816 protein-coding genes, 16 tRNA genes, 6 rRNA genes, 1 other RNA gene, 5 pseudogenes and 5 riboswitches (2 of these 849 cut by a window edge) are annotated in these 911,828 nt (G+C 66.2%); of the genes and pseudogenes, 525 read left to right on the forward strand and 319 right to left on the reverse strand.

All coding sequences use genetic code 11. The features are described 5' to 3' along the window. The 3 genes in view from gspI to gspG are tightly spaced (at most 43 nt apart) and all read right to left on the reverse strand, a layout consistent with a single transcriptional unit that may run on beyond the window. A protein-coding gene (gene gspI / locus LMA02_RS00275; RefSeq protein ID WP_228906351.1) for a type II secretion system minor pseudopilin GspI crosses the window boundary here: on the reverse strand, positions 1 to 340 show its 5' portion. Its footprint begins 68 nt before the window's first position; only the first 340 of its 408 coding nucleotides appear in the window; the start codon lies at positions 338 to 340; its stop codon lies beyond the left edge, outside the window. After that, entirely contained in the window at positions 337 to 885 is a 549-nt protein-coding gene (locus LMA02_RS00280) for a GspH/FimT family pseudopilin (RefSeq protein WP_228906354.1), read from the reverse strand. Before LMA02_RS00280 ends, gspI begins: the two co-directional genes overlap by 4 nt. A gap of 43 nt (positions 886 to 928) precedes the next feature. After that, positions 929 to 1,381, reverse strand: a complete 453-nt coding sequence (gene gspG, locus LMA02_RS00285; RefSeq protein WP_228906356.1) for a type II secretion system major pseudopilin GspG — start codon at positions 1,379 to 1,381, stop codon at positions 929 to 931. Between the two features lie 177 nt (positions 1,382 to 1,558). Between gspG and LMA02_RS00290 the strand changes: the two genes are divergently transcribed. Beyond that, the gene (locus tag LMA02_RS00290) at positions 1,559 to 1,969 is read left to right on the forward strand and encodes a general secretion pathway protein GspC (protein ID WP_166725869.1); all 411 of its coding nucleotides are present in this window, start codon (positions 1,559 to 1,561) and stop codon (positions 1,967 to 1,969) included. Positions 1,970 to 1,999: 30 nt separating this feature from the next. Here the strand turns inward: LMA02_RS00290 and gspF are convergent, their stop codons facing one another. The 3 genes from gspF to gspD are packed head-to-tail and all read right to left on the reverse strand — an operon-like array spanning position 2,000 to position 7,048. Then, the gene (gene gspF, locus LMA02_RS00295; RefSeq protein WP_006751352.1) at positions 2,000 to 3,217 is read right to left on the reverse strand and encodes a type II secretion system inner membrane protein GspF; all 1,218 of its coding nucleotides are present in this window, start codon (positions 3,215 to 3,217) and stop codon (positions 2,000 to 2,002) included. A gap of 4 nt (positions 3,218 to 3,221) precedes the next feature. Beyond that, complete coding sequence (gene gspE, locus LMA02_RS00300; RefSeq protein ID WP_228907589.1) at positions 3,222 to 4,712, reverse strand: type II secretion system ATPase GspE; 1,491 nt, start codon at positions 4,710 to 4,712, stop codon at positions 3,222 to 3,224. A gap of 5 nt (positions 4,713 to 4,717) precedes the next feature. After that, a complete protein-coding gene (gspD, locus tag LMA02_RS00305) occupies positions 4,718 to 7,048 on the reverse strand; it encodes a type II secretion system secretin GspD (RefSeq protein ID WP_228906358.1) in 2,331 nt (776 codons plus the stop codon). Positions 7,049 to 7,415: 367 nt separating this feature from the next. Here gspD and LMA02_RS00310 point away from each other — a divergent pair, with 367 nt between their 5' ends. Beyond that, the gene (locus LMA02_RS00310) at positions 7,416 to 7,865 is read left to right on the forward strand and encodes a lytic transglycosylase domain-containing protein (RefSeq protein ID WP_166725866.1); all 450 of its coding nucleotides are present in this window, start codon (positions 7,416 to 7,418) and stop codon (positions 7,863 to 7,865) included. Positions 7,866 to 8,037: 172 nt separating this feature from the next. Next, positions 8,038 to 9,348: a GTP-binding protein gene (locus LMA02_RS00315; RefSeq protein WP_228906360.1), complete on the forward strand. Its 1,311-nt coding sequence runs from the start codon at positions 8,038 to 8,040 to the stop codon at positions 9,346 to 9,348. A gap of 135 nt (positions 9,349 to 9,483) precedes the next feature. On the opposite strand, the gene LMA02_RS00320 is transcribed toward LMA02_RS00315, so the two are convergent. Then, complete coding sequence (locus LMA02_RS00320; protein ID WP_006401505.1) at positions 9,484 to 9,762, reverse strand: HU family DNA-binding protein; 279 nt, start codon at positions 9,760 to 9,762, stop codon at positions 9,484 to 9,486. A 390-nt stretch (positions 9,763 to 10,152) separates the two neighbouring features. Between LMA02_RS00320 and mnmC the strand changes: the two genes are divergently transcribed. The 7 genes from mnmC to LMA02_RS00355 all read left to right on the forward strand — a co-directional run bounded on the left by mnmC (position 10,153) and on the right by LMA02_RS00355 (position 19,045). After that, entirely contained in the window at positions 10,153 to 12,111 is a 1,959-nt protein-coding gene (gene mnmC, locus LMA02_RS00325) for a bifunctional tRNA (5-methylaminomethyl-2-thiouridine)(34)-methyltransferase MnmD/FAD-dependent 5-carboxymethylaminomethyl-2-thiouridine(34) oxidoreductase MnmC (RefSeq protein WP_228906362.1), read from the forward strand. 674 nt (positions 12,112 to 12,785) lie between these two features. After that, positions 12,786 to 14,000, forward strand: a complete 1,215-nt coding sequence (locus LMA02_RS00330) for a cation:proton antiporter (protein WP_166725863.1) — start codon at positions 12,786 to 12,788, stop codon at positions 13,998 to 14,000. Positions 14,001 to 14,014: 14 nt separating this feature from the next. After that, positions 14,015 to 15,130: a YbdK family carboxylate-amine ligase gene (locus tag LMA02_RS00335; protein ID WP_006751345.1), complete on the forward strand. Its 1,116-nt coding sequence runs from the start codon at positions 14,015 to 14,017 to the stop codon at positions 15,128 to 15,130. 505 nt (positions 15,131 to 15,635) lie between these two features. Beyond that, the gene (locus tag LMA02_RS00340; protein ID WP_043173297.1) at positions 15,636 to 16,274 is read left to right on the forward strand and encodes a MarR family winged helix-turn-helix transcriptional regulator; all 639 of its coding nucleotides are present in this window, start codon (positions 15,636 to 15,638) and stop codon (positions 16,272 to 16,274) included. A gap of 28 nt (positions 16,275 to 16,302) precedes the next feature. Then, positions 16,303 to 17,013, forward strand: a complete 711-nt coding sequence (locus LMA02_RS00345) for a glutamine amidotransferase (RefSeq protein WP_006759203.1) — start codon at positions 16,303 to 16,305, stop codon at positions 17,011 to 17,013. Between the two features lie 208 nt (positions 17,014 to 17,221). Further along, positions 17,222 to 18,334: an NADH:flavin oxidoreductase/NADH oxidase gene (locus LMA02_RS00350; protein ID WP_228906364.1), complete on the forward strand. Its 1,113-nt coding sequence runs from the start codon at positions 17,222 to 17,224 to the stop codon at positions 18,332 to 18,334. 180 nt (positions 18,335 to 18,514) lie between these two features. Beyond that, a complete protein-coding gene (locus LMA02_RS00355; protein WP_166725861.1) occupies positions 18,515 to 19,045 on the forward strand; it encodes an SET domain-containing protein in 531 nt (176 codons plus the stop codon). A 112-nt stretch (positions 19,046 to 19,157) separates the two neighbouring features. Here LMA02_RS00355 and LMA02_RS00360 read toward each other — a convergent pair whose 3' ends face one another. Further along, positions 19,158 to 20,642, reverse strand: a complete 1,485-nt coding sequence (locus LMA02_RS00360; protein ID WP_228906366.1) for a sensor histidine kinase — start codon at positions 20,640 to 20,642, stop codon at positions 19,158 to 19,160. Positions 20,643 to 20,758: 116 nt separating this feature from the next. Further along, on the reverse strand, positions 20,759 to 21,451 hold the full coding sequence (locus tag LMA02_RS00365) for a response regulator transcription factor (RefSeq protein ID WP_006401494.1): 693 nt from the start codon (positions 21,449 to 21,451) through the stop codon (positions 20,759 to 20,761). Positions 21,452 to 21,573: 122 nt separating this feature from the next. Between LMA02_RS00365 and LMA02_RS00370 the strand changes: the two genes are divergently transcribed. Continuing rightward, positions 21,574 to 21,804 carry a DUF3717 domain-containing protein gene (locus LMA02_RS00370; RefSeq protein ID WP_006756491.1) on the forward strand — a complete coding sequence of 77 codons (231 nt, stop codon included), beginning with the start codon at positions 21,574 to 21,576 and terminating at the stop codon, positions 21,802 to 21,804. Between the two features lie 90 nt (positions 21,805 to 21,894). Here LMA02_RS00370 and LMA02_RS00375 read toward each other — a convergent pair whose 3' ends face one another. Together LMA02_RS00375 and phhA are read right to left on the reverse strand one after the other, a co-directional pair. Beyond that, positions 21,895 to 22,203, reverse strand: a complete 309-nt coding sequence (locus tag LMA02_RS00375) for a 4a-hydroxytetrahydrobiopterin dehydratase (RefSeq protein ID WP_166725859.1) — start codon at positions 22,201 to 22,203, stop codon at positions 21,895 to 21,897. A 174-nt stretch (positions 22,204 to 22,377) separates the two neighbouring features. Further along, the gene (gene phhA / locus LMA02_RS00380; RefSeq protein WP_228906368.1) at positions 22,378 to 23,304 is read right to left on the reverse strand and encodes a phenylalanine 4-monooxygenase; all 927 of its coding nucleotides are present in this window, start codon (positions 23,302 to 23,304) and stop codon (positions 22,378 to 22,380) included. 106 nt (positions 23,305 to 23,410) lie between these two features. Between phhA and LMA02_RS00385 the strand changes: the two genes are divergently transcribed. Then, on the forward strand, positions 23,411 to 23,896 hold the full coding sequence (locus LMA02_RS00385; RefSeq protein WP_006408082.1) for an Lrp/AsnC family transcriptional regulator: 486 nt from the start codon (positions 23,411 to 23,413) through the stop codon (positions 23,894 to 23,896). A 54-nt stretch (positions 23,897 to 23,950) separates the two neighbouring features. On the opposite strand, the gene LMA02_RS00390 is transcribed toward LMA02_RS00385, so the two are convergent. Together LMA02_RS00390 and LMA02_RS00395 are read right to left on the reverse strand one after the other, a co-directional pair. Beyond that, a complete protein-coding gene (locus LMA02_RS00390; RefSeq protein ID WP_006751335.1) occupies positions 23,951 to 24,484 on the reverse strand; it encodes a class IV adenylate cyclase in 534 nt (177 codons plus the stop codon). Between the two features lie 194 nt (positions 24,485 to 24,678). Beyond that, on the reverse strand, positions 24,679 to 25,578 hold the full coding sequence (locus tag LMA02_RS00395) for a LysR family transcriptional regulator (RefSeq protein WP_228906369.1): 900 nt from the start codon (positions 25,576 to 25,578) through the stop codon (positions 24,679 to 24,681). Between the two features lie 174 nt (positions 25,579 to 25,752). On the opposite strand from LMA02_RS00395, the gene LMA02_RS00400 reads away from it, so the two are divergent. From LMA02_RS00400 to LMA02_RS00520, 25 genes are all read left to right on the forward strand, one after another. Then, positions 25,753 to 27,438: a GMC family oxidoreductase gene (locus tag LMA02_RS00400; protein WP_228906370.1), complete on the forward strand. Its 1,686-nt coding sequence runs from the start codon at positions 25,753 to 25,755 to the stop codon at positions 27,436 to 27,438. Between the two features lie 422 nt (positions 27,439 to 27,860). Then, positions 27,861 to 28,640: an ABC transporter ATP-binding protein gene (locus tag LMA02_RS00405; RefSeq protein ID WP_006751332.1), complete on the forward strand. Its 780-nt coding sequence runs from the start codon at positions 27,861 to 27,863 to the stop codon at positions 28,638 to 28,640. Next, positions 28,637 to 29,392 (forward strand): ABC transporter ATP-binding protein, encoded by a 756-nt coding sequence (locus LMA02_RS00410; RefSeq protein ID WP_006751331.1) that lies wholly within the window; start codon positions 28,637 to 28,639, stop codon positions 29,390 to 29,392. Before LMA02_RS00405 ends, LMA02_RS00410 begins: the two co-directional genes overlap by 4 nt. Before the next feature lie 78 nt (positions 29,393 to 29,470). Further along, on the forward strand, positions 29,471 to 30,670 hold the full coding sequence (locus LMA02_RS00415) for an ABC transporter substrate-binding protein (RefSeq protein ID WP_228906371.1): 1,200 nt from the start codon (positions 29,471 to 29,473) through the stop codon (positions 30,668 to 30,670). A 122-nt stretch (positions 30,671 to 30,792) separates the two neighbouring features. Next, complete coding sequence (locus LMA02_RS00420) at positions 30,793 to 31,677, forward strand: branched-chain amino acid ABC transporter permease (protein WP_006751329.1); 885 nt, start codon at positions 30,793 to 30,795, stop codon at positions 31,675 to 31,677. Further along, entirely contained in the window at positions 31,677 to 32,651 is a 975-nt protein-coding gene (locus LMA02_RS00425) for a branched-chain amino acid ABC transporter permease (protein ID WP_228906372.1), read from the forward strand. Before LMA02_RS00420 ends, LMA02_RS00425 begins: the two co-directional genes overlap by 1 nt. A gap of 1,082 nt (positions 32,652 to 33,733) precedes the next feature. Continuing rightward, positions 33,734 to 34,891: an ABC transporter substrate-binding protein gene (locus LMA02_RS00430; RefSeq protein ID WP_175676243.1), complete on the forward strand. Its 1,158-nt coding sequence runs from the start codon at positions 33,734 to 33,736 to the stop codon at positions 34,889 to 34,891. 201 nt (positions 34,892 to 35,092) lie between these two features. Then, a complete protein-coding gene (locus LMA02_RS00435) occupies positions 35,093 to 36,148 on the forward strand; it encodes a branched-chain amino acid ABC transporter permease (protein ID WP_105830751.1) in 1,056 nt (351 codons plus the stop codon). A gap of 4 nt (positions 36,149 to 36,152) precedes the next feature. Beyond that, positions 36,153 to 37,937, forward strand: coding sequence for an ABC transporter permease subunit (locus LMA02_RS00440; RefSeq protein ID WP_228906373.1), 1,785 nt, complete (start codon positions 36,153 to 36,155; stop codon positions 37,935 to 37,937). Then, entirely contained in the window at positions 37,937 to 38,695 is a 759-nt protein-coding gene (locus tag LMA02_RS00445) for an ABC transporter ATP-binding protein (RefSeq protein ID WP_228906374.1), read from the forward strand. Before LMA02_RS00440 ends, LMA02_RS00445 begins: the two co-directional genes overlap by 1 nt. Before the next feature lie 495 nt (positions 38,696 to 39,190). Then, on the forward strand, positions 39,191 to 41,161 hold the full coding sequence (mnmG, locus tag LMA02_RS00450) for a tRNA uridine-5-carboxymethylaminomethyl(34) synthesis enzyme MnmG (RefSeq protein WP_228906375.1): 1,971 nt from the start codon (positions 39,191 to 39,193) through the stop codon (positions 41,159 to 41,161). Next, positions 41,158 to 41,844, forward strand: coding sequence for a 16S rRNA (guanine(527)-N(7))-methyltransferase RsmG (gene rsmG, locus LMA02_RS00455; RefSeq protein WP_175665555.1), 687 nt, complete (start codon positions 41,158 to 41,160; stop codon positions 41,842 to 41,844). Before mnmG ends, rsmG begins: the two co-directional genes overlap by 4 nt. A gap of 51 nt (positions 41,845 to 41,895) precedes the next feature. Next, positions 41,896 to 42,675: a ParA family protein gene (locus tag LMA02_RS00460; protein ID WP_228906376.1), complete on the forward strand. Its 780-nt coding sequence runs from the start codon at positions 41,896 to 41,898 to the stop codon at positions 42,673 to 42,675. Positions 42,676 to 42,706: 31 nt separating this feature from the next. Beyond that, positions 42,707 to 43,600, forward strand: coding sequence for a ParB/RepB/Spo0J family partition protein (locus tag LMA02_RS00465; RefSeq protein ID WP_105830793.1), 894 nt, complete (start codon positions 42,707 to 42,709; stop codon positions 43,598 to 43,600). 13 nt (positions 43,601 to 43,613) lie between these two features. Beyond that, positions 43,614 to 44,744 carry an SLC13 family permease gene (locus LMA02_RS00470; RefSeq protein ID WP_228907590.1) on the forward strand — a complete coding sequence of 377 codons (1,131 nt, stop codon included), beginning with the start codon at positions 43,614 to 43,616 and terminating at the stop codon, positions 44,742 to 44,744. A gap of 572 nt (positions 44,745 to 45,316) precedes the next feature. Beyond that, on the forward strand, positions 45,317 to 45,844 hold the full coding sequence (locus LMA02_RS00475) for an ATP synthase subunit I (protein WP_228906377.1): 528 nt from the start codon (positions 45,317 to 45,319) through the stop codon (positions 45,842 to 45,844). Between the two features lie 110 nt (positions 45,845 to 45,954). After that, positions 45,955 to 46,803 carry a F0F1 ATP synthase subunit A gene (atpB, locus tag LMA02_RS00480; protein ID WP_228906379.1) on the forward strand — a complete coding sequence of 283 codons (849 nt, stop codon included), beginning with the start codon at positions 45,955 to 45,957 and terminating at the stop codon, positions 46,801 to 46,803. 75 nt (positions 46,804 to 46,878) lie between these two features. Then, complete coding sequence (atpE, locus tag LMA02_RS00485; protein ID WP_006482730.1) at positions 46,879 to 47,148, forward strand: F0F1 ATP synthase subunit C; 270 nt, start codon at positions 46,879 to 46,881, stop codon at positions 47,146 to 47,148. Positions 47,149 to 47,276: 128 nt separating this feature from the next. Then, a complete protein-coding gene (locus LMA02_RS00490) occupies positions 47,277 to 47,747 on the forward strand; it encodes a F0F1 ATP synthase subunit B (protein ID WP_006751767.1) in 471 nt (156 codons plus the stop codon). 2 nt (positions 47,748 to 47,749) lie between these two features. Continuing rightward, complete coding sequence (locus LMA02_RS00495) at positions 47,750 to 48,289, forward strand: F0F1 ATP synthase subunit delta (protein ID WP_006756468.1); 540 nt, start codon at positions 47,750 to 47,752, stop codon at positions 48,287 to 48,289. Between the two features lie 44 nt (positions 48,290 to 48,333). Beyond that, positions 48,334 to 49,875 carry a F0F1 ATP synthase subunit alpha gene (gene atpA / locus LMA02_RS00500; RefSeq protein WP_011655619.1) on the forward strand — a complete coding sequence of 514 codons (1,542 nt, stop codon included), beginning with the start codon at positions 48,334 to 48,336 and terminating at the stop codon, positions 49,873 to 49,875. Between the two features lie 69 nt (positions 49,876 to 49,944). Continuing rightward, complete coding sequence (atpG, locus tag LMA02_RS00505) at positions 49,945 to 50,820, forward strand: F0F1 ATP synthase subunit gamma (protein WP_228906380.1); 876 nt, start codon at positions 49,945 to 49,947, stop codon at positions 50,818 to 50,820. A 66-nt stretch (positions 50,821 to 50,886) separates the two neighbouring features. Continuing rightward, positions 50,887 to 52,281 carry a F0F1 ATP synthase subunit beta gene (atpD, locus tag LMA02_RS00510; RefSeq protein ID WP_043184897.1) on the forward strand — a complete coding sequence of 465 codons (1,395 nt, stop codon included), beginning with the start codon at positions 50,887 to 50,889 and terminating at the stop codon, positions 52,279 to 52,281. Positions 52,282 to 52,525: 244 nt separating this feature from the next. Next, a complete protein-coding gene (locus LMA02_RS00515) occupies positions 52,526 to 52,951 on the forward strand; it encodes a F0F1 ATP synthase subunit epsilon (protein ID WP_006477288.1) in 426 nt (141 codons plus the stop codon). A 253-nt stretch (positions 52,952 to 53,204) separates the two neighbouring features. Further along, positions 53,205 to 54,932 (forward strand): AMP-binding protein, encoded by a 1,728-nt coding sequence (locus LMA02_RS00520; RefSeq protein ID WP_228906382.1) that lies wholly within the window; start codon positions 53,205 to 53,207, stop codon positions 54,930 to 54,932. 716 nt (positions 54,933 to 55,648) lie between these two features. Here LMA02_RS00520 and LMA02_RS00525 read toward each other — a convergent pair. Continuing rightward, positions 55,649 to 56,449 (reverse strand): transporter substrate-binding domain-containing protein, encoded by an 801-nt coding sequence (locus LMA02_RS00525; RefSeq protein WP_228906384.1) that lies wholly within the window; start codon positions 56,447 to 56,449, stop codon positions 55,649 to 55,651. A gap of 149 nt (positions 56,450 to 56,598) precedes the next feature. Between LMA02_RS00525 and hemE the strand changes: the two genes are divergently transcribed. From hemE to LMA02_RS00545, 4 genes are all read left to right on the forward strand, one after another. Then, positions 56,599 to 57,693 (forward strand): uroporphyrinogen decarboxylase, encoded by a 1,095-nt coding sequence (gene hemE, locus LMA02_RS00530; RefSeq protein ID WP_279607256.1) that lies wholly within the window; start codon positions 56,599 to 56,601, stop codon positions 57,691 to 57,693. Between the two features lie 448 nt (positions 57,694 to 58,141). Beyond that, positions 58,142 to 60,403 (forward strand): primosomal protein N', encoded by a 2,262-nt coding sequence (locus tag LMA02_RS00535; RefSeq protein ID WP_228906386.1) that lies wholly within the window; start codon positions 58,142 to 58,144, stop codon positions 60,401 to 60,403. 374 nt (positions 60,404 to 60,777) lie between these two features. Beyond that, positions 60,778 to 64,710, forward strand: a complete 3,933-nt coding sequence (gene putA / locus LMA02_RS00540; RefSeq protein WP_228906388.1) for a trifunctional transcriptional regulator/proline dehydrogenase/L-glutamate gamma-semialdehyde dehydrogenase — start codon at positions 60,778 to 60,780, stop codon at positions 64,708 to 64,710. Between the two features lie 84 nt (positions 64,711 to 64,794). Further along, positions 64,795 to 65,934, forward strand: coding sequence for a branched-chain amino acid ABC transporter substrate-binding protein (locus LMA02_RS00545; protein WP_175665549.1), 1,140 nt, complete (start codon positions 64,795 to 64,797; stop codon positions 65,932 to 65,934). 180 nt (positions 65,935 to 66,114) lie between these two features. Here the strand turns inward: LMA02_RS00545 and LMA02_RS00550 are convergent, their stop codons facing one another. Further along, positions 66,115 to 66,783, reverse strand: a complete 669-nt coding sequence (locus LMA02_RS00550; protein WP_228906391.1) for an FMN-dependent NADH-azoreductase — start codon at positions 66,781 to 66,783, stop codon at positions 66,115 to 66,117. 113 nt (positions 66,784 to 66,896) lie between these two features. Here LMA02_RS00550 and LMA02_RS00555 point away from each other — a divergent pair, with 113 nt between their 5' ends. Next, entirely contained in the window at positions 66,897 to 67,748 is an 852-nt protein-coding gene (locus LMA02_RS00555; RefSeq protein ID WP_175665547.1) for a LysR substrate-binding domain-containing protein, read from the forward strand. Between the two features lie 34 nt (positions 67,749 to 67,782). Here LMA02_RS00555 and LMA02_RS00560 read toward each other — a convergent pair whose 3' ends face one another. Then, complete coding sequence (locus LMA02_RS00560; protein WP_228906392.1) at positions 67,783 to 69,435, reverse strand: acyl-CoA dehydrogenase family protein; 1,653 nt, start codon at positions 69,433 to 69,435, stop codon at positions 67,783 to 67,785. Positions 69,436 to 69,554: 119 nt separating this feature from the next. Between LMA02_RS00560 and LMA02_RS00565 the strand changes: the two genes are divergently transcribed. The 4 genes from LMA02_RS00565 (at position 69,555) to LMA02_RS00580 (ending at position 74,241) form a co-directional block, all read left to right on the forward strand. Beyond that, positions 69,555 to 70,223, forward strand: a complete 669-nt coding sequence (locus LMA02_RS00565; RefSeq protein ID WP_228906393.1) for a TetR/AcrR family transcriptional regulator — start codon at positions 69,555 to 69,557, stop codon at positions 70,221 to 70,223. A 516-nt stretch (positions 70,224 to 70,739) separates the two neighbouring features. Further along, positions 70,740 to 71,894 carry a pyridoxal phosphate-dependent aminotransferase gene (locus LMA02_RS00570; protein ID WP_228906394.1) on the forward strand — a complete coding sequence of 385 codons (1,155 nt, stop codon included), beginning with the start codon at positions 70,740 to 70,742 and terminating at the stop codon, positions 71,892 to 71,894. A gap of 114 nt (positions 71,895 to 72,008) precedes the next feature. Next, complete coding sequence (locus LMA02_RS00575; protein WP_105830738.1) at positions 72,009 to 72,797, forward strand: ABC transporter substrate-binding protein; 789 nt, start codon at positions 72,009 to 72,011, stop codon at positions 72,795 to 72,797. A gap of 13 nt (positions 72,798 to 72,810) precedes the next feature. Continuing rightward, complete coding sequence (locus tag LMA02_RS00580; protein ID WP_228906395.1) at positions 72,811 to 74,241, forward strand: FAD-binding oxidoreductase; 1,431 nt, start codon at positions 72,811 to 72,813, stop codon at positions 74,239 to 74,241. A 26-nt stretch (positions 74,242 to 74,267) separates the two neighbouring features. On the opposite strand, the gene LMA02_RS00585 is transcribed toward LMA02_RS00580, so the two are convergent. The 3 genes from LMA02_RS00585 to LMA02_RS00595 all read right to left on the reverse strand — a co-directional run bounded on the left by LMA02_RS00585 (position 74,268) and on the right by LMA02_RS00595 (position 75,979). Next, positions 74,268 to 74,840, reverse strand: a complete 573-nt coding sequence (locus LMA02_RS00585) for a PadR family transcriptional regulator (protein ID WP_228906396.1) — start codon at positions 74,838 to 74,840, stop codon at positions 74,268 to 74,270. Between the two features lie 68 nt (positions 74,841 to 74,908). Then, positions 74,909 to 75,340 carry a Cd(II)/Pb(II)-responsive transcriptional regulator gene (gene cadR / locus LMA02_RS00590; protein WP_228906397.1) on the reverse strand — a complete coding sequence of 144 codons (432 nt, stop codon included), beginning with the start codon at positions 75,338 to 75,340 and terminating at the stop codon, positions 74,909 to 74,911. A 51-nt stretch (positions 75,341 to 75,391) separates the two neighbouring features. Then, on the reverse strand, positions 75,392 to 75,979 hold the full coding sequence (locus tag LMA02_RS00595; protein ID WP_228906399.1) for a hypothetical protein: 588 nt from the start codon (positions 75,977 to 75,979) through the stop codon (positions 75,392 to 75,394). On the opposite strand from LMA02_RS00595, the gene LMA02_RS00600 reads away from it, so the two are divergent. Then, positions 75,923 to 78,031: a heavy metal translocating P-type ATPase gene (locus LMA02_RS00600; protein WP_228906401.1), complete on the forward strand. Its 2,109-nt coding sequence runs from the start codon at positions 75,923 to 75,925 to the stop codon at positions 78,029 to 78,031. The genes LMA02_RS00595 and LMA02_RS00600 overlap by 57 nt on opposite strands. 10 nt (positions 78,032 to 78,041) lie before the next feature. Continuing rightward, a complete protein-coding gene (locus LMA02_RS00605) occupies positions 78,042 to 78,410 on the forward strand; it encodes a zinc ribbon domain-containing protein (RefSeq protein ID WP_228907591.1) in 369 nt (122 codons plus the stop codon). 362 nt (positions 78,411 to 78,772) lie between these two features. Here LMA02_RS00605 and LMA02_RS00610 read toward each other — a convergent pair. Next, a pseudogene (locus LMA02_RS00610) lies at positions 78,773 to 79,297 on the reverse strand (AraC family transcriptional regulator); the annotation flags it as partial. 350 nt (positions 79,298 to 79,647) lie between these two features. On the opposite strand from LMA02_RS00610, the gene LMA02_RS00615 reads away from it, so the two are divergent. The 4 genes from LMA02_RS00615 (at position 79,648) to eutC (ending at position 85,035) form a co-directional block, all read left to right on the forward strand. Beyond that, positions 79,648 to 81,111, forward strand: coding sequence for a mechanosensitive ion channel (locus tag LMA02_RS00615; RefSeq protein WP_228906405.1), 1,464 nt, complete (start codon positions 79,648 to 79,650; stop codon positions 81,109 to 81,111). A gap of 211 nt (positions 81,112 to 81,322) precedes the next feature. Next, positions 81,323 to 82,735: an ethanolamine permease gene (eat, locus tag LMA02_RS00620; protein ID WP_166726160.1), complete on the forward strand. Its 1,413-nt coding sequence runs from the start codon at positions 81,323 to 81,325 to the stop codon at positions 82,733 to 82,735. Between the two features lie 111 nt (positions 82,736 to 82,846). Continuing rightward, a complete protein-coding gene (locus LMA02_RS00625; protein WP_228906406.1) occupies positions 82,847 to 84,244 on the forward strand; it encodes an ethanolamine ammonia-lyase subunit EutB in 1,398 nt (465 codons plus the stop codon). Continuing rightward, positions 84,241 to 85,035 carry an ethanolamine ammonia-lyase subunit EutC gene (eutC, locus tag LMA02_RS00630; protein WP_228906407.1) on the forward strand — a complete coding sequence of 265 codons (795 nt, stop codon included), beginning with the start codon at positions 84,241 to 84,243 and terminating at the stop codon, positions 85,033 to 85,035. Before LMA02_RS00625 ends, eutC begins: the two co-directional genes overlap by 4 nt. Positions 85,036 to 85,073: 38 nt before the next feature. Here the strand turns inward: eutC and LMA02_RS00635 are convergent, their stop codons facing one another. Beyond that, on the reverse strand, positions 85,074 to 85,958 hold the full coding sequence (locus tag LMA02_RS00635; protein WP_228906408.1) for a LysR family transcriptional regulator: 885 nt from the start codon (positions 85,956 to 85,958) through the stop codon (positions 85,074 to 85,076). A 154-nt stretch (positions 85,959 to 86,112) separates the two neighbouring features. Here LMA02_RS00635 and LMA02_RS00640 point away from each other — a divergent pair, with 154 nt between their 5' ends. Then, on the forward strand, positions 86,113 to 87,720 hold the full coding sequence (locus LMA02_RS00640) for an MFS transporter (RefSeq protein WP_228906409.1): 1,608 nt from the start codon (positions 86,113 to 86,115) through the stop codon (positions 87,718 to 87,720). Positions 87,721 to 87,823: 103 nt separating this feature from the next. Here LMA02_RS00640 and LMA02_RS00645 read toward each other — a convergent pair whose 3' ends face one another. After that, positions 87,824 to 88,252 carry a pyridoxamine 5'-phosphate oxidase family protein gene (locus LMA02_RS00645; RefSeq protein ID WP_228906411.1) on the reverse strand — a complete coding sequence of 143 codons (429 nt, stop codon included), beginning with the start codon at positions 88,250 to 88,252 and terminating at the stop codon, positions 87,824 to 87,826. A gap of 317 nt (positions 88,253 to 88,569) precedes the next feature. On the opposite strand from LMA02_RS00645, the gene LMA02_RS00650 reads away from it, so the two are divergent. The 3 genes from LMA02_RS00650 to LMA02_RS00660 all read left to right on the forward strand — a co-directional run bounded on the left by LMA02_RS00650 (position 88,570) and on the right by LMA02_RS00660 (position 92,144). Beyond that, positions 88,570 to 90,096: an aldehyde dehydrogenase family protein gene (locus LMA02_RS00650; RefSeq protein WP_228906413.1), complete on the forward strand. Its 1,527-nt coding sequence runs from the start codon at positions 88,570 to 88,572 to the stop codon at positions 90,094 to 90,096. 285 nt (positions 90,097 to 90,381) lie between these two features. Further along, positions 90,382 to 90,924 (forward strand): hypothetical protein, encoded by a 543-nt coding sequence (locus LMA02_RS00655; RefSeq protein ID WP_228906415.1) that lies wholly within the window; start codon positions 90,382 to 90,384, stop codon positions 90,922 to 90,924. A 185-nt stretch (positions 90,925 to 91,109) separates the two neighbouring features. Continuing rightward, positions 91,110 to 92,144, forward strand: a complete 1,035-nt coding sequence (locus tag LMA02_RS00660) for a helix-turn-helix domain-containing protein (RefSeq protein WP_228906416.1) — start codon at positions 91,110 to 91,112, stop codon at positions 92,142 to 92,144. Between the two features lie 69 nt (positions 92,145 to 92,213). Here the strand turns inward: LMA02_RS00660 and LMA02_RS00665 are convergent, their stop codons facing one another. The 10 genes from LMA02_RS00665 to LMA02_RS00710 all read right to left on the reverse strand — a co-directional run bounded on the left by LMA02_RS00665 (position 92,214) and on the right by LMA02_RS00710 (position 105,536). Then, the gene (locus tag LMA02_RS00665; RefSeq protein ID WP_228906418.1) at positions 92,214 to 93,317 is read right to left on the reverse strand and encodes an ADP-heptose--LPS heptosyltransferase; all 1,104 of its coding nucleotides are present in this window, start codon (positions 93,315 to 93,317) and stop codon (positions 92,214 to 92,216) included. Further along, complete coding sequence (locus LMA02_RS00670) at positions 93,314 to 95,017, reverse strand: thiamine pyrophosphate-binding protein (RefSeq protein WP_228906420.1); 1,704 nt, start codon at positions 95,015 to 95,017, stop codon at positions 93,314 to 93,316. Before LMA02_RS00670 ends, LMA02_RS00665 begins: the two co-directional genes overlap by 4 nt. A 149-nt stretch (positions 95,018 to 95,166) precedes the next feature. After that, positions 95,167 to 96,555, reverse strand: coding sequence for an L-serine ammonia-lyase (locus LMA02_RS00675; RefSeq protein ID WP_228906421.1), 1,389 nt, complete (start codon positions 96,553 to 96,555; stop codon positions 95,167 to 95,169). 30 nt (positions 96,556 to 96,585) lie between these two features. Then, the gene (locus LMA02_RS00680) at positions 96,586 to 97,722 is read right to left on the reverse strand and encodes an alginate lyase family protein (protein WP_228906423.1); all 1,137 of its coding nucleotides are present in this window, start codon (positions 97,720 to 97,722) and stop codon (positions 96,586 to 96,588) included. A 152-nt stretch (positions 97,723 to 97,874) separates the two neighbouring features. Next, a complete protein-coding gene (gene gcvP, locus LMA02_RS00685) occupies positions 97,875 to 100,802 on the reverse strand; it encodes an aminomethyl-transferring glycine dehydrogenase (protein WP_228906425.1) in 2,928 nt (975 codons plus the stop codon). A 61-nt stretch (positions 100,803 to 100,863) separates the two neighbouring features. Next, positions 100,864 to 101,244: a glycine cleavage system protein GcvH gene (gene gcvH / locus LMA02_RS00690; RefSeq protein WP_212053129.1), complete on the reverse strand. Its 381-nt coding sequence runs from the start codon at positions 101,242 to 101,244 to the stop codon at positions 100,864 to 100,866. Between the two features lie 114 nt (positions 101,245 to 101,358). Further along, positions 101,359 to 102,477 carry a glycine cleavage system aminomethyltransferase GcvT gene (gcvT, locus tag LMA02_RS00695; protein ID WP_166725854.1) on the reverse strand — a complete coding sequence of 373 codons (1,119 nt, stop codon included), beginning with the start codon at positions 102,475 to 102,477 and terminating at the stop codon, positions 101,359 to 101,361. Positions 102,478 to 102,561: 84 nt separating this feature from the next. Continuing rightward, a riboswitch (glycine riboswitch) is annotated at positions 102,562 to 102,695 on the reverse strand. Between the two features lie 31 nt (positions 102,696 to 102,726). Beyond that, positions 102,727 to 102,831, reverse strand: a riboswitch (glycine riboswitch). A 112-nt stretch (positions 102,832 to 102,943) separates the two neighbouring features. Beyond that, complete coding sequence (locus LMA02_RS00700) at positions 102,944 to 103,312, reverse strand: hypothetical protein (RefSeq protein ID WP_228906427.1); 369 nt, start codon at positions 103,310 to 103,312, stop codon at positions 102,944 to 102,946. A 223-nt stretch (positions 103,313 to 103,535) separates the two neighbouring features. Further along, positions 103,536 to 104,588: an oxidoreductase gene (locus LMA02_RS00705; protein ID WP_228906429.1), complete on the reverse strand. Its 1,053-nt coding sequence runs from the start codon at positions 104,586 to 104,588 to the stop codon at positions 103,536 to 103,538. Between the two features lie 225 nt (positions 104,589 to 104,813). Continuing rightward, positions 104,814 to 105,536: an SGNH/GDSL hydrolase family protein gene (locus tag LMA02_RS00710; protein WP_228906431.1), complete on the reverse strand. Its 723-nt coding sequence runs from the start codon at positions 105,534 to 105,536 to the stop codon at positions 104,814 to 104,816. Between the two features lie 277 nt (positions 105,537 to 105,813). On the opposite strand from LMA02_RS00710, the gene LMA02_RS00715 reads away from it, so the two are divergent. Next, the gene (locus tag LMA02_RS00715; RefSeq protein ID WP_175661365.1) at positions 105,814 to 107,901 is read left to right on the forward strand and encodes a UvrD-helicase domain-containing protein; all 2,088 of its coding nucleotides are present in this window, start codon (positions 105,814 to 105,816) and stop codon (positions 107,899 to 107,901) included. An 88-nt stretch (positions 107,902 to 107,989) separates the two neighbouring features. On the opposite strand, the gene LMA02_RS00720 is transcribed toward LMA02_RS00715, so the two are convergent. Next, the gene (locus LMA02_RS00720) at positions 107,990 to 108,889 is read right to left on the reverse strand and encodes a c-type cytochrome (RefSeq protein WP_228906433.1); all 900 of its coding nucleotides are present in this window, start codon (positions 108,887 to 108,889) and stop codon (positions 107,990 to 107,992) included. A gap of 252 nt (positions 108,890 to 109,141) precedes the next feature. Between LMA02_RS00720 and LMA02_RS00725 the strand changes: the two genes are divergently transcribed. Continuing rightward, a tRNA-Arg gene (locus tag LMA02_RS00725) sits at positions 109,142 to 109,217 on the forward strand. Between the two features lie 249 nt (positions 109,218 to 109,466). Next, positions 109,467 to 111,014 carry a TIGR04222 domain-containing membrane protein gene (locus LMA02_RS00730; protein WP_228906434.1) on the forward strand — a complete coding sequence of 516 codons (1,548 nt, stop codon included), beginning with the start codon at positions 109,467 to 109,469 and terminating at the stop codon, positions 111,012 to 111,014. Positions 111,015 to 111,084: 70 nt separating this feature from the next. Here LMA02_RS00730 and LMA02_RS00735 read toward each other — a convergent pair whose 3' ends face one another. Genes LMA02_RS00735 through LMA02_RS00760 form a run of 6 tightly spaced genes read right to left on the reverse strand, consistent with a single transcriptional unit; the run spans position 111,085 to position 119,217 of the window. After that, positions 111,085 to 114,453: a glycosyltransferase gene (locus LMA02_RS00735; protein WP_228906436.1), complete on the reverse strand. Its 3,369-nt coding sequence runs from the start codon at positions 114,451 to 114,453 to the stop codon at positions 111,085 to 111,087. 2 nt (positions 114,454 to 114,455) lie between these two features. Then, positions 114,456 to 115,613, reverse strand: a complete 1,158-nt coding sequence (rffA, locus tag LMA02_RS00740) for a dTDP-4-amino-4,6-dideoxygalactose transaminase (protein WP_175665521.1) — start codon at positions 115,611 to 115,613, stop codon at positions 114,456 to 114,458. 59 nt (positions 115,614 to 115,672) lie between these two features. Then, positions 115,673 to 116,320, reverse strand: a complete 648-nt coding sequence (locus LMA02_RS00745) for a class I SAM-dependent methyltransferase (protein ID WP_175665520.1) — start codon at positions 116,318 to 116,320, stop codon at positions 115,673 to 115,675. Between the two features lie 10 nt (positions 116,321 to 116,330). Next, positions 116,331 to 117,053: a WbqC family protein gene (locus tag LMA02_RS00750; protein ID WP_155624608.1), complete on the reverse strand. Its 723-nt coding sequence runs from the start codon at positions 117,051 to 117,053 to the stop codon at positions 116,331 to 116,333. After that, entirely contained in the window at positions 117,050 to 118,435 is a 1,386-nt protein-coding gene (locus tag LMA02_RS00755; RefSeq protein ID WP_228906438.1) for an NAD(P)/FAD-dependent oxidoreductase, read from the reverse strand. Before LMA02_RS00755 ends, LMA02_RS00750 begins: the two co-directional genes overlap by 4 nt. Then, entirely contained in the window at positions 118,432 to 119,217 is a 786-nt protein-coding gene (locus LMA02_RS00760) for a class I SAM-dependent methyltransferase (RefSeq protein ID WP_174947690.1), read from the reverse strand. Before LMA02_RS00760 ends, LMA02_RS00755 begins: the two co-directional genes overlap by 4 nt. 405 nt (positions 119,218 to 119,622) lie before the next feature. On the opposite strand from LMA02_RS00760, the gene LMA02_RS00765 reads away from it, so the two are divergent. The 3 genes from LMA02_RS00765 (at position 119,623) to LMA02_RS00775 (ending at position 126,312) form a co-directional block, all read left to right on the forward strand. Continuing rightward, positions 119,623 to 121,410, forward strand: a complete 1,788-nt coding sequence (locus tag LMA02_RS00765; RefSeq protein WP_228906440.1) for a tetratricopeptide repeat protein — start codon at positions 119,623 to 119,625, stop codon at positions 121,408 to 121,410. Positions 121,411 to 121,630: 220 nt separating this feature from the next. Beyond that, entirely contained in the window at positions 121,631 to 123,829 is a 2,199-nt protein-coding gene (locus LMA02_RS00770; RefSeq protein WP_228907592.1) for a tetratricopeptide repeat protein, read from the forward strand. Further along, positions 123,826 to 126,312, forward strand: coding sequence for a tetratricopeptide repeat protein (locus LMA02_RS00775; protein WP_228906443.1), 2,487 nt, complete (start codon positions 123,826 to 123,828; stop codon positions 126,310 to 126,312). Before LMA02_RS00770 ends, LMA02_RS00775 begins: the two co-directional genes overlap by 4 nt. A gap of 241 nt (positions 126,313 to 126,553) precedes the next feature. Here the strand turns inward: LMA02_RS00775 and LMA02_RS00780 are convergent, their stop codons facing one another. The 3 genes from LMA02_RS00780 to LMA02_RS00790 all read right to left on the reverse strand — a co-directional run bounded on the left by LMA02_RS00780 (position 126,554) and on the right by LMA02_RS00790 (position 129,314). After that, on the reverse strand, positions 126,554 to 126,850 hold the full coding sequence (locus LMA02_RS00780) for a flagellar protein FliT (RefSeq protein WP_069246849.1): 297 nt from the start codon (positions 126,848 to 126,850) through the stop codon (positions 126,554 to 126,556). A 33-nt stretch (positions 126,851 to 126,883) separates the two neighbouring features. Continuing rightward, positions 126,884 to 128,302, reverse strand: a complete 1,419-nt coding sequence (gene fliD, locus LMA02_RS00785; protein ID WP_228906445.1) for a flagellar filament capping protein FliD — start codon at positions 128,300 to 128,302, stop codon at positions 126,884 to 126,886. A 193-nt stretch (positions 128,303 to 128,495) separates the two neighbouring features. Beyond that, a complete protein-coding gene (locus tag LMA02_RS00790; protein ID WP_175665516.1) occupies positions 128,496 to 129,314 on the reverse strand; it encodes a flagellin domain-containing protein in 819 nt (272 codons plus the stop codon). A gap of 544 nt (positions 129,315 to 129,858) precedes the next feature. Between LMA02_RS00790 and rpsU (LMA02_RS00795) the strand changes: the two genes are divergently transcribed. After that, the gene (gene rpsU, locus LMA02_RS00795; RefSeq protein WP_006401410.1) at positions 129,859 to 130,071 is read left to right on the forward strand and encodes a 30S ribosomal protein S21; all 213 of its coding nucleotides are present in this window, start codon (positions 129,859 to 129,861) and stop codon (positions 130,069 to 130,071) included. Positions 130,072 to 130,296: 225 nt separating this feature from the next. On the opposite strand, the gene LMA02_RS00800 is transcribed toward rpsU (LMA02_RS00795), so the two are convergent. Beyond that, positions 130,297 to 130,899, reverse strand: a complete 603-nt coding sequence (locus LMA02_RS00800; protein WP_175665515.1) for a DNA-3-methyladenine glycosylase I — start codon at positions 130,897 to 130,899, stop codon at positions 130,297 to 130,299. A gap of 142 nt (positions 130,900 to 131,041) precedes the next feature. On the opposite strand from LMA02_RS00800, the gene LMA02_RS00805 reads away from it, so the two are divergent. Both LMA02_RS00805 and LMA02_RS00810 read left to right on the forward strand, forming a co-directional pair. After that, the gene (locus tag LMA02_RS00805) at positions 131,042 to 131,923 is read left to right on the forward strand and encodes a BadF/BadG/BcrA/BcrD ATPase family protein (protein ID WP_228906447.1); all 882 of its coding nucleotides are present in this window, start codon (positions 131,042 to 131,044) and stop codon (positions 131,921 to 131,923) included. 136 nt (positions 131,924 to 132,059) lie between these two features. After that, a complete protein-coding gene (locus tag LMA02_RS00810; protein ID WP_228906449.1) occupies positions 132,060 to 132,893 on the forward strand; it encodes a Cof-type HAD-IIB family hydrolase in 834 nt (277 codons plus the stop codon). 105 nt (positions 132,894 to 132,998) lie between these two features. On the opposite strand, the gene aqpZ is transcribed toward LMA02_RS00810, so the two are convergent. After that, positions 132,999 to 133,739, reverse strand: a complete 741-nt coding sequence (gene aqpZ, locus LMA02_RS00815; protein ID WP_228906451.1) for an aquaporin Z — start codon at positions 133,737 to 133,739, stop codon at positions 132,999 to 133,001. A gap of 299 nt (positions 133,740 to 134,038) precedes the next feature. On the opposite strand from aqpZ, the gene LMA02_RS00820 reads away from it, so the two are divergent. Beyond that, positions 134,039 to 134,335 (forward strand): H-NS histone family protein, encoded by a 297-nt coding sequence (locus LMA02_RS00820; protein WP_006751072.1) that lies wholly within the window; start codon positions 134,039 to 134,041, stop codon positions 134,333 to 134,335. A gap of 101 nt (positions 134,336 to 134,436) precedes the next feature. On the opposite strand, the gene LMA02_RS00825 is transcribed toward LMA02_RS00820, so the two are convergent. Further along, positions 134,437 to 135,501 carry a glycosyltransferase family 4 protein gene (locus LMA02_RS00825; protein ID WP_228906453.1) on the reverse strand — a complete coding sequence of 355 codons (1,065 nt, stop codon included), beginning with the start codon at positions 135,499 to 135,501 and terminating at the stop codon, positions 134,437 to 134,439. Positions 135,502 to 136,166: 665 nt separating this feature from the next. Here LMA02_RS00825 and flhD point away from each other — a divergent pair. The 22 genes from flhD to LMA02_RS00935 all read left to right on the forward strand — a co-directional run bounded on the left by flhD (position 136,167) and on the right by LMA02_RS00935 (position 159,088). Further along, positions 136,167 to 136,487, forward strand: coding sequence for a flagellar transcriptional regulator FlhD (flhD, locus tag LMA02_RS00830; protein WP_006751074.1), 321 nt, complete (start codon positions 136,167 to 136,169; stop codon positions 136,485 to 136,487). A gap of 95 nt (positions 136,488 to 136,582) precedes the next feature. Beyond that, positions 136,583 to 137,137, forward strand: a complete 555-nt coding sequence (gene flhC / locus LMA02_RS00835; RefSeq protein WP_011655680.1) for a flagellar transcriptional regulator FlhC — start codon at positions 136,583 to 136,585, stop codon at positions 137,135 to 137,137. Between the two features lie 179 nt (positions 137,138 to 137,316). Beyond that, complete coding sequence (gene motA, locus LMA02_RS00840; protein WP_006755770.1) at positions 137,317 to 138,177, forward strand: flagellar motor stator protein MotA; 861 nt, start codon at positions 137,317 to 137,319, stop codon at positions 138,175 to 138,177. A 13-nt stretch (positions 138,178 to 138,190) separates the two neighbouring features. After that, positions 138,191 to 139,210, forward strand: a complete 1,020-nt coding sequence (gene motB / locus LMA02_RS00845) for a flagellar motor protein MotB (protein WP_228906455.1) — start codon at positions 138,191 to 138,193, stop codon at positions 139,208 to 139,210. A gap of 179 nt (positions 139,211 to 139,389) precedes the next feature. After that, positions 139,390 to 139,767 carry a response regulator gene (locus LMA02_RS00850; RefSeq protein WP_166726274.1) on the forward strand — a complete coding sequence of 126 codons (378 nt, stop codon included), beginning with the start codon at positions 139,390 to 139,392 and terminating at the stop codon, positions 139,765 to 139,767. 33 nt (positions 139,768 to 139,800) lie between these two features. Beyond that, a complete protein-coding gene (cheA, locus tag LMA02_RS00855; RefSeq protein ID WP_228906456.1) occupies positions 139,801 to 142,023 on the forward strand; it encodes a chemotaxis protein CheA in 2,223 nt (740 codons plus the stop codon). 48 nt (positions 142,024 to 142,071) lie between these two features. Further along, positions 142,072 to 142,587, forward strand: coding sequence for a chemotaxis protein CheW (cheW, locus tag LMA02_RS00860; RefSeq protein WP_105833970.1), 516 nt, complete (start codon positions 142,072 to 142,074; stop codon positions 142,585 to 142,587). A 37-nt stretch (positions 142,588 to 142,624) separates the two neighbouring features. Further along, complete coding sequence (locus tag LMA02_RS00865; protein ID WP_228906457.1) at positions 142,625 to 144,562, forward strand: methyl-accepting chemotaxis protein; 1,938 nt, start codon at positions 142,625 to 142,627, stop codon at positions 144,560 to 144,562. Between the two features lie 3 nt (positions 144,563 to 144,565). Further along, the gene (locus LMA02_RS00870; RefSeq protein ID WP_228906458.1) at positions 144,566 to 145,543 is read left to right on the forward strand and encodes a CheR family methyltransferase; all 978 of its coding nucleotides are present in this window, start codon (positions 144,566 to 144,568) and stop codon (positions 145,541 to 145,543) included. After that, positions 145,540 to 146,301, forward strand: a complete 762-nt coding sequence (gene cheD / locus LMA02_RS00875) for a chemoreceptor glutamine deamidase CheD (protein WP_228906460.1) — start codon at positions 145,540 to 145,542, stop codon at positions 146,299 to 146,301. Before LMA02_RS00870 ends, cheD begins: the two co-directional genes overlap by 4 nt. After that, positions 146,298 to 147,389 (forward strand): protein-glutamate methylesterase/protein-glutamine glutaminase, encoded by a 1,092-nt coding sequence (locus tag LMA02_RS00880; protein WP_228906463.1) that lies wholly within the window; start codon positions 146,298 to 146,300, stop codon positions 147,387 to 147,389. The genes cheD and LMA02_RS00880 overlap by 4 nt, the downstream gene beginning before the upstream one ends. Before the next feature lie 67 nt (positions 147,390 to 147,456). Then, positions 147,457 to 147,852 (forward strand): chemotaxis response regulator CheY, encoded by a 396-nt coding sequence (gene cheY, locus LMA02_RS00885; protein ID WP_006754880.1) that lies wholly within the window; start codon positions 147,457 to 147,459, stop codon positions 147,850 to 147,852. Position 147,853: 1 nt separating this feature from the next. Further along, positions 147,854 to 148,585, forward strand: coding sequence for a protein phosphatase CheZ (gene cheZ, locus LMA02_RS00890; protein ID WP_228906465.1), 732 nt, complete (start codon positions 147,854 to 147,856; stop codon positions 148,583 to 148,585). 269 nt (positions 148,586 to 148,854) lie between these two features. After that, entirely contained in the window at positions 148,855 to 149,358 is a 504-nt protein-coding gene (locus tag LMA02_RS00895) for a DUF2844 domain-containing protein (protein WP_228906467.1), read from the forward strand. A 16-nt stretch (positions 149,359 to 149,374) separates the two neighbouring features. After that, a complete protein-coding gene (locus LMA02_RS00900) occupies positions 149,375 to 150,619 on the forward strand; it encodes a DUF3443 domain-containing protein (RefSeq protein WP_228906468.1) in 1,245 nt (414 codons plus the stop codon). A 169-nt stretch (positions 150,620 to 150,788) separates the two neighbouring features. Next, on the forward strand, positions 150,789 to 151,286 hold the full coding sequence (locus tag LMA02_RS00905) for a VOC family protein (protein ID WP_166726197.1): 498 nt from the start codon (positions 150,789 to 150,791) through the stop codon (positions 151,284 to 151,286). A 361-nt stretch (positions 151,287 to 151,647) separates the two neighbouring features. Beyond that, on the forward strand, positions 151,648 to 152,028 hold the full coding sequence (locus LMA02_RS00910; protein WP_228906469.1) for a DUF805 domain-containing protein: 381 nt from the start codon (positions 151,648 to 151,650) through the stop codon (positions 152,026 to 152,028). Positions 152,029 to 152,475: 447 nt separating this feature from the next. Continuing rightward, entirely contained in the window at positions 152,476 to 153,675 is a 1,200-nt protein-coding gene (gene flhB, locus LMA02_RS00915; RefSeq protein WP_166726198.1) for a flagellar biosynthesis protein FlhB, read from the forward strand. Continuing rightward, positions 153,672 to 155,774 (forward strand): flagellar biosynthesis protein FlhA, encoded by a 2,103-nt coding sequence (flhA, locus tag LMA02_RS00920; protein ID WP_228906470.1) that lies wholly within the window; start codon positions 153,672 to 153,674, stop codon positions 155,772 to 155,774. Before flhB ends, flhA begins: the two co-directional genes overlap by 4 nt. Continuing rightward, entirely contained in the window at positions 155,771 to 157,528 is a 1,758-nt protein-coding gene (gene flhF / locus LMA02_RS00925) for a flagellar biosynthesis protein FlhF (RefSeq protein ID WP_228906471.1), read from the forward strand. The genes flhA and flhF overlap by 4 nt, the downstream gene beginning before the upstream one ends. Continuing rightward, positions 157,521 to 158,339 (forward strand): MinD/ParA family ATP-binding protein, encoded by an 819-nt coding sequence (locus tag LMA02_RS00930; RefSeq protein WP_228906472.1) that lies wholly within the window; start codon positions 157,521 to 157,523, stop codon positions 158,337 to 158,339. Before flhF ends, LMA02_RS00930 begins: the two co-directional genes overlap by 8 nt. 14 nt (positions 158,340 to 158,353) lie before the next feature. Then, positions 158,354 to 159,088, forward strand: coding sequence for an RNA polymerase sigma factor FliA (locus tag LMA02_RS00935; RefSeq protein WP_228906473.1), 735 nt, complete (start codon positions 158,354 to 158,356; stop codon positions 159,086 to 159,088). Positions 159,089 to 159,116: 28 nt separating this feature from the next. Here the strand turns inward: LMA02_RS00935 and LMA02_RS00940 are convergent, their stop codons facing one another. Together LMA02_RS00940 and LMA02_RS00945 are read right to left on the reverse strand one after the other, a co-directional pair. Next, positions 159,117 to 159,743 carry a flagellar biosynthesis sigma factor gene (locus LMA02_RS00940; RefSeq protein WP_228906474.1) on the reverse strand — a complete coding sequence of 209 codons (627 nt, stop codon included), beginning with the start codon at positions 159,741 to 159,743 and terminating at the stop codon, positions 159,117 to 159,119. Beyond that, the gene (locus LMA02_RS00945) at positions 159,743 to 160,753 is read right to left on the reverse strand and encodes a DUF2515 family protein (protein WP_228906477.1); all 1,011 of its coding nucleotides are present in this window, start codon (positions 160,751 to 160,753) and stop codon (positions 159,743 to 159,745) included. Before LMA02_RS00945 ends, LMA02_RS00940 begins: the two co-directional genes overlap by 1 nt. Before the next feature lie 227 nt (positions 160,754 to 160,980). Beyond that, positions 160,981 to 161,096, forward strand: a riboswitch (S-adenosyl-L-homocysteine riboswitch). A 34-nt stretch (positions 161,097 to 161,130) separates the two neighbouring features. Between LMA02_RS00945 and ahcY the strand changes: the two genes are divergently transcribed. From ahcY to metF, 3 genes are all read left to right on the forward strand, one after another. Further along, entirely contained in the window at positions 161,131 to 162,549 is a 1,419-nt protein-coding gene (ahcY, locus tag LMA02_RS00950) for an adenosylhomocysteinase (protein WP_105786836.1), read from the forward strand. A 155-nt stretch (positions 162,550 to 162,704) separates the two neighbouring features. Continuing rightward, complete coding sequence (locus LMA02_RS00955; RefSeq protein ID WP_006477367.1) at positions 162,705 to 163,058, forward strand: phage holin family protein; 354 nt, start codon at positions 162,705 to 162,707, stop codon at positions 163,056 to 163,058. Between the two features lie 24 nt (positions 163,059 to 163,082). Continuing rightward, a complete protein-coding gene (gene metF / locus LMA02_RS00960; RefSeq protein ID WP_166726096.1) occupies positions 163,083 to 163,913 on the forward strand; it encodes a methylenetetrahydrofolate reductase [NAD(P)H] in 831 nt (276 codons plus the stop codon). Between the two features lie 97 nt (positions 163,914 to 164,010). Here the strand turns inward: metF and LMA02_RS00965 are convergent, their stop codons facing one another. After that, positions 164,011 to 165,489, reverse strand: coding sequence for an amidase (locus tag LMA02_RS00965; protein WP_228906479.1), 1,479 nt, complete (start codon positions 165,487 to 165,489; stop codon positions 164,011 to 164,013). Between the two features lie 87 nt (positions 165,490 to 165,576). After that, positions 165,577 to 166,269, reverse strand: a complete 693-nt coding sequence (locus tag LMA02_RS00970; protein ID WP_228906481.1) for a dienelactone hydrolase family protein — start codon at positions 166,267 to 166,269, stop codon at positions 165,577 to 165,579. A 270-nt stretch (positions 166,270 to 166,539) separates the two neighbouring features. On the opposite strand from LMA02_RS00970, the gene LMA02_RS00975 reads away from it, so the two are divergent. Together LMA02_RS00975 and LMA02_RS00980 are read left to right on the forward strand one after the other, a co-directional pair. After that, positions 166,540 to 167,619 (forward strand): NAD(P)H-dependent flavin oxidoreductase, encoded by a 1,080-nt coding sequence (locus tag LMA02_RS00975; protein WP_228906483.1) that lies wholly within the window; start codon positions 166,540 to 166,542, stop codon positions 167,617 to 167,619. A gap of 450 nt (positions 167,620 to 168,069) precedes the next feature. Beyond that, a complete protein-coding gene (locus LMA02_RS00980) occupies positions 168,070 to 169,212 on the forward strand; it encodes a branched-chain amino acid ABC transporter substrate-binding protein (RefSeq protein WP_228906485.1) in 1,143 nt (380 codons plus the stop codon). A 101-nt stretch (positions 169,213 to 169,313) separates the two neighbouring features. On the opposite strand, the gene LMA02_RS00985 is transcribed toward LMA02_RS00980, so the two are convergent. After that, the gene (locus tag LMA02_RS00985) at positions 169,314 to 170,528 is read right to left on the reverse strand and encodes an MFS transporter (RefSeq protein ID WP_228906487.1); all 1,215 of its coding nucleotides are present in this window, start codon (positions 170,526 to 170,528) and stop codon (positions 169,314 to 169,316) included. Between the two features lie 422 nt (positions 170,529 to 170,950). On the opposite strand from LMA02_RS00985, the gene LMA02_RS00990 reads away from it, so the two are divergent. The 3 genes from LMA02_RS00990 (at position 170,951) to LMA02_RS01000 (ending at position 173,654) form a co-directional block, all read left to right on the forward strand. After that, positions 170,951 to 171,610, forward strand: coding sequence for a HugZ family protein (locus LMA02_RS00990; protein WP_228906489.1), 660 nt, complete (start codon positions 170,951 to 170,953; stop codon positions 171,608 to 171,610). 355 nt (positions 171,611 to 171,965) lie between these two features. Beyond that, positions 171,966 to 172,259: an H-NS family nucleoid-associated regulatory protein gene (locus tag LMA02_RS00995; protein ID WP_011655705.1), complete on the forward strand. Its 294-nt coding sequence runs from the start codon at positions 171,966 to 171,968 to the stop codon at positions 172,257 to 172,259. 237 nt (positions 172,260 to 172,496) lie between these two features. Next, the gene (locus tag LMA02_RS01000; protein WP_228906491.1) at positions 172,497 to 173,654 is read left to right on the forward strand and encodes a cation diffusion facilitator family transporter; all 1,158 of its coding nucleotides are present in this window, start codon (positions 172,497 to 172,499) and stop codon (positions 173,652 to 173,654) included. Positions 173,655 to 173,681: 27 nt separating this feature from the next. On the opposite strand, the gene LMA02_RS01005 is transcribed toward LMA02_RS01000, so the two are convergent. From LMA02_RS01005 to LMA02_RS01015, 3 genes are all read right to left on the reverse strand, one after another. Further along, entirely contained in the window at positions 173,682 to 174,152 is a 471-nt protein-coding gene (locus LMA02_RS01005; protein ID WP_006477376.1) for an Lrp/AsnC family transcriptional regulator, read from the reverse strand. Between the two features lie 79 nt (positions 174,153 to 174,231). After that, entirely contained in the window at positions 174,232 to 174,891 is a 660-nt protein-coding gene (locus LMA02_RS01010; protein ID WP_006760444.1) for an exonuclease, read from the reverse strand. Continuing rightward, positions 174,888 to 175,532 (reverse strand): MBL fold metallo-hydrolase, encoded by a 645-nt coding sequence (locus LMA02_RS01015; RefSeq protein WP_166723902.1) that lies wholly within the window; start codon positions 175,530 to 175,532, stop codon positions 174,888 to 174,890. The genes LMA02_RS01010 and LMA02_RS01015 overlap by 4 nt, the downstream gene beginning before the upstream one ends. A gap of 658 nt (positions 175,533 to 176,190) precedes the next feature. Here LMA02_RS01015 and LMA02_RS01020 point away from each other — a divergent pair. Next, positions 176,191 to 176,802, forward strand: a complete 612-nt coding sequence (locus tag LMA02_RS01020; RefSeq protein WP_228906493.1) for a septal ring lytic transglycosylase RlpA family protein — start codon at positions 176,191 to 176,193, stop codon at positions 176,800 to 176,802. 96 nt (positions 176,803 to 176,898) lie between these two features. Here the strand turns inward: LMA02_RS01020 and rsmI are convergent, their stop codons facing one another. Then, positions 176,899 to 177,777 (reverse strand): 16S rRNA (cytidine(1402)-2'-O)-methyltransferase, encoded by an 879-nt coding sequence (rsmI, locus tag LMA02_RS01025; protein ID WP_228906495.1) that lies wholly within the window; start codon positions 177,775 to 177,777, stop codon positions 176,899 to 176,901. A 46-nt stretch (positions 177,778 to 177,823) separates the two neighbouring features. Here rsmI and LMA02_RS01030 point away from each other — a divergent pair, with 46 nt between their 5' ends. The 8 genes and pseudogenes from LMA02_RS01030 to LMA02_RS01065 all read left to right on the forward strand — a co-directional run. Beyond that, positions 177,824 to 178,252 carry a YraN family protein gene (locus LMA02_RS01030; RefSeq protein WP_228907593.1) on the forward strand — a complete coding sequence of 143 codons (429 nt, stop codon included), beginning with the start codon at positions 177,824 to 177,826 and terminating at the stop codon, positions 178,250 to 178,252. Between the two features lie 126 nt (positions 178,253 to 178,378). Beyond that, complete coding sequence (locus tag LMA02_RS01035; protein ID WP_105832030.1) at positions 178,379 to 178,963, forward strand: SIS domain-containing protein; 585 nt, start codon at positions 178,379 to 178,381, stop codon at positions 178,961 to 178,963. A gap of 17 nt (positions 178,964 to 178,980) precedes the next feature. After that, a complete protein-coding gene (locus LMA02_RS01040; RefSeq protein WP_166723906.1) occupies positions 178,981 to 179,778 on the forward strand; it encodes a BON domain-containing protein in 798 nt (265 codons plus the stop codon). Beyond that, positions 179,775 to 180,134 carry a c-type cytochrome gene (locus tag LMA02_RS01045; RefSeq protein ID WP_228906497.1) on the forward strand — a complete coding sequence of 120 codons (360 nt, stop codon included), beginning with the start codon at positions 179,775 to 179,777 and terminating at the stop codon, positions 180,132 to 180,134. The genes LMA02_RS01040 and LMA02_RS01045 overlap by 4 nt, the downstream gene beginning before the upstream one ends. A gap of 66 nt (positions 180,135 to 180,200) precedes the next feature. Further along, positions 180,201 to 180,276 (forward strand) — tRNA-Ala (locus LMA02_RS01050). Positions 180,277 to 180,708: 432 nt separating this feature from the next. Continuing rightward, the gene (locus LMA02_RS01055) at positions 180,709 to 180,999 is read left to right on the forward strand and encodes a DUF2345 domain-containing protein (protein ID WP_228906499.1); all 291 of its coding nucleotides are present in this window, start codon (positions 180,709 to 180,711) and stop codon (positions 180,997 to 180,999) included. Positions 181,000 to 181,017: 18 nt separating this feature from the next. After that, complete coding sequence (locus LMA02_RS01060; protein ID WP_228906500.1) at positions 181,018 to 181,641, forward strand: DUF3304 domain-containing protein; 624 nt, start codon at positions 181,018 to 181,020, stop codon at positions 181,639 to 181,641. A 95-nt stretch (positions 181,642 to 181,736) separates the two neighbouring features. Continuing rightward, positions 181,737 to 181,964: pseudogene (locus LMA02_RS01065) on the forward strand (phospholipase effector Tle1 domain-containing protein); the annotation flags it as partial. A 269-nt stretch (positions 181,965 to 182,233) separates the two neighbouring features. Here the strand turns inward: LMA02_RS01065 and LMA02_RS01070 are convergent. Both LMA02_RS01070 and LMA02_RS01075 read right to left on the reverse strand, forming a co-directional pair. Beyond that, positions 182,234 to 183,631 (reverse strand): enolase C-terminal domain-like protein, encoded by a 1,398-nt coding sequence (locus tag LMA02_RS01070; RefSeq protein ID WP_228906502.1) that lies wholly within the window; start codon positions 183,629 to 183,631, stop codon positions 182,234 to 182,236. 67 nt (positions 183,632 to 183,698) lie between these two features. Then, positions 183,699 to 185,039, reverse strand: a complete 1,341-nt coding sequence (locus tag LMA02_RS01075) for an MFS transporter (RefSeq protein WP_228906504.1) — start codon at positions 185,037 to 185,039, stop codon at positions 183,699 to 183,701. Between the two features lie 293 nt (positions 185,040 to 185,332). Between LMA02_RS01075 and LMA02_RS01080 the strand changes: the two genes are divergently transcribed. After that, on the forward strand, positions 185,333 to 185,959 hold the full coding sequence (locus tag LMA02_RS01080; RefSeq protein WP_228906506.1) for a DUF2239 family protein: 627 nt from the start codon (positions 185,333 to 185,335) through the stop codon (positions 185,957 to 185,959). 15 nt (positions 185,960 to 185,974) lie between these two features. Next, positions 185,975 to 187,312, forward strand: a complete 1,338-nt coding sequence (locus LMA02_RS01085) for a carotenoid oxygenase family protein (protein WP_228906508.1) — start codon at positions 185,975 to 185,977, stop codon at positions 187,310 to 187,312. 13 nt (positions 187,313 to 187,325) lie between these two features. Here LMA02_RS01085 and LMA02_RS01090 read toward each other — a convergent pair whose 3' ends face one another. From LMA02_RS01090 to LMA02_RS01105, 4 genes are read right to left on the reverse strand one after another with little or no spacing between them, the layout of a single operon-like run. Then, on the reverse strand, positions 187,326 to 188,492 hold the full coding sequence (locus tag LMA02_RS01090; RefSeq protein ID WP_228906510.1) for an ABC transporter permease: 1,167 nt from the start codon (positions 188,490 to 188,492) through the stop codon (positions 187,326 to 187,328). A gap of 8 nt (positions 188,493 to 188,500) precedes the next feature. Continuing rightward, positions 188,501 to 189,655: an ABC transporter permease gene (locus LMA02_RS01095; protein WP_228906516.1), complete on the reverse strand. Its 1,155-nt coding sequence runs from the start codon at positions 189,653 to 189,655 to the stop codon at positions 188,501 to 188,503. Positions 189,656 to 189,673: 18 nt separating this feature from the next. Continuing rightward, positions 189,674 to 190,372, reverse strand: a complete 699-nt coding sequence (locus LMA02_RS01100) for an ABC transporter ATP-binding protein (RefSeq protein ID WP_011655729.1) — start codon at positions 190,370 to 190,372, stop codon at positions 189,674 to 189,676. Positions 190,373 to 190,382: 10 nt separating this feature from the next. Further along, the gene (locus LMA02_RS01105) at positions 190,383 to 191,588 is read right to left on the reverse strand and encodes an efflux RND transporter periplasmic adaptor subunit (RefSeq protein WP_228906517.1); all 1,206 of its coding nucleotides are present in this window, start codon (positions 191,586 to 191,588) and stop codon (positions 190,383 to 190,385) included. Between the two features lie 369 nt (positions 191,589 to 191,957). Here LMA02_RS01105 and LMA02_RS01110 point away from each other — a divergent pair, with 369 nt between their 5' ends. After that, positions 191,958 to 192,191, forward strand: a complete 234-nt coding sequence (locus tag LMA02_RS01110; protein ID WP_228906519.1) for a hypothetical protein — start codon at positions 191,958 to 191,960, stop codon at positions 192,189 to 192,191. Positions 192,192 to 192,266: 75 nt separating this feature from the next. On the opposite strand, the gene LMA02_RS01115 is transcribed toward LMA02_RS01110, so the two are convergent. Continuing rightward, positions 192,267 to 193,034, reverse strand: a complete 768-nt coding sequence (locus LMA02_RS01115) for a Mut7-C ubiquitin/RNAse domain-containing protein (protein ID WP_228906521.1) — start codon at positions 193,032 to 193,034, stop codon at positions 192,267 to 192,269. A 97-nt stretch (positions 193,035 to 193,131) separates the two neighbouring features. Between LMA02_RS01115 and LMA02_RS01120 the strand changes: the two genes are divergently transcribed. Continuing rightward, positions 193,132 to 194,001: an NAD(P)-dependent oxidoreductase gene (locus LMA02_RS01120; RefSeq protein ID WP_228906523.1), complete on the forward strand. Its 870-nt coding sequence runs from the start codon at positions 193,132 to 193,134 to the stop codon at positions 193,999 to 194,001. A 71-nt stretch (positions 194,002 to 194,072) separates the two neighbouring features. Next, a complete protein-coding gene (locus LMA02_RS01125) occupies positions 194,073 to 194,708 on the forward strand; it encodes a LysE family translocator (RefSeq protein WP_175738808.1) in 636 nt (211 codons plus the stop codon). 72 nt (positions 194,709 to 194,780) lie between these two features. Here the strand turns inward: LMA02_RS01125 and LMA02_RS01130 are convergent, their stop codons facing one another. Further along, the gene (locus LMA02_RS01130; protein WP_228906524.1) at positions 194,781 to 196,058 is read right to left on the reverse strand and encodes an MFS transporter; all 1,278 of its coding nucleotides are present in this window, start codon (positions 196,056 to 196,058) and stop codon (positions 194,781 to 194,783) included. Between the two features lie 97 nt (positions 196,059 to 196,155). On the opposite strand from LMA02_RS01130, the gene LMA02_RS01135 reads away from it, so the two are divergent. Next, positions 196,156 to 197,076, forward strand: a complete 921-nt coding sequence (locus LMA02_RS01135) for a LysR family transcriptional regulator (RefSeq protein WP_228906526.1) — start codon at positions 196,156 to 196,158, stop codon at positions 197,074 to 197,076. Positions 197,077 to 197,304: 228 nt separating this feature from the next. Here LMA02_RS01135 and LMA02_RS01140 read toward each other — a convergent pair whose 3' ends face one another. From LMA02_RS01140 to LMA02_RS01170, 7 genes are all read right to left on the reverse strand, one after another. After that, positions 197,305 to 198,138: an OmpW/AlkL family protein gene (locus LMA02_RS01140; protein ID WP_228906528.1), complete on the reverse strand. Its 834-nt coding sequence runs from the start codon at positions 198,136 to 198,138 to the stop codon at positions 197,305 to 197,307. 16 nt (positions 198,139 to 198,154) lie between these two features. Then, positions 198,155 to 199,396 (reverse strand): DUF2957 domain-containing protein, encoded by a 1,242-nt coding sequence (locus LMA02_RS01145; protein ID WP_006752471.1) that lies wholly within the window; start codon positions 199,394 to 199,396, stop codon positions 198,155 to 198,157. A gap of 155 nt (positions 199,397 to 199,551) precedes the next feature. Then, complete coding sequence (locus tag LMA02_RS01150; RefSeq protein WP_228906530.1) at positions 199,552 to 200,985, reverse strand: DUF2957 domain-containing protein; 1,434 nt, start codon at positions 200,983 to 200,985, stop codon at positions 199,552 to 199,554. 429 nt (positions 200,986 to 201,414) lie between these two features. Then, positions 201,415 to 202,365, reverse strand: a complete 951-nt coding sequence (argC, locus tag LMA02_RS01155) for an N-acetyl-gamma-glutamyl-phosphate reductase (protein WP_228906532.1) — start codon at positions 202,363 to 202,365, stop codon at positions 201,415 to 201,417. A gap of 186 nt (positions 202,366 to 202,551) precedes the next feature. Further along, complete coding sequence (locus LMA02_RS01160) at positions 202,552 to 203,124, reverse strand: flavodoxin family protein (protein WP_175723782.1); 573 nt, start codon at positions 203,122 to 203,124, stop codon at positions 202,552 to 202,554. 213 nt (positions 203,125 to 203,337) lie between these two features. Next, complete coding sequence (locus LMA02_RS01165; protein ID WP_228906534.1) at positions 203,338 to 203,940, reverse strand: YbhB/YbcL family Raf kinase inhibitor-like protein; 603 nt, start codon at positions 203,938 to 203,940, stop codon at positions 203,338 to 203,340. A gap of 239 nt (positions 203,941 to 204,179) precedes the next feature. Continuing rightward, on the reverse strand, positions 204,180 to 204,866 hold the full coding sequence (locus LMA02_RS01170) for an orotate phosphoribosyltransferase (protein WP_069746497.1): 687 nt from the start codon (positions 204,864 to 204,866) through the stop codon (positions 204,180 to 204,182). A gap of 448 nt (positions 204,867 to 205,314) precedes the next feature. Here LMA02_RS01170 and LMA02_RS01175 point away from each other — a divergent pair, with 448 nt between their 5' ends. Continuing rightward, positions 205,315 to 207,585: an NADP-dependent malic enzyme gene (locus LMA02_RS01175; RefSeq protein WP_228906536.1), complete on the forward strand. Its 2,271-nt coding sequence runs from the start codon at positions 205,315 to 205,317 to the stop codon at positions 207,583 to 207,585. A gap of 138 nt (positions 207,586 to 207,723) precedes the next feature. On the opposite strand, the gene LMA02_RS01180 is transcribed toward LMA02_RS01175, so the two are convergent. Continuing rightward, the gene (locus tag LMA02_RS01180; protein WP_228906538.1) at positions 207,724 to 211,314 is read right to left on the reverse strand and encodes an indolepyruvate ferredoxin oxidoreductase family protein; all 3,591 of its coding nucleotides are present in this window, start codon (positions 211,312 to 211,314) and stop codon (positions 207,724 to 207,726) included. A gap of 320 nt (positions 211,315 to 211,634) precedes the next feature. Between LMA02_RS01180 and LMA02_RS01185 the strand changes: the two genes are divergently transcribed. After that, positions 211,635 to 211,826 (forward strand): hypothetical protein, encoded by a 192-nt coding sequence (locus LMA02_RS01185; protein ID WP_228906540.1) that lies wholly within the window; start codon positions 211,635 to 211,637, stop codon positions 211,824 to 211,826. 114 nt (positions 211,827 to 211,940) lie between these two features. On the opposite strand, the gene hppD is transcribed toward LMA02_RS01185, so the two are convergent. Beyond that, a complete protein-coding gene (gene hppD / locus LMA02_RS01190) occupies positions 211,941 to 213,038 on the reverse strand; it encodes a 4-hydroxyphenylpyruvate dioxygenase (protein WP_228906542.1) in 1,098 nt (365 codons plus the stop codon). A 213-nt stretch (positions 213,039 to 213,251) separates the two neighbouring features. Between hppD and LMA02_RS01195 the strand changes: the two genes are divergently transcribed. Continuing rightward, entirely contained in the window at positions 213,252 to 213,776 is a 525-nt protein-coding gene (locus tag LMA02_RS01195; RefSeq protein ID WP_011655746.1) for an Lrp/AsnC family transcriptional regulator, read from the forward strand. 70 nt (positions 213,777 to 213,846) lie between these two features. On the opposite strand, the gene LMA02_RS01200 is transcribed toward LMA02_RS01195, so the two are convergent. The 8 genes from LMA02_RS01200 to paaA form a co-directional block, all read right to left on the reverse strand. Then, a complete protein-coding gene (locus tag LMA02_RS01200; RefSeq protein ID WP_006752459.1) occupies positions 213,847 to 214,494 on the reverse strand; it encodes a GNAT family N-acetyltransferase in 648 nt (215 codons plus the stop codon). Between the two features lie 235 nt (positions 214,495 to 214,729). After that, complete coding sequence (locus LMA02_RS01205; RefSeq protein WP_006752458.1) at positions 214,730 to 215,335, reverse strand: TetR/AcrR family transcriptional regulator; 606 nt, start codon at positions 215,333 to 215,335, stop codon at positions 214,730 to 214,732. 22 nt (positions 215,336 to 215,357) lie between these two features. After that, a complete protein-coding gene (locus LMA02_RS01210) occupies positions 215,358 to 216,173 on the reverse strand; it encodes a DUF1835 domain-containing protein (protein WP_228906544.1) in 816 nt (271 codons plus the stop codon). 130 nt (positions 216,174 to 216,303) lie between these two features. Next, positions 216,304 to 217,392 carry a 1,2-phenylacetyl-CoA epoxidase subunit PaaE gene (paaE, locus tag LMA02_RS01215; protein ID WP_228906546.1) on the reverse strand — a complete coding sequence of 363 codons (1,089 nt, stop codon included), beginning with the start codon at positions 217,390 to 217,392 and terminating at the stop codon, positions 216,304 to 216,306. 2 nt (positions 217,393 to 217,394) lie between these two features. Further along, entirely contained in the window at positions 217,395 to 217,958 is a 564-nt protein-coding gene (gene paaD / locus LMA02_RS01220) for a 1,2-phenylacetyl-CoA epoxidase subunit PaaD (RefSeq protein WP_006752455.1), read from the reverse strand. A gap of 25 nt (positions 217,959 to 217,983) precedes the next feature. Beyond that, positions 217,984 to 218,787 (reverse strand): 1,2-phenylacetyl-CoA epoxidase subunit PaaC, encoded by an 804-nt coding sequence (paaC, locus tag LMA02_RS01225; protein ID WP_228906548.1) that lies wholly within the window; start codon positions 218,785 to 218,787, stop codon positions 217,984 to 217,986. Positions 218,788 to 218,797: 10 nt separating this feature from the next. Further along, the gene (gene paaB, locus LMA02_RS01230) at positions 218,798 to 219,082 is read right to left on the reverse strand and encodes a 1,2-phenylacetyl-CoA epoxidase subunit PaaB (protein WP_006752453.1); all 285 of its coding nucleotides are present in this window, start codon (positions 219,080 to 219,082) and stop codon (positions 218,798 to 218,800) included. 36 nt (positions 219,083 to 219,118) lie between these two features. Next, positions 219,119 to 220,117 carry a 1,2-phenylacetyl-CoA epoxidase subunit PaaA gene (gene paaA, locus LMA02_RS01235; protein WP_121860356.1) on the reverse strand — a complete coding sequence of 333 codons (999 nt, stop codon included), beginning with the start codon at positions 220,115 to 220,117 and terminating at the stop codon, positions 219,119 to 219,121. Positions 220,118 to 220,317: 200 nt separating this feature from the next. On the opposite strand from paaA, the gene LMA02_RS01240 reads away from it, so the two are divergent. From LMA02_RS01240 to rrf (LMA02_RS01265), 6 genes are all read left to right on the forward strand, one after another. Next, complete coding sequence (locus tag LMA02_RS01240) at positions 220,318 to 221,583, forward strand: SGNH/GDSL hydrolase family protein (RefSeq protein ID WP_228906550.1); 1,266 nt, start codon at positions 220,318 to 220,320, stop codon at positions 221,581 to 221,583. 580 nt (positions 221,584 to 222,163) lie between these two features. Next, a 16S ribosomal RNA gene (locus tag LMA02_RS01245) occupies positions 222,164 to 223,696 on the forward strand. 62 nt (positions 223,697 to 223,758) lie between these two features. Next, positions 223,759 to 223,835 (forward strand) — tRNA-Ile (locus LMA02_RS01250). 86 nt (positions 223,836 to 223,921) lie between these two features. Further along, a tRNA-Ala gene (locus tag LMA02_RS01255) sits at positions 223,922 to 223,997 on the forward strand. Between the two features lie 284 nt (positions 223,998 to 224,281). Beyond that, a 23S ribosomal RNA gene (locus LMA02_RS01260) occupies positions 224,282 to 227,163 on the forward strand. A gap of 130 nt (positions 227,164 to 227,293) precedes the next feature. After that, positions 227,294 to 227,406: ribosomal RNA gene (gene rrf, locus LMA02_RS01265) — 5S ribosomal RNA — on the forward strand. Together the 16S, 23S and 5S rRNA genes with 2 tRNA genes alongside form the textbook arrangement of a ribosomal RNA operon. A gap of 886 nt (positions 227,407 to 228,292) precedes the next feature. On the opposite strand, the gene LMA02_RS01270 is transcribed toward rrf (LMA02_RS01265), so the two are convergent. Then, a complete protein-coding gene (locus LMA02_RS01270) occupies positions 228,293 to 228,649 on the reverse strand; it encodes a hypothetical protein (RefSeq protein ID WP_228906551.1) in 357 nt (118 codons plus the stop codon). 804 nt (positions 228,650 to 229,453) lie between these two features. Between LMA02_RS01270 and LMA02_RS01275 the strand changes: the two genes are divergently transcribed. The 49 genes from LMA02_RS01275 (at position 229,454) to dsbD (ending at position 267,460) form a co-directional block, all read left to right on the forward strand. Further along, positions 229,454 to 229,539 (forward strand) — tRNA-Tyr (locus LMA02_RS01275). A gap of 43 nt (positions 229,540 to 229,582) precedes the next feature. Beyond that, positions 229,583 to 229,656 (forward strand) — tRNA-Gly (locus LMA02_RS01280). 25 nt (positions 229,657 to 229,681) lie between these two features. Next, positions 229,682 to 229,756, forward strand: a tRNA-Thr gene (locus tag LMA02_RS01285). 64 nt (positions 229,757 to 229,820) lie between these two features. After that, positions 229,821 to 231,011 (forward strand): elongation factor Tu, encoded by a 1,191-nt coding sequence (gene tuf, locus LMA02_RS01290; protein WP_011350666.1) that lies wholly within the window; start codon positions 229,821 to 229,823, stop codon positions 231,009 to 231,011. A gap of 59 nt (positions 231,012 to 231,070) precedes the next feature. After that, a tRNA-Trp gene (locus LMA02_RS01295) sits at positions 231,071 to 231,146 on the forward strand. A gap of 43 nt (positions 231,147 to 231,189) precedes the next feature. Beyond that, entirely contained in the window at positions 231,190 to 231,570 is a 381-nt protein-coding gene (gene secE, locus LMA02_RS01300) for a preprotein translocase subunit SecE (protein ID WP_006753590.1), read from the forward strand. Position 231,571: 1 nt separating this feature from the next. Further along, positions 231,572 to 232,129 (forward strand): transcription termination/antitermination protein NusG, encoded by a 558-nt coding sequence (gene nusG, locus LMA02_RS01305; RefSeq protein WP_006400672.1) that lies wholly within the window; start codon positions 231,572 to 231,574, stop codon positions 232,127 to 232,129. A gap of 139 nt (positions 232,130 to 232,268) precedes the next feature. Further along, positions 232,269 to 232,700 (forward strand): 50S ribosomal protein L11, encoded by a 432-nt coding sequence (gene rplK / locus LMA02_RS01310; protein ID WP_006753591.1) that lies wholly within the window; start codon positions 232,269 to 232,271, stop codon positions 232,698 to 232,700. Continuing rightward, positions 232,701 to 233,399 (forward strand): 50S ribosomal protein L1, encoded by a 699-nt coding sequence (gene rplA, locus LMA02_RS01315; protein ID WP_006759673.1) that lies wholly within the window; start codon positions 232,701 to 232,703, stop codon positions 233,397 to 233,399. Positions 233,400 to 233,707: 308 nt separating this feature from the next. Further along, complete coding sequence (rplJ, locus tag LMA02_RS01320) at positions 233,708 to 234,205, forward strand: 50S ribosomal protein L10 (RefSeq protein ID WP_006753593.1); 498 nt, start codon at positions 233,708 to 233,710, stop codon at positions 234,203 to 234,205. 63 nt (positions 234,206 to 234,268) lie between these two features. Beyond that, positions 234,269 to 234,643, forward strand: coding sequence for a 50S ribosomal protein L7/L12 (gene rplL / locus LMA02_RS01325; protein WP_006759674.1), 375 nt, complete (start codon positions 234,269 to 234,271; stop codon positions 234,641 to 234,643). 377 nt (positions 234,644 to 235,020) lie between these two features. Beyond that, on the forward strand, positions 235,021 to 239,127 hold the full coding sequence (rpoB, locus tag LMA02_RS01330; protein ID WP_105834654.1) for a DNA-directed RNA polymerase subunit beta: 4,107 nt from the start codon (positions 235,021 to 235,023) through the stop codon (positions 239,125 to 239,127). 21 nt (positions 239,128 to 239,148) lie between these two features. Next, positions 239,149 to 243,390 carry a DNA-directed RNA polymerase subunit beta' gene (gene rpoC / locus LMA02_RS01335; RefSeq protein ID WP_105834653.1) on the forward strand — a complete coding sequence of 1,414 codons (4,242 nt, stop codon included), beginning with the start codon at positions 239,149 to 239,151 and terminating at the stop codon, positions 243,388 to 243,390. Between the two features lie 241 nt (positions 243,391 to 243,631). Next, complete coding sequence (recQ, locus tag LMA02_RS01340; RefSeq protein ID WP_228906554.1) at positions 243,632 to 245,479, forward strand: DNA helicase RecQ; 1,848 nt, start codon at positions 243,632 to 243,634, stop codon at positions 245,477 to 245,479. 228 nt (positions 245,480 to 245,707) lie between these two features. Continuing rightward, a complete protein-coding gene (gene rpsL, locus LMA02_RS01345; protein ID WP_006400662.1) occupies positions 245,708 to 246,088 on the forward strand; it encodes a 30S ribosomal protein S12 in 381 nt (126 codons plus the stop codon). A gap of 172 nt (positions 246,089 to 246,260) precedes the next feature. Beyond that, complete coding sequence (gene rpsG / locus LMA02_RS01350) at positions 246,261 to 246,731, forward strand: 30S ribosomal protein S7 (RefSeq protein WP_006477195.1); 471 nt, start codon at positions 246,261 to 246,263, stop codon at positions 246,729 to 246,731. A 123-nt stretch (positions 246,732 to 246,854) separates the two neighbouring features. Continuing rightward, on the forward strand, positions 246,855 to 248,957 hold the full coding sequence (fusA, locus tag LMA02_RS01355; protein WP_011655759.1) for an elongation factor G: 2,103 nt from the start codon (positions 246,855 to 246,857) through the stop codon (positions 248,955 to 248,957). A 39-nt stretch (positions 248,958 to 248,996) separates the two neighbouring features. Continuing rightward, entirely contained in the window at positions 248,997 to 250,187 is a 1,191-nt protein-coding gene (gene tuf, locus LMA02_RS01360) for an elongation factor Tu (protein ID WP_011350666.1), read from the forward strand. A gap of 285 nt (positions 250,188 to 250,472) precedes the next feature. After that, positions 250,473 to 250,784 (forward strand): 30S ribosomal protein S10, encoded by a 312-nt coding sequence (gene rpsJ, locus LMA02_RS01365; protein WP_004199280.1) that lies wholly within the window; start codon positions 250,473 to 250,475, stop codon positions 250,782 to 250,784. Between the two features lie 177 nt (positions 250,785 to 250,961). Beyond that, complete coding sequence (gene rplC, locus LMA02_RS01370) at positions 250,962 to 251,612, forward strand: 50S ribosomal protein L3 (protein WP_006752926.1); 651 nt, start codon at positions 250,962 to 250,964, stop codon at positions 251,610 to 251,612. Beyond that, the gene (gene rplD, locus LMA02_RS01375) at positions 251,612 to 252,232 is read left to right on the forward strand and encodes a 50S ribosomal protein L4 (protein ID WP_006477192.1); all 621 of its coding nucleotides are present in this window, start codon (positions 251,612 to 251,614) and stop codon (positions 252,230 to 252,232) included. The genes rplC and rplD overlap by 1 nt, the downstream gene beginning before the upstream one ends. After that, positions 252,229 to 252,543 (forward strand): 50S ribosomal protein L23, encoded by a 315-nt coding sequence (rplW, locus tag LMA02_RS01380; protein WP_004199275.1) that lies wholly within the window; start codon positions 252,229 to 252,231, stop codon positions 252,541 to 252,543. The genes rplD and rplW overlap by 4 nt, the downstream gene beginning before the upstream one ends. Positions 252,544 to 252,545: 2 nt before the next feature. Beyond that, a complete protein-coding gene (gene rplB / locus LMA02_RS01385) occupies positions 252,546 to 253,373 on the forward strand; it encodes a 50S ribosomal protein L2 (protein WP_006482900.1) in 828 nt (275 codons plus the stop codon). Between the two features lie 10 nt (positions 253,374 to 253,383). Next, positions 253,384 to 253,659, forward strand: coding sequence for a 30S ribosomal protein S19 (gene rpsS / locus LMA02_RS01390; protein ID WP_004199273.1), 276 nt, complete (start codon positions 253,384 to 253,386; stop codon positions 253,657 to 253,659). 12 nt (positions 253,660 to 253,671) lie between these two features. Beyond that, positions 253,672 to 254,001 carry a 50S ribosomal protein L22 gene (gene rplV / locus LMA02_RS01395; RefSeq protein ID WP_004199272.1) on the forward strand — a complete coding sequence of 110 codons (330 nt, stop codon included), beginning with the start codon at positions 253,672 to 253,674 and terminating at the stop codon, positions 253,999 to 254,001. Positions 254,002 to 254,012: 11 nt separating this feature from the next. After that, entirely contained in the window at positions 254,013 to 254,813 is an 801-nt protein-coding gene (gene rpsC, locus LMA02_RS01400) for a 30S ribosomal protein S3 (RefSeq protein ID WP_006482899.1), read from the forward strand. A gap of 2 nt (positions 254,814 to 254,815) precedes the next feature. Continuing rightward, positions 254,816 to 255,232 (forward strand): 50S ribosomal protein L16, encoded by a 417-nt coding sequence (gene rplP, locus LMA02_RS01405; RefSeq protein ID WP_006752927.1) that lies wholly within the window; start codon positions 254,816 to 254,818, stop codon positions 255,230 to 255,232. A 9-nt stretch (positions 255,233 to 255,241) separates the two neighbouring features. Continuing rightward, complete coding sequence (gene rpmC, locus LMA02_RS01410; protein WP_006400652.1) at positions 255,242 to 255,436, forward strand: 50S ribosomal protein L29; 195 nt, start codon at positions 255,242 to 255,244, stop codon at positions 255,434 to 255,436. Continuing rightward, positions 255,433 to 255,705, forward strand: coding sequence for a 30S ribosomal protein S17 (gene rpsQ / locus LMA02_RS01415; RefSeq protein WP_006752928.1), 273 nt, complete (start codon positions 255,433 to 255,435; stop codon positions 255,703 to 255,705). The genes rpmC and rpsQ overlap by 4 nt, the downstream gene beginning before the upstream one ends. Positions 255,706 to 256,015: 310 nt before the next feature. Next, positions 256,016 to 256,384 (forward strand): 50S ribosomal protein L14, encoded by a 369-nt coding sequence (gene rplN, locus LMA02_RS01420; RefSeq protein ID WP_006752929.1) that lies wholly within the window; start codon positions 256,016 to 256,018, stop codon positions 256,382 to 256,384. A 9-nt stretch (positions 256,385 to 256,393) separates the two neighbouring features. Continuing rightward, entirely contained in the window at positions 256,394 to 256,702 is a 309-nt protein-coding gene (gene rplX / locus LMA02_RS01425) for a 50S ribosomal protein L24 (RefSeq protein ID WP_006477187.1), read from the forward strand. Between the two features lie 16 nt (positions 256,703 to 256,718). Further along, positions 256,719 to 257,258 (forward strand): 50S ribosomal protein L5, encoded by a 540-nt coding sequence (gene rplE, locus LMA02_RS01430; protein WP_006482882.1) that lies wholly within the window; start codon positions 256,719 to 256,721, stop codon positions 257,256 to 257,258. A gap of 7 nt (positions 257,259 to 257,265) precedes the next feature. Then, positions 257,266 to 257,571: a 30S ribosomal protein S14 gene (gene rpsN / locus LMA02_RS01435; RefSeq protein WP_006482884.1), complete on the forward strand. Its 306-nt coding sequence runs from the start codon at positions 257,266 to 257,268 to the stop codon at positions 257,569 to 257,571. 14 nt (positions 257,572 to 257,585) lie between these two features. Beyond that, complete coding sequence (gene rpsH / locus LMA02_RS01440) at positions 257,586 to 257,981, forward strand: 30S ribosomal protein S8 (protein ID WP_006477185.1); 396 nt, start codon at positions 257,586 to 257,588, stop codon at positions 257,979 to 257,981. Between the two features lie 18 nt (positions 257,982 to 257,999). After that, positions 258,000 to 258,530, forward strand: coding sequence for a 50S ribosomal protein L6 (rplF, locus tag LMA02_RS01445; protein ID WP_006752930.1), 531 nt, complete (start codon positions 258,000 to 258,002; stop codon positions 258,528 to 258,530). A gap of 12 nt (positions 258,531 to 258,542) precedes the next feature. Further along, a complete protein-coding gene (gene rplR, locus LMA02_RS01450; protein WP_006477183.1) occupies positions 258,543 to 258,908 on the forward strand; it encodes a 50S ribosomal protein L18 in 366 nt (121 codons plus the stop codon). Between the two features lie 14 nt (positions 258,909 to 258,922). Beyond that, positions 258,923 to 259,441 (forward strand): 30S ribosomal protein S5, encoded by a 519-nt coding sequence (gene rpsE / locus LMA02_RS01455; RefSeq protein ID WP_006752931.1) that lies wholly within the window; start codon positions 258,923 to 258,925, stop codon positions 259,439 to 259,441. A gap of 15 nt (positions 259,442 to 259,456) precedes the next feature. Beyond that, the gene (rpmD, locus tag LMA02_RS01460; protein ID WP_006400644.1) at positions 259,457 to 259,639 is read left to right on the forward strand and encodes a 50S ribosomal protein L30; all 183 of its coding nucleotides are present in this window, start codon (positions 259,457 to 259,459) and stop codon (positions 259,637 to 259,639) included. A gap of 26 nt (positions 259,640 to 259,665) precedes the next feature. Then, a complete protein-coding gene (gene rplO / locus LMA02_RS01465; protein ID WP_006482880.1) occupies positions 259,666 to 260,100 on the forward strand; it encodes a 50S ribosomal protein L15 in 435 nt (144 codons plus the stop codon). A gap of 42 nt (positions 260,101 to 260,142) precedes the next feature. Beyond that, on the forward strand, positions 260,143 to 261,492 hold the full coding sequence (gene secY, locus LMA02_RS01470) for a preprotein translocase subunit SecY (RefSeq protein WP_011655761.1): 1,350 nt from the start codon (positions 260,143 to 260,145) through the stop codon (positions 261,490 to 261,492). Positions 261,493 to 261,501: 9 nt separating this feature from the next. Continuing rightward, on the forward strand, positions 261,502 to 261,720 hold the full coding sequence (gene infA, locus LMA02_RS01475) for a translation initiation factor IF-1 (protein ID WP_004521905.1): 219 nt from the start codon (positions 261,502 to 261,504) through the stop codon (positions 261,718 to 261,720). Between the two features lie 20 nt (positions 261,721 to 261,740). Then, the gene (gene rpmJ / locus LMA02_RS01480; protein WP_004199844.1) at positions 261,741 to 261,857 is read left to right on the forward strand and encodes a 50S ribosomal protein L36; all 117 of its coding nucleotides are present in this window, start codon (positions 261,741 to 261,743) and stop codon (positions 261,855 to 261,857) included. Positions 261,858 to 261,895: 38 nt separating this feature from the next. Beyond that, positions 261,896 to 262,261, forward strand: a complete 366-nt coding sequence (gene rpsM / locus LMA02_RS01485; protein ID WP_006752933.1) for a 30S ribosomal protein S13 — start codon at positions 261,896 to 261,898, stop codon at positions 262,259 to 262,261. Between the two features lie 28 nt (positions 262,262 to 262,289). Beyond that, entirely contained in the window at positions 262,290 to 262,691 is a 402-nt protein-coding gene (rpsK, locus tag LMA02_RS01490) for a 30S ribosomal protein S11 (protein ID WP_004197937.1), read from the forward strand. Positions 262,692 to 262,847: 156 nt separating this feature from the next. Then, on the forward strand, positions 262,848 to 263,471 hold the full coding sequence (rpsD, locus tag LMA02_RS01495) for a 30S ribosomal protein S4 (protein WP_006752934.1): 624 nt from the start codon (positions 262,848 to 262,850) through the stop codon (positions 263,469 to 263,471). 124 nt (positions 263,472 to 263,595) lie between these two features. After that, a complete protein-coding gene (locus tag LMA02_RS01500; protein ID WP_006477176.1) occupies positions 263,596 to 264,573 on the forward strand; it encodes a DNA-directed RNA polymerase subunit alpha in 978 nt (325 codons plus the stop codon). 135 nt (positions 264,574 to 264,708) lie between these two features. Continuing rightward, on the forward strand, positions 264,709 to 265,104 hold the full coding sequence (rplQ, locus tag LMA02_RS01505; protein ID WP_166722470.1) for a 50S ribosomal protein L17: 396 nt from the start codon (positions 264,709 to 264,711) through the stop codon (positions 265,102 to 265,104). 201 nt (positions 265,105 to 265,305) lie between these two features. Next, positions 265,306 to 265,632, forward strand: a complete 327-nt coding sequence (cutA, locus tag LMA02_RS01510; protein WP_165750750.1) for a divalent-cation tolerance protein CutA — start codon at positions 265,306 to 265,308, stop codon at positions 265,630 to 265,632. Then, positions 265,625 to 267,460 carry a protein-disulfide reductase DsbD gene (gene dsbD / locus LMA02_RS01515; protein WP_228906557.1) on the forward strand — a complete coding sequence of 612 codons (1,836 nt, stop codon included), beginning with the start codon at positions 265,625 to 265,627 and terminating at the stop codon, positions 267,458 to 267,460. The genes cutA and dsbD overlap by 8 nt, the downstream gene beginning before the upstream one ends. Before the next feature lie 112 nt (positions 267,461 to 267,572). On the opposite strand, the gene hemB is transcribed toward dsbD, so the two are convergent. Both hemB and yihA read right to left on the reverse strand, forming a co-directional pair. Further along, positions 267,573 to 268,571 carry a porphobilinogen synthase gene (gene hemB / locus LMA02_RS01520; RefSeq protein WP_165750752.1) on the reverse strand — a complete coding sequence of 333 codons (999 nt, stop codon included), beginning with the start codon at positions 268,569 to 268,571 and terminating at the stop codon, positions 267,573 to 267,575. Between the two features lie 253 nt (positions 268,572 to 268,824). Beyond that, entirely contained in the window at positions 268,825 to 269,484 is a 660-nt protein-coding gene (yihA, locus tag LMA02_RS01525; protein WP_228906559.1) for a ribosome biogenesis GTP-binding protein YihA/YsxC, read from the reverse strand. Between the two features lie 217 nt (positions 269,485 to 269,701). Here yihA and LMA02_RS01530 point away from each other — a divergent pair, with 217 nt between their 5' ends. From LMA02_RS01530 to msrQ, 5 genes are all read left to right on the forward strand, one after another. Further along, the gene (locus LMA02_RS01530; RefSeq protein ID WP_006758792.1) at positions 269,702 to 270,355 is read left to right on the forward strand and encodes a c-type cytochrome; all 654 of its coding nucleotides are present in this window, start codon (positions 269,702 to 269,704) and stop codon (positions 270,353 to 270,355) included. 202 nt (positions 270,356 to 270,557) lie between these two features. After that, a complete protein-coding gene (locus LMA02_RS01535; protein WP_228906561.1) occupies positions 270,558 to 272,780 on the forward strand; it encodes a cytochrome c biogenesis protein ResB in 2,223 nt (740 codons plus the stop codon). A 4-nt stretch (positions 272,781 to 272,784) separates the two neighbouring features. Next, on the forward strand, positions 272,785 to 273,975 hold the full coding sequence (gene ccsB, locus LMA02_RS01540; RefSeq protein WP_228906563.1) for a c-type cytochrome biogenesis protein CcsB: 1,191 nt from the start codon (positions 272,785 to 272,787) through the stop codon (positions 273,973 to 273,975). A gap of 158 nt (positions 273,976 to 274,133) precedes the next feature. Beyond that, positions 274,134 to 275,129 carry a protein-methionine-sulfoxide reductase catalytic subunit MsrP gene (gene msrP, locus LMA02_RS01545; protein WP_228906565.1) on the forward strand — a complete coding sequence of 332 codons (996 nt, stop codon included), beginning with the start codon at positions 274,134 to 274,136 and terminating at the stop codon, positions 275,127 to 275,129. A 20-nt stretch (positions 275,130 to 275,149) separates the two neighbouring features. Further along, positions 275,150 to 275,839, forward strand: coding sequence for a protein-methionine-sulfoxide reductase heme-binding subunit MsrQ (msrQ, locus tag LMA02_RS01550; protein ID WP_228906567.1), 690 nt, complete (start codon positions 275,150 to 275,152; stop codon positions 275,837 to 275,839). 86 nt (positions 275,840 to 275,925) lie between these two features. Here the strand turns inward: msrQ and lptM are convergent, their stop codons facing one another. Then, entirely contained in the window at positions 275,926 to 276,207 is a 282-nt protein-coding gene (gene lptM, locus LMA02_RS01555) for an LPS translocon maturation chaperone LptM (RefSeq protein WP_228906569.1), read from the reverse strand. Between the two features lie 39 nt (positions 276,208 to 276,246). Here lptM and cyaY point away from each other — a divergent pair, with 39 nt between their 5' ends. Beyond that, positions 276,247 to 276,573 carry an iron donor protein CyaY gene (gene cyaY, locus LMA02_RS01560; protein ID WP_105834646.1) on the forward strand — a complete coding sequence of 109 codons (327 nt, stop codon included), beginning with the start codon at positions 276,247 to 276,249 and terminating at the stop codon, positions 276,571 to 276,573. Between the two features lie 94 nt (positions 276,574 to 276,667). Here cyaY and LMA02_RS01565 read toward each other — a convergent pair whose 3' ends face one another. Then, positions 276,668 to 279,055, reverse strand: a complete 2,388-nt coding sequence (locus LMA02_RS01565) for a penicillin-binding protein 1A (RefSeq protein WP_228906570.1) — start codon at positions 279,053 to 279,055, stop codon at positions 276,668 to 276,670. 226 nt (positions 279,056 to 279,281) lie between these two features. Here LMA02_RS01565 and LMA02_RS01570 point away from each other — a divergent pair, with 226 nt between their 5' ends. The 12 genes from LMA02_RS01570 (at position 279,282) to ugpQ (ending at position 291,432) form a co-directional block, all read left to right on the forward strand. After that, positions 279,282 to 280,205, forward strand: coding sequence for a competence protein ComA (locus tag LMA02_RS01570; RefSeq protein ID WP_228906572.1), 924 nt, complete (start codon positions 279,282 to 279,284; stop codon positions 280,203 to 280,205). Continuing rightward, positions 280,202 to 280,834 carry a fimbrial protein gene (locus LMA02_RS01575; RefSeq protein ID WP_228906574.1) on the forward strand — a complete coding sequence of 211 codons (633 nt, stop codon included), beginning with the start codon at positions 280,202 to 280,204 and terminating at the stop codon, positions 280,832 to 280,834. The genes LMA02_RS01570 and LMA02_RS01575 overlap by 4 nt, the downstream gene beginning before the upstream one ends. Next, positions 280,831 to 281,697, forward strand: a complete 867-nt coding sequence (locus LMA02_RS01580) for a pilus assembly protein (protein ID WP_228906576.1) — start codon at positions 280,831 to 280,833, stop codon at positions 281,695 to 281,697. The genes LMA02_RS01575 and LMA02_RS01580 overlap by 4 nt, the downstream gene beginning before the upstream one ends. After that, positions 281,694 to 283,355 carry a type IV pilus secretin PilQ gene (locus LMA02_RS01585; protein ID WP_228906578.1) on the forward strand — a complete coding sequence of 554 codons (1,662 nt, stop codon included), beginning with the start codon at positions 281,694 to 281,696 and terminating at the stop codon, positions 283,353 to 283,355. Before LMA02_RS01580 ends, LMA02_RS01585 begins: the two co-directional genes overlap by 4 nt. Before the next feature lie 40 nt (positions 283,356 to 283,395). Next, positions 283,396 to 283,950, forward strand: coding sequence for a shikimate kinase (locus tag LMA02_RS01590; protein ID WP_126228774.1), 555 nt, complete (start codon positions 283,396 to 283,398; stop codon positions 283,948 to 283,950). Then, entirely contained in the window at positions 283,947 to 285,026 is a 1,080-nt protein-coding gene (gene aroB, locus LMA02_RS01595; protein WP_175661884.1) for a 3-dehydroquinate synthase, read from the forward strand. The genes LMA02_RS01590 and aroB overlap by 4 nt, the downstream gene beginning before the upstream one ends. Positions 285,027 to 285,091: 65 nt before the next feature. After that, positions 285,092 to 286,276, forward strand: a complete 1,185-nt coding sequence (locus LMA02_RS01600) for a deoxyguanosinetriphosphate triphosphohydrolase (protein WP_228907594.1) — start codon at positions 285,092 to 285,094, stop codon at positions 286,274 to 286,276. Positions 286,277 to 286,364: 88 nt separating this feature from the next. Further along, complete coding sequence (gene ugpB, locus LMA02_RS01605; RefSeq protein ID WP_166722455.1) at positions 286,365 to 287,699, forward strand: sn-glycerol-3-phosphate ABC transporter substrate-binding protein UgpB; 1,335 nt, start codon at positions 286,365 to 286,367, stop codon at positions 287,697 to 287,699. Positions 287,700 to 287,795: 96 nt separating this feature from the next. Next, positions 287,796 to 288,680, forward strand: a complete 885-nt coding sequence (gene ugpA / locus LMA02_RS01610) for a sn-glycerol-3-phosphate ABC transporter permease UgpA (RefSeq protein ID WP_228906580.1) — start codon at positions 287,796 to 287,798, stop codon at positions 288,678 to 288,680. Next, the gene (gene ugpE, locus LMA02_RS01615; RefSeq protein WP_228906582.1) at positions 288,677 to 289,522 is read left to right on the forward strand and encodes a sn-glycerol-3-phosphate ABC transporter permease UgpE; all 846 of its coding nucleotides are present in this window, start codon (positions 288,677 to 288,679) and stop codon (positions 289,520 to 289,522) included. Before ugpA ends, ugpE begins: the two co-directional genes overlap by 4 nt. Positions 289,523 to 289,553: 31 nt before the next feature. Further along, a complete protein-coding gene (locus LMA02_RS01620; protein ID WP_228906584.1) occupies positions 289,554 to 290,639 on the forward strand; it encodes a sn-glycerol-3-phosphate import ATP-binding protein UgpC in 1,086 nt (361 codons plus the stop codon). A gap of 28 nt (positions 290,640 to 290,667) precedes the next feature. Continuing rightward, positions 290,668 to 291,432, forward strand: a complete 765-nt coding sequence (ugpQ, locus tag LMA02_RS01625) for a glycerophosphodiester phosphodiesterase (protein ID WP_228906586.1) — start codon at positions 290,668 to 290,670, stop codon at positions 291,430 to 291,432. 167 nt (positions 291,433 to 291,599) lie between these two features. Here the strand turns inward: ugpQ and LMA02_RS01630 are convergent, their stop codons facing one another. Beyond that, on the reverse strand, positions 291,600 to 292,331 hold the full coding sequence (locus tag LMA02_RS01630) for an OmpW/AlkL family protein (RefSeq protein WP_228906591.1): 732 nt from the start codon (positions 292,329 to 292,331) through the stop codon (positions 291,600 to 291,602). A 193-nt stretch (positions 292,332 to 292,524) separates the two neighbouring features. Between LMA02_RS01630 and LMA02_RS01635 the strand changes: the two genes are divergently transcribed. The 5 genes from LMA02_RS01635 to thpR all read left to right on the forward strand — a co-directional run bounded on the left by LMA02_RS01635 (position 292,525) and on the right by thpR (position 302,150). Then, positions 292,525 to 293,238: a transposase gene (locus LMA02_RS01635; RefSeq protein ID WP_228906593.1), complete on the forward strand. Its 714-nt coding sequence runs from the start codon at positions 292,525 to 292,527 to the stop codon at positions 293,236 to 293,238. Between the two features lie 290 nt (positions 293,239 to 293,528). After that, the gene (locus LMA02_RS01640; protein WP_228906595.1) at positions 293,529 to 298,232 is read left to right on the forward strand and encodes a glutamate synthase-related protein; all 4,704 of its coding nucleotides are present in this window, start codon (positions 293,529 to 293,531) and stop codon (positions 298,230 to 298,232) included. Between the two features lie 85 nt (positions 298,233 to 298,317). Continuing rightward, positions 298,318 to 299,784: a glutamate synthase subunit beta gene (locus LMA02_RS01645; RefSeq protein ID WP_228906602.1), complete on the forward strand. Its 1,467-nt coding sequence runs from the start codon at positions 298,318 to 298,320 to the stop codon at positions 299,782 to 299,784. 306 nt (positions 299,785 to 300,090) lie between these two features. After that, positions 300,091 to 301,605 carry an alanine/glycine:cation symporter family protein gene (locus LMA02_RS01650; RefSeq protein WP_228906604.1) on the forward strand — a complete coding sequence of 505 codons (1,515 nt, stop codon included), beginning with the start codon at positions 300,091 to 300,093 and terminating at the stop codon, positions 301,603 to 301,605. Further along, positions 301,602 to 302,150 (forward strand): RNA 2',3'-cyclic phosphodiesterase, encoded by a 549-nt coding sequence (gene thpR / locus LMA02_RS01655; protein ID WP_228906606.1) that lies wholly within the window; start codon positions 301,602 to 301,604, stop codon positions 302,148 to 302,150. Before LMA02_RS01650 ends, thpR begins: the two co-directional genes overlap by 4 nt. 65 nt (positions 302,151 to 302,215) lie before the next feature. Here the strand turns inward: thpR and LMA02_RS01660 are convergent, their stop codons facing one another. After that, positions 302,216 to 303,985, reverse strand: coding sequence for an ABC transporter ATP-binding protein/permease (locus LMA02_RS01660; protein WP_228906608.1), 1,770 nt, complete (start codon positions 303,983 to 303,985; stop codon positions 302,216 to 302,218). A 270-nt stretch (positions 303,986 to 304,255) separates the two neighbouring features. After that, a riboswitch (TPP riboswitch) is annotated at positions 304,256 to 304,379 on the forward strand. A 234-nt stretch (positions 304,380 to 304,613) separates the two neighbouring features. Between LMA02_RS01660 and LMA02_RS01665 the strand changes: the two genes are divergently transcribed. The 29 genes from LMA02_RS01665 to tatC all read left to right on the forward strand — a co-directional run bounded on the left by LMA02_RS01665 (position 304,614) and on the right by tatC (position 326,159). Further along, positions 304,614 to 305,750 (forward strand): FAD-dependent oxidoreductase, encoded by a 1,137-nt coding sequence (locus LMA02_RS01665; protein ID WP_228906609.1) that lies wholly within the window; start codon positions 304,614 to 304,616, stop codon positions 305,748 to 305,750. Between the two features lie 32 nt (positions 305,751 to 305,782). Beyond that, positions 305,783 to 305,980 (forward strand): sulfur carrier protein ThiS, encoded by a 198-nt coding sequence (gene thiS, locus LMA02_RS01670; protein ID WP_006762101.1) that lies wholly within the window; start codon positions 305,783 to 305,785, stop codon positions 305,978 to 305,980. Between the two features lie 38 nt (positions 305,981 to 306,018). Then, positions 306,019 to 306,834 (forward strand): thiazole synthase, encoded by an 816-nt coding sequence (locus tag LMA02_RS01675; RefSeq protein WP_039322226.1) that lies wholly within the window; start codon positions 306,019 to 306,021, stop codon positions 306,832 to 306,834. After that, positions 306,831 to 307,955: a thiamine phosphate synthase gene (gene thiE, locus LMA02_RS01680; RefSeq protein WP_228906611.1), complete on the forward strand. Its 1,125-nt coding sequence runs from the start codon at positions 306,831 to 306,833 to the stop codon at positions 307,953 to 307,955. The genes LMA02_RS01675 and thiE overlap by 4 nt, the downstream gene beginning before the upstream one ends. A gap of 84 nt (positions 307,956 to 308,039) precedes the next feature. Beyond that, positions 308,040 to 308,861: an ABC transporter ATP-binding protein gene (locus tag LMA02_RS01685; RefSeq protein WP_228906613.1), complete on the forward strand. Its 822-nt coding sequence runs from the start codon at positions 308,040 to 308,042 to the stop codon at positions 308,859 to 308,861. Further along, complete coding sequence (gene mlaE, locus LMA02_RS01690) at positions 308,858 to 309,625, forward strand: lipid asymmetry maintenance ABC transporter permease subunit MlaE (protein WP_011655796.1); 768 nt, start codon at positions 308,858 to 308,860, stop codon at positions 309,623 to 309,625. Before LMA02_RS01685 ends, mlaE begins: the two co-directional genes overlap by 4 nt. A gap of 24 nt (positions 309,626 to 309,649) precedes the next feature. Beyond that, complete coding sequence (gene mlaD, locus LMA02_RS01695; RefSeq protein ID WP_228906615.1) at positions 309,650 to 310,219, forward strand: outer membrane lipid asymmetry maintenance protein MlaD; 570 nt, start codon at positions 309,650 to 309,652, stop codon at positions 310,217 to 310,219. Positions 310,220 to 310,250: 31 nt separating this feature from the next. Then, positions 310,251 to 311,225, forward strand: coding sequence for a VacJ family lipoprotein (locus tag LMA02_RS01700; protein WP_228906617.1), 975 nt, complete (start codon positions 310,251 to 310,253; stop codon positions 311,223 to 311,225). A gap of 110 nt (positions 311,226 to 311,335) precedes the next feature. Further along, positions 311,336 to 311,965: an MlaC/ttg2D family ABC transporter substrate-binding protein gene (locus LMA02_RS01705; protein ID WP_228906618.1), complete on the forward strand. Its 630-nt coding sequence runs from the start codon at positions 311,336 to 311,338 to the stop codon at positions 311,963 to 311,965. Continuing rightward, positions 311,962 to 312,237 (forward strand): STAS domain-containing protein, encoded by a 276-nt coding sequence (locus LMA02_RS01710; protein WP_006751811.1) that lies wholly within the window; start codon positions 311,962 to 311,964, stop codon positions 312,235 to 312,237. The genes LMA02_RS01705 and LMA02_RS01710 overlap by 4 nt, the downstream gene beginning before the upstream one ends. 192 nt (positions 312,238 to 312,429) lie before the next feature. Continuing rightward, positions 312,430 to 313,356: an ABC transporter ATP-binding protein gene (locus LMA02_RS01715; RefSeq protein ID WP_228906620.1), complete on the forward strand. Its 927-nt coding sequence runs from the start codon at positions 312,430 to 312,432 to the stop codon at positions 313,354 to 313,356. Then, the gene (locus LMA02_RS01720; RefSeq protein WP_228906621.1) at positions 313,353 to 314,198 is read left to right on the forward strand and encodes an ABC transporter permease; all 846 of its coding nucleotides are present in this window, start codon (positions 313,353 to 313,355) and stop codon (positions 314,196 to 314,198) included. Before LMA02_RS01715 ends, LMA02_RS01720 begins: the two co-directional genes overlap by 4 nt. Positions 314,199 to 314,251: 53 nt before the next feature. Next, a complete protein-coding gene (locus tag LMA02_RS01725) occupies positions 314,252 to 314,491 on the forward strand; it encodes a BolA family protein (RefSeq protein ID WP_006477131.1) in 240 nt (79 codons plus the stop codon). Between the two features lie 13 nt (positions 314,492 to 314,504). Beyond that, positions 314,505 to 315,854, forward strand: a complete 1,350-nt coding sequence (murA, locus tag LMA02_RS01730; RefSeq protein WP_212053350.1) for a UDP-N-acetylglucosamine 1-carboxyvinyltransferase — start codon at positions 314,505 to 314,507, stop codon at positions 315,852 to 315,854. Then, the gene (hisG, locus tag LMA02_RS01735; RefSeq protein WP_006751807.1) at positions 315,851 to 316,504 is read left to right on the forward strand and encodes an ATP phosphoribosyltransferase; all 654 of its coding nucleotides are present in this window, start codon (positions 315,851 to 315,853) and stop codon (positions 316,502 to 316,504) included. The genes murA and hisG overlap by 4 nt, the downstream gene beginning before the upstream one ends. A gap of 24 nt (positions 316,505 to 316,528) precedes the next feature. Beyond that, positions 316,529 to 317,845 carry a histidinol dehydrogenase gene (gene hisD, locus LMA02_RS01740; protein WP_228906622.1) on the forward strand — a complete coding sequence of 439 codons (1,317 nt, stop codon included), beginning with the start codon at positions 316,529 to 316,531 and terminating at the stop codon, positions 317,843 to 317,845. Positions 317,846 to 317,966: 121 nt separating this feature from the next. Continuing rightward, positions 317,967 to 319,040, forward strand: a complete 1,074-nt coding sequence (gene hisC, locus LMA02_RS01745; protein WP_175794466.1) for a histidinol-phosphate transaminase — start codon at positions 317,967 to 317,969, stop codon at positions 319,038 to 319,040. 65 nt (positions 319,041 to 319,105) lie between these two features. Then, positions 319,106 to 319,693, forward strand: coding sequence for an imidazoleglycerol-phosphate dehydratase HisB (gene hisB, locus LMA02_RS01750; protein ID WP_228906623.1), 588 nt, complete (start codon positions 319,106 to 319,108; stop codon positions 319,691 to 319,693). 62 nt (positions 319,694 to 319,755) lie between these two features. Then, positions 319,756 to 320,376, forward strand: a complete 621-nt coding sequence (locus LMA02_RS01755; RefSeq protein WP_006751803.1) for a YchE family NAAT transporter — start codon at positions 319,756 to 319,758, stop codon at positions 320,374 to 320,376. Next, positions 320,373 to 321,014: an imidazole glycerol phosphate synthase subunit HisH gene (gene hisH / locus LMA02_RS01760; RefSeq protein ID WP_006751802.1), complete on the forward strand. Its 642-nt coding sequence runs from the start codon at positions 320,373 to 320,375 to the stop codon at positions 321,012 to 321,014. The genes LMA02_RS01755 and hisH overlap by 4 nt, the downstream gene beginning before the upstream one ends. 163 nt (positions 321,015 to 321,177) lie before the next feature. Next, complete coding sequence (hisA, locus tag LMA02_RS01765) at positions 321,178 to 321,933, forward strand: 1-(5-phosphoribosyl)-5-[(5-phosphoribosylamino)methylideneamino]imidazole-4-carboxamide isomerase (RefSeq protein ID WP_228906624.1); 756 nt, start codon at positions 321,178 to 321,180, stop codon at positions 321,931 to 321,933. A 106-nt stretch (positions 321,934 to 322,039) separates the two neighbouring features. After that, positions 322,040 to 322,813, forward strand: coding sequence for an imidazole glycerol phosphate synthase subunit HisF (gene hisF / locus LMA02_RS01770; RefSeq protein ID WP_006751800.1), 774 nt, complete (start codon positions 322,040 to 322,042; stop codon positions 322,811 to 322,813). Next, complete coding sequence (gene hisI, locus LMA02_RS01775) at positions 322,813 to 323,229, forward strand: phosphoribosyl-AMP cyclohydrolase (protein WP_228906625.1); 417 nt, start codon at positions 322,813 to 322,815, stop codon at positions 323,227 to 323,229. Before hisF ends, hisI begins: the two co-directional genes overlap by 1 nt. Beyond that, entirely contained in the window at positions 323,226 to 323,591 is a 366-nt protein-coding gene (locus LMA02_RS01780; protein WP_006751798.1) for a phosphoribosyl-ATP diphosphatase, read from the forward strand. Before hisI ends, LMA02_RS01780 begins: the two co-directional genes overlap by 4 nt. 71 nt (positions 323,592 to 323,662) lie before the next feature. Further along, positions 323,663 to 324,055, forward strand: coding sequence for a DUF4870 family protein (locus LMA02_RS01785; RefSeq protein ID WP_166722066.1), 393 nt, complete (start codon positions 323,663 to 323,665; stop codon positions 324,053 to 324,055). 30 nt (positions 324,056 to 324,085) lie between these two features. Next, positions 324,086 to 324,451: a histidine triad nucleotide-binding protein gene (locus tag LMA02_RS01790; RefSeq protein ID WP_166722065.1), complete on the forward strand. Its 366-nt coding sequence runs from the start codon at positions 324,086 to 324,088 to the stop codon at positions 324,449 to 324,451. A 93-nt stretch (positions 324,452 to 324,544) separates the two neighbouring features. Further along, a complete protein-coding gene (tatA, locus tag LMA02_RS01795; RefSeq protein ID WP_166722064.1) occupies positions 324,545 to 324,775 on the forward strand; it encodes a Sec-independent protein translocase subunit TatA in 231 nt (76 codons plus the stop codon). Between the two features lie 26 nt (positions 324,776 to 324,801). Beyond that, a complete protein-coding gene (tatB, locus tag LMA02_RS01800) occupies positions 324,802 to 325,332 on the forward strand; it encodes a Sec-independent protein translocase protein TatB (RefSeq protein ID WP_166722063.1) in 531 nt (176 codons plus the stop codon). A gap of 41 nt (positions 325,333 to 325,373) precedes the next feature. After that, complete coding sequence (gene tatC / locus LMA02_RS01805; RefSeq protein ID WP_006751793.1) at positions 325,374 to 326,159, forward strand: twin-arginine translocase subunit TatC; 786 nt, start codon at positions 325,374 to 325,376, stop codon at positions 326,157 to 326,159. Positions 326,160 to 326,423: 264 nt separating this feature from the next. Here the strand turns inward: tatC and LMA02_RS01810 are convergent, their stop codons facing one another. Further along, entirely contained in the window at positions 326,424 to 327,629 is a 1,206-nt protein-coding gene (locus LMA02_RS01810) for a Do family serine endopeptidase (RefSeq protein WP_166722062.1), read from the reverse strand. A gap of 21 nt (positions 327,630 to 327,650) precedes the next feature. Here LMA02_RS01810 and LMA02_RS01815 point away from each other — a divergent pair, with 21 nt between their 5' ends. From LMA02_RS01815 to LMA02_RS01845, 7 genes are all read left to right on the forward strand, one after another. Then, positions 327,651 to 328,397, forward strand: a complete 747-nt coding sequence (locus LMA02_RS01815) for a Nif3-like dinuclear metal center hexameric protein (RefSeq protein WP_228906626.1) — start codon at positions 327,651 to 327,653, stop codon at positions 328,395 to 328,397. A gap of 218 nt (positions 328,398 to 328,615) precedes the next feature. Continuing rightward, the gene (gene petA / locus LMA02_RS01820; RefSeq protein WP_175758682.1) at positions 328,616 to 329,236 is read left to right on the forward strand and encodes a ubiquinol-cytochrome c reductase iron-sulfur subunit; all 621 of its coding nucleotides are present in this window, start codon (positions 328,616 to 328,618) and stop codon (positions 329,234 to 329,236) included. Continuing rightward, complete coding sequence (locus LMA02_RS01825) at positions 329,236 to 330,618, forward strand: cytochrome b (RefSeq protein ID WP_228906628.1); 1,383 nt, start codon at positions 329,236 to 329,238, stop codon at positions 330,616 to 330,618. Before petA ends, LMA02_RS01825 begins: the two co-directional genes overlap by 1 nt. 21 nt (positions 330,619 to 330,639) lie before the next feature. Beyond that, a complete protein-coding gene (locus LMA02_RS01830) occupies positions 330,640 to 331,398 on the forward strand; it encodes a cytochrome c1 (RefSeq protein ID WP_166722059.1) in 759 nt (252 codons plus the stop codon). Positions 331,399 to 331,492: 94 nt separating this feature from the next. Continuing rightward, positions 331,493 to 332,104, forward strand: coding sequence for a glutathione S-transferase N-terminal domain-containing protein (locus LMA02_RS01835; protein WP_006400565.1), 612 nt, complete (start codon positions 331,493 to 331,495; stop codon positions 332,102 to 332,104). Positions 332,105 to 332,175: 71 nt separating this feature from the next. After that, positions 332,176 to 332,697 carry a ClpXP protease specificity-enhancing factor gene (locus LMA02_RS01840; RefSeq protein ID WP_228906631.1) on the forward strand — a complete coding sequence of 174 codons (522 nt, stop codon included), beginning with the start codon at positions 332,176 to 332,178 and terminating at the stop codon, positions 332,695 to 332,697. A gap of 19 nt (positions 332,698 to 332,716) precedes the next feature. Then, positions 332,717 to 332,792, forward strand: a tRNA-Thr gene (locus LMA02_RS01845). An 83-nt stretch (positions 332,793 to 332,875) separates the two neighbouring features. Here the strand turns inward: LMA02_RS01845 and LMA02_RS01850 are convergent. Continuing rightward, on the reverse strand, positions 332,876 to 333,472 hold the full coding sequence (locus LMA02_RS01850) for a hypothetical protein (protein WP_228906633.1): 597 nt from the start codon (positions 333,470 to 333,472) through the stop codon (positions 332,876 to 332,878). A gap of 503 nt (positions 333,473 to 333,975) precedes the next feature. Here LMA02_RS01850 and LMA02_RS01855 point away from each other — a divergent pair. After that, positions 333,976 to 334,179: a hypothetical protein gene (locus LMA02_RS01855; protein WP_006757125.1), complete on the forward strand. Its 204-nt coding sequence runs from the start codon at positions 333,976 to 333,978 to the stop codon at positions 334,177 to 334,179. Between the two features lie 82 nt (positions 334,180 to 334,261). On the opposite strand, the gene LMA02_RS01860 is transcribed toward LMA02_RS01855, so the two are convergent. Further along, a complete protein-coding gene (locus tag LMA02_RS01860; RefSeq protein ID WP_166722057.1) occupies positions 334,262 to 335,062 on the reverse strand; it encodes a transporter substrate-binding domain-containing protein in 801 nt (266 codons plus the stop codon). A gap of 233 nt (positions 335,063 to 335,295) precedes the next feature. Here LMA02_RS01860 and LMA02_RS01865 point away from each other — a divergent pair. The 4 genes and pseudogenes from LMA02_RS01865 to LMA02_RS01875 form a co-directional block, all read left to right on the forward strand. After that, positions 335,296 to 335,613: pseudogene (locus tag LMA02_RS01865) on the forward strand (type IV secretion protein Rhs); the annotation flags it as partial. Between the two features lie 80 nt (positions 335,614 to 335,693). Continuing rightward, the gene (locus LMA02_RS35495) at positions 335,694 to 335,789 is read left to right on the forward strand and encodes a hypothetical protein (RefSeq protein ID WP_416378655.1); all 96 of its coding nucleotides are present in this window, start codon (positions 335,694 to 335,696) and stop codon (positions 335,787 to 335,789) included. Further along, positions 335,779 to 336,177 (forward strand): SMI1/KNR4 family protein, encoded by a 399-nt coding sequence (locus LMA02_RS01870; protein ID WP_228906635.1) that lies wholly within the window; start codon positions 335,779 to 335,781, stop codon positions 336,175 to 336,177. The genes LMA02_RS35495 and LMA02_RS01870 overlap by 11 nt, the downstream gene beginning before the upstream one ends. A gap of 462 nt (positions 336,178 to 336,639) precedes the next feature. Then, positions 336,640 to 336,957 (forward strand): DUF7716 domain-containing protein, encoded by a 318-nt coding sequence (locus tag LMA02_RS01875; RefSeq protein ID WP_228906636.1) that lies wholly within the window; start codon positions 336,640 to 336,642, stop codon positions 336,955 to 336,957. A 92-nt stretch (positions 336,958 to 337,049) separates the two neighbouring features. On the opposite strand, the gene icmH is transcribed toward LMA02_RS01875, so the two are convergent. The 3 genes from icmH to tssJ all read right to left on the reverse strand — a co-directional run bounded on the left by icmH (position 337,050) and on the right by tssJ (position 339,891). Further along, on the reverse strand, positions 337,050 to 337,832 hold the full coding sequence (icmH, locus tag LMA02_RS01880) for a type IVB secretion system protein IcmH/DotU (RefSeq protein ID WP_228906637.1): 783 nt from the start codon (positions 337,830 to 337,832) through the stop codon (positions 337,050 to 337,052). Beyond that, on the reverse strand, positions 337,829 to 339,175 hold the full coding sequence (gene tssK / locus LMA02_RS01885; RefSeq protein WP_228906639.1) for a type VI secretion system baseplate subunit TssK: 1,347 nt from the start codon (positions 339,173 to 339,175) through the stop codon (positions 337,829 to 337,831). Before tssK ends, icmH begins: the two co-directional genes overlap by 4 nt. A gap of 104 nt (positions 339,176 to 339,279) precedes the next feature. Beyond that, positions 339,280 to 339,891, reverse strand: coding sequence for a type VI secretion system lipoprotein TssJ (tssJ, locus tag LMA02_RS01890; RefSeq protein WP_166722048.1), 612 nt, complete (start codon positions 339,889 to 339,891; stop codon positions 339,280 to 339,282). Between the two features lie 375 nt (positions 339,892 to 340,266). On the opposite strand from tssJ, the gene LMA02_RS01895 reads away from it, so the two are divergent. The 9 genes from LMA02_RS01895 (at position 340,267) to tssA (ending at position 350,946) form a co-directional block, all read left to right on the forward strand. Continuing rightward, positions 340,267 to 340,908, forward strand: a complete 642-nt coding sequence (locus tag LMA02_RS01895) for a tetratricopeptide repeat protein (RefSeq protein WP_228906640.1) — start codon at positions 340,267 to 340,269, stop codon at positions 340,906 to 340,908. Positions 340,909 to 340,952: 44 nt separating this feature from the next. Beyond that, positions 340,953 to 341,468 carry a type VI secretion system contractile sheath small subunit gene (gene tssB, locus LMA02_RS01900; RefSeq protein ID WP_069619456.1) on the forward strand — a complete coding sequence of 172 codons (516 nt, stop codon included), beginning with the start codon at positions 340,953 to 340,955 and terminating at the stop codon, positions 341,466 to 341,468. Positions 341,469 to 341,483: 15 nt separating this feature from the next. Then, entirely contained in the window at positions 341,484 to 342,974 is a 1,491-nt protein-coding gene (tssC, locus tag LMA02_RS01905; RefSeq protein ID WP_006757139.1) for a type VI secretion system contractile sheath large subunit, read from the forward strand. Between the two features lie 70 nt (positions 342,975 to 343,044). Continuing rightward, complete coding sequence (locus LMA02_RS01910) at positions 343,045 to 343,548, forward strand: Hcp family type VI secretion system effector (protein ID WP_006477093.1); 504 nt, start codon at positions 343,045 to 343,047, stop codon at positions 343,546 to 343,548. A gap of 61 nt (positions 343,549 to 343,609) precedes the next feature. After that, a complete protein-coding gene (tssE, locus tag LMA02_RS01915; protein WP_059465243.1) occupies positions 343,610 to 344,095 on the forward strand; it encodes a type VI secretion system baseplate subunit TssE in 486 nt (161 codons plus the stop codon). A 77-nt stretch (positions 344,096 to 344,172) separates the two neighbouring features. Then, complete coding sequence (gene tssF, locus LMA02_RS01920; RefSeq protein WP_166722046.1) at positions 344,173 to 346,008, forward strand: type VI secretion system baseplate subunit TssF; 1,836 nt, start codon at positions 344,173 to 344,175, stop codon at positions 346,006 to 346,008. Beyond that, positions 345,972 to 347,072: a type VI secretion system baseplate subunit TssG gene (gene tssG, locus LMA02_RS01925; protein WP_228906642.1), complete on the forward strand. Its 1,101-nt coding sequence runs from the start codon at positions 345,972 to 345,974 to the stop codon at positions 347,070 to 347,072. The genes tssF and tssG overlap by 37 nt, the downstream gene beginning before the upstream one ends. Before the next feature lie 43 nt (positions 347,073 to 347,115). Next, positions 347,116 to 349,785, forward strand: a complete 2,670-nt coding sequence (gene tssH / locus LMA02_RS01930; protein ID WP_228906644.1) for a type VI secretion system ATPase TssH — start codon at positions 347,116 to 347,118, stop codon at positions 349,783 to 349,785. Between the two features lie 39 nt (positions 349,786 to 349,824). Beyond that, positions 349,825 to 350,946 carry a type VI secretion system protein TssA gene (tssA, locus tag LMA02_RS01935; RefSeq protein ID WP_228906646.1) on the forward strand — a complete coding sequence of 374 codons (1,122 nt, stop codon included), beginning with the start codon at positions 349,825 to 349,827 and terminating at the stop codon, positions 350,944 to 350,946. A 126-nt stretch (positions 350,947 to 351,072) separates the two neighbouring features. Here the strand turns inward: tssA and LMA02_RS01940 are convergent, their stop codons facing one another. The 4 genes from LMA02_RS01940 to LMA02_RS01955 all read right to left on the reverse strand — a co-directional run bounded on the left by LMA02_RS01940 (position 351,073) and on the right by LMA02_RS01955 (position 358,102). Next, positions 351,073 to 352,023, reverse strand: a complete 951-nt coding sequence (locus tag LMA02_RS01940; RefSeq protein ID WP_228906648.1) for an OmpA family protein — start codon at positions 352,021 to 352,023, stop codon at positions 351,073 to 351,075. 4 nt (positions 352,024 to 352,027) lie between these two features. Next, entirely contained in the window at positions 352,028 to 353,017 is a 990-nt protein-coding gene (gene tagF, locus LMA02_RS01945) for a type VI secretion system-associated protein TagF (RefSeq protein ID WP_006755789.1), read from the reverse strand. After that, positions 353,014 to 356,955 carry a type VI secretion system membrane subunit TssM gene (gene tssM, locus LMA02_RS01950; protein ID WP_228906650.1) on the reverse strand — a complete coding sequence of 1,314 codons (3,942 nt, stop codon included), beginning with the start codon at positions 356,953 to 356,955 and terminating at the stop codon, positions 353,014 to 353,016. Before tssM ends, tagF begins: the two co-directional genes overlap by 4 nt. 301 nt (positions 356,956 to 357,256) lie before the next feature. Then, positions 357,257 to 358,102, reverse strand: coding sequence for a M15 family metallopeptidase (locus LMA02_RS01955; protein ID WP_006755762.1), 846 nt, complete (start codon positions 358,100 to 358,102; stop codon positions 357,257 to 357,259). Between the two features lie 121 nt (positions 358,103 to 358,223). Between LMA02_RS01955 and LMA02_RS01960 the strand changes: the two genes are divergently transcribed. Further along, positions 358,224 to 359,186: a phage tail protein gene (locus tag LMA02_RS01960; RefSeq protein ID WP_228906652.1), complete on the forward strand. Its 963-nt coding sequence runs from the start codon at positions 358,224 to 358,226 to the stop codon at positions 359,184 to 359,186. A gap of 212 nt (positions 359,187 to 359,398) precedes the next feature. Further along, a complete protein-coding gene (locus tag LMA02_RS01965; protein WP_166722076.1) occupies positions 359,399 to 360,427 on the forward strand; it encodes a transporter in 1,029 nt (342 codons plus the stop codon). A 125-nt stretch (positions 360,428 to 360,552) separates the two neighbouring features. On the opposite strand, the gene LMA02_RS01970 is transcribed toward LMA02_RS01965, so the two are convergent. Then, a complete protein-coding gene (locus LMA02_RS01970) occupies positions 360,553 to 362,721 on the reverse strand; it encodes a M1 family metallopeptidase (RefSeq protein ID WP_228906654.1) in 2,169 nt (722 codons plus the stop codon). A 650-nt stretch (positions 362,722 to 363,371) separates the two neighbouring features. On the opposite strand from LMA02_RS01970, the gene LMA02_RS01975 reads away from it, so the two are divergent. The 4 genes from LMA02_RS01975 (at position 363,372) to LMA02_RS01990 (ending at position 366,601) form a co-directional block, all read left to right on the forward strand. After that, positions 363,372 to 363,866 carry an LEA type 2 family protein gene (locus LMA02_RS01975; RefSeq protein WP_228906656.1) on the forward strand — a complete coding sequence of 165 codons (495 nt, stop codon included), beginning with the start codon at positions 363,372 to 363,374 and terminating at the stop codon, positions 363,864 to 363,866. A 149-nt stretch (positions 363,867 to 364,015) separates the two neighbouring features. Continuing rightward, on the forward strand, positions 364,016 to 364,348 hold the full coding sequence (locus LMA02_RS01980) for a YegP family protein (RefSeq protein WP_228906657.1): 333 nt from the start codon (positions 364,016 to 364,018) through the stop codon (positions 364,346 to 364,348). A 139-nt stretch (positions 364,349 to 364,487) separates the two neighbouring features. Beyond that, the gene (locus LMA02_RS01985) at positions 364,488 to 365,621 is read left to right on the forward strand and encodes a methyltransferase (RefSeq protein WP_228906659.1); all 1,134 of its coding nucleotides are present in this window, start codon (positions 364,488 to 364,490) and stop codon (positions 365,619 to 365,621) included. 89 nt (positions 365,622 to 365,710) lie between these two features. After that, positions 365,711 to 366,601 (forward strand): class I SAM-dependent methyltransferase, encoded by an 891-nt coding sequence (locus LMA02_RS01990; RefSeq protein WP_228906661.1) that lies wholly within the window; start codon positions 365,711 to 365,713, stop codon positions 366,599 to 366,601. Between the two features lie 81 nt (positions 366,602 to 366,682). Here the strand turns inward: LMA02_RS01990 and LMA02_RS01995 are convergent, their stop codons facing one another. Then, complete coding sequence (locus LMA02_RS01995) at positions 366,683 to 367,255, reverse strand: DUF1415 domain-containing protein (RefSeq protein WP_228906663.1); 573 nt, start codon at positions 367,253 to 367,255, stop codon at positions 366,683 to 366,685. A gap of 82 nt (positions 367,256 to 367,337) precedes the next feature. Continuing rightward, positions 367,338 to 367,961 carry a TetR/AcrR family transcriptional regulator gene (locus LMA02_RS02000; RefSeq protein WP_105785617.1) on the reverse strand — a complete coding sequence of 208 codons (624 nt, stop codon included), beginning with the start codon at positions 367,959 to 367,961 and terminating at the stop codon, positions 367,338 to 367,340. A gap of 217 nt (positions 367,962 to 368,178) precedes the next feature. Between LMA02_RS02000 and LMA02_RS02005 the strand changes: the two genes are divergently transcribed. From LMA02_RS02005 to LMA02_RS02015, 3 genes are all read left to right on the forward strand, one after another. Then, on the forward strand, positions 368,179 to 369,462 hold the full coding sequence (locus tag LMA02_RS02005; RefSeq protein WP_006753620.1) for an MFS transporter: 1,284 nt from the start codon (positions 368,179 to 368,181) through the stop codon (positions 369,460 to 369,462). A gap of 159 nt (positions 369,463 to 369,621) precedes the next feature. After that, entirely contained in the window at positions 369,622 to 370,227 is a 606-nt protein-coding gene (locus LMA02_RS02010) for a nitroreductase family protein (RefSeq protein WP_006753621.1), read from the forward strand. Positions 370,228 to 370,425: 198 nt separating this feature from the next. Then, entirely contained in the window at positions 370,426 to 371,676 is a 1,251-nt protein-coding gene (locus LMA02_RS02015; protein WP_228907595.1) for an Hsp70 family protein, read from the forward strand. A 101-nt stretch (positions 371,677 to 371,777) separates the two neighbouring features. Here LMA02_RS02015 and LMA02_RS02020 read toward each other — a convergent pair whose 3' ends face one another. Beyond that, a complete protein-coding gene (locus LMA02_RS02020) occupies positions 371,778 to 371,981 on the reverse strand; it encodes a cold-shock protein (protein WP_006477070.1) in 204 nt (67 codons plus the stop codon). Between the two features lie 420 nt (positions 371,982 to 372,401). On the opposite strand from LMA02_RS02020, the gene LMA02_RS02025 reads away from it, so the two are divergent. After that, entirely contained in the window at positions 372,402 to 374,000 is a 1,599-nt protein-coding gene (locus LMA02_RS02025) for an APC family permease (RefSeq protein WP_228906665.1), read from the forward strand. Positions 374,001 to 374,108: 108 nt separating this feature from the next. Here LMA02_RS02025 and LMA02_RS02030 read toward each other — a convergent pair whose 3' ends face one another. From LMA02_RS02030 to LMA02_RS02060, 7 genes are all read right to left on the reverse strand, one after another. Beyond that, positions 374,109 to 374,900, reverse strand: a complete 792-nt coding sequence (locus LMA02_RS02030) for a DODA-type extradiol aromatic ring-opening family dioxygenase (protein WP_228906667.1) — start codon at positions 374,898 to 374,900, stop codon at positions 374,109 to 374,111. 221 nt (positions 374,901 to 375,121) lie between these two features. Continuing rightward, positions 375,122 to 375,718 (reverse strand): UbiX family flavin prenyltransferase, encoded by a 597-nt coding sequence (locus LMA02_RS02035; RefSeq protein ID WP_228906669.1) that lies wholly within the window; start codon positions 375,716 to 375,718, stop codon positions 375,122 to 375,124. Between the two features lie 13 nt (positions 375,719 to 375,731). Next, positions 375,732 to 376,043 carry a Grx4 family monothiol glutaredoxin gene (grxD, locus tag LMA02_RS02040; RefSeq protein WP_006753626.1) on the reverse strand — a complete coding sequence of 104 codons (312 nt, stop codon included), beginning with the start codon at positions 376,041 to 376,043 and terminating at the stop codon, positions 375,732 to 375,734. A gap of 67 nt (positions 376,044 to 376,110) precedes the next feature. Further along, entirely contained in the window at positions 376,111 to 376,953 is an 843-nt protein-coding gene (gene prmC, locus LMA02_RS02045) for a peptide chain release factor N(5)-glutamine methyltransferase (protein ID WP_228906672.1), read from the reverse strand. 7 nt (positions 376,954 to 376,960) lie between these two features. Continuing rightward, entirely contained in the window at positions 376,961 to 378,043 is a 1,083-nt protein-coding gene (gene prfA / locus LMA02_RS02050; protein WP_228906674.1) for a peptide chain release factor 1, read from the reverse strand. Between the two features lie 82 nt (positions 378,044 to 378,125). Continuing rightward, the gene (gene hemA, locus LMA02_RS02055; protein ID WP_228906676.1) at positions 378,126 to 379,424 is read right to left on the reverse strand and encodes a glutamyl-tRNA reductase; all 1,299 of its coding nucleotides are present in this window, start codon (positions 379,422 to 379,424) and stop codon (positions 378,126 to 378,128) included. A gap of 26 nt (positions 379,425 to 379,450) precedes the next feature. Continuing rightward, a complete protein-coding gene (locus tag LMA02_RS02060) occupies positions 379,451 to 380,212 on the reverse strand; it encodes a response regulator transcription factor (protein WP_228906677.1) in 762 nt (253 codons plus the stop codon). Between the two features lie 171 nt (positions 380,213 to 380,383). On the opposite strand from LMA02_RS02060, the gene LMA02_RS02065 reads away from it, so the two are divergent. The 4 genes from LMA02_RS02065 to LMA02_RS02080 are packed head-to-tail and all read left to right on the forward strand — an operon-like array spanning position 380,384 to position 383,697. Further along, positions 380,384 to 380,659: a hypothetical protein gene (locus tag LMA02_RS02065; protein WP_228906678.1), complete on the forward strand. Its 276-nt coding sequence runs from the start codon at positions 380,384 to 380,386 to the stop codon at positions 380,657 to 380,659. Next, positions 380,656 to 382,470 carry an aminopeptidase P family protein gene (locus LMA02_RS02070; RefSeq protein ID WP_228906679.1) on the forward strand — a complete coding sequence of 605 codons (1,815 nt, stop codon included), beginning with the start codon at positions 380,656 to 380,658 and terminating at the stop codon, positions 382,468 to 382,470. The genes LMA02_RS02065 and LMA02_RS02070 overlap by 4 nt, the downstream gene beginning before the upstream one ends. Positions 382,471 to 382,525: 55 nt before the next feature. Further along, the gene (locus tag LMA02_RS02075) at positions 382,526 to 383,077 is read left to right on the forward strand and encodes a cysteine hydrolase family protein (RefSeq protein WP_228906680.1); all 552 of its coding nucleotides are present in this window, start codon (positions 382,526 to 382,528) and stop codon (positions 383,075 to 383,077) included. Then, positions 383,074 to 383,697 carry an HAD family hydrolase gene (locus LMA02_RS02080; protein WP_228906681.1) on the forward strand — a complete coding sequence of 208 codons (624 nt, stop codon included), beginning with the start codon at positions 383,074 to 383,076 and terminating at the stop codon, positions 383,695 to 383,697. Before LMA02_RS02075 ends, LMA02_RS02080 begins: the two co-directional genes overlap by 4 nt. 128 nt (positions 383,698 to 383,825) lie before the next feature. Here LMA02_RS02080 and ettA read toward each other — a convergent pair whose 3' ends face one another. From ettA to gcvA, 3 genes are all read right to left on the reverse strand, one after another. Continuing rightward, on the reverse strand, positions 383,826 to 385,493 hold the full coding sequence (ettA, locus tag LMA02_RS02085) for an energy-dependent translational throttle protein EttA (protein ID WP_228906683.1): 1,668 nt from the start codon (positions 385,491 to 385,493) through the stop codon (positions 383,826 to 383,828). A gap of 189 nt (positions 385,494 to 385,682) precedes the next feature. Then, the gene (locus LMA02_RS02090) at positions 385,683 to 385,991 is read right to left on the reverse strand and encodes a DUF3761 domain-containing protein (protein WP_006752678.1); all 309 of its coding nucleotides are present in this window, start codon (positions 385,989 to 385,991) and stop codon (positions 385,683 to 385,685) included. 96 nt (positions 385,992 to 386,087) lie between these two features. After that, positions 386,088 to 387,005: a transcriptional regulator GcvA gene (gcvA, locus tag LMA02_RS02095; protein ID WP_228906685.1), complete on the reverse strand. Its 918-nt coding sequence runs from the start codon at positions 387,003 to 387,005 to the stop codon at positions 386,088 to 386,090. Between the two features lie 193 nt (positions 387,006 to 387,198). Between gcvA and LMA02_RS02100 the strand changes: the two genes are divergently transcribed. The 5 genes from LMA02_RS02100 (at position 387,199) to LMA02_RS02120 (ending at position 392,001) form a co-directional block, all read left to right on the forward strand. Next, positions 387,199 to 388,461 (forward strand): MFS transporter, encoded by a 1,263-nt coding sequence (locus LMA02_RS02100; RefSeq protein ID WP_228906687.1) that lies wholly within the window; start codon positions 387,199 to 387,201, stop codon positions 388,459 to 388,461. A gap of 104 nt (positions 388,462 to 388,565) precedes the next feature. Beyond that, positions 388,566 to 388,910, forward strand: a complete 345-nt coding sequence (locus LMA02_RS02105; protein ID WP_228906694.1) for an MmcQ/YjbR family DNA-binding protein — start codon at positions 388,566 to 388,568, stop codon at positions 388,908 to 388,910. A gap of 469 nt (positions 388,911 to 389,379) precedes the next feature. Beyond that, a complete protein-coding gene (gene gabP, locus LMA02_RS02110; protein WP_228906696.1) occupies positions 389,380 to 390,771 on the forward strand; it encodes a GABA permease in 1,392 nt (463 codons plus the stop codon). A 307-nt stretch (positions 390,772 to 391,078) separates the two neighbouring features. After that, positions 391,079 to 391,579: a glycoside hydrolase family protein gene (locus tag LMA02_RS02115; RefSeq protein WP_228906697.1), complete on the forward strand. Its 501-nt coding sequence runs from the start codon at positions 391,079 to 391,081 to the stop codon at positions 391,577 to 391,579. Positions 391,580 to 391,587: 8 nt separating this feature from the next. Further along, the gene (locus LMA02_RS02120) at positions 391,588 to 392,001 is read left to right on the forward strand and encodes a lysozyme inhibitor LprI family protein (RefSeq protein WP_228906699.1); all 414 of its coding nucleotides are present in this window, start codon (positions 391,588 to 391,590) and stop codon (positions 391,999 to 392,001) included. A gap of 87 nt (positions 392,002 to 392,088) precedes the next feature. On the opposite strand, the gene ychF is transcribed toward LMA02_RS02120, so the two are convergent. After that, on the reverse strand, positions 392,089 to 393,183 hold the full coding sequence (ychF, locus tag LMA02_RS02125) for a redox-regulated ATPase YchF (RefSeq protein ID WP_228906703.1): 1,095 nt from the start codon (positions 393,181 to 393,183) through the stop codon (positions 392,089 to 392,091). A 248-nt stretch (positions 393,184 to 393,431) separates the two neighbouring features. Here ychF and LMA02_RS02130 point away from each other — a divergent pair, with 248 nt between their 5' ends. The 4 genes from LMA02_RS02130 to LMA02_RS02145 all read left to right on the forward strand — a co-directional run bounded on the left by LMA02_RS02130 (position 393,432) and on the right by LMA02_RS02145 (position 398,088). Then, positions 393,432 to 394,610, forward strand: coding sequence for a UbiH/UbiF family hydroxylase (locus tag LMA02_RS02130; RefSeq protein WP_228906705.1), 1,179 nt, complete (start codon positions 393,432 to 393,434; stop codon positions 394,608 to 394,610). Positions 394,611 to 394,700: 90 nt separating this feature from the next. Next, positions 394,701 to 395,429, forward strand: a complete 729-nt coding sequence (locus tag LMA02_RS02135; RefSeq protein ID WP_228906706.1) for a DsbC family protein — start codon at positions 394,701 to 394,703, stop codon at positions 395,427 to 395,429. Positions 395,430 to 395,544: 115 nt separating this feature from the next. Next, positions 395,545 to 397,344 carry a M61 family metallopeptidase gene (locus LMA02_RS02140; protein ID WP_228906707.1) on the forward strand — a complete coding sequence of 600 codons (1,800 nt, stop codon included), beginning with the start codon at positions 395,545 to 395,547 and terminating at the stop codon, positions 397,342 to 397,344. Between the two features lie 147 nt (positions 397,345 to 397,491). Then, positions 397,492 to 398,088, forward strand: coding sequence for an FMN-dependent NADH-azoreductase (locus LMA02_RS02145; RefSeq protein ID WP_228906708.1), 597 nt, complete (start codon positions 397,492 to 397,494; stop codon positions 398,086 to 398,088). A 106-nt stretch (positions 398,089 to 398,194) separates the two neighbouring features. Here LMA02_RS02145 and LMA02_RS02150 read toward each other — a convergent pair whose 3' ends face one another. From LMA02_RS02150 to trpE, 6 genes are read right to left on the reverse strand one after another with little or no spacing between them, the layout of a single operon-like run. Beyond that, positions 398,195 to 399,109, reverse strand: coding sequence for a uracil-DNA glycosylase (locus LMA02_RS02150; protein WP_228906709.1), 915 nt, complete (start codon positions 399,107 to 399,109; stop codon positions 398,195 to 398,197). Positions 399,110 to 399,122: 13 nt separating this feature from the next. Beyond that, a complete protein-coding gene (locus LMA02_RS02155) occupies positions 399,123 to 399,749 on the reverse strand; it encodes a CYTH domain-containing protein (protein ID WP_228906710.1) in 627 nt (208 codons plus the stop codon). Then, entirely contained in the window at positions 399,749 to 400,534 is a 786-nt protein-coding gene (gene trpC / locus LMA02_RS02160) for an indole-3-glycerol phosphate synthase TrpC (protein WP_228906711.1), read from the reverse strand. Before trpC ends, LMA02_RS02155 begins: the two co-directional genes overlap by 1 nt. 29 nt (positions 400,535 to 400,563) lie before the next feature. After that, the gene (trpD, locus tag LMA02_RS02165; RefSeq protein WP_011655871.1) at positions 400,564 to 401,595 is read right to left on the reverse strand and encodes an anthranilate phosphoribosyltransferase; all 1,032 of its coding nucleotides are present in this window, start codon (positions 401,593 to 401,595) and stop codon (positions 400,564 to 400,566) included. A 13-nt stretch (positions 401,596 to 401,608) separates the two neighbouring features. Beyond that, on the reverse strand, positions 401,609 to 402,208 hold the full coding sequence (locus LMA02_RS02170; RefSeq protein ID WP_228906712.1) for an aminodeoxychorismate/anthranilate synthase component II: 600 nt from the start codon (positions 402,206 to 402,208) through the stop codon (positions 401,609 to 401,611). Positions 402,209 to 402,221: 13 nt separating this feature from the next. Beyond that, on the reverse strand, positions 402,222 to 403,715 hold the full coding sequence (gene trpE / locus LMA02_RS02175) for an anthranilate synthase component I (RefSeq protein WP_166722009.1): 1,494 nt from the start codon (positions 403,713 to 403,715) through the stop codon (positions 402,222 to 402,224). A 28-nt stretch (positions 403,716 to 403,743) separates the two neighbouring features. Between trpE and LMA02_RS02180 the strand changes: the two genes are divergently transcribed. Continuing rightward, a complete protein-coding gene (locus tag LMA02_RS02180; RefSeq protein ID WP_164714804.1) occupies positions 403,744 to 403,890 on the forward strand; it encodes a hypothetical protein in 147 nt (48 codons plus the stop codon). Between the two features lie 183 nt (positions 403,891 to 404,073). Here LMA02_RS02180 and LMA02_RS02185 read toward each other — a convergent pair whose 3' ends face one another. After that, positions 404,074 to 404,829 (reverse strand): phosphoglycolate phosphatase, encoded by a 756-nt coding sequence (locus tag LMA02_RS02185; RefSeq protein WP_228906713.1) that lies wholly within the window; start codon positions 404,827 to 404,829, stop codon positions 404,074 to 404,076. A gap of 4 nt (positions 404,830 to 404,833) precedes the next feature. Further along, complete coding sequence (gene rpe, locus LMA02_RS02190; protein WP_006752695.1) at positions 404,834 to 405,520, reverse strand: ribulose-phosphate 3-epimerase; 687 nt, start codon at positions 405,518 to 405,520, stop codon at positions 404,834 to 404,836. Positions 405,521 to 405,697: 177 nt separating this feature from the next. Here rpe and apaG point away from each other — a divergent pair, with 177 nt between their 5' ends. After that, positions 405,698 to 406,072, forward strand: coding sequence for a Co2+/Mg2+ efflux protein ApaG (gene apaG / locus LMA02_RS02195; protein WP_166722007.1), 375 nt, complete (start codon positions 405,698 to 405,700; stop codon positions 406,070 to 406,072). 14 nt (positions 406,073 to 406,086) lie between these two features. Here apaG and LMA02_RS02200 read toward each other — a convergent pair whose 3' ends face one another. Then, a complete protein-coding gene (locus LMA02_RS02200) occupies positions 406,087 to 406,230 on the reverse strand; it encodes a hypothetical protein (RefSeq protein WP_006758475.1) in 144 nt (47 codons plus the stop codon). A 28-nt stretch (positions 406,231 to 406,258) separates the two neighbouring features. On the opposite strand from LMA02_RS02200, the gene LMA02_RS02205 reads away from it, so the two are divergent. Beyond that, entirely contained in the window at positions 406,259 to 407,383 is a 1,125-nt protein-coding gene (locus LMA02_RS02205; protein ID WP_228906714.1) for a murein transglycosylase A, read from the forward strand. A 132-nt stretch (positions 407,384 to 407,515) separates the two neighbouring features. Here the strand turns inward: LMA02_RS02205 and paaK are convergent, their stop codons facing one another. The 5 genes from paaK to paaN all read right to left on the reverse strand — a co-directional run bounded on the left by paaK (position 407,516) and on the right by paaN (position 413,140). After that, positions 407,516 to 408,814: a phenylacetate--CoA ligase PaaK gene (gene paaK / locus LMA02_RS02210; protein WP_228906715.1), complete on the reverse strand. Its 1,299-nt coding sequence runs from the start codon at positions 408,812 to 408,814 to the stop codon at positions 407,516 to 407,518. Positions 408,815 to 408,852: 38 nt separating this feature from the next. Next, on the reverse strand, positions 408,853 to 409,305 hold the full coding sequence (gene paaI / locus LMA02_RS02215) for a hydroxyphenylacetyl-CoA thioesterase PaaI (RefSeq protein ID WP_228906717.1): 453 nt from the start codon (positions 409,303 to 409,305) through the stop codon (positions 408,853 to 408,855). Position 409,306: 1 nt separating this feature from the next. Then, positions 409,307 to 410,098, reverse strand: a complete 792-nt coding sequence (paaG, locus tag LMA02_RS02220; RefSeq protein ID WP_228906719.1) for a 2-(1,2-epoxy-1,2-dihydrophenyl)acetyl-CoA isomerase PaaG — start codon at positions 410,096 to 410,098, stop codon at positions 409,307 to 409,309. A gap of 45 nt (positions 410,099 to 410,143) precedes the next feature. Beyond that, the gene (gene pcaF, locus LMA02_RS02225; RefSeq protein WP_228906721.1) at positions 410,144 to 411,346 is read right to left on the reverse strand and encodes a 3-oxoadipyl-CoA thiolase; all 1,203 of its coding nucleotides are present in this window, start codon (positions 411,344 to 411,346) and stop codon (positions 410,144 to 410,146) included. An 87-nt stretch (positions 411,347 to 411,433) separates the two neighbouring features. Then, positions 411,434 to 413,140 (reverse strand): phenylacetic acid degradation protein PaaN, encoded by a 1,707-nt coding sequence (gene paaN / locus LMA02_RS02230; protein ID WP_228906723.1) that lies wholly within the window; start codon positions 413,138 to 413,140, stop codon positions 411,434 to 411,436. Between the two features lie 129 nt (positions 413,141 to 413,269). On the opposite strand from paaN, the gene LMA02_RS02235 reads away from it, so the two are divergent. The 8 genes from LMA02_RS02235 to LMA02_RS02270 all read left to right on the forward strand — a co-directional run bounded on the left by LMA02_RS02235 (position 413,270) and on the right by LMA02_RS02270 (position 424,193). Continuing rightward, a complete protein-coding gene (locus LMA02_RS02235; RefSeq protein ID WP_006762438.1) occupies positions 413,270 to 414,046 on the forward strand; it encodes an enoyl-CoA hydratase in 777 nt (258 codons plus the stop codon). A gap of 546 nt (positions 414,047 to 414,592) precedes the next feature. Beyond that, positions 414,593 to 416,125 (forward strand): 16S ribosomal RNA (locus LMA02_RS02240). Between the two features lie 62 nt (positions 416,126 to 416,187). Next, positions 416,188 to 416,264 (forward strand) — tRNA-Ile (locus LMA02_RS02245). 86 nt (positions 416,265 to 416,350) lie between these two features. After that, positions 416,351 to 416,426 (forward strand) — tRNA-Ala (locus LMA02_RS02250). 284 nt (positions 416,427 to 416,710) lie between these two features. Beyond that, positions 416,711 to 419,592: ribosomal RNA gene (locus LMA02_RS02255) — 23S ribosomal RNA — on the forward strand. A 130-nt stretch (positions 419,593 to 419,722) separates the two neighbouring features. Then, positions 419,723 to 419,835, forward strand: a 5S ribosomal RNA gene (gene rrf, locus LMA02_RS02260). A gap of 472 nt (positions 419,836 to 420,307) precedes the next feature. Further along, entirely contained in the window at positions 420,308 to 422,383 is a 2,076-nt protein-coding gene (locus LMA02_RS02265) for a molybdopterin-containing oxidoreductase family protein (RefSeq protein WP_228906725.1), read from the forward strand. 136 nt (positions 422,384 to 422,519) lie between these two features. Continuing rightward, entirely contained in the window at positions 422,520 to 424,193 is a 1,674-nt protein-coding gene (locus LMA02_RS02270; RefSeq protein ID WP_228906727.1) for a long-chain fatty acid--CoA ligase, read from the forward strand. Between the two features lie 346 nt (positions 424,194 to 424,539). Here LMA02_RS02270 and LMA02_RS02275 read toward each other — a convergent pair whose 3' ends face one another. Continuing rightward, complete coding sequence (locus tag LMA02_RS02275) at positions 424,540 to 425,697, reverse strand: porin (RefSeq protein ID WP_228906729.1); 1,158 nt, start codon at positions 425,695 to 425,697, stop codon at positions 424,540 to 424,542. A gap of 275 nt (positions 425,698 to 425,972) precedes the next feature. Between LMA02_RS02275 and coq7 the strand changes: the two genes are divergently transcribed. From coq7 to lpxC, 18 genes are all read left to right on the forward strand, one after another. Further along, entirely contained in the window at positions 425,973 to 426,599 is a 627-nt protein-coding gene (gene coq7, locus LMA02_RS02280; RefSeq protein ID WP_228906731.1) for a 2-polyprenyl-3-methyl-6-methoxy-1,4-benzoquinone monooxygenase, read from the forward strand. 387 nt (positions 426,600 to 426,986) lie between these two features. Continuing rightward, entirely contained in the window at positions 426,987 to 427,415 is a 429-nt protein-coding gene (gene mraZ, locus LMA02_RS02285; RefSeq protein WP_006752433.1) for a division/cell wall cluster transcriptional repressor MraZ, read from the forward strand. Positions 427,416 to 427,438: 23 nt separating this feature from the next. Beyond that, a complete protein-coding gene (gene rsmH / locus LMA02_RS02290) occupies positions 427,439 to 428,380 on the forward strand; it encodes a 16S rRNA (cytosine(1402)-N(4))-methyltransferase RsmH (RefSeq protein WP_228906733.1) in 942 nt (313 codons plus the stop codon). After that, positions 428,377 to 428,718, forward strand: coding sequence for a cell division protein FtsL (gene ftsL / locus LMA02_RS02295; protein WP_166722693.1), 342 nt, complete (start codon positions 428,377 to 428,379; stop codon positions 428,716 to 428,718). The genes rsmH and ftsL overlap by 4 nt, the downstream gene beginning before the upstream one ends. Next, positions 428,715 to 430,562, forward strand: a complete 1,848-nt coding sequence (locus tag LMA02_RS02300) for a peptidoglycan D,D-transpeptidase FtsI family protein (protein ID WP_228906735.1) — start codon at positions 428,715 to 428,717, stop codon at positions 430,560 to 430,562. The genes ftsL and LMA02_RS02300 overlap by 4 nt, the downstream gene beginning before the upstream one ends. Beyond that, positions 430,559 to 432,097: a UDP-N-acetylmuramoyl-L-alanyl-D-glutamate--2,6-diaminopimelate ligase gene (locus tag LMA02_RS02305; protein ID WP_228906737.1), complete on the forward strand. Its 1,539-nt coding sequence runs from the start codon at positions 430,559 to 430,561 to the stop codon at positions 432,095 to 432,097. The genes LMA02_RS02300 and LMA02_RS02305 overlap by 4 nt, the downstream gene beginning before the upstream one ends. Beyond that, positions 432,094 to 433,500 carry a UDP-N-acetylmuramoyl-tripeptide--D-alanyl-D-alanine ligase gene (locus LMA02_RS02310; protein ID WP_228906739.1) on the forward strand — a complete coding sequence of 469 codons (1,407 nt, stop codon included), beginning with the start codon at positions 432,094 to 432,096 and terminating at the stop codon, positions 433,498 to 433,500. The genes LMA02_RS02305 and LMA02_RS02310 overlap by 4 nt, the downstream gene beginning before the upstream one ends. A 16-nt stretch (positions 433,501 to 433,516) precedes the next feature. Continuing rightward, complete coding sequence (gene mraY, locus LMA02_RS02315) at positions 433,517 to 434,686, forward strand: phospho-N-acetylmuramoyl-pentapeptide-transferase (RefSeq protein ID WP_228906741.1); 1,170 nt, start codon at positions 433,517 to 433,519, stop codon at positions 434,684 to 434,686. Between the two features lie 27 nt (positions 434,687 to 434,713). Beyond that, a complete protein-coding gene (murD, locus tag LMA02_RS02320; protein ID WP_228907596.1) occupies positions 434,714 to 436,222 on the forward strand; it encodes a UDP-N-acetylmuramoyl-L-alanine--D-glutamate ligase in 1,509 nt (502 codons plus the stop codon). Next, positions 436,219 to 437,502, forward strand: coding sequence for a putative lipid II flippase FtsW (gene ftsW / locus LMA02_RS02325; RefSeq protein ID WP_006752441.1), 1,284 nt, complete (start codon positions 436,219 to 436,221; stop codon positions 437,500 to 437,502). Before murD ends, ftsW begins: the two co-directional genes overlap by 4 nt. Positions 437,503 to 437,623: 121 nt before the next feature. Further along, a complete protein-coding gene (gene murG / locus LMA02_RS02330; protein ID WP_166722698.1) occupies positions 437,624 to 438,727 on the forward strand; it encodes an undecaprenyldiphospho-muramoylpentapeptide beta-N-acetylglucosaminyltransferase in 1,104 nt (367 codons plus the stop codon). Between the two features lie 79 nt (positions 438,728 to 438,806). Then, positions 438,807 to 440,204: a UDP-N-acetylmuramate--L-alanine ligase gene (gene murC / locus LMA02_RS02335; RefSeq protein WP_228906743.1), complete on the forward strand. Its 1,398-nt coding sequence runs from the start codon at positions 438,807 to 438,809 to the stop codon at positions 440,202 to 440,204. Position 440,205: 1 nt separating this feature from the next. Next, on the forward strand, positions 440,206 to 441,147 hold the full coding sequence (locus LMA02_RS02340) for a D-alanine--D-alanine ligase (protein WP_228906745.1): 942 nt from the start codon (positions 440,206 to 440,208) through the stop codon (positions 441,145 to 441,147). 19 nt (positions 441,148 to 441,166) lie between these two features. Continuing rightward, positions 441,167 to 441,919: a cell division protein FtsQ/DivIB gene (locus LMA02_RS02345; RefSeq protein WP_006752446.1), complete on the forward strand. Its 753-nt coding sequence runs from the start codon at positions 441,167 to 441,169 to the stop codon at positions 441,917 to 441,919. A 26-nt stretch (positions 441,920 to 441,945) separates the two neighbouring features. Next, positions 441,946 to 443,178, forward strand: a complete 1,233-nt coding sequence (gene ftsA, locus LMA02_RS02350) for a cell division protein FtsA (protein WP_006752447.1) — start codon at positions 441,946 to 441,948, stop codon at positions 443,176 to 443,178. A 190-nt stretch (positions 443,179 to 443,368) separates the two neighbouring features. After that, a complete protein-coding gene (gene ftsZ, locus LMA02_RS02355; protein WP_006752448.1) occupies positions 443,369 to 444,565 on the forward strand; it encodes a cell division protein FtsZ in 1,197 nt (398 codons plus the stop codon). A gap of 198 nt (positions 444,566 to 444,763) precedes the next feature. Continuing rightward, the gene (locus LMA02_RS02360; protein WP_011655895.1) at positions 444,764 to 445,270 is read left to right on the forward strand and encodes a peroxiredoxin; all 507 of its coding nucleotides are present in this window, start codon (positions 444,764 to 444,766) and stop codon (positions 445,268 to 445,270) included. Between the two features lie 240 nt (positions 445,271 to 445,510). Beyond that, on the forward strand, positions 445,511 to 446,428 hold the full coding sequence (lpxC, locus tag LMA02_RS02365) for a UDP-3-O-acyl-N-acetylglucosamine deacetylase (RefSeq protein ID WP_166722702.1): 918 nt from the start codon (positions 445,511 to 445,513) through the stop codon (positions 446,426 to 446,428). Positions 446,429 to 446,506: 78 nt separating this feature from the next. Here the strand turns inward: lpxC and LMA02_RS02370 are convergent, their stop codons facing one another. Next, positions 446,507 to 446,986 (reverse strand): DUF721 domain-containing protein, encoded by a 480-nt coding sequence (locus LMA02_RS02370; protein WP_228906747.1) that lies wholly within the window; start codon positions 446,984 to 446,986, stop codon positions 446,507 to 446,509. Between the two features lie 256 nt (positions 446,987 to 447,242). On the opposite strand from LMA02_RS02370, the gene secA reads away from it, so the two are divergent. From secA to LMA02_RS02390, 4 genes are all read left to right on the forward strand, one after another. Next, the gene (gene secA, locus LMA02_RS02375) at positions 447,243 to 450,041 is read left to right on the forward strand and encodes a preprotein translocase subunit SecA (protein ID WP_228906749.1); all 2,799 of its coding nucleotides are present in this window, start codon (positions 447,243 to 447,245) and stop codon (positions 450,039 to 450,041) included. 143 nt (positions 450,042 to 450,184) lie between these two features. After that, a complete protein-coding gene (gene argJ, locus LMA02_RS02380) occupies positions 450,185 to 451,426 on the forward strand; it encodes a bifunctional glutamate N-acetyltransferase/amino-acid acetyltransferase ArgJ (protein WP_228906751.1) in 1,242 nt (413 codons plus the stop codon). A 19-nt stretch (positions 451,427 to 451,445) separates the two neighbouring features. Further along, the gene (locus tag LMA02_RS02385) at positions 451,446 to 452,315 is read left to right on the forward strand and encodes an ATP-binding protein (RefSeq protein WP_228906752.1); all 870 of its coding nucleotides are present in this window, start codon (positions 451,446 to 451,448) and stop codon (positions 452,313 to 452,315) included. After that, the gene (locus LMA02_RS02390; RefSeq protein ID WP_228906754.1) at positions 452,312 to 452,770 is read left to right on the forward strand and encodes an NUDIX domain-containing protein; all 459 of its coding nucleotides are present in this window, start codon (positions 452,312 to 452,314) and stop codon (positions 452,768 to 452,770) included. Before LMA02_RS02385 ends, LMA02_RS02390 begins: the two co-directional genes overlap by 4 nt. A 59-nt stretch (positions 452,771 to 452,829) precedes the next feature. Here LMA02_RS02390 and LMA02_RS02395 read toward each other — a convergent pair whose 3' ends face one another. From LMA02_RS02395 to LMA02_RS02435, 9 genes are all read right to left on the reverse strand, one after another. After that, positions 452,830 to 453,033 (reverse strand): DNA gyrase inhibitor YacG, encoded by a 204-nt coding sequence (locus tag LMA02_RS02395; protein WP_006754989.1) that lies wholly within the window; start codon positions 453,031 to 453,033, stop codon positions 452,830 to 452,832. A gap of 28 nt (positions 453,034 to 453,061) precedes the next feature. Next, complete coding sequence (gene zapD / locus LMA02_RS02400; RefSeq protein WP_165750835.1) at positions 453,062 to 453,817, reverse strand: cell division protein ZapD; 756 nt, start codon at positions 453,815 to 453,817, stop codon at positions 453,062 to 453,064. 110 nt (positions 453,818 to 453,927) lie between these two features. Continuing rightward, positions 453,928 to 454,536: a dephospho-CoA kinase gene (coaE, locus tag LMA02_RS02405; protein WP_228906756.1), complete on the reverse strand. Its 609-nt coding sequence runs from the start codon at positions 454,534 to 454,536 to the stop codon at positions 453,928 to 453,930. Between the two features lie 84 nt (positions 454,537 to 454,620). After that, a complete protein-coding gene (locus LMA02_RS02410; protein ID WP_228906758.1) occupies positions 454,621 to 455,532 on the reverse strand; it encodes a prepilin peptidase in 912 nt (303 codons plus the stop codon). Positions 455,533 to 455,576: 44 nt separating this feature from the next. Beyond that, the gene (locus LMA02_RS02415) at positions 455,577 to 456,791 is read right to left on the reverse strand and encodes a type II secretion system F family protein (RefSeq protein ID WP_228906760.1); all 1,215 of its coding nucleotides are present in this window, start codon (positions 456,789 to 456,791) and stop codon (positions 455,577 to 455,579) included. Then, entirely contained in the window at positions 456,788 to 458,065 is a 1,278-nt protein-coding gene (locus LMA02_RS02420) for a GspE/PulE family protein (protein WP_228906766.1), read from the reverse strand. Before LMA02_RS02420 ends, LMA02_RS02415 begins: the two co-directional genes overlap by 4 nt. Before the next feature lie 82 nt (positions 458,066 to 458,147). After that, positions 458,148 to 459,437 (reverse strand): HlyC/CorC family transporter, encoded by a 1,290-nt coding sequence (locus LMA02_RS02425; protein WP_228906767.1) that lies wholly within the window; start codon positions 459,435 to 459,437, stop codon positions 458,148 to 458,150. Between the two features lie 150 nt (positions 459,438 to 459,587). Then, positions 459,588 to 459,664: transfer RNA gene (locus LMA02_RS02430), tRNA-Pro, on the reverse strand. A gap of 146 nt (positions 459,665 to 459,810) precedes the next feature. Next, entirely contained in the window at positions 459,811 to 460,806 is a 996-nt protein-coding gene (locus LMA02_RS02435) for a polyprenyl synthetase family protein (protein WP_006756837.1), read from the reverse strand. Between the two features lie 210 nt (positions 460,807 to 461,016). Here LMA02_RS02435 and rplU point away from each other — a divergent pair, with 210 nt between their 5' ends. The 4 genes from rplU to proB all read left to right on the forward strand — a co-directional run bounded on the left by rplU (position 461,017) and on the right by proB (position 464,124). Further along, a complete protein-coding gene (rplU, locus tag LMA02_RS02440; protein ID WP_006025184.1) occupies positions 461,017 to 461,328 on the forward strand; it encodes a 50S ribosomal protein L21 in 312 nt (103 codons plus the stop codon). 24 nt (positions 461,329 to 461,352) lie between these two features. Beyond that, entirely contained in the window at positions 461,353 to 461,616 is a 264-nt protein-coding gene (gene rpmA / locus LMA02_RS02445) for a 50S ribosomal protein L27 (protein ID WP_006476999.1), read from the forward strand. 186 nt (positions 461,617 to 461,802) lie between these two features. Beyond that, entirely contained in the window at positions 461,803 to 462,915 is a 1,113-nt protein-coding gene (obgE, locus tag LMA02_RS02450; RefSeq protein WP_105786145.1) for a GTPase ObgE, read from the forward strand. A 90-nt stretch (positions 462,916 to 463,005) separates the two neighbouring features. After that, a complete protein-coding gene (proB, locus tag LMA02_RS02455) occupies positions 463,006 to 464,124 on the forward strand; it encodes a glutamate 5-kinase (RefSeq protein ID WP_006752234.1) in 1,119 nt (372 codons plus the stop codon). A gap of 112 nt (positions 464,125 to 464,236) precedes the next feature. Here proB and LMA02_RS02460 read toward each other — a convergent pair whose 3' ends face one another. After that, positions 464,237 to 464,845, reverse strand: a complete 609-nt coding sequence (locus tag LMA02_RS02460) for a CNP1-like family protein (RefSeq protein WP_228906768.1) — start codon at positions 464,843 to 464,845, stop codon at positions 464,237 to 464,239. Between the two features lie 13 nt (positions 464,846 to 464,858). Continuing rightward, positions 464,859 to 465,506 carry an RNA pyrophosphohydrolase gene (locus LMA02_RS02465; protein ID WP_228906770.1) on the reverse strand — a complete coding sequence of 216 codons (648 nt, stop codon included), beginning with the start codon at positions 465,504 to 465,506 and terminating at the stop codon, positions 464,859 to 464,861. Positions 465,507 to 465,724: 218 nt separating this feature from the next. Here LMA02_RS02465 and LMA02_RS02470 point away from each other — a divergent pair, with 218 nt between their 5' ends. After that, on the forward strand, positions 465,725 to 467,461 hold the full coding sequence (locus LMA02_RS02470; protein WP_228906772.1) for a proline--tRNA ligase: 1,737 nt from the start codon (positions 465,725 to 465,727) through the stop codon (positions 467,459 to 467,461). 21 nt (positions 467,462 to 467,482) lie between these two features. Continuing rightward, the gene (locus LMA02_RS02475) at positions 467,483 to 468,085 is read left to right on the forward strand and encodes a MarC family protein (protein ID WP_006752238.1); all 603 of its coding nucleotides are present in this window, start codon (positions 467,483 to 467,485) and stop codon (positions 468,083 to 468,085) included. A 79-nt stretch (positions 468,086 to 468,164) separates the two neighbouring features. On the opposite strand, the gene LMA02_RS02480 is transcribed toward LMA02_RS02475, so the two are convergent. Then, positions 468,165 to 468,716, reverse strand: coding sequence for a hypoxanthine-guanine phosphoribosyltransferase (locus LMA02_RS02480; protein ID WP_228906774.1), 552 nt, complete (start codon positions 468,714 to 468,716; stop codon positions 468,165 to 468,167). Between the two features lie 94 nt (positions 468,717 to 468,810). Next, positions 468,811 to 470,178 carry a signal recognition particle protein gene (gene ffh, locus LMA02_RS02485; RefSeq protein ID WP_006752240.1) on the reverse strand — a complete coding sequence of 456 codons (1,368 nt, stop codon included), beginning with the start codon at positions 470,176 to 470,178 and terminating at the stop codon, positions 468,811 to 468,813. 89 nt (positions 470,179 to 470,267) lie between these two features. Here ffh and LMA02_RS02490 point away from each other — a divergent pair, with 89 nt between their 5' ends. From LMA02_RS02490 to LMA02_RS02520, 7 genes are all read left to right on the forward strand, one after another. Then, on the forward strand, positions 470,268 to 471,161 hold the full coding sequence (locus LMA02_RS02490) for a cytochrome C assembly family protein (RefSeq protein ID WP_228906782.1): 894 nt from the start codon (positions 470,268 to 470,270) through the stop codon (positions 471,159 to 471,161). Between the two features lie 13 nt (positions 471,162 to 471,174). Next, positions 471,175 to 471,492, forward strand: a complete 318-nt coding sequence (locus tag LMA02_RS02495; protein WP_228906789.1) for a PP0621 family protein — start codon at positions 471,175 to 471,177, stop codon at positions 471,490 to 471,492. Beyond that, complete coding sequence (gene ampD, locus LMA02_RS02500; RefSeq protein WP_228906790.1) at positions 471,489 to 472,079, forward strand: 1,6-anhydro-N-acetylmuramyl-L-alanine amidase AmpD; 591 nt, start codon at positions 471,489 to 471,491, stop codon at positions 472,077 to 472,079. The genes LMA02_RS02495 and ampD overlap by 4 nt, the downstream gene beginning before the upstream one ends. Positions 472,080 to 472,543: 464 nt before the next feature. Beyond that, the gene (locus tag LMA02_RS02505) at positions 472,544 to 475,543 is read left to right on the forward strand and encodes a ribonucleoside-diphosphate reductase subunit alpha (protein ID WP_228906792.1); all 3,000 of its coding nucleotides are present in this window, start codon (positions 472,544 to 472,546) and stop codon (positions 475,541 to 475,543) included. 359 nt (positions 475,544 to 475,902) lie between these two features. After that, on the forward strand, positions 475,903 to 477,114 hold the full coding sequence (locus LMA02_RS02510; RefSeq protein ID WP_166722722.1) for a ribonucleotide-diphosphate reductase subunit beta: 1,212 nt from the start codon (positions 475,903 to 475,905) through the stop codon (positions 477,112 to 477,114). Positions 477,115 to 477,196: 82 nt separating this feature from the next. Continuing rightward, positions 477,197 to 477,523 carry a hypothetical protein gene (locus tag LMA02_RS02515; RefSeq protein WP_166722723.1) on the forward strand — a complete coding sequence of 109 codons (327 nt, stop codon included), beginning with the start codon at positions 477,197 to 477,199 and terminating at the stop codon, positions 477,521 to 477,523. Between the two features lie 28 nt (positions 477,524 to 477,551). Further along, entirely contained in the window at positions 477,552 to 478,232 is a 681-nt protein-coding gene (locus tag LMA02_RS02520; RefSeq protein ID WP_166722724.1) for a histone H1-like DNA-binding protein, read from the forward strand. Positions 478,233 to 478,454: 222 nt separating this feature from the next. On the opposite strand, the gene LMA02_RS02525 is transcribed toward LMA02_RS02520, so the two are convergent. From LMA02_RS02525 to LMA02_RS02570, 10 genes are all read right to left on the reverse strand, one after another. Beyond that, a complete protein-coding gene (locus tag LMA02_RS02525) occupies positions 478,455 to 478,928 on the reverse strand; it encodes a glycine zipper 2TM domain-containing protein (RefSeq protein ID WP_175798824.1) in 474 nt (157 codons plus the stop codon). Between the two features lie 19 nt (positions 478,929 to 478,947). Further along, the gene (locus LMA02_RS02530; protein ID WP_006752248.1) at positions 478,948 to 479,886 is read right to left on the reverse strand and encodes a carbohydrate kinase family protein; all 939 of its coding nucleotides are present in this window, start codon (positions 479,884 to 479,886) and stop codon (positions 478,948 to 478,950) included. 94 nt (positions 479,887 to 479,980) lie between these two features. After that, positions 479,981 to 480,484, reverse strand: a complete 504-nt coding sequence (gene tpx / locus LMA02_RS02535) for a thiol peroxidase (protein WP_006758913.1) — start codon at positions 480,482 to 480,484, stop codon at positions 479,981 to 479,983. 72 nt (positions 480,485 to 480,556) lie between these two features. Next, a complete protein-coding gene (locus tag LMA02_RS02540) occupies positions 480,557 to 481,942 on the reverse strand; it encodes a DUF3426 domain-containing protein (RefSeq protein WP_228906794.1) in 1,386 nt (461 codons plus the stop codon). Positions 481,943 to 481,987: 45 nt separating this feature from the next. After that, on the reverse strand, positions 481,988 to 482,890 hold the full coding sequence (prmA, locus tag LMA02_RS02545) for a 50S ribosomal protein L11 methyltransferase (RefSeq protein ID WP_138848270.1): 903 nt from the start codon (positions 482,888 to 482,890) through the stop codon (positions 481,988 to 481,990). 2 nt (positions 482,891 to 482,892) lie between these two features. After that, the gene (gene accC / locus LMA02_RS02550) at positions 482,893 to 484,260 is read right to left on the reverse strand and encodes an acetyl-CoA carboxylase biotin carboxylase subunit (protein WP_175744817.1); all 1,368 of its coding nucleotides are present in this window, start codon (positions 484,258 to 484,260) and stop codon (positions 482,893 to 482,895) included. Between the two features lie 85 nt (positions 484,261 to 484,345). After that, positions 484,346 to 484,819: an acetyl-CoA carboxylase biotin carboxyl carrier protein gene (gene accB / locus LMA02_RS02555; RefSeq protein WP_166722728.1), complete on the reverse strand. Its 474-nt coding sequence runs from the start codon at positions 484,817 to 484,819 to the stop codon at positions 484,346 to 484,348. Positions 484,820 to 484,885: 66 nt separating this feature from the next. Next, on the reverse strand, positions 484,886 to 485,338 hold the full coding sequence (gene aroQ / locus LMA02_RS02560) for a type II 3-dehydroquinate dehydratase (RefSeq protein ID WP_228906797.1): 453 nt from the start codon (positions 485,336 to 485,338) through the stop codon (positions 484,886 to 484,888). A gap of 194 nt (positions 485,339 to 485,532) precedes the next feature. Further along, the gene (locus LMA02_RS02565; protein WP_228906799.1) at positions 485,533 to 486,087 is read right to left on the reverse strand and encodes a TlpA family protein disulfide reductase; all 555 of its coding nucleotides are present in this window, start codon (positions 486,085 to 486,087) and stop codon (positions 485,533 to 485,535) included. 7 nt (positions 486,088 to 486,094) lie between these two features. Further along, entirely contained in the window at positions 486,095 to 486,739 is a 645-nt protein-coding gene (locus LMA02_RS02570) for a UDP-N-acetylmuramate--alanine ligase (RefSeq protein WP_228906800.1), read from the reverse strand. A gap of 81 nt (positions 486,740 to 486,820) precedes the next feature. Between LMA02_RS02570 and mpl the strand changes: the two genes are divergently transcribed. From mpl to LMA02_RS02660, 18 genes are all read left to right on the forward strand, one after another. Further along, a complete protein-coding gene (gene mpl / locus LMA02_RS02575) occupies positions 486,821 to 488,359 on the forward strand; it encodes a UDP-N-acetylmuramate:L-alanyl-gamma-D-glutamyl-meso-diaminopimelate ligase (protein WP_228907597.1) in 1,539 nt (512 codons plus the stop codon). After that, positions 488,356 to 488,925 carry a YqiA/YcfP family alpha/beta fold hydrolase gene (locus tag LMA02_RS02580; protein WP_011655925.1) on the forward strand — a complete coding sequence of 190 codons (570 nt, stop codon included), beginning with the start codon at positions 488,356 to 488,358 and terminating at the stop codon, positions 488,923 to 488,925. Before mpl ends, LMA02_RS02580 begins: the two co-directional genes overlap by 4 nt. Before the next feature lie 81 nt (positions 488,926 to 489,006). Then, positions 489,007 to 491,097: an RNB domain-containing ribonuclease gene (locus LMA02_RS02585; RefSeq protein ID WP_166726144.1), complete on the forward strand. Its 2,091-nt coding sequence runs from the start codon at positions 489,007 to 489,009 to the stop codon at positions 491,095 to 491,097. Continuing rightward, positions 491,094 to 491,960 carry a shikimate dehydrogenase gene (gene aroE / locus LMA02_RS02590; protein ID WP_228906802.1) on the forward strand — a complete coding sequence of 289 codons (867 nt, stop codon included), beginning with the start codon at positions 491,094 to 491,096 and terminating at the stop codon, positions 491,958 to 491,960. The genes LMA02_RS02585 and aroE overlap by 4 nt, the downstream gene beginning before the upstream one ends. A gap of 14 nt (positions 491,961 to 491,974) precedes the next feature. After that, a complete protein-coding gene (gene mtgA / locus LMA02_RS02595) occupies positions 491,975 to 492,712 on the forward strand; it encodes a monofunctional biosynthetic peptidoglycan transglycosylase (RefSeq protein WP_228906804.1) in 738 nt (245 codons plus the stop codon). A 426-nt stretch (positions 492,713 to 493,138) separates the two neighbouring features. Beyond that, positions 493,139 to 494,749, forward strand: coding sequence for a S10 family peptidase (locus tag LMA02_RS02600; protein ID WP_228906805.1), 1,611 nt, complete (start codon positions 493,139 to 493,141; stop codon positions 494,747 to 494,749). 84 nt (positions 494,750 to 494,833) lie between these two features. Then, a complete protein-coding gene (locus tag LMA02_RS02605) occupies positions 494,834 to 495,238 on the forward strand; it encodes an EF-hand domain-containing protein (protein ID WP_228906807.1) in 405 nt (134 codons plus the stop codon). Between the two features lie 335 nt (positions 495,239 to 495,573). After that, positions 495,574 to 496,473, forward strand: coding sequence for an IclR family transcriptional regulator (locus tag LMA02_RS02610; RefSeq protein ID WP_006758899.1), 900 nt, complete (start codon positions 495,574 to 495,576; stop codon positions 496,471 to 496,473). Beyond that, positions 496,470 to 497,495 (forward strand): 2-dehydro-3-deoxygalactonokinase, encoded by a 1,026-nt coding sequence (locus LMA02_RS02615; protein ID WP_228906809.1) that lies wholly within the window; start codon positions 496,470 to 496,472, stop codon positions 497,493 to 497,495. Before LMA02_RS02610 ends, LMA02_RS02615 begins: the two co-directional genes overlap by 4 nt. A gap of 22 nt (positions 497,496 to 497,517) precedes the next feature. Beyond that, on the forward strand, positions 497,518 to 498,195 hold the full coding sequence (locus LMA02_RS02620; protein WP_228906811.1) for a 2-dehydro-3-deoxy-6-phosphogalactonate aldolase: 678 nt from the start codon (positions 497,518 to 497,520) through the stop codon (positions 498,193 to 498,195). Further along, positions 498,195 to 498,974 carry an SDR family oxidoreductase gene (locus LMA02_RS02625; RefSeq protein WP_228907598.1) on the forward strand — a complete coding sequence of 260 codons (780 nt, stop codon included), beginning with the start codon at positions 498,195 to 498,197 and terminating at the stop codon, positions 498,972 to 498,974. The genes LMA02_RS02620 and LMA02_RS02625 overlap by 1 nt, the downstream gene beginning before the upstream one ends. A gap of 102 nt (positions 498,975 to 499,076) precedes the next feature. Next, positions 499,077 to 500,072 (forward strand): arabinose ABC transporter substrate-binding protein, encoded by a 996-nt coding sequence (locus tag LMA02_RS02630; RefSeq protein ID WP_006761975.1) that lies wholly within the window; start codon positions 499,077 to 499,079, stop codon positions 500,070 to 500,072. A 68-nt stretch (positions 500,073 to 500,140) separates the two neighbouring features. Further along, positions 500,141 to 501,652 (forward strand): L-arabinose ABC transporter ATP-binding protein AraG, encoded by a 1,512-nt coding sequence (gene araG / locus LMA02_RS02635; RefSeq protein ID WP_228906817.1) that lies wholly within the window; start codon positions 500,141 to 500,143, stop codon positions 501,650 to 501,652. Between the two features lie 90 nt (positions 501,653 to 501,742). Then, on the forward strand, positions 501,743 to 502,759 hold the full coding sequence (gene araH, locus LMA02_RS02640) for an L-arabinose ABC transporter permease AraH (protein WP_012363061.1): 1,017 nt from the start codon (positions 501,743 to 501,745) through the stop codon (positions 502,757 to 502,759). Positions 502,760 to 502,782: 23 nt separating this feature from the next. Beyond that, the gene (locus LMA02_RS02645; protein WP_228906824.1) at positions 502,783 to 503,598 is read left to right on the forward strand and encodes an SDR family NAD(P)-dependent oxidoreductase; all 816 of its coding nucleotides are present in this window, start codon (positions 502,783 to 502,785) and stop codon (positions 503,596 to 503,598) included. 74 nt (positions 503,599 to 503,672) lie between these two features. Continuing rightward, a complete protein-coding gene (locus LMA02_RS02650; protein WP_228906825.1) occupies positions 503,673 to 504,734 on the forward strand; it encodes an aldose 1-epimerase in 1,062 nt (353 codons plus the stop codon). Positions 504,735 to 504,773: 39 nt separating this feature from the next. Then, a complete protein-coding gene (gene pyrF / locus LMA02_RS02655; RefSeq protein WP_228906828.1) occupies positions 504,774 to 505,601 on the forward strand; it encodes an orotidine-5'-phosphate decarboxylase in 828 nt (275 codons plus the stop codon). Between the two features lie 209 nt (positions 505,602 to 505,810). Continuing rightward, positions 505,811 to 506,869 (forward strand): haloacid dehalogenase-like hydrolase, encoded by a 1,059-nt coding sequence (locus tag LMA02_RS02660; protein ID WP_126227140.1) that lies wholly within the window; start codon positions 505,811 to 505,813, stop codon positions 506,867 to 506,869. A gap of 64 nt (positions 506,870 to 506,933) precedes the next feature. Here LMA02_RS02660 and LMA02_RS02665 read toward each other — a convergent pair whose 3' ends face one another. The 3 genes from LMA02_RS02665 to thiL are packed head-to-tail and all read right to left on the reverse strand — an operon-like array spanning position 506,934 to position 509,000. Beyond that, positions 506,934 to 507,434: a CinA family protein gene (locus tag LMA02_RS02665; RefSeq protein WP_228906830.1), complete on the reverse strand. Its 501-nt coding sequence runs from the start codon at positions 507,432 to 507,434 to the stop codon at positions 506,934 to 506,936. A 32-nt stretch (positions 507,435 to 507,466) separates the two neighbouring features. Then, positions 507,467 to 508,012, reverse strand: coding sequence for a phosphatidylglycerophosphatase A (locus tag LMA02_RS02670; RefSeq protein ID WP_228906832.1), 546 nt, complete (start codon positions 508,010 to 508,012; stop codon positions 507,467 to 507,469). Beyond that, complete coding sequence (gene thiL, locus LMA02_RS02675) at positions 508,002 to 509,000, reverse strand: thiamine-phosphate kinase (protein WP_228906834.1); 999 nt, start codon at positions 508,998 to 509,000, stop codon at positions 508,002 to 508,004. Before thiL ends, LMA02_RS02670 begins: the two co-directional genes overlap by 11 nt. 136 nt (positions 509,001 to 509,136) lie before the next feature. On the opposite strand from thiL, the gene LMA02_RS02680 reads away from it, so the two are divergent. The 3 genes from LMA02_RS02680 (at position 509,137) to LMA02_RS02690 (ending at position 512,868) form a co-directional block, all read left to right on the forward strand. Continuing rightward, complete coding sequence (locus tag LMA02_RS02680; protein WP_284894894.1) at positions 509,137 to 511,479, forward strand: NADP-dependent malic enzyme; 2,343 nt, start codon at positions 509,137 to 509,139, stop codon at positions 511,477 to 511,479. 377 nt (positions 511,480 to 511,856) lie between these two features. After that, a complete protein-coding gene (locus tag LMA02_RS02685; RefSeq protein WP_006760307.1) occupies positions 511,857 to 512,288 on the forward strand; it encodes a ribonuclease in 432 nt (143 codons plus the stop codon). A gap of 16 nt (positions 512,289 to 512,304) precedes the next feature. Beyond that, positions 512,305 to 512,868: a barstar family protein gene (locus LMA02_RS02690; RefSeq protein ID WP_006753300.1), complete on the forward strand. Its 564-nt coding sequence runs from the start codon at positions 512,305 to 512,307 to the stop codon at positions 512,866 to 512,868. Between the two features lie 243 nt (positions 512,869 to 513,111). On the opposite strand, the gene LMA02_RS02695 is transcribed toward LMA02_RS02690, so the two are convergent. The 3 genes from LMA02_RS02695 to speE form a co-directional block, all read right to left on the reverse strand. Then, on the reverse strand, positions 513,112 to 513,879 hold the full coding sequence (locus tag LMA02_RS02695; RefSeq protein WP_175668781.1) for a 16S rRNA (uracil(1498)-N(3))-methyltransferase: 768 nt from the start codon (positions 513,877 to 513,879) through the stop codon (positions 513,112 to 513,114). Between the two features lie 17 nt (positions 513,880 to 513,896). Further along, a complete protein-coding gene (locus LMA02_RS02700) occupies positions 513,897 to 514,313 on the reverse strand; it encodes a VOC family protein (RefSeq protein WP_228906836.1) in 417 nt (138 codons plus the stop codon). 210 nt (positions 514,314 to 514,523) lie between these two features. Beyond that, positions 514,524 to 515,381: a polyamine aminopropyltransferase gene (gene speE / locus LMA02_RS02705; protein ID WP_166725824.1), complete on the reverse strand. Its 858-nt coding sequence runs from the start codon at positions 515,379 to 515,381 to the stop codon at positions 514,524 to 514,526. Between the two features lie 216 nt (positions 515,382 to 515,597). Between speE and tkt the strand changes: the two genes are divergently transcribed. Next, positions 515,598 to 517,670 (forward strand): transketolase, encoded by a 2,073-nt coding sequence (gene tkt, locus LMA02_RS02710; protein WP_228906838.1) that lies wholly within the window; start codon positions 515,598 to 515,600, stop codon positions 517,668 to 517,670. Positions 517,671 to 517,758: 88 nt separating this feature from the next. Further along, positions 517,759 to 518,769 carry a type I glyceraldehyde-3-phosphate dehydrogenase gene (gene gap, locus LMA02_RS02715; RefSeq protein WP_228906840.1) on the forward strand — a complete coding sequence of 337 codons (1,011 nt, stop codon included), beginning with the start codon at positions 517,759 to 517,761 and terminating at the stop codon, positions 518,767 to 518,769. Positions 518,770 to 518,847: 78 nt separating this feature from the next. Here the strand turns inward: gap and LMA02_RS02720 are convergent, their stop codons facing one another. Then, the gene (locus tag LMA02_RS02720) at positions 518,848 to 519,741 is read right to left on the reverse strand and encodes a LysR family transcriptional regulator (protein ID WP_228906842.1); all 894 of its coding nucleotides are present in this window, start codon (positions 519,739 to 519,741) and stop codon (positions 518,848 to 518,850) included. Positions 519,742 to 519,891: 150 nt separating this feature from the next. Between LMA02_RS02720 and LMA02_RS02725 the strand changes: the two genes are divergently transcribed. Together LMA02_RS02725 and LMA02_RS02730 are read left to right on the forward strand one after the other, a co-directional pair. Further along, positions 519,892 to 520,665 carry an SDR family NAD(P)-dependent oxidoreductase gene (locus tag LMA02_RS02725; RefSeq protein ID WP_228906843.1) on the forward strand — a complete coding sequence of 258 codons (774 nt, stop codon included), beginning with the start codon at positions 519,892 to 519,894 and terminating at the stop codon, positions 520,663 to 520,665. A gap of 9 nt (positions 520,666 to 520,674) precedes the next feature. Further along, a complete protein-coding gene (locus LMA02_RS02730; protein WP_228906845.1) occupies positions 520,675 to 521,733 on the forward strand; it encodes an L-idonate 5-dehydrogenase in 1,059 nt (352 codons plus the stop codon). A 234-nt stretch (positions 521,734 to 521,967) separates the two neighbouring features. Here the strand turns inward: LMA02_RS02730 and LMA02_RS02740 are convergent, their stop codons facing one another. After that, on the reverse strand, positions 521,968 to 522,690 hold the full coding sequence (locus LMA02_RS02740) for a FadR/GntR family transcriptional regulator (protein ID WP_228906847.1): 723 nt from the start codon (positions 522,688 to 522,690) through the stop codon (positions 521,968 to 521,970). Positions 522,691 to 522,902: 212 nt separating this feature from the next. Here LMA02_RS02740 and LMA02_RS02745 point away from each other — a divergent pair, with 212 nt between their 5' ends. From LMA02_RS02745 to LMA02_RS02755, 3 genes are all read left to right on the forward strand, one after another. Continuing rightward, positions 522,903 to 524,225: a C4-dicarboxylate transporter DctA gene (locus LMA02_RS02745; protein WP_006760298.1), complete on the forward strand. Its 1,323-nt coding sequence runs from the start codon at positions 522,903 to 522,905 to the stop codon at positions 524,223 to 524,225. Positions 524,226 to 524,330: 105 nt separating this feature from the next. Next, positions 524,331 to 525,338 carry an allantoicase gene (gene alc, locus LMA02_RS02750; protein WP_228906848.1) on the forward strand — a complete coding sequence of 336 codons (1,008 nt, stop codon included), beginning with the start codon at positions 524,331 to 524,333 and terminating at the stop codon, positions 525,336 to 525,338. Between the two features lie 14 nt (positions 525,339 to 525,352). Beyond that, the gene (locus tag LMA02_RS02755) at positions 525,353 to 525,877 is read left to right on the forward strand and encodes an ureidoglycolate lyase (protein ID WP_228906850.1); all 525 of its coding nucleotides are present in this window, start codon (positions 525,353 to 525,355) and stop codon (positions 525,875 to 525,877) included. Positions 525,878 to 526,088: 211 nt separating this feature from the next. Here the strand turns inward: LMA02_RS02755 and fur are convergent, their stop codons facing one another. After that, positions 526,089 to 526,517 (reverse strand): ferric iron uptake transcriptional regulator, encoded by a 429-nt coding sequence (gene fur / locus LMA02_RS02760; RefSeq protein ID WP_006753314.1) that lies wholly within the window; start codon positions 526,515 to 526,517, stop codon positions 526,089 to 526,091. A gap of 142 nt (positions 526,518 to 526,659) precedes the next feature. Between fur and LMA02_RS02765 the strand changes: the two genes are divergently transcribed. The 9 genes from LMA02_RS02765 to LMA02_RS02805 all read left to right on the forward strand — a co-directional run bounded on the left by LMA02_RS02765 (position 526,660) and on the right by LMA02_RS02805 (position 535,904). Further along, complete coding sequence (locus LMA02_RS02765) at positions 526,660 to 527,454, forward strand: outer membrane protein assembly factor BamE (RefSeq protein ID WP_228906852.1); 795 nt, start codon at positions 526,660 to 526,662, stop codon at positions 527,452 to 527,454. A gap of 65 nt (positions 527,455 to 527,519) precedes the next feature. Continuing rightward, positions 527,520 to 528,317, forward strand: coding sequence for a 4-hydroxy-tetrahydrodipicolinate reductase (gene dapB, locus LMA02_RS02770; RefSeq protein ID WP_228906854.1), 798 nt, complete (start codon positions 527,520 to 527,522; stop codon positions 528,315 to 528,317). Positions 528,318 to 528,336: 19 nt separating this feature from the next. Next, the gene (locus LMA02_RS02775; protein ID WP_006755943.1) at positions 528,337 to 529,005 is read left to right on the forward strand and encodes a MotA/TolQ/ExbB proton channel family protein; all 669 of its coding nucleotides are present in this window, start codon (positions 528,337 to 528,339) and stop codon (positions 529,003 to 529,005) included. 22 nt (positions 529,006 to 529,027) lie between these two features. Further along, complete coding sequence (locus LMA02_RS02780; protein WP_011655957.1) at positions 529,028 to 529,483, forward strand: ExbD/TolR family protein; 456 nt, start codon at positions 529,028 to 529,030, stop codon at positions 529,481 to 529,483. 280 nt (positions 529,484 to 529,763) lie between these two features. Beyond that, complete coding sequence (leuS, locus tag LMA02_RS02785; protein ID WP_228906856.1) at positions 529,764 to 532,358, forward strand: leucine--tRNA ligase; 2,595 nt, start codon at positions 529,764 to 529,766, stop codon at positions 532,356 to 532,358. Between the two features lie 38 nt (positions 532,359 to 532,396). Then, positions 532,397 to 532,948 (forward strand): LPS assembly lipoprotein LptE, encoded by a 552-nt coding sequence (lptE, locus tag LMA02_RS02790; RefSeq protein ID WP_006753815.1) that lies wholly within the window; start codon positions 532,397 to 532,399, stop codon positions 532,946 to 532,948. Positions 532,949 to 532,966: 18 nt separating this feature from the next. Beyond that, positions 532,967 to 534,061 carry a DNA polymerase III subunit delta gene (holA, locus tag LMA02_RS02795; RefSeq protein ID WP_006760211.1) on the forward strand — a complete coding sequence of 365 codons (1,095 nt, stop codon included), beginning with the start codon at positions 532,967 to 532,969 and terminating at the stop codon, positions 534,059 to 534,061. Positions 534,062 to 534,192: 131 nt separating this feature from the next. Further along, positions 534,193 to 535,464, forward strand: a complete 1,272-nt coding sequence (locus tag LMA02_RS02800) for a glutamate-5-semialdehyde dehydrogenase (protein ID WP_228906858.1) — start codon at positions 534,193 to 534,195, stop codon at positions 535,462 to 535,464. 17 nt (positions 535,465 to 535,481) lie between these two features. After that, positions 535,482 to 535,904: a CopD family protein gene (locus tag LMA02_RS02805; RefSeq protein ID WP_228906860.1), complete on the forward strand. Its 423-nt coding sequence runs from the start codon at positions 535,482 to 535,484 to the stop codon at positions 535,902 to 535,904. Between the two features lie 104 nt (positions 535,905 to 536,008). Here LMA02_RS02805 and LMA02_RS02810 read toward each other — a convergent pair whose 3' ends face one another. Beyond that, complete coding sequence (locus LMA02_RS02810) at positions 536,009 to 536,857, reverse strand: MurR/RpiR family transcriptional regulator (protein ID WP_228906861.1); 849 nt, start codon at positions 536,855 to 536,857, stop codon at positions 536,009 to 536,011. 293 nt (positions 536,858 to 537,150) lie between these two features. Between LMA02_RS02810 and edd the strand changes: the two genes are divergently transcribed. The 4 genes from edd to LMA02_RS02830 all read left to right on the forward strand — a co-directional run bounded on the left by edd (position 537,151) and on the right by LMA02_RS02830 (position 541,753). Beyond that, a complete protein-coding gene (edd, locus tag LMA02_RS02815) occupies positions 537,151 to 539,007 on the forward strand; it encodes a phosphogluconate dehydratase (protein ID WP_228906862.1) in 1,857 nt (618 codons plus the stop codon). A 19-nt stretch (positions 539,008 to 539,026) separates the two neighbouring features. After that, positions 539,027 to 539,653, forward strand: a complete 627-nt coding sequence (eda, locus tag LMA02_RS02820) for a bifunctional 4-hydroxy-2-oxoglutarate aldolase/2-dehydro-3-deoxy-phosphogluconate aldolase (protein WP_175725931.1) — start codon at positions 539,027 to 539,029, stop codon at positions 539,651 to 539,653. A gap of 221 nt (positions 539,654 to 539,874) precedes the next feature. Continuing rightward, positions 539,875 to 541,236 carry a GntP family permease gene (locus tag LMA02_RS02825; RefSeq protein ID WP_165750870.1) on the forward strand — a complete coding sequence of 454 codons (1,362 nt, stop codon included), beginning with the start codon at positions 539,875 to 539,877 and terminating at the stop codon, positions 541,234 to 541,236. A gap of 13 nt (positions 541,237 to 541,249) precedes the next feature. Next, a complete protein-coding gene (locus tag LMA02_RS02830; RefSeq protein ID WP_175674870.1) occupies positions 541,250 to 541,753 on the forward strand; it encodes a gluconokinase in 504 nt (167 codons plus the stop codon). A gap of 69 nt (positions 541,754 to 541,822) precedes the next feature. Here LMA02_RS02830 and LMA02_RS02835 read toward each other — a convergent pair whose 3' ends face one another. After that, positions 541,823 to 542,470: a TetR/AcrR family transcriptional regulator gene (locus LMA02_RS02835; RefSeq protein WP_228906863.1), complete on the reverse strand. Its 648-nt coding sequence runs from the start codon at positions 542,468 to 542,470 to the stop codon at positions 541,823 to 541,825. A 267-nt stretch (positions 542,471 to 542,737) separates the two neighbouring features. Between LMA02_RS02835 and LMA02_RS02840 the strand changes: the two genes are divergently transcribed. Beyond that, complete coding sequence (locus LMA02_RS02840) at positions 542,738 to 544,159, forward strand: NAD(P)/FAD-dependent oxidoreductase (RefSeq protein WP_228906864.1); 1,422 nt, start codon at positions 542,738 to 542,740, stop codon at positions 544,157 to 544,159. Positions 544,160 to 544,262: 103 nt separating this feature from the next. Here the strand turns inward: LMA02_RS02840 and purB are convergent, their stop codons facing one another. Continuing rightward, entirely contained in the window at positions 544,263 to 545,651 is a 1,389-nt protein-coding gene (gene purB / locus LMA02_RS02845; RefSeq protein ID WP_228906865.1) for an adenylosuccinate lyase, read from the reverse strand. Between the two features lie 277 nt (positions 545,652 to 545,928). Here purB and LMA02_RS02850 point away from each other — a divergent pair, with 277 nt between their 5' ends. From LMA02_RS02850 to LMA02_RS02875, 6 genes are all read left to right on the forward strand, one after another. Then, positions 545,929 to 546,882 (forward strand): LysR substrate-binding domain-containing protein, encoded by a 954-nt coding sequence (locus tag LMA02_RS02850; protein ID WP_228906866.1) that lies wholly within the window; start codon positions 545,929 to 545,931, stop codon positions 546,880 to 546,882. A gap of 264 nt (positions 546,883 to 547,146) precedes the next feature. Beyond that, on the forward strand, positions 547,147 to 548,433 hold the full coding sequence (locus LMA02_RS02855) for a Glu/Leu/Phe/Val family dehydrogenase (protein WP_228906867.1): 1,287 nt from the start codon (positions 547,147 to 547,149) through the stop codon (positions 548,431 to 548,433). Positions 548,434 to 548,697: 264 nt separating this feature from the next. Continuing rightward, the gene (locus LMA02_RS02860; RefSeq protein ID WP_228906868.1) at positions 548,698 to 549,591 is read left to right on the forward strand and encodes a glutamate/aspartate ABC transporter substrate-binding protein; all 894 of its coding nucleotides are present in this window, start codon (positions 548,698 to 548,700) and stop codon (positions 549,589 to 549,591) included. An 84-nt stretch (positions 549,592 to 549,675) separates the two neighbouring features. Then, positions 549,676 to 550,416: an amino acid ABC transporter permease gene (locus LMA02_RS02865; protein WP_228906869.1), complete on the forward strand. Its 741-nt coding sequence runs from the start codon at positions 549,676 to 549,678 to the stop codon at positions 550,414 to 550,416. Continuing rightward, positions 550,416 to 551,093 carry a glutamate/aspartate ABC transporter permease GltK gene (gene gltK / locus LMA02_RS02870; RefSeq protein ID WP_006755149.1) on the forward strand — a complete coding sequence of 226 codons (678 nt, stop codon included), beginning with the start codon at positions 550,416 to 550,418 and terminating at the stop codon, positions 551,091 to 551,093. Before LMA02_RS02865 ends, gltK begins: the two co-directional genes overlap by 1 nt. Further along, positions 551,090 to 551,815, forward strand: coding sequence for an amino acid ABC transporter ATP-binding protein (locus LMA02_RS02875; RefSeq protein WP_006761144.1), 726 nt, complete (start codon positions 551,090 to 551,092; stop codon positions 551,813 to 551,815). The genes gltK and LMA02_RS02875 overlap by 4 nt, the downstream gene beginning before the upstream one ends. Before the next feature lie 135 nt (positions 551,816 to 551,950). On the opposite strand, the gene LMA02_RS02880 is transcribed toward LMA02_RS02875, so the two are convergent. Then, complete coding sequence (locus LMA02_RS02880) at positions 551,951 to 557,191, reverse strand: autotransporter outer membrane beta-barrel domain-containing protein (RefSeq protein WP_228906870.1); 5,241 nt, start codon at positions 557,189 to 557,191, stop codon at positions 551,951 to 551,953. A gap of 45 nt (positions 557,192 to 557,236) precedes the next feature. On the opposite strand from LMA02_RS02880, the gene LMA02_RS02885 reads away from it, so the two are divergent. After that, positions 557,237 to 557,497 carry a hypothetical protein gene (locus tag LMA02_RS02885; protein ID WP_228906871.1) on the forward strand — a complete coding sequence of 87 codons (261 nt, stop codon included), beginning with the start codon at positions 557,237 to 557,239 and terminating at the stop codon, positions 557,495 to 557,497. 348 nt (positions 557,498 to 557,845) lie between these two features. On the opposite strand, the gene LMA02_RS02890 is transcribed toward LMA02_RS02885, so the two are convergent. Next, positions 557,846 to 558,763: a class II glutamine amidotransferase gene (locus LMA02_RS02890; RefSeq protein WP_043173545.1), complete on the reverse strand. Its 918-nt coding sequence runs from the start codon at positions 558,761 to 558,763 to the stop codon at positions 557,846 to 557,848. Positions 558,764 to 558,967: 204 nt separating this feature from the next. Between LMA02_RS02890 and pyrC the strand changes: the two genes are divergently transcribed. Both pyrC and rnpB read left to right on the forward strand, forming a co-directional pair. Then, entirely contained in the window at positions 558,968 to 560,032 is a 1,065-nt protein-coding gene (gene pyrC / locus LMA02_RS02895; protein WP_228906872.1) for a dihydroorotase, read from the forward strand. 65 nt (positions 560,033 to 560,097) lie between these two features. Next, positions 560,098 to 560,509, forward strand: an RNA gene (gene rnpB / locus LMA02_RS02900) — RNase P RNA component class A. Positions 560,510 to 560,579: 70 nt separating this feature from the next. Here rnpB and LMA02_RS02905 read toward each other — a convergent pair. Both LMA02_RS02905 and LMA02_RS02910 read right to left on the reverse strand, forming a co-directional pair. After that, positions 560,580 to 561,044 (reverse strand): OsmC family protein, encoded by a 465-nt coding sequence (locus LMA02_RS02905; protein ID WP_072465471.1) that lies wholly within the window; start codon positions 561,042 to 561,044, stop codon positions 560,580 to 560,582. A gap of 436 nt (positions 561,045 to 561,480) precedes the next feature. Next, complete coding sequence (locus LMA02_RS02910) at positions 561,481 to 561,786, reverse strand: DUF1090 family protein (RefSeq protein WP_228906873.1); 306 nt, start codon at positions 561,784 to 561,786, stop codon at positions 561,481 to 561,483. 313 nt (positions 561,787 to 562,099) lie between these two features. Here LMA02_RS02910 and rplM point away from each other — a divergent pair, with 313 nt between their 5' ends. From rplM to erpA, 4 genes are read left to right on the forward strand one after another with little or no spacing between them, the layout of a single operon-like run. Next, positions 562,100 to 562,528, forward strand: a complete 429-nt coding sequence (rplM, locus tag LMA02_RS02915) for a 50S ribosomal protein L13 (RefSeq protein WP_009687896.1) — start codon at positions 562,100 to 562,102, stop codon at positions 562,526 to 562,528. A gap of 11 nt (positions 562,529 to 562,539) precedes the next feature. Continuing rightward, the gene (gene rpsI / locus LMA02_RS02920) at positions 562,540 to 562,932 is read left to right on the forward strand and encodes a 30S ribosomal protein S9 (RefSeq protein WP_228906874.1); all 393 of its coding nucleotides are present in this window, start codon (positions 562,540 to 562,542) and stop codon (positions 562,930 to 562,932) included. A gap of 9 nt (positions 562,933 to 562,941) precedes the next feature. Beyond that, entirely contained in the window at positions 562,942 to 563,118 is a 177-nt protein-coding gene (locus LMA02_RS02925; RefSeq protein WP_175670833.1) for a hypothetical protein, read from the forward strand. 19 nt (positions 563,119 to 563,137) lie between these two features. Next, entirely contained in the window at positions 563,138 to 563,509 is a 372-nt protein-coding gene (erpA, locus tag LMA02_RS02930) for an iron-sulfur cluster insertion protein ErpA (RefSeq protein WP_006751888.1), read from the forward strand. 107 nt (positions 563,510 to 563,616) lie between these two features. On the opposite strand, the gene LMA02_RS02935 is transcribed toward erpA, so the two are convergent. Next, positions 563,617 to 564,765: an anhydro-N-acetylmuramic acid kinase gene (locus tag LMA02_RS02935; RefSeq protein ID WP_228906875.1), complete on the reverse strand. Its 1,149-nt coding sequence runs from the start codon at positions 564,763 to 564,765 to the stop codon at positions 563,617 to 563,619. 142 nt (positions 564,766 to 564,907) lie between these two features. Between LMA02_RS02935 and tyrS the strand changes: the two genes are divergently transcribed. The 3 genes from tyrS to LMA02_RS02950 are packed head-to-tail and all read left to right on the forward strand — an operon-like array spanning position 564,908 to position 567,287. After that, a complete protein-coding gene (gene tyrS, locus LMA02_RS02940) occupies positions 564,908 to 566,149 on the forward strand; it encodes a tyrosine--tRNA ligase (RefSeq protein ID WP_006759920.1) in 1,242 nt (413 codons plus the stop codon). Then, positions 566,146 to 566,604: a D-aminoacyl-tRNA deacylase gene (gene dtd, locus LMA02_RS02945; protein WP_006751891.1), complete on the forward strand. Its 459-nt coding sequence runs from the start codon at positions 566,146 to 566,148 to the stop codon at positions 566,602 to 566,604. Before tyrS ends, dtd begins: the two co-directional genes overlap by 4 nt. Before the next feature lie 23 nt (positions 566,605 to 566,627). Next, a complete protein-coding gene (locus LMA02_RS02950) occupies positions 566,628 to 567,287 on the forward strand; it encodes a histidine phosphatase family protein (RefSeq protein ID WP_228906876.1) in 660 nt (219 codons plus the stop codon). A gap of 132 nt (positions 567,288 to 567,419) precedes the next feature. Here LMA02_RS02950 and LMA02_RS02955 read toward each other — a convergent pair whose 3' ends face one another. The 9 genes from LMA02_RS02955 to LMA02_RS02995 all read right to left on the reverse strand — a co-directional run bounded on the left by LMA02_RS02955 (position 567,420) and on the right by LMA02_RS02995 (position 576,711). Next, positions 567,420 to 568,364, reverse strand: coding sequence for an oxygenase MpaB family protein (locus LMA02_RS02955; RefSeq protein ID WP_228906877.1), 945 nt, complete (start codon positions 568,362 to 568,364; stop codon positions 567,420 to 567,422). Positions 568,365 to 568,388: 24 nt separating this feature from the next. Beyond that, positions 568,389 to 569,456, reverse strand: a complete 1,068-nt coding sequence (gene ruvB, locus LMA02_RS02960) for a Holliday junction branch migration DNA helicase RuvB (RefSeq protein WP_166724764.1) — start codon at positions 569,454 to 569,456, stop codon at positions 568,389 to 568,391. A 120-nt stretch (positions 569,457 to 569,576) separates the two neighbouring features. Continuing rightward, positions 569,577 to 570,158, reverse strand: a complete 582-nt coding sequence (gene ruvA, locus LMA02_RS02965; protein WP_011655984.1) for a Holliday junction branch migration protein RuvA — start codon at positions 570,156 to 570,158, stop codon at positions 569,577 to 569,579. Positions 570,159 to 570,311: 153 nt separating this feature from the next. Continuing rightward, positions 570,312 to 570,863 carry a crossover junction endodeoxyribonuclease RuvC gene (ruvC, locus tag LMA02_RS02970; RefSeq protein WP_175665303.1) on the reverse strand — a complete coding sequence of 184 codons (552 nt, stop codon included), beginning with the start codon at positions 570,861 to 570,863 and terminating at the stop codon, positions 570,312 to 570,314. A 151-nt stretch (positions 570,864 to 571,014) separates the two neighbouring features. Continuing rightward, positions 571,015 to 572,580, reverse strand: coding sequence for a bifunctional phosphoribosylaminoimidazolecarboxamide formyltransferase/IMP cyclohydrolase (purH, locus tag LMA02_RS02975; RefSeq protein WP_228906878.1), 1,566 nt, complete (start codon positions 572,578 to 572,580; stop codon positions 571,015 to 571,017). Between the two features lie 45 nt (positions 572,581 to 572,625). Further along, positions 572,626 to 572,859, reverse strand: a complete 234-nt coding sequence (locus LMA02_RS02980; RefSeq protein ID WP_006476892.1) for a Fis family transcriptional regulator — start codon at positions 572,857 to 572,859, stop codon at positions 572,626 to 572,628. Then, on the reverse strand, positions 572,856 to 573,923 hold the full coding sequence (gene dusB / locus LMA02_RS02985) for a tRNA dihydrouridine synthase DusB (protein ID WP_006751898.1): 1,068 nt from the start codon (positions 573,921 to 573,923) through the stop codon (positions 572,856 to 572,858). Before dusB ends, LMA02_RS02980 begins: the two co-directional genes overlap by 4 nt. A 146-nt stretch (positions 573,924 to 574,069) precedes the next feature. After that, positions 574,070 to 575,248: a UbiH/UbiF/VisC/COQ6 family ubiquinone biosynthesis hydroxylase gene (locus LMA02_RS02990; RefSeq protein WP_228906879.1), complete on the reverse strand. Its 1,179-nt coding sequence runs from the start codon at positions 575,246 to 575,248 to the stop codon at positions 574,070 to 574,072. Positions 575,249 to 575,316: 68 nt separating this feature from the next. Further along, positions 575,317 to 576,711 (reverse strand): aminopeptidase P N-terminal domain-containing protein, encoded by a 1,395-nt coding sequence (locus LMA02_RS02995; protein WP_228906880.1) that lies wholly within the window; start codon positions 576,709 to 576,711, stop codon positions 575,317 to 575,319. A gap of 185 nt (positions 576,712 to 576,896) precedes the next feature. Between LMA02_RS02995 and LMA02_RS03000 the strand changes: the two genes are divergently transcribed. Continuing rightward, positions 576,897 to 577,511 (forward strand): glutathione S-transferase family protein, encoded by a 615-nt coding sequence (locus LMA02_RS03000; protein WP_228906881.1) that lies wholly within the window; start codon positions 576,897 to 576,899, stop codon positions 577,509 to 577,511. Positions 577,512 to 577,615: 104 nt separating this feature from the next. Here LMA02_RS03000 and LMA02_RS03005 read toward each other — a convergent pair whose 3' ends face one another. The 4 genes from LMA02_RS03005 to LMA02_RS03020 all read right to left on the reverse strand — a co-directional run bounded on the left by LMA02_RS03005 (position 577,616) and on the right by LMA02_RS03020 (position 582,323). After that, the gene (locus LMA02_RS03005) at positions 577,616 to 579,235 is read right to left on the reverse strand and encodes an FMN-binding glutamate synthase family protein (protein WP_228906882.1); all 1,620 of its coding nucleotides are present in this window, start codon (positions 579,233 to 579,235) and stop codon (positions 577,616 to 577,618) included. Between the two features lie 314 nt (positions 579,236 to 579,549). Beyond that, complete coding sequence (mnmA, locus tag LMA02_RS03010; RefSeq protein WP_175726779.1) at positions 579,550 to 580,704, reverse strand: tRNA 2-thiouridine(34) synthase MnmA; 1,155 nt, start codon at positions 580,702 to 580,704, stop codon at positions 579,550 to 579,552. Then, on the reverse strand, positions 580,701 to 581,210 hold the full coding sequence (locus tag LMA02_RS03015) for an NUDIX hydrolase (protein WP_175668759.1): 510 nt from the start codon (positions 581,208 to 581,210) through the stop codon (positions 580,701 to 580,703). Before LMA02_RS03015 ends, mnmA begins: the two co-directional genes overlap by 4 nt. 192 nt (positions 581,211 to 581,402) lie before the next feature. Then, complete coding sequence (locus LMA02_RS03020; RefSeq protein WP_228906883.1) at positions 581,403 to 582,323, reverse strand: LysR family transcriptional regulator; 921 nt, start codon at positions 582,321 to 582,323, stop codon at positions 581,403 to 581,405. Between the two features lie 81 nt (positions 582,324 to 582,404). Between LMA02_RS03020 and LMA02_RS03025 the strand changes: the two genes are divergently transcribed. Next, complete coding sequence (locus LMA02_RS03025; protein WP_228906884.1) at positions 582,405 to 583,328, forward strand: carbon-nitrogen hydrolase family protein; 924 nt, start codon at positions 582,405 to 582,407, stop codon at positions 583,326 to 583,328. 89 nt (positions 583,329 to 583,417) lie between these two features. On the opposite strand, the gene LMA02_RS03030 is transcribed toward LMA02_RS03025, so the two are convergent. From LMA02_RS03030 to LMA02_RS03065, 8 genes are all read right to left on the reverse strand, one after another. Continuing rightward, positions 583,418 to 584,104, reverse strand: a complete 687-nt coding sequence (locus LMA02_RS03030) for a helix-turn-helix transcriptional regulator (protein ID WP_166724773.1) — start codon at positions 584,102 to 584,104, stop codon at positions 583,418 to 583,420. Positions 584,105 to 584,177: 73 nt separating this feature from the next. Then, a complete protein-coding gene (locus LMA02_RS03035; RefSeq protein WP_228906885.1) occupies positions 584,178 to 584,594 on the reverse strand; it encodes a VOC family protein in 417 nt (138 codons plus the stop codon). Between the two features lie 295 nt (positions 584,595 to 584,889). After that, entirely contained in the window at positions 584,890 to 586,188 is a 1,299-nt protein-coding gene (locus LMA02_RS03040) for a THUMP domain-containing class I SAM-dependent RNA methyltransferase (RefSeq protein WP_166724775.1), read from the reverse strand. Between the two features lie 166 nt (positions 586,189 to 586,354). Beyond that, entirely contained in the window at positions 586,355 to 588,478 is a 2,124-nt protein-coding gene (locus tag LMA02_RS03045; protein WP_228906886.1) for a site-specific recombinase, read from the reverse strand. A gap of 510 nt (positions 588,479 to 588,988) precedes the next feature. Beyond that, entirely contained in the window at positions 588,989 to 589,711 is a 723-nt protein-coding gene (locus tag LMA02_RS03050) for a PqiC family protein (protein ID WP_228906887.1), read from the reverse strand. Next, the gene (locus LMA02_RS03055) at positions 589,708 to 591,327 is read right to left on the reverse strand and encodes an intermembrane transport protein PqiB (protein ID WP_228906888.1); all 1,620 of its coding nucleotides are present in this window, start codon (positions 591,325 to 591,327) and stop codon (positions 589,708 to 589,710) included. Before LMA02_RS03055 ends, LMA02_RS03050 begins: the two co-directional genes overlap by 4 nt. After that, positions 591,320 to 591,949 (reverse strand): paraquat-inducible protein A, encoded by a 630-nt coding sequence (locus tag LMA02_RS03060; protein ID WP_228906889.1) that lies wholly within the window; start codon positions 591,947 to 591,949, stop codon positions 591,320 to 591,322. Before LMA02_RS03060 ends, LMA02_RS03055 begins: the two co-directional genes overlap by 8 nt. Then, the gene (locus LMA02_RS03065; protein ID WP_228906890.1) at positions 591,946 to 592,611 is read right to left on the reverse strand and encodes a paraquat-inducible protein A; all 666 of its coding nucleotides are present in this window, start codon (positions 592,609 to 592,611) and stop codon (positions 591,946 to 591,948) included. Before LMA02_RS03065 ends, LMA02_RS03060 begins: the two co-directional genes overlap by 4 nt. Positions 592,612 to 592,869: 258 nt before the next feature. Here LMA02_RS03065 and LMA02_RS03070 point away from each other — a divergent pair, with 258 nt between their 5' ends. From LMA02_RS03070 to LMA02_RS03095, 6 genes are all read left to right on the forward strand, one after another. Then, a complete protein-coding gene (locus tag LMA02_RS03070; protein ID WP_228906891.1) occupies positions 592,870 to 593,430 on the forward strand; it encodes a cytochrome b in 561 nt (186 codons plus the stop codon). 8 nt (positions 593,431 to 593,438) lie between these two features. Further along, positions 593,439 to 593,999 (forward strand): YceI family protein, encoded by a 561-nt coding sequence (locus LMA02_RS03075; protein ID WP_228906892.1) that lies wholly within the window; start codon positions 593,439 to 593,441, stop codon positions 593,997 to 593,999. A 65-nt stretch (positions 594,000 to 594,064) separates the two neighbouring features. Continuing rightward, positions 594,065 to 594,646 carry a YceI family protein gene (locus LMA02_RS03080; protein WP_006755693.1) on the forward strand — a complete coding sequence of 194 codons (582 nt, stop codon included), beginning with the start codon at positions 594,065 to 594,067 and terminating at the stop codon, positions 594,644 to 594,646. A 153-nt stretch (positions 594,647 to 594,799) separates the two neighbouring features. Then, positions 594,800 to 596,077, forward strand: a complete 1,278-nt coding sequence (locus LMA02_RS03085) for an MFS transporter (protein ID WP_228906893.1) — start codon at positions 594,800 to 594,802, stop codon at positions 596,075 to 596,077. A gap of 245 nt (positions 596,078 to 596,322) precedes the next feature. After that, positions 596,323 to 596,895 carry a peptidoglycan-binding protein gene (locus tag LMA02_RS03090; RefSeq protein WP_324251228.1) on the forward strand — a complete coding sequence of 191 codons (573 nt, stop codon included), beginning with the start codon at positions 596,323 to 596,325 and terminating at the stop codon, positions 596,893 to 596,895. 151 nt (positions 596,896 to 597,046) lie between these two features. After that, a complete protein-coding gene (locus LMA02_RS03095; RefSeq protein ID WP_228906894.1) occupies positions 597,047 to 597,466 on the forward strand; it encodes a hypothetical protein in 420 nt (139 codons plus the stop codon). 19 nt (positions 597,467 to 597,485) lie between these two features. Here the strand turns inward: LMA02_RS03095 and LMA02_RS03100 are convergent, their stop codons facing one another. From LMA02_RS03100 to queA, 6 genes are all read right to left on the reverse strand, one after another. After that, positions 597,486 to 599,033 carry a S41 family peptidase gene (locus LMA02_RS03100; RefSeq protein WP_228906895.1) on the reverse strand — a complete coding sequence of 516 codons (1,548 nt, stop codon included), beginning with the start codon at positions 599,031 to 599,033 and terminating at the stop codon, positions 597,486 to 597,488. 156 nt (positions 599,034 to 599,189) lie between these two features. Next, positions 599,190 to 600,140 (reverse strand): protein translocase subunit SecF, encoded by a 951-nt coding sequence (gene secF / locus LMA02_RS03105; RefSeq protein ID WP_011656006.1) that lies wholly within the window; start codon positions 600,138 to 600,140, stop codon positions 599,190 to 599,192. Between the two features lie 18 nt (positions 600,141 to 600,158). After that, positions 600,159 to 602,180, reverse strand: coding sequence for a protein translocase subunit SecD (secD, locus tag LMA02_RS03110; protein ID WP_228906896.1), 2,022 nt, complete (start codon positions 602,178 to 602,180; stop codon positions 600,159 to 600,161). 106 nt (positions 602,181 to 602,286) lie between these two features. Further along, complete coding sequence (gene yajC, locus LMA02_RS03115; RefSeq protein WP_006476868.1) at positions 602,287 to 602,610, reverse strand: preprotein translocase subunit YajC; 324 nt, start codon at positions 602,608 to 602,610, stop codon at positions 602,287 to 602,289. A 245-nt stretch (positions 602,611 to 602,855) separates the two neighbouring features. Beyond that, a complete protein-coding gene (gene tgt / locus LMA02_RS03120; RefSeq protein WP_228906897.1) occupies positions 602,856 to 604,043 on the reverse strand; it encodes a tRNA guanosine(34) transglycosylase Tgt in 1,188 nt (395 codons plus the stop codon). Positions 604,044 to 604,211: 168 nt separating this feature from the next. Continuing rightward, positions 604,212 to 605,279 (reverse strand): tRNA preQ1(34) S-adenosylmethionine ribosyltransferase-isomerase QueA, encoded by a 1,068-nt coding sequence (queA, locus tag LMA02_RS03125; RefSeq protein WP_228906898.1) that lies wholly within the window; start codon positions 605,277 to 605,279, stop codon positions 604,212 to 604,214. Between the two features lie 167 nt (positions 605,280 to 605,446). On the opposite strand from queA, the gene recG reads away from it, so the two are divergent. The 6 genes from recG (at position 605,447) to ubiA (ending at position 613,674) form a co-directional block, all read left to right on the forward strand. Continuing rightward, positions 605,447 to 607,804: an ATP-dependent DNA helicase RecG gene (gene recG / locus LMA02_RS03130; protein WP_228906899.1), complete on the forward strand. Its 2,358-nt coding sequence runs from the start codon at positions 605,447 to 605,449 to the stop codon at positions 607,802 to 607,804. A 147-nt stretch (positions 607,805 to 607,951) separates the two neighbouring features. Next, on the forward strand, positions 607,952 to 608,911 hold the full coding sequence (locus LMA02_RS03135; RefSeq protein ID WP_228906900.1) for a hydrogen peroxide-inducible genes activator: 960 nt from the start codon (positions 607,952 to 607,954) through the stop codon (positions 608,909 to 608,911). Positions 608,912 to 609,449: 538 nt separating this feature from the next. Continuing rightward, positions 609,450 to 611,636 carry a catalase/peroxidase HPI gene (gene katG, locus LMA02_RS03140; RefSeq protein WP_228906901.1) on the forward strand — a complete coding sequence of 729 codons (2,187 nt, stop codon included), beginning with the start codon at positions 609,450 to 609,452 and terminating at the stop codon, positions 611,634 to 611,636. 104 nt (positions 611,637 to 611,740) lie between these two features. Continuing rightward, positions 611,741 to 611,914 (forward strand): hypothetical protein, encoded by a 174-nt coding sequence (locus LMA02_RS03145; RefSeq protein WP_228906902.1) that lies wholly within the window; start codon positions 611,741 to 611,743, stop codon positions 611,912 to 611,914. A 120-nt stretch (positions 611,915 to 612,034) separates the two neighbouring features. Then, on the forward strand, positions 612,035 to 612,523 hold the full coding sequence (dpsA, locus tag LMA02_RS03150; protein WP_006754457.1) for a non-specific DNA-binding protein DpsA: 489 nt from the start codon (positions 612,035 to 612,037) through the stop codon (positions 612,521 to 612,523). A gap of 278 nt (positions 612,524 to 612,801) precedes the next feature. Next, complete coding sequence (gene ubiA / locus LMA02_RS03155) at positions 612,802 to 613,674, forward strand: 4-hydroxybenzoate octaprenyltransferase (protein ID WP_175722622.1); 873 nt, start codon at positions 612,802 to 612,804, stop codon at positions 613,672 to 613,674. 93 nt (positions 613,675 to 613,767) lie between these two features. On the opposite strand, the gene proC is transcribed toward ubiA, so the two are convergent. The 6 genes from proC to LMA02_RS03185 form a co-directional block, all read right to left on the reverse strand. After that, positions 613,768 to 614,580 (reverse strand): pyrroline-5-carboxylate reductase, encoded by an 813-nt coding sequence (gene proC, locus LMA02_RS03160; protein ID WP_138848216.1) that lies wholly within the window; start codon positions 614,578 to 614,580, stop codon positions 613,768 to 613,770. A gap of 50 nt (positions 614,581 to 614,630) precedes the next feature. Beyond that, positions 614,631 to 615,329: a YggS family pyridoxal phosphate-dependent enzyme gene (locus LMA02_RS03165; RefSeq protein ID WP_006754454.1), complete on the reverse strand. Its 699-nt coding sequence runs from the start codon at positions 615,327 to 615,329 to the stop codon at positions 614,631 to 614,633. A gap of 134 nt (positions 615,330 to 615,463) precedes the next feature. Next, positions 615,464 to 616,690, reverse strand: coding sequence for a glycolate oxidase subunit GlcF (gene glcF / locus LMA02_RS03170; protein ID WP_166724028.1), 1,227 nt, complete (start codon positions 616,688 to 616,690; stop codon positions 615,464 to 615,466). 162 nt (positions 616,691 to 616,852) lie between these two features. Beyond that, complete coding sequence (gene glcE / locus LMA02_RS03175) at positions 616,853 to 617,941, reverse strand: glycolate oxidase subunit GlcE (protein WP_228906903.1); 1,089 nt, start codon at positions 617,939 to 617,941, stop codon at positions 616,853 to 616,855. A gap of 185 nt (positions 617,942 to 618,126) precedes the next feature. Next, positions 618,127 to 619,620, reverse strand: a complete 1,494-nt coding sequence (locus tag LMA02_RS03180) for an FAD-linked oxidase C-terminal domain-containing protein (RefSeq protein WP_105785380.1) — start codon at positions 619,618 to 619,620, stop codon at positions 618,127 to 618,129. A gap of 37 nt (positions 619,621 to 619,657) precedes the next feature. After that, positions 619,658 to 621,067, reverse strand: coding sequence for an FAD-binding oxidoreductase (locus LMA02_RS03185; protein WP_228906904.1), 1,410 nt, complete (start codon positions 621,065 to 621,067; stop codon positions 619,658 to 619,660). A 140-nt stretch (positions 621,068 to 621,207) separates the two neighbouring features. On the opposite strand from LMA02_RS03185, the gene LMA02_RS03190 reads away from it, so the two are divergent. Together LMA02_RS03190 and hmpA are read left to right on the forward strand one after the other, a co-directional pair. Further along, positions 621,208 to 621,759: a cob(I)yrinic acid a,c-diamide adenosyltransferase gene (locus LMA02_RS03190; protein ID WP_012363141.1), complete on the forward strand. Its 552-nt coding sequence runs from the start codon at positions 621,208 to 621,210 to the stop codon at positions 621,757 to 621,759. Positions 621,760 to 621,853: 94 nt separating this feature from the next. Further along, positions 621,854 to 623,062, forward strand: coding sequence for an NO-inducible flavohemoprotein (gene hmpA / locus LMA02_RS03195; RefSeq protein ID WP_228906905.1), 1,209 nt, complete (start codon positions 621,854 to 621,856; stop codon positions 623,060 to 623,062). Positions 623,063 to 623,140: 78 nt separating this feature from the next. Here hmpA and LMA02_RS03200 read toward each other — a convergent pair whose 3' ends face one another. From LMA02_RS03200 to LMA02_RS03225, 6 genes are all read right to left on the reverse strand, one after another. Next, entirely contained in the window at positions 623,141 to 623,530 is a 390-nt protein-coding gene (locus tag LMA02_RS03200) for a type II toxin-antitoxin system VapC family toxin (RefSeq protein ID WP_228906906.1), read from the reverse strand. After that, positions 623,527 to 623,796, reverse strand: a complete 270-nt coding sequence (locus LMA02_RS03205; RefSeq protein WP_138848213.1) for a type II toxin-antitoxin system Phd/YefM family antitoxin — start codon at positions 623,794 to 623,796, stop codon at positions 623,527 to 623,529. The genes LMA02_RS03200 and LMA02_RS03205 overlap by 4 nt, the downstream gene beginning before the upstream one ends. A 123-nt stretch (positions 623,797 to 623,919) precedes the next feature. Beyond that, on the reverse strand, positions 623,920 to 624,993 hold the full coding sequence (gene aroG / locus LMA02_RS03210; RefSeq protein WP_228906907.1) for a 3-deoxy-7-phosphoheptulonate synthase AroG: 1,074 nt from the start codon (positions 624,991 to 624,993) through the stop codon (positions 623,920 to 623,922). A 445-nt stretch (positions 624,994 to 625,438) separates the two neighbouring features. Continuing rightward, positions 625,439 to 626,905, reverse strand: a complete 1,467-nt coding sequence (gene tldD, locus LMA02_RS03215) for a metalloprotease TldD (RefSeq protein ID WP_166724034.1) — start codon at positions 626,903 to 626,905, stop codon at positions 625,439 to 625,441. Positions 626,906 to 626,998: 93 nt separating this feature from the next. Continuing rightward, the gene (locus tag LMA02_RS03220) at positions 626,999 to 627,826 is read right to left on the reverse strand and encodes a carbon-nitrogen hydrolase family protein (RefSeq protein ID WP_228906908.1); all 828 of its coding nucleotides are present in this window, start codon (positions 627,824 to 627,826) and stop codon (positions 626,999 to 627,001) included. A 51-nt stretch (positions 627,827 to 627,877) separates the two neighbouring features. Then, positions 627,878 to 632,074 (reverse strand): YhdP family protein, encoded by a 4,197-nt coding sequence (locus LMA02_RS03225; protein ID WP_228906909.1) that lies wholly within the window; start codon positions 632,072 to 632,074, stop codon positions 627,878 to 627,880. Positions 632,075 to 632,302: 228 nt separating this feature from the next. Between LMA02_RS03225 and glnE the strand changes: the two genes are divergently transcribed. Next, entirely contained in the window at positions 632,303 to 635,104 is a 2,802-nt protein-coding gene (gene glnE, locus LMA02_RS03230) for a bifunctional [glutamate--ammonia ligase]-adenylyl-L-tyrosine phosphorylase/[glutamate--ammonia-ligase] adenylyltransferase (RefSeq protein ID WP_228906910.1), read from the forward strand. 116 nt (positions 635,105 to 635,220) lie between these two features. Here the strand turns inward: glnE and recN are convergent, their stop codons facing one another. After that, positions 635,221 to 636,870 (reverse strand): DNA repair protein RecN, encoded by a 1,650-nt coding sequence (recN, locus tag LMA02_RS03235; protein ID WP_228906911.1) that lies wholly within the window; start codon positions 636,868 to 636,870, stop codon positions 635,221 to 635,223. A gap of 19 nt (positions 636,871 to 636,889) precedes the next feature. After that, positions 636,890 to 637,792, reverse strand: coding sequence for an NAD kinase (locus tag LMA02_RS03240; protein ID WP_006752731.1), 903 nt, complete (start codon positions 637,790 to 637,792; stop codon positions 636,890 to 636,892). A gap of 130 nt (positions 637,793 to 637,922) precedes the next feature. Here LMA02_RS03240 and hrcA point away from each other — a divergent pair, with 130 nt between their 5' ends. The 3 genes from hrcA (at position 637,923) to LMA02_RS03255 (ending at position 640,639) form a co-directional block, all read left to right on the forward strand. After that, entirely contained in the window at positions 637,923 to 638,945 is a 1,023-nt protein-coding gene (gene hrcA / locus LMA02_RS03245; RefSeq protein WP_006752732.1) for a heat-inducible transcriptional repressor HrcA, read from the forward strand. Positions 638,946 to 639,082: 137 nt separating this feature from the next. After that, the gene (gene hemH, locus LMA02_RS03250) at positions 639,083 to 640,147 is read left to right on the forward strand and encodes a ferrochelatase (protein ID WP_228906912.1); all 1,065 of its coding nucleotides are present in this window, start codon (positions 639,083 to 639,085) and stop codon (positions 640,145 to 640,147) included. A gap of 84 nt (positions 640,148 to 640,231) precedes the next feature. Beyond that, positions 640,232 to 640,639, forward strand: coding sequence for an RNA-binding S4 domain-containing protein (locus LMA02_RS03255; protein ID WP_006761205.1), 408 nt, complete (start codon positions 640,232 to 640,234; stop codon positions 640,637 to 640,639). Here LMA02_RS03255 and LMA02_RS03260 read toward each other — a convergent pair. Continuing rightward, on the reverse strand, positions 640,611 to 640,772 hold the full coding sequence (locus tag LMA02_RS03260) for a hypothetical protein (protein ID WP_006752735.1): 162 nt from the start codon (positions 640,770 to 640,772) through the stop codon (positions 640,611 to 640,613). The genes LMA02_RS03255 and LMA02_RS03260 overlap by 29 nt on opposite strands. Positions 640,773 to 641,125: 353 nt before the next feature. On the opposite strand from LMA02_RS03260, the gene grpE reads away from it, so the two are divergent. From grpE to LMA02_RS03285, 5 genes are all read left to right on the forward strand, one after another. Then, positions 641,126 to 641,671, forward strand: a complete 546-nt coding sequence (grpE, locus tag LMA02_RS03265; protein ID WP_228906913.1) for a nucleotide exchange factor GrpE — start codon at positions 641,126 to 641,128, stop codon at positions 641,669 to 641,671. 10 nt (positions 641,672 to 641,681) lie between these two features. Further along, on the forward strand, positions 641,682 to 642,152 hold the full coding sequence (locus LMA02_RS03270) for a thioredoxin family protein (RefSeq protein ID WP_228906914.1): 471 nt from the start codon (positions 641,682 to 641,684) through the stop codon (positions 642,150 to 642,152). 146 nt (positions 642,153 to 642,298) lie between these two features. Beyond that, positions 642,299 to 644,251, forward strand: a complete 1,953-nt coding sequence (gene dnaK / locus LMA02_RS03275; protein ID WP_228906915.1) for a molecular chaperone DnaK — start codon at positions 642,299 to 642,301, stop codon at positions 644,249 to 644,251. 254 nt (positions 644,252 to 644,505) lie between these two features. Then, entirely contained in the window at positions 644,506 to 645,642 is a 1,137-nt protein-coding gene (dnaJ, locus tag LMA02_RS03280) for a molecular chaperone DnaJ (RefSeq protein WP_175695708.1), read from the forward strand. 4 nt (positions 645,643 to 645,646) lie between these two features. Next, entirely contained in the window at positions 645,647 to 647,566 is a 1,920-nt protein-coding gene (locus LMA02_RS03285; RefSeq protein WP_228906916.1) for a chorismate-binding protein, read from the forward strand. Between the two features lie 150 nt (positions 647,567 to 647,716). Here the strand turns inward: LMA02_RS03285 and panB are convergent, their stop codons facing one another. From panB to hda, 6 genes are read right to left on the reverse strand one after another with little or no spacing between them, the layout of a single operon-like run. Next, a complete protein-coding gene (gene panB / locus LMA02_RS03290; RefSeq protein WP_011656041.1) occupies positions 647,717 to 648,532 on the reverse strand; it encodes a 3-methyl-2-oxobutanoate hydroxymethyltransferase in 816 nt (271 codons plus the stop codon). A 42-nt stretch (positions 648,533 to 648,574) separates the two neighbouring features. Next, the gene (locus LMA02_RS03295; RefSeq protein ID WP_006750661.1) at positions 648,575 to 649,261 is read right to left on the reverse strand and encodes a deoxynucleoside kinase; all 687 of its coding nucleotides are present in this window, start codon (positions 649,259 to 649,261) and stop codon (positions 648,575 to 648,577) included. Then, positions 649,258 to 649,800 carry a 2-amino-4-hydroxy-6-hydroxymethyldihydropteridine diphosphokinase gene (folK, locus tag LMA02_RS03300; protein WP_006750662.1) on the reverse strand — a complete coding sequence of 181 codons (543 nt, stop codon included), beginning with the start codon at positions 649,798 to 649,800 and terminating at the stop codon, positions 649,258 to 649,260. Before folK ends, LMA02_RS03295 begins: the two co-directional genes overlap by 4 nt. 35 nt (positions 649,801 to 649,835) lie before the next feature. Then, entirely contained in the window at positions 649,836 to 651,374 is a 1,539-nt protein-coding gene (pcnB, locus tag LMA02_RS03305) for a polynucleotide adenylyltransferase PcnB (protein ID WP_228906917.1), read from the reverse strand. Positions 651,375 to 651,379: 5 nt separating this feature from the next. Next, positions 651,380 to 652,057 (reverse strand): HAD family hydrolase, encoded by a 678-nt coding sequence (locus LMA02_RS03310; protein ID WP_006750664.1) that lies wholly within the window; start codon positions 652,055 to 652,057, stop codon positions 651,380 to 651,382. Between the two features lie 11 nt (positions 652,058 to 652,068). Beyond that, positions 652,069 to 652,803, reverse strand: a complete 735-nt coding sequence (gene hda, locus LMA02_RS03315) for a DnaA regulatory inactivator Hda (protein WP_006760485.1) — start codon at positions 652,801 to 652,803, stop codon at positions 652,069 to 652,071. Positions 652,804 to 653,050: 247 nt separating this feature from the next. On the opposite strand from hda, the gene purM reads away from it, so the two are divergent. Together purM and LMA02_RS03325 are read left to right on the forward strand one after the other, a co-directional pair. Further along, entirely contained in the window at positions 653,051 to 654,106 is a 1,056-nt protein-coding gene (purM, locus tag LMA02_RS03320; RefSeq protein ID WP_228906918.1) for a phosphoribosylformylglycinamidine cyclo-ligase, read from the forward strand. Between the two features lie 107 nt (positions 654,107 to 654,213). Beyond that, positions 654,214 to 654,609: a YybH family protein gene (locus LMA02_RS03325; RefSeq protein WP_228906919.1), complete on the forward strand. Its 396-nt coding sequence runs from the start codon at positions 654,214 to 654,216 to the stop codon at positions 654,607 to 654,609. Between the two features lie 39 nt (positions 654,610 to 654,648). Here the strand turns inward: LMA02_RS03325 and tet are convergent, their stop codons facing one another. Next, the gene (gene tet, locus LMA02_RS03330) at positions 654,649 to 655,842 is read right to left on the reverse strand and encodes a Tet(A)/Tet(B)/Tet(C) family tetracycline efflux MFS transporter (RefSeq protein ID WP_228906920.1); all 1,194 of its coding nucleotides are present in this window, start codon (positions 655,840 to 655,842) and stop codon (positions 654,649 to 654,651) included. A gap of 62 nt (positions 655,843 to 655,904) precedes the next feature. Here tet and tetR point away from each other — a divergent pair, with 62 nt between their 5' ends. Next, positions 655,905 to 656,540, forward strand: coding sequence for a tetracycline resistance transcriptional repressor TetR (gene tetR, locus LMA02_RS03335; RefSeq protein WP_228906921.1), 636 nt, complete (start codon positions 655,905 to 655,907; stop codon positions 656,538 to 656,540). Between the two features lie 19 nt (positions 656,541 to 656,559). Here tetR and miaA read toward each other — a convergent pair whose 3' ends face one another. Further along, positions 656,560 to 657,534: a tRNA (adenosine(37)-N6)-dimethylallyltransferase MiaA gene (gene miaA, locus LMA02_RS03340; RefSeq protein WP_228906922.1), complete on the reverse strand. Its 975-nt coding sequence runs from the start codon at positions 657,532 to 657,534 to the stop codon at positions 656,560 to 656,562. Continuing rightward, positions 657,531 to 659,513, reverse strand: a complete 1,983-nt coding sequence (gene mutL, locus LMA02_RS03345) for a DNA mismatch repair endonuclease MutL (protein WP_228906923.1) — start codon at positions 659,511 to 659,513, stop codon at positions 657,531 to 657,533. Before mutL ends, miaA begins: the two co-directional genes overlap by 4 nt. Before the next feature lie 173 nt (positions 659,514 to 659,686). Between mutL and LMA02_RS03350 the strand changes: the two genes are divergently transcribed. After that, complete coding sequence (locus LMA02_RS03350; protein WP_228906924.1) at positions 659,687 to 660,370, forward strand: DedA family protein; 684 nt, start codon at positions 659,687 to 659,689, stop codon at positions 660,368 to 660,370. 69 nt (positions 660,371 to 660,439) lie between these two features. Here LMA02_RS03350 and LMA02_RS03355 read toward each other — a convergent pair whose 3' ends face one another. Further along, positions 660,440 to 661,252, reverse strand: a complete 813-nt coding sequence (locus tag LMA02_RS03355) for a mechanosensitive ion channel family protein (RefSeq protein ID WP_166722334.1) — start codon at positions 661,250 to 661,252, stop codon at positions 660,440 to 660,442. 330 nt (positions 661,253 to 661,582) lie between these two features. On the opposite strand from LMA02_RS03355, the gene LMA02_RS03360 reads away from it, so the two are divergent. The 21 genes from LMA02_RS03360 to LMA02_RS03460 all read left to right on the forward strand — a co-directional run bounded on the left by LMA02_RS03360 (position 661,583) and on the right by LMA02_RS03460 (position 702,353). Further along, positions 661,583 to 662,386 (forward strand): ABC transporter permease, encoded by an 804-nt coding sequence (locus LMA02_RS03360; RefSeq protein ID WP_228906925.1) that lies wholly within the window; start codon positions 661,583 to 661,585, stop codon positions 662,384 to 662,386. Further along, the gene (locus LMA02_RS03365) at positions 662,383 to 663,045 is read left to right on the forward strand and encodes an ABC transporter ATP-binding protein (protein ID WP_006750676.1); all 663 of its coding nucleotides are present in this window, start codon (positions 662,383 to 662,385) and stop codon (positions 663,043 to 663,045) included. Before LMA02_RS03360 ends, LMA02_RS03365 begins: the two co-directional genes overlap by 4 nt. Continuing rightward, complete coding sequence (locus LMA02_RS03370) at positions 663,038 to 664,144, forward strand: lipopolysaccharide biosynthesis protein (protein WP_228906927.1); 1,107 nt, start codon at positions 663,038 to 663,040, stop codon at positions 664,142 to 664,144. The genes LMA02_RS03365 and LMA02_RS03370 overlap by 8 nt, the downstream gene beginning before the upstream one ends. Positions 664,145 to 664,271: 127 nt before the next feature. Next, positions 664,272 to 666,062: a polysaccharide biosynthesis/export family protein gene (locus LMA02_RS03375; RefSeq protein ID WP_228906928.1), complete on the forward strand. Its 1,791-nt coding sequence runs from the start codon at positions 664,272 to 664,274 to the stop codon at positions 666,060 to 666,062. A 136-nt stretch (positions 666,063 to 666,198) separates the two neighbouring features. Further along, complete coding sequence (gene wecB, locus LMA02_RS03380; RefSeq protein WP_228906929.1) at positions 666,199 to 667,380, forward strand: non-hydrolyzing UDP-N-acetylglucosamine 2-epimerase; 1,182 nt, start codon at positions 666,199 to 666,201, stop codon at positions 667,378 to 667,380. Between the two features lie 45 nt (positions 667,381 to 667,425). Next, positions 667,426 to 668,739: a UDP-N-acetyl-D-mannosamine dehydrogenase gene (gene wecC / locus LMA02_RS03385; RefSeq protein WP_228906930.1), complete on the forward strand. Its 1,314-nt coding sequence runs from the start codon at positions 667,426 to 667,428 to the stop codon at positions 668,737 to 668,739. Positions 668,740 to 668,810: 71 nt separating this feature from the next. Continuing rightward, positions 668,811 to 673,034 carry a glycosyltransferase family protein gene (locus tag LMA02_RS03390; RefSeq protein WP_228906931.1) on the forward strand — a complete coding sequence of 1,408 codons (4,224 nt, stop codon included), beginning with the start codon at positions 668,811 to 668,813 and terminating at the stop codon, positions 673,032 to 673,034. A gap of 132 nt (positions 673,035 to 673,166) precedes the next feature. After that, a complete protein-coding gene (locus LMA02_RS03395; RefSeq protein WP_228906932.1) occupies positions 673,167 to 676,574 on the forward strand; it encodes a heparinase II/III domain-containing protein in 3,408 nt (1,135 codons plus the stop codon). Between the two features lie 54 nt (positions 676,575 to 676,628). Beyond that, the gene (locus tag LMA02_RS03400; RefSeq protein WP_228906933.1) at positions 676,629 to 677,981 is read left to right on the forward strand and encodes a hypothetical protein; all 1,353 of its coding nucleotides are present in this window, start codon (positions 676,629 to 676,631) and stop codon (positions 677,979 to 677,981) included. Between the two features lie 27 nt (positions 677,982 to 678,008). Beyond that, positions 678,009 to 681,401, forward strand: coding sequence for a heparinase II/III domain-containing protein (locus tag LMA02_RS03405; protein ID WP_228906934.1), 3,393 nt, complete (start codon positions 678,009 to 678,011; stop codon positions 681,399 to 681,401). Continuing rightward, positions 681,388 to 683,946 carry a DUF6270 domain-containing protein gene (locus tag LMA02_RS03410; protein ID WP_228906935.1) on the forward strand — a complete coding sequence of 853 codons (2,559 nt, stop codon included), beginning with the start codon at positions 681,388 to 681,390 and terminating at the stop codon, positions 683,944 to 683,946. The genes LMA02_RS03405 and LMA02_RS03410 overlap by 14 nt, the downstream gene beginning before the upstream one ends. 58 nt (positions 683,947 to 684,004) lie before the next feature. Continuing rightward, positions 684,005 to 685,012: a CgeB family protein gene (locus LMA02_RS03415; RefSeq protein WP_228906936.1), complete on the forward strand. Its 1,008-nt coding sequence runs from the start codon at positions 684,005 to 684,007 to the stop codon at positions 685,010 to 685,012. Beyond that, the gene (locus LMA02_RS03420) at positions 685,009 to 685,809 is read left to right on the forward strand and encodes an SGNH/GDSL hydrolase family protein (protein ID WP_228906937.1); all 801 of its coding nucleotides are present in this window, start codon (positions 685,009 to 685,011) and stop codon (positions 685,807 to 685,809) included. The genes LMA02_RS03415 and LMA02_RS03420 overlap by 4 nt, the downstream gene beginning before the upstream one ends. Continuing rightward, a complete protein-coding gene (locus LMA02_RS03425) occupies positions 685,806 to 688,010 on the forward strand; it encodes a capsular polysaccharide biosynthesis protein (RefSeq protein WP_228907599.1) in 2,205 nt (734 codons plus the stop codon). The genes LMA02_RS03420 and LMA02_RS03425 overlap by 4 nt, the downstream gene beginning before the upstream one ends. 227 nt (positions 688,011 to 688,237) lie before the next feature. Further along, positions 688,238 to 689,461 carry a capsule biosynthesis protein gene (locus LMA02_RS03430; RefSeq protein ID WP_228906938.1) on the forward strand — a complete coding sequence of 408 codons (1,224 nt, stop codon included), beginning with the start codon at positions 688,238 to 688,240 and terminating at the stop codon, positions 689,459 to 689,461. Beyond that, a complete protein-coding gene (locus LMA02_RS03435; RefSeq protein ID WP_228906939.1) occupies positions 689,448 to 690,233 on the forward strand; it encodes an SDR family NAD(P)-dependent oxidoreductase in 786 nt (261 codons plus the stop codon). The genes LMA02_RS03430 and LMA02_RS03435 overlap by 14 nt, the downstream gene beginning before the upstream one ends. A gap of 1 nt (position 690,234) precedes the next feature. After that, positions 690,235 to 691,770, forward strand: a complete 1,536-nt coding sequence (locus LMA02_RS03440; RefSeq protein ID WP_228906940.1) for an LTA synthase family protein — start codon at positions 690,235 to 690,237, stop codon at positions 691,768 to 691,770. Beyond that, positions 691,767 to 699,317, forward strand: a complete 7,551-nt coding sequence (locus LMA02_RS03445; RefSeq protein ID WP_228906941.1) for a type I polyketide synthase — start codon at positions 691,767 to 691,769, stop codon at positions 699,315 to 699,317. The genes LMA02_RS03440 and LMA02_RS03445 overlap by 4 nt, the downstream gene beginning before the upstream one ends. A 47-nt stretch (positions 699,318 to 699,364) precedes the next feature. Further along, positions 699,365 to 700,282: a UDP-3-O-acyl N-acetylglycosamine deacetylase gene (locus LMA02_RS03450; RefSeq protein WP_228907600.1), complete on the forward strand. Its 918-nt coding sequence runs from the start codon at positions 699,365 to 699,367 to the stop codon at positions 700,280 to 700,282. A gap of 65 nt (positions 700,283 to 700,347) precedes the next feature. Continuing rightward, positions 700,348 to 701,676, forward strand: coding sequence for an aminotransferase class I/II-fold pyridoxal phosphate-dependent enzyme (locus LMA02_RS03455; protein WP_228906942.1), 1,329 nt, complete (start codon positions 700,348 to 700,350; stop codon positions 701,674 to 701,676). Beyond that, positions 701,673 to 702,353, forward strand: coding sequence for a GNAT family N-acetyltransferase (locus LMA02_RS03460; RefSeq protein ID WP_416378656.1), 681 nt, complete (start codon positions 701,673 to 701,675; stop codon positions 702,351 to 702,353). Before LMA02_RS03455 ends, LMA02_RS03460 begins: the two co-directional genes overlap by 4 nt. A 21-nt stretch (positions 702,354 to 702,374) precedes the next feature. Here the strand turns inward: LMA02_RS03460 and LMA02_RS03465 are convergent, their stop codons facing one another. After that, positions 702,375 to 703,208, reverse strand: coding sequence for a class II glutamine amidotransferase (locus LMA02_RS03465; RefSeq protein WP_228906943.1), 834 nt, complete (start codon positions 703,206 to 703,208; stop codon positions 702,375 to 702,377). A 153-nt stretch (positions 703,209 to 703,361) separates the two neighbouring features. Beyond that, positions 703,362 to 703,691: a carboxymuconolactone decarboxylase family protein gene (locus LMA02_RS03470; RefSeq protein ID WP_006484989.1), complete on the reverse strand. Its 330-nt coding sequence runs from the start codon at positions 703,689 to 703,691 to the stop codon at positions 703,362 to 703,364. A 129-nt stretch (positions 703,692 to 703,820) separates the two neighbouring features. On the opposite strand from LMA02_RS03470, the gene LMA02_RS03475 reads away from it, so the two are divergent. Together LMA02_RS03475 and yiaA are read left to right on the forward strand one after the other, a co-directional pair. After that, on the forward strand, positions 703,821 to 704,771 hold the full coding sequence (locus tag LMA02_RS03475; protein WP_228906944.1) for a cupin domain-containing protein: 951 nt from the start codon (positions 703,821 to 703,823) through the stop codon (positions 704,769 to 704,771). Positions 704,772 to 704,882: 111 nt separating this feature from the next. After that, the gene (gene yiaA / locus LMA02_RS03480; protein WP_006753272.1) at positions 704,883 to 705,326 is read left to right on the forward strand and encodes an inner membrane protein YiaA; all 444 of its coding nucleotides are present in this window, start codon (positions 704,883 to 704,885) and stop codon (positions 705,324 to 705,326) included. A 202-nt stretch (positions 705,327 to 705,528) separates the two neighbouring features. Here the strand turns inward: yiaA and LMA02_RS03485 are convergent. The 9 genes from LMA02_RS03485 to LMA02_RS03525 form a co-directional block, all read right to left on the reverse strand. Further along, positions 705,529 to 705,605: transfer RNA gene (locus LMA02_RS03485), tRNA-Lys, on the reverse strand. A 109-nt stretch (positions 705,606 to 705,714) separates the two neighbouring features. Continuing rightward, a complete protein-coding gene (ybgF, locus tag LMA02_RS03490) occupies positions 705,715 to 706,464 on the reverse strand; it encodes a tol-pal system protein YbgF (RefSeq protein ID WP_011656065.1) in 750 nt (249 codons plus the stop codon). A gap of 19 nt (positions 706,465 to 706,483) precedes the next feature. Next, entirely contained in the window at positions 706,484 to 706,993 is a 510-nt protein-coding gene (gene pal / locus LMA02_RS03495; protein ID WP_006753270.1) for a peptidoglycan-associated lipoprotein Pal, read from the reverse strand. Positions 706,994 to 707,010: 17 nt separating this feature from the next. Continuing rightward, the gene (gene tolB / locus LMA02_RS03500) at positions 707,011 to 708,306 is read right to left on the reverse strand and encodes a Tol-Pal system beta propeller repeat protein TolB (protein ID WP_175701933.1); all 1,296 of its coding nucleotides are present in this window, start codon (positions 708,304 to 708,306) and stop codon (positions 707,011 to 707,013) included. Positions 708,307 to 708,414: 108 nt separating this feature from the next. After that, entirely contained in the window at positions 708,415 to 709,482 is a 1,068-nt protein-coding gene (gene tolA / locus LMA02_RS03505; RefSeq protein WP_228906945.1) for a cell envelope integrity protein TolA, read from the reverse strand. Next, positions 709,479 to 709,928, reverse strand: coding sequence for a protein TolR (tolR, locus tag LMA02_RS03510; protein ID WP_006753267.1), 450 nt, complete (start codon positions 709,926 to 709,928; stop codon positions 709,479 to 709,481). The genes tolA and tolR overlap by 4 nt, the downstream gene beginning before the upstream one ends. Positions 709,929 to 709,938: 10 nt before the next feature. Continuing rightward, positions 709,939 to 710,616 (reverse strand): protein TolQ, encoded by a 678-nt coding sequence (gene tolQ / locus LMA02_RS03515; RefSeq protein ID WP_006753266.1) that lies wholly within the window; start codon positions 710,614 to 710,616, stop codon positions 709,939 to 709,941. 145 nt (positions 710,617 to 710,761) lie between these two features. Further along, complete coding sequence (gene ybgC / locus LMA02_RS03520; protein ID WP_228906946.1) at positions 710,762 to 711,247, reverse strand: tol-pal system-associated acyl-CoA thioesterase; 486 nt, start codon at positions 711,245 to 711,247, stop codon at positions 710,762 to 710,764. Positions 711,248 to 711,356: 109 nt separating this feature from the next. Then, entirely contained in the window at positions 711,357 to 712,103 is a 747-nt protein-coding gene (locus LMA02_RS03525) for an SDR family NAD(P)-dependent oxidoreductase (protein ID WP_124834348.1), read from the reverse strand. A 180-nt stretch (positions 712,104 to 712,283) separates the two neighbouring features. Further along, positions 712,284 to 712,384: riboswitch (ZMP/ZTP riboswitch) on the forward strand. Positions 712,385 to 712,521: 137 nt separating this feature from the next. Here LMA02_RS03525 and glyA point away from each other — a divergent pair. The 7 genes from glyA to LMA02_RS03560 all read left to right on the forward strand — a co-directional run bounded on the left by glyA (position 712,522) and on the right by LMA02_RS03560 (position 717,309). Then, on the forward strand, positions 712,522 to 713,769 hold the full coding sequence (glyA, locus tag LMA02_RS03530) for a serine hydroxymethyltransferase (protein WP_166722356.1): 1,248 nt from the start codon (positions 712,522 to 712,524) through the stop codon (positions 713,767 to 713,769). A 6-nt stretch (positions 713,770 to 713,775) separates the two neighbouring features. Further along, entirely contained in the window at positions 713,776 to 714,255 is a 480-nt protein-coding gene (nrdR, locus tag LMA02_RS03535) for a transcriptional regulator NrdR (RefSeq protein WP_006754597.1), read from the forward strand. 153 nt (positions 714,256 to 714,408) lie between these two features. Further along, on the forward strand, positions 714,409 to 714,969 hold the full coding sequence (locus tag LMA02_RS03540; RefSeq protein ID WP_228907602.1) for a GspH/FimT family pseudopilin: 561 nt from the start codon (positions 714,409 to 714,411) through the stop codon (positions 714,967 to 714,969). Continuing rightward, positions 714,966 to 715,382: a hypothetical protein gene (locus LMA02_RS03545; RefSeq protein WP_228906947.1), complete on the forward strand. Its 417-nt coding sequence runs from the start codon at positions 714,966 to 714,968 to the stop codon at positions 715,380 to 715,382. The genes LMA02_RS03540 and LMA02_RS03545 overlap by 4 nt, the downstream gene beginning before the upstream one ends. Next, positions 715,366 to 716,205, forward strand: a complete 840-nt coding sequence (locus LMA02_RS03550) for a PilW family protein (protein ID WP_228906948.1) — start codon at positions 715,366 to 715,368, stop codon at positions 716,203 to 716,205. The genes LMA02_RS03545 and LMA02_RS03550 overlap by 17 nt, the downstream gene beginning before the upstream one ends. A 106-nt stretch (positions 716,206 to 716,311) precedes the next feature. Continuing rightward, the gene (locus tag LMA02_RS03555) at positions 716,312 to 716,860 is read left to right on the forward strand and encodes a pilus assembly protein (RefSeq protein ID WP_228906949.1); all 549 of its coding nucleotides are present in this window, start codon (positions 716,312 to 716,314) and stop codon (positions 716,858 to 716,860) included. After that, a complete protein-coding gene (locus LMA02_RS03560) occupies positions 716,857 to 717,309 on the forward strand; it encodes a type IV pilin protein (protein WP_228906950.1) in 453 nt (150 codons plus the stop codon). Before LMA02_RS03555 ends, LMA02_RS03560 begins: the two co-directional genes overlap by 4 nt. A gap of 73 nt (positions 717,310 to 717,382) precedes the next feature. Here the strand turns inward: LMA02_RS03560 and LMA02_RS03565 are convergent, their stop codons facing one another. The 3 genes from LMA02_RS03565 to LMA02_RS03575 form a co-directional block, all read right to left on the reverse strand. Continuing rightward, positions 717,383 to 717,826 carry a DUF3318 domain-containing protein gene (locus LMA02_RS03565; protein ID WP_166722361.1) on the reverse strand — a complete coding sequence of 148 codons (444 nt, stop codon included), beginning with the start codon at positions 717,824 to 717,826 and terminating at the stop codon, positions 717,383 to 717,385. Positions 717,827 to 717,869: 43 nt separating this feature from the next. Continuing rightward, complete coding sequence (locus LMA02_RS03570) at positions 717,870 to 718,259, reverse strand: phage holin family protein (protein WP_166722362.1); 390 nt, start codon at positions 718,257 to 718,259, stop codon at positions 717,870 to 717,872. A 124-nt stretch (positions 718,260 to 718,383) separates the two neighbouring features. Then, on the reverse strand, positions 718,384 to 718,686 hold the full coding sequence (locus tag LMA02_RS03575; RefSeq protein WP_006754606.1) for a DUF883 family protein: 303 nt from the start codon (positions 718,684 to 718,686) through the stop codon (positions 718,384 to 718,386). 317 nt (positions 718,687 to 719,003) lie between these two features. On the opposite strand from LMA02_RS03575, the gene LMA02_RS03580 reads away from it, so the two are divergent. Further along, positions 719,004 to 719,642 (forward strand): peroxiredoxin, encoded by a 639-nt coding sequence (locus LMA02_RS03580; protein ID WP_069225201.1) that lies wholly within the window; start codon positions 719,004 to 719,006, stop codon positions 719,640 to 719,642. 134 nt (positions 719,643 to 719,776) lie between these two features. Here the strand turns inward: LMA02_RS03580 and LMA02_RS03585 are convergent, their stop codons facing one another. Next, a complete protein-coding gene (locus tag LMA02_RS03585) occupies positions 719,777 to 720,964 on the reverse strand; it encodes an acyl-CoA dehydrogenase (protein ID WP_138848188.1) in 1,188 nt (395 codons plus the stop codon). 213 nt (positions 720,965 to 721,177) lie between these two features. Between LMA02_RS03585 and LMA02_RS03590 the strand changes: the two genes are divergently transcribed. Beyond that, positions 721,178 to 721,969 (forward strand): IclR family transcriptional regulator, encoded by a 792-nt coding sequence (locus tag LMA02_RS03590; RefSeq protein ID WP_228906951.1) that lies wholly within the window; start codon positions 721,178 to 721,180, stop codon positions 721,967 to 721,969. Positions 721,970 to 722,093: 124 nt separating this feature from the next. Beyond that, entirely contained in the window at positions 722,094 to 722,504 is a 411-nt protein-coding gene (locus LMA02_RS03595) for a GFA family protein (protein ID WP_228906952.1), read from the forward strand. A gap of 176 nt (positions 722,505 to 722,680) precedes the next feature. Here the strand turns inward: LMA02_RS03595 and LMA02_RS03600 are convergent, their stop codons facing one another. After that, the gene (locus LMA02_RS03600; RefSeq protein WP_228906953.1) at positions 722,681 to 723,484 is read right to left on the reverse strand and encodes an EAL domain-containing protein; all 804 of its coding nucleotides are present in this window, start codon (positions 723,482 to 723,484) and stop codon (positions 722,681 to 722,683) included. Positions 723,485 to 723,863: 379 nt separating this feature from the next. Here LMA02_RS03600 and LMA02_RS03605 point away from each other — a divergent pair, with 379 nt between their 5' ends. From LMA02_RS03605 to fahA, 5 genes are read left to right on the forward strand one after another with little or no spacing between them, the layout of a single operon-like run. Beyond that, positions 723,864 to 725,540 (forward strand): FAD-dependent oxidoreductase, encoded by a 1,677-nt coding sequence (locus tag LMA02_RS03605; protein WP_228906954.1) that lies wholly within the window; start codon positions 723,864 to 723,866, stop codon positions 725,538 to 725,540. Between the two features lie 40 nt (positions 725,541 to 725,580). Beyond that, positions 725,581 to 725,811, forward strand: a complete 231-nt coding sequence (locus LMA02_RS03610; protein WP_151065055.1) for a DUF2783 domain-containing protein — start codon at positions 725,581 to 725,583, stop codon at positions 725,809 to 725,811. Beyond that, the gene (locus tag LMA02_RS03615; RefSeq protein WP_228906955.1) at positions 725,808 to 727,169 is read left to right on the forward strand and encodes an MFS transporter; all 1,362 of its coding nucleotides are present in this window, start codon (positions 725,808 to 725,810) and stop codon (positions 727,167 to 727,169) included. The genes LMA02_RS03610 and LMA02_RS03615 overlap by 4 nt, the downstream gene beginning before the upstream one ends. Before the next feature lie 15 nt (positions 727,170 to 727,184). After that, positions 727,185 to 728,519, forward strand: coding sequence for a homogentisate 1,2-dioxygenase (gene hmgA / locus LMA02_RS03620; RefSeq protein WP_228906956.1), 1,335 nt, complete (start codon positions 727,185 to 727,187; stop codon positions 728,517 to 728,519). Beyond that, positions 728,516 to 729,820: a fumarylacetoacetase gene (fahA, locus tag LMA02_RS03625; RefSeq protein ID WP_228906957.1), complete on the forward strand. Its 1,305-nt coding sequence runs from the start codon at positions 728,516 to 728,518 to the stop codon at positions 729,818 to 729,820. Before hmgA ends, fahA begins: the two co-directional genes overlap by 4 nt. Before the next feature lie 138 nt (positions 729,821 to 729,958). Here the strand turns inward: fahA and LMA02_RS03630 are convergent, their stop codons facing one another. The 5 genes from LMA02_RS03630 to LMA02_RS03650 form a co-directional block, all read right to left on the reverse strand. Then, positions 729,959 to 731,119 carry an MFS transporter gene (locus LMA02_RS03630; RefSeq protein ID WP_228906958.1) on the reverse strand — a complete coding sequence of 387 codons (1,161 nt, stop codon included), beginning with the start codon at positions 731,117 to 731,119 and terminating at the stop codon, positions 729,959 to 729,961. 217 nt (positions 731,120 to 731,336) lie between these two features. Further along, positions 731,337 to 732,098 carry a 5,6-dimethylbenzimidazole synthase gene (gene bluB, locus LMA02_RS03635; RefSeq protein ID WP_228906959.1) on the reverse strand — a complete coding sequence of 254 codons (762 nt, stop codon included), beginning with the start codon at positions 732,096 to 732,098 and terminating at the stop codon, positions 731,337 to 731,339. A 124-nt stretch (positions 732,099 to 732,222) separates the two neighbouring features. Continuing rightward, the gene (locus LMA02_RS03640; RefSeq protein ID WP_228906960.1) at positions 732,223 to 733,221 is read right to left on the reverse strand and encodes a 2-hydroxyacid dehydrogenase; all 999 of its coding nucleotides are present in this window, start codon (positions 733,219 to 733,221) and stop codon (positions 732,223 to 732,225) included. 30 nt (positions 733,222 to 733,251) lie between these two features. Beyond that, complete coding sequence (locus LMA02_RS03645) at positions 733,252 to 734,238, reverse strand: LysR family transcriptional regulator (RefSeq protein WP_228906961.1); 987 nt, start codon at positions 734,236 to 734,238, stop codon at positions 733,252 to 733,254. Between the two features lie 347 nt (positions 734,239 to 734,585). Continuing rightward, a complete protein-coding gene (locus tag LMA02_RS03650) occupies positions 734,586 to 734,867 on the reverse strand; it encodes a hypothetical protein (protein ID WP_228906962.1) in 282 nt (93 codons plus the stop codon). A gap of 126 nt (positions 734,868 to 734,993) precedes the next feature. On the opposite strand from LMA02_RS03650, the gene LMA02_RS03655 reads away from it, so the two are divergent. Next, entirely contained in the window at positions 734,994 to 736,205 is a 1,212-nt protein-coding gene (locus LMA02_RS03655; RefSeq protein ID WP_175698701.1) for a pyridoxal-phosphate-dependent aminotransferase family protein, read from the forward strand. Between the two features lie 60 nt (positions 736,206 to 736,265). Here the strand turns inward: LMA02_RS03655 and LMA02_RS03660 are convergent, their stop codons facing one another. Continuing rightward, on the reverse strand, positions 736,266 to 737,201 hold the full coding sequence (locus tag LMA02_RS03660; RefSeq protein WP_212083169.1) for a helix-turn-helix domain-containing protein: 936 nt from the start codon (positions 737,199 to 737,201) through the stop codon (positions 736,266 to 736,268). A gap of 133 nt (positions 737,202 to 737,334) precedes the next feature. On the opposite strand from LMA02_RS03660, the gene LMA02_RS03665 reads away from it, so the two are divergent. Beyond that, a complete protein-coding gene (locus LMA02_RS03665) occupies positions 737,335 to 738,231 on the forward strand; it encodes a DMT family transporter (RefSeq protein WP_228906963.1) in 897 nt (298 codons plus the stop codon). A gap of 326 nt (positions 738,232 to 738,557) precedes the next feature. Here the strand turns inward: LMA02_RS03665 and LMA02_RS03670 are convergent, their stop codons facing one another. Next, on the reverse strand, positions 738,558 to 739,772 hold the full coding sequence (locus LMA02_RS03670) for an MFS transporter (RefSeq protein ID WP_011656096.1): 1,215 nt from the start codon (positions 739,770 to 739,772) through the stop codon (positions 738,558 to 738,560). Between the two features lie 349 nt (positions 739,773 to 740,121). Between LMA02_RS03670 and xdhA the strand changes: the two genes are divergently transcribed. From xdhA to LMA02_RS03690, 4 genes are all read left to right on the forward strand, one after another. Further along, a complete protein-coding gene (gene xdhA, locus LMA02_RS03675) occupies positions 740,122 to 741,699 on the forward strand; it encodes a xanthine dehydrogenase small subunit (protein ID WP_228906964.1) in 1,578 nt (525 codons plus the stop codon). An 18-nt stretch (positions 741,700 to 741,717) separates the two neighbouring features. Continuing rightward, positions 741,718 to 744,081, forward strand: a complete 2,364-nt coding sequence (xdhB, locus tag LMA02_RS03680) for a xanthine dehydrogenase molybdopterin binding subunit (RefSeq protein ID WP_228906965.1) — start codon at positions 741,718 to 741,720, stop codon at positions 744,079 to 744,081. Positions 744,082 to 744,165: 84 nt separating this feature from the next. Further along, on the forward strand, positions 744,166 to 744,828 hold the full coding sequence (gene xdhC, locus LMA02_RS03685; protein ID WP_228906966.1) for a xanthine dehydrogenase accessory protein XdhC: 663 nt from the start codon (positions 744,166 to 744,168) through the stop codon (positions 744,826 to 744,828). 93 nt (positions 744,829 to 744,921) lie between these two features. Further along, a complete protein-coding gene (locus LMA02_RS03690; RefSeq protein ID WP_228906967.1) occupies positions 744,922 to 745,323 on the forward strand; it encodes a nuclear transport factor 2 family protein in 402 nt (133 codons plus the stop codon). Positions 745,324 to 745,365: 42 nt separating this feature from the next. On the opposite strand, the gene LMA02_RS03695 is transcribed toward LMA02_RS03690, so the two are convergent. The 3 genes from LMA02_RS03695 to LMA02_RS03705 all read right to left on the reverse strand — a co-directional run bounded on the left by LMA02_RS03695 (position 745,366) and on the right by LMA02_RS03705 (position 748,575). Further along, a complete protein-coding gene (locus LMA02_RS03695) occupies positions 745,366 to 746,313 on the reverse strand; it encodes a LysR family transcriptional regulator (protein WP_166725710.1) in 948 nt (315 codons plus the stop codon). A gap of 68 nt (positions 746,314 to 746,381) precedes the next feature. After that, positions 746,382 to 747,020: a 2-hydroxychromene-2-carboxylate isomerase gene (locus tag LMA02_RS03700; protein ID WP_228906968.1), complete on the reverse strand. Its 639-nt coding sequence runs from the start codon at positions 747,018 to 747,020 to the stop codon at positions 746,382 to 746,384. Positions 747,021 to 747,111: 91 nt separating this feature from the next. Then, on the reverse strand, positions 747,112 to 748,575 hold the full coding sequence (locus LMA02_RS03705; protein ID WP_228906969.1) for a TAXI family TRAP transporter solute-binding subunit: 1,464 nt from the start codon (positions 748,573 to 748,575) through the stop codon (positions 747,112 to 747,114). Positions 748,576 to 749,039: 464 nt separating this feature from the next. Between LMA02_RS03705 and LMA02_RS03710 the strand changes: the two genes are divergently transcribed. From LMA02_RS03710 to LMA02_RS03720, 3 genes are all read left to right on the forward strand, one after another. Further along, a complete protein-coding gene (locus tag LMA02_RS03710; protein ID WP_175656162.1) occupies positions 749,040 to 749,405 on the forward strand; it encodes a BON domain-containing protein in 366 nt (121 codons plus the stop codon). Between the two features lie 249 nt (positions 749,406 to 749,654). Next, entirely contained in the window at positions 749,655 to 751,742 is a 2,088-nt protein-coding gene (locus tag LMA02_RS03715; protein ID WP_228906970.1) for a D-(-)-3-hydroxybutyrate oligomer hydrolase, read from the forward strand. A 610-nt stretch (positions 751,743 to 752,352) separates the two neighbouring features. Further along, the gene (locus LMA02_RS03720) at positions 752,353 to 754,185 is read left to right on the forward strand and encodes a S10 family peptidase (protein ID WP_228906971.1); all 1,833 of its coding nucleotides are present in this window, start codon (positions 752,353 to 752,355) and stop codon (positions 754,183 to 754,185) included. 168 nt (positions 754,186 to 754,353) lie between these two features. Here the strand turns inward: LMA02_RS03720 and LMA02_RS03725 are convergent, their stop codons facing one another. The 5 genes from LMA02_RS03725 to LMA02_RS03745 form a co-directional block, all read right to left on the reverse strand. Continuing rightward, positions 754,354 to 755,142, reverse strand: coding sequence for a sulfite exporter TauE/SafE family protein (locus LMA02_RS03725; protein WP_228906972.1), 789 nt, complete (start codon positions 755,140 to 755,142; stop codon positions 754,354 to 754,356). A gap of 301 nt (positions 755,143 to 755,443) precedes the next feature. Continuing rightward, the gene (locus LMA02_RS03730; RefSeq protein ID WP_228906973.1) at positions 755,444 to 756,883 is read right to left on the reverse strand and encodes a DHA2 family efflux MFS transporter permease subunit; all 1,440 of its coding nucleotides are present in this window, start codon (positions 756,881 to 756,883) and stop codon (positions 755,444 to 755,446) included. Between the two features lie 123 nt (positions 756,884 to 757,006). Continuing rightward, positions 757,007 to 757,741, reverse strand: a complete 735-nt coding sequence (locus tag LMA02_RS03735) for a DsbA family oxidoreductase (RefSeq protein WP_228906974.1) — start codon at positions 757,739 to 757,741, stop codon at positions 757,007 to 757,009. 73 nt (positions 757,742 to 757,814) lie between these two features. Then, complete coding sequence (locus tag LMA02_RS03740) at positions 757,815 to 758,609, reverse strand: helix-turn-helix transcriptional regulator (RefSeq protein WP_324251230.1); 795 nt, start codon at positions 758,607 to 758,609, stop codon at positions 757,815 to 757,817. Then, the gene (locus LMA02_RS03745) at positions 758,606 to 759,568 is read right to left on the reverse strand and encodes an ornithine cyclodeaminase family protein (RefSeq protein ID WP_228906975.1); all 963 of its coding nucleotides are present in this window, start codon (positions 759,566 to 759,568) and stop codon (positions 758,606 to 758,608) included. Before LMA02_RS03745 ends, LMA02_RS03740 begins: the two co-directional genes overlap by 4 nt. Positions 759,569 to 759,959: 391 nt before the next feature. Between LMA02_RS03745 and LMA02_RS03750 the strand changes: the two genes are divergently transcribed. The 11 genes from LMA02_RS03750 (at position 759,960) to groL (ending at position 770,820) form a co-directional block, all read left to right on the forward strand. Continuing rightward, positions 759,960 to 760,739: an ABC transporter substrate-binding protein gene (locus LMA02_RS03750; protein WP_228906976.1), complete on the forward strand. Its 780-nt coding sequence runs from the start codon at positions 759,960 to 759,962 to the stop codon at positions 760,737 to 760,739. A 65-nt stretch (positions 760,740 to 760,804) separates the two neighbouring features. Further along, positions 760,805 to 762,049: an NAD(P)/FAD-dependent oxidoreductase gene (locus LMA02_RS03755; protein WP_228906977.1), complete on the forward strand. Its 1,245-nt coding sequence runs from the start codon at positions 760,805 to 760,807 to the stop codon at positions 762,047 to 762,049. 484 nt (positions 762,050 to 762,533) lie between these two features. Next, complete coding sequence (locus LMA02_RS03760; RefSeq protein ID WP_228906978.1) at positions 762,534 to 764,852, forward strand: beta strand repeat-containing protein; 2,319 nt, start codon at positions 762,534 to 762,536, stop codon at positions 764,850 to 764,852. 281 nt (positions 764,853 to 765,133) lie between these two features. Continuing rightward, positions 765,134 to 765,493 (forward strand): hypothetical protein, encoded by a 360-nt coding sequence (locus LMA02_RS03765; protein ID WP_228906979.1) that lies wholly within the window; start codon positions 765,134 to 765,136, stop codon positions 765,491 to 765,493. Between the two features lie 50 nt (positions 765,494 to 765,543). Then, entirely contained in the window at positions 765,544 to 766,059 is a 516-nt protein-coding gene (locus LMA02_RS03770) for a sigma-70 family RNA polymerase sigma factor (RefSeq protein ID WP_006753920.1), read from the forward strand. Beyond that, positions 766,059 to 766,841, forward strand: a complete 783-nt coding sequence (locus LMA02_RS03775; protein WP_228906980.1) for an anti-sigma factor family protein — start codon at positions 766,059 to 766,061, stop codon at positions 766,839 to 766,841. The genes LMA02_RS03770 and LMA02_RS03775 overlap by 1 nt, the downstream gene beginning before the upstream one ends. Before the next feature lie 28 nt (positions 766,842 to 766,869). After that, complete coding sequence (locus tag LMA02_RS03780) at positions 766,870 to 767,292, forward strand: quinol oxidase (RefSeq protein ID WP_228906981.1); 423 nt, start codon at positions 766,870 to 766,872, stop codon at positions 767,290 to 767,292. Further along, positions 767,289 to 767,921 (forward strand): LolA family protein, encoded by a 633-nt coding sequence (locus LMA02_RS03785; protein ID WP_228906982.1) that lies wholly within the window; start codon positions 767,289 to 767,291, stop codon positions 767,919 to 767,921. Before LMA02_RS03780 ends, LMA02_RS03785 begins: the two co-directional genes overlap by 4 nt. A 37-nt stretch (positions 767,922 to 767,958) precedes the next feature. Then, the gene (locus LMA02_RS03790; protein ID WP_228906983.1) at positions 767,959 to 768,468 is read left to right on the forward strand and encodes an SRPBCC family protein; all 510 of its coding nucleotides are present in this window, start codon (positions 767,959 to 767,961) and stop codon (positions 768,466 to 768,468) included. 371 nt (positions 768,469 to 768,839) lie between these two features. Next, positions 768,840 to 769,133: a co-chaperone GroES gene (groES, locus tag LMA02_RS03795; RefSeq protein ID WP_004186661.1), complete on the forward strand. Its 294-nt coding sequence runs from the start codon at positions 768,840 to 768,842 to the stop codon at positions 769,131 to 769,133. 46 nt (positions 769,134 to 769,179) lie between these two features. After that, complete coding sequence (gene groL, locus LMA02_RS03800; protein ID WP_006753915.1) at positions 769,180 to 770,820, forward strand: chaperonin GroEL; 1,641 nt, start codon at positions 769,180 to 769,182, stop codon at positions 770,818 to 770,820. A gap of 170 nt (positions 770,821 to 770,990) precedes the next feature. Here the strand turns inward: groL and LMA02_RS03805 are convergent, their stop codons facing one another. After that, positions 770,991 to 771,857 carry a hydroxymethylpyrimidine/phosphomethylpyrimidine kinase gene (locus LMA02_RS03805; RefSeq protein ID WP_228906984.1) on the reverse strand — a complete coding sequence of 289 codons (867 nt, stop codon included), beginning with the start codon at positions 771,855 to 771,857 and terminating at the stop codon, positions 770,991 to 770,993. A 254-nt stretch (positions 771,858 to 772,111) separates the two neighbouring features. On the opposite strand from LMA02_RS03805, the gene LMA02_RS03810 reads away from it, so the two are divergent. From LMA02_RS03810 to LMA02_RS03845, 8 genes are all read left to right on the forward strand, one after another. After that, on the forward strand, positions 772,112 to 772,282 hold the full coding sequence (locus LMA02_RS03810) for a rubredoxin (protein WP_004186709.1): 171 nt from the start codon (positions 772,112 to 772,114) through the stop codon (positions 772,280 to 772,282). Between the two features lie 105 nt (positions 772,283 to 772,387). Beyond that, entirely contained in the window at positions 772,388 to 773,689 is a 1,302-nt protein-coding gene (locus LMA02_RS03815; protein WP_228906985.1) for a hypothetical protein, read from the forward strand. 182 nt (positions 773,690 to 773,871) lie between these two features. Beyond that, positions 773,872 to 774,450: a YqgE/AlgH family protein gene (locus LMA02_RS03820; protein WP_006751106.1), complete on the forward strand. Its 579-nt coding sequence runs from the start codon at positions 773,872 to 773,874 to the stop codon at positions 774,448 to 774,450. After that, a complete protein-coding gene (ruvX, locus tag LMA02_RS03825; protein ID WP_006751105.1) occupies positions 774,447 to 774,896 on the forward strand; it encodes a Holliday junction resolvase RuvX in 450 nt (149 codons plus the stop codon). The genes LMA02_RS03820 and ruvX overlap by 4 nt, the downstream gene beginning before the upstream one ends. After that, positions 774,883 to 775,398 carry a bifunctional pyr operon transcriptional regulator/uracil phosphoribosyltransferase PyrR gene (gene pyrR / locus LMA02_RS03830; protein ID WP_228906986.1) on the forward strand — a complete coding sequence of 172 codons (516 nt, stop codon included), beginning with the start codon at positions 774,883 to 774,885 and terminating at the stop codon, positions 775,396 to 775,398. Before ruvX ends, pyrR begins: the two co-directional genes overlap by 14 nt. A 74-nt stretch (positions 775,399 to 775,472) precedes the next feature. Beyond that, positions 775,473 to 776,504, forward strand: coding sequence for an aspartate carbamoyltransferase catalytic subunit (locus LMA02_RS03835; RefSeq protein WP_228906987.1), 1,032 nt, complete (start codon positions 775,473 to 775,475; stop codon positions 776,502 to 776,504). A gap of 61 nt (positions 776,505 to 776,565) precedes the next feature. Continuing rightward, positions 776,566 to 777,852, forward strand: coding sequence for a dihydroorotase (locus tag LMA02_RS03840; protein ID WP_105832648.1), 1,287 nt, complete (start codon positions 776,566 to 776,568; stop codon positions 777,850 to 777,852). Between the two features lie 19 nt (positions 777,853 to 777,871). Continuing rightward, positions 777,872 to 778,729, forward strand: coding sequence for a lysophospholipid acyltransferase family protein (locus tag LMA02_RS03845; RefSeq protein WP_228906988.1), 858 nt, complete (start codon positions 777,872 to 777,874; stop codon positions 778,727 to 778,729). Between the two features lie 31 nt (positions 778,730 to 778,760). Here the strand turns inward: LMA02_RS03845 and LMA02_RS03850 are convergent, their stop codons facing one another. After that, positions 778,761 to 779,600: a symmetrical bis(5'-nucleosyl)-tetraphosphatase gene (locus LMA02_RS03850; RefSeq protein WP_228906989.1), complete on the reverse strand. Its 840-nt coding sequence runs from the start codon at positions 779,598 to 779,600 to the stop codon at positions 778,761 to 778,763. A gap of 344 nt (positions 779,601 to 779,944) precedes the next feature. Here LMA02_RS03850 and rfbB point away from each other — a divergent pair, with 344 nt between their 5' ends. The 20 genes from rfbB (at position 779,945) to LMA02_RS03950 (ending at position 808,882) form a co-directional block, all read left to right on the forward strand. Beyond that, positions 779,945 to 781,006: a dTDP-glucose 4,6-dehydratase gene (gene rfbB / locus LMA02_RS03855; RefSeq protein ID WP_228906990.1), complete on the forward strand. Its 1,062-nt coding sequence runs from the start codon at positions 779,945 to 779,947 to the stop codon at positions 781,004 to 781,006. Positions 781,007 to 781,017: 11 nt separating this feature from the next. Further along, a complete protein-coding gene (gene rfbA / locus LMA02_RS03860; protein WP_228906991.1) occupies positions 781,018 to 781,911 on the forward strand; it encodes a glucose-1-phosphate thymidylyltransferase RfbA in 894 nt (297 codons plus the stop codon). Further along, positions 781,896 to 782,447 carry a dTDP-4-dehydrorhamnose 3,5-epimerase gene (gene rfbC, locus LMA02_RS03865; RefSeq protein ID WP_228906992.1) on the forward strand — a complete coding sequence of 184 codons (552 nt, stop codon included), beginning with the start codon at positions 781,896 to 781,898 and terminating at the stop codon, positions 782,445 to 782,447. The genes rfbA and rfbC overlap by 16 nt, the downstream gene beginning before the upstream one ends. Beyond that, positions 782,440 to 783,342 (forward strand): dTDP-4-dehydrorhamnose reductase, encoded by a 903-nt coding sequence (gene rfbD, locus LMA02_RS03870; RefSeq protein WP_228906993.1) that lies wholly within the window; start codon positions 782,440 to 782,442, stop codon positions 783,340 to 783,342. Before rfbC ends, rfbD begins: the two co-directional genes overlap by 8 nt. Positions 783,343 to 783,481: 139 nt before the next feature. Next, entirely contained in the window at positions 783,482 to 784,927 is a 1,446-nt protein-coding gene (locus tag LMA02_RS03875) for a mannose-1-phosphate guanylyltransferase/mannose-6-phosphate isomerase (protein WP_228907603.1), read from the forward strand. After that, the gene (locus tag LMA02_RS03880; protein ID WP_228906994.1) at positions 784,927 to 785,721 is read left to right on the forward strand and encodes an ABC transporter permease; all 795 of its coding nucleotides are present in this window, start codon (positions 784,927 to 784,929) and stop codon (positions 785,719 to 785,721) included. The genes LMA02_RS03875 and LMA02_RS03880 overlap by 1 nt, the downstream gene beginning before the upstream one ends. Next, positions 785,721 to 786,941 carry an ABC transporter ATP-binding protein gene (locus LMA02_RS03885; RefSeq protein ID WP_228906995.1) on the forward strand — a complete coding sequence of 407 codons (1,221 nt, stop codon included), beginning with the start codon at positions 785,721 to 785,723 and terminating at the stop codon, positions 786,939 to 786,941. Before LMA02_RS03880 ends, LMA02_RS03885 begins: the two co-directional genes overlap by 1 nt. Continuing rightward, on the forward strand, positions 786,938 to 788,353 hold the full coding sequence (locus LMA02_RS03890) for a class I SAM-dependent methyltransferase (protein ID WP_228906996.1): 1,416 nt from the start codon (positions 786,938 to 786,940) through the stop codon (positions 788,351 to 788,353). The genes LMA02_RS03885 and LMA02_RS03890 overlap by 4 nt, the downstream gene beginning before the upstream one ends. 152 nt (positions 788,354 to 788,505) lie before the next feature. Further along, complete coding sequence (locus tag LMA02_RS03895) at positions 788,506 to 789,882, forward strand: PfkB family carbohydrate kinase (protein WP_228906997.1); 1,377 nt, start codon at positions 788,506 to 788,508, stop codon at positions 789,880 to 789,882. 389 nt (positions 789,883 to 790,271) lie between these two features. After that, a complete protein-coding gene (locus LMA02_RS03900) occupies positions 790,272 to 793,928 on the forward strand; it encodes a glycosyltransferase (protein ID WP_228906998.1) in 3,657 nt (1,218 codons plus the stop codon). Positions 793,929 to 793,988: 60 nt separating this feature from the next. After that, the gene (gmd, locus tag LMA02_RS03905) at positions 793,989 to 795,023 is read left to right on the forward strand and encodes a GDP-mannose 4,6-dehydratase (RefSeq protein ID WP_228906999.1); all 1,035 of its coding nucleotides are present in this window, start codon (positions 793,989 to 793,991) and stop codon (positions 795,021 to 795,023) included. Next, positions 795,001 to 795,918: an NAD-dependent epimerase/dehydratase family protein gene (locus tag LMA02_RS03910; protein ID WP_228907000.1), complete on the forward strand. Its 918-nt coding sequence runs from the start codon at positions 795,001 to 795,003 to the stop codon at positions 795,916 to 795,918. Before gmd ends, LMA02_RS03910 begins: the two co-directional genes overlap by 23 nt. Beyond that, on the forward strand, positions 795,915 to 797,066 hold the full coding sequence (locus LMA02_RS03915; protein WP_228907001.1) for a glycosyltransferase family 4 protein: 1,152 nt from the start codon (positions 795,915 to 795,917) through the stop codon (positions 797,064 to 797,066). Before LMA02_RS03910 ends, LMA02_RS03915 begins: the two co-directional genes overlap by 4 nt. Positions 797,067 to 797,091: 25 nt before the next feature. Next, positions 797,092 to 798,168, forward strand: coding sequence for a glycosyltransferase family 4 protein (locus tag LMA02_RS03920; RefSeq protein ID WP_228907002.1), 1,077 nt, complete (start codon positions 797,092 to 797,094; stop codon positions 798,166 to 798,168). Further along, positions 798,165 to 799,355, forward strand: coding sequence for a glycosyltransferase (locus tag LMA02_RS03925; protein WP_228907003.1), 1,191 nt, complete (start codon positions 798,165 to 798,167; stop codon positions 799,353 to 799,355). Before LMA02_RS03920 ends, LMA02_RS03925 begins: the two co-directional genes overlap by 4 nt. Positions 799,356 to 799,835: 480 nt before the next feature. Then, on the forward strand, positions 799,836 to 800,801 hold the full coding sequence (locus tag LMA02_RS03930) for a UDP-glucose 4-epimerase family protein (RefSeq protein ID WP_228907004.1): 966 nt from the start codon (positions 799,836 to 799,838) through the stop codon (positions 800,799 to 800,801). A 5-nt stretch (positions 800,802 to 800,806) separates the two neighbouring features. After that, positions 800,807 to 801,823: an MraY family glycosyltransferase gene (locus tag LMA02_RS03935; protein WP_228907005.1), complete on the forward strand. Its 1,017-nt coding sequence runs from the start codon at positions 800,807 to 800,809 to the stop codon at positions 801,821 to 801,823. A 12-nt stretch (positions 801,824 to 801,835) separates the two neighbouring features. Then, positions 801,836 to 803,719, forward strand: coding sequence for a polysaccharide biosynthesis protein (locus tag LMA02_RS03940; RefSeq protein WP_228907006.1), 1,884 nt, complete (start codon positions 801,836 to 801,838; stop codon positions 803,717 to 803,719). Between the two features lie 249 nt (positions 803,720 to 803,968). Next, on the forward strand, positions 803,969 to 805,990 hold the full coding sequence (locus tag LMA02_RS03945; RefSeq protein ID WP_228907007.1) for a tail fiber domain-containing protein: 2,022 nt from the start codon (positions 803,969 to 803,971) through the stop codon (positions 805,988 to 805,990). Positions 805,991 to 806,548: 558 nt separating this feature from the next. Continuing rightward, on the forward strand, positions 806,549 to 808,882 hold the full coding sequence (locus tag LMA02_RS03950; protein WP_228907604.1) for a protease pro-enzyme activation domain-containing protein: 2,334 nt from the start codon (positions 806,549 to 806,551) through the stop codon (positions 808,880 to 808,882). 118 nt (positions 808,883 to 809,000) lie between these two features. On the opposite strand, the gene LMA02_RS03955 is transcribed toward LMA02_RS03950, so the two are convergent. From LMA02_RS03955 to LMA02_RS03975, 5 genes are read right to left on the reverse strand one after another with little or no spacing between them, the layout of a single operon-like run. Continuing rightward, complete coding sequence (locus LMA02_RS03955) at positions 809,001 to 810,107, reverse strand: MraY family glycosyltransferase (RefSeq protein ID WP_228907008.1); 1,107 nt, start codon at positions 810,105 to 810,107, stop codon at positions 809,001 to 809,003. 27 nt (positions 810,108 to 810,134) lie between these two features. Then, a complete protein-coding gene (gene galE, locus LMA02_RS03960) occupies positions 810,135 to 811,157 on the reverse strand; it encodes a UDP-glucose 4-epimerase GalE (protein WP_228907009.1) in 1,023 nt (340 codons plus the stop codon). A gap of 14 nt (positions 811,158 to 811,171) precedes the next feature. After that, positions 811,172 to 812,308, reverse strand: coding sequence for a glycosyltransferase family 4 protein (locus tag LMA02_RS03965; protein ID WP_228907010.1), 1,137 nt, complete (start codon positions 812,306 to 812,308; stop codon positions 811,172 to 811,174). A gap of 49 nt (positions 812,309 to 812,357) precedes the next feature. Then, a complete protein-coding gene (locus LMA02_RS03970) occupies positions 812,358 to 813,182 on the reverse strand; it encodes a glycosyltransferase (protein ID WP_006751077.1) in 825 nt (274 codons plus the stop codon). Then, complete coding sequence (locus LMA02_RS03975) at positions 813,179 to 814,435, reverse strand: oligosaccharide flippase family protein (RefSeq protein WP_228907011.1); 1,257 nt, start codon at positions 814,433 to 814,435, stop codon at positions 813,179 to 813,181. The genes LMA02_RS03970 and LMA02_RS03975 overlap by 4 nt, the downstream gene beginning before the upstream one ends. 242 nt (positions 814,436 to 814,677) lie before the next feature. Between LMA02_RS03975 and LMA02_RS03980 the strand changes: the two genes are divergently transcribed. The 4 genes from LMA02_RS03980 to waaA all read left to right on the forward strand — a co-directional run bounded on the left by LMA02_RS03980 (position 814,678) and on the right by waaA (position 819,584). Then, entirely contained in the window at positions 814,678 to 816,072 is a 1,395-nt protein-coding gene (locus LMA02_RS03980) for a phosphomannomutase/phosphoglucomutase (RefSeq protein WP_228907012.1), read from the forward strand. Positions 816,073 to 816,246: 174 nt separating this feature from the next. Then, complete coding sequence (gene waaC, locus LMA02_RS03985; RefSeq protein WP_126227283.1) at positions 816,247 to 817,242, forward strand: lipopolysaccharide heptosyltransferase I; 996 nt, start codon at positions 816,247 to 816,249, stop codon at positions 817,240 to 817,242. Positions 817,243 to 817,303: 61 nt separating this feature from the next. Then, positions 817,304 to 818,188 carry a Kdo hydroxylase family protein gene (locus LMA02_RS03990; protein WP_228907013.1) on the forward strand — a complete coding sequence of 295 codons (885 nt, stop codon included), beginning with the start codon at positions 817,304 to 817,306 and terminating at the stop codon, positions 818,186 to 818,188. A gap of 37 nt (positions 818,189 to 818,225) precedes the next feature. Next, the gene (waaA, locus tag LMA02_RS03995; protein ID WP_228907014.1) at positions 818,226 to 819,584 is read left to right on the forward strand and encodes a lipid IV(A) 3-deoxy-D-manno-octulosonic acid transferase; all 1,359 of its coding nucleotides are present in this window, start codon (positions 818,226 to 818,228) and stop codon (positions 819,582 to 819,584) included. Positions 819,585 to 819,804: 220 nt separating this feature from the next. Here the strand turns inward: waaA and LMA02_RS35500 are convergent, their stop codons facing one another. From LMA02_RS35500 to hemN, 21 genes are all read right to left on the reverse strand, one after another. Further along, entirely contained in the window at positions 819,805 to 820,077 is a 273-nt protein-coding gene (locus LMA02_RS35500; RefSeq protein WP_228907015.1) for a hypothetical protein, read from the reverse strand. After that, positions 820,074 to 820,376, reverse strand: a complete 303-nt coding sequence (locus tag LMA02_RS04005; RefSeq protein WP_228907016.1) for a hypothetical protein — start codon at positions 820,374 to 820,376, stop codon at positions 820,074 to 820,076. Before LMA02_RS04005 ends, LMA02_RS35500 begins: the two co-directional genes overlap by 4 nt. A 9-nt stretch (positions 820,377 to 820,385) precedes the next feature. After that, entirely contained in the window at positions 820,386 to 820,550 is a 165-nt protein-coding gene (locus LMA02_RS35375) for a hypothetical protein (RefSeq protein ID WP_324251282.1), read from the reverse strand. 88 nt (positions 820,551 to 820,638) lie between these two features. Continuing rightward, complete coding sequence (locus LMA02_RS04015) at positions 820,639 to 821,157, reverse strand: DUF2778 domain-containing protein (RefSeq protein ID WP_228907018.1); 519 nt, start codon at positions 821,155 to 821,157, stop codon at positions 820,639 to 820,641. Positions 821,158 to 821,171: 14 nt separating this feature from the next. Beyond that, positions 821,172 to 821,657 carry an Hcp family type VI secretion system effector gene (locus LMA02_RS04020; protein ID WP_228907019.1) on the reverse strand — a complete coding sequence of 162 codons (486 nt, stop codon included), beginning with the start codon at positions 821,655 to 821,657 and terminating at the stop codon, positions 821,172 to 821,174. A gap of 147 nt (positions 821,658 to 821,804) precedes the next feature. Then, on the reverse strand, positions 821,805 to 822,452 hold the full coding sequence (gene ureG / locus LMA02_RS04025; RefSeq protein ID WP_011656154.1) for an urease accessory protein UreG: 648 nt from the start codon (positions 822,450 to 822,452) through the stop codon (positions 821,805 to 821,807). A gap of 14 nt (positions 822,453 to 822,466) precedes the next feature. Then, positions 822,467 to 823,156, reverse strand: a complete 690-nt coding sequence (locus LMA02_RS04030) for an urease accessory protein UreF (RefSeq protein ID WP_228907020.1) — start codon at positions 823,154 to 823,156, stop codon at positions 822,467 to 822,469. Further along, the gene (gene ureE, locus LMA02_RS04035) at positions 823,143 to 823,757 is read right to left on the reverse strand and encodes an urease accessory protein UreE (RefSeq protein WP_228907021.1); all 615 of its coding nucleotides are present in this window, start codon (positions 823,755 to 823,757) and stop codon (positions 823,143 to 823,145) included. The genes LMA02_RS04030 and ureE overlap by 14 nt, the downstream gene beginning before the upstream one ends. Before the next feature lie 17 nt (positions 823,758 to 823,774). After that, entirely contained in the window at positions 823,775 to 825,481 is a 1,707-nt protein-coding gene (gene ureC, locus LMA02_RS04040; RefSeq protein ID WP_006752110.1) for an urease subunit alpha, read from the reverse strand. A 29-nt stretch (positions 825,482 to 825,510) separates the two neighbouring features. Further along, a complete protein-coding gene (locus LMA02_RS04045) occupies positions 825,511 to 825,816 on the reverse strand; it encodes an urease subunit beta (RefSeq protein WP_228907022.1) in 306 nt (101 codons plus the stop codon). 14 nt (positions 825,817 to 825,830) lie between these two features. Further along, positions 825,831 to 826,133: an urease subunit gamma gene (gene ureA, locus LMA02_RS04050; RefSeq protein ID WP_006406310.1), complete on the reverse strand. Its 303-nt coding sequence runs from the start codon at positions 826,131 to 826,133 to the stop codon at positions 825,831 to 825,833. Positions 826,134 to 826,372: 239 nt separating this feature from the next. Continuing rightward, positions 826,373 to 827,248 (reverse strand): urease accessory protein UreD, encoded by an 876-nt coding sequence (locus LMA02_RS04055; protein WP_228907023.1) that lies wholly within the window; start codon positions 827,246 to 827,248, stop codon positions 826,373 to 826,375. Positions 827,249 to 827,438: 190 nt separating this feature from the next. Further along, a complete protein-coding gene (gene urtE / locus LMA02_RS04060; protein WP_228907024.1) occupies positions 827,439 to 828,131 on the reverse strand; it encodes an urea ABC transporter ATP-binding subunit UrtE in 693 nt (230 codons plus the stop codon). Between the two features lie 4 nt (positions 828,132 to 828,135). After that, on the reverse strand, positions 828,136 to 828,993 hold the full coding sequence (gene urtD / locus LMA02_RS04065) for an urea ABC transporter ATP-binding protein UrtD (protein ID WP_228907025.1): 858 nt from the start codon (positions 828,991 to 828,993) through the stop codon (positions 828,136 to 828,138). Continuing rightward, positions 828,990 to 830,177, reverse strand: coding sequence for an urea ABC transporter permease subunit UrtC (urtC, locus tag LMA02_RS04070; protein ID WP_228907026.1), 1,188 nt, complete (start codon positions 830,175 to 830,177; stop codon positions 828,990 to 828,992). Before urtC ends, urtD begins: the two co-directional genes overlap by 4 nt. A 1-nt stretch (position 830,178) precedes the next feature. Then, complete coding sequence (gene urtB / locus LMA02_RS04075; RefSeq protein ID WP_228907027.1) at positions 830,179 to 831,798, reverse strand: urea ABC transporter permease subunit UrtB; 1,620 nt, start codon at positions 831,796 to 831,798, stop codon at positions 830,179 to 830,181. A 141-nt stretch (positions 831,799 to 831,939) separates the two neighbouring features. Next, positions 831,940 to 833,247 carry an urea ABC transporter substrate-binding protein gene (gene urtA / locus LMA02_RS04080; RefSeq protein WP_228907028.1) on the reverse strand — a complete coding sequence of 436 codons (1,308 nt, stop codon included), beginning with the start codon at positions 833,245 to 833,247 and terminating at the stop codon, positions 831,940 to 831,942. 377 nt (positions 833,248 to 833,624) lie between these two features. Beyond that, positions 833,625 to 833,948 (reverse strand): rhodanese-like domain-containing protein, encoded by a 324-nt coding sequence (locus LMA02_RS04085; RefSeq protein WP_006752102.1) that lies wholly within the window; start codon positions 833,946 to 833,948, stop codon positions 833,625 to 833,627. A gap of 11 nt (positions 833,949 to 833,959) precedes the next feature. Beyond that, a complete protein-coding gene (locus LMA02_RS04090) occupies positions 833,960 to 834,616 on the reverse strand; it encodes a protein-L-isoaspartate O-methyltransferase family protein (RefSeq protein WP_228907029.1) in 657 nt (218 codons plus the stop codon). A gap of 104 nt (positions 834,617 to 834,720) precedes the next feature. Further along, positions 834,721 to 834,978 (reverse strand): hypothetical protein, encoded by a 258-nt coding sequence (locus tag LMA02_RS04095; RefSeq protein ID WP_006752100.1) that lies wholly within the window; start codon positions 834,976 to 834,978, stop codon positions 834,721 to 834,723. Positions 834,979 to 835,050: 72 nt separating this feature from the next. Continuing rightward, positions 835,051 to 836,442, reverse strand: coding sequence for an oxygen-independent coproporphyrinogen III oxidase (hemN, locus tag LMA02_RS04100; RefSeq protein WP_228907030.1), 1,392 nt, complete (start codon positions 836,440 to 836,442; stop codon positions 835,051 to 835,053). A 170-nt stretch (positions 836,443 to 836,612) separates the two neighbouring features. On the opposite strand from hemN, the pseudogene LMA02_RS04105 reads away from it, so the two are divergent. The 6 genes and pseudogenes from LMA02_RS04105 to LMA02_RS04135 all read left to right on the forward strand — a co-directional run. Next, positions 836,613 to 836,726: pseudogene (locus LMA02_RS04105) on the forward strand (YkgJ family cysteine cluster protein); the annotation flags it as partial. Between the two features lie 28 nt (positions 836,727 to 836,754). Beyond that, a complete protein-coding gene (locus LMA02_RS04110; protein WP_228907605.1) occupies positions 836,755 to 837,012 on the forward strand; it encodes a YkgJ family cysteine cluster protein in 258 nt (85 codons plus the stop codon). A gap of 82 nt (positions 837,013 to 837,094) precedes the next feature. Then, positions 837,095 to 838,513, forward strand: a complete 1,419-nt coding sequence (locus LMA02_RS04115; protein WP_228907031.1) for a serine/threonine-protein kinase — start codon at positions 837,095 to 837,097, stop codon at positions 838,511 to 838,513. An 18-nt stretch (positions 838,514 to 838,531) separates the two neighbouring features. After that, positions 838,532 to 839,695 (forward strand): UvrD-helicase domain-containing protein, encoded by a 1,164-nt coding sequence (locus LMA02_RS04120; protein ID WP_228907032.1) that lies wholly within the window; start codon positions 838,532 to 838,534, stop codon positions 839,693 to 839,695. Beyond that, on the forward strand, positions 839,692 to 841,098 hold the full coding sequence (locus tag LMA02_RS04125; protein ID WP_228907656.1) for a hypothetical protein: 1,407 nt from the start codon (positions 839,692 to 839,694) through the stop codon (positions 841,096 to 841,098). The genes LMA02_RS04120 and LMA02_RS04125 overlap by 4 nt, the downstream gene beginning before the upstream one ends. Before the next feature lie 1,129 nt (positions 841,099 to 842,227). Beyond that, the gene (locus LMA02_RS04135) at positions 842,228 to 842,788 is read left to right on the forward strand and encodes a hypothetical protein (RefSeq protein ID WP_228907033.1); all 561 of its coding nucleotides are present in this window, start codon (positions 842,228 to 842,230) and stop codon (positions 842,786 to 842,788) included. Positions 842,789 to 842,873: 85 nt separating this feature from the next. Here the strand turns inward: LMA02_RS04135 and LMA02_RS04140 are convergent, their stop codons facing one another. From LMA02_RS04140 to LMA02_RS04155, 3 genes are all read right to left on the reverse strand, one after another. Beyond that, positions 842,874 to 843,680 (reverse strand): hypothetical protein, encoded by an 807-nt coding sequence (locus LMA02_RS04140; protein ID WP_228907034.1) that lies wholly within the window; start codon positions 843,678 to 843,680, stop codon positions 842,874 to 842,876. 2,487 nt (positions 843,681 to 846,167) lie between these two features. Beyond that, positions 846,168 to 846,677, reverse strand: coding sequence for a hypothetical protein (locus tag LMA02_RS04145; RefSeq protein ID WP_228907035.1), 510 nt, complete (start codon positions 846,675 to 846,677; stop codon positions 846,168 to 846,170). 518 nt (positions 846,678 to 847,195) lie between these two features. After that, on the reverse strand, positions 847,196 to 848,878 hold the full coding sequence (locus LMA02_RS04155) for a recombinase family protein (RefSeq protein ID WP_228907036.1): 1,683 nt from the start codon (positions 848,876 to 848,878) through the stop codon (positions 847,196 to 847,198). A gap of 46 nt (positions 848,879 to 848,924) precedes the next feature. Between LMA02_RS04155 and LMA02_RS04160 the strand changes: the two are divergent. The 3 genes and pseudogenes from LMA02_RS04160 to LMA02_RS04170 form a co-directional block, all read left to right on the forward strand. Then, a pseudogene (locus LMA02_RS04160) lies at positions 848,925 to 849,125 on the forward strand (hypothetical protein); the annotation flags it as partial. 130 nt (positions 849,126 to 849,255) lie between these two features. Then, positions 849,256 to 849,837 (forward strand): DUF1439 domain-containing protein, encoded by a 582-nt coding sequence (locus tag LMA02_RS04165; RefSeq protein ID WP_228907038.1) that lies wholly within the window; start codon positions 849,256 to 849,258, stop codon positions 849,835 to 849,837. Between the two features lie 80 nt (positions 849,838 to 849,917). Then, positions 849,918 to 850,748, forward strand: coding sequence for an undecaprenyl-diphosphate phosphatase (locus tag LMA02_RS04170; protein ID WP_175660958.1), 831 nt, complete (start codon positions 849,918 to 849,920; stop codon positions 850,746 to 850,748). A gap of 115 nt (positions 850,749 to 850,863) precedes the next feature. Here LMA02_RS04170 and trmB read toward each other — a convergent pair whose 3' ends face one another. After that, positions 850,864 to 851,631 carry a tRNA (guanosine(46)-N7)-methyltransferase TrmB gene (trmB, locus tag LMA02_RS04175; RefSeq protein ID WP_228907039.1) on the reverse strand — a complete coding sequence of 256 codons (768 nt, stop codon included), beginning with the start codon at positions 851,629 to 851,631 and terminating at the stop codon, positions 850,864 to 850,866. 132 nt (positions 851,632 to 851,763) lie between these two features. Next, positions 851,764 to 851,838, reverse strand: a tRNA-Gly gene (locus LMA02_RS04180). A gap of 287 nt (positions 851,839 to 852,125) precedes the next feature. On the opposite strand from LMA02_RS04180, the gene LMA02_RS04185 reads away from it, so the two are divergent. Beyond that, positions 852,126 to 852,470: a cupin domain-containing protein gene (locus LMA02_RS04185; protein WP_006752094.1), complete on the forward strand. Its 345-nt coding sequence runs from the start codon at positions 852,126 to 852,128 to the stop codon at positions 852,468 to 852,470. Between the two features lie 62 nt (positions 852,471 to 852,532). On the opposite strand, the gene LMA02_RS04190 is transcribed toward LMA02_RS04185, so the two are convergent. The 4 genes from LMA02_RS04190 to LMA02_RS04205 form a co-directional block, all read right to left on the reverse strand. Then, complete coding sequence (locus tag LMA02_RS04190) at positions 852,533 to 852,763, reverse strand: helix-turn-helix domain-containing protein (protein ID WP_228907040.1); 231 nt, start codon at positions 852,761 to 852,763, stop codon at positions 852,533 to 852,535. Between the two features lie 74 nt (positions 852,764 to 852,837). Beyond that, the gene (locus LMA02_RS04195; RefSeq protein WP_228907041.1) at positions 852,838 to 853,044 is read right to left on the reverse strand and encodes a hypothetical protein; all 207 of its coding nucleotides are present in this window, start codon (positions 853,042 to 853,044) and stop codon (positions 852,838 to 852,840) included. Between the two features lie 9 nt (positions 853,045 to 853,053). Beyond that, entirely contained in the window at positions 853,054 to 853,266 is a 213-nt protein-coding gene (gene rpsU, locus LMA02_RS04200; RefSeq protein WP_228907042.1) for a 30S ribosomal protein S21, read from the reverse strand. A gap of 292 nt (positions 853,267 to 853,558) precedes the next feature. Continuing rightward, on the reverse strand, positions 853,559 to 853,843 hold the full coding sequence (locus LMA02_RS04205; RefSeq protein ID WP_228907043.1) for a hypothetical protein: 285 nt from the start codon (positions 853,841 to 853,843) through the stop codon (positions 853,559 to 853,561). A gap of 103 nt (positions 853,844 to 853,946) precedes the next feature. On the opposite strand from LMA02_RS04205, the gene LMA02_RS04210 reads away from it, so the two are divergent. Both LMA02_RS04210 and LMA02_RS04215 read left to right on the forward strand, forming a co-directional pair. Beyond that, positions 853,947 to 854,204, forward strand: a complete 258-nt coding sequence (locus LMA02_RS04210; protein WP_228907044.1) for a hypothetical protein — start codon at positions 853,947 to 853,949, stop codon at positions 854,202 to 854,204. Between the two features lie 116 nt (positions 854,205 to 854,320). After that, a complete protein-coding gene (locus LMA02_RS04215; RefSeq protein WP_228907045.1) occupies positions 854,321 to 855,481 on the forward strand; it encodes an enolase C-terminal domain-like protein in 1,161 nt (386 codons plus the stop codon). 4 nt (positions 855,482 to 855,485) lie between these two features. Here LMA02_RS04215 and LMA02_RS04220 read toward each other — a convergent pair whose 3' ends face one another. Continuing rightward, the gene (locus LMA02_RS04220) at positions 855,486 to 856,241 is read right to left on the reverse strand and encodes a DeoR/GlpR family DNA-binding transcription regulator (RefSeq protein WP_228907046.1); all 756 of its coding nucleotides are present in this window, start codon (positions 856,239 to 856,241) and stop codon (positions 855,486 to 855,488) included. An 81-nt stretch (positions 856,242 to 856,322) separates the two neighbouring features. On the opposite strand from LMA02_RS04220, the gene LMA02_RS04225 reads away from it, so the two are divergent. The 4 genes from LMA02_RS04225 (at position 856,323) to LMA02_RS04240 (ending at position 858,869) form a co-directional block, all read left to right on the forward strand. Beyond that, positions 856,323 to 856,928, forward strand: coding sequence for an NUDIX domain-containing protein (locus tag LMA02_RS04225; RefSeq protein WP_228907047.1), 606 nt, complete (start codon positions 856,323 to 856,325; stop codon positions 856,926 to 856,928). 79 nt (positions 856,929 to 857,007) lie between these two features. Next, complete coding sequence (locus LMA02_RS04230) at positions 857,008 to 857,901, forward strand: SIR2 family NAD-dependent protein deacylase (protein WP_228907048.1); 894 nt, start codon at positions 857,008 to 857,010, stop codon at positions 857,899 to 857,901. A gap of 206 nt (positions 857,902 to 858,107) precedes the next feature. Beyond that, on the forward strand, positions 858,108 to 858,494 hold the full coding sequence (gene crcB, locus LMA02_RS04235) for a fluoride efflux transporter CrcB (RefSeq protein ID WP_228907049.1): 387 nt from the start codon (positions 858,108 to 858,110) through the stop codon (positions 858,492 to 858,494). Between the two features lie 24 nt (positions 858,495 to 858,518). Further along, complete coding sequence (locus LMA02_RS04240) at positions 858,519 to 858,869, forward strand: DUF190 domain-containing protein (protein WP_228907050.1); 351 nt, start codon at positions 858,519 to 858,521, stop codon at positions 858,867 to 858,869. Between the two features lie 9 nt (positions 858,870 to 858,878). On the opposite strand, the gene LMA02_RS04245 is transcribed toward LMA02_RS04240, so the two are convergent. Further along, positions 858,879 to 859,442 (reverse strand): YggT family protein, encoded by a 564-nt coding sequence (locus LMA02_RS04245; protein WP_228907051.1) that lies wholly within the window; start codon positions 859,440 to 859,442, stop codon positions 858,879 to 858,881. Between the two features lie 76 nt (positions 859,443 to 859,518). Then, the gene (locus tag LMA02_RS04250; protein ID WP_228907052.1) at positions 859,519 to 860,448 is read right to left on the reverse strand and encodes a Rossmann-like and DUF2520 domain-containing protein; all 930 of its coding nucleotides are present in this window, start codon (positions 860,446 to 860,448) and stop codon (positions 859,519 to 859,521) included. A 512-nt stretch (positions 860,449 to 860,960) separates the two neighbouring features. Here LMA02_RS04250 and LMA02_RS04255 point away from each other — a divergent pair. After that, positions 860,961 to 861,251: a hypothetical protein gene (locus tag LMA02_RS04255; RefSeq protein ID WP_166726237.1), complete on the forward strand. Its 291-nt coding sequence runs from the start codon at positions 860,961 to 860,963 to the stop codon at positions 861,249 to 861,251. Between the two features lie 105 nt (positions 861,252 to 861,356). Here the strand turns inward: LMA02_RS04255 and LMA02_RS04260 are convergent, their stop codons facing one another. Further along, a complete protein-coding gene (locus tag LMA02_RS04260) occupies positions 861,357 to 862,028 on the reverse strand; it encodes a LysE family translocator (protein WP_228907053.1) in 672 nt (223 codons plus the stop codon). Between the two features lie 34 nt (positions 862,029 to 862,062). Further along, complete coding sequence (locus LMA02_RS04265) at positions 862,063 to 863,619, reverse strand: UbiD family decarboxylase (protein ID WP_228907054.1); 1,557 nt, start codon at positions 863,617 to 863,619, stop codon at positions 862,063 to 862,065. A 596-nt stretch (positions 863,620 to 864,215) separates the two neighbouring features. Between LMA02_RS04265 and LMA02_RS04270 the strand changes: the two genes are divergently transcribed. Then, positions 864,216 to 865,337 carry a lytic transglycosylase domain-containing protein gene (locus LMA02_RS04270; RefSeq protein WP_228907055.1) on the forward strand — a complete coding sequence of 374 codons (1,122 nt, stop codon included), beginning with the start codon at positions 864,216 to 864,218 and terminating at the stop codon, positions 865,335 to 865,337. Positions 865,338 to 865,448: 111 nt separating this feature from the next. Here the strand turns inward: LMA02_RS04270 and LMA02_RS04275 are convergent, their stop codons facing one another. The 9 genes from LMA02_RS04275 to LMA02_RS04315 form a co-directional block, all read right to left on the reverse strand. Beyond that, positions 865,449 to 866,645 (reverse strand): pyridoxal phosphate-dependent aminotransferase, encoded by a 1,197-nt coding sequence (locus LMA02_RS04275; protein ID WP_228907056.1) that lies wholly within the window; start codon positions 866,643 to 866,645, stop codon positions 865,449 to 865,451. Positions 866,646 to 866,715: 70 nt separating this feature from the next. Continuing rightward, positions 866,716 to 867,153 (reverse strand): transcription antitermination factor NusB, encoded by a 438-nt coding sequence (gene nusB, locus LMA02_RS04280; RefSeq protein ID WP_006754954.1) that lies wholly within the window; start codon positions 867,151 to 867,153, stop codon positions 866,716 to 866,718. Then, positions 867,150 to 867,665, reverse strand: a complete 516-nt coding sequence (ribH, locus tag LMA02_RS04285) for a 6,7-dimethyl-8-ribityllumazine synthase (RefSeq protein ID WP_228907057.1) — start codon at positions 867,663 to 867,665, stop codon at positions 867,150 to 867,152. Before ribH ends, nusB begins: the two co-directional genes overlap by 4 nt. Positions 867,666 to 867,717: 52 nt before the next feature. Further along, entirely contained in the window at positions 867,718 to 868,860 is a 1,143-nt protein-coding gene (gene ribBA, locus LMA02_RS04290) for a bifunctional 3,4-dihydroxy-2-butanone-4-phosphate synthase/GTP cyclohydrolase II (protein WP_011656189.1), read from the reverse strand. Positions 868,861 to 869,047: 187 nt separating this feature from the next. Continuing rightward, on the reverse strand, positions 869,048 to 869,566 hold the full coding sequence (locus LMA02_RS04295; protein ID WP_228907058.1) for a DUF1993 domain-containing protein: 519 nt from the start codon (positions 869,564 to 869,566) through the stop codon (positions 869,048 to 869,050). Positions 869,567 to 869,905: 339 nt separating this feature from the next. Next, positions 869,906 to 870,535: a riboflavin synthase gene (locus tag LMA02_RS04300; protein WP_228907059.1), complete on the reverse strand. Its 630-nt coding sequence runs from the start codon at positions 870,533 to 870,535 to the stop codon at positions 869,906 to 869,908. A 14-nt stretch (positions 870,536 to 870,549) separates the two neighbouring features. After that, the gene (gene ribD / locus LMA02_RS04305; RefSeq protein ID WP_228907060.1) at positions 870,550 to 871,671 is read right to left on the reverse strand and encodes a bifunctional diaminohydroxyphosphoribosylaminopyrimidine deaminase/5-amino-6-(5-phosphoribosylamino)uracil reductase RibD; all 1,122 of its coding nucleotides are present in this window, start codon (positions 871,669 to 871,671) and stop codon (positions 870,550 to 870,552) included. Between the two features lie 13 nt (positions 871,672 to 871,684). Then, positions 871,685 to 872,968 (reverse strand): glutamate-1-semialdehyde 2,1-aminomutase, encoded by a 1,284-nt coding sequence (gene hemL / locus LMA02_RS04310; RefSeq protein ID WP_011656193.1) that lies wholly within the window; start codon positions 872,966 to 872,968, stop codon positions 871,685 to 871,687. A gap of 185 nt (positions 872,969 to 873,153) precedes the next feature. Continuing rightward, a complete protein-coding gene (locus LMA02_RS04315; RefSeq protein WP_228907061.1) occupies positions 873,154 to 873,606 on the reverse strand; it encodes a hypothetical protein in 453 nt (150 codons plus the stop codon). A gap of 259 nt (positions 873,607 to 873,865) precedes the next feature. On the opposite strand from LMA02_RS04315, the gene LMA02_RS04320 reads away from it, so the two are divergent. Next, the gene (locus LMA02_RS04320; RefSeq protein WP_228907062.1) at positions 873,866 to 875,083 is read left to right on the forward strand and encodes a Bcr/CflA family multidrug efflux MFS transporter; all 1,218 of its coding nucleotides are present in this window, start codon (positions 873,866 to 873,868) and stop codon (positions 875,081 to 875,083) included. A 107-nt stretch (positions 875,084 to 875,190) separates the two neighbouring features. Here the strand turns inward: LMA02_RS04320 and LMA02_RS04325 are convergent, their stop codons facing one another. The 3 genes from LMA02_RS04325 to zwf form a co-directional block, all read right to left on the reverse strand. Next, on the reverse strand, positions 875,191 to 877,119 hold the full coding sequence (locus LMA02_RS04325; protein WP_166726311.1) for a bifunctional transcriptional regulator/glucokinase: 1,929 nt from the start codon (positions 877,117 to 877,119) through the stop codon (positions 875,191 to 875,193). Continuing rightward, a complete protein-coding gene (gene pgl, locus LMA02_RS04330; protein ID WP_228907063.1) occupies positions 877,097 to 877,777 on the reverse strand; it encodes a 6-phosphogluconolactonase in 681 nt (226 codons plus the stop codon). Before pgl ends, LMA02_RS04325 begins: the two co-directional genes overlap by 23 nt. An 84-nt stretch (positions 877,778 to 877,861) precedes the next feature. Then, positions 877,862 to 879,331 (reverse strand): glucose-6-phosphate dehydrogenase, encoded by a 1,470-nt coding sequence (gene zwf / locus LMA02_RS04335; protein ID WP_228907064.1) that lies wholly within the window; start codon positions 879,329 to 879,331, stop codon positions 877,862 to 877,864. Positions 879,332 to 879,760: 429 nt separating this feature from the next. On the opposite strand from zwf, the gene LMA02_RS04340 reads away from it, so the two are divergent. From LMA02_RS04340 to LMA02_RS04355, 4 genes are all read left to right on the forward strand, one after another. Further along, positions 879,761 to 881,008, forward strand: a complete 1,248-nt coding sequence (locus LMA02_RS04340) for an ABC transporter substrate-binding protein (protein ID WP_228907065.1) — start codon at positions 879,761 to 879,763, stop codon at positions 881,006 to 881,008. Between the two features lie 138 nt (positions 881,009 to 881,146). Beyond that, positions 881,147 to 882,085, forward strand: coding sequence for a carbohydrate ABC transporter permease (locus tag LMA02_RS04345; RefSeq protein ID WP_228907066.1), 939 nt, complete (start codon positions 881,147 to 881,149; stop codon positions 882,083 to 882,085). Then, positions 882,075 to 882,932, forward strand: coding sequence for a carbohydrate ABC transporter permease (locus LMA02_RS04350; protein ID WP_228907067.1), 858 nt, complete (start codon positions 882,075 to 882,077; stop codon positions 882,930 to 882,932). Before LMA02_RS04345 ends, LMA02_RS04350 begins: the two co-directional genes overlap by 11 nt. Before the next feature lie 112 nt (positions 882,933 to 883,044). Continuing rightward, a complete protein-coding gene (locus LMA02_RS04355; protein WP_228907068.1) occupies positions 883,045 to 884,160 on the forward strand; it encodes an ABC transporter ATP-binding protein in 1,116 nt (371 codons plus the stop codon). Positions 884,161 to 884,242: 82 nt separating this feature from the next. Here the strand turns inward: LMA02_RS04355 and LMA02_RS04360 are convergent, their stop codons facing one another. From LMA02_RS04360 to trxB, 3 genes are all read right to left on the reverse strand, one after another. Beyond that, positions 884,243 to 884,866, reverse strand: a complete 624-nt coding sequence (locus tag LMA02_RS04360; RefSeq protein ID WP_166725116.1) for a trimeric intracellular cation channel family protein — start codon at positions 884,864 to 884,866, stop codon at positions 884,243 to 884,245. After that, positions 884,853 to 885,632, reverse strand: a complete 780-nt coding sequence (locus LMA02_RS04365; protein ID WP_228907069.1) for a Smr/MutS family protein — start codon at positions 885,630 to 885,632, stop codon at positions 884,853 to 884,855. Before LMA02_RS04365 ends, LMA02_RS04360 begins: the two co-directional genes overlap by 14 nt. A gap of 135 nt (positions 885,633 to 885,767) precedes the next feature. Then, positions 885,768 to 886,730 carry a thioredoxin-disulfide reductase gene (trxB, locus tag LMA02_RS04370; RefSeq protein ID WP_006756164.1) on the reverse strand — a complete coding sequence of 321 codons (963 nt, stop codon included), beginning with the start codon at positions 886,728 to 886,730 and terminating at the stop codon, positions 885,768 to 885,770. A 418-nt stretch (positions 886,731 to 887,148) separates the two neighbouring features. On the opposite strand from trxB, the gene LMA02_RS04375 reads away from it, so the two are divergent. The 3 genes from LMA02_RS04375 to LMA02_RS04385 all read left to right on the forward strand — a co-directional run bounded on the left by LMA02_RS04375 (position 887,149) and on the right by LMA02_RS04385 (position 891,763). Then, positions 887,149 to 889,458, forward strand: coding sequence for a DNA translocase FtsK (locus tag LMA02_RS04375; protein WP_006750826.1), 2,310 nt, complete (start codon positions 887,149 to 887,151; stop codon positions 889,456 to 889,458). 46 nt (positions 889,459 to 889,504) lie between these two features. Then, positions 889,505 to 890,194 (forward strand): outer membrane lipoprotein chaperone LolA, encoded by a 690-nt coding sequence (gene lolA, locus LMA02_RS04380; RefSeq protein WP_228907070.1) that lies wholly within the window; start codon positions 889,505 to 889,507, stop codon positions 890,192 to 890,194. A 258-nt stretch (positions 890,195 to 890,452) separates the two neighbouring features. Then, on the forward strand, positions 890,453 to 891,763 hold the full coding sequence (locus tag LMA02_RS04385) for a replication-associated recombination protein A (protein WP_228907071.1): 1,311 nt from the start codon (positions 890,453 to 890,455) through the stop codon (positions 891,761 to 891,763). A gap of 37 nt (positions 891,764 to 891,800) precedes the next feature. Here the strand turns inward: LMA02_RS04385 and LMA02_RS04390 are convergent, their stop codons facing one another. After that, positions 891,801 to 892,067, reverse strand: a complete 267-nt coding sequence (locus LMA02_RS04390; RefSeq protein ID WP_006750829.1) for a DUF2164 domain-containing protein — start codon at positions 892,065 to 892,067, stop codon at positions 891,801 to 891,803. A 264-nt stretch (positions 892,068 to 892,331) separates the two neighbouring features. Here LMA02_RS04390 and serS point away from each other — a divergent pair, with 264 nt between their 5' ends. From serS to LMA02_RS04410, 4 genes are all read left to right on the forward strand, one after another. Continuing rightward, positions 892,332 to 893,633 (forward strand): serine--tRNA ligase, encoded by a 1,302-nt coding sequence (gene serS / locus LMA02_RS04395; protein WP_228907072.1) that lies wholly within the window; start codon positions 892,332 to 892,334, stop codon positions 893,631 to 893,633. A gap of 114 nt (positions 893,634 to 893,747) precedes the next feature. Beyond that, positions 893,748 to 893,838, forward strand: a tRNA-Ser gene (locus LMA02_RS04400). Between the two features lie 144 nt (positions 893,839 to 893,982). Next, positions 893,983 to 894,930 carry a phosphatase PAP2 family protein gene (locus LMA02_RS04405; protein ID WP_228907073.1) on the forward strand — a complete coding sequence of 316 codons (948 nt, stop codon included), beginning with the start codon at positions 893,983 to 893,985 and terminating at the stop codon, positions 894,928 to 894,930. Positions 894,931 to 895,143: 213 nt separating this feature from the next. After that, a complete protein-coding gene (locus LMA02_RS04410; RefSeq protein ID WP_228907074.1) occupies positions 895,144 to 896,679 on the forward strand; it encodes a methyl-accepting chemotaxis protein in 1,536 nt (511 codons plus the stop codon). 33 nt (positions 896,680 to 896,712) lie between these two features. Here the strand turns inward: LMA02_RS04410 and LMA02_RS04415 are convergent, their stop codons facing one another. Continuing rightward, entirely contained in the window at positions 896,713 to 897,873 is a 1,161-nt protein-coding gene (locus tag LMA02_RS04415; protein WP_228907075.1) for an alkane 1-monooxygenase, read from the reverse strand. Positions 897,874 to 898,412: 539 nt separating this feature from the next. On the opposite strand from LMA02_RS04415, the gene LMA02_RS04420 reads away from it, so the two are divergent. From LMA02_RS04420 to LMA02_RS04440, 5 genes are all read left to right on the forward strand, one after another. Further along, complete coding sequence (locus tag LMA02_RS04420) at positions 898,413 to 899,066, forward strand: GNAT family N-acetyltransferase (RefSeq protein WP_228907606.1); 654 nt, start codon at positions 898,413 to 898,415, stop codon at positions 899,064 to 899,066. 157 nt (positions 899,067 to 899,223) lie between these two features. After that, complete coding sequence (gene minC, locus LMA02_RS04425) at positions 899,224 to 899,997, forward strand: septum site-determining protein MinC (protein WP_228907076.1); 774 nt, start codon at positions 899,224 to 899,226, stop codon at positions 899,995 to 899,997. A gap of 59 nt (positions 899,998 to 900,056) precedes the next feature. Continuing rightward, positions 900,057 to 900,872, forward strand: coding sequence for a septum site-determining protein MinD (gene minD, locus LMA02_RS04430; RefSeq protein WP_011656212.1), 816 nt, complete (start codon positions 900,057 to 900,059; stop codon positions 900,870 to 900,872). A 12-nt stretch (positions 900,873 to 900,884) separates the two neighbouring features. Next, a complete protein-coding gene (gene minE, locus LMA02_RS04435) occupies positions 900,885 to 901,139 on the forward strand; it encodes a cell division topological specificity factor MinE (protein ID WP_006750836.1) in 255 nt (84 codons plus the stop codon). A 159-nt stretch (positions 901,140 to 901,298) separates the two neighbouring features. Next, entirely contained in the window at positions 901,299 to 901,700 is a 402-nt protein-coding gene (locus LMA02_RS04440) for a YXWGXW repeat-containing protein (protein ID WP_228907077.1), read from the forward strand. A gap of 116 nt (positions 901,701 to 901,816) precedes the next feature. On the opposite strand, the gene LMA02_RS04445 is transcribed toward LMA02_RS04440, so the two are convergent. Beyond that, complete coding sequence (locus LMA02_RS04445; RefSeq protein ID WP_228907078.1) at positions 901,817 to 903,364, reverse strand: chloride channel protein; 1,548 nt, start codon at positions 903,362 to 903,364, stop codon at positions 901,817 to 901,819. 170 nt (positions 903,365 to 903,534) lie between these two features. Between LMA02_RS04445 and waaC (LMA02_RS04450) the strand changes: the two genes are divergently transcribed. Further along, positions 903,535 to 904,533 carry a lipopolysaccharide heptosyltransferase I gene (gene waaC / locus LMA02_RS04450; protein ID WP_228907079.1) on the forward strand — a complete coding sequence of 333 codons (999 nt, stop codon included), beginning with the start codon at positions 903,535 to 903,537 and terminating at the stop codon, positions 904,531 to 904,533. A gap of 49 nt (positions 904,534 to 904,582) precedes the next feature. On the opposite strand, the gene LMA02_RS04455 is transcribed toward waaC (LMA02_RS04450), so the two are convergent. The 9 genes from LMA02_RS04455 to rph form a co-directional block, all read right to left on the reverse strand. After that, positions 904,583 to 904,762, reverse strand: coding sequence for a hypothetical protein (locus tag LMA02_RS04455; RefSeq protein ID WP_228907080.1), 180 nt, complete (start codon positions 904,760 to 904,762; stop codon positions 904,583 to 904,585). 104 nt (positions 904,763 to 904,866) lie between these two features. Beyond that, positions 904,867 to 906,177: an MFS transporter gene (locus LMA02_RS04460; RefSeq protein ID WP_228907081.1), complete on the reverse strand. Its 1,311-nt coding sequence runs from the start codon at positions 906,175 to 906,177 to the stop codon at positions 904,867 to 904,869. A gap of 297 nt (positions 906,178 to 906,474) precedes the next feature. Continuing rightward, positions 906,475 to 906,966 (reverse strand): energy transducer TonB family protein, encoded by a 492-nt coding sequence (locus tag LMA02_RS04465; protein WP_228907082.1) that lies wholly within the window; start codon positions 906,964 to 906,966, stop codon positions 906,475 to 906,477. A 209-nt stretch (positions 906,967 to 907,175) separates the two neighbouring features. Beyond that, a complete protein-coding gene (locus tag LMA02_RS04470; RefSeq protein WP_166725314.1) occupies positions 907,176 to 907,469 on the reverse strand; it encodes a hypothetical protein in 294 nt (97 codons plus the stop codon). A gap of 157 nt (positions 907,470 to 907,626) precedes the next feature. Then, on the reverse strand, positions 907,627 to 908,028 hold the full coding sequence (locus tag LMA02_RS04475; protein WP_228907083.1) for a hypothetical protein: 402 nt from the start codon (positions 908,026 to 908,028) through the stop codon (positions 907,627 to 907,629). A gap of 151 nt (positions 908,029 to 908,179) precedes the next feature. Continuing rightward, positions 908,180 to 908,267, reverse strand: a tRNA-Ser gene (locus LMA02_RS04480). A gap of 42 nt (positions 908,268 to 908,309) precedes the next feature. After that, entirely contained in the window at positions 908,310 to 909,524 is a 1,215-nt protein-coding gene (gene hemW, locus LMA02_RS04485) for a radical SAM family heme chaperone HemW (protein ID WP_126227324.1), read from the reverse strand. Between the two features lie 34 nt (positions 909,525 to 909,558). Continuing rightward, on the reverse strand, positions 909,559 to 910,188 hold the full coding sequence (rdgB, locus tag LMA02_RS04490) for an RdgB/HAM1 family non-canonical purine NTP pyrophosphatase (RefSeq protein WP_228907084.1): 630 nt from the start codon (positions 910,186 to 910,188) through the stop codon (positions 909,559 to 909,561). After that, a complete protein-coding gene (gene rph / locus LMA02_RS04495; protein WP_006756186.1) occupies positions 910,181 to 910,921 on the reverse strand; it encodes a ribonuclease PH in 741 nt (246 codons plus the stop codon). The genes rdgB and rph overlap by 8 nt, the downstream gene beginning before the upstream one ends. Positions 910,922 to 911,095: 174 nt before the next feature. Here rph and LMA02_RS04500 point away from each other — a divergent pair, with 174 nt between their 5' ends. Next, positions 911,096 to 911,828, forward strand: the 5' portion of a protein-coding gene (locus LMA02_RS04500; RefSeq protein WP_011656223.1) for a YicC/YloC family endoribonuclease. 191 nt of this gene lie beyond the right edge of the window; 733 of the gene's 924 nt are visible here — the first part of the coding sequence; it begins with the start codon at positions 911,096 to 911,098; the stop codon falls past the right edge of the window.

The following is a 911,828-nucleotide window of genomic DNA, read 5'->3' on the forward strand; positions in this document are numbered from 1 at the left end:
GCATGCTCACCGAAATCTGCACGCGCCGGAACACCGGGTTCGGCGTCGTGCTCACGCGCTGCGTGCAGACCATCTGCACGTTGCCTTGCGAACAATCGAAATTCTGCTCACCGACCTCCGGCCACGCATGCGTGAGCCGCAGCTGCGCGAGCGCGTTGTCGGCGCTCCAGCCGGCCAGCAGCCGGTGGTGGAGATCGGATGCATTGTTCGCCATCGTGCCGACCGCGCGGATCGACGCGGCGAGCGCGACCGCGATGATCGCGAGCGCGACCAGCACCTCGATCATCGTGAAGCCTCGGGAACCGGAAGCCGGGAAGGGCAGGCGACGACGCATCGTCATTGCACCTCGTAGCGGCCGTTGCCGGTGCCGACGATCGTCGCGCTGCCGACCGCCGAATGCAGCGTCACACGCACCGGCGTGTCGACGCTTTCGGTGCCGAACACGACCGTGCTCGCGTGCGTGTCCGACCCCGGATAGTCGATATCGGCGCCCGTGACGCCACCGTCCCAGTCGCGCGGGCGCAGCAGGTCGTCACGCAGCGTGCGCCAGCCGTCGGGCGAACTCACGTCGAAACGAAAGCCGTGCGCGGTCGGCTGCCACGCGATCGGGCGCGCGCGCACCTGCGCTTCGTCGCCGGCCGTCTCGAACAGCAGCGCGATGCGCTGCGCTTCCTCGCGCAGGTCGGTGCGCGGATTGCGCGTCAGCGACAGCGACGCGAGCGACACCAGCAAGCCCGCGATCACGAGCACGACCAGCATCTCGAGCAGCGTGAAGCCGCGTGCACGCGTGCGTGCCGCGGTCATGGCCGCGCCGCGACGCACGCGGCGGTCGCGGGCATCGCGGCGAGCGCGAGCGGAGCGCAAGGGCGTGCGAAGGGCGGGCATGAAATGAAGAACGGGGACGATCGTCGGATCGGTCGACGCAGGCTTACTGCCACGAACCGATGTCGGAATCGTTGTTTTCGCCGCCTTCCTTGCCGTCAGCGCCGTAGCTGAACACGTCGATCTCGCCGTGCACGCCCGGGTTCAGGTACTTGTACCCGTTGCCCCACGGATCGTTCGGCAGGCGCTCGAGATAGCCGCCGTCCTTCCAGTTATTCGGGATCGGATCGGTGGACGGCTTCTGGATCAGCGCGTTCAGGCCCTGCTCCTGGGTCGGATAGCGGCCGTTGTCGAGACGGTACAGCTTGAGCGCCTGCATGACGGTGCCAATGTCCTGCTTCGCGGCGATACGGCGCGCCTCGTCGGGTCGGCTCATGATCTTCGGCACGATCAGTGCCGCCAGGATCCCGAGGATCGCGACCACCACCATGATCTCGATCAGCGTGAAACCGCGCTGACGGCGCACGGCCGCATTACGGCGAGTGATCCACGTTTGCATGACTGACTACCTCTTTCCAAAAAATATCGTCGATTGAGTGACGCACCCGGCGCATCGCGGACGTTTGCCTGACGGCAAGCTTCCGGTTCACCGGGCGCGGAGCACGCATTGTAAGGCGCGCATTGCCGAGGGCTTTCACCCAACGCAAATTTCATATACATCCGTACAATAGCGCGCATGAACGCGCTCTCGATCCGGATCCTCTCCCTCGCCCTCTTCGCGGGTTTGTGCGCGACGGCCACCTACTGGGTCGTCACGCTGTCGGCCCGCGAAGCGCCGCTGCCCGCCGCCGCCGCGCGGTTGCCGATCCGCACCGAGGACGCCGCCGCGCTCTTCGGCGGACAGCTCGACAAGAATCCCGTCCAGGACATCCACCTGTTCGGCATTCTCTCGATCGGTCATGGCGCCGCCGCGATCGTCGGTATCGGTGGCGAGCCGCCGCGTGCCGTGTCGCTCGGCGCGGAGCTCACGTCCGGCGCGAAGCTCGCCGAAGTCCGCAGCCGCTCGATCATCATCGACCGCAACGGCGCCCGCGCCGAAGTCCAGCTCCCCGCGAACACGCCGTCCCCCGCGATCTACATGCGTTGAACGGTAGCGGCCTGACTGGCGGTCAGGCCGTCACTGCACCATGTTGTTCAGCTCGATAATCGGCAGCATCACGGCCAGCACGATCACGAGCACGATGCCGCCCATTGCGAGGATCAGCAGCGGCTCGAGCAGGCTCGTCAGGAACATCGTGCGCCGTTCGAGCTCGCGCGCCTCGCCTTCCGCCGCGCGGTCGAGCATCGTCGTCACGTCGCCCGTCGCTTCGCCGGAACGGATCAGGTGCACGAGCACCGGCGGAAACGTCTTCACGTTGTTCAGCGCGCGCGACAGCGCGGAGCCTTCGCGCACGCGCACGATCGCATCGTCGATGTTCGCGCGCATCGCGCGGTTCGACAGCGTCTCGCCGGCCGCCTGCAACGCGCGCAGGATCGGCACGCCGGCCGCGGTCAGGATCCCGAGCGTGCTCGCGAAGCGCACCGTGTTGTAGCCGCGCACGAGCTTGCCCGCGAGCGGCGCGGTCAGCACCCAGCGGTCGAACGCGAGCCGCGGCCCGTCGCGCGACAGCGTCGCCTTCACGAACCACACGACGAGCGCGACCGTGATCAGGATCGCCCACCACCAGTGCCGCACGAACTCCGACAGCGCCATCATCACGACCGTGAGAACGGGCAGTTGCTGCTTCGTGCTAGCGAACACGTTGACGACCTGCGGCACGACATAGCTCAGCAGGAACGTGACGATGCCGAACGCGATCAGCGTGACGATCCCCGGATACGTGAACGCCAGCAGGATCTTCTGCTTCAGCGCGTTGCTCTGTTCGATGTAATCGGCGAGGCGCGACAGCACGATGCCGAGCTTGCCGGTGTGCTCGCCCGCCGCGACGAGCGCGCGGTAGATTTCCGGGAAGTCGCGCGGATGCTGGCCCAGCGCATTCGCGAGCGAATGGCCGCCGAGCACCTCGGCACGAATCGCGGCCATCAATTCGCGGATGTAGTCGCGTTCGGCCTGCTCGGTCAGCACGCCGAGCGCCTCGTCGAGCGGCAGCCCCGCGATCAGCAGGCTCGCGAGCTGGCGCGTGAGGATCGCCTGTTCGCGCTGCGACAGCTTGCGGCCGAACGCGAGGCGCTGCGAACGCGCGCCGCGGGTCGCACTGGCGGCCGGCTCGACGACGAGCGGCGTGAGCCCCTGCGTGCGCAGCTGGCCGCGTGCGCCGCGCGCACTGTCGGCATCGATCACGCCTTTCTGCGGTCGCCCCGCCGAATCGATGGCTTCGAAACGGAATGCCGGCATCGCGCTATGCGCCTCCCGTCACGCGCAGCACTTCCTCGAGCGACGTCGCGCCGGCCGCGAGCCAGCGCTCGGCATCGTCGCGCAGTGTGCGCATCCCTTGTGCGCGGCCCGTGGCGAGAATCTCCGCATCGGCCGCGTTGCGGTGGATCAGCGCGCGGATCGAATCGTCGATCACCAGCAGTTCGTATACCCCGCGCCGGCCCGCATAGCCCGAATGCCCGCATCGGTCGCAGCCGACCGGATGCCACACGGTGCGGCCGTCCTCGTGCCGCTCTTCCTTGCAGACGGGACAGAGCTGGCGCACCAGACGCTGCGCGAGCACGCCGAGCAGCGACGACGCGAGCAGGTACGGCTCGACGCCCATGTCGGTCAGGCGCGTGACGGCCGATGCCGCGTCGTTGGTGTGCAGCGTCGCGAGCACGAGGTGGCCCGTGAGCGAGGCCTGCACCGCGATCTGCGCGGTTTCGAGGTCACGGATTTCGCCGATCATGATCACGTCCGGATCCTGACGCAGAATCGAACGCAGCGCACGGGCAAAGGTCATCCCGATCCGCTCGTTCACCTGCGTCTGGCCGATGCCGGACAGGTCGTATTCGATCGGATCCTCGACGGTCATGATGTTGGTCGTCGCCGTTTCGAGCCGCGACATCGACGCATACAGCGTGGTCGTCTTGCCCGAGCCGGTCGGGCCCGTCACCAGCACGATCCCGTGCGGGCGGCCGATCAGCTTGTCGAACTGGACGAGCGTGTCGCGGCCCATCCCGAGCGCTTCGAGGTTCAGGCGCTGCGCATCCTTTTCCAGCAGACGGAGCACCGCGCGCTCGCCGTGCCCGGTCGGCAGCGTCGACACACGCACGTCGACCGGCCGGCCGCCGACGCGCAGCGTGATGCGGCCGTCCTGCGGCAGGCGTTTCTCGGCGATGTCGAGCTGCGCCATGATCTTGATCCGCGAGATCAGCGCGCCGTGCAGCGCTTTCTTCGGCCGCACGACGTCGCGCAGCGTGCCGTCGACGCGAAACCGCACGACCGACGCATTCTCGAACGGCTCGATGTGAATGTCCGACGCCTGTTCGCGCGCCGCTTGCGTGAGCAGCGCGTTGATCATCCGGATGATCGGCGCGTCGTCTTCCGATTCGAGCAGATCCTCGACTTCGGGGATGTCCTGCATCAGTCGCGACAGGTCGACTTCGCCTTCGACCTCGCCGACGACCTGCGCGGCGCTGCCGTCCTGGCGCGCGTATGCCTGGTTGATCGCCTGCGCGAGCTCGTCGGCCGGCACGCGGTGCACGGAAATCGAGCCGAAGTTGCGCGCGATTTCGGCGAGCGCCGCATCGTTCGTGCGCTCGCTGATCCACACCTCGAGCGTGTCGTCGAGCTGGTGCGCGATCAGCACCTGGCCGCTTTTCGCGAAGCCGTACGGCAACAGGCGCGCGGCGAGCGGCGACGGCGGCTGCCGGTCGCCCGGCGCGCCGTCTTGGGCCGAGGACGCGAGCATGTTGCTCACTGCGAGGCTCCCGGCGTGGCGGTCAGCGGTTGTTGCGGCACCGACTGCTGCGGCACGCCTTGCGGCTGCGCGGGCGTCGCCTCGGGCAGCGGCTGGGCCGGCACCGGCGCGACCTGGCGCTGCAACTGCTGGCGACGCATCTTGTCGAGATCGAACAGGTTGCCGGCCGGCGTGCCGCCCTGGCTCGGGCCGAGCGGCATCGGCGGGACGACCGGATCGTCCTTGTCGCGGATCACGTTGTTGTCCGACTTGTACGCGCCGGTCACGCCCTGGATGTAGTCATAGCGGTTGGCCGTGACTTCCTGCGCGGTGCTGCGATCGGAGATGATCACCGGGCGCAGGAACACCATCAGGTTGGTCTTCTGGCGCTGCTTCGATTCCGAACGGAACAGCTGGCCGATCCACGGGATGTCGCCGAGCAGCGGCACCTTGCTGTTCGACACCTGGTAGTTGTCCTGCATCAAGCCGCCGAGCACGATGATCTCGCCGTTGTCCGCGAGGATCGTCGACTGGATCGAGCGCTTCGTGAAGGTCGGGCCGGTCTGCGCGTTGGTGGTGCCGCTGACGACCGCGGAATCCTCCGTGTAGAGCTGCAGCTTCAGGATCCCGCCGTCGGTGATCTGCGGCTTCACGTGCAGCGTCAGGCCGACGTCGCGACGGTCGTAGGTATTGAACGCGTTGCTCGTCGTGCCGCTCGTCAGGTTCGAGTACGAACCGGTCGCGATCGGCACGTTCTGGCCGACGACGATCTTCGCTTCCTCGTTGTCGAGCGTGATCAGGTTCGGCGTCGACAGCACGTTCGCGTCGCTCACGCCCGCGAAATACTGCAGCAGCGCGCCGAGGCCCTGCACGCCGAACATGTTGTGCAGCCAGCCGATGTTGAGGCCCTGACTCAGGCCCGCGAGATTGGCGGCCAGCCCGGTGGTGGCGGCCGTGCCGCCGCTCGTCAGGTTGATGATGCTGTTGCCCAGACCAGTTCCGGCCGTGGGTGCCAGGTTCGTGCCGCCGAGGAACTGGCCGCTCGCCACCTGCCACTGGATCCCGAGGTTGCCTTGCGTCGTCGAATTCAGTTCGACGATCAGCGCCTCGATATAGACCTGCGCACGCCGCGCGTCGAGCTGGTCGATCACCGAGCGCAGGTTCCGGTAGACCGGATCGGACGCGGTGATGATCAGCGAATTGGTGGCCGCATCGGCCTGGATCATCCCGCCCGGCTGGTTGTCGTCGCTCTTGTCCTTGTCGCCGCCGAGCAGGCCGCCGCTGCCGACGCCACCGCTGCCCGACGCACCGGTGCCGTAGGCCGACGACGAGGACGAGCCGCCGAGGCCGCCGGACGGCAGCGGCGGGGTGCCGGACGTGCCGGTCGAGAAGTTGCCACTCGCCGACGAGCCGCCGCTCTGGTTGAAGCTGTTCGCATCGTTGGACGACGCCGACGAGCCGCTGTCGTTGCCGCCCTTGCCGAGCATCCCGCGCAGCGTCTTCGCGAGCTTGACCGCATCGGCGTTGCGCAACGGCACGACGTGCATGTTGCCGGGCACCCCGCTCGGCGCGTCGAGCTGCTGCACGATGCGCTTCGCCGCCGCGAGGCGCGATGCGCTCGACGCGCGCAGCATCAGCGAATTGGTGCGCGGGTCGGCCGTGACCGACACCTTCAGCGTCGCGTCGCTGTTGCCGATCGAGCCGGGGTCGAGCATCTTCTGTAGTTGCGCGGCGAGGTCGATCGCGTTTGCGTTACGCAGCGGGATGACCTGCACCTGCGCCCCCGCGGCGCTGTCGACGCCTGCGATGATCTGCGCGATGCGGCGCACGTTGTCCGCGTAATCGGTGACGACGATCGTGTTGTTCGCCGGGTAGGCGGTGACCGTGTTGTTCGGCGAGATCAGCGGCCGCAGCACCGGCAGCAGGTTGTTCGCCGATTCGTTGTGCAGCTCGAACACCTGCGTGATGACCTGGTCGCCGCGCGCGCGCGGCGTATTGCCGACATAGGTCGGCACGCCCTGCAGCTTCGCGTCGGCCTCGGGCACGACCTTCAGCACCCCGTGATCCTGCACGAGCGCGAAGCCCTGCATGCGCAGCGCCGACTGCAGCGTCTTCAGCGCCTGGTCTTCCGGCACGGAACGTTCGGCCACGAGGTTGAGCTGCCCCTTCACGCGGGGGTCGACGATGATGGTCTTGCCGGTTGCGGCGCCGATCGCCTTGGCGACCTGGTCGATATCCGCATTCACGAAATTGAGCGTGACCTGAGCGTAGGCGGCCTGCGAGACGATGATGCCGGCGACGACCAGGGTCGTGGCGACGCGACGCATAACGAAGCGATTTCTTGTCATGGATGAATGGGTCGATGCCGGCTCAGGCCACTTCCGGCGGTAGTGCTGGGATCCAGGTCCTAAAGAGGCGACATTAGCAGTTTTTCATGTCCGAAATATCACATTGAGCTGAGGACTGTCTCACATACGACATGTATCCGGCACGCCGTATGCGATATGTAAGATTTCGGCGCCGCCTAGGCATTCCGGCCATCGCCGCGGTTTTGCGATGAATTGACACCGAAATGCGGTATAAACGGGCTGCCGTCTTCCGCATGTCACCACGTGACGGACTGTCGGTATGATACGGGCGGCGCGTTTCCAGCCGTACGAATAACAGGCACGGGTTTTCCCGACCTTTGCGTCATTCCCTTTTCGTTTCCGCACCATGAACAGACGGTTCGCTTCGATCGCGTTGATCGCCGCCGGCGTGTGGTTCGCCTGCGGCAACGCTCGCGCGGATTGTTTCGACGAGGCCGCCCGGTACCAGAAGGTCAATCCGCTGATCCTGCGTGCAATTGCGTGGCAGGAGTCGCGCAACCGGCCCGCCGCGCTGAACAAGAATACGAACGGCTCGGTCGACTACGGCCTGATGCAGATCAATTCGATCCACCTGCCCACGCTGTCGCGCTACGGCATCGGCCGCGACACGCTGATGGAGCCGTGCAAGAACGTCTATATCGCCGCGTGGCACCTGCGCCAGAAGATGAATCGCTACGGCAACACATGGCAGGCCGTCGGCGCCTATCATTCCGAAACGCCGTCGCTGCGCGACAAGTATGCGCGGCAGATCGCCGCAATCCTGACGCAGTGGAAGCTGCTGCCGCCCGAGCAGTGACGCCGCGCCGCGGCGCGCGCTGACGCCGGGCCGCTCGGCCGGCGCGCGTTTGATGCACAATGCGGGCTCACGCCGCGGTTTCGACTGGCATCGGGCGACCGGCTCCGGGCCGATCGCGCCCCGCCAGGGCGCCACGGCCGCTTTTTCATTTTTTCCGTTGGTGCAAATCGTTATGAATCCGGCAATGAACCAGCCGTTGCCCGTCACCGTGCTGTCCGGTTTCCTCGGCGCCGGCAAGACCACGCTGCTCAATCACATTCTCGCGAACCGCGCGGGCCTGAAAGTCGCCGTGATCGTCAACGATCTCGCGGCGGTCAACATCGACGCGTCGCTCGTGCGCGATGCGCAGGCGCTGTCGCACGTCGAGGAACGCCTCGTCGAGATGTCGAACGGCTGCATCTGCTGCACGCTGCGCGACGACCTGCTCGTCGAGATTCGCAATCTCGCGGCCGACGGCCGCTTCGACGCGATCGTGATCGAATCGACCGGCATCGCGGAGCCGATGCCGATCGCCGAAACCTTCACGTTCGTCGACGACGACGGCACGTCGCTGTCGAGCGTCGCGCGGCTCGACACGCTCGTCACCGTGGTCGACGCCTACAATTTCCTGCGCGACTACGGTTCCGACGACGCGCTCGCGACGCGCGGCATCGCCGCATCGGACGAAGACGATCGCACGCTCGTCGAGTTGCTGATCGAGCAGATCGAATTCTGCGACGTGCTGGTGATCAACAAGGCCGACCTCGTCGGCGCGGACGAACTCGCGCGCCTGCGACACATCCTTGCGCGGCTCAACCCGCGCGCGCACCAGGTCGTGTCGACGTTCGGCAACGTGCCGCTCGACGAAGTGCTGAACACCGGCCGCTTCGATTTCGACGAAGCCGCGAATGCGCCGGGCTGGCTCGCGTCGCTGGATGACGATCACACGCAGTGCGACGATCCCGAGTGCCATGATCCGCATCATGCGCACGTGCACGGCGAAGCCGACGAATTCGGCATCGGCAATTTTGTTTACCGCGCGCGCCGGCCGTTTCATCCGGCGCGACTCTGGGCGCTGCTCCATCAGGAGTGGCCGGGCGTGCTGCGCAGCAAGGGCTTCTTCTGGCTCGCGACGCGCAACGACATCGCGGGTTCGCTGTCGCAGGCAGGCGGCGTGTGCCGGCATGGCCCGGCAGGCCTCTGGTGGGCCGCGCAGGATCGCGCGGAATGGCCGGATGACGACGAACTGCTCGCGGAAATTCGCACGGAGTGGCAGGGGGACCTCGACGACCGCTCGGTTGGCGATCGCCGTCAGGAACTCGTGCTGATCGGCATCGGGCTCGATGCCGACGCATGGCGCGCGAAGCTCGACGCATGCCTGCTCACCGATGCGGAATTCGCGCTCGGTGCGGCGCAATGGACCGCGTTCGACGATCCGTTCCCGGCATGGGATGTCGACGCGCATGACGACGAGGATCCCGACGCGCAGATCGTGCACGCGTAACACGCGGTAAAAAACGGCTCGCGAAAAGTAACCGTTAAATCTTGCAAGAGGGGCGCGGACTGTGGCGAAAATGCCGCGCGCGCCCAACAAAAAACCCGCCAAAAGGCGGGTTTTTTTCCTGGCACAGGCGCTGAATTAACGCTTGTTGACGGCGTCCTTGAACGCCTTGCCAGCCGTGAACTTGACCGTCTTGGCTGCCGGGATCTTGATGGTTTCGCCGGTCTTCGGGTTGCGGCCCGTACGTGCTGCGCGCTTGCCCGAACCGAAGCTGCCGAAGCCGATCAGCTGAACCGCATCACCCTTCGACACGGCCTTCTTGATGACTTCGAGCAGCGTGTCCAGCGTTTCGCCGGTTTGAGCCTTGCTGGCGCCCGTTTGGGCGGCGACGGCGTCGATCAGTTCCTGTTTGTTCATTAAGGTTCCTTTTTCAGGTTAGGTTTGACACGAACAGCGCGAACGCGCCGATTATACGTGCGCGAACCGTGCCGTCGAGAGTCAGACTCCGACGACACAGCGCCGAATCCTGGCCCGCGCGACGTGCCGTCCGGCTTGGCCGGCGGCCACCCCGCGGTACGGCGTTGCTATGATAGCGCAGCGCAAACCCAATAACGACAAGGGTTTCAAAGATTTTCATCGGTATTTCGCCGAATGAATCGTCGATTGCCCGTTTTTTGACCTGCGCCAACCGGACAGGATACGCAGCCGCGTCCGCCCGCGCGCAACGCCGTTGGATTTTGCCAACGGCCCGCCGGACGCCTCCGCGCAAACCCTTGCCAGGCTTGGCTGCCACGTTTTTTGTTTCGCATGCCAGACCGACTCGTTCCCGCCACGCTCGCCCGCCGCGACGACGGCATTCTCGTCTCGCCCGAGTACGGCGAGCTCCCTCGCGACGCGTCGCGCGCTCGCGCGCACGCGAACCGGATGCTCGCCGGCACCGGCCTGCCGGCCCGCTGGCAGGGCCGCCGCACGTTCACGATCGTCGAGACGGGATTCGGCACGGGCAGCCGTTTTCTCGCGACGTGGGCCGCATGGCGCGACGACCCCGCACGCTGCGAGCGGCTGCATTTCGTCGCGATCGAACCGCATCCGTTCGCGTACGAGGACCTGCGCCGTGCCGCTTCCCATCTGGTTGCGGACACAACCATTTCGAAAAATGCCGACGCACTGCTCGACGCGTGGCCGATGCATGTGCCCGGCCTGCATCGGCTCGAATTCGACGCGGGGCGCGTAGTGCTCACGCTCGCCTTCGGCGATGCACATGACATGCTGCAACGGCTCGTCGCGCGCGTCGACGCGTTCTATCTCGGCAATGTCGCGTCGGCCGCGCACGGCGATGTGCTGTCGGCCGACGTGATCCGCGCACTCGCACGCATCGCCGCCGAGGGTGCGACCTATGCGACGCATTCGCACGACGACACCGTGAAACATGCGCTCGAGCAAACGGGTTTCACGAGTCGCGACGTCGAGGATTGCGCAGGCGAACCCGCATTGCGCGTCGGCGAATACGCGCCGCGCTGGCGGATGCGCCGGCACGAACCACCGCGTGCATTGCCGGTTGCCGCGCGCGAAGCGATCGTGATCGGGGCGGGCCTGGCAGGCTGCGCGGTCGTCGAACGGCTCGCCGCGCGCGGCTGGAACATCACGCTGATCGAGCGGCACGAGCGGATCGCGAGCGAGGCATCAGGCAATCCGGCCGGTGTATTCCATCCACTGATGACGCGCGACGACAACGTCGCGAGCCGCCTCACGCGCAGCGGGTTCCTGCATGCGCTCGCACGCTGGCGCGCGCTCGAAGATGCGGGCCATGCGTTCGCGCGCAGCACGCGCGGGATGATCCATCTCGCGGAATCGGCCGACGATTTCGCGCGGATGCGCGATGCGTTCGACGCGCTCGGCGCACCGTCCGACTATGTGTCGCTGCTCGATACGGACGCCGCCCGCGCGCATCTGAACCTGCCGGTCGCACACGGCGGCCTGCTGTTTCCGCACGGCGGCGCCGTCTGGCCGGCCGGGGTGTGCGCGGCACAATTCGCGGCGGCCGGCGAACGCGTAAAACTGCTGGCCGGCACCGAAGTCGCCCGACTCGAGCGTGATCGCGACAGGTGGCGCGCCGTCGATGCGGCAGGCGCGACGCTCGCCGAAGCGCCGGTCGTCGTGCTCGCGAACGCGGGCGACGCGGTGCGTCTCGCGGGCCTGCGGCACGTCGCGCTGCAACCGGTGCGCGGCCAGCTCACGCTGCTGCCGCCCGGCAGCACGGCGCCGCTGCCGTGCCCCACGATCGGCGACGGCTACGCGGTGCCGCTCGACGACGGCACGCTGCTGATCGGCGCGACGTTCGAACCCGACGACGTCGACCGGACGATGCGCAGCGCCGGACATATCGAAAACCTCGAGCGCGTCCGGCATCTGCTGCCCGGCCTGATCGGCGAGCTGCCGGACGTCGATACGCTGCGCGGACGCGTCGCGTTTCGCTGGGTCGTCGCCGACCGCGTGCCGGTGATCGGCCCGCTCGCCGACGAAGCGCAGGCCGTCGCGAACGCCCGCGCGCTGAGCGGTGCGAAGGCGCGCGACCTGCCGCGCGCCGCGGGCCTCTACGGCGCATTCGGCTACGGCTCCCGCGGCCTCGTATGGGCGGCGCTCGGCGCCGAGCTGATCGCGTCGCAACTCGAAGGCGAGCCGCTGCCGCTCGAGCGCGAACTCGTCGACGCCGTCGACCCGGCCCGGTTCCTGATCCGCGCGCTGCGCGGCCGCCAGATCGGCTGATCTCGTCAGCCGGATCCTCACAGTGCTTCGATTTTTCTGTGCAAAGTTATCCACGCGATGCTGTGGATAACCGCGAGGAATCCGCGCGCACTTCGTGTGTAATCACAGTGGACGTAAACTGGGCAACTCGGCACAGCTGTGAAACGGCCGAAAGTTACTCAACTCAAACCGCTGTGAGCAAACAACCTGTGCAACGGGTTGTGGCAGCGCCAACCTCTTGATCTTGTTGCGTAAACTGAAGTTATCCACAGAACTGTGGGCGCCTTGTTAACTTCTACTATGTATATATACAAGTAAACCTTTGAAACCAAAGACCTGCGGTGCCTCACAGCGCCGCGAGTGGATTCGATCGGTTCCGGAGCGAAAAAGCTGTGGCACAATCGGTTTCCTTCGCGTTCGTTCGGCCCTGGCGCCGGACATGCTTCAATGGAACGGTCGGCACGATTTCGAATCTGAGTCTTCGAGACCGCGCAGTCCGTTCACACACCAGGCCGACAATCCAGATCGGCAGCCTGAACGACAGTTCCGCCTGATGGCGGAAGAGGCGGATCCCATGTCCTGCCGTCGTCGACCACAACAATCACATTCGGGGCGACACCCAGCCGGCGCGCATTTCATTTCCGACGCTTGACCCCGCGTCGCTGGCGGTTGCTTCCAAAGGAGAAGTCACCACGATGAAGTCGGCGTTCTCATTCCTGCCCAACTGGCCGCTCGCGCCGGATGCCGTGTTCTGGGCCGGGCTTGCGTTGTTTGCAGCCGGCCTGTGCGGCGAGCTGTGTTATCGCGCATGGCGGCTGCCGCGCATCACCGGTTATGCGGTGATCGGTCTTGTTGCCGGGTCGTTCGGATTCGGCGTGATCGACGCGAGCACCGACGAAACCTCGCGGCTGCTGATCAACGTCGCGCTCGGCCTGTTGCTGTTCGAGCTCGGCAGCCGTCTCGACCTGAAATGGATCCGCCGCAATCCGTGGCTCATCGCATCGAGCCTCGCGGAGGCGACGCTGACGTTCGTGCTCGTGCTGTTCGTGATGCTCGCGCTCGGCGTGTCGGGCATGGTCGCGCTCGTGCTGTCGGCGATCGCGATCGCGACGTCGCCGTCGATGGTGATCCAGCTGAAGACCGAACTGCGCGCGGAAGGGCAGGTGTCGCAGCGCCTCATCACGCTGACCGCGCTGAATAGCGTCTACGCGATCGTGCTGACCAAGCTCGTGACGAGCTGGCTTCACCAGGAAGCATACGGGAACGTTTTCGCGACGATCCTGCAACCGGTCTACCTGATCGCCGGTTCGTTCATCGTCGCGTATCTGGTCGCGCGCGCATGCAATTACCTGTTCCGCCACATGACCTCGACGATGCGCGACGAGCATTCGTTCGTCGCGCTGTTCGGCCTCGTGATGCTCGCGATCGCGGTCGCGCAGGCGCTGAAGCTGTCGACGCTGCTCACGCTGCTGCTCGCCGGCATCATCGTGAAGAACCTCGAAGCGCGTCCGCAGCTGTGGCCCGAGCATTTCGGCACGGCCGGCTGGCTGCTGACGGTGATCCTGTTCGTGCTGACGCTCACGTCGTTCACGTGGGGCGACATCGCGCTCGGCGGCCTGCTCGCGATCGTGCTGATCGTCACGCGACTCGTCGCCAAGCTGGCCGGCGTCGTCGTGTTCGCGAAGCCGAGCGGGCTCGGCATGAAGCAGGGCGTCGCGCTCGGCATCGCGCTGACACCGATGTCCGCGCTGTCGTACCTGCTCGTCGACGACACCTACCAGCTCTATCCGAATTTCGACCCGCATCTGCGCGCGATCGTGATGTGCACGATCGTGATCCTGCAGCTTGTCAGCCCGTTCGTCGTCTACCGCTGCCTGTCGGCGGTCAGCGAACGCAGCGACAGAAACTGATTCCGGAACCTGCCATGGCACTCGAAACCTTCGTCAATTCCGAGCCGTTCACGTTCGGCGTCGAACTGGAGATCCAGGTCGTCAACACGCACAACTACGACCTGACCAAGGCTGCATCCGACCTGATGCGCCTGATCCAGGGCGAGACCTTCCCCGGCAACATCACGCCGGAAATCACCGAGAGCATGATCGAGCTGTCGACCGGCATCTGCCACTCGCACGAGCAGGCAGTCTCCGAGCTGCATGCGATCCGCGACGTGCTCGTGAAGGCGGCCGACCAGCTCAACGTCGGGCTGTGCGGCGGCGGCACGCACGCGTTCCAGCAGTGGAGCGACCGGCAGATCTACGACGCGCCGCGTTTCCAGTACATCTCCGAGCTGTACGGCTATCTCGCGAAGCAGTTCACCGTGTTCGGCCAGCACGTGCACATCGGCTGTCCCGATCCGGACAGCGCGCTGTTCCTGCTTCACTCGATGTCGCGCTTCATTCCGCACTTCATCGCGCTGTCCGCGTCGTCGCCGTTCGTGCAGAACGTCGACACCGGCTTCCATTCGGCGCGCCTGAATTCGGTGTTCGCGTTCCCGCTGTCGGGCCGCGCACCGTTCGTGCTGACCTGGGACAGCTTCGAGGAGTACTTCACGAAGATGGTCAACACGGGCGTCGTCAACTCGATGAAGGACTTCTACTGGGACATCCGGCCGAAGCCCGGCTACGGGACGATCGAGGTGCGCGTGATGGACACGCCGCTGTCGGTCGATCGCGCGGCCGCGATCGCGTGCTACATCCAGACGCTCGCGCGCTACCTGCTGACCGACCGGCCGCTGAAGCTGTCGGAGGACGACTATCTCGTCTACACGTTCAACCGTTTCGAAGCATGCCGCTTCGGGCTCGAGGGCACCTGCGTCAATCCTCAGACGGGTGAGCGCCGCACGATCGCGGAAGACATCCTCGACACGCTCGACCGGATCGCGCCGCATGCGGCCGCGCTCGGCTCGCGCGCGGCGCTCGACGAGATCGGCGCGCTCGCGAAGGCGCGCGTAAATGACGCATCCTGGTTGAGAACCGTTTTCAAACAGGAAAAATCGCTGAACGAGACGGTTCGCCAGCAGTGCCTGCGCTGGCGTGAATGAAAAAATGTTTTGCAGATTACGGGCTCGACCGCGCGGCGATTCACTGAACGTCGTTCAGTGCCGATTCGCGCGCGGCGCGTCGCCAGTCGTCCTGAAAATCTGTGGATAACTCAATATTCTGCTTCAAAGTCAACGCTCTGCGGGATGGATAACCCGGTGGACCAGTGCCGTCGGCATGATGGCCGATCCGAACAGGAAAATGTTTGCGCGTGGCGCCGTGGAGCCGGCAGAGATCGCCGGCACAACGAAAAAGTCCGGTTATCCAGTGATTTTCCACAGAATGAAGGGGATAACTTAGCTGTGCGATTTTCCGCTCTCGCTTAGAATGTCGGCTTTGCGGACACCGGAACGACGTGTGTCTCACCGGTCGCCGCGAACGCGACCGCCGCGTGTGCCTCGCGACGGCCGTGTCGACGCTCCTCACCGAGCGTCTGTTTTGAGATAGACATTCGATCTCCACACTACGGCTGCTCGGCAATCCGGGCGGCGGCAAAGCGAAAAGACTATGAGCGAAGGCGTTTACGGGAATCAGGCTTCGGGACGTGTGACCCACAGCTTGCTGCGATTGAGTACGGCCATGCGAAGCCAGGCATGGGATTGGGCGGAAGGCGCGGGTCTCACGCCGACGCAGGGCGAGATCCTCGTGCTGCTGCTGCAACGCAAGGGCCCGATGCGGCTCGGCGAGATCGCGCGCGAGACGCAGCTCACCGCGGCGACCACCAGCGATGCGGTCAGCACGCTCGAAACGAAGGGACTCGTCGAGAAGCGTCGCGCACTGGACGACGGCCGCGCGCTCGCCGTGCGCCTGTCGGCTCGCGGCCGTACCGCGGCGAAGAAGGCGTTGCAATGGCCGGAATTCCTGACGAAAGCAGTCGGCAAGCTCGGCGCGGACGAGCAGGGCGCGCTGTACCGCGCGCTGCTGAAGACGCTGCGCGAACTGCAGGTGGCCGGTGCGACACCGCCGCAGCGCATGTGCCTGACGTGCGCGCATTTCCAGCCGGGCAAGCAGTCGAAGAAGACCGTGCATTACTGCGCGGCGCTCGACCTGTCGATGGCCGACAGCGATCTGCGTCTCGACTGTTCGGTGCACGAAGAAGGCGACGCGGCGACGCAAAAGAAGACCTGGAAGGTGTTCGCCGGCTGACGTCCGTCGATCGACCGGGAGGCCGATGATGAACGCTGAAGTGGTGGCGATTCGCCACGTGCATTTCGAGGACCTCGGCAGCTTCGAGCAGGTGCTCGGGGAGCGCGGGCGGCGAGTGCGCTATGTCGACGTCGGATCGTCGCGCGTCGAGGTGCTCGACGCGCTCCAGCCGTCGCTGCTCGTGATGCTCGGCGGCCCGCTCAGCGTGTACGACGATGCGCAGTATCCGTCGATCGCGCCGCTCGCGGCGCTCGTGCGCCAGCGCATCGACGCGGGACTGCCGATCCTCGGCATCTGCCTGGGTGCGCAGTTCATCGCCCGTGCGCTCGGTGCGCGCGTCTATCCGGCTGCGCAGAAGGAACTCGGCTGGGCGCCGCTGACGCTCACCGACGCGGGCCGTGCGTCGCCGATGCGCCATCTCGACGGCGCGGCGACTTCGATGCTGCACTGGCACGGCGATACGTTCGACCTGCCCGGCGGCGCCATCCATCTCGCGTCGACGCCCGCATGCCGCCACCAGGCATTCGCGTGGGGGCAGCACGTGCTGGCGCTGCAATGCCATCCTGAAATCCGCGCCGACCGCTTCGAACCCTGGCTGATCGGTAACGCCGGCGAAATCGCGTCGACGCCCGGCATCGACGCGTGCCAGCTGCGCGCCGACACCGTGCAGCACGGTCCCGCGCTGGAGACGGCCGCGCGACGCATGTTCGCGGAGTGGCTCGACAGCGTCGGGCTTTGATGCCGAGCGTGCGGCACGCGCGTGAGCGGCCCGCCGGCACAACCGGCCGGCGCACTGCGGCATCGCGCGTGCGCATTGCATCGCCATCGCCGCCGGCTTCACGCCGGCTGTCCCTGACCATCGGCTTACTGCCGAACCGGCCGCCAGCAGGCTTCGAGCCTGCATGCTACGCTCCTCAGCTCTTTCCCTTTCCTGGCGAGCGGCACCCATGACTGCGCTGTTTTCTCCGTTCACGCTGCGCGGCGTGACCCTTCCGAACCGGATCGTGATCTCCCCGATGTGCCAGTACTCGGCCGAGCGCGGCGAGGCGACCGACTGGCACATGATTCATCTCGGCCATCTCGCGCTGTCCGGCGCGGGCCTGCTCTGCATCGAAGCGACCGCCGTCGAACCCGACGGGCGCATCACGGCCGGCGACCTCGGGCTGTGGGACGACGTGACCGAAGCGGCGCTCAAGCCAGTGCTGGCGTCGATCCGCAAGCATTCGCCGGTCCGCATCGCGATGCAGCTGTCGCATGCAGGGCGCAAGGCGTCGAGCGAGGTGCCGTGGAAGGGCGGCCAGCTCGTGCCCGTCGCCGATGGCGGCTGGTTGCCGCACGCGCCGTCGGCGCTGCCGCACAAGGACGGCGAGACGCCGCCGCTCGCACTCGATGCGGCCGGCCTGAACCGGATCCGCGACGCGTTCGCGGCCGCCGCGAAGCGTGCCGCGCGCCTCGGCATCGACGCGATCGAAGTGCATGCGGCGCACGGCTACCTGCTGCACCAGTTCCTGTCGCCGATCTCGAACCAGCGCACCGACGAATACGGCGGCTCGCGCGAGAACCGGATGCGCTTTCCGCTCGAGATCTTCGAGATCGTGCGCGCGGCGTTTCCGGAGGACCGGCCGGTCGGCGTGCGCGTGTCGGCGACCGACTGGGTCGAGGGCGGCTGGGAACTCGACGACACGATCGCGTTCGCGCACGAACTGAAGCAGCGCGGCTGCGACTGGATCGACGTGTCGTCCGGCGGCGTTTCGCCGTTGCAGAAGATTCCGCTGTCGCCCGGTTACCAGGTGCCGTTCGCGCAGGCCGTGAAGCGCGCGGTCGGGATGCCGACGATCGCGGTCGGCCTCATCAACGATCCCGCGCATGCGAACCGGCTGATCGAGGCGGGCGACGCTGATCTCGTCGCGATGGCGCGTGCGATGCTGTACGACCCGCGCTGGCCGTGGCATGCGGCCGCCGAGCTCGGCGCGCAGGTGTCGGCGCCGCCGCAGTACTGGCGTTCGCAACCACGCGAGCACAAGGCGTTGTTCGGCGACATCGCCTTCGGCCAGCGTTGAGCGTCATGCGCGCGATATTGCGCACGATGTTGAACGAAGCAATCTTGAACGTGTAGGATGCGGATGATTCGCCGCATGGCCCGACGCGGCACCCACCGGTGCCGCGTTTTCGTTTTGCGCGACGCTGGGCCGTGAGCGCGGCCGTCTTCCATTCAAGTCGTCTTCACAAGGATTCGTTCGATGAGTTCACGCAGGATCGCGGTGCGCCGCTCGGGAGTACACGGCAAGGGCGTGTTCGCGGTGGCGCCGATCAAGGCCGGCGAGCGCGTAGTGGAATACAAGGGCGAGCGGATTTCGTGGAAGGAAGCGCTGCGTCGCCATCCGCACGATCCGAGCGAGCCTAACCATACGTTCTACTTCGCACTGGAAGAAGGCGGGGTGATCGACGGCAAGGTCGACGGCAACAGCGCGCGCTGGATCAACCATTCGTGCGCGCCGAACTGCGAGGCCGAGGAGACGAAGGGTCGCGTGTTCATCCACGCGCTGCGCGACATCGGGCCGGAAGAAGAGCTGTTCTACGACTATGGCCTCGTGATCGACGAGAAGCTGACGAAGAAGCTCAAGCGCGAATACGCGTGCCATTGCGGCGCGGACGCGTGCCGCGGCACGCTGCTCGCCACACCGGACGACGATGGCAAGAAGAGAAAGAAGAAGGACAAGAAAGACGGCAAATCCGAATCCGCTGCGAAGGACAAGAAAAAGAAGAAGTGAGCGGGGCGGCCGCGCATCGCGCGCGGCGGCTTCCTCGGACGGCCGCCGCGCGCCGAAGTAAGTGCCGCGCGGCTGTTCTTCCCGCCCTCCCGATGCGCGCACCGCGCGCGACTCAGTGCGTCGGCGCGGCGGCCGGCGTTTCGCTCGCCGGCTTCTCGGTACGCTTGGCGAGCGGCACGCGCACCACGAAGCGCGAACCGCCTTCCGATGCATCCTCGTACGACACCGTGCCGCCGTGCATCGCGATGATGTCGTGGACGATCGCGAGCCCCAGCCCGGCGCCCGTCTCGACGCCGTTGCCGCTTTGCGCATCGCCGCGGAAAAAGCGCTTGAACAGGTCGGCCTGCTGATTGGCCGGCACGCCCGGGCCGTTGTCCTCGACGACGATCTCGGCGGCTGGCTGGCCGTCCTCGAGCGCGCCGCGCGCGACGTTCACCGTGATCCGCGCGCCGTCCGGCCGTGCGAGCGGCACGTATTTCAACGCATTGTCGAGCAGGTTCGCGATCACCTCGCGCAGCAGCACGGGGTTGCCGCGCACGTTCAGCGTTTCGTCTTCGCCGGGTTCGTCGCTGCGCTGGAAGCCGAGGTCGACATGCGACGCGAGCGCGCGCGGTACCCACTCGGCACCCGTCTCGAATGCCATCGCGGCCAGGTCGACGTCGACGAAACGCGCGGCCTGTTCGCCCGGCTCCGCCCGCGCGAGCGACAGCAACTGGTTCGACAGCCGCACTGCGCGGTCGGCGGCCGCACGTAGCTCGCGCACCGCGGTGTAGGTCTGCTGCGGGTCGCGCGCGACGGCGGCCTGCTCGGCATGCAGCTTCACGGCGGTGAGCGGCGTGCGCAGCTGGTGCGCGGCATCGGCGATGAACTTGCGCTGCGCGTCGAGCGCGGTCTTCAGGCGGCCGAGCAGCGCGTTCATCGCGCTCGTCAGCGGCCGGATCTCGAGCGGCACGTCGGTTTCGTCGACCGGCTCCAGCGATGTGTGGGTCTGCCGGTTCAGCGAATCGGCGAGATGCGTGAGCGGGCCGAGCTGCTGGTTCACGACGCGCCACACGATGCCCCAGCCCGCCAGCAGCAGCAGCAGCAGCGGCATCATGATCGCGACGAGGAATTCGGCGGCGATCCGGTAGCGGTGCCGCACCGGCTGCGCGACTTCGACCACCATCGGCCGGCCGCCGTCGACTTCCTCGACGCGCACCTGCGCGACCCGCACTGCGCGATTGTCGTACTCGGCCTCGAATACGTACGCGTGATGCATGCGGCGCACGTTGATGCCGCGCAGCGGCAGCTTCGGATCGCCGGCGAGTTCCTCTTCGCCGTCGCTGATCCGGTAGATCAGCGCCTCGGCTGGATCGGAGAACATCGCCTGCGCGAGCGGCGGCACCGTGAATGGCGCGTCGGGGCCGGCGATCTGGATCTGTTTGGAGATGGCGGTCGCGAGATCGGCGAGCGAGCGGTCGATCACGTGTTGCGTGTATTGCCACGCGAGCCAGTAGGCAATCAGGCCGCTCATCAGTGCGAGCATCGACAGCGGCGCGGCGAGGCGTCTGAGCAGCGAGCGGCGCAGGCTGGTGGTGACAGCCGGATCAGAAGACATTTCGACGGGCAAATGGATAAGCGCCGCTCACGGGGAGCGGCGCGGTCGTGCGCCGGACGGCGACGCGGGCAGGGCGGCGCGCCGGCGGCACATGGCCGGCCGGCATGCGGCGCCGCTCAGACGCTCGCGGTCTGGCGGATTTCCTGCAGCAGGTAGCCGAAGCCGCGCACCGTGACGATCTCGACACGGCACTGCTCGAGTTTCTTGCGCACGCGGTGCACGTAGACTTCGATCGCGGTGTCGCCGAGATCACCGCCGAAATGCGTGAGGTGATCCTGCAGCTGGGCCTTGCTGACGACACGGCCGTGGCGCAGCAGCAGCATTTCGAGCACCGCGAATTCGCGCGGCGACAGTTCGAGCGGCTTGTCGTCGTTGAAGATGCGGCGATCGACGCCCGACAGGCGGACGCCGCCGAGCGACACTTCCGGACGCGGCATGTCGCTGTGCGGGCCGCTGCGACGCATCACCGCGCGGATGCGCGCTTCGAGCTCGGCCGGCTCGAACGGCTTGAGCATGTAATCGTCGGCGCCGGAGTTCAGGCCCTGGATCCGGTCGTTCAGTTCGTCACGCGCGGTCAGCACGATGACGGGCGTGTGGCGGTTGGTCTGGCGGAAACGCGTGAGCAGCGTCATGCCGTCGATGCCCGGCAGGCCGAGGTCGAGGATCACGAGTTCGTGGCGGTTTTGTGCCAGCGCCTGTTCGGCAAAGATGCCGTCATGCACCATGTCGACGGTGAAGCCAGCCTGCTCGAGGCTGCTCTGGATACCGCGTGCGATGGGGCGGTCGTCTTCGATCAGAAGGAGTCGCATGAAGTTCGCTCAAGTACAATGGGTTGGCGGTTCAGGCACGCGGACAGCACGACGCCGTTTCCACAGGGGCGCCGCATCGCCTGACATCAAGCATGGCGGCCAGCGAACGATTAAATCCAATCATGTCCGATATCTCGATCCACGACCTCGAAGCCGCGATCAATTTCTGGCGCGCCCGCTCGCCGTCGAGCGGCGACGAACTCAAACTCTGCGAAGAGGCCAGCGCGCTCTCCAAGCCGTATGCGCTGCTGATTGTACAGCGCGAAGGCGCGCTGCAACTGGAAGGTTTAGACCCCAAGGCGCGGAAAGCGTATGAGACTTACGTGCGCCTTAAGGATGGCTTGGAAAGCTGAAGGCTTTCGCTGAGTACATCCTAGAAAACGTTCAGCGAAATGAAAAGTTGACGCGCCGCGCGTCGCAGGATGCGCGGCGGCGGGGAAGTCTCAGGCGGCCGGCTGGGTGTGCGCACACACGTGGTCGATGAACTGCGCGAGCGAGATGTCGCGCTCGGTCAGGCCGTGCGCGTCGTGGGTCGACAGCGTGATGTCGACACGGTTGTACACGTTGAACCATTCCGGATGGTGGTTCATTTCCTGCGCCTTGATCGCGATACGCGTCATGAAGCCGAAGGCCTCGTTGAAATCGGCGAAGCGCAGGCTGCGCTGGATCGCGTCGCGGCCCGGCACGGCTGTCCAGTGCGGCAGGCCTTCGAGCCGGGTCTTGCGTTCTTCTGATGTGAGCTTGTGAATCATGGTGCACCTCGTTCGGTAACTAACGGCGCCCGCGCGCGGGCAAAAGCCACGCGGCAAAGCCGGTACCGGTCATTGTTTCATAGTTGCGCGACGGGCATCCGGGGACGGCCATCCGGCGACGCCCATCCGGATGCGGGCGCCAGCGCCCGAAGCATCCCGGCGTGGCCTGCCGCGTTACGCCCGCGCGTCGTCCGGCCAGCCTTCGCCCGTGCCGCGATGCAGCACGAGATCGTGCTCGAGCACCGCGCCGGCCGGGAATTCCGGCAGCGCGGCCAGCCGGTCGGCCAGCGCACGGCCGTCGACGTCGGCGAGCGCGAACAACTGCGCGAAATCGTCGATCACGAAGTAGGTCGTCTGGAACGTGTCGATCCGGTATTGCGTGCGCATCACGCGCTCCAGGTCGAAGCCGAGCCGGTTCGGCGCCGCGCTTTCGAGGCTGTAGAGGCTCTCGCCCTTGCTCGACACGATCCCGGCGCCGTAGATCGACAGCCCGTTCGTGCCGTTCGGGTCGCGGATCAGCCCGAATTCCACCGTGTACCAGTAGAGGCGCGCAAGCCGCGCGAGCGCCGCTTCGTCGTCGGCGACCGCGAGCGCGGTGCGGCCGTAAGCCTGCATGTAGTCGGCGAACACCGGCTCGATCAGGAGCGGCACGTGGCCGAACAGGTCGTGGAAGCAGTCGGGTTCCTGCAGGTAGTCGAGCTGGTCCGGGCGGCGCATCCACCAGGTGACCGGAAACCGCCGGTTCGCGAGGTGCTCGAAGAACACGCGATCGGGCACGAGGCCCGGCACCGCGACGATCTCCCAGCCGGTTGCCCGCTTCAGCTGGCGGTTCACGTCGGCGAACGACGGCACGCGGTCGGCCGGCAGGTCGATCTTCCCGAGCCCGGCGACGAACGCATCGCACGCGCGTCCGCGCAGCAGCGCCGACTGGCGCGCATAGAGCTGCTGCCACACCGCGTGGTCGACCTGGCCGTAGCGTTCGAGCGGCTGGTCGATGGTGAAATCGGCGCGGGTTTCGAGGCCCGCGTCGAACTGCTCCTGCAGTTTCGCGGTGACGACGGTGGACATGATCAGGCTCTGCACGCTGTGGTTGGGAACCATGCAAGTGTAGAGCGGGCGACGTGCGGAATGGGCGCAAAGATGGCGTGAATTCGCTGGTTGATGCGATAATCATGCATCAAAACACGAATCAATGCGGAGTATGCTCATGCTGGAACTCGATCACTTCGATCTCGCGCTTCTCGACGTGCTGCAGCGCTTCGGCCGCGCGACGCACCAGCAGCTCGGCGAGGAGGTGCCGCTGTCGCCGTCGCAGATCGGCCGGCGGCTGCAGCGGCTCGAGGCGGCCGGCGTGATCGAAGGCTACCGCGTGATGTTGCGCCCCGAAAAGCTCGGGCTCGGCGTCACCGCGTTCACGAGCCTGAAGCTCAAGCACCACGGCGATTCGATCATCGAGCAGTTCCAGCAGCAGATCGACGTGCTGCCCGAGGTGCTCGAATGCCATGCGGTGGTCGGCGATGCCGACTATCTGCTGCGGATCGTCGCGCCGGATCTCAACGCGCTGTCGCAGTTCGTGATGAAGAAGCTGATGCGTGTGCCGGGCGTCGACAGCGTGCGCTCGAACATCGTGCTGACGACGTTCAAGCGCAACGGCGCGCTGCCGCTCGCGCATCTGGCGCCCGGCGCCGCGTGATGCGGCGGCCGGGCCGGCGGCGGGGTGCAAGACCCCGCCGCGGATAGGGCCCGATCAGGCGGCTTCGGATTGCGCGTCGGCGTTCAGCAGGTCGACGTACGCGACCGCGACGAGATCGTCCTGCGCCACGCCGAGCTTGGCGAACACGTCATGCGCCTCGGCTTCGCCGCCGGCTTCGTCGTCGTCGGGGCCGAGCACCACTTCCAGTTCGATGAAGTCGCCGAGGCCGTCGACGCGGTCGAGGTGGATCCGCGTGCGGCCGACGAGGTACACGTGCCGTTCCTTCGTCACGATCCCGCGCGTGGTCAGCGCGGTCGCGAGCAGCGAATGCATCGCGTCCGGGTTCGTCACCGGGCTGCGCGTGTAGTACGACGCCTTCGGGCCGTCGCGGTCGTCGCGCTGATAGAAGATCAGTTCGGCCGGCGTGCCGTCCTCGAATCGGCGCAGCTTCAGCCGGCCGCGCGGCACGTCGTAGAAGAAATCCTGCTGGCGGTAGAAAAGCGGTGCTTCGGTCGCGAGCGTAGCCGCCTGTTCGCGCAGCCGGTCGAATTCACGGGCGCGGGCTTTGATCTCGATGTTGCGGGCCATGCGGGTCTCCTCCAATCAGGGATCTCGCGGTGTGCGAACGCACAATCTAGCAAAAAGCCCGCGATGGTGGCGTGCCGCGCCACCGGGACGCGACGACACGACGCGGGGCGGGCGATTCGGGCGTTGTGGCGATCGGGTGGCGGATCAGGCGCCGAAGCCCGCTGCACGATCGGCCGCATCGACATCAGCAGCCCTCATATCGCCCATTGGGCCTCGATCAGCCGCAACGCGGCCGCGATCGCCGGCTCGTCGCGCCGCTCGGCGAGCGTCACGAACGTCAGCTCGGTCGGCACCGTCACGCGTTCGACGATCGTCAGCGCATGCGCATGCGCTTCGGCCAGCGCGGTCGAGTCGCGTGCGAGCGTCAAGCCGATCCCGGATTTGACGAGGTCGAGCATCGACTGCTCCTGGTCGACCTCGGCAACCTTGACCGGCTGCGCGCCGGCCGCCGCGAAGCGCCGCGACAGCAGCCGATGATGGGCGGATGCGGGCGGCGTCCAGATCCACGGCAGCGCGGCGAGCGCGCGCCAGTCGTGCGCGCGCTGCACACGCTCCTTCCAGCCGGCCGGCGCGAGCACACGATACTGGAAACGCGTGAGCGTGACCGTGTGGAACAGCGTGTCGTCGCGCGGATCGTCTTCACCCGGCCGGCCGATGTAGTAGCCGACGTCGAGCGCCTGCGCACGCACCTGCTCGAGTACCCAGCCCGACATCCCGTGCCGCAGCGCCGTCTCGATCTGCGGATGGGTTTCGACCAGCGCGCGCAGGAAGCCGCCGAGCCGCAGGAAGCCCGGATCGAGGATCGTGCCGATCCGCAGCCGGCCGCGCACTTCATGGCGCAGCGCGGCAGCGGCACGCTGCACGTCGGCGGCCGCGGCGAGCGCGCGCTCGGCGTGCGGCAGCAGCGTCTGGCCGTCGCGCGTGAGCGCGAGCCCGCGCGACGTGCGCGTAAACAGCGTGATGCCTAGCGTTTCCTGCAGATGCTTGATCTGCAGGCTGACGGCCGGCTGCGTCAGGTGCAGCTGCACGGCGGCGCGCGTCAGATTGCCTTCGCGGGCGACCGTCGCGAACGCGCGGAGCAGGGTGAGATCCATTGTCGTGATATGAGCGCAGCTTATAACGCAGTTCAGCATAACTCATTGGATCGACGCCCGGGCCGCGGAGTACGCTTCATCGATCGCGTCGCCCGCGACGCACTATGCTGAAAACGACGCGCGGGATCGCGCCGCGCGGCGTACAACAAGGAAGAAGACGTAAGGAGACATGTCGTGAGTACTCAACGTACGCTCGAGGGCGAATTCGATTACGTGATCGTCGGCGCGGGCACCGCGGGCTGCGTGCTCGCGAACCGCCTGACCGAGGATCCCGAGATCCGCGTGCTGCTGCTCGAGGCGGGCGGCAAGGACGACTATCACTGGATCCACATCCCGGTCGGCTATCTGTACTGCATCGGCAATCCGCGCACCGACTGGCTGTACAAGACGCAGCCCGAGGCGGCGCTCAACGGCCGCGCGCTGTCGTATCCGCGCGGCCGCGTGTTGGGCGGCTGCTCGTCGATCAACGGGATGATCTACATGCGCGGCCAGCGCGAGGATTACGACAGCTGGGCGCAGGAAACCGGCGACGCCGGCTGGTCATGGGACAGCGTGCTGCCGATCTTCAAGCGCAGCGAAGACCACCACGCGGGCGCGAGCGATGCGCACGGCGCGGGCGGCTACTGGCGCGTCGAGAAGCAGCGGCTGCGCTGGGAGATCCTCGAATCGTTCGCGCAGGCCGCGCAGCAAACGGGCATCCCCGCGACCGACGATTTCAACCGCGGCGACAACACCGGGGTCGGCTATTTCGAAGTGAACCAGAAGCGCGGCGTGCGCTGGAATACGTCGAAGGCGTTCCTGAGGCCCGCGATGACGCGCCCGAACCTGACCGTGATCACCGGCGCGCTCGCGCAGCGCGTGATCTTCGACGGGCGGCGCGCGGTCGGGGTCGAGTATCGCGGCGGCGGCACCGACTATGTCGCACACGCGCGCGCCGAAGTGCTGCTCACCGCCGGCGCGGTGAATTCGCCGCAACTGCTCGAACTGTCGGGCATCGGTGCGGGTGCACGACTGCAGGCGCTCGGCATCGACGTCGTGCACGATCTGCCCGGCGTCGGCGAGAACCTGCAGGATCACCTGCAGTTGCGGATGGCGTTTCGCGTCGATGGCGTGCGCACGCTCAACACGCTGTCCGCGCACTGGTGGGGCAAGCTGATGATCGGCGCCGAATATGCGCTGCTGCAGCGTGGGCCGATGTCGATGGCGCCGTCGCAGCTCGGCGCGTTCGCGAAGTCCGATCCGGACGATCCCGCGCTCACACGCCCCGATCTCGAATATCACGTGCAGCCGCTGTCGCTCGAGCGCTTCGGCGAGCCGCTGCACGGTTTCAATGCTTTTACGGCGTCCGTCTGCCATTTGCGGCCGAGCTCGCGCGGCAGCGTGCACATCGCGAGCCCCGATGCGGGCGTGGCGCCATCGATCGCGCCGAACTATCTGTCGACCGACCACGATCGTCATGTCGCCGCGAACGCGCTGCGTCTCACGCGTCGGATCGCATCCGCGCCGGCGCTCGCGCGCTATCGTCCGGAGGAGATCCTGCCGGGCACGCAATATCGGACCGAAGCCGAACTGATCGATGCGGCGGGTGCGGTCGGCACCACGATCTTCCATCCGGTCGGCACGTGCCGGATGGGGCGCGCGGACGACGAACGGGCCGTCGTCGATAGCCGGCTGCGTGTGCGCGGCATTGCGGGGCTGCGGATCGTCGATGCATCGGTGATGCCGTTCATTACGTCGGGCAACACGAATTCGCCGACGCTGATGATCGCCGAGCGCGCGAGCGACATGATCCGCGCCGATCGACGCGCGGCGCACGAAGCGACGCAGGCGCGCATGGACGCGGCGGTGACGGCTGCGTGACACCACGCTGACATCCGCGACAGCGGGCCGTCATCCAGTCGCCCGCTGATTCGCTATGCGAAGCAAGCCGAAGCGAGCGGATCGCACTCGATTGGTGAGATAAACGTGCACAGTGTGCGTGCGTTCGCGCAGGCACGCGCGATGCGCGTGCGATTGCCGATGATGCGCGTGTCAAAAAAACACGTCGAAAATTCGCGAAGCGCCGCATCGGCTATGGCGGCCAGCCCTATAAGTGCAAATCCCGATGATTGCACTGCACCAACGGGGCGACAATGTTGCGCAATGTGCATACGCGTCGGCGCGGGAGACCACCCTCGATGCGTCATACAGCGTCCGGGGACAGCCCGCTCATCCGCAGACCTGTTCGTGGTCGCTTGCGCGAATCTTCCCGGTGGTTCGCCTGACTTCGTACGGAAGGGAACATGATTCTCGGCGACACGATTCTCGAAACACGCGGACTGACGAAGGAATTCAGGGGCTTCACCGCCGTGAACGGTGTCAACCTGCGTGTGCGCCGCGGTGCGATCCATGCGTTGATCGGACCGAACGGCGCGGGCAAGACCACCTGCTTCAATCTGCTGACCAAGTTCCTGACACCGACGGCCGGTCAGATCGTCTTCAACGGCATCGACATCACCGACGAGCGCCCGGCGCAGGTCGCCCGCCGCGGCATCATCCGTTCATTCCAGATCTCGGCGGTATTCCCGCACCTGAGCCCGCTGCAGAACGTGCGCATCGGCCTGCAGCGCTCGCTCGGCACCGAATTCCATTTCTGGCGCAGCGAGCGCACGCTGAAGCGGCTCGACGATCGCGCGATGGACCTGCTCACGCAGGTCGGCCTCACCGATTTCGCGCACGTGCCGACCGTCGAGCTCGCATATGGCCGCAAGCGCGCGCTCGAGATCGCGACGACGCTCGCGATGGAACCCGAACTGATGCTGCTCGACGAGCCCACGCAAGGGATGGGCCATGAGGACGTCGACCGCGTGACCGCGCTGATCAAGAAGGTCGCGAGTGGCCGCACGATCCTGATGGTCGAGCACAACATGAACGTGATCGCCGGCATCTCCGACACGATTACCGTCCTGCAGCGCGGCGAGGTGCTGGCCGAAGGCTCGTATGCGGAGGTGTCGAAGAATCCGCTCGTGATCGAAGCCTACATGGGCAGCGCCGACGCGGCGCTCGCGGGGGCGCACGCATGAAGCGCAGCGAACGGGAGGAACGCGAATTGAGCGGCGTCGAGAGCGGCACGCCCGCGCTGGAGATCACGGGCCTCGAGGCCTGGTACGGGGAATCCCACATATTGCACGGTGTCGACCTGAGCGTTCATCGCGGCGAGGTCGTGACGCTGCTCGGCCGCAACGGCGCGGGCCGCACCACGACGCTGCGCGCGATCATGGGCCTCACCGGCCGCCGCAGCGGCTCGATCAAGGTCGCGGGCAACGAGACGATCGGCCTCGCGACGCACCGCATCGCGCATTTCGGCGTCGGCTATTGTCCGGAGGAGCGCGGGATCTTCTCGAGCCTGTCGTGCGAGGAGAACCTGATGCTGCCGCCGCTGATCGGGCCGCGCGAGCATGCGATGCCGCTCGACGAGATCTACGCGATGTTCCCGAATCTCGCGTCGCGCCGGCAGAGCCAGGGCACGCGGCTGTCCGGCGGCGAGCAGCAGATGCTCGCGGTGGCGCGGATCCTGCGAACCGGCGCGAACCTGCTGCTGCTCGACGAAATCTCCGAAGGCCTCGCGCCGGTGATCGTGCAGGCGCTCGCGCGCATGATCGTCGCGCTGAAGGCGCGCGGCTACACGGTCGTGATGGTCGAACAGAATTTCCGCTTTGCCGCGCCGCTCGCCGACCGCTTCTACGTGATGGAGCATGGCCGCATCGTCGAGCATTTCCGTGCATCCGAACTGGAAGGCAAGATGCCGATCCTTCACGACCTGCTTGGGGTGTGACGCCGCCCCCGTTTCCCTAGCCGCTAGCCGTGGCGGCCCTCGAACAACCACAACGCATCAGAAAAACAGGAGACGTCAATGAAAATGAAGACCCTCGCACAGGCCTGTCTCGCGCTCGCGACCGCCGCGTTCACCGCCGGCGCCGCGCATGCCGCGGATACCGTGAAGATCGGTTTCGTCACCGACATGTCGGGGCTGTATGCGGACATCGACGGCCAGGGCGGCCTCGAGGCGATTCGCATGGCGGTCGCCGACTTCGGCGGCAAGGTGCTCGGCAAGCCGATCGAGGTCGTGTACGCGGATCACCAGAACAAGGCGGACATTGCCGCGTCGAAAGCGCGCGAATGGATCGACCGCGGCGGGCTCGACCTGCTCGTCGGCGGCACGAATTCGGGAACGGCGCTGGCGATGGCCAAGCTCGCCGCGGAGAAGAAGAAGGTCTACATCAACATCGGTGCGGGCGCGGACACGCTGACGAACGAGGAGTGCACGCCGTACACGGTGCACTATGCGTACGACACGATGGCGCTCGCGAAAGGCACCGGCTCGGCGGTGGTGAAGCAGGGCGGCAAGACGTGGTTCTTCCTGACCGCCGACTACGCGTTCGGCAAGGCGCTCGAGAAGAACACGTCCGACGTCGTGAAGGCGAACGGCGGGCAGGTGCTCGGCACGGTGCGCCACCCGCTGTCCGCGTCGGATTTCTCGTCGTTCCTGTTGCAGGCGCAATCGTCGAAGGCGCAGATCCTGGGCCTCGCGAACGCGGGCGGCGACACGATCAACTCGATCAAGGCCGCGAAGGAATTCGGCATCACGAAGACGATGAAGCTCGCCGGGCTGCTGATGTTCATCAACGACGTGCACAGCCTCGGCCTCGAAACGACGCAGGGCCTCGTGCTGACCGACAGCTGGTACTGGAACCGCGATGCGGCATCGCGCCAGTGGGCGCAGCGCTACTTCGGCAAGATGAAGAAGATGCCGTCGAGCCTGCAGGCGGCCGACTACTCGTCGGTGACGACCTACCTGAAGGCCGTGCAGGCCGCCGGCACGACCGAATCCGACAAGGTGATGGCCGAGCTCAAGAAGATGAAGATCAACGACTTCTACGCGAAGGGCGCGATCCGCCAGGACGGCAGCATGATTCACGACATGTACCTGATGGAAGTGAAGAAGCCGTCGGAGTCGAAGGAGCCGTGGGACTACTACAAGGTGCTCGCGACGATTCCGGGCGACCAGGCGTTCGGCACCAAGCAGGAATCGCGTTGCGCGCTGTGGAAGTAAGCGCGACGTAGCGGCATGGCGGCGCTCTGCGGCGGCCGCGGCGATGAGATCGCTGCGCCGCTCGCGTGCGCCGCGGCTTGAAGGTTGCGCACGCAACGAAACTCATACTGACGGCTAAGTCGATGGAAATCTTTGGCATTCCGTTGCCGGCGATGCTGAGCCAGTTGCTGCTCGGGCTCGTCAACGGCTCGTTCTACGCGATCCTGAGCCTCGGGCTCGCGGTGATCTTCGGGCTGCTCAACGTGATCAACTTCGCGCACGGCGCGCTGTTCATGCTGGGTGCGATGCTCGCATGGATGGGGCTGTCGTACCTCGGGTTGCCGTATTGGGCAATGCTCGCGCTCGCGCCGCTGATCGTCGGCGCGTTCGGGATCCTGGTCGAGCGGTCGATGCTGCGCTGGCTGTACAAGCTCGATCACCTGTACGGGCTGTTGCTCACGTTCGGCCTCACGCTCGTCGTCGAAGGCGTGTTCCGCTCGATCTACGGCTCGTCCGGCCAGCCGTACGACGTGCCGTCGCAGCTGTCCGGCGCGACCAATCTCGGCTTCATGTTCCTGCCGAACTACCGCGCGTGGGTGGTCGTCGCGTCGCTCGCGGTGTGTCTCGCGACCTGGTTCGTGATCGAGAAGACGCGCCTGGGCGCCTATCTGCGTGCCGGTACCGAGAACCCGAAGCTCGTCGAGGCGTTCGGCGTGAACGTGCCGATGATGATCACGCTCACCTACGGCTTCGGCGTCGCGCTCGCGGCGTTTGCCGGCGTGCTCGCCGCGCCGGTGATCCAGGTGTCGCCGCTGATGGGCCAGCCGATGATCATCACCGTGTTCGCGGTGGTCGTGATCGGCGGGATGGGCTCGATTCTCGGTTCGATCATCACGGGGCTGCTGCTCGGCGTGATCGAGGGCTTCACGCGCGTGTTCTATCCGGAAGCGTCGGCCACGGTCGTGTTCGTGATCATGGCGATCGTGCTGCTGATCCGCCCGGCGGGCCTGTTCGGCAAGGAAAAATGATGCAGAGAAAAGTGCTCTACGGCGTGCTGCTCGCCGCACTGCTCGCCGCGCCGTTCATCGGCGCGTATCCGGTCTTCGTGATGAAGGTGCTCACGTTCGCGCTGTTCGCGGCCGCGTTCAACCTGCTGATCGGCTATACGGGGCTGCTGTCGTTCGGCCATGCGATGTTCCTCGCGACCGCCGGCTACGGCACCGGTTATACGATCCAGACGCTCGGCTTCACGCCGGAGCTCGGCGTGCTCGTCGGCACGTTCGCCGCGACGCTGCTCGGGCTCGTCGTCGGCCTGTTCGCGATCCGGCGGCAGGGCATCTACTTCGCGATGATCACGCTCGCGTTCGCGCAGATGGTCTACTTCATCTACCTCCAGGCGCCGTTTACGCACGGCGAGGACGGCCTGCAGGGCGTGCCGCGCGGACACCTGTTCGGGCTCGTCGACCTGTCGAACGACGTCGCGCTCTACTACGTCGTGCTCGCGGTGATCGTTGCAGCGTGCGCGTTCATCGTGCGAATCGTGCACTCGCCGTTCGGCCAGGTGCTCGTCGCGATCAAGGAGAACGAGGCGCGTGCGATCTCGCTCGGCTACGACACCGATCGCTTCAAGCTGCTCGCGTTCATCCTGTCGGCCGGGCTCGCGGGGCTGGCCGGTTCGCTGAAGGTGCTGGTGCTCGGCTTCGAGACGCTGTCCGACGCGCACTGGACGATGTCGGGCCTCGTCGTGCTGATGACGCTCGTCGGCGGGATGGGCACGCTGTTCGGGCCGTTGCTCGGCGCGGCGCTGATCGTCGCGCTGGAGGACCGGCTCGGCGACATCGGCGAATGGCTCGCGTCGGTCACCGGCATCGGCTGGTTCCACTCGCTCGGCGAATCGACGACGATCGTCACGGGGGTGATCTTCATCGCGTGCGTGCTGGCATTCCGGCGCGGGATCGTCGGCGAGATGGTCGCGCGGGTCAAGACGCTCAGGCCGTCCTGAGTGCATCGTGCCGGTGCGGCGGGTTGATGCGAAGCACCATCCGGGACGACCGGAAAGGGCGTTTCGGCGGCCTCCGGCCGGCGCCGCGCGGCAAGGCTGGTGCCCCATTTTCGTGCGGCGATGCACCATAGGGGTAAATGCTAAGTTGTCGCAGCATGAAAGGTCCTTTAATCTTCGTTTCAGTTCTGATGCACCGCGAAACGAATTTGCAGGTGGAGAACGAGGAGACAATCGAGGCACAAAGTGCCCGGACCCCAAAGCGCTGTTGGACGGAATCCAACAGCGCTTTTTCATTTGTGTGCGCGAATTTCCCTCGATGGTGCAGGGGAGTGGCGCCGCGTTCCGCGCGCCCGTATTCCGCTTCGCACTGCCCGCGTTTCACCCCCGTCCCCCCGTTTTCGTCTTGCCTGCCAGTCGATCGCCGCTGGCGCGCAACCGCGTGCATGCCGTCCGGGCTTACCCGGTTGGCGTGCGCAAAAAGCGTCCGTTACACTCAGCTTTCGCCGACCGCGCGGTCGGGAAAATCGGTCGGCAGTTCTCCTACAAGCAAAATGCAGAAGAGGGAGTACGGTTGGATGAGAAGCGCAGGACGATGGATCGGGGCACGAGAGGCGGCTGGCGCCGCTCGTACGGGGTCGGGAGCGCATGGGTATGCCCTCGCTTTCACGAGCCGCCCTGCGGCCGGTATGCGCGCTCCGGCGCGATTGGCCGGCGCGGCTGTTTCTCCAGTCGTTGCGTTCGCATCCATATGAACTGCCGCTCTTCCGATCTTGCGCCGCCCGCGTGCGTGGCCGAATCCGGTTCGGCCGGTGGACCTGCCGGCGATCGTTGCCTGCGCATCGATCGCCTTTCCCGCAAAGCCGCATTTCCGCGCTTGCTTCATCCTGACGACATTGCCGCCGCGCATCGTGACGGTCGAACGACCGCTTCGGAATGCGCGGCGGCGCATGCGTGCGCGCGTTTCACGGGAAAACGAGCGTAGGCGCGGCACGGCGAGATAGTTAAATTATTAACTTGTTTGAGGACCGGGAGCCGCCCGAGCGACCCGCGGATTTTTCGAGCAGCGTTTGGAGACAACGTAAATGAAGATGAATCGATGGATGGAGGTTCTGCTTGCCGCGGGCCTCGTGTGTGCGGCAGCCACGGCGTCGGCACAGGTGAAGATCGGCGTGACGCTGTCGGCCACCGGGCCGGCCGCATCGCTCGGGATTCCGGAAAAGAACACGATCGCGCTGCTGCCGAAGGAAATCGCGGGCAAGAGCGTCCAGTACATCGTGCTCGACGATGCGTCCGACACGAGCCGCGCGGTGCAGAACGTGCGCAAGCTGATCGACGAGGATCACGTCGACGCGATCATCGGTTCGTCCGTCACGCCGAATTCGCTCGCGATGCTCGATCCGGTGTCGCAGGGCAAGACGCCGACGATCTCGCTCGCGGCGAGCGCGCAGATCATCGCGCCGATGGACGCGAAGCGCGCGTGGATGTTCAAGGTGCCGCAGAACGACCAGCTGATGGCGGACGCGATCGCCGGCTACATGGCGAAGCACGGCGTGAAGACGATCGGCTTCATCGGCTTCGCCGACGCGTACGGCGACAGCTGGTACAACACGTTCAACGCGGCCGCGGCGAAGAACGGGTTGAAGGTGGTGTCGAACGAGCGCTACAACCGCACCGATGCGTCGGTGATGGGGCAGGTGCTGAAGCTGCTGGGCTCGAACCCCGACGCGGTGCTGATCGCCGGTTCCGGCACGCCGGCCGCGCTGCCGGCCAAGACGCTCAAGGAGCGCGGCTACAAGGGCAAGGTGTACCAGACGCACGGCGTCGCGAACAACGACTTCCTGCGCGTGTGCGGCAAGGATTGCGAAGGCGAGATCCTGCCGGCCGGTCCGGTGCTCGTGACCGACCAGCTGCCGGACTCGAATCCGGTGAAGAAGCCGGCGCTCGGCTACAAGGCTGCGTACGAGAAGGCGTATGGCGCGGGCTCGCTGGCGACCTTCGGCGGGCATGCGTGGGATGCGGGGCTGCTGCTCCAGCGTGCGATTCCCGACGCGCTGAAGAAGGGCCAGCCGGGCACCGAGGCGTTCCGCGAGGCGCTGCGCGCGTCGCTCGAGAGCGTGAAGGACCTGCCCGTGTCGCACGGCGTGATCAACATGACGTCGACCGACCACAACGGCTTCGACACGCGTGCGCGCGTGATGGTGCAGATCGTCGACGGCAAGTGGAAGCTGCAGGCCGAGTAAGCATCACGTGAAACCGGTGGGCGCGGCGCGAACGGCGCCGTGCGCGCCGTCGGCAGCGCGGCGGGCCTGGCGGCCCGCGCTCGCGCCGCATGGAATGTCCGGGAAGCCGCCGCACGCCGCCTGATCTTCCGGTCTTGGCGTCCGCGCGCGCGGGCCGCTCCCGTCGCCGTTTCTCCGCAGCATTCTCGATACACGAAACGTATGGATTTCTCGATTGCGGCGATCCTCGCGCAAGACGGCATCACGACCGGCGCCATTTATGCATTGCTGTCGCTGGCGCTCGTGCTGGTGTTTTCCGTCACGCGGGTGATCTTCATTCCCCAGGGCGAATTCGTCGCCTACGGCGCGCTCACGCTTGCGGCATTGCAGGCGCAGAAATTTCCCGCGACCTGCTGGCTGCTGTTCGTGATGGGCATCGCGTGCTTCATGCTGGAAGTCGGCGGCCTGGTCCGCCATCGCGAACGCCGCCATCAGCTCGGCCGCACGCTCGCGACGCTGGCGAGCCGCTACGTGCTGCTGCCGCTTGCGGTGTTCGCGCTCACGCGCAGCTTTGCCGCGCAGCCGCTGCCGATGCTCGCGCAGATCGCACTGACGCTCGCGATCGTCGTGCCGATGGGGCCGTTCGTCTACCGGCTCGTCTATCAGCCGATCGCAGAGGGCACGACGCTGCTGCTGCTGATCGTGTCGGTCGCCGTCCATTTCGCGATGGTCGGCCTCGGGCTCGTGATGTTCGGCGCGGAAGGCTCGCGTACCAACGGATTCGCGGATGCGTCGCTGTCGGTCGGCAGCATGACGGTGTCGGTGCAGAGCATTCTCGTGGTCGTGACCGCGCTGGTGCTGATCGGTGCGCTCTACGTGTACTTCGGTCGCACGATCGCCGGCAAGGCACTGCGCGCGACGTCGGTGAACCGGCTCGGCGCGCGGCTCGTCGGCATCGGCACGACCGAAGCCGGGCGGCTGGCGTTCACGCTGGCAGCGGGGCTCGGCGTGCTGTCCGGCATCCTCGTCGGCCCGCTGACGACCATCTATTACGACTCCGGCTTCCTGATCGGCCTGAAGGGTTTCGTCGGCGCGATCATCGGCGGGCTGGTCAGCTATCCGCTCGCGGCCGCGGGCTCGCTGCTCGTCGGCGTGCTCGAATCGTATTCGTCGTTCTGGGCGAGCGCGTACAAGGAAGTGATCGTGTTCACGCTGATCATCCCGGTGCTGCTGTGGCGAAGTTTCGCGACGCCGCATGCGGAAGAGGAAGAGGAGTGACGCGATGAAGACGATGGTACGCAACAAGACCTTCTGGGTGTTTCTCGTGGTGCTGTTCGCGCTGCCGGTGCTGCCCGGCGCGCTGCAGGTGCCCGAATACTGGATCACGCTGCTGAACTACATCGGCCTCTACGCGATCGTCGCGATCGGGCTCGTGCTGCTGACGGGTGTCGGCGGGATGACGAGTTTCGGGCAGGCCGCGTTCGTCGGCATCGGCGCGTATGCGACGGCGTTCCTGACGACGCGATACGGCGTGTCGCCGTGGCTCGCGCTGATCGTCGGCGTCGTGCTGACGGCGCTCGTCGCGCTCGTGCTTGGCGCGGTCACGATGCGCCTGTCCGGGCACTTCCTGCCGCTCGGCACGATCGCGTGGGGCCTCGCGCTGTTCTATCTGTTCGGTAATCTCGAGCTGCTAGGCAAGTACGACGGGATCAACGGGATTCCGGCGCTGAACCTGTTCGGCATCGAACTCGGCAGCGGCCGCAGCCTGTACTTCCTGATCTGGGCCGTCGTGCTGGCGGCGATCGTGTCGGTGCAGAACCTGCTCAACAGCCGCCCCGGCCGTGCGATCCGCGCGCTGCGCGGCGGCGGGGTGATGGCCGAGGCGATGGGCGTGAACACCGCATGGATGCGCGTCGTGATCTTCGTCTACGCGGCCGTGCTCGCGGCGGTATCGGGCTTCCTGTACGCGCACTTGCAGCGCGCGGTGAACCCGACCCCGTTCGGGCTGAACCACGGGATCGAATTCCTGTTCATGGCCGTGGTGGGCGGCGTGTCGCACGTGTGGGGCGCGGTGCTCGGTGCGGCGATCCTCACCGTGCTGCAGGACTACCTGCAGACGCTGCTGCCGAAGCTGCTCGGCTCGGAAGGCAACTTCGAGATCATCGTGTTCGGCGTGCTGATGGTGCTGCTGCTGCAGTACGCGCGCCAGGGCGTGTGGCCGTTCGTCGCGAAGCTGTTTCCGCGCGGGCCGCGCGCACATGTGCCCGACCAGGCCGATCCACTGCCGCTGCGTGAGAAACCGTTGGCCGGCGAGCCGCTGCTCGTCGTCGACAACGCGCGCAAGCAGTTCGGCGGGCTGGTGGCCGTCAACGACGTCAGTTTCGACGTGAAGGCGGGGCAGATCATCGGCCTGATCGGCCCGAACGGCGCCGGCAAGTCGACCACGTTCAACCTCGTGACCGGCGTGCTGCAACCGACCGGCGGCACGATCACGTTCCGCGGCGAGCGGATCGACGGGCTCACGTCGCGTCAGATCGTCCGGCGCGGGATCGGCCGTACGTTCCAGCACGTGAAGCTGCTGCCGACGATGACGGTGCTCGAGAATGTCGCGATCGGCGCGCATCTGCGCGGCCATACGGGCGTGTGGCGCAGCATCGCGCGGCTCAACGCGCACGAGGAGGCGCAACTGCTGGCCGAAGCGGCACGCCAGATCCGCCGCGTCGGGCTCGAAAAGCACCTGTACGACGAAGCGGGCAGCCTCGCGCTCGGCCAGCAGCGGATTCTGGAAATCGCACGCGCGCTGTGCTGCGACCCGACGCTGCTGCTGCTCGACGAGCCGGCCGCCGGGCTGCGCTACCAGGAGAAGCAGCAACTTGCTGATCTGTTGCGGCGCCTGAAGGCCGAAGGGATGAGCGTGTTGCTCGTGGAACATGACATGGATTTCGTGATGAATCTCACCGATCGGCTGGTGGTGATGGAATTCGGCACGCGGATCGCGGAAGGGCTGCCGCAGGATGTGCAGCAGGATCCTGCGGTGCTCGAAGCGTATCTGGGCGGGGTGGAGTGATGGCGGCGGACACGACGATGCCGATTCTCGAGGTGCGCGGACTGGCGGTCCGGTACGGGACAGTCGAGGCGCTGCACGGTGCGGCGATCAAGGTGGGCGCCGGGCAGATCGTCAGCGTGATCGGCCCGAACGGTGCCGGCAAGTCGACGATGCTGAACGCGATCATGGGTGCGTTGCCGGTGACCGGGCATGCGTCGGGCGCGGTCATGTACCGTGGCAACGACGTGGGCGCGCTGCCGGTCGAGCGGCGTGTCGCGCGCGGGATGTGCCTCGTGCCGGAAAAGCGCGAGCTGTTCAGCACGATGACGGTCGAGGACAACCTCGTGCTGGGCGCGTATCGCCGCAAGCTCGCGGGCGAGTCGAACTTCCTTGACCAGCTCGATCATGTGTTTGCGCTGTTTCCGCGGCTCAAGGAGCGGCGCAAGCAGGCGGCCGGTACGCTGTCGGGCGGTGAGCGGCAGATGCTTGCGGTGGGCCGCGCGCTGATGGGCAAACCCGACCTGCTGATGCTCGATGAGCCGAGCCTCGGGCTGGCGCCGCTGATCGTAAAGGAGATTTTTCATATCATCAGCGCGTTGCGCGGCACAGGTGTCGCGACGCTGCTCATCGAGCAGAACGCGCGGGCGGCACTGCAGATCTCGGACTACGGCTATGTACTGGAGACGGGTGAGTTGGCGCTGGAAGGGCCGGCGGCCGAGCTGGCGCAAAATCCGCGCGTGATCGAAACCTACCTCGGGCTGGCGAAGAAAACGGCTTGATGGTTGCGCGGTTGGCGGGAAACGGGCGGCGTGTTTCACGTGAAACACGCCGTTTTTGTTTTCGGGGGCAGGGCGACGCGTCGATGAATGGGGTTTGGGGATAAGTGCCGGAGCACACAGCCGAAGCGCTGTGATGGGGGCAGGGTGCCTATCGTGCCGGGTTGCACAGGGTAACGAGCGTTGTATGCGCGACAGATCACTATTGCCATGAGACGAACAGCACAGGGGATAAGTATCGGCCGATCGATCGGAAATACTGTGACCGGGCAGGAATGTCGACCCCGGTTTTGCACAGCTTGGCGATGTGCGTCGAGGCCGCGGCGCACATCGCCGTAGCAGGATGGACGGCACAGCTCGGCCGATCGGGCCAAAAAAACGGCGAAATGAACCGGCCCTACCATTCGGATGGCCTTCGGGTGAAAAGCGAACCCGCTATAATTCGGCCCATACATTTCTCAGATAGGTTCGTGCGCAGTCCTGTGTACGGAATCCACCATGCTTTTTCCCACAGAATTTGACGTCATCGTTGTCGGTGGCGGGCACGCCGGCACGGAAGCCGCGTTGGCATCGGCCCGTATGGGCGCGAAGACGCTGCTCCTGACCCATAACATCGAAACGCTCGGGCAGATGAGCTGCAATCCGTCGATCGGCGGCATTGGCAAGGGCCACCTGGTCAAGGAAGTCGATGCGCTCGGCGGCGCGATGGCTGCCGCGACGGACGAGAGCGGTATTCAGTTCCGGATCCTCAATTCATCGAAGGGCCCGGCCGTGCGGGCGACGCGCGCTCAGGCCGACCGTATCCTGTACAAGGCCGCGATCCGCCATCGGCTCGAGAATCAGCCGAACCTGTGGCTGTTCCAGCAGGCCGTGGACGATCTGATGGTCGAAGGCGACCGCGTGGTCGGCGCCGTCACGCAGATCGGCATCCGCTTCCGCGCGCGTGCAGTGGTGCTGACGGCAGGTACGTTCCTCGACGGCAAGATCCACGTCGGTCTGAACAACTATACGGGCGGTCGCGCGGGCGATCCGGCGGCCGTGTCGTTGTCAGCGCGCCTGAAGGAGCTGAAGCTGCCGCAGGGCCGCCTGAAGACCGGTACGCCGCCGCGTATCGACGGCCGCTCGATCGATTTTTCGAAGCTGGACGAGCAGCCGGGCGATCTCGATCCGATTCCCGTGTTCTCGTTCCTGGGCCGCGCGGAACAGCATCCGCAGCAGCTGCCATGCTGGGTCACGCATACGAACGAGCGCACGCACGACATCATTCGCGGCGGCCTCGACCGTTCGCCCATGTATACAGGCGTGATCGAAGGCGTCGGCCCGCGTTACTGCCCGTCGATCGAGGACAAGATTCACCGGTTCGCGTCGAAGGAATCGCACCAGATCTTCCTCGAGCCGGAAGGGTTGACGACCAACGAGTTCTATCCGAACGGGATCTCGACGAGCCTGCCGTTCGACGTGCAGCTTGAGCTCGTGCACTCGATGCGCGGCCTCGAGAACGCGCACATCCTGCGCCCCGGCTACGCGATCGAGTACGACTACTTCGATCCGCGCGCGCTGAAGGCATCGCTTGAGACGAAGGCGATCAACGGGCTGTTCTTTGCGGGCCAGATCAATGGCACGACCGGCTACGAAGAAGCGGCCGCGCAAGGCCTGCTGGCCGGCCTGAATGCCGGCCGCTACGTGCAGGAAAAGGACGCATGGTGCCCGCGTCGTGACCAGGCCTACCTGGGCGTGCTGGTCGACGACCTCGTCACGCGTGGCGTGGCCGAGCCGTACCGGATGTTCACGAGCCGTGCGGAATACCGCTTGAGCCTGCGTGAAGACAATGCGGACATGCGTCTGACCGAGGTCGGCCGCGAACTGGGGCTCGTCGACGACGCGCGCTGGGACGCATTCAGCCGGAAGCGCGACGCTGTTTCACGTGAAACCGAACGCCTGAAGTCGACGTGGGTCACGCCGAAGACGCTGCCGCCGGAAGAGGCGACGGCTTTGCTCGGCAAGGCGATCGATCACGAGTACAGCCTCGCCGAACTGCTGCGCCGCCCGGGCATCAGCTACGACGGCGTGTGCGGCCTGAAGGGTGGCGAATGCGCGCCGGCCGAACCGCTGGCCGACGATCCGGTGCTGCTGGCGCAGATCAAGGAGCAGGTCGAGATCGGCATCAAATATCAGGGCTATATCGAGCGACAGGCGAGCGAGATCGAGCGCAACGATGCGAACGAGAACACGCGCCTGCCGGACGGTATCGACTACCGCGAGGTTCGCGGCCTGTCGTTCGAAGTGAGCCAGAAGCTCAACGAGTTCCGGCCGGAAACGATCGGTCAGGCATCGCGGATCTCGGGCGTCACGCCGGCTGCGATCTCGTTGCTGATGGTGCACCTGAAACGCCGTGGCCTTGGCCGTCGTAACGGCACCGCCGCAGAGGCGACGGAGCAGGGGGACGGCACCGTCCCGACGCAACAATGACGGCGCGTCGCGCGCCGGCGGTTAATCGGGACGTACTTGAACAGATGCTCGTCGACGGCACGGCCGCGCTCGACATCGCATTGACGGATGCACAACGCAATCAGCTGCTCGACTATGTCGCGCTGCTCGGCAAGTGGAACGCGGTCTACAACCTGACCGCGATCCGCGACCCGAAGCAGATGCTGATCCAGCACATTCTCGATTCGCTCTCCATCGTTCCGCATCTGCGCGACCGTGCATCGGCGCGCGTGCTCGACGTGGGTTCGGGTGGCGGGCTGCCCGGCATCGTGCTGGCGATCGTCCAGCCGGACTGGCAGGTGACGTTGAACGATATCGTGCAGAAAAAGTCTGCATTCCAGACGCAAATGCGCGCGGAGCTGAAGCTCGCGAACCTGTCGGTCGTCACCGGGCGGGTCGAATTGTTGCAGCCGGGTGTCGACGTGCCGGAAAAATTCGACATGATCGTGTCCCGCGCCTTCGCGGATCTATCCGACTTCGTTAAACTTGCTCGACATCTCGTCGCGCCCGGCGGATCGATCTGGGCAATGAAGGGTGTTCACCCGGACGACGAAATTGCACGACTGCCGGAAGGCAGCCGCGTAAAGCAGACGATGCGGCTGGCGGTACCGATGCTCGATGCCGAACGGCATCTGATCGAGGTCGTCGTCGACGAGGCGAATTGAAGGCGCGCAGTAGCGCGCCGTTTGTTTGAAGGTAAAGGGAACACACCAACGATGGCAAAGATCTTCTGCGTTGCGAACCAGAAGGGGGGCGTCGGCAAGACGACGACATCGGTCAATCTCGCCGCAAGCCTTGCAGCGCAGGAGCAACGAGTCCTGCTGATCGATCTCGACCCGCAGGGCAACGCGACGATGGGCAGCGGGATCGACAAGGCCGCCTGCGAGTCGACCGTGTACGAAGTGCTGATCGACGGCGTATCGGTGGCGGAAGCGCGCGTGCGTCCGGAGGGCGTCACGTACGACGTGCTGCCGGCCAACCGCGAGCTGTCCGGTGCCGAGATCGAGCTGATCGGCATCGACAACCGCGAGCGTCGGCTGAAAGCCGCGCTCGAGCACGTGGCCGACGACTACGACTTCGTGCTGATCGATTGCCCGCCGACGCTGTCGCTGCTGACGCTGAACGGACTGTGCGCGGCGCATGGCGTCGTGATCCCGATGCAGTGCGAGTACTTCGCGCTGGAAGGGCTGTCGGATCTCGTCAACACGATCAAGCAGGTTCACGCGAACATGAATCGCGACCTGAAGATCATCGGTTTGCTGCGCGTGATGTTCGATCCGCGCATCACGCTGCAGCAGCAAGTCTCCGATCAACTGAAAGCGCACTTCGGCGACAAGGTGTTCGACGCGGTGATCCCGCGCAACGTGCGCCTGGCGGAAGCGCCGAGTTACGGGTTGCCGGGCGTCGTGTTCGACCGCAACTCGCGCGGTGCGCAGGCATATATCCAATTCGGTGCCGAGATGATCGACCGCGTGCGCGCGTTCGAGGTGTCGTGATCCGGACATGAGCGAAGCGAGGAAGAAAGACATGAACGCGGTACCAAAGAAGAAGGGCTTGGGACGTGGCCTCGAAGCGCTGCTCGGCGGCAGTGCGGACATCACCGAAGCGGTGAAGATCGAAGGGGCGCCGAACACGCTCGCGCTCGGCAAGCTGCAGGCCGGCAAATACCAGCCGCGGACACGTATGGACGAAGGCAGCCTGCAGGAACTGGCGGCCAGCATTCGCGCGCAAGGCGTGATGCAGCCGATCCTGGTGCGACCCATTTCGTCTGACAAATACGAGATCATCGCCGGCGAGCGACGTTTCCGCGCGGCACGCCTGGCCGGTCTCGATGAAGTGCCGGTGCTCGTGAAGGACGTGTCCGATCAGGCTGCTGCCGCGATGGCGCTGATCGAGAACATCCAGCGCGAGGACCTGAACCCGCTGGAAGAGGCGCACGGTATCCAGCGCCTGCTCGACGAGTTCGGTTTCACGCACGAACAGGCGGCCGAATCGGTCGGCCGTTCGCGCAGCGCGGTGTCGAACCTGCTGCGCCTGCTGAACCTCGCTTCGCCGGTGCAGACGATGCTGCTGGCCGGCGATCTCGACATGGGCCACGCGCGTGCGCTGCTCGCGGTCGACGCGGCGACGCAGATCACGCTCGCGCACCAGGTGGTCAACAAGCGCATGTCGGTGCGCGAGACCGAGAAGCTGGTCGCGCACACGACGAAGGAAGCGCCGACGGTGAAGGCGCGCGCGAAGGATGACGGCGGCCGCGACACGCGCCGTCTCGAAGAGGAGTTGTCCGACCTGCTCGCGTCGACGGTGAAGATCAAGCTCGGCCGCCGCGGGCGAGGGCAGGTGATGATCGATTTCGGCAACCTCGATGCGCTCGAGGGCATTCTCGTGCGCCTGCGCGGCAACGTCGCGACCGAAGAGTAACGAGGCGCGATTGATAGAGAACACGGGCGCGGCGGCGCCACGCCGGTGGCTTGCCTGGCTGTTGAAGGAGCCTGTGCTGTCGGTACTGGCGCTTGCACTGATTATTCTGCAATGGTTGCATCCGCAACCAATCGCCGCACTGGCCGAGCGCGTCGACTGGCAGACCGTCGCGACGCTCGCGGGCCTGCTGATGCTGACCAAGGCGCTCGAGTTGTCCGGATGCCTGATGTGGCTCGCGCATCGCATCGTGCATCACGTGCATTCGGAGCGCGGGCTCGCGATGCTGCTCGTCGTGTTCGCGGCGGCACTCGCGATGTGGCTCACCAACGACGTTGCGCTGTTCGTCGTCGTGCCGCTGATGGTGTCGCTGCGCGCGCTGACGCCGCTGCCGTTCCGGCGGCTCGTGATCGTGGTCGCGCTGGCCGTCAACGCGGGGTCCGTCGCGACGCCGCTCGGCAATCCCCAGAACCTTTTCCTGTGGCAATTGAGCGGCATGTCGTTCGGCCGCTTCGTCGTCACGCTCGGGCCGCTCGCGCTGGCGCTGATGGCGCTGCTGCTCGTGCTGACGGCGTGCGCGTTTCGCGCGAAACCGCTCGACCTGTCGGGCGACGTCGAGGCCGTTCCCGTGCAGCGCATGCACGCGCTGCTCGCGGCGGTGCTGTTCGGTGCATTCGTGCTGCTGGCCGATGCGCACCATCCGGTGCCGGCCCTGATCGCCGTCGTGATCGCGCTGCTGGTGGCAAAACGTGACGCAGTCCTGAAGATCGACTGGCTGCTGCTGCTGATCTTCGTGCTGATGTTCGTCGTGCTGCGTAGCGCGGCCGCGCTGCCCGTCGTCCACGACGCGATCGCGCGGACCCATCTCGATTCGCCGCTGCGTGTGTTCGCGGCAGGTGCGGTGCTGTCACAGGGAATCAGCAACGTGCCGGCGGCCATCCTGCTGTCGGAATTCACGCACGACTGGCGTGCGCTCGCGTTCGGCGTATCGGTCGGTGGCTTCGGTTTCGCGATCAGTTCGCTCGCGAACCTGATCGCGGTGCGTCTCGCGAAGGAGCCGCGCATGTGGCTGCCGTTTCACCTGGTGTCGATTCCGTTCGCGATCGCGAGCGCGGCACTGGGGGCGTGGTTGCTCATTCACGGTTGAGCGGCGCGGCCGCCTGCGGTGCAGGCGTGCTGCAAGCCGGGCGGGGAGGGCGCGCGGCGTTCCCGCTCGTTGCGAAGCCGGGCTGTTGATAAGTGCGGCGATTCACAGTCGATATTCTGTGGCGGCACAACAACTGATTGCGAGCCTCGTTCCGCTCGCGGCCGAGCGCATTTCGCGCGTTGCGCCCAACGCGGTGCTCACGCTATTTCCTTTGTTCCGCATCGTTGCGCCGGGTCGTTTTACGTGGTCGCGTCACAGCAGCATTCCTGCTGCGATCGCGTCGCGTCGATGACGCCCGTGCCAGGCATCGATGTCGCGTCATCTCCTCGTCGCCGGACTTTTTCGGGCAAGAAATACCGGTGCAGGAAGGCGACCTTACAACTGTCATCGTACCTCGTCGATTCGCGCGTTTTTCACATGATGAGGCGTCGTTTTGCACAGGTTTTTGTCGCTTCTAAAGCCTTGAATCACTTGCAACTATCGCTTACAATCGCCCGGATTTGTTAGCTAGGCACCCCTGAAAGCTTTCGGAAAGTCTGGGGCCGGGTTCAAGGATTTTGCGGAAAATTGCGATGGCGGGTCAGGCGCCGAACGACAGGCACGATGATCACCGAGCGCAACGCACCGCTTCAGCGGCCGGCGAGCGGCGCGAGTCCGATGCCGACGACTGGGATGCCGAGCAACAAGATAACAACATCGTTCCGCTCACGCGGACGGAAGCCGAGAGGCTGTTCGGTCCGAACGTGAGCAAGCCGTCGCGCGTGACCCCCTACAAGGTGGTGGCCGCGCAGGTGGTCTTGTCCCTGGTTGCAACGCTGGCGTGGTGGCTGTTTTCAAAGTCGCCGGGCGCCGCTGCGCAGTCCGCGTTTCTGGGCGGGGCGATCGGCTGGGTGCCAAGCGCGTTGTTCGTGGCACGACTGAAGGCAGGTGGCTCGGCCACCGTCATGAGCTGGGTGATGGGCGAAGCCCTGAAGCTCGGCCTGACGATCGGGATGTTCGCAGCAGTGGCGTTCGGCTGGGCCGGCGTGCACTGGGTGCCGTTCCTGATCACGTACCTCGTCGTGCTGAAGACGTACTGGATCGCGCTGGCCTGGCGGTAAGAAACAAGCAGCGTGCGGTTTCGACAACGAACCGCACCGGCCCGTTCCCGCAATAGCGTATTGCGGAACGGGGCAAAACGATTTTCGACAATTTGGGTGGCATTAACGATATGGCAGCTAGCGAAGGCACGCGTCCGGATCCGTCCGAGTACATTGCGCACCACTTGCAGAATTTCTCCACCTCGCATCAGACGTCGATTTTCGATATCCACGTCTGGAATCTCGATACGCTGTTCTGGTCGATCGTGTGCGGCATCGTGACGATCCTCCTGCTGCGTCTGGCCGCCCGCAAGGCGACGTCGGGCGTGCCGGGCCGTTTCCAGTGCGCGATCGAGATGCTCGTCGAAATGGTCGAAGACCAGTCGAAGGCCATCGTCCACGGCAATCGTACCTTCATCGCTCCGCTCGCCCTCACGGTGTTCGTGTGGGTGACGCTGATGAACTCCCTCGACTTCCTCCCGGTCGACCTGCCGGGCCGCGTGATCGGCCTGCTCGGTCTGTCGGACGTGATTTCCCACCATCGCATCGTCCCGACGGCCGACCTGAACGGCACGCTCGGCATCGCGCTCGGCGTGTTCGTCCTGATGATCTACTACAGCATCAAGATCAAGGGCGCGGGCGGCTTTGTGCATGAGCTGCTGTCGGCCCCGTTTGGCGCCCACCCGCTGCTGTGGATCCCGAACCTCGCGCTCAACATCGTCGAATATCTCGCGAAGACCGTCTCCCTCGGTATGCGGCTGTTCGGCAACATGTACGCGGGTGAGCTGTTGTTCCTGTTGATCGCCCTGCTCGGCAGCATGTGGAGCTTCGGTGGCGACGCAACGTTCCTCGGCTTCATTGGTCACGTGATCGCGGGCAGCGTCTGGGCAATCTTCCACATCCTGATTGTTCTGTTGCAGGCATTCATTTTCATGATGCTGACGCTGGTGTATCTCGGCCAGGCGCACGACAAGCACTAAGCGCGGCGTGCAAGAAAGAGTCTTCGTTTTAGTTTTTTAATTCTCAGTTCCAAGTCTTTTCACAAAGGAGTGATCATGCAAGCTTACATCGCCAACATCCAGGGTCTGACCGCCATCGGTATCGGCATCATCATCGGCCTGGGTGCAATCGGCGCCTGTATCGGTATCGCGCTGATGGGTGGCAAGTACATCGAAGCGTGCGCACGTCAGCCGGAACTCATCAACCCGCTGCAAACGAAGATGTTCCTGCTGGCCGGCCTGATCGACGCTGCATTCCTGATCGGTGTTGGTGTCGCAATGCTGTTCGCGTTCGCGAACCCGCTCCTGTCGAAGCTCGCAGGCTAAGGTTCCTCGGAAATATGCGCCCGGCGCAAGCCGGCGCAGGGCGGAACGGAGACTTGGGGCGCTGATCGAATGCAACTCGATGAGCGCCTTACCGTTTCATTTTTCCGGATAGCAGATAAGGAAACACCGTGAATCTCAACGCAACTCTGTTTGCGCAAATGGTCGTGTTCCTGGTCCTCGCGTGGTTCACGATGAAGTTCGTGTGGCCGCCGTTGATCAACGCCCTCGACGAACGTTCGAAGAAGATCGCCGACGGCCTCGCCGCCGCGGAGAAGGGCAAGGCGGAACTCGACGCAGCGCACAAGCGCGTGGACCAGGAACTCGCGCAGGCCCGTAACGACGGCCAGCAGCGCATCGCCGACGCTGAAAAGCGTGCCCAGGCGGTCGCCGAGGAAATCAAGGCCAACGCCCAGGCTGAAGCCGCCCGCATCGTCGCCCAGGCGAAGGCGGAAGCAGAACAGCAAATCGTGAAGGCGCGCGAAGCGCTGCGTGGCGAAGTCGCCTCGCTGGCCGTGAAGGGCGCCGAGCAGATCCTGAAGCGCGAAGTCGATCAAACGGCCCACGCCCAACTGCTGAATCAACTGAAAGCCGAGCTCTGATCATGGCCGAACTTGCAACCATCGCCCGCCCTTACGCAGAAGCGCTGTTCCGCGTGGCCGAGGGAGGTGACATCGCCGCCTGGTCCACGCTCGTGCAAGAGCTGGCCCAGGTTGCGCGTCTGCCGGAAGTGCTGTCGGTCGCGTCGAGCCCGAAGGTGACGCGCACGCAAGTGGTCGAGCTGCTGCTTGCTGCGGTGAAGTCGCCGGTCGCGGCCGGCGCAGAAGCGAAGAACTTCGTGCAGATGCTGGTCGACAATCATCGTATCGCGCTGCTGCCGGAAATTGCCGAGCAGTTCGAGGCGCTCAAGAACGAACGTGAAGGTGCAGCCGACGCCGAGATCGTGAGCGCGTTCCCGCTGAACGGCGCGGATCTCGAAAGTCTCGTCTCTGGCCTCGAACGCAAGTTCAAGCGCAAGCTGAAGCCGACGGTCGAAGTCGATTCGTCGCTGATCGGCGGCGTGCGCGTGACGGTCGGCGACGAAGTGCTCGACACCTCGGTTCGCGCGCGCCTCGCATCGATGCAGGCTGCCTTGACCGCCTGAGCGCCACGCCGGCACGCAACAGAATTGACTATCAGGAGCGAATAATGCAACTCAATCCCTCTGAGATCAGCGAGCTGATCAAGAGCCGGATCCAGGGCCTTGAAGCGAGCGCAGACGTTCGCAACCAGGGCACCGTGATCTCCGTGACCGACGGTATCGTGCGCATCCACGGCCTGTCGGACGTGATGCAGGGCGAAATGCTCGAGTTTCCGGGCAACACGTTCGGCCTCGCGCTGAACCTCGAGCGCGACTCGGTCGGCGCTGTGATTCTCGGCGAATACGAACACATCTCGGAAGGCGACGTCGTCAAGACGACGGGCCGCATCTTGGAAGTCCCGGTGGGTCCGGAACTCGTCGGCCGCGTGGTCGATGCGCTCGGCAACCCGATCGACGGCAAGGGCCCGGTCAACGCGAAGCTGACCGACGCGATCGAAAAGATCGCTCCGGGCGTGATCTGGCGTAAGTCGGTGTCGCAGCCGGTGCAGACGGGCATCAAGTCGATCGACGCGATGGTGCCGATCGGCCGTGGCCAGCGTGAGCTGATCATCGGCGACCGTCAGTGCGGCAAGACCGCGGTGGCGATCGACGCGATCATCAACCAGAAGGGCAAGGACCTGGTCTGTATCTACGTCGCGATCGGCCAGAAGGCTTCGTCGATCATGAACGTGGTTCGCAAGCTCGAAGAAACGGGCGCGATGGAATACACGATCGTCGTCGCCGCTTCGGCTTCGGATTCGGCCGCGATGCAGTACCTGGCACCGTACGCCGGCTGCACGATGGGCGAATACTTCCGCGACCGCGGTCAAGACGCGCTGATCATCTATGACGACTTGACCAAGCAGGCTTGGGCATACCGTCAGATCTCGCTGCTGCTGCGCCGCCCGCCGGGCCGTGAAGCTTACCCGGGTGACGTGTTCTATCTGCACTCGCGTCTGCTCGAGCGTGCTGCTCGCGTGTCGGAAGAGTACGTCGAGAAGTTCACGAACGGCGAAGTGAAGGGCAAGAGCGGCTCGCTGACGGCACTGCCGGTCATCGAAACGCAGGCTGGCGACGTGACCGCGTTCGTTCCGACGAACGTGATCTCGATCACCGACGGCCAGATCTTCCTGGAAACCGACCTGTTCAACGCAGGCATCCGCCCGGCAATCAACGCCGGTGTGTCGGTGTCGCGAGTCGGCGGCGCCGCTCAGACGAAGGTCGTGAAGAAGCTGTCGGGCGGTATCCGTACCGACCTCGCGCAGTACCGTGAACTGGCCGCATTCGCGCAGTTCGCATCGGACCTCGACGAAGCGACCCGCAAGCAGCTCGAGCGCGGCCGCCGCGTGACGGAACTGCTGAAGCAGCCGCAGTACCAGCCGCTGCAGGTGTGGGAACTGGCCGTGTCGCTGTACGCCGCGAACAACGGCTACCTCGACGATCTCGACGTGAAGCAAGTGCTGCCGTTCGAGAAGGGCCTGCGCGACAACCTGAAGACCAGCCACGCTGACCTCATCAAGCGCATCGAAGACACCAAGGATCTCTCGAAGGACGACGAAGGCGCGCTGCGCGCGGCGATCGAATCCTTCAAGAAATCGGGTGCCTATTGATCCGCGAGTGACACACTGAGGCCGCGCGGGTGCTGATGCGCCCGCGCCGCTTCGGTCAAGGAGCAAGCTATGGCTGGAATGAAGGAAATTCGCGGCAAGATCAAGAGCGTGCAAAACACGCGCAAGATCACGAAGGCGATGGAGATGGTGGCCGCATCGAAGATGCGCCGCGCGCAGGAACGCATGCGCGCCGCTCGTCCGTACGCGGACAAGGTCCGTGCCATCGCCGCGCACATGAGCCGTGCGAACCCGGAGTACCGCCACCCGTTCATGGTGGCGAACGACGGCGCGACGACGGCCGGCATCATCCTCGTCACGACGGACAAGGGTCTGTGCGGTGGTCTGAACACCAACGTGCTGCGTGCGACGGTGCAGAAGTTCAAGGAGCTGGAAGAGAAGGGCCAGAAGGTCGACGCCACCGCGATCGGTAGCAAGGGCCTCGGGTTCCTGAACCGCTTCGGCGCGAAGGTGATGTCGCAGGTCGTGCACCTCGGCGACACCCCGCACCTGGACAAGCTGATCGGCGCCGTGAAGACGCAGCTCGATCTGTACTCGGAAGGCAAGCTGTCGGCGGTTTATATCGCTTACACGCGCTTCGTCAACACGATGAAGCAGGAAGCCGTGATCGAGCAGTTGCTGCCGCTGTCGTCGGAGCACTTCGAGGCCGATGACGGTACGCCGGCCACGTCGTGGGATTACATCTACGAGCCGGACGCGCAGGCAGTCGTCGACGAACTGCTCGTGCGTTACGTCGAGGCGCTGGTATACCAGGCTGTCGCGGAAAACATGGCGTCCGAGCAATCGGCGCGGATGGTCGCGATGAAGGCCGCGTCCGACAACGCGAAGACGGTGATCAGCGAACTGCAGCTCGTATACAACAAGAGCCGCCAGGCCGCGATTACGAAAGAACTGTCGGAGATCGTCGGCGGCGCAGCCGCTGTTTAAGCGCGCGCCCGGGACGACAACTGCGCCTTTGCGCGAGTAAAGAATCAGGTATTTAAAGGAAAAGCGATGAGTACTGCTGCTTTGGTAGAAGGCAAGATCGTACAGTGCATCGGCGCCGTTATCGACGTGGAATTCCCGCGCGACAGCATGCCGAAGATCTACGACGCGCTCATTCTCGATGGCTCGGAACTGACGCTCGAAGTCCAGCAGCAGCTGGGTGACGGCGTGGTCCGTACCATTTGTCTGGGTGCATCCGACGGCCTGCGCCGCGGCCTGACCGTGAAGAACACGGCAAAACCGATTTCGGTGCCGGTCGGCAAGCCGACCCTCGGCCGTATCATGGACGTGCTCGGCCGTCCGATCGACGAAGCTGGCCCGATCGAAAGCGAAGTGACGCGTTCGATCCACCAGAAGGCTCCGGCGTTCGACGAACTGTCGCCGTCGACCGAACTGCTCGAAACGGGTATCAAGGTTATCGACCTGATCTGCCCGTTCGCAAAGGGCGGCAAGGTTGGCCTGTTCGGCGGTGCTGGCGTGGGCAAGACCGTCAACATGATGGAGCTCATCAACAACATCGCGAAGGAACACGGCGGTTACTCCGTGTTCGCGGGCGTGGGCGAGCGTACCCGTGAAGGGAACGACTTCTACCACGAAATGAAGGACTCGAACGTTCTCGACAAGGTCGCGCTGGTGTACGGCCAGATGAACGAGCCGCCGGGCAACCGTCTGCGCGTCGCGCTGACCGGCCTGACGATGGCCGAGCACTTCCGTGACGAAGGCCTCGACGTGCTGTTCTTCGTCGACAACATCTACCGTTTCACGCTGGCCGGTACCGAAGTGTCGGCACTGCTCGGCCGTATGCCGTCGGCAGTGGGCTATCAGCCGACGCTGGCTGAAGAAATGGGCAAGCTGCAGGAACGCATCACGTCGACCAAGAAGGGCTCGATTACGTCGGTTCAGGCCGTGTACGTCCCTGCGGATGACTTGACCGACCCGTCGCCGGCCACGACCTTCGGCCACCTGGACGCAACCGTCGTTCTGTCGCGTGACATCGCTTCGCTGGGTATCTACCCGGCGGTCGACCCGCTCGACTCGACGTCGCGCCAGATCGACCCGAACGTGATCGGTGAAGAGCACTACTCGATCACCCGTCGCGTTCAGCAGACGCTGCAGCGCTACAAGGAACTGCGCGACATCATCGCGATTCTGGGCATGGACGAACTGTCGCCGGAAGACAAGCTGTCGGTCGCGCGTGCGCGTAAGATCCAGCGTTTCCTGTCGCAGCCGTTCCACGTCGCTGAAGTGTTCACGGGTTCGCCGGGCAAGTACGTGCCGCTGAAGGAAACGATCCGTGGCTTCAAGATGATCGTCGACGGCGAGTGCGACCACCTGCCGGAGCAGGCGTTCTACATGGTCGGTACGATCGACGAAGCCTTCGAAAAGGCCAAGAAGATCTCGTAAGGGGCGGGCGTAACGCAGCGGGCGCCGTGCGTCCGTGATGGATACCATGATGGTATCTTTTCGCGGATCGGAGCCCATGCGACACGCTCAACCCGCCGTGCATGGGATCGGAGTCAGCGCGCAAGTGTCCGCTCCGATCGACCGCCGCGAGGAAAGAGTAAGCGCTGAAGCGCCAACTCTTTCCAAGCGCGGCATGGGACGGGAGTAAGCGCTAAAGCGCCAACTCCCGTCGGCAGGAGTCGATATGGCAACCATCAAAGTAGACGTCGTCAGCGCGGAAGAGCAGATCTTCTCGGGCGAGGCGAAATTCGTCGCGCTGCCGGGCGAAACGGGTGAGCTGGGTATTCTGCCGGGTCACACGCCGCTGATCACGCGGATTCGTCCGGGTGCGGTGCGCATCGAAGTCGAGGGCGGCAACGACGAATTCGTGTTCGTCGCGGGCGGCATTCTCGAAGTGCAGCCGGGCGCCGTGACGGTGCTCGCCGACACCGCGATCCGCGGCAAGGACCTCGATGCGGCGAAAGCCGAGGAAGCGCGCAAGCGTGCCGAGGAAACGCTGCAGAACGCGAAGTCGGACCTCGACCTCGCAAAGGCGCAATCCGAGCTCGCGACCGCGATGGCGCAGCTCGAGGCGATTCAGCGCCTCGCGAAGATTCGCAGCCGGCACTAAGCCGCGCGCGCGTATCTCGCGAAAGAAAGCAGCCTTCGGGCTGCTTTTTTTTCGCCCGTCGTTTTCATCTGATTTTTGCGTGCCGGATCATACCGTCCGGTCGTGCTATTTCATCCGTCCGCCGCGATTTGCTGTCAGAGTATCGTCAGCCGCGCGCGTCATCATCCGTGTTGAGGTTATCCGACGCGATTGCGCGGCGGAGGCGGGCGGCGGAAGCGCGCAGGGCGATCAGACAAAAAGGACGGAGACATTCATGGCAGCAGACCTTGGCGTGGGCGCGCTGATCGCGCCCGAAAACGGACTGTCGTACGTGCGCGGCGCGATCGACGTGCCGCTATCCGAAGCGACGATCAGCCGGTTCCTGCTCGACACGGTCGGCCGCTTTCCCGATCGTCCGGCCGTCGTGTTCCGCGAACAGCAGGTGCGCTGGACCTGGCGCGAGTTCGCGCACGAGGTCGACGTGCTCGCGGCCGGCCTGGCCGCGCTCGGGATCGTGAAGGGCGATTGCGTCGGCATCTGGTCGCCGAACCGCAGCGAATGGCTGCTCACGCAGTTCGCGACCGCGCGGATCGGCGCGGTGCTCGTCAACATCAATCCGGCCTACCGGCTCGCGGAACTCGAATACGCGCTGAACAAGGTCGGCTGCAAGGCCGTGATCGCCGCCGAGCGCTTCAAGAGCTCCGCGTACGTCGAGATGCTGCAGACCATCGCGCCGGAGCTCGCGAGCGCGACGCCGGGCAACCTGCAGGCGGCGCGCGTGCCGAGCCTGCGCACGGTCGTGTCGATGGGCGAGGTCGTGCCGGCCGGCATGTTCCGCTTCGCGGACGTGATGGCGCGCGGTCGCGACACGCTCGACGTCGCGCGGCTCGATGCGATCGGCGCGACGCTCGCGGCCACCGATCCGATCAACATCCAGTTCACGAGCGGCACGACCGGCAGCCCGAAGGGCGCGACGCTCACGCACCGCAACGTCGTCAACAACGCGCGCTTCATCGCGATGGCGATGCGGTTCAGCGAGCAGGACTCGCTGTGCATCCCGGTGCCGCTGTATCACTGCTTCGGGATGGTGCTGGCCGTGCTCGCGTGCGTATCGAAGGGCGCGGCGATGGTGTTCCCCGGCGAGGCGTTCGACCCGGTCGCGACGCTCGCGGCCGTCGCCGACGAACGCTGCACCGCGCTGCACGGCGTACCGACGATGTTCATCGCCGAACTCGATCATCCCGAGTTCGCGAAATTCGACCTGTCGACGCTGCGCACCGGGATCATGGCCGGCTCGCCGTGCCCGATCGAGACGATGAAGCGCGTCGTGTCGCAGATGCATCTGTCCGAGATCACGATCGCGTACGGAATGACGGAGACGAGCCCCGTATCGTTCCAGAGCTCGACCGACGATCCGCTCGAGAAGCGCACGACGACGGTCGGACGCATTCAGCCGCATCTGGAAGTGAAGATCGTCGATCCGGAAGGGCGCATCGTGCCGGTCGGCGCGACGGGCGAGCTGTGCACGAAGGGCTATTCGGTGATGCTCGGCTACTGGGACGACGACGCGAAGACGCGCGAAGTGCTGGTCGACGGCTGGATGCATACGGGCGACCTCGCGACGCTCGATGCGGATGGCTACTGCAACATCGTGGGCCGTCTGAAGGACATGGTGATCCGCGGCGGCGAGAACGTGTATCCGCGCGAGATCGAGGAATTCCTGTTCAGGCATCCGAAGATTCAGAGCGCGCAGGTGTTCGGCGTGCCCGATGCGAAGTACGGAGAGGAGCTGTGCGCGTGGATCGTGCTGCGTGCGGACGAGCAGATGTCGGAGGACGACGTGCGCGCGTTCTGCAATGGCCAGATTGCGCACTACAAGATTCCGCGCTACATCCGCTTCGTCGACGAGCTGCCGATGACGGTGACGGGCAAGGTGCAGAAGTTCGTGATGCGCGAACGGATGATCGAGGAACTGAAGCTCGACGTGCAGAAGACCGCTTGAAACGACGGGCGGCCTGAAGGCGGGAAAAGCGCGGCGGCCTTTGAGCCGTTGCGTGCGGGCCGCTGCGTTTTCAATGGACGAAAAAAAGCGGGCTTATTAGCCCGCTAAAAACCACACGCTACGGGGTTAGCGCGAGGAGACCAAAGATGAAACCGAGTCCGGCGGGGGGCCGGAAACGACTCCAACAGGGATGCCCCTCGGAAGGGCTTCGGTACGTGACCGACTGGCTCGCAGCGCTTCGCGTCCGCTCACACTTGGCACACGAGACCGCATCCGTGTTGAAACCGTTGAGGCCCATTGTGGGCGAATTAATGACCCCTCGCGGTAACAAAGTGTTTCAGGTTGTAACGCCCGCCAGATAAGGCTTTCCGGGATTTTTTGCTGTTTTCGGGATCCTGAAAATGGTCATATTTACTTATCGTTTCCGCAGAGTTTTCATCGTGTGCGCGCAATGCGTTTTTCATGCGTATCGGCATCGCTGAATTGCCGATTTACACGACCGAACGTGCATCGCATGGCAGCTACCGCGTATGACGATTCATTCGTCGGAAAGATTTTGAAACGTGATCGGCGGCCGCGATAGTCGGCCGTTCGGCCAGTTTCACGGTTTTGCGACCGCCGCGTCCCGCGCCGATGTGTAACGGCGCGGCGCGTTAGGCGTCAGGGACGCGGGGTCGGTGCCCGTTATCGGCCGCCGTTGCCGTGCGCGATCGCGCTTATTTCAGCCACTTGTCGGAAATCGTCTGGTACTCGCCGCTCGATAGCGCGAGGTGCAGCCACTGGTCGACGTACTGCTGGAACGCGACGTCGCCGCGCGGCACCATGTACGCCTTTTCGCCGAACTGGAACGGCTTGTCCGGATGCACGGAGCAGAGGCCCGGATTCAGCTTTTGCTGCAGCAGCGTCTCTGACGCATCCGTCACCATCACGTCCGCCTTGCCCGCGAGGATCTGCTTGAAGATGGTCACGTTGTCAGGGTAGACGCTCAGGTTCGCGTGCGTGAAGAACTGCTTCGCAAAGCGCTCGTTGGTGCCGCCCGGGTTCACGATCACGCGGGTCTCGGGCCGGTCGATCTGCGCGACGGTCTGGTACTTGTCGGCGTCGGCGCAGCGCGCGATCGCCGTCTTGCCGTCGACCACGTACGGCTGCGTGAAGAACACGCGCTTCTGGCGCTCGAGCGTCGTCGATACGCCGCCCACCGCGATATCGCACTTCGCGACAAAGTCGTTGGTGAGGTTCGACCAGCTCGTCTTCACGAAGTCGGCCTTCACGCCGAGCGATTTCGCGAGCGATTCGGCCATGTCGATGTCGATGCCCTCGAAGCGGCCGTCCGTCCGGTAGTACGAATACGGCTTGTAGTCGCCCGTCGTGCACACGCGCAGCGTGCCGCGGGCGAGCACGTCGTCGAGCCGCGAGCCTGCGCCGGCGGGGGACGCGGCTGCGGCGGTCTGAGCGTGCGCGGCGGCGCAGCAAAGCATGGTGGCGGCGGCAAGCGCGGCCAGCGCGAATGTCTTCATCGGTCTCCTCCTTCGTTCGGGTTGATATCAGCGTCCGATCATAACGGAGCCCTCGCGCGCGTCATATGGCCGCCATCGCATCGGCATACGCAGCGGCACGGCCCCGCTCCGGTAAAATGCCGCTTTGCCTTCGCATCGTCGCTCCTACCGTGGCCCATAACCTGCTCAACGACACCTTCCTGCGTGCGCTTCTGCGCGAGCCGACCGACTACACGCCGATCTGGCTGATGCGCCAGGCGGGCCGCTACCTGCCCGAATACAACGCGACGCGCGCACGCGCCGGCAGCTTCCTCGGCCTCGCGAAGAATCCCGACTACGCGACCGAAGTGACGCTGCAGCCGCTCGAGCGCTTCCCGCTCGACGCCGCGATCCTGTTCTCGGACATCCTGACGATTCCCGACGCGATGGGTCTCGGCCTCGACTTTCAGGTCGGCGAAGGGCCGAAGTTCGCGCATCCGGTGCGCACCGAGGCCGACGTCGCGAAGCTCGCGGTGCCGGACATCGAAGCGACGCTCGGCTACGTGACGGGCGCCGTGCGCGAGATCCGCCGCGCGCTGACCGACGGCCAGGGGCGCCAGCGCGTGCCGCTGATCGGCTTCTCGGGCAGCCCGTGGACGCTCGCGTGCTACATGGTCGAAGGCGGCGGGTCGGACGATTTCCGCACGGTGAAGTCGATGGCGTATTCGCGCCCCGACCTGATGCACCGGATCCTCGACGTGAACGCGCAGGCCGTGGCCGCGTACCTGAACGCGCAGATCGAAGCCGGCGCGCAGGCCGTGATGATCTTCGATACGTGGGGCGGCGCGCTGGCGGACGGCGCATACCAGCGCTTCTCGCTCGACTACATCCGCCGCGTGGTCGGCCAGCTCAAGCGCGAGCACGACGGCGAGCGCGTGCCGGTGATCACGTTCACGAAGGGCGGCGGGCTGTGGCTCGAGGAAATCGCGGCGACCGGCGTCGACGCGGTCGGGCTCGACTGGACGGTCAACCTCGGCGCCGCGCGCGAGCGCGTCGCGGGGCGCGTCGCGCTGCAGGGCAACCTCGACCCGACGATCCTGTTTGCGCCGCCGGCCGCGGTGCGCGAGCAGGCGCGCGCGGTACTCGACAGCTACGGCAATCATCCGGGCCACGTATTCAACCTGGGTCACGGCATCTCGCAGTTCACGTCGCCGGATCACGTCGCCGAACTCGTCGACGAAGTGCACAGCCACAGCCGCAAGATCCTTAGCGGAGCGGCGGGCTGAGCGCAAGCGCTGTCATGCTGCACTGCGGCGTGACAGCGTTTCGCTGTCGGCACTAAACAGGGCGCAAGCCCGTACCGGTTGCCGATTCATGGCTTGTCAAGACTTGACTTATGCACATTTTCCACGTTGCAGCGCGGTAGAGCCCTGTATCGGTCGAATTGTCTCGCTATGGTTTGGTAATTTGAATAGCAGCCTTATGGAATAAGGCTCCGCGGGGCGCGGCTGAGGGCGGGCCAAATCGGCGGAAAGCACGGCCCCGCGCGCTTTGCGGCGGTTGAACGGCGAGTTCTCAACAAAGTTATCCACAGGCTGTTCAGGGTATACGGCGATTCCTAATGCGAATCCAAAACTTAGCGCCGAATCTGAAGTTTTACTTTAAGTTCGCCACCTTGACGCGAATGCGGGCGCCGGCCGTTCGCACGACCCGAACCGCCGCCGGAGCGCGCTGATGGGCGATACCTACCTGCGCGTCGCGCTCGACCACCCGCTCGCCACCCTGTTCGACTACCGCTGCGACGTCCAGCCGGCGCCGGAGCCCGGCACGCTCGTCCAGGTGCCGTTCGGCAAGCGGCAGGTCGTCGGGCTCGTGTGCGAAGTGACGGCTCACACCGACGTGCCGCCGTCCCGGTTGCGGGCGATCGACGCAATTTGTACCGAACTGCCGCCGCTGGCGCCGGACTGGCTCGCGCTCGTGTCGTTCGCGGCCGATTACTACCAGCGCGGCCGCGGCGAAGTCGCACTGCCGGCGTTGCCGCAGGCGTTGCGCGATGCGCAGCGCTGGGGGCGGCTGCTGGCGCCGGAGGTGCGCTACCGGCTGAGCGAAGCCGGCCGCGCCGCGCTTCCCGACGCACTGCCCGCGCGCGGGGCCGCGCTGCGGCGGCTCGCGCAGGCGCTCGCCGACACCGATTCGCTGACGTTGCCCGACGCGCGCGCGTTGCACCCGAAGGCGGTCGCCACGCTCGACGACTGGGCGGCGCGCGGCTGGGTCGCGATCGAGGAGATCGGCTGGGCCGATGCGCCTGTGCCCAAAGCTGTGGATAACCTGTCGACAACCAGTGGACGAGCTGTGCCGCCGGCGCTCACCGACCAGCAGGCCGAGGCGCTCGACGCGATCCGCGCCGGGCAGGGTTTCGCACCGTTCCTGCTGCATGGCGTGACGGGCAGCGGCAAGACCGAGGTCTATCTGCATGCGCTTGCCGCGCTGCTCGAGGCGCGACCCGACGCGCAGGCGCTCGTGCTCGTGCCCGAAATCAACCTGACGCCGCAGTTCGAGGCCGCGTTTCGCGCGCGCTTCGCGGGCACGCTCGCAGACGACGCGATCGTCACGCTGCACAGCGGGCTGGCCGAGGGCGAGCGTGCGCGCAACTGGCTCGCCGCGCACACGGGTCGCGCGCGGATCGTGCTCGGCACGCGGCTCGCGGTGCTCGCGTCGCTGCCGACGCTCGCGCTGATCGTCGTCGACGAGGAACACGAGCCCGCGTACAAGCAGCAGGAAGGGTTGCGCTATTCGGCGCGCGATCTCGCAGTGTGGCGCGCGAAGCATCTCGGCATTCCGGTCGTGCTCGGTTCGGCGACGCCGTCGCTCGAAAGCTGGTGGCAGGCCGAGCAGGGGCGCTACACGCGGCTCACGCTGTCGCGCCGCGCGGTGGCCGACGCGACGCTGCCCACCGTGCGGCTGATCGATCTCGAAGAGGAGCGGCGACGCGGGCGCGCGTCGCTGGGCGGGCTGTCGGGGCCGCTCGTCGCGGCGCTGAAGGCGCGGCTCGAGCGCGGCGAACAGAGCCTCGTGTTCCTGAACCGGCGCGGTTACGCGCCCCAGCTCGCGTGCGACGCGTGCGGCTGGGTCGCCGGTTGCCCGCGCTGCAGCGCATACGTCGTGCTGCACAAGCCCGAGCATGCGCTGCGCTGCCATCACTGCGGCTGGGAAGCGCGTATTCCGCACTCGTGCCCGGAGTGCGGGAACGTCGACATCGCGCCGCTCGGGCGCGGCACGCAGCGCATCGAGGAGGCGCTCGCCGAGGCCGTGGCGGGCGCGCGGATACTGCGGATCGACGCGGACAGCACACGACGCAAGGGCAGCGCGCAGGCGTTGTTCTCGGACGTGCACGCCGGTGAAGTCGACATCCTGGTCGGCACGCAGATGATCGCGAAGGGGCACGACTTCCAGCGCGTGTCGCTCGTCGGCGTGCTCAATGCGGACACCGCGCTGTTCTCGCACGACTTTCGCGCGAGCGAGCGGCTGTTCGCGCAGCTGATGCAGGTGAGCGGCCGCGCGGGGCGCGCCGGGCTGCCGGGCGAGGTGCTCGTGCAGACGCGTTATCCGCGTCACGCGCTGTATCACGCGCTCGGCCGGCAGGATTACGTCGGCTTTGCGAATTCGACACTCGGTGAGCGCCGCGACGCGCACCTGCCGCCGTTCGTCTACCAGGCGCTGCTGCGCGCCGAAGGACGCACGCTCGACGCGGCGCTCGCGTTCCTGCTGCAGGCCGCGGCCGCGCTGCCGGGGCTGCCGGGCGCCGATCGGGTGACTGTATACGACGCGGTGCCGATGACGATCGTGAAGGTCGCGAACGTCCACCGCGCCCAGCTGCTGCTCGAAAGCGCGTCGCGGGCGGCACTGCAGCATGCGCTGCGCGCGTGGCTGCCCGAGCTGCGCGCGCTGAAGGGCGTCCATCGGTGGAGCCTCGAGGTCGATCCGCTGGATATCTGATCCGAGCGCCGTGGCCGCGGCCGTCGTGCCGCGCGCCACCATGTGACGCCATGTGACACCCGGGCCAGCTGTCGAGGCCCCTTCCATACCCGCTTGCGGCACCCGCCGGGCCGCCCCAGTGCAACCGTTTTTCCTCTCCGCCCCTCACCCCGCGGGTTGCCCACGCGCGCCAAATCAGTCCGATCAGGGAAAACACCGATCCGCCGACCACGGGCAACCCCTAGGTTGCAACGATCTAAGTGGCTGATTATATTGGCTAACTTGTAGGTGCAACCAATATCGCAATTCGGTTGCACCTTTTTATTGCGTGCCGTAGGATTTCGCGCATCCTCTCACACCACATTGCCGGGCTCGCACCGGCGCACGAACCCACCATGGCAAGCACGACTCTCGGCGTCAAAGTCGACGACCTTCTCCGCTCGCGCCTGAAAGACGCGGCCGCGCGTCTCGAGCGCACCCCCCACTGGCTGATCAAGCAGGCGATCTTCGCGTATCTCGAGCGGATCGAGCACGGCCAGTTGCCGCCCGAGCTGTCGGGCCACAGCGGCGTGACGGAGCTCGCCGACGGTCAGGCGGCGGACAGCGACGACGACAACTCGCCGCATCCGTTCCTCGAGTTCGCGCAGAACGTGCAGCCGCAATCGGTGCTGCGCGCGGCGATCACGGCCGCGTATCGCCGCCCCGAGCCGGAATGCGTGCCGTTCCTGCTCGGGCAGGCGCGCCTGCCGGCTAACCTGCAGGCCGACGCGCAGGCGCTCGCGACGACGCTCGTCGAGGCGCTGCGCGAGAAGAACTCGGGCGGTGGCGTCGAAGGGCTGATCCACGAGTTCTCGCTGTCGAGCCAGGAAGGCGTCGCGCTGATGTGTCTCGCCGAAGCGCTGCTGCGCATTCCCGACCGCGCGACGCGCGATGCGCTGATCCGCGACAAGATCAGCAAGGGCGACTGGCGTTCGCACGTCGGCCACGCACCGTCGCTGTTCGTGAACGCGGCGACCTGGGGGCTGATGATCACCGGCAAGCTCGTGACGACCAACAGCGAAGCGGGCCTGTCGTCGGCGCTCACGCGCCTGATCGGCCGCGGCGGCGAGCCGCTGATCCGCAAGGGCGTCGACATGGCGATGCGCCTGATGGGCGAGCAGTTCGTCACCGGCGAGACGATTTCCGAGGCACTCGCGAACAGCCGCAAGTACGAAGCGCGCGGCTTCCGCTACTCGTACGACATGCTCGGCGAAGCGGCGACGACCGAAGAGGACGCGCAGCGCTACTACGCATCGTACGAGCAGGCGATCCACGCGATCGGCAAGGCGGCCGGCGGCCGCGGCATCTACGAAGGCCCGGGCATCTCGATCAAGCTGTCGGCGCTGCACGCGCGCTACTCGCGCTCGCAGCAGGACCGCACGATGAGCGAATTGCTGCCGCGCGTGCGCGCGCTGGCGCTGCTCGCGCGCCGCTACGACATCGGCCTGAACATCGACGCGGAAGAAGCCGACCGCCTCGAACTGTCGCTCGATCTGCTCGAGGCGCTGTGCTTCGATCCGGAGCTCGCGGGCTGGAACGGCATCGGCTTCGTCGTGCAGGGCTACCAGAAGCGCTGCCCGTTCGTGATCGACTACCTGATCGACCTCGCGCGCCGCAGCCGTCACCGCCTGATGATCCGCCTGGTCAAGGGCGCGTACTGGGACAGCGAAATCAAGCGTGCGCAGGTCGACGGCCTCGAAGGTTATCCGGTCTACACGCGCAAGATCTACACGGACGTGTCGTACCTCGCGTGCGCGAAGAAGCTGCTCGCGGCGCCCGACGCCGTCTACCCGCAGTTCGCGACGCACAACGCGTACACGCTGGCCGCGATCTATCACCTGGCCGGCCACAACTACTACCCGGGCCAGTACGAATTCCAATGTCTGCACGGGATGGGCGAGCCGCTGTACGAGGAAGTCACGGGCCGCGACAAGCTGAACCGTCCGTGCCGCGTGTACGCGCCGGTCGGCACGCATGAAACGCTGCTCGCGTACCTGGTGCGCCGTCTGCTGGAGAACGGCGCGAACACGTCGTTCGTGAACCGCATCGCGGACAAGTCCGTGTCGGTGAAGGAACTGGTCGCCGATCCGGCCGACGAGGCGTCGAAGGTCGTGCCGCTCGGCGCGCCGCACGCGAAGATCCCGCTGCCGCGCCACCTGTACGGCGACGAGCGTCCCAATTCGATGGGCCTCGACCTGTCGAACGAACATCGTCTCGCGTCGCTGTCGTCCGCGCTGCTCGCGAGCGCGCATCATCCGTGGCGCGCGGCGCCGATGCTCGCCGACGACGCGCTCGCCGACGCACCGGCGCGCGACGTGCGCAACCCGGCCGACCTGCGTGACGTGGTCGGCACGGTCAGCGAAGCGACGGCCGAACACGTGAGCGCGGCGCTCGCGCATGCGGTGGCTGCCGCGCCGATCTGGCAGGCGACGCCGGTCGATGCGCGCGCCGACTGCCTGGTGCGCGCGGCCGACCTGCTCGAAGCGCAGATGCACACGCTGATGGGCCTGATCGTGCGCGAGGCCGGCAAGTCGTTGCCGAACGCGATCGCTGAAATTCGCGAAGCCGTCGACTTCCTGCGCTACTACGCGGCGCAGATCCGCGACGAATTCTCGAACGACACGCATCGTCCGCTCGGCCCCGTGGTCTGCATCAGCCCGTGGAACTTCCCGCTGGCGATCTTCATGGGCCAGGTGGCCGCTGCACTGGCAGCCGGCAACACGGTGCTCGCGAAGCCGGCCGAACAGACGCCGCTGATCGCCGCACAAGCCGTGCGCCTGCTGCGCGAGGCCGGCGTGCCGGCCGGCGCGGTGCAGTTGCTGCCGGGCACCGGCGAGACCGTCGGCGCGGCGCTGGTCGCCGATCCGCGCACGCGCGCTGTGATGTTCACCGGCTCGACCGAAGTCGCGCGCCTGATCAACAAGACGCTGTCCGCGCGCCTCGACCCGGACGGCAAGCCGATTCCGCTGATCGCGGAAACGGGTGGCCAGAACGCGATGATCGTCGACTCGTCGGCGCTCGCGGAGCAGGTGGTCGCGGACGTGCTGCAGTCGTCGTTCGACTCGGCCGGTCAACGGTGTTCGGCGCTGCGCGTTCTGTGTCTGCAGGACGATGTCGCGGACCGCACGCTGACGATGCTCAAGGGCGCGATGCACGAGCTGGCGCTCGGCAACCCGGACCGTCTGTCGACCGACGTCGGCCCGGTGATCGACGCCGAAGCGAAGCAGACGATCGACACGCACGTCGCGACGATGACGGACAAGGGCCACACGGTCACGCAGCTGCCGTCGCCGGAAGCCTGCGCGCACGGCACGTTCGTGCCGCCGACGCTGATCGAGATCGGCAGCATCGACGAGCTCAAGCGTGAGGTGTTCGGCCCCGTGCTGCACGTCGTGCGCTACCGCCGCAATCAGCTCGACAAGCTGCTCGAGCAGATCCGCGCGACCGGTTACGGCCTGACGCTCGGGATCCACACGCGTATCGACGAGACGATCGCGCACGTGATCTCGAACGCGCACGTCGGCAATATCTACGTGAACCGCAACGTGATCGGCGCGGTGGTCGGCGTGCAGCCGTTCGGCGGCGAAGGGCTGTCGGGCACGGGCCCGAAGGCCGGCGGCGCGCTGTACCTGCAGCGCCTGCTCGCGACGCGTCCGTCGGGCCTGCCGCGTTCGCTCGCGCAGACGCTGATCGCCGACGGCTCGGTCGAAGGCGACCAGCGCGGCAACCCGGCGGCGGCGCTCACCGCGCTGCGCGACTGGCTGATCGAGCAGCGCGAACCGGCGCTGGCCGCGCGCTGCGACGGCTATCTGGCGCAGGTGCCGGCCGGCGCGACCGCGGTGCTGACCGGCCCGACGGGCGAGCGAAACACGTATACACTCGGCCCGCGCGGCACGGTCCTGTGCGTCGCGGCGACGCCGAGCGGTGCGCGTGCGCAGTTCGCGGCGGTGCTGGCGACGGGCAACCGCGCATTGTTCGCCGGTGCGGCGGGCGAGGCGCTGGTCGCGGCGCTGCCGGCTGCGCTGAAGGCGCATGCGGCCGTGCGCAAGCAGCCCGACGCGCTGTTCGACGCGGTGCTGTTCGAAGGCGACAGCGACGAACTGCAGACGCTCGTGAAGGACGTCGCGCAGCGCCCGGGCCCGATCGTATCGGTGCAGGGCGTGTCGGCTGGCGCGTTCGAGAACGGCGATGCGGAAGACTACGCGCTCGAGCGACTGCTGACCGAGCGCTCGGTCAGCGTGAACACGGCCGCGGCGGGCGGCAATGCAAATTTGATGACGATCGGCTGACCATCCTTGCCGTTCGGATCAAACAAAGGAAGCGGCAAGGCGATCCCGAAGCCGCTCCATTTACCCTGGTACCAAGGAGATGCTATGCAACACACGATGAAAAAGGTGGCAGGCGCGACGTTCGTCGCTGTCATGTCGCTGGCGGGGACGGCCCATGCGGACGACGTGAAGATCGGTTACGCAGGGCCGATGACGGGCGCCCAGGCTCACTACGGCAAGGATATGCAGAACGGGATCGCGCTCGCGCTGGAAGACTTCAACGCGACGAACCCGAAGATCGGCGGCAAGCCGGTGAAGTTCATGCTCGAGACGCAGGACGACCAGGCTGACCCGCGCACCGGCACGACGGTTGCGCAGAAGCTCGTCGACGACGGCATCAAGGGCATGCTCGGCCACTTCAACTCGGGCACGACGATCCCGGCCTCGCGCATCTACGCGAACGCCGGCATTCCGGAAATCGCGATGGCGACGGCGCCGGAATACACGCAGCAGGGTTACAAGACGACCTTCCGCATGATGACGTCCGACACGCAGCAGGGCTCGGTGGCGGGCACGTTCGCGTCGAAGGATCTCGGCATGAAGAAGATCGCGATCGTCGACGACCGCACGGCCTACGGCCAGGGTCTCGCCGACCAGTTCGAGAAGGCCGCGAAGGCCGGCGGCGCGACGATCGTCGACCGTGAGTTCACGAACGACAAGGCCGTCGACTTCAAGGCGATCCTGACCAAGCTGAAGGCGGCGAAGCCGGACCTCGTCTACTACGGCGGCGCGGATTCGCAGGCAGCGCCGATGGTCAAGCAGATGAAGACGCTCGGCATGACCGCACCGCTGATGAGCGGCGAAATGGTGAAGACGCCGACGTTCCTGAAGATCGCGGGCAACGCGGCCGAAGGCACGATCGCATCGCTGGCAGGTCTCCCGCTCGACGAAATGCCGGGCGGCAAGTCGTACGCCGAGAAGTACAAGAAGCGCTTCGGCGAAGACGTGCAGACCTACTCGCCGTACGCCTACGACGGCGCGATGGCGATGATGAACGCGATGAAGAAGGCCGATTCGACCGATCCGGCGAAGTACCTGCCGGTACTCGCGAAGACCGACATGGCCGGCGTCACGTCGACCCACGTCGCGTACGACGCGAAGGGCGACCTGAAGAACGGCGGCATCACGATGTACAAGGTCGAGAAGGGCGAGTGGAAGCCGCTGAAGAGCATCGGCGGCAAGTAAGCACGATGGTATGACGGGGGTTCGCGGCGCCGTGAAACGGGAGTTTTGCGGTGTCGGCGGCCAGCGTCGAACGCCTGCTGCAAGCGCGATGCGCTTGTGGCGGGCGTTTTTTTACGTCTGCAATAATTTTCGATCGCCGACGACCGCACGGTGCGCGGCGATCTCCAGCCGTTGGCCAGTTCAGCCGTCAACCGAAGCTGACGCTGCTGATGATGACGAAGCCGCGTGTGCCAGCGTCACAGCCCGTTCGCGCGCAGCCTCTCTGCCCGCGTGATCGACTTCAGGTCCAAACAGCGTTTTCTCGACGACGATCGATTCGATGTCCGTAATACCGATGAAGCGCAGCCACGCTTCAAGAAACGGTCGCTGAAAGTCGAACGACTCTGCGGGCGTGCTCGATTGCCTTGAATAGTCGAGGCCTCTCGCATAGATCACGACTGCTTTCTTGCCGTTCAGCAATCCCGCCAACCCGCTCTCGTCATATGAGAAGAGGATGCCGCGGTGGGACACGGCATCGATGAAATGCTTGAGCCTGTAGGGGATGGAAAAATTCCACAGCGGCACGGAGAACAACAGCGTATCCGCGTCGTGCATCCGCTGCGCCAGCTGCCGAAAACCTGCCCACGCTTGCTGCTGGCCTTCGCTGAGCGGCGTGCCGCTCAAGTCCGCGTATTTGGCATCGAGCGCATCGCCGTCGAGTTCCGGCAAGTGCGTCGCCCACAGGTCGAGCACGTCGACCCGATGCTCCGGATGCGCGTCGCGCCAGGCGTCGAGATACGCGTGCGCGACGTCGAGCGATGCGGACCGCGACTTGCGCGGGGAAGATTCGATATGCAGCAAGGTCGACATGGAACCACTCCTGACAGGTTGACGGCCCTCATCAGAACATAGTTCGATTCAAAATATAAACGAAGTATCATCGCGCTAATCAGTAGTATTCGCACTATATTGCGGGGCATCTCATGTTCGATACCGTTTTGCTGCGCTCTTTCGTGGCCGTCGTCCAGGAAGGCGGGTTCACGCATGCCGCGGCCCGTCTGAATCTGACGCAGTCCGCGGTCAGTGCGCATCTGCGGCGCCTGGAAAAACAGATCGGCCGTGACCTGCTCGTGCGCACCACCCGCTCGGTCACGCTCACCGTGGACGGCGAACTGCTGCTGGGTTACGCGCGCGCCATCCTCGCGCTCAATCAGGACGCGCGGGCGCAACTGCTGCGCGAACCGAGCGCCGGCACGATCCGCGTGGGTCTGTCGGAAGACCTCGCCAATGTCAGGCTGATGCATGTGATGCAGGCGTTTGCCGTGCGGTACCCGCGCATCGCATTCAGCATCAGAGTCGGCATCCCGGGCGAACTGCTCCAGGCGCTGGATCACGGTGAACTGGATGTGGTGATGGGTGGACGCTGCCACGACGGGCCCACCGGACGCGTGCTCTGGCGCGAGCCGCTCGTGTGGGCCGGTGCGGATTGGGCGTCGCTCACGCCTGGCGTACCGGTGCCGATTGCGCTGCTGCCGGAACCGTGCCCGTATCGTGAGGCCGCGCTGGCGGCACTGGCCCGCACGCGCGTGGATTACCGGATCGTGCTCGTGTCCCCGAGCAGCGCCGGCCTGTGCGCCGCCGCGCACGCGGGCTTTGCGGTGACGCCGATCGTGCACACACAACTTGCGCACGGCTTGCGTGCGATCCCGCCGGATGCCGGCCTGCCGGCCCTGCCCGATGTCGAGTTCACGATGTTCGCGGCGCCGGGCGCGTCGGCCCGGGTTGTCGATGAACTGGGCAACGCGATCGTGCTGGCATTCGCGCACAAAGGATGACGACGATCATCGCGGCGACAGGGGCGGGAGGCCATCAAGCCGGATAGGCCCGTTGCAGCAACGCGGCGACGTCGAGCGCATGCGGATCGAAGCCGCCCGCGATGCGGCCCCAGTCGGGCGCGGCGAGCCGCGTCGCGACGAACGCGTCGGCGACGGCCGCGGGCGCGTCACGCCGCAGCAGGCACGCCTGCGCGACGAGCGCGAGCCGCTGCGCGAACAGGCGGGCCGACGCCTCGAGCGTGTCGGCCGGCGCCGCGAGCATCGCGCGAAGCGCATCGAGCGCCGCGCGGATGCGCGGTTCGCCCGCGCCGAGGTCGGTCAGTTCGGCGAGCAGCGCCGCGGCCGCGTCGGGTTCGCGCGACACCGCGCGCAGCACGTCGAGGCACATCACGTTGCCGGAGCCTTCCCAGATCGAGTTGACCGGCGCTTCACGGAACAGCCGCGCGATCGGGCCATCGTCGACGTAGCCGTTGCCGCCGAACACTTCCATCACCTCGCCGGTCAGTTCGACCGCGCGCTTGCAGACCCAGAACTTCGCGGCGGGCGTGACGATCCGTTTCCACGCGCGTTCGCGCGGCGAGTCGTCGCGTTCGAACGCGTCGGCGAGCCGCATCGCGAGCACGAGCGCGGCCTCGCTTTCGAGCGCGAGATCGGCGAGCACGGTGCGCATCAGCGGCTGCTCGGCGAGCGCGCGGCCGAACGCGTGGCGCCGGCGCGTGTATGCGATCGCCTGCACGACGCCCTGGCGCAGCATCGCCGCGCTGCCGAGCACGCAGCTCAGCCGCGTGTAGGTGGCCATCTCGATGATGGTCGGAATGCCGCGGCCTTCGTCGCCGAGCATGATGCCCCACGCGTCGTTCAGCTCGATCTCGCTGCTCGAGTTGCTGCGGTTGCCGACCTTGTTCTTCAGCCGCTGGATCTCGACCGCGTTCTTCGTGCCGTCCGGCCGCCAGCGCGGCACGTAGAAGCACGAGGGGCTGCCGGCCTCGGTGCGCGCGACGACCAGGTGCGCGTCGCACATCGGCGCGGAGAAGAACCACTTGTGGCCGCGCAGCCGGTATTCGCCGCCGCGCCCGCCCGCGCCGACCGCGGTCGCGAGCGTCGTGTTCGCGCGCACGTCGGAGCCGCCCTGTTTCTCGGTCATCCCCATGCCGAACCAGATCGAGCGCTTGTCGGCGACCGGCACGTCGCGCGGATCGTAGTCGTCGCTGTAGAGCTTGTCGCGCAGCAGGTCCCACAACGCGGGCTCCTTCTGCAGCACCGGAATCGCGGCCTGCGTCATCGTCGCCGGGCACAGCGTGCCGGCCTCGATCTGGCCGTGCAGGTAGAAGCCGGCCGCGCTCGCGGCCCAGCGGCCGGGGCGCGTATCGCGGAACGGGAGCGACACGAAGCCTTCGTTGCGGTACAGGCCGAGCAGCGTGTGCCAGGCCGGATGGAAGTCGACGCGGTCGATGCGCCGGCCGCGCCGGTCGAACGCGTTCAGCTCCGGCGTGTAGCGGTTCGCTTCGTCGGCGAGGCGTGCGGTGTCGGCGCTGCCGAGCCGCGCGCCGTATGCGTCGAGCCGCGGCACGGCCCAGTCGGCGCCCGCGCGGGCCAGTGCGTCGCGCAGCGCGATGTCGGTGGCGAAGGGGTTATAGTCGACCAGTTCGTCGAACTGGTTCGTGACGGCATGGTTCGATTCGGTCATCGGGCTGTCTCCGGTCTCGTGCTTCGCGGTCTGCCGCTCGGGCGCCGTCGCGCTGGCGATTGCGCGCCAGCGCCGGCTTCCGGTCAAACGTGTATCCGCTGAATTTCAGAGTAGCAAATATGCCGCCGCGACATGTTCAGGTTCCGGCGCCGCCCGGCCAGCCGGCGGCGCAACCCGCGCCCGCATTGCGCCGCCGGCCGCGCCAGTCGCGCGCGCAGGCCACGTCCGACGCGCTCCAGCAGGCATTCGTTCAGCTTTTGATCGAGCGCGGCTACGCGAAGGCGACGATCCGCGAGATCGCGGCCGTCGCGGGCGTGAGCATCGGCACCTTCTACGAATACTTCGGCGACAAGCAGAGCCTCGCCGCGCTGTGCATCCACCGGCGCGTGCAGGCGCTGGCCGACCGGCTGCGCGACGCGGCGCACGGCCTTGGCGGCGCGCCGCGCGCCGAACTCGCGGCCGCGCTGGTGGATGTGCAGGTCGACGCGATCGGCGCCGACGCCGCGCTTTGGAGCGCTTTCTTCGCGCTGGAGCGGCAGGTGTCGCCGCTCGCTGCGTACCGCCGGCATTACGACGCGTATGTCGCGCTGTGGCGCGACGCGTTCGCGCAGGCCGCCGATCCGCCGCCGGCCGCGCGGCTCGACGGGATCGCACGGATGGCGCATACGATCTGCTACGGCGGCGTGTCGCAGGCGCTGCTCACGCTCGGGCCCTCACTCGATTTCGCCGCGTTGCGCGGTGAGCTTCAAGCCGTGCTGCGCGGCTATCTGGCGGCAGCGGGCGAGTGACGCCCGCTGCGGCTGCACGGCCCTAGGGCCTGTTCACGCTAATAACGGGCTTGCGAACGTGCCTTTCCGCCCGCAGGGCAAGGAGTGAGGAGGCGCAATAGCCGTAGCTATTGCAACGACGAACGACGCCGCAATGCGGGCGGAAAGGCACGTTCCCCTGTTTGGAAAAACCATTCGTGGGGCTGGCCCCCAGAAGGGCCGATCGCCGCGTCATGCGCCTCGCGAATACGTCGAGTATTCGCTTCGTCGCATTCCTTGCGCTCGGCCCTTCTGGGGGCCAGCGCAAGCCCGTTATTAGCGTGAACAGGCCCTAGGGGTAATGCCTGATTCGCATGCGCGGCCGGCGGCACCACGGTAGCGTCGCGCCTTTCTGCTGCAAGGCCATGAGAAAAATGCATGGCCTCCATGACGAACTTTCGGTTGTCCGCGGTTATTGGCTCGGGCTAAATCATGCGGCATGAGCCGGGCCGCGCGCGTTGCGCGGGCCAGCCAGAAGGGACACCAGAAGGAGGAGTCATGCGAAGCGCCACCACGCCCCGTTCGAAACTGCCGGAAGTCGGGACGACGATCTTCACGGTGATCGGCCAGCTCGCCGCGCAGCACGATGCGCTGAACCTGTCGCAGGGCGCGCCGAATTTCGCGCCCGATCCGGCGCTCGTCGAGGGCGTCGCGCGCGCGATGCGCGACGGCCACAACCAGTACGCGCCGATGGCCGGCCTCACGTCGCTGCGCGAGCGGCTCGCGGAGAAGACCGAGGCGCTGTACGGCACGCGCTACGACCCGGGCACCGAGATCACCGTGATCGCGAGTGCGAGCGAAGGGCTCTACGCGGCGATCAGCGCGCTCGTGCATCCGGGCGACGAAGTGATTTATTTCGAGCCGTCGTTCGACAGCTATGCGCCGATCGTGCGGATGCAGGGCGCGACGCCGGTCGCGATCAAGCTGTCGTCCGGGCATTTCCGCGTGAACTGGGACGAAGTGGCCGCGGCGATCACGCCGCGCACGCGGATGATCATCGTCAACACGCCGCACAACCCGACCGCGACGGTGTTTTCCGCCGACGATCTCGAACGGCTCGCGCAGCTCACGCGCGATACCGACATCGTGGTGTTGTCCGACGAAGTCTACGAGCACGTCGTGTTCGACGGCGCGCAGCACCAGAGCGTCGCGCGTCATCGCGAGCTGGCCGAGCGCAGCGTGATCGTGTCGTCGTTCGGCAAGTCGTTCCACGTGACGGGCTGGCGGGTCGGTCATTGCCTCGCGCCGGCCGAGCTGATGGGCGAGATCCGCAAGGTGCACCAGTTCATGGTGTTCTCGGCCGATACGCCGATGCAGGTCGCGTTCGCGGAGATCCTCGCGCGGCCCGAAAGCTATCTCGGCCTGTCGGCGTTCTACCAGGCCAAGCGCGACCTGCTCGCGCGCGAGCTGGCCGATTCGCGCTTCGAGCTGCTGCCGAGCGAAGGCTCGTTCTTCATGCTCGCGCGGTTCCGGCACTTTTCGGACGAGCGCGACAGCGACTTCGTGCTGCGCCTGATCCGCGATGCGCGCGTCGCAACGATTCCGCTGTCGGCGTTCTATGCCGACGGCACCGACGCGGGCGTGATTCGCCTCAGTTTCTCGAAGGACGACGCGACGCTGATCGAAGGCGCGCGGCGGTTGCGGTCGCTGTAATCGCGGGCGCGAGCCCGCACCCAAGCAGGCGACATGTACGTCGCACCGAAGGCCACGGATGGGACCGGAGCACGTGCCGAAGCGCGGCGCCGGTCGACAAGTCAGGAGATCACGATGAAGCACGGACACACCCTGAAACTCGCGTTTGCACTCGCATGCGCACTCGGCGCCGGTGCGGCGTTCGCCGACGGCCAGACCCTGCGTTTCGGCCTGGAGGCGCAGTACCCGCCGTTCGAATCGAAGGCGCCGAACGGCGACCTGCAGGGCTTCGACATCGACGTCGGCAACGCCGTCTGCCAGAGCGCGAAGCTGTCGTGCAAGTGGGTCGAGACGTCGTTCGACGGATTGATTCCCGCGCTCAAAGGCCGCAAGTTCGACGCGATCAACTCGGCGATGAATGCGACCGAACAGCGGCGTCAGGCGATCGACTTCACGACGATCATCTATCGCGTGCCGACGCAACTGATCGCGCGCACCGGCAGCGGCCTGCTGCCGACGCCGGAATCGCTGAAGGGCAAGCGCGTCGGCGTGCTGCAGGCGTCGATCCAGGAAACCTACGCGAAGGCGCACTGGGAGCCGGCCGGCGTGTCGATCGTCGCGTACCAGGACCAGAACCAGGCGTATGCGGATCTCGTGGCGGGCCGCCTCGACGCGACGCTGGTGCTCGCGCCGGCCGGCCAGCGCGGCTTCCTGTCGCGTCCGGACGGCAAGGGCTTCTCGTTCGTCGGTCAGCCGGTGCGCGACGAGCGCATTCTCGGCAGCGGGATCGCGTTCGGCCTGCGCAAGGGCGACGACGCGCTGAAGGCGAAGCTCGATGCGGCGATCGACAAGCTGAAGGCGGACGGCACGGTGAAGTCGCTCGGCCAGAAGTACTTCGGCGACATCGACATTTCCACCAAGTAAGCGGGCGCGCGTGATGCAGAGCCTGGATACGGCTGCCGCGAAAAACGGTCACGGCGCGGCACCGCTGGCGGACGACGCGCTCGAGGCGGCGCTCGTCGCCGGCTTGGGCGACGCACTCGTCACGCGGGCGGCCGAGATCGATCCGCACTACTTCACCGCGTACAACGAGCCGGCCGGCGTGCGGCCGCGCGCGCTGGTGCGGCCGCGCAGCGTCGACGACGTGTCACGCACGCTTGCGCTGTGCACGCGGCTTGGGCAGCCGGTCGTGCCGCAGGGCGGCCTCACGGGGCTTGCGCGCGGCGCGGTCGCGCTGGGCGGCGAGGTCGTGCTGTCGCTGGAACGTTTCGCCGGCGTCGAAGCAATCGACGCGGCGGCAGGGACGATGACGGTGCGCGCCGGGACGCCGCTGCAGACGGTGCAGGAAGCGGCGGACGCGGCGGGTTTCACGTTCGGTGTGGATCTCGGCGCGCGTGGCTCGTGCCAGATCGGCGGCATGCTCGCGACCAACGCGGGCGGAACGCGCGCGATCCGCTACGGCATGATGCGCGAGCAGGTGCTCGGGCTCGAGGCTGTGCTGGCCGACGGCACCGTGGTGTCGTCGATGAACCGGATGCTGAAGAACAACGCGGGCTACGACCTGAAGCAGTTGTTCATCGGCAGCGAAGGCACGCTCGGCGTCGTCACGCGCGCGGTGCTGCGGCTGCATCCCAAGCTCGCCGCACCGGCCACCGCACTCTGCCGGGTGCATGGCTACGACGCCGTCGTCGCGTTGTGGAACCGCCTGCGCGCACTACCGGAGATCGTCAGTTTCGAAGCGATGTGGCCGGCTTTCTACGACTACGTGGCGCGTCATACGCCCGGCGTCGTCGCGCCGTTCGCGGGCGACGGCAGCTTCGCGGTGCTGATCGAGTGCGCGACGAGCGCCCCGCGCGGCGATGCGCGCGAGGCACTGGAAACTGCTCTCGCGGATGCGATCGACATGGGACTCGTTGACGATGCCGCGCTGGCGACCTCGGAGCGGCAGGCGCGTGACCTGTGGACATTGCGCGAGGGCCTCGCAATCGATGCGCTGCCGCATCTGATGAACTTCGACGTGAGCCTGCCGACCGGCGAACTCGGCCTGTTCGCCGAGCGCTGCGAAGGGGCATTGCGCGCGCTTTGGCCCGACATCGTGTGTCTGTGCTTCGGCCACGTCGGTGACGGCAACGTGCATATCGGCGTATCGCTCGCCGGCATGCGCGACGCGGACGCCGACGCGATCGATCGGTGCGTGTACGGGGTCGTCCGCGAGATGGGCGGCTCGGTGTCGGCGGAGCACGGCATCGGCATGCTCAAGCGAGCCTATCTCGGCCACACGCGCGGCGAAGCCGAAATCGGCCTGATGCGGCGCCTGAAGGCCGCGCTCGATCCCGCTGGCCTACTTAATCCCGGCAAGGTGCTTTGATCGGCGCGAGCCGATGGTGACGCGCGTCAGCCGTCGACCCAGCGCAGCGCGCCGATCTTCAGGTGTTCGACGACGCTGCGTGCCCAGTCGAGCTCCGCGTTGAGCAGCACGAGCGCATGCTCGTTCTGCAGCAGGAACAGGCGCGGCACCTGGTCGTTCTGCGCGGCATTGCGCAGCGACTCGAGACGTTCGCGTTCGGCTTCGAGCGCGGCGATGCGGCGCTCGAGTTGCTGGCGCGCGTCGTCGGCGTCGAGCAGCGGCAGGAAGGCAAGGCCGGCGCCGAACGCCGGAAACTCGCGCGCGGGCTCCGCGAGCAGCGCATGCAGCCACGCCTGGCCGGCCATGTGTCCGGCCTCGGTCAGCGTGTACAGCGTGCGCTCGGGAAACGCGCCGTCGCGCTCGGTGTCGTGCACGGCGATCAGCCCGTCGCGCAGCAGACGATCGATTGTCTGGTAGAGGCTCGTGCGCTGCCGCACGTTGACGACTTCGTCGTAGCCGCGCGCCTTCAGCTGCTGCAGCATCCCGTACGGATGCATCGGCGTTTCGGTGAGCGTCGCGAGGACCGCGAGCGCGAGCGGAGACGGGCGGCCCGATGTCATGAATAGTTCGATTATGTCTAGTAAGAATATAACTAGTATTAACTAGACTATCATATTTCACAAGGGTTTCAGCCGAGGTGCGAGCGCTTTGCAGGCGGCGCGACGGTTTCCATCGTCGCGAGACCATGCACGATTCCGCAATCCTCCACCGAATGTTCGCCGACGCACTGGCGGCGCAATTCGGTGAGCTGGTCGCGCAGATGCGTCAGTTCGGCGAGGCGCGCATCGACGTGGCCGATGTGCTCGTCGAGCAGCGTGTTGACCGAATCGCACGGGTCGGCCGGCGTGTCGGTGAGCTGCAGCAGCGTGCGGATTTCGTCGTGCGCCATGTCGAGCGCGCGGCAGTTGCGGATGAAGCGCAGCCGTTCGACGTGCACGTCGGTGTAGTTGCGGTAGTTCGCATCGGTGCGCTCCGCATCGGGCATCAGCCCCTCGCGCTCGTAGAAACGGATCGTTTCGGGCGTGCAGCGGGCCGCCTTGGCCAATTCGCCGATCTTCATGGCTTTCTCCGTTGCAAGGGTTGACCTTGTAGTGGCTTCAGGGTGTTAACTCTACACCGTCAAGCCATAGAGGAGGTTGTCATGACCGACGCGCAGCGTCCCCACGACCCACGACACCGTCATGCCGGCGGCGCCGCGACCTGCAGCGCCGACGCGCGCGACACGCAGGCGGCGACCGTTGCCGATGCGGCGCCGGCGGCCGGCGAGCACGCGCACGGCGACGCGGCAGCGCGCGGCGCGCAGCCGCATGGACGCGGTCACGATCATGACCACGATCACGCATCCGCGCAGGGCACGGGGCACGACCGCGGCGATCAGGCCGACCACGCGCATGGCGACGGGCATGTGCACGGCGCTGCGTGCTCGCACGATCATGCGGCGCATGACCATGCTGGTCACGACCACGACCACGACCACGACCACGACCACGACCACGACCACGACCACGACCACGACCACGACCACGACCACGACCACGCCGCCGGCGCCTGCTGCGCGCCGGCCGCGCTGACGCTCGCGCCGCTGCCGGTCGCGCGGGCGACCGCGTCGGGTCACGTGCGCTCCGCGTTCCGGATCATGCAGATGGACTGCCCGACCGAGGAAACGCTGATCCGCAAGAAGCTCGGCGGGATGCAGCAAGTGTCGGCGCTCGAATTCAACCTGATGCAGCGGATGCTGACCATCGACCACGTGCCGGGCGCGCAGCCCGCGATCGAAAGCGCGATCCGCACGCTCGGGATGACGCCGGAGGCCGCAGCGGCCGACGCGCCGGCGACGCCCGTCGCGCCGCCGCCCGCGAAGCCGTGGTGGCCGCTCGCGCTGGCGGGCGTCGCCGCGATCGCATCCGAGGCCGTGAGCTGGGCCGGCCTGCCGGTGTGGCTGTCGGCCGTGCTGGCGCTCGCGGCGGTGCTCGCGTGCGGGCTGACCACCTACAAGAAGGGCTGGATCGCGATCCGCAACGGCAACCTGAACATCAACGCGCTGATGAGTATCGCGGTGACGGGCGCGATGGCGATCGGCCAGTGGCCGGAAGCCGCGATGGTGATGGTGCTGTTCACGATCGCCGAGCTGATCGAGGCGAAGTCGCTCGACCGTGCGCGCAACGCGATCCAGGGCCTGATGCAGCTCGCGCCGGACACCGCGACCGTGCAGGGCGCCGACGGCACGTGGCGCACGATCGAGGCCGCGCAGGTCGCGCTCGGCGCGGTCGTGCGCGTGAAGCCGGGCGAGCGGATCGGGCTGGACGGCGAAGTCGTCGCGGGCCGCTCGACGGTGAACCAGGCGCCGATCACCGGCGAGAGCCTGCCGGTCGACAAGACGACAGGCGATGCGGTGTACGCGGGCACGATCAACGAGGCGGGTTCGTTCGACTATCGCGTGACGGCGGTTGCCGCCAACTCGACGCTCGCGCGGATCATCCACGCAGTCGAGCAAGCGCAGGGCGCGAAGGCGCCGACGCAGCGCTTCGTCGACCAGTTCGCCCGCGTCTACACGCCGATCGTGTTCGCGATCGCGCTGCTGGTCGCGGTGGCGCCGCCGCTCGTCATGGGCGGCGCGTGGCATGACTGGATCTACCGCGCGCTGGTGCTGCTCGTGATCGCGTGCCCGTGCGCGCTGGTGATCTCGACGCCGGTGACGATCGTGTCGGGGCTCGCGGCCGCGGCACGGCGCGGGATACTCGTGAAGGGCGGCGTGTATCTGGAAGAAGGCCGCAAGCTCGCATGGCTCGCGCTCGACAAGACCGGCACGATCACGCACGGCAAGCCGGTGCAGACCGATTTCGACCTGCATGCAACGGACGTCGACGCCGCACGCGTGCGTCACCTCGGCGCGAGCCTTGCGGCGCGCTCCGATCACCCGGTGTCGCAGGCGATCGCGGCGGCGGCCCGCGACGCGCAGACGGCGGCGTTCGCCGAGGTGGAGGCGTTCGAAGCGCTCGTCGGGCGCGGCGTGCGCGGCACCATCGACGGTACGCGTTACTGGCTCGGCAACCACCGGCTCGTCAAGGAGCTCGAACGCTGCTCGCCCGCGCTGGAGGCGAAGCTCGACGCGCTCGAGCGGCAGGGCAAGAGCGTCGTGATGCTGGTCGACGATACGCGCGTGCTCGGCATCTTCGCGGTGGCCGACACGATCAAGGACACCAGCCGCGCGGCGATCGCCGACCTGCACGCGCTCGGCATCCGCACCGCGATGCTGACCGGCGACAACCCGCACACCGCGCAGGCGATCGCGCAGCAGGCCGGCATCGACGATGCGCGCGGTAACCAGTTGCCCGAGGACAAGCTCGCGGCGGTCGAGGAACTGTCTGCGGGCGGCACGGGCGCGGTCGGGATGGTCGGTGACGGGATCAACGACGCACCGGCGCTTGCGCGCGCCGACATCGGCTTCGCGATGGGCGCGATGGGCACCGACACGGCAATCGAGACGGCCGACGTCGCGCTGATGGACGACGACCTGCGCAAGATTCCCGCGTTCGTGCGGCTGTCGCGCGCGACGCATCGCGTGCTGGTGCAGAACATCGGCTTCGCGCTCGGCGTGAAGATCGTGTTCCTCGGCCTCACGGTCGCCGGGCTCGGCACGATGTGGATGGCCGTGTTCGCCGACGCGGGCGCGAGCCTGATCGTCGTCGGCAACGGGTTGCGGCTGCTGTCGAAAGCCGGCGTGTTCGACGGCGCGCAGACGCAGCGATGAGGCGCGGGTGATAAGCTTTCTGAAACGGATCCTGGGCGGCCACGGGCGTGGTCATGGCGGCGGACACGGTAGTGGCGGCCATGGCGGTGGCGGCCATCATGGCGGAGCGGGCCGGGAAGGCCACGGCGGCCACGATGCGCGCGGCCGCGACCGTCACGGCTGGGGCGGGCAACCGTCGGCCGATGCGCGGGGCGGCCCGGGCGGCAACGTGCCGCTGCGCCAGCTCGCATGTGCGGGCTGCGGCGCGATCAACGCGGCGGATGCGCGTTTCTGCGCGCAGTGCGGCGCATCGCAGCGCGGCAACGCGTGCAGTCGCTGCCACGCGGCGCTGGCCGCCGACGCGCGCTTCTGTCCGGGCTGCGGGACGCAGGCCGGGTAAGGCTCGCTCGCGGGCCTTGTTGCCGGCGTGACAGCCGATCTCGACTTCGGGATGGCGCCTGCAACGGCCATGATGTGGCAACGGGGCGCTGGCTCGCGCCCGCCAGCCCGCCAGCCGGCCAGCCCGATAGCCCGATAGCCCGACAGCCCGACAGCCCGACAGCCCGACAGCCCGACAGCCCGACAGCCCGACAGCCCGACAGCCCGACAGCCCGACAGCCAGCCGGCCAGCCGGCCAGCCCGACCGACCGACCGACCGACCGACCGACCGACCGACCGACCGACCGTCCGACCGACCGACCGACCGACCGTCCGTCCGTCCGACCGTCCGACCGTCCGACCGCCCGAATCCCGGCCCGCCGATCAACGCAGCGGCAAATGAATCTCGGTGCGCAGGTCGGCCGGCGCCGCATCCATTGGCGTATTCAGATACAGCTCGAACGGCGGCGCGTCGGCGGCTTCGCGGCCCGACTGACGCAGCCAGTCGCCGTACAACCACTGGTAGGCCGTCTTCAGGTCCGCATAGGGTCCCGTATGCAGCAGCACCGCGTACTCGCCACCGGCGATCGTCATGCGCTCGACGGGCGGCGCCGGCTCGACGTCCGGCGCGCCGTCGGCCGGCACGAAGCCCGCTTTCGCGCGCAACTGCGCTTGCGGCGTGGTATCGGGATCGTCGTAGAAGATCCCGATCATCTTCGCGCCGGGGCCGATCAGCCCGTGCTGCCCGACCCACGCTCCGATCTGCCCGAACGCGTCGCCGATCTTCAGGTACGCGCCTGTATGCGCCACCGCATAACCGCGCAGTTCCGGCAGCCGCCGGATCTCGACTTCATGCCTGAACATGTCTTCCTCTCCTCTCTGTAACGGATAAATCCGCCGGTGGACCCCGCCGCACCGTCAGCACGATCGACTCGCCGTACAGCGCGCGACGCGTGTCGCATGGCGGACCCACGCAGGGGTTTCGCCGTACGTCCCCCGCAAGAATCGACGTCACGGTAGCACGCAGCCGATCGATAAAACCTGCGGCGATACGTAGGACCACCAAATCCGCCCCTTTTTATTCCGGCGAAATTGGGTCTCGTCCCCGTCGATCTTGTCTAAAGTTAAAGACGGTGAAATCGGGTGAACGCGTCATTTTTCTCGGGTAAGTTGGTCGGGCGCCAATGCACGGTTGTCGAAGTACGCGGGTAGTTCGTCGATGTTCAATCGCAACGCCACGTTTTTCGGGAGAATAAGAAATGGATGCTTCCAGCTTCATCACGTCGCTGCAGACCACGCTAGGCGGATACCTGCCCAAGATCGCCGGTGCGATCGGCATCCTGGTGATCGGCTGGCTGATCGCCGTGGTGGTGCGGGCCGGCGCGCTCCGGCTGCTCCACGCGCTGAAGGTCGATCAGCGGATCAACGAAAGCACCGGGCAGGGCGCGTATGTCGAGCGGATCATCGCCGGCGGGCTGTTCTGGCTCGTGCTGCTCGTCACCGCGGTGGGCATCTTCAATGTGCTCAACCTGTACGCGGTGTCCAATCCGTTCTCGCTGCTGGTCACGCACATCGTCAACTACCTGCCGAACCTGATCGGCGGCGCGGCGCTGACGCTGATCGCGTGGTTGATCGCATCGCTGCTGCGCAGCCTCGCGAACCGCGCGCTGCGAGCGAGCAAGGTCGACGACAAGCTGTCCGAAAGCGCGGGCATGCAGCCGATGAGCGGCTATCTCGGCGACGTGCTGTTCTGGCTCGTGATCCTGATGTTCCTGCCGGCGATCCTCGGGTCGTTCGCGCTGTCCGGCCTGCTGTCGCCGGTGCAGGGGATGGTCGACAAGCTGCTCGCGATCGTGCCGAACCTGTTCGCGGCCGCGGTGATCGGCGTCGTCGGCTGGATCGTCGCGCGCGTGCTGCGCGGCCTCGTGACGAACCTGCTGGTCGCCGCCGGCGCCGACCGCCTCACCGCGAGTCTCGACAGTCCGACGCCGGTGCGCGTGTCGAGCCTGATCGGCACGATCGTCTACGTGTTCGTGTTCGTGCCGACGCTGATCTCCGCGCTCGACGCGCTGAAGATCGACGCGATCTCGATTCCCGCCACCAACATGCTGAACCAGTTTCTCGGCGCGGTGCCGGACATCGTCGCGGCGATCGTGATCGTGCTGGTCACGTTCTATTTCGCGCGCTTCGTCGCGTCGCTCGCGCAGAAGCTGCTGGAAGCCGCCGGCGCCGACGGGCTGCCGGCCGTGCTCGGCGTCGAGCGCGTGTTCTCGGGAATTCTGCAGCCGTCGGTGCTGGTCGCGCGGCTGATCGTGTTCTTCGCGATGCTGTTCGCGGCGGTCGAGGCCGCGAACCGGCTCGGCTTCACGCAGGTGCGCGACGTCGTCACGCTGTTCATCGAATTCGGCGGCCACGTGCTGATGGGTGGCGTGATCCTCGTGATCGGCGTGTGGCTCGCTAGCCTCGCGCGCCGCGTGATCGAGCAGGCCGACCGCGAACACAGCGTGCTGTTCGCGCGGATCGCGCAATTCGCGATCCTCGGCCTCGTGTTCGCGATGGGGCTGCGCGCGATGGGCATCGCCAACGAGATCGTGCAGCTCGCGTTCGGCCTCGTGCTCGGCGCGATCGCGGTGGCGGTCGCGCTGTCGTTCGGCCTCGGCGGCCGCGAAGCGGCCGGCAAGCTGCTCGACCGCTGGTTCAACCAGCGCGGCGGCGGCCAGTAAGCGGCGTCGCGTCGCCCATCCGGCCGCCTCGTGCGGCCGGATGGCGCGCGCATGACGGGCGCATCACGAGCGCTAGCCACGGCCGGCGTTGCCGTCGGCGAAACGCCAGCCGTCATCTTTGCCGAATTTCGATAACACGTCCTTTAATGACTCTCTAGCATCGATTCTCAGTCGCGCGGGCCGGCAGGCCGGCGCCTTTCAGGAGAATCCGATGAAAGCAGAGTCGAATGGCCGGCCCGCCGCCGGCGCCAAGTCGTCCGGCCAGCCCGCGCTGCAGCAGACGCTCGGGACCTGGCAACTGTGGGGCATTGCAGTCGGCCTCGTGATTTCCGGCGAATACTTCGGCTGGAGCTACGGCTGGGCGAGTGCCGGCACGCTGGGTTTCGTGATCACCGCGGTGTTCGTCGCGGCGATGTACACCACCTTCATCTTCAGCTTCACCGAACTGACGACGTCGATCCCGCACGCGGGCGGCCCGTTCGCGTATGCGCGCCGCGCGTTCGGCCCGGCGGGCGGCTATCTCGCCGGCGCGGCGACGCTCGTCGAGTTCGTGTTCGCGCCGCCCGCGATCGCGCTGGCAATCGGCGCGTACCTGCACGTGCAGTTTCCGGGGCTCGAACCGAAACACGCGGCGATGGGTGCGTATCTCGTATTCATGGCGCTCAACATCGTCGGCGTGCAGATCGCCGCGACGTTCGAGCTGGTCGTCACGCTGTTCGCGATCTTCGAGCTGCTGGTGTTCATGGGCGTCGTGTCGCCGGGCTTCGCGTGGAGCAACTTCACGAAGGGCGGCTGGTCGGGCGCCGATCATTTCAGCGTCGGCGCATTCCACGGGATGTTCGCGGCGATCCCGTTCGCGATCTGGTTCTTCCTCGCGATCGAAGGCGTCGCGATGGCCGCCGAGGAGGCGAAGAACCCGAAGCGCTCGATCCCGATCGCATACGTGGCCGGCATCCTGACCCTCGTCGCGCTGGCGATCGGCGTGATGGTGTTCGCCGGCGGCGCGGGCGACTGGACCAAGCTCGCGAACATCAACGACCCGCTGCCGCAGGCGATGAAGTACATCGTCGGCGCGAACAGCGGCTGGATGCACATGCTCGTGTGGCTCGGGCTGTTCGGGCTGGTCGCGTCGTTCCACGGGATCATCCTCGGCTATTCGCGCCAGATCTTCGCGCTGGCGCGCGAGGGCTACCTGCCCGAATGGCTCGCGAAGGTGCATCCGCGCTTCCGGACGCCTTATCGCGCGATTCTCGCGGGCGGCGTGGTCGGGATCGCCGCGATCTATAGCGACGAGCTGATCCAGTTCGGCGGCCAGACGCTCACCGCGAATATCGTGACGATGTCGGTGTTCGGTGCGATCGTGATGTATATCGTAAGCATGGCGGCGCTGTTCAAGCTGCGCCGTTCGCAGCCGGACATGGCGCGGCCGTTCCGCGCGCCGCTGTACCCGTTCTTCCCGGCGTTCGCGATCGTGGCGGCCCTGATCTGCCTCGGGACGATGGTGGTCTTCAACGGGCTGGTGGCGATGGTGTTCGTCGCGTTCCTCGCGCTCGGCTACGCGTACTTCCTCGCGACCCGTTCGCAGCGCGCGAGCGCGCCGGGCGACGTGGCGCTCGAGGAGTGAGCATGGCGAACCCGCACGGCCGCGCCTGACGGCATCCGGCGCGCCCCGTCGAACGGGCGCGCCGTCGGCGTCTGGCAAGGATGGGCAAGGACTGGCAAGGAGATTCGAACGATGGCCTACACGGAGACGATCGGCCCGCGCACGTACCGCTTCGCGGACCTGAAGACGCTGCTCGCGAAGGCGAGCCCGTTGCGCTCCGGCGACCAGCTCGCCGGCGTCGCGGCGGCGAGCGAGGAGGAGCGCGTCGCCGCGAAGATCGCGCTCGCGGGCGTGCCGCTGAAGGCATTCCTGAACGAGGCGCTGATTCCGTACGAACACGACGAGGTCACGCGCCTGATCCTCGACGATCACGACGCGGCCGCGTTTGCGGAAATCTCGCACCTGACGGTCGGCGATTTCCGCAACTGGCTGCTGTCGCCCGCGGCCGACGGCGCCGCGCTCGAGCGGATCGCGCCGGGCCTCACGCCGGAGATGGTCGCGGCTGTGTCGAAGCTGATGCGCAACCAGGACCTGATCGCGGCTGCCAGGAAACGCCGCGTCGTCACGCGCTTTCGCAACACGGTCGGGCTGGCCGGCCGGATGTCGGTGCGGCTGCAGCCGAACCACCCGACCGACGACGTGAAGGGGATCGCCGCATCGATGCTCGACGGGCTGATGTACGGCTGCGGCGACGCGATGATCGGCATCAACCCGGCGACCGACAGCCTCGCGGCGATCGTGAAGCTGCTCGCGATGATCGACGGGTTCCGCGAACGCTACGGCGTGCCGACGCAGTCGTGTGTGCTCACTCACGTGACGAACACGATCGCCGCGATCGAGAAGGGTGCGCCGGTGGACCTGGTGTTCCAGTCGATCGCGGGCACCGAGAAGGCGAACGCGAGCTTCGGGATCTCGCTCGCGCTGCTCGGCGAGGCGCGCGAGGCCGCGTTGTCGCTCGGGCGCGGCACCGTCGGCAACAACCTGATGTATTTCGAGACGGGCCAGGGCAGCGCGCTGTCGGCGAACGCGCACTTCGGCGTCGACCAGCAGACCTGCGAGGTGCGGGCGTACGCGGTCGCGCGCAAGTTCGACCCGTTCCTCGTGAACACGGTGGTCGGCTTCATCGGGCCCGAATACCTGTACGACGGCAAGCAGATCATCCGCGCGGGGCTCGAGGATCACTTCTGCGGCAAGCTGCTCGGCGTGCCGATGGGCTGCGACATCTGCTACACGAACCACGCGGAAGCCGACCAGGACGACATGGACACGCTGCTGACGCTGCTGGGTGCGGCCGGCATCAACTTCATCATGGGGATTCCGGGCGCGGACGACGTGATGCTGAACTACCAGAGCACGTCGTTTCACGACCAGCTCTACGTGCGCGAGGTGCTCGGCCTGCGCCGCGCGCCCGAGTTCGAAGAGTGGCTGGAGACGATGGAGATCGCCGACGCGCACGGCGCGCTGCGCGTGGCGAGCGCGCGCGTGCCGCTGCTCGCGGGCGCGAACGACTGGATGGGGATTTCCGCATGAGCGACGCCGTCGAAAAGAATCCGTGGGCGCAGCTGAGGTCGTTCACGAACGCGCGGATCGCGCTCGGCCGCGCGGGCAACAGCCTGCCGACCGCGCCGCTGCTCGCGTTCAACCTGTCTCACGCGCAGGCGCGCGACGCCGTGCACCAGCCGCTCGACGCGGACGCGCTGCGGCGCGCGATCGAGGCGGCCGGCTTGCTGCCGACGCTCGGCGTGCAGAGCGCCGCGCCGGACCGCGACCACTATCTGCGCCGGCCCGACCTCGGCCGCAAGCTGTCGGATGACAGCCGCGGGCTGCTGGCCGGCTACGGTGCGGCGCTCGACGACGCGCCCGATGTGGTGTTCGTGGTCGGCGACGGGCTGTCGGCGTTCGCGGCCGCGAAGCAGGCGCTGCCGCTGCTGCAGGCCGTGCGGCCGCGGCTCGACGCGGACGGCTGGCGGATCGGCCCGGTGGTGGTCGCGACGCAGGCGCGCGTCGCGCTCGGCGACGAGATCGGCGAGCTGCTGCGCGCGAAGGTCGTCGCGATGCTGATTGGCGAACGGCCGGGGCTCAGCTCGCCCGACAGTCTCGGCGTGTACCTGACGTGGGCGCCGAAGGTCGGCTGCCACGACGCGCTGCGCAACTGCATCTCGAACGTGCGGCCCGAGGGGCTCCCGCATGCCGCCGCCGCGCACAAGCTGCATTACCTGATGACGCATGCGCGGCGGCTCGGGCTCACGGGTGTCGGGCTGAAGGACGACAGCGATGCGCTGCTGCCGCAGGCGGACGCGGAGCGGATCGGCGTGGAATGACGGGGCGGCGGTGCCTAGCGCGCCAGCCGTCTACCTATCTACTTGAACAGCCGCTCGCACAGGAAGTCGACGAACACGCGCAGCTTCGGCGACAACTGCCGGCTTGACGGCCATACGATCGAGAACTGCCCCGGCGCGATCCGGTAGTCGTCGAGCACGGTGACGAGCGCGCCGGTGTCCAGCGCGTCGCGCGCGAGGAAGTCGGGCATGTAGCCGATGCCGAGCCCCGCCATGACCGCGCCGCGCAGCGCTTCCATGTTGTTGCAGGTCATCGCGGTGCGCAGCTTCAGCGGCGTCCCGTCGCGGGCGGCGAGCGCCCAGTCCTGCAGCTTGCCGGTGGTCGGGAAGCAGTAACGCACGCAATCGTGCGCTTCGAGATCGTGCGGCGCGCGCGGCGTGCCGGCCTGCGCGAGATACGCGGGCGTCGCGCACAGCACGAACGCGAACGGGCCGAGCCGCCGCGACATCAGGCTCGAATCCGACAGCGGACCGCTGCGGATCACTGCATCGAAGCCGCCTTCGACGACGTCCACCATCCGGTCGTTGAAATCCAGGTCGAGCTCGACGTCCGGATAGCGCTGCCTGAATTCGGGCAGCACCGGCAGCAGGAACCGGTAGCCGATCACCGGCAGGCTCACGCGCAGCTTGCCGCGCGGGCGCTGCGCGGATGCCGTCACGGTCGCTTCCGCATCGCGAAAATCCGCGAGGATCCGCTGGCAGCGTTCGTAGAAATGGCGCCCTTCGTCGGTCAGCGTGACGCGCCGCGTCGTGCGGTTGAACAGGCGCACGCCGAGTGACTGCTCGAGCCGCGCGATCGTCTTGCCGACGGCGGACGCGGAAATGCCGAGCGCGCGGCCGGCCGCGACGAAGCTGAGCGCCTCGGCGGTGCGGACGAAGGCGGCGATGCCGTTCAGGTTTTCCATCGACATAAGCGGGCCGGCAAGGAGAGGCGAAGAGGCTGATTGCGGAATATTAGTCCGTTATATCCGGAGTCTTGCACGGTTTTTCGTCGATTGAATCGGATTTATCTTTGATCGCTCTGGCGGCGCAGCCGCGCCCGCATTTCGAGGAGCGATGATGGATCACCCGTTTTCACCCGATTCGGCCAGCTCGGCGCGCCGGCGCGCGTGGGTGCTGGCCGCCGTCTGCATGGCCGCCGTCGCGCTGCCGTTGTCGTTTTCGGGCGGCGCGGTCGCGACGCCCGCGATCGGCCGCGACCTGCACGGCGGGCCGGTCGCGATGAACTGGATCACCAACGCGTTCATGCTCGCGTTCGGCAGTTTCCTGATGGCGGCGGGCGCGCTGGCCGACCAGTTCGGCCGCAAGCGCGTGTTCGCGATCGGCGTCGGTGGCTTCACGCTGATGTCGGTCGCGCTCGCGTTCGCACCGTCGATGCTCGCGCTCGACCTGCTGCGCGCCGCGCAGGGGCTCGCGGCGGCCGCGGCGCTTGCGGGCGGCACGGCCGCGCTCGCGCAGGAGTTCGACGGTGCGGCGCGCACGCGTGCGTTCAGCCTGCTCGGCACGACGTTCGGGATCGGGCTCGCGTTCGGGCCCGTGCTTGCCGGCGTCCTGATCGCGCACTACGGCTGGCGCGCGATCTTCGTTACGGGCGCGGCGGCCGGCGCGCTGTCGCTCGCGTTCGGGCTGCCGCGCATGCACGAATCGCGCGATCCGCACGCGACGGGGCTCGACTGGCCCGGCACGACCGCGTTCACCGCCGCGCTCACGCTGTTCACGTTCGGCGTGATCGAGGCGCCCGCGCGCGGCTGGACGCATCCGCTCGTCGTCGCGCTGCTGGTGGGCGCGGCGCTCGGCGCATGCGCGTTCGTCGCGATCGAGACGCGCGTCGCGCGGCCGATGCTCGACCTGTCGCTGTTCCGGATTCCGCGCTTCGTCGGCGTGCAGGTGCTGCCGGTATCGACCTGCTGCTGCTACATCGTGCTGCTCGTCGTGCTGCCGCTGCGCTTCATCGGCATCGACGGTTTCAGCGAGATCGACACGGGCTGGCTGATGCTTGCGATTTCCGCGCCGATGCTCGTCGTGCCGTTCGTCGCGGCGACGCTCACGCGCCGGCTGTCGGCCGGCGTGATCTCGGGGCTCGGGCTCTTGCTCGCGGCGGCGGGCCTCGTGTGGCTGGGCGTCGCGCTGCGCGGCGGCGCGGGGCCGGCGGCGATCGCGCCGATGCTCGCGATCGGCGTGGGGGCCGGCATGCCGTGGGGGCTGATGGACGGGCTGTCGGTCAGCGTCGTGCCGAAGGAGCGCGCGGGGATGGCGACCGGGATCTTCAGCACGACGCGCGTGGCGGGCGAGGGGATCGCGCTCGCGATTGTCGGCGCGGTGCTCGCGACGTTCGCGCACGCCGATTTGCGGCGGATGGCGGCCGGCACGTCCGGCGCGACGCTGCGGGCCGCCGCGCGGCTCGCGACCGGCGATCTCGCCGGCGCGGCGGCCGTGTTGCCGGGCGTCGATCGTGCGGTGCTGCTCGCGAGCTATACGCACGCGTTAGACCGGCTGCTGATCGGGCTCGCGGTTGTCACGGTGCTGTGCGCGGGCGTGGTGTTCGCGTTTCTTGGCGCGCGGCCGGCGATTGCGCAAGGGCGCCGCGATGAAGGTGAGCCGCCGCGTGGCCAAGCGTCGGCGCGGCGCCGGAGCGAACCGGCGTGTGCGGACGCAAACGGGCGCTGAGCACGGTGTCGTCGGGGCGGCGGATTCCGGCAATGGCAGCGACAGCGCACGCGCGTGCCTTCATCGCCGTGGCCGCGTGCCGACGATTATCCGAGCGGCGCCGTCACGCCAGCACGAGCGGTGGTAGCCCGGCTTCGGCGCGCGCGTGCGCGCTTTCGACTTCAACGATCACGTAACGCTGAGCAGCCGGCCACAGGTGCGCGTGGCTTCCCGCGTCTTCGTCGATCGTCGCGCGCCCTTGCACGAGCCACGTCGTCTGCCGGACGAAATCGACGAACAGCAGCGCAATCGCCGGATTCACGAGCAGGTTGCCGATCGTGTTGAACAGGTTGTTGCCCGCGAAGTCGGGCAGCACGAGCGTACGGCGATCGGGCAGGTCGACGAGGGGCGCGAACGAACCGTTCGCGCGCGGTTGCCGGCCGCGATACGAGCAGTCGCTGTCGCCCACCGCGTTCGCGGTCGCGACGATCAGGAACGCCTGTTCGCGGATGAACGCGACGACATCGTCGCTGAGGGGGCCCGGTTCGTTCATGGTGTCGGTCCGTGCGTGGCCGCGGCGTGCGGATCCGCGTTGCGCACGCAAGCGACATGCCATGCGGTGCGCGTGGTGCGCGGCGACGTGTGCGCCGGTGCGCTGTGAAAAATCCGAACACCCGCCGCGCCGCTGTGCCGTCGCGGTGTTCAGAATCGGCACACTCGTTTCCCGTGCGCCGGCACCGCGCCCGGCGGGCGGCCGGACGCACCGCTCCTGTTCCGTTTTCGGCCCGTGTGGCACGCATGTTGCGTAAACCGTGCAGCGCGATCCAACCGGCGCTGCATTCACACAAGCACGATGAACAGGAGACATGTATGAACCCGTTTGACCTGAAGCAACTGGGCCTCGACGTCGAATATCCGTACCGTCAGCAGTACGACAACTACATCGGCGGCAAGTGGGTTCCGCCGGTGAAGGGCGAGTATTTCGAGAACGTGTCGCCGATCAACGGCAAGCCGTTCTGCCGCGTGCCGCGCTCGAGCGCCGACGACATCGAGGTCGCACTCGACGCCGCGCACGCCGCGCGCCGCAAGTGGGGCAAGACGTCGGTCGCCGAGCGCGCGAACCTGCTGCTGGCCGCCGCCGACCGGATGGAAAAGAACCTGAAGCTGCTCGCCGTGGCCGAGACGATCGACAACGGCAAGCCGCTGCGCGAGACGATGGCGGCCGACCTGCCGCTCGCGATCGACCACTTCCGCTATTTCGCGGGCTGCATCCGCGCGCAGGAAGGCGGCATTTCCGAGATCGACGACAACACCGTCGCGTATCACTTCCACGAGCCGCTCGGCGTCGTCGGCCAGATCATCCCGTGGAACTTCCCGCTGCTGATGGCCGCATGGAAGCTCGCGCCGGCACTCGCGGCCGGCTGCTGCGTGGTGATGAAGCCGGCCGAGCAGACGCCCGCGTCGGTGATGGTGCTGATGGAGCTGATCGGCGACCTGTTCCCGGCCGGCACGATCAACATCGTGAGCGGCTTCGGCAAGGAAGCGGGCGAGGCGCTCGCGACCAGCAAGCGGATCGCGAAGATCGCGTTCACCGGCTCGACGCCGGTCGGCAAGCACATCCTGCATGCGGCGGCCGACAGCCTGATCCCGTCGACGGTGGAACTGGGCGGCAAGAGCCCGAACATCTTCTTCGCGGACGTGCTCGACCAGGACGACGCGTTCCTCGACAAGGCGCTCGAAGGCCTCGCGATGTTCGCGCTGAACCAGGGCGAGGTGTGCACGTGCCCGTCGCGGATCCTGATCCAGGAGTCGATCTACGAACGCTTCATCGAGAAGGCCGTCGCGCGCGTCGAGCGCATCAAGGGCGGCCACCCGCTCGACCTGCAGACGATGATCGGCGCGCAGGCGTCGCAGCAGCAGCTCGACAAGATCCTGTCGTACATCGACATCGGCCGCGACGAAGGCGCGCAATGCCTGACGGGCGGCGAGCGCACGGCGCCGGCCGCCGAGCTCGGCACGGGCTACTACGTGAAGCCGACGATGCTGTTCGGCAACAACAAGATGCGCGTGTTCCAGGAAGAGATCTTCGGGCCGGTCGCGTCGGTGATGACGTTCAAGGACGAGCAGGAAGCGATCGAACTCGCGAACGACACGTTCTACGGGCTCGGCGCGGGCGTGTGGACGCGCAACGGCACGCGTGCGTACCGGATGGGCCGCGAGGTCGAGGCCGGCCGCGTGTGGACCAACTGCTACCACCTGTACCCGGCGCACGCGGCGTTCGGCGGCTACAAGCAGTCGGGCATCGGTCGCGAGACGCACAAGATGGCGCTGTCGAACTATCAGCAGACGAAGTGCCTGCTGGTCAGCTACCAGGCCGAGGCGCTCGGATTCTTCTGAGCGCCGGAGCAGGGGGCGAAGTGCCGGGGCCGGCCGGGCGGCGGCGGAACGCTGCCCGGTACGGTTGCCGGTTCCCGATTCCCGATGCCGGGCAAGGTTCGGCGCTCGGGTGACGCATCCGCGGCCGTCGAGCGGTGCCCGCGGCGATGTGATGCGCCGACGGCCGTTCGCCCGGCACTTCGCCGCTTTCGCCTCGAGACATTCGACACGCGGCGCCCCCAACCCCGGCAGTCGCGCGGTCGCGGCGGCCGCATCGCGCACCGGTGGGCCCGACGGAAAACCAGCATGGCAGAACCACCCCGATCCTATCCGCGCCACCCGGTGTTCCACGCGGGCGAGCTCGACGCGCATCACCGGTTCGGCGTCGCCGACGAAGCCGAGCGGATGAGCGACGTCGTGACGACGCGGCTGAGCATCGGCGTGCGCCAGTTCGTCGAGTCGCAGCCGTTCATGTTCGTCGGCACGACGCGCGGCGGACCGGCGCGCGTGACCTGCGACATCGTGCTGGGCATGCGCGACGCGAACGGCGATCTGTGGCCGGTCGTGCGCGTGATCGACACGAAGACGCTGCGTTTCGCGCTGCCGACGCCCGGCGACGGCGACCGGATCGATGCGCTCGGGTGCGACGGCCGCGGCGTCGGGCTGCTGTTCATCGATTTCGTGCGCGGCATCCGCTACCGGATCAACGGCCGCGCGACGCTGCGGGCCGATCTGCCGGAAGCGGACGCGGCGCCCTGGCCGGCCGGCAGCCCGATCGTCGAGCTGGCGGTCGCGCAGGCGTACGGCAACTGCGGCACGCGGGTCGTGCGGTTGCAGCCGCGCACCTAGCGCGGGGCCGGGCCGCCGGCGGCATGCATGCCGCACCCGCGCGGTGCGCGGCACGCCGCCTCCGGGTGCGCCCGCATGGCGCGCGGCGGCCGTACAGCGTGGAATGACGGGCTGGTCGCCGGGCCGCGCGGTTCGGCACGGGACTTGCGTGATGGACGCGGTCCCGGGCAGGTGAGGAGAACACGATGGAGCAACGAGTGGAGTGCATGGCCGAACCGACGGCCGAGGACACGCGGTGCAGCGCGCAGGGTGACGACGCGCTGGCCGGCCAGGCCGTGGTCAGCGTCGCGCACGACGCGGACGAGCAGGCGCGCAACCTGATCGGCTGGCGGCAGACCTACGACCAGCTCGCGGCCGGCCGCTTCGTCGGCACGCTGACCGAGCTGCCGCTCGACACGATGAAGCTGTTTCGCGAATCGACCAGCCATCTGCTGCGCCAGGCGTGCGAGGTGCGCGGCGATGCGTACTGGTTCGGCATCCCGCTGGTGAGCGACGGCACCGCGCGCGTCGATGCATGCCGCATCGGCCCCGGCGCGCTCGCGTTCCGGCCCGGCAACGTCGAATTCGAATTACTGACGCCCGCGCAGTTCTCGATCTACGGCGTCGTCGTGCGCGGCGACGTGTTGCGCCGTTACGCGGAGGAAGTCGAGCACCGCGCGCTCGACGAGCGGCTGTTCACGCAGCACGTGATCCAGGTCGGCGACACGCGGCTCGCGCGCCTGTGCGCGCTGCTCGGCCGCCGGCTCGACGGCGCGGCGGCCGTCGGCGGCCCGCTGCCCGACGCACAGCGCGACGACCTGCAGGCCGAGGTGCTGGGTGCGCTGTTCGATGCGTGCGCGCAACCGGCGGACGACGGCGCGGGCGGCGCGCCGTCGACCCGGCGCTGGATCGTCGAGCAGGCGCGCGAGTACGTGCTGGCGCACCGCACGCGCCCGGTCGGCGTGCCCGAGCTGTGCGAGCAGTTGCACGTGAGCCGGCGCACGCTGCAGTACTGCTTCCAGGACGTGCTCGGCATGGCGCCCGCGACCTACCTGCGCACGCTGCGGCTGAACGGCGCGCGGCGCGACCTGTGCGGTCGGGCGGCCGGTTCGGTGCAGGACGTCGCGGAGGCGTGGGGCTTCTGGCACCTGAGCCAGTTCGCGACCGACTACCGGCGGCTGTTCGGCAAGCGGCCGTCGGAGACGCTGCGCGAGCGTGCGGTGATGGTCGCGGCCGGGTGAGCCGGGTGAGCGTGGCGGCGGCGCGTGGAGGCCGCTGAAGGTTCGATCGTTCGGGCGACTTCCGTTTTTCTATTCGGCCGCGGCGGCCCCGGCGGCCGCTTCGCGCGGCGCCGGCCACGGCAACGCATCCCAGTCGATCGCCCGGTAAGCGGCTTCGACCGCCGCCAGATCCTCCGGCCGCTCGCTGCGATGCAGCCCGCGCAATTCGGCCGGCACGTCGAGCTCGACCGGCACGCAGTGCGGATAGTCGCGCACGCGCAGCGCCGGCCCGATCGTCGTGAAACACCCGAGCGTCGGCACGTCGAAGCCGTCGGCGACATGCAGCGCGGCCGTGTCGGGCGCGAACAGCACGCTCGCACCCTTGACCCAGGCAATGAAGTGCGCGGTGTCGGGCGCGTCGCGGCTCACGTCGACGTAGGCCGGATGCGCGACCGGGCCGAACCCGACCACCGGCAGCCCGTAACGCTGCGCGAGTCGCTCCACGAATGCCGCGCGCAGCGCGGGCGGCACGCTGCGCACCGCGGTGCTTGCCGTCGGGCAAAACAGGACGTACGGCCGCTGCCATTCGGCCGGCAGCGCGGGCAGCGGCAGCCGTGCGAGCCAGCGATTGCGCTTCGCGGCGGCCGGCACCGTGGCCGGATCCACACCGAGCGCATCGAGGAAGAAGTCGATCATCGGCTGCCGCGCGAACGCGGGCCAGTACAGGTGATTACCGAGATCGATGCACGGCGCGTGCGCGGGCAGCGCGTCGATGGGGTACGGCAGCGCACGTGACGGTGCGACGACGTCGGCCGCGAGCGCATACAGCGCTTCGACGTAGCGCGGTGCGCGGGCCGGCCGGTACAGCGTGAAGCGCACGCCCGGATGCATCGTGCGCAGCGCGGCGAGCGCGGTCAGCCCGATCACCGAGTCGCCGAGTGCGACACCCATCCCGTTGATCACGTGTACGTCCGACGTACGGCCATAGTCGCGCCGGAACGGCCGATGAACGGCATGCAGCAGACCGAGCGCCGACGCGGCCGGCACACAGCCTTCCGCGCGATCGCTGCCGTGCTCGACGTCGTACGGTGCGACGAGCGTACCGTCGGGCGCGAGCAGCGTGCCGGGGTGGACGAGCGCGTCGTCGTGCGACAACGCGAGACTGGCCGGTGCGGCGTGCATTCCCATGATCATGCGCCGCGCGCCCGGCGGCCCTGCTCGCGGATCTGCTCGAGCGTCGCGGCCGGCGTGCTGGCGTCCTGCGGAATGCGGATCTCGATCAGCGCCGGCAGCCCGCAGGTCAGCGCGCGCTCCAGTGCCGGCGCGAAGTCGGCGGTGCGCTCGACCGTCTCGCCATGCGCGCCGAACGCGCGCGCATACGCGGCGAAATCGGGGTTCGTGAGCCCCGTGCCGTGCACGCGCCCCGGATAGTTGCGCTCCTGATGCATGCGGATCGTACCGAAATGCCCGTTGTTGACGACGATCGCGACGATGTTCAGCCCGTACTGCATCGCGGTCGCGAGTTCGTTGCCGGCCATCATGAAGCAGCCGTCGCCGGCGAGCGCGACGACGGCCCGCGCCGGATACAGCGACTTGGCGGCGAGCGCGGCGGGGAGCCCGTAACCCATCGCGCCGCTGGTCGGCGCGAGCTGCGAGCGGAAGTGCCGGTACGCGAAATGGCGATGCAGCCAGATCGCGTAGTTGCCGGCGCCGTTGGTCAGGATCGCGTCGTGCGGCAGGCGCTCGCGCAACTGCACCATCACGTCGCCGAGCTGGACGTCGCCGGGCATCGGCAGCGGCGCATGCCATTCGCGGTACGCGCGGTGCGCGTCGGCAGCCGTGCCGGCCCACGCGGGGTGCGCCGGCGGTTCGAGCGCGGCGAGCGGCGCCGCGATCTCCGGCATCCCCGACACGATCGGCAGGTCGGCCGCATACACGCGGCCGAGCTCGTCCGCGCCCTGGTGCACGTGGATCAGCGTCTGGCGCGTCTTCGGGATGTCGAGCAGCGTGTAGCCGCCCGTCGTCGCTTCGCCGAGGCGCGGGCCGAGCACCAGCAGCAGGTCGGCGTCGCGAATCCGCTTGCCGAGCGCGGGATTGATCCCGAGGCCGACGTCGCCCGCGTAGTTCGGGTGCGCGTTGTCGAAGGTGTCCTGGAAGCGGAACGCGCACGCGACCGGCAACTGCCAGCGCTCGACGAAGGTGCGCAGGTTCGCGCATGCGTCGGGCGTCCAGCCGCTGCCGCCGACGATCGCGAACGGCCGTTCCGCGCGCGCGAGCCGTTCGCGCAGCTCGTCGAGCTGCGTGGCAGACGGCGATGCCGCGACGCGTTTCGCGGCCGGCACGACCGGCTGCGACGCGCACGCTTCGGACAGCACGTCCTCCGGCAGCGCGAGCACGACGGGGCCCGGGCGACCGGAGGTCGCGACGTGGAACGCATGGCTCAGGTATTCGGGAATGCGGCGCGGGTCGTCGATCTGCGCGACCCATTTCGCCATCTGGCCGAACATCCGCCGGTAGTCGATTTCCTGGAAGGCTTCGCGATCGAGGTGCTCGCGCGCGCACTGGCCGACGAACAGGATCATCGGCGTCGAATCCTGGAACGCGGTGTGCACGCCGATCGACGCGTGGGTCGCGCCGGGCCCGCGCGTGACGAACGCGATGCCGGGGCGGCCGGTCAGCTTGCCGACCGCCTCCGCCATGTTCGCGGCGGCCGCCTCGTGGCGGCAGACGACCGTCTGGATGCGCGCGGTGTGGTCCGCGAGCGCATCGAGTACGGCGAGGAAGCTCTCGCCCGGCACGCAGAACGCGCGTTCGACGTGATTGGCGAGCAACGCATCGACGAGCAGTCGCGCGCCGGTGGTGGCGCTCTGCTCGAGATCCTTGGAATGCGACATGGGCTGCCGTCTCCCTGGGTAGCGGGACGTACAGCTTACGCCCGTTGGCGGGGCGGTGAAAGTGCCGGAACGCGAAGGGAGCGACCAGGAAACGCATGGAGCGAGCGTGAGCCGCCGTGAGGCAGCACACGCTCGCGGACCTTACCGCATCAGCATTCGACGATATTCACCGCCAGGCCGCCGCGCGAGGTTTCCTTGTACTTCGTCTTCATGTCGGCGCCCGTCTCGCGCATCGTCTTGATTACCGAGTCGAGCGACACGTAGTGCGAGCCGTCGCCGCGCAGCGCCATGCGCGCCGCGTTGACGGCCTTCACCGACGCCATCGCGTTGCGCTCGATGCACGGGATCTGCACCATCCCGCCGACCGGGTCGCAGGTGAGGCCGAGGTTGTGCTCCATCCCGATCTCGGCCGCGTTCTCGACCTGGCGCGGCGTGCCGCCGAGCACGGCCGCGAGCGCGCCGGCCGCCATCGAGCACGCGACGCCCACTTCGCCCTGGCAGCCCACTTCCGCGCCCGAAATCGACGCGTTGAGCTTGTACAGAATGCCGATCGCCGCGGCCGTCAGCAGGAAGTCGATCACGCCCTGTTCGTTCGCGCCCGGCGTGAAGCGCGTGTAGTAGTGCAGCACGGCCGGAATGATGCCGGCCGCGCCGTTGGTCGGCGCGGTGACGACGCGGCCGCCGGCCGCGTTTTCCTCGTTGACGGCGATCGCATACAGGTTGATCCAGTCGATCATCGACAGCGGATCCTGCAGCGCCTGTTCGGGGTTGCCGGTCAGCGCGCGATACAACTGCGGCGCGCGGCGCTTGACCTGGAACGGGCCGGGCAGGTTGCCGTCGGCGTCCGGGTTGCCGATCCCGCAGCCGCGCGATACGCACGACTGCATCACGGCCCAGATCTTCAGCAACCCGTCGCGCGTCTCTTCCTCGGTGTGCCACGCGCGCTCGTTTTCCCACATCAGCCGCGCGATCGACTTGCCGGTCGTCTCGGTCAGCGCGAGCAGCTCGGCGCCGGTGCGGAACGGGTGCGTCATCTGCTCGGCCGCGCTCAGCACCTTCGTGTTCGGCGCGCCGGCCGTCACGACGAAGCCGCCGCCGACCGACAGGTAGGTGCGCTCGACCAGCACGTCGCCGTTCGCTGCGGACGCGCGCAGCTTCATCCCGTTCGGGTGCTCGGGCAGCGCCTGCCGGTAGAACGCGATGTTCTCCTTCAGCACGAACGGCACCGGATGCGTGCCGAGCAGCGCGAGCTGCTTCGACTTGCGGACGTCGTCGAGCCGCGCGTCGATCGTGTCGGGATCGACGGTGTCGGGCGCGTCGCCGAGCAGGCCGAGCATCACGCCGCGGTCGGTGCCGTGGCCCTTGCCGGTCGCGCCGAGCGAGCCGTACAGCTCGACCTTCACGGTGGCCGTCGCGTCGAGCAGCCCGTCGCGCTCGAGGCCCTGGACGAACATCAGCGCCGCGCGCATCGGTCCGACCGTATGCGAACTGGACGGGCCGATGCCGATCTTGAAGAGGTCAAACACGCTGACTGCCATTTTGATACCTGCCTTGCTTTGAGAATGATGCTAGCGCGCCTGCAATGGCAGGCACGCGGCCAGCCATGCGGGCGGCATGACGGATAACTGCCGCGCGACACGGGCATAGCGCCCGTCGAGCCGCGCGGCCAGATGAAAGAGTTCGGTGGCGTTTTTCGGGTCCCACTGCCCCGTGTAGCCCGGCAAGCCGGCTTCGCGGCGCTTCGCGTCGAACGGCACCGGCGAATTCACGAATTCCTCGTGGGTCTTCTCGCCGAGCGCGTACGGCACGAGCCAGTCGAGCGCGGCCGCGAGCGTCGCGCCGTTCGCGCCGCGCTCGCGCAGCCAGTTGCGGTTGAAGCGGCGCGCGGCGAGCGCGGCCGTCACCAGCGGCTGCAGGTCGTACACCGCGTAGTGCAGCGCATCGCGTTCGTCGAAATCCCAGGTCTTGCCGTCCGGACCGATGTTGTCGGCGAGATGCTCGACGAACAGCCGCTGCGCGGCGTTCATCATCTTGCGGTCGCCGAGCGTGAACGCGGACAGCGCGATCAGCTTGATCCGGTGGCTCTGCCAGTTGTTGCGCCACGTGCCGGTGAGCGGGCGCTTCTGCGCGTCGATCTGCGCGACATAGCCGGCGCCCAGCTTCGCGATGAACGCCGCGGTTGCGTTGCGCGTCTTGACCGGCAGCGCGCTCGCCGTCATGTCGTACGCGACGATCAGGCTGTCGAAGCGCGTCTCGTCGATTGGGTTGAAGCTCGGCTGGTAGGTCGACACCCACGCGGACAGGAAGCGGTCGACGAGCTGCAGGTAGCGCGGCGCATTCGTCACGCGCCACGCGAGCGCGGCGTCGCGCATCAGCTCCATGTCCTTCAGCGCGTCGGCGCTCTGGTCGTAGATGCCTTCGTGCGGCAGCGTGCCCTCGGTGTGCACGCGCGGCATCGCCTTCGGCTGCTCGCCGATGCGCGCGTCGACGCTGCGGATCAACGCCTGCACACCCGGCTCGGCCTGTATCGTCTCGCTCGCCTGCAAGGCGGGCGCCGCGCAGAAATTCATCGCCGCGCGCGCGCTGCCGGCCGTGCCGAGGCCGACGGTGACGAACGACAGCGACGCGACGAGCAGCGGCACGAAGCGGCGCGTGCGCGGCCGCTCGTGCGTTGCACCCTGGCCCGGAAACATCGGACGCACCATGCGGAACTCCTTGATTGGCTGGATCGCGTGTGATGTTAGCCGGATTGGCGGGCAAGCGTGAATCGATTGGCCGGGCGATGAACGCAAAAACCGCACGCAACCGATGGTTGCGTGCGGTGTGGTCACGATCGGACTCCGGCGCGCGGCAGGCGTTATGCGTATTCCGACATCGGCACGCACGAGCAGAACAGGTTGCGGTCGCCGTAAGCGTTGTCCGCACGGCCGACCGGCGGCCAGTACTTGTTCGTGCCGAGCGATGCGACCGGGTACGCGGCCTGCTCGCGCGAGTACGCGTGCGGCCACTCGTTCGCGGTGACGACGGCGGCCGTATGCGGCGCGTGACGCAGCGGGTTGTCCTCGCGATCGGCGCGGCCTTCCTCGACCGCGCGGATTTCCTCGCGAATCGCGATCATCGCGGCGATGAAGCGGTCGAGTTCTTCCTGCGATTCCGATTCGGTCGGCTCGACCATCAGCGTGCCCGGCACCGGGAAGCTCATCGTCGGCGCGTGGAAGCCGTAGTCCATCAGGCGCTTCGCGACGTCGTCGACGCTGATGCCGCTCGTTTCCTTGATCGGGCGCAGGTCGAGAATGCACTCGTGCGCGACCAGCCCGCCCGGGCCCGAATACAGCACCGGGTAGTGCGGCGCGAGGCGCTTCGCGATGTAGTTCGCATTGAGGATCGCGATCTCGGTGGCGGCGGTCAGGTTCTTCGCGCCCATCATCGCGATGTACATCCACGAGATCGGCAGGATCGATGCCGAGCCGTACGGCGCGGCCGACACCGCGCCGATGCCGTTTTCTTCGCGCGTGTAGCCGGTCGAACGCTGGTTCGGCAGGAATTTCGCGAGGTGCGCGCCGACTGCGACCGGGCCGACGCCCGGGCCGCCACCGCCGTGCGGGATGCAGAAGGTCTTGTGCAGGTTCAGGTGCGACACGTCGCCGCCGAACTGGCCCGGCGCGGTCAGGCCGACCATTGCGTTCATGTTCGCGCCGTCGACGTACACCTGGCCGCCGTGCGCATGGACGATCTCGCAGATCTCGCGCACGTTCTGCTCGAACACGCCGTGCGTCGACGGATACGTGATCATGATCGCCGCGAGGTCGTTCGCGTGCTGCTCGGCCTTCGCCTTGAGATCAGCGATGTCGACGTTGCCCTGCGCGTCGCATGCGACGACCACGACCTTCATGCCGGCCATGTGTGCGGAGGCCGGGTTCGTGCCGTGCGCGGAGGCCGGGATCAGGCACACGTCGCGATGCGCTTCGCCGCGCGATGCGTGGTACGCGTGGATGATCAGCAGGCCCGCGTACTCGCCCTGCGAGCCGGCGTTCGGCTGCAGCGACACGGCCGCGTAGCCGGTGGCCGCGACGAGCATCTGCTCGAGCTGGTCGATCATCTCGCGGTAGCCGACGGTCTGCTCGGCCGGCGCGAACGGGTGGATCCTGCCGAACTCGGGCCACGTGACCGGCAGCATTTCCGACGTCGCGTTCAGCTTCATCGTGCACGAGCCGAGCGGGATCATCGAGCGGTCGAGCGCGAGATCCTTGTCCGACAGGCTGCGCAGGTAGCGCAGCATTTCGGTTTCGGAATGGTGGCGGTTGAACACGTGGTGCGTCAGGTACGCGCTCGTGCGCTCGAGGCCGGCCGGCAGCGCGGCGACGCCGGCGAGGCCCGCGTCCAGCGCGTCGACGGACGGCGCGGTGCCGCCCGCGGCCTGCGCGAACACGGCGAGGAGAGCGGCGAGGTCGTCGCGGGTCGTCGTTTCGTCGATCGACACGCCGACTTGCGTGCCGCTCACGCGGCGCAGGTTGATGCGCGCGGCCTTCGCGAATTCGTGGACCTGCGCGGTGCGCGCGCCGGTGTCGATCGTCAGCGTGTCGAAGAACGTGTCGTTGACGGGCGCGAAGCCGAGCTGCTTCACGCCGGCGGCGAACAGCGCCGCGATGCGGTTCACGCGCAGCGCGATCGTCTTCAGGCCGTGCGGGCCGTGGTAGACCGCGTACATGCTCGCCATGATCGCGAGCAGCGCTTGCGCGGTACACACGTTCGACGTCGCCTTCTCGCGGCGGATGTGCTGTTCGCGCGTCTGCAGCGCGAGGCGCAGCGCGGGCTTGCCCTGTGCGTCGACGGTCACGCCGACGAGGCGGCCCGGCATCTGGCGCTTGAATTCGTCACGCACCGCGAGATACGCGGCGTGCGGGCCGCCGAAGCCCATCGGCACGCCGAAGCGCTGCGTGTTGCCGATCGCGACGTCCGCGCCCCATTCGCCGGGCGGCGTCAGCACGGTCAGCGCGAGCAGGTCGGCCGCGACGACGACATGGCCGCCGGCCGCGTGGATCGCTTCGGTGAGCGCGCGGTAGTCGTGCACGTCGCCGTTGACGCCCGGATATTGCAGCAGCACGCCGAACGCGTTGGCCTGCGCGGCGTCGGCTGCCGGGCCCGTCTTGACTTCGATGCCGATCGGCAGCGCGCGCGTGCGGATCACTTCGAGCGTCTGCGGCAGCACGTCGTCGGCGACGTAGAACACGTTCGACGCCGGCTTGCCGGTGCGCTGCAGCAGCGTCATCGCTTCGGCCGCGGCGGTGGCTTCATCCAGCAGCGATGCGTTCGAGATCGCGAGGCCCGTGAGGTCGGCGACCATCTGCTGGAAGTTCAGGAGCGCCTCGAGGCGACCCTGGGAAATTTCGGGCTGGTACGGCGTGTAGGCCGTGTACCACGCCGGGTTTTCGAGCACGTTGCGCAGGATCACGGCCGGCGTGTGCGTGTCGTGATAGCCCTGGCCGATGTATGAGCGGAACACCTGGTTCTTGTCCGCGAGGGCACGCAGCGCGGCGAGGGCTTCGGCCTCGCTCTTCGGTTGCGCGAACGGGCCGAGCGGCAGCGTTTCGGCGCGGCGGATCGAGGCCGGGATCACGGCGTCGATCAGGGCGGCGCGCGACGCGAAGCCGAGCGTGTCGAGCATGGCCTGCTGGCTGGCGGCATCGGGGCCGATGTGGCGTTCTGCGAACGCGTCATGCGTTTCGAGCGCGGCGAGCGAGAGGGGCGTGCGGTTCATCAGACGGTCCGGGTGTTCGAGCTTCATGGCGTGACTCTGGTCCCGCGCGGGCCGGCAGGCCGGCCGCGCGCGGTTCGGGTAAGGAAAATTAGTCGATCAGCTTGCTGTATGCAGCGGCGTCGATCAGCTTGTCGGTCGATGCGCCGTCCGCGAGCTTGATCTTGAAGAGCCACACGGCGTATGCGTCGCTGTTCACTTCTTCCGGCGAGTCGGCGGCTTCTTCGTTGATGGCGATGATCTCGCCGGACACCGGCGAGTAGATGTCGGATGCCGCCTTCACCGATTCGACGACGCCGACTGCGTCGCCTGCGTTCACCGACTTGCCGACTGCCGGCAGCTCGAGGAAGACGATGTCGCCGAGCGTGCTCTGCGCGTGATCGGTGATGCCGACCGTCAGCGTGCCGTCGGCTTCGGTGCGGATCCACTCGTGTTCGTCGGTGTACTTCAGATCGGCCGGGACGTTGCTCATCGGATGCTCCTGGATAAAAGGTATGTTCGTTATGCTGGCGCGCCGCCGGGGCGCGCCGGATGGGGTTGCGCCGGGCGCCATTTCCCGGCTTGCCGGGAGGCGGGCCCCCGGTCGTTACGCAGCGAGGACCTTGCCGTTGCGCACGAACGGCAGTTTTACCACGCGCGCGGGAAGTTGCTTGTCTCGAATCTGCACATGTATGGTGTCGCCGACGTGGACCGCCGCTGGCACGCGTGCGAACGCGATCGATTCCTGCATCGACGGCGAGAATGTGCCGCTCGTGATCTCGCCTTCGCCGTGCGGCGTGACGACCTTCTGGTGTGCGCGCAGCACGCCGCCCGCCTTGCCGTTTTCCTTTTGCAGGATCAGGCCGACGAACGCGGCGCGCGTGCCGTCGCGCTCGAGCGCGGCGCGGCCGACGAAGTCGCGTGGTGCCGACAGGTCGACCGTCCAAGCGAGGCCCGCGTCGAGCGGGGACACGTTTTCGTCCATGTCCTGGCCGTACAGGTTCATGCCGGCCTCGAGGCGCAGCGTATCGCGCGCGCCGAGCCCGCACGGGCGCACGCCGTTTTGCTGCAGCGCGGTCCACAGCGCTTCGACGTGCACGGCCGGGACGATCACTTCGAAGCCGTCTTCGCCGGTGTAGCCGGTGCGCGCGATGGTGAGCTCGCCGAACGGCGTGCCGGCGACCCGTGCGGCGTTGAACGGCTTCAGTTCGCTGGTGGCGGCGCGTGCGGCGGGCACCGTCGTCCAGACCTTTTCACGGGCGTTCGGGCCCTGCACGGCGACGATCGCGAAATCGCGGCGCGGCGCGATGGTCAGACCGTAGCCGCCTTGTTCGTTGAGCTGGTTGAACCACGCGATGTCCTTCTCGGCCGTGCCGGCGTTGACGACGACGCGGAAGAAGTCTTCGGTGAAGTAATAGACGATCAGGTCGTCGATGACGCCGCCCTGCGGATTGAGCAGGCACGAGTAGAGCGCCTTGCCGGGGGTCTTGAGCTTGCCGACGTTGTTCGCGATCGCGTGCTCGAAGAACGCGCGCACGCGGCTGCCGGTGAAATCGACGACGCACATGTGCGACACGTCGAACATGCCGGCGTCGGTGCGCACGGCTTCGTGTTCTTCGATCTGCGAGCCGTAGTTGACGGGCATGTCCCAGCCGCCGAAGTCGACCATGCGGGCATTGAGCGCGCGATGCGCGGCGTTGAGCGGGGTGTGATTCAGTGCAGTCATCGAGGCCTCAGGCAAGGCGCTTGCGCGCGGGTCAGAACGGCCATGTGCCGACCGCCGCGGCCGTGAGCCTGCGAGCGATCCGGTACATGCCCCTCTGTCCTCGATACCTGAGAGATTGCGTTGCGGCCGTGAGCCTGCGAACGCGCGCCCCTTCGGTGGGCAGCTTGCCCGCGCCGCATGGGCGCAACGGGCTACTGCCGCTCTCCAGAGTGCGGGGAGTGCGGCCCGCGCAATGCGCGGACGGGATTCCCCGACGCGGTCGGTCCTTTTGCCTGAGAGTTTGCGGGTGTGCCCCTTCGGCGGCGCGACCGGCGTTCCAAACTACGCGGTCACACGCTCTCCCGACGCGTGCGGGCGACTGTACGCGAGCGGGTGGGCATTGTCAATTTGAGCAAAAGAATGTCGCTTCGCGACAAGCGGCGGCGTGGGGCGCCGCCGCTTTTGCCGGCGCCGGCGGGCGCCGGCGTCACTCGCCGATCGCGCGTGCGGCCGTGTCGAGTTCCTGGTTCAGCACGCGCTGCTCGTCGCCGGACAGGCCGCCGTTGTGCTGGGTCGACATGTCGTTCGCTTCCTGGCGGATCACGTCGAGGCGATGGTGCAGCTGCGCACCGTACGGCGGCGGGTAGTAGCCGCCATTGACGCGCGTGTCGATCCGGCGGTGCAGGTTGTCGATCCGGCCCTGGACCTCCTGCATGCGGTCGTTCGCGACGACCTGCGGATTCGGTCGCGAGGCAGGCGGCGGCACCTGCCGGACCGGCCGCTGCGGCTGCACGACACACGCGGCGAGCGAGGAAACCAGGACGCAGCATGCCGCTGCGCGAATCAACCGTTGCATCACATTCTCCTGACGGTTTGGAGTCGGATCGACTTTTTGAGAAACGCGTCAGACCGGGCGACCGCTGACTTTCGTTCCCGCACCATTTGTAACGGAATGTTCGGGACAGCGGCGCCGTGGGGGCTGACGCATGGCCGCAGCCGGCGTGCGGCGCGGCGCGGAATGGCGCGGGATGCGCGGAATGGCAGCTGCGGCCGGGTTGGCGCTGCCCGGCCGGCGGCCGTCAGACGGCGCGGCGCACGAATGGTACCCGACGGCCTTCGTGCTCGCTCTGCGCGGCAAGCTCGATGATCGTCATCACGTCGACCGCGTCCTGCGGCGTGACCGGGAACGGTGCGCCGTCGTGGACCGACGCGGCGAGCGCGCGATAGAACTCCGCATACTGGCCGTCGAGCGTCGGCACCGGCCGCTCGACCTCGACCTCGCCTTCGAGCGTGCGCAGCGCGCCGGGCGGGTTGCCGCCGCCGAACTCGACGTGATCGGGCGTGAGGCCGGCCTTCAACTGGTCTTCCTGCGTGTCGAGCCCGAACTTCTGGTAGCTGCCGCGCGTGCCGTGCAGCGTGAAGCGCGCGGGCTCGATCGCCGACAGCGCGCTCGCGTGCAGCGCGACGTCCTTGTCCGGATAGCCGAGCAGCAGGTGCACGAAATCGGGCGCCGTGCCGTTGTCGCGGCGCGTCTTGACCGTCGCGCTGACCGTGTCCGGCAGTCCGAACAGCGCGAGCGCCTGGTCGATCAGGTGCGGGCCGAGGTCGAGCAGCAGGCCGCCGCCGCGTGCGGGCTCCTCGCGCCAGCGCGTGCGCGGGGTCGGCCGGAAACGGTCGAAGTGCGACGCGAAATACGTCAGCCGGCCAAGTTCGCCGGATTCGACGATGCGGCGCACGGTGAGGAAGTCGCCGTCCCAGCGGCGGTTGTGGAACGGCGCGAACAGGCGGCTGCGCGCGTTCGCGAGCCGCGCGAGCGCGAGCGCCTCGTCGGCCGTGAGCGTGACCGGCTTGTCGACGACGACGTGACGGCCGGCTTCGAGTACCTGGCGCGCGAGCGTGAAGTGCGTGTCGTTCGGCGTGGCGATCACCACGCAGTCGATGTCGTCGAGGCCGAGCAGCGTATCGAGATCGGGGACGATGCGCGCGCCCGGATACGCGGCGCGTGCGCGATCGGGCTGCCCCGTCGCGATCGCGGCGACCTCGGTGCGGCCGCTCGTGGCGATCACGGGCGCGTGGAACGTCGCGCCGGCGAAACCGAAACCCATCAAACCAATCCTGAGCAATGACGACATGGCAATCCCTGGCTGCATACGAAACGAAAGGATGGCGCGCCGTGGCGGCGCGTGGACGACCGACTATTTTGGCATGGCGCGGCGGCACGCACCGACGCGTTCGGCAAAACGCACGGCAGGAGGCGGCGCATGCGCGGTCATGGCGGGCGTTTGGCGCGGCACCGGAAGGACTGCGCGCGGGTTGCCCGTGCCGTCGGCGGCATGTGGGCGCCGGCAGGCAGCCCGTCAGCGTGCCGCGTGATCCGGCGCCCGCTGCCGCGGCACGGCGTCGGCCACTTGCGCGGCCCACGTGGCGCACGCGGCCGCGCCCGGATGAAAGCCGTCGGCCGCCATCAGATGGCGTTCGAGCGGCAGCGCGACGCGCAGGAACGTGCAGTTCGGCTGGGTCGCGGCCCAGTCGGCAAGCGCGGCATTGAGCCGCTTCGCGCGCAGCCCGAGATACCACGCGAGCGGCTGCGGCAGCGCCGGAAAGCGCTCCATTGGCGGCACCGCCGACAGGATCACGTGCCCGACCTGGAAGCGCGCGGCGAGCAGCCGCACGAGTTCGGCCTGCTGCGCCTGCCAGCGGGCCGGCGGCACGCCGCCCGTCACGTCGTTGACGCCAAGCGAGGTCACGGCCACGTCGAACGGCTCGGCCGGCTCGGTCGCGAGCCAGTCGACCAGCTCCCGCGTGGTCAGGCCGGTGCGCGCGAGCAGCTTCCAGCCGACCCGGTGGGTGGCCGCGAGCGTGCGCGCCAGCTGCCCGGACAGCGCGTCGTGCTGCGATGCGACGCCGACGCCCGCGGCGGCTGAATCGCCGACCACCAGCACGCGCAGCGGCGGGCCGTCGCCGGCCACGCCGTCGCGCGGGCCGGCCGCCTCGGGCAGCCGTGGCGTGACGCGGCGCACGTGGCGCCCCTGGAGGAACAGCAGCGGGCCGAGGGCGGCGGTGGCGAACGGGTATCCCATGAAGTCGATCCGGTGACGATGCTGGCGGGCCCGGCGCGGACGCGCCGACATGCGTCCATTGTGGCCGATCGGGCCGCGGATGGGGCCGGATTGGCCGATCGGACAGGGGACGAAACGGCAGCCTGCCTGCGCGGCCCCCGTCCGGCGGGGCTCCCGAAAAGTGCGCCGCCGACGTGTTAACATGCGCGTCCTGCCCGTGTGTCCGCCTGCATTCCAGGCTTGCCGCGCGCGGCATCCTCCCGGCGTTCCGCCGTCAACCGCAACATCATCCGCCATCATGTCCGCAGGCCTCAACCCCGCTCAGAACGAAGCGGTGCGCTACCTCGACGGTCCCTGCCTCGTGCTCGCCGGCGCGGGCAGCGGCAAGACCCGCGTGATCACGCAGAAGATCGCGCACCTGATCGAAGCGAAAGGCTTCGAGCCGCGCCACATCGCGGCCGTCACGTTCACGAACAAGGCCGCCGCCGAAATGCGCGAGCGCGTGTCGAAGCTGCTGGAGGGCAAGACGCTCACCACGCCCGGCAAGGAAGGCCGCAAGGTGCCCGTCAACCAGCTCACCGTGTGCACGTTCCACTCGCTCGGCGTGCAGATCCTGCGTCAGGAAGCCGAGCACGTCGGCCTGAAGCCGCAGTTCTCGATCATGGATTCGGACGACTGCTTCGGGATGATCCAGGAGCAGATCGGCACCACCGACAAGGGCCTGATCCGCAAGATCCAGAGCACCATCTCGCTGTGGAAGAACGGCCTGATCATGCCCGATGAGGCGATGACGATCGCGGCCAACGAGGACGAGCACCAGGCGGCGCTGGTCTACCGCAACTACGTCGCGACGCTGCATGCGTACCAGGCGGTCGACTTCGACGACCTGATCCGCCTGCCGGCCGAGCTGTTCGCGAAGAACGAACAGGTGCGCGACCGCTGGCAGAACAAGCTGCGCTATCTGCTGATCGACGAATACCAGGACACCAACGCGTGCCAGTACGAGCTGCTGAAGCAGCTCGCCGGCCCGCGCGCCGCGTTCACGGCGGTGGGCGACGACGACCAGGCGATCTACGGCTGGCGCGGCGCGACGCTCGAAAACCTCGCGCAGCTCGGCAAGGATTTCCCGAAGCTGCACCTGGTCAAGCTCGAGCAGAACTACCGGTCGACGGTGCGCATTCTCACCGCCGCGAACAACGTGATCGCGAACAATCCGAAACTGTTCGAGAAGAAGCTGTGGTCCGAGCACGGGATGGGCGATTCGATCACCGTCACGCCGTGCAACGACGAGGAGCACGAAGCCGAATCGGTCGTGTTCCGGCTGTCCGCGCACAAGTTCGAGCGGCGCGCGCAGTTCCGCGACTACGCGATCCTGTATCGCGGCAACTTCCAGGCGCGGATCTTCGAGCAGGTGCTGCGGCGCGAGCGGATCCCGTACGTGCTGTCGGGCGGCCAGTCGTTCTTCGACAAGGCCGAGATCAAGGATTTGTGCGCGTACCTGCGCCTGATCGCGAACGCCGACGACGATCCCGCGTTCATCCGCGCGGTCACGACGCCGCGCCGCGGGATCGGCAACACGACGCTCGAGGCGCTCGGCTCGTTCGCGGGCCAGGCCAAGGTGTCGCTGTTCGAGGCCGTGTACATGGGCGGGATCGAGGCGCGGCTGTCCGCGCGGCAGGTCGAGCCGCTGCGCATGTTCTGCGACTTCATCCAGCGCCTGACCGATCGCGCGGACAAGGAGCCCGCGACCGTCGTGCTCGACGACATGATGGAGGCCATCCATTACGAGGCCTACCTGTACGACGCGTTTGACGAGCGGCAGGCCCAGTCGAAGTGGCAGAACGTGCTCGAATTCCTCGAGTGGCTGAAGCGCAAGGGCACGAAGCCCGAGACGGAAGCCGTCGACGGCGAGGCGGAAGGATTCCACAACGCGGACGGGCTCGCCGATACCGGCAAGAACCTGCTCGGCCTGATCCAGACCGTCGCGCTGATGTCGATGCTGGAAGGCAAGGACGAGGATCCGGACGCCGTGCGGCTGTCGACCGTCCATGCATCGAAGGGCCTCGAGTACCCGCACGTGTTCCTGGTCGGCGTCGAGGAAGGCATCATGCCGCACCGTGGCGGCAGCGAGGACGACGGCCCGATCGACAGCGAGCGGATCGAGGAGGAGCGCCGGCTGATGTACGTCGCGATCACGCGCGCGCAGCGCAGCCTGCATCTGAACTGGTGCAAGAAGCGCAAGCGGGCGCGCGAGACGGTCGTGTGCGAGCCGTCGCGCTTCATCCCCGAGATGGGGCTCGATGAAGCGCCGCCGCCGACGCCGGAGGAAGCGCCGATGACGCCGAAGGACCGGCTCGCGAGCCTGAAGGCGTTGTTGCAGAAGTGATGTGCGCGCTGGCCTTCGTTTCGGCCTCGGCAAAACAAAACCCCCGCGATGCGCGTGCGCCGCGGGGGTTTTTTCTGGCCGGCAGGCGTTACTTTGCCGCGTTGACCATGTAATCGACGGCCGCCTTCACGTCGGCATCGGACGCGCTCGACCCGCCCTTCGGCGGCATCGCGCCCTTGCCGTGCAGCGCGTAGTTGTAGACGGTATCCATCGACTCCTTCAGGCGCGGCGCCCAGTCGTCCTTGCTGCCGAACTTCGGCGCGCCGAGCACGCCGGCCGCGTGACACGCCTGGCACACCTGCGTGTACAGCGCCTTGCCGGCTGATGCGGCGTCGGCGCTGGTCGGTGCGGCCGCGGGCTTTTCGCCGGCCTTAGGAATCGCGGCGATCGCGGCCATCGCGGCGGCGGCTTGCGCGTTCGATGCGTCGGCGCCCGATGCGCCTGCCGCACCCGCCGCGCCGCTCGCTGCCGGCGCCGCATTGGCGGCCGGGGCAGCCGGCTCGGGGAAGTTCGCGCCGTCGTTGTTCGCCATGTAGACGATCGCACGCGCGATTTCATAGTCGCTGACGTCGTCGGGGCTCGTGCCGCCGCGCGGCGGCATCGCGCCCTTGCCCGACAGCGCCGTCTTCAGCAGCGTGTCGAAGCCCTGTGAGATGCGCGGCGCCCAGTCGTCCTTGTTGCCGAACTTCGGCGCGCCGGCGGCGCCCGTGCCGTGACAGGTCACGCACACGGCCTTGTAGACTGCCTCGCCGGTCTTGTACGTGCGGGGCGCATTGGCGTCCTTCACGTCGACCTTCGCGATCGGTGCGATGCGCGCGGCGACCTGTTCGTCGGAGAGCGCGTCCGTGCCTGCGCCCGCACGGAACGCATGGTTGGCATAGGTGGCAAACAGGACGATCACGGCGATCGGAATCGCGAATGATGCGATGACAACGGCAATCAGCTGCCCGGGAGTTTTGACGGGAGATTCGTGGGGTGCTTCGCTCATGCTTGCCTCGTCTCCATTAATAGGAATTGTGAGCGCGGTGCAACGGCAAAATGGCAGTCCAATGAAGCACGGACGATTATAGACGGAACGTTTACATCACGGCGAGCGGTGCGAAGGCGCGTGTTTACCCGGACGAAAGGGGGGCGGGCGGGGATTCGGGCGGGCACGGTGGACGCGTCATGGGAAACCGGGTATCCTTGCCGTCTTGCCAATGGTGGGCGGCCGGTTTATGGGGTCGTTTCACTGTCACACGCGCCCGTAGCTCAATGGATAGAGTACTGCCCTCCGAAGGCAGGGGTTGCTGGTTCGATCCCAGCCGGGCGCGCCAAATGGCCTGATTCCAGGCACCGAACTTCCCGATCCGTTTTCCCGAATTCGCTGAAGCGCTGAATTGCACAATCGGCCGAATCCCTGTGGCTTCCGATGTCGCGTCGTCTCGTTGGCACCGTGGCATCTCGGCATCCGCCGGCCGTTTCCCGCGCCGGTTCGCTGCCGCGCCGTTATGCGAGAATCCCCCGCAACGACAACTCCAAGCGTCGATCGCGGCGGCCGTCCGCGCATCGCGCCGACTCTCCCGATGGCAGCCATCCCGTCTCTCCCGAGCGCAGGCGATGCCCGCGCGCTGACCGATGCGCAGCAGGCACTGCTCACGCGCCTGCTTGCCTATTCCCCTGACGACCCGCACGCCGCGCTGCCATACAGCCGCCGCCTCGCCGAGGCTGAAGGCTGGACGCATGCTCACGCACTGGCCGTGATCGACGAATACAAGCGCTTCGCGTTTCTCGCGCAGGCAGCCGGACACCCGGTCACACCGTCGGTCGCGGTCGATGCCGCATGGCACCTGCACCTGCAATACACGCGCGAATACTGGGACGTGTTCTGTGCCGACGTGCTGCGCGCGCGGCTGCATCACGTGCCGGGCGCGGGCGCGCCCGACGAGGCCGCGCAGTACGCGCGGCACTACCGGCAGACGCTCGACAGCTACCGCAGGCTGTTCGGCTGCGAGCCGCCCGAAGCGATCTGGCCGCGCCCCGTCGCCGAGCCGGCCGTGCCCGCCGACGCCCCGGTGCAGCGCGCGGAACTGCGCGACGGCCCGTCGAGCGAGCCCGCCGCGAGCCCGCGACGCTGGCGGCGCTTCGCGAAGTTCGCGTGGCCGACGGCGGCGATCAGCGTCGCGGCGACCTGCGCGAGCGCGAGCGATTTCAATGTGCTGGACTTCTCGGGGCCGGACTTTCTCGGGTTGTTCTACGTGCCGCTCTGCGTCGCCGCGCTGCTGCTGATCGCCGGCCTGCAGTGGATCGAATACCGCCACCGTGCGTGGGGAACGCGCGCCCCCGAATCGTCACCCGACCTGAGCGCGGAGGAAGCGGCGTATCTCGCGGGCGGCGGTGCGCGGATGGCGCAGGTCGCGATGCTGTCGCTCGCGCATGCCGGTGCGATTGAGCTGCGGATGAGCAAGGTCCACGGCGCGCGGGTGCGGATCGACGATCCGCGACACGCAGGCGCGTATGGCGCCGACTGGGAATGGCTGAGGCGGCAACCCGGCGGCGAGACGAGCTGCGACGCGTTTCGTCAGCGTCTCGCGTGGCGCGAAGCCGACTGCGCGGCAGCGTTGCAGCGCAAAGGCTGGCTCTGGGCACCGGGCGAGATGCGGGCGACGCGGATGGCCGCGCGCGCGATCCTGCTGCTCGTGTTCGGCGCGGGCGCGGCGAAGCTCGCGGTCGGTCTGACCCGCGGCCGGCCCGTGCTGCTGCTGATGATTGTCATGGCGGCGTTCATGGTCGCGTACCACTTCATGGTCGGACGCCTGCCCGGCTTCGGGCGCGGCGGCATGACGCGCGGCGGCGAGGCGGCGCTCGACGCGCACCGCGACCAACGCCGGGGCGACCGCGCGACGCCGGACGGGCTCTTGTGGACGGCCGCGCTGTTCGGCGCCGGCGCGCTCGCCGGCACCGTGTGGGCCACGCATTCGAAAGTGCTGATGGCGCCGCCGCCCGTCGCCGTGCAAACCGGCGGGTCGAGCGGTTCGTCCGACTCGGACGCCGGGGACAGCAGCAGTTCGAGTTCGTGCGGTTCGTCGAGCTCATGCAGCTCGAGCAGTTGCGGCGGCTGTTCGAGCAACTGAGCACAGGGCGCGCTGCCGGGATAGCGCGCCGTGCCGCCAGCGTCAGGCAGGCGGCACGGCGCGCGCCGACTTACGTGATCGCGGCATCGGCGGGCGTGCGTGCCTGCGCGGCACGCCCGTCGCCCGCCTCGACGATCAGCGTCCAGTCGAACGCCGGCAGTGCGCAGAGCTGCTCGACGGTGGCCGTGTACTCGTGCGCGGGCGCGTGCAGGTAGCGCACCTTGTCGGTCCATTCGGGCAGCGGCGCCTGCGACGAAGTCACCACGACCGCCAGCAGATCCTGCTCCGGCCGCCGTGCGATTTCCTGCAGGCTCAGCCGGACCTTGTCGAGGTCGCCGTCGGCGTCCAGGATCAGCGCGCCGGGGATCGGCGCATCCGGCCGGCCGGGCGGGTTGCCGATCGCGCCTTTGTCGATGCACTGCTGATACACGTGGCGATAGCGCGGCAGCGCCTGCTGCAGCGCGTGATGCTTGCGGACCTTCGCCTGCGCCGTGCGCGCGAGCCCGCGGCGCAGCGCCGGGTTCGCGATCAGCCGGTCGAGCGCGTCGACCCAGGCCTGCGGCGCATCCGGGACCAGCAGGCCGTCGCAGCCGTCGTGCAGCGCGAAGCGATAGGCTGGCCGGTCGCTGACGATCGAGGCGATGCCGGCCGCCGCGTATTCCTGCCACTGGATCGTGCTCGTGCCGGCGTTGTAGTCGTGGTCGGCGAGCGGCAGCAGCGCGATGTCCCAGCGCCGTTCCGGCAGGCGTCGTGCGTGCGCGTCGTAGTCGTGAAGCTCGGGCTCGCACCCGGCGGCCGGGTGGCCGGCCCAGCCCGGCGGGACGTCCGCGCCGACGAAACTCACCCTGACCTTGCCGGGATGGCGCGCGCAGATCGCCTGCAGCGCCGCGTCGACGAGCGCGAAGTTGTCGGCGCGCAGCGACGCGCCGGCGATGCCGATCGTCACGCAGTCGTCGCCGCGCGCCGCCACGGGGCGGTAGAACCGGTCGAAGTCCACGCTGTCGGGCAGCACGTGAACGCGCGGGTGCGACAGCCGGTAGCGGCTGGCGATGAACGGCGTGGATACGATTACGGCGTCCGCGTTGCGCAGCACGAGCTCGATCCCCGCGCGGGCCATCCCGCCTTGCGCGGCGAGCGGATGCGTGGCCGGCAGGTCGGTCAGCAGGTCGTCGGTCTCGTAGATCACCGGCTTTTCATGCTTGAAGATCGTATACAGGTCGTTGCCCGTCAGCATGCCGGGCGTCAGCCGGTGCAGCAGGATGGCGTCGGCCGTGGCCAGCGCGCTGCTGTCGAGCTGGCCGTCCCGGAAGCCCGGGACGAGTTCCCATTCGTCGTTCAGCAGACCGAACGGCAGCGTGAGGCGAATTCGCGACGACGCGCATGTGTCCGGATCGATCGAATACACGATCAGGCGCTTGCGGCGCGGTGCGGCGTCCGCAGTTGCGGCGACGGGCGCCAGCGTCCGGTTCTCCGCCAGCAGCCGTGCGTACAGCGCACCGTGGCGTGCGGCGTTGCGGCCGATGTCGTGCTGCGCGCGGATCGCATCCTGCGCGGCCGCGGCGAGTTGCGCGCGGGTTTGCGGATGTTCGATCAGGTGCGCGATCGCGTCGACCCACGCGTCGGCGGTGTCGGCGACGAGCCAGCCCGTGCGGCCGTGGACAACCGGGCAGCCTTCCGCCGGCGTGGCGACGAGCACCGTGGCCGCGCCGGCCGCCGAGCATTCGAGCCATGCGCGCGGCGGCGCATCGTCGCGCAACGTGACCGGTGCCGTGACCAGCGCGATGTCGAGGTCCGCGCGCTTCAGCGCGTCGGCGTAGCTGTCGTAAGGGGCAGGCTCCGCGATCAGCGTGACGTCCGGTTCGCGGTCCCAGCCGGCCGGCAGCGCCGCGCCGACGAACGACACCCGGAGCCTCCCCGGAAACCGGCGGCGGAGCTCGGCCAGCGCCTGGCGGACCTGCTCGAGACGCACGCCGTCGAGACCGGTGCCGGAAACCGCGAGGTTCACGTGGTCGCGCACGCCGGGCGCTGCACGGTGCAGACGTTCGAGATCGACGCCGGTCGGCAGCACGTGGACCGATGCGTTGACATGACGGTACTGCCGCACCAGCGCTTCCGACGGCACGACGAGCGCATGCGCGCGCTGCACGGCGCTGCGGATGCCCGCCTTGCGGCGCGCGTTGTCGGCCGCGCCGGGGATGTCGGCGAGCAGCGTGTCGAGCGGCGCGTCGATCTCGAGGACGACCGGCTTGCCGAGCGAGAACAGGTGTTCCAGCGTGGCGGCGGACAGCAGGCCCGGCGTGTCGCCCTGCAGCACGATCAGGTCCGCGCGCTGCAGCGCGTCGGGATCGATGCCGGCTTGCGTGACAGGGAAAGTCAGCGCCCATTCGCGGTCCAGCCGCGCGAACGGCTGCGCGAAGCGCAGGCTGGTGCGCGCGTGGTCGGCCGGTTCGGCGGTGACGACCGCGATGCACGCGCGCGGCGCGGACGCGGGCTGTCCCTGGGCGGCGGCGCCCGTCGCGACGGCCTGCGCATCCAGCTTGTCCGCGTGGGCCTGGGTCCGCTCGACGAAGTTCTGCAACTGCTGCCAGAACGTCTCCTCTTCCTTCAGGTAGACGCTGCGCGCTTCGTGAACGGTGGCCTTCGCGTGGGCGATCTCGTGTTCGTCGAGCCCCCACGCGATGCCCTTGCCGTCCATCACCCACCGGGTCGGCTCCGACAGCGACGCGTCATTCATGATGCACACGACCGGGCAGCCGCACATCAGCGCTTCGAACACGGCGGTGGACCATTCGTACATGTACACGCACTCGACCTGTCGGAACAGCGCCGCGAGTTCGTGCGCCGAACGTTCCGGCACGCGGGTCGAGATTTCGATCGACTCGGCGGTGACCGGATGCAGCGTGCCGCCGCGCCGCAGGTGGCGATTGATGAAGACGGCCGTGCCGTTGCGGCGGGTGTCGTCGACACTGTCGCTGTTGAAGATGCGCGTGTCGACCAGCGGCATGCGCAGCAGGTCCGCCTTCCAATCTTCGGGCACCAGCGACGGCCCGAACGTGAAGATGAGGTCGTCCGGCTGCAGGCTGATCGGTTCGCCGTTGATGCGGCCGGGCTCGGCCAGCAGGTAGCGCGCGACGCAGCGCGCGTTGAACGGATTGCCGGCGACGACGTCCGGATAGACGACGATCGGGCTGCGATTCGCGCGGGCGTGCGCCTGCACGATGTCGTGGGTCAGTGGCGGCGTGCGCAGGTCGGGATGCACGACCGGCGTGCAGACGTACGCTTCGTGGCCGAGCAGGTTCAGCACGTGGCACAGGTAGTGCATCGCGCGGATCCCGCCGGAGGTTTGCCGGAAATTCGGCGCGTGTATGTAGTACGGGTGGTCGAGTCGCGTAAAGATGCGCGAACCGCCGTGCGCCAAGCCAGGTTGGGGAGTCGTCATCGTTATCGGGTGCGGTAGAAGTCGAAGACCACGTCGAGGATGCGATCCTGTTCGGCTTCGGTCATGTCGTGGTACAGCGGCAGCCGGACGAGCCGGTCGGCGACGAGGTCCGTCACCGCCATGCCGGACCCGCAGCGCCCGTAGCGCTGGCCGGCCGGCGAACTGTGCAGCGGCACGTAGTGGAACACCGCATTCACGCCCACCGCGCGGATCTGCTGCAGCAGCTCGGTGCGTTCGGCGAGGTCGCGTGCGAGGAAATAGAACATGTGGCCGTTGCCGCGCTCGGCGAGCGAAATCGCGGGCAGCTCGATCAGCCCGTCCGCGTGCAGCGGCTGCAGCGCGTCCTGGTAGCGCTGCACGGTCGCGCGCCGCTGCGCGGTGATCACGTCCGCGTGCTCGAACTGCGCGTACAGGAACGCCGCGATCAGCTCGCCCGGCAGGAACGACGAGCCGACGTCGACCCAGGTGTACTTGTCCACCTGCCCGCGGAAGAACTGACTGCGGTTGGTGCCCTTCTCGCGGATGATCTCCGCGCGCTCGACGAGGCGCGGGTCGTTGACCAGCAGCGCGCCGCCTTCGCCCGAGATCACGTTCTTGGTCTCGTGGAAGCTGAGGCACGCGAGGTGGCCGAGGCTGCCGAGCGGCTTGCCGTTCCACGTCGACTGCAGCGCCTGGGCGGCGTCCTCGATCACCCACAGGTCGTGGTCCGCCGCGAGCTGCCCGATCGCGTCCATGTCGCATGCGACGCCCGCGTAGTGCACCGGCACGATCGCGCGCGTGCGCCTGGTGATCGCGGCGGCGATCTGCGTCTCGTCGAGGTTCAGCGTGTCGCGGCGGATGTCGACGAACACCGGCGTCGCGCCGCGCAGCACGAACGCGTTGGCGGTCGACACGAACGTGTAGGACGGCATGATCACTTCGTCGCCGGGCTGCACGTCGGCGAGGATCGCGGCCATCTCGAGCGCGGCCGTGCACGAGTGCGTGAGCAGCGCGCGCTGGCAGCCGACGCGCGCTTCCAGCCAGCGGTGGCAGAGCTTCGTGAACGCCTGGTCGCCGGCGAGGCCGCCCTGCTCGACCGCTTTCGCGATGTAGTAGAGCTCCTTGCCGACCACGAACGGGCGGCCGAACGGAATGCAGTCGAGGTTGGGTGGGCCGAACATGGTCAGGCTCCGCGTCAAGGGGTGGGACGTTCGGCCGCGCGGCTCGCGCGCGGCGCCGCTCAGATGTCCTTGCGGACGAGAATCGTGAATTCGTACAGGCCGTAGTCGTGCAGCAGCGCGACGTGGCGCGAATAGCGGCGCTTGCAGCGATCGAACAGCGCGCACGGGTCCGCGTAGTACAGGAGGTCCGGGCGCATGAACGGCGGATCGGAATACGACGTCAGGCAGTTGAACGCGAAGCCCAGTCGGCTCGTCGCGTGCAGCGTGTCGAGCGTCGCGTGGATGTAGTCGAGCCACGCGTCGTCGTCGTGACCGCGCCTGACGTTGAAGATGCCGGATGCGATCCCGTAGTCCGACGCGGCCTGCGGCACCGCGCCGACATGAAACGCGACGTTCGCGTCGTCGCGGTAGCGCTGCCGCGCGGCGTCGACCATGTCGGACGAGATGTCGTAGCCCGCATACGCGAAGCCGTCCGGCAGCGCGCGCGCCTTCATGAAATCGACCAGCGCACCGTAGCCGCAGCCGATGTCGTTCACCGAGTGGCCGCCGGACGCGGGCAGGATCTTCGTCAGTTGTTCGAAGCGCAGGAACTGGCCGGTTTCGCCGTTCCAGTCGACGCCGCGCGCGGTCGCGCCGTGCTCCGCCAGCCGCGCGCTGTAGTACGCGGCCACTTCTTCCAGCAGGCTCGCATGCCGGGATTCGCTCATGGACATCGCCTCAGTCTTTCGAGGTCAGCGCGTACCGGCGCGCTTCGGGACCGCAGTTGAACAGCACGTCGAGCACCGTCACGCCGTGGACGAAGTCGCCCCACTGCTGCGGATACTCGGGATAGGTCGGATAGTCGAACCAGCGCACCGCGACGCCGGCATCGGCGAACAGGTTCTCGTCGAGGTAGCTGCGCGCGGCCGGGCCGGACAGGTACTCGGTCGCGCCCGCCTGCACGCACAGGTTCAGCAGCTTCTCGGTGCGGTCGCCGTGCAGCGCATAGTCCGACGTCGACGACACGCGCGTGCCGATCTCCAGTTGCCGGAGGACCCACGTCAGCATCGCGACATTCAGCTCGCTCAGCATCCCGTAGGTGCGACCGGTGTAGAGCGCTTCGAGCTCGTCCGCATAGCGCGCGAAGTGCGGGGCGCGCGCGTAGTTCTGCTGCAGGGCCTTCCAGTGCAGCGGCGCCCAGTCGGCGCCGTCGATCTCGGTTTCGCGGATCGACTGGTGATACTTGCCCTTCACCTTCACCGGCACGCTCAGCCATTGCACGCCCTGCGGCGTCTTGATCTGGTTGCGGTTGCGCCAGTCGCGGCGCGTGTACTGCGCGTCATCGTAGAGGATGAACTCGTCGCTGGCGGCGATCAGGTCGAAGTAGCCCTTCCACGGAATGTAGTTGGACTGGACGATCGCCACCCGCTTCGCGTCGCGGTTCATGGTCGCACCGCTCATGCCGGAATGTGGCCGTACCGGTACATGTCGACGAGCTCGGGCGGAATGCCCCAGTCCGTTGCGCCCAGCTTGTCGTGCAGCGCCTCCAGGTCCGCGCGCATCGCGTTCTGGAGCTGTTCGACCATGCGGTTGCGCGCCGGCACGAAGTCGTGCTGGTATGCGGCATTGATCTGATGGCGTACCGTCTTCGCGATCGCGGCCTCGCGCGTCATGTTGCGGATCAGCGGGCGTTCGGGCGCGAGTTCCGCGTAGCGCGGATCGATCGGCTCGCCGCGCATCGCCGCGACGAGATCACGGCTCAGCACCGGCGACAGGTGGAAGCCGTCGCGCTTGGTGCCGCCGAGAATCCACAGGTCGCGCACGCTGGTTTCGCCGAACAGCGGATACAGGTCGGACGTCGTCGGCCGCCAGCCGACGTTGACGTTGACCAGGTTCGCGCGCGAGAAGCGGGTGTTGATCTGGTCCATCGCGGACTTGAGCAGCGTGTACGCGCTGCCGGCGTGGCCGTGCTCGTGCGGCACCGGGCTGATGTAGTTGCTGGCGCCGACGAGGGTCCGGTCAGGCCCGTGCGGCGCCGAATACACACCGCACGCGAGGCCGCGGTTGGTCGTGCGCACGCAGTGCGTGTGCACGTTCTCCGCGCTCTGCAGTTCGATCGACATGCCGACGCCGTAGAACATCCGCTGCACCGGCAGCTCGGGCAGGCTCGCCTGCAGCACGCGCGTCACGTTGGCGCCGTTGCAGAGGATGAAGCGGTCCGCGCCGAGCACGCTGCCATCGGACAGGCGCGCCCCGGTGACGCGTCCGGCCGCGGTGTCGAGCCGCTCGACCTCGGCGTCGATGAAGCGCACGTTGCCGGCTTGCGCGACCGACTCGGTCAGCGCGTCGAGAAACTGTTTCGGATTGACCCAGCCTTCGCGCTTCAGGAAGACCGCCTTCAGCGCGCGATAGCGCGGGTCCGGATGATAGTTCGGGATGCCTGACGGATCGACCGCCTCGCAGGGCTCCTCGAATTCGCCGCAGAACCGCTGCATGGCCGCGAAGTTCTCGTCGTCGAGCGCGTCGGTCGCCGCGTTGTTCAGCACGAAGGTGCCGAAGCCGTGCGCGACCGCGCGCTCCGGCGTGCAGATTTCAGCGAATACGGCGGGCCAGGCCGCCGTCGCGCCGCGGCTCAGCTCGAACTTGAAGCGGTCGATCGGCGTGCCGAGCGAATCGCCTTCCAGCTCGGTGAACGAATTGAGCATCGCCGCCGCAGCGCGCGTGGCCGAGCCGGGCCGATGCGCGTGGCCGACGATCACGAGCTCGACGCCCGGGTCCGCCCGCTGCCATGCGCGGGCCGTCATCAGGCCGAGAATGCCGTTGCCGAGGATGGCGATTTTCATTTGCGTGCGCCTCCACCTTCGGGGAATGACAGGTAGCACAGCGACGGATAGGCCGCCGCCTTGTGGATCCGGTGCGGACGGTTGCCGAGCAGGTCGCGCAGGTAATGGACGCCTTCCGCGGGCAGCTGGCCGCCGCGGGTGAGCTGCCAGAACGCGACGACGCCGCCGGGCACCAGCCGCTCCATCACCACGTCGAACGCGTGCCGGGTCGGCTCGATCACGTTCAGGTCGAACCATGCGAGCGCGACCATCTCGCCGGGATGCGCTTCGTCGAACGCCGCCAGCGTGTCGCGGCAGTCGCCTTCCCACACGTGGTGCTTGTCATGCACGTGCCCCATCGCGTTGCTGCGCTCGTGCAGGTTCAGCAGCTTGCGCAGCAGGTCGGCGTACTCGCCGGACAGCGAGTACGTGCCGTCGGAGAACAGCTTGCGGTCGCGCGTGTCGTGCTCGGCGAAGCCCGTGTAGCCCGTGAACGTGTCGAATGCATGGATGCGGCGCTGGAAGTTCAGCGGCTCGAGAATCGCGCGGAAGTTCTCGCACAGCACGGCGGTCTGCCCGCGCCACGTGCCGAGATCGAGGATCGCGCCCGGCAGCGGCACGATTTTTTGATAGATCTCAAAGGTCGCGAGAATGCGTGCGAGGAGCGAGCCGCGCACGAACAGGCCGAGCGACCGTTCCAGTTCCTCGCGCGTCGCGGGGTAGGTCTGCATCAGGTCGAACAGTTCGCGGCGCGCCGCGAGCTGATCGCCATCTGCGTTGGTGATGATCGCTGATTCGTGCATACACAGGGCTCCAGGCACAAAGGGTGTGACCGGACGAGCGCGTGTCGGCGCGGTGGCATCGAAATGCGCAACCGTCCGAGCGTCGCAGGTCGGACATCTTTCTGCGATCAAGTCTAGCGAGCACAGCCAGGATCGAATGTCGGATTAGCGGGTGGTTTCACCCCGCATTTCGATGGATGCGCGGGTTCCGGCGCGAATTCGGGGCGCCCGCGGGTGCGGCTTGCAGTAGCGGGAATAGCGACCAATTCCAGCACCTGCTCGCCAAATTGGAACGCGGCGTGCGCGAGGAGAATTCGGACACGTCGGAGATCGTCGGTGCGTGCGTCCGCGGGCGAAGGCGTGCGCCGACGCAGCGGCGCCGGCCGCGATTCGAATCCCGTATTGGCTACCAGGACGACATAGCTCATGATGCCCACCTCCCCCGCCGCCGCCACGATCGAACAGGCGCTGGCGCACCATCAGGCCGACCGGCTGGACGAGGCCGAGACGCTGTACCGGCAGATCCTCGACACCGATCCCCGGCACGCGGACGCGCTTCACCTGCTCGGCCTGATCGGCCATCAGTACGGGCGCTATCAGGAGGCATCCGACCTGATCATGGCGGCGATCGAGACCAGGCCGGACCCGATGTACTACTACAACCTCGGCAACGTGATGCAGGCGGACAACCGTCACGCCGCCGCCGCCGAGTGCTTCCGTCTCGCAATCGAGCTGCGACCCGACTACGTCGATGCGTACAACAACCTCGGCAACGCGCTGCGGCTCGCCGGCGACGCCCGCGCGGCCGTCGATGCGTTCTGCCAGGCCATCGCGCTGAAGCCGGACAACGGCCAGGCCTACAACAACCTTGCGAATGCGCTGTTCGACCTGAACGAGATTCCGGCCGCGCTCGAGGCTTACCGGCACGCGGTCGCGCTGCGCCCCGAACTGCCGGAGCCGCGCAGCAACCTGCTGTTCGCGAGCCACTGCAGCGAAGCGTTCGACCACGACGCCTATCTCGCCGAGGCCGCGCGCTACGACGAAGTCGTCACGCGGTGCGCGACGCCGTGGACGGACTGGCTCGTCGACCTGACCGCCCGCGCCGGGCGGCCGCTCAAGGTCGGCATCGTGTCGGGCGACCTGAAGGCGCATCCGGTCGGCTATTTCATCGAGAGCATGCTGAAGCATCTCGACGCGAACCGGATCGAGATGCATGCGTACCCGACCCGCGACGTCGAGGACGACGTGACCGCCCGCATCAAGCCGGCCTTCGCGACGTGGACCTGCATTGCCGGCCTGAGCGACGAAGCGGCGGCCGCGCGTGTCCGCGCGGACCGCATCGACGTGCTGCTCGACGCGGCGGGCCACACGGTCTACAACCGCCTGCCGCTGTTCGCGTGGAAGCCGGCGCCGCTGCAGGCGAGCTGGCCCGGCTATTTCGCGAGCACCGGCGTGCGCGCGATCGACTACGTGATCGGCGACCGTCACGTGCTGCCGCCCGCCGAGGCCGCGCATTTCACCGAGCGGCCGTGGCATCTGCCGGACAGCTATCTGTGCTTCACGCCGCCGGCCGAGCCGATCGACGTCGGCGCGCTGCCGATGCTCGCGAACGGCCATCCGACCTTCGGCTATTTCGGCAAGCTCGCGAAGCTCACCGATCACGTCGTCGCGGCCTGGTCGCGCGTGCTGCAATCGGTCGCGGGCGCGAAGCTGTTCGTGAAGGCGGAGCATCTCGACGATCCGCGCGAGCAGCAGGCGCTTGCCGCGCGCTTCGCGGCGCACGGCATCGACGCGCAGCGCCTGATCCTCGAAGGCCGCTCGCCGCGCGCCGAATACCTGGCCGCGTACTGGCGCGTCGACCTGATGCTGAGCCCGTTCCCGTATCCGGGCGGTACGACGACCGCCGAAGCGCTGTGGATGGGCGTGCCCGTGCTGTGCCGCCGCGGTGAGCGCTTCCTGTCGCACATCGCCGAGAGCCTGCTGCATTCGGCGCGGCTGCCCGAGTGGATCGCGCACGACGACGACGCGTATGTCGCGAAGGCCGTCGCGCAGGTCGGCCAGCCCGCCGAGCTGGCGGCGCTGCGCACGACGCTGCGCGCGCAGGTGCTCGCGTCGCCGCTGTGCGACGCGCCCCGCTTCGCGCGCCACTTCGAGGACGCACTGCACGGCATGTGGGCGCAGCACGTCGAAGCCGCGCCGGCCGCATCGGTGTGAGGCCGCTCACGACGTGACGTGCGTGGGCACTTCCACGCCGGCGGCAAGCGGAACACCGCGCCGGCCGACGTGATCGTCATTCCGACGGGGGGCGCGTGCGCGACACCGTCGTCGGGATGGCACGCGATGGGATGGCGGCGTCGGCCGTGATGATCGGGCATGGCGGCAGGCGGATCGACTTCGGACACGATCCGCATTCCTAATGAGCAAAGCAGACGAGATGGACGGAACAGGACAGGCATTGCAGGCGGCGCTGGCGCATCATCAGGCGGGGCGTCTCGCGGAAGCGAAGACGCTGTACGACGCGATCCTCACCGCGCAGCCGGGCCAGCCGGACGCGCTGCATTTTCTCGGGCTGCTGGCGTGCCAGCTGAAGCAGTACGACGCGGGGCTTGCGCTGATGGAGCAATCGCTCGTCGCGCGGCCGGACGCGTCGTACTTCAACAACCTGGGCAACATGCTGCGCGAAAGCGGCCGGCTCGACGACGCGATCGCGCACTATCGGCGCGCGGTGGCGCTGCGGCCGGACTATCCGGAGGCGCACAACAACCTCGGCAACGCGTTGCGCGACGCACGCGAGCCGGCGGCCGCGATGGCGAGCTGCGCGCGCGCGATCGAGCTGCGCTCCGGTTACGCGGAGGCGTACAACAACCTCGGCAACGCGTTGCAAGACCTGGACGACCTCGATGGCGCCGCCACGCACTACGGCCGCGCGATCGAGCTGGACCCGTCGATGGCGATGGCCCACGCGAACTTGAGCGCGGTGCGTCACCGGCAGCTGCGCTGCGCGGAAGCGCTCGTGCATGCGCAGGACGCGATCCGGCTCGCGCCGAACCTCGCCGAAGCACACAACCACGCGGGCAACGCGTATCACGGACTGGACCGGCTCGACGCGGCGCAAGCCAGCCATCGCACGGCCGTCACGCTGAATCCGGCGGACGCCGGCGCGTGCCACAACCTGGCCGTCGTGCTGCTGAAGCTGCAGCGGCTCGACGAGGCGCTGGTGTATTGCCGGCGGGCGTTGCAGGCCGGCCCGCCGGCCGTGTTGATGCACGTCAATCTCGGCGACATCCTGCGCGCGCAGGGCAACGTCGATGCCGCGGTCCACGCGTATCGCGATGCGCTTGCGCTGGTGCGCGATGACGCCGACGACGTCGCGGCGACCGTGCTGAACCGGCTGCTGTTCAGCGCGGCGGCGTCCGCTTGCGTGAACCCCGCCGACTACCTGGCCGACGCGCGGCGCTACGGCCGGCACCTGGCCGCACGTTCGACGCGCCATGCGCACGATCCGCGCGAGCGGGCCGCGCGCGCGCAGGGGCGGCCACTGCGCGTCGGCTTCGTGTCCGGCGACCTGCGCCTGCATCCGGTCGGCATCTTCCTGGAAAGCGTGCTTGCGCACCTCGAGCGCACGCGCATCGACCTGCGCGTGTACGTGACCACGGACGAGGAGGACGCGATCACCGCGAAACTGAAGCCGCACGCGAGCGGCTGGCGTTCGATCGCCGCGCTGGATCCGGAGGCGGCCGCGCGGATGATTCACGACGACGAAATCGACGTCCTCGTCGACCTCGCGGGCCATACGCAGTCGAGCGGGCTTCCCGTGTTCGGCTGGAAACCCGCGCCGGTGCAGGCGAGCTGGCTCGGCTTCTTCGCGTCGACCGGCTGCGACGCGATCGACTACTTCATCGGCGACCGCTACACGCTGCCGGACGCCGAAGCGCATCACTTCGTCGAGAAGCCGTGGCGGCTGCCGGACAGCTTCCTGTGCTTCACTCCGCCGGCCTGCGACGTCGAGGTCGGCCCGCTGCCGATGGCGGCGAGCGGCCATCCGACGTTCGGTTGCTTTGGCCAGCTCGTGAAGATCGGCGACGACGTCGTGCGCGCGTGGTCGCGCATCCTGCACGCGCTGCCGGACGCGCGGCTGCTGCTCAAGGCGCACGAGCTCGGCCGCGAGGGCGTGCGCGACGCGACCGCCGCGCGCTTCGCGCGGCATGGCATCGGCGCGGACCGGCTGATCCTCGAGGGCGGTTCGCCGCGCGCGGAATACTTCCACGCATATAACCGCATCGACGTCGCGCTGAGCCCGTTTCCGTACCCGGGCGGCACGACCACGGCCGAAGCGCTGTGGATGGGCGTGCCGGTGCTCGGGATGAAGGGCAGCCGGTTCGTCACGCACATCTGCGAAAGCGTGCTGCACGCGGCGGGCATGGGCGAATGGGTCGCTGACGGTGAGGACACCTACGTCGCGAAGGCGATCGCGGCGGTGCGCGACCGCGAGCGGCTCGCGACGCTGCGCGCCGAGCTGCGCGCGCAGCTGCTCGCGTCGCCGTTGTGCGACGCGCGCCGGTTCGCGGCGCATCTCGAAGCGGCGTTCATCGGCATGTGGCAACGCTATACGAACTCGGAACACGAAGCATGAACGATATCCACGACACGCTGCAGTCCGCGCTGGCGCACCATCAGGCGGGGCGTCTCGCCGAAGCGAAGACGTTGTACGACGCGATCCTCACCGCGCAGCCGGGCCAGCCGGATGCGCTGCATTTCCTCGGGCTGCTGGCGTGCCAGCTGAAGCAGTACGACGCGGGGCTCGCACTGATGGAGCAATCGCTCGTCGCGCGGCCGGACGCGTCGTACTTCAACAACCTGGGCAACATGCTGCGCGAAAGCGGCCGGCTCGACGACGCGATCACGCACTACCGGCGCGCGGTGGGGCTGCGGCCGGACTATCCGGAGGCGCACAACAACCTCGGCAACGCGTTGCGCGACGCACGCGAGCCGGCGGCCGCGATGGCGAGCTGCGCGCGCGCGATCGAGCTGCGGCCCGGTTACGCGGAGGCGTACAACAACCTCGGCAACGCGCTGCAGGACCTGGGCGAGCACGAGGCGGCGGCGGCGAGCTACGCCAAGGCGGTCGCGCACCAGCCGCAATACGCGGATGCGTACTGCAATCTCGGCAACGCGCTGCGTGCGCAGGAGAAATTCGACGATGCCGCGGATGCCTATCGTCGCGCCATCGCGCTGCAACCGGGCTTCCGTGTCGCGCACCAGGGGCTGAGCGAGACGCTGCGCGCGGCAGGTGAACTGCGGGGTGCGGTCGACCATGCGCGCGAGGGGCTCGATCCGGGCGACGCGGACGCGCACTGCGTACTGGCCAGGCTGCTGCAGCGCATGAGCGAGTTCGACAAGGCGGTCGAACTGCTCGAGCGGGCGATCGCGATCGATCCCGCGCATGCGCGGGCGTGGGCCTGGCTCGGCGACCTGCGCAACCAGCAGGGCGAATACGGGCAGGCCGTGCAGGCGTGCCGGCACGCGATCGAGCTCGATCCCGAACTGGCCGATGCGTACAATTTCCTCGGCTTCGCGTATCACAACCTCAACCTGCTGGCTGCGGCGGAGCTGAGCCACCGGCACGCGATCGACCTGAACCCCGATGATGCCGACGCGCATCACAACCTCGCCGCCGCGCTGTTTCGGCTCGAGAAGTTCGACGAGGCGATGAAGCACACCGAGATCGCGCGGGCGCTCGGCATCGATCCGCTGAAGGTCCAGATGACGCTCGGCGACATCCTGTGGGCGAAAGGGGATCTCGCCGGCGCGCTGGATGCGTTCCGCTCGGCGATCCGGCACGACCTGCATCGCGCGTATTCGCGGATGCTGTTCAACATGTCGAGTTCGCCCGCGTTCGAGCCGCAGGAGTGGGTCGCTGAAGCGCGCCGCTACGGCGAACATCTCGAGCGCGATGCGCTTGCGTTCGAGCACGACCGCGCGCAGCGTGTCGCGCAGGCGCAGGGGCGGCCGCTGCGCGTCGGCTTCGTGTCGGGCGACCTGCGGCAGCACCCGGTCGGCATCTTCCTGGAAAGCGTGCTCGCGCGGATCGACCGGTCGCGCATCGAGCCGCATGCCTATGTGACCTTCGTCGGCGAGGACGATGTGACCGCGCGGCTCAGGCCGAACTTCGCGAGCTGGAAGAAGGTGGTCAGCCTGGGCCGCGAGGAGGCCGCGCAACTGATCCGCGACGACGGCATCGACATCCTGATCGATATGGCAGGCCATACCAACTGGAGCGGCCTGCCGATCTTCGGGCACAAGCCCGCGCCGGTGCAGGCGAGCTGGCTCGGGTTCTTCGCGACGACCGGTTGCCGCGCGATCGACTATTTCATCGGCGATGCGCATACGCTACCGGCCGACGAGGCGCATCACTTCACCGAACGGCCGTGGCGGCTGCCGGACAGCTACCTGTGCTTCACGCCGCCGCCGTACGATGTCGCGGTCGGCCCGCTGCCGATGGCGACTCATGGCGGCGTCACGTTCGGCTGCTTCGGCAAGCTGATCAAGATCAGCGACGAGGTCGTCGCGCTGTGGTCGCGCATCCTGCACGCGCTGCCGGACGCGCGCCTGCTGCTGAAGGCCCATGAGCTCGGCGCCGGCGACGTGAACCAGGCGACGCTCGACCGCTTCGCGCGGCACGGCATCGGTGCGGATCGGCTGATCCTCGAAGGCGGCTCGCCGCGTGCGGAATACTTCGCCGCATACAACCGCATCGACGTCGCGCTGAGCCCGTTCCCGTACCCGGGCGGCACGACCACGGCCGAAGCGCTGTGGATGGGCGTGCCGGTGCTCGGGATGAAGGGCAGCCGGTTCGTCACGCACATTTGCGAAAGCCTGCTGCACGCGGCGGGCATGGGCGACTGGATCGCGACGGACAAGGATGCGTACCTCGCGAAGGCCGTCGCGTTCGCGCGCGACCGCGACGGGCTGGCGACGCTGCGTGCAACCCTGCGCGAGCGCGCGCTGGCGTCGCCGCTGTGCGATGCGTCGCGCTTCGCACGCAACCTCGAGGACGCGCTGCACGGCATGTGGGCAAGCTACGCGGCCGGCGAGACGGCGACCCGGGACGCGTGACGAGCGGGATCGCGCCACGGCTGGAAGCCGCGCTCGCGCATCGTCGGGCCGGCCGCCCGAGATGATCGACGCGGCCGTCGAGCGGGCGACGCGGGCGTAGCCGGCGCGATCCGGCGCGCGCTCCCGCCTGCAGGCGAAAAAAAAGCCGCATTGAAGCGGCTCGACGGTACGGCGACAACGGACCGCTCGACTGGCGGCGTCTTTTAATTCGATATGCGCGGCGGGCGAGACGCCCGGCCGGTCACAGCATGCCGGCCTTCTGGTACTGGCTCGCGGCCTTGATCCGCTCCTGGGACTGCGCAAATTCCGCAGCCAGGCGGTCACGGTCCGTCTGCGCATGCTCCGTGATCGACGCGTCGATCGCCATGATCTGCCGCACCTGGTCCAGCACGTCCGGGGTCTGCTCGCCGGACAGGTTCATCAGCAGCGGCGAGCGTTCGTCGACGAGTGCCGCGACGCGCACCCAGTCGCGTGCGTCGGCCGCCGACTGCATGGCACGGGTCAGGTCGAAGGCGCGGGACAGGGTGTCGTTCGTCATGGTTCGGCTCCGAAGGGAGGGGGCGGCCAAGGCTTACTTGTTGTTGGCCATCGCGCCGGCGCTGTTCTGGCCGCCGAACAGCTGGGTCAGGTAGCGGGTGTTGTTCGCCATCGTCGCCATCAGCGTGTTCAGCGCGGTGAACTGCGCATTGTATTGCTTGGTCAGCTGGTCCGAGTAGGTCTGCAACTGCGTCGCCTGACCCTGCACGCTCTTCAGATCGGCGTTGATCGCGTTGGTGCGCTGGTCGATCAGGCCGGACGTCTGCGTGTACGAGTTGATGTTCGCATTGAGCGCCTGGGCGATGCCGTTCGTCTGGTTGAAGATCGCCGTCACCGCGGAACTGTTCGACTTGAGCGCGGTGGTCAGCGCGGCGGTGTCGACCGACATCGCGCCGGTCGAGTCCACGTTGATGCCGATGCTGCCGAGCGAATAGGTCGTGCCGCCCGTCGTGACGCCGCTGCTGAGCGTCGTCGCGAGTGTGTTCCTGATCGTGTTCATCATCGCGTCGCCGAGCAGCGGGCCGGCGGTCTTCGCCGTCGGGTCGTAGCTCGTCAGCGATTTCGCGGTATTCACGAAGTTGGTATACGCGGTCGCGAAATTGTTGATCGCGGTCGTCGCCGCGGCCGTGTCCTGCGACAGCGTGATGGTTTGCGTCGTGCCGACAGCGGCCTGCGACAGCGCCAGCGTGACGCCCGTCAGCGCGCCCGACACGTTGTTCGACGCGCTCGACACCGGCGTGCCGTCGATCGTCAGCTTCGCGTCGGCGGCCGGCGTGACCGTCGTGTACCCCGACGTCAGTTTCGAGTTGACGCCCGTGCCCGTGATCGAGATCGTGTTGGCTGCACCGGTGAGGTTCGACTGCATCACGAGATGCTGGCCGTCCGAACCGGTGATGACCGACGCGGTGACGCCGGCATTGCCGGACGCGGAGTTGATCGACGACGCGATGTCGGACAGCGACGCGCCGGCCGCCACGTTGACGTTGAACGCGGCGTTGCTGCCGAAGGTGATGCTCAGCGAGCCGGCCGAGATCGTGTCCGTCGACGTCACGCCGGCCGACGACAGCTTGTTGGCGGTCGCGAGCTGCGTGACATTGACCGAATACGAACCGGCCACCGCGCCGCTGCCGCTCTTGATCGACGTCGCGATGCCCGTGCCGCTCGCCGTCGCGGCCAGGCTGCCGAGCGCGGTGCCGTCCGAGAGGCCGGTGAGCGCGGTCTGCAGCGCGGACAGCGCCCCCTTCAGTTGGCCGATGGCGGACAGCTGCGTATTGTCGTTCGTCTGCCGGGTCTGCAGGGTCTGCAATTGCCCGGCCGTCTTCGCGTTCACCAGCGTCGTGACGAGCGTATTGACGTCGAGCGACGAATTGGTCGCGCCGCTGATGATCGATTGACCTGCATTCGCCAGGATGGTGCTGATGTCCGTGCTGCTGACGGGGGTCGTGGTGGCCATGCCGTTGCTCCGGTCGTCCGCGCAATCAACGTGCGCGATGCGGCGGGGCGCCGCGGTTCAATGCAAAGAGGGAGGCGTGCCTCCCTGGAGAATTCTGATCCGGGCGGTTTCGGCGGCGTCGCGATGCGTCGCATGGCGACGCCGCCGGGCCCGGAGGCGGGCGGGCGCGTGGCCCGCCGCGGGTGCTGCTCGATTAGCCGAGGAGCTTCAGGACTTGCTGCGGCAGCGAGTTCGCTTGCGCCAGAACCGAGATACCAGCTTGTTGCAGCACTTGCGCCTTGCTCAGGTTCGCCGTTTCCGTCGCGAAGTCCGCGTCGGTGATCTGCGAGCGAGCGGCGGTCATGTTGGTCGCCTGGGTTTGCGTCGTCGAGATCGCAGCCTGGAACGTGTTCTGTGCTGCGCCCAGCGTTGCCTGGAACGTGTTGACTTGCTTCAGCGCCGCGTCGATCGCCGTGATCGCCGATTGCGCGCCCGACTGGGAGGCGACGCTCAGGGTGTTCACGCTCATGCCCGTGCTGTTCCAGTTCGCCGTGCCGAAGTCGACGGTAACGACCTGGTTCGCTGCTGCGCCGATCTGGAACGTGACGCTGCCGGTGCCGCCCAGGATGGTCTGGCTGTTGAACGTCGTTTGCGATGCGACACGGTCGATTTCGCCGAGACGCGTCGTCACTTCAGCTTGCAGGTTCGCGCGAGCGCTCGAATCCAGCGAGCCGTCGCCCGCTTGTTGCGCCAGCGTACGGATACGCTGCAGGTTGTCGACCGTCGATTGCAGCGCGCCGTTGGCGGTCTGGATCATCGAGATGCCGTTGTTCGCGTTTGCAACACCTTGCGTCAGCGCATTGATTGCCGCCGTTTGCGACGTCGAGATCGCCAGGCCTGCTGCATCGTCAGCAGCGGTGTTGATGCGCTTGCCCGACGACAGGCGGTTGATTGCTTGCGACAGTGCGCTTTGCGAGCCCGACAGATTCGTCTGCGTCGTCAGCGAAAGGATGTTGGTGTTGATGTTCAGCATTTGCTTCCTCGTTTTAGAAAATGGCTGGGATACAGACAGGTTCTGATTTCGGCGTTGCGCTTTATCGCGACTGGCGCTGCCCCGCCTTTCCTGGTTGACGGCGGCACCCGGCGAAAACTTTAGAGGGATGTTTGGGTAAATTCGGGACGGAAGGATGGCTGTCGGCCGAAAGGCCCGTCCGGCTTGGCCGGCCCGCCCGCGGGCAGGTGCGGCACCCGGCCCCGTTCGACGGGGCGATCGGCCGCGCCACGCGGAGCGACGAACCGGGCGATGCAAAAGGGTGGTTTTGTCTGTGATTCTCTGCTATGATGGCGGGCTGAATTGAGATTTTCTGTCAAGCCTGTGCCGTCTCGGCATTCTTGCTGGCAGTCAAACGCGGCGCTGCACGTGGCTTGTGAAGCGTACCCGCGGTGCTTTCCGCCTCTCTTTTCCGGCCTCCGAGGCCGTATTTCCGCTCGTTTCGCCTGTTGTGGGGACGCCCGGATGGCCGGTGCGTGGCGCTTGGCCGCTACGTTTTTGACCGTTTAAGCAATTTAGGAACGACATGACGACGATTCTTCTGAAAGAAAACGAGCCGTTCGAAGTGGCGATTCGCCGCTTTCGCCGTGCTATCGAAAAAAATGGCCTGATCGCTGAACTGCGCGAACGCCAGTCCTACGAAAAGCCGACCGCAGTCCGCAAGCGCAAGAAGGCAGCAGCCGTCAAGCGCCTGCACAAGCGCCTGCGCAGCCAGATGCTGCCGAAGAAGCTCCACTAAGAGCGTCTGTCGGTTCGCCGCGAAACGGCGGAGCGTGCTTCGAAAGAAGCCGCTCCGCCGTTTTGCTTTTGGGGTCCGGGAAAATCCCGAGGCCGTGGCGGGACGGTCGTTCCGGCTGATGGCTGACGGCCGGCGGTTTGCGGCCGCCGGCCCGCCGTTCAGAAGTCGAGACGGTGTAACCGGCGCAGGGCCGCGGTAAACGACGGGCGGCGGACGCCCGCACCGTCAACCCGCCTTGCGGCGGCGTGCGGGCTGCTTGCCGCCGAGCGCCGCGCACTGCGCGTGGCACGGGCAGCCGACCTCGTGATCGTTGACCATGCCGGTGGCCTGCATCAGCGCATAGCAGATCGTCGAACCGACGAACTTGCAGCCATACGCCTTCAGCGCCTTGCTGAGCGCGTCGGACTGTTCGGTCGACGCGGGCGCGTCGCGGTACGACTGCCACGCGTTCTGGATCGGCGCATCGCCGATGAACGACCACAGGAACGCGGCGAGCGACCCGTGCTCTTCGCGGATGCGCTGCACGGCGCGCGCGTTGTTGACCGCCGATTCGACCTTCGCGCGGTTGCGCACGATGCCGGGATTCTCCAGCAGCTTCTCGATGCGCTTCGGCGTGAAGCGCGCGACGGCATCGACGTCGAAATCCGCAAAGGCTTCGCGATAGCCCGCGCGCTTGTTCAGGATCGTCGACCACGACAGGCCGGCCTGCGCGCCTTCCAGGATCAGCATTTCGAACAGGTGGCGATCGTCGTGCGACGGCACGCCCCACTCGGTATCGTGATAGTGAGCATCCGCTTCCGTCTTCACCCAGTTGCACCGCTGCGACATCGTCTGCCTCGCTTTCCGTATCGTTTCGATCGCGTCAGCATAGCGGAAGCCCTTTTCACGGAACAGCCGGCCGAACGGCAGATGGGCGCGCGGCGCCGATCCGGTTAAGCTTGGCGCCTGTTCGAATCAGCGGGATGAAGGCATGGCGGCATTACTTTTTGCGATCGGCATCGACGGCGGCGGCACGGGCACGCGTGCGGTGCTGGCCGACCGGCACGGGCGCGAACTCGCGCAGGGGCGCGGCGGCCCGTCGGGGCTCGGGCTCGGCATCGAGCGCGCGTGGGCGTCGATCGGCGCGGCCTGCGCGGATGCGTTCACCCAGGCCGGTTATGCATTCGACTGGTCGCAGTGCGCGCTCGGCTGCGGGCTCGCGGGCGTCAACAATGCGGCGTGGCTGGCCGCGTTCCGCGCGCAGGCGCCGCTCGGCGCGCTCGCGGTCGAGAGCGACGCGTATACGACCGTCGTCGGCGCGCACGGCGGCGCGCCGGGGCTGATCGTCGCGCTCGGCACCGGCAGCATCGCGGCGGCGCTCGATGCGGCCGGCGTGTGCCGGATCGCGGGCGGCTTCGGCTTCCCGTCCGGCGACGAGGCGAGCGGCGCATGGCTCGGCGTGCGCGCGCTCGCGTATGCACAGCAGGCGCTCGACGGCCGCGTGCCGCGCGATGCGTTCGCCAGTGCGCTGCTCGCGGAAACGGGCGCCCAGGATCGCGACGCGCTCGTCCAGTGGTCGTGCGATGCGAACCAGACGACCTACGCGCGGCTTGCGCCGATCGTGCTCGCGCATCGTTCGCATCCGGTCGCGGGCGCGCTGATCGCGCAGGCGGGCGACGAGATCGGCAAGATGATCGACGCGCTCGATCCGCAGCAGGCGCTGCCGGTCGCGCTGTGCGGCGGATTGGCGGACGCCCTCGCACCGGCCGTGCCGGCGCGCCATGCCGCCCGGCTGCGCGCGCCGCTCGACGATTCCGCGCACGGCGCGCTGCGGCTCGCGCTGCAGGCGCTGCGGGCGGCGGAAGGGCGCTGACGGCGTGTCGAGGCGGGAGGAAAGCACACCGCAACCGCGCCGCTGGCGGCGATCGACCGGGAACCGTCCGGCGGGCAACCGGGCACGACGTTAAAATGGCCGTTCCGCAGAGCCCTGAGCGCCATTCTTCCGTCCCATGTACAAAGTCATCGCCACCGATCTCGACGGCACCCTGCTGAACAGCGACCACCAGCTCGATCCGTACACGATCGAGACCGTCCGCCGGCTCGACCGCGACGGCCTGCAGTTCGTGATCGCGACGGGGCGCCATTACGCGGACGTCGCCGGCATCCGCGACGTGCTGGGCATCCGGCCGTACCTGATCACGTCGAACGGTGCGCGCGTGCATGCGCCGGACGACACGGCGATCCACGCGCAGGACATCGATCCCGCGATCGTCCGCGGTCTCGTGCAGCCGGGCGTGACCGGCGCGCACGGGCGCGTGATCGTCAACCTGTTCACCGACCGCGGCTGGCTGATCGACCGCGAAGCGCCGCACCTGCTCGAATTCCACCAGGATTCGGGTTTCCGGTACGACGTGATCGACATGGCCGCGCACGACGGCGCGGACATCGCGAAGGTGCTGTACATCGGCGAGCCGGCCGATCTGGCGGTGGTCGCCGAGCAAATGCGCGTGCAGTTCGGCGATGCGCTGTACGTCACGTACTCGCTGCCCGACTGCCTCGAAGTAATGACCGCGAACGTGTCGAAGGGCCGCGCGCTGCGCGCGGTGCTCGCGCGGCTCGGCGTCGATACCGGCCACTGCATCGCATTCGGCGACAACATGAACGACATCGACCTGCTCGAAACGGCCGGTCACGCGTTCATGATGAACAACGCGAATCCCGACCTGATCGCGCACCTGCCGCACATCCCGCGGATCGGCAACAACTTCGACGCGGGCGTCGCCCGCCACCTGCGCACGCTGTTCTCGCTCGAGGACACCCTCGACGGCGTCGCCGCTTCCTGAGCGGAAATGAAAAACGGGCGCCAGCGGCGCCCGTTCAAATTACCTGCCTCGATGTTGTTCGACAGCGTGAGGCTCGCTGTTCTGCTCGCGTGACCCCGTAGTGTTTTATTCGCTTGTGCGAGCGGATGCGGGCAGCAGGCCGACGGCGTCGTCGCGCCCCGCGACCAGCGGGTAAATGATCCCTGCGATGGCCGCACCGATGATCGGCGCGATCCAGAACAGCCACAGCTGGCCGATCGCCTCGCCGCCCACGAACAGCGCGGGGCCGGTCGAGCGCGCCGGGTTCACCGACGTGTTGGTGACCGGGATCGAGATCAGGTGAATCAACGTCAGGCACAGGCCGATCGCGATCGGCGCGAAGCCGGCCGGCGCGCGCTTGTCGGTGGCGCCGAGAATCACGAACAGGAAGAAGCCCGTCATCACGACTTCGCAGATGAACGCCGCGCCGAGCGAGTAGTGGCCGGGCGAGCGCTCGCCGAAGCCGTTCGTCGCAAAGCCGCTGCCGACGAGGTCGAAGCCCGGCTTGCCGGTCGCGATCAAGTACAGCACGAACGCACCGAGCGTCGCGCCGACCACCTGCGCGACGATGTACGGCGCGAGATCGCGCGCCGGGAAGCGGCCGGCGACCGTCAGGCCGACACTCACAGCCGGATTCAAATGGCAACCCGAAATATGGCCGATCGCGAATGCCATCGTCAGCACGGTCAGGCCGAATGCAAGTGCGACGCCGGCAAAGCCGATGCCGAGGCCCGGAAAGGCGGCGGCCAGCACGGCGCTTCCGCACCCGCCGAGCACCAGCCAGAACGTGCCGAATGCCTCTGCAGCCAGACGCTGAGAAAGATTCATGTAGGGACCTTGTTCAAGTGGGTTGAAGACAAACGGCTGGGCGGATGATTTATTCCGCCGTCCGGAATTGGTCTGGATTATAGGAAATGAATCGGGTTCAAGAGGGTCAACGATTGTTAAATTTGAATGCTGGAGAATGGCCTTTATTAGAATAAGTCCGCATTCTCGATATAGCCGAATCGGTTAAAGATGGCAGTATTAATTTTGAAGAGCAGGGCGGCAGTGCGGACGACGTAACGGGTGTTGGTGTTCCGGCCGGACTCGCCGGAGCCGCATCATGGAAAAAAGGGAGTCGAAAAATGTCTCAATACGCGAAACTCAAGGCGCAGATCGCCGATCTGCAGGCTCAGGCGGATGACGTGCGTCGCCAGGAAGTGGCGACGGTGATCGCCGAAGTCCAGCGAATGATTGCCGAATATGGCCTCACGGCCCAGGACCTGGGCTTCGTGGAGCGTGCGCGGCGCGGCCGCCCGCCGAAAAAGGCGCCGCTGCCGCCGAAGTACCGCGATCCGAAGTCGGGTGCAACCTGGAGCGGACGCGGCAAGCCGCCGAATTGGATCGTCGGGAAAAACCGCGATCGTTTCCTGATCGAATGACCGCGCAAAAAGAAAGAGCCGCATCGACGATGCGGCTCTTTGGTTTTTCCGCGCCGATTTCGGCGCGAATTTTACGGAATATTTCCTGACGAATTTCGGCGTCAGGCGCCCGCGACCCGGCGCAAGGTCGGCCGTTTTGCCGTCGTGCAAAGCGATTCGTAAGTTTCGACATAACGTCGCGCCATCGCTTTCGAGCTGAAACGCGTATCGAAGCGCGCGCGGATCGCGTCGCGCGACAGGCTGTCGATCCGGTGCAGCGCACCGACCGCGCCCTGCACGTCCTCGACGATGAAGCCGGTCACGCCGTCCTCGATCACTTCCGGCACCGAGCCGCGGTTGAACGCGACAACCGGCGTGCCGCAGGCCATCGCCTCGATCATCACCAGGCCGAACGGCTCCGGCCAGTCGATCGGGAACAGCAGCGCCTTCGCGCCGGACAGGAACGCCGGCTTCTGCGCCTCGTTGATCTCGCCGATGAATTCGACATGCGCTTCGCCGAGCAGCGGCTCGATCACTTCCTTGAAGTAGTCGGCGTCGGCCTTGTCGACCTTCGCGGCGATCTTCAGCGGCAGCCCGCTTTGCGCGGCGATCCGGATCGCGGTGTCGACCCGTTTTTCGGGACAGATCCGGCCCAGGAACGCGAGGTATTCGGGCTTCACGTCCGGTTGCGGCGTGAGCAGCGTGTCGGGCAGCCCGTGATACACGGTGCCGGCCCAGGCGGCCTGCGGTAGCGGCTTGCGCTGCGAATTCGAGATCGAGACGACCGGCGCGTTCGGGAACGCGTCGAACACCGGCTGCAGCTCCGGCAGGTCGAGGCGGCCGTGCAGCGTCGTCACGTAAGGCGTATCGAGGCGCGACATCAGCGGGAACGGCAGGTAGTCGAGGTGGAAGTGCAGCACGTCGAATTCGTGCGCGACACGGGCGACCTGCTCGATCAGGCGCATATGGGGCGCCATCGAATCGCGGATCGACGGGTCGAGCCGCAGTGCGCGCGGCCATGCCGCCTCGAGATGGGCGGACGTGACGGAGTCGCCGCTGGCGAACAGCGTCACATCGTGGCCGAGCTCGACGAGCGCCTCGGTGAGGTAGGACACGACACGCTCGGTGCCGCCGTAGAGTTTCGGCGGGACAGCTTCGTAAAGCGGCGCGATCTGGGCAATACGCATGGGCGTTCTCCGATGTCGACCAGCGTGGGCGCTCGAGTGCGCATGCTGGTCCGATACAAGGTTGCGGAACTCGCCGACGTACGCTTTCTGCGATACGTGGCCGGGTCCGTTGCGGGGTGCGCCGGACGCCGGGCGGCAAGCTGCGGGGCGGGGCGGTGCGCCTCACGCCGCCGCCCGTTTGAGTCCATTATCGATATCGCCTAGAGGGGTTCGAGTGTTTTTTCAAACACTTAAGGCTTGTTACACCATGAAATACGAGAAAACCCCGATAAAAAGGGTCCGGAAACATGATGCGAGACAGACGCAACTATTGTTGCGCTATCGTGAAAAACCACTATAATTTTTACCGATTCACGCCCCGGCAGCCTTGCCGGACGGCCTCCAGCCGGATTCATCCCATGCGGAACCCCATCTCCGACGAATTCGCGCCCCCATTTGCCTCGCCTTGTGTCCCCTTTCAATTCGCCTTGTCGGAAAAATTCCTACACGGTTTACAGACAAATCCTGCGCGGCATACGCCACTTCGCTGATACCGGCATAAATGCCGTTTGGCCAAAATTCGCCCTGTAAGACTGATAAATGTGCCGGCGGAAGCCAATAGGGCCTGACCGAGCAAACGTTGTCATAACATGAAAGGCCAAAGCAAAGCTCTTAACGGGGGAATCATGAGCGCCACCAGCGAAATGCTCAGTGAGATCAAAGAGGTCAATCTGTCGTACCTCCTCCTCGCGCAACGCCTGCTGCGGGAAGACAAAGCGATGGGCATGTTCCGCATGGGAGTTTCCCAGGAACTGGCCGACGTACTCGCGAACCTCACGCTCGCCCAGACCGTGAAGCTCGCCGCGTCGAACCAGATCCTGTGCCGTTTCCGCTTCGACGATCACGCGTTGCTGTCGTCGCTCGCCGACAAGGGTCGCAGCGACGTCGTCACGCACGCGCACTCGGCCATCCTGATGGCCGGCCAGCCGGTCGAAAGCGTCCGCTGATCCTTTTTTCGCCTTGCGTTCGTCCCGGCGCGCCGCGCCGGCGGGCGGCGTATTGGCCACTCATCCGAACAACGTCAAGCGGACAGTTATTCACCATGGCAAGCAAAAGCGTCGTGATCGAGGTGAAGGAAATCACCCTCGCTATCGAACTGATCGAACTGGGCGCCCGGCTGCAGCTGCTGGAGGCGGAGACGAGCCTGTCGCGCGATCGCCTGATCAAGCTGTACAAGGAGCTGAAGGGCGTGTCGCCGCCGAAGGGGATGCTGCCGTTCTCGACCGACTGGTTCATGACGTGGCAGCCGAACATCCACTCGTCGCTGTTCTACAACATCTACCGGTTCATGCAGGACCACGGCCGCTGCGATCCGATCCAGTCGATCGTGAAGGCGTACCGGCTCTACCAGGAGCACGTGAACCTGTCCGGCGACGAGGCCGCGCTGAGTCTCACGCGCGCGTGGACGCTCGTGCGCTTCTTCGACTCGGGGATGCTCCAGATGACCCCGTGCACGCGCTGCGGCGGCCACTTTGTCGCGCATGCGCATGATCCGCATCAAGGTTTCGTGTGCGGCCTGTGCCAGCCGCCGTCGCGTGCCGGCAAGACCCGCAAGGCCGCCGCGGCGCGCGCCGAACTGGCTGCCGCCGCGGCCTGAACGGCGCCGGGCGGGGCTGAGCGGGAGCCTGGCGGCTGCCGCGCGCCGCGCGAACCGGCCGGGGGCTTGCTGGTAAACACCGCCGCGCCGCGCCGGCGCTGCCGCGAAAGTTTTCCTGCCGACTGCCGTAAACCTGATTAACGGCGGTCTCCCCGCCGGTCTTTCGTGAGGGACAGGCAGTGCTGATTATCGTGGGAACACTCGTGACGCTGTTGTCCGTCTTCGGCGGTTATGCGCTGGCAGGCGGGCATCTGGGCGCATTGGTCCAGCCGCTCGAGATCCTGATGATCACCGGCGCGGGCGTCGGCGCGTTCATCCTCGGCAACGGCATGAAGACCATCAAGGCGACGCTGCGTGTGCTGCCGACGCTCTTCAAGGGCTCGAAGTACACCAAGGACGTCTATATGGAGCTGATGGCGCTCCTGTACGTGCTGCTCGCGAAGGCGCGCAAGGAAGGCACGCTGACGCTCGAGGCCGACATCGACGATCCGGACAAGAGCCCGATCTTCACGCAATACCCGAAGATCCTCGCCGATCGCCACATCGTCGAATTCCTGACCGACTACCTGCGCCTGATGGTGGGCGGCAACATGAACGCGTTCGAGATCGAGAGCCTGATGGACGAGGAGATCGAGACGCACCACACGGAAGGCGAGGGCCCCGCGCACGCGCTGATGCGCGTCGGCGACGCGATGCCGGCATTCGGGATCGTCGCGGCCGTGATGGGCGTCGTGCACACGATGGCGTCGGCCGACAAGCCGCCCGCGGTGCTCGGCGCGATGATCGCGCAGGCGCTGGTCGGCACGTTCCTCGGGATCCTGCTGTCGTACGGGCTGATCGGGCCGCTCGCGAGCCTCGCGGAGCAGCGCGTCGCCGAGTCCACCAAGATGTTCCAGTGCATCAAGGTGACGATCCTCGCGAGCCTGAACGGCTATGCGCCGGCGATCGCGGTGGAGTTCGGCCGCAAGGTGCTGTTCTCGACCGAGCGTCCGTCGTTCACGGAGCTCGAAGAGCACGTGCGCCGCGTGAAGGCAAAGTGACGCGGAGCGTTCGATGAGCAATGGCAAGGATCGCGCGATCGTCGTGAAACGGGTGGCCCCGCAGAAGAAGGGCCATCACGGCGGCGCATGGAAACTCGCGTATGCGGACTTCATGACCGCGATGATGGCGTTCTTCCTGCTGATGTGGCTGCTGAGCTCGGTCACGCCGGTGCAACTGAAGGGGATCGCCGAGTACTTCAACACGCCGCTGAAGGCCGCGCTGTTCGGCAGCGGCGATCGCAGCTCGCAGGACTCCAGCATCATCAACGGCGGCGGCCGCGACCTGTCGAGCGTCGACGCCGGCACGCTGCGCCGCACCGACGGCACGACGTCGCTGGCCGACCGTGTCGCGAAAGCAGGCGACCAGCATTCGCGCTCGCAGGCGCAAGGCGCGCAGGACCGGCTCGAACAGGCGCGCCTGCACGACCTGCAGATCAAGCTGATGGCGGCGATCGAGGCGAACCCGACGCTGCGCCAGTTCAAGCAGCAGATCCGCATCGATTCGACGCTGATGGGGCTGCGCATCGAGATCGTCGATACGCAGAAGCGGCCGATGTTCGCGATGTCGAGCGACCACGTCGAGCCGTACATGCGCGACATCCTGCGCGAGATCGGCAAGACGCTGAACGACGTGCCGAACCGGATCATCGTCCAGGGCCACACCGACGCGGTGCCGTACGCGGGCGGCGAAGGCGGCTACAGCAACTGGGAGCTGTCGGCCGACCGCGCGAACGCGTCGCGCCGCGAGCTGATCACGGGCGGCATGGACGAGGCGAAGGTGCTGCGCGTGCTCGGCCTCGCGTCGACGCAGAACCTGAACAAGGCCGATCCGCTCGATCCGGAAAACCGCCGGATCAGCGTGATCGTGCTGAATCGCAAATCCGAAGACGCGCTGATGCGCGACGACGCGACGACCACGACGCTGTCGGCCGACGCGGCGGGCTCGAAGCTGCTGGCCCAGCAGCTCGGCGGCCCGACGCCGGCCGCGCAACCGGTGCTCGCGAGCGCCGTCGCCGTGGCGCCGAAACCCTGACGTTTCCCCGATTCCGAGACACGCATGAAACGACCCCAACGCTCACTTTGTTCGCTGCCCCCCGAGGGGGCGCTCAGCGGCCCACGGCCGGCCCTGCAAAGCCGGCCGGCCGCGCAGGCGCGAAGCGATGCTCCGCGAATTCCCTGCTGCGCCGTCGGGGCGGCCCCGCGGAGGCTGACATGATCCGGACCATTCTCGCCATCGACGACTCCGCGACCATGCGTGCGCTGCTGCAGGCAACGCTCGCGCAGGCCGGCTACGACGTGACGGTGGCGCCGGACGGCGAAGCCGGCTTCGACATGGCGGCCACCGTGCCGTACGACCTGGTGCTGACCGACCAGAACATGCCGCGCAGGAACGGGCTCGAGGTGATCGCCGCGCTGCGCAAGCTGAGCGCGTACGCGGACACGCCGATCCTCGTGCTGACGACCGAAGGCAGCGATGCGTTCAAGGACGCCGCGCGCGAAGCGGGCGCGACCGGCTGGATCGAAAAACCGATCGACCCGGCCGTGCTGGTCGACCTGGTCGCGACGCTGTCCGAGCAGACGGCCTCCTGACATGAACGCGACGAATCCAACCGGTGACCGGGCATGACTCTCGACATCACGCAGTTCTACCAGACCTTTTTTGACGAAGCCGACGAACTGCTCGCGCAGATGGAGCAGCTGCTGCTGAACCTCGACGTCGGCTCGCCCGACCCCGAGGACCTGGCCGCGATCTTTCGCGCGGCGCACTCGATCAAGGGCGGCGCGGCGACGTTCGGCTTTTCCGCGCTGACCGAGACGACCCACATCCTCGAGTCGCTGCTCGACCGCGCACGCAACCATGAGCTGACGCTGACCAAGGAAATGGTCGACGCGTTCCTCGAGACCAAGGACGTGCTGTCCGACCAGCTCGTCGACTATCGCGCGAGCGCGGAACCCGACGCGGCGGCCGCCGCGACGATCTGCGCGAAGCTCGAACGCCTGAAGGCCGAGAGCGGCGCGGGTGCGGCCGCGGCCGCCGACGTTGCGCCGGCCGCGCCTGCCGTGGCGGCTGCACCGGCGCCGGCACCGGCCGCCAGCAGCAACGGGGCGCCCGATCACGTGGTCGAACAGGCCGTCGCCGCCGCGCATCCGGCAGCCGAGGTCGGCGCGGACGGCCCGCATCTGAAGATCACGCTCGTCGGCGTCGACCCGAAGGACCAGGCGCTGCTTACCGAGGAACTCGGCAATCTCGGCCGGATCGTCGGTCGCGAGGAAGCGGGCGCCGACCTGACCCTGTGGCTCGAATCGGACGTGACGTCCGACGACATCGTCGCCGTGTGCTGCTTCGTGATCGACGACAGCCAGATCCGCATCGCGCGCGGCACCGCGCCGGCCGCACCGGCGGCGCCTGCCGCCACGCCGGCCGCCGAATCGTTAGCTACGCCGGCAGCCACGCCGGAGCCGGCCGCGCGGGTCGAGGTATTCGCGCAAGCCCCCGGTGCCGCACCGGCCGCCGCCGTACCGCAGGCCCAGCCGAGCGCCGCCGCGCAACCGGCGCCGCAACCGCACGCCGAACCCGCGGCGCCGGCCGCCGCGCACCACGACGACAAGCGTCAGCGCCCGGCTGCCGCCGCATCGGGCGCCGAAGGCAGCTCGATCCGGGTCGGCGTCGAGAAGGTCGACCAGCTGATCAACCTGGTCGGCGAGCTCGTGATCACGCAGGCGATGCTCGCGGAAACCGCGAGCGCGTTCGATCCGGCGCTGCACGACCGCCTGTTCAACGGGATGGCGCAGCTCGAGCGCAACGCGCGCGACCTGCAGGAAGCGGTGATGTCGATCCGCATGATGCCGATGGACTACGTGTTCAGCCGCTTCCCGCGGCTCGTGCGCGACCTGGCCGGCAAGCTCGGCAAGCAGGTCGAGCTCGTCACGTTCGGCCAGGCGACCGAGCTCGACAAGAGCCTGATCGAGCGGATCATCGATCCGCTCACGCACCTCGTGCGCAACAGCCTCGATCACGGGATCGAGACCGTCGACAAGCGCGTCGCCGCCGGCAAGGACGCGGTCGGCCAGCTCGTGCTGTCGGCCGCGCATCACGGCGGCAATATCGTGATCGAGGTCAGCGACGACGGCGGGGGCCTGAACCGCGAGCGGATCCTCGCGAAGGCCGCGAAGCAGGGCATGCAGGTGTCCGACAACATCAGCGACGACGAAGTCTGGCAACTGATCTTCGCGCCGGGCTTCTCGACCGCCGAGACCGTGACCGACGTGTCGGGCCGCGGTGTCGGGATGGACGTCGTGAAGCGCAACATCCAGTCGATGGGCGGCCACGTCGAGATCTCGTCGCAGGCCGGCCGCGGCACGACCACGCGGATCGTGCTGCCGCTCACGCTCGCGATCCTCGACGGGATGTCGGTGAAGGTCGGCAGCGAGATCTTCATCCTGCCGCTGAACTTCGTGATGGAGTCGCTGCAGCCGTCGAACGACGACATCTACACGGTCGGCAACGGCGAGCGCGTGGTGCGCGTGCGCGGCGAATACCTGCCGCTCGTCGCGCTGCACGAGGTGTTCTCGGTCGAGGACGCGCGCACCGATCCGACCCAGGGGATCGTCACGATCATGGAAACCGAGGGGCGCCGCTTCGCGATGCTGATCGACGAGCTGGTCGGCCAGCAGCAGGTGGTCGTGAAGAACCTCGAAACCAACTACCGCAAGGTGCACGGCATCTCGGCGGCGACCATTCTCGGCGACGGCAGTGTCGCGCTGATCGTCGACGTCGCGGCGCTGAACCGCGAAACCCGTGCGATGCACGGCGCCCGAGCCGGCGCCGAGCTCGCGATCTTCTGACTCTCGCCATTCAACCGATTGGGGGCACACGTGTCTGCTGAAGTCCAAATGATCAATCCGGCCGCGGCGAACGCGGCTACCAGAGGCCGCGACGCCGCGCATGGCGATGCGACGGGGCAGGAGTTCCTCGTCTTCACGCTCGGCGACGAGGAATACGGGATCGACATCCTGAAGGTGCAGGAAATCCGCGGCTACGACAGCGTCACGCGCATCGCGAACGCCCCGGACTTCATCAAGGGCGTGATCAACCTGCGCGGCATCATCGTGCCGATCGTCGACATGCGGATCAAGTTCCATCTCGGCCGCGTCGAGTACGACCACCAGACCGTCGTGATCATCCTGAACGTGTCGAACCGCGTGGTCGGGATGGTGGTCGACGGCGTGTCGGACGTGCTGACGCTGCAGACGGACCAGATCATGCCGGCGCCGGAATTCGGCGCGACGCTGACGACCGAGTACCTGACGGGCCTCGGCACCGTCGACGGCCGCATGCTGATCCTGATGGACATCGAGAAGCTGATGTCGAGCCGGGAAATGGCGTTGATCGAAACGCTCGGCGGGTAAGTGCGCCGCGCACGCAGGAATTTCGGGAGAATCTGCAATGTTGCATAACTGGTCGATCCGCACGACGCTCACGGCGGTCGGACTCATCCTCGTGGGCCTGGCCGCCGCGGTCGGCGGCCTCGGCCTTTACGCGCTCGATCACGCGAGCCGCTCGCTCGACGAGATCGCGCACGTCGATCTGCCGGCGATCCATACGCTCGACGACACGTCGTCGTACCTGCTGCGCGCACGCGTGTCGCTCGACCGCTTCCGCTCGCTGACCGAGGCCGGTAACACGGCCGACGCGAGCAAGGTGCTGGAGCGCGCACAGGAGCTGTACACGAAGTCGAACCAGAACTGGCAGGCGTTCCAGGCAACGCCGAAGCTCGGCATCGAGCAGGCGCTCGTCGACGACCTCGCCGCGCGCTACGCGACGATCGTGAAGGAAGGCGTCGAGCCGGAATTCGCGGCCGCGCGCGCGGGCGACATGGCGGCCTATCACGCGGTCGCCGACACCAAGATCAGCCCGATGTTCGTCGCGTACGACCAGGCGGCAGCGGCCGTGGTCGCGTCGCTGCAGAAGCGCGCGGAAGAACGCCAGACCGCGACGCAGTCGCAGATCTCGATGATGATCGGCCTGATCGCGGCCGGCGTCGCGATTGCGTTCGTTGTCGTGATCGCGATCCGCTTCGCGCTGCGCGGGCTGATCACCAATCCGCTCGAAGACGCGATCGCGCACTTCGAGCGCATCGCCGGCGGCGACCTCACGCAGCCGGTGAACGTGTCCAGCACCAACGAGATCGGCCGGCTGTTCGGCGGCATCAAGCGGATGCAGGACGCGGTGACGACGATGGTGCAGGCCGTGCATCGCGGCACCGAGTCGATCGACGTCGGCGCGCGCGAGATCTCGACCGGCAACACCGACCTGTCGCAGCGCACCGAGGAGCAGGCCGCGTCGCTGCAGGAAACCGCCTCGAGCATGGAGCAGCTGACGGGCACCGTGCGCCAGAACGCGGAGAACGCGCGGCAGGCGAGCCAGCTCGCGGTGAACGCGTCCGACATCGCGACGCACGGCGGCGAAGTCGTCGGCCAGGTCGTGTCGACGATGCAGGACATCGCGGCGAGCTCGGGCAAGGTCGTCGACATCATCGGCACGATCGAAGGCATCGCGTTCCAGACCAACATCCTCGCGCTGAACGCGGCGGTCGAAGCCGCGCGCGCGGGCGAGCAGGGCCGCGGCTTCGCGGTGGTCGCGGGCGAAGTGCGCTCGCTGGCCCAGCGCAGCGCGAGCGCCGCCAAGGAAATCAAGCAGCTGATCGGCGATTCGGCCGAGAAGGTCGAAAGCGGGTCGGCGCTCGTCGCGCGGGCCGGTTCGACGATGGACGAGATCGTGCAGGCCGTGCGCCGCGTGACCGACATCATGGGCGAGATCAGCGCCGCGTCGGACGAGCAGTCGACCGGCATCGAGCAGGTCAATCGCGCGGTCGGCCAGATGGACTCGGTCACGCAGCAGAACGCGGCGCTCGTCGAGCAGGCCGCGGCGGCGGCCGCGTCGCTCGAGGAACAGACGCGCCAGATGAAGGCGATCGTGTCGGACTGGCGCGTCGCGGGCGGCATCGCGATGGTGCCGGTGCGCGGCGCCGCGCGCCCGGCCGCACATGCACCGGCCCCGGCGTTGCCGTCGGAGAACCGTTACGACGCCGCGCCGGCAGCGCATGCACCGCAGGCCGCCGCCCAGCCGGCCCGCCGCGCGGCGCCCGCGCCGCAGTCCGCGGCACCGACGACGCGCCACGAAGCGAAGCGCCCGACGGATTCCGCCGCACGCGCATCGAAGGAAGCGCCGGCCGCGGGCGGCTACGGCCCGCGTCTCGCGAAGGCCGCTGCAGCATCGCCCAAGCCGGCCGAGAAGCCCGCACTGGTGCGTCCGGCGCTGAACGGCGAGAAGCCGGCGCTGGCCGCGGCCGGTGCCTCCGACGACGACTGGGAGACCTTCTAAGCCATGCCGTCCGCGCGCGCACCGTTTCGACCCGATGCACCGGATACCTCGCCCCGCGCGGGCGAGCCGGGGCGCGACTTCGCGTTTACCGGCGCGGATTTCGCACGCATCCGCGCGCTGATCCATCAACGCGCAGGCATCTCGCTGTCCGAGCACAAGCGCGACATGGCGTACAGCCGGCTGGCACGCCGGCTGCGCGCACGCGGCCTCGACACGTTCCGCGACTATCTCGACCTGCTCGAGCAGGAGGACGATCCGCTCGAGTGGGAGGCGTTCACCAACGCGCTGACGACGAACCTGACCGCGTTCTTCCGCGAGTCGCACCATTTCCCGATCCTGGCCGACTTCGTGAAGGGGCGTGCGGCGCCCGTGTCGGTGTGGTGTTCGGCGGCGTCGACCGGCGAGGAGCCTTACTCGATCGCGATCACGCTGATCGAGGCGCTCGGCGAGTCGGCCGCGCGCGGCGCATCGATCCTCGCGACCGACCTCGACACGCAGGTGCTCGCGAAGGCCGAGGCCGGCATCTATACATACGACCAGGTCAAGCACCTGAGCCCGGAGCGGCTCAAGCGCTTCTTCCTGAAGGGCACCGGCGCGCAGGCCGGCCGCGTGAAGGTGCGCCCGGAACTGCGCGCGATGATCCGCTTCGAGCAGCTGAACCTGACCGATGCCGACTACGGGATCGCGAAGCCGTTCGACGCGATCTTCTGCCGCAACGTGATGATCTATTTCGACAAGCCGACGCAAGGGCAGGTGCTGTCGCGCTTCGATCCGCTCGTGAAGCCGGGCGGGCTGCTGTTCGCCGGGCATTCGGAGAATTTCACGTACGTCACGCAGGCGTTCCGGCTGCGCGGGCAGACGGTGTACGAACTGACGCGCGATGCCGCGCAAGGCTCGCGCCCGCGCGGCGCGGCGCCGGCCGCCGCCGCGCCGCCGCGCACCCCCGCACGTGCCGCGCTCGCTTACGGAGAACGCGGATGAGCGGCCTGCCGATCGCGACCAATCGCTACTTCGACAATCACTTCGAACGCCCGGGCGTGAAGTTGCTGCCGAACGAGTTCTACACGACGTCCGAGGACATGGTGCTGATGACCGTGCTCGGCTCGTGCGTCGCCGCGTGCCTGCACGACCCGCTCGCGGGCATCGGCGGGATGAATCACTTCATGTTGCCCGACGACGGCGCCGATGCCGGCGCGGCCGCGTCGGATTCGATGCGCTACGGCGCGTACGCGATGGAAGTGCTGATCAACGAACTGATCAAGGCCGGCGGGCGCCGCGAGCGCATCGAGGCGAAGGTGTTCGGCGGCGCGGCCGTGCTGGCCGGGATGACGACGATCAACATCGGCGATCGCAACGCGGATTTCGTGCGCCGCTATCTCGCGCTCGAACGCATCCGCATCACCGCGGAGGATCTGCAGGGCGTGCACCCGCGCAAGGTCGCGTTCATGCCGCGCACCGGGCGCGCGATGGTGAAGAAGCTGCGGCTGCAGGTGCCGGGTGTGACCGAGCGCGAAGCCGCGCTGGCGCGCGAGGCCGACCGCGTGCGGGCCGGCCGGCAGCGCGCGCACGTCGAGCTGTTCGCGGCGAAGCGGCCGGCCGCGCCGCCGCCGGCGCGCCCGCGCATCGAGCTGTTCGGCGCACGCGGCGCCGGCGGCGCGCAGACGACGAACACGAAGACCGGCGGCACGTACGCCGGCAGCCCGACCGCGGCCAACCTTTCGAGAAAGCAGGAGGCATGACCGCAGTGCAGAAGATCAAAGTGTTGTGCGTCGACGATTCGGCGCTGATCCGCAGCCTGATGACGGAGATCATCAACAGCCAGCCCGACATGACGGTGTGCGCGACCGCGCCCGATCCGCTCGTCGCGCGCGATCTCATCAAGCAGCACAACCCGGACGTCCTGACGCTGGACGTCGAAATGCCGCGCATGGACGGGCTCGACTTCCTCGAGAAGCTGATGCGCCTGCGGCCGATGCCGGTCGTGATGGTGTCGTCGCTGACCGAGCGCGGCTCCGAGATCACGCTGCGCGCGCTCGAACTCGGCGCGGTGGATTTCGTCACGAAGCCGCGCGTCGGGATTCGCGACGGCATGCTCGACTACGCGGAAAAGCTCGCGGACAAGATCCGCGCGGCATCGCGCGCCCGCGTGCGGCAGACGCCGCAGCCGCAGGCCGCCGCGCCCACGGCGAGCGGCCAGCCGGCCGCGCCGATGATCAACAACCCGCTCGTCAGTACCGAGAAGCTGATCATCATCGGCGCGTCGACGGGCGGCACCGAGGCGATCCGCGAGGTGCTGACGCCGCTGCCGCCGGATGCGCCGGCGGTGCTGATCGCGCAGCACATGCCGCCCGGCTTCACCAAGTCGTTCGCGCAGCGGCTGAACGGCCTGTGCCGGATCGCGGTGAAGGAAGCCGAGCACGGCGAACGCGTGCTGCCGGGCCATGCGTATATCGCGCCGGGCCATGCGCACCTGCTGCTCGCGCGCAGCGGCGCGAACTACATCGCGCAGCTGTCCGACGAGCCGCCGGTGAACCGCCACCGGCCGTCGGTCGACGTGCTGTTCCGCTCGGCGGCGCAGCATGCGGGCAAGAACGCGATCGGCGTGATCCTCACGGGGATGGGCCGCGACGGCGCGTCCGGCCTGCTGGACATGAAGCGCGCGGGCGCCCACACGTTTGCGCAGGACGAGGCGAGTTGCATCGTGTTCGGGATGCCGCGCGAGGCGATCGCGCTCGGTGGCGCGGACGAGGTCGTCTCGCTTGCCGAGATGAGCCGGCGCGTGATGGCGCGCCTGGCGACGATGGGCGATCGCGTGCAGCGCGTCTGAATCAAATGTCACGGGGCACGTGCGATGCTGCGGGCCCCGACGGTAACGAATCTGCAAAGGAACGACGATGGACAAGAGCATGAAAATCCTGGTGGTGGACGATTTCCCGACGATGCGCCGGATCGTCCGCAACCTGCTCAAGGAACTGGGCTATACGAACGTCGACGAAGCCGAGGACGGCGCGGCCGGCCTCGCGCGGCTGCGCGGCGGCGGCTTCGACTTCGTGATCTCCGACTGGAACATGCCGAACCTCGACGGCCTCGCGATGCTGAAGGAAATCCGCGCGGACGCGACGCTCACGCACCTGCCGGTGCTGATGGTCACGGCCGAGTCGAAGAAGGAGAACATCATCGCGGCGGCGCAGGCGGGCGCGAGTGGCTATGTCGTGAAGCCGTTCACGGCCGCGACGCTCGACGAGAAGCTGAACAAGATCATCGACAAGATGGCGAAGGCCGGGAGCTGACGTGAACGAGCCGATCCATGCGGCGCTCGCCGGCACGGGCTTCAGTGCCGACAGCCACGCCGAAGGCGCCGATTTCGCGAGCGACCGGATCCTCGCGCGCATCGGCCAGGTCACGCGCGCGCTGCGCGACTCGATGCGCGAACTGGGGCTCGACAAGCACGTCGAGCGCGCGGCGGAAGCCGTGCCCGATGCGCGCGACCGGCTGCGCTACGTCGCGACGATGACCGAGCAGGCGGCCGAGCGCGTGCTGAACGCGATCGAGATCGCGAAGCCGGTGCAGGAGCGCATCCAGAACGAGGCCGAGGCGCTCGACGCGCGCTGGACGCAGTGGTACGCGGCGCCGATCGAGCACGCGGAAGTGCGCGAGCTGATGGACGACACGCGCACGTTCCTGCACGCGCTGCCCGACGCGACGTCGGCGACCAGCGCGCAGCTGCTCGAGATCATGCTCGCGCAGGATTTCCAGGACCTGACCGGGCAGGTGATCAAGAAGATCATGGACATGGTCTACCTGATCGAGCAGCAACTGCTCACCGTGCTCGTCGAGAACATCGCGCCCGAGCGGCGCGAGCAGTTCGCGGCGACCGCCGCCGCGCTCGCGGCCGAGCAGATCAGCTCGACCGGCAGCCCCGAGTCGCTGCTGAACGGGCCGCAGATCGCGCCGGAAGGCAAGTCCGACGTCGTGCAGGATCAGGCGCAGGTCGACGACCTGCTCGCAAGCCTCGGCTTCTGAGGCTGCCCGCGGCTTCTCATGGCATCGGCGCCGCTCCCATGTCTCGGAGCGGCCCGACGCGCATGGCCTTCGCCGGTTTCCCCCCACCGGCCGGAAGCGGGCCGTTGCGCACGTCGTGCCGCGACGATTTGACACTCCGACACACTCCGCAGGCATACTACGCGTCAGCAGTAACGACGCGTCATTCTTACGACTTTCACATGTTGGCCGGTGGCGCCGAGCCTGATGGGGGCCCGCCGGCAACGAAGCCAGTCCCTTTGGGGGGGAACGTGAAGCTGAAACGCTTGGGCTGGGCCGCCACGCATGTGGCGGCTGCAATGGGTGTGCTGTGGAGCGTCCACGCACACGCCGAACTGGGCGGTGCACCGATGTCGCCGCCGGCGGACGATCACGCCGCCACCGTGCGCGCGATGCAGCGCGCGATGCGCTCGGCCGACGGCGCGCAGGCGAGCACGGCCGCCTACACCGTCCGCGAGATCACGCTCGGATCGGGCACCGTCATCCACGAATACACGACCGCCGCGGGCACCGTGTTCGGCCTTGCCTGGCGCGGGCCGAGCATGCCGGACCTCGCGTCGCTGCTCGGCAGCTATTTCCCGCAGTACACCGCCGGCGTCCAGGCCGCGCACGCGGCGCGCGGCTGGCGCGCGCCCGTGTCCGTCGATACAACCGGGCTCGTGATCCGCACGGGCGGCCACATGGGCGCCTTCGCGGGCCAGGCGTGGCTGCCGGCGGCGCTGCCTGCCGGCCTGTCCGGCACCGATATCCAGTGACAGCGGGAGAGCGATCTTGAGAATTCCTCGTACCTTCAAGCGCTGGGTCGGCCTGCTGAGCCTGGCGGCTGCCACGGCCATGCTCGTGACCGCATGCGGCGGCGGCGACGACAACAACGGCGGTAGCGGCGGCGGCAATGGTGGCGGCAACGTATCGGACGGCAACACCGCGAACACGGCCGTGATCACGGTCGGCACCGGCGTCGCGCACGTGATCAACATCCCGACCGTCAACGTGAAGATCTGCGCGCCGGGCACGTCGAACTGCCAGGTGGTCAACAACGTGCTCGTCGACACCGCGTCGTACGGGCTGCGGCTGGTCGGCAGCGCCGTGTCGGGCGTGTTGAACAAGCTGCCGCAGGTGACGAGCGGCGGCGCGCCGGTCGCCGAATGCGGGAAGTTCGTGTCGAGCTACACCTGGGGCACGGTGCGTACCGTCGACCTGACGATCGGCTCCGAGCAGGCGGGTTCGCTGCCGGTGCAGATCATCGGCGACCTCGGCACGAGCAACGTACCGAGCTCGTGCACGAACGGCGGCGCGTCGGCCAACACGGCGAACGACCTCGGCGCGAACGGCATCCTCGGCATCGGGCCGGCGCCGGTCGATTGCGGCACCAACTGCGCGACGTCGACGTCGGCGACGTTCAACAACTACTACGCGTGCCCGAACGGCAATGCGAGCTGCGCGGTGACGCCGGTGCCGGTGGCGCAGCAGGTGGCCAACCCGGTCCATCGCTTCGCGACCGACAACAACGGCGTGATCGTGCAGATGCCGAGCATCTCGAACAACGGGCAGGGCAGCGCGACGGGCCTGCTGACGTTCGGGATCGGCACGCAGAGCAACAACGCGCTCGGGGCGTCGACGGTGTTGACGTCGTCGACGACGGGCGACGTGAGCGCGACGTTCCTCGGCAGCAGCGTGACCGCGTTCTTCGATACGGGCTCGAACGCGTACTTCTTCAACGATTCGGCGCAGAAATCCTGCACGACCAATACGCAGTTCTACTGCCCGTCGTCGTCGACCACCTATACGGCGACGCTGACCGGCAAGAACGGTACGTCGGGCGGCGTGTCGATGCCCGTCGCGAACGCCGATTCGCTGTTCGCGAACGCGTCGACGTTCGCGTTCAACGACATCGCCGGCCCGTTCGGCGCGGCCGGCTGGCTCGATATCGGCATGCCGCACTTCTACGGCAAGACGATCTACTTCGGGATGGACAAGACGTCGAGCGGCGGCGCGCAGCCTTACGTCGCGTTCTGAGCGCGCACGAACGGCAGCAGCAAGAGGGGGCGAGCGATCGCCCCCTTTTTTTATCCCGCCGGCGGCGGGCTGCAGGCGGACTACGTACCGGGCGGCCGCGCCGCGCCGACACAGCGCCTACGATATAAGACCGGCACCGGTGCCGGCACGACATCGAGGAGACAGCGCCATGAGTCAGCGCATTCAACGCATCACGCCGTTTCTGTGGTTCGACCAGGACGCCGAGGCGGCCGCCCGCTTCTACGTGTCGGTGTTCGACGACGCGCGCATCCTGCACGTCGCCCGCTACGGCAAATCCGGCGCGCAAGCGTCGGGCCAGGCCGAGGGCGCGGTGATGACGGTGTCGTTCGAACTGGACGGGCAGGCGTTTCTCGCGCTCAACGGCGGCCCGGCATTTCCGCTCACGCCGGCCGTGTCGTTCGTCGTCAATTGCCGCGACCAGCGCGAGATCGACCGCTACTGGGCCGCCCTCTCCGAAGGCGGCGACGAGCGCGCGCAGCAGTGCGGCTGGCTGCGCGACCGCTTCGGCGTGTCGTGGCAGGTGGTGCCCGTGCAGATGTCCGAGCTGATGGCGGGCGACCCGGCACGCGCCGAACGCGTGATGGCGCAGGTGATGAAGATGAAGAAGCTCGATCTCGATGCGCTGCAGCAGGCGGCGGCCGGCTAGCGCCGATGTCGGCCGGGAGGCGGTATTGTCGACGCGGGCATGCGACGCCCCGAAGCTATTCCCGGCCGGCCGGTAAATCGATCGCCAACCGATTGTTTTGATTATCGATCGTGATCCGTTTCATCCTGGTGTAATCAATTCATGGATTATCCGGATGATATTTTTGTCGGGGCGTTGCGATTATAAAAATGGCGTGACATGCACTCGGTGATACGGCGCACCGTCGCTGTGACCGCTCTGGCGCGGCGAAGACGCCACGACGGCGAGCGGCACGCGAAAAGAGATGCGATGTGTGGAAATTCAAACTTATAATGCCCGCGTTGTTTCCGGGGTCGTCGATTTAAAACAGGAGGGCAATAAGATGAATTTCACCGAAGCCGTTCGTTCCGTATTCAATCAGTATGCGAAATTCGAAGGCCGCGCACGTCGCGCCGAGTACTGGTATTTCGCGCTGCTCACCGGCGTCGTGTCGATCGCCGTCCAGCTGCTCGCCGCCGCCGGCCGCGAAAGCGGCGCGATTCCGCTGCTGCTGGCGATCGTCGCGCTGGTCGTGTCGCTCGCGCTGGTGCTGCCGAGCCTCGCGGTCACCGTCCGGCGCCTGCACGATACCGGCCGCTCCGGCTGGTTCCTGCTGATCGCGTGCATTCCGCTCATCGGCGGGATCCTGCTGCTCGTGTGGATGTGCTCGCGCGGCACGAACGGCCCGAACCGCTTCGGCACGGATCCGATCCCGGCGATCTGAGCGCCGGCCGCCCCGACGCGCGGCCGTCGCGTCGGGGCGGGCCGATGATCGCTTCGCGGCTGCCTCGATTCACCGCTTTCCCGCCTCACCACCTCACCACCTCACCACCTCACCACCTCACCACCTCACCACCTCACCACCTCACCACCTCACCACCTCACCACCTCACCACCTCACCACCTCACCACCTCACCACCTCACCACCTCACCACCTCACCACCTCACCACCTCACCGCCTCCTCCGCTTCACCACACCCGCTCGCGCACGCGTTTCCGCACGGTCTTCCGCCCGCCGCACCCACCCGCCGCCTCTCGCCGCACCGGCTTGCCCGATTCCCCGAAATACCCCCCTTTCCCGGCTTTGCTCGACCGATCGGCGTTTGACGTGCGCATGAATAATCGGTGTCACTGGAAAGCGGCATTTCGCCGTACCCGACTGGAGGCCCCGTGGCAGACGAGAGCGATCTCGACAGAACCGAAGCCGCCACTCCGAGACGCCGCGAAAAGGCGCGCGAGGAGGGGCAGGTCGCGCGTTCGCGCGAGCTGGCTTCGTTCGCGCTGCTCGCGGCCGGGTTCTACGGCGCGTGGCTGCTCGCGGGTCCGTCGGGCGCCCATCTCCAGGCCATGCTGCGCGGCGCGTTCGCGTTCGACCGCGCCACCGCGTTCGACACGCACCGGATGCTGTCGGCGGCCGGCAGCGCGAGCATCGAAGGGCTCGCCGCGCTGCTGCCGATCCTCGCGCTCACCGGCCTTGCCGCGCTGCTCGCGCCGATGGCGCTCGGCGGCTGGCTGATCTCGCAGAAGACCTTCGAGCTGAAGTTCGACCGCCTGAACCCGATCTCGGGCCTCGGCCGCATCTTCTCGATCCAGGGGCCGATCCAGCTCTTGATGTCGCTCGCGAAGACGCTGGTCGTGGGTGGGATCGGCGGCATCGCGATCTGGCGCAGCAAGGACGAGCTGCTCGGTCTCGCGACCCAGCCGCTCGGCTCGGCGCTCGCCGATGCGATGCATCTGGTCGCCGTGTGCTGCGGCGCGACGGTCGCCGGGATGCTGGTGGTCGCCGCGCTCGATGTGCCTTACCAAATCTGGCAGTACAACAAGAAGTTGCGCATGACGAAGGAAGAAGTGAAGCGCGAGCATCGCGAGAACGAGGGCGATCCGCACGTGAAGGGCCGCATCCGCCAGCAGCAGCGCGCGATCGCGCGGCGCCGGATGATGGCCGCCGTGCCGAAGGCCGACGTGGTCGTCACGAACCCGACGCACTTCGCCGTCGCGCTGCAATACACGGACGGCGAGATGCGCGCGCCGAAGGTCGTCGCGAAGGGCGTGAACCTCGTCGCCGCGCGCATCCGCGAACTCGCCGCCGAGCACAACGTGCCGCTGCTCGAAGCGCCGCCGCTCGCGCGTGCGCTGTATCACAACGTCGAAATCGAACGCGAGATTCCCGGCTCGCTGTACTCGGCCGTCGCCGAGGTGCTCGCGTGGGTTTACCAGCTGCGGCGCTTCCGCTCGGAAGGCGGCGCCTTCCCGGCCGCGCCGGTCGATCTCGAGGTGCCGGCCGACCTCGACAAGGGGACGTCGGTATCGGCCGACGACGCGCGTGAAGAAGCCGAGGACACGCTCGGCCAGCAAGGGAACGCAGCATGAGCACCCCGACCACCGGCCTGTTCGCCAAACGCACGAACCCGTTCGCGGGCACCAACCTGCGCGGGCTCGCGGGCCCCGTCCTCATCTGCATGATCCTGGGGATGATGATCCTGCCGCTGCCGCCGCTGCTGCTGGATCTGCTGTTCACCTTCAACATCGCGCTGTCGGTGATGGTGCTGCTCGTCAGCATGTACACGATGAAGCCGCTCGACTTCGCGGCGTTCCCGAGCGTGCTGCTGTTCTCGACGCTGTTGCGCCTGTCGCTGAACGTTGCGTCGACGCGCGTCGTGCTGCTCGAGGGCCACACCGGCCCCGACGCGGCGGGCCAGGTGATCGAGGCGTTCGGCCACTTCCTCGTCGGCGGCAACTTCGCGGTCGGCATCGTCGTGTTCGTGATCCTGATGATCATCAACTTCATGGTGATCACGAAGGGCGCGGGGCGGATCGCCGAAGTGTCCGCGCGCTTCACGCTCGACGCGATGCCCGGCAAGCAGATGGCGATCGACGCCGACCTGAACGCGGGCCTCATCAACGAAGAGCAGGCCCGCAAGCGCCGCCTGGCCGTGTCGCAGGAAGCCGAGTTCTACGGGTCGATGGACGGCGCGTCGAAGTTCGTGCGCGGCGACGCGATCGCGGGCCTGATCATCATGGCGATCAACGTGATCGGCGGGCTGATCGTCGGGATGGTGCAGCACGACATGAGCTTCGCGGCGGCCGGCACCAACTACACGCTGCTGACGATCGGCGACGGCCTCGTCGCGCAGATCCCGTCGCTCGTGATCTCGACGGCGGCCGGCGTGATCGTATCGCGCGTGGCGACCGACGAGGACATCGGCACGCAGATCACCGGCCAGCTGTTCACGAACCCGCGCGTGCTGAACATCACCGGCGCGATCATCGTGCTGATGGGGCTGATCCCCGGCATGCCGCACTTCGCGTTCCTCGCGCTCGGCGCCGGCGCGATCTGGCTGGCCCGCACGCAGAGCCGCCGCGCGGCGGCCCGCCTGGCCGCCGGCGACGTGACCGAGGTCGCGCCGCCCGCCGCGTTGCCGGGCGACAGCCACGAGGCGACCTGGGGCGACGTGCAGCTGATCGACCCGCTCGGCCTCGAAGTCGGCTACCGGCTGATTCCGCTCGTCGACAAGAACAGCGACGGCGAACTGCTCAAGCGCATCAAGAGCATCCGCAAGAAATTCGCGCAGGAAATCGGCTTCCTGCCGCCGGTGATCCATATCCGCGACAACCTCGAGCTGCGGCCGAACGCATACCGGATCGCGCTGAAGGGCGTGGAGATCGGCGCGGGCGAAGTGTTCCCGGGCCAGTGGCTCGCGATCAACCCGGGCCAGGTGACGGCCGCGCTGCCGGGCGCCGCGACGCAGGACCCGGCGTTCGGGCTGCCGGCCGTGTGGATCGACGTCGCGATGCGCGAGCAGGCGCAGGTGTACGGCTACACGGTCGTCGATGCGAGCACGGTCGTCGCGACGCACCTGAACCATCTGGTCGTCCAGCACGCGGCCGAACTGCTCGGCCGCCAGGAAGTGCAGGCGCTCGTCGAGCGCACCGGCAAGGATGCGCCGTCGCTCGTCGAGGACCTCGTGCCGAAGACGATCTCGCTGACGACCCTGCAGAAAGTGCTGCAGAACCTGCTCGAGGAAGGCGTGCCGATCCGCGACATGCGCACGATCCTCGAGGCCGTGTCCGAACACGCCGGCCGCGGCGACGCGTACGAGATCACCGCCGCGGTGCGGCTGTCGCTCGGCCGCGCGATCACGCAGCAGTGGTATCCGGGCGCGGGCGAGATGCAGGTGATGGGCCTCGATTCGAATCTCGAGCGCGTGCTGTCGCAGGCGCTCGCCACCGGCGCGAACCCGGGCCTCGAGCCCGGCCTCGCGCACAACCTTCTGACCGGCACGCAACAGGCGATGCTGCGTCAACAGAATCTCGGGCTGCCGCCCGTGCTGCTGGTGCAGCACGCGCTGCGCGCGATGCTCGCGCGTTTCCTGCGCCGCAGCCTGCCGCAACTGAAAGTGCTGTCGTATGCCGAAGTGCCGGACACACGCACGATCAAAGTCGTTAACGTCATCGGGGGTTCCGCTTGAACATTCGCAAATTCACTGGCGCGACCAGCCGCGACGCGCTTCGCCTCGTGCGAGAGGCCCTGGGCGCCGACGCCGTCGTGCTGTCGAACCGCACGCTCGATGACGGCAGCGTCGAAATCGTCGCACTCGCCGACTCGGATCTCGCCGCGGTCACGCCGCCGGCCGCCGCCCGCCCGCGCCTCGCATCGCGCGCACCGGAATCCGTGCCGGCCGCGGCCGTCCCGGGCATCGTGTCGCGCCCGGGCGCCGCGCTCGCGCGCCCGGCCGTGAATCCGTATGCAGCCGGCGACGGCGGGCTGCCGGACGTGTTCTCGTCGGTGTTCGGCGCAAGCGCCGAAGCGACGGAACCGGCCGCCTTCGATGCTGACTCACACGCAACGGACGCGGCGGCGCCGTCATCGGTTACGCCTGCACCCGCTGCCGGCGCACCGGCAGCGTCGTCCGAACCCGCGCCGTGGCTCGTCGAGCACGCGAAGCGCCTGACGCAGCAGCGCGAAGCGCTGATCGCCCGCGCGCAGGCGGCATCGGCCGCGCCGCAAGCACCGGCGCCGGCCCGCATGCAGCAGGACGCGGCGTCCGCGACGCCGGCCGGCTGGGCGCGCGACATCGTGCGCAACGCCGAACGCCGGATGCCGTCCGCGGCCGCCGCCGTCCGCGCGAGCGAAACGAGCGAAAGGAGCGCCGCGAAGCCGGCCGAACGCACGCCCCTGTCCGTCGACGCGGCCGCCGCGGTAGCCGACGCGGTGAAGGCGCGCATCGAGAGCATCGTCAACGACACGGTGATGCACGAGCTCGGCGCGATGCGCGGGATGATGGAAGAGCAGTTCGACAGCCTGATGTGGCATGACCGCCAGCGCCGCAGCCCGGTGCACGGCGCGCTGACCAAGCACTTGTTCTCGGCCGGTTTCTCCGCGCAGCTGGTGCGCATGATGGTCGACAACCTGCCGTCCGGCGACGGCGCGCAGACCTTCGAGCAGGCCGCCGAATGGGCGCAGTCGGTGCTCGCGGCGAACCTGCCGGTGCTCGAGAACGAAGACGCGCTGATGGAGCGCGGCGGTGTGTTCGCGCTGATGGGGCCGACCGGCGTCGGCAAGACGACCACCACCGCAAAGCTCGCGGCGCGCTGCGTGATGCGCTTCGGCGCGAGCAAGGTCGCGCTGCTGACCACCGACAGCTACCGGATCGGCGGCCATGAGCAGCTGCGCATCTTCGGCAAGATCCTCGGCGTGCCCGTGCACGCGGTGAAGGATGCGGGCGACCTCGAGCTTGCGCTGTCCGAGCTGCGCAACAAGCACATCGTGCTGATCGACACGATCGGCATGAGCCAGCGCGATCGCGCGCTGTCCGACCAGATCGCGATGCTGCACGGCGCGAACGCGCCGGTGCAGCGCCTGCTGCTGCTCAACGCGACGAGCCACGGCGACACGCTCAACGAGGTCGTCCAGGCCTACCGCAGCGCGGCCGAGTATCCGGATCTCGCCGGCTGCATCCTGACGAAGCTCGACGAGGCGACTCACCTCGGCGGCGTACTCGACACCGTGATCCGCTACAAGCTGCCCATTCACTACGTGTCGACCGGCCAGAAGGTGCCGGAGAACCTGTACGTCGCGTCGACCAAATTCCTGCTGAAGAGCGCGTTCTGTGTGCCGCGCGACGGTTCGCCCTTCGTGCCCGAGGACGAGGACATGCCGACGCTGCTTTCCGCACTGACCGCCCGTTCCACCGCCGATCTGCACGAGGTGCGATTTGGATAAACGGATCATCGACCAGGCAGAAGGGCTGCGGCGCCTGCTGGCCGGGCGCGCATCGCGCATCGTCGCGGTGACGGGCGGGCCGGCGGGCGTCGGTTGCACGACCACCGTCTTGAACGTCGCGGCCGCGTTGGCCGCGCTCGGCAAGGACGTGCTCGTCGTCGACGAGCGTGCCGACGTGCATTCGGCTTCGGCGACGCTGGCGGGCGCGTGGCTGCGCGACGGCGAACGCACGCGCGTCGCCGCCGGGTTCGGCCTGTGCGCGGCCGCGCGGCTCGCGCGCGACGGCTACAGCGACACGCAGCTGAGCGATTTCATCGACGGCCAGGCCGACATCGTGCTGGTCGACGCGCAGCTCGGCGCGGACGGCGCGTTCTCCGCGCTCGCGCGCGAGGCGCACGACGTGCTGATCGTCACGCGGGTTGCCGCGCAGGCGATCACCGAGGCCTACGCGTGCATGAAGCGGCTGCATTTCGCGCACGCGGTCGCGCAGTTCCGCGTGCTGACCAATCACGTCGGCAGCCACGCCGACGCCAGGACCGCATTCGACAACCTCGCGGGCGTCGCGAGCCGCTACCTGACGGTGTCGATCGCCGACGCCGGCTGCGTGAGCGCCGATCCGCTCGCCGAGCATGCGCGCGATCTGATGCATACCGTGGTCGACGCGTTCCCGTCGTCGGCCGCGGCGCGCGATTACCGGCAGATTGCCGCCGATTTGCTGTACTGGCCGATGCGCCCGAGTTCGGGTGCGGGGCGTGCCGTGCATGCGGGCGGCAAGCCGTCTTACGAGGCGGGTGCGGCTCACGCCGCGTGAGGAAGGAGAGAGCCATGATGTACAACGCTCAAGGCAAGATGACCCAGGCCGACGTGCTCGCGCAATACGCGCCGCTCGTGCGGCGCCTGGGGCTGCAGCTCGTCGCGAAGATGCCGGCGAGCGTCGACCTCGACGACCTGATCCAGGCCGGCATGATCGGCCTGATGGACGCGGCCGGCCGCTACAAGGAAGATCAGGGCGCGCAGTTCGAGACCTACGCGACCCAGCGCATCCGCGGTGCGATGCTCGACGAGCTGCGCAGCAACGACTGGCTGCCGCGCAGCCTGCGCAAGACGTCGCGCGAGGTCGAGTACGCGGTGCACCAGGTCGAGCAGCAGCTCGGCCGCTCGGCGAGCGAGACCGAGATCGCGCAGCACCTGAAGATGCCGCTCGACGAATACCAGGGGATGCTGCAGGACCTGCACGGCAGCCAGCTCATCTACTACGAGGATTTCGACCGCGCGGCCGACGACGAGCCGTTCCTCGACCGCTATCGCGTCGATCACGCCGATCCGCTGTCGGCGCTGCTCGACGACCACCTGCGCGAGGCGCTCGTCGAAGCGATCGACCGCCTGCCCGAGCGCGAGAAGCTGCTGATGTCGCTGTACTACGAGCGCGGGCTGAACCTGCGCGAGATCGGTGCGGTGCTCGAGGTCAGCGAGTCGCGCGTGTGCCAGCTGCACAGCCAAGCCGTCGCGCGCCTGCGCGCGCGGTTGCGCGAACAGGCGTGGGTTGGCGCGGAGAGCTGAATATGCCGGCTGATGGCGGCGCGGCACGTCATCCGCCGGGCAGGTCTTCCATCAGAGGCGGGCCGCTCAATTGCAACGTAATCAGATAGCGCTCGTCGTCCGGCCGGTTTTGGTGGACGAAGCGGCGAACGTCGATCGATACCTGGTACTTGTCGCCAGCCAGCCAGAATGTTTGCGGTGCGAGATTGGCACGCATGAGCGCTTTCATATCGCGGGTGTCGCTGATCGGCGGATGCTGCGCAGCGAAAATCTGACGCCAGCCTGCACGCCGCAACTGGTCCTGTAAATCGAGCAGGATCGCTATCGTCTCGTCCAGCGGCAGGGTCTTTGTCTGCGGAGACAACGTGACTGCCCGGACTGCTCCACGCTCGTCCGCGTAGAGGCTCAGAAACTTTGCTGCCGGCGTCACGAATCCATACTGACTGTCGCTGAACCGAAAGGCGGCTGGCCGTTTGACATGCAGGTCGATCGAATTGTCCTGCGTCGCAATCGGCAAGGTCGAGCGGGATTGCTGACGTACCTGCTCATACGGCTCGCCGATCGTCAGGGTAACCTGATCACCGGGGCGAAGCGCCACGAAGCTCCCCCACAAGACAGCCAGCGCAAGCGTGGCGCTTGCTATCCGCCAGCGCCAGCCAATTTTCCTGCTTTTCATCAACGGCCCCCTTGCGCGATGAGACGCAGTGAATTCTCCACAAGCACACGCTGAATTGGATCGCTCAGCAGATCGTCGAAGCGACGCGCAGCGCGCATCACAAACGCCATCCGCTGATCCGCATTGGCGAGGTTTGCCAGCGGTTGCTTGCTGAACACTTCCTGCTGTGCATTCCCGCCACTGACCGTGCATTGATTGGCAAGGGTCAACTGGATTTCTCGAGACGACGCTGACGGAATGTTGAGCGCCCAGGCAAACTGATTGGCTCGCATCAATATCGCGAAGTATGGATCGTCGTACATGGCGGGCTGGAGAATGTTCAGTTGCTCATGTCGAGCCAGCCACCTGACACCCTCGCTCAGGGTGCCCGTGTCGATTGCCCGGAATCCACTTCGAATTTCATCCTTGACGGCCGCAAACCGAACACTGTCGCCAATCGGCCAGCGAACTGTTCCCCTGAGCTGCTCCCGTTCTTTCAGGCAGCGCTCGAATCGCTGCAAGCCGAACTCCTTGTAGAACATGTGCAGCGGCCAGATATCAAGAAACAGCGCCGCGTTTCCCTTGGCGAGCATTTCATACGCCTTGCGTGAACCTTCCCCGTAGGCTTGATCGTGCACCGGCATTCGCGGCGACCCGTAAGGCGACAAGCGCTCCAGCGGGGAACTGGCCCGTTCCCAACGCTGGTACGCATCGCGCTGACGATTCGATCTGGCGATCATGTCGGCTGCGTTCAGCAGACCGCATCCGACCTGCTTCGACGCAAACGCGGCGAGCCCCGCCCATTGAAACCGGCGATCGTCGAGCCAGAGCTGCGCGTAGGCTGCGTTGATCCGCCGATTGATCGATATCGGGTCGCCATCCGAGACAATGGCTTCAGCCTGTCTCTGGAAGTGGCGCCAGCCGTTCACGCAATCCTGTCGGTCGTCCTCCGCACGCTGGTTTGCCGCAGCCTCTTCCTCTCGCCAATTCGGGTAGCAAATCGGGCAACGTCGATCGTCGCACTTCGACATTTCTCTCACTCGTTCTTGTGTCCAGCGGTTTCTCGTGCGCCGCCAGGACAGCCGTTGCGGCGTCGCGCTCATGCCGCGACCCTGAGCCGCGCGCTGCGTCAATCTAGCGCAGCCCGCGCCGCGCCCGTCTCAATAAAAGGGCGCGCTTCGAGCAGCGCGTCGCCGCGTATGGCATTCAACGGTCCGACACAAGAAATTTTCGTCGCGATTTGCTACAATCCCTCCCGTTTTCCGAGGAGCGTTGCGACGGACCTTCTGCGTCCGCCAGGCTCGGAGAGCTTCACCAAGCAGCCGTGCGGCGAGATTCGCGCCGGCCCCGCTTCCTGAACGGCGCTCACGTCACCAATTTCTAGAACTTTTTTAGAAAGGAGGGCGTGATGAACGCCATTATCGATTCGCAAGCTTCCAAGGATTACGTCGTCGCCGACATGGCGCTTGCCGGCTGGGGCCGCAAGGAACTGAACATCGCCGAGACCGAAATGCCCGGCCTCGTGCAGATCCGCGACGAATACAAGGCGCAGCAGCCGCTGAAGGGCGCGCGCATCGCGGGCTCGCTGCACATGACGATCCAGACCGGCGTGCTGATCGAGACGCTGAAGGCGCTCGGCGCCGATGTCCGCTGGGCGTCGTGCAACATCTTCTCGACGCAGGACCACGCCGCTGCCGCGATCGTCGAAGCCGGCACGCCGGTGTTCGCGTTCAAGGGCGAGTCGCTCGACGAATACTGGGAGTTCTCGCACCGCATCTTCGAATGGCCGAACGGCGAATTCGCGAACATGATCCTGGACGACGGCGGCGACGCAACGCTGCTGCTGATCCTCGGTTCGAAGGCCGAGAAGGATCGTTCGGTGATCGCGAAGCCGACCAACGAGGAAGAAGTCGCGCTGTACAAGTCGATCGCGAAGCACCTCGACGCCGACCCGACCTGGTACTCGACGCGCCTCGCGCACATCAAGGGCGTGACCGAAGAAACCACGACCGGCGTGCACCGCCTGTACCAGATGGAAAAGGACGGCCGCCTGCCGTTCCCGGCGTTCAACGTGAACGACTCGGTCACGAAGTCGAAGTTCGACAACCTGTACGGCTGCCGTGAATCGCTCGTCGACGGCATCAAGCGCGCGACCGACGTGATGATCGCGGGCAAGGTCGCGGTCGTCGCGGGCTACGGCGACGTGGGCAAGGGCTGCGCGCAGTCGCTGCGCGGCCTGGGCGCCACCGTGTGGATCACGGAAATCGATCCGATCTGCGCGCTGCAGGCGGCGATGGAAGGCTACCGCGTCGTGACGATGGAATACGCGGCCGACAAGGCCGACATCTTCGTGACGGCGACCGGCAACTACCACGTGATCAACCACGATCACATGAAGGCGATGCGCCACAACGCGATCGTCTGCAACATCGGCCACTTCGACTCGGAAATCGACGTCGCGTCGACCCGCCAGTACCAGTGGGAAAACATCAAGCCGCAGGTCGACCACATCATCTTCCCGGACGGCAAGCGCGTGATCCTGCTGGCCGAAGGCCGCCTCGTGAACCTCGGCTGCGCGACCGGCCACCCGTCGTTCGTGATGTCGAACTCGTTCGCGAACCAGACGCTCGCGCAGATCGAGCTGTTCGTGCGCGGCGCCGAGTACGAGAACAAGGTGTACGTGCTGCCGAAGCATCTCGATGAAAAGGTGGCGCGCCTGCACCTCGCGCGCATCGGCGCGAACCTGTCCGTGCTGTCGGACGAGCAGGCTTCGTACATCGGCGTGCAGAAGGACGGCCCGTTCAAGCCGAACCACTACCGCTACTGATGCGCCGCCGCCGTGCCGTGCGCGTCCCGCTTCGGGCGTGCGCGGCATCGCGGCATGGTGCCGGATCGCCGGCCGTCGCGCCGTGCCCGCGGGCACGCGTGGCGGCCGGCGGCGGCCACTGACCGTACAGATCGACAATCGAACCGGAGCCCTCCATGAGCGTCATCCTCACCTGGGTCATCAACGCCCTCGCGCTGCTGATCATAACGTACCTCGTGCCGTCGATCCACATCAAGAGCTTCGGCACCGCGCTGATCATCGCGGTCGTGCTCGGCCTGATCAACACGGTGATCCGTCCGGTGCTGATCCTGCTGACGCTGCCCGTCACGATCGTCACGCTCGGGGTGTTCATCCTCGTCGTGAACGCGCTGTGCTTCTGGTTCGCGTCGTCGCTGCTCAAGGGGTTCGAGGTGTCGGGTTTCTGGTCCGCGTTCTTCGGTTCGATCCTGTACAGCATCGTGTCGTGGCTGCTGTCCGCGCTGATCTTCGGGCAGCGCGACATCGGCTGACGGCCGGGCCCACTCTTGCGAATCATGAAACCGATCGAACTCTCGTTTGAATTCTTCCCGCCGAAGACGGCGGAAGGCGTCGAGAAGCTGCGCGCGACGCGTGCGCAGCTGCTGCCGCTGAAGCCGAAATTCGTCTCCGTGACGTTCGGCGCCGGCGGCTCGACGCAGCAGGGCACGCTCGACACCGTGCTCGACATGCAGAAGGACGGCCTCGAAGCCGCGCCGCACCTGTCGTGCATCGGCTCGTCGCGCGCCGACCTGCGCGCGATCCTCGACCAGTACCGCTCGCACGGCATCCGCCACATCGTCGCGCTGCGCGGCGACCTGCCGTCGGGGATGGGCGCGGTCGGCGAGCTCCGCTATGCGTCGGAACTCGTCAGCTTCATCCGCGCCGAGCATGGCGACTGGTTCCACATCGAAGTCGCCGGCTATCCGGAGTACCACCCGCAAGCGCGCTCGCCGAAGGCCGATCTCGAGAATTTCGCGCGCAAGGTGAAGGCCGGCGCGAATTCCGCGATCACGCAGTACTTCTTCAACGCCGACGCGTATTTCCGCTTCGTCGACGATGCGCGCAAGCTGGGTGTGGATGTGCCGATCGTGCCGGGCATCATGCCGATCACGAACTTCACGCAACTGATGCGCTTCTCGGAAATGTGCGGCGCGGAAGTGCCGCGCTGGGTCGCGCGCCGGCTCGAGAGCTTCGGTGACGATCGCGACGCGATCCGTGCGTTCGGCGCGGACGTCGTCACGAACCTGTGCCAGCGCCTGGTCGACGCGGGCGTGCCGGGGCTGCACTTCTATACGCTGAACGCGGCGTCCGCGACGCAGACCATCTGCGAACGGCTCGCCCTGTAAGCGCCATCGCGCGGTTGCATGCCAGAAAGCCCCGCCGGCCAACACCGGCGGGGTTTTTTTTCGCCGCCGGCCGAGCGCGGTGGCAATCGTGCTTATGTCAGCGCCGCGCCTGCATCAACGGCGGGCGCCGGTCGAACCACGGCCGCGCCTGTTCGAGCTGACGTGCGAGCTTCAGCAGCAATGCATCGTCGGTGTGGCGCGCGACGAATTGCGCGCCGATCGGCAGCCCGCGCGCATTCCAGTAGAGCGGCACCGACATCGCCGGCTGGCCCGTCAGGTTGAACAGCTCGGTGCAGCCGGCCCACGCGAACGCCTTCTCCGACGACTTCGCCAGCATTTCCCGCAGCAGCGGCTTCACCGGCAGCGCGCCGAGCAGCTTCATCTGCGCGGCTTCGAGCGGCGTCGGCTGCAACGCGCCGATCTTGACCGGCGGCCCCGCGAGCGTCGCGCACAGGACCACGTCGTAGCGCGACACGAGGCCCGCGACCTGCACGGTGAGCTGGCGCTGCCATTCGAGCACGTCCGGCAGCCGTGCGCGGGCGACGCGCCGCCCGACCACGGCCATTGCCCACGTTGCCGGTTCGAATTCGGCGCGCTTCGGCGTGCGTCCGGTCAGCGTGCGCGCGCCGAGCACCAGCTCCTCGGCAATCGTCGCCCACAGCGTGAGAAAGGTCTCGGCCGCGCGCGCATAGTCGATGTGCAGCGTCGCCGGTTCGACGTGATGGCCGAGCGATTCGACGAGCGCCGCTGCGTCGTCGAGCGCGGCGCGCGTGTCGTCGTCGAGCGCCGGGGCGAGCATCGGGTCGGCGATGAGGCCGATCCGCAGCGGGCCGGGCGGCGTGTCGAGCGCGCCGAGAAAGGTGCCGGGCGCGCCGGGCGGCAGCGTCTGGTCGGTCGTCACGTCGAGCAGCAGCGCGCTATCGCGCACGCTGCGCGACACCGCGTGCTGGACCACCAGCTCGCCGTTCGACGGCAGGTCGACCAGCATCGGGTTGCGGCTCGGCTTCAGGCCGAACAGCCCGCAGCACGACGCGGGGATCCGGATCGAGCCGCCGCCGTCGGACGCATGCGCGAGCGGCACGATGCCGGCCGCGACGGCGGCTGCCGCGCCGCCGCTCGAGCCGCCGGGCGTGTGATCGAGGTTCCACGGATTGCGGCACGCGCCGAACAGTTCGGGTTCGGTGTACGGCATCTGGCCGATTTCCGACGTGTTGGTCTTGCCGAACACGTTGAGCCCCGCCGCGCGGCTGCGCGCGATCAGCGGCGAATCGTCGGCGGGAACGAAGTAGCGGTAGTGCCGGCTGCCCATCGACAGCGGCAGGCCGGCGACCGCCGCGCCGAGATCCTTGACGAGATACGGGACGCCCGCGAACGGCGCGTCCGTGCCGGCGCCGACGGCCGACTCCGTCCGCTTGCGCGCGGCCTCGTAGTCCTGCAGCACGATCGCGTTGACCGCGCCGTTTACCGCTTCGGCCTGACCGATCGCGGCGTCGAGCAGCTCGCGCGGGCTCGCCTTGCGTTCGCGTACGAGCGCGGCGAGGCCGATCGCGTCATGCGCGAGATAGTCCGAGTGCATCGCTGTCACCCCCGTTGTGACCTGTGGCGATGAAAGGAGGATAACGCGGGCCCGGCGTGCCGGGCCCGTTACCGGCCGGGCCGCCCTTTACAGATGCTCGGCGAGGAACGTCAGCGTGCGGCCGTGCGCGAGGGCCGACGCGCGCTGGTTGTACGACGCGCGGTCCGTGCAGTTGAAGCCGTGCTCGGCGCCCGGGTACACATGGAACGAGGCGTTGTCGCGGCCCGCGAACGCGCCCTTCACCTGTTCGACGGCGTCGAGCGGGATCCCGTGGTCGTTCTCCGCGTAGTGGAACAGGATCGGCTGCGTGACCTTGCCGGCGAGGTCGAGCGCATTCTGGATGCCGCCGCCGTAATAGGCGACCGCCGCATCGACGTTGCCGGCAGCGGCCACGCGGTACGCGAGCTGGCCACCGAAGCAGTAGCCGATCGCGGCCACCTTGCCGGCGACTTCGGGGCGTGCGCGCAATGCGTCGGCGGCTGCGCCGATGTCCGCGACCGCGAGGCCGACGTCGGTCTTCTTCATCAGCTCGATGCCTTTGTCGCGATCGGCGCCTTCGTAGGTCAGCTCGACGCGCGGCTGCGTGCGCCAGAACACGTCCGGCGCGAGCGCGACGAAGCCGTCGGCCGCGTACTGATCGGCGACCGCGCGGATGTGCGCGTTCACGCCGAAGATCTCCTGGATGATGATGACGGCGGGGCCCTTGCCGCGCTTGGGCAGCGCGAGATAGCCGCCGAAGCTGTCGTTACCGGTCGGGATGTCGATCCATTGGGCAGTCACGTTTGAACTCCTGGCGAACGGGCGCGCGACACGCGCGCCGCGGATGGAAAAAGGGGCGGCCTAGTGTGCCACCAATCCTGTGGCGCTGCAGCGCGCGCAAGCGCTTGCTTGCCGGGTGTTAGCGCTGGTCGGAGCCGCGCCCGAACCTGCTTCTCGTGCAGCGATCGTTTTGATCTCGATTATTCATTTTTCGGCGGTGCGCGGCTTCGATAGAGTCGATGTGTCAGCCTTTACAAAGCGCTTTCGCGCGTCGTCATCGAAGGATTCGCCATGTCCGCCCGTGCATTTTCCACCCCGTTTTCCGAACGCTTCGGCCTGCGCCTGCCGCTCGTGCAGGCGCCGATGGTTGGCGCCACCACGGCCGCGATGGTCGCGGCCGCGTCCAATGCCGGCGCGCTCGGCAGCCTCGGCGCCGGCGCGTTCGCGCCGGAGCGTCTCGCGACCGAAGTTGACGCGATTCGCGCGGCGACCGCGCGGCCGTTCGCCGTGAACCTGTTCGTGTTGTCCGAGGTCGCGCCCGATGCGGCGAGCGTCACTCGCGCGCTCGCCGCGATCGATCCGCTGAATGCGGAACTTGGCCTGCCGTCCGGCACCGCGCCCGCGCGCTACGCCCCCGACTTCCGGGCACAGCTCGATGCGCTCGTCGCGCTGCGGGTGCCGGTCGCGAGCTTCACGTTCGGCGTGCTCGACGCGGCCGATGTCGCGCGCCTGAAGGCGGCCGGTACCTACGTGATCGGCACCGCGACGCACGTCGCCGAAGGGCTCGCGTGGCAGGCGGCCGGCGCCGACGCGCTGTCCGCGCAGGGCGCCGAAGCCGGCGGCCATCGCGGCACCTTCATCGGCTCGGCCGACGATGCGCTGATCGGCACGCTCGCGCTGGTGCCGCAGCTCGTCGACGCGACCGGCCTGCCCGTGCTCGCCGCGGGCGGCATCATGGACGGCCGCGGGATCGCCGCCGCGCTCGCGCTCGGCGCGCAGGCCGCGCAACTCGGCACCGCGTTCCTGACGTGCGCGGAAAGCGCGATCGCGGCGGACTGGAAGGCGCGGCTGCTCGCGAGCGCCGATACGTCGACGCAGGTCACGCGCGCGATCACCGGGCGTCATGCGCGCGGATTGCGCAACACGCTGATGGCGCGGCTCGGCGAACGCGTGGCCGATGCCGCACCGTATCCGGTGCAGAACGCGCTGACGCAGCCGCTGCGCCAGGCCGCCGCGCGCGCGAACGACGGCGACTACCTGTCGCTGTGGGCCGGGCAGGGCGCGCCGCTCGCACGGCGGCGCGACGCCGCGCTGACGACGTCGCAACTCGTCGACGCACTCGACGCCGAATGGCGTGCAATCGCCGTATGAATGGGTCGACTGCCGTGTGACCGGTGCGTGTCGGCGCCTCTATCGCGTGAAGAAAACGCGCGTGCTGTCACGCGCGTTTCATTCAATGATCCCGTGCACAAAATACCGAATCGAAATGACACGGGAATGCTTTAAATCCCCCTTCCATCCGGCCGTCCGTAATTAGCGGAAACCCTTATCAGGCGGGGCTTCCGGAGTATTCGAGTAGTCATTCCAAAGCGCCCGTATCGGTAGTGTTACCACTACCCCAAAAAAGTCCCACAAATTAATTTGATCACCTACACTTGCGCGCAAGTACGGACGGGGGGCCGCTAAAAGCGGTTGTCTTTACGTGCTTGAGGCCAAGTGCATGAACGATGCAACCGGCGAATCGTCCAGTGATGCAAACACAGGGATGGCAGCGGGGCACCGGGCGATGGCGTTTTATTGGGACCGAAACTGGAGACTTACATGAATATCAAGATGCAAAAGCTGCTGCCGATCACCGCCGCGGCGATGCTGTGCGTTGCAGCTGCAAGCAACGCGGCCGCCGATCAAGTCGTCAAGATCGGCCACGTCGCGCCCTTGACGGGCGGCATTGCACACCTGGGGAAGGACAACGAAAACGGTGCACGTCTCGCAGTCGAGGAGATCAACGCCAAGGGTCTCACGATCGGCGGCCAGAAAATCACGCTGCAACTCGATGCGCAGGATGACGCGGCCGACCCGCGCCAGGCCACGCAGGTTGCGCAGAAGCTCGTCGACGACAAGGTCGTCGCGGTGGTCGGCCACCTGAACTCGGGCACGTCGATCCCGGCCTCGAAGATCTACAGCGATTCGGGCATCGTGCAGATCTCGCCGTCGGCGACTAACCCGGCTTACACGCAGCAGGGCTTCAAGACCACGTATCGCGTGGTGGCGACCGATGCGCAGCAGGGTCCGGCACTCGCGAACTACGCGCACTCGAAGGGCATCAAGAGCGTCGCGGTGGTCGATGACTCGACCGCATACGGCCAGGGTCTCGCGAACGAGTTCGAGAAGAAGGCGAAGGCGCTCGGCCTGAAGGTGGTGTCGCACGACGCGACCAACGACAAGGCGGTCGACTTCCGCGCGATTCTGACCAAGATCAAGGGCGAGAATCCGGACGCGATCATGTACGGCGGCATGGACGCCACCGGCGGCCCGTTCGCGAAACAGGCGAAGCAGCTCGGCCTGCGCGCGAAGATCTTCGCGGGCGACGGCGTGTGCACGGAGAAGCTGGCCGACCTGGCCGGCGATGCGACCGACAACGTCGTGTGCTCGGAAGCTGGTGCATCGCTCGAGAAGATGCCGGGCGGCGGCGCGTTCAAGGCGAAGTACGAGAAGCGTTTCGGCCAGCCGATCCAGATCTACGCACCGTTCACGTATGACGCCGTGTACATCATCGCCGACGCGATGAAGCGCTCGAACTCGACGGACCCGGCGAAGATCCTCGCCGCGATGCCGGCGACGAACTACACGGGCGTGATCGGCACGACGACCTTCGACGCGAAGGGTGACCTGCGTCACGGCGTGATCTCGCTGTACAACTACAAGAGCGGCAAGAAGACGCTGCTCGACGAAGTGAAGATGTAAGCTGACAAGCGGTCGACAGAAGGGGTGAAGGCGCGCCCGCGGCAACGCGGGCGCGCTTTCTTTTTGGCGGGCTCGCGGCAGGCGGCGTGCCCGCCGTGCGCTCAGATCTTCAGATGCGCGAGTACCTTCGGCGCGATCACCGCGACGAGCGCCGCGCACAGCGCGACGACCGACAGGCCGACCGTCAGGTTCGCGGTTTGCGCGACCGCGCCGATCACGACCGGACCGAACAGCAATCCGAAGTACGCGAGCCCGGCCACGTGCGCGAGACCTTCGGCCGCGTGGATGCCTTTCACGCGCGCGGCGGCGGCGAACAGCACGGGCATCATGTTCGCGAGGCCGAGGCCCATCAGGGTGAAGCCCGTCAGCACGGCGATCGGGTTCGGCAGCAGCAGCGCGCCGATCATCCCGGCGCACGCGAGCGACGCGCTCGCGAACACGAGCTGCGGCGCGCCGAACCGCGCGCGCACCGCGTCGCCCGCGAAACGCGCGATCGCCATTCCGCCGGAGAACGCCGCATACGCGGCGCTTGCGAGCGCGGGGCTCGCCGCGACCACGTCGCGCATGTAGACCGTCGCCCAGTCGTACATCGCGCCTTCGGCGATCAGCGCAACCAAGGCGATGCCGCCGAGCATCCACAGCGCGGCCGAGCGCCAGCGGTTGCCGCCGCCGTGCGCGTGCTCGTGATGCGGGACGTGCGGGAGCACGGCCGGGCTCGCGGCCAGCAGCACCGCCGCGTTGATGGCTGCCGCGAGCGCGAGATGCACCGCCGGCGCCATGCCGGCCGACAGCAGCGCGCCGCCGACCGCCGCCCCCGACATCCCGCCGATGCTGAACATCCCGTGCAGCGACGACATGATCGGCTTGCCGAGCGCGATCTCGACCGCGCTCGCCTCGGCGTTCATCGCGACGTCGAGCGTCGCCATCGAGAAGCCGAACAGCGCGAGCACGACGAGCAGCATCCAGTAGTCGGGCACGACGAGGATCAGCGCCGCGCACGCGGACATCACGAGCCCGCCGCCGAGGCACGCGGTGCGCGAGCCGACCCGCGCGATCCAGCGCGCGATCGTCAGCATCGCGGCGATCGAGCCGCCCGCGACCGCGAACAGCGCGATCGACAGCAGCCCGGGGCTCAACGCGAACTTGTCGCGTACGGTCGGCACATGCACGCCCCACGACGCGTACATCATGCCGGCGACGAAGAACAGCGCCATCGTGGCCGTGCGTGCGCGCTGGCGGACCGGCAAAGCCAGCGTGCGATGCACGTCGGGCGGCGCGGCGAAGTCGGACGAGGATCGGGAGGAAGATTCGGACATGGAATACGCTTGAATGGACGATGCGCGGGCGCGTCGCGCCCATCGGATTTGTCCGATTCTATCGAATCGCTTACGGTCTTGCCGGCGCGCTGGCTGTCTGGTCGATCGCCGCCCACGCCACCCACGCTGCCCACGCCACCTGCGCCACCTGCGCCACCCACGCCACCCACGCCACCCACGCCACCCACGCCACCCACGCCACCCACGCCACCCACGCCACCCACGCCACCACGCCACCCACGCCACCCACGCCACCCACGCCACCCACGCCACCTGCGCGGGCCGCATCAGCCATCCGGCCAATGTCCAGCCGGCCGCCGCCGCGGGTAACATCGATGCGCAGGCGGCGTGTCCGAAGCTTGCCCGTGCTGCGCGCCTTCGCCATCCTTGCCCGCCCAGTCCTTCCGATCGCAGGAGTCACCGTGAACATCGATCCCGCCCTTGCCCTGCACCTGCTGCACCGCTGCGCACTCGGCACGCTCGCGACCCACGCGCGCGACCCGCAAGGTTTTCCGTATCCGACGGTCGTGCCGTTCGCACCCGATGCGAATCATCGGCCCGTGATCCTCGTGAGCGGCCTCGCCGAACACACGCGCAACCTCGCCGCCGATCCGCGCGCGGGCTTTCTCGTCGTCGACGCGCCGGGCGGCGACGTGCTGAACGCCGAGCGCGCGACGCTGCTCGGCCGCTTCGTGCCGCTCGGCGACGATCCGCATGTCGCCGCGCGCTACACGCGCTACGAGCCCGACGCCGCGCGCTACCTCGCGCTCGGCGATTTCGCGTTCTGGGCGCTCGACATCGAGCGGCTACGCTATATCGGTGGGTTCGGCCGGATGGGCTGGGTGGACGGCACGGGCCTCGATGCGCTGCCGCCGCTCGGGTTCGACGACGAGCGGGCATTGTGGGACGCATACGACTCGAGCGGCGCGCGCCGCGACGGGCTCGACCTGCTCGGCGTCGACCGCCACGGCGCCGACTGGCGCTGCGACGGCCGCCGCGTGCGCACGCCATTCGATCCGCTGCCGGGCGACGCCAGCGCGTTGCGCGAGCGGTTGATGGCATGCGCGGAGGATGTGACGTGACGCCGCGGATGCCGCTTCGTCTGTATGGCGAATAGCACCATACGATTTACACAAACCTGTCGCGGGATGAAAGCTTTGATTTTCCCACATGCAGGGTAATTGCGTATGTTGATAGGCCTATTACCGGAATCGGTAATGTCCTAATCTCTATGCAAGCGCATGAAAATTTGAGAAAAGGCCGTTGCCGGTCAAAATGACATGCGTGAATTACAATTGGTCTCGGGATTTTCGTGAATCCCGCTTCTATCAAATCTTTTTTGTGCTAATCTCTGCCTTCGAAAATCCGAGGCACAAATATTCCATGAATGGTGAGCTGGCTCAGACCGGCGCCATTAGTCATATAGAAAGGGAAACTATGTCTTCTTACAAGGACCTGCTGGCCCAGCGGGAGAAGCTGGAGAAGCAAATCGAAGAAGCGAAGTCGCGCGAATACGCCGAAGTGCTGAATGACGTGAAGCAGAAAATTGCCGACTACGGCTTTTCGCTCGCCGAACTCGGCCTCAACCGCGCGAAGGCAGGCAAGGTCGGTCGCCCGCGCGCAGGCGTGGCAGCCAAGTACCGCGATCCGGAAACGGGCGCGACGTGGTCGGGCCGCGGCAAGCCGCCGCGCTGGATCGCCGGCAAGAACCGCGAACAGTTCACGATTTAAACGTCCGTTTAAGTCGTCGCCTCAAAAAGAGCCGCGTGTCCGTCCAGGAGCGCGGCTTTTTGTATTGTGGCATCGGAGTGGTTGCGCGTTGTCATGAAAATGTCAGAAACGGCGCGTGAATGAAAATGCGACCCGTTCGCATAAGCGACTGATTTAAATGGAAAATTTCGCGTTACTCGAATGCCGCGCGGGCGCCGTTTGATAGAATTCCGTATCCCAACCGATATCTCGTATTTCATGTCCACGTTTTCTGGCGACGCGCAAAGCGCGGATAAGCACACGGTCGCGCGCAAGAGCACCCTCGTCAGTATTGTGCTGAATGTGGTGCTTGCAACGTTTCAGATCGCCGTGGGTGTGGTTGCGCATTCGCAGGCATTGATTGCCGATGGCGTGCATTCGATTTCCGATTTGATCTCGGATTTTGTCGTACTGGTTGCGAATCGCCACAGTGGTGCATCGCCGGATGCCGATCACAATTACGGACACAGCCGCTACGAGACGGTCGCATCGCTGTTCCTCGGCGCGATCCTGATCGCGGTCGGCATCGGCATGCTCTGGCGCGCCGGCAACCGTCTCGTGAACCTCGAGAACATCCCGGCCGTCCATTTCTCCGCACTGATCGTCGCGCTGACCGTGCTCGTGTCGAAAGAGGCGCTGTTCCGCTACATGCTGCGCGAGGCGCGGCGCGTGCGGTCGGCGATGCTCGTCGCGAACGCGTGGCATGCGCGCTCGGACGCCGCATCGTCGCTCGTCGTGGCGATCGGCATCATCGGCAGCCTCGCCGGCGTGCGGCTGCTCGACCCGATCGCCGCCGCGATCGTCGGCTTCATGGTCGCGCGCATGGGCTGGACGTTCGGCTATGACGCGTTGCAGGACCTGTCGGATCGCGCACTCGACACCTCCGCTTCGGCCGAGATCCGCGCGCTGCTCGTGGCCACGCCGGGCGTGCGCGACGTGCACGACCTGCGCACGCGCAAGATGGGCGATGCGGCGCTCGTCGACGCGCACATCCTCGTCGATCCGATGATCTCCGTATCCGAAGGGCACTACATCGCGGAAACCGCGCGGGCGCGCGTGCTGCGCGACCCGCGCGTGCTCGACGCGCTGATCCACGTCGACCCCGAGAACGACGCAGCGCGCCGTCCGGCGCTCGCGCTGCCGCCGCGCGCCGAGATCGCGACGCGGCTCGAGGCCGCGCTTGCGCAGCGCGGGCTGCGTCCGGCCGCGATCAACCTGCACTACCTGAGTACGGGACTCGAGATCGACGTGACGCTGGACGCCGGCACAGACGATACCGACGCGGCGCTCGCCGGTCGGCTCGATGTCGAGGCGCTCAAGCGCCAGTTCGGCGCGCGCCGGATCGGTTTCACGCGCGGGCTGCCCGCGCAGCCGTGAGCGGCGCAGGCGGCCGCGGGCCGCGCGTTACAGCGGCAACTGCGTGTCGAACTTGATTTCGCGCAGCACGACACTCGTGCGCACCTGCGACACGGCCGGGATCTTGAAGATCCGTTCGTGCAGGAAGACGTCGTAGGCCTTGATATCGGGCGCGACGATCTTGAGGATGTAATCGGCTTCGCCCGTCGTGCTGTAGCACTCGGTGACTTCCGGGCAGGTCGCGATTTCGCGCTCGAACTGCTCGACGCCGCCTTCGTTGTGGCGGGTCAGGTGCACGTGCGCGAGCGCACATACGTGCAGGCCGAGCTTCTCGCGATCGAGCAGCGCGGTGTAGCGCTGGATCACGCCGGACTGTTCCATGTCCTTGATGCGGCGCCAGCACGGCGTGCTCGACAGGCCGACCTGGTCGGAGATTTCCTGTACGGAACGGCGCGCGTCGAGCTGCAACAGGCGAAGGATTTTTTGCGAAAAGGAATCGAGCGTCACCTGCGCCTCCATGCGGCAGCTACAACATGCTCAATGTTAGAGGGCCGGGAAAGGAAAGGCAATCTGGCGGCGTGCCGCTGAGCGAGATTCTCTAATTTGCGCGCGGATCCGTGGGATTTTGTCCCGCCCCCGCCTGTTCCGACCGGTCGGTATCGGCCACCGCGAGGCCCGCGAGCGCTGCCTGCTGACGGCGCAGGTCGGCGAGCATGTTGCAGAACAGCGTGCCTTGCTCGATCGCGTCGTCGAGCGCGACGTGCGTATGCGGATGATCGTCGAACCAGTGCTTCGGAAAGCGCGGCTTGATCGCCTTGCGGTACGGCAGGCCCGTCATCGCGAACGCGAGCGTCTTGATGTCGAGCGCCGACCACGAGAACGGGCAGCGTCCGGTGAAGCGCATCATGTACCAGAACATGAACGTGAAATCGAAGCCGGCCGGCATCGCGACGAACACCGGCTTGCCCGGCAGCGCCTCGACCCACTCGACGTACGCGACGAGCGCGGCCTCGGGCGCCTGCAGGTCGCGCCGGCACGCGGCCCACGCTTGCGGTTCGGTCTTCCACCACGCTTCCTGCACTGGATGGGCCTGGGCGCCGGGCAGCGTCTCGAGGTTCGCGGAGAACGTCGCGATCAGCTGCTTGTCCTCGGTATAGGCGGCCGACGCGAAGCTCAGCATCGAGTGCGGGCCGGGAATCGGGCCGTCGGCCTCGACGTCGGTGCTGACGTAGATTTCGGGAATGGCGGTCTGGTTCATCCGAACACCTTGTCGGACACGAACGGATTCGTGCGGCGCTCGTCGCCGAAGGTCGACACCGGGCCGTGGCCCGGCACGAACGTGACATCGTCGCCGAGCGGCCACAGCTTCTCCTTGATCGAGCGCACGAGGTCCGCATGGTTGCCGCGCGGGAAATCGGTGCGGCCGATCGAGCCGGCGAACAGCACGTCGCCGACGATCGCGACGCGATGCGCGCGGCTGAAGAACACGACGTGGCCGGGCGTGTGGCCCGGGCAGTGATAGACCTCGAGCGTCTCGTCGCCGACCTGCACGGTGTCGCCATCGTTCAGCCAGTGGTCCGGCTCGAACGTTTCGGCGGCCGGGAAGCCGAAGCGCTGGCTCTGCATCGGCAGTTGCTCGATCCAGAAGCGCTCGTCTTCCTGCGGCCCGACGATCGGCACGCCGTAGTGCGTCGCGAGTGCCTTCGCGCCCCCGCAGTGATCGATGTGGCCGTGCGTGAGCAGCACCTTCTCGACCTGCACGTTCTGCCGCGCGATCTCCTGTTCGATCCGTTCGAGATCGCCGCCCGGATCGACGACGGCGGCGCGGCCGGTCTTTTCGCAGACGACGAGCGAGCAGTTCTGCTGGAACGGCGTGACCGGAATGAGCGTGACTTTCATGGAGGCACCGGCGGCTAAAAGGAGCGATTGTACCGGTCGCGCGCGCTGCCTGCCGGCCCTGCGGCGCAGCGTCGGACGCGCTCGTCCGGGCAATCCCCGAGCATGCCGATTGTTACCGCCATAGTGAGAATCAATGGTCCGGGCGGGGGCCTTTTCGAGATGACCTTTTGATTTATGTATAATGCGGCCCATTGCGCGTGAATTTCACGCAATTCGCTGGTGTTTCGGCCCCGTTAAATGAGGGCGTCGGATTCACCGTCAAGCATCGACCGCCGGGGAGTTCGGCGGTGTATCCAGCACCGAGCATTCGGTGCTCACGTCTTGTCCGGCCGGGTGCTGCGCGCCCGTCTGCGGCCTTGCTGCCGCGCCGCCGGATGAGGCCTGTGCCGCCGTTCCTGTGCGTTGGCTGTACGCGACGCGCGCGAACGTGAAAGCCATGTTCGATGGCGGCATGTGGGGTCTGGTCAGGCTGCCGGGGACAGGTTGCGCCAGACGTGAAAACTAATCAGGACGGTTGCGGCAGAGACGAAAGCCGCGCCCATGCTAGCCGCCTGCTCGCATCCGAGCGGGGCGTGCCCGCATTTGCCGTCCGGGCCGTGTATCCGCGTTGTTGAGCAGCGTTGTATCGGTGCGGCCCGAACCACAAGGCGACACGTCGATGAATTTTCGTTTTCCGACTCGATTCGGGACCATTGCATTATTTTTTGCGCTGACGGGCTGTGCGGTGCCATCCAGCCAGACCACCGGCAGCGCCAACCAGAAGAACGCGGTCAGCAAGACGGCCGCGGCCGCCAAGGCGGACGACGACAAGCAGCAACTGAGTTTCGATTCCGCGCTGGCGTCGATGCCGGCTGCCGACAGCAAGGACGCGAAGAAGTCGTCGCTGGCGGACGCCGAGCCGATCGACGGCAAGGACGTGTCAGACTTCCGCCAGACGGGCCGGGCATCGTGGTATGGCCGGGATTTCCACGGCCGCCGCACCGCGAACGGTGAGCGCTTCAACATGAACGCGCTGACCGCCGCGCACCGCACGCTGCCGCTGTCCTCGTACATCAAGGTGACGAACTCGTCGACCGGCAAGTGGGTCGTCGTGAAGGTCAACGATCGCGGGCCGTACAAGTGTGGCCGCGTGCTCGACCTGTCGTATGCCGCCGCCCGGATGATCGGCCTCGTGCATTCCGGCACGGGTCGCGTGAAGATCGAAGGGCTGTCGCCGCAGGAAGCGCGCGAGGCACGCGACGAAATGTTCGCGTCGCTCTCGTCGAAGTAACGCGGCGGTTCGTCCGCTCATGCAAAAAGGGCTGCCTTCGGGCAGCCCTTTTGCGTTTTCGCGGGCCGGGTGGCGGGTGCAGCCCGCGCTCGCCTGTCAGCCTTCCTTCAGCACGAGCGCGCGCGCATACAGCGTGTTGCGCGACGCGCCCGTTAGCGCGGCCGCGAGCTTCGCCGCGCTCTTCACCGGTACTTCTTCCAGCAGCAGCTTGAGCAGCGCGTCGTGCGCGGTGTCGTCGGCTTCGCCGACGTCGGCCGGCGCGCCTTCGACGACCAGCACGAACTCGCCGCGCTGCCGGTTCGCATCGCCGTCGAGCCAGCTCTGTCCTTCGGCCAGGGTGCCCTGGAACAGCTGCTCGTGTAGCTTGGTGAGCTCGCGCGCGATCAGCAGCCGGCGCGCGGGGCCGAACGCGTCGGCGAGTGCGGCGACGGTGTCGGTGATCCGGTGCGGCGCTTCGTAGAACACCAGCGCGTACGGGTGCCGCGCGAGCGCCTGCAGCGCGTTCGCGCGCTGCTTCGCCTTCGGCGGCAGGAAGCCCGCGAAGGTGAACGCGCCGGCCCAGTCGCCCGCCACGCTCAGCGCGGTCACGGCCGCGCTCGCGCCCGGCAGCGGAATCACCGCGAAGCCGGCCGCGCGCACGGCGTCGACGAGCCGCGCGCCGGGGTCCGAAATGCCGGGCGTGCCGGCGTCCGACACGTATGCGACGCGTTCGCCGGCGCGCAGCAGCTCGATCACGCGCAGCGCCGCTTCGCGTTCGTTGTGCTCGTGCACGGCGACGAGCGGTTTCGAGATGCCGTAGCGGGCCAGCAGCTGGCCCGTGTTGCGGGTGTCTTCGGCCGCGATGCGGTCGGCGAGGCCGAGCACGTGCAGCGCGCGCAGCGTGATGTCGGCGGTGTTGCCGATCGGCGTCGCGACCACATAGAGCGCGGCGTCCGGGTAGTGCTGCGTTTGCGCGAGTTCGAGGAGGGCAGTCATGGCAGGCAATGCGCGCAATCGCGGCGCAAGCGGAACAAGGACGGCATTGTGCCACGCGGCGCCGGCCGCGCCGGGCAGCGGGCGCGGTTTGCCGCCCGGCGGCGGCAACTTTTCCGGCGCGGCGGGATCCAGATCGGTCGGCGCGACGTTCGAGCAGCGCGCGCGGCAGTTCCTTGAACGCCGCGGTCTCGCGTTCGTCGCGGCCAACGTGACGATGCGCGGCGGCGAGCTCGATCTCGTGATGCGCACGGCCGACGGCACGCTCGTGTTCGTCGAGGTGCGCGCGCGGCGCAGCACTCGGCACGGCGGCGCGGCCGCGAGCGTCGGCTGGCGCAAGCGGCGGCGTCTGGTCGCGGCCGCGCTCCATTTCTGGGTGCGGCACGGCGCGGGTGCCGCGTGCCGTTTCGACGTCGTCGCGTTCGAAGCCGGCCGGCTCGAGTGGCTGCGTGACGCATTTCGTGCCGACGATGTGTAGCCGCGAGCTGTGACGAGATGTAAAGAGTTCTTGCCATACCCCTGGAGATGGTGCCGGAGTGCGGTAAACTCGCCGCACCCATGACGTTGCGTGCTGCGTGCCACGCGCCCAGTTCACCAGGAATCGATGTCAGTCGAACGTATTCAGCAACATTTTCGCGACAGTGCCGCGCTTCACGCCGAAGCGGCCGATGCGCTGTCGCTGCCGATCGCAGCCGCGGTCGACGCGATGTTCGCCGCGCTGGCGAATGGCAACAAGATCGTTGCATGTGGTGACGGCCTGTCGGCCGCCGCCGCGCACTACCTCGCCGTGTCGCTCGTCGGCGGCTTCGAGCGCGAGCGTCCGGGCCTGCCCGCGATCGCGCTGGCCACCGATGCGTCGCAGGGCGGCCTCACCGGGGCGGCCGCTGCCGATCAGCTGTTCGCGCAGCAGGTGCGCGTGCTCGGGCAGACAGGCGACATCCTGCTGGTGCTCGACGCGAGCGGCGCGTCGCCGCGCGTGCTGGCCGCGATCGACGAGGCGCACGAGCGCGAGATGACCGTCGTCGCGCTGACGGGCGGTGACGGCCACGCCGTCGCGGCCGCGCTGTCCGATACCGATATTCCAATCAGCGTGCCCGCCTCGCGTGCGGCGCACGTCCACGAAGTCCATCTGCTGACCATCCACTGCCTGTGCGACGGCATCGACGCGATGCTGCTGGGTGAGGATTGAACGAAGGAGAGCCGTCGATGAATCAAAGCCGCGTCAAACAGACGCTCGTCAGAACCACGTTGCTCGCCGCGCTGACGGCGGGCCTCGCGATGTCGCTGCAGGGCTGCGTGCTCGGCGTGCTGGGTGCGGCGGCCGGCGGCGGCGCGCTGATTGCGACCGATCGCCGTACGCTCGGCGCGCAGACCGAGGATCGCGAGATCCAGGTCAAGTCGCTCACGCAGATCAACAACGGGCTGCCGGACCAGTCGCACGTGAACGTCACGGTGTTCAACCGCCGCGTGCTGCTGACGGGCGAAGTGCCGAACGACGCATCGAAGCAGCGCGCCGAGGAAATCGTGCGCGGCATCAACAACGTGAGCGCGATCGTCAACGAGCTGTCGGTCGAGCCGGCATCGTCGCTGTCGTCGCGCGCGAACGACTCGTACCTCGAAGGGCGCGTGAAGTCCGAGCTGATCGCGACGAAGGGGCTGTCGGCGAACTACTACAAGGTCGTCAGCGAGCGCGGCAACATCTACCTGCTGGGTCTCGTGACGGTCGACGAAGGCAATCGCGGCGCGGATGCGGCGAGCCAGGTGCCGGGCGTCGAGAAGGTCGTGAAGGTGTTCCAGTACATCAAGCCGCAGGACGCGCAGGCGCTGCAGGCTGCGTCGCCGAGCACTGCGTCCGGCGCGCAGGCCGCCGCCGCGCCCGCGGATGCCGCGACGGTCGGTGCGGTGCCCGATGCATCGGTCCAGTCCACTCCGCTGCAACCGCCCGCACCGATCTCGAATTCGTCGAGCGTGCATCCGGGCAACCCGAAGGCAACGCCGCAATGAAGTCGACGCAGATGACGATCAGGCAATGGATCGTGCAGGGCGCCGCGGCCGCGGCGCTCGCGGCCGGTGCGCTCGGCACGGCGCACGCGGACGTCGGCGACGGCCTGAAGGTCGCGCGCAGCAATGCGTGCATGGGCTGTCACGCTGTGGACCGCAAGCTCGTCGGCCCGTCGTTCAAGGACATCGCCGCGCGCTACAAGTCCGATCCGCAGGCTGTTGCGAAGCTGTCGAAGAAGGTGAAGGACGGCGGCTCCGGCGTCTGGGGCGCGATTCCGATGCCGGCGCACCCGCGTCTGAGCGACGCGGATCTGCGTTCCGTGGTCGATTGGGTGCTGGCCGGCGCGCCGTCGAAGTGACCCGGCGGGGGTAAGGCAAGCCCTATTGCCAAGCGCGGAAATGCCTGTGTATGATGGTTGTCTGTTGGGGCGGTAGCTCAGCTGGGAGAGCGTCGCGTTCGCAATGCGAAGGTCGGGAGTTCGATCCTCCTCCGCTCCACCAAGAAATTCCTACAAAACCGGCTACTTGAGACAGGAAGGATAATTTTGCACTAGGTGCGGAGTTATGCTTCCGTTTACAAAGTGCAGCCTTATGCTTCGCAAACAAAAAGCCGGCCTTGAGCCGGCTTTTTGTTTGGGCGCTCGCGTGGCTGCTCGGTCGAACCGGAGCATCTGCTGGATTTGATCTAAAGACCGCGCTAGCCGTCGCGGCTCGTCCCTCGTTACACATTCTTGCAAGCCGTTTCGCGTGCCTCTGCGTGCGTTCGCAGTGCGGCTTGTAACATCATTGGCGTGAAATATGCTCGCCGCGCCGTGCTCGAGTGTGAAGTCCACTGGATCGGCCAAGTCGACGTCGAATCAACTCTGCGTGGGACGCTACCCTTCGCCTGTTCGCGCAGACCGGTCCGATGCACCGGCGGCAGGCGACATCGTATTGAACGCGCTGACGAAGTCCATTGTGGCGCGGGCGCAGAAGCAGATCCTGCTGGAAAGCGAGGAGATCCTGCTGCGTGCGCACAAATTTCGCGTCGAGGTCAACGGCAGTTTCTTGAACATGGATGCGAGCGGCGTGGTGAGCGGCACGACGGGAAAATTTACTGCATTTGCCGCGACCCACGACCTGCCGGGTCCGAAGGACCAGATGGTTGATCTGTCGCCGAAGAAGATCTGTGTCGAATGCATGCTTAAGGCGGCCCGGGGCGGAGCAGCCCTGGTGCCCCGTTAAACCGTAGACCTATTCATAATGACAGACCGATTTCCCCGTTACGGGCGACGTACGATCCAGACCATCGCCCTTATTGCCGTGTTTGGCCTCGGCGCATGCGACAAGCATCCCGGCCCCGTTGCGCAACAACTCGACTTGGCGAACCTGCCGAAGCACTACGACACGCTCGGCGCAAGTTCCTTGACGCTGAACTACACCCCTTGGTACATCCATCAGTGGGGGATCGAGGGCCCAGACGGATCAGGGGTGACTGGCGGTGGCCCCAATGTATGGCCGGCGGGAGCGGACGGCAAGCCGTCCGGCGGCGGTGCTGAAACGTGTTGCAGCAACATCCCTACAGCATGGCAGCCGGATCTGAGGCTGACGGTGCGCTGGCAGGTCGACAAGAAGCAGGACGGGAAGACACCGGGGTACTGGTACAAGGCCGAGAACGTTCGGATACCGAAATATGGGCGAGTGATGGGAGGCCTGTGGGCCGTCTTCCTGCCGGGTGACCGGGTTCGCATCATGGTAGCGGACGGCCAGAAAGGGGATGCTAACGACCCTGGCATACGCCCCCCGGACAACGATCCGTACATCGCGCACGGTGTGGTCGATCAGGAATGGAACCGGTTATACCGTGACGGAGGAAACACACAATGAGCGTCAAATGGGCCGACCCCATGCCCCAGGGGGGGCGTCTGGCGGGCAGCGTCACGGCGCTGAGGAAGGGGCGCGCGCTGGTGTGCGACGCGTTGATGTCCTGCCCCCAGACGCTCCACATCACGCTCTTCTTTGACGGCACGAACAATAACGACGTGCAGACCAATCCGTTGCGGGATTCGCTCGCTCGCACGCATAGCAACGTTGCTCGACTTTACAGCGCGGCACAGGATAAGAATGAAGAAGGAATATTTCGTTTCTATATTCCAGGCGTAGGTACGCCGTTCAAGGAAATTGGCGAGTTGACGTACTCGACTGACGGTAAGTCGATGGCAAAGGGTTTCGGCAGTCGTTGCGTGTGGGGCTACACGAGAGTGCTGAATGCCATTTACAAGGCCATTGCTACGGACAAGACCCGATTTCTGATTCCGGATGACAAAGCCAACGAGATTTGCGCAGCCGTAGCCGATGGCCACAAACTCCCGCTGGTCGGCTGCACCGATCGACTGGGTCTCGCCCATAAGCAGGCCGTCGATGAGGGACGATATCCGCAGACGCGTGCGTGCCCGCCTGCCCGCCGGCCCCGCCGCCATCACCCGCGCCCGAAACTCGGCCGCTTCGGATCATACGTCCACCCCGGCACCAGATACCGCATCGCCATCGCATCATCGCGTGCCGTCCCGCCCACCTCCCGGTACAGCGCGTGCGCTGCCTCGACCTGCGCCATGTCAAGCTCGATCCCGAGCCCCGGCCGCTCGGGCACGGCCACCTGGCCGCCGACGATCTCGAGCGGTTCGCGCGTGAGCCGCGCGTCGCCTTCCTGCCAGATCCAGTGCGTGTCGATCGCGGTGATCGTGCCGGGCGCCGCCGCGGCCGCATGGGTGAACATCGCGAGCGACACGTCGAAGTGGTTGTTCGAGTGGGAACCCCACGTGAGTCCCCAGTCGCGGCACAGCTGCGCGAGCCGCACCGAGCCCTGCATCGTCCAGAAGTGCGGATCGGCGAGCGGGATGTCGACCGCCTGCAGCCGCACCGCGTGATCCATCTGCCGCCAGTCGGTCGCGATCATGTTGGTCGCGGTCGGGATGCCGGTTGCCCGCCGGAACTCGGCCATCACCTCGCGGCCCGAGTAGCCGGCTTCCGGCCCGCACGGGTCTTCCGCATACGCGAGCAGGTGGCCTTGCCCGCGGCACAGCGCGACCGCTTCGTCGAGCGACCACGCGCCGTTCGGGTCGAGCGTCGCGCGGGCGTCCGGAAAGCGCGCCTTGATCGCCGCGATCGCTTCCATCTCGTCCGCGCCGGCCATCACGCCGCCCTTCAGCTTGAAATCGACGAAGCCGTAGCGTTCGACCGCGGCCTCGGCCTGCTGCGCGATCGCGGCGGGCGTGAGCGCGGCCTCGTTGCGCAGACGGAACCACGGATCGGTTGCATGCGTTTCGTCGCGATACGGCAGGTCGGTGCGGCGCCGCTCGCCGAGGTAGAACAGGTACGCGAGCATCGGCACCGCATCGCGCTGCTGGCCTTCGCCGAGCAACGCGGCGACCGGCACGTCAAGATGCTGGCCGAGCAGGTCCAGCAGCGCGGCCTCGATCGCGGTGATCACGTTGTCGAGCCGCAGGTTGATCTCGTGCGGCTGGCGCAGCACGGCCGCCTCGCCGGCCGACGTCACTTCGTGCTGGATCGTGCGGCCGGCGCCCGCCCCCGCGCCGGACAGCGCCGCGCGCACCGCGTTGAGCGTCGCCTGGTAACGCCCGATCGACTGGCCGACCACGAGGTCGGTCATCCGTTCGAGCGCATGACGGATGCCTTCACCGCCGGGCACTTCGCCGACGCCCGTATGACCGCTGCTGTCGTCGAGTATCACGAGGTTGCGCGTGAAATACGGCGCGTGCGCGCCGCACAGGTTCAGCAGCATGCTGTCGCGGCCGGCGACGGGGATCACCTGCATGCGCGTGACGCGCGGCGTGCCGGCACGGCGGGATTCGGACATCGGTTCGCTCCTGGTTCCGGTGATGCACGGGCCGCCGGACGCGCCGGCGCGGCCCGCGCCGTTCAGTTCAGTTCAGCTCGACGCGGCGAATTTCGCCGACGACGAACAGGTAGCAGATCACGGCGACGAGCGCGTGGGCGACGACATACACCAGCGCGCCGTTGAACGAGCCGCTGCGGTCGACGATATAGCCGATCGCGATCGGCGTCGTGATGCTGGAAAGATTGCCGCAGGTATTGAGCAGCGCGCCGCTCAGGCCGGCGATCTGGCGCGGCGCGGTGTCGGCGTTGACGGCCCAGCCGAGCGCGCCGAGGCCCTTGCCGAAGAACGACAGCGCCATGAACAGCACGACGAGCACGTGCGAGTCGGTGTAGTTGCAGACGATCATCGACATCGACAGCAGCATGCCGATCACGATCGGCACCTTGCGCGCGACCGACAGCGAGCGGCCCTGCTTGAGCAGTGCGTCGGACACGATGCCGCCGAGAATCCCGCCGAGGAACCCGCACACGGCCGGGATCGACGCGACCAGCCCCGCGTTGAGGATCGACATCCCGCGCGCCTGCACGAGATAGACGGGAAACCACGTGATGAAGAAGTAGGTGAGCGCGTTGATGCAGTACTGCGCGACGTACACGCCGACGAGCATCCGGTTTCTCAGCAGCGCCTTCACGTGACGCATCGACGGGCCGCCGTCGCGCGCGCCGGTCGCCTGGTCGATGTTGACGAGCGCACCGCCTTCGGTGAGGTAGTCGAGCTCCGCATCGTTGACGCGCGGGTGCGCCTTGGGGTCATACATCGTGCGATTCCACACCAGCACGAACGCGAAGCCGAGTACGCCCATCACCGCGAACACCGACTGCCAGCCGAATGCATGCACGAGCCAGCCCATCAGCGGCGCGAACACGACCGTCGCCGCGTACTGCGCGGCGTTGAAGATCGCCGATGCAGTGCCGCGTTCCGAGGCCGGGAACCAGGTGGACACGATCCGGCTGTTGGCCGGGAACGACGGCGCCTCGGCCGCACCGACCAGGAAGCGCAACCCGAACAGCAGTGCGAACGCGGCCGCACCGCTGAAGAAGCCGATGCCGCCTTGCAGCAGCGTGAACAGGGACCAGAAGAAGATGCTGAACGCATAGACGATGCGCGATCCGAAGCGGTCGAGCAGCCAGCCGCCCGGCAGTTGCGCGATCACGTACGACCAGCCGAACGCCGAGAAGATGAAGCCCATCTGCACATGGCTCAGGTGCATGGCGCGGGCGAGCGCCGGGCCCGCGATGGCGATCGCCGCGCGATCCGCATAGTTGATCGTCGTGACCGCGAACAGCACGGTCAGCACGAGCCAGCGCACGCGGGTGCGCCGGGCCGTTGCCGACACGGATGCCGGCAATGCGTGAAGCGGATTCATGACTGTCTCCTCCGAAGGGCGGAAGGTGCCGTCGTGCGGCTGCGCGTCGAGTGCGCGCGTTTTTTCGTGGTGGTATTGCCGGCCGGAGACCGGGCGCCGCCCCGAGACGGGGCGTCCGGATCATTCTGTCATGGCGAAATTTGCGCTTTCATGCCAATTGCTGACTTGATCGATTCATGAATTGAATCGATCGGTCGCGCGTCGAGATATGTTTTTACCCGGATAATATTGACATTCAATTTATACCCGGATAAAAATAGCGTCATTCTGATTCCAGCCTGCGGGCGACCACGATGACACTCTCCACGCTCCTTCCTTCGTACACGGCCTTCGACGGCCACCGGCGGCTCATGTCGGGGCCGCTCGCGACGGTCGCGCTTGCGGTCCGGCAGGCTGCCGGCGACGCAACACCCGGCACGATCCTGATCTTCGACGACGCGACCGGCCGCGCGATCGACCTCGACCTGCGCGGCACGGCGGACGAGATCCGTGCGCGATACGCGGCGGCGCCAGCCGATGCGTCCGCGCCAGCGGGCGAGCCGGCCGGCGCGGACGAACCACGCGGCCGCGGTCGCCCGAAGCTCGGCGTCGTGTCGCGCGAAGTCACATTGCTGCCGCGTCACTGGGACTGGCTCGCCACGCAGCCGGGCGGCGCGTCGGTCGCGCTGCGCAAGCTCGTCGAGGATGCGCGCCGCACGCATGCGGCGGCCGACCGGCGTCGCGACGCGCAAGCGCGTGCGTACCACTTCATGTCCGCGATCGCGGGCGACCTGCCTGGTTTCGAGGAAGCCGCGCGTGCGCTGTATGCGAACGACCTCGCGCGGCTGGGCGAGCTGATCGCCGGCTGGCCGGACGACGTGCGCGACCATGCGCTCGCGCTGGCGCGCGGCGATCTGCCGCCGTCGACCGAAGACTGCTGACGGCGCGCCGATGCAATGACCGTATTCGACCTGAACCGGGGTGCGATCGCGCCGGTCGCCGACGAAGTCGACGTCGTCGGGCTGCGCGTGACCGGCACGATCCCGCCCGAACTCGACGGCACGCTGCTGCGCAACGGCCCGAATCCGCCGGGCGGCCGCTTCGACGGGAACGACGTACTGTCGTGGTGGCCGGAAGCGGCGATGCTGCATGCGATCGCATTCGAAAACGGCCGCGCGGCCGGCTACCGGAACCGCTGGGCGCGCACGCAGCGCTGGGCCGCGGTGCATGCACCCGCGCAGGCGCCGCACCTGCCCGACGCCAATCCGAACGTGAACGTGCTGCAGCACGCGGGCGAATTGCTGGCGCTGGCCGAAGGCGGCGCGCCGCTCGCGATCACGGCCGCGCTCGACACGCTCGGCGCGCCCGCGCGGCACGCGGCGCTCGGCGGCGCGATGACCGCGCATCCGAAGGTCGATCCGGTGACGGGCGAGCTGATCCTGTTTCGCGCGGACTGGCGCGAACCGTGGCTGCGCTATGGCGTCGCGGACGCGCACGGCGTGCAGCGCGTCGACCTCGCCGTCGACGTGCGCGCGCCGTCGATGATGCACGACCTCGCGATCACCGAAACCCGCAGCCTGCTGCTCGACTTGAATGTCGGCTACGACTTCGCGATGCTGAAGCAGGGGCACCGGATGCCGCTGCGCTGGCACGACGACCGTGATGCCCGGATCGGCGTGATCCCGCGCCACGGCGGCGACGTGCGCTGGTTCGGCATCGAGCCGTGCTTCATCCAGCACGTCGTGAACGCGTACGACTGCGACGCGTCGTGCATTCTGCTCGATGTGGTTCGCTATCCATGGTTCCTGCGGCTCGACGCGCGCACCGGCCGCTTTGCCGACAACCCGGTCGGCGAGCTGTGGCGCTACGTGATCGATACCGCGAACGGGCTGGTCGACGAAGGGCCGCTTGCCGACGGCGGCATCGAGCTGCCGCGCATCAACGAAAGCAGGACGGGGCGCTGCTACCGCTATCTGTATGCGGTCGAGCAGCCGAACAACGCGGAAATGCGCGGCGTGATGCGCTTCGACCACGTGCGCGGCACGACGACGCGTTACGCGGTGCCGGCCGGCGACCAGAACGGCGAGCCGGTGTTCGTGCAGCGCCCGGGCGGTACCGACGAAGACGACGGCTGGCTGCTGGTGGTGGTCTACCGCGCGGCGACGGATACGAGCGACGTCGTGATCCTCGATGCCCGCGCGATCGATGCGGCGCCGGTCGCGACGGTGCACCTGCCGCGTCGCGTGCCCGCCGGGTTCCACGGCGCGTGGGTGCCGCGCGGGCGCCGGGCGTGAGCGGCCGCGCGCGTCACCGCGCGCGCAGCGCGTCAACGATGTTCAGCCGCGCGGCGCGCATCGCCGGCAGGAATCCGCCGACGAGGCCCATCACCAGCGAGAACAGCAGCGTCTTCACGACGATAGCGGGCGTCAGCACGAAACGGAACGACAGGTCGGAGAAGGTCTGGAAGTTGGTCGTCGAGAACGACGCGAACTCCATCAGCGACGCGCAAGCGAGCCCCGCGACGCCGCCGACGAAGCCGAGCAGCAGCGCTTCCAGCAGGAACGCGGCGAGCACGTTCATGCGCTTGAAGCCGAGCGCGCGCAGCGTGCCGATCTCGGCGGTGCGGTTCGCGACCGATGCGTACATCGTGATCATCGCGCCGATCATCGCGGCGATCGAGAAGATCGTCGACAGCGTGATGCCGAGGATGTTGATGAACCTCGACAGCGCCTTCGACTGGTCGCCGTAGAAAGTCTGCTCGCGCTTTGCCTCGTCGGTCAGCCGCGGGTCGACGTCGATATCGGCCTTGAAGCGCGCGAAGCCGTCGGCGCTCGGGATGCGCAGCACCATCGACGAGTAGCTCGTGCGCCGGAACGACTGCATCAGCTGGTCGACGTCGCCCCAGATCTCCGAATCGAAGCCGCTGCCGCCGGCGTCGAACACGCCGACCACGGTCCAGTCGCGCTGCGCGAAATGCAGGCTGTCGCCGAGCTGCGTGCCGCTGAAGCCTTTCGCGATCGCGCTGCCGACGACGATCTCCGACGAACCCGGCGCGAACGTGCGGCCGGCCACGAGCTTCACGTGCGGCCGCAGCGCGAGGCCGGCCGGCGACACGCCGCGGATCACGACGTTCGACGGCTTGCTGGTCGACGTCTTCACGAGCGAGATCAGCACGACGGCTTCCTTCGATACCCTTGGCCGGCCGTCGGGACCGAGCGCGACGGCCGGATGCATCTCGAGCGCGTTGGCCTGCTGGTGGTCGATCGAACTCTGGATCTCGGTTTCGGCGCCCTTGCGGATCACCACGGCGTTGTCGGGTTCGCCGGTCGACACGAGCGTCTTCGTGAGCCCCGCATCGAGCATCTGCACCGTCGCGAACACGAAGATCACGAGCGCCATCCCGCCCGCGGTGAGCGCGGTGGTGAGCCGCCGGGTCCACAGGTTGCGCGCGATGTAGGTCAACGGAATCGCCATGAGCGCGCCTAGCCGATCGCCCGCAGGCCTTCGACCACGCGCACGCGCGCGGCCTGCCACGCCGGCACGAGCGCGGCCGCGATGCCGACCGCGACCGAGCATGCGGCCTGCAGCGCCATCGTCTCGGTCGATACCTTGAACACCGGGAAGATGCCGCCCGCGGCCTGCTTGAAAAGGCTCGCGGCCGGCGGCGTCGCGAGTATCCCGAGCCCGCCGCCGGCCACCGCGATCACCACCGATTCGCCGAACACGATCAGCGCGAGAAAGCCGGGGCCGAAGCCGAGCGCCTTCAGCGTCGCGTATTCGGCGGTCCGTTCGCGCGCGCTCATCGCCATCGCGTTCGCCATCACGGCCATGATGATCAGGATCACCACGTACGACACGAGGCGGATCGCGGCGATGATCTGGTTCGACATCGCGACGAAGCCGAGCTGGAATGCCTGCTCGGTCTCGGTCAGCGTTTCGGCGAGCGAGTTCTTGAATACCGCGTCGACGTTGCGCGCGATCGCGGCGCCGTCGTCCGGATTGGCGACGCCGAGCACGAACACGCCGACCTGGTCGGCCTGCTTCGGCGTGCGCGTGCGCACCGTCTCGTTCAGGTAGTCCCAGTGGAACACCAACTGGCGCGTGATCGTCGAGTCGTCGCGGCCGTCGAGAATGCCGCGCACGACGAAGTCCCACGTGCCCGGATAGATCGTGCCCTTCAGCGGGATCACGTCGCCGACCTTGAAGCCGAACTGTGTCGCGAGCTGGCGCCCGACCAGGCAGCCGCGGCGGTCGCGGTCATAGTCGGCGCGCTGCTGCGCGGGCAGGACGAATTCCGGATACAGGTCGAGATAGTTTTCCGATACCGCGAAGCTCGCGAAGAAGTTCTTCGGGTCGCGGTACACGCCGCCGAACCAGTTCGAGCGAACCACGGCCGTCACGCCGTCGACGCCGCGGATCCGGTTCTCGTAGCTGACCGGCAGCGGGAACACGAGCGAGATCGCGTTGCGCGTGACGAGCCGGCCGCTCGACGCGGCGGCCGCGCCCGCGTACCACGCGTCGACCACGGTGTGCAGCAGCCCGAACGCCAGCACCGCGATGGTCAGCCCGAGCACGGTCAACAGCGTGCGCAGCCGGTGCCGCAGCGTATTGCGCGCGATCAGCTTCAGCACGTACATCGCGCGCGCTCCCGTCCGTCAGACGGCGTGCCCATCGATCAGCTCCCCTTTTTCCAGATGCACGAGCGACTGCGCGGCGCCGGCCGCGTGCGCATCGTGGGTCACCATGATGATCGTCTTGCCGAGCTCGGCGTTCATCCGTTGCAGCATCGTGAGCACGTCGCTGGCCGACGCGCGGTCGAGGTCGCCGGTCGGCTCGTCGGCGACGATCAGCACCGGATCGGTGATCAGCGCGCGCGCGATCGCGACGCGCTGCTGCTGGCCGCCCGACAGCTCGGACGGGTAATGACTGGTCCGGTCGCCGAGGTTCACCATGTCGAGCACCAGCTCGACGCGCTCGCGCCGTTCGCGGCGCGACAGGTGCGTGAGCATCAGCGGCAGCTCGACGTTCTCGAACGCGGTGAGCACGGGCATCAGGTTGTAGAACTGGAAGATGAAGCCGACGTTCGCCGCGCGCCATTCGGCCAGCTGCGCTTCCTCGAGCCGCGAGATGTCGAGGCCGCCCACGCGCAGCTCGCCGCTGTCGGGCCGGTCGATGCCGGCGACGAGATTGAGCAGCGTGCTCTTGCCGGACCCCGACGGCCCCATCAGCGCGACGAAGTCGCCTTCGCCGATGTCGAGCGTGATGTCGGTCAGCACCGGCACGACCTGGTTGCCGCGCCGGTACGACTTCGCGACGTGGCTGATCTCGACGAGGGGAGGCGAGGCGTCGTTCACGCGCGCCACGCTACTTCTTCGCGACGGTCACTTTCGCGCCGTCCTTCAGCGTCGCGCCGGGCGCGAGCACGACCGTGTCGCCGGGCTTCACGCCGCGGATCGCGACGAGTTCGCCGATCCGCGTGCCGGTGGTCACCGCCGTTGCGTGCACGGTGTCGTCCTTCACGACGAACACGACCGGCCGGCCGTCGCGCTCGACCACGGCGCTCGCCTGCACGGCCGTCACCGGCTGCCGGTCCTGCGCCGACGCGGGCTTCGACAGGAACGCGATCTTCGCGCTCATGTCGGGCAGCACCCGCTCGTCGCGGTCGACGAAGCGCACCTTCACGAGCACCGTCGCCTTCGAGCGGTCGACGGTCGGCACGATGCGCGACACGCGGCCTGCGAAGCGCATGTCGGGCAGCGCGTCGAGCTGGATCTCGCACGGCTGCTCCGCACGGATCTTCGCGATGTTCGATTCCGCGACGTCGGCCTCGACCTCGAGCGTATCCATGTCGGCGATCGTCACGACGGCGCCCTTGCTGTCCGACGCCGACGAGAATGGCGTGATGTTGTCGCCGACGTTCGCGTGCTTCGCGAGCACGATGCCGTCGAACGGGGCGCGGATCACCGTCTGGTCGACTGCGACCTGCGCGGCCTGCGCGTTCGCTTCGGCGGACGCGATCGCGGCCTGGTCGCTGCCGAGCGTCGCGCGCGCCTTGTTCGCGCGGGCCGTGTCGGTGTCGAGCTGGGCGGCCGGTACCGCGCCCTTGGGTGCGAGCACGGCGGTGCGGCGCAGCGCGATCTGCGCGTCCTTCAGTTCCGCCTGCGCGACGCCGAGGTTCGCGCGGGAGACCAGCACCTGTGCGCGGGCCTGCGCCAGCGAGGCTTCCACGTCGCGGCTTTCGAGCCGCGCGATGATCTCGCCCTTCTTCACGCGCGTGCCTTCGAGCACGCCGAGCCATTCGACGCGCCCCTGGCCCTTCGACGCGACCGCGGCCTTGCGCTGCGGCACGACGTAGCCGGTCGCATTGAGCTGGGTGTCGTTCTGGTACGGGTAGGCGGACGTGACGGAGGTCGTGTCGACTGTCGGGCGGCCGGTGAGCGCGAGCACGGCGACGATCGCGAGGAGCACGAGCACGGCGGCGACCGCATAGCGGACCCACCGGCGCCGACGAGGCGCGGGCGCGATCGGACGCCGGTCGATTTTCAGTTTGTCCAGATTGTGGTCGGGCAATTTGGGCGCCTCGCGACGGCGGCGGTAGCGTGACCGGCCGCGCTCCGGTTGGGACGGAAGGACGCCAGTATAGCGTCGCCGCGGCGGGCGCGAGAGCCGGTTTGTCGGACAATTGACGCCGGTCGCGGCGGCGCGTCGGGCGGGCCGCCAGCCCGTGCCTCGGGGGAAACCCGAGGGAGGCGGGCAGCGTGTCAACTCGCGGTGCGGGCGGTGCGTTATGGAGCCAGTGCGTCAGTATTTGCCGAGGCGAAGAGGCGAGAGCCGACCCGCCCGGCGGCGACCGGTAACCCGGCGCGGCTGATGTCCCGATGCGGATGCCTCGCATCTCTTACCGGTACGTTTGACTTTTTCTCCGCTAAAGGAAGAACAATGAAGAAGACGCTCGCTTCGATCATGACCGCAGCATTCGCTCTCGCATCGGTTTCGGCATTCGCACAGGCGTCCGCGCCGGCAGCCGACATGTCGGCTTCCGCACCGGCACCGATGAAGAAGGATCACACCAAGCCGAAGCATGCGCTGAAGCAGCACGGTTCGGCAAAGGGCAAGGCGAAGGCCGCAGCCGCTTCGGCAGCCGGCACGAACGACGCAGGCGCAGCAAACTAAGCGCGCTTCGTCGGGGCCGGCATAGCCGGCCGCCCGTCGAGAAACCCCGCATGCTCCGGCCTGCGGGGTTTTTTTTCAGCCGTCCGCCGCGTCCGCCGCATCCGGCGCGCCGGGCGGCAGCGCGCGCATCGCGTCGACCACCGCGCGCATGCGCCGCCAGTGCGACCCTTCCCAGAACACGCGCCGGCACACGTCGCACGCGGCAAAGCGCCGGTGCCGCTGGCGGACACCGGGCGGCACGCGCGGCGCGGCGTCCGCCGCATCGAGCGCGTGCAGCGGCGCGTTGCAGCGCAGGCACAGCCGGAACGGCCGCATGTGCGGCGCGAGGTCGAGCCGCGCGAACAGCTCGTGCAGCTGCGCGTCCGGCTGCTGCGCGTGCAGGTAGCAGCCGCGTACGACCGCGCGGCGCTTCAGCAGCTCGCGGTCGCGGGTCAGCACGATCCGGCCTTCGCGCGCGGCGAGCGCGACGAGTTCGTCGTCGCGGTAGTGGTTGTCGTAGCAGGTGTCGAAGCCGGCGAGGCGCAGCAGCTGCGCGAGGCCGCCGAGATGCGCATCGGCGATGAAGCGCCAGCGCTCGGGTTGCGGCAGCGCCGATTCGGGGGCCGGCCGCGCGCGTTCCGGATGGATGTCGACACGGTCGCCGTCGCCAAGCGGCCGGTCGAGGGCGGCCGGCGCGCCGTTCACGCAGAGCCGGCCGATTTCCGTATGCGGGACGCCGAGCGCTTCGACCGCATGCTTGACCGTCGCATCGCGCGCAAACGCGTGCGCGAACGCGCGCTCGCGCTGCGCGCGTGCGAGAAACGCGTTCAGTTCGCCGTGGAAGCGGAAGGTCGCGGTCGCCATGCGCGCAGTATCGCACCGCGCGCGGCCGGTGGCGGGGGGCTGCAGGCCGCCGCCATCTGTGTTTAACTCCCCGCTTCACGGGTCGAAGGAGCGGGAAATGGATCTTGGATTTATCGGACTGGGCGAAATGGGGCAGGCGATCGCGACGAACCTGCTGAAGGCCGGGCACGCCGTGCGGGTCTGGAACCGGTCGCGCGAGCGCGCCGAGCCGCTCGCCGCGTTGGGCGCGCAGATCGTCGCTACCCCGGCCGATGCGTTTCGCGGCGATGCCGTGTTCTCGATGCTCGCCGACGATGCGGCCGCGCGCGACGTATTCGACGACGCGCTGCTCGCCGAGGCGCCGCGCGGCCTGATCCACGTGAACATGGCGACGGTGTCGGTCGCGCTCGCCGAAACGCTCGCGCACGCCCACGCGTCGCGCGGCCTCCAGTACGTCGCCGCGCCCGTGATGGGACGCCCGGACGTCGCGGCCGCCGCGCGCCTGACGATCATGGCCGGCGGCCCGGCCGAGGCGATCGACCGCGTGCAGCCGCTGTTCGACGCGATCGGCCAGAAGACCTGGCGGTTCGGCTCGCTGCCGCAGCATGCGAACGTCGCGAAGATCGCGGCGAATTTCACGCTGGCGTCGGCGATCGAGACGCTCGGCGAGGCGTCCGCGCTGCTCGGCGCGCACGGCGTCGCGATGCGCGATTTCCTCGACGTGATCACGAACAGCGTGTTTCCGGGGCCGGTCTACGAAGGCTACGGCGGGATGATCGCCGAGCGCAGCTACGAACCCGCGCGTTTCAAGGCGCGCCTCGGGCTGAAGGACGTGCGGCTCGCGCTGCAGGCCGGCGACGCGGCGTCGGTGCCGCTGCCGGTGGCGAGCGTCGTGCGCGACAGCCTGCTCGATGCGCTCGCGCACGGCGGCGGCGAACAGGACTTCGCGGTGCTCGGCGAAGTCGCGCTGCGCCGCGCGGGCCGCTGAGCCGACGCGGGACAGCAACGCCGCGCACGCGGCATAATCGACATTTCATTTTTCTTTCGGTCGGAGCGGTCATGAATCTGCATACGTGGTGGCTTTTCGTGGCGACGGTGTTCGTCGTGTCGGCGATTCCGGGTCCGAACATGCTGCTCGTGATGACGCATGGCGCGCGGCACGGGCTGCGCCGCTCGTCGGCGACGATGGCCGGCTGCCTGAGCGCGCTGGTGCTGATGCTGGCGGTGTCCGCGGCGGGGCTCGGGGCGGTCCTCGAGGCATGGCCGGCGATGTTCGATGGATTGCGCCTGGCGGGCGCGGCCTATCTGATCTATCTCGGCGTGAAGGCGTGGCGCGCACGCGTCGACGACGCGCCGGCCGGCGACGTCGAGGCCGTTTCGCAGAGCGCGTCGGCATCGCGCTGGACGCTGTTCCGCAATGGTTTCCTGGTCGCGGGCAGCAACCCGAAGGCGATCCTGTTCGCGGCCGCGCTGCTGCCGCAGTTCATCAATGCCGCCGAGCCGACGCTGCCGCAATTCGGCATCCTCGTGGTCACGTTCGCGGTGATCGAGGTGAGCTGGTATCTCGTCTACGCGTCGTTCGGCACGCGCATCGGCGCGACGCTGAAGAGCCAGAGCGTCGCGAAGGTCTTCAACCGGCTGACGGGCGGCATCTTCGTCGGCTTCGGCGCGATGATGGCGCTGGTCCGTCACTGATTTCGGCCGCGCGGCCCGCCGCACGCCCCGCACCTCGTCAGAGGGCGGGGCGTTTTCACATCCGGGGCCGCGTCACGCGCGCGGCCGCACGGTGACGCCGCTCCGGCGGCCGGCCGACACGCCGAACGCGGCGGCCGCGCCCGCGAACACGAAGCCGACGCCGCACACCGCGCTCCACCCGCCCCATGCCCACGCGCTGCCCGCGAGCGCCGCGCCGAGCGCGCCGCCGACGAAGAACAGCCCGACAAACAGCCCGTTCAGACGCCCGCGCGCGGCCGGGTTCAGCAGATTGATTTCCCTGCGGCCGATCGTCTGATCGACGATCACGCCTGCATCGAGCAGCGCCGCGCCGCCGGCCAGCAGCGCCAGCGCGACGTCGTGATGCGCGTGCGCATCGAAGCCGAACCAGCCGGCGCCGGCGATGCCGAGCACGGTGAGCGCCGCGAGCATCGCCACATGCGCGATACGCTGCGCGGCCGGGCCATGGCCGCGATCACCGGCGCGGCCAGCCAGCGGCGTGACGATCGCGCCGCTCGCGCCGGCGAACGCGAACAGCGCGATCCCGTGCAGGTCGAGGCCGAACGGCGGCTGCGCGAGCCGCAGCCCGACGGCGGTCCAGAACGCGCTGAACGCGGCCATCGCGAGCGCGGCCGACAGCGCATGCCGGCGCAGCACCGGTTCGTCGGCCAGCAGGCGGCCCATCGAGGCGAGCAGCGCGCGATAGCTGGCCGTCACCGACGGCACGCGCGGCGGCAAGCGCAGCGCGAGCACCGCGGCGATCGCCGCGTTCGCGAGCGCGGCCAGCGCGTAGAACGCGCGCCAGCCGGCCGTGCCCGCGATCAGGCTCGCGAGCGGCCGCGACAGCAGGATGCCGAGCATCAGCCCGCTCATCACGTTGCCGACCGCGCGCCCGCGCTGCGCTTCGGGCGCCATCGACGCGGCCATCGGCACCAGCATCTGGATCACGCTCGACGCGGCGCCGGCGGCCAGCGTCGCGAGCAGGAACACGGTGCCGGACCGCGTGAATGCCGGCAGCGCGAGCGCGGCCGCGCATGCGACGAGCGTCACGACGATCAGGCGGCGGTTCTCGAGCAGGTCGACGAGCGGCACCAGCAGCACGAGGCCGGCCGCGTAGCCGAGCTGCGGCAGCATCGCGACGAGGCCCGTGAGGCCGGGCGGCAGCCGCAGGTCGGCGCTGATCGGGCCGGTCAGCGGCTGCGCGGCGAACAGGTCCATCACGATCACGCCGACCGTCGCGGCGAAGAAGAGCGTCATGCCCGCGCTCAGCGCGGGCGGTGCGCCGAGCGCGGGGCGACCGGCGGCAGGGCGGGAGTCGGCAGGACAGTTCATCGGAAACCTGGGGCGTTGATCGAAGGAATCCCCATCGTAGGCGGCCGATGTTTATGCGACAATTGAAATATGTATAACATGATTATGCGAGTTTTCTTTGAATACGCGTGATCTCCAGGCGTTCGTCGCGGTCGTCGACAGCGGGTCGATGGTCGCCGCCGCCGCGAAGCTTCATCTGACGCAGCCGGGCCTCACGCGGCGCGTGCAGAACCTCGAGACGCTGCTGGGCATGGCGCTGCTCGAGCGTCAGAGCAAGCCGCTGAAGCCGACCGCCGCCGGGCGCGACGTCTATGCGCTCGCGCGCAACGTGCTGGGCGCGGTCGACGAATTGATGGCGGCCGGCGCGCCGGACAGCGAGCCGTCAGGCGAACTGCGCATCGGCGTGCCGCCGTTCCTGTCGGAGCTGGCGCTTGAGCAACCGATCGACCGGCTGCGCGATGCGTTTCCGCGGCTGACGCTGCGCGTGACGGCCGGCTGGTCGCCCGCGCTCGTGCAGGGCATCGAGCGCGGCACGCTCGATGTCGCGACGGTGATGGCGCCGGCCAGCGCGGCGCTGCCCGACGCGCTGACGGCCACGCTGCTCGGCATGCAGCCGACGGTGCTCGTCGCCGCGCGCGATTTCCCGCTGCCGGACGGCCCGCTGTCGCTCGACGTGCTGTCGCGTTTCCCGTGGGTGCTGAGCCAGGACGGCTGCGGGATGCGTTCGGCGCTGAGCCGTGCGCTCGGGGCGGCCGGGCTGCCGTTCGACGTCGCGGTCGAGGCGTTCGGCTCGGAGTTGCAGCTGTCGCTCGTCGCGCGCGGCGCCGGCATCGGCATCGCGCCGCCGAACGCGCTGGCGCGCAGCGCGCATCGCGAGGCGCTGAGGGTGGTGGAAACGGCGGGGCTGGAGACCCGGATCAACGTGTGGGTCGTGCACGGTGCGCTGCCGGGCCGCCTGACGCGGCCGGTTGCGCTGCTGCGCGACGCGCTGGCAGACGTGCTCGACAGGGAGAACAGGAAGGGGTCGGAGTCGAACTAGCGATCTAGAGTGCACATTCGAGGGAAAATCCTTATTTTCCCGACGGAAATGTTGCATTGCGGAAATCGATTCGCTATAGTTACACCTGTCTCCTCCATGTCTCCTCTGATATGGATTCAGCCCGCCTCTTAGGCGGGCTTTTTTTTGCCCGCGATTTTGCCGCGGGCCATCCGTTCCTTCCTTCCTTCCTTCCTTCCTTCCTTCCTTCGTCCCTTCCCGTCGCCGGCGTCAGAACTTGTAGGTCATCCCGACATAGCTGATGATCGGATCGGCCTTCAGGTCCGATTTCGACTCGGAGAGCACCGTGCCGTCGGCCGCCTTGATCGTCACCGTCGACGTCGTCTTCAGCGGGATGTAGGTCACCGACGCGACCAGCCCGAAATGCTCGGTGATGTTGTACTGCAGGCCCGCGTTGAACACCGGCTGCCATGACGACGACGCCTTCGCTTCCACCGAGGTCGTACCCGGCTTGCCCGCGCCCGCCGCGAGAATCGCGCCGAGGTTGTCCTGCGTCTGCTTGATGAAGTTCGTGTTGAGCTGCAGGTCGCTGAACCAGTTGTACGACACGCCGAGGCCGAGGAACGGCCGGAACTTCGCGTTCGCCTGTGCGAAGTAGTACTGCAGGATTACTGCCGGGCTCCACTGCCGCACGCTCTTCACGATCGGGTTCACCGACCCGAGCCCGATGTTCTGCGTGCCGAGCGCGCCGGCAGGGCCCGGCGGCCGGATCGTCCCCTGGCCCGATACCTTGAACACCGGCGGTACGCCGGCCACCGACGTGACCGCGATATGGTCGGTCAGGAAGTGACTGACCGTCAGGCCGACGGTATCCGCGCCGCTCGTGCGCAGCCCGGTGCCCTCCGACGTGAACGACGGCGGCAGCCGCAGCGGCGTGTTGATCGGCGTCGGCGCGACGTTGGTCGTCATCGGCGTGCTGCTCTGCTGCGGCATCACGTGGAACCAGCCCAGCGTGACGACGTTGCTGCCGGCGCTCTGCGCGTGCGCCGCGAGCGGCGCCAGGGCGGCGGCACCGGCCGCCGCGCAGAGAAGGGTCTTCTTCATCACGGCTTGCCTCCGCTTACTGGACGAACGCGCCGATCGTGAAATACGGCGTCGAACCCGCGTTGTCGAGGAAACCGAACACGCCACCCGTGAAGATGAACTTGCCGGTCGGCGACGTGCTGCCCGAACCCGTATGGATCGTCGTGACCGTGCCCGGCACTTTCTGCGTGTAGTCCAGGTCGAGCGGGGTCGCGAGCGAGGCCTGCGACGGCTGGAACGGATCCAGCAGCGTGGCCTGGTTATTGATCAGCGCGGTGGTCCGGTAGTCGAACCGGCTGTCGACGCCGATGTACTCGCCGTTCTGCGAGCCGGCCGCGATTGCCGTCTGCGGCGCGAGGATCGAGATGCTCGATTCGTCGTCGGCGGTCAGGCCCGGCACGCCGTTGCTGTCGGGCGTCGGGTTCGGGTTCGCGACACCGGTGCGCACGAGGATCGGCACCAGCTGGTTGCGCAGCTTGCCGACGATCATGAAGCCCTTGCCCTGCGGCGTCGCCGACAGCGTCGGCTTCAGCTGGCTCGCGTAGTTGTTCGTCTGGAATGCGCCGCTGCCATCGGCCGACTGCACGAAGTTCGTGCCCTGCTGCGCGCACGCGCCGCCGGCGAACTGGCCGGTCGAATCGCACTTGGTCCACGTGCCGTCCGCGTTGATCGTCACCTTCGCGTCGATCGACGCCGGCGCGAAGTTCTGCGACGGCACTTCGCCGAAGCCGACGTGGCTGTACGTGCCCGCGACCTTCGTGATGTCGGTTTCGATCGACGAGAAGCCGATGAACGGGTAGTACGGGAATTTCGTGTCCGGCACGGCAGCCTGGCCGAGCACGCCGCCGAACTGGATTTCCTTGCCGGGGATCGTGCCGCCCGCGACGCCGAAGCCGACGAAGATGCGCGCCGGACGCGACGAATCGAGGCTCGCGCCATTCAGGCGGAACGCGCACTGGTTCAGCTTGTTGGTCGGCAGCATCGTTTCCTGGGTGAGCGTGCCGCTGTCGACGGTGCCCGCGCGGGTCGGCGTGACGGTGCCGGTCGTTCGCGGGACCGGCGATTCGACATAGGTGACCTGCCAGGTCATCTTGGTCGTGTCGAGCTGCACCTTGGCCAGTTCGCCGCTGCCGGCGCCGCCCGTGTAGACGGTGCTGTAGTCGAGCGACGCGGGGCAGAGCCGGTCTTCGACGAGCGGGGGCGGATTGTCGCTGCCGCCGCCGCAGGCGGAAAGAAGGGGGGCGGCAAAGGCCGCCGCCAGAATGAGGTTGCGCTTCATGTTGCTCCTCCAGATTTGTCTTGTCCGGCGGCCAGCTCCCTGTCGGCCGCTTCTATTGCTTGTGCTCGTGCTGCCCGCGCCGTGCCGGGCGCCGTCGCTTCGTGCCTTCCCTGCATCCCGCGGCGGCGAACCGGCCGCCGCCGCGTCCCCGATCGTTACTTGCTGATCTGCGCACCCACGCCGAAGTACGGTGTCGACGACGTGCTCGAGTTCGCCGACGTCTGCGTGACGCCGCCGTTCACCGTGCCCTGGATCAGTGCCGCGTACAGCCCGCCCGTCGCGATCACCACGCCCGATGCGGACGGGTAGCTCGCCCCGCTCGGCGGCTTCGTCGTCGCGTTCAGCAGGCCGGCCGTCGTCTGGCCGTAGTCGAGCGTGAAGCCGTCTTCTTCAGCCTGCGTGGTCGGATTGATGAACGACGCGTTGCTGCCGCGGATCAGTGCGGCCGTGTACTTGAAGTTCGAATCCGCGCCCGCGTAGCCACCGTCGATCGCGCCCGACTGGATCGCACTCGCCGCGCCGAGCACCGCGATGCCCGATTCGTCGTCGACCTTCGCGTCGGTATGCAGCGCGAGGTCGGTGCCCAGATACACGGAGCCCGTGCGGACCACCACCGGCACGGTCGCGCCGTTGAGCTGGCCGATGACCATGTGCGCGGTCGCCGACTTGCCGGTCGCGCCGATCAGCGGCAGTTGCGTCTGCGGCAGGATCTGCGGTGCCTTCGCGCTGTCGAGATAGCCGCCGTTCGCGGTGTTGACGGTCCACGGATCGCCGGTCGTCTGGCAGCCGCCCGCACTCGTCGACGTACACGCGCCGTTCGCATCGAACGTCTCGCTCGAATTCGTGCCCTTCGTCGCGTAGTTGCCTGACGGCACGAGGTGGTAGAGCAGCGCGTTGTACGTGCCCGGCAGCTTCGTGAGGTCGGTCGTCGTGTTCGCGAAGCCGAGGAACGGATAGAAGTCGAAGTGGCGGTTCGGCACCTGGCCGACGTTCTTGAAGACCGGGAGGCCGACCACGCTGATCGTCAGCCCGTCGTACTGGACCGTCGCGCCGGGGATGCCGCCGCCCGCGACACCCATGCCGACCAGCAGCATCGGCGGGTTCGCACGGTTGAAGTCGGCGGCCGTCGAATAGGTCGAGCCGTCCGGCGCCTTGCCCGAACCCGGCGTGAAGACGAACGCGCAGCGCGTCTGCTCCGCGGTCGGCAGCGCGCCGGTCGGCGGGTGGATGACCTTGCCGGTGATCGTGGTGCCGGCGCGGGTCGGCGTGACCGTGCCGGTCGCGAGCGGAATCGGCGATTCGAGCCACTTGAGCGTGTAGGTCATCGCGACCGCGTCGATGTTGACGCTGACGATCTCGCCGCTACCGGCGCCGCCGAGGTACGTGCTCTTCACGATGTCGGCATCGGCCGGGCACAGCGAGCCATTGACGGGCTGCGACGGCGGCGGCCCTTGCGTGCCGCAGTTCGATCCGGAACATTGGGGGGCGTTGATCGGCGCGGGCGAGCCACCGTCCCCACCACCACAGGCAATCAGGAAAGGTGCGATGGCAAAGGCCGTTGCCACCCCCTTCGATAAGGCGTGCGACATGCCGCTGTCTCCAATCGTTTAATTGTGCGAGCTAATGTCGCTGCGCGGATTTTTGCTGTCAATTGATGAACTCGTCTAAAAAAGGCGATTGAAACAAAGCGCGCGTTAGGAATCCTTGCAGGATGGGGTTTTCAGTAAGAATTAAAACGCGTGGAGGGCGGTAGAGTACTGCCGAAGTTGGGCGATTGCCACGCACGGTCGGCTCGCGGAGCCTTCCCGCGTATAACGGCAGTGTTTAAAGCGAGGGTATCCGGTTTATCCCTATTCGGGATTGACAGGAGAAAGGGAGGGCGAAATTAATTCACCGGTAATCGCGCAATGGAAAGCTTGTAAATATTTGTAAATGCGCGAACCGGATTTTATATATTGCTTGCCGCGGGTAAATAAAAAGCCGGCCAGCGGCCGGCTTTGCATCGCGTGCAAGCGGGATCAGCGCGTGAGGCCCGCGTCCTCGGCGGCGCCGATGTTCAGGTTCATGCACTGGATCGCGGCGCCCGATGCACCCTTGCCCAGGTTGTCGAGGCGCGCGACCGTGACGAAGCGCTCTTCGTTGCCGAACACGAACAGGTCGACACGGTTCGTGTCGTTGTTCGCCTGCACGTCGAAGAAGCCGCTGTCGAGATTCGCGTCCGCGTTGAACGGCGCGACGCGCACGAACGGTTCGTCCGCGTAGTACTCGGCGAACACGCGCTGCACGTCCTGCGGCGTCGCGCGTTTCGCGAGCTGTTCGGGCGTGAAGTAGGTCGTCACGGCGAGGCCCTTCAGGAACGGCCCGACGATCGGCGTGAAGATCGGCGCGTGCGCGAGGCCCGTGTGCGCGGCCATTTCCGGCAGGTGCTTGTGCGCCAGCGCGAGCGCATACGGACGCGGGCTCGCGAGCTTGCCGCCCGGCGCCGCGCTTTCGTATTCGGCGATCATCGACTTGCCGCCGCCGCTGTAGCCGGTGATCGAGTAGCTGTGCGCGGCGAAGGTCGGCGCGACGATGCCCGCGTCGACGAGCGGACGCATCGCGAGCACGAAGGCCGATGCGTGGCAGCCCGGCACGGCGATGCGCTTCGACGTGCGAATCTTCTCGCGCTGCGCGCGGGTCAGTTCCGGCAGGCCGTACGCCCAGTCGGCGCTCGTGCGGAACGCGGTGCTCGCGTCGATCAGCGTCGTGTTCGGGTTCTCGACCAGCGATGCCGATTCGCGCGACGCGACGTCCGGCAGGCACAGGAACGTGACGTCCGACGCGTTGATCAGGCGGCGGCGCTCGTCGACGTCCTTGCGCTTCGCTTCTTCGATGCGCAGGATCTCGATGTCGTTGCGCGCCGACAGGTATTCGAAGATCTTGAGGCCGGTCGTACCTTCCTGGCCGTCGACAAAAACTTTGGTGCTCATTTCGCTCTCACTGAATGAAACGGGAGCCGCGGCGCCCTGAAACCGCCATTTTAAGACGTCATCCGGCGGACCTGCACCGCACGGGGCGAAAAAAGACGGCCCGCGGGCCGTCTTGTGTCCCTTTCACGCACCTGCGCCGCGTCGCCCCGCGACCGGCGGCGCGAGCGGGCGGGCGCCCGGGCGCGTTCAGCGGCCGCCGGCCATCCAGCGGGCCGCCGCGTCGGCGACGCGCGCGCCGAACGCCTTCGCGGTCTCGAGGTCGCCGGGCAGCGGGCCCTCGTCGGGCGTCGCGTCCGCCGGCGACTGCGCGAGCAGGCCCGTGAAGCCGCCGACGTAGTTGATGTCGTTGCGCGTGGCCGCCTTCGAGTTAGCCGGCATCATGCCCGTGCCGACCCACACCATCCCATGTTGCATCGCCAGCGTGACGAAATACTGAATCGTCGAGAACTTGTCGCCGTTCATCGTCGCGGAGTTCGTGAAGCCCGCGGCGATCTTGTCCTTCCACTTCTGCGTGAACCACGGTTTCGACGTGGCATCGGCGAATTGCTTGAACTGCGCGGACGGGCCGCCCATGTAGGTCGGCGCGCCGAAGACGATCGCGTCCGCCGCGTCGAGCGCGGCCCAGCCTGCGTCGTCGAGTTCGCCGACGGCGATCAGGCGTGCGGTGGCGCCGGCATCCTGCGCGCCCGCATGGACGGCCTCGGCCAGTTTCTGCGTGTGACCGTAGCCGCTGTGATAGACGATGACGATGTTCGACATGAAGCGTTCTCCGGAAGGGGGCGAAACGGCAGGCGCCGTGGCCTGCCGCGACACGCGCCGCTTGGGCGGCGCGACCGATGCGCGGCGGGATGCCGCGTTCGGTGCAGCCGAGTCTAGCAAGCCGAAATGACGGGAGAAAAGCGTGCGTCGGACACACCGAATTTCGCAGGCGGGGACCATCGCGACGCCGGACGTGCGGCGGCGCGCGAGCGCTTACTGTCCGTAATTGACCGTGAGTCGGGCGGTGCCGATCGTCAGCGTGCCGATCTCATGCTCGAACATCGGGGCGGGGCGCCCTTGCGCGACGCGCAGGTCGGTGCCCTTCAGCGCATAGATAGTGATCACGTAGCGGTGGGGCTTGCCGGGCGGCGGGCACGGGCCGCCGTAGCCGTCGACCCCGAAGTCATTGCGCGCCTCGCTCGCGCCGATGCGCCGCAGGAAGCCCGACGCGCTCGCATCGGCCGGCACGCTCGTGACGCTCGCCGGGATGCCGGCGACGGCCCAGTGCCACCAGCCGTGCCCCGGCGCATCGGGATCGAAGATCGTGATCGCGTAGCTGCGCGTGCCGGGCGGTGGATTGCGCCAGCTGAGCTGCGGCGAACGGTTCTCGCCCTTGCAGTCGCCGCGGTCGAACACGTTCGCGGCGCCGACGCGCCCGCCGGGCGTCAGCTCGTCGCTCGACACGGTGAACGGGCTTTCCGCCCGCGTGGGCAGGGCGGCGAACGCGGCACACGCGGCAGCGCAGAGAAGGGCGACGATGAACGGAGACGGACGACCCGGGCACGCAGGCGAAGTGATCCGGCGATCCACACGCATATGGCGCTTCTCCCGTCACGTAAACCGGGCCGATGCTCCCGGCATTGTTGGCGTTGTGCGTTGCCTGCGCAGCTGATGGCGGCGATGGATCAAGTCTAGCATTAGGGTTCGATGAGCGATGCATGCCGTTGCCTGCAATCGGGAGCGGCCTGATGCGGATCGACGGACGAAAAAAAACCGCTCGCGATCAGGCGAGCGGCTCTTTCAGCCAGGGTGCCGGCGTGCGTGCCGGCGCGGCGTCATTCCTTCGGGGCCGTTGCACCGCCGTGCGCGGCCGACCACTCGGCCGGCGCGTGCAGGAACTTCTCGACTTCGTCGAGCGTCTTGGTCTCGAAGTAGCCCGACGCCTTCGCGACGCGCAGCACGTCCCACCAGGTCGCCAGCGCGTGCAGGTCGACGTCGATGTCCTTCAGGACCGACACGCTTTCCTTGAAGATGTTGTAGTGGAACAGCACGAAGCAGTGGTTCACTGTCGCGCCCGCGGTGCGCAGCGCGTTGACGAAGTTGATCTTGCTGCGGCTGTCGGTCGTCAGGTCTTCCACCAGCAGCACGCGCGAGCCTTCTTCCAGATGACCCTCGATCTGCGCGTTGCGGCCGAAACCCTTCGGCTTCTTGCGCACGTACTGCATCGGCACCATCATGCGGTCCGCGAGCCATGCCGCGAACGGGATGCCGGCCGTCTCGCCGCCCGCCACCGCGTCGATCTGCTCGAAGCCGACGTCGCGCATGATCGTCGTTTCCGCCATTTCCATCAGCGCACGACGCACGCGCGGATACGAGATCAGCTTGCGGCAGTCGATGTAGACGGGGCTTGCCCAGCCGGACGTGAAGATGAACGGTTTTTCGGCGTTGAAGTGCACCGCCTGCACTTCGAGCAGGATTTTGGCGGTCGTATCCGAGATCGACTGACGATCGTAGCCTGTCATGGGCATTCCTTGGGTGATGAGCGAAGAGCGGGCGCGGGCCCGGTGGCGCAGCAAGGGGAACCTGCCGGAGGGGCCGGGGTGCGATCGGCGGGCCGATCGCATCGCTGCGCGCGTAGCCGGCTATTTTACCCGATTCAGGCCGGTTTTCGGCGAACTCGCGCAGCGTTCACCACCGGCGAAACAAACGGGGCGCGATCATCCTAATGCTGATGCCAGGGATGCCGCGGTGCACCAACAGAGGTCATTTAGGGGGTGTACACTAGGCGACCCTTAGAAATCGTTCAGTACTTTGTACTTCCTCTTGCCCACCCGCCAAGGTTCGGTGGCGTGCCGACCCGGCGCGTCGCGAGCCGTCTCGCAGTCGACTATCCCCTCGATCCCGGCAGACGCGGCTCAAGGTGCTGTGTACTGAACCGTCAAAATTTCGCATGTCTCTCGCAGGTCAATCATGGACGAACAACTGAAGCAGGCCGCACTCGCTTATCACCTGAACCCGAAACCCGGCAAGATTTCGGTCACCCCGACCAAGCCGCTGTCGAACCAGCTCGATCTATCGCTTGCCTATTCGCCGGGCGTCGCCGCTGCGTGCGAAGCGATCCACGCCGATCCGCTCGACGCGCAGAAGTACACGTCGCGCGGCAACCTCGTCGGCGTCATCACGAACGGCACCGCCGTGCTCGGCCTCGGCAACATCGGCCCGCTCGCTGCAAAGCCGGTGATGGAAGGCAAGGGCTGCCTGTTCAAGAAATTCGCGGGCATCGACGTGTTCGACATCGAATTGTCGGAGTCCGACCCCGACAAGCTCGTCGAGGCGATCGCGATGCTCGAGCCGACGCTCGGCGGCATCAACCTCGAGGACATCAAGGCGCCGGAATGCTTCTACATCGAGCAGAAGCTGCGCGAGCGCATGAAGATCCCGGTCTTCCACGATGACCAGCACGGCACCGCGATCATTGCGTCGGCCGCGATCCTGAACGGCCTGAAGGTCGTCGGCAAGAAGCTCGCCGAAGTGAAGCTCGTGTGCTCGGGCGCGGGCGCGGCAGCGATCGCATGTCTGGACCTGCTGGTGAACCTCGGCCTGACGAAGTCGAACATCCTCGTTGCCGATTCGAAGGGCGTGATCTACGAAGGGCGCGGCAACCTCGATCCGTCGAAGCAGCGCTATGCGGCGACCACCGACGCGCGCACGCTCGCCGACGCGATCGTCGGCGCGGACGTGTTCCTCGGCTGCTCGAGCGCGGGCGTGCTGAAGCAGGACATGGTCAAGACGATGGGCGACCGGCCGCTGATCCTGGCGCTCGCGAACCCGGAACCGGAAATCCGCCCGGAAGACGCGAAGGCCGTGCGCCCGGACGCGATCGTCGCGACCGGCCGTTCGGACTACCCGAACCAGGTCAACAACGTGCTGTGCTTCCCGTTCATCTTCCGCGGCGCGCTCGACGTCGGCGCGACGACGATCACGGAAGAAATGAAGCTCGCATGCGTGCGCGCGATCGCCGAACTGGCCCAGGAAACCGAGCAGAGCGAGGAAGTCGCGAAGGCGTATGAAGGCCACTCGCTCGAATTCGGGCCGGAATACCTGATTCCGAAGCCGTTCGACCCGCGCCTGATCATCAAGATCGCGCCGGCCGTCGCGCAAGCCGCGATGGATTCGGGCGTCGCCACGCGCCCGATCCAGGACATGGACGCGTACCGCGAGCAGCTCGGCGCGACCGTCTACCGCACCGGCATGGTGATGCGCCCGGTGTTCGCGACGGCGAAGCAGAAGCAGGCCCGCATCGTGTTCGCCGAGGGCGAGGACGAGCGCGTGCTGCGCGCCGCGCAGTTCGTGCTGCTGGAAAAGATCGCGAAGCCGATCATCATCGGCCGTCCGTCGGTCGTCGAGATGCGCCTGCAGAAGATCGGCTCGAAGCTGAAGGCCGGCGTCGATTTCGAGATCGTGAATCCGGAAGACGACACGCGCTATCACCGCTACTGGCAGGCGTACCAGGAGATCGGCGCGCGCGACGGCGTCACGCCGGAAGTCGCGAAGGCCGCGCTGCGCAAGTTCAACACGCTGATCGGCGCGATGCTCGTGCATCTGGGCGATGCGGACGGGATGATCTGCGGGATGATCGACACGTACCACACGCACCTGAAGTTCATCGAGCAGGTGCTGGGCCGTGCGAACGGCGCCGAGCACTACGCGGCGATGAACCTGCTGATGCTGCCGGGCCGCAACCTGTTCATGTGCGACACGTACGTGAACGAAGTGCCGAGCGCGGAACAGCTCGCCGACATGACGATCCAGGCTGCCGCCGAGATCGAGCGCTTCGGCATCACGCCGAAGGCCGCGCTGCTGTCGAACTCGAACTTCGGCAGCGCGCCGTCGTCGTCGTCGCGCCGCATGGCGGAAGCCCGCAAGCTGATCAGCGAGCGCGCACCGAACCTCGAAGTCGACGGTGAAATGCACGGCGACGCGGCGCTGTCCGAAGCGGTCCGCAAGGCCGCGTTCCCGGGCACGACGCTGTCGGGCGAAGCGAACCTGCTGATCATGCCGAACGTCGAAGCGGCGAACATCGCGTACAACCTGCTGAAGATGGTCGGCGGCGAAGGCGTGACGGTCGGCCCGTTCCTGCTCGGCGCGGCGAAGCCGGTCCACATCCTGACGCCGGCCGCGACCGTGCGCCGGATCATCAACATGACGGCGGTTGCCGCCGCGAACGCGAACACGAAGTAAGTTCGCGCCCGCGTGGGCCGCGCATCACGCGCGGCACCATGAAAAACGCCACGGAACTCGCGTTCCGTGGCGTTTTTTTTTGTGTCCTGCGTGCCGCACGGGGCGGGCGTCCCGACCGCGAACGCCCGCCGCGTACCGTTACGCGACCTGCTGGCTCGTCTGCCCGGCCGTCGGCGAACGCCACTGCGCGAGCAGCGTGTTCCACTTCTGGCGCACCGCGCGCAGGTTGTTCTCCTTCACGTGGCCGTAGCCGCGAATGCCGTCCGGCAGCGCCGCGAGCTCGAGCGCGAGCGGGCGGTTGGCCGCGTTCAGCTTGTCGAGCACTTCGCCGATCAGCGCTTCGTACTCGCCGATCAGTGCGCGCTCGGTGCGGCGCTCCTCGGTGCGGCCGAACGGGTCGAGCCCCGTGCCGCGCAGAAACTTCGCCTTCGCGAGCAGCCGGAACGCGGACATCATCCACGGGCCGTACGCCTTCTTCACGAGATGGCCGTGTGCATCCGTCTTCGCGAACAGCGGCGGCGCGAGGTGGAATTTCAGCTTCCAGTCGCCTTCGAACTGCGACGACAGGCGCGCGAGGAACGCAGGATCGGACTGCAGCCGCGCGACTTCGTACTCGTCTTTGTAGGCCATCAGCTTGAACAGATTGCGTGCGACCGCTTCGGTCAGAGGCTCCTGCACGGCGTCGCCGTCCGCCAGCGCGCGTTCGGCCGCCCGCACCCTGTCGACGAAGGCTGCATAGCGCGATGCGTACGCGGCGTTCTGGTACGCGGTGAGGACATCCACGCGCTTCGCGATCAAGGCGTCGACCGCCTTCTTCGTGTGCAGCGCGATCACCGTCGCGCCCTGCACGGGGCGCGCGTCGCCGGCCGCGGCCTGCTTCACGCTTGCGAGGTCGTGCGCGGCGCGGCGACCCCAGTCGAACGCCGCCCGGTTCTTCTCGACCGACACCGCGTTCAGCTCGATCGCGCGTTCGAGCGAGGCGAGCGTGAGCGGCAGCCAGCCTTTCTGCCACGCGTAGCCGAGCACGAACGGGTTCGTGTAGATCGCGTCGCCGAGCAGCGCGACCGCGAAGCGGTTTGCATCGATGAAGTCGACGGCCGTGCCTGCCGCCGCGCGGATGTCGTTTTCGGCGGACACGCCCGGGAACGCCCAGTTCGGGTTCTTGATGAACTCGGCGGTCGGCGTCTGCGCGCTGTTGACGACTACGCGCGTCGTGTCGTGCCGCATCCGCGACGTGCATTCGTCGCCGGCCGTGACGATCGCGTCGCAGCCGATCACGAGGTCGGCTTCGCCCATCGCGATTCGCGTCGCGTGGATGTCCGTCGGCGCGTGCGAAATCTGCACGTGGCTCATCACGGCGCCGCCCTTCTGCGCGAGGCCCGTGACGTCGAGCACGGTCACGCCCTTGTTCTCCAGGTGCGCGGCCATGCCGAGCAGCGCGCCGATCGTGACGACGCCCGTGCCGCCGACGCCCGTGACGAGCACGCCGTAGGCACGATCGATCGCCGGCAGCGTCGGCTCCGGAATCGGCGGCAGCGCGCCGCCGTCGACCGACACGGCCTTCGGCTTCTTCAGCTGGCCGCCCTCGACCGTGACGAAGCTCGGGCAGAAGCCCTTCAAGCACGAGAAGTCCTTGTTGCAGCTCGACTGGTTGATCTGGCGCTTCGTGCCGAATTCGGTTTCGAGCGGCTCGACCGACAGGCAGTTCGACTGCACCGAGCAGTCGCCGCAGCCTTCGCACACCGCGTCGTTGATCACGACGCGCTTCGCCGGATCCGGATACGTGCCGCGCTTTCGGCGGCGGCGCTTCTCGGTCGCGCAGGTCTGGTCGTAAATCAGGATCGTCGTGCCGGCGATCTCGCGCAGCTCGCGCTGCACGTCGTCGAGCTGGTCGCGGTGATGGATCGTCACGCCCGGCGCGAGCAGCGCCTTCTGGCCGTCGTACTTTTCCGGCTCGTCGGTGACGATCACGATCTTCTTCGCGCCTTCGGACGCGAGCTGGTGCGTGATCTGCGGCACCGTCAGCACGCCGTCGACCGGCTGGCCGCCCGTCATTGCGACGGCGTCGTTGTAGAGGATCTTGTAGGTGATGTTCGCCTTCGACGAGATCGCCGCGCGCACCGCCAGCAGGCCCGAGTGGAAATAGGTGCCGTCGCCGAGGTTCGCGAACACGTGCTTTTCGTCCGTGAACGGCGCCTGGCCGATCCACGGCACACCTTCGCCGCCCATCTGGCTGAAGGTGCTCGTGCTGCGGTCCATCCACACCGTCATGTAGTGGCAGCCGATCCCGGCGATCGCGCGCGAGCCTTCCGGCACGTTGGTCGACGTGTTGTGCGGGCAGCCCGAGCAGAACCACGGCTTGCGCTCGGTCTGCACGTGCGGCTTCGCGAGCGCCATTTCCTTCGCGTTGATCACCGCGAGCCGCGCGGCGATGCGCGCGCGCACGTCGGACGGCAGCTCGAACTTCTCGAGGCGCGTCGCGATCGCCTTCGCGATGATCGCGGGCGACAGTTCGTAGTGCGCGGGCAGCAGCCAGTTGCCCATCGGCACCGACCATTCGCCGCCGGCGCCGTCCTTCTCGTCGAACTTGCCGAATACGCGCGGGCGCTGCGCATCGGGCCAGTTGTACAGCTCTTCCTTGATCGCGTATTCGAGGATCTGGCGCTTTTCCTCGACGACGAGGATTTCGTCGAGGCCGCGCGCGAATGCCTGCGCGCCTTGCGCTTCGAGCGGCCACACGCAGCCGACCTTGTAGAGGCGGATGCCGATCCGGGCGCAGGTTTCGTCGTCGAGGCCGAGGTCGCTCAGCGCCTGGCGCACGTCGAGGTACGCCTTGCCGCCCGTCATGATCCCGAAGCGCGCGGTTGGCGAGTCGATCTCGATCCGGTCCAGCTTGTTCGCGCGCACATAGGCGAGCGCCGCGTACCACTTGTAGTCCAGCAACCGCGCTTCCTGCACGAGCGGCGGGTCGGGCCAGCGGATGTTCAGGCCGCCTTCCGGCAAGATGAAGTCGGTCGGCAGCACGATCTCGGTGCGATGCGGGTCGATGTCGACCGACGCCGACGATTCGACCACGTCCGTCACGCACTTGAGCGCGACCCACAGGCCCGAGTAGCGGCTCATCGCCCAGCCGTGCAGGCCGAAGTCGAGATATTCCTGCACGTTGGACGGGAACAGCACCGGCAGCCCGCAGGCCTTGAAGATGTGTTCGGACTGGTGCGCGAGCGTCGACGATTTCGCCGCGTGGTCGTCGCCGGCGAGCACCAGCACGCCGCCGTGCCGTGACGAGCCGGCCGAGTTCGCGTGCTTGAACACGTCGCCGGTGCGGTCGACGCCGGGGCCCTTGCCGTACCACATGCCGAACACGCCGTCGTGTTTCGCGCCGGGGTACAGGTTCACCTGCTGCGAGCCCCACACGGCGGTGGCGGCGAGATCTTCGTTGAGACCGGGCTGGAAGACGATCTGGTGGGAGGCGAGGTGCTGCTTGGCCTTCCACAGCGAGAGGTCGAGGCCGCCAAGCGGCGAACCGCGATAACCGGAGATGAAGCCGGCCGTGTTGAGGCCAGCGGCGCGGTCGCGTTCCTGCTGGAGCATCGGCAGGCGCACGAGCGCCTGGATGCCGCTCATGTACGCGCGGCCGCGTTCGAGCGTGTATTTGTCGTCGAGCGTGACGGACTTCAGCGCGGCTTCAAGCGAAGCGCGTTGGTCTGCGTCTAGCGGGGCATTCATTGAACAGTCTCCTCCACCCAGTTTGGGATCACCAAAGCTTCATTTGCGTCGACGTCTTGTGAACGTCTCGGCAGTGGCCGGCATATTGGCCGATTTTAAGCGATGGTAGCACTGGGATAAACCCGTCGCCCATCGGCCGGCGTGCCGCGCCGCGTCGACGAAACGGCGCGCCGCAATGCGTTACATCATGTAAAAGCATGTAAAGCCGGCCCCATCTTCGTACAAATGCCGTTAATCTTGTCGGCCTGCCGGAGGTGCCCGGCCGCGTCGGCCCGTTTCGACGCAACCGGGGAGGCGCCGGCAGTTTTTAAGGAGGTGCAATGAATACACGTCATATCCAGAGTTTCCTGATCGTGTCCGCGGCGTTTTTCGCGATGACCGGCCCGGTGCACGCGCGAGGCGCGAGCGCACTGGCGGCAGCCGGCGCGCAGATGCGTCAGATCGCGCCGGCGCAGGACGCCGCAGCGCAGGCGGCCGAGCGCGTCATCGCAGCGAAGGCGAGCGTGCGTTGATCCGTTCGCGCGGCCGCCGGGCCGCGCCGAAACGCGCAGAACGACAAAAGGGCGGGAATCGCAAGATTCCCGCCCTTTTTTCTTGTGCCGCCGATGTGCGCGCGGCTGTCCGCGTCAGGCCTTGTCCTGGACCACGCCGCGGCGGATCTGGTCGAGCTCGATCGATTCGAACAGCGCCTTGAAGTTGCCTTCGCCGAAGCCCTGGTTGCCCTTGCGCTGGATGATCTCGAAGAAGATCGGGCCGATCTGGTTCTCGGTGAAGATCTGCAGCAGCAGGTCGTCGCGGGCGCCGTCGATCAGGATCTTGCGCTTCTTCAGCTCGTCGAGCGATTCGCCGTGGTTCGGCACGCGGCGGTCGACCAGCTCGTAATATGTATCGATCGTGTCGAGCAGCTTCACTTCCTTGGCGCGCAGGCCGTCGACCGCGCCGTAGATGTCGTTCGTGCCGAGCGCGATGTGCTGGATGCCTTCGCCGTGATACGCGTCGAGGTATTCCTGGATCTGGCCGGCCGTGTCCGAGCCTTCCTCGTTGATCGGGATCCGGATCTTGCCGCACGGCGACGTCATCGCCTTCGACTTCACGCCCGTCACCTTGCCTTCGATGTCGAAGTAGCGCACTTCGCGGAAGTTGAACAGGCGCTCGTAGAACTCGGCCCATTCCTGCATGCGGCCGCGATGCACGTTGTGCGTCAGGTGGTCGATGTAGGTGAGGCCGTGGCCGGCCGGGTTCGGGTTCGCGCCGGCGATCGGCTCGAAGTCGACGTCATAGATGCTGATGTCGCCGATGGCACCGGGCTGCGCGCCGTTCTTGCCGCGCCAGCGGTCGACGAAATAGATCAGCGAATCGCCGATGCCCTTGATCGCCGGGATGTTCAGCTCCATCGGGCCCGTCTTGTTGTCGAAGCCCCACGCGCCGAGGTCGAGCGCGTGCCGGTACGCCTTCGCGGCGTCCTGCACGCGAAACGCGATCGCGCAGATCGACGGGCCGTGCAGGCGCGCGAAGCGTTGTGCGAACGAATCGGGTTCGGCGTTGATGATGAAGTTGATGTCGCCCTGGCGGTAGACCGTCACGTCCTTGTGGCGATGGCGTGCGATCGCGGTGAAACCCATCCGCTCGAACAGCTGTCCGAGCGCTTTCGGATCCGGTGCGGTGTATTCGATGAATTCGAAGCCGTCGGTGCCGACGGGATTCTCCCAGTTGGGGATCTGCATGCCGTGTCTCCTGTGTGCTGAGCGAGCGGCCGGGGTGAGGTGGGCAGCCCGGCCGGTTTCATGTCGAAGGTGATGCGTGCCGCGGCGCGCGCAACGCATCGCTCCATGCGACAAAGTGTAGCGGGCAGGGGGGAGCGTAAACTTGCGAACTTGATTGTCCGTACCTACGATGGCGCAATTTCAAGTCTCAAAATAATCATTGGAGGGCAGAAAATGGCGCAAGCCGAATTGGATGCCATCGACCGGCGGATTCTCGCGATTCTTCAGGAGAACGGCCGCCTGTCGAACCAGGAGATCGCCGAGCGCGTGAACCTGTCGCCGAGTCCGTGCCTGCGGCGAATCCGACGGCTCGAGGAGATCGGCGTGATCACCGGCTACGTCGCGCTGCTCGATCCGCAGAAGCTCGGGCTCGACCTGCTCGCCTACGTGAGCGTGCGGCTTGAGAAGCGCGGCGGCCTGGCGCCGGTTCGTGCCGACGAGACGTCGGCGCGCGCGGGCGCGACCCACGCGGAATTGTTCCGCGCGGCCGTGCAGACCTGGCCGGAAGTGGTCGCGTGCCATGCGATGACGGGCGACATGGATTACCTGCTGCGCGTGCAGGTCGAGGACATGGCGCACTTCTCCCGTTTCGTGCAGGAGCATTTGCTGCACCACCCGTCGGTGATCGACGTGAAGACGAGCTTTTCGCTCGAGTGCTTCAAGGAGACGACGGCGTTGCCGATCCGGTCGGTGCGCTAGCGCGCGGTGCCGGGAGAAGGGGGCAAGAAAAGAGGGCCGGGCGCCCCGCGGGCAACCCGGTCAGCCGATGTCACGCCGTCAGCGCGGCGGGCATCAGCGATTCGATGAACTTCGACGTGCGGTGCGTCTGGCGCTTCAGCGCATAGTCGAACACCGCGGCCTGTTCCTGCAGCATCTCGGCGAGGATCGTCGAGTGGTCGGCCGGCGGCAGCGACAGGTACGCATCGGCTTCGCCGTATGCGTATTCGATCCGCATCCCGGACTTCTTCGCGATGTGCATCATCGTCGCGTTGCGCGACAGGCAATGCATGTACAGCATCGTCACGCGGGTGTTGCGGCTGCGGATCGCCGCGCGCTCGAACAGCTTCGAGCCGACGCCGCGGCCGCGGGCGCTTTCGAGCACCGACACGCCGAATTCGGCCGTGCGCTTGTCGCCTTCGGCCGGCAGGTACGCCAGGTGGCCGACGCCGATCAGTTCGAGCGCATGGTCGAACACGCCGAACACGGTGTCGCGGCCGAAGTCGATCGTCCGGACATAGTTCTCGATCACGTGGTCGGGCACCATCTGGCCGAAGCGCAGCAGGCGGTCCTCTTCGTCGAGCGAGAGAAAGTGGGTGAGCATTCGCTCACGGTCTTTGGAAGCCAGTTCCCTGACGAGAACCGGCGCAGTACCGGCGTCGCCGACGGCATCGGCGCGGCGGTTGAGTTGCGTGTTCATCGTGGGTTCCTCAGTGTGGTGCTGCACAAGTGTGTTGTGCGATGCAACAGCATTTTACCCGAGCGGGGTTGGGGAAAACCCGTATTTGACGTTATTTGTGCTGAGGGGAAATTCTAAATCCGCTTAGTTCATTTGCTATCTATTTGATTTATAACGGATTAAAAATTCATCATATGAAATGCACGGCGGCCTGTCGCAGTGTACCCGCTGCGCAACGCATGCTGCTGCGCGGCAATCAGGCGCCAGACGACAGCCCGCGCTCCATCAGGTCGATCACCTGTTCGGCGAAGTCGCGGTAGCCGAGGCGGCCGCCCGGCTTGAGCCACGTGAACGTCCAGTTGATCATCCCGAACACCATCATCGTGACCGACGTCTGGTTTTCCTTGGAGATCCGGTCCGGATAGGCGCGCGCGAGCTGGCGCGCGAATGCCGCGACGATGTCGCGCTGGCGGTCCAGCACGATTTCGCGCTGCGCATCCTCCAGATACTTCACGTCGTTGAGCAGCGCGACGTGGCGGCTGTGCGACGTCTCGTACTCGGCGAGGAACGCCCGCACCAGTTCGGCGAACGCGTCGCGCTCGCTGAGGCCGCGCCGCTGGCTGGCGCCTTCGACCTCGGCGATGATCAGCATCAACCGTTTCGTGTAGCGGTCGAGCAGGTCGAACAGGATCGCTTCCTTGCTCTCGTAATAGTGATAGAGACGTGCCTTCGACGTGCCGCTCGCGGTCGCGAGATCGGACATCGACGTGCTCGGATAGCTCGTTTGCGCGAATTTCTCGGCGGCGAGATCGAGGATCTGCTCGCGCTGGGATTCGTGGTCGGGCGCTCGGGTACGGGCCATGGTCGAATGCGAAAGAGTAGCGTTAGCGGGGCGCGGCTGGCGCGCGTACTTGCGTGGAAGAGAGGGCGGCCGGCGCGTCGTCCTGCAGCTCGAGCCGGCCGGCTGCCGCGAGCTCGCGGCAGCGCCACCAGGCGATCGAGTCGCTGACGAACAGCCCGCCGCGGTCGGCGCCGGCCATGATGCCACCGACGACGCGTTGCGCGGGCAGCCAGCTGGGTTCCGCGTGCGCGGCGATTAGCGCGTCGAGATCGGCGTATTGGCCGCTCTTGATCGTGTTGCTCACCCAGTAGCGCAACTCGGCATTCAGATGCTTGGCCTCCTGCCATTCGAGCGCGAGGCGGCCGATGCGCAGCACCGAGACCGGCGCGGCCATCGGCCGTTTGCGGGCGAGCGCCGCCGGCGAGAACATCCCGGTCGAACAGGCCTGGTCGGTGCGGGTCAGCGCCGCGCGCTGCGGCGCGTCGAGGTCGGCGGTCGACAGCCGCACCTCGTTCAGGCGCTGCGGCACGTTGCGCAGGTGATAGGCGACGCGGCGCAGCAGCAGTTTGTCGCCGACGCTCGGCGCGTGCCAGACGACCACCTGGCCCGTGTCCATCGCGAGCTGGTCGAGGCGGGCGAACTCGCCTTCGATTTCCGCGTTCCAGTCGGGAATCTGATCGCCGAGCACGCGCTGCCAGAAGGCGGCGCGCGTGTCGGGCGTCTCGTCGGCGCCCTTCAGTGGCCCGACCGCGAGATCGTCGAGCAATCCGACGACGCGCTCGTCGCGTCCGGCTTGCGCGAGCGCCTCGCGCAACGACGCGGCGGCGGTGCCGCCCTGAATCACGTGAATGGTACTCATCGGCCTGTCATCACACAAAAGAAAACCGCCGGACGGGCGGACGCGATGACGTCCAGCCGGCCGGCGGCCCCTAGTGTAAGCGAGATGTGTGACGACGAGAAACCGGCACGCCGTGCCGGTACGACGCCGCTCAACGCTCGTCGAAGCTTACGACGACCTTGTCGCTGATCGGGTGGCACTGGCACGTGAGCACGAAGCCGTCCTTCACTTCGTGTTCCTCGAGCGTGTAGTTCTTTTCCATCCGGACTTCGCCTTCGACCACCTTCGCCCGGCACGTGCAGCACACGCCGCCCTTGCACGCGTAGGGCAGCGCGAGGCCCGCGCGCAGGCCGACGTCGAGCAGGCTCACGCCTTCGTACGGCAAGCGCAGCTTGCGCTTCTTGCCGTCGAGCACGATTTCGAGGTCCGCGGCCGGCGTCGTGTCGGTGATCTCGACGACGGGGGCGCCGGCCTGCGGCAGCGGCGTGCCGAAGCGCTCGACATGCACCTTCGCCTGCGGCACGCCGGCTGCCTTCAGCGCGGCTTCGGCTGCGTCCATCATCGGGGCGGGGCCGCAGATGAACGCTTCGTCGATCGCGTCGGCGGGCATCAGCGTCGCGAGGAATTCCGTGCATTTCGCCTGGTCGAGGACGCCATTGAACAGCTCGACGTCCTGCTGGTCGTCCGACAGCACGTGATACAGGACGAAGCGGTTCATGTAGCGGTTCTTCAGGTCCTCGAGCTCCTCCGCGAACATGATCGCGTCGACGCTGCGGTTACCGTAGATCAGCGTGAACGTGCTGCGCGGTTCGAGTTCGAGCGTCGTCTTCACGATCGCGAGCACCGGCGTGATGCCCGACCCGCCGGAGAACGCGACGTACTGCTGGCCGTGATCGGCGTTCAGGTGCGTGAAGAAGCGGCCATCCGGCGTCATCACGTCGATCGTGTGGCCCGGCTTCAGCGTGTCGAACGCGAAGTTCGAGAAACGGCCGCCGCGCACGCGCTTGATGCCGATGCGCAGTTCGCCGTCGCGGTCGTAGTCGGTCGTGCCGACACAGATCGAGTACGAGCGGCGCGTTTCCTCGCCGTCGATATGGGTCTTCAGCGTGACGAACTGGCCTTGCGTGAAGCGGTACGCGTCGCGCAGCTCCGGCGGGACGTCGAAGGAGACGGTAACGGCGTCGGCGGTCTCGGGCCGCACGTCGCGGATACGCAGCGGGTGAAATTGCGGAGTCGCCATGATCAATAGGGTTTGAAGTAGTCGAAGGGTTCGCGGCAGTCGACGCAGCGATACAGCGCCTTGCAGGCCGTGGACGCGAATTGCGCGAGACGCTCGGTGCGGGCGGAGCCGCAGCGCGGGCAAACGGGCGCCGCGACCGGCCGCGGCACGAAACGCACGACGGTTTCCCGTGGCGCGGCGCTGCCGCACTGACCGACGGGCGGCGCGATGCCGTAGGCGCGCAGCTTCTCGCGCGCTTCCTGCGTGATCCAGTCGGTCGTCCACGCGGGCGCGAGCACCGTCTCGATCCGGTGCGGCGGCAGGTCGGCGGCCTGCAGCGCGGCGGCGATGTCCTCGGCGATCTGCGACATGGCCGGACAGCCGGAGTAGGTCGGCGTGATCACGACTTCGAGCAGGCCGTCGTCCGCGCGACGGACGTCGCGCAGGATGCCGAGCTCGCGGATCGACACGACCGGGATTTCGGGATCGGGCACCGCTTCGAGCACGTCCCACGCACGCGCGAGCAATGGATCGTTGCGGTGCGCGGCGGGCGTGGCGTCGGCGGGTGTGGCGGTCTGGACGGACATCGTCGGGCTCCGTTGGGTCGGCTGGTTACCAGGTCGCGCCGGGGTGCTGGCGCGCGAGGCTCTGCATTTCCGCGAGCAGGTAGCCCATGTGCTCGGAGTGCTCGCCCTGCTTGCCGGTCGTCACGTGCTGGACGGGCGCCGGCAAGGTGAGCGTCGCCTCCGCGAGCGCATCGTCCACGTCCGCGCGCCACGCGGCTTCGAGCGCGGCCGGTGCCGGGGCGATGCCCGGTGCGGCGACGGCGTCGTCGATTGCGTCGGCCGCGAAGAATTCGCGCGTGTACGGAATCAGGTAATCGAGCGCAGCCTGCGCGCGGCGATGCGATTCGTCGGTGCCGTCGCCGAGCCGCACCAGCCATTCGCGCGCGTGCTGCACGTGATAGCGGGTCTCCTTCACCGATTTCGCGGCGATCGCGGCAAGGTGCGCGTCCGTCGACGTTTCGAGCGCCGTCCACACGTGCAGCATCAGCGTCGCGTAGAGGAAGTTGCGCACGATCGTCACCGCGTAGTCCTTGTCGGCGTGCGCGGTGCCGGCGATCGGGCCGTAGTGCGGCAGTTCGGCGAGCGTGAAGTTCGCGAATTCACGCTCGGTGCGGAAGTACGCGTAATCGTCTTCCGTCTTCGCCGCGCCGTTGAGCTGGCGCTCGAGTTCGGCTGCGTGCGTATACAGCATGCGGGCCTGGCCGATGAGGTCGAGGCTCATGTTGGTGAGCGCGATGTCTTCCTCGAGGATCGGGCCGTGGCCGCACCATTCGGCGTTGCGCTGACCGAGGATCAGCGCGTTGTCGGCAAGGCGCAGCACGTAGGAGAGGTGTTCGGGCGTGATCGTCATGGCGCGGGCGTTACATGTGGTTGACTTCGTCGGGCAGCGTGTAAAACGTCGGGTGACGGTAGATCTTGTCGCCCGCCGGTTCGAACAGCTCGGCCTTCTCGGCCGGATCCGACGCGGTGATCGCCGACGACGGCACCACCCAGATGCTCACGCCTTCCTGGCGGCGCGTATAGACGTCGCGCGCCATGCGCAGCGCCATCGACGCATCGGCCGCGTGCAGGCTGCCGCAATGCTTGTGGTCGAGCCCCTGCTTGCTGCGCACGAACACTTCCCAGATCGGCCATTCCTTGTTCATCACTCTCTCCTGAATCCTGTATTCGATGGTTGCCGCTCAGGCGGCGTGCTGTTCGGCGCGGGCGCGGCGTTTCGCTTCGTGCGCGAGCGCGGCTTCGCGTACCCACGCGCCGTCGTCGTGCGCCTTCACGCGGGTCGCGAGGCGTTCCTTGTTGCAAGGGCCGTCGCCGTTGACGACGCGCCAGAATTCATCCCAGTCGATCGTGCCGTAGTCGTGGTGGCCGCGCGCGTCGTTCCATTTCAGGTCCGGGTCGGGCAACGTCACGCCGAGTACCTTCGCCTGGTCGACCGTCGCGTCGACGAACTTCTGCCGCAGGTCGTCGTTCGAGATCCGCTTGATGCCCCATTTCGCGGACTGGCTGCTGTGGACCGAATCGGCGTCGCTCGGGCCGAACATCATCAGCACCGGCCACCACCAGCGGTTCACGGCCTGCTGGACCATCGCGCGCTGCGCGTCGGTGCCCTTCATCATCGACAGCAGCGCATCGAAACCCTGGCGCTGGTGGAACGACTCTTCCTTGCACACGCGGATCATCGCGCGCGCGTACGGGCCGTACGTGCAGCGGCACAGCGGGATCTGGTTCATGATCGCGGCACCGTCGACGAGCCAGCCGATCACGCCGACGTCGGCCCAGGTCGGCGTCGGGTAGTTGAAGATGCTCGAGTATTTCGCCTTGCCGGCGTGCAGCGCGTCGATCAGCGAATCGCGCGATACGCCGAGCGTTTCGGCCGCGCTATAAAGATAGAGGCCGTGGCCGGCTTCGTCCTGGACTTTCGCGAGCAGGATCGCCTTGCGCTTCAGGCTCGGCGCGCGCGAGATCCAGTTGCCTTCCGGCAGCATGCCGACGACTTCCGAGTGCGCATGCTGCGAGATCTGGCGGACCAGCGTCTTGCGATAGGCGTCGGGCATCCAGTCCTGCGGTTCGATCTTGCCGTCCGCGGCCATGACCGCGTCGAACCGCGCTTGCTCGGGCGACTCGGCTGCGGCGTCGAGCGGCGCGACGTTGCCGGGGATGTCGAGGGATTGCGTGTACATGGCGGAGATTCTCGTCCGGTTGAATGTGTGCGAAGTATAAACCAACCGACCGGTCGGTTAATAAATTTCTTGCGCATTTGCGGCGAGACTGGGGTAAACGAGAGGCGTCGGGGTGCGATCGCCGCGCTGGAAGGCGGTTCGGCGCGTGAGATCGGCGGCTTCTGCGGCACAATGCCCGCTTTCCGATGAGGATTTCGCCGATGTCATTTCGAAGCAGCTTCGTCGCGACCGTGCTGGGCGCGTCCATGTTCCTGTCGCCGCTCGCGGCCTCGGCCGCACCGGCCGGGTGGGTCGCCGCGTGGGCGACTGCCTTGCAGCCGATTCCCGACCTGGCTGCGCCGCCGCCGCTCTATCGTGCGCCCGACGTGGCCGGGCGGACCGTTCGGCAGATCGTCTATCCGACCGTATCGGGACATGCCGCGCGGATTCGCGTGAGCAATGCATACGGTCGCGCGCCGCTGGTGATCGACGCCGCGGGTCTTGCGCGCGCGGGTGACGGCGCGACGCTTGCCGATGGGGCGAGCATGGCCGTGCGCTTCGGCGGCAAGGCGTCGGTGACGCTCGCGCCGGGCCAGGAGCTCGAAAGCGACCCGGTGGCGATCGACGTGACGGCCGGGCGGCCGTATGCAATCAGCCTGCGGATGGGGGCGAACCAGCGGATGACCGTGTGGCACCGCGTGTCGAACCAGTTCAATTACGTATCGGCGCCGGGCGATCACGTGAACGACCCGGGTGCTGGCGCATTCCGCACGCGCTTTACCCAGTATGCGTGGGTGACCGAATTGGCCGTCGAGGCCGGTGCCGCGCGGGCGAGTGTCGCGGCGATCGGGGACTCGATCACCGATGGGCTGCGCTCCAGTCTGAACCGCAACCGTCGCTGGCCGGATGCGCTGACGCTCCGGCTGACCGCGGCAGGTTCGAATACGCTCGGCGTGGTGAATCTCGGGATTAGTGGCAACCGGCTGCTCAGCGATTCGGCGTGCTACGGCACGTCGCTCGCGTCGCGGTTCGAGCGCGATGCGCTTTCGCGCGCGGGGGTGAAGGCGGCGATCGTGCTGATCGGCATCAACGACATCAACTTCGCGGCGATGCCGCCGCGTGCGGGGCTCGATTGTGACAACCCGCATACGCTGGTCACGGCCGAGTCGTTGATCGACGGCTACCGCCGGTTGATTGAGGCCGCGCACCGCCAGGGCGTGAAGGTCTTCGGTGCAACGCTTACGCCTGCGGCATTGCCGGCCGGGCGCGAGGCGATCCGGCTTGAGGTGAACCGATGGATTCGGAGCGGCGGCGGGTTCGACGGTGTGGTCGACTTCGATGCTGTGCTGCGCGATCCGGCGCGCCCGAGCGTGCTGCTGCGCCGATACGACAGCGGTGACGGCATTCACCCGAGCGACGCCGGCTACACGGCGATGGCCGACGCGGTGCCGCTGGAGCGGCTGCAGGCCGCGGCCGGCGGCAAGTGAAATCGCCTAATACATATATATAGAGAGAGTGCGACCAGCCGCCGGCTGCTTCAGGATCGCGGGCGGTGCGTAGTCCGTCGAACCCCAAGCCCCCGTGCGCGGCAGCGCACGGGGGCTTTTTCAAAATATTTTCACAAAGGGGCTTGCGGAGACGGGGTGGGGTGCTTAGAATCACGCCTCTTTCGCGCTAACGGAAACGCGGCGCGGGAGGGAAGGGAAGCGGTGCTGTCGAGGGTAGGTTGTAGGAGCCCCGGCGCACACGAAGTTGAACCCCCGCCGTCGCAACGAAGCAGTTCAGAAAGTTGTTGACGAGCGAAGAAAGACGGTTCATAATCTCGCTTCTCTGCTGCTGAAAACGCAGCGCTGCTGGGAAACAGAAGGTTTCTCGCAGAAATGCTCTTTAAAAATTAACAGCCGATAAGTGTGGGCGCTTGATGGAAGCGAGCTGATCCTCGGATCAGATAGCGAAAGTATCAAGAGTCTCACACTAAAGTAAGTCAGGTTTATGAAGCAATTCATATTCCTGTCAGCTTTGAGTGAGCGACCGGTTCTTAACCGAACCGAAAACAGTAACAGGTTTAAACTGAAGAGTTTGATCCTGGCTCAGATTGAACGCTGGCGGCATGCCTTACACATGCAAGTCGAACGGCAGCACGGGTGCTTGCACCTGGTGGCGAGTGGCGAACGGGTGAGTAATACATCGGAACATGTCCTGTAGTGGGGGATAGCCCGGCGAAAGCCGGATTAATACCGCATACGATCTACGGATGAAAGCGGGGGACCTTCGGGCCTCGCGCTATAGGGTTGGCCGATGGCTGATTAGCTAGTTGGTGGGGTAAAGGCCTACCAAGGCGACGATCAGTAGCTGGTCTGAGAGGACGACCAGCCACACTGGGACTGAGACACGGCCCAGACTCCTACGGGAGGCAGCAGTGGGGAATTTTGGACAATGGGCGAAAGCCTGATCCAGCAATGCCGCGTGTGTGAAGAAGGCCTTCGGGTTGTAAAGCACTTTTGTCCGGAAAGAAATCCTTGGTTCTAATATAACCGGGGGATGACGGTACCGGAAGAATAAGCACCGGCTAACTACGTGCCAGCAGCCGCGGTAATACGTAGGGTGCGAGCGTTAATCGGAATTACTGGGCGTAAAGCGTGCGCAGGCGGTTTGTTAAGACCGATGTGAAATCCCCGGGCTCAACCTGGGAACTGCATTGGTGACTGGCAAGCTAGAGTATGGCAGAGGGGGGTAGAATTCCACGTGTAGCAGTGAAATGCGTAGAGATGTGGAGGAATACCGATGGCGAAGGCAGCCCCCTGGGCCAATACTGACGCTCATGCACGAAAGCGTGGGGAGCAAACAGGATTAGATACCCTGGTAGTCCACGCCCTAAACGATGTCAACTAGTTGTTGGGGATTCATTTCCTTAGTAACGTAGCTAACGCGTGAAGTTGACCGCCTGGGGAGTACGGTCGCAAGATTAAAACTCAAAGGAATTGACGGGGACCCGCACAAGCGGTGGATGATGTGGATTAATTCGATGCAACGCGAAAAACCTTACCTACCCTTGACATGGTCGGAATCCTGCTGAGAGGTGGGAGTGCTCGAAAGAGAACCGGCGCACAGGTGCTGCATGGCTGTCGTCAGCTCGTGTCGTGAGATGTTGGGTTAAGTCCCGCAACGAGCGCAACCCTTGTCCTTAGTTGCTACGCAAGAGCACTCTAAGGAGACTGCCGGTGACAAACCGGAGGAAGGTGGGGATGACGTCAAGTCCTCATGGCCCTTATGGGTAGGGCTTCACACGTCATACAATGGTCGGAACAGAGGGTTGCCAACCCGCGAGGGGGAGCTAATCCCAGAAAACCGATCGTAGTCCGGATTGCACTCTGCAACTCGAGTGCATGAAGCTGGAATCGCTAGTAATCGCGGATCAGCATGCCGCGGTGAATACGTTCCCGGGTCTTGTACACACCGCCCGTCACACCATGGGAGTGGGTTTTACCAGAAGTGGCTAGTCTAACCGCAAGGAGGACGGTCACCACGGTAGGATTCATGACTGGGGTGAAGTCGTAACAAGGTAGCCGTATCGGAAGGTGCGGCTGGATCACCTCCTTTCCAGAGCTTCTCGCAAAGTTGAGCGCTCACGCTTATCGGCTGTAAATTAAAGACAGACTCAGGGGTCTGTAGCTCAGTCGGTTAGAGCACCGTCTTGATAAGGCGGGGGTCGTTGGTTCGAATCCAACCAGACCCACCATTGTCTGACGTGTCGGTGGTCGTTAGCGCTTCAGCGCTGACGAATACCTCTACCGCTAGGCTGAAACCTGAGATCTCTGTACACATGGGGGCATAGCTCAGCTGGGAGAGCACCTGCTTTGCAAGCAGGGGGTCGTCGGTTCGATCCCGTCTGCCTCCACCAATCACCAACGCTAAGGGCTTGGTTCAGACACTGAACCGAGAATTTTGCATTGGCGATTGAGCCAGTCAGAGTGATATGAGTAACACCATATCGGCTGTCGTTCTTTAACAATCTGGAAGAAGTAAGTAATTTGGATAGCGGAAGCGTCTATGAGATGGACGTGAAAGTTATCCGGGTTGTGATTGTATCGATGTATCTCAAGATGATTCGAACTCTATGTTTGACTCAATTGGAATACGGCACAACGCGAGAACTCAACCTGTAACGAGACAGACTCGTTATAGGGTCAAGCGAACAAGTGCATGTGGTGGATGCCTTGGCGATCACAGGCGATGAAGGACGCGGTAGCCTGCGAAAAGCTACGGGGAGCTGGCAAACGAGCTTTGATCCGTAGATGTCCGAATGGGGAAACCCACTCCTTTTGGAGTATCCATGGCTGAATACATAGGCCATGCGAAGCGAACGCGGTGAACTGAAACATCTAAGTAACCGCAGGAAAAGAAATCAACCGAGATTCCCAAAGTAGTGGCGAGCGAAATGGGATGAGCCTTGTACTCTTTATTTGTATTGTTAGCCGAACGCTCTGGAAAGTGCGGCCATAGCAGGTGATAGCCCTGTAGGCGAAAACAGTATGAAAGAACTAAGTGTACGACAAGTAGGGCGGGACACGTGAAATCCTGTCTGAAGATGGGGGGACCATCCTCCAAGGCTAAATACTCGTGATCGACCGATAGTGAACCAGTACCGTGAGGGAAAGGCGAAAAGAACCCCGGGAGGGGAGTGAAATAGATCCTGAAACCGCATGCATACAAACAGTCGGAGCCTCGTAAGGGGTGACGGCGTACCTTTTGTATAATGGGTCAGCGACTTACGTTCAGTAGCAAGCTTAACCGTATAGGGCAGGCGTAGCGAAAGCGAGTCCGAATAGGGCGTTCAGTTGCTGGGCGTAGACCCGAAACCAAGTGATCTATCCATGGCCAGGATGAAGGTGCGGTAACACGTACTGGAGGTCCGAACCCACTAACGTTGAAAAGTTAGGGGATGAGCTGTGGATAGGGGTGAAAGGCTAAACAAACTTGGAAATAGCTGGTTCTCTCCGAAAACTATTTAGGTAGTGCCTCGTGTCTCACCTTCGGGGGTAGAGCACTGTCATGGTTGGGGGGTCTATTGCAGATTACCCCGCCATAGCAAACTCCGAATACCGAAGAGTGCAATCACGGGAGACAGACATCGGGTGCTAACGTCCGGTGTCAAGAGGGAAACAACCCAGACCGCCAGCTAAGGTCCCCAAATATAGCTAAGTGGGAAACGAAGTGGGAAGGCTAAAACAGTCAGGAGGTTGGCTTAGAAGCAGCCACCCTTTAAAGAAAGCGTAATAGCTCACTGATCGAGTCGTCCTGCGCGGAAGATGTAACGGGGCTAAGCTATATACCGAAGCTGCGGATGCGTGCTTTGCACGCATGGTAGGAGAGCGTTCCGTAAGCCTGCGAAGGTGCGTTGAAAAGCGTGCTGGAGGTATCGGAAGTGCGAATGCTGACATGAGTAGCGATAAAGGGGGTGAAAGGCCCCCTCGCCGTAAGCCCAAGGTTTCCTACGCAACGTTCATCGGCGTAGGGTGAGTCGGCCCCTAAGGCGAGGCAGAAATGCGTAGCTGATGGGAAGCAGGTCAATATTCCTGCACCATTGTTAGATGCGATGGGGGGACGGATCGCGGAAGGTTGTCCGGGTGTTGGAAGTCCCGGTCGCTGCATTGGAGAAGGCACTTAGGCAAATCCGGGTGCGTAATTCAAGGGTGTGGCGCGAGCTCCTTAGGGAGCGAAGCAATTGGAAGTGGTTCCAAGAAAAGCCTCTAAGCTTCAGTCTAACGATGACCGTACCGCAAACCGACACAGGTGGGCGAGATGAGTATTCTAAGGCGCTTGAGAGAACTCGGGAGAAGGAACTCGGCAAATTGGTACCGTAACTTCGGGATAAGGTACGCCCTTGTAGCTTGATGCGCCTGCGCGCAGAGGGTGAAGGGGTTGCAATAAACTGGTGGCTGCGACTGTTTAATAAAAACACAGCACTCTGCAAACACGAAAGTGGACGTATAGGGTGTGACGCCTGCCCGGTGCCGGAAGATTAAATGATGGGGTGCAAGCTCTTGATTGAAGTCCCGGTAAACGGCGGCCGTAACTATAACGGTCCTAAGGTAGCGAAATTCCTTGTCGGGTAAGTTCCGACCTGCACGAATGGCGTAACGATGGCCACACTGTCTCCTCCCGAGACTCAGCGAAGTTGAAGTGTTTGTGATGATGCAATCTACCCGCGGCTAGACGGAAAGACCCCATGAACCTTTACTGTAGCTTTGCATTGGACTTTGAACCGATCTGTGTAGGATAGGTGGGAGGCTATGAAACCGGAACGCTAGTTTCGGTGGAGCCGTCCTTGAAATACCACCCTGGTTTGTTTGAGGTTCTAACCTTGGCCCGTGATCCGGGTCGGGGACAGTGCATGGTAGGCAGTTTGACTGGGGCGGTCTCCTCCCAAAGCGTAACGGAGGAGTACGAAGGTACGCTAGGTACGGTCGGAAATCGTGCTGATAGTGCAATGGCATAAGCGTGCTTAACTGCGAGACCGACAAGTCGAGCAGGTGCGAAAGCAGGTCATAGTGATCCGGTGGTTCTGTATGGAAGGGCCATCGCTCAACGGATAAAAGGTACTCTGGGGATAACAGGCTGATACCGCCCAAGAGTTCATATCGACGGCGGTGTTTGGCACCTCGATGTCGGCTCATCTCATCCTGGGGCTGTAGCCGGTCCCAAGGGTATGGCTGTTCGCCATTTAAAGAGGTACGTGAGCTGGGTTTAAAACGTCGTGAGACAGTTTGGTCCCTATCTGCCGTGGGCGTTGGATATTTGAAGGGGGCTGCTCCTAGTACGAGAGGACCGGAGTGGACGAACCTCTGGTGTACCGGTTGTCACGCCAGTGGCATCGCCGGGTAGCTATGTTCGGAAGAGATAACCGCTGAAAGCATCTAAGCGGGAAACTCGCCTTAAGATGAGATATCCCTGGGGACTAGATCCCCTTGAAGGGTCGTTCGAGACCAGGACGTTGATAGGTCAGGTGTGTAAGCGCAGTAATGCGTTCAGCTAACTGATACTAATTGCCCGTAAGGCTTGATCCTATAACAAGTCTGTTTCGCGCTAACAGAGCGCGTCGGACAAGTTGGATTCTCGTGTGTGATACACACAACTCAAAATTACTGCTTCTTCCCAGATTGGTCGCGTTGCGAAGCAACGTGACAACCCTCTTTGCCTGATGACCATAGCGAGTCGGTCCCACCCCTTCCCATCCCGAACAGGACCGTGAAACGACTCTACGCCGATGATAGTGCGGATTCCCGTGTGAAAGTAGGTAATCGTCAGGCTCCCTAAGCCAGAAACCCCCGCCCGAAAAGGCGGGGGTTTTTGCATTTCGGCGGCGGAAAGAGCGATCGCAGCGAGGTGGGGCGCTGGCGCCGGCGGGCAGGTGAGCTGGCCGGGCAGGATCCTCACGTACGTCGCATCCGTGTCGCCGCCATCTCTGCGGCCACGACAGTAAGCTTGCATCGCTCGCAGAGCGGGAATCGTGTCGACGCCGAATCGTTTGATCTGACGACGTCAGGTCGACGCATCCGGTTCTTATCACGATCGACAGCATCGAACCCGCGCAGCGAGATCTACCACATCCGGAGGCTCTTGTTACCGCTGGCATCGAGCTCCACGCCGGCTTCCATCCCTTCGAACGATCGATCATCGGAACGCCGCCGATCGCCCTTTTGCAAGGCGAGGATTCGCCATTCGTCTGGCTGTCATTGGTGCTCGCTTCATGCTCGGAATGATCTCGTTTCCTGGCCTTTCTTCCGCTATTTGCCGCCTCGAGCGCACTGCACGACTAGCCGAATCGTCACGCCGTGGCGATCCCTCGTCGCGGCCTATCGGCATGCATATTTCATCTATCTCCGCTCAATATCGGTGATTGTGTTCGAAGTGTTGGTGCTCGACCGACGCGTTCGCTGGCAGATCTTGGGGCTCTCGCGGGCAGAACGAGCCTGCAAAAGCGTGCCTGTCGGCGCGTGAACGATGAGCGAAACTGTCGTCAGGCCGTCCGCCGACGCCGAGACAACACGGAGACAAAAAAACTGATCTGCCGGGTCCGATGCCGTCGGAAGTTCGCGCTGTTGCTTTTGACGAGAACGGGGTGCCCGTTTCGAGGGACGTGGATTCTTCGACGAGCGAATAGGCAGTACCGCCGAAACCAGTCGCTATCCGAGCTCAACTGAACAAGGCGTGCATCGTATCGACACGTCGGTTGCGCGTGCACAGCGCTGCTTCGCTGCGATAGGGCGACCAGGCACTCACGTTGGTCGGCTGGCACGAGGGGCGACGCAATGCGCGCTTGCACTGCTGTCCGTTCGCCGCGACGCCGACGCGCAGCTGATGTGGCAGCCACGCTCGCGTGCGCAGATCGTCGCGTATCAGCAGCTGCGAGACATCAAAGCCGGCCGAGCTGTCGGTGTCGCCCTGAGAGGCGTCATCGTCGCTGCCAGCCGCGATACGGTAGGTCGACGCGTCGTTCTGTAGCCACGCGCACGTGATCGCATCCGGAGCCATGGCGCTCGCGGTCGCCATCCCGTTCTCGGCCGTGATCGCATACCCGGCGTCGATTGCCGGCTTTAACGCGTCACCCTCCGCGAGGGCCGCCGCGTTTTCCGCGCGCCCTGAGGCGTGGCTCTCTGAAAGCGACTGCTACCCGATTGCCGCGATCCTTTCTGCGCGGCGCCACGCATTTGGCGTGTCGCCCGCATGGGCCGCAGAAGCTGCGAAGATCGGCGCGAGGGCAACAAGGAAGACCAGATTTCGCATACGGCGCGAGAGGGGAGGTTGGCTCGATCGCGCGGCGCGGAATGGTGCCGCGCCGGCTCTCTGTCTTCGGTGACGAGCAGGCGCCGGGCGGAGGGGCCCTATCCAGAGGTTAGATATGCCGCGGCGGCGCCGAGGAGCCTTTTACTCCGAACCGGAATCCGGCTTCAGCGTCGGTGTGCCGACAACCACTACAGAGGCGTCGGCCGTCCCATGCCTAGCGGTACGTCGGCGTGTTTCTGATGACCAACTTCATCCGCTCCGAGCCCTCTGCGGATGCCCCCGATCCGCCCGGCATGGAAATTGCGGATTTTTTTCATCTACCCGCTTGGCATTATGAGCCGGAGGCCGTATGATGGCGGTCTTTCGTTTTCAGCGAAGATGCAAATCGACGCTGAAGGCGGAGTCTGACGAGGATGTGGGCGCGCCGTGTGGCGGTCCTCTCGTGCTTGCCTCAGCCGGGCGAGCGTGGGTGTGGGTGAGTCGCGCAGGCGTGCTGGAAGAGAATGAAAATAATCTTCCGGATGTGCTTGACAGGAGTGCGATGCACCCCCATAATCGTCAGTTCTCTACGGAGGGGTGCCCGAGTGGCTAAAGGGGGCAGACTGTAAATCTGTTGGCTTACGCCTACGTTGGTTCGAATCCAACCTCCTCCACCAGAACATCAGCTTGAAGAGCGGCAGGGAATCGTTGGTAGCCCGTGCGGGTGTAGCTCAATGGTAGAGCAGAAGCCTTCCAAGCTTACGACGAGGGTTCGATTCCCTTCACCCGCTCCAGTTCGTGAAGTTGAAGCGTAAAAGCGCCCATGTGGCTCAGTGGTAGAGCACTCCCTTGGTAAGGGAGAGGTCGGCAGTTCGATCCTGCCCATGGGCACCAGCAGTACAAGTCGGTGTCTGTTTGCGCGCGGCGCAACCTGTGAAATTCCTTTTGGGAGTCGAAAATGGCCAAGGGTAAATTTGAGCGGACGAAGCCGCACGTGAACGTTGGTACGATTGGTCACGTTGACCACGGCAAGACGACGCTGACGGCAGCGATCACGACGGTTCTGACGAAGAAGTTTGGTGGCGAAGCGAAGGCGTACGACCAGATCGACGCGGCACCGGAAGAAAAGGCGCGCGGCATCACGATCAACACGGCACACGTCGAGTACGAAACGGCTAACCGCCACTACGCACACGTCGACTGCCCGGGCCACGCTGACTATGTGAAGAACATGATCACGGGCGCAGCGCAGATGGACGGCGCGATCCTGGTGTGCTCGGCAGCAGACGGCCCGATGCCGCAAACGCGTGAGCACATCCTGCTGGCGCGTCAGGTTGGCGTTCCGTACATCATCGTGTTCCTGAACAAGTGCGACATGGTGGACGACGCTGAACTGCTCGAGCTGGTCGAGATGGAAGTTCGCGAACTCCTGTCGAAGTACGACTTCCCGGGCGACGACACGCCGATCGTGAAGGGTTCGGCAAAGCTGGCGCTGGAAGGCGACACGGGCGAGCTGGGCGAAGTGGCGATCATGAGCTTGGCAGACGCACTGGACACGTACATCCCGACGCCGGAGCGTGCAGTTGACGGCGCGTTCCTGATGCCGGTGGAAGACGTGTTCTCGATCTCGGGCCGTGGTACGGTTGTGACGGGTCGTGTCGAGCGCGGCATCGTGAAGGTCGGCGAAGAAATCGAAATCGTCGGTATCAAGCCGACGGTGAAGACGACCTGCACGGGCGTTGAAATGTTCCGCAAGCTGCTGGACCAAGGTCAAGCAGGCGACAACGTTGGTATCCTGCTGCGCGGCACGAAGCGTGAAGACGTGGAGCGTGGCCAGGTTCTGGCGAAGCCGGGTTCGATCACGCCGCACACGCACTTCACGGCTGAAGTGTACGTGCTGAGCAAGGACGAAGGCGGCCGTCACACGCCGTTCTTCAACAACTACCGTCCGCAGTTCTACTTCCGTACGACGGACGTGACGGGCTCGATCGAGCTGCCGAAGGACAAGGAAATGGTGATGCCGGGCGACAACGTGTCGATCACGGTGAAGCTGATCGCTCCGATCGCGATGGAAGAAGGTCTGCGCTTCGCAATCCGCGAAGGTGGCCGTACCGTCGGCGCCGGCGTCGTCGCCAAGATCATCGAGTAAGCCAGTTATTCGTTGATCGACAGTTTTGGGGCTGGCAACAGCCGGCCCCAGCATGGTTTAGGGGTATAGCTCAACTGGCAGAGCGTCGGTCTCCAAAACCGAAGGTTGGGGGTTCGATTCCCTCTGCCCCTGCCAAAAATCGCCACGTGGTCCCACGTGGCATTTGTTTTAAGGTGTTATGGCGAATCCATCCGTCGAAACTGTAAATACCTCCGGCGATAAGCTGATGCTGGCCCTGGGCGTATTGTTGGTCTTGGCCGGATTCGTGGGCTTCTTCTGGCTGGCCAACCAGCAGTGGTATGTCCGCGGTGCCGCATTGGCGGTAGGTATCATCGCCGGCGTGGCCGTCGGCCTGATGTCCGCACCTGGCAAGGGCCTTATCGCGTTTGCCAAGGATTCGTACAAGGAAGTCCGCAAGGTCGTTTGGCCCACCCGCAAGGAAGCCACGCAAACCACGCTCGTCGTGTTCGGTTTCGTGCTCGTGATGGCGATTTTTCTCTGGTTGAGCGACAAATCGATCGAGTGGGTGATTTTCTCGGCGATTCTGGGATGGAAATGATATGAGCGATACTCCGGCATCCCCGAGCGGAAAGCGTTGGTACGTCGTGCACGCCTACTCCGGTATGGAGAAGAGCGTGCAACGCGCGCTTCAAGAGCGCATCGAACGTGCTGGCATGCAGGACAAATTCGGCCAGATCCTGGTTCCGACCGAAGAAGTGGTCGAAGTCAAAGGCGGCCACAAGGCTGTGACCGAGCGTCGTTTCTTCCCTGGCTACGTGCTGGTGGAAATGGAAATGACGGACGAAACGTGGCACCTCGTGAAGAATACGGCGAAGGTCACGGGTTTCGTCGGCGGTGCGCGTAACCGCCCGACCCCGATTTCCCCGAAGGAAGTCGAAAAGATCATGTCGCAGATGCAGGAAGGCGTCGAGAAGCCGCGCCCGAAAACCCTGTTCGAAGTTGGCGAGATGGTGCGTGTCAAGGAAGGCCCGTTCACGGACTTCAACGGCACGGTCGAAGAAGTCAACTACGAAAAATCGCGCGTGCGTGTGTCGGTCACCATCTTTGGCCGCTCCACCCCGGTCGAACTCGAGTTCGGTCAGGTCGAAAAAGTTTGATCCCATTCGGTGGGCAGCCTCGGCTGCCCACCTTCGCGCTTACGGCCCGCGTTATGGCCGTTGAGGAGCGTCAGTAGCCAGCGGCGAACGCGCGTTATCACTCACCGAACGCCGCCTGGCGTTCCAACGAGGTTTACAAATGGCAAAGAAGATTGTTGGCTTTATCAAGCTGCAGATTCCTGCAGGTAAAGCCAACCCGTCGCCGCCGGTCGGTCCGGCACTGGGCCAGCGCGGCCTGAACATCATGGAGTTCTGCAAGGCGTTCAACGCGCAGACTCAAGGTATGGAGCCGGGTCTGCCGGTGCCGGTGGTCATCACGGCATTCGCTGACAAGAGCTTCACGTTCGTGATGAAGACGCCGCCGGCGACCGTCCTGATCAAGAAGGCGGCGAAGGTGGACAAGGGCTCGAGCAAGCCGCACACCGACAAGGTCGGTTCGATCACGCGCGCTCAAGCCGAAGAAATCGCGAAGACCAAGATGCCGGACCTTACGGCAGCTGATCTGGACGCAGCCGTTCGCACCATCGCTGGTAGCGCACGCTCGATGGGCATCACTGTGGAGGGCGTGTAAATGGCTAAGATCTCCAAGCGCCGTCAGGCATTTGCCGCCAAGGTCGACCGTCAGAAGCTGTATGCGATCGAAGACGCACTGGCACTCGTGAAGGAATGCGCGAGCGCGAAGTTCGACGAATCGATCGACGTCGCAGTTCAGCTCGGCATCGATGCGAAGAAGTCGGACCAGGTCGTTCGTGGTTCGGTCGTTCTGCCGGCAGGTACGGGCAAGTCGGTTCGCGTTGCCGTGTTCGCGCAAGGCGAGAAGGCCGAGCAGGCTCGTGCAGCAGGCGCGGAAATCGTCGGTATGGAAGACCTGGCTGAGCAGATCAAGGCTGGCCAGATGGACTTCGACATCGTGATCGCTTCGCCGGACACGATGCGTATCGTCGGTACGCTCGGTCAGATCCTCGGCCCGCGCGGCCTGATGCCGAACCCGAAGGTCGGCACGGTCACGCCGGACGTCGCGACGGCAGTCAAGAACGCGAAGGCTGGTCAGGTGCAATTCCGTGTCGACAAGGCCGGTATCATCCACGCGACCATCGGCCGTGCATCGTTCGAAGCAGCTGCACTGCGCTCAAACCTGTCGGCACTGATCGAAGCGCTGCAGAAGGCGAAGCCGGCAACGAGCAAGGGTGTCTACCTGCGCAAGGTCGCACTGTCGAGCACGATGGGCGTTGGCCTGCGTGTCGACCAAGCTACGCTGGCAGCACAGTAAGCAAGTATTCGGGCCGCTTCGTTCGCGAAGCGGCCTACATGGGCTTTGGGCGGTTGTTCGTGCAGTAGGGCGGGCAACCGGTTATCAAAGACCGTTGGTGGGGCGCAGCAGGCAGGCGATCCCTTAATTCAAGCCAACGCAGATGGCGAACCCGAAAAAGTTTTGCAGTGGTGAAGCCGCAGGTCGTGAAGCGATTCACGGCGTGAGGTGGAAATACTCCTAACGAGGTCGGACGCCGTTGTTGAACGAGGTGCGTGAGGTTTCGGCCATGCCGGCCGCACCGAACGTATCGTTTCTGGAGGCTAACCGTGCCGCTTAATAGAGAAGACAAGCAAGCCGTCGTCGCTGAGGTTGCCGCGCAAGTCGCGAAGGCCCAGACCGTTGTGCTGGCTGAGTATCGTGGAATTGCGGTTGGCGATCTGACCAAGCTGCGCGCGCAAGCGCGTGAGAAGCAGGTGTACCTGCGCGTGTTGAAGAACACGCTGGCGCGTCGCGCTGTTGAAGGTACGCCGTTTGCTCCGCTGGCAGAGCAGATGACTGGTCCGTTGATCTACGGCATCTCTGAAGATGCAATTGCCGCTGCTAAGGTCGTCAACGACTTCAGCAAGGGCAATGACAAGTTGGTCATCAAGGCTGGTTCGTTCGATGGCAAGGTGATGGACAAGGCTGGCGTGCAAGCGCTGGCAAGCATCCCGAGCCGTGAAGAACTGCTCTCGAAGCTGCTGTTCGTTATGCAGTCGCCTGTTTCGGGCTTCGCGCGTGCTCTCGCCGCGCTGGCCGAGAAGAAGCAAGCGGAAGCTGCGTAAGCGAACATGCATCAGCGTCACTGATCGCTGGCTGTATTCGAATTCAATTTAGGAGTATTTCAAATGGCAATCGCAAAAGAAGACATCCTGGCAGCAGTCGAAGGGATGACCGTTCTGGAACTGAACGAACTGGTCAAGGCATTCGAAGAGAAGTTTGGCGTGTCGGCAGCTGCAGTGGCAGTCGCTGGCCCGGCAGGCGGCGGCGCTGCTGCTGCTGCAGAAGAGAAGACCGAATTCACGGTCGTCCTGACTGAAGCAGGCAGCAACAAGGTTGCAGTCATCAAGGCAGTTCGCGAACTGACGGGCCTGGGCCTGAAGGAAGCGAAGGACGTCGTTGACGGCGCACCGAAGGCTGTCAAGGAAGGCGTCGACAAGGCTGCTGCTGACGAAGCCAAGAAGAAGCTGGAAGACGCGGGCGCGAAGGTCGAAGTCAAGTAAGTTTCGACGCGCTGTGCGAAGGCTGGCGGTATTTTCACCGCCGGCCTTTTTGTGCTTTGTGGGGACGTTATTCTGGCACTCTTTTGGGAGCCCGAATAATCGGCCCCAGAAGCCAAAGAAAACCGCCAAATCGTTGTCAATGGTCACGATTGGCGTTTCTCTTTGTCTTCTGAAGCGACTGCAGAAGGCAAGTTTGGTCGGGTAGCGGGCAACACAGGCATCCGCTGCCGTCAGCCAGCGGTTGGTAGCGGCCAACCACCAAGCTTCTCGGCTCGTTCAAGCCATCGGGCGGCCATCGGGTCTCAGTCGGTGAACACTCGGGTTAGAAACGTCCAGGTATCCCGCCTCGACAGCACCCGCCGTGATTCGGAGATCGTATGCAATATTCCTTCACCGAGAAGAAGCGCATTCGCAAGAGTTTCGCGAAGCGCCCCATCGTTCACCAAGTTCCGTTCTTGCTGGCTACCCAGCTTGAATCATTCAGCACGTTTCTGCAAGCCGATGTGCCGGGCACGCAACGCAAGCCTGAAGGTTTGCAGGCCGCCTTCACATCGGTATTTCCCATTGTTTCGCACAACGGTTTCGCGCGCCTCGAGTTCGTGAGCTATGCGCTGTCCTCGCCGGCATTCAACATCAAGGAATGCCAGCAGCGGGGCCTGACGTACTGCTCCGCGCTGCGCGCGAAGGTCCGCCTCGTCATCCTCGACAAGGAATCGCCGAACAAGCCGGTCGTCAAGGAAGTGAAGGAGCAGGAAGTGTACATGGGCGAAATTCCGCTCATGACGCCGACGGGCTCGTTCGTCATCAACGGCACCGAGCGTGTCATCGTCTCGCAGCTGCACCGTTCGCCGGGCGTGTTCTTCGAACACGACAAGGGCAAGACGCACAGCTCGGGCAAGCTGCTGTTCTCGGCACGGATCATTCCGTACCGCGGCTCGTGGCTCGACTTCGAATTCGATCCGAAGGACATCCTGTACTTCCGCGTCGACCGTCGCCGCAAGATGCCGGTCACGATCCTGCTGAAGGCCATCGGCCTCACGCCGGAACAGATCCTCGCGAACTTCTTCGTGTTCGACAACTTCACGCTGATGGACGAAGGCGCGCAACTCGAGTTCGTGCCCGAGCGCCTGCGTGGTGAAGTCGCGCGCTTCGACATCACGGATCGCGACGGCAAGGTCATCGTCCAGAAGGACAAGCGGATCAACGCGAAGCACATTCGCGACCTCGAAGCCGCGAAGACCAAGTTCATCTCGGTGCCGGAAGACTATCTGCTCGGCCGCGTGCTGGCGAAGAACGTCGTCGACGGCGACACCGGCGAAGTGATCGCGAGCGCGAACGACGAAGTCACGGAAAGCGTGCTCGAGAAGCTGCGCGAAGCGGGCATCAAGGAAATCCAGACGCTCTACACGAACGATCTGGACCAGGGTCCGTACATCTCGTCGACCCTGCGTGTCGACGAAACGACCGACAAGACGGCCGCGCGCATTGCGATCTACCGCATGATGCGTCCGGGCGAGCCGCCGACCGAAGAAGCGGTCGAGGCGCTGTTCAACCGTCTGTTCTACAGCGAAGAAGCGTACGACCTGTCGAAGGTCGGCCGTATGAAGTTCAACCGCCGCGTCAGCCGTGACGAGATCACCGGCCCGATGACGCTGCAGGACGACGACATCCTCGCGACGATCAAGATCCTCGTCGAGCTGCGCAACGGCAAGGGCGAAGTGGACGACATCGACCACCTCGGCAACCGCCGCGTGCGTTGTGTCGGCGAACTGGCGGAAAACCAGTTCCGCGCGGGTCTCGTGCGTGTCGAGCGCGCGGTCAAGGAACGCCTCGGCCAGGCCGAAAGCGAAAACCTGATGCCGCACGACCTGATCAACTCGAAGCCGATTTCGTCGGCGATTCGCGAGTTCTTCGGTTCGTCGCAGCTGTCGCAGTTCATGGACCAGACCAACCCGCTGTCGGAAATCACGCACAAGCGCCGTGTTTCCGCACTGGGCCCGGGCGGTCTGACGCGCGAACGCGCAGGCTTCGAAGTTCGTGACGTGCACCCGACCCACTATGGCCGCGTGTGCCCGATCGAAACGCCGGAAGGTCCGAACATCGGCCTGATCAACTCGCTCGCACTGTACGCGCACCTGAACGAGTACGGCTTCCTCGAGACGCCGTACCGCAAGGTCGTGGACAGCAAGGTGACCGACCAGATCGATTACCTGTCGGCGATCGAGGAAGGCCGCTACATGATCGCTCAGGCGAACGCCGCGATCGACGAGAACGGCCAGCTGGTCGACGAACTCGTGTCGTCGCGTGAAGCCGGCGAAACGATGATGGTCACGCCGGACCGTATCCAGTACATGGACGTCGCGCCGTCGCAGATCGTGTCGGTTGCAGCATCGCTGATCCCGTTCCTCGAACACGACGATGCGAACCGTGCACTGATGGGTTCGAACATGCAGCGTCAGGCCGTGCCGTGTCTGCGTCCGGAGAAGCCGGTCGTCGGTACGGGCATCGAGCGCACCTGTGCGGTCGACTCGGGTACGACGGTTCAGGCGTTCCGTGGCGGCGTCGTCGACTATGTCGACGCAGGCCGTATCGTGATTCGCGTGAACGATGACGAAGCCGTCGCGGGTGAAGTCGGTGTCGACATCTACAACCTGATCAAGTACACGCGTTCGAACCAGAACACGAACATCAACCAGCGTCCGATCGTGAAGATGGGCGACAAGGTCTCGCGCGGCGACGTGCTGGCCGACGGCGCCTCGACGGACCTGGGCGAGCTCGCGCTCGGCCAGAACATGCTGATCGCGTTCATGCCGTGGAACGGCTACAACTTCGAGGATTCGATCCTGATCTCGGAGAAGGTGGTCGCCGACGATCGCTACACGTCGATCCACATCGAAGAGCTGAACGTCGTTGCACGCGACACGAAGCTCGGGCCGGAAGAAATCACGCGCGACATCTCGAACCTGGCGGAAGTCCAGCTCGGCCGTCTCGACGAATCGGGCATCGTGTACATCGGTGCGGAAGTCGAAGCGGGCGACGTGCTGGTCGGCAAGGTCACGCCGAAGGGCGAGACCCAGCTGACGCCGGAAGAGAAGCTGCTGCGCGCGATCTTCGGCGAGAAGGCATCGGACGTGAAGGACACGTCGCTGCGCGTGCCGTCGGGCATGAGCGGTACCGTGATCGACGTCCAGGTGTTCACGCGTGAAGGCATCCAGCGCGACAAGCGTGCGCAACAGATCATCGACGACGAACTGAAGCGCTACCGTCTCGACCTGAACGACCAGCTGCGCATCGTGGAAGGCGACGCGTTCCAGCGTCTCGCGCGCATGCTCGTGGGCAAGGTCGCGAACGGCGGCCCGAAGAAGCTCGCGAAGGGTACGAAGATCGACCAGGCTTACCTGGAAGACCTCGACCACTACCACTGGTTCGACATCCGCCTGGCGGACGACGAAGCAGCGGCGCAGCTCGAAGCGATCAAGAACTCGATCGAAGAAAAGCGTCACCAGTTCGACCTCGCGTTCGAAGAGAAGCGCAAGAAGCTCACGCAAGGCGACGAACTGCCGCCGGGCGTGCTGAAGATGGTCAAGGTGTACCTCGCGGTGAAGCGCCGTCTGCAGCCTGGCGACAAGATGGCAGGCCGTCACGGTAACAAGGGTGTCGTGTCGAAGATCGTCCCGATCGAAGACATGCCGTACATGGCCGATGGCCGTCCGGCTGACGTCGTGCTGAACCCGCTCGGCGTGCCGTCGCGGATGAACGTGGGTCAGGTTCTGGAAGTGCACCTCGGCTGGGCCGCGAAGGGCCTCGGCTGGCGTATCGGCGAAATGCTGCAGCGCCAGGCGAAGATCGAGGAAATGCGTTCGTTCCTGACGAAGATCTACAACGACTCGGGTCGCAAGGAAGATCTGGAAAGCTTCACCGACGACGAGATCCTCGAACTCGCGAAGAACCTGCGCGAAGGCGTGCCGTTCGCGACGCCGGTGTTCGACGGTGCGACCGAGGAAGAAATGGGCAAGATGCTCGACCTCGCGTTCCCGGACGACATCGCCGAACAGCTCGGCATGAACCCGTCGAAGAACCAGGTCCGTCTGTACGACGGCCGCACGGGTGAAATGTTCGAACGTCGCGTGACGCTTGGCTACATGCACTACCTGAAGCTGCACCACTTGGTCGACGACAAGATGCACGCGCGTTCGACCGGCCCGTACTCGCTCGTGACGCAGCAGCCGCTGGGTGGTAAGGCGCAGTTCGGTGGCCAGCGTTTCGGTGAAATGGAAGTGTGGGCACTCGAAGCGTACGGCGCGTCCTACGTGCTGCAGGAAATGCTGACGGTGAAGTCGGACGACGTGAACGGCCGGACCAAGGTCTATGAGAACCTGGTCAAGGGTGATCACGTCATCGATGCAGGCATGCCGGAATCCTTCAACGTGCTCGTGAAGGAAATCCGCTCGCTCGGTATCGATATCGATCTCGACCGCAATTAATCGGACTACGGAGAGAAGGCAATGAAAGCTCTGCTCGATCTATTCAAGCAAGTCCAACAGGAAGAAGTTTTCGACGCGATCAAGATCGGTCTGGCCTCGCCGGACAAGATCCGTTCGTGGTCGTTCGGCGAAGTGAAGAAGCCGGAGACCATCAACTACCGTACGTTCAAGCCGGAACGCGATGGTCTGTTCTGCGCGAAGATCTTCGGGCCGATCAAGGACTACGAGTGCCTGTGCGGCAAGTACAAGCGTCTGAAGCACCGCGGCGTGATCTGCGAGAAGTGCGGCGTCGAAGTGACGCTGGCGAAGGTGCGTCGCGAACGCATGGGCCACATTGAGCTGGCCTCGCCGGTCGCGCACATCTGGTTCCTGAAGTCGCTGCCGTCGCGTCTGGGCATGGTGCTCGACATGACGCTGCGCGACATCGAACGCGTGCTGTATTTCGAAGCGTACGTGGTGATCGAACCGGGCATGACGCCGCTGAAGGCGCGGCAGATCATGACCGAAGAGGATTACTACAACAAGGTCGAGGAATACGGCGACGAATTCCGTGCCGAGATGGGCGCGGAAGGCGTGCGTGAACTGCTGCGCGCGATCAACATCGACGAGCAGGTCGAGACGCTGCGCACCGAGCTGAAGAACACCGGCTCGGAAGCGAAGATCAAGAAGTACGCGAAGCGCCTGAAGGTCCTCGAGGCATTCCAGCGCTCGGGCATCAAGCCCGAGTGGATGATCCTCGAAGTGCTGCCGGTGCTGCCGCCGGAACTGCGTCCGCTCGTGCCGCTGGACGGTGGCCGTTTCGCGACGTCGGACCTGAACGACCTGTATCGCCGCGTGATCAACCGTAACAACCGGTTGAAGCGTCTGCTCGAGCTGAAGGCACCTGAAATCATCGTCCGCAACGAAAAGCGGATGCTGCAGGAAGCCGTCGACTCGCTGCTCGACAACGGTCGTCGCGGCAAGGCGATGACGGGCGCGAACAAGCGTCCGCTGAAGTCGCTCGCCGACATGATCAAGGGTAAGGGCGGTCGTTTCCGTCAGAACCTGTTGGGCAAGCGCGTCGACTACTCGGGCCGTTCGGTCATCGTGGTCGGTCCGACGCTGAAGCTGCACCAGTGCGGTCTGCCGAAGTTGATGGCGCTCGAACTGTTCAAGCCGTTCATCTTCAACAAGCTGGAAGTGATGGGCGTCGCGACGACCATCAAGGCTGCGAAGAAGGAAGTCGAGAACCAGACGCCGGTGGTGTGGGACATCCTCGAAGAGGTGATCCGCGAGCACCCGGTGATGCTGAACCGTGCGCCGACGCTGCACCGTCTCGGTATCCAGGCGTTCGAACCCGTGCTGATCGAAGGCAAGGCGATCCAGCTGCACCCGCTCGTCTGCGCGGCGTTCAACGCCGACTTCGACGGTGACCAGATGGCCGTTCACGTGCCGCTGTCGCTCGAAGCGCAGATGGAAGCGCGTACGCTGATGCTGGCGTCGAACAACGTGCTGTTCCCGGCCAACGGCGATCCGTCGATCGTGCCGTCGCAGGATATCGTGCTGGGTCTGTACTACGCGACCCGCGAAGCGATCAACGCCAAGGGCGAAGGCCTGTCGTTCACCGGCGTGTCGGAAGTGATCCGCGCGTACGAGAACAAGGAAGTCGAGCTGGCGTCGCGCGTCAACGTGCGGATCACCGAAATGGTTCGCAACGAGGACACGTCGGAAGGCGCGCCGCAATTCGTGCCGAAGATCTCGCTGTACGCGACGACCGTCGGTCGCGCGATCCTGTCGGAGATCCTGCCGCACGGCCTGCCGTTCTCGGTGCTGAACAAGCCGCTGAAGAAGAAGGAAATCTCGCGCCTGATCAACACCGCATTCCGCAAGTGCGGTCTGCGTGCGACGGTCGTGTTCGCCGACCAGCTGATGCAGTCGGGTTTCCGTCTCGCGACGCGTGCCGGTATTTCGATCTGCGTGGACGACATGCTCGTGCCGCCGCAGAAGGAAACGATCGTCGGTGACGCCGCGAAGAAGGTGAAGGAGTACGACCGCCAGTACATGTCGGGTCTCGTCACCGCGCAGGAACGCTACAACAACGTGGTCGACATCTGGTCGGCAACGTCGGAAGCGGTCGGCAAGGCGATGATGGAGCAGCTGTCGACGGAGCCGGTGACGGACCGCGACGGCAACGAGACGCGCCAGGAGTCGTTCAACTCGATCTACATGATGGCCGACTCGGGCGCCCGGGGTTCGGCGGTGCAGATTCGTCAGCTGGCCGGTATGCGAGGCCTGATGGCGAAGCCGGACGGCTCGATTATCGAGACGCCGATTACCGCGAACTTCCGCGAAGGCCTGAACGTGTTGCAGTACTTCATCTCGACCCACGGTGCACGTAAGGGTCTGGCTGATACGGCACTGAAGACCGCGAACTCGGGTTACCTGACGCGTCGTCTCGTCGACGTCACGCAGGATCTGGTGGTGGTCGAGGACGATTGCGGCACGTCGAACGGCGTGGCGATGAAGGCGCTGGTCGAAGGCGGTGAAGTCGTCGAAGCGCTGCGCGACCGTATCCTCGGCCGCGTCGCGGTCGCGGACGTCGTGAACCCGGAAACGCAGGAAACGCTGTACGAATCGGGCACGCTGCTCGACGAAACGGCGGTCGAGGAAATCGAACGCCTCGGCATCGACGAAGTGCGCGTGCGCACGCCGCTGACCTGCGAAACGCGTTACGGTCTGTGCGCGGCCTGCTACGGCCGTGACCTGGGCCGCGGCTCGCTCGTGAACGTCGGCGAAGCAGTCGGCGTGATCGCGGCACAGTCGATCGGTGAACCGGGCACGCAGCTGACGATGCGTACGTTCCACATCGGTGGTGCGGCATCGCGTGCGGCAGTGGCGTCGTCGGTCGAAGCGAAGAGCAACGGTATCGTGCGCTTCACGGCCACGATGCGTTACGTCACCAACGCGAAGGGCGAGCAGATCGTCATTTCGCGTTCGGGCGAGGCGCTGATCACCGACGATATCGGCCGCGAGCGTGAACGTCACAAAATCCCGTACGGCGCGACGCTGTTGCAGCTCGACGGCGCGGCGATCAAGGCCGGCACGCAGCTGGCGACGTGGGATCCGATGACGCGTCCGATCATCACCGAGTACGGTGGTACGGTGAAGTTCGAGAACGTCGAGGAAGGCGTGACCGTCGCGAAGCAGATCGACGACGTGACCGGCCTGTCGACGCTGGTCGTGATCGACGTGAAGCGTCGTGGTTCGCAAGCTTCGAAGAGCGTGCGTCCGCAGGTGAAACTGCTCGACGCAAACGGCGAGGAAGTGAAGATCCCGGGCACGGAACACGCAGTGCAGATCGGCTTCCAGGTCGGCGCACTGATCACCGTGAAGGACGGCCAGCAAGTGCAGGTGGGTGAAGTGCTTGCACGTATCCCGACCGAAGCGCAGAAGACGCGTGACATTACCGGCGGTCTGCCGCGGGTGGCGGAACTGTTCGAAGCGCGTTCGCCGAAGGATGCCGGCATTCTCGCGGAAGTCACCGGTACGACGTCGTTCGGCAAGGACACGAAGGGCAAGCAGCGTCTCGTCATCACGGACCTCGAAGGCAATCAGCACGAGTTCCTGATCGCGAAGGAAAAGCAGGTGCTGGTCCACGATGCTCAGGTCGTCAACAAGGGCGAAATGATCGTGGACGGCCCGGCCGATCCGCACGACATCCTGCGTCTGCAGGGTATCGAGGCGCTGTCGCGCTACATCGTCGACGAAGTGCAGGACGTGTATCGTCTGCAGGGCGTGAAGATCAACGACAAGCACATCGAGGTGATCGTTCGCCAGATGCTGCGTCGTGTGCAGATCACCGACAACGGTGATACGCGCTTCATCCCGGGCGAACAGGTCGAGCGTTCCGACATGCTGGACGAGAACGATCGCATGATCGCCGAGGACAAGCGCCCGGCTTCGTACGACAACGTGCTCCTCGGTATCACGAAGGCGTCGCTGTCGACCGACTCGTTCATCTCGGCGGCATCGTTCCAGGAAACGACCCGCGTGCTGACCGAAGCGGCGATCATGGGCAAGCGCGACGATCTGCGTGGCCTGAAGGAAAACGTGATCGTCGGCCGTCTGATTCCGGCCGGTACGGGTCTCGCGTTCCACAAGGCGCGCAAGGCGAAGGAGATGTCCGACCGCGAGCGTTTCGACCAGATCGCTGCGGAAGAGGCATTCGACTTCGGTACGCCGAGCGCGCCGGCGGAAGAGCCGCAACACCCGGCAGCCGAGTAAGCACGGGCGGCGCGAGCCGCCTTACGTTGCTGTATTCGCTGTCATCGAAGCCGCCCGGTCCGCCGGGCGGTTTTTTTTATCCGTCGTTCACGTGCATGACGGGCTTGCCGCACGGCTGCGCAGGCCCGTCATGCGCGCGCACGAACCCTGTCCGATGGGCCAACGTTGCACGATTCGCCGCGCGCTGCGCGAGCGGGTTGTTAAAATTGCGGTCATCGTTCCGCCGTCCTCCTTCTCATTCATGTCCCGCGCCCTCGAAATCCTCGACGAAGTCTTTGGTTATTCCGCATTTCGCGGCCAGCAGGGCGAAATCGTCGAGCACGTCGCCGGCGGCGGCGATTGCCTCGTGCTGATGCCGACCGGCGGCGGCAAGTCGCTGTGCTACCAGATTCCGGCGCTGCTGCGCCGCGAGGCGGGGCAGGGCGCGGGCATCGTCGTGTCGCCGCTGATCGCGCTGATGCAGGACCAGGTCGCCGCGCTCAGCGAAGTCGGCGTGCGCGCGGCGTATCTGAACTCGACGCTGTCGGGCGCCGAAGCCGCGGCGACCGAGCGCGCGCTGCGCGAAGGCGAGATCGATCTGCTGTACGTGGCGCCCGAGCGGCTGATGACGGGGCGCTTCCTCGAGCTGCTCGAACGCGCGAGGATCGGCCTGTTCGCAATCGATGAGGCACACTGCGTGTCGCAGTGGGGTCACGACTTCCGTCCCGAATACATTCAGCTGTCGGTGTTGCACGAGCGCTTCCCGTCGGTGCCGCGTATCGCGCTGACGGCCACCGCCGACGCGATCACGCGCGACGAGATCATCCATCGCCTCGCGCTCGACGATGCACGCGTATTCGTGTCGAGCTTCGATCGCCCGAACATCCGCTACCGGATCGTCGAGAAGGACAACGCGCGCTCGCAGCTGCTCGACTTCATCCGCGCGGAGCATACGAACGCGGACGGCACGACCGACGCGGGCGTCGTCTACTGCCTGTCGCGCCGCAAGGTCGAGGAAACGGCCGAATGGCTGAAGGCGCAGGGAGTGCGTGCGCTGCCGTACCACGCGGGGATGGAGTTCGAGGTGCGGCAGAAGCACCAGGAAATGTTCCAGCGCGAGGAAGGCGTCGTGATGTGCGCGACCATCGCGTTCGGCATGGGCATCGACAAGCCGGACGTGCGCTTCGTCGCGCACCTCGATTTGCCCAAGAGCGTCGAAGGCTATTACCAGGAAACGGGCCGTGCGGGCCGCGACGGGATGCCGGCGAACGCGTGGATGGCGTATGGCCTCGGCGACGTCGTCCAGCAGCGCAAGATGATCGACGAGTCGGATGCGGACGACGCGCACAAGCGCGTCCAGACGTCGAAGCTCGACGCGCTGCTCGGGCTGTGCGAGACGATCTCGTGCCGCCGCGTGCGATTGCTGAACTACTTCGGCGAGGCGAGCCAGCCGTGCGGCAACTGCGACACCTGCCTCGAGCCGCCCGATTCGTGGGATGCGACGCGCGAGGCGCAGATGGCGCTGTCGTGCGTGTTCCGCGCACAGCGCGCGAGTGGCTTCAATTTCGGCTCGAGCCATCTGATCGAGATCCTGCGCGGTGGCCGCACCGAGAAGGTGCTGCAGCGCGGTCACGACCAGCTCAGTACGTTCGGGATCGGCGCGTCGCTGTCCGAGCCCGAGTGGCGCGCGATTTTCCGGCAGCTCGTCGCATACGGCTATCTGGCGGTCGACCATGGCGGATTCGGCGCGCTCATGTTGACCGAGGCCGCGAAGCCGGTGCTGAAGAATGAGGAGAAGGTCACGCTGCGTCGCTATGTGAAGCCGCAGCGCACGCGCCAGTCGTCCAGCCGCGGCGGCACGCGTGTCGACCCGACGGCCGGCATGGGCGCGCGCGAGCGGGCCCGCTGGGATGCGTTGCGTGCGTGGCGCGCGGAAACCGCGAAGTCCGACGGTGTGCCGGCCTATGTGATCTTCCACGACGCCACGCTCGCCGAAATCGCGCGAAATGCGCCCGAGACCATCGAGGACCTGCGCCATATCCCCGGCATGGGCGTGCGCAAGCTCGAGCGCTTCGGCGACGAGCTCATCGACGTCGTCGAGTCGGCATGACACAGGCGTTCCGACCCTTCCGGTAAACCGCTCGCGCGGCCGGCAAATCACGCAAGCCGTTGACTTAGTTGGTATTTCCGGAATATGATGTTGGGTTCCGGTATTCGGCAGGTCACGTCGCGTTCCAACGTTCGTGTCCGTATCGCCGGTGTCGGAAGTCAACTGTGCGTCGATTCTCGCTTTGCCCGAAATCGATGTGCAGATTTTGTTCAATTTCAGGAATAAACAATGCCAACCATCAACCAACTGGTTCGCAAAGGCCGTCAGTCGGAAACGACGAAGAGCAAGAGCCCGGCCCTGCAGGACTGCCCCCAGCGTCGCGGCGTGTGCACCCGTGTGTACACGACGACGCCGAAGAAGCCGAACTCGGCACTCCGTAAGGTCGCCAAGGTTCGTCTGACGAACGGCTTCGAAGTGATTTCGTACATCGGCGGTGAAGGCCACAACCTGCAGGAGCACTCGGTTGTGCTGATCCGCGGCGGCCGTGTGAAGGACTTGCCGGGTGTGCGTTACCACATGGTTCGCGGCTCGCTGGATACCCAGGGCGTCAAGGACCGTAAGCAAGCGCGCTCGAAGTACGGCGCGAAGCGTGCAAAGGCTGCCAAGTAAGCAGTTTTTGATCAGGGATCGCCCAAGGGCGGTCAAGGCGGGAGTGCCGGATTGCCGGTGCTGTCGAGTAAGTGGTCACCCGGCCAAGCTGGTTAGTCGTGAAGATGTGATCGGGTTTGTTGGTGGCCGCGGGGCTGGATACAGCTCCAACTGAACAGGTAAAGGAAGAATCATGCCGCGTCGTCGCGAAGTCCCCAAGCGGGAAGTGTTGCCGGATCCGAAGTTCGGCAACGTTGATGTAGCCAAGTTCATGAACATGCTGATGCTGTCCGGCAAGAAGTCGGTCGCAGAGCGCATCGTTTATGGCGCATTCGAACAAATCCAGACCAAGGGTGGCAAGGACCCGCTGGAAGTGTTCACGGTTGCGCTCAACAACGTGAAGCCGGTGGTCGAAGTGAAGAGCCGCCGCGTTGGTGGTGCCAACTATCAGGTTCCGGTCGAAGTGCGCCCGTCGCGTCGTATGGCATTGGCGATGCGCTGGCTGCGCGAGGCTGCGAAGAAGCGCAGCGAGAAGTCGATGGCTCTGCGCCTGGCAGGTGAACTCTCCGAAGCGGCCGAAGGCCGTGGCGGCGCGATGAAGAAGCGCGACGAAGTTCACCGCATGGCAGAAGCCAACCGCGCGTTCTCGCATTTCCGTTTCTAAGCGCCTGTCAGGGCTGTTAGCGGAAATAAATTCCGGGCGGGTGCGCTTTTCAGGCGCCTCGCCCGTTTGTGTTGAAGCATGATGCAGCAGGGCTGCATCATGTCATCCCAGTAGAGGATCAAAGTGGCTCGCAAGACTCCTATCGAGCGCTACCGAAATATCGGTATTAGCGCTCACATCGACGCCGGCAAAACGACGACGACCGAGCGCATTCTGTTTTACACCGGTGTGAACCACAAGATCGGTGAAGTCCACGACGGCGCAGCCACGATGGACTGGATGGAGCAGGAACAGGAGCGTGGCATCACGATCACGTCCGCTGCTACCACGGCCTTCTGGAAGGGCATGGGCGGCAACTATCCGGAACACCGCATCAACATCATCGACACCCCGGGCCACGTCGACTTCACGATTGAAGTGGAGCGTTCGATGCGCGTGCTCGACGGCGCGTGCATGGTGTACTGCGCAGTGGGCGGCGTGCAGCCGCAGTCGGAAACGGTGTGGCGCCAGGCCAACAAGTACAAGGTTCCCCGTCTCGCGTTCGTCAACAAGATGGACCGTACCGGCGCGAACTTCTTCAAGGTCTACGACCAGCTCCGTCTGCGCCTGAAGGCGAACCCGGTTCCGGTCGTGGTGCCGATCGGTGCGGAAGAAGGTTTCAAGGGTGTCGTCGACCTGATCAAGATGAAGGCGATCATTTGGGACGAGGCATCGCAAGGTACCAAGTTCGACTACGTGGACATCCCGGCGGAACTCGTCGACACGTGCAACGAATGGCGCGAAAAGATGGTCGAAGCGGCTGCCGAGTCGAACGAAGACCTGATGAACAAGTACCTCGAAGCGGGCGAGCTGTCCGAAGCCGAGATCGTGAAGGGTCTGCGTGACCGTACGATCGCGTGCGAAATTCAGCCGATGCTGTGCGGTACCGCGTTCAAGAACAAGGGCGTGCAGCGCATGCTCGACGCCGTGATCGATTTCCTGCCGTCGCCGGTCGACATCCCGCCGGTTACGGGTGAACTCGAAAATGGCGAGAAGACGGAGCGCCGTGCGTCCGACGACGAGAAGTTCGCGGCACTCGCGTTCAAGATCATGACCGACCCGTTCGTCGGCCAGCTGATCTTCTTCCGCGTCTACTCGGGCGTCGTCAATTCGGGCGACACGCTGCTCAATGCGACCAAGGACAAGAAAGAGCGTCTCGGCCGTATTCTGCAGATGCACGCGAACCAGCGTGAAGAAATCAAGGAAGTTCGCGCAGGCGACATCGCTGCTGCGGTCGGCCTGAAGGAAGCGACCACGGGCGACACGTTGTGCGATCCGGCACATCCGATCGTGCTCGAACGCATGATTTTCCCGGAGCCGGTGATTTCGCAGGCCGTCGAGCCGAAGACGAAGGCTGACCAGGAGAAGATGGGCCTGGCGCTCAACCGTCTCGCTCAGGAAGATCCGTCGTTCCGCGTGCAGACCGACGAAGAGTCGGGTCAAACCATCATTTCGGGCATGGGCGAGCTCCACCTCGAAATTCTGGTCGACCGGATGAAGCGTGAATTCGGCGTGGAAGCAACCGTCGGCAAGCCGCAGGTGGCCTACCGCGAAACCATTCGCAAGTCGGCCGCGGACGTCGAAGGCAAGTTCGTCAAGCAGTCGGGTGGTCGTGGTCAGTATGGCCATGCGGTCATTACGCTCGAGCGCAGCGAACTGGGCAAGGGCTACGAGTTCGTCGACGCGATCAAGGGCGGCGTGATTCCGCGCGAATACATCCCGTCGGTTGACAAGGGTATCCAGGAAACGCTGAAGAGCGGCGTGCTGGCAGGCTTCCCGGTTGTCGACGTGAAGGTCACGCTGACGTTCGGTTCGTACCACGACGTCGACTCGAACGAAAATGCGTTCCGCATGGCCGGTTCGATGGCGTTCAAGGAAGCGATGCGTCGTGCGGATCCGGTTCTGCTCGAGCCGATGATGGCCGTGGAAGTGGAAACGCCGGAAGACTTCATGGGTAACGTGATGGGTGACCTGTCGGGTCGTCGCGGCATCATCCAGGGCATGGATGACATGGTAGGCGGCGGCAAGATCGTGCGCGCCGAAGTGCCGCTGTCGGAAATGTTCGGCTACTCGACGTCGCTGCGTTCGCTGACGCAGGGTCGCGCAACGTACACGATGGAGTTCAAGCACTACGCTGAAGCTCCGAAGAACGTTGCAGAAGCGATCATCAGCGCGAAGACGAAGTAATTCGTTATCACAATCGATTATTTTTGAAAGAAGAGAATCATGGCAAAAGGTAAATTCGAGCGGACGAAGCCGCACGTGAACGTTGGTACGATTGGTCACGTTGACCACGGCAAGACGACGCTGACGGCAGCGATCACGACGGTTCTGACGAAGAAGTTCGGCGGCGAAGCGAAGGCATACGACCAGATCGACGCGGCACCGGAAGAAAAGGCGCGCGGCATCACGATCAACACGGCACACGTCGAGTACGAAACGGCTAACCGCCACTACGCACACGTCGACTGCCCGGGCCACGCTGACTATGTGAAGAACATGATCACGGGCGCGGCGCAGATGGACGGCGCGATCCTGGTTTGCTCGGCAGCAGACGGCCCGATGCCGCAAACGCGTGAGCACATCCTGCTGGCGCGTCAGGTTGGCGTTCCGTACATCATCGTGTTCCTGAACAAGTGCGACATGGTGGACGACGCTGAACTGCTCGAGCTGGTCGAGATGGAAGTTCGCGAACTCCTGTCGAAGTACGACTTCCCGGGCGACGACACGCCGATCGTGAAGGGTTCGGCAAAGCTGGCGCTGGAAGGCGACACGGGCGAGCTGGGCGAAGTGGCGATCATGAGCTTGGCAGACGCACTGGACACGTACATCCCGACGCCGGAGCGTGCAGTTGACGGCGCGTTCCTGATGCCGGTGGAAGACGTGTTCTCGATCTCGGGCCGTGGTACGGTTGTGACGGGTCGTGTCGAGCGCGGCATCGTGAAGGTCGGCGAAGAAATCGAAATCGTCGGTATCAAGCCGACGGTGAAGACGACCTGCACGGGCGTTGAAATGTTCCGCAAGCTGCTGGACCAAGGTCAAGCAGGCGACAACGTTGGTATCCTGCTGCGCGGCACGAAGCGTGAAGACGTGGAGCGTGGCCAGGTTCTGGCGAAGCCGGGTTCGATCACGCCGCACACGCACTTCACGGCTGAAGTGTACGTGCTGAGCAAGGACGAAGGCGGCCGTCACACGCCGTTCTTCAACAACTACCGTCCGCAGTTCTACTTCCGTACGACGGACGTGACGGGCTCGATCGAGCTGCCGAAGGACAAGGAAATGGTGATGCCGGGCGACAACGTGTCGATCACGGTGAAGCTGATCGCTCCGATCGCGATGGAAGAAGGTCTGCGCTTCGCAATCCGCGAAGGTGGCCGTACCGTCGGCGCCGGCGTCGTCGCCAAGATCATCGAGTAATATCGACGATCCGCGGATCCCTCCGGGGTCCGCGATTCCACGGTAGGCAGTTGTACCGTCGAAACCGGGTGTCCAGTTTGATCTGGCACCCGGTTTTGTCTTTGTGGTGCGTGCGTCGCTGTATTGACAACGCCCACCACCGCTCCGAATTTTCGTGTAGAATCGCGGGCTTAGCAGTGGAAGTACCGTTCGGGACGTGTCGCCTCGCTCCCCGCAGGCAACAGGTTTCGCGTTCTTTTAGTGTCCGGCGATGCAACATCGCCTCGCTCTTTTCAAGGAATCGTCATGCAGCAACAGAAAATCCGCATTCGCCTGAAGGCTTTCGACTACCGTTTGATCGATCAATCGGCTGCCGAGATCGTCGATACCGCGAAGCGGACTGGTGCAATCGTCCGTGGCCCGGTGCCGCTGCCGACGCGCATCCAGCGTTTTGACATCCTGCGTTCGCCGCACGTCAACAAGACGTCGCGCGATCAGCTCGAAATCCGTACCCACCAGCGCCTGATGGACATCGTCGATCCGACCGACAAGACGGTTGACGCGCTGATGAAGCTCGATCTGCCGGCTGGCGTCGACGTGGAAATCAAGCTGCAGTAAGGCTTTCAGCGCCAACCGGCTTGTCGGGTGGCGCTAAGTCTTTGATTGCTTGCGGAAATCGAGAGGTCGGGCTATAATGCTTGGCTTTTCGCGTATTCGCATAAAAAAGTTGGGCCTTGCGTGCCCGGCATTTTGTAAATCAGCCCCGACCAATCGCAGTCGGGAATGGAGAAAATGATGAGCCTTGGACTCGTAGGTCGCAAGGTTGGCATGACCCGTATCTTCACGGCTGAAGGGGATTCGATTCCCGTCACCGTGCTGGACGTGTCGGACAACCGCGTGACGCAGATCAAGACTGTTGAAACCGACGGCTACACGGCCGTGCAGGTTGCATTCGGCTCCCGCCGCGCATCGCGCGTGACGAAGCCGCTGGCAGGTCATCTCGCCAAAGCCGGTGTAGAAGCCGGTGAAATCCTCAAGGAATTCCGCATTGACGCGGCCAAGGCAGCTGAGCTGTCGAATGGCGCCGTGGTCGGTGCTGATCTTTTCGAAGTAGGCCAGAAGGTCGACGTGCAAGGCGTGTCGATCGGTAAGGGCTACGCCGGTACGATCAAGCGTTACAACTTCTCCTCCGGCCGTGCCACGCACGGTAACTCGCGCTCGCACAATGTGCCGGGCTCGATCGGTATGGCGCAGGATCCGGGTCGTGTTTTCCCGGGTAAGCGCATGACGGGTCACCTCGGTGACGTTACGGTGACGGTGCAGAACCTCGAAATCGCTCGTATCGACGCAGAGCGCAAGCTGCTGCTCGTCAAGGGCGCGATTCCGGGCGCGAAGGGCGGCAAGGTTTTCGTGACGCCGGCCGTCAAGACCAAGGGGGCGAAATAATGGAACTCAAGCTCCTGAACGAAAATGGTCAGGAAGGTGCAGTGGTCAACGCGTCGGACGTCGTGTTCGGTCGTGACTACAACGAAGCGCTGATCCACCAGGTCGTCGTCGCGTACCAGGCGAATGCTCGCCAGGGTAACCGCGCACAGAAGGACCGTGAGCAAGTCAAGCACACCACCAAGAAGCCGTGGCGTCAGAAGGGTACGGGCCGCGCTCGTGCCGGTATGTCGTCGAGCCCGCTGTGGCGTGGCGGTGGTCGCATCTTCCCGAACTCGCCGGAAGAAAACTTCTCGCACAAGGTCAACAAGAAGATGCATCGCGCAGGTCTCTGCTCGATCTTCTCGCAGCTGGCCCGTGAAGGCCGTCTGTCGGTCGTCGAGGACATCATCCTCGAAGCGCCGAAGACCAAGCTGCTGGCTGACAAATTCAAGACCATGGGTCTCGACTCCGTGCTGATCATTACGGATACGGTCGACGAGAACCTGTACCTGGCTTCGCGCAACCTGCCGCACGTGGCGATTGTCGAGCCGCGCTACGCTGACCCGCTGTCGCTGATCTACTTCAAGAAAGTGCTGGTCACGAAGGCTGCGGTCGCCCAGATCGAGGAGTTGCTGTCATGAGCGAGATTCGCAAAAACGATCATCGTTTGATGCAGGTCCTGCTCGCACCGGTGATCTCGGAAAAGGCGACGCTGGTTGCCGACAAGAACGAGCAAGTCGTGTTCGAAGTCGCACCGGATGCCACGAAGCAGGAAGTGAAGGCGGCTGTCGAGCTGCTGTTCAAGGTTGAAGTTGATTCGGTCAACGTGCTGGTCCAGAAGGGCAAGCAAAAGCGTTTCGGCCGTTCGATGGGTCGCCGCAAGGACGTGAAGAAGGCGTACGTTTGCCTGAAGCCCGGCCAGGAAATCAACTTTGAAGCGGAGGCCAAGTAATCATGGCAATCGTGAAAGTTAAACCGACTTCGCCGGGTCGCCGCGCGATGGTCAAGGTGGTCAACAAGAATCTGCACCAGGGCAAGCCGTTCGCGGCACTGCTCGACTCGCAGAGCTCGACCGCCGGCCGTAACAACAACGGCCGTATCACCACGCGTCACAAGGGTGGTGGTCACAAGCAGCACTATCGTATCGTCGATTTCCGTCGCACGAAGGATGGCATCCCGGCAAAGGTCGAGCGTCTCGAGTACGACCCGAACCGTAGCGCGAACATCGCGCTGGTGCTCTACGCAGACGGCGAGCGTCGCTACATCATTGCCCCGAAGGGCCTGACCGTCGGCCAACAGCTGATGTCGGGTTCGGAAGCGCCGATCCGTGCAGGCAACACGCTGCCGATCCGCAACATTCCGGTCGGTACGACGATCCACTGCATCGAGATGCTGCCGGGCAAGGGCGCGCAAATGGCGCGTTCGGCTGGCACGTCGGCCATGCTGCTGGCACGCGAAGGCGTCTACGCGCAGGTTCGTCTGCGTTCGGGCGAAATCCGCCGCGTGCACATCGAGTGCCGTGCAACGATCGGTGAAGTCGGCAACGAAGAGCATAGCCTGCGCCAGATCGGCAAGGCTGGCGCGAACCGCTGGCGCGGTATCCGCCCGACGGTGCGTGGCGTTGCGATGAACCCGGTTGATCACCCGCACGGTGGTGGTGAGGGCAAGACGGCTGCAGGTCGCGACCCGGTGAGCCCGTGGGGTACGCCGGCTAAGGGTTATCGCACCCGCAGCAACAAGCGCACGACGACGATGATCGTTCAGCGCCGTCACAAGCGTTAAGGAGTAGGCAATGGCACGTTCTGTAAAAAAAGGTCCGTTCTGCGACGCCCATTTGCTGAAGAAAGTTGAGGCGGCTGCAGCTTCGCGCGACAAAAAGCCGATCAAGACCTGGTCGCGTCGCTCGACGATTCTGCCGGATTTCATCGGCCTGACGATCGCTGTTCACAACGGCCGTCAACACGTTCCGGTGTACATCTCGGAAAACATGGTCGGCCACAAGCTTGGCGAGTTCGCACTGACCCGTACGTTCAAGGGTCACGCGGCCGACAAGAAGGCCAAGAAATAAGGGGCAATCAAGATGGAAGTGAAAGCAATTCATCGCGGTGCCCGCATCTCGGCGCAAAAAACGCGCCTTGTGGCTGACCAGATCCGCGGTTTGCCGGTCGACAAGGCGCTGAACGTCCTGACGTTCTCGCCGAAGAAGGCGGCTGGCATCGTGAAGAAGGTTGTGCTGTCGGCAATCGCGAATGCGGAGCACAACGAAGGCGCTGATATCGACGAGCTCAAGATCAAGAGCATCTACGTCGACAAGGCTGCATCGCTCAAGCGTTTCACCGCGCGCGCCAAGGGCCGCGGTAACCGCATCGAGAAGCAATCCTGTCACATCACTGTGACGGTCGGGAATTAAGGAGCCATACGATGGGACAGAAAATTCATCCGACTGGCTTCCGCCTGGCTGTCAGCCGCAATTGGGCTTCGCGTTGGTACGCGAACAACAACAATTTCGCGGCGATGCTGCAGGAAGACATCGGTGTTCGTGAGTACCTGAAGAAGAAGCTGAAGAACGCTTCGGTCGGTCGGGTCGTCATCGAGCGTCCGGCAAAGAACGCGCGCATCACGATTTACAGCTCGCGTCCGGGCGTCGTCATCGGCAAGAAGGGCGAGGATATCGAACAGCTGAAGACGGAACTGCAACGCCGCATGGGCGTTCCGGTTCACGTCAACATCGAAGAGATCCGCAAGCCGGAAACCGATGCGCAACTGATCGCTGACTCGATCACGCAACAGCTCGAGCGCCGGATCATGTTCCGTCGCGCGATGAAGCGTGCGATGCAGAACGCGATGCGTCTGGGTGCCCAGGGCATCAAGATCATGAGCGCAGGCCGTCTGAACGGTATCGAAATCGCTCGTACGGAGTGGTATCGCGAAGGTCGCGTGCCCCTTCACACGCTGCGTGCCGATATCGACTACGCGACTTCGGAAGCGAAGACGACCTACGGCATCATCGGTGTCAAGGTGTGGGTATACAAGGGCGACACGCTCGGCCGCAACGATGCGCCGGTGGTCGAAGAAGTAGCCGAAGACAAGCGTCCGCGTCGCAATGCGCGTCCGGGCGACCGTCGTCCGCGCCGTGACGGCGAAGGCGGCGCTCCGGGTGCTCGCCGTGGCGCACCGCGCCGTGGCGCCGGCAAGCCCGAAGACGGCAAGACTGGAGAATAACGATGCTGCAACCGAAACGCAGAAAGTATCGTAAAGAGCAGAAGGGGCGTAACACCGGCAAGGCGACGCGCGGCAACGCAGTGTCGTTCGGTGATTTCGGCCTGAAGGCGATCGGTCGCGGTCGTTTGACCGCACGTCAAATTGAAGCTGCGCGTCGTGCAATGACGCGTCACATCAAGCGTGGCGGTCGTATCTGGATCCGGATCTTCCCGGACAAGCCGATTTCGCAGAAGCCGGCCGAAGTACGTATGGGTAACGGTAAGGGTAACCCGGAGTACTACGTCGCAGAGATCCAGCCGGGCAAGATGCTCTATGAAATGGACGGCGTAACCGAAGAACTGGCACGCGAAGCGTTCCGTCTGGCTGCAGCCAAGCTGCCGCTGAAGACGGCATTCATCGTGCGCCAGCTCGGCGCCTAAGGAGAAAACATGAAGGCTTCCGAACTTCTCCAGAAAGACCAGGCCGCGCTCAACAAGGAGCTGGCGGACCTGCTGAAGGCGCAATTCGGCCTGCGCATGCAACTCGCGACCCAGCAGCTCACGAACACGAGCCAGCTGAAGAAGGTTCGTCGCGACATCGCACGTGTGCGGACCGTCATGACTCAGAAGGCGAACCAGAAATGAACGATAGCGTGAAAACCTCGCTGAAGCGGACGCTGGTCGGTCGGGTCGTCAGCAACAAGATGGACAAGACCGTCACCGTGCTGATCGAGCACCGCGTCAAGCACCCGATCTACGGCAAGTATGTCGTGCGCTCCAAGAAGTACCACGCGCATGATGAAGCGAACACCTGCAACGAAGGCGATCTCGTCGAAATCCAGGAAACCCGTCCTGTTTCGAAGACGAAGGCCTGGACGGTGTCGCGCCTCGTCGAAGCGGCTCGCGTGATCTAAGCGGGTCCGTGCAGTAGGCAGTAACAGGCACTTTTCAACGAAGTGCTTGAAATCGCAAAGTTTTTGCTTGCGTGACCAGGATTATTTGTTATAATCCTGGTCTTCCCTCTTTATGGGAGCCCCGTCGCGGGCGAAGTTGGTGGGGGAAGCGGACTGGCGCCAGCCTGTCCGAAAGATTCACCGAATTGCGATGGCGGGTTTCGTTTGCCGTCGCTGCTGTTCCAACCCAAGCAGCCGATTGGCTGACGGGACCAAGACTGACCGAATGCATCATGGTGGTGCATCCGGATTAAGTTGGGAAAGACAAACCATGATCCAGACCGAATCTCGGCTCGAAGTAGCCGACAACACGGGTGCGCGTGAAGTCATGTGCATCAAGGTGCTCGGCGGCTCGAAGCGTCGTTATGCCGGCATTGGCGACATCATCAAGGTGACCGTCAAAGAAGCAACGCCGCGCGGGCGCGTGAAGAAAGGCGAAATCTACAACGCCGTGGTGGTCCGCACCGCCAAGGGTGTTCGCCGTCAAGACGGCTCGCTGATCAAGTTCGACGGCAACGCCGCTGTGCTTTTGAATAACAAGCTTGAGCCGATCGGCACCCGCATCTTCGGGCCGGTGACGCGTGAGCTGCGTAGCGAACGATTCATGAAGATCGTTTCGCTGGCGCCGGAAGTGCTGTAAGGAGTCGCGATGAACAAGATTCGCAAAGGTGACGAAGTTATCGTCGTCACTGGTAAGGACAAGGGCAAGCGCGGCGTCGTGCTGGCTGTCGGTGCTGAACATGTGACGGTTGAAGGTATCAACCTCGTCAAGAAGCATGTGAAGCCGAACCCGATGAAGGGTACGACGGGCGGTGTGGAAGCGAAGACGATGCCCCTGCATATTTCGAACGTCGCACTGGTCGACGCGAATGGCAAGGCGTCGCGTGTTGGCATCAAGGTCGAGGAAGGCAAGAAAGTTCGCTTCCTGAAGACGACCGGTGCCGTACTGAGCGCCTGACGCAGCGGAGTAAAAAATGGCTCGTTTTCAAGAGTTTTACAAAGAAAAGGTTGTGCCCGGCCTGATCGAGAAGTTCGGTTACAAGTCGGTCATGGAAGTGCCGCGCATCACCAAGATCACGCTGAACATGGGTCTTGGCGAAGCGATCGCTGACAAGAAGATCATCGAGAACGCCGTTGGCGACCTCACGAAGATCGCCGGTCAGAAGCCGGTCGTCACGAAGGCACGCAAGGCAATCGCAGGCTTCAAGATCCGCCAGGGCTACCCGATTGGCGCGATGGTGACACTGCGTGGCCGTGCGATGTACGAATTCCTCGACCGTTTCGTGACCGTCGCCCTGCCCCGCGTGCGTGACTTCCGCGGCGTGTCGGGTCGTGCTTTCGATGGCCGTGGCAACTACAACATCGGTGTGAAAGAGCAGATCATTTTCCCCGAAATCGACTACGACAAGATCGACGCACTGCGTGGGCTGAACATCAGCATCACGACGACTGCGAAGACCGACGACGAAGCAAAGGCTCTGCTCGCCAGCTTCAAGTTCCCGTTCAGAAACTGAGGTTACCGTGGCTAAACTGGCACTGATCGAACGTGAAAAGAAGCGCGCCCGCCTGGTCGCGAAGTTCGCAGCAAAGCGCGAAGCGCTGAAGGCGATCGTCGAAGACCAAAGCAAGTCGGAAGAAGAGCGCTACGAAGCACGCCTGGAGCTGCAGCAACTGCCCCGCAACGCAAACCCGACCCGTCAGCGTAACCGCTGCGCGATCACGGGCCGTCCGCGTGGCACGTTCCGTAAATTCGGCCTCGCGCGTAACAAGATTCGTGAAATCGCATTCCGTGGCGAGATTCCTGGCCTGACCAAGGCGAGCTGGTAATAGGAGAAACGTAAATGAGCATGAGTGATCCTATCGCCGATATGCTGACTCGCATCCGCAACGCGCAGATGGTCGAGAAGGTATCGGTCGCGATGCCCTCGTCGAAGGTCAAGGTTGCAATCGCGCAAGTCTTGAAGGACGAAGGTTATATCGACGATTTCGCCGTCAAGGCGGAAGGTGCGAAGTCCGAACTGAATATCGCGCTGAAGTACTACGCAGGTCGCCCGGTCATCGAACGCCTCGAGCGCGTGTCGAAGCCTGGTCTGCGCGTGTACCGCGGCCGCAACGACATTCCCCAGGTCATGAACGGCCTGGGCGTGGCAATCGTGTCGACGCCGAAGGGCGTGATGACTGATCGCAAGGCGCGCGCTACCGGCGTCGGCGGCGAAGTCATCTGCTACGTCGCTTAAAGCCGAGGAGAGAGAAACATGTCTCGAGTAGGTAAAAGCCCGATCGCGCTGCAAGGCGCGGAAGTCAAGCTGGCCGACGGTGCAATCACCGTCAAGGGCCCGCTGGGCACCATCACGCAAGCGATCAATCCGCTCGTGAACGTGGCGAACAACGACGGCACGCTGAATCTGTCGCCGGTCGACGAAAGCCGCGAAGCAAATGCACTGTCGGGCACGATGCGCGCGATTATCGCGAATGCCGTGCAAGGCGTGACCAAGGGTTTCGAGCGCAAGCTGACGCTGGTTGGCGTCGGTTATCGTGCGCAGGCGCAAGGCGACAAGCTGAACCTGTCGCTGGGTTTCTCGCACCCGGTGGTGCACCAGATGCCGGAAGGCGTCAAGGCTGAAACCCCGACGCAAACCGAAATCGTGATCAAGGGGATCAACAAGCAACAAGTCGGTCAAGTAGCTGCGGAAGTTCGCGGTTACCGTCCGCCGGAGCCCTACAAGGGCAAGGGCGTGCGCTATTCCGACGAGGTTGTGATCCTCAAAGAAACGAAGAAGAAGTAAGGGTGCGCAATCATGGATAAGACTCAATCTCGCCTGCGCCGCGCTCGCCAGACGCGTATCAAGATCGCTGAGCTGCAGGTCGCGCGTCTCGCCGTGCATCGCACGAACACGCACATCTACGCTCAAGTGTTCTCGCCGTGCGGCACCAAGGTGCTCGCCAGCGCGTCGACGCTCGAAGCAGAAGTGCGCGCCGAACTGGCCGACAAGTCGGGCAAGGGTGGCAACGTTAATGCTGCGACGCTGATCGGCAAGCGTATTGCCGAGAAGGCAAAGGCCGCCGGCATCGAATCCGTCGCCTTCGACCGCTCGGGCTTCCGCTACCATGGCCGCGTCAAGGCGCTGGCTGAGGCAGCTCGCGAAGCTGGGCTCAAGTTCTAAGGAAGGAATTCGTCATGGCAAAGATGCAAGCGAAAGTTCAGGCTGACGAGCGCGACGACGGCCTTCGCGAAAAGATGATTTCGGTCAACCGCGTGACCAAGGTCGTGAAGGGTGGCCGTATTCTCGGCTTCGCCGCACTGACCGTGGTTGGCGACGGCGATGGCCGCATCGGTATGGGCAAGGGCAAGGCGAAGGAAGTGCCGGTCGCTGTCCAGAAGGCAATGGAACAAGCTCGCCGCAACATGTTCAAGGTGCCGCTCAAGAACGGCACGCTGCAGCACGAAGTGCACGGCAAGCATGGCGCATCCGCTGTCCTCCTCGCTCCGGCGAAGGCAGGTACGGGTGTGATCGCCGGCGGCCCGATGCGCGCAGTGTTCGACGTGATGGGCGTTCAGAACGTCGTGGCGAAGAGCCACGGTTCGACGAACCCGTACAACCTCGTTCGCGCCACGCTGGACGGTCTGCGCAAGCAGTCGACCCCGGCAGACATCGCGGCGAAGCGCGGCAAGTCCGTCGAAGATATTTTGGGCTAAGCCCGGGTGGTCACCATGTCTGAAAAAACTGTCAAGGTTCAGCTCGTTAAGAGCCTGATCGGGACCCGCGAATCGCACCGCGCGACCGTGCGTGGCCTGGGCCTGCGCCGACTCAACTCGGTTAGCGAGCTGCAGGACACGCCGGCGGTCCGCGGCATGATCAACAAGGTCTCGTACCTCGTTAAGGTCATCGCGTAAGCGGCCCTACGGATCAAGGAGTTGATATGGAATTGAATAACCTGAAGCCGGCCGCTGGCGCCAAGCACGCCAAGCGTCGCGTCGGTCGAGGCATCGGTTCGGGCCTCGGCAAGACGGCTGGCCGTGGTCACAAGGGTCAGAAATCGCGTTCGGGCGGCTTCCACAAAGTCGGTTTCGAAGGCGGTCAGATGCCGCTGCAACGTCGTCTGCCGAAGCGCGGTTTCACGTCGCTGACGAAGGAATTCGTCGGTGAAGTGCGCCTGGGCGACCTCGAGAAGCTGCCGGTCGATGAAATCGATCTGCTCGCACTGAAGCAAGCCGGCCTGGTCGGCGAGCTGACGAAGAGCGCAAAGATCATCGCGACGGGCGAACTGAAGCGCAAGATCGTCGTGAAGGGTCTCGGTGCCACCAAGGGTGCGCGCGCTGCGATCGAAGCGGCTGGCGGTTCGTTCGCCGAGTGACACGCGTAGCGCGTCGTTACTTGCATTCATCGGAGAAGGTACTTGGCTAACAGCCCGAGTCTTGCAAAACCCGGTCGAAGCACGGCGAAATTCGGCGATCTGCGTCGGCGAGCGATGTTCCTGCTCCTGGCGCTGATCGTCTATCGCATCGGCGCGCACATCCCCGTGCCGGGCATCGATCCGGATCAACTGGCGAAGCTGTTCCAGAGCCAGGCGGGCGGCATCCTGGGCATGTTCAACATGTTTTCGGGTGGTGCGCTTTCCCGCTTCACGATCTTTGCGCTGGGGATCATGCCGTACATCTCGGCGTCGATCATCATGCAGTTGCTGGCGATCGTCTCGCCGCAACTCGAGGCGCTGAAGAAGGAAGGGCAGGCAGGGCAACGGAAGATCACGCAGTACACGCGGTATTTCACCGTGGTGCTCGCGACCTTCCAGGCGTTCGGTATCGCGGCTGCGCTGGAAAACCAGCCGGGCCTCGTGATCGACCCCGGCATGCTGTTCCGACTGACGACGGTTGTGACGTTGGTTACCGGCACGATGTTCCTGATGTGGCTGGGTGAGCAGATCACCGAGCGTGGTCTGGGCAACGGCATCTCGATCATCATCTTCGGCGGGATCGCAGCAGGGTTCCCGAATGCCGTCGGTGGGCTGTTCGAGCTGGTGCGTACGGGTTCGATGAGCATCATTTCGGCGATCATCATCGTCGTTCTGATTGCCGCGGTGACTTACCTGGTCGTGTTCATCGAACGCGGCCAGCGCAAGATCCTCGTGAACTACGCGAAGCGCCAGGTCGGCAACAAGATCTACGGTGGGCAGTCGTCGCACTTGCCGCTGAAGCTGAACATGTCGGGCGTGATTCCGCCGATCTTCGCATCGTCGATCATCCTGTTTCCGGCCACGATTCTCGGCTGGTTCAGCACGGGTCAGCCGACGGGGAGCTGGATCTCCAACACGTTGCATAACGTCGCGGAGGCGCTGAAGCCGGGTCAGCCGGTCTATGTGCTGCTGTACACGCTGGCAATCGTGTTTTTCTGCTTCTTCTACACCGCACTGGTGTTCAACAGCAGGGAAACCGCGGACAACCTGAAGAAGAGCGGCGCGTTTGTTCCGGGTATTCGACCGGGCGATCAGACCGCACGATATATCGACCGCATCCTCACGCGTCTGACGCTGGCTGGTGCGATCTACATCGTCTTCGTGTGTCTGCTGCCGGAATTCCTGGTGCTGCGCTGGAACGTGCCGTTTTATTTTGGTGGAACGTCGCTGCTGATCATTGTCGTCGTCACGATGGACTTCATGGCACAGGTGCAGTCGTACGTTATGTCGCAACAGTATGAGTCGCTGCTCAAGAAGGCAAACTTCAAGGGCGGCAACATCCCAATGCGTTAATTCAGGACTATGGCCAAAGACGATGTAATCCAGATGCAGGGTGAGGTGATCGAAAACCTTCCGAATGCTACCTTCCGCGTGAAGCTGGAAAACGGCCATGTCGTGTTGGGGCATATCTCCGGGAAGATGCGGATGCACTACATCCGCATCCTGCCGGGCGACAAGGTCACGGTTGAATTGACGCCTTACGATCTGTCTCGTGCGCGGATCGTGTTCCGGGCGAAGTGATTTGAAAAAAGGGTATTATCATGAAAGTGATGGCATCGGTTAAGCGCATTTGCCGCAATTGCAAGATCATCAAGCGCAAAGGCGTCGTTCGCGTGATCTGCAGCTCGGATCCGCGCCACAAGCAGCGCCAAGGCTGACCGCGCGTTTGTTTGCGCTTTTTGTTTGAGGAAAAACAATGGCTCGTATCGCAGGGGTTAACATCCCGAATCACCAGCATACCGAGATCGGCCTGACGGCAATCTTCGGTATCGGCCGCACGCGCTCGCGCAGCATCTGCTCGGCAGCTGGCGTGGAATTCTCGAAGAAGGTCAAGGACCTGACCGACGCAGACCTCGAAAAGCTGCGTGAGGAAGTAGGCAAGTTCATCGTCGAAGGCGATCTGCGCCGTGAAGTGACGATGAACATCAAGCGCCTGATGGACCTCGGTTGCTACCGTGGTGTTCGTCATCGCAAGGGCCTGCCGATGCGCGGTCAGCGTACGCGTACGAACGCACGTACCCGTAAGGGCCCGCGTCGTGCAGCGCAAGCGCTGAAGAAGTAAGCGGAACTGACAGTTACAGGAAAACGTAATGGCTAAGGCTTCGAATACCGCGGCGCAACGCGTTCGCAAGAAGGTTAAGAAGAACGTCGCTGAAGGCGTGGTTCACGTTCACGCGTCGTTCAACAACACGATCATCACGATCACCGATCGCCAGGGCAATGCACTGGCGTGGGCGACGTCGGGCGGCCAGGGCTTCAAGGGCTCGCGGAAGTCGACGCCGTTCGCTGCTCAGGTTGCTGCTGAGTCGGCCGGTCGCGTGGCGATGGAATACGGCGTGAAGAATCTGGAAGTGCGGATCAAGGGCCCTGGCCCGGGTCGTGAGTCGGCAGTGCGTGCACTGCATGGCCTCGGCATCAAGATCACCGCGATTTCGGACGTCACCCCGATTCCGCACAACGGCTGCCGTCCGCCGAAGCGCCGTCGTATCTAAGAATGCTGCTGGCACGTTTGTGCTGGCACATTTGCCTGTCGCCGCGTAGCGTCGACGGGCGTTGCTTTTTTGATTGACTAAGCCCACCGTTCGCCCCAAAGGGCGCGAACTAGCGCGGATTTCGATCCGCGTGACTGATTGATAAAGGAATGCAAAGTGGCACGTTATATCGGCCCCAAGGCCAAGCTGTCCCGCCGTGAAGGCACCGACCTGTTCCTGAAGAGCGCGCGCCGCTCGCTCGCCGACAAGTGCAAGCTCGACAGCAAGCCGGGTCAGCACGGCCGTACCTCGGGCGCACGTACGTCCGACTATGGTACGCAGCTGCGCGAAAAGCAGAAGGTCAAGCGTATTTACGGCGTTCTGGAGCGTCAGTTCCGCCGCTACTTCGCTGAAGCCGACCGCCGCAAGGGCAACACGGGTGAAAACCTGCTGCAACTGCTCGAGTCGCGTCTCGACAACGTCGTGTATCGCATGGGCTTCGGCTCGACCCGCGCTGAAGCGCGTCAGCTGGTGAGCCACAAGTCGATCACCGTGAACGGCGTCGTCGCGAACGTGCCGTCGCAGCAAGTGAAGGCTGGTGACATCGTCGCGATCCGCGAAAAGGCGAAGAAGCAGGCGCGTATCGTCGAAGCGCTGTCGCTGGCCGAGCAAGGCGGCATGCCGAGCTGGGTTGCAGTCGATGCGAAGAAGTTCGAAGGCACGTTCAAGCAAATGCCGGAACGCGCTGACATCGCAGGCGACATCAACGAAAGCCTGATCGTCGAATTGTATTCGCGTTAATCCGATTGACGGCCGAGGTACCCCGATTGCGTTTCGCAAGGGGGGGCCTCGGCTGTTTATTTTCTGGTTGTTACCGGTCAGCCTTATCGGTGTAACGAGCCGAGGGTATTGAAAAGGAAAGCCCATGCAAACCAGTTTGCTGAAACCCAAGATCATCGCCGTGGAATCGCTTGGCGAGAACCACGCGAGGGTGGTCATGGAACCGTTCGAACGCGGTTACGGCCACACCTTGGGCAATGCGCTTCGCCGCGTGCTGCTGTCGTCGATGGTTGGCTACGCGCCGACCGAAGTCACGATCGCTGGCGTGGTGCACGAGTACTCGACGCTTGATGGCGTGCAAGAGGACGTCGTCAACCTGCTGCTGAACCTGAAGGGTGTGGTGTTCAAGCTGCACAACCGTGACGAAGTGACGGTTACCCTGCGCAAGGAAGGCGAAGGCGTCGTCACGGCCGGCGATATCGAGCTGGCGCACGATTGCGAAGTCATCAACCCGAATCACGTGATCGCACACCTGTCGAAGGGCGGCAAGCTCGACGTTCAGATCAAGATCGAAAAGGGTCGCGGCTACGTACCCGGCAACGTCCGTCGCTACGGCGAAGACACGGCCAAGATCATCGGCCGCATCGTCCTCGACGCATCGTTCTCGCCGGTTCGCCGCGTGAGCTATGCCGTTGAAAGCGCACGTGTCGAGCAGCGTACCGACCTCGACAAGCTCGTGATGAACATCGAGACGAGCGGCGTGATCACCCCGGAAGAGGCGATCCGTCAATCGGCCCGCATCCTGGTCGACCAGCTGTCCGTGTTCGCGGCACTGGAAGGCACGGAAACGGCTGCCGAAGCACCGTCGCGCGCGCCGCAGATCGATCCGATCCTGCTGCGTCCGGTGGATGACCTCGAGTTGACGGTTCGTTCGGCGAACTGCCTGAAGGCCGAGAACATCTACTACATCGGCGATCTGATCCAGCGCACGGAAAACGAGCTGCTGAAGACGCCGAACCTCGGTCGCAAGTCGCTCAACGAGATCAAGGAAGTGCTCGCTTCGCGCGGTCTCACGCTGGGCATGAAGCTCGAAAACTGGCCGCCGGCTGGTCTCGACAAGTAAGCCCGGTTGTTGCTGTAGTTGGCAAAGATGCGGATTTTCCTTTAAAATCCGCATCTTGCTTTTTCGTTACCGGCCCGTGCACCCCAGCGGTGCGATAGAAGAGCTGGATCAAAACTTTGAATCAAGGAAACTGAAATGCGCCATCGTCATGGTCTGCGGAAACTGAACCGCACGAGCAGCCACCGTCTGGCTATGCTCCGTAACATGTCCAACTCGCTGATCGAGCACGAAGTCATCAAGACGACGCTGCCGAAGGCGAAGGAACTCCGTAAAGTCGTCGAGCCGCTGATCACGCTCGGCAAGAAGCCGTCGCTGGCAAACCGTCGCCTGGCGTTCAACCGCCTGCGCGATCGTGACTCGGTGGCGAAGCTGTTCGACGTGCTCGGTCCGCGTTTCGCGAACCGTCCGGGCGGCTACCTGCGCGTGCTGAAGTTCGGCTTCCGCGTCGGCGACAACGCACCGATGGCACTGGTCGAGCTGCTCGATCGTCCGGAAGTCGACGAAACGGAAGTCGTGCAAGAAGCTGAGTAAGCTTCCGGTACGCAGCAGTATCTGAAAGGGGCCGAGCAATTGCTTGGCCCTTTTTGTTGTTGGCGCCCCACGGGCTGCGATCGATTGTCGCAGGCCGGTGCCGGCAGCCTCGCGCGCGCTGCGCTACGATACGGGACTGTCGGCGCGGGTACTTGACGCGATCCGTGGCGGCGAAAGCCGGTAAACCAGTCGGGAGGGCGTATGGTGGTGGTGTTGATGCTGACGACGGTGCCGGATGCGGCAACGGCCGCGGCGCTCGCCGACGGTGCGCTCGACGCGCGGCTGGCCGCATGCGTGTCGGAGCTCGGTGCGATCAAGTCGCGCTATCACTGGCAGGGGAAGGTCGAAACGGCCGACGAGATCCAGTTGCTGTTCAAGACGAGCCCCGTGCGCTCGCTCGAACTGGAGCGATTTATTCTCGCGCATCATCCGTACGAGACGCCGGAAATCGTCTCGTGGCAGGCGACGGCCTCGGTCGAGTACGGCCAGTGGGTGACGAGCGAAACTCAACGTCTATTTCATGTTTAACGGTATGGCGCTCTCCGTGCGCATGCGCGCACCGCGGTTCTTCGCGATCCTGTTGTCGTTCATTTTCGCGCTGGGCGGCCTGTCGGTCGCGCGCGCGGCCGACGATTTTCTCGATCCGTCGGTGGCGTTCAAGTTCAGCGCGAGCGAATCGCCGGGGCAGGTGGACGTCCGCTTCAAGGTCGCCAACGGCTACTACCTGTACCGCGAGCGGTTCGCGTTCGCGGTGAAGAGCGGGCAGGCGACGCTCGGCGACCCGCAATTCCCGCCCGGACATGTGAAGTTCGACCAGACGTTCCAGAAGGAAGTCGAGACCTATCGCGACGAGGTCGTGATTCACGTGCCGGTCAAGCAGGCGACGGGTCCGTTCGAGCTCGCGGTGACGTCGCAGGGGTGTGCCGACGAAGGGATCTGCTATCCGCCTGCCGAGCATGTCGTGAAAGTCGACGGCGCGGCGCTGGGTGCGACCGCGCCGGCCGATGGCGCGACGGCTTCGGGCAGCTGGTTCGACAAGGTCACGAGCGCGGATTTCGCCCAGTCGCTGCTCGAGGGGCACGGCTTCTTCACGATCGTCGCGCTGTATTTCGTCGCGGGCGTCGTGCTGAGTCTGCTGCCTTGCTCGTATCCGATGATTCCGATCGTGTCCGCGATCATCATCGGTCAGGGCACGCGCGCGACGCATGCGCGCGGCTTTGCGCTGTCGCTCACCTACGTGGTCGGCATGGCGCTCGTTTATACGGTGCTCGGCATCGCTGCCGCGCTGGTCGGCCAGAGCCTCGGTGCGTGGCTGCAGAACCCGTGGGTGCTCGGCGCGTTCGGCGTGCTCCTCACCGCATTCGCGGTATCGCTGATTTCGGGCAAGGACATCGCGCTGCCCGAGCGCTGGCAGAACGGTGCGGCGGAAGCATCGAGCGCGCGCCAGGGCGGCCACTTCATCGCGGTCGCCGCGATGGGGGCGTTGTCGGCGCTGGTCGTCGGCGCATGCATGACGGCGCCGCTGTTCGCGGTGCTCGCGTTCATCGCGCATACCGGCAATGCGTTGCTCGGCGGCGCCGCGCTGTTCGCAATGGGGCTGGGGCTCGGCGTGCCGCTGCTCGTGGTCGGCGTCGGTGCGGGTACGGTGCTGCCGCGCGCGGGCGCATGGATGGACAGCGTCAAGGTGTTCTTCGGCATCGTGCTGCTCGCCGCCGCGCTGTGGATCGTGTGGCCGGTGCTCGCGGGCGGTCTGAAGATGGTCCTCGCCGCGTTGTGGCTGCTCGTCGCCGCCGCGGCGCTCGGCCTGTTCACGCCGCATGCCGGCGCCGCGTCGATCTGGCGCCGTCTCGGCCGCGGTCTCGGTGCGGCGCTTGCGATCTGGGCAGCGACGCTGCTCGTCGGTCTCGCGGCTGGTTCCAATGACCCGGTGAAGCCGCTGGCCGTCCTCGCGGCGCGCACGGTTGCGTCGGGCGATGCGCCGGCGGCCGCACAGCCGGGGCCGGCGTTCGCATCGGTGCGCTCCAGTGGCGAACTCGACACGCTGCTGACGACCTCGGGCCGGCCCGTGATGCTCGATTTCTACGCCGACTGGTGCGTGAGCTGCAAGGAGATGGAGCATCTGACGTTCACGGATTCGCGCGTGCAGGCGCGGCTCGCGCAGCTTCACCTGGTGCGTGCGGACGTTACCGCGAACAATCCGGACGACCAGGCGCTGCTCAAGCGCTTCAACCTGTTCGGGCCGCCGGGCATCATCTTCTTCGATCGCAACGGCAATGAAATCGGCCGCGTGGTCGGCTATCAGGCGGCCGAGACATTCCTGCGCAGCCTCGATCGCGCAGCGGTACCGACGGTGTAACGCGCGCTCGGCGGCGTGCACGGGCGGCCTTTGCGCCGACCGGACTGCAAATGAAAAACGGCGGGACACCGAAGTGTCCCGCCGTTTTTCCTTGTGCCTGCCGGCGCGCGGCTCAGCGCTGCGCTTTCAGCAGACGCGCGGCATCGAGCGCGAAGTACGTGAGCACGCCATCCGCGCCCGCACGCTTGAATGCGAGCAGCGATTCGAGCACGACCTTGTCGTGGTCGAGCCAGCCGTTCATCGCGGCGGCCTTCAGCATCGCGTATTCACCGCTCACCTGGTACACGTAGGTCGGGAAGCGGAACTCGTCCTTCACGCGGCGCACGATGTCGAGATACGGCATGCCGGGCTTGATCATCACCATGTCGGCGCCTTCGTCGATGTCGAGGCGTACTTCGCGCAGCGCTTCGTCGCTGTTCGCAGGATCCATCTGGTAGGTCATCTTGTTGCCCTTGCCCAGGTTGGACGCCGAGCCGACCGCGTCGCGGAACGGGCCGTAGAACGCCGACGCGAACTTGGCCGAGTAGGCCATGATGCGCGTATGGACGTGGCCGTCGCTTTCCAGCATTTCGCGGACCGCGCCGATGCGGCCGTCCATCATGTCCGACGGCGCGACGATGTCGACCCCGGCTTCCGCCTGCGTGCGCGCCTGGTCGACCAGGATCTCGATCGTGTCGTCATTGATCACGTAGCCGTTTTCGTCGAGCACGCCGTCCTGGCCGTGGCTCGTGTACGGATCGAGCGCGACGTCGGTCAGCACGCCGAGTTCGGGGAAGCGCTTCTTCAGCTCGCGCACCGCGCGCGGGATCAGACCTTCCGGATTGGCCGCTTCGCGGCCGTCGGGCGTTTTCAGCGACGGCTCGATGGCCGGGAACAGCGACAGTACGGGCACGCCGAGTTCGACGCACTGCTCGGCAACCTGCATCAGCAGATCGACCGACACGCGTTCGACGCCGGGCATCGACGGTACGGGCTGGCGTTCGTTGGTGCCTTCGACGACGAACACCGGATAGATCAGGTCGTCGGTGGTCAGGCGGTTTTCGCGCATCAGGCGCCGGGAGAAGTCGTCGCGGCGCATCCGGCGCGGACGATGAAGCGGATGGAAGCTCATGGCGATTTGGCAGAAATCAGGGCAAGAAGAACCTTACGGAACCCTTAGGTCATTTTCGAGATCGTTGGTATATGATAGCGATCGAGCGGCACGCGTTGCGTGCTGCTCCCCGCTTCTCCTCCCTGAGCGGGTGCCTGTCGTTTTTCGATTAGGCTGTTTGACCCGCCGTTCGACGGCGGGTTTTTTTATGAGCCGGCCGAATCCGCAGGTGCCGTCAGGTGCGTACAGCCAATCCTGGCCGCGCGTTGCCCGCTCATTGTGCTACAGGCTCGCTTTTTTCGTCGGCGACGGTCGGCCGCAGCCAGCTCTCGATCAGTTCGTGCGCCTCATCGAGCCCGGTGCGCTTCAGCGCCGAGAACAGCTGGACGGTCAGCTTGCCCTTCACGCCCTGGTCGCGGTACGAGTCGAGTCCTTTTTGCGTGTTACGCAGCGCATTGATGCTTTCCTGGCGCGTCAATTTGTCGCACTTCGTCAGCAGCGTATGGATCGGCTTGCCGGTCGGCACGAACCACTCGATCATCCGCCGGTCGAGGTCGGTCAGCGGGCGGCGCGAATCCATCATCAGGATCAGGCCGCACAACTGCGAACGGGTCGCGAGGTACGACGACAGCAGCATTTCCCAGTGGGCCTTCGCGGCCCCCGGCACTTCCGCGTAGCCATAGCCGGGCAGGTCGACGAGGTTCGCGACGGGCTCGGCGGCCGGGCCGACGGAGAAGTAGTTGATGTGCTGCGTGCGGCCGGGCGTCTTCGACGCGAAGGCGAGCCGCTTCTGGTTGCACAGCACGTTGATCGCCGTCGATTTGCCGGCATTCGAGCGGCCCGCGAACGCGATTTCCGGCTGCACCGTCGGCGGCAGGTCGCGCAGATGATTGACGGTCGTATAGAAGCGGGCTTGATGGAGCAAAAAGGCCATGGGAAACCGGAGGGACGGGGCGGCGCGAGCCGCTGGGGTGGAGGCGGGGTAGCCCCGATAGGCGCGGGAGCTTTCAGCGCGATATTGTACAATACGCCGGTTTTGCCGAAGAGTTGCGGGCGCCTGCCTCGCGCTTTTATGCAGCTTCTGCGGTAGACTGGTCGACGTCGTTTTTTGCAGAACCTCAAATTCCCACAAGACGAAACAGGGTGTGCGAATGAATCGACTGTGCAAGTCTCTGATGGTGCTTCAGGTTGCAGCAGGGTTCGTAGGTTTCGTAGCGGAGGCAAACGCGGCGGACGCGGCAAAGCCGGATCTGGACCGCGGCAAGGCGATTGCCGGGCAGGTATGTGCGTCGTGTCACGGCGCAGACGGCAACAGCGCGTCGGGCAGTTTCCCGAAGCTCGCCGGCCAGCATCCCGAATATCTGGTCAAGCAGTTGAACGACTTCAAGACCCAGTCGGGCGCGAAGGGGCCGGCGCGGACCAATCCGGTGATGGTCGGGTTCGCGAGTGCGTTGAGTGCGGACGACATGCGCAACGTCGCCGCGTATTACGGCTCGCAGGCAACGAAGCTCGGCACCGCACGCGATGCGGCGACCGTGCCGATCGGCCAGAAGATCTATCGTGGCGGCATTGCGGAAAAGGGTGTCCCCGCCTGCGCGAGCTGTCACGGGCCGACGGGGCAGGGGCTGCCGGTCCAGTACCCGCGTCTGTCGGGGCAGTGGGCCGATTACACGGTTGCCCAGTTGACCGCGTTCCAGCAGGGTGCCGGCGCGCGCAACAACAACGAGGCGATGCATCAGATCGCATCGCGTCTGTCCGACAACGAGATCAAGGCCGTCGCGGATTACATCGCGGGCCTGCGTTGAACGGGCCGTCGCGAATGGAATGACCGGACGCCCGAAGGGCGGCCGGAGTCAGAACAAGAAAAGGGTGGGGCGCCGCGTGATCGCGGTGGCCTCGCCCTTTTTTATCGGCACTCGCCGGGCCGCCCTGGAGTGCTGACCGCCCCTTCCGGGGCAGCGAACAAAGTGAGTGTGGGGGCTGTTTCCCCCCAAAGTCGGAGTTTGAATGAGCGTTACCACGTCGGGGTTGCAGTCGAAGTCGGGTCAAAGTGTGTCCAGGCGCGCGGTCGAGCTAGTGAGCTCGATGCGCTTCGCGATCGCGCTGCTGGTGGTGTTGTCGATCGCGAGCATCATCGGCACGGTCCTGACCCAGGATGACCCGTATCCGAACTACGTGAACCAGTTCGGGCCTTTCTGGGCGGACATCTTCCGCTCGCTGGGCCTGTACAACGTGTACAGCGCGTGGTGGTTCATGCTGATCCTGATCTTCCTCGTCACGTCGATCTCGCTGTGCGTGATCCGCAACGCGCCGAAGATGCTCGCCGATGCGAAGAGCTGGAAGGACAAGGTCCGCGAAGGCAGCCTGCGCGCGTTCCATCACAAGGCCGAATACACGGCGTCCGGCACGCGTGCGACCGTTGCGGCCACGCTCGCCACGTTCGTCGCCAAGGCCGGCTACAAGCACGTCGTGCGCGAAACCGACGGCGCGACGCTGATCTCCGCGAAGCGCGGCGCGCTGACGAAGTGGGGCTACATCTCCGCGCACCTCGCGATCGTCGTGATCTGCATCGGCGGCCTGCTCGACAGCAACCTGCCGATCAAATTCCAGATGTGGATGTTCGGCAAGAGTCCGGTCAACACGAGCGCGACGATCAGCGAGATCTCGCCCGACCACCGGCTGTCCACGTCGAACCCGACGTTCCGCGGCTACGCATGGGTGCCGGAAGGCCAGTTCGTGTCGACCGCGATCCTGAACCAGCCGAGCGGCTCGCTGATCCAGGACCTGCCGTTCTCGATCCAGCTCAACAAGTTCATCGTCGACTACTACACGACGGGGATGCCGAAGCTGTTCGCGAGCGATATCGTCGTGATCGATCGCGAGACGGGCCAGAAGATCCCGGCGCGCGTCGAGGTCAACAAGCCGTTCACGTACAAGGGCGTGTCGATCTACCAGTCGAGCTTCCAGGACGGCGGCTCGCAGATGCAGATGACGGCCTACCCGATGACGGGCGACAACGCGAAGTCCTTCGCGGTAAAGGGCACGATCGGCAGTACGGCGCCGCTGCAGATGCCGGGCAGCGACGGCGACACGATCGAGTTCTCGGACTTCCGTGCGATCAACGTCGAAAACATGACCGACGCGAACGGCAAGCCTGACGTGCGCGGTGTCGCGAAGACGGAATCGCTGAAGGAGGTGTTCGACGAGCGGCTCGGCTCGGGCGCGAAGACGTCGAAGCCGGTGCAGCTCCACAACATCGGCCCGTCGGTGCAATACAAGATTCGCGGCAAGGACGGCCAGGCGCGCGAATTCAACAACTACATGCTGCCCGTCGACATGGGCGGCACGCGCGTGTTCCTCGCCGGCGTGCGCGCGAGCCCGAACGATCCGTTCCGCTACATGCGGATTCCGGCCGACAGCCAGGATTCGATCGGCGAATGGATGCGCCTGCGCGCCGCGCTCGAGGATCCGGCCGTGCGTGCCGACGCCGCCGCGCGTTTCGCGCAGCGTTCACTGCCGACGACCGAAGCGTCGCTGCGCGGCCGCCTGCAGGACAGTGCATTCAAGGTGCTGACCCTCTTCGCGGCGAGCGACGACAGCGTCGGTCGCGGCGCCGACGGCCAGCCGATCGGCGGCTTCCAGGCGGTGGCGACGTTCATCGACCGCTCGGTGCCGAAGGCCGAACAGGAAAAGGCAGCGAGCCTGCTGCTGCGCATGCTCGAGGGCTCGATGTGGGAGGTCTGGCAGATCGCGCGCGAGCGCGCCGGCGAGCCGGCCGCCCAGCAGGGCACCGACACGATCCGCTTCGTGCAGAACGCGATCAATGCGCTATCGGACAGCTTTTTGTATGGATCGCCGGTCTATTTACAGCTGGATTCCTTCAAGCAGGTGCAAGCTTCGGTATTTCAGTTGACGCGCGCACCTGGCAAGAATCTGGTGTATCTTGGCAGCCTGCTGTTGGTCGCCGGCATCTTCTCGATGTTCTACGTGCGTGAGCGGCGCCTCTGGTTCTGGCTCAAGGATGCCGGTTCGGGCGTCGATGTGGTGATGGCGATGTCCACGGCCCGCAAGACCTTCGATTTCGAGAAAGAATTCGTGCAGACGCGCGACGCGGCCGGCGCCGCCTTGCGCGCCGCACCGCGCGACGCCGCGCCCGCAGGCGCGGCAGCGACTGCCCGTCCGCCCGCCGGCGGCGGTTCCGATTCCGATTCCGAGAATTCCACCCGGTAACATCATGGATCTCACTCAAGTTTCCTCTTCCCGTTCGGGGCCGGTCCAGGCCTCGAATCCGGCGCCGTTGTTCGACGACCGTCCGTTCCTCGCGCGCCTGTCGGTCATCGACTGGTTGTTCGCCCTGGCACTCGTGGTCGGCGCGGGCTATGCGTTCGTGCACTACAACGAACACATGAATTACTACGACAAGGCGGTGATGATCGGCACGGTGCCGGCGCTTGTCGTACTCGGCTGGCGCTGGAAGCCTGCTCGGCTGATGATGGCGTCGATCGCGGTGCTGTCGCTGCTGTCGATCCAGATCTACCAGGGCGATCTCGCCCGCGCCGATTCGGCGTTCTTCCTCAAGTACTTCCTGTCGAGCCAGTCCGCGATCCTGTGGATGAGCGCGCTGTTCGTGCTCGCGACGATCTTCTACTGGATCGGCTTGCTCGCACGCTCGGAGTCGGGTTCCGCGATCGGCCAGAAGCTCACGTGGGTCGCCGTGCTGATGGGCTTCACCGGCCTGATGGTGCGCTGGTACGAGTCCTACCTGATCGGTGTCGACGTCGGGCATATCCCCGTATCGAACCTCTATGAAGTGTTCGTGCTGTTCAGCCTGATCACCGCCCTGCTTTATCTCTATTACGAAGGCCACTACGGCACGCGCGCACTCGGCGCATTCGTGCTGCTGGTCATCAGCGCAGCCGTCGGCTTCCTGATGTGGTACTCGGTCGCGCGCGATGCGCAGCAGATCCAGCCGCTCGTGCCGGCGCTGCAGAGCTGGTGGATGAAGATCCATGTGCCGGCGAACTTCATCGGCTACGGCAGCTTCGCGCTGTCGGCGATGGTGTCGGTCGCGTACCTGATGAAGGAGCGCGGCGTGCTCGCCGATCGCCTGCCGACGCTCGAGGTGCTCGACGACGTGATGTACAAGTCGATCGCGGTCGGCTTCGCGTTCTTCACGATCGCGACGATCCTCGGCGCGCTCTGGGCCGCCGAAGCATGGGGCGGCTACTGGAGCTGGGACCCGAAGGAAACCTGGGCGCTGATCGTGTGGCTCAACTACGCGGCCTGGCTGCACATGCGCCTGATGAAGGGCCTGCGCGGCGCGGTCGCCGCCTGGTGGGCGCTGACCGGCCTGCTCGTGACGACGTTCGCGTTCCTCGGCGTCAACATGTTCCTGTCCGGGCTGCACAGCTACGGCAAGCTGTAAGATTTTCGACGCTGGTCCGACAAAAGACCGCCGGCGCACTGCGTGCCCGGCGGTTTTCTTTTGTAATGGGCGGGTGGCCCGGTCGTCGAACGGCGCATGATCGGCCGGGTCGAACGCTGATGAAGCGTGCGCGCCGCGCATGCAGGAGGAGCAGCACGATGTGGATCAAAACCCCTTTGCGCACCGTACTGACCGGCGGTGATATCGCGCAGAGCCAGATTACGCCGCGCGCGGTGTTCGAGAACCGGCGGCTTGTATTGCAGGCCGCCGGCCTGGCGGCGGCGGGCGGATTGCTGGGCGGCAGCGGCTCGGCGTTCGCCGCGTATGCGTCACCCGACGCGCGGGCCGCGAAGCTCGCGGCGCAAACCAACCCGAAGTTCGTCGCGGCCGACAAGGTGACGCCGTTCAAGGACATCACGTCCTACAACAACTACTACGAATTCGGCACCGACAAGGGCGACCCGGCGCAGAACGCGGGCACGTTGCGGCCACGCCCGTGGCGCGTGAGCGTCGAGGGCGAGGTGCTGCACCCGAAGGTGTTCGATCTCGACGAACTGTTGAAGCTCGCGCCGCTCGAGGAGCGCGTGTACCGGCTGCGTTGCGTCGAGGGCTGGTCGATGGTGATTCCGTGGATCGGCGTGCCGCTGTCCGAGCTGATCAAGCGCGTGCAGCCGACCGGCAACGCGAAATACGTGCAGTTCATCACGCTGGCCGATCCGTCCCAGATGCCGGGGTTGTCGACGCCGGTGCTCGACTGGCCGTACTCGGAAGGGCTGCGGATGGACGAGGCGATGAATCCGCTGACGCTGCTGACGATGGGCGTCTACGGCCAGGTGCTGCCGAACCAGAACGGCGCGCCGGTGCGCATCGTCGTGCCGTGGAAGTACGGCTTCAAGAGCGCAAAATCGCTCGTGAAGATCCGCTTCGTCGACAAGCAGCCGAAGACGAGCTGGAACACGTATGCGTCGAACGAATATGGTTTTTATTCGAACGTGAACCCGAACGTGGATCACCCGCGCTGGAGCCAGGCAACCGAGCGCCGGATCGGCGAGGACGGCTTCTTCACGCCGAAGCGCAAGACGCTGATGTTCAACGGCTACGGCGATCTCGTCGCGTCGATGTATCAGGGCATGGATCTGAAAAAGAATTTCTGAGCGCGACGGTGAGAAACGACATGCCTCCTTCGACACTGGAGCCCGTGCGCGCGTCCGGCACGCGCACGTCCGCCGCGGGTGCTTCCCGGGCCGGCGCCGCGCGTACTACGTCGCCGCGCTGGCTCGTGCCCGCCAAGGTGCTGGTTTTCGCGGCCGGCCTCTATCCGCTCGCGCGACTCGTGCTGTTCGGGCTGACCGACCGGCTCGGTGCGAACCCGATCGAATTCATCACGCGTTCGACGGGCCTCTGGACGCTGGTCATACTCTGCGTCACGCTTGCCATCACGCCGCTTCGGCACGTGACGAGCGTTCCCGCGTTGCTGCGTTTTCGCCGGATGATCGGCCTGTTCGCGTTCTTTTATGCGACGCTGCACTTCACGACGTACCTGTGGTTCGACAAGTGGTTCGACGTGCTCGCGATCCTGAAGGATGTCGGCAAGCGTCCGTTCATCACGATCGGCTTCGCTGCGTTCGTGCTGCTGATTCCGCTGGCAGCGACATCGCCGCGTGGGATGGCGCGCCGGCTCGGCCGTCACTGGGCCACGCTGCATCGCGCGATCTATGCGATCGCGCTGTTCGGCGTGCTGCATTTCTGGTGGATGCGGGCCGGCAAGCACAATCTCGCGCAGCCGAAGCTCTATGCGACGATCGTCGCGGTGCTGCTCGGCTGGCGGCTGCTTGCATGGGGCTGGCGGCGCGTCCGTACGTGACGTGGCGGGCCCGAAAAAACAAAAGGCGATGACGGGAAGTCATCGCCTTGGGGCGCGAGAGAAACCGCCGCGGCGGCGGCGTGCGACTACTGCGCGGAGGCCGGGCCTGATGCCGGCGTGGCGGGCTTCGACGCATCGCTCGACAGCTCGGGCGACAGCGTGAGCGGCGTGCCGGAAGAATCGGGAATACTGTCGGAGGACGCGTTTTCATCGGTCGGCTTGACGTCCGACGGCGGCGTGTCCTGCTGCTGGATGGGCTTCGCCGGCAACGGGGGCACGGTAGGCAGATAGAGCGGACCGCGTTGACCGCAGCCGGCAAGAATCGCCAAAGCCGCTACAATCGCGCTCATCCGGAAAACGACTCGCATGATCGTCCCTGAGCAATTATTTAACCGATAGAGTTTAGCATGTCCGATACTGAATACCTGGCCCGTGCCGAGGCTGTGCTGGCATCCGTCGAACGTACCGTGGACGCCGCAAACGACGGCGATCACGACATCGATCTGGAGCGCAACGGCAGCGTGCTGACGCTCACGTTCGAGAACGGCTCGAAGATCATCATCAACCTGCAGCCGCCGATGAAGGAGCTGTGGATCGCCGCGAAGGCGGGCGGATTCCATTACCGTTTCGTGGACGGCGAATGGCGCGATACGCGCACCGGCACCGAGTTCTTCTCGGCGCTCACCGACTACGCGACGCAGCAGGCCGGCCTGCCGATCACGTTCCACGCGTAACGACGCTCGCTCGCCCGTCGGGCGCCGATACGTCGGATCGACGCACAAAGAAAAAGCGCCCCGCGGGGCGCTTTTTTCATGCCCGGGCCGTTCGTCAGTGGCCGCGGAACAGGTTCATGATGTCCTGCTTTTCCTGCTCGTCGACGTGCGGCACCGCTTCCTCGGTGTCCTGCACCGCCGGCGCCTGCGGCACACCGACCGTCGACACGAAGCCGTGCCCCGGCGTGAACTCGCTGAAGTACAGCTCGCCGCCGAGCGACTGGACGTCGTCCGGCATCGTCGGCTTGAACTCCGGCACGCCCTTCAACGCCGCACCCATGTATTCGATCCAGACCGGCAGCGACAGGCCGCCGCCGGTTTCGCGATCGCCGAGGCTGCGCGGGTTGTCGTAGCCGATCCATGCGATCGCCGCGAGCGTGTGCTGGTAGCCGGCAAACCACGCGTCGTGCGAGTCGTTCGTCGTACCGGTCTTGCCCGCGAGGTCGGTGCGCTTCAGTACGTTGGTACGTGCGCCCGTGCCGCGCTGCGCGACGCTCTGCAGCAGGCTGTTCGTCACGTACGCGTTGCGGGCGTCGATCGCGCGCGGCGCATTCTGCTCGGCGATGAGTGGCTGTGCGCGTGCGACGATCGCGCCGTTCGGATCGGTCACTTCGGCGATCAGATACGGGTTCACGCGGAAGCCGCCGTTCGCGAACACCGAGTACGCGCCGGCCATCTGCAACGCCGTGACCTGGCCCGCACCGAGCGCCATCGGCAGGTAGGCCGGATGGCGGTCGGCGTCGAAGCCGAAGCGCGTGATGTACTGCTGCGCGTATTTCGTGCCGATGTGGTTCAGGATCCGGATCGACACGAGGTTGCGCGAGCGCTGCAGCGCAGTGCGCATCGACATCGGACCTTCGAAGCCGCCGCCGTAGTTCTTCGGTTCCCACGGCTGGCCGCCGGTTTCCGCGGCGCTGAAATACAGCGGGCCGTCGTTGATCACCGTGGCCGGCCCGAGGCCCTTGTCGAGCGACGCCGAGTAGATGAACGGCTTGAACGACGAACCCGGTTGCCGCCACGCCTGCGTGACGTGGTTGAACTTGTTCTTGTTGTAGTCGAAGCCGCCGACGAGCGAGCGGATCGCGCCGTCTTGCGGGACGATCGAGATGAACGCGCCTTCGACCTGCGGCAACTGCGTGATCGACCACTTGCCGGCGTCGTTCTTCACGACCCGGACGATCGCGCCCGGGCGGATGCGGCGGTTCGGCTGCGCGTTGGCCGACAGCGCGCCCGACGCGAAGCGCAGGTTGTCGCCTTCGATCGTCGCGGTGCTGCCGTCGATGAAGGCCACCGTGATCTGGCGCGGGGTGGCCGCGGTGACGACCGCCGCGATCAGTTCGCCGTTGTCGGGATGCTCGAGCAACGCGTCGTCGATCGCCTGTTCGCGGTCGTCGGCGCCGGCCGGCAGCTCGATGAAGCCTTCCGGCCCGCGATAGCCGTGGCGGCGCTCGTAATCCATGATGCCCTTGCGCAGCGCGGTGTACGCGACTTGCTGGTCGGCGGAATCGATCGTCGTGACGACGTTGAAGCCGCGCGTGTAGGTTTCCTCGCGGTACTGCGCATACATCATCTGCCGGACCATTTCCGCGACGTACTCGGCGTGCACGCTGAACTCGCGGCCCGCGCCCTTGACGACCAGCGGCTGCGCGGCAGCCTCGTCGTACTGCTCGCGCGTGATGAAGTTCAGCTCGAGCATCCGCTGCAGGATGTATTCCTGCCGGACCTTCGCGCGCTTCGGGTTGACGACCGGGTTATACGCGGACGGCGCCTTCGGCAGCCCCGCGAGCATCGCCGCTTCCGCGAGCGTGACGTCCTTCAGATCCTTGCCGAAATACACGCGCGCGGCGCTCGCGAAGCCGTACGCACGCTGGCCGAGATAGATCTGATTCATGTAGACCTCGAGAATCTGATCCTTCGTCAGCGCGCGCTCGATGCGGTACGCGAGCAGCATCTCGTAGATCTTGCGCGTGTAGGTCTTTTCACTCGACAGGAAGAAGTTGCGCGCGACCTGCATCGTGATCGTGCTCGCGCCCTGCGACGCATGGCCGTTCGTCAGCGCGACGAAGCCGGCGCGGGCGATGCCGGTGAGGTCGACGCCGCCGTGATCGTAGAAGCGCGCGTCCTCGATCGCGAGGATCGCCTTCTTGAGCGAGTCGGGCACGTCCTTGAAATGGACGATGTCGCGGCGTTCCTCGCCGAATTCGCCGATCAGCACGTGATCGGACGTGTAGATGCGCAGCGGAACCTTCGGACGATAGTCGGTCAGCGCGTCGAGCGACGGCATGTTCGGCCACGCGACGACGAGCGCGTAGCCGAGCACGAGGCCGCCGGCCACGACGAGGGCCACGCACATCGCGGCGATGCCGATCAGGGCTTTCTGCCACCAGGGCCGTTTCTTCGGCTCGGGTGCGGGAGGCGGGGACGTAGGAGACGTGGATTGCATAGGCATACCGGAAAACAGTCCCGCGATTATAGCTGCCCGGTAAGACCGGTCCTGACGCGACGGGTGGCCGCCGGAAAGCGGCGGATCGCGGTGCCGCCAGCATAACGTCCGCGCGGCCGCCGCGCGCCATGCCTGGCCATCCGGCCGACTGTCGGGCGCACGCGCCACTTTGCAGAATTAGGCATCGGAAACGCGGCGTGGGCCGCAACGATCGCGGGAGGCTGGGATGACAGCACGATGGGCGGCGCGGTTCGCGCCGGGCAGGCACCGTTCGACGGGCATCGACGTCGGGGCGGACGAGGTGAGGGTGGCCGTGCTGAGCCGGCGCGGCCGGGGCACGGATGTGCGGGTCGAAGGGCTCGAGCGTGAGCCGGTGGGGCTGGCGGACGGGCCGGAGGATGCGCGCTGGGCCGCGGTCGCGCGGGCGTTGGCGGCCGCCGTGGCGCGGCTGTCGGCGGCAGGCGTGCGCTGCGACGCGCATGGCGTGATGGCACTGCGCGACGACGAGATGCGCACGGCAACGCTCGACCTGGCCGGGCGCGAGGACGTCGCCCACGCCGCCCGGCAGGCGGCCGAACGTATCTCGGGGCTGGCGCCGGACAGTTTCGCATTCGACTGGCGGCAGGAAGGCGGCGCGTGTTCGGGCGAGATTGCGGTCGCCGTGGCGCCGCAGGCCTTGCTCGAGCGGCGGATCGACGTGGCCGCGCAGGCCGGCATCGACCTGACGGCCGTCGACGGCGAGTCGGCCGCCGCGCTGCGCGCATTGCGCCATGCCGCGCAGTTCGAGCTCGACGCGCACGGCCCGTACGCCGCTTTCTGGTTCAGCGACACGGGCGTGCGCGGCTGGCGGGTCGACGGCCCGGTCGCCGCACCTATGCTCGCGGTAGCCGGCGACGTGCAGGCGGCGCTTCCCGACGCATTGCGCCAGTGCGTATTCGAGCCGGTGCGCTGCGTGCTCGTGGCCGGTGACGCGCGCTGCATCGCCCGCTGCGGTACGTCGGTCGCCGACATCGGCGATGCACTCGGCGTGGCGGCGGTGCCGTTCGACTGCCTGGGATGGAACGGGCTGCCGGGCGAGCCCGGCGGTATGCCGGACGGTCCGGCATTTGCCGTCGCGGTCGGGCTGGCGCTGCGCGGGGTGTGGGAATGATGGCCGATACGGGGTTCGGGAGGACTATCGTCGGCCACGCCGCGCTCGGCGGCTTCAATCTGCTGCCGTACCGGGAGCGGCTGGCGCAGGCGTTGCGGCGGCGTCGTGTCACGCAGTGCGGGGCAGCGATCGTGCTCGGCGTATTCGGGGCCTGCGCCTGGACGGGCGCGCAGACGGTGTGGAGATGGCGCGTGGATGCCGAGCGTGCGCGTGTGCAGGCGCAACTGCGGCAATGGCAGCCACAGGTCGCGGCCGCCAGGCGCGCCGCCGGCGCGGCCGCCGACCTCGCGCAACGCGATGCGCGGTCGGTCGTGCTTGCCGCGCCTTACCGGCACGCCACCGGGCTGCTCGCGACGCTGGCGCAGGTGCGCGACGACACCGTCCGGCTCGACGCATTGCGCACGACGTCGTCCGGCGCCGTGCTCGACGCGCGCGCGACGAGTTACCGGGCGGCCGCGCGGTGGCTCGCGCGGATCGCGGCCGAGCAGCGCGATTGGCGATTCGATATCGGGATGCTGACACCGGCTTCGGCCACGCCGGTCACGGCGTCAGCCGCGCCGTTCCGGTTTTCCGTCCAGGTGCGCTGGTACGATGCGTTGCCGCACGGCGCAGCGGGAGGCGGCGCATGACGGTGATCGTGCATAGGTCCGTGCCGGGCGTTGCCGGGTCGCTCGGCCGCGTGACGCGGGTATCGCCGGCCACCGCACACGCTGTCGGCTGCGTGGTGGCATTCGTGTCCGTGCTGGTGGGCGGCATTCATCTGACGGATGCCGGCGACTTGAGCGGGCTCGCGCGCAGTCGTGCGTTGCTGGCAACGGCACAGGTGCGTGCCGCCGACACACAGCGGACGCTCGCCGCCGCGCAGCGGCGCGACCCGGACCCGGCTGCCGGGCGCAATGTGAGCTCGACGCGTGCGCCGGCGTGGCCCGCGCTGATGCTGGAGCTGGCCGACCTGGCCGGAGCGAGCGGACTGCGGATCGTGTCGATCGAACCGCAGCGCGCGGACGATGCGGCACCGGATGGCCGACGCACGGTGCGGATCGTCGCGGACGGCGGTTTTCCGGCGCTGCTGCGGCTGATGGGTGGGCTGGCGGGTTTGCCCGCGCTGGTGGTGCCGTCGGTCCTGCATATCGAGCGAAAACCGCCCACAGCGCGGGTGGACATGACGATCGATGTGTTTCCGGCGCTGCCGGGAGTCCGTTTCCCGGATGGCACGGTGCCCATGCTCGCCGGTGCGCCAGGTGACGATCCGTTCGGCGGCGCGGGTTCGCTCACGGTAGCCGACGATGCGGTGCCGCGTCTGGCCGGCACGATTCGCGACGCGCGCGCCGGGCTCGCGTTGTTCGACGCCGGTGACGGCGGATTCGCGACCGTCGCGCGGGGCGAAGCGCTTGGGGCCGCGCGTGTGATGCGCGTCGATGCCGGTGCCGTGACGCTTGCGACGGCCGATGGCGCGCGCCGGTTCGTCGTGGACGACGGAGGTCGTCCATGACGAAATACGGATGGTGGGCGATCGCACTCCAGGTCGGATCATGCGTGGCCACGGTACACGCGGCGCTACCGCCTTTGCCTCCCTTGCCCCCTTTGCCGCCGGCCGGCTGGTCGATCGCATCGATGCAGGTGCCCGTTGACGACACACCGCTGCCGCAGGGCGCGCTCGATGGCGCGGACGGTGTGAACGGTGCCGTATCCGCACAGGACGGCGCACGGCCGTTCGATCAGGCCGCACGTGCAGCGGTTCGGGCGGGCACGACCGTGCCGGTGCCGCTGCTGGAAGGGCCGCCGATTCCGTTGCCGCCGCCGAGCCGCATGAGCGACGCCGCGGCGCGGCACCCCGGCGATGCGGACGACGCGCGGCGGATCTCGCTGAATCTGCAAGGCGCCGGGCTCGCGGCCGCGTTCGATGCGCTCGCGCGATTCACCGGGCTCAACATCATCGTCGGCGAACAGGTGCGCGGCACCGTGACGTTACGTCTGAACAATGTCCGCTGGCGCGATGCGTTCGATACGTTGCTCGACACGCACGGACTGGCCATGTCGCGGCGCGGCAACGTGATCTGGGTCACGCCGGCGGCCGAACTCGCGGCGCGCGAGCGCGAGCGCTTCGAAACGCACGCCCGCGCGGCCGAGCTGGAGCCGCTCGCGAGCCGGACTTTCGCGCTGCATTACCCGCGCGCGCTGGACGTGCAGCGGCTGCTGGCCGGTGCGACCGGCCAGCGCCTGCTGTCGAAACGCGGCGCCGCGGCGGCCGATCCCCGCACGAACCTGCTGTTCGTCACTGATCTTGCGCCGCGCATCGCGCAGATCGCGGGCCTGATCGATGCGATCGACCGGCCGTCGCGACAGGTGCGGATCGAGGCGCGCATCGTCGAAGGCGAACAGGGCTTCTCGCGCAACCTCGGCGCTCGCGTCGCGTTGCGCGCGCAGGGACGGGCGCCCGCGGCCGACGGCGCGGCATCCGCGGCCGACACGCGCAACGCGCTCGATCTCGTCGCGCGACCGCTGGGCGGGTTCGAGGCGGCGACGGCCGGCTTCACGTTGTTCGCCGCGCCGCTCAGCCGCGTGCTCGACGTCGAGCTGAGCGCGCTCGAGGCGCAGGGGCGGGGCCAGATCGTCTCCAGCCCGCGCGTGGTCACGGCCGACCGCGTGAAGGCGATCGTCGAACAGGGCTCGGAGCTGCCGTACCAGGCCAAGGTCGGCAACGGCGTGAGCGGCGTGCAGTTCCGCCGCGCGACGCTGAAGCTCGAGGTCGAGCCGCAGATCACGCCCGACGGGCGCGTCGTGCTCGACCTCGACGTGACGAAGGACAGCATCGGCGAGCCGACCGCGGCCGGCCCGGCGATTCATACGAAACACGTCCAGACGCGCGTGGAGGTCGAAAACGGCGGGACGGTCGCGATCGGCGGGATTTACGAGCAGTTGAACCGGGATGATGTGACGCGGGTGCCGCTCTTGGGCAAAATACCGGTTCTGGGCGCGCTTTTCCGGCACCGCGCGCGGCGCGACCAGCGCAGCGAACTGGTCGTCTTCATCACGCCGACGGTCGTCGGCACGCAGTGCGAGATGGCCGGCGCGGGCGATGCGCACGTGGAAAAAAGGGGGCCGGAAGCCGGCGGCGCAGGCTCGACAAGGCAGCCGCTTTGCCAGTAAGCTGCGCCACACACCAGCAAGATTCAAGCAGAGGAAGCCGTTGCAAGCGCGGGACCCACACGCAAACGTATTTTTCGTCGGCCTTATGGGAGCGGGTAAGACCACCGTGGGCCGTGCGGTCGCGCGCCGGCTCGACAGGACGTTCTTCGACTCCGACCACGAAATCGAGGCCCGCACGGGTGCGCGCATTCCGGTGATCTTCGAGATGGAGGGCGAGGCCGGCTTTCGCGACCGCGAATCGCAGGTGATCGCCGATCTCACGCAGCGCGAGAACATCGTGCTCGCGACGGGCGGCGGCGCGGTGCTGCGCGCCGAAAATCGCGATTGCCTGAAAAGCAGCGGCATCGTCATCTATCTGCGCGCCAATCCGCACGATCTGTGGCTGCGCACGCGCAAGGACAAGAACCGCCCGCTGTTGCAGACCGGCGACCCGAAGGCGCGTCTCGAAGCGCTCTACGAAGTGCGCGACCCGCTCTACCGCGAATGCGCGGACTTCATCATCGAGACCGGCCGTCCGTCGGTCAACGGCCTCGTCAACATGGTGCTGATGCAACTCGAACTGGCAGGCGTCATCGCCAAGCCGCTACAAGCATGATTACCGTCAACGTCGATCTGGGCGAGCGCGCCTACCCGATTCACATTGGTGCCGGCCTGATCGGCCGCACCGACCTGTTCGCCCCTCATATCACCGGTTCGTCGGTCACGATCGTCACGAACACGACGGTCGATCCGCTCTACGGCGACGCGCTGCGCGCGGCGCTCGCGCCGCTCGGCAAGCGCGTATCGACGGTCGTGCTGCCGGACGGCGAGGCGTACAAGAACTGGGAAACGCTGAATCTGATCTTCGACGGCCTGCTGACCGAGCGCGCCGACCGCAAGACGACGCTCGTCGCACTCGGCGGCGGCGTGATCGGCGACATGACCGGCTTCGCCGCCGCGTGCTACATGCGCGGCGTGCCGTTCATCCAGGTGCCGACGACGCTGCTGTCGCAGGTCGATTCGTCGGTCGGCGGCAAGACCGGCATCAACCATCCGCTCGGCAAGAACATGATCGGCGCGTTCTACCAGCCGCAGGCGGTGATCGCCGATATCGGCGCGCTGACCACGCTGCCCGATCGCGAGCTGGCGGCTGGCGTGGCCGAGGTCATCAAGACGGGCGCGATCGCCGATGCGGAATTCTTCGACTGGATCGAGGCGAACGTCGACGCGCTGAACCGCCGCGAGCCGGCCGCGCTCGCGCATGCAGTGAAGCGCTCGTGCGAGATCAAGGCGAGCGTGGTCGCGGCCGACGAACGCGAAGGCGGCCTGCGCGCGATCCTGAACTTCGGCCATACGTTCGGCCATGCGATCGAGGCCGGGCTCGGCTACGGCGAATGGCTGCACGGCGAAGCGGTCGGCTGCGGAATGGTGATGGCGGCCGACCTGTCGGTGCGGCTCGGCCTCTTCGACGAAGCGTCGCGGCAGCGGCTCGATGCCGTGATTGCCGCCGCGCACTTGCCGGTCCGCGGGCCGGCACTCGGCGATGCGCGCTACATGGACCTGATGCGTGTCGACAAGAAGGCCGAAGCCGGCGCGATCAAGTTCATCCTGCTGAAGCGATTCGGCGATACGCTGATCACCCAGGCGCCCGACGAAGCGGTGTTCGCTACACTGGCGCAGACGACCCGGTAACGGCGCCCCGGATGCCCCGGCGCCACTGACATGGAGGAGACGTGAGCGAGACATCCAGCAGCAAACTGCCCGAGGCCGGCCGCGCATCCGTCGCGACGCTGGTCGAGCCGCCGACGCTGGCGGCGCTGGAAGCCCATCTCGCTCCGTATGCCGCCCACGCGTCGCAGTCGCGCGGCCGCCGCCATCCGGAAACGCCGCCGGCGGCGCGCACCGAATTCCAGCGCGACCGCGACCGCATCGTTCATTCGACCGCGTTTCGCCGGCTCGAATACAAGACGCAGGTCTTCGTCAATCACGAAGGCGACCTGTTCCGCACCCGCCTCACGCACAGCCTCGAAGTCGCGCAGATCGCGCGCTCGGTCGCGCGCAACCTGCGCCTGAACGAGGATCTCGTCGAAGCGATCTCGCTTGCGCACGATCTCGGCCATACGCCGTTCGGCCATGCCGGGCAGGACGCGCTGAATGCGTGCATGCGCGAGCACGGCGGCTTCGAGCACAACCTGCAGAGCCTGGCCGTCGTCGACGAGCTCGAGGAGCATTACGGCGCGTTCAACGGCCTGAACCTGTGCTTCGAGACGCGCGAAGGCATTCTCAAGCACTGCTCGCGCGAGAATGCGCGCAAGCTCGGCGCGCTCGGCGAACGTTTCCTGCAAGGGCGCCAGCCATCGCTGGAGGCGCAACTCGCGAACATCGCGGACGAAATCGCATACAACAACCATGACGTCGACGACGGCCTGCGCTCGGGCCTGATCACGATCGAGCAGCTCGCCGAAGTCGAGCTCTGGCAGCGCCACTACGAGGCTGCGCTTGCGGAATTCCCGCATCTCGAAGGCCGCCGCCTCGTGCACGAGACGGTGCGCCGCATCATCAACACGCTGATCGTCGACCTGATCGACGAGACCACACGCAATCTCATGCGCGTCGCGCCCGCGTCGCTCGACGACGTGCGCGCGGCGCCGCCGCTCGTCGCGCACAGCGAAGCGGTCGCCGCGCAGGCGGCCGCCCTCAAGCGTTTCCTGTTCAAGAACCTGTACCGCCACTACAAGGTGATGCGCATGGCCAACAAGGCGCAGCGTGTCGTCACCGGGCTGTTCGACGCGTTCATCGACGATCCGCGCCTGCTGCCGCCGCCGTACCAGTCGGATGACGAAGCGCAGCAGCCGCGCCTCGTCGCGCACTACATCGCCGGCATGACCGACCGCTTCGCGCTGAAGGAATACCAGCGCCTGTTCGTCGTCAACGACAACTGACTGTCACAAACGATCACTAGACTTCGCCGGTTCAATGGCGACGGGAATGTTGCACACGCTGTTGGTAACGTTTTCATAGGAGAGGTCGATGAAGAAGAAGCCTGCGGGGACCATGGTTCGCTCGATCGCGCTTGGCGGCGCGCTGATGTTCGGTGTGCAGCATGCGGCGTTCGCCGCGACGGAAATCCAGTTCTGGCATGCGATGGAGTCGGCGCTCGGCGAGCGCGTGAACGAGCTCGCCGCGCAGTTCAACGCATCGCAGAGCGACTACAAGATCGTGCCGGTCTTCAAGGGCACCTACGACCAGGCGCTCGCGGCGGGCATCGCCGCCTATCGCAGCGGCAACGCGCCGGCGATCCTCCAGGTCTATGAAGTCGGCACCGCGACGATGATGCAGGCGAAGAAGGCTGTCGTGCCCGTCTACGACGTGTTCAAGCAGGCCGGCGTGCCGCTCGACGAAAAGGCGTTCGTGCCGACCATCGCGAGCTACTACAGCGATGCGAAGACGGGCCATCTCGTGTCGATGCCGTTCAACAGCTCGACGCCGGTGCTGTACTACAACAAGGACGCGTTCAAGAAGGCCGGGCTCGATCCGAACCAGCCGCCGAAGACGTGGGCGGACGTGCAGGCCGATGCGGAGAAGCTGCGCAAGTCCGGAATGGCCTGCGGCTTCACGACCGGCTGGCAGGGCTGGATCCAGCTCGAGAACTACAGCGTGTGGCACGCGCTGCCGTTCGCGAGCCGCAACAACGGCTTCGACGGCACCGACGCGGTGCTCGAGTTCAACAAGCCGCAGCAGATCGCCCATATCGCATTCCTGCAGCAGATGCAGAAGGACGGTACGTTCACGTACGCGGGCCGCAAGGACGAAGCGTCCGCGAAGTTCTACAGCGGCGACTGCGGGATCCTGACGACGTCGTCGGGTGCGCTCGCGAACGTGCAGAAATTCGCGAAGTTCAGCTACGGCACGGGCATGATGCCGTACGACGCGAACGTGAAGGGCGCGCCGCAGAACGCGATCATCGGCGGCGCGAGCCTGTGGGTGCTGGCCGGCAAGGATCCGGCGACCTACAAGGGCGTCGCGAAATTCCTCGCGTTCCTGGCCTCGCCGCCGATCGCCGCGAAGTGGCACCAGGAAACGGGCTACCTGCCGGTCACGACGGCCGCGTACGACCTCACGCGCCAGCAGGGCTTCTATGCGAAGAACCCGAGCGCGGAAACCGCGATCAAGCAGATGATGAACAAGCCGCCGCTGCCTTACACGAAGGGGCTGCGTCTCGGCAACATGCCGCAGATCCGCACGGTCGTCGACGAAGAGCTGGAGCAGGTCTGGGGGCAGAAGAAGTCGCCGAAGGACGCGCTCGACTCGGCCGCCTCGCGCGGCGACGAGCTGCTGCGCCGCTTCGAGAAGTCGGGCGGCTGAGCCCGCATCGCGTCCGTGCCGCCGGCCGCCGCCTCGCGCATGCGCGCGGGCCGGCGGCGCGGTTCCCTTTCCGTTTCGCCTGACCGGATGCCCGCGATGCAATCCCGTTCCCGTTTCGGCGCGAGCCTGCTGCCGTACCTGCTGATCGCGCCGCAGCTCGCGATCACCGCCGTGTTCTTCCTGTGGCCGGCCGGCGTCGCGCTGTGGCAGTCGACGCAGATGCAGGATGCGTTCGGCACGTCGAGCGAATTCGTCGGCTTCGCGAACTTCACGCACCTGTTCGCCGATCCGCTGTACCTCGACTCGTTCCGCACGACACTGGTGTTCAGCTCGCTCGTCACGGTGAGTGGGCTCGTCGTGTCGCTGCTGCTCGCCGCGTGCGCCGACCGCGTGATCCGCGGCGCGCGTGTGTACCGCACGCTGCTGATCTGGCCGTACGCGGTCGCACCGACGATCGCCGCCGTGCTGTGGGCGTTCCTGTTCAACCCGAGCATCGGCCTCGTCACCTATGCGCTCGCAAAGTGCGGCATTGTCTGGGATCACGCGCTGAACGGCGGCCAGGCGATGTTCCTCGTCGTGCTCGCGTCGGTGTGGAAGCAGGTGAGCTACAACTTCCTGTTCTTCTATGCGGGGCTGCAGGCGATTCCGCGCTCGCTGATCGAGGCGGCGGCGATCGACGGTGCCGGGCCGGTGCGGCGGTTCTTCAACATCGTGCTGCCGCTGCTGTCGCCGACAAGCTTCTTCCTGCTGGTCGTGAACCTGGTCTACGCGTTCTTCGACACGTTCCCGGTGATCGACGCGGCCACCGCGGGCGGCCCCGCGCAAAGTACCAAGACGCTGATCTACAAGATCTTCACGGAAGGCTTCCAGGGGCTCGACATCGGCAGTTCGGGCGCGCAGTCGGTCGTGCTGATGATCATCGTCGTCGGGCTCACGGTGATCCAGTTCCGCTTCGTCGAACGCAGGGTGCAATACGCATGATCGAAAATCGCAAGGGTTTCGACCTGTTCTGCCACGCGGTGCTGGTCGCGGGCGTCGTGGCGATCGTGTTCCCCGTCTACGTCGCATTCTGCGCGGCGACGATGAACGCGCAGGAGGTGTTCACGATCCCGCTGTCGCTGGTGCCGAGCACGCACCTGCTGGAGAACATCGCTTACATCTGGGGGCACGGCAGCGGCGGCACGACCGCGCCGTTCGGCCGGCTGCTCGTCAACAGCTTCGTGATGGCGCTCGGGATCGCGGTCGGCAAGATCGCGGTGTCGATCCTGTCCGCGTACGCGATCGTCTATTTCCGCTTCCCGTTCCGCAACACGGCGTTCTGGCTGATTTTCATCACGCTGATGCTGCCGGTCGAGGTGCGGATCTTCCCGACCGTGCAGGTGGTGTCGACGCTGCACCTGACGAACGCCTACGCGGGGCTCACGCTGCCGCTGATCGCGTCGGCGACGGCGACCTTCCTGTTCCGCCAGTTCTTCATGACGCTGCCCGACGAGCTGATGGACGCCGCGCGCATCGACGGCGCAGGGCCGATGCGCTTCTTCTGGGACGTCGTGCTGCCGCTGTCGAAGACGAGCATCGCGGCGCTGTTCGTGATCACCTTCATCTACGGCTGGAACCAGTATCTGTGGCCGATCCTGATCACGACGGAGGCGTCGCTGTCGACGGCGGTGGTGGGCATCAAGACGATGATCGCGAGCGGCGACGCCGCGACCGAATGGCAATACGTGATGGCGGCGACGCTGCTGGCGATGATTCCGCCGCTCGTCGTCGTGCTGGCGATGCAGCGCTGGTTCGTGCGCGGCCTCGTCGATTCCGAGAAATGAACACGGACGGCAACCGGGAGAAGGACCAAGTATGGCTGCGCTGAGCTTGAAGGGCGTCAGGAAATCCTACGACGGCAAGCAGCACGTGCTGCACGGCATCGACGTGGAGATCGCCGACGGCGAATTCATCGTGCTGGTCGGCCCGTCGGGCTGCGGCAAGTCGACGCTGCTGCGGATGATCGCGGGGCTCGAGACGGTGACGGACGGCGAGATCGCGATCGGCGACCGCGTGGTCAACGCGCTGGAGCCGAAGGATCGCGACATCGCGATGGTGTTCCAGAACTACGCGCTGTACCCACACATGACGGTCGCGCAGAACATGGGCTACGGGCTGAAGATCCGCGGCATCGAGCGAGCGACGATCGACTCGCGGGTGGCCGCGGCCGCGAAGATCCTCGAACTCGAGCCGCTGCTCGCGCGGCGCCCGCGCGAACTGTCGGGCGGCCAGCGGCAGCGCGTCGCGATGGGGCGTGCGATCGTGCGCGAGCCGTCGGTGTTCCTGTTCGACGAGCCGTTGTCGAACCTCGATGCGAAGCTGCGCGTGCAGATGCGGCTCGAGATCCAGCGGCTGCATGCGCGGCTCGCGACGACGAGCGTGTACGTGACGCACGACCAGATCGAGGCGATGACGCTCGCGCAGCGCGTGATCGTGATGAACCGCGGCTATGCGGAGCAGATCGGCGCGCCGGTCGACGTGTACGAGAAGCCGGCGACGGTGTTCGTCGCGGGCTTCATCGGCTCGCCGGCGATGAACCTGATGCATGGCCGGCTGTCGGAGGATGGTGCGACGTTTGCGGTCGCGGGCGGCGGTCCGGCGCTGCCCGTCGCCGGCGCGCCCGGCATCGGCACCACGATCGCCACCGGGCGCGACTGGGTGCTCGGCGTGCGCCCGGAGCACATGACGCCGCAGCCGGGCGTCGCGCAGGCGACACTGCCGGTCGATTCGTGCGAGTTGCTCGGTGCGGACAACCTCGCGCACGGCCGCTGGGGCAACCACGACGTCGCGGTGCGCCTGCCGCATGCGGTTCGTCCCGCGCGCGGCACGGCGCTGGGCGCCGCGGTGCCCGCGCACCGGCTGCATTTCTTCGATCCGGAGACCGGCAAGCGTGCCGGCTGAACCTGCTGCACTTGCCGAGAGACCGACGATGACCCTTCGCACCGACTGGCCCTATCCGCGCGTGGTCGCTCATCGCGGCGGCGGCACGCTCGCGCCGGAGAACACGCTTGCCGCATTCGACGAGGGCGCGCGGCGCGGTCACCGGATGGTCGAATTCGACGCGAAGCTGTCCGCCGATGACGTGACGTTCCTGCTGCACGACGACACCGTCGACCGCACGTCGAACGGCAGTGGGCCGGCGGCGGGCATGCGTTATGCGGCGCTGGCCGCGCTCGACGCCGGCGCGTGGTTCGACGCGCGCTTCGCGGGCGAACGGATGCCGACGCTCGAGGCGGCGGCGGCGCGCTGCATCGCGCACGGGCTGGCGGCCAACGTCGAGATCAAGCCGTGCCCGGGCCGCGAGCGCGACACGGGGCAGCGCGTGGCGGCCGACGCCGCCGCGTACTGGCACGGCGCGGCGGTGCCGCCGCTGCTGTCGTCGTTCTCGTTCGATGCGTTGCAGCAGGCGCGCGCGACCGTGCCGGCGCTGCCGCGCGGGATGCTCTATGAAGCCGTGCCGGACGACTGGCATGCGCAGGTCGTCGGGGCGCTCGGCTGCGTTTCGTTGCATGCAGACCACAAACGGCTCGACGAACCTCTCGTGCGCGCGATCAAGGCGGCCGGGCTGCGCATCCTGGTTTACACGGTGAACGACCTCGAACGGGCGCGCGAACTTGCCCGCTGGGGCGTCGACGCGGTCTGCACGGACCGGATCGACCTGATCGGCCCGACGGCACTCGACGACATCGTGTAGCGCCGCGCGCCCCGGGCAAAATCCTGTCCGGGAACATGCCTGACGCGAAAAAACGACGCCCCGGCGGGATTCCCGCCGGGGCGTTTTGCATCGTGGAGACGTTACGTCGGGAAAAATCCGCTACAAATTGCAGCAGGATTAACCATTCCCCAAATATTCGACTACGCTTAGAAGCGGTAGCCGACGTTCAGGTACGTGACGATCGGGTTCAGCGAGATCTTCGCTTTCGACGTTTCGGTCAGGGTGCCGACCGGCGTTCGGCGGGCCGTCGTGAAGGTTGCGGTCACGCTGACCGGGATGTACGAGATCGACAGGCCACCGAACCAGTGTTTCGTGAAGTTGTACGTGAAGCCGGCGTTGAGCACGGGCGCCCACTGGTTGCTGGTCGTGGCGCTGGTCGGGCCGCCGAGCACGCCGTTCTCGAAGCTGCTGTTCGTGATCTTTGCGCCGGTGAACCAGACATACGTGGCGCCGACGCCGAGATACGGACGGAACTTCGCGTTGGCGTCGTTGAAGTGGTAGCGAAGCAACAGGGCGGGGCTCCACTGGTACGCACGGCCGAGTATGCCGAACTTTTCGAACTGACCCTTGCCGGTAATGTCGAACTTCGGCGGTATCCCCATGACGAGCTCGGTGGAGATGTGGTCCGTAACGAAGTAGCCAGCTGCGAGCCCGAGCGTATCGGCGTCGTTGATGCCGGCGCCCGTGTTGGGAATCGATTGGTTGATGGGCGTGCCGCCGACGCGGTAGAGGAACAGCGGGTCGCTGCTGTCCTGCGGTGCGAGGTGCAGCCAGCCGGTGCTGACGTAGAAATCACCTGCGGATTGTGCGTGTGCCGTGCCGCCCGCAAATGCGAATGCGAGCGTTGCGGCCCCCGTAATGGCCAGTTTTCGTTTCATTGTGTCTCCTCCGATCAAAGGCGTGCTCATTATGACGACTGCGTTTAAAACCAAACAAGCTCGCAAGTTAGAGCTTTCTCCCTAGGATTCGCACGACCGTACGCTTCCGCGCCCCGTAGGGACAGGCATTCTACGCAGGTGCGCAATTTCGGACCTTCGGGTATTTCCTAACGCGTTCAAACGGACATTCAGCATGGCACGGTTAGCACGACTCTACGTTCCCGACCAGCCGCAGCACGTGATACTGCGCGGCCTGGATCAGCAACCCGCGTTCGTCGACGACCAGGACTACGAACTCTTCATCGATTGTCTGAAGGCCGCGGCCCGCGATCACCATCTTTCGGTGCATGCCTATGTGCTGCTCCCGCGTCAGGTGCAGCTCCTCGTGACGCCGAGCGACGAGGCGAGCCTGCCGAAGGCGATGCAGGCGGTCGGCCGCCGCTACGTCGCGCATTTCAACCGCCGCTATTCACGTCGCGGCACCCTGTGGGAAGGCCGCTATCGGGCGACCGTGATCGAAGGCGAGCGCTATTTCCTGCTCGCGAGCCGCGTGGTCGAGATGAGCCCGGTCCGCGCGCAACTGGTCGCGACGCCCGACGCCTATCGCTGGTCGAGCTTCCGGCACCACGTCGGGCTGACCGTCGATAGCCTGATCACCGATCATCCGCTCTACTGGGCGCTCGGCAACACGCCGTTCGACCGGCAGCGCGCGTACAAGGAGCTGTGCGAACAGCCGCTCGACGAGCGGCAGGCCGACCAGCTCCAGCAAGCGACGCTGAAGGGCTGGGTGCTCGGCGGCGAGAACTACCGCGAGTGGGCGGCTCGCACCGCGAATCGTCGCGTGTCGCCGCTGCCGCGCGGACGCCCCAGAAAGGTGCGTGAAAACACGCCGCCCATCCAGCAATAGCGCGGAACAGGCGGATCACGAGGCGGCGCTGCGGGCGCCGCTTCTTTTTGCACCAAAACGATACGGCCCCAATAAAACAGCACCAGATCAGCGCACGGCTTTAATTGGGGATCGATCAAGCGGTTTTTGTTGCTATTCCTTTGATTCGTCGCGTATATTCCGAATTCCGGTGGCCCGGGTGAAGCTCGCCCAACCACTGTCGGCCGTGCCGTCTCCCGTCGGGAGCGGGATCGACGGCAACAAAAAAATGGTTCAACGGCCCTCGAGGCCCCCTTTACGACGGTGTCCCCATGAACGACCACCAGAAGCCGCTCGCCGCGGTGCCCGCCGCACAAGGTCTGTACGACCCGCAAAACGAACACGACGCCTGCGGCGTCGGCTTCGTCGCACACATCAAGGGCAAGAAGAGCCACGAGATCATTCAGCAGGGTCTGAAGATCCTCGAGAACCTCGATCACCGCGGCGCAGTCGGTGCCGATCCGCTGATGGGCGACGGCGCCGGCATCCTGATCCAGATTCCGGACGCGTTCTATCGCGAGGAAATGTCGAAGCAGGGCGTGACGTTGCCGCCGGCCGGCGAATATGGGGTTGGGATGATCTTCCTGCCGAAGGAAAACGCGTCGCGTCTCGCGTGCGAGCAGGAGCTCGAGCGGACGGTGCGGGCAGAGGGGCAGGTCGTGCTCGGCTGGCGCGACGTGCCGGTCGACCATTCGATGCCGATCTCGCCGACGGTAAAGGCGAGCGAGCCGCTGATCCGCCAGATCTTCATCGGCCGCGGCAAGGACATCATGGTGACGGACGCGCTCGAGCGGAAGCTGTACGTGATCCGCAAGACCGCGAGCCACCGCATCCAGGCGCTGAAGCTCAAGCACGGCAAGGAATACTTCGTGCCGTCGATGTCGGCGCGCACGGTCGTCTACAAGGGGCTGCTGCTGGCAGGTCAGGTCGGTGTGTATTACCGCGACCTGCAGGACGCGCGCGTCGTGTCGGCGCTCGCGCTCGTGCACCAGCGTTTCTCGACCAACACGTTCCCGGCATGGGAACTCGCTCACCCGTACCGGATGATCGCGCACAACGGTGAGATCAACACCGTGAAGGGCAACGTGAACTGGCTGAACGCGCGTACCGGCGCGATCGCGTCGCACGTGCTCGCCGACGACCTGCCGAAGCTGTGGCCGCTGATCTACCCGGGCCAGTCGGACACCGCGTCGTTCGACAACTGTCTCGAACTGCTGGTGATGGCCGGCTACCCGCTCGTGCACGCGGTGATGATGATGATCCCGGAAGCGTGGGAACAGCACACGCTGATGGACGACAACCGCCGCGCGTTCTACGAATACCACGCCGCGATGATGGAGCCGTGGGACGGCCCCGCCGCGATCGCGTTCACCGACGGCCGCCAGATCGGCGCGACGCTCGACCGTAACGGCCTGCGCCCGGCGCGCTACATCGTCACGGACGACGATCTCGTCATCATGGCGTCGGAAGCCGGCACGCTGCCGATCCCCGAATCGAAGATCGTCAAGAAGTGGCGCCTGCAGCCGGGCAAGATGTTCCTGATCGACATGGAACACGGCCGCATCATCGACGACAAGGAACTCAAGGACAACCTCGCGAACGCGAAGCCGTACAAGAGCTGGATCGACGCCGTGCGCATCAAGCTCGACGAGATCGAGCCGAAGGCCGAGGACGTCGCGGCCGGCCGCACGCAGGGCGCCGCGCTGCTCGACCGCCAGCAGGCGTTCGGCTATACGCAGGAAGACCTGAAGTTCCTGATGGCGCCGATGGCGCAGCAGGGTGAGGAGGCTGTCGGTTCGATGGGCAACGACTCGCCGCTCGCGGTGATGTCGAACAAGAACAAGACGCTCTATCACTACTTCAAGCAGCTGTTCGCGCAGGTCACGAACCCGCCGATCGACCCGATCCGCGAAAACATGGTCATGTCGCTCGTGTCGTTCATCGGCCCGAAGCCGAACCTGCTCGACACGAACAACATCAACCCGCCGATGCGTCTCGAAGTGTCGCAGCCGGTGCTCGACTTCAAGGACATCGCGAAGATCCGCGCGATCGACCAGTACACGGGCGGCAAGTTCAGCGCATACGAGCTGAACATCTGCTACCCGGTCGCATGGGGCAAGGAAGGCATCGAGGCGCGCCTCGCGTCGCTGTGCGCGGAAGCTGTCGACGCGGTCAAGTCGGGCTACAACATGCTGATCGTGTCGGACCGCAAGACGGACGCCGAACACGTCGCGATTCCGGCGCTGCTCGCCACGTCGGCGATCCACACGCACCTCGTCCAGCAAGGGCTGCGCACGAGCACGGGCCTCGTCGTCGAGACGGGTTCGGCACGTGAGACGCACCATTTCGCGCTGCTCGCGGGCTACGGCGCGGAAGCCGTGCACCCGTACCTCGCGATGGAAACGCTCGCGAAGATGGCGGAAGGCCTGCCGGGCGACCTGTCGCCGGAGAAGGCCGTCTACAACTTCACGAAGGCGGTCGGCAAGGGTCTGCAGAAGGTGATGTCGAAGATGGGCATCTCGACGTACATGTCGTACACGGGCGCGCAGATCTTTGAAGCGCTCGGCCTGTCGAGCGACCTCGTCGAGAAGTACTTCAAGGGCACGGCTTCGAAGGTCGGCGGCATCGGCCTGTTCGAAGTTGCGGAAGAAGCGATCCGCCTGCACCGCGATGCGTTCGGCGACAACCCGGTCTTGCGCGACATGCTCGACGCGGGCGGCGAGTACGCGTACCGCGTGCGCGGCGAAGACCACATGTGGACGCCGGACTCGATCGCGAAGCTGCAGCACGCGACGCGCAGCAACTCGTACCAGACGTACAAGGAATACGCGCACCTGATCAACGACCAGACCAAGCGCCACATGACGTTCCGCGGCCTGTTCGAGTTCAAGGTCGAGCCGACCAAGGCGATCCCGATCGACGACGTCGAATCGGCGAAGGACATCGTCAAGCGCTTTGCGACGGGCGCGATGTCGCTCGGTTCGATCAGCACCGAGGCGCACGCGACGCTCGCGATCGCGATGAACCGGATCGGCGGCAAGTCGAACACCGGCGAAGGCGGCGAGGACCAGAAGCGCTACCGCAACGAGCTGCGCGGCATTCCGATCAAGTCGGGCGAGACGCTGAAGTCGGTGATCGGCGACGAGATCGTCAGCGACATTGCGCTGAAGGATGGCGATTCGCTGCGTTCGAAGATCAAGCAGGTCGCGTCGGGCCGCTTCGGCGTCACCGCCGAGTACCTCGCATCGGCCGATCAGATCCAGATCAAGATGGCGCAGGGTGCGAAGCCGGGCGAAGGCGGCCAGCTGCCGGGCCACAAGGTGTCGGAATACATCGGCAAGCTGCGGTACTCGGTTCCGGGCGTCGGCCTGATCTCGCCGCCGCCGCACCACGACATCTACTCGATCGAGGATCTGGCGCAGCTGATCCACGACCTGAAGAACGTGAACCCGAGCTCGAGCATCTCGGTGAAGCTCGTGTCGGAAGTGGGCGTCGGCACGGTTGCGGCCGGTGTCGCGAAGGCGAAGGCCGATCACGTCGTGATCGCCGGCCACGACGGCGGCACGGGCGCATCGCCGCTGTCGTCGGTCAAGCATGCGGGCACGCCGTGGGAACTCGGTCTGGCCGAAACGCAGCAGACGCTGGTGCTGAACCGCCTGCGCGGCCGGATCCGCGTGCAGGCCGACGGCCAGATGAAGACGGGCCGCGACGTCGTGATCGGCGCGCTGCTCGGCGCGGACGAATTCGGCTTCGCGACGGCGCCGCTCGTCGTCGAAGGCTGCATCATGATGCGCAAGTGCCACCTGAACACGTGCCCGGTCGGCGTCGCGACGCAGGATCCGGTGTTGCGTGCGAAGTTCAAGGGCCAGCCCGAGCACGTCGTGAACTACTTCTTCTTCGTCGCTGAAGAAGTGCGCGAGATCATGGCGCAGCTCGGCATCGCGAAGTTCGGCGACCTGATCGGCCGCGCCGACCTGCTCGATACGCGCAAGGGCGTCGAGCACTGGAAGGCGAAGGGCCTCGACTTCTCGCGCGTGTTCTACCAGCCGGAAGAGTGCGAGGACGTCGCGCCGCGCCACGTCGACGTGCAGGATCACGGCCTCGAGCGCGCGCTCGACCACGTGCTGATCGAGAAGGCGAAGGCCGCGATCGAGAACGGCGAGCATGTGTCGTTCATCCAGCCGGTGCGCAACGTGAACCGTACCGTCGGCGCGATGCTGTCGGGCGTGATCGCGAAGAAGCACGGCCACGACGGCCTGGCCGACGACGCGGTGCACATCCAGCTGAAGGGCACGGCCGGCCAGAGCTTCGGCGCGTTCCTCGCGAAGGGCGTGACGCTTGACCTCGTCGGCGACGGCAACGACTACGTCGGCAAGGGCCTGTCGGGCGGTCGGATCATCATCCGCCCGACCAACGACTTCCGCGGCAAGTCCGAGGAAAACATCATCTGCGGCAACACGGTGATGTACGGCGCGATCGAAGGCGAGGCGTTCTTCCGCGGCGTCGCGGGCGAGCGTTTCTGCGTGCGCAACTCGGGTGCGACGGCGGTCGTCGAAGGCACGGGCGACCACGGTTGCGAATACATGACGGGCGGCACGGTCGTCGTGCTCGGCGAAACCGGGCGCAACTTCGCGGCCGGCATGTCGGGCGGTCTCGCGTACATCTACGATCCGGAAGGCACGTTCGCGGCGAAGTGCAACAAGTCGATGGTCGCACTCGATCCGGTGCTGCAGCAGGCCGAGCAGGAGCGTACGGTCGACCGCGCGCTCTGGCATGCAGGCATGACGGACGAAGCGCTGCTCAAGGGGCTCGTCGAGCGTCATTTCCAGTTCACGGGTTCGCCGCGCGCGAAGTCGCTGCTGGAAAACTGGGACGCGGCGCGCCGCCAGTTCGTGAAGGTGTTCCCGCACGAATACAAGCGCGCGCTGGGCGAGATCGGTGCGAAGAAGGCGGCGAAGGAAGTACTGGCCGCCTGAGCGACGAACGACATAGCGAATGCCGCGCGCGCATGACTGCCGCGCGCGGCTCCCCCACCCGATACACCGAACAGAAGAGCACCTTATGGGCAAGGCAACCGGTTTTCTGGAGTTCGAACGCCGCCACGAGGCGTACGAAGCACCGCTCACGCGCGTGAAGCACTACAAGGAATTCGTCGCGGCACTGACCGACGCGGACGCGAAGGTCCAGGGCGCGCGCTGCATGGATTGCGGCATCCCGTTCTGCAACAACGGCTGCCCGGTCAACAACATCATCCCGGACTTCAACGATCTCGTTTACCGCCAGGACTGGCAGCAGGCGATCGAAGTCCTGCATTCGACCAACAACTTCCCCGAGTTCACGGGCCGCATCTGTCCGGCGCCGTGCGAGGCAGCGTGCACGCTCGGGATCAACGACGATCCGGTCGGCATCAAGTCGATCGAGCACGCGATCATCGACAAGGCCTGGGCGGAAGGCTGGGTGAAGCCGCTGCCGCCCGAGCACAAGACCGGCAAGACGGTCGCGGTCGTCGGTTCGGGCCCCGCGGGCCTCGCCGTCGCGCAGCAGCTCGCGCGGGCGGGCCACGACGTGACGGTGTTCGAGAAGAACGATCGCATCGGCGGCCTGCTGCGTTACGGGATCCCCGACTTCAAGCTCGAGAAGTGGCTGATCGATCGCCGCATGCGCCAGATGGAAGCGGAAGGCGTGACGTTCCGCACCAGCGTGTTCATCGGCAAGGATCCGCTGCCCGAGTCGATCGGCAGCCTCGCGAAGGAAACTATTTCGCCGGAGCAGCTGAAGGAAGAATTCGACGCGGTCGTGATCGCAGGCGGTTCGGAAACGCCGCGCGACCTGCCGGTGCCGGGCCGCGAGCTCGCCGGCGTTCATTTCGCGATGGACTTCCTGCCGCAGCAGAACCGCGTAAACGCGGGCGACAAGCTCGTCGATCAGCTGCTCGCGAAGGGCAAGCACGTGATCGTGATCGGCGGCGGCGATACGGGTTCGGACTGCGTCGGCACGTCGAACCGTCACGGCGCGAAGCAGGTCACGCAGTTCGAGCTGCTGCCGCAGCCGCCGGAAGAGGAAAACAAGCCGCTCGTGTGGCCGTACTGGCCGATCAAGCTGCGCACGTCGTCGTCGCACGAAGAAGGCTGCGAGCGTGACTGGGCGGTCGCGACGAAGCGTCTCGAAGGCAAGAACGGCAAGGTCGAGAAGCTGATCGCGGTGCGCATCGAGTGGAAGGACGGCAAGATGCAGGAAGTGCCGGGTTCCGAGTTCGAGATGAAGGCTGACCTGGTGCTGCTCGCGATGGGTTTCACGCAGCCGGCAGCCACCGTGCTCGAGGCGTTCGGCGTCGCGAAGGATGCGCGCGGCAACGCGCGTGCGGCAACCGAAGGCGATCGCTCGTACTACACGTCGGTCGACAAGGTGTTCGCGGCAGGCGACATGCGTCGCGGCCAGTCGCTCGTCGTCTGGGCGATCCGCGAAGGCCGCCAGTGCGCGCGCTCGGTCGACGCGTATCTGATGGGGCATTCGAACCTGCCGCGATAAGCGCGGTTCGCGGGCCACTGTCGTATCAGCCGGGCGTCCGAAAGGGCGCCCGGTTTTTTTATGGCCGGCGCCCGCAGGTGCCGCTGGCGTCGGCCTCCGATGTCGGCCGTGCCAGTTCGCGGCGGCCGCCAACCCTCGTCATCTCCCCGAAGCGTCGCCTAACCTGATCACATCGGACGTTGATTTTCCGCGATCCCGTTTCCTTTCGTTTTGTAATAATCCTTGGAAACTGTCATATCATGTCGCCCCTCCGGCCGCGTTCGCATGGCAGCCGAATATGACTGACCCCGTTTACAAGGATTCTGGATGGAAGCATTCGTGCAAGGGCTGATCGATGCCGTCAACGGTGTGCTGTGGAACTACGTGCTGATTGCGCTGCTGCTCGGCGTGGGCGCGTGGTTCACGCTGCGGTTCCGAATGATCCAGCTGAAGGCGCTGCTCCTCAGCATGAAGCTGGTCGGCAGCAAGGGCGAGCCGGGCAGCATCTCGTCGTTCCAGGCGTTCGCGACCGGCCTCGCGAGCCGCGTGGGCACCGGCAACATCGCGGGTGTCGCGGTCGCGCTGACGGTCGGCGGGCCGGGCGCGATCTTCTGGATGTGGATGACGGCGCTCGTCGGCATGTCGTCCGCGTTCGTCGAAGCGACGCTCGCGCAGATCTTCAAGGTGTCGCACCCGGACGGCAGCTATCGCGGCGGCCCCGCGTACTACATCCAGACGGGCCTGCGCTCGCGCGGCTTCGGCGTGTTGTTCTCGCTGTCGCTGATCCTCGCGTTCGGCTTCGTGTTCAACGCGGTGCAGGCCAATGCGATCGCCGATGCATTTCACACGTCGTTCGGCTGGCGCCGCGAGACGGTTGGCCTCGGCCTCGTGTTGCTCACCGCGCCGCTCATCTTCGGCGGCATTCGCCGCATCGCGTCGGTCGCGCAGGTGATCGTGCCCGTGATGGCGATCGGCTATCTCGCGCTGGCCGTCTACGCGGTTGCGACGCACGCGGCGCTGGTGCCGGGCGTGATCGCGCTGATCGTGAAGAGTGCGTTCGGGCTCGAGCAGGCGGCGGGTGGCCTGACCGGCTATGCGGTCAGCCAGGCGGTCGCGATGGGCGTGAAACGCGGGCTGTTCTCGAACGAAGCCGGCATGGGTAGCGCGCCGAACGCGGCCGCGACCGCGAGCGTGCGGCATCCGGTCGTGCAGGGGCTGATCCAGATGCTCGGCGTGTTCGTCGACACGATCGTGATCTGCAGCGCGACCGCGTTCGTGATCCTGCTGTCGGGCCAGTACGAACTCGGCACCGGCATGGAAGGCGCGGCGCTCACGCAGCGCGCGATCGCGAGCCACGTCGGCGGTTGGGGCGGCATCTACATGGCCGTCGCGATCTTCTTTTTCGCGTACTCGTCGGTGATCGGCAACTACGCGTATGCGGAAGGCAACGTCGAGTTCATCACGAAGCGGCGCGGCGTGCTGCCGCTGTTCCGCATCGCGGTGCTGGGGATGGTGATGTTCGGCAGCGTCGGGCAACTGCCGCTGGTGTGGGCGATGGCCGATACGAGCATGGGGCTGATGGCGATCATCAACCTGGTCGCGATCCTCGCGCTCGGCAAGTATGCGCATGCCGCGTGGCGCGACTATCGCCACCAGCGCGCGCAGGGCATTGCCGAGCCGGTGTTCACGCGCAACACGATTCCCGAGCTCGCACGCGTGCTGCCGGCCGACGTGTGGGGCGAGCACGGCCCGCTGCCGCTGCGTCCGGCTTCGGCTGATGCGGTGGACGAAGCGGCGAACGACGCGGTGGCCGAAGCCCGCGTGGCGGTGCGCGAGTCATGAACGGCGAGCGGCTCCGTGCATTCGTCGCGCTGATGCCCGATACGGCATCGCGCGACGCGCTGCACGCGCTGCCGGTCACCCGCGGCGCACGGCGCACGCTGCCCGCGCAACTGCACGTGACGCTTGCGTTCATCGGCGCGATCGAACGCGCACGGTGCGACGCGCTGGCCGAGCGGCTGCCGGCGCTCGCGAGCGCGCATGCGCTGCCGTTGCAGCGGGTCGAGCGGATCGCGTGGTGGCCGAGCCTGCCGCGCGCGCGGCTGATCGTCGCGGAACTCGCTGCCGATCCCGCCTGTACGGCGCTGAATGCCGATTTGTCCGCGCTGTTGCGCGACCTGGGCGTGCCGGCCGACCGCCGGCCGTTCCGGCCGCATGTGACGCTCGCGCGGCTGCCGCGCGATGCTGACGGACAGCCCGCGCACGGCGGCGCGACCGGTCGACCGGTCGCGGTGCGCTTCGTCGCGCTGACGTTGTTCGAAAGCCGGCAGTCGCACGACGGTGTGTCGCATGTGCCGATCGTGTCGGTGCCGATCGGGCGGGCGTAGCGGGAAGGGGGCGGGACGAACAAGAGAGGGCCGGCGCGGCGTGCGCCGGCCTCTTGCTTTTGCGCTTACGCGGCGACCTTGTCGTTGTCGGTCACGCGCTCGACGTTGATCATGCCGACGTGGAACGCGGCCAGCGACTCGCGGTGGGCGATGCTGACGATCGCGGCCTTCGGCAGCCGTTCGGCGAACACGTGATAGAGCCGCGCTTCGTTGTCCGCGTCGAGTGCGCTCGTCGCTTCGTCGAGGAACAGGAAGTCCGGCTTGTGCAACAGCACGCGTGCGCCGGCGAGACGCTGCTGTTCGCCGGGCGACAGCACGCGCGTCCAGTGGCCGGTCTCGTCGAGGCGCCCGACGTAGTCTTCGAGGCGGCACGCGCGCAGCGCGTCGCGGCACGCGTCGTCGGTGAACGCGTCGGGCGCGGCCGGATAGGTGAGCGCGGCCTTCAGCGTGCCGATCGGCAAGTAGCTCGTCTGCGGCACGAACATCATCCGCGCGCCGACCGGCGCGTCGATCGCGCCGTCGCCGAACGGCCACAGGCCCGCAAGCGCGCGCATGAACGTGCTCTTGCCGGAACCCGACTTGCCGATCACGAGCCAGCGCGAGCCGGGTTCGATCGTCAGGTTGCCGATGTTCGCGAGCGCGGTGCCGTTCGGCAGCGCGAGCTTCAGCGACGACGTCGACAGTTTCGCGGCATCGACGTAGTGCAGGTTGATGCCGCCGTGCTCGGTTGCCGGCGACAGGCTTTCCTTCAGGTGCGACGTTCCCATCACGCGCTTGAATTCACGCAGACGGTTGACGGTTGCGCGCCATTCGACGAGGGTCGAGTAACTGTTGATGAACCACGAGAACGAATCGCTGACGGTGCCGAACGCGGACGAGATCTGCATCAGCACGCCGAACGAGAACGCGCCCGCGAAATAGCGCGGTGCGGCGACGACGAGCGGGAAGATGATCGCGATCTGCCCGTAGAAGCTCAGCACGAACGTGAGGCGCTTCGTGTACTTCATCACGCGCCACCAGTTGTCGCGAATGCGCATGAACAGGCTCTGCGCGTTGCGGGTCTCGGTTTTCTCGCCGTCGTAGAACGCGATCTGCTCGGCATTCTCGCGCACGCGGATCAGCCCGAAGCGGAAATCGGCCTCGACGCGCTGCTGCTGGTAGTTGATCGACACGAGTGGGTGGCCGACCTTCTGGATGATCAGCGAGCCGACCACCGCGTACAACGCGGCCGCCCACACCATGTAGCCGGGGATCGTGATCGGCGTCGCGCCGAGCGAGAGCGTCAGCGCGCCGGCGAGCGACCACAGGATCGTAATGAACGACACGAGCGTGACGACCGTCGACAGAAGGTCGAGCGACAGCGCGAGCGTCGTCGTCGCGAACGACTGGAGGTCGTCGGTGATCCGCTGGTCGGGGTTGTCGGCGAGGCGGTCGCGTTCGATCCGGTAGAACGCGCGATCGCCGAGCCACTGGCCGAGAAAGCGGTCGGTGAGCCACTGGCGCCAGCGGAACCCGAGCATCTGCCGCAGGTAGCGGCCGTACACCGCGAGGATGATGAAGCCGAACGCGAGTGCCGAGAACTGCATCAGCAGGTTCGGGAAGTCGTGGACGTCCTTCGACTGCAGTGCGTTGTAGAACTGCGCGTTCCACTTGTTCAGCTTGACGTTGATCCAGACGACGCAGAGATTGATCACGATGATCGTGACGAGCAGCCCCCACGCGGTTTTCCATTCGGACGACACCCAGTAGGGCTTGATGAGGCTCCATGCGGATACCGGGCGCTCGTCCTGCGGCGCGTCGGAGGCGGAGCGGACGGGATCGATCGATTGGGTCATGTGCTTCCTGATGAGTAGCCGGCGCGCGGGCCGGGCGAAGCCGGGCGCGCGCCGCGATAAGGCATGCCGGGGCGCGGCGCCGACTGACGGCGGGCGCACGGATGGTCGCCCGCGCGTCTTAAACGGCGCTTAAGGGCCGGCGGTGACGCGGCAACCGGCCGCTTGCGCGGCCGGCCTGCGGGCATTGTGCCAGAGCGGCGCGGCGCGACGGCGAATTTGCCGCAAGGGGGACAGTTTGCGGCGCTTTCCGCTTTTATGGTCTAATGGCCGACGACGAAACAGGGGTGCTTCGAGCGCGGCCGACGGTTAATTCCGGGCAACGCGGCGAGGCTGAGAAAGACCCTTCGCACCCGATCCGGGTAATACCGGCGAGGGAAGTTTCTGATCCCGCCGGGCCGCGCTGGCCGCCATCCCACATGGTCAGCGCCCGAGTCCCGCCCGGCCGGCCTTTGCTGCCGGTTTCGTCCTTTTGGGTACGCGCGTTGCGCGTTACGGAAGGAATGATGACCGCTCAATCTTCAGTCTTTTGCGCTGTTCCCGATCCGCTGTCGCGTGCGTTGGCACGGGACGGCGCGCGCGTGCCGACATCCGTCGCACGGGCCCGCGCGGTTCGCGGGGAGGGTGCGTGATGAACGTCCACGCTTCCCGGCCGGATTTCGCGGTGCTCGGCGGCGGCCTCGTCGGCCGTCTGATCGCCTGGCGGCTCGCGGGCGACGGACATCGCGTCGCACTGTACGAGCGCGGCGGCCCGGACGGCGAGCAGTCGGCCGCGTGGATCGCCGCCGCGATGCTCGCGCCGCTCGCCGAGGCGGCGAGCGCCGAACTGCTGATCACCGAACTCGGCGCCGCGTCGCTCGCGCGTTGGCCGCAATGGCTCGCGGAACTGCCCGAACCGGTGTTCTTCCAGCATCACGGCACGCTCGTCGTCTGGCATCACGCGGATCGGGCGGAGGCGCCGCTGTTCGAGCGGCGCGTGCGCGCGAACGCGCCGGCCGAGCTGTTCGACGGCGGCTTCGTCACGCTGGCCGGCGCGCAGGTCGACGCGGCCGAGCCCGCGCTCGCGGGGCGCTTCTCGCGCGGCCTGTTGCTGTCGCGCGAAGGGCAGCTCGACAACCGTCAGGCGCTGCGTGCGCTGGCGGCGGGCCTCGCGCAGCGCGGCGTCGAGCTGCACTGGCACGCGACGATCGACGACGCGAACCGGCCCGACGCACATTTCACGATCGATTGCCGCGGCCTCGGCGCGAAATCCGCGCTGCCCGCGCTGCGCGGCATCCGCGGCGAAGTCGCGCGGGTGCGCGCGCCCGGCATCGGGCTCACGCGGCCCGTGCGGCTGTTGCATCCGCGCTATCCGCTGTACATCGCGCCGAAACAGGACGACCTGTACGTGATCGGCGCGACCGAGGTGGAGGGCGAGGACATGTCGCCCGTCAGCGTGCGCTCCGCGCTCGAACTGCTGAGCGCGGCGTTCTCCGTGCACCCGGCGTTCGGCGAGGCGCGCATCCTCGAACTCAATGCGCAGTGCCGCCCGACGCTGCCCGACCATCGCCCGGCGGTGATCTGGGACGGCGCGACGACGCTCGCCGTCAACGGCCTGTACCGGCACGGCTTCATGATCGCGCCGGAAGTCGCGCATGCGGCGGTCGCGTTCGCGCAGGCCGCGCTCGGCGGCGCGTTCGCCGGTGCCGATGCGTTCACCGCGTGGCGCGATGCCGCGCGCTGGCCGGCGCTCCTTCATCACCGCGACGACGCGCGCCAGCCGGCCTGATGCGCGCCGCCGACCGAATTCGATCAAGCCTCATGGATATCCAGATCAACCAACAGACCCTGACGCTGCCCGACGGCGCGACGGTGGCCGACGCACTCGTGGCGTTCGGCGCGCGTCCGCCGTACGCGGTCGCGCTGAACGGCAATTTCGTCGCGCGCACGCAGCATGCGGCGCGCGCGCTCGCGACGGGCGACAAGCTCGACGTGGTGCACCCCGTCGCGGGCGGCTGAGCGCCGCCGGTTCGCCCCCGCTCTTCCAGGAAAACGACATGACGTCCCTCACTTCCGCCGACGCGCTGACGCTGTACGGCGAAACCTTCGCAAGCCGCGTGCTGCTCGGCACATCGCGCTATCCGTCGCTGCAGTCGCTGTCCGATTCGATCGCCGCGTCGCGTCCCGGAATGGTGACGGTCGCGCTGCGCCGCCAGATGACGGGCGGCACCGCCGAAGCCGGCTTCTTCGACCTGCTCAAGCGTCACGCGGTGCCGCTGCTGCCGAACACCGCCGGTTGCCAGACCGTCGCCGAGGCGGTGACGACCGCGCACATGGCGCGCGAGGTCTTCGACACCGACTGGATCAAGCTCGAGCTGATCGGCGACGACTACACGCTGCAGCCCGACCCGGTCGGCCTGATCGAGGCGGCCGCGCAACTGGTCAAGGACGGCTTCAAGGTGCTGCCGTACTGCACCGAGGACCTCGTGATCGGCCGGCGCCTGCTTGACGTCGGCTGCGAGGCCCTGATGCCGTGGGGCGCGCCGATCGGCACCGGCAAGGGCGTCGTGAACCCGTACGGGCTGCGCGTGCTGCGCGAGCGGCTGCCGGACGTGCCGCTGATCGTCGACGCCGGGCTCGGCGTGCCGTCGCATGCGTGCCAGGTCATGGAGTGGGGCTTCGACGGCGTGCTGCTGAACACGGCCGTGTCGCAGGCCACGCATCCGGAGATCATGGCGCGCGCGTTCGCGCAGGGTGTCGAGGCCGGCCGCGCGGCCTACCTCGCCGGGCCGATGGATGCTCGCGAGACCGCGCACGCGAGCACGCCGGTCGTCGGGATGCCGTTCTGGCACCAGGATGGGGGTGGCGCATGAGCGCGCGCTTCGCCGATGCCTTCTGGCCGCCGGCCGACGAGCTGGCCGAAGCGGCCGAGCGGATTCGCGCCCGCCTGGGCGACTGGCCGGCCGGCACGACGCCGTGGCGGCTGTGCGTCGCGGCGCCCGACGTGCCGGTCGACGGCGACGTGCTGATCGTGTCGGCCGGCGACCGTGCCGCGCAGGCGCGTGCGTCGGCCGCATCGCGCCCCGCGGCGCCGGATGCGGTCGCGATCGAGTTCGACGAGCACGGCGCGACGCTGCATGCCGCGGGCGTGCGCCATACGCTGGAAGCCGCGCATCCGCTCGCCGACGACTGGATTGCGGCGCTGGCCGCGTTTCTCGATTGCGGTTTCGCGCCGATCGACGCGCTGGTGCTCGCGCTGGCGTGGCGTGACGGCGACGAGACGCGCGGCGCGGATGCGTGGCCGGTCGACGCCGCGCGATTTCCGCGCGTCGCCGGCCTGGCCGCCGCGCCGGAGCCCGCATTCCCGCCGTGCCCCGCGCAACTCGGCCTCTATCCGGTCGTCCCCGACGCCGAATGGGTCGAGCGCGTGCTCGATTGCGGCGCGCGGACCGTGCAGCTGCGCGTGAAAGGTGCGGACCCCGCCGCGTTGCGCGGCGAAATCGCGCGTGCGGTCGCGGCCGGGCGCGGCTATCCCGATGCGCGCGTGTTCATCAACGATCACTGGCAGATCGCGGTAGAAGAGGGGGCGTACGGCGTACATCTGGGTCAGGAAGACCTGGAGACGGCCGATCTGGCCGCGATCGCGCGCGCCGGCCTGCGGCTCGGGCTGTCGAGCCACGGTTATTACGAGATGTTGCGGGCGTTGCACGAGCGCCCCAGCTATCTCGCGCTCGGTCCCGTGTACGCGACCGCGACCAAGGCGGTTGCGGCGCCGCCGCAGGGACTCGCGCGGATCGCCCGCTATGCGCGCTTCGCGGGGGCGCGGGCGCCGCTCGTCGCGATCGGCGGCGTGGGCCTCGACGCGTTGCCTGACGTGCTGGCGACGGGCGTCGGCAGCGTCGCGGTCGTCAGTGCGATAACGGGCGCTATCGATTATCGAGCGGCGATTGTTGCGTTGCAGCAATGTTTTGCCGGACAATTTGACAATCATTGACCGCAGGGCCCGGAACGGCGTCACGACATCATTCCAATGCAGGCCCTATAATTCGGCGTTCTGCGTTAAAGGACTGTCAGCTCCGTGAGCCCCACTCCTACCGAGACTCTGCTGGAACTTCGCGACGTCGACTTTGGCTATGGCGACCGCCTCGTCCTGTCGAACCTGAACCTGCGCTTCGGGCGCGGCCAGGTCGTCGCTGTCATGGGCGGGTCGGGCTGCGGCAAGACGACCGTGCTGCGCCTGATCGGCGGCCTGGTGCGTGCGCGCCGTGGCCAGGTGCTGTTCGACGGCGCCGACGTCGGCGCGCAGACGCGCGACGGCCTGTACGCGCTGCGCCGCAAGATGGGCATGCTGTTCCAGTTCGGCGCGCTGTTCACCGACATGTCGGTGTTCGAGAACGTCGCGTTCGCGCTGCGCGAACATACCGACCTGCCCGAAGACCTGATCCGCGACCTCGTGCTGATGAAGCTCAACGCGGTCGGGCTGCGCGGCGCGCGCGACCTGATGCCCTCCGAGGTGTCGGGCGGGATGGCGCGCCGTATCGCGCTCGCGCGCGCGATCGCGCTCGATCCGCAGCTCATCATGTACGACGAGCCGTTCGCGGGCCTCGATCCGATCTCGCTCGGCATCACCGCGAATCTGATCCGCACGCTGAATCAGGCGCTCGGCGCAACGTCGATCCTCGTCACGCACGATGTGCCGGAATCCTTCGCGATCGCCGATTACGTGTATTTTCTGGCCAACGGCGGCGTGCTCGCGCAGGGTACGCCCGCCGAGCTGCGCGCGTCGACCGATCCGAGCGTGCGGCAGTTCATCGACGGCGCGCCGGACGGCCCGTTCAAATTTCATTACACGAGCCCGCCGCTGGCGGCGGATTTCGGGCTCGGCGGAGGGCGCGCATGATCAGCGCGATCGGACGTTACGTCATCGGCGGCCTCGAGCGCGCGGGCTACGGCACGCGGCTGTTCGTGCGCCTCGTGCTGGAATTCTTCCCGCTGCTGCGCCGGCCGCGGCTGGTCACGAAGCAGATCCACTTCCTCGGCAACTATTCGTTCGTGATCATTGCCGTGTCGGGCCTGTTCGTCGGCTTCGTGCTCGGCCTGCAGGGCTACTACACGCTGAACCGCTACGGGTCCGAGCAGGCGCTCGGCCTGCTGGTCGCGCTGTCGCTCGTGCGCGAGCTCGGCCCGGTCGTGACCGCGCTGCTGTTCGCGGGCCGCGCGGGCACGTCGCTCACGGCCGAGATCGGCCTGATGAAGGCCGGCGAGCAGCTCACCGCGCTCGAGATGATGGCCGTCGACCCGATCAAGACGGTGATCGCGCCGCGCCTGTGGGCCGGCATCATCGCGATGCCGCTGCTCGCCGCGATCTTCAACGCGGTCGGTGTGCTCGGCGGTTATTTCGTCGGCGTCGTGCTGATCGGCGTCGATCCCGGCGCGTTCTGGTCGCAGATGCAGGGCGGGGTCCAGGTGTGGGCCGACGTCGGCAACGGCGTGATCAAGAGCATCGTGTTCGGGTTCGCCGTGACCTTCATTGCACTGTTTCAAGGGTATGAAGCGAAGCCCACGCCCGAGGGCGTGTCGCGTGCGACGACCAAGACGGTCGTATTCGCATCGCTCGCCGTACTCGGCCTCGATTTCCTGCTGACTGCGCTGATGTTCAGCTAAGCCTCAGCCAAGCCAAATTTTGGGATGACGATGAAAAAGACTGCTCTCGACTTCTGGGTCGGCCTGTTCGTGGTGGTGGGCTTCCTTGCGGTGCTGTTCCTGGCGCTCAAGGTCGGCAACATGAGCTCGCTGTCGTTTCAGCCGACCTACTCGGTGAGGATGAAATTCGACAACATCGGCGGGCTGAAGCCGCGTGCGGCCGTGAAGAGCGCGGGCGTCGTGGTCGGCCGCGTGAAGGCGATCGGCTTCGACAGCAATACGTATCAGGCGCTCGTGACGATCGACGTCGACGGCCAATACCCGTTCCCGAAGGATTCGTCGGCGAAGATCCTGACGTCCGGCCTGCTCGGCGAGCAGTACATCGGCCTCGATCCGGGCGGCGACACCGAAATGCTGAAGTCGGGCGATACGATCACGATGACGCAGTCGGCGATCGTGCTCGAGAATCTGATCGGCCAGTTCCTGTACAGCAAGGCGGCCGACGCGGGCGGCGCGAAGCCGGCTTCCGGTGCGTCGGCAGCACCGGCAGCACCGGCCGCGCCCGCACCGGTCGCGGTGCCGGCGTCCGCGGTGTCCGGCTCGGCTGCCCAATAACCACACGAGAGAAAGACAAGAGGGAATGACCATGCAGACGATCCGCATCAGGCACGCCGCGCTCGCAGTGGCGGCAGTCGCCGCGTTGAGCGGTTGCGCGACTGTACAGACGCCGACCAAGGGCGATCCGCTCGAAGGTTTCAACCGGTCGATGTACAAGTTCAACGACACGGTCGACACGTATGCGCTGAAGCCGGTCGCGAAGGGCTACCAGTACGTGGTGCCGCAGCCGGTGCGCGACAGCGTGACGAACTTCTTCTCGAACATCGGCGACGTCTACATCGCGGCGAACAACATCGTGCAGCTGCGGATCGCGGACGGCGTCGGCGACATCATGCGCGTCGTGATCAACACGGTGTTCGGTGTCGGCGGCCTGTTCGACGTCGCGACGATCGCGAAACTGCCGAAGCACACGGCCGACTTCGGGATCACGATGGGCCGCTACGGCATGCCGTCGGGCCCGTACCTCGTGCTGCCGCTGCTCGGCCCGAGCACGCTGCGCGACACGGCAGGCCTCGGCGTCGACTACGTCGGCAACCCGCTCACCTACGTGAAGCCGGACGGCCTGAGCTGGGGCCTGTTCGGCGTGAACCTCGTCAACACGCGTGCGAACCTGCTCGGCGCGGGCGACGTGCTGGATGCCGCGGCGCTCGACAAGTATTCGTTCGTACGTAACGCGTACCTGCAACGCCGTCAGATGCTGATCAGCAACGCGCGCGGCGAGGCCGCCGCGACGTCGAGCAACGACGCGCTGCCGAAGTACGAGCTGCCGGACGACGGCGCGGCACCGGCGGCAGCCGGCGCGGCCGGTACGGCCGGTACGGCGGGCGCAGCGGCCGTTGGCGGCGCGACCGCGCCGGCCGGCGCATCGGGTGCGGGCGTTCCCGCACCGGCGTCGGGCACGCCCGAAGCGCCGAACCCGGCCAGCGAAACGAACGTGCCGGCGATGCAGGTGGCGCCGCCGTCGCCGGGCGGGTTCCGCTTCCCGAGCATCCGGCTGCACTGATCAACTTACATTCGTTACAGCCGGAAACGATTCAGTCGGTAGCGTTCGCGAACTTGCGCGTAAGCTACCGGCTCCAACCTCCGGATCGACTCTTCATGCAGGTCACTATGATGAAAAAACTGTTCCTGATTCCCGTTTTCGCGGCGCTGTTCTCGTTCGGCAGCGCAGCTCACGCGCAAGTCGACCAGTCGAACCCGCAGGCGCTGATCAAGACGGCGACGCAGCAGGTGCTCGACGAGGTCAAGCAGCAGACGATCAAGCAGGGCGACACCAACCGCATCATCACGATCGTCAACAAGGACATCCTGCCGTACACCGATTTCCGCCGTACCACGCAGCTCGCGATGGGCCGCAACTGGCGCGCGGCGTCGGTCGAGCAGCAGCAGCAGGTTCAGGAGCAGTTCAAGCTGCTGCTGATCCGCACGTATTCGGGCGCGCTCGCGCAGCTGAAGCCGGACCAGCAGATCCAGTACCCGCCGTTCCGCGCCGATCCTGCCGACACCGACGTCGTCGTGAAGACGGTCGCGATGAACAACGGTCAACCGGTCCAGATCGACTACCGCCTGTACAAGACGGCCAACGGCTGGAAGGTATATGACCTGAACGTGCTCGGCGCATGGCTGATCCAGACGTACCAGCAGCAGTTCAACGAGAAGATCCAGCAAAGCGGCGTGGACGGCCTGATCAAGTTCCTGACGCAGCGCAACCAGGAACTTGCCGCGGGCAAGCAAGCTTCGTGAGCGGCTTCGCAGCCGGCTCCTCGCTGACCGTCGCGAGCGCGAAGTCCGCGCTCGCGGACGGTCTCGCGCGCATCGACGCGGGCGCCACCGCCGTCGATTGCGCGGCGCTGACGCAGTTCGACTCGTCCGCGCTCGCCGTGCTGCTCGCATGGCAACGTGCCGCGAAAGCCCGCGGCGCGACCCTCGACATCCTCAATCTCCCCCCGAAGCTCGCCAGCCTCGCGAACGCCTACGGCGTCGACGCGCTCATCGAAGGCACCGGGCGACATTGACCCTGTCCGATCGAAGCCTGCCGCGCCAGCCGGCGCGCGCACGCTTCAGGCCGCGCGCCTTCAGCGCCGGCCCCACCAGCCGGTTTGCCCTATAATCAAGCGTTTTGCGGGGCAGCCAATCGGCGTCCGGCCCCCATTTTCATCCGCAGCAAGCACAGAATAGGCGTCGCGACCCTTGCGTCGCGCACAGTCATGTCAGCCATAGAAATCCGTCACGTCAAGAAGCGCTACAAATCGCTTCAGGCGCTCAAGGGCGTCAGCCTGTCGGTCGAGGAAGGCGAGTTTTTCGGTCTGCTCGGCCCGAACGGCGCAGGCAAGACCACGCTCATCAGTATCCTCGCCGGGCTCGCCCGGGCCGATGAAGGCAGTATCTCCGTGCTCGGCCACGACGTCGTCAAGGACTTCCGGGGTGCGCGCCGCGCGCTCGGCGTCGTGCCGCAGGAACTCGTGTTCGACCCGTTCTTCACCGTTCGCGAGACGCTGCGGATCCAGTCCGGCTATTTCGGGCTGCGCCGCAACGACGACTGGATCGACGAAGTGATGGCCAATCTCGACCTCACCGAGAAGGCCGACGCGAACATGCGCGCGCTGTCGGGCGGGATGAAGCGCCGCGTGCTGGTCGCGCAGGCGCTCGTGCATCGGCCGCCCGTGATCGTGCTCGACGAGCCGACCGCCGGCGTCGACGTCGAACTGCGCCAGACGCTGTGGAAATTCATCTCGCGGCTGAACCGCGAGGGCCACACGATCGTCCTGACCACCCATTACCTCGAGGAAGCCGAGTCGCTGTGCGACCGCATCGCGATGCTGCGTCGCGGTGAAGTCGTCGCGCTCGACCGCACCGACGCGCTGCTGCGCCGCTTCGCGGGGCTGCAGCTGTACCTGCGCCTTGCTTCGGGTGCGCTGCCCGCCGAGCTGCGAGGGCTGGAGGCCGATCCGGCCGCGCGCGCGCCGGGCGAGCACCTGCTGCGTCTGACGAGCTACGACGATGTCGAACGCATCCTCGCGCAGTGTCGCGCGGCGGGCTGCACGTTCGACGAGATCGAGGTCCGCAAGGCCGACCTCGAAGATGTGTTCGTCCAGGTGATGAACGGGGCCGAGGTGATCGAGGGGCTGGCATGAATCAACAACCCACACGCGAATTGCGTTCGCCCGGGGAGGCGCGGCCCCCCCGTTCCCGGCAAACGCCCGAGCCCGTCGTAGTGGCTGGAAGCGGGTTTCGCACGCTGTTCTACAAGGAACTGCTGCGTTTCTGGAAAGTGTCGTTCCAGACGGTGTGCGCGCCGATCGTGACGGCGCTGCTGTATCTGACCATCTTCGGCCACGCGCTGTCGGGCCGCGTCGAGGTGTATCCAGGCGTCGAGTACGTGAGCTTTCTCGTGCCCGGCCTCGTGATGATGAGCGTGCTGCAGAACGCGTTCGCGAACAGCTCGTCATCGCTGATCCAGTCGAAGATCACCGGCAACCTCGTGTTCATGCTGTTGCCGCCGCTGTCGTACCGCGACATCTTCGGCGCCTACGTGCTCGCGTCCGTCGTGCGCGGCCTCGCGGTCGGCGCGGGCGTGTTCGTCGTGACGATCTGGTTTATCCCGATGCATTTCGCGGCGCCGTTGTTCATCATCGCATTCGCGCTGCTCGGCTCGGCGATCCTCGGCACGCTGGGGCTGATCGCCGGGATCTGGGCCGAGAAGTTCGACCAGCTCGCCGCGTTCCAGAACTTCCTGATCATGCCGCTGACGTTCCTGTCCGGCGTGTTCTATTCGACGCACTCGCTGCCGCCCGTGTGGCGCGAGATCTCGCGTCTCAACCCGTTTTTCTACATGATCGACGGCTTCCGTTACGGGTTCTTCGGCGCGTCCGACATCAACCCGCTCGCGAGCCTCGCGATCGTCACCGGTTTCTTCGTGCTGCTCGCGATCTTCGCGATGCGGCTGCTCGCGACCGGCTACAAACTGCGTCATTGATATCGACAGGCAGCGGCCGCCCACGGGCGGCGCGCGCCGACAGGAGCCCCCTCATGTTGCCGACTCCCGAACAGGTCAAGCAATACATCGCCGGCGGTCTCGCCTGCACTCATCTGGAAGTCGAAGGCGACGGCCAGCATTTCTTCGCGACGATCGTGTCGGCGGCCTTCGAAGGCAAGCGGCCGATCCAGCGGCACCAGCTCGTCTATGCGGCGCTCGGCGATCGCATGAAACAGGAAATCCACGCGCTCAGCATGAAGACGCTGACGCCCGCCGAATGGCAGAACGCATAACCGGAACCACTGAGTGCAAGTCACCGTCAACGAGCGCGACGCCGTCCAGAGCGTCGCCACGGCACACCCGGCCGCTAACGGGGAATCGCAGGGACACGGGATGGACAAGCTGGTGGTCGAAGGCGGTCGCCGGCTCTCGGGCGAGATCGTCGTGTCGGGCGCGAAGAATGCCGCGCTGCCGATCCTGTGCGCGGGGCTGCTCAGCGCCGAGCCGGTCGAGCTCGACAACGTGCCGAACCTGAAGGACGTGCGCACCACGCTGAAGGTGCTGAACCAGATGGGCGTGAAGAGCGAAACGGACGGCTGCCGCGTGCAGCTCGACGCGTCGCGCGTCGACAACCTCGTCGCGCCGTACGAGCTCGTCAAGACGATGCGCGCGTCGATCCTCGTGCTCGGGCCGCTGCTCGCGCGCTTCGGCGAGGCGAAGGTGTCGCTGCCGGGCGGCTGCGCGATCGGCGCGCGTCCGGTCGACCAGCACATCAAGGGCCTGCAGGCGATGGGCGCCGAGATCAGCATCGAGCACGGCTTCATCGAAGCGCGCGCGAAGCGCCTGAAGGGCGCGCGCATCGTGACCGACATGATCACGGTGACGGGGACGGAAAACCTGCTGATGGCCGCGACGCTGGCCGACGGCGAGACGGTGATCGAGAACGCGGCGCGCGAGCCGGAAGTGAGCGATCTCGCACACTTGCTGGTCGCGATGGGCGCGAAAATCGCCGGCATCGGCACCGATCGCCTCGTGATCCAGGGCGTCGAGCGGCTGCACGGCGCACGCCATTCGGTGATTCCCGACCGCATCGAGGCCGGCACGTTCCTGTGCGCGGTCGCGGCGGCCGGCGGCGACGTGCTGCTGACGGGCGTGCGCCCGCACATCCTCGACGCAGTGATCGACAAGCTGCGCGAGGCCGGCGTGTCGATCGAGGAAGGCGACAGCTGGCTGCGCGTGCGGATGGACCGCCGCCCGTCGGCGGTGACGATCCGCACGTCGGAATACCCGGCGTTCCCGACCGACATGCAGGCGCAGTTCATGGCCCTCAATTCGGTCGCGACGGGCACCGCGCAGATCGTCGAGACCATCTTCGAGAACCGCTTCATGCACGTGCAGGAGCTGAACCGGCTCGGCGCGAACATCACGATCGACGGCAACACGGCGCTCGTGACGGGCGTCGACAAGCTGTCCGGCGCGAACGTGATGGCGACCGACCTGCGCGCTTCGGCGAGTCTCGTGATCGCCGGGCTGCGCGCCGAAGGCGAAACGCTCGTCGACCGCATCTATCACCTGGACCGCGGCTACGACCGCATGGAAACCAAACTGACCGCCGTCGGCGCGAACGTGCGCCGCCTCTCCGGGAGCCAAGCATGACCGCGCCGCTGACCCTCGCCCTGTCGAAGGGCCGGATTTTCGAGGAAACCCTGCCGCTGCTGGCGGCCGCCGGCGTGCAGGTGGCCGAGGATCCGGAAACGTCGCGCAAGCTGATCCTGCCGACGACCGATCCGAACCTGCGCGTGATCATCGTGCGCGCGAGCGACGTGCCGACCTATGTCGAATACGGCGCGGCCGATTTCGGCGTGGCCGGCAAGGACGTGCTGGTCGAGCATGGCGGCTCGGGCCTGTACCAGCCGATCGATCTGAACATTGCACGCTGCCGGATGTCGGTGGCCGTGCCGGCCGGCTTCGACTACGCGAACGCGGTGCGCCAGGGCGCGCGCCTGCGGGTTGCGACCAAGTACGTCGAAACGGCACGCGAACACTTCGCCGCGAAGGGCGTGCACGTCGACCTGATCAAGCTGTACGGCTCGATGGAGCTGGCGCCGCTGGTCGGGCTGGCCGACGCGATCGTCGACCTCGTCAGCTCGGGCGGCACGCTGAAGGCGAACAATCTGGTCGAGGTCGAGGAGATCATGGCGATCTCGTCGCGCCTCGTCGTGAACCAGGCTGCGCTGAAGTTGAAGCGCGCGGCGCTCAAGCCGATTCTCGACGCGTTCGAACGCGCGTCGCAGAATGGCAATTGAGCGCATCACCGTAACGGAACTCCCATGGCCATCACCATCCGCAAACTCGATTCGACGAGCGACGGCTTCGGCGCCGCGCTGCGCGCGGTGCTCGCGTTCGAGGCGAGCGAGGACGAAGCGATCGAGCAATCGGTCGCGCAGATCCTCGCCGACGTGAAGTCGCGCGGCGACGCCGCGGTGCTCGAGTACACGAACCGCTTCGACCGGCTGGACGCGAGCAGCGTCGCCGCGCTCGAACTGCCGCAGGACGCGCTGCAGACGGCGCTCGACGGCCTCGCGCCGAAGGCGCGCGCGGCGCTGGAAGCGGCCGCCGCACGCGTGCGTGCGTACCACGAGAAGCAGAAGATCGAGTGCGGCACGCATAGCTGGCAGTACACGGAAAGCGACGGCACGGTGCTCGGCCAGAAGGTCACGCCGCTCGACCGCGTCGGCCTGTACGTGCCGGGCGGCAAGGCCGCCTATCCGTCGTCGGTGCTGATGAACGCGATTCCCGCGCGTGTCGCGGGCGTCGGCGAGATCGTGATGGTCGTGCCGACCCCGGACGGCGTGAAGAACGAGCTCGTGCTCGCCGCGGCGCTGCTCGGCGGCGTCGATCGCGTGTTCACGATCGGCGGCGCGCAGGCGGTCGGCGCGCTCGCGTACGGCACGGCCACGGTGCCGCCGGTCGACAAGATCTGCGGGCCGGGCAATGCGTACGTCGCATCGGCGAAGCGTCGCGTGTTCGGCACGGTCGGCATCGACATGATCGCCGGCCCGTCGGAAATCCTCGTGCTGTGCGACGGCACGACCGATCCGAGCTGGGTCGCGATGGACCTGTTCTCGCAGGCCGAACACGACGAGCTCGCGCAGTCGATCCTGCTGTGCCCGGACGCCGCGTTCCTCGAGCGCGTCGAGAAGGCGATCGACGAGCTGCTGCCGACGATGCCGCGCCGGGAGGTGATCCGTGCGTCGCTCGAAGGCCGCGGCGCGCTGATCAAGGTGCGCGACATGGCCGAAGCGTGCCGGATCGCGAACGACATCGCGCCCGAGCACCTCGAGATTTCCGCGCTGGAGCCGCAGCAATGGGGCCAGCAGATCCGCCATGCCGGCGCGATCTTCCTCGGCCGCTACACGAGCGAAAGCCTCGGCGACTACTGTGCGGGCCCGAACCACGTGCTGCCGACGTCGCGCACCGCGCGCTTCTCGTCGCCGCTCGGCGTGTACGACTTCATCAAGCGCTCGAGCCTGATCGAAGTCAGCGCCGAAGGTGCGCAGACGTTGGGCGAGATCGCATCCGAGCTCGCGTACGGCGAAGGGCTGCAGGCGCACGCGCGCAGCGCCGAGCTCCGGATGAAGGGGTGACACGCGCCGCAGCCGGTGCCGACGCACCGGCCGCGGTCGACGAGGAGACCCCGCGCAGGGCGGCAGCCGCCGCCGTGCCGAGACCATTTGACGCCGGCGCGAAGCACGCCGGCTTGAGACCATGACGACGCCCCAAGACATCATCCGCCGCGACGTGCTCGCGATGACGAGCTACCCGGTGCCCGACGCGAGCGGCTTCGTGAAGCTCGACGCGATGGAGAATCCGTATTCGCTGCCCGCGCCGCTGGCGGCCGCGCTCGGCGAGCGCCTCGCGCAGGTCGCGCTGAACCGCTACCCGGCGCCGCGCCCGGGCGCGCTGCTCGACAAGCTGCGCCGCGCGATGGGCGTGCCGGCCGCGTGCGACGTGCTGCTCGGCAACGGCTCGGACGAAATCATCAGCATGATGTCGGTGGCCTGCGCGAAGCCGGGCGCGAAGGTGCTCGCGCCGGTGCCGGGCTTCGTGATGTACGAGCTGTCCGCGAAGTTCGCGCAGCTCGAATTCGTCGGTGTGCCGCTCAAGGACGACCTGACGCTCGACGCCGACGCGATGATCGCGGCGATCGCCGAGCACCGGCCCGCGCTCGTCTATCTCGCGTACCCGAACAACCCGACCGGCACGCTGTACGACGAAGCCGACGTCGAGCGGATCATCGCGGCCGCGCAACACAGCCTGATCGTGATCGACGAGGCGTATCAGCCGTTCGCGGAGCGCTCTTGGCTGCCGCGCGCCGCCGAGTTCGACAACGTCGTCGTGATGCGCACGGTGTCGAAGCTCGGCCTGGCGGGCATCCGCCTCGGTTATCTCGCCGGGCTGCCCGCGTGGCTGACCGAGTTCGACAAGGTGCGCCCGCCGTACAACATCAACGTGTTGACCCAGGCGAGCGCCGATTTCCTGCTCGACCACCTCGACGTGCTCGATGCGCAGGCGGCCGAACTGCGTGCGGAACGCACGCGCCTCGCGCAGGCCGTGGCCGCGCTGCCGGGCGCGACGGTGTTCCCGAGCGCCGGCAATTTCCTGCTGGTGCGCGTGCCGGACGCGGCGGCCGTGTTCGATGCGCTGCTCACCGAGCGGGTGCTGATCAAAAACGTGAGTAAAATGCATCCGTTGCTGGCCGAATGCGTGCGGCTGACCGTCGGTTCTCCCGACGAAAACGCGCGCCTGCTGGCTGCCTTGAAACTCGCGCTGCCCGGTTGAGCCCAGGGCGCGGCGGCGCGCGACGATCAATCCCCATTTACATCAGACTCATTCAAGGAATTGCCATGCGTGTGGCGGAAGTCGTTCGCAATACCAGCGAAACGCAGATCCGTGTGAAGCTCGATCTCGACGGTACGGGCCGGCAGAAGCTGGCCACCGGCGTGCCGTTTCTCGACCATATGCTCGATCAGATCGCGCGACATGGTCTGATCGATCTCGAGGTCGAAGCGCATGGCGATACACACATCGACGACCACCACACGGTCGAGGACGTCGGTATCACGGTCGGCCAGGCCGTCGCGAAGGCGATCGGCGACAAGAAGGGCATTCGCCGCTACGGCCATTCGTACGTGCCGCTCGACGAGGCGCTGTCGCGCGTCGTGATCGACTTCTCGGGCCGGCCGGGTCTCGAATTCCACGTGCCGTTCACGCGTGCGCGGATCGGTACGTTCGACGTCGACCTGTCGATCGAATTCTTCCGCGGATTCGTGAACCACGCGGGCGTCACGCTGCATGTCGACAACCTGCGCGGGATCAACGCGCACCATCAGCTCGAAACGGTGTTCAAGGCCTTCGGCCGGGCGCTGCGTGCGGCGGTGGAGCTCGACGAGCGCGCGGCGGGGCAGATTCCGTCGACGAAGGGCAGCCTCTAACCTTCCGAACGGGCCCACGCCCAGGACAACCTCACGGCTTCGGCGCGGCGCGCCGGCTTGCGATGGATCTGCTCAAATCGTTCATTTCGCTGCTGGCGCTGATCAACCCGGTCGGCGCGGTGCCGTTCTTCCTGAGCCTGACCGCGCAGCAAACGGACGGCGAGCGGCGCCGCACGATCCGGATCGCGTCGGTGTCGGTGTTCTGCGTGATGACGGTGACGACGCTGCTCGGGCAGCAGATCATCGACTTCTTCGGCATTTCGGTCGGCTCGCTCGAAGTGGGCGGCGGGATCATCATGCTGCTGATGGCGATCAACATGCTGAACGCGCAGATCGGCAACACGCGATCGACGCCGGAGGAGCGCTACGAAGCCGAGTCGAAGGACAACATCGCGGTCGTGCCGTTGGCGATTCCGCTGCTCACGGGCCCCGGCTCGATCAGCACGGTGATCATCTATGCGGCGAACTCGCATCACTGGTATGAGCGGGCCGGGCTGGTCGCGATCGGCGCGGCCCTGGCTTTTCTGTGTTTCGTCGCGATGCGGCTCGCCGAGCCGATCGCGAACTGGATCGGCCGCACCGGCATCAACATCGCCACGCGGCTGATGGGTTTGATGCTGTCGGCGCTGGCGGTGGAATTCATCGTCAATGGACTGAGGGCGCTACTGCCTGCACTGAGATGAAAACTTCGATTGCGATTGTGGATTATGGGATGGGCAACCTGCGCTCGGTCGCGCAGGCGCTCAAGAAGGCCGAACCGGCCGCCGACGTGGCGATCGTCGACACGCCGGCCGCGATTCGCGCGGCCGACCGCGTCGTGCTGCCCGGCCAGGGCGCGATGCCGGACTGCATGCGCTGCCTCGGCGAATCGGGGCTGCAGGAGGCGGTGATCGAGGCATCGCGCACGAAGCCGCTGCTCGGCGTGTGCGTCGGCGAGCAGATGCTGTTCGACTGGAGCGCGGAAGGCGACACGAAGGGCCTGGGCCTGTTGCCCGGCAAGGTCGTGCGCTTCGAGCTCGACGGCCGGCTGCAGGATGACGGCTCGCGCTTCAAGGTACCGCAGATGGGCTGGAACCGCGTGCGCCAGTCGCAGCCGCACCCGCTGTGGGACGGCGTGCCCGACGACGCATACTTTTACTTCGTACACAGCTATTACGTGAGGCCGGACAACCCGGCACACACGGTGGGCGAAACGGCATACGGCGCGCCGTTTACGTCCGCGGTCGCGCGGGACAATCTCTTCGCGACCCAATTCCACCCCGAGAAAAGCGCGGAAGTCGGGTTGCGTCTGTATCGCAACTTCGTACACTGGAAGCCGTGAGCGTCGCGTGCGTGCCACAGTCGGCGGGCCGGAACGGCCTGTCGCACACAGCGCGCTCGCGAAAGCGCCGAAAGAGTTGTACTAAACTAGCGAGGCGGCGCGGTACCGGATTGGCCGGTACGCGCCGGATTCTTTTCTTCTTCCACGACGACACCCGATTGCTATGCTGCTGATTCCGGCCATCGATCTCAAAGACGGTCAGTGTGTGCGCCTCAAACAGGGCGATATGGACCAGGCCACGATTTTCTCCGAGGACCCGGCGGCGATGGCCCGCAAGTGGGTCGATCTCGGCGCCCGGCGGCTGCATCTGGTCGACCTGAACGGCGCATTCGCCGGCAAGCCGAAGAACCTCGAGGCGATCGAAGCGATCCTCGACGAAGTCGGCGACGAAATCCCCGTACAGCTCGGCGGCGGCATCCGCAGCCTCGAGACGGTCGAGAAGTATCTCGACGCCGGCCTGTCCTACGTGATCATCGGCACGGCGGCCGTGAAGGACCCGGGTTTCCTGCGGGATGCGTGCACCGCGTTCGCGGGCAACATCATCGTCGGCCTCGATGCGAAGGACGGCAAGGTCGCGACCGACGGCTGGAGCAAGCTGACGGGCCACGAAGTGATCGATCTCGCGCTGAAGTTCGAGGACTACGGCGTCGAATCAATCGTCTACACCGACATCGGCCGCGACGGGATGCTGCAAGGCATCAACATCGAGGCGACCGTGAAGCTCGCTCAGGCGGTCGGCATTCCGGTGATCGCCAGCGGCGGCCTGTCGAACCTCGCGGACATCGATAGCCTGTGCGAAGTGGAAGAGCACGGCGTCGAAGGCGTGATCTGCGGCCGTGCGATCTACTCCGGCGATCTCGATTTCGCGGCCGCGCAAAAGCGCGCGGACGAACTGAACGGCGAACTCGACAACGCGTAAGCGCGGTTGTCCCGTTCGCCGGGGCTGCCTGCTGGCGGCCCCGACCGGAAGCCTCGCGCGAGGCTTCCGTAACCGGCCGTCCCATCGCGGCCTTTGGCGCAACATCATGGCTCTAGCTAAACGCATCATCCCCTGCCTGGACGTGACCGCCGGGCGCGTCGTCAAGGGCGTCAACTTCGTCGAGCTGCGCGATGCCGGCGACCCCGTCGAAATCGCCCGCCGCTATGACGACCAGGGCGCCGACGAACTGACGTTCCTCGACATTACCGCGACCTCCGACCAGCGCGACCTGATCCTGCCGATCATCGAAGCCGTCGCGTCGCAGGTGTTCATTCCGCTGACCGTCGGCGGCGGCGTGCGCGCCGTCGAGGACGTGCGGCGCCTGCTGAACGCGGGCGCGGACAAGGTCAGCATGAATTCGTCGGCGGTCGCGAACCCGCAGCTCGTGCGCGACGCGGCCGACAAGTACGGCTCGCAGTGCATCGTCGTCGCGATCGACGCGAAGCGCGTATCGGCCGACGGCGAGACGCCGCGCTGGGAAGTGTTCACGCACGGCGGCCGCAAGAACACGGGCCTCGACGCGATCGAATGGGCGCGCAAGATGGCCGAGCTCGGCGCGGGCGAGATCCTGCTCACGAGCATGGACCGCGACGGCACGAAGTCGGGCTTCGACCTCGCGCTCACGCGCGGCGTGTCGGACGCGGTGCCGGTGCCGGTGATCGCGTCGGGCGGCGTCGGCTCGCTGCAGCACCTGGCCGACGGCATCAAGGACGGCCGCGCCGACGCGGTGCTGGCCGCGAGTATCTTCCACTACGGCGAGCACACGGTCGGCGAGGCGAAGCGCTTCATGTCCGACCAGGGCATCCCGGTGAGGCTGTGATGAATACGGAAACGAAAGCCCTGCCCGCGTGGCTCGACAAGGTCCGCTGGGACGACAACGGCCTCGTGCCGGTGATCGCGCAGGAAGCGTCGACGAACGACGTGCTGATGTTCGCGTGGATGAATCGCGAGGCACTCGCGAAGACGATCGAAATGCAGCGGGCGGTTTATTATTCGCGCTCGCGCAAGCGCCTGTGGTTCAAGGGCGAGGAGTCGGGCCACGTGCAGCACGTGCACGAGGTACGGCTCGACTGCGACGAGGACGTCGTGCTGCTGAAAGTCGAGCAGGTGTCGGGCATCGCATGCCACACCGGCCGGCATTCGTGCTTCTTCCAGAAATTCGAAGGCACGGTGGACGGCGGCGACTGGGTCGCGGTCGATCCGGTGCTGAAAGATCCCGAACACATCTACAAATGACGCAATCGACCGAAGACACGCTGCTGCGCCTCGCGGCCGTGATCGATAGCCGCAAGGGCGGCGACCCCGATCAATCGTACGTATCGCGCCTGTTTCACAAGGGCGACGACGCGGTGCTGAAGAAGATCGGCGAAGAGGCGACCGAAGTCGTGCTGGCCGCGAAGGACGTGCGCCAGGGCGGTGCGCCGACGGCGCTGGTCGGCGAAGTAGCCGATCTGTGGTTCCATTGCCTCGTGATGCTGTCGCATTTCGACCTGAGTCCGGCCGACGTGATCGGCGAGCTCGAGCGCCGCGAAGGGCTGTCGGGTATCGAGGAAAAGGCGCTGCGCAAGCGCCGCGAGCGCGAGGAAAACGGCGGGTGACGACGCGCGGCCTGCCGCGCCGGCAACAGTGCGGTAAGCTGTAAGAATTGTCATCTAACGGGGGTAGCATCATGACCGATACGCCGAGCGAGTTTCCGACGCCGTCGGTGCCGGGCGCAGCGGACGCCGAGCGGCTGAACGGCCTGCGCACGCTGACGCACGTGCTGTACGGCCTCTACGCGATTCATTGGCTGACGGGCGGCGTAACCGGCATCATCGCGATCATCATCAACTACGTGAAGCGCGGCGACGTGGCCGGCACGCCGTACGCCGACCATTTCGAGTGGCAGATCCGCACGTTCTGGCGCGCGCTGATCGCGTACGTGATCGGCTTCGCGCTGATGTTCGTGGTGGTGGGATTCGCGATCATGTTTGTCACGTGGATCTGGACGCTGTACCGTATCATCAAGGGTTGGCTGTACCTGAACGACAACAAGACGCTCGATCCGCAGGCCTGGTTCTGACCGGCGCGCGGGGCGTTTCGCAGGAGCAACATGAGTCACGATCCGAATTGCCTGTTCTGCAAGATCGCGGCGGGCGAGATCCCGAGCGCGAAGGTGCACGAGGACGACGAATTCGTCGCGTTCCGCGACATCCGCCCGGCGGCCGAGACGCACGTACTGGTGATTCCGCGCCGGCACCTGCCGACGCTGTCGGCGGCGAGCGAGGCCGATGCGCCGATGCTCGGCCGGCTGATGCTGCTCGTCGCGCGTCTGGCCGACCAGCTCGGCGTTGCCTACACGGGCGGCGAAACCGGTTTTCGCACGGTGATCAACACGGGCCCCGGCGGCGGGCAGGAGGTCTACCACCTGCACGCGCATATCCTGGCCGGTCCGCGGCCGTGGCTGCGGATGGGTTGACGTAGCGGGGCGTTTCCCCGCATCGATAGTCGAAGCCGGCGTGCCGCCGGCGATTTGCGCCGCCACGCGGCATGGTTGAGGAGAGGTTTCATCATGGGTGGATTGAGCATTTGGCACTGGCTGATCGTGCTGCTGATCGTCGCGCTGGTTTTCGGTACGAAGAAGCTGCGCAACATCGGCAACGACCTCGGCAGCGCCGTGAAGGGCTTCAAGGACGGCATGAAGGAAGGCGAGACACCGGCCGATGCGCAGCAACTGCCGCGCACGGGCTCGGTCGACGTCGACGCGAAGGAAACGACGCGTTCCGATTCGAACAAGGCGTAACGCCGGCAAGCTGACAGGCATACGCGATGCTGGATCTCGGTCTTTCGAAGATGGCGCTGATCGGCGTCGTCGCGCTCGTGGTGCTCGGCCCCGAGCGCCTGCCGCGCGTCGCGCGCACGGCAGGCGCATTGTTCGGCCGCGCGCAGCGGTACATCAACGACGTGAAGTCCGAGGTCTCGCGCGAAATCGAACTCGACGCGCTGCGGACGATGAAGACCGATTTCGAGTCGGCCGCGCGCAATGTCGAGACGACGATTCACGACAACCTGCGCGAGCACGAGAAGGAACTGAACGACACGTGGCATTCCGCGGTCGGCGGTCTTAACGAAGGCTCGGTCGATGCCGGCACGTACGGCTCCGACACGCCTGCGGCGCCGTCGTGGCGCGGCAGTACGGCCGCGCTCTCGCGCAAGCGCCGCAACTGGCGTGTGAAGCAGGCGGCGATGCCTGTCTGGTACAAGCGCGCGACGACCCGTCGCACGCACGTGCAGTCGGGCGCCGCGCGTGTCGCGCGCCACCAGCCGGCCAGCCTGCGCCGGCCGACGCGCTTTCTCTGAGCCGAGCGCATGCTCGCTCGTCAATCCTACCGAGGGCCGGTGTGAGCGACCCCCAGCAGAATCCGGGCGACGCCCCGGAAGAAACCTTCATTTCCCATCTCGTCGAGCTTCGCGATCGCATCATTCGCGCGGGGCTGGCCGTGATCGTCGTGTTCCTCGGGCTCGTGTACTGGGCGCCCGACATCTTCCGGCTGCTCGCGCGGCCGCTGATGGAAAACCTGCCGAAGGGCGGCAGGATGATCGTGACCGACGTCACCGGCTCGTTCTTCGTGCCGATGAAGGTCACGATGCTCGTCGCGCTCGTGATCGCGTTGCCGATCGTGCTGTACCAGATCTGGGCGTTCGTCGCGCCGGGCCTGTACCAGCACGAGAAGAAGCTCGTCATGCCGCTCGTCGGCAGCAGCTACTTCCTGTTCCTGTGCGGGATGGCGTTCGCGTACTTCCTCGTGTTCCCGACGATCTTCCGCGTGATGGCGCACTACAACGCGCCGCTCGGCGCGGAGATGTCGACCGACATCGACAACTACCTGAGCTTCGTGCTCGGGATGTTCATCGCATTCGGGGTCACGTTCGAGGTGCCGATCATCGTCGTGCTGCTCGTGCGGATGGGCGTGCTGACGCTGAAGAAGCTGAAGGAGATGCGGCCGTACGTGATCGTCGGCGCGTTCGTCGTCGCGGCGGTCGTCACGCCGCCGGACGTGTTCTCGCAGCTGATGCTCGCGCTGCCGCTCATCGTGCTGTTCGAGGTCGGGCTGCTGGCCGCGCGGTTCTTCGTGCCGAAGCCAACGACGGAAGAACCCGAGCCGGAGAACGGCGCCGCCAGTTGAGCAGGAAACGGGGCACGGTGGCCGGCATGCTGGCCGCCGTCGATGCGGCCTTTCGGCAAGCCACATCGAAGCCGGGCGCGTGGCCGGAATGGCATGCGGTGAGGGCGAGAACACGGCTTCACCGCGACGAAAGCGTTTCGTTGCAAAGCGGAAGGGCAGCCGAATCGAGTTGACCCCCAAGCGTTGGACATCAATCCAGCCCTTGGGGGTTTTTCGTTTCCGCCAGCTGCCAGCAAGCGGCGCAGACGCGCCGCCCGCCGGATGTCACTCGCTGTCGCTGTCCTGTTCGTCGAGCGCCTGCTTCGGCGGCGGCGGGCGCTTGCCGATCACGACGTTCAGGTCGAACTCCTTGCCCTTGCGCACGACGTGCACCTTGGTCGACGTGCCCGGCTTGATCTGCGCGACGGTGTTCAGCAGCTTCGTCGTGTCGGTGATTTCGTCGCCGTTCACGCTCACGAGGATGTCGCCCGGCTTGATGCCGGCCTTGTCGGCCGGACCGCCCTGCAACACGCCCGCGACGATCGCGCCCGACTTCTGCTGGAGCCCGAACGACTCGGCGATTTCCGGCGTGACGTCCTGCGGCTCGACGCCGATCCAGCCGCGCGTGACCGAGCCCGTCGTGATGATGCTTTCGAGCACGGTGCGCGCGGTCGACACGGGGATCGCGAAGCCGATGCCGAGCGAGCCGCCCGAGCGCGAATAGATCGCCGTGTTGATGCCGAGCAGGTTGCCGTTCACGTCGACCAGCGCGCCGCCCGAGTTGCCGGGGTTGATCGGCGCGTCGGTCTGGATGAAGTTCTCGAACGTGTTGATGCCGAGGTGATTGCGGCCGAGCGCGCTGATGATCCCCATCGTGACCGTCTGGCCGACGCCGAACGGGTTGCCGATCGCGAGGACGACGTCACCGACCCGCGACTGGTCGGAACGGCCGAGCGTGATCGTCGGCAGGTTCGTCATGTTGATCTTCAGTACGGCGAGATCGGTCTCGGGGTCGCTGCCGATCACCTTCGCGGTGGCCGTGCGGCCGTCGGCGAGCGCGACTTCGATCTGGTCGGCGCCGTCCACGACGTGCTGGTTCGTTAGAATGTAACCTTCAGGGCTCACGATGACGCCGGAGCCGAGGTTGGCGGCGGGTTCGTCCTGCTGCTTGCGCGCGTTGCGGTCGCCGAAGAAGTAGCGGAACAGCGGATCCTTCGCCCGCGGATCGGGCGGCAGCGAGCCGTCCTTGCTGGAGAATACGTTGACGACGGCGGGCATCGCCTTTTGCGCGGCCTCCGCGTACGACGTGGTCGCCGGCGCTCCGCCGATGCCCGGCGCCACTTCCCGCAGCGCAACGATCGGCGTGGCGAGCTGCTTGCCGAGCTGTCCTTGCCGTTGCAGCCATTGCGGCTTGAGCGTCACGACGATGAACATCAGCGCGAGCAGTACGGTCACCGCCTGCGCGAAGAACAGCCAGAAGCGTCTAAGCATCTGAATGGATTAGAGGTTTATATGGATCGGATCGAACTCGAATTGTACTTGAACAATACCCTTGAAACCGCGCGCTTCAAGGACTATTGCCCGAACGGCCTCCAGGTCGAGGGGCGCCGCAAGATCGAGAAGATCGCCACCGGCGTGACGGCGTCGGTCGCGTTCCTCGAAGCCGCGCTCGAATGGGGGGCGGATGCGGTGCTCGTCCATCACGGCTATTTCTGGCGCAACGAGGCGCCGCAGATCACGGGCCGCAAATACCAGCGCCTGAAGCTGCTGCTCGCGAACGACCTGAACCTGTTCGCGTTCCACCTGCCGCTCGACGCGCATCCCGAGCTCGGCAACAACGCGCAGCTCGGCCAGAAGCTCGGGCTGATCGGCGATCAGCGTTTCGGCGACGGCGACCTCGGCTGGCTGGCGACGCTGCCGATGCCCGTCACGCTCGAGCACTTCGTCGCGAAGGTCGAGCGCACGCTCGGCCGCACGCCGCTTGTGCTCGGCGATACGGACATGCAGTTGCGCCGCATCGCGTGGTGCACCGGTGCCGCCCAAAGCTACTTCGATGCCGCGATCGATGCCGGCGCCGACGTGTTCCTGACCGGCGAGGTGTCGGAATCCGTCACGCACGCGGCCGCCGAGAGCGGCGTCGCGTTCGTTGCGGCAGGGCACCATGCCACCGAACGCTACGGAATCCAGGCGCTGGGGCGCCACTTGTCCGAAGAATTCGATATCGAACACCTTTTTATCGATATTCATAATCCGGTCTGAACGACGGATTTGCGGCAGCGCATCGAAATTTCACAATGTAGCAGGTGCTTAAAAGTGAAATGATTTAATTGCTCCGATAGTGCGGGAAAACCCTTAACTATCAACCACTTCGAAGGGATTTTCATCTCCGGGCCTTGTAAATGGCGACTCCATTCGAGCAAACTAGCGGCGGAATGGAAAGTCGTGACGGAAAATCCAACTCAGAAGTGGGGCGTGTGATGCGAGACAAGGAAGAGAAACGCGTCGACAGCGGCCGCCGTACCTGGCTGATTGCGACATCCGTAGCAGGTGGCGTGGGAGGTGTCGCCACCGTTGTACCTTTCGCGGCGTCGCTTGCGCCGTCCGCGAGAGCGAAAGCGGCCGGTGCGCCGGTCGAGGTCGACATCAGCGGCCTGAAGCCCGGCGAGATGGTCACGGTGCCGTGGCGCGGCAAGCCCGTCTGGATCCTGAATCGCACCGATTCGATGCTGGCCGATGTGGTCAAGGCCGACAAGGAAGTGGCCGATCCGACCACGAAATCTCCGTATTCGATGCCGTTGCCCGCGTATTGCGCGAACGAATATCGCGCGCGGACCGATCGCAAGAACATTCTCGTCGTGATGGCCGTCTGTACGCACCTCGGCTGCACGCCTAGCCAACGCTTCACGCCGGGTCCGCAGCCGAACCTGCCGGACGACTGGCCGGGCGGTTTCCTGTGCCCGTGCCACGGTTCGACCTACGACCTCGCCGGTCGCGTGTTCAAGAACAAGCCGGCGCCTCAGAATCTCGACATCCCGCCCTACATGTTCACGTCGGCGACGACCCTCGTGATCGGCAAGGACGAGAAAGGAGAAGCGTGATGGCTGCCGACAACAAAGAAGTCTCCACGACAGGTCTCACCGGCTGGATCGACCAGCGCTTCCCGCTCACGTCCACCTGGAAGAAGCACGTTTCCGAGTACTACGCGCCGAAGAACTTCAACTTCTGGTACTTCTTCGGCTCCCTCGCGCTGCTGGTGCTCGTCAACCAGATCGTCACGGGCATCTTCCTGACGATGAACTACAAGCCCGACTCGACGCTCGCGTTCGCGTCGGTCGAGTACATCATGCGCGAGGTGCCGTGGGGCTGGCTGATCCGCTACATGCACTCGACCGGTGCATCGATGTTCTTCGTCGTCGTGTACCTGCACATGTTCCGCGGGCTGATGTACGGGTCGTATCGCAAGCCGCGCGAGCTCGTGTGGATCTTCGGCTGCGCGATCTTCCTGTGCCTGATGGCCGAGGCGTTCTTCGGCTACCTGCTGCCGTGGGGCCAGATGTCGTTCTGGGGCGCGCAGGTGATCGTGAACCTGTTCTCGGCGATCCCGTTCGTCGGCCCGGACCTGTCGCTGTGGATTCGCGGCGACTACGTCGTGTCCGACGTCACGCTGAACCGCTTCTTCGCGTTCCACGTGATCGCGATTCCGCTCGTGCTGGTCGGCCTCGTGATCGCGCACCTCGTGGCGCTGCACGAAGTGGGGTCAAATAACCCGGACGGCATCGAGATCAAGGCGAAGAAGGACGCGAACGGTGTTCCGCTCGACGGCATCCCGTTCCATCCGTACTACTCGGTGCACGACTTCTTCGGGGTCTGCGTGTTCCTGATGGTGTTCGCGCTGATCGTGTTCTTTTCGCCGGAGATGGGCGGTTACTTCCTCGAGTCGAACAACTTCGTCCCGGCGAACCCGCTGCAGACGCCGCCGGAGATCGCGCCGGTCTGGTACTTCACCGCGTTCTACGCGATGCTGCGCGCGACCACCGACCCGTTCAAGATCGTGCTGATGATCGTGATCGCGCTGCTCGGCGTGCTCGCGCTGATCCGCGCGCGCGGCAAGTGGAAGGTCGGCCTGCCGGTGCTGGCCGCGGCGATCGTCGTGTTCATGTTCCTGACGGAGTCGAAGTTCTGGGGCGTCGTCGTGATGGGCTCGGCGGTGATCACGCTGTTCTTCCTGCCGTGGCTCGACCGCAGCCCGGTGAAGTCGATCCGCTACCGGCCGCTGTTCCACAAGGTGTTCCTCGGGATATTCGTCGTGGCGTTCCTGACCCTCGCGTTCCTCGGCACACGGCCGCCATCGCCGGTCGCGACGCTGATTGCGCAGGGCTGCGCGCTGATCTACTTCGCGTTCTTCCTCGGCATGCCCGTCTGGACGCCGCTTGGCACGTTCAAGCAGCCGCCGGAGCGGGTGCGCTTCAAGCCCCATTAACGTGAGCGAGGAGAGAACGACATGAAGAAACTGCTTTCGACGCTCGCGCTGATCGGGGCGACGGCCGTTGCGCTGCTGGCGGCGCCGGCCGTGCGCGCGGAAGGTAATTTTCCGCTCGACCGGGCGCCCGATAACACGGAAAATCTCGTTTCGCTTCAGCACGGCGCGCAATTGTTTGTAAACTATTGCCTGAACTGCCACAGCGCGAACCTGATGCGCTACAACCGTCTGACGGATCTGGGCATATCCCAGAAGGAGATCGAAACGAATCTCCTGTTCACGACCGACAAGGTCGGGAACACGATGTCCGTCGCGATGCGGCCCGAAGACGCGAAGAACTGGCTCGGCACCATGCCACCCGACCTGTCGGTCGAGGAGCGGGCGCGCAGCCGCGACTGGCTGTACACGTATCTGCGGAGTTTCTACCGCGACGATACGCGGCCGACCGGCTGGAACAACGCGGTGTTCGAGAACGTCGGCATGCCCCATGTATTGTGGCAACTGCAGGGGCAGCGCACTGCCAAATTCGAAGACAAGACGGACGAGGAGACGGGCGAGAAGGCCCACACGCTCGTCGGCTTCCAGCAGGTCACGCCGGGGACGTTATCGTCGCCGGACTATGACGCTGCGGTGGCCGACCTGGTGGCCTATATGACATGGATGTCCGAGCCGGCCCAGCAGACCCGCAAACGCCTCGGCGTGTGGGTGCTGGTCTTTCTCGGTGTCCTGACTTTCCTGGCCTGGCGGCTCAATGCCGCCTACTGGAAAGATATCAAGTAAACACGCCTGACCGGCGTGGGGCCGGCGCAAGGCGGAACCCGTGAAAGGGGTTGCGCCGCGTGCCGGCCCTCGGCTTTTTTGAGGAAACGCAAATATGATGGTTCTGTATTCCGGCACAACTTGCCCGTTCTCCCAGCGTTGCCGGCTGGTGCTGTTCGAGAAGGGCATGGATTTCGAGATCCGTGACGTCGACCTGTTCAACAAGCCGGAAGACATCTCGGTGATGAACCCGTACGGTCAGGTGCCGATTCTGGTCGAGCGCGACCTGATTCTGTACGAATCGAACATCATCAACGAATACATCGACGAGCGCTTCCCGCACCCGCAACTGATGCCGGCCGACCCGGTGCAGCGCGCACGTGCACGCCTGTTCCTGCTCAACTTCGAGAAGGAGCTGTTCGTTCACGTCAGCACGCTCGAGAACGAGAAGGGCAAGGCAGCGGAGAAGAATCACGAGAAGGCACGCCTTGCGATCCGCGATCGCCTGACGCAGCTCGCGCCGATCTTCGTGAAGAACAAGTACATGCTCGGCGAGGAGTTCTCGATGCTCGACGTCGCGATCGCGCCGCTTCTGTGGCGTCTGGATCACTACGGCATCGAGCTGTCGAAGAACGCCGCGCCGCTGATGAAGTACGCCGAGCGGATCTTCAGCCGCCCGGCCTATATCGAAGCACTGACGCCGTCCGAAAAGGTCATGCGTCGTTGATGATGCAATGAAGGCATGACGGAGCGGGCGGCGCGGCGTGCCGCGTGCCCGCTCCGGGTTCGAGGATTGTGATGCAAGAGATTTCAACGAAGCCATATCTGCTGCGCGCGCTGTACGAGTGGTGCACCGATAACGGTTACACGCCGCATATCGCGGTGAGGGTCGACAACTCGACGCGCGTGCCGCGTCAGTTCGTGCGTGACGGCGAGATCGTGCTCAACATCAGCTTCGAGGCGACGAGCCAGCTGCAGATGGGTAACGAGTGGATCGAGTTCACCGCCCGGTTCTCCGGGAAGGCGCACAAGATCGAGATTCCGGTGGCCAACGTGCTCGCGATCTACGCGCGGGAGAACGGGCAAGGGATGGCGTTCCAGGTCGACGCGGTGGCGGGTGAGGGCGAGGATTCGGGTGCATTCGAAGACGATGCCGCGCAGGCCGATGAGGCGTCGCGTGACGAGTCGCCTGCCGTATTGACGCCTGTCGTCGATGTCGGCGCGAACGAGGAGCCGTCCGAAGGCGCCGACGAACCGCCGAAAACCGACGGCGACGGCTCGAAAGGCGGTAGCAGACCTCGCCTCAAGATCGTGAAATGAGGTAGAATCTCGCGCTTACGCCGGCTTAGCTCATCTGGTAGAGCAGTTGATTTGTAATCATCAGGTGGCGGGTTCGAGTCCTGCAGCCGGCACCAAATCCGAAAAGGGGTTACGGAATTTCCGTAGCCCCTTTTTTCGTTTCGGCGCAATCACCAACAACGCGCTGAGCGCCGCCGACTTACGTCCCCGTTCCGATTCGCACCACGTGCGCCGCACGCAAGGTTTCACCGAACATTTTCCCCATCGCCACACCGCACTTCCGGGCGAGGCTGTCGGAATCGAGACACGTTTCTCCGTTGGCGCGTGCCTTGTAGATCGGCTTGATCGTATAGCGGGTACCACCGGGTTTGTCGTTGGTCGCCGGCACCGGTGCAGTCGTAACGTCCGATACCTCCATCTGCCACGTCGCGCTGATGGGCGTGCCGTAGCGCATCATGTCGGACTCCGTGAACAAGCGGATCGTGTGACTTGGGCTCATGGCCTGCAGCGCGGACGGTACCGGATTCACGAATTTCATCACGTCGAGTTCCACGACTTTCGTCGGCACGTCCGCCAGTGCGCCCTGGATGCCTTCGCCCAGTCCGACCAGATAGGCGCGGCCCTCCTTACCGAACGACGGCGCGTCGAACATCCTGCCGTCCACGACGATCAGAATGCCGCTCGCCTGCGTTGGCGTAGCGCCCGCCGTGCCCTCGCCGAGGAGATTGGGTGTCGCAACGCAGCCGCTCACCAGCGCTGCAACGACGCACACTGCGATTCCACGTATTGTTTTCATAGTTGGCCTGTCGGGCAAATCCTCGCGTCGGCATCGAGGCCATGCAGCCGTGCGCCGAGTGTTCGCGTGATTGTCGTGTACGTCGCGCGGTTTGCCAACGCATCGTCCAACATCTGTCAAAACGTAATCCTGCCGCGCATGTCGCTAACCGGCGCCGAACATGTCCGCCCGAAGCCTGAATCGTCGCGAATGCGCGTAGCCGGCCGGCGGCATCTCCCGCCTCCCGCGCCCCGCAATTCTGCCAGCCAGCACGCATCGCTACGCCCCCGTTTCCCTGTCACGCCGGCGTCATGCTGCGCCCCTAACGTTGCACATTCCCGTTGCGGCGCCGTCGTCGCGATCCGGGCGTGCGCACTCCGCACGCGACGCCGTGCCCGCGTCGCGCAAGCGGCCAACCGGGATCTCGCTCCCGACAGCGCATCGACCATGCACCGCGCTATTCCATTCGAAAACACGATCGACGCCGATTGAGTTGGATCGCGGACGATCAGGAGACACGGACCATGCTGAGTCCACATGAATTTTCGATGCTGCTGCGCATTGCTCGCGCGCCGGACAGCGTCGACCCATCGAACCCGGCTTTCGCCGTGCTCGTCGAAAAGCGGCTCGTTGACGATACGCAGGTACGCGTGAATGCGGTGGCTGCACGCCCGGCGCTGACGCCGATCGGACAGCTGCTGCTCGCGCGCTTTGACGAAGCTGCTTGAGGGGAAACGAACAGAACTGCAGAAGCGCGTCACGCCTTCGCCGCAGCGAAGGACGTGACGCGATGAAAGCGCGGCGAACCGCTTACTGCGCGAGCGGCACCGTCACGTCGCTGCCGAACCAGTGCATCGAGATCTTCTTCAACGTGCCTTCCTTGCGCAGCGAATCCAGCGCATCGTTGATCGCCTTCTCGAACTTCGGATTGCCCTTGCGGAACGGGATCGCCATCTCCTGCTTGCCGCCGTTCAGCACCGCGCCCGAGCGCAGCGGCAGGTTCGACGTCTTGATCATGTACGGCAGCATCAGGCGGTCGTCGAGCGTCGCCTCGATCCGGCCCGCGGCGAGGTCGCGCAGCTTTTCCGGCGCGCCCGGATACGTCTGCACCTCGATGCCCGGCACGCTGCGCGCCATCTGGTCGTAGTTGGTGCCGAGCGTCACGCCGAGCTTCTTGCCCTTGAAATCCTCGAGCGACTTGAAGTTGCGCGTGTCGTCCTTGCGCTGGATCAGCTGCGCGGCCGAGTACGTGTACGGCTCGCTGAAGTCGAGCACTTCCTTGCGCTGCGGCGTAATCGTGACCTGGTTGACGATCACGTCGAACTTGCCGGCCTGCAGCCCCGCGATGATCCCGCTCCATTCGGTCGGGATGAACTGTGTCTTCACGCCAAGCTTGCCGGCAACCGCATTCGCGACGTCGACGTCGAAGCCCTCGAGCTGACCCGACGTGCCGCGCGAGTTGAACGGCGGATACGTGCCTTCGAGCCCGACGCGCAGCACGCCGGCTTTCTTAACCGAGTCGAGCAGGTCTTCCGCGTGCGCGGCGACGGCCGTGAAACCGAGGGCCGACGCGAGCAGCAGGCCCGACAGCAGAAACTTCGAACGTTTCATCGCAGATCTCCAGTGTTCAGTGTGGTAATTGTGCGCCGGGCATCGAGCGTGCCCGGGCTGGGCCGGAATACGGGCACGTAGACACTACTCGCAACCGGCCCGTGCCGAAAGTCGAATTGGCCCTGATTGCAATCGATTTCAGCGGGCGGCGGGTGCAGTGCAGAGTGACGACGCGGCATCTCATGCGTTTAGAAATGCGCCTTTAAATCAGGGTCATTTCCGTTTCGTGCCATTGGCATCACGAATACGACGAACTCGACAACCGGCGACGTACTGTGCGGCCGGACGGGCATGCCGTCGACTGGTTGATGTACGGTTCCGGCCATGCGCACCGGATGCTGCTCGATGGTGAGGAGCGCGTGCAGTTCGAGCGCGATGATCTTCATCGCGAGACGGTGCGCGTGCTGTCAAGCACGGTCGGGCAGCGCACGCACTGCGATCCGGCAGGGCGCGTGCTGCAGCAGACGATTCAACGGTCGACGTCGCCCGCGCCGCTCGCCGAGCGGCGGTATCGTTATGTCGCGGCGGGACAGTTGTCGCGGATCGAGGACTGCTCAAATCTCTGGTATGCAACGGGCATTCCGAAATCAATACGGATGTACGCACGGAATTCAATGAGGCCGCTAGACGGATGAGGGCAGCAGGTGTTCCAGAAGATGTCGTGAGGCGAGCTATGCGGCAAAATTACAAGCATTTTGACTGTTTTGGATCTTTCAATGCCAAATAGAGCGAATCTTAGCCAGCACTTCGAACTGAGAGTTCCCGCGCTGCTTGCCCAGATTCATGCTGCGGAGGCGAAGGTCGGACTGTCTTTTCCTAAAGAGTACGTTGACTTTCTTCTAATTACCAATGGGCTCAATTCGACTGGCTGCTTGGCCCTGCATGAGATAGAAGTTTTGCCTGAGCGAAATATCGAATATGAAGTCCAGAAGTACCTTCCTGGATATTTCATGATTGGCGATGATAGCGGCGGTCAAGCAATTCTGATCAATGCTGCCGGAGAGGTGTTTGAAGTAGGAATGGGCGTAACGAATCCAAAGTTCCTGGAGAGATCGGCCGATTCACTTACCGATCTGTTGGTGAAGCTCAAAGGCTTGACGCTTGGGGAGAGGTGAGATCAGGACCGATCTTGACTGCGATAAGGTACTTAACGATGCGGGAATTTAATTCTAAGGATTTGGATGCTCTGGATTTCGAGAGCGTTCGCAGTGCATTGCTCGGGGGGAGGGGGGGATTGCCCTCGAAAAAGTCGTCTGTCTACCGGAGGCTGATGTTTTGTGTTGCGCGTATATGGGAAAATATTTCAATGTGAAATTTGATCTGGATTACGGAGTTTCTCTTGAGGCTGTGAGTGATTTTTCCGTTGATGAGCTTGAGGACATTGCTCGAATTTTGATGTGCTAGAAGATGATGGGCTTCCAAGGGTGTTGTCGGCGAGTCGCTTCCCTCGGCACTCGTGCGACGCAGGATGATCAAGCCCGACCAATTTCCCCGTCGCGGAATCGGCATAATGACGGCCTGCCAACGTGACACTGCGGCGCCCAGCAAAACTCATCCTCGTTACAAACGCACTACCCATGTCGACCACCACCGCGACCACCGCGTCGCTGAAGCACATTCTCGAACACCCCGGCGATTTCTCCGGATGGCTCTGTCTGCCGCCGACGCCATGGACGCTCGATACAGAAGGCGTATTCATCGAAGACGCCGACCACACTGAAGCCGACATGCCGCCCGCCACCGCCCCGCAACCCGGCTGGCGCGTCACGCTGAACAGCGCGACGATCGAGGACATCGTGATCAACGCACATGACCAGGTCGACGAACCATCAGTCGCGCAATTGTTCGATGCATTCGTGTTCTACGTCGACAACGACGAGTTCATCCTGCTCTGACGACGCGCGCAACGTGCCACGCGCCACAGTAAAAAAGGACCGCTGAGCGGTCCCTTTTTGATGAAGCATCAGCGCGGAACGAAGCCTGCCCCTCAAGGCAACGAAATCGTCAAATTCGCAGACTCCGGCCCGACCTTGACGACTTGCGAATAAGGCGCCAACGCCTGCAGCGTCTTGTCCTTCAGATACGTATTGAGCCCGAGATACCCCAGCAGTGCGACCAGCGCGAACACCGCCCCGATCGCCCAAACCGGCACCTCGCGCTTCAACCGATGCGCGATCTGGTCGGGCAGCGGCCAATGCGGCGCGAACGGTGCGCGCTTGCCTTTCATATGCGCGATCTCGTCGCCCAGCCGCGCGGTGAGATAAGCCAGCTTCTCCGGCCCCTCGAGCAGATACTTGCCCTGGAACCCGAGCAGCAGGCACATATGAAACACCTCGAGCGACTGCAGCCGCGCCGCGCCCTGCGCGCGACATTCCTCGAGATACTGAAAGAACTTCTCCCCCGCGAGCTGCTCGCCGAACAGCACGAGCTGCAGCGGCCGGCGCTCCCAGTCGGCCCGAATCTTGAACTGCGACGACAGCACCATTTCATCGACCGCCGCGCAATACGCGAACTTCGCGCCGTACACGTCTTCCGCAGCGATATTCAGCTTCTTCGCGCCGCGCTCGAAATCCGACAGGAATTCCTGGATCTTCGTGCTGAACTCGCTCGCGCTGTCCGGCTCGCGGCCGTTCTTGAGCAGGAACAGCATGAAGAACCCGTCGTACAGCAGGTCGACCAGCGAACGGGCCTGGAACGCGGCGTCGGTCGACGCCGGGGTCTGCAACGGTGCCGGCGTGTTGTCGCCGAACAGGGAGGGCGCGTAGCTCATGAGGTGACCGCGATCAGTTCGAATTTCAGGTCATTGATGCCAGTCGGCGCGTAGATCATCGCGGACTGGGCCTGCAGCATGCGCTCGTACAGCGCGCCGCGCGAATCGAGCGAGAAATAGCACGCGCCCGGCCGCACGGGGATCGCGGGCGGCACCTGCGGCGTGTACGCAAGCCGCACGCCGGGCATCGCCGACAGCACGAGCTTGTCGACGTCGTCAGGCGCACCGACCTTGAAGCGGGCCGGCACGGCATCGACGAGCTCGACGTTCGGCATGTCGGCGGACACGGCCAGGTAGAACTCGGTCTTGTCGTCGATCTTGCCGGAATCGAGGCGGCCGAGGTGGAACGACGGACGCACCTCGTCGAGCGTGATCGCGAAGTAGCGCGTCGAGATCACGGTGTCGAGCAGCTCGCGCAGCATCAGGTCGAGACGCGCGAAGCTCGGGCCCGGATCGTCGTGGCGATACACGGGCAGGTCGGCGAGCGTATAGCCCTTCGAGAACGTCATCAATTGCCCCGCGAGGCGCAACAGTTCCTGGAACAGTCGTTCCGGATGCAGCGCCGCATGCTGGTGCAGATGCGCGAGCGTCGCGAACGCGGCGTTCGCGGTGTGCAGCAGCCAGAACGACGCGATGTCGCCCGAACGGAACTCGATGATGTTCTTCGACGGCTCGCGGTGAAAGCCGTACAGCGCGTTGACCTTCGCCTGCAGCGCGTCGACCAGTTGGCGCAACCGCTGGTGCAGGATCGGCGAAGCCTCGATCGCGAGGCACGGCGGCACGAAGCTGTCGTCGATCTCGAAGCCGGACGTCGCGGTGCGGCGCACGCGCACGAGCGGCACCGACAGCAGCTGGTCGCGCGGCTCGCTGTGCGCGATCAGCTTGACCTGGGTCTTCAGGAACGTGATGTCGGCTTCGGCGGCGTCGGTGAAGTTGTCGGCGACGCTCGTCTGCTCGCTGACGAAACGCGTCATGAAACCGGCGGCCGGATCGTCGCTGTAGTTGGTGCCGTTCTCGCGCAGCGGGTGCAGCGCGAGGTAGAACACGAATTCGTTGATGCCGTCGGGCAGCGTGTCGAGCGCGATCGGCGGCGGCAGGTCGTCGGCCTGCGGCGCGGCATACAGCGCGCCGTCCGGGAACACGAGCGCGAGCTCGGCCACGCGCAGCACGTTGCTGCCGAGCGCATCGCGGTCGATGCGCACGGAGCGCACGCCCCAGTTGTACGGCTGGATCGCCTGGATGGATTCGAACAGGCGCGCCTCGTGGTAGGCGTCCTGCCGCTGAAAGTGTTGAGGCCGGAGGAACAGCCCTTCCCCCCACAGCACCTTGGCCGAATAACTCATGTCAAATCCGGTTAATGTGGCGTTGCGATGTAATCGATTTGGTCATGCCCGAATTAACTCGCCAATTGTTAACTCTTGTTAATTGACATTCGCGCGTCATGTCTTTAACCGCAGCTGACCGACGAAAGCATATTCAGCGGTTGCGAAGGCGCGCCTTGTTGCGGTGCGATCACGGAACCATCGGTGACCGTCATCGCGCAATTATGCAGGCCGATGATTATGCCGGATTTCTCCGACTTCGCCGGGTCGAACGTCAGTTTCCATCGCTGGATTGCGGGATCGCGGAACAGCGCGACGATGCCGAATGCCTGCGCTTCGCGCGATACCTTTTCGGTCGCGGTATAGCGCTGGCCCGGAATCAGCGTGATTTCACGCACGTTCAGCAGATCGGCGCCCAGCGCGGCCTTTTCCTTGGTCGGATCGGTGAACGCATCGAACGGCGCCTGCTGGAACGAAGTCGGATCCTTCAGCGCGTAGAGTCTCACCACTAATGCGAGCGGCTTGCGATCGTTCGCGGCATTCAGGTTGGACGCGGCGGCGAGCGTGAGCCCGATGTTGCGCGGCGGCTTCTGGGCATCCGGCAGGTCGGGCTTGCCGACGCCGGCAGCCTGCAGCACGGCGCTCGCGGCGGAGCCGAGCAGCGGGGCGGCCGCGCATCCGGCCAGGAGCGCGCAGGCGATCAGCGGCAGCGCATAGCGAATCATGGACGATCTCATCGTATTTCCGGCGTGCCGCCTTTAACTCCCCTGTCAAAACTACCGGGCCTTGCGCGTTCTCCGCGTATGTCCGGCTTATCTGGTGTTCAACTATTAAGCAAACGTGCGACGCATCGCGTCCCCGGAAAATTTTTCCGTCGCCCTGGCGATGCGTTGCCGGGCAAGTAAAACTTGCGCATTCCGGTCGATGGGAAAGCCGCCGCGGGGCCGTTGCCAGAGGCGTTTCGAGGGGTAGCGCTCGGTTTTAAAAGGAATTACTCTGCACGCAGCGATTGAATTATGAAAAATTGATCGGTACTATACCCGCGCGCTTCTTGCAAAGCAAAAGAACCAGATTCTCAACGATTTTAATACTCACGCGCCGGTGGATATAAGATGAAAGACCGTCTCTTCGCAAAACTTTCTGGGGTAGTGCTGGCTTGCGGCGTGATCGCCGGTTGCGCGAGCCAGCCGCCGGCGCCGCCGACTGCCGAGGTGTTCAACAAGTCGCTGGCCGATGCAGACGCCGTTGCGAAGTCGGGTGACCAGGACAAGGCTCTCGGCCTGTACCAGCAACTCGCGAAGTCGGATCCGACGCGCGAGGAGCCGTGGTCGCGCATCGCGCAGATCCAGTTTGCCCAGAACCACTATGGCCAGGCGATCGTCGCCGCGCAGGAAGCGCTGCAGCGTGACGCGACCGACCGCCAGGCCAAGAGCGTGCTGGCCGTCGCGGGCCTGCGGATCGCGACGCAGTCGCTCGGCGAGTTGCGCCAGGACTCGTCGCTCGCGGGCGACGCGAAGTCGGACGCGCAGGCGCTCGCGAAGCAGCTGCGCGACACGCTCGGCGAATCGGCGCTGTTCCCGCCGGAACAACGGGTCACGAAGGCGCGTACGCCGCGCCGTATCGTTCATCGTCCGAAGGCCGGTGCGGCACCGGCCGCTGAAGCGGCAACGACCGCGCCGACGCCGCCTGCCGCGCCGCAGGCCGCCGCGGGGCAGAAGGGCGGAGCCGATCCATTCAGCGCGCTGCGCAACTGACCGCAACTGACGCGATAACCACAACTAACCTGGGAGCCGTCGAGATGGCCAAGAAAGAAAGCATTCAGAAAAGCTTGCAGAAAATTCGGCCGCCGCGCGTCCAATTGACCTACGAGGTCGAGAAGGGCGACGCGATCGAGGTGAAGGAACTGCCGTTCGTCGTCGGGGTCGTCGGCGATCTGGCGGGCCAGTCGGAAATCGAGCAGCCGAAGCTGCGCGACCGCAAGTTCGTCAATATCGACCGCGACAACTTCGACGACGTGATGAAGGCGATCGAGCCGCGCGCCGCGTTTCAGGTGGAAAACCGCCTGAGCCCGGAAGGCGGCAAGTTCGCGGTCGACCTGAAGTTCCGTTCGCTGTCGGATTTCAGCCCGGACGACGTCGTCGAACAGGTCGAGCCGCTGCGCCGCCTGCTCGAGGCGCGCTCGAAGCTCGCCGATCTGCGCAACAAGCTCGCCGGCAACGACAAGCTCGAGGATCTGCTGTCGGAAGTGCTGAAGAACACGCAGCAGCTGCAGGAGCTCGCGAAGGGCACGGGCGGCGACAAAGACGGCGAATGACGACGGAGTATTGAGATGAACCAGCAAACGGCTGCGGCCCAAGCGAGCGGCGCGGAATACGCCGCCGGGACTTCGTTGCTCGACGACATCGTCGAGAAGAGCAAGGTCGCGAAATCCGATTCCGAGCATGCGCGTGCGAAGGACCTGATCGGCGAGCTCGTGCACCAGGTGCTCGACGGCACGGTGATCGTGTCGGACAACCTGTCGGCGACGATCGACGCGCGCGTCGCGGAGCTCGACCGCCTGATCTCCACGCAGCTCTCCGCGGTGATGCACGCGCCGGAATTCCAGCGCCTCGAAAGCACGTGGCGCGGGATGGACTACCTGGTCAAGGAAAGCAACACGGGCCAGACGATCAAGATCAAGGCGCTGCACGCACCGAAGCGCGACCTCGTGCGCGACTTCAAGGGCGCGAGCGAGTTCGACCAGAGCGCGCTGTTCAAGAAGGTCTACGAAGAAGAGTTCGGCACGTTCGGCGGCTCGCCGTTCGGTGCGCTGATCGGTGACTACGAGATCTCGCGCCAGCCGGAAGACATGTACTTCATCGAGCAGATGTCGCACGTTGCGGCCGCTGCGCATGCGCCGTTCATCGCGTCGGCGTCGCCGGAGTTGCTCGGCCTCGAGTCGTTCTCCGACCTCGGCAAGCCGCGCGATCTCGGCAAGGTGTTCGACACGGTCGAATACGCGAAGTGGAAGTCGTTCCGCGATTCCGAGGATTCGCGTTACGTTGGCCTCACGCTGCCGCGCTTCCTCGGCCGCCTGCCGTTCAATCCGAAGGACGGCCAGACCGCGGAGAACTTCAACTTCGTCGAGGATGTGGACGGCACCGAGCACGACAAGTACCTGTGGTGCAACGCGTCGTGGGCGTTCGCGGCACGCCTGACCGCCGCGTTCGACGACTTCGGCTGGTGCGCGGCGATCCGCGGCGTCGAGGGCGGTGGCCTCGTCGAGGATCTGCCGACCCACACGTTCAAGACCGACGACGGTGAAGTCGCGCTGAAGTGCCCGACCGAAATCGCGATCACCGATCGCCGCGAGAAGGAGCTGAGCGACCTCGGCTTCATCCCGCTCGTCCATTGCAAGAACTCGGATTACGCTGCGTTCTTCGCCGCGCAATCGGTGCAGAAACCGAAAAAATACAGCACCGACAGCGCGAATGCGAACGCCGTCCTGTCCGCCCAGCTTCAGTACATCTTCTCGGTATCGCGCGTCGCGCACTACCTGAAGGCGATGATGCGGGACAAGATCGGCAGCTTCGCATCGGCGCAGAACGTGGAGACTTTCCTCAACCGGTGGATTTCGCAGTACGTCCTGCTCGACGACAACGCATCGCAGGAACAGAAGGCGCAATTCCCGCTGCGCGAGGCATCCATACAAGTGTCAGAGATTCCGGGCAAGCCGGGCTCGTATCGTTCGGTCGCGTTCCTGCGCCCGCACTTTCAGCTCGACGAACTCTCGATTTCTCTGCGACTTGTCGCTGATCTGCCCAAACCGGCAAATTCATAAGCGAGTAGATCGCCCGGGCGGGCCGCCTGGGTAGGACGTTAAAACCACCTCTTTGGGGAGTCGAAGGGCCATGTTACATATGCACTTGCAGTTTGGTAGTCCCGCGGTGAAGGGCGAGTCCGCGGACAAGGACCACCAGGGCTGGATCGAGCTGAAATCGTGGGATCACTCGATCGTTCAACCGCGTTCGGCAACCGCATCGACTGCTGGCGGTCACACGATGACGCGTTGCGAGCACGGCGACATGATTTTCACGAAGGAAATCGATTCGTCGAGCCCGCTGCTGTACCAACACGCTTCGGGCGGCACCACGTTCGACGAGGTGACGGTCCATTTCTCGCGCGCTGACGGTGAAGGCAAGCGCGTGCAGTATCTGGAAGTCAAGCTCAAGTACGTGATCATCTCGAGCATCGCCCCGAGCGTTCGCGAAGAAGGTCTGCCGCTCGAGACGTTCTCGCTGAAGTACGCAGCTGTGCAGTGGAAGCAAACCCAGCAGAAGATCGGCGGCAACCAGGGCGGCAACACGCAAGGCGCCTGGAGTCTGACGAAGAACGACAAGACCTACGCGGTCTAAGGTCGGTTGCGGCAACGGGGCGCGCGCGTCCCGTTGCCGTTTTCGCTGTGCGAGCCGGCTGATGAAACGATTCGAACCCAGTTTTCTCGACAAGCTGTTCGACGACGAACCGCACCTGCCGGCCTCGGCAGCGATGCGGCAATTGTCGCTGGACGAGCTCAAGAACACGGTCGCCCGCGACGTCGAGGCGATCCTCAACACCCGTATCGCGCACACCGAAATCGAACTGGCCGCGCTGCCGGAATGCCAGAAGTCGGTGCTGACCTACGGGCTGAACGATTTCGCGGGGCTGAGCCTCGCGAGTCATTACGACCGCGCGTTCATCTGCAAGTCGATCCAGCAGGCCATTGCGCGCCACGAGCCGCGGTTGCAGCAGGTGCAGGTGACGTTCGAGCTGAACGAGCAGTCGACCAACGCGCTTTACTTCGCGATCCAGGCGCTGCTCGTCGTGCATCCGGCCGAAGAGCCGGTGAGTTTCGACGCGATGTTGCAGCCGTCGACGCTGCAGTATTCGGTCACGCGCACACGCGCGGCAAGAATGCTGTGAGTCAAGCCGCCGAGCGGGCCGGACCGCCCGGTGGAGGAACAGGGTCCGGCAGGAAATATTGAGGTTCGGGGTCGTCGATGGAAGAATTGCTGCCGTATTACGAGCGCGAATTATCGTTTTTGCGGCGCTATTCGCGAGATTTCGCCGAACGCTATCCGAAGATCGCCGCGCGGCTCGCGTTGTCCGGCGAGCACTGCGAGGATCCGCACGTCGAGCGGATGATCGAGTCGTTCGCGCTGCTGGGCGCGCGCATCAACAAGAAGCTCGACGACGACTACCCGGAATTCACCGAAGCGCTGCTGGAAGTGCTGTATCCGCACTACCTGCGGCCGTTCCCGTCGTGCTCGATCGCGCAATTCACGCCGGCTTCGCCCGGCCAGCAGACCGAACCGGTCGTGATCGACCGCGGCACCGAGCTGAAGAGCCGTCCGATCCGCGGCGTGCAGTGCCGGTTCCGCACCGCGTACGACGTGACGCTCGCGCCGATCCGCATTTCGGAAGCGCGCTACATGCCGGTCGCGCTCGCGCCGAGCGCGACGGTGCTGCCGTCCAATGCGACGGGCGTGATCTCGATCACGTTCGAATCGCTCGCCGCGCAGCTCGATCTCGGCGCGCTGAAGCTGCCCACGCTGCGCGCGCACCTGCACGGCGAACAGTCGTTCGTCGCCGCGCTGACCGACTGCCTGTTCGTCAATGTGCTCGGCGCGTATGTCGAGCCCGAGCGCAACGGCCGCTGGACCGCGCTGCGCAAGCTGCCGATCGCGCACGCCGGCTTCGACGAGGACGACGCGCTGATCGACTACCCGGCGAAGTCGCACCCCGCCTATCGCCTGCTCACCGAATACTTCGCGTTCCCCGACAAGTTCGATTTCGTCGATTTCGACCTCGCGGCGATTGCGCGCGCGTCGGGCCGCTGCCAGCGCGCGACGCTGCATCTGGTGCTGCAGGACGTGCGCAGCGATTCGCACGTCGCGCGGCTGCTCGAGCTGCTGACGGCCAGCCATTTCCGGCTGTTCTGCACGCCGATCGTCAACCTGTTCCGCCAGCACGGCGAGCCGATCCGCATCACGCACCGCGCGGTGTCGTATCCGGTGATCGCCGAAGCGCGCCGAGCGTTCGCGTACGAGGTGTACTCGATCGATTCGGTGAAGCTCGTCCGGCAGCAGGCGCATGAGGAATCGGTGATCGAGTTCCGGCCGTTCTATTCGCTGCATCACGGCGAATCGGCGCGGATCGGTCATTACTGGTTCGCGCGCCGCAACGACTGGGTCGCGCAGAAAAGCCCCGGATACGAAACGGAGATCTCGATCGTCGACATCGACTTCGAGCCGACGTCGCCGCAGACCGACACGCTGAGCCTCGACCTCACCTGCACGAACCGCGACCTGCCGTCGATGCTCGCGTTCGGCCTCGAAGGCGGCGACCTGTTCCAGGAAGGCGGCGCGCAGACGAGCGGCATCTCGCTGCTGCGGCGCCCGACCCAGAGCGTGCGTTTCGAGCGCGGCCGCGCCGCGCACTGGCGGCTCGTGTCGCACCTCGCGCTGAACCACGTGTCGCTGGTCGCACACGGGCTCGCGCCGCTCAAGGAAATGCTGACGTTGTACGACCTGCGGCGCACCGCCGTGTCGATGCGCCAGATCGACGGCCTCGCCGGCGTCGAGCAGCGCGGCGCCGTGCAGTGGCTGCCCGGCAAGCCGTTCGCGACCTTCGTGCGCGGCATCGAGATCCGGCTGACGATCGACGAGGAGCACTTCGTCGGTGCGAGCCTCGCGTCGTTCGTGCGCGTGCTCGACAGCTTCTTCGGGCTGTATGTCCACCTCAACAGTTTCGTTCAACTAGTCGTGGTGTCGAAGCGCACCGGCGAGGAGATCATCCGATGCAAGCCCCGAACCGGCGAATCGATCCTGGCGTAGTCGACGCGCTGCTCGACGAGCCGCACCGCTTCGAATTCTTCCAGGCGGTGCGCGTGCTCGAAGGGCTGTTCGCGCGGCAGGCGTCCGATGCGCCCGGCGCATGGCGGCACGGCGACGTCGTCGCGCAGCACATCGAATTCCGCAACACGCTGTCGCTCGGCTTTCCGCCGAGCGAGATCGAAGGCGCCCGCTCGTTCCACGACGGCGGCAAGCTGCTCGATTCGGATGAGGAACGCGGCGCCGCGCTCGCGGCCGGCGAACTGGGTCACGTCGAGCTGACGCCCGCGTTCTTCGGGCTGCTCGGCGCTCAGGGCGCGCTGCCGCTGCACTACACCGAGCAGATCGTCGCGCGCGAGCATCTGAAGCGCGACCACGCGGCACGCGCGTTCTTCGACGTGTTCTCGAACCGCGCGACCGCGCTGTTCTATGCGGCGTGGAAGAAATACCGGCTGCCGTTCCATTACGAACTCGATCGCGACGAGCGCTACCTGCCGCTGCTGCTCGCGATCGCCGGCGTGCCGAGCGACGAGATCCGCGACAGCCTCGCGGCCGGCGCGGGCGGCGTGCTCGACGAGGCCGTCGCCGGCTATGCGCTCGCCGCGCGGCACCGTCCGATGTCGGCCGCGTACCTTCAGCGCACGCTGTCCGACTACTTCCGCGTGCCGGTGAAGATCGACCAGTTCGTCGGCAAATGGTACGACGTGCCGCCCGACCAGTTGAGCGTGCTCGGCGAGGTCAACGCGGTGCTCGGCGCGACGGCGCTCGTCGGCGAACGTGTGTGGCAGCGCGACATGCGCGCGCGGATCGTCGTCGGCCCGCTGTCCAAGCGCGACTACGAGGCATTCCTGCCCGGCGGCGCGCACGCCGTCGCGCTCGAACGGATGCTGACGCTGCTCGCCGGCGTCACGCTCGAATACGAGGTGAAGCTCGTGCTGAAGCGCACCGAGGTTGGCGCGAGCGTGCTCGGCGCGGGCTCGCGGCTCGGCTGGGACGCGTTCCTCTGCACGCGCGACGCGCTCGACGACCGCTCGGACGCCCGCTACGAACTGCATGTGATTCACTGATTCCAAACGACAATAAACACCAATCGAACCTGAGATCGACGCCATGAGCACGCCTCTGAAGACCCTGATCACGAAACTGAATCCGCTGTGCCGGCACGCGACCGAGCGTGCGGCGAGCGCGTGCCTGGCGCGCGGCCATTACGAGGTCGATCTGGAGCACCTGTTCCTCGCGCTGCTCGACGAAGCGACGGGCGACCTGCCGCTCGCGCTGCGCGCGAGCCGCGTCGATCCGCATGCGCTGCGTGCCGATCTCGAGCGCGAACTCACGCGGCTGAAGACGGGCAACACGCGCACGCCGGTGTTCTCCGTGCATCTGATCGCGTTGTTCGAGCAGGCGTGGCTGATCGCGTCGCTCGATTCGCAGCTCGGCCGCATCCGCTCCGGGCACCTGCTGCTCGCGCTGCTGACCGCGCCCGATCTCGCGCAGTTCGCGCAGCGCATGTCGTCGCAGTTCGCGGAAATGAACGTGACGGACCTGAAGCACAAGTTCGACGAGATCATGGGCGGCTCGAGCGAGGCCGAGCCGCGCCAGCCGGATACGGAAGAGGGTGACGTCGCGTCGGCCGCCGACGGCGCCGCGCCCGCGGCCGGCCCGTCGAAGACGCCCGCGCTCGACACCTACACGACCAACCTCACGCAGCGTGCGCGCGACGGCAAGATCGACCCGGTAATCGGCCGCGAAGCGGAGATCCGCCAGGCGATCGACATCCTGATGCGCCGCCGCCAGAACAATCCGATCATGACCGGCGAGGCCGGCGTCGGCAAAACGGCGGTCGTCGAGGGGCTCGCGTTGCGGATCGCGGCCGACGACGTGCCGCCGCCGCTGCGCGGCGTCGCGCTGCACGTGCTCGACATGGGCCTGCTGCAGGCCGGCGCGAGCGTGAAGGGCGAGTTCGAGAACCGTCTGAAGAGCGTGATCGACGAGGTGAAGAAGAGCGCGCACCCGATCATCCTGTTCATCGACGAGGCACACACGATCATCGGCGCGGGCGGCCAGGCCGGCCAGAACGACGCGGCGAACCTGCTGAAGCCGGCGCTCGCGCGCGGCGAGCTGCGCACGATCGCCGCGACGACGTGGAGCGAATACAAGAAGTACTTCGAGAAGGATGCGGCGCTTGCGCGGCGTTTCCAGGTCGTGAAGGTCGAGGAGCCGAGCGAGCCGCTCGCGGCCGCGATGCTGCGCGGGATGTCCGGGCTGATGGAGAAGCACTTCAACGTGCGGATCCTCGACGACGCGATCACCGAGGCCGTGCGCCTGTCGCATCGCTACATCAGCGGCCGCCAGCTGCCGGACAAGGCGATCAGCGTGCTCGACACCGCGTGCGCGAAGGTCGCGCTCGCGCACAGCGCGACGCCGGCGGCGATCGACGATACGAAGAAGCGCATCGAGCGCATCGACGCGGAAATCGCGTCGCTGGAGCGCGAATCCGCGGGCGGCGCGTCGCACGACGAGCGGCTCGGCGAGCTGCGCGGCGCGCGCGACACGGCGCTCGCGCAATTGACCGAGGACGAGGCGCGCTATGAAGCCGAGCGCGTGATCGTCGCCGAGATCACCGAACTGCGCGACACGCTCGACAAGGCGCGCGGCCCGTCGGAGGACGGCGAGCCGGTCGACGTGCCGGCCACCCGCGAGAAGCTGGCGGAGCGCGTCGCGGCGCTGCGCGCGCTGCAGGGCGGCGAGCCGATGGTGCCGTTGCAGGTGGACGGCCACGTCGTCGCCGAGATCGTCGCCGCGTGGACCGGCATTCCGCTCGGCCGGATGGTGAAGGACGAGATCGACACCGTGCTGAACCTGCAGCCGCTGTTGAGCGCGCGCGTGATCGGCCAGGACCATGCGCTCGACGCGATCGCGCAGCGCGTGCGCACGGCGACCGCGAACCTCGAGGATCCGAACAAGCCGCGCGGCGTGTTCATGTTCGTCGGGCCGTCGGGCGTCGGCAAGACCGAGACGGCGCTCGCGCTGGCCGACATCCTGTACGGCGGCGAGCGCAAGATGGTCACGATCAACATGAGCGAGTACCAGGAAGCGCACAGCGTGTCGGGCCTGAAGGGTTCGCCGCCGGGCTACGTCGGCTACGGCGAGGGTGGCGTGCTGACCGAGGCCGTGCGCCGCAACCCGTATTCCGTCGTGCTGCTCGACGAGGTCGAGAAGGCGCACCCGGACGTGCTCGAGATGTTCTTCCAGGTGTTCGACAAGGGCACGATGGACGACGCCGAAGGGCGCGAGATCGACTTCCGCAACACGTTGATCATCCTGACGTCGAACGTCGGGTCGACCGCGGTGATGCAGGCGTGCCTGAACAAGCCGGCCGAGGAGCTGCCCGATCCGGACGCGCTCGCCGAGGCGCTGCGTCCGCAGCTGTACAAGACGTTCAAGCCCGCGTTCCTCGGCCGGATGAAGGTCGTGCCGTACTACCCGATTTCCGACGACGTGCTGGCCGAGATCATCGAGCTGAAGCTCGAACGGATCCGCCGCCGCATCGACGCGAACCACAAGGCCGCGTTCGAGTGGGACGAATCGCTCGTCGATGCGGTGCTCGCGCGCTGCACCGAGGTCGACTCGGGCGCTCGCAACGTCGACCATATCCTGAACGGCACGCTGCTGCCGGAGATCGCGGGCCACGTGCTCGGCCGGATCGCCGACGGCGCGGCCATCGCGCGCATCGCGGTGCGCGCGGACGAGGCCGGCGAATTCGCATACACCGTCGAATGAGCACGGCCGCGCAACACGCATTGATGAACTGACCGAACCATGCCGATCAATCTTCCCGAGCTGCTGACGCCGATCAGCGATGCGTCGCCCAGCGGCGACGACCTGCTGTTCTCGAACGAATTCGACGCGATCCAGGACGCGCGGCGCTATGACGATCCGACGCTCGACCAGGGCGAGTGGGTGACCGAGATCAAGGAGGCCGACTGGGGCTTCGTCGTCGATCACGCGGGCGAGCTGCTGCGCACGCGCACCAAGGACCTGCGGCTCGCCGTGTGGCTGACCGAGGCGCTCGCGCTGGAGGACGGCATCACCGGCCTCACCGAAGGCTATGCGCTGCTGGAAGGCCTGTGCCGCGACTATTGGGACACCGTGCATCCGCTGCCCGAAGGCGACGACGTCGAATACCGGCTCGGCAACGTCGCGTGGCTGTCCGGCCGCACGGCCGAGTTGCTGCGCGGCATTCCCGTGACGGAAGGCGCGTCGAACGCGTTCACCACGCTCGACTGGGAAGTCGCGCAGCATGTGGCGCAGGCCGTGAAGCGCGACCCCGAACACGCGGACGACATCGCGCGCGGCAAACCGTCGGTCGAGCAGGTCGATGCGTCGCGGCGCGTGACGCCGATCGCGTTCTACACGACGCTGCTCGCGAACCTGAAGGCGTTCGAGTTCTCGCTCGACGCGTTCGAGGAGCGGCTCGTCGAACGTGCGGGCGATTCGGCGCCGAGCTTCCGGCAGGCGCGCGACGCGTTCGAGACCGTGTACCGGCTCACCGAGCGCTTTGCGCGCGAGCAGGGCTATACGGGCAGTGCGCCGCAGGCGCCGTCGTCATCGCAGACGCAGCCCGAGCGCATCGAGCCGAGCTTCGGCGACGCGTTCCCTACCCAGGAGACCCATGTGCAGTCGCAGACCGCTCCGCGTCCTCCGATGACGCAAATGATTGCCGGCATCCAGAACCGCGCGCAGGCCGTCGACCAGCTGCGCGCCGTCGCGCGTTACTTCCGGCAGACCGAGCCGCACAGCCCGGTCGCGTATCTCGCGGACAAGGCTGCCGAATGGGCCGACATGCCACTGCACAAGTGGCTCGAGAGTGTGGTGAAGGACGACGGGTCGCTGTCGCATATCCGCGAGCTGCTGGGTGTGAGGCCCGACGAGCAGTCGTGAGGCAGTCGCGGGCTGGATTCAGTAGTCGGTCGGTCAGGCGACCGACTTGTTGACACTGCGGGAGCAGAATGGGGCCTGCGCAATCCGCGGGACAGTCTGCCAGTAATCCTGCCCCCGGATCGCCGCTTACTGCCCCACCCGAAACTCGATCCGCCGATTCCTCGCCCGTCCGTCCGCCGTATCGTTCGGCGCAATAGGCTGATCCGGCCCGACCCCCGTCGTCGTCATCTGCTGCGGCGGAATGCTCTTCGTGATCAGATACCCCTTCACCGCATCCGCGCGCGCCTGGCTCAGCGCGATGTTCGACGTCCGGTTCCCCGAGTTGTCGGTGTGGCCGATGATGTCGACCGTGCGGTTCTGCAACTTCGACAACGCGGCCGCCATCTGATCGAGAATCTGCCTGCCTTGCGGCGTGAGCGTCGCGCTGCCCGTCTCGAATTCGATCGTGCGGTTCGCGAGCGTCTGGTCGAGCAGCCCCTGCTCGGACGCCGACACGCGCAGCCCGTTCTTGATCGTATACGTCGGGTTCAGCGTGTTCGCCATGTCGCTCGCGAGCTGCTGGCGCTGCGCCTCGTTGTGCACCTCGCCCTTCACCTCGATCTGCGTGCCGTTGATCTTCAACTGGCCCTTGCTGATCTGCTTGAGCTGCGCGCCGAGCAGTTTCTGCACGTTCGCGCTCCAGTTCGGCGGCGTCGCGACGTCGCCGACCTCGATCTGGTCGACCACGTTCGCCGCGCCGTAGGTGTCGCGCAGCTTCTGTAGCACGGCGGCCTTGGTTGCCTCGTCGGGCACCTTGCCGCCGGCCACTACCTGGCCGGGCGTCGCATTCGCGGGCGGCGGCGCGATCGTGCCGGCCGTGCCGTGCACCACCGTGCCGGACGCTGCGGCCGACGCGGCGGCGGGATTGATGTTCGCAGGCAGGGCGGCGGTCGCGACCGTGCCGTTGCCGACCGGCGTGACGGTCGCGCCGCCCGTGTTCTGCGCGTAGGCCGCGCCGCTGCCGATGAGGCCGGCGGCGACGAGGGCGGCCACGAAGGGCGAGAAGCGCGCGCGGCGGACGTGAATCGTGCGTTGCATCCGGTCAGCCTCCGATGAACGCTTCGCGGAATGCGTCGATGGCGACGCGCAGCGAGAGTTGCGGTTGGTCGAGGTAGCTGACGAGCTTGCTGATCTGGTGATCGTTTTGCGCATGGGCGTCGATCCACTCGGGATCGTCGATGTCGATGTTGTGGGCGGCGTAAGTCTGCGGGTCGACGACGCTCAGCAGCGTCTTCGAAGACGCGCCGTTGAAGCCGATGATCAACCGCTCGCGCTCGGCGATCGAGCCGATGAAGATCGCGAGCTCGAAGTCGGCCTGCGCGACGAACGGTGCGATCAGTTCGAGCCAGAACGCGGCGACGAGGCTGCGATAGAACGGATCGACCGGCAGCGGCAGCGTGAGGCCGCGCTCGATGTGCGACGAACCGCTCTGCATCACGGGCCGCAAGAGCGAGCCGAGCGCGAGCATCGCGCCGCGCAGCCGGACCGGATGGCCGCTTTCGAGCAGCATCTGCTGCAGGCCGTACAGCGACTGGTGTTCGATGAAGTCGTTGAAGGTGCCGTCATGCGACGTGCCGGGGCCGCCGACGTCGATCGGCACCTGGGTGTCGCCGAGCGCCTGCAGCGCGCCGGGCGGCTCCTCCTTGGCCAGCAGCGGCGGGATCTGCGCGGCGACGCGCGACCACAGCCGCGCGAACGCGAGCGGGCTGCGCGCGAGGAACGCGAGCGGCCGGTCGACTTCCAGCGCGGTCGCGCCGAGGAACGGGAAGCGGCGCATCGACACGTCGTGGCTCGCGACCATGTGGCCCGCGATCGCGAGCTTGCTGCGCGAGCCGAGGAACGCGAAATGCATCGGCTTCGCATCCTCGTAGACGATCTTCCAGCGCGGATCTTCCGCGAGCAGTTCGAGCGCCTGCGCGATCCAGCGATCGAGCGTCTGCAGCAACTGCGGATTGTGCGGGCTCTTCACGAAGTCGCCGCGCGACGGAATCTTGCCGAAGTAGGCGATCTGCGCCTGAACGGTTTGCGTCATTGCGCCCCCTGTGCATTCGTTGCGGTGGCGGCCGTGACGGCCGGTGCCGCGGCCGGCGCGCCCGTGCCGGCCTGCGTCGCGTTCTGTGCTGCGCCCGCGCTCGCGTCGGCGACCGACGACGGCAGCTGCAGGCCGCGCAGGCTTTGCTGCTGCGGCTGGTCGCCGCCGCCGCTCGTCGGCTGCGACGTGCTGATGATGCGCATCGTCACCGACACGTTCACGCTGCCCTGGACCCACGTGAGGTCGAAGGTGCCGTCCGGACGGCGCTTGCGCTGCGCGGAGTTGATCAGCTTCTCGAGACCGTAGCGGCCCGGCTCGTTGACGAGCTGCACCGTGCGGCCGTCGAAGGTCGTCGCGGACAGCGTCGCGCCCGGCGAACCCTGCGGGTTCGGCCACACGAAATTGGTCCACTGCGGCGGCGTATTGCGGTAGCGCAGTTGCTGGCCGTCGATCGCGATCGTGTATTCCGTCGTGCCTGTGCTCGGCTGCGGCAGGATCTGGAACACGGTCTGCGGTTCGGCCGCCGCGGCCGCGCCGCCTGCGGCGCCGCCGGCGAGCGGGGCGACCCAGCGCGCGAAGCCGTTCGTGAAGTCAGGCGTGAGGCCGATGCCCATGTCACCCCACGTGCGGGCCGCGAGCGTGTCGCCGCGGCGCACCGCGAGCGGGCCCAGCGTCGTGCCGACGAACTTGGCGATCGCACCGTCCGGACCGAACACCTGCGCGATTTCGCCTGCGCCGGCCTCGACCTTCGCATTCGCGGCGAACGGGTACTTCGTCGCGAGCGAGCTCTGGAACGGCTGGTAGACCTGCGCGTTCCACACCTTGTTGACTTCGGCGCTGGCCGGCTGGATCACCACCGAGAACGCCTGCATCAGCGGGCGCACCAGCAGCGGACGCAGCGACTTGCGTTGCGAATCGGTGAGGCCGGTCAGCATCTGCTCGTCGACGAACTTCAGCGAATCGGCGAGTTCCGAGCCGTTGCCGTCGAGCGTCTGCTGCATCAGCTGGCGCGCGCCGGGGCCGGGGTCGCCCTGGTTCTTGATCACGTTGAAGCGCGTGCGCACCTTCGACAGCGAGTCCATGTAGCCCTTGAGCATCGACGTGCCGTCGTGCGTCGCGACGATCCGCGCGAGGCCGATGAACTCCTGGCCGATCGGACCCATCGGCACCTCGGCCGGATTGCCGTTGATGTCGATGTTCGCGGCCGCCATCTGGCCGGCCTGCGAGCGCGTGAACAGTTGCTTGACCCAGTTCACGACACCCGTCTGCGCCTTCTTGATCGTCACGTTCGCGAGCGACGGGTTGTCCCACGACGTCTGGTCGTACGCGGTCTCGAGGATCTTGCGGATCGGCGAATCCTGCGGATCGCCGAGGCGGTTCATCCCGTCGACGGCCTGGCCGAAGCTGCTGAAGCCCTGCACCGCGATGCCCTGCATGAACTTCTGCCAGTGCTGCGCGTACTCGGTCTTGTACATCCCGACGAGCGTCTTCTGGATCTGCTCGGGGCTGCCTTCCAGCGTCAGGTCGTCCTGCGTCGACGTGTTCAGCACCCAGTCCTTCGCCTGCAGCTCCTTGGTCGCCGCGTCGCGGATCGCCGGCTGCACGTAGTCGAACCATGCTTCACGCGTGAACGTGCCCGGAATCGCGTAGCTGCCGGCGACCAGCCCCTGGTTGCCGTCGCCGACGATGCGCGCGATGGTCATCGGTGCGAAGCGGGTCGATGCGCGAGCCTTGATTTCCTCATAGACGCGCTGGCGGGCCGGCATGCCGCGCACGACGCGGCGCAGGTTCTCGCGGGTCTGGTCGACGAGCGCGAGGTTCGCGTCGATCATCGGCCAGTCGTCGTCGGTCACGCGCGACAGATAGAACGAGATCATGCGCTCGGCGCTCTTGATCATCTCGTCGCGCGGCATGTTGCCGCGATTCGTCTCGAGCCAGCCGCGCCAGAAGCGGGCGAGCTGGTCGGTCAGGTGCGCCTGTTCGACGTGACGCTTGTCGGACAGCATCAGGTAGGTCTTCAGCGCGTTGTACGCGTCCTGCACGTTGGTCGGCGACGCGTCGCTGTACAGCCCGCCCTGCGGAGCAGCCGGCTGTTGCGGCGCGGCGGCGGTCGCGGCGGATGCGCCTTGCGCGGCGCCGGCCAGCGGTGCGGCGCCCGGCGGGTTCGTCGAGACCGGCAGCGCGCCGCCCTGCACGGCACCCGATTCGGGCGGGCGCGTCATCGGCACGAGCTGTTCGGGGTGCGCGTTCACGTCCTTCATGAACGACGCCAGGTTCTGCGAGACCGGCACGAGCAGGATCTGGCGCACGCCGTTGTAGTACTCGGTCAGCAGGTGTTGCTCGAGACGGTCGCCCTGGTACAGGCCGAGCGATACCGACACCGGCTTGTCGCGGCGGAACTGCTCGAGCTGTTCGATCCGGTCTTCCAGGATGTCCATCGCCTGCAGGCGCGACTGCAGGTCGTTGCGGCCCTGCTGTAGGCGCGTGACGTTGTCGAGGTCGGCCTGCACGTTCGCGACGAGCTGCTGGTTGCCGATCGTCGACCAGGTCCAGCCGCCGAGTGCGAGCGCGAGGGCCGCGACGAAGCCGAAGAAGGTCGCGTAGCGCAGCCGGGTCTTGGTCGGGCTCGCGAACTGGCGCACGGTCTGGCGGTCCGCGAAGATCACCTTGGAGAACAGGTCGCGCAGGAAGAAGCCGTTCTTCGAGAACGCGCTGTGCGGCTTCGGCAGCGCGCTCGCGTCGAGGCCGAAGCGGTGCGCGATGCGCTGCGCGGCGGTGCTGTTGGTTTCGCCTTCCTGCAGCGCGCTGGTGAAGTAGAAGCCGCGGAAGATCGGCTTGTACTGGAACGGGTTGTTCTCGAACAGCGTCGCGAGGAACGCGCGCAGCGACGGCTTGATCGTCGAGAATTCGAGCGGGAAGCTCAACTGGCCCGGCGACAGCTGGTTGCCGCGCGACAGCGACAGCTGCGCGACGCTGATTTCCTTCAGCCCTTCGTACAGTTCCTCGAAGCGCTCGTCGAACAGCGCGACGACGTCACGCTTCTCGTCCGGCTCGTAGGGCAGGGTGGCGCCCCACACGCGGTCGTACTCGTGCTTGTCGCTGCTGCTGAAGAATTCGGTGAAGCCGGTGATCAGGTCGGCCTTCGTGAACATCACGTAGACCGGCGCGAACACCTCGAGCTTTTCCGTCAGCTCCTGAACGCGCTGACGGAGGTTTTTCGCGAGGTTGATCGCAAATTCGGGGCGGTTGCCGGTGAGCTCGGCGATGCTCGCGGTGACGATGATGCCGTTGATCGGCGCCTTCGGACGGTAGCGCTTGAGCAGGCCGAGGAAGCCGAGCCATTCGCTGCGGTCTTCCTCGTGCACCGAGTAGCGGCCGGCCGTGTCTAGCAGGATCCCTTCGGTCGTGAAGAACCAGTCGCAGTTGCGCGTGCCGCCGATGCCGTGGATCACGGCGCTGTTCTTGTCCGCGAACGGAAACTGCAGGCCGGAGTTCAGCACGGCGCTGCTCTTGCCCGCGGCCGGGTTGCCGATCACGATGTACCACGGCAGTTCGTACAGGGCGGAGCCGCCCGACACCTGGCCGATCTTCGACGTCTTGATCGTCTTCACCGCGTCGGACAGGCGCGTGCGCAGCACGTCGAGGTCGGCGGTCTTCGAGTCGGGCGCGAGCGCGGCCGCGGCCGGTGCGGCGATCTTGCCGGTTTCCGCCTGCTCCTCCAGCACCTGGCCCAATTGCTGGTTCGCGCGCTTCACGCGCCAGCGGCGCCACAACGCGACGCCGAGCCACAGCACGAGGATCGCCGCGAAGGCGACCGCCGCCCACAGGAGCGGCAGCTGCAGCATGTCGGCGACGATGAAGAGAATCGCCGCTAGCGCGACGATCCCGACAATCGAGAGCGTACGCGGATGAGTCAGCACGTTGAGGATGCGTTGCATAGGACGTTCAGGTTCCGGTGCGATTCAGTGAGGCGACGCAGGCGCGCCGAGCGGCAAGGGTGGCGCTGCGATGTGTCGCCATGCTGTCAAACGGGATGAAGGGGGCTGGCATCAATGCGCCCGCGGCATCGGAGAAGGCGCGCGCAATAATGAAAGGACGCTGTGAGAATTAAAACGGATGCGGCGGCCTGAAAAAATCGCGCAACGGAATGCCCGATCGATTGCGCCGCCCAAATCGTTTCCTGCCGGGTGATTAAAAAGCCCCATGCCGCCCTCATTATTTCTTGTCCGGCAGCCGTGACTAGCTGCCGCGTCCCAGTTTAAAACCGGGTTTATGGTATTCCACGTGCCCGAGATCCATCATCTTCCAACGGCCTCCCCAGGTCAGGCCGACCTGCTCGGCAACCTGCCCGTACAACTGGTAGCCGCGCATCGCCCAGGGATCTTTCTCGGAAATGACCAGCTTGCCGTCGCGCAGGAACGCGTTGTCCGCCGCCAGCCCGAACTGGTGATAACTCTGGAAGGCAGCCGCATTGGTCACGTTGGTGCCCATCTGCGCGAGCCGGTTTTGCCGTTCCGGACTCCGATAACCTTCCAGCAGCGCCATCTCGTAACCATATTGTTCGTGCATGATCTTGTAGACCAGCAGCAAACGCGTACGGAAATCGGGATCCAGCAGGTTCCAGTCGCGGCTCGCATCCTTCAGCGCCGGCCGCACCTGTTCGACTTCCTTCGTGGCAAAGACTTCCGGCGGCAACGGCGGCGGCGGCACGAGTTGTTCGCCCTGCAACAGCGCGGCGATCTTCTCGTCGGGCACGCGCGCCGTGTCGTCGTACTGAAATAATTGCCGACCGCGTAACGCAATGGCCACCAATGGCGGCGTCGCAAGAATACCTGCCGACACCATAATCATCAAGCGCCGCCGAACCAGTAAATTTTGCACGCCACTTAATGCGCCGCGCGTCACGGTTGCCGATTTAACAATTTGACTGCGCGTGCGTGCGGCGCGATCGTTCGCGCGGCGCGTCATGCGGCCGTGAAACTGGGCGACGGATTCGAAAACGGTCGCCCTGATACCCGGTAAAAGCAACAGGGCCGCAACCGCGACGGCAAGGGCGAAATAGGCGACGAGTGCGACGGCAATCAAGGAAATCCCCGGAAATTGGAATTGATTGTGTTTTGCAATGCTTGCTCTTAGAATCAGGCTGCTTTGAGAGGCCGGGCTATATTATCGCGGTGAATTAAACCAGGATTCAATGAGACGCTGAATGAGTGCGCCGGAAAATTCAAATTCGAAAACCCCGCCCAGCCTGCTGTCCGATACCAAACCGGCAGGCGCGGGCGGACCTCAGCAATCGCGCATTCTCGCGAATCTGGAAGGACGTGTCACGCCGCCAGCCGAAGCGCCGCGCCGTTCGCTGAAGGGGCCGATCGCGGCCGTTGTCGCGCTCGTGGTCGCCGTCGGCGGCTGGGGCGCCTGGCGCTTGCAGCAGCAATCGGGCGAGCAGGCCGTCGTGGCCGCCGCGTCCGTGCCGGCACCGGTGAAGGCCGAGGCGGCCAGCGGTGCCGCCGTGCAGGTCGCGCAGAATGCAGCGTCAGCCGCGCCCGCCGCGCAACCCGCGACGATCGTCAATGACGATGCCGCATCCCAGACCGTTGCGTCCGCATCGTCCGCGTCAGGCGCGGACAGCAGCCGCTTGTCGCGCGCGCTCGCGAACGGTGCCGACGATGCGTCGGGCGCAGCCACGGCAGGCGCCGCCGCCGCGACGGCCGCCGCCGCAGCGGCGACGAAAACGGCGAAGGCCGACACCGCGAAGGGCGACAAGGTCGCCGCACGCAGCAAGGCCGATGCGAAGGCCGAAACGAAGGCAGAAGCCCGCAAGCATCACAAGGAACAGCAGGCGGAACTCGCGCAGGCGAAGAAGCGTCGCGAAGCGACGACTCGTACCGCGAGCGCGAAGGCGTCGGGGAAGGACGACCCGGATGCGGATCTGCTCGCCGCGCTCGTCGCACGCACGAAGCCGGCCGACAAGAAGGCCGCCGCCCAGAAGGGGCAGGCAGTGCCGACCAAGACCGCTGCCACGACGGGCGGTTCGCTCGCATCGCGCGTGAAGGATTGCTCGGAGCGCGGCTTCTTCGAGGATCAGCTGTGCCGCTGGCGCGTCTGCGACGGCCACTGGGGCAAGGATCCGGCGTGCCCGACCGCCGCGCAGTCGGAGCCGCGGCAGTAATCCAAGGCTTCGCGCCGGTCCGCTCATCGCACATGCGCCGCCCAATGGGCGGCGCGTTGCTTTTTGGGATAGGCTGATGAGGCCCGGACAGGCGTATGTGACAGTGTCGCGAGAGTGTCATATTCGTCGGGCATACGTTTCGTTTCATTTCCCGGCGTGGCGCCGCGATGCGCGATGCGCGGCGCGGCGGGCGCCGCACGACCTTCGACACGATGGACCTGATCGTACAGACTTACGGCGCCGATACGTCCGGCATGGTGTGCGGATTCCGCTTCGTCCCGGGCGGATCGGGCGTGATGCTCGACGCCGAAGCGGCCGCTGCATGGCTGCGCACGTGCCGCGAGCGCGATGCGACCGCATCGGACGATTTCGTCTGGCTGCACTTCAATCTCGCGCACGGCGCGAGCGAGCGCTGGATGCGCACCCACCTCGGGTTGCCCGACAGCTTCTTCGAATTCCTGCACGAAGGGTCGCGCTCGACGCGCATCGAGCAGGAGGACGGCGCGTTGCGCGCGATCGTCAACGACGTGATGTTCAACCTCGAACTGACGCCGTCGGAAATCGCCACGCTGTTCGTCCACGTCGAACGGCGCATCATGGTCACCGCGCGGCTCAAGCCGCTGCGCTCGGTCGACACGCTGCGCGCAGGCGTGCGCGACGGCGAGCGGTTCCGGTCGCCGGTCGAACTGCTCGTGCACCTGCTGCACGACCAGGCTGACCTGCTGATCCAGATCATGCGGCGTACGAGCGTCGACGTCGATCGCATCGAGGATCGCTTCCTGTCGCAACGGCTCACGTCGAATCGCGTCGAACTCGGCGCGATGCGCCGCACCTTGACGCGCCTGCAGCGGATGCTGGCGCCCGAGCCCGGCTCGATCTTCCGGCTGCTCGCGAAACCGCCCGCGTGGCTGCATCCCGAAGACGTGCAGGAGCTGCGCGAGTCGACCGAGGAGTTCTCGCTCGTGCTCGCCGATCTGTCGGGACTCAACGAGCGGATCAAGCTGTTGCAGGAAGAGATCGGCTCGCGGCTCGACGAGCAGAACAACCGGACGCTGTTCACGCTGACGCTCGTGACCGTGATCGCGCTGCCGATCAACATCGTCGCGGGCTTCTTCGGGATGAACGTCGGCGGCGTGCCGTTCTCCGAGAACAAGCACGGCTTCTGGCTGATGGTGCTGCTCGTCGCGGGCTTTACCGCGCTTGCCGCGTGGTGGGCGTTTCGCCGGCGCGACGATCGCTAGCCCTTGCAGGTGCGGCGCGAGCGGACCCGACAAAAAAACAGGCCCCGCATGCGAGGCCTGCCGAAGGACGTGAGGACTTGAACGCCGGCCGGCGCCGCGAACCGCGCGGCACCGGCCGGACAACGTTACTGAACCAGCGTCTTGCGCGGCTTGAACATGCCCTGATAGCGCAGCGACGGACGTTCCTTCGCCGTCGGCGCGATGCCGCCGAAGCTCGGCGTCTGGCGCAGCTTCATCGCGGCCGGCGAAGCGACCGAGCCGATCGACGTCGAACGCGAAGCCGGCGCGAGGTTGTTCGCGACGAGCAGTGCGGCCTCGCTCTTCAGGTTCGCGAGCAGCACCGGATCGGTCGAGCTGTTGACCTGCGTGAGCAGGCCGCTCCACGCGGCGTCGCTGTAGTTCACGACGTAGTAGTCGAGACCGCTCGGATCCGCGACCACGCCCGTGCAGCCGTCGATCCGCGTCTGCGCCTGCGTATCCTTCAGCGCGATCGTCGTGTGTTTCGCGAGACCCTGGCCGTACGCGATCGTGAGCGGTACCGTCCACTGCAGGCCCGGATACGCGTTCTTGTTCGGGAACGGCTGCTGTTTGAGCGTGACGATCGTCTGGTTCTTCGTCATGTCGCACTGCGTGTCGAGCGAGATCAGCGGCACGCCCGTCTGGCGCACGTAGCTGTCGCCGATCGGGCCGACCGACTGGCCGCTCGCCTTCGACAGCGCATCCCACAGGCGCTTCGGCGTGCCGTTGCCGAACGAGTAGTCGACCAGATACTGCTGCAGGCCCTGGCGCAACGTCTGCTCGCCGAGATAGTTCTCGAGCGTCTTCAGCACGTGGCCGCCCTTGTCGTACGTGAACGCGCTCGCGCTCAGCACGAAGTCGTTCGACGCCCAGTCGTTGAAGTTCGGCGCGACCGGGAACGCGTTCGGGCCGATGTCGCGATTGATCACGCGGTACTTGTTCTTCACCTGGTCGAGCCAGCTGAACTCGTCGGGGAAGAACTGGATCGTCGTCTTCGTCTCGAAGAACGTCGCGAACGACTCGTTGAGCCAGACGTTGTCCCACCAGTCGGTCGTGACGAGATCGCCGAACCACTGGTGCGCGACTTCGTGCGTGAGCACCTCGTTACCGTAACGCGACATCGGCTGGCCCGGCTGCGGCAGGATGTCGTCGGCGAACTCGAGGATCGACCCCCAGTTCTCCATCCCGCCGAAGTTCAGGTCCTTCTGCTCCTTGAACGCGTCGTTCGCGGCGACCGTGTCGAACTTCGTCAGCGGCAGCGGGATGCCCGTGTAGCGGTAGTAGTAGTCGAGCGCCTGCTTGGTGCGGTCCATCGCGGGCTTCGCCCAGTCGCTCATGCCCGGCGGCGTGAACACGCGCAGGTGCAGGCCGCCCTTGCCGCCCGGCAGCGGGCTCGAGAAATCGTCCTCGTAGGTGTCGAACATGCCGCCGCCGAAGAACAGCAGGTACGACGGCATCGGCGGGGTCTTCTCGAATTGCACGAGCTTGTAGCCGCCGCCGACGTTGGTCGACGGCTTCTCGGCCGCATTCGACACGACGCGCCAGCTTTGCGGCACTTCGGCCGTCACTTCATAGGTCGGACGGAACGCCGGCTCGTCCCAGCCCGGGAACCACTGGCGCGACAGGTTGGTTTCGCCCTGCGTGAGGATCGCGCCGCTCGTCTTGCCGTCGGTGCCCTTCAGGTCGACGCGGAACACGCCTTCCGCGGCCGAGCAGCCGGGATACGGATCGTCGCCGCAACTGCCGCCCGTCTGCGTGGCCGGATCGTCGTACGACTTGAAGTTGATGATGCCCGACCACTCCATGTGCAGCGAATAGTTGCCCGGCGCGATCGTGCCGGCCGCGGGGCGCAGCTGGTAGAAGTCGCCCTTGTCCTGCGGCGTCGCGATCAGCTGGATGTTGCCCGGCTGCAGTGTGATGCGGCCGTTCGTGAACTTGATCCGGTGGCCGGCGATCACGATGTTGTTGACCGGTTTCAGCACCTTGATTTCGACATCGGCGCGCCCGTCGAACGCGTTCAGCGCGTCGTTCGGGCGGAACCACAGCCGGTAGTTGACCGGTACCACGGTGTCCGGCAGCTCGACAGGCGACACGCTCTTGTCGACGTTGGACGCGCTCGGCGGCGTGTTGGCGGCGGGCGACGAGCCCGAGTGCGGCGCGCCGGCCGAGCTGAGTGCGGAAGCCGAGCCCACGCCGCCGTCGTCGCCGCCGCAACCGGCGAGTGCGAGTGCGGCGACCAGCGGTAGATAACGCATCTTGTGAATGTTGATCGACATGACTGAAACCTCGATTGTTGAAAGAATCGTTCAGTGCTGCGAAAACGCCGGCAAAGACAATCCCTCGCCGTTAATCAGCAGCGATGAGAAAAGCCAATGACGGATTATTCGAAAAGACGGTCGGCCGACTACGTGAAGGTAATCATCGTTTACTGCCCCCTCTGTGTTTCCGGATGTCGGTTAACTTGCCGGTTCAAAATGGCCGTGCGCGTGTTGTACTGAATTGATTTCGCGCGCACGACACGCGGCCGCCCGCCCTGCACGGGCGTGCATTCCCTTTGAACCGACGACCCACGGGGCTGGCCGTACCAGACCGCAGGACGGAAGGACGGCGTGTCGCCGTTCCGTAAAATCGCCGTCATGCGGCATCAAGGTTTGTCGGCCTGCTCGAAGGATGCGTAAATATACTTGATGGTTTTGGGTAAAGGAAACGAAAAAATTAGAAAGTGACTCGATTGAATTTTTCGTGTGCCATTGAATGCTGGAAGGCATTAATTCACTTTCCGTTTAGCTACTGCTTTCCGTAGTTTTAATCTATTAACGATCTCGGAGATACGCGAAAACTACGAACCGGCGTGTGGCGCGGCGTGCTCGGTACAATGCATCGACGACCTGTCGATTGAGATTGATTGCCGCAAGGAGGCCAGCCCATGCCACGAGCCCTGTTCCTTATCGCGCCGCTGCGCGCCGTGCTGCTGCTGTTCGCCGCCGCCGTCATGCTTGGCGGTTGCGCGGGCTTCACGCGCGAGCCCGTGAGCGTATCGGTCGCGGGGCTCGACCCGCTGGTCGGGCAGGGCCTCGAGATGCGCTTCAGCCTGAAGCTGCGCGTGCAGAACCCGAATGACGCGCCGATCGAATACGACGGCATTTCGGTCGCGCTCGACCTGAACGGCACGCCGTTCGCGAGCGGCGTCAGCGATCGCTCGGGCGTCGTGCCGCGTTTCGGCGAGGCGGTGATCGACGTGCCCGTTTCGGTGTCGGCGTTCGCCGCCGCACGGCAGGCGTGGAACCTGCCCGGCGCGGCGGCCAGCGGCGAGCTGCCCTACGCGCTGCGCGGGCGGCTCGCGGGCGGTGTGCTGGGCAGCGTGCATTTCCGCGACGCGGGCACGTTGCGCATGCCGACGACGCCGGGATGGGGTGGGTAGGTGTGACGGTAACGTCGGCCAAATGTCACGAAAAGTTGACGAATTAACAGTCTTCAACAGTTTGCTTGGCGGAAGTTAGATTGTGGTGGTTACGGCTCCTACACTGGTCAATGTCCGAGGGTCGGACGTTCTTTTAGGAGAGTAACCACATGGCTGCAAAGTTCGAGATCAAAAAGGCGACGAACGGTCAGTACTTCTTCCATCTGAAGTCGGCGAATGGCGAGATCATTCTGGCGAGCGAGCGGTATGAGGAGAAGGGTGGCGCGCGAACCGGCATCGCTTCCGTACGCGAGAATGCGCCGCTGGACGAACGTTATGAGCGGAAGATCGCGCACAACGGCGAGTACATGTTCAACCTGAAGGCCGCGAACCACCAGGTTATCGGTACGAGTGAAACGTACAAGAGCACACAAGGCCGCGACAACGGGATTGCTGCCGTCAAGCGCGACGCGCCCGCCGCAGAGACTGTCGATCTCGCCTGATTGACGATCGTGCCGCGGCAAACGCCTTCGGGCGGGCGCCGCGGCCCCGGTTTTTGCGGGGCTGGACAAAGCGCGGTATGGTGTCGTCCGCGCGGTGAATTCTCGCCGCCTGTCTGAAGCCAACCGTAGCCGAGCTCGCGTGACCGATTTCCCCGTTTTCCACTGGACCGACGCCGACGGCGCCGAACATGCCGTGCGCTGGCGCTCCGAAGCCGGCGTGCAGCCGCCGAAGCGCGCCGTGCCCGCCGACGACCGCTTCACCGCCGATGCCGCGTACCGCCTCGCGTGCGAGGGCACCGCGCTCGTCTGGCAGGGCGACTTCCAGAATGCGCGCCAGCTCGTGCAGGCGATGGCCCGCCGCGTCGAACGCAAGCCGAAGAAGGCGAAGGCTGCGGTCGGCGCCGACGCATTCAACCTGCACCGGCTCGCGCAATCGCAGCGCGCCCGCACGCTCGGAATGCTGCTGATCCCGCTCGATGCCGACTACACGATCCCGCTGCGCCGCGCGCCCGACGTGCGCGCCGCGTGCGAGGAAGCGTACGGGCCGGGCGACGCGCCGTCGGTCGTGTCGTTGCGCGAACTGCTCGGTCTCGTCGGTGCGCACGAATGGCGCAAGAAGGGGGTGCCGATTCCGGCACTCGGCGGTGCGCCGATCCATCCGCATTACGGCGTGTTTTCGCCGGTGCGCGGCGAATACGTCGAACTCGTCGCGCGCGCGCCGCTGCCGGCGACGTCGCTCGCATTCGACATCGGCACCGGCACCGGCGTGCTCGCGGCCGTGCTCGCGTCGCGCGGCGTCGAGCGCATCGTCGCGACCGACCAGGATCCGCGTGCGCTCGCGTGTGCCCGAGAGAACATCGCGCGGCTCGGCCACGCCGATCGCGTCGACGTCGTCGAAGCCGACCTGTTTCCGGCCGGCCGCGCGCCGCTCGTCGTGTGCAACCCGCCGTGGGTGCCGGCCCGCCCGAGCGCGCCGATCGAATACGCGGTCTACGATCCCGACAGCCGCATGCTGCGCGGTTTCCTCGCCGGGCTCGCCGACCATCTCGAGCCGGGCGGCGAAGGCTGGCTGATCCTGTCCGATTTCGCCGAGCATCTCGGCCTGCGGCCGCGCGACACGCTGCTGCAATGGATCGATGAAGCCGGTCTCGTCGTGCTCGGCCGCGAAGACATCCGCCCCGCGCATCCGAAGTCGACCGACGCGGACGATCCGCTGCACGCTGCACGCCGCGCCGAGCTCACGTCGCTCTGGCGGCTCGGCGCGCGGGCCTGATCGCGCATTTTCGGTAAACTGTCGCCATTCCTCACGAATTCACGCCGCCGGGCCGTGGTCACCCGACCATGGCCCGGCGCCGCTTCACGATGTCGAACAAGACCTACGAAATCCGTCCGGAGCAGTCCGTCGAGCTGTTGAAGGAACTGCACATCCTGACCCGCGACGGCAAGCTGAACCAGGACAGCCGCCGCAAGCTGAAGCAGGTCTATCACCTGTTCCAGTTCATCGATCCGCTGCTCGCGAGCGTGCAGGCCGACAAGGGCGCCGTCACGCTCGTCGATCACGGCGCCGGCAAGTCGTATCTCGGCTTCATCCTGTACGACCTGTTCTTCAAGCAGCAGCGGGGGCACGGCACGCCGGCGTTCGCGTCGCACGTGTACGGCATCGAGACGCGCGAAGAGCTCGTCACGCGTTCCGCCGAACTCGCCGCGCGACTCGGGTTCGGCGGGATGTCGTTCCTGAACCTGTCGGTCGCCGACTCGATCACGTCGCCGAAGCTGCCCGAAACGGTCGATGTCGTGACCGCGCTGCATGCGTGCGACACGGCGACCGACGACGCGATCCGTTTCGCGCTCGCGAAGCGCGCGCAGCACATCGTGCTGGTGCCGTGCTGCCAGGCGGAGGTTGCGGGCGTGCTGCGCAGGAACAAGGGCAAGTCGCTCGCGAATGCGCTGACGGAAGTGTGGCGGCATCCGCTGCATACGCGCGAATTCGGCAGCCAGATCACCAACGTGCTGCGCTGTCTGCAGCTCGAGGCGCACGGCTACCAGGTCAGCGTGACCGAGCTGGTCGGCTGGGAGCATTCGATGAAGAACGAGCTGATCATCGCGCAGTACAAGAACCTGCCGCGCCGCAAGCCCGGCGAGCGGCTGAACGAGATCCTCGGCATGTTCGGGCTCGCCGAACTGAACGAGCGCTTCTTCGTGCCGGCGCCCGCGGCGGCGGACGACGAGGCCGTCGAGCCGGCCGCGGACTGAGGCCGACAGGCCGACTGAGCCGACTGAGCCGACTGACGCGCGGCCCGTCGGCCGCGCGATGGCCGGCCGTCGCGCGACGCGTCAGACGTCGTCGCCCGGCCGGCGCATCCATTCACGCCAGCCGTCGTGGCCGAGGCGGCGCAGCGTTTCCTGGTTTTTCTCGTAGATCGCGGACGCGTCCGGAAACGCGTCGACCGCGCGCGCGATGCTGTCCTCGCGCAGCAGGTGCAGGATCGGATACGGCGCGCGGTTCGTGTAGTTCTCGATGTCGTCGGCTTCGCTGCCTTCGAACCGGTACTCCGGATGGAAGCTCGCGATCTGCAGCACGCCGTCGAGCCGCAACTGCCGTACGAGCCGGTCGGCGAAAAACAGCGCATCGTTGTAGTCGACGAAATCCGCGAACGCGCGCGGATAGATCACGAGCGTCGTGTCGACCTGCTGCGGATCCGCCGCCTCGAGCGCGCGCAGCTCGGTTTCGAGGTCGGCGAGTGCGTCCTCGAGCGTCGTCGCTTCGCTGATCGCATAGCGCACCTGTTCCTTCACATAGACGCTCTTCGCGAACGGGCACAGATTGAGCCCGATCACCGCGCGCGCGAGCCAGTGCCGCGTGGCGGCGAGGATGGCGTCGAGCGAGTCGGGGCGGGGATCGGTCATGGCGAAGGCAATCGGGCGAAGCGGCAGCGAGGGCCGCATTGTAGCTGGAGCGGACCGGCGGGGTTCGGGCGTGCGCCGCCCGTCACGCGCAGCCGGCCTCGATCAGCTGCGTGACCAGCGCAGGCGCGGTGCCGATCGGCGTTTCGCCGTGCCGGTACGTCTGGCTGGCCGCGTAGATGCCTTCGACCACCAGCGCGAGCGCATCGGCGAGCGCTTGCGGCTGCCGTGCGCCGGCGCTTTCGCACAACGCGACGAGCCGCTTCATCAGCTGTTCCTTGTTCTGCGCGACGCGCTCGCGCGCCGGGTGCGACGCATCCGGGAATTCGGCCGCGACGTTGACGAACGGGCAGCCGCGATAGTCCTTCTGCGTCGCGCGCTCCGCGAGATCGACGAAATACTGGATCAACTGCGCCTTCGGCTGGCCCGGATGCTTCGCGACGCTCGAATCGAAACGCTCGAAGAAGCACGCATCCATCCGTTCGAGATACGCGAGGATCAGCTCGTCCTTCGACGAGAACTGGCGGTACAGGCTCATCTTGTTGACGCCCGCGAGTTCCACGACCGCCTCGACGCCGACCGCGCGCACCCCTTCCTTGTAAAACAGCTCCTCGGCGGCGCGCAGCAGGTGTTCCTGCGCCGCGGCCGCGGCGATCGGCCGGCGCGTGCGGCGTGCCGGCGGCTTGTTGACGGCCTCGATGCCCGACATGATGATCCTCGACTGCGTGATGAATTGCTTGACATGTTACCGACTGGTAACTACGATCGCAACACACTTGTGACCGAGCGGTAACAATGCCGAGCGGATCGACAGACAAATGCCAGGTGTCGGCCCGGGTCAGCCGATGCAGCGTGCGGCGGAGGTGGCCTGGTGGTGAGGCGGGGCGGGCGCGCGGGCGCCGCGCTGCCAACTGGAGAGCGACAACATGAACTGGGCAGTGACACGAATCGGCGGGCGATTCCACTACGGATGGCTCGCGGCGGCGGTGGTTTTCCTGATCCTGCTGGCGGCCGCCGGCACGCGCGCGACACCGAGCGTGCTGATGGTGCCGCTCGAGCGCGAACTCGGCTGGAGCCGCGCGGCGATTTCGCTGGCGATTTCGGTGAACATCGCGCTGTACGGCCTGACGGGCCCGTTCGCGGCCGCGGCGATGCAGCGTTTCGGGCTGCGGCCGACGATCCTGACCGCGCTGGTGACGATGGGCGCGGGCGTCGCGCTGTCGTCGATGATGACGCAGAGCTGGCAGATGGTCGTGATCTGGGGGCTGATGGTCGGCTGCTCGACCGGTGTCGTCGCGTTGACGCTGTCCGCGACCTTCGTCACGCGCTGGTTCCATGCGCGGCGCGGCCTCGTGATGGGCATCCTGACCGCGAGCACGGCCACCGGCCAGCTCGTGTTCCTGCCGATGCTCGCCGCGATCGCGCAGCGCCACGGCTGGCGGCCGGTCGTACTCGTCGTCGCGGTCGCGGCCGCGATCGTGATTCCGCTGGTCGCGTTCCTGCTGCCCGAGCGGCCGGCCGACGTGCAGCTGCGCCCGTACGGCGAGCCGGCCGATGCGCCGGCCGCGCCCGACGCGACGAAGGAGAACCCGCTCGCGGTCGCGTTCCGCACGCTGCTGATGGCGAGCCGCTCGCGCGACTTCTGGCTGCTGTTCTTCAGCTTTTTCATCTGCGGCGCGAGCACCAACGGCTATGTCGGCACGCACCTCATCGCGATGTGCAGCGACTACGGGATGACCGAAGTGCAGGGCGCGTCGCTGCTCGCCGCGATGGGCGTGTTCGACCTGTTCGGCACGACGCTGTCGGGCTGGCTGTCCGATCGCTACGACAACCGCGTGCTGCTGTTCTGGTACTACGGGCTGCGCGGGCTGTCGCTGATCTACCTGCCGCATGCGTTCGGCATCGATTTCTTCGGGCTGCCGCTGTTCGCGATGTTCTACGGGCTCGACTGGATCGCGACCGTGCCGCCGACCGTGCGGCTCGCCACCGATGTGTTCGGCAAGGCCGCGGCGCCGGTCGTGTTCGGCTGGATCGTCGCCGGCCACCAGCTCGGCGCGGCATTCGCGGCGCTCGGCGCGGGCTTGCTGCGTGCGAGCCTCGGCACCTATACGATCGCGTCGATGATCTCGGGCGGGCTCTGCATCGTCGGCGCGCTGATCGTGCTGCGGATCAACCGCGGCCCGTCCCGCGCCACCGCGCAGGCCGCCTGAGCGCGACGCTCCGGCCGGCCCGTGCGCGGCGGGCAGCTGGTCAATGCAGGATCGGTGATTTGCATTGCGCGGGACGATCGGGCGCGTGATTGCTCAAGCGGTTATGCTTGCGGTTCGGCGCGCGTTCGCGCCCCTTCATCGATGTCAGCGAGGAACCGCATGTCTGTCAAACCTGCTCCCACCACTGTTTCGATTCACGACCTGATCGCGGGCCGCTGGAGCCCGCGCGCGTATTCGGACGAGCCGATCAGCGCCGCCGATCTGCACGCGGTGCTCGAAGCCGCGCGCTGGGCGCCGTCCGCGTACAACGCGCAGCCGTGGCGCTTCATCGTATTCGATCGCACCCAGGACGAAGCGGCGTTCAAGCGCGCATTCGCGACGCTGGTGCCGTTCAACCAGGCCTGGAACGCGCCGGCGCCGGTGCTGATCGCCGTGACTTCGCACACGCTCACGCCGAAGGGCGAGCCGGCGTCGACCGCGCTGTACGACGCGGGCGCGGCCGCGATGTCGCTGGTGCTGCAGGCGCACGCGCTGGGCCTTGCCGCGCACCAGATGAGCGGCTTCGACGCGAAGGCGTTCCGCGACGCGTTCGAGATTCCGGCCGACGTCGCCATTCCGGCGCTTATCTCGCTCGGCCACTACGGCAACGTCGACAAGCTCGATCCGGTGCTGCGCGACCGCGAAAAGGCGCCGCGCACGCGCCATGCGCTCGGCGAGGTCGTCTATGCGGGTGCATGGAAGAAGGGTTTCGAAGCGGCAGCCTGATTCCCCGCGGCAGGCGGCGGGGCGCGTTTGGCCGCCGACCGCACCTGTCGCTCCTGACGCGCCCGCCGGCGCGCCCGATCCCCGCCCCGGGCCGGTTGCGCCGTACCGCTGGCCGGCCCCGGTTGTGATCCGGCGGGCTTCATGTTAAAAAGCCCGTCCTTTCCGTTTTCCGCGCCGGCCATGCTGCGGCACCTTCCGATGACTTACTGCGCGATCGATTTCGGCACGTCCAATTCCGCCGTGGCGCTGCCCGACGGCGATGGGATGCGCCTCGCGCCCGTCGAGGGCGACCACCTGACGCTGCCCACCGCGATCTTCTTCAACAACGACGAGCAGACGGTCGAATACGGCCGCGCGGCGCTCGCGTCGTATATCGACGGTTTCGAAGGCCGGCTGATGCGCTCGATGAAGAGCATCCTCGGCTCGCCGCTCGCGGAAACCACGACCGATCTCGGCGACGGCAGCGCGATGGCGTACACGGAGATCATCGCGCGCTTCCTGACGCACCTGAAGCGCAAGGCCGAGGCACGCGCGGGCGCGCCGATCGGCCGCGCGGTGCTCGGCCGGCCGGTGTTCTTCGTCGACGACGATCCGCGCGCCGACCGCCTCGCGCAGGACCAGCTCGAAGCGGCCGCGCGGTCGGTCGGTTTCACCGACGTGCATTTCCAGTACGAACCGATCGCGGCCGCGTTCGACTACGAGTCGCGCCAGCAGGCCGAACGGCTCGTGCTGGTTGCCGACATCGGCGGCGGTACGTCGGACTTCTCGCTCGTGCGTGTCGGGCCGGAGCGGATGGCGCGCCTCGAGCGCAAGGACGACGTGCTCGCGCACCACGGCGTGCACGTCGCGGGCACCGATTACGACCGCCGCGTCGAGCTGGCGGCGATTCTGCCGGCGTTCGGCTACCGCTCGCTCGATCCCGAGGGGCGCGAACTGCCGAACCGGATCTACTTCGACCTGGCGACCTGGCACCTGATCAACACGGTCTACACGCCGAAGCGGCTGGGCGAGCTGAAGCTGATGAAGCACCTGTACCAGGATGGGCGGCAGTACGACCGGCTTACGCGCGTGGTGGAACAGCGGCTCGGGCACGCGCTGATGGCACGCGCGGAAGAGGCGAAGATCGGCGTGGCGGCGGGCGGGGAGACGATGATCGACCTGAACGACGTGGAAGAGGATCTGCAGATCGCGTTCGACGCCGAACGCCTCGTCGATGCGAGCGTCGACGACACCGCGCGCATCGTCGACGCCGCGCGCGAAACGGTGCGGCTGGCGGGCGTTGCGCCGCGCGACCTCGGCGCGCTGTATTTCACCGGCGGCTCGACCGGGCTCGCGTTTCTGTCGGGTGCGCTCGCCGGCGCATTTCCGGACGCGCAGCCGGTGTTCGGCGATCGCCTCGCGAGCGTCGCGACAGGGCTCGGCATTCACGCGCAGCGGCTGTTCGGCTGAGCGAAGGTGAGCCGGACTGGCGGTGGCCGCATGGCTGCCGCGCCGTAAAACAAAAAGCCCCGCCGAAGCGGGGCTTTTTTACACGAAATATCGCGCCGAACTTAGACCGGACGGATGTTCGCAGCTTGCAGACCCTTCGGGCCCGTCTTCACTTCGAATTCAACCTTCTGGTTTTCTTGCAGCGTCTTGAAGCCTTCGACGCGGATTTCCGAGAAGTGCGCGAACAGATCGTCGCCGCCGCCTTCCGGGGTAATGAAGCCGAAGCCCTTTGCGTCATTGAACCACTTGACGGTACCGGTTGCCATGTTACTTATTCCTAAAAAGATAAAACGGGGCCGAGGCCCATGGGGTGCGGAAGATCAAGGAAGGGGGTAATAGGACCAACCGGAGTACCGTTGATGGGCGAACTACGAAAGAACCAATTCACTCGCCGCTTGAAATCCTGCAACGTTGTTTATACGGCTAATCGCTCGCGTGGTCAACCGGATTTCCATGCACTCAGGGTTATTGCGGAGTTCATGTTTACAAACCTTGCAAACGATGCGAATTTTTTGTAGGGGGCGAACGATTTTGGCGCCATCTTGCAGGTGCAACCGTTAAACTACGCGCCGCTGGACGGGTTGCCCCGATCGGGTTACCCGTCCCCCCAAAATGACGCGCGCGGTGCTGTCCGAGCCGATCCCGGACAGCTGGCCGACCACGCTTTTTGAGACACAGGAGAGGATGTGAAGAGTTCTATTCAACGGAACATCGGCCCGTTTGCACTGATGCTGACGGGCCTGGGTTCGATTATCGGCTCGGGCTGGCTGTTCGGCGCCTGGAAGGCCGCGAAGATCGCCGGTCCGGCGGCGATCTGCGCATGGATCATCGGCGCGGTCGTGATTCTCGCGATTGCCCTCACGTACGCCGAACTGGGCGCGATGTTCCCCGAGTCCGGCGGCATGGTGCGCTATGCGCGCTACTCGCACGGTTCGCTGGTGGGCTTCATCAGCGCATGGGCGAACTGGATCGCGATCGTATCGGTGATCCCGATCGAGGCGGAAGCGTCGATCCAGTACATGAGCACGTGGCCGTATCCATGGGCGCACGCGTTGTTCGTGAACGGTGAGTTGCAGACCCTCGGCCTGCTGCTGTCGGCCGTGCTGGTCGTCATCTATTTCATGCTGAACTACTGGGGCGTCAAGGCGTTCGCGCGGGCAAACACCGCGATCACGATCTTCAAGTTCCTGATCCCCGGCCTCACGATCCTCGGCCTGATGCTGACGAGCTTCCATTCGGAAAACCTCGGCACCGCATCGAACGCGAGCTTCGCGCCGTACGGCTGGTCGGCCGTGCTGACCGCGGTTGCGACGAGCGGCATCGTGTTTGCGTTCAACGGCTTCCAGAGCCCGGTGAACCTCGCCGGTGAAGCGCGCAATCCGTCGCGCAGCGTGCCGTTCGCGGTGATCACGTCGATCCTGCTGGCACTCGTGATCTACGTGCTGCTGCAGATGGCGTACATCGGCTCGGTGAATCCGGCCGACGTCGCGAAGGGCTGGGCGCACTTCAACTTCTCGTCGCCGTTCGCGGAACTCGCGATCGCGCTGAACCTGAACTGGCTCGCGATCCTGCTGTACGTCGATGCGTTCATCAGCCCGAGCGGCACCGGCACGACCTACATGGCGACGACCACCCGCATGATCTACGCGATGGAGCGCAACAACACGATGCCGAAGATGTTCGGCAACGTGCACCCGATTTACGGCGTGCCGCGCCAGGCGATGTGGTTCAACCTGCTCGTGTCGTTCATCTTCCTGTTCTTCTTCCGCGGCTGGAGCTCGCTCGCGGCGGTGATCTCGGTGGCGACGGTGATTTCGTACCTGACCGGCCCGATCAGCCTGATGGCGCTGCGCCGCGCGGCGACCGACATCGAGCGTCCGCTGTCGATTCCGCTGATGAAGCTGATCGCACCGTTCGCGTTCGTCTGCGCCTCGCTGATCCTGTACTGGGCGAAGTGGCCGCTGACCGGCGAAATCATCCTGCTGATGATCGTCGCGCTGCCGGTGTACTTCTTCTTCCAGGCCAAGTCTGGCTGGAGCGGCTGGGGCGCCGACCTGAAGGCCGCATGGTGGCTGGTCGCGTACCTGCCGACGATGGCCGTGCTGTCGCTGATCGGCAGCAAGGAGTTCGGCGGCCATGGTCTGATGCCGTACGGCTGGGACATGGTGATCGTCGCGGCGATCTCGCTGGTGTTCTACTTCTGGGGCGTGAACACGGGCTACCGGACCCAATATCTCGACGAGCGTGAATCGCACGACGAGATCCTCGAAAAGGTCGGTGCCTGACGCCTGACCTGCCACCGGAATCGGCGGTGGCAGGAAGCGCAAAAAAAGCCCGCCCGAGCGATGCTCGGGCGGGCTTTTTGTTTGGGGTCGCCGGTTGTGCCGGGCGACTCAGGCTGCCGCGCTCGCGAACACGTAGTTCGTCATCGCGAGCACACGTTGATACGTGCCGAGCGACTGGATGCCGAGCCGGTAGTCGTCGTCGGCCGCACCCAGCGCGGTGAACACCGGCAGCAGGTGTTCGTCGGTCGGATGCATCAGCACCGCGTGCGGCGCCTGCCGGCGATAGTCGAGCAGCGCGTCGACATCGCGCGCGGCGAGCTTCGCCTCGAACCAGTCGGTGAACTCCGTGACGCGGGGGTCTGCATCCTCGGGCGCCGCGCCGAAATCGGCGGCGCGCAGGTTGTGCGTGATCTGGCCCGAGCCGATCACCATCACGCCTTCATCGCGCAGCGGCCGCAGCGCGCGGCCGAGCGCGAAGTGATGGGCAGCGTCCGCGCGCGGCTGGATCGACAATTGCGCGACGGGCACGTCGGCCTCCGGGAACATCAGCAGCATCGGCACCCACGCGCCGTGGTCGAGGCCGCGCTCGGTCGTCGCGGTCGCGATGCCGGCCGCATTCAGCAGCGCGGCCGCCCGTTCGGCGACCTCGGGCGCGCCCGGTGCCGGATAGCGGATCTCGTACAGGGCACGCGGGAAGCCATGGAAGTCGTGGATCGTTGCCGGATGCGCGGCCACGCTCGCGACCGGCTGCTGCGTGCCCCAGTGTGCGGACAGCATCAGCACCGCGCGCGGGCGCGGCAATTCGGCACCGAGGTGCGTGAACGCGCCGGACGGCAGCGTCGGGTCGATCGGCAGCGTCGGCGCGCCGTGGGACAGGTAAAGCGAAGGCAAGCGGTTCATGGTGGGGGAGCCTGCAAAAGGGTTTGCCTGTGACTATAGGCGCGCACCACGCATTGATAAATCGGCCGCCGGGAATTTAATTGAATCTTGCTGGTTGTTAATGCGGGTGCTTCCGCGTGCGCGAACGGCAGGCGGTGCTTGAGATGGCCGAATTGAGCCGGAAGGCTGCTGAATCGACGATGATGCGTGAGGAACGGCGCAGAAGCGCCGCGTCGAGCAGCTTACTGGGCGGGCCGGATGCCGGCCCACGGCGTCGTCATCGGTGCACTGAGCGCAAACAGGTCGAGGACGCGCGTGACCGTCTGGTCGACGAGTTCCTCGATCGTCTTCGGCATCGCGTAGAACGCGGGCAGCGGCGGGAATACGATGCCGCCCATTTCGGTCACGGCGGTCATGTTGCGCAGATGCGCGAGGTTGAACGGCGTTTCGCGCACCATCAGCACGAGACGGCGGCGTTCCTTCAGCGTGACGTCGGCCGCGCGCGTGATCAGGTTGTCCGACAGCCCGTGCGCGACGCTCGCAAGCGTCTTCATCGAGCAGGGTGCGATCACCATTCCGTCGGTCGCGAACGAGCCCGACGCGATCGTCGCGCCGACATCGCGCACCGAATGCACGACATCCGCACGGCTTTCGACCTCGGCCTTCGACAGCTTCAGTTCATGCTGGATATTGAGCCAGCCGGCGTTCGAAACCATCAGATGCGTTTCGACGCCGCCGGCGGCGCGCAGCAATTCGAGCAGCCGCACGCCGTAGACCGCGCCGGTGGCGCCGGTGATCGCGACGATCAGCCGGCGTGGCGGCGCGCTGGGAGATGCCATCGGGAAGGGGGCGTTACGCGGCGGCGAACAGTTGCTGCAGTTCGCCCGACTGGTACATCTCCATCATGATGTCCGAGCCGCCGACGAATTCACCCTTCACGTACAGCTGCGGGATGGTCGGCCAGTTCGAGAATTCCTTGATGCCCTGGCGGATTTCGTCGTCCTCGAGCACGTTGACCGTCTTGAACTGGTCGACGCCGCAGGCTTTCAGCACCTGCACGGCGCGGCCCGAGAAGCCGCACATCGGGAATTGCGCGTTGCCCTTCATGAAGAGCACGACCTGGTTTTCGTCGACGATTTGCTTGATACGTTGTTGGGTGTCCATGACTGACCTTGCGTTTGCGGGGCGTTGGAACGAAATGATAGCGGATTTCAACCGGGCGGGCCGGCCATCAGCCGGGCCGGCGGCCGCCGGTCGTGCGTTCGATCGCGGCCAGATCGGCGAGCGATTCGACCGCGACGAAGCCGCGCGACACGAGCAGCGCGCGCACGGCTTCGGCCTGGTCGTAGCCGTGCTCGATCCAGAGCGTGCCGCCCGGTTTCAGGTAAGCGCCGGCGCCTGCGACGATCGTGCGGATCGCGCTCAGGCCGTCGGCGTCGTCGGTGAGCGCGCCGCGCGGCTCGAAACGCAGGTCGCCCTGCGCGAGGTGCGGATCGTGCTGCGCGATGTACGGCGGGTTGCTGACGATCGTGTCGAACGCGAGCGCCGGGTCGAGCGCGGCGTACCAGTCGCTCTGCAGCCAGTGCAGCGGGCCGCCGGGGCGGCGCGCGTCGAGCAGCTTGTCCGCGTTGCGCCGGGCGACTTCGAGCGCGGCCGACGAACGGTCGAGCGCCCATACGCGTGCGTCAGGCCGTTCCGCTGCGATCGACACGGCGATCGCGCCGCTGCCGGTGCCGAGATCGAGCACGGCCGGATGCGGCCGTCCGTCGATCGCGTCGAGCGCGGCTTCGACGAGCAGTTCGGTTTCCGGGCGCGGAATCAGCACGTCGGGCGTCACATCGAACGGCCGGCCGAAGAATTCGCGCATCCCGACGAGCTGCGCGACCGGCTCGCCGGCCACGCGGCGCGCTTCGAGCGCGTGGTAGCGCTCGATCGACGCGGGCTCGAGCGGGGTGTCGCCACGCGTGATCAGTTGCGTGCGGGTCCAGCCGAGCGCGTATGCGAGCAGCACGCGTGCATCGACCGCATCGAGCGGCGACGCGCGCAGCAGGTCGTCGGCGGTGGTGTCGGGCATCGCGGCCTCAGTCGGTGTCGCCGAGCGACGCGAGCAGTTCGGCCTGGTGCTCGGTGACGAGCGCGCCGATCAGTTCGTCGAGATCGCCGTCCATCAGCGCCTCGAGCCGGTACAGCGTCAGGTTGATCCGGTGGTCGGTCATCCGGCCTTGCGGGAAGTTGTACGTGCGGATCCGTTCCGAGCGGTCGCCGGAGCCGATCAGGCTCTTGCGCGTCGCCGCTTCCTTCGCGTGCTGCTCGTGATACTGCTTGTCCTTGATGCGCGCGGCGAGCACCTTCAGCGCGCGGTCCTTGTTCTTGTGCTGCGAACGGTCGTCCTGGCACTCGACGACGATCCCGGTCGGGATGTGCGTGACGCGCACCGCCGAATCGGTCTTGTTGATGTGCTGGCCGCCCGCGCCCGACGCGCGGAACGTGTCGATCCGCAGGTCGGCCGGATTGATCTCGACCTCGCCGATCTCGTCGGCTTCCGGCATGACCGCGACCGTGCATGCGGACGTGTGGATGCGCCCCTGCGTTTCGGTGGCCGGCACGCGTTGCACCCGATGGCCGCCCGACTCGAACTTCAGGCGCGAGTACGCGCCCTGGCCGGCGATCCGCACGATCACTTCCTTGTAGCCGCCGAGATCCGACGCGCTTTCCGACATCATCTCGACCTGCCAGCGCTGGCGTTCCGCGAAGCGCAGGTACATGCGCAGCAGATCGCCTGCGAACAGCGCCGATTCGTCGCCGCCGGCGCCCGCGCGGATTTCGAGGAAGATGTTGCGATCGTCGTTCGGGTCCTTCGGCAGCAGCATCTTCTGCAATTCGGCTTCGAGACGGACCATGCGCTCACGTGCGCTGCGAATCTCGTCTTCGGCGAAATCGCGCATCGATGCATCGGCGAGCAGTTCCTGCGCGGCCGTCTCGTCGTTGCGCGACTGGCGCCACAGTGCGTACTGCTCGACGACCGGGCCGAGTTCAGAGTGTTCGCGCGTGAGCCTGCGGTACTGGTCGAGGTCGGCCGTGACGTTTTCACGGCTCAACAGGTCGTTCAGTTCGGCCAGCCGGGTAGACAGCTGGTCGAGCTTGCGTTGCATGCTCGTCTTCATGGTGTGGAGCGGCGCTCCCGGGCAAGGGGTATTCGGAAAGGATAGGCCGGCTCGCGGCCGGCGGCAGGGCAACCGGGCGGCGCTAGTGGCCGGATTGGTCGTTCGAGCGCGGCGCGTGCTGGTAGAAGCCGCGCATCAGGTCGATCAGCGAATCGCGGTCGGCGCCGTTCACGCGGTTGAGCGCGCTCGTCGGGCCGTGGATCAGCTTGTTGGTGAGCGCTTGCGACAGCGCTTCGAGGACGGCGGCGGGATCGTCGCCGCGCGCGAGCAGCTTCTGCGCCTTCTCGACTTCCGCACGGCGCAGCGCGTCGGCCTGAGTATGCATGTGACGAATCACCGGCACGACGCTGCGCGTGTCGAGCCATTGCATGAAATTCTGTACACGCGTCTCGATGATCGTCTCGGCCTGCGCGACCGCGGCCTGGCGCGATGCGTTGCCTTCGCGCACGATCGCGCCGAGATCGTCGACGGTGTAGAGGAATACGTCCTTCAGCTTGCCGACTTCCGGCTCGATGTCGCGCGGCACCGCGAGGTCGACCATGAAGATCGGCCGGTGGCGGCGCGCCTTCACCGCGCGCTCGACCGCGCCGAGGCCGATGATCGGCAGCGTCGACGCGGTGCACGACACGATGATGTCGAACTCGTGCATCCGCGCCGGCAGGTCGGACAGCGGCATCGCGCGGCCGTTGAAGCGTTCGGCGAGCCGCTGGCCGCGTTCGGCCGTGCGGTTCGCGATCACGAGCTCGCGCGGGCTCTGCGCGGCGAAGTGCGTCGCGCACAGCTCGATCATCTCGCCGGCGCCGATGAACAGCACGCGTTGATCCGACACCTTTTCGAAGATGCGCTGCGCGAGACGGACGGCGGCGGCGGCCATCGATACCGACTGCGCGCCGATCTCGGTCGTGCCGCGCACTTCCTTCGCGACGGCGAACGTGCGCTGGAACAGCTGGTTCAGATAGGTGCCGAGTGCGCCGGCTTCCGTCGCGGTGCGCACCGCGTCCTTCATCTGGCCCAGAATCTGCGTTTCGCCGAGCACCATCGAATCCAGGCCCGACGCGACGCGGAATGCGTGTCGGACCGCTTCCGACTGCGGCAGCGCGTAGACGTGCGGCGCGAGCTCGTCGACCGGAATCTGGTGGTACTCCGACAGCCAGCGAATCGCCCCCTCGCGTGCGGCCCGATCGTCGGTCGCGCAATAGAGTTCGGTGCGGTTGCAGGTGGAGAGGATCGCCGCTTCCGGCGCATTGGGCGCCTGAGGGCCGAGGAACACGTTCTTGAACGTGACGAGAGCCGGCTTGATTTGCTCGAGCGGAAACGCCACGCGTTCGCGCAGGGCGACAGGCGCAGTGTGGTGGTTGATTCCGATCGTGAGGAGTTGCATATCGAGGGCTATCGTTTAGCCCCATATTATAGCGTTTCAGCGATTTCCTCACTCGCGGCATACCGGGCATCAGCGTGGCGTGGCCTCGAATTTGGGGGCTCGATCGGCACGCGGTCGAGCTGATAGCCGTAGCCGTAGAGCGGCAGAAGCCGGTAGCCGTGCTCCGGGAGCAGTTGCAGCTTGCTGCGCAGGCGGGACGCATGGGTGTCGAGCGTGCGCGACTTCATGTCGCGGCGGCGGGCCCAGACGGTTTCGAGGATATGGGCGCGCGATACGGGCCGGGACAGATTCGCGAACAGCAGCTGCGCGAAGCGGAACTCCTTCGGCGTGAGCGCGACGACCGCGTCGCCGAAGCGCACGAGGCTGTGGGTCGCATCGAATGCGTATTCTCCAAACATTTCGCGTGAGCGATTCGGCGGCCGCCGGACCCCGGCGCGCCGACTCAGCGCATTGATCCGCGCAAGCAGCTCGGGCCCGCTCACCGGGCGCACGAGGCAGTCGTCGGCGCCCGCGTGCAGGCACGACACGACCTCGCTTTCGCGCGGCAACTGCATCACGGCGATGGCCGGCAGCCCGGGCAGGATCGCCTGCGCCCGCGGAATGACTTCCTCGGCGGGCTGATCGCCGGCCCAGTTGCCGGTGATCAGCATGTCGCAGGTATCGGTGGCGAGCCACTCGAAGAACGCCGCGCTGGACAGAAACGCGTGGCACACATGACCGCCGGCGAAGAGCAGGCGGTTCAGGAGCGCAGCATGACGCGCCTCCGGATCGATCAGGGCGATTCGCATGAGGATTTCTTCAATACGGCTGCCGGTGCGCGCTTGCCATAACGTCGGGTCGGCCCCTACACTCGAATGTTCGCGGCGCCCGGCTGGTCTCGGGTTCGATGGATGAATCGATGCTAGCCGCTGGCAACGTTCACGCCTATGGGACGAATCTGAATTTATAGAAGGCGTCGAATGAACTGGTTTGGAATCCTTGTCCTGGGAGCGGCCGTCGGGCTGTTCGGCCGGTGGCTGCATCCGATGCGGCGCACGGGCCGGCCGGCATGGTGGATCGTGGTGCTGGTCGGCATCGCAGGCGCCGCCGCCGCGCGCATGGCCGGCAACCTCTCTGGACTGTTTTACGATGGCGAAACGCTCGAATGGCCGGTCTGCACCGGTGTCGCGTTCCTCGCCGTAGCCGTGACGGTCGCCCTGTCGGCCCGTCGCGAAAGCTCTCAGGTGAAATCATGAATGCCCGTCTCCCCGAAGTCTCGCCGGTGCCGGCCCGCCTCGCGCTGCTGCGCGGCGCGATGGTCCGCGAGGATCTGGCCGCCTATCTCGTGCCGTCCGCCGATCCGCACCTGTCCGAGTACCTGCCCGAGCGCTGGCAGGCGCGCCGCTGGCTGTCCGGTTTCACGGGCTCGGTCGGCACGCTGGTCGTGACCGCGGATTTCGCGGGCTTGTGGGTCGACAGCCGTTACTGGGTGCAGGCCGAGGCTGAACTCGCCGGCACGGGCGTCCAGCTGATGAAGATGACGGGCGGGCAGCAGAGCGCGCCCCACGTCGACTGGCTCGCGCAGAACGTGCCGGCCGGTGCGACGGTCGGCGTCGACGGCGCCGTGCTCGGCGTCACGGCGGCACGCGCGCTGACGGCCGCGCTGAGCGCGCGCGGCATCGCGCTGCGCACCGATCTCGACCTGCTCGACGCGATCTGGCCGGAGCGCCCGGGGCTGCCGGGCGACGCGGTGTTCGAGCACCTGGCGCCGCAGGCCGACACGACGCGCGCGAGCAAGCTCGCCGAAGTGCGCCGCGCGATGCACGCGCAGGGCGCGCAATGGCATTTCGTGTCGACGCTCGACGATCTCGCGTGGCTGTTCAACCTGCGCGGCGCCGACGTCAACTTCAATCCCGTGTTCGTCGCGCACGCGCTGATCGGCGCCGATCGCGCGACGTTGTTCGTCGCCGACGGCAAGGTGTCGCCGGCGCTGGCCGCGTCGCTCGCGCGGGACGGCGTCGAGGTCCGTGCGTACGACGCCGTGCACGCGTCGCTCGCGGCGCTGCCCGACGGCGCGACGCTGCTGATCGATCCGCGCCGCGTGACGTTCGGCACGCTCGAGGCCGTGCCGGCCGGCGTGAAGCTGATCGAGGCGGTGAACCCGTCGACGTTCGCGAAGTCGCGCAAGACGTCCGCCGAGATCGAGCACGTGCGTGTGACGATGGAGCACGACGGCGCCGCGCTTGCCGAATTCTTCGCGTGGTTCGAGCAGGCGGTGAACCGCGAGACCGTCACCGAGCTGACGATCGACGAGAAGCTCACGGCCGCGCGCGCACGGCGCCCCGGCTACGTGTCGCCGAGCTTCGCCACGATCGCCGGCTTCAACGCGAACGGCGCGATGCCGCACTATCGCGCAACGCCCGAGTCGCACGCGACGATCGCCGGCGACGGCCTGCTGCTCGTCGATTCGGGCGGCCAGTACACGACCGGCACCACCGACATCACGCGCGTCGTGCCGGTCGGCACGCTCAGCGACCTGCAGCGCCGCGATTTCACGATCGTGCTGAGGTCGATGATGGCGCTGTCGCGCGCACGCTTCCCGCGCGGCATCCGCTCGCCGATGCTCGATGCGATCGCGCGCGCGCCGATGTGGGCGGCCGGGCTCGACTACGGCCACGGCACCGGCCACGGCGTCGGCTACTTCCTGAACGTGCACGAGGGCCCGCAGGTCATCTCGCACTACGCGCCGGCCGAGCCGTACACGGCGATGGAAGAAGGGATGATCACGTCGATCGAGCCGGGCGTGTACCGGCCCGGCAAATGGGGTATCCGGATCGAGAACCTGGTCGTGAACCGCGCGGGTGGGCAGACCGAGTTCGGCGACTTCCTCGCGTTCGAGACGCTCACGTTGTGCCCGATCGACACGCGCTGCGTGCTGATCGAGATGCTGCATGAAGAAGAGCGCGCGTGGCTGAACGCGTATCACGCGACCGTGCGCGAGCGTGTCGGCCGGCACGTGAGCGGCGACGCGAAGGCGTGGCTCGACGCGCGCACGCAGCCGATCTGACGCAACACGCGATACCGGCCGCACGACGGCCGGACCATGACCGAGAGGGCAACCGATGGCAGACACCGCAGTGATCGTGATCGACATGCAGCGCGGGCTGGTGCAGCGGGCGCGGTCCGCGTACCGGCTCGACGACGTCGTGTCGGGCATCAACCGGCTGACGGCGGCGGCGCGCGCGGCACACGCGCCCGTATGCTTCGTGCAGCACGACGGCGATGCGGACGACGACATCGTGCCCGGCACGCCCGGCTGGGAACTGCATGAGGCGCTGATCGTCGGTCGCGCCGACTGGCGCATCCGCAAGCAGGTGAGCGATTCGTTCCACGATACGCCGCTCGCCGCGCAGCTCGACGGCCACGGAATCCGTTCGGTGCTGATCTGCGGCTATGCGACCGAGTTCTGCGTCGATTCGGCCGCCCGCCGCGCGGCACTGCTCGGCTACCGGACGACCGTCGTCTCCGATCTGCACACGACGAACGAGCGCACGCACCTGTCGGCCGCGCAGATCGTCGCGCATCATCACTTCGTCTGGGAAAACAATTCGCTGTCGGGCAACGCGGTGCGGCCGCGTCCGCTCGCGGACGTGCTTGCAACGGAGTTCGCATGACGATCAAGGCCGTGGTGTTCGATTTCGGCGGCGTGCTGATCGACTGGAGCCCCGACTATCTGTACCGGCAACTGATTCCGGACGAAACCGAGCGTCGCTGGTTCCTCACGCACGTGTGCGCGATGGACTGGGTGATCCGCCAGGACGGCGGCCAGACGATCGACGAGGGAACGAGCGAGCTGGTCGCGAAGTTTCCGGAGCACGAGGCGCTGATCCGCGCGTTCTACGCACGCTGGCACGAGATGATCGGCGGCGTGCTCGACGACGGCGCCGCGCTCGTCGACCGGCTCGACGCGCAGGGGATGCCGCTCTTCGGGTTGACCAACTGGTCCGCGCAAACCTTTCCGTATGCATGGGACAACTTCCCGGTGCTGCGGCGCTTCAAGGACATCGTCGTGTCGGGCCGCGTGAAGCTGGTGAAACCCGATCCGGCGATTTATCGCGAAATGCACGCGCGGATCGATCCGCATCTGCCGGGCATCGCGCCGCACGAACTCGTGTTCATCGACGACAACGCGAAGAACGCGGCGGCCGCGACGGCGCTCGGCTGGCATGGCATTCATCACACGAGCGCGACAGCGACCGAGGCGCGCCTGCGTGAACTGGGCGCGCTCGCGTAGGCGGCCGAACGACAGCCGGATAAAAAAAGCGGGCCAGCGGCCCGCTTTTTCGTTTTGCCGATCCGGTGGCGGCCGCTTTCGGCATCCGGCCCGCGTCGCCGCAGTGCCGGGTGCCCGGGCCGCGCCGTTCAGCGGCTGATCGGCTTGTAGCGCAGGCGCTTCGGCTTCGCGGCTTCCTCGCCGAGGCGTGCACGCTTGTCGGCTTCGTATTCCTGGTAGTTGCCGTCGAAGAACGTGACCTGCGAATCGCCTTCGAACGCGAGGATGTGCGTCGCGATCCGGTCGAGGAACCAGCGATCGTGCGAGATCACCATCACCGAGCCTGCGAACTCGAGCAGCGCGTCTTCCAGCGCGCGCAGCGTTTCGACGTCGAGGTCGTTCGACGGTTCGTCGAGCAGCAGCACGTTGCCGCCGGAGATCAGGGTCTTCGCGAGGTGCAGGCGGCCGCGCTCACCGCCGGACAGATTGCCGACGATCTTCTGCTGATCGCCGCCCTTGAAGTTGAAGCGGCCGATGTACGCACGCGACGGCGTTTCGTACTTGCCGACCGTCAGCACGTCGGCGCCGCCCGAGATTTCCTCGAACACCGTCTTCGAGCCGTCGAGCGCGTCGCGGCTCTGGTCGACGTACGCGAGCTTCACGGTCGGGCCCATCACGACTTCGCCCGAATCCGGCTGTTCCTTGCCGGTCAGCATCCGGAACAGCGTCGACTTGCCGGCGCCGTTCGGGCCGATGATGCCGACGATCGCGCCAGCGGGGATCTTCAGGTTCAGGTTGTCGATCAGCAGGCGGTCGCCGAACGCCTTGCTGACGTTCTTGAACTCGATCACTTCATTGCCGAGGCGGTCGCCGACCGGAATGAAGATTTCCTGCGTTTCGTTGCGCTTCTGGTATTCCTGGCTATTCAGCTCCTCGAAGCGCGCGATACGGGCCTTCGACTTCGCCTGGCGGCCCTTCGGGTTCTGGCGCACCCACTCCAGTTCCTTCTTGATCGCCTTCTGACGCGCCGATTCCGATGCTTCTTCCTGTTTCAGGCGTTCTTCCTTCTGGTCGAGCCAGCTGCTGTAGTTGCCCTTCCACGGAATGCCGTGGCCACGGTCGAGTTCGAGAATCCACTCGGCTGCGTTGTCGAGGAAGTAGCGATCGTGCGTGACGGCGACGACGGTGCCCGGGAAGCGCACCAGGAACTGCTCGAGCCAGTCGACCGATTCGGCGTCGAGGTGGTTGGTCGGTTCGTCGAGCAGCAGCATGTCCGGCTTCTCGAGCAGCAGCTTGCACAGCGCGACGCGGCGCTTTTCGCCGCCCGACAGGTGCTCGATCTTCGCGTCCCACGCCGGCAGGCGCAGCGCGTCGGCGGCCACTTCGAGCTGCTGCTCCGGGCTGCCGCCGTCGCTCGACGCGAGGATCGCTTCGTATCTCGCCTGCTCGGCCGCGAGCGCGTCGAAGTCGGCGTCCGGCTCCGCATACGCGGCGTAGATTTCCTCGAGCTTCTTGTTCGCCTGGAACAGGTCGCCGAGGCCTTCCTCGACGGCTTCGCGCACCGTCTTCGTCGGGTCGAGCTGCGGTTCCTGCGGCAGGTAGCCGATGTTCAGGTTCGGCATCGGCGTTGCTTCGCCTTCGATGTCCTTGTCGACGCCCGCCATGATGCGGATCAGCGTCGATTTGCCCGAGCCGTTCAGGCCGAGCACGCCGATCTTCGCGCCGGGAAAGAACGACAGCGAGATGTCCTTCAGGATCTGGCGCTTGGGCGGCACGATCTTGCCGACCCGGTTCATCGTGAAAACGTATTGGGCCATTTGGGTGTGAAAGTCAGAAAGGGTTGAGACTGCCTCGCAGCGCCTGGGCATGCGTGGCGTCGGGGGATTCGGTACGGAGCGTGCCGCGCGGGGCGCGGCGGTGTCGCCGCGGGTTGGCGGCGCGAGCGCGTATTGTACTTCGCCGCCGGCTGCCGCTGACACCGCGCCGGCCATTCGGCCGACCCGCGTTCACAGCCACGCGGCGACGCCGCCGTGCCCCGAACAGGTGCCGCGACGATGGCGGCTGAAGCTGTATGTGCCGTCGCGGCAGCGCGCGCTCGCGCCCTCGGGCACGCGGCCCGATTTCGAATGGGCCGGCGCATGGACGGTGTCGCCGTCGCGATTGCGGTACGTGTCGTGCCGGTCGAGGTCGGCTTCGTTACCGTAGCCGGGCGACGCGCGATACGCGTGCGCCGCAGGCGGCACGGCGGCGCACGCGGCGAACAGCGCGGCGGACAGGGTCGCGATGCGCATCGCGCGGCGGAGCTGGGCAGGCATGGTCTCTCTCCGGATGTTGTTATCTGCTGTCGATCCCGGGCCGCATGTTAGCCGATCGGCTGAAGATCGGTGCCGCTGCGCCGAGGTGCGGCGACGCTACGCCGCGCCGGTCATCGCTGCCGCGCCGTCGGCTTGCGCGGCCTCGAGAATCCACCGGCGGAACGCCGCGACTTTCGTACGTTCCGCGTGATGCGGCGGGTAGACGAGGTAGTACGCGAAGTCGTCGAGCCAGGCGATGTCGGCAAGCTGCACGAGCCGGCCGCTCGCGAGCTCGTTGCGCACCATCGCCGCCGGCAGCAGGCCCGCGCCCTGGCCGTCGAGAATCGCCTGCAGCAACAGGCCGGAATCGTCGAACGCGGGGCCGCGCGGCGGACCGAAATCGTCGATCCGCTGCGCGTCGAACCAGATGTGCCAGCCCTTGCGCTCGGCGTCGTGCAGATGCGGCCATCCGGCCAGGTCGGCGGGCGTGGCCGGCATGCCCAGCCGCGCGACGAGTGCCGGTGCCGCAAGCGCGACGATCTCCACCGTCAGCAGCCGTTCGCTGCACAGCCCGACGTAACGGCCGAGACCGTGGCGGATCGCGACGTCGACGCCGTCACGCGAGAAATCGGCGAGCGCATGGCTCGTGGCGATCTGCAGGTCGATGTCCGGGCACGCGTCGCGGAACTGCGCGAGGCGCGGCACGAGCCACGCGGACGCGAAAAACGGCGTGACGCTCACCGTCAGCACGCCGCTGTCGGCGGCCCCCGACACGCGCTGCGACGCGTCGGCGATCTGCCGGAACGCGTTGCGCACGGGCGGCAGGTAGTCGCGGCCCGCAGCGGTCAGCAGGATGCCGCGGTTCACGCGCTCGAACAGCTGCACGCCGAGGTGGCGCTCGAGCGTGCGAATCATCTGGCTCACCGCGCCGGGCGTGACCGACAGCTCTTGTGCCGCGGATTTCACCGACAGGTGGCGGGCCGCCGCCTCGAACGCACGCAGCGCGTTGAGGGGCGGCAGGCGGGAACGGTTCATTTAGTTTTTCTAAAGTGAAAGGCCGACGAAATATCGTTTGAGGCAATGGGTGCGCGCGAGTACCGTTGTCGCATCGGATCGCATTCGTCGCGACTGACTTGCAGCGACCGATGCGATCAACATAGTTCAACTATATCCATGAGGCAATCCGGGCGCCGCGCGGCGTCCGGCGGAACCTGGGAGGAGCATCGTCATGAGCGGCCCGCGCGCATCGCGCGTCTTCTACGGCTGGTATGTGGTGGCGGCCGCGTTCGCCGTCACGTTCGTCGGCTTCGGCAGTGCGTACACGTTCAGCGCGTTCGTCGAATCGCTGCAGCGGGATTTCGCCGCGTCGCGCGGGCAGATCTCGCTCGTGTTCTCGCTGGCCGGCTTCCTGTATTTCGGCTTCGGCATCGTCAGCGGCCCGCTTGCCGATCGCTTCGGCTCCCGACGGCTCGCCGTCGCCGGCATGTTGCTGACGGCCGCCGGTCTGGCTGCAGCCGGCGCCGCGCATACGCTGCTGCAGGTCTATGTCGCGTATGGGCTCGGTGTCGGCTTCGGCGTCGGTTGCGCGTATGTGCCGGCCGTCGGTGCCGTGCAACGCTGGTTCGTGCGGCGGCGCGGCTTCGCGTCGGGGCTCGCGGTCGCAGGGATCGGGGTCGGCACGCTGGTGATGCCGCCGCTCGCGTCCGCGCTGATCGCGCACGTCGGCTGGCGAGGCGCGTATGTCACGTTGGCGGCGATCGCGGTGGTGGTGGGCGCGGGGATGTCGCTGCTGATCGAGAACGACCCGCGCGGGCGCGGCTTGCTGCCCGACGGCGATGTGGCGCGTACGCAAGCGGGCGATGCGCTGCCCGGTGCCACGTCATCGGTTCCGGCCGGTGCGACCGTGCGCGAGGCCGTCGCGTCGCGGCCGTTCGCGAGCCTCTACGCGGCGTGTCTCGTGTGCTCGTTCGGCGTCTTCGTGCCGTTCGTGCACCTCGTGCCGTACGCGCTCGATCATGGCGTCGCGCCGTCGACGGCCGTGCTGCTGCTCGGCGCGATCGGCGTCGGCAGCACGGCAGGGCGGTTCTTCCTCGGCGGCCTCGCCGATCGCTTCGGCCGCCGCGCGTCGCTGCTCGCGATGTTCGCGGGCATGGCCGTCGCACTCGTGGCTTGGGCCGGTGCCGGGAGCGTCGCGACGCTCGCCGCGTTCGCACTCGTGTTCGGCGTGTTCTACGGCGGCTGGGTCGCCGTGCTGCCCGCCGTCGTGATGGACTACTTCGGCGGCCGCAACGTGAGCGCGATCATAGGCGTGCTGTACACGAGCGTTGCGTTCGGCACGCTGATCGGGCCCGCCGCGGCCGGTTTCATCTATGACGCGGGCGGCGGTTATCTCGTGCCGATCCTGGGCAGCGCGGCCGCCAATGCGATCGCGTTCGCGATCGTCGCCACCACCGGCCGCGCGCCGCTGGCGGCGCGCGCGGCCGGCCGCTAGGCACGCGTCGCCGGCCACGCGGCCTGACGCCTCGCGGCTAGGCGTCATCCACGATTTCCGCTACGGTGTGCGGGGCGTCGATCATCGACGGACGGAGGCGCATCGTGACATTCGACGAAGTTCGACGGATCGCGCTGGCATGGCGCGGTGTCGAGGAGGGCACGTCGTACGGCACGCCCGCACTCAAGGTGAAGGGCAAGATGCTCGCGCGCCTGCGCGAGGACGGCGACACGCTCGTCGTGAAGGGCGTCGGCCCCGACGAGCGCGCGTGGCTGATCGAATCGGAGCCCGACGTGTATTACGTGACCGACCACTACGCGGGCTGGCCCATCGTGCTGGTGCGCCTGTCGGCCGCGCATCCCGACGCCGTGAAAAATCTGCTTCTGCGAGAATGGCAGGCGATCGTGCCGGCCAAATGGCGGGACGAAGAGCCACGCGGCGCGAACTGAGCATCCGGCGCGGCGCCCGCGCGGCGAACGAACCTCTTCGACGGAACGGGGCCGCCGCGATGCCGGGGGGCAGCATCGCCTTCGGTTGCCCGCTCCGGCGACGCGCAAAGCGGACGCCGAACCGGACCAAGCGTTGCATCGATTCACATCGATACAACAAGTGGTTCCATCGAAATTCTTCAATTGGTTCTTAGTGAAGAACCGTTTGATGCTTACACTCGTTCGCTTCGAAGGCGGCTGACCGACAGCCGACGGAAAGGGCGCACGCGATGCGCCGGCATCCTCGCGTGCCGCATCGCACCCGCAGCTTCGCAGACTGCGTCGCGCACCGACCGAAACAGGCTCGATCCGGCTTCCTGCCCGCATGCCGCGCACGCGCGGCGGGCTGCCGGGTTCAACAACGACAACTCCCCACGCCGCCTTCACGAGACCCCCGGTCGTACCGGAATCGTTTTTTGGAGAGAGACATATGAGTGGAAGCAACACAGGCCTCGGCACGGGCCTGAAGCAGCGTCACGTGACGATGATGTCGATTGCCGGCGTCATCGGCGCGGGCTTGTTCGTCGGCTCCGGCCACGCCATCGCCGAGGCCGGCCCGGCATCGATCCTCGCGTATGCGATCGCGGGCGTGCTGGTCGTGCTGGTGATGCGCATGCTCGGCGAGATGGCCGTCGCGCATCCGGACAGCGGTTCGTTCTCGACCTATGCCGATCGCGCGATCGGCCACTGGGCAGGCTTCACCATCGGCTGGCTGTACTGGTGGTTCTGGGTGCTCGTGATCCCGATCGAGGCGACGGCCGCCGCGACCATTCTCAATGCGTGGTTCCCTGGCGTCGCGACCTGGATCTTCGCGCTCGGCATCACGCTGCTGCTGACGATCACCAACCTCTTCTCGGTCAAGAACTACGGCGAATTCGAATTCTGGTTCGCGCTGATCAAGGTCGTCGCGATCGTCGTGTTCCTGTGCATCGGCGGTGCGGCGATCGTCGGCATCATTCCTGCCCCGGCCGTGTCGGGCGTGTCGAACCTGTTTGCGCATGACGGCTTCATGCCGCACGGCGCCAGTGCGGTGCTCGCGGCGATGCTGACCACGATGTTCTCGTTCCTCGGCACCGAGATCGTGACGATCGCGGCCGCCGAATCGGATAACCCGCAACGCCAGATCGTGCGTGCGACGAACTCGGTGATCTGGCGCATCACGCTGTTCTATCTCGGCTCGATCCTCGTCGTCGCGGCCATCGTGCCGTGGAACGATCCGCTGCTGCCGACGCACGGCTCGTATCAGCGTGCGATGGAGCTGATCGGCGTTCCGAACGCGAAGGCGATCATCGACGTGATCGTGCTCGTGTCGGTCGCGAGCTGCCTGAATTCCGCGCTGTACACCGCGTCGCGGATGCTGTTCTCGCTGTCCAGGCGCAAGGACGCGCCCGCGTTCCTGCACCGCACCGATTCGACCGGCACGCCGCGTGCAGCCGTGCTCGCATCGACGGCGTTCGGTTTCCTGACCGTGATCGCCAACTACCTGATGCCGGAACAGGTGTTCGGCTTCCTGCTGGCGACGTCGGGTGCGATCGCGCTGCTCGTGTATCTCGTGATCGCGATCTCGCAGCTGCGGATGCGCAAGACGCTCGAATCGGGCGGCGCCGACCTGACGCTGCGGATGTGGCTGTTCCCGTGGCTCACGTGGGCGGTGATCCTGTTCATTTGCGGCACGCTGACCGTGATGTTCGTCAGCGAGGAACACCGGATGGAAGTGGGTGCGACGGCCGTGCTGGCGTTGCTCGTGCTGTTTGCCGCGTGGCTGAACAAGCGGGGGCGCGATGCGCGGGCAGGGGCGGGGCGGCGGGTGTCGGCGATGTAATGACGACGTGACGGAGCGGCGGCTGCACTGAGCGTTTGCTGCCTGCCGGCGCGGGAATTACCGTCGTGAAAATGGCCCGATCGGCATGTGCCGCTCGGGCCATTTGTCTTTCACGAGTAAGCAGATGCGCTTGCCCCTGGCGATGCAGGGCGTTCCGCAACATGGCGCGCCATCGACATCTGGACTCATAAAAATCGAACTCGTCTGATTTCATCGACAACGGCAACTTCATACATTGTTCGCTTCGACAACCGAAGTGAATGATGAAGTCGACTCGCGATTAGCGGTCATGCCGGGAGGGTGACAGATGGCGAATGAGAGCATGCGATTGAGTGAAACGGGCTGGGCCGAGCTGCGTCGGCGGGAAAGCGCGGTGATGGCTTACTACAACGATCAGGCGAACAACTGCACTTATGGTGTCGGGACGCTTGCTCATACCGGGCCCTGCACTCCGGAAGAATTGCGCAGGCCGGTTACGACGACGCAGGTGAATGCGCAACTTGCAGCCCGTGTCAGACGGGCGGAGGCCGCCGTGCGACGACATGTTTCAACTCGGCAATTGACGCAGGTGCAATTCGATGAACTCGTCAGCTATACATACAATGCCGGTAATACAGGCGCGCTGGCCGCGCTGCGTTCGGCGAATCAGAGCGATGATGCTGGCGTGGTGTCACACATGAGCCAGCTCGTCTGGATTCATCCGCGAGACGAGAACGGGCGTCGCCTGGCACCCGTCCGTTCGAACGGCCTTGTCGATCGGCGTCGGCTCGAGGCGGCGCCGTTTCAGCCACAACAGAGGGCACAGTGAGACGGGCCATGATCGGTTTTTTCGTGCTTGTGTCGACGAATGCATTTGCCGGTCCGACGCCAGCCGACGAGATAGCAGCGCGCAGTGGTTTGCCGGCAAGCGAGGTCAATGCGTTGCTCAGCGACTGCGATTCGAATCAGACGAGCATGAATTTCTGTGCATGGCGCGATCAACTCGTCGCCGAGCGGGAATTGCAGCGCGTCGTTGATAAACAGGCGGGCGAGCAACCGCGGCGCAAGAAGGCGCTCGACGCGCAGATTGCGAAGTGGAAGAGGGCGCGCGACGCATCATGCGAAAAATCGACGCGTAACGCATGGGGTGACGGGTCAATGCGTCCTGCAGCACGGGCGATCTGTGCAACGGAGGCGACGAAGGAAATGACGAAAAGATTGTCCGCGAGCGCCTCCCGCAAACCTTCATGAACCAATCCGGAATGAAAAAAGGCCCGCTACTTCTGCGGGCCTTTCCGGGGTGCCGTGACACTGCGAGAAGCGGTGTTTGTCGATGTATCAGACGTTGAACAGGAAGTTCATCACATCCCCGTCGTGCACGACATATTCCTTCCCTTCCGCGCGCATCTTGCCGGCTTCCTTCGCACCCTGTTCGCCCTTGTACGAGACGAAGTCGTCGAAGGCGATCGTCTGCGCGCGAATGAAGCCGCGCTCGAAGTCGGTGTGGATCACGCCGGCCGCTTGGGGCGCCGTGTCGCCGACGTGGATCGTCCACGCGCGCACTTCCTTCACGCCCGCGGTGAAGTAGGTCTGCAGGCCGAGCAGCCTGAAGCCCGCGCGAATCACGCGGTCGAGGCCCGGCTCTTCCATGCCCATGTCGGCGAGGAACGCTTCCTTGTCCGCATCGTCGAGATCGGCGATTTCCGCCTCGATCGCCGCGCACACCGCGACTACCGGCGAATTCTCGCTTTCCGCGTACTTGCGCACCACTTCGAGGTGCGGGTTGTTCTCGAAGCCGTCGTCCTTCACGTTCGCGACGTACATCGCCGGCTTCGCGGTGATCAGGCAGAACGGCTTGAGCAGCGCCTGCTCGTCTTCCGACAGATCGAGGCCGCGCACGGCCTTGCCCTGGTCGAGGTGCGCGCGCACCTTCTCGAGCACCGCGGCGAGCTTCACCGCTTCCTTGTCGTTGCCCGACTTCGCGGCCTTCGAGTAGCGCGTGAGCGCCTTCTCGACGGTGCTGAGGTCGGCGAGCGCGAGCTCGGTGTTGATCACTTCGATGTCGTCGATCGGGCTGACCTTGCCGGCGACGTGGATGACGTTGTCGTCCTCGAAGCAGCGCACGACGTGCGTGATCGCATCGGTTTCGCGGATGTTCGCGAGGAACTGGTTGCCGAGGCCTTCACCCTTGCTCGCGCCCGCGACGAGGCCGGCGATGTCGACGAATTCGACGACGGCCGGCACGACGCGCTCGGGCTTCACGATTTCGGACAGCGCCTTCAGGCGCGCGTCGGGCACTTCGACGATGCCGACGTTCGGCTCGATCGTGCAGAACGGGTAGTTCTCGGCGGCGATGCCGGCCTTGGTCAGCGCATTGAACAGGGTGGACTTGCCGACGTTGGGCAAGCCGACGATGCCGCATTTGAGGCTCATGGAATCCTTCGGACCGGTGAGGCGGCGCGGCCGGACAAAGCGCGGCGGCGCGGGAAAAATAGGGACGGCCGGCGCCTGGAGTGCGGCGGGCCGATGTTCGAAGCCGCTATTGTACCGTGCCGACGCCCCGGTTTCCGGCCTTCCCCCGAACGCCCGATGCGACGGGCCGCCGCGCTGCCGGGCCAGCCCGCGATTCTGCTGATTTCCCGCAAAGTCCGGCGGCGTAAGGGATTGGCCCCGCGGCTATAATGCCCGCCATGACTGCCCACCACACCTTCGACGTCGCCGTGGTCGGCGGCGGGCTCGTCGGCAAGACCGCCGCGCTCGCGCTGACCCAGTCCGGCTACAAGACTGCCTTGCTCGCCCAGCCGGCTGCGCCGCGCCCCGCCGATCTCGCGTTCGACACGCGCATCTACGCGCTGTCGTCCAGCTCGCAGGCGTTGCTGGAGCGGCTGCGGGTCTGGCAGGCGCTCGACCATGGCCGGCTCGCGCCGGTCTACGACATGCGTGTGTACGGCGACGCGCATGCGGAACTGCATTTCTCCGCCTATCAGGCGTCCGTTCCGCAACTTGCCTGGATCGCCGAATCGTCGCTGATCGAGACGTCGCTCGACGCCGCGCTGCGGTTCCAGCCGAACCTCACGTGGTTCGATGCGCGCGCGCAAGGCTTCGACGTGCGCGACGACGCGGCCGTGCTCACGCTGTCGTCGGGGCAAGTGCTCGAAGCGGACCTCGTGGTCGGCGCGGACGGCGCGCATTCCTGGGTGCGCTCCCAAATGGGAGCAAGGATCGAGCGGCGCGATTACCGGCAGACGGGCGTGGTCGCGAACTTCAAGGCATCGCTCCCGCACCGCGAGACCGCCACCCAATGGTTCCGCGACGGCGAGATCGTCGCGCTGCTGCCGCTGCCGGACGGTCATGTGTCGCTCGTGTGGTCCGCGCACACCGCGCACGCGGATGAATTGCTCGCGCTCGATCCCGCGCAGCTCGCGGCCGAAGTCGAGCGCGTGTCGCACGGGCAGCTCGGGACGCTCGAATGCGTGACGCCGGCCGCCGGTTTCCCGCTCGCGCTGCAGACCGTCGACAAGCTGATCGCCCCGCGCGTCGCGCTCGTCGGCGATGCCGCACACCTGATCCACCCGCTCGCGGGGCAAGGGATGAATCTCGGGTTGCGCGACGTCGCGGCGCTCGCGGATGCGATCGCGAACAAGGAGCGTTTCCGCAACCTCGGCGACACGGTGCTGCTGCGCCGCTACGAGCGTTCGCGCCGCGAGGACATCCGCGCGCTGATGGTCGCGACCGACGGGCTGCAGCGGCTGTTCGCGGTGCCCGGCTCGTTCGCGAAGGCGGTGCGCAACGCGGGCATGGCGTTCGTCGGCGCGCAACCGCTCGTGAAGCGCTGGCTCGTGTCGGCCGCGCTCGGCTGATCGAACCTTCGCGCGCCCGGCCTGTCGGACAGGGTTCCGTTACGGCGTACACTGTGACGTGCACTCCGATTGAGCTGAAGGAACAACAGGATGAAAAAAACGATCCGCATCGCATCGCTGGCGCTGGCCGTCACGATGGCGACGCTCGGCTGCACCGCGCAGGCCGACCAAACCACCGACAAGTTGAAAGCCACGCTGCAAGCGCGTCTGGGCAGCGACGCGCCGATCAAGAGCGTGTCGAAATCGCCAGTCGCGGGCCTGTACGAAGTGAACCTCGGCACGCAGATCATCTATAGCGATGCAGCCGGCGACTACGTGTTGCTCGGCGATCTCGTCGACACCAAGACGCACAAGAACCTGACCGACGCGCGCCTGTCCGACCTGAACAAGATCGACTTCGCGAGCCTGCCGCTCGCGAACGCGATCAAGGTCGTCAAGGGCAACGGCGCACGCAAGATCGCGGTGTTCTCCGATCCGAACTGCCCGTACTGCAAGCGGCTCGAGACGACGCTTCAGTCGGTCGACAACGTGACCGTCTACACGTTCCTGTACCCGGTGCTGTCGCCCGATTCGACCACGAAGTCGAAGGCGATCTGGTGCGCGACCGACCGTGCGAAAAGCTGGGAGGGCTGGATGCTCGACCATCGCGCGCCGTCCGGCGCCGGCAACTGCGATACGAGCGCGCTCGACAAGAACCTCGCGCTCGGCCGCGGGATGAACGTCACGGGCACGCCGACGATCTTCCTGCCCGACGGCCGTCGCCTGCCGGGCGCGGTATCGGCCGATCAGTTGAATCAGGCGCTCGCGTCGAACAAGTAACCGACCGACACGCCGGGCCGCATGGCCCGGCCAGCGAGGGGCGCCCGCGATATCTGCCGGCGCCTCTCTTCGTTTCCGCCGCCATATTCCGTCCGATTTTCGACCGATTGCCACGATGACCCAGCCGATCCGTTATTCGATTGCCCCGAAAGATCTTGCCGCGCACCTGTTCGAAGTGTCGGTGACGGTCACCGATCCCGATCCCGAAGGCCAGCGCTTCTCGCTGCCGGTATGGATTCCCGGCAGCTACCTCGTGCGCGAGTTCGCGCGCAACATCGTGACGCTCGCCGCGTTCAACGACGCGGGCCGCAAGGTGCGGATCGCAAAAACCGACAAGAACACGTGGCAGGCCGCGCCGGTGAACGGCACGCTGACGCTGCGTTACGACGTATACGCGTGGGATCTGTCGGTCCGCTCCGCGTATCTCGACGAATCGGGCGGCTTCTTCAACGCCACGGCCGTGTTCCTGAGCGTCGCCGGTCGCGAGGATGCACCGTGCGAAGTCGACATCGCGAAACCGGCGGGCGCGGCGTTCCGCACGTGGCGCGTCGGTACGTCGCTGCCCGAGGCGCGCGGCACCAAGCGCTACGGGTTCGGCGCATATCGGGCCTCGAACTATGACGAACTCACCGACCATCCGGTGACGATCGGCGAATTCGCGCTGGCGACGTTCGACGCGCACGGCGTGCCGCACGACATCGTGATCGCCGGGCGCGTGACGCAGCTCGACATGGAACGGCTGCGCGCCGACTTGAAGCGCGTGTGCGAAGCGCAGATCGCGCTGTTCGAGCCGAAATCGAAGAAGGCGCCGATGGACCGCTACGTGTTCATGACGCTCGCGGTCAGCGACGGCTACGGCGGCCTCGAGCACCGTGCGTCGACCGCGCTGATCTGCAACCGCACCGACCTGCCGGTGAAGGGCCGGCCGGAAACGACGGAAGGCTATCGCACGTATCTCGGCCTGTGCAGCCACGAGTATTTCCACACGTGGAACGTGAAGCGCATCAAGCCGGCCGCGTTCGTGCCGTACGACCTCGCGCGGGAGAATTACACGTCGCTGCTGTGGCTGTTCGAGGGCTTCACGTCGTATTACGACGACCTGATGCTCGTGCGCAGCGGGCTCATGTCGCAGGACGAGTATTTCGCGGCGCTCGGCCGTACCGTCGGCGGCGTGCTGCGCGGCACGGGGCGCCTGAAGCAAAGCGTCGCGGACAGCTCGTTCGACGCGTGGATCAAGTATTACCGCCAGGACGAGAACGCGACCAACGCGATCGTCAGCTATTACACGAAGGGTTCGCTCGTCGCGCTCGCGTTCGATCTCGCGATCCGCGCGCAGACGGGCGACCGCAAGTCGCTGGACGACGTGATGCGTCTGCTGTGGCAGCGCTACGGCCGCGAGTTCTATCGCGGCAAGCAGGCAGGCGTCGAGGAAAACGAGGTCGAGGCGCTGATCGAGGAAGCGACGGGCGTGGCACTCGGCCGACTGTTCGCCGACGCCGTGCACGGCACGCGCGACCTGCCGCTCGCCGAACTGCTCGCGCCGTTCGGCGTAACGCTCGCGCCCGAGGTCGCGCTTGGCGCGGCCGCGAAACCGACGATCGGCGCGCGCCTGCGCGGCGGGGCGGACTGCACGCTGGCGGCGGTGTACGAGGGCGGTGGCGCGCATCGCGCGGGGCTGTCGGCCGGTGACACGCTGATCGCGCTCGACGGGCTGCGCGTCACCGGCACGAATCTCGACACGCTGCTCGCGCGCTACCGGCCGGGCGACAAGGTCGAGGTGCACGCATTCCGCCGCGACGAACTGCGGACCGCGAAACTGAAGCTGGACGGGCCTGAAGTCATGCGCTACCGGCTCACGGCGGCCGTGAAACCGGCCGCCGTGCGCAAGTCCCGGGACATCTGGCTGAAGGGCTGATCATGCGCGAATGGATTTAGGGGCGCGACCACGGATTGTTCTGCTGCTGCAACAATCCGTCGCCCCTAAGCCGCTTTTTCGCGACGATGCGGCCACGCACAATGGCGTCACTCGCGCTACCGAAGCGCAGCCCAACTGGAGCCTGACATGACGACCATTCTGCAAATCAATTCCGCGGCGCGCTCGCAAGGTGCGCAATCCACACTGCTGGCCAACGAACTGACGGCAAAGCTGCAACAATCGAACGCCGGTGCGAAGGTCGTGGTTCGCGACCTGCTGGCCAACGGTCTGCCGCACCTTGACGAATCGGTACTCGGCGCATTTTTCACGCCGGCCGACCAGCGCAGCGCGGAACAGAATGCGATCGTCGCGAAGAGCGATGCGCTGATCGCCGAACTGCAAGCCGCCGACATCATCGTGATCGGTGCGCCGATGTACAACTTTGGCGTCTCGTCGCAACTGAAGACGTATTTCGACTGGATCGCCCGCGCAGGCGTCACGTTCCGCTACACCGAGAACGGTCCGGAAGGGCTGATCAAGGGCAAGAAGGTTTACGTGGTGACGGCGCGCGGCGGCAAGTACGCCGGTACGCCGAACGACAGCCAGACGCCGTTCCTGCGCACGTTCCTCGGCTTCATCGGCTTGACCGACGTGAACTTCATCCACGCGGAAGGCCTGAACCTCGGGCCGGATTCGCAGAGCGCGGCGCTCGCCAGCGCACGCGAAGCGATCGCTGCCGCGTAAGGCCGGCGCGGGTGCATCGCACCCGCGTTGCGTCGCCGGATGAAAGAACGCCGCGTCCCGAAAGGGCGCGGCGTTCTTGCGTGGTGCGGGTAAAAGCGGAACGCGATTACGCGAGCGTTTCGGCCACCTCAGGCAGGCGCCAGTCGACCGGCTCGCGGCCCGCTTCGACGAGATAGTCGTTCGCGAGCGCGAAGTGGCGGCAACCGAGGAAGCCGCGGTGTGCGGACAGCGGTGACGGATGCGGCGCCTCGAGGACACAGTGCGCGCTCGCATCGAATAGCGCGCGCTTCGCCTGCGCGTGCGCGCCCCAAAGCATGAACACGAGCCCGCGATGGCGATTGGCCAGTTCGCGGATCAGCGTGTCCGTGCATTGCTCCCAGCCGCGCTTCGCGTGGCTCGCAGCCGCGCCGCGCTCGACCGTCAGCACGGTGTTGAGCAACAGCACGCCCTGGCGCGCCCAGGTGTCGAGGCAGCCGTGACGCGGCGTGTCGTGGCCGAAATTCGCGGCGATTTCCTTGAAGATGTTGCGCAGCGACGGCGGCGTGCGGACGGCCGGCGGCACCGAGAACGCCAGGCCGTGCGCCTGCGGTGTGCCGCGATCGTCGCCGTGGTAGGGGTCCTGGCCGAGGATCACGATTTTCACGTCGTCCGGGCTCGTCAGGCGCAGCGCGCGGAACACATCGGTTGGGTAGACCGTCTTGCCGGCCGCGCGCTCGTCGTCGACGAAGCGGCACAGCGGCGCATACGCGTCGCTGTCGGTGAACGGTTTCAACACGTCGCGCCAGACGGCCGGCAGCGCGTCGAACTGTGCGGCGAGGTGTGGGACGTTCGCGACAACGGGGCGCGCGGGCTGCGGCGCGGCGGAAACCGGGGCGGCCGCTGCGGCCTTCTTTGCGGGTTTGCGCCCGGCAGCGGCCGGCGCGGGCGCCGAGGCGGAAACATCGTCCTGCGCCGTTTCCGGCACGGGATCGTCGAACAGCGACGCCTGCTGCGGCGTGCGGAGAGTCTTGCGGGTTGCCATGCGTGATGCGTGTTTATTGCGCGCGCAGCCGATAGCCGCGCTGCGCCTTGCTGATGTTTTCGGGGGCGAGGCCCGGCAGCGCCTGCTGCAGTTCGGCGGCGAGCGTCGCGAGCGCCGCTTCCGGGCCGTCGATCAGTTCGAGTTCGATTTCGCTGATCGGTTCGCGGCGCGTATCGTTTTCCGTCTGGACGACGATCTCGCCGACGTCGACCGCGGCCTCGACGGTTGCACCGCCGATTGCGATGCGCCACAGCGTACGCGAAAAATCCGTCCGGAACAGCGCATGCAGCGCCGGCGCCGCGTCGCGCAGTGCGGCGGCAGCGTTCGGCACGTCGCACGCGGCGACGAGCGCATCGATTTCGAGCGCATCGCCGGCAACGGGCAACTCCCATTCGTGGCGACTATGCAGGCCGTCTTGCGCGCTGCCGACCGTCTTGAAGGTCTGCAGCCAGCCATGCGGCGTGCGGCGCACGCGCACCGCGCTCTTCGAACGGGCCAGCGCGAGATCGGGCGTGTCGTAGTAGACGTTCGCGAGCGTGATGACGTCGCCGTCTTCGCCGGTCAGCGTCGCGAAAAAGCGCCGCGCGGCATCGGCCTGACCGGCCGGCAGCGCGAGCTTGATTTCCGTTTCGATCGCCATCAGAAGAACATCCGCGCGAGTTCCTCGCCCGGCTGGTCGGCGCGCATGAACGCTTCGCCGACGAGGAACGCGTTCACGTTCGCCGCGCGCATCGTGTCGACGTCGGTGCGCGACAGGATGCCGGACTCGGTCACGACCATCCGTTCCGGCGGAATCATGTCGAGCATGTCGAGCGTGGTCTGGATCGTCGTCTCGAATGTGCGCAGGTTGCGGTTGTTGATGCCGAGCAGCGGTGTCTTCAGCGTCAGCGCCTGTTCCATCTCGTCGCGGTCGTGGACTTCGACCAGCACCGCAAGGCCGAGCGAGTGCGCATACGCCTCGAGGTCCTGCATCAGCGGCGTGTCGAGCGCGGCCGCGATCAGGAGGATCGCGTCGGCGCCCATCGCGCGCGCTTCGAGGATCTGGTACGCGTCGACGATGAAGTCCTTGCGCAGCACCGGCAGCGTGCAGGCCGCGCGCGCTTCCTCGAGGTAGCGGACGCTGCCCTGGAAGAACTGCTCGTCGGTCAGCACCGACAGGCACGCGGCGCCGTGGGCCGCATACGAGCGCGCGATGTCGGCCGGCACGAAATGCTCGCGCAGCACGCCCTTCGACGGGCTCGCCTTCTTCACTTCGGCGATCACTGCCGCGTTGCCGGCCGCTTGCTTCGCGCGCAGTGCGCCGACGAAGTCGCGCAGGTCGCGCGCCGATGCGTCCAGTTTCAGTGCCTCGAGCGGCGTGCTGCGCATGGCCGCCGCGACTTCTTCGCGCTTGACGGCGATGATTCGGTCGAGAATGTCGCTCATGTGGGTTCCTGCTTGATTCGTAAGGGGAGTCAGCGCTTGAACTGCTGCGTGAAGCGCACGAGTTCGTCGACCTTCGCGCGCGCCTTGCCGCTCGCGATCGCTTCGCGGGCGAGCTGGATGCCGTCCGCGATCGATTCGGCGATATTGGCCGCGTAGAGCGCGGTGCCTGCGTTCAGCGTGACGATTTCGCGCGCGACGCCCGGCTGGTTGTCCAGCGCGCCGAGCAGCATCGTGCGCGATTCCTCGGCATTTTCCACCTTCAGCGTGCGGTTCGACACCATCTGCAGGCCGAAGTCCTCCGGATGGATCTCGTATTCGTGCACCTTGCCGTCGCGCAATTCGCCGACGAGCGTCGCGGCGCCGAGCGACACTTCATCCATCCCGTCCTTGCCGTACACGACCAGCACGTGCTGCGCGCCCAGACGCTGCATCACGCGCACCTGGATGCCGACGAGGTCGGGGTGGAACACGCCCATCAGCTGGTTCGGCGCGCCGGCCGGATTGGTCAGCGGGCCGAGAATGTTGAAGATCGTCCGCACGCCCAGCTCGCGGCGCACGGCCGCGATGTTCTTCATCGCCGGGTGGTGGTTCGGCGCGAACATGAAGCCCATCCCGGTTTCGGCGATCGACGCGGCAACCTGGTCGGGCTGCAGGTCGATGTTCACGCCGAGCGCGTCGAGCACGTCGGCGCTGCCGGACTTGCTCGACACGCCGCGGTTGCCGTGCTTCGCGACCTTCGCGCCGGCCGCTGCCGCGATGAACATCGACGCGGTCGAGATGTTGAACGTGTGCGAGCCGTCACCGCCCGTGCCGACGATGTCGACGAAGTTCGAGTTGTCCTGCACCTCGACGTGATTCGCGAATTCGCGCATCACGGTCGCGGCGGCGGCGATCTCGCCGATCGTCTCCTTCTTCACGCGCAGCCCGGTGATGATCGCGGCCGCCATCACGGGCGACATGTCGCCGCGCATGATGAGCCGCATCAGGTGCAGCATCTCGTCGTGGAAGATTTCGCGGTGCTCGATCGTGCGCTGCAGCGCTTCCTGCGGGGTAATCGTCATCGTGCGTCTCCCGTCAGGCGGCCGGCGCGGTCGCGTGGGCCGCCGCGCGATTCTGCTTCAGGAAATTCTCGAGCAGCGCATGGCCGTGCTCGGAGAGGATCGATTCCGGGTGGAACTGCACGCCTTCGATCGGCAGCGTCTTGTGACGCACGCCCATGATCTCGCCGTCGTCGGTCCACGCGGACACCTCGAGGCAGTCGGGCAGCGACTCGCGTTCGATCGCGAGCGAGTGGTAGCGCGTGACGTCGAAATGCTTCGGCAGGTCGGCGAACACGCCGCGGCAGTCGGTTTCGATCCGGCTCACCTTGCCGTGCATGATGGTCTTCGCGCGCACCACGCGGCCGCCGAACGCTTCGCCGATCGCCTGGTGGCCGAGGCAGACGCCGAGAATCGGCTTCTTGCCCGCGAATTCGCGCAGCACGTCGAGCGTGATGCCCGCGTGTTGCGGGTTGCTCGGGCCGGGCGACAGGCAGAGGGTGTCGGGATTCAGGCGCGCGATGTCGTCGAGCGTGATTTCGTCGTTGCGGTACGTGTGCACGTCCTCGCCCAGTTCGCCGAAGTACTGGACCAGGTTGTAGGTGAACGAGTCGTAGTTGTCGATCATGAGCAGCATGGTCAGTCTCCGGTCAGAAGTCGCTATCGAGGCCGTCCTGGACCTGTTCGGCCGCACGCAGCACCGCGCGCGCCTTGTTTTCGGTCTCTTGCCATTCGGATTCGGGCACCGAGTCGGCGACGACGCCGGCCGCCGCCTGCACATACAGGTTGCCGTTGTGGATCAGGCCCGTGCGGATCGCGATCGCGAGATCCATTTCGCCCGAGAACGACAGGTAGCCGACGGCGCCGCCGTACAGCCCGCGCTTGACCGGCTCGAGCTCGTCGATCAGTTCCATCGCGCGCACCTTCGGCGCGCCGGACAGCGTGCCGGCCGGGAACGTCGCGCGCAGCACGTCGTAGTTCGTCATGCCGGGCTTCAGCTTGCCTTCGACCGAGCTGACGATGTGCTGCACGTGCGAGTACTTCTCGATCACCATCTTGTCGGTGACCTGCACCGAGCCGATCTGCGCGATGCGGCCGACGTCGTTGCGCGCGAGGTCGATCAGCATCACGTGCTCGGCGATTTCCTTCGGATCGTTCAGCAGTTCGGTCGCGAGTTCCGCGTCGCGTTCGGGCGTGTTGCCGCGCGGGCGCGTGCCGGCGAGCGGACGGATCGTGACGATCTGGTCTTCGCCGCGCTTTTCCTGGCGCACCAGGATTTCCGGCGACGCGCCGACCACGTGGAAATCGCCGAAGTTGTAGTAATACATGTACGGCGACGGATTCAGCGAGCGCAGCGCGCGATACAGCGATAGCGGATTGTCGCGGTACGGCTTCGTCAGCCGCTGGCCAACCTGGATCTGCATCAGTTCGCCGGCCGCGATGTATTCCTTCGCCTGGCGCACGGCGGCCAGATAGTCTTCCTTCTTGAATTCGCGGAACGTCTCGGTGCGCACGCTCGCCGACGTGACGGGCGGCTGCACGGTCGTGCGCAGGCGCTGCTTCAGCTCGCGCAGGCGTTGCTTCGCCTTCGTATAAGCCTCGGGCTGGGCCGGATCCGCATAGATGATCAGGTAGAGCTTGCCGGCGAGGTTGTCGATCACCGCGACTTCTTCGGTGAGCAGCAGCTGGATGTCGGGCAGGCCGAGATCGTCGCGCGGCGCGGTGTTCGCGAGCTTCTTCTCGATGTAGCGCACCGCGTCGTAGCCGAAATAGCCGGCAAGGCCGCCGCAGAAGCGCGGCAGGCCCGGGCGCTGCGCGACCTTGAAGCGCGCCTGGAACGACTCGATGAATTCGAACGGGTCGCCGTCGTGCGTCTCGACGACCTGGCCGTCGCGCACCACTTCGGACACACCGTTGCGGGTGCGTACCAGCGTGCGTGCAGGCAGGCCGATGAACGAATAGCGGCCGAAGCGTTCGCCGCCGACCACCGACTCGAGCAGGAACGAGTTGGCGCCCGCACGTTCAGGCTGGGCCAGCTTCAGGTAGAGGGACAGCGGTGTTTCGAGGTCGGCGAGCGCTTCCGCGATCAGCGGGATACGGTTGTAGCCTTCGTTCGCGAGCGATTGGAATTCGAGTTCGGTCATGTTCCGGTCCTGTTCGGGACGAGCGGCGGTGTGCGCCAGGGATCACTTGACGCTGCGCGGGCTGCCGTCGGCGAAAGGGCGGTCGATCGAGAAGTGCCTGTTGCCGGCCGGCATTCCGGGCGTGAGCGTCGCGAGCCTGCGGCCGATCCTGAACGCAAGCGTTCGGGCGCGGTAGAACTCGAGGTGGTGCGACGATCGGCGCGCGGATGCGCAGCGAGATAAAAAACGGCGCTGAAGACGTGCCTCAGCGTACCTCATCGAAGAGGTTAGCGCGACCAGCGACGCCAGGGCCAGGCTCCCCGGTCGATGCTGCTCAGACTCCGTTTTTTATTCAGAAACATGCGGATGGAAGAAATAATCAGATGGTTGGCCGGCCGGCGTTGTGCGCGGCGATCGCGCGTGCTGCGACCAGCAACGAATCGACTATACCATCCGAATTTATCGTTTGTATAGCCTTGCCGTGGTTGTACCCGTACGGCACCGTCAGCGTCGCCATGCCGGCCGCACGGCCCGCCAGCGCGTCGTTTTCCGAGTCGCCGATCGCGACCGCCGCGTCCGGCGCGACGCCGAGCGCGTCGCAGGCCGTCAGCATCGGCAGTGGATCAGGCTTCTTGCGCGCGACGCTGTCGCCGCCGAGCACGATGCCGAAGCGATCGATCAGCCCGTATTGCTCGAGCAGCTCGACCGCGAAGCGGTGCGGCTTGTTCGTCACGCACGCGAGCCGGATGCCGGCCTCGTGCAACGCATCGAGACCGGCCGCGACCTCGGGATAGAGGCGCGTGTGACGGCCGTTGATCTTTGCGTACTCGGTCTGGTAGATCGCGAGCGCGTCGTCGAAGCGCGCGTGCGCTTCGTCGGGCGTGAAGCGCGGCTTCAGCACGCTCTGGATCAGATGCTCGGAGCCCTTGCCGACGTAGCCGATCACCTCGTCGCGGGACGTGGCCGGCGCGCCGAGCTGCGCGAGCATGCCGTTCAGCCCGGCCGTGAAATCGTCGGCCGTATCGACCATCGTGCCGTCGAGGTCGATCAGCGCCGCGTCGATGCGCGGCGCCGCGAAACGGATCGGGCCGTCGGCTTCGGCCGGTGCCCGACCCGCCAGCGAGGAATCGGCCACGGCGTCAGCTCCGCTCGACGGTGGCGAGCGCGGCGCGCATCTCGTCGATCACCGTGCGGTAGTCGGGCTTGCCGAAGATCGCCGAACCCGCGACGAAGGTGTCCGCGCCGGCTGCCGCGATTTCCGCGATGTTGTCGGCCTTCACCCCGCCGTCCACCTCGAGCAGGATCTCGCGGCCGGTGCGCTCGGTGTACGCGTCGATGCGGGCACGCGCTTCACGCAGCTTGTTCAGCGTTTCCGGAATGAACGACTGGCCGCCGAAACCGGGGTTCACCGACATCAGCAGCACGAAGTCGAGGCGGTCCATCACGTGGTCGAGATAGTTCAGCGGCGTGGCCGGATTGAACACGAGGCCGGCCTTGCAGCCGTGATCGCGGATCAGCGACAGCGTACGGTCGATGTGGTCCGAGCCTTCCGGGTGGAAGCTGATCAGGTTCGCGCCGGCTTTCGCGAAATCGGGCACGATCCGGTCGACCGGGCGCACCATCAGGTGCACGTCGATCGGCACCTGCACGTGCGGGCGGATCGCCTCGCAGACGAGCGGGCCGATCGTCAGGTTCGGCACATAATGGTTGTCCATCACGTCGAAGTGAATCCAGTCGGCGCCGGCGGCGACCACGTTGCGGACTTCTTCGCCGAGCCGTGCAAAGTCGGCCGACAGGATGCTGGGAGCGATGCGGAATTGAGTCATGACAGGGGAGCGGGGACGCTGCGGCGCAAAACCGCCATTCTACCGTCCGGCGACCCGGTGCGCGGCGACAGGCCGTGCGGTTGCGGCCCGATTCCGCATAGAATGCCGAACCAATGCGGCGCGCCCGCGGCCTGGCCGCTCGAGTTGGCGCGGGTGCTTACCTACAGCGGAAACATCATGAGTCAGTATCAGTTCACCGTTTCGGTGAAAACCAGCTACTTGCCGGAACAATCCGACCCCGATCGGCGTCAATACGCATTCGCGTACACGCTGACCATCCGCAATACCGGGCAGGTCGCGGCGCAGCTGATCGCGCGTCACTGGATCATCACGGACAGCGAGAACCACGTGCAGGAAGTGAAGGGGCTCGGCGTCGTCGGGCACCAGCCGCTGCTGCAGCCGGGCGAACACTTCGAATACACGAGCTGGGCCGTGATCGCGACGCCGGTCGGCACGATGCGCGGCGCGTACTTCTGCGTGGCGGAGGACGGCGAGCGGTTCGATGCGCCGGTCGACGAATTTGCGCTGCACATGCCGCGCACGCTGCATTGAGCGTGCGGGGGCGGTCAGCGCGGCTGGCGGTCGTTGCCGCGGGCGTGCTTCTTCCTGCCCGACGACGTCCACACGACGATGAAGATCAGCAGGGCGAGCGCTACGAAAGCTTCGAGCGCGAAGATGAGCATCGGATATTGGTCGAGAAAATCTGACATGGCGGTTTCCATCAAGAACGGACATTGTATGTGGTTTGGGCCCCGGCTGGCCGGCTGGGTTGCGGCGGCCGCGACGGCCGCACTGCTTGCCGCGTGCGGCGGCGCGCCGACGCGGACGTCGACGCTCAAGCCGCCGACCGGCGCGGCGATCGTGCCGGGGCAGGTCGCCGCGAAGCGGCTGACGCCGGTCGCATGGCAGCAGGTGCCGGGCTGGCAGGACGATTCGCTGATTGGCGCGGCGGCCGCGCTGCGGCAGAACTGCGTGCGGCTCGCGCGCCAGCCGGCGTGGCAGCGCGCCTGCGCGGCCGCCGATCGCCTCGACGAACTCGACGTCAGCGGCGCGCGTGCATTTTTCGAAACGTATTTCACGCCGTTTCAGCTGGCGAACACCGACGGCACGCTCGACGGGCTCGTGACCGGCTATTACGAGCCGCTGCTGCATGGCTCACGCGTGCGTCGCGGTCCTTACCAGTACGCGCTGTACCGCTGGCCGACAGGCTATCGCGCCGGTGCAGCACTGCCCGCTCGCGCGCAGCTCGAGCGCGCCGGCATCCTGAACGGCAACGAACTCGTGTGGGTCGACGATCCGATCGAGGCGTTCTTCCTGCAGGTGCAGGGTTCGGGACGCGTGCTGCTCGACGACGGTTCGGTGATGCGGGTCGGTTTCGGCGGGACCAACAACCAGCCGTATCGTTCGATCGGCAAGTGGCTGCTCGATCGCGGCGAGTTGACGCCCGCACAGGCGACGATGCAGGGCATCAAGGCATGGGCGAAGGCGAACCCGACTCGCGTCGACGCGTTGCTCGACACGAATCCGCGATTCGTGTTCTTCCGTGACATGCCGACCAAGGAAGATGCGCCGCACGGCGGCGCGGACGGCCCGATCGGCGCGCTCGGCGTGCCGCTCACGCCCGAGCGGTCGATCGCGGTCGATCCGTCGTCGATCCCGCTCGGCACGCCCGTGTTCCTGCAGACCACGCGTCCTTTGACGAATACGCCGATGAACCGGCTCGTGTTCGCGCAGGATACGGGTTCCGCGATCCGGGGCGGCGTGCGGGCCGACTATTTCTGGGGGCTCGGCGACGACGCCGGCGATCAGGCCGGGCGGATGAAGCAGACCGGCCGGATGTGGCTGCTGTTCCCGAATTCGTGATGCGTGGCGGTGCCGGCGCGCACGTGTAGCCGGGCATCGAAACGAAACAGCCCGATCGGTTTGTTGGCCGGTCGGGCTGTTTTTTTGCGTGCGCGATTGCTGCTTCGCGTGGCGATGGGGCCGCGGCGGGTGTCAGCCCTTGCGCTTGTCGATCACGCGGCGAGCTTTGCCGACCGAGCGCTCGATCCCGTTCACGGGTAGCACGTTGATCACGGCCGTCACGCCGATCAGCGACTTGATGTCGTGCGCGAGCGCCTGCCTGGCCGCATGGATCGCCGCCGTGTCGGGGGCCGTTTCGGGACACGGTTCGACGTTGAGCGTCAGCACGTCGAGCGGCCCTTCCTTCGTCAGCACGATCTGATAGTGCGGCGCGAGCGCGTGTTGCTTCAGCAGCTGTTCCTCGATTTGCGTCGGGAAGACGTTGACACCCCGCACGATCATCATGTCGTCCGAACGCCCGGTGATTTTTTCCATTCGGCGCATCGTGCGCGCGGTTCCGGGCAGCAGACGCGTCAGGTCGCGCGTCCGGTAGCGGACGATCGGCAATGCTTCCTTCGTCAGCGACGTGAAGACCAGCTCGCCGAGTTCGCCGTCCGGCAGCACTTCACCGGTCTCGGGATCGATGATTTCCGGATAGAAGTAGTCTTCCCAGATGGTCGGGCCGTCCTTGGTCTCGACGCATTCCGATGCGACGCCCGGACCCATCACTTCGGACAGCCCGTAGATGTCGACCGCATCGATGCCCATTCGCTGCTCGATGGCCACGCGCATGTCGTTGGTCCACGGTTCCGCGCCGAAGATGCCGATGCGCAGCGAGCTTTGCGCGGGATCGAGGCCCTGGCGCTCGATCTCGTCGGCGATCGACAGCATGTAGCTCGGCGTCACCATGATGATGTCGGGCCGGAAATCCTGGATCAGCTGCACCTGCTTCTCGGTCTGGCCGCCGCCGAACGGGATCACCGTCAGCCCCGCGCGTTCGGCGCCGTAGTGCGCGCCGAGCCCGCCCGTGAACAGCCCGTAGCCGTAGCTGACGTGAACCTTGTCGCCGCGGCGCGCGCCGGCCGCGCGGATCGAGCGCGCGACGAGATTCGCCCACGTGTCGATGTCGCGCGCCGTATAGCCGACGACGGTCGGCTTGCCGGTCGTGCCCGACGACGCGTGAATGCGCGAGATCTGGTCCTGCGGCACCGCGAACATCCCGAACGGATAGTTGTCGCGCAGGTCGCTCTTGGTCGTGAACGGGAAGCGCGACAGATCCGCGAGCGTTTTCAGGTCGTCGGGATGCACGCCCGCTTCGTCGAATTTGCGGCGATAGACCGGGGAGTGCTCATACGCATGCCGGAGCGACCATTTCAGGCGTTCGAGTTGCAGCGCGGTCAGCTCGTCGCGTGAGGCGGTCTCGATTGGCTCGAGCGGTAGCGGGGTAGTCATGCGTGTCTCCAGTGATTGTTATGAGCGAGCCGTGGACGTCAGCGGTCTTCCGGGAGGACCGTGCCCTTGATCTGGGTCGATTTGCCGCGAAACATTGCGACCGTTTCGCCTGTCTGGTTCGTGACGCGGATGTCGTAGATGCCGTGCCGGCCGCTGCGCGTCTGTTCGATCGCCTCGGCCGTCAGCAGGTCATTGCCGTACACGGGACGCAGGTATTCGATCGAGCAGCCCGCCGCAACGGTATTCAGGTTGTACGAGTTGCACGCGAACGCAAACGTCGAATCGGCGAGGGTGAAGATGATGCCGCCGTGGCAGGTCTGGTGTCCGTTCAGGAATTCCGGCCGGACGCGCATCTGCAGGCGAGCGTAGCCGGCGCGTACTTCGGCGATTTCCATGCCGAACGCGCGGCTGCAGGCGTCCGCATCGTACATGGCCTGGGCCGTCGCACGGGCGAGCGCATCGGGGGCGAGCGTGTCGGTGGACGTGGTCATGTTAACGCCCCTCGAAGCGCGGCGCGCGCTTCTCGATGAACGCCTTGACGCCTTCCGCGTAGTCGGCCGACTGGCCGAGCTTGCGCTGCAGGTCGCGTTCGAGGTCGAGCTGCTGGTCGAGCGTATTCGTCATGCTGTCGCGCATCGACTGCTTGATCGATGCGATCGCGAGCGTCGGCTGCTGCGCGAGCTGGTTGGCGACCTGACGGGCCGACGCGGCGAGCGCATCGTCGTCGACCGCGCGCCAGATCAAGCCCCATTGTTCGGCCTGTTCGGCCCCGAGCTTGTCGCCGGTCAGGGCGAGCCCGAGCGCGCGGGCCATGCCGACGCGTTGCGGCAGGAACCAGGTGCCGCCCGAATCGGGTACGAGCCCGATCTTGACGAAGGCCTGGATGAAACTGCTCGAGCGCGCGGCAAATACGATGTCGCATGCGAGCGCGAGATTCGCACCGGCGCCGGCCGCCGTGCCGTTGACGGTGGCGATCACCGGAATCGGCATGCGTTGCAGGCGGCGGATCAGCGGATTGAAATACTCGTCGATCAGCGTGCCGAGGTCGGTGGACGCGCCTGGCGTGAAGTCGAGGTCGGCCAGGTCCTGGCCCGCGCAGAAGCCGCGCCCCGCACCCGTCAGGATCAGCGCACGCGCGCCGCTCGCCTCGACTTCATCGAGTGCCGACTGCAGTTCGCGGTGCATCGCCCGCGTGAAGCTGTTCAGCTTGTCCGGACGGTTGAGGGTGATCGCGGCCACGTGGGCAGCCTGATCGATATCCAGCTGGATCGCCTGATATGACATGCAGAGTCTCCTTCATGACTTCGTTATAGGCGCGCGGCGCGTCGGTTACACGCGTTCGATCGCGATCGCGATGCCCTGGCCGACGCCGATGCACATCGTACAGAGCGCAAAGCGGCCGCCCGTACGCTCGAGTTGGTGAAGCGCCGTGGTCACGAGCCGGGCACCCGATGCGCCGAGCGGATGGCCGAGCGCGATCGCACCACCGTTCGGGTTCACGCGCGGATCGTCGTCGGCGACACCGAGCATGCGCAGCACCGCGAGACCCTGCGAGGCGAACGCTTCGTTCAGCTCGATCACGTCGAACTGGTCGATCGTCATGCCGAGCTGGCGCAACAGTTTCTGCGTGGCTGGCGCCGGGCCGATACCCATCACGCGCGGCTCGACGCCGGCGCTCGCCATGCCGACGACACGCGCGCGGCGGCGCAGCCCATATTGATCGGCGGCTTCCGCGTTGGCGAGCAGCAGTGCGCATGCGCCGTCGTTGACGCCCGACGCGTTGCCGGCCGTCACCGAGCCGTCGGGACGCACGACACCCTTCAGCTTCGCGAGCGCTTCGAGCGACGTTTCGCGCGGATGCTCGTCGAGCGATACGACGAGCGCGTCGCCTTTTTTCTGCGCAATCGTGACCGGGACGATTTCAGCGGCGAGCGTGCCGTCCTGCTGCGCACGCGCGGCCTTCTGCTGGCTACGCAGCGCGAACAGATCCTGGTCGGCGCGGCTGATGTTGTAGTCGACCGCGACGTTCTCGGCCGTCTCGGGCATCGAATCGACGCCGTATTGCTGTTTCATCAGCGGATTGATGAAGCGCCAGCCGATCGTCGTGTCGAAAATGGCGGCCTGGCGCGCGAATGCGCTGGCGGCCTTGCCCATCACGAAAGGCGCACGCGTCATGCTTTCCACACCGCCCGCGATCATCAAGCGTGCCTCGCCCGCCTTGATCGCGCGCGCGGCCGTGCCGACGGCGTCCATGCCCGAGCCGCACAACCGGTTCAGCGTCGTGCCCGGCACGGCGGTCGGCAGGCCCGCGAGCAGCGCGGACATGCGCGCGACGTTGCGGTTGTCTTCGCCGGCCTGGTTCGCGCAGCCGTAGATCACGTCGTCGATCGCCGACCAGTCGACGTTCTGGTTGCGTTCGATCAGCGCCTTGAGCGGCACCGCGCCGAGATCGTCGGCACGAACGTCTTTCAGGGCGCCGCCGTAGCGGCCGATGGGGGTGCGAATCGCGTCGCAGATGTAGGCGTCGGTCATGGGTGTGTCGATGTGCAACGAACCCGCCGGGTGGCGGATTCGTTCATGGTAGGGAACGTGGCGGCGTTTGCACGTCGGCCATTCGGGTTATGCAGTCTGGCCGACTTCCGCGGGCACTGCCTTCGGCGCAACATGGACGCGGCTTTGCACCACGCGGAACCGATTGGCGACGAACGCCGGGTCGGCCAGCGCCGCGTTGGCGGCCGGGTTCGCACCGGTGCCGTGGAAGTCGGAGAACGCGGCCGACTGGTTGACGAACACACCACCCGTCAGGTTGATCGACAGCGCGACGCCGCCACGCACCGCCGCATCGTGCGCGGCGTCGAGGACCTTGTCGTCAGTGCTGCAGACGGAAAGCGTCAGCGCGCCATGCTCCGCGGCGATTTCGCCGGCGAGATCGAGCGACTGTGCGGTCGAGTCGGTCGCGATCACGAACGAGATCGGGCCGAACCACTCCTGCGTGAATTTCGCGCGGTCGGCCACGTCGAGCTGCAGCACCAGCGGCGTGCGCACGCGAGCGTCGGCGAACGCCGGGTGCTGGAGCGTCTGGCTGTCGGCGAGCACGCGGCCGAGCTTGCGGGCGTCGTCGATGCGCGCGGTCACGCCGTCGTTCTGGATCGCGCCGATCAGTTCGACCGAGCGAGCCGGGTCGCCGGTCAGCTTCTGCACGGACACGGCGATCGCCTGCGCGACTTCGTCGAAGCTCGCGTGGCCGTCCGCCGTCCGGATGCCGTCGCGCGGCACGTAGATGTTCTGCGGTGCGGTGCACATCTGGCCGGAGTACAGCGCCAGCGAGAACGCGATGTTCTTGGCCGCGGCCTTCAGGTCGTCGGTCGAGTCGATCACGATCTGATTGACGCCGGCCTTCTCCGTATACACCTGGGCCTGATGGGCATGGCGTTCGAGCCACGTGCCGTTTTGCGTGCTGCCCGTGAAGTCGATCAGCTTGATTTCAGGACGCAGCGCGAGGTTCTGGACGAGGGCGCCGTCGTTCGGCTCGGTTGCGAGGAGCGTGACGACGTTCGGATCGAAGCCGGCCTCGCGCAGCACGTCGCGGGCGATGCGAACCGTGACCGCGAGCGGCAGGATCGCACCCGGGTGGGGTTTGACGATCACCGTGTTGCCGGTCGCCAGGTCGGCGAACAGGCCGGGGTAGCCGTTCCAGGTCGGGAACGTGCAGCATCCGAGCACGAGGCCGGTGCCGCGCGGGACGATCGTATAGCGCTTGTGCATCGCGAGCGGCGGGTTCTTGCCTTGCGGCTTTTCCCAGTGCGCATCGGCGGGGATGCGACGCAGTTCGTCCCACGCATAGGCGACTGCTTCGAGTGCGCGATCCTGCGCATGCGGGCCGCCGGCCTGGAACGCCATCATGAACGCCTGGCCCGTGGTGTGCATCACGCTGTAGGCAATCTCGAAGCTTGCGCGGTTCAGCCGCGCGAGGATTTCGAGGCTGACGCCGATCCACGCGCTCGGGCCCGCTTCGCGCCATGCACGCTGGGCAGCGGCGGCCGCTGCAATCAGCTCGTCGGGCGTCGATTTCGGATAGCGGATGCCGAGTGCGATCCCGTACGGCGACTGCTCCGCGCCGACGGTTCCGCCGGACGCCGGCTGGTTGAGCACGAACGTGTTGCCGAGGTGTGCTTTGAACGCCGCTTCACCCTCGGCGTTGGCGCTTTCCCCGTACACTTTGGGACTTGGCATTTCCGCGAACGGGCTCCAGTACCCGCGGCTCTCGATGGCGGCGAGGGCGTGTTTCAGCGTGTCTTCGTGCTTCGTGAACAGTGCATGGGTCATGACGGCGGCCTGATGGACGTTGAGAGGAATTGGACCGATTAATTAACCGACCGGTTGGTCGGAGAATGGTAGCATCAAACTATTCGCGTGTGCGAGGCGTTTCTCATTTCATTGATCGAGGAGAAATAGATGTCTTACGAGAACATCCTGGTGGAGACCCGGGGTAGGGTCGGGCTGGTCACGCTCAACCGTCCGAAGGCGCTCAATGCGCTGAACGACGCGTTGATGGATGAATTGGGTGCTGCGCTGAAGGCGTTCGACGCGGACGACGAGATCGGCGCGATCGTCGTGACGGGGAGCGAAAAGGCGTTCGCGGCCGGGGCCGACATCGGCATGATGGCGACCTATTCCTATATGGATGTCTACCGCGGCGACTACATCACGCGTAACTGGGAGACCGTCCGCGAGATCCGCAAGCCGATCATTGCTGCCGTGGCGGGGTTCGCGCTCGGCGGCGGCTGCGAGCTTGCAATGATGTGCGACATCATCTTCGCGGCGGATACGGCCAAGTTCGGCCAGCCCGAAATCAAGCTGGGCGTGATGCCGGGTGCGGGTGGCACGCAGCGCCTGCCGCGCGCGGTGTCGAAGGCGAAGGCGATGGACATGTGCCTGACCGCGCGCTTCATGGATGCGGCCGAGGCGGAGCGGGCAGGGCTCGTGTCGCGCGTGCTGCCGGCCGACAAGTTGCTCGACGAAGCGATTGCCGCGGCGACGACGATCGCCGAGTTTTCGCTGCCGGCGGTCATGATGGTCAAGGAGTCGGTGAACCGTGCGTATGAGACGACGCTGGCCGAGGGCGTTCATTTCGAGCGTCGACTGTTCCATTCGCTGTTCGCGACCGAAGATCAGAAGGAAGGGATGGCGGCATTCGTCGAGAAGCGGAAGCCGGTATTCAAGAACCGCTGATTCGATGGCGACGGGTGTCGGTCGCCGGCATGATTTCCTGGTGCAACGAACCCCCAGCCCCCGTGCGCGGCAGCGCACGGGGGCTTTTTCAAAATATTTTCACAAAGGGGCTTGCGGAGACGGGGTGGGGTGCTAGATCACGCCTCTTTCGCGCTAACGGAAACGCGGCGCGGGAGGGAAGGGAAGCGGTGCTGTCGAGGGTAGGTTGTAGGAACCCCGGCGCACACGAAGTTGAACCCCCGCCGTCGCAACGAAGCAGTTCAGAAAGTTGTTGACGAGCGAAGAAAGACGGTTCATAATCTCGCTTCTCTGCTGCTGAAAACGCAGCGCTGCTGGGAAACAGAAGGTTTCTCGCAGAAATGCTCTTTAAAAATTAACAGCCGATAAGTGTGGGCGCTTGATGGAAGCGAGCTGATCCTCGGATCAGATAGCGAAAGTATCAAGAGTCTCACACTAAAGTAAGTCAGGTTTATGAAGCAATTCATATTCCTGTCAGCTTTGAGTGAGCGACCGGTTCTTAACCGAACCGAAAACAGTAACAGGTTTAAACTGAAGAGTTTGATCCTGGCTCAGATTGAACGCTGGCGGCATGCCTTACACATGCAAGTCGAACGGCAGCACGGGTGCTTGCACCTGGTGGCGAGTGGCGAACGGGTGAGTAATACATCGGAACATGTCCTGTAGTGGGGGATAGCCCGGCGAAAGCCGGATTAATACCGCATACGATCTACGGATGAAAGCGGGGGACCTTCGGGCCTCGCGCTATAGGGTTGGCCGATGGCTGATTAGCTAGTTGGTGGGGTAAAGGCCTACCAAGGCGACGATCAGTAGCTGGTCTGAGAGGACGACCAGCCACACTGGGACTGAGACACGGCCCAGACTCCTACGGGAGGCAGCAGTGGGGAATTTTGGACAATGGGCGAAAGCCTGATCCAGCAATGCCGCGTGTGTGAAGAAGGCCTTCGGGTTGTAAAGCACTTTTGTCCGGAAAGAAATCCTTGGTTCTAATATAACCGGGGGATGACGGTACCGGAAGAATAAGCACCGGCTAACTACGTGCCAGCAGCCGCGGTAATACGTAGGGTGCGAGCGTTAATCGGAATTACTGGGCGTAAAGCGTGCGCAGGCGGTTTGTTAAGACCGATGTGAAATCCCCGGGCTCAACCTGGGAACTGCATTGGTGACTGGCAAGCTAGAGTATGGCAGAGGGGGGTAGAATTCCACGTGTAGCAGTGAAATGCGTAGAGATGTGGAGGAATACCGATGGCGAAGGCAGCCCCCTGGGCCAATACTGACGCTCATGCACGAAAGCGTGGGGAGCAAACAGGATTAGATACCCTGGTAGTCCACGCCCTAAACGATGTCAACTAGTTGTTGGGGATTCATTTCCTTAGTAACGTAGCTAACGCGTGAAGTTGACCGCCTGGGGAGTACGGTCGCAAGATTAAAACTCAAAGGAATTGACGGGGACCCGCACAAGCGGTGGATGATGTGGATTAATTCGATGCAACGCGAAAAACCTTACCTACCCTTGACATGGTCGGAATCCTGCTGAGAGGTGGGAGTGCTCGAAAGAGAACCGGCGCACAGGTGCTGCATGGCTGTCGTCAGCTCGTGTCGTGAGATGTTGGGTTAAGTCCCGCAACGAGCGCAACCCTTGTCCTTAGTTGCTACGCAAGAGCACTCTAAGGAGACTGCCGGTGACAAACCGGAGGAAGGTGGGGATGACGTCAAGTCCTCATGGCCCTTATGGGTAGGGCTTCACACGTCATACAATGGTCGGAACAGAGGGTTGCCAACCCGCGAGGGGGAGCTAATCCCAGAAAACCGATCGTAGTCCGGATTGCACTCTGCAACTCGAGTGCATGAAGCTGGAATCGCTAGTAATCGCGGATCAGCATGCCGCGGTGAATACGTTCCCGGGTCTTGTACACACCGCCCGTCACACCATGGGAGTGGGTTTTACCAGAAGTGGCTAGTCTAACCGCAAGGAGGACGGTCACCACGGTAGGATTCATGACTGGGGTGAAGTCGTAACAAGGTAGCCGTATCGGAAGGTGCGGCTGGATCACCTCCTTTCCAGAGCTTCTCGCAAAGTTGAGCGCTCACGCTTATCGGCTGTAAATTAAAGACAGACTCAGGGGTCTGTAGCTCAGTCGGTTAGAGCACCGTCTTGATAAGGCGGGGGTCGTTGGTTCGAATCCAACCAGACCCACCATTGTCTGACGTGTCGGTGGTCGTTAGCGCTTCAGCGCTGACGAATACCTCTACCGCTAGGCTGAAACCTGAGATCTCTGTACACATGGGGGCATAGCTCAGCTGGGAGAGCACCTGCTTTGCAAGCAGGGGGTCGTCGGTTCGATCCCGTCTGCCTCCACCAATCACCAACGCTAAGGGCTTGGTTCAGACACTGAACCGAGAATTTTGCATTGGCGATTGAGCCAGTCAGAGTGATATGAGTAACACCATATCGGCTGTCGTTCTTTAACAATCTGGAAGAAGTAAGTAATTTGGATAGCGGAAGCGTCTATGAGATGGACGTGAAAGTTATCCGGGTTGTGATTGTATCGATGTATCTCAAGATGATTCGAACTCTATGTTTGACTCAATTGGAATACGGCACAACGCGAGAACTCAACCTGTAACGAGACAGACTCGTTATAGGGTCAAGCGAACAAGTGCATGTGGTGGATGCCTTGGCGATCACAGGCGATGAAGGACGCGGTAGCCTGCGAAAAGCTACGGGGAGCTGGCAAACGAGCTTTGATCCGTAGATGTCCGAATGGGGAAACCCACTCCTTTTGGAGTATCCATGGCTGAATACATAGGCCATGCGAAGCGAACGCGGTGAACTGAAACATCTAAGTAACCGCAGGAAAAGAAATCAACCGAGATTCCCAAAGTAGTGGCGAGCGAAATGGGATGAGCCTTGTACTCTTTATTTGTATTGTTAGCCGAACGCTCTGGAAAGTGCGGCCATAGCAGGTGATAGCCCTGTAGGCGAAAACAGTATGAAAGAACTAAGTGTACGACAAGTAGGGCGGGACACGTGAAATCCTGTCTGAAGATGGGGGGACCATCCTCCAAGGCTAAATACTCGTGATCGACCGATAGTGAACCAGTACCGTGAGGGAAAGGCGAAAAGAACCCCGGGAGGGGAGTGAAATAGATCCTGAAACCGCATGCATACAAACAGTCGGAGCCTCGTAAGGGGTGACGGCGTACCTTTTGTATAATGGGTCAGCGACTTACGTTCAGTAGCAAGCTTAACCGTATAGGGCAGGCGTAGCGAAAGCGAGTCCGAATAGGGCGTTCAGTTGCTGGGCGTAGACCCGAAACCAAGTGATCTATCCATGGCCAGGATGAAGGTGCGGTAACACGTACTGGAGGTCCGAACCCACTAACGTTGAAAAGTTAGGGGATGAGCTGTGGATAGGGGTGAAAGGCTAAACAAACTTGGAAATAGCTGGTTCTCTCCGAAAACTATTTAGGTAGTGCCTCGTGTCTCACCTTCGGGGGTAGAGCACTGTCATGGTTGGGGGGTCTATTGCAGATTACCCCGCCATAGCAAACTCCGAATACCGAAGAGTGCAATCACGGGAGACAGACATCGGGTGCTAACGTCCGGTGTCAAGAGGGAAACAACCCAGACCGCCAGCTAAGGTCCCCAAATATAGCTAAGTGGGAAACGAAGTGGGAAGGCTAAAACAGTCAGGAGGTTGGCTTAGAAGCAGCCACCCTTTAAAGAAAGCGTAATAGCTCACTGATCGAGTCGTCCTGCGCGGAAGATGTAACGGGGCTAAGCTATATACCGAAGCTGCGGATGCGTGCTTTGCACGCATGGTAGGAGAGCGTTCCGTAAGCCTGCGAAGGTGCGTTGAAAAGCGTGCTGGAGGTATCGGAAGTGCGAATGCTGACATGAGTAGCGATAAAGGGGGTGAAAGGCCCCCTCGCCGTAAGCCCAAGGTTTCCTACGCAACGTTCATCGGCGTAGGGTGAGTCGGCCCCTAAGGCGAGGCAGAAATGCGTAGCTGATGGGAAGCAGGTCAATATTCCTGCACCATTGTTAGATGCGATGGGGGGACGGATCGCGGAAGGTTGTCCGGGTGTTGGAAGTCCCGGTCGCTGCATTGGAGAAGGCACTTAGGCAAATCCGGGTGCGTAATTCAAGGGTGTGGCGCGAGCTCCTTAGGGAGCGAAGCAATTGGAAGTGGTTCCAAGAAAAGCCTCTAAGCTTCAGTCTAACGATGACCGTACCGCAAACCGACACAGGTGGGCGAGATGAGTATTCTAAGGCGCTTGAGAGAACTCGGGAGAAGGAACTCGGCAAATTGGTACCGTAACTTCGGGATAAGGTACGCCCTTGTAGCTTGATGCGCCTGCGCGCAGAGGGTGAAGGGGTTGCAATAAACTGGTGGCTGCGACTGTTTAATAAAAACACAGCACTCTGCAAACACGAAAGTGGACGTATAGGGTGTGACGCCTGCCCGGTGCCGGAAGATTAAATGATGGGGTGCAAGCTCTTGATTGAAGTCCCGGTAAACGGCGGCCGTAACTATAACGGTCCTAAGGTAGCGAAATTCCTTGTCGGGTAAGTTCCGACCTGCACGAATGGCGTAACGATGGCCACACTGTCTCCTCCCGAGACTCAGCGAAGTTGAAGTGTTTGTGATGATGCAATCTACCCGCGGCTAGACGGAAAGACCCCATGAACCTTTACTGTAGCTTTGCATTGGACTTTGAACCGATCTGTGTAGGATAGGTGGGAGGCTATGAAACCGGAACGCTAGTTTCGGTGGAGCCGTCCTTGAAATACCACCCTGGTTTGTTTGAGGTTCTAACCTTGGCCCGTGATCCGGGTCGGGGACAGTGCATGGTAGGCAGTTTGACTGGGGCGGTCTCCTCCCAAAGCGTAACGGAGGAGTACGAAGGTACGCTAGGTACGGTCGGAAATCGTGCTGATAGTGCAATGGCATAAGCGTGCTTAACTGCGAGACCGACAAGTCGAGCAGGTGCGAAAGCAGGTCATAGTGATCCGGTGGTTCTGTATGGAAGGGCCATCGCTCAACGGATAAAAGGTACTCTGGGGATAACAGGCTGATACCGCCCAAGAGTTCATATCGACGGCGGTGTTTGGCACCTCGATGTCGGCTCATCTCATCCTGGGGCTGTAGCCGGTCCCAAGGGTATGGCTGTTCGCCATTTAAAGAGGTACGTGAGCTGGGTTTAAAACGTCGTGAGACAGTTTGGTCCCTATCTGCCGTGGGCGTTGGATATTTGAAGGGGGCTGCTCCTAGTACGAGAGGACCGGAGTGGACGAACCTCTGGTGTACCGGTTGTCACGCCAGTGGCATCGCCGGGTAGCTATGTTCGGAAGAGATAACCGCTGAAAGCATCTAAGCGGGAAACTCGCCTTAAGATGAGATATCCCTGGGGACTAGATCCCCTTGAAGGGTCGTTCGAGACCAGGACGTTGATAGGTCAGGTGTGTAAGCGCAGTAATGCGTTCAGCTAACTGATACTAATTGCCCGTAAGGCTTGATCCTATAACAAGTCTGTTTCGCGCTAACAGAGCGCGTCGGACAAGTTGGATTCTCGTGTGTGATACACACAACTCAAAATTACTGCTTCTTCCCAGATTGGTCGCGTTGCGAAGCAACGTGACAACCCTCTTTGCCTGATGACCATAGCGAGTCGGTCCCACCCCTTCCCATCCCGAACAGGACCGTGAAACGACTCTACGCCGATGATAGTGCGGATTCCCGTGTGAAAGTAGGTAATCGTCAGGCTCCCTAAGCCAGAAACCCCCGCCCGAAAAGGCGGGGGTTTTTGCATTTCGGCGGCGGAAAAGAGCGGTGGCAGCGAGCGGGGCGCGGCGGCTCGGCGGGCCGGCCATGTCGGCCTCTCGAATGCAAATGCGCGGGGTATTCCGAGTGTGCTCAAGCAATCGGATTCCCCCTGTTGTCGCTCAAGTTGTAACGCCCACCCGCCAGATTCCGTCATCCTGATCAGTTCACGGGCCTATTCGTCTCTATCTCCGATCAAACCTGCGATCCGGGTCGACGTAGCGAAACCGCGATCAAGGTTGCTTCCGCACCCGTACCACCGCACCGGCCGTTCGAAGCCGCTCCACCGTCGATATTCACATCCTCCGTTACTGCTTTTCTCCAAAATAGACGGGAAATTCATACGAATTGACGTCTTATTCGGCCCGTCCACGTAAAATTTGCGAATCCTCTCTACCCAGATGCATTCGGAACGATGAACGCCGCCACTCAGATAGCTCGGGCCGTATGCCCACACGATTGTCCGGACACGTGCGCAATGCGCGTGACCGTCGAAAACGGCCGGGCGATCAAGGTCACGGGCGATCCCGGCCATCCGCCCACGCAAGGCGTGTTGTGTACGAAAGTCAGCCGATATGCAGACCGCGTTCATCATCCGGACCGTCTTACCGTTCCGCTCAAGCGCGTCGGCGCGAAGGGAGAAGGGCGTTTCGCGCCGATCAGCTGGAGCGAAGCGTTCGACGAGATTGGTCGCCGCCTCGGTGAAATCGCCGCGCGCGCGCCGGAGGCGATCGTGCCGTACAGCTATGCGGGAACGATGGGGCTTGTGCAGGGCGAAGGCATTGCGCAGCGGTTCTTCCACAAACTCGGCGCGTCGCGGCTCGAGCGGGCAATTTGCTCCGCGGCCGGCGCGGCAGGGCTGCGCTATACGTACGGCGGAAGCGTCGGCATGCATCTCGAGCATTTCGAGGAAAGCGAGCTGATCCTGATCTGGGGCGCCAATCCCATCGCATCGAGCCTGCATTTCTGGACCCGCGCGCAGGAAGCCAAGCGTCGCGGCGCCCGTCTGGTTGCGATCGATCCGTACCGCTCGCTCACGGCGGAGAAATGTCACCAGCACATCGCTTTGAAACCGGGCACCGATGGTGCGTTCGCGCTCGGGATGATGCATGTGCTGATTACCGAAGATCTGCTCGATCACGACTACATCGCGTGTCATACGCTTGGCTTCGATGCGCTCAAGGCGCGAGCCCTGTCCTATCCGCCGGAACGCGTCGCACGGATCTGCGGCATCGAAGCGTCGGAGCTGATCGAACTCGCACGTCGTTACGGCGCGACCCGCAAGGCAGCGATCCGCCTCAATTACGGCATGCAGCGCGTACGCGGCGGCGGCAATGCCGTGCGCGCGGTCGCGAGCCTGCCTGCGCTGACCGGCGCGTGGCGCGATCGGGCCGGCGGGTTGCTGCTGTCGTCGTCGGAATCGGCGCCGGTCAATCGGGCGGCGCTGCTGCGCCCCGATCTGATGCCCGGCTGGCCGCACAAGCTGCCGCGCATCATCAACATGAACGCGATCGGCGACGCGTTGCTGAATCCGGGCGATGCGGCTTTCGGGCCGAAAGTCGAAGCGGTGATTGTCTACAATTCGAATCCGGTCGCGGTCGCGCCCGACTCGTCGAAAGTAGCGGCGGGGTTCGCGCGAGAAGATCTGTTCACGGTCGTTCTCGAGCACTTCAAGACAGATACGGCCGATTTCGCCGACATTGTGTTGCCGGCCACGACCCAGCTCGAGCATCTCGACGTCCACAAGTCGTACGGCCACACCTATGTGATGGCGAATCTGCCGGCGATTCCACCGGTCGGCGACGCACGGCCGAACACTGAAATCTTTCGTGGCATTGCCCGCAGCATGGGGCTCGACGAGCCCGCGCTTTTCCACAGCGATGAAGAGGTCGCGCAGGCCGCGCTCCGTTGGGACGACCCGGCGCTCGACAGCAATTGGGATACGTTGAAGCGTGCCGGCTGGCTGAAGCTCAAGGTGGCGGACGCGCCTTTCGCGAATGGCGGCTTCCGTACGCCGTCCGGCAAATGCGAGTTCCATAGCGCGCGACTCGAACAGATGGGCATGGACCCGGTGCCCGATTACCTGCCGCCGTTCGAATCAGCGGAGGCCGCGCCCGAACTCGCCGCCCGCTATCCGCTCGCCATGATTTCGCCGCCTGCACGGCATTTCCTGAACAGCACGTTCGTCAACGTGGAGAGCCTGCGCAGCACGGAAGGCCAGCCGCATCTCGACTTGCACCCGGCCGACGCCGATGCGCGCGGCATCCGGGAGGGCGATGTCGTGCGCATCTTCAACGACCGCGGCTCGATGCAGGCGGTCGCGAGAGTGACCGATCGCGCGCGGGAGGGGCTCGTCGTCGGGCTGTCGATCTGGTGGAAGAAATTATCGGCGGATGGGCGCAATGCGAACGAAGTGACGAGCCAGGCGCTGACCGATCTCGGCAACTCGGCGACGTTTTACGATTGTCTCGTCGAAGTTGAGCGGATTTGACCGAACTTCGAGATATGATCAGACGAAATCATTCGAAAGTTGGAAGTGGGCATCTAACCCTGTTGTCTCGGGACGGGCGAGCCGTTACGATGCGTTTTAGCACGACCATTCGAAAATCTGTGAGGAGACGCGCAGTATGGACAAAATTTGGCTGAAATCGTACCCACCCGGCGTTCCAGCCGAAATTGACGCGTCCCCGTATCCTTCCATTCCGGATCTCCTCGACGAAAGCTTCAGGCAATATCGCGACCGCAAGGCGTTCGTCTGCATGGGCAAGAGCATCACGTACGGCGAGCTCGATGCGCTGTCGCGCCAGTTCGGCGCGTGGCTGCAGTCGCGCGGTCTGACGCGCGGCGCGCGCGTCGCCCTCATGATGCCGAACGTGCTGCAATATCCGGTGGCGATCGTCGCGGTGCTGCGCGCAGGCTACACCGTCGTCAACGTCAACCCGCTCTATACGCCGCGCGAGCTCGAACATCAGCTGAAGGACAGCGGGGCGGAGGCGATCGTCATCCTCGAGAACTTCGCGTCGACGTTGCAGGCCGTCATCGCCAATACCGCGGTCAAGCATGTGGTGGTCGCGTCGATGGGTGACCTGCTGGGCATCAAGGGCTGGCTGGTCAATTACGTCGTGCGCAACGTGAAGAAGATGGTGCCGGCCTGGCAGCTTCCGTCGTTTACGCGCTTCAAGGCCGCGCTGTCGGAAGGCGCCCGCCAGACCTTCAAGCCGCAGAAGCTCGGCCCCGACGACGTCGCGTTCCTCCAGTACACGGGCGGTACGACGGGTGTCGCGAAGGGCGCGACGCTGCTGCACCGGAACATCGTGTCGAACGTGCTGCAGGCCGGCGCGTGGCACCATCCCGCACACGAGAAGTACCCCGACGTGAAGCAGTTCGTGACGGTCGTCGCGCTGCCGCTCTATCACGTGTTTGCGCTGACGGTCTGCGGTTTCCTGACGATGCGCACGGGCGGCATGGGTATCCTGATTCCGAACCCGCGCGACATCGGCGGCATGATCAAGGAGCTGAAGGGTTACCAGATCTCGACGATCCCGGCCGTCAACACGCTGTACAACGCGCTGCTGAACCATCCCGAATTCAACCAGCTCGACCTGTCGAAGCTTGCGATCGCCAACGGCGGCGGCATGGCGATCCAGGAAGGCGTTGCGAAGCGCTGGTATGAGAAGACCCATACGGCGATCGTCGAAGGGTATGGCCTGTCCGAAACGTCGCCGGTTGCCACCTGCAATCCCGTGACGGCGACCGAGTACAGCGGGACGATCGGCCTGCCGCTGCCGTCGACCGAGATTGCCATTCGCGACGATGCCGGCACCGACGTCGCGCTCGGCGAGCCGGGCGAGATCTGCATCCGCGGACCGCAGGTCATGGCCGGCTACTGGAACCGTCCGGATGAAACCGCGAAGGTCATGTTCCCGGACGGTTTCTTCAAGACCGGCGACGTCGGCGTGATGGACGCGCGCGGTTATGTGAAGATCGTCGACCGGAAGAAGGACATGATCCTGGTATCCGGCTTCAACGTGTATCCGAACGAGGTCGAGGACGTGGTGGCGTCCCACCCGGGCGTGTTCGAGGTGGCGGCGGTCGGCGTGCCGGACGAGCACTCGGGCGAAGCCGTGAAGCTGTTCGTCGTGAAGAAGGATCCGGCGCTTACTGACAAGGACATCCTCGCGTACTGCAAGGAGCGGCTCACCGGCTACAAGCGGCCGAAACTCGTCGAGTTCCGCACGGAGCTGCCGAAGACGAACGTTGGCAAGATCCTGCGGCGCGAATTGCGCGACGGACGCGCGTAACACCGAAGTCGAACAACGAGCCCGGCCTGTGCCGGGCTTTTTCGTTTGTGATGCCGGCATCGGGGCTGCGACGCACCGATTCGGCTATCGCCGGAACGACGCGCGTTCGACCGGGCGCGTCGCAGCCGATGGAACGCCTCAACCGGGTTGCCCACGCTGAATGGCGCTCGGCGCATTCCGCGAGCAATCGGCTAAGGCGCGCGCGTCGATGGAGCCCCGCGAACGATACGTTGCAGTCAACGCGGCGTGCTCCGACCGTTCCGTTCCCGGCTTCGCTTCCCGGCGCCAAAAAGAAAAAGGCGCCCGAAGGCGCCTTCAATATGCTGCGGCTTGTCAGGCAAGCTGATTAGAACTTGTGACGGATGCCGACTCGGGCTGCGACCTGGTTGCTGGTCGTCGACGGGTCGAGACCGTTGATCGAAGCATGTGCCTGAACGACGTTGCCTGCCGCGTCGAGCGCGTTGCCCGATGCATGCTGGTACACGCCGATCACGTAGACGTCCGTGCGCTTCGACAGGAAGTAGTCGACGCCCAGCGAACCCTGGTGGTACTTGGCTGCCGAGTTGCCGTCGATCTTGCTGCCTTGCGTGTAGTCATACGCGGCGCCGACGATCAGCGCCGGGGTCAGCTGATACTTGAAGTTGATTTCGCCGTTGTTGAACGTCGCGGTCTGGTTCACGAACGGACCAACCGAGAAGCCCTTGAACTTCGTGTTCGAGTACGTCGCGCCGATCGTCGCTGCGCCGAACGTATACGCACCGCCCGCGCCGATGACCTGGTACGTGTTCGCGCTGTTCGCGTACGCGCCGTAGACCGGCGACGACACGGCCGTCGCGGCAGCCGACGCGCCGGTGTTGAACATGCCGCCGAAGTTTGCCGGCGTGCGTGCGTTCAAGTAGCCGACACCCAACACCAGCGGGCCGTTGTTGTAACCGGCGCCGAGCGACCAGACCTGGTTCTTCGAGAACTGGCCGGCTTGACCGCCGAAGCTGTACATGCCGCCGAACGAGAAGCCGCCGTAGGTCGGGCTCGTGTACTTGACCGCGTTGTTCACACGGTATGCGTTGTTGAAGTTGTCGAGGTCGCCCGGGTGAGCAGCGATGTAGCCGCCCCACTGGTCGCCTGCCTCGAGCGGGCCGACGAAGTCGACGACGGAGTCGTACTGACGACCCAGCGTGACCGTACCGAACTGGCTCGACAGGCCGACGTAAGCCTGGCGGCCGAACATCAGGCCGCCTTGGCCGAGCTTGCCTGAGTTGACGTCAAAACCGTTCTCGAGCACGAAGATCGCCTTCAGGCCGCTGCCCAGATCTTCAGTACCGCGCAGGCCGAAGCGGCTGCCTTGCATCACGCCGCTCGACAGACCGTACAGGTGGCCGCCCTTCGCGTTGTTGTTGAAGATGAAGCCTTCATCGATGATGCCGTAAAGCGTCACGCTGCTTTGCGCATGAGCTGCGCCAGCGAACGCGCCCAGCGCGACGAGCGCGAGAAGCGACTTTTTCATTAACGGATCTCCAAGAATCACTGAATTTTTTTGGCGGGGCGGATAGTTGTTGTGTTGACGGGCCCCATCAACTTCGCAAGAAGTCGCACGTAATGTAGCAAAACCGATTTTTCGGACAAAGCGAAATGCCGTGGCTCAAGGTCGCCATGTTTCCTTTATGCAACAATGGTTAAAATCACGGGTTAACCGCAATTTCCGCTGAATAATCAAGTCGGTTACGCAGCGGAGCACGTGCCTTTGCCGCCCGCGGCGGCACACGCAGCCAGGAGAACAGGATGGTGTTGGATGAACTGATCAGCGAATTCGATCGCGGCTTGCGATCGCTGACCGGCATTAGCCGGATGAGCCGCCCGGTGCCCGTGCCGGCGGAGCCGCCCGCCGGCGAACTGACGCCCGCGGAGCGCGCGCATGCCGCCGGGCTGATGCGCGTGAACCACGTCGGCGAGGTCTGTGCGCAGGCGCTTTATCAGGCGCAGAAGCTGACCGCGCGCTCGTCGTCGTCGAAAGCGATGTTCGAGGAAGCTGCACGCGAGGAGGAGGATCACCTCGCGTGGACCGCACATCGGCTGAAGGAGCTCGATTCGCGTCCGAGCCTGCTCAACCCGCTGTGGTACGCCGGCGCGCTCGTGGTCGGCGTCGCGGCTGGCACGCTGGGCGACAAGGTCAGCCTCGGCTTCATGGCGGAGACGGAGCGTCAGGTCGAGAGCCATCTCGACGGGCACCTTTCCGAGTTGCCGGCCCCCGATACGGCGTCGCGCGCGATCGTCGAGCAGATGCGGCTCGACGAGGTCAAGCACGGCAAGGCCGCGACCGACGCCGGCGGGGTCGAACTGCCGCTGCCCGCGCGGATGCTGATGCGCGCCGCGTCGAAAGTCATGACGAGCACAGCGTACTATCTCTGAAATCCGGACCGGGGCGACGCACGACGTCGCTCCGGTCCGCCGATCCCGATGCCGCCCGTTTTTTCCGCGTTTTCCCGCCCCCGAAAGTCCCGTCCGCACACCAGTCTGGCCCGCCTTTCTCACGTATCACCTTCACAAGCTTCCCTAGCCCATTCATTTATAACGGTTTTTGGAATGAGGGGTGGCATGAGCATGTGCGCGTAAGTCCTTGTTCTAACTAACAAAATTCGTCAAAAAACCGGGCCGCTCCCTTGACCGTGCCAAACCCTTCCTCTAAAGTGGGAGACAGTGTGAGAAAGTGTATTTTTGTGTGATTTGGCGGGCTGTTCGGGCTAAATTCTTGAGCGTTGGGCGGGTGCTTCGGTGCCCTGAACGGGAGAGCGGAAAGTGTTCCAAGGGGCGTCGGCGCTGACGCTCGATGCGAAAGGGCGGATGTCGGTGCCGTCTCGCTATCGCGAAGCGCTGCAAGGACAGGCAGAAGGACGGGTGACTGTGACCAAGCACCCGGACGGCTGCCTGTTGCTGTTTCCGCGCCCCGAATGGGAAGTATTCCGCGCCAAGATCGCCGCGCTGCCGATGGACGCCCATTGGTGGCGACGAATTTTTCTCGGCAATGCGATGGATGTCGATCTCGACAGCGCGGGCCGGATTCTCGTATCGCCCGAGCTGCGGATGGCAGCCGGACTGGAAAAGGAAGTCATGTTGTTGGGAATGGGTAGTCACTTCGAGCTGTGGGATTCGCAGACCTACATCGCGAAGGAGCAGGCGGCGATGGCGCAGGGCATGCCCGATGCGCTCAAGAACTTTACGTTCTGATTGCGGTGACGGAGACGCCCGCGATGGGAAATGAATTGCAGCATCGGACCGTGCTGTTGGACGAAGCAGTCGAGTCGCTCGTGACGCGGCCGGACGGCATTTATGTCGACGGCACGTTCGGGCGCGGCGGCCATAGCGGCGCGGTACTCGCGCGACTGGCGGAGGCCGGCCGGCTGATCGCGTTCGACAAGGATCCGAGGGCGATCGAGACAGCGCAGCGCATCGAGGATGCGCGCTTCTCGATCGTGCATGACAGCTTTGCATCGATGCGCGACGCGCTTGCGGCGCGCGGTATCGAGAAGGTGTCGGGTGTGTTGCTGGACCTGGGCGTGTCTTCGCCGCAGGTGGACGATCCGGCGCGCGGCTTCAGCTTTCGCGCCGATGGCCCGCTGGACATGCGAATGGATCCGACGCGTGGGGAGTCGGCGGCCGAGTGGCTCGCGCGGGCTTCGGTGCAGGAATTGACGGAGGTGATACGGGATTATGGGGAAGAACGGTTTGCTTTTCAGATTGCAAAGGCGCTTGTTGCTCGCCGGGCAGAGTCCGACCGTCTTGGGCCTCTCGACACCACGGGCGAGCTTGCCCAAATCGTGGGTCACGTCGTCAAAACCCGTGAGAAGGGCAAGGATCCGGCAACCCGCACCTTTCAGGCTATACGGATTCACGTCAATCAAGAGCTTGCGGACCTGCAAGTCGTACTAGACGCGGCATTGTCGTTGCTGGAGCAAGGGGGGCGGCTGGTGGTCATCAGCTTTCATTCACTCGAGGACCGGATCGTCAAGCGATTCATGCAGGCGCACGCGAGTGCGCCCGCGGTCGATCGTCGCCTGCCGATCCGTGCCGTCGACCTCCCGAGCCCGCCGCTCAAGATAATCAGCCGTCAATTCCCGAGCGAAGCGGAAGTCGTCGCGAATCCGCGCGCCCGGTCGGCCGTGATGCGCATCGCGGAGCGCGTCACGCCATGAGCCGCTTCAATATCTTCCTGCTGATCATCGTGATGGGCTGCGCGCTGTCGGTCGTCAACTCGACGAACCAGCAGCGCCAGATCTTCATCCAGCTGCAGCGCGCGCAGTCGCAGGAGCGTCAGCTCCAGCAGGACTATGCGCAGCTTCAATATCAGCAGAGCGCGCTGTCGAAGACGTCGCGCATCGAGCAACTCGCGAACGATTCGCTGAAGATGCAGCCGATCACGACGGGCCGCACCCAATACCTGACGCTGCCGCCGGGCGCCGTGAAGGCGATCGACGCGCCGATTCCCGCCTCGGCCGACGCGGCCACCAAGGGTAAGGGGGGCGCGCGATGAAGCCGTCGCAAAAGCGCCAGGACGTGAAATTCTCGTCGAGCCCCGTGCTCGGCGTGCACCTGCCGATGTGGCGCTCGAAACTCGTCGTGTTCATGCTGTTCATGGCGTTCGTCGCGCTCGCCGCGCGGGCGTTCTGGATCCAGGGGCCCGGCAACGCGTTCTATCAGAAGCAGGGCGAAAGCCGCTATCAGCGCACGCTCGAGCTGCCCGCCACGCGCGGCAAGATCCTCGACCGTAACGGGCTCGTGCTCGCGACGAGTCTGCCCGTGCGTGCGATCTGGGCGATTCCGGACGCCGTGCCGGACGATCTCGGCGCGGACAAGATCAACCAGCTCGGCAAGCTCCTCGGCATGACGCCGAAGGAACTGCGCGTGAAGCTGTCGGAAGACAAGGGTTTCGTCTATGTAAAGCGCCAGGTGCCGATCGACGTCGCGGACAAGGTCGCCGCGCTCGATATCCCCGGTATCTATCAGCGCAACGAGTACAAGCGCTTTTATCCGGAAGGCGAGATCACCGCCCACCTGATCGGCTTCACGAACGTCGAGGACGAAGGTCAGGAAGGCGTCGAGCTCGGCGACCAGAAAATGCTGTCCGGCACGTCCGGCGTGCGCCGCGTGATCAAGGACCGGCTGGGGCACATCGTCGAGGACGTCGCCGAACAGATTCCCCCGCACAACGGGACGGACGTCGGCCTGTCGATCGACAGCAAGATCCAGTACATCGCCTATGCGAACCTGAAGGCCGCCGTCGAGAAGTTCAAGGCGAAGGCCGGCGCGGCGATGGTCGTCGACGTGCGCACCGGCGAGGTGCTCGCGCTGGTCAACTATCCGACCTACAACCCGAACGACCGTACGCGCCTGACGGGCGAGCAGCTGCGCAACCGGATCCTCACCGACGTGTTCGAGCCGGGCTCGATCATGAAGCCGTTCACGGTGTCGCTCGCGCTCGACCTGCATCGCGTGACGCCGAACACGCTCGTCGAGACGGGCAACGGCCACTTCGTGCTCGACGGCGCGCCGATCACCGATGATGCGGGCTTCGGCACGCTGACGGTCGGCGGCGTGATCCAGAAGTCGAGCAACATCGGCGCGACGAAGATCGCGATGACGATGCGGCCCGAGGAAATGTGGAATATGTACACGAGCATCGGCCTCGGCCAGGCGCCGAAGGTCGGTTTCCCGGGCGCCGCGGCCGGCCGCCTGCGTCCGTGGAAGAGCTGGCGCCGCATCGAGCAGGCGACGATGTCGTACGGCTATGGCCTGTCGGTGTCGCTGTTCCAGCTTGCGCGCGCGTACACCGCGATCGCGCACGACGGCGAGATGATGCCGGTCACCATTTTCAAGACCGACCCCAACCAGCAGATCACCGGCACGCAGGTATTCACGCCGACCACCGCGCGCGAAGTGCGCACGATGCTCGAGACCGTGGTCGCGCCGGGCGGTACGTCGCCGGACGCCGCGGTGCCGGGTTATCGCGTCGGCGGCAAGAGCGGTACCGCGTACAAGCATGAAGGCCACGGCTACACGCGCAAGTACCGCGCGTCGTTCGTCGGGATGGCGCCGATGCCGAATCCGCGCATCGTCGTTGCGGTGTCGGTCGACGAACCGACCGCCGGCAGCCACTTCGGCGGCCAGGTGTCGGGCCCCGTATTCTCTGCGATCGCCGGCGATACGATGCGCGCGCTGAACGTGCCGCCGAACATGCCGATCAAGCAGCTGGTCGTGTCCGACGACGCGCCGGGCGCGCCCGCCAAGCCGGGCCCGCAAAAGCTCGCCGCGGGCAGCGGTGCGAAGCATATGATCGTATCCAGCACGACACGTAATTCACCAGGAGTTGTTCGATGAGCGCCGCTCGCAGTTCCCATCCGGCGCATCAGCAGATCGCAGCCGCGCTTGCGTGGCTGCGCCAGCATGTGGCCCCCGCGGCGCAACTGCATGCCGACACGCGCAGCCTGCAGGCCGGCGACGTGTTTCTCGGCTATGCGGTCGACGGGGCAGACAATCGCGCCTTCATTGCCGATGCCGTCGCCCGTGGCGCGGCCGCCGTGCTGTATCAGCCGGAAGGTCTTTCGGCCGCACCGGCCGTGCCCGTCGCACTCGCGGTGCCGGCGCTCGACCAACTGGCCGGCGAGATTGCCAGCGGCTGGTACGGCGACCCGAGCGACAGCCTGCTCGCGATCGGCGTGACCGGCACGAACGGCAAGACGTCGTGCACGCAATGGATCGCCGCCGCGCTGACGGCGCTGCACCAGCCGTGCGCGGTGATCGGCACGCTCGGCAGCGGCATGCACGGGCATCTGGTACCGACCGGCTTCACCACGCCGGACGCGCCGCAGCTGCAGCGAAGCCTCGCGCAGCTGCACGACGCGGGCGCGAAGGCCGTCGCGATGGAAGTGTCGTCGCACGCGCTGCATCAGGGCCGCGTGAATGGCACGGCATTCGACATCGCCGTCTTCACGAACCTCACCCAGGATCACCTCGACTATCACGGCACGTTCGACGCGTACGAAGCCGCGAAGGCGAAGCTGTTCGCGTGGCGCGGCCTGCGCGCGGCGGTCGTCAATCGCGACGACGCAGCCGGCCGCCGCCTGCTCGAGAAGCTGGCCGGCCGCGTGCGCACGATCGCATACGGGATCGGCGACGCGCAGGGGCCCGACGCCGATCGCGAACTGGTCGCGCTCGACGTGCGCGCCACCGCCACGGGCACGGCGTTCCACCTGCGTTCGTCGTGGGGCGACGCGGACGTCGAGGTCGGCACGCTCGGCGCGTTCAACGTCAGCAACCTGCTCGCGGTGCTCGGCTCGCTGCTCGCGGCCGACGTGCCGTTCGACGCGGCGGTCGCGGAGATCGCACGGCTCGAGTCCGTCAATGGCCGCATGCAGCGCCTGGGCGGCCGGCTGCAGAACGACGAACCGCTGGTCGTGATCGACTATGCGCATACGCCCGATGCGCTCGAGAAGACGCTCGACGCGTTGCGCCCGATCGCGGCCGCGCGCGGCGGCCGGCTCGTTTGCATGTTCGGCTGCGGCGGCGATCGCGATACGACGAAACGCCCGCTGATGGGCGCGATCGCCGAGCGGCTCGCGGACGAAGTCGTCGTCACGAGCGACAACCCGCGCAGCGAAGATCCGCAGCGCATCATCGACCAGGTCGTCGCGGGCATGACGGCGCCCGATCGCGCGCGCCGCATCGAGGATCGCGCAAGCGCGATCCTGCAGGCCGTGCGCGGCGCCGCCCGCGAGGATGTCGTCGTGCTGGCCGGCAAGGGTCACGAGGCGACGCAGGAAATCATGGGCAAGAAGCGCGCGTTCTCCGATCAGGATCACGCACGGCTCGCGCTCGCGGCACGCGCGACGCACGGCAAGGGAGGCGGCGAATGACGATGCTCAGTCTCGGCGAAGCCGCCCGCCTGATTCCCGGCGCCACCGTCCACGGCGATCCGGACACGACGTTCGAGCGCGTGTCGACGGACAGTCGCACGGTCGGCCCGGGCGACTTGTTCGTCGCGCTGAAGGGAGACCGCTTCGACGCGCACGACTTCCTGGGCGACGTGGCTGCGCGTGGCGCAGCCGCGGCCCTCGTCGCGCACGTGCCGGCGGGTCTCGCGATGCCGGTCGTCGAGGGCGGTGAAACGCGTGCCGCGCTCGGCGCGCTCGCACACGGCTGGCGCAAGCGCTTCGCGGTGCCGCTCGTCGCGGTGACGGGCAGCAACGGCAAGACGACCGTCAAGGAAATGATCGCGTCGATCTTCGCGGCGGCAGTCGGCGCCGACGCGCGACTGGCGACGGCCGGCAACCTGAACAACGACATCGGCGTGCCGCTGACGCTGCTGCGCCTGTCCGGCGCGCATCGCGTCGCGGTGATCGAACTCGGGATGAACCACCCGGGCGAGACCGACATCCTCGCGCGCTTCGCGGCACCGACCGTCGCGCTCGTCAACAACGCACAGCGCGAGCACCAGGAATTCATGGCGACGGTCGAAGCCGTTGCGCTCGAGCACGCGGCCGTGATCCACGCGCTGACGCCGGACGGCGTCGCGGTGTTTCCGGCCGACGATGCGTACGCGGGCATCTGGCGCGTCGCGGCGACCGGCAACCCGATCCTCGATTTCGCGCTGCACGATGCCGAACGGCAGGTCGAAGCGCAGGTCACGGGCCGTCTGCACGGCGGCGAGCTTGCGATCGACACGCCGTCGGGCGCGGTGACGGTGCGCCTGCGCGCGCTCGGCGAGCACAACGCACGCAACGCATTGGCGGCGGCGGCGGCTGCGCTCGCGGCGGGCATCGAGCTGGCGGCGATCAAGCAGGGCCTCGAATCGTTCGAACCGGTCAAGGGTCGTCTGCAGGTCCGGCAGGCGGACGTCGGCAGCCTCGCGGGCGCGACGGTCGTCGATGACACCTACAACGCAAACCCTGACTCGATGCGCGCGGCGATCGACGTGCTGGCCGCGCAACCGGCGCCGCGCGTGCTGGTGATCGGCGACATGGGCGAGGTCGGCGACGAAGGCCCGGCATTCCACCGCGAGATCGGCGCGTATGCGCGCGAGCGCGGCATCGATGCGCTGTTCGCGCTTGGCGACGCGTCGCGCGATGCGTGCACGGCGTACGGCGACACGGCCCGCCATTTCGGCGACGTCGGCGCGCTGGTGGCGGCGCTGCTCGCGGCGGGCTACGGCGCACAGGCGACGGTGCTCGTGAAGGGCTCGCGGTACATGAAGATGGAGCGCGTGGTTGACGCGCTGACGAACCAATCCGCGGCGGGCACGGTGCCCGCCGCACACTGAGTAGAAGGAAGGAAGCATGCTGCTGGCGCTGGCGCAATGGCTGCAGGGCGACGCAAGCTTTTTGCGCTTGTTCACGTACCTGACGTTCCGTGCGGTGATGGCTACCATCACCGCGCTCGGGATCGGGCTCGTGTGCGGACCGTGGGTGATCCGCAAGCTGACGCAAATGAAGGTCGGGCAGGCCGTGCGCAAGGATGGCCCGCAGAGCCACCTCGTGAAGTCCGGCACGCCGACGATGGGAGGCGTGCTGATCCTGATCGGCATCGCGGTCGCGACGCTGCTGTGGGGCGACCTGACCAACCGTTTCATCTGGATCGTGATGCTCGTCACGTTCGGTTTCGGCGTGATCGGCTGGGTCGATGACTATCGCAAGGTCGTCTACAAGGACCCGCGCGGGATGTCGTCGCGCGAAAAGTATTTCTGGCAATCGGTGATCGGGCTGTTCGCGGCGGTCTACCTGGCATTCAGCGTGTCCGAGGCGAGCAACGTGCGCGTGTTCGACCTGTTCATGGCGTGGGTGCGCAGCGGTCTGTCGATGGGGCTGCCCGCGCGTGCCGACCTGATGCTGCCGTTCCTGAAGTCGATCAGCTACCCGCTGGGCGTGTGGGGCTTCATCGTGCTGACCTACTTCGTGATCGTCGGCGCGAGCAACGCGGTGAACCTTACCGACGGCCTCGACGGCCTCGTGATCATGCCGGTCGTGCTGGTCGGTGGGTCGCTCGGCGTGTTCGCATACGTGATGGGCAGCTCGGTCTATTCGAAATACCTGTTGTTCCCGCACATTCCGGGCGCGGGCGAACTGCTGATCTTCTGTTCGGCGATGGGCGGGGCAGGGCTCGCGTTCCTCTGGTACAACACGCACCCCGCGCAGGTGTTCATGGGCGACGTCGGCGCGCTGGCGCTCGGCGGCGCGCTCGGCACGGTCGCGGTGATCGTGCGCCAGGAAATCGTGCTGTTCATCATGGGTGGCATCTTCGTCGCGGAAACGCTGTCGGTGATGCTGCAGGTGTCGTGGTTCAAGTACACGAAGAAGCGTTACGGCGAAGGGCGGCGCCTGCTGAAGATGGCGCCGCTGCATCACCATTTCGAATTGTCCGGCTGGAAGGAAACGCAGGTGGTGGTGCGTTTCTGGATCATCACGCTGATGCTGTGCCTGTTCGGTCTGTCCACCCTCAAGTTGCGGTAAAGGAAAGGTAAAAGGATGTCTGGCGAGATGTTTGGAGATCGGCAGCGGCCGATGGTGCTCGTACTGGGGCTCGGGGAATCGGGCCTCGCGATCGCGCGATGGTGCGCGAGGCACGGGTGCCGGCTGCGTATTGCCGATACCCGCGAGGCGCCGCCGAACCTTGCCGCGCTGCAGGCCGAGGGCATCGATGCCGAGTTCGTCGGCGGGCCGTTCACGCCCGCGCTGCTCGACGGCGGCATCGAGATCGTCGGCCTGAGCCCTGGCCTGTCGCCGCTCGAGCCGGCACTCGCCGCGCTGCTCGCGGCCGCGAACGAGCGCGCGATCGCGGTGTGGGGCGAGCTCGAATTCTTCGCGCAGGCGCTGCGCGCGCTCGGCACGAGCGGCTACCAGCCGAAGGTGCTCGCGATCACCGGCACCAACGGCAAGACCACGACGACGAACCTCACGGGCCTGCTGTGCCAGCGTTCGGGCAAGAAGGTCGCCGTCGCCGGCAACATCAGCCCGGCGATGCTCGACCGGCTCGCGGGCGCGATCGACGAGACGGCGCTGCCCGACGTATGGGTGCTCGAACTGTCGAGCTTCCAGCTCGAGACGGCGCGCACGTTCGCGCCCGATGCGGCCGCGATTCTCAACATCACGCAGGATCACCTCGACTGGCATGGCAGCTTCGACGCGTATGCCGCGGCGAAGGGCCGGATCTTCGGCGCGACGACGACGCGCGTGCTCAATCGCGACGATGCGGCCGTGATGAAATTCGCGCCGGCCGCCGGCGCGGCCGATGCGGCGCGCACGGTCACGTTCGGCCTGAACGAACCGACGCAGCAGGGTGACTACGGCCTGTCGCGCGACAACGGCATCGCATGGCTGGTCGAGGCGGTCGACCGCGACGCGCCGGACGAGACGACGAGCCGCCGGCGCAAGCGCGACGGCGCGCATACGCCCGACATCGCGCAAAAGCGCCTGATGCCGGCCGACGCGCTGCGCATTCGCGGGCTGCACAACGCGGCGAACGCGCTGGCCGCGTTCGCGCTCGCGCGTGCGATCGACCTGCCGGCCGCGCCGCTGCTGCACGCGCTGCGCGAATATCGCGGCGAAGCGCATCGCGTCGAAGTGATCGCGACGATCGACGACGTGGACTACGTCGACGACAGCAAGGGAACGAACGTCGGCGCGACGGTGGCCGCGCTCGACGGACTCGCGCAGAAGATCGTGCTGATCGCGGGCGGTGACGGCAAGGGGCAGGATTTCGCGCCGCTCGTCGCGCCCGTCGCGCGGTGGTGCCGCGCGGTGATGCTGATCGGCCGCGATGCGCCGGCGATCCGCGACACGCTCGCCGAGACGGGCGTGCCGCTTGCCGACCACGCGACGCTCGAGGCGGCGGTGCATGCGGCGGCCGACCTCGCGGAGCCGGGCGACGCGGTGCTGCTGTCGCCCGCGTGCGCGAGCCTCGACATGTTCAGGAACTACGCCCACCGCGCTGACGTGTTCCGCGCGGCCGTGGACGAAATCGCCATCGACAAAGGAGCGACGACATGAGCTGGTCCGATCGCCTCGTCTCCCGTTTCAACGACCGGCGCGGCACCGGCGGCAATGCCGCGGGCGGCCGCGTCGCGTCGGCCACGCGCGCCGCGACGGGCGGCCTCGCCAGCGTCGTCAACGGCGTGCGGCCGAGCCGCTCGCGGATGCTGGACTTCGACTACTCGCTGTTGTGGGTCGCGATCGCGTTGCTCGGACTCGGCGTCGTGATGGTGTATTCGGCGTCGATCGCGATGCCCGATTCGCCGAAATACGCGGCGTATCACGATTACGCGTTCCTGATGCGTCACTGCGTGTCGCTCGGCGTCGCGTTCATCGCGGCGGTGATCGCGTTTCGCGTACCGGTGTCGACGTGGGACAAGTACGCGCCGCATCTCTTCCTGATCGCGCTCGTCGGGCTCGTGATCGTGCTGATTCCGCACGTCGGCAAGGGCGTGAACGGCGCGCGCCGCTGGATTCCGCTCGGCATCACGAACATGCAGCCGTCGGAAATCATGAAGCTCGCGGTGACGATCTACGCGGCGAACTACACGGTGCGCAAGCAGGAATACATGCAGAGCTTCGCGAAGGGCTTCCTGCCGATGGCGTTCGCGGTCGGTCTCGTCGGCGCGCTGCTGCTGCTCGAGCCGGACATGGGCGCGTTCATGGTGGTCGCCGCGATCGCGATGGGCGTGCTGTTCCTCGGCGGCGTGAACGGCAAGCTGTTCGGCGGCCTCGTCGCGACGGCGGTCGGCACGTTCACGATGCTCGTGTGGCTGTCGCCGTGGCGTCGCGAGCGGATCTTCGCGTATCTCGATCCGTGGGACGAGCGCTACGCGCAGGGCAAGGCATACCAGCTCACGCACTCGCTGATTGCGTTCGGCCGCGGCGAGTGGTTCGGCGTCGGCCTCGGCGGCAGCGTCGAGAAGCTGAACTACCTGCCTGAAGCGCATACCGACTTCATCCTCGCGGTGATCGGCGAGGAACTCGGCTTCGTCGGCGTACTGGTCGTGATCCTGCTGTTCTACTGGATCGTGCGCCGCGCATTCGAGATCGGCCGTCAGGCGCTCGCGCTCGATCGCACGTTCGCGGGCCTGACCGCGAAGGGCATCGGCATCTGGTTCGGTGCGCAGACGTTCATCAACATGGGCGTGAACCTCGGCCTGCTGCCGACCAAGGGCCTGACACTGCCGCTCGTGAGCTACGGCGGCTCGGGCATTCTGCTGAATTGCGTCGCGCTCGCGGTGCTGCTGCGGGTCGATTACGAAAATCGCGTACTGATGCGGGGAGGGAAGGTATGACCTCCCCGCGTCAGTACGCGATTTCGGCGAAGGCTAACTTCGTGCGCGCAGCGTGCGAAGTCAAGCGTAGCGGCCGTAGCCAAAACATTGATTCATTCTTGCTGATGCGCGGAGGGAAGGTATGACCGCGTCGCGACGCACGCTGATGGTGATGGCAGGCGGCACCGGGGGCCACGTGTTCCCGGGGCTCGCTGTCGCGCACCGGATGGAAGCGGCGGGGTGGCGCGTCGTATGGCTCGGCAATCCGGCCGGGATGGAAGCGACGCTCGTGCCGAAACACGGCATTCCGATGGAATACGTGCGCTTCGGCGGACTGCGCGGCAAGGGCCTGAAGACCAAGCTGACGCTGCCGTTCAACCTGCTGCGCGCGTGCTGGCAGAGCCTCGGCGCATTGCGCCGCGTGCGGCCCGACGTCGTGCTCGGGATGGGCGGCTACATCACGTTCCCGGCGGGCGTGATGGCCGCGCTGTCGGGCCGTCCGCTCGTGCTGCACGAGCAGAATTCGATTGCCGGCCTCGCGAACAAGGTGCTCGCGAAATTCGCGAAGCGCGTGCTCGTCGCGTTCCCCGGCGCGCTGCCGCACGCGGAATGGACCGGCAACCCGATTCGCGCGGAACTTGCGCGCACGGAAACGCCCCAAGCACGCTATGCATCGCGCAGCGGCCCGCTGAACCTGCTGGTGGTCGGCGGCAGCCTGGGCGCGGCCGCACTGAACGAAGTCGTGCCGCGCGCGCTGGCGCTGCTGGCGCCGGGCGAGCGCCCGCGCGTCGTGCACCAGGCCGGCGCGAAGCACATCGACGCGCTGAAGGCGAATTACGAAGCGGCCGGTTTCGCGGGCGGCGACGCCGTGCGGCTCGTGCCGTTCATCGACGACATGGCGAGCGCGTACGCGGCGGCGGATCTCGTGATCTGCCGGTCCGGCGCGATGACGGTGTCGGAGATCGCGGCGGTGGGCGTGGCCGCGCTGTTCGTGCCGTTCCCGTACGCGGTCGACGATCACCAGACGACCAACGCCGCGTTCCTCGCGGATGCGGGCGCGGCGGTGCTGGTGCAACAACGAGACCTGTCGGCGGAGTTGCTCGCCGACTGGCTGCGCGGCCAGTCGCGGGCATCGCTCGCGGACATGGCGGAGCGTTCGCGCTCGCTGGCTAAGCCCGAGGCCACCGACGAAGTCGCGCGCATCTGCGCGAAGGTGGCCGGCGCGAACCTGGAAGAAATTAAATGAAACAACCCCTACGCTCACTTCGTTCGCTGTCACCCAAGGGGGCGGTCAGCCTCCTTGGGGCGGCCCGGCGGAGGCTGACATGAAACACATCGTCAAACAGATTCATTTCGTCGGGATCGGCGGCGCGGGCATGAGCGGCATCGCCGAAGTGCTCGTCAACCTCGGCTACGAGGTCAGCGGCTCGGACCTGTCGCGCAACGCGGTGACCGATCGTCTCGCGGCGCTCGGCGCGCGGATCGCGATCGGCCACGACGCGGCGAACATCGCGGGCGCGAACGCGGTCGTCGTGTCGACGGCCGTGCGCTCGGACAATCCCGAAGTACTGGCCGCACGGCACCAGGGCGTGCCGATCGTGCAGCGCGCGGTGATGCTCGCGGAGCTGATGCGCCTGAAGCAGGGGATCGCGATTGCCGGCACGCACGGCAAGACCACGACGACGAGCCTCGTCGCGAGCGTGCTCGCGGCGGGCGGCCTCGATCCGACCTTCGTGATCGGTGGCCGGCTGATCAGCGCCGGCGCGAACGCGCGGCTCGGCACGGGCGACTTCATCGTCGCCGAGGCCGACGAGTCGGACGCGTCGTTCCTGAACCTGTATCCGGTGATCGAAGTCATCACGAACATCGACGCCGACCACATGGACACCTACGGCCACGATTTCGCGCGGCTCAAGCAGGCGTTCATCGAATTCACGCAGCGCCTGCCGTTCTACGGCAGCGCGGTCGTGTGCGTCGACGATCCGAACGTGCGGCAGATCATCCCGTTCATCTCGAAGCCGGTCGTGCGCTACGGCCTGTCGCCGGATGCGCAGGTGCGCGCCGAAGACATCGACGCGCGCGACGGCCGCATGCACTTCACGGTGATCCGCGAAGGCCGTGCGCCGCTCGCGGTGGTGCTGAACCTGCCGGGCCTGCACAACGTGCAGAACGCGCTCGCGGCGATCGCGATCGCGACCGATCTCGGCGTGTCGGACGACGCGATCCAGCAGGCGCTGGCGGAATTCAACGGCGTCGGCCGGCGCTTCCAGCGCTACGGCGAGGTGCCGAGTGCGGACGGCGGCCAGTACACGCTGATCGACGACTACGGCCACCACCCGGTCGAGATGGCCGCGACGGTCGCGGCCGCGCGCGGCGCGTTTCCGGGCCGCCGCCTCGTGCTGGCGTTCCAGCCGCACCGTTACACGCGCACGCGCGACTGTTTCGACGACTTCGTCAACGTGCTGTCGACGGTCGACGCGCTGGTGCTGACGGAAGTCTATGCCGCCGGCGAAGCGGCGATCTCGACGGCCAACGGCGACGCGCTGTCGCGTGCGCTGCGTGCGGTGGGGAAGGTCGACCCGGTATTCGTCGCGACGGTCGACGACGTGCCGGACGCACTGGCGGGGGTCGCGCGGAACGGCGACGTGGTGATCACGATGGGCGCGGGTTCGATCGGCGGCGTGCCGGCGAAGATCGTGCAGAACACGCAACAGAAGGGATGACATGAGCGGGATCGATCCGAAACGTTTCGGCAAGGTGGCAGTGTTGTTCGGCGGTGAATCCGCCGAGCGCGAGGTGTCGCTTACCTCGGGCCGCCTCGTGCTGCAGGGCCTGCGCGACGCGGGCATCGACGCGCATCCGTTCGACCCGGCAGAGCGGCCGCTGTCGGCGCTGAAGGATGAAGGTTTCGTGCGCGCGTTCAACGCGCTGCACGGCGGCTATGGCGAGAACGGCCAGATCCAGGGCGCGCTCGATTTCTACGGGATCCGCTACACGGGCAGCGGCGTGCTCGGCTCGGCGCTCGGCCTCGACAAGTTCCGCACGAAGCTCGTGTGGCAGCAGACGGGCGTGCCGACGCCGCCGTTCGAGACGGTGATGCGCGGTGACGACTACGCGGTGCGCGCGACGGACATCGTCGCGAAGCTCGGTCTGCCGCTGTTCGTGAAGCCGGCGAGCGAAGGCTCGAGCGTCGCGGTGCTGAAGGTGAAGACGGCCGACGCGTTGCCCGCCGCACTGTCGGAAGCCGCGACGCACGACAAGATCGTGATCGTCGAGAAGAGCATCGAAGGCGGCGGCGAATACACCGCGTGCATCGCCGGCGATCTCGATCTCCCGCTGATCAAGATCGTGCCGGCGGGCGAGTTCTACGACTACCACGCGAAATATGTCGCCGACGATACGCAGTACCTGATTCCGTGCGGGCTGCCGGCGGCGCAGGAAACCGAACTGAAGCGCATTGCGCGCCGCGCGTTCGACGTGCTCGGCTGCACCGACTGGGGCCGGGCGGATTTCATGCTCGACGCCGCCGGCAACGCGTATTTCCTGGAAGTGAACACGGCCCCCGGGATGACCGACCATTCGCTGCCGCCGAAGGCCGCGCGCTCGATCGGCATCGGCTATTCGGAGCTGGTCGTGAAGGTGCTGTCGCTTACGCTCAACGACTGACGCAGGAACGGAACGACGTATGTGGAACAACGTTCGCCAACTCAACCTTGCCGCCAGCGCGCTGTACGCGCTGCTGCTGCTCGTGTTGGCGGCGGCCGGCTGCTACTGGCTGATCCAGCGTCCGACGTTCGCGTTGCGCGAGATCCGGATCGACGGCGACACCGAGCACATCAACTCGCCTACGGTGCGCGCGGGCGTGGTCGGCCGGCTGAAAGGCAATTTCTTCACGGTCGATCTCGACTCGGCGCGTGCCGCGTTCGAGCAGATGCCGTGGGTGCGTCACGCGAGCGTGCGCCGGGTGTGGCCGAATGCGCTGGCTGTCACGCTCGAGGAGTACAAACCGCTCGGGACCTGGGGCAGCGCGCAGCTCGTGAGCGTCGACGGCGAGCTGTTCACCGCGAACCAGGGCGAGCTCGATCAGGAACTGCCGGCCTTCGATGGCCCGGAGGGCAGTGCGAAGGAAGTCGTCACGCGGTATCGCGACTTCGCGAATTGGTTTGCGCCGCTGAAGGCGGCGCCGGAAGAAGTGACGCTGTCGGCGCGCTACGCGTGGACGGTGAAGCTGTCGAACGGCATGCAGGTCGAACTGGGCAAGGAGCGCACCAGCGAGACCCTGCATGACCGGAGCCAGCGCCTCGTCGCCGCGTGGCCGGCTGTCACGGAGCGTTGGGGCAACGACATCGAGTACGCGGACCTGCGTTATCCGAACGGATTCGCGATTCGTGCGGCAGGCATGCGGTTCCTGACCGATACCGACAAGCGCAAGAAGTAACGAGAGATCACACGCAAGAGCACTTTATGAGCAAAGACTACAAGGATCTGCTGGTTTCCCTCGACATCGGCACGTCGAAGGTGGTGGCCATCGTCGCCGAGCTGAAGGGCGAAGGCCATTACGAGGTCATCGGCCTCGGCCAGAGCGAATCGAAAGGTCTGAAGAAGGGCGTGGTGGTCAACATCGAGGCCACCGTGCAGTCGATCCAGCGCGCGCTCGAGGAAGCCGAGCTGATGGCCGACTGCAAGATCACCAACGTGTTCACGGGGATTGCCGGCAGCCACATCCGCAGCTTCAACTCGAGCGGGATGGTCGCGATCAAGGACAAGGAAGTCACGCAGACCGACGTCGCGCGCGTGATCGAGACCGCGAAGGCGATCAATATCCCGACCGATCAGCAGGTGCTGCATATCCTCACGCAGGAATTCATCATCGACGGCCAGGAAGACGTGCGCGAGCCGATCGGGATGAGCGGCATCCGCCTCGAGGTGAAGGTGCACATCGTGACGGGCGCGGTCAGCGCCGCGCAGAACATCGTCAAGTGCGTGCGCCGCTGCGGGCTGGAAGTGAACGACCTGATCCTGCAGCCGCTCGCGTCGTCGCTGGCCGTGCTGACGGAAGACGAGAAGGATCTCGGCGTGGTGCTGGTCGACATCGGCGGCGGCACGACCGACATCGCGATCTTCGCCGAAGGCGCGATCCGTCATACCGCGGTGATTCCGATCGCCGGCGACCAGATCACCAGCGACATCGCGATGGCGCTGCGCACGCCGACGCCGGACGCGGAAGACATCAAGGTCGGCTACGGCATTGCCAAGCAGGCGCTCGCCGATCCGGACGAGATGGTCGAAGTGCCGGGCCTCGGCGAACGCGGTCCGCGCACGCTGTCGCGCCAGGCGCTCGCGGCGGTGATCGAGCCGCGCGTCGAGGAACTGTTCTCGCTCGTGCAGCAGGTCGTGCGCGAGTCGGGTTACGAAGAACTGCTGAGCTCCGGCGTGGTCATTACCGGCGGGGCTTCGATGATGCCGGGCATGGTCGAGCTCGGCGAAGACATTTTCCTGAAACCGGTGCGCATCGGCGCGCCGGAATACGCGGGCGGCCTCGCCGACGTGGTGCGCAATCCGCGCTATTCGACGGCGATGGGCCTGCTCGTCGAAGGCAGTGCGCAGCGCATGCGCGGCCGCAAGGTCGCCGTGCAGTCCGGCAACGCGGGGCAGATCTTCTCGCGGATGAAGGAATGGTTCCTGAGCAATTTTTGAGTACCCCACGGCTCGGTACGCCGAGCCTGCCCCCGAGGGGGCCAGGAAAACGCGGGGCGGCCCGACGTTGTCCTGGGGATGAGCCGAATCGAAATTCGCGCTGGTGCCGGCGGCTGGCGCGCGACAGGGGGTTGCCCGATCTCCTGCCGAATAACGGCCGAGTAGTCTTATTTTCTTGACGGAGGCAACAATGGAATTCGAAATGCTGGAAACCGAAACCAACGGCACCATCATCAAGGTGGTCGGCGTTGGCGGCGCTGGCGGCAATGCCGTTCAGCACATGATCAACCGCGGCGTGCAGGGCGTCGACTTCATCGTGATGAACACGGACGCTCAGGCGCTGTCGCGTTCGCGCGCATCGTCGGTGATCCAGCTGGGCAACACGGGCCTCGGCGCCGGTGCGAAGCCGGAAATGGGCCGTGCCGCGGCGGAAGAAGCGCGTGAGCGCATCGCCGATGCACTGCGTGGCGCGCACATGGTGTTCATCACGGCCGGCATGGGCGGTGGCACGGGCACGGGCGCGGCGCCGGTGGTCGCGCAGATCGCGAAGGAGATGGGCATCCTGACGGTTGGCGTCGTCAGCAAGCCGTTCGAATTCGAAGGCGGCAAGCGCATGCGCGTCGCGGAAGCAGGCTCGCAGCAACTGGAGGATCACGTCGACTCGCTGATCGTCGTTCTGAACGACAAGCTGTTCGACGTGATGGGCGATGACGCCGAGATGGACAAGTGCTTCCAGTGCGCGGACGACGTGTTGAACAACGCGGTCGCAGGCATTGCCGAAATCATCAATGTCGATGGTCTCGTGAACGTCGACTTCGAAGACGTGAAGACGGTGATGGGCGAGCAGGGCAAGGCGATGATGGGCACGGCGACGGTCGCCGGCGTCGATCGCGCACGCCTCGCGGCGGAACAGGCCGTGGCGAGCCCGCTGCTCGAAGGCGTCGATCTGTCGGGCGCGCGCGGCGTGCTGGTCAACATCACGTCGAGCCGTTCGCTGCGCCTGTCGGAAACGCGCGAAGTGATGAACACGATCAAGAGCTACGCGGCGGAAGATGCGACGGTGATCTTCGGTGCGGTGTACGACGACGCGATGGGCGATGCACTGCGCGTGACGGTCGTGGCGACGGGTCTGGGCCGTGCGGCGAAGAAGCAGCAATCGGCTCCGATGACGCTGCTGCGCACGGGTACCGACAACCAGCCGGTCAGCGCGGTCTCGCACGGTTACGCGCAGCCGCAACACGTCAGCACGGCCGACTACGGCGCGCTCGATACGCCGGCGGTGTGGCGCAACTCGCGCGAAACCGCGGCATCGCACGTGCAGGCGCTGCAGGAGAAGGGTGTCGATACGTACGACATCCCGGCTTTCCTGCGCAAGCAGGCTGACTGACGACGCACACAGGCGAAGCCGCGGCGCAATCGCTGAGATTGCCGCGGTAACGCCGGCGTGACGGATGCCACGGACCACGACAGGCCGCGTCGGATGCGACGCCGGGCCGGGAAACGTGCCCTCTTCGCATGAGCGGAGCGGGATGGGACGTGCTGTCCGCAATACGCTGAAAAACCGTATCGCTATGAGGGACCAGCCATGATTCAAGTGGGCGACGCGCTGCCCGACGCGCAATTGTTCGAGTTCATCGACGACGCGCGCGCAGGCTGCACGCTGGGGCCGAACGCCTTCAGCGTGCGCGACCAGGTGGCGGGAAAGCGGGTGGTGATCTTCGGATTGCCGGGGGCTTTCACGCCGACCTGTTCGGCGCAGCATGTGCCGGGCTATGTCGAGCACGCCGAGCAACTGCGCTCGGCGGGCATCGACGAGCTCTGGTGCGTGTCCGTCAACGACGCATTCGTGATGGGCGCATGGGGACGTGATCTGCACACCGCGGGCAAGGTGCGCATGATGGCGGACGGCAGCGCTGCTTTCACTCATGCGCTGGGGCTGACGCAGGATTTGTCCGCGCGTGGCATGGGAATCCGTTCCCTGCGCTACGCGATGGTGGTCGACGACGGTGTGGTCAAGACGCTGGCTGTCGAAGCGCCGGGCAAGTTCGAAGTAAGCGATGCGGCGAGTGTTCTCGCGACGTTGACGTCCTGATCGTGCGGTGCGCCGTTGCCTGCCGGCAACGCTGCTCACCGCCGTCGGGGCAGTTGTAACACGGGCCGATGACCGGAAACGCCTCCGTTCCGGGCATCGGCCCGTCCCGTATCGACGCGGGTAAACAGTCGAAACAGATTGATACGCAGTTTCAAACAGCGTTGAATAGGGAATTACGCTATAATCCCACCTATCGAATATAACTCCTGATTGATATTCTCAATCAAGTTGAAGAAGACCATGCTGAAGCAGCGCACCATCAAATCGATCGTGAAGACCGTGGGTATCGGTCTGCACTCGGGCCGCAAGGTCGAACTGACGCTCCGTCCGGCCGCGCCGGGCACGGGGATTGTTTTCTCGCGCGTCGACCTGCCCACGCCCGTCGACATTCCGGCATCCGCGATGTCGATCGGCGACACGCGGCTCGCGTCGGTGCTGCAGAAGGATGGCGCGCGCGTGTCGACCGTCGAGCACCTGATGTCGGCATGCGCCGGCCTCGGCATCGACAATCTCTATGTCGACGTGACGGCCGAGGAAATCCCGATCATGGACGGCAGCGCCGCGTCCTTCGTGTTCCTGATCCAGTCCGCGGGCATCGAGGAGCAGAACGCGCCGAAGCGCTTCATCAAGGTGACGAAGCCGGTCGAAATCCGTGACGGTGACAAGTTCGCGCGTCTCGAGCCGTATTTCGGCTTCAAGCTGAAGTTCACGATCGACTTCCGTCATCCGGCGGTCGACAAGACCGGCCAGGAGCTCGAGGTCGACTTCGCGAACACGTCATACGTGCGCGAGATCGCGCGCGCGCGCACGTTCGGTTTTGCCCACGAAGTCGAAATGATGCGCGAGCTGGGTCTCGCACGCGGCGGCAGCATGGACAACGCGATCGTGCTCGACGAATACCGGATCCTGAACAACGACGGGCTGCGCTACGACGACGAGTTCGTGAAGCACAAGATGCTCGACGCGATCGGCGACCTGTACGTGGTCGGCCATCCGCTGCTGGCGTCGTACACGGCATACAAGTCGGGTCACGGGCTGAACAACGCGCTGTTGCGCGAACTGCTCGCCCACGAAGACGCATACGAGATCGTCACGTTCGACGATCCGCAAGCCGCACCGAGCGGTTTCGCGTTCGACACGCAGACGGCCTTCGCCTGATCGGCGTCCGTCACGAGCCAATAAAAAAGCGACCTTCGGGTCGCTTTTTTATTGGGCGGCGCGCGGTCGACGGCGCGCTCAGCGCGACGACTTCGTGCCGTGCCGCGCGGCCATCCGCGCGAGCGCGGCCTGCAGCGGCGACGGCTCGAGGTGATCGGCGAGTTCGCGCAACGCGGCGGCGCCGACGGTCGTCATGCGCGCCTGCTTTACGTGCGGCGGCTCCGGCGCGTCCTTCGGACGCACGCGTACGCGCAGCGCCGAAACCGGCCAGCCGCGCTTCTGCAACTCGGCGAGCAGCCGCGGCTCGACCTGCCGCAGCCGGGCAGCGAGCGCATTGTGCGCGGCAAAGAGGGTCAGGGTGCCGTCCTTGATCGAGCCCGGTTCGACATGATTCGCAAGATAGTCGGGCAGGAGCGCGGTGAGGTCGCGCTGCAGCGACGCCACCTGTTCGACGCCGGCGCGCAGCGCGGCGAACGCGTCGGTGCGGTTGAGCACTTCGGACACGGGTTGGGGGCGATACGCGGAGAGCGGGCCGAAACGCTTGGAAAATCGGTTCATCGAGGCATTCTTCGGGCGCGCACGTGCGCGGACGTTGACGCCGATTGTACCCGCGCCGGCCCGCGCACGGGCGGCTTTCGGGCCGTGCGCCTGGTGGCCCGCGCGGGTTCGCCGCGCGGCGCGCGTCCAGCCGCATGCGTCCCCGCGTGCTAAAATTCCTCGTTTGATTCCACTAATTCGCTAAGCCGCCGAGGCTCGGGCGTCGGGGCGCGCAACACGCGCCGGGCGCCGGTGCTGCGACGCAGGATCCGATCCGATGACAACCGGTTTTCTCCAGAAAATTTTTGGCAGCCGCAACCAGCGGCTCGTCAAGCAATATCAAAAGACCGTCGCGACGATCAATGCGCTCGAAACGCAGATCGAGCAGCTGACGGACGACCAGTTGCGCGGCAAGACGGATGAGTTCCGCCAGCGGGTCGCGGCCGGTGAGTCGCTCGACAAGCTGCTGCCCGAGGCGTTCGCGGTCTGCCGGGAGGCGAGCCGCCGCGTGCTGAAGATGCGCCACTTCGACGTGCAGTTGATCGGCGGCATGGTGCTTCACTACGGCAAGATCGCGGAAATGCGCACCGGCGAGGGCAAGACGCTCGTCGCAACGCTGCCCGTGTACCTGAATGCGCTGGCTGGCCGCGGCGTGCACGTCGTGACGGTCAACGACTACCTCGCACAGCGCGACGCCGAATGGATGGCGCGTCTCTACAACTTCCTCGGTCTGTCGGTCGGCATCAACCTGTCCGGCATGGAGCACGAGCAGAAGCAGCAGGCCTACGCGTCGGACATCACCTACGGTACGAACAACGAGTTCGGCTTCGACTACCTGCGCGACAACATGGTCTACGAGACCGAAGCGCGCGTGCAGCGGGCACTGAACTTCGCGGTCGTCGACGAAGTGGACTCGATCCTGATCGACGAGGCACGTACGCCGCTGATCATCTCGGGCCAGGCGGAAGATCACACCGAACTGTACGTGCGGATGAACGCGCTGCCGCCGCTGCTCGAGCGCCAGATCGGCGAGGAGAAGGCCGACGGCACGGGCGTCGAGAAGCCGGGCGACTACACGCTGGACGAAAAATCGCGCCAGGTGTTCCTGACGGAGTCGGGCCACGAGAAGGCCGAGCGACTGCTCGCCGAGTGGGGCCTGATCGGTGAGGGCGAGAGCCTGTACGCGCCGCAGAACATCACGCTGATGCACCACGTGTACGCCGCGCTGCGCGCGCACACGCTGTTCTACAAGGACCAGCACTACGTCGTGCAGAACGGCGAAGTGGTGATCGTCGACGAATTCACGGGCCGCCTGATGGCGGGCCGCCGCTGGTCCGACGGCCTGCACCAGGCGGTCGAGGCGAAGGAACACGTGAAGATCCAGAGCGAGAACCAGACGCTCGCATCGATCACGTTCCAGAACTACTTCCGGATGTACGCGAAGCTCGCGGGCATGACGGGTACGGCGGACACCGAAGCGTACGAATTCAACGAGATCTACGGCCTCGAGACGGTCGTGATCCCGACCAACCGGCCGCCGAAGCGGATCGACAAGCAGGACCAGATCTACAAGACCGCCAAGGAGCGCTACGACGCGGTGATCCGCGACATTCGCGAGTGCTACGAGCGCGGTCAGCCGGTGCTGGTCGGCACGACGTCGATCGAGAACTCGGAACTGCTGTCGCACCTGCTGAAGCAGGCCGGGCTGCCGCACGAAGTGCTGAACGCGAAGCAGCACGAACGTGAAGCCGCGATCGTCGCGGAAGCCGGCCGTCCGAAACGCATCACGATCGCGACCAACATGGCCGGCCGTGGTACCGACATCGTGCTCGGCGGCAACGCCGAGAAGCAGGCGGCGTTCATCGAAGCCGACGAAGCGATTCCGGCCGACGAAAAGGCGCGCCGCATCAAGCAGCTGCACGACGAGTGGGAGACGCTGCACGAGCAGGTGAAGGCCGCAGGCGGCCTGCACATCATCGGCACCGAGCGCCACGAATCGCGCCGGATCGACAACCAGCTGCGCGGCCGTGCGGGCCGCCAGGGCGACCCGGGTTCGTCGCGCTTCTATCTGTCGCTGGACGATCCGCTGCTGCGCATCTTCGCGGGCGACCGCGTGCGTTCGATCATGGATCGTCTGAAGATGCCCGAAGGCGAGGCGATCGAGGCCGGCATCGTCACGCGTTCGATCGAATCCGCGCAGCGCAAGGTCGAAGCACGCAACTTCGACATCCGCAAGCAGCTGCTCGAATACGACGACGTGTCGAACGACCAGCGCAAGGTGATCTACCAGCAGCGCAATGAACTGCTCGAAGCCCACGACATCACCGAGACGATCTCGGCGATGCGTCACGGCGTGGTCACCGAAGTCGTCCGCCAGTTCGTGCCGGAAGGCAGCATCGAGGAACAATGGGACGTGCCCGAGCTCGAGGAAGCGCTGCGCAACGACTGGCAGCTCGACCTCGCGATCCAGGAAATGGTGAACGAGTCATCGTCGATCACGGCCGACGAGATTCTCGACGCCGTGACGACCGCCGCCGACGAGCAGTACGAGGCGAAGGTCGCGATGGTCGGCCGCGAATCGTTCAGCGCGTTCGAGCGTTCGGTGATGCTGCAGACGGTCGACCGCCTCTGGCGCGAGCACCTCGCTGCGCTCGACCACCTGCGCCAGGGCATCCACCTGCGCGGCTATGCGCAGAAGAACCCGAAGCAGGAATACAAGCGCGAAGCGTTCGAGCTGTTCGCCGCGATGCTCGATGCGATCAAGCAGGAAGTCACGCGCATCGTGATGAACGTTCAGATCCAGTCGCCCGAGCAGCTCGAGGAAGCCGCCGAGCAGATCGAGGAGCGCAGCGGTCATGTCGAGAACGTCGAGTACCAGCATGCCGACTACGCGGAATCGGGCGCGCCGGTGGCGAACGTCGCGGCCGCCACGGCGGCCACCGCGACGGCCGACATGGTCGGCAGCGCGATGACCCACAGCGGCCCCGGCGGCGAGATGCCGAAGGTCGGCCGCAACGACCCGTGCCCGTGCGGCAGCGGCAAGAAGTACAAGCAATGTCACGGGAAGCTGTCATGATCGGCGGCGGCGCGCATCGGCGTGCCGCTTCATCCGCAGCTTCGAGTCAGTGAAGTGAGTTGCGGCGGCCCGCTCGTGCGGCCGTCGGTTCTTCCAATCAATGCCGGCGCGTGCCGGCATTTTCCATCCGGCAGGTGTGCCCCATGGCTGTCAATTTTCCGTCGATCGATCCCGCCCAACTGCATCCCGTCGCTGGCGTCACGCTCGGCTGGGCGGAAGCGAACATCCGCAAGCCGAATCGCAAGGACGTGCTGGTCATCTCCGTCGAGGAAGGGGCGACGGTCGCCGGCGTATTCACCGAGAACCGCTTCTGCGCCGCACCCGTGATCGTGTGCCGCGAGCACCTGGCCAACATGCGTGCGGGCGGCGCGGGCATCCGTGCGCTCGTCGTGAATACGGGCAATGCGAATGCGGGCACCGGCGAGCCGGGCCTCGCGAACACGCGTGAGACCTGCACGGAACTCGCGCGCCTCGCGGGCATCGACGCCGCACAGGTGCTGCCGTTCTCGACCGGCGTGATTCTCGAGCCGCTGCCGATCGACCGCCTGAAGGCAGGGCTGCCGGCCGCGCTCGCGAACCGCAAGGCCGCGAACTGGTACGACGCCGCGCAGACGATCATGACGACCGACACGCTGCCGAAGGCCACGTCGCGCCAGGTGACGATCGACGGTCACACGGTCACGCTGACGGGCATCAGCAAGGGCGCGGGCATGATCAAGCCGAACATGGCGACGATGCTCGGCTTCCTGGCGTTCGATGCGAACGTCGCGCAGCCGGTGCTCGACACGCTCGTGAAGGACGTGGCCGATCGCTCGTTCAACTGCATCACGATCGACGGCGACACGTCGACGAACGACTCGTTCATCCTGATCGCATCGGGCAAGAGCACGCTGCCCGCGATCACGTCGACCGACTCGCCGGCCTATGCGGCGCTGCGCGAAGCGGTCACGCAGGTCGCCCAGGTGCTGTCGCAGCTGATCGTGCGCGACGGCGAAGGCGCGACGAAATTCATGACGGTGCAGGTCGAAGGCGGCAAGAGTGTCGCCGAGTGCCGCCAGATTGCCTACGCGATCGGTCATTCGCCGCTGGTGAAGACGGCCTTCTACGCATCCGACCCCAACCTCGGCCGGATTCTCGCGGCGATCGGCTATGCGGGCGTCACGGATCTCGACGTCGGCAAGATCGATCTCTATCTCGACGACGTGCTCGTCGCGAAGGCCGGTGGCCGCAACCCGGCTTACCAGGAAGAGGACGGCCAGCGCGTGATGAAGCAGAGCGAAATCACGATCCGCGTGCTGCTCGGCCGCGGCGACGCGCAGGCTACCGTCTGGACGTGCGACCTGTCGCACGATTACGTGAGCATTAACGCGGATTACCGTTCCTGATCGGGAGCGCTCGGACCACATGGACAAGCTCGAACAGTTTCTGACGCGTGCCGAAGCGCTGCTCGGCCGCCTCGAGGGGATGCTGCCGCCCGCAGCGGCGGCTGTCGACTGGAATGCCGCCACCGCGTTCCGCTGGCGCAAGCGCCAGGGGCGCGGCTATCTGCAGCCGGTGCCGGCCGCGTCGTCGATCACGCTCGACGATCTGCACAACATCGATCGGCAGAAAGGGTTGATCGAACAGAACACGCGACAGTTCGTGCGGTGCAAGCCGGCGAACAACGTGCTGCTGACCGGTGCGCGCGGCACCGGCAAGTCGTCGCTGATCAAGGCGTGCCTGAACGCCTATGCGAAGGACGGGCTGCGCCTGATCGAAGTCGACAAGGACGACCTGCACGATCTCGGTGACATCGTCGAGCTGATCGCGCAGCGTCCGGAGCGGTTCATCGTGTTCTGCGACGATCTGTCGTTCGAGGAAGGCGAATCGGGCTACAAGGCGCTGAAGGTTGCGCTCGACGGCTCGATCGCCGCGCAGTCCGACAACGTGCTGATCTATGCGACGTCGAACCGCCGCCATCTGCTGCCCGAGTACATGAGCGACAACGAGTCGTACAAGCATCTGCCGGACGGCGAGATCCACCCCGGTGAAGTCGTCGAGGAAAAGATTTCGCTGTCGGAGCGCTTCGGCCTGTGGGTCAGCTTCTACCCGTTCAAGCAGGACGACTATCTCGACATCGTCGCGCACTGGCTGCGCCATTTCGGTTGCCCGGACGGCGAGATCGAGACGGCGCGCGGCGACGCGCTCGTCTGGGCGCTCGAGCGCGGTTCGCGCTCGGGGCGCGTCGCGTGGCAGTTCGCGCGCGATTGGTCGGGTCGCAAGGAGCAGGCATGAGCACGGATTCCGCGGTGGGCGCCGTGCGCGCGCCCGACGGCCGCAAGGTGACGGAAGTCGCGGTCGGCGTGATGGTACAGCCCGGCGACCCGGGCGGCCACTGCCGTTACCTGCTTGCGCAGCGGCTGCAGGGCAAGCCGTACGAAGGCTACTGGGAGTTCCCGGGCGGCAAGCTGGAAGCCGGCGAGAGCGTCGAGGACGCGCTGGCGCGCGAGCTGCACGAGGAACTCGGCATCGTCGTCACCGCCAGCCACCGCTGGCATACGCTCGAGCACGACTATCCGCACGCGTACGTGCGGCTCTATTTCTGCAAGGTGACGGGCTGGACGGGAGAGCCGCACAGCAAGGAAGGCCAGGCGTTCGTGTGGCAGGAACTGCCGGTCGACGTCGCGCCGCTGCTGCCGGCGGCGCTGCCGGTGCTGGAATTGCTCGAGAAGGAAGCGGCGTCGCAATGACGCCGCGGCGGCTCGCCTGAAAAGCGGGCCGTATCCGCCTGCGGGGTACCGCGCGCCGCTCAGCTGTCGCGACGGCCGTCGGTGCCGTCTTCTTCCTCGGACGACGGACCTTCGTCGGAGGAGCCACCGATCCGGTACTTTTCCGCGGCCCATGCGCCGAGGTCGAGCTGCTTGCAGCGGGCCGAACAGAACGGGCGGAACTTGTTTTCAGGTGTCCAGCGCACTTCTGCGCCGCACGAAGGACATTTCACAACGGTAGTCATACGAAAGCGTCGAACCGGCGCGGGGCCGTTACAGATTGCAGAGTGTCAGATGGAACGGCACGTCGATGTCCACCGCGCGCGGCCGCACGTCGCCGTCCTGCATGGTGAACCGTACCCACAGCATGTATTTGTTGGCGCTCGCTTCGGGAATCACGCGCAGTTCCGGCGGCACGCGCACCTGCATCAGCTGGTAGCTGCGCCCCGATAGCATCTGCTGGTAGCTGCCCTGCATCGCCATCACCTTCGACGCCTGACCCGATTCGCGAGCGAGCCGCAGCACGATTGCCGCCGCGTCGCGCAGCGGCAGCAGCGGCATGATCCATTTAGCGATGTCGTGGCGCCGCTGTTCCGCGGGCCATTGCTGCCACGCATAGTACGACGGCAGGTCGAACTTGCACGTGCCGCCGGGAATCACCGCGCGGCTGCGGATGCTGGCGAGCCACTCGTTGTCGACCAGATGCTGCCCGGTCTTGCCCTGCATCTGCGCAAGATTGGCGAGCGTCTGCTCGATTTCACCGAGCACGGCTTCGAGCGCATTCTGTTCGATGCCCGGATTGCCGCGAAAGGGAGCGAGCGTCTGGCGTTGACGTTCGAGTTCCTTCATCAGATCCGATTTCAGGTCCGCGCGGCCCGTGACCTCGGCGATTTCGAACAGCGTCGTCAGCGCGACGTGATGTTCACGCGGGTCCTCCTGAGCCAAAAAGAACGCGAAGCGCTCGAACAAGTCTTCGAGGCGCAACAGCGTGCGAATTCGCTCGTTGAACGGATACTCGTAAAGAATCAAGCGCGCTCGCCTCTCGGGGTAGGGATTGAAACAATGCAGGACATTCTAATGCTCACTGTCTACCCTAGCAACGCGCCAATTTCGTGCACCATCACGATCGCATGCGGCGGTCAGTGCGCGGCGGCCGCGAATCCAAGATAGCGTTGGTGCAGTGCATCGACCTGCGCGGCAAGCCTATCGGGCGCCGTCGCATCGTTGACGATCACGTCGTCGGCCGCCGCGAGACGCGCTTCACGCGTCGCCTGTCTTGCGATGATCGCTTCGACCTGTTCGCGCGTGAAACCATTGCGCCGCATCACACGTGCGATCTGCGTTTCGACCGGACAGTCGACGACCAGCACACGATCGCTGCGCGCCTTCCAGTTACCTGACTCCACGAGCAGCGGTACGACGAAGATCACGTACGGCCCCTGCGCTTCACGGGCCTCGCGATCGGTCTCCGCGCGGATCAGCGGATGCGTGATCGCTTCGAGGCGCCGGCGTGCGTCGTCGTCGCTGAAAATCAGTGCGCGCATCTTCGCGCGATCGAGCGAGCCGTCGGCCGCGACGAAGTCCGGTCCGAATGCGTGTTCGATCGCCGGCATCGCGAGACCGGCGGGTGCGGTGATGCGGTGCGCGATCAGGTCGGTATCGACGAGCGATGCGCCGCGTGCGGCGAACATGTCGGCGACGGTCGTCTTGCCGCTGCCGATGCCGCCGGTGAGTCCTATTGCAAACATGTGAGCCTCCGCCGGGCCGCCACGAGGAAACGAGTCTCCTCCCCGCGACGCAGCGAACAAGGCGGACGGTGGCGGTGCGTCATGTCAGCCGCCGATCGCCAAATAGAAAGGGGTGCCTAAAAACAGCGTCGCGACGCCGCCTGCCGCGAGGAACGGGCCGAACGGAATCGGCTCCTCGAAGCGCATGCGCCCGCGCCAGGTCGCGACGAGCCCGACGATCGCGCCCGTCACCGCGGCGAACAGCACGACCTGCGGCAGCGCGGCCCAGCCCATCCATGCGCCGAGCGCGGCGAGCAGCTTCAGGTCACCGAAGCCGATGCCCTCGATGCCGCGCAGCCATTTGAACAGCCAGTAGATCGACCACAGGAACAGGTAGCCGGCCATCGCGCCGACCACGGCCGAACGCAGCGACGTGAACGTGCCGCCGAGATTCAGTGCGAGCCCTGCCCACAGCAGCGGCAGCGTCATCGAATCGGGAAGGTAGCCGGTCCGGATGTCGATAGCGCTCATCGCCAGCAGCGCGGCGCAGAGCCCGAACGCGGCGAGTGCGGCGGCGGTAGGGCCGAACGCGGCGAGCGACCCGGCGGCGAGCAGCGCACCGGCGAGCTCGACGAGCGGATAGCGCACGCCGATCGCATGGCCGCACTGGCGGCAGCGACCGCGCAACATCAGGTAGCTGACGAGCGGGATGTTTTCCCACGCGCGTAGCACGTGGCCGCAGTGCGGACATGCGCTGCGCGGGCGCCACAGATCGTAGTGCGGCGGATAGCCGTCGTCCGGCGCGGCGCTTGCGCTGCCGGTCGCTTCGGCGATTTCGGCCTGCCATGCGCGCTGCATCATCACCGGGATCCGGTGCACGACGACGTTGACGAAGCTGCCGACGCACAGCCCGAGCACGACGGCGAATGCATATTGCACCGCGGGCGGCAGCATCGCCAGCGCGAGCAACGTGCTGTCGGGAGAATCGAAAACGGTGGTCAGGGGCGCGGGCGTCATGGGCTCGGGTTCGGGCTTGAAAGGCGACAGAATCGGTTGCGATGCTACACCACGTTGCCCAGCTGAAGGATGGGCAGATACATCGCGATCACGAGGCCGCCGACGAGTGCACCCAGCACGATCACGATCAGCGGCTCGCCGAGTGCGGTGAGCGCATCGAGACGCGCGTCGAGCTGACGCTCGCAGAGCGCGGCGATGTCGGCGAGCATCGTGTCGAGTGCGCCGGTTTCCTCGGCGACGGCGATTGGCTGTACCACGTCGTCCGGGAAGCAGCCCGCCGCGTGCATCGCATCGGCAAGACGCGCGCCGCGCAGCACGCGCGCCGCGATTTGCGCGGTGGCCTGCTCGAACACCGGGTGGCCGGCCGTGCGTTCGAGCGTGGCGAATGCATCGGCGAGCGGTACGCCGGCACCGAGCAGCGTGGCAAGCGAGCGGCACCAGCGCGCGGCCGCGAACCGCGTGAGCGCGCTGCCGACCAACGGCGCATTCAGTACGTGCCGCGCGGCCGTGTAGCGCAGCGACGGCGAGCGCCGCAGCGCGTGGCGTGCGGCGAGCCCCGCCACCGCGGCGCCGGCGACGAACGTGCCGCCCCAGGCCGATGTCGCGGAGGACAGGGCGAGCAGGGCGCGGGTCGGCGCCGGCAGTGCTGCGCCAAAGCCCTCGAAGATCTGCCGGAACGTTGGCACGACCCACACCATCAGCGCGGCCGAGATCGCGAGCGCGAAGACGATGACGGCGACCGGGTAGGCGAGCGCGGCACACAGCTTGCGCCATTGCGCGTCGGCGCGTTCGCGGTGCTCCGCGACGCGGGTCAGCACGGTGCCGAGCGCACCCGATGCTTCGCCCACCTCGATCAACTGGCGATACAGCGTGCCGAACTGGGACGGATAGCGTGCCAGCGCGGCGGCGAAGCGCTGGCCGCCGACGATCTCGCGTGCGAGACCTGCGGCGATGCGCGGGAGCCCGTCGCGCGTACGGGTGCGGGCAAGCATCTCGAGCGACGGTGCGAGCGGCAGTCCGGCTTGCAGCAGGCTCGCGAGCTGACGGGTGAAGCGCGTGACCTCGCGTGCGCCGGCCGCCGGTGGCCGGGCCGTGCCGCGGATGTCGAGCGACAGCACCGCGACGCCGTCGCGCGCGAGCGTCGCACGTGCGGCGGCTGCATCGAATGCGATGACGTTCCCGCGGCACGGCGTGCCGTCGCGACGACGGCCGCGCCACGCGAAGCGGGTTTCGTGAGGCGGTGCATGCATTGCGATCATGCGTCAGGCGTCGCGGCCAGGGCTTCCGCGACGCTCGTCGTGCCGTCGCGAACGTGCACGAGTGCCGCGTCACGCAGACTGCGCACGCCTTCGGCCGCCGCGCATTGCGTGAGCGCTCCGACGCTTGCGCGCGCGACGATGCGTTCGGCCATCTCCGGTGAAACCGGCATCGTCTGATGCAGGCCGATCCGGCCTCGATAACCGATACCGTGACAGGCGGCACAGCCGCGTGCGACGAACGGGCGCCATCCGGATGCCAGTGCCGCCGAATCGCAGCCCGCGTCGCGCAGCGCGTGTGCCGGCGCGTCCGAACGCGCGCGGCAGCTCACGCACAGACGCCGGACGAGCCGTTGTGCGGTGACGAGGCGCAATGCGGCCGCCAGGTTGTACGGCGCGACGCCGATATCGAGCAGTCGCGCGACCGCGGCCGGCGCGTCGTTCGTATGCAGCGTCGACAGCACGAGGTGCCCGGTCTGCGCGGCCTTGATCGCAACGTCGGCCGTCTCCGCATCGCGAATCTCGCCGACCATGATGACGTCCGGATCCTGCCGCAGCAGCGCGCGCAGCGCCGTGGCGAAGGTCAGCCCGGCTTTCTCCGCCACGCCGACCTGGTTGATGCCGTCGAGCTGAATCTCGGCCGGATCCTCGACGGTGCATACGTTGTGCGCGTCGCGATCGAGCATCTGCAGCGCGCAATAGAGCGACAGCGTCTTGCCGCTGCCGGTCGGACCGGTGACGAGCACGAGACCGTGCGGCGCGCGGATCGCGGCCTCCATTGCCGCGGCCTGCCGCGCGTCGAAGCCGAGGCGCGCGAGCGTGAGGTCGGGCGGCAGCGTTTCGAGGCGGCGCAACACGAGTTTCTCGCCGAACAGCGTGGGCAGCGAACTGACCCGGTAATCGCCTCGCAACCCTCCGTCGACCGTGATGCGCAGCCGGCCGTCCTGCGGCAGCCGGCGCTCGGCGATGTCCATGCGTGCGAGCACCTTGATCCGCGTCACGAGCGCGTCGCGCAGATGGACGGGCGGTCGCGCGTGTTCATGCAGGACGCCGTCGATGCGCAGGCGAAGGCGCCAGCCTGCTTCGAAGGGTTCGACGTGGATGTCGGACGCGTCGCGCACGCGGGCGGCGTGAAGCGTGTCAGTCAGCAGCCGTACGGCGGGCGAGTCGTCGAGTTGCGCCGCATCGAGCGAATGGGGCGGGTCGGCGGGCGATGCGTCGATGGAGGCAGGTGGCCGCTGCGTGCGCAGCGGCGCCCCGGGAGGTGGGAAGTGCATGTGAGCCGGCGCTCGGCCGCCTGTTGATCGTGACCAGCCAATGGTCGCGTATCGCGAGCGGTGCCGACAGTCGGCCGTTCGGCTAGCGCGCGGCGGCGCGTGCGCGCGTGCTGCGCGGCTTGAAGAGCTTGACGGTGCGCACGGCCTGGTCGTCGCTGCGCATGACTTCGAGCATCACGTCGCGGATTTTCAGGCATACGTCGCCGTCGGGAATTTCCTCGAGGATCTCGAGGATCAGGCCGTTCAGCGTCTTCGGCCCGTCGGTCGGCAGTTGCAGGTGCAGCCAGCGGTTCAGTTCGCGCAGCGGCATCCTGGCGGCGACGATGCATTCGCCGTTGTCGTCCCAGCCGCCCGCGCGTTCGCCGCGCGGCATCGACGTCGTGAATTCGCCGATCAGTTCCTCGATGATGTCCTCGGGCGTGACGAGCCCCTCGAGTTCGCCGTACTCGTTGACGACGAGCGCGGTGCGCGCCCGGCTTTCCTGGAAATACTGGAGCTGCTGGACGACCGGCGTGCCCGACGGCACGTAGTACGGCTCGGCGAGCAGCGTGCGCAACGTTTCGCGGTCGAAATCCTGGTTGTGCAGCGCGGTGAGCGTCTTGCGCACATGCAGCACGCCGAGCACCTTGTCGATGTCGCCTTCATAGACGACCAGACGGTTGTGATAGCAGGTCTCGAGTTGATGCAGGATGTCGTCGAGCGGCGCGTAGAAGTTGAGCGACTCGATCTGGCGGCGCGGCACCATCACGTCGTCGACCGTGATGTTCTCGAGGTCGAACAGGTTGAGCAGGATGCTGCGGTGCTTGGTCGGCATGAAGCTGCTCGACTCGAGCACGATCGCACGCAATTCGTCGGCCGACATCCGCTGGTCGCGGCCTTTCTTCGTATTGATGCGCAGCACCCAGAGCACGCCGTTCGCCAGCGCGTTGACGAACCAGACGACCGGCTTGAACACGCGCATCAGCGGCGCGATCACGAGACTGGCGGGCAGCGCGATGCGCTCGGGAAAGGTCGCGCCGACGATCTTCGGCGCGATTTCCGCGAACACGATGATCAGGAACGCGACGATGCCGGTCGCGATCGACAGCGCGAGGTTGTTACGGCCGAACGTGTGCAGCGCGAGCGACGTCGTCAGGACCGGGATGATCGTGTTGAACAGGTTGTTGCCGATCAGGATCACGCTGAGCAGCAGGTCGGTGCGCGTGAGCAGACCCTGCGTGGTTTTCGCGCCGAGCACGCCCTGGCCGGCGAGATGCTTCAGCCGATGACGGTTGAGCGCCATCATCGCGGTCTCGGAAATGGAAAAGAAGCTGGAGCAGAGGAGAAGCAGGAAGACGGCGCCGATTTGCGCCCATAAGGGAATTTGGTCCACGCGTCAGAAAGGGCAGTGAAGGACAGGGATGGAGGGAATATAGCAGAGGCCGGCGGCCGTGATGTGTGGTGCGCGGCACGAGGGCCCGCGCGACCAGGCAAAAAGCAGGCAAAAAAAAACCGTGCACACGGTGCACGGTTTTTTTAAATCTGGTCGGGGTGAGAGGATTCGAACCTCCGGCCTCTACGTCCCGAACGTAGCGCTCTACCAGGCTAAGCTACACCCCGATTTGGACTCTTCCGACTTCGCCGTCTTCTTCAAGGCCGCTGCGTCGTCGAGCAAGAACATAACTATAGCGATGTTTTTTCGAAAAGGGAATACCTTGGCGCAGAAATTTTTCGAGACCGGATATCGCCTCGTGTTTTCCTCGCGCTTACGACTGCCGCGACGTCGAGTACGAGCACAACCCGAGCAGGCTTTCCTTGTAGATCGAATCCGGGAACGCAGTGATCGCGGCGGCAGCGGCCTGTGCTTCCTGGCGCGCGCATTCGAGCGTATGGTCGAGCGCGCCCGAACGCGTGATCGCATCGAAAATCGTGTCGAAGCGATCGGTGCCGCCTTGTTCGATCGCCTCGCGTGCGAGCGCCGACTGTTCGGGCGTGCCGCGTTCGATCAGATAGATGAGCGGCAGCGTCGGCTTGCCTTCGCGCAGGTCGTCGCCGGCGTTCTTGCCCATCGCTTCGGCCGTGCCCGCGTAGTCGAGCCAGTCGTCCATGATCTGGAACGCGGTGCCGATCCGGCGGCCATATTCGGCCGCGGCGGCTTCGGTCGGCGCATCGGCGCCCGCGAGCACCGCGCCGAGGCGGGCCGATGCTTCGAACAGCTTCGCCGTCTTGTAACGGATCACCTGCATGTAGCGCGTCTCGTCGACGTCCGCGTCGTGCATGTTCAGCAGCTGCAGCACTTCGCCTTCGGAAATGATCGTCGTCGCTTCCGACAGGATTTCCATCACGCGCATCTTGCCGACGCCGACCATCATCTCGAACGAGCGCGAATACAGGTAGTCGCCCACCAACACGCTCGCCGCGTTGCCGAACAGCGCGTTGGCCGTCTGGCGGCCGCGCCGCAGCTCGGATTCGTCGACGACGTCGTCATGCAGCAGCGTGGCCGTGTGGATGAACTCGACGACGGCGGCCAGCACGTGCCGCTGGTGCGACGTCTCGCCGAGCGCGCCGGCGACGAGCAACAGCAGGGCCGGACGCAGCCGCTTGCCGCCCGCGCCGATGATGTACTCGGCGATCTGGTTGATCAGCAGCACGTCGGACGCGAGGCTTTGCCGGATAACGCGATTCACCTGCTCCATGTCGCTTGTGATCGGGGCGAGCAGGTGGGCGGCGCTGAGGGTGGGGGAGGCGGTGGACGACGACATGATGATCGAAATGGGTGATGCGGCGGATTATAAGTCCAATCCGCGATATCCCGGTCTGTCGGACGCGCCTGCACCGTGATTTTGGCCGTCCGGCAAGGGCCTGCGCGCGGCAATCGCGGATCGGCTTTGACTTGGGTGCTAACCCCATGTATAATCACGTGTTTTCCGCGCGTGGTGTGCGGAAAATTTGGATCCAGAGTGAGGTTCTCAATGTACGCGGTCATAAAAACCGGCGGCAAGCAGTACAAGGTTGCCGTTGGCGAAAAACTCAAAGTAGAACAGATACCGGCTGACATTGACGCTGAAATCACGCTCGACCAGGTTCTCGCAGTGGGCGAAGGCGAATCGATTAAGTTCGGTACGCCGCTGGTCAGTGGGGCTTCCGTCAAGGCCACCGTTGTGTCGCACGGTCGTCATGCCAAGGTCACCATCTTCAAGATGCGTCGCCGGAAGCACTACCAAAAGCACGGCGGCCACCGCCAGAACTACACTGAGCTGCGCATCGACGCGATCAACGCGTAAGCGCCTCGGTAAAGGAGCAATCAGATGGCACACAAAAAGGCAGGCGGCTCTTCCCGGAACGGCCGCGACTCCGAGTCGAAACGTCTCGGCGTGAAAGTGTACGGCGGCCAGGCGATCAACGCTGGCGGCATCATCGTGCGTCAGCGCGGTACGCGCATGCACGCTGGCGAGAACGTCGGCATGGGCAAGGATCACACCCTGTTCGCGCTGGTCGACGGTCACGTCAAGTTCGCGACCAAGGGCGCGGACAAGAAGCATCTGGTCATCGTTGTCCCGGCGGCTGCCTAAGTTAGGCACCCACGGGCTTCGTAGCCGAAAGGCCCCGCAGTCTTCGCGGGGCCTTTTTTTATTTGGCCGCCGGGCGCATGTGCGCGCCGGCGGCTGTCGCGAAACGGCGGGCAATCGGCCGAACGGCAGATTGTTCAAGCGTGCCGGCGCGCGGCACAATAGCGGAAATACTGGTCGGAGTAACGAATGAAGTTCATTGACGAAGCACGAATCGAAGTCATCGCCGGCGACGGAGGTGATGGGAGCGCGTCGATGCGCCGCGAGAAGTTCGTTCCGTTCGGCGGGCCGGACGGCGGCGACGGCGGCCGGGGCGGCAACGTCTACGCGATCGCCGACCGCAACATCAACACGCTGATCGACTACCGTTACGCGAAGAAGCACCTGGCGCGCAACGGCGAAAACGGTCGCGGCTCGGATTGCTACGGCAAGGGCGGTGACGACGTCACGCTGCGCATGCCGGTCGGCACGGTCGTGACCGACATGGATACCGGCGAGCTGATCGCCGACCTGACCGAACACGGCCAGCAGGTGATGCTTGCGAACGGCGGCGCCGGCGGTCTCGGCAACCTGCATTTCAAGTCGAGCACGAACCGTGCGCCGCGCCAGAAGACCGACGGCAAGCCCGGCGAACGGCGCATGCTGCGGCTCGAGCTGAAGGTGCTCGCCGACGTCGGGCTGCTCGGCATGCCGAACGCCGGCAAGTCGACCTTCATCTCGTCGGTGTCGAACGCGAAGCCGAAGATCGCCGACTATCCGTTTACGACGCTCGCGCCGAACCTCGGCGTCGTGCGGGTCGGCCCGAGCAAGAGCTTCGTGATCGCCGATATCCCGGGGCTGATCGAAGGCGCTGCCGAAGGTGCGGGCCTCGGCCACCAGTTCCTGCGACATCTGCAGCGCACGGGCGTGCTGCTGCATCTCGTCGATTTGGCCCCGTTCGACGAAAACGTCGACCCGGTCGCGGAAGCGAAGGCGATCGTCGGCGAACTGCGCAAGTACGACGAGGCGCTCTACGAGAAGCCGCGCTGGCTCGTCCTCAACAAGCTCGACATGGTGCCGGAAGACGAGCGTGAGGCGCGCGTCGCCGATTTCCTCGCCCGTTTCGACTGGGACGGCCCGGTGTTCGAGATTTCGGCGCTGACGGGCCAGGGCTGCGAAGCGCTGTGCTACGCGATCTACGATTACCTCGCCGAGCATTCGGACGCGCATCGCGCGGCGGAAGAGGAAGATCTGGCCACGGACGTGCGGTTCCGCGATGCGCCGCCCGCCGATGGCGGTGCGACGCCCGGCGACGACGCCTGAGCGGACCCGAAACGCACCGGGCATCGCGCCCGGTGCCGGAATTCAATCGCGCCCGGCCGGGCAGGCATCAGATACAGGAGACGGCGCACGATGCGTTCGATCATCGCGGATTCGAAGCGATTGGTGGTGAAGGTGGGCTCGAGCCTCGTGACCAACGACGGCAAGGGGCTCGATCATGCTGCAATCGGCCGCTGGGCGGCCCAGATCGCCGCGCTGCGCGCACAGGGCAAGGAAGTGGTGCTCGTCAGTTCGGGTGCGATTGCCGAAGGGATGCAGCGGCTCGGCTGGAGCAAGCGTCCGCGCGAGATCGACGAGCTGCAGGCTGCCGCCGCGGTCGGCCAGATGGGGCTCGCGCAAGTCTATGAAAGCCGCTTTACCGAGCACGACATCCGCACCGCACAGATCCTGCTCACGCACGCCGACCTCGCGGATCGCGAACGCTACCTGAATGCGCGCTCGACGCTGCTGACGCTGCTGCGGCTCGGCGTCGTGCCGATCATCAACGAGAACGACACGGTCGTCACCGACGAAATCAAGTTCGGCGACAACGACACGCTCGGCGCGCTCGTCGCGAACCTGATCGAAGGCGATGCGCTGATCATCCTGACCGACCAGTCGGGGCTGTTCACTGCCGATCCGCGCAAGGATCCGAACGCGACGCTCGTCGCGGAAGCCAGCGCGGGCGCGCCGGACCTCGAGGCGATGGCGGGTGGCGCAGGCTCGAGCCTCGGCCGCGGCGGGATGCTGACGAAGATCCTCGCGGCGAAGCGCGCGGCGCATAGCGGCGCGAACACCGTGATTGCGAGCGGCCGCGAAACCGACGTGCTGGTGCGGTTGGCGGCCGGTGAGGCGATCGGCACGCAGCTGATCGCGCGCACCGCGCGGATGGCCGCGCGCAAGCAATGGATGGCCGATCACCTGCAAGTGCGCGGGCACGTCGTGATCGATGCGGGCGCGGTCGAGAAGCTCACGGCCGGCGGCAAGAGCCTGCTGCCGATCGGCGTGATCGGGGTGCAGGGTGCGTTCGCGCGCGGCGAGGTGATCGCGTGCGTCGGCCCCGACGGACGTGAAGTGGCGCGCGGCCTCACTAACTACAGTAGCGCGGAAACGAAGCTGATTCATCGCAAGCCGAGCGGTGAGATCGAGACGGTGCTCGGCTACATGCTGGAGCCGGAGCTGATTCACCGCGACAACCTCGTGCTCGTGTAACCGTTCGGCGCGGCGTCGCCAGACAGCCAAAAAGCAAAAAAGCCCGCATTGCGCGGGCTTTTTCGTTGTGACGGGGCGGAGCAGGACCGGCCAGGCGGCCTGCGTGGCGCCTTCAGCGCAGCTGGCTCATCGCGGTACGATGGAACTTGATGTTCTCGATGATCTGGTGAGTCGTGCCCTGCGGCATCTTGTTCGAGCAGAAGTAGTCCTGGTACAGCGCCGAGTGATACGAGTTCAGTTCGCCGTTCTCGATGCGACGCCAGTCGTTCTCCACCGTGCGATCCCAGCCGTCGTGATCCGAATTCAGGCCCGCATACTGACGCCATTCGTAGGTGTCGCAGCGGATGCCTTCATAGTTCACGTTGCGCGCACCGGCCGGGCTCGTGATGACGACCGCGTAGCGCACGATGCCGTCGGTGCCGACCGCGAGCGACTTCGCATCGACGAAGAACTTGAGCGGCGTGTTCTGCGACACGGTGAACGGCAGCAGGTCGCCCGCTTGCGGCAGCGGCGGCAGCGTCTCGACCGGGTTTTCCTTCCACTCACCCTTACGGTCGAGCAGATAGACGAACTCGCTGTCGTCCTTGTTGGACGGCGCTTTCGAATTGGCGCAACCGGCCAGCGTGGCCGCCGCGACAACCGATGCGAGCGCGAGAGCAATCGCTTTCAATATGCATTCCTCGTAAAAAAAGGGCGCGACACCAAGGTCGCGCCCGGTCATGCAGTCCGACTCGTCATTTGCCGACGATCACGCGGGGCGGCATCTCATCGAGCGTGCTCGCCTCCACTTCGATCTCCGAACAGACTACCGATGTGTCGACAATCGTCAGCGTCTGCTGGGACTGCGCGCCGATGACGCGTGGATAGCGCGACAGGCGCGGCCCCTGCGGCTTGTCGGCTCGCTGCGCCGGGCGGCGCAGGAAGCGCGACAGTTCCGTCAGCGCCAACTGATAGACATCCCGCTTGAACTCGATCACCGCATCGAGTGGCACCCAGTACTCGTTCCAGCGCCACGCATCGAACTCCGGGTGATCGGTCGCGCGCAAGCAAATATCGCAATCGCGTCCGACCATCCGCAGCAGGAACCAGATCTGCTTCTGGCCGCGGTAATGGCCGCGTACTTCGCGTTTGATGAACTTGTCAGGCACCTCGTAACGCAACCAGTCGCGGGTGCGGCCGATTATCTTGACGTGTTCCGGGTGCAGGCCGGTTTCCTCGTGCAGCTCCCGGTACATCGCCTGCATGGGGGTCTCGCCGTACTTGATCCCACCTTGAGGAAACTGCCAGGAATGCTCGCGGAGCCGCTTGCCCCAAAACACCTCGTTGCGCGCGTTCAAGAGGATGATGCCGACGTTCGGGCGAAAGCCTTCACGATCCAGCATACAACCACCTTCGAATCCTTTAAAATTGCTTTGATTATAAACAGATAACGGGCGCTGCGCACCGTGACGGAGCGAATCCGCGCGGGGTACGGCGACTGAATTGTCCCTGATTTGTCTGCTACGTCATCTGCGCCATCGTCGTTCGTCGCGCGCAGCTTTTTCACCTTGAAACTTTTTCGGGCGCCCCGCCTGGGGGCGCCGTATTTGGAACCGTCCGCATGAAAGCTTCCCGTTTCTTTATCGGCACCCTCAAAGAAGCACCGGCCGACGCAGAGATCGTCAGCCACAAGCTGATGGTGCGCGCCGGCATGATCCGTCGTGTCGCCGGCGGCATCTATAACTACCTGCCGGTCGGCCTGCGTTCGATTCGCAAGGTCGAGGCGATCGTGCGCGAGGAAATGAACCGGGCAGGCGCCATCGAGCTGCTGATGCCGGCCGTGCAGCCGGCCGAGCTGTGGCAGGAGTCGGGCCGCTGGGAACAGTACGGCCCCGAGCTGCTGCGCTTCAAGGACCGCAAGGACAACGACTTCGTGATCGGGCCGACGCACGAGGAAGTGATCACCGACATCGCGCGCAACCAGATCAAGAGCTACCGGCAGATGCCGGTGAACTTCTACCAGATCCAGACGAAGTTCCGCGACGAGATCCGTCCGCGCTTCGGCGTGATGCGCGGCCGCGAATTCCTCATGAAGGACGCGTATTCGTTCGACAAGGACACGGCCGGCCTGAACGAGTCGTATCGCAAGATGTACGACGCGTACGTTCGCATCTTCACGCGCCTCGGCCTCGAGTTCCGCGCGGTCGCGGCCGACAGCGGCTCGATCGGTGGCAACTTCTCGCACGAGTTCCACGTGATCGCCGATACCGGTGAGGACGCGATCGCCTATTGCCCGACGTCCGACTTCGCGGCGAACATCGAAGCGGCCGAGGCGCTGCCGTTGATCGCCGAGCGTGCTGCGCCGGCCGAAGCGATGGAGAAGGTCGCGACGCCCGGCAAGGCGAAGTGCGAAGCGGTCGCCGAACTGCTGGCGATCCCGCTCGAGCGCACGATCAAGTCGATCGTGCTCGCCACCGAGAACGAAGGCGCCGAGCCGACCATCTGGCTCGTGATGCTGCGCGGCGACCACGATCTGAACGAAATCAAGGTGTCGAAGCTGCCGGGGCTGAAGAACCACCGCTTCGCGACCGAGCAGGAAATCGTCGACTGGTTCGGCACGCCGCCGGGCTATCTCGGCCCGGTCGGCACGAAGAAGCCGGTGAAGGTGATCGCCGATCGCACGGTCGCGAACATGAGCGATTTCGTCGTCGGCGCGAACGAGGTCGACTATCACATCGCGGGCGTGAACTGGGGCCGCGACCTGCCGGAACCGGAAGTCGCCGATGTGCGCGACGTGAAGAAGGGCGATCCGTCGCCGGACGGCAAGGGCACGATCGACATCTGCCGCGGCATCGAAGTCGGTCACGTGTTCCAGCTCGGTACCAAGTATTCGGAAGCGATGGGCGCGACGTTCCTCGATGAATCGGGCAAGCCGCAGCCGATGCTGATGGGCTGCTACGGCGTCGGCGTCACGCGGATTCTCGGCGCGGCGATCGAACAGAACTTCGACGACCGCGGCATCATCTGGCCCGAGTCGATCGCGCCGTTCGAGGTCGTGCTGTGCCCGATGGGCTACGATCGCAGCGACATGGTCCGCGAGGCCGCCGACAAGCTGTACGCGGAACTGGTCGCCGCCGGCATCGACGTGATCCTCGACGATCGCGGCGAGCGCCCGGGTGTGATGTTCGCCGACTGGGAACTGATCGGCGTGCCGCATCGCCTGGTGATCGGCGAGCGCGGCCTGAAGGAAGGCAAGATCGAGTACCAGGGCCGCCGCGACGCCGAGGCGACGCTGCTGCCGGCGAACGAGGCTGCGGCGACGGTGACGGAGAAGATCCGCGCCGCGCTCGCGCACTAAGCGCTGCGACCGGGGGACACGGTGGAATACACCTTCCTGTCGGCCACCGTGCTTCTCGTGCTGATTACGGATCCGCTCGGCAATATCCCGCTGTTCATCACGGCGATGCGGGACGTGCCGCGCGAGCGGCGCGTGAAGCTGATCCTGCGCGAGGTGGGGATCGCGTTCGTGATCCTGCTGTTCTTCATGGTGGTCGGCGACCGCTTCCTGCGGATGATGAACCTCACCGACCTGTCGCTGCGGCTCGGCGGCGGGATCGTGCTGTTCCTGATCGCGCTGCGGATGATCTTCCCGCATCCGGACGGCGCGCTCGGCAGCGATCCGCGCGCGGGCGGCGAACCCTTCATCGTGCCGCTCGCGATTCCCGCGCTCGCCGGGCCGTCCGCGCTCGCGACGGTGATGCTGCTGACGTCGCAGGCGCCGGGCAAGATGTTCGAGTGGGTCGGCGCGCTGACGGTCACGATGATCGTCTGCGCGATCACGCTGGTGCTGGCCGAACGGATCCAGCAGTGGCTCGGCGAGCGGACCGTCGCGGCGTTCGAGCGGCTGATGGGCCTCGTGCTCGTCGCGATCTCGGTCGAGATGCTGCTGGCCGGCGTCCGGGCGTTCGTGCACCAGCTGTAGCACGGGTGGCGCGGCCGACGAAAAAAAACGGCGCTCCGGGAAACCGGAGCGCCGCTTTTCTTTAAGGCGGGCAGGGCGGTCAGACGTTCGCGGTCAGCGCGCGGATCGTCGGCAGGTTGCGCCAGTAACCCTTGGCGTCCATCCCGCAGCCGAACACGTAGCGGTCCGGCACCGGGAAGCCGCAGAAGTCGGGATGCAGCGGTTTCGTCTTCGCGAGCGTCTTCTCGCACAGCACGGCGGACATGAAGCGCTTCGCGCCCATGTCGAGGATGCGGTCGCGGATCGCGGCCATCGTCTCGCCTTCGTCGAGGATGTCGTCGAGCACGAGCACGATCCGGTCCTTCACCGATTCGCGCGGCGCGACGCGCCAGTGCATCTCCGGGCTGCCCTGCGTCGTGTTGCGGTAGCGGGTCAAGTGGATGTAGTCGAATTCCAGCGGGAAATCGAGATGCGGCAGCAGCATCCCGGTAAACACCGCGGCGCCGCCCATCACCGAAAGAACGAGCGGGAACGCGTCGCCGATCTCGGCGCGGATCGCGTCGGCCATTCTGGAGATCGAGGCGTTGACGGCGTCAGCCGAGACGATCTCTTCGGAGTGGTCGAAAATGTGGAGGGCTTCTTCGCGGTTCATGTGTTCTGGCGAGCAGTCGGTATACAAATAAGAATGAAGCAGAACGGACGGCGCGCGCTACAGCAAAAACCCGCGCGCCGGCCGACGGGCGGAATCAGCGCATGCCGGGCATCATGCCCTTCAGGCCGCGCATCATCTTCTGCATGTTGCCGCCCTTCAGCTTCTTCATCATCGTACGCATCTGGTCGTACTGGTTCAGCATCCGGTTGACTTCCTGCACCGGCACGCCCGCGCCGGCTGCAATGCGGCGCTTGCGCGTCGCTTTGATGATTTCGGGTTTGGCGCGCTCGGCGGGTGTCATCGAGCTGATGATGCCTTCCATCCGGCGGATCGACTTCTCGGCCTGGCCCATGTCGGCACCGGCCGCCGCCTGCTGGAATTGCGCCGGCAGCTTGTCCATCAGCGACGACAGGCCACCCATGTTCTTCATCTGCGAGATCTGCGCGCGGAAATCGTTCAGGTCGAAGTCGCCGCCTTTCTTCACCTTGTCGGCGAGCTTCTGCGCGGCCTGCACGTCGACGCCGCGCTGCGCTTCCTCGACGAGCGCGAGGATGTCGCCCATGCCGAGGATCCGGTTCGCCATGCGATCCGGGTGGAACACCTCGAGGCCGTCGAGCTTTTCGGCGACACCGACGAACTTGATCGGCTTGCCCGTGATGTGGCGCACCGACAGCGCGGCACCGCCGCGCGAATCGCCGTCGAGCTTGGTCAGCACGACGCCGGTGAGCGGCAGCGTGTCGTTGAACGCCTTCGCGGTGTTGACCGCGTCCTGGCCGAGCATCGCGTCGACGACGAACAGCGTTTCAGCCGGCTTCAGCGTGCCGTGCAGCGCGGCGATTTCCTGCATCATCGCCTCGTCGATACCGAGGCGACCGGCCGTATCGACGATCAGCACGTCATGGTAGTGGCGCTTTGCCCAGTCGACGGCCGCGACCGCGATGTCGACGGGCTTCTGATCCGGTGTGGACGGGAAGAAGTCGGCGCCGACCTGTTCGCTCACCGTTTTCAACTGCATGATGGCGGCCGGGCGATACACGTCGCACGAGACCGTCAGCACCTTTTTCTTGTGCTTCTCGCGCAGCAGCTTCGCGAGCTTGCCGACGGTCGTGGTCTTGCCGGCACCCTGCAGGCCCGCCATCAGGATCACGGCGGGCGGCGTGACCGCGAGGTTCAGCTCGGCGGCCTTGCCTTCGTAGTCGCCGCCGATCACGGCGGTCAGTTCCTTCTGGACCACGCCGACGAGCGCCTGACCCGGCGACAGGCTGCTGATCACTTCCTCGCCGAGCGCCTTTTCCTTGACCTTGGCGATGAATTCGCGGACGACGGGCAACGCGACGTCGGCCTCGAGCAGCGCGAGACGCACCTCGCGGAGCATTTCCTGGGTGTTCGCCTCGGTAAGCCGGGCCTCGCCGCGCAGCGTCTTGACGACGCGCGCCATCCGTTGAGTGAGATTGTCGAGCATGGGGAGCGATGGACAGTGGGGCCCGAAGGCGCAACGGAACCGAACAAAGGGAGCCGTCGCGGGGAGGGGGCCTAGTGTAAACTTCGAACATGGATATTGTACTGTATGCCCTCACCGCATTCCTGTACGGCGGCCTCGCCGTCGCAGGCTGGCGCACGCACCGCCAGGGTGCGGCGCCGCTCGTCGCGAGCGTGCCGGCCGTGCCGGTTCCGGCGTCCGCCGCGTCGGGGATGAGCGCGGCCGGCCGCGGGCTGCTGTTCGCGGCGCTCGTCGCGCACGGCGTGCTGCTGCACATGACGATCTTCCCGCACGACGCGATGATCTTCGGGTTCGCGTTCGCGCTGTCCGCGATGTTCTGGCTCGGCGCCGGCATCTACTGGATCGAGAGCTTCTTCTTCCCGCTCGACAGCCTGCGCCTGCTGGTGCTGCCGCTCGCGTGCGGCGCGTCGCTGCTGCCGCTCGTGTTCGGCGGCGTGCGGGTGCTGCCTTATGCCGCAGCGCCGCTGTTCAAGATGCACTTCCTGATCGCGAACATCGCATACGGCCTCTTTGCGATCGCCGCGCTGCACGCGGTCCTGATGCTGATGGTCGAGCGGCGCCTGCAGTCGCTGAGGAGCGGCGGGCGCGACGGTTCGACCGGCTGGATGGCGAGCTGGCTCGAAACGCTGCCGCCGTTGCTCACGCTGGAGAAGCTGCTGTTCCGCCTGATCGGCGCCGGCTTCGTGCTGCTGACGCTGACGCTCGCATCGGGGATCCTGTTCAGCGAGCAGGTCGATGCACGCGCGCTGCGGCTCGATCACAAGACCGTGTTCGCGGTGCTGTCGTGGCTGATGTTCGGCGGCCTGCTGGTCGCCCGCAAGACGTCGGGCTGGCGCGGGCGCGGCGCCGCGCGCTGGGTGCTCGTGTCGTTTGCGGCGCTGCTGCTCGCGTATGTCGGCAGCCGGTTCGTTTTCGAGGTGCTGCTGCACCGCTCCGTGGTTTGAACGCAGGTTTCCGATGCGACAGATTCTTCTCCTGATTCTTCTTTTCTTCGCGGGCTCGTGGCTCGCGCGCAAGCTGCGCCAGGCCCAGGAGCAAGCGCAGGCGCGCGCCGGCCGTGGTGACGGCTCCGACGGCGCGGCCAGTCATGGCGGCGCGGGTGCGGCACGCCCGAACGGCGGCACGCGCTCGCTGCCCGAGCCGATGGTGCGCTGCGCCGAATGCGGCGTGCATGCGCCGAAGGGCGACGCCGTCGCCGCGGGCGGCGAATACTTCTGCAGCACCGAGCATGCGCAGCGCCACGGCGCACGCGCGAGCGGCCACGACGCGCGATGAGCGACGCGGCGCTGCTGTCGGTTGACGCACACGGCTGGGTGCGCGAAGCGCGCCACGCGCCGTCGCCGAATTTCGAGGCGCGGCCCGCGGGCGCGGTGCCGACGCTCGTCGTCGTCCACAACATCAGCCTGCCGCCCGGCGAGTTCGGCGGGGACGCGATCGAGTCGCTGTTCCTGAATCGCCTCGATTGCGATGCGCATCCCTATTACCAGAGCCACCTGCGCGGCGTGCGCGTGTCCGCGCACTTCCTGATTCGCCGCGACGGCGAACTCGTGCAGTTCGTGTCGTGCGACGAGCGCGCATGGCATGCGGGCTCGTCCGAGTTCTTCGGCCGGCCGCGCTGCAACGATTTCTCGATCGGCATCGAGCTCGAGGGCGCGGACGACGTGCCGTTCGACCCGGCGCAGTACGCGACGCTCGGCGTGCTCGCCCGTACGCTCGCCGCACGCTACCCGATCGATGCGGTGGCCGGGCATTCCGACGTCGCGCCGGGCCGCAAGACCGACCCGGGGCCGCATTTCGATTGGCAACGCTTCGCAGGCGATGCCGGCTTTTCGGTCGAATACTTTCCTTTCCGTCAGCACTGAGCGCAGGGTTTTCGAGCCCGCGAAAAAATTTTTTCCGACCAATGCCTTGTCACGTCTGCGCCTGCGCGGGGCGGGGGTGATGTCAATACCTTCAGCGCAAATTATCCGTTTTGACCTCGTCCGAATGTCCACTATACTTGGTGCCAGTTGAGCAGTTCTGTACTAGATATAGTGTGTGTCGCAGGGGAAACCCGAGCGGCACCGGCCGGCGGCCAACGCCGGCGGACAGGGTTCTCAGGGCGGCGCGCCAGGGCCGGACGGTCCGGGCGTCGCGATCAAGCGCAGCGAACTTCGACGGGGCAGGGTACACATGACGAAGCACACGACCGGCTCGGTTGTCGCGCATCGACCGAACCGGCTTCCCCGCCGCATCGCTCGCCTCTTACCGCTCGCGCACCTCATTGCGCAGCGTTCGTTTTAATCCGCGGTTCTCTCCGCACCATCCAACACCAGGAGCTTTGCACATGCAAACCACCGACAACGCGACGTCCCAGTACGAGAGCGCCTCGAGCCGTCCGCTCGGCGGGACCGAACAGGGCGCGAAGGCGCTCGCGCCGCAGGCCACGTTCGCCGACTACAAGGTGATCCGCCGCAACGGCAGCGTAGTCTCGTTCGAGCCTTCGAAGATCGCGATCGCGGTGACCAAGGCTTTCCTGGCCGTCAACGGCGGGCAGGGCGCGGCATCGGCGCGCGTGCGCGAGCAGGTCGAACAGCTCACGCACAGCGTCGTGCGCGCGCTCGTGCGCAGCCGTCCGAACGGCGGTACGTTCCATATCGAAGACATCCAGGACCAGGTCGAACTCGCGCTGATGCGCGGCGGCGAGCACAACGTCGCGCGTGCGTACGTGCTGTATCGCGAGAAGCGCCACCTCGAGCGCCAGCATGCGGGCGAAGAAGCGGCGGCAGCGGGCGGCGACGCGAGCGCGGGCATCAACGTCGTCGACAACGGCGTCACGCGCCCGCTCGACATGAACGCGCTGCGCGAGCTGATCGTGTCGGCATGCGCCGGTCTCGGCGCTGCGGTTAACCCTGAGCCGATCGTCGCGGAGACGGTGAAGAACCTGTACGACGGCGTGCCGATGAGCCAGGTCTACGACTCGGCGATCCTCGCGGCGCGCACGATGATCGAAAAGGACCCGGCGTACAGCCAGGTCACGGCCCGCATCCTGCTGCACACGATCCGCCGCGAGATCCTCGGCGAGGAAGTGCTCCAGGCCGAGATGTCGACCCGCTATACGGAATACTTCCCGCAGTTCCTGAAGCGCGGCGTCGATGCCGGCCTGCTCGACGACAAGCTGCTGCAGTTCGACCTGAAGCGTCTCGGCGAAGCGCTCGACGCGAACCGCGACCTGCAGTTCGGCTACCTCGGCCTGCAGACGCTGTACGACCGCTACTTCCTGCACGTCGAAGGCACCCGCATCGAAATGCCGCAGGCATTCTTCATGCGCGTCGCGATGGGCCTGTCGCTGAACGAGATCGACCGCGAAACGCGCGCGATCGAGTTCTACAACGTGCTGTCGAGCTTTGACTTCATGAGCTCGACGCCGACGCTGTTCAACTCGGGCACGCACCGCTCGCAGCTGTCGTCGTGCTACCTGACGACGGTCGCGGACGACCTCGACGGCATCTATGAAGCGCTGAAGGAAAACGCGCTGCTGTCGAAGTTCGCCGGCGGTCTCGGCAACGACTGGACCCGCGTGCGTGCGCTCGGCTCGCATATCAAGGGCACGAACGGCAAGTCGCAAGGCGTGGTGCCGTTCCTGAAGGTCGTCAACGACACGGCCGTCGCGGTCAACCAGGGCGGCAAGCGCAAGGGCGCGGTGTGCGCGTACCTCGAATCGTGGCACCTCGACATCGAGGAGTTCCTCGAGCTGCGCAAGAACACCGGCGACGATCGCCGCCGCACGCACGACATGAACACGGCGAACTGGATTCCCGACCTGTTCATGAAGCGCGTGATGGAAGGCGCCGACTGGACGCTGTTCTCACCGTCGACCTGCCCGGACCTGCACGACAAGTTCGGCGCGGAATTCGAGGCGGCTTACACGGCTTACGAAGACAAGGTCGCGCGCGGCGAGATCAAGCTGTTCAAGAAGATCCCGGCGGCGCAGCTGTGGCGCAAGATGCTCGGCATGCTGTTCGAGACGGGCCACCCGTGGATCACGTTCAAGGATCCGTGCAACATCCGCTCGCCGCAGCAGCACGTCGGCGTCGTGCACTCGTCGAACCTGTGCACGGAAATCACGCTGAACACGAGCGACACGGAAATCGCGGTGTGCAACCTCGGCTCGGTGAACCTCGTCGCCCACCTGGTGAAGCAGGCCGACGGCACCTACGCGCTCGACCACGACAAGCTGAAGCGCACGATCAGCGTCGCGATGCGCATGCTCGACAACGTGATCGACATCAACTACTACGCGGTGCCGAAGGCGCGTAACTCGAACCTGAAGCACCGTCCGGTCGGCATGGGCATCATGGGCTTCCAGGACTGCCTGCACCTGCTGCGCACGCCGTACGCGTCGGAAGCGGCGGTCGAGTTCGCCGATCGTTCGATGGAAGCGGTCTGCTACTACGCGTACCACGCGTCGACCGAGCTGGCCGAGGAGCGTGGCCGTTACTCGAGCTACCGCGGCTCGCTGTGGGATCGCGGCATCCTCCCGCAGGACACGCTGAAGCTGCTGACGGAAGCGCGCGGTGGCTACGTCGAGGTCGACACGTCCGAATCGCTCGACTGGACGACGCTGCGTTCGCGGATCGCCACGCACGGCATGCGCAACTCGAACTGCGTCGCGATCGCGCCGACGGCGACGATCTCGAACATCATCGGCGTGTCGGCCTGTATCGAGCCGACCTTCCAGAACCTGTACGTGAAGTCGAACCTGTCGGGCGAATTCACGGTGGTGAACGAGTACCTGGTGCGCGACCTGAAGGAACGCGGCCTGTGGGACGAAGTGATGGTCTCCGACCTGAAGTACTTCGACGGCATGCTGTCGCGCATCGACCGCATCCCGGCCGACCTGCGCGCGATCTACGCGACCGCGTTCGAAGTCGACCCGACGTGGCTGGTCGAAGCGGCATCGCGTCGCCAGAAGTGGATCGACCAGGCGCAGTCGCTGAACATCTACATGGGCGGCGCGTCGGGCAAGAAGCTCGACGAGGTCTACAAGCTCGCGTGGCTGCGCGGTCTGAAGACGACCTACTACCTCCGCACGATGGCGGCGACGCACGTCGAGAAGTCGACGGTCGCGCACGGCGCGCTGAACGCAGTGCCGACGGGCGGTGCAGGCGGCTCGAGCAGCGGCGGCGCGCAAGGCGCGGCAGGCGGCTTCGGTGCGGCAGGCGGCGATGCATCGTCGGGCGCGGTCAATGCGGCAGCGGCGCTGGCGCCGGTCGAAGCAGACGGTCCGGTGTGCACGATGCGTCCGGGCGATGCGGGTTTCGACGAGTGCGAAGCCTGCCAGTAACGCAGCGCGTATGACCTAAGGTTCGTGCGGCGCGCATGACAACCGATCGAGGTTGAAGTGTGCGCCGCTCTCAACTAAAAAAATGATAAGGAATCTGTAACGCGCCACTCGCGTTGCAGGCAGTGACGAGCGATCGAAACATCCCCGACGACGTCGCGTTTCGATCAGCGTTCGATGCGTCGAGCGCACCTCGCGATACACGTGCGACACGCGTCGCGCGCTGCATGAACGACGATGCGTTGCTCAAAGTGTTGTATCGAGGTCGCAACGCGAATCGAAAAAAGGATTTTTCGTGAGCGAACCCTTTTATCGCTCAGGAAAAGATGGTACAAACCGTTCTAAATTGATGGTGAGAATTTATGCTCAACTGGGATGACGAGAAGACTGCCGTAACCCCCGCGAGCGGAGCGCAGCAGAACGCGTTGCGCACCTCCGCAGGGATGGCTGTCGGAATGCAGGCGGCAGCGCCTGCCGCCCATCAGGTCCGCGACATTTTCGAAGGCGATCTTGCGGTGCCGCCGCAAGCATCGGCTGTTCCCGCTGGCGGGTCGGAAGCGCGGGTCAACGTTGCGGACAAGCGCATCATCAACGGCCAGACTGACGTCAATCAGCTGGTGCCGTTCAAATACAAGTGGGCGTGGGAAAAGTATCTGGCGGGTTGCGCGAACCACTGGATGCCGCAGGAAATCAACATGTCCCGCGACATCGCACTGTGGAAGGACCCGAACGGTCTGACCGAGGATGAGCGCCGCATCGTCAAGCGCAACCTCGGCTTCTTCGTGACGGCCGATTCGCTTGCCGCGAACAACATCGTGCTCGGCACATACCGCCACATCACGGCGCCCGAGTGCCGGCAGTTCCTGCTGCGCCAGGCGTTCGAAGAGGCGATCCACACGCACGCGTATCAATACATTGTCGAATCGCTCGGTCTCGACGAAGGCGAGATCTTCAACGCGTACCACGAGGTCACGTCGATCCGCGCGAAGGACGAATTCCTGATCCCGTTCATCCACACGCTGACGGATCCGGCCTTCAAGACCGGCACGCTCGAAGCGGATCAGAAGCTGCTGAAGTCGCTGATCGTGTTCGCCTGCATCATGGAAGGCCTGTTCTTCTATGTCGGCTTCACGCAGATCCTCGCGCTCGGCCGCCAGAACAAGATGACGGGTGCTGCAGAGCAATATCAGTACATCCTGCGCGACGAGTCGATGCACTGCAATTTCGGCATCGACCTGATCAATCAGATCAAGCTCGAGAACCCGCATCTCTGGACCGCGGAATTCCGCGCCGAGATCCGCGAGCTGTTCAAGCAGGCTGTCGAACTCGAATACCGCTACGCCGAGGACACGATGCCGCGCGGCGTGCTGGGCCTGAACGCGTCGATGTTCAAGAGCTATCTGCGCTTCATCAGCAACCGCCGTTGCCAGCAGATCGGCCTCGACCCGCTGTACCCGAACGAGGAAAACCCGTTCCCGTGGATGAGCGAGATGATCGACCTGAAGAAGGAACGCAACTTCTTCGAGACGCGTGTGATCGAGTATCAGACGGGTGGCGCGCTGTCCTGGGAATAACCCGCAGCAGCGAACTCGTCACATGATGGAGCAGCCGGCGGCCTCTCGGCCCCGGCCCAAGGTTTAGGAGCAAGAACGCCTGATGCAAAGCATGCCCGGTGCCTTAACGGCCCAACGACATGATCGGCACTTTGCGAACCCTTCAGTGGGATGGGCAAACTTCCCTCCGGAAAAAGCGGACGGCCGTGTGGCGGTCCGCTTGATCAAGCGATTAGGGGTAGCGGCGCGAGGTGCGCCGGCTACCGACTTGATTTGGCGCGCGAGGCCATGGGGTCACGCGCGCCATACCGTATTCATTAGCGTAAGCGCGCGGTATCTGCGTACGCCGATGAATAGCCCGCTTCGAAGCGCACGTCCTGAACAGCGTCCGCGGGAAGCGGGTTTTGACGAAGGGTGTAGTTTGAACTGACTCTCATCTGAACCTGAAGGAGAACAACATGGCTACTGCCAAGAAAAAACCGGCTGCGAAGAAGGTTGCTGCCAAGAAGACCGTTGCGAAGAAGGCTGCTCCGGCCAAGAAGGCTGCCGCAGTGAAGAAGGTTGCTGCGAAGAAGGTCGCGGTGAAGAAGGTTGCCGCGAAGAAGGCAGCACCGGCGAAGAAGGCCGCTGCGAAGAAGGTCGCGGCTAAGAAGGTCGCAACGAAGAAGGTTGCAGCCAAGAAGGTCGCTGCCAAGAAAGTCGCGGTGAAGAAGGTTGCCGCGAAGAAGGCCGCGCCGGCGAAGAAGGCCGCTGCGAAGAAGGTTGCAGCCAAGAAGGTCGCAGTGAAGAAGGTTGCTGCGAAGAAGGCCGCACCGGCGAAGAAGGCTGCTGCGAAGAAGGCCGCGCCGGCGAAGAAGGCTGCCGCCAAGAAGGCTGCGCCTGCGAAGAAGGCCGCTGCGAAGAAGGCTGCGCCTGCCAAGAAGGCTGCCCCTGCGAAGAAGGCTGCCGCACCGAAGGCTGCTGCCCCGGCGAAGAAGGCTGCTGCTCCGAAGAAGGCCGCTGCTCCGAAGAAGGCCGTCGTGAAGAAGGCTGCACCGGCAACCACCGCGTCGACCGCATCGGTTGCGCCGGCATCGGGCGTGAAGACCGCGCTCAACCCGGCAGCGGCATGGCCGTTCCCGACCGGCAGCCGTCCGTAATCGCGGCTGGCTAGTACCACCCGGACACTCATGTGGTGTCCGTGGGTTGAGTAGCGCTACTCAATCGATCCCGCCATCTGGCTCAGGTGGCGGGATTTTTTTCGTCCGTATTCATCGAAGTGCTGACCCGCGGCCGGCAGCGAATGGCGGACGAAAAAAAACGCATGTGCAGCTTCGCACATGCGTTCGACCGCGGCTTGCGCCGCGTGCTGAGGATGCTCGTTAGTGCGTGACGCGCGTGACGCCGCCGCTCGACAGCAGTCGCACACGCTCGCCGGCGCGGAACATTTCGCCGCTTGCCGCCTGCGTGATCGAGCGCAGGTCGCCGTTATCGAGGCGCACGGTGATTTCGACACCGTTCGCCGTGCCGAGGTTTTCGCCGACCGCGTTGCCCGCGACCGCGCCGACGAGGCCGCCCGCGATGGCCGTCAGGATCGACCCCTTGCCGCCGCCGATCGCGCTGCCCGCGACCGCGCCGAGCGCACCGCCGCCGAGCGTGCCGATCGCGCTGCCGCCGCCGTCGGACTGGATGCGCACTGCACGGACGCTTTCGACCGTGCCCATGCGGACGGTCTGCTCGCGCTGCGCCTGGCCGACGCTATAGACATCCGCCGAGCCCGGCGCCGTGAAGCAGCCGGCGAGCGTCAGCGTGGCCGTCAGCATGGCCGCGAGCGTGAGGTTTTTTTTGGTCAACATCTTTGCTCTCCCACAATATTCATTTGAGACTGTACCCGAAGGCAGCCTCGAAGCGCGCGTCGATTTCGGCGCGCGTCAGTGCGTAAGTTTGGGGCCCCTGGTGGGCGATCTTGATCGAGCCCATCAGGCTCGCGAGGCGGCCCGTGGTTGCCCAGTCGAGGCCGTTCTCGATGCCGTACAGCAGGCCGCCCCGGAAGGCGTCGCCGCAGCCGGTCGGATCCACGACACGTTCTGCTTGCACGACCGGAATCTGTTCTTCGCCGTTTTTGTGAAGAATAGTCGAGCCGTGCTCGCCGCGCGTGATGATCAGCGCCTGAACCCGGCTGGCGATTTCCTGTTCGGACCAGCCCGTCTTGTCGCTGACGAGCTTGCCCTCGTAGTCGTTGACCGCGACGAAGGTCGCGAGTTCAATGATGCGGCGCAGCGTCGCACCGTCGAACAGCGGCAGGCCCTGGCCCGGATCGAAGATGAACGGGACGCCGGCCTTCGCGAATTGCTCGGCGTGCTGGACCATCCCGTCGAAGCCGTCCGGTGCGACGATGCCGAGCTTCACGCCCGCCACTTCGTCCGCGCGGTTCAGGTGCGACACCATCATCGCGCCCGGGTGGAATGCGGTGATCTGGTTGTTGTCGAGATCGGTCGTGATCATTGCCTGCGCGGTGTGCGTTTCGGGCACCACGCGCACGCTGGCCTTCGACAGGCCGAGGCTGTCGAGACGCTCGAGATAGCGATCGGCGTCGTTCGCGCCGACCGTCGCCATGATGCGCGCGTCGCCGCCGAGCATGTGCAGCGCGTAAGCGATGTTCCCCGCGCAACCGCCGAATTCGCGACGCATCGTCGGCACGAGGAAGCTCACGTTCAGAAGGTGAACCTGGTCGGGCAGGATGTGCTCGCGAAACCGGCCTTCGAAGGTCATGATGTTGTCGTAGGCGAGCGAGCCGCAAATCAGCGTAGTCAAGGCGTGCGTTCCTGTAGAGAGCAAAGGGGGGCGGCCACCCGACCGGCGCGCGGAGGCCGTCCGGCCTCGCGCGGCAGGGTCGGGTGGCAGCGGATTACTTCAGTGCGGCGAGCGCTGCGTCGTAGTTCGGCTCGTCCTTGATCTCGTCGACGAGTTGCGCGTGGATCACCTTGTCCTGGGCGTCGAGCACGACGACCGCGCGGGCCGTCAGGCCGTTCAGCGGGCCGCTCGTCACGTCGACGCCGTAGGCGTTCGCGAATGCGCGGCCGCCGCGGAACGTCGAAGCCGTCACGACGTTCGCGAGGCCTTCGGTCGTGCAAAAGCGCGTGGCGGCGAACGGCAGGTCGCCGGACACGACGACCACGACCGTGTTGTCGAGCGACGACGCGGCTTCGTTGAACTTGCGGGTCGACGTCGCGCAGGTCGGCGTGTCGAGGCTCGGGACGATGTTCAGCACCTTGCGCTTGCCGGCGAAGCTGGCGAGCGACAGATCGGCGAGGTCCTTGCCGACCAGCTTGAAGTCGGGGGCTTGCGAGCCGACGGCCGGGAACGTGCCGGCGAGGTCGATCGGGTTGCCACCCAGCGTAACTTTGCTCATGTTCGTGCTCCGAAATAGCGCGCCGCTGCGGCGCGCGGGTTGAGACGGCGCGCATGCGCGCGCCGCGGTGCGTCACGGATAGAAGATCTGGACGCGGAAATTCGAGGCGGGCATGCCGTTCGTGTCGAGACGGACGACCATCGTCTGCGTCGTGCCCGGCGGCAGCCCGGCGTCGATCGGCGTGCCCGGGCGCACGTAGTCGCGCGGCGCGAGCACGCGGCGCACGGTTACGTGATTCGTGTCGTCGAGCAGCGTCAGCTCGAGCGACGGGTAGGCGAGCGCGACGTGGTAGCGGTTCGTCAGCGGCACCTTCAGCTCGAGCATGCGCGGGCCGTCGATCTGGCGCAGGTCGGTCGCGTCGAGCCGCAGGCCGTCGATCGCGCGCGGCGGCGTGAGCTTGCAGCCGAGCGGCGCGCATGCCTGCCGGAACCAGCTCTGCGTGACGGGCCAGTAGAGCATCACGGTTTCGCGCTGCCACCACGCGAGTTGCGCGACGAGCAGCACCGCGAGGGCCACGGCGACGAGCCCGCCGAAAAAGCCGCCGAGCATCCCGCGTCGCTGCGGCGCGCCCGTCTCCCGCGTCTCGCGCGTCACGGCGAAATGCGGGCGGTCGTCATCGGTTAGGGCGGCGGGGAACGGTACGGCCGGTTGGACGACCGGTTGGGCTGCCGGTTCGCTGGCGGCCGCGGTCGGTGCGGGCGCGCGTTCGTCGGCGTGGATGTCGGGTGCTGATTCGGGTTCGGATTCGGATATGGCTTGCGCCGGCCTGAACGCGAAGCGCGGTTCGCGCGGTGCGTGCTCGTCGTCGGGCACTGCGAAGTGCGCGTTGCCAACCGGTTCGGCGGGCTCCGCTGCGGCTTGTTCAACCGATGGCGTGTGCGCGACGAAGCGCGGTTCGCGCAGGTCGGGCTCGACTGTCGGGGCGGCGAGCGACGTGCCCGATGCGTCGGTTTCGGGCAGCGTCGCCTCCGGTTCGGCCGGTTGCGCGACTGCAGCGTGCAGTTCGGCAGGGACGGACGCAATCGGTGCGGGCGTGCCGGAAAGGCGAACGACACCGGCCTCCATGGCCGGCAGCGCGAGCGGTACCAGCGGCTCGGCGCGTACGGTCTGCACGGTGTGCTGCAAGGATGGATCGACGCCGGCATCGAGCCACGGCGCCCACATGTCCCAGCCTTCCGGCTTGTAGTCGATATCGGACGCCGGCTCGACCGGGGCGTCGGTGGCGAAGAGCCGCGCGGGGGCGGCGTCGTGTTGCGGGGCGGCGGCGTCCGGGCCGGCCGGTGCCGCTTCGGTCAGCGCCGGGTCGGGCTGCCGCGCCGGATCAGGTACGAGCGACTGCGATGCGTTGAAGACCTGGTGGCAGTGTCCGCAGCGCACGAGCCCGTCATGCAGCGAGAGCTGTTCCTGCTGCAGCCGGAAGACGGTTTCGCAATGAGGGCAGCGCGTCGCAAGAAGCATGTCGAGCCGGGCGGCCTGCTGGCCAGAGTGAAGGACAGCGCTATTCTAATGGCTTTCGCGCCGGGTTCCCGCGAGGCATACCCAACCTTCGTGTTCGCGCCAGACCGAGATGTCGACGTAGCGCGCATAGACGGCTGCGACTTCGTCCGCCTGGCGCGCGAGCACGCCCGACAGCGCGATGCGCCCGCCCGGTTTCACCTTCGATGCGAGCATCGACGCCATCAGCTTCAGCGGGTTCGACAGGATGTTCGCGACGACGATGTCGAATTCGCCGGCCGGGCACGCGTCGGGCAGCCCGTACGTGACTTCCGCATGGTTGCGTTCGCTGTTCTGCCGCGCCGACTCGACCGCCTGCGGATCGATGTCGATGCCCACCACGGGGTTCGCCCCGCATTTCCGCGCGAGGATCGCGAGAATGCCCGAGCCGCAGCCGTAGTCGAGTACCGACTGGCCGGGCTTCACCGACTGTTCGAGCCATTCCATGCACAGGCGCGTGGTCGGGTGGCTACCGGTGCCGAAGGCGAGACCGGGGTCGAGTTCGAGGATCAGCGCGTCGGGGTCGGGCGCGTCGTGCCACGACGGCACGACCCAGATCCGCTCGCCGATCGGAATCGGCTCGAATTGCGACTGCGTGAGCCGCACCCAGTCCTGTTCCTCGACTTCGCGCACGTCGAACTTCGGCGTCTCGGCGACGCCGATTTCGTTCACGGCCGCCGCAAGCAGCACGGCCGGCTCGTGATCGGGCGACAGCAGCGCGATCACGCGCGAGTGCTGCCACGCGGTGCGATCGGGAACCAGGCCCGGCTCGCCGAAGAGCGGCTGTTCGTCGGGCGTGTCGGCGTCGGCGTCTTCGACGGACACCGACAGCGCGCCGAGTTCGAGCAGCGCGTCGGACAGCGCCTCCGCATGCTCACGGGCCAGTTCGACGACGAGTTCGCGATAGCTCATGCTTACGCTTCTTCCGGTGCGACCTGCTGCTTCTGGGCGAGCCGGTGTTCGAGGTAGTGGATGCTGGTGCCGCCTTCGACGAACTTCGAGTCGATCATCAGCTCGCGGTGCAGCGGAATGTTCGTGTGGATGCCTTCGACGACCATTTCCGACAGCGCGATGCGCATCCGGCGGATCGCCTGGTCGCGTGTCGCGCCGTAGGTGATCAGCTTGCCGATCATCGAATCATAGTTCGGCGGCACGAAATAGCCATTGTACGCATGCGAGTCGACGCGCACGCCGGGGCCGCCCGGCGTATGCCACGACGTGATCCGGCCCGGCGACGGCGTGAACTTGAACGGATCTTCCGCGTTGATCCGGCATTCGATCGCATGCCCGCGGAACTGGATGTCGCGCTGGCGCAGCGCGATCTTCTCGCCGGCCGCGATGCGGATCTGTTCCTGCACGATGTCGACGCCCGTGATCATCTCGGACACCGGGTGCTCGACCTGCACGCGCGTGTTCATCTCGATGAAGTAGAACTCGTTGTTCTCGTACAGGAATTCGAACGTGCCCGCGCCGAGGTAGCCCATCTTCTTGCACGCGTCCGCGCAGCGGTCGCCGATGCGCTCGATCAGGCGGCGCGGAATGCCGGGCGCCGGCGCTTCCTCGATCACTTTCTGGTGACGGCGCTGCATCGAGCAATCGCGTTCGCCGAGCCAGATCGCGTTCTTGTGCGCGTCCGACAGCACCTGGATTTCGATGTGGCGCGGGTTCTCGAGGAACTTCTCCATGTACACCTGCGGGTTGCCGAACGCACGGCCGGCTTCCTCGCGGGTCATGTTGACCGCGTTGACGAGCGCGGCCTCGGTGTGCACGACGCGCATTCCGCGCCCGCCGCCACCGCCCGCCGCCTTGATGATGACCGGATAGCCGATCGCGCGCGCAATCTTGACGATCTCCTTCGGATCGTCCGGCAACGCGCCTTCCGAGCCCGGCACGCACGGCACGCCGGTCTTGATCATCGTCTGCTTCGCGGTGACCTTGTCACCCATCATGCGGATCGTTTCCGGGCGCGGCCCGATGAACGTGAAGCCCGACTGCTCGACGCGCTCCGCGAAATCGGCGTTCTCCGACAGGAAGCCGTAGCCGGGGTGAATCGCCTCGGCATCGGTGACTTCCGCGGCGCTGATCAGCGCGGGCATGTTCAGGTAGCTCAGGTTCGACGGGGCGGGACCGATACAGACGGCTTCGTCCGCGAGGCGCACGTACTTGGCTTCCTTGTCGGCTTCCGAGTAGACAACCACCGTCTTGACGCCGAGTTCGCGGCACGCGCGCTGAATGCGCAGCGCGATTTCACCGCGGTTGGCAATGAGGATTTTTTCAAACATAGCGAGTATTCGTCTCTTCGAGGGGCGCGCGAACGGCGCCTGGCGAGCATCGGCGGCGCGCGGCCGGCAGGGCCGCGCGGCGGGCTTAGCCGATCACGAAAAGCGGCTGGCCGTATTCGACGGCCTGGCCGTTCTCGACGAGGATTTCCTTGATCACGCCGGCCTTGTCCGACTCGATCTCGTTGAGCAGCTTCATCGCTTCGATGATGCAGATCGTCTGGCCTTCCTTGACCGTGTCGCCAACCTGGACGAACGGGTCGGCGCCCGGCGACGGCGCGCGATAGAACGTGCCGACCATCGGCGACGTCACGACGTGGCCCTGCGGGACGGCCGGTGCGGCTGCCGCGCCTGCGGCCGGCGCGGCGGCGCCGTCGGTCGGCAGCGCGGCCGACGGAGCGGGCGCGCTGACCTGCGGGGCAAACCCAGCCGTCTGCTGCACGTAGACCGGCGGCGCGTTCTTGACGATGCGCACCTTGCCTTCACCTTCCGTGACTTCCAGCTCGGAGATGCCGGATTCGGAAACGAGGTCGATCAGAGTTTTCAGCTTACGAAGATCCATCGGGAATTCCCCTTTCAATACGTGAAAGCGCCGGTTAGGGGCCGGCGCTGAATCTAGATCGCGAAATCAGCCGCGCGACGCGCCTTGCAGCTTGTCCAGCGCGTACTCGAGCGCGTACAGATAACCTTTCCAGCCGAGCCCGCAGATGACGCCTTCGGCCTGGTCGGAAAAGTAGGAGTGATGCCTGAACGCTTCGCGGCGGTGCACGTTCGACAGATGAATCTCGACGAACGGGATGCCTACGCCGGCGATCGCGTCCCGGATCGCGACGCTGGTGTGCGTATACGCGGCGGGATTGATCAGGATGAAATCGGTCTGTTCCTGCCGCGCGGCCTGGATGCGGTCGACGAGCGCGCCCTCATGGTTGCTCTGGAACGACGACAGTTCGGCGCCGGCTCCCTGCGCCCGCGCGGCAAGCGCCTGATCGATCTGCGCGAGCGTGACGCGGCCGTACACCTCCGGTTCCCGGGTGCCGAGAAGGTTCAGGTTGGGGCCGTGCAGCACCAGCAATCGTGTCATGGTCGCTTCTATTTCTGCGGAATTGCGCGAACTTTAGCGCTATTTAGAGAAATTTGTCTAGTTTTGCCGAACGGCCAGGCGCGCCGGACCTGCAAGAATTACCGGTGGAGCGGCAAAGTATCGGTGAATTCACGCGAAATTGCGGCGATCGACGCACAAATCGCCGCCAACGTGCGGGCGGTCGTTCAGGACGATCACAACGCGTCGAGGGTCTTTCTCAGCTCGGCCGGCTGGATTTGTCCTAATTTTGTCTCGCGAATCTTGCCGGTTTCGTCGATGACGACCGTGAATGGCAGCGCGCCGGCCGTATTTCCGAAATTTCGGGCCAGATCGGCACCCGCATAACCGCTGACGAAAACCGGATAGTCGACCTTCACCTTCTGGAGAAAGTTCTTCACGTTCTGGTCGGAATCGACGCCGATCCCGATGAAGCGGATGCCTTTCTGCTTGTATTGATGCGACAGCGCGACGAGCTCCGGCATCTCCTCGACGCACGGGCCGCACCACGACGCCCAGAAATTGACCACGACCTTCTGGCCCTTGAAGGAGGCGAGCGACGCCGGCTTGCCGTCGACGCCGGTCAGCGACGCGGCCCACAACTGGTCGACCGGGTTGCCCTGCGCGGCGGGCGCCGCGACGGCGACGCCGTCATCGGCGCTGCCGCCGCGGAACCAGTGGCCGGCGGCGAGCCCGCCGGCGATGGCGGCCGCCGCGACCACCGCGAGCGCCAACATGTGTTTCTTCATCATCGTCGAATCATTCCGGTTCGGAAGGAGCGTTGCTGGCCTCGAGCAGCGCGCGCAATGCGGCGGCGTCCGCGCGCGGGACCCGGCCGCGCGCGTCGGCCTTGACCGCGCCGCGCAGGTCGTCGCTCGCGTAGAGCGCGACGTGAATGCCGATCGCGTCCACGTCGCGCCGCGGGCGCCACAGGAAGCTGAGCGTCTCGACGTCGGCGCGGCCGGCGAAATGTCGCGTCTCGGACACGTCGTACTGAACGTTCTGGTTCAGCAGGTAGATCGCGACGTCCTTCGGGTTGTCGGTGAATATCTGCAAATGGATGTCCGAATGTTCGTTCGCGGTACCGTGCAGCACCGCGCCCGTCACATACGGATTGAACTCGGCGAGCCGGCGCATCCAGTCGAGCGCGATCTCGCGCAGGCGGCGCAGTTCGTCCGGCTGCGTGTCGCTCTGGAACAGCGCGAGATACTCGCGCAGTTCTTCCTCGATCAGGTCGTTATCGGGCAGCCATTCGCCGGCAACGCGCGTATCGCCGAACAGCTGGCGCGCGGCCTTGCGCTTCGCGCTGGCGTAATCGAGGCCGTCCTCCGCGATCAGGCGGGCGGCGGACTGGGCGATTTCCTCGCGGGCGCGCCGCGGGTCGACAAGGGGTTTGCGAGACATGATCCGGCAATCATACTCGATCGCCGCCACGCCCGAACGCGGTGCCGGTGCGTGCCGCTGGCCGCGCGGGCAGCATCCGCGATCCGTCGTTCGGGCCGCCGGGCATGGCGGGCCGTCAGTTACAATGGCGGTCTTTGTGTCGCGGCGAAAGTCGTTGGCCGGGCGGCCTGTCCGGCGTGCCGCAGACCTTCCTTTCCGAATCGACGGCGCCCGGCGGCGCGAAAGCATTCATCTATGCACATCCACATTCTTGGCATCTGCGGCACCTTCATGGGCGGTCTTGCCGTGCTCGCGCGCGAGGCGGGCCACACGGTGACGGGTTGCGACGCGGGCGTCTATCCGCCGATGAGCACGCAGCTCGAGGCGCAGGGCATCACGCTGATCGAGGGCTACGGCGCCGAGCAGATCGACCTGAAGCCCGACCTGTTCGTGATCGGCAACGTCGTCACGCGCGGCAACCCGCTGATGGAGGCGATCCTCGATCGCGGCCTGCCTTACGTGTCCGGCCCGCAATGGCTCGGCGAGCACGTGCTGGCGGGCAAGTGGGTGCTGGCGGTCGCGGGCACGCACGGCAAGACGACCACGTCGTCGATGCTCGCGTGGCTGCTGGAAGATTCCGGCCTGAACCCGGGCTTCCTGATCGGCGGCGTGCCGCTGAACTTCGGCGTGTCGGCGCGGCTGACCGATTCGAGCTTCTTCGTGATCGAGGCCGACGAATACGATACGGCGTTCTTCGACAAGCGCTCGAAGTTCGTCCACTATCGGCCGCGCACCGCGGTGCTCAACAATCTCGAATTCGATCACGCCGACATCTTTCCGGATCTCGCCGCGATCGAAACGCAATTCCATCATCTCGTGCGTACCGTGCCGGGTGTCGGCCGGATCGTGACCAACGGCCGTTCCGACGCTCTGGAACGCGTGCTCGCGCGCGGCTGCTGGAGCGAGGTCGAGCGCTTTGGCGTCGACGGCGGCTGGCAGGCGCTGCCAGCCGAGGACGGCGTGCCGGTCGACGAACGGTTCGCGGTGTATTCGCAGTCCGAGCGCGTCGGTGCCGTCGCGTGGCAGGTGCAGGGCGACCATAACCGGATGAACGCGCTCGCGGCGATCGCCGCCGCGCGCCACGTCGGCGTGCCGCCCGCCCAGGCCGCCGAATCCCTCGCATCGTTCCGCAACGTGAAGCGGCGCATGGAAGTGCGCGGCAGCATCGACGGCGTGACCGTCTACGACGACTTCGCGCACCATCCGACCGCAATCGAAACCACGATCGCCGGCCTTCGTGCGCGCATCGGCCGTCAAAATTCCCGCATTCTCGCGGTGCTCGAGCCGCGCTCGAACACGATGAAGCTCGGCGTGATGAAGGCGCAACTGCCGGCAAGCCTCGCGGACGCCGACCTGGTGTTCGGCTATGGCGCGCCCGCCGGGCGCGACGTGCTCGGCTGGAACCTCGCCGACGCGCTCGCGCCGCTCGGCGACAAGGCACATGCGTTCGACGATCTCCACCTGCTGGTGAAGTCGGTCGTCGAGGCCGCGCGTCCGGGCGACCACGTGCTGGTGATGAGCAACGGCGGCTTCGGCGGAGTGCACCAGAAGCTGCTCGACGCGCTCGGGAGCCGCGCGTGATCCTGTACCTGCACGGGTTCCGGTCGTCGCCGGAGTCGCAGAAGTCGCGGTTGCTCGCCGCGCGCATGGCCGAGCTCGGGCGCACGCACGAGTGGCGCTGCCCGTCGCTGTCGGTGTCGCCGCTCGATGCGATCGCCGTCGCGGAAGCCGAGGTGGCCGGTGCGCGCGACGTGACGGTGATCGGCAGCTCGCTCGGCGGCTACTACGCGACCTGGCTGGCGGAAAAGCACGGCTGGAAGGCGGTGCTGCTGAATCCGGCGATCGTGCCGCAACGCGATCTCGAACAATATCTGGGCGAACAGCCGTTGTGGCACGGCGGCGGCTCGATCGTCGTCGAACGCCGTCACCTGCAGGAGCTCGATGCGCTGCGCGTGCCGGCGATTTCGCGGCCCGAGCGCTACTATCTGTTCGCAGCGACGGGCGACGAAGTGCTGGACTACCGCGAGATGCTCGCCCATTACCCGGGCGCGAAAACGCGCGTGATCGAAGGCAGCGATCACGGAATCAGCGAATTTGCCGACTATGTCGACGACGTTCTCGCTTTTTGCGACGACACGACGTCATGAGCCCGGCGTCATGCCGATCGAATTCCCATCATCATGCGGCGCCGCCGATGCGGCGCCCGGCAGTCTGAACGAGAGTACTGAGTGAACGTTTTCTTCGAGGAATCGGGCAGTTTCAAGGCGGGCAGCGTGCTGTCGCGCCAGGGCGACGCGTTTCAGGTCGAGTTGCCCGGCGGGCGGCGGGCGAAGGTGCGCGCAAAAGACGTGCTGATCGAATTCGAGAAGCCGGCCGCGAGCGAACTGATGCAGGAAGCCGACACGGCCGCGCAGCAGATCGACCTGGATTTCCTGTGGGAATGCGCGCCGGCGGAGGAATTCACCTACACGGCGCTGGCCGCGGAATACTTCGGCGCGACCTACGGCGCGGTCGAGCGCGCGGCGCTGGTGCTGCGGCTGCACGGCTCGCCCGTCTACTTCCGCCGCAAGGGGCGCGGCCAGTACCAGCGCGCGCCGGAAGACCAGCTCAAGATGGCGCTCGCGTCGCTCGAGCGCAAGCGCCAGCAGGCGCTCGTCCAGGTCCAGTATGAAGAGGAGCTGAAGGCCGGCAAGCTGCCGGAGGCGTTCGCGGGCAAGGTGCTCGGGCTGCTGACGCGCCCGGACAAGAACGCGATCGAATACAAGGCGCTCGAGGCGGCGGCCGGTGCGCGCGGCGTGTCGCCGGCGCGGCTGATGCTCGACTGCGGCGGCGTCGCGTCGGCGCGTGCGCTGCACGAGGCGCGCTTCCTCGCGGAATTCTTCCCGCACGGCACGGGCTTTCCGCCCGTCACGGTCGGCCCGCTGCCGGACGACCTGCCGCGCGCGAATGTCGAGGCGTTCTCGATCGACGACGTCACGACGACTGAAATCGATGACGCGTTCTCGGTCGAGCACCTGGCCGACGGTCGCGTGCGGATCGGCGTGCACATCGCGGCGCCGGCGCTCGGCATCGTGCGCGGCGACGCGGTCGATGCGATCGCGCGTGCGCGCCTGTCGACCGTCTACATGCCGGGCGACAAGATCACGATGCTGCCGGACGACGTCGTCGACGTGTTCACGCTGAAGGAGGGCGACTACCGCCCGGCGCTGTCGCTGTACATCATCGTCAACCGCGAGACGCAGGACATCGTGGCGAACGAGACGCGCGCCGAACTCGTGTTCGTGAAGAGCAACCTGCGCCACAACACGCTCGACGAGCTCGTCAACGAAGAGACGCTCGCGGCCGGCACCGGCGACTACCCGCACAAGGACGACATCGCCGTGCTGTGGCCGCTCGCGCAGGCGCTGTTCGAGAAGCGCCAGGTCGCGCGCGCGGGCTATGGCCTGAAGCGCGAAGTGCAGCGCAATACCGACTACAACTTCTACGTCGAAGGCGAGCACGTGACGATCACGCCGCGTCGCCGCGGGTCGCCGCTCGACCTGATCGTGTCGGAGCTCGCGATCCTCGCGAACTCGACGTGGGGTGCGTTCCTGCACGATCACACGGTGCCGGGCATCTACCGCTCGCAGCGCGGCTTCGGCGCGCCGGGCCCGAAGCGCACGCGGATGCAGACGTCGGCCGCGCCGCACGAAGGCCTCGGCGTCGCGCAGTACGCATGGAGCACGTCGCCGCTGCGTCGCTACGTCGACCTCGTGAACCAGTGGCAGCTGCTCGCGTGCGTGCAGCACGGCGTCACCGCGAAGCTCGCCGCGCCGTTCAAGCCGAAGGACGCCGACCTGTACGCGGTCGTGCAGGGCTTCGACGACACCTATACCGCGTACGCCGACTACCAGCGCCGGATGGAATACTTCTGGTGCCTGCGCTGGCTTGCGCAGGAGCAGAAGAAGCAGGTCGTCGCGAGCGTCGTGAAGGGCGATCTCGTGCGTCTCGAGGAAATTCCGCTGCTGCTGCACGTGCCGGGGCTCGGCGTGCATGCGCGCGGCACGCGCGTGCTGCTCGACGTGATGTCGCTCGACGAGCTGACGATCGAGGCGTCGGTGCGGCTCCTGAACGTGCTCGACGCGCCGACCGTGACGAGCGGCGAGGCGGCCGAGGACGAAGACGAAACCGAAGGCGGCGACGACACGCTGGTCGATGCGGAAGACGCGTCGGCGCAAACCGAGGCCGAAGCGCTGGCCGAATCGGACGGCGCGGCGGCCGAAGGCGACGATGCCGCGACCGGCAACGGTCAGGCAAGCGAAGAGGGGCGCGCATCATGACCGCGACCGCGCCGACGAGCGGCGCCGACCGCTACGTGGTGTTCGGCAACCCGGTGGCGCACAGCAAGTCGCCGTTCATCCACGCGCAGTTCGCGGCGCAGACGGGCGAGGCGATCACTTACGAGCACCGGCTCGCGCCGGTCGACGGCTTCGAGGCCGCCGTGCGCGCGTTCGTCGCCGAAGGCGGTCGCGGCGCGAACGTCACCGTGCCGTTCAAGCTCGACGCGCATGCGCTCGCCGACACGCTGTCGCCGCGCGCGGCGGCGGCCGGCGCGGTGAACACGCTGCGTATCGACGCCGACGGCAGCATCCACGGCGACAACACCGACGGTGTCGGCCTCGTGCGTGACATCGAATTGAATCTCGGCGTGTCGCTCGCAGGCGCGCGCATCCTGCTGCTCGGCGCGGGCGGCGCTGCCCGCGGTGTCGTGCTGCCGATGCTGGAGCGCGCACCGCTGTCGATCACGATCGTGAACCGCACCGCGAGCAAGGCCGAGACGCTCGTCGGCCAGTTCACGCAGGCCGCGCACGATGCGGGCTGCGTGCTGGCGGGCGGCGGCCCGGACACCGTGCGTGCCGAACCGTACGACGTGATCGTCAATGCGACGGCCGGCAGTCTCGACGCGGCGCTGCCGGAGTGCGACGCTGCCGCGTTCGGTGCGGGCACGCTGGCATACGACATGATGTATGGCGCGCAGCCGACCGTGTTCATGCAGCATGCGGCGTCGCTCGGCGCACGTACGGCCGACGGTCTCGGCATGCTGGTCGAGCAGGCGGCCGAATCGTTCTTCATCTGGCGCGGCGTGCGGCCGGACGGCGCACCCGTGCTGGCCGCGCTGCGCCAGGCGCTCGCGGCGGCCTGAGCGGAGCGCGGCAGGTGGCGGCGGTAAGCGGCGCGCGGCGCATGCGCACGGTCAGCCCGACCCGCTGGGTCGTCTATGCGGGTTCGGTGTTCGCGGGCGCGTGGCTCGCGACGCAGCTGTTCTATCTCGTGCAGATCGCGCTGTGGTCGTTCATCAATCCCGGTTCGACCGCGTTCATGCGTACCGACGCATGGTGGCTGTCGCGCGACAAGCCGCCCGCGCAGGTCCAGCACCAGTGGGTGCCGTACGACCAGATCTCGCGTAACCTGAAGCGCGCGCTGATCGCGTCGGAGGATTCGACCTTCGCGACCAATAACGGCTACGACGTCGACGCGATCCTGCAGGCATGGGAGAAGAACAAGGCGCGCGGCCGGATCGTCGCGGGCGGCTCGACGATCACGCAGCAGCTCGCGCGCAACCTGTTCCTGTCGCGCGAGAAAAGCTACATCCGCAAGGGGCAGGAGCTGATCATCACGTGGATGCTCGAGACGGTGCTCGACAAGGAGCGGATCTTCGAGATCTACCTGAATTCGGTCGAATGGGGCCGCGGCGTATACGGCGTCGAGGCCGCCGCACGCTATTACTACCGGATTCCCGCGAACCGGCTCGGCGCGTGGCAATCGGCGCGCCTCGCGGTGATGCTGCCGAAGCCGCGCTGGTTCGACGCGCACCGCGGCTCGGCCTACCAGGCGCAGCGCGCGGCCGTCATTGCCCGCCGGATGGGTGCAGCCGAGCTTCCGCAATCGCAGTGAGCGGCGCGCTCGCGCCGTTGCATTGTCCGTTCCGTCGCCGACGCGCCATTGGTGCGCTGCAGCGCATGCGTGTCGCCCGCATTTCGGGCCGTATCCTTTAGACGAAATCGTCTATTTCGCTTTGCTGAGCAATGCCCGCGGCCGCGCGATTTTGTTTGCCGATATGGCACGAAATCCGCGCGGCTTCCGCATTCCAACGGTCATGCGCCCACCGCTGAAAGCCGGCTGAAAAACGATGGTGTGCGAATCGAAGCATTCCTGAAAGGTGTGCACCGCACCGACCCGCGCTCGAATATTTCCAAATTTTTCAAAGCCGACCCGCTCGCGTATATTGGCCAGCGCCTCGGCTTATCGGCCGCAATCGAGGCGGGGGGCGGCGTACCCGGCTGCTCGACACAAAAAACATTCGAGAGAAGGAAAGCAACGATGCCAGCGAGCAAAGCGAAGCTGTTGTTGGGAGTTGTGTTCTCTTCGCTGATTCTGACGGCCTGCAACGACGACGTGACGTCGTCCGCCGCGGCAGGTACCGACAATTCAGCCGATCCCGCCGCTCAGGTGGACAGGCCGTACAACGATCCCAACAGTTATTCGTCGAGCGCGACCGCGTCGCTCGATGCGTCCGCCGCGGTCGAGAAGGCCGCCGTCACCCATCACCAGATCACGCTGAACGGCCACACGATCCGCTACACGGCGACCGCCGGCCACCTCGTCGCGCGCAATCCGCAGACGGGCGCGCCCGAAGCGTCGTTCTTCTACATCGCGTACACGGCCGACAACCAGCCCGCCGCGAAGCGGCCCGTCACGTTCCTGTACAACGGCGGCCCCGGTTCCGCATCGGTGTGGCTGCATCTCGGCTCGTTCGGTCCGAAACGGATCCAGACGGGCGACCCGAACGCGAACGCCTCGACGTTCCCGTTCGTCGACAACGCGGAAAGCCTGCTCGATACGACCGACCTCGTGTTCGTCGATGCGATCGGGACCGGCTTCTCGGAAGCGATCGCGCCGAACACGAACCAGACGTTCTGGGGTGTCGACCAGGATGGCGGCGCGTTTCGCGATTTCGTGATGCGCTACATCGCCGTGAACCAGCGCAACGATTCGCCGAAATACCTGTTCGGCGAATCGTATGGCACGCCGCGCACCGACGTGCTCGCGAACCTGCTCGAAACGGCCGGCGTGAAGCTCGCCGGCATCGTGCTGCAGTCGTCGATCCTGAACTACAACGCGAACTGCGACATGGCGAGCGACTACATCGGCAACTCGAACAACGGGTCGAGCCCGGTGAGCTGCGCGGGCTTCGTGCCGTCCTACGGCACCGTCGGCGCGTACTACCAGCTCGACAATCCGAACCCGTCGAGCCTGCCGCAGTATGCGGACCAGATGCGCCTGCTGACGGCCGGCAGCTACGCGCCCGCCGTGAACGCGTATCTCGCGAGCCACACGCCGCCCCCGCCGACGCTCGTCACGACGATGGTGAATTCGACCGGCGTGAAGCAGTCGCTGTGGAATGCGGACTTCAACGTGGTCCCGACGTTCTTCGACAACAGCTTCCAGGTGGCGCTGATCCCGGGCACGCTGATCGGCCGCTACGACGCACGCGTGAACGTGCCGTCGTCGAGCCCGCTCGCGGCCGACGGCGACCCGTCGAGCACGTTCATCACGAAGCCGTTCACCGACACGATCGGCAGCTATCTGCCGAACGTGCTGAAGTACAGCGCGCAGTCCGCGTATTCGCTGAGCAGCAACGCGATCAACACGTGGGACTGGTCGCACGACGGCCTCGCGATGCCCGACACGATTCCCGATCTCGCCGCGGCGCTGACGCTGAATCCGTCGCTGAAGGTGCTGTCCCTGAACGGGTATCACGACATCGCGACGCCGTTCTACCAGACCGAGCTGGACCTCGCGCGGCTCGGGTCGCAACCGAACCTGACGATCAAGGACTATCAGGGTGGACACATGGTCTATCTCGACGATACGTCGCGTCCGCAGGAGAAGGCCGACCTCGTGACCTTCTACAACGCGGCCGCGCACTGATGCGATGGGCGGACCTGGCGACGCGCGCCCGTGGCGGCGCCGTTCGTCGGCCGTCGACGACCTCATTCCAGACTGGAGCCTGACATGAAGAAACGTTTCATCGTCGTTGCCGCGGCGCTTGCATGCGCCGGCGCTGCAACATTCGCATCCGTGTCCGCGTTCGCGCAAGCGAGCGACGCCGCCACCCCGGCGCGGGCGCGCCAGGCGCAGCTCGGCGATCCGTACGTGCCGCCGGCCGCGCGCAAGCCGACCGCCGGCACGCAGACGACGGGCGCCGCGCTGCACGCGCAGGTGGTGCGCAAGCTCGCGCGGCAGTTCGGCACGGCCGATACGCAGAACACCGGTTCGATCACCGAAGCGCAGGCGCGCGCGGCCGGCCTCGGCTACGTCGCGAACCATTTCCGGCAGATCGACGCGAGCGGCAGCGGTCGCGTGTCGTTCTCCGACGTGCAGCGCTACATGCAGACGCGCAGCACGACCCAGCAATAAGCGCGGCGCACGTGGCTAACGGGGGCGGAACCCGCGACGCGTCCGGTTCCGCCCCCGTGCACGTGGCACGGCCGTTTCACGGCGATTGCCGGTTCTTCTCAGTATCTGGACAACGCATTCAAATATTGGAGACGAGTGCGTGCGCTCCTACAATCCGAAGCACATCGACAGCTTCGGACCCACGCATCGCGCGGCGCCCGACGCACACGGAGACACATTCCATGAAGTTCGCCGGGCGCTTTCCTCGGTGCATCGACCGCCGCGTTGCCGCGACGCCCGACCTCGTTCCGGCCTCGCGACCGCGGCTTCACCGATTCCGCTGAACAGCCCGTTCCATGACCAAGATGCCCGATTCCCTTGCTCTCGACGCCCGGCGCGCGACGCCGGACGATGCGCCGCTGACCGACAGCATCGGCGCGACCAGCACGCCGCTCGATCTCGCCGCGCAGCAGGCCGGCACGCAGACACTGTTGCGCGGTCTCGCGATCCTCGAGGCGATCGCGAACGGCGCGCGCGACATGCGTGCGATCGGCGCCGCGCTCGGCACGACGCGCAGCACGACGCACCGTCTCGTCAGCAGCCTTGTGCAGGCGCGCTACCTGCGGCAGGTGCAGGGCGGTTACCTGCTCGGCCCGAAGCTGATCGAGCTCGGCACGATCGCACTCGAGCAGATGCCGCTCACGGCGGTCGCGCGGCCGCACCTCGAGGCGCTCGCGGAAGCGACGCTCGACACGATTCACCTCGGCGTGCGCGACGGCGACGACGTGCTGTACATCGACAAGATTCCCGGCACGCGCGGCCTCGAGATGCGTTCGCGCGTCGGCCACCGGATGCCGCTCGCATCCACCGGCATCGGCAAGGCGATGATGCTCGACCTCGATCCGGACCTGTGGCGCTCGCTGTTCGAAGCCGCGCGCCGCGCACTGGCCGGCGTCAATTTCAAGCCGGACAACCGGCCCGAGACGAGCGCGTTCCTGCAGCGCATGGCGCATTACGCGGCCGGTGGCTACACGTTCGACCTCGAGGAAAACGAGGCGTCGATCCGCTGCGTGGCCGCGCCGATTCGCGACGCATCGGGCGCGGTCGTCGCGGCCGTGTCGGTCGCGAGCACGATTCCGTACATGCCGCACGACCGGATGGATGAACTGATTCCGCTTGTGCAGCGCGAAGCGCGAGCCATTTCCGCGGAACTGGGCTGGAGCCCGCCGCAGGGTACCCGCAGGATCAAACGATGACCCATTCGACCCGGACCGCTCCGGACGCCAACTCCGCCGCCCCGTCGCTGATTGCGCTCGACTGGGGCACGACGTCGCTGCGCGCGTATCTGTTCGATGCGCACGGGGCGCTGCTCGACACGCGCAGTCGCGCGGCGGGCGTGATGCATGTGCCGGCCGGCGGCGCGCGTGCATTCGACGTCGTGTTCGAGGAAGCGTGCGGCGACTGGCTCGACCGCGCGCCGGGCGTGCCGGTGCTGGCCGCCGGGATGGTCGGTAGCGCGCAGGGCTGGCGCGAGGCGCCGTACGTCGCGGTGCCGGCCGGCGCCGACGCGCTCGTCGCGGGCCTCGTCACGGTGACGACGGCGCGCGGCACGGCGGTGTCGATCGTGCCGGGCGTGATCGCGACGGGCGAGTTGCCCGACGTGATGCGCGGCGAAGAAACGCAGATATTCGGCGCACTCGCGAACGATCCCATGCTTGATGCCGATCGTTCAGGGCTACTGATCGGCTTGCCGGGCACGCATGCGAAGTGGGCGTGGGTGAAGGACGGGCTCATCGAGCGCTTCCAGACTTTCATGACGGGCGAGCTGTTCGCGGCGCTGCGCGACCATACGATCCTCGGCCGCACGATGCGCGCGAGCCCGTCGCCCGACCGCGCGGCATTCGCGCGCGGCGTCGCGGTGGCACGCGGCGCGCAGCGCGCGGGGCTGCTCGCGACGATCTTCAGCACACGCACGCTCGGCCTGACCGACCGGCTCGCGCCCGATGCACAGGGCGACTACCTGTCCGGCCTGCTGATCGGCCACGAACTCGGCGCGCTCGACGCGATGCTCGCGGAGCGCGGTGTCGCGCTCGCGAACCAGCCGCTGCTGCTGATCGGCGACGACGGATTGTGCGCGCGCTATGTCGACGCGCTGCGCGTGTTCGGCTGCCTGCATGCGCGCGTCGTCGCGCAGGCGACCGAGCGCGGCCTGTGGCAGATCGCATCGCGTGCCGGACTCGTGCGCGCGGACGGCGAACCCGTCTGCGCCGATCAATGAACCGATTGAAGAGGAACCCTCGATGTCGTCCGACCTGACGTTGCCCGCGCCGTACACGCCGCATCCCGCATTGATGAGAGCGTTCGACGCGTGCCCGCTGATCGCGATCATGCGCGGCATCACGCCCGCCGAAGCGGCCGACCACGGCCTCGCGCTGCACGAAGCCGGCTTGCGGATCGTCGAGGTGCCGCTCAACTCGCCCGATCCGTTCGACAGCATCGCGGCGCTGCGCCGCGCGTTGCCGGACGACATGATCGTCGGCGCGGGCACCGTGCTGCGCGCCGAATTCGTCGACCGCGTGCAGGACGCCGGCGGCACGCTGATCGTGATGCCGCACAGCGACGCGGCCGTGATCCGCCGCGCGCGCGAGCGCGGGCTCGCGAGCGCACCGGGCGTCGCGACGCCGACCGAGGCGTTCGCCGCGCTCGCGAACGGCGCCGACGTGCTGAAGATGTTCCCGGCCGAGCAGCTCGGCGTGCCCGTCGTGAAGGCGTGGCGCGCGGTGATCGACCGCGCGGTGCCGCTGATTCCGGTCGGCGGGATTGCGCCGGACAACATGCAGCCGTTCCTCGTGGCCGGCGCCAACGGCTTCGGCCTCGGCTCGGCGCTGTACCGGCCCGGCCAGTCGGCGGACGCAACCCTGGCGAATGCGCGCGCGTTCCAGGCCGGCCTGCGCGCGGCGCTGGGCGGAGCCGCATGATGGGACGTCTCGCGGGCAAGGTCGCGGTGGTGACGGGCGCGGGCCGCGGGATCGGCGCCGCGATCGCGCAGGCGTTCGCGCGCGAGGGCGCGGCCGTCGCGCTCGTCGACCTCGACTTCCCGCAGGCGCAGCGCACGGCCGCTGCGATCGCCGCCGGCATCGACGGCGCGCGCGTGCTCGCGCTGCATGCGGACGTCGCGCGGCAGGACTCGGTGCGCGACGCGTTCGCGCAGACCGAAGCGACGCTCGGCCCGCTCGACGTGCTGGTGAACAACGCCGGCATCAACGTGTTCGCCGATCCGCTGACGATGACGGACGACGACTGGCGCCGCTGCTTCGCGGTCGACCTCGACGGCGTGTGGCACGGCTGCCGCGCGGCGCTGCCCGGGATGGTCGAACGCGGTCGCGGCAGCATCGTGAACATCGCGTCGACGCATGCGTTCCGGATCATCCCGGGCTGCTTTCCGTACCCGGTCGCGAAACACGGCGTGCTGGGCCTCACGCGCGCGCTCGGCATCGAATACGCGGCGCGCAACGTGCGGATGAACGCGATCGCGCCCGGCTACATCGAGACGCAGCTCACGCGCGACTGGTGGGATGCGCAAGCCGACCCGGCCGCGGCGCGCGCCGAGACGCTCGCGCTGCAGCCGATGAAGCGGATCGGCAAACCGGAGGAAGTCGCGATGACGGCCGTGTTCCTCGCCTCCGACGAGGCGCCGTTCATCAATGCCGCGTGCATCACCGTCGACGGCGGGCGCGCGGCGCTGTACCACGATTGACGCAATGATTCGAAAGACCGCACGTGCGACGGCCGCGCGCACGCTGCGTCGAAACCAACAAGCGGCTGCATCCTGTTCGATGAAGACAAGGAGACACTGGAGATGAAACGCAGAACGTTCGTAACGCTGGCCGCCGCGGCGGCGGTGGTGATGGGGAGTCCGGTTGCGCACGCGGCCGATCCGGTCAAGATCGGCTTTCTGGTGAAGCAGCCGGAAGAGCCGTGGTTCCAGGACGAGTGGAAGTTCGCCGAGATGGCCGCGAAGGACAAGGGCTTCACGCTCGTGAAGATCGGCGCGCCGTCGGGCGAGAAGGTGATGAGCGCGATCGACAACCTGTCCGCGCAGAAGGTGCAGGGCTTCATCATCTGCACGCCCGACGTGAAGCTCGGGCCGGGCATCGTCGCGAAGGCGAAGTCGCACAACCTGAAGATGATGACGGTCGACGACCGCCTCGTCGACGGCGCGGGCAAGCCGATCGAGTCGGTGCCGCACATGGGCATTTCCGCGTACAACATCGGCAAGCAGGTCGGCGACGGCATCGCGGCCGAGATCAAGAAGCGCGGCTGGAACATGAAGGACGTCGGCGCGATCGACATCACGTACGAGCAGCTGCCGACCGCGCACGACCGCACGAGCGGCGCGACCGACGCGCTGGTGGCGGCCGGTTTCCCGAAGGCGAACGTGATCGCGGCGCCGCAGGCGAAGACCGACACCGAGAACGCGTTCAACGCGGCGAACATCGCGCTCACCAAGAACCCGCAGTTCAAGCACTGGGTCGCCTACGGCCTGAACGACGAAGCCGTGCTCGGCGCGGTGCGCGCGGCCGAAGGGCGCGGCTTCAAGGCGGACAACATGATCGGCATCGGCATCGGCGGTTCCGATTCGGCGCTCAGCGAATTCAAGAAGCCGCAGCCGACGGGCTTCTACGGCACCGTGATCATCAGCCCGAAGCGCCACGGCGAGGAAACCTCGGACCTGATGTACGCCTGGATCACGCAGGGCAAGGCACCGCCGGCGCTGACGCTGACGACGGGCATGCTCGCGACGCGCGACAACGTGTCGAAGGTGCGCGACGAGATGGGGCTCGCATCGAAGTAAGCGGCTTGCCGGCTGCCGCGGCGATGCGGCAGCCGGCGATCGATGGATCTGCAAAGTGGGGAGACGACGTGTCAGCGGCACTGCGTTTTGACAATATCGGCAAGGTATTTCCCGGCGTGCGCGCACTCGACGGCATCTCGTTCGACGTGCATGCGGGCGAGGTGCATGGCCTGATGGGCGAGAACGGCGCGGGCAAGTCGACGCTGCTGAAGATTCTCGGCGGCGAATACCAGCCCGATGCGGGCAGCGTGCTGGTCGACGGCCAGCCCGTGCATTTCTCGAGTGCGGCCGCGTCGATCGCGGCCGGCATTGCGGTGATTCACCAGGAACTGCAGTACGTGCCCGACCTGACGGTCGCGGAGAACCTGCTGCTCGGCCGCCTGCCGAACGCGCTCGGCTGGGTGAAGAAGGGCGAGGCGAAGCGCCATGTGCGCGAGCGGCTCGCCGCGATGGGCGTCGATCTCGATCCCGACGCGAAGCTCGGGCGGCTGTCGATCGCGCAGCGGCAGATGGTCGAGATCTGCAAGGCGCTGATGCGCAACGCGCGCGTGATCGCGCTCGACGAGCCGACGAGCTCGCTGTCGCATCGCGAGACCGAGGTGCTGTTCAAGCTCGTCGACGACCTGCGCGCGCAGGGCCGCGCGCTGATCTACATCTCGCACCGGATGGACGAGATCTACCGGCTGTGCGATGCGTGCACGATCTTCCGCGACGGGCGCAAGATCGCGTCGCACGAATCGCTCGCCGACGTGCCGCGCGAGCAGCTCGTCGCCGAGATGGTCGGGCGCGAGATTTCGGACATCTACCATTACGCGCCGCGCGCGCTCGGCGACGTGCGGTTTTCGGCCGAAGGCGTCGACGGCCCGGCGCTGCGCGAACCGGCGAGCTTCTCGGTGCGCGCGGGCGAGATCATCGGGTTCTTCGGGCTGGTCGGCGCGGGGCGCAGCGAACTGATGCGGCTCGTGTACGGCGCGGACCGCCGGCGCGCGGGCGAGCTGACGCTCGACGGCAAGCGCATCGACGTGAAGCGCACTGGCGACGCGATCCGCCACGGCATCGTGCTGTGTCCGGAGGACCGCAAGGAAGAAGGGATCATCGCGATGGCGTCGGTCGCGGAGAACATCAACATCAGCTGCCGCCGCCATTCGCTGCGCGCCGGGCTCTTCATCGACCGCAAGACCGAGATCGAAACGGCCGACCGCTTTATCCAGCGGCTGAAGATCAAGACGCCGAACCGCCGGCAGAAGATCCGCTTCCTGTCGGGCGGCAACCAGCAGAAGGCGATCCTGTCGCGCTGGCTCGCGGAGCCCGACCTGAAGGTCGTGATCCTCGATGAGCCGACGCGCGGGATCGACGTCGGCGCGAAGCACGAGATCTACGACGTGATCTACCGGCTCGCGGAGCGCGGCTGTGCGATCGTGATGGTGTCGTCGGAACTGCCGGAAGTGCTCGGCGTGTCCGACCGCATCGTCGTGATGCGCGAAGGCCGCATCGCGGGCGAGCTGTCGCGCGAGCAGGCGAACGAGCATGCGGTGCTCAGCCTCGCGCTGCCGCAAACGAGCGTCGCCGAGGCGGCCTGACGCGGTGTCAGGTCGCCGCGGGCGACGCACGCTATTCGAATCGATCACGCGCGGCGCGGGCCGCGCGAAGCAGGAGCAGGAGACACAACCATGCAAGTCCGGGAAAACCTCGCCAGCGCAGCCGTGAAGCCATCGGCCGACGCGCTGGTTCCACAGCAGAGCGACCGCCAGAAGTGGTGGCAGCACCTCACCGAATACAGCCTGATCGCGATCTTCGCGGTGATGTTCCTGACCATGTCGCTGACGGTCGATCACTTCTTCTCGATCGACAACATGCTCGGCCTCGCGCTGTCGATCTCGCAGATCGGGATGGTCGCGTGCACGATGATGTTCTGTCTGGCCTCGCGCGATTTCGACCTGTCGATCGGTTCGACCGTCGCGTTCTCCGGCGTGCTGTGCGCGATGGTGCTGAACGCGACCGACAACACGTTCGTCGCGATCATCGCGGCGGTCGCCGCCGGTGCGGCGATCGGGTTCGTGAATGGCGCGGTGATCGCGTACCTGCGCATCAACGCGCTGATCACGACGCTCGCGACGATGGAAATCGTGCGCGGGCTCGGCTTCATCGTGTCGAAGGGGCAGGCGGTCGGCGTGTCGTCGGACACGTTCATCGCGCTCGGCGGGCTGTCGCTCTTCGGCGTATCGCTGCCGATCTGGGTCACGCTCCTGTGCTTCATCGTGTTCGGCGTGCTGCTGAACCAGACTGTCTACGGCCGCAATACGCTCGCGATCGGCGGCAACCCGGAGGCGTCGCGCCTGGCGGGGATCAACGTCGAACGCACGCGCGTCTACATCTTCCTGATCCAGGGCGCGGTGACGGCGCTCGCCGGGGTGATCCTCGCGTCGCGCATCACGTCGGGCCAGCCGAACGCCGCGCAGGGCTTCGAGCTGAACGTGATCTCCGCATGCGTGCTCGGCGGCGTGTCGCTGATGGGCGGCCGCGCGACGATCTCGGGCGTCGTGATCGGCGTGCTGATCATGGGCACCGTCGAGAACGTGATGAACCTGATGAACATCGACGCGTTCTACCAGTACCTGGTGCGCGGCGCGATCCTGCTCGCGGCCGTGCTGCTCGACCAGCTGAAGAACCGCGGCGTACGCGACTGACCGATTCCACGGAGACGATTCGCATGACCATCGAAACTTCCGCGCAGGATCCGCGCGCCGCGAGCGACGCGCGCTATGCGCGCTACCCGAGCCTCGAGGATCGCGCGGTGCTGATCACGGGCGGCGCGACCGGGATCGGCGCGGCGTTCGTCGAGCACTTCGCGCGGCAGGGCGCGCGCGTCGCGTTCGTCGATCTCGACGCGCAGGCGGGCCAGGCGCTCGCGGAAAGCCTCGCGCAGATGCCGGAGGTACGCCACGCACCGCTGTTCCTGCCGTGCGACCTGACCGACATCGACGCGCTGCGCCATGCGATCGACGCGATCCGCGCCCGGATCGGCGCGATCGCGGTGCTCGTGAACAACGCGGCGAACGACACGCGCCATGCGATCGGCGACGTGACACCGGCGTCGTTCGACGCAGGCATCGCCGTGAACCTGCGCCATCAGTTCTTCGCCGCGCAGGCGGTGATCGACGACATGAAGCAGCGCGGCGGCGGCGCGATCGTCAATCTCGGCTCGATCAGCTGGATGCTGAAGAACGGCGGCTATCCCGTCTATGTGATGGCGAAGGCGGCCGTGCAGGGGCTCACGCGCGGGCTCGCGCGCGATCTCGGCCCGTTCGGGATCCGCGTGAATTCGCTGGTGCCCGGCTGGGTGATGACCGACAAGCAGCGCAAGCTATGGCTCGACGACGCGGGCCGCGCGGCGATCAAGGCGGGCCAGTGCATCGACGCCGAACTGCTGCCGGACGATCTCGCGCGCATGGCGCTGTTTCTCGCGGCCGACGACAGCCGGATGATCACCGCGCAGGACGTGGTGGTCGACGGCGGCTGGGCCTGATTGTTGGTGTTGATGTTCGCGCGGCACCGTGCGACGACCCGTATCGTTTCATCGACGAAGCAAAGGAGTTCACCATGACCGCCACGTCCTCGCGCGCCTTGTCGTCCACGAGCCAGTCGCGCCGCGCGCGCCTGGCTGCCGCCGCGCAGCCGGTCAGCGCCGGCCCGCAGACCGCCGCGTTCGCGCAGGGCGTCGGCGCCGCCCATGCCGCGGCCGTCACGCTGTCGAACGCGGCGCTGCGGCTCGACGTGCTGCCGCACCTCGGCGGCGGCATCGCGCGCTTCGACTGGCGCGGCGACCACGGCGCGCTGGTGCCGGTGTTCCGCCGCTGCGAGCACCCGGAAACGGCCACGGATCCGAATGAACTCGCGTGCTATCCGCTGCTGCCGTATTCGAACCGGATCGGCAACGGCCGCTTCGAATGCGACGGGCGCAGCGTCGCGGTGCCGCGCAATCGTCGCGACGAGCCGCTGCCGATTCACGGCGACGGCTGGCTCGCGCCGTGGCAGGTGGACGACGCGACCGACACGACGCTGCAGCTGTCGCTCGATCGCGCGAGCGGTGCGCCGTATGCGTTTCGCGCGATCCAGTCGTTCGCGCTCGACGACACGACGCTGTCGATCGCACTGACGATCGAGAATGCGGGGCGCGCGCGGCTGCCGTTCGGTCTTGGCGTGCATCCGTTCCTGGTGCGCGACGACGTGACCGAGCTTGCCGCGGCCGCGGGTGGGCTGTGGCTGTCGGGCGCCGATTTCCTGCCGGTGCGGCACGTGAGCGTGCCGCCGGCCTGGCAGTTCGGCGTCGCGTATCCGTTGCCGGCGACGCTCGTCAATCATGCGTTCACCGGCTGGGGCGGCCACGCGGCGGTGAGCTGGCCGCGCCGCGGGCTGTCGCTGACGGTGGCGGCCGACGCCGATGCGTACGTGCTGTATACGCCGCCCGGCGAGGATTTCTTCTGCTTCGAACCCGTTGATCATCCGATCAACGCGGTGAACCTGCCGGGCGGCGCGGCCGCGCACGGCATGACGCTGCTCGCGCCGGGCGAGCGGCTCACGCGGCGTTTCGCGTTCACCGTCGAGCGGGCCGATGCACGCGTCGATGCGGCCGCGCGCGAGGGACGCCGGCGACGCGGGTAAAATACGCGGTCTACCAACGGTTTGCCGCGAGTATCCGCCATGTCTTCCCCGCTTACTTTCATCGAATCGCTGCGCGCCGCGTGGCAGCGCACGAATTCGCTGCTGTGCGTCGGCCTCGATCCCGAGCCGTCGCGCTTTCCCGTGCAGTTCGACGGCCAGCCCGACGCGATCTTCGAATTCTGCCGGCAGATCGTCGACGCGACCGCACCGTATGCGAGTGCGTTCAAGCCGCAGATCGCGTACTTCGCCGCGCATCGCGCCGAAGACCAGCTCGAGCGCCTGATCGCGCACATCCACCTCCAGCATCCGGGCCTGCCCGTGATCCTCGACGCGAAGCGCGGCGACATCGGCAGCACCGCCGAGCAATACGCGCGCGAGGCGTTCGAGCGCTATCGCGCGGACGCGGTCACCGTGAACCCGTACATGGGCTACGACTCGGTCGAGCCGTACTTCGAGCATGAAGGCAAGGGCGTGATCGTGCTGTGCCGCACGTCGAACCCGGGTGGCTCGGACCTGCAGTTCCTCGAGACAAACGGCCGGCCGCTGTACCAGGTCGTGGCCGACCTCGCGGCGAACAAGTGGAATGCGAAGAACGGCCAGCTCGGCCTCGTGGTCGGCGCGACGTTCCCGAAGGAAATCGAGATCGTGCGCGGGATCGTCGGCGACATGCCGTTGCTGATTCCCGGCATCGGCGCGCAGGGCGGCGACGTAGAGGCCACCGTCAACGCGGGCCGCACGGCGGACGGCACCGGCATGATGATCAACTCGTCGCGCGCGATCCTGTACGCGAGCAAGGACGAGGATTTCGCCGAAGCCGCGGCGCTCGCCGCGCAGAAGACGCGCGACACGATCAACGCGCATCGCTGAAATACCGGCCGCCCGTCCGGGCGGCCTTTCACCGCCGCGCCCGCATTCGCGGGCCGCGCGTGTGCCTCCAGCGCCTGCCGCATTGGCGCACGCGAACAACTTCCCGTCGCTTCCGCACCGCATGCCCGCGCCGCAATCGCGCGATGCTGCCGGGGATCAGGCCCTCGTCATCGATTTGTCACCATACTGTCACGAAAGGGAGCGACGTCATGCCCAAGCTGTCCCGCCGTATTCTGAGCGCGCTTGCCGCGTCGTTGTGCATGTCGTTCGCCCACGCGGCGGACCTGTCGCACTGGCCGGCGGACAGCGCGAAGGCGCTGAACGCGATGATCGCCGCCCATGCGAATCGCGGCGACTACGCGGTGTTCGACGCCGACAACACGACCTACCGCTACGATCTCGAGGAATCGCTGCTGCCGTATCTCGAGAACCGCGGCGTGCTCACGCGCGACTCGCTCGATCCGTCGCTGAAGCTGATCCCGTTCAAGGATTCCGCCGACTACAAGGAATCGCTGACGAGCTACTACTACCGGCTTTGCGAGATCGACGACCTGGTCTGCTACCCGTGGATCGCGCAGGCGTTCGCGGGGCTGTCGCTCGCGGACCTGAAGCGCCACGTCGACGCGATGCTCGCCGACGGCAAGCCGGTGCCGATCCGTTACTGGCAGGGCGACAAGGTCGTCGACGGCGCCGCGAACCCGCCGCGCTTCTTCCGCGGCATGCAGGAGCTGTACAACGCGCTGCGCGAGAACGGGATCGAGGTCTATGTGATGACCGCCGCGCACGAGGAGCTCGCGCGGCTCGTGCTGTCCGATCCGAAATACGGCTACAACGTGAAGCCGCAGAATGTGATCGGCGTGACGACGCTGCTGCGCAACCCGGCGACGGGCGCGCTGACGACGTCGCGGCTGCAGATCAAGGCCGGCAAGTACGACGAGGCCGCGAACCGCAACCTCGTGATCACGCCGTTCCTGATGAACCCGATGACGTGGTACGAAGGCAAGCTCGGCTCGATCGTCGGCTGGATCGACCAGTGGAAGAAGCCGGTGCTCGTCGCGGGCGACACGCCGACGTCCGACGGCTACATGCTGCTGAATGCGACCGACGTCGCGCGCGGCGGCGTGCGCGTCTGGGTCAACAAGAAGGACAAGCAGATGGCGCAGATCCGCGCGTGGTCGGACGAATCGGCCGCGAAGCAGAAAGCGCTCGGCCTGCCGGTGACGGCGGACAAGAACTGGATCGTCGTGAAGCCCGACGCGATCCAGTAAGCGGGGAGGGGCGCAGGCCGCCCCTGCCGTTGCGGCGGCAAATCAGCCTGGGTTCAGCCTTGGATCAGCCTTCGCGCTCGTCGAGCAGCGTCAGCAGCCCGCGCAGCGCATGCGCGGCGGCCTGCGTGCGAATCTGCTCGCGGTCGCCCTTGAACACGCGGGTCTCGACGTCGGTATGCAGCCGGTTGCTCCACGCGAACGACACGGTGCCGACCGGCTTTTTCTCGCTGCCGCCCGCCGGGCCGGCGATGCCGGTGACGGCCAGCGCAACCTGCGCGCGGCTGTTGCGCAGCGCGCCTTCGGCCATCGCGCGCGCGACCGGCTCGCTGACGGCGCCGTGTTTCTCGATCAGGTCGGGCGGCACGCCGATCATCTCGCTCTTGGCCTGGTTCGAGTACGTGACGAAGCCGCGCTCGAACCACTGGCTGCTGCCGGAGATGTCGGTGATCGCCGCGGCGATCATGCCGCCCGTGCAGGATTCGGCGGTGGCGAGCGACAGGTGCTCGTCACGCAGCTTGTTGCCTGCGCGGATCGCAAGCTGGTGGACGACGGAATCGGTTGGCATGCGCGTCGGGAAACGGGAGTCGGGAAAAACGGTCAGCTGACGGCGGAGCGCCACAGGGCGATCACGAGCAGCGTCATGAACGCGGCGATCAGGTCGTCGACCATGATGCCGAGCCCGCCTTTCACGCGACGATCGAAATAGCGGATCGGCGGCGGCTTGAGCATGTCGAAGAAGCGGAACGCGACGAACGCCCACAACTGGCCGATGAAGGTCGCGGGCGTGACGAACAGCATCACGAGCCAGATCGCGACGATTTCGTCCCAGACGATGGCGCCCGGATCGGTCGTGCCCATCCTGCGTGCGGTGAAGCCGGTGATCCACGTGCCGGCGACGAACCCGAGCGCGATCAGCGCCCACCATTCGGGCACCGTCAGGTAGCGGTTCAGCACGACGAACGTCAGCCACCCGAACAGCGAGCCGAACGTGCCGGGCATGAACGGCGCGAGCCCGCTGCCGAAGCCGAGCGACACGATGTGCGCCGGATGCGACAGCATGAAGCGCACGGTGGCGCGCTGCGGCGCGTTCCGGGCGGCGCCGGACGCGGCCGCGTTCGGTGCGGTCGTCGGGTCAGTCTGCATGGAAGTGGTCGAAACCGTGCAACGTGAGAGTCAGGGGCGTGCCGGCGACGTCGCGCCACGCGATCGCGGGCTGCTCCGACGGCGAGGACAACGCATGTATTGTACCGACTCGCGTGACCCGAACGCCGCTGCTTGCGCCCGCTGCCTCGACCGCCGCGCGGGACGCGACCGGGGCCGTGAAGCACAGTTCGTAGTCGTCGCCGCCGGCCAGCGTGCAGCGTCGCTGCACGTCGGGCGGCAGCGTCGCGAGCGCGGCCGAGCGCGGCACCGCGTCGGCGTCGATGTCGGCGCGCACGTTCGAGCGGGTCAGGATGTGCCGCAGGTCGCCGGCGAGGCCGTCCGAGATGTCGAGCGCCGCATGCGCGACGCCCGCGAGTGCCAGCCCCAGCGCGATGCGCGGCTCGGGACGCTCGAGCGCCTGCCGGAACGCGGCAGCTTCGGCCGCGCCGGCGCTCCATTCGCCGCGTGCGAGCCCGAGCCCCGCGCGGGCGTCGCCGAGCGTGCCGGACACCCAGACGTCGTCGCCGTCGCGCGCGGCATCGCGCCGCAGCGCCGCATCCGGCGCGACTTCACCGAACACGGTCACGCACAGGTTCAGCGGCCCGCTCGTCGTGTCGCCGCCGATCAGTTCGCAGCCGAACCGTTCGGCGAGGGCGAACAGCCCGTTGCTGAACGCCTCGAGCCACGCGGCGTCGGCGCGCGGCAGCGCGCACGCGAGCGTGAACGCGCGCGGCTCGGCGCCCATCGCCGCGAGATCGGACAGGTTGACCGCGAGCGTCTTGTGGCCGAGTGCGTCGGGCGCGACATCGGGAAAGAAATGGCGGCCTTCGACCAGCATGTCCGTCGAAATGGCCAGCAATTTTCCGGATCGCGGCGCGATCAGCGCGCAATCGTCACCGATGCCGAGCGTCGACGCACGCGCCCCGCGGGCCGCGCGGCGCGCGAAGAAGCGATCGATCAGCGAAAACTCGGACAAGGCGGCTGGCACGGCGGACGGACCCGGAAGCGATGAAAGGAACGGCATTGTACGCAGCGAACGGCGCCGTTCCTGCACCGTTCAGACCATTTTTGTCGCGGCTGTCGCACCCGAATCGCCGGTCTGGCGGCCTTCGATTGGCGCTACAATGCCGTCGAACAGTTATTCTAATCCGCCCGTCAAGAGACACATGTCGACCCAAGCCTCCTCCAAAGCCAAGCTTCGCGAAGCCGCTCTCGATTATCACGAATTCCCGACTCCCGGGAAGATCGCGATCGCCCCCACCAAGCAGATGATCAACCAGCGCGACCTCGCGCTCGCGTATTCGCCGGGCGTCGCGTATGCGTGTGAGGAGATCGTCGAGAACCCGCTGAACGCCGCGCGCTTCACCGCGCGCAGCAACCTCGTCGGCGTGGTCACGAACGGCACCGCGGTGCTCGGGCTCGGCAACATCGGCCCGCTCGCGTCGAAGCCGGTGATGGAAGGCAAGGCCGTACTGTTCAAGAAGTTCGCCGGCATCGACGTGTTCGACATCGAACTGAACGAGTCGGACCCGCACAAGCTGGTCGACGTGATCGCCGCGCTGGAGCCGACCTTCGGCGGGATCAACCTGGAAGACATCAAGGCGCCGGACTGCTTCATCGTCGAGCGCGAAGCGCGCAAGCGGATGAAGATTCCGGTATTCCACGACGACCAGCACGGCACCGCGATCGTCGTGGCCGCGGCCGTCACGAACGGCCTGAAGGTCGTCGGCAAGGACATCAAGAAGGTGAAGCTCGTCGCGTCGGGCGCGGGTGCGGCCGCGCTCGCGTGTCTGGACCTGCTGGTCGACATCGGCCTGCCGATCGAGAACATCCTGGTGACCGACCTGGCCGGCGTGGTCTATAAGGGCCGCACCGAGCTGATGGATCCGGACAAGGAGCGTTTCGCGCGCGAAACCGAAGCCCGCACGCTGGCCGAGGTGATCGAAGGCGCGGACATCTTCCTCGGCCTGTCGGCTGCGGGCGTGCTGAAGCAGGAGATGGTGAAGGGCATGGCCGAGCGCCCGCTGATCCTCGCGCTCGCGAACCCGACGCCGGAAATCCTGCCGGAACTGGCGCTCGAAGTGCGCCCGGACGCCGTGCTGGCCACCGGCCGCACCGACTATCCGAACCAGGTCAACAACGTCCTGTGCTTCCCGTTCATCTTCCGCGGCGCGCTCGACGTCGGCGCGACGACGATCACGCGTGAAATGGAGATCGCGGCCGTCAACGCGATCGCCGAACTCGCGCAGCAGGAGCAGAGCGACATCGTCGCGACCGCATACGGCATTCAGGACTTGTCGTTCGGGCCCGACTACCTGATTCCGAAGCCGTTCGATCCGCGCCTGATCGTCAAGATCGCGCCGGCCGTCGCGCAGGCCGCGATGGATGGCGGCGTCGCGACGCGCCCGATCGAGGACATGGAGGCGTACCGCGTTCACCTCCAGCAGTTCGTGTATCACAGCGGCACGACGATGAAGCCGATCTTCCAGATCGCGCGCGCCGCGCCGGCAGAGAAGAAGCGCGTGGTGTTCGCCGAAGGCGAGGAAGAGCGCGTGTTGCGCGCCGTCCAGATCATCGTCGACGAGAAGCTCGCGACGCCGATCCTGATCGGTCGCCCGTCGGTGATCGAGCACCGTATCCAGCGCTACGGCCTGCGCCTCACGCCGGGCACCGATTTCACGGTCGTCAACACCGAGCACGACGAGCGCTACCGCGACTTCTGGCAGACGTACTACAAGATGATGTCGCGCAAGGGCATCAGCGAGCAGCTGGCCCGCGTCGAGATGCGCCGCCGCACGACGCTGATCGGCTCGATGCTGGTGAAGAAGGGCGAAGCGGACGGGATGATCTGCGGCACGATCAGCACGACGCACCGCCACCTGCACTTCATCGACCAGGTGATCGGCAAGCGCCCGGGCTGCAGCGTGTACGCGGCGATGAACGGCCTCGTTCTGCCGGGTCGCCAGATTTTCCTGGTCGATACGCACGTGAACGTCGATCCGACGCCGGAAGAGCTCGCCGAGATCACGATCATGGCCGCGGAAGAAGTGCGCCGGTTCGGCATCGAGCCGAAGGTCGCGCTGGTGTCGCACTCGAATTTCGGCACGAGCAACGCCCCTTCGGCGAAGAAGATGCGCGATACGCTCGCGATCCTGCAGGAACGCGCGCCGGAGCTGAAGGTCGACGGCGAAATGCACGGCGACGTGGCGCTCGACGCGGCGCTGCGCAAGGAAATCCTGCCGGAATCGACGCTCGAAGGCGACGCGAACCTGCTGATCCTGCCGAACATCGACGCCGCGAACATCGCGTACAACCTGCTGAAGACGGCTGCCGGCAACAACATCGCGATCGGGCCGATCCTGCTGGGCGCAGCCCAGCCGGTGCACGTGCTGACCGAATCGGCGACGGTTCGCCGCATCGTCAACATGGCGGCGCTGCTGGTCGCCGACGTGAACGCCGCACGCTGAGCCAGGACGAACGCGCGGCGCCGGTCAACCGGTGCCGCGCGCCGGGCGAAATTGTAAACAAAAGCAAAAAGGGGCGTGCCCGCAAGGGGCACGCCGTCGGGCAGGGCGCAAACGCGCTTCCCATAAGCAACAGCAGCATCTCTCCACTCCGGGTAGCGAGCGCGGCAAGGAGGCAGGGTCTTGCCATGCGAGAGATGCCGCCGATATTTTATCCTATGAAAGTTAAATGTAGCCTTATTTCGGTAAGAAATGCGCGATTCCGGGCCGCGCGACGCTTTCGATTCCCAAACGAACATTGATTCGCAAGGACAATAGCGCTACGCTAACGCCTTTGGTTGGTCGTCAACTACTTGATTTAACAGCGGGAACCCTGGTTCATGGCACGCAAGTGGCTCCGCAACGGCGCGCTGGCGTCCGTCTTCGCGATGTTCGCGATGGGTATCGTCGGTACACCGACGGGCAGTCTGGTTTCCGCCGCTTACGCACGGCAGGCCGTTTCGGCCGACCTGGCCGTCGGCGGGGTCGATACGATCCCGACCGCCCGTCTGCCGCGCGAGGCCGTGACCACGCTTGGCCTGATCGGCGCCGGTGGCCCCTATCCGTACGAGAAAGACGGCGTCGTCTTCGGCAACCGCGAGCGGATCCTGCCGAAGGCGAAGCGCGGCTACTACCACGAGTACACGGTGCCGACGCCGCGCGCACGCAATCGCGGCGCGCGCCGCATCGTCTGTGGCGGGCCGTTGCGCCGGATCGACAACTGTTATTACACGGACGACCACTACAACAGTTTTAAACGTATTGTTGAATGACTTCGGGATGAATGGCATGAGCGACTCCATCTACGCGCACGACACGGCGGGAGCGGAACTGTTCGCGGCCGGCGACGGCAATCTGTTTCAGCGCGTGATGCAACTACACGCGGTGGCACAGGCCGGCGGCGCGTCGGAGCAACAGGAAGCCGAGCCCGGGCTTTCATCGAACGAGGAGCCTATGAGCCTTTTCACGACCGTGCGACCCAACCTCGTGCAGTCGATCCGCGCGTTCCGCGTGCAGGATCTCGCCGACGAAGCCAGCCGGCTCGGCCAGCATTTCCTGTACGCGTATTGCGGCGCAGCGCAGTCGAAGCAGGAGGTGATGGAGACGATCGCGACGTCGTTCCTGTTTCCGAAGCATTTCGGGAAGAACTACGACGCGCTGTACGACTGCCTGACCGACCTCGTCGCGAAGGCCGGCGCGCAGCCCGGTTTCGTGATCGTCCTCGAAGGGTTGCCGATCGCGCAGAAATTCGACAAGGAAGGGCGCGAGACGCTGCTGGACGTGTTCCGCGAAGCGGCCGAGTTCTGGGCCGAGCGCAAGGTCGCGTTCCGCGTGTTCTATTCGTTCGCTTAAGCGCGTATCCATCGGCCGCGCATCTGCGGTCGATCTGCCGAAAAGCCCGCGTCGAGCGGGCTTTTTTGCGTCCGCGCGCGGCCGGCGGGCCGGCGCGGCGCGTCGTTCACGGGCATCGGCCGGACGGGGCGCCGAGCGACAAGTCGCGATAAGCGGCGGCATGCCCGCGTAGCGCGGCCGCGGCGCGGCGATGGGCGGATCGGGAAGTGCCGTGCCCCGTCGGGGCCCGGCACGGCCCGCTCGTCACCACCCGCCCCAGCGTGCCGCGAGGGCGGCGAGCACGGCCGCACCGGCCGTCTCGGTGCGCAGCACACGGGGCCCGAGCGACAACGCGGTGAACCCGTGCGCGCGGGCCGCGTTTTCTTCGTCCGGCGACAGTCCGCCTTCCGGCCCGATCAGCAGTGTGACGACTGCCGCGGGCGGCGCGTCCGGCAACGACGCGAACGGAATGCTCGCGCGCGGCGACAGCAGCAGCCTCAGCTCACCGTCGGCCGGCGCGGCCGGCAGCGTGTCGAGCCACGCGCCGAAGCCGCGTACCGGCGCGACGTCGGGCACGCGGTTGCGTCCGCATTGTTCGCACGACGCGCGCACGACGCCGCGCCAGTGCGCGACGCGCTTGTCCGCGCGCTCGCCCGACAGTTTCACGACGCCGCGCGCGGTCGACAGCGGCACGACCGCCGCAACGCCGAGCTCGACGGCTTTCTCGATGACCCAGTCCATCTTGTCGCCGCCGGCGATGCCCTGCGCGAGCGTCACGCGATAGGGCGGCTCGGCTTCGGCCGGGTCGAACGCTTCGATCTGTGCGAGCGCGTTGCGCTTGTCGATCTCGACGAGCCGTGCGCGGTACTGTCCGCCGCTGCCGTCGAACAGTGCGAGCGTGTCGCCGGGCTGCAGCCGCAGCACCTGCGCGTGACGCGCGACATCGGCCGGCAGGGTGAGCGTCGCATCGGCGCGCAGCGCCGCTTCGACGAAAAAGCGCGGCACGGCCGCGGTGGTGGTGGCTTCACTCATGTTGGGCGCGGCTCCGTTCATGCGCTCAGGCGGCAACCGAGCGCCCACCGATAGCCGTTGAGATCCTCGATCTGCGCGAAGCGGTCGCCCCAGAACTGGTCCTGCGGCGCGGTCAGCGACTTCGCGCCCGCGTCGAGCGCGCGCTGCCAGGTCGTGTCGACGTCGTCGACATACAGATAGAACGATTGCGGGGCGGTTGCGTCCGCACTCTTCGGCGTGAGCGCGGTCGAGCCGAACGCGCCTTCGGGCGCGAACATCACGATCAGCTGCCCGCGGTAGGTCATCTCGACGTGCATGATCGCGCCGTCTTCATCGAGGACGTCGCGCAGCTCGAAGCCGAATGCGGCCTGGAAGAACGCGATGGCCGCCTGCGCATTGCGCACGGCCAGATAGGGTGTCAACCAAGGCACGTTGGCCGGACGTGGATCGGTCATGAAAATCTCCTGTCGAACAGTGTTGGCGCTTGAGCGGCTACGCCGGTCCCATGCTTCGCGGTCCAACGGGTATTGGCGCCCGGGCGCCCGGCCCGCGCCATGTCGCGGACACCTGGGCGGGCCATCGGAATCGTTCCGGGCCTGGGCGTCGCAGGTCGAGCGCGGGAGAACGCGCGACCTGCCTGCAGAACAATGCGTTCGCCCGTCAGCTCAGCGGCGAGCGCCCAGTGTATCGCGCAGCGCGCACGGCAGGGCAAAGAGGGCCGCATGAAGTCGCGCATCGTAGTAGCGCAATCCCTGCACGTGGCGTGCGGCGAGGCGTTCGTCGACGTCGTGCGCGAACAGCGCGGCCGCATCGAGCGTATCGCTCGCGATCGCCATCAGCCATTGGGAGCCGTATAGCGGCACGTGCGCGGACAGCGGATCGACGACCGCGAAGCTCGCGCGCAGGTCGTCGAGCAGCGCGGCGATGCGCGCCGCGTGGAACTCCGGCGAGCCGAGGTGCATCGAGATCGCGCCGCACGGCGTGAGGATCCGCTTGAGTTGCGCGTAGAACTCGCGCGTATAGAGGCCGGCCGCGGGCGAATCGGGCGGCGTGAGGTCAAACACGACGAGATCGAAATGCTCGATGGTCGACGTGACGAAATGCGCGGCGTCGCCGATCACGACCTCGACGCGCGGGTCGTCGAGTGCGCCCTGGTGCACGTCGTCGAGATAGCGGCGCGCCATGCCGACCACTTCGTCGTCGAGCTCCGCGACGACGATCCGCTCGATGCATGCGTGCTTGAGCAACTGGCGCGCGGCCCCGCCGTCGCCGCCGCCGAGCACGAGCGCCTTCTTCGGGCACGGATGCGCGAGTGCGGCCGGGTGCGTCATGCACTCGTGATACACGTATTCGTCGCCGACCGACGTCATCGGCCGGCCGTCCAGCGTAAACAGGCGGCCGAGCTGCGGCGTTTCCCAGACTTCGATGCGCTGGTGCGGCGACGCGACGTGCGCGAGCCGGCGTGCGTTCGGGAATCCGTAGGCGGCGTTGGGCGTGGGATGGAAGAGAAGGGTCGTGCTCACGGGCGGGCGGCTCGGGGCGGGCAGTTCTGACGTCTGAATTATAGGAGGCGCGCGGTTGTACGGAAAAGCGTGCCGGAACACCGCGCATCGACAAGGGAAATGTCAGCCCATCTGTTAAAATGACGAGCTTTGCAGCCCCGTCCGTAGGCTCCGTCCGCTTCGCGTCCGTCAGGCGCCGCACCGCGCGCCGGGAACGATTGACGCTCGAGCTTCCGGATGCCGCCGTGCCCCCGTTTCCTCGACTCGTTCTCCGGACTCGACATGACGACTTCGTCTCCCGCCTCCACCACTCTGATGGCCAACGCGATCCGTGCGCTCGCGATGGACGCCGTCCAGCAAGCGAACTCCGGTCACCCCGGCATGCCGATGGGCATGGCCGAAATCGGCGTTGCGCTCTGGTCGCGCCACCTGAAGCACAACCCGACGAACCCGCACTGGGCAGACCGCGACCGCTTCGTGCTGTCGAACGGCCATGGCTCGATGCTGCTGTACTCGCTGCTGCACCTGACCGGCTACGATCTGCCGATCGAAGAGCTGAAGAACTTCCGCCAGCTGCACTCGAAGACGCCGGGCCACCCGGAATACGGCATTACGCCGGGCGTCGAAACGACCACCGGCCCGCTCGGCCAGGGTCTCGCGAACGCGGTCGGCATGGCGCTCGGCGAAGCGCTGATGGCCGACGAGTTCAACCGTGACGGCGCGAAGATCGTCGATCACCACACGTACGTGTTCCTCGGCGACGGCTGCCTGATGGAAGGCATCTCGCACGAAGCCTGCTCGCTCGCGGGCACGCTGAAGCTGAACAAGCTGATCGCGCTGTACGACGACAACGGCATCTCGATCGACGGCGACGTCGTCAACTGGTTCCACGACGACACGCCGAAGCGCTTCGAGGCATACGGCTGGAACGTGATCCCGAACGTGAACGGCCACGACGTCGACGCGGTCGACGCGGCCATCGCGAAGGCGAAGCTGTCGGACAAGCCGACGATGATCTGCTGCAAGACGGTGATCGGCAAGGGCGCGGCGACCAAGGCCGGCGGCCACGACGTGCACGGCGCGGCGCTCGGCGCGGAAGAAATCGCGAAGACGCGCGAAGCGCTCGGCTGGAAGTGGGAGCCGTTCGTGATTCCGCAGGAAGTCTATGCGGCCTGGGACGCGAAGGAAGCCGGCAAGCGTGCCGAGACCGAATGGGACGCGACGTTCGCGCAATATCGCGAGAAATTCCCCGCAGAAGCCGCTGAATTCGAGCGCCGGATGGCCAACCAACTGCCGGCCGACTGGGCCGAGAAGGCCGCGGCGATCATCGCCGGCGCGAACGCGCGCGCCGAGACGGTCGCGACCCGCAAGGCCTCGCAGCAGGCAATCGAAGGGCTCGCCGCCGCACTGCCGGAACTGCTCGGCGGCTCGGCCGACCTGACCGGCTCGAACCTGACCAACTGGAAGGCATCGAAGGCGGTGCGCGCGAATCCGGAAGGCGCGGGCGTGCTGCTCGGCAACCACATCAACTACGGCGTGCGCGAATTCGGCATGAGCGCCGCGATCAACGGCCTCGCGCTGCACGGCGGCCACAAGCCGTTCGGCGGCACGTTCCTGACGTTCTCCGACTACAGCCGCAACGCGCTGCGCGTCGCGGCGCTGATGAAGGTCCCGTCGATCTTCGTGTTCACGCACGATTCGATCGGCCTCGGCGAAGACGGCCCGACGCACCAGTCGATCGAGCACGTGTCGAGCCTGCGCCTGATCCCGAACCACGACGTGTGGCGTCCGGCCGACACGGTCGAGACTGCCGTCGCATGGACCCACGCGGTCGCTGCCGACCGTCCGTCGAGCCTGATCTTCAGCCGCCAGAACCTCGCGTTCAACCCGCGTACCGATGCGCAGATCGCGAACATCGAGAAGGGCGGCTACGTGCTGAAGGACTGGGACGAAGAGATCGTCGCGCGCAAGATCATCCTGATCGCGACGGGCTCGGAAGTCGAACTTGCGATGAAGGCCGTCGAGCCCCTCGCGCAGCAGGGCATCGCGGCCCGCGTCGTGTCGATGCCGTCGACCAACGTGTTCGATCGCCAGGACGCCGAATACCGTGAGCGCGTGCTGCCGCACGGCGTGCGCCGCGTCGCGATCGAAGCGGGCGTGACGAGCTTCTGGCACAAGTACGTCGGCCTCGAAGGCGGCGTCGTCGGGATCGACACGTTCGGCGAATCGGCACCGGCCGGCGTGCTGTTCAAGTACTTCGGTTTCACCGTCGAGCACGTCGTCGAGACCGCGAAGGCCGTGCTGGCCTGAAAGCATACGCGACGCGCGCCACCCCTCGCGCGCGTCGCACCGTGAAGCTGCACGTAACTAATTTTTTTCAGCCATCAGGAGATAGACCATGACGATCCGCGTCGCAATCAACGGCTACGGCCGCATCGGCCGCAACACGCTGCGCGCGTTTTATGAAAACGGCAAGAAGCACGATCTCGAGATCGTCGCGATCAATGACCTGGGCGACGCGAAGACCAACGCGCACCTGACCCAGTACGACACCGCGCACGGAAAGTTCCCGGGCGAAGTGTCGGTCGACGGCGACTACCTCGTCGTCAACGGCGACAAGATCCGCGTGCTGGCCAACCGCAACCCGGCAGAACTGCCGTGGGGTGAGCTCGGCGTCGACGTCGTGATGGAATGCACGGGCTTCTTCACGACGAAGGAAAAGGCGAGCGCGCACCTGAAGGGCGGCGCGAAGAAGGTGATCATCTCGGCGCCGGGCGGCAAGGACGTCGACGCAACGATCGTCTACGGCGTGAACCACAACGTGCTGAAGGCCGAGCACACCGTCATCTCGAACGCATCGTGCACGACGAACTGCCTCGCGCCGCTCGTCAAGCCGCTGAACGACCGGATCGGCCTCGAAACCGGCCTGATGACGACGATCCACGCTTACACGAACGACCAGGTGCTGACGGACGTCTATCACGAAGACCTGCGTCGTGCGCGTTCGGCCACCCACAGCCAGATCCCGACGAAGACGGGCGCTGCGTCGGCCGTCGGCCTCGTGCTGCCGGAACTGAACGGCAAGCTCGACGGCTACGCGATCCGCGTCCCGACGATCAACGTGTCGATCGTCGACCTGTCGTTCATCGCGAAGCGCGACACGACGGTCGAGGAAGTCAACGCGATCATGAAGGAAGCATCGGAAGGCTCGCTGAAGGGCATCCTCGGCTACAACGACGCGCCGCTGGTGTCGATCGACTTCAACCACAACCCGGCTTCGTCGACGTTCGACGCGACGCTGACCAAGGTGTCGGGCCGCCTCGTCAAGGTGTCGAGCTGGTACGACAACGAGTGGGGTTTCTCGAACCGCATGCTGGATACGGCAGTCGCATTCGCGAACGCGAAGTAATCCCGTACGTTGCGTGGCCCGCCGTCAGGCGGCCTGCGCGGCGAACGAGCCCGGCCCGGTTTTTCCGGCCGGGCTTTTTTATTGCGCCGCCGCCGCCGCCGTCACCTGCTCGAGCGCGGCGACGACCGCGCGTTTCAGCGGGCTGTCGAGATCGGTCCACGCGAGGCCGATGCCGGTGCGGTGCCCGGCCAGGTCGAGCGGCCGCGCGAGCACGTTCGGCGGCAGCGCGCTGGCGGCTTCCGCCGGGATCAGCCCGATGCCCATTCCCGCCGCGACGAGCGCGAGCATCGTCGTGAATTCCCCGAACTCCTGCGCAATTTCGAGCGTCGTGCCCGCGCGACTCAGCGCGAGCAGCATGTCGTCGTAAAAGCCCGGTGCGTAGCGGCGCGCGAGCACGAACGCGGGCTCGCCACGCAGCGCGGCCGGCGAAACCGCGTCGTGCCCGGCGAGCGGATGGTCGAGCGGCAGCGCGACGACGAAACCCTCCTCGAGCACCACGCGCGTGTCGATGCCCGCATACGCGGCCGGCAGCCGGATCATCCCGAAATCGATCCGCCGGTCGCGCAATGCGGCGATCTGGTCGGGCGTCGGCATGTCCTTCAATTCGAGCGCGATCAGCGGATAGCGCTCGCGCATCGTCCGCAGCACGGCCGGCAGCAGCGCGGGCAGCACCGACGACACGAACGCGATCCGCAGCGTGCCGATCTCGCCGCGGCTCGACAGCCGCGCCATTTGTTCCGCGCGCGCGGCCTGCTGCAGCGTCGCCCGCGCTTCGGGCAGGAATACGCGCCCCGTGTCGCTCAGTTCGACCTTGTGCCGGTCGCGCTCGAACAGGCGCGCGCCGAGTTCTTCCTCGAGCGCCTTGATCTGCATGCTCAGCGCGGGCTGCACGATGAACAGGCGCTGCGCGGCGCGCCCGAAATGCAGTTCTTCCGCAAGCGTGACGAAGGCGCGCAATTGCTTGAGTTCCATGGGCGGTGGGCAGGCGAGCGCGGTAATCAGATTTCATGATAACCGGATCAAAAAAGACCATTGGCGCGGTGCCCGGCGGCAGCCGAAGATATCGTCAACGCGAGACCGGCCGCGACGGGCAGCCGGCTCGACTGGCACGAGGAGACATCCATGACCAACGCGCTGGACCGGTTCCGCCTCGACGGCCGCCGCGCACTGATTACGGGTTCCGGACGCGGGATCGGGCTGACGCTCGCTCGCGGGCTCGCGGAAGCCGGCGCGGCGATCGTCATCAACGATCGCAATGAGGAGAAGGCCGCAACGCTCGTGCGGCACCTGCGCGCGGAAGGCTTCACGGTCGACTACGCCATATTCGACGTCGCCGAGCATGCGCAGGTGCGCGCGGCGATCGACGATTTCGAGGGGCGCGTCGGCGCGATCGACATCCTCGTGAACAACGCGGGCATCCAGCGTCGCGCGCCGCTCGATGCATTCGAACCCGACGACTGGCACGCACTGATGCGCGTGAACCTCGACGGCGTGTTCAACGTCGCGCAGGCCGTCGCGCGTCACATGATCGCGCGCGGTCACGGGAAGATCATCAACATCTGCTCGGTGCAGAGCGAGCTCGCGCGGCCGACGATCGCGCCGTATGCAGCGACGAAGGGCGCGGTGCGGATGCTGACGAAAGGGATGTGCGCCGACTGGGCGCGCCACGGCATCCAGGCGAACGGGCTCGCGCCCGGCTATTTCGAAACCGAACTGAACCGCGCGCTGGTCGACGACGCGGCGTTTTCGGACTGGCTGTGCAAGCGCACGCCGGCCGGCCGCTGGGGGCGCGTCGACGAGCTGTGCGGCGCGGCGATCTTCCTCGCGTCGGCCGCATCCGATTTCGTGAACGGCCAGACGCTGTTCGTCGATGGCGGCCTCACCAGCGCGGTATAGGAGAACGTCATGCGTATGCGTTGCAGGTGTGTCGTGATCCACGGGCCGAACGACCTGCGGGTCGAGGAGCAGGACGCGGGCGAGATCGGTCCGGGCCAGGTGCGCGTCGACGTCGCGATGGGCGGCATCTGCGGCTCCGATCTCCATTACTTCCGGCATGGCGGCTTCGGTGCGATCCGGCTGCAGCAGCCGATGGTGCTCGGCCACGAGGTCGCTGGCACGGTCGCGGCAGTGGCGCCGGACGTGACGTCGGTGAAGGTTGGCGACCGGGTCGCGGTCAATCCGAGCCGGCCGTGCGGTGCGTGCCGCTATTGTCTCGCCGGGCTGCCGAACCAGTGTCTCGATATGCGCTTCTACGGCAGCGCGATGCGGATGCCGCACGTGCAGGGCGCGTTCCGCAACGCGCTCGTGTGCGACGCGGTGCAGTGCGTGAAGGTCGCCGATCACGTGCCGCTGTCGCTCGCGGCGCTCGCCGAACCGTTCGCGGTCGGGTTGCATGCGGTGTCGCGCGCGGGCCCGCTGATCGGCAAGCGCGTGCTCGTGTCGGGCTGCGGGCCGATCGGCGTGCTGGCGATCGCGGCCGCGCGCGTGCACGGCGCGGCGGAGATCGTCGCGACCGACGTCGTCGACGCGCCGCTGGAAGTGGCACGCGCGCTCGGCGCCGACCGCACGATCAATGCGGCGGCCGATGCCGGATGGGTCGAACGCTACAGTGCCGACAAGGGCACGTTCGACGTGATGATCGAGTGTTCGGGTAATGCACGCGCGCTGCGTGACGGGCTGGACGTGATGTGTCCGCGCGGGGTCGTCGTGCAGCTCGGGCTCGGCGGCGACGTCAGCCTGCCGCAGAACGTGGTGGTCGCGAAGGAGTTGTCGATCTGCGGATCGTTCCGCTTTCACGCGGAATTCGCGCTGGCGGTGCAACTGATCAACGCGGGGCGCGTCGACCTGCGGCCGGCCGTCACGCGCGTGTTTTCGATGCGCGACGCGAACCTCGCGTTCGAACTGGCCGGCGACCGGCAGCGTGCGATGAAGGTGCTGATCGATTTCGCCGACGAGGCCGCGTGAAGGTCCGACACTAGCGCACGACGCCATCGACGCCGTCGGAAAAAGGCACGCCCGCGATTCGCGGGGCGTGCTTTTTTCGTCGTGCCGCGGAAACGTTCGCGACGCGCGAGCGAATCGACCGCTATTTTATCGAGCAGGGCGCGCAGCCGACGATCGTGATCGAGACGAATCCGGCCGGCGCGGTACCGGCACGCGTGCGCGGCGGCCGGCTCGCGACGGTGCTGCCGGATGGCGTCAGCGGCCCGGCGTCGGAAAGAAGATGCCCGCGCGCTGCGCGGCGTTCGCGATGTGCGTCTCGATCGCGATGCCGGAGGCGGCCGCATCGCGGGCGATCAGCGCGTCGACGATCGCGCGGTGCTCGTGCCACGTCGACAGCAGCAGCTCGCGCCGATAGAACGGCATGCGCTGGCTTTCCTTCATGATGTCCGCGCTGCTGCGCAGCACCGACTCGATCGCCGCATTGCCGGCGAGATGGATGATCCGCATGTGGAAGTCGAAGTCGAGCCGCGACGCTTCGTCCAGCTCGCTCTCGGTGAGCGCGACGTGCAGATCGGCCAGGTTGTCCTCGAACCATGCGATGTCGTCGTCGGTGACGACGTGCGCGGCCATGCGCGCGGCGAACCCTTCGAGCGCATAGCGCATCTGGTACGTGTCGGGCGGCGACGACTGCTCGGCGAACTGCCATGGATGGGCGGCGCTCGCCTGCGCGCTTTCGACATAGACGCCCTTGCCGGCGCGGATGCGCAGCATCCCGAGCGCCTCGAGCGTGGAGAGCGCCTCGCGCAGCGACGCACGGCTGATCTCCAGCTCCTCGGAGAGCTGGCGCTGGGCCGGCAGCAGGCTGCCGACCGGATAGACGCCTGCCTCGATCCGGTCGCGGATCGTCGCGATGGCGGCGTCGGTCACGGTGTGCGGAACGTTTTTCATGATGTGAGCGATGGCCGGTCTGACCGGCATTGTAATCCGCACGCGTGCAGTGCATGAGCGCCCTACGGGAAAGCCACGATCAGCCCCTGTTTGGTGCGCCGAAAACCGGGGCGAAGGGGGCGGGAAATCCCTATTTTGTTCGTCCTTGACGCCACTATATCGGCTTCCTACTATCCACCATAACATCACTGGTCTTACCAGTATGAACAGACGAAACTGCAACCGTTGATCGGGAGAGCGCCGTGTCGAAATTCCTCAATTCGCTGTTTGGCCGGGTAGTCGTCGCATTAATCCTGGGGGTCGCGCTCGGCGCGTTCTTCCCGCATTTCGCCGAGTCGCTGCGACCGCTCGGCGACGGCTTCCTGAAGCTCATCAAGATGGTCATCGGCCCGATCGTGTTCTGCGTCGTGGTCAGCGGGATGGCCAATGCGGGCGACCTGAAGAAGGTCGGCCGGGTCGGCCTGAAGGCCGTCATCTACTTCGAGGTGATGACCACGCTCGCGCTCGGCATCGGGCTCGTCCTCGCGTGGCTCACGCGCCCGGGCGTCGGGATGAACATCGACCTGCGCTCGCTCGACGCAGCCTCGCTCACGTCGTACGCGAAGAACGCCGAAAGCCTGAAGGACACGGCCGGCTACCTGATGAAGATCATCCCCGAGACCGCGATCGACGCGTTCGCGAAGGGCGACATCCTGCAGATCCTCGTGTTCGCGGTGCTGTTCGGCTCCGCGCTGTCGCTGCTCGGCGACAAGGCGCAGCGCGTGAACAGCCTGATCGAGGAACTGTCGCACGTGTTCTTCCGCATCATCGGCTTCATCATCAAGCTCGCGCCGCTCGGCGTGCTCGGTGCGATCGCGTTCACGACCGGCAAGTACGGCGTCTCGTCGCTCAAGCAGCTCGGTTATCTCGTCGCGGTGTTCTACCTGAGCTGCTTCGTGTTCGTCACGGTCGTGCTCGGCGTGGTGATGCGTCTCGCGGGCTTCTCGGTGTTCAAGCTGATCCGCTACCTGCGCGAGGAACTGTCGATCGTGCTCGGCACGGCATCGTCGGACGCGGTGCTGCCGCAGGTGATGAGCAAGCTCGAATACATGGGCATCAAGGATTCGACGGTTGGCCTCGTGATCCCGACCGGCTATTCATTCAACCTCGACGGCTTCTCGATCTACCTGACGCTCGCCGTGCTGTTCATCGCGCAGGCCACCAACACGCCGCTGTCCACGCATGACCTGATCGTCGTGCTGCTCGTGTCGCTCGTCACGTCGAAGGGCGCGCACGGGATTCCGGGTTCGGCGATCGTGATCCTCGCGGCGACGTTGTCGGCGATTCCCGCGATTCCGGTGCTCGGCCTCGTGCTGATCCTGCCGGTCGACTGGTTCGTCGGCATCGCCCGCGCGCTGACCAACCTGATCGGCAACTGCGTCGCCACGGTGGTCGTCGCGGTGTGGGAGAACGACATCGACCGGGCCCGCGCGACGCGCGTGCTGAACCGCGAGCTGCGCTACGTGGCGGCCGACGCACAAGGCAGCAGCGCACCGGTCGCCGGCGACCAGGCCCACGCGCTCTGAGCATCACTTGTGCACAGCGGCTTTCCCCGGCTGCTGCGCGCGATCGAATTTCCCGCGGCCGGCGCCACGACGCGCCCGCCCATCTCAAAAAATAGTGGAGACGACATGGCAGCCCCCATCCTCGATCCGAACGCGCCGGCCTTCACGCGGCGCTACATGAACCTCGCCGACCCGCGACTGGGCGCGCAGGCGCTCTTCGCGAGCGACGAATTCTTCGCGCCGAAGGAGCGCATGCTCAATCCCGAGCCGGCCGTCTTCATCCCCGGCAAGTACGACGATCACGGCAAGTGGATGGACGGCTGGGAAACGCGCCGCAAGCGCACGACCGGCCACGACTTCTGCGTGGTCCGGCTCGCGCGGCCGGGCGTGATTTACGGCGTCGATCTCGATACGAGCCACTTCACCGGCAACTTCCCGCCGGCTGCGTCGATCGAGGCATGCGCGGTGGACGGCGACACGCCGCCGGACGACGCCGAATGGCGCACGATTGTCCCCGCGACGACGCTGCAGGGCAATTCGCATCACTATGTCAGCGTCGATGACGCGCAACCGTTCACGCACCTGCGCGTGAACCTGTATCCGGACGGCGGGCTCGCGCGCTTGCGCGTGTACGGCCAGCCGCAGCGCGACTGGCGCCACGTGCCGACGGGCGAGCTCGTCGATCTCGCGGCGATCGAGAACGGCGGCTACCTGGTGGCAGCGAACAACCAGCACTTCGGCCCGGCCTCGCAGATGCTGATGCCGGGGCGCGGCGCGAACATGGGCGACGGCTGGGAAACGCGGCGCCGCCGCGAGCCCGGCAACGACTGGGCGATCGTCGCGCTGGCGCGGCCGGGCATCATCCGGCGCGTCGAGGTCGATACGGCGTTCTTCAAGGGCAACTTCCCCGACCGCTGTTCGCTGCAGGCCGCGCGGGTCGCGGGCGGCACCGACGACTCGCTCGTCACGCAGGCGATGTTCTGGGCTGAACTGCTCGGCGAGCAGAAGTTGCAGATGGACCACGTGCATACGTTCGACCAGCTCGCGGCACTCGGCCCCGTCACGCACGTGCGCTTCAACATCTTCCCGGACGGCGGCGTGTCGCGCCTGCGTCTGTGGGGCGAGCCGGCTTGAAGGAGGGCAACGGCATGAGCGGACCCCACATCCTGCGCGTCGAGCGCCTGACCCGCGAAGCGTTCGCGCCGTTCGGCGACGTGATCGCGCTCGACGGCGCGCGGCATTTCCCGATCAACGGCGGCACCACCGAGCGCTTCCACGATCTCGCGACGATCGATGTCTGTGCGGACGGCGGCCGGCCGCTCGTCAGCGTGTTCCGCGCGCAGCCGCGTGCGCTGCCGGTCGCGATCACGCTGATGGAGCGCCACCCGCACGGCAGCCAGGCGTTCATCCCGCTCGCGGCCGTGTCGCGCTACGCGATCGTCGTCGCGCCGGCCGGCGAGTTCCGGCCCGACGCGATGCGTGCGTTCCTGGCCGAAGGCTGGCAGGGCGTGAATTACGCGAAGGGCGTCTGGCACCATCCGCTGCTCGCGCTCGACGCGGTGAGCGACTTCGTGATCGTCGACCGCGGCGGCCCGCAGCCGAACTGCGACGAGATTCCGCTCGACGACGCATGGGCGCTCGAGTTCGAGCCGGCCTGCGCGAGCGCGGCCTGACGCACGGCGAAGGGCGGCATCGGGCGCCGATCACCGGGCGTCGACGATCGTGCGGCGGCTGCACGGCTCGCCGCCGCACGATCGATTGAAAACGTTCGTCCCGACCCGGCCCGCAGGCGACCCGCGGGCCGTTTTCATTCCGGCTCCGAAAACGACGCGGCCCGGGCGGCGGGATGCCGGCCGGGCCGCGTCGCTTGCGCGAGGGGTTCGATCAGTGCTTGCGGTGCGGGCAGTTCTCGGTCGTGCACGAACCGTACATCGCGAGCGAGTGTTCCTGGAGCCGGAAGCCGCGTTCCTTCGCGATCGCCTGCTGGCGGCTTTCGATCTCGGCATCGAAGAATTCCTCGACACGGCCGCAATCGAGGCAGACGAGGTGATCGTGGTGCGAACCCTCATTCAGTTCGAACACGGCCTTGCCGGATTCGAAGTTGCTGCGCGTAAGCAGGCCGGCCTGCTCGAACTGCGTCAGCACGCGGTAAACGGTGGCGAGCCCGATGTCGAGCTGCTCGTTGAGCAGGTTGCGGTAGACGTCTTCGGCAGTCAGGTGACGCACCGGGCTTTGCTGGAAGATTTCGAGAATCTTGAGGCGCGGTAGGGTGGCCTTTAGCCCGATATTCTTGAGATCCGTCGGATTGGTCATGGCTAGGCATCCCTAGAGTACAATGCAGGGCTTCAATGTTACCGGCTTTTCGCCGTTCCAGAAACACGCGCGGCTCGCGACGCGGGCCAGCACGGTGACGGAAATGTTCCCGGAATCTCTTTCGCACTTTCAGAGGAGTCGCATGCGGAGTGCCATCATCGCTGCCGCCGCCGTTGCCGCGCTGGCTGGTTGTTCGTCGTACGACAGCGTGACGCAGCGTATCGCGCAGAGCATCACGCCCTATCGGATCACGGTCGTGCAGGGCAACTTCGTGTCGCAGGAGAAGGCCGCGCAGCTGCAGGCCGGAATGACGCGCGAGCAAGTCCGCGCGCTGCTCGGCACGCCGCTGCTGGCGGACATGTTCCATGCCGACCGCTGGGATTACCTCTTTTACTTCAAGCGCGGCTCCACGTCCGTCGTCCAGCAGCGCGACCTCGTGCTGACGTTCGCGAGCGATCGCCTCGCGAGCTGGACCGGCGCCGACAACCTGCCTTCCGAGCTCGACCTGCTGGCCGACATCGACGGCGACCGCGGCGGCAAGAAGGCGAAGGCCGCAGCCGCGGCGAAGAAGGCGGCCGAAGCGGCCGCTGCCGCGAGCGCCGCGCAGGCTGCCGAGGCCGCGAGCCCGTCCGCCGGGCTGGCGTCCGGCGCGGCGGTCGACCAGGATGCGAACGCCCAGGCGGCGCGCGCGGCGAACCGCGCGACCAACCAGGTATCGGGGCAGGGCTCGGCCAGCCGTCGCTTCACGCCGTCCGCGCAGGCTTCGGGCGGCGCGCCGGTGCCGGGCGGCCAGCCGCCGGGCGCCGCGCCGGCGATCCAGCCGCAGTTCCAGTTCCATCGCCCGCCGCAGCCGAACGTGTCGAACGAAGCGGCGCCGCCCGTCGGCCCGCAAGGCTCCGACAACCTGCAGAACCAGCCGCTCACCGCGCCCCAGTAAGCGGCCGGCGTGCGGAAACAGGGCGGCATGCGCCGCCCGCCTTTAGACCTGTCGTGTAGAAAGCCATGAAGATTGCGATTGCCGGTGCATCGGGCCGTATGGGCCGGATGCTGATCGAAGCCGTTCTCAATGATTCCGACGCGCAGCTCGTCGGCGCGCTCGACCGCGCCGATTCGCCGTTCCTCGGCCAGGATGCGGGCGCGTTCCTCGGCAAGGAAACCGGAATCAAGCTGACCGACGACCTCGATGCCGTGTTCGCGCAGGCCGACTACCTGATCGACTTCACGCGGCCGGAAGGCACGATCGCGCACGTCGCGGCCGCGCTGCGCCACGACGTGAAGCTCGTGATCGGCACGACCGGCTTCACCGCCGAGCAGAAGGCCGAGCTGCAGGCCGCTGCGGCCAGGATCGGCATCGTGTTCGCGGCGAACATGAGCGTCGGCGTGAACGTCACGCTGAAGCTGCTCGAATTCGCGGCGAAGCATTTCTCGCACGGCTACGACATCGAAATCATCGAGGCGCACCACCGTCACAAGGTCGACGCGCCGTCGGGCACCGCGCTGATGATGGGCGAAGCCGTGGCCGGCGCGCTCGGGCGCTCGCTCGACGACTGCGCGGTGTACGGCCGCCAAGGCGTGACGGGCGAACGCGATCCGTCGACGATCGGTTTTGCGGCCGTGCGCGGCGGCGACATCGTCGGCGATCACACCGTGCTGTTCGCCGGGATCGGCGAACGGATCGAAATCACGCACAAGTCGTCGAGCCGCGTGTCGTACGCGCAGGGCGCGCTGCGTGCGGTCCGCTTCCTGTCGGCGCGCGGCGCCGGCCTGTTCGACATGCAGGACGTGCTCGGCCTGCGCTGACCCTCACGGGGAAACTCCGATGGCGATTCCCACCGGCGTTGTCCACTACCTCGAAAGCGGCGATGCGATCACGCACGCCGTCGCCTATGTGCTGCTGGCGATGTCCGTCGCCAGCTGGTGCTTTCTCCTCATGAAGGCCTGGCTGCTGGTCCGCGCGAAGCGGCAGGGGCCGCGCGCGCTCGCCGCGTTCTGGCGCGCGGCGTCGCTCGACGCAGGCATCGACGCGCTCGCCGGCGCCGATCGGGAGCGCGTGTTCGTGCCGCTCGCCGAAGCCGCGCGCGACGCGGCCGACGAACACGATCCGGCCGCGCTGGCCGCGCGCGTCGAGCGCAGTGAACGCGTGCTGCGCGCGCTGCGTCACGCGATGCTGCGCTCGCAGCGGCGTCTCGAGTTCGGTCAGGTGCTGCTCGCGTCGATCGGCAGCACCGCGCCGTTCGTCGGCCTGCTCGGCACCGTGTGGGGCATCTATCACGCGCTCGGCAGCATCGCCGCGAGCGGACAGGCGCAGATCGAGAACGTCGCGGGGCCGGTCGGCGAGGCGCTGATCATGACTGCGTTCGGGCTCGTCGTCGCGATCCCCGCGGTACTCGCCTACAACATCCTCGGGCGGCTCGTGCGCCAGCTCGCCGAGGAACTCGACGGCTTCGCGCGCGACCTGCACGTATTCGTGTGCGCGCAGGGCGCCTGACGCGCGGCCGGGAGGAGCGACCATGGCATTCGGCGGACTGGAGCACCACAAGACGTCCGCGCCGATGGCGGAGATCAACATGACGCCGCTGATCGACGTGATGCTCGTGCTGCTCGTCATCTTCATCATCACCGCGCCGCTGATGACGCACGCGATCCGGCTCGACCTGCCGAAGGTCGCGGCCGGCGTCGCGCGCGATACGCCGCAATCGGTCACGCTGTCGATCGACGACGCCGGCAAGCTGTACTGGGACGACACCCCCGTCGCACTCGACGCGCTGCCGGCACGCTTTCAGGCCGCCGCCGCGGGCGCCGCACCGCCCGAGCTGCGGCTGCGCGCGTCGCGCGCGACCCGCTACGACGTGATCGCGCAGGTGATGGGCGCCGCGCAGGCCGCGGGCCTCACGCGGATCGGCTTCGTCACCGACGTGCCGCCGGCGGGCGCCGCCGCGCCGGCCGCCGCGGGCGCGAAACCCTGACCTGCCGGCCGCCGGCGAGCCCGGCGCAGGCAAGAATGCGCCGCGGCCCGCGACACCCGGCCGTACCGCCCGCCACGGACGGTATAATCGTCGTTTCCGCCCGGTTGGCAGGGTTTCGCCGGGTAACCTGGAGACCCTCCGGGTTACCCGGCGAATTTCCGGAACCATGATGCAGGCCCGAGAACCGTGAGCCTGCTCCCGCCGCCGGGCTGCCCGATTTCGTCCACTTCCGCGTGCCCGCCTCGTGGCGCGCTGCTTAAAGCCTAGTCCGAACCACACCATGCACGAGAGATACGTACCCGCCGACGTCGAAGCCGCCGCCCAGGGCGACTGGCGCGCAGCCGATGCCTACAAGACGAGGGAAGATTCGCAGAAGCCGAAGTTCTACTGCGTGTCGATGCTGCCGTATCCGTCCGGCAAGCTGCACATGGGTCACGTGCGCAACTACACGATCAACGACGTGATGTACCGCTATCTGCGGATGAACGGCTACAACACGCTGATGCCGATGGGCTGGGACGCGTTCGGGATGCCGGCCGAGAACGCCGCGATGGCGAACGGCGTGCCGCCCGCGAAGTGGACCTACGACAACATCGACTACATGAAGGGCCAGATGCAGTCGATGGGCCTCGCGATCGACTGGTCGCGCGAAATCGCGACGTGCAAGCCCGACTACTACAAGTGGAACCAGTGGCTGTTCCTGAAGATGCTCGAGAAGGGCATCGCGTACAAGAAGACGGGCACCGTGAACTGGGACCCGGTCGACCAGACCGTGCTCGCGAACGAGCAGGTGATCGACGGCCGCGGCTGGCGCTCGGGTGCGCTCGTCGAGAAGCGTGAGATCCCGATGTATTACCTGCGGATCACGCAGTACGCGGATGAGCTGCTGAACGATCTCGAGGGCCTCGGCTGGCCCGAGCGCGTGAAGATCATGCAGCAGAACTGGATCGGCAAGAGCTTCGGCGTGAACTTCGGCTTCCCGTACGAACTCGACGGCGAGCAGGCGCTCCTGCGCGTGTTCACGACGCGTGCCGACACGATCATGGGCGTCACGTTCTGCGCGGTCGCGGCCGAGCACCCGCTTGCCACGCGCCTCGCGCAGGGCAAGCCGGAACTGCAGGCGTTCATCGACGAATGCAAGCGCGGCGGCGTCGCCGAGGCCGACGTCGCGACGATGGAGAAGAAGGGCGTCGCGACGGGCTTCTCGGTGTCGCACCCGCTCACAGGTGAGCCGGTCGAGGTCTGGATCGGCAACTACGTGCTGATGAGCTATGGCGAAGGCGCGGTGATGGGCGTGCCGGGCCACGACGAGCGCGATTTCGCATTCGCGAAGAAGTACGGCCTGCCGATCAAGCAGGTGATTTCGAGCGAAGGGCAGACGTACTCGCTGGATGCCTGGCAGGAATGGTACGGCGACAAGGAAACCGCGGTCTGCGTGAACAGCGGCAAGTACGACGGCCTGCGCTATGCGGATGCGGTCGACGCGGTCGCGGCCGACCTGAAGGCCGGCGGCTACGGCGACAAGCAGGTCACGTGGCGCCTGCGCGACTGGGGCGTGTCGCGCCAGCGCTACTGGGGCACGCCGATCCCGATCATCCACTGCCCGTCGTGCGGCGACGTGCCGGTGCCGGAGCAGGACCTGCCGGTCGTGCTGCCGGAAGACCTCGTGCCGGACGGCTCGGGCAACCCGCTCGCGAAGTCGGAAGCGTTCCTGAACTGCTCGTGCCCGAAGTGCGGCGCGGCCGCGAAGCGCGAGACCGACACGATGGACACCTTCGTCGATTCGTCGTGGTACTTCTCGCGCTACACGGCGCCGGACGCCGAGACGATGGTCGACGCGCGCACCGATTACTGGATGCCGATGGACCAGTACATCGGCGGCATCGAGCACGCGATCCTGCACCTGCTGTATTCGCGCTTCTGGACCAAGGTGATGCGTGACCTCGGCCTCGTGAAGTTCGGCGAGCCGGCGAAGAACCTGCTCACGCAGGGGATGGTGCTGAACGAGACGTTCTACCGCGAAGACGCATCCGGCAAGAAGACCTGGTACAACCCGGCCGACGTGACGGTCACGCACGACGACAAGGGCCGCCCGGTCGGCGCGACGCTGAACACGGACGGCCAGCCGGTCGTGCTCGGCGGCATCGAGAAGATGTCGAAGTCGAAGAACAACGGTGTCGATCCGCAGGTGCTGATCGACCAGTACGGCGCCGATACCGCGCGCCTGTTCACGATGTTCGCGGCGCCGCCCGAGCAGCAGCTCGAGTGGTCGGGCGCGGGCGTCGAAGGCGCGAGCCGCTTCCTGCGCCGCGTGTGGAGCTTCGGCGCGACGAACCGCGAAGCGCTTGCCGTGCGCGCGGGCTTCGACGCGGCCGCGCTCGGCGACGCCGACAAGGCGCTGCGCCGCGAAATCTACAGCGTGCTGAAGCAGGCCGATTTCGACTACCAGCGCCTGCAGTACAACACGGTCGTGTCGGCCGCGATGAAGATGCTGAACGCGATCGACGGCGCGAAGGGCGCGACGCCCGCCGTGCTGCGCGAGACGTACGGCGTGCTGCTGCGCGTGCTGTACCCTGTCGTGCCGCACGTCACGTTCGAGCTGTGGAAGGCGCTCGGCTACGCGGACGAATTCGGCCCGCTGCTCGACGCACCGTGGCCGAAGGTCGACGAGGCCGCGCTCGAGCAGGCCGAGATCGAACTCGTGCTGCAGGTGAACGGCAAGGTGCGCGGCGCGCTGAAGGTTGCGAAGGACGCGAGCCGCGAGGCGATCGAGGCCGCGGCAGTGGCCGACGAAGCGTTCGCGAAGTTCAGCGACGGCAAGCCGGCGAAGAAGATCGTCGTCGTGCCCGGCCGCCTCGTGAACATCGTCGTCTGACGGCCATTGGCCGTCGGGCGCACACAGAAGGAGCGAAGGTGATCCGCAGATCGTTTTTGGGGCTCGTCGGCAGCGCTGTCGCGCTGTCGGCATGCGGTTTCCAGTTGCGCGGCCGGCAGGACTACGCGTTCAAGCGCCTGCTGGTGGCCGGCGCGCCGGCGCCCGTCGAGGCGCGGCTCGCGCGCCTCGTCGAGGCCGGCAGCGACACGAAGATCGTCAAGTCGGTGGACGAAGCCGATGCCGTGCTGCGCATGTCGGAGTCGCGCGGGCAGAACACGCTGACGCTCAACAAGTACGGCTCCGCGCAGGAATATGCGCTCTACTACACGTTGAACTTCTCGCTGACGAGCCAGGACGGCACCCTGCTGATCCCGCCGAGCGCGATCGCGCTGAACCGCGCGATGACGTACAGCGACCAGTACACCAACGCGAAGGCGCAGGAAGCCGATATTCTCTACGGCGACATGCAGAACGACGCGGTCGACCAGCTGATGCGGCGTCTCGCGATCGTCCACTCGCTGACGCCGGCGCCGGAGGATGTGGTGCCGGGCGTGGCGCCGCGCGCACCGCTGCCGCCGCCGCCGCTGTGATCGACGGCGCACGCACCGATGCAATTGCGACTTGATGCGCTGGAGCCGCACCTCGCGAAGGGGATGGCCGGGCTCTACACCGTCTACGGCGACGAGCCGCTGCTCGCGCAGGAAGCGTGCGACCGCATTCGTGCGGCCGCACGCGCGGCCGGCTTCACCGAGCGTTCGGTGCATACGGTCGAGCGCGGCTTCGACTGGAGCGTGCTGCTTGGCGCGACCCAGGCGATGTCGCTGTTCGGCGAGCGCCAGCTGATCGAGCTGCGCATTCCGTCGGGCAAGCCCGGCAAGGAAGGCGCCGACGCGCTGAAGACGCTCGCGGCGACCCCCAACCCCGACGCGCTGATGCTCGTCACGTTGCCGCGCCTCGACGCGGCAACGCAGAAATCCGCGTGGTTTACCGCGCTGCAGAACGGCGGCGTCGCGCTGAAGATCGATCCGGTCGAGCGCGCGCAGCTGCCGAACTGGATCGGCCAGCGTCTGTCGATGCAGGGCCAGCGCGTCGCGCCCGGCGACGACGGGCGGCGCGCGCTGCAGTTCATCGCGGAGCGCGTCGAGGGCAACCTGCTCGCCGCGCATCAGGAAATCCAGAAGCTCGGGCTGCTCTATCCGCAGGGCGTGCTGTCGTTCGAGCAGGTGCACGACGCGGTGCTGAACGTCGCGCGCTACGACGTGTTCAAGCTGAACGAGGCGATGCTCGCGGGCGACGCCGCCCGGCTCGCGCGGATGATCGACGGGCTGAAGGGCGAGGGCGAGGCGATCGTGCTCGTGATGTGGGCCGTCGTCGAGGAATTGCGCACGCTGCTGCGGATCAAGCGTGGCACGACGGCCGGCAAGCCGCTGGCCACGCTGCTGCGCGAGAACCGCGTGTGGGGCCCGCGCGAGCGGCTGATCGGCCCCGCGCTTAACCGCGTGTCCGAAGCCGTGCTCGAGAAGGCGCTCGCGTTCGCCGCGAAGCTCGACCGGCAGGTGAAGGGGCTGTCGGCGATCACGCCGGGCCGCCGCACGCAGGACGATCCGCCGCCCGACCCGTGGGACGGCCTGTTCCAGCTCGCGATGACGGTGGCGGGCGCCCGCGGCGAGCGACCGCCGCCCGCGGGTCGCGTGCGGCGTTAAGGGGCCTTCAGCGCACGCATCGCAACCCGCTTACAATGTTTCGGTAAGCCGGCGCGGCCGGCCTGCCGCCGCGCCTCATGCTTCCCCACGAATTCACGCCGCGCCAAGCGGCTCGCTTCTCGAGTCACACGATGGATATCGACCAGTACATGACGGACCTGGGCCGCCGTGCCCGGCACGCTTCCCGCGCGATGGCGCGCGCCAGCACGGCAGCGAAGAACGCGGCGCTCGACGCCGTGGCCCGCGCGATCGAGCGCGACGCGCAGGCGCTGAAGGATGCGAATGCACGCGACGTCGCCCGTGCTCGCGAAAAGGGTCTCGACGCGGCGTTCATCGATCGCCTGACGTTGTCCGACAACGCGCTGAAGACGATGGTCGAAGGTCTGCGCCAGGTCGCGTCGCTGGCCGATCCGATCGGCGAGATCGGCAACCTCAAGTACCGCCCGAGCGGAATCCAGGTCGGCCAGATGCGCGTGCCGCTCGGCGTGATCGGCATCATCTACGAGTCGCGCCCGAACGTGACGATCGACGCGGCCGCGCTGTGCCTGAAGTCGGGCAACGCGACGATCCTGCGCGGCGGCTCCGAGGCGCTCGAATCGAACGCGGCGCTCGCGAAGCTGATCGGCGAAGGGCTCGAGGCGGCCGGCCTGCCGCAGGATGCGGTGCAGGTCGTCGCGACCGCCGATCGCGCCGCGGTCGGCAAGCTGATCACGATGACCGAATCCGTCGACGTGATCGTGCCGCGCGGCGGCAAGAGCCTGATCGAGCGCCTGATCAACGAGGCACGCGTGCCGATGATCAAGCACCTCGACGGCATCTGCCACGTGTATGTCGACGATCGCGCCGATCTCGCGAAGGCGCTGGCCGTGTGCGACAACGCGAAGACGCACCGCTACGGCACCTGCAACACGATGGAAACGCTGCTCGTGGCGAGCGGCATCGCGGCGACGCTGCTGCCGCCTCTTGGCAAGCTGTATCGCGACAAGCAGGTCGAGCTGCGCGTCGATGCGGCCGCGCGCGCGGTGCTCGCCGAGGCGGGCGTCGGCCCGCTCGTCGACGCGACCGACGAAGACTGGCACACCGAATATCTCGCGCCGGTGCTCGCGATCAAGGTCGTCGACGGCCTCGACGCGGCGATCGAGCACATCAACCACTACGGCTCGCATCACACCGATGCGATCGTCACCGAGGATCACGACCGCGCGATGCGCTTCCTGCGCGAAGTCGATTCGGCCAGCGTGATGGTCAATGCGTCGACGCGCTTCGCGGACGGCTTCGAATTCGGCCTCGGCGCGGAAATCGGCATCTCGAACGACAAGCTCCACGCACGCGGCCCCGTCGGCCTGGAAGGGCTCACGTCGCTGAAGTACGTCGTGCTCGGGCACGGCGAAGGCCGTCAGTAAAGCGAGGCGCACAACCGATGGCAATGCTCTGGGTCAAGACGTTCCATATCGTTCTGATCGCCGCGTGGTTCGCGGGGCTGTTCTACCTGCCGCGCATCTACGTGAACCTGGCCATGGAGACCGATCCGGCCGCGGTGCGGCGCCTGCTGCTGATGGCACGCAAGCTGTTCCGCTTCATGACGATGATCGCGGTGCCGGCGCTGGCATGCGGGCTGTGGCTGTGGCTCGTGATCGGCATCGGCCAGGGGGAGGGCTGGATCCACGCGAAGGTGACGGTGGTGCTGCTGCTCGTCATCTACCACGCGTATTGCGGGCACCTGCTGCGCGTGTTCGAGCGCGGCGAGAACCGCCGCACCGACAAGTGGTATCGCGTGTTCAACGAGCTGCCGGTGCTCGGCATGCTCGCCGCGGTCGCGCTGGCCGTGATCAAGCCGTTCTGAGCCCTTTCGGCGGCTCTTTCGACGAGCATGCGGGCGGTCGATCGATGCACACATGAAAACACGGCGCCCCTCGGGGCGCCGTTTTCACGTGCGCGTCGCGCGCGTCAATCCTTCGTCGGGTCGTCGATCCGGCGGCGCGTGATCGCCTCCTTCGCGCGGCCGACGCGCTCCATCAGTGCGGGCCCGCGCGACAGCGCGACGCCGACCGCGAGGATGTCGCCGATCGCGAGGTGCGACATCCGCGACGTCATCGGCGAGAACACGTCGGTTTCCTCGGCCACGTTCGACGCGAGGCTCACCGTCGCGAGTTTCGCGAGCGGCGAATGGCTCTGCGTGATCGCGACCACCTTCGCGCCGCACGCGAGCGCGGAGCGCGCGGCATCCACGATGTCGCGCGTGCGGCCAGTGTTCGAGATCGCGACGACGACGTCGTGCGGCCCGAGCAGCGCCGATGACATCGAGAACGTGTGCGGGTCCGAATACGCGACGCTCGGCACGCCGAGCCGGAAGAACTTGTGCTGGATGTCCTGCGCGGCGATGCCCGAGCCGCCGGCGCCGTAGAACTCGATGCGCGACGCGTTCGACAGCAGCGCGATCGCGTCGGCGACGCTGCCGGCCGACAGGCTGTTGCGCACCTCGATCAGCGCCCCGATCGTGCGGTCGAACACCTTGCCGATGATGCCGGGCGCGGGTTCGTTGGGCTCGACGTCGCGATACACCGACGACACGCCCGGTGCGACGCTCTGCGCGAGCCGGATCTTGAATTCGCGAAAGCCGCTGCAGCCGAGCGCCTGGCAGAAGCGCGCGATGGTCGGCTGGCTGACGCCCGCGCGGGTCGACAGCTCGGTCATCGCGAGGTCGAGCACCTCGCGCGGCGCGGCGAGGATGTAGTCGGCGAGCTTGCGCTCGGACGGGCGCAGGTCGGCGCGGATCGCTTCAATGCGAGGCAGCATGGGGCGGTGGATGGAAATGGGGTTCGGGTGAGCGAGTGTATCGCAATCGAATTGTAGAAAATCTACATGAAAATGCTAGCTGCATTGCCGGTAATTTCTGCTTCGGTTGGGGCAGTGAATTAGGGTTTTCACTAGGTAAAGCCTTACTGGTGGCGGGAATGTGGGTTGCGTGCCGGTTGATCTGCATTGCGCGCATGTAGTTTTTCTACTAGACTGGCTTCGTTCGTTCGATGCACTCGACCGTCCCCACGATTCCAACCGCCGGTGTCGTCCGGCATACAGGAGCGCCCAGCATGACGTCGCTGCACCCCACTCTGGCGAAAGTCACCGAACGCGTGATCGCCCGCAGCCAATCGACCCGTTCCGCCTATCTGCAGCGCCTCGACGGCGCGCAAGGCAAGTTCCCGGCGCGCGGCGCGCTGTCGTGCGCGAACCTCGCGCACGGCTTCGCGGGTCTCGAAGGCAGCGACAAGTTCCAGATCAAGGCAATCCGCGAGCCGAACATCGGCATCGTGTCCTCGTACAACGAGATGCTGTCCGCGCACGCGCCGTACAAGGATTTCCCCGACATCATCAAGGCCGCCGCGCGCGAGAACGGCGGCGTCGCGCAGTTCGCGGGCGGCGTGCCGGCGATGTGCGACGGCGTCACGCAGGGCAACCCCGGGATGGAGCTGTCGCTGTTCTCGCGCGAGGCGATCGCGATGGGCACGGCGATCGCGCTCACGCACAACATGTTCGACGCGGCGCTCTGCCTCGGCATCTGCGACAAGATCGTGCCGGGCCTCCTGATCGGCGCGCTGCAGTTCGGCCACCTGCCGACCATCTTCGTGCCGGCCGGCCCGATGACGAGCGGCCTGTCGAACGACGACAAGGCGAAGATCCGCCAGCAGTTCGCGACCGGCCAGGTCGGCCGCGACGCGCTGCTCGAAGCCGAATCGGCCGCGTATCACGGCCACGGCACCTGCACGTTCTACGGCACCGCGAACAGCAACCAGATGCTGATGGAGCTGATGGGCCTGCACCTGCCGGGCTCGGCGTTCGTCCATCCGCACACGCCGCTGCGTACCGCGCTGACGGCCGAAGCCGCGCGCCGCGTGCTCGACCTGACGGTCGAGCGCGGCCAGTACACGCCGATCGGCCATGTGATCGACGAGAAGGCGATCGTCAACGGGATCGTCGCGCTGCTCGCGACGGGCGGCTCGACCAACCACACGCTGCACCTCGTCGCGATCGCGCGCGCGGCCGGCGTGCTGATCGACTGGAACGATTTCGACGAGCTGTCGGCCGTCGTGCCGCTGCTCGCGAAGATCTACCCGAACGGCAAGGCGGACGTGAACCATTTCCACGCGGCGGGCGGCGTTGCGTTCCTGGTGCGCAACCTGCTCGAAGGCGGGCTGCTGCACGAAGACGTGACGACGGTCGCGGGCAAGGGCCTGTCGCACTACACGAAGGAGCCGAAGCTGATCGACGGCAAGCTGACGTGGGTCGACGGCACGGCCGAGAGCCACGACACGAAGGTGCTGCGCGGCATTCGCGAGCCGTTCCAGCCGGACGGCGGCCTGCGCCTGATGCAGGGCCGGCTCGGCCGCGGCGTGATCAAGATTTCGGCGGTCGCGCCCGAGCACCGCAAGGTGACGGCACCCGCGATCGTGTTCGATTCGCAGGAAGCCGTGCAGGCGGCATTCGATCGCGGCGAGCTGAAGCGCGATTTCGTCGCGGTCGTGCGCTTCCAGGGCGCCCGCGCGAACGGGATGCCCGAGCTGCACCGTTTGACGCCGCTGCTCGGCGTGCTGCAGGATCAGGGCTTCCACGTCGCGCTCGTCACCGACGGCCGCATGTCCGGCGCATCGGGCAAGGTGCCGGCGGTGATCCACGTGTCGCCGGAAGCGCTGCTGGCCGGCCCGCTCGGCAAGGTGCAGACGGGCGACACGCTCGTGATCGACGCGGAAGCCGGCATCCTCGACATCGAGGTCGACGACGCCGAGTGGCAAGCGCGCGCGGTCGCGCAGCCGCTGCATCAGGCCGACAACGAGACGGGTTTCGGGCGCGAACTGTTCGGCGTGTTCCGCGCGGCGGCCGCGCCGGCCGAGCAGGGCGCATCGGTTTTCGGGACGCTGGTCGGCGAAACGGCCGTCGGCGTCGCTGCATGAATTTCAAGGAGTGTCATCAATGAAGACGATTGGCGAAATCGTGAAGCTGGGCCCGGTGATTCCGGTGCTCGCATTCGACTCGGTCGAGCAGGGTGAACACGTGTCGCGCGCGTTGCACGCGGGCGGCGTCAAGGTGCTCGAGATCACGCTGCGCACGCCGGCGGGCCTGGAGGCGATCCAGCGCGCGAGCCAGCTCGCGGACGACATCGTCGTCGGCGTCGGCACGATCACGAAGCCCGAGCACTGCGCGCAGGCGAAGCGCGCGGGCGCGAAGTTCGGCGTGTCGCCGGGCCTGACGAAGGACCTGCACCTCGCGTCGCTCGACGCGGACCTGCCGCTGCTGCCGGGCGTGATGACACCGAGCGACATCATCCAGGCGCTCGAATTCGGCTACGAGATCGTCAAGTTCTTCCCTGCGCAGCAGGCCGGCGGCGTGCCGATGCTGCAGGCATTCCACGGCCCGTTCCCGGCGCTGAAGTTCTGCCCGACGGGCGGCATCACGGCCGAAAGCGCGCCGAATTTCCTGAAGCTGCCGAACGTCGTGTGCGTCGGCGGCTCGTGGCTCACGCCGAAAGCCGCGCTCGCCGCGCAGGATTGGGCCGAGGTCACGCGCCTCGCGCAAGCCGCGAGCCAGCTCCCCCGTTAATACTTGTATGAAATGATCGTTCGACCCTCGGTAAACGAGCGCTTAGTGCTTGTTTTACCGAGGGTTTTTGCTGATGGAACCGGTTCTATCCGCGGGCCGCAAAGATAAGTAAAATTCAGCGTCCTCACGGGGTGGGTACCCCCCGTGTTTCGGAGACCTGCATAGCCGGGCATACTCGCAACACCTCGCCCGGTTCGAACAAATTCTAGGAGGAGTGCCACATGGGGGCTGTCCAAGGCAGCATGCTGCTCGTATTCACGCTGATCGCGATCGCCGCGCTGATCCTGATGATCGCGCGCTACAAGATCTACCCGTTCCTGGTGCTGATCATCGTTTCGCTGGGCCTCGGTCTCGTCGTCGGCATGCCGATGGACAAGATCGTCAAGTCGTTCGAAACGGGCACCGGCGGCACGCTCGGCCACATCGCGATCGTCGTCGGCCTCGGCACGATGCTCGGCAAGATGATGGCCGAATCGGGCGGCGCCGAACGGATCGCGACCACGCTGATCGACTGGTTCGGTGAAAAGAACATCCACTGGGCGATGATGTTCGTCGCGATCATCGTCGGCCTGCCGGTGTTCTTCGAAGTCGGCTTCGTGCTGCTGATCCCGATCGCGTTCAACGTCGCGAAGCGCACCGGCAAGTCGCTGCTCGTCGTCGGCCTGCCGATGGTGGCCGGCCTGTCCGTCGTGCACGGGCTGATCCCGCCGCACCCGGCCGCGCTGCTGGCCGTTCAGCAATATGGCGCCGATATCGGCAAGACGATCGCATTCGGCCTGATCGTCGGCGTGCCGACCGCCATCATCGCCGGTCCGCTGTTCGCGCTGACGATCTCGAAGTTCGTGAAGCTGCCGGAAAACAATCCGCTCGCGGCGCAGTTCGTCGATACGCACACGGAGGGTCGCAAGCGCGAACTGCCGAGCTTCGGCATCACGCTGTTCACGATCCTGCTGCCCGTCGTGCTGATGCTGGTCGGCAGCTGGGCCGACCTGGTGTTCGCGCCGAAGTCGCTGCCGAACAACCTGCTGCGCTTTGCCGGCAACTCCGACGTCGCGCTGCTGATCGCCGTGCTGGTGAGCTTCTTCACGTTCGGCAAGCTGCAGGGCTTCAACCGCGACCAGATCCAGAAGTTCTGCGGCGAGTGTCTGGCGCCGATCGCCGGCATCACGCTGATCGTCGGTGCGGGCGGCGGCTTCGGCGGCGTCCTGCGCGACAGCGGGATCTCGCAGCAGATCGTCGAGACCGCGAAGCACGCGCATCTGTCGCCGCTGCTGCTCGGCTGGTTCGTCGCGGCGCTGATGCGTCTCGCGACGGGTTCGGCGACGGTCGCGATGACGACGGCCTGCGGCATCGTCGCGCCGATCGCGGCGGCGTCCGGCGCGGCGGTCAGCCCGGAGCTGCTGGTGCTCGCGACGGGCTCGGGCTCGCTGATCTTCTCGCACGTGAACGACGGCGGCTTCTGGCTGATCAAGGAATACTTCGGGATGACGGTTGGTCAGACGTTCAAGACCTGGTCGCTGCTTGAAACCATCATCTCGGTGCTCGGTCTTAGCTTCACGCTGCTGCTGAGCTTGGTTCTGTAACAAGGGGTAGTCAATGATTCTGATCGCAATGGGCGTGTCGGGCGCGGGCAAGTCGCGAATCGGCGAAATGCTGGCGGAACGCCTGTCGTGCAGCTATACCGATGGCGACGCGTTTCACAGCGCGGCGAACAAGGAAAAGATGCATCACGGCATTCCGCTGACCGACGACGACCGCTGGCCGTGGCTGCGCACGATCCGCGCGGCCATCGAGGAAAAGCAGCGCGCCGGCGAGACGGCCGTGTTCACGTGCTCGTCGCTGAAGCGGTCGTACCGCGACGTGCTGCGTGGCACCGACACCGACGTGCGGTTCGTGTATCTGAAGGGTTCGTTCGAGGTATTGCACGAGCGCCTGAAGAGCCGCACCGGCCATTTCTTCGATCCGTCGCTGCTGAAGAGCCAGCTGGACACGCTCGAGGAGCCGGGCCCGGACGAAGCGATCGAGGTCAGCATCGAGTTGACGCCCGAACAGATCGTCAATGAAGTGATGGTGAAGATCGGCTTCGCGCAGCAGCACTGAGCGCGGTTTGCCGCAATCTTCATGAAAAAGGCGCCTTCGGGCGCCTTTTTCGTTAGCGGCGCGCGCCGGTCAGGCTGCGTGCGCGTGCCGCGCGATGCCGTCGAGCAGCACGTCGAGCATCGTGTCATGCACCACGGCCGGATCGAGCCGCGCATAGAGCGGGGCGGCCGATTTGACGAGCGGATGCGCGGTATCGGGCAGCGCATTCATTTCCGCGAGCTCGACATCGTTCGCGGGCCGCGTGAGGCCGCCGGCCTCGGCGGCGGCGAGCCCGATCACGCTCGCATACCAGCCGACGCACACGGCCGGCAGTGCGGTGCGCGCGATGCCGGCGTCGGCCAGCGCGCGATGCACGGCCTCGATGTGCGCGAGATCGGCCGGCCCCGTGCTCATGTGCCGCTGCAGCAGCGCGAACGCGGCGGGGTAACGCAGCGCGAGCGCGCGGTACTGGCGCGCGAGATCGCGCAGCCGCTCGCGCCACGGCAGCGTCTCGTCGACCGGCACGAGCGAGCGCGACAGCGCATTCGCGATCGCGCGGGTCAGGCCGTCCTTCGACTTGAAGTGATACAGCACGCTCATCGGGTCGCAGCCGACCGACTGCGCGAGCTTGCGCACGCTGAATGCGGCTTCGCCGACCTCTTCGAGCAGCGCGAGCGCGGCCGCGACGATCGCGTCCTTGTCGAGGCCGCGCGGGCCTTGGGCGGGTTTGTCTTTCATGGGGGGCGGTTGGGGCGTCCGGCTGTCAACTTGACGAAAGTATATTCTACGCTGTAGAATTATTTCTGCGGTGTAGAAATTGGGTGTCCCGGCACCTTTCAATGCGTGCTTTCGCACAGTCCGGGATCCAGGCAGACACCTGCGTGCCTGCCGTCAACACGGGCCATCGCGCCCTTTCTCTCGTTGACACCCAAGTGGAACCGGCTGCCCCACCCGCGAAGCCTCACGGCCCTTCGACTGGCGGCCCAAGACCATGCAAGTGCAATCATGACTACCTACAACAAACCCCTGATCCAGGGCGAATCGCGTTTCGACCAGACGCAACTGAACATCGAAAAGGACAACTGGAACTGGTGCGAGCCGTCCCGCTACGACGGCGAGCGTCCGGCCAACTGGTACGAGGCGTCGTTGTCGCGCCGTGAAAGCGGCGCGCCGCTCGCGCACGACGCCGTGTGCGACGTGCTGGTGATCGGCTCGGGGCTGCTCGGCGCGTCGGCCGCGCTGCATCTCGCGGAAGCGGGGGTCGACACGATCCTCGTCGACAAGCATCACGTCGGCTCCGCGGCGTCGGGCCGCAACGGCGGCCAGCTCACGCCGGGCCTCGCGCGCTGGGAAGCCGCCGACATGATCGACTACCTGTCGCACGACGACGCGAAGCGGCTGTGGCGCTTCGCGTCGACCGAATCGATGGACCTGATCGATGAAATCGGCGCGCGTTACGCGCTCGACCTCGATCGCAAGAACGGCCACGTGACGGCGGCGGTCCACCCGGGCCACATGAGCGCGCTGCTCGACGGCGCGGACGCCCGCCGCCATCTCGGCGACGCCGGCGTGACGCTCGTCGGCCGCCATCAGCTGCACGACGAATACGTGCGCTCGGGCCTGTATCACGGCGCGGCGATCGACGCGCTCGGCGGCCAGCTTCATCCGCTCGCGCTGGTGCGCGGCCTCGTGCATGGCTTCCAGTTGAACGGCGGTGCGCTGTACGAGGGCACCGAGGTGCTCGAGCTCGACGAAACGCCCGCGGGCGTCGTCGCGACGACGCCGGGCGGCACGATCACCGCGCGTCGCGGCGTCGTGCTCGCGCTGCACAACACGACGTTCCGGCTGCTGGACGACGGTGGCGCGACCACCGTGCCGTTCTTCACGTACGTCAGCGTGACGGCGCCGCTCGACGTCGATGTCGCGACGCTGATGCCGGCCGGCATGCCGGTGTACGACACGCAGTTCCAGATCGACTACTACCGGCCGGTGCGCGGCAACCGCCTGCTGTTCGGCGGGCAGGGCACCGGCTCGTGCTGGGCGCAGCAGGACGTCAACGCGTATCTGCTGACGCGGCTGAACACGGTGTTTCCGCAGCACGACGGCCGCTTCGCGCTCGACTACTGCTGGAGCGGCGTCAGCGACTTCACGCTGAACGGCGCGACCGACAGCCGCAAGACCGACGGCCGCGTGCCGATGTACATGGTGCAGGGCTGGAGTGGGCACGGCGTCGCGCAGACGGTGCGGATCGGCAAGGCGATTTGCGACGATTTCGTCGGCCGCAATGACGATTTTTCGATGCTGACCGGCATCGACCATCGCGAGATTCCGCTCGGCCGGCAGCTGTCGCCGATCGCGATTCCAGCCGCGAAGGCGGCGATGAGCGTGATGAGCGCGCTGAATCCGGGGCGGATGATCTCGTTCTGAGGTTCCGGTTTTCCGACGCCTGGCCGCGCGCCGGCCACCAAGAAAAAAGCCCGATGCGAACTTGCTCGCATCGGGCTTTTTTTCCGTCCGGCGACGGCGGCGCTTACGCGATCCGCTTCGCGAGGTCGACGGCCTTGCCGATGTACGACGCAGGCGTCATCGCGAGCAGGCGATCCTTCGCGTCCTGCGGGATCGCCAGCGTGCCGACGAATTCCTGCAGCGCTTCGCGCGTGATGCCCTTGCCGCGCGTCAGTTCCTTCAGCTGCTCGTACGGGTTCTCGATGCCGTAGCGGCGCATCACCGTCTGCACCGGCTCCGCGAGCACTTCCCAGCAGTTGTCGAGGTCTTCGTTCAGGCGCTGCGGGTTCACTTCGAGCTTGTCGAGGCCGCGGATCAGCGAGTCGTACGCGAGCAGCGAGTAGCCGAGCGCGACGCCCATGTTGCGCAGCACCGTCGAGTCGGTCAGGTCACGCTGCCAGCGCGACACCGGCAGCTTGTCGGCGAGGTGGCGCAGCGTCGCGTTCGCGAGGCCGAGGTTGCCTTCCGAGTTCTCGAAATCGATCGGGTTGACCTTGTGCGGCATCGTCGACGAGCCGATCTCGCCGGCCTTCGTCTTCTGCTTGAAGTAGCCGACCGAGATGTAGCCCCACACGTCGCGGTCGAGGTCGAGCAGGATCGTGTTCGCACGAGCGACCGCGTCGAACAGCTCGGCCATGTAGTCGTGCGGCTCGATCTGGATCGTGTACGGGTTGAACGTCAGCTTCAGGCGGTTCTCGATCACGTCGCGCGAGAACGCTTCCCAGTCGAATTCCGGATACGCGGACAGGTGCGCGTTGAAGTTGCCGACCGCGCCGTTCATCTTGCCGAGAATTTCGACCTTCTCGATGCGCGTGATCGCGCGGGCGAGGCGCGCGGCGACGTTCGCGAGTTCCTTGCCGAGCGTCGTCGGGCTGGCCGGCTGGCCGTGCGTGCGCGACAGCATCGGCTGCTCGGCGTGGGCGTGCGACAGCGCGACGAGGCGCTGGTGGACCGTGCGCAGCGCCGGCAGAATCACGTGCTCGCGTGCGCCGGCGAGCATCATCCCGTGCGACGTGTTGTTGATGTCTTCGGACGTGCACGCGAAGTGGATGAATTCGCTGGCCTTTTCGAGCTCGGCCTGGCCCTTGACCGATTCCTTCAGCCAGTATTCGACGGCTTTCACGTCGTGGTTCGTCACGCGCTCGATTTCCTTGATGCGCGCGGCGTCGTGCGCGGTGAAGCGCTCGGCGAGCTGCAGCAGGAATTGTTCGGAGGCGTCGGAGAAGCGCGGGACTTCCGCGAAGCCGGCGCGCGACAGCGCGATCAGCCAGTGCACCTCGACGGTGACGCGGTGGCGCATGAAGGCGGCTTCGGAGAGCCAGTCGCGCAGCGCTTCGGTCTTGCTGGCGTAGCGGCCGTCGATGGGCGAGAGCGCGGTGAGGGCGAAAAGCGTATCGGGACGAGTGTCGGACATGATCGGGCGGGCCTTGGAGCCGGGGCGAACGAGGGGGAGGAGAATCCGCCATTTTACCATTGGCGCGGGTCGATCCCGGCCGAACCGGTCCGGCCACCCCTGCCACGGGCGATCGGCGCGCACCCGGCGCCCGGGCGACGCGCCGCGGCCTGCCGGCGGGCGCCCGCGCCGGTTCGCCGGGCCGCCCGCCGCACCGCCGGCCGGACCCGCCCGCCGGACCCGCCCGCCGGTAGAATGCAGGCTTCTTCCCGACCGCCGCCCGCCGCGCCCCGCCTGCATGGAACTGAAATGGCTCGAAGACTTCGTCTCGCTCGCGGAAACGCGCAGCTTTAGCCGGTCCGCCGAACTGCGGCACGTGTCGCAGCCCGCGTTCTCGCGGCGCATCCAGGCGCTGGAAGCATGGGTCTCGACCGAACTGATCGATCGTTCGGTCTATCCGACGCGGCTCACGCAGGCCGGCCAGATCTTCTACGAGCAGGCGCTGACGATGCTGTCGCAGGCGCACGAGGCGCGCACGCTGCTGCGCGGCCACGTCGGCGCGCCGGTGCCGACGATCGAGTTCGCGGTGCCGCACACGCTGTCGCTCACGTATTTTCCGCGCTGGCTGCAGCGGATCGAGGCGAAGATGGGGCAAGTCCACACGCGGCTGCGCGCGCTGAACGTGCACGATGCCGTGCTGTCGCTCGTCGAGGGCGGCTGCGATCTCGTGATGGGCTACCACCACCCGAGCCACCCGGTCGCGCTCGACCCGGCGCGCTACGACATGCTGGTCCTCGGCAGCGAGCCGATCAGCCCGTTCTCGGCGCCGGGTCGCGCCGGCCGGCCGCGCTACACGCTGCCGGGCACGGCCGAGGCGCGCGTGCCGTACCTGTCGTATACGCCGAACGCGTATCTCGGCCGGATGACCGAAGTCATCGTTGCGAACGCACCGACGCGGCTGTTCCTCGATCGCGTCTACGAAACCGACATGGCCGAAGGGCTGAAGGCGATGGCGCTCGCGGGCCACGGGGTCGCGTTCCTGCCGCACAGCGCGGTCGAGGACGCGGTGGCCGGCGCCCGCCTGATCCGGCTCGACCGTTCCGCGCGCGGCGGCACGCATCCGTTCACGCTGACGATGGAGATTCGCCTGTATTGCGACAAGCTCGCGCTGCAGGGCGACGATCCGCGCCAGAAACTCGTGCGCGGGCTGTGGGAAGTCGTGCGCGACGAATTGCGCGACACGGCCGAATGATGGGACCGAGCACGGCCGCGCGCGGCTGACGACAAGCTTGCCGCGCCTGTCGGACGGCTGTCCGGCGCGCATCCGGCGTATTCACCAACGATTTTCGCGCAACGCGATGCACGACCGATCGCGGACGTTCTTGCGCAAATCGACCGCGGATTTGCGAAAAATCCCGATCATGCAAGAAACGCATAATCGAATAAGCAAACGGCATTGGATAAAAAAAATGGGTTTTTCGACAATGTGCGCAATCCGTTGAACGTTGGAGCATCCATGTCTTCGCAACTGCAGTCCATCCCGTCCTACCTGCACGCCGACGATCTCGGCCCGTGGGGCAACTACCTTCAGCAGGTCGATCGCGTCGCACCGTACCTCGGTTCGCTGTCGCGCTGGCTTGAAACGCTGAAGCGTCCGAAGCGCATCCTGATCGTCGACTGCCCCATCGAGCTCGACAACGGCACCGTCGCGCACTTCGAAGGCTATCGCGTGCAGCACAACGTGTCGCGCGGTCCGGGCAAGGGCGGCGTGCGTTACCACCAGGACGTGACGCTGTCGGAAGTGATGGCGCTGTCCGCATGGATGTCGGTGAAGAACGCGGCCGTGAACGTGCCGTACGGCGGCGCGAAGGGCGGCATCCGCGTCGACCCGCGCAAGCTCTCGCGCGGTGAGCTCGAGCGCGTGACGCGTCGCTACACCAGCGAAATCGGCATCATCATCGGACCGAACACCGACATTCCGGCGCCGGACGTCAACACCAACGAACAGGTGATGGCGTGGATGATGGACACGTACTCGATGAACCAGGGCCAGACGTCGACCGGCGTCGTGACCGGCAAGCCGATCGCGCTTGGCGGTTCGCTCGGCCGCAAGGAAGCGACGGGCCGCGGCGTGTTCGTCGTCGGCTGCGAAGCGGCGAAGAAGAAGGGCCTGGAAATCGAAGGCGCGCGCATCGCGGTGCAGGGCTTCGGCAACGTCGGCGGCATCGCGGCGAAGCTGTTCCAGGAAGCGGGTGCGAAGGTGATCGTGGTGCAGGATCACACGGGCACGATCTACCGACCGGCCGGCCTGGATTCGAACAAGCTGCTCGACCACGTGGCACGCACGGGCGGCGTCGCGGGCTTCGAAGGCGCCGAGCCGATGCCGAACGACGAGTTCTGGACGGTCGAGACCGACATCCTGATCCCGGCGGCACTGGAAAACCAGATCACCGAGAAGAACGCATCGAAGATCCGCACGAAGATCATCGTCGAAGGCGCGAACGGCCCGACGACGACGGCGGCCGACGACATCCTGAGCGCGAACGGCGTGCTCGTGATCCCGGACGTGATCGCGAACGCGGGCGGCGTGACCGTGTCGTACTTCGAGTGGGTGCAGGACTTCTCGAGCTTCTTCTGGACGGAAGACGAGATCAACCACCGTCTCGAGCGCGTGATGCGCGAAGCGTTCGCCGGCGTGTGGGCGGTTTCGGAAGAGCACAAGGTGTCGGTGCGTACGGCGGCGTTCATCGTCGCGTGCAAGCGCATCCTGATGGCGCGCGAAATGCGCGGCCTGTACCCCTGATCGGGTGTCGCCGATCGGTCATTGCCGATCGGCGCTCGGTTGACTACGATCAAAGCATGACGCAATCCACCGGTTGCGTGCATGATCCCTCGCGGGCGGTGCCGAATCCGGCACCGCCCGCGCGTGCATTCATGCGTCACAAGTGCGCCCGAAGCCGGGAGGAAGGCTTCGCACAGGGCGATTCGTAGTGCGGTAAACAACCAGTTCTTTCAAAAATATTACTTTGATACACTGGCGCGGGTTTTAGCAAAGGAGATGACCAAAATGAAATACCAGAAGGCAGTCCTGATGGTCGCGGCGCTCTGCGCGTTCGCGAGCGGCGCGCATGCACAGGAGACCGGCACGCTGAAGAAGATCAAGGACACGGGCGTGATCGCGCTGGGGCACCGCGAATCGTCGATCCCGTTCTCCTACTATGACCAGAACCAGCAGGTCGTCGGCTATTCGCGCGAATTCCAGATGAAGGTCGTGGACGCGGTGAAGAAGAAGCTGAGCCTGGCGAATCTGCAGGTCAAGAACATCCCGGTCACGTCGCAGAACCGCATCCCGCTCGTGCAGAACGGCACGGTCGACATCGAGTGCGGCTCGACGACCAACAACACCGAGCGTCAGCAGCAAGCCGCGTTCTCCGACACGATCTTCGTGATCGGCACGCGCCTGATGACGAAGAAGGATTCGGGCGTCAAGGACTTCGCCGACCTGAAGGGCAAGACGGTCGTGACCACCGCCGGCACGACGTCCGAGCGCCTGCTGCGCAAGATGAACAACGACAAGCAGCTGGGCATGAACATCATCAGCGCGAAGGACCACGGCGACTCGTTCAACACGCTCGAGTCGGGCCGCGCGGTCGCGTTCATGATGGACGACGCACTGCTCGCGGGCGAGCGCGCGAAGGCGAAGCAGCCGGGCGAGTGGGTGATCGTCGGCACGCCGCAATCGGAAGAGGCTTACGGCTGCATGATGCGCAAGGGCGACACGGACTTCAAGAAGGTTGTCGACGACGCGATCTCGCAAGTCGAGAAGTCGGGCGAAGCCGCGAAGATCTACGCGAAGTGGTTCGAGAGCCCGATTCCGCCGAAGGGGCTGAACCTGAACTTCCCGCTGTCCGATTCGATGAAGAAGCTGTACGCGAACCCGAACGACAAGGCGCTCGACTGACCACACGGACGTTGACGCAGTAATGACGCTACTGAAACGGAAGAGGCCACGCTTCTTCCGTTTCTTTTTGCTGGAGTCTTGCCCATGTCTTACCACTGGAACTGGGGCATCTTCCTGAGCCCCGTATCGACCGGCGAGCCGACGACTTATTTCGGATGGCTGATGTCCGGCTTCTGGGTGACGATCGAAGTGTCGCTCGTCGCCTGGGTCATCGCGCTGATCGTCGGTTCGATGTTCGGCGTGCTGCGCACGGTGCCGAACAAATGGCTGTCCGCAATCGGCACCGTCTATGTGTCGATCTTCCGGAACATCCCGCTGATCGTGCAGTTCTTCGTCTGGTACCTCGTCGTGCCCGAACTGCTGCCCGCGTCGGTCGGCACCTGGATCAAGCAACTGCCGCCGACCACGCAGTTCTTCACCGCGTCGATCGTCTGTCTTGGCCTGTTCACCGGCGCGCGCGTGTGCGAACAGGTGCGCTCGGGGATCAACGCGCTGCCGACGGGCCAGCGCGCCGCCGGCCTCGCGATGGGCTTCACGCAATGGCAGACGTACCGCTACGTGCTGCTGCCGGTGGCCTACCGGATCATCGTGCCGCCGCTCACGTCCGAGTTCCTGAACATCTTCAAGAACTCCGCCGTCGCGTCGACGATCGGCCTGCTCGATCTGTCCGCGCAGGCGCGCCAGCTCGTCGACTACACCGCGCAGACCTACGAGTCGTTCATCGCGGTGACGCTCGCGTACGTGGTCATCAACCTCGTCGTGATGTCGTTCATGCGCTGGATCGAAGGCCGTACGCGGCTGCCCGGCTACATCGGAGGCAAGTGATGCATCAGTTCGACTGGAGTAGTATTCCCGGCGCGATGCCGACGCTGTGGTCCGGCGCGATCGTCACGTTCAAGATCACGCTGATCGCAATCGTCGTCGGCATCGTCTGGGGCACGCTGCTGGCGCTGATGAGGCTGTCCGGCGTGAAGCCGCTCGCGTGGTTCGCGAAAGCGTACGTGACCGTGTTCCGCTCGATCCCGCTCGTGATGGTGCTGCTGTGGTTCTTCCTGATCGTGCCGCAGGTGCTGCAGGGCGTGCTCGGGTTGTCGCCGACGATCGACATCCGGCTTGCGTCGGCGATGGTCGCGTTCTCGCTGTTCGAAGCCGCGTATTATTCCGAGATCATCCGTGCCGGCATCCAGGCGGTGCCGCGCGGGCAGATGAACGCCGCGTTCGCGCTCGGCATGAACTACGCGCACGCCATGCGCCTCGTGATCCTCCCGCAGGCGTTCCGCGCGATGGTGCCGCTGCTGCTCACGCAGGCGATCGTCCTGTTCCAGGATACGTCGCTCGTGTACGTGATCAGTCTCGCGGACTTCTTCCGCACGGCCGCCAACATCGGCGATCGCGACGGCACGACCGTCGAGATGGTCCTGTTCGCGGGTGCATGCTATTTCGTGATTTGCTCGGTGGCGTCTGCCCTCGTCAAAGGTCTCCAGAAAAAGGTCACAAGATGATTTCCATCAAGAACGTTTCGAAGTGGTACGGCCAGTTTCAGGTCCTCACCGATTGCACGACCGAGGTGAAGAAAGGCGAGGTGGTCGTCGTGTGCGGTCCGTCGGGCTCGGGCAAGTCGACGCTGATCAAGACCGTCAACGGCCTCGAGCCGTTTCAGCAGGGCGAGATCCTCGTGAACGGCCAGTCGGTCGGCGACCGGAAGACGAACCTGTCGAAGCTGCGCTCGAAGGTCGGGATGGTGTTCCAGCATTTCGAGCTGTTCCCGCACCTGTCGATCACCGAGAACCTGACGCTCGCGCAGATCAAGGTGCTCGGCCGCGGCAAGGACGAAGCGAACGAGAAGGGCATGAAGCTGCTCGATCGCGTCGGCCTGAAGGCGCATGCGCACAAGTTTCCGGGGCAACTGTCGGGCGGCCAGCAGCAGCGGGTCGCGATCGCGCGTGCGCTGTCGATGGACCCGATCGCGATGCTGTTCGACGAGCCGACGTCCGCGCTCGATCCGGAGATGATCAACGAAGTGCTCGACGTGATGGTCGAGCTCGCGCAGGAAGGGATGACGATGATGGTCGTCACGCACGAAATGGGCTTCGCGAAGAAGGTCGCCCATCGCGTGATCTTCATGGACAAGGGCGCGATCGTCGAGGACGACCGCAAGGACGATTTCTTCTCGAATCCGAGGTCGGATCGCGCGAAGGACTTCCTCGCGAAAATCCTGCACTGAGCGTTCGTGCATCGCGCGCTTCGTGTGCGCGAATGCGGAAACCGCCCGGCCGAACGCCGGGCGGTTTTTTTTTCGCCGGCCGCCCGTCGCCCGTCGCCCGTCGCCCGCGGCCGCCGGACGGGTTCGCGTCGCGCGTTACCAGCTGTAGCGGTAACCGACCTGCCCGGTGACGCCGCGCCGGTAATCGCCACCGAGGTTGCGCGCATATTTCACGTTCGCGTACAGCTCGCCCGACTTGCCGAAGCCCGCGGTCACGCCCAGGCCCAGCTCGTACCAGGTGCGGCCGAGGTGCGTCGCGAACGGCGTGCCGCCGACGACCGTCTGGCCCGGCGACAGGAAGTCGTGCAGCACGTCGGCCGTGAAGTACGGCGTCGCGGCGCCGCCGCCCGCGTTCGCGTCGAGGTTCGGCCGGAAGATCCGCACGCCGACGCGCCCGCGTAACGCGTGGGTCGTCGTGCCCGATACGGCCGACACGTTGTCGTTGAACCCCTTCAGTTTCAGATACTGATACATCAGCTGCGCCTGCGGCTCGACCGCGATCGGCGTGCCGCTGATCCCGAACGGCTTGCCGACTTCCTGCGACAGCGCGATGCCGAAGCCGTTCTGCGACGCCTCGTTGCCGTAGCTGTCGCGATAGCGGTTGCCGTAGTGCGTGATCTGGCCGACGCTGTCGAAGTAGGTGCCGTCGGCGAGGTAGCGCGTCCAGTAGCCGCCGACGCTCTGCGCGTGCATCTCGACCGAGCCCGTCGACGTCGACAGGCCCGGCGTATCGGCACGCGCCATGTCGTCGAAGCTCGCGTTCGCGACACCGATGCTCGCCGTCACGCCCGCGTGCGTGCTGCCGCCGGCCGCGGCCTGGTCGAGCGTCCAGTCCTTGCCGAACTGCGCGAAGAACGTGCGCTCGTCGGCCGCGAAGCGGCCTGCGTTCGCGTCGAGGCTCTGTCCGCCGATGCGGCCCCACACGCCGTCGCGGTTGCCCGGCGCCTGCTTCTCGAGGTTGTAGATATCGCCGACCCGCTCGTGCAGCTTGCCGAGCGTCGAGAAGCCGTAGTCGGCGTTCAGCAGCGGCGTCATCGCATAGCCCGCGACGCCCGGGCGATACGCGAGATTGCCTCCGTTGCCATTGGCGTTGCCGGACGGATGAATCGAATCGTCAGGATCCGTCGGGTCGAGTTGCGAGCGCAGGTACCAGCCGTTCGCGTCGCTCTGTCCGCCGCGATAGAGCCGGTATTCGTATGCGCCGGCCTGCACCGGCCCCGCGAGATGGAACGCCGACGCGGCAGTCGTGCCGCCGTTGGCCGTGACGACCACCGGAATCCCGTCGCCGGTCGTCTGCGCGCCGGTGCCGGCCGTGTTCGCGATCTTCAGCCCCGTCGTGCCGCTCGCGGTGCCGCCGTTCACGATCAGCCGGTCGGTCGGCGACGCATCCGCGCCGAGGTAGGTGTTCAGCGCGAGGGTGCCGCCGTAGCCGACGTAGCTGCCGGTCGTCAGCGTCCGGTAGCTGCCTGCCGCCGTCGGCGCGCCGGACGGTGCAGCGAATGCGACGAGGCCCGCATTGTTCAGGCTGCTCAGCGCGGAGCTGCCGGTCATGCGCCACGTGCTCGTGCCGTCGACGGTCAGCGCGACCGGGTCGATCTTGCCGGTGAGCGTCGTGCCGTTCGCCAGGAGCACGTTGCCGGTGCTCGACGCGTCGGAGAGGATGTCGCCGCTCAGGTTGACCGCCGATGCGTTGAAGGTCGCGGTGCTGCCGTTCGCGAGGTCCAGCAGCGTGCCGTTGCCGGCCGTCACGACGGTGCCGTTGCGCACCGCGATGTCGACCGTACCGCCGCGTGCAGCGAACGCCGGCCCGGCGACGGACGCGACGCTGCCGCCGTCGACCAGCACCGCGCTCGTCGCGCCGGTCGCGAGCGTGTCGGTGCTCAGCACGCCGGCGGTCGCGCCCTTGAGCGTCGTGCCGGTCAGCGCGAGCACGCCGCCGCTGTCGACGTTCGCGCCGCTGCCGGCCGCGCTCGCGATCGACGAACCCGTGTCGCCGATGCGGCCGCCGTTCTGCGCGACGAGGCCGTCGGCTGCCGCACCCGCCGTGGAGACCTTCGCGCCCGACAGCCACGCGCTCGCGCCGCTGCCCGCGACGATCGCGTGCGCGCCGGCGCCCGTCGTCGCGACCGTCGTGCCGTTGGCCGCGAGCGTCGAATCCGCGCCCGCCACCACGAGGCCGCGTGCGTTGTCGCCGGCGGTGTGCACGACGGTCGCCGCATCGGTCGCAATGCGGGCGCCGGCGCCTGTCGACGACAGCCCGTCGGCGCCGTTGCCGGTCGTGCCGATCTGCGTGCCCGACAGCGCGATCGTCGTGTTCGTGCCGAGGTTGTCGATGCCCTTGCCGGCGCCGCCCACCGCGATCGACGTCGCGTCGGCCGCGATCCCGCCGTCCGCGACGCTCGAATCGACCAGCACGCCGTCGGCGCTGCCGTTGGCGACGACCGTGCCCGCGCCCGACAGCGCGACCGAGGCGCCCGTGCCGGTCAGGTGCACGCCCGCAACGCCGTCGTCGGCCTCGATCGTGCCCGCGTTGGCGAGCGTCGCCGACGCACCCTGCACGAGCGCACCGGTGCCGTTCGACACGCGGATCGCCGACGCGTTGTTCACCGTGCCGAGCGGGCCGATCACGACGCCCGTCGAGCCGGCACCGGTCAGCAGCACCGAGCCGCGGTTCTCGAGCGTGCCGAGGTTACGCGCGACGAAACCCGTCACGCCCGCGCTCGACGAGGTGACCGCGGCAGCGTTGGCCAGCGTCGTCGCGACCGGCGCGCCGGCATTCGCGCCGGCGAGGTCGTGCGCCTGGCCGTCGACGACACCCGCCATCGCGCCGGCCGCATTCAGGTTGATCGTCGCGCCGGCGTCGATCGAGCCTTGCGCACCACCTTCGACCGCCACCGCGATGCCGTTCGTGCCGTTGACGTTGTAGGTGGCGTTGCCGGTCGACAGCGTCGTGCCGGCGCCGGTCGCGAGCACGCCGCGCGCACCCTGGCCGGTCACGTCCGTCGTCAGCGTGCCGGCGGCCGACGCGCCCGTATAGGCCGCGCCGCCCGCGATCCGGAACAGTGTCGAATCGTCGGTATCGACGCTCAGGTGCTGCGCGGCGACGTTGATCCTCGAGCCCGCGCCATACGCATAGAAGCCGATCTGGTTCGTGCCCGACATGAAGTCGGGCACCGCGTTCGCGCCGACGTCGATGGTCGCGCCCGAGCGCGCATGGACGCCGATCGCGCCGTTGCCCGTCAGGTTGAGCGCGCCGTCGACCGTGGCCTTCGCGCGCGACCCTTCGGCCCACACGCCGTAGTTGCGCGTGTCCGATGCCGGGTCGAGCCCGCCGGCCACGTTGATCGTGCCGGTCGACGTCGCGGCCGTCGCGGTCGAGCCGGTGCCGACCACCATGATGCCGATTCCGTTCACGCCGTTCAGCGTGATCGTGCCCGTGTTGGTGACGGTCGCGGCCGTGTTGGCCGCGAGCATGCCGACGTTCGCGAGCGGCGTGCCGGGCGCCGCGCCGTTCACGACGATCGAGCCCGCGTTGCGCAGCGTGCCGGACGACGAGCCGAGGCTCGCCATCCCCGCACCGTTCTGCGTCTGCGAGCCGATCACGATCGAGCCGAGGTTGCTGGCCGTGCCCGAGGCGCCGAGCAGGATCCCGTACGCGCGCGCGGACAGCGCGACGTCGTTCGCCGCTGCCCCGGGCGCGTACTGGGCCGCGCGGCCGAGCTGGATCGTGCCGCCGGCCTCGTTGGTGAAGGTGCCGCCGGCCGCGAAGCCGCCGATCACCTGGCTGTCGAGCGTCGTCGCGTTGACGCCGACGTTGATCGTGCCGGCGTTGGACGCGTTCGCGCCGCCCGTCACGGCCACCGCGTAGTTCTGCAGGTCGGGGCGGTTGCCGTCGAGCGTCCAGGCGCCGACGTTCATCACGCCGTTGTTCACGAACGTCGTGCCCGTGCCGCTTGCGTACACACCGTTGCCCTCGGTGTACGCGTGGAATCCGAAGTTGTCGGGCGGCGTGCTGCTGCTCGTGTCGACGTTGTCGCCGGACGCATAGCCGGAAGAGATCACGCCGTTGTTGACGCCGCTCGCGCCGCTGAGCAGGCGCACCAGCGTGAAGTCGCCGGACAGGCGGCCGTCGTTGACGAAGTGCGCGCCGTTTTCCGCGAGGACGGCCGAACTCGATTCGATCGTGTTGGTGCCGCGGAAGTCGATCTGGCCGTCCTTGCCGATCTGCAGCGTCGCGTTCGCGCCCGTGCCGTGCATCACCGACAGATGGTCGATCGGCAGCGTGTTCTTGTCGCCGGCCGACACGTTGTTCGCGTACTGGAAGGTTTCCTGCGTGAAGGTGACGGCCTGGCCGAACGCGGTGTCGTACGCCGCTTGCGAGCCGAGCGCGCCGCTGCGCACGGAGCGCGCGAGGAAGTCGTTGTACGCGGCGAGCGACGCGGCGTCGCTCACGGTCCACGTGCTGCCGTCGAACGCGGTGAAGGTGCCCGCATAGGTCGGCACGTCGAGCTGGACCTGGCCGACGGCGCCGCCGCTCGCGAGATAGTCGCCGGTGCCGAGCCAGATCTGGTTGCGCGAATTCCAGTTGACGACGCTCTTTGCCGAGCCGGTGCCGTCCGCGAAGGTCAGGTCGGTCTGCTTCGGCGCGATCGAGATCGCGTTGCCGGCCGCGGCGGGCGCGTTCGCCGGATTGCCGATCGACACGTTCAGCGTGCCGCCGGTGTTGTCGACGGTGCCGAGCCGAAGGTTCACGTACTGGTTGCCGTTCACGTCCTGGTAGACGGGCACGTTGGTCGAGCCCGCCGTCGACGCGGCAAACGCGGACGAGTCGTACGTGGCGATCGATGCATGGGTGCCCGTGATCGAGTCGGGCGTGCTGACACTCTGCGTCTTGCCGCCGAGCGACAGCAGCGGCTGGTTCGGGTTGCCCGACACGATCGACGTATTGCCGATCGGCGTGAGCGTATAGCCGGGGTCGGCGGCGGCGCCCGTCCATGCACCCGTCACGCCGACCGTGTCGCCGCCCGACACGGTCGTGGCGCCGGCCAGGTTGTCGTTCACGGTCGGGCTGTAGCTGCCGAGCGCGCAAGCGCCGCCGCTTGCGACCGCGGAGCCGTCGCCGCACGTCGATGCGTACGCGGAGCCGGCCGACAGCGCGGCCAGCGCGGCGCCGAGCGCGGCGACACGCAGCGGCGAGCTGCGGGCCGCCATGCGGCCGGCACGGCAGCTTGCGCCCGATTTGCCGCCCGAACGCTTGCCGCGCGCCCGGGCCGTTTCCGCGACCGCCACCCAGCAGCCGGCGGCTTCGCTCCATATCGATCGAAATGAGTGATTCACGACAAGCCCCTCTCTCTTTTTTGAAGTGGTGTCCACCGCGATGCGGTGAAAGCGCATTCCACGGCGGGAAAATGGCTCGAATGGGCGTGCGGCGGCCGTTGCCGCATTGCGGATGTCGCGCCAATCGTGATCCGTTACACCGGGGATGAGGCGAGTCTACTAATGGAGTTGGCGGTCGATTGTCAAAAAAATGACGAATGTGGCGATAATGCCGATTTCAGTCGGTATTTTTTGATTGTGTGGTTAATCGAACTGAAATCCTTGTGGGACAAGGGTTTTGTGGATTTTTGGAGGGTAGGTTGTTAAGTCGTGTATGGGTGGTCTGGCGCACTGTTCGCGGAAAATTGCCGCGATAAAATGTGGTTTCCGGATTATGTTATTGTGATTCCGGCTATTTACTTGTTTTGCGCATGTATTATTTTCGCTTGGACATTAATAAAATCAAGTGAATGTTGCGCGAGGCCGGTTCGATACGCGGAATTGTGGTTCGGATGAAACGAAAACCAGAGCGTGGGTGAAAAGCGGCGCGATTTTCCGTGAGGGCGGACGGCCCGGATGCCGGCGCGGATAATCGGGCATGCCAGACCGGCGTGACCGGCGATCACGCTGTCGCGTGGCGACGGCAATGGAAGCAGGTGCGCGAGAGCGCGCGGCTCAGAAATCGATCGGGTCGTCGCCGTCGTCCGCGGCGCCGGCTGCCAGCGCCTCACGAATCACACCACCGCACGGTGCCGACGCCGATGCGTCGAGCGCCGGGTTGCGCAGCTTCTCGAGCACGCGCTCGGGCACCGGAATCTGCATCCGGGCGGCGACGTCGCCGCACTGGAACATGATCAGCTCGCCCGGTTCGAACGAGGTCCAGATTTCGTTGTCGGTCAGCGGCTGCGTGGCGATCACCGCGACGCGATCCTCGGGCGTCGTGTATTTCGCGAAGTCGATCGACAGGTCTTCGTCGACCAGGTGCGCGGTCGAGAACGGCCAGCGCCGCACGAGGTAGTGCAGCCGCGTCGAGCAGTGCGCGAAGAGCGCCTGGCCGTTCGACATCAGGAAGTTGAACACGCCGTGATCGGTAATGCCGCGCGTCAGCTCGCCGACGCGCTCGAACAGCTCCGGCAGCGGCGGTTGCGCGCCAGGGAACGCTTCGCGCAGCCCCTGCATCAGCACGCAGAACGCCTTCTCGCTGTCGGTCGTGCCGACCGGATGGTAGACGCTGCCGTCGAGGTCGGGTTCGTAGTCCTGCAGATCGCCGTTATGCGCGAAGATCCAGTGCCGCCCCCACAGCTCGCGCATGAACGGGTGGCTGTTCTCGAGCAGGATGTGACCCTGCGTGGCCTTGCGGATGTGCGCGATCGTGTTCTTGGACTTGATCGGGTAGCGCTTCACCATTTCGGCGAGCGGCGACGTGGCCGAGGCCTGCTGGTCGATGAAGAGGCGACAGGCCTTGTCCTCGAAGAACGCGATTCCCCAGCCGTCGGCATGGTGATCGGTGAGGCCGCCCCGGGCCGCGAAACCTGTGAAGGAGAATGTGACGTCCGTCGGCGCGGCGCAGTTCATTCCTAGGAGTTGGCACATTTTACTTGGGGGCGGGGGGCGGAAGCAGGGTAACCAACCGGGGGAACCCCGGTACAATGTGGTTTCTAGCATATCACCGAGCCTTGAGCGGTAAAAAGCGGATTCCGCCGGCCGAAGGCCTCGTGTTGCGGTTTGCCGTCAGTCGGCCCGCGCACGCGCGTTCCGGCCCCGCAGATGGCCAGCCCGTTCCTCACGACGCCTCCTATGACTGCCTCGAACGCTTCCTCTCCGGCGACGCTCACGCTCGCCCGTCCCGACGACCTGCACCTGCACCTGCGCGACGGCGAGATGCTGGCCGCGGTGCTGCCGCATACCGCGCGCCAGTTCGCCCGCGCGATCGTCATGCCGAACCTGAAGCCGCCCGTCACGACCACCGCGCACGCGCAGGCCTATCGCGAGCGGATCCTGGCCGCGCTGCCGGCCGGGATGACGTTCGAGCCGCTGATGACGCTGTACCTGACCGACAACACGGCGCCCGACGAAATCCGCCGCGCGCGCGACAGCGGCTTCGTGCACGGCGTGAAGCTGTACCCGGCCGGCGCGACGACGAACTCGGACCACGGCGTCAGCGATCTCGCGAAGTGCGCGAAGGCGCTCGAGGTCATGCAGGAAACCGGCATGCCGCTGCTCGTGCACGGCGAGGTGACCGATCCGTCGGTCGACATGTTCGATCGCGAGAAGGTGTTCATCGATCGCGTGATGACGCCGCTGCGCCGCGATTTCCCGGGCCTGAAGGTCGTGTTCGAACACATCACGACGAAGGACGCGGCCGACTACGTGCGCGACGCCGACGCGGCGCCGGGCCTGCTCGGCGCGACGATCACCCCGCAGCACTTGCTGTACAGCCGCAACGCGCTGTTCGTCGGCGGGATTCGCCCGCATTACTACTGCCTGCCGGTGCTGAAGCGCGAAACCCATCGCGTCGCGCTCGTCGAGGCCGCGACGTCGGGCAACCCGCGCTTCTTCCTCGGTACCGACAGCGCGCCGCACGCACGCGGCGCGAAGGAAACCGCGTGCGGCTGCGCGGGCTGCTACACGGCGCTGCACGCGCTCGAGCTGTATGCGGAAGCGTTCGACCAGGCCGGCGCGCTCGACAAGCTGGAAAATTTCGCGAGCCGCTTCGGCGCGGATTTCTACGGGCTGCCGCACAGCACCGAAACCATCACGCTGCGTCGCGAGACCTGGGAATTGCCGCGCGAGGTTTTCGCGGGCGATACACCGGTCGTGCCGCTGCGCGCCGGCGAAGCGATCGGCTGGAAGTTCGCGTGACCGACGCGCCGCCGCGTGACGCCGGCCAGACGGCCGGCGGCGCGCAGTGCTAGAATGCGCGTCGCAAAGCAGGCTAGGCAGTCGCGGCCTCGCCGCCTTCGGGCAGGCGGGGGCGAGGAAAGTCCGGACTCCACAGGGCAGGGTGATGGCTAACGGCCATCCGTGGCGACACGCGGAACAGGGCAACAGAAAGCAAACCGCCGATGGCCCGGCGCAAGCCGGGATCAGGTAAGGGTGAAACGGTGCGGTAAGAGCGCACCGCGGCGACGGCGACGTTCGCCGGCACGGTAACCTCCACCCGGAGCAATTCCAAGTAGGCAGGCGCGCATTTTCGGATGCAGGATGGGGCCCCCGTCTCGTCTGCGGGTAGGAAGCTTGAGCGCGTCAGCAATGGCGCGCCTAGAGGAATGGCTGCCACGCGCTGTGCGCTTCGGCGTGCAGCGTGCACAGAATCCGGCTTATCGGCCTGCTTTGCCGTTCGAATGCGAAAGGGCCGGCGCTCCACCAGGAGCGCCGGCCCTTTTTTTCATGCGTGGCTGCCGTGCGTTCAGTCCGCGACGATGTCGAACGAATGCGTGAGTTCGGCCGTCTTCGCGATCATGATCGACGCGGAGCAGTACTTGTCATGCGACAGGTTGATCGCGCGCTCGACCGTGGCCGGGTTCAGGTTGCGGCCCGTGACGGTGAAGTGGAAGTGGACCTTCGTGAACACCTTCGGATCTTCGCTCGCGCGCTCGGCCTTCAGCGTGACCGAGCAGCCGGTGACTTCCTGGCGGCTCTTCTTCAGGATCAGCACGACGTCGTACGCGGTGCAGCCGCCGGTGCCGACCAGCACCATTTCCATCGGGCGCGGCGCGAGGTTATGGCCGCCGCCTTCCGGCGCGCCGTCCATCGCGACGAGATGCCCGCTTCCGGTTTGGGCGGAAAACGCCATGCCGTCCTGACCCATCCAGCTTACTTTGCATTCCATGCTTGCACTCCAGCGTTGCCTGATTCGGATTCGATCCGGCATTGTAGCCCGCTGGGCAACGCTCGGCTGATGCGCTGCACGACGCGAACCGGCGCGCCAGCGCGTGCGATGCCCTGCGAGGCGCCGCACGCCGATTTCCCTGAGGTCTTTAGGGGTTTTACTCTAGGTGCGGCGGGCTTCCGATCCTGTGCTCGCCAACCAATCCATTGATTTTAAAGAGAAAAACTCGGTTGGCATCGCAAGATAGTGCATATCCCACATTGTGGTTTTAGATTTCTTAATGCGAATTTTCTTGTGAAGTCGACGCCGCATTCGTATAATGAGCCTCATTGGTTGTCGCGGTGCGACAATCTCCGCATGTCTCCTCCACACTCCTCCTGAGGTGGATTAAGCCCGAACCAACCGTTCGGGCTTTTTTTCGTCCCATGCAATCAGCGGCGCGCAGTTTGCGCGCTCCGGCTCCCGTTACTGGTGGTGATTACGCGGGCTGCCGTGCGGCCGGGCGCGACGCCGCGCCGGGCGCCGTATCCGCGGAACGGGCGGCAGGCGCCGGCGCGGGTGTGGCCGAGGCGTGGCCGTGACCGCGCGCGCAGAAGTGGCGCACGCGTGCGCGTACCGCGCGCAGGCGGGCGATGCGATCTTCGGCATGGGCGCCGCGGGCCTCCGCGATGCGGGTGTCGAGTGCGTCGAGCTTGGCCTCGCAGTCGGCCCGGTCGGCGACGGCGGGCGCGGCGGCGGCCAGCAATGCGGCCGCGAGAAAGGGCGTAAGTCGTTGTTTCATCATGCTTGTTTGTTGTTTTTCCGTTGTCGGCCGGTCTGGCGCGGCAAGGTCTGGTGCCGCGCTTCGATGGGTGCCTCCCCAGGCGCTCGGTTCGCCTGGTGTGTTGGGGCGCGACCGGATTCTGGCCCATTTCGGGCGCCGCCGGCGCGGGACGTGGATTCCCTTTGACCGCGTTGCCGTATTTCCTTTATAATTCAGGGCTTTTCCGCATTCATGCCCACGGAAAAAGAAACAGGGAGAGCCTGCACCGCGCCTCGAAGCGCACACAGACAAGCAGGAAGAACACATCGGGCAAAGCATTTTTTTTGGATCGATCATGAAGACGTTTTCCGCAAAAGCCCATGAGGTGACGCGCGAATGGTACGTGATTGACGCGACGGATAAGGTTCTCGGCCGTGTTGCCAGCGAAGTGGCACGCCGTCTGCGCGGCAAGCACAAGCCTGAGTTCACCCCGCACGTCGACACTGGTGATTTCATCATCATCATCAACGCTAGCAAGTTGAAGGTCACGGGCAACAAGACTCTGGACAAGAAGTACTACCGTCACTCGGGCTACCCGGGCGGTATCTATGAAACGACGTTCGGCAAGATGCAAGAACGCTTCCCGGGCCGCGCGCTCGAGAAAGCGGTCAAGGGCATGCTGCCGAAGGGCCCGCTCGGCTACGCTATGATCAAGAAGCTGAAGGTCTACGCTGAAGCCACGCATCCGCATTCGGCGCAACAGCCGAAGGCGCTCGAGATCTAAGGGGAGCCCACATGATCGGTAACTGGAACTACGGTACGGGCCGCCGCAAGAGCGCAGTCGCACGTGTCTTCATCAAGGCTGGCAAGGGCGACATCATCGTCAATGGCAAGCCCATCGCTGACTACTTCTCGCGCGAAACGTCGCTGATGATCGTGCGTCAACCGCTGGAACTCACGAACCACGGCCAGACGTTCGACATCAAGGTGAACGTGACGGGCGGCGGTGAAACGGGTCAGGCAGGCGCAGTGCGCCACGGCATCACCCGTGCACTGATCGACTACGATGCAACGCTGAAGTCGTCGCTGTCGACCGCAGGCTTCGTCACGCGCGATGCACGTGAAGTCGAGCGTAAGAAGGTTGGTCTGCGCAAGGCACGTCGCGCAAAGCAGTTCTCGAAGCGTTAATTCCGCTTCATGGCCGCGCCGCTTTCGGGCGGCGTCCGCCGAAAAAACCGCCAGCTTTCGCGCTGGCGGTTTTTTTATGCCCGCGCGACGGCCACCCGCGTGGCCGGGCGCATTGAAATCAACAAGAACCTATTGATTTCATGGACATCAGCACGATCTTCTGATCGGCCCTACAATAGCGGCTAAAGCTTTTTGGAGAGTTCGTATGAACGCTGTTACCGAATCCGCAGCAACGACGGCCGAAATGCCGGTACCGTTCGTCTTCACCGACGCCGCGGCCGACAAGGTCAAGCAACTGATCGACGAAGAGGGCAATCCCGACCTGAAGCTGCGCGTGTTCGTGCAGGGCGGCGGCTGCTCGGGCTTCCAGTATGGCTTCACGTTCGACGAGGAAGTCAACGAGGACGACACCGTGATGAACAAGAACGGCGTCCAGCTCCTGATCGACTCGATGAGCTACCAGTACCTGGTCGGCGCCGAGATCGACTATAAGGACGACCTCAACGGCGCCCAGTTCGTGATCAAGAACCCGAACGCAACGACCACCTGCGGGTGCGGCTCGTCGTTCTCGGTCTGAGCATCCGGCAGATCTGCGCCGGTTCGCCGATATGAAAAACGGGGCTTCATGCCCCGTTTTTTTATTCCCGTCTGCCATGCAGCGGCCGCCGCGCGGCGGGCATCGCGTCAGCGCGGATAAAGCGCGCCGAGCACACGGTTGCCGGCCGCGCCGGTAACCGTCGCAAGATTGCCGGGCTGGCGTGCGGTGAAGCGGTACGCGAGCCACGCGAAGGCGAGCGCCTCGACCTGTTGCGGCGGCACGCCGAGCGCCGCGGTCGTATCGACCGAGGCCGGCACGCCGGCCTCGCGCAGCGCGTGTCTGAGCGCGTCGAGCAGCACCGGGTTGCGTGCGCCGCCGCCGCATACGAAGAGGGCCTTGCAGCTCGATGCGTGCGTTGCGATCTCGCGTGCGACCGACACCGCAGTGAGCGCCGTGAGGGTCGCCTGCACGTCCTGCGGCGCGACCTGCGCGAACGCGGCGAGCTTCGCGTCGAGCCAGGCGGGATTGAACAGGTCGCGGCCGGTGCTTTTCGGCGGCGGCGCGGCGAAATACGGCTCGTCGAGCAGTGCATCGAGCAGCGGCGCGTGCACGGTGCCGCGCGCGGCGAACTTGCCGCCGTCGTCGTACGGCTTGCCGAGATGGCGGGTCGCCCATTCGTCGAGCAGCGCATTCGCGGGGCCGCAGTCGAAGCCGCGCACGTCGCCGCCTTCGCCGGGCAGGATCGTGATGTTGCTGATCCCGCCGAGATTGCAGACGACACGCGTCTCGCCGGGTGCGCCGAACACCGTCGCATGGAACGCCGGCGCGAGCGGCGCGCCGTGGCCGCCGGCGGCCACATCGCGGCTGCGGAAATCGGCGATCACGTCCACCTGGGTCAGCTCGGCGAGCAGCGCCGGGTTGTTGAGCTGCCGCGTATAACCGCGCTCGGGGCGATGACGCACCGTCTGACCGTGCACGCCGATCGCGTGAATCTCGTCGCGCGACAGCCCCGCGGTGCGCTGCAATTCATGGCAGCACACCGCGTAGCGCGCGACGAGCGCATTCGCCGCGAGCGATTCCCGGTCGATTTCGTCGTCACCCGGCTGCTGCAGCGCGAACAGCGCGTCGCGCAGCGATTGCGCGAAGCCGACGAACGCTTCCGCGAGCACGACCGGCGCCTTGCCGGTCTCGAAACGCACGGCGACGCCGTCGACGCCGTCCATGCTGGTTCCCGACATCAGCCCGAAGTAGATGCCGTCGGCCGGATGGGCGGGTTGCGGATGTCGTTGCGGCACGTTGGGTTCTCCTGGATCGAGCGGCGCGGGCCGGTGCCACGCGCCTTGCGCCCGATTATCCGCGCAACCTGGCGCATCGTTAAGCGATGCACGTGCAAGTTATGGGAAAATCCCTGTCTTTGCGACATTCTTCCCGGCACCGATGAGCACCGAACCCAGTTCCAAGCCTGTTTTCCCGATCACCGACGAAGTCCGCCACGCGCTCGCCGTCACGAAGCGCGGCGTCGACGAACTGCTGATCGAGGAAGAGTTCGCGCAGAAGCTCGCGCGCAGCGCGGCCACCGGCACGCCGCTGCGCATCAAGCTCGGCCTCGACCCGACCGCGCCCGACATCCACATCGGCCATACGGTCGTGCTGAACAAGATGCGTCAGCTGCAGGATCTCGGTCATACCGTGATCTTCCTGATCGGCGATTTCACGTCGCTGATCGGCGATCCGTCGGGCCGCAACGCGACGCGTCCGCCGCTCACGCGCGAACAGATCGAATCGAACGCGAAGACCTACTTCGAACAGGCCGCGCTCGTACTCGACCGCGAAAAAACCGAGATCCGCTACAACAGCGAATGGTCGATGCCGCTCGGCGCGGACGGGATGATCAAGCTCGCGTCGCGCTACACGGTCGCGCGGATCCTCGAGCGCGAGGACTTCACGAAGCGCTTCCAGGGCGGCGTGCCGATCTCGATCCACGAATTCCTGTACCCGCTGATGCAGGGCTATGACTCGGTCGCGCTGAACGCCGATCTCGAGCTCGGCGGCACCGACCAGAAGTTCAACCTGCTGGTCGGCCGCGAACTGCAGAAGCAGTACGGCCAGGAACAGCAGTGCATCCTGACGATGCCGCTGCTCGAAGGCCTCGACGGCGTCGAGAAGATGTCGAAGTCGAAGGGCAACTACGTCGGTATCAGCGAGAAGCCGACCGACATGTTCGGCAAGCTGATGAGCATCTCGGACACGCTGATGTGGCGTTACTTCGAACTGCTGTCGTTCCGCAGCCTCGACGAGATCGCCGGCTTCAAGCGCGACGCCGAAGGCGGCCGCAACCCGCGCGACTTCAAGGTGCTGCTCGCGCAGGAAATCGTCGCGCGCTTCCACTCGCAGGCCGACGCCGAGCGTGCGCTCGAGGACTTCAATCACCGTGCGAAGGGCGGCGTGCCGGACGACATCCCGTCGGTCACGCTCGCGGGCGCACCGCTCGCGATCGGCCAGTTGCTGAAGCAGGCCGGCCTCGTGCCGTCGACGAGCGAAGCGCTGCGCAACATCGAGCAGGGCGGCGTGAAGATCGACGGTGCGACCGTGTCCGACAAGGGCCTGAAGGTCGAGGCCGGCGAGTTCGTCGTCCAGGTCGGCAAGCGCCGCTTCGCGCGCGTCACGCTGAGCGCATGATCGCGCTGATCCAGCGCGTGAAGCGTGCCGACGTGCGCGTCGGCGACCGCACGACGGGCGAGATCGGCGCGGGCCTGCTCGCGCTCGTCTGCGCGGAGCGCGGCGACACCGAGGCCGCGGCCGACAAGCTCCTCGCGAAGCTGCTCGGCTATCGCGTGTTCAGCGACGCGGCCGGCAAGATGAACCTGCCGGTGTCAAACATCGACGGCGCCGGCGGCGCAGGCGGCCTGCTGCTCGTGTCGCAGTTCACGCTCGCGGCCGATACCAACAGCGGGCTGCGGCCGAGCTTCACGCCGGCTGCGCCGCCCGACGAAGGCGCGCGCCTGTTCGACTATTTCGTCGCGGCCGCGCGCGAGCGCCATCCGGTCGTCGAGACGGGTGAGTTCGGCGCCGATATGCAGGTGTCGCTCGTCAACGACGGCCCCGTGACGTTCTGGCTGCAAGTGCGGCCCTGACACTTTCCCGGAGACGCGCCGCGATGGCCACCACGCAGATTCTGTTCATTCGCCATGGCGAAACGGCCTGGAACCGCATCAAGCGCATCCAGGGCCATATCGACATTCCGCTGGCCGAAACGGGGCTCGCGCAGGCGCAGCGGTTGGGCGTCCGGCTCGCGCGGGAAGCGCGCGAAGGGCAGCGGATCGACGCGATCTATTCGAGCGACCTGATGCGCGCGCAGCAGACCGCGCAACCCTTTGCCGATGCGCTCGGGCTGCCGCTGCAGTTGCGCGAAGGGCTGCGCGAACGCGCGTACGGCGTGTTCCAGGGGCATGACAGCACCGAGATCGAGATGCTGTTTCCGGACGCCTACGCCGCATGGCAGACCCGCGACCCGGGCTTCGCGCCTGACGGCGGCGAGTCGCAGCGCGAGTTCTATCACCGTGTGCTGCATGCGCTCGAGCCGATCGTCGCGGCGCATCCGGGCGGCCGGATCGCCTGCGTCGCGCACGGCGGCGTACTCGACTGTGTGTACCGCTTTGCAAACGGTCTTGAGCTGTCGGCACCGCGCAGCTATCAACTGCTCAACACGAGCATCAACGTCGTCGATTACGTCGATGGCCGCGCGCAGGTCGTGCAATGGGCCGACGTGTCGCATCTGGACGCCGCGAGCGACGACGGGTATCGGAAGGTACTCTGACCGATCGTATCGGCCCGGCCCGGCTCGGCCCGGCGTAACCGGCCACGGTCGCTTCGTCCGAGCGTGCGTGGAGGCAAGCTCGTCGGCTTGTCACCCGTATTTGACAGCAAATTGAAATGATCTGAAGGATCGTCAGGCGGGCGGGTTGCCGTCGGGCGGAGGCGCGGCAGCGCGGCGGCGTGCGCGTTTCGATGCGCCGTTGACGAGCGCCCAGCGCAGCACCGGGGCGACCGCCCGGACCCCGGGCCGGACCACCGCACGTCGTAGCGGTGCGAATGTCGATACACCGAGCATGCGCTGCGCCCACGGCGGCAGCAGGTCGATTCCCGCATGCATGATCAGTGATGCGGCCGGCCGCAGCGCGGGCGTCGCGACCGGCACATTCAGCAGGATGTCCATCACTTCGAAGGTGCGCGGCCCGGCCGCGAGTTCGGGCTGCATGCGCGCGAGATAGGCCGCCACCTCGACCCGTGAACGGGGAACGTCGCGGGCGCCGAGCAGCTCGGCGATCAATGCCGTTTCAGCGTAGTAGCCGTCCTGCAACTCGCCCGGCAGAGACGGATTCACATAGCGCAGATGCGCGGCGAGGAAGCTCGATACTTCCGCGACATGCACCCAGGTCAGCAACGCGGGATCGTCGGCCCGGTACGGCCGGCCGTCGGGCGCGCTACCCGATATGCGCGCGTGGATCGCTTTCACGCGCTCGATCAGCGCGAGTGCGTCCGCGCGGCTGCCGAACGTCGTGCCCGTGATGAACGTGGCGGTGCGCCGCAAGCGGCCGAGGATGTCGGTGCGAAACGACGAGTGATCCCAGACGCCCGCAAGCGCGAGCGGGTGAAGCGCCTGCAGCAGCAGCGCGGCGATGCCGCCCGTCATCATCGACGTGAAATCGGCATGCACGCGCCAGCAGATGGCGTCGGGGCCGAACAGCCCAGGGTCCCCGGGCGGCGACGAGAGATCGAGCGACGGACCGCCGCCGCCTGCCGTCAGGTGCGTGACGCCGGCCACGAGCCGCTTGCGGATCGGCTCGGCCCAGCGTGGGCTGGGTGCGGGGTGAGGGCTGGGCGGCGTGGTCATGGCTGGCTTGGCGCTGGCGGTGGGCTACTTTCCGGCGGGGGTGTCCCACATCCCGCGTTCGGCGTTGCCGGCATCGGGCGCGGAGAGTCCGAAATGGCGATACGTGAGCAGCGTCGCGACGCGCCCGCGCGGCGTGCGCTGCAGGAAGCCCTGCTGGATCAGGTACGGCTCGAGCACGTCCTCGATCGTGTCGCGTTCCTCGCCGATCGCCGCCGCGAGGTTGTCGATGCCGACCGGGCCGCCGTCGAACTTGTACAGGATCGCCTCGAGCAGCTTGCGGTCCATCAGGTCGAAGCCGACCGGGTCGACGTCGAGCATCGCGAGCGCGGCGTCGGCGACGGCCGCGGTGATCTGGCCGTCAGCTTTCACTTCCGCAAAGTCGCGCACGCGGCGCAGCAGCCGGTTCGCGATCCGCGGCGTGCCGCGCGAGCGCTTCGCGATCTCCAGCGCGCCGTTCGGATCGATGTGCGCGTTCAGCAGCGACGCCGAGCGCCGCACGATGCGCGCCAGTTGGTCGGCATCGTAGAACTCGAGGCGCGCGACGATCCCGAAGCGATCGCGCAACGGGTTGGTCAGCATCCCCGCGCGCGTGGTCGCGCCGACCAGCGTGAACGGCTGCAGGTCGAGCTTCACGCTGCGCGCGGCCGGCCCTTCGCCGATCATGATGTCGATCTGGTAGTCCTCCAGCGCCGGATACAGGATTTCCTCGACGACCGGCGACAGCCGGTGGATTTCGTCGATGAACAGCACGTCGTTCGCTTCGAGGTTGGTCAGCAGCGCGGCGAGGTCGCCCGCGCGCTCGAGCACGGGGCCCGACGTCTGGCGCAGGTTCACGCCCATCTCGCGCGCGATGATGTGCGCGAGGGTGGTCTTGCCGAGACCCGGCGGCCCGAACAGCAGCACGTGGTCGAGCGGCTCGGAGCGGCGCTTCGCGGCCTCGATGAAGATCTCGAGCTGGCCGCGCACCTTTTCCTGGCCGACGTAGTCGTCGAGCTGGCGCGGCCGCAGCGCGCGTTCGAACACCTCCTCGTGCGACGAGGATGGCGTGGCGGCGATGATCCGCTCGGCGGCGAGTTTGTCGGTTTCAATCATGCGGCCATTGTACCGCGCACCGTCACGCGGCCGAACTGGCCGAACGGCCGACTGGCGCGCGCCGCACGGCGGCGCGACACTGGCTCCGACAGCCGGGTCGGGCGCCTGCCCGGGCCGCCGTTACACCTTCGACAGGGCCTTGAGCGCGAGCTTGATGCCCTCGGACACGCCGGTGCCGGCCGGCACGTTCTTGATCGCGGCGAGGCCTTCCTTTTCGGAATAGCCGAGCGCGACGAGCGCGTTGAGGATGTCGGCCGCGTGATCGGACTGCGATGCGGCGCCGGCGAGCGCACCGAGGTCCGCGCCGAGCTTACCCTTCAGCTCGAGCAGCAGGCGCTCGGCGGTCTTCTTGCCGATGCCGGGCAGGCGCGTGAGGCGCGCGGCGTCCTGCATCGTCACCGCCTGCGCGAGCTCCTGCACGCTCATGCCCGAGAGCACGGCGAGCGCCATGCGCGCGCCGATGCCGGTGATCTTCAGCAATTCGCGGAAGGTCGTGCGCTCCTGCGGCGTCAGGAAGCCGTACAGCAGGTGCGCGTCCTCGCGCACGATCTGCTGCGTGAGCAGCACGACGCGCTCGCCCGTTTGCGGCAGGTTGTAGAAGGTGCTCATCGGCACGTCGATTTCATAGCCGACGCCGTTGCAGTCGACGAGCAGGTGAGGCGGGTTCTTTTCGAGCAGGATGCCGGCGATGCGACCGATCATGGATGGCGGGATGCGAGGAGGAAAGCGCGAGTGTAGCGCAGGTGCGGCGCGATGCCGATGGGTTGGCCGTCAGGTCGGGGCGATGCACCACGCGTGCGCGACGCGCGTGGCTGCGCGCCGCATTGGGTGATTGGGCGATTGCGTGCCGTCGCGTCAGCCGACGAGCCGTCCGCGCCGCACGCGCAGCCCCTTTTTCGCGAGCGCCGGCGCGAGGCCGCCGATCGCGCCGATCGCGCCGAGCGTACTGCCGCTGTGCGCATGGCAGATCGCCATTCCGAGCGCGTCGGCCGCGTCGCTGCCGGGCTGGCCGGTGAGGTTGAGCAGCCGCGTGACCATCTCCTGCATCTGCGACTTGGTCGCGCGCCCGTAGCCGACGACGGCCTGCTTCAGTTGCAGCGCGGTGTATTCGGCGACCGGCAGGCCGCCGGAGACGAGTCCGCAGATCGCGGCGCCGCGCGCCTGGCCGAGCAGCAGCGTCGATTGCGGGTTCACGTTGACGAACACCTGTTCGATCGCGGCCTGGTCGGGCGCGTGTTCGCGCACGAGCGTCGATACGCCCTGGAAGATCGTGCCGAGCCGCGTGGCCAGGTCGGCCGTCGGTGTGCGGATCACGCCGCTTGCGACATAGGCGAGCCGGTGGCCGCTGACGTCGATGACGCCGAAGCCGGTGACGCGCAGGCCGGGGTCGATGCCGAGAATTCGCATGAGTGAGGAGAAAGACCTGATGCAGCGATACTACAACGAATGGTGCGCGGCGCCGGCCGCACTGTCGCGTGCGCCGGCGGCGCGCAATAAAAAACCCGGCGGGTGCGATGCCGCCGGGTTTGCGTGCGGCGGCCATGCGGGCCGCATGCGATCAGTGACGGAAGTGACGCACGCCCGTCAGGATCATCGCGATGCCGTGCTCGTCGGCTGCCGCGATCACTTCGTCGTCGCGCATCGAGCCGCCCGGCTGGATCACGCAGGTCGCGCCTGCCGCCACGACGACGTCGAGACCGTCGCGGAACGGGAAGAACGCATCCGACGCGACGGCCGAGCCGGCCAGCGTCAGGCCTGCGTTCTGCGCCTTGATGCTCGCGATGCGCGCGGAATCGACGCGGCTCATCTGGCCTGCGCCGACGCCGAGCGTCATGCCGTTGCCGCAGAACACGATCGCGTTCGACTTCACGTATTTCGCGACGCGCCATGCGAACAGCAGGTCGTTCATTTCCTTCGCGCTCGGCTGGCGCTTCGTGACGACGCGCAACTCGCTCGGCTGCACGTTCTTCGAATCGAGCGACTGCACGAGCAGCCCGCCGCCCACGCGCTTCAGGTCGAATGCGTTATGACCGTCGCCCAACGCGATCTCGAGCAGACGCACGTTCTGCTTCGCGGCGAACACCTGCTTCGCGGCGTCCGAGAACGACGGCGCGATCAGCACTTCGACGAACTGCTTCGCCACCGCCTGCGCGGCCGCCTCGTCGACTTCGCGGTTGAACGCGATGATGCCGCCGAACGCCGACGTCGGGTCGGTCTGGAATGCCTTCGCGTACGCGTCGGCCGAGTCGTTGCCGACCGCGACGCCGCACGGGTTCGCATGCTTGATGATCACGCAGGCCGGCACGTCGAACGTCTTCACGCATTCCCACGCCGCGTCCGAATCCGCGATGTTGTTGTACGACAGCTCCTTGCCCTGCAGCTGGCGGTAGTTCGCCAGTGCGCCGGCCGGCGCCGCGAGGTCGCGGTAGAACGCGGCGCTCTGGTGCGGGTTCTCGCCGTAGCGCAGGTCCTGCACCTTGTCGAACGCCATGTTCAGCGTCGCCGGGTACGCGCTGCGCGACGCGTGCTGCAGCTCGTCGGTCAGGCTCGTCAGGTAGTTCGTGATCGCGCCGTCGTACTGCGCGGTGTGCGCGAACACCTTCGTCGCGAGGCGGAAGTTGGTCGCGTAGCCGATCGCGTTGCCGTTCGCCTTCATTTCGTCGAGCACGACCGCATAGTCGGCCGGATCGACGACGACCGTCACGTCGCGGTGGTTCTTCGCGGCCGAGCGCAGCATCGTCGGGCCGCCGATGTCGATGTTCTCGATCGCGTCGGCGAGCGTGCAGTCGTCCTTCGCGATCGTCGCGACGAACGGATACAGGTTCACGACCAGCAGGTCGATCGTCGGGATGCCGTGCTGCTCCAGCGCCTGCATGTGCTCGGGCAGGTCGCGGCGGGCGAGGATGCCGCCGTGCACCTTCGGGTGGAGCGTTTTCACGCGCCCATCGAGCATTTCCGGAAAGCCCGTGTAATCAGCCACTTCGGTAACGGGCAGGCCCGCGTCGGCGAGGAGTTTCGCGGTGCCGCCGGTCGACAGCAGCTTGACGCCGAGGTCGGACAGCGACTTCGCGAAGTCGACGATGCCGGTCTTGTCGGAAACGGAAATGAGCGCTTGCTTGATCATGATGGAACCACCAATAGCCAGGGAAACGGGGACGGGACGGCCGGCCTACAGCAGGCCGTGCTGCTGCAGCTTCTTGCGCAGCGTATTGCGATTGATGCCGAGGTACTCCGCGGCGAGCGACTGGTTGCCGCCGGCCTGTACGAGCACGACCTCGAGCATCGGCTTTTCGACGCAGGACATCACCATTTCATAGACGTCGTGCGGATTGGAGCCGTCTAGATCCCGGAAATACACGTCCAGGCTCTCGCGGACACATTGTTCGATGTTGTGCTTGCTCATGCTGCTAACTGGTTATGGTCGTCCGACTCGCCCTGGCCGTTTTCCTCTTCGTCATCGACGTAGACGAGGTGGTCCGACAGCGCTTTTTGCGCCTCGAAGAATGCATTGACGGCGGCGAGCTGCTCGCGGGTGGAATCGAGCGTGTTCATCCTGTGCCGGAACCCGTTGGCACCGGAAAGGCCGCGAGTGTACCAGCCGATGTGCTTGCGCGCAGTACGGACTCCGGTGAATTCACCGTAGAACGCGTAGTGGTCTTCCAGGTGTTCGTTCATCACGTGCTGGATCTCGTCGATCCGCGGCGGGGGCAGCAGCTCGCCGGTTTGCAGGAAATGATCGATTTCACGGAACAGCCACGGCCGGCCTTGCGCGGCGCGACCGATCATCAGCGCGTCGGCGCCGGTTGCGTCGAGCACGGCCTTCGCTTTCGCCGGCGACGTGATGTCGCCGTTCGCGACGACCGGGATGCGCACGGCCGCCTTCACGGCCGCGATGGTGTCGTATTCCGCGTCGCCGCGGTAGAGGTCGGCGCGCGTGCGGCCGTGCACGGTCAGCATCGAGATGCCGGCCGCTTCGGCGAGGCGCGCGACCGTGATCGCGTTCTTGTGCTCGCGATCCCAGCCGGTGCGGATCTTCAGCGTGACGGGCACCGCATCCGGCCCCGTGCCGACCGCCGCGACCACGGCCTCGACGATCCGCTGCACGAGCGGCTCGTTTTGCAGCAGCGCGGAGCCGGCCGCGACGTTGCAGACCTTCTTCGCCGGGCAGCCCATGTTGATGTCGATGATCTGCGCGCCGTTGTCGACGTTGTAGCGGGCCGCTTCGGCCATCATCGCGGGATCGGCGCCGGCGATCTGCACCGCGATCGGCTCGACTTCGCCTTCGTGGTTCGCCCGCCGCATCGTCTTCGCGCTTTTCCACAGCTGCGCATTGGACGCGACCATCTCGGACACGGCGTATCCGGCCCCCAGCCGCTTGCACAGCTGGCGGAACGGACGATCCGTCACGCCGGCCATCGGCGCGACGAACAGGTTGTTACGCAAAACGTGAGAGCCGATAACGGGCATCGCAATAGCACCGCCCGCGAGCGCCGGGCGTCGCGGGCAAAAAAGGCGGAGGGAAAACGCGCATTTTACCGTATTCCCATGGCCCGCCGATTTGACCCGGTTTGCGTGATCCGGCTGCGCGCGACTGACGCGCGATGCGCCGCGCGTCAGTTGCGCTGGCCGAACATCATCTGGCGCGCGATCGCCTTCTTGAGCGGCGGCACGAATTCGAGCGCGGTGAGCGCCGCGCCGCGCAGCAGCGGAAGGGGGCCGGCATCGACCGTGAACAGGCGCGCGAGCGTGTCGGTCGCGCCGATCGTGAAGCGCCGGTCGAGCGCGCGCCGCGCGTTGAAGGTCGCGAGCGCGGTTGCGTCGAAGCCTTGCGTGGACAGCGAGTCGACGAGCGTGTGCGCATCGCGCAGCCCGAGGTTGAGGCCCTGGCCGGCGACCGGATGCAGCGTTTGCGCGGCATTGCCGACGATCGCGATGCGTCCGTTGACGAGCGTCTGCGCCGCGTTCAGCCCGAGCGGGAACGATGCGCGCCCGGCGATCGCGACGAACTGACCCATGCGTTCGCCGAACGCGGCGCCGAGTTCGCGCAGGAACTCGGCGTCGGGGAGGGCGGCGCGGCGGGCTGCTTCGTCGGGCATGCAGCACCACACGAGCGAATAGTCGGCGCCGCCAAGCGGCAGCAGCGCGAGCGGGCCTTCGTGCGTGAAGCGTTCCCACGCGACGTTCGGGCGCGGCGCCGAGACCGTGACCGTGCCGACGATCGCGGTCTGACCGTAGTCCCGGCGATGCTTGCCGGTCTCGGCCTGCTGTTCGTGGAACAGCCCGCCTTCCGCGTTGATGACGAGGCGCGCGCACAGCGTGCGCTCGCCTTGCGGGCCGTCGAGCGTCAGCGTGACGCCGTCGGCGTCCTGTTGCGGCGCGCGGGCGGTGGTCGACGTGAGCCAGTCGACGCGCGTGCCGCGCACCGCCTGCGCGAGCGCCTGCACGATCGAGCCGTAGCGCACCACGTAGCCGAGCGCGGCGAGGTCGTGCTCGTCCCGGTCGATCAGCGTGCGGCCGAAATGGCCGCGCTGCGACACGTGGATGTGTTCGATCGGCGTCGCGTCGCCCGGCCACGCGAGCGTGTCGAGCAGCACGCGGCTGCCGTGCGACACGGCGATCGCGCGCGGATCGTTCGCGCTCGCGGCCGGCTCGCGCGCGTCGATCAGCGCGATCGACGCGTGCTGCGTCGCGCTGCGTCGTGCGAGCCAGCCGGCGAGCGCGAGCCCGACGGGGCCCGCGCCGACGATGGCAAGGTCGTAGTCCGGCGTGGCCGGGGAGGAAGCGGTCGTCATCAGTGTTCGTGAAACGGGGTAACGGTCAACGGCGGATCGGCAGAGATCGATGGCAGCCTGCGGCGCGCTCAGGCGGCGTGCGCCGCGCCCGCGCGCATCAGCGCCTCGATCTCGGCGGCCGCCACCGGCACGCCGCGCGTGATCAGCTCGCAACCGTGCTCGTGCACGATCGCGTCGTCTTCGATGCGGATGCCGATGTTCCAGTATTCGGACGGCACGTCGTCGGCTGCCCGCACGTACAGGCCCGGCTCGACGGTGAGCGTCATGCCGGGTTTCAACGTGCGCCACGGCAGCGCGCCGTTGGCGCCGCGCTCGGCGAGCCGCTCGCGGTAGTCGCCGCAATCGTGCACGTCCATGCCGAGCCAGTGGCCGGTGCGGTGCATGTAGAAGCGTGCGTACGCGCGCTCGGCGATCACGTCGTCGACGCTCGAGAAGCGTGTCTTCGGGATGATGCCGGTATCGAGCAGCCCCTGCGCGAGCACGCGCACGGCTGCGTCGTGCGGCGCCTCGAACGGCACGCCCGCGCGCGTCGCGTCGATCGCGGCCTGCTGCGCGGCGAGCACGATGTCGTACAGCGTGCGCTGCGCGGGCGAGAAGCGCCCGTTGGCCGGGAACGTGCGCGTGATGTCCGACGCGTAGCCGTCGAGTTCGCACGCGGCATCGATCAGGATCAGGTCGCCGTCCTGCGCGGCCGCGTTGCCGGCCGGGTAGTGCAGCACGCACGCATTCGCGCCGGCCGCGACGATCGAGCCGTACGCGGGCGCCTGCGCGCCGTGCTTGCGGAACGTATAGAGCAGCTCGGCCTCGAGTTCGTATTCGCGGATCCCCGGGCGGCACGCCTGCATCGCGCGGCGATGCGCGAGCGCGGAGATGTGCGCGGCGCGCATCATGATTGCGAGCTCGTGTTCGTCCTTCACGAGCCGCATGTCGTCGAGCAGCGGCGTGAGGTCGAGCATCGCGTCCGGCGCGGCGACACCCGCGCGCGCCTGCGCGCGCACCGCATCGATCCAGCCGGCGAGCTGGCGGCCGAACTCGGCCGATGCGCCGAACCGGTAGTGCACGGTGCCCGCATCGGCGAGCAGCCGCGGCATTTCGGTGTCGATCACGTCGACCGCGTAGGCCGTGTCGAAACCGAATACATCGCGCGCGGCCTCGGGCCCGTAATGGAAACCTTCCCAGATCTCGCGGTCGGCATTCTTCGCGCGGCAGAACAGGATCGATTCCGGCGTGCCGTGCCCGGCCGCGTTCAGCACGAGCACGGCGTCCGGCTCGGTGAAGCCTGTCAGGTAATGGAAGTAGCTGTCATGCCGGTACGGAAAGGCCGTATCGCGGTTGCGCAGCATTTCCGGCGCGGTGGGGACGATGGCGACGCCGCCGCCCGCGGCGCGCAGTGCGGCAAGCACGCGTTCACGGCGCTGGCGGTAGACGTCGACGGCGATGGCGGTATCGAGGGGCGCATTCATTCGTGCGATTGTAGCGCCGCCGGACGCCGCGCGTGAGAGCGGTGGCCGCAAGCCACGCCGGACGGGGCTCGGCGACGGCTGTTGCAAACCATCCACAGGCCGGTCGGGCGATTTTCTACCCGGCCACGCAGCCCGGTTATGATCGACGACAACGTATACTCTCGGCGGTTCCCTTAAAAAGGCAGATGATGAAATTAATCGGTTCGCTCAGCAGCCCGTACGTCCGCAAGGCGCGGATCGTGCTTGCTGAAAAGAAGATCGACTACAAGCTGGAGCTCGAGAACGTGTGGGCGCCGGAGACGAACATTCATGCATCGAATCCGCTCGGCAAGGTCCCGTGTCTCGTGATGGAAGATGGTGCCGCGGTGTTCGATTCCCGCGTGATCTGCGAATACGTCGATACGCTGTCGCCGGTCGGCAAGCTGATTCCGCCGTCGGGGCGCGAGCGTGTCGAAGTGCGTTGCTGGGAAGCGCTGGGCGACGGCGTGCTCGACGCGGCCGTTGCCATCCGTCTCGAGCACACGCTGCGTGACGAAGCACAGCGCAGCGCGAGCTGGATCGCGCGCCAGCAGCGCAAGATCGACGACGGCCTCGTCGCGATGTCGCAGGGCCTCGGCGGCAAGACGTGGTGCGTCGGTAATCATTACACGCTCGCCGACATCGCACTCGGCTGCGCGCTCGGCTACCTCGACTTCCGGATGCCCGAGCTCAACTGGCGCGACCGCCATCCGAACCTCGACAAGTATTTCGCGAAGCTGTCGCAGCGGCAGACGTTCGCCGACACGCTGCCGCCAGCCTGACCCGCTGCCGGCGGCGGATTGAGCAGACAAAAGAAAAGCGCCCCGCGGGGCGCTTTTCTTTTTGGCGGATCGCCCGGACGACGGGCGATCGCACGTCTCGCGCGTTACTCGATCGACGCGTAAACGGTCTCGCCGAGCACGAACGAATCGCTGCGCGCGATCGGCCACCACTTGTCGTACAGCGTATAGCCGCAGGTCTGGCCGTCGAGCAGCGCGCCGGGCTTCAGGTACTTCAGCAACTGCGACATCAGCCGGACCTCGTGCGGCGCGACGCGCTGCACGATGTGATGCGCGCGCAGCTCGGACGGATGGCCGAGGCCGGCCGCCTGCACGAGCTCCTGCAGCGCATGCAGCGTATTGCGGTGGAAGTTGTACACGCGCTCGGCCTTGTCCGGCACGACAAGGGCGCGCTGGCGCACCGGGTCCTGCGTGGCGACGCCGGTCGGGCAGCGGTCGGTGTGGCAATGCTGCGCCTGAATGCAGCCGACCGCGAACATGAAGCCGCGTGCCGAGTTCACCCAGTCCGCGCCGATCGCGAGCGTGCGCGCGATGTCGAACGCGGTGATGATCTTGCCGCTCGCGCCGATCTTCACGCGGTCGCGCACGCCGATCCCGACGAGCGTGTTGTGCACCAGCAGCAGCCCTTCCTGCAGCGGCACGCCGACATGGTCGGTGAATTCGAGCGGCGCGGCGCCGGTGCCGCCTTCCGCGCCGTCGACGACGATGAAGTCGGGCACGATGCCCGTCTCGATCATCGCCTTCGCGATCCCGAAGAATTCCCACGGATGGCCGATGCACAGCTTGAAGCCGGTCGGCTTGCCGCCCGACAGCGTGCGCAGCCGCTCGACGAATTCGAGCAGCCCGCGCGGCGTCGAGAATTCCGAGTGCGTCGCGGGCGAGATGCAGTCCTTGCCCATCGGCACGCCGCGCGTCTCGGCGATCTCGGGCGTGATCTTCGCGGCCGGCAGCACGCCGCCGTGGCCGGGCTTCGCGCCTTGCGACAGCTTGATCTCGATCATCTTGACCTGTGGATCGGCGGCCTGCTTCGCGAACTTGTCCGGGTTGAACGTGCCGTCTTCGCTGCGGCAGCCGAAGTAGCCGGACGCGATTTCCCAGATGATGTCGCCGCCGTTCTCGCGGTGGTACTTCGACAGCGAGCCTTCACCGGTGTCGTGCGCGAAACCGCCTTTCTTCGCGCCGAGGTTCAGCGAGCGGATCGCGTTCGCGGACAGCGAGCCGAAGCTCATCGCCGAGATGTTGAAGATCGAGATGTCGTAGGGCTGCGCGCGGTTTGCGCCGACCCGGATGCGGAAGTCGTGGTTCGGCAGCTTCGTCGGCGCGAGCGAGTGGCTGATCCATTCGTGCGCGACGGCCTTCACGTTCAGTTCGGTGCCGTACGGGCGGTTGTCGGCGACGTTCTTCGCGCGCTGGTAGACGAGGCTGCGCTGCGCGCGCGAGAACGGCTTCTCGTCGGTGTCGTCCTCGACGAAATACTGGCGGATCTCGGGGCGGATGAATTCGAACAGGAAGCGGAAATGACCCCAGAGCGGGTAATTCCGCAGGATCGCGTGACGGTCCTGTTTCAGGTCGTACAGGCCGAGTGCGACGAGCGCGACGGGGATGATGATCCACAGCCAGGAAAGCACGTGGATCGACGCGAGTGGGGCCGCGGCAACGAGCAGCAGGACGGCGCACCACATCGCGAGGTAGCGTCTGGAAAGCATGGGGACTCCTAGGGTCTATTCATGTATGGAACGCGCGTGCGATTTCGGGCATTCCCGTGGAATGATTTTTTAAATTTGGGGTTGCCACGAGAACGGCCGCTCGCCGCGTTGCGCTCCTTGCGAATACGTTGAGTATTCGCAGCGTCGCGCGCCTCGCGAGCGGCCGTTCTCGTGGCAACGCATGCGCGTTCCATACATGAATAGACCCTGCATCTTGAAATGCCGCCATGCGTACGCTGCGCGGCGGCGCACCGGCCGCGGCGGAATCGTGTTCCGCCGGGCGCGGCGTGCCGCAAGTCTAAACCGAATGGATGTCAGCGTGCTTCGGCCAGCGCGCCGGCGTGGCCTGCCGCCGGTGCCGGCGCCGTCTGGCCGGGCTGGCCGGTGGCCGCGAACTCGATGATGCCGCCGCCCAGGCAGATCTCGCCGTCGTACAGCACGGCCGACTGGCCGGGCGTCACCGCCCATTGCGCGTCGTCGAATGCGAGCGAGAAGCGCTCGCCGTCGGCCCGCCCGAACGAGCATGCGGCGTCGGCCTGCCGGTAGCGCGTCTTCGCGCCGCACGAGAAGCCTTCGGCCGGCGGCTCGCCCGCGACCCAGCTCACGTTGCCCGCGACGAGCTGGCGCGACAGCAGCCACGGATGGTCGTGGCCCTGCACGACGTACAGCGTGTTCGACGCGATGTCCTTCGCGGCGACGAACCACGGTTCGCCGCTGCCGTCCTTGCTGCCGCCGAGGCCGATGCCCTTGCGCTGGCCGAACGTGTAGAACGCGAGCCCGATGTGCTCGCCGATCACCTTGCCGTCCGGCGTCTTCATCGGGCCCGGTTTCGTCGGAAGATAGCGGTTCAGGAAGTCGCGGAACGGCCGTTCGCCGATGAAGCAGATGCCCGTCGAGTCCTTCTTCTTCGCGTTCGGCAGGCCGATCTGCGCGGCGATCTCGCGCACCTTCGTCTTCGGGATCTCGCCGAGCGGGAACATCGTCTTCGACAGTTGCGCCTGGTTCAGCCGGTGCAGGAAGTACGACTGGTCTTTCGTATGATCGAACGCCTTCAGCAGTTCGAAGCGACCGTCGCGCTCGCGCACGCGCGCGTAGTGGCCGGTCGCGATCATTTCCGCGTCGAGCGACATCGCGTGATCGAGGAACGCCTTGAACTTGATCTCGGCGTTGCACAGCACGTCCGGGTTCGGCGTGCGGCCGGCCGAGTATTCGCGCAGGAATTCGGCGAACACGCGGTCCTTGTACTCGGCCGCGAAGTTCACCGCTTCCACGTCGATGCCGATCAGGTCGGCGACCGACACGACGTCGATCCAGTCCTGGCGCGTCGAGCAGTATTCGCCGTCGTCGTCGTCTTCCCAGTTCTTCATGAACAGGCCGACCACGTCGTACCCTTGTTCCTTCAGCAGCCACGCGGTCACCGACGAATCGACGCCGCCCGACATGCCCACTACTACACGGCGCTTGGTCATTTGCTTACCGCCTGGCGGTCGAATGCGTCCGGACGCGGCGCGACCGAATGCGTATGCACGAAATCGAGCGGAATGCGCCGCCCGGCGAGATAGTCATCGACGCAGCGCATCACCGCGGGCGAGCGGTGGCGCTCGCTGCACGCGCGCAGTTCATCGGCGCTCATCCACAGCGTGCGGACGATGCCGTCGTCGAGTACGTGGCCCGGCAGCGGCTCGCCGGCCGTGCCGCAGAACGTGAAGCGCAGGTAGGTCGCGCCGGCGGTGCCGGGGCGGTCGTAGTGCGCGAGATAGACGCCGACGAGCGCGTCGGGGACGAACGGATGCGCGGTTTCCTCGAGCGTCTCGCGGATCACGGCGTCGGCGAGCGTCTCGCCGGCTTCGAGATGGCCGGCCGGCTGGTTGATGCGCAGGCCCGTGGAGGTTTCTTCCTCGATCACGAGAAAGCGACCGGCGCGCTCGACGAGCGCTGCAACGGTCACATGCGGGGTCCAGATTTCGGGTTTCATGGTTCGGCATTTTACCGGTTGCGCCCGGACGCTGCCGGCCCCTTCGTTAGACGAATCCGACCCTGGTCATCCGCACCGCGGCGCCGCGCGCCCGATTTGCCGTGGCGCGTATCGGTGGCGCGGCGCGGCCGCGATCGGCGAACGGCCCGGGCGGCAGAGCGGACCGGAGATGGTGAATCGCGCCCCCATTTTTCACGGCGCGACGATCGTCGCGACGCAGGCGGCGATCGTGTCCCGCACGCGCACGATCGCCGGGTCGCGCTGCGTGCTCGTGCGCCAGCCGATCTCCACAGGGTAGCGCGGCAGCTCGACGGGGCACGCGAGGGCGCGCAGCGACGTCGACTGCGCGATCGCGTGTGCCGCATGCGCGGGAATCGTCGCCACCGCGGCGGAACCGGCGAGCAGGTACGGCAGCGCCGCGAAGTGCGTGGTCGAGGCCACGACGCGCCGCTTGTGGCCGAGCGCGGCCAGCGCCTCGTCGACGATCCCGATCACGCCGCCCGACGACACGAGCAGGTGATCGCGCTGCAGGAACTCGGCGAGCGCGAGCGTGCGCGGCGCTCGCGCGCGGCCGGCCGGATCGATCAGGCACGCGTAGCCGCCTGTGGCGACCGCGCGCCGGCTGAGGCCGTTGGCCGAGAACCCGCCCGACGCGATCGCGAGATCGACGCCGTGCCGCAGCAGCGCGTCGCCCGCGATGCCGCTGTGCGTCTGCCGGAAGATCAGCCGGATGCCCGCGGCTTCCCGCGCGACCGCGTCGATCAGCGCGCGGCCGAGCGCGATCTCGAAGTCGTCCGACAAGCCGATCGAGATCGTGCGGCCGACCCGCTCGCCGCCGTCGGCCGCGATCGCGAGGCTTTCGCGGCAGCGATCGAGCGCATCGGACAGGATCGGCTTGAGTTCGTCCGCGCGCGGCGTCGGCGCGAGCCCGCGACCGGTGCGCACGAACAGCGGATCGGCGTAGATCACGCGCAGCCGCGCAAGCGCCGCGCTGACCGCCGACTGCGTGAGGTCGAGCCGCAGTGCCGCGCGGCTCGCGCCACCTTCCTCGTACAGCGCCTCGAACACCTTCAACAGGTTCAGGTCGAGCCCGGCGATATCATCTGCATTCATGTCAGTTATCGTTGTATCGATTTGATCGATGAAATGATATCGATAAAGATGGCGTCACCCCACTCACCCGGAGACGCCTTCATGTCCACCTCAGTCATCGCCGCGCTGCAGATCGGCGCATCGCCCGCCGGCACGCGCGCCACGCTCGACACGATCCTCGGCTACGAAACCGCGATCCGCGACAGCGGCGCGTCGCTCGTCGTGCTGCCCGAGGCCGTGCTCGGCGGCTATCCGAAAGGCGAGAGCTTCGGCACGCGGCTCGGCTACCGGTTGCCCGAGGGCCGGGACGCGTATGCGCGCTACGCCGCGCAGGCGATCGACGTGCCCGGGCCCGAAACCGACGAACTGGCCGCACTGTCGCAGCGCACGGGGGCGAGCCTCGTGGTCGGCGTGATCGAGCGCGGCGGCAGCACGCTGTACTGCACGGCGCTGTTCTTCGACCCGCGCGACGGGCTCGTCGCGAAGCACCGCAAGCTGATGCCGACCGGCACCGAGCGGCTGATCTGGGGGCAGGGCGACGGCTCGACGCTCCCGGTGGTCGACACGGCCGCGGGCCGCGCGGGGGCCGCGATCTGCTGGGAGAACCACATGCCGCTGCTGCGCTGCGCGATGTATGCGAAAGGCGTGCAGATCTGGTGTGCGCCGACCGTCGACGAGCGCGACCTGTGGCAAAGCTCGATGCGGCACATCGCGCACGAGGGGCGCTGCTTCGTCGTGAGCGCCTGCCAGGTGCAGCCGTCGCCGCGCGCGCTCGGCATCGACGTGCCGGGCTGGGATCCCGAGCGGCCGCTGATCCGCGGCGGCAGCGTGATCGTCGGGCCGCTCGGCGACCTGCTGACGGAGCCGCTGATCGGCGAGGCCGGCCTCGTGACCGCGCGCATCGATACCGACGAGCTCGTACGTGCGCGTTACGACTTCGACGTGGTCGGGCACTATGCGCGCGCCGACGTGTTTTCGCTGCACGTCGACGAGCGGTCGAAGCGGCCGGTGGTGTTCGAGGGCTGACAGGCGTTGCCGGGGCGCCGACGCCCTGGCGCTCGAAGGGCGGCGGGGCTGGCGGGGCGGCATCCGGCCTGCTGCTGCCGCCGCGCGCGTCAGCGCATCGGCGCTTCCGCGATCCGCATGTAGTCGGCGATCCGCCTGCCTTCCATGTCCGGAAACTGCTCGTGCACGGTGATGTCGCCCATCCGCGCGATGTCGAAGGTGCGGAAGTCGCCGCGCAGTTCGCACCACGCGCCGATCGTCCAGCGTCCGCCCCAGTAGACAAGCCCGAGCGGCCACACGCGGCGCTGCGTGTGCGCGCCGAGCCGGTCGCGGTAGTCGAAGCTGACGATGTGGTGCGTGTCGACCGCCTGGTGGATCGCGTCGACCTTCGCGCAGAACGTCTCGTCGATGTGGAACGACGGCGCGAACACCGGCAGGCGGTCGAGCGCCGTGCGCTTGTCGGCCGGCATCGCCGATGCGATCTTCGCGAGCGCCGAGCGTGCGCCACCCGCGAAGCGGGCGCCGCCCCAGGTCTCGAGCATCCGCGCGCCGACCGCGAGCGCCGCGAGTTCCTCGGCCGTGAACGTGAGCGGCGGCAGGCTCGCGTTGCGGTTCAGCCGGTAGCCGATGCCGGCTTCGCCTTCGATCGGTACCCCTGACAGTTGCAGGTCGCGCACGTCGCGATAGACCGTGCGTGGCGACACCGACAGCCAGTCGGCGAGCTGCTGCGCGGTCGTGAGACGCCGCCCGCGCAGCAGCTCGGCGATCTGGAACAGGCGGTCAGCACGGCGCGTCATGGCTGCACCTCGACTCCAACGGCAACGGGAACTTCGCGATGATAGCGCCGCGCCGACAGGATCGTGGACGCGCTCAGTGGCATTTCGGGGCGTGCAGGCCGACGCGGTTGCCTTCGGTATCGATCAGGTAGCCGATGTAGCCGTAGTTGTTCGGCAGCTCGATGACCGAGCCCTGCACGACGCCGCCCGCGCGTTTCGCGCGTTCGAGCGCCGCGACGACCGACTCGCCGGCGTTCAGATACACGAGCACGCCGTTCGCGCTCGGCTTCATCTGCTGCGGATCGAACACGATGCTGCCGCCCGTGCTCGACGCTTCGTGATCGAACATGGCCATCGGCACGCCGCCGATGACTTCGCGCTGCAGCGTCGTTTGCAGCACGGTTTCGTAGAAACGGATCGCCCGGTCGAAATCGAGGGACGGGATGTCGAACCACGCGATCGCACGTTCGAGGGTTGCGGTTGCAGTTGCAGTTGCAGTTGCGGACGTCATGACGAGTTCCTTGTCTTGTTCGGGTTGTTGATGGAAACCAGCCTTGCATTGCGCCGGGATTGCAGTGTGAGCGGGGGCTGCTGACAGCGTGCTGTCAGTAGTCATGGCGGGGCTGACGAAAGGTCGCTTCGCCGGCGTCCCGGCCGGGCGGCACCGTATGGGACGGGCGGATCGAAGCGCGGTGGGCGCGGCGGCCGCGGCACCGCATGCCTCGGCGCCGCGCAACGAAAAACGCCCGGCGGATGCCGGGCGTCGTCAGGGTGTCAGCAGGCGGCCGCAGCGGCCGCTTTGCGTGTCAGGCGTCGCCTTCCGGCGCGGCCGGGCGTGCCTTCACGCTGCCGGCGATCAGGTCGAAGCGGAACAGCCGGCATTCGAGCGCGCCGTTGAACAGCGGCGTCTTCGCCGATTCGCGCAGCCGCAGCATGCCCGGCAGCGACCGGTCCGACGTCAGCAGGAACGCCTGCCAGCCCGTGAAGCGCTGCTTGAGCGCATCGCCGAGCGCGTTGAAGAACTCGCTGTCCGGCGCGTCGGTGTGGGTGCGGCGGAATGCGTCGTCGTTGTCGCGGTTGCGGCCCGTCTCGCGTACCTCGCCGCGCGCACTGCGGCCGCGCACCTCGATCCGCTCGCCGTACGGCGGGTTCGCGAGGATGATGCCCGGGCCGTCGCACGGCGGCGTCATGCCGCGCGCGTCGACCTGCTTGAGCCACACCGACGGTACGCCCGCGCGCTCGAGGTTCGCGCGCGCCTTCTCGAGCATGTCGCCGGAGATGTCGCTGCCGTACACGCCGAGCGCATCGCGCTTGCCGCGCGCCGCGCGCTTTGCGTCGAGCGCCGGGACCTTCAGGCCCTGCCATGCGGTGATGTCGTACTGCTTGAGCTTTTCGAAGCCGAAGCGGCGCTCGACGCCCGGCGCGACGCCGAGCGCGATCTGCGCGGCTTCCGCCAGGAACGTGCCGCTGCCGCACATCGGGTCGTACAGCGCGGTGCCGGGCGTCCAGCCCGTCAGGCGCAGGATGCCGGCCGCGAGGTTCTCGCGCAGCGGCGCCGCGCCCTTGTCGAGGCGCCAGCCGCGCTTGAACAGTGGTTCGCCCGACGTATCGAGGTACAGCGTGCACTCGGTGGCCGTCAGGAACGCGAACACGCGCACGTCCGGCGCGCCGGTGTCGATGCTCGGCCGCGCGCCGGTCTTCTCGCGCATCCGGTCGCAGATCGCGTCCTTCACGCGCAGCGTCGCGAATTCGAGGCTCTTCAGCGGCGACTTGATCGCGGTGATGTCGACGCGCAGCGTCTGCGTCGCTGCGAACCAGCGTTCCCACGGCTGCTCGAGCGCGAGTGCGTAGACGTCCTGTTCGTTGCGGTACGGGCGGTGCGCGATCTTCAGCAGGATCCGGCTCGCAATTCGCGAATGGAGGTTCGCGGCCATGCCGGCGGCCCAGCCGCCGCGGAAATGAACGCCGCCCGGCACCTGCGCGCCCGCGGTGAACGGCGCGCCGTCCAGATGGCGGCCGGCGATTTCGGCCAGCTCGGCGGCAAGCACCGCTTCGAGGCCGCGCGGGCAGGGAGCGAAGAATTCGTACAGGGTGGGCGAGGACATAAGGCGGGTGAGGGCGTGCAAAAGTCCACCATTGTACGCGGCGCGGGCGGCCGCGGCCGGTGTTGCGTCCGATTCGGGGCACCGGCGCGCGTGCGCCGGCCGCGCCCGCGGGCCGGGCAGTCCGCGCGGCGGCGCCCTGGCGGGGCGCCGCGCTACCGTCGCGCGGTCAGTGCGAGTCCGGCTGGCCGGCCCGCGCGGCCGGGGCGCCGGCCGGCCAGAACAGCGCGGACGGTTTCGACAGCACCGTGCGGGCGATCGCGCCGACCAGCGCGCGCACCTTGGCGCGGCGCAGGCTGCGCGAGCGCACGGCCATCGTGAACGCGAGCGCGAAGCTCACGAGCACGTTGAGGATCGCCATGCTCAGCACGCCGGCGCAGGCCCACCACAGCTCCGGCGTACTCAGCGCGTCCTTGCCGAGCACGCCGAGCGCGATCCCGATCGAGCCGGCCGACAGCGTCACGTGCCGCACCTCGAACGGGAACAGGAACACGGTGACGATCGCCGGGACCAGGCCGAGCATCAGGCCGAGGCCGACGTTCGCGACCACGCCCGCGACGTTCGAGCGGCAGAAATGCGCGAGCTTCGCGGCGCCCGATGCGCCGAGCGTGAGTCGCAGCCGGCGGTTGTACGTGAGCGCGTCGCCGACCCGGTGCAGCACGAACCAGTTGTCGGCCCAGCCCGCGAGCAGGCTCGACGACCACAGCAGCACGCCCGTGAGCGCGGCATAGAACGGCGTCGGGCCCAGCAGCGAGAACGAATGCAGCGTGGCGTGCGCTTTTTCCGGCGAGATCAGGTTCCCGTGCAGCAGGTGGCTCGCGAACAGCTGCACGAGCAGGCACACGGGCAGCACGACGAGCACGTTGCCGGAGATCGCCGCCGCCTGCGTGCGGATCAGCGCGATCACCGACGCGACGAACGCCTTCACGCCTTCGTCGTGACCGGTTTCGTCGAGCTCGCGCGCGAGCGTCGGCGCGGTCATCGCGGGCTGCTTGGTCGCGAGCGTGAAGTGCAGGAAGTGCATCAGCATGAAGCTCGCCGCGTAGTTGATGCCCGCGAGCAGCCCTTCGAGCATCGACTGCAGGTGCGCGCCGGTGATCGCGAACTTCACGCATACGGTCGCGACGGTGACGAGGCCGCCGCCCGCGGCCATCCGCAGCATCTTCAGGTATTCGGCGCGGCCGCGCGAGATGTAGTGCTCGCCGGTGTCCGCGTTGGTCTCGACCAGCTTGCGCGCGAACAGCGAGAAGTTGCTGCGCACGAGGTGCGACACGCTCTGGCTGTTCTGGTTCGCGTCGACGAGCTCGGCCGTCAGGCGCGCCATGCCGCGCAGGTCGTCGCGCGCCATCCAGGCGTTGAGCAGCGTTTCGGCGCGCAGGATGCGCATGCGCATCCGTTCGACCTGGAACACGATGTCGACCGACACGCCGTTGCGGTACAGGTGCGTGAACACGTCGTCGACCGCGGTCCGGCATTCGTCGAGCAGCACGCGCAGGTAGTTCACCTCGTGCAGCAGCTTGCTCGGATCGCCGCCGTCCTCGACGGCCGCGTGCGCCGTCTCGACCGCGAGCATCGCGCGCGTGAGGCGGTAGAACGGCTGGGTTTCGAGCGGCTTGCGCGCGTCGTCGTCGGACAGGCGGCTGCGCACCGTCTGCGACAGGCCGGTCGAGCTGATCTGGCAGGTCAGGTTGTGCAGCGCGGCCAGCAGGTCGCGCGAGAACGAGCCGGGCTCGTGGCGTTCTTGGTCGGTGACGTCGTACGCGTTCAGGTCGGCGAGGCGGGCGAGCAGGTCGTCGGGCAGCGCGTCGATCCATTGCGCGTCTTCCGGCGCCGGGAACATCAGCGTGAACAGCGCGGTCAGTTCGCGACGGTTCGGCGCGGGCGGGATCAGCGACGAGTCGATCCGCTCGAACAGCGCGCCGAAGAAGCCGGAATGCACCGGCATCCCCGCGTCGCACAGCAGCGAGATGCCGTCGCATTCGCGCAGGATCCCGCGCAGGATGCGCGCCGCGTGCGATTTCCACACGGGATTGCGGTCGAGCACGTGGAACAGGTAGCGCAGCCGCGCGTGTGCCGGATACGTGCGCGTGCCGGCGTCGTGCTCGGCCGTTGCGTCCGGCGCGGGCTGCACCGTGCCGCTGCGGCGCAGCCAGTGCGCGAGCTCGATCAGCCATTCGCTGCGCTCGGCGTACGACGCGTCCGCGTCGGCGTGCGCGAGCAGCGCGTCGAGCTGGTGGCCCGTACTGCGCGACGCGCGCCACTTCTTGATCAGGGTCGTCAGGGAACGAAACATAAACGGAATAGCGAAAGCCCTGGACGGGCGGGTTCGGGGTGCCGGCCGGGAATACGGCACGGCGCCGGGGGAACGGTAAGGCTGGTCAGGTGGCCGGAAAATACGCGGCGACCCGCGATGCGGCTGTCCCGATGCGGTGCACGCGGATCGCGTGCGGGCGCCCGGGAGACGCGGCGATCGGACCGGACACGGGCGGATCGCCGCCGGCTGGCGCGCACGACAGGCGGCGCGAGCCGGAAAGTGCGTAGGATCGTCAATCGGGCGCGAAAACGCAAGCGGACCGTGTTGCGTGGCGCCGGTTCCGGCGGATTTTGACAAACAGTGCAAAGCGGCCGTCCGGCCGATGGATGGCGCGCGGTGTCGGCTGCCTCGGCGATGGCGGCGATGGCTGCGGGTCCGCGTGCGCGGCGGCGCGCACGCGGATCGCCGCCGATGATCGCTATCGGGCGGCGCGTGCCGAATGCGGTTGCGCGTGCGAATACACCGGACGCCGGCCCGCGCGCCGCACGCTTACGCGCCGGACTTGCCGCTCGCGCCCGCGTCGCCGCCTGGCGTCGGATTGGCCGGGCAGGGCAGCACGGGCGCGGTGGCCGTTGCCTTGCCGGACGTGGTCCGCGTCGCTGTCGCATTGCGCTGCGCGGCCATCGCGCGCACGCCGGACGCAGCCTGCGACGCAATCACGTCGAGCGCGCGCCGGTGGCCGGCGACGAGCGCGTCGTAGCCATCCCCGACCGGTTCCGCGACGCTCGTGCGGCACGTCATCACCGCTTGCGTGCCGAGCGCGCGCACGCTCCACACCGCGTCGATCGCCGCCCGCTTGCCGGGCCAGGAATCGAAGCGCTGCAGGTTCACGCTGATCCGATAGACGGGCACGCCGACCGGGTACGCGGAATTCGCGACGTCGATCGTGTCGAGCTGCGCGGCGAGATCGTCGGACAGCGCGCGGCGGATCTCGTCGGCGGGCGGCGCGGCCCAGCGCTCCTGTTCGAGCACGTCGACCTGCGCGGCGTTCTTCTGCACGACCAACTGGTTCTTCGCGACCTGTTCGGGCACGCCGACGGACGGCACCTCGATCAGGAATGGCGGGTTGGCCGGCGCGGTGCGCACGGTTGCCGTGGCGCCGGCCGGGCTCAGCGTGTAGAACCGCGCGGGCGGCGAGCTGCACGCGGCGAGCGCGAGCACGGCGAAAGCCGCCGCCGCGCCGCTCGCGAAACCGTTCACGCGTGTCGTCATTGTTGATCTCCTGGCTTGCCCTTGAGCAGCGATTCGGGGTGGCGCTCCAGATAGTCGGCGAGCGCGTTCAGGGATTGCAGCGTGCGCGTGAGCTCCTTCAGCGCGCCGCGCACGTCGGACTGCAGCGGCGAATCCTGCTGCAGCGTCGCCTCGGCGGTCGAGAAGGTCTGCTGCGCGGCCGACAGCGTGTCGCGCGCTTGCGGCGCGATCTGCGTGTCGAGCTGCTTGAACAGCTTGTCGGCGTTCGACAGCGCGCTGTTCAGGTTCGCGCCGATCTGGTCGAACGGCACCTTGTCGAGCTTCTTCGCGATGTCGGCGACCTGCAGCTGCAGCTCGTCGAGCGTGTTCGGCACCGTCGGCAGCTCGAGCGGCTGGCGGGTGGTGTCGATCTTCGCGGGCGGCGCCTTCGGGAAGAAGTCGAGCGCGACGTACAGCTGGCTCGTCAGCAGGTTGCCGGTGCGCAGCTGGCCGCGCAGCCCGTGCTTGACGAGGCGCTCGACGATGTCGCGGCGGGCCGGTTCGCCCTGGCTCTCGATCGTTTCGCGGAACCGCCGGCCGAGCCGCTCCGGATACACGTTCATCGTGACCGGCATCAGGAAGTTCTTGGTCTTCGGATCGTAGTCGATGCCGATGTTCGTCACTTCGCCGAGCACGATGCCGCGGAAGTCGACCGGCGCGCCCACGCCGAGCCCGCGCAGCGACTGGTTGAAGTTCATCACGACCTGCAGCGGCTGGCCGTCCGGATCGCGCATCGCGTCTGCCTCGTCGGAGCCGAGGCGGAAGGTCGTGTTGTTCGGTGCGCTCGCACCGGTGCCCTGGTTCGGCGGCGTCTGGAACGCGATGCCGCCGAGGATCACTGTCGCGAGCGACTGCGTGTTCAGCTTCAGGCCGCTCGAATCGAGCCGCAGGTCGACGCCGCTCGCCTGCCACCAGCGCGAGTTCACGCCGACGTACTGGTCGTACGGTGCATTGACGAACACGTTGAAGGTGACGCCCGTGCCGTCCTTGTCGAGGGAGAAGCCGACCACTTGCCCGACCTGCACGCGGCGGTAGTAGACGGGCGAGCCGATGTCGACGGAGCCGAGCGAATCGCCGCGCAGCACGTACTGCGTGCCCTTCTGGTCGCCGGTCACGGCCGGCGGGGATTCGAGCCCGGTGAAGTCGGTCTGCGTGTCCTGCCCGTGGCCGCCGTCGACGCCGATATACGCGCCCGACAGCAGCGTGCCGAGCCCCGACACGCCGGTCGCGCCGACGCGCGGACGCACGATCCAGAAGCGCGAGCCCTTGACCGCGAAGTCCTCGGCTTCCTTCTTCAATTGCACCTGGACGAGCACGCGCGACAGGTCTTTCGACAGCTTGATCGTCTTGACCATGCCGATCTCGACGTCCTTGTACTTGACCTGCGTCTTGCCCGGCTCGAGGCCTTCCGCGCTGTGGAAGCTGATCGAGATTTCCGGGCCGCGCTCGCGCACGGACTTGATCACGAGGCCGATGCCGATCAGCGCGGCGATCAGCGGCACGAGCCAGACGAGCGACGGCAGCCAGCCGCTTTTCGTCGAGATCGACGGGTCGGGCGGCCGGGACGCGTCGTGCTGCGGGCCTTGCGGACTATTCATGGTGTTTCCCTGAGGTTTCGACTGGATCCCAGATCAGGCGGGGATCGAACTGCATCGACGCGAGCATCGTCAGGATCACGACCGAGCCGAACGCGAGTGCGCCGGGGCCGGCCGTGATGACGGCGAGCGAACGGAAATGGACGAGCGCGACGGTCAGCGTCACGACGAAGATGTCGAGCATCGACCAGCGGCCGATGCGCTCGACGATCCGGTACAGCCGCGTGCGCTGCAGCGGCCGCCACGTGGTGCGGCGCTGCGAACTGATCACGAGGATCAGCAGCACGCCGAGCTTGAGCATCGGCACGAGGATACTGGCGACGAACACGACGAGGGCGAGCGGCCAGTCGCCCGACGTCCAGAAATAGATGACGCCGCTCATGATCGTGTCTTCCTGCGAGCCGACGATCGACGAGGTGCGCATGATCGGCAGCAGGTTCGCCGGGATATAGAGGATCGCGGCCGCGAGCAGCAGCGCCCAGGTGCGCATGATGCTGTTCGGCGTACGGAAATGGAGCGCGCTGCCGCAGCGCGCGCAACGCGCATGCGGATGATCGATCGTCTGCACCAGCCCGCATGCGTGGCAGCTGGCGTAGCCCTCGCGGGCCGCGGTCGGCGTCGTCATCGGCGGGGGTCTTTCGGCAGCGGCGCGGCGCCGTCGGGCCGCCCGGGCGCGCGGCCGGCGCGCAGGTCGTCGGCGATGTCCCACAGCGTGCGCGGATCGAACATCAGCACGACGGCCGTCATCAGCGTGAGCGCGCCGAACGCGAACAGCGCGGCGTCGGGCACGACGCGCGCGAGGCTCACCATCTTCACGATCGTCACGACGATGCCGAGCATGAACACCTCGATCATTCCCCACGGCCGCACGAGCTGGATCGTGCGCAGCACCAGGTTGAGGCCCGGCGGCACGACGCCGCGGCGGATCGGCAGCAGCACGTAAAGCAGCGCGGCCATCTCGACGAGCGGGAACAGCACGGTCGAGCAGAACACCATGACACCCACGACTTCCATGCCCTGGTGCCACAGCGAATCGATCGCGCCGATCAAGGTCGTCTGCACGCGGGTGCCGTTCAGGTCCATCTCGAGGATCGGGAAGGTCTGCGCGATGACGAACGTCACCAGCGCCGCGACCGCGAGCGCGCTGATGCGCTCGATCTGCTTGGTGCTGTTGCGGTAGAGCAGCGCGTCGCAGCGCGGGCAGCGCGCGATTTCGCGACCGCTCAGGCGCGGTTTATGCAACAGTGCGTCGCATTCGTGGCAGGCAATCAGGTCGTATCGTGGCATGGAGGAGGCGGTTGCGTGACGGCAGAGACGTGCGCCGACGGGGCCGGAACCCGCGCCAATCTTACCAAAACGGCCTTTTCGGCGCGTCAACGTTCCGCTTTCTGGTGACCGATCGGTAACATGGCGTAGACATGGCGGCCGGCTGGCGCGCCCGTCCTCAGAGTCCGCGCAGGACAAAAGGTTGCGGTAGCATGGCGCCCGTGGCAAGCGTCGGACGGATTTACCGGCGCGGCCGTTCGCTCAACTGAGGAAACCAAGATGGCATCGAAATCGCTGCCGGCCCGGCCGGTACGTTACACGCAGACCGCGATCGCGCTGCACTGGTTGATCGCGCTGCTGATCATCTGCGGCTTCGCGCTCGGCTGGGTGATGACGGACATCCCCGGTTTCACGCCGACCAAGCTGAAGTATTTCTCGTGGCACAAGTGGATCGGCGTGACGGCGTTCGCGCTGGCCGTCGTGCGCGTGCTGTGGCGTGCGACCCACGCGTCGCCGGCACTGCCGGGCAATACGCCGGCATGGCAGCGGGCGGCGTCGCACGGCGTGCACATCCTGCTGTACGTGCTGATGCTGGTGATCCCGGTGACCGGCTACCTGTACAGCTCGGCGTCGAACATCCCGGTCGTCTACCTCGGCATCGTGCCGTTGCCGCGCCTGATCGATCCCGATCCGGTGTTGAAGGAAACGTTCAAGACGCTTCACGTGTCTTTGAATTACATTTTGCTTGCGCTCGTTTCGCTGCACGTGCTCGCGGCGCTCAAGCACCAGCTGTTGGACCGCGACGGCCTGCTGTCGCGGATGCTTCCCTTTGCCAAATGAAGGATCCCATGAAAGTGTCTTTCTCCCGCTCCATGCTGACCGCGTTCGCCGCGGTGGCAGTTGTCGCGTCGGCCGCGGCGCACGCCGACGTCGATCTCGCGAAGAGCAAGGTGTCCGCCGTGTCCAAGCAGATGAACGTGCCGACCGAAGGCGCATTCAAGAAGTTCTCCGCGCAGGTGAAGTTCGACCCGGCGAAGGCCGCGCAGGGCAGCGCGCAGATGTCGATCGACATCGCGAGCTTCGACCTGGGCGACAAGATGTACAACGACCAGGTCGCGGGCAAGGACTGGTTCGACGCGAAGACGTATCCGCAGGCGACCTTCGCGTCGTCGGCGATCGCGCCGGCGGGCGGCAACAAGTACAACGTGACCGGCAAGCTGACGATCAAGGGCAAGTCCGAGACCGTCACGGTGCCCGTCACGGTCACGCAGAGCGGCGCGACGCAGACCTTCGACGGCGTGCTGCCGATCAAGCGTTCGGCGTTCAACGTCGGCACCGGCGAGTGGAAGGACACGTCGATCGTCGCCGACGAAGTGCAGATCAAGTTCCATCTCGTCGCCACGAAGTAAGCGGCGCGCTGTTGCATTACCCGAATGCCGCGCGAGGGCGCGGCGCTGTTCAAAGGAGAATGAGTTTGAAAAAGCATCTGATCATCGCCGCCGGCGCGCTGGCCGCTTCGCTGTCGTTCTCGGCATTCGCCGACACCGCGACGTACCAGTTCGACCCGAGCCACACGTACCCGAGCTTCGAGGCCGACCACTTCGGCGGCCTGTCGGTCTGGCGCGGCAAGTTCGACAAGTCGAGCGGCACCGTGACGCTCGACCGCGCGGCGAAGACGGGTACGGTCGACGTGACGACCGACATCGCGTCGATCCACACGGGCAGCACGAAGCTCGACGAGCACCTGCAGACGGGCGAATTCTTCGACGCTTCCAAGTTCCCGCAGGCGAACTACAAGGGCACGATCAAGTTCGACGGCGACAAGCCCGTGTCGGTGGTCGGCAACCTGACGCTGCATGGCGTCACGAAGCCGGTCACGCTGAAGATCGACTCGTTCAAGTGCATGCCGCACCCGATGCTCAAGCGTGAAGTGTGCGGTGTCGACGCGGTCGGCGAATTCAGCCGCGACGATTTCGGCCTCGACTACGGCAAGCAATACGGCTTCAAGATGAAGACGAAGCTGCTGATCACGGCCGAAGCCGTCAAGCAGCAGTAACGCGCCCGGCCGCACCGGCCGCCGCGTGCCCACCGCCGCGCCCCCGTTTCCGGGGTCGCGGCGGTTTTTTTTGCGCGCCTATAATCGTCGGCACAGCTCGCGGCGCGAGAACGGACGCGTCCGACAGAACGTACAACGACAAGGAGATCGCCGATGCACGCCGTCACGCAGTCCCGCTCCATTGCCTCGTCGCCGCGCGTGTGGCGCGCGGTGGTCGCCGCGTCGATCGGCAACGCGCTCGAGTGGTTCGACCTCGTCGTCTACGGCTTCTTCGCGGTGACGATCTCGAAGCTGTTCTTTCCGGCCGGCAACGACACCGTGTCGCTGCTGCTCACGCTCGGCACGTTCGGCGTGTCGTTCTTCATGCGTCCGCTCGGCGCGATCGTGCTCGGCGCGTACGCCGATCGCGCGGGCCGCAAGGCCGCACTCACGCTGTCGATCCTGCTGATGATGGCCGGCACGCTCGTCATCGCGGTGCTGCCGACCTACCGGACGATCGGCGTCGCGGCGCCGCTGATCCTCGTCGCCGCACGGCTGATGCAGGGTTTCTCGGCGGGCGGCGAATTCGGCAGCGCGACCGCGTTCCTGGCCGAGCACGTGCCGGGCCGGCGCGGCTTCTTCGCGAGCTGGCAGGTCGCGAGCCAGGGCCTCACGACCCTGCTTGCCGCCGGTTTCGGCACCGTGCTGAACGCGCAGCTCACGGCCGACCAGATGGCCGCGTGGGGCTGGCGCATTCCGTTCTTCTTCGGGCTGCTGCTCGGGCCCGTCGCGTACTACATTCGCTCGAAGGTCGACGAGACGCCCGAATTCCTCGCGGCCGAAAGCACCGCGAGCCCGTTGCGCGACACGTTCGCGTCGCACAAGGCGCGGCTCGTCGCCGCGATGGGCGTGGTGGTGCTCGGCACCGTCGCGACCTATCTCGTGCTGTTCATGCCGACCTACGGCGTGAAGCAGCTCGGCCTCGCGCCGTCGGCGGCGTTCGCGGCGATCCTCGTCGTCGGCGTGATCCAGATGGCGTTCGCGCCGCTCGTCGGCCACTGGTCGGATCGCTACGGCCGCGTGCGCGTGATGATCGCGCCGGCGCTCGGCATTCTCGTGCTGATCTATCCGGCGTTCGCATACCTGGTCGCGCATCCGGGCTTCGGCACGCTGATCGCGCTGCAGGTGCTGCTCGCGTTCCTGATGACCGGCTATTTTGCGGCGCTGCCGGGCCTGCTGTCCGAAGTGTTTCCGGTGCAGACGCGCACGACCGGGATGTCGCTCGCGTATAACGTCGCGGTGACGATCTTCGGCGGCTTCGGGCCGTTCATCATCGCGTGGCTGATCCGCGCGACCGGGATGAAGACCGCGCCGAGCTTCTACCTGATGTTCGCGGCCGTGCTGAGCCTCGTGGCGCTGTTCGTGCTGCGGCGGCGGTTCGGGTTCCGGTGAAGTCGCGGTGCCGCGGGCGGAGCGTGGACCGCCGCGTGGGGGCGCGGCGATTCTCGTGGTGGCAAGCATGCCGTCATGTAGCTGCTCGCTCGCGGTTCGGGATATATCAGCGATTGCCTCCGGCTCTGGCTCTATATGAGCCTCGCCAAATTCAGTCACGTCTTATGGCGATTTCGTCCCTCGCTTTGTAGAGTCTCGCGGGTATTTCCCAAAATACCCCGGCGATTGGGCTGGAAAGGACTGATATGGTGCGCCTCGCACAACCGAACACAGGTTTCGAGAAATGGCAGGACGGCATCAATAGAGCCGTTGGCGATACCAAATGGAATGCCTGGGATTGTGAAATCCGAATGGCAGTGGATGAGTACAACCGTCATCTCTCGGGCACGTCCGGGTACCGGCCATTGGATTGGCTGCTTATCAAGGCGATGATATGGGTGGAGACCGGGGCAGAAAGCAAGAAGTGGAGATCGAATCCGATCCAGACAGGAAACCCGGGAGATCCCGGATTGAGGTCTTTGCTAGCGGGGAACGAGGGAGGGGATTTGATTATTCCTGTCGCATGGAAGGAGCGATTGACCATAGGTGCTGCAACGACCATTCCCGCATATAACATCCGTGCCGGAATCGGCTACCTGTTGATGCGTATGGCGAATTATGCGATCAAGAGCGTTCCGGATTCCGATGACACGGTCTATGAAGTGAACGTGCAGGCCGGGGACAGCATCGCCAAAATTGCCAGAACCAAAGGCAGCACTGTGGAACCATTCAAAAACTCAACCCGACGGGACATATATTTAGGCCAGGCCAGGTATTGAAGTATCGGAAGGCATCGTTGAGGAAGGTCATCGTTGGCTGGAAGTTGATCAGGACATCGAACATTGCAGCGTGCTATAACGTTGGTGATCCAATGTATGCCAGGAAGCTCGACCATGCTCTGGCATTGATCCGGAAAGGAGAACGGGCGATATGCGCGTACTGATGGCCTGGGTGTTGTCCATGTCTGTCGGAAGCATGTCGAGTGTGGCGCTCGCTTCTGATCAGGCTTTCACAGGCACATTCCAGGGAACAGGCCGGGCCTGTTCCGGCGCACTCCATGTACGTGCCAAGACAATCGAATGGGATTCGGCCTACAGTGTCTGCAAGGCGACGCACTACGAAATCCTGGAAAAAAAGCTTGACCGAGAACGAATTGTCTTTTTTTTGGAAAAACGCGGCAATCGATGTCGTTATTCCGTTGTCGAAGTTGAGCACACAAGTGGCTACAGCTGGAATGTGACCGGCTACCAATCTTTGGAGGGATTTCAGAAAAGGGATTTGCCGGAATGGGATAATTCGCCATTACCAGAAAGGCAAGTATTGTCGTGCTTGATGACCAAGACGGATTGAGTTGGAGTCGTACTGACAGTTAGTCTTCGGGTTTGCACACCGGCTTCGCGGGCATCAACCATGGTTTCGCCTCAACCGTCGCAATCGCGCGCTCGGCGAGCGCATTGAGCGCCTGCCGGAGCTGCCAGTCGGCAGCCGTGCCGAATTCGCGCTGCGGCAGCGCCGCGCTCTTCGACATATCGACCTTCGTGCGCACGCGCTGCTCGCGCAGTGTCTGCCGCGCCTTGCGCACCTGCGCGAACGGATCGGGCGCCAGCCGGTCCGCATAGGGCGCGCGGGGGAGATCGACTTCGCGATACCACAGCAGCACGCCGTCGACGTCCGAGTCGCGGCGCGGCGCCACGAGCCAGTCCGGCACCACGCCGTAGCCGTCCATCGGGCAGCCGTTCGGCCGCAGGTTGCGCGCGAACGTGAAGTTGAGCCGCGTGCCGTCGATCAGGTCGACGCCGGTCTGCGCGAGCCCTTTCCCGTAGGTCGGCATCCCGAGCAGCCGCGCGCGGCCGAGATCCTTGAGTGCTGCCGCGGTCGCTTCGGCGGCCGACGCGCTCTGTCCGTCGACGAGCACGACGAGCGGCACGGTGCGCCACCAGTCGTCGGCCTGCAGCGGCGCGAGCGGATCCTGGCCGTGCATGACCGGCAGTTCGTAGTCGGGCCAGTTGGTCGTGAAGCGGCGGCGCTTCGTGCCGTCGCGCTCGAGCGTGACCATCGCGGTGCGGTCGCGCCCGGCGAACAGCGCGACGATCCCGATCGCCGCATTGAGCGCGCCGCCGCCGTTGATGCGCAGGTCGAGGATCACGCCTTGCACGGGCGACCCCGCGCGGCGCGCGGCCTGCACCGCGTCGATGTAGTTGCCGACCGCGGGCTCCGGGAAGCTCGACAGGCGCGTGTACAGGATGTCGCCGGCGAGCCGTTTCGCGGTCGCCGGATGCGGCCGGACGATCGCGCGCACGGGCGCGAAGGTCAGCGTTGCATGATTCGGACCGCGCCGGACCGTGAGTTTCAGCGGCACGCCCGTGTCGCCTTTCGCGAGTTTCACGACCTCGCTGCTGTCGAGGCCGACGACGCTCGTGTCGTTCATCGCGACGACGAGATCGTCGGGCCGCACGCCGGCCTGCTCGGCGGGTGCGTCGGGAATCACGTCGATGATGTGCAGCCCGTCGGGCCGCGTCTCGAACACGATGCCGATGCCCGGCGTGCCGTCCCGCGCGCGGCGCTCGTCGTCGAGCTGCTGCTGGCGCTCCTTCGCGTTGAAGAAGCGCGCGTACGGCAGCGTCTTGATCCCGTCGTGCACGGTGGCGTCGAGCAGCGCGCCGATGTCGACGTCGGTCAGGTGCTGTTTCTTCAGCACGTCGACGGCGGCCTTCAGTTCGCACAGTTGCGGTTCCCAGTCGGGCGGGCAGGGTGACGGTTGCGACGCGGCGGCAGGCGCGGTGGCGGACGCGGTCGGCGCGGACGCGGACACGGATTGCGCGCGGGCGGCCGATGCGCATGCAACCAACGCGGCCGCGGCGGCTGCACCGGTACTCCAGGCGACGAGGCGACGAACGACACGCGTGGCAGGCATCATGAGGACCGCGGCTTCGACGGGGGCGGGGCGGGATGGTGACGCGATTGTAGCCGACGCCCCGTGCCGTCGCGTCGGCGCAAGAGGGCGGCGGCGCGCATGAAAAAAGGCCGGTCCACGAGGGACCGGCCTTCTGGTTTCAGCCGAAACGGCGCGGGCTCAAACTTGCGCGCCTGCGTTCGGATCGTCCGGATCGTGTGCGCCCTTCTTTTCCTTGATCAGGTCTTCGCGCTTGATGCCGAGCCACATCGCGAGCGAGCCCGCGACGAACACCGACGAGTAGATGCCGAACATGATGCCGACCGTCAGCGCGAGCGCGAAGTAGTGCAGCGTCGGGCCGCCGAAGAAGAACATCGACAGCACCATCATTTCCGTCGACGTGTGCGTGATGATCGTGCGCGACATCGTCGTCGTGATCGCGTGGTTGATCACTTCCGACACGCTCATCCTGCGTTCGCGGCGGAACGTTTCGCGGATCCGGTCGAAGATGACGACCGACTCGTTGACCGAGTAGCCGAGCACCGCGAGGATCGCCGCGAGCACCGCCAGCGAGAACTCCCACTGGAAGAACGCGAAGAAGCCGAGAATGATCACGACGTCGTGCAGGTTCGCGATGATGCCGGCGACCGCGTACTTCCATTCGAAGCGGATCGACAGGTAGATCACGATGCCGATCACGACGCACGCGAGTGCGAGGAGACCGTCGGTCGCGAGCTCGCGGCCGACCTGCGGGCCGACGAACTCGACGCGCTGCAGCGACACGTCGGGGCTCTGCGCCTTCAGTGCGGTCATCACCTGATCGCTCTGCTGCGCGGACGTGAGGCCTTCCTTCAGCTGCAGGCGGATCAGCACGTTGCGCGACGTGCCGAAGTTCTGCACCTGCGCATCGGCGTAGCCGAGCTTGCCGAGCGTGGCGCGCACGGGTTCGAGCTGCGCGGCCTGCTGGTACTGGACCTCGATCACCGTACCGCCGGTGAATTCGACGGACAGGTGCAGCCCGCGGTGGAACAGGAAGAACACGGCGGCGAGGAACGTGACCAGCGAGATCACGTTGAACACCAGCGCGTGCCGCATGAACGGAATGTCTTTACGGATGCGGAAAAATTCCATGGCTTCGTCTCCGGGGCCTTATTGGGTCGAGCCCGGTTTCTTCGGCGACACGCCTTGCTGCGCGCGGTTGCGCAGCTGCGGCTTGCCGGCGCGCGGGGCGTTGCCCTTCGCGGGGGCGGCGAGCTTCGCGGCGCGCGCGGTGTCGGTCGATTCGTCGGCCGCGGTGAACGATGCGCCGGCCGTGGCGCCTTCCGGCCTCCACACCTGGCCGATCGCGAGCGACTTCAGTTTCTTGCGGCCGCCGTACCAGAGGTTGACGAGCCCGCGCGAGAAGAACACCGCGGAGAACATCGACGTCAGGATGCCGAGGCAGTGCACGATCGCGAACGCGCGAACCGGGCCCGAGCCGAACGCGAGCAGCGCGAGGCCGGCGATCAGCGTCGTGACGTTCGAGTCGAGAATCGTCGCCCACGCATGCGCGTAGCCGGACTGGATCGCGAGCTGCGGCGGCTGGCCGGCGCGCAGTTCTTCACGCACGCGCTCGTTGATCAGCACGTTCGAATCGATCGCCATGCCGAGCGCGAGCGCGATTGCCGCGATACCGGGCAGCGTCAGCGTCGCCTGCATCAGCGACAGCACCGCGACGAGCAGCAGCAGGTTCACCGACAGGCCGATCACCGAGATCACGCCGAACAGCATGTAGTACGCGACCATGAACACGGCGATCGCGCAGAAGCCCCAGATCACCGAGTGGACGCCCATCTTGATGTTGTCCGCGCCGAGGCTCGGGCCGATCGTGCGTTCCTCGATGATGTCCATCGGTGCGGCGAGCGAACCGGCGCGCAGCAGCAGCGCGAGGTCGGCCGCTGCCTGCGGCGTCGGCTGGCCCGTGATCTGGAAGCGGTCGCCGAGTTCGGACTGGATCGTCGCGACCGTCAGCACCTCGCCCTTGCCCTTCTCGAACAGCACCATCGCCATCGGCTTGCCGATGTTGTCGCGCGACACCGCGCGCACCGAGCGGCCGCCCGCGGAGTCGAGGCGGATGTTGACCGACGGACGCTGGTGTTCGTCGAAGCCGGCCGACGCATCGATGATGCGGTCGCCGGTGAAGATCACTTCCTTCTTCAGCAGCACGGGCGCCTGGTTGCCCTGCGTGAACAGCTCCTCGCCCGGCGGCACGGGGTCGTTCGGGTTCGGATGCGTGTTGATCGGATCGGCGAGGCGTGCCTCGAGCGTCGCGGTGCGGCCGATGATGTCCTTCGCCTTCGCGGTGTCCTGCACGCCCGGCAGTTCGACGACGATACGGTCGCTGCCCTGCTGCTGCAGGATCGGCTCGGACACGCCGAGTTCGTTCACGCGGTTGTGGAGCGTCGTCAGGTTCTGCTTGAGCGCGGCGTCCTCGACGGACTTCTGCACGGCCGGCGTGAACGTGCCGACGACCTGCGTGCCGCCGCCGCCGGGCTGGGTCGCCCATTGCAGTTCGGTGACCGACGCGGCGAGCACCTTGCGGGCGTCTTCGGCCGTTTGCGCATCGCTGAAGTTGACTACGACGGACTGGTCGACGCGGCTCACGCCGCCGTCGCGGATGTTCCTGTCGCGCAGCAGCGCGCGCGCGTCGGATGCGTCGGAGTCGAGCTTCTTCGTCAGCGCGCCCGTCATGTCGACCTGGAGCAGGAAGTGGACACCGCCGCGCAGGTCGAGGCCGAGATACATCGGCAGTGCGTGCAATGCGGTCAGCCAGCGCGGCGACGCGCTCTGCAGGTTCAGTGCGACGACGTACTGCGGATCGTTCGGGTCGGCGTTCAGCGATTTCTGCAGCAGGTCCTTGACGCGCAGCTGCGTATCGGTGTCCTTCAGGCGCACGCGGATGTTCGCGTTGGACGCCGTGTTCTCGAAGGTGATGTCGTCCGGCTTGATCTGCGCGGACGCGAGCGCGGATTCGACCTGGGTCAGCGTGGTCGAGTCGAGCTTGACCGTGGCCTTGCCGCTCGACACCTGCACCGCCGGCGCTTCGCCGAAGAAGTTGGGCAATGTGTACAGAAAGCCGATGGCGAGCGCCACGACCATCACGACATATTTCCAGAGTGGATAACGATTCATGAGGGGGCCGAACGGGTGGTTGGCGTGAAAGCGTCGCGTCCGGCGCCGCGGCGGCCCGCTCTCTCAGGCGGGCACGGCGCGGGGAGCCGGACGCTCGGTAAAAGCCTTACAGCGACTTGATCGTGCCCTTCGGCAGAATGGTCGTGACGGCGGCCTTCTGCACGGTGATTTCGGTGCCTTCGGCGATTTCAACGCCGATGTAGCCTTCGGTGACCTTCGTCACCTTGCCGACGAGGCCGCCGCTCGTGACGACTTCGTCGCCCTTCGCCATGGCCGCGAGCATGTTGCGGTGTTCCTTCTGACGCTTCATCTGCGGACGGATCATGATGAAGTACAGCACCGCGAACATCAGGATGAGCGGCAGGAAGCTCATCAGGCTCGATTCGGCGCCACCGGCGCCTTGCGCGAAGGCATTGGAAATGAACGGCACGTTGGTCTCTCCGTAGGGGAAGATCGAAAAATAAGCCGGTTATTCTACCACCGGCCCCATGCGCAAACGGCGCAGCAAATGCGCTGTCGGATCAAGCTGTTAAAGCATGAACCGGCACCGTTGCGACTTGTTTGGAAAGGCAATTGTAATGTTTGGCGGTCACGACCGGCACTTGGAACGCGATATTTAGTACACGTCTGATGTGGCAGGCCGTGGTGCGGGCAGCGGGGCGGGTAGCCGGCCCGTCAGTCGACCCCTCTCGCACGATCCTCCGCGAAGCGCTGGCGGAACGCGTCGAACGTATGGGTTTCGATCGCGTCGCGGATCTCGCCCATCAGCTGCAGGTAGTAGTGCAGGTTGTGGATCGTATTGAGCTGCGCGCCGAGGATTTCGCCGACACGGTGCAGGTGATGCAGGTAGCCGCGCGAGAAGTTCTGGCACGTGTAGCAGGCGCAGCTCGCATCGAGCGGCTTCAGCGAGTTCTTGTGCGTCGCGTTGCGGATCTTCACGTCGCCGAAGCGCGTGAACAGCCAGCCGTTGCGCGCGTTGCGGGTCGGCATCACGCAGTCGAACATGTCGATGCCGTTCGCGACGCCCTCGACCAGGTCTTCCGGCGTGCCGACGCCCATCAGGTAGTGCGGCTTGTTGGCCGGCAGCTTCGGGCCGACGTGCCGCAGCACGCGCATCATGTCTTCCTTCGGCTCGCCGACCGACAGCCCGCCGATCGCGAGGCCGTGGAAGCCGAGCTCGGACAGCCCCGCGAGCGATTCGTCGCGCAGGTCTTCGAACATCCCGCCTTGGACGATCCCGAAGAGGGCGTTCGGGTTGCCGAGCCGGTCGAACTCGTCGAGCGAGCGCTTCGCCCAGCGCAGCGACATGCGCATCGAGTCGGCCGCTTCCTTGTGCGTCGTCGGCACGCCGTTGGTCGCGTACGGCGTGCATTCGTCGAACTGCATCACGATGTCGGAGTTCAGCACCTTCTGGATCTGCATCGACACTTCCGGCGACAGGAACAGCTTGTCGCCGTTGATCGGCGACGCGAACGTGACGCCGTCCTCGGTGATCTTGCGCAGGTCGCCGAGCGAGAACACCTGGAAGCCGCCCGAGTCGGTCAGGATCGGCTTGTTCCAGCCCATGAAGCCGTGCAGGCCGCCGTGCGCATCGATCGTGTCGAGGCCCGGGCGCAGCCACAGGTGGAACGTGTTGCCGAGGATGATCTGGGCCTTGATCTCGTGCAGCTCACGCGGCTGGATCGCCTTCACGGTGCCGTACGTGCCGACCGGCATGAAGATCGGCGTCTCGACCACGCCGTGGTTGAGCTTCACGCGGCCGCGGCGTGCATGGCCGTCGGTCGTCAGCAGTTCGAATTCGAGCCCGTTGGCCGGGCGGTCCTGCACGGGCGCGTGCGTATCGTGGGATGAACCTTCGGTCATCGCGTCATTCTCCTTGCCACCGGAAAACAGTCCGGCGCATGTTGGAAACGCTGCCGGCGAGCCGGCGGCGGGGAAAAGCAGGCGCGCGTCATCGGCGCGCGCAGCGGGAAAACGGGTGCAACGGCGGCTGCGCGGTCGCGGGCAGGTGCGTCTTCGCACCTGCCGCGCTTACGCGCGCGGTGCCTCCGGCGTGTCGCGCCGCGTGAGCAGCATCGCGTCGCCGTAGCTGAAGAAGCGGTAGCGTTCGTCGATCGCGTGCCGGTAGGCGGCGCGGATCGTCTCGACGCCCGCGAACGCGGACACCAGCATCAGCAGCGTCGACTTCGGCAGGTGGAAGTTCGTGACGAGCCGATCGACGACCCGGAAGCGGTAGCCGGGCGTGATGAAGATGTCGGTCTCGGCCTGCGTCGCCGCGAGCGGGCGGCCCGCTTCGTCGGCGCTGCGCGCCGCGGCTTCGAGCGCGCGCATCGACGTCGTGCCGACCGCGATCACGTTGCCGCCGCGCGCGCGGGTCGCGGCGATCTTGTCGACGAGCGACTGCGGCAGGTCGTACCACTCGCTGTGCATCCGGTGCTCGGCGATGTTCTCGACGCGCACCGGCTGGAACGTGCCGGCGCCCACGTGCAGCGTCAGCGTGGCGCGCTCCACGCCCATCGCGTCGAGCTTCTCGAGCAGCGGCAGGTCGAAATGGAGCCCGGCCGTCGGCGCGGCGACCGCGCCCGGGTTGCTCGCGTAGACGGTCTGGTAGCGCGTCTCGTCGTTCGCGTCGGCGTCGTGCTCGATGTACGGCGGCAGCGGCAGGCGACCGTGCTGCTCGATCAGCGTGAGGCACGGCTGCGGGAAGTGCAGCGTGAAGAACGGTTCGACGCGCTCGCCGACCGTCACGTCGAATGCGTCGGCGAGGCGCAGCGTCGTGCCGGCGCCCGGCGACTTGCTCGCGCGGATCTGCGCGAGCGCCGTATGCGTGCCGGTCACGCGCTCGATCAGCACCTCGATCTTGCCGCCGCTGGCCTTCTGGCCGAAGAAACGCGCCTTTAGCACCCTGGTATCGTTGAACACGAGCAGGTCGCCGGGCGCGATGCACGACGGCAGCTCGGCGAAGTTGCGGTCGACGAGGCGCGCGGGCTCGACGGTGTGGTCGACCTCGAGCAGGCGGCTCGCGGTGCGCTCGGGCAGCGCGGTTTGCGCAATCAGCTCGGGCGGCAGATTGAAATCGAAATCGGAAAGCGTGAACATGCGGGCTGGTTCGAAACGGCCGGCGGGCGCCGCCGACAGGGCGGAAACGCATAAATGGGGCGCGCGAGCCGCTATGATGGCGGGATGCGCGGCCTGGCCGGCGTCGTTCGTTCGGACGACGTGAAAGCCGCTATTGTACTTGCCTTGCGAAGCACCCAGACGATCCGATGCCTGTGTCACCACGCCGTTCCTCCGCCGCCATTGCCGATTCCGCCGATCCGTTCGACGCGGACGATGCCGCGTTACCCGCGCGAAGCGCGGGGGAGCGCGGTTCCGACGCGCGCGCGGCGCCGAAGCGCGCGGGGCCGAAGCGCGGCGCCGACGGGCGGCTCGCGCAGCCGGCTGCAGCCGCGCCCGACGTCGAACCGGACGCTGGCGGCGAGGACGCAGGTGCGGCGGCGGCATCGGGCGCGTCCGATGCACCCGGCACGAAGCGCAAGAAGAAGCCGGCCGCCGACAAACCCGTGAAGACCGTCGACAAGCTCGCGAAGCTCGGCCTCACGCGCTCGATCGATCTCGTGCTGCATCTGCCGATGCGCTACGAGGACGAAACCACGCTCACGCCGATCGGCGAACTGCTGCCGGGCGGCATCGCGCAGACCGAAGGCGTCGTGTTCGACAACGAGGTCGCGTACCGGCCGCGCCGCCAGCTCGTCGTGAAGATCCAGGACGACGACGGCGAGCAGCTCGTGCTGCGCTTCCTGAATTTCTACGGCTCGCAGGTCAAGCAGATGGCCGTCGGCCAGCGGCTGCGCGTGCGCGGCGATGTGCGCGGCGGCTTCTTCGGGATGGAGATGGTGCATCCGGCCGTGCGCGTGGTCGAAGCCGATGCGCCGCTGCCGCAGGTGCTCACGCCCGTCTATCCGAGCACGGCCGGCGTGTCGCAGGCGTATCTGCGCAAGGCGATCGAGAACGCGGTCGAGCGCACGCCGCTGCCCGAGCTGCTGCCACCCGAGATCGAGCGCGACTACCTGAAGCCGCTCGGCGTGCCGACGCTCGCGCAGGCCGTGCGCATCCTGCATCACCCGGGCGTCGATTCCGACGAAGCGGCACTGATGGACGGCTCGCATCCGGCATGGACACGCATCAAGTTCGAGGAGTTGCTCGCGCAGCAGCTGTCGCTCAAGCGCGCGCACGAGGAGCGCCGCACGCGCGCGGCGCCCGCGATGCCGCGCCGCACCGCGACCGATGCCGACGCGCTGACGACGCGCCTCTACGCGGCGCTGCCGTTCACGCTGACGGGCGCGCAGGCGCGCGTCGTCGACGAGATCGCGCACGACCTCACGCTTGCGCACCCGATGCAGCGGCTGTTGCAAGGTGACGTCGGCAGCGGCAAGACGGTCGTCGCCGCGCTGGCCGCGACGCAAGCGATCGATGCCGGCTACCAGGCCGCGCTGATGGCGCCGACCGAAATCCTCGCGGAACAGCACGCCCGCAAGCTGCGCGCGTGGCTCGAGCCGCTCGGCGTGTCGGTCGCGTGGCTCGCGGGCAGCCTGAAGGCGAAGGACAAGCGCGCGGCGATCGAGGCCGCGGCGCTCGGCACCGCGCAGCTCGTGATCGGCACGCACGCGATCATCCAGGACACGGTCGAATTCGCGCGGCTCGGCCTCGTGATCGTCGACGAGCAGCACCGTTTCGGCGTCGAGCAGCGTCTCGCGCTGCGTGCGAAGGCCGCGAACGCGGCCAACGGCGCGCGCGATTTCCAGCCGCACCAGCTGATGATGTCGGCCACGCCGATTCCGCGCACGCTCGCGATGACCTATTACGCGGATCTCGAGGTGTCGACGATCGACGAGCTGCCGCCGGGCCGCACGCCGGTGCTGACGCGCCTCGTCGGCGACGCGCGGCGCGAGGAGGTGATCGCGCGCGTGCGCGAGGCCGCGCTGACCGGCCGCCAGGTGTACTGGGTGTGTCCGCTGATCGAGGAGAGCGAGACGCTGCAGTTGCAGACGGCCGTCGAGACCTACGAGACGCTGGCCGCGGCCCTGCCCGAGTTGAAGGTCGGGCTCGTGCACGGCAGGCTGTCGCCGGCCGACAAGGCGGCCGTGATGGAAGCCTTCACGCGCAACGACGTGCAGCTGCTCGTCGCGACGACCGTGATCGAGGTCGGCGTCGACGTGCCGAACGCGTCGCTGATGGTGATCGAGCACGCGGAGCGCTTCGGCCTCGCGCAGCTCCACCAGTTGCGCGGCCGGGTCGGGCGCGGCACCGCGGCATCGGTGTGCGTGCTGCTGTACACGGGCCCGCTGTCGCTCACCGGCCGCGAGCGGCTGAAGACGATGCGCGAGACGACCGACGGCTTCGAGATCGCGCGGCGCGACCTCGAGATCCGCGGCCCCGGCGAATTCCTCGGCGCGCGCCAGTCGGGCGCGGCGATGCTGCGTTTCGCGAACCTCGAAACCGACGGCTGGCTGATCGACCCGGCCCGCGACGCGGCGGCACGACTGATCGCCGCGTATCCCGACGTGGTCACGCAGCATCTCGCCCGCTGGCTCGGCGCGCGGGAGCAGTATCTGAAGGCGTGATCGAAGCGTGATCGACGCATTCAGGGCCGGATTTGAAATCGAAATTCGCCGCCGTCCGGCGCATTGCAATACTGAGAAACTTGGCGAATCGGTCCGAGTGGGTGTATAAATTAAACCTATCGCCTGTATATATCTGATTGACCCACAATGACCCTGACTGAACTGAAATACATCGTCGCGGTCGCGCGCGAGCGGCATTTCGGTCGCGCGGCCGAAGCCTGCTTCGTGAGCCAGCCGACCCTATCGGTGGCGATCAAGAAGCTGGAAGACGAGCTGAACGTGCAGATTTTCGAGCGCGGCGCGAGCGAAGTGAGCGTGACCCCGATCGGCGACCAGATCGTCACGCAGGCGCAGCGCGTGCTCGAGCAGACCTTCGCGATCAAGGAGATCGCGAAGCAGGGCAAGGACCCGCTCGTCGGCCCGTTCCGTCTTGGCGTGATCTACACGATCGGGCCGTACCTGCTGCCGACGCTCGTCAAGCAGATGATCCAGCGTGTGCCGCAGATGCCGCTGATGCTGCAGGAGAACTACACGCTGAAGCTGCTCGAACTGCTGAAGCAGGGCGAGATCGACGCCGCGATCATGGCGCTGCCGTTTCCCGAAACCGGCCTGATGGTGCGGCCGCTGTACGACGAGCCGTTCGTCGTCGCGCTGCCGGCCGGCCATCCGTGGGAGAAGCGCACCGAGATCGACGCCGAGGATCTCAAGCAGGAAACCATGCTGCTGCTCGGCAACGGCCACTGCTTCCGCGATCACGTGCTCGGCGTGTGCCCGGAACTGATGCGCTTCTCGCAAACAGCCGACGGCATCCAGAAGACCTTCGAGGGCTCGTCGCTCGAAACGATTCGCCACATGGTCGCGAGCGGAGTCGGCATCACGGTGCTGCCGCGGATGTCGGTCGCCGAGATCGGCCCGCGCGCGAACGGCCCCGACGCCGAACTGCTGTCGTACGTGCCGTTCAACGAACCGGTGCCCGATCGCCGCGTCGTGCTGGTGTGGCGCAAGAGCTTCACGCGGATGCCCGCGATCGACGCGATCAGCGACGCGATCGCCGCGTGCGAGCTGCCGGGCGTCGCGAAGCTCGACATGCCGGCGACGATGAACTGAGCGCGCTGCGGCATGCGTGACGGCATGATGAACGGGGTCTTGCGACCCCGTTTATTTTTCCCTATCGCATAGATAATTTTTATTAAATTACTATATTCGATAGATATAACTAGAATGTTCTGCATGGATCGGCGTCGGATCGACAGCCCGATCCGCACGCTGGATGCAAGCGTCAAAGGAGGATGTCATGATGCGATCGGTATTGCAGCACGCGCAGCGGAACATGCCGTCGCGCGATGAAGTCCTGACTCGTGCCAGGGCGGCGGCCCGCAGCCTGCGCCCGATTGCGTTCGCATACCTGGCGGACCGTGTGTACGGCGGATGAGTGCCGCCGTGCGCCGCTCCTGGGTTCCCCCGATTCATCGCCGTCCAGTCATGAGGGGGCATTGCATGTCCGAAGTCCCGAAACCCGCATCGAAAGCCACGCCTGACACCCCGTAGCACGACAGGGCGACCCTGTTCCGTTTTATCCCCCCGCAATGCTCCACGAACCGCGCCCGGCAAGTGGGGGCCTACGAGCAAGTAAAGGAGAAAAAGCATGTCGACCGAATCGAAATGTCCGTTCAACCATACGGCGGCCGGCGGCACGTCGAACAAGGACTGGTGGCCGAACCAGCTGAACCTGAACATCCTGCACCGGCACTCGGCGCTGTCCGATCCGATGGACAAGGATTTCGACTACGCACAAGCATTCAAGAAGCTGGACCTCGCGGCGGTGAAGCGCGACCTGCAGGCGCTGATGACGACGTCGCAGGACTGGTGGCCGGCCGACTTCGGCCACTACGGCGGCCTGTTCATCCGGATGGCCTGGCACAGCGCCGGCACGTACCGGACCGCCGACGGCCGCGGCGGCGCGGGCGGCGGGCAGCAGCGCTTCGCCCCGCTGAACAGCTGGCCGGACAACGCGAACCTCGACAAGGCGCGCCGGCTGCTGTGGCCGATCAAGCAGAAGTACGGCCGCAACATCTCGTGGGCCGACCTGCTGATCCTGACCGGCAACGTCGCGCTCGAATCGATGGGCTTCAAGACCTTCGGTTACGCGGGCGGCCGGGTCGACACGTGGGAACCGGACGACGTCTACTGGGGTTCGGAAAAGATCTGGCTGGAACTGAGCGGCGGCCCGAACAGCCGTTACTCGGGCGACCGTGATCTCGAGAACCCGCTCGCGGCCGTGCAGATGGGCCTCATCTACGTGAACCCGGAAGGCCCGGACGGCAACCCCGACCCGGTTGCGGCGGCCCGCGACATCCGCGACACGTTCGCGCGGATGGCGATGAACGACGAAGAGACGGTCGCGCTGATCGCCGGCGGCCACACGTTCGGCAAGACGCACGGCGCGGGCCCCGCAACGGACGTCGGTGCGGAGCCGGAAGCGGCCGGCATCGAGCATCAGGGTCTCGGCTGGAAGAGCGCGTATGCATCGGGCAAGGGCCACGATGCGATCACCAGCGGCCTCGAAGTCACGTGGACGTCGACGCCGACGAAGTGGAGCAACGACTTCTTCAAGCACCTGTTCAGCTACGAATGGGAACTGACGAAGAGCCCGGCCGGCGCGCACCAGTGGGTCGCGAAGGGGGCCGACGAAGTGATTCCGGATGCGTTCGATGCGTCGAAGAAGCATCGCCCGACGATGCTGACGACCGACCTGTCGCTGCGTTTCGATCCGGCCTACGAGAAGATCTCGCGCCGCTTCTACGAGAACCCGGCCGAGTTTGCCGACGCGTTCGCGCGCGCCTGGTTCAAGCTCACCCATCGCGACATGGGTCCGCGTGCGCGCTATCTCGGCCCGGAAGTGCCGGCCGAGGAACTGCTGTGGCAGGACCCGATCCCGGCCGTCGACCACCTGCTGATCGATGACGCGGATGTCGCGGCGCTGAAGGCGAAGGTGCTCGCGTCGGGCCTGTCGGTCGCGCAGCTCGTGTCGACCGCATGGGCGTCGGCCTCGACGTTCCGGGGTTCCGACAAGCGCGGCGGCGCGAACGGTGCGCGCATCCGCCTGGCGCCGCAGAAGGACTGGGAAGTGAACCAGCCGGTCGCCCTCGCGACGGTGCTCGAGACGCTCGAAAGCGTGCGCAAGGCGTTCAACGATGCGCAGACGGGCGGCAAGAAGGTGTCGCTCGCCGATCTGATCGTGCTGGCCGGTGCGGCCGGCGTCGAACAGGCCGCGAAGAGCGCCGGTGTCGCGGTGACGGTGCCGTTCGCACCGGGCCGGATGGACGCGTCGCAGGAGCAGACGGACGTCGACGCGATGGCCGTGCTCGAGCCGGTCGCGGACGGTTTCCGCAATTACGTGAAGGGTGCGTACAAGACGCCGGCCGAGGCGCTGCTGGTCGACAAGGCCCAGCTGCTGACGCTGAACGGGCCGGAGCTGACGGTGCTGGTCGGCGGCCTGCGGGTGCTCGGCGCGAACGTCGGCGACGCGAAGCACGGCGTGTTCACCGACCGTCCGGGCACGCTGTCGAACGACTTCTTCGTGAACCTGCTCGACATGGGCACGGAGTGGAAGCCGGTGTCGGCCGCGAACGACGTGTTCGAAGGGCGCGATCGTGCGACGGGCCAGGTCAAGTGGACCGGCACGCGCGTCGACCTGATCTTCGGTTCGCACTCGCAGTTGCGCGCGCTGGCCGAGGTGTACGGCAGCGCGGACGCGAACGAGAAGTTCGTGCGCGATTTCGTCGCGGCCTGGGACAAGGTGATGAACCTCGACCGCTTCGACCTCGCGTGAATGTCGTGACGCGCTAGCGCAGTCACGTTGCAACGTGCAACGGCCGGTCGCGCGACCGGCCGTTTTTTCTTCCGATTCAAGGTCTTGTCGAAGGAGTGACGACCATGACGCAAATCATGCTGAACATGCGCGCCGCGTTCGCGGCGCCCGAGATGCGCACGCCGGCCGAGCTGGCGCGGCGCATCGTCGGTTTCGCGATCGTCGTCGGCGGTGCGGCCGAGCTGGTCGCGCAGGCGCTGCACGCGCTCGCGCCGATCGTCTCGAGTGCCGGCGGCTGAGCGCAGCGATTCGCTCGCCGCGCTAGACTGGCACGTGGCGAACGGATGCCGCGCGGTGCGGCATGCCGATTGCTCGACGCATTTTCGCCGGTTCAACATTTCGAATGAGGAGTCCCGAAGATGGCCAAGAAAGGTAACGCCACGCAGATCAACATCGGCATCAGCGACAAGGACCGCAAGAAAATCGCGGATGGCCTGTCGCGGCTGTTGGCCGATACGTTTTCGCTGTACCTGAAGACCCACAACTTCCACTGGAACGTCACGGGTCCGATGTTCAACACGCTGCACCTGATGTTCGAAGAGCAGTACAACGAACTGTGGCTCGCGGTCGACCTGGTCGCCGAGCGCATTCGCACGCTCGGCGTCGTCGCGCCGGGCACGTTCGGGGATTTCGCGAAGCTGTCGTCGGTGCCGGAGGCCAACGGCGTGCCGGCGGCCGAGGAGATGATCCGCCAGCTCGTCGAAGGCCACGAGACCGTCGTGCGCACCGCGCGCGAAATCTTCCCGATCGCCGATGCGGCGAGCGACGAACCGACCGCCGACCTGCTGACGCAGCGTCTGCAGACGCATGAAAAGACCGCGTGGATGCTGCGGTCGCTGCTCGCATAAGGCCGGTGCGGCCGGTCGCGCGCCGCGCGGCCGGCGTGAGCGGGTGTCCGGCGCCGATCCGGGGCCGGGTTGCCCGCATCGGATCGAATTCCGGCGAGCACGTGGCACACGCTCGCCACGCATCTGTCCCTTGATTGACACGCGGACTGCGCGGCCCGCCTGTAGCGGGCACGGGCGGCCAGCGCGCGGGTCGCGGCAGCGTGACGCGGGCCTGCCCGACATGACGTGAACCACCGCTCGGCTCTAAAATGCCGGGGTTATCTTCCCGGTGCTTCGCCATGCTTGCCCGCTTTCCCCTGTATCTGCGGCTCGTCCGGATGGACAAGCCGATCGGCAGCCTGCTGCTGCTCTGGCCGACGCTCAACGCACTGTGGATCGCGTCGGACGGCCATCCGCGCTGGCCGCTGCTCGCGATCTTCGTGCTCGGCACGCTGCTGATGCGCTCGGCCGGCTGCGCGATGAACGACTATGCCGACCGCGATTTCGACCGTCACGTGAAGCGCACGGCCGACCGGCCGCTGACGTCCGGCAAGATCCGCGCATGGGAAGCCGTCGCGATCGCGGTGGTGCTGGCCTTCATCTCGTTCCTGCTGATTCAGCCGCTCAATACGCTGACGAAAGAGCTGTCGGTCGTCGCGCTGTTCGTCGCGGGCTCGTATCCGTTCATGAAGCGTTTCTTCGCGATTCCGCAGGCGTATCTCGGCATCGCGTTCGGCTTCGGCATCCCGATGGCGTTCGCGGCCGTGCAGGACACGGTGCCGATGCTCGCGTGGGTGATGCTGATCGCGAACATCTTCTGGTCGGTCGCGTACGACACCGAATACGCGATGGTCGACCGCGACGACGACATCAAGATCGGCATTCGCACGTCCGCGCTGACGTTCGGCCGCTTCGACGTCGCGGCCGTCATGCTCTGCTATGCGGCGACGCTCGGCATCTATGTGTGGATCGGCGTGACGCTCGGCTTCGGCCTCGCGTACTGGGCCGGCTGGGCCGCGGCGGCCGGCTGCGCGCTGTATCACTACACGCTGATCAAGGACCGTGAGCGGATGCCGTGCTTCGCGGCGTTCCGGCACAACAACTGGCTCGGCGGCGTGCTGTTCGCGGGGATCGCCGCGCACTACCTGCTGGCGGGCACGGCAGGCAACTGAAGCGGCCGCGCGCCGGCGCGCGATGCCAACAAAAAAGCGGCCGAGGCCGCTTTTTTGTTGCCGGTGCCGGAAGCCCGGCGCAGCGCGCCGCGCTTACGCGCGGCCGAGCTCGTCACCCATTTCCTTCGCGCGTGCCTCGGCGGCCAGCGCGCCGCGCACGATCGCTTCCTTCACGCCCTGAGCGTCGAACGACGCGAGCGCGGCGGCCGTCGTGCCGCCCTTCGACGTCACGCGCTCGCGCAGCACGCTCGCCGGTTCGCCCGATTGCGCGGCGAGCTGCGCGGCACCCGCGAACGTCGCGACCGCGAGCGCGCGGCCCTGCTCGTCGTTCATGCCGAGGCGGCGCGCGGCTTCCTGCAGCGCTTCGATGAAATAGAACACGTAGGCCGGGCCGCTGCCCGAGATCGCGGTGACGGCATCGAGCTGCGCTTCGTCGTCGAACCAGACGATCTCGCCGACCGCGCCGAGCACGTTCGACGCGAGCTCGCGACCGGCCGCGTCGACGCCCGGCAGCGCGGCGAGGCCCGTCACGCCCATGCCGACCAGCGCGGGCGTGTTCGGCATCGTGCGCACGACGCGCGCGTAGTCGCCGAGCCAGCGGGCGAGGTCGGTGCCGCGGATGCCGGCCGCGATGCTGATCACGAGCTGCGACTTCAGATGCGGGGCGAGCGCCTGCGCGACGTCCTTCAGTACCTGCGGTTTCACCGCAAGCACGATCGCGTCGTAGCCTGCGAGCGCCGCATCGATGGCCGCGCCGGTGCGGATACCGAATTGCTGCGCGGCGCGCGCGCGGACGTCCTCGTTGACGTCGATGGCATACAGGCCGTCAGCGGCGACGCCGCGCTTGATCAGGCCGCCGATCAGGGCCGCGGCCATGTTGCCGCCGCCAATGAATGCGATTTTCATGGTGTCGAATTGAGCAGGAGAGTGAACGGAAAGGCGGAACCGGGGGGCGCTCAGTGCGAATAGTCGCGTGCGCCGAAGAGCGCGGTGCCGACGCGCACGATCGTCGCGCCTTCGAGCACCGCGGCCTCGAGATCGGCGGACATGCCCATCGACAACGTGTCGAGCGGCAGGCCGTCGGCGCGCAGCGTATCGAACAGCGCACGCAGCGCACGATGCGGCGCGCGCTGCGCGTCGGTGTCGCCGGCCGGTTCGGGAATCGCCATCAGGCCGCGCAGGCGCAGCGTCGGCAGCGCGGCGACCGCGCGCGCGACTTCGGCCACGTCGGCCGGCGCGACGCCGCTCTTGGACGCCTCGCCGCTGATGTTCACCTGCACGCACACGTTGAGTGGCGGCAGGTGCGCGGGGCGCTGTTCGGCGAGGCGCTGCGCGATCTTCAGCCGGTCGACCGAATGGACCCAGTCGAACCGTTCGGCCACCGGGCGCGTCTTGTTCGATTGCAGCGGCCCGATGAAATGCCATTCGAGCCCGGTGCGCAGATCCGCGAGCGCGTCGATCTTGTCGATCGATTCCTGCACGTAGTTTTCGCCGAACGCGCGTTGTCCGGCCGCATGCGCGGCGCGCACGTCGTCGGCGGGAAACGTCTTCGACACGGCGAGCAGCGAGACGGTGGCGGGATCGCGGCCGGCCGCGCGGGCGGCGTCGGCGATGCGGCGGTGAACGGAGTCGAGACGGGCGGCGAAATCGGACATGACGGGCACGGAAGCAGGCACGAGAAGCGGATACCACGGCGGATACGGCAGCGGATGCGGCACGGCACGCGTCGCATCGATTCGCCCATTATACGGACGGGATGCCATGCGCGACCGGCCGAACCGGCGCCCCGCTAGCCGTACAGCAGATGCTCGACGAGCTGGATCCAGTGCGCGACCGGAATCTGCGTGCCGCTCTGCAGGTGCGCGATGCAGCCGACGTTGCCGGACACGATCATCTGCGGCTCGAGTGCCTGCAGCTTCAGCAGCTTCTGCTTGCGCAGCCGGTACGACAGCGATGGCTGCGTCAGCGAATAGGTGCCGGCCGACCCGCAGCACAGGTGGCTGTCGGCCGGCAGCCGCACCTCGATGCCGAGCGTCTCGAGCAGGCGCTCGACCTTGCCGCGCGACTGCTGGCCGTGCTGCAGCGTGCACGGCGGGTGGTACGCGACGGTATGGATCGCGCGGCGCCGCGCGAGCGTCGCGATCTCGGCCTCGAACGCGAGCAGCACGTCGGAGATGTCGCGCGTCAGCGCAACGATGCGCTGCGCCTTTTCCGCATAGGCCGGATCGTCACGCAGCAGGTGCGCATATTCGAGCACCGTCGCGCCGCAGCCCGATGCGTTCATGACGATCGCTTCGGCACCTTGCTCGATATACGGCCACCACGCGTCGATGTTGCGGCGTGCGTCGTCGAGCGCTTCGTCGTGATAGTTCAGGTGCAGGCGGATCGCGCCGCAGCAGCCCGCGTCGGGCGCGACGATCGTCTCGACGCCGAGTGCGTCGAGCACGCGCGCGGTCGCGATGTTGATGTTCGGCAGCATCGACGGCTGCACGCAGCCGCCGAGCATCAGCATCTTGCGCGGATGCGTGCGCTGCGGCCATTCGAGCAGCCGCTGGCGTGGCGGTACCTTGTCGCGCAGCCGTTTCGGCAACAGCGGCCGCACGTGCTGGCCGAGCCGCATGACCGGCGAGAACAGCGCCGCGTTCGGCACGAGGCTCGCGAGCACGCGGCGCAGGAGCCGCTGCTGTACCGGGCGCTGCACCTGTGCCTCGACGTGCTTGCGGCCGATCTCGACGAGCCGCCCGTACTGGACACCCGACGGGCAGGTCGTCTCGCAGCTGCGGCAGGTGAGGCAGCGATCGAGGTGCTGCTGCGTGCTGCGCGTGACGGGCGCGCCTTCGACCATCTGCTTGATCAGGTAGATGCGCCCGCGCGGGCCGTCGAGTTCGTCGCCGAGCAACTGATAGGTCGGGCACGTCGCGGTACAGAAGCCGCAATGCACGCACTTGCGCAGGATCGCGTCGGCCTCGTCGCCGTCGGGCGTATTGCGGATGAAATCGGCGAGGTTGGTTTGCATCGAGATCAGGGTTTGTTTACACAGGCAACGCGCATGCGTTGCCACAAATTAAACAATTCATGTCACGGGAATGCCCGAGATCGCCCGGATGGCGTCGTCGCTCATCCCTTTGGGGGACCAGCGATTCAGGGCATTCGCATGTGCGTTCCATATGTCAGCACCCTAAAGATCGGGGTAGAGCCGGCCGCGGTTGAAGATGCGTGCGGGATCGAACGCAGCCTTCAGCCCGCGGTGAATCTTCATCAGCGGCGCGGGCAGCGGCGTGAACACGCCCGCGCTGCGGTCGTAGGTGTCACCCGCGCGGAACAGCGTCGCATGGCCGCCAGCCTGCTTCGCGCTCATGCGCACCGTCTGCGCATCGGCGTCGGTGATCCACCAGCGCTGCGCGCCGCCCCATTCCATCAGCTGGGTGCCGGGCAGGTGCATCGGTTCGGTGATCGACGGCAGCGCGAGGCGCCACAGCGCATAGCCGGGCGGGACGCCGTTGAAGAACGGATCGGCATGCTCGCGCAGGCCGGCCCAGAAGCGCTCGGCCTCGACCGCGTCGACGACTTCGCCGCCGAGCAGCGTCTTCGCCGATTTCACGGCGGCCTCGGCGCCCGACAGCCGCAGCACCAGCGTGCCGTTGCGCCACGCGCTCGCGCTGACGGGCAGCGGATGGCCGCCCCATTCGTTGAGCTTGCGCACCGCGTCGGTCGCGGTCATCTCGAACTTCAGCGTGACTTCGGCGACCGGCACCGGCAGCACCTTGATCGACAGCTCGAGCATCAGCCCGAGCGTGCCGAGCGAGCCGGCCATCAGGCGCGACACGTCGTAGCCGGCGACGTTCTTCACGACCTGGCCGCCGAAGCGCAGCAGCTCGCCGCGCCCGTTCATCAGCGTGACGCCGAGCACGAAATCGCGCGGGGCGCCGCAGGTCGCGCGGCGCGGGCCCGCGAGGCCGGCCGCGATACAACCGCCGACGGTAGCCGTGCGGCCGAAGTGCGGCGGCTCGAACGGCAGCATCTGGCCGCACTCGGTGAGGGCGGTTTCAAGCTGAGCGAGCGGCGTGCCCGCGCGGACCGTGACGACGAGTTCGGCCGGGTCGTATGACACGATGCCCTGCAACGCGCGCGTGTCGAGTATTTCGCCGTCCAGCGCCTGGCCGTACCAGTCCTTGGTGCCGCCGCCGCGAATCCGCAGCGGCCGGCCGTCGGCACTGGCGGCGCGGATGCGCTCGGCCCATCCGGCGACGATGTCGTCCTCTTCCATGTTCCGTTGCTATCTCGTCTTGTTGTCCGGTCGATTGTACCGGGGTGGCGCGAATCCACATCGCGACTATCCCTAAGCCCCGTATCACGAAGGCATGCAGGCGCCGCCGCGCGGATGGCCGGCGCGCGGGCAGGGCGGTACGTCGCGGCCCGCGCGTCGGCACGGGCCGCGCCGCCGCGCGGCGCTCAGAAGCGCGGCAGGTCGGGGTGCGGCAGCAGCCCCCCGCGCACGTGCTGGCGACCGTATTCCGCGCAGCGCGCACGGGTCGGAATGCCTTTGTCGGGGTTCAGCAGCCCGGCCGGATCGAACGCGCGCTTGACCGCGAAGAACGCGTCGCGCTCCTGCGGCGAGAACTGTACGCACATCGAATTGAGCTTTTCGATGCCGACGCCGTGCTCGCCCGTCACGCTGCCGCCGAATTCCACGCAGCATTCGAGGATTTCCGCGCCGAATTGCTCGGCGCGGTGCAACTCGTCCGGATCGTTCGCGTTGTAGAGGATCAGCGGATGCATGTTGCCGTCGCCGGCATGGAACACGTTGATGCAGCGCAATCCGTATTGCGTCTCGAGCTGCTCGATGCGCGCGAGCAGCGGGCCGATCGCGCGGCGCGGCACGGTGCCGTCCATGCAGTAATAATCGGGGGAAATGCGCCCGGCGGCCGGAAACGCGTTCTTGCGGCCCGACCAGTAGCGCAGCCGCTCGCTTTCGTTGCGCGAGACCTGGATGCGCGTCGCGCCATGCTCGCGCAGCACGGCCGTCATGCGCACGACTTCCTCCGCGACTTCCTCCGGCGTGCCGTCCGATTCGCACAGCAGGATCGCCTTCGCGTCGAGGTCGTAGCCCGCGTGCGTGAACGCCTCGACGGCCTGGGTGGCCGGCTTGTCCATCATCTCGAGCCCGGCCGGGATGATGCCCGACGCGATGATCGCGGCGACCGCCTCGCCGCCCTTCACGACATCGTCGAAGCTCGCCATCACGAGCTGCGCGGTCTGCGGTTTCGGGATCAGTTTCAACGTGACCTCGGTGACGATCGCGAACATCCCTTCGCTGCCGATCATCACCGCGAGCAGGTCGAGGCCCGGCGTGTCGAGGCCGAGCGAGCCGAATTCGACGATCTCGCCGTCGATCGTGACCGCGCGCACGCGCATGACGTTGTGCACGGTCAGCCCGTATTTCAGGCAGTGGACGCCGCCGGAATTTTCCGCGACGTTGCCGCCGATCGTGCAGGCGATCTGCGACGAAGGATCAGGTGCGTAGTACAGCCCGTAAGGCGCGGCGGCTTCCGAAATCGCGAGGTTGCGCACGCCGGGCTGCACGGTGGCCGTGCGCGCGTACGGATCGACCTCGACGATGCGCGTGAAGCGCGCGAGCGACAGCACGACGCCGTTGCCGATCGGCAGCGCGCCGCCCGACAGGCTCGTGCCCGCGCCGCGCGGCACGATCGGCACTTCCATGCGGCGGCAGATCTGCACGATCCGCTGCACCTGCGATTCGGTTTCGGGCAGCGCGACCGCGAGGGGCAGGCGCCGGTACGCGGACAGGCCGTCGCATTCGTACGGCGCGGTGTCTTCGTCGCGGAACAGCAGGCAATGCGTCGGCAGCACGGCCATCAGCGCCTGCACGACTTCGCGCTGGCGCTGCGCGCGGGTCGCGCTCGACAGTTCGACGGAAGCGTTCATTGGGTCTCCTGCGGCGGCGCGGCGGCGCGCCGCCGTGTCAGCACGTGAAGATCTTGCCGGGATTCATCAGGTTGCGCGGATCGAGCGCGAGCTTGATCGCGCGCATCGCGTCGATCGCGTTGTCGCCGTGCTCCTTCGGCAGGAAGCGCATCTTGTGCAGCCCGACGCCGTGTTCGCCGGTGCAGGTGCCGCCGAGGCGCAGCGCGCGTTCGACGATCCGGTCGTTGATGCGTTCGGCTTCGTCGATTTCCTCGGGCTTGTCGGGATCGATCAGGATCGCGACGTGGAAATTGCCGTCGCCGACGTGGCCGACGATCGGGCAGGGCAGCGACGACGCGCGCAGGTCGACTTCGGTCTCCTCGACGCACGCGGCGAGCTGCGAGATCGGCACGCACACGTCGGTCGTCACCGCGCGGCAGCCGGGTTTCAACTGCAGCATCGCGAAGTACGCATTGTGGCGCGCGGCCCAGAGCCGCGTGCGATCCTCGGGGCGGGTCGCCCATTCGAAGCCCTGGCCGTTGTTCTGGCCCGCGAGCGCCTGCACGAGCTCGGCTTGTTCCTTCACGCCGGCTTCGGTGCCGTGGAATTCGAAGAACAGCGTCGGCGCTTCGGCGAGTGTCAGGTTCGAGTGGCGGTTGATCGAGCGCACCGCGAGCGAATCGACGAATTCGACGCGCGCGATCGGCACGCCGATCTGGATCGTCTCGATCACGGTGCGCACCGCGTCGCCCATCGACGGGAACGTGCAGATCGCGGCCGACACGGCTTCGGGCAGCGGATGCAGGCGCAGCGTGATCTCGGTGATCACGCCGAGCGTGCCTTCGGAGCCGACGAACAGGCGCGTGAGGTCGTAGCCGGCCGACGACTTGCGCGCGCGCGAGCCTGTCTTCACGACGCGGCCGTCGGCGAGCACGGCGCTCAGGCCGAGCACGTTCTCGCGCATCGTCCCGTAGCGCACGGCGTTGGTGCCCGACGCGCGGGTCGCGGTCATCCCGCCGATGCTGGCGTCGGCGCCCGGATCGATCGGGAAGAACAGGCCGGTGTCGCGCAGCGCTTCGTTGAGCGCCTTGCGCGTGATGCCCGGTTCGACCGTGACCGTCAGGTCTCCCGCGTTGATCGACAGCACGCGGTTCATTTCCGACAGGTCGAGCGATACGCCGCCGCGCACGGCGAGCAGGTGGCCTTCGAGCGACGAGCCGGCGCCGTACGGAATCAGCGGCACACTGTAGAGCGCGCACAGCGACACGACTTCGCGGACTTCATCCGCGCTGCGGGCGAACACGACGACGTCGGGGAGTTGCGGATCGAATGGCGATTCGTCGCGGCCGTGATGGGTGCGGACGGCGTCGGCGGTCGACACGCGCTCGCCGAAGGCGGCGCGCAGCGCATCGAGCATCGCGGGCGGGAGGGGGCGGCGCGTGGCGGCCGGCGTGTCGGGGTGATTCACTCGTGTCTCCTGACGGCTGCTTGTCAAACTTTCAGTTCATTCTACGCTGCAACGTCCGCTGCGGCCCCCGCCGCGGGCTGCGATAATCGCGTACCAACCCAACCGGGCCGCGTCGCGGCCGCGCACGAGAGGACATTCGCATGGGCCACCGCTTGAGCAAGATCGCCACGCGCACGGGTGACGACGGCACCACCGGCCTCGGCGACGGCCGCCGCATCGGCAAGGACGACACGCGGATCGCCGCGATCGGCGACGTCGACGAACTGAACTCGACGCTCGGCGTGTTGCTTGCCGAGCCGCTTCCGGACGACGTCCGCACCGCGCTCGTCACGATCCAGCACGACCTGTTCGATCTGGGCGGCGAGCTGTGCATCCCCGGCCATGGAGTGCTCGACGACACGCACCTCGCGCGCCTCGACCGGTGGCTGGCCGACTACAACGCGACGCTGCCGCCGCTGAAGGAATTCATCCTGCCGGCCGGCTCGCGCGCGGCGTCGCTTGCGCACGTGTGCCGGACGGTGTGCCGCCGTGCCGAGCGCTCGATCGTCGCGCTCGGGCGCACCGACACGCTCAATGATGCGCCACGGCGTTACGTGAACCGCCTGTCGGATCTGCTGTTCGTGCTGGCGCGCGTGCTGAACCGCGCGGACGGCGGCTCGGACGTGCTGTGGGAGCGCGGGCGCGTGCGCTGACGCCCGGCAGCGTTTTCCGCACTGCGACAATTTGCCCGAGGGGCGCTGGTTTTTTAAAGATGTATTGTGTGAGCATGTTTAACGGAGAACGAACATGACCCACATCACCGCTGACCAGATGGCCCGTGTGAAGGCCACCGCCCCCGTCCTTGCCGAGCACGGCGCGACGATCACGAAGCATTTCTATCAGCGCATGTTCGCGCGTCATCCGGAACTGAAGAACCTGTTCAACCAGACGCACCAGAAGACCGGCAGCCAGCCGGAAACGCTCGCGAAGGCGGTCTACGCGTATGCCGCGAACATCGACAACCTCGGTGCGCTGGGCGGCGCGGTGTCGCGCATCTCGCACAAGCACGCGAGCCTCAATATCCGGCCGGAACATTACCCGATCGTCGGCGAGAACCTGCTCGCGTCGATCGTCGAAGTGCTCGGCGACGCGGTCGACGCGGAAACGCTCGAAGCCTGGCGCGTCGCATACGGCCAGCTCGCGCAGATCATGATCGGCGCCGAGGCCGACCTGTACGCGAACGCCGCATGGAGCGGCTTCCGCCCGTTCAAGGTTGCCCGCAAGGTGCGCGAAAGCGACGAGATCACGTCGTTCTACCTGACCCCCGCCGACGGCGGCGACGCGCCGAAGTTCGAGCCGGGCCAGTACATCTCGGTGAAGCGCTTCGTCGGCGACCTGGGGGTCGACCAGCCGCGCCAGTACAGCCTGTCCGACGCGCCGCACGGCAAGTGGCTGCGCATTTCGGTGAAGCGCGAAGCCGGCAGGCCGGAAGCGATCCCGGCCGGCAAGGTGTCGACGCTGATGCACGACGGCGTGGAAGAGGGCGCGATCGTCGAAGTGACCGCGCCGATGGGCGACTTCTCGCTGAAGCGCGACGCCGAGACGTCGGTCGTGCTGATCTCGGGCGGTGTCGGCATCACGCCGATGATGTCGATGGCGTCGACGCTGATCGCCGAAGGCAGCAAGCGCGAAGTGCGGTTCGTGCACGCATGCCGTTCGGGCGCGGTACACGCGTTCCGCGACTGGCTGAACGACGCGGCGCGCGAGCACGCGAACGTGAAGCGCACGGTGCTGTACGAGCTGGTCGGCCCGAACGACCGTACCGGTGTCGATCACGACCTCGAAGGGCGCCTGACGCCGGAACGCGTGAAGCAGCATGCGCTGGTGCCGGATGCCGACTACTACATTTGCGGCCCGATCGAGTTCATGAAGGCGCAACGTGATGCGCTCGTCGCCCTGGGCGTCGCGCCGGAGCGTGTGAACACCGAGATCTTCGGCTCGGGCGCGCTCGAGTGATGCGCGAACGGACGATCTCAGGCCAGTAAAAAAGCCCGGCGCGAGCCGGGCTTCGATTTTGTCGCGTGCATGACGATGTCAGGCACGCAGCATCAGCGTGGAGTGATAGCGCCACACTTTCGGATCGGCGCTGACGAGCGGCATGCCTTCATGGAGTGCCTGCGCGACCATCACGCGGTCGAACGGATCGGCATGATCTGGAAAATCCGGCAGCGCGGCGACTCCCTCAACATGATCGCTGCTGATCGGCAACTCGGTAAAACCTGCGAGCCGGAACGCCGAACGTGCATCGCGCGGATGGACGGGCAGATTGCCTTTGCGATATTTGATCGCGATTTCCCAGATGGATGCGGCGCTGACGTACAGCGTGTTCTCGGGGTGCTCGATCAACGCGACCGCAGTCGCGGAAAGTTGCGGCGCGCCTTCAGCCGCCCATAGTGCGATGTGCGTATCGAGCAGCAGCTTCATGGTGCGAGTCCCCGTTCCGAGCTGGCATCAAAGTCGGAAGCGATCGATTCGTCGCCGGCATTGAATGCCTCGACGGTTGTCGGGATGTTCAGCCCGGCAAGCAATTGACGGGCGGCGCCGATCCGCTTCGGCGCCGCGTAAGGAACGATTCGGGCAACGGGATGGCCATTGCGGGCGATCACGACTTCTGACTCGCGCCCCAATTCAATCGCTTCGACGAGGCTTGAGAGCCGCGACTTGGCATCGTGCATGTTGACGGTCGGCATGGCCGCTCCCTGGTTAGCTAGATGATATTAGCTAGTTTAACAGAGTGAAATGACGGCCGCAGGCTGACCGCATGGCCAACCCGCCGGCAGGCGGGCCATGGCGGTTCAGCCCGTTCACGTCCGTCAGTTCCCGCTGCCGCGCGCGACGCGGCGTGCCTTCACCGATTCCGCGAGGCCTTCGAGCACCTTCACGCTGTCGTCCCACGCGATGCACGCGTCGGTGATGCTCTGGCCGTAGGTCAGCGGGCAGCCTTCCTTCAGGTCCTGACGCCCTTCGACGAGGTGCGACTCGATCATCACGCCGACGATGCGCTCGTCGCCGGCCGCGATCTGGCGGCCGATGTCCGCGCACACGGGAATCTGGTTCTCGTGCTTCTTCGAGCTGTTCGCGTGGCTCGCGTCGATCATCAGGCGCGCGGCGAGGCCGGCCTTGCCGATGTCCGCGCACGCGGCGTTCACGCTGTCCGCGTCGTAGTTCGGCGTTTTGCCGCCGCGCAGGATCACGTGGCAGTCCTCGTTGCCGGCCGTCGACACGATCGCCGAGTGGCCGCCCTTGGTCACCGACAGGAAATGGTGCGGCTGCGATGCGGCCTTGATCGCGTCGACCGCGATCTTCACGTTGCCGTCGGTGCCGTTCTTGAAGCCGACCGGGCACGACAGCCCCGACGCGAGCTCGCGGTGCACCTGCGACTCGGTCGTGCGCGCGCCGATCGCGCCCCACGAGATCAGGTCGGCGATGTACTGCGGGCTGATCATGTCGAGGTATTCGGTCGCGGCCGGCAGCCCCATCTCGTTGATCTGCAGCAGCAGTTCACGCGCGGTGCGCAGTCCTTCGTTGATCTTGAAGCTGTTGTCCAGGTGCGGATCATTGATGAGCCCCTTCCAGCCGACCGTCGTGCGCGGCTTCTCGAAGTACACGCGCATCACGATTTCCAGCTCGCCCTTGAAGCGCTCGCGCTCCTTCACGAGCCGCCCCGCGTACTCGATCGCCGCCTTCGTATCGTGGATCGAGCACGGCCCGATCACGACGATCAGCCGGTCGTCCATCCCGTGCAGGATGCGGTGCATCGACTGGCGCGAGTGGTAGATCAGCTCGGACGCGGCCTCGGAGCACGCGAATTCGCGGATCAGGTGAGCGGGCGGCGTCAGTTCCTTGAGTTCGCGAATGCGGACGTCGTCGGTGTTATGCGGGGGCATGCTGTTTTCTCCTGTGTCGACCGGCGTTCGTGCTTCAGCACTGACTCCGGCCCCATGCAAAGCTGTTGAGGGCGCCGACCAAGTACTACGCGTGCGGCAAATTCATCGATTCGGGCAATTCAGGGGTGTCGGCCGGGGCCGCGGGACCGCTGCGGCGGCGACCGGCTGGCGAAGGGCGAAAAAAAACCGCCGGGTTCGCCGGCGGTTTTTCGGGAATTTCGGTTGCGCTTTACGCGCCATCAACCCTCTCGATCCGCCAGCGGTCTGAGATGCCAAAAAAAGTAAAAATAAAACTTGGCGGACATGACGGAGATTCGGTTCGTCAAAAAAGTTGATTCGGAATTTATACCCCGTCGCCGTGCGGCTGGCAACCGGGGATGTCAAAAAATGCGGACAATCCGCGCGTTTTATTCAAAATGCGCGGATTGTCTGCGTCGTGATGCGGTTATGCCGTACCGCCGACCGTCATCTTGTCGATCCGCAGGGTCGGTTGGCCGACGCCGACCGGCACGCTCTGGCCTTCCTTGCCGCACACGCCGACGCCCGAGTCGAGCGACATGTCGTTGCCGATCATGCTCACGTACTTCAGCGATTCCGGGCCGCTGCCGATCAGCGTCGCGCCCTTCACCGGGTAGGTGACCTTGCCGTTTTCGATCATGTACGCCTCGGACGCCGAGAACACGAACTTGCCGTTCGTGATGTCGACCTGGCCGCCGCCGAAGTTCACCGCGTACAGGCCGTTCTTCACCGACGCGATGATTTCCTGCGGATCCTTGTCGCCGTTGAGCATGTACGTGTTGGTCATGCGCGGCATCGGCAGCGCCGCGTACGATTCGCGCCGCGCGTTGCCGGTGACGGGCATCTTCATCAGGCGCGCGTTCAGCGTGTCCTGGATGTAGCCCTTCAGGATGCCGTCCTCGATCAGCGTCGTGCATTGCGTCGGATTGCCTTCGTCGTCGATGTTCAGCGAGCCGCGGCGGTTCGGCAGCGTGCCGTCGTCGACCACCGTCACGCCCTTCGCGGCGACCTGCTCGCCGATGCGGCCGGCGAACGCCGACGAACCCTTGCGGTTGAAGTCGCCCTCGAGACCGTGGCCGATCGCCTCGTGCAGCAGCACGCCCGGCCAGCCCGGCCCGAGCACGACCGTCATCGCGCCGGCCGGCGCGGGGCGGGCGTCGAGGTTCACGAGCGCGGCGTGCACGGCGTCGTCGACGTAGCGCGACAGCACGTCGTCGGTGAAGTAAGCGTAGTCGAAGCGCCCGCCGCCGCCGCCGGAGCCGATCTCGCGGCGGCCGTTCTGCTCGGCGATCACCGTGACCGACACGCGCACGAGCGGGCGGATGTCGGCCGCGAGCGCGCCGTCGCTGCGCGCGACCAGCACGACATCGTATTCGCCGGCGAGGCCCGCCATCACCTGCGTGACGCGCGGGTCGCGCCCGCGCGCCATCTGCTCGATGCGCTCGAGCAGCTTGACCTTGGCGGTCGCGTCGAGCGACGCGAGCGGATCGGACGGCAGGTACAGGTCGCGGCCCGAGATGCCCGTCAGCGACGTCGCGGCCTTGATCTTCTGGCGGCCGCCGCCGGCCGCCGCGATCGCCTTGGTGGCCGCGGCCGCCTGCGCGATGGCTTCCGGCGACAGGTCGTCCGAGTAAGCGAACGCGGTGCGGTCGCCCGCGACCGCGCGCACGCCGACGCCCTGGTCGATGCTGAAGCTGCCCGACTTCACGATGCCTTCCTCGAGGCTCCACGCTTCGCTGCGGGTCGCCTGGAAGTACAGGTCCGCGTAGTCGACGCGATGCGTGAAGATGTCGGCGATCGTGCGCGTGAGCAGGCTCTCGTCGAGGCCGTACGGCGTGAGGAGGATGTCCTTCGCCAGCGCAAGATTGCGGATGCCGGGTTCGATGATGTTCATGCGGGTATCGAGGGTTCTCAAAAAGTTGTCGGGTGCGTTCTGGGCAGATGGGTTGGCCGGGCGGCGTTTCAAGCGCCGGGGCGGTTCAGCGGGTCAGGCCAGCACGCGATGCCGCCACGCGGGCAGGCTCTGGCGCACGTCGGCGATACGCTGCGGATCGAGCGCGCCGGTCACGACGCTCGCGCCTTCGTCGCGGACCGCGACGATCTCGCCCCACGGGTCGATCAGCATGCTGTGGCCCCAGGTGCGCCGGCCGTTCTCGTGCTTGCCGCCCTGCGCGGCCGCGAGCACGTAGCATTGGTTCTCGACGGCCCGCGCGCGCAGCAGCATTTCCCAGTGCGCGCGACCCGTCGTATAGGTAAACGCCGACGGCACGACGATCAGCGCGCAGTCGCCCATCCTGCGATACAGCTCCGGAAAGCGCAGATCGTAACAGACCGACAGGCCGACCCGCCCGAACGGCGCGTCGAACGTGACGACCGTCTCGCCCGCGCGGATCGTGCGCGCCTCGTCGAACGATTCGTCGCCTTTCTCGAAGTTGAACAGGTGGATCTTGTCGTAGCGGGCCGCCTCCTGGCCGCTCGGATCGAACACGAGCGTCGTGTTCAGCACGCGATCGGGTTCCGGCGCCTTCAGCGGCAGCGTGCCGCCGATCACCCAGATGCCGTGACGGTGCGCGGCCTGCGCGAGAAACTGCTGGATCGGACCGTCGCGGTAGGGTTCGGCGAGCGCGAGCTTGTCGGTGTCGCGGTGGCCCATGAAGCAGAAATACTCGGGCAGCAGCACGAGCTGGGCGCCGTCGCCGGCCGCTTCCGCGATCAGGCGGCCGGCTTCGGCGAGATTGCGCGTGACGTCCGGCGTGCTCACCATCTGCAGCGCGGCGACCCGAAAGGGCGTGGCGGAACGGGTGTGATCGGTCATCGCAGGATCGGTTGCGTCATAAATAGGGTGCGGCCCGGCACCCTGCGCGCGTCAATGGCTCGCCGCATCGGCCGGACCGTGATTCATCTTACCCTGATCGCCCCGCACCCGCTCGATGTGCGGATGCGCCCACGAGCCCGTGATCGCGTAGTCGAGCGCGAACGCGTGCGACAGCGTCTGAGACAGCGCGTAGTTCGCGGCCAGCACGCCGACGCCGAGCAGCGGATTGATGATTGCGGCCGCGATCGCCGCCGTGCCGGCGCCGATCTTCGGCGCGACGTGCGCGTGCAGGTCCTGCGTCTCGGCGCCGAGGTCGACCGCGCCGCGCACCGTCACGTTCGCCGGCGCCGTCGTCATCGAGAAGTCGTCGGTGCGCGCGATCCCGTTCGAGATCCGGCTGGTGCCCGTGATCTTGTCGAACGGCAGCCCCTTGCCGACCACGTCGCGGAAATTCAGTGTCAGGAAGCGCGCGAGACTCTGCAGGCTCAGCACGCCGAGCAGTTTCGCGGCACCCGGATCGACCTTCAGGATCTGGCCGTGCTCGAGATCGACCGCGACCTGGCCGCCGAGCGACGGCAGATCGACCGCGGTGGGGCCGCCGCGCCAGCCGACCTTGCCGGTCACCGTGCCGTGGCCGTTCGCGACCGTGCGCGGCAGGCCGACGAGATCGAGCAGCGCGCCCGCGTTGCCGATGTCGAGCTTGAAGTCGAACACGCTGCGACGCGGCGCGTCGTTTTCGTCGACGCCGCTGGCGAGCGCCCGGCGCGAGGTGCGCCAGTTGCCGGTCGCCGTCAGCTTCGCCGCCGGGTTCGCCAGCTCGAGCTTGTCGAGCTGCCACACCGGCGCGCCGTCCTCGTCGATGTTGCGCGCATTGACGACGAGCCGGCCGATGTCGTGATCGCGCGCGACGACCTGGTCGACGATCAGGTCGACCGACGGCATCGGCCGGTCGGTCGGCGTCGGCAGGTTCATCGCGCGGCCGACGAGGTCGTGCTGCGCGCTTTGCGGAATCACGAGCTTCGCGAGCCGCGCGTTCAGCACGCCCGCGCCGTTGTGGCCGCCGCCCTGCGCCCACGACAGGTAGCCCGAGACCTGGTTCGACGCGATGTTCGCCTGCCACAGCTCGTCGACGTGCGACGCGCCGATGATCACGTTTTCCCAGTTGCGCTTGAGCAGCTTCAGCGTGCCGAAGTGAAGCGCGAAGCGCTTCGGCGTGAAGCTCGCGACGTCGATGCGCGGCGCGGCCTGCCCCGGTGCGCGCGGCGTGTCGTGCGGCAGCGTGCGGGCCAGTGCGAGCCATGCGTCGGCGTCCAGTTCGTCGACGTCGACGGCGGCGCTCACGCCGTCCTGCGGCAGGTCGGGCATCCGGTGGATGCCCATCGCGCCGCGCACCGCGCGCAGCGGCTGGCCGCGCGTCGCGTCGAGCAGATAGGTCGCGGACACGGGGCCGAGCGTCAGGTCGGCATGTTCGAGGCGCTTGCCGTCCACCTCGGCGGCCGGCTGCAGCGTGAAGCGGAACGGCATCGGCGTGCCGGCCGGTTTCGCGAACGGCGCGGGGAAGTTCAGCGCGACGCCCGTCAGGTCGGAACGCGCGCTGACCTCCGGCAGGCGGCCCGGCGCGCCACGCACGGCGACCTGGTACGGCGCGTCGCCGACCACATGCTCGAGCAGCGCCGCGGCCGTGCCGCGCAGGTTCAGGCCGCGCGCGGCGTCGAGCGCGAGCTTGCCGTCGACGTCCACCGCGTACGGGCCATGCGACTGGAAGTTGCCGTTCGCGCGCACCGGGCCGCCGAGGAAGCGCCCCGAGAGATTGTGCAGCGACGCGCCGGCCTCGCTGAACCGCACGCTGCCGCGCAGTGCGGACAGCGGCGGCACGCCGTCGGTCGACAGCGTGTTGCCGCCGAACGCGAGGGCGCCTTCGACGTGCGTATGCGGATGCGGCACGTGCTGCGGAATCGTGATCTTCAGCGCGAGCGACGCAGGCCCCTGCGCGTCGATCCGCTGGCCGATGTGCCCGCTCATCGTGCCGAGCGAGCTGTTGTCCGCGTAGTCGATCAGGTCCGCGAGCGGGCCTTGCGCATGGCCGTCGATGATGAGCGGCGACTTCGACGGGTTGCCGAGATCGTCGATCCGGCCGGCCACCTGGGTCAGCGCGACGCGCTTGTAGCGCGCGCGGGCGATGTCGAAGCGCAGCTTGTTCTGCGCGAGCTCGAACACGCCGTCGATCCCGTCGAGTGCCGGCCAGACGCTCGGCGTGCCGTTCGCGAGCTTGCGCGGCGGGTACGGCGTCGGCTCGAAGCGCCCGCCGGTGAACGGCGCGACGATATGGAACACGCCGGCATCCGGCTCGTGTTCGAACGGGAATTTCTCGAGCGGGCCGCGCGCGACGATCGACGCGCCCTTGGTCACCTGGCCGTCCTGCAGCGCATGGCCGAGATACTCGCGCAGGCGTTCGGACATCCCGGTCGGCAGGTAGCGTGGAATGCGCGCCACCGACGCGCGCGCGAAATCCGCGCGCAGGTCGAGCGAACCGCGGCCGTGGCCGGGGTTCGTGTACGAGCCCGACACCGCGATCTCGGCATCGGGGTTCGAGACGAACAGGTCGGGCAACGTGACGTCGACGCGCGCGTGCTTGTCGCCCGGCGCCGGCGTGATCACCCATTTCGCGTTGCCGCGCAGCCGGTCGAAGGTCAGGCGCGGCTGGTCGAATTCGCCGGGCACCGTGACCGCGGCGTTGACCGTGTCGAAGTGCGCGCTGCCGCCGGTTTCCTTCGCATCGATGCGGCCCCACAAATTCTCGACGCCCGGCCAGCCGGCGCGCGGGTGACCGCGCGGGGACAGGCCCGGCGGCGGCTCCTGCGCGGCGACGCTGATGCCCTGCAGATCGCCGAGGAAGCGGTAGCGCACGATCGGCGCGGCGCCCATGCGCCGCTCTTCGTCGGCAAGGTCGGGCCGCGCCGGCTTCGCGCGTTCGACCTCGATGTGGTAGTTCGACACCATCCCGCGCGGGTCGAGCTTGATCAGCTCGTTGCGCAGGCGTGCCGGCAGCGGCAGCCCGCGGATGAACTCGCTGAGGATGCCGAGATCGACGCGGTCGCCGACGACGCTCAGCAGTTGGCCCTGGTCGGCGGCCGGTACACGGTAGCGGGCGGTCAGCGTCGACAGCGCGAGCGAGCGGGCGAGCGGCGTGCCGTCCGGCAGCGGCGGCTGCCCGAGCTCCGCGTTGAAGCGCGTCAGGTGCAGCGTGTAGTCGCGGCCGGCATTCAGCGCCATGTCCCAGCCGAACCCGACCGTCGGCACGTCGAGGCGCGGCTGGGTCGGCCGCACGCGCAGCACGACGTCGGCGCCTTGCAGGTCGCCGCCCGCGGAGCGCAGGTGGCCGTCCTGGAAGGTCGCCCAGATCGCGTTGTCGATCCGGCCCGCATGGATCGTCAGCGGGATGTCGAGATACCGGCCGAGGGTCTGCAGGTCGACCGGGCCGGTCGACAGGTACGCGTCGCCGGTCCAGTTCGTCGGCTTGCCGATCGGCGCGAGCGGCTTGTGCCGGAAGCGCGCGCGGAAATCGAGCGGGCCGAGCAGCAGCGTGCCGTTCGCGGGCGCCTGCAGCGCGGCCTTGTGCACGCGGCCGTGGTTGAGCACCGCGAGGCGGATGCCCGACAGCGCGAGCTCCGGTGCGTCGTGCTGCGCGTCGCGCCAGCGCAGCGTGCCGTTGCGCAGCACGATCGCTTCCTGCTTCAGCAGCCACGTGCCGAACGTGTCGTTGCCGCCGTGGGTGGTCGCGACACCGACGCCCGCGACGCTCAGCGAGCCGTCGGCCGCCCGCGCGACGACGAGGTCGGGGTGGTCGACGATCAGGCTCGACAGCGCGGGCGACAGCCGCAGCAGCGACATCCACGACAGCGCGGCCGTCGCGTGCGGGACCGACAGCGCGATCCGGCCGTCACGGCCGCGAATCGTGAGGTTGGCGACTTCGACGCCCGGCTGCATGCCGGACCAGTGGGGAGACAGTTTGCCGATCGAAAGCTGCGCGTGGAGCTTGTCGGACACCGCGCGTTCGATGCGCGGGCGGAATTCGTCGATGCGCGGCAGCAGTACGTAGCGCAGCCCGAGGAACGCGGCGGACGCGACGAAGTAGGTGCCGATCCCGACTGCCAGCGTCACCCTGAACACGCGACGCAGGACCGGATGATCGTGCTTCGGAGGTCCCGCTTCGGGCGCAGCTACGGCGGATTCCTGACGGTCGGACATGCGGCGGAAGGGCGACGATATGGTAGTTTTGCAGACTGACGTTGAAATGTATCACAGGGGTTCGTGCCGGCGGCCGTTGGGGCAGCACGGCACGGGCTTTCCGGCGCGCGGTTTTCGCGGCGGCGCAGCCGCGCCGCGATACCGCGCCGAGTCCAAGGAGCCTGTCGGCAGCGGGGCGCGCATGCGTCGTCTCGCGGCGGCGGGCCTTACCGCCAGGCCCGCTTTTCGATGACCGACGCTTCCGCACTGACCAGCCCGTCCTACTCCCGCTACCTCGCCCGCGCGGCCGCCGCGCGTCCCGCGCTGTCCGACCGGATCGCCGCGTGGGCGGCCGCGCCGCTGTCCCGCGCGCAGCTCGACGCGCGCCTGAGCGAGCTGCTCGCGCTGCCGGCCGGCACGGCCGCGCCGAGCGACGAGCAACTGAAGCGCGCGCTGCGGCAGTTGCGTGTCGAAGTGTTCGGCGCGGTCGCGGAGCGCGACCTGCGCGGCCTCGCGGACGTCGCCGAGGTGACGGGCGCGATGACCGATCTCGCCGAAGTGGCCGTGCAGCGCTCGCTCGCGCTGCTGTCCGCCGAGCTCGAGACGATGTACGGCGAGCCGCGCGGCGCCGACGGCCAGCGCGTCGTGCTCGGCGTCGTCGGGATGGGCAAGCTGGGCGGCCGCGAGCTGAACGTGTCGTCGGACATCGACCTGATCTTCGTCTACGAGGACGACGGCGAGACGGCCGGCGGCACGCGCTCGCCGCTGTCCACCCAGGAATACTTCACGCGGCTCGGCCGGCGTCTGATCGGCGTGCTGTCCGAGGTCACGGCCGACGGCTATGTGTTTCGCGTCGACATGCGGCTGCGCCCGAACGGCGATTCGGGACCGCTCGTCTGCAGCCTCGGGATGCTCGAGGAATATTTCTACGTGCAGGGGCGCGAATGGGAGCGCTACGCGTGGATCAAGGGGCGGCTCGTGTCGGAAGGCGACAGCGAGGCGGCGCGGCGGCTCGAGTCGCAGCTCGAATCGATCGTCAAGCCGTTCGTCTACCGCCGCTATCTCGACTTCGGCGTGATCGGCGCGATCCGTTCGCTGCACCAGCAGATTCGCCACGAAGCCGCGCGCCGCGCGTCGATGCGGCCCGACAAGGCCGACGACATCAAGCTCGGGCGCGGCGGGATCCGCGAGATCGAGTTCAGCGCGCAGGTGTTCCAGCTGATCCGCGGCGGCCAGGATGCGGGGTTCCGCGTGCGGCCGACGCTCGCGGTGCTGCGCCATGCGCAGGCGCGCGGGCTGATCGGGGAGGACGTGCGCGAGCGGCTGACCGACGCGTACAACTTCCTGCGCACGCTCGAGCACCGGTTGCAGTACCGCGACGACGCGCAGACGCATGCGATGCCGGTCGATCCGGACGAGCGCGCGGCGCTGGCCGCCTCGCTCGGCTTTGCGGACTACGCGGCGCTGATGACGGTGCTCGATGGCTACCGCACCTTCGTCGAGGCGCAGTTCGACCAGATTTTCGCGGACAAGGTGAGCGGCGGCCCCTGCGCGGCGGGCGAGGACACGGCGGCCGCATGGATCTGGAGCGGCGCGCTCGCCGACGACGGCGAAGACCACGCGCTGCTCGCGCGCCTCGACGGCCTGGGCTTCGCCGATCCGGCGGCCGTGCTCGCGCGGCTGCGCGCGATCTGGCAGTCGTCGCGCTACGCGGGCCTGCCGGAAAAGAGCCGGCAGCGCTTCGACAGCGTCGCGCAGCGCGCGCTCGAGGCCGCGCCGCGGATCGACGCCGCGCGCCGCGACGAAACGGTCGTGCGGCTGTTCGACCTGCTCGAGACGGTCAGCCGGCGCGGCGTCTATCTCGCGCTCCTGACCGAGTACCCGGCCGCGCTCGACCGCGTGCTGTCCGTGCTCGGCGCGACGCGCTGGGGCGGCGGCTACCTGATCCGCCATCCGCAGCTGCTCGACGAACTGCTCGACGACGAAGCGATCGCGAGCCCGTTCGACTGGCCCGCGTTCAAGGATGCGCTGCGTGCGCGTCTCGCGGCGGCCGACGGCCCCGAGCAGCAGATGGACCTGTTGCGGCATGCGCAGCACGCGGAGGTGTTCCGTATCCTGCTGATCGACCTGGCGGGCCAGCTGTCGGTCGAGCACGTGAGCGATCGCCTGTCCGAGCTCGCCGACGCGGTGCTCGACGTGACGATCGAAGTGGTCTGGTCGCAGCTCGCGAAGCGCCATCGCGACGTGCCGAAGTTCGCGGTGATCGCGTACGGCAAGCTCGGCGGCAAGGAGCTCGGCTACGCATCGGATCTCGACCTGATCTTCCTGTACGACGATCCCGACGAGCGCTCGGCGGACGTCTACACGACATTTACGCGACGGCTGATCACCTGGCTCACGACCGCGACCGGCGCGGGCGCGCTGTTCGACATCGACCTGCGGCTGCGGCCGAACGGCGAGGCCGGGTTGCTCGTGACCGATCTCGATGCATTCCGCCGCTACCAGCTGCGCGAGGGCGACGCGGCGAACACCGCGTGGGTGTGGGAGCACCAGGCGCTCACGCGCGCCCGCTACAGCGCAGGCGACACGCAGATCGGCATGGACTTCGAGGCGATCCGCCAGCAGGTGCTGACGACGCCGCGCGACGGGGACGTGCTCGCGAAGGAAATCGTCGACATGCGCGGCAAGGTGTTCGCGGGCCATCCGAACCAGACCGAGCTGTTCGACCTGAAGCACGATAGCGGCGGGATGGTCGACATCGAGTTCATCGTCCAGTACTGGGTGCTGCTGCATGCGTCGAGCGACGCCGAGCTGATCCGCAACACCGGCAATATCGCGCTGCTGCGCGAGGTCGCGCGCTTCGGGCTGATGAGCGAGGACGAGGCCGAGCGTGTCGGCGCGGCATACCGCAAGTACCGGAAGCTGCAGCACAAGCTGCGGCTCGACGGGATGGAGAAGGCGCGGGTCGATCCGGCCCTGGTGGCCGACGAGCGGGCGGCCGTGACGGCGCTGTGGACGCGCGTGTTCGGGGCCGTCGAAACGGGCGTTTGAGTCGGACGTTCGAATCCGTGGCCCGCGGCACTGGGCGGGCGTGATCGAGCGTTTGCCCGCCCAAAAAAAGACCGGCATGCGCCGGTCTTTTTGCATTCGGCCAACGGCTGCCAGCGTCAGGCCGCCAGCATTTCCTTCGCGTGCTTGCGCGTCGTCGCGGTGATCTCGAGCCCGCCGAGCATCCGTGCGACTTCCTCGACCCGGCTCGTCTTGTCGAGCGGGATGACCGACGAGACGGTGCCGCCGCGGTCGTCGGCGCCTTTCGCGACCTGGTAGTGATGGTCGCCGCGCGCGGCCACCTGCGGCAGGTGTGTCACGCACAGCACCTGGCGGTCACGCCCCAGCTGGTGCAGCAGGCGGCCGACCACTTCGGCGACGCCGCCGCCGATCCCCGTGTCGACTTCGTCGAAAATCAGCGTCGGCGTCGGGCTTGCCGCGCTCGCGATCACCGCGAGCGCGAGGCTGATCCGCGCGAGTTCGCCGCCCGACGCGACTTTCGCGAGCGGCCGCAGCGGCACGCCGGGATGCCCGGCGACCCGGAATTCGACCTGCTCGAGCCCGTGCGGGCCGCCGTCGGCGAGCGGTACGAGCGCGACTTCGAAGCTGCCGCCCGCCATCGACAGTTCCTGCATGCCGGCCGTGACGGCCGTGCCGAGCGCCTTCGCCGCCTGCGTGCGTGCCTTCGACAGGTGTTTCGCGTCGGCGAGATAGGTTTCCCATGCTTTTGCCTGCGCGGCTTCGAGCGCGCCGAGATCGGCGGCCGCGTCGAGCGCGGCGAGTTGCGCGCGGCGTGCCGCATGTTCCTCGTGCAGGGTGCCGGGCGGCAGCCGGAACTTGCGGGCGGTCGTGTGCAGCGCGTCGAGGCGCGTTTCGACCTGCGCGAGCCGGGCCGGGTCGAGATCGAGGCGTTGCGCGTAGTGCGACAGCGAATAGACGGCTTCCTGCAGCTGGATCTCGGCCGGTTCGAGCGACGCGAGCGCATCGCCGAGCGCCGTGTCGTAGTCGGCCAGATTGCGCAGCTTCGACACGATCGCGCCGAGCTGCGGGAGCATCGCGTCGTCGGCCTCGGACAGCGCGTTGAGTGCGCCCTGCACGCCGGCGATCAGGTTCGCCGAGTGCGACAGCCGCTTGTGCTCGCTGCCGACTTCGTCCCATTCGCCCGGTTGCGGTGCGAGCTTGTCGAGTTCGGCGAGCTGCCACGCGAGCTTTTCGCGCTCGAGCTGCAGTTCGCGCTCGTGCGCCTTCGCGGCGTCGATCGCCTGCGTCGCGTCGCGCCATACGCGCCATGCGCGGGCGACGTTCGCGGCATCGGCGACGAGCCCCGCGTGCGTGTCGAACAGCTCGCGCTGCGCGTCGGGCCGCATCAGCAACTGGTGCGCGTGCTGGCCGTGGATGTCGACCAGCATCTCGCCCAGCTCGCGCAACTGCGCGAGCGTCGCGCTGGTGCCGTTGATGAACGCGCGCGAGCGGCCGTTCGCGTCGATCACGCGGCGCAGCATCACGGTGTCCTCGGCGTCGAACGCGTGCTCGTCGAGCCAGCGCGCCACGCGGTCGTGCGGCGTGAATTCGGCGGTGATGTCGGCGCGGCCGCAGCCGGCGCGCACGACGCTCGCGTCGGCGCGTTCGCCGAGTGCGAGGGCAAGGGCGTCGATCAGGATCGATTTGCCGGCGCCGGTTTCGCCGGAAAAGACGGTAAAGCCGCTGTCGAATTCGAGATCGAGCGCGGCGACGATGACGAAGTCGCGAATCGAGAGGTGGCGGAGCATGGTGTCGGGCTGTGGTGCGTCAGGACGCCGTGTCGTCTTCGTTCGATGCGTGTTCGTTCCAGTGCAGCTTCTTGCGCAGCGTCGCGTAGTAGCTGTAGCCGACCGGATGCAGGAACGGCACCGTGTGCTTCGAGCGGCGCACCTCGATCGTGTCGTTCAGTTCGAGCGCGGTGAACGACTGCATGTCGAAGTTCACGTTGACGTCGCGACCGCCGACGATCTGGATCGCGATCTTCGAATCGTCCGGCAGCACGATCGGCCGGTTCGACAACGCATGCGGCGCGATCGGCACGAGCACGATGCCCTGGAGTTGCGGGTGCAGGATCGGGCCGGCCGACGACAGCGCGTACGCGGTCGAGCCGGTCGGCGTGGCGACGATCAGGCCGTCCGAACGCTGGTTGTACATGAACCGGCCGTCGACCGACGCGCGCAGCTCGACCATCCCGGAAAAGCCGCTGCGGTTCACGACGACGTCGTTGAACGCGAGCGCGTGGTAGATCGGTTCGCCGTCGCGCACGATCCGCGCCTCGAGCAACGAGCGCTCCTCGCGCTCGAACTTGCCCGACAGGATCACCGGGACGCGCGCCTGCATGTCGGCGGCCGCGATGTCGGTGATGAAGCCGAGCCGCCCGTGGTTGATCCCGATCAGCGGTGTCTTGTACGGCGCGAGCTGGCGGCCGATGCCGAGCATCGTGCCGTCGCCCCCGAGCACGACCGCCACGTCCGCGCGCGCCCCGATTTCGGCCGGAGTGAGCGCCGGGTAGCCGGAGATGCCGATCTCTCGAGCGGTGTCGACTTCGAACACGACCTCGAAGCCGAGCTTCGCGATGCAGCCGGCCAGCGTGGTGAGCGGCTCGGCGATGCCGGGCGTGTTGCTCCGGCCCACGAGCGCGACAGTGTTGAACTGATTACCGGTTTTCATGCCGGCATTACACCATAGCTCGTTGACGAAAAGAACCGGCTGTGCGCAGACGGGGCCGGATCGGTCGGCCCGCACGACTGTGGCCGCGGGCACTCGCCGTGCTGGCGCGGTTGCGCTAAAATTTTCCACCATGCTAGATCCTCGCGCACGAACCCTCCTGAAAACCCTGATCGAACGGTATATCGCCGACGGTCAGCCGGTCGGATCGCGCACGTTGTCCCGTTACTCCGGGCTCGAGCTGAGCCCGGCAACGATCCGCAACGTGATGTCCGACCTGGAGGAGCTCGGCCTCGTGTCGAGCCCCCATACGTCGGCCGGCCGCGTGCCGACGCCGCGCGGCTATCGCCTGTTCGTCGACACGATGCTGACGGTCGAGGCGCCGATCGACGCCGAGGCCGTCGCGCGGCAGGTGCAGCACACGCTGCAGGCCGGCGAACCCCAGCAGCGGGTCGTGGCGGCCGCGGCGAGCGTGCTGTCGAACCTGTCGCAGTTCGCGGGCGTCGTGCTGACGCCGCGCCGCAGCCACGTGTTCAAGCAGATCGAGTTCATGCGCCTGTCGGACAAGCGGATCCTGCTGATCATCGTCACGCCCGAGGGCGACGTGCAGAACCGGATGCTCGCGACGCCGCGCGACTATTCGCCGTCGCAGCTGACCGAGGCGTCCAACTACATCAACGCGCATTTCGCCGGGCTGTCGTTCGACGAGGTGCGCCGCCGCCTGCGCGACGAGATCGACCAGTTGCGCGGCGACATGACCACGCTGATGCATGCGGCCGTGACGGCCAGCACCGAGGTGCCCGATACCGAGGACACCGTGCTCATTTCCGGCGAGCGCAACCTGCTCGAAGTGGCGGACCTGTCGTCCGACATGGCGCGGCTGCGCAAGCTGTTCGACGTGTTCGACCAAAAGACGGGCCTCCTGCAACTGCTCGACGTGTCGAGCCACGCCCAGGGCGTGCAGATCTTCATCGGTGGCGAATCGACGCTCGTGCCGATCGAGGAGATGAGCGTCGTCACCGCACCCTACGAGGTGAACGGCCAGATCGTCGGCACGCTCGGCGTGATCGGCCCGACCCGCATGGCTTACAACCGCGTGATCCCGATCGTCGACATCACCGCGCGCCTGCTGTCGCTCACGCTGAGCCAGCAATAACCTGACCGGCACCGTCCCGCCATCGTGCCGCGGCGCCGCGAGCGCCGCCATTCGGCCGAACGGCCAGCCGACCCGAGCGGGGCGGCCCGCTATAATTGAGGGCCGTCCGACTGCGTGCCCCGAGCACGTTCCTGCCCATGCGTTTCGATCTTGAGCCGCCTTCGAGCGTCGCGGCCGCCCATCGCATCGGCGTGCTGCTGATCAATCTCGGCACGCCCGACGCCCCGACGCCGCGCGCGGTGCGGCGCTATCTGGCCGAATTCCTGTCGGATCCTCGCGTCGTCGAAATCCCGCAGGTCGTCTGGCAGGTACTGCTGCGCACGCTGATCCTGCCGCTGCGCGGCCGCGCGTCCGCGAAGAAATACGCGGCCGTCTGGATGCCCGAGGGTTCGCCGCTGCGCGTCTACACCGAGCGCCAGACCGAGGGCGTGCGGCACCTGCTCGCATCGAACGCCTATCAGGTGACGGTTGATTACGCGATGCGCTACGGCAGCCCGAACATTGCGCAGGCGCTCGCGCAGTTCAAGCGGGCGGGCGTCGAGCGCGTGTTGCTGATGCCGATGTATCCGCAATACTCGGCGTCCACCACCGCGACGGCATTCGATGCCGCGTTCGCGGCGCTCGCGCGGATGCGCAACCAGCCGGAAGTGCGCACGGTGCGGCAGTATGCCGACCATCCGGCCTACATCCACGCGCTCGCCGAGCAGGTGCGCCAGTACTGGGTGCAGCACGGCCGGCCCGACTTCGCCGCCGGCGACAAGCTCGTGCTGAGCTTTCACGGCGTGCCGAAACGCACGCTCGACCTGGGCGACCCCTATCACGACCAGTGCCAGCAGACGGGCGCGCTGCTGATCGCCGCGCTCGGGCTGTCGACGCTCGAATGCCGCGTGACCTTCCAGTCACGCTTCGGCAAGGCCGAATGGCTGCAGCCGTACACGGCGCCGACGCTGCGTGAGCTCGGCGCGGCCGGCGTGCGGCGAGCCGACGTGTTCTGTCCCGGTTTTACGGCCGATTGTCTGGAGACGATCGAGGAGATCGGGATGGAGGTGCGCGACGAGTTCATCGCGGGCGGCGGCCAGGCCTTCCACCGGATTCCGTGCCTGAACGGCGCGCCCGCATGGATCGGCGCGGTGGGCGAGATCATCGCCGAGAATCTGCAGGGCTGGCCGGTGAAGGCCGCGCAGCCTGAAATGGTGAACTGAAATGACGGGACGCCCCCCGCGCACACTGCGTTCGCCGTTCGAGCGGACGGTCAGCCGCGATGGGGCGGCACGGCGGAGGCTGGCATGAACTACAAGATTTCGACGGAACCCGGCGCGAGGCTGCGCATCGACAAATGGCTGTGGGCAGCCCGCTTCTTCAAGACGCGCTCGCTCGCGTCCGACGCGGTCGACAAGGGTCACGTGAAGATCGGCGGCGCGGCGGTCAAGCCGGCGAAGGACGTGCGCGTCGGCGACGAGGTCGAGATTGCGATCGACGGTGTCGTCTGGCACATTGCCGTGCTGGGAATTTGCGACGTGCGCGGGCCCGCGAGCATCGCGCAGACGCTCTACGCGGAAACGGAAGCCGGGCGCGTCGCGCGGCTCGCCGAACTGGAACGGCGCCGCACGTATCGGGAGCCGGCGGCGGAACTGCACGGCCGGCCGACCAAGCGTGACCGGCGCATCATCGACAGATTTTCGGGTGGAAGCTGAACATCTGGTCGAACGTCGCCCGCGCGCTTCCGTATTCGGTCGTGCGGTCGGTGACGGCTCCGGACAGGCAGATGGTGGTGGTGCCGGCAATCAGTACCAGCGCGACCACCGATATGGCAAAGGTCAGTTTCACGGTACTCGCCTCATGGGACGGTTGAATGCGGCGCCAGGTGAATGTCAGACGGCGGTCAGGTAGGGGTAAACACGCTTTCCGACGCTTGAGTTGGAGTGTAGTGCAGCCCCTCGAACCGGGCTAGTACTAGTCAGGTAAGCGTTGTTACCGGGCGTTTCGTCCGGTTTGGCGGCAAATGCGCGCAATGGGGCGGCGCGCCGCGCGGTTGTTTCGCGGCAATCGCGAATGCTGGCGAATAACCCACTTGAAGTCGCAGTTTTCGCCCTTATTTGCACCATGAATGTGCGGTGCCGCCGGGTATACGGTCCGGCGGTTGCCGATTTGGCTTCAACCTCTAATCGACTTTCAGCGACATGGAAAACACGCAAGAGAACCCGGCTACCCCTTCGGCCGACGACATCGGCAGCGAGAAGCAGGCGGCGCAAGGCGCTGCTCCCGCCGCCGAAGCAGCCGACGCGGCGCTCGCGGAGGCTCAAGCCAAGGTCGCCGAGCTGCAGGAGAGCTACCTCCGGGCGAAGGCCGAGACGGAGAACGTCCGCCGCCGCGCGCAGGACGACGTCTCGAAGGCGCACAAGTTTGCGATCGAGAGCTTTGCCGAGCACCTGCTGCCGGTGCTGGACAGCCTCGAGGCCGCCGTCGGCGACACGTCCGGCGACATCACGAAGGTGCGCGAAGGCGTCGAGCTGACGCTGCGCCAGTTGACGAGCGCGCTCGAGAAGGGCCGTGTCGTCGCGATCAATCCGGTCGGCGAGAAGTTCGATCCGCATCAGCACCAGGCGATCTCGATGGTGCCGGTCGAGCAGGAGCCGAATACCGTCGTGACCGTCCTGCAAAAGGGCTACACGATCGCCGACCGCGTGCTGCGCCCGGCACTCGTCACGGTCGCCCAGCCGAAGTAAGGCTGCCGCGATGGTTCCCGCCGGCGTCGATCCGGCCGCGTTCAACGCGTTCGACATGCAGGCGCTGGCGGCCGACACGTTCGACGCCGGTGTCGCCGGCGCCGGCGACGCCCCGCAGGAAGTCCCCTTGGGGGATGCGCTCGTCGTGGTGTTCTTCTGGGGCGTCGACTGCTTCAACTGCGAGATCGCGAAGAAGGCGATGCTCGCCCAGCCGGACGCGATCCGCGCGCTGGGCCTGAAGTGGTTCCACTGCAACGTGTACGAACACCATGAGGTGGGGCGCCGCTTCGGCCTGCACGGCGTGCCGACGTGGTTCTTCTTCCACCGCGGCAAGCGGCTCGGCCGCGCGACCGGCTGGCATGGCCTCGCGCAGTTCCAGGCGGCGGTGTCGGCGGCGCGCGCGAAGATCGCCGCGGCGGCTGGCGCGCAGCCGGGCGAGCGCGACGGCGGCCTGCACGATCCAGCTACCGGCGGCGATTGAAAAAATTTAATATCCGCATCGCTGGGCGGGTCTTGAAAACGGGCCGGCCGGACGCATTTCGGGAACAGAGTTGAATTCAGGCGCGCGAAACCGCCCAAAAACGCAGGATTTCGCGCAGCAAACAAGCATTTCTGGAGATTAGGAAAATGGGAAAGATCATTGGTATTGACCTCGGCACCACGAACTCGTGCGTCGCCATCATGGAAGGCAACCAGGTCAAGGTCATCGAGAACTCGGAAGGCACGCGTACGACGCCGTCGATCATCGCCTACATGGACGATAACGAAGTGCTCGTCGGCGCGCCGGCCAAGCGTCAGTCCGTGACCAACCCGCGGAACACGCTGTTCGCCGTGAAGCGCCTGATCGGCCGCCGCTTCGAAGAGAAGGAAGTCCAGAAGGACATCGGCCTGATGCCGTACGCGATCATCAAGGCCGACAACGGCGACGCATGGGTCGAAGCGCACGGCGAGAAGCTCGCGCCGCCGCAGGTTTCGGCGGAAGTGCTGCGCAAGATGAAGAAGACGGCCGAAGACTACCTCGGCGAGCCGGTCACGGAAGCCGTGATCACGGTGCCGGCGTACTTCAACGACAGCCAGCGCCAGGCAACCAAGGACGCCGGCCGCATCGCGGGCCTCGAAGTCAAGCGGATCATCAACGAGCCGACCGCGGCCGCGCTCGCATTCGGCCTCGACAAGGCCGAGAAGGGCGACCGCAAGATCGCCGTGTATGACCTCGGCGGCGGCACGTTCGACGTGTCGATCATCGAGATCGCGGACGTCGACGGCGAAATGCAGTTCGAAGTGCTGTCGACCAACGGCGATACGTTCCTCGGCGGCGAGGACTTCGACCAGCGCATCATCGATTACATCATCGGCGAGTTCAAGAAGGAGCAGGGCGTCGACCTGTCGAAGGACGTGCTCGCGCTGCAGCGCCTGAAGGAAGCGGCCGAAAAGGCGAAGATCGAGCTGTCGTCGAGCCAGCAGACCGAAATCAACCTGCCGTACATCACGGCCGACGCATCGGGTCCGAAGCACTTGAACCTGAAGATCACCCGCGCGAAGCTGGAAGCGCTGGTCGAGGACCTCGTCGAGCGCACGATCGAACCGTGCCGCATCGCGATCAAGGACGCCGGCGTCAAGGTGTCGGACATCGACGACGTGATCCTGGTCGGCGGCCAGACCCGCATGCCGAAGGTGCAGGAGAAGGTGAAGGAGTTCTTCGGCAAGGATCCGCGCCGTGACGTGAACCCGGACGAAGCCGTCGCGGTTGGCGCGGCGATCCAGGGCCAGGTGCTGTCGGGCGACCGCAAGGACGTGCTGCTGCTCGACGTGACCCCGCTGTCGCTCGGTATCGAGACGCTCGGCGGCGTGATGACGAAGATGATCAGCAAGAACACGACGATCCCGACGAAGCACGCACAGGTGTATTCGACGGCGGACGACAACCAGTCGGCCGTGACGATCAAGGTGTTCCAGGGCGAACGCGAGATGGCGGCAGGCAACAAGCTGCTCGGCGAGTTCAACCTCGAAGGCATCCCGCCGTCGCCGCGCGGCGTGCCGCAGATCGAAGTGACCTTCGACATCGACGCGAACGGCATCCTGCACGTCGGCGCGAAGGACAAGGCGACCGGCAAGGAAAACAAGATCACGATCAAGGCGAACTCGGGCCTGTCCGACGCTGAAATCGACCAGATGATCAAGGACGCGGAAGCGAACGCAGCGGAAGACCACAAGCTGCGCGAGCTGGCTGATTCGCGCAACCAGGGCGACGCGCTGGTCCACAGCACGAAGAAGGCGCTCACCGAGTACGGCGACAAGCTGGACGCGGGCGAGAAGGAAAAGATCGAAGCGGCGCTGAAGTCGCTCGAGGACGCGCTGAAGGATACGTCGGCCGACAAGGCGGCGATCGACGCGAAGGTCGAGGAACTCGGTCAGGTGTCGCAGAAGCTCGGCGAAAAGATGTACGCCGACATGCAGGCGCAGCAGGCCGGTGCGGCTGGCGCGGCGGGTGCAGCGGAAGGCGCGGCCCACACGGGTGGTGCGCAGCAGGCCGCCGACGACGTCGTCGACGCCGAGTTCAAGGAAGTGAAGAAGGACTAAGCCGGGTTGCCATGGCACCGCACGCCGCGCGCGAGACGCGCGCGGCGCGGCTGAACAGCGGTCTGTCTTTCCCTTCCGGATGGCCGGATCGACTCCACGCCTGGCGGGCTTCGCGGCCCTCCGGGCACATTTGTTTTTTGGCGGGTGCTGCGCGAGCCGTCCGCGGACGGCGCAGCGCCAGACGAGTCGAGAGACTTTACTGCGGGCGAAAGGAGCCGCCGCGCGTGCGACGCGCGCCGGCACAGTGAATCGATATGGCGAAACGGGATTACTACGAGGTTCTGGGCGTCGCGAAGAATGCGAGCGACGACGAAATCAAGAAGGCGTATCGCAAGCTTGCGATGAAGTACCACCCTGACCGCAATCCGGACAGCAAGGATTCGGAAGAGCATTTCAAGGAAGTGAAGGAAGCCTATGAAATGCTGTCGGACGGCCAGAAGCGTGCGGCGTACGATCAGTACGGCCACGCGGGCGTCGATCCGAACATGGGCGGTGCGGGCGGCCAGGGTTTCGGCGGTTTCGCGGATGCGTTCGGCGATATCTTCGGCGACATCTTCGGCCAGGCCGCGGGCGGCGCCGCGCGCGGCGGCCGCGGCGGCCCGCAGGTGTATCGCGGCGCCGACCTGCGCTACAGCATGGAAATCACGCTCGAGCAGGCCGCGCACGGCTACGACACGCAGATCCGCGTGCCGAGCTGGGTGTCGTGCGAAGTCTGTCACGGCTCGGGCGCGAAGCCCGGCACGAAGCCGGAAACCTGCCCGACCTGTCACGGCCAGGGCACGGTGCGCATGTCGCAGGGCTTCTTCAGCATCCAGCAGACCTGTCCGAAGTGCCACGGCACCGGCACCTACATTCCGGAACCGTGCGTGCACTGCCACGGGTCGGGCAAGGTGAAGGAAACCAAGACGCTCGAAGTGAAGATCCCGGCCGGGATCGACGACGGGATGCGGATCCGCTCGGCCGGCAACGGCGAGCCCGGCATCAACGGCGGGCCGCCGGGCGATCTGTACGTCGAGATCCACATCAAGCCGCACTCGGTGTTCGAGCGCGACGGCGACGATCTGCACTGCCAGATGCCGATCCCGTTCACGACTGCCGCACTCGGCGGCGAGATCGAGGTGCCGACGCTGGCCGGCCGCGCCTCGTTCCCGGTGCCGGAAGGCACGCAGTCGGGCAAGACGTTCCGCCTGCGCGGCAAGGGCATCAAGGGTCTGCGTTCGAGCATCGCGGGTGATCTGTACGTACACGTGCAGGTCGAGACGCCCGTGAAGCTGACCGACCAGCAGCGCGACCTGCTCAAGCAGTTCGAGAAGTCGCTGGCCGAGGGCGGTGCGCGTCACAGCCCGCAGAGCAAGAGCTGGTTCGACCGGGTGAAGAGCTTCTTCGAGTAACGGCATGACTGAAGGCAACGAGAGCGCGTCATTCGCGCTCTTGGACGATTGCGACTCGACCGCGGTTGCGCGGTCGAGTCGTTTGTATTCCGGTTTCGTGCGCGAACGCGTATGCACGGATCCGGCGCGGCTCGACGAAGTCGATGCGGCGGTGGCGCAGGATCTGCGCGACGGGCTGCATGCGGTGGTCGTCGGCGACTACGAATTCGGACGCAATCTGGAAAGAGCGCAACCGGGCCATGCCCCGCTGCGCTTTTTGCTGTTTGCGCGCTGCGAGCGCCTGTCGCGCGACGAAGTCGACGCGTGGCTCGCGCAGCAGGATGGCGGCGGCCCGCCGTCGATCGCGAGCGTCGCGCACGTCGCGAAGAGCGTGTCGCGCGACGCGTTCGACGCGGCGATCGCCGCCGTGCACGATGCACTGCGCGCGGGCGACTCGTACCAGATCAACTACACGTACCGGCTGAATTTCGACATGTTCGGCACGCCGCCCGCGCTGTACCGGCGGCTGCGCGCGCGTCAGCCCGTGCGTTACGGCGCGCTGATCGCGCTGCCCTGCGGCGCGTGGGTCGTGTCGTGCTCGCCGGAGCTGTTCGTCGAGAAGCACGGCGACGTGCTGCGCGCGCGGCCGATGAAGGGCACTGCGCCGCGCTCGGCCGATCCGCGTGAAGATGCGGCGGCGGCCGCGTTCCTCGCGAACGATCCGAAGAACCGCGCGGAAAACGTGATGATCGTCGACCTGCTGCGCAACGACGTGTCGCGGATCGCGCGCACGGGCACGGTCAAGGTGCCGGCGCTGTTCTCGGTCGAGCCGTATGCGTCGGTGTGGCAGATGACGTCGACGGTCGAGGCCGGCTGGCGCGACGGGACGACGTTCGCGCAGATGCTGCGCGCGCTGTTTCCATGCGGATCGATCACCGGTGCGCCGAAGCACAAGACGATGGAACTGATCGACGCGATCGAGTCGACGCCGCGCGGGCTCTATACGGGCGCGATCGGCTGGCTCGATGCGCAGAGGGAAGGCCAGTCGACAGGCGATGCGGCGCCCGACGGCGTGGCCGGCTGCGGCGATTTCTGCCTGTCGGTCGCGATCCGGACGCTCACGCTCGAAGCGGTCGGTATCGATGCTGTCGCAACGGTCGACGCGGGCGAGGCGGCGGCTCGCCGGGCCGGCCGGCGGCGCGGCACGATGGGGGTCGGCGCGGGTATCGTGCTCGACAGCGTTGCCGCCGACGAATATGCGGAGTGTGAATTGAAAGCACGATTCCTGACCGACGCCGATCCCGGCTTCCAGTTGTTCGAAACCACCGCGGCGACGCGTGCGGACGGCATCCGGTATCTCGAGCGCCATCTCGCGCGGCTGCAGGGCAGCGCGGATGCGTTCGGCTTCCGCCTCGATGCCGACGCATTGCGTCGCGAGGTCGATGCGCGCTGCGCGGCGCTCGACGGCGATGGCCCGTACCGGATGAAGCTGGCGCTCGCGAAGGACGGCACGCTCGACATCACGGCCGCGGCGCTGAAGCCGCTGCCCGCGGGGCCGGTCCGCGTGATGCTCGCGTCCGCGCACGGCTTCGCACCGACCCGCACCGACGACGCGCTGCTGCTGCACAAGACCACGCGTCGCGTCGAATACGACCGTGCATGGCAGGCGGCGGAAGCGCTCGGCGGCTTCGACATGCTGTTCGTCAACGAGCGCGGCGAGGTGACGGAAGGCGGGCGCTCGAACCTGTTCGTGAAGCTCGACGGCCAGTGGGTGACGCCGCCGCTGGCGAGCGGCGTGCTGCCGGGCGTGATGCGCGGCGTGCTGCTCGACGACCGCGCGTTCGGCGCGGTGGAGCGTATCGTCACGTGTGACGACCTTGCGCGCGCGCAAGCGCTGCTGCTGACCAACGCGCTGCGCGGCGCGCTCGACGCGGTATTGACATGACGCAATGACGGTTCGGGCCGCGTGCCCGAAGGACCGGTGCCGCACACCTTCGGCAACCGGGCGTCCGGACAAAAAAGCGCGGCACCCCGCAAAGGGTGCCGCGCTTTTTTGTATCGAGACGACGCCGGCGAACGCGCCGCCGGCCGCGCGTCAGAACGAGTGTTCCGGGCCGGGGAACGAACTGTCTTTCACAGCGCGCACATAGGCTTCGACGGCCGCCTGGATGGTCGGCTGGCCCTGCATGAAGTCTTTCACGAAGCGCGGACGCTTGCCGGGGAAAATGCCCAGCATGTCGTGCAGCACGAGCACCTGGCCCGAGCAGTCGGTGCCTGCACCGATGCCAATCGTCGGAATCTTGAGCATGTGCGTGACTTCGGATGCGACGAGCGTCGGCACCGCTTCGAGCACGACGAGTTGCGCACCGGCATCCTCGACCGCGCGCGCGTCGCGCAGCAGTTGCGCGGCGCCGGCCTCGGTCTTGCCCTGTACCTTGAAGCCGCCGAACGCGTGCACCGACTGCGGCGTGAGGCCGACGTGCGCACACACGGGCACCGCACGCTCGACGAGGAAGCGGATCGTTTCGGCGAGCCACTCGCCGCCTTCGAGCTTGATCATCTGCGCACCGGCGCGCATCAGCTTCACGGCGCTCGCGAATGCCTCGGCCGGCGTGCCGTAGGTGCCGAACGGCAGGTCGGCGATGATCAGCGCGCGCGGCTGCGCACGCGCGACACAGGCGGTGTGGTACGCGATGTCGTCGAGCGACACGGGCAGCGTGGTCGTGTGGCCCTGCAGTACGTTGCCGAGCGAATCGCCGATCAACAGCACGTCGACGCCCGAGCGGTCGAGCAGGGCGGCAAAGCTCGCGTCGTAGCAGGTGAGCATCGCGATCTTCTCGCCGGCATCGCGCATTGCCTGCAGCTTCGGCACCGTGACGGCAGGCCGGCTCGATTCCTGGAGATAGGTCATGGGAAATCCGGTTCGATGGTGAAAACGACAGGCGAGGACGCGTCAGCGCGTCGTCTCGCCCTTGACGAAGAATTCCTTGCGGCCGCGCATCGTCTCGATGCGCTCGATCAGCAGCGCGAGGTCTTCGGGGGAATCCTGCGGGTTCAGGTGTTCGGCTGCGACCGTCAGTACCGGCGTGCGGTCGTAGTGATAGAAGAATTCGTTGTACGCGTCGACGAGCGAGCGCAGGTATGCGTCGCTGATCTGCAGTTCCATCGGCAGCCCGCGCTTCTGGATGCGCGAGAACAGCACCTCGGGGCTCGCCTGCAGGTAGACGACGAGATCGGGCGCGGGCGCCTGCGGCACATCGAGGTGCGTCGCGATCGACCGATACAGCTGCCATTCGTCTTCCGGCAGGTTCAGCCGCGCGAAGATGTCGTTCTTCTGCGGCATGTAATCGGCGACGACGGGCCGGCCCGTGTCGAGCGCGCCGATCAGTTCGCGCGCCTGCTGCGCGCGCTGCAGCGCGAACGACAGCTGCGCGGGCAGCGCGTAGCGCGCGGTGTCGCGGTAGAAGCGTTCGAGGAACGGGTTGTCCTGCGGGCGTTCGAGCAGCGCCTGCATCGACCAGCGCTCGCCGAGCAAACGCGCGAGCGTCGTCTTGCCGACGCCGATCGGGCCTTCGATCACGAGATAGCGATGGGGGGCGCGCAGGTCGGGGGCGGTGACGGTCAGCGGAGTGGTGTTCATGGGCAGCGGTTCTTGTCGGCGTCGGCGCCGGCGGCCAGGGCCTTCTGCATCAGGCATTGACAGGTCTGCACCTTCTCGACGCGCTGGTCGGCGACGGCGGCGAGGAACGCATCGGCGCGGCCGCGCGCCGGGATATCGAGCGCCGGCTCGATTTCGACGAGCGGCACGAGCGCGAAGGCGCGATCGGTGAGGCGCGGATGCGGGACGATCAGGTCGGGTTCGTCGATCGAGTCGGTGCCGAACAGCAGGATGTCGAGGTCGAGCGTGCGCGGCGCGTTGCGATACGGGCGCTCGCGCCCGAAGTGATGTTCGATCTTCTGGCAGAGCGCGAGCAGCTCCCGGGCCGACAGCGTCGTGTCGAGCTTGACGACGCAGTTGTAGTAATCGTCGCCGCCCGCCTCGAAGGGCGCCGTGCGATACAGGCTCGACTTGCCGAGGATCGAGATGGTGCGCTGCTGCGCAAGACACACCACCGCGTCCTTCAGGGTCTGGCGTGCATCGCCGAGATTCGCCCCCAGTCCGATATATGCAACCGTCATGGCATCACTTCCTACGTCGTTCGCCGGCGAGCGCGTCAGTCGTCGGAACCGCCTGCGGTGTCCGGCGCCTGCTCGGCTGCGCCTTCGTCCGGCTTGCGGTTTCGCACACCGCCGCGGCGGCGCCGCTTGCGGGGCGATTTTTCCTTCGAGCCACCCTGCGTGAGGAGTGCCTCACGAGCGGCTGCGTCGCCTTCGATGAAATCCGTCCACCACTGGCCGACAGCTGCTTCCAGCTCGCCGGATGCGCAGCGTAACAGGAGGAAATCATACCCCGCTCTAAACCTTTGGTGTTCCAGCAGCCGCATCGCGCTGCGGCCCGAGCGTTTTTCCAGGCGCAACTGCAGGCCCCAGATTTCGCGCATGTCGGCCGAGTAGCGCTTGTGGATCGCGAGCTTCTCGGTCTGCATGTCGATCACGTCGTCCATCGCGCGATGGAGCGCCGGCACCGGGATTTCGCCTTCGGCCGTGTATTGTTCGAAGCGCTGGCGCATGTCGTGCCACAGCAGCGTCGCGAACAGGAAGCCCGGCGACACCGTCTTGCCGGCGCGCACGCGCGCGTCGGTGTTGTTCAGCGCGAGCGTGATGAACTTCTCGCCCTGCGGCTGTTCGAGCACGACGTCGAGGAGCGGCAGCAGCCCGTGGTGCAGGCCTTCCTTGCGCAGCCGCTGCAGGCACGCGAGCGCCTGGCCCGACAGCAGCAGCTTCAGCATTTCGTCGAACAGGCGCGCGGCCGGCACGTTGTTGACCAGGTCGGCCAACGCGTTGATCGGTTCACGCGTGTGCGTCTCGATCTCGAAGCCGAGCTTCGCCGCGAAGCGCACGACGCGCAGCATCCGCACCGGATCCTCGCGATAGCGCGTGGCCGGATCGCCGATCATCCGCAGCAGGCGGGCGCGTATGTCGGCCATCCCGTCGTGGTAGTCGAGCACCGTCTGCGTCGACGGATCGTAGTACATCGCGTTGATCGTGAAGTCGCGGCGCGCGGCGTCTTCGTGCTGCTCGCCCCAGACGTTGTCGCGCAGCACGCGGCCGCTTGCATCCACCGCATGCGTGCGGCGATCGAGCTCGTCGCGCTTCAGGCGCTTCGGCGGCTCGGCCGCGGCGGCTTCGGGCGGTGCGTCGACCAGGGCGCGGAACGTCGACACCTCGATCAGTTCCTGGCCGAACTGCACGTGGACGATCTGGAAGCGGCGGCCGATCAGGCGCGCACGGCGGAACAGGCGCTGCACCTCGGTCGGCGTTGCGTCGGTCGCGACGTCGAAGTCCTTCGGCGCGATGCCGAGCAGCAGGTCGCGCACCGCGCCGCCGACGATGAACGCGCGAAAACCCGCCTGCTGCAGCGTGTCGGTCACGCGCACCGCGTTCCGCGAGATCAGCGATGGATCGATCTGGTGCACGCTGGCCGGCACGACGGTCGGTTCGTGATTGCCGCGCGGTTTTTTGGCCGCGCCGCTGCCGCGGCTACCCTTCGCGGGGCGCGGAGCGGGGGCCGTTTCGACGGCGGGCGCCTCGACGGGCGACGTTTGTTCGGCGTCGTCCTGGCCGAGCAGCTTGCGAATGAATTTTTTGATCACGACGTTCAGAAAAGATCGAGGATGCGCCAGCCGCGGTTGCTTGCATGCGCGCGCAGCGTGTCGTCAGGGTTGGTCGCGATCGGGTCGGTGACTTTCTCGAGCAACGGGATGTCGTTGTGCGAGTCGCTGTAGAAGTAGCTGTGTTCGAAGTCGTCCCAGTGCTTGCCGAGCGACGCGAGCCATGCTTCGGTGCGCACGATCTTGCCTTCGCGATAGCTCGGCGTGCCGGTCGGCCGGCCCGTGTACGGCGAGTCGGGGTGCCCGTCGGTCGTTTCGACCTCGCACGCGATCAGCGTGTCGACGCCGAACGCGGTCGCGATCGGACGCGTGATGAATTCGTTGGTCGCCGTCACGACGCAGCACAGATCGCCGGCATCGAGGTGCTTGCGCACGAGTTCGAGCGCGGCGGGCGTCATCGCGGGGCGGATCACCTCGTGCATGTACTGCTCGTGCCATTCGGCGAGCTGCGCGCGCGAGTACTTCGCGAGCGGCGTGAGCATCGCGCACAGATACGCATGGATGTCGAGCTTGCCGGCCTTGTAGTCGGCGAAGAACTGATCGTTCTGACGCGAGAAGCTTTCCGCGTCGACGATGCCGAGCTTCACCATGAAGCGACCCCATTCGTGGTCGCTATCGGTCGGGATCAGCGTGTGATCGAGGTCAAAGAGTGCCAGATTAGTCATGGATGCGCATTTTACTCGAAGCGGTTGGGGCCTGTGCCCGGCGGTGCGATGTCGTCGCCGGGGCGCGCCAGCATCCGGCGCAGCAAGGGCAGCGTGACGGCGCGTTTCTGCTCGAGCGAGAAGCGGTCGAGCGCGTCGAGCAGCGCCATCAGGCTCGGCATGTCGCGGCGGAAATGGGTGAGCAGGTAGGCGGCGATATCGTCGGTGAGCGCGATCCCGCGCTCCTTGGCCGCGAGCTTCAGCACGGCGATCTTGCCGGCGTCGGACGGTGGCGACAGGTGGAACACGAGCCCCCAGCCGAGGCGCGTGCGCAGATCCTCGCGCACGTCGAGCGCGAGCGGCGCCGCGGGGCCTGCCGCGACGAACGCGCTCGACGGGTGCGCGCGGACCTCGTTGAACAGGTTGAACAGTGCGACCTGCTGCGTGTCGCTCATCCGGTCGCAGTCGTCGATCGCGTAGATGCCGATGCGCGGGTCGAACGTGAACGCGCCGAGCGGGCTCTGCGGTGTGAGGTAGCGCGCGTAGCCGTACGACGCGTCGCTCACGAGCGCCTGCAGCAAGTGGGTGCGGCCGCTGCCGGGCTCGCCCCAGATGTAGAACGACCGGTCCGGCACGGGCCCCGCCGCGAGCGCGAGGTCGAGCTTCTGAAGCCGCGAGATGAGCTCGTCGTTCTCCTCATTCATGATGAAGTTGTCGAACGTGGCGGGCGGCGGCGTGCCGAGATCGAGCGTCAGTTGACGGGACACAACAGTCACAATGCGGGTCGGTTGATGAAACGCGCGGCGTACGCCGGGCACGCGCGGGGGGCTGCTCCGGTGCCTGCACACGCGGCCGCACGCACGGCGGCGCGCGGGTTTCGGCGCGGCTCGCGGAGCGATGAAAACGGGGACGTGTCGACCAAGATGCAATCCCTGACGATTCGGTGCTGGGAATTCCGGCCAACGGGCCGGCTTCGGGTAAAATCGCATTTTACCGACCTTCTCGCATTCCCCCATGAATCCTCCGAAATCCGCTCCCGACGCTCAGGGTCTGTCCTACCGCGACGCAGGCGTCGACATCGACGCTGGCGACGCGCTCATCGACAAGATCAAGCCTTTTGCGAAGAAAACCCTGCGCGACGGCGTGCTCGGCGGCATCGGCGGGTTCGGCGCGCTGTTTGAAGTGCCGAAGAAGTACAAGGAGCCCGTGCTCGTGTCGGGCACCGACGGCGTGGGCACCAAGCTCAAGCTGGCCTTTCATCTGAACAAACACGACACCGTCGGCCAGGATCTCGTCGCGATGAGCGTGAACGACATCCTCGTGCAGGGTGCCGAGCCGCTGTTCTTCCTCGACTACTTCGCGTGCGGCAAGCTCGACGTCGACACGGCCGCCACGGTCGTCAAGGGCATCGCGCACGGCTGCGAACTGTCGGGCTGCGCGCTGATCGGCGGTGAGACGGCCGAAATGCCGGGCATGTACCCGGACGGCGAATACGACCTGGCCGGTTTCGCGGTCGGCGCGGTCGAGAAGAGCAAGATCATCGACGGCAGCACGATCGCCGAAGGCGACGTGGTGCTCGGCCTCGCATCGAGCGGCATCCACTCGAACGGCTTCTCGCTCGTGCGCAAGATCATCGAGCGCGCGAACCCCGACCTGTCGGCCGATTTCCACGGCCGCTCGCTGGCCGACACGCTGATGGCGCCGACGCGCATCTACGTGAAGCCGCTGCTCACGCTGATGCAGAAGCTGCCGGTGAAGGGTATGGCCCACATCACTGGTGGCGGCCTCGTCGAGAACATTCCGCGCGTGCTGCGCGAAGGCCTCACCGCCGAGCTCGACCAGAACGCATGGCCGCTGCCGCCGCTGTTCAAGTGGCTGCAGGAGCACGGCGGCGTCGCCGACGCGGAAATGCACCGCGTGTTCAACTGCGGGATCGGCATGGCGGTGATCGTGTCGGCGGCGGACGCCGACGCGGCGATCGCCGACCTGACGGCCGCCGGCGAACAGGTGTGGAAGATCGGCACCGTGCGTGCGAGCCGCGAAGGCGAGGCGCAGACGGTCGTGGTCTGACGCAGCGCACGCAGGATGCAGCAAGGAAAGCCGCCCGGAGTCGATCCGGGCGGCTTTTTTTCTGGCGCGGGCAGGCATCTCGACGCGCCCCCGAAGGAGGAACGACGATGACCGAAGACGAACGCGCGATTCGCGAGCTGGTGGAAACCTGGTTCGTGTCGAGCCGGCGCGGCGATCTGGCGACCGTGCTCGACCTGATCGCCGACGACGCGATTTTCATGGTGGCCGGCAAGCCGCCGTTCGACAAGGCGGCGTTCGCGGCCGCCTCGCGCGACGCGAATGCGGCGGCCGGCAACGGGCCGAAGGTCGATGGCCGCTACCGGATCGACGAACTGCGCGTGATGGGCGACTGGGCGTACCTGCGCAATTTCCTCGAAATCGACGTGACGCCGCCGGGCGGCGACACCGTGCGCCGCTCGGGCCATACGCTGACGATCTTCCGCAAGTCGGATGGCCGCTGGCAGCTCACGCGCGATGCGAATCTCGTGACGCTCGCGCACTGAGCGAGGTGGCGTGAGCGCTGCCGGGCGGCCGGCCGTCGTTCACGCGGACGGCCGCGGTGCGCTCGTCGGGCGCGCGCCCGCCAGCAACGGCGGCACCAGCAGATAGAGCAGCGCGGCCGCGGCCCATACGAGCCCCGGCCACGTGCCGCGGGTGGCCGCGTAGGTCGTCGTGACGACGAGCGGCCCGGCGACGCCGATCAGGCTCGCCACGCTCGCGAGCGTGCCCTGCAGTTCGCCCTGGCGCGCATCGTCGACCTGACGCGCGAGCATCGCCTGCAACGCCGGCAGCGTCATGCCACCCGCCGCGAACAGCGGCAGCAGTGCGAACGGCACCCATGCGGCCGTCGCGAACGCGATCATTACCAGCCCGAGCGCGTCGCCCGCGAGGCCCAGGGCGAGTGCGCGGCGCTCGCCGAGCCGTGCGATCAGCGGCCCGATCGCGAAGGCCTGCGCGAGCGCGTGGCACGCACCGTAGCCGGCGAGCGACAGCCCCGCGACGGGCGTGGACCAGCCGAAATGCTCCTGGCCGTACAGAATCCACAGCGTCGCGGGCGCCTGCGACACCAGCGCGACGATCACGTAGATGCCGATCAGCGGCACGAGCGCGGGCGCGCCGCTCAGCCGGCGCAGGCCGGCGAACGGGTTGAGCGTGGCGAGCCCGCGACTTTCCCGGGCCGCGCGCGGACGCGATTCCGGCAGCGCGCGCCATACGAGCGCGAGGTTCAGCGCATTGAGCAGCGCGGCCGCGACGAACGGCGCGCGCAGGTGCAGCGCGCCGAACAGCCCGCCGATCAGCGGGCCCGCTATGAAGCCGACGCCCATCATCGCGCCGAGCTGGCCGAAGCGCCGTGCGCGGTCGGGTTCGGCCGTGACGTCGGTCACGTACGCGGTCGCGACCGCGACGTTCGCGCCGGTGATGCCGGCGATCAGCCGCCCGACGTAAAGCCAGGCCAGCGTCGGCGCGAGCGCCATCAGCAAGTAGTCGAGCGCGGCGCCCGCAAGCGACGCGAGCAGCACGGGCCGGCGGCCGAAGCGGTCGCTCAGCGTGCCGAGCAGCGGGGCGCACAGGAATTGGGCGAACGCGTACAGCGCGAGCAGGATCCCATAGTGGGTGTCGGTGCTGCCGGCGCCGGTGAGCGTGCGCAGCAGGCCAGGCAGGATCGGCATCACGATCCCGACGCCGATCGCGTCGAGCAAGACCGTGGCGAGGATGGCAATCAGGGACGGATTCAAGGCGACCACTCTATCGATGATAGAGTGGCGATTATTCCATAGTTTCCCTATCGGTGATAGAGATGAAGGACACGGGTGCGCGGCTGACGCGCGACACGGTGATGCGCGCGGCGCTCGATCTGCTGAACGAGGTCGGTATCGACGGGCTGTCGACGCGGCGGCTCGCGGAGCGGCTCGGCGTGCAGTCGCCGACGCTGTACTGGCACTTCCGCAACAAGGCCGAGCTGCTCGACGCGATGGCCGAGGCGATCATGCTCGAGCGCCACGGCGCGTCGCTGCCGCGGCCGGGCGACGCCTGGGATGCGTGGCTTGTCGAGAATGCGTGCAGTTTCCGTCGCGCGCTGCTGGCCTATCGCGACGGCGCACGCCTGCATGCCGGTACGCGGCCGCGCACGCTGCATTTCGGTTCGATCGAACGGAAGGTGGTGCTGCTGGCCGGGGCGGGCTTTGCGCCGGACGAAGCGGTCGACGTGATGTATGCGCTCGGCCGCTTCGTGGTCGGTTGGGTGCTGGAAGAGCAGGCGGAAGCGGAACGCGAAACCGACACGACGCTGCCTGACGCGGCCGAGCATCCGCTCCTCGCGCAGGGCTGGGCTGCGCTGCGCGAGCGTGGCGGCGACGAAGCGTTCGAGCGCGGTGTTGCGTTGATCGTCGATGGCGCGCGCGCGCGTCTGGCGGCTCGCCTGCGCGGCGATTGACCCCGCGCCCGCGCCCGGATCAGGCCGGCAGGCGGTCGTCCAGCACGCGTTCGAGCGTGTCGAGCGCGTGCGCGGTCGCATCCGGCGCGACACAGTCGACGACGATCCGTTCGGGCATCGCGCGCAGCCACGTGATCTGCCGTTTGCACAGCTGGCGCGTCGCGAAGATGCCCTTGTCGCGCATGGTCCGGTAGTCGGTGTCGCCGTCGAGGAATTCCCAGGCCTGCCGGTAGCCGACGCAGCGCATCGACGGCAGGCCGAGATGCAGATCCTCGCGACGGCGCAGCCGTTCGACCTCGTCGATGAAGCCCGCGTCGAGCATCGCGTCGAAGCGTTGCGCGATGCGCGCGTGCAGCACCGCGCGGTCCGACGGTTCGAGCGCGACCGGCACGAAGCGGTACGCGGCGGCCTCGTCGTCCGCGCGCCGCGGCGCGGCGAGCAGCACCGACATCGGCTGCCCGCTCAGCAGGAACACTTCGAGCGCGCGCTGGATCCGCTGCGAATCGTTCGGCGCGAGCCGCGCGGCCGTCGCGGGGTCGACCTGCGCGAGCCGCGCATGCAGCGCGGGCCAGCCGTCGCGCGCGGCATCGGCGTCGAGCTCCGCGCGTACGGCCGGATCGGCGGTCGGCAGGTCGTTGAGGCCCTGTGTCAGCGCCTTGTAGTACAGCATCGTGCCGCCCGCGAGCAGCGGCGTGCGGCCGCGCGCGGCGACCTCGCCGATCAGGCGCAGCGCGTCGGCGCGGAATTCGGCCGCCGAATACGCATCGGCCGGATCGATGATGTCGATCAGATGGTGCGGCACGCTCGCGCGTTCGTCGCGTGTCGGTTTCGCGGTGCCGATATCCATGTCGCGGTAGACGAGCGCCGAATCGACGCTGACGATCTCGATCGGGCGGCGCGCGGCGAGCGCCAGCGCGGCGGCCGTCTTGCCCGACGCGGTGGGGCCGAGCAGGCAGGCGATCGTCGTCGGCGGGGACTGCGGTGAAGCGCTCATTGCCCGCGCATGAAAAGGCGGTCGAGATCGTTCAGCGTGAGCTGATACCACGTCGGTCGGCCGTGATTGCACTGGTCCGCGCGTTCGGTTGCCTCCATCTGACGCAGCAGCGCGTTCATCTCGTCGAGCGTCAGGCGCCGGTTCGCGCGCACCGCGTGGTGGCATGCGAGCGTGCCGAGCAACTCGTGCTGGCGCTCGGTGAGCACGCGCGAGCCGCCGAACGCGTGCAGGTCGGCGAGCACCGCGCGCGCGAGCGACTGCAGGTCCGCATCCTTCAGCAGCGCGGGCACCGCGCGGATCGCGAGCGTCGTCGGCGACAGCACCGCGAGGTCGAAGCCGAGCGATTCGAGCGTGTCGCGCTCTTCCTCGACCGTGCCGATCTCGACCGGCGTCGCCGTCATCGATATCGGCAGCAGCAGCGACTGCACGGCGACCGTGCGGTCGGCGAGCGCGTTCTTGAACTGTTCGTACAGGATCCGCTCGTGCGCCGCATGCATGTCGACGATCACGAGGCCGTGCGCGTTCTGCGCGAGCACGTAGATGCCGTGGATCTGGCCGAGCGCGAAGCCCAGCGGCTGCTCGTCGTGTGCGGTGGCCGCGAGCGGCGACGCGATGAAGCCCGGCGGCGTGTTCGGCGCGCTCGCCGAATCGTGCGCGATGACGGTCGTGCCGTCCGGCGCGCCGGCGCCCGTGTCCTTGCGGCCGAACAGCGCGTCGTAGAGCGCGAGCGGCTGCGCGACCGGCAGCGTGCCCTGCGTCATGCGCGCCTGGCGCATCCACGTGTTGCCGGACGACGATGAGGATGACGGCGACGAGAAGCCGCTGCCGCCCGTGCCGGTGGCCGCGCCCAGGCCGAGCGGCGTATTCAGGAACGACGCGGGGCCGCCCGGCGCCGGTGAGAGTTGCGCGGCGTGGCCGCCCGCGGTGGTTTCCGGCGACGCGCCCGCATGGCGGGCGAGCGCGCGCTGGACCGCGTGGAAGACGTACTGGTGGATCGAGCGCGAATCGCGGAACCGCACTTCGATCTTCGACGGGTGCACGTTCACGTCGACTGCTTCGGGCGGCAGGTCGAGGAACAGCACGTACGACGGGTAGCGGTCGCCGTGGAGGACGTCCTCGTACGCCGCGCGCACCGCGTGCGTGAGCAACTTGTCGCGCACGAAGCGGCCGTTGACGAAGAAGTATTGCTGGTCGGCGCGGCCGCGGCTCGCGGTCGGCAGGCCCGCGCAGCCGTAGACGGCGAGCGGTCCGGCCTGCTCGTCGAGCGGCAGGTGCGCGGTGGCGAAGCCGTCGCCGAGGATTTTCGCGACGCGTTGCGCGGGTTCGGTCGCGTTCCAGTGCTCGACGGCCTTGCCGTTGTGCAGCACCGAGATCGCGACGTCCGGCCGCGCGAGCGCCGCGCGGCGGATCATTTCGAGGCAGTGGCCGAACTCGGTCTGCTCGCTTTTCAGGAACTTGCGGCGCGCGGGCGTGTTGAAGTACAGCTCGCGCACCTCGATCGTCGTGCCGACCGCACCGGCGGCCGGCGACAGCGCGCCCGTGGTCGCGTCGATCTTCGTCGCATGGGCGACGTCGGCCGTGCGGCTCGTGATCGACATCTCGGCGACCGACGCGATCGACGCGAGCGCTTCGCCGCGAAAACCCAGCGTCGCGACCGCCTCGAGCTCCTCGAGCGAGCGGATCTTGCTCGTCGCGTGGCGCATCAGCGCGAGCGGCAGTTCGCCGGGCGGAATCCCGCAGCCGTCGTCGGTGATCGAGATGCGCTTGACGCCGCCTTCCTCGAGCACGATGCGCAGCGTGCTCGCGCCGGCGTCCATCGCGTTCTCGAGCAGCTCCTTGACGACCGACGCCGGGCGTTCGACGACCTCGCCGGCGGCGATCTGGCTGATCAGCTGGTCGGGCAGGGGCTGGATCGCGCGCAGCGGGCGCGCAGCGGGGGCGGGCGCGGCGCCCGCGGCCGTTTCGGTGATATCGGACATGGCGGAATTATAGCGAGGCGGCGGATGCATGCCGGGGCCGCGGATGGTTACGTTTTTTCACGGAGCCTTAAGGTAGTTTCGGTATGATGGCTCCGTTCCGCGCGCCGCCTTGTCCGGCGGGCGCTTCCGCTTTTTCCGGCCGCTGCGGCCTTTTCGCCTTCGAGGAATCGCATTTGGATACGCTGCTTCATTTCGTCAACCTGGTCCTGCATATCGACGCGTTCCTCGGCGACTTCATCCGGCAGTACGGCGCATGGGTGTATCTGGTGCTGTTCCTGATCGTGTTCTGCGAGACGGGGCTCGTCGTGTTGCCGTTCCTGCCCGGCGATTCGCTGCTGTTCATCGGCGGTGCGTTCGGGGCGACGGGCGACATGAACGTCGTCGTGCTGATCGTGCTGCTGCTGGTCGCGGCGATTGCCGGCAATACCTTGAACTACGTGATCGGCCGCTGGGTCGGGCCGAAGGTGTTCAATACTCATATCCCGGTGCTCGAGCGCTTCCTCGATCGCGCGGCGCTGCAGAAGACCCACGCGTTCTACGACAAGCACGGCGGCAAGACGATCGTGCTCGCGCGCTTCATCCCGGTCGTGCGCACGTTCGCGCCGTTCGTTGCCGGGGCGTCGTCGATGAGCTTCGCACGCTTCCAGCTGTTCAACGTGATCGGCGCGCTGGTCTGGGTGCTGCTGCTGGTGCTGCTCGGTTACTTCTTCGGCAATATCCCGTTCATCCGCCAGTATCTGAACGTGATCGTGCTGGTGGGGATCGGCGCGGCGATCGTGCCGATCGCGCTTGGCGCGTTGTGGAAGCTGGTGCGCGGGCGGCACTCGGGCGATGCGCGGAAGACGGGCGGGCACTGAGCCGGCACGTTTCTCTTCGGCGCAGTAAAAAGCGTGGCGGTTGCCACGCTTTTTTTTCGTCCGTGCGGTTCAGGTATTGCGATGCGAGAGCGGCGTTTCGGGCGTCGGGTATTGCGCGTCGCGGAACGTCTCGAGGATCACGCGATTGGTATCGCAGTACACCTGCCAGTAGTTCTCCGGCTGCGTCGACGGGCGCACGAACAGCAGCGGGCCTTCCGGCGTGAACTGCAGCACGCCGACGTCCGGCGCGGGCACCTTCAGCACATTCGGGATCACCTGGATCTGCGTCTTCAGGCGGTTGATCGCGTCGACGGCATCGACGCCGTTCGCGATCTTCGCGGTCAGGTCGACGCGGCGATGCGGCGTCGCGCTGTAGTTCGCGATGTTGTCCGAGAAGATCTTGTTGTTGCCGACGATCGTCACGATGTTGTCGGCGGTGATGATCGTCGTGCCGAACAGGCCGAGTTCCTTCACCGTGCCCGTGACGCCGCCCGCGCTGATCACGTCGCCGATCTTGAACGGACGCAGTACCTGCATGAACACGCCGGCGGCGAAGTGGGCGAGCAGGCCGCCCCAGGCGGTGCCGATCGCGAGGCCCAGGCCGGCGAGCAGTGCGGCGAACGACGTGGTCTGAACGCCGAAGATCTGCAGGATCGCGAGGATCAGCAGGATCGTCAGCAGCACGCCGACCACCGAGGTCAGGTAGTCGGTGAGCGTCGGGTCGACCTTGCCGCTGCGGCGCACGACCTTGCCGAGTAGCCGGGTGCCGATGCGGATCGCCCAGCGGCCGATGAACCATAGGACGACCGCGGCGAGGAGGTTCAGGCCGAGGTCGAGGCCGCGGGTCATCAGGAATTGCTGGGCGGTTTCTAGGTTCGGCATGGGGGCTCCGCGGTGAGGTGAATGTGGCAGTTTCAGGCTGCATATAGTCTGATTATTACCGTATTTTACAACACGCCGCGGCGATAATTCGTAGGTCTGCATTGCGCAACAAAGGATTGGCATTTTTTACTGCCGCAAGCAGCTGCGTTGCGAAAATCGAAAGTATGTATAGAAGCGTTAACACATTTAAAAGTAAGGAAGTTTTCTTGCATGTAAGCTGGTACAATGCGGCGCCTCGGTAGTTTGAGGTGATTTAAAAATTCAGGAGCGTGGGGCAAAAGTTTCACCACGCACGGGGCGCAAACGATAAAAGTGGGACCGGGGTTGGGTATGGCAGAACCGCCAAACGGGGATTCCAGGCTGGGCGAAGCATTTGCTATTCAGCGAAGAGTCGTTTATGCATTGTTTTTGCGCGAACTGAAGACCCGGTTCGGCAAGCACAGGCTTGGGTACCTGTGGGTATTTCTCGAGCCTGTCGTTCACATGCTCGTATTGTTCGCAATCCTGGGGTTGATAGCGAAACATACGATGCCCGGTATTTCGTTTCCTGTATTTCTCATCTGCGGTCTGGTACCGTACTTCATGTTCATCAACATCGCGCTGCGATCGTTGAACGCGCTAGAGGCAAATCTCGGACTGCTGAGCTATCGTCCGGTGCATCCGCTGGATACACTGATCGCACGTGCGGGTCTCGAATGTATTATCAGCGCGGTGGTCCTGGTTGTATTGCTGGTTATTCTCGGCCTCGGAGGGCAGCCGGTCCAATTGGGTGACATCCCGGAACTCGCCGGAATTTGGGCGATACTCGTGCTTCTCGGGCTGGGTGTCGGGATCATTTTCATGGTTATTGGCCATGAATTCCCGATCAGCGAGAAGGTCATCCCGTTGTTCATGCGGCCCCTTTATTTCACCAGTGCGGTGATGTATCCACTGACGACCATTCCGGCGGAATACCGCAGCTGGGTATTGTGGAATCCTCTCGTTCATATTCTCGAGTTATTGCGGCATACGATCGTGCCGGCATACGCGGTTGAAAACGTCGGGCTCGCCTACCCCGCGTTTTGTGCGCTGGTCGTTCTGTTCGTCGGTATGGCCCTGTACAAGGCCCGTGAACCCTCCCTGCTGCGATCATGATTCGACTCGAGAATCTCACGAAATCGTATAAGACGCCGTCGGGTCGACATTACGTGTTCAAGGACGTCAATGTCGAAGTGCCATCGGGGAAAAGTATTGGTCTGATCGGGCGTAATGGCGCCGGCAAGAGCACGCTGCTCAGCATCATCGGCGGCATCGATCGGCCCGATCGCGGCCGGGTCGTGACCAATCGGCGCATTTCGTGGCCGGTCGGTCTCGCGAACGGCTTCCAAAGCAGCATGACGGGGCGCGAGAACGTCAAGTTCGTCGCACGCCTGTACGCGAGCAAGGGCGAGCTGGCGGAGAAGGTGCGGTTTGTCGCGGATTTCTGCGAACTCGGCAAGTTCTTCGACATGCCGATCCGCAGCTACTCCACCGGCATGCGCGCGCGCTTGGGTTTCGGGCTGTCGATGGCGTTCGACTTCGACTACTACGTGATTGACGAGGTGACGGCGGTCGGCGATGCCGTCTTCAGAAAAAAAAGCGAGGCGTTGATGATGGCCAGGCGCGCCGTCAGCCAGTTCATATTTGTGTCGCACGGCCTCGACGAGGTAAGTCGGGTCTGCGACGTCGGGTTGCTGATCGGCGACGGGAAAGTCACGTACTACCCCGACGTGAATGAGGCGATCGAAGTTTACAAGCAAGAGAACAATGTCTGATTGGTTGGGGAAGCTGCGCGGGCATCGGCTGCAGGTGTCGCTTGTCGCGGTACCGCTTGTTGTGTGCGGGTTGTATCTCGGGCTGGTTTCCCGGGATCGCTACGTCAGTGAATCGCAGGTGCTGGTCAAGGACTCCGGACGTTCTGTCGGCACGGGGCTGAATATTCAGGCGCTGCTTGGGGGAGGAGCCGATGCATCGGCGCGGGACGACGCAGTCGTGCTCAAGCAGTACATCGAATCGCCGGACATGCTGGCGAAAGTGGATGCGCGGCTGAAGCTCAAGGAGGCGTTCGGACATGTCGGGCTCGACTTGTTCAACCGGCTTTCGCCGCAAGCCACGCGAGAGGAAACGCTGAAGTACTACATGCGGCGTGTCAGCGTCGATGTGGACGACAAGACGGGGCTTTTGACGATTCGAACACAAGGTTTGTCGCCGGCCTTCGCGCAGACGTTCAATCGAACGTTGCTGAGCGAAAGCGAAGCTTTCCTGAACGAGTTGTCGCATCGCATTTCGCGCAACGACATGCTGTTTGCGCGTGAGGAAATCGACCGCTCGTATGACGAAGTCAAGACGGCACGTGATGCGGTGATCGCATTCGAAAACAAGACCGGCATGCTGGACCCGACGGCGAGCGCCGAAGCGGGCGGGCGCATGGTGGTCGAAATGCAGTCGAAGCAGGCGGAGCTCGAAGCGGAATTGCGCAACCTGCAGACCTACATGAACGACGACGCGCCGCCGGTCGTAGCGAAGCGCAACGCGCTATCGGCCCTTGTCGCGCAGATTGCGGTCGAGCGAGCCAAGCTCAGTGCGCCCGGCGACGGCAAGATGAACCGGACGGCCGCGCAGTACGCGGAACTCAAGTCTCGCCTCCAGTTTGCGACCGACCTGTACAAGGTATCGCTGTCGACATTCGAGAAGGCTCGGATCGAATCGGGGCACAAGGCAAAGAGCCTGTCCGTGATCGTGACGCCCAACCTGCCGGAAGAGGCCGAGTACCCGCGCAGGCTTCACATCATGATGTCCCTCGTTGTCGGATTGTTGTTGTTGTTCGGTGTCGTGAGGCTGGCGCAAGCGATCATCGAAGATCACCGGACGTAACGGACACGACTGCCGCCGGGATTTCGGATCGGGGTGGCAGTTCGCACGAACTTGAATGGCTGGTACAGCGTCGTTGCCGTAACGGGGTGGCGAATGCAAGCAGGCATCGACGAACGCAAATATTGAGATGATCAATCTATCAACAGGCCGAAAGGCATTGATTGCCCTGATGCTGGGCGCCGCGAGCACAGCGGGTTGGGCCGGGCTCAGCGATACGCTGTTCGGGCTCTCGGCAACCGACAGCGATAGTGGCTCGACGTCGTCCAGGGGCGCGGCTGACGGTGGACAGCGCGGCGCCGCTTCGACGGGTTTCGGGTACAACCCGGACGGCGCAGCGGCCGGGGCAATGATGCTTCAAGGCGGCAAGGTGTCGCGTCAGCAAGGCGGACCCGGAGGGATGGCTCCGAGTCCGGTCGACGTCAGCGTTGCTCCGCAGGCGCCGAACAGCATGTTCGGCTCTCAGTTGTTTGGCGGGACCTTCCACAACAGTCGGGGGACCGGCTTCAATCCGGGTTATCAGGTCGGCATTGGCGACACCGTTACGCTGCGGATGTGGGGTGCTTTCGTATTCGACGGCCAGCTGACCGTCGATCCGCAGGGAAATATCTTCGTGCCGAATGTCGGGCCGGTGACGGTTGCCGGGGTTCGCAATGCCGACTTGAACGGGCGTGTGCTGAATGAAGTGCGCAAAGTCTACAAGGCAAACGTGAACGTTTATGCCAGCCTGGACGTCGCGCAGCCGGTGAAGGTTTTCGTCACTGGATATGTCAAGCAGCCGGGCATGTATGGCGGCATCGCGTCGGAAAGCATCCTGTCCTATCTCGACAAAGCCGGTGGCGTCGACGTCGACCGAGGCAGCTATGTCGACGTGATGGTCAAGCGCGGCGGGGTGGTGCGCAAGCGCTTCAACCTGTACGACTTCTTGTTGAATGGCGAGATCGATCAGCTGCAGCTGGCCGATGGCGACGTGATCGTCGTTGGGCCGCGCGAACACGTTTTCACGGTGCGAGGCGAGGTCTACAACGCATACGACTTCGAGTTCGCCACGCCGGTCATTACGCTTCAGCAGGCGCTTGCGGTTGCGCGTCCGAAACCGGGTGCCACGCATGTCAGCATCGTGCGTCGCCAGGGCACCGAACGGACCACCGAGTATTACCCGATTTCGAACGCTTCGAACGTCAGACTCAACGACGGCGATCAGCTCGCGGTCACATCCGATCGCTACGCCGGCACGATTCAGGTTCGCGTCGAGGGCGCCCATTCGGGAGAGCATGCGTTGGTGCTTCCGTATGGTTCCACGATGGCGCAGGTGCTGAGCCAGGTTCGCAAAAATCCGTTGTCACGCGTGGACGAGGCCCAGTTGTTCCGCAAGTCGGTGGCGGATCGGCAAAAGGAAATGCTGGGCGTCGAACTGCAGAAGCTTCAGGAGGCGGCGTTGTCCGCGCCGTCCGCGACGAGCGAGGAAGCCAATCTGCGCTCGAAGGAAGCCGAGAACATCACGAAGTTTGCCGCGCTTGCGAGCAAGACCGAGTTCAAGGGGCAGGTCGTGCTCAACGAGCAGACGATGGGCAACGTGATTCTGGAGGATGGCGACGTCGTCAACATCCCCGAAAGAACCAGTGTCGTCATGGTGCATGGAGAGGTGCTCTTCCCGAACGCGGTCGAATGGCAATCGGGCATGACGACCAGTGACTATGTCGCGCACGTCGGCGGATACACGCAGAAGGCCGACAACAGCAAGATCATCGTGATTCACCAAAACGGCAAGGCCGAACTGGCCGACAGCGGTGCGAAGGTCGAGGCCGGCGATGAGCTCATGGTGTTACCGAAGGTGAGGTCGAAGAGTATCGAGATCACGCGCGGGATTACGCAGATCCTCTATCAAATGGCAGTGGCCGCGAAGTTGATCTTCTGGTGATGGTTGCAGCACGTCACATGACGCGTAGAGGGCGCGTCATGTGACACCGAGAGGGCCGCGGGCGGCTCGTTGGCACGAACGCACCGGCAGATTGCTCCTTCGGGGGCTCGTAAAAATAATAGCAACGATAATTATCATGAAAATTCTGACCGTGTTTGGCACGCGGCCGGAGGCGATCAAGATGGCGCCGCTGGTACACGCGCTTAGGGGGAGGTCGGGTGTGGATTGTCGCGTATGCGTCACTGCACAACACCGGCAAATGCTGGACCAGGTACTCGAACTTTTCGAGATAAAGCCGGATTACGACCTGAATCTGATGAAGGCGGGGCAAACGCTCCAGTCGATCACGTGCGACATCGTGAACGAGATCACGCCCGTTCTCGCATCGTATCGGCCCGACTACATGTTGGTGCATGGCGATACGACGACCACGTTCGCAAGCGCACTGGCGGCGTTCTACCTGAAGATCAAGGTGGGGCACGTCGAAGCGGGGCTGCGTAGCGGCGACATGTACTCGCCGTGGCCCGAAGAGGGCAATCGCAAGCTGACAGGCCAGCTCGCCGACATTCATTTCGCGCCGACCGAGGCGTCGCGCGAGAACCTCATCGCGGAACGGGTTCGCGACGAGGACATCATCGTGACGGGCAATACCGTCATCGACGCGTTGCTCACGGTTACGCGCAGGCTCAAGCACGATGAGGCACTCCAGCGCCAGATGCACGACGCGTTTCCGGCGCTTGCAGGCGGGCGCCGCATGGTGCTCGTGACGGCGCATCGCAGGGAAAATTTCGGGGAAGGGATCCGGAATATCTGTCAGGCGATCCGTCAACTGGCGGCGCACTACACGGACGTCGATTTCGTTTACCCGGTTCACCTGAATCCGCAGGTCAAGCAGCCGGCGGAAGAGATTCTCTCCGGCATCTCGAACGTTCACCTGCTGGCGCCTCAGGACTATCTGCCATTCGTCTATCTGATGTCGCGCGCCACGCTGATCCTCACCGATTCGGGGGGAATTCAGGAAGAGGCGCCGTCGCTCGGCAAGCCGGTGCTCGTGATGCGCGATACGACGGAGCGGCCTGAAGCGGTTGCGGCCGGAACGGTTCGACTGGTTGGTTCGGACAGCAGCCGAATTGTCGCGGCCTGTCGCGAATTGCTCGACGACCCGGTGCGCTACGAGGACATGGCGCGTGCACACAACCCGTATGGAGATGGCCGTGCGTGCGAACGCATCGTGCGTCACCTCGTCGGCGAAAGCGATCGCAGCGAGCCACAGACGTTCTCTTCGATTCCAGGTTCGGTTCGCGCGTTCGCCGGGTAATGCCGCGCACGGCAAGGGCGATCAGTCAGCCCTGATTCGCGCGGCATGTCGAAGCGTTGCCGCGCCTCCACACATCATCAAGGACGTTCCGTGAAAAATGCCATCCAATCCATATCCGTCATCGGACTCGGATATATCGGTCTTCCGACCGCGGCCGTGCTCGCGTCGCGCAAGATCAAGGTCGTCGGTGTCGATATCGACCAGCATGCTGTCGATACGATCAATCGAGGCGAGATTCATATCGTCGAGCCGGAACTGGATATCGTCGTGCACGCGGCAGTGAAAGAGGGGTGGCTTCGCGCGACAACCCGGCCCGAAGCCGCAGACGCTTTCATGATCGCGGTGCCGACACCATTTCACGGTAACTACGAGCCGGATCTGTCATACGTCAAGGCTGCGTGCGAATCGATCGCCCCGGTTCTCAAGCAGGGCGACATCGTCATTCTCGAGTCGACCTCGCCTGTCGGTACGACCGAGCGGATGGTGGAATGGTTGGCGCGCGCTCGACCGGACCTCGTATTTCCGGAGAAGGGCGGCGGTGATTGCGACGTCTACGTTGCCTATTGTCCCGAACGTGTCCTTCCCGGACAGGTGATTCGCGAACTGATCGAAAACGATCGCGTGATCGGTGGCGTCAATCCGCTTTCCGCGGTACGTGCGCAAGAGGTCTACCGTACGTTCGTCAGCGGTCAGTTGCTGGTCACGGACGCGCGCACGGCAGAGATGTCGAAGCTGACCGAGAACGCATTCCGCGACGTCAATATCGCGTTTGCCAATGAGCTTTCCCTCATTTGCGACAAGCTCGACATCAATGTGTGGGAATTGATCAATATCGCGAATCACCATCCGCGCGTCAATATTCTCCAGCCGGGGCCGGGCGTCGGTGGTCATTGCATCGCGGTCGACCCGTGGTTCATCGTCAACAAAACCCCGGGCCAGGCGAAGTTGATTCGACAGGCGCGGGAGGTGAACGATTCGAAGCCGCTCTGGGTGATCGACAAGGTGCGCGCCGTGGTCGATTCGCTGTGCGAAGCCGGAAAACCGCGACGCGACATCCGAATTGCGTGCTTCGGTCTTGCGTTCAAGCCGAATATCGATGACTTGCGAGAAAGTCCGTCGCTCGATATCGCGCACAAGCTCGCCGATGCGTATCCGGAGCAAGTCCTCGTTGTCGAGCCGCATATCGACGCGATGCCGGAGAAGCTCGAGCTTGGCGGCGCGCGATTGATGGATCTCGACAGCGCACTGGCACGTGCGGACGTCCTTGTCATGCTGGTCGATCACGCGCAATTCAAGGCAATGAAACCGACTCTGCGCGAAACACAGCGACTCGTCGATACCAAAGGCATCTGGGGTTGAGTGGCTCCCGTCCGCGCTCCGGGCGTGGCGCGGAAAAGTCAGGACGAATTTGAAAAGGCAGGGAAGTCGGGATGAGCGTGAATGTCGATGTCGGTGCGGGTGATGGTCTGGAAGAGATTGCCGCTTTGCGACGGGAGCGCGATCGCTATGCGGCGCTATGCGCGACCTTGCGGGCCGAACGCGCCGCGCAGGACGAACTCGTGTCGCTGCTCGAGGAGGAAGCCGCGCGGTTGAGCGATCCTCGGGAAGCCACGACAAGTATCGACGCCGGCCTGACATCGCCGCGCGTCGACGACGCGGCGGAGGTGACCGGGTATCAGCAGACGATCACCGATCTCACGAGCCGATTCAACGGGTTGAAGGCAATACGCGAACGGGAGGAGGAGACTTTCCGGCAGTACCGCGAGGACACCAGTGTCACGATCGAAGCGCTTGCGGACGAGCTGTCACGGCACGGCGAGACGATCAGCAGCCTGACTAGCGAGATCGATGCGGCAAGGGCCGTTGCCCGCGAGCAGGCGCAATTGCAGGCGACCGGCGTTGCGGCGCTCGAACAAAAGATCGCGGCTTTGGAAGCAGAACGCAGTGCGCGCGCGATCGAGCGCCAGGAGCTGGGCTCGATGCTCTCCGTGCTGCGCTCGGAAGCCAAGTCATCGTCGACGATCCTCGAAAAAATCAAGCTGGACGCGGTTCGCAACAAGATGGCACTCACCGAGGCGAACGCGCAGATCGAACGCTTGCGTCAACAACTGATCGCCGCAAATCAGCAGGTACTCCGGACGAAGAACACGCTGTCGTTTCAGCTTGGGCACGCGCTGATATTCGGCACCAAGTCGTGGAGCGGGTTCTTCGCATTGCCGGGCAAGCTGCTGGCGATTCACCGTTTGTCGAAGCAACGCCGTGATGACAGCCAAGCCAAGGGGCGCAAGAGTTCCAACGTTCGCCCGATGCTGCAAGCGGCGCCGATTGCATCGCGCGCGGACGCCGTCGAGCATGTCGCGGTCGCCGCGCGTGCGCGGTTGCAGGGTTTGCACGACGATGACGGGCAGCAGCTTGCCCATCGGATGAAGCAACTCAAGGTCGCGGCCATCATGGATGAGTTCACGTTCGGCTCGTACGATCCGGAGTGCAACCTCCTGCAGCTGACGCCCGCTCACTGGCAGACCGAATTGAACGCGTTCAATCCGGACATGCTGTTCATTGAATCGGCGTGGCGCGGGAAGGATGACCTTTGGGGCAGCAAGGTCGGCCACCTCAGTCAGGAAGTCCTCGGCATCGTTCTATGGTGTCGCGATCACAAGATTCCGACGATCTTCTGGAACAAGGAGGATCCGGTCCATTTCGAGACGTTCCTGACGACCGCGAAGTTGTTCGATTTCGTCTTTACGACGGACATCGACTGCATCCATCGTTACAAGGCCGCACTCGGCCACGATCGGGTCTATCTGCTGCCGTTCGCCGCTCAACCGCTCGTCAACAATCCCGTCGAGAAGTACGAACGGAAAGACGCGTTCTGCTTTGCCGGCGCCTATTACGTTCGATATCCGGAGCGCACGCGCGATCTGGGGAACTTCATCGTCAATTTGCCCGAGTTTCGACCGCTGGAAATCTACGACAGAAACTACGGGAAAAGCGACGCGAACTACCAGTTTCCGGAGGAGTACCAGCCGTTTGTCGTCGGCAATTTGCCATACGCGGAGATCGACAAGGCATACAAGGGCTATCGATACGCGATCAACCTCAACTCGATCAAGCAGTCACAGTCGATGTTCGCGCGTCGCGTCTATGAACTGCTGGCGTCCAATACGATCACGATCAGCAACTTCTCGCGCGGCGTGCGCCTCATGTTCGGCGATCTGGTCGTGACGAGCGATAGCGGCGCCGAGATTCGGCGCCGGCTCGAGGCCTTCGGCAACGACGAAGCAGGCGCGCGCAAGCTCCGCCTTGCCGCGCTTCGCAAGGTGATGCTCGAGCATACGTATCAGGATCGACTGGCTTACGTTATCTCGAAGGTCAGCGAGGAGACCTTGCCGTCGCTGCTTCCGCAGATCATCGTGGTTGCGTACGCCAAGGATCAGGCACAAGCCGACTGCCTGCTGCGCGCGTTCGAGCGGCAGCAATATCGGGCCAAGACGCTGCTATTGGTCGTGCCGGAGCAGTTCGACCCGGCCGGGGTGCCGGACGGAGACGCGGTGCGGGTGTTGTCTGCGCTTGAATCGGATACGGTCATGTTGCAGGCGCTGGCATCGCCTGCCGCGTGGCTCTCCGTCATGGTCGCGGACGACTACTACGGTGCCCACTATCTGACGGATCTCGCGCTGGCGACGCGCTACACGCAGGCGCGAGCGATCGGCAAGGCTGCCCAGTATGTATGGTCGGGCAGCAAAGGCCTGGCCCTGCTTCGGGATGACGCAGCATATACCTTCGTTACCGAGATCGCTGCACGATCGGGTATCGCACGTTTCGATACGTTGCCCGCGGTGTCGTTGCGCGACTGGGTGAGGGAACTGTATACCGCGCAGTTCAACGACGCTTCGTGCTTCGCTGTCGACGAATTCAACTACTGCCGAAGTGGCGTCGCGCTGGATGAGGTGGGCCGCGCGACCGTTGACGATGTGGTCCTGTCCGATCACGGACTGACGCTCGACGAAATGCAGCGCAGAGCGGAGGCAGTCGCTCCGGAGCGACTCGACAGCAATGCCCTTCCGCAGTTGCGCGGTAGCGATCTGGCATCGCTGTTGACGAAGGCGCCGGCGAACAGTCGTGTTTCGATGGTCGAGCGCGGCGGCTGTCTGCAGGTCGATTCGGCGTTGCCCGATGGCTCACACGAATATTGGTACGCCGATCGCGATTTTTCGCCGGCCGATCTGTCGGTCGATAACGGGAAGCTTCAGCTCCACCTCGAAGTTTCGCCGGGTCTGAACGTGCAGGTTGTCGTGCTGTTTCTCGATGGCGAAAAAGCGCGGATCGGCCATGTCGTGAAGGCTTCGAATCGCAATCACGATGTCGAGGTACCGGCGGGCACGGCGTACTTGCGGATCGGCTTGCGGGTCTATGCCGGCGGCTCCGCGCGCGTGCAATCGTTGCTGCTCGGTCACCGCTCGCTCCTGCCGGCGGATATGTTTTCTCAGGGCGAACATCTCGTCCTGACAAACCACTACCCGTCCTACGACGACCTGTATCGCAATGCCTTCGTGCACAGCCGGGTGCGCGCCTATCGCGCACATGGCGTGCGATGCGACGTGTTCCGCTTCCGTGACGAACAAACGGTGGAGTTTCAGGAGTTCGAGAACGTTGATGTGATGACGGGCGGCGCGGAGGTACTGGACCGACTGCTGCAGACGGGGCGATATCGCTCGGTCCTGGTCCACTTCCTCGACGATGCGATGTGGCGCGCGCTGAAGCCTTATGCAGATCGACTGAAGATCGTCGTCTGGGTTCACGGCGCCGACATCCAGCGCTTCGAGCGTCGCGCATTCCTGTATGACGATGCCGAGCAACGTTCCGCCGCTGCGCTGAAAAGCGAGCGCCGTGCACAATTCTGGCGGACCCTGCTGACGGATCGGCCGCCCTCGTTGCGCTTCGTGTTCGTGTCGAAGTATCTCGCGACAACCGCGATGGAAGACCTCGAGTTGATGCTGCCTGACGCTGCGTACAGCGTCATCCATAACCCGATCGATACCACGCGATTCGACTATGTCGAGAAGGATGCCGAACTGCGCTGGAAGGTGCTGTCGATTCGGCCGTATGCGTCCAAGGTCTATGCCAACGATCTGAGCGTCGGTGCGATTCTTGCGCTATCAGGCCAGCCAGATTTCGACCGGATGCAATTCCGCCTGATCGGCGACGGCGCGCTGTTCGACGAGACCGTCGCGCCGCTTCGCGGATTCTCGAATGTCCGAATCGAGCGGCGCTTCCTGACGCAACGCGAAATCGCCGATCTGCACAAGGAGTACGGCGTATTTTTGTGCCCGTCGAGAATGGATACGCAGGGCGTTTCGCGCGACGAAGCGATGGCGTCGGGCCTTGTCCCGGTGACCAATGCGGTGGCTGCCATTCCGGAATTCGTCGACGCAACCTGCGGCGTGCTCGCGCCGGCAGAGGACGCGCACGAACTTGCCGAAGGCCTGCTGGCGATCATTCGGGACCCGCGGCTGTTTGCACACATGAGTGCCGCCGCGGCGCAGCGCGTGCGACGGCAGAGTGCTCACGATGCGGTGATTCAACGCGAAATGGCGTGCTTTGTGGGGAACCCCGAAGAGGCTGGGTCGCGAGAGCTCTCGGTCTCGCGATGATGCGCGATGCCGTGCCGGGAATCGTGCCTGCCTGAAAGGGGCGGGCCTGAAAAGGACAACGATGCGGGTCGATGACGACTGGAACCGCACCGTCGACAAGAACTGCTGCGGGGAATGATGGCTGACCAATACATGGATCGCGTCGTGTTGAGCGAGCGGCATTCGGTGATCTACTGCGCAGCGAGCGTCGCCGCGAGGACCTCGGTCGAACTCAATGCGACGATCGCGGGGGGATTGCCGGATGGCACGAATCTGATTCTCCTCATCAACGGTGATGCACTGACCGAGCAACACGCGACGGAAATCGGGTTCGTGCCGACAAAAGGCGGCTATTACCAGTACCTGAAGCCGTCGGTGCAGGGCGAACGACTGTGCCATGCATTCGATGTCGTGCCGGAAGTCACGTCGGTCAATATCCGACTGTGGGGCATTGGCGTGCCGCCCGTCGTGCTGGACGACGTTCGCGTGACGGGCGTCGAAGCGGGGGGCGTTCGATTCCTGGCCGCTCGTTCGCGCCGCATCGTCAAGAAATGGGAGTCGCTGACTGCGCAAGAGCAGCGGCCGGTTGCGGCGAATTTGCTGCTCGCGAAGCATGCGTGCGGCCCGGCATGCGTCGTGCATTGCAATAAATGGTTCGACTCGATGGATGGGTACGAGCAGCGGACAAGGCGCGCCGAATTCGGACGCGACGACGTGTATGTCGAACGCGACACCGGGGAGCTGATCCCGGCGAGCATTCAACGCGCGCGGCCCGCGATGCTCGAGATTCCGGATTCGATCGACGCGTATTGGCGGGACATCGGTGACAAATCACGCAATATGGTGCGAAAGGCGCGGCGGCTCGGCTACGCATTCCGTGCAATCGATCCTGACGAATATGGGCAGGACATTTACGAGATTCGAACGTCGGATCCGATGCGCCAGGGCCGTTCGATTCCCGAGTACTACTACAAGAACCCGCCTGAGCATGTGTTGAAGCCGAGTCCCGTCGGTTGCCGGCTGCATACCGAGCGATTCTATGGCGTGTTCAAGGATGATCGCCTGGTCGCGTACGTCACGCTTTTTCTCTTTGGCGAACTTGCGCAGGTCAATCACCTGCTGTGCCATCGGGATCACGCGAGCAGCGGTGCGATGAATCTCAATGTGTTTCACGTCGTGGACGAACTCATCAGGCATCAGCCGGAGGTACGCGTCCTCAACTATCTGTACATCGGACAATCCCAGGGCGGGATCAACCATTTCAAGGAAAGTGTCGGCTTCCGCGATGTCGCTTTCATGACGTACGACAGCGTGGTCGAGCTGTACGCGCGGCATCAGGAGAATCGGTCGTCGATCGACAGCGCGACGGCGCCTTCGGTGCCGTCCTTCAAGCCGAAGGTGAAAGGCGCCGACTGGGCGTTCATGCGCGAGCAGGTGAGCGGCGACGTCATGCAGGCGATCGAGCGCCGCATTGGCCGGCGCGTTGCCCGTCTGCCGATGCCCGTCTATCACGAGTTCGAGCGCTATCTGTCGCGCGGATTGAGCGAGACCGTGATCGACTGGATGGAGGGAAGCTGCTTCGCGGTGCCGTTCCCGGACCGTATCCCGGATGCCGATGACCGACTCTGCAATTACATGCGACGGCGTTTCAAGCAGAGCCCCATTTCGAACGACGGTTTCGAAACCGCGTTCAAGGGCAGCGATTTCCGCGTTCTGGGGTATTTCCAGGTCAGCGACGACGATGCGCTGTTCTTCCGGGGGCTGTTGGTGGTCGAGAAATTGACACCGGTTGGGAAGAGCCATGTTCGTGGGCTGACCGAGGCATTTGAGAAGTTCGGAAAAGCTGGCTTGCGTCCGGATTCGATTGTGCGGAACAAGCCCCAGGGAACATTCTTGACGCGAGATCGTTTCATGGCGTCTGTTCCGACGGATGGGGCATCGCTGGACCGAGTCTGCCTTGCCGACGAGTATCAGCCGTTGGCCGACGGGTGGCGGCTCGGGAACATCGTGAAGATGACATTTCCGTATTCGACGGCGACTGTCGATGTCGAACTGAACAAGAAGTTCGCATGGAACTCCGAGCTACCGAACAACTCGGTACGCATGTGGTACTACTCGCTGATTTATATCGGACGATTGCTGGCGACGTACCATCAGTCCAAAGACGCCGCGTCGCTGGATCTGGCGTTGTCATTGACGTCCGACTATCTCGACTACGTCGCCGTTGCCGAGCATCGTACCGGCGTCAACGGCATTGCGTCCGCCGATCACGCCACGGCCGAACGATTGAAAGTAATGCTGACGCTGCATCAGATCGTCAGGGAGTCGAAGAATGTCCGAGGCGTCGCCCTGTTGCCGCGATTGCTCGACGAAATCCATTACTGCGCCGAGTGGTTGACCGAGGAGGCCAATCTCGGTGTCGGCAATCATCAGCTGATGGGCTGCATGTCCCTCATGTTCACGTATTCGCTTCTGACGAACGAGGCCGGTGCGGTTTATCTCGACACGGCCCTGCGCCGCGTGCGCTCACTGCTGGGCGAGTCCTTCGACAAGGACGGGCTGTGTAACGAGAACACGATCGGTTACCACAACTTCAATCTGTCGTTGTACACGAAGATTCATGAGGCGTTGGGCAAGCTGGGGATCGCGGCATCGATGCGCGCCGACATCGAACCCGTGCTCGACAACGCAATGCGCGCGCTGCGGCTCGTCATTTTCCCGAACGGCATGATCCCGCCCATCGGCGACTCGCCTCGCTATGACTCGCGCGTCACCTCCGTCAACGCGTCGTTCTGCTTCTTCGAATCCGGGTTCGCGGTCGTCAAGCGCGACGACTTCTATCTGTCGTTGATCTGCGGCGGCCGGACGAACTGGCACAAGCACATGGACGACACGGCGATTTATCTGCAGTACAAGGGGGAGGACGTGTTTGTCGATGGCGGCAGCTACTCGTACGATCAGCGCAATCCGCATACTCGTTGCATTACCTCGTCGGCCGGCCATAGCGGCGTGTTTCTTTCCCAGTTCGACGGGCTTCCGAGATACGAACTGATCGCGAAGTACGGGCCGGTGTCGGGCAGCATCAAACGGTTCGAGGAAAGCGACGACGGCGTGCGCATCGAATGCGCTTACTCCGTTCCCGGGTGCTGGACCAGCTTCCGGAGATTCGTGTTTGTCCACTGGCTGGGTGAAGTTGTCATCGTGGACATGGTCAAGTCGCCGAACCCCGCCGCTGCCGTGCAGCGCTTTCTTCTTGCGCCGGACGTTTCGGCGCACGCGGAGCAAGGGATCATCCGCCTGCAGGGCGAAACGTTTGAAGGGGCGATCATTCATTCGTCGCGGCATGCCGATTTCTATCGCGGCGAACAGGATGAAAAAGTGCGGGGCTGGAGTACGTACGATTTCGGTGAAATCTCGCCGACCACGGGTATCGATCTGAGCGGAGGACCGGTTGCCGGGGAATTCTCGTCGATCGTCGTGTTGAACGGCACGGATCCGCAAGGCGGTTCCGACAGGGCGCGCGCGTTTGCGAACAAATTCGATCCGTTCTTCACGAATTGATCGGTGTTGTCACCGGCCGCCGCGCTGCGTTTCCCAGATTTACTGTCTCGGCTTATGAACGATACTTCAAACTGCTATCACTCGACTGATGGCATTCAGCTGTCCGGCGCAGGCGTGCAGTTTTCGCTCGACATCACGGACGTGCAGCGATTTTCGATCTGCATGGATCTGGTTTGCGGGCCGCACATCGCGACCAATTGCGCGTTGGTTCAGGTCGAATTCAGCGAACCGCCGAATGAGCTCGAGCGACTGGGACTTGTACGTTCCCATCACGGTTGGTGGTATCGATACGTGCCGACGCGCGCGGGACGTGTGTCAGTCGACTGGGAGTTTTCCCAGGCTACGCCGTTTGCCGGTACCGTCCGCTTCAAGATCGTCACGTGGGGGGCGGACGACTTCGTCCGTCTTCACGCCTTCGTCGCCGTCACGAGCCCTTCCGCCGAGCAACTGGCGGCGCGGTATGCCACTGCGCGCGATGCCGCGCGATATCCGCCGAAAGTGTGGGCCAGCATCAGCGAGTTTCTGTCCGCGACGGTGCTGCCCAATTCGGCGCACATCATCCCGGTCAACGATCTGTTGATCGAGTTCCTGCTCGTCGACCGGCGCAGCCCGGCGCTATTTTGCTTCCTTCACGGCAATGCACCGCGCTCGGAGGTGTTCAAGCTGCCCGTGTTCAGCGGCGTGTCGATGATGAGCGATGTGAATAGTTCCGTCCTCATCTTCTCCGATCCCGCGTTGCTGCTGGATCCCGATTTGACGCTTGCCTGGCACGTCGGCACGTCGACCACGCCGCTGCAGTATCTGTATGAATTGATCACGGAGAAGGTCCGTTCGGTTCTTGCTCCGCAGCGGCTGGTTTTCTGGGGCGGATCGGGGGGCGGCTTCGCAGCGCTGTATCTGTCGACGAAGTTTGCCGATTCAACCGCCTTCGTGTGGAATCCCCAGACTTCCATCCTGGCGTTCGAGGAAACGGCCGTACGGAATTTCGGCCGCGTTTGCTTTGGCACGGAGGATCTCGCGACGCTTCGCGAAAGGCTCGAGAAAGTGGCCGTGGCCGATTTGTGGCGGGTCTATCCGAGCGACGGGAATCACGTGGTTTATTTGCAGAACTATACCGACTGGCATACCGATTATCACTTGAAGCCGTTCCTGTCGAATTCGAGTTTGCCTCACGTTCGTGGAACCGAATTCTGGGGATGGCTGGAAGATCGATTCTTCCTGCATCTCGGCAGTCTTGCGCAAGGACACGAACCGCCGCCGAAAGAGGCTATCAATGCGTTCCTGGTCCGGCTCGCGCAGTCCGGGCCGGACGCGATCGAATCAGTCAGCGTGGCACCGGGCCGAACGACGAATCGTGTCGGCGTGTCGCACGACTCGCATGTCAATGAAGAGGGGCCACGGGCCTGAGAACAATGAGCAAGGTGTGGTGCCGCCATGAATGAAGCATGGGTCGATCGAGTTGTACTGAATCGTGGGCGTGCGGTGCTGAGCGGTATGTTCACCGTTGAGCGCAAGAGCGCAGTTCGTCTGTCCGCGATGGTCGGATGGACGCTGCCGGAAAAGGGCAACCTGCTTTTCGTGATCACCGGCGAATATCTGACCGAAGCGAAGGCGGCGGAAATCGGCTTCGTCAAGACGTCGTCCGGGTTCTATCGCTATCTGCTTCCGTCCATCAAAGACGGAAAGCTCGCGTTCGACTTCGATGTGATTCCCGAGGTGACCGGATTTCAGATTCGGCCATGGAACATGACGACGCCGGTTGTGCTCGAGGACGTCGTACTGACAAGTGACGACGCCGTTCCGGTGTTTTCCGGCCCATCGCGCAGGATCGTGAAGCGGTGGCATCCGCTGACCACGGACGGCAGCCGGCCGCTTTCGGCCAATTTCCTGACTCGCAAGGCGAGCTGTGGCTTCCATTGCGTCGCACATTGCAATCGCTGGTTCGAGTCGATGGACGAGTTCGCGATCCGGACCGGAAGTGATGCGTTCGGCCGAGACGATGTGTATGTCGAAACAGGCACGGGGGAACTGGTTCCCGCTTCGCTGCAGCGTGCTCAACCCGCCTTGCTCGAAATCCCGGCGTCGCTCGACGCGTATCTGAAGTCGATCGGCGACAAGTCGCGAAACATGATCCGGAAAGCCCGGAAGCTGGGCTACGAATTCAGGCGCCTCGCACCGGAGACGCTGGGCCAGGACATCCATGAAATCAGGACTTCCGATCCGATGCGCCAGGGGCGCCCGATCCCGGAGTATTTCCATACCAACCCGCCGCAATACGTAGTCGCTACGAATCCGGCGGGTTGCGAGCTACATACCGAGAAATTTGTCGGCATTTTTCTCGGTGATCGGTTGGTGTCCTATATCACCGTGCTTCTGTTCGGCGAGTTGGCGCAGGTCAATCATATTCTTTGCCACAAGGAACATGCGACGCATGGCGTGATGAATCTCAACGTGCTGCATATGGTCGATGAGTTGATCACGCGTCATCCTCATGTGAGGGCGGTGAACTACATGTACATCGCCGGCCACGATAGCGGTATCGACAGATTTCGACGCAGCGTCGGGTTTTCTCCCCGCAGCTTGCTGACGTATGACGGTGCGCCGGCGACGTTTGCCGACACTCATGCGCAATCGATGTCCACGGACGCGGGCGACGTACCGAGCGGACAGCACGCAAGCAAAGCAAAGGAAAAACTTCGCTTGTCGCAGTGGACGTTCATCCGCGAATCGATCGGGGAGGAGGGGGCACTTGCACATGTCGCCGACAGAATCGGGCGTGCCGTCATCGAGATGCCGAAGCCGATCCCGGAACAATTTGTCGAGTACATCGGCAAGGGCTTGATGAGGTCGGTTGCGGTCCAGCCCGCGGGGACGATCATCGCTGTTCCGTTCCCGGGTCGGGCCGACGCGCAGACCGGTCACGGCGTCGCCGACTATCTCAATCGACGTTTCAAAGGGGTGCCGGTCGGAAACGACGGCTTTCAGGCCGGCTTCAAGGGGGGCGAGTTGCGTGCGCTCGCGTTCTTTGAAATCGCGGATTGGGCGGAACAGTTCTGTAACGGCATCCTGGTGCTCGAGAAGGTGACCGAGGCGCCCGGCACCTCGCTGGAGACCGCCGAGACGACAGACGTTCAAGTCAAGGCCGAAGCCGATTTCCTGGCAGCGACGGCAGTCCGTCCATCACGACTGGAGTGTGTGCGACTGGTGGATGACTACCAGCCACTTGCCGAGGATTGGCTGACGGCCGGCACTGCTCAAATGTCGTTCATGACAGGGGCCACGCGCATCGACGTCAAGGTCGGTACACGGTTCCCGTGGAACCACACGTTCGCGCTGAATGCCGACCGAATGTGGTATTACTCGCTCGCCTATATTGGTCGTCTGCTCGCAACCTGGGCACAACGCAAGGACGCTGACGCACGCAAGCTGGCAATCGACCTGATCTCCAACTTCATGGATTTCACGGCCATCGCCGAGAATCGGCTCGCGATTGGTCGTATTCCGTCCGCGGACCACTCGGCAAGCGAGCGGCTGAAGGTGCTGCTGACCTGCCATCAGATGCTCGACGAGGTTGGCGCGTCGACGGGGCTGCGGGTGCGTCTCCTGCGCGAAATTCACCGCTGGGCAGAGTGGCTGGCCGACGACCGAAATCTTGGCGTCGGAAACCACAAGCTGATGGGCGCGACCTCGCTCATCTATGTATGTGCGTTACTGGCTGAGGGTGAAGGCAGCGGTTATCTGAAGATCGCAGAGGATCGGATTCTGTCGCTTGCCGCGCAGTCGTTCGACAAGGACGGTCTGTGCAACGAGAACACGATCGGCTATCACAATTTTAATCTGTCGCTATACCGCAAGCTCCGCACCGTATTAGCGAACCTCCAGATCGCCGATGACCTGCGCGACAAAATCGATGCACTGATTGGAAGCGCGTCCCATGCGCTTGAACTGTGCGTGCTTCCCGACGGTAAAATTCCGCCGATAGGCGACTCGCCGCGCTACGATCTCGGGCTGCCGTCGCGAGATGGGGCGTTTTGCTTCTTCGAATCGGGATTCGCCGTGGTGAAGCGCGACGGCCTCTACTTTTCGTTGGTGTGCGGCGGGCGCACGGAATGGCACAAGCAGATGGACGATTCGTCGATCTATCTGCAGTACAACGGCGTTGACGTCATCGTCGACGCCGGCAGCTATTCCTACGATCAGAGCGATCCTTATTCCCGCTGCATTACGTCGACCACTGGCCATAGCGCTGTTGTTCCGGCCCTGCTCGATGGCTTGCCGCGACATGAGGTCCAGTCGAGGTTCGGTCCCGTCTCGGGTTGCATCGAGCGTTTTGAAGAATCGGATGATGGCGTCCGGATCGCGTGTGGCTATTCGGTGCCCGGATGCGGCGCGGCGCTCAATCGTTATGTATTCGTGGGTCGATCGGACGAAGTCGTCGTGGTGGACACGTTCGACGCACCCGAAACCGCCGATGTGGTGCAACGCTTCCTCCTCGGCCCGGACGTTGAAGTGGCGAGCGGCGACGCGTGCCTCCACCTGAGCGCACAAAAATTTGCCGGCACCCTCATCCATCGGGGTTCAGATGCCGATATATACAAGGGCCAGCGTGACGACAAGATTCGCGGCTGGACTGCCTTCGAGTTCGGCAGGGTCACGCCGGCCACCGGCGTCGATCTTCGCGCGAGAGACGGCGAAAGGACGTATTCGACGATCATTCGCCTCGAGGGGGGCGGATTGAGCGATTGCTCACCGGCCGCGGTGAACTTCGCAGGGCGCACGGACCCGTTCTTCGGGACGGGCGCGGCGCGATTGCGTGACGACAACTAAAAACAAGCACGAGGAAAAATGGATGGCGCGCAGTAAACCGAAGCTTCTGATTCATGGAAGTTGCGTGAGCCGGGATGCCTTTACCGACCGATTTCCGCAAGCCGAGCACTACGAGCTTGCGGGCTATCTTGCGCGCAGTTCGCTGGCGACTGCATTCTCTTCGGGTGTGGTGGAGGGCGTCGACTTTGACGCGATCGCGTCAGCGTTTCAGCGCAGGATGGTTCAATCGGACGTCGAGCACGGGTTGGTGGCGGTACTCGCCGCGGGCGGATTCGATTTGTTGCTGATGGACCTGATCGACGAACGATTCAGCGTGTTCGTTGATGACCGTGGCGCGTCCTGCACCGTATCGGGTGAGCTGCTGTCGTCGGGATTCGATGCGCGGGCGCGTCGCGGCACGGTGATCAAGCCATTCACGGATGCGTTCTTCGACCGATGGGAGGCGGGTTGGCGCCAACTCGTCGCGGCGTTGAGCGCGCAGGGGCGGCTCGACGCGCTGATCGTGAACGAGGTGTACTGGGGCTCGGCCTGCTCGGACGGCACCGATTTCTCGCCGGCATACTCGCGCGACGACGTCGCGCAGGCGAACGCGTTCCTGGCGAGGCAATATGCGCGGATGCGAGAGGATCTCGCCGATGAGCAATTCCTGCATTTCGACTCGACCTTGCTCGTCGGCGCAATCGACCATCAATGGGGAAAGAGCCCATTTCATTATGTGGCCGGGTATTACACCCACTTGCTTGATGGTCTCGATCAATATGTGGCGCGGACCGGAGCGGCTATCGCGGAAACTTCTGACGAGCAGGGGAGCAGCGTGGGTATCGTAAGGTATGTCCGGGACAAGCTGCGACTGGCTGGAAGCCGGTTTCGCCATGAAGACGCAACGCCGGTGACCGCGTGGTACAGCGACCGCGTGACATTGCAGAAAGGGATGCAAGGTCTCGAGGTTTCGGTGCGCGCGACGGCAGCAACACGCATCCGTCTGAGCGCGACCGTCAACGGCGATTTATCGGGCAACCGCAACTTGTTGCTCGTCGTCGCCGGCGAAAATCTCGTCGATGCCGACATGCATGCGATGGGGTACATGAAGTCGTGGGTCGGCTACTTTCGTTATCTCAAGAGCGACATGCGCGAAGAGCGGCTGACGACGGAGATCGCAATCGATAGCAGGATCACGTCGCTCAAGGTGCTGACCTGGAACTTCGATGGTCCCGTCGTCCTCTCGGACGTTAGCGTGGATGCCGGCGGCGCCGTACTCGACAGCCCGGTGCTGATCGCGAAACGCAAGGACGGCAGCCAGTCGGTCAACATCACGCGCGAGCCGGCGATTCGCGCGAACCTGCTGCTTAAACGGCACCATTGCGGCCCGGAATGTATTGTCCATTGCGACAAATGGTTCAGGTCGATGGATGCGTTCGCGTCGAGGCACGATGTCGATCGTTTCGGTCGGGAGCCCGTATTTGTCGAGGCCGCGAGCGGGGAATTGATGCCTGCCAGCCTCCAGAAGGCGAGCCCGGCATTTCTGACGATTCCCGATACGGTCGAGGAATATCTGCGGTCGATCGGCGACAAGTCCCGGAACATGATTCAAAAGGCGAATCGCCTCGGATACCGGTTCCATGAAGGTGGCCCCGCAGGTTTCGAGCAGGACATCTACGAGATTCGCACGTCGGATCCGATGCGCCAGGGGCGGCCGATTCCCGAGTACTACTATTCGAACCCGCCGATTTACGTGCTGAACCCGAGCGCCGCCGGGTGCGAATATCACACGGAACGATTCTTCGGCATCGTGCACGAAGGGCGCCTGGTCTCGTACATCACGCTCTTCATGTTTGGCGAGCTCGCGCAGATCAATCACATCCTGTGTCACAAGGAGCACGTGAAGAACGGGGTAATGAACCTGAACGTATTTCACGTCGTGAAGGAATTGATCGAGAAGTATTCGTGGGTCAAATCGATCAACTATCTGTACGTCGTGGATGACGGGATGGGGATCAACCTTTTCAAGCGCGGTGTCGGATTCCGGTCGCAGCGCTTCATCGCATACGACAGTACGCTGGATGCGATTGCCTATGTCGAGGCGGAGCGCGAGGGCCATCTGGACCCGGACCCGGCTCCGGCCGTCCCGCGTGAGAACCAGAAGCCGCGTTTCAAGATGAAGAAGTGGGACTTCGTGCGGGACGCGGTGCAGCGGGAATCGTTGACCGCGAAGCTTGATTCGCTCCTCGGCCGACCGTGGGTCGACCTGAAGTATCCGGCCGAGGCCGACTTTGCGCGGTTCTGTTCTGTCGGCTTGGTGGAAAGCACGGAAACCCATCCGGTGGGCTCATGCTTTCTGGTGCCGTTTCCGAGCCGTGCCGCCGAAGACCGCCATCCGGACGTCGCGCAATATTTGGCCAAACGTTTCAAAGGTAACCCGATCCCGGACGACGGATTCTCGGTCGGGTTTCGTGGCGGAAATTTGCGTGCGCTCGCCTATTTGAGTATCGAGGAAGACGCGGCGGATCTACTCGACGGCGTGCTTGTGCTGGAGAAGGTGGCGTAATGCGGCATCGAAGCGTTTCGGTGGCGCGCGGCGTTGCGCCGTGCGTCGATTGTCGGGAGTGGAATTGAGCATCAGAAAGCATCCGACTGTCGCTCTGGTCGCGGACGGACTGACATCGTCGAGCCTTGTTTTCGACAGTCGAGTCATTTCGCTGGGTCCCCGCGGATTTCGCTGGCGGCTGGCATTTTCGCGCCCGGACTATTTGCTGGTCGAGTCGGCGTGGTCCGGCCTGCGCGATCGATGGAAGTACAAGATCGCCGCGTATCCGGAACACCCGGAACGAACGAATCACGCGTTGATTCGGCTCGTCGAAGCCGCGAAGGATCGCGGCATTCCGACGGTGTTCTGGAACAAGGAGGACTCGGTTCACTTCGATCGTTTCGTGGAAAGTGCGAAGCTGTTCGATCATGTGTTTACGGTGGATGCCAATGCCGTGCCGCGCTACAAGGCGGTGATGGGCGAGCAGGCGTCGGTGCACACCTTGATGTTCGCGATCCAGCCCAGGACGCACGGGTTCACCGGCTTCGACTTCAAATTCCGGCGGGCGAATTTCGTCGGCAGCTACAGCAGCGAGAACCACAGGCGTCGCCGTGTGTGGCAGGACGCGTTGTTCGGTGCGGCATGCGGGAGTGGTTTGGGCCTGACCGTCGTCGACCGCAATTCGAGCCGCAAGGCGCCGCATTATCGCTTTCCGGCGCTCGACGGCCTGGATGTACAGCATGCGGTCCGACACGAACAAACGGCCCAAATGTACCGCGACTACGTCGTATCCCTGAACGTGAATACCGTCGAGGACTCGCCGACAATGTTCTCGCGGCGTCTGGTCGAGATTCTCGGTTGTGGCGGAATTGCCGTCACCACGCCGGCGCGATCGGTCGATGCGATGTTCGCGGACTTCTGCCATGTCGTGCGCAGCGGCGACGAGGCGAGCGAGCTATTTGCGCGGCTGCGCGGTGGCCCGTCCAGCAGTGATCTCGAGCGCGCACGAGCCGGTGCGGAGTATGTGGCGAAGCACCATACATGGCAGCATCGCCTCCGCCAGATTGCAGAGGTGCTGGGGCAGTGAGCGCGATCATGCAACGCGTGCGCGATCGTGTGCTGTTGCGCGTGTGGCGGCGAGGCGCGGCGCTTGTATCTGAGCGACCGGCGCAGCGCGTACTCGTCCTTGGGGATTCTCACGTTCGTGTATTCGAGCACGTGTGGTTCGCATTGGGGCTGCCGAACGTGCGGTTCGACATCGAATACGTCCCGGGCGCGACCGCGATCGGCATCGACAACCGCCATTCGACTACGTCCGCATTGCTACGTTTCACGAACCGGCTTCAGTCGTCGAGACATGATTGGGTTCTGCTCAATCTCGGCGAAGTCGATACCGCCTATTCGCTGTGGAAACTGGTGGAATTCCGGTCGTCTCCGATCCCTGTGTTGCTTGACGAGGCGGTTCGCAACTATTGTGACTTCATCGCCGAAGTCGCCGCGGCCCACCGGGTCGCCGTGCTCAGCGCGCCGCTGCCGACGCTGGCGAACCAGGCCGCGCCGCGCGACGAGACGGCCGCGGTCCGTCAACAGGTATCGGCAACCCAGCGCGAGCGGACGGAACTGGCGCGGGAATTCAATGCCCGTATCGAAGCATATTGCCGCGCGCACGGGATTCCGTACCTCGATTCAAGTGCACATGCGCTCGGGGCGGATGGCCTGGTCAAGCAGTCCTGGCGCCATCCCCGTCGGTACGATCATCACTATGCGCGTTGGCCGTATGCACGTTGTCTCGTCCAACAGTTGAAGGTGCTGCTTGCGATGCCGCGGGTGGGTACCGAACGTTCGATCGTGCACGACGCGGCGCGCGGCGGAGGGGAATCATGAGCCGTCCGCCGCGCTGGATCGTGCCCATTCAGAGCGTTGGCCTGTGGACATGGTGCGGCACAACCCCTTGGCTCGACGGTGTTGTTTCGTGCGGCTTGCCCTGGCAGCGATCCGGCATCTCCGGCATTCTCGGCTGGGGGCTGCGCGAAAGCGGCCAGCGCGCGCAGGCTTGGGCGCTGCGCGCCGGCGTGGACGTGCTGCGCATCGAAGACGGCTTCCTCCGCTCCGTCTCCCTCGGCGTTCTCGGCGATGCCGCCTTGTCGATCGTCATCGACGATCTAGGCATCTACTACGACGCCAGCAGGCCATCCCGTCTCGAGATGCTCGTGAAGGACGCCGCCGCGCTGCAGGGTGATCATGCCGATGAATGGCGGATCAAAGCCGACCACGCGATGTCCCTGATCGTTCGCCACGGCCTGTCGAAATACAACCACGCGCCCGATTTCGTCCCCCCCGACGACTGGCGTGACGACGCGATCCTGGTCATCGACCAGACCAGCGGCGACGTTGCTGTCCGCCTGGGCGGCGCCGACGCGTCGTCGTTCCGCGCGATGCTTGCCGCCGCGCTCGCCGAAAACCCCGGCAAGCCGGTCTGGATCAAGACGCATCCCGACGTGATGTGCGGCAAGAAGGCCGGTTATCTTGTCGACGCTGCCTTCGGCGATCCGCGCGTGCGCCTGCTGCCCGCCGATGTCAGTCCGCCTTCGCTGTTGAAGCGGGTCGGCAAGGTCTACGCCGTTTCGTCGCAAATGGGCTTCGAGGCGCTGCTGTGCGGCAAGCCGGTCGTGACATTCGGCTTGCCGTGGTACGCCGGCTGGGGGCTCACCGACGATCGCCATGCGCACGCACCGATCGTTGCCGCTCGTCGCGGCAACGCGACGCTGCACCAGCTGTTCGACGCAGCGTACCTGCGCTATTGCCGCTACATCGATCCGCAAACCGGCAGTCGCGGCACGATCTTCGACGTGATCGCCCATCTCGCGAAGCAGCGCCGGCTGAACGAAGTGACGAGAGGCGAGCTCGTGTGCGTCGGGCTGAGCCTGTGGAAGCGCAGCGTGGTCGCACCGTTTCTACGGCACGGCGGCGCGCGCGTGCGTTTCGTCGACTCGCCGGCGGCGCTGCGGCGTCTGCCGCCGGACGCGTCGCGGCGCGTCGTGCTATGGGGTGCGCGCCGTCCCGATGTCGCTGCGGTCGCACAGGAACTGGGCTTGCCCGTGCTTCGCATGGAGGACGGGTTCATCCGGTCCGTCGGGCTGGGCTCGAACCTGATCGCACCACTTTCGCTCGTGATCGACGATCTTGGCATCTATTTCGATCCGCGCACGCCGTCCCGGCTGGAGGCGCTCCTCGAGCGAGGCGGCTTCGACGATGCGGAACTCGCCGAGGCGCGCACCGTGCGCGCGGCGCTGGTCGATGCACGCATTGGCAAGTACAACGTCGGCAACGGTGGCGTCGTGCTGCCGTCGCCCCGCCCGGCGAAAGTGATTCTGGTGCCGGGGCAGGTCGAAGACGATGCATCGATCCGGACTGGCTCACCGTGGATCTCCACGAATCTCGGTTTGCTGTCGAGGGTGCGGGCCGCCCATCCCGACGCGTTCATCGTCTTCAAGCCGCATCCCGACGTCGTCAGCGGCAATCGCGCGGGTGCGGTTGCGCCGCACGACGCGCGCCGACTCGCCGATGCCGTGGCGCCTGAATCCGACGTGATCGCATGCGTCGAGCAGGCCGACGAAGTGCATACGATGACGTCGTTGACCGGCTTTGAGGCGCTGCTGCGCGGCAAGCGGGTCGTCTGCTACGGTGTGCCGTTCTATGCAGGCTGGGGGCTGACGCACGACGTCTTCGCGAGCGTATCGCCAGGCGCCGAGCACATGCCGATCGCCGGCGACAGGTCCGATACCCATCCGGTCTGGTCGCGTCGCACTCGCCGGCTGACGCTTGACGAGCTGATTACCGGGACGCTGCTGCGCTATCCGCGTTACGTCCATCCGGTATCCCGCGCCGTGATCGACGCGCAACACGCAATCGGATTGTTGCACGCGCAGCGACGGTCGACGGGGCAGGGCAAGCTGAAGCGAAATCGGCTTGAGCAACAGTCCGGGAAAGTCAAGATGTGGGTGTTGACGACTTACTCGGAATATCGGATTTCGGCGCGCAAGACGCTTTACATGTCGCTGCAGCGCTGGCTCGCGAAGCTTTAGCCGGCGGTCATGGGGGCAGTGCCGACGGTGTTCGATAACGCCAATCCGCGTTAGCGTTTTTTAGACGACTAAAGTTGTATGGTTATCTCGTAAAACGATACAATCGTTCACCTATAAATCCGGGGCTAAAAAATCGGGGCAGGGTGGTGATTTAAACTGCCGGCGCATTCGACGTTCATTTCGTTTACGTGCGTAAAAATATTGAAAAATGATAAATCATATTAATAATGCGACGCTCTTTTCTGGTTCTGCAGGGCACGGCATCGCCGTTCTTTAGCCGATTGGCCGAGGCGTTGCGGAGTCGCGGCCATCGCGTTCGCAGGATTAATTTCTGTGGAGGAGACCTGGCGTATTCCGGCAACGGCGCTGCGAGCGATTACACCGCGCATCCGGACGAGCTTGCCGCGTGGTATGCGACAACACTTCGAACCGGCGACGTGACGGATGTGATCCTGTTCGGCGACTGCCGGGCCATTCACCGGCCCGTGCATCCTGTCGCCCGCGATCACGATGTCGCCGTGCATGTATTCGAGGAAGGATACGTGCGTCCGCATTGGCTGACACTCGAGCGCCATGGCGTGAATGGCCGCTCATTGCTGCCGCGCGATCCGGCGTGGTATCTGGATCAGCGCGGCGTAACGCCCCCGCGCGATCTCGGGCACGCCACCGGATATCGACTGGCCGTGCGTGCCTATCACGACATGCGCTATCGTGCGGCCAATACACTGTATCGGTCCCGTTTCCCGAATTATTGCAGCCATCGTCCGCGCAACGGTTTTGTCGAATACGCGGGACTGGCGACACGCGCGTTGAAACAACCGATATTCGATCGCGAGTCCGCGCGCGTGACGCAGCGTCTGCTTGGCGGGCGGCCCTATTATCTGTTTCCGCTCCAGGTCAATGCGGACGCGCAAATCGTCCACCATTCGCCATTCGGCAGCGTGCGCGCATCGATCGACGTCGTACTGCAATCATTCGCGCAGCACGCGCCCGACGGACACGACCTGCTGGTCAAGAACCATCCGCTGGACACGGGCGTGTTCGATTATCGCGGGCACGTCCGGCAGCTCGCGCGCGCGCTCGGGGTGGCCGATCGCGTGTCGTTCATCGACGCCGGCCACCTGCCGACGCTGCTCGATCATGCGCGTGGCGTGGTGCTGGTCAACAGTACGACCGGGATGTCGGCGCTTTACCACCATTGCCCGCTGATCGCACTGGGCGTGGCGATCTACGACATGCCGGGGCTGACGTGGCAAGGCGGGCTCGACAGTTTCTGGGCGCATGCCGAACGTCCCGACGAAGGCTTGTTCCACGCCTTTCTGGATTATGTGATTCATCACACGCAGATCAACGGCGACTTCTATACGGATACCGGCATCGAGATGGCCGTGGCGGGTGCCGTGCGACGACTGGAGGCCACCCACGTGGAGATCGATCATGCGTTCGCATGAACCGCGTCATGTCGTGATCACCGGCGCGACTGCCGGACTCGGGCGTGCGCTGGCGCTGGCCTATGCCGCGCCCGGCGTCGTTGTCGGGTTGATCGGCCGCGATGCCGCGCGCCTCGACGACGTCGCGGCTGCGTGCCGGGCGCGTGGCGCGGCGGTTGAATGCGGTCGCGTCGACGTATGCGACGCCGAAGCGATGTGCACGTGGCTGAACGCGTTCGACGACACGCATCCGATCGATCTGCTGATCGCGAACGCGGGCGTGGCGAGCACGCTGGCGCACGCCGACGATTGGGAGGAACTCGAGCGCACGGCCGTGGTGGTCGATACGAATCTGTACGGCGCGCTGCATGCGGTGCTGCCGGTGATTGCCCGCATGCGCGCGCGCCGTCGTGGCCACGTTGCGATGGTCAGCTCGCTCGCCGCGTTGCGCGGGATGGCGATTTCGCCCGCCTATTGCGCGAGCAAGGCGGCGATCAAGGCCTATGGCGATTCGGTGCGGCCGGTACTCGCACGCGACGGCATCAGGATGTCGATCGTGCTGCCCGGATTCGTGAAGACCGCGATGAGCGACGTATTCCCGGGTGACAAGCCATTCATGTGGTCGGCCGATCGCGCCGCGCGGCATATCCGCCGCAGGCTGCACGCGGGCCGCGCGGAAATCGCGTTTCCGGGCGCGCTCGCCTTCGGGATGCGTTTGCTGACGCTGTTGCCGGCGCTGCTCGCCGATGCGATTCTCGGCAAGCTGTCGTACTTGCCGCGCGAGGGGCGCTAGCATGTCCGGCACGCTGGCACTCGTCTACGCGATGGCATTGGCCGCGTCGTTCGGCCTGGATGCCGTCGCGGTGCCGCGTGCGCCGTTGCGCAGGTCCTGGCGTGCCGTGCTGCTGCATGTGGCGGCCGTGTCGTTCGTTGGCGCCTGCGTGCTGATCGCTACGTCGCGGCCGGTGTTTTCCGCTGGCATCGCGGCGGCGCTGGTGGCGCTGCTGGCCGCCATCAGCAACGCGAAGTTCGAATCGCTGCGCGAACCCTTCGTCTTCACCGATCTCAGCCTGTTCAGCCAGTTGTTTGCCCATCCGCGGCTCTATCTGCCGTTCCTGAGCGTCGGCAAGGTCGTCGCGATCGCGGCCGGCGTTTTGCTGCTCGTCGCGGGCTGCCTGCTTGACCATGCGGCGGCGCCTGCGCGCGCGGTCACCGCGGCCGTCGCGCTCGCCTGTCTACTGATCGGGGCGCGGCTGGCCGCACGCTTGCCATTGACGCTCGATGCGGCGGTGGACCAGCAGCGCCATGGTTTCTTCGCGGTGTTCGTCGCCTATTTGCTCAATGGTCTGCGGCCCGCAACGCTGAAGACGTTCGACGCCGCGGCCGGTGCGAGCCGGTTCTCGTCCGGCTCGCCGTCGCGCACGCCTGACGTCGTCGTGATTCAGAGCGAGTCGTTCTTCGATATCCGGCGCGCGACGTCCGCGATCGCGCCGTCGCTGCTGTCGGCGTTCGATCGAGCTCGGCGCGAAGCCGTCGCGCACGGCAAGCTGACCGTTCCCGCATGGGGCGCGAATACGATGCGCACGGAGTTCGCGGTGCTCACGGGCATTCCCGCCGATCAACTTGGATACGCGCGCTTCTATCCGTATGCGTTCCTGCGCAAGGTGTGCCCGTCGCTTGCCGGGTGGTTCAGGCGCGGCGGCTACAGGACGCTCGCGGTGCATCCGTATCACGCGGATTTCTTCGGGCGCGATCGCGTGTTTCCGCTGATGCACTTCGACGCGTTCATGGACATTCGCAGCTTCGACGGTCGTGCGTGCGTCGGGCCGTACGTCGCGGATGCGGCCGTCGCCGACGCGATCATCGACGTGCTGGACGCGCCACGCGAGCAACCCGTGTTCGTCTTCGCGATGACGATGGAGAACCACGGGCCGCTTCATCTGGAGACGGTGGCCGCCGGTGAAGCGGCTCGCTACCATGCGCTCGGCGAAGACGACGCGTGGCACGATCTGACCGCATACCTGCGTCACCTCGATAACGCCAACCGGATGATCGCGCGACTGCTCGATCATCTGAGGCAAAGCGACCGCGAGACGATCGTCTGCTTCTATGGAGACCACGTGCCGGCCATGCGGCGCGTGTTCGACAAGCTCGGTGTGCTGCCCGATCGCAGCGATTATTTCGTCTGGAAGAATGATGCGAGCGCCAACGTCCGCGCACAGGAGATCCGGGCAGAAGAACTGGGCCGAATACTGATGTCGGCCGTCACCCATTCGAACGAGCCGCGTGCGTGTGATCGCAATGCGCTGGCCAAATCAGAAAGAGCATGAACAAGCAAATAGCGATCATCGGGATGGCGTGTCGGTTCCCCGGTGGCGTCGAGAGTCCCGACGACTTCTGGCAACTGCTGCGCGACGAACGCGATGCCGTGACCGCCATTCCGCCGGACCGTTTCGGTACGGCGTTCTACCAGCACCCGTCGAAACGGGAGCCGGGAAAGAGCTATACGTTCGCGGCGGGCGTCGTCGACGACGTCGCGGGCTTCGATGCCGAATTCTTCGGCATCTCGCCGCGCGAGGCGGCGCAGATGGATCCGCAGCAGCGGCTGTTGCTCGAACTCGCATGGGAGGCGTTCGAAGACGCCGGCGTGCGTCCCGCCGCAATGCGCGGACGCGACTGCGGCGTGTTCGTCGGTGTGGCGGGCATGGATTACGGCAACCGCAATATGGACGACATGAACACGATCGATCCGTATTCGGCAACCGGCAACACGCTCAGCATCGCGTCGAACCGCGTGTCCTACCTGTTCGACCTGCGCGGCCCGAGCATGTCGGTCGATACCGCATGCTCGTCCTCGCTCGTCGCGCTCCATCAGGCGGTCCGCGCGCTGCAGTCCGGCGAGACCGCGATGGCGCTGGCCGGCGGCGTCAACCTGCTGCTGCATCCGTTCGGTTTCGTCAGTTTCTCGAAGGCGTCGATGCTGTCGCCGCGCGGCCGTTGCCGCGCGTTCGATGCGACCGGCGACGGCTACGTGCGCGCCGAAGGCGGCGCGTTCGTGCTGCTCAAACCGCTTGATCAGGCGCTGGCCGATGGCGACACGATCCACGCGGTCATCGCCGGATCGGGCGTGAATTCGGATGGCCATTCGCACGGCGGCATCAATGTGCCGGCGGCGGCGACGCAGGCCGACCTGCTGCGCGCCGTCTATCGACGCGCGGGCGTCGACCCGCGCACGCTCGCCTATCTCGAGGCGCATGGCACGGGCACCGCGGTCGGCGATCCGATCGAGGCGCGTGCGTTGATCGACGCGGTATCGGGCGGCCGGCCCGAGTCCGATCCGCTGCTGATCGGCTCGGTCAAGACCAATATCGGACACCTCGAAACGGCATCGGGCATGGCGGGCCTGCTGAAGGCCGTGCTGTGCCTGAAGCACCGCGCGGTGCCGCGCTCGCTGCATTTCGACACGCCGAATCCCCGCATCGATTTCGAAGGCGGCCGCTTGCGCGTGGTCGATCGGTTCACGCCGCTCGAGCGCGGCGATGCACCGCTGACGATCGGCATCAACTCGTTCGGCTTCGGTGGCACGAATGCACACGTCGTCATCACCGAAGCGGCGGCGCCGGCGCCAGCCGCGCAGTCGGTTGCGACGATCGATGCACCGCTGCCGCCGCTTGTCCTTGCCGCACGCTCGCCGGCCGCGCTGGCAGCTGTCGCCGCACGTCATCTCGCACGCTTGCAGTCCGGTGTCGACTGGACCGCGCTCGCGGCGGCAGCCGCGCGGCGTCGCCAGTGGCTCGAGCATCGCGCGGTCGTCGCACCGGCCGATCGGGCGGAAGGGCTGGCGGCGCTCGCGGCACTGGCCGAGCCGTCGGAGCACGGTTTGCCGGCGTGTGCCGTGCAGGGGGAGGCTGTTGAAGGCGACGCGCCGGTCGCGTTCGTCTACTCGGGCAACGGCTGTCAATGGGCCGGGATGGGCAAGCGACTCTATGCCGAGGATGCCGTGTTTCGCGCGGCACTCGACGAAGTCGACGCGCTTTGGCGTGCGGACGGCAACGCATCGCTCGTCGAAGTCATGTGCGAAGGCGTCGACGCCGAATGGCTCGCCGCGACCGAGAACGCGCAGCCACTGTTGTTCGCGATGCAGGTCGGCATCACGCGTGTACTGACCACGCGCGGCATCCGCTTCGATGCAGCGGTCGGCCATAGTGTCGGCGAGATCGCCGCGGCCTGGGCGTCGGGTGCGCTCACGCTCGCCCAGGCCGTGCGCGTGATCCGGATTCGCAGCGGCGCCCAAGGCCTGACGCGCGGCGCGGGCAGGATGGCGGCGGCCGGTATCGGCGAAGCCGCGGCGCGCGACTGGATCGCGCGTCTCGATCTCGCCGCGGCCATTGAAATCGCGGGCACCAACAGCCCCGACGCGGTGACGCTCGCGGGCTCGCAAGCCGCGCTCGAGGCGATCGGTGCGGCATTGACGGGCGCGGGCCATTTCTACCAGATGCTCGAGCTCGACTACGCGTTCCACAGCCGCCGCATGGACGCGATCGAGCCGGTCGTGCGCGACGGGCTGGCCGATCTCGCGCCGCGCGATACCCATACGCGATTCGTGTCGACGGTGACCGGCGACACGCTGCCGGGTACCGCGCTCGATGCGGGGTACTGGTGGCGCAACATTCGCGAGCCGGTCCGTTTCGGCGACGCAATTGCGCGCCTGGCCGACGATCGCGTGCGCGTGTTCATCGAGATCGCGCCGCATGCGATCCTGCGCACGTATGTGAAGCAGACGCTGGCCGCGCGCAACGCGCCGGGCGTCGTCGTGCCGACACTCAAGCGTCAGCACGATAGCGCGGAGATGCTCTCCCATTCGGTCCTGTCGGCGGTCGCGCAGGGCGCGCGCGTCGACCTCGACCGCTTCGTTCCCGACGCGCCGCATGCCGCGCTGCCGACCTATCCGTGGCAGCGCGAGCGTTACTGGCTGGTGCCGAGCGTCGAGGGCTACGGGCTCGTGAACCGGCGCGTCGATCATCCGTTGCTCGGCTATCGCCTGCACGAGCATGCGTTCGCCTGGGAGAACCAGCTCGATCCGCAGCGCGTGCCGATGCTCGCCGATCATGTGGTCGACGGTGGCGTCGCGTTCCCGGGCGCCGGTTATGTCGAAATGGCGCTCGCGGCGGCGCGCACGTTCTTCGGCACACCGGAGGTGGCCATCGAGAACGTCGAGATCCGCATGCCGGTCGTGTTCCAGCCGCAGCATGCGAAGCTGTTCCGGTTCGTAATCGACGTGCGCACCGCGTCGTTTACGATCGAGACGCGCGACCGGATGACGGAAGGTCCGTGGAACCTGAACGTGACGGGGCGCTTGCTCGAAAGCGGCAATACGCTCGACGCCGACAGCACGCCGGATGCTTCTGTCATCGCGCACCTGCAGTCGCGTCCGGCACTGTCCGGTGACGCGCTGTATGCGGGCACGACGGCAATCGGTCTGAGCTACGGACCGGCGTTCCGGTGGGTGCGGTCGCTGCGCGTGTCGGGCGACGACGCGCTGGCCGAGCTCGAGGTGCCGTCGGTCCTTGCCGACGCGCGTGCGCGGTCGGACTATCTGCTGCATCCCGCGCTGATGGACAGCGCCTTCCATCCGCTGTTCGCCGTGCTGGGGCAGGCCGGCGCCGCGCCGGATGATGCGCATGCGGCATTCGTTCCGGTCCAGATCGGTCGTGTGGATTGCCTGAGCGGCGAATCGATTCGCCGCGTGCTGGCGCGCATTCATCGTCGCAGCCCGCATTCGATCGTCGCGTCGTTCGAATTCATCGATGCGCACGGCAAGATCGTCGCGCGCCTTGGCGCGTGCCGCTTCCGTCGCGTCGATCTCGCCGGGCGCCGTCACGGCGCGCCCGCGCGCTTTGCCTATGTGCTCGAAGCGCGGCCGCTGCCGGCCGGTTATACGGCCGACGCGCTGCCGCCGCCGGGTGTGCTCGTCGAGCGTGCGAACGCGCATGTCGCGGCACGTGAGGACTTCACGCGCCGCACACGGCATCTGACCGAAATGCTGCCGCTGCTCGACGTGCTTGCCGGTCTGCACGCGCTCGATGCGCTGGATGCGCTTCGCGCATTCGCCCAGCCGGCACGCCTGGCGCACACCGACTCGCAACAGGTCGCGCGACTGGCGGAGATCGTCGTCGAGGATGGGCTGGCCCGCTTCGAAGGCGATCGTCTGGTTCGCGATGACGACGCCTGCGCGGCGATGCCCGAGCGTGACGCGCTGTGGCGCGACGTGCTGGCGGCATCGCCGGCCCATGTCGCCGAACTGACCTTGCTGGCGCACGTCGGGGCGGTGCTGCCGCGCGTGCTGCGCGACGCGTCGCCCGCGGGCGCGCTGCTGTCGTCCACCGGCCGCAGTCTGATCGAACAGTTCTTCGATGCATCGCCGACGTGGGCGCATGCGCGCGCGCTGCTCGCCGCCTGCGTGACGGAGGCTGTCGCGGCGTGGCGGGACGCACGTCGCTTGCGTGTACTGGAGATCGGTACCGCGAACGGCGACGTGCTGCAACCGCTCGACGTGGACGTGCCGGCCGGTCGCTGCGAATACATGCTGGCGGGTACGCAGCAGCAGCTTGCCGGGTTCGACGCGGACGCGCACGCTCATGTGCGGACGCTGGCGTTTGCGACCGACGCGCCGCTGTTCTCGCAATGCCGCGATACGACGCCGTTCGACGTCGTGATCGTCAACCGGATGCTGGGCGATCACCCGGACCCGCTCGGCGCGCTGACGGCGATCGCCGAACGGCTCGCGCCGGGCGGCCTCGTCGTCATTGCCGATGCGCGCCGCAGCCGCTTCTCCGACATCGTGTTCGGCGCGGCCGGCGGCGAAGTTGCCGCCAGCACGTATGGCACGCTGGCGCCCGCCGCGATCGTGTCGATGTGCGAACGCGCCGGGCTGGTCGAGGTGGTGCGCGATATCGAGCAAGGCCTCGATCTCGAAGGCGTGCCGACGTTCGTCGTCGCGCGCAAGCCGGCTGCCGACGTGCAAACGGCAGCCGACGATCGAGCGCATCGCATGGCCGGGAACGACGGCGCGCACTGGCTGATCGTGCAGGATGATGACGATGCGTTCGGCATCGCCGTGGCGGGCGAACTCGAGCGGCTGGGTTGCCGCGTCGAGTCGGCATCGGTGCGTGATGCCGCGGCATGGTCGGCGCGCCAGCCGGCCGAGCATCAGGCGCATGTCGTGTTCGTTGCGCCGCTCGCGTCGCTGGACAGGGCCGACGGTGCGGCCGTGATGCGCGCGCAGCACGGCGGCGCGCTCGCGCTGGCATCGCTCGTGCGCGACCTCGATGCGGCCGGCGTCACGGAGCGCGGCCGACTGTGTGTCGTGACGCGCGGCGGTGCGCCGTTCGCAACCGGTGCATCGTCACATCCCGAACAGGGAACGTTGTGGGGTCTCGGCCGTGTGATGGCGAACGAGTATCCGACGCTGCCGATTCGGTTGATCGACGTCGATCAGGCCGTCGCACAACCGGCGCTGCCGCTTGCGATGGCGCTGCTTGGCGACGATGGCGAGGAAGAAGTGCTGCTTGCGCCGCAGGGCCGCTACGTGCCACGCATGCTGCCGGCCGCGCAGGCGGCCGAGCGTGAGCGCGCGCAGCCGAGCGCATCGGATCATCCGGGCGCACGGCTCGCCTTCGACATGCCGGGTTCGTTGCGCAACCTCGAATGGTTCGCGATGCCGGCACGCGATCTCGCCGCCGGAGAAGTCGAGATCGAGCCGATGGCGACGGGGCTCAATTTCCGCGACGTGATGTACGCGATGGGGCTGCTGTCGGACGAGGCCGTCGAGACGGGCTTCGCGGGCGCGACGATCGGCATGGAAATGTCGGGGCGGGTCGCCCGGGTCGGCCCGGACGTCGACGGCTTTGCGCCGGGCGACGCGGTGCTGGGTTTCGCGCCGGCATCGTTCGCGACGCGCGTGGTCACGCGCGCAACCGCGATCGCACGCAAGCCCGAGTCGATGTCGTTCGAGGAGGCCGCCACCGTCCCGACGACGTTCTTCACCGCGTACTACGCGCTGTGCGAACTGGCGCGGCTGCGGCGCGGCGAGCGCGTGCTCGTGCACGGCGGCGCGGGCGGGGTCGGCATCGCGGCGATCCAGATCGCGCGGCATCTGGGCGCGGAAGTCTTCGCCACGGCCGGCAGCGACGAGAAGCGCGAGTTCATTCGCCTGCTTGGCGTCGAGCGCGTGTTCGATTCGCGCAGCCTCGCGTTCGCCGACGAGATCCGCGCGCGCACGAACGGCGAAGGCGTCGACATCGTGCTCAACTCGCTCGCCGGCGAGGCGATGGTGCGCAGCATCGATACGCTGCGCCCGTTCGGCCGCTTCCTCGAACTCGGCAAGCGCGATTTCTACGAGAACAGCCAGATCGGCCTGCGGCCGTTCCGCAACAACATCAGCTATTTCGGCATCGACGCCGATCAGTTGATGGGCGTGCTGCCGTCGCTGACGACCCGGCTGTTCGAGGAAGTGATGGGCCTGTTCTCGGCCGGCGTGCTGCATCCGTTGCCGTACCGCGCATTCCCGGCCGCGCGTGCGGAGGAGGCGTTCCGCTACATGCAGCAGGCGCGCCAGATCGGCAAGGTGCTCGTCACCTATCCGTCCGGCACGCCGGTACCGACGCGTGGTGTCGCATTGCCGACGCTGTGGCTCGACCCGGATGCCGCGTATCTGATCGTCGGCGGCACCGGCGGGCTGGGATTCGCGACCGCACGCTGGATGATCGAGCGCGGCGCGCGGCATGTGACGCTCGCGAGCCGCGGCGGCGCACTGGGCGCCGAGATGCTGGCGGAAGCCGGTCGCTGGCGCGACACGCTCGGCGCGGACGTGTCGGTCGCGCGATGCGACGTGACCGACGGCGCGGCGCTCGACGGCCTCGTCGACGAGATCGAGCGTCGCGGGACGCCGCTCAAGGGTGTGCTGCATTCGGCGATGCGGATCGACGACGGGCTGCTGCGCAACGTCGACGACGCGCGCTTCGCGGCCGTGCTCGAACCGAAGGTGGCGGGCGCATGGAACCTGCATCGCGCGACGCAGCGTTGCGCGCTCGATTTCTTCGTCGTGTATTCGTCGGCGACGACCTATCTCGGCAATCCGGGGCAGGGCGCGTATGTCGCCGCCAACGGCTTCCTCGAGGCGCTGGTCGCGCATCGTCGCGTTGCCGGCCAGCCGGCCATGTTCATGGCGTGGGGGCCGATCGAGGACGTCGGTTTCCTCGCGCGCAACGCAGGCACGCGCGAGGCGTTGCAGTCGCGTATCGGCGGTGCGTCGATCACGTCGAACGAGGCGATGGCCGCGCTCGAACGCGCGCTGGCGCAAGGAGGCGCCGGCGAAGCCGTCGTGCGTCTGGACTGGGGCGCCGTCTCGCGCGGCATGCCGGCCGCGCACGCGCGGCGTTACGCGGCGTTGCAGGCGGGTGGAGCGGCCGAGACGTCGAGCGAGGATCGCGTGTTGCTGGAGCAGGTGCGTGCGTTGCCGCCTGCCGACGCTGTCGCGCTCGTCGAGACGGCACTGCGCGGCCAGATCGCGCGGATTCTGCACATGTCGCCGGAGCGTGTCGATGCCGGCCGGTCGGTCCTCGATCTCGGGATGGATTCGCTGATGGGCATGGAGCTCGGCATGGCCGTCGAGGAGACGTTCGGCGTCAAGCTGTCGATCATGGCGATCGCGGAAGGCGCGACGGTGCATACGCTGGCCGAGCGCATCGTCGAGTTGCTCGATACGCAGAGCGGCGACGAGAAAGCCACGGCGGTGGACGAACTGGCGCAAGCGCTGGTCGCGCGGCATGCGCTGGGTGATGAAGCGCGGGCCCAGCTCGAGCGGGGTGCAAATTGAACGAGCCAGGCAGCGAAAGCGTGCCAGTCGACGCGGAGATTCCCCGAATCAAACTGCCCCCGGGCTGGCAGGCGAGCGAGGGCACGCTTGCGCGGCCGCTGGCACTGTCGGGACATGGTTTGCATACCGGTCGGCACGTGCAGGTGCGGATCCTGCCGATGACGCCGGCGCGCGGCCGGCACGGGATCGTGTTTCGAAGAATGCACAACGAACGAGAACTCGGTGTGCTCGAGGTCGATCCCGCCCTGCGCCGCGCCCAGCCGCTGTGCACGATGCTGCGCAACGCCGATGGGGTCGGCGTCCGCACGATCGAGCATCTGCTCGCGTCGCTGCTCGCATGCGAAATCGATCATGCCGTGGTCGAGCTCGATGCGGAGGAAGTGCCGATTCTCGACGGCAGTGCCACGCCATGGGTCGACGCGATCCGTGCCTGCGGCCGTATCGCGCTCGACACGCCGAAGCGCTTCATTCGGGTGCTTCGGCCTGTCGTGGTCGCGGACGGCACCGGGGACCAGCGACGCGAAATGCGGATCGAGCCGGCCTCGCGCTACGAACTGAGCGTGCGCAACGATCTGCGCGGCTTCGGCGACATGCACTGGGATGGCGTGCTGACACCGGACACGTTTGCCACCGAAATCGCGCCGTCGCGTTCGTACGGGCGCGTGAAATGGGCCGTGCCGGCGATCATCGCCGGGTATGTGCGCGGCGTGCCGATCCTGCGTGGCGCGCGGCCGTCCTGCACGGCGTCGATCGTCGGCAAGCGCGTGCTGGGCGGGATGCGGCTGCCGGAGGAGTTCGTCCGGCATCGCGTGCTCGATCTGGTCGGTGATCTCGCGCTGGCCGGTGCACCGCTGCTCGCGCGCGTCAGTGCATTGCGCCCGAGCCACGAGATGAATTTCCGGTTGATCGATGCGTTGCTGGCCGATACCGAGGCATGGCGGTGGGCCGAGTTTTCCGACGCGTGATCCACGTCGTTTTAAAAATACCCGGCGTAATATCGCGCCATTTTTGAGATAAAGCGAAGGAACGAATGGCACTCGGAGAACACCTTCGCCAGCAACTGGCGGCGAAAGCCCTGAAACGGCAACTGGAGCGCGCGACGGAAGCCGCCGCGGCCCCCGGCGTGCCGGATACGCCGGCGGCGCAGGCCGCATCGGCGCGCAGCCGTTTCGAATCGATGCCGCAGTATCAGCAGGTCAGGATCATGCGCGAGATGGGCGAAAAGCTGCGCGTCGACTCGCCGTTCTTCCGCGTGCACGATGGCGTGGCCGGCGCGACCACGCGGATCGGCGGCCGGGAATACCTGAACTTCGCGAACTACAACTACCTCGGTCTCGCGGGTGATCCGGCCGTATCCGAACGTGCGAAGGCCGCGATCGACCGCTACGGCACGTCGGCGTCCGCGAGCCGGATGGTCGCGGGCGAGCGCCCGGTGCAACGCGACCTCGAGCGCGCGCTGGCCGCGTTCTACGAGACCGACGATTGCGTCGCGTTCGTGAGCGGCCACGCGACCAACGTGACCGTGATCGGTGCGCTGTTCGGCCCCGGCGACCTGATCGTCCACGATGCGCTCGCGCACAACAGCATCGTGCAGGGTGCGCAGCTGAGCGGCGCGAAACGGCTGAGTTTCGCGCACAACGACTGGCAGGCGCTCGACGAACTGCTGTCGCGCGTGCGCCGCGAATACCGGCACGTGCTGATCGCGATCGAAGGGCTGTACAGCATGGATGGCGACTGCCCGGACCTGCAGCGCTTCGTTGACGTGAAGACGCGTCACGGCGCGTTCCTGATGGTCGACGAAGCGCATTCGCTCGGCGTGCTCGGCGCGACGGGCAAGGGCATCCGCGAACATTGCGCGGTCGCGCCCGACCAGGTCGACATATGGATGGGCACGATGAGCAAGACGCTGGCCGGCTGCGGCGGTTTCATCGCCGGCTGTCAGCCGCTCGTGGACATGCTGCGCCATCTGGCGCCGGGCTTTCTCTATAGCGTCGGACTCGCGCCGACGCTCGCCGAAGCGTCGCTGGCCGCGCTCGAACGCCTGCAGGCCGAGCCGCAGCGGGTTGCGCAACTGCAGGCGCGCGGGCGGCAGTTCCTGACCGAGGCGCGCGCCGCCGGGTTGAACACGGGCACGAGCGCCGGGTATGCGGTCGTGCCGGTGATCACCGGTAGTTCGCTGAAGGCTGCGCAGTGGGCGAACGCGATGTTCGACGAAGGGATCAACGTGCAGCCGATCTTCTATCCGGCCGTCGAGGAGAAGGCCGCGCGCCTGCGTTTCTTCATCTGCTCGACGCACGAGCCGGAGCAGATCAGCCGGACGGTCGCCGTGCTGGCCCGCCTGGCGGGGCGCGCGGCATGATGCCGGCCGCGGCGCTCGCGTCGTCGTTCGGCGTGCCGCAAGCCGGTGCGTCGACGTCGTTTCGCGCGGCGTGCGCGGACGATGCGGCGGCATGCGCGCCGCTCGTGTTCGCATCGGGCGTCGGCGAATTCGGCTTCTTCCTCGGGGAAAGCGACGCACGCTGCATCGCCTTCCTGCAACAGGCGTTCCGATCGCGTCACGGCCGGTTCTCGTGGCGCCGGCACCGCGTCGCGGTCGGCGCCGACGGCGCCGTGCTTGCCGTGATGGCGATCCATGACGGACGCCAGACGAGGTTCGACGACGTTCACGTCGTGTGGGCCCTGGCGCGCTTTTTCGGCGTGCGCCGCACGATCGGCCAGTTGCTGCGCGGACTGGTGCTCGAGACGGAGATTCCGGCGCCGAAGCGTTCGCAGATCCTCGTCGCGCATTGTGCGACCGACGAGCGCCAGCGCGGCACGGGCGTCTTCACTGCATTGTTTCGCGATGCGCTCGATACCGGCGCGCTGCCGGATGACGGCAGTCGCGACATCGTGCTCGATGTGCTGACCTGCAACGAGCGCGCCCGTGCGCTGTACGAGCGGCTCGGCTTCGCTGCGCTGACGCGGCGCCGCGCGCGCGCGCGCCGGCTGCCCGCCGAACTCGATTCCGTACGCATGCGGCTCACGCGCCGCGGCTGAAGGCGCGAACGCTTTCGCGGCCTACTTGTGCCGCGGATTGAACGGCCGCTGCTGCACATCGGCGCCTTGCGCGACGATCGCCATGCTTTCGGGCACTTCCTCCCATGCCCCGCGCAGGTCGACGAGCGGCTCCGAGACGACCATGAACGCGTCGTCGCCCGCTTCGGCGATGCGCGGATTGTGCGGATAGAGTTCGTGCAGGTGCTTGAACGACGTGGTGTGGAACAGCGAGCGCGATTGCCGTTCGCTCGAGTAGCGCACCGCGATGATCCGGTCGCCGTCCGTCGCGCAGATCGTCATGTTGAGCGGCTCGGCGACGCGATACCGCACGGCGGTTTCCTCGATCACCCCGACCATCCGCTCGAGCGCGGGCAGCGGCATCTGTTCGAGGCCGTAGGTCAGCGCGAGTCGAAACATCAGCTCGGAGTCGGTCGAGCCTTCGAGCGTCGGGAACAGCGCCGGGTCGACCTTCAGCGTCAGGTCGCGGCGCAGCTTGTGGAAATCGCGGATCAGCCCGTTGTGCGCGAACAGCCAGCGGCCGTGGCGGAACGGATGGCAGTTGGTTTCCTGGACGGGTGTATCGGTCGCCGCGCGGATGTGCGCGACGAACATCCGCGAGCGGATCGCACGCGCGGCTTCGCGCAGGTTGCGATCGTTCCAGGCGGGATGCACGGAGCGGTAGCGAAACGGCAGTTCATCGGGGGGGCCGTACCAGCCGATGCCGAAGCCGTCGCCGTTGGTCGTCGTGGCGCCCAGTTCCGAATGCAGGCTCTGGTCGATCAGCGAATGCTTCGCGCGAAACAGTACGGTCTCGAGATGGATCGGATTGCCCGTATAGGCGAGCCAGCGGCACATGGAGCGCTCCTTCGCGATGCGTCTTCGCGCATGGTAGCCGACTTCGTGGCGCCGTTATACGCGGCCGCGGCGCACCCGCCGGCTGGCCGGCAGCGCCGGTCGATCGGCCATGAAGGATGCGGCGGGCGCCGCACCCTTCATGCGCGCTGCGCGTCAGTCGCCGAGCGCGTCCATTACGCGGGCCGAGTAGACGAGCGCCGCACCCGCGTTCAGCGCGATTGCGACGCCGAGCGCTTCGGCCACTTCCTCCTTGGTCGCGCCATGCTTCGCGGCTTCGGCCGTATGCACCGCGATACAGCCGTCGCAGCGCGTCGTGACGGCCACCGCGAGCGCAATCAGTTCGCGCGTCTTCGCGTCGAGATGGCCCGTCTTGGCGCCCGCGCCGGACAGCGCCTTGTAGCCGGCCAGCGTGTCGGGCGACAGCTTGGCGATGTCGCCGATGCGCGTCGAGAGTTCCTTCCGGTATTCGTTCCAGTTCAGCATGATGCGTCCTTTCGAGAAGAGTGGGTCGGTCGGCGGTTGCCGCGATCTCGGGCGATGCAGGGCTTATTCTGATCGTTCGCACTGAGGGTTTCGATACGCTAGAGTGTCAATTTTTAGCGCAAACGTCTCATGGACGCGTTGAGTCAACTGCTGTCACTGGGCCGCAGCCATGTCGAGCTCGACGTGCGCTGCCTGCTCGACGGCCCGTTCGCGATGCCGCACGACCCGTTGCCGCCCGGCGAGGCGGCGTTTCACCTGTTGCTGTCCGGAACCTGCCGGTTGCGCACGGCCGACGGGCGCACGCTGCGGCTCGTCGACGGCGACTTCGTGCTGCTGCCCGCAGGCGACGCGCACGATTTGTCGGATGGGGGCGGGGGCGGCGCCAGGTCGGTCGCGTTGCTGCGCGAACCGGGCGCGGCAGGCGGCGCGGTGCTGCCGGTCAAGTCGAACCGCGATCCCGCGGATGAGGGCGAGGCGGGCGTCGACCTGCTTTGCGGACGCTTCGTCTATGCACGCGGTGCCGGTGAATTGCTGATGCGCACGCTGCCGCGCGTGCTGCACGTCGGGCTGCGAGAGGCGTCGTCGGGGCTTGCGTCGCTGCAACTGCTGACGAGCGTGCTGCGCGCGGAGGCATCGAATGCGCAGCCGGGTGCGCGTGCGATCGTGAACGCGCTCGGACAGGCGCTGCTTGCCTATGCGTTGCGCGCGTACGGTCGCGATGCGCGCGTGCCGGCCGGCTGGCTCGCGCTGGCGGCCGATATGCGGCTCGGCCCGTCGGTCCAGGCCGTGCTGCAGGCGCCGGCGAAACCGTGGACGGTCGAATCGCTCGGCGCGGCGTCGGCGATGTCGCGCGCGACCTATGCGCGGCATTTCCGCGAGAAGGCCGGGATGAGCGTCGGCGCGTTCGTCGCGCAGATCCGGATGATGCATGCGTGCGCGCTGCTGCAGGACACGCAGCGCGGGCAGGCGGAGATCGGGCAGGCGGTCGGCTATCAGTCGGAGGCGGCGTTCGGCAAGGCGTTTCGCGCGGTGCTCGGCACGACGCCGGGGCGCTGGCGGCGCGCGCAGCGCGGCACGTGAGACCGCAAGCGCGATCGTCGTGCGGCGCCGCAAAGCTGCTACCATGCGCGAAACGCATTCCAACGAAAGCGATTCCGAACAAGAAACAACAAGAAAGAGAGGGCAAAAGCAATGAACCAGACCACCATCCAGCAGCCGTCGTTCGCATTCGTCGCGGCGTCGTGGGCCGCGTTGATCGCCGGTTTCGCGGCATTTCTGATCGGCCTGTGGAACGCCGGCATGCAGCTCAACGAGAAGGGCTATTACTTCACCGTGCTCGTGTTCGGTCTCTATGCGGCGATCTCGCTGCAGAAGAGCGTGCGTGACCGCGCGGAAGGCATTCCTGTCACCGGCATCTACTACGGGCTGAGCTGGGTTGCGCTGTTGCTCGCGATCGCGCTGCTGGTCGTCGGCCTCTTCAACGCGACGCTGCAGTTGAGCGAGAAGGGCTTCTACGCGATGTCGTTCGTGCTCGCGCTGTTCGGTGCGGTGGCCGTGCAGAAGAATACGCGCGACATGCAGAATGCCAAGCCGCGTTTCACCGACGCCGATTCCGCGCCGTCCGTTCAGGAGTGACGGCACACGCAGCGGGTGCCTGACCCGGCGCCCGTATCGCGCTGGCCCGCATGCACCGGCGCACCGCAGGCTTCCCGTCCGATCGAGATCGACTTCGTCGAAATCGGCGGGAGCATCATCGAGATGCCGCGCGCGACGCTGCGGGAAGCAGACGCAAAAAAGCCTCCGCGAGGGAGGCTTTCATTGCACTATCAAAGATAGTTGGTAGGGTGGGAGGGACTCGAACCCTCGACTCTCTGATTAAAAGTCAGATACTCTAACCAACTGAGTTACCACCCCACGTTCTTGAAACTTGTCGGCCCGTTGCGCTAACAACTCGCCCAACGACCTAAAGAGCAAAAAATTATAGCGGCGAATTTCAGGTCAGTCAACAACCTGGCACGCGAATTTATTTGATGCTCTCGATCTTGCCCTGCGCGGTCTGCGCAGCGTTCGATCCGGCGTACTGCGACACGACCTGCTCGAACGTCTTCTTCGCGGCCGCCTTCTGGCCTTGCTCGAGCTGGTTCGTACCGATTGCGACGAGCGCGTCGGCCGCGCGCGGATGCTGCGGATACTTGCTCACGACCGTTTGCCACGTCGCGGTCGAGCCGCGATAGTCGCGCAGCGCGTATTGCGCATTGCCGAGCCAGTACTGCGCGGTCGGCTGGTACGGGCTCTGCGGATACTTCGCGATGAAGCTGCGGAACGATGCCGCGGCCGCCTTGAAGTTGCCGTTGCGGAACTGCTGCTGCGCCGCATTGAGCGCATCCGTTTCACCCGGCTGCACGGTGCCTTCGACACCATCGATCGTCGCCTGCTGCGGCTCGAACTTCTTGAGTCGCGTGTCGAGATCCTGGTAGTACTCCTTCTGCTGCCGCTCGAGCGTCGTCAGCCGGTTCGTCAGGTCCTCGTTCTCGCCGCGCAGCGTCGCGACCTGCTGGTTCAGCTGGTCGAGACGGCCGGATTGATCGAGGATCGTACGCTGGGCGGCGGACAACTGGCTCGCCAGGTTGTCGGTTTTGCTGCGCAGATCGAGCACGGCGCGGCGCGCTTCGTTGTCGTCGAACACGCCGGCGTGCGCCGGCGCGGCCGACCACGCCGCGCCGACGACGCAGAATGCTGCGGCAACGCGCAGCCAGGTTACACAGTGCGTCATACGGCAACTCTTCCGTTACTTACTGCTGGTAGACGAGGTCGGCGCGACGGTTCTGCGCCCACGATGCTTCGTCGTGGCCCGATGCTTGCGGCTTTTCCTTGCCGAGGCTCACGGCTTCCATCTGCGAGTCGTTCACGCCGAGCAGTGCCATCGCGCGGCGGACAGCTTCCGCACGCTTCTGGCCCAGCGCGAGGTTGTACTCGCTCGTGCCGCGTTCGTCGGTGTTGCCCTGAATCAGCACGTGACGCTGCGGGTGGCTCTTCAGGTACTGAGCGTGCTGCTGCATCAGCGGCTGATACTCGTCCTTCACCGAATAGCTGTCGAAGTCGAAGTAGATGCTGCGCTTCGCGAGCGGGCTGTTCGGATCGTTCAGCGGATCGACGTTCACTTGCGCGACGTTGTCGGCGCTCGGCTGCGTGCTCACCGCACCAGCGTTGGCCTTGTCGTCGAGCTTCACGCCCGACTTACACGCTGCGAGCGCGCTGATCATCATCACGGCCAGGGCCAGACGAGCTTTATTCGACATCATGGTTACTCTCCTTGTGGTCATTGCATGAAGGGCCCCCACGACGGCTCGCGAACGGAGCCGCCCTGGACGGACAGGATCTGAGGCGGCGCGCTGCCGTCGGAGGGCACAGCTGCCAGCACGTTGCGACCACCCGACTGGGTAGCGTAGAGAAGGTACTGGCCGTTTGCCGCGAAGCTCGGCGATTCGTCGCGATTGGTATTCGTGATCGCATTCGCCGCGCCGGTTTGCAGATCCTGAACGTACAGCTTGAAGCCCCCACCCGTGCGGGAGATGTAAGCGAGCAGCTTGCCGTCCGGGCTGATGCGCGGGCTCGTATTGTAGCTGCCGGTGAAGGTCACGCGTTGTGCCGCGCCGGCGCTTTCACCCTGTGCGGGCATCCGGTAGATCTGCGGCGCACCGCCGCGATCGCTCGTGAAGTAGATCCAGTGGCCGTCCGGCGAGTAGTACGGCTCGGTGTCGATCGAGCTGCTCTGCGTGAGACGGCGCAGGCCGCCGCCGTTCGCATTGACCGTATAGATTTGCGTATTGCCCGTCAGCGACAGCGCGACGGCGAGCGTGTTGCTGTCCGGCGACCACGCCGGCGCGCTGTTGTTGCCCTTCTGGTCGGAGACCATGTAGCGGCGGCCGGTCGGCAGGTCGTGGATGTAGACGATCGGCTTCTTGCGCTCGAACGACACGTACGCGACCTTCGTGCCGCTCGGCGACCACGCCGGCGAGATGATCGGCTCGGTGCTCGACAGCGCGATGCGCGCGTTCTGGCCGTCCGAATCCGAAATCTGCAGCTGGTAGCGGTTGCCCGTCTTGATCACGTACGACAGGCGCGTGGCGAACACGCCGCGCACGCCGAGCAGTTTCTGGTAGATGTAGTCGGCGATCTTGTGGCCGGCCGTGCGCAGCGTCGTGTCGGTGGCCGTCAGCGACAGGCCGCCCAGGCTTTGCTGCTTCACGGTGTCGTACAGGATGAAGTTCACCTTGTACTGGCCGTTCGCCTCGCGGTTCACGCTGCCGGCGACGAACGCGTTCGCGCCCTTGGCCTTCCATGCGCCGAGATCCACCGAAGCGGTCTCGGGCACGGGCGTGCTGCCCGCATCGATATTGGTGAATTTGCCGCTGCGCGCGAGGTCCGCGCGGACGATCGACGTGACCTGCTGCGGCAGGCCCGCCTCGTTCGCGAAGTTCGCGGTGGCAATGGGGAACTGGGTCGAACCGACGCCGGTGATCAGCACGTTGACCTGCGCGTTAGCGGCGCCGCCGGCCGCAATCAGACACGAGGCCACGAGTGCCCTGAAACCTAGTTTCGTCATCAATCTCATGCTTCTGCTTCCCATGTGACTTGGATCGCTGCGCAACCGCAGAGACAGTAAAAATACCCGATTCGTTCCCGTCCGGCAGCGACGCACGGAGTGTAAGCGCATTTGCGCTCACTCCGCCGCCTTGAAGGTAATCGTAATGCTGGACGGCGTATGACCGTCAGTATCGGGGGGTAACGGAACCGACGCCTGAATCGCATTGACGACCGCCTGATCCCACCCCGAATTGCCGCTCGGCCGCGAGACCGAGACGCTCAGCAGGTCGCCCGAAGGCGTACAGCGGATCCTGACGATCGTCGTGAGCCCCGCGCGTTCGCCGCCCCAGACGATGTTCGGCTTCACGCGGCGGCGCACCTTGTCGGCATAGCCGGGCGATGCGGCATTGCCGCCGGAACCCGTGCCGGTGCCGCTTTTCGCGAGCCCTTGGCCGCCGCCTTCGCCGGCGCCCGCCAGGCCCTGCATCTGCGCGAGTCGCGCATTCCGTTCGCGGTCGAGCTTCGCCTTCGCTGCCGCATCGGCCTTCGCGTGCGCGGCCGCTTCGGCCTTCGCCTTCGCCTGGGCTTCCGCCTTCGCCTTCGCGGCCGCGTCGGCCTTGGCCTTCGCCGCCTCCTGGGCTTCCAGCTGCGCCTGCTTCTGTTGCTGCAGTTTCTGCTGCTGGAGCTTCTGCTGTTCGAGCTTCTGCTGCTCCACGAGCTGTTGTTGCTTGAGCTTGTCCGCCTGCTTCTGCTTGTCGCGTTCGGCGGCCTTCTGCGCGGCGAGCGCGGCGGCCTGCTGGGCTGCGAGCTGCTCGCGCCGCGCTTCCTCCTGCTGGGCCTTCAACTGCTGTGCGCGGCGCTGCTGCTCGAGCAGCGCTTCGCGCGCGGCCGCTTCCTGCTGTCGTTTCTTCTGCTGCAGCGCGATGTCCGCCTGCTCGTCCCGGACCGGGGGAGGGGGCGGTGCGAGCTTCGCGGGCGGCGTGGGCGTGACGACGGGCCGCGGCGCGGGAACGTCGGGCACCTCGGTCCACAGCTCGGCTTCGGCGCCGGCCGGCGTGCTGTTCTGCCACTGCACGCCGTGATAGAGGAACAGCGCGAGCAGTACGTGCATCAGCGCGGCGAGCGCGAACGCGCGCCAGGTGCCTCGCTCGCGAGGCGGCCGAGACGGGTAGGCGTTGCTGCGCGTGGATTGCTGCCGGTTCATTGCGATTTGACGAGGAGGCCGACGCGCTTGACGCCGCGCGCCTTCAGATCCGACATCACGGTCATGACCGCATCGTACTGCACGGTCTTGTCGGCCGCGATCACGACCGGCTGGTCGGGATGATCGGCCTGCCGGGCCGACATGAAGCTGTCGAGCTCGGCCTTGGTCATCGTGTCTTCCTGCGTCGCGCCGGAGTCGCCCTTGTACTTGACGCTCATCGTGCGGTCGGCCTTGATGTTGACGACGACGGGCGGCGTCTGTTCCTGTGGCGCCGCATTGCCGACGGTCGGCAGATTGATGATCGACGGGGCCACGAGCGGTGCCGTGACCATGAAGATCACGAGCAGCACCAGCATCACGTCGATGTACGGCACGACGTTGATGTCGGCCATCGCGCGGCGCGAGCGGCCGCCGCGCATGCTGGATCGAATGGGACTTCCTGCCATGGCGTGCTCCTTACTGGGCCTGACGCTGCAGGATGTTCGAGAACTCTTCGATGAAGGTCTCGAAGCGGATCGCGAGGCGGTCGATATCGTGCGCGTAGCGGTTGTACGCGACCACCGCCGGAATCGCGGCGAACAGGCCGATCGCGGTGGCGACGAGCGCCTCGGCGATGCCCGGCGCGACGTTCGCGAGCGTGGCCTGCTGCACGTTCGCGAGGCCGCGGAACGAGTTCATGATCCCCCAGACGGTGCCGAACAGACCGATGTACGGGCTGACCGAGCCGACCGACGCGAGGAACGCGAGGTTCGCTTCGAGCACGTCCATTTCGCGCTGGAACGACGCGCGCATCGCGCGGCGCGCGCCATCGAGCACGAGGCCCGGATCGGTGAGGCGCTTTTCCTTCGCCTTCAGGAATTCACGCATCCCCGATTCGAAGATCCGCTCGAGCGCGCCGATCGTGTGGCGGTTGTTGGCCGCGCTCTGATACAGCGCCTGCAGGTCGCCGCCCGACCAGAAATCCCGTTCAAAGCGTTCGGTCTGCGCGCGCGCGCGGCGAATCGCGAACCACTTGCGGAAAATGAAGGTCCACGACATCAGCGACAGCAGCAGCAGCAGCCCCATCACGGCCTGGGCCAGCACGCTCGCGTTGAGGACGAGGGAAATGATCGACAGGTCTTGAGAAGTGTTCATAGAGGTTTGAGTAACGTCCCATCGGGGGTGCCCGGCGAGGGGCGCACGGTATGCGTGCGGCGCGGCGCGTCGGTCAGGCCTGGCGCCGAACCTTGCTTAGTATCGATTCAGGAAGGCAAGTTCATAGGCTTTGTCTAAACGGGGCTCATGCGAGCTTCGTTGACAGTACAGTTTGCCCGGCGTCGGTGACGGGCCCGCGTTGCAGCGCGTCGAGCACGACCTGCGGGATCGCCGCGGGCCGGATGCCGGTGCGGTCCACGCAGCCGAGGCGAATGTGTCCGGTGACGAGCAGCGTGTCGCCACGCCAGGCTTCCTGGGTGAATTCCACCGATGCGCGGCCGATGCGGCCGGGCCGGCTCGTGACCGACAGCGCGTCGTCGAGTCGCGCCGGTGCGCGGTAGTCGAGCGACGTACTACGGACGATGAAGATCGCGCCCGTGTCGTCGGCCAGCCGACGCTGGTCGATGCCGCACGCGCGCAGCCATTCGGTGCGGGCGCGTTCGAAGAATTTCAGGTAGTTGGCATAGAAGACGATGCCGCCTGCGTCGGTATCCTCGTAGTACACGCGTACCGGCCAGGTGAAGCCGGAGGGCGCGTCCGGGGAGCGGGTAGGCTGAGTCATGGCGCGCATTCTACCGGAAGGGCAGGGCCCGATTCGTAACCGATTCGTAACGGAATGTAGTACGTCGTAGCACGCCGCAGGCCGGCCGGAGCCGTGCCCGTGGCTGCGCTCGGACAGGTCAGCCGCGATGGATCGTAAGGCCGGCCGGGGCCTGGGCGACCGGCATCATCTCGATCGTGTTGATGTTGACGTGCGCGGGGCGCGTCGCGATCCAGTAGATCGTGTCGGCGATGTCCTCGGCCGTGAGCGGCTGGACGTTCTGGTAGACGTTGGCCGCCTTCGCATCGTCCCCACGGAAGCGGATGTTCGAGAATTCCGTGCCGCCACAGAGGCCCGGCTCGATGTCCGTCACGCGCAACGGCGTGCCGATCAGGTCGGCGCGCAGGTTCAGGCTGAATTGTCTGACGAAAGCCTTGGTCGCACCGTATACGTTCCCGCCCGGATACGGATAGGTGCCGGCCACCGAGCCTAGATTGAAGATGTGGCCGCGGCCTCGCGCGATCATTCCGGGCAGCAGCGCGTGCGTGACGGTCACGAGGCCCGAGCAGTTCGTGTCGATCATGGTCTGCCACTCGTCGAGGCTCGCCTTGTGCGCCGGCTCGACGCCGAGCGCGAGACCGGCGTTGTTGACGAGCACGTCGAGCGCGGCGAATTCGGCGGGAAGCGCGGCCGGCACGGCTTCGACGGCTGCGCGGTCGCGCACGTCGAGCTCGAGCGGCAGCAGCGCGTCGCCGAGTTCGGCCGCGAGCGCATCGAGACGATCCTTGCGGCGCGCGGTCGCGACGACGCGGTGGCCGCCCTTGACGAAGGCCCGGGCGATGGCGGCGCCGAAGCCGGCGGACGCGCCTGTGACGAACACGATCATTGCTGCTCCTGGTCGGTAACAAAGTAGCGGATAGTATCGCGCAAGCGTACTGAGATTGCCGCATCGCGGCAAGGCGCCAACGCATGGCGGCACGGGTGCGCGGAGTCCGGCCCTTATTATTTCGGGGCCGCTGGCGTGCGGTTGCCTATTCATGACGCATCCAATACACTAACGCGCTCATCACCCCTGCGTGACTGGCGATAGAACCCTTCGGGTTCAAGGTGGAGCATCCCACCGTGAAGCGCGGGGCGCCGTTTTTGCCGTTCGCCTGGGCAGCCGTTGTGCGCCGTTGCGTGCATCGCCGGTGGCTGTCCTGCCTCGCGTCATACGGATTCTTCCGCCACGTCGAGCTGGTTCCGCCAGCAGCGCACTGTACTCGGCCGCACCGGTCAACCTGTACACACTTAACGGAAACCGTATGTTTGACAGAGCCCAAAGCACCATCGCGAACGTCGATCCCGAACTCTTTGCTGCGATCGAGCAGGAAAACCGCCGCCAGGAAGATCACATCGAGCTGATCGCGTCGGAAAACTACACGAGCCCGGCCGTGATGGCCGCCCAGGGCTCGCAGCTCACGAACAAGTACGCGGAAGGTTATCCGGGCAAGCGCTACTACGGCGGCTGTGAATACGTCGACGTGGTCGAGCAACTGGCGATCGACCGTGTGAAGCAGCTGTTCGGCGCGGAAGCCGCGAACGTGCAGCCGAACTCGGGTTCGCAGGCGAACCAGGGCGTGTTCTTCGCGATGCTCAAGCCGGGCGACACGATCATGGGCATGAGCCTCGCGCACGGTGGTCACCTGACGCACGGCTCGCCGGTCAACATGTCGGGCAAGTGGTTCAACGTGGTGAGCTACGGGCTGAACGAGCAGGAAGACATCGATTACGATGCCGCCGAGCAGCTCGCACAGGAACACAAGCCGAAGCTGATCGTCGCGGGCGCGTCGGCGTTCGCGCTGAAGATCGACTTCGAGCGTCTGGCGAAGATCGCGAAGTCGGTCGGTGCGTACCTGATGGTCGATATGGCGCACTACGCGGGCCTGATCGCGGCGGGCGTGTATCCGAACCCGGTGCCGCATGCCGACTTCGTGACGACGACGACGCACAAGAGCCTGCGCGGCCCGCGCGGCGGCGTGATCCTGATGAAGTCGGAATACGAGAAGCCGATCAATTCGGCGATCTTCCCGGGCATCCAGGGCGGCCCGCTGATGCACGTGATCGCGGCGAAGGCCGTGGCGTTCAAGGAAGCGCTGTCGCCGGAATTCAAGGCATACCAGGAAAAGGTGGTCGAGAACGCGCGCGTGCTGGCTGAAACGCTGGTCAAGCGCGGCCTGCGGATCGTGTCGGGCCGCACCGAAAGCCACGTGATGCTGGTGGACCTGCGCGCGAAGAACATCACGGGCAAGGCAGCGGAAGCAGCGCTCGGTGCCGCGCACATCACGGTGAACAAGAACGCGATCCCGAACGATCCGGAAAAGCCGTTCGTGACGAGCGGCATCCGTCTGGGTTCGCCGGCGATGACGACGCGCGGCTTCGGCCCGGCAGAAGCCGAGCAGGTTGGCAACCTGATCGCCGACGTGCTCGAGCACCCGGAAGATGCAGCGACGATCGAGCGCGTGCGCGCGCAAGTGGCCGAGCTGACCAAGCGTTTCCCGGTCTATCGCTGATCCAGCATGCGCTGCCCGTTCTGCCGGCATGAAGACACGCAGGTCGTCGACTCGCGCGTGTCCGAAGATGGCGCCGCCATTCGCCGGCGCCGTCGCTGCTCGGCTTGCGACAAGCGCTTCACGACGTACGAGCGGGTCGAGCTGAACCTGCCGGCTGTCGTGAAGAAGGACGGCAGCCGCACGGAATTCGACCGTCGCAAGATCGTCGCCAGCATGCAACTCGCGCTGCGCAAGCGGCCGGTTGCGGCTGACGCGATCGACGCGGCGGTCGCCCGCATCGAATATCAACTGCTCGCGACCGGCGAGCGGGAAGTGCGTAGCGAGAAGCTCGGCGAACTCGTGATGAACGAGTTGCGCGGTCTCGATACGATCGCCTATGTCCGTTTCGCATCGGTTTACCGCCGGTTCGAGGACGTTTCCGAATTTGCCGACGTGATCGAAGAGTTCCGTCGCGCGTCCCCCTCCAAGCCTTCGCGTAAGCGCTGACGCGCTGCGTCCGTTCATCGTCTTCTCCGTGGGTTCGATTCGCGCCGATTGTGTCGGCCGCGATCGCATGTCGCCAGTCGGCCGTTCGGCCAATGGCGCGCGTTCGCTCGCGTCGCTACAGTCGTCGCATCACGTTGACGGAGGGCGATGGCGATGGAACTGCACCGGCAGGTCGTCGAAAAAAGCATGCGCTGCTGCGGCGGCTTCACGCTCGTCGAGCTGATGGTCGCGATCGCGCTGGCGGCGTCGATCGGACTTTTCGCAGCACCCGCATTCAATCAATGGCACATGCGCGAACGCGTGGATGCGCGCTCGCGCGCGCTGCTCGGTGCGCTGTCGTTCGCACGCACCGAGGCGACGCGTCTCGGCGTGCGCGTCACGCTGTGCCGCGCCGGGCCCGACGGCGACTGCATGCGTTCCGGCGAGCGCTGCGACCCGGCGGAATGGTCGTGCGGCTGGATCGTCAGCGGGCAGTTCGACGGACAGTCGCGCGTGCTGCGGCGTTATCCGCGCGATGCCGACATCGCCGTCGCGGGCACGGCGCATGATCTGGCGTTCGCGCCGCCGGCGGGCCAGGTGATCGGCGGGATCAGGCGTTTCGAATTGCGTCCGCAGCGCATGCTGTCCGGCGACGACGCACGCGTGTCGCGTTGTATCCGGATCGCGGCGGGCGGCCGGGCGCGCGTCGCCGCCGGGCGTTGCGACACGGCATGAAGCGCGTGCGCCGATCGATGCGCGGCACGTCGCTGCTCGAAGCGGTGCTGGCCGTCGCGCTGCTCGCGGCCGTAATGCTGGCCGTGGCCGGCAGCCAGCTTGCGATGACGCGCGCGCAGCGGGCGACGATCTGGCGTGAACGCGCGCTGTGGCTGGCCGATGCACGCATCGAGCGCCGGCGCGCGGCGGCAGGCGCCGACGACGGCATCGCGGCGCTCGTGGCCGCATCGTTGCCGGGCGGTGCGATGACGCTCGACCATGGGCCGGGCGGTGTCCGGTACGTGATTGTCGGCTGGCGCGGTGCCGGCGCGGCGGTGTCGACGCGATGCGAAGGCGCTGGGGCAACGGTGAAGCCGCCGTCGTGCGTGCGGATTCCGTTTCGGGAGGTCGAAGTCGATGCCGTTGAACGCTGATCGCCGCAGCCGCGCGCATACGCTGCTCGAAGTGCTGATCGCGATGATCGTCGGTCTGCTCGTGCTGGCCGCGGCCGGTGCGCTGTATCACGCCCAGCGCGTCGCGCAGCGGCGGGCGGAAGACGGGTTCCGGATGCGCGATGCGGCCGCGACCGCACTGATGCTGATCGGCCAGCAGATCCAGATGGCCGGGTTTCGGCCGCTCGATGTCGAAGGCGCGTCGTCGTTGCCGCCGGTGTTCGGCTGTTCCGCGGGCCGCGTGCGCGGCGATGGCGCGCAGGTGCGCTGCGAAGCCGTGCGCGCGGCGTCGGATGCGGTGCTGGTCCGGTATGTCGGCGATGCCGTGTCGACGTGGCCAACCAGCAGCGCACAGGTGTCGGATTGTCTCGGGCAGGGTGTCGGCGCCCCGGGTGAGCGGCCGCTCGTGGAAAACCGTTTCGACGCGCATGTCAGCCCGTCGACGGGCGAGCCCGAACTGTACTGCGAGGGAAGCGGGCGCACGGGCACGCCGCAACCCGTCGTGTCCGGGATCGACCAGCTGCGCGTGCGTTACCTGCGTCGCGACGGTGCGCGGTTCGTCGACGCGCAGGCGATGAACGCGGATGACTGGCGCGATGTCGTCGCCGTGCAGGTGTGCGTGCGGGCGCGTGGCGAACCGATGCACGAGCCCGCGCGTCATGTCGATTGCGATGGCCGCACGGCCGCTGCGCCGGATGGTCGCGCGCATCTGGTGCTGCATCGAATCGTCGCGGTGCGAAATTCCGCGGTCGCATTTGCCGATCCTGTCCGTGACGCGGCAACGGGCCACGAGGCGTTGCGATGATTCACGCAAACGGGTCCATCGGCGACCTTGCGATGCGAATCGCGGCAGGACATGCGCGAAGGTGCGCCGTGGCGCCCTGCAGCATGCAGCGCGCGGCGGAGGCTTCATGTTGAGCGGCGGAGCGACGCGCGCACGCGCTCTGTCCGCCACACGAGGCTGGCGTCGCGACGCGGGCCTTGCGCTGCCTGCCGTGATCGCGGTCGGTGCGGCGGTCGCCGCGCTAACCGGCACGTGGTTCGAATCCGCACTGACGGAATCGCGCCGCACACGGGCGTTGTCGGACCGGCTGATTGCATTCCACGCGGCCGATGCGGCACTGGCGGCCTGCACCGCGCGATTGGTCCGCGGCGGGGCGCCGTACCTGGATGAACCCGCATCATCCGCCGAGCCGGATGCATGGCGACGCACGCCTGCGCTGGGCGCCGCCGAAGCGTTCGCCCCGTTCGCGTCCTGGCCGATGGCGGCGCAGCCGCCGCGTTGCCTGATCGAAGCCTGGCGAGGCGTCGGTCCGCAACGTAGTCGTGCCTACCTCGTCACCGCGCGTGGCGTCGGCGGCCATGCGTCGAGCGTGGTCTGGCTGCAGAGCCAGGTCGCACTGCGCGACGGACACATCGTTGCGCAGCGCTGGCGTCGCGTCGCGGCGGTGCATCGATGAAAGGGCCTGCGCTGATGCGCCGAGCGGCGGCGTTCACGTTGCTTGAACTGATGATCGTGCTCGCGATCGTCGCCGTGCTGGCCGGGTGGGGCGTCCCGTCGTATCGCGAGCATGTCGCGCGCATGCATCGCGCATCCGCGGTCGCCGCGCTGTACCGCGCGGCTCAATATCTCGAAATGCTCGACGGCCCGCCGCCGCAGATCTTGCCGGACGCCTATGCGCAGGCGCCGCCGGACGGGCCGGCGGTCTATCGCGTCGCGCTGCGGCGATCGGTCGGTGACGATGCGCCGGTCGTCTATGAACTCGTTGCGAGTCCGCTCGATGCGGGCCCGATGCGCGACGACGCATGCGGTGCGTTCACGCTGCGTTCGGACGGGACGAAAGGCAATGCGGGATCGAATGACGGCGAGGCCGATGTGCAGCAGCGCACATGCTGGGGCGTGCGTTGATCACGCGGCAACGGATGGAAAGCCCACGGGAAACGCGCAGCGGTGCGGGGCCGTGCGCGTCTGTCGTTACGTATCAGTCGTCGTTGACGGCCGTTGCGCGCTCGTCGCGCGACTGTTTCCAGATCCGGTAGACCTCCCACGCGGCGAAGCCGACGGTGCCCCACTTCAGCGCGGGGCCCGCGCTCGCGCGCAGAAGCGAGCGAACGGGTTTCGCCAGCACGAGCGATGCGAGCGAACTCAACATCGGATACTGGTTCACGAGGTGACCGAGGCTTGCGTTCAGGTTCTTGGCGGACTGGCTGAACTTGCCGCCCGACAGGCCGGGGATGAACACCTTGAGCCAGCTGAAGCGCGTGACCGCGTGGCGCACGTCGGCGGCGGCTTCGGCAAGCTCGAGCCGCTCGACTTCGGATCGCAGGATCAGCAACTCCTTGCGCAGCGCGCGATGCTGCGACGCGCTCCAGTGCGATCGCGACGAATGGGGGCGGGGTGAATGGCCCGTGACGTTCTGGCTCATGGCGCGTCGGCGAAGTAGGTGAGAGGGGCGAACACGGCTGCGTTCACAACTTGCCGCGGAAAATTTCGCGGTCTTTCTCGAGCTCGGCGAGCGTGGACTCGAACACGGTCGGCGCTTCGCGCAGGCCCGAGCGTGCTTTCAGCCCACACACGAGGGCGGCGATCGTGTACAGCGCGGTGATGCCCGCGAGCGACTGCCAGCGATAGGTGTCCCAGAACGCGATCGCGACGAGCACGGTCAGGCTGATCAGCGCCATCGTCGCGAGCATCATGGCCGCGAGCCCGAGGAACAGCACGCCCATCAGGCGTTCCTTCTCCTCGGCGAGTTCGATGCCGACCAGTTCGAGGCGCGTTTGCAGGAGGCCGATCGCTGAGCCGACGAGGCGGCGCAGCGGTCCCTGGCCGGACGGCTGCGGGTGAGTGTCTGTCGTCATGGATAAGGCGCTTGCGCGCGCAGTGAGCGGCTAGGTCAAAGCCGGCCGGTGGCGAACCACCGGCTGGCTTCGGCACCCATGCGCCGCACCGTGCGACACATGGGTCGGAACGGCGCTGAGCGCGTTACTTGCGGTTGATCAGCAGACCGATCAGCACACCGACGCCGGCGGCGACGCCGATCGACGTCCACGGATGCTCATGCACGTAATCGTCGGTCGCGCGGGCAGCCTTCTTGCCTTTCTCGACCACCACGACCTGAACGTCGGTTGCCTTTTCCTTGGCCTGCTTCAGGCGCGACATGGCTTTCTCGCGCAACTCGGCCGCACGGTCGCCCGTGCTGCTCGCTGCTTGCTTGAGCAGATCCTCGGCGTCCGCGAGAACGGTTTTGATATCCGACATCAGTTTCTCCTTGTTGATTTCCGACATTGCAACTCCCTTCGTGCTGTCATGCTGCAGGTTCACATCGTAGCGAAACCCCTGCCTGCTGGCGAGCCGGGAACACACACGGCGGCGGTGCAATACCGCATGTTAAACGACTCGTAATGTTTAACAGAGCCGCCAACCGTGCAAAAAGTTCTGTTGCCGCCGTCAGGCCTGCTCCGACGCAGGGTAAAAATGACAAAAAAGTATGAATATCAAACGGAATAATCGTTCGCACGGCCCATTGCTTCCCGTAAGCTGATGGACTGTCCCGCGCCATCCGGCGCGCGGTTTCAACCAGCATCGTTCGAGGAGGGAACATCATGAGTCTGCGTCTTGGTGATATCGCACCGGATTTCGAGCAGGAATCGAGCCTGGGCCCGATCAAGTTTCATGAGTGGCTGGGCAACAGCTGGGGCGTCCTGTTCTCGCACCCGGCCGACTACACGCCGGTATGCACGACTGAGCTCGGGTTGACCTCGAAGCTGAAGGGCGAATTCGAGAAACGCAACGTGAAGGTGATCGCGCTGTCGGTCGACGGCGTCGAATCGCACAAAGGCTGGATCAACGACATCAACGAAACGCAGTCGACGGTCGTCGGTTTCCCGATCATCGCCGACGCGGACCGCAAGGTCTCGCAACTGTACGACATGATCCACCCGAACGCGAACGAGACGCTGACGGTGCGCTCGCTGTTCGTGATCGACCCGAACAAGAAGGTGCGGCTCACCATCACCTATCCGGCCAGCACCGGGCGCAACTTCGACGAAGTGCTGCGCGTGATCGACTCGCTGCAACTGACCGATAATTACAAAGTCGCGACGCCAGGCAACTGGAAGGACGGCGACGACGTCGTGATCGTGCCGTCGCTGCAGGATCCGGAAGAACTGAAGAAACGCTTCCCGAAGGGCTTCAACGCAGTGCGTCCGTACCTGCGCCTCACGCCGCAGCCGAACAAGTAAGCATCGGCTGACGCATCGGCCGCGCGTGACGAACGCGCGCACCGATGAAAACGGCCCGCCCGGCAGCGATGCCGGGCGGGCCGTGTCATTTCAGCGCATGCGGCGCGCGGGCGCCGCGGGCGGCGCGCGATTGATCAGAAGAATGCCTGGATGCCCGTCTGCGCGCGGCCGAGGATCAACGCGTGGATGTCGTGCGTGCCTTCGTACGTGTTGACCACTTCGAGGTTCACGAGGTGGCGCGCGACGCCGAATTCGTCCGAGATGCCGTTGCCGCCGAGCATGTCGCGCGCGAGCCGCGCGATGTCGAGCGACTTGCCGCACGAGTTGCGCTTCATGATCGACGTGATCTCGACGGCCGCCGTGCCTTCGTCCTTCATCCGGCCGAGACGCAGCACGCCCTGCAGGCCGAGCGTGATTTCGGTCTGCATGTCGGCGAGCTTCTTCTGGATCAGCTGGTTCGCGGCGAGCGGCCGGCCGAACTGCTGACGATCGAGCACGTACTGGCGCGCGGTGTGCCAGCAGGATTCGGCCGCGCCGAGCGCGCCCCAGGCGATCCCGTAGCGTGCCGAGTTCAGGCACGTGAACGGCCCGCGCAGGCCGCTCACGTTCGGCAGCAGGTTCTCTTCGGGCACGAACACTTCGTCGAGGACGATCTCGCCGGTGATCGACGCGCGCAGCCCGACCTTGCCGTGGATCGCCGGTGCCGACAGGCCCTTCCAGCCTTTCTCGAGGATGAAGCCGCGGATTGCGTCCTTGCCGTTTTCTTCCAGCTTCGCCCACACGACGAACACGTCGGCGATCGGGGAGTTGGTGATCCACATCTTCGCGCCGGACAGCGAATAGCCGCCGGGGACCTTCTTCGCGCGCGTGACCATGCCGCCCGGGTCGGAGCCGTGGTTCGGCTCGGTCAGCCCGAAGCAGCCGATCCATTCGCCGGTCGCGAGCTTCGGCAGGTATTTCTGCTTCTGCGCGTCCGAGCCGAATTCGAAGATCGGCACCATCACGAGCGACGACTGCACGGACATCATCGAGCGGTAGCCGGAGTCGACGCGCTCGACTTCGCGCGCGATCAGGCCGTAGCTGACGTAATTGAGGCCCGGGCCGCCGTATTCCTCCGGAATCGTCGGGCCGAGCAGGCCGATCTCACCCATTTCGCGGAAGATCTCGGCATCGGTGCGTTCATGCCGGAACGCCTCGGTGACGCGCGGCGCGAGCTTGTCCTGCGCGTAGGCGTGCGCGGCATCGCGCACCATTCGCTCTTCTTCGGTCAGTTGCTGGTCGAGCAGCAGCGGATCGTCCCAATGAAAAGTTGCAGCGCTCATCGTGTCATCTCCTGTCGGGGCGCTTCGCCGCTGACTCTGCGCCCCATGCTTCGCGGTCGGTCAGAGTCGGCAGATTCAGCGCTTGCCTGATTCCATGCTTTGCGGTCGTCCCGGGTTGGCGCTTCGTCGCCTTGCCCGATGTCTAAAGTTCGCTTGACTAGAGTTCCGCTGTGCGGAACAATGTTTTGCAAAACGAACCAAGTGTAGCATCAGATGACACTTTCAACCATCGACGAAACCGCGATCGACGAGCGCAAGTTCGTCGTTGCGCTCGCGCGCGGGCTCGACCTGCTGCGCGCATTCCGGCCCGGCGAGACGATGCTCGGCAATCGCGACTTCGCGGAGCGCACCGGGCTGCCGAAGGCGACGGTGAACCGGCTCGCCTATACGCTGACCGTGCTCGGCTACCTGCGCTACGACGAAACGCTCGGAAAGTATGCGCTCGACGCCGGCGTGCTGTCGCTCGGCTACGCGCTGCTGTCCGGCTCGGGGACGATCGATCTCGCGCGGCCGCACATGCAGGCGCTCGCGCGCGAAATCGGCGCGGCCGTATCGCTCGGCTGCCGCGACGGGCTCGACATGATCTACCTGGAGACGATCCGCAGCGAAACCGCGCTGACGCTCGGGCTCGCGCCCGGCTCGCGGCTGTCGATGCTGACGAGCTCGATGGGCCGCGCGTACCTCGCCGTGCAGCCCGAGGACGTGCGCCGCGCGCTTTATGCGGAGCTGCACCGGGCGGCCGGCGGCGCGGCCGACGCGGATGCGCTCGTCGCGGCCGCACAGCATGCGGTGGCCGAGTTCTCCGATGGCGGATGCTGCTATTCGTTTCGCGCGTGGCACATGGACGTGAACGCGGCGGCCGTGCCGTTTCGCGAGCCGCGCGAGGGGCGCTGGCTGATCCTGAGCTGCAGCGGGCCCGCATCGTCGATGGACGAGGACGTGTTCCGCACGCAGGTCGGGCCGAAGCTGAAGGCGCTCGCGCAGCGGCTCGGCCAGACGGTCTGAGAGCGGCGCCGCGAGCCCGCGCGTTGCCGGGTTCCGCGGAACGGGGAAGCGCGCAGCTGCCGGTTGCACCGCGTGCGAACCCCGCTCATCATCGTTCGCCAGCTTCCCTACGATGAGGTTCGCGATGCCACACCCGGAAACGATGGAAGGCGGTTGCGCGTGCGGTGCGATCCGCTACCGGATCGCCGGCATTCCGGCCGACGCCGGTTTCTGCCATTGCCGGCTTTGCCAGCGCACGACGGGCGCGGCGGTCGTCGCGTCGGCATCGGTGCCGATCGATGCATTCGAATACCTGCAGGGCGAGCCGACGGTCTATGCGTCGAGCGCGTGGGGCGAGCGGCGCTTTTGCGGCCGCTGCGGCGCGCAGCTCGAGTACCGGCTGGCCGATGCACCGACGACCGTGGAAATCAATAGTGCGACGCTCGACGAGCCGTCGCGGCTGCAGCCCGCGTGGCACGTCTGGTACGGGGATCGTTTCCCGGGCGTCGAGATCGGCGACGATCTGCCCAAATACGATGACGGTGGAAGGGCGTAGGCGGCCATGGGCATCGATGCGCCGGCATTGCATCCCGCGAGCAAGCGCGTTCAACCTTTCCGCCTGAACGGACGCGAAACCGGTAGGCAGCGAGCGACTATGCGCGCTGCCCTCGATTCCCGAAGCAATGCGGCATCAAGATCCGCCATCCGGCGCGGGCCCGTCGCCCGCCCGGTTCAGGCCGTGACGACCTTCGCGAATACCGGCCCCTGCATGAACCGCACGTCGTGCTGGCGCAGCAGCTCGCACTGCGTCTCGTCGACGACACCGTCGAAAATCAGCGGAATCCGCACGCGCTGCGCATACGCGACCAACGCCTTCACCATCCCGTCGCGCAGCGCGATGCCCGCATCCATCTTGATGTAGTCGGGCCGCGCCATCTCCGATTCGACCGCGAGGATCCGGCCGGGGTCGGGCAGCTTGTCCGCGACCTTGAAGCCGTGATGCTGGTAGCTGCGCGTCAGGTAGCCGAGGAAGGTCTTGTGCGCGACCGCGACCGCCGGCAGCTCGATCACGATCCGCTCGGTCGGTAGCCCGAAGCGCTGCAGCACCGACGAGAAATGCTTGCCGTGGTCGTACTTCACGCTCTTGAGCAACCGCTCGTGCACGCGCAGGAACAGCAGCCCGTGGCGTTGCGCGCCGAAGAAATTGATCGCGTGCAGCGCGCGCGACAGCCGGTCGATCGCGACGAGCGCCTGGTCGTCGACAGCCGAGTCGACCGGGTCGTGCGGGGCGCCCGTGACCAGCGTGACGGCCTGGAAGCCGAGCTCGTCGCCGTAGCGCTCGATCGCATCCGCGAACGACGTCGACTGCGGTGCGCCGGGCATCGTCACGTCGTAGATGGGTTCGTAGGCGCTCGCGAGCGTGCGTTCCGGCAGATTCGCGCACGCGGTGCCGCCCTCGGCGAGCGCAAGGTGTTCCCGCAGATACGGCAGTTGCCCGGCACGGACGACCAGCTCGGGAATGTTGGGCGGAATCATCGGCGTAGGAAGGAAAAATGGCGGCCGAACGGGCCGCCTCATGTCTTGATATTAGCAGTGCGCGCCCGGCTCGGCTCGGCGTTTCGCTCATATGGTTATCCCGTCCCCGAGACGATGGCTAGGGTTTACGTTGATTTCACTATTCGTAATTGGTTTTACTATTCGTAAATCCAAGGATTTGTCGCCGATCAAGAAAAGCGGCGTTCGGGCGTCCGGAACGGCGCCGTTTCCCGAATCGAATCAACAGGCAGCAAGGAGCGAGACGTGGCGGTTGACAGCAAGTGGGCGGAGCAGCGCGGGCCGCGGCAGCGGCGGGCAACGGATATGGGCGGAACGACGCGGCATGCGCGGGCGTGCGCACGGCAGGGTTGAGGAGCGGATGGCGACCATGAGCATCGATTACCAGACGCTGAAGTTCGAGTACCGGCCGCGCGCGGCGCGAGCCGCCGGCGATGACGCGGTCATCCACCCGGTGATCGTCGTCGGCGCGGGCCCGGTGGGCCTGTCGGCCGCGATCGACCTGGCGCAGCAGGGCGTGCCGGTCGTGTTGCTCGACGACGACGACACGCTGTCGACGGGCTCGCGCGCGATCTGCTTCGCGAAGCGCACGCTCGAGATCTTCGACCGCCTCGGCTGCGGCGAGCGCTTCGTCGAGAAGGGCGTGAGCTGGCACGTCGGCAAGGTGTTCCTGCAGGACGAGCAGCTGTACGCATTTGACCTGCTGCCCGAGGAAGGGCATGCGCGTCCCGCGTTCATCAACCTGCAGCAGTACTACGTCGAAGGCTATCTGGCCGAACGCGCGTTCGAACTGCCGAACCTGGAGATTCGCTGGAAGCACAAGGTGACGGGCGTCGCGCAGTCGGCGGAGCACGCCGCGCTGAGCGTCGAGACGCCGGAAGGCATCGAGACGCTGCACGCGCGGTACGTGATCGCGGCCGACGGCTCGCGCAGCCCGATGCGCGCGGCGATGGGCCTCGAGAGCCGCGGCCGCACGTTCAAGGACCGCTTCCTGATCGCCGACGTGAAGATGAAGGCGGAATTCCCGACCGAGCGCTGGTTCTGGTTCGATCCGCCGTTTCACCGCAACCAGTCGGTGCTGCTGCACCGCCAGCCCGACAACGTGTGGCGCATCGACTTCCAGCTCGGCTGGGACGCCGATCCGGTCGCCGAGAAGCAGCCGGAGCGCGTGATTCCGCGCGTGCGTGCGCTGCTCGGGGCGGACGTCGAGTTCGAGCTCGAATGGGTGAGCGTCTATACGTTCCGCTGTCAGCGGATGGATACGTTCCGGCACGGCCGCGTGCTGTTCGCGGGCGATTCCGCGCACGGCGTGTCGCCGTTCGGCGCGCGCGGCGCGAACAGCGGCGTGCAGGACGCGGACAACCTCGCGTGGAAGCTGAAGCTCGTGCTCGACGGCCGCGCGGACGATCGCCTGCTCGACACCTATGCGAGCGAGCGCGAGTTCGCGGCCGACGAGAACATCCGCAATTCGACGCGCTCGACCGACTTCATCACGCCGAAGAGCGCGGTGTCGCGCGTGTTCCGTGACGCGACGCTGAAGCTCGCACGCGACTGCGAATTCGCGCGCAAGCTCGTGAACAGCGGCCGGCTGTCGGTGCCGGCCGTGCTGGCCGATTCGCCGCTGAACACGCCGGACCGCAACGGCGACGCGTTCGCGTGCGCGATGCGCCCGGGTGCCGCGGCGGCCGATGCGCCGGTGCGCACGCAGGGGGCTTCGGGCTGGCTGCTGCAGCATCTGGGCGATGGCTTCGCGGGCGTGCTGTTCGGGCTGCCGGCGGACGCGGCCGCGCTCGTGCAGGCGCTCGACGGCCTCGCACTGCCGGTGCGGCCGGTGCTGGTCGTGCCGGCCGGGCATGCGCAACCGGTGGCCGGCGTCGACGTCGTGGAGGACGTCGACGGCTTCGCCGCGCAACGCTACGACGCGCAGCCCGGCACGTTCTATCTGCTGCGCCCCGACCAGCACGTCTGCGCACGGATGCGCACGCTCGAGCGCCAGGCGATCGCCGACGCCCTGGCGCGCGCGACCTGCGCACGCTGAGCACCATATCGACACGACAACGACACCGGAGACACCCGTCATGCCCCGACTCGACACCCGCCCGCGCCTGGCCGATCCGGACGCGTTCTACGAAGCGCTGATCGACATGCATCGCGACCTGTCGGACGCCGACAGCCAGCTCGTCAACGCGAAGCTGATCCTGCTGCTCGCGAACCACATCGGCGACGCCGACGTGCTGCGCGAAGCGATGGCGCTCGCGCGCCAGGGCGTGACGCCGCCCGTGCATCCGGCCGCCGAGGTCGCGCAATGAGCGCGGCGCCGGCCGACGCACGCGTGCTCGAAGTCGAGCGCGTGATCGACGAGACCCATCGCCCGGGCTTTCACTGGATGCTGCTCGTGCTGTGCGGGCTGTGCCTCGTGATCGATGGCTTCGATGCGCAGGCGATGGGCTATGTCGCGCCCAGCGTGATCGCCGAATGGGGCGTGCCGAAGCAGGCGCTCGGTCCGGTGTTCAGCGCGAGCCTGTTCGGGATGCTGCTCGGCGCGCTCGGGCTGTCGGTGCTCGCCGATCGGATTGGGCGGCGCCCGGTGCTGATCGGCTCGACGCTGTTCTTCGCGGTGACGATGCTCGCGACGCCGTTCGCGGGCTCGATCCCGGTGCTGATGGCGCTGCGCTTCGTCACGGGCCTCGGCCTCGGCTGCATCATGCCGAACGCGATGGCGCTGGTCGGCGAGTTCAGCCCGGCGGCGCATCGCGTGAAGCGGATGATGATCGTGTCGTGCGGTTTCACGCTCGGCGCCGCGATCGGCGGCTTCATCAGCGCCGCGCTGATTCCGGCGCTCGGCTGGCGCTCGGTGTTCTTCGTCGGCGGCGCGGTGCCGCTGGTGTTGACGATCGCGATGCTCGCGCGGCTGCCCGAGTCGCTGCAGTTCCTGGTGCTGAAAGGGCGCGACGCGCAGGCACGCGACTGGCTCGCGCGATTCGCGCCGCAGGCCGGCATCGACGCGAACACGCGTCTCGTCGTGCGCGAGCGCGCAGTGAGCGGCGCGCCGGTCGCCGAGCTGTTCCGTCATGGCCGCCTGCCGGTCACGCTGCTGCTGTGGGCCATCAGCTTCATGAACCTGATCGACCTGTACTTCCTGTCGAACTGGCTGCCGACCGTCATGCGCGACGCGGGCTATTCGCCGGGCACGGCGGTGATCGTCGGCACGGTGCTGCAGACGGGCGGCGTGATCGGCACGCTGTCGCTCGGCTGGTTCATCGAACGCCACGGCTTCGTGCGCGTGCTGTTCGCGTGCTTCGCATGCGCGGCCGTCTCGGTCGGCCTGATCGGCTCGGTCGCGCATGCGCTGCCGTGGCTGCTGATCGTTGTGTTCGCGGGCGGATTCTGCGTGGTCGGCGGGCAGCCGGCCGTCAACGCGCTCGCGGGCCAGTATTACCCGACGTCGCTGCGCTCGACCGGCATCGGCTGGAGCCTCGGCATCGGCCGGATCGGCTCGGTGCTCGGGCCGCTCGTCGGCGGACAACTGATTGCGCTCAACTGGACGCACGGCGCGCTGTTCCACGCGGCCGCGGTGCCCGTGCTGTGCTCGGCGCTGTTCGTGCTGGGGCTGGCCGGCGTAACGCGGCGCGGCGGTGCGCAGGCGCCGAACGCCGCCATGAATTGATGGAGAAAGGAAACGATGACGCTTGACCTGTCGACACCGGCGAGAGCCGGCTACCTGAGCGGATTCGCGAACGAATTCGCGACCGAGGCACTGCCCGGCGCGCTGCCGCACGGCCGCAATTCGCCTCAGCGCGCGCCGTACGGCTTGTATGCGGAGCAGCTGTCGGGCACCGCGTTTACCGCGCCGCGCGGCCATAACCGCCGCTCGTGGCTGTACCGGATCCGGCCGGCGGCCGTGCACCGGCCGTTCGAGCCGTTCACGGGCCCGCAGCGGCTCGTGTCGGAATTCGGCGATTCGGCCGACGTGCCGCCGACGCCGCCGAACCAGCTGCGCTGGGATCCGCTGCCGATGCCGGTCGAGCCGACCGATTTCGTCGAAGGGCTCGTGACGATGGCCGGCAACGGCTCGGCGGCCGCGATGAACGGCTGCGCGATTCACCTGTATGCGGCGAACCGCTCGATGCAGGACCGTTTCTTCTACAGCGCCGACGGCGAACTGCTGATCGTGCCGCAGCAGGGGCGGCTCTTCATCGCGACCGAATTCGGCCGGCTCGACGTCGAGCCGTTCGAGATCGCGGTGATCCCGCGCGGCGTGCGTTTTTCCGTCGCGCTGCCGGACGATGACGCGCGCGGCTACATCTGCGAGAACTTCGGCGCGCTGCTGCGCCTGCCGGATCTCGGCCCGATCGGCTCGAACGGGCTCGCGAACCCGCGCGATTTCCTGACGCCGCAGGCCGCATACGAGGATCGCGAAGGCGCGTTCGAGCTGGTCGCGAAGCTGAACGGGCGCCTCTGGCGCGCGGACATCGGCCATTCGCCGTTCGACGTCGTCGCGTGGCACGGCAACTACGCGCCGTACAAATACGACCTGCGCCTGTTCAACACGATCGGCTCGATCAGCTTCGACCATCCGGATCCGTCGATCTTCCTCGTGCTGCAGTCGCAGAGCGACACGCCGGGCGTCGACACGATTGACTTCGTGATCTTCCCGCCGCGCTGGCTCGCGGCCGAGGATACGTTCCGCCCGCCGTGGTTCCATCGCAATGTCGCGAGCGAGTTCATGGGGCTCGTGCACGGCGCGTACGACGCGAAGGCCGAGGGCTTCGTGCCGGGCGGCGCGAGCCTGCACAACTGCATGTCGGGTCATGGACCCGACGCGGACACGTTCGAGAAGGCGTCGGCGGGCGACACGACGAAGCCGCACAAGGTCGACGCGACGATGGCGTTCATGTTCGAAACCCGCACGCTGATCCGTCCGACGCGCTATGCGCTCGACACCGCGCAGCTGCAGGCCGACTACTTCGAATGCTGGCAAGGCATCAGGAAACACTTCAATCCGGAGCAACCATGAGCGAACCCCAAGACTGGCGCGCGACACTCGATCCGGCTCGCAAGAGCTGGGTCGAGACGGCGAACGATCCCGCCTGCGATTTCCCGATCCAGAACCTGCCGTTCGGGATCTTCAGCGATGCGAAGCAGGCGGCGCGCCGCGCGGGCGTCGCGCTCGGCGACCAGATCGTCGACCTCGCCGCGCTCGCGCGTACGGGCCTCGTGACGCTGCCGGCCGGCGCCGACGTGTTCGCCGCGCCGACGCTCAACCCGTTCATCGCGCTCGGCCGCGATGCATGGCGCAGCGTACGCGTGCAACTGTCGCAGCTGTTCTCGCGCGACGACGCGCGGCTGCGCGATGACGCCGCGCTGCGTGCGCAGGTGCTCGTCGCGCAGCGCGACGCGACGCTGCATCTGCCGGTCGACATTCCCGGCTACACCGATTTCTATTCGTCGAAGGAGCATGCGACCAACGTCGGCTCGATGTTCCGTGATCCGAAGAATGCGCTGATGCCGAACTGGTTGGAGATGCCGATCGGTTACAACGGCCGCGCGTCGTCGGTGGTCGTGAGCGGCACGCCGGTGCGGCGCCCGAGCGGGCAATTGAAGCTGCCCGACGCCGAGCGTCCGGTGTTCGGCGCGTGCCGCAAGCTCGACCTCGAACTCGAGACGGGCTTCATCGTCGGCCGCGGCAATGCGCTCGGCGAACCGATCGCGTGCGAGGACGCCGAAGCGCATATCTTCGGCATGGTGCTGCTGAACGACTGGAGCGCGCGCGACATCCAGCAGTGGGAATACGTGCCGCTCGGCCCGTTCAATTCGAAGGGCTTCGCGACGACGATCTCGCCGTGGATCGTCACGCTCGACGCGCTCGAACCGTTCCGCGTCGCGCAGCCCGAGCAGTCGCCGCAGCCGCTCGCGTATCTGCGCCACGCGGGCAAGCATGCGTTCGACATCGCGCTCGAAGTGACGCTGCGCGCGCAAGGGGCGGCCGAAGCGACGTCGATCTGCCGCACCAACTTCAAGTACATGTACTGGACGATGGCGCAGCAGCTCGCGCATCACACGGTCGCGGGCTGCAACACGCGCGTCGGCGACCTGATGGGTTCGGGGACGATCAGCGGGCCGACGAAGGATTCGTTCGGCAGCCTGCTCGAACTGACGTGGAACGGCAAGGAGCCGCTCGCGCTGAACGGTGGCGGCAGCCGCACGTTCATCGAGGACGGCGACGAGCTCGCGCTCGCGGGCTGGTGCCAGGGCGATGGCTATCGCGTCGGCTTCGGCGCATGTGCCGGCAAGATTCTGCCCGCGCGGAGCGCGTGACACGTCCCGTGTGATCCGCAAGGACAGGGCGGCCCGCATCGCGCGGGCCGTTTTCGTTGTGGTGGCGGGTGGCGGCGCGTATGCGCTCGCATGTACCGGTGTGGACGCTGCGCGACAGCGAACGCGTCCGTGCCGGCGTCAGACCGCGCGCTGCAACGCGGCGCGTCGTTCCCACAGCGCGGCCGCGACGAACGCGGCGACGCACGCGACCAGCACGCCGACCAGCGCGTTGCTGCCCAGTTGCTCCATCAATGCGCCGGCAACCAGCGGGCCGCCGAAGCTCGCGGCGCTCCACGATGCCGACACGAGCGAGCTCGCGGTGACGAGCGCCGCGCCGCGGAAGCGTTCGCCGCACGCGACGAGCGACAGCGTGTAGATGCTGCCGGCCGCCGCGCCGAGCACGAACAGCAGCGGCCAGCACAGCCACGGATTCGCGATCACGAACGGCAGCAGCGGCAGGCCCGCGAGCACGATCCAGCCGGCGCCGAGGTGCACGCGTTCGCGGCCGAGCTTGTCCGCGAGCCAGCCGATCGGGAATTGCATCGCGGTGTCGCCGAACAGCATGATCGACGCGAGCAGCACCGCGGTCGCGCTCGCGACGCCGTGATCCATCGCGTAGAGCGGCAGCAGCGACAGCGCGAGCGTATCGAACAGCGCGAAGAAGCCGGTGCCGATGATCAGCGCGGGCATGCGCGGCAGCACGGCGAGCCAGCTGTCGTGCGCTTCGTGATGCGCGTCGTCGCCGGCGAGCGGCGCGCGCCGGATGGTCGCGAGCGTCGGCAGCGCGAGCAGGAACAGCGCACCGCACAGCGCGAAGCGGATGCTCGTCGCGCCGGCGATCTGGCTGACGAGCACGGGGCCCGCCATCTGGAACAGCGTGAAATTGGTCGCGTAGATCGCGACCACGCGGCCGCGCGTCGAATCGTCGGCGAGCTGGTTGACCCACGCTTCGCCGATCGTGAACAGCAGCATCAGCGCCGCGCCGCACAGCACGCGCAGCACGCCCCACAGGATCAGGTTCGACGTGAACTGCATCAGCACGGTGGCCGCGGCGAGCAGCACGACCGACACGACGATGGCGCGGCGCGCGCCGATGCGCCGCGCGAGCGCGGTGACGAACGGGACGATCGCGAGGCCGCCGAGGGCCTGCGCGGCCGTCAGCATGCCGACGACGTTGGTGCCGTGTCCGGCTTCGGTCAGCGCGAGTGCGGTGAGCGGCAGCGTGGCGCCGGTGCCGAGACCGACCACCGCGACGCTCAGGATCAGCGCGAGGAAATCACGATTGAGAATGGCTTTCATCGGGCGCGATGCTACACCGCGGTCCTTGAAAGGTCCATGAAGGCCATCAGGATCGGTCGGGGTTGCGTGCGCAACGAACGTCGCGGCGCGAGGCCGGGCCGCCGCGCGTCATGCGTGTCCGGCCGGATTCAGCGGTGTGTTCGATGGCGGCGGCGTGGCTGACTATCGGGCCGGAGCCAAGCCGGTGCCGCGGCCGTGCCACGCGTCGTGCGCTCGGTCAGCGGCCGGGAGGCGCCGCGGCGGGTGTCGAGTCGGAGAGGTCGTCCGCGGCGGAAACGCCGGACGATGGCGACGATCCGGCGCTCGTGTCGGACTCCGCCGCACGATCGGCGGCCGGCGTGGCCGGCGCGTCCCAGCCGTTTTCGAACAGGCACGCGTCGATCGGCATCCGCGCGGCCCAGCGCTCCTCCTCGAGCATCGGCTTCGCATAGAACGCATCGACATGCCCGACGCACAGCACGGCGATCGGCTTCGCGCCGGCCGGCATGCCGAGCAGCGTGCGCAGCGCGTCGACGTCGAACAGCGACACCCAGCCCATCCCGAGCCCTTCGGCGCGCGCGGCGAGCCACATGTTCTGGATCGCGCACGCGGCGGACGCGAGGTCCATCTCCGGCAGCGTGCGGCGGCCGAACACGTGGCGCTCGCGATCGTCGGTGAGCGCGACGACCAGCAATTCGCCGCATTCGCGCACGCCTTCGACCTTCAGCCGCATGAATTCGTCCTGCCGCTCGCCGAGCGCGTCGGCGGTCGCGCGGCGCTCGGCCTCGACCAGCGCATGGATCGCGGTGCGCAGCGTGGCGTCGGTGATGCGGATGAAGCGCCACGGCTGCATGAAGCCGACGCTCGGCGCGTGGTGCGCGGCGCGCAGCAAGCGCGCGAGCGTGGCCGGATCGACGGGCGCCGGCGTGAAGTGGCGCATGTCGCGCCGTTCGAAGATGGCGCGGTAGACCGCGGCAATGGCGGAGTCGTCGAAACGCATGGGCGGCAGAAAGCAGGGGAGGTCGGCGCAACGATAGCAGACGCGGCGCGTGCGGCGTTACATCAGTCGAAACAAAATGGCGAATCGTTGAGGATTGCGCGCCCCGAGCGCGCGATGCCGCGGCTCAGCGCCCCGCCGTGACGACGTTGGTCGGCGTGCCGGCGTGCCATGCCTCGATGTTCAGCAGCGTCGTGTGCGCGATCTCGGCGAGCGCCTCGCGCGTGAAGAACGCCTGATGCGACGTGACGATCACGTTCGGGAACGTCAGCAGGCGCGCGAGCACGTCGTCCTGCAGCGGCAGGTCGGAGTGATCCTCGAAGAAGAGGCCGCTTTCCTCCTCGTACACGTCGAGCCCGAGATGGCCGAGCTGGCCGCTCTTGAGCGCGTCGACCAGCGCCTGCGCGTCGACGAGGCCGCCGCGGCCGGTATTGATCAGCATCGCGCCGTGCTTCATCCGCGCGAGCGTCTGCGCGTTGATCAGATGGTGCGTCGACGGCAGCAGCGGGCAGTGCAGGCTGACGATGTCGGCGTGGTGCAGCAGCGCGTCGAGCTCGACGTAGCGCGCGCCGAACGCGATCAGCTCGTCGTCGTACGGCGGCATCGAGTGCGCGAGCACGTGCATCCCGAAACCCATCATGATCTTCGCGAACACGCGGCCGATCAGGCCGGTGCCGATCACGCCGATGGTCTTGCCGTGCAGGTCGAAGCCGAGCAGGCCGTTCAGCGAGAAGTCGCCTTCGCGCGTGCGCGCGACCGCGCGCGGCAGCCGGCGGTTGAGCGCGAGGATCAGCGCGACCGCGTGTTCGGCCACCGCATGCGGCGAATAGGCCGGCACCCGCACGACCGCGATGCCGAGCCGCTCGGCGGCGGCCAGGTCGACGTGGTTGAACCCGGCCGAGCGCAGCGCGATCAGGCGCGTGCCGCCGTCGGCGAGCCGTTCGAGCACGGCCGCGTCGACGGTGTCGTTGACGAACGGACACACGACTTCATAGCCGTGCGCGAGGATCGCGGTTTCCGCGTCGAGGTGCGACGGCTGGAAGTGCAGCCGATAGCCGAATTGCCGGTTGGCGGCGGTAAACGATTCGTCGTCGTACTGCCGGCTGCTGAACAGGATCACGCGCACGCTGCACCTCCAATGGCTGTCGCGTGCAGTTTACTGCAGGCCCGTCTGCCGCCCCGTGACGAGATCGACGCGATCGGGCGTGCGCAGGAAGCTGTAGCCGGCCGGCGCGCGGGCCGCTTGAACGCCGAAGTGCTCGAGCGCGTGCTCGACGAAGCTGCGCGTGCGGGCCGGCACGTACTGGCGGTTCGGGTAGACGAGCGACAGCTGCGCGTCCGGGTCGTCGATCTGGTAGGTGGGCAACAGCCGCACGAGCGTGCCGGTGGCGAGCGCGTCGGCGACGCACGGCTCGGGCAGCACCACGATGCCGGAGCCGGCAACGGCCGCCGCGTGCACGAGCGCCAGCTGGTTGACCGTGCAGGTCGGGCGTAGCGTGATCGAATGCGTTGCGCCGTCGTGGCCGACCAGCCGCCACGCGGGCGCATGCTGGTGCGGCGCGAGTGCGACCCAGTCGTGGCCCGGCAGGTCGTCGGGCGCGCGCGGCTCGCCGCGCCGTTCGAGATACGCGGGCGCCGCGCAGGCGACGAGCGGGGCCGGCGGGAGTGCGTGGCCGATCAGCGTCGGGTTGCCGTCGAGCCGGTTGCCGGTCACGATGCCGACGTCGTAGCCCGAATCGAGCACGTCGAGCGGCCCTTCGGCGACGGTGAGCTGCACCCGCAACTCGGGGTAGCGGTGCCGGAAGCTGCTGACCAGCAGCGTCAGCGCGAGCGGCGACAGCAGGCCCGACGCGACGACCCGCAGCGTGCCGGCCGGCTCGCGCACCGCATGCGCGACGGACGCCTCGAGATGATCGAATTCCTCGAGCAGCGCGCGGCAGCCGTCGAGGTAGCGCAGGCCGGCCTCGGTCAGCGACAGGTTGCGCGTGGTGCGGTGGATCAACCGCGTGTTCAGGTGAGACTCGAGCATCGCTATCGAACGCGTGACGAGCGCATTGGACACGCCTAGATGGTGCGCCGCGCGGCGGAAGCTCTGCTGCTCGGCGACGCAGACGAACACACGCATGGTCTGAATCTGGTTCATGGCTCGCGAATTTCTGGCCCGGTTGATTGATATCGGTTGTGATTTTTCGTTGCACGACCTGGAAAACCGTCGCGCGACACCCGGTTCTCCTTCGTATCGAAAAATCGGTTTTCCATTCTGCAGACGATTGTTCATTACAGAAGCGTTATCCGTCAACCTGCGAAAAAGGGCGGGTTGCGTAAAATCGAAATCACGGGTATCGCTTTAACGAATCGGGGTCACGCGGGTGCGCCGGGGATATCTTGTGGCGTATTGAAGTTGGTCGCCTGCGTTTTGAATATTTGTAATGTAAATCAATGTGTTGTGCGTGAACCTTGGCGGCCGGATCCGGTATTGGGTGAAATCGCTCACCAATAGATGCTGCGATAATGGATGTTTTTGCGCAGATCGCGGTTTTCGTGGGTCGATTCCACCTGCGCGATTTTTTTCGTGATCACCGGTATTTCAGCCGATACATGCACGGCGCTGAAGGCGGAAATCTTGGACTCGTCCCAATATTGCCGGGGAAAATCACCGGGATCGAACCCCCGATGGAACCGTTTCGCATCCGCACGGCAATGCCGCGGCAATACGAAACCCGGTCGTCCGACGGGTGCGCGGCGGGTGGCCCGGTCCGTCGACCGGGCCACCGGCACGCTGTCCGGCCGCGGGTGCCTCTTGCGCGCGGCCGCGGAACACGGAATGATCGATCAGTTCGCCATGCCGCGCGGCGGACGACACGTCCGTGCGTTTTCCTCCCTCCACTTTTGCCTGCCATGTCCATCGATTACTCGCCGATTCCCTGTCCCGTCGTCGTGCCGCTCGACGCGATCCTGCCCGAAGAACCGCTGCTGATGATGGGGGCCGGCCCGGTCCCGATCCCGGCCGCCGTCGCGAAGGCGAACACGATCGTGATCAACCACCTCGGCGCGACCATGGCGAAGATCATCGAGCAGGTGAAGGAGATGGCGCGCTACGTGTTCCAGACCCGCACGAAATGGGTGCTCGGCGTGGCCGGCCCCGGCTCGGCCGCGATGGAAATGGCGATCTCGAACCTCGCGTGGCGCGGCACGCGTGTGCTGTCGATCCGCAACGGCTTCTTCAGCGCGCGGATGGCCGAAATGGCGACGCGCGTCGGCGCCGACGTCGCGACGCTCGAAGTGGCCGACCGCGCGGTCGCGAGCCTCGACGAGATCGCGGACGCCATCGCGCGCGAGCGGCCCGAGATCGTCACGATCGTGCAGGGCGAGACGTCGAACACAGTATGGAACCGAGAGCTGCGCGAGATCGCGGCACTCGCGAAGGCGGCCGGCGCGCTGGTCGTCGTCGATGCTGTGTGCACGCTGTCGACGATGCCGCTCGAGATGGACGCATGGGGCATCGACGCGGTGATCACGGGCGGCCAGAAGGGGCTGTCGTCGATCCCCGGCGTGTCGCTGATCGCGTTCTCCGATGCTGCGTGGAATCGGATGAAGCAGCGTCCGGAACCGAACGCGCACTGGTGCCTCGACATGGCGCTCGCGGAGAACTTCTGGCACAACGCGGGCTATCACTACACGGCGCCGGTGTCGGGCGTGCTCGCGCTGCACGAGGCGCTGCGCCTCGTGTGCGCGGAGACGCTCGAAAGCCGCTTCGCGCGCCACTTGCGCTGCTCGCTCGCGCTGCAGGCGGGCGTCGAGGCGATGGGGCTCACGCTCTATGCGCCGAAGGCGTGCCGGCTCAATTCGGTGGTCGGGATCGAGACGCCCGAGGGGCTCACGCCCGGGATGGTGTGCGGCCATATCTCGCAGCAGTACCAGGTCGAGATCTCGGGCTCGTTCGGGCTGCCGATCGTGCGGATCGGGCAGATGGGCGAACAGTGCCGCGAACACAACCTGTTCCGCACGCTGCATGCGTTCGGCCGCACGATGGACGATCTGAAGGTGCCGGTCGACCTGCCGGCCGGCGTGGCCGCGCTCGAGCAGGAACTGTCGCGGCGGGGCGCGTAAGCGGGAGACGAGGGCGCCGGACGCGCGCGGCGGCGCCGGCCGTCGAAAGGCGGGCGGGCCTCAGCCGCCCTGCATCGCGCGCCGGTACGCGTTCGGCGTCGTGCCGTGCGCGTCGCGAAAGCGATGGCTGAAGTGGCCGGCGTTCGCGTAGCCGCATTCGGCCGCGACCTGCGCGAGCGGCAGCGCCGTCGTGCGCAGCAGCAGGCGCGCCCGCGCGAGCCGCTGCTCGGCCACCCATGCGTGCGGCGCGCGGCCGAACGACAGCCGGAACATCCGCGAGAAGTGGTATTCGGACAGCGCGGCGACGTTCGCCAGTTCGCCGAGCGTCAGCGGCTGCGACAGATAGCTGTCGATATAGTCGCGCACGCGGCGGCGCACGGCCGGCGCGAGCCCGCCGCGGAACGGCACGTCGGTGCGCGTCGTGCTCTGGCCGCGCAGCAGCAGGCTCAGCACGTCGTGCGCGGCCTCGTTCGCGCGCAGGCGCCCGTCGGCATCGTCCCAGCGCTCCAGCGCGAGCGAACGGAACTGCGCCGCCACGCGCGCATCCTCGAAATAGGTGCGGTCGGCGAGTTTCAGTTCGCGCGGCTCGCGATCGAGCTCGCGGATCGCGCGCTGCGTGAAGTGTTCGGGCAGGAAGTACAGGTGGATGAAGTGCATCTCGCCGCGCACCCACCAGCGCGATTCATGGTCGCCCGGCAGCGCGCACAGCAGGCTCGGCGCGCCGTAGCGCGGCACGCGTTCGCGCTCCGTCCGGTAACCGCCGTCGAGATAGCACGACAACGTGTGGTGGCCGGGCTGTTCGTAGATCGTCTCGCTTTCGTCGGTGATGCGCGTCCATTCGGCGATCGCGAGATGGTCGCCGAGCCACGTGAAGCGCTCGAGCGTCGCATTCGCCTCGGCAAGCGTGCGGCACACCGACTGCAGGCCGAACGGCATGGCGCCGCCGGCAAGGGCGGCCGAGTGATCGACGGGCGGGGCGTACAGGGGCGAACTCATGATGCGACGAGCATAAGCGGGCGCGACGCGCGCCGTGCGGCGGCCCGGAAAAGACCGCAATTCCGGACAATCCGCACGGGCGGGGCGGCGGCATAGTCGGAGCCCGTTCCACTCGTTTCGCCTCGTTGCCGCCATGAACCTGTCGCTTTATTTCGTCACCGTGCTGATCTGGGGCACCACCTGGATCGCGATCAAGTGGCAGCTCGGCGCCGTGCCGCCGCCCGTGTCGATCGCGTGGCGCTTCTGGCTCGCCGCCGCCGTGCTGTTCGCGCTGCTGCGCGTGATGCGCCGGCCGGTGCGTCCGCCGCGCGAAGCATGGCGCTACCTCGTCGCTCAGGGCTTCGCGCTGTTCTGCCTCAATTTCCTGTGCTTCTACTATTCGGAGCAGGTCGTGCCGAGCGGCCTCGTCGCCGTGATCTTCTCGACCGCGCCGTTGCTGAATTCGATCAACGGCCGGCTGTTCATGGGCCGCCCGCTGCGGCCGTCCGCGATCGCCGGCGCGCTGCTCGGGCTGACCGGCATCGCATGCCTGTTCTGGCAGCAGATGGCCGGCCACCTCGACGATCACGCGACCTGGACGGGCCTCGCGATCGCGTTCGCCGGCACGATGTGCTTCTCGGCCGGCAACCTGCTGTCGAGCCGGATGCAGTCGATGGGCCTGCACCCGCTCGCGACCAACGGCTGGGCGATGCTGATCGGCGCGGCGATCCTCACGGTCGGCAGCGCGGCGGCCGGGCTGCCGTTCACGATCGACCCGAGCCCGCGCTATCTCGGCGCGCTCGTCTATCTGGCCGTGCCGGGCTCGGTGATCGGGTTCACCGCATACCTGACCCTCGTCGGGCGGATCGGGCCGGAGCGCGCCGCATACTGCACGGTGCTGTTCCCGATCGTCGCGCTGGCCGTGTCGACGGTCTTCGAGGGCTATCAATGGTCGCCGCTCGCGGTAATCGGGCTGCTGCTCGTGCTGGCCGGCAATCTCGTCGCGTTCGACCTGACGCGCCGGTTGTTTCCGAGGACGGCGCGAGCCTGAGCGCATGATCGAGGCGCCAACTGATTGGGTTGGCGCGGTCGACTTGGTTTCGCTTCAGGGCTGCGCTTGATCCGCCGGTTGGGTCAGGAGGAGATGAGGAGCACGCAGGCGCATGCGCGGGAAGGCGCGGCTGCGATTCTCGATGTCGAAATGGCCGGAGGCGCAGTGCCGTCGGCGCGGCGACCCTGCCTGGCCCCGATCGTGCCGAACCGAACCGCTCGCTCAGGGGCGCCGATGCGTTCCGGCGTCATCCCCAAGCCATCCGCGTATTGCGGAACTTCAATGTGTTGCTGCGCTGGCCGGCATGGCCGGTGCCGCGACACGGCTCACGCCGCCGCGCCGCTCCCCGCGACCCGCGCCTGCCGCTGGTACAGCACCATCGACAGCGCGACACCCGCGGCGGCGGCCACGGCCGCGAACAGGAACACCTGCGGATAGCCGAACGCGCCCGCGATATAGCCGGCGAGCGGGCCGGTAATGCCGAGCGACAGGTCGAGGAACACCGAGTACGCGGACAGCGCCGCGCCGCGGCTCGCGGGCGGCACGAGCGCGACGGCCTCGACGCCGAGCGCCGGGAAGATCAGTGCGAAGCCGAAGCCGGTCAGCGCGGCGCCGGCGAGTGCGACGTGCGGCACGGGCGCGAGCCACAGCAGCAGGAGGCCCGAGCATTCGAACGCGAACGACACGATCGCGACGCGGAAGCCGCCGTAGGTCTTGATCGTGTTCGCGAACAGCAGGCGCGCGCCGATGAACAGCGTGCCGAACACGGTCAGCGACAGCGCGGCGTTCGGCCAGTGGCGCGCCGCGTAGTACAGCGTGACGAAGGTCGCGATCGAGCCGAAACCGGCCGAGCCGAGCGCGAGGCCCAGGCCGTGCGGCAGCACGCGGGTGAACACGCTCGCATACGACATCCGCTCGCCATGCACGAGCGGCACGGCATCGATCAGGCGTGCGAGGTAGAAGCCGATCGCGGCGAGCGCGATCACGATCACGCCGATCAGCGCCGGGTTCAGCGTATGCGCGATCGCCACGCCGACCGGTGCGCCGAGCGCGAGCGCGCCGTAGGTCGCGATGCCATTCCACGAGATCACCTTCGCGTTGTGCGCGACCCCGACCCGGCCGATGCCCCACAGGATCGCTCCCGTGCCGCACAGGCTTTCGCCGACACCCAGCACGAGCCGGCTCGCGACCAGCAGCACGAGGCTCGCGACCGGCCAGTGGGCCAGCAGCAGCGCGACGAGCAGCAGCACGCCCGACACGCCGCAGCCGATCAGCCCGCGCAGCACCGTCTGCTTCGGCCCGAGCGTATCGGCGAAGCGCCCCGCGAGCGGGCGCGAGGCGAGCGTCGCGAAATACTGGACGCTGATCGCACCGCCCGCGACGATCGCGGAAAAGCCGAGATCGTCGTGGACGAAGCCCGGCAGCACGGCGAGCGGCAGGCCGATGGTCAGGTAGCAGATGAACGTGAAGCTGACGACGGACACGATTTGCAGCGTGACCGCGAACCCGCTGCGCGGCGGTGTGGCGGAATCGGTTGACATGGGGTCGGAACGAATGAGCGAAGCGGAGCGGAAGTTGGCGTAAAACGGAATCGGGATTTTCCCATGGAACCGGTTTTCCCGCAGGTACCGCTTAGTTCAGCGCGCGCCGTTTCCTCGCTGACGGAGCGCCGACGAATCGGCGCGGGCCGACCCGAAACGCAAGCGGGGCAACGCGCGAGCGCGGCCGCCGGGCGGCTGCCGCGCTCATATCGCGGCAGTTATATGGGCCGCATGCGTGATGGGCTATGGGTTGGGAAATTTGATGGTGATAGCGTGCAAACTGTCAGAGAAACGTCGGTCGAGCGCTCCGCGCAGGCCGCCTTGCCCCCACTTGAAGAACGACAGAGACATGAGTGAGCCGATCCGCTTCTACCATCGTCACGCGGTCCGCGAAGTCAGCGACGCGGACGTCACCCGCACCGTGCTGCAGTACCTGCGCGAGGATGCGCACTGCACCGGCACCAAGGAAGGCTGCGCGGAAGGCGACTGCGGCGCGTGCACGGTCGTCGTCGGCGAGCTGACCGACGGGGGCACGGTCGAGTTCAAGGCGGTGAACGCCTGCATCCAGTTCCTGCCGACGCTCGACGGCCGCGCGCTGCTGACGGTTGAAGATCTGCGCCAGCCGGACGGTTCGCTGCACCCGGTGCAGCAGGCGATGGTCGATTGCCACGGGTCGCAATGCGGGTTCTGCACGCCCGGCTTCGTGATGTCGATGTGGGCGCTGTACGAGAAGCACGGCCACGAAGGATGCGGCAGCGCGTGCGCGAAGGCGAAGGACGTGCCGACGCGCACCGAGATCGCCGATGCGTTGACGGGCAACCTGTGCCGCTGCACCGGCTATCGCCCGATCGTCGACGCGGCCGTCCAGATGTTCGATGCGGCCGGCGAAGGCGCGACCGGCGAACGTACGTCGCAGCCGGTGGCGCCGGTCGACACGGCCGCGCTCGCCCGCACGCTCGCGTCGCTCAAGCGTGACGACACGTTCGATTACACGACGAGCGACGGCGCGCGCTTCGCGGCGCCGCGCACGCTCGACGCGCTGGCCGCGCTGAAGATCGAGCGGCCTGACGCGCGCATTCTTGCCGGCAGCACCGACATCGGCCTGTGGGTCACCAAACAGATGCGCCGGCTCGACGACCTGATCTACGTCGGCCAGATCGCCGAACTGCAGACCATCGCGCACGGCGACGACTGGATCGAGATCGGCGCGGGCGTGACGCTCGAGAACGCGTATGCGGCACTCGCCGGCACGTATCCGGAGCTGACCGAGATGTGGAAGCGCTTCGCGTCGCTGCCGATCCGCAACGCCGGGACGATGGGCGGCAACGTCGCGAACGGCTCGCCGATCGGCGACTCGATGCCGGGCCTGATCGCGCTCGGCGCGCGCGTCGTGCTGCGCGGCGGCGACACGGTGCGCGAGCTGCCGCTCGAGGCGCTCTACACCGGCTATCAGCAAAAGGACATGGCGCCGCACGAATTCGTCGTCGGCCTGAAGGTGCCGACCCGCACCGGCGCACGCGCGAAGCTGCAGTTCCGCACCTACAAGGTGTCGAAGCGGTTCGACTCCGACATCTCGGCCGTCTGCGCGGCGTTCGCGTTCATCGCGGACGGCGACACGATCCGCGAGCCGCGCATCGCGTTCGGCGGGATGGCCGCGACGCCGAAGCGCGCGACGCATACGGAAGCCGTGCTCGACGGCGCGCAGTGGCACGAAGCCACCGCGCAGGCCGCGATGCAGGCGCTCGAGCGCGACTACCAGCCGCTCTCCGACATGCGCGCGACGAGTACGTATCGCCTCGATACCGCGAAGAACTTGATGTATCGATTCTGGCTGGAGACGCGCCCGCACGACCCGCTGCCGCCGCAAGCCGTGAATGTGCGTGAAGTGGCCGCCGAAGCCGGCGCCGACGCCGACGCGCGCGTCTGAAGACGGAGAACACCGAACATGAACCAGCAAGCAGAACCGTTCCTGAACACCCTCGACCAGCAAGCCGACGCCGCGCAGGTGCACATCTCGCGTCCGCACGAATCCGCCCACCTGCACGTGAGCGGGCGCGCGACCTACACCGACGACATCCCGATCGTCGCGGGCACGCTGCACGCGGCGCTCGGATTGTCGGCCAAGCCGCACGCGAAGATCGTGTCGATGAACTTCGACGCGGTGCGCGCGACGCCGGGCGTGGTCGCCGTGTTCACGGCCGACGACATCCCGGGCGTCAACGACTGCGGTCCGATCATCCACGACGACCCGGTGCTCGCGAAAGGCATCGTGCAGTTCGTCGGCCAGCCGATGTTCATCGTCGTTGCAACGTCGCATGACATCGCGCGGCTCGCCGCGCGCCGTGCGCAGGTCGACTACGAGGAGCTGCCCGCGATCCTGACCGCGCAGGAAGCGCGCCAGGCCGAAACCTACGTGATCCCGCCGCTGAAGCTCGCGCGCGGCGACGCGGCCGCGCGCCTGGCCGCCGCGCCGCATCGCGAGTCGGGCGAGATGCTGCTCGGCGGCCAGGAGCAGTTCTATCTGGAAGGGCAGATTGCCTACGCGGTGCCGAAGGACGACGACGGGATGCACGTGTACTGCTCGACGCAGCACCCGAGCGAAATGCAGCACCTCGTCGCGCACGTGCTCGGCGTCGCGTCGCACAACGTCCTGGTCGAATGTCGCCGGATGGGCGGCGGCTTCGGCGGCAAGGAATCGCAGTCGGGCCTGTTCGCATGCTGCGCGGCGCTCGCCGCATGGAAGCTGCTGTGCCCGGTGAAGCTGCGTCCGGACCGCGACGACGACATGATGATCACCGGCAAGCGGCACGACTTCCATTACCGCTTCGACGTCGGCTACGACGACGACGGCCGCCTCGACGGCGTCGCGCTCGAGATGACGTCGCGCTGCGGCTTCTCGGCCGACCTGTCGGGCCCGGTGATGACGCGCGCGGTGTGCCACTTCGACAACGCGTACTGGCTCGGCGACGTCGACATCGCCGGCTACTGCGGCAAGACCAACACGCAGTCGAACACCGCGTTCCGCGGCTTCGGCGGCCCGCAGGGCGCGTTCGCGATCGAGTACATCCTCGATGACATCGCGCGCGGGCTCGGCCGCGATCCGCTCGACGTGCGCTACGCGAACCTGTACGGCAAGACCGAACGCAACGTGACGCCTTACGGGCAGACGGTCGAGGACAACGTGCTGCAGGAGCTGCTCGGCGAACTCGAGACGACGAGCGACTACCGCGCGCGGCGCGCGGGCGTGCGCGACTTCAACGCCCGCAACACGGTGCTGAAGAAGGGCATCGCGCTCACGCCGGTGAAGTTCGGCATCGCGTTCAACGTCACGCACTTCAACCAGGCCGGCGCGCTGGTGCACATCTATACCGACGGCTCGGTGCTCGTGAACCACGGCGGCACGGAGATGGGGCAGGGGCTCAACACGAAGGTCGCGCAGGTCGTCGCGCACGAGCTCGGCATCCGCTTCGGCCGGATCCGCGTGACGGCGACCGACACGAGCAAGGTCGCGAACACGTCCGCGACGGCAGCGTCGACGGGTTCCGACCTGAACGGCAAGGCCGCGCAGGATGCGGCGCGCCAGCTGCGCGAGCGGCTCGCGGTGTTCGCGGCGAAGCAGTTCGGCGACGGCAAGGTCGATGCGGCCGACGTGAAGTTCGGCAACGACTTCGTGTGGGTCGGCGGCGCGAGCGTGCCGTTCGGCGAGGTGATCGCGAAGGCCTATCTGGCGCGCGTGCAGCTGTGGTCCGACGGCTTCTATGCGACGCCGAAGCTGTACTGGGATCAGTCGAAGCTGCAGGGCCGGCCGTTCTACTACTACTCGTACGGCGCGGCCGTGTCGGAAGTCGTGATCGATACGCTGACGGGCGAGATGCGCACGCTGCGCGTCGATGCGCTGCACGACGTCGGCGCGTCGCTGAACCCGGCGCTCGACATCGGCCAGGTCGAAGGCGCGTTCATCCAGGGGATGGGCTGGCTCACGACCGAGGAGCTGTGGTGGAACGCGGGCGGCAAGCTGATGACGCACGCGCCGTCCACGTACAAGATTCCGACGGTCAACGACACGCCGCCCGAGTTCAACGTGCGGCTGTTCCAGAACCGCAACGTGGAGGACAGCATCCATCGTTCGAAGGCCGTCGGCGAGCCGCCGCTGCTGCTGCCGTTCTCGGTGTTCTTCGCGGTGCGCGACGCGATTGCCGCGGTCGGCGACTACCAGGTGAATCCGCCGCTCGACGCGCCGGCCACCGGCGAGTCGATCCTGCGTGCGGTGAACGCGGTGCGTGCGGCAAGCGCCGCGCGGGCAGGTTGAGATGGAACGACGCCCATGCCCACTTCGTTCGCTGCTTCCCGAGGGGGCGGTCAGCCTCCTTGGGGCGGCCCGGCGGAGGCTGACATGAACGTACCCCCACGCTCGCCGCATACCGCGTCGCATGCGCCCGTCGCCGGGTGCGACGGCGCGTGCGGCGGCTCACCCGCGCAGACCTTCGCGCAAGGCACCGGCCGGCGCAACCGCGCGAGCGCCGCGCCGCCGCCGATGCACATCGTGCTGTTCGGCGCGGGGCACGTCGGCCACGCGCTCGTCACGCTGCTCGGCGCGTTGCCGTGCGTCGTGCAGTGGGTCGACACGCGCGACGAGCTGTTCCCGGACGAATGTCCGCCGAACGTGCAGCCGGAGCCGACCGACACGCCGGAGGCCGTCGTCGACGCGGCGCCGCCCGGCGCGTACTTCCTCGTGATGACGCACAACCACGCGCTCGACTTCTCGCTCGCCGCGCAGATCATGCGGCGGCGCGACTTCGCGTACTTCGGGATGATCGGCTCGCGCACCAAGCGCGTGAAGTTCGAGCGCCGGCTCGCCGCGCGCGGCGTCGATCCGGCGCGGCTCACGGAGATGGTGTGTCCGATCGGCGTCGCGGGCATCGTCGACAAGGCGCCCGGCGCGATCGCGGTGGCCGTGTGCGCGGAACTGCTGCAGGCGCGCTCGGGGACGCCGGTGGCCGATGTGAAGGCGGTCGCGGCCGGCCGCGTGCGCGACGACGCGAGCTGCGCGCGGTAACGACGAGGGCGGCACGCCCGACGCGTCCGCGCGTTTTTGCCTACACTGCACGGATCGCGCGGCATCGGGCCGCGCGCCTTTCGTGCAGGTTCCATGTCCGATCATCAGGTCTATCTCGACGCGCTCGATGCGAGCCTCGTCGCCATCGAGCGCTGGCTGTCCGGCGCCGATACCGCACCCGCGGCGCTCGATGCGCTGCTCGCGCCTTTCTCCGACGATTTCACGATGATCATGACCGACGGTCGCGTGTTCGACCATGACGGCATGCGCGCGCTGTTCGCGCAGTTGGGCGGCGCGAAGCCGGGGCTGCGCATCGCGCTGTCGGACATCCGCGTGCTCGCGGCCGACGCGTCGCATGCGGTGCTCACCTATCTCGAAGCGCAGCAGGCGGCGTCGGGCGAACTGCCCGCGCGCCGCGCGACTGCCGTGTTCGAACGCGACGCGGCAGGCGTCGTGCGCTGGACGCATCTGCAGGAAACCTTCTGCACGGCCTGAGCGGCCGCGCCGCATGAGCGCGCGCGGGCCGTCCCGCGCGGGTCAGCGCTTGCGGCCGCGCGCGGCCGTCAGCCCATCGGACACGCTCTGCATCAGCGCGCACAGCCACGCGATGTCGGTCGGCCGATCGGGCTGCGGGTGCGTGAGCAGGTAGCTCTTGATGCGCGGGAACGGCACGGGCGGCGCGACGACGACGAGCGGCAGCAACTGCGCATAGTGCGTCGCGAAGCGGCGCGTCGTCGTGAAGATCAGGTCCGACTGCAGCAGCACCTGCGGCACGATTCCGAAGTACGGCAGCGTCGTCACGATCCGCCGCGTGAGGCGCGCGCGCGCGAGGCCGATTTCGATCGCGTTGCGCTTGTCGCCGGTGTACGGCGTCGGCGCGACGTGCGCGGCCGACGCGTACGCTTCGCGCGTGAGCGGCTCGCGTGCGAGCGGATGCGCGTCGCGCATCAGGCACACGATCGTGTCGGAGAACAGGTCCTGGCGCGCGAAGTGCGGGTCGGGCTTCGGCCAGTTGCCGATCACGAGGTCGAGCACGCCCGATTCGAGCGCCTCCGCATGGTCGAGCGCGGGATTCAGCGAGTCGATTTCCAGATGCGCATGCGGCGCCGCGTCGCGAAAGCGCTCGATCAGCGTCGGCATGAAGAAATCGTTCAGGTAGTCGGGCGCGGCGACACGAAACGTGCGCCGCGCGGACGACGGGTCGAAGTCGCCGTGCGGCGTCGCGATGAAGTCGACCTCGCGCAGCGCGCGCGACGCCGCACCGAGCAGCGACGCGCCATATTCGGTCGGCACCATCCCCGACTTGCCGCGCACGAGAATCGGGTCGTTCAGCGTCTCGCGCAGCTTGCGCAGCGCGGTGCTGATCGCGGGCTGGGTCTGGTTCAGCCGCAGCGCGGCCTGCGTGACGCTGCGCTCGAGCAGCAGCGTGCGCAATACGCGCACGAGCCAGATATCGAGCGAGGCGGTACGGTCGTCGTCTTCCATCGGGGCGGGCGGATTCGGGGAAGCGTAACCTTACCGCAGCCGCGCGTCGCCGTGCGTGATACCGGCCATCACGCGCGGCCCTTCGGCAGCGTGCTGATCCGCTTGACCTCGCGCGACTCGAGCCAGTTCGGCGTGCGCGCGCAGTACAGCACCATCGGCAGCGCGTCCTCGCCCCAGAACAGCTGCTGATTCATCCAGAAAGTCGGGACGCCGAACACGCCGAGCGCGATCGCGTCGTCGGTGTTGCGGCGCAACTGCGCGCTCGTTTCCTCGAATTCGATCAGCTCGTCGCCGTGGCTCACGCCGACGCGTTCGCACAGCGCGGCGAAGCCGTCCGGCGTCGACGGATCGTTGCCGTCGTGCCAGATGAAGCGGAACATTTCCAGCACGGTCGCGATATCGGCGCGCAGCGCGAGCGCGAGGCGCAGCACCTTGTCGGAATCGAACGGATGGGCGGGCGGCATCTTGAAGCGGATGCCGAGCTGTTCGGCGCGAAACAGCGCGTGGCGGTACGTGAACACGCGCTTGGTCGGTACCTCGGCGCTCGGGCGTTGTCCCCAGTGGCGCTGCAGGTCGAGCAGCGACACGGCGACGGGTTCGAACGGCACGTCCGGCCATTTGTCGAGCTGTTCGAGCAGCAGGTAGGAGAACGGCGACACGAAGTCGTAGAACCAGGCGGGTTGGGCAGTATCGAGGCCGGTTGTCATGGCGATCTCCAGAGGGTGGGGCGTGCGCGCCTGGCGGCGGCCTTCATGTTGCGCGGTGGCGCGGATGCAGCAATGATCGCGGATCGGCCGCTCACGCGGAACCGGGAGTCGCCCGAGGGGGCGCGCCGGCCGGCGGCGACGCCTCCCCGGTTCGCGCCGCCGCGGCGGGGCCGGCGCCGGGCGTGCCCGACGTGCCCGACGTGCCCGATGCGGCGTCGTGCTCGTGCGCGGTGAGGCGCTCGCGCACGAAGCCGATGTGCTCGCGCAGCACGTAGAACTGCCCCGCGTACGCGAGCGGCATCTTCATCCGGTTCACGGCTTCCTCGATGTCGTCGAGCTCGTCGAGCAGCTGGACGCGCTCCTCGGCCGTGTGCTCGCCGAGCGCACGGCGCTCGAGCGCGATCAGCGCGCCGTACCAGCGGTAGATGCGCGAACGCACGCGCCAGCCGTACAGCGACGGCACCAGCCGCAGCCCGGGAATCAGCACGACGATCAGCGGCACCAGCACGACGAGCAGCCGGTCGACCAGACTCGCGACCCAGAACGGCAGCCGCCGGTACAGGAAGGTTTTGCCCGACTTGTAGTAGCGCGCCGCGTCGTCCGACAGCGGGAAGCCGCGCGTGACCGCGGACGGGAATTCGCCCGCGTGCTGCAGGATCGTCGCGTGGCCGTGCACCTCGCGCGCGGCCTCGATCAGCAGGTCGGACAGCGCGGGGTGCAGCGTGTCGCGCGCGACCAGCTCGATCGTCGGCGCGACCGTGTGGATGTCGGCGGGCGGCAGGTTGCGGCCGAGATCGTAGACGCCCATGGGCAGCGTGATCGCGGTCAGGTAAGGAAAGCGCCGCGCATACGCCTCGGCCTGCGTGAACGAGTACACGTGCACGCCCGGCGCGCGGAACAGCTTCGCCATCACCGGGATCTGGGTCGAGTCGCCGGACAGGAACGCGGCGTCGATCTTGCCGTCGAGCAGCGCGGTCGCGGCGTCCTCGCCGGCGGTCGGCAGCAGCTCGGTCGAGCCGCCCGGCACGATGCCGTTCATCTTGAGCAGCGCCAGGCTCAATTCGCGGGCGCCGCTGCCCTCCGCGCCGAGCGCGAGGCGCTTGCCCTTGAAGTCGGACAGGCGGGCGACGACCGGGCCGCGGTACATGATCGCGAGCGGCACGTAGCCGATGCTGCCGAGCGAGACCAGGTGCTCGTCGCGCTCCTTCGGGCCGATGCCGCTCTGCACGAAGCCGACGTTGACCGGCGCGTTCGGGTTCGACAGCCGCGCGAGGTTCTGCGCCGATCCTTCGGACGACTCGACGTCGAGCGTGACGCCGTTCTTCGCGAGGATCGCCTTGTATTTCTGCGCGGCGTTCCAGTAGGTGCTGCCGGGCGGGCCGGACGAAATCACGAGCGTGGACGGCGGCGCCGGCTGGATCAGCTTGACCGCGAGCCAGATCGCCGCGGCAGCGAGCAGCACGGTGGGGCCGATCGACAGTGCGAGGTCGCGCCACGACACCGCGACGAAGCGGGCGAGGATGCGGCGGGGCGGGCGAGGGCGGGCTGGCTTCATGGCGGCGGCGGATGACACGGGCGTGACGCATCGATGACGGCGGGCTCGGACGCTGCACGCGATGCACGTTCTGGCGGCGATGGTACCCGGTTTCCCCCGACGTGCGCGAATCGGCCGCCGTGTCGCGCAGGCTTGCCCGGCCGGCCGCGACGGCCGGTGACGGGCGGCGGCGCTCGCCCGCGCGTCAAAAGCTTTGCGCTTCGGCGGGCGCTGGATTACATTGTGCGACGCAGCCGCGCCCGATTCGCGCGCGACCCGGCACGCAATGAGACCGGGCGCGTCCGGCCGGCGGCTGCCCGGCCCGGCCGGCCCGCATACGCGCGCGCCAGCTGCCGGCCCGTGTCGCCTCTCTCGCATCGCCGTGGAAATCATCGGCCGTCCCGCCCGTTCGCGCGCGGGCCGGCTGCCATTGGGGGTATCCGGCCGTACTGTGCACGGCCGTTCCGGAGTTACAAGGAGATAGCATGAAGTCGATCGTGTTGAGAGCGTTGGGTGTTGCAGCCGTGGCGGCCTGTCTGACGGGCAGCGTGTACGCGCAGTCCAGCGATACGGCGGCCACCGAAGCGCCGGCCGCGGCAGCGAGCTCGCCGAAGGCGGCGGCCAAGACCGCGAAGAAGGCGAACCGCAAGCTCGGCTACGCGGTGCGCAAGGCAATCACGAAGGCAGGCGGCATCGACGTGGCGAACATCGTCGTGCGCTCGAAGGGCGGCGCGATCACGCTGGAGGGCACGGTGCCCGACCAGGCCCAGATCGACAAGGCGGAAGAGGCAGCGAAGGGCGTGAGTGGCGTGACGTCGGTCTCGAACAAGCTGACGGTTCAGCAGCAATAACGCCGGGCGGGCGGCGCGCCAGCGCCGCCCGCGCCCGCTTTCAGGCGGGCCCCGGCATGCCGGGGCCCGTTTGCGCCGCAGCCTGCCCCAGTCTTTCGCTGCGCGCCAGCCCTCCGGGGGAGCATCTCCCAAGGGGACTGCCTTCGGGGCGGAAAACCAGGGGCGGCCCGGTGTTTTCCCGACAGGCCGCAAGCCGCGCACGACGCAGCGGCGGACCGATAGCGATATCGATAATGAGAGGGGGCGGCAATGACGACGCACGGGTGGGGCACTCGGATTCTTCTCGGCGCGGCGCTGGCCGCGCTTACATTGCTCAGCGCCTGCAACGACGCCGATTCGGGCGAGCGCAACCGGTTGCCCGGTTTCGTGTCCGGCAGCGTGCGCACGACCGCCTACGACGGCACGAGCGACGACCTGCTGACGGCCGGCCTCGGCAAGACGGGCCTCGCCTCCACGGCGCCCGCGTTCGCGAATCCGTCCCGGCCGACGAGCGCCGAGCTGCGCCGGCTCGCGATCTGGTCGAATTACCGCGCGCTCGTCGACATGAGCGCGAACGGCGGCTACGACCGCTTCTGGGGGCCGAACGTCGACGTCGACGGCAACGCCACGCTCGGCGAAGGCAAGATCCCCGGCACCGAATATCTCGCGTACTCCGACGACGGCAGCGGCCGCAAGAACGTGACGCTGCTCGTGCAGGTGCCCGCCAGCTTCGATCCCGCGCAGCCGTGCATTGTCACCGCGACGTCGTCGGGTTCGCGCGGCGTGTACGGCGCGATTTCGGCGGCCGGCGAGTGGGGCCTCAAGCGCGGCTGCGCGGTTGCGTACAACGACAAGGGTGGCGGCAACGGCGCGCACGAGCTCGGCTCCGACACGATCACGCTGATCGACGGCACGCTCGCCAACGCAGTGCTCGCCGGCAATGCCAGCCTCTTTACCGCGAACGTGACGAGCGGCGACCTGGCCGCGTTCAACAACCGCTTCCCGAACCGCTACGCGTTCAAGCACGCGCATTCGCAGCAGAATCCCGAGCAGGACTGGGGGCACGCGACGCTGCAGGCGGTCGAATTCGCGTACTGGGCGCTCAACGAGCAGTTCGGGCCGGTGCTCGACAGCTCGCATCACGGCGTGCGCTACCACCCGGGCGACATCACGACGATCGCCGCGTCCGTCAGCAACGGCGGCGGTGCGGCGCTCGCGGCGGCCGAGCAGGACACGCGCCGCTGGATCACCGCGGTCGTAGTCGGCGAGCCGCAGGTCAACGTGCGGATGGCGCCGAACGCGGTCGTGCGCGAGGGCGGCCAGCCCGCGCCGTCGTTCGGTCGGCCGCTCGCCGACTACGCGACGCTCGCGAACCTGCTGCAGCCGTGCGCGGCCGCGTCGGCGTCGCTCGCCGGCGAGCCGTACCTGAGCGGGCTGCCGGCCGCCACCACGCAGTCGATCCGCACGCAGCGCTGCGCGACGCTCGCCGCGGCGGGGCTCGTGTCGGGCGCCGATACGCAGAGCCAGGCCGCCGACGCGCTCGCGCAGTTGCATGCGGCCGGCTATCTCGCCGATTCCGACCTGCTGCAGGCGTCGATGTGGGATTCGCAGGCGATTCCGGCGATCGCGGTCACCTATGCGAACGCGTACACGCGCTCGCGCGTGACCGACAATCTGTGCAATTTCAGCTTCGCGACCACCAGCGCGCCGACCGGCACGGTCGCGTCGCCCGCCGCGTCGCCGATGCCAGCCATCTTCGGCGTCGGCAACGGCGTGCCGCCGACGGGCGGCATCGACCTCGTGTTCAACACGGGCGCGGGCATCGATCACCGGCTCGCGACCCCCGACGCGAGCTTCGCGGGCGCGCTGTGCCTGCGCCAGCTGTGGACCAACGGGATGCTCGACATGCCGGCGAACGTCGACGCCGTGCGCGTGAACGCGAACCTGCAGGGCAAGCCCGCGATCATCGTGCAGGGCCGCAGCGACGCGCTCGTGCCAGTGAACCACGCGTCGCGTGCGTACGTCGCGCAGAACAGCATCAGCGAAGGCGGCCGCAGCCAGCTCGTGTTCTACGAGGTGACGAACGGGCAGCACTTCGACGCGTTCCTGCCCGTCGCGGGCTTCGATACGCGCTTTGTGCCGGTCCACTACTACAACCTGCAGGCGCTGAACCTGATGTGGCGCCATCTGAAGAACGGCGCCGCGCTGCCGCCGTCGCAGGTGATCCGCACGGTGCCGCGCGGCGGCACGCCGGGCGCCGCCCCCGCGCTGACGAGCGCGAACCTGCCGCCGATCGCGACGTCGCCCGGCGCGAACGCGATCACGGCCGGCGCCGGCGCGATCGACGTGCCGCTCTGACGGCATCCGCTGCACCGCGTTGATGAAGCCGGACTGTCGTCCGGCTTTTTCTTTTTCGAGTCTGGAATCGGTCCCGCGCTGTCCTTTATCGGGATGGTGAGTGCCGTAACAAATTGTTACTTTACGGCGGAAAACCCGGAATCTATTATGCGCCGGTATTTTCACTTAATTTAATAAATTCCATATAGGCGATATTCCTTTCCATCTAGTTAATCGATCCTTTCGATTTTATTAAATCGGCTCGAGTTGAGATTGGTCGCCGTTTTGCGATTAATCGGTATCTCGCCGGCGGGGATCGTTCGTCTGTTCGAAGCGAAGCGCCTTGTAGGGCGGGCTCCGCGGGGGATGCTTTTGCTGCCGATTTCACGCGCATGCGGATGACGGGCCTGAATTCGCATTGCCGCGCATTATTGAATTGCCGTTTGCAATGGAATTGATTCCATTGTGCGATTGCGGAATGCGGGTGGGGTAAATCGTGCCGATCGGTATTCGCCGATCCGGTAAAAAACTCGGAGGTGCATCGCAAAACGAATGCACTCCCGGTGCGGAGCGTCGGCGCAAATGATCCTTTGCGGTCGGCGGTATTTATCGTTCTGTTCGAGAGGCAATAATGACGACACTGAAGTCCTTGAAAGACGGTTTCGCGCTATTTGGAACGACACTGAGCATGCCGCTCGCCGCAGCCGCGGCCGCGGCGCTGCTCGTCACGGGGTGCGGCGGCGACGACGGGTCCGGCCCGACCGCCGCCACCGCGGCGGCCGCGACGACGTCGAACGGCAGCGCGTCGGCCAGCACCGACGCAACGGCCGCCGTGGCCGACCAGCCGTACGTCGACAACGACGTGTACGGCACCGGACCGAACGACGCGGTCACGGATTCGACCGAAGGGGCCGCGGTCGTGCACCGTCAGGTCACGATCGGCGGCAAGACCGTCAAGTACACGGCCACCACGGGCCACCTGACCACGATCGACCCGGTCACGTCGGCGCCGAACGCGAAGATGTTCTACGTCGCGTACACGCAGGACAACCCGGACCCGTCGAAGCCGCGCCCGGTCACGTTCTTCTACAACGGCGGCCCCGGCTCGTCGTCGGTCTACCTGCTGCTCGGCTCGTACGGGCCGAAGCGCCTGCAGTCGTCGTTTCCGAACTTCACGCCGCCGGCCCCGTACAAGCTACTCGACAACCCGGACAGCCTGCTCGACCGCACCGACCTCGTGTTCATCAACCCGGTCGGCACCGGCTACTCGGCGGCGATCGCCCCGGCGAAGAACAAGGACTTCTGGGGCACCGACCAGGACGCGCACTCGATCGACCGCTTCATCCAGCGCTACCTGACCAAGTACTCGCGCTGGAATTCGCCGAAGTTCCTGTACGGCGAGTCGTACGGCACGGCGCGCAGCGCGGTCGTGTCGTGGGTGCTGCATGAGGACGGCATCGACCTGAACGGGATCACGCTGCAGTCGTCGATTCTCGACTATGCGAATGCGCTGTCCGCGCCGGGCATGTTCCCGACGCTCGCGGCCGACGCGTTCTACTGGAAGAAGACGACGCTCAATCCGACGCCGACCGATCTCGACGCGTACATGGTGCAGGCCCGCAACTACGCGGACAACACGCTCGCGCCGCTTGCACAGAAGCCGAACCCGCAGGACGGCGGCTTCGTGAACGTGCGGCTGAACCTGAACCTGCAGACCGCGCAGCAGATGGGTTCGTACATCGGCACGGATCCGACGACGCTGATCCAGACCTTCGGCAACCCGGCCGCGCTCGGTAACGTGCCGTCGTCGAACGACAACCCGCCGTACACGTTCTTCCTGACGCTCGTGCCGGGCACCCAGATCGGCCAGTACGACGGTCGCGCGAATTTCACGGGCAAGGGCATCGCGCCGTACATCCTGCCGAACTCGGGCAGCAACGATCCGTCGATCACGAACGTCGGTGGCGCGTACACGGTGCTTTGGAACAGCTACATCAACACCGACCTCAAGTACACGTCGACGTCGTCGTTCGTGGACCTGAACGACCAGGTCTTCAACAACTGGGACTTCAGCCACACCGACCCGACCGGCGCGAACAAGGGCGGCGGCAATACGCTGTACACGGCCGGCGACCTGGCGGCAACGATGAGCGTGAACCCGGACCTGAAGGTGCTGTCGGCGAACGGCTACTTCGATGCGGTCACGCCGTTCCACCAGACCGAGCTGACACTCGCGCAGATGCCGCTCGATCCGACGCTCAAGGCGCAGAACCTGACGATCAAGAACTACCCGTCGGGCCACATGATCTACCTGAACGACGCGTCACGGACCGCGCTGAAGGGCGACCTCGGCAACTTCTACGACGGCATCCTCGCGAACCGTACCGCGCTGCAGCGCGTGCTGAAGCTGCAGGCGCGTACGCAGCAGCTCAAGCAGCAGCAATTGAAGCAGCAGGGGCAGTAAGCGTTGCGTTGCGGCCCGCGCGGCCCGGCCTTGCGCCGGGCGGTGCGAGCTCGCGAGGCCCCGGATGGACGACAGCCCGATCGGCGCAGGCCGGTCGGGCTGTTTTTTTTGGAGAGGGTGCCGGCGCGCCAGGCGCCGCAAGTGGCGCGGGAACCGCCGGCCGCGTCGTTACGCGAGCACGAGCCGTATGCCGACCGCGACGAGCGTCGCGGCGAGCAGGTTGCGCAGCAGCCGCTCGGGTGCGCGCGCGGACAGCACGCTGCCGAGCACGATGCCGGGCAGCGAGCCGAGCAGCAGCGACAGCAGCATCGACCAGTCGACCGAGCCGAGCAGCCAGTGGCCCATGCCTGCGACGAGCGTGAGCGGCACCGCGTGCGCGATGTCGGAGCCGACGATGCGGGTGGTCGCGAGCGCCGGGTACAGCAGCAGCAGCACGGTGACGCCGATCGCGCCGGCGCCGACCGACGTCATCGACACGAGCACGCCCAGCACGGCGCCCGTCAGCACGGTCGACCACAGCGTGCGCGCGGGGCTCGGCGCGAGCGGGTTGCGTGCGGCGAGCGCGGTGAGTTGCGGGCGGAAGATCAGTGCGAGCGACGTGAGCAGCAGCGCGATGCCGAGCACCAGCTGGATCATCCGCGCGGTGCCGGGTGAATTCACCCCGTGCGTGTGCAGTACCCACAGCGTGACGGCCGCGGCCGGGACACTGCCGGCCGCGAGCCGGCCGGTGATGCGCCAGTCGATCGACCCCTTCAGTCCGTGGACGAGCGTGCCGGTCGCCTTGGTCGCGGCCGCGTACAGCAGGTCGGTGCCGACCGCCGTCGCGGGGTGGACGCCGAACAGCAGCACGAGGATCGGCGTCATCAGCGAACCGCCGCCAACACCCGTCAGGCCGACGAGAATGCCGACGAACAGGCCGGACAGGGAGTACAGCAGATCGATATGGGGGAGCGACATCGGAAGCAGGCGGTTATGCGACGTTCGGCGGCGGCGCGCGGCTGCGGCGCGCGGGTCAAAGTCCGCCATTGTCGCAAAAGTGGCGCGTTGATGTACGACTACGTTAAAAATCGGCCGGGAAGGCCCGCCGGGCGGCCCGTTCGCGGCGGGTGAAACGTGCGTTTGAACGGGCGCCGGGCCCGACGGAGCGGCGCGCCGGGGGCGGTGGGCGGGGTGGCCGATGCCCGGCTATCGGGCGGGACGGGCCTGATGGGGGAGGCAAGGCGGGGCGGCGCGCGCCCCGGCTCGGGCCGGACGGCCGTCAGTGCAGCGCGGGGCCGACGCCCGAAACGGCGTCCTGGCGGCGGATGCGCAGCGCGAGGCCAAGCAGCCCGGCCGCGGCCGCGAACGCCGCGCCGACCGTGAACGCGGCGTGGTAGCCGCCGTTCAGGGCGTCGAGCGGCGTCGCATGGGCGGCAGTGAGCACTTCGGTGCGCGCGGCCGCGAGGCTCGCGAGCACGGCGAGGCCGAGTGCGCCACCCATCATGAATGCGGTGTTGACGATGCCCGACGCGAGCCCTGAATCGGCCGGGTCGACGTCGCTCATCGCGGCGAGCAGCACCGGATTGAACGCGACGCCCGCGCCGATGCCGAGCAGCGTCATGCCGGGCAGCACGTGCCAGACGAAGCTGCCGTCCGCCGGCGCGCGCGAGAACAGCGCGAGGCCGCACGCGGCGATCAGCAGGCCGGCCGCGATCGGGCCGCGGATCCCGAAGCGCATCACGATCCGCGCCGACAGCCCGAGCGAGAACGCGGCCATGATCAGGTTGGCCGGCAGGAACGCGAGCCCGACCTGCAGCGGTCCGTAGCCGAGCACACGCTGCATGTAGAGCGCGGACAGGAAGAACCACGCGAACATCGCGGCGGCCCACAGCACGCCGATCACGTTCGCGAGCGCGACGTTGCGCGCGGCGAACAGCGAGAGCGGCATCAGCGGATGCGCGACGCGCGCCTCGATCGCGATGAACAGCGCGAGCAGCACGACGGCTGCGGCGATCAGCACGACGGTCCGGGTCGACAGCCAGCCGGCGTCGTTGCCGCCGACGATCCCGTACACCGCGAGCATCAGCGACACGGTCACGGTGATCGCGCCCGCGACGTCGAGCCGCGCGGTGCCGGCCGGCGCGCGCATGCGCGGCAGCAGCGCGACGCACATCGCATAGACCGCGATGCCGATCGGCAGGTTGACGAGGAAGATCCAGTGCCACGAAAGCGTGCTGGTCAGCAGCCCGCCGAGCAGCACGCCGATGCTGCCGCCACCCGCGCAGACGAAGCCGTAGACGCCCATCGCGCGGGCCCGTTCGCCCGGTTCGGTGAAGAGATTCATGATCAGCGACAGCGACACGGCCGACACGATCGCGCCGCCGAAGCCCTGCACCGCGCGCGTGGCGATCAGCATCGTCTGCGATTGCGCGAGGCCGGAGGCGAGCGACGCGAGCGTGAACACGACGAGGCCCGCGAGGAACATGCGCCGCTGGCCGTACAGGTCGCCGAGCCGGCCGCCGAGCAGCAGGCAGCCGCCGAACGTCAGCAGGTACGCGTTCACGACCCACACGAGGGCCGTCTCGGTGAAGTGGAGGTCGGTGCTGATCGATGGCAGCGCAACGTTCACGATCGTGCTGTCGAGCACGATCATCAGCACGCCGAGGCAGAGGACGATCAGCGCGTACCAGCGCTTCTCGCCATGGATCCCGTGGGTCATGGGCCGGCAGCCTTCTGATAGATATTTGAAAGGCTGCATTGTAGACATCATTCGCACGCGCTTCCTGCCGGTTTGTGGCAGGAGCGACGCGTAGCGGCCGCGCGTGTCGCGCGGCGCCGGATGTCAGCCGCGCGGCGGCAATTCGCAGCCTTCGGGGCCGCACGCGGCCGCGTCGTCGCCGGTGAATTCAACGATCGCGCCGTCGCGCCACGCCTGCTCGAGCGCCTGCGCGAACGCGTCGGCCGGCTGCGCGCCCGACACCGCGTAGCGGCCGCCGAACACGAACAGCGGCACGCCGCGTCCACCGATCTGCGCAGCCCGCGCGATGTCGGCCTCGACTTCGTCACGGTATGCGTCGCTGCGCAGCACGGCTTCGACGGCCGAGCGCTCGAGCCCCGCTTCGACCGCGAAGTCGATCAGCGCCGCGTGGTCGAACAGCGAGCCGTGCTCGCAGAAATACGCGCGGTACAGGCGTTCGGTCAGCGCATGGGCGCGGCCGGTCGCTTCCGCGAGCTTCACGAGCCGGTGAGCGTCGAGCGTGTCGCCGACGGACGTGCCGGGCAGGTCGTAGCGGAGCCCGACGCTCGCGGCCGCGTCGGTCACCTGGCGCAGCATCTGGTCGACCTGCGCGGGCGACATCCGGTACTTGCCCGCGAGCATCGCCTCGACCGGCTCGACCGGCTGGCCCGGCATCAGCCGGTACGCGCGCAGCACGACGTCGACGTGCTCGGCGTGCGCGAACGCGGCGAGCGCCTCGTCGAAGCGGCGCTTGCCGATCCAGCACCACGGGCAGATCAGGTCGGACCAGATCTCGACGGTCAGGGTCGGGCGGGTAGTCGGGGCGGGGGTGGTCGTCATGGGCGGTAAGGCGGCAAATAAATGTAACCGCGACTATATCATTTTATGCCGCGACGTTTCGGGGCCGCGCCCCTTACGCGTCGCCCTGGGTTTCCTTCAGATGCTTCAGGTGCTTGTAGACGGTCGCGCGTCCCATCCCGAGCACGTTCGCGACGTAGTTCGCGGCGCTCTTGCCGCGGAACGCGCCTTCCGCATGCAGCGCCTCGACGAGTTCGCGCCGGTGCTCGCGCGTGAGGCCGTTCAGGCCGACCTGCCGTTCGCGCAGCCAGCCGTGCAGGAACGTGTTGATGCGCTCCTGCCAGTCGTCGCGGAACAGCTCGTCGGGCTGCGCGACGATGCCTGCGCCCTTGATGAACACGTCGAGCGTCGCGCGGACGTCGTCGAACACCGCGATGTTGAAGTTGATGCACATCATCCCGGCCGGGCGGCCTTCGTCGTCGAACAGCACGTTGCTCACGCAGCGCATCCGCCGGCCGTCCCAGTTCAGCTTCTCGTACGGGCCGATCACGCGCTCGCGCGCCGAATGATCGATTTCCTCGAGCGCCGAGTCGTCGCCGACCTCGCGCTTCGACAGGTTGTTCGCGAGGTACAGCACGGTCTGGTCGTGCAGGTCGTGGATCACGACTTCCGCGTACGGGAAGAACAGCGCCGCGATGCCATCGGCGATCGGTGCATAGCGGGTGAGCAGCAGGTCTTTGACGGGGGATTGCTTCTTGCGCATCGGAATCGCCATCTCGGGTGAGCGGGGGCCGGGCGGTGCGTCGGCGCGGCGCGCCGGCGTACCGTTGACCGGCATGTCCGTGCGCCCGCGCGCTGCCGCCGCGGCGGTTGCGCCATTGTATCGGCCCCGCGTGCGCGTGCTGCTCATGCGCGCGTCAGATGCGTGTACAGCGCGTGCGCGATCGCGATGTCCTCGAGGCCGAGGCCGATCGAGCGGAAGAACGCGTGACGCGTGCGCGACGGTGCCGCGCAGGTGCCGGCGACGAGCGCGGGCAGGTCGCCGACGATCCGCTCGGGCGTCCAGCCGTGCGCGGCCGCCGCGATCTGCATCTCGCCCGCGCTTGCAGGCGTCGTGTGGCGGTAGTCGCAATACACGTCCATGTCGGGCAGCCACGCCGGTGGGATCTCGTGCGCGCGCGCGACGTTGGTGCTGATCGACGTGACGAGCGCGGGGCGCGTGAGCACGCCGTCCGCGAGCACCGGCGTGCCCGACGACGTGCACAGCATCACGACGTCGGCGTCGCGCACGCACGCCTCCGCGCTGGCGGCCGGACGGGCGCGCGGATCGATCTGCGCGAGCGTCGCCTGCAGCGCCGGGTCGCCGGTGAGCGCGGGCGAATACACGCTGATCGAGGCCCAGTCGCGCAGTGCCGCGGTGTGGCGCAGATGCGCGAGGCCGACCGCGCCCGTGCCGATCACGGCGAGCCGGCGCGCGTCGCGCGGCGCGAGACAGTCGACCGCGAGCGCCGTCGTGCCGGCCGTGCGCTCGACCGTCAGCAGCCCCGCATCGCACCACATGAGCGGCTGGCCGGTGCGCATCGACATCAGCGCGGTCCACGCGGTCACGATCGGTTTGCCGCCCGTCACGACGTACGGCGACAGCTTCGCGCCGAACACCTGCTCGTCGGCGAGCGCGCCGAGATACGTGATGAAATCGCCGGCCTGTTCGGGGAACAGCGTGAGGGTTTGCGGCGGCTGCACCGCGCGAGCCGACGCGAGCGACGCGAACATGCGGCGCAGCGTGCCGAGCACGTCGAGCGACGGCAGCGCCGCGCGCACCGCGGCTTCGTCGACGGTGAGCGGCAGGGTCGGGGCGGGTTGCGTCATGGGACTTCTCCGGTCGGGGCCGGACAGGACAGTCTCGATAGAGCGCGTCCGGCCGTGTTCGTAATGGATTAAAAGTCTAATATAGACAAACAAAGTCGGGTGAATTTTTCTTTCCAAGACACGAGCGCGTCGCGTGTCCACGGAAAAACATAGATAAATCAAAGGGGTTTTGCTCAAGCGACGGCGTCTCGGAGGACGGCGGCAGCACCGCGATTATCGTATCCCCTATAGTCTATAGTAGACGAAGAGTCTATATTTTGCGTGCGGACCAGCGTGTCGCCGCACGGCGGCCGGCTGCATCGCCTGCCGATCCGGCGCGGGCGCAGCGCCCGGCAACGGCGTCGCGCGACCGGTCTTCATCGCCTCAATCCGGAATCGAAGGACATCCGTCATGAACTGGAAGCTTTCCCTCTGCGCCGTCGCGGCGCTCGCGTGCGCGGCCGTCACGGCCCACGCGGAACAGACCACGCTGCGCTTCGGGATCGAAGCCGCCTACCCGCCGTTCGAGAGCAAGTCGCCGGCCGGCCAGCTGCAGGGCTTCGACGTCGACATCGGCAACGCGGTGTGCGCGAAGCTGAACATGAAGTGCGTGTGGGTCGAGAATGCGTTCGACGGGTTGATCCCGGCGCTGCAGGCGCGCAAGTTCGACGCGATCAATTCGGCGATGAACATCACCGTGAAGCGCAAGCAGAGCATCGACTTCACGCCGGCGATCTACGTCGTGCCGATCGTGATGGTCGCGCACCGCGGCTCGCCGCTGCGGCCCGATGCCGCAAGCCTGCGCGGCAAGCACGTCGGCGTGTTGCAGGGCTCGTCGCAGGAGGATTTCCTGAAGGCACGCTGGGCGAATGCGGGCGTGGCCGTCGTGTCCTATCCGGACCAGGACCAGATCTATGCCGATCTCGTCGCCGGGCGGCTCGACGCGGCCGTGCAGGAAGCGCAGACCGCGCAGGACGGCTTCCTCGACAAGCCGGCCGGCCGCGACTACCAGATCGTCGGCGAGCCGCTGAAAGATCCCGCGACGCTCGGCGAAGGCACCGGCTTCGGGATGCGCAAGGGTGACAAGGCGCTGCAGACGAAGATCGTCGGCGCGCTCGACGCACTGAAGAAGGACGGCACGCTGAGCGCGCTGTCGCAGAAGTACTTCAGGCGCGACATCGTCGCGAAGTAAGCCTGGCCGCGCCGGCCGCCGTGCCGGCGCGCGTCGCACCGAATCTCGACGCAGTATGGGGAAGCATGGATTTCGACGTCATCGTTCTGGGGGCCGGCATCGTCGGCGTGTCGTCGGCGCTGCATCTGCAGGATCGCGGGCTGCGGGTCGCGCTCGTCGACCGGCGCGCGCCCGGCGAGGAAACGAGCCACGGCAATGCCGGGCTGATCGAGCGCTCGTCGGTCGTGCCGTACGCGTTCCCGCGCCGGCTCGGCACGCTGCTGCGCTACGCGCGCAACCGCTCGGTCGATCTCTATTGGGACTACAAGGCGCTGCCCGCGTACGCGGGCTGGCTCGCGCGCTTCTGGCGTGAATCGTCGCCGCAGCGGCTCGCGGCTGCCGCGCGCGACATGCTGCCGCTCGTCGCGGCGAGCGTCGTCGAGCACGACGCGCTGCTCGCGCGTACCGACGCGCAGCCGCTCGTGCATGACGGCGGGTGGCTCGAGGCGTTCCGTTCGCCCGCGCTGTTCGAGGCGGAAACGCGCGCGCAGCAGCGGGTGGCCGACGCGCACGGGTTGCGGATGAGCGTGCTCGACGCGCGCGCGCTGCGCGAGCGCGAGCCCGGCATCGGCGACGCATTTTGCGGCGCGTTCCACTGGCAGGACCCGAAGACCGTGTCGAGCCCCGGCGGCCTCACGAAGGCGTACGCGCGGCTGTTCGAGCGCGACGGCGGCACGTTCGTGCGCGGCGACGCGACGACGCTCGCGCAGGTGCGCGACGGCTGGCAGGTCGATACCGAGCACGGGCCGATATCGGCGCGGTCGGCCGTGGTCGCGCTCGGGCCGTGGTCCGACCATGTGTTCGCGCCGCTCGGCTACCGGATTCCGCTGCGCGCGAAGCGCGGCTATCACATGCATTACCGGCCGACCCGCGCGCTGCTGAACGTGCCGGTGTGCGATACCGAGGCGGGTTTCGTGGTCGCGCCGATGGAGGGCGGCCGCCTGCGGCTCACGACCGGCGTCGAGATCGCGTTGCGCGACGCGCCGCCGACCGGCGTGCAGCTCGCGCGCGCCGAGCCGCTCGCGCGCGATGCGTTCGGCATCGGCGAGCGGCTCGATCCGACGCCGTGGCTCGGGATGCGGCCGTGCACGCCCGACATGCGGCCGGTGATCGGGCCAGCGCCGCGCCATCGTCATCTGTGGTTCGCGTTCGGCCATTGCCACCACGGGCTCACGCTCGGCCCCGCGAGCGGACGGCTGCTCGCCGAAATGATTACCGGTGCGCCGACCTACATCGATCCCCATCCGTACCGGCCCGCGCGTTTCGGCTGATGCAGTCGCCGGGTGACGGCCGCGCCGCGCGTGCGGCTGTCACAGTTTTTCATTTGGCTGTCCGCATTAATCGAAAACCGATCGAGCGGATATGGTCTGCGTAATAGATCGGAAAGTAATCGCGAAATAAGAAAATCAGAAAACGCGCGATTTATCAATGCATTTTCATGGAAATGAAATGCGAAATAGGAGGGCCGTCCGGGCAATCCGGCGATGCTTCCTGACGGTCCGTTCCGATATGGCCCGCAATGTACCGGAACACGTTACTTCGGGCTTCGCAAACGTTACGTTACATCCGGGCTCAGCAGGCCTGTTTCGTCAGATGATTGACGTGACGCCACCCCGTTAATTCCCCGTAAATCCATATAAAACCGTTATTGGCTTGCATTAAGCCAACGAATGAATCCGTTTTATCCGGGTGGCACGCTTCGTGCAATCCGTCCCCATGCTTTATCAACGTAGTGCCAACCAAGATGGGGTAAGGATGAGACAAAAAATTAAATTGACGGGTGTGGCGCTGTCGGTCGCGACGGTGTTCGGGGTACTGGCTTCCGGTTCGGCAATCGCGGGGCCGCTCGATGCGCTGCCGCTTCCGCAAGTGATCGTGAATCCGCCGACGAACAGCGTGTCGATCGGGCTGGCCGCGACCGGCACGTCGCCGCTGGGTTCGGTCACCGTGGCGACGGGCGGGTCGGGTGAGATTCAGACGTCGCTGGGCAATCCGGCGCAGGCGTTGTCGGGCGCTGTGAATACGCTGACGGGCGCGCTCGGCGGCGGTGGCGGCGCGGTGACGCCGCTCGCGCCGGTGCAAGGCGCGGTGAACCAGGTGACGGGTGCGCTGGGTGGCGGCAATCCGGCGGGCTCGCTGACCGGTGCGCTGAATACGGCGACGGGGACGTTGAGCAATGCGGTCGGCACGGCAACGGGCGCACTGGGTAACGTTGGTGGTGGCGCGAACCCGCTGGCGCCGGTTCAAGGTGTGGTGAATCAAGCGACGGGCGCCCTCGGCGGCGGCAACCCGGCAGGCGGGCTGACCGGCGCTCTCGGTACGGTCACGGGTGCGTTAGGTAACGTCGGTGGCGGTGCGAATCCGTTGGCGCCGGTTCAAGGCGCCGTGAGTCAAGTGACGGGTGCCCTCGGCGGCGGCAACCCGGCAGGTGCGCTGACCGGCGCTCTCGGTACGGTCACGGGCGCGTTGGGGAACGTCGGTGGCGGTGCGAACCCGTTGGCGCCGGTTCAAGGTGTGGTGAATCAAGCGACGGGCGCCCTCGGCGGCGGCAACCCGGCAGGTGCGCTGACTGGGGCTCTCGGTACGGTCACGGGCGCGCTGGGTAACGTCGGTGGCGGTGCGAACCCGTTGGCGCCGGTTCAAGGCGCCGTGAATCAAGTCACGGGTGCCCTCGGCGGCGGCAACCCGGCAAGTGCACTGACCAGCGCTCTCGGTACGGTAACGGGCGCACTGGGCAACGTCGGCGGCGGTGCGAACCCGTTGGCGCCGGTTCAAGGCGCCGTCAATCAAGTGACGGGCGCCCTCGGTGGCAACAACCCGGCTGGCGCACTGACCGGCGCCCTCGGCAACGTCGGCGGCACGAACCCGCTGGCGCCGATCCAGAACGTCGTCGACCAGATTACGGGCACGCTGGGCAGCGGCAATCCGGCCGGCTCACTGAGCAACGCGGTCAATACGATCACCGGTACGCTAGGCAACATCGGTGGCGCGTCGAGCCCGCTGGCGCCGGTGCAGGGCGCCGTTACGCAACTCGCCGGCACGCTCGGCGACGGCAATCCGGCCAGCGCACTGACGAACGCGGTGAACTCGGTGACGGGTGCGCTCGGCAATCTCGCCAGCACGAACCCGCTCGCCCCGGTACAGGGCGTCGTGAACCAGGTCGTCGGCACGCTGTCGGGCGCCGGCGGCGGCAGCCCGATCATGCCGATCACGAATCTCGTCAGCGGCCTGCAGAACGCGCTGCCGACGGGCGGCAACGCGGCCGGCGCGCTGAGCGGGGCGCTCGGTTCGGTCACGAGCGCGCTCGGCAATCTCGGCGGCTCGAACCCGCTGGCTCCGGTACAGGGTGTCGTGAACCAGGTCGTCAGCACGCTCGGCAGCAGCAATCCGGCCGGCGCACTGAGCAACGCGGTCAGCTCGGTGACGGGCGCACTCGGCAATCTCGGCGGCTCGAACCCGCTGGCGCCGGTGCAAGGTGTCGTGAACCAGGTGGTCGGTACGCTCGGCGGCAGCAATCCGGCCGGCGCACTGAGCAACGCGGTCAGCTCGGTGACGGGCGCACTCGGCAGCCTCGGCGGCTCGAACCCGCTGGCGCCGGTGCAAGGCGTCGTGAACCAGATCGTCGGCACGCTGTCGGGCGCGGGCGGCAGCAGCCCGATCGCGCCGATCACGAACCTCGTCAGCGGCCTGACCGGAGGCAGCAACCCGGCCGGCGCATTGACCGGCGCGCTCGGCCCGGTGACGGGGGCCCTCGCAAACGGTCCGGCAACCCTCGGACAGACGGCCGGCGTGCTGTCGGGTGCGGCCGGTTCGACGGCTGCAGCGGGCGGCAGCCTGCTCGGCTCGGGCGCGAGCACGGCGGGCAGCACGGCGGGTGCCGCCGGTTCGCTGCTGTCGACGGGCGGCAACGCGACGGCGACGGTCGTCAATGCGGTCGGCGCGACGCTGGGTACGGCGCTGGGTTCCACGCCGAGCCTGTCGGTCACGCCGCACTCGGGCAACAGCTCGGCGAACAATCCGCTCGCACCGGTGTCGACGCTGCTCCAGACGGTGACGGGCGCACTGCCGAGGTAACCGGCCGGAACGCGCGGCGGCGATGCATCGCCTGCCGCGCGCAACGGGTCGCACAACGCGGCATGACGGCAACGTCATGCCGCGTTTTCTTTGGATTCCCGATCGGCTTGGTTGGACGAATGGCGGGCCATCGGCGGGCCGCATGGAATAACCGCCCGCGGCCGTCCGTTTATATACCGAGTCGCGGCGCAATCGGGCAGCGGGATAATGACCATGACGAAGTCGACGTCCCGTCCGGCGGTGCCGTGCCGCAATGCCATGCCATGCCAAGGAGAACGGGAATGAAAACGATGCTGTTCGCCATCGCGCTGACGGCCGCGATCGCGCGGCCCGCGGCCGCCGAGCCGCCGCAGGCCGGCAACGGGAAACTGGTCGACGAAGATCACATGACGCTGTACGTGTTCGATCACGACGCGCCGGGCAAGAGCACGTGCAGCGGCACCTGCGCGGCCAACTGGCCGCCGGCGCTCGCCGACGGATACGACAAGGCGTCGGGTGCGCTGAGCCTCGTCACGCGCGACGACGGCAAGAAGCAATGGGCGTACAACGGTCGCCCGCTGTATCGCTGGAAAATGGACCACAAGGCCGGTGACGCGGGCGGCGACGGGATCGGCGGCATGTGGCACGTCGCGCGTCCCTGAAAACTGACGGACGGACCGACTGACGGCGCGGCGACGCGCGAGGCATCCGGATGAGCTACGAATCGGACCTGCTGGTGTGGCTGCCGCATCTCACGCGCTATGCGCGTGCGCTGACGGGCGACCGGGCCTGGGCGGACGATCTCGTGCAGGACACGCTCGAGCGCGCGCTGAACCGGCCGCCGCGCGACGGCGGCAACCTGCGCGCGTGGCTGCTCACGCTGCTGCGCCACCGCTTCATCGACCAGTTGCGCGCGCGGCACGAGATCGCGGTCGACGACGCCACCGCGCCATGGCAGACGATGGCCGCGCCCGCCGACGAGATCAGCGGCCTGATGTTGCGCGACGTGCAGCGTGCGCTGTACCGGCTGCCCGTCGAGCAGCGCGAGGTGCTGCTGCTGGTCGCGCTGGAGGAGTTGAGCTATCGCGACGCCGCACAGGTGCTCGGCGTGCCGGTGGGGACGGTGATGTCGCGGCTGTCGCGGGCGCGTGAACAGATGCGTGCGTTGCTGTCCGGCGAGCCGCCGGCGCATGGCACGGCCGCGTTACGGGTGATCGGGAAGACATGATGGACGACGATCCGCGCAAACCTTCGAACGATCGGGACGACGCTGCATCGGCCCAGCTGCTGTCGTCGCTGCTCGACGGCGAGCTGTCCGGGCAGGAGCGCCGCGAGGTGCTCGAGCGGCTGCAGTCCGATCCGCGGGAAGCCGACCGGTTCGCGCATTACGGCGCGCAGCGCGACGCGTTGCGCGCGCTGTTCCCGCTGCCGGGCGCCGCATCGGCATTGTTCGTGCAGCGGCGCGCGTCGCGCCGGCGCGTGGTTGCCTATGCGTTCGCGGGGCTGGCGGCCGGGCTGGTGCTCGGCATTGCGCTGCACGTGGGCTGGACGGCGTTCGGCGTCGAACCGGCGTTCGCCGCGCGCGCGGATGTCGCGTATGCCGTGTACGCGGCCGATCGCGAACACCCGGTCGAAATCGACGCCCGCGATCCGGCGCGCCTGGCCGGCTGGCTGTCCGCGCGTCTCGGCCGGCCCGTGCGCGCGCCGTCGCTCGACGAATACGGCTACGTGCTGCTGGGCGGCCGGCTGCTGCCGGGCGACGCGGGACCGGCCGCGCAGCTGATGTACCAGCGCGCGGACGGCGCGCGCGTGACGCTGTACATGACGGCCTACGATGCGCGGCGCCTCGCGCCGCAGGCGATGTCGGCGGACGGACGCTACACGTATTTCTGGTCGGATCGCGGCATGGGCTACGCGTTGTCCGGCCGCGGCGACGAACGGCGCCTGCGCGAGCTCGCGATCGACGCGTGCGGCGCGCTCGGCGGATCGACCGACGCATGGAAGGGGTGACGCGCGCGGCATCGGCAGGGAGCAGAAGATGAACGCGAAGACGGCGATGATGGCGACGGTGGTGGCGGTGCTCGCGGCAGGCGCCGGGCTCGCGCGGGCGGACGGCGACGCCCCGGTGCGCGTGCCGGTCGACGCCGACGGCGTGCAGCGGGTGACGATTGTCGGCGGCAGCTATTTCTTTCGGCCGAAGCATGTGATCGTCCGCGCGCATGTGCCGGTCGAACTGACCGTATCGGCCGAACCGGGCCGCGTGCCGCACAGTTTCGAAATCGACGCGCCGCAGGCCGGCATCGCGGTGCACACCGACCTGGCCACGACGCCGCGCACCTTCCGCTTCACGCCGACGCAGCCCGGTCGCTTCGCCTACTATTGCACGCATCGGCTGCTGTTCTTGCGCAGCCATCGCGAACGCGGCATGGAGGGCGTGCTCGACGTCGAGGCGGCGCCATGATTGCCGCATTGCTGGCCGCGAGCCTGATAGGAGCGAGCATGACAGCCGACCCGGTGACCGTTGCGCAGGCACATTTCGACCAGGTCCGCTCGTACCGCGCGACGATCCGCTCGTCGGCGCAAAGCGGCGAGCGCACCGAATTCCACTATGCGTACCTGAAACCCGGTTTCGTCCGGATGGATTTCGTGTCGCCCCATCGTGGCGCGGTGCTCGCGTACGATCCCGGCGACGGCAAGGTCCGGCTGCGCCCGTTCGGCGAGCATGCGCCGCCCGCGCTGAGGCTGTCGCCGTCCAATCCGCTCGTGCGCGACCGCAGCGGCCATCGCGTCGACCGCTCGGACGTCGGCGAGCTGCTGCGCAACGTGCATGCGCTGCAGCAGGGCGGCGCGACGGTGACGGAAGGCGAGGAGACCATCGGCGGGCGGACCGCGCTGCGCGTGTCGGTGACGGGCGGCCCCGCGCACGTGGTCGACGGCGTGCATCGCTACCGGCTGTGGCTGGACACCAAGGACGGTTTTCCGCTGAAGGTCGTCAGCTTCGCGGATGGTGACGGCGACCCGCTCGAAACGGTGACGCTCGACGACGTCGAGATCGACGTCGCGTTTCCCGCCCGCTTTTTCGCGCCCTGATTCCTGATTCCTGATCCCGACTCGTGCCGGAGGTTGCATGGCGGAATACCGGTTTTCGACGACGTGGCGCGTGGACGCGCCGCTCGCGGCGGTCTGGGACGCGATCTACCAGGTCGACCGCTGGCCCGACTGGTGGAAGAGCGCGGTACGGACCGTCGAGATCGAGCGCGGCGACGCGCGCGGCGTCGGCGCGCTGCAGCGATACACGTGGAAAGGCGCGCTGCCGTACCGGCTGACCTTCGACATGCGCGTGCTGCGCGTCGAGCGGCCGCATGTGCTCGAAGGCCGCGCGAGCGGTGCGATCGAAGGCGACGGTTGCTGGTCGTTCGCCGGCGACGGCACGCGCACCGTCGTGCGCTACGACTGGCACATCCGCACGCGCGAGCGCTGGATGAACTGGTTGGAGCCGCTCGCCCGCCCGCTGTTCATCTGGAATCACGACGTCGTGATGCGCGAAGGCGCGAAAGGGCTCGCGCGCCTGATCGGCGCGACGGTCCAGACCGACGGCCGGACGTTCCAGCCGGTCGCGGGCTGTCCCGACATGTGACGATCTGGCACCTGATAGGTGCCCCAGCGGCGCCCGAGCGGGTCTTTTCCTGTGGTGTCAGACGATCGCGGGAACTTGGTGCTTACCCCGTGTCAAAGCGGTGCGCGGGTCGGGAAATCCCGCATCTGCCTGCTGCCGGAGCACAGTATTGACGCCTACCCGTTTGTTTCAAAAGGTTTTTTCAATTCCATCCCCGTTTTTCCGTCGTTTCGGCCCCCGCGAAAAAACCTCCGGTTTCCCTTCTTGAATTTGTCAAAACCCGTCCATATAATTAGCACTCGCTGCACGAGAGTGCTAACAATTCTCTGCCGGGCGACCCGCCGGGCAGATTCCCTAAGCGTTCTTCAATCTCAGTCAAGAGAGGAGTGAATATGAACCTTCGTCCTTTGCACGATCGCGTGATCGTCAAGCGCCTGGATCAGGAAACCAAGACCGCCTCGGGCATCGTGATCCCCGACGCAGCAGCTGAAAAGCCGGATCAAGGCGAAGTCCTGGCCATCGGCCCGGGCAAGCGCGACGACAAGGGCGCACCGATCGCACTCGACGTGAAGGTCGGCGATCGCGTCCTGTTCGGCAAGTACGCTGGTCAGACCGTCAAGGTCGACGGCCAGGAACTGCTGGTCATGCGCGAAGAAGACATCATGGCCGTGGTCAACGCGAAGTAAGCGTCCACTGACGGTACATATTCCCAAGAATTCAAGGAGTTAGAAGATGGCAGCTAAAGACGTCGTATTCGGCGATTCCGCCCGTTCGAAGATGGTCGAAGGCGTGAACATTCTCGCCAACGCGGTCAAGGTCACGCTGGGTCCGAAGGGCCGCAACGTGGTGCTCGAGCGCAGCTTCGGCGGCCCGACGGTCACCAAGGACGGTGTGTCGGTCGCGAAGGAAATCGAGCTGAAGGACAAGCTCCAGAACATGGGCGCGCAAATGGTCAAGGAAGTCGCTTCCAAGACCAGCGACAACGCAGGCGACGGCACGACGACGGCAACCGTCCTCGCGCAATCGATCGTTCGCGAAGGCATGAAGTACGTCGCATCGGGCATGAACCCGATGGACCTGAAGCGCGGCATCGACAAGGCAGTCGCAGCGGCTGTCGAAGAGCTGAAGAAGATCAGCAAGCCGTGCACGACGAACAAGGAAATCGCGCAAGTCGGCTCGATCTCGGCGAACAGCGACACGTCGATCGGCGATCGCATCGCTGAAGCGATGGACAAGGTCGGCAAGGAAGGCGTGATCACCGTCGAAGACGGCAAGTCGCTCGCCGACGAACTCGACGTCGTCGAAGGCATGCAGTTCGACCGCGGCTACCTGTCGCCGTACTTCATCAACAACCCGGAAAAGCAAGTCGCCGTCCTCGACAACCCGTTCGTGCTGCTGCACGACAAGAAGGTGTCGAACATCCGTGATCTGCTGCCGGTGCTCGAGCAAGTCGCGAAGGCTGGCCGTCCGCTGCTGATCATCGCTGAAGACATCGAAGGCGAAGCGCTCGCAACGCTGGTCGTCAACAACATCCGCGGCATCCTGAAGACCGTTGCGGTCAAGGCACCGGGCTTCGGCGATCGTCGCAAGGCGATGCTGGAAGACATCGCGATCCTGACCGGCGGCCAGGTGATCGCGGAAGAAACCGGCCTGACGCTCGAGAAGGCAACGCTGGCAGAACTGGGCCAGGCGAAGCGCATCGAAGTGGGCAAGGAAAACACGACGATCATCGACGGCGCAGGCGAAGCCGCGAACATCGAAGCACGCGTGAAGCAAGTGCGCGCGCAAATCGAAGAAGCGACGTCGGACTACGACCGTGAAAAGCTGCAAGAGCGCGTGGCCAAGCTGGCCGGCGGCGTGGCAGTGATCAAGGTCGGCGCTGCGACCGAAGTCGAAATGAAGGAAAAGAAGGCACGTGTCGAAGACGCACTGCACGCAACGCGCGCAGCTGTGGAAGAAGGCATCGTGGCAGGCGGCGGCGTTGCACTGATCCGCGCTCGCACGGCAATCGCAAGCCTGACCGGCGCGAACGCTGACCAGAACGCCGGCATCAAGATCGTGCTGCGCGCGATGGAAGAGCCGCTGCGTCAGATCGTCACGAACGGCGGCGAAGAAGCCAGCGTCGTGGTGGCGGCAGTTGCTGCAGGCCAGGGCAACTACGGCTACAACGCAGCAACGGGCGAGTACGTCGACATGGTCGAAGCCGGCGTCGTCGACCCGACCAAGGTCACGCGCACCGCACTGCAGAACGCAGCTTCGGTTGCTGGCCTGCTGCTGACGACGGACGCAGCTGTCGCAGAACTGCCGAAGGAAGATGCACCGATGCCGGGCGGCATGCCGGGCGGCATGGGCGGCATGGGCATGGACATGTAATCGACCTCGGTCGATGGTGTCCGGAACGCGCAGCGATGCGCGTTCCAGCCAAAAGAAAAGACCCGCAGCGATGCGGGTCTTTTTTTATGCGCGAGCGAAAGGGGCGGACCTGCCGCCCCGAGGCGATGGCGAGCCGCGCGCGACGGCGGCGCGGGGCCGCCGTGCGGGCGTCAATGGCGGTGCGACGTCCTCGGCACCGGATCGGCCTTCACGGCCGGCGGCGTGTCCGCATCGTCGTTGCTGCGGGCCCAGAAGAACCGGTCGGGCAGGTACGCGCCCATGCCGGGCCGGAACGCGTCACGCACGGACTGATACAGGTATTCCTGCGCTTCGCGCACCGCTTCGGGCGGCTCCTGGCCGTTCGCGAGCAGTGCCGCGATCGCTGCGCCGAGCGTGTCGGTGATGCCCATCAGCCGGTGCGGCGAACGATCCCACATGTCTTCGCGGAGCTGGCCTTCCTCGCCGTACAGCGTGTTGACGAGCCGGTGCGAGCCCGTCTCCGACGACAGGATGTACTCGCAGCCCTGCGACAGCAGGTGCGACACGGCCGCGTCGAGATTCGGCGCCTCGGCGTCGCCGTCCGGCTGCGCGAGTGCGAGCAGCGTCGCGTGGTCGGCGACCAGCAGCGTCGTCTGCGGCGCGAGCAGGTCGGCGATCGATTCGCGCAGGTCGTCGGCGGCAAGCACATGCTCGTCATCGAGCGTGAAGTCCGGTGCGAGCACGAGCGGCACGCCGTCGTAGTCGGCGACCACTTCGGCGATCGCGCTCACGACTTCCGCGCGCGTTGCCGCGCCGATCTTGAACGCGGCGATCGGCATGTCCTCGAGCAGCATGCGCGCCTGGGCGGCGACGACATCGGGATCGAGGCCGGTGACTTCGTCGCAGGCGGCCGAGTCGCGCACGGTATAGCCCGTCAGGACGGACACGCCGTGACAGCCCATGCTCGCCAGAGTCATCAGATCGGCTTGGATGCCGGAGCCGCCGGTGGGATCGGAGAGGCCGAAGGTGAGGACGATCGGAGGGGCGTTGCTGGACATGTAAAAAAGGGGCAAGAAAAAAACGGGGAAGCGACGGAACTGCGGACGGCGAGGCGAAGTGGGCGGTTTTGGCCCGGTGTTGCCCGGCAGGCCGCACTTTTCAGCCATTATGCGGCGGAATCCGGCCCGCACGACGGATTTTTTAGCCCAACGCAACGTAGTCGCCGTACTCCAGCGCGATTGCTAGGCAGTCCGGCCCCGACACGGTACCATCATGGCTCCCGAATTTACCGACTTTCCCGACGCGGCTTAAGATGGAATACAAGAGCTGGATGTGCCTGATTTGTGGCTGGATTTATGACGAAGAAGCCGGACTGCCCGAAGAGGGCATTGCCCCGGGCACGCGCTGGGAAGACGTCCCCATCAACTGGACGTGCCCCGAATGCGGTGCTCGCAAGGAAGACTTCGAGATGGTCCAGATCTGATCGGACCCTCGGCCCACGGACACACCGCTCGCGGCCTCGCGGTTGCCCGGCGCTTGCGCGCCGCGGCCGGCGCGAGCGACTAGACGATGACAGGCGCGCGTGTCCATGACGTCCGATCCGGCGAACGTTCCCCTCCCTGACGCACTGCCCAACCCGCGTGGCGGGGCCGTGCGCGCGGCCGACGCGTGGCTTGCGGCGGCCGCCGACGCATTCGAGCGTCGCGACGACGCGGCCGCGCCGCTGTCGGCCGCCGCCGCCGTGCTGGCGGAGGCCGGCTGGCTGCCGGCCGCCCGTTTCGCGGGGCAACTCGCCGCCGCGGCGCCGCTCGTCGCCACCGAACCGACTTCCGCTGGCTGGCGCATCGCGCTGCGCGATTTTCGCGCGGCGGTCGGGCGCCACAATCTGCGCGAGCTGGCCTGCTCGCCGCTCCTGTTCGACCATTTCCGTGCGCTGCGTGCCCAAGGCGCGGCCGACCTGCACGCGAGCGTGCCGCTCGACGTGCTGGCCCTCGTCGGGCGCGCGATGCCGCCGGCGACGCTGCGGGCGATGCCCGACGCGTTCGCGAGCCGGGCGCGGGCCCGCTACGAGCAGGCGCTGCTCGGTGTGCTGCGCACGTCGAACGGTACGCCGGACGCGGCGCTCGACGAACTCGATGCGACCCTGGCCGCGCTGGCCGCCGACGGCCCGTACGACTTCTGGCGGCTCGCCGCCGCGTGCCTGCGCGCACTGCGCGCCACCAACGCGCCCGAGCTGAAACGTTTCCTCGCCCGGACCAACCTGCTGCTCGGCGAGCACGCGCAGGGCAGGCGTCATGCGCCGCCGGCGCTCGTGCGCGAGACGGTCGCACTGCTATGGCGCGATTTCGCGCTATTTGGCGCGGCCGCCGAGGATGTCGCGCTCGTCGACGTGCTGCACGACTATGGGCTGACCGTGGACTGGCACGTCGCCGGCACGCCCGCGTCCGAGGCGCTGTGGGAAGCCGACGCCGCGCAGGCCGAGCATGATGCGGTCGCGGTGGCGCCCACCCGCATGCTCGGTGTCGTGACCGTCAACGCGCATGCGTACGAGGATTTCCTGCAGACCGCCGATGCGTCGATGGCCGAACTCGCGCTCGATCCGGGCACGGCCGATGCGGGGGCCGCATGGCGCGCGTCCGCGGCCGCCTATCGGGTCGGTACGGCCGCGTGCGCGCTCGGGCTCGGCCACGCGGCGCTGCTGGCCGATACGCTCGGACTGGCGTGGCGCCGTGCCGCGCACGGCGTGCCGCTCGCCGACGACGGGCTCGGTGCGCATGGCCGCGCGTCCGACATGCTGCGCGCCGCACTGCTGAAGATCGCCGCGGGCGTGGCGCCGCCGGACTTGACCGCGGCGTCCGGCGCGCTCGGCGAGGCGCTCGGCCGGACCTGACACGCAACGGGGCGCGTACACGTCGGCAGCCCTTGTCGCGCGGGCCGGCAACACGCTGCCGACAGCGCCCGCGCGCGTGTTAGAGTGCCGTGTGATCCGCGTGCGTCGTTGCCAGCGTCGCGCGGCGTTGCTTGTTGATCGCGGCCCGGTCAGGTCGCGGCGTCTTTGCTAAAATTCAAACCATGTCAAAGCCTTCCGATCGCATCAATCTCACCAACCAGTTCCTGATTGCCATGCCCAACATGGCCGATCCGACGTTTTCAGGAACGGTGGTCTATCTTTGCGATCACAGCGAGCGCGGAGCGCTCGGCCTCGTCATCAATCGTCCCACCGACATCGACCTCGAATCGCTGTTCAACCGCATCGACCTCAAGCTCGACATCGAGCCGCTGCTGCACATTCCCGTGTACTTCGGCGGCCCGGTGCAGACCGAGCGCGGCTTCGTGCTGCACGAGCCGGTCGAGGGCGCGAACTACAACTCGTCCATGTCGGTCGAGGGCGGGCTCGAGATGACGACGTCGAAGGACGTGCTCGAGGCGGTCGCGACGGGCACCGGCCCGAAGCGCTTCCTGCTGACGCTCGGCCATGCAGGCTGGGGCGCGGGGCAGCTCGAGGAAGAAATTTCCCGCAACGGCTGGCTGACGGTGGCCGCCGATCCGCGCATCGTGTTCGACACGCCGGCCGAGGAGCGTTTCGAAGCCGCGCTCGGCCTGCTCGGCGTCAGCTCGTCGATGCTGTCCGGCGAAGCAGGGCACGCATGAGTGGCGCGAGTGCGCGCGATGCGACGCTCCTGGCGTTCGACTACGGCGAGAAGCGGATCGGGGTCGCAATCGGCAATGCGCTGACGCGTTCGGCCCGCGCGCTCGTCGTGATTCCCAACCTGAACCGCGAACACCGCTTCAAGGCGGTTGGCGACCTGCTGGCCGAATGGCGGCCGGACGCGCTCGTCGTCGGCCTGCCGATGCATCCGGACGGCACGCCGCACGAGATGACGCAGCAGGCGAAGCGCTTCGGCAACCAACTGAACGGTCGTTTCGGGCTGCCCGTCACGTGGGTCGACGAACGCTATTCGTCGGTCGAGGCCGAGGCCGGGCTGCGCGAGCGCAACGTGCGCGGGCGCGCACGCGCCGAGATGCTCGATGCCGAGGCCGCGCGCGTGATCCTTCAACAGTATCTCGATCAATTGTCCGACCATGAGCACCATTGACGCCGACGCGCTCTACCGCGTCCTGCTCGACCAGATTCGCGACGCATACGGCACTGCCTTTGCCGAGCCGGGCGGCCCGCGGCTCGCCGGCATTTACAGCGGCGGCGCGTGGCTCGCCGAGCGCCTCGCGCGCGATCTCGGCGCGCCGGACTTCGGCGTCGTGAACGTCGCGCTGCATCGCGACGACTACGCGAAGAAGGGGCTGCACAGCCAGGCCAGCCCGACGTCGCTGCCGTTCGAGGTCGGCGGCGCGCGCATCGTGCTCGTCGACGACGTGCTGTACACCGGCCGCACCGTGCGCGCCGCGCTCAACGAACTGTTCGACTACGGCCGTCCGGCTGCGGTCGAGCTCGCGGTGCTCGCCGATCGCGGCGGCCGTGAGCTGCCGGTCGCCGCGCGCTTCGCGGGCGGCACGCTCGACGTGCCGTCCGATGCGACGCTCGTGCTCGCCCGCGACGAAGCCGCCCAGCTCACGCTGCGCATCGAGGCGCACGGCGCCTGAGCGAACCGCGAAACCGTATCCCGGGCCGCCGGTTCGCGCCGCGGCCCGTTTGCATAGTTGGAATCACGCACACCATGACCACCGACACCACTGGCCGCACCGGCAATCCCGCTGCGACCGCGAGCCCCGAGCGGTTCCGCTACGGTTTCCTGAAGGGCAACCCGCAGCTCACGAAAAACGGCGAGCTGAAACACCTGCTGTCGATCGAGGGCCTGCCGCGCTCGATCGTCAATCACATTCTCGATACGGCCGAGCAGTTCGTCAGCGTGACGGACCGCGAGGTGAAGAAGGTGCCGCTGCTGCGCGGCAAGTCGGTGTTCAACCTGTTCTTCGAGAATTCGACGCGCACGCGCACGACCTTCGAGATCGCCGCGACGCGCCTGTCGGCCGATGTGCTGAACCTGAACATCAACGCGTCGTCGACGAGCAAGGGCGAGTCGCTGCTCGACACGATCAACAACCTGTCGGCGATGCATGCCGACCTGTTCGTCGTGCGTCACGCATCGAGCGGCGCGCCGTACCTGATCGCCGAGCACTGCGCGCCGCACGTGCACGTGATCAACGCCGGCGACGGCCGTCATGCGCACCCGACGCAGGGCCTGCTCGACATGTACACGATCCGCCACTACAAGCGCGACTTCACGAAGCTGCGCGTGGCGATCGTCGGCGACATCCTGCATTCGCGCGTCGCGCGCTCGGACATCCACGCGCTCACCACGCTCGGCGTGCCGGAAGTGCGCGCGATCGGCCCGCGCACGCTGCTGCCGGGCGGTCTCGAGCAGATGGGCGTGAAGGTGTTCAACAACCTCGACGAAGGGCTGAAGGGCGTCGACGTGATCATCATGCTGCGCCTGCAGAACGAGCGGATGAGCGGCGCGCTGCTGCCGTCCGCGCAGGAGTACTTCAAGACCTGGGGCCTGACGCCCGAGCGCCTCGCGCTCGCCGCGCCCGACGCGATCGTGATGCACCCGGGCCCGATGAACCGCGGCGTCGAGATCGACTCGCAGGTCGCCGACGGTCCGCAGTCGGTGATCCTCAACCAGGTCACGTTCGGCATCGCCGTGCGGATGGCGGTGATGGGCATCGTCGCCGGCAACAGCGACTGAACCCGCTTTCGCGCATCCTGATCCAGGCATTCAACGCAATCAACGCATTCACAGACAGCGCATGAAGATTCATATCCAAGGCGGCACGCTGATCGATCCGGTCGCCGGCACCGAGCGGCAGGCCGACGTATTCGTCGCGGACGGCAAGATCGCCGCGCTCGCCGAGGCCGGTACAGCGCCGGCCGGTTTCAACGCGGAGAAGACGATCGACGCGTCGGGCCTGATCGTCGCCCCCGGCCTCGTCGACCTGTGCGCGCGGCTGCGCGAGCCCGGCTACGAGCACAAGGCGACGCTCGCGTCCGAGATGGCCGCGGCCGTCGCGGGCGGCGTCACGACCCTCGTGTGCCCGCCGGACACCGACCCCGTGCTCGACGAGCCGGGCCTCGTCGAGATGCTCAAGTTCCGCGCGCGCAACCTGCACCAGGCGAACGTTCATCCGCTCGGCGCGCTCACCGTCGGCCTGAAGGGCGAGGTGATCACCGAGATGGTCGCGCTGACCGAATCGGGCTGCGTCGGCTTCACGCACGCGAACGTGCCGGTGCGCGACACCCAGGTGCTGCTGCGCGCGCTGCAGTACGCGAGCACCTACGGCTACACGACGTGGCTGCGTCCGCTCGACGCGTTCATCGGGCGTGGCGGCGTCGCCGCGAGCGGTGCGCTCGCGTCGCGGCTCGGGCTGTCCGGCGTGCCGGTCGCGGCCGAGACGATCGCGCTGCACACGATCTTCGAACTGATGCGCGTGACCGGCGCGCGCGTGCACCTCGCCCGCCTGTCGTCGGCGGCCGGCCTCGCGCTCGTGCGCGAGGCGAAGGCCGAGGGGCTGCCCGTGACGTGCGACGTCGGCGTGAATCACCTGCACCTGATCGACATCGACATCGGCTACTTCGATTCGCAGTTCCGGCTCGACCCGCCGCTGCGCGGCGAGCGCGACCGCGAAGCGATCCGCGCCGCCCTCGCCGACGGCACGATCGACGCGATCTGCTCCGATCACACGCCGGTCGACGACGACGAGAAGCTGCTGCCGTTCGGCGAAGCGACGCCGGGTGCGACGGGGCTCGAACTGCTGCTGTCGCTCACGGTGAAGTGGGCCGATGAAACGAACACGCCGCTTGCGCAGGCGCTGCGCCGCATCACGGCCGCGCCGGCCGACGTGCTGCAGTTGCCGGCCGGCCGCGTGGCCGAAGGCGCCGCGGCCGACCTGTGCGTATTCGACCCGCGCGCGCACTGGCGCGTCGAGCCGCGTGCGCTGAAGAGCCAGGGGCACAACTCGCCGTTCCTCGGCTACGAACTGCCGGCCTGCGTGCGCGCGACGCTCGTGGCGGGGCAGGTCGCGTTCGAGCGCCACTGAACCCCGCCGGATCCTCGCCATGACCGCTCTCCGCAAGCTGCGTCTCGTCTTTCACCTGCTGCGCGGCATGGCGATCGTCGCGCTGCGCTTTTCGCACGTCACGCCCGCGCGCCGCGCCGAGATGACGCGCCGCTGGTCCATCAAGATGCTGCGCATCTGCGGGATGCGTCTCGTCGTCCACAACGACGGCGCGCGGCTCGACGCGAGCGCGCTCGTGGTCGGCAATCACGTGTCGTGGCTCGACATCTATGCGCTCAACGCGTGGCGGCCGACGCCGTTCGTGTCGAAGGCCGAGGTGCGGCAGTGGCCGGTCGTCGGCTGGCTCGCGGAGAAGCTCGATACCGTGTTTCTGCAGCGTGAGAAGCGTACCGAGGCGATGCGGATCATGCACGAGATGGCCGAGCGCCTGCGCAACGGCGGGCTGATGTGCGTGTTTCCGGAGGGCACCACGTCGGACGGGCAGGCGCTGCTGCCGTTCCATGCGAACCTGTTCCAGGCCGCGGTGTCGGCTGGCTGCGCGGTGCAGCCGGTCTGCCTGATGTACGAGGACGCGCAGCGGCGGCAGTCGGTCGCGCCGGCCTACACGGGCGAGCTGTCGCTCGGGAAGTCGCTCGACATGGTGTTGCGCGGCGGCCCGCTCGTCGCGCACCTGTACGTGTGCGAGCCGATCGCGCCGGGCGGCGACCGCCGCGCGACCTCCGCGGCGGCGCGCGACGCGATCGCGGCCGCCCTCGAGACGCTGCAGGCGAAGGTCGGCAAGCCGTCGCCCGAGTCGCTGGCGGAACTCGAGAGGCATGCGTATCCGGCAACCGAAGTCGGCGCCAGTGCGGCGGACGATGCCGCGGCCGAGGAGGCGGTGCCGGGGCGCGAGGGCTGATGTTCTTTCGCCCGCGCGTGTCGCGTGCGGGCTATTCGCCGCCCTGCGTGCGGCACGCTTCGCACTGCACCTGCGTGACCGTACGCTGTGCCGGGTCAGCCGTCAGTCGCACGGCCGACAGCTGGTTTCCCCACACGCATCCCGAGTCGAGCGCGACGACGTTGTCGCGCAGCATCAGGCCGAGCGCGGCCCAGTGGCCGAACACGAGCGTCACGTCTTCGGTGCGGCGGCCCGGCACGTCGAACCACGGCAGGTAGCCGGGCGGCGCGCTGTCGGGGCCGCCGTTGGCCTTGAACTCCATCGCGCCGTCGGGCGTGCAGAAGCGCAGGCGCGTGAATGCGTTGAACGCGACGCGCATCCGATCGCGTTTCTTCAGGGTCGGACTCCATCGGTTCGGCTCGTTGCCGTACAGGTTTTGTAGCGTTTCGCGCCAATCCGGCGCGCGCAGGGCGCGCTGCAATTCGTCAGCGAGTTCGAGCGCGAGCGACGTGTCCCATTGCGGCAGTACGCCCGCATGCACGAGCAGCATCCCGTGTTCGAAATGCGCGAACGGGCGGTGACGGACCCATTCGAGCAGGGCGTCGGCGTCGGGTGCGTCGAGGATTTCGCCGATGGTGTCGCCCGGGCGTTCGGTACGGATGCCCGCTGCAACCGCGAGCAGGTGGAGGTCATGATTGCCGAGCACGACGGTCGCGCGCGGGCCGAGCTCGGCGAGCGCGCGCAGCGCGGCGAGGGACTCGGGGCCGCGGTTGACGATGTCGCCGGCGATCCATAGCGGGGCGTCGGCGGGGGCTGAAAGCTTTTCCAGCAGCAAGTGGAAAGCGGAATGACAGCCTTGGATGTCGCCGATGGCGATGGGGGTGGGCGGCATGAGAGGTGGATGTTGCAAGTCTTGACGCTGATTGGAAAATGGCGCGGGCGCCACAATACGCCCGAGCACAACTTTGTTCCATCTTAACAGGTTGATTTAAAACATAATTCCATTCGTTTCGGCGCGCGTGGACCACTGTTTCAAGTTGTTAGCGCCATGGCTTTTGGAGCGGCTTGCTTCCTATAATTGCCGCTTCCTCGACAAAATTAGCATTTCATGACTTTGACGGTCACGGTGAGAAGTTAGAATGCCCGCCTTGAGCGACGCGCACCTTGACGTTGTCGCTGTTCGAAATGAGGGCGGCTCGTGCTCGAGGTCTGCCGCGGACGACTAAAGGGAGCCTCATGATCCTGGTGACGGGTGGCGCGGGTTTTATCGGCGCAAATTTTGTACTCGACTGGCTGCGTCATTCCGACGAGGCTGTGCTCAATGTCGATAAGCTGACCTACGCTGGCAATCGTCGCACGCTGCAGTCGCTGGACGGGAGCCCGAAACACGTGTTCGTACGCGCGGACATCTGCGATCGCGCCGCGCTCGACGCACTGTTCGCCGAATACCAGCCCCGCGCTGTCCTGCATTTCGCCGCTGAAAGCCACGTCGATCGCTCGATTCACGGCCCGGCGGATTTTGTTCAGACCAATGTGGTGGGCACGTTCACGCTGCTCGAATCCGCACGGACATACTGGAACGGCCTGAACGAAGCAGACCGGTCGGCCTTTCGTTTTCTGCACGTATCGACGGATGAAGTGTTCGGCTCGCTGTCCGCCACCGATCCGCAGTTCTCGGAAACCACGCCGTACGCGCCTAACAGCCCGTATTCGGCGACCAAGGCGGGTTCCGATCATCTTGTGCGTGCCTATCATCATACGTACGGCCTGCCCACGCTCACCACGAACTGCTCGAACAACTACGGTCCGTACCAGTTTCCGGAGAAGCTCATTCCGCTGATGATTGCCAATGCGCTCGGCGGCAAGCCGCTGCCCGTCTACGGTGACGGGCAGAACGTGCGCGACTGGTTGTACGTCGGCGACCACTGCAGCGCGATTCGTGAAGTGCTCGCGCGCGGCGTGCCCGGCGAGACTTACAACGTCGGCGGGTGGAACGAGAAGAAGAACCTCGAGGTCGTGCATACGCTGTGCGATTTGCTGGACCAGGCGCGCCCGAAGGCAGCGGGTTCGTACCGCGACCAGATTACCTATGTGACGGACCGTCCCGGCCATGATCGTCGTTATGCGATCGATGCGCGCAAGCTCGAGCGCGAGCTCGGCTGGAAGCCGGCGGAGACGTTCGAGACCGGTCTGGCGAAGACGGTCGCGTGGTATCTCGACAACCAGGTGTGGGTCGACGAGGTGGCCTCGGGTGAATACCGCAAGTGGGTTGAAACCAACTACGCAGAGCGCGCTTGAGGAGTTCATCGATGGCACGTAAGGGCATCATTCTCGCCGGCGGTTCCGGCACGCGTCTGTATCCGATCACGCATGCGGTCTCGAAGCAGCTGCTGCCGGTCTACGACAAGCCGATGATCTATTACCCGCTCTCGACGCTGATGGTCGCGGGCATTCGTGACGTCCTGATCATCTCGACGCCGCAGGACACCCCGCGCTTCGAAGCCATGCTCGGCGACGGCAGCCAGTGGGGAATGAATATCCAGTACGCCGTGCAGCCATCGCCGGACGGCCTTGCGCAGGCATTCATCATCGGCAGGGAATTTGTTGGTCGGGATCCGTCGGCGCTGATCCTTGGCGACAACATCTTCTATGGTCACGACCTGGCGAAGCAGCTCGAGCGCGCGGACGCGCAGGATGCGGGCGCGACGGTGTTCGCCTATCACGTGCACGATCCGGAGCGTTACGGCGTCGTCGAATTCGACCAGGACTTCCGTGCCGTGTCGATCGAAGAAAAGCCGGCCAAACCGCGCTCGCACTATGCCGTCACTGGTCTGTACTTCTACGACAATCATGTGTGCGATATCGCGGCGGACATCAAGCCGTCGCCGCGGGGTGAGTTGGAAATCACCGACGTCAATTCGCGCTATCTCGCTGCGGCCGCGCTGAATGTCGAGATCATGGGGCGCGGCTACGCATGGCTCGACACCGGCACGCATGATTCGCTGATCGAGGCCGCGACATTCATTGCGACCCTTCAGAAGCGTCAGGGTCTCATGGTCGCCTGCCCCGAGGAGATCGCGTACCGCCGCAACTGGATCGATGCGGAGCAGGTACAGAAGCTGGCCGAGCCATTGTCGAAGAACGCCTACGGTCAATACCTCACGAGTCTTCTCACGAGTCAGGTCGCATGGCAATCCAAGTAACGGCAACGGCGCTGCCCGACGTCAAGCTCATCGAGCCGAAAGTGTTCGGCGATGCGCGCGGGTATTTCTACGAAAGCTTCAACGGGCGGGAATTCGCCGAGCATATCGGGCCTGGCATCGAATTCGTGCAGGACAACCACTCGCGTTCGGCAAAGGGCGTGCTGCGCGGGTTGCACTATCAGGTTGAGCATGCGCAGGGGAAGCTCGTGCGCGTGGTGGAAGGCGAGGTATTTGACGTCGCCGTCGACATCCGTCGTCGTTCACCGACCTTCGGCAAGTGGGTCGGCGTGATACTGTCGGCGGACAATCATCGCCAGCTCTGGGTGCCGCCCGGCTTCGCGCACGGCTTCGTCGTGTTGTCGGAGGCCGCGCAGTTTCTGTACAAGACGACCGACTACTGGTATCCGGAGCACGAGCGCTGCATCGTGTGGGACGATCCCGAAATCGGGATCGAGTGGCCGATCCATGCGGCACCGGTATTGGCTCCGAAGGACGCGGCGGGCAAGCGTTTGAGCGAGGCGGAAGTCTATGCGTGAGAGCGGTGTGCCTCCTGAACCGACGATCCTCGTGACAGGCGTGAACGGCCAGGTCGGGTTCGAATTGCTGCGGTCGCTCCAAGGGCTCGGACGTGTGGTGCCGTGCGATCGGTCGACACTGGATCTTTCGGATCTCGATCGAGTGCGCGCGTTCGTACGGGACCTGAAGCCGTCCCTCATCGTGAATCCGGCGGCTTATACCGCGGTGGACAAGGCCGAGACCGACGTCGACGCCGCGCGCCGCTTGAATGCAGACGTGCCGCGCATCTTCGCCGAGGAGATGGCGCGCACCGGCGGCGCGCTGATTCATTATTCGACCGATTACGTGTTTGATGGCACGAAGGCGGGCGCGTATACGGAAACCGATGCGACGAATCCCGTGAATGCTTACGGCGCGACGAAGCTTGAAGGCGAGCAGGTGATCGCGGCGACGGGGTGTGCGCATTTGATTCTCCGGACGAGCTGGGTGTACGGGCGGCGCGGAAAGAACTTCCTGCTGACCATGCTGAAGCTCGGCAAGGAGCGGCCGGAGTTGCGTGTCGTGGCGGATCAGGTCGGTGCGCCGACCTGGGCCCGGACGATCGCCGTCGTCACCTCGCACATCATCGCGCAGCAAGCCGCCGCGGATGATGTCGCTGATTGGTGGGCGAAGCGTTCCGGCGTCTATCACTTCACGTCGTCCGGCGCGACGTCGTGGCACGGCTTCGCGCAAGCGATTCTTGAGCACGCGATGGGCGAGCTTGCGCCGAAGGTATTGCCGATTCCGGCGAGCGAGTATCCGGTTCCGGCGAAGCGCCCGGCGAATTCGCGAATGGCGCTGGAAAAGCTGGCGCGGACGTTCGGCGTGACGATGCCGGCATGGGACGATGCACTGAGGCTCTGTCTGGGCGAGTAGGGTGCGTCGGCTATAATTCTGTCCCAACTAAGTTGGCCTAAGTGGCCGATATTTTTTGCTGACGGACTGTTGAATCAAAGGCGAAAGGCGGTGAAAGCCTTCCTTTCGCGGTTGGAAAACCAAATCTGGAGTGAAAGTGATATTGATCCCCGTCATCCTGTCTGGTGGCGCAGGCACACGACTTTGGCCGGTCTCCCGTGAAGGGCACCCGAAACCATTCATGAAGCTTGCGGACGGCGAGAGCCTGCTCCTGAAAACCTATCGCCGCGCGGCTGCCGTGGTCGGCGGTGGTACGGGGTCGCAGCCTCGGGAGATTCTCACGGTCACCAATCGCGACTACTACTTCATGAGCAAGGACGAGTTCGCAAGCGTGAAGCTTGGTGAATCTCTGTCCGGCGCATTCATGCTCGAACCTGCCGGTCGCAACACCGCACCCGCAGTCGCAATGGCGGCCCATCACATCGCGGAAAAGTACGGGCGCGATGCGCTGATGCTGATTCTCGCGGCCGATCATCTGGTTCAGGATCAACAAGGATTTTCCGCCGCGGTCGCGAGTGCCGTCGAACTGGCGAATCAGGACAAGCTGGTGACGTTCGGCATCGTGCCGACCCGCGCGGATACAGGCTTCGGTTACATCGAGGCCGGGGAGACGATCGGCGCAGGTCGGGCCGCGCTGCGTTTCGTCGAAAAGCCGGATGCTGACAAGGCGGCCGAGTATCTTGCCGCGGGCAACTATCTCTGGAATTCCGGGATGTTCTGCTTCAAGGCAGGGGTCATTCTGGACGAAATGGCACGCTATGCGCCGGACGTCGCGACAGCAGCCGAGGCGTGCTGGTCGTCGCTGAAGGCGAACAACACGTCGGAGCAGATGCTCGAGATTCCGTCGGAGTCTTTCGCAAAGATGCCCGATATCTCGATCGACTACGCAGTGATGGAGCGCTCGACGAACGTGGCGGTCGTGCCGTCCAGTTTCGGGTGGAGCGATATCGGTTCGTGGGGAGCGGTTCGTGATCTGGTTTCGCCGGACGCGGACAGTAACCGCGCTATCGGCGAAGCAATCTTCATCGACAGCCGGAATACCTATGTGCAGAGCCAGGACCGCGTGGTCGCGGCCGTGGGCGTGGCTGATCTGATGATTATCGATACGCCGGATGCGCTCCTGGTTGCCCATCCCGATTGCGCACAGGACGTGAAGCGGGTCGTGGCTCGCCTCAAGAAGCAGAATCACGAAGCGTACAAGCTGCATCGCACCGTGAGTCGTCCCTGGGGGACTTACACCGTGCTGGAAGAGGGGCCTCGCTTCAAGATCAAGCGTATCGAGGTCAAGCCGGGCGCCAGCCTGAGTCTGCAAATGCACCACCACCGGAGCGAGCACTGGATTGTCGTGTCCGGCATGGCCAAGGTCGTGAACGGAGATCAGGAAATCTTCGTGCGCACCAATGAGTCCACCTACATTCCTGCCGGTCACAAGCACCGACTCGAGAACCCGGGCGTGCTGGATCTCGTGATGATCGAGGTGCAAAGCGGCGAATATCTCGGGGAAGACGACATCGTTCGCTTCCAGGACGTTTACGGGCGGGCGTGATGCTAGGGATGGTGAAAATCCTTTGGGCCTATCGTGGTTTCATTCTGGGCAGCGTCAAACGGGAATTCCAGTCCAAGTACCGTAATTCGCTGCTTGGCGCGGCGTGGACCGTGCTCAATCCGCTTGCGATGATCGTCGTGTACACGGTGATCTTCTCGCGCGTCATGCATGCGCGCTTGCCCGGGGTGGACAGCACGTTTGCGTACAGCATTCACCTGTGCGCCGGTGTGTTGCCGTGGGGGATGTTTGTTGAAATCGTCAGCAATGGCCAGAACACATTCGTCAACAATGCGAACTTGCTCAAAAAGCTGAGCTTCCCGCGGTTGTGCCTGCCGATCATCGTGGTGATCAACGCGCTGGTCAATTTCGCGATTGTGTTCGGGCTGTTTACGGTGTTCCTGGTGATGACGGGCAATTTCCCCGGTTTGCCCTATTTCGCCATCATTCCCGTGTTGACCCTGATGACGTTGTTTGCGATCGGCCTGGGCATCACGCTCGGGGTGTTGAACGTGTTTTTCCGCGACGTCGGGCAGTTCTTCGGGATCGTGCTGAATTTCTGGTTCTGGCTGACGCCGGTCGTCTATGCGGCCAATATTTTGTCGAAGTCTGCACAGGAGGCGTTGCACTTCAATCCGATGGCACGCGTGATCGAAGCCTTCCAGGTCACGATGGTGCAACACGTCTGGCCGGACTGGTCGACGCTGTTGTATCCGTTCGTATTGAGCATCGTGCTGTGTCTCGCGGGCTTCCGTTTGTTCCGCAAGCATGCGGGTGAAATGGTGGATGAACTCTGATGGGCACCATTACCGTTACCAATCTTGGCAAGGCGTACAAGCAGTATCCGACGCGGTGGTCGCGACTTCTCGAGTGGCTGGATCCGCGTCGCAAGCCTCATCACACGCTGCACTGGGTGCAGCGTGACGTCAATTTCTCGGTTCGCTCCGGCGAGGCGCTGGGTATTGTCGGCATTAACGGCGCCGGCAAAAGCACGCTGTTGAAAATGATTGTCGGAACCACGCAGCCGACCGTCGGCAGCGTGACGCGGACTGGCCAGATTGCAGCATTGCTCGAGCTGGGAATGGGGTTCCATGCGGACTTCACCGGGCGCCAGAACGTGATGATGGCAGGGCAGCTGCTCGGTTACAGCGTCGAAGAGATCGTCGCGTTGATGCCGGAAATCGAGGCGTTCGCCGAAATCGGCGAATACATCGACCAGCCGGTGCGCGTTTATTCGAGCGGGATGCAGGTGCGTCTCGCGTTCAGTGTCGCGACGGCTCGTCGTCCGGACATCCTGATCGTCGACGAGGCGCTCTCGGTCGGTGACGCCTATTTCCAGCACAAGAGTTTCGATCGCATCCGCGAGTTTCGCAAGCAGGGCACGACGTTGCTGATCGTCGCGCACGACAAGGCCGCGATTCAGGCCATCTGCGATCGCGCGATCCTGTTGAATGCCGGGCGGCTGGAGATGGAAGGGACGCCCGAGGCGGTCATGGACTACTACAACGCGATGCTGGCGGACCACCAGGATCAGCAGGTCCGTCAGGAAGTGCTCGAGACCGGCAAGGTCCAGACCATTTCCGGCACGGGTGAAGTCACGATCGATCAGGTGACGTTGCTGAATCGAGATGGCAGACCGATCGAAGTCGCTCATGTTGGACAGCCGGTGACGCTGCGGATATCCGCCGAATGTCGTGAGTCCGTGCAGGATCTGGTCATGGGCTTCATGATCAAGGACAGATTGGGGCAAACCGTCTTTGGCACGAACACGCACAATCTCAAGTCCGAGATCGGGGACGTGGCTGCCGGGGCGAACGCGACGGTCGATTTCGAATTTCCGGCGAACATCGGGCCGGGCAGCTATTCGGTTGCCGTGGCATTGCACACGGGCAGCACGCACATGCAGAACAATTTCGAGTGGAGGGATCATGCCCTTACATTCAGCATGGTGAACGGCAAAGAGAGCGAATTCGTCGGGATGACGTGGATGCCGACACAGGCGAAGGTGGTGTCGTGAGCGACAATTTCTACCGGGCGTTTGAAGAGCGCTATTACGCGCCCCGGGACCTCATCAAGCGCATCCGCAGGCAGTATTTGCCGTTCGTCGAACCGTTGGCATCGATCTATCCGGGTGGCGGCACGTTCGACCTCGGCTGTGGTCGTGGCGAGTGGCTGGAGCTGATGTCCGAACAAGGGTTGACGCCTTTCGGCGTCGATCTGGACGCCGGCATGCTGCAAGCGTGCGAGGAACGTGGCCTGCCCGCGACGCAGGGCGATGCGGTGGCCTATCTGAAGACGCTGGAATCCGAGAGCCAGGTCGTCGTGTCGGCTTTCCATGTCGTCGAACACATTACCTTTGAGCAGTTGCAGACTGTCGTTTCCGAGGCGTTGCGGGTATTGCGGCCGGGCGGTTTGCTGATCCTCGAAACGCCGAATCCGGAAAATATCGCCGTCGCGACCAACAACTTTCACCTGGATCCCACGCATCAGAAGCCGATTCCGTCGCTGCTGTTGTCTTTCGTGGCTGAGCACGGTGGATTCGAGACGGTGAAGACGCTCGGGTTGCAGGAGTCGCCGGCGTTGCGTAATCCTGATCATTCGGTGTCTCTGCTGGATGTGATACGCGGTGCAAGCCCCGACTATGCGGTCATCGCGCAGAAGGCTGCCGCTCCGGAAATCAAGGAGAAATTTGCTCAGGTGTTCGCGGCTGAGTACGGTTTGTCGCTGGAGCGGCTGGCTAATCGTTACGAAGCGCGAACTGACTCCGTCCGGCTCCGGGTGGAAAGAGCCGAGGCTGGCGTCGAGCGGCTGGACGAACTGTGTCGTGCGCTCGACGGGCAGCTACAACTGGCCCAGGCGCGCCTTCAGTCCGTCGAAGCTGATCTGGATGCAGGGCAAAGGCAGGTGACCGAAGACCGGCTCAAGCTTGCAGAGGAGCGGTGTCGGCATGCGGAGGAGTTGCGCCAGCATGCAGATGAGTTGCGCCAGCATGCGGAGAACCAGCTCGGCGCCGTGGAGGCGCGGGCGCAACACGCCGAAGCGCAGGCCCGGCAGGCGAATGAACTGCTGCATGCCGTGCTGCACAGCACGTCCTGGCGTGTGTCGAAGCCGGTGCGCATTGTCGGCGTTCCGCTGCGCAGATTGACCTCTGCAATCCGTGAACGCAGGTTGCTGCCCGGGATTAAGGCGCGAATCAAGAGCGTACTCAGAATCGGGGCGGCTGAACTGGCGAAGCGGCCGGCATTGAAGCGTGCGGCCCTCGGCTTGGTGCGGATGAGCCCGGCACTGGACCGTCGACTGCGCGCCGTCGTGGCACAGTCGGCGAGCGCTGCAGTTGTTTCTCCTGCGTCTCAACGCGCGTTGCCGGAGTCGGCCCGTGAGGTGCTCGACGAGCTCCGGGCTGCCGCGCGTGCGTCTGAATCCCGGTGACGATGCGCGTAACCGAATAGATGGAACTACCGTGCACACGAACAGTGTGCACGGTAACAATGGTAAGTGCTGCTTTGGAAACAACATCCCCCATGCATAACCCCCAGCTCGCTCACGCAATCAGACCTCGCGTCTTGGTGGTTGGCGACATCATGCTTGACCGCTACGTCATTGGTGGCGTCTCTCGCATTTCTCCTGAGGCACCGGTCCCCGTTCTGGCGGTCGGTCGCGACGAGAATCGGCCAGGCGGTGCTGCGAACGTGGCTGCTAACGTCAGTGCCATGGGCGGGGACGCGACACTGCTGGCGGTGGTCGGTCACGACAGCGCGTCAATCGAGCTTCAGAAGTGCTTGCAAGAGTACGGCGTACAGACACGGTTCGTGTCGGACCCCGAGGGAGGCACGACGCAAAAGACCCGCTTGATGGCGGGCACGCAACAGATCGCCCGCGTTGATCGCGATGTGCGGCCGACCGCACGTACTCAGGCGCTGCTGCTCGAAGAATTCAGGCGAGTCGCGCCCGACCATGACCTGATCGTGTTTTCCGATTATGCGAAGGGTACGCTGGACCATCTGCCGGAGTTTCTGGCGGCGGCCGCGGCCTTGAATGTTCCCACGCTGGTTGATCCGAAACGGACCGACCCCGCGTTCTATCGCGGCGCGACCTTGCTCAAGCCGAACAATTCCGAGTTCATCGGGCTGTTCGGCGACTACACCTCCGAAGAGGAACTGCTGGAACGGGCACGTCACGCGTTGAGGGAGCTGAACTTGCGGCATCTCGTCGTGACCCGTGGCGCGAAGGGCATGGTCTATGTGAGCACGGACGGCCATCAGGGCAGCATTCCCACGCACGCACGCGATGTTTTCGACGTTTCGGGCGCCGGCGATACCGTGCTCTCGGCACTCGCACTGGCGCTGGCCCGCGGTACGCCGGTATCCGAGGCGGTGCATATCGCCAATGTGGCGGCGGGCATCGCTGTCTCGCATTCCGGCACCTATGTGGTCACGGCGGATGAAGTTCGCGATCAACTGAATCCGTCACGCCAGCGTGCTCCAAAGCTGGTGGATGAGGAAACACTCGGGACGCTGCTGCTGACGCATCGGCAGCGCGGGGAAGTCATCGTGTTCACCAACGGCCGTTTCGACACGCTGAGCCCTGCCCATATTCGCTTCCTCAATGAAGCGCGTGCGCAGGGCGACATTCTGGTCGTGGGGCTCAATTCCGATGCTTCGGTGCGCGAACTCGACGGTTCCGGGCGCCCAGGCAATTCCCTGGCCGATCGCGCCGAAGTGCTGGCTGGCCTGGCGGCAGTGGATTACGTCGTGGAGTTCGATGCGCCGACGCCGTTGAAATTGATCGAGTCGCTTGAACCCGACGTTCTCGTGAAGGGCGGTGATTACGACGTGAATGACATCGTTGGCCGTGACGCGGTTAGCGCTCGCGGAGGCCGCGTGGCCGCGCTCGCGCTCCACGACGGCTACCCGACCACTCGTGTCGTTCGGACGATCAGCACGGTGCGCGATCAATGACCTCGCTTGCTGTCGAATGGAAGCGGAGCCCGCGCGGGTCGTGCGAAGCGGGCATGCCGCGATGGGCAGTCCAGGGTCACGACGCCGGTTCGGGCCTGTTTCGCGAGCGGCTCGGCTTTTCCGGTCGTCCGCGGAGTGCGCTGCTTCGTCGCTTGACGGTGCAATGCCGCCGGCTCGACGTTGTGAGCCGCACGAGTTTCGAAGGCTTGTTTGACGGTAGTTCTCTGATTGAACGAACCTGGAGCGAGGTTCAGCGCCGCTTTTGCCACTCGAGGCTGCCTGCTCGACGGACATTTTCCGCCAGCGCACCGCGATGCACCGCAGCGCCGGATTGTTCCGGGATCGAGACGGCCTCGCGGACGTCGGTAGCCAAGTAAAGTAGGACAACCATGCGAATCGTTATTGACATGCAGGGAGCGCAAACCGAGAGCCGTTTTCGAGGCATCGGGCGCTATTCCCTTTCCTTGGCGCTTGCCATTGCCCGCAATGCGGGAGACCATGAAGTCTACTTGGCGCTCAGCGGACTTTTCCCTGAGACCATCGGGCCAATCCGTGAGGCATTTCGAGGGCTGGTGCCGCAGGAGCGGATTCGGGTCTGGCAGGCGCCGGGGCCGATGCGCTGGGTCGACGCGCAAAATGCGTCGCGTCGCGCCATTGCCGAACGTGTGCGCGAGGCGTTTCTGGAAACGCTCGATCCCGATATCGTGCTGGTCACCAGTCTGTTCGAGGGGCTGGGGGACGACGCGGTCATCAGCATTGGAGCATTGGGTGAGCCGCTGCCGACCGCGGTCATCCTTTACGACCTGATTCCGCTGATCAACCCGGACGAGCATTACCGCACGAACCCTGTTCATCGTGGCTATTACGCTGATCGCATTAAAAACCTGAAGCAGGCACGTCATCTCCTTGCCATCTCGGAAAGTGCACGGCAGGAAGCGTTGGGAGCATTGCCCTTTTCACCTGAGCAGGTGACTAATGTGTCGGGCGCTTGTGATGAAATGTTTACCCGGGTCGTACCTGATGCGGATCAGTTGGACGCTCTTAAGCAGCGTCTGGGGGTGACTAGGCCGTTCATTATGTACACGGGTGGGGCCGACGTTCGGAAGAATCTCCCGCGTCTGATCGAAGCGTTTGCCCATCTGCCCGATGCGTCGCGCGAGCGTCATCAGTTGCTGTTTGTCGGTCGGATGCCGGTGTCAGAGACGAGCGCGCTTCGTTCGCATGCACAGCGCGTTGGCCTCCGTGCGGACGACCTGTTGTTCAGCGATTACATTAATGATGAAGAGTTGCTGGTTCTGTTCAGTACCTGCAGCCTTTTCGTTTTCCCTTCTCTGCACGAAGGCTTTGGCCTGCCGCCACTGGAAGCGATGGCATGTGGCGCAGTGGTGATCGCCGCCGACAGCACCAGCCTTCCGGAAGTCATTGGCAGCAGCGAGGCGCTGTTCGATCCGGAGTCAGTTCCGGCTATCAGCGCCAAGATGCATGAGGCGCTGACTGACGAGGGCCTGCGTGCGCGGTTGCTTGAAAACGCCAGGATTCAGGCGCAGGCATTCTCATGGGATCGCAGCGCCAAGCTCGCCTTGCAGGCCATTGCGCCCTTCGAGCGACCCCGTGAGTCACGGACGGTGCGCGCCGTGACCTTCGAGCGTACCACGCAGTTCGAACCGAAAATCCACAGGATCCTGCTGCTCAAACTGGATCACATGGGTGACCTGCTGCTGGCGGTGCCGGCTATTTCCCGGCTGCGCGCGCGATACCCGAAGGCCAGTATCGATGTCGTGGTGGGTAGCTGGAATCAGGCGTTGGCTCAAACGCTGCCATTCTTTGACCGTGTATTGACGCTCGACTACTTCAAGCGCAAATCGTCGTTACAGGCAGAACTGTCCGATAAGTCGTTGATCGAATTCGTGAAGCAACTGGGTTTCTACGACCTGGCTATCGATTTCAGGCGACAGCCTGATACGCGGTTCGTCCTGGCACAAGTCGAGGCGGGACTCAAGGTCGGCTATGGCAGCCTCGATCCGGCCATCGATGCCAAGCTCGACATCGCACTGCCCACGTATCAGGACCTGCCGTTCGTGGAAACGCCGCTGAATCGCATTTCGATCAGCGAGCAGATGCTGGCTCTGGTCGACGCACTACCGGCTCATCCGTCGGACTATGTGGTTTTGCCGCTGATCGCCACCCCTTTGCAGCAGCATACTCGTGCGGTTGCGCTGTTTCCCTACGCCGGTGGCGATGCCAAGGAATGGCCTGTTGCGCGATTCCATGAATTGGCACGCCGGCTGGCTGCGGATCCCACGGTGGAACTCGTCAGCGTTTTCTTTGCCAGCGAAAAAGAAGCCCAGCGTTTCAGCTTCGACGGCATCGATAAAGTGATGATTCAAGCGGGGCTCAGCATCCCTGAACTGATGCAGCATCTCGCCGGCCACCAGCTGTGCGTCGCCAACAATTCCGGCGGCGCACACATGGCGGCCTATCTTGGCGTGACGGCGTTAGGTGTCTATGGCGGTCTCGAGACCGCGCACGAATGGGCACCGGTGTTCGGCAACAGCTATGTCTTGCATAATGAGGCAGCTTGCTCGCCTTGCCACATTGCCGCGCGACGCGATTGTCCGCACGAGTTTTTTTGTCTCGAAGACATCACTGTGGATGAGGTGTATGCCCGCTGCAGGGAATTGCTCGATCAGGACGGTGCGGCGGTGCCGACGGTACAGTCGCGTCCAAGCATCAAGTCGACACGCAAAAAACTGATTCAAGCCCTCGCGCCTTTGGTACGTCAATGTAACGAAGACGAGTTGAGTCAAGTGGCGCAGGGCATCGCGCTCAGCTTACCCAAGCGAACGCGTCGCGCGCTGTTTGTTGATGTGTCGCAACTGGTCAACCACGATGCCCGGACCGGAATTCAACGGGTCGTACGAAGTATCCTGAGCGAACTGCTCAAAGACTCACCAAAGGACTTCGAGGTATGGCCGGTCTACGCAACGCATGACCGAACGGGTTATTTTTACGCGAATCGTCTGCGGTCGCACTTCATGGGGCAGGATGACCCCGGACCGGTACCGGAAGATCCCATTGATTTTCGGGCGGGCGATGTCTTTTTGGGGTTGGACCTGAACCCGGATGGCGTGCCAATTCAGCAAGCGTTCTTTGATGAAATGCATCGCTATGGTGTTCGCATCCTGTTTGTGGTGTACGACCTCTTATGCGTGCAGATGCCGAATTACTTCAGACCCGGGAGCATGGAGTTGTTCGAGCAATGGCTGAACACAATCTCCCGATATGATGGTGTTGTTTGCGGCTCGCGGACGGTGTCACATGACTTCACGCAGTGGTTGCGCGAGCATCATCCCCACCGCGAGCGCGCGCTCGAGGTCGGCTGGTTCCATTACGGCGCAGATGTACAGAATTCCCGACCGAGTACCGGCATGCCGAGCGATGCACCTCGTATACTCAAGGCGCTGCGCGCGGCTCCCAGCTTCCTGATGGTCGGGACGGTTGAGCCGCGTAAAGGGTATGCACAGGCGCTGACTGCTTTTGAGCAGCTCTGGCAACAAGGTACGGCGGTCAATCTGGTGATCGTCGGCAAATCCGGTTGGCTGGTCGATAAGCTGGTCGCACGACTGCGCGCGCATCCCGAGCTTGGAAAGCGGCTATTCTGGCTGGAGAGCATCAGCGATGAATACCTGGAGCAAGTCTATGGCGCTTGCAGTTGTTTGCTTGCGGCGTCGGAAGGCGAAGGCTTCGGGTTGCCGCTGATCGAGGCGGGGCGCAAGCATCTGCCTATATTGGCGCGGGATTTGCCCGTGTTCCGTGAGGTAGCGCTGAGCCATGCGCATTATTTCCATGGCAACAGTGGCGAAGCGTTGGCGCAGGCCGTGACACACTGGCTCGAGCTGTATCGGCAAGGCACCCACCCGAAGTCCGAGGGAATGCCGACGCTGACTTGGCAAGCCTCTGTTCAGCAGTTGCTGGACAACGTATTACCGACGCGCCAGGTCATCAAGGTAGTCCCCCGCATGGAAATCCCTGCGGAGACCGAGTGACATTGCCGTCAATCATCCGATAAAGATTTTGCAAGAGAACTTAAGATGAATTCTCAAACTATGAAAGTTTCCCTCATTACCGGCATCACTGGCCAAGACGGTGCCTACCTCGCCCAGCTCCTGCTGGAGAAGGGCTATCAGGTCTACGGCACCTATCGCCGCACCAGCTCGGTGAACTTCTGGCGTATCGAAGAGCTTGGCATCGCCAAGCACCCGAACCTGCACCTGATCGAATACGATCTGACGGACCTCTCGTCGAGCATCCGCCTGCTGCAGACGACGGGCGCCACGGAGGTGTACAACCTCGCCGCGCAAAGCTTTGTCGGTGTGTCCTTTGACCAGCCGGTCACCACCGCGGAAATCACCGGTATCGGTCCGCTGAACCTGCTCGAGGCGATCCGTATCGTCAATCCGAAGATCCGCTTCTACCAGGCGAGCACGTCCGAAATGTTCGGCAAGGTGCAGGCGATCCCGCAGATCGAATCGACGCCGTTCTATCCGCGTAGCCCGTATGGCGTGGCCAAGCTGTATGCGCACTGGATGACGGTGAACTACCGCGAAAGCTACGATATCTTCGGCTGTAGCGGCATCCTGTTCAATCACGAATCGCCGCTGCGCGGCCGCGAGTTCGTCACGCGAAAGATCACGGACTCCGTCGCGAAGATCAAGCTCGGTCAGCTCGACGTGCTCGAACTGGGCAATATGGACGCGAAGCGCGACTGGGGTTTCGCGAAGGAATACGTGGAAGGCATGTGGCGCATGCTGCAGGTCGACGAACCGGACACGTACGTCCTCGCCACGAATCGAACGGAAACCGTCCGCGACTTCGTCAGCATGGCGTTCAAGGCAACCGGTGTCGATCTCGAGTTCAAGGGCAGCGACGTGAATGAAATCGGCGTCGATGTCGCGACCGGCAAGACGGTTGTGCGCGTCAATCCGAAGTTCCACCGCCCGGCCGAAGTCGACCTGCTGATCGGCAACCCGGAGAAGGCGAAGCAGAAGCTGGGCTGGGAGCCGACGACGACGCTCGAGCAGCTGTGCGCAATGATGGTTGAAGCGGATTTGCGTCGCAATGAACTCGGCTTCTCGTTCTGACGCGCCGCGGGCCCTGGTGACAGGGCTTGGCGGCTTCACCGGCGACTTCCTGGCGCAGTCGTTGCGCGCGGCCGGCTATCGCGTGTTCGGCACGACGCACGGCTCCGAAACGACGGGGCCCGATATGTATCGGGTCGATCTGTGCGACCGCGCGGCGCTCGCACAGGTTGTCGCCGACGTGCAGCCTGACGTGGTCGCGCATCTCGCCGCGATCGCGTTCGTTGCGCACGGTGACGCCGATGCGATCTATCGCACCAACGTGGTCGGCACGCGCAACCTGCTCGACGCGCTCGCGAATCTGAAGAGCCGCCCGAAGGCGGTTCTGCTGGCGAGCAGTGCCAACATCTACGGCAACGCGGCGGTTGAAGTCATCGACGAATCGGTCGAGCCCAACCCGGCGAACGATTACGCGGTGAGCAAGCTGGCGATGGAGTACATGGCGCGCCTGTGGTGCGACAAGTTGCCGATCGTCATCGCGCGTCCGTTCAACTACACGGGCGTCGGGCAGTCGCCGCAGTTCCTGCTGCCGAAGATCGTCAGCCACTTCCAGCGCGGCGAGCGCGTGATCGAACTCGGCAATATTGACGTCGAGCGTGATTTCTCCGACGTGCGCCGCGTGGTGGATGCCTATCGACGCTTGCTGCAGCTCGCACCGGCCGGCGGCGTGTTCAACGTATGCTCCGGTCGTGCGGTGTCGCTGAAGGCGGTGATCGCGATGATGGAGAAGATTGCCGGTTACACGATCGAGGTGCGCGTCAACCCGGCTTTCGTGCGCTCGAACGAAGTGCGCCGGTTGCAGGGCGACGGTACGCGGCTGCAGGCCGCCATCGGCCCGCTCGACGATATTCCGCTGGAGAGCACGCTACGCTGGATGTTTGGCGGAGGGCGTGGGTGAAGGTCGGTTTTGGCACGACGGCGCTGGCACGGAGCCGTGCGCACGGCGGCGTAGACGGCATTGGTTCGTATACACGCGAATTGGGACAGGCGCTGATCGCGCGAGGCGGGGTCGACCTGGTTCCCGCCGGTTTCGGCGTGACCGTCGGGGACGACGTATTTCCGGGCGCCCGGCCCGCAGTGAATCTCGGTCGGCATGAAATCGCGACGGTGCTGGGTGCCGTGACGCCGTGGACGTCCATCGACGAGAAGGTATTGCGCGCGGAACGCGTCGACGTGTTTCATGCGACGGATCACCTGATTCCGAAGCTGTCCTCGACACCGGTCATCGCGACGCTGATGGACGCGATCCCGCTGTCGCATCCGGAATGGACGACGATCCGGCTGGCGGCACTGCGGCGTTGGCTGCTGCGTCGCTCGGGCGCCTGGGCCGACCATGTGATCACGATCTCCGACTACTCAAAGCAGGAAATCGTCGAGCATTTCGGCATTGCACCGGAGCGGATTTCGGTGGTTCCGCTGGGTGTCCATCCCCGGTTCTTCGAACGGATCGACCAAGCCGAGCGCGATGCGGTAAGGGAGCGTCTCGGCTTGCCGACGCAGTTCTTCCTGTGCATCGGGACGCTGCAGCCGCGGAAGAATCTCGAGCGAGTGGTTGATGCGCATGCGAGCCTGCCTGCCGGCCTGCGCCGCGATTTCCCGCTGGTGATCGTCGGACGGGCAGGGTGGGGCTGCGAGCAACTCGTCGCGCGCTTGCGCGCGGACGAGAGCGGTAGCGTTCGCTGGCTCGAATATCTGCCTGATCACGACGTGCGCGCGCTGCTGCAGTCCGCAAGTGCGCTCGTGTTCGCGTCGCTGTGCGAGGGTTTCGGGTTGCCCGTCGTGGAAGCTTTTGCGTCGGGTTTGCCGGTCGTTGCATCGAACACGACGTCGGTTCCCGAAGTCGCGGGCGACGCGGCGATCCTCGTCGATCCCACCCGGACCGGTGACATTGCCGACGGCATGAGAATGGTGGTCGAGCAGCCCGGGCGGGCCGACGTGCTTCGCGAGGCCGGGCTGGCACGGGCGCGAGCGCTGAATTGGCCGGCTTGCGCGGAGAAGACGCTGGCGGTCTACGAAGCTGTCCTGGGCGGAACACGTCGTCAATGAATCAATTCGCTTCAAGGAGCACCGCGTGAAGTTGGGGGTGGACATCACCTGGATGGTCGGCAACTACCGCGGCATGGGGCGTTTTGCCCGTCAACTGGTGGCGCCGATCGGCGAGTCGGTGCTGGGCTTCGCGCCGGACGGCGTGAGCACCGACGAATGGCCGTGCGTCAGCCAAGGGCGCCGTTTCTTCCCGTGGTGGGAGCAGGTCGAGTTGCCGCGGTTGTGCCGCGAGCATAAACCGGACTATCTGCTGTGCCCGTACAACACCGGGCCGCTGCGCGCCACCGGCAACACGCCGTTGATCGCGGTCATTTACGATCTGATCTACATGCAGCCGTGGAGCGTGCTGCCGCCGGCGAGGTCGCTGTATCAGACCGCCGGGCGCGTGTATCGCCGCCATGTGGTGCCGCGGCTGGCGCGCCGGGCCGACGTCGTGCTGACCATCTCGCGGTTTACGCAACGGGAGCTGGTCGAAACGTTCGGACTGAACGAGGCCGACGTGCACGTCATCCCGTGCATGATTTCGGACGACTGGTTCGACACGCCGGTGAGCGCGGCGGCACGTCGGCCATACCTGTTCACGGTCGCGGGCGAGGTGCCGAGCAAGAACGTCGATCGCCTCCTGCAGGCGTTCGCGATCGCGCGGCCGGCGCTCGGCGATGACGCTACGCTCAGGATCGCCGGGATCAAGTCCGAACATCACGCGCATTTTCTCGGGCGGGCGGCAGCGCTCGGCCTCGCGGGTGCGGTCGAGCTGCTCGGCTATATTTCGCGGGACGAACTGCGCGAGCAGTATCGGCACGCACACGCGTTCATCTTTGCTTCGTTGTTCGAAGGGTTCGGCATTCCGCTGCTGGAGGCAATGGCGTCGGGCACACCGGTTGCGTGCAGCAATACGACGTCGATGCCCGAGGTCGTTGGCGACTGCGGCCTGCAGTTCGATCCCTTTTCCGTGGACGACATGGCGGAGCAGATTCGCAGGGTATGGAACGACGGCGCGCGATTCGACGTCGCGATCCGCGACGGTGTCGCCCGCGCACGCACCTTCTCGGAGTCGGCCGTGCGTCCGCTGATTCAGGATTTCTGGGCGCATCTATCATGAACCAGGACAAGAAGAAGCTGCTGGTGCTGACGCCGCGATTTCCGTATCCGGTGATCGGCGGTGACAAGTTGCGGATCTACCATCTCTGCCGTGTGCTGTCCCGTCGATACTCGCTGACGCTGCTGAGCATGTGCGAGAGCGACGACGAAATGCACGCCGCGTTGCCGGACGATGGCGTATTCGATCGGGTCGAACGGGTCTTTCTGTCGCGCCGGCGATCGTACTTGAATACGTTGCTCGCGTTGCCCACGCGCACGCCGCTGCAGGTGGCGTACTACCGGAGCCGTGCGTTCGCGGCGGCGGTGGCGCGATTGCTGCCGTCGCACGACGGCGCCTTCGTGCATCTCGTGCGCTGCGCCGAATATGTCCGCAAGTCGGACAAGCCGCGCGTCCTGGAAATGACCGATGCGATTTCGCTCAACTACAGCCGGGTGAAGCAGCTGCGGCGCGCACGGGGGCTGAAGTCGCGCGTGTTCGGCATCGAGGCGAAGCGCCTGCTCGACTACGAGCGCACGATCGTCGACGATTTCGACCTGTCGGTGCTGGTTTCGCGGACCGATCGCGACTACCTGTTTCCCGGCGAGTCGGGCAAGAAGGTGATGGTGTGCTCGAACGGCGTCGACCTGTCAGGCCTGCCGTACACCGCACGCAGCATGGCGAGTCGTATCCTGATTTTCATCGGCGACATGCGCACGGTCCAGAACCAGGACATGTGCCACTATTTCGCGGAGGCCGTGCTGCCGTTGCTGCGCAAGCGTGCCGATTACCGCTTCCGGATCGTCGGGTCCATCGCGCCCGCGCTTGCAGAACGATTTCGCGCGTATGACGGCGTCGACGTGACGGGCCGCGTCGAGTCGGTCGCGCAGGCCGCATCCGACGGCGCAATCGGCGTGTGCCCGATGCGCATCGGTGCAGGTGTGCAGAACAAGATTCTCGAATACATGGCGCTCGGGCTGCCCGTGGTCACCACGTCGCTCGGCCACGAGGGCCTGGGCGCGCAAAGCGGTTGCGATCTGCTGATCGCGGATACGCCGGAGGAATTCGTCGCTCGAATCGAGCAGCTCGTCGCCGACGAGGCCGGGGCGGTCGAGATGACGGCGCGAGCGCGAGCCTTCGTCGAGCACGAGCACGGTTGGGAGCGGATGCTCGCGCCGCTCGTCGACGAGGTGGGCACGTTGCTGGCCTGAGCGGCGGCACGTCCGGCTCTCGTCGCGCCGGTGGCCGTGGGGCCGCTCCCAGGCTTGGTTGCTGCCGATCGGCAAGGTTACAATGTTCGCGATCGATGCGGCCCCATCGGCGTGCCGCCGCCAATGGCCTTCGGTCGGTATTGCGTCGCGGCGACGCCGTTGTCCCGCAAGCGGAATGAGCCGGGCCGCGCGACGCCTTCCTCTGATACGGAACCCGGACATCGACGTGTCTTTCCATAGGGTTGCATCCGGCAGCACATGCTTCGATGCATCGCCAGATGCCGGTCGCGCGGCACCGATCAACAACGGTGCCGGCGAGCGGCATGCTTTACGTCTTCGAGATCCCGACGTGTTTGTCTCAACTTCCCTTTCCGTTTCCCCGTGCCGTTCCAGCGTGCATCGGCCTGCGCCGCCTGCCGGCGCGACAGGCGGGTTCACGCTGCTTCATCGAATCGTCAGCCGACACGGCCGGAGGGGGCGATGACCCATCTCGTCGTCACCGGCGCGAACGGTTTTGTCGGCCGTGCACTGTGCCGCCGTGCGCTGCAGGCCGGTCACACGGTGACCGCACTGGTAAGGCGACCGGGCGGCTGCATCGATGGCGTGCGCGAATGGGTACACGGCACCGCCGATTTCGATCACCTGGATGAAGGGTGGCCGGCTGATCTGGCCGCCGACTGCGTGATCCATCTTGCCGCCCGTGTGCACGTGATGCGCGACGAGTCGCCCGATCCCGACGCGGCGTTCGACGCCACCAACGTCGTCGGCACCCTGCGGCTCGCCCAGGCGGCGCGCAATCACGGCGTACGCCGCATCGTGTTCGCGAGCAGCATCAAGGCGGTCGGAGAGGGTGACGACGGCGTGCCGCTGTCGGAAGCCGTCGAACCCGATCCGCAGGATGCATACGGCCGCTCGAAACTGCATGCGGAGCGACAACTCGCGCAGTTCGGCGCGTCGGCAGGGCTCGACGTCGTCGTGGTTCGTCCTCCGCTCGTTTATGGCCCGGCCGTACGCGCCAACTTCCTGCGGATGATGGATGCGGTCGCACGCGGGATACCGCTGCCGTTCGGCGCCATTTCGGCGCGCCGCAGCATCGTCTATGTCGAAAACCTCGCGGATGCGCTGCTGCGGTGCGCGATCGACCCGCGCGCGGCCGGCGAATGCTTTCATGTGGCCGACGACGACGCACCGTCGGTCACGGGCCTGCTGCGTCTCGTCGGAGACGCGCTCGGCAAGCCGGCGCGGCTGGTCGCGGTGCCGCCGGTGCTGCTGCGCGTGCTTGGTAAGCTGACGGGCCGCAGCGCGGCCATCGATCGCCTGACCGGCAGCCTGCAGCTCGATACGGGCCGGATCGGGCGCGTGCTTGGCTGGCATCCGCCCTATACGACCCGCCAAGGCCTCGCAGCGACCGCCGCATGGTATCGTTCGCGCGATACACAACAATAGTCGACATGCATTTCCCGATCTCCACATGGCCCTACACGGTCGTGGTGGCGCTGGTGGCCGCCATCGCGTCGACGGCCATCCTGCGCATGCTGCTTGCGACCGGCCTCGCATGGCGCCTCGCCACCGATATTCCGAACGATCGTTCGCTCCATACGCTGCCGACGCCGCGCGTCGGCGGATGGGGGATCGTGCCGGTCTGCGTTGTCTTGCTGCTGGCGCTTGCGCCGGCGTTGTGGCTGATTGCTGTCGGCGCGGCGGGGCTGGCGGCGATGTCGCAAATCGACGACCGGCGCGGGTTGCCGGCCCGTGTGCGGTTTTCGGCTCACCTCGCGGCCGTGGTTGCGCTGATCGTCGTCTATCCGGCCGATGCACCATGGTGGCTGCTCGCGGGCGTCGGCTTCGTGATGGTCTGGCTGACGAACCTGTACAACTTCATGGACGGCGCCGACGGCCTCGCGGGCGGTATGGCGCTGTTTGGTTTCGGTGCATACGCGGTCGGGGCGCTGACCGGCCCGACCCTGTCACCGGATCTCGCCGTGGCCGGCGCGGCCGTTGCCGGCGCGGCGCTCGGCTTCCTGTTGCTCAATTTCCATCCGGCTCGCCTGTTTCTCGGCGACGCAGGCTCGATTCCGCTGGGATTCCTGGCCGGCGCGCTTGGCTACTGGGGCTGGCGTGCCGATGCGTGGCCGATCTGGTTTCCGGCGCTCGTCTTCGCGCCCTTTATTGCCGATGCATCTGTAACACTTTTGAGACGCCTGTTACGTGGAGAAAAGTTCTGGCAGGCGCACCGGGAGCATTATTATCAACGGATGGTCCGCTCGGGCGTAGGTCACCGTCGGACTGCTCTTTATTGGTACCTCATCATGCTCGCAGGCATAATCATCGCCGTGTGGGCAAAAGGCCGCCCTGAACAGCAGCAATGGCTGTTGTTTTTCGCATGGTATGGCGTCCTTGCATGTATCGGGTTGGTGATCGACATGCGTTGGCGCCGGTTTCAGTCGGCCGCCGAAAACAACTCTTGAGGTTTCCTGCCGATGTTGCGATCCAAAGCATCGTGGCTGTCGCTGAGTGCTTTTCTGTTCGACCTGACGGCGGTGGTCACGTCGTGGTTGTTCGCTTATCTCGTTCGTTTCAACGGTAGCGTTCCGGCTGATTTCCTGGGCGGCGCGGTGACCGCGCTCGTCTGGACGCTGCCGGTCTACGCGCTGATGTTCCATGTGTTCGGCCTGTATCGCGGCCTCTGGGTGTTCGCGAGCCTTCCCGACCTGATGCGAATCTCGAAGGCGGTTGCCGGCGGCAGCGTGATCGTGATGATCGGAGCCGTGATGTTCCAGCCGTCGCCGATCATCCCGCGCTCGGTGCTGCTCGTCTCACCGCTGATGCTGTTCCTGTTGATGGGCGGGGCTCGCGCGCTGTACCGCGCGACGAAGGAGTTCTACCTGTACGGCGGGCTGGTCGGGCAAGGTAAGCCAGTGCTCGTACTGGGAGCCGGCACGGCTGGCGCCAGCCTCGCGCGCGAATTGTCGCGTTCGGGCGAATGGCGCCTCGTCGGCTTGCTCGATGACGACGTCACCAAGCATGGGCGCGAGATTTACGGCTACAAGGTGCTCGGCTCGTTCAACGACCTGAAGCACTGGACCGACGCGATCAAGGTCGAATACGCGATCATCGCGATTCCGTCGGCGTCCGTCGAAACGCAGCGCCGCGTCGCGACGCTGTGCGTGCGCGCAGGCATCAAGGCGATGGTGCTGCCGTCGCTGACCGCACTGATGCCCGGGCAGGGGTTCCTGTCGCAGGTGCGCAATATCGACCTCGAGGATCTGCTCGGCCGCGATGCGGTGACGATCGACACGCCGCACGTCGAGGCGCTGCTGCGTGGCCGCGTCGTGATGGTGACGGGCGCGGGCGGTTCGATCGGCTCCGAGCTGTGCCGCCAGATCCTTCGTTTTGCCCCTGCGCAGATCGTCGCGTTCGATCTGTCCGAATACGCGATGTATCGGCTCACGGAGGAGTTGCGGGAACGCTTCCCCGACCAGCCCGTCGTGCCGATCATCGGCGACGCGAAGGATTCGTTGCTGCTCGACCAGGTGATGTCGCGCCATGCGCCGCACATCGTGTTCCATGCAGCCGCATACAAACACGTGCCGTTGATGGAGGAGCACAACGCGTGGCAGGCGCTGCGCAACAACGTGCTCGGCACATATCGCGTCGCGCGTGCTGCGATCCGCCACGATGTTCGCCATTTCGTGCTGATCTCGACCGACAAGGCCGTCAACCCGACCAACGTCATGGGCGCAAGCAAGCGTCTTGCCGAGATGGCGTGCCAGGCGTTGCAGCAGACGAGCGGTGGCACGCAGTTCGAGACCGTGCGGTTCGGCAACGTGCTCGGCAGCGCGGGCAGCGTGATCCCCAAGTTCCAGCAGCAGATCGCAAAGGGCGGCCCGGTGACCGTCACGCATCCCGAGATCACGCGGTTCTTCATGACGATCCCGGAAGCGTCGCAACTCGTGCTGCAGGCGTCGAGCATGGGCCAAGGTGGCGAGATCTTCATTCTCGACATGGGCGAGCCCGTCAGGATCGTCGATCTCGCGCGCGACCTGATTCGTCTGTACGGCTTTTCGGAGGGACAGATCCGGATCGAGTTCACGGGGCTGCGACCCGGCGAAAAGCTCTACGAGGAATTGCTCGCGGACGACGAGACGACGACGCGCACGCCGCATCCCAAACTGCGGATCGCGCGTGCACGGGAAGTGCCCGATCACTTGCTCGACGAATTGCTGCCGTGGCTGATGCAGAATCGGGTGCTGAGCGACGACGAAGTCCGGCGCGATCTGCGCCGCTGGGTGCCTGAATACCAGTCGACGGTTGCTCCCGTGCTGCAGAGTGTGCCGGATGTGCGGGCGGCGTCGAGCAAGTGAGGATCATTGTCGTGACGGGCGTTCCCCACACGCGACAAAAAAGCGCCCCGCGGGGCGCTTTTTTATTTGCTTAGATTTTCCGCGAGAAACATCTTTCTGGCATGATAAATAAACGCTGTGACTGACCGGGAACTGTACGAGCGGCCTGCAGCAGGCCGGCTTGAGTGGCGGCTCGGAAGGCCGACAGTCTTTCGGTGGCAAGGGTTTGTGATTAAATTAAATCGATATTAACCCGACGGAGAGCAAGACGTGACAATAAACGTCGTCGCTGTGCTCAATATATCTGCACTTCGAAGCACGGATCATACTCAGTTCACGAGTGTCTGCGTCCAGGGATATTACTTGGCGCTGGATGGAGGCGGCGGTCTGTATCACTGCGATACTACCGATACCACCTCGTCTGATAATGGTGGTACGGTCATCGTTGCGAGCGACGGAGCTCGGTGGAAATTGCAAACCATCGGTGGATTCGTCGCGGTTGAGCAGTTCGGGGCAAAGGGTGACGGAGCCGCGGACGACACGGATGCAATAAATCGCTGTCTGGCTTCGTTCGGGTTATCCGGAGGAACGGCGGTCGCTGTCAGAATCTATAATGTTTCAACTATTAACGTTCCGCAAAATTGTTCTCTTGCGGGAGAGTTGCAGAATTCGGAGCAGACGCTTAGCGGCAGTGCCCAGAATTATTACTCATGGGGTTCGCAGGTCAGGCTTCAGGCAAGCGGCGTTATCAACCTGGCTCGAGGCGCGTCCTTGGATAAAATGCTGATTATCCGCGCCGGACTATCGTTGCCAGTAACGAATGATACGCAAGCGACGGCGGTGGTTGGCCAAATGTCCGGGGTTGGGGTTTCGGTGACTGACGCGGGTTGTTCTATCACGAATACGATGCTGCTCGGCCATGGTCAGGCGATCAACGTTCTGGCGAACCAGAGTAATACGCAAGGTCGCTTTTACATGAGCAACGTGCGCATCGATAGCAAGTACGGTGTGTACATCAATGGTGCGTACGATCTGTGCCGACTCTATAGCGTGCACTGTTGGCCGTTCCTTACGGTTCATGCTTCCGGCGTATCAGGTGCAAACCTGTCGCGCGCTGGCGTTGCGTTTTCTCTGGAAAACGTCGATGACTGGTCGCAACTCGTTAGCTGTTTTGCATACGGGTATGGAGTTGCCTATCAGTGTTCCTCAACCGCAAATATTGAGTTCCTTGCCTGCCAGGCCGATGGTCCCAGTGCCGGTCAGCAAACGGCGTTCAATATCATAGGAACCAGCACGTACACCCATATGGAAGGGTGTATGGTCAACAGTTATCAGACGGCTGTTGCAATCAATATCGGGCCGATTGGAGCGGGGGGCGCAAACTGGCCGGAGGTCAGATCCGTCAATGGAAACTACAATTGTATTGGCACATGTATCAGCGTCGACTCCGGTCAGCTGCGATCTGTTAACGACAGTTTTCACAGTGGCACCGTTGGAGTGGCGTTCGGGGCGGGAACACTTCATGGAAGTTCGCTAAGTACACCCTATTTCAATAATGGTGTGGGGACTCCGTGGAATTTTGCGTCGGATGGAATCCAGAAGATCGTGAGTGTCGTTGCGCCCACTTTCTATGGCGGGGCTGCGTCGGCAAACCCAAGCCAGGTTCTCTCTGATTTCAACATCGTGAGCCAAAGCAGCGTTGCTCCTGGCGTTGGGCCGTCGTATCAATGGAGCGGCCCGTATTCGACATATACGGGCCTTTATGCGAGCGTTCAGGCCAGATTGGTAAGTGGCACGACTGGCAATGAAGCATCTGATTTGGTTTTCTCCGGCTTTCGCGCAGGCGCAATGATTGATCGTCTGGTAATCGACCACGATGGTCATCTCTATCCGGCGAAAAACAACGCCTACAACTGCGGTGGACCAAACAATCGGTGGTTGTCGGTCTACGCGGCCAACGGAATGATCAATACTTCCGATGAGACATATAAGACCGATGTTCGGGAAATTGATGAAGTATTGCTGGATGCGTTTGCATTGATCAGACCGGTCCAATTTCGTTGGAAAATGGGCGATGATATTCGTTGGCGAGTTGGCTATCGTGCTCAGGATCTTGAGCGCGCATTGCGGCAGCGAGGGGCGGATCCCGCACAGTACTCTCTGTGGGTCAGGGACGAGATCGTCGAGGACGGACAGGGGACTGGCAGATTCATTCAGGGTCTGGACTATGACCAACTCGCGGTGTTGAGAGAGGCGCTTGAACGTCGCAGGACCGCCGAAGTTCGTTCATGAAAATTCCCCGACTATGATCGGCCCGATACCGATACCGATACCGATACCGATACCGATACCGATACCGATACCGATACCGATACCGGCAAATCCCTCCCGCCGTGTGTGCAACCGGATATCGGGGCCAGGGCATTGTCGTGCCATACAGCCACCCACCTCGGCCCCCTGAGTTGCACGATGCCGACCTCCGGCCACACGCAATTGAGCGCGAACGGCACGGCGAACACGGCCGGACGTCCCGTGCTGCCAGAACCTCGTCGCGGTGAGTGCCGCGACTGGGTTTGTCCTACGGCCGACTTCGCACCATATATCACGAACCGTATGAAGGGCGGTGTTTCCTCGCATATCAACTGCGATAGTCCCGCGGCCCTATCGCCCCATTCGAGTCTCCCCCGCCTTGACCCGCCCCGGTCATTTGACTACCGGCCGATTCCTTCCTATGTTTTCCTCAAGGTTGCCGTGCGATTGCCGTAAAAGAACGAAAAGCCAAATACGAGCTCTACGGTCCATACCAATCCAATGAAGCAGCATATTGCAAGGGGAATGAGCGCGGCCCTCATGGTGTTCGCGCTTGCCGGGTGCGGCGGCGACGATAGTCCGACGGCCGCCGCTACCAATGTCGCCGCGCAGACGGGCAAAGTGTCCGCACTGCGCGCCACGGGCAATGTGGTGAGCGCGGCGCCGATGAACGCGACGGCGCCGATCCATGTCGCGCTCGTACTCAAACTGAACGACGAAGCCGCATTGCATCGCTTCGTGCAGGACGCGCGAACGCCCGGCAGCGCCAGTTACGGCGCCGTGCTGACTTCCGCGCAGATCGCCGCGCGATACACGCCCTCCGCCGGCCAGGTCGCCACCGTGAAGGCCTATCTGCAAAGTAAGGGCTTCACGAACATCAACGTCGCCGGCAACAACATGATCGTCGAAGCCGATGCGCCGGCCGGTGTGATCTCCGGCGTGTTCCAGACGACGCTGGTGCCGGTCGCGATGTCGGACGGCACCAGTGCACATATCAACACCGCCCCGGAGACGATGCCCGACGCGATCGGCGGGGTAGTTCAATCGGTACTGGGGCTGGATACGGCGACCCGCCTCCATCCGCATTTCGTTCGCGCCACCCTTTCGGCAGCGGCGCCGCAAGCGAATGCGTCGCCGACAACCGCGGCGGTGACGGTCGCGCATAGTCCGACGGACTTTCCCGGCATCTATTCCGTGGGCGGTACCCCGACGGCCAGCAACATCACCGTGGGCATCATTGCGGAAGGCAATCTGACGCAGCCCGTCATCGACCTGGCCACCTTCGAAAGCAACCACCAGCTGCCTGCCGTACCCGTTTCGGTGATCAACGTCGGCTCGCCAAGCGCCGACACCAGCGCGAACACCGAATGGTCGCTGGATAGCCAGACCATCGTCGGGATGTCCGGTGGCCTCAAGCAACTCAATTTCTATGTCGCGCCATCGTTCGCGTGGAGCAACATGGCGCTCGCGATCAATCGGGCCGTGACCGACAACACCGCCCGCGTCGTGAACATGTCGATCGGCGGTTGCGAGAACTGGGCGCCGACGGCCGCCATCGACACGCTGTTCGAGCTCGCCGTCGCGCAGGGACAGACTTTCGCGGTCAGCTCCGGGGATTCAGGCAGTGTTGCATACGGCTGCAGCGGCACGTCGGTGCAATACCCGGCGACTTCCCCCTACGTGGTAGCCGTGGGCGGCACATCGCTTTATACGAACGGGAACGGCAGCTACGCGGGCGAGACCGCGTGGGATGGCAGCGGCGGCGGCATCAGTGGCATCGAGCCGATTCCGTCGTGGCAGTCGAACGTGCCGGCGCTCAAGGGCCGTTTCTTTCGAGGCATGCCGGACATCGCGTTCGACGCCGATCCGTACAGCGGTGCACAGGTCGTCGTCGGTGGACAACTCGAGATCATAGGCGGGACGAGCCTGTCCGCGCCGCTGTTTGCCGCGACCTGGGCGCGCATGCTGTCCGGTGGCTGCGCGGCCAGTCTCGGTTTCGCGGCGCCGACGCTGTACAGCGCACAAGCGACAAGCCCATCGATCTTTCGCGATGTCACCAACGGGTCGAACGGCGCATACAGTGCGGGTTCGGGATGGGATTTCGTGACCGGCTGGGGCACGCCGAACGTCAGCGCGCTGCATTCCGCGATATGCGTGCCGACCTCGCCGATCTATGGCGGCGAGGTCACCGAAGGGACGACGCTCAGGCCGTCGCAAATCGTGTACTCGGCATCAGGAAGTCATCGACTGGCCATGCAGGATGACGGCAACCTGGTGCTGTACAACACGGCCAACGGCGCCGCGGTGTGGAATTCGGGGACCTACGGAAATGCCGGGGCCTATGCCGTGTTCCAGACTGACGGCAACTTCGTGATCTACAGCGTGAGCGGCAAGCCGTTGTGGTTCTCGTCGACCAACGGCACGACCTTTGGCCAGCGTCTGTCCGTGCAGGACGACGGCAACATGGTGATCTACCGCGTGTCCGTGCCGGTATTTGCCACATCGACTGCCGCGGCGGGCCTGCCGAATTCATCGAGCGGCCCGGCCGTCTGGAACGGCGGCATGACGCTGAGCGGCGGCCAGAGCCTGACTTCAGGCAACGGCGCAAACGTGCTCGTCATGCAGGGCGACGGGAATCTGGTGCTGATGCGCCAGGGCGTTCCGCAGTGGAGTTCGAGTACTTACAATCATCCTGGTGCGTATGCGACGATGCAAGCGGACGGCAATCTGGTCGTCTACAGTTCCGCGGGGGCTCCGCTCTGGTATACCGGCACCAGCGGCAATCCGGGGGCGGCCACATATCTTCAGGACGACGGAAACATCGTGATCTATGCGCGGGTGCCGAGCTGGAGCTCGAATACCGCGGGAAGCTAGCAGTTCGTTGGTCGAGTCGCCGGGGCGCCGTCATTGGTCCAGTCGGCAACGGCGACTCGTTCGTCATCGGGGCCACGCGTCGTCGCGTGAACCGGCAACACGCCGGTCATCCACCCGCTCAATGCCCCCGCTTCTCCTTCCTCACCACCATCCACCTAGGCACCTTGAACCGCACGATGCTGAGATAAAGCCACACATAGGTCAGCGCGAACAGCACGACGAACACGAACAGGTGCACGGTGTGCCGCCAGAACAGCGTCGCGGGAATCACCGCGACGAGGCACAGCAGCCAAAGATAAGGCGATGTGAGCGAATTCCGCCGCGTGAGATCGTGCGCATGCTTGGTGCCGACGGCCCAGCGCATCAGCCGCTTGTACACGAGCATGTGCAGGTGCACGCCATCCGGAATCCCCGGCGACATCCCGCGAATGAACTTCTTGCGGTAGATCGAGAAGCAGGTCTCGAAGATCGGATACATGAACAGCAGCACCGGATACCACGCGGACACTTCCCGGTTGCGCATCACCAGCATGATCGCGAGTTCGGCGAGCATGAAGCCGATGAAATACGCGCCGCCGTCGCCGAGGAAGATCAGGCCGGCCGGGAAATTCCACAGGAAGAAGCCGAGCACGGCGCCCATCATGATGATCGACGCGGACATCACGACCGGGTCGTTGACGTGGAACGCGACGTAGGCAAGCGACGCGAACATCATGAAGCTGACCATCGACGCGAGGCCGTTGAAGCCGTCGATGATGTTGATCGCGTTCGCCAGCGCCGCGACCGCGAGCACGGTAATGAACGCCGAAATGACCACGTAGTGGAGCAGGAAGTCGAGCGGCGGCACGCTGATGCGCGTGACCGCGATGTTCAGCAGCCAGAACGCCAGCGCGGCGGCGCCCATCGTGCACAGCAGCCGCGCGCGCGGCGACACGCGCTTGGTCAGGTCCTCGACGAGGCCTGACAGGAACGCCGGCAGCCCGCACGCGACGATCCCGAGAATGCTGCCGGAGATCGTCGGGTAGCGTCGGGACAGCACCAGCGCGGCAATGACGACGCCGGCGAGGATCCCGATGCCCCCGACGCGCGGCACCGGCCGCACGTGGAATTTCTGCACGCCGGCCAGGTCGCTGTCGATCGAGAATTTCTCGTGCAGATGCGCATAACGCACGATGAACAACGTGACGAGCAGGGAGACGATGAAGCCGGACGCGAAGCTGAGCATGGGATCGCTCGAAAAATGGACAGCGGATTATACAAAACCGCGCGGGTTCGCCTCCTGCCATTTCCAGTGGTCGGCACACATCTCGTCGATTCCGAGCGTCGCGCGCCAGCCGATGAGGTCGGCGGCGGCCTGCGGATTCGCGTAGCACTCGGCGATGTCGCCCGGGCGGCGCGCGACGAGTTCGTACGGCACCGGGCGGCCCGACGCCTTCTCGAACGCGCGCACGACTTCCAGCACGCTGTAGCCCTGGCCGGTGCCGAGGTTCACGACGAAGCTCGCGTCGCGCGTCGCGAGCGCGTCGAGCGCGGCGATGTGCCCCTTCGCGAGATCGACGACGTGGATGTAGTCGCGCACGCCGGTGCCGTCCGGCGTCGGGTAGTCGGAGCCGAACACGCGCAGCTTCTCGAGCTTGCCGACCGCGACCTGCGCGACGTACGGCATCAGGTTGTTCGGGATGCCGGCCGGATCCTCGCCGATCAGCCCGCTCGCATGCGCGCCGACCGGGTTGAAATAGCGCAGCGTCGCAATGCGCCACGACGGGTCCGAGACCTCGAGATCGCGCAGGACCTGCTCGGCCATCAGCTTCGACTGGCCGTACGGGTTGGTCGCGGACAGCGGGAACGATTCGTCGATCGGCGAGCGCTCGGGCACGCCGTACACGGTCGCCGACGAGCTGAACACGAACTGCCTGACGTTGCGCTCGCGCATCACCTTGAGCACCGTCAGCAAGCCGCCGAGGTTGTTCTGGTAGTACTCGAGCGGCTTCGCGACCGATTCGCCAACCGCCTTGAGCGCCGCGAAATGGATCGTGCCGGTGATCGGATGCGCGTCGAACACCTTCGCGAGCGCGGCTTCGTCGCACACGTCGACCTGGTGGAACGCGGGCGTCCTGCCCGTGATCTGCTCGATGCGCCGCACGGACTCGGCCTTGCTGTTGAGGAGGTTGTCGACGATCACGACATCGTAGCCGTTGTCGAGCAGCTCGACGGCCGTGTGCGAGCCGATGTAGCCCGCACCGCCGGTAACGAGGATGGTGCCTTTAGCGGTCATGCTGATGCGCTCCTTCAGAGTGTGATGCCGGTCAATGTATGAATGGTCTGCCGGTAGCGTTCGACGACCTGCTGCTCGTCGAATTCCTCAGCCACCTTGCGGCGGCCGCGCGCGCCCATCGCGTCACGGCCGGCGCGCCCGAGTTCGATCATGCGGACCAACTGCTCCGCGAGGCTCGCGCTGTCGCGCACGCGGCACAGGAAGCCGGTTTCGCCGTCGGCGACCACGTCGCGGCAGCCCGGTACGTCGGTCGCGACGATCGGGCGGCCCATCGCGGACGCTTCCATCAGCGTGCGCGGCACGCCTTCGCGGTACGACGGCAGCACGACGCAGTCGGCCGCCGCGATGTGCGGGCGCACGTCGTGCGCCTCGCCGAGATACTCGACCACGCCTTCGCCGACCCAGGCGTCGACGTCCGCGCGGCTGATCGCGCTCGGGTTGTCGACCCCGAGCGGCCCGAGCAGCTGGAAGCGCGCGTCCGGGTAGCGGGCACGCACCACGCGCGCGGCCTCGACGTACTCGCGCACGCCCTTGTCCCACAGCAGCCGGCCGATCAGGATGAACACCGGGCCGTTGCCGTCGGGCAGCGGCACCGGCGCGAACTGGTCGAGATCGACGCCTTCGCCGTGCAGCAGCCGCGCGCGGTCCGGGTGCGCGAGCAGTTGCTCGTCGGTGAAGGTCGCGAGATCGTCGCGGTTCAGGAACCAGACTTCGCGCGGGAAGCGGAACGCGAACCGGTACAGGCGTTTCGCGACGCTCGCCGCGCGGCTTTTCTGGATGAACACGTAGCCGAGGCCGGTGGTGACCGCGATCGACGGCACGCGCGCGAGCCACGCGGCGACCGATCCGTAGATGTTCGGCTTGATCGTGTAATGAAACACGAGCGCGGGCCGCAGCGCGCGGTAATGGCGCACCAGCGCGGCGAGCGTGCCGAGATCCTCGCGCGGGCTCGTGCCTTTCGACGCGACGGCGAGCGCGACGTGGCGGCAGCCCATCTGCTCGAGCAGCGGCACCGTGCGGTCGTGCGGCGCGATCACGATGACCTCGGCGCCGCGCGCGACGAGCGCACGGATCAGCCCGTGGCGGTACGTATAGATCGCCCAGGCCGTGTTGCAGACGAGCGCGATGCGCAGCGAGGAGGTAGCGGACATGAAAAAAAAGAAAAAATAAAGCGTCGAAAATGCCGGGCGTGAACAGACCCTAAGCGGACGGCCGCGCCGCGAACAGCGTCTGCTTGATCCGCTGCAGCGTACGGTACGGCGTCACGAAATGCAGCAGGTTCTTGGCGAGGCCGGCCCAGTCGTACGGGTTCAGCGCGTTGAAGTGACGCAGCAGCAGCGATAGCGTCGATATCAGCTGGCGGCGCCGCCGGGTCGCGCTGATCCCGCCCTCGTTGAGCTCGTAGTAGAGGCCGAGCTCGGGCAGGTTCGCGCAATCGTAGCGTTGCATTAACCGTAAAAAAAGATCGAGATCCTCGGCCGCACGGTACTTCGCGCGGTAGTTGCCGACTTCGCGCACCGCGTCGATGCGCAGCATGACCGACGGATGCACGAGCGGCGAGCGCAGGAAGCGCGTCCGGCGCAGCATGCGCGGATCGGCCGGCGGGGTCAGCATGAAGCGCGGCTCGCCGGCACGCGACACGACCTGGGTCCACATGCCGACACAGGCCACGCGCGGATGGGCGTCGAGATACGCGCGCTGTTTCGCGAGCCGCCGCGGCGCGGCGAGGTCGCCGGCGTCGATGCGGGCCGCATAGCGGAAGCCGCGCGCCGCGAGCGCGTCGATGCCGGCCTCGAGCGCGCGCTCGATGCCGCCGTTTTGCGGCATGCGCAGCACGTCGACCGCGAGGCCAGGCAGCTCGGGCGCGACGATCGGCGGCGTGCTGCCGTCGTCGACGATCAGCACGTGCACCGGCGCATCCTCGCTGAACGACGCGAGGGTGCGGGCGACGTCGTCGTGTCCGTTGTAGGCCGGCATCAGCACGGCCACGTCGTCGAGCGGGAGCGGGCAATCGGGAGACGTCATGGGCGCAGCCTGAAACGAATGTAATAAAAATTAACGGCGGTGGCGGCGACATAGCCGGCCGCCAGCCCGACGAGCGCCCCGTACAGGCCGAGCCGGGGGATGGCGAACACGTTGACGAGCGCGGCGATCGCGAGCGCGAGCACCCATTTCGCCAGCAACACGAATTTTGCTTGATATTTGAGAACGATAAGATTGCCTATCGCCTCGATGCCGGCCGGCACGGACAGCCAGACGGCCCAGCGGAAGATGTCGACCGACGCCTCGTAGCCGCGGCCGAACACCTTGCCGACGATGAGCGGTGCGGCCACGTCCAGCACCAGCGCGCCGGCCGTCATCAGGCCGGCGGTCATCGCGGTCAGCCGGACGATGTTGCGGCGCAGCCGCGCGACGTCCTGCACGCGGTACACGAACGCGGGCGCGATGGTCTGCGCAAGCATCAGCGCGAGCGTGATCCAGTTCTCGTTGAGCTGCTGGGCCGCCGCGTAGCGGCCGAGGTCGGCGAACGACACGTGACGCTCGAGCATCAGGCGGTCGAGCTTCAGGAACAGGTACATGCAGATCAGGCCGAGCCAGAACACGGTGCCGGCGGTGGCAAAGTGCCTGAACAGCGGTTTGTCGAACGTCCAGCCGAGCGTGCCGCCGTTACGATGGCGGTAGTACAGCACGAGCGCGAAGCCGATCGCGGCGGCCTCCAGCGCCCACAGCCACGCGAAGCGGGCAGGGCCGGCGGCCGCGCGCACCAGCAGCCAGACGAGCAGCGCCTTCGCCAGCGCCGTGACCATGCTGGTCATGAGCTGCGGCTTGCTGTAGGTCATGCTCTGCAGCCACGCGTTGATCACGCCGACGAACGGCTCGCGGAACACCATCGTGACCGCGAGGCCCGCGAGCATCGCGCCGACGAGCGGGTCGAACGCGCCGGCGCCGATCGCGATCCAGGTCGCGACGAGCGCGACGGCGGACACGCCGATGCGCAGCGCGAACGCGCTGCCGAGCACCGCGCCGAGTTGCGCGGGCGGGCGCTGGACGATGGTCGGAACCAGGATTTCGGCGCCGCACACCCAGGTGAGCGGCGCCAGTACGAGGAGAAGCGTATTCGCATACTGCCATTTGCCGAACACGTCCGGCCCGAAATAACGGGCCAGAAGACCGCTGATCGCGATCGCGACGCCGATCTGCGTGAGCCGTTCGAGCCCGAGCCAGACGAGATTCGCGACGGCCTTCGCGACGTCCGGGTTGCCGAATCGCTTCAGCATGCGGGGCAGCCGCACGCGCTGGAGGCGGCCGGCAGGGCGCCGGGAGGCGGGAGGGTGGCGGCGGCGGAACGGCTAGGCATTAAAATGGACAGAATGCGCGTCATCAAAACCCGCGATTATAAGTTGGATCGGGGCCGCACCAGCCGCCCCGTTCCTTGTCGCGCAAGGCCCGCATGTATGATGCCGGGCACGCGCGAAAGGCGGCCAGATTATTTTCCATGCACGCAACCGAGAGAGAATCGATGATCTCCCAATCCATCTTCAAGGCATATGACATTCGCGGTGTGGTCGGCAAGACGCTCGACGCCGACACGGCGCGCGGGATCGGCCGGGCATTCGGCAGCGAAGTGCGCGCCCAGGGCGGCGACGCGGTCGTCGTCGCGCGCGACGGCCGCCTGTCGGGGCCCGAGCTCATCGGCGCACTCGCCGATGGCCTGCGTGCGGCGGGTGTCGACGTCGTCGACGTCGGCATGGTGCCCACGCCGGTCGGCTATTTCGCGGCGAGCGTGCCGCTTGCACTGAAGGGCGGCGAACGCCGCGTCGATTCGTGCATCGTCGTCACGGGCAGCCACAACCCGCCTGACTACAACGGCTTCAAGATGGTGCTGCGCGGCGCCGCGATCTACGGTGAGCAGATCCAGGCGCTGTACCGCCGCATCGTCGACGAGCGCTTCGAAACGGGGAGCGGCACGTTCGAGGAATTCGACGTCGCGGACCAGTACATCGCGCGCATCGTCGGCGACGTGAAGCTCGCGCGCCCGCTGAAGCTCGTCGTCGACGCCGGCAACGGCGTCGCGGGCCCGCTCGCGACGCGCCTGTTCAAGGCGCTCGGCTGCGAACTCGTCGAGCGCTTCACCGACATCGACGGCACCTTCCCGAACCACCACCCCGATCCCGCACATCCGGAAAACCTGCAGGACGTGATCCAGGCGCTGAAGGACACCGACGCCGAACTCGGCTTCGCGTTCGACGGCGACGGCGACCGCCTGGGCGTCGTCACGAAGGACGGCCAGATCATCTACCCGGACCGCCAGCTGATGCTGTTCGCGGAGGAAGTGCTGTCGCGCAATCCGGGCGCGCAAATCATCTACGACGTAAAGTGCACGCGCCATCTCGCACAGTGGGTGAAGGAGAAGGGCGGCGAGCCGCTGATGTGGAAGACGGGCCATTCGCTCGTGAAGGCGAAGCTGCGCGAGACGGGTGCGCCGCTCGCCGGCGAGATGAGCGGCCACGTGTTCTTCAAGGACCGCTGGTACGGTTTCGACGACGGCCTCTACACGGGCGCGCGCCTGCTGGAGATCCTCGCGAAGACGGCCGATCCGAGCGCGCTGCTGAACGGGTTGCCGGATGCGATGAGCACGCCCGAACTGCAGCTCTGGCTCGACGAAGGCGAGAACTTCCGCCTGATCGACAAGCTGCAGAAAGAGGCGAAGTTCGACGGTGCCGAGGAAGTCGTGACGATCGACGGCCTGCGCGTCGAGTACCCGGACGGTTTCGGCCTCGCGCGTTCGTCGAACACGACGCCGGTCGTCGTGATGCGGTTCGAATCGGAGACCAAGGAAGGGCTCAAGCGCATTCAGGACGACTTCCGCCGTGTGCTGACGGCCGCGAAGCCGGACGTCAAGCTGCCGTTCTGAACCCCGGCGGCCGGCGGGCCGCCGCCGGCGCGACGCTCGAACGAGCCGTTGCGCCATGCCCGAAAAGCGGCGCACGCTGACGCGTGTGGCCGCTTTTTGTCTGTCTGACGTCCCGGGCGCGATAAAATCGCGTCTTTATGCCTGTCGCCGGCCGTCCGCCGGCGTTTTTTCAGCGTGCAAAAGATCCTGATCGTGCGCGTGTCGTCGCTGGGCGACGTCGTGCACAACATGCCGGTGATCGCCGATATCCGGCGCCGCCACCCCGATGCGCAGATCGACTGGCTCGTCGAGGAGAGCTTCGTCGACCTCGTGCGGCTCGTCGACGGCGTGCGCAACGTGCTGCCGTTCTCGCTGCGCCGCTGGCGCAAGAAGCCGTTCTCGGGCGCGACGTGGCGCGAGATCCGCGCGTTCCGCAAGCGGCTCGTGGCCGAGCAGTACGACCTCGTGATCGACTGCCAGGGTCTGATCAAGACGGCCTGGGTCGCGAGCTGGGCGCGCGGGCCGCTCGCCGGCCTCGGCAATCGCACCGACGGCGCCGGCTACGAATGGCCGGTGCGCTTCTTCTATCGCCAGCGCGTGCCGATCGCGCCGCGCACGCACGTGGTCGAGCGCTCGCGCCAGCTGGTCGCGGCCGCGCTGGGCGATCCGGCACCGACGCCGGCCGATCCGGTCGATTTCGGCCTCGATACGCGCGCGGCGGCGCTCGCGGTCGCGGCGCTCGGCCTGAACCTGCCGGTGCCGTACGTGGTGTTCGTGCATGCGACCTCGCGTGCCGACAAGCAGTGGCCGGACGCCGCGTGGATCGAGCTCGGTCAGGCGCTCGTGCGGCGCGGCGCGTCGCTCGTGCTGCCGTGGGGCAACGACGCGGAGCGCGCGACCAGCGAGCGTCTCGCGAAGGAGTTCGGCGCGGCGGCGATCGTGCCGCCGAAGCTGTCGCTGCCGGCCGTCGTCGGCCTGATCGACGGCGCGGCCGCGACCGTCGGGGTTGATACAGGTCTGGTTCACATCGCGGCCGCGCTCAAGCGCCCGACGGTCGAACTGTACAATTTCGCGACGGCCTGGCGAACCGGCGGCTACTGGTCGCCGAACGTCGTCAATCTCGGCACGGCGGGGCAGCCGCCGTCGATCGCGCAGGTGAAGGCGGCGCTTGCGGGCTTTGGTCTGCTGTAATGCCCGTCATGCCCGCTCGGCCTCTCCTGCCTCTCCTGCCCGTCACGCACGCGAACCGATCATGAGCGAATCCCAGATCATCGAAGTCCCGTCCGCCGACTGGAGCGGACACAACCTGTCGGCGCCGCGCGAGCAGCTGCTGGCCGCGGTCGAGGAAGGCAAGGTGCTGTATTTCCCGCACCTGCGCTTCGCGATCGAAGGCGGCGAGGAAGCGCTGCTCGATCCGTCGCTCGCCGATCCGAAACGCAAAAACATCAGCCTTGCGCCCAACGGCGGCGTGCTCGCCGGCGTGCTCGGCGACAGCGTCACGCAGTCGGCCGTGCGCGCGCTCGTCGCGCGCTTCCAGCAGCAGGCCGGCACGCTCGTCGACGGCCTGTTTCCCGAGTACCGCGGCAAGCTGCGCGTCGCGCCGACGAGCCTGCGGCTGATGCAGGTCGAGACGCGCCAGACGTCCTGGCGCAAGGACGACAGCCGGCTGCACGTCGACGCGTTCCCGTCGCGGCCGAACTACGGCGAGCGGATCCTGCGCGTGTTCACCAACGTGAACCCGGCCGGCCAGCCGCGCGTGTGGCGCGTCGGCGAGCCGTTCGAGGACGTCGCGAAGCGCTTCCTGCCGAAGATCCGGCCGCAGTTGCCGGGCTCGGCGTGGATGCTGAACCTGCTGCACGTGACGAAGTCGCCGCGCAGCGCGTACGACCACCTGATGCTGAACCTGCACGACGGAATGAAGGCCGATCTCGATTACCAGAAGACCTGTCCGCAGCAGACGATGCCGTTTCCGCCGGGTAGCGTGTGGATATGTTTCTCGGATCAGACTTCGCACGCTGTGATGTCCGGCCAGTTCATGCTCGAGCAGACCTTCTTCCTGCCGGTCGACGCGATGGTGCGCCGCGAATGCGCGCCGCTGGGGATTCTCGAGCGCCTGACCGGCAGGGCGCTGGTTTGAGCGCGCCCCGCATCCTTCGCGGTGACGGAGCCCGCTCATGCTGAGGGCGATCTATCGCGCGCTGTGGTGGCTCGTCGCGCCGATCGCCGTCATCCGGCTCCTTGTGCGCTCGCGCAAGGAGCGCGGCTACCGCGAGCACATCGCCGAGCGCTTCGGCCAGGTCGCGGGCCGTTCGCCGGACGACCGCGCGCCGCTGATCTGGGTGCATGCGGTGTCGGTCGGCGAGACGCGCGCCGCGCAGCCGCTGATCGACGCGCTGATGCGTACGCGTCCCGACGCGCGCATCCTGCTCACGCACATGACGCCGAGCGGCCGCGCGACCGGCGAGCAGATCTTCGGCGACCGCGTGCTGCGCTGCTACCTGCCGTACGACATGCCGGGCGCGGCGCGGCGCTTCCTGCGCGCGTGGCGGCCGACGCTCGGCCTCGTGATGGAAACCGAGGTGTGGCCGACGCTGATCGACGAGTGCCGCCGCGCGGACGTGCCGCTCGTGCTGACCAACGCGCGGATGTCCGCGCGCTCGCATCGGCGCGCGGCGAAGTTCGGCGCGGCGACGCGCGACGTGTTCGGCGGTTTCTCGCGCGTGCTCGCGCAGAGCCCGGCCGATGCGGAGCGGCTGACGTCGCTCGGCGCGCGCAACGTGACGGTGCTGGGCAACCTGAAATTCGACATGACCACGCCGCCGGAGCTGGCCGCGCGCGGTCATGCATGGCGCGACGCGATCGGCACGCGGCCCGTGTGGGTCGCCGCCAGCACGCGCGAGAACGAGGAGGCGTTGGTGCTGCAGGCGTTCGCCGCGATGCGCACGCCGGGCGCGCTGCTGATCCTCGTGCCACGCCATCCGCAGCGTTTCGGCGAAGTCGAGGCGCTTGTCGAGCGCAACGGGCTAAAGTGCGTGCGGCGTTCGGTGTGGGGTGCGGACGCGGCGGCCCTAGCGGCCGGCCGGCCCGCTGCGGTCGAGCCGTTGCCGGCCGACGTGACGGTGTTGCTCGGCGATTCGATGGGTGAGCTCGGCGCGTACTACGCGGCCGCCGACGTCGCGTTCATCGGCGGCAGCCTGCTGCCGCTCGGCGGGCAGAACCTGATCGAGGCGTGCGCGGTCGGCGTGCCGGTGCTGATCGGCCCGCATGTGTTCAACTTCACGCAGGCGACCGCCGATGCGGTCGCGGCCGGCGCGGCGATGCAGGTCGCGGATCCGCTCGATCTCGCGCACGTGCTCGACGCGCTGTTCGCCGACAACGCGCGGCGCATCGCGATGGGTGCGGCGGGGGCCGCGTTCGCGGCGCGCCATCGCGGCGCGACCGCGCGATCGGTCGACGTGCTTGCGGCGTTGCTGCCGCCGGTCGAGCGCGGCACGCGCTCGATGCAGGACGGGCAGGGTGATCAGGATAATTAAGTGTAGGGCTTGCCTTCGAGCGCGCCGTGCTTGAATGATCTGCAACGGGTTGAACGGCCAAGGCCGTGTTAACCTTGAATCAGGTAAGCATGTACGTGGCTTTCTGCCCACTTATAGAGGTATGGGTCGACATAACGACTTACGACGCGATAGAGCGAGCAGGCCGATAAACAGAGCGATCTTGAAGAGCCTACCGGTAAAAGCCATCATTCTCGGGGCGCTATTTCTCAACATGGCTTTTTCTGCCGCGATAGCGTCGCCACATCCACATGATCGCTATGTAGGCGAGCACTGCCACGATCAGTTCGATAGTTACCCATCCCCCGATATACAAATCCTCTGGATCGCGGACACTGAGCCAATCCGAAGCGCGCCACCATGCACGCGCTTCGGCTGGCGTCCATTCATGGTATGGTCGGACATGACGAAATGAGAGAAGAAACAATCCGACAAACAGCGCGACCTTGAATAGCCTACGGACAAGAGTGGTCATTCTCGGGCGCTATTTCTCAACATGGATTTTTTGCCGCGATAGTGCTTCCATAGCCTCATGATCGCCATATAGGCAAGCGTTGCCACCAGCAGATCAAGAGCCAGCATCACCGGGATATAGACATCATCAGCTTCGTGCAGGCCAAGGTTTTGCGCGATGCTCAACCACCTGAGCGCCTCGCTTTCTGGAGTCGCCCCATTTCGACCAATGCAGCGCACGGATAGAAGAAACAAGCCAGTAAACAGCGCCATCTTAAGCGATAAACGCCATGATTTTGAAAGGCCTGCGAATTCGGTCATTCTCGGTCACTATTTCTCGACATGCTTTTTCCCGCGATAGTGTCGGCACATCCACATGATCGCGTTGTAGGCGAGCACTGCCACGATCAGTTCGATAGTCACCCACACCACGAAATACAAATCTTCGGGGTCGCGGATACCTAGCGCCTGTGATGTGTACAGCCATGCGCGCATCTGGCTTTCTGTCCATTCATAGGGGTATGGGCGAACATACCGAAGGGACAGGGCGAGTAGGCCCAAAAACAGGGCGACCTTGAATAGCCTACGGACAAGTGTTGCCCCGCGTGATGACCTCAATTGTTCCATATGCATTCAACCCAGAATCGCCAGCCGGGATTGGCTTGGTGGCCAACAATGCCGTGCGGATTCTCAGGAAATCGACACGGCTCGGCAATGTGATGCAACCGAGTGAGATACCGTGCCCACTTGCCGGATGCAACCTGAACTGTCCGCGCTTGACACCATTAACCCACGTCACATCATCAATGCGGCCATCATCTCTATACAAAGCGAGCCATTCACGGTGATTTGATGGATTGCCGAAAATGGTATTCCACTCGTCTTTTGCCCATGCGAGCGCCTGAGATCGAATGCCACCTGTGGGGCGCTCTACAATCCAGTATTTACCAGCAGGAATTGGGCCGTTATCGGGCACCGCCGTGCAGCCACCCCGATTACGGAATTCCGCGTTGCCAGAGAACGCATCGAACGTACCCAAACCATCGATGGCAAGGGGGGAAAGAAAATTATTATTCACCAGAAATCTACCGGTATAAACCATTGACTGCTCCCTGCTTATCCGATGTCATTCCATGAATCGGTGAATTTGATATTGCCGTCGAGATAGTGCCACGTGATGCGCTCATACATCATGGAGACCGCTTCAACGTGATTGAGCGCGGCCGCCTGCGACAGTCTGGTATTCGCCATGCCGGGATTGATGCCGCAGACTTTTACGCCTTCGAGCAGCATCACGAAATACACCTCCTCTCTCCCGGCATCGTTGATCCGATACCACTTGATCTCGGCCGATTGCAGCGTTTGCCCCTTCGCAACAGCCTTGTAAAGATAGGGAGTCGCCGCGTCGAATTCCTTTTCGAACGCAATCGGTGAATGCGTACGCTTGCCGGTGATCTTGCCGTTAGCGCTATCAACCGGCAGATTTACACCGTGGCCAAAACTGATGATTTCAATGCTTCCTTCACGGTCCTGAACGGTTGACGAGCCTTTGATGTCGGCGCCGCCATCATCCTTAAGCCACATATGTGCGGGAATCGGCATATCGAAAATCCTCACTTACGAAGAAAGCGTAATGTAAGGAGTCGATGCCAGCCGAGTCAATTGCCGTCGCACAGTCGCTGGAGGCTTTTGGGCAGCGGACTCGCTCTTGCGTGCGCAAATGCTAGGTAGTTCTGTCTGGACACTTATTCAAACCGTCAACAACCCCTTCTTCTCGATGAACGCGACGACGTCCGCGACGCCGTCGAGCGCCTTCAGGTTCGTCATCACGTAAGGCCGCTCGCCGCGCATCTTCTTCGTGTCGGACGCCATCACGTCGAGGTTCGCGCCGACGAGCGGCGCGAGATCGGTCTTGTTGATCACGAGCAGGTCGGACTTCGTGATCCCGGGGCCGCCCTTGCGCGGAATCTTCTCGCCGCCCGCGACGTCGATCACGTAGATCGTCAGGTCCGACAGCTCGGGGCTGAACGTCGCCGCGAGATTGTCGCCACCCGATTCAATGAACACGATGTCGGCATCGGGAAAGCGCGACAGCATCCGGTCGACGGCCTCGAGATTGATCGACGCATCCTCGCGGATCGCCGTGTGCGGGCAGCCGCCCGTCTCGACGCCCATGATGCGTTCCTCGGGCAGTGCGCCCGCGACGGTCAGGAGGCGCTGGTCTTCCTTCGTATAGATGTCGTTCGTGATCGCGACGAGGTCGTAGCGCTCGCGCATCGCCTTGCACAGCATTTCGAGCAGCGTGGTCTTGCCGGAGCCGACCGGGCCGCCGATGCCGACGCGCAGCGGCGGCAGTTTCTTGGTGCGGCGGGCGGGAGAGAGAGCGGGTGCGTTCATGGCGTGGGTCGGGTTCAGGAGCGGAACAACCGCGAATACTGGGTTTCGTGCCGCGCGGACAGGATGCCGAGCTGCGGCGCGAACGTGTTGACGGCGTCGGGCGGCGTGGCGAGCGCGCGGCGCACGGCCGCGTCGATCGCGCCGCGCAGCGCGACGATGATGCGTTGCCCGGCAAGCTGGCCGAGCGGCACCGCTTTCAGCGCGGCCGACGTCTGGTTCTCGACCCAGCCGAACGCGTACGCGGCGAGCACGGCGTCGGCGCTCGCGTCGTGCGCGGCGGCCGCGTAGGCGAACGCGGTCGGCAGCGCGATCGGCGAAATCGTCGAGAGCGTCGAGAGCGTCGCGCGGCGCGCGGTATCGCCCCATTCGAGCGATGTGCAGAGCTGCGCGAGCGACCAGCCCATCTGCTCGGTTTCACGGCGCAGCTCCGCCGATTCACGGCTCGCGATGAACCACGCGTTCTCGCGCGCGAGCGCATCGGCGTCGTGAGCGCGCCAGCGTGCGAGCTGGTGCGCGAGGAACGGCAGTTCGCCGTGCGCGAGCACGTCGGTCAGCCCGCTTGCGATCCAGTCGCGCGCGGTGTCGGCGTCGCGGATCAGGTTCGCGTCGAGCGCGGCTTCGAATCCCTGCGAATAGCTGAACGCGCCGATCGGCAGCGCGGGCGACGCGAGATGCAGCAGCGCGACGAGCTCAGTGGTGGTCATGGCCGTGATGGCCGTGCGTGCAGCCCGGACCATGCTGGTGATCGTGATCGTGATCGCGCGAGTGCGAGTGCGAGTGCGAGTGGCCGTGGTGCTCGCCGAATACCTGCTGCGCGAGCGCGTAATCCTCGGCGAACGTCGCGTCATGTCCGTGCTTGTGACCACCGCCGTACGCACCGGATTCCGGCTGGAACGGTGCGCGCGTGGGTTCGACCTGCGTGCCGAGCCGGCGCAGCATGTCCGCGAGCACCGGATCGGCTTCGAGCTTCAGGTAGCCGTCGCCGATCTCGACCGGCGTGTGACGGTTGCCGAGGTGATACGCGGCGCGCATCAGCGTGAGCGGATCGCCCGCGCGCACGAGCAGCACGGTCTCGGGCGCCGCGGCGATGCGCACGAGCGCGCCGTCGTCGGCGACGAGCACGTCGCCGTCGCGCAGCACGGTGCCGCGCGGCAGCAGGACCGCGACCTCCTCGCCGGTATCGAGCGTGGCCGCGAGGCGGCTCTTGCAGCGGGCGTCATAGGCGAGCGTGAGCGTCGGCGCGCGCGCGACGAGCGACGCGGCGAGCTTCACGTTCGGGGCAATGCGTTTGTCGAGGGTGCGCATGGAACGAAAACCGGAAATCAGAACAGGAAATAGCGCTGCGCCATCGGCAGCACCGACGCCGGCTCGCAGGTGAGCAACTGGCCGTCGGCGATCACGTCGTAGGTTTCGGGGTCGACGCTGATCGACGGGCGCCATGCGTTGTGGATCATGTCGGCCTTCGTCACGTTGCGGCAGTTGCGCACCGGCACGATGCGCTTCGCGAGCCCGTAGCGTTCGGCGATGCCCGCATCGGCGGCCATCTGCGACACGAAGGTCAGCGACGTGCGCGCGAGCGCGCCGCCGCGGGTCGCGAACATCTCGCGGTAGTGGACCGGCTGCGGCGTCGGGATCGACGCGTTCGGGTCGCCCATCTGCGCGACCGCGATCATCCCGCCCTTCAGGATCATCGACGGCTTGATCCCGAAGAACGCCGGTTCCCACAGGACGAGGTCGGCCCACTTGCCGGGTTCGATCGACCCGACTTCGTGCGCGATCCCGTGCGTGATCGCCGGGTTGATCGTGTACTTCGCGACGTAGCGTTTCGCGCGGAAGTTGTCGTTGCGGGCGCCGTCTTCCGGCAGCGCGCCGCGCTGCACCTTCATCTTGTGCGCGGTCTGCCAGGTGCGGATGATCACCTCGCCGACGCGGCCCATCGCCTGCGAATCGGACGACAGCATCGACAGTGCGCCGAGATCGTGCAGGATGTCCTCGGCCGCGATCGTCTCGCGGCGGATCCGCGATTCGGCGAACGCGAGATCCTCGGCGATCGACGGATCGAGGTGATGGCACACCATCAGCATGTCGAGATGCTCGTCGAGCGTGTTGATCGTGTACGGGCGCGTCGGGTTGGTCGACGACGGCAGCACGTTCGCCTCGCCGCACACCTTCAGGATGTCGGGCGCATGGCCGCCGCCCGCGCCTTCGGTGTGGTACGTGTGGATCGTGCGGCCCTTGAACGCGGCGACCGTCGATTCGACGAAGCCGCCTTCGTTCAGCGTGTCGGTGTGGATCGCGACCTGCGTGTCGGTGTCGTCGGCGACCGACAGGCAGTTGTCGATCGCGGCGGGTGTCGTGCCCCAGTCTTCATGCAGCTTCAGGCCGATCGCGCCGGCCGCGATCTGCTCGACGAGCGGCTGCGGCAGGCTCGCGTTGCCCTTGCCGAGGAAGCCGAGGTTGATCGGCCAGCCGTCGGCCGCCTGCAGCATCCGCTCCATGTGCCACGGGCCCGGCGTGCAGGTCGTCGCGTTGGTGCCGGTGGCCGGCCCCGTGCCGCCGCCGAGCATCGTCGTGACGCCCGACGCGAGCGCCTCGTCGATCTGCTGCGGGCTGATGAAGTGGATGTGCGTGTCGATGCCGCCCGCGGTGACGATCAGCCCTTCGCCGGCGATCACTTCGGTCGCGGCGCCGATCGCGATCGTCACGCCAGGCTGGATGTCCGGGTTGCCGGCCTTGCCGATCGCGGCGATGCGGCCGTGCTTGATCGCGATGTCGGCCTTCACGATGCCCCAGTGATCGAGGATCACCGCGTTCGTGATGATCGTGTCGGGCACGTCGGCGGCCACGCGCTGCGACTGGCCCATCCCGTCGCGGATCACCTTCCCGCCGCCGAATTTCACTTCCTCGCCGTAGATCGTGTAGTCGCGTTCGATCTCGATCAAGAGTTCGGTATCGGCGAGCCGCACGCGGTCGCCCGTCGTCGGCCCGAACATTTCCGCGTACGCGCGGCGGCTCAAGCGTAATGTCATGGTGCTGTTCCTGAAGAGTGGGGCGCGGCTTACAGCGGCCCCATCACCTTGCCCTGAAAACCGTAGACGGCGCGGTCGCCGGCCAGCTCGACGAGCTCGACGGTACGCGTCTGGCCCGGCTCGAAGCGCACGGCCGTGCCGGCCGCGATGTTGAGCCGGAAGCCGCGCGCGGCCGAACGGTCGAACGACAGCGCGTCGTTGACTTCGAAGAAGTGGTAGTGCGAGCCGACCTGCACCGGGCGGTCGCCGGTGTTCGCGACGACGACCGTCAGCGTCGGGCGGCCTACGTTCAGTTCGTGCTCGCCGTCGTCGGTGAGGATTTCGCCGGGGATCATGCGGGTGGCCTCGATCACGGAATCGGGTGGTGGACGGTGACGAGCTTGGTGCCGTCCGGAAAGGTCGCCTCGACCTGGATGTCGGGGATCATCTCCGGCACGCCATCCATCACGTCGTCACGCGTGAGCAGCGTCGTGCCGTAGTGCATCACCTCGGCGACGGTCTTGCCGTCGCGCGCGGCTTCCATCAGCGCGGCGGTGATGAATGCGACCGCCTCCGGATAGTTGAGCTTCAGCCCGCGCGCGCGACGGCGCTCGGCCAGCAGCGCCGCCGTGAAGATCAGCAGCTTGTCCTTTTCTCGGGGAGTCAGTTTCATGAAGGCAATCGTTCAGGAAAACGTAATTTTTTATCGGGGCGCGGGGTTTCGGCACAGGCGCGGGCCATCGTAGCACCGCGTCGTTTTCCGTGCGTCCTGTATCCGTTATGTAAGCAGCAAGGTGCGTGCCATGCCGATGGAACGTGCGGCGATGCGCGTTCGTGGTGCGCGATGCATGAAAGGCGGGCAGCGCGGGCGACGGCGCTGCGCCGAAACGGTGCGTGCCGGGCGGCGCGCGCTCAGGTTTGCCAGAGGCGCAGCGGCCGCGCGTCGACGCCGTGCACGATCGGTCGCAGGTAAAGCCAGCAGTCGGCGAAGTGACGCTGAAGCGCTTCCATCGAGGTCGACAGCGCGCGCACCAGCACGACGCCGGGCGTCACGCAGGTCGCGCCCGCGCGCAGCGTGTCGTCGAACGGCATCCGCGCGGCGAGCGCTTCGGCAAGTGCCGCGTCGCACGCGGCGCCGGCGGCCCATAGCGTGCCGTACACCGGAAAGCCGGCGAGACCCTGCAACGCGCCGCGCAGCGGATCGTGCGCGTCGAGCAGCGCGCGCTCGGTCCAGAGCGGCCGTCCGTCGGCATCGACGAGTGCCGAGCTCGACGCGATGCGGCCGGCCGACCACGTTTCGCCGGCCGCCTGCCTGCCGAGTTGCGTCGCGTCCCAGCCGATCGCGCTCGCGCCTGCGCCGAGCGTCACCGTGAAGTCGAGCGCGGCGTGGGCCGCGTCGAAGAACAGGTTGTTCTGCGGCAGCCAGTCGAGCTTCGCGTGCGCGCCGACCGTGATGCCGATGCGTTGCGTCGCGTCGAGACCGTTCGACTTGTACCACTTGGTCGCGCCGGGCGTCGTCAGCACCGCGTGCGTGCCGTCGCCGAGCGCGATGTCGATGTCGAGCCGGTCGCCGCCCGCGACGCCGCCGGGCGGGTGAACGATGACCGCGTGGCAGATCGCGTCGCCTTCCGGATACAGCGGCCGCTGCACGCGCAGCGGGCCGTCGTGCAGCCGGTGGACGAGCGTCGTGCGCGCGCCGTGCCGTTCGAAGCCGAGCTCGAGGCGACCGCGCCACGATTTGGCGACGGAGGGGCGGGACAGCGAGGCGTGGGAATCAGGGGCGGACATCGGTGCAAAGCAGGGGCGGGCGCGGTGAACGGGGATGCTACCGCAACAATATACGCTTCGGCGCTCGCGTTGCAGGATGACGCAACGCCGCTCGCAGGCTGTGCCGTTTCGCCGACATGCGCCCGACATGCGCTGCTCGGCGAGGCGTCGGAGCGATAACCGGAAGCGACGCCCCTTCGGCGCCCGCCTGCTACACCGCGATCAGCTCGCGCACGCCGTTCGCCTCCATGTCCCGCGCATCGCCGCCCGCGACGACCTCGCCGCGGCTCATCACCCAGTAGTGGTCCGCGATCGAGCGCGCGAAGTCGTAGTACTGCTCGACGAGCAGCACGGTCATCTTCGATTCGTCGACGAGCTGGCGCAGCGTGCGCCCGATGTCCTGGATGATCGACGGCTGGATGCCCTCGGTCGGCTCGTCGAGGATCAGCAGCTGCGGCTCGCTCATCAGCGCGCGGCCGATCGCGAGCTGTTGCTGCTGGCCGCCCGACAGGTCGCCGCCGCGCCGTGCGCGCATGTCCTTCAGCACCGGGAACAGGTCGTAGATGCGGTCGGGCACCGACGACCGCGCCTTGCGGCTTGCCGCGCCGACGAGCAGGTTTTCCTCGACGGTCAGCCGCGGAAAGATGTCGCGGCCCTGCGGCACGTAGGCAAGGCCGGCCGCGACACGTGCATACGGCGGCAACGTGCCGAGCGGCGTGCCGCGCCACGACACGCTGCCGCTCTTCGCGGCGACGACGCCCATCAGGCAGCGCAGCAGCGTGCTCTTGCCGACACCGTTGCGACCGAGCAGCACGGTGAGCTTGCCGTCTTCGGCGGCGAGGTTCACGTTGCGCAGGATATGGCTGCCGCCGTAGTACTGGTTCAGTGCGTCGATCTTCAGCATCGCATCATCTTCCGAGGTAGGACTCGATCACCGCGTCGTCGCGCTTGACCTGGTCGAGCGTGCCGTGCGCGAGCACCGCGCCATTGGCCATCACCGTCACGCGGCCCGTGTCGCCCGCGAGCGCCGCGACGAAGTCCATGTCGTGCTCGACGACCATCATCGAGCAGGTGCCGCGCAGCGTGTTCAGCAGCGCGGCGAGTTCCATCGTCTCGTGGTCGGTCATCCCGGCCGCCGGTTCGTCGAGCAGCAAGAGGGCAGGGCGCTGCATCAGCAGCATGCCGATCTCGAGCCGCTGCTTCTGCCCGTGCGACAGCTCGCCGGCCGCGCGATACGCATCGCTTTCAAGGCCGATCAGCGCGAGCGTTTCCTCGATCTTCGCCTGCGCGGTGCGGTCGAGCCGCGCGCGCAGCGACGCGAGCCAGCCCTTGTCGGTCTGCATCGCGAGTTCGAGGTTTTCCCACACCGGATGCTGTTCGAACACGGTCGGCTTCTGGAACTTGCGGCCGATTCCCGCACGCGCGATTTCCGGTTCGTTCATCCGGGCGAGATCGATCGTCTGGCCGAGAAATACCTTGCCCGAATCCGCGCGCGTCTTGCCGGTGATCACGTCCATCATCGTGGTCTTGCCCGCGCCGTTCGGACCGATCACGCAGCGCAGCTCACCGGCGTCGATCGCGAGCGACAGCTTGTTCAGCGCGCGAAAGCCGTCGAAGCTCACCTCGATGTCCTCGAGGTAGAGGATCGTGCCGTGCGACGTGTCGATGCCGGGCGGCACCACGCGGCCCATCGATGCGGTGCCGCTGACGGTCAGCAATTCGTCGTCGGGCGGTGGCGTGAACTGGTAGAGAGCCGTGCCGTTCATCCGCGTTTCCCCTTCGCAAGCAGCGTTTCGACGAGGCCCATGATCCCGCGCGGCAGCAAGAGCGGCACCAGCACGAAGATCAGGCCGAGAAAGAACAGCCAGTATTCGGCGAAGTACGCGGTAAAGAAACTCTTCGCGCCGTTCACCGCGAACGCGCCGACGATCGGCCCGATCAGCGTGCCGCGCCCGCCCACCGCGACCCAGATCGCCATTTCGATCGAGTTGCCGGGCGACATCTCGCCGGGATTGATGATGCCGACTTGCGGCACGTACAGCGCGCCCGCGATCCCGCACAGCACGGCCGACAGCGTCCATACGAACAGCTTGTACGCGAGCGGGCTGTAGCCGAGGAACATGAGCCGCGTCTCGCCGTCGCGCACCGCGGTGACCACGCGCCCGAGCTTGCTCGTGACGATCGCGCGCGCGGCGATGAACGCGAGCACGAGCGTCGCGAAGGTCAGCAGCAACAGCACCGTGCGCGTGCCGGGCGACGTGATTGCAAACCCGGCGATGCGCTTGAAATCGGTGAAGCCGTTGTTGCCGCCGAAGCCCGTCTCGTTGCGAAAGAACAGCAGCATCGCGGCGAACGTCAGCGCCTGCGTGATGATCGACAGGTACACGCCCTTCACGCGCGAGCGGAACGTGAAGAAGCCGAACACCCACGCGATCACGGCCGGCACGAGCACGACCAGCGCAAGCGCCCACGCGAGATGCTGCGTGCCGCTCCAGTACCAGGGCAGTTGATGCCAGTCGAGGAACACCATGAAGTCGGGCAGGTCGCTGCCGTACTTGCCCTCGTGGCCGATCTCGCGCATCAGGTACATGCCGATCGCATAGCCGCCGAGCGCGAAGAACAGCCCGTGGCCGAGACTGAGGATGCCGCAGTAGCCCCACACGAGATCGAGCGCGAGCGCGGCGATCGCATAGCACATCAGCTTGCCGCCAAGCGTCATCGCATATGCGGACAGATGGAACGCGCTCGACTCGGGCGCGACCAGCGCGGCCAGCGGCACGCCCACGCCGATCGCGATGCACAGCGCGACGAGCGCGAGCCAGGCGCGGCGCGACAGCAGCGCGGGGCGCGGCGGCAGGCCGAGCGCGAAGCTTTCCTTCGCGGGCACGGCGGCAGCGGGTTTCGGCGCGTCGGCGACCGGGTTCGACAACGAATCGGTGATTGAAGTCATGTCACGCCTCCGCGCTGCGGCCCTTCGGGGCGAACATGCCCTGCGGACGTTTCTGGATGAACAGCACGATCATCACGAGCACCGCGATCTTCGCGAGCACGGCGCCCCAGAACGGCTCGATCGCCTTGCTGACGAGACCGAGCCCGAAGCCGCCGAGCACGGTGCCGGCGATCTGGCCGACGCCGCCGAGCACCACCGCCATGAACGAATCGATGATGTAGTTCTGCCCGAGATCGGGGCCTACGTTGCCGATCTGCGACAGCGCGCAGCCGCCGAGGCCCGCGATGCCCGCGCCGAACGCGAACGCATATGCATCGACGCGCGCGGTCTTCACGCCGACGCACGCGGCCATCCGGCGGTTCTGCGTGACCGCGCGCACGAACAGGCCGAGCCGCGTCTTCGTCAGCACGCCCCAAGCGACGAACACGACTGCGAGCGCGAACGCGAGGATCGCGAGCCGGTTGTACGGCAGGATCAGGTTCTGCATCACGGTCACGCCGCCGCTCATCCACGACGGGTTCACGACCTGCACGTTCTGCGCGCCGAACAGCATGCGCGTCGCCTGGATCAGGATCAGGCTCACGCCGAACGTCGCGAGCAGCGTCTCGAGCGGGCGGCCGTACAGGTGCCGCAGCACGAGCCGTTCAAGCACGATGCCGACCAGCGCGGCCGCCGCGAACGACACGGGTACCGCGACGAGCGGATACCAGTCGAACGCGGCCGGCGCATGGCGCTGGATCAGCGTCTGCACGACATAGGTTGCGTACGCACCGATCATCAGGAATTCGCCGTGCGCCATGTTGATCACGCCGATCAGCCCGTACGTGATCGCGAGGCCGAGCGCCGCGAGCAGCAGCACGCTGCCGAGCGACAGGCCCGCGAACACGGTGCCCACGATCTCGCCGCGGCGCTGCAGCGCGTGCAACGCCTCGAGTCCTTGCTGCGCGGCTGCGCGTACGCGCGCGTCGGGTTCGGTGTAGCTGCCGTCGGTGTTCTTCGCGACGAGCGGGCGCAACTGCTCGATCATGTCGAGATCGCTGCGCGCGGCCACCACCTGCACGGCTTCGAGACGCTTCACCGGATCGGCATCGTGCAGCGCGGCGATGGCCCACAGTGCGTCAAGGCGGCGCTTCAATGCCGGGTCGGTTTCCTTCGCGCGTGCACGCTCGATCATCGGCTTGAGTGCCGAGTCGGGGGACTTCAGCAGCGCGTCGATCGCGTCGCGACGCGCGGCGACATCGGGCGATGCGAGCGCGAGACCCGACAGCGCGCCGGCGATCTTCGTGCGCAGCAGGTTGTTCAGCATCACGGGCTGCGCGTCGCCGGCCGGCGTCGCGGCCTGCGTCAGCGCATCGTGCGCGGTGTCGCCGGTCTGGATCAGCAGGCGGCCGTCGCCGGTCGCGAGCGCGTCGCCGGTCGACAGCGCATTGAGCAACGCGACGGCGCGCGGATCGGCATCGGCGGCGATCCGTTCGATCGCGGTTGTTTTCGCGTCGAAGTCGTCGCCGGCGAGCGCGGCGGTATCGGCGGCCGTCAGGGCGAACGCGGCGCGCGGCAGCGCGCAGGCCAGCGCGGCACAGGCGACGACCGCGACGGCGGCGCGGCGAAAGCGGGTAGGCATCGGGAGATCCTGTCGGGCGTGGAAAAGCGAATGCGTGCGGCGGTGCGCGGGCGCGTGCGGGTCGTCACCGCACGCGCGGCGGCATGGTGGCAGCAGCCTGCGAGCGGAGCGCCACGCCGGTGTGCGACGCTCCGCATCGCATCAGGCGAGCACCGCGCGCTGCCGCCGCAGGAATGCCGGGATCGAGCTGACGATGTCCGGCTTGCCCTGGTTGCCCGCGATGAACGGGCTCCACGGCTGCGCGCGGACCGCCGTCTTCGTCTTCCACACGACGTTGAATTGCCCGTCGCCGCGAATCTCGCCGATCATCACCGGCTTGTGCAGGTGGTGGTTGCCGTCCATCGAGAGCGTGAAGCCCGACGGCGCGGCGACGCTCTGGCCGATCATCGCGACGCGCACCTTGTCGACGTCGGTGCTCTTCGCCTTCTCGACGGCCTGCTTCCACATGTGGATGCCCACATAGGTTGCCTCCATCGGGTCGTTGGTCACGCGCTTCGCGCCGCCCGGCAGGTTGTTCGCCTTCACCCACGCGGCGAACTGGTCCTTGAACTTCGTGTTCGTCGGGTTCTTCACCGACATGAAGTAGTTCCATGCGGCGAGATGGCCGACGAGCGGCTTCGTGTCGATCCCGCGCAGTTCTTCCTCGCCGACCGAGAACGCGACCACCGGCACGTCGGTCGCCTTGATCCCCTGGTTGCCGAGCTCCTTGTAGAACGGCACGTTCGAATCGCCGTTGATCGTCGAGATCACGGTCGTCTTGCCGCCCTGTGCGAAGGTCTTGATGTTCGCGACGATCGTCTGGTAATCGCTGTGGCCGAACGGCGTGTAGACCTCCTGAATGTCGGCGTCCTTCACGCCCTTCGATTTCAGGAACGCACGCAGGATCTTGTTGGTCGTGCGCGGATACACGTAGTCGGTGCCGAGCAGGAAGAAGCGCTTCGCGCCGCCGCCTTCCGCGCCCATCAGGTACTCGACGGCCGGTATCGCCTGCTGGTTCGGCGCGGCGCCCGTGTAGAACACGTTGCGCGACATTTCCTCGCCTTCGTACTGCACCGGGTAGTAGAGCAGGCCGTTCAGTTCCTCGAACACCGGCAGCACCGACTTGCGCGACACCGACGTCCAGCAGCCGAACACGCACGCGACCTTGTCCTGCGTGAGCAACTGGCGCGCCTTCTCCGCGAACAGCGGCCAGTTCGATGCGGGATCGACGACCACCGGCTCGAGCTTGCGGCCCATCACGCCGCCGCTCTTGTTGATGTCGGCGATCGTCATCAGCGCCGTGTCCTTCAGCGACGTTTCGGAGATCGCCATCGTGCCCGACAGCGAATGCAGGATGCCGACCTTGATCGGGCCCGTGCCCGCATCGGCCGCTTGCGCGAACGGACTCTTGCCCGCCAGCGCGAGTGCACCGGCCATCGAACCGAACTTCAGCAGACTGCGACGTTTCATCGGGTTCCCCTTGACGTGTTGGAATTGCGTGCGCCGTGGTGGCGCCGGCATCCGAGTAACGCAAGGCATGTGCCAGTCGCGCGGATGCACGCTGGGCGTGCCTGACCGGGGTGGCTCAAGGGGCGCAGGCGGTGCACATGACGCGTCGTGCAGCATGCGCGATCCGTTGCGGTGCAGTCGCGCGGGCGCAAATGGTGCACGGCGCGCTCGCTGAAGCACCGAAGTCAATGGGCAGAGGGTGAAACACGAAAGCAGAAACGCAAACGGGCGCGCAAAGCGCGCCCGTTTGGCGGGGACCGGTGCGACCGGCGGCGATGGGCCGGTCGGCGTGGCGGCGCGCGATGCGCCGCCGGGTAGGTTGGTAACTCGTCGGTAACTCAGTAACGCGGCACGGACGGATCGACGTCACGCGACCACGCGTCGATGCCGCCCTGCAGGTTGTACAGCTTCGTGAAGCCGCGCGATTCGAGGAACATCGCGACCTGCGCGCTGCGCATTCCGTGATGGCACACGCAGACGATTTCGGCTTCGTCGTCGAGCTCTTCGCTGCGCGCGGGGATCTGCTGCATCGGGATCGACACGCTGCCGGCGATCTGCGCGGTCGAGATTTCCCACGGTTCGCGCACGTCGAGCACGACCGGCGCGGGACGCGCCGGATCGCGAAGCCATTCCGCGAGCATCGCGGCAGTCAGGATCTGCATGGGGCCGCCGCTCAGAACTTGAAACGCGACGGTTCGATCGCGTTGACGAGGTGGTCGACGTAGGTCTCGAACACGTCGGCGACACGGTACTGCTTGTCGTCGATGCGCGTGATGATCTGCGCCTTCATCACCGGACGGCCGCCGACGAACGCCGACAGGCGGCCGCCGATCTTCAGCTGTTCGAGCATCTGCTGCGGCACGACCGGCAGGCCGCCCGCGACGCAGATCACGTCGTACGGCGCCTTGTCGGGCCAGCCGAGCGAACCGTCGCCGAGCGCGACTTCCGCGTTCGTCACGCCGTCGTTGCGCAGGTTGTCGGCCGCGAACTTCGCGATGGCCGGATCGATCTCGACGGCCGTCACGTGCAGCGTGCGATGCGCGAACAGCGCGGCCAGGTAGCCGGAGCCCGCGCCGATCACGAGCACATTCTCGTGCTTCTTGACCGCCAGTTCCTGCAGCACGCGCGCTTCGACGCGCGGGAACAGCATCTTGCTGCGGCCGCCGGGCAGCGGCAGCTCGAGGTCGACGAACGCGAGATCGCGATGTTCGGGCGACACGTAGTTTTCACGCTTGACGATCGACAGCAGGCCCAGGACGTCCAGATCCAGCACGTCCCACGGCCGGATCTGTTGTTCGATCATGTTGAAACGCGCGTTTTCGATATTCATGGTGTGGTCACGCAGCCAGGTCGGCCATCAGCGGGGATAGAGAAACTTCGTGATTGTACCAAACGGGGCGGCGGCGAAGCCTTCAGACGGCCTGCAACAGACCTTTACCCCTTGCTCTTCTTGATCTGCGCTTCGAACGCGAGGTCAAGCTTGCTCGCCTTGCGCGGCTTTTGGGGGCCGAATTGGTCGACGAACTTGACGAACTCGTCGAGCGGCAGCGGCTCGCTGCGCTTTTCGGCGGTGCCGCCCGAGCGGTCGACCAGATAGAACAGGCCGCCCGCCATCGCGACGGCCGCGAACTGCGGGTTGCCGGACCGGGTCTTCAGGCGTTCGACCGCGTGGGTCGCTTTGGTGGTGCGCATCGTGCGGGTTCTTGCAGGGGCGTTGAGCCCGTTACTTTATCAAACCGGCCGCCCGCCTGCGGCCGTGCGGCGTCAGACGGTGCGCGAGTAGCGCTGGCGCGGCGTCTGGCCGAGGTAGGCGTCGAACGCCATCGTGATGTTGCGCACGACCATCCGGCCGGCCGGGTGAATCGTCAGGCGGTCGCCGGCGACCGTCAGCAGCCCGTCCTGCTCGAACCCGCGCAGCGCGTCGAGCTCGCGCGCGAAGTGGTCGGCGAAGCGGATCCCGTGCGCCGCCTCGATATGCGAGAACGGCAATTCGAGGTTGCACATCAGTTGCGTGATCACGTCGCGACGCAGCCGGTCGTCGGCCGTGAGCCGCACGCCGCGCGCGATCGGCAGCCGGCCCGCGTCGAGCGCGGCGCCATAGGCCGGCAGATCCTTCGCGTTCTGCGCGTAGACGTCGCCGACCTTGCCGATCGACGACACGCCGAAACCGACCAGGTCCGTATCCGCGCGCGTGCTGTAGCCCTGGAAATTGCGCTGCAGCGTGCCGTTGCGCTGCGCGCGCACGAGTTCGTCGGACGGCCGCGCGAAGTGATCCATCCCGATGTACACGTAGCCGGCCGACGTCAGCATGTCGATCGCGAGGCCGAGCAGCGCGATGCGCGTTTCGGGCGGCGGCAGCGTCGCGTCGTCGATCTGCCGCTGCATCTTGAACAGGTGCGGCATGTGCGCGTAGCCGAATACGGACAGGCGGTCCGGCGCGAGTTCGATGATCGTCTCGAGCGTGCGCGCGAACACGGCGACCGTCTGGTGCGGCAGCCCGTAGATCAGGTCGACGCTGACCGAATGGAAGCCCGTCGCGCGCGCGGCGGACAACAGGTCGGCCGTCATCGCGAGCGGCTGGATCCGGTTGATCGCCTGCTGCACGGCCGGATCGAAATCCTGCACGCCGAGGCTCAGCCGGTTGAAGCCGATGTTGCGCAGGTGGACGAGCGTCGCGGGCGTGACCGTGCGCGGGTCGATCTCGATCGAGAACTCGGCGTCGGCGTCCGGCGCGAGCACGAAATAATCGCGGGTGGCCGCCATCAGTTCGGCCGTTTCGGCGTCGGACAGGAAGGTCGGCGTGCCGCCGCCCCAGTGCAGCTGCGTGACCGGGCGCGCGGGATCGAACAGCGCGGCCTGCAGCGCCAGCTCGCGTTTCAGTTGCTCGAGATACGGGCGCGCGCGGCGACGGTTGTTGGTCGCGATCTTGTTGCAGCCGCAATAGAAGCAGGCCGTGTTGCAGAACGGGATATGGAAGTACAGCGACAGATCGCTCGACGACGCGCCGGGATCGCGCGCGGCACGCAGGTAGTCGGCCGGCTCGAAATCGTCGCGGAACTGCAGCGCGGTAGGGTAGGACGTATAGCGCGGCCCGTTCACGCCGTACTTCGCGAGCAAATCGGGACGGAACATCGTGTCGGCAGAACCGGAACTCATGCTGGCCTCGCGCTTTTCAGATGGTTTCGAGTATATAAACGCGCGTTTCGGCTGCATTGTGTAATAACGTCGCAGCCGGCGGTGGCACAATGCGCGGTGGGCTCCCGCACGCCGCGTCCGGTTGCCGCACCGTTTTTTGTTGTTCTTGAGAGAGTCGAGTGTCCGTCGAAATGCCTGTCCGTCCGGCGCCCGCCGATGCCCCGCCGCCGCATGCGTGCCGCGAGGGGTGCGGCGCGTGCTGCATCGCGCCGTCGATTTCCTCGCCGATTCCGGGGATGCCCGACGGCAAGCCATGTGGAAACTAATTACACCATGAACTGCCGCCCTGCCTGCGGTGCGTGCTGCACCGCTCCCTCTATATCTAGTCCCATTCCAGGCATGGTTCGTGGAAAGCCGGCAGGAGTGCGCTGCATCCAGCTCGACGCAGAAGAGCGATGCATGATTTTTGGTCGTCGGGAGAGACCCGTGGTTTGCCAGTCTTTGCGACCGTGTAAGGAGATGTGCGGAGAGAGTCGGGAACAGGCTATCCGCTGGCTCGACAAACTGGAACGACAGACTTCTCCCGATTGAGCGTGGCTATAATGGTGCGCGGTACCTTTCTTCGGTTCATACCAAGAAAGCAAACCGACGATGGCTTCACGGGGGAACCATAATGCCTGCGCTCGATAAAAAAATCGTTGCCGACGTAACCGAACGGCTTCACCGGCACCTAGCGAGTAAAGCGGGATATGGAGAAGCGAAATATCTGACGTCGGGCGGTTCGGCCGCAGTATTCTTGGTCCCGTCCGCTGCGGGCCCGCGTGTTTTCAAAGGCTTCAACCCGAAATTCTTTGACGGACACGCTGGAGCCGCTGAGCGAAAGCGTTTGGAGGTGCAACGCAAATTGATAGGGCATTCCTGCCCGTCGCTAGTCCAGACGTTCGACGTCGTTGAAGCAGAGGGTACGGCCTTCGTCGAAATGGAATACCTAGACTGGCCGCCGCTCACGGAGGCGCTCAGCACGGTACCTGACGAGGCAATCGTTCCCTTGTTCATTCAGCTTGTCGACGCGGTGAAGTTTTTGGAGGCGCTCGGCATAGTGCACCGGGATATCAAGCCGGAAAACATTCACGTTTCAGCGGATTTCTCGACGCTCAAGCTGCTCGACTTAGGTGTCGTGCGGGAGATTGAGCAAAGTGATGCGCCGGATGGTGCTGTAACAGACCATGGAAGTACCCGGCCGTTTCTCGCCACGGCGCAGTACAGTTCACCGGAATACCTGTTCCGGCTGGACGAGCCGTCGCCTAAGCTGTGGAAGGGTTTGAACTTCTACCAGCTTGGTGCAGTGTTGCACGACCTCATCGCAAAGCAGCCGCTATTTCAGTACGAGATGGGCTTGGAAAACAGATGGCTTGTTGCGCGAGCGGTGCTCACGAAGATTCCCGTCTTCATTGACGGCAATCCCGCCCGATTGGCGAGCCTCAAATCACTTGCGACGCGCTGCCTTCAGAAGGATTTGGAGTCGCGGCTCCAGTTGGTCGGCTGGGACGATTTTAACTTGGATGATACGAAGGACCACCTCGCGACATTGCGAGCCAGGCTCGCGAAAGGCAAGTTGAATGTTGGTGGGCAGATGAGCGCAGCTAACGCGTCGCGACTTAAGTTCGATAGAGGCGAGTTCTTTCGGCGCTTGTGTGAAATGGTGCGGACTGAACTCTTGCAGGTGTGCGGAACCGATATGCCCCTCACGCTCCGTCCGTCGGCTCCTGGAGATGTGCAGGTTGCTCAGCTAGTGTTAGCCGTAAGCGCCGAATGGACAGTCGAGTGCCAGCTACATTTCGACTGGCAGCAGCAGCTTTATGAAAGAACAGTCAACGTGTCGCTCCGTGCAAAGTTGGTACGAGCAGGGCAGCCCGTCGGTGAAGTCCAAACTAGCGCGCGTCTGGTTGCCGTAGTTACCATCGGGGAAAATGAAGCAGACGGTGCTGCGTCGGCTGCTGGTGCTGTGGCGCAAGCAGCTGGCTTTGCTCTTGACCGGCTGGAAGGCACGGCGGATGTGAGCACACTTCACGACACCGACTTGGTCGCTTAACCCGCAAGGAACAAGAAAATGAACAAGGGTTGGTTTAGGTCAGTTAAGGAGCTTGACGATGACCAGAAGGCGTTCATCAAGCTTCCTCCATATGGCAAGCACTCATTGGTTGGGCCGCCGGGCTCGGGAAAGACAAATCTTTTGTTACTTCGTGCAGAGTTTCTTGCGGGTACCGGTGAAAAGAATGTCCTTATCATTACCTATACTCGTGCACTGGCAGATTTCATTCGCACGGGTATCGGCGCTGCTGGCCTAATTTCGCCCGACCAGGTTAAAACCTATCATTCGTGGGCTTTGGACCATATTTTTCAATATCTAGGTAAACCAGCATTAAAAAAGAATATTGATTTTGATGATAATGCCCGCGCTGAGGTGCTGACCTTAGTGAAGGAGGCTAATCTCAAGCTTCCTGCACCTAAGCTCTTTAGCGCAATATTCGTAGATGAGGCGCAGGATTTAACCTCCGAGGAACTGGAGGCTCTGCTGGGTTTAAGTGATAATGTATGTATTTGTGGCGATGGTCGACAAGGAATTTATAATCGAGACGGATTGGCCGTCGCTGAAAAATTAGGTATACAGCAGCACACTTTAAAGCGCCATTTTCGTATTGGTCAGCGTATTGCACGGGTCGCTGACCGATTATTGCCGCCCGCGGCGGATGCGAATAGCCTAGAGGCGACATCGAACTACAACGCCAAGGAGCAAGGAGAATCTAGCGCGAAGATGCATCTCCTGAAGAGCAGAGATGAACAGTTCGAGAAGATGCTAGAAATAATTCGTGTCCAGCTGGATGCCTTTGCTGGTGACACAATCGGAATTATTTGCGGGAAAAAGGATACTCGAGTCGAATTACGTGAAAGATTCGATGCTACTGACCTTGCCGATAAAGTGGTCGTTCACGGAGTGAACGCTGATTCGACATTTATGGGTGGACGTCCGATTCATGTTTTAACTATTCATGGTGCAAAGGGAACTGAATTCAGGGCGGTGCATATGTATGCCACTGAAGAGCTTGCTGATTTTCCGCTGAATCGTCGACGTTTAGGGTTCACGGCGATAACGCGAGCAAAAACTGCACTGAACGCTTATCGTACAGGTGAGACGAACAAACCCCTCGAAAGCGCATTTTCTGAGCCAACGCACTTTGACCTTGAAGATTTACTGCCAGGTGATGCAGCATGAATGAAAACACCATTCGTTGGCAAATATTTCCGCGGGATATTATTCCCGAGGTGCTATTTGGTGGGCGCCATCTTTTAAGTGGTCCAGCACAAATCTCGATTGAGCCATATGACCTAAGAGATTCGCGTGTAGCGGTCGGGTATTCCGATTCGAGGATGAGAGCCAACTACAATCCGCCTGTTCTCTTGGTGCTGGGGGATGAATCGGCCGTCGAAACGCTTTCGTGGCTCAGAACTTATGCACCCGAGACGGCGCCTTTGAGCCAGTACGCGCGCGTAGTATCCAGTAAAGATTGGGCGATTTTCGGCAGTGCGCACGGAGATATTCGCGACTCGCGCGAGGATATTTGGTCGTCTGTCATTTTGGGTGAAGTCCTGGCTCAGGGCGAAACCGATGTCGAATTGGCGTCTGTTCCTCTATCGCGCGCTGGGGCGTGTTTCTCAATGGCAATCGCGCGGGCGGCCTGCCTGCATGGGACGGGCGACGCGACAAAGATTTGCGCTGACCGGCTGCAGCAGGTCGAAGCAGACCGACGTTTCGTGCGGCGCTCAGTTGTGGTCAGCGATTTGATGCCTATCTGGGCGATGGCGAGTGGGCAATTTGGAGCGCCCGTCTCCGCAGGCGAGACCGCTGAACTGGTTCTCGACGCTGCATGGAAGTTTATGCGCGACCCCAAGCGCGGGGCCTTATATCCCACGTCGTTGAAACTGCGGGACATTCCAGGTCTCTCAAGCGATTCTATCGAGGAGCGGGTTCTCGCTTTTCAACGTCTTTTGACGGATTTGAACCCTGCGCACACAGACGGTGACAGCAACAGCCTATCTTGTGTCCTGCTCGCGGCAGCCGCATTTTTGGTAGGTCGGAGCACGTCGCATGAGTTCCTGCTGCGTCGCGTCAGCAAGCGATTCCCTGCCGCGCTGGCATGGTACGGGCTGATTGCCGGGCTTGCAGGTCCATCGACGTGGGACGCAGGGTGGTCCAAGGCTGTAAAGGGTGTAGAGCGACAAGTGCGGCCGCGTTTCGACTGGTCGGAGTCTGCTGGATTCGACCTATGTTGGATTGAGTATTCGTGGATGGCCGCCACCTTCGACGGGGCAGATGCCTTCAACTTGCTCCCGAAGCTCTTGCCACGGGTTATCTCAATCGAGGCCATCCCTGGTGCGGCATGTCAATTTCGCTTGGCGAGCGGTTCTTCGCAAGAGTCGGACGCCAGACTACCCAGCGATAGTGTTCGCGAGAAAGACCTGCAAGCGGCGCTGTCGCAGTTTGTGTTACTCGCTAACCGGGCTCGCCATTTGCTCGAAGGAGGCCATGTGCCCGGTCAGCAGAGCGCGTTGTTTGAGAGCGACGACATCGCGCGAGAACGTTCGACAAAGAGCAAGAAAGGCAAAACATCCAGCTAAAAGGATGCCGGTTGCGTACCGGCTCACGCGAGCGCTTGGCGTCTCGGTGTCGAGTCCTATCTCGACACCGAGTTTGTCTTTCGGAATTCCGGCACGTCGCGTCGCTTCGAGCGGGCGGCTTGCCACACAGTGAACCCTTCGCTGTCGCCGGGGCTCGCAGCCGTTTAGTGGCTCGCCTTAATAACTAAAAGAAGTAATGTTTTTATATAAAATTACCAATTTGTATAACTATCCCCGCAATTCCTCTCTGTCATCCCCCGTCGGCACGGCTATACACATCCGTCGAACACATGCGGGGCTCACCCGCTGCGCAACGCGAGTTAACAGATTGACTTGCTAGGCTTGTAGGTGACACCTACCGCCGCGCGCAGCCGCCCAGCCTGTCGAGCAGTGTCCGACCGTTTCGCGCGGGCGAGGGCAAACCACCGCTAGCGCGCGAATCAGAATTGCCTACTAGGGGGTACTCTCTGAAACAGGCAGCGCGCTGGCGAAGACAGAGGTGCGCGAGAGAAAGTGTCTGTCGGGCTCAAGACGCGATGTCTGCCGAATAACGGCCTTCTGGGATACACCCAGATTAAAGCGAATTGATGAAGGGGCATCCCGAGCGAATGTTTTCGCTCCAGGGAGGCTGGGCTCTACGCTTAAGCAAAGTTATTCATAAAAACAATGCTTAAGCATAGTAATAAACCCAAAAAACATATGCTTACATAAGCATATAAAAATATCCTCGCGTAAGCATATGTTTACGCGCGCCTCGCGCGCGAAAGGCCTGCTGACCAGGAGGGGCGTTCGGTGGGCGCATTGGCGAGTGCTGGTCTCCTCGGTGGTCATGCGGGCTCCAGATGTGTCTTCACGGGCCTCGAAGGCGGCGGGCTAGGCTCCGATATCCCGCATCGGTTCGAGTTTGCGAGATACGGGCGTCGTACGAGTAATTCGAGCCGTGGCGCGCAGCGAAGGCTGCTGAGCAGGAGCGACGGTGGGCGCGTTGGGGAGAGCTGCAGCGTCATTGGTACTTATGCGGGCCTCAGGAGCGTTTCTAATGGCTTCGAAGGCGGGGAGGTAGGTTCGGGTACCCTGCGCCGGTCTGAGGTTGCGAAATACGGGCGTCATACGAGTATTCTGAGTCGTCGTGCACGACAAAGACTGCAGACTGGGGCGTTCGGCAGAGCATAAGCAGTGCAGCGTGCTCGATGACATGCTCGCGTTGCTGATGAACGAGCAGCCAGCCTATACCTTCGAGCAGGAGACGTTCCTGCTTGAGGAAAAAGGATGCGAGGTGCAGACAACCAAAATGCTCTACTGCCCGATGATGGGCATACGGGGGCCCGTGCCCGACACCGCAGCCGTATGGCGTGAGCAGTATCGGCACGTCTGGATATTCAATCCCTGGACGGGTCAGGAGCGTTCTCCGATTGAAATCCAGCAAGACCCGGATGGAAAGCTCTTGATTCCGCCAAACGAGACGTTGACCGAAGAATGCGAGCGCCATTTCCTGATGGTGTGGCGAGCCAGCGGAGCACTAGGACAATTCAAGAGATTTGGCTGGACCGGCAGGCTCGACCCGCAGCAGCTGATTGTCAAACTGTGCAAGGGTGAGCAGGCGTTGACCTTCCGGCTGGCTGACGAGGGTGACGAGGAACGCTACTACGAACTGTTGCACGCTGAGGCCTGGCGATTCGCAACGGAGTAAAACTCAAGCCCGCTTCGTGCGGGCTTTTTTCGCCACCGCGTAGCGAGACCTCGTTACCACCCCGCTGAAAAATGGAAACCTTGCCTTAGTCGAAGCCACCCACTGTGCCCTGGCCGAACACATTGCCGCCGACGTCGAACGGGGTGCCCTGAATCATCGGCAGGCCCGTCATCGTGTTAACGGACGGGAAGGGCGAATCATCTTCGTCCTTGTAGGGAGCCGCCGCGACGGCTGTCGAGGGTCGACGCGAGGCTTGAGGTGCGACGTTGGTAGCCGAAGGAGCCGACTTCTTGGGCGCAGGCTGGAGATGTTGTGTCTCGACGAGCTGCCCGCAGACGAAGTCCAGACGCTTCGTCAGGTCCTTAATTTTGTACGCACGCGTCATCAGGTCGGCCTTGGCTTCCTCAGTCAGGTTTCGGCCGAAGAGCACCAGGATGCCGAAGTCCGCCGCCATCTTCCTGACCACATCAAGGGTCACCTCCTCGGGCTCCAGGCCGAGGCGCTCGCCAAGGATTTTCGTGAAGGCGTAGCGGCCGCGGTCGCGGTCCTCCTCCGCATGGCGCTTCTTAATAATGGCCTTCAGGAGCGTCTTCTCGAGGACCGTGAAGATGGCGTAGCAGAGTGGCAGGCCCCACAAGGCATGGGCAAAACCGAAGCGCAGACTTGCTACGAGGTAGGCCAGCACCGGCAACGCGAACACGCCAACCTGGAATGCGGTCTCACCGCGCACCTTGCCGAGCGGCCGAGTCGGCACTGGCACGTCCTTCCAGTACGCCTCGTTTTGCTTCAGGCGGTAGATGTCGGACGCGATGCGCAGGAGGTCGTGGTCGACAATCGTCTTTAGCGGGTCGATGCGTTTGCGCCCCCCGGCGGGAGCGTTCCCCTGGTGCATTGTCTTGCCTTTTCGCAGTTGGCACGCGCAGAGCGTATCAACGTCACGCTAATTTCGGCCTCATTTTTTATGGAATTCTTGTTTTTCGCAACACGTGTTCATTCGAAATAGGTGTTTTGTCAAGCGGTGATTTGACAACATGCACCATCGTAGACATATAGTAGTCCTACTCATGAAAATGAGCCGGTTACATGCGGAAATTTTGAGTCAGCCACCGCTCCTGACATGCAGGGCGAACGTGACAGCCCGCACATGAGATTGCCGTACTGCACATCAATCACTGGACAAACTCAGCGACATGAAAACGACAATTGAGCCTGCACTGAGCGCCGCTTTTGCAGCTGCCGATATCCCTCGCAGCATCGAACTGCTGCGAAACTGGCTGAGTACGGCTAAGACGGGCGAGCCCGAAGCGCTATTGCTAGAAATGCGGCCGGCGCTCCGCGCGAAGGTAGCACTTTTGATGCGTGACCTGCTGTCGGGCTACCCGGCGACCATCCTCGGCGCACCTGTGTTGCTGCTCGCTTCCCCCGACAGTGATTCTTGCCGGCGACCGATGCCGCAACTCACACTGCCATTTCCAGAGCCCGACACCGCCCAGCCATGCGCAGAACTGCGCTTCCTCGGGTGGCTACCGACGGACACGCTCCTGCCGGTAGCGCTGCCCTTCCGCGCGGAACAACACCCGGTCGCGGCCCCCTGGTTCAGGCCGACTGCGGCGGTCGCGGTTTTCCGCGGCCACGCCGACGTGTTCGATTTCGACACCCTCGCACTACCCAACTCGTGGTGGGTGGATTTATTCCGAACGACCGCTGGCAACATCAGGCTCGCTTCCCGCGTGCTGTTGCCTTACCCCGACGCGCTCGAGGCCGCCCGCGTCCTCAGGGCCGCCGCAAATGCCGAACCTCCACCCGAGCAAGGGCTTTTCATATCTGATGCCACCTGGCACTGGGCGCACAGTGAGGGTGTGCTGTTTCACGAAACCTGCCGGCATATGTACTCGGACGACATCCGATGCCGAAGAGCGAGTGGAACTTCCGGGCCAAGGCATCGGCCTTGCCGGCCGCGACGATGCCAGACGTGTAACGGTGGTATCCCTTCGGGACACAATCAAGGACGCGGGCGAGCGCGGCGGTCTTGGTTCTGGCAATCGGGGTGTTGGCGGGCATGCGGTTATTCATGAGAGAGGAATACCTGGGTATAGCCGGGAGCCGCGCCGATGCAGTGTGATTCGGCTGCGCCGGTTGAGACGTAATGATGTTCCGTGCGAAGCACGGCCCAAGGCGCTATACGCGAGAAGGAACAGATGTTTTGGCAAGGCCATTGCCGCGGCGAAAGCTGGGCTGGCTCGCAAGCACGGCGGCTTGCCCGGTGGACCTTCGAACACGACAGGGTCCAGCGGGCAGGCCGCCAGACTGCAAACACACACGCCCGAAAGGGCATGTCGGGGCGCCACCCCGACAGATTCCAGGTCGCCAACCTGGAATCGAGCAAACGCTGTAGCCGCATGCCTCTAGTAGGGCTGGTGCGGCTGCGATGGGCGCTGGAGGGTGCAACTCCCTCCTTCGACCCAATCCCGCCGGCTAGGCGCCGGCAGAGGTTGGGCGACACGGAAACGGCGCCAGGCAGGAAATGGCCTGATGACCTGTTACCGGGCGAAAGCCGGTGCAAGACCGGCTCGGGGGACGTACCGCAAGGGCGTAACCTGTACCGCACACGTAGGCTGATGAGCGTGCAGTGATGCACGAGGGCTGCAAGGGGAAACCTGGCGCAGTCGGCACCTCGGGAAACCGGGGGCCTCTGGATAGCTCAAGCGTGTAACGGCGCCTCCCGACAGGCGCTGTGCGGAGCAACGTAGAGCCATAGGCATGAAGCCGTGGTTCGTAGTCGATGAAGCATGACCTGAGTACCTGAGCCGCTATGGAACATCGGGCTGGGGAAACCTGCGGGGAGCCGGAAGGCTAGGGGAATGCGGAGACAGTGGCGCTACGTTGCGCAGTAGCTGGTAGCTAACGTGGGAACCTCTCTGCGTACCGTGTCGGGTGGCACCGCACGGGCTGATGGCAGAGAGGGGGAGACTGACTGAGTAGGGTTTGACTCATTGGGCGATACGACCGAAGTCCATGGGGAGCCACATAACGTGGCGGCACGGCTGGCACCGTGCTCCGAAAGGTTGGAGCGTTTGCGAAGTTGTGTGGTTGGGCCTGGCGGCCCGTTGCAGTGAAGTGCCGTGCTTCCCGCCTGGCAGCGGGAAGCACGAACTCTGACCTTGGCCGGTCGGACAGCGAGACGAGGCATTATCGCGCAAGGTACTTCAGAACCCAAGACCGGGCGTCATGCTCGATGCCCGGTCTTTCTGTTCACGGCAGTGCGGAGCGACGGTCCGACCGCAATTGCGGTTACAACGGAAGTTGGTTTGAACGCCGTTGCGGCGCGAACCTGGGACTGATGCCACTCATATCCGACGGTGTGATGGCAACCGGGCGGTCAGAACGAGAGATTCTGCAGCACAGGCTCGTATGGCGTGCACTGTGGATAATGCTGCAAGAACAGATTTTCATTGAGCACCTCGCATTCCAGTTGCTCGTTCGGAGTTCGCCAGAGCATTGGCGAGGACACGAAGATTCCGTAAGTCTTCAGTTTCCGGTGAAACTTGGTAAATGAGGGACTCCACTCGCTCTCACCGGCGAGCTTTTTCTGTCGAACGTGCTGCGACATCGCGTCCACCACCTCACCAAGCGTTCGTTTCTCCCCCGGCAAAGTAAGGCTCCGGAGGACGGTTTGCGCCTCCGCCTTCATCACTTTCATAGGGTCTCTGCGTCGGGGCGAGCGGACCATTTCGGTCTCGTGGGCCTCGATTTGAGCTGCGAGGATTGCGCCGACAGGAATAGGCGTCAGATTTGGCTTCGTGGAAGTTTTCGACGGCTGCTTGGCACGCGGTCGTCTACGCGCAATACCGGTCACGTCAGTCCCGCCCACCAGTCTCAGTGTCACCATGGTCATGCTCCATTCGCAATGTGTCGTACGGGGCCCGCCCACTGCCTGGACGGGCGTGCGAATCCCAATCGCCTCGTTTTTCAAGACAGTCGTCTTGAAGTTTCAGTCAGGCGACTGCGCACAAATCGCGGGATGGCTGCTCGGACTGGCAGGCCCACGGTAACGACACGTACTCGGCAAGTAGCGAGGGCGGTTCGGCCGACGTCGGGTGCGCCGGCAGTTGGGAGCTAATGGTGACGTGGCAGTATCGTCTGCCAACGCATGCGCCGTCAAGCAGGACGGCTAAGGCTTGCTCGCAGCATCCCTAGCTTCGTTCACCAAGTATTCGCGAGCAAAACCGTCGCGCTCGAAAACGACCCGTGCCAGTGCAAGTGTGAGCCGTTGCCGAAGCTAGTTCCCTCGCCGACGCTCGGCTCGCTATCGGGGTGAGTGCTTGAGAACTCTAGGATTGTTCTGCACCAGTGTGGCGGGAACCATACCTCGGGCAAGAGGTGCGGTCGGGGTTCGAAGCCCCCGCCCTACGCGATTTTCGGAGTTGAGCCCCTGCGCGGAGTTGGTAGAGGAAGCTGGCCCTGTAAAGCGAGCTTTAATCGACTGCCCATCGGGAAAGTATCCACCGTTTCCCCATCCTCCAATTCGCGTGAAATAGGCTTCGCATCGGGGTCTGGTAAGGGCAGTGCTATAGCGCTAGTCGCCCCTTTCAGCCGAACGGCTACCATTTCTCTGGGCCAAATCCAGAGCGAGTCCAATGCCATGAGCATTTTTGTATGCGCCTCTGCTCGGATGCGCTCGGACTCTTCCTCTTCGCCGCGCAGTGCGTCGAGCACCGATTGCGAGTCCGCATAGTCATCGGGGATAGATGATGCCGACTTGAGCTGTGCTCTTAATGATTGAGCGTGCGTTTCGAGTGGAGGCAATTCTCGTTCGCATTCTTCCAGACGTTTAACCAGCGTCGATAAGGGCAACTCTGATTGTTCAATGGCCTCGGCAAGACGTTGGCTCTTTACCCGTGTGGCTTCGATTTTTCCCTCGATTGCTACCAGCTCGTTGCGCAGACGTGCCAGCCGCTCGTCATTGCCAAGGTGCTCGGAGAAGTAATTGAAAAGTATGTGAATGAGCGGTGTTTCCAATTCCTGAGCATTAACGCTTGGGCATTTTGATACGCCCCGATGCCTGTCAGAGCAGACATACTGTGCATACCATTTACTGTTTTTGCCACCAGATTTGGCTTTTCTTGCAAGTGTCGCTCCGCAGCGCCCGCAGAAAATGACGCCTTGGAAAATGTTTCGATAGCCCTTGTCGCGCCGGGGTGGTTTGGCACGACGGGCGTCAATGGCGGCGTTGGCGCGGAAGAATAGGTCGTCGCTAATTATCCTTGGGTACCAGTCCTTTACCACCTCTCCCGTTGGAACGGATTTTCCGTTGCGATAGAGGCAGGGCTCTAGTTCGCCCAGCACGGCTCTATTCCGAATCAGCTTGTTCGGGTACGTAGTGTTCCACTTTGTACCTTTCTCTTGTCCCGACAGGCTAGGTAGTGGCCAGCCTTCAGCGTTTGCGCGTCGAGCAATCGCAACCCCGCCGTAGCCGCCTGCAACCAAGTCGAAAACCGTTTCGACGATTCCAACTAATTCGGGAATAGCTTCCCAGCTGTTTTTATCTGCTGTTCGACGTAACCAGCCAGGAGCGCGCCCGAATACGCTGCGGTCACGCTCCGCACGTGCTTTGTCGTGAACGGCTCGAATTCGTTTTGATTTAACTTTTGATTCGTCATGCCCTCTGTGCAGCAGCATGAGCGAGTACATGAAATCTGCTGGGTTGGAAAGACGCTCTTTTGTCCACTCCTGCTCGTCTTGGAGCGTCACGCAGGTAATGCCCGCTTCTGCGATGCCAAGCAGCAACATAACTGCAGTGGGCAAGTCCGCGCGGGTGAGGCGGTCGAGGTTTTCAATCAGCAGGTAGGTGCCTGCGGGAATTCTCTTGTCAGAGACCGCTTGCAGAAAGCCAGCTAGGGCACCTTTCGATGTATTGTCCTGATTGAACCCCGAAATTCCTAGGTCATGTAGCGTAAGGTTTTCGTCGAGCGTCCAGCCCCGACGGGCGCACCAGTTACGGGCGAGCAGCGTTTGGCGTGCTAGGCTTGTGCCCCCGGCCTGCTTCGCAGTAGAGAAGCGGATGTAAGAAATGACGAGCGGTTGAGTCATGAGTGTTGCAGCGCTAAGGTAGGTAGCCCATTATAGGATGAACCGCAAGCCGGCCGGCGTGCGCTGCGTGCAGCTCGGCGACGACCTGCGCTGCCGGATCTTCGGCCGGCCCGAGCGTCCCGCGTGCTGTTCCGGGCTGCAGCCGTCCGCCGAGATGTGCGGTACGTCGCGCGACGACGCGCTCGCGTGGCTGACGCGTCTCGAGGTCGCGACACAGCCGTCGCCCGGCGCCGGCGCGGTGCGCTGACGCACGGTCGTGCACGGGGTCGCGCATGGAACCGGCGGCGTGTGCTCAAGTACTAACTTCGGTCCACGGCCCTATGCGGCCGAGCCGATGGCCCGACTGCCGCTTCGCCCGATACAGGAGATTGTCCAGCATGACCGCATCTTGCACGCCCGGCCGGCGCCGTTTCCTCGCCGTCTGCGCCGGCGCCATCGGCGTGTCGGTATCGCTCGCCGCCTGTGCGTCGACGTTCCCGTTCATCCCCGATCACTACACGTTCTCGCGCGGCGACGTGCAGAAAGCCGTCGCGCGCAAGTTCCCGTACCAGAAGACGGTCGCGCAGGTCGTCGACGTGTCGCTCGCGAATCCGGCCGTCAACCTGCTGCCCGACCAGAACCGCGTCGCGGTGCAGCTCGACGCGCATTTCGTGAGTCCGTTCCTGAGCGAGCCGGTGAGCGGGAAGTTCACCGTGTCGGGCCAGCTGGCGTACGACGCGCCGAGCCGCTCGGTCGTGTTGAAGGCGCCGGCCGTCGACAGCCTCGTGCTCGACGGCAACGCGCAGATGTACGCGCAACAGGTCGGCGCGGCCGCCGGCCTGCTCGCGACGCAGGTGCTGACCAACTATCCGATCTACACGTTCAAGCCCGAGCAACTGCAATTTGCCGGAGTGAACTACGAACCCGGTACAATTACGATTCTTACAAACGGCATACGCGTGGCGATCGTCGAAAAGTGACGACGTACCGCGCGCGGCCGGGCGGGCCGCGGCGGTGACGTGGCCCATTCTCTTTCGACTACTTCGGAGTTGGGCCACGGATGGACTGGATCCTGATCTGCAAGGCATTGATCCTCGGCGTCGTCGAGGGGCTGACGGAATTCCTCCCGGTGTCGAGCACCGGCCACCTGATCGTCGCGGGCAGCTTCCTGAATTTCAACGATGCGCACGCGAAGACTTTCGACGTCGTGATTCAGTTCGGCGCGATCCTCGCGGTCTGCTGGGAATACCGGCAACGGATCGTGTCCATCGTGTCCGGTCTGCCGAGCCGGCCCGACGCGCAGCGCTTCACGCTGAACGTCGTGATCGCGACGATTCCCGCGATTGCGCTGGGCCTGCTGTTCGAGAAGAAGATCAAGGCCGTGCTGTTCTCGCCGGTGCCGGTCGCATTCGCGCTCGTGGTCGGCGGCGCGATCATCCTGTGGGCCGAGGCGCGGCAGCGCGAACGCAGCGAGCCGCCGCGCGTGCAGTCGATCGATGCGCTCACGCCGCTCGACGCGCTGAAGGTCGGCATCGCGCAATGTTTCGCGCTGGTGCCAGGCATGTCGCGCTCGGGCTCGACGATCATCGGCGGGATGCTGTTCGGCCTCGACCGGCGCGTCGCGACCGAATTCTCGTTCTTCCTCGCGATTCCGATCATCTTCGGCGCGACGCTCTATGAAACGGTCAAGGACTGGCAGGCGTTCACGGTCGACTCGCTCGGCCTGTTCGCGCTCGGGCTCGTTGCCGCGTTCGTCAGCGCGTTCGTGTGCGTGCGCTGGCTGCTGCGCTTCGTCGCGACGCACGACTTCACCGTATTCGCGTGGTACCGGATCGCGTTCGGCCTGTTCGTGCTGCTCGTGGGTTACAGCGGGTGGCTGAACTGGGCGTGATGCTGGTGCGAAGGCGAGGGCGCTTCCAATGAAGAACGGCCCGATCGGCAGATGCCGGTCGGGCCGTTCTTCATTGCGCGGCGCGCGGCGTGCGGTGCGCCGTCGCAGCGGGGATTCAGGTGGCGCGCTTGCGGAACACCAGGTCCCACACGCCGTGGCCGAGCCGCAACCCGCGCCGTTCGAACTTCGTGACGGGGCGGTAGTCGGGACGCGGCGCGTAGTCGGCCGCCGTGTTTTCGAGCGACGGTTCGGCGCCGAGCACTTCCAGCATCTGTTCCGCGTAGTTCTGCCAGTCGGTCGCGCAATGCAGGTACGCGCCGGGCTTCAGGCGCGACGCGAGGTGCGCGACGAGCGGCGGCTGGATCAGCCGGCGCTTGTGGTGGCGCGCCTTGTGCCACGGATCCGGGAAGAAGATGTGCATACCGTCGAGGCTTTCCGGCGCGAGCATGTGCTCGAGCACTTCGACCGCGTCGTGCTGGATGATGCGGATGTTCGGCAGGTCCTGCTCGCCGATCAGCTTCAGCAGCGCGCCGACGCCCGGCTCGTGCACCTCGACGCCGAGGAAGTCGTCGCCCGGGCGGTGCGCGGCGATTTCCGCGGTCGACGCACCCATCCCGAAGCCGATTTCCAGGATGCGTGGTGCGCTGCGGCCGAACACGGCGTCCCAGTCGGGAATTTCAGATGTGTAGGGGACGACGAAGCGCGGGCCGAACTCGTCGAGCGCGCGGCGCTGGCCGGTCGACACGCGGCCGGCGCGCGTCACGAAGCTGCGGATGCGGCGGTGGTGCAGCGGATTGACTTCGTCGGCGCCGTCGGCGGCTTCGTCGGGGAGGGCGGCGTCGTCCGGCGGCAGGCCGGCTTCGTTCGGATCGTCGTGCATCATCGGTGACAGAGAAAGGCTCGGTTCGGGGCGGGGCCCGTTACGCGCAGCGGTGCGCCGGATGAACGGGCACATGGTACAAAAAAGCCGCCTTCGACGAGGCGGCTCTTGCGCTGGCTGCCGTGCAGCCGAAAGTGGAGCGGGCGATGGGAATCGAACCCACGTCATCAGCTTGGGAAGCTGAGGTAATGGCCATTATACGACGCCCGCAGAACGGGTGATTATACAGGGTTTGACCGCGACGTTGCAAGTGAGGCGTTTTGGCCGCTGACATCGAAGCCGGCATGGCTCGGGGTGGAGGCGATGGCATCGCCGGGAAAGGTCGTCAAGGATCGCCCGGAAGCGGTCCGTCGATGCAACGCGAAATGGAACGCGGCGCACCGGCACGCGAGCCGGTGTCGAAATTAGACGAGTCGGTGTCGGAACCATACAAGCCCCGGTGCGGCTTTCGAACTAACGTGACAGACCTCTCATCCGATCGTAAGTTTGGAGCTGACATGTCCGATTTCATCACCGTTTTGCGCGAAACCTGCCCGACACCGGTCCTTGACGCCACCAAGTGGAAGCGCATCGGCGGCGATCCGCACACCGTGAACCTCAACGCCTACCTGTCCAAGGACGGCAGCAAGATCATGGGCACGTGGATCTGCACGCCGGGCAAGTTCGAGGTGAACTACGAGAAGTGGGAGTACTGCCACTTCCTCGACGGCTACTGCATCATCACGCCGGAAGGCGAGGAGGCGGTGCACCTGAAAGCCGGCGACGTGTTCGTCATCGAGCCCGGCATGAAAGGGACCTGGGAAGTGGTGGAGACGGTGCGCAAGTATTTCGTCTTCGCCTGACGCCGCATGACGCGTCATTCCACCGGGCTTTCGGGAGGAATGGCGGTCCGGCGGATTCCGGTTCAGTAAACCTCGTTCCGATTCGGGAACAGTTCGCCGAGCGTGGTCGCACGCTCGGCCGGTCCCGCTATGCCGCCGAGCGCGCCGGGCGCCTGACGCTCACGATACGCGCTCGGCGACATCCCGTACGCGCGCCGAAACTCGCGCCCGAGATGCAACGCGTCGGCAAATCCGCAGCCCGCCGCGATTTCGGAAATGTTCTTGTTCAGATGCATCGGCGTCCATGCGGCCATGCGAATCCGGATCGCCCGCTAGCAGGCGGCCGCGCCGCGCAGCCCGATGCGATTCGACGACTCCCAGATGAAGCTTACTGCTCGACGCTCAGCGCCTTTTCGATCGCGGCAATCAATTTGAACGCATCGCCGCGGCTGATCAGCAGGCCGCGACTGGTGTACTCGCAGCCAAACGCGTAGAAGCTCGGCAGCAGCGTGATCGCATCGTTCTGTTGATCGAAATCGACTTCGCATTTCGTCAATGGAAAGAACGGAGGGTCTTCGACGGGCGGCTGGTACACGGCGTTCTCCTAGTACAGCTTGCGAGGCGGCAACATGCGTTTTGCGTGCAGGCGCTGTTTCGCGACGGCGCTGGCCTTCTTGCGCTTGCGCTGGGTCGTCGGTTTTTCGTAGCCGGTGCGACTGCGCAACTCGCGGATCAGGCCTGTCTTCTCGATATCTCGCCGAAAGCGCCGGAGCGCGACATCAACCGGTTCGTCGGGCTTGAGGATGATCGTCGTCATGCAGATCCCGTTTTCAAATAATGCGTGAAGGAACGCTGGACGAGTCGAGTTGTGACGGCACTCGCTATCTCGTCGGATCGCATTCGGAATATCCGGAGCGAATCGGCGGTACGCGCGCGGCAGAACGCATCTGCAACGCCGGTTGATGACGCAACGCCGAACTGGTGAGGCCGTTGCGCAGAGCTGCGTCGGATTCGGGAATCTCGTGCCGTGCGATCGGGACGATGCGCGCGCCGATTATCGTTTCGTGATCCGAATTGATGAGCGACCGCGGCTACCGCCGCAAGATACGTCAGTGGGAGTTGGCGAAGAGCGGCTCCGTGCCGCGATTGCCGTCGATGATCTCTTCCGCGTAGCGTAGGGACGCCCGGCGCGCTTCGCCCGCCGATTCGAACGGCGCGTTGTCGAGCAGCCGGAATGTTTCGCTGCGGGTCACCGTGTCGGTGGTGCCGCGCTGGCAAATCTTCACGGCCGCGTCGAAGCCGCCGTCGTAGTTGTGCGGGTTGCCGTTCTGGGACGGCACGTGCGGATAAATCAGCGGATAGATTTCGAAGCCACGATAGAGATGCATGCTCATGATGAACTCCTGGGTTCGGCCGCGACAAATCGCGTGGACGAACACATCCGACCGGTATCACCGCTGCGCGGCGCGACGGGTAGGGTGAAAAAGGCAGCGATGCGTGCTGATGAACGCACGACGCAGCAAGGAGGAAGATGGCGGGGCGAGCGGCCAGCAACTCGACCACCCGTGCTCGGACAAATTCATCATACGCGCTTCGTGTTGGTTGTCCATCTCATTCAATGCCGGCGCGGTGCGATGCGCGGATTCGACGCACGCAACGCGCATCGCGCATGACAGAGCATTCATTGGTATTCCGATGCCGTGCGGCGCGATTCGGGCGATGCCGATGGCGCCGCATGACGCCGCGTCGTCGTGACGAACGCGACCCTGCAAGACATCGCGCAAGCACCTATGATGCAGCGATCCGCCAGCGCGTCGGCCGCATCGCGTGCATGGCCCGCGAACGCAGAACGTTTCCTCCGGAACCCGACCATGCGCATCACCGACATTCGCGAGCAAGCGATCCCGGTTTCCCGTTATGCCGACCCGGCGATTCCGTCGGGCGGCCTGACGACGAGCGTCGTCGCGATCGTCACAGATGTCGTGCGCGACGGCCGCCCGGTGACGGGTTGCGGTTACGCGTCGATCGGCCGCTACGCGCAGGGCGGGCTGATTCGCGAACGGTTCGGTCCGCGGCTGCTTGCCGCCGCGGACACCATCGCCGACGACGCCGGTACGAACCTCGATCCGTTTCGCGCATGGCGCGCGATGATGGCCGGCGAGAAGCCAGGCGGTCATGGCGAACGCTGCGTGGCGGTCGGCGTGCTCGACATGGCGATCTGGGATGCCGCCGCGAAGATCGCCGGCCTGCCGCTCCATCGCTTTCTTGCCGACCGGCTCGCGCGCCACGCAGCGCGTCGCGTGCGCGTGTACGCCGGCGGCGGCTATCGTTATCCGCATGACGATCTCGCGCGCCTGTCGGACGAGATGCATCGCATCGCCGATCTCGGCTACACGCATGCGAAGATCAAGATCGGCGGCCCGGATATCGACAACGACAAAAGACGCATCGAAGCCGCTTCTGCCTGTCTTGCCGACAGCTCGCATCTCGCGGTCGACGCGATGAACACGTACGACGCGGCGAGCGGGCGCGTCGCCGCCGCGATGCTGGCACCGTTCGCGCTCTGGTGGTTCGAGGACCTGTGCGATCCGCTCGACTTGCCGCTGCATGCGGACCTGACTGCGCAGTACACGCCGCCGGTCGCAGCCGGCGAGGCGCTGTTCTCGCTCGCGGAAGCGAAGCTGCTCGCACGCTACGGCGGCCTGCGAGCGGACCGCGACTTTCTCGTGTTCGATCCGGTGCATTGCTACGGCCTGCCGGGTTACCTGCAGATCGTCGATCATTTCGTGTCGAACGGCTGGCGGCGCGAGGCGTTCTGGCCGCACGGCGGTCATCTGTTCTCGCTGCATGTCGTGGCGGCGCTCGGGCTCGGCGGCGCGGAAGTCAGTCCGTTCGCGTTCCACCCGTTCAGCGGGCTGCCAGACGGCGAAACGCTCGACGCCGGCTGCGCGGCCGTGCCGCAGGCGCCCGGCATCGGCTTCGAGCTTCACGCCGATGCATCTCGCGCGTTTCGCTCGATAGCGGGCCGCTGAGCGCCTAGGCCCGCACGACCGTCACGCCGGCTGCCTCGATCGGCTCGATCAGCGCCGAGTCGGTTTCCTGTTCGACCACGATGGTTTGCGCGAGCGCAAGCTCGCCGATCACGAACTGCGACGCCGCACGCAATTTGGATTGCGAAGCAAGGACGACCGTCGCGCCGGCGCGTCCGGCGAGTGCACGCTTGATCGCCGCTTCCTCGAAATCGCCGGTGCTCAGCCCCGCGACCGGATGGACGCCGGTCACGCCCATGAAGTACAGGTCCGCGTGGATACGCGAGATGCCTTCCATCGCCGCGGCGCCCACCGCGACGATCGAATGCTTGTACAACCGTCCGCCGATCAGGATCACATCGATCGACGGATGCGCGGCCAGCGCGACGGCGACGCTCGGGCTGTGCGTGACGATCGTCGCGCGCAGGTCGGGCGGCAACTGGCTGACGAGCAGTGCCGACGTCGTGCCGCCGTCGACGATCGCGACCTGACCGGGCGCGATCATCTGCGCGGCCCGACGGGCGATGCGCCGTTTTTCCGCGGTTTCGAGCGTCTCGCGCTGCGCGAACGGCGCGACGGCGGGTGACGCCGGCAGCGCGCCGCCGTGCACGCGTTGCAGCAGGCCTTCGGCCGCCAGTTCGCGCAGGTCGCGGCGGATCGTGTCCTCGGACACGCCGAATTGCACGCTCAGCTCGATGGCCAGTACCTGGCCGTCGCGGGCGAGTGCGTCGAGGATCGCTTTCTTGCGTTGGGTCGTCAGCATTGGGTCTGCACGGAATTTCTTGAAATTGCACGAATTTGCACGTTACCATGGGCGCCGTCACATGTCGAATGGGAGGCCGCCATGGCCGCAACGCAGGACCGCGTCCGCATCGTCGATACGACGGTGCTGTCCGATGACTGGTATGTGCTGAAGAAGGTGACGTTCGATTTCCTGCGCCGCGATGGCACGTGGCAGCGCCTGAGCCGCGAAACCTATGACCGCGGCAACGGCGCGACCATCCTGCTGCGCAACGCGGTGACGGGTGACGTGCTGCTCACGCGGCAGTTCCGGATGCCCGCGTTCGTCAACGGACACGACGGGATGCTGCTCGAAGCCGCCGCCGGCCTGCTCGACGACGCGACGCCCGACGCACGCATTCGCGCGGAAGCCGAAGAGGAAACCGGCTATCGCGTGCGCGGCGTGCGCAAGGTGTTCGAGGCGTTCATGAGCCCGGGCTCGGTGACGGAGAAGCTGCATTTCTTCGTCGGCGAATACGATGCGTCGCTGCGCACGGGCGACGGTGGCGGTATCGCGGAAGAGGGCGAGGATCTCGAGGTCGTCGAGATGCCGCTGCACGCGGCGCTGGATGCCGTCGAGCGCGGTGAAATCGTCGACGCGAAGACGATCATGCTGCTGCAGTACGTCGCGTTGCGGGAACCTGCTGGCGTGCGCACCGCGACTGCGTGATGCCGCGTCACGGTGCTTGAACGGGCGTAAGATCGCGCGATGCCCGTCCGGCACCGTTCGACGCCATCGCCGCTCCATCATGCCGCTTTCCGATTCCCCCGAATTACCCGATTCCTCCGGCCCCACCGATTCCAGCGCCGCTGGCGCGCAACTGCCGGCGCATCTGGTCGCGTCCGCCGTCGACGCGCTCGCGCGTGCCGATGCGCTGTTGGTGACGGCCGGCGCCGGCATCGGTGTCGATTCGGGGCTGCCCGATTTCCGCGGCATGGACGGCTTCTGGCGCGCGTATCCGGCGCTGCGTCACGAACGTTTCGAGTTCCACGAAATCGCGTCGCCGCAGGCGTTCCGCACGCATCCGCAGCTTGTATGGGGATTCTATGGGCATCGTCTCGCGCTCTATCGGGAGACGGTGCCGCACGCGGGCTTCGCGATCCTGCGGCGCTGGATGGACGCGATGCCGAACGGCGGCTTCGTGCTGACGAGCAATGTCGACGGCCAGTTCCAGAAGGCGGGTTTCGATCCGGCGCGCGTCGCCGAGATCCACGGTTCGATTCATTCGATGCAGTGCCTGCGACCGTGCTCGGACGACACCTGGGACGCCGCGCCGTTCACGCCCGACGTCGACGCAGCCGCGTGCCGGCTGGTCGGCGAACTGCCGCGCTGCCCGCGTTGCGGCGGCCTGGCGCGGCCGAACATCCTGATGTTTGGCGACGATGGCTGGCTCGGCGAACGCTCCGACGCGCAGGAGCGGGCGCTGCAGGACTGGATCGCACAGGCCGGTTGGGTGACCGTCGTCGAGATCGGCGCCGGCACCGCGATTCCGACCGTGCGGCTGCTGAGCGAACGCCTCGGCGTCGACGTGATCCGCATCAACGCACGCGAAGCCCATGCGCGCCGCGCGGACGTGGTCGGGCTGAAGGGCGGCGCGCTCGCGACGCTCGTCGCGCTCGACCGCGCGTGGCGCGGCGGCTGAGCGCCGCCATACGAATCGATGGGTGACCGAGTCGTACACCGCGTTCGGGCCGTCGTACGCGTCGACGATCGCGTCGACCATCCCGTCGCCCGCGGCCCGACACTGTGCATGCCGATCGGCCTGCGGCATTGCCGTCACGACGCGATTCCGCATACAGTTCGACGTAGGCCGCGTCCGCCATACGGCCTCGTCAGCGAGGAGCTCCCTTGTTCTATTCGATCGTCGCGATCTTCGTAGGCGCCGGGCTCGGCGCATTGCTGCGCTGGTTCCTGGCCCTTGCGCTCAACGAATTCTTTCCCGCCGTGCCGCTCGGCACGCTTGCCGCGAACCTGATCGGTGGCTACGTGATCGGCGTGGCCGCCGTCGCATTTACCGCGCGCGTCGGGCTGCCGCCCGAGTGGCGGCTGTTCGTGATCACGGGCTTCCTCGGCGGCCTCACGACGTTCTCGACCTATTCGGTCGAAGTGATGACGCACGCGGTGCAGGGCGAATTCGGATGGGCGATCGCGGTGGCTGCCCTACACTTGACTGGATCGTTCACGCTGACGGCGCTCGGCATGTGGACCGCGCGCGCGTGGTTCGCGGCGGCCTGAGCGCGCCGGCACCGGGAGGGTGCGATGGACAGGGTCTTCTTGCGCTTCTATGTGCACGAGCAGCACCGGCTGCACTGGAAGCCGCTATGGGAGTGGTTGCTGGAGGAAGGAAACCGGATGGGCATCGCGGGCGGTTCCGCGTTCCGTGCGATGGCCGGCTTCGGCCGGCATCGGGTGCTGCACGAGGATCGTTTTTTCGAGCTGCAGGGGTCGCTTGCGATCGAGGTCGAATTCATCGCCACCGAGGACGAGGCGCAGCGGTTGCTCGAGCGGCTGTCGCGCGAGAAGGTGCGCTTGTGCTACGCGATGATGCCGGCGCGCTTCGGCGTGATCGACACGCTCGCGGCGCCGCCGGCGCAGGGGCCGGCAGCGTAGCGCCGCGCGTCAGATGCCGAACATCGTCAGCGACACGGCGGCGCGCGTGACGACCATCAGCAGCACCTGCACGATCACGAACAGCAGGATCGGCGACAGGTCGATGCCGCCGAGGTTCGGGATCACGCGGCGCAGCGGGTTCAGGAACGGCGCGGTGAGCTGGTAGAGAATCGGCATGGCCGGCGAGCGCGGATTGAGCCACGACAGCAGCGCCATCAGGATCGTCATCCAGATCACGAGATTGAGCGCCCACTTCACGACGGTGAGCAGCGCCACTGCGACGAGCGTCCCAATCACCGAGGCCGGATCGAAGCCGGCCATCACGACCATCAGCACCACATAGACGAGCGCGGTGAGCAGCGCAGCGACGACGCTCGCCCAGTCGATGCCGCGCACGCCCGCGATCACGTGGCGCAGCGGCAGCACGAGCCAGTTGGTCGCCTGCAGCACGGCCTGCGTGACGGGGTTGTACGGCGGCACGCGGACGGCCTGCATCCAGACGCGCAGGATCAGCGCGGCGCCGAACAGCGTGAAGAGGGTATTGAGCAGAAAACGGGCGATCTCGCCGAACATCGTTGGCATCCTTTTTTTACAGTCGAGTAGCGTGCGGCCGCCAACGCCGGATGGCGGCGCATCGGCCGACACCTTATCACGCCTCGTCGTGCGGCGGGGAGGGGTGCCCGGTCGTGCGCGCGAGCGATGTTTCGACGGCCTGCGCGAGCGCCGGCAGCGCGGCTGGCGGCGCGGCGCGCTGCGCCGCGAGCGCGACCGCGCGGCGGGTCATCAGCGCATACAGCGTCGCGTGATCGCCGCCGCGCGCCTCGAGCAGCGCGAGCTGGCGCTCGACGATGCCGGTGTCGCCGCGCGACACCGGGCCCGCGAGTGCGTTCGCGAGGCCCTTGTCGCGTGCGGTCTCGATCGTGCCGGCGAGCATCGGCAGCAGGGCGCGCAGCGCGGCGGCCTCGTCGAAGCCGAGGCCGCGCCATAGCTCGACCGCTTCCGACAGCCCGCACAGCGCGAAGCTCGCCGCGTAATGCGCGGCCGCGTGATAGAGCATCCGGCCGCCGGCCGGAATCGACAGCGGATGGCAGCCGAGTGCGGCAGCAAGCCGCAGCAGCGTCGCGTGCAGCGCGCCGTCGGCTTCGAGCGTGACCGAGCAGCCGTCGATGCGGGCGAGATCGGCGTCCGTGCCGCCGAACAGGTAGAGCGGATGGAAGCCGCCGGTGGCCGCGCCTTGCCGTCTTGCCGGATCGAGCAATTCGACCGCCGACGCGCCGCTGCAGTGGACGAGCGCCTGGGCCGCCGCGCGCGCCGCGTCGAACCGCAGCGCCGCTGCAGTCGACGCGAGATGGTCGTCGGGCACGGTCAGGAAGATCAGGTCGGCGGCGTCGACCACCTGCTGCGGCGTGTCGACCGCCCGGCAGCCGTCGATGCGCGCGGCGAGTGCCGCGGCCGAGTCCGCCGTGCGGCTCGCGATCGCGACGACCGGAAAGCCGGCCGCCGCGAAACGCCGGGTGACGCAGCGCGCAAGGCGACCGGCGCCGATGAAGCCAAGGCGGGGAGTGTCGGGGAGGGACATGGCGGGCCACGAAGCGAAAACGGAGCAGCCGCCAGTATCGCAGGAATGACAGGGCGGGCGCAGATGGGTGGCGCCAGGGCGGGACGATCTGGACGGCGATGTTCGATGCGGGCGACCGGTCAATGCGCGCCGCGGTTTCGCCACTCGATGACGACCGTCTAATCCGGCCCCAAATTGCCCCAGGCCCGCGTCGCTCTTGAATTGTCGGCGTCTTGTCTCGAATTTGTAATCGTTCATTACGGAAGCGCGCCGGCCGCGCTTACCGGATCCGGTAAGACTGACCGGCCAGCGTGTCGCGATTTCACTGGTCGGACGGAATCGCGCGACCCGCAAGGGGAGTCGTGGGTTCGCGCAGCCCGGCCGCACGCTGGCTGCGCCCGCGTTGAATTGCAATTTGCAACAAATGCGCAATACACGTGGGGCGGGTTTTCGCTACATTGCTTGCATGCGACGTGCATGCCCGCCGTTGCCGACAGGGGCGCACAAATTACCGCTCCAGCAGGAGAATCGAAGTGAAAAAACTCATTCCGTTCATCGCCGCCGCCGCGCTGGGCCTGGGTGCCGCAAGCGCCGCACAGGCCCACGTGTCGATCGGGGTCGGCATTGGTGTCCCGGTCGCACCTGCGTATCCCGTGTATGCAGCGCCGCCGCCTGTGTATTACGCGCCCCCGCCCCCGCCGGTGTATTACGCACCGGCACCGGCGTACTATGCACCGCCCCCCGTGGTTGTCGGTGGCTACTACGGTCGTCCGTACTGGCGTCACGGTTACGGTGGCTGGGGTCACCACGGCTGGCGTCGTTGATGCAATAGTCCGCGCGGCCGCCTGAGCGCACGCGGCAAAACGGCGCAACGTCCCTCGCGGGGCGTTGCGCCGTTTTTCATTTCGGCGGGGCTAGGCGTGCGGCGGTCACACCGCGTGGACGATCAGGTCGCGATAGCCGCCGACGATCACGCTGTACGAGAAATACGCGAACAACAGTGCGGACGCGACGTGGCACGCGCGCATCAGCCCCGCGCCCGCGCGCTTGCGGCCCTGGCTCGCGAGCGTGCACATGAAGAGGGTCCACGCGAGGCCGCCGAGGAAAAAGCCGGACAGGAACACCGACGCCGTCGCCGGCGTGGTCGCGCCGGCTTTCGCGATCAGCGCACCGCCGACCGCCGCGAACCACAGGATCGCGCTCGGCGACGACATCGCGAGCAGCATCCCGCGCACGAAGCTGCGCCGCGCGCTGGCCCGCGGCTGCGGCGTGTCGTTGGCATCGCCTTCGTCGGCGCCACCGGCCGGCGCAAGCGCCTCACGCGCCATCTTCCACGTGAGGAACAGCAGCACCGCACCGCCGCCGATCCAGACGATCCAGCGCACGGCCTCGAATTGCAGCAGCACGGCCATGCCCGCGAGCGCGAGCGCCGCGTAGACGAGATCGCCGACGCACGAGCCGACGCCGAGCCAGAAGCCCGGCCGGAAGCCGTGCGACAGCGTCAGCGACAGCATCGCGACGTTGACGAGGCCGATGTCGAGACACAGCGACAGCGACAGGAAGAATCCGTCGGACATCATCGAGGCGGGGGGGAAGCTCATCGTCGTTCTTGCCGGATACGTTCAACGCGCGGACTTACAGTCCGATCTCCTGCCAGAGGCGGTCGACGCGCGCCTTCACGGCCGCGTCCATCTCGATCGGGCGGCCCCATTCGCGGTTCGTCTCGCCGGGCCACTTGTTGGTCGCGTCGAGCCCCATCTTCGAGCCGAGGCCCGCGACGGGCGACGCGAAATCGAGATAGTCGATCGGCGTGCTGTCGACCATCACGGTGTCGCGCACGGGGTCGACGCGCGTCGTGATCGCCCAGATCACCTCGTTCCAGTCGCGGATGTTCACGTCCTCGTCGACGACCACGATGAACTTCGTATACATGAACTGCCGCAGGAAGCTCCACACGCCGAACATCACGCGCTTCGCATGGCCCGCGTAGCTCTTCTTCATCTGGACGATGGCCATCCGGTAGCTGCAGCCTTCCGGCGGCAGGTAGAAGTCGGTGATCTCGCTGAACTGCTTCTGCAGCAGCGGCACGAACACCTCGTTGAGCGCGACGCCGAGCACGGCCGGCTCGTCGGGCGGCTTGCCCGTGTAGGTCGAGTGATAGATCGCGTCGCGGCGCATCGTGATGCGCTCGACGGTGAACACCGGAAACCACTCCTGCTCGTTGTAGTAGCCGGTGTGGTCGCCGTACGGGCCTTCGAGCGCGTGCTCGTACGCGGCGGACGCGTTGCCGGCCGGACGCGGCGGTGCGCCGGCCGGAGCAGGGGCGGGCGTGCCTTCCTGCGGGTGAATGAAGCCTTCGAGGACGATCTCCGCGCGGGCGGGCACCTGCAGCGTGTCGACGCCGGGCGTCAGGCACTTCGCCAGTTCGGTGCGGCTGCCGCGCAGCAGGCCGGCGAACTGGTACTCGGACAGCGAATCGGGCACCGGTGTCACCGCGCCGAGCGTCGTGGCCGGGTCCGCGCCCAGCACAACCGCGACCGGATACGGCTTGCCCGGGTTCTGCAGTGCGAATTCGCGGAAGTCCAGCGCGCCGCCGCGATGCGCGAGCCAGCGCATGATCAGCTTGTTGCGGCCGATCAGCTGCTGGCGGTAGATGCCGAGGTTCTGGCGCGGCTTGTTCGGCCCGCGCGTGACCGTCAGGCCCCACGTGACGAGCGGCCCCGCGTCGCCGGGCCAGCAGGTCTGGATCGGCAGCTTGTGCAGATCGACGTCGGCGCCTTCCCAGACGATCTCCTGGCACGGCGGCGACGACACCGATTTCGGCGCCATGTCCCACACGGCCTTCGCGAGCGACAGCAGCTTGCCGGCGTCCTTCAGGCTCTTCGGCGGATCCGGCTCCTTCAGTGCGGACAGCAGCCGCCCGACGTCGCGCAGCGAGCCGAGCGCGGCGTCGTCGCCCGCGTCGACGCCCATCCCGAGCGCGACGCGGCGCGGCGTGCCGAACAGGTTGCCGAGCACCGGAAACGCATTGCCGGGCGGGGCGTTGAACAGCAGCGCCGGGCCGCCGGCGCGCAGCACGCGGTCGCACAGCTCGGTCATTTCGAGCACGGGCGACACGGGTTGCGTGACGCGCCGCAGTTCGCCGAGCGCCTCGAGGCGCTGGATGAAATCGCGTAAGTCTTTGTATTTCATGAAGAAGGTCCGGGCCGCCCGCAGAGCGGGCAGCGGTGGGCGGGCGCAGCGGCCGGCTGCGGCCCCGAATCGATCGCCGATTTTACCCGGGCCGCCGCATGCACGCCCGGCGGTGAAAAAAGTCGATCGCGCGCGGAGCCCCTACGGCAGGGGGCTCGCGATCTGAAGGGCGATTCAAAATTACTTTTTGTTATGATTTTGAGATTTCATAGTGTTGACGATCTATAAAACCCTGCTAGAATCCGCTCACATTGGCTGCAGGGTAAAAGGCTTCGAGCCGCCAATCACCGATCTTTGACGCAGCGCGTCACCGTCCGCCGATACCTGCACGGCGTATTCGACGGCTTTAGTAGTAGTCCCAGCCAGCGCTACCACACGCTGGTTTTTTGCGTGGGTGCCACCGCGTATGCCCGCCTCGCCCAATGTGCGAAGGTGCCGGCCCTCTTACACCGTGGCCTCGAACGGTACTTATACCGTTTCCCCGATGCTTGCGCGTCCCAACCAAGGCGTGCGGCATCGTGATTCCGCGGCACGTATTCTGTCTCGCCATCGAGCTGAGCGAGCCGCACGAGTCATGTTCATGGGAGATGATCTGAATGAACGCTTGGTTATCGTGGCGTCCCAATGAGCAGCATGCGCAGATCGTGCGCGACATGCTGCGTCGCGGGACGCGTGTCAGTCACCATTTATTCAGCGTTGTCGGCTGTTTCGCTGTCGCGATCGCACTGGCCCTGTGGCTGCTGCCGACCGTGCGCGGGAACATCGCCGCGAAGCTGATGCCGGTCGTCTCCGCGGCCGTGCAGGCCGGTCCGGCCCGTCTGCTGACCGGTCATCCGCTGCCGAACTTCGCGCCTGCCGGCGCGCAGCCGCAGCAGGAAGATGCCCCCGAACCGGATGCGCTCGCCGTCGGTCTCGACGTCGCACCGGAAACCGCCGCGCAGAACGATGCGTCCGATCCGGCCCGCAACGGCCCGTCGCCCGTCGCGCTCGCGAAACTGATCCCGACCCAGCGGGTTCCGGCCGATGCGCGCGACGATCGTGCGCTCGCGTCGAACCGCGAACAGGCGCTCGTCGCCACCTACCTGTCGCGCCGTTACCGGGTCGCGCAGGAGCCGCTCGGCCAACTCGTCAAGGCTGCGTTCCAGACCGGTCGCGACGTCGGCCTCGATCCGCTGCTGCTGCTGTCCGTGATGGCGATCGAATCGGGCTTCAACCCGTACGCGGAAAGCGGCGTGGGCGCGCAGGGCCTGATGCAGGTCATGTCGAAGGTCCATTCCGACAAGTTCGAATATTTCGGCGGTACCGATACCGCGCTGCAACCGCTCGCGAACCTGCAGGTCGGCGCGCTGGTGCTGAAGGACTGCATCGCCCGCGGCGGCTCGCTCGCGAACGGCCTGCGCATGTACAACGGGTCGACCAACCCGGACGACACCGCCTACGGCTCGAAGGTCATGGCCGAGCGCGCCCGCCTGCGCGACGTCTCGCATGGCCGCAGCGTGCCGTTCAATACGCCGGCCCAGCCGTCGAAGCCGATCGTGACTGCAGCCGCGGCGGCGGCGGCAGGCGGCGGCGCGAAGCGTGTGCACGCGACGCTCGACGCCGCGCAGCCGATCACCGCGAAGGGTGCCGCCGTGCCGAAGGGCGCGCCGCAGCAGGACGACGCAAGCGTCGACACCGCGAAGCAGTCGCACGCCGACCACTCGGAACTCGGCGCGTAACGCCCCGCGGTTCCAGCCGGACCCAAGCAAAAAGGCACCCGATCCGGGTGCCTTTTTCTTTTTGCGCGGCCGCAAGGGCCCGGCGCGCCGGCCGGGACGGGCGGCCGGACGTCAGTGCTGGCCGAACAGTGCTGCCAGCCGCTCGACGGCCTCTTCGAGGCGTGTGTAGGCGGTCGCATAGGACAGCCGGATATAGTCGCGCGGCGCATGGACGCCGAAGTCCATGCCCGGCACCAGCACGACGCCCGCGTCGTGCAGCATCGCCTGCGTGAGCGCCGCGCTGTCGCCGGCCGCCGGATGAGCGACGCCGCCACAGTGCGCGTACACGTAGAACGCGCCGTCTGGCATCACGGGTACCGTGAAGCCGAGCCGTTCGAGCGCCGGCGCGATGAAGTCGCGGCGACGCTTGAATTCGAGGCGGCGCGCTTCGTAGATGTCGAGCGTCGCCGGTTCGAAGCACGCGAGCGCCGCGTGCTGCGCGAGCGCGGACGGGCAGATGAACAGGTTCTGCGACAGTTTTTCGAAGGTGCCGACGAGCGACGGCGGCACGACCAGCCAGCCGAGTCGCCAGCCGGTCATGCTGAAGTACTTCGAGAAGCTGTTCACGGTGACGACATCGTCGCCGAACGACAGCGCCGACACGGGCGCCGCGTCGTAGCTGAGCCCCTGGTAGATCTCGTCGACGATCGTGAAGCCGCCGCGAGCGCGCACGGCTTCGACGATCCGCTTCAGCTCGTCCGGCTCGAGCGACGTGCCCGTCGGATTCGACGGCGACGCGAGCAGCACGCCGCGCGTGCGGCTGCCCCAGCGCGTGCGGACGTCGTCCGCGGTGAGCTGGAAGCGGGCTTCCGGGCCGCTCGGCACGAGCACCGGGCGGCCTTCGGCCGCCGCGACGAAGTGCCGGTTGCACGGATACGACGGGTCGGGCATCAACACCTCGTCGTCGCGGCCGACGAGCGCGAGGCAGGCGAGCAGCAGCGCGGCCGATGCGCCGGCCGTCACGACGATCCGCTCGGGGCTGATCGTGAGGCCGTAGGCGCGTGCATAGTGCGCGGCGATCGCTTCGCGCAGCGGCGCGATGCCGAGCGCGCTCGTGTACTGCGTGACGCCGCGGCGCAACGCGGCCGCGGCCGCCTCGACGACGGGCTCCGGCGCGGTGAAATCCGGTTCGCCGATGCCCATGTGGATAACATCGCGCCCGGAGGACTCGAGCCGCTGTGCCTCCTTCATCAATTCCATCACGTAGAAGGGCTGGATCGCGTCGACGCGTGCGGCGAGCGTGACGAGCGAATCGGCGGTGGTATTCATCGGTCGGGCGGGGCGAGGAAGGGGAGGAAGAATGAAAAACGGGCGCTTGCGCGCCCGTGTACAAACGGAATCAGCCGTTGCGGCGCGCCTGCGTTTCGGCGGGGCGCAGCTTCGCGGCGAGCTTGTCGAGCACGCCGTTGACGTACTTGTAGCCGTCCGAGCCGCCGAACGTCTTCGCGAGTTCGACCGCTTCGTTGATGATCACGCGGTACGGCGTTTCGACATGATGCGTGAGCTCGAACGTCGCGATCAGCAGCACGGCGCGTTCGACCGGCGACAGCTGGTCGACCGGACGGTCCAGCGACGGCGTGAGGGCTTCGATGAGCGTCGCATGCTCGCGAATCACGCCGTGCAGGATGGCGTCGAGCAGCTCCTTGTCGGCCTTGTCGTAACCGAGCGCGCCGCGCAGTTGCGCGTCGATCTCGCCGGGGGCCGCGTTCGACAGCAGCCACTGATACAGGCCCTGCGTCGCCAGCTCGCGCGATTGTCGGCGGGCGCTCTTCTTCATGCGCGCTCCTCTTCGTCTTCTTCGTCTTCTTCTTCGTCCTCGTCGTCGCCGAGCTGGTCGAGCGCCATCGTCAGGTTCGCCATCTCGACCGCGACGCGTGCGGCGTCACGACCCTTTTCGGTCATGCGCGCGACGGCCTGCTCGTCGTTTTCGGTCGTCAGGACCGCGTTCGCGATCGGCAGGTTGAAGTCGAGGCCGATGCGGGTGATGCCCGTGCCGCTTTCGTTCGACACGAGTTCGAAGTGGTACGTCTCGCCGCGGATCACCGCGCCGAGCGCGATCAGTGCGTCGAACTGGCCGCTTTCCGCGAGCTTCTGCAGCGCGAGCGGGATTTCCAGCGCGCCGGGCACCGACACGAGCAGCACGTCTTCACCGGAGACGCCGAGGCGCTCGAGTTCTTCGACGCATGCATCGGCCAGGCCGTTGCAGACGGGTTCGTTGAAGCGGGATTGCACGATGCCGATACGCAGGCCGTCGCCTTCGAGATTCGGTTGGTATTGTCCGATTTCCATGATCTGTCCGTGGTGTGGATGAACGGTTATAGGGCGAAAGCGCCGTGGCGGGTTACGCGTGGGACGCCGGGCAGGACTTGGCTTCGCCGCCGGGCATCGGAATGAAGCCCGTGACTTCGAGGCCGTAGCCGGACATGCTGCCCAGCTTGCGCGGATTCGACAGCACCTGCATCTTGCCGACGCCGACGTCGCGCAGGATCTGCGCGCCGATGCCGAACGTCTTGAAATCGACCGGCCGGCGCTTCAGCGCAGCGGCCTTCTCTTCCTCGTCGAACGCCTTGAAGACGTCGATCAGATGTTCCTTCGTGTCGCCGCAGTTGAGCAGCACGATCACGCCGAGGTCGCGTTCCGCGATGTCGCGCATCGCGGCGTCGAGCGTCCACGAGTGCGTCGAGATGCTCGTCTCGAGCAGGTCGAGGACCGACAGCGGCTCGTGCACGCGCACGGGCGTATCGACGTCCGGCGACGGCGTGCCGCGCACCAGTGCGATGTGTGGCGAGCCGGTCGGCTGGTCGCGGTACAGCACCGCGCGGAACGTGCCGTGCGCGGTCTGCATCGTGCGCTCGGCGATCCGCTCGATGATCGATTCGGTGCGGCTGCGGTAGTGGATCAGGTCGGCGATCGTGCCGATCTTCAGGTTGTGCTCCTTCGCGAACTCGAGCAGGTCGGGCAGACGCGCCATCGTGCCGTCGTCCTTGATGACCTCGCAGATCACCGCGGCCGGCGTGAGCCCGGCGAGCGCGGTGAAGTCGCAGCCGGCCTCGGTGTGGCCGGCGCGCACGAGCACGCCGCCCGGCTGCGCCATGATCGGGAACACGTGGCCCGGCTGCACGATGTGCTCGGGACGCACGTCGTGCGCGACCGCCGTGGCGATCGTGTGTGCGCGGTCGGCGGCCGAGATGCCGGTCGTCACGCCTTCGGCCGCTTCGATGCTGACCGTGAACGCAGTGCCGTACTGGGTGCCGTTGCGGTAAGTCATCAGCGGCAGGTGCAGCTGCTTGCAGCGTTCCTGCGTCAACGTCAGACAAATCAGGCCGCGGCCGTACTTGGCCATGAAGTTGATCGCTTCCGGCGTGACGAATTCGGCGGCGATCACGAGGTCGCCTTCGTTTTCGCGGTCTTCTTCGTCGACCAGGATCACCATCCGGCCGGCTTTCAACTCCGCGATGATGTCGAGCGTGGAGGCGAGCGTCATAAGGGGGCGAGAAAGAGGAAAGTGCGTATTTTACGCCAGCCGGACCGCGTTTCGGCTGGCACCGGCTGCGCGCGGCCGGCGAGCACGCCGGAAAGCGGTGCGACCGCCCGGCGAGGCGGGCCTGCCGGGGCCGCCGCGGCCCGCCCGAGGACGGGCGGCCGCAGGTCGGCCGGGGCGCGGCCGTGCGTCACGCGTGCTCGTTGCGGCCGCCGAGGTAGTCGAGCTTGCCGAGTTCGACGCCGCTGTGGCGCAGGATGTCGTACGCGGTCGTCACGTGGAAGAAGAAGTTGGGCAGCACGAAGTTCAGCAGGTACGACTGGCCGGTGAACTCGATCGGGCCGACGCGCATCTTGAGCACCACCTGGCGCGTTTCGCTGCCGTCGATCTGTGCGGGCTCGAAGCTCTTCAGATAGTCGATCGTCTTCTGGATGCGCGCATTCAGTTCGTCGAACGTCTGCTCGACGTCGGGATAGCTCGGGATGTCGACGCCGGCGAGCCGCGCGGCGCAGCCCTTGGCCGTGTCGGTCGCGATGTACACCTGGCGGACGAGCGGCAGCATGTCCGGATAGAGGCGCGCGCCGATGAACACCGACGGGTCGATCTGCTTCTCGGCCGCATGCGCCTGCGCCTTGCCGAGGATGTGCTGCAGGTTGGTGAGGCCGCGGATGAGGACGGGCAGCGAAGCCTGGTACATCGAGATGGACATGGGACGACTCCTGGAGGAAAAGGGGCAGCCGGTACGCGGCGCACCGTGTGTCGCGGCGCCGAAACCGCTGCCGTTGCATCTTAGCGCGACGCGACGACCCGTGCGCGTCGTTGGCCGTCAGGCCAGGTGTCGGGGCGTACGGGGGGCGGCGAGCGGAAGCGAAAGGCGTGTGTTCGAGCGGCCGCGCAGATCGGCGGCCACTGGTGGACTGACGGCGCGGCGCGAAGCAAAGCAGGGGATGGGCACGACGGACTGTGAGTGCCGGAAAGAGGGGGAAGCGGTAGCGCCCCGACCACGCCGGGCCGAACCGCCAGCCCACAACCGAATGAACGCGAACAATCAGTCCTGATGCACGCCCTGCGATGCCGACAGCATCCGCTCGACATACCGCGCGATCATGTCGATTTCGAGATTGACCTTGTCGCCGGCCTTCACGTGACGCAGCGTCGTGACCTCGACCGTATGCGGGATCAGGTTGATCGAGAATTCGCAGCCGTCCGTGCGATCGTCGACCGTGTTGACGGTCAGGCTCACGCCGTTGACCGTGATCGAGCCCTTGTATGCGAGATAGCGGCCGAGCTCGCGCGGCGCGACGATCCGCAGCTCGTGCGATTCGCCGACCGGCGCGAACCGCGTCACGGTGCCGAGGCCGTCGACGTGGCCCGACACGATGTGCCCGCCGAGGCGGTCGTGCGCGCGCAGCGCCTTCTCGAGGTTCACTTCGCCGGGTTGCGCGAGCCCGACCGTGCGGTTCAGGCTTTCGCGCGACACGTCGACGTCGAAGCCGGTTTCGGTCTTTTCGATGACCGTCATGCACGCGCCCTGGATCGCGATGCTGTCGCCGAGCGCGACATCGGCCAGGTCGAGCCCTCCGGCCTGCACCGTCAACCGCACGCCCGCGTCGGGCGACGCGCCGAGCGGGTTGATCGATTCGATGCGGCCGACGGCCGCGACAATTCCGGTAAACATCGTGACGGCTCCGTTCAGTGGGTGGCGGCAGGCGGCGCGACGCGCGCGAGAATCCGCAGATCGTCGCCGATCCGCTCGACGCTGTGGAACGCGAGCCGCGTGCGCGCGTCGAGGCTCGCCGGCGCGGCGAGGTCGAACATGCCGGCCGCGTCGCTGCCGAGCAGGCTCGGCGCGAGATAGACGAGCAACTCGTCGACGCACTGCTCGCGCAGCAGCGAACCGTTCAGCTTGTGGCCGGCCTCGACGTGCAGTTCGTTGACGCCGCGCGCGCCGAGCGTCGCCAGCATCGCGGGCAGGTCGACCTTGCCGTGCGCATTCGCGAGCGGCACGATTTCCGCGCCGCGCGACTTCAGCACGTTCGCGCGCACTTCGCCGGCCGCATCGAGCCGGCCGCAGAAGATCAGCAGCGGCGCACCTTCGAGCAGGCGCGCGTCGAGCGGCAGATCGAGGCGGCTGTCGACCAGCACGCGCTGCGGCTGGCGCGGCGTGTCGATGCCGCGCACCGTCAGGAGCGGGTTGTCCTCGCGCACCGTGCCGATCCCGGTGAGGATCGCGCATGCACGCGCGCGCCATGCGTGGCCGTCGAGGCGCGCGGCCTCGCCGGTGATCCACTGGCTTTCGCCGGACGGCAGCGCGGTGCGTGCGTCGAGCGACGCGGCCGTCTTCATCCGCACCCACGGGCGGCCGCGCGTCATCCGCGACACGAAGCCGATGTTCAGTTCGCCCGCTTCGTTCGCGAGCAGCCCGCAGCGCACGTCGATGCCCGCGTCGCGCAGCATCCCGAGGCCGCGCCCCGATACCTGCGGGTTCGGGTCCTCCATCGCCGCGACGACCTTCGCGACGCGCGCGTCGATCAGCGCGTTCGCGCACGGCGGCGTGCGGCCGAAGTGGCTGCAAGGCTCGAGCGTCACGTATACGGTGGAGCCGGCGACGTCATGGCCGCGCGCACGCGCGTCCTTCAGCGCCTGCACCTCCGCGTGGTCCTGGCCGGCCGGCTGCGTGAAGCCTTCGCCGATGACGTTGCCGTCCTTGACGATCACGCAGCCGACGCGCGGGTTCGGCGCGGTCGTATACATGCCGCGCGCCGCGAGCGTCAGCGCGCGCTGCATGTGGGCGAAATCGGTATCCGAGAACATGCGCGGTCCCGGGTCAGGCGGCGAGGGCCGCGAATGCGCGGCGCGCGGCCGCGAGCGTCGCGTCGATCACCGCGTCGTCGTGCGTGCTCGACACGAAGCCGGCCTCGTACGCGGACGGCGCGAAGTACACGCCTTCGTCGAGCATCAGGTGGAAGAAGCGATTGAAGCGCTCGGTGTCGCTCTTCGTGACTTCCGCGAAGCTGGTCGGCACGCGCTCGGCGAAGTACAGGCCGAACATCGCGCCGATCGAGTCGGCCGCGAACGGCACGCCGGCCGCGCGCGCTTCGGCCGCGAGGCCATCGGCGAGGCGTTTCGTCTGCGCGGTGAGCGCGTCGTAGAAGCCCGGTGCCTGGATCAGCTGCAGCGTCTTCAGGCCGGCCGCGACCGCGATCGGGTTGCCCGACAGCGTGCCGGCCTGGTACACGCCGCCGAGCGGCGCGAGGTGGGCCATGATGTCGCGGCGGCCGCCGAACGCGGCGGCCGGCATCCCGCCGCCGATCACCTTGCCGAGGCAGGTGAGGTCCGCCGTGATCCCGTAGTGTTGCTGCGCGCCGCCGAGCGCGACGCGGAAACCGCACATCACTTCGTCGAAGATCAGCACGGCGCCGTGCTTCGTGCACAGCGCGCGCAGCGCGTTCAGGAATTCGGGCGTGCCGCGCACGAGGTTCATGTTGCCCGCGACGGGCTCGACGATCACCGCGGCGATTTCATCGCCGAACGCGCCGAACGCTTCTTCCAGCGCGGCGACGTTGTTGTATTCGAGGACGGTCGTGTGCTTCGCGATGTCGGCGGGCACGCCGGCCGACGTCGGGTTGCCGAACGTCAGCAGGCCCGAGCCGGCCTTGACCAGCAGGCTGTCTGCGTGGCCGTGGTAGCAGCCCTCGAACTTGACGATGCGGCTGCGGCCCGTGAAGCCGCGCGCGAGACGCAGCGCGCTCATCGTGGCCTCGGTGCCGCTCGACACCATCCGTACCTGTTCGATCGACGGCACGAGCTTGCAGATTTCCTCGGCGATCTCGATTTCCGCCTCGGTCGGCGCGCCGAACGAGAAGCCGTCGGCGAGCACGTTCTGCACGGCCGACAGCACTTCCGGGTGGACGTGGCCGACGATCATCGGGCCCCACGAGCCGATGTAGTCGATGTACTGCTTGCCGTCGGCATCCCAGAAGTACGGGCCCTGTGCGCGCGAGACGAAGCGCGGCGTGCCGCCGACCGAACGGAAGGCGCGCACCGGCGAGTTGACGCCGCCCGGAATGGTCTTCTGGGCGCGTTCGAAGAGGATCTGATTATTGGACATGAGCGAAACCTGCGAGAGAAGGGTGCGGGGCCTGTGCACGGGCCGCGGCGCCTGGGCGGAACTATCCGTCCGATTGTACCGGAGACGCGCGGGGCGGGCCCGTCGGGCACTCTGCGGCCTTTCGGCGCGTTGGGGGGCAGGCGCGCGCGAACGGCGACGGCGGGCCGGCTCCGGCTCCGGCCCGCTTATCGCGGCGACTTGCGCTTGCCGGTCAACTCGGCCCAGCGTTTCTCCAGCGGGCCTTCGACCATCGGCTTGATCGAGGTGCCGGAACTCTGCGCATCCCAAGTCTGCACCGAGTACGGATGCACGCGCAGCGCGTCGCGCGGGATCACGACTTCCTGGTGGGCGTCCACCAGCCAGTCGTAGACGAAGTCGATGCACAGCCGGTAACCGCGCCGGGTCGCCGGATCGGGCACCTCGTAAGGCGCGCGCGTCACGTAGCCGGAGCCGAACACGCCCTTCGGCTCCTTTGCGACGCGGTGCAGGAACACGCGGTCGCCCGGCAGGATGCCGCGGGCGAAGCCGCAGCCCCACACGTCATGCACGGCCTCGCCGGCCTTCACGCGCGCGGCGACGTCGGGCAGCTCGGGCCACGGCCATTTCTTGGGGCTCCAGATGAGCAGGAAAGCGGTCATCGGTTCGGTCGTCGTGTCGATTTGGTCAGACGAGAAAAACGGCGAGCAGCAAGCTTAATCGAATCCACACGCGAATTCGCACGCGAACTCGCGCGACACCGGCCGTACTGGCGCTTGCCGGCCGTGCGCGGCACACGCGCCGGCGGCACGCGAAAAAGTTGCGCGTACAATCATGGGCCTGAGCGCCGTCCGCGGCGCGGTCTCCCGTCTTCACCGCCACGCGCGCCCCGATGCGCGCGGGCCTCCATTCCGGATACCCATGTCCCACGTCGTCCGGCGCCGGCCCGATGCCCGGCTGATCCTGTTGCTCGGCGCGCTCGCCGCCTGCGGGCCGATTGCCACCGACATGTACCTGCCGAGCCTGCCGTCGATCGCCGCCGGCTTCTCCGTGAGCCCCGGCGCCGCGCAGCGCACGCTGACGAGCTTCATGGCCGGCTTCTCGATCGGCATGCTGCTGTACGGTCCGCTGTCCGATACGTGGGGCCGCCGCCCGGTGCTGCTCGGCGGCATCGCGCTGTTCACGCTCGCGAGCATCGGCTGCTTCGTGTCGGGCTCGATCGACATGCTGATCGTCGTGCGCTTCCTGCAGGCGCTCGGCGCGGGCGCCGCGTCGGTGCTCGCCCGCGCGATCGCGCGCGACGCGCACGAGCCGACCGACGCGGCGAAGGTGCTGTCGATGGTCGCGATCGTCACCGCGGTCGGGCCGCTGCTTGCGCCGCTGATCGGCGGGCAGATCCTGCGTTTCGCCGGCTGGCGCGGCGTGTTCGTCGTGCTGGCCGCGTTCGGCGCACTGTGCGCGGCGACCGCGTACCTGCGCGTGCCCGAAACCTGGCCGAAGGAGCGGCGCAAGAGCGCGGCCGTGCTCGCATCGTTCGCGTCGTACGGGCGCATCCTGTCCGATCCGGTCGCGTGGGGGCACATGCTGTGCGGCGGGATGGCGTTCGCGGCGATGTTCTCGTACATCACCGCGACGCCGTTCGTGTACATCGAGTATTTCCATGTATCGCCGCAGCACTACGGGCTGCTGTTCGGGCTGAACGTCGTCGGGATCATGATCGGCAACTTCGCGAACACGCGGCTCGTCGGCCGCATCGGCTCGCTGCGCCTCATTGCCGCCGCGTCGCTCGTGAGCTGCATCGCGTCGCTCGCGGTCGCGCTCGTCGCGCTGACCGGGTGGGGCGGGCTGTGGTCGATCGTCGTGTGCCTGTTCTTCGTGGTCGGCGTGGTCGGGATCCTTTCCGCGAACTGCACGACCGACCTGATGCATCGCTACCCGCACAACGCGGGCGCGTCGGCGGCCGTGTTCGGTGCGATGCAGCTCGCGCTCGGCGCGCTCGCGAGCGTCGCGATCGGCGCACTCGCGGACGGCACGCCGTTCGCGATGGGCGTGACGATCGGTGTGTCGGGCGTGCTGTGTTTCGCCGGGCGCTACCTCGTGCTGCGCTGGCATGGCCGGCCGGTGAAAGCGGGCGCCTGAGCGGAGGCCGCAATGGCCGCGGCATGAAAAAACGCCACCGCGCGATGCGTCGGTGGCGTTCTTTTTCGGGCGGTCGGAACGCGGCGAGCGCCTGACCGTGTCGAGCGTCAGTCGCGCGCGACGTCCTTCGCCGCCGGCGATGCGCCGTGGCTCAGCCAGTCGAGCACGTCGGCCGTTTCGTCGTCGCTCGCCCGTGCGCGCGCCTGCGCGACGGCCTCCGGCAACTCGCCGTTGGTCGACGCGCGACGGATCGCCACGCCGACCGCGAGAACGTCGATCATCAGCAGATGCAGGATCCGCGAGATCATCGACAACTGCGACTCGCGCATCTCGATGTGGTCGGTCTCGAGCGCGACGGTCGCGCGCTTCGCGAGCGGCGTGTTGCTCGACGTGATCGCGATCACCTTCGCCCCGGCCTGCATCGCGACCTCGAGCACGCGCAGCAGCTCGGGCGCGCGCCCCGACTTCGACACGGCGACGATCACGTCGCCCTTGCCGAGCAACGCGGCCGACGCGGCCTGCATGTACAGGTCGCCGTACGCGATCGTCGGAATCCCGAAGCGGAAGAACTTGTAATGCGCGTCCTGCGCGACGATGTTCGAATTGCCGAGCCCGTAGAACTCGATGCGGCGCGCGCCGTTCAGGATCTCGATCGCATTCTCGACGTGCTCGAAGTTCAGGTGTTCGCGCAGCTGCAGGATCGCGGACACCGTGTTGTCGAGCACCTTCGCGCCGAAGTCGGTGGCCGTGTCGCCGAGATGCACCTGGCTGTGGCTCATCGGAATCGTGCCCGTGAGGCCGGTCGCGAGCTTCAGCTTGAAGTCCGACAAGCCCTGGCAGCCGAGCGAGCGGCAGAAACGGATCACCGTCGGCTGGCTCACGTCCGCCTTGCGCGCGATGTCGACGATCGGGTCGTTGATGATCGAGCGCGGATGGTTCAGCGCGAGATCGGCGACGCGGCGCTCCGCCGGCGTCAGCGCGTCGCGCATCTGGCGGATCCGCTCGAACACCGCCGACGACGCACCGCCCGAACGGTTCGACAACTGCTCCGCGAGAATCGCCGACACGCCGAGGAACGCCGGATATTCGGCGGTGATCAGGTAGGTCGGGATGTTCTGGAGATACTGCGTGAAACGACCCTTCGCCTCGAAGCGCGCGCGGAACGACGAGCGCGTGAACAGTTCGCCGAGCTTCAGCGCGACGCCGCCGCCGATATAGACGCCGCCGAGCGCGCCGAGCGTGAGCGCGATGCTGCCCGCGAACGCGCCGAGAATCCCGCAGAAGCATTCGACCGTCTCGAGCGCGAGCGCTTCGCCCGCATGGGCGCGCTCGACGATCTCGACCGTGTCGACGCTCGCGGCGACGCGCTTCTTGTCGCGCGCGGCGAGCGCACGATAGATGATCTCCATGCCGGGGCCGGCGCACACGCGTTCGAACGACACGTGCGGAAACTTCTTGCGCGCGTACTGCAGCACCAGATCCTCGCGCTCGTCTTGCGGCGCGAACGATGCATGACCGCCTTCGCTGCCGAGCGCAATCCAGCGATCGTCGGCCGGAATCAGGCCGGACACGCCGAGCCCGGTGCCGGGCCCGAGCAGCCCGATCACGCTGTTCTGGCGGCGCGTGCCGCCGCCGATCTGCACGCGTTGCGCATCGGTGAGGCCGGGCAGCGCCATCGCGAGCGCGGTGAAGTCGTTGACGACGAGCAGCGTGTCGAAGCCGAGCGCGCGGCGCGTCGCCTCGATCGAGAAGCTCCAGTCGTGATTGGTCATCGTGACCTGGTCGCCGTCGACCGGGTTCGCGATCGCGATCGCCGCATGGTTCACGCGGCTGATCTTCACGTCCTTCAGATACTTGCGGATCGCGTCGGTGATCGTCGGATAGTCGGCGCCGGGATAGACGCGGATCTGCGTGATCTCGCCCGGGCCGGTTTCCAGCGCGAAACGCGCGTTGGTGCCGCCGACGTCCGCGAGCAGGCGCGGGCCGTCGGCATGCTGGGCCACGACGACAGCCTTACTTTGCGCACCAGTAGACATCGAGCTTGGTCCCCTTGTCGTTGGCCAGGTGGGAAATCGCGTTCTTCTGCAGCGTTGCGGCGGCGGCGTCGAGCACGTCGCGTTTGCGGCTGCCCGCGATCAACAGGAAGAGCCGGTCGACGCGCTTCAGCGCATCGAGTGAAAAGCTCACGCGCGCATGCGGCGCGGCGCCGGGATGCACGGCGACGAAGCGCTCGGGCGTCGTGATCGCATGGTCCCATTCGGGCGCGTCCGCGAAGATCGACGCGGTGTGGCCGTCTTCGCCCATGCCGAGCACGGCGACGGTCGGCACGCGGTAGTCGGTGTTCGCGTTCAGCGCGGCGACGTGCGCATCGAGCGCCGCGCGCGTGTCGACGAGCGGCAGGAAGCGGGCAGGGGCCGCCGCGTGCTGCAGCAGCGTGTCGCGCACGAGCTGCGCGTTGCTGGCCGCGTCGTCCTCCGGCACCCAGCGGTCGTCGACCAGCGTGACGTCGACACCGGCCCAGTCGAGCGCCGCGTGCGACAGCGTTTGCAGGAACGGGCGCGGGCTCGTGCCGCCGGACACCGCGAGCGTCGGGCGCGCGGGGCCGGCGAGCGCGGCGCGCAGCGCCTCGCCCACGGCGCGCGCGAGCGCTTCGCTTTGCGCTTCCTGGGTGTCGAAAGCGTGAATCTCGATCACATCTCCTCCGGACTGCTTTGTCTGTTCAATTCGTGTGAATCGTGGGGCACGTTGCCGCGCGCAAGCGCGCGGCAACGGTTTGCATCAATTTTCTTCTTCGAGCCAGCAGGTGCCGTGCTGCGCGAGCATCGCGCTCGCCGCGGCCGGCCCCCACGTGCCCGCCGCGTACGGCTTCGGCGGCTTCAGCGAGCGCGCCCATTCGTTCAGGATCGGCTCGACCCAGCGCCACGCGGCTTCCTGCTCGTCGCGGCGCACGAACAGGGCGAGGCGGCCGTTGATCACGTCGAGCAGCAGGCGCTGGTAGGCCTCCATCTGCCCTTCCTTGAAGAACTGGTCGAACGCGAGGTCGAGGTGCACGCTCGCGAGGTTCATCCCTTCGCCGGGCTGCTTCGCGAGGCAGTACAGGCGAATCGTCTCGTTCGGCTGCAGCCGGATCACGAGGCGGTTCGCGCCGGCGCGCAGCGCGGTGGGCCCGAGCGCCGAGTGCGGCACCGGACGGAAATTGACGACGATCTCCGCGACGCGATCGGCGAGACGCTTGCCGGTGCGCAGGAAGAACGGCACGCCGGCCCAGCGCCAGTTCTCGATCTCGACCTTCAGCGCGACGAAGGTTTCGGTCTGGCTGTCGGGCTTCACGCCCGGCTCGGTCGCGTAGGCCGGCACCTGCGCGCCCTTGATCACGCCCGCATGATACTGGCCGCGCACCGCGACCTTGCCGATGTCGCGCGGATCGACCGCTTTCAGCGCACGCAGCACGCGCAGCTTCTCGTCGCGCACCGAGTCGGAATCCATCGAGTGCGGCGGCTCCATCGCGACGATCGACAGCAGCTGCAGCAGGTGGTTCTGCACCATGTCGCGCAGCGCGCCCGTATTGTCGTAGAAATCGCCGCGCGCCTCGACGCCAAGCTCCTCGGCGATCGTGATCTGGATGCTCTCGACCCATTCGCGGCGCCACAGCGGCTCGAACAGCGCATTGCCGAAGCGCAGCGCGAGCAGGTTCTGTACCGGCTCTTTCCCGAGGTAGTGGTCGATCCGGTAGATCTGGTCTTCCGCGAAGATCTCGCCGACCGCGTCGTTGATCGCGTTCGACGAGCGCAGGTCGTAGCCGAGCGGCTTCTCGAGCACGATGCGCGCGCCTTCGTTCAGGCCGACCGACGCGAGCGCCTTGCAGATCGGCACGAACAGCGACGGCCCCGTCGCGAGATAGAACACGCGGATGCCGGGCAACTGCGCGACCGCGTCGCGCAGCACGGTGTAGTCCTCCGCGCGGCCGAGGTCGAGCTTCACGTATTCGATGCGCTCGAGGAAGGCGTGCCACGCGCTGTCGTCGAACGCCTTGCCGGCCGCCTTCGCCGCATGCGGCTTCACGTGCGTGTCGACCCATTCGAGATAGCCCGCCCGATCCGATTCGTGCCGCGCGACGGCAACGATCCGGCCGCTTTCCGCGAGCATGTTGCCGCGGTGCGCTTCGAACAGCGCGGGCAGGATCTTGCGCATCGACAGGTCGCCGGTGCCGCCGAAAAGTACGAAGGTAAAGCTGGAATCGGTATGCATGTGTCTCCGCCGGTTGGGGTGCTGGGAAGCGATCCGTAGTGCGATAAAAATATTTTTGACACTGAATTGTAGTTTAACTACAATCCGCCGCAAGGGGTAGCACCTGGGTGAAGAAAAAAAGAAGTGCGGTCGATGAACTGCGCGAGCTTCGCCTTCGGGAACGCCTTGTGCCGAATGTTATCGGACATTGATGGTGCGCATCGTCCGCGCGCCGTCGCCCCGGGCTCGCGCCGCGGCATCGCGGCGGGCCAGAAACACAATGAGGAGACACGCCGTTGAATCTCGATTCACGCTTTCTGTAAGAGCCCGGCCGGTCATCGGCCCCGTACGCTGCACGCGTCCCGCGGCTCGATTTCCCCGTCGTTTATCAAGAAGCCGGTTCCCGGTCAGGGAACTTCACGAGTTGATTCAGTCTGGAGGAGATAAGTAATGAAAGTTCGCTCGATCATGGGCGCGCTCTGCGCCGCGGGTCTGATGGCTGGCGCCGTGGCGGCGCAGGCGGCCGAGAACGTAACGGTGCTGCACTGGTGGACCTCGGGCGGCGAGTCGAAGGCCGTCGGCGTGCTGAAGGACGACCTCCAGAAGCAGGGCTACGTGTGGAAGGACTTCGCGGTCGCGGGCGGCGCGGGCGCGGCGGCCATGACCGCGCTGAAGACCAAGGTGATCAGCGGCGACTCCCCGTCGGCCGCGCAGATCAAGGGCCCGCTGATCCAGGACTGGGCCGACCAGGGCGTGCTCGTCAATATCGATTCCGCTGCCGGCGACTGGAAGCAGAACCTGCCGCCGGAAATCGACAAGATCATCAAGTACAAGGGCCATACCGTCGCCGCGCCGTTCTCGGTGCACCGCGTGAACTGGCTCTATATCAACAAGGCCGCGCTCGACAAGATCGGCGCGAAGGTGCCGACCACCTGGCCCGAGTTCTTCGCGGTGGCCGACAAGCTGAAGGCCGCGGGCATCCAGCCGGTCGCGATGGGCGGCCAGCCATGGCAGGACCTGACGCTGTGGGAAGACGTCGTGCTGTCGCAAGGCCCGGCGTTCTACAAGAAGGCGCTCGTCGATCTCGACCCGGCCACGCTGAGCTCGCCGCAGATGCTGTCGGTGTTCGACACGGTGCGCAAGATCCAGGGCTACTTCGACACCGGCCGCAACGGCCGTGACTGGAACCTCGCGACCGCGATGGTGATCAACGGCAAGGCCGGCATGCAGTTCATGGGCGACTGGGCGAAGGGCGAGTTCGAGAACGCCGGCAAGAAGGCCGGCAAGGACTATATCTGCGCACCGGTGCCCGGTACGGCGAATTCGTACACGTTCAACGTCGACTCGTTCGTGTTCTTCCAGCAGAAGGGCCAGAAGGACGCGACGCCGGGCCAGGTCGCCCTCGCGAAGACCATCATGACGCCGGCCTTCCAGGAGCAGTTCAGCCTGCTGAAGGGTTCGGTGCCGGTACGCCTCGGCGTGAAGATGGACAAGTTCGACGACTGCGCGAAGAAGTCGTATGCCGACGAGCAGACCGCGATCAAGTCGGGCGGCTTCGTGCCGTCGCTCGCGCACGGGATGGCGCAGGGCGACGCGACGGCCGGCGCGATCACCGACGTCGTGACGAAGTTCATGAACTCGCAGCAGGATTCGAAGAGCGCGGTCGCCGCGCTCGCGAAAGCCGCGAAGGTGAAGTAAGGCGCAACGGGCGCCCGGCCGGAAACGCATCGTCGGCCGGGCGTTTTTGCATGTGCAGCAAACGGGCTCGCCCGCGGGCCCGCGCCGTACCCGGCGCCGGCCCGGCCTGCGCCGCCCTCGTTCCAGGAGTCGAATCAAGTGGCTGCCCCTCTTAGCGGAAACGGATCCGGCACTGCCGTCGCACGGCGCACGTCGCCGATGTCGGCTTTCGCCGATCGCTGGATTCCGAAGCTCGTGCTCGCGCCGAGCCTCGCGATCGCCGTCGTGTTCATCTACGGCTTCATCCTGATTACCGGCTATCTGTCGCTGACCAACTCGCGGCTGTTGCCGAACTACGAATTCGACGGCTTCGGCCGTTACTCGGACCTGTTCCAGAACGACGTGTGGTGGACCTCCGCCGCGAACCTCGGCTGGTTCGGGATTCCGTTCATCGCGATCTGCGTCGCGCTCGGGCTGTTCCTCGCGATCCTGCTCGACCAGCGAATCCGCAACGAAGGCGCGCTGCGCGCGATCTTCCTGTACCCGATGGCGCTGTCGTTCATCGTCACGGGCACCGCGTGGCAGTGGATCCTGAACCCGGGCCTCGGCCTGGAGAAGGTGATGCACGACTGGGGCTGGACGAGCTTCTCGTTCGGCTGGCTCGACGATCCGGACAAGGCGATCTTCTGTGTCGTGATCGCCGCCGTGTGGCAGTCGACCGGCTTCGTGATGGCGCTGTTCCTCGCCGGGTTGCGCGGCGTCGACGCCGAGATCTTCAAGGCCGCGCAGGTCGACGGCGCGACGCTGCCGACCATCTACCGCAAGATCGTGATCCCGAGCATGCGCCCGGTGTTCTTCTCGGTGCTGCTGATCCTCTGTCACATCACGATCAAGACCTTCGACCTGGTCGTCGCGCTGACGGCGGGCGGCCCCGGCACGTCGTCGTCGCTGCCGGCCATGTTCATGTACACGTTTTCGTTCAACCGCGGCCAGCTCGGGCTCGGCGCGGCGTCGTCGGTGATGATGCTCGCGACCGTGGTCGCGGTGCTGGTGCCGCTGATGTATATGGAATCGAGGAGCACCCGCAATGCAGCCTAAGATGACGATCAGCCGGGCAGTGATCTATGCGGCGCTGATCCTGTTCGCGCTGTATTTCCTGTTCCCGATCTACGTGATGCTGTCGACGTCGTTCAAGGACCTCGACCAGCTGCGCACCGGCAACCTGCTGACGCCGCCGACGCACTGGACCTTCGATCCGTGGGTGAAGGCGTGGAGAGGCGCGTGTACCGGCGTGCGCTGCGACGGGATGAAGCCGTTCTTCCTGAATTCGCTGCAGATGGTGATTCCGGCCGTGCTGATCTCGTCGCTGATCGGCGCGTTCAACGGCTACGTGCTCACGCACTGGCGCTTTCGCGGCGCGGATGCGCTGTTCACGATGATGCTGGTCGGCTGCTTCATTCCGTTCCAGGTGATCCTGCTGCCGATGGCGCGCCTGCAGGGGATGCTCGGCCTCGCGAATACCATTCCGGGCCTGGTGTTCGTGCACGTCGTGTACGGCATCGCGTTCACGACGATGTTCTTCCGCAACTTCTACGTGAGTGTGCCGGCCGAGCTCGTGAAGGCCGCACGCATCGACGGCGCGGGCTTCTTCACGATCTTCACGAAGATCCTGCTGCCCGTGTCGCTGCCGATCTTCATGGTGTGCCTGATCTGGCAATTCACGCAGATCTGGAACGACTTCCTGTTCGGGATCGTGTTCTCCGGCGTCGATTCGATGCCGATCACGGTTGCGCTGAACAACCTCGTCAACACGTCGACGGGCGTGAAGGAGTACAACGTCGACATGGCAGGCGCGATCATCGCCGCGCTGCCGACACTGCTCGTCTACGTGGTCGCCGGCCGCTACTTCGTGCGCGGGCTGACGGCGGGCGCGGTGAAGGGGTAAGCGCGGTTTCATCCGATACGACGAACCGGCCGCGCGCGATGCGCGGCGCATCGAAACGAACCCGACGCGGCGCCGCAGTGCGCCGCGCGAGACGAGACAGAGGATTCAGAGCATGGCAAGCCTTTCCATCCGTGACGTGTACAAGACCTACCCGAACGGGGTGCCGGTCCTGAAGGGTGTCGACATCGAGATCGAGGACGGACAGTTCCTGATCCTGGTCGGCGGGTCGGGCTGCGGGAAGTCGACGCTGCTCAACATGATCGCCGGCCTCGAGACCGTGACGAGCGGCGAGATCTGCATCGACGGCAAGGTCGTCAACGACCTGTCGCCGAAGGATCGCGACATCGCGATGGTGTTCCAGTCGTACGCGCTGTATCCGTCGATGACGGTGCGCGAGAACATCTCGTTCGGCCTGAACATCCGCAAGGTGCCCAAGAGCGAGCAGCAGCAGATCGTCGAGCGCGTGTCGGCGATGCTGCAGATCCAGCACCTGCTCGACCGCAAGCCGGGCCAGCTGTCGGGCGGCCAGCGCCAGCGCGTCGCGATGGGCCGCGCACTGGCGCGCGATCCGTCGCTGTTCCTGTTCGACGAGCCGCTGTCGAACCTCGACGCGAAGCTGCGCATCGAGATGCGCGCCGAAATCAAGCTGCTGCATCAGCGCCTTGGCACGACAATCGTCTACGTGACGCACGACCAGATCGAGGCCATGACGCTCGGCGACCGGATCGCGGTGATGAAGGACGGTGTGGTCCAGCAGTTCGGCGCGCCGCAGGACATCTACGATTCGCCGTCGAACCTGTTCGTCGCGGGCTTCATCGGCGCGCCGCCGATGAACTTCATCAACGGCAAGCTGGTCGAGCAGGGCAGCGGGATCGCGCTCGAGATCGACACGGGCGTCAAGCGCGGCGCGCTCAACCTGCCGTTCGATGGCCAGCTGAAGTCGCACGTCGGCCGCGAGGTAATCCTCGGCCTGCGTCCGGAGCGCATCACCGACGTGCGCCACGCGCATAACGGCGACGCGTCGCACCTGCAGCCGTTCGACGTGCGCGTCGACGTGACCGAGCCGACCGGCCCGGACACGCACGTGTTCGCGCAGGTCAACGGCAAGCGGATCGTGAGCCGCGTGCATCCGGCCGCGAACCCGCAGCCCGACCAGACGCTGTCGCTGCTGTTCGACGTGTCGAAGGCGGTGCTGTTCGATCCGGTGTCGGAAGAGCGGATTGCGTGAGGCGGCGCTTGCGCTGAATGAAAGAGAAGGGGCCGTCTTGAACGGCCCCTTTCGTTTTTGCGTGTGGCGATGCGCGGCGGCGTCAGTGCGGCAACCGCACGTCGAACTTGAACGTCGCGAGCCGCGCGACGAGGATGAAGCCGGTCGCGAGCAGCACGCTGTACACCGAGTCGAACTGCAGCCACGCGAGCAGCAGGTAGAACCAGCAGCCGACGAACGCGCAGGTCGCGTACGGCCGCGAATCGCGCAGGATCAGCGGGATGTCGTTGCACAGCACGTCGCGGATGATGCCCCCGACCACGCCGGTGATCACGCCCATCATCACCGCGATGAAGCGCGGCATCTCGGCATCGAGCGCGATCGCGGTGCCCGAGATGCTGAAGATGCCGAGCCCGATCGCATCGGCCACCAGCAGCAGCCGCTCGGCCGACAGCCGCGACAGCATCCGCAGCACGAACGGTGCGAACAACGCGAGCACGAAGATCGCGATCACGTAGTCGTCGTGGATGACCCAGTAGAACGGCCGGCGTTCGAGCAGGATGTCGCGCAGCGTGCCGCCGCCGAACGCGGTGGCAAGCGCGACGACGAACGTGCCGACCGAGTCGAGACGGTTCTTGCGCGCCTCGATGAAGCCCGAGATCGCGAAGGCGAGCGTCGCGATCGCTTCCAGGATCGAGATCGCGAGCGTCAGCCTAGGATGCGGCACGCGGCCCCCGATCGGCGGGCGCCGGCAGCGGCTGCAGCAGCACGAGCACCGCGCCCGCGCCGCCGTCGTGGCTGCGCGCCTCGCAGAACGCGATCACTTCTTCCTTCTGCACGAGCCACGCGCGCACCTTGCCTTTCAGCACGGGCTCCTTGCCGATCGAGCCGAGCCCCTTGCCGTGGATCACGCGCAGGCAGCGCAGCCCCTTCTTGCCGGCTTCGCGGATGAATTCCGCGAGCGCGTCGCGCGCCTCGTCGCGCCGCATCCCGTGCAGGTCGAGCTGCGCCTGCACGATCCACGCGCCGCTGCGCAGCTTGCGCACGACCTCGCGGCTGATGCCGGGGCGGTGGTAGTACAGCGATTCGTCGCTGTCGAGCAGCGTCTCGGGATCGAATTCGTCGGACAGCGTCGCGTTCAGCACGTCTTCCTCGTCGCGCTGCGTCTGCTTCGGCACCGGGTCGGGGGGCATGCGGCCGGGCTTCGCGCGCGGCGGCGCGTTCAGCGGCTGGATCGCGCCGATTTCGTTGCGGAACAGGTTCGCGTCGGCTTCCGCCTGGCGCGCGACCTTCGCGGTTTCGACGCGGGCGCGCTCGCGGCGGTCGGCTTCGCCTTGCAGCGACTTGCGCAGCGCGCCGAGGCCGGCAAGGCCCTGGCCGCGCAACGCGGCGGCATCAGGCGCCGGCGGTGGCGCGGCGGGCGCCGGGTTCGCGGGACGGGAGGCGATCTGCCGCTTCGCGGGATCGCTCGGATGGGGCTGGTTCTTCGCCATGATTCGGTAACCGGGCAGGCGCGTTCGGACGCGCGGGCACAAAAAAGCCGCTGCACGGCGGCAGCGGCTTTCCGGTCAAGCCCGCTTCGCGGCAGCGGACGCCATTGTAGCGCCCGGCGGCCGAACGCTTGACGCTTACTTCTTGTCGTGCAGGCTTTCGAGGTAGCGCTGTGCGTCGAGCGCGGCCATGCAGCCCGTGCCGGCGCTCGTGATCGCCTGGCGGTACACGTTGTCCTGCACGTCGCCGGCGGCGAACACGCCCGGCACGCTGGTCGACGTCGCGTTGCCGTGCAGGCCGCTCTTCGTCAGGATGTAGCCGTCCTTCATCTCGAGCTGGCCCTGGAACAGGTCGGTGTTCGGCTTGTGGCCGATCGCGACGAACACGCCTTGCACGTTGAGATCCTGCGTCGCGCCGGTCTTCACGTTCTTGATGCGCAGGCCCGTGACGCCCGACTGCTCGCCCGTCACTTCGTCGAGCACGTGATCCCACTTGATGTCGACGACGCCTTCCTTTTCCTTCTCCAGCAGGCGGTCGATCAGGATCGGCTCGGCGCGGAACTTGTCGCGGCGGTGAATCACTGTGACCTTCTTCGCGATGCCCGTCAGGTAGAGCGCTTCCTCGACGGCTGTGTTGCCGCCGCCGATCACCGCGACTTCCTGGTTGCGATAGAAGAAGCCGTCGCAGGTCGCGCAGGCCGACACGCCCTTGCCCATGAAGGCTTCCTCGGACGGCAGGCCGAGATACTGCGCGGACGCGCCGGTCGCGATGATCAGCGAGTCGCACGTGTATTCGCCCGAATCGCCGATCAGCCGGATCGGCTGTTCGTGCAGTTTCGCGGTGTGGATGTGGTCGAATACGATTTCGGTGTTGAAGCGCTCGGCGTGCTCCTGGAAGCGCGCCATCAGTTCCGGGCCTTGCACGCCCTTTGCGTCCGCCGGCCAGTTTTCGACGTCGGTCGTCGTCATCAGCTGGCCGCCCTGCGCGATGCCGGTGACCAGCACCGGGGACAGGTTGGCGCGTGCCGCGTAGACGGCAGCCGTGTAGCCGGCGGGGCCGGAACCGAGAATCAGGACTTTGGCGTGTTTGGGCGTGGACATGTGCGAATCCGTAAAAGGCGGCCGCGGCGGGCGGGATAAGGCTCGCCGGACGGTCTGGGTTGACCGGGATGCCGTCATAGATGGGTATCAGACGCGCATTATAAAGGCCCCGTTGCTGCACTGCCGAACGAGAGTTTCAATCGTGGCGATAGCGTTTCCCGGCGGCCGGCTCGCGGCGCGGCGGGGCTGCGGGGGCCGGCAGGGTGGAGCACGGCTGCCGTTGCCCGTGGCGGCGCATTGCCGCGGGCGGGCGCCATGGGCTGGCGCCGGACGGTCCGGATCGCGTGTGCGGTGTGTGCTTCAGGTACCCGGCCCTCTTATGTAACCGTCATTTACACTTGACGGCCCGGTGCAGCGTTTACAATAAGCGCGATCGAACGACAGGCGGGCCCGCGGCCCGTCCTCTTTATACGGATTCATGGCAAAAGCTCCTTATTCCGCCCAGGCACAGGCGTTGCCGCACCGGATGTCGAAGCTCCTCACGGAGATCCGCTGGATTCTCCAGGTCGCGCTCTGCGCTTTTCTGGTGATGGCCCTGTTGAGCTACAGCCGGCGCGATCCGAGCTGGACGCACGCAGCCCAGGTGGACCACATCTCGAACTGGGCCGGCCGCGTGGGCGCATGGACGGCCGACATCATCCTGCTGCTGTTCGGCCTGTCGGCCTACTGGCTGATCGTGCCGCTCGGACGGCGCATCGCGGTCAACTACCGGCGCATCACGCGTCACGAGGCGGTCGTCGACGAACCCGAGCGGCCGATCGGCTGGCTCACCGAGATCTTCGCGTTCGTGCTCGTCGTGCTCGCGTGCGACGGCATCGAGGCGCTGCGGATGTGGTCGCTGAAGGTGCAGTTGCCGCGCGCGCCGGGTGGCGTGATCGGCGAGGCCGTGGCGGGCGCGATGTCGCACGCGTTCGGCTTCACCGGCGGCACGCTGCTGCTCTTGATCGCGCTCGCGATCGGCCTGTCGCTGTATTTCCGCTTCTCGTGGCTGTCGGTCGCCGAGCGCGTCGGCGGTGCGATCCTGTCCGCCGTCAACGTCGCGAAACTGCGCCGCGAGGCCGAGCGCGACCGCAAGCTCGGCGAGGCCGCGGCCGTGCGCCGCGAAGGCAAGGTCGAGGAGGAGCGCGTGCGCATCGAGGATCACGAGCCCGTGACGATCGTGCCGCCGGTCGTCACGCCGGCAAAGTCCGAGCGTGTCGAGCGCGAGCGCCAGGTGCCGCTTTTCACCGACCTGCCGGGCGATTCGACGCTGCCGCCGGTGTCGCTGCTCGATCCCGCGCCCAAGACGCAGGAAGCGATTTCCGCCGATACGCTCGAATTCACGTCGCGGCTGATCGAGAAGAAGCTGAAGGACTTCGGCGTCGAGGCGAGCGTCGTCGCCGCGTATCCGGGCCCGGTCGTCACGCGCTACGAGATCGAGCCGGCCACCGGCGTGAAGGGCAGCCAGATCGTCAACCTCGCGAAGGATCTCGCGCGTTCGCTGTCGCTCGTGTCGATCCGCGTGGTCGAGACGATCCCCGGCAAGAACTACATGGCGCTCGAGCTGCCGAACCAGCGCCGCCAGACGGTGCACCTGTCCGAGATCATCGGCTCGGAAGTCTATGCGGCCGCGTCGTCGGCGCTGACCCTGAGCCTCGGCAAGGACATCGGCGGCAAGCCGGTGTGCGCGGATCTCGCGAAGATGCCGCACTTGCTGGTCGCGGGCACGACCGGTTCGGGCAAGTCGGTCGGGATCAACGCAATGATCCTGTCGCTGCTGTACAAGGCGACCGCCGAGCAGGTGCGCCTGATCCTGATCGATCCGAAGATGCTCGAAATGAGCGTCTACGAAGGCATTCCGCACCTGCTGTGCCCGGTCGTCACCGACATGCGCCAGGCTGGCCATGCGCTGAACTGGACGGTCGCGGAGATGGAGCGCCGCTACAAGCTGATGAGCAAGCTCGGCGTGCGCAACCTCGCCGGCTACAACAACAAGATCGACGACGCGGCGAAGCGCGAGGAAAAGATTCCGAATCCGTTCAGCCTGACGCCGGACGATCCTGAGCCGCTTGGCCGCCTGCCGAACATCGTCGTCGTGATCGACGAGCTCGCCGACCTGATGATGGTCGTCGGCAAGAAGGTCGAGGAGCTGATCGCGCGGATCGCGCAGAAGGCGCGCGCGGCGGGCATCCACCTGATCCTCGCGACGCAGCGTCCGTCCGTCGACGTGATCACCGGGCTGATCAAGGCGAACGTGCCGACGCGGATCGCGTTCCAGGTGTCGTCGAAGATCGACTCGCGCACGATTCTCGATCAGATGGGCGCCGAATCGCTGCTCGGGATGGGCGACATGCTGTACCTGCCGCCGGGCAGCGGGCTGCCCGTGCGCGTGCACGGCGCGTTCGTCGCCGATGACGAAGTGCATCGCGTCGTCGAGAAGCTCAAGGAGCACGGCGAGCCGAACTACGTCGAAGGGCTGCTCGAAGGCGGCACCGCCGACGGCGACGAGGGTTCGGCAGGCGCGGGAACCGGCGAAGGCGGCGGCGAGTCTGATCCGCTGTACGACCAGGCGGTCGAGATCGTCATCAAGAACCGCCGCGCGTCGATTTCGCTCGTGCAGCGCCATCTGCGGATCGGCTATAACCGCGCGGCGCGGCTGCTCGAACAGATGGAACAGTCGGGGCTCGTGTCGACGATGTCGTCGAGCGGCAACCGCGAAATTCTTGTGCCGGCGCGCGACGCGGAATGAGTCCGCGGCGCCCGCGGCGCCGGCCACCCACGGAGAAAACCGCAATATGCAGCAACATTCGTTCGCATTGTCCCTTCGTTCTACGCGGCGCTGGCTCGGCGCGGCGCTCGCCGGCGCATCGCTGATGCTCGCGGCGACGCACGCGTTCGCGGGCGGCACCGAGCAACTGAAGGCCTTCGTGTCGCAGGTCCATTCGGCGAAGGGCGAATTCACGCAGCAGATCGTCAAGGCGCCGAGCAAGGGCGCGAGCGCCGCGCAGGTCGCGCCGAAGCCGAACGACAATTCGAGCGGCACGTTCGTGTTCTCGCGCCCGGGCAAGTTCATCTGGACGTACCAGAAGCCGTACCAGCAGGTGCTGCAGGCCGACGGCGACAAGCTCTACGTGTACGACCGCGACCTGAACCAGGTCACCGAGCGCAAGCTGAACGGCGCGCTGGGCGCGAGCCCGGCCGCGATCCTGTTCGGCAGCAACGATCTCGACAAGAACTACACGCTGCGCGATGCAGGCGAGAAGGGTGGGATCGACTGGCTCGAGATGTTGCCGAAGGCGCAGGACACGCAGTTCCAGCGGATCGGCATCGGTTTCCGCAACGGCACGCTCGCCGCGATGGAACTGCACGACGTGTTCGGCAACGTCACGCTGCTCACGTTCACGAACATCCAGACGAATCCGCCGCTGAAGGGCGATACGTTCAAGTTCGTCGTGCCGAAGGGCGCGGACGTGATCAACGGCTGAGCGGCGTCGCACCGTTGTCCCGACACGGGCCTGCCGGCAACGGCAGGCCCGTGTTGTTTACGGGCGCGGGCACCAGACGCGGGCACCAGACGCGGGCACCAGACGCGGGCACCAGACGCGGGTACCAGGCGCGGGCACCAGGCGCGGGCACCGGACGCGGCCACCAGGTGCGGGCCCGGCGGCGCAGTCGCGCGGCTGTCATAATATCGGGTCCTGCGGCCCGTTCGGCCGCCATTGTCTGATCTGGAGCGAGGGTTCATGTCCGACCTGTTTCAAGTCGAGCCGCGCCGGCCGCTCGCCGAGGCGCTGCGGCCCAAGACGCTCGCCGAGGTGATCGGCCAGACGCACCTGCTGGGCGAAGGCAAGCCGTTGCGGCTCGCGTTCGAATCCGGCAAGCCGCATTCGATGATCCTGTGGGGGCCGCCCGGCGTCGGCAAGACGACGCTCGCGCGCCTCACCGCGCTCGCCTTCGACTGCGAATTCATCGCGCTGTCCGCGGTGCTCGGCGGCGTGAAGGACATCCGCGAGTCGATGGAGCAGGCGAGGGACACGCTCAACCGCACCGGCCGCCACACGATCCTGTTCGTCGACGAAATTCACCGCTTCAACAAGGGGCAGCAGGATGCGCTGCTGCCGTTCGTCGAATCGGGGCTCGTGACCTTCATCGGCGCGACGACCGAGAATCCGAGCTTCGAAGTCAACTCGGCGCTGCTGTCGCGCGCCCAGGTGTACGTGCTGCAGTCGCTGAACGACGACGAGATGCGTCAGTTGCTCAAGCGTGCACAGGAAATCGCGCTCGACGGCCTCGCGTTCGAGGACAAGGCGGTCGATACGCTCATCGGTTACGCGGACGGCGACGCGCGGCGCTTCCTCAACCTGCTCGAGCAGGCGCAGACGGCCGCCTCGTCCGCCCGAATCACGACCATCGATGCCGATTTCGTCAGCAGCGCGATGACGCTGAACGCGCGGCGCTTCGACAAGGGCGGCGACAATTTCTACGACCAGATCTCGGCGCTGCACAAGTCGGTGCGCGGTTCGAGCCCGGACGGCGCGCTGTACTGGTTCTGCCGGATGATCGACGGCGGCGCGGATCCGAAATATCTCGCGCGGCGGATCGTGCGGATGGCGTGGGAAGACATCGGCCTGGCCGACCCGCGCGCGCTGCAGATGGCGAACGACGCGGCCGCAACCTACGAGCGGCTCGGCTCCCCCGAAGGCGAGCTGGCGCTCGGGCAGGCGGTGATCTATCTCGCGTGCGCGGCCAAGAGCAACGCGGGCTACAACGCGTTCAACCAGGCGATGGCGTTCGTGAAGCAGGACAAGTCGCGCGAGGTGCCCGTGCATCTGCGCAATGCGCCGACCAAGCTGATGAAGGAACTCGGCTACGGTCATGCGTATCGCTACGCGCACGACGAACCGAACGCCTATGCGGCCGGCGAGACCTACCTGCCGGAAGGCATGCGCGAGCCGCGCTGGTACAAGCCGGTGCCGCGCGGGCTCGAATCGAAGATCGCCGACAAACTCGCGTGGCTGCGCGAGCTCGACCGCGAGGCCGGCAAGAAGGACTGACCGGCCACACGCGGCGGCGGGCGCTGCGCCGGGTGCGTCAGCGCTTGCGGCCCGGCTGCTTCTTCCAGTACTCGAACGGCTCCGCGTGGCATTCGATGTCGAGTTCGGCGACCCGTGCGTGCAGGCGCTCCTGCGCATCGGCGATCGCGAGGTTGTAGATCGCCGGCGCGATTTCCTCGACGAAGAAGTGCAGCAGCGCGCCGGCCTGGATGTTGCCGATCGGCTCGTCCATGTTTTCTGTGAAATAGCGTTGCAGCGACGCGATCGCGCGGTCGCGCACATCCTTGTCCAGTTCGATGGCCATCGGGTTCCTTGAGTTGCGGTGACGGGCGGCAGGTGTTTCGTTCGATGCGTTGCCGCGGGCGGGCGCGGGCGTTTCGCGATTCCGCAGCGGTTCGAAGCCGTGCGACTCGCCGGCTGCCGAGCGGCGGAACGGCAATGCGATACTGCCATGGCCATCGCACCACGGTCATCGCCCGTTTGAGGCATTGTCCGTTCGTCCAGTGCCGTGGCGACCGCGCGGTGCGTTAGAATTCCCGTCTTACACAACGATTTCCCAAGTCCTCCCATGCTCGACATCCAGTTGCTGCGCAAAGACCTCGACGGCGTCGCGAAGCGCCTCGCCGATCGCGGCTACACCCTCGACGTCGCCGCGTTTTCCGCCCTCGAAGCGGAACGCCGCGCGATCCAGACCCGTACCGAAGAGCTCCAGGCGCGCCGCAACAGCCTGTCGAAGCAGATCGGCGCGATGAAGGGGAAGGGCGAGGACACGTCGGCCGTGATGGCCGAAGTCGGCGGGATCGGCGACGAGATGAAGGCGTCGGAGGCCAAGCTCGGCGAGATCCAGACGCGCCTGTCCGACCTGATGCTGGGCATGCCGAACGTCGCGCACGAAAGCGTGCCGGTCGGCAAGGACGAGGCCGACAACGTCGAGGTGCGCCGCTGGGGCGCGCCGCGCCAGTTCGACTTCGAGGTGAAGGATCACGTTGACGTCGGCACGCCGCTCGGTCTCGATTTCGAAACCGGCGCGAAGCTCGCCGGCGCACGCTTCACGATGCTGCGCGGCTCGATCGCACGCCTGCACCGCGCGCTCGCGCAGTTCATGATCGACACGCACACGCTGCAGCACGGCTACAGCGAGACGTACACGCCGTACATCGTGAATCCCGAGATCCTGTACGGCACGGGCCAGCTGCCGAAGTTCGCGGACGACATGTTCCGCGTCGAGAAGGGCGGCGGCGAGAACACGATCACGCAATACCTGATCTCGACGTCCGAGATTTCGCTGACGAACACCGTGCGCGAATCGATCGTCGAAGGCTCCGCGCTGCCGATCAAGCTGACCGCGCATTCGCCGTGCTTCCGCTCGGAAGCCGGCTCGTACGGCCGCGACACGCGCGGGATGATCCGCCAGCACCAGTTCGACAAGGTCGAGATGGTGCAGGTCGTCGCGCCGGACGCATCGTACGCGGCGCTCGACGAGATGGTCGGCCACGCGGAAGCGATCCTGCAGAAGCTCGGCCTGCCGTACCGCGTGATGGCGCTGTGCACCGGCGACATGGGTTTCTCGGCCGCGAAGACGTTCGACCTCGAAGTGTGGCTGCCCGCGCAGAACACCTATCGCGAGATCTCGAGCTGCTCGAATACCGAGGCGTTCCAGGCGCGCCGGATGCAGGCGCGTTTCCGCAATGCGCAGGGCAAGCCGGAACTCGTGCATACGCTGAATGGCTCGGGCCTCGCGGTCGGACGCACGCTCGTCGCGGTGCTCGAGAACTATCAGAATGCCGACGGTTCGGTCACGGTGCCGGAAGCACTGCGTCCGTACATGGGCGGCATGGAACGCATCGACGCGCCAGCGCAGGCGTCGTAACGCGGCCTTCAAACCCCTCGCAAAAAATTTGCAGAAAGGGCTTGTCAGCCAGGAATCGATCGTCTTATAATCTTTTTCTCGCGGAAACGACCAGCCGTGAGATGTAGCAAGGAAGGAGAGGTGGCAGAGTGGTCGAATGTACCTGACTCGAAATCAGGCGTACGGTTTCCCCGTACCGTGGGTTCGAATCCCACCCTCTCCGCCAAAATACGAAGCCCCGTGATCCGAAAGGATCACGGGGTTTTTCGTTTTGGGTCGCCCGGTCATGAGCGAGGCTGCGTCGATGCCGGTGTACGATAGCGCGCAGGCGCATGGGCCGGCCGACACACGTTGAACCATAAAAGCCACAATGAGAGCGAGCACGGGGATCTGGGGAAGGCTGACGGGAGCTGTATTGCTGGCGGCGCTCGCGGCCGGCGTGTGTGTCACGCACGCGGATTGGGTCGTGAATCCCGACAGCGTCGTCGAGCTCGCGAAGAGCGTCGCAATCGGGTTCGCGGCAAGCGGGTTCCTTGCAGCCTTGTCCTGCGTACGCCGCTATCGCGACATCACGCGAATGCTGCGCTGTCGCGAATTTGCATTCGCGCTACTGAGCGTGGCGCTGCTCGCAACGCTCAGCGCGGCCTTCGCCGTGCTCGATTATCTCTGCGTGGCGCTCGCCCCGCCGCCGGTCGAAAACCATCTCGTTCGCTTCGATGCGATGCTTGGTTTCCATTGGCCGGACCTGTACCGATGGGTGATGGCGCAAACGGGCCTGCACCGTGTGCTCGATCTCGCGTATCGCAGCGGCATGCCGCAACTGATTGCTGTGCCGTTCATCCTGGCGGCGGCCCGCCGCGTCGACGATCTTGCCGAGTTCGTCGCGCAGTTCATGTTTGCGGTGATCGTGGTCGTGCTCGTCTCCACGCCGTTCCCGGCTGCCAGTGCATTCATCCATTTCGGCATCACCGACCCGGGCACCGCATCGACGGTGACACACTACGACCTGCTGCGCAGCGGGCAATTCCATCGATTGAACCTGGCCGAATCGCAGGGGCTCGTGTCGTTGCCGTCGTTCCATGTGATGCTGGCGCTGCTGTTCGCGTATGCGGTGCGGCATGTCCGCTACGTGTTTCCGGCCGCGGTCGTGCTGAATGCGGTGATGATCGCATCGACGCCGACGCAGGGCGGTCACTACCTGGCTGACGTGATTGCCGGGCTCGTGTGCGGTGTGCTGTCGATCGTCGCGGTGCGTCGCTGGATGGCCGGCCGGCGCACGACCGAGACGGCCGGACCGCGCGCGGCAAGTCCGACCTGATCGCGCGACACCCGAGTCGCGACACCCCGGCCGGCACGCGCCTGCCGGCAACCCCCGGTCCCCACCTTTGCCGGATCGCCGTCTTCCTCGCGGCCGCCCCCCGGGATACCCGCCGCCGCTTTCCTGCTTCAGCCTTGGCTCCGCGCGCCGTTAACAGTGAGCGGTGGCAAGCGCCTTCCGCGCCGTCGCCGCTCCCCGTCGATTCAAGGTCCCATGAAGCTGAGCTACAAGATTCCCCTCGCATTCGCCATTGCGCTGCTGCTGATGTTCTGCGGTGCGCTGTACGGTATCCGCATCCTCAATCGGTCGATCGATACGTTCGTGAACGACGTGCAGACGCATGTCGCCAACGAGCGGCTCGTGTCGGCGACGCTCGTGCAGTTCAAGCTGCAGGTCCAGGAATGGAAGGACACGCTGCTGCGCGGCAAGCAGCCCGACAAGCTCGACAAGTACTGGCAGGCATTCCAGACGCGCGAGCGCACGGTCGACACGCTCGCCGCGCAACTCGTCAACCAGTTGCCGCCCGGCGAGAGCCGCACGCTCGTCGAGCAGTTCATGCGCGCGCATACGGCGATGGGCGACGGCTACCGGCGCGGGTTCGACGCATTCAAGGCCGCGGGTTTCGAGCCAACTGCCGGTGACGCGGCCGTGGCGGGCGTCGACCGGGCACCCGCCGAGCTGCTCGAGCGCGCGGCGAAGACGATCGCCGACGAGAGCGCCGACGTGTCGGCGCAAACAAGTCGCGACGCGCGCCACGCGACCACGGCAAGCGTCGTGCTGATGCTGATCGTGCTCGGCATCGCGATGATCGGGGCGTTCCTGTTCAGCCGCGCGATCCTGCGGCCGCTCGATCGCGCGGTCGCCTGCGCGCAGGCGGTGGCCGGCGGCGACCTGACGCGCGACGTCGACGCGGCGGGCCGCGACGAGATCGCCGATCTGCTGCGTGCGTTGCGGACGATGCAGGCGAGCCTGTCGGGTGTCGTGCTCGAGGTGCGTACGCATGCCGAAGCCGTCGCGACCGCGAGTGCGCAGATCGCATCGGGCAATCACGACCTGTCGTCGCGCACCGAGGCGCAAGCCGCGTCGCTCGAGGAAACCGCCGCCAGCATGACCGAACTGACGGATATCGTGCGCCAGTCGGCCGGGTATGCGCAGCACGCGGCGCAACTGGCACAGGACGCATCGGACATTGCGTCCGCGGGCGGCAGTGTGATGACGGACGCCGTCGACACGATGAGCGGGATTGCCGCCAGTTCGGCGAAGGTTGGCGAGATCATCGCGGTCATCGACAGCATCGCATTCCAGACTAACATCCTCGCGCTGAACGCGGCCGTCGAGGCGGCGCGGGCGGGCGAGCAGGGGCGCGGCTTTGCGGTCGTCGCGTCGGAGGTGCGCACGCTCGCGCAGCGCAGTGCGGCCGCCGCGAAGGAGATCAAGGCGCTCATCGAGCAATCGACGCGGCGGGTCGACGAGGGCGCCGTGCTGATCGGCCGCGCGGGCGAATCGATCCACGAGATCGTCGGCGCGGTGCAGCGGGTCACGACGATCGTCGGCGAGATCTCGTCCGCATCGCAGGAGCAGAGCGGCGGCATCCAGCAGGTGAACGTCGCGGTCACGCAGATGGATGAAGCGACGCAGCGCAACGCGGCGCTGGTCGAACAGGCGTCGGCCGCAACGCAGGCGCTGGCCGAGCAGGCGAGCGCGCTGCGGCACGCGGTCGCCGTGTTCAGGCTGCCGCAAGCCGCGTGACGATATCGCCGATCGCGACCGCACCGCCTGGCATCACGCCGTGGCCGAATACTGCGCGAGCACGCGAGCGCGGATCGACGGCTTGATGTTCGATTGCGCCATGTTGCCGCCGTAGTGCGCGACGACACGCGGATTCATCACGCGATACCAGAGCGGCGGCACATAGGCGAACAGGATCATCGTCGCGTAGCCGGCCGGCAGTTGCGGCGAGTCGTCGAAGTGGCGCAGCGCCTGGTACGAGCGCGTCGGGTTCGCGTGATGGTCGGCGTGCCGCTGCAATTGGTACAGGAACAGGTTGGTGACGACGTGATTGCTGTTCCACGAATGCTGCGGCGCGCAGCGTTCGTAGCGGCCGCTCGGCAGCTTGCGGCGGCCGAGCCCGTAGTGCTCGACGTAGTTGACGACTTCGAGCAGCGACGCGCCGTACACGGCCTGGATCACGAGGAACGGGATCACGACCTTGCCGGCCATCGCGATCGCGATGCCCCACACGACGACGGTCATCGCCCACGCATGCAGAACCTCGTTGCGCCAGGTCCACGGCGAATGCCCGAGCCGCTCGAGGCGCGCCTTTTCGAGCCGCCAGGCCGAGCGGATGCTGCCCGTCACCGTGCGCGGCAGGAAGGCCCAGAACGATTCGCCGTAGCGCGCGCTCGCCGGGTCCTCGGCCGTCGCGACGCGCACGTGATGGCCGCGGTTGTGCTCGACGAAGAAGTGCCCGTACGCAACCGGCGCGAGCGTGACTTTCGCGAGCCAGCGTTCGAAGTGGCTGGTCTTGTGCCCGAGTTCGTGCGCGGTGTTGATCGAGATGCCCGTCGCGGCGCCGAGCGACAGCGCGAAGCCGACGTAGTCGTACCACGCGAGCGCATGCGTGCCGACGATCCACACGCACATGAAGAACGCAACGTATTCGACCAGCGTCGCGAGATAGACGATGTAGCGGTAGTAGCGTGCCCGTTCGAGGTGCGGGACGACGGCTTCGGGCGGATTGTCGCGATCGTCGCCGATCAGCGTGTCGAGGATCGGAATCACACCGAACGCGAACAACGGGCCGAACCACCAGAACACGTGAAGGCCCGTCGACAACGCAAGCTGGGCCGAGAGGATCGGCAGCGTGATCGTCAGCGCACCGAGCAGCCACAGATAACGTTTGCCATCCGACCAGCCCGAGGCCGATTCGTCGGTCATTGCCATTGTCTCCCTCCTTTCGGGGCCGGCTCTGCGCTCGCGGGCGCGACGGCCGGACCTGCACGTTTATCGTCGTTCGAATCGTCGTTGGTCCGCGACACGGCGCGCGGCACCGGATCGGTGGCCCGGCTGTGCCAGTTATACGACCGTCGCGCACGCTTTCCAAACCCCGGCGCTAGGCATGGAACTCCAAACGGCGAGCCGTGCATGCCGCGCGTCGGGAAGGGCCGGCACGGGGGTGATTGAAACAGCCCCCGCAGGCCCGATCCACCCGTGCGGCCGAGGTCTCGTCAGAGGAATGGGTGTTGTGACGCTCGCGTGCCGCCGGCGGTGAGCTTCGCAACGAATGTTGCAATGCAATAAGTACGGCTCAACGACGTGCGGTGGCGCAGCTCTTTTCCGTACATATGTTACGAACGATTACGGCCGCGGCGATGAAATGCCGGATGTTCGCCGCGCGAAATGCCATACATGACAAGGCGAGCGGGGCGACATGTCCGACCTTGCGATTCGGTTGCCATGCGCCGCTGCGCATCGGCGCGCCGATGCTGCATCTGCACACCCGCGCGTGCGCGGCATCCGTTGCCTTTCGATCCGCGCTGTCATTTGAAAATAACGATTTGACTCATGCCCCGCTTTCGGTTGAAGCTAGTAGCTTGCTGTCCGAAGGGGGCTGTGCCTGCATGAGTTCGACCTTGACCGTTCGTCGTATCGCTGCCGACCAGGGCCGTGTGTATCGCGAACTCCGCGCCGCGTCACTGCGTGAGCCCTACGCGCCCGGCGAAGCGCCGGAGGCCGAATTGCTGAACGTCGATGCCGACGCGGCGGCGGCCATCGCCGCGCTGCGCGCCACGTCCGACGAGTCGACGACTTTCCTGCTGTACACCGAAGGCCATCCGGCCGGCATGATCGGCGCGTATTTCGACAATACGCCCGAGCGGCGCGCGTTCGTCAGCGAGCTGTGGGTCGCGCACGCGGTCCGCCATCTGCGCGGCGGCGTGCTGTTGCTGGAAACGGCCACCGCGTGGCTGGCCGAACGCGGTGCGCAGGACGTCTATGCATGGATCGCCGATGCGAACCGCAACGCAATCCGTTTCTACGAACGCGCGGGTTTCGGCAACACGGGCGAGCATGCACCAATCGCGCGCATGCCCGGCGCGATGAAGTCGTTGTTCGTGTCGCACTTCAACACACCCTGACGCATGAACGCGCGGGCCGCACGGCGCAATGAAGCCCCGGTCGCCCGTCCCACTGCCCGCCTGCTGGTCGCGCGTTCGCCGCGACCCGGTTTCCCAAAAATGATGGCTGCACGCGTGGACGCCTGTAAAATACGCAAAAATTTTTTGCAGAGTGTCCATGTCGCTTAAAAAATCGCCATTCTTCGAGCTGCGCAGCGGATCGGTCGATACGTTGCTGTTCACCGTGAAGACGACCGATCTCGATGCGTTGCGTACCGAACTGGTCAAGCGCTTCGAAGCGACTCCCGAATTTTTCGCCGATGATGTCGTCGCGATCGACGTCCGCCGCCTCGCGGACGGCGAACGCGTCGCGCTCGCCGACATCCGCCAGATGCTGAACGACGTGCGGATGCGCCCGGTGGGCGTCGTCGCGCTGGCCACGCAGGGCTGGGCGGGGGAAGCAGGCCTGCCGTTGCTGGAGGCGCGCGATCGCCGCGTGTCGGCCGGGAAGCCGGCCGACGAAGCGGAGCCTGCGCCTGTCGTTGCCGAGGCCGTTGCGGCTGCCGTGGCAGCCGAACCGGCGCCGGAGCCTGCGCCGACGTCGATTCCGGCGGGCGGCCAGACGCTGGTGATCGATCGGCCGCTGCGTTCGGGGCAGCAGATTTACGCGAAAGGGGACCTCGTGGTGCTTGCGCCGGTCAGTCACGGCGCCGAGATCATCGCGGAAGGCAACATCCACATCTACGCGCCGTTGCGCGGCCGCGCACTCGCGGGCGTGCACGGCAATCACGACGCGCGCATTTTCTGCACGTGTCTCGAACCGGAACTGATTTCAATCGCGGGTATCTATCGAACGACCGAGAACCCGTTGCCCGCCGACATACTGGGCAAAGCGGTGCAGATCCGGCTCGAAGAGGAAAAACTGATGATCGAACCGCTGCGCCTGACGTAATTCACGCGGCGCACGCCGGATCGATCGGCTCTCATTGACGAACACAGGGTATTGGGTAAATGGCAAAAATCATCGTGGTGACTTCGGGCAAGGGCGGCGTGGGCAAGACGACGACCAGCGCGAGCTTCGCGTCCGGCCTCGCGCTGCGGGGCCACAAGACGGCCGTGATCGACTTCGACGTTGGCCTGCGCAACCTCGATCTCATCATGGGCTGCGAGCGGCGCGTGGTGTACGACCTCGTCAACGTGATCCAGGGCGAAGCGAACCTGAACCAGGCGTTGATCAAGGACAAGAAGTGCGAGAACCTGCACATCCTGCCGGCGTCGCAGACGCGCGACAAGGATGCGCTCACGCGCGACGGCGTCGAGAAGGTGCTGAACGACCTGGTCGCGATGGACTTCGACTTCATCGTCTGCGATTCGCCGGCCGGGATCGAAGCCGGCGCGCTGCATGCGATGTACTTCGCCGACGAAGCGCTGATCGTCACGAACCCGGAAGTGTCGTCGGTGCGCGATTCGGACCGCATTCTCGGCATCCTGTCGTCGAAGACGAAGCGCGCGACCGAAGGCAAGGATCCGATCAAGGAGCACCTGCTGATCACGCGTTACAGCCCGAAGCGCGTGAGCGAAGGCGAGATGCTGTCGCTCGAGGACATCAGCGAGATCCTGCGCATCAAGCTGATCGGCGTGGTGCCCGAATCGGAAGCCGTGCTGCACGCATCGAACCAGGGTCTGCCGGCCGTGCATATCGACGGCACCGACGTAGCGGAAGCGTACAAGGACGTCGTCGCTCGCTTCCTCGGCGAGGACAAGCCGCTGCGCTTCACCGATTACCAGAAGCCGGGCCTGCTGCAGCGCCTCTTCGGCAGCAAGTAACGGAGGCCGCCCATGTCCATCCTTTCGTTTCTCCTCGGTGAGAAGAAGAAGTCCGCATCGGTCGCGAAGGAGCGCCTGCAGCTCATCATCGCGCACGAGCGGGTCGGCGGCCGGCCGCCGGCCGATTACCTGCCGGCGCTGCAGAAGGAGCTGGTCGCGGTCATCTCGAAGTACGTCCGTATTTCGAACGATGACATCCGCGTGAGCCTCGAGCGCCAGGACGATCTCGAAGTCCTCGAAGTGAAGATCGAGATCCCGCAAGCCTGACTTTTGCCGGTCTCTCTCCGCACGGCGGCGCATGCCGCCGTGCGCGTCTTACGCCCTGTTGCACTTTCGGGCTCGCCGTAACACGGTGTCTGTCGGCCGTTGGTCGACCTCCCGCATTGAACGAATACGCTCGCGTTATTTATCAATCAGGAGGTTGTGATGGCTGTCTCTGCTGTTCAATGTCGTATCGTTTCGCTCGCGCTGTTCGCCGCGGGCCTGTCAGCCGTCGCCGCGCCGCTCGCTGCACGCGCGGACGAGATTCTCGTCGGCGCGCCGGTGTTGGTGCAATCGGGCCGGATGGTCGTCGCCGAACCGGTGGCCGTGCCCGCCCAGGAAATCGTCGTCGTCGCGCCGAACGCGCCGCCGGCCGTGCGCTACGAGGTCGTGCCCGACGCGCGCGTCGGCTATGTGTGGGAGCGCGGTCACTGGCACTGGGATCATGGTCGCTACGTGTGGATCGGCGGCCACTGGGAAGCCGAGCGTATCGGCATGCACTGGGTGCCGGGCCACTGGGATCAGCGCGGCCCGAACTGGTTCTGGACCCGCGGCCACTGGGCTTGACGGAGGCGTGCGATGAAACGAACCGCCATTGTCATCGCGCTCGTCGCGATCACGCTCGCCGGCTGTATCGTCGTGCCGGCCCGGCCTGTCTACTATCGGCCGGCGCCGGTGGTGATCTACTGAGCGTCGCCCGGGCCCGGTTGCGCCCGGCCGTTCGCGCCGGATGCAGGCCGGTCGCCGTCATGCGGCGTCGCCGGCGTGTGCGTGGCGCCGTTGTCGGCCGCCGGGGCGCCCGGCTTGCGACCATCCCCTTCGCGCAGCGTGTCGAGCGGATCGGCGGGCGCTGCGGCCGCGTCCTGCGGCTCGGTGACGCCGGTTGCCGCCGCCGGCGCCGCTGCGCGGGCCGGTTCAACGGCTGCCGCGGGCGGCGCGAGGTAGCGCTGCGCGAGCGTTTCGTAGAGCGGCGGCGCGAAGAAGCGCGCCATGCGGCTCGACACCAGCGCGGTCGCCATCAGCGAAATCACGAGCGCGTGGCCGTTGATCATCTCCATCACGATCACGAACGACGTGATCGGCGATTGCGTGACCGCCGCGAGGTAGCCGACCATCGCCAGCGCGATCAGCATCGGCAGGCTCATGTGGCTGAACACGATGTGCAGCACGTTGCCGAACCCGGCGCCGATCGACAGCGACGGCGCGAAGATCCCGCCCGGGATGCCCGGCAGGTACGACGCAACCATCGACACCATCTTCAGGAACGGATAGAACACCGACAGCTGTTCGTGGCCGTCGAGCAGGCCGCGTGCCTCGGCATAGCCGCTGCCGAACGTCGTCCCGCCCGACACGATGCCGACGACGGCGATCACGAAGCCGCACACCGCCGCGAACGCGATCGGGCGCTCGCGATACAGGCTGAGCAGGCGCGCGGGCAGCCAGCGCCCGGTATTGAGCAGCAGCCAGCTGAAGAGGCCGCCCGCGACGCCGGTCACGAGCGCGGTGACGAGCACGGCGACGGCGAGCATTTTCGGGAAATGCTGGCCGGCGTCGATCGTGCCGAAGTACGTGTAATTGCCGTTCAGGCCCAATGCGACGACACCGGCGAGGATGATCGCGGTGATCAGCACGCCGCTTGCGCGCGCGGAGAAGCTGCGGGTCAGTTCCTCGATCGCGAACACGATCCCGGCGAGCGGCGTATTGAACGCGGCCGACAGGCCGGCCGCCGCGCCGGCGAGCACGAGTTGCCGCTCGATTTGCGCGTTCGAGCGCGGGTAGAAGCGCCGCAGGTTGAACATCAGCGCCGCGCCGACCTGCACGGTCGGGCCTTCGCGGCCGATCGTGAAGCCGCCGAGGATCCCCAGGAACGAGATCAGGACCTTGCCGAACAGGATCCGCAGCGTGAGCAACCGCGCGCCGAACGTGCCCGGGCTCGCATGCAGCGTCGCGATGACCTGCGGGATCCCGCTGCCTTCCGCGCCGCGAAAGAAGCGGCGCGTCATCCACACGGATGCTGCGGCGATCGACGGCGTGAGCAACAGCGGCAGCCATGCGGCGTGCTCGCGCAGCGTGCGGAACGTGTCGTAGCCCCAGTCGATCAGCCGCGCGTACAGCACGGCCGCGAGGCCCACGGCGATCGCGCCGAGCCAAAATACACCGTATTGGCGCCAGATCCGCAGCGAGCGGCGGGTGAGGGCGGGAAACAGAGTGGGAAGGGTGGAGCGTTGCATCGGCGGCGTGCCGGAGGGGCAAAAATGCATTATAAAAAGAACCGGATGCAGGACTCGACAAACCTTCACAAAAACGATGCATTTTGTTGCAAATGTAATGTCGGTGTAATGTTTGTACCCTCCTAGCGTCGTTAGCATGGCGCAATGGTCCGATATATCCCACAAAGAACGTGAAACGCATCCTCATCGTGAAAGTGACGTCGCTCGGCGACGTCGTCCAGACGCTGCCCGTCGTCGCGGATCTCCATCGCGCCTTTCCGGGCGTGGCGGTCGACTGGGCCGTCGACGAATCGTGCGCGGAGGTCGTGCGCTGGCACCCGGGCGTGAGCAATGTGCTTGGCGCGCCGCTGCGGCGGTTCAAGAAGCTGCGCAACGGCGGCGACCTGAAGGCGATCTCCGCGTCGATCGGCGCGCTGCGCGCGCATCGCTACGATGCGGTCATCGATCTGCACGGCGTCTACAAGAGCGCGATCATTTCGGTACTCGCGCGCGCCGCGCGCCGCGTCGGCTACCAGACGCAGGATCTCGGCGAGACGGGCGCCCGTTTTGCGTATTCGCATCGCTTCGGCCCCAGGCCGGACTGCGACGCATGGCACGGGATGCGCGTGAGCGCCGGCGAGGCGCTGGGCTATGTACCCGAAGGCATCGCCACGTATGGAATCGTCCCGCCGCAGGATGCGAGCCTGCCGCCCGCCGTGACCGACGGCGCGCCGTTCGTGCTGCTGTTTCACGCGACTTCCAATCCGGACAAGAAATGGCCGGCCGACCACTGGGCCGCGCTGGCTACCCGGATGATGGCGCGCGGCGTGCGCGTGCTGTTGCCGTGGGGGTCGCCCGCCGAGCATGACGACGCGCAGGACATTGCCGCGCGCGCGCCGGGCGCGATCGTGCTGCCGGCGATGTCGGTGCGCGAACTCGGCGCGGCCATCGGCCGGGCCGCAATCGTGGTGGGGGTCGATACGGGGTTCGTGCACATGGCGCACGCGCTGCAGCGGCCGACCGTGATGATTTTCGTCGCGACGTCGCGCCACCATTGCGGGATCGGCGGTGCACCGAATGCCCTGTCGATCGGCGAGCCGGGGGCGCCGCCGTCGGTTGCGCAGGCACTCGATGCGATCGATACGGTCGGCCCGGCCTATGCCGCACGGCAAGCGCAGCTGACGGCCTAGGGCCCCGCGATTCGCCTGCACCGGCCGCGCGGAAGCGAAGCCGGCCGGTTCAGGCGAGCAGCGCTTCGAACGCGACCACCGCGGCGATGGCCGCCAGGTTGGCGAGCAGCGCGTCGAACAGCAGTCCGCGCCAGGTTTTCGGCCGGAAGCGCGCCGCGAGCAGCAGCGCGCCACCCAGCGCGAGCGCCAGGATCAGGAGGAGGTCGGCGTTGTCGAGGCGGATGTTCATCGCGTCGGCTCCTTCGGGGAGGGATCCCGTGGGCGCGCAGCGGCGCACCCACGGTCGAGTATAGGCAGCGCCGCCCGCCGCACAACCCGGTGCGCCCCGGAGGCTCAGACGAGCGATGCGTCGCGGGTTTCGCGCATCAGCAGCACGCCGATCAGGCTGATTGCCGCCGCGACCGATACGTACCCGCCGACCCACGACAGGCCGCCATGCGCGGCGAGCAGTTGCGCGATGTACGGCGCGATCGACGCGCCGAGGATCCCGCCGAGGTTGTACGCGACGCCCGCGCCCGTATAGCGGACGTTGGTCGGGAACAGCTCGGGGAGCAGCGCGCCCATCGGCGCGAACGTCACACCCATCAGAAAGAGCTCGAGCGTGAGGAACAGGGCGACGAGCGGCATCGAACCGCTGCCGAGCAGCGGTTCCATCGCGAAGCCGGACAGCAGCGCGGCGATCGCGCCGACGGCCAGCACCGGCTTGCGCCCGAAGCGATCCGACGCCCATGCCGACAGCGGCGTCGCGAGCCCCATGAACACCACCGCGAAGCACAGCAGGCCGAGGAAGCTCTGGCGCGGAATATGCAGCGTCGACACGCCGTACGACAGCGAGAACACCGTCGAGATATAGAACAGCGTGTAGCAGACCACCATCGCGAGCGCGCCGAGCAGCGTCGGCCGCCAGTGTTGCGAGACGAGCGTCGCGACCGGCACGCGCACGCGCTCGTTGCGATCGAGCGTGGCCTGGAACGCCGGCGTCTCGGTGATCTTCAGCCGCACGTACAGGCCGAGCGCGACGAGCACCGCGCTGACGAGGAACGGGATGCGCCAGCCCCAGCTGCGGAACTGTTCGTCGGACAGCGACAGCGCGAGCGCGAAGAACAGCCCGTTCGACATCAGGAAGCCGACCGACGGGCCAAGCTGCGGGAACATCCCGAACCAGCCGCGCTTGCCTTGCGGCGCGTGCTCGGTTGCGAGCAGCGCCGCGCCGCCCCATTCGCCGCCGAGGCCGATCCCCTGACCGAAGCGCAGCACACACAGCAGCACCGGCGCGAGCGCGCCGATCGTGTCGTAGCCGGGCACGAAGCCGATCGCGGTGGTGGACACACCCATGACGAGCAGCGACGCGACGAGCGTCGATTTGCGGCCGATGCGGTCGCCGAAGTGGCCGAACAGGAACGAGCCGATCGGCCGTGCGATGAACGCGATGCCGAACGTGACGAAGGCAGACAGCGCCTGTGCGGTCGCGGAGCCATGCGGAAAGAACACGGGGCCGATGACGAGCGCCGCGGCGGTCGCGTACACGTAGAAGTCGTAGAACTCGATCGCGGTGCCGATGAAGCTCGCGAACACGATGCGCCGGTGGCTGACGGCGCCGGCCGAACCGGTTGCGTGTGCAACGGCCGGGGGAGATGCGGACATGGATGTCTCCGTTTTGTCGTTGGGGCGGTCGGCTGGGCGTGCGCTCGGGCAGGCGGGCGCCTGCCGGGAGAGCCGCCGAGCGGATGATGCGGTAGCGGTGTGGACGCGCGCGCCGTGGCGCGGACGTCACCCGCCGGTCGACGATGGAGACGGATAGGTCGCCGCCGCACGGTGCCGGCATGGTCGGCTCGCATGCCGGGTGCGGCGTACGAACGCGCGCGCGGGAGGATGGCCGCGCGATTGCGGAAAATTATAGCCAGCGCCGCGACATAGCGGCAATCACGGACGGGCGCGGGCTCAGTCGAGCGATTGCGCCTGCGCCGACGCGGTGCTTTGCAACTGGAAGCGGCCGTCGTCGTTGAACAGCCAGCCTTCCATCATCTCGATCCGACCATTGCCGTCCAGCAGTTTCGACGGCGGTGCCGGCAGCGGGGCCGAGCGGCGCAGCGACGCGAGCGCGAGCGCTTCCGCTTCGCTGTCGCCGTTGCTGCGATAGACGGAGGCGTTGACGAGGCGGCCGCTGCGATCGACGGTGAACGCGACGACGACGAGCGAGCGCAGCATCGCCTGCGGCGTCCCGCGCGACACGCTGGACGGATTGTGCTCGGCGACGCACCGCGCGACTTCCACGCGGTATTGGGCGAGATTCCCGCTACGCGTGATCGACGGGATGGTCACGACCGAGTGCACCGACGGCGGCGGCGTGATCGTGCAGGCGGCAAGCATCGTGGCGGCGACCAGCGCGACAACGCGCGGCCGGTCGACGCGAGGGCAGGGAAGAGATGGCATGGGGAAGTGCCGGAGGGTGACGATAAAAAAATGATAGACGCCCATGCACGACGTGTTATCGGGAGAAACGCATAAGGCGCGCGCCGCGACGTAGCGATTCGCAGATGATGGCGAGCGGCGGCCCGCCGGTGTCGCGATGTGACGTGACATGTGACGTTGCGCGCACGCGAGTCGCGCGCAGCGGCGGCGATGAATGCGGCGGGCCCGGCTCAGTAGCCGTGCGTCACGAGCGACAGAACGGACAGGTCCGGATGCGTGCCGTCGATGATGCTCTTGCCGATGTGCACGGCTTCCCGAACCGCTTCGTCGACGCTCGCGTAGCTTTCCTCGCCGTCCGCGTGGAAGGGCACCGCATGATCGGGCAGCGCGGGATTCACGCCAGGATGGCAGACATAGCCGGTGTAGGTATAACGCGTGTCGCTGCCGGGGGCGAGGCCCGGCACGACGTGGATCTCGAAGCCTTCGTAATCGACGTGATCCGTCGCTGTCGACAGTTCGGTCATGGCGGTCTCCGTGTGCCGCTCGCACGGATGGCGCGGGCGGCCTCGAGTCGCGGCGGCGGTCGTGTCGCCGTGCTGATCGAATTCTAGGCGATGGCGGCGCGGCCCGTGAGGCTTGTGCGCATGGCCTGCGGCGACGTCGAGCGTGCCGGGTCGCGCGTTAGCGCGCGCAGCGCGCGTCCTTGCGCTGCACGACGAGGATCACCGGATACTTCTGACCATGATCGAGTTCCACCGTCGCGACGACCGTCAGCGTCGCCGGGTCGGAATCGTCGTACACGCTGACCTGCTCATTGCGGATATACGTCACGCCGGTGCAGTTCGACGCGCGCCCGTCATCCGACACCTTGCACTGGATCTCGTTTTCCTTCAGGTAGTTGTACGGCGTCGGGCTCGCGAGATATTCGCGCAGGCCGCGCGGCGAGCCGCCGACGCCCTTCACGTACGCGATCGCGCACGACGGCGTTTGCGCGTCGGCGCCGGAGGCGGAATCGGCGGCAGCTGCGTGCGTGCTGACAGCGGCCAGCAGGGCGACGAGCGACGAGGCGATGAAGGGCTTCATGACGTGGGTTTCCCGTTTCGCGAATCGGAGCGCCGGATTGTAACGGCATCAGGCGGGACGCGTCGGCACGCGGGGCGGGCACCGCGTGCGGCGCGCGGCGCACAAACAAAAACCCCGTCATTCGAAGAATAGACGGGGTTTGGTGAACGCTTGGCGGAAGCGGTGAGATTCGAACTCACGGACAGTTTCCCGTCGCCGGTTTTCAAGACCGGTGCCTTAAACCGCTCGGCCACGCTTCCACACGAGGCGGCATTGTAACCGAAATGCCGCCGCGTTCCGCTTCAGTCGTCGCGCAGGAACAATTCCTGCAGGTCGTTGAGGAAACGCTGGCCGAGCGGCGTCGGCGCGATCTGCGCGAAGTCGCGCGTGATCAGCCCGCGCCGCTCCGCTTCCTTGAGTGCCGGCTCGATCGTGCTGATCGGCAGGCCGGTGCGTTCGACGAAGCTGTGCACGGGAAAGCCCTCGACGAGCCGCAGCGTGTTCAGCATGAACTCGAACGGCAGGTCGCGCGGGCCGACTTCACGCTCTTCCTGCACCGGTGTGCCGGCCATCGCCTGTTCGATGAAGGTCGCCGGATGCTTGTAGCGCGCCTGCCGCAGGATCCGGTTCGGGAACGACAGCTTCGTGTGCGCGCCCGCGCCGATCCCGAGATAGTCGCCGAAGCGCCAGTAGTTCAGGTTGTGCTTGCACTGATGATTCGGCTTCGCGTACGCGGACACTTCGTAGCGACCGTAACCGGCCTCGGCCGTGCGTTCGTGAATCCATTCCTGCATGTCGGCCGACGCGTCGTCGTCGGGCACCGCGGGCGGAAACTTCGCGAACATCGTGTTCGGCTCGAGCGTCAGGTGATACAGCGACAGATGCGGCGGCGCGAACGACAGCGCGGTCTCGATGTCGGTCCGGCATTCGTCGAGCGTCTGGTTCGGCAGCGCGAACATCAGGTCGAGGTTGAAGTTGTCGAACGTCTTCGCGGCGATCTCGACGGCCGCGCGTGCCTGCGCGGTGTCGTGAATGCGGCCGAGCGCTTTCAGATGGCCTTCGTTGAAGCTCTGGATGCCGACCGACAGGCGGTTCACGCCGCTCGCGCGAAACTGCGCGAACTTCGCGGCCTCGAACGTGCCCGGATTCGCCTCGAGCGTGATCTCGGCGTCCGCATCGAGCGGCAGCAGCGCGCGCACGTCGGACAGCAGCCGGTCGAGCCCGCCTGCGGACAGCAGGCTCGGCGTGCCGCCGCCGATGAACACCGTATGCACCTGCCGGCCCCAGACGAGCGGCAGCGCCTGCTCGAGATCGGCACGCAGCGCGTCGAGATATTCGGCTTCCGGAAAGCGCTCGCCTTTCCACTCGTGCGAGTTGAAATCGCAGTACGGGCACTTGCGCACGCACCACGGAAAATGCACGTACAGCGCGAGCGGCGGCAGCGACGTGAGCCGCACCTGCCCGGGCGACGTGAACGTCGCGACGACGCGCGCGCCGGTTTCCGCCGCCTGGCTCATGCGGCCTCCGGCTGCGAATGCGTGACGAAGACGATCATGCGGGTTCCTCTGCGAGCCGCGCGAGCAGCGCCTTCAGCGCGAGCGCGCGATGGCTGTGCGTGTTCTTCACGGCCGGCTCGAGTTCGGCCGCCGTCGCGCCGAGCGACGGCAGGTGGAAATACGGGTCGTAGCCGAATCCGTGCTCGCCGCGCGGCGTGTCGACGATCTCGCCCACCCAGCGACCTTCGGCGAACAGCGGTTCGGGATCGTCCGCGTGGCGCACCAGTGCAAGCACGCAGCAATAGTATGCGCGCCGGTCGTCGACGCCGCGCAGCTGCTCGACGAGGTACGCATTGTTCGCCGCGTCGCCCGGGTCGCGACCCGCGCGCTGCGCGTAGCGCGCCGAATAGACGCCCGGTGCGCCGCGCAGGGCGCGCACGCACAGGCCGGAATCGTCGGCGATCGCCGGCAGGCCGGTGAGCCGCGACGCATGCCGCGCTTTCGTCAGCGCATTCTCGATGAACGTGCCGAACGGCTCGTCCGCCTCGGGCACGGCCAGATCGCCCTGCGGCACGATCTCGATGCCGACCGTCGAGAACAGCGCGGTGAATTCGCGCAGCTTGCCGGCGTTGTTCGACGCGAGCACGATGCGCGAGAACGGCGCGAGGGGGCGATCGTCAGACATGGCCGGCGCCCAGCACGTCCTTCTGCAACTGCACGAGCTGGCCGATCCCGCTTTGCGCGAGGTCGAGCAGCGCATTCATCTCGGCGCGCGAGAACGGCACACCTTCGGCGGTGCCCTGGACTTCGACGAAGCCGCCGGCGCCCGTCATCACGACGTTCATGTCGGTGTCGCAGCGCGAATCTTCCGCGTAGTCGAGGTCGAGCAACGGCACGCCTTCGTACACGCCGACCGAGATCGCGGCGACATGATCGGTGATCGGCGAGCGCGCGAGCTTGCCGGCCGCGATCAGCTTCGACACGGCGTCGTGCGCGGCGACGAAGGCGCCGGTAATGCTCGCCGTGCGCGTGCCGCCGTCGGCCTGGATCACGTCGCAGTCGATGTGGATCGTGCGCGGGCCGAGCGCCTCGAGATCGAACACCGCGCGCAGCGCGCGGCCGATCAGGCGCTGAATTTCCTGCGTACGGCCCGTCTGCTTGCCGCGTGCGGCCTCACGGTCGCTGCGCGTGTGCGTCGCACGCGGCAGCATCCCGTATTCGGCCGTCAGCCAGCCCTGGCCGCGATCGCGCAGGAATTCGGGCACGCGTTCGGCGACGCTCGCAGTGCAGATCACCTTGGTGTCGCCGAATTCGACCAGAACCGAGCCTTCGGCGTGTTTCGTGTAGTGGCGCGTGAGGGCGACCTTGCGCAGTTCGTCGGCGCGACGGCCGCTCGGGCGGGACAGGGAAGACGTCATGAGGGAATCGTGGACGGAAGAGGAAACCCCGATTTTAGCGCCGAACGGCAGCGGCGCCCGGCGGGGAGGGGCGCAAAAATGGGATAATGCGCGCTTCCCGCCCCGCGCCTTGCTATGCGCCGGGCGCCTCGACATATTCCCGCCCGCAAGGGCACCCAGACGGCGAGACGAACCATGATCTACAGCATGACGGGCTATGCGAGCGCGACGCGCGAACTCGCGACGGCCACCGGCAACGGCGGCACCAGCGTGTCGGTCGAACTGCGCACCGTGAACTCGCGCTTCCTCGACCTGAATTTCCGCATGCCGGACGACGTGCGCGCGTGCGAATCCGCGCTGCGCGAAATGCTGATGAACAAGCTGTCGCGCGGCAAGGTCGACGTGCGCATCAACCTGCAGCGCGGCGAGCAGAGCATCGGCGCGGGCGCGCTGAACCAGTCGGCGCTCGGCCAGCTCGCCGAGCTCGAGCGCTCGGTGCTCGACGCGTTCCCGGGTGTCGGCCGCCTGCGCGCGGGCGAGATCCTGCGCTGGCCCGGCGTGCTCGCCGAAAGCGGCGTGTCGGCGGATGCGATCCGCGAGGCGGTGCTCGCGTGCGGCAAGGAAGCGATCGGTGAACTCGTCGTCGTGCGTTCGCGTGAAGGCGCGCAGCTGGCGACGATGCTGCTGTCGAACGTCACCGAAATGGAAGCGATCGTCGCGCGCATCACGCCGCTCGTGCCGGAGCTGATCGCGAAGCATCAGCAGAAGATCGTCGAGCGGCTGCAGGAAGCGCTCGGCCTCGCGGCGCCCGAAGGCAGCGCGGCGATCGTCACGCGCGAGGAAGCGGCGGAACGCATTCGTCAGGAAGTGACGATGTACGGCATCCGGATCGACATCGCGGAAGAGCTGTCGCGACTCACCGCGCACC

It is taken from the genome of Burkholderia sp. B21-005 (genome assembly GCF_020843965.1).
GTDB lineage: Bacteria > Pseudomonadota > Gammaproteobacteria > Burkholderiales > Burkholderiaceae > Burkholderia > Burkholderia ambifaria.

Coding starts and splice junctions, on each gene's coding strand:
- wecB (WP_228906929.1), top strand. CDS start 666,199: ATGAAAATTCTGACCGTGTTTGGCACGCGGCCGGAGGCGATCAAGATG.
- LMA02_RS04465 (WP_228907082.1), bottom strand. CDS start 906,966: ATGCCATCTCTTCCCTGCCCTCGCGTCGACCGGCCGCGCGTTGTCGCG.
- LMA02_RS01815 (WP_228906626.1), top strand. CDS start 327,651: ATGGATCGGATCGAACTCGAATTGTACTTGAACAATACCCTTGAAACC.
- LMA02_RS00495 (WP_006756468.1), top strand. CDS start 47,750: ATGGCCGAACTTGCAACCATCGCCCGCCCTTACGCAGAAGCGCTGTTC.
- LMA02_RS04045 (WP_228907022.1), bottom strand. CDS start 825,816: ATGATCCCCGGCGAAATCCTCACCGACGACGGCGAGCACGAACTGAAC.
- LMA02_RS00750 (WP_155624608.1), bottom strand. CDS start 117,053: ATGAGCGGTGCGACCATGAACCGCGACGCGAAGCGGGTGGCGATCGTC.
- LMA02_RS04260 (WP_228907053.1), bottom strand. CDS start 862,028: ATGAGCTTCCCCCCCGCCTCGATGATGTCCGACGGATTCTTCCTGTCG.
- xdhC (WP_228906966.1), top strand. CDS start 744,166: ATGAACGTACCCCCACGCTCGCCGCATACCGCGTCGCATGCGCCCGTC.
- LMA02_RS03895 (WP_228906997.1), top strand. CDS start 788,506: ATGCTTGACCGCTACGTCATTGGTGGCGTCTCTCGCATTTCTCCTGAG.
- LMA02_RS04455 (WP_228907080.1), bottom strand. CDS start 904,762: ATGAACATCCGCCTCGACAACGCCGACCTCCTCCTGATCCTGGCGCTC.
- LMA02_RS04015 (WP_228907018.1), bottom strand. CDS start 821,157: ATGGTTTATACCGGTAGATTTCTGGTGAATAATAATTTTCTTTCCCCC.
- LMA02_RS00975 (WP_228906483.1), top strand. CDS start 166,540: ATGTCCGCCCGTGCATTTTCCACCCCGTTTTCCGAACGCTTCGGCCTG.
- dtd (WP_006751891.1), top strand. CDS start 566,146: ATGATCGCGCTGATCCAGCGCGTGAAGCGTGCCGACGTGCGCGTCGGC.
- motB (WP_228906455.1), top strand. CDS start 138,191: ATGAGCAATGGCAAGGATCGCGCGATCGTCGTGAAACGGGTGGCCCCG.
- aroG (WP_228906907.1), bottom strand. CDS start 624,993: ATGCCCCCGCATAACACCGACGACGTCCGCATTCGCGAACTCAAGGAA.
- LMA02_RS03790 (WP_228906983.1), top strand. CDS start 767,959: ATGGCGGAATACCGGTTTTCGACGACGTGGCGCGTGGACGCGCCGCTC.
- rsmI (WP_228906495.1), bottom strand. CDS start 177,777: ATGACTGCCCTCCTCGAACTCGCGCAAACGCAGCACTACCCGGACGCC.
- cheD (WP_228906460.1), top strand. CDS start 145,540: ATGAGCGGCCTGCCGATCGCGACCAATCGCTACTTCGACAATCACTTC.
- LMA02_RS03980 (WP_228907012.1), top strand. CDS start 814,678: ATGATCTCCCAATCCATCTTCAAGGCATATGACATTCGCGGTGTGGTC.
- xdhB (WP_228906965.1), top strand. CDS start 741,718: ATGAACCAGCAAGCAGAACCGTTCCTGAACACCCTCGACCAGCAAGCC.
- LMA02_RS00280 (WP_228906354.1), bottom strand. CDS start 885: ATGCCCGCCCTTCGCACGCCCTTGCGCTCCGCTCGCGCTCGCCGCGAT.
- LMA02_RS02275 (WP_228906729.1), bottom strand. CDS start 425,697: ATGAAAAAGTCGCTTCTCGCGCTCGTCGCGCTGGGCGCGTTCGCTGGC.
- LMA02_RS03065 (WP_228906890.1), bottom strand. CDS start 592,611: ATGCCACGATACGACCTGATTGCCTGCCACGAATGCGACGCACTGTTG.
- nusB (WP_006754954.1), bottom strand. CDS start 867,153: ATGAAGAAGAGCGCCCGCCGACAATCGCGCGAGCTGGCGACGCAGGGC.
- LMA02_RS01810 (WP_166722062.1), bottom strand. CDS start 327,629: ATGCTTAGACGCTTCTGGCTGTTCTTCGCGCAGGCGGTGACCGTACTG.
- LMA02_RS04120 (WP_228907032.1), top strand. CDS start 838,532: ATGAACAAGGGTTGGTTTAGGTCAGTTAAGGAGCTTGACGATGACCAG.
- rplV (WP_004199272.1), top strand. CDS start 253,672: ATGGAAGTGAAAGCAATTCATCGCGGTGCCCGCATCTCGGCGCAAAAA.
- cyaY (WP_105834646.1), top strand. CDS start 276,247: ATGTCCGATACTGAATACCTGGCCCGTGCCGAGGCTGTGCTGGCATCC.
- LMA02_RS03005 (WP_228906882.1), bottom strand. CDS start 579,235: ATGCTTTCCAGACGCTACCTCGCGATGTGGTGCGCCGTCCTGCTGCTC.
- tyrS (WP_006759920.1), top strand. CDS start 564,908: ATGAGCACCGAACCCAGTTCCAAGCCTGTTTTCCCGATCACCGACGAA.
- LMA02_RS02460 (WP_228906768.1), bottom strand. CDS start 464,845: ATGACCGGGCGCGACCTTGGTGTCGCGCCCTTTTTTTACGAGGAATGC.
- LMA02_RS02420 (WP_228906766.1), bottom strand. CDS start 458,065: ATGCACTTCCCACCTCCCGGGGCGCCGCTGCGCACGCAGCGGCCACCT.
- LMA02_RS04185 (WP_006752094.1), top strand. CDS start 852,126: ATGTCCGATTTCATCACCGTTTTGCGCGAAACCTGCCCGACACCGGTC.
- gcvA (WP_228906685.1), bottom strand. CDS start 387,005: ATGAACCGTTCCCGCCTGCCGCCCCTCAACGCGCTGCGTGCGTTCGAG.
- thpR (WP_228906606.1), top strand. CDS start 301,602: ATGAACGGCGAGCGGCTCCGTGCATTCGTCGCGCTGATGCCCGATACG.
- LMA02_RS01975 (WP_228906656.1), top strand. CDS start 363,372: ATGCCACGAGCCCTGTTCCTTATCGCGCCGCTGCGCGCCGTGCTGCTG.
- LMA02_RS02060 (WP_228906677.1), bottom strand. CDS start 380,212: ATGCGAATCGCCCTGATCGATCCGGAGGCGCGTCATGCTGCGCTCCTG.
- dnaK (WP_228906915.1), top strand. CDS start 642,299: ATGGGAAAGATCATTGGTATTGACCTCGGCACCACGAACTCGTGCGTC.
- rplU (WP_006025184.1), top strand. CDS start 461,017: ATGTACGCGGTCATAAAAACCGGCGGCAAGCAGTACAAGGTTGCCGTT.
- LMA02_RS04095 (WP_006752100.1), bottom strand. CDS start 834,978: ATGCGCACCACCAAAGCGACCCACGCGGTCGAACGCCTGAAGACCCGG.
- lolA (WP_228907070.1), top strand. CDS start 889,505: ATGCAGCAACATTCGTTCGCATTGTCCCTTCGTTCTACGCGGCGCTGG.
- LMA02_RS04140 (WP_228907034.1), bottom strand. CDS start 843,680: ATGCACCAGGGGAACGCTCCCGCCGGGGGGCGCAAACGCATCGACCCG.
- LMA02_RS03990 (WP_228907013.1), top strand. CDS start 817,304: ATGAGCGAATCCCAGATCATCGAAGTCCCGTCCGCCGACTGGAGCGGA.
- LMA02_RS01875 (WP_228906636.1), top strand. CDS start 336,640: ATGTCGACCACCACCGCGACCACCGCGTCGCTGAAGCACATTCTCGAA.
- LMA02_RS01180 (WP_228906538.1), bottom strand. CDS start 211,314: ATGAATGCCCCGCTAGACGCAGACCAACGCGCTTCGCTTGAAGCCGCG.
- LMA02_RS03820 (WP_006751106.1), top strand. CDS start 773,872: ATGTCAAAGCCTTCCGATCGCATCAATCTCACCAACCAGTTCCTGATT.
- LMA02_RS04055 (WP_228907023.1), bottom strand. CDS start 827,248: ATGTCCGCCCCTGATTCCCACGCCTCGCTGTCCCGCCCCTCCGTCGCC.
- LMA02_RS03705 (WP_228906969.1), bottom strand. CDS start 748,575: ATGAAGCCAGCCCGCCCTCGCCCGCCCCGCCGCATCCTCGCCCGCTTC.
- LMA02_RS01785 (WP_166722066.1), top strand. CDS start 323,663: ATGACCGATACGCCGAGCGAGTTTCCGACGCCGTCGGTGCCGGGCGCA.
- proC (WP_138848216.1), bottom strand. CDS start 614,580: ATGAAAATCGCATTCATTGGCGGCGGCAACATGGCCGCGGCCCTGATC.
- trpE (WP_166722009.1), bottom strand. CDS start 403,715: ATGACCGAACTCGAATTCCAATCGCTCGCGAACGAAGGCTACAACCGT.
- rplN (WP_006752929.1), top strand. CDS start 256,016: ATGATCCAGACCGAATCTCGGCTCGAAGTAGCCGACAACACGGGTGCG.
- rplB (WP_006482900.1), top strand. CDS start 252,546: ATGGCAATCGTGAAAGTTAAACCGACTTCGCCGGGTCGCCGCGCGATG.
- LMA02_RS01675 (WP_039322226.1), top strand. CDS start 306,019: ATGACGTCCCTCACTTCCGCCGACGCGCTGACGCTGTACGGCGAAACC.
- LMA02_RS03910 (WP_228907000.1), top strand. CDS start 795,001: ATGAACTCGGCTTCTCGTTCTGACGCGCCGCGGGCCCTGGTGACAGGG.
- hemB (WP_165750752.1), bottom strand. CDS start 268,571: ATGAGCTTCCATCCGCTTCATCGTCCGCGCCGGATGCGCCGCGACGAC.
- accB (WP_166722728.1), bottom strand. CDS start 484,819: ATGGATCTTCGTAAGCTGAAAACTCTGATCGACCTCGTTTCCGAATCC.
- LMA02_RS01125 (WP_175738808.1), top strand. CDS start 194,073: ATGAATCTGCATACGTGGTGGCTTTTCGTGGCGACGGTGTTCGTCGTG.
- xdhA (WP_228906964.1), top strand. CDS start 740,122: ATGAGTGAGCCGATCCGCTTCTACCATCGTCACGCGGTCCGCGAAGTC.
- atpD (WP_043184897.1), top strand. CDS start 50,887: ATGAGTACTGCTGCTTTGGTAGAAGGCAAGATCGTACAGTGCATCGGC.
- LMA02_RS00475 (WP_228906377.1), top strand. CDS start 45,317: ATGGCGGGTCAGGCGCCGAACGACAGGCACGATGATCACCGAGCGCAA.
- LMA02_RS01990 (WP_228906661.1), top strand. CDS start 365,711: ATGTCGAACAAGACCTACGAAATCCGTCCGGAGCAGTCCGTCGAGCTG.
- LMA02_RS02360 (WP_011655895.1), top strand. CDS start 444,764: ATGATTCAAGTGGGCGACGCGCTGCCCGACGCGCAATTGTTCGAGTTC.
- wecC (WP_228906930.1), top strand. CDS start 667,426: ATGTCGAAGCGTTGCCGCGCCTCCACACATCATCAAGGACGTTCCGTG.
- mlaE (WP_011655796.1), top strand. CDS start 308,858: ATGATCAGCGCGATCGGACGTTACGTCATCGGCGGCCTCGAGCGCGCG.
- aroE (WP_228906802.1), top strand. CDS start 491,094: ATGACCGCGACCGCGCCGACGAGCGGCGCCGACCGCTACGTGGTGTTC.
- LMA02_RS02525 (WP_175798824.1), bottom strand. CDS start 478,928: ATGTTGACCAAAAAAAACCTCACGCTCGCGGCCATGCTGACGGCCACG.
- LMA02_RS35375 (WP_324251282.1), bottom strand. CDS start 820,550: ATGCGCGCATGGCTGTACACATCACAGGCGCTAGGTATCCGCGACCCC.
- LMA02_RS02825 (WP_165750870.1), top strand. CDS start 539,875: ATGGGGGCTGTCCAAGGCAGCATGCTGCTCGTATTCACGCTGATCGCG.
- LMA02_RS03725 (WP_228906972.1), bottom strand. CDS start 755,142: ATGTCGCTCCCCCATATCGATCTGCTGTACTCCCTGTCCGGCCTGTTC.
- fur (WP_006753314.1), bottom strand. CDS start 526,517: ATGACCAATCCGACGGATCTCAAGAATATCGGGCTAAAGGCCACCCTA.
- LMA02_RS02510 (WP_166722722.1), top strand. CDS start 475,903: ATGCTCAACTGGGATGACGAGAAGACTGCCGTAACCCCCGCGAGCGGA.
- LMA02_RS04155 (WP_228907036.1), bottom strand. CDS start 848,878: ATGACTCAACCGCTCGTCATTTCTTACATCCGCTTCTCTACTGCGAAG.
- LMA02_RS03810 (WP_004186709.1), top strand. CDS start 772,112: ATGGAATACAAGAGCTGGATGTGCCTGATTTGTGGCTGGATTTATGAC.
- cadR (WP_228906397.1), bottom strand. CDS start 75,340: ATGAAGATCGGCGAATTGGCCAAGGCGGCCCGCTGCACGCCCGAAACG.
- atpA (WP_011655619.1), top strand. CDS start 48,334: ATGCAACTCAATCCCTCTGAGATCAGCGAGCTGATCAAGAGCCGGATC.
- rdgB (WP_228907084.1), bottom strand. CDS start 910,188: ATGTCTGACGATCGCCCCCTCGCGCCGTTCTCGCGCATCGTGCTCGCG.
- LMA02_RS01705 (WP_228906618.1), top strand. CDS start 311,336: ATGAAAAAACTGTTCCTGATTCCCGTTTTCGCGGCGCTGTTCTCGTTC.
- flhA (WP_228906470.1), top strand. CDS start 153,672: ATGAGCACCCCGACCACCGGCCTGTTCGCCAAACGCACGAACCCGTTC.
- rplQ (WP_166722470.1), top strand. CDS start 264,709: ATGCGCCATCGTCATGGTCTGCGGAAACTGAACCGCACGAGCAGCCAC.
- minC (WP_228907076.1), top strand. CDS start 899,224: ATGTCGCTTAAAAAATCGCCATTCTTCGAGCTGCGCAGCGGATCGGTC.
- LMA02_RS00545 (WP_175665549.1), top strand. CDS start 64,795: ATGCAACACACGATGAAAAAGGTGGCAGGCGCGACGTTCGTCGCTGTC.
- LMA02_RS00955 (WP_006477367.1), top strand. CDS start 162,705: ATGAGCGTCATCCTCACCTGGGTCATCAACGCCCTCGCGCTGCTGATC.
- gcvP (WP_228906425.1), bottom strand. CDS start 100,802: ATGAAGCTCGAACACCCGGACCGTCTGATGAACCGCACGCCCCTCTCG.
- LMA02_RS00315 (WP_228906360.1), top strand. CDS start 8,038: ATGAATCCGGCAATGAACCAGCCGTTGCCCGTCACCGTGCTGTCCGGT.
- LMA02_RS02345 (WP_006752446.1), top strand. CDS start 441,167: ATGTGGAACAACGTTCGCCAACTCAACCTTGCCGCCAGCGCGCTGTAC.
- LMA02_RS02200 (WP_006758475.1), bottom strand. CDS start 406,230: ATGTCAGATTTTCTCGACCAATATCCGATGCTCATCTTCGCGCTCGAA.
- LMA02_RS01170 (WP_069746497.1), bottom strand. CDS start 204,866: ATGACAGGCTACGATCGTCAGTCGATCTCGGATACGACCGCCAAAATC.
- LMA02_RS01585 (WP_228906578.1), top strand. CDS start 281,694: ATGACGAAATACGGATGGTGGGCGATCGCACTCCAGGTCGGATCATGC.
- LMA02_RS04020 (WP_228907019.1), bottom strand. CDS start 821,657: ATGCCGATTCCCGCACATATGTGGCTTAAGGATGATGGCGGCGCCGAC.
- LMA02_RS03525 (WP_124834348.1), bottom strand. CDS start 712,103: ATGATCGTGTTCGTCACAGGCGCGTCCGCCGGCTTCGGCGCCGCCATC.
- rpoB (WP_105834654.1), top strand. CDS start 235,021: ATGCAATATTCCTTCACCGAGAAGAAGCGCATTCGCAAGAGTTTCGCG.
- LMA02_RS00565 (WP_228906393.1), top strand. CDS start 69,555: ATGCCGCCGCGACATGTTCAGGTTCCGGCGCCGCCCGGCCAGCCGGCG.
- ettA (WP_228906683.1), bottom strand. CDS start 385,493: ATGGCCCAATACGTTTTCACGATGAACCGGGTCGGCAAGATCGTGCCG.
- hisD (WP_228906622.1), top strand. CDS start 316,529: ATGGCCATCACCATCCGCAAACTCGATTCGACGAGCGACGGCTTCGGC.
- LMA02_RS02470 (WP_228906772.1), top strand. CDS start 465,725: ATGAAAGCTTCCCGTTTCTTTATCGGCACCCTCAAAGAAGCACCGGCC.
- LMA02_RS02665 (WP_228906830.1), bottom strand. CDS start 507,434: ATGCCAACCGATTCCGTCGTCCACCAGCTTGCGATCCGCGCAGGCAAC.
- LMA02_RS02775 (WP_006755943.1), top strand. CDS start 528,337: ATGGCGATTCCCACCGGCGTTGTCCACTACCTCGAAAGCGGCGATGCG.
- LMA02_RS01965 (WP_166722076.1), top strand. CDS start 359,399: ATGGACCTGATCGTACAGACTTACGGCGCCGATACGTCCGGCATGGTG.
- LMA02_RS02005 (WP_006753620.1), top strand. CDS start 368,179: ATGAACTGGGCAGTGACACGAATCGGCGGGCGATTCCACTACGGATGG.
- LMA02_RS00665 (WP_228906418.1), bottom strand. CDS start 93,317: ATGATCATGGGAATGCACGCCGCACCGGCCAGTCTCGCGTTGTCGCAC.
- LMA02_RS02415 (WP_228906760.1), bottom strand. CDS start 456,791: ATGATCGCAATGCATGCACCGCCTCACGAAACCCGCTTCGCGTGGCGC.
- hisF (WP_006751800.1), top strand. CDS start 322,040: ATGGCTCTAGCTAAACGCATCATCCCCTGCCTGGACGTGACCGCCGGG.
- LMA02_RS04375 (WP_006750826.1), top strand. CDS start 887,149: ATGGCAAAAGCTCCTTATTCCGCCCAGGCACAGGCGTTGCCGCACCGG.
- purH (WP_228906878.1), bottom strand. CDS start 572,580: ATGATCAAGCAAGCGCTCATTTCCGTTTCCGACAAGACCGGCATCGTC.
- LMA02_RS01790 (WP_166722065.1), top strand. CDS start 324,086: ATGAGTCACGATCCGAATTGCCTGTTCTGCAAGATCGCGGCGGGCGAG.
- ureC (WP_006752110.1), bottom strand. CDS start 825,481: ATGACATTACGCTTGAGCCGCCGCGCGTACGCGGAAATGTTCGGGCCG.
- glyA (WP_166722356.1), top strand. CDS start 712,522: ATGTTTGACAGAGCCCAAAGCACCATCGCGAACGTCGATCCCGAACTC.
- LMA02_RS01020 (WP_228906493.1), top strand. CDS start 176,191: ATGAATTTTCGTTTTCCGACTCGATTCGGGACCATTGCATTATTTTTT.
- LMA02_RS00790 (WP_175665516.1), bottom strand. CDS start 129,314: ATGCTGAACATCAACACCAACATCCTTTCGCTGACGACGCAGACGAAT.
- minD (WP_011656212.1), top strand. CDS start 900,057: ATGGCAAAAATCATCGTGGTGACTTCGGGCAAGGGCGGCGTGGGCAAG.
- rpsI (WP_228906874.1), top strand. CDS start 562,540: ATGATCGGTAACTGGAACTACGGTACGGGCCGCCGCAAGAGCGCAGTC.
- LMA02_RS03645 (WP_228906961.1), bottom strand. CDS start 734,238: ATGAACCAGATTCAGACCATGCGTGTGTTCGTCTGCGTCGCCGAGCAG.
- LMA02_RS00335 (WP_006751345.1), top strand. CDS start 14,015: ATGGCACTCGAAACCTTCGTCAATTCCGAGCCGTTCACGTTCGGCGTC.
- phhA (WP_228906368.1), bottom strand. CDS start 23,304: ATGGTTCCCAACCACAGCGTGCAGAGCCTGATCATGTCCACCGTCGTC.
- trmB (WP_228907039.1), bottom strand. CDS start 851,631: ATGATGCACGACGATCCGAACGAAGCCGGCCTGCCGCCGGACGACGCC.
- tssA (WP_228906646.1), top strand. CDS start 349,825: ATGCCGATCAATCTTCCCGAGCTGCTGACGCCGATCAGCGATGCGTCG.
- accC (WP_175744817.1), bottom strand. CDS start 484,260: ATGTTTGAAAAAATCCTCATTGCCAACCGCGGTGAAATCGCGCTGCGC.
- LMA02_RS03430 (WP_228906938.1), top strand. CDS start 688,238: ATGCGACGCTCTTTTCTGGTTCTGCAGGGCACGGCATCGCCGTTCTTT.
- tldD (WP_166724034.1), bottom strand. CDS start 626,905: ATGAACATCATCGAACCCGGCATCCGCAATCTTGCGCTGGCGAAGGAC.
- LMA02_RS04110 (WP_228907605.1), top strand. CDS start 836,755: ATGAACTGCCGCCCTGCCTGCGGTGCGTGCTGCACCGCTCCCTCTATA.
- rpmJ (WP_004199844.1), top strand. CDS start 261,741: ATGAAAGTGATGGCATCGGTTAAGCGCATTTGCCGCAATTGCAAGATC.
- lpxC (WP_166722702.1), top strand. CDS start 445,511: ATGCTGAAGCAGCGCACCATCAAATCGATCGTGAAGACCGTGGGTATC.
- LMA02_RS01045 (WP_228906497.1), top strand. CDS start 179,775: ATGAAGTCGACGCAGATGACGATCAGGCAATGGATCGTGCAGGGCGCC.
- LMA02_RS04320 (WP_228907062.1), top strand. CDS start 873,866: ATGTCCCACGTCGTCCGGCGCCGGCCCGATGCCCGGCTGATCCTGTTG.
- LMA02_RS00700 (WP_228906427.1), bottom strand. CDS start 103,312: ATGCAACGGTTGATTCGCGCAGCGGCATGCTGCGTCCTGGTTTCCTCG.
- LMA02_RS01980 (WP_228906657.1), top strand. CDS start 364,016: ATGGCTGCAAAGTTCGAGATCAAAAAGGCGACGAACGGTCAGTACTTC.
- tolR (WP_006753267.1), bottom strand. CDS start 709,928: ATGGCAGGAAGTCCCATTCGATCCAGCATGCGCGGCGGCCGCTCGCGC.
- LMA02_RS04355 (WP_228907068.1), top strand. CDS start 883,045: ATGGCAAGCCTTTCCATCCGTGACGTGTACAAGACCTACCCGAACGGG.
- LMA02_RS02270 (WP_228906727.1), top strand. CDS start 422,520: ATGGACAAAATTTGGCTGAAATCGTACCCACCCGGCGTTCCAGCCGAA.
- LMA02_RS02070 (WP_228906679.1), top strand. CDS start 380,656: ATGAATGCCCGTCTCCCCGAAGTCTCGCCGGTGCCGGCCCGCCTCGCG.
- LMA02_RS00405 (WP_006751332.1), top strand. CDS start 27,861: ATGATTCTCGGCGACACGATTCTCGAAACACGCGGACTGACGAAGGAA.
- LMA02_RS02835 (WP_228906863.1), bottom strand. CDS start 542,470: ATGAAAGACAAACCCGCCCAAGGCCCGCGCGGCCTCGACAAGGACGCG.
- pyrR (WP_228906986.1), top strand. CDS start 774,883: ATGAGCACCATTGACGCCGACGCGCTCTACCGCGTCCTGCTCGACCAG.
- argJ (WP_228906751.1), top strand. CDS start 450,185: ATGGCTGTCAATTTTCCGTCGATCGATCCCGCCCAACTGCATCCCGTC.
- LMA02_RS02150 (WP_228906709.1), bottom strand. CDS start 399,109: ATGGCAACCCGCAAGACTCTCCGCACGCCGCAGCAGGCGTCGCTGTTC.
- rpsL (WP_006400662.1), top strand. CDS start 245,708: ATGCCAACCATCAACCAACTGGTTCGCAAAGGCCGTCAGTCGGAAACG.
- ampD (WP_228906790.1), top strand. CDS start 471,489: ATGAGCGACGCGGCGCTGCTGTCGGTTGACGCACACGGCTGGGTGCGC.
- rfbA (WP_228906991.1), top strand. CDS start 781,018: ATGGCACGTAAGGGCATCATTCTCGCCGGCGGTTCCGGCACGCGTCTG.
- LMA02_RS03015 (WP_175668759.1), bottom strand. CDS start 581,210: ATGAAACCCGAAATCTGGACCCCGCATGTGACCGTTGCAGCGCTCGTC.
- LMA02_RS03360 (WP_228906925.1), top strand. CDS start 661,583: ATGGCAGAACCGCCAAACGGGGATTCCAGGCTGGGCGAAGCATTTGCT.
- panB (WP_011656041.1), bottom strand. CDS start 648,532: ATGACCTATCTCCAGGAATCGAGCCGGCCTGCCGTCACGGTGCCGAAG.
- LMA02_RS04190 (WP_228907040.1), bottom strand. CDS start 852,763: ATGGCCGCATGGACGCCGATGCATCTGAACAAGAACATTTCCGAAATC.
- LMA02_RS02385 (WP_228906752.1), top strand. CDS start 451,446: ATGGACAAGCTCGAACAGTTTCTGACGCGTGCCGAAGCGCTGCTCGGC.
- LMA02_RS00805 (WP_228906447.1), top strand. CDS start 131,042: ATGGCGGCATTACTTTTTGCGATCGGCATCGACGGCGGCGGCACGGGC.
- LMA02_RS02465 (WP_228906770.1), bottom strand. CDS start 465,506: ATGCTGGATCGTGAAGGCTTTCGCCCGAACGTCGGCATCATCCTCTTG.
- cheY (WP_006754880.1), top strand. CDS start 147,457: ATGGACAAGAGCATGAAAATCCTGGTGGTGGACGATTTCCCGACGATG.
- LMA02_RS01635 (WP_228906593.1), top strand. CDS start 292,525: ATGGCACGGTTAGCACGACTCTACGTTCCCGACCAGCCGCAGCACGTG.
- LMA02_RS00935 (WP_228906473.1), top strand. CDS start 158,354: ATGATGTACAACGCTCAAGGCAAGATGACCCAGGCCGACGTGCTCGCG.
- eutC (WP_228906407.1), top strand. CDS start 84,241: ATGAGCGACGCCGTCGAAAAGAATCCGTGGGCGCAGCTGAGGTCGTTC.
- LMA02_RS00445 (WP_228906374.1), top strand. CDS start 37,937: ATGGCGGCGGACACGACGATGCCGATTCTCGAGGTGCGCGGACTGGCG.
- LMA02_RS03935 (WP_228907005.1), top strand. CDS start 800,807: ATGCATTTCCCGATCTCCACATGGCCCTACACGGTCGTGGTGGCGCTG.
- LMA02_RS02395 (WP_006754989.1), bottom strand. CDS start 453,033: ATGACTACCGTTGTGAAATGTCCTTCGTGCGGCGCAGAAGTGCGCTGG.
- LMA02_RS01630 (WP_228906591.1), bottom strand. CDS start 292,331: ATGAAACGAAAACTGGCCATTACGGGGGCCGCAACGCTCGCATTCGCA.
- LMA02_RS00580 (WP_228906395.1), top strand. CDS start 72,811: ATGCAGAGCCTGGATACGGCTGCCGCGAAAAACGGTCACGGCGCGGCA.
- LMA02_RS02780 (WP_011655957.1), top strand. CDS start 529,028: ATGGCATTCGGCGGACTGGAGCACCACAAGACGTCCGCGCCGATGGCG.
- LMA02_RS03550 (WP_228906948.1), top strand. CDS start 715,366: ATGCCGTTGAACGCTGATCGCCGCAGCCGCGCGCATACGCTGCTCGAA.
- gspG (WP_228906356.1), bottom strand. CDS start 1,381: ATGCAAACGTGGATCACTCGCCGTAATGCGGCCGTGCGCCGTCAGCGC.
- LMA02_RS00765 (WP_228906440.1), top strand. CDS start 119,623: ATGATGCCCACCTCCCCCGCCGCCGCCACGATCGAACAGGCGCTGGCG.
- LMA02_RS02810 (WP_228906861.1), bottom strand. CDS start 536,857: ATGCTGCCTCGCATTGAAGCGATCCGCGCCGACCTGCGCCCGTCCGAG.
- LMA02_RS03595 (WP_228906952.1), top strand. CDS start 722,094: ATGCCACACCCGGAAACGATGGAAGGCGGTTGCGCGTGCGGTGCGATC.
- hisG (WP_006751807.1), top strand. CDS start 315,851: ATGACCGCGCCGCTGACCCTCGCCCTGTCGAAGGGCCGGATTTTCGAG.
- LMA02_RS02135 (WP_228906706.1), top strand. CDS start 394,701: ATGAAAAAAACGATCCGCATCGCATCGCTGGCGCTGGCCGTCACGATG.
- hemL (WP_011656193.1), bottom strand. CDS start 872,968: ATGTCCAATAATCAGATCCTCTTCGAACGCGCCCAGAAGACCATTCCG.
- LMA02_RS01060 (WP_228906500.1), top strand. CDS start 181,018: ATGACAGACCGATTTCCCCGTTACGGGCGACGTACGATCCAGACCATC.
- LMA02_RS04125 (WP_228907656.1), top strand. CDS start 839,692: ATGAATGAAAACACCATTCGTTGGCAAATATTTCCGCGGGATATTATT.
- LMA02_RS03075 (WP_228906892.1), top strand. CDS start 593,439: ATGAAAGTGTCTTTCTCCCGCTCCATGCTGACCGCGTTCGCCGCGGTG.
- LMA02_RS02630 (WP_006761975.1), top strand. CDS start 499,077: ATGAAACGCAGAACGTTCGTAACGCTGGCCGCCGCGGCGGCGGTGGTG.
- gmd (WP_228906999.1), top strand. CDS start 793,989: ATGAAAGTTTCCCTCATTACCGGCATCACTGGCCAAGACGGTGCCTAC.
- LMA02_RS02690 (WP_006753300.1), top strand. CDS start 512,305: ATGAGCGACTCCATCTACGCGCACGACACGGCGGGAGCGGAACTGTTC.
- LMA02_RS00420 (WP_006751329.1), top strand. CDS start 30,793: ATGGAAATCTTTGGCATTCCGTTGCCGGCGATGCTGAGCCAGTTGCTG.
- LMA02_RS03540 (WP_228907602.1), top strand. CDS start 714,409: ATGGAACTGCACCGGCAGGTCGTCGAAAAAAGCATGCGCTGCTGCGGC.
- gabP (WP_228906696.1), top strand. CDS start 389,380: ATGAGTGGAAGCAACACAGGCCTCGGCACGGGCCTGAAGCAGCGTCAC.
- rpsG (WP_006477195.1), top strand. CDS start 246,261: ATGCCGCGTCGTCGCGAAGTCCCCAAGCGGGAAGTGTTGCCGGATCCG.
- LMA02_RS00945 (WP_228906477.1), bottom strand. CDS start 160,753: ATGTCGAAGTGCGACGATCGACGTTGCCCGATTTGCTACCCGAATTGG.
- LMA02_RS02310 (WP_228906739.1), top strand. CDS start 432,094: ATGACGATGCTCAGTCTCGGCGAAGCCGCCCGCCTGATTCCCGGCGCC.
- LMA02_RS02020 (WP_006477070.1), bottom strand. CDS start 371,981: ATGGCAACCGGTACCGTCAAGTGGTTCAATGACGCAAAGGGCTTCGGC.
- LMA02_RS04415 (WP_228907075.1), bottom strand. CDS start 897,873: ATGGCAATGACCGACGAATCGGCCTCGGGCTGGTCGGATGGCAAACGT.
- LMA02_RS00715 (WP_175661365.1), top strand. CDS start 105,814: ATGTCCGCAGGCCTCAACCCCGCTCAGAACGAAGCGGTGCGCTACCTC.
- LMA02_RS03465 (WP_228906943.1), bottom strand. CDS start 703,208: ATGTGCCGCTGGCTCGCCTATACGGGCAATCCGATCCATCTCGAGACC.
- tssB (WP_069619456.1), top strand. CDS start 340,953: ATGGCCAAGAAAGAAAGCATTCAGAAAAGCTTGCAGAAAATTCGGCCG.
- LMA02_RS04205 (WP_228907043.1), bottom strand. CDS start 853,843: ATGAGCATGCATCTCTATCGTGGCTTCGAAATCTATCCGCTGATTTAT.
- LMA02_RS04220 (WP_228907046.1), bottom strand. CDS start 856,241: ATGCTGACGACCCAACGCAAGAAAGCGATCCTCGACGCACTCGCCCGC.
- LMA02_RS04245 (WP_228907051.1), bottom strand. CDS start 859,442: ATGTTCGGCGAGATCGCCCGTTTTCTGCTCAATACCCTCTTCACGCTG.
- LMA02_RS03745 (WP_228906975.1), bottom strand. CDS start 759,568: ATGACGCAACCCGCCCCGACCCTGCCGCTCACCGTCGACGAAGCCGCG.
- LMA02_RS02650 (WP_228906825.1), top strand. CDS start 503,673: ATGACCGCCACGTCCTCGCGCGCCTTGTCGTCCACGAGCCAGTCGCGC.
- LMA02_RS01115 (WP_228906521.1), bottom strand. CDS start 193,034: ATGGCGACCGCGACCTTCCGCTTCCACGGCGAACTGAACGCGTTTCTC.
- LMA02_RS04215 (WP_228907045.1), top strand. CDS start 854,321: ATGCGCATCACCGACATTCGCGAGCAAGCGATCCCGGTTTCCCGTTAT.
- LMA02_RS02625 (WP_228907598.1), top strand. CDS start 498,195: ATGGGACGTCTCGCGGGCAAGGTCGCGGTGGTGACGGGCGCGGGCCGC.
- LMA02_RS04405 (WP_228907073.1), top strand. CDS start 893,983: ATGAGAGCGAGCACGGGGATCTGGGGAAGGCTGACGGGAGCTGTATTG.
- LMA02_RS02670 (WP_228906832.1), bottom strand. CDS start 508,012: ATGCAGACTGACCCGACGACCGCACCGAACGCGGCCGCGTCCGGCGCC.
- LMA02_RS00575 (WP_105830738.1), top strand. CDS start 72,009: ATGAAGCACGGACACACCCTGAAACTCGCGTTTGCACTCGCATGCGCA.
- LMA02_RS02480 (WP_228906774.1), bottom strand. CDS start 468,716: ATGAACCGCGAAGAAGCCCTCCACATTTTCGACCACTCCGAAGAGATC.
- rplF (WP_006752930.1), top strand. CDS start 258,000: ATGTCTCGAGTAGGTAAAAGCCCGATCGCGCTGCAAGGCGCGGAAGTC.
- LMA02_RS01720 (WP_228906621.1), top strand. CDS start 313,353: ATGAATCAACAACCCACACGCGAATTGCGTTCGCCCGGGGAGGCGCGG.
- secA (WP_228906749.1), top strand. CDS start 447,243: ATGACAACCGGTTTTCTCCAGAAAATTTTTGGCAGCCGCAACCAGCGG.
- purM (WP_228906918.1), top strand. CDS start 653,051: ATGAATCCTCCGAAATCCGCTCCCGACGCTCAGGGTCTGTCCTACCGC.
- trpD (WP_011655871.1), bottom strand. CDS start 401,595: ATGACGATTACCCCGCAGGAAGCGCTGCAGCGCACGATCGAGCACCGC.
- LMA02_RS03200 (WP_228906906.1), bottom strand. CDS start 623,530: ATGAAGCTGCTGCTCGATACGCACATCGCACTATGGGCGGCTGAAGGC.
- LMA02_RS03095 (WP_228906894.1), top strand. CDS start 597,047: ATGCGCGTACTGATGGCCTGGGTGTTGTCCATGTCTGTCGGAAGCATG.
- LMA02_RS03815 (WP_228906985.1), top strand. CDS start 772,388: ATGACGTCCGATCCGGCGAACGTTCCCCTCCCTGACGCACTGCCCAAC.
- LMA02_RS00600 (WP_228906401.1), top strand. CDS start 75,923: ATGGACTGCCCGACCGAGGAAACGCTGATCCGCAAGAAGCTCGGCGGG.
- LMA02_RS02755 (WP_228906850.1), top strand. CDS start 525,353: ATGAGCGGACCCCACATCCTGCGCGTCGAGCGCCTGACCCGCGAAGCG.
- LMA02_RS01570 (WP_228906572.1), top strand. CDS start 279,282: ATGACAGCACGATGGGCGGCGCGGTTCGCGCCGGGCAGGCACCGTTCG.
- queA (WP_228906898.1), bottom strand. CDS start 605,279: ATGTTCACGCTTTCCGATTTCGATTTCAATCTGCCGCCCGAGCTGATT.
- LMA02_RS03805 (WP_228906984.1), bottom strand. CDS start 771,857: ATGTCCAGCAACGCCCCTCCGATCGTCCTCACCTTCGGCCTCTCCGAT.
- LMA02_RS03730 (WP_228906973.1), bottom strand. CDS start 756,883: ATGACCCACGGGATCCATGGCGAGAAGCGCTGGTACGCGCTGATCGTC.
- groL (WP_006753915.1), top strand. CDS start 769,180: ATGGCAGCTAAAGACGTCGTATTCGGCGATTCCGCCCGTTCGAAGATG.
- LMA02_RS03225 (WP_228906909.1), bottom strand. CDS start 632,074: ATGTCCGACCGTCAGGAATCCGCCGTAGCTGCGCCCGAAGCGGGACCT.
- LMA02_RS01205 (WP_006752458.1), bottom strand. CDS start 215,335: ATGGCCCGTACCCGAGCGCCCGACCACGAATCCCAGCGCGAGCAGATC.
- recG (WP_228906899.1), top strand. CDS start 605,447: ATGCCTGTGTCACCACGCCGTTCCTCCGCCGCCATTGCCGATTCCGCC.
- LMA02_RS02980 (WP_006476892.1), bottom strand. CDS start 572,859: ATGAGCAAGCACAACATCGAACAATGTGTCCGCGAGAGCCTGGACGTG.
- LMA02_RS02015 (WP_228907595.1), top strand. CDS start 370,426: ATGACTTACTGCGCGATCGATTTCGGCACGTCCAATTCCGCCGTGGCG.
- rplR (WP_006477183.1), top strand. CDS start 258,543: ATGGATAAGACTCAATCTCGCCTGCGCCGCGCTCGCCAGACGCGTATC.
- LMA02_RS04460 (WP_228907081.1), bottom strand. CDS start 906,177: ATGTCCGCATCTCCCCCGGCCGTTGCACACGCAACCGGTTCGGCCGGC.
- LMA02_RS03840 (WP_105832648.1), top strand. CDS start 776,566: ATGAAGATTCATATCCAAGGCGGCACGCTGATCGATCCGGTCGCCGGC.
- LMA02_RS02610 (WP_006758899.1), top strand. CDS start 495,574: ATGACCAAGATGCCCGATTCCCTTGCTCTCGACGCCCGGCGCGCGACG.
- LMA02_RS00675 (WP_228906421.1), bottom strand. CDS start 96,555: ATGGCAGTCAGCGTGTTTGACCTCTTCAAGATCGGCATCGGCCCGTCC.
- paaB (WP_006752453.1), bottom strand. CDS start 219,082: ATGAACAAGGAATGGCCGATCTGGGAAGTGTTCGTGCGCAGCAAGCAG.
- LMA02_RS04230 (WP_228907048.1), top strand. CDS start 857,008: ATGCCGCTTTCCGATTCCCCCGAATTACCCGATTCCTCCGGCCCCACC.
- LMA02_RS03325 (WP_228906919.1), top strand. CDS start 654,214: ATGACCGAAGACGAACGCGCGATTCGCGAGCTGGTGGAAACCTGGTTC.
- LMA02_RS01200 (WP_006752459.1), bottom strand. CDS start 214,494: ATGAACACGCAACTCAACCGCCGCGCCGATGCCGTCGGCGACGCCGGT.
- LMA02_RS00865 (WP_228906457.1), top strand. CDS start 142,625: ATGTTGCATAACTGGTCGATCCGCACGACGCTCACGGCGGTCGGACTC.
- ruvC (WP_175665303.1), bottom strand. CDS start 570,863: ATGCGAATTCTCGGCATCGACCCCGGCCTGCGCGTCACCGGCTTCGGC.
- LMA02_RS00980 (WP_228906485.1), top strand. CDS start 168,070: ATGAATATCAAGATGCAAAAGCTGCTGCCGATCACCGCCGCGGCGATG.
- ribD (WP_228907060.1), bottom strand. CDS start 871,671: ATGTTCTCGGATACCGATTTCGCCCACATGCAGCGCGCGCTGACGCTC.
- ccsB (WP_228906563.1), top strand. CDS start 272,785: ATGGATCTCACTCAAGTTTCCTCTTCCCGTTCGGGGCCGGTCCAGGCC.
- mnmA (WP_175726779.1), bottom strand. CDS start 580,704: ATGACCAAGCGCCGTGTAGTAGTGGGCATGTCGGGCGGCGTCGATTCG.
- tolQ (WP_006753266.1), bottom strand. CDS start 710,616: ATGAACACTTCTCAAGACCTGTCGATCATTTCCCTCGTCCTCAACGCG.
- LMA02_RS02115 (WP_228906697.1), top strand. CDS start 391,079: ATGGCGAATGAGAGCATGCGATTGAGTGAAACGGGCTGGGCCGAGCTG.
- LMA02_RS01185 (WP_228906540.1), top strand. CDS start 211,635: ATGAATACACGTCATATCCAGAGTTTCCTGATCGTGTCCGCGGCGTTT.
- msrP (WP_228906565.1), top strand. CDS start 274,134: ATGTGGATCAAAACCCCTTTGCGCACCGTACTGACCGGCGGTGATATC.
- LMA02_RS03165 (WP_006754454.1), bottom strand. CDS start 615,329: ATGTCCGATTTCGCCGCCCGTCTCGACTCCGTTCACCGCCGCATCGCC.
- LMA02_RS00655 (WP_228906415.1), top strand. CDS start 90,382: ATGGCAGAACCACCCCGATCCTATCCGCGCCACCCGGTGTTCCACGCG.
- LMA02_RS01150 (WP_228906530.1), bottom strand. CDS start 200,985: ATGTCGCACGCCTTATCGAAGGGGGTGGCAACGGCCTTTGCCATCGCA.
- glcF (WP_166724028.1), bottom strand. CDS start 616,690: ATGCAAACCAACCTCGCCGATTTCATCCGCAATACGCCCGACGGCGAC.
- LMA02_RS03695 (WP_166725710.1), bottom strand. CDS start 746,313: ATGGAAGACGACGACCGTACCGCCTCGCTCGATATCTGGCTCGTGCGC.
- LMA02_RS01075 (WP_228906504.1), bottom strand. CDS start 185,039: ATGAATCCGCTTCACGCATTGCCGGCATCCGTGTCGGCAACGGCCCGG.
- LMA02_RS00910 (WP_228906469.1), top strand. CDS start 151,648: ATGAATTTCACCGAAGCCGTTCGTTCCGTATTCAATCAGTATGCGAAA.
- ybgC (WP_228906946.1), bottom strand. CDS start 711,247: ATGCGCGCCATGACTCAGCCTACCCGCTCCCCGGACGCGCCCTCCGGC.
- LMA02_RS02830 (WP_175674870.1), top strand. CDS start 541,250: ATGATTCTGATCGCAATGGGCGTGTCGGGCGCGGGCAAGTCGCGAATC.
- LMA02_RS03425 (WP_228907599.1), top strand. CDS start 685,806: ATGAGCCGTCCGCCGCGCTGGATCGTGCCCATTCAGAGCGTTGGCCTG.
- LMA02_RS00310 (WP_166725866.1), top strand. CDS start 7,416: ATGAACAGACGGTTCGCTTCGATCGCGTTGATCGCCGCCGGCGTGTGG.
- prmA (WP_138848270.1), bottom strand. CDS start 482,890: ATGAGCTATCGCGAACTCGTCGTCGAACTGGCCCGTGAGCATGCGGAG.
- LMA02_RS03050 (WP_228906887.1), bottom strand. CDS start 589,711: ATGACGACACGCGTGAACGGTTTCGCGAGCGGCGCGGCGGCGGCTTTC.
- urtB (WP_228907027.1), bottom strand. CDS start 831,798: ATGCCTACCCGCTTTCGCCGCGCCGCCGTCGCGGTCGTCGCCTGTGCC.
- rplP (WP_006752927.1), top strand. CDS start 254,816: ATGCTGCAACCGAAACGCAGAAAGTATCGTAAAGAGCAGAAGGGGCGT.
- LMA02_RS02490 (WP_228906782.1), top strand. CDS start 470,268: ATGGATATTGTACTGTATGCCCTCACCGCATTCCTGTACGGCGGCCTC.
- yihA (WP_228906559.1), bottom strand. CDS start 269,484: ATGGCCTTTTTGCTCCATCAAGCCCGCTTCTATACGACCGTCAATCAT.
- dnaJ (WP_175695708.1), top strand. CDS start 644,506: ATGGCGAAACGGGATTACTACGAGGTTCTGGGCGTCGCGAAGAATGCG.
- LMA02_RS04030 (WP_228907020.1), bottom strand. CDS start 823,156: ATGACCACCACTGAGCTCGTCGCGCTGCTGCATCTCGCGTCGCCCGCG.
- LMA02_RS01665 (WP_228906609.1), top strand. CDS start 304,614: ATGAACGTCCACGCTTCCCGGCCGGATTTCGCGGTGCTCGGCGGCGGC.
- LMA02_RS00515 (WP_006477288.1), top strand. CDS start 52,526: ATGGCAACCATCAAAGTAGACGTCGTCAGCGCGGAAGAGCAGATCTTC.
- rplL (WP_006759674.1), top strand. CDS start 234,269: ATGGCAATCGCAAAAGAAGACATCCTGGCAGCAGTCGAAGGGATGACC.
- rfbB (WP_228906990.1), top strand. CDS start 779,945: ATGATCCTGGTGACGGGTGGCGCGGGTTTTATCGGCGCAAATTTTGTA.
- dsbD (WP_228906557.1), top strand. CDS start 265,625: ATGTTTAACGGTATGGCGCTCTCCGTGCGCATGCGCGCACCGCGGTTC.
- LMA02_RS04085 (WP_006752102.1), bottom strand. CDS start 833,948: ATGCAGATCCTGACTGCCGCGATGCTCGCGGAATGGCTTCGCGATCCG.
- flhC (WP_011655680.1), top strand. CDS start 136,583: ATGGCAAGCAAAAGCGTCGTGATCGAGGTGAAGGAAATCACCCTCGCT.
- LMA02_RS04440 (WP_228907077.1), top strand. CDS start 901,299: ATGGCTGTCTCTGCTGTTCAATGTCGTATCGTTTCGCTCGCGCTGTTC.
- LMA02_RS02850 (WP_228906866.1), top strand. CDS start 545,929: ATGGAACTGAAATGGCTCGAAGACTTCGTCTCGCTCGCGGAAACGCGC.
- urtE (WP_228907024.1), bottom strand. CDS start 828,131: ATGCTGAAGATCGACGCACTGAACCAGTACTACGGCGGCAGCCATATC.
- LMA02_RS00825 (WP_228906453.1), bottom strand. CDS start 135,501: ATGCGTATTGCCCAGATCGCGCCGCTTTACGAAGCTGTCCCGCCGAAA.
- LMA02_RS02075 (WP_228906680.1), top strand. CDS start 382,526: ATGGCAGACACCGCAGTGATCGTGATCGACATGCAGCGCGGGCTGGTG.
- rplM (WP_009687896.1), top strand. CDS start 562,100: ATGAAGACGTTTTCCGCAAAAGCCCATGAGGTGACGCGCGAATGGTAC.
- paaA (WP_121860356.1), bottom strand. CDS start 220,117: ATGTACACGCAATCCCTCGACATCCCCGGCAACGTCGCGCCGCTCGAC.
- LMA02_RS03355 (WP_166722334.1), bottom strand. CDS start 661,252: ATGCCGAACCTAGAAACCGCCCAGCAATTCCTGATGACCCGCGGCCTC.
- rsmG (WP_175665555.1), top strand. CDS start 41,158: ATGACGGCGCGTCGCGCGCCGGCGGTTAATCGGGACGTACTTGAACAG.
- LMA02_RS01895 (WP_228906640.1), top strand. CDS start 340,267: ATGAAAGACCGTCTCTTCGCAAAACTTTCTGGGGTAGTGCTGGCTTGC.
- LMA02_RS02205 (WP_228906714.1), top strand. CDS start 406,259: ATGTGGTTTGGGCCCCGGCTGGCCGGCTGGGTTGCGGCGGCCGCGACG.
- LMA02_RS02030 (WP_228906667.1), bottom strand. CDS start 374,900: ATGAACCGCTTGCCTTCGCTTTACCTGTCCCACGGCGCGCCGACGCTG.
- ureA (WP_006406310.1), bottom strand. CDS start 826,133: ATGAAACTGACTCCCCGAGAAAAGGACAAGCTGCTGATCTTCACGGCG.
- LMA02_RS00800 (WP_175665515.1), bottom strand. CDS start 130,899: ATGTCGCAGCGGTGCAACTGGGTGAAGACGGAAGCGGATGCTCACTAT.
- LMA02_RS03445 (WP_228906941.1), top strand. CDS start 691,767: ATGAACAAGCAAATAGCGATCATCGGGATGGCGTGTCGGTTCCCCGGT.
- LMA02_RS03660 (WP_212083169.1), bottom strand. CDS start 737,201: ATGAGTTCGCCCCTGTACGCCCCGCCCGTCGATCACTCGGCCGCCCTT.
- thiE (WP_228906611.1), top strand. CDS start 306,831: ATGAGCGCGCGCTTCGCCGATGCCTTCTGGCCGCCGGCCGACGAGCTG.
- LMA02_RS02800 (WP_228906858.1), top strand. CDS start 534,193: ATGGATATCGACCAGTACATGACGGACCTGGGCCGCCGTGCCCGGCAC.
- LMA02_RS00570 (WP_228906394.1), top strand. CDS start 70,740: ATGCGAAGCGCCACCACGCCCCGTTCGAAACTGCCGGAAGTCGGGACG.
- LMA02_RS00340 (WP_043173297.1), top strand. CDS start 15,636: ATGAGCGAAGGCGTTTACGGGAATCAGGCTTCGGGACGTGTGACCCAC.
- LMA02_RS03975 (WP_228907011.1), bottom strand. CDS start 814,435: ATGCTGAAGCGATTCGGCAACCCGGACGTCGCGAAGGCCGTCGCGAAT.
- tssE (WP_059465243.1), top strand. CDS start 343,610: ATGAAACGATTCGAACCCAGTTTTCTCGACAAGCTGTTCGACGACGAA.
- secD (WP_228906896.1), bottom strand. CDS start 602,180: ATGAATCGTTATCCACTCTGGAAATATGTCGTGATGGTCGTGGCGCTC.
- paaE (WP_228906546.1), bottom strand. CDS start 217,392: ATGGCGACTCCGCAATTTCACCCGCTGCGTATCCGCGACGTGCGGCCC.
- petA (WP_175758682.1), top strand. CDS start 328,616: ATGCGAGACAAGGAAGAGAAACGCGTCGACAGCGGCCGCCGTACCTGG.
- LMA02_RS00985 (WP_228906487.1), bottom strand. CDS start 170,528: ATGTCCGAATCTTCCTCCCGATCCTCGTCCGACTTCGCCGCGCCGCCC.
- LMA02_RS35495 (WP_416378655.1), top strand. CDS start 335,694: ATGAGGGCAGCAGGTGTTCCAGAAGATGTCGTGAGGCGAGCTATGCGG.
- gcvT (WP_166725854.1), bottom strand. CDS start 102,477: ATGACTGCACTGAATCACACCCCGCTCAACGCCGCGCATCGCGCGCTC.
- rplO (WP_006482880.1), top strand. CDS start 259,666: ATGGAATTGAATAACCTGAAGCCGGCCGCTGGCGCCAAGCACGCCAAG.
- LMA02_RS01140 (WP_228906528.1), bottom strand. CDS start 198,138: ATGAAGAAGACCCTTCTCTGCGCGGCGGCCGGTGCCGCCGCCCTGGCG.
- LMA02_RS04275 (WP_228907056.1), bottom strand. CDS start 866,645: ATGAATACCACCGCCGATTCGCTCGTCACGCTCGCCGCACGCGTCGAC.
- LMA02_RS03630 (WP_228906958.1), bottom strand. CDS start 731,119: ATGAAAGCCATTCTCAATCGTGATTTCCTCGCGCTGATCCTGAGCGTC.
- LMA02_RS04365 (WP_228907069.1), bottom strand. CDS start 885,632: ATGGCGAAGAACCAGCCCCATCCGAGCGATCCCGCGAAGCGGCAGATC.
- yiaA (WP_006753272.1), top strand. CDS start 704,883: ATGAACCAGACCACCATCCAGCAGCCGTCGTTCGCATTCGTCGCGGCG.
- dusB (WP_006751898.1), bottom strand. CDS start 573,923: ATGCCCGTTATCGGCTCTCACGTTTTGCGTAACAACCTGTTCGTCGCG.
- LMA02_RS01085 (WP_228906508.1), top strand. CDS start 185,975: ATGACCGTATTCGACCTGAACCGGGGTGCGATCGCGCCGGTCGCCGAC.
- LMA02_RS01035 (WP_105832030.1), top strand. CDS start 178,379: ATGTCAGTCGAACGTATTCAGCAACATTTTCGCGACAGTGCCGCGCTT.
- rpsS (WP_004199273.1), top strand. CDS start 253,384: ATGGCACGTTCTGTAAAAAAAGGTCCGTTCTGCGACGCCCATTTGCTG.
- paaC (WP_228906548.1), bottom strand. CDS start 218,787: ATGACGATCACGCCCGAACACCTCTCCTACGTGCTGCGCCTTGCCGAC.
- LMA02_RS03030 (WP_166724773.1), bottom strand. CDS start 584,104: ATGACGCGCCGTGCTGACCGCCTGTTCCAGATCGCCGAGCTGCTGCGC.
- coq7 (WP_228906731.1), top strand. CDS start 425,973: ATGGTGTTGGATGAACTGATCAGCGAATTCGATCGCGGCTTGCGATCG.
- LMA02_RS02805 (WP_228906860.1), top strand. CDS start 535,482: ATGGCAATGCTCTGGGTCAAGACGTTCCATATCGTTCTGATCGCCGCG.
- LMA02_RS01910 (WP_006477093.1), top strand. CDS start 343,045: ATGTTACATATGCACTTGCAGTTTGGTAGTCCCGCGGTGAAGGGCGAG.
- LMA02_RS02565 (WP_228906799.1), bottom strand. CDS start 486,087: ATGATGAAGAAACACATGTTGGCGCTCGCGGTGGTCGCGGCGGCCGCC.
- LMA02_RS03900 (WP_228906998.1), top strand. CDS start 790,272: ATGCGAATCGTTATTGACATGCAGGGAGCGCAAACCGAGAGCCGTTTT.
- LMA02_RS02995 (WP_228906880.1), bottom strand. CDS start 576,711: ATGAATGCGCCCCTCGATACCGCCATCGCCGTCGACGTCTACCGCCAG.
- LMA02_RS01040 (WP_166723906.1), top strand. CDS start 178,981: ATGAATCAAAGCCGCGTCAAACAGACGCTCGTCAGAACCACGTTGCTC.
- LMA02_RS00720 (WP_228906433.1), bottom strand. CDS start 108,889: ATGAGCGAAGCACCCCACGAATCTCCCGTCAAAACTCCCGGGCAGCTG.
- LMA02_RS01840 (WP_228906631.1), top strand. CDS start 332,176: ATGCAAGAGATTTCAACGAAGCCATATCTGCTGCGCGCGCTGTACGAG.
- flhD (WP_006751074.1), top strand. CDS start 136,167: ATGAGCGCCACCAGCGAAATGCTCAGTGAGATCAAAGAGGTCAATCTG.
- LMA02_RS03000 (WP_228906881.1), top strand. CDS start 576,897: ATGATGAAATTAATCGGTTCGCTCAGCAGCCCGTACGTCCGCAAGGCG.
- hisA (WP_228906624.1), top strand. CDS start 321,178: ATGCTGCTGATTCCGGCCATCGATCTCAAAGACGGTCAGTGTGTGCGC.
- LMA02_RS02645 (WP_228906824.1), top strand. CDS start 502,783: ATGACCATCGAAACTTCCGCGCAGGATCCGCGCGCCGCGAGCGACGCG.
- LMA02_RS03735 (WP_228906974.1), bottom strand. CDS start 757,741: ATGACGACCACCCCCGCCCCGACTACCCGCCCGACCCTGACCGTCGAG.
- mnmC (WP_228906362.1), top strand. CDS start 10,153: ATGCCAGACCGACTCGTTCCCGCCACGCTCGCCCGCCGCGACGACGGC.
- murD (WP_228907596.1), top strand. CDS start 434,714: ATGTTTGGAGATCGGCAGCGGCCGATGGTGCTCGTACTGGGGCTCGGG.
- LMA02_RS03460 (WP_416378656.1), top strand. CDS start 701,673: ATGATGCCGGCCGCGGCGCTCGCGTCGTCGTTCGGCGTGCCGCAAGCC.
- LMA02_RS00755 (WP_228906438.1), bottom strand. CDS start 118,435: ATGAAAATCGCCATCCTCGGCAACGGCATTCTCGGCCTGATGACGGCC.
- LMA02_RS02865 (WP_228906869.1), top strand. CDS start 549,676: ATGTCTTACCACTGGAACTGGGGCATCTTCCTGAGCCCCGTATCGACC.
- LMA02_RS03615 (WP_228906955.1), top strand. CDS start 725,808: ATGAGCGCGGCGCCGGCCGACGCACGCGTGCTCGAAGTCGAGCGCGTG.
- LMA02_RS03285 (WP_228906916.1), top strand. CDS start 645,647: ATGACTGAAGGCAACGAGAGCGCGTCATTCGCGCTCTTGGACGATTGC.
- LMA02_RS01270 (WP_228906551.1), bottom strand. CDS start 228,649: ATGGCGACCGCGAGCGCCATGGCTCCGGATGCGATCACGTGCGCGTGG.
- LMA02_RS03365 (WP_006750676.1), top strand. CDS start 662,383: ATGATTCGACTCGAGAATCTCACGAAATCGTATAAGACGCCGTCGGGT.
- nusG (WP_006400672.1), top strand. CDS start 231,572: ATGAGCGATACTCCGGCATCCCCGAGCGGAAAGCGTTGGTACGTCGTG.
- secF (WP_011656006.1), bottom strand. CDS start 600,140: ATGGAATTTTTCCGCATCCGTAAAGACATTCCGTTCATGCGGCACGCG.
- LMA02_RS02000 (WP_105785617.1), bottom strand. CDS start 367,961: ATGTCGGGCATCGAGGCCGTCAACAAGCCGCCGGCACGCCGCACGCGC.
- LMA02_RS01160 (WP_175723782.1), bottom strand. CDS start 203,124: ATGTCGAACATCGTCATCGTCTATCACAGCGGCTACGGTCACACGCAG.
- LMA02_RS01970 (WP_228906654.1), bottom strand. CDS start 362,721: ATGTCGATCAACATTCACAAGATGCGTTATCTACCGCTGGTCGCCGCA.
- rpsJ (WP_004199280.1), top strand. CDS start 250,473: ATGCAGCAACAGAAAATCCGCATTCGCCTGAAGGCTTTCGACTACCGT.
- rph (WP_006756186.1), bottom strand. CDS start 910,921: ATGACGTCTTCCCTGTCCCGCCCGAGCGGCCGTCGCGCCGACGAACTG.
- LMA02_RS03295 (WP_006750661.1), bottom strand. CDS start 649,261: ATGAACACCACTCCGCTGACCGTCACCGCCCCCGACCTGCGCGCCCCC.
- LMA02_RS01500 (WP_006477176.1), top strand. CDS start 263,596: ATGCAAACCAGTTTGCTGAAACCCAAGATCATCGCCGTGGAATCGCTT.
- ychF (WP_228906703.1), bottom strand. CDS start 393,183: ATGAGCCTCAAATGCGGCATCGTCGGCTTGCCCAACGTCGGCAAGTCC.
- LMA02_RS03560 (WP_228906950.1), top strand. CDS start 716,857: ATGAAAGGGCCTGCGCTGATGCGCCGAGCGGCGGCGTTCACGTTGCTT.
- aroQ (WP_228906797.1), bottom strand. CDS start 485,338: ATGACACGATTGCTGGTGCTGCACGGCCCCAACCTGAACCTTCTCGGC.
- LMA02_RS03850 (WP_228906989.1), bottom strand. CDS start 779,600: ATGCCGCCCACCCCCATCGCCATCGGCGACATCCAAGGCTGTCATTCC.
- ureG (WP_011656154.1), bottom strand. CDS start 822,452: ATGAACGCACCCGCTCTCTCTCCCGCCCGCCGCACCAAGAAACTGCCG.
- LMA02_RS03180 (WP_105785380.1), bottom strand. CDS start 619,620: ATGAACGCTTCCGTCGAACTGTCGAGCGCGACCCGCGCGCAGCGCCAG.
- LMA02_RS00625 (WP_228906406.1), top strand. CDS start 82,847: ATGGCCTACACGGAGACGATCGGCCCGCGCACGTACCGCTTCGCGGAC.
- LMA02_RS03755 (WP_228906977.1), top strand. CDS start 760,805: ATGGATTTCGACGTCATCGTTCTGGGGGCCGGCATCGTCGGCGTGTCG.
- ftsW (WP_006752441.1), top strand. CDS start 436,219: ATGAGCTGGTCCGATCGCCTCGTCTCCCGTTTCAACGACCGGCGCGGC.
- LMA02_RS04445 (WP_228907078.1), bottom strand. CDS start 903,364: ATGCAACGCTCCACCCTTCCCACTCTGTTTCCCGCCCTCACCCGCCGC.
- paaI (WP_228906717.1), bottom strand. CDS start 409,305: ATGACCACGTCCACCGACACGCTCGCCCCCGATGCGCTCGCCCGTGCG.
- LMA02_RS02035 (WP_228906669.1), bottom strand. CDS start 375,718: ATGGCATCTCCCAGCGCGCCGCCACGCCGGCTGATCGTCGCGATCACC.
- ureE (WP_228907021.1), bottom strand. CDS start 823,757: ATGCGCACCCTCGACAAACGCATTGCCCCGAACGTGAAGCTCGCCGCG.
- LMA02_RS04385 (WP_228907071.1), top strand. CDS start 890,453: ATGTCCGACCTGTTTCAAGTCGAGCCGCGCCGGCCGCTCGCCGAGGCG.
- ruvX (WP_006751105.1), top strand. CDS start 774,447: ATGAGTGGCGCGAGTGCGCGCGATGCGACGCTCCTGGCGTTCGACTAC.
- waaA (WP_228907014.1), top strand. CDS start 818,226: ATGCTGAGGGCGATCTATCGCGCGCTGTGGTGGCTCGTCGCGCCGATC.
- LMA02_RS00345 (WP_006759203.1), top strand. CDS start 16,303: ATGAACGCTGAAGTGGTGGCGATTCGCCACGTGCATTTCGAGGACCTC.
- holA (WP_006760211.1), top strand. CDS start 532,967: ATGCAATTGCGACTTGATGCGCTGGAGCCGCACCTCGCGAAGGGGATG.
- ffh (WP_006752240.1), bottom strand. CDS start 470,178: ATGCTCGACAATCTCACTCAACGGATGGCGCGCGTCGTCAAGACGCTG.
- hmgA (WP_228906956.1), top strand. CDS start 727,185: ATGACGCTTGACCTGTCGACACCGGCGAGAGCCGGCTACCTGAGCGGA.
- rplX (WP_006477187.1), top strand. CDS start 256,394: ATGAACAAGATTCGCAAAGGTGACGAAGTTATCGTCGTCACTGGTAAG.
- LMA02_RS02120 (WP_228906699.1), top strand. CDS start 391,588: ATGATCGGTTTTTTCGTGCTTGTGTCGACGAATGCATTTGCCGGTCCG.
- LMA02_RS04145 (WP_228907035.1), bottom strand. CDS start 846,677: ATGGTGACACTGAGACTGGTGGGCGGGACTGACGTGACCGGTATTGCG.
- LMA02_RS03720 (WP_228906971.1), top strand. CDS start 752,353: ATGACGACACTGAAGTCCTTGAAAGACGGTTTCGCGCTATTTGGAACG.
- LMA02_RS02090 (WP_006752678.1), bottom strand. CDS start 385,991: ATGCCTGCCCAGCTCCGCCGCGCGATGCGCATCGCGACCCTGTCCGCC.
- LMA02_RS00705 (WP_228906429.1), bottom strand. CDS start 104,588: ATGTCGTCATTGCTCAGGATTGGTTTGATGGGTTTCGGTTTCGCCGGC.
- tetR (WP_228906921.1), top strand. CDS start 655,905: ATGAAGGACACGGGTGCGCGGCTGACGCGCGACACGGTGATGCGCGCG.
- LMA02_RS03665 (WP_228906963.1), top strand. CDS start 737,335: ATGAACCTGTCGCTTTATTTCGTCACCGTGCTGATCTGGGGCACCACC.
- LMA02_RS02305 (WP_228906737.1), top strand. CDS start 430,559: ATGAGCGCCGCTCGCAGTTCCCATCCGGCGCATCAGCAGATCGCAGCC.
- rplD (WP_006477192.1), top strand. CDS start 251,612: ATGGAACTCAAGCTCCTGAACGAAAATGGTCAGGAAGGTGCAGTGGTC.
- hemW (WP_126227324.1), bottom strand. CDS start 909,524: ATGAGCCAGGCGGCGGAAACCGGCGCGCGCGTCGTCGCGACGTTCACG.
- LMA02_RS03570 (WP_166722362.1), bottom strand. CDS start 718,259: ATGACGACAGACACTCACCCGCAGCCGTCCGGCCAGGGACCGCTGCGC.
- LMA02_RS03475 (WP_228906944.1), top strand. CDS start 703,821: ATGGACGCGTTGAGTCAACTGCTGTCACTGGGCCGCAGCCATGTCGAG.
- rpmC (WP_006400652.1), top strand. CDS start 255,242: ATGAAGGCTTCCGAACTTCTCCAGAAAGACCAGGCCGCGCTCAACAAG.
- LMA02_RS03880 (WP_228906994.1), top strand. CDS start 784,927: ATGCTAGGGATGGTGAAAATCCTTTGGGCCTATCGTGGTTTCATTCTG.
- LMA02_RS02605 (WP_228906807.1), top strand. CDS start 494,834: ATGAAGAAACGTTTCATCGTCGTTGCCGCGGCGCTTGCATGCGCCGGC.
- trpC (WP_228906711.1), bottom strand. CDS start 400,534: ATGAGCGACATTCTCGACCGAATCATCGCCGTCAAGCGCGAAGAAGTC.
- LMA02_RS01210 (WP_228906544.1), bottom strand. CDS start 216,173: ATGAGTACCATTCACGTGATTCAGGGCGGCACCGCCGCCGCGTCGTTG.
- LMA02_RS04325 (WP_166726311.1), bottom strand. CDS start 877,119: ATGTCTACTGGTGCGCAAAGTAAGGCTGTCGTCGTGGCCCAGCATGCC.
- LMA02_RS04475 (WP_228907083.1), bottom strand. CDS start 908,028: ATGAAGCCCTTCATCGCCTCGTCGCTCGTCGCCCTGCTGGCCGCTGTC.
- rpsU (WP_006401410.1), top strand. CDS start 129,859: ATGACGACGATTCTTCTGAAAGAAAACGAGCCGTTCGAAGTGGCGATT.
- LMA02_RS03690 (WP_228906967.1), top strand. CDS start 744,922: ATGTCCGATCATCAGGTCTATCTCGACGCGCTCGATGCGAGCCTCGTC.
- LMA02_RS03845 (WP_228906988.1), top strand. CDS start 777,872: ATGACCGCTCTCCGCAAGCTGCGTCTCGTCTTTCACCTGCTGCGCGGC.
- galE (WP_228907009.1), bottom strand. CDS start 811,157: ATGACCGCTAAAGGCACCATCCTCGTTACCGGCGGTGCGGGCTACATC.
- LMA02_RS00780 (WP_069246849.1), bottom strand. CDS start 126,850: ATGACGAACGACACCCTGTCCCGCGCCTTCGACCTGACCCGTGCCATG.
- LMA02_RS01195 (WP_011655746.1), top strand. CDS start 213,252: ATGGCGCAAGCCGAATTGGATGCCATCGACCGGCGGATTCTCGCGATT.
- LMA02_RS04090 (WP_228907029.1), bottom strand. CDS start 834,616: ATGAATATCGAAAACGCGCGTTTCAACATGATCGAACAACAGATCCGG.
- LMA02_RS04420 (WP_228907606.1), top strand. CDS start 898,413: ATGCTGCATCTGCACACCCGCGCGTGCGCGGCATCCGTTGCCTTTCGA.
- LMA02_RS00730 (WP_228906434.1), top strand. CDS start 109,467: ATGGCAGCCATCCCGTCTCTCCCGAGCGCAGGCGATGCCCGCGCGCTG.
- tssG (WP_228906642.1), top strand. CDS start 345,972: ATGCAAGCCCCGAACCGGCGAATCGATCCTGGCGTAGTCGACGCGCTG.
- LMA02_RS04340 (WP_228907065.1), top strand. CDS start 879,761: ATGAAAGTTCGCTCGATCATGGGCGCGCTCTGCGCCGCGGGTCTGATG.
- LMA02_RS01005 (WP_006477376.1), bottom strand. CDS start 174,152: ATGGAGGCGCAGGTGACGCTCGATTCCTTTTCGCAAAAAATCCTTCGC.
- LMA02_RS03605 (WP_228906954.1), top strand. CDS start 723,864: ATGGCGACCATGAGCATCGATTACCAGACGCTGAAGTTCGAGTACCGG.
- zwf (WP_228907064.1), bottom strand. CDS start 879,331: ATGCATACCGATTCCAGCTTTACCTTCGTACTTTTCGGCGGCACCGGC.
- rpsH (WP_006477185.1), top strand. CDS start 257,586: ATGAGCATGAGTGATCCTATCGCCGATATGCTGACTCGCATCCGCAAC.
- LMA02_RS02620 (WP_228906811.1), top strand. CDS start 497,518: ATGTCGTCCGACCTGACGTTGCCCGCGCCGTACACGCCGCATCCCGCA.
- LMA02_RS00435 (WP_105830751.1), top strand. CDS start 35,093: ATGGATTTCTCGATTGCGGCGATCCTCGCGCAAGACGGCATCACGACC.
- LMA02_RS03655 (WP_175698701.1), top strand. CDS start 734,994: ATGTCCATCGATTACTCGCCGATTCCCTGTCCCGTCGTCGTGCCGCTC.
- LMA02_RS03590 (WP_228906951.1), top strand. CDS start 721,178: ATGACACTTTCAACCATCGACGAAACCGCGATCGACGAGCGCAAGTTC.
- ftsL (WP_166722693.1), top strand. CDS start 428,377: ATGAGCCGCTTCAATATCTTCCTGCTGATCATCGTGATGGGCTGCGCG.
- LMA02_RS02765 (WP_228906852.1), top strand. CDS start 526,660: ATGCGGAGTGCCATCATCGCTGCCGCCGCCGTTGCCGCGCTGGCTGGT.
- LMA02_RS01175 (WP_228906536.1), top strand. CDS start 205,315: ATGGACGAACAACTGAAGCAGGCCGCACTCGCTTATCACCTGAACCCG.
- apaG (WP_166722007.1), top strand. CDS start 405,698: ATGAGTCAGTATCAGTTCACCGTTTCGGTGAAAACCAGCTACTTGCCG.
- LMA02_RS03400 (WP_228906933.1), top strand. CDS start 676,629: ATGAACGATACTTCAAACTGCTATCACTCGACTGATGGCATTCAGCTG.
- LMA02_RS02685 (WP_006760307.1), top strand. CDS start 511,857: ATGGCACGCAAGTGGCTCCGCAACGGCGCGCTGGCGTCCGTCTTCGCG.
- LMA02_RS03700 (WP_228906968.1), bottom strand. CDS start 747,020: ATGACAACCGGCCTCGATACTGCCCAACCCGCCTGGTTCTACGACTTC.
- LMA02_RS00385 (WP_006408082.1), top strand. CDS start 23,411: ATGCTGGAACTCGATCACTTCGATCTCGCGCTTCTCGACGTGCTGCAG.
- LMA02_RS01850 (WP_228906633.1), bottom strand. CDS start 333,472: ATGAAAACAATACGTGGAATCGCAGTGTGCGTCGTTGCAGCGCTGGTG.
- ribH (WP_228907057.1), bottom strand. CDS start 867,665: ATGGAAATCGGACAATACCAACCGAATCTCGAAGGCGACGGCCTGCGT.
- tkt (WP_228906838.1), top strand. CDS start 515,598: ATGCCGCCGTGCCCCCGTTTCCTCGACTCGTTCTCCGGACTCGACATG.
- LMA02_RS03765 (WP_228906979.1), top strand. CDS start 765,134: ATGAAAACGATGCTGTTCGCCATCGCGCTGACGGCCGCGATCGCGCGG.
- metF (WP_166726096.1), top strand. CDS start 163,083: ATGAAACCGATCGAACTCTCGTTTGAATTCTTCCCGCCGAAGACGGCG.
- LMA02_RS02890 (WP_043173545.1), bottom strand. CDS start 558,763: ATGTGCCAACTCCTAGGAATGAACTGCGCCGCGCCGACGGACGTCACA.
- LMA02_RS02340 (WP_228906745.1), top strand. CDS start 440,206: ATGAGCGGGATCGATCCGAAACGTTTCGGCAAGGTGGCAGTGTTGTTC.
- LMA02_RS04225 (WP_228907047.1), top strand. CDS start 856,323: ATGGCCGCAACGCAGGACCGCGTCCGCATCGTCGATACGACGGTGCTG.
- infA (WP_004521905.1), top strand. CDS start 261,502: ATGGCCAAAGACGATGTAATCCAGATGCAGGGTGAGGTGATCGAAAAC.
- LMA02_RS01700 (WP_228906617.1), top strand. CDS start 310,251: ATGCAGACGATCCGCATCAGGCACGCCGCGCTCGCAGTGGCGGCAGTC.
- LMA02_RS04170 (WP_175660958.1), top strand. CDS start 849,918: ATGGACTGGATCCTGATCTGCAAGGCATTGATCCTCGGCGTCGTCGAG.
- hisI (WP_228906625.1), top strand. CDS start 322,813: ATGAATACGGAAACGAAAGCCCTGCCCGCGTGGCTCGACAAGGTCCGC.
- dapB (WP_228906854.1), top strand. CDS start 527,520: ATGAAGATTGCGATTGCCGGTGCATCGGGCCGTATGGGCCGGATGCTG.
- LMA02_RS02855 (WP_228906867.1), top strand. CDS start 547,147: ATGTCTTCGCAACTGCAGTCCATCCCGTCCTACCTGCACGCCGACGAT.
- LMA02_RS01870 (WP_228906635.1), top strand. CDS start 335,779: ATGCCAAATAGAGCGAATCTTAGCCAGCACTTCGAACTGAGAGTTCCC.
- LMA02_RS35500 (WP_228907015.1), bottom strand. CDS start 820,077: ATGACCACTCTTGTCCGTAGGCTATTCAAGGTCGCGCTGTTTGTCGGA.
- LMA02_RS02570 (WP_228906800.1), bottom strand. CDS start 486,739: ATGTCTCGCAAACCCCTTGTCGACCCGCGGCGCGCCCGCGAGGAAATC.
- LMA02_RS03370 (WP_228906927.1), top strand. CDS start 663,038: ATGTCTGATTGGTTGGGGAAGCTGCGCGGGCATCGGCTGCAGGTGTCG.
- LMA02_RS02515 (WP_166722723.1), top strand. CDS start 477,197: ATGCAAAGCATGCCCGGTGCCTTAACGGCCCAACGACATGATCGGCAC.
- murC (WP_228906743.1), top strand. CDS start 438,807: ATGAAACACATCGTCAAACAGATTCATTTCGTCGGGATCGGCGGCGCG.
- LMA02_RS02495 (WP_228906789.1), top strand. CDS start 471,175: ATGCGACAGATTCTTCTCCTGATTCTTCTTTTCTTCGCGGGCTCGTGG.
- LMA02_RS01715 (WP_228906620.1), top strand. CDS start 312,430: ATGTCAGCCATAGAAATCCGTCACGTCAAGAAGCGCTACAAATCGCTT.
- mnmG (WP_228906375.1), top strand. CDS start 39,191: ATGCTTTTTCCCACAGAATTTGACGTCATCGTTGTCGGTGGCGGGCAC.
- LMA02_RS04295 (WP_228907058.1), bottom strand. CDS start 869,566: ATGTCCATCTCGATGTACCAGGCTTCGCTGCCCGTCCTCATCCGCGGC.
- hemN (WP_228907030.1), bottom strand. CDS start 836,442: ATGAGTTCCGGTTCTGCCGACACGATGTTCCGTCCCGATTTGCTCGCG.
- rpsE (WP_006752931.1), top strand. CDS start 258,923: ATGGCAAAGATGCAAGCGAAAGTTCAGGCTGACGAGCGCGACGACGGC.
- LMA02_RS03040 (WP_166724775.1), bottom strand. CDS start 586,188: ATGTCCTCGCCCACCCTGTACGAATTCTTCGCTCCCTGCCCGCGCGGC.
- tssH (WP_228906644.1), top strand. CDS start 347,116: ATGAGCACGCCTCTGAAGACCCTGATCACGAAACTGAATCCGCTGTGC.
- LMA02_RS01645 (WP_228906602.1), top strand. CDS start 298,318: ATGGGCAAGGCAACCGGTTTTCTGGAGTTCGAACGCCGCCACGAGGCG.
- putA (WP_228906388.1), top strand. CDS start 60,778: ATGGCAAGCACGACTCTCGGCGTCAAAGTCGACGACCTTCTCCGCTCG.
- LMA02_RS03405 (WP_228906934.1), top strand. CDS start 678,009: ATGAATGAAGCATGGGTCGATCGAGTTGTACTGAATCGTGGGCGTGCG.
- LMA02_RS04410 (WP_228907074.1), top strand. CDS start 895,144: ATGAAGCTGAGCTACAAGATTCCCCTCGCATTCGCCATTGCGCTGCTG.
- LMA02_RS00465 (WP_105830793.1), top strand. CDS start 42,707: ATGAACGCGGTACCAAAGAAGAAGGGCTTGGGACGTGGCCTCGAAGCG.
- tssC (WP_006757139.1), top strand. CDS start 341,484: ATGAACCAGCAAACGGCTGCGGCCCAAGCGAGCGGCGCGGAATACGCC.
- LMA02_RS03205 (WP_138848213.1), bottom strand. CDS start 623,796: ATGCCGACCGTCAACATGCACGATGCCAAGTCGCGGCTCTCAAGCCTC.
- icmH (WP_228906637.1), bottom strand. CDS start 337,832: ATGAGCTACGCGCCCTCCCTGTTCGGCGACAACACGCCGGCACCGTTG.
- rfbC (WP_228906992.1), top strand. CDS start 781,896: ATGGCAATCCAAGTAACGGCAACGGCGCTGCCCGACGTCAAGCTCATC.
- LMA02_RS03785 (WP_228906982.1), top strand. CDS start 767,289: ATGATTGCCGCATTGCTGGCCGCGAGCCTGATAGGAGCGAGCATGACA.
- msrQ (WP_228906567.1), top strand. CDS start 275,150: ATGCCTCCTTCGACACTGGAGCCCGTGCGCGCGTCCGGCACGCGCACG.
- cheW (WP_105833970.1), top strand. CDS start 142,072: ATGATCAATCCGGCCGCGGCGAACGCGGCTACCAGAGGCCGCGACGCC.
- LMA02_RS03545 (WP_228906947.1), top strand. CDS start 714,966: ATGAAGCGCGTGCGCCGATCGATGCGCGGCACGTCGCTGCTCGAAGCG.
- LMA02_RS02600 (WP_228906805.1), top strand. CDS start 493,139: ATGCCAGCGAGCAAAGCGAAGCTGTTGTTGGGAGTTGTGTTCTCTTCG.
- LMA02_RS04470 (WP_166725314.1), bottom strand. CDS start 907,469: ATGACCGAACTGTCGACAGCGACGGATCACGTCGATTACGAAGGCTTC.
- LMA02_RS00520 (WP_228906382.1), top strand. CDS start 53,205: ATGGCAGCAGACCTTGGCGTGGGCGCGCTGATCGCGCCCGAAAACGGA.
- rpe (WP_006752695.1), bottom strand. CDS start 405,520: ATGACTCAATTCCGCATCGCTCCCAGCATCCTGTCGGCCGACTTTGCA.
- LMA02_RS03565 (WP_166722361.1), bottom strand. CDS start 717,826: ATGAGCCAGAACGTCACGGGCCATTCACCCCGCCCCCATTCGTCGCGA.
- LMA02_RS01755 (WP_006751803.1), top strand. CDS start 319,756: ATGGATCTGCTCAAATCGTTCATTTCGCTGCTGGCGCTGATCAACCCG.
- rplA (WP_006759673.1), top strand. CDS start 232,701: ATGGCTAAGATCTCCAAGCGCCGTCAGGCATTTGCCGCCAAGGTCGAC.
- LMA02_RS02840 (WP_228906864.1), top strand. CDS start 542,738: ATGACTACCTACAACAAACCCCTGATCCAGGGCGAATCGCGTTTCGAC.
- pyrF (WP_228906828.1), top strand. CDS start 504,774: ATGTCTTCCCCGCTTACTTTCATCGAATCGCTGCGCGCCGCGTGGCAG.
- cutA (WP_165750750.1), top strand. CDS start 265,306: ATGGTGGTGGTGTTGATGCTGACGACGGTGCCGGATGCGGCAACGGCC.
- LMA02_RS03955 (WP_228907008.1), bottom strand. CDS start 810,107: ATGCTCAGCTTCGCGTCCGGCTTCATCGTCTCCCTGCTCGTCACGTTG.
- hmpA (WP_228906905.1), top strand. CDS start 621,854: ATGACCCACATCACCGCTGACCAGATGGCCCGTGTGAAGGCCACCGCC.
- LMA02_RS00775 (WP_228906443.1), top strand. CDS start 123,826: ATGAACGATATCCACGACACGCTGCAGTCCGCGCTGGCGCACCATCAG.
- LMA02_RS01145 (WP_006752471.1), bottom strand. CDS start 199,396: ATGAAGCGCAACCTCATTCTGGCGGCGGCCTTTGCCGCCCCCCTTCTT.
- LMA02_RS03085 (WP_228906893.1), top strand. CDS start 594,800: ATGCACGCCGTCACGCAGTCCCGCTCCATTGCCTCGTCGCCGCGCGTG.
- LMA02_RS02080 (WP_228906681.1), top strand. CDS start 383,074: ATGACGATCAAGGCCGTGGTGTTCGATTTCGGCGGCGTGCTGATCGAC.
- aqpZ (WP_228906451.1), bottom strand. CDS start 133,739: ATGAATCTTTCTCAGCGTCTGGCTGCAGAGGCATTCGGCACGTTCTGG.
- LMA02_RS00905 (WP_166726197.1), top strand. CDS start 150,789: ATGAGTCAGCGCATTCAACGCATCACGCCGTTTCTGTGGTTCGACCAG.
- LMA02_RS00810 (WP_228906449.1), top strand. CDS start 132,060: ATGTACAAAGTCATCGCCACCGATCTCGACGGCACCCTGCTGAACAGC.
- LMA02_RS04115 (WP_228907031.1), top strand. CDS start 837,095: ATGCCTGCGCTCGATAAAAAAATCGTTGCCGACGTAACCGAACGGCTT.
- prmC (WP_228906672.1), bottom strand. CDS start 376,953: ATGCCCGACACCACCGCCGACGACCTGCTGCGCGCGTCGCCGCTCGAT.
- LMA02_RS02435 (WP_006756837.1), bottom strand. CDS start 460,806: ATGTCGTCGTCCACCGCCTCCCCCACCCTCAGCGCCGCCCACCTGCTC.
- LMA02_RS03780 (WP_228906981.1), top strand. CDS start 766,870: ATGAACGCGAAGACGGCGATGATGGCGACGGTGGTGGCGGTGCTCGCG.
- aroB (WP_175661884.1), top strand. CDS start 283,947: ATGATTACCGTCAACGTCGATCTGGGCGAGCGCGCCTACCCGATTCAC.
- LMA02_RS01620 (WP_228906584.1), top strand. CDS start 289,554: ATGGCTGCGCTGAGCTTGAAGGGCGTCAGGAAATCCTACGACGGCAAG.
- miaA (WP_228906922.1), bottom strand. CDS start 657,534: ATGAGCGCTTCACCGCAGTCCCCGCCGACGACGATCGCCTGCCTGCTC.
- hisC (WP_175794466.1), top strand. CDS start 317,967: ATGACGACGCCCCAAGACATCATCCGCCGCGACGTGCTCGCGATGACG.
- LMA02_RS00660 (WP_228906416.1), top strand. CDS start 91,110: ATGGAGCAACGAGTGGAGTGCATGGCCGAACCGACGGCCGAGGACACG.
- LMA02_RS03220 (WP_228906908.1), bottom strand. CDS start 627,826: ATGACCGATCACACCCGTTCCGCCACGCCCTTTCGGGTCGCCGCGCTG.
- LMA02_RS03775 (WP_228906980.1), top strand. CDS start 766,059: ATGGACGACGATCCGCGCAAACCTTCGAACGATCGGGACGACGCTGCA.
- LMA02_RS01010 (WP_006760444.1), bottom strand. CDS start 174,891: ATGAACCAGACCGCCATTCCCGAAATCTACGTCAGCACCGACGTCGAG.
- LMA02_RS03770 (WP_006753920.1), top strand. CDS start 765,544: ATGAGCTACGAATCGGACCTGCTGGTGTGGCTGCCGCATCTCACGCGC.
- LMA02_RS01080 (WP_228906506.1), top strand. CDS start 185,333: ATGACACTCTCCACGCTCCTTCCTTCGTACACGGCCTTCGACGGCCAC.
- LMA02_RS00360 (WP_228906366.1), bottom strand. CDS start 20,642: ATGTCTTCTGATCCGGCTGTCACCACCAGCCTGCGCCGCTCGCTGCTC.
- LMA02_RS01725 (WP_006477131.1), top strand. CDS start 314,252: ATGTTGCCGACTCCCGAACAGGTCAAGCAATACATCGCCGGCGGTCTC.
- rpsU (WP_228907042.1), bottom strand. CDS start 853,266: ATGACGACGATCATCCTCAAGCCCGACGAACCGGTTGATGTCGCGCTC.
- ftsZ (WP_006752448.1), top strand. CDS start 443,369: ATGGAATTCGAAATGCTGGAAACCGAAACCAACGGCACCATCATCAAG.
- atpE (WP_006482730.1), top strand. CDS start 46,879: ATGCAAGCTTACATCGCCAACATCCAGGGTCTGACCGCCATCGGTATC.
- argC (WP_228906532.1), bottom strand. CDS start 202,365: ATGAGCACCAAAGTTTTTGTCGACGGCCAGGAAGGTACGACCGGCCTC.
- LMA02_RS00375 (WP_166725859.1), bottom strand. CDS start 22,203: ATGATTCACAAGCTCACATCAGAAGAACGCAAGACCCGGCTCGAAGGC.
- LMA02_RS00940 (WP_228906474.1), bottom strand. CDS start 159,743: ATGAAAAGCAGGAAAATTGGCTGGCGCTGGCGGATAGCAAGCGCCACG.
- LMA02_RS02740 (WP_228906847.1), bottom strand. CDS start 522,690: ATGCCGGTCAGACCGGCCATCGCTCACATCATGAAAAACGTTCCGCAC.
- erpA (WP_006751888.1), top strand. CDS start 563,138: ATGAACGCTGTTACCGAATCCGCAGCAACGACGGCCGAAATGCCGGTA.
- LMA02_RS02505 (WP_228906792.1), top strand. CDS start 472,544: ATGCAAACCACCGACAACGCGACGTCCCAGTACGAGAGCGCCTCGAGC.
- LMA02_RS00365 (WP_006401494.1), bottom strand. CDS start 21,451: ATGCGACTCCTTCTGATCGAAGACGACCGCCCCATCGCACGCGGTATC.
- LMA02_RS00550 (WP_228906391.1), bottom strand. CDS start 66,783: ATGTCGACCTTGCTGCATATCGAATCTTCCCCGCGCAAGTCGCGGTCC.
- urtD (WP_228907025.1), bottom strand. CDS start 828,993: ATGAACGGCACGGCTCTCTACCAGTTCACGCCACCGCCCGACGACGAA.
- LMA02_RS02390 (WP_228906754.1), top strand. CDS start 452,312: ATGAGCACGGATTCCGCGGTGGGCGCCGTGCGCGCGCCCGACGGCCGC.
- LMA02_RS02540 (WP_228906794.1), bottom strand. CDS start 481,942: ATGCTTCTTGCGACGCGCTGCCCTCATTGCGAAACCGTCTTCCGGCTG.
- LMA02_RS02725 (WP_228906843.1), top strand. CDS start 519,892: ATGACCAACGCGCTGGACCGGTTCCGCCTCGACGGCCGCCGCGCACTG.
- LMA02_RS01575 (WP_228906574.1), top strand. CDS start 280,202: ATGATGGCCGATACGGGGTTCGGGAGGACTATCGTCGGCCACGCCGCG.
- LMA02_RS04250 (WP_228907052.1), bottom strand. CDS start 860,448: ATGTCCCTCCCCGACACTCCCCGCCTTGGCTTCATCGGCGCCGGTCGC.
- LMA02_RS00965 (WP_228906479.1), bottom strand. CDS start 165,489: ATGCACTCGGACTATCTCGCGCATGACGCGATCGGCCTCGCCGCGCTC.
- LMA02_RS00425 (WP_228906372.1), top strand. CDS start 31,677: ATGCAGAGAAAAGTGCTCTACGGCGTGCTGCTCGCCGCACTGCTCGCC.
- LMA02_RS01535 (WP_228906561.1), top strand. CDS start 270,558: ATGAGCGTTACCACGTCGGGGTTGCAGTCGAAGTCGGGTCAAAGTGTG.
- LMA02_RS03585 (WP_138848188.1), bottom strand. CDS start 720,964: ATGAGCGCTGCAACTTTTCATTGGGACGATCCGCTGCTGCTCGACCAG.
- LMA02_RS02130 (WP_228906705.1), top strand. CDS start 393,432: ATGCCCGCCATGACTGCCCACCACACCTTCGACGTCGCCGTGGTCGGC.
- LMA02_RS01110 (WP_228906519.1), top strand. CDS start 191,958: ATGAAGAAGACGCTCGCTTCGATCATGACCGCAGCATTCGCTCTCGCA.
- hemH (WP_228906912.1), top strand. CDS start 639,083: ATGCGTTTCGATCTTGAGCCGCCTTCGAGCGTCGCGGCCGCCCATCGC.
- LMA02_RS03395 (WP_228906932.1), top strand. CDS start 673,167: ATGGATCGCGTCGTGTTGAGCGAGCGGCATTCGGTGATCTACTGCGCA.
- LMA02_RS03270 (WP_228906914.1), top strand. CDS start 641,682: ATGGTTCCCGCCGGCGTCGATCCGGCCGCGTTCAACGCGTTCGACATG.
- recN (WP_228906911.1), bottom strand. CDS start 636,870: ATGCTCCGCCACCTCTCGATTCGCGACTTCGTCATCGTCGCCGCGCTC.
- secE (WP_006753590.1), top strand. CDS start 231,190: ATGGCGAATCCATCCGTCGAAACTGTAAATACCTCCGGCGATAAGCTG.
- tuf (WP_011350666.1), top strand. CDS start 248,997: ATGGCAAAAGGTAAATTCGAGCGGACGAAGCCGCACGTGAACGTTGGT.
- LMA02_RS03435 (WP_228906939.1), top strand. CDS start 689,448: ATGCGTTCGCATGAACCGCGTCATGTCGTGATCACCGGCGCGACTGCC.
- LMA02_RS02950 (WP_228906876.1), top strand. CDS start 566,628: ATGGCCACCACGCAGATTCTGTTCATTCGCCATGGCGAAACGGCCTGG.
- LMA02_RS03950 (WP_228907604.1), top strand. CDS start 806,549: ATGGTGTTCGCGCTTGCCGGGTGCGGCGGCGACGATAGTCCGACGGCC.
- ubiA (WP_175722622.1), top strand. CDS start 612,802: ATGCTTGCCCGCTTTCCCCTGTATCTGCGGCTCGTCCGGATGGACAAG.
- LMA02_RS01165 (WP_228906534.1), bottom strand. CDS start 203,940: ATGCGTGTGGATCGCCGGATCACTTCGCCTGCGTGCCCGGGTCGTCCG.
- LMA02_RS02875 (WP_006761144.1), top strand. CDS start 551,090: ATGATTTCCATCAAGAACGTTTCGAAGTGGTACGGCCAGTTTCAGGTC.
- LMA02_RS01130 (WP_228906524.1), bottom strand. CDS start 196,058: ATGAACTGTCCTGCCGACTCCCGCCCTGCCGCCGGTCGCCCCGCGCTC.
- LMA02_RS00760 (WP_174947690.1), bottom strand. CDS start 119,217: ATGCACGAATCAGCGATCATCACCAACGCAGATGGCGATCAGCTCGCG.
- LMA02_RS03390 (WP_228906931.1), top strand. CDS start 668,811: ATGAGCGTGAATGTCGATGTCGGTGCGGGTGATGGTCTGGAAGAGATT.
- LMA02_RS02730 (WP_228906845.1), top strand. CDS start 520,675: ATGCGTATGCGTTGCAGGTGTGTCGTGATCCACGGGCCGAACGACCTG.
- LMA02_RS03090 (WP_324251228.1), top strand. CDS start 596,323: ATGGTGCGCCTCGCACAACCGAACACAGGTTTCGAGAAATGGCAGGAC.
- LMA02_RS03100 (WP_228906895.1), bottom strand. CDS start 599,033: ATGATGCCTGCCACGCGTGTCGTTCGTCGCCTCGTCGCCTGGAGTACC.
- LMA02_RS01830 (WP_166722059.1), top strand. CDS start 330,640: ATGAAGAAACTGCTTTCGACGCTCGCGCTGATCGGGGCGACGGCCGTT.
- LMA02_RS03455 (WP_228906942.1), top strand. CDS start 700,348: ATGGCACTCGGAGAACACCTTCGCCAGCAACTGGCGGCGAAAGCCCTG.
- LMA02_RS00555 (WP_175665547.1), top strand. CDS start 66,897: ATGTTCGATACCGTTTTGCTGCGCTCTTTCGTGGCCGTCGTCCAGGAA.
- glnE (WP_228906910.1), top strand. CDS start 632,303: ATGACCGACGCTTCCGCACTGACCAGCCCGTCCTACTCCCGCTACCTC.
- LMA02_RS03020 (WP_228906883.1), bottom strand. CDS start 582,323: ATGAATGCAGATGATATCGCCGGGCTCGACCTGAACCTGTTGAAGGTG.
- groES (WP_004186661.1), top strand. CDS start 768,840: ATGAACCTTCGTCCTTTGCACGATCGCGTGATCGTCAAGCGCCTGGAT.
- lptM (WP_228906569.1), bottom strand. CDS start 276,207: ATGCGAGTCGTTTTCCGGATGAGCGCGATTGTAGCGGCTTTGGCGATT.
- LMA02_RS00650 (WP_228906413.1), top strand. CDS start 88,570: ATGAACCCGTTTGACCTGAAGCAACTGGGCCTCGACGTCGAATATCCG.
- ugpE (WP_228906582.1), top strand. CDS start 288,677: ATGATCGAAAATCGCAAGGGTTTCGACCTGTTCTGCCACGCGGTGCTG.
- ugpA (WP_228906580.1), top strand. CDS start 287,796: ATGCAATCCCGTTCCCGTTTCGGCGCGAGCCTGCTGCCGTACCTGCTG.
- LMA02_RS02065 (WP_228906678.1), top strand. CDS start 380,384: ATGAACTGGTTTGGAATCCTTGTCCTGGGAGCGGCCGTCGGGCTGTTC.
- LMA02_RS02100 (WP_228906687.1), top strand. CDS start 387,199: ATGAGCGGCCCGCGCGCATCGCGCGTCTTCTACGGCTGGTATGTGGTG.
- urtC (WP_228907026.1), bottom strand. CDS start 830,177: ATGACTTCAATCACCGATTCGTTGTCGAACCCGGTCGCCGACGCGCCG.
- LMA02_RS00525 (WP_228906384.1), bottom strand. CDS start 56,449: ATGAAGACATTCGCGCTGGCCGCGCTTGCCGCCGCCACCATGCTTTGC.
- LMA02_RS02140 (WP_228906707.1), top strand. CDS start 395,545: ATGACCCAGCCGATCCGTTATTCGATTGCCCCGAAAGATCTTGCCGCG.
- tagF (WP_006755789.1), bottom strand. CDS start 353,017: ATGACGCAAACCGTTCAGGCGCAGATCGCCTACTTCGGCAAGATTCCG.
- gspF (WP_006751352.1), bottom strand. CDS start 3,217: ATGCCGGCATTCCGTTTCGAAGCCATCGATTCGGCGGGGCGACCGCAG.
- mutL (WP_228906923.1), bottom strand. CDS start 659,513: ATGTCCGATATCACCGAAACGGCCGCGGGCGCCGCGCCCGCCCCCGCT.
- LMA02_RS03885 (WP_228906995.1), top strand. CDS start 785,721: ATGGGCACCATTACCGTTACCAATCTTGGCAAGGCGTACAAGCAGTAT.
- LMA02_RS01960 (WP_228906652.1), top strand. CDS start 358,224: ATGAGTGCGCCGGAAAATTCAAATTCGAAAACCCCGCCCAGCCTGCTG.
- rplE (WP_006482882.1), top strand. CDS start 256,719: ATGGCTCGTTTTCAAGAGTTTTACAAAGAAAAGGTTGTGCCCGGCCTG.
- tgt (WP_228906897.1), bottom strand. CDS start 604,043: ATGACCGAAGGTTCATCCCACGATACGCACGCGCCCGTGCAGGACCGC.
- LMA02_RS04265 (WP_228907054.1), bottom strand. CDS start 863,619: ATGAAATACAAAGACTTACGCGATTTCATCCAGCGCCTCGAGGCGCTC.
- LMA02_RS02990 (WP_228906879.1), bottom strand. CDS start 575,248: ATGACGACCGCTTCCTCCCCGGCCACGCCGGACTACGACCTTGCCATC.
- ybgF (WP_011656065.1), bottom strand. CDS start 706,464: ATGACGCACTGTGTAACCTGGCTGCGCGTTGCCGCAGCATTCTGCGTC.
- rpsM (WP_006752933.1), top strand. CDS start 261,896: ATGGCTCGTATCGCAGGGGTTAACATCCCGAATCACCAGCATACCGAG.
- tatA (WP_166722064.1), top strand. CDS start 324,545: ATGGGTGGATTGAGCATTTGGCACTGGCTGATCGTGCTGCTGATCGTC.
- LMA02_RS03190 (WP_012363141.1), top strand. CDS start 621,208: ATGGGCCACCGCTTGAGCAAGATCGCCACGCGCACGGGTGACGACGGC.
- LMA02_RS03555 (WP_228906949.1), top strand. CDS start 716,312: ATGTTGAGCGGCGGAGCGACGCGCGCACGCGCTCTGTCCGCCACACGA.
- LMA02_RS02860 (WP_228906868.1), top strand. CDS start 548,698: ATGAAATACCAGAAGGCAGTCCTGATGGTCGCGGCGCTCTGCGCGTTC.
- serS (WP_228907072.1), top strand. CDS start 892,332: ATGCTCGACATCCAGTTGCTGCGCAAAGACCTCGACGGCGTCGCGAAG.
- LMA02_RS02955 (WP_228906877.1), bottom strand. CDS start 568,364: ATGACCACGCCGCCCAGCCCTCACCCCGCACCCAGCCCACGCTGGGCC.
- rfbD (WP_228906993.1), top strand. CDS start 782,440: ATGCGTGAGAGCGGTGTGCCTCCTGAACCGACGATCCTCGTGACAGGC.
- gcvH (WP_212053129.1), bottom strand. CDS start 101,244: ATGAGCAACGTCCCGGCCGATCTGAAGTACACCGACGAACACGAGTGG.
- LMA02_RS01240 (WP_228906550.1), top strand. CDS start 220,318: ATGTCATTTCGAAGCAGCTTCGTCGCGACCGTGCTGGGCGCGTCCATG.
- paaD (WP_006752455.1), bottom strand. CDS start 217,958: ATGTCCGTCCAGACCGCCACACCCGCCGACGCCACGCCCGCCGCGCAC.
- tuf (WP_011350666.1), top strand. CDS start 229,821: ATGGCCAAGGGTAAATTTGAGCGGACGAAGCCGCACGTGAACGTTGGT.
- LMA02_RS00560 (WP_228906392.1), bottom strand. CDS start 69,435: ATGACCGAATCGAACCATGCCGTCACGAACCAGTTCGACGAACTGGTC.
- mlaD (WP_228906615.1), top strand. CDS start 309,650: ATGACGATGAAAAAGACTGCTCTCGACTTCTGGGTCGGCCTGTTCGTG.
- LMA02_RS02695 (WP_175668781.1), bottom strand. CDS start 513,879: ATGAGTGAAGCCACCACCACCGCGGCCGTGCCGCGCTTTTTCGTCGAA.
- araH (WP_012363061.1), top strand. CDS start 501,743: ATGCAAGTCCGGGAAAACCTCGCCAGCGCAGCCGTGAAGCCATCGGCC.
- LMA02_RS00290 (WP_166725869.1), top strand. CDS start 1,559: ATGAACGCGCTCTCGATCCGGATCCTCTCCCTCGCCCTCTTCGCGGGT.
- coaE (WP_228906756.1), bottom strand. CDS start 454,536: ATGTTTGCAATAGGACTCACCGGCGGCATCGGCAGCGGCAAGACGACC.
- tssM (WP_228906650.1), bottom strand. CDS start 356,955: ATGCAACGCATCCTCAACGTGCTGACTCATCCGCGTACGCTCTCGATT.
- thiS (WP_006762101.1), top strand. CDS start 305,783: ATGGATATCCAGATCAACCAACAGACCCTGACGCTGCCCGACGGCGCG.
- LMA02_RS01860 (WP_166722057.1), bottom strand. CDS start 335,062: ATGAAACGTTCGAAGTTTCTGCTGTCGGGCCTGCTGCTCGCGTCGGCC.
- LMA02_RS01660 (WP_228906608.1), bottom strand. CDS start 303,985: ATGACCCAATCGATCGATCCCGTCCGCTCCGCCTCCGACGCGCCGCAG.
- LMA02_RS00460 (WP_228906376.1), top strand. CDS start 41,896: ATGGCAAAGATCTTCTGCGTTGCGAACCAGAAGGGGGGCGTCGGCAAG.
- LMA02_RS02520 (WP_166722724.1), top strand. CDS start 477,552: ATGGCTACTGCCAAGAAAAAACCGGCTGCGAAGAAGGTTGCTGCCAAG.
- LMA02_RS01825 (WP_228906628.1), top strand. CDS start 329,236: ATGGCTGCCGACAACAAAGAAGTCTCCACGACAGGTCTCACCGGCTGG.
- rpmD (WP_006400644.1), top strand. CDS start 259,457: ATGTCTGAAAAAACTGTCAAGGTTCAGCTCGTTAAGAGCCTGATCGGG.
- paaN (WP_228906723.1), bottom strand. CDS start 413,140: ATGACCCATGCACTGTTCACGAAGCACGAAGACACGCTGAAACACGCC.
- LMA02_RS01855 (WP_006757125.1), top strand. CDS start 333,976: ATGCTGAGTCCACATGAATTTTCGATGCTGCTGCGCATTGCTCGCGCG.
- LMA02_RS02720 (WP_228906842.1), bottom strand. CDS start 519,741: ATGGAACTCAAGCAATTGCGCGCCTTCGTCACGCTTGCGGAAGAACTG.
- LMA02_RS03045 (WP_228906886.1), bottom strand. CDS start 588,478: ATGTTTCGTTCCCTGACGACCCTGATCAAGAAGTGGCGCGCGTCGCGC.
- LMA02_RS01090 (WP_228906510.1), bottom strand. CDS start 188,492: ATGGCGATTCCGTTGACCTACATCGCGCGCAACCTGTGGACCCGGCGG.
- LMA02_RS04315 (WP_228907061.1), bottom strand. CDS start 873,606: ATGACCGCTTTCCTGCTCATCTGGAGCCCCAAGAAATGGCCGTGGCCC.
- proB (WP_006752234.1), top strand. CDS start 463,006: ATGCGTTCGATCATCGCGGATTCGAAGCGATTGGTGGTGAAGGTGGGC.
- LMA02_RS03240 (WP_006752731.1), bottom strand. CDS start 637,792: ATGAAAACCGGTAATCAGTTCAACACTGTCGCGCTCGTGGGCCGGAGC.
- rpoC (WP_105834653.1), top strand. CDS start 239,149: ATGAAAGCTCTGCTCGATCTATTCAAGCAAGTCCAACAGGAAGAAGTT.
- LMA02_RS03310 (WP_006750664.1), bottom strand. CDS start 652,057: ATGACTAATCTGGCACTCTTTGACCTCGATCACACGCTGATCCCGACC.
- LMA02_RS03255 (WP_006761205.1), top strand. CDS start 640,232: ATGAACTACAAGATTTCGACGGAACCCGGCGCGAGGCTGCGCATCGAC.
- hemA (WP_228906676.1), bottom strand. CDS start 379,424: ATGCAACTCCTCACGATCGGAATCAACCACCACACTGCGCCTGTCGCC.
- LMA02_RS00350 (WP_228906364.1), top strand. CDS start 17,222: ATGACTGCGCTGTTTTCTCCGTTCACGCTGCGCGGCGTGACCCTTCCG.
- LMA02_RS00635 (WP_228906408.1), bottom strand. CDS start 85,958: ATGGAAAACCTGAACGGCATCGCCGCCTTCGTCCGCACCGCCGAGGCG.
- prfA (WP_228906674.1), bottom strand. CDS start 378,043: ATGAAGACGAGCATGCAACGCAAGCTCGACCAGCTGTCTACCCGGCTG.
- LMA02_RS02660 (WP_126227140.1), top strand. CDS start 505,811: ATGCCCAAGCTGTCCCGCCGTATTCTGAGCGCGCTTGCCGCGTCGTTG.
- LMA02_RS01000 (WP_228906491.1), top strand. CDS start 172,497: ATGTCCACGTTTTCTGGCGACGCGCAAAGCGCGGATAAGCACACGGTC.
- rpmA (WP_006476999.1), top strand. CDS start 461,353: ATGGCACACAAAAAGGCAGGCGGCTCTTCCCGGAACGGCCGCGACTCC.
- tatB (WP_166722063.1), top strand. CDS start 324,802: ATGCTGGATCTCGGTCTTTCGAAGATGGCGCTGATCGGCGTCGTCGCG.
- LMA02_RS00870 (WP_228906458.1), top strand. CDS start 144,566: ATGCCGTCCGCGCGCGCACCGTTTCGACCCGATGCACCGGATACCTCG.
- pyrC (WP_228906872.1), top strand. CDS start 558,968: ATGACTGCCTCGAACGCTTCCTCTCCGGCGACGCTCACGCTCGCCCGT.
- LMA02_RS03750 (WP_228906976.1), top strand. CDS start 759,960: ATGAACTGGAAGCTTTCCCTCTGCGCCGTCGCGGCGCTCGCGTGCGCG.
- ftsA (WP_006752447.1), top strand. CDS start 441,946: ATGAGCAAAGACTACAAGGATCTGCTGGTTTCCCTCGACATCGGCACG.
- hppD (WP_228906542.1), bottom strand. CDS start 213,038: ATGCAGATCCCCAACTGGGAGAATCCCGTCGGCACCGACGGCTTCGAA.
- LMA02_RS03470 (WP_006484989.1), bottom strand. CDS start 703,691: ATGCTGAACTGGAACGAATACCGGAAGGAACTCTCGACGCGCATCGGC.
- LMA02_RS02300 (WP_228906735.1), top strand. CDS start 428,715: ATGAAGCCGTCGCAAAAGCGCCAGGACGTGAAATTCTCGTCGAGCCCC.
- LMA02_RS02010 (WP_006753621.1), top strand. CDS start 369,622: ATGTCTGTCAAACCTGCTCCCACCACTGTTTCGATTCACGACCTGATC.
- nrdR (WP_006754597.1), top strand. CDS start 713,776: ATGCGCTGCCCGTTCTGCCGGCATGAAGACACGCAGGTCGTCGACTCG.
- LMA02_RS02700 (WP_228906836.1), bottom strand. CDS start 514,313: ATGACCGATCCACGTCCGGCCAACGTGCCTTGGTTGACACCCTATCTG.
- LMA02_RS00430 (WP_175676243.1), top strand. CDS start 33,734: ATGAAGATGAATCGATGGATGGAGGTTCTGCTTGCCGCGGGCCTCGTG.
- LMA02_RS00735 (WP_228906436.1), bottom strand. CDS start 114,453: ATGACGACTCCCCAACCTGGCTTGGCGCACGGCGGTTCGCGCATCTTT.
- LMA02_RS00995 (WP_011655705.1), top strand. CDS start 171,966: ATGTCTTCTTACAAGGACCTGCTGGCCCAGCGGGAGAAGCTGGAGAAG.
- LMA02_RS01640 (WP_228906595.1), top strand. CDS start 293,529: ATGAACGACCACCAGAAGCCGCTCGCCGCGGTGCCCGCCGCACAAGGT.
- gspE (WP_228907589.1), bottom strand. CDS start 4,712: ATGCTCGCGTCCTCGGCCCAAGACGGCGCGCCGGGCGACCGGCAGCCG.
- LMA02_RS00745 (WP_175665520.1), bottom strand. CDS start 116,320: ATGAGCGAATCCCGGCATGCGAGCCTGCTGGAAGAAGTGGCCGCGTAC.
- alc (WP_228906848.1), top strand. CDS start 524,331: ATGGCAGCCCCCATCCTCGATCCGAACGCGCCGGCCTTCACGCGGCGC.
- LMA02_RS03135 (WP_228906900.1), top strand. CDS start 607,952: ATGACCCTGACTGAACTGAAATACATCGTCGCGGTCGCGCGCGAGCGG.
- LMA02_RS02680 (WP_284894894.1), top strand. CDS start 509,137: ATGCCGTCGAACAGTTATTCTAATCCGCCCGTCAAGAGACACATGTCG.
- LMA02_RS03145 (WP_228906902.1), top strand. CDS start 611,741: ATGACGCAAATCATGCTGAACATGCGCGCCGCGTTCGCGGCGCCCGAG.
- LMA02_RS04270 (WP_228907055.1), top strand. CDS start 864,216: ATGAACGCTTGGTTATCGTGGCGTCCCAATGAGCAGCATGCGCAGATC.
- fliD (WP_228906445.1), bottom strand. CDS start 128,302: ATGGCCACCACGACCCCCGTCAGCAGCACGGACATCAGCACCATCCTG.
- eda (WP_175725931.1), top strand. CDS start 539,027: ATGAAGACGATTGGCGAAATCGTGAAGCTGGGCCCGGTGATTCCGGTG.
- obgE (WP_105786145.1), top strand. CDS start 461,803: ATGAAGTTCATTGACGAAGCACGAATCGAAGTCATCGCCGGCGACGGA.
- LMA02_RS02145 (WP_228906708.1), top strand. CDS start 397,492: ATGACGACCATTCTGCAAATCAATTCCGCGGCGCGCTCGCAAGGTGCG.
- folK (WP_006750662.1), bottom strand. CDS start 649,800: ATGACGGTTGCATATATCGGACTGGGGGCGAATCTCGGCGATGCACGC.
- ruvA (WP_011655984.1), bottom strand. CDS start 570,158: ATGATCGGTCGCATCGCCGGCATCCTGCTCGAAAAGAACCCGCCTCAC.
- glcE (WP_228906903.1), bottom strand. CDS start 617,941: ATGGAAGAGGACGACATCGTCGCCGGATGGGCCGAGCGCATCCGCGCC.
- LMA02_RS03025 (WP_228906884.1), top strand. CDS start 582,405: ATGTCCACCTCAGTCATCGCCGCGCTGCAGATCGGCGCATCGCCCGCC.
- LMA02_RS00395 (WP_228906369.1), bottom strand. CDS start 25,578: ATGGATCTCACCCTGCTCCGCGCGTTCGCGACGGTCGCCCGCGAAGGC.
- LMA02_RS02235 (WP_006762438.1), top strand. CDS start 413,270: ATGTCTTACGAGAACATCCTGGTGGAGACCCGGGGTAGGGTCGGGCTG.
- LMA02_RS00615 (WP_228906405.1), top strand. CDS start 79,648: ATGGATGCTTCCAGCTTCATCACGTCGCTGCAGACCACGCTAGGCGGA.
- LMA02_RS03580 (WP_069225201.1), top strand. CDS start 719,004: ATGAGTCTGCGTCTTGGTGATATCGCACCGGATTTCGAGCAGGAATCG.
- LMA02_RS00585 (WP_228906396.1), bottom strand. CDS start 74,840: ATGACATCGGGCCGCCCGTCTCCGCTCGCGCTCGCGGTCCTCGCGACG.
- ugpQ (WP_228906586.1), top strand. CDS start 290,668: ATGACCCTTCGCACCGACTGGCCCTATCCGCGCGTGGTCGCTCATCGC.
- LMA02_RS02155 (WP_228906710.1), bottom strand. CDS start 399,749: ATGGCGATCGAAACGGAAATCAAGCTCGCGCTGCCGGCCGGTCAGGCC.
- LMA02_RS01650 (WP_228906604.1), top strand. CDS start 300,091: ATGGAAGCATTCGTGCAAGGGCTGATCGATGCCGTCAACGGTGTGCTG.
- fahA (WP_228906957.1), top strand. CDS start 728,516: ATGAGCGAACCCCAAGACTGGCGCGCGACACTCGATCCGGCTCGCAAG.
- ribBA (WP_011656189.1), bottom strand. CDS start 868,860: ATGACGCTCGCCTCCACGCTCGACATCATCGCGGAGTTGAAAGCCGGC.
- LMA02_RS01565 (WP_228906570.1), bottom strand. CDS start 279,055: ATGCAATCCACGTCTCCTACGTCCCCGCCTCCCGCACCCGAGCCGAAG.
- LMA02_RS00370 (WP_006756491.1), top strand. CDS start 21,574: ATGTCCGATATCTCGATCCACGACCTCGAAGCCGCGATCAATTTCTGG.
- LMA02_RS03760 (WP_228906978.1), top strand. CDS start 762,534: ATGAGACAAAAAATTAAATTGACGGGTGTGGCGCTGTCGGTCGCGACG.
- tssF (WP_166722046.1), top strand. CDS start 344,173: ATGGAAGAATTGCTGCCGTATTACGAGCGCGAATTATCGTTTTTGCGG.
- edd (WP_228906862.1), top strand. CDS start 537,151: ATGACGTCGCTGCACCCCACTCTGGCGAAAGTCACCGAACGCGTGATC.
- rplK (WP_006753591.1), top strand. CDS start 232,269: ATGGCAAAGAAGATTGTTGGCTTTATCAAGCTGCAGATTCCTGCAGGT.
- rpsK (WP_004197937.1), top strand. CDS start 262,290: ATGGCTAAGGCTTCGAATACCGCGGCGCAACGCGTTCGCAAGAAGGTT.
- LMA02_RS01940 (WP_228906648.1), bottom strand. CDS start 352,023: ATGCAACGCACGATTCACGTCCGCCGCGCGCGCTTCTCGCCCTTCGTG.
- LMA02_RS03440 (WP_228906940.1), top strand. CDS start 690,235: ATGTCCGGCACGCTGGCACTCGTCTACGCGATGGCATTGGCCGCGTCG.
- LMA02_RS00320 (WP_006401505.1), bottom strand. CDS start 9,762: ATGAACAAACAGGAACTGATCGACGCCGTCGCCGCCCAAACGGGCGCC.
- LMA02_RS01070 (WP_228906502.1), bottom strand. CDS start 183,631: ATGTCCGAATCCCGCCGTGCCGGCACGCCGCGCGTCACGCGCATGCAG.
- LMA02_RS02410 (WP_228906758.1), bottom strand. CDS start 455,532: ATGACGCCCGCGCCCCTGACCACCGTTTTCGATTCTCCCGACAGCACG.
- pal (WP_006753270.1), bottom strand. CDS start 706,993: ATGATGTCGAATAAAGCTCGTCTGGCCCTGGCCGTGATGATGATCAGC.
- LMA02_RS03055 (WP_228906888.1), bottom strand. CDS start 591,327: ATGAATAGTCCGCAAGGCCCGCAGCACGACGCGTCCCGGCCGCCCGAC.
- LMA02_RS03035 (WP_228906885.1), bottom strand. CDS start 584,594: ATGACGTCCGCAACTGCAACTGCAACTGCAACCGCAACCCTCGAACGT.
- rsmH (WP_228906733.1), top strand. CDS start 427,439: ATGGGAAATGAATTGCAGCATCGGACCGTGCTGTTGGACGAAGCAGTC.
- LMA02_RS00640 (WP_228906409.1), top strand. CDS start 86,113: ATGGATCACCCGTTTTCACCCGATTCGGCCAGCTCGGCGCGCCGGCGC.
- LMA02_RS02905 (WP_072465471.1), bottom strand. CDS start 561,044: ATGCCGGATCGAATCCGAATCAGGCAACGCTGGAGTGCAAGCATGGAA.
- LMA02_RS00535 (WP_228906386.1), top strand. CDS start 58,142: ATGGGCGATACCTACCTGCGCGTCGCGCTCGACCACCCGCTCGCCACC.
- tolB (WP_175701933.1), bottom strand. CDS start 708,306: ATGAGATTGATGACGAAACTAGGTTTCAGGGCACTCGTGGCCTCGTGT.
- pcaF (WP_228906721.1), bottom strand. CDS start 411,346: ATGACCGACGCCTACATCTGCGACGCGATTCGCACCCCCATCGGCCGC.
- dpsA (WP_006754457.1), top strand. CDS start 612,035: ATGGCCAAGAAAGGTAACGCCACGCAGATCAACATCGGCATCAGCGAC.
- LMA02_RS03925 (WP_228907003.1), top strand. CDS start 798,165: ATGAACCAGGACAAGAAGAAGCTGCTGGTGCTGACGCCGCGATTTCCG.
- leuS (WP_228906856.1), top strand. CDS start 529,764: ATGCACGAGAGATACGTACCCGCCGACGTCGAAGCCGCCGCCCAGGGC.
- LMA02_RS03070 (WP_228906891.1), top strand. CDS start 592,870: ATGGCATCGAAATCGCTGCCGGCCCGGCCGGTACGTTACACGCAGACC.
- tssJ (WP_166722048.1), bottom strand. CDS start 339,891: ATGAGATCGTCCATGATTCGCTATGCGCTGCCGCTGATCGCCTGCGCG.
- rplC (WP_006752926.1), top strand. CDS start 250,962: ATGAGCCTTGGACTCGTAGGTCGCAAGGTTGGCATGACCCGTATCTTC.
- LMA02_RS00355 (WP_166725861.1), top strand. CDS start 18,515: ATGAGTTCACGCAGGATCGCGGTGCGCCGCTCGGGAGTACACGGCAAG.
- LMA02_RS01120 (WP_228906523.1), top strand. CDS start 193,132: ATGGATCTTGGATTTATCGGACTGGGCGAAATGGGGCAGGCGATCGCG.
- bluB (WP_228906959.1), bottom strand. CDS start 732,098: ATGCGTTTCGACGACTCCGCCATTGCCGCGGTCTACCGCGCCATCTTC.
- LMA02_RS00770 (WP_228907592.1), top strand. CDS start 121,631: ATGGACGGAACAGGACAGGCATTGCAGGCGGCGCTGGCGCATCATCAG.
- gap (WP_228906840.1), top strand. CDS start 517,759: ATGACGATCCGCGTCGCAATCAACGGCTACGGCCGCATCGGCCGCAAC.
- minE (WP_006750836.1), top strand. CDS start 900,885: ATGTCCATCCTTTCGTTTCTCCTCGGTGAGAAGAAGAAGTCCGCATCG.
- rffA (WP_175665521.1), bottom strand. CDS start 115,613: ATGTTCGGCCCACCCAACCTCGACTGCATTCCGTTCGGCCGCCCGTTC.
- LMA02_RS00330 (WP_166725863.1), top strand. CDS start 12,786: ATGAAGTCGGCGTTCTCATTCCTGCCCAACTGGCCGCTCGCGCCGGAT.
- LMA02_RS00645 (WP_228906411.1), bottom strand. CDS start 88,252: ATGAACGAACCGGGCCCCCTCAGCGACGATGTCGTCGCGTTCATCCGC.
- LMA02_RS00390 (WP_006751335.1), bottom strand. CDS start 24,484: ATGGCCCGCAACATCGAGATCAAAGCCCGCGCCCGTGAATTCGACCGG.
- LMA02_RS01780 (WP_006751798.1), top strand. CDS start 323,226: ATGACGCAATCGACCGAAGACACGCTGCTGCGCCTCGCGGCCGTGATC.
- LMA02_RS04165 (WP_228907038.1), top strand. CDS start 849,256: ATGACCGCATCTTGCACGCCCGGCCGGCGCCGTTTCCTCGCCGTCTGC.
- LMA02_RS04300 (WP_228907059.1), bottom strand. CDS start 870,535: ATGTTTACCGGAATTGTCGCGGCCGTCGGCCGCATCGAATCGATCAAC.
- atpG (WP_228906380.1), top strand. CDS start 49,945: ATGGCTGGAATGAAGGAAATTCGCGGCAAGATCAAGAGCGTGCAAAAC.
- recQ (WP_228906554.1), top strand. CDS start 243,632: ATGTCCCGCGCCCTCGAAATCCTCGACGAAGTCTTTGGTTATTCCGCA.
- LMA02_RS04390 (WP_006750829.1), bottom strand. CDS start 892,067: ATGGCCATCGAACTGGACAAGGATGTGCGCGACCGCGCGATCGCGTCG.
- purB (WP_228906865.1), bottom strand. CDS start 545,651: ATGTCCGACACTCGTCCCGATACGCTTTTCGCCCTCACCGCGCTCTCG.
- LMA02_RS00670 (WP_228906420.1), bottom strand. CDS start 95,017: ATGTCGCATTCCAAGGATCTCGAGCAGAGCGCCACCACCGGCGCGCGA.
- LMA02_RS03610 (WP_151065055.1), top strand. CDS start 725,581: ATGCCCCGACTCGACACCCGCCCGCGCCTGGCCGATCCGGACGCGTTC.
- ahcY (WP_105786836.1), top strand. CDS start 161,131: ATGAACGCCATTATCGATTCGCAAGCTTCCAAGGATTACGTCGTCGCC.
- grxD (WP_006753626.1), bottom strand. CDS start 376,043: ATGGACACCCAACAACGTATCAAGCAAATCGTCGACGAAAACCAGGTC.
- rplW (WP_004199275.1), top strand. CDS start 252,229: ATGAGCGAGATTCGCAAAAACGATCATCGTTTGATGCAGGTCCTGCTC.
- LMA02_RS03740 (WP_324251230.1), bottom strand. CDS start 758,609: ATGAGCAGCACGCGCACGCGGGGCCGATACAATGGCGCAACCGCCGCG.
- LMA02_RS03930 (WP_228907004.1), top strand. CDS start 799,836: ATGACCCATCTCGTCGTCACCGGCGCGAACGGTTTTGTCGGCCGTGCA.
- hrcA (WP_006752732.1), top strand. CDS start 637,923: ATGCTAGATCCTCGCGCACGAACCCTCCTGAAAACCCTGATCGAACGG.
- LMA02_RS00440 (WP_228906373.1), top strand. CDS start 36,153: ATGAAGACGATGGTACGCAACAAGACCTTCTGGGTGTTTCTCGTGGTG.
- cheA (WP_228906456.1), top strand. CDS start 139,801: ATGACTCTCGACATCACGCAGTTCTACCAGACCTTTTTTGACGAAGCC.
- paaG (WP_228906719.1), bottom strand. CDS start 410,098: ATGTCATATCAGGCGATCCAGCTGGATATCGATCAGGCTGCCCACGTG.
- LMA02_RS03965 (WP_228907010.1), bottom strand. CDS start 812,308: ATGTCCGCTACCTCCTCGCTGCGCATCGCGCTCGTCTGCAACACGGCC.
- LMA02_RS03970 (WP_006751077.1), bottom strand. CDS start 813,182: ATGACGTCTCCCGATTGCCCGCTCCCGCTCGACGACGTGGCCGTGCTG.
- paaK (WP_228906715.1), bottom strand. CDS start 408,814: ATGACTACCCCGCTACCGCTCGAGCCAATCGAGACCGCCTCACGCGAC.
- LMA02_RS00820 (WP_006751072.1), top strand. CDS start 134,039: ATGTCTCAATACGCGAAACTCAAGGCGCAGATCGCCGATCTGCAGGCT.
- LMA02_RS04350 (WP_228907067.1), top strand. CDS start 882,075: ATGCAGCCTAAGATGACGATCAGCCGGGCAGTGATCTATGCGGCGCTG.
- hisB (WP_228906623.1), top strand. CDS start 319,106: ATGCGTGTGGCGGAAGTCGTTCGCAATACCAGCGAAACGCAGATCCGT.
- LMA02_RS02265 (WP_228906725.1), top strand. CDS start 420,308: ATGAACGCCGCCACTCAGATAGCTCGGGCCGTATGCCCACACGATTGT.
- LMA02_RS03600 (WP_228906953.1), bottom strand. CDS start 723,484: ATGATTCCGCCCAACATTCCCGAGCTGGTCGTCCGTGCCGGGCAACTG.
- LMA02_RS00710 (WP_228906431.1), bottom strand. CDS start 105,536: ATGGGATACCCGTTCGCCACCGCCGCCCTCGGCCCGCTGCTGTTCCTC.
- LMA02_RS01580 (WP_228906576.1), top strand. CDS start 280,831: ATGACGGTGATCGTGCATAGGTCCGTGCCGGGCGTTGCCGGGTCGCTC.
- LMA02_RS03710 (WP_175656162.1), top strand. CDS start 749,040: ATGAAGTCGATCGTGTTGAGAGCGTTGGGTGTTGCAGCCGTGGCGGCC.
- LMA02_RS03375 (WP_228906928.1), top strand. CDS start 664,272: ATGATCAATCTATCAACAGGCCGAAAGGCATTGATTGCCCTGATGCTG.
- hisH (WP_006751802.1), top strand. CDS start 320,373: ATGAAAACTTCGATTGCGATTGTGGATTATGGGATGGGCAACCTGCGC.
- LMA02_RS01095 (WP_228906516.1), bottom strand. CDS start 189,655: ATGTACGTGCTGAAGCTGATCGCGCGCAATACGCTGCGGCACCGGCTG.
- rpsQ (WP_006752928.1), top strand. CDS start 255,433: ATGAACGATAGCGTGAAAACCTCGCTGAAGCGGACGCTGGTCGGTCGG.
- LMA02_RS00410 (WP_006751331.1), top strand. CDS start 28,637: ATGAAGCGCAGCGAACGGGAGGAACGCGAATTGAGCGGCGTCGAGAGC.
- LMA02_RS01835 (WP_006400565.1), top strand. CDS start 331,493: ATGATGGTTCTGTATTCCGGCACAACTTGCCCGTTCTCCCAGCGTTGC.
- LMA02_RS02925 (WP_175670833.1), top strand. CDS start 562,942: ATGGCCGCGCCGCTTTCGGGCGGCGTCCGCCGAAAAAACCGCCAGCTT.
- tpx (WP_006758913.1), bottom strand. CDS start 480,484: ATGAGCAAAGTTACGCTGGGTGGCAACCCGATCGACCTCGCCGGCACG.
- tssK (WP_228906639.1), bottom strand. CDS start 339,175: ATGAGTTATTCGGCCAAGGTGCTGTGGGGGGAAGGGCTGTTCCTCCGG.
- LMA02_RS03835 (WP_228906987.1), top strand. CDS start 775,473: ATGACCACCGACACCACTGGCCGCACCGGCAATCCCGCTGCGACCGCG.
- LMA02_RS03670 (WP_011656096.1), bottom strand. CDS start 739,772: ATGTCAACCGATTCCGCCACACCGCCGCGCAGCGGGTTCGCGGTCACG.
- LMA02_RS03715 (WP_228906970.1), top strand. CDS start 749,655: ATGACGACGCACGGGTGGGGCACTCGGATTCTTCTCGGCGCGGCGCTG.
- gspD (WP_228906358.1), bottom strand. CDS start 7,048: ATGACAAGAAATCGCTTCGTTATGCGTCGCGTCGCCACGACCCTGGTC.
- LMA02_RS02910 (WP_228906873.1), bottom strand. CDS start 561,786: ATGATGAAACAACGACTTACGCCCTTTCTCGCGGCCGCATTGCTGGCC.
- katG (WP_228906901.1), top strand. CDS start 609,450: ATGTCGACCGAATCGAAATGTCCGTTCAACCATACGGCGGCCGGCGGC.
- trxB (WP_006756164.1), bottom strand. CDS start 886,730: ATGTCCACGCCCAAACACGCCAAAGTCCTGATTCTCGGTTCCGGCCCC.
- murG (WP_166722698.1), top strand. CDS start 437,624: ATGACCGCGTCGCGACGCACGCTGATGGTGATGGCAGGCGGCACCGGG.
- LMA02_RS01995 (WP_228906663.1), bottom strand. CDS start 367,255: ATGACCGATCCCCGCCCCGACTCGCTCGACGCCATCCTCGCCGCCACG.
- LMA02_RS02170 (WP_228906712.1), bottom strand. CDS start 402,208: ATGCTGCTCATGATCGACAACTACGACTCGTTCACCTACAACCTGGTC.
- grpE (WP_228906913.1), top strand. CDS start 641,126: ATGGAAAACACGCAAGAGAACCCGGCTACCCCTTCGGCCGACGACATC.
- LMA02_RS00415 (WP_228906371.1), top strand. CDS start 29,471: ATGAAAATGAAGACCCTCGCACAGGCCTGTCTCGCGCTCGCGACCGCC.
- rpsC (WP_006482899.1), top strand. CDS start 254,013: ATGGGACAGAAAATTCATCCGACTGGCTTCCGCCTGGCTGTCAGCCGC.
- eat (WP_166726160.1), top strand. CDS start 81,323: ATGAAAGCAGAGTCGAATGGCCGGCCCGCCGCCGGCGCCAAGTCGTCC.
- LMA02_RS03575 (WP_006754606.1), bottom strand. CDS start 718,686: ATGTCGGAAATCAACAAGGAGAAACTGATGTCGGATATCAAAACCGTT.
- atpB (WP_228906379.1), top strand. CDS start 45,955: ATGGCAGCTAGCGAAGGCACGCGTCCGGATCCGTCCGAGTACATTGCG.
- LMA02_RS01530 (WP_006758792.1), top strand. CDS start 269,702: ATGAATCGACTGTGCAAGTCTCTGATGGTGCTTCAGGTTGCAGCAGGG.
- LMA02_RS00680 (WP_228906423.1), bottom strand. CDS start 97,722: ATGGTGCGTCCGATGTTTCCGGGCCAGGGTGCAACGCACGAGCGGCCG.
- ugpB (WP_166722455.1), top strand. CDS start 286,365: ATGAAGAAGAAGCCTGCGGGGACCATGGTTCGCTCGATCGCGCTTGGC.
- LMA02_RS03940 (WP_228907006.1), top strand. CDS start 801,836: ATGTTGCGATCCAAAGCATCGTGGCTGTCGCTGAGTGCTTTTCTGTTC.
- LMA02_RS00850 (WP_166726274.1), top strand. CDS start 139,390: ATGATCCGGACCATTCTCGCCATCGACGACTCCGCGACCATGCGTGCG.
- LMA02_RS02615 (WP_228906809.1), top strand. CDS start 496,470: ATGACCCATTCGACCCGGACCGCTCCGGACGCCAACTCCGCCGCCCCG.
- LMA02_RS03060 (WP_228906889.1), bottom strand. CDS start 591,949: ATGACGACGCCGACCGCGGCCCGCGAGGGCTACGCCAGCTGCCACGCA.
- LMA02_RS02370 (WP_228906747.1), bottom strand. CDS start 446,986: ATGAACCGATTTTCCAAGCGTTTCGGCCCGCTCTCCGCGTATCGCCCC.
- LMA02_RS04240 (WP_228907050.1), top strand. CDS start 858,519: ATGGACAGGGTCTTCTTGCGCTTCTATGTGCACGAGCAGCACCGGCTG.
- mraY (WP_228906741.1), top strand. CDS start 433,517: ATGCTGCTGGCGCTGGCGCAATGGCTGCAGGGCGACGCAAGCTTTTTG.
- LMA02_RS00880 (WP_228906463.1), top strand. CDS start 146,298: ATGACCGCAGTGCAGAAGATCAAAGTGTTGTGCGTCGACGATTCGGCG.
- urtA (WP_228907028.1), bottom strand. CDS start 833,247: ATGAAACGTCGCAGTCTGCTGAAGTTCGGTTCGATGGCCGGTGCACTC.
- ruvB (WP_166724764.1), bottom strand. CDS start 569,456: ATGATTGAAACCGACAAACTCGCCGCCGAGCGGATCATCGCCGCCACG.
- LMA02_RS04005 (WP_228907016.1), bottom strand. CDS start 820,376: ATGACCGAATTCGCAGGCCTTTCAAAATCATGGCGTTTATCGCTTAAG.
- tolA (WP_228906945.1), bottom strand. CDS start 709,482: ATGAACCGGCAGCAATCCACGCGCAGCAACGCCTACCCGTCTCGGCCG.
- LMA02_RS01015 (WP_166723902.1), bottom strand. CDS start 175,532: ATGAAAGTCACGCTCATTCCGGTCACGCCGTTCCAGCAGAACTGCTCG.
- gltK (WP_006755149.1), top strand. CDS start 550,416: ATGCATCAGTTCGACTGGAGTAGTATTCCCGGCGCGATGCCGACGCTG.